At 33.3% G+C, this 922,746-nt stretch carries 812 protein-coding genes, 8 tRNA genes, 6 rRNA genes, 20 pseudogenes and 4 riboswitches (2 of these 850 cut by a window edge); of the genes and pseudogenes, 591 read left to right on the forward strand and 255 right to left on the reverse strand.

The window, feature by feature from the left end; translation table 11 throughout:
• The 15 genes from BJG89_RS00810 to BJG89_RS00880 form a co-directional block, all read left to right on the forward strand.
• Positions 1 to 459 carry the 3' end of a Spo0B domain-containing protein gene (locus BJG89_RS00810; protein ID WP_232514197.1) on the forward strand. It extends 831 nt beyond the left edge of the window, so only the last 459 of its 1,290 coding nucleotides appear in the window; its start codon lies off the left edge, out of view; it ends in the stop codon at positions 457 to 459.
• A complete protein-coding gene (gene tnpA / locus BJG89_RS00815) occupies positions 435 to 911 on the forward strand; it encodes an IS200/IS605 family transposase (RefSeq protein ID WP_039069888.1) in 477 nt (158 codons plus the stop codon). Before BJG89_RS00810 ends, tnpA (BJG89_RS00815) begins: the two co-directional genes overlap by 25 nt.
• 150 nt (positions 912 to 1,061) lie before the next feature.
• Positions 1,062 to 1,514 (forward strand): ATP-binding protein, encoded by a 453-nt coding sequence (locus BJG89_RS00820; protein WP_232514198.1) that lies wholly within the window; start codon positions 1,062 to 1,064, stop codon positions 1,512 to 1,514.
• Positions 1,508 to 2,221 (forward strand): response regulator, encoded by a 714-nt coding sequence (locus BJG89_RS00825; protein ID WP_096808072.1) that lies wholly within the window; start codon positions 1,508 to 1,510, stop codon positions 2,219 to 2,221. Before BJG89_RS00820 ends, BJG89_RS00825 begins: the two co-directional genes overlap by 7 nt.
• A 140-nt stretch (positions 2,222 to 2,361) precedes the next feature.
• Entirely contained in the window at positions 2,362 to 3,714 is a 1,353-nt protein-coding gene (locus BJG89_RS00830; RefSeq protein WP_096808073.1) for a 2-hydroxycarboxylate transporter family protein, read from the forward strand.
• A gap of 29 nt (positions 3,715 to 3,743) precedes the next feature.
• Complete coding sequence (locus tag BJG89_RS00835; protein WP_096808074.1) at positions 3,744 to 4,925, forward strand: NAD(P)-dependent malic enzyme; 1,182 nt, start codon at positions 3,744 to 3,746, stop codon at positions 4,923 to 4,925.
• 614 nt (positions 4,926 to 5,539) lie between these two features.
• Positions 5,540 to 5,995 (forward strand): MarR family winged helix-turn-helix transcriptional regulator, encoded by a 456-nt coding sequence (locus BJG89_RS00840; RefSeq protein WP_096808075.1) that lies wholly within the window; start codon positions 5,540 to 5,542, stop codon positions 5,993 to 5,995.
• Positions 5,996 to 6,148: 153 nt separating this feature from the next.
• Positions 6,149 to 7,795, forward strand: coding sequence for an alpha-keto acid decarboxylase family protein (locus BJG89_RS00845; protein WP_096808076.1), 1,647 nt, complete (start codon positions 6,149 to 6,151; stop codon positions 7,793 to 7,795).
• A 117-nt stretch (positions 7,796 to 7,912) separates the two neighbouring features.
• Positions 7,913 to 9,400, forward strand: coding sequence for an aldehyde dehydrogenase family protein (locus BJG89_RS00850; RefSeq protein WP_096808077.1), 1,488 nt, complete (start codon positions 7,913 to 7,915; stop codon positions 9,398 to 9,400).
• Between the two features lie 505 nt (positions 9,401 to 9,905).
• Positions 9,906 to 11,282, forward strand: coding sequence for an LLM class flavin-dependent oxidoreductase (locus BJG89_RS00855; protein WP_096808078.1), 1,377 nt, complete (start codon positions 9,906 to 9,908; stop codon positions 11,280 to 11,282).
• Positions 11,283 to 11,299: 17 nt separating this feature from the next.
• Entirely contained in the window at positions 11,300 to 12,799 is a 1,500-nt protein-coding gene (locus tag BJG89_RS00860) for a sodium:solute symporter family transporter (protein ID WP_096808079.1), read from the forward strand.
• A 128-nt stretch (positions 12,800 to 12,927) separates the two neighbouring features.
• Positions 12,928 to 13,317 carry a tautomerase family protein gene (locus BJG89_RS00865; RefSeq protein ID WP_096808080.1) on the forward strand — a complete coding sequence of 130 codons (390 nt, stop codon included), beginning with the start codon at positions 12,928 to 12,930 and terminating at the stop codon, positions 13,315 to 13,317.
• A 407-nt stretch (positions 13,318 to 13,724) separates the two neighbouring features.
• Positions 13,725 to 15,143 (forward strand): sodium:solute symporter family protein, encoded by a 1,419-nt coding sequence (locus BJG89_RS00870; RefSeq protein WP_096808081.1) that lies wholly within the window; start codon positions 13,725 to 13,727, stop codon positions 15,141 to 15,143.
• A 286-nt stretch (positions 15,144 to 15,429) separates the two neighbouring features.
• Entirely contained in the window at positions 15,430 to 16,287 is an 858-nt protein-coding gene (locus BJG89_RS00875) for an arginase family protein (protein WP_096808082.1), read from the forward strand.
• Between the two features lie 241 nt (positions 16,288 to 16,528).
• A complete protein-coding gene (locus tag BJG89_RS00880; RefSeq protein WP_096808083.1) occupies positions 16,529 to 16,861 on the forward strand; it encodes a winged helix-turn-helix transcriptional regulator in 333 nt (110 codons plus the stop codon).
• A gap of 351 nt (positions 16,862 to 17,212) precedes the next feature.
• On the opposite strand, the gene BJG89_RS00885 is transcribed toward BJG89_RS00880, so the two are convergent.
• A complete protein-coding gene (locus tag BJG89_RS00885) occupies positions 17,213 to 18,289 on the reverse strand; it encodes an oxidoreductase (RefSeq protein ID WP_096808084.1) in 1,077 nt (358 codons plus the stop codon).
• A gap of 115 nt (positions 18,290 to 18,404) precedes the next feature.
• Here BJG89_RS00885 and BJG89_RS14685 point away from each other — a divergent pair, with 115 nt between their 5' ends.
• From BJG89_RS14685 to BJG89_RS00895, 3 genes are all read left to right on the forward strand, one after another.
• Positions 18,405 to 18,764 (forward strand): LysR family transcriptional regulator, encoded by a 360-nt coding sequence (locus BJG89_RS14685; RefSeq protein WP_232514199.1) that lies wholly within the window; start codon positions 18,405 to 18,407, stop codon positions 18,762 to 18,764.
• A complete protein-coding gene (locus BJG89_RS14690) occupies positions 18,761 to 19,255 on the forward strand; it encodes a LysR substrate-binding domain-containing protein (RefSeq protein ID WP_232514200.1) in 495 nt (164 codons plus the stop codon). Before BJG89_RS14685 ends, BJG89_RS14690 begins: the two co-directional genes overlap by 4 nt.
• 207 nt (positions 19,256 to 19,462) lie before the next feature.
• A complete protein-coding gene (locus BJG89_RS00895) occupies positions 19,463 to 21,484 on the forward strand; it encodes a hypothetical protein (protein ID WP_096808085.1) in 2,022 nt (673 codons plus the stop codon).
• A gap of 131 nt (positions 21,485 to 21,615) precedes the next feature.
• Here BJG89_RS00895 and BJG89_RS00900 read toward each other — a convergent pair whose 3' ends face one another.
• Positions 21,616 to 23,817, reverse strand: coding sequence for an amidase domain-containing protein (locus BJG89_RS00900; protein ID WP_096808086.1), 2,202 nt, complete (start codon positions 23,815 to 23,817; stop codon positions 21,616 to 21,618).
• Positions 23,818 to 24,034: 217 nt separating this feature from the next.
• Here BJG89_RS00900 and BJG89_RS00905 point away from each other — a divergent pair, with 217 nt between their 5' ends.
• The 15 genes from BJG89_RS00905 to BJG89_RS00975 all read left to right on the forward strand — a co-directional run bounded on the left by BJG89_RS00905 (position 24,035) and on the right by BJG89_RS00975 (position 43,252).
• Positions 24,035 to 26,884 carry a YhgE/Pip domain-containing protein gene (locus BJG89_RS00905; protein ID WP_096808087.1) on the forward strand — a complete coding sequence of 950 codons (2,850 nt, stop codon included), beginning with the start codon at positions 24,035 to 24,037 and terminating at the stop codon, positions 26,882 to 26,884.
• A gap of 573 nt (positions 26,885 to 27,457) precedes the next feature.
• Complete coding sequence (locus BJG89_RS00910; protein ID WP_096808088.1) at positions 27,458 to 28,312, forward strand: MBL fold metallo-hydrolase; 855 nt, start codon at positions 27,458 to 27,460, stop codon at positions 28,310 to 28,312.
• A 757-nt stretch (positions 28,313 to 29,069) separates the two neighbouring features.
• Positions 29,070 to 29,510 carry a universal stress protein gene (locus BJG89_RS00915; RefSeq protein ID WP_096808089.1) on the forward strand — a complete coding sequence of 147 codons (441 nt, stop codon included), beginning with the start codon at positions 29,070 to 29,072 and terminating at the stop codon, positions 29,508 to 29,510.
• 632 nt (positions 29,511 to 30,142) lie between these two features.
• Positions 30,143 to 30,511, forward strand: a complete 369-nt coding sequence (locus BJG89_RS00920) for a hypothetical protein (RefSeq protein ID WP_096808090.1) — start codon at positions 30,143 to 30,145, stop codon at positions 30,509 to 30,511.
• Positions 30,512 to 31,024: 513 nt separating this feature from the next.
• Positions 31,025 to 32,827, forward strand: a complete 1,803-nt coding sequence (locus tag BJG89_RS00925; RefSeq protein WP_096808091.1) for a purple acid phosphatase family protein — start codon at positions 31,025 to 31,027, stop codon at positions 32,825 to 32,827.
• 79 nt (positions 32,828 to 32,906) lie between these two features.
• On the forward strand, positions 32,907 to 33,575 hold the full coding sequence (locus tag BJG89_RS00930) for a hypothetical protein (RefSeq protein ID WP_096808092.1): 669 nt from the start codon (positions 32,907 to 32,909) through the stop codon (positions 33,573 to 33,575).
• A gap of 183 nt (positions 33,576 to 33,758) precedes the next feature.
• A complete protein-coding gene (locus BJG89_RS00935) occupies positions 33,759 to 34,127 on the forward strand; it encodes a DUF1722 domain-containing protein (RefSeq protein WP_229719071.1) in 369 nt (122 codons plus the stop codon).
• Between the two features lie 630 nt (positions 34,128 to 34,757).
• Positions 34,758 to 35,477: a TspO/MBR family protein gene (locus BJG89_RS00940; protein WP_096808093.1), complete on the forward strand. Its 720-nt coding sequence runs from the start codon at positions 34,758 to 34,760 to the stop codon at positions 35,475 to 35,477.
• A 217-nt stretch (positions 35,478 to 35,694) separates the two neighbouring features.
• The gene (locus BJG89_RS00945; protein WP_096808094.1) at positions 35,695 to 37,194 is read left to right on the forward strand and encodes an NAD(P)H-binding protein; all 1,500 of its coding nucleotides are present in this window, start codon (positions 35,695 to 35,697) and stop codon (positions 37,192 to 37,194) included.
• 47 nt (positions 37,195 to 37,241) lie between these two features.
• Positions 37,242 to 37,742: a TspO/MBR family protein gene (locus BJG89_RS00950; protein ID WP_096808095.1), complete on the forward strand. Its 501-nt coding sequence runs from the start codon at positions 37,242 to 37,244 to the stop codon at positions 37,740 to 37,742.
• Between the two features lie 4 nt (positions 37,743 to 37,746).
• Positions 37,747 to 38,220 (forward strand): glycosyl-4,4'-diaponeurosporenoate acyltransferase CrtO family protein, encoded by a 474-nt coding sequence (locus BJG89_RS00955; protein WP_096808096.1) that lies wholly within the window; start codon positions 37,747 to 37,749, stop codon positions 38,218 to 38,220.
• Complete coding sequence (locus BJG89_RS00960) at positions 38,221 to 39,711, forward strand: phytoene desaturase family protein (protein ID WP_096808097.1); 1,491 nt, start codon at positions 38,221 to 38,223, stop codon at positions 39,709 to 39,711.
• Between the two features lie 66 nt (positions 39,712 to 39,777).
• Positions 39,778 to 40,818: a glycosyltransferase family 2 protein gene (locus BJG89_RS00965; RefSeq protein WP_232514201.1), complete on the forward strand. Its 1,041-nt coding sequence runs from the start codon at positions 39,778 to 39,780 to the stop codon at positions 40,816 to 40,818.
• A gap of 56 nt (positions 40,819 to 40,874) precedes the next feature.
• A complete protein-coding gene (locus BJG89_RS00970) occupies positions 40,875 to 41,750 on the forward strand; it encodes a phytoene/squalene synthase family protein (RefSeq protein ID WP_096808099.1) in 876 nt (291 codons plus the stop codon).
• Positions 41,747 to 43,252, forward strand: a complete 1,506-nt coding sequence (locus tag BJG89_RS00975) for a phytoene desaturase family protein (RefSeq protein ID WP_096808100.1) — start codon at positions 41,747 to 41,749, stop codon at positions 43,250 to 43,252. The genes BJG89_RS00970 and BJG89_RS00975 overlap by 4 nt, the downstream gene beginning before the upstream one ends.
• A gap of 61 nt (positions 43,253 to 43,313) precedes the next feature.
• Here the strand turns inward: BJG89_RS00975 and BJG89_RS00980 are convergent, their stop codons facing one another.
• On the reverse strand, positions 43,314 to 43,739 hold the full coding sequence (locus BJG89_RS00980; RefSeq protein WP_096808101.1) for a pyridoxamine 5'-phosphate oxidase family protein: 426 nt from the start codon (positions 43,737 to 43,739) through the stop codon (positions 43,314 to 43,316).
• Between the two features lie 191 nt (positions 43,740 to 43,930).
• Between BJG89_RS00980 and BJG89_RS00985 the strand changes: the two genes are divergently transcribed.
• A complete protein-coding gene (locus tag BJG89_RS00985) occupies positions 43,931 to 45,307 on the forward strand; it encodes a cryptochrome/photolyase family protein (protein ID WP_096808102.1) in 1,377 nt (458 codons plus the stop codon).
• A 371-nt stretch (positions 45,308 to 45,678) separates the two neighbouring features.
• Here the strand turns inward: BJG89_RS00985 and BJG89_RS00990 are convergent, their stop codons facing one another.
• Positions 45,679 to 46,230 carry a cysteine hydrolase family protein gene (locus BJG89_RS00990; protein WP_096808103.1) on the reverse strand — a complete coding sequence of 184 codons (552 nt, stop codon included), beginning with the start codon at positions 46,228 to 46,230 and terminating at the stop codon, positions 45,679 to 45,681.
• 123 nt (positions 46,231 to 46,353) lie between these two features.
• On the opposite strand from BJG89_RS00990, the gene BJG89_RS00995 reads away from it, so the two are divergent.
• Positions 46,354 to 46,818 carry an Lrp/AsnC family transcriptional regulator gene (locus BJG89_RS00995; protein ID WP_096808104.1) on the forward strand — a complete coding sequence of 155 codons (465 nt, stop codon included), beginning with the start codon at positions 46,354 to 46,356 and terminating at the stop codon, positions 46,816 to 46,818.
• Positions 46,819 to 46,884: 66 nt separating this feature from the next.
• Here BJG89_RS00995 and BJG89_RS01000 read toward each other — a convergent pair whose 3' ends face one another.
• Entirely contained in the window at positions 46,885 to 47,214 is a 330-nt protein-coding gene (locus BJG89_RS01000; protein WP_096808105.1) for a winged helix-turn-helix transcriptional regulator, read from the reverse strand.
• A gap of 111 nt (positions 47,215 to 47,325) precedes the next feature.
• Here BJG89_RS01000 and BJG89_RS01005 point away from each other — a divergent pair, with 111 nt between their 5' ends.
• Genes BJG89_RS01005 through BJG89_RS01015 form a run of 3 tightly spaced genes read left to right on the forward strand, consistent with a single transcriptional unit; the run spans position 47,326 to position 49,641 of the window.
• Positions 47,326 to 48,204 (forward strand): SIR2 family NAD-dependent protein deacylase, encoded by an 879-nt coding sequence (locus BJG89_RS01005; RefSeq protein WP_096808106.1) that lies wholly within the window; start codon positions 47,326 to 47,328, stop codon positions 48,202 to 48,204.
• Between the two features lie 20 nt (positions 48,205 to 48,224).
• The gene (locus BJG89_RS01010) at positions 48,225 to 49,091 is read left to right on the forward strand and encodes a Sir2 family NAD-dependent protein deacetylase (protein WP_096808107.1); all 867 of its coding nucleotides are present in this window, start codon (positions 48,225 to 48,227) and stop codon (positions 49,089 to 49,091) included.
• Positions 49,081 to 49,641 carry an HD-GYP domain-containing protein gene (locus BJG89_RS01015; protein ID WP_096808108.1) on the forward strand — a complete coding sequence of 187 codons (561 nt, stop codon included), beginning with the start codon at positions 49,081 to 49,083 and terminating at the stop codon, positions 49,639 to 49,641. Before BJG89_RS01010 ends, BJG89_RS01015 begins: the two co-directional genes overlap by 11 nt.
• Before the next feature lie 191 nt (positions 49,642 to 49,832).
• Here the strand turns inward: BJG89_RS01015 and BJG89_RS01020 are convergent, their stop codons facing one another.
• Positions 49,833 to 50,603 (reverse strand): sulfite exporter TauE/SafE family protein, encoded by a 771-nt coding sequence (locus BJG89_RS01020; RefSeq protein WP_096808109.1) that lies wholly within the window; start codon positions 50,601 to 50,603, stop codon positions 49,833 to 49,835.
• A gap of 149 nt (positions 50,604 to 50,752) precedes the next feature.
• Between BJG89_RS01020 and BJG89_RS01025 the strand changes: the two genes are divergently transcribed.
• From BJG89_RS01025 to BJG89_RS01040, 4 genes are read left to right on the forward strand one after another with little or no spacing between them, the layout of a single operon-like run.
• The gene (locus BJG89_RS01025; RefSeq protein ID WP_096808110.1) at positions 50,753 to 51,643 is read left to right on the forward strand and encodes a LysR family transcriptional regulator; all 891 of its coding nucleotides are present in this window, start codon (positions 50,753 to 50,755) and stop codon (positions 51,641 to 51,643) included.
• A gap of 33 nt (positions 51,644 to 51,676) precedes the next feature.
• Positions 51,677 to 53,563, forward strand: a complete 1,887-nt coding sequence (locus tag BJG89_RS01030; protein ID WP_096808111.1) for a beta-glucoside-specific PTS transporter subunit IIABC — start codon at positions 51,677 to 51,679, stop codon at positions 53,561 to 53,563.
• A gap of 34 nt (positions 53,564 to 53,597) precedes the next feature.
• Positions 53,598 to 55,004, forward strand: a complete 1,407-nt coding sequence (locus BJG89_RS01035) for a glycoside hydrolase family 1 protein (RefSeq protein ID WP_096808112.1) — start codon at positions 53,598 to 53,600, stop codon at positions 55,002 to 55,004.
• 23 nt (positions 55,005 to 55,027) lie between these two features.
• On the forward strand, positions 55,028 to 55,594 hold the full coding sequence (locus tag BJG89_RS01040; RefSeq protein ID WP_096808113.1) for a cytidylate kinase-like family protein: 567 nt from the start codon (positions 55,028 to 55,030) through the stop codon (positions 55,592 to 55,594).
• Between the two features lie 234 nt (positions 55,595 to 55,828).
• Here the strand turns inward: BJG89_RS01040 and BJG89_RS01045 are convergent, their stop codons facing one another.
• The 3 genes from BJG89_RS01045 to BJG89_RS01055 all read right to left on the reverse strand — a co-directional run bounded on the left by BJG89_RS01045 (position 55,829) and on the right by BJG89_RS01055 (position 59,808).
• On the reverse strand, positions 55,829 to 56,563 hold the full coding sequence (locus BJG89_RS01045) for an NAD-dependent protein deacylase (RefSeq protein WP_096808114.1): 735 nt from the start codon (positions 56,561 to 56,563) through the stop codon (positions 55,829 to 55,831).
• A gap of 98 nt (positions 56,564 to 56,661) precedes the next feature.
• Positions 56,662 to 58,179 carry an AbgT family transporter gene (locus tag BJG89_RS01050; protein ID WP_096808115.1) on the reverse strand — a complete coding sequence of 506 codons (1,518 nt, stop codon included), beginning with the start codon at positions 58,177 to 58,179 and terminating at the stop codon, positions 56,662 to 56,664.
• 108 nt (positions 58,180 to 58,287) lie between these two features.
• Positions 58,288 to 59,808, reverse strand: a complete 1,521-nt coding sequence (locus BJG89_RS01055) for an AbgT family transporter (RefSeq protein ID WP_096808116.1) — start codon at positions 59,806 to 59,808, stop codon at positions 58,288 to 58,290.
• Positions 59,809 to 60,401: 593 nt separating this feature from the next.
• On the opposite strand from BJG89_RS01055, the gene BJG89_RS01060 reads away from it, so the two are divergent.
• The 3 genes from BJG89_RS01060 to BJG89_RS01070 all read left to right on the forward strand — a co-directional run bounded on the left by BJG89_RS01060 (position 60,402) and on the right by BJG89_RS01070 (position 63,427).
• On the forward strand, positions 60,402 to 60,971 hold the full coding sequence (locus BJG89_RS01060) for an RNA polymerase sigma factor (RefSeq protein WP_096808117.1): 570 nt from the start codon (positions 60,402 to 60,404) through the stop codon (positions 60,969 to 60,971).
• Entirely contained in the window at positions 60,961 to 61,815 is an 855-nt protein-coding gene (locus BJG89_RS01065) for an anti-sigma factor (protein ID WP_096808118.1), read from the forward strand. The genes BJG89_RS01060 and BJG89_RS01065 overlap by 11 nt, the downstream gene beginning before the upstream one ends.
• A 151-nt stretch (positions 61,816 to 61,966) precedes the next feature.
• A complete protein-coding gene (locus BJG89_RS01070) occupies positions 61,967 to 63,427 on the forward strand; it encodes a Mur ligase family protein (RefSeq protein WP_096808119.1) in 1,461 nt (486 codons plus the stop codon).
• A 332-nt stretch (positions 63,428 to 63,759) separates the two neighbouring features.
• Here the strand turns inward: BJG89_RS01070 and isaB are convergent, their stop codons facing one another.
• The gene (isaB, locus tag BJG89_RS01075) at positions 63,760 to 64,497 is read right to left on the reverse strand and encodes an immunodominant staphylococcal antigen IsaB family protein (protein WP_096808120.1); all 738 of its coding nucleotides are present in this window, start codon (positions 64,495 to 64,497) and stop codon (positions 63,760 to 63,762) included.
• A gap of 542 nt (positions 64,498 to 65,039) precedes the next feature.
• On the opposite strand from isaB, the gene BJG89_RS01080 reads away from it, so the two are divergent.
• The 5 genes from BJG89_RS01080 (at position 65,040) to BJG89_RS01105 (ending at position 69,268) form a co-directional block, all read left to right on the forward strand.
• Positions 65,040 to 65,900, forward strand: a complete 861-nt coding sequence (locus tag BJG89_RS01080) for a MurR/RpiR family transcriptional regulator (RefSeq protein WP_096808121.1) — start codon at positions 65,040 to 65,042, stop codon at positions 65,898 to 65,900.
• Between the two features lie 14 nt (positions 65,901 to 65,914).
• The gene (locus BJG89_RS01085) at positions 65,915 to 66,214 is read left to right on the forward strand and encodes a PTS sugar transporter subunit IIB (protein WP_096808122.1); all 300 of its coding nucleotides are present in this window, start codon (positions 65,915 to 65,917) and stop codon (positions 66,212 to 66,214) included.
• A 36-nt stretch (positions 66,215 to 66,250) separates the two neighbouring features.
• Positions 66,251 to 67,546: a PTS sugar transporter subunit IIC gene (locus BJG89_RS01090; protein WP_096808123.1), complete on the forward strand. Its 1,296-nt coding sequence runs from the start codon at positions 66,251 to 66,253 to the stop codon at positions 67,544 to 67,546.
• A 17-nt stretch (positions 67,547 to 67,563) separates the two neighbouring features.
• The gene (locus BJG89_RS01095) at positions 67,564 to 67,884 is read left to right on the forward strand and encodes a PTS lactose/cellobiose transporter subunit IIA (RefSeq protein ID WP_096808124.1); all 321 of its coding nucleotides are present in this window, start codon (positions 67,564 to 67,566) and stop codon (positions 67,882 to 67,884) included.
• 295 nt (positions 67,885 to 68,179) lie between these two features.
• Complete coding sequence (locus tag BJG89_RS01105; protein ID WP_096808126.1) at positions 68,180 to 69,268, forward strand: DUF871 domain-containing protein; 1,089 nt, start codon at positions 68,180 to 68,182, stop codon at positions 69,266 to 69,268.
• A 247-nt stretch (positions 69,269 to 69,515) separates the two neighbouring features.
• Here BJG89_RS01105 and BJG89_RS01110 read toward each other — a convergent pair whose 3' ends face one another.
• The 3 genes from BJG89_RS01110 to BJG89_RS01120 form a co-directional block, all read right to left on the reverse strand.
• The gene (locus BJG89_RS01110) at positions 69,516 to 69,881 is read right to left on the reverse strand and encodes a cupin domain-containing protein (RefSeq protein WP_096808127.1); all 366 of its coding nucleotides are present in this window, start codon (positions 69,879 to 69,881) and stop codon (positions 69,516 to 69,518) included.
• 14 nt (positions 69,882 to 69,895) lie between these two features.
• Positions 69,896 to 70,849: an NAD(P)-dependent oxidoreductase gene (locus BJG89_RS01115; RefSeq protein ID WP_096808128.1), complete on the reverse strand. Its 954-nt coding sequence runs from the start codon at positions 70,847 to 70,849 to the stop codon at positions 69,896 to 69,898.
• 459 nt (positions 70,850 to 71,308) lie between these two features.
• Positions 71,309 to 72,727 carry an anion permease gene (locus tag BJG89_RS01120; RefSeq protein WP_096808129.1) on the reverse strand — a complete coding sequence of 473 codons (1,419 nt, stop codon included), beginning with the start codon at positions 72,725 to 72,727 and terminating at the stop codon, positions 71,309 to 71,311.
• A gap of 273 nt (positions 72,728 to 73,000) precedes the next feature.
• Here BJG89_RS01120 and BJG89_RS01125 point away from each other — a divergent pair, with 273 nt between their 5' ends.
• On the forward strand, positions 73,001 to 73,888 hold the full coding sequence (locus tag BJG89_RS01125) for a 5'-nucleotidase, lipoprotein e(P4) family (RefSeq protein WP_096808130.1): 888 nt from the start codon (positions 73,001 to 73,003) through the stop codon (positions 73,886 to 73,888).
• Positions 73,889 to 74,179: 291 nt separating this feature from the next.
• On the opposite strand, the gene BJG89_RS01130 is transcribed toward BJG89_RS01125, so the two are convergent.
• Positions 74,180 to 74,956: a 3-hydroxybutyrate dehydrogenase gene (locus BJG89_RS01130; RefSeq protein ID WP_096808131.1), complete on the reverse strand. Its 777-nt coding sequence runs from the start codon at positions 74,954 to 74,956 to the stop codon at positions 74,180 to 74,182.
• Positions 74,957 to 75,073: 117 nt separating this feature from the next.
• Between BJG89_RS01130 and BJG89_RS01135 the strand changes: the two genes are divergently transcribed.
• From BJG89_RS01135 to BJG89_RS01180, 10 genes and pseudogenes are all read left to right on the forward strand, one after another.
• Entirely contained in the window at positions 75,074 to 75,955 is an 882-nt protein-coding gene (locus tag BJG89_RS01135) for a LysR family transcriptional regulator (RefSeq protein ID WP_096808132.1), read from the forward strand.
• A gap of 122 nt (positions 75,956 to 76,077) precedes the next feature.
• Entirely contained in the window at positions 76,078 to 76,500 is a 423-nt protein-coding gene (locus tag BJG89_RS01140; RefSeq protein WP_096808133.1) for a carboxymuconolactone decarboxylase family protein, read from the forward strand.
• A 252-nt stretch (positions 76,501 to 76,752) separates the two neighbouring features.
• A pseudogene (locus tag BJG89_RS01145) lies at positions 76,753 to 77,034 on the forward strand (cation efflux transmembrane domain-containing protein); the annotation flags it as partial.
• Between the two features lie 436 nt (positions 77,035 to 77,470).
• Positions 77,471 to 78,304, forward strand: coding sequence for a glucose PTS transporter transcription antiterminator GlcT (gene glcT, locus BJG89_RS01150; RefSeq protein WP_096808134.1), 834 nt, complete (start codon positions 77,471 to 77,473; stop codon positions 78,302 to 78,304).
• 189 nt (positions 78,305 to 78,493) lie between these two features.
• Positions 78,494 to 80,509 carry a glucose-specific PTS transporter subunit IIBC gene (ptsG, locus tag BJG89_RS01155; protein WP_096808135.1) on the forward strand — a complete coding sequence of 672 codons (2,016 nt, stop codon included), beginning with the start codon at positions 78,494 to 78,496 and terminating at the stop codon, positions 80,507 to 80,509.
• A 413-nt stretch (positions 80,510 to 80,922) separates the two neighbouring features.
• Positions 80,923 to 82,413, forward strand: coding sequence for a glycosyltransferase (locus tag BJG89_RS01160; RefSeq protein ID WP_096808136.1), 1,491 nt, complete (start codon positions 80,923 to 80,925; stop codon positions 82,411 to 82,413).
• 156 nt (positions 82,414 to 82,569) lie between these two features.
• The gene (locus tag BJG89_RS01165) at positions 82,570 to 84,069 is read left to right on the forward strand and encodes a glycosyltransferase (RefSeq protein WP_096808137.1); all 1,500 of its coding nucleotides are present in this window, start codon (positions 82,570 to 82,572) and stop codon (positions 84,067 to 84,069) included.
• Between the two features lie 385 nt (positions 84,070 to 84,454).
• Positions 84,455 to 85,132, forward strand: a complete 678-nt coding sequence (locus BJG89_RS01170; protein WP_096808138.1) for a M15 family metallopeptidase — start codon at positions 84,455 to 84,457, stop codon at positions 85,130 to 85,132.
• A gap of 64 nt (positions 85,133 to 85,196) precedes the next feature.
• Complete coding sequence (gene pbp4, locus BJG89_RS01175; protein WP_096808139.1) at positions 85,197 to 86,366, forward strand: penicillin-binding protein PBP4; 1,170 nt, start codon at positions 85,197 to 85,199, stop codon at positions 86,364 to 86,366.
• A 389-nt stretch (positions 86,367 to 86,755) separates the two neighbouring features.
• Entirely contained in the window at positions 86,756 to 88,027 is a 1,272-nt protein-coding gene (locus BJG89_RS01180; protein ID WP_096808140.1) for an amidohydrolase family protein, read from the forward strand.
• Positions 88,028 to 88,129: 102 nt separating this feature from the next.
• On the opposite strand, the gene BJG89_RS01185 is transcribed toward BJG89_RS01180, so the two are convergent.
• The 5 genes from BJG89_RS01185 to BJG89_RS01205 all read right to left on the reverse strand — a co-directional run bounded on the left by BJG89_RS01185 (position 88,130) and on the right by BJG89_RS01205 (position 95,245).
• Positions 88,130 to 89,581, reverse strand: coding sequence for a glycoside hydrolase family 1 protein (locus BJG89_RS01185; protein ID WP_096808141.1), 1,452 nt, complete (start codon positions 89,579 to 89,581; stop codon positions 88,130 to 88,132).
• Positions 89,582 to 89,605: 24 nt separating this feature from the next.
• On the reverse strand, positions 89,606 to 91,036 hold the full coding sequence (locus BJG89_RS01190) for a 6-phospho-beta-glucosidase (protein WP_096808142.1): 1,431 nt from the start codon (positions 91,034 to 91,036) through the stop codon (positions 89,606 to 89,608).
• Positions 91,037 to 91,063: 27 nt separating this feature from the next.
• Positions 91,064 to 93,022: a beta-glucoside-specific PTS transporter subunit IIABC gene (locus tag BJG89_RS01195; RefSeq protein ID WP_096808143.1), complete on the reverse strand. Its 1,959-nt coding sequence runs from the start codon at positions 93,020 to 93,022 to the stop codon at positions 91,064 to 91,066.
• A 303-nt stretch (positions 93,023 to 93,325) separates the two neighbouring features.
• Positions 93,326 to 94,150 (reverse strand): BglG family transcription antiterminator LicT, encoded by an 825-nt coding sequence (gene licT, locus BJG89_RS01200; RefSeq protein ID WP_096808144.1) that lies wholly within the window; start codon positions 94,148 to 94,150, stop codon positions 93,326 to 93,328.
• A gap of 480 nt (positions 94,151 to 94,630) precedes the next feature.
• On the reverse strand, positions 94,631 to 95,245 hold the full coding sequence (locus BJG89_RS01205) for a TetR/AcrR family transcriptional regulator (protein WP_096808145.1): 615 nt from the start codon (positions 95,243 to 95,245) through the stop codon (positions 94,631 to 94,633).
• Positions 95,246 to 95,404: 159 nt separating this feature from the next.
• Here BJG89_RS01205 and BJG89_RS01210 point away from each other — a divergent pair, with 159 nt between their 5' ends.
• Positions 95,405 to 96,694 carry a YhgE/Pip domain-containing protein gene (locus BJG89_RS01210; RefSeq protein WP_096808146.1) on the forward strand — a complete coding sequence of 430 codons (1,290 nt, stop codon included), beginning with the start codon at positions 95,405 to 95,407 and terminating at the stop codon, positions 96,692 to 96,694.
• Between the two features lie 353 nt (positions 96,695 to 97,047).
• Positions 97,048 to 97,470, forward strand: coding sequence for an OsmC family protein (locus tag BJG89_RS01215; RefSeq protein ID WP_157772534.1), 423 nt, complete (start codon positions 97,048 to 97,050; stop codon positions 97,468 to 97,470).
• A gap of 105 nt (positions 97,471 to 97,575) precedes the next feature.
• Here BJG89_RS01215 and BJG89_RS01220 read toward each other — a convergent pair whose 3' ends face one another.
• A complete protein-coding gene (locus BJG89_RS01220; RefSeq protein ID WP_096808148.1) occupies positions 97,576 to 98,664 on the reverse strand; it encodes a flavin monoamine oxidase family protein in 1,089 nt (362 codons plus the stop codon).
• A gap of 233 nt (positions 98,665 to 98,897) precedes the next feature.
• Positions 98,898 to 99,743, reverse strand: a complete 846-nt coding sequence (locus tag BJG89_RS01225; RefSeq protein WP_096808149.1) for an AraC family transcriptional regulator — start codon at positions 99,741 to 99,743, stop codon at positions 98,898 to 98,900.
• A gap of 178 nt (positions 99,744 to 99,921) precedes the next feature.
• Here BJG89_RS01225 and melB point away from each other — a divergent pair, with 178 nt between their 5' ends.
• The 3 genes from melB (at position 99,922) to BJG89_RS01240 (ending at position 105,331) form a co-directional block, all read left to right on the forward strand.
• Positions 99,922 to 101,313, forward strand: a complete 1,392-nt coding sequence (gene melB, locus BJG89_RS01230) for a melibiose:sodium transporter MelB (protein ID WP_096808150.1) — start codon at positions 99,922 to 99,924, stop codon at positions 101,311 to 101,313.
• 15 nt (positions 101,314 to 101,328) lie between these two features.
• The gene (locus BJG89_RS01235; RefSeq protein WP_096808151.1) at positions 101,329 to 104,304 is read left to right on the forward strand and encodes a glycoside hydrolase family 2 TIM barrel-domain containing protein; all 2,976 of its coding nucleotides are present in this window, start codon (positions 101,329 to 101,331) and stop codon (positions 104,302 to 104,304) included.
• A gap of 205 nt (positions 104,305 to 104,509) precedes the next feature.
• Positions 104,510 to 105,331, forward strand: coding sequence for a poly-gamma-glutamate hydrolase family protein (locus BJG89_RS01240; protein WP_229719067.1), 822 nt, complete (start codon positions 104,510 to 104,512; stop codon positions 105,329 to 105,331).
• Positions 105,332 to 105,546: 215 nt separating this feature from the next.
• Here BJG89_RS01240 and BJG89_RS01245 read toward each other — a convergent pair whose 3' ends face one another.
• Entirely contained in the window at positions 105,547 to 106,767 is a 1,221-nt protein-coding gene (locus tag BJG89_RS01245; protein ID WP_232514202.1) for an MFS transporter, read from the reverse strand.
• Between the two features lie 252 nt (positions 106,768 to 107,019).
• Between BJG89_RS01245 and BJG89_RS01250 the strand changes: the two genes are divergently transcribed.
• Positions 107,020 to 108,729 carry an ABC-ATPase domain-containing protein gene (locus tag BJG89_RS01250; RefSeq protein ID WP_096808153.1) on the forward strand — a complete coding sequence of 570 codons (1,710 nt, stop codon included), beginning with the start codon at positions 107,020 to 107,022 and terminating at the stop codon, positions 108,727 to 108,729.
• A gap of 275 nt (positions 108,730 to 109,004) precedes the next feature.
• Here the strand turns inward: BJG89_RS01250 and BJG89_RS01255 are convergent, their stop codons facing one another.
• Together BJG89_RS01255 and BJG89_RS01260 are read right to left on the reverse strand one after the other, a co-directional pair.
• Positions 109,005 to 109,214 (reverse strand): helix-turn-helix domain-containing protein, encoded by a 210-nt coding sequence (locus BJG89_RS01255; RefSeq protein ID WP_096808154.1) that lies wholly within the window; start codon positions 109,212 to 109,214, stop codon positions 109,005 to 109,007.
• A gap of 12 nt (positions 109,215 to 109,226) precedes the next feature.
• Complete coding sequence (locus BJG89_RS01260) at positions 109,227 to 109,871, reverse strand: DUF2975 domain-containing protein (RefSeq protein ID WP_096808155.1); 645 nt, start codon at positions 109,869 to 109,871, stop codon at positions 109,227 to 109,229.
• Between the two features lie 190 nt (positions 109,872 to 110,061).
• Between BJG89_RS01260 and BJG89_RS01265 the strand changes: the two are divergent.
• The 3 genes and pseudogenes from BJG89_RS01265 (at position 110,062) to speB (ending at position 113,614) form a co-directional block, all read left to right on the forward strand.
• Positions 110,062 to 110,955 (forward strand): annotated as a pseudogene (locus BJG89_RS01265) (LysR family transcriptional regulator).
• 261 nt (positions 110,956 to 111,216) lie between these two features.
• The gene (locus BJG89_RS01270) at positions 111,217 to 112,608 is read left to right on the forward strand and encodes an MFS transporter (RefSeq protein ID WP_411756577.1); all 1,392 of its coding nucleotides are present in this window, start codon (positions 111,217 to 111,219) and stop codon (positions 112,606 to 112,608) included.
• 31 nt (positions 112,609 to 112,639) lie between these two features.
• Positions 112,640 to 113,614 carry an agmatinase gene (speB, locus tag BJG89_RS01275; RefSeq protein ID WP_096808157.1) on the forward strand — a complete coding sequence of 325 codons (975 nt, stop codon included), beginning with the start codon at positions 112,640 to 112,642 and terminating at the stop codon, positions 113,612 to 113,614.
• A gap of 124 nt (positions 113,615 to 113,738) precedes the next feature.
• Here speB and BJG89_RS01280 read toward each other — a convergent pair whose 3' ends face one another.
• Both BJG89_RS01280 and lqo read right to left on the reverse strand, forming a co-directional pair.
• Positions 113,739 to 113,840 (reverse strand): SE2200 family small protein, encoded by a 102-nt coding sequence (locus tag BJG89_RS01280; protein ID WP_096808158.1) that lies wholly within the window; start codon positions 113,838 to 113,840, stop codon positions 113,739 to 113,741.
• Positions 113,841 to 114,067: 227 nt separating this feature from the next.
• A complete protein-coding gene (gene lqo / locus BJG89_RS01285; RefSeq protein ID WP_096808159.1) occupies positions 114,068 to 115,558 on the reverse strand; it encodes an L-lactate dehydrogenase (quinone) in 1,491 nt (496 codons plus the stop codon).
• A 575-nt stretch (positions 115,559 to 116,133) separates the two neighbouring features.
• Here lqo and BJG89_RS15100 point away from each other — a divergent pair.
• The 5 genes from BJG89_RS15100 (at position 116,134) to fadH (ending at position 124,503) form a co-directional block, all read left to right on the forward strand.
• Positions 116,134 to 120,012, forward strand: a complete 3,879-nt coding sequence (locus BJG89_RS15100; RefSeq protein WP_096808160.1) for a YSIRK-type signal peptide-containing protein — start codon at positions 116,134 to 116,136, stop codon at positions 120,010 to 120,012.
• 96 nt (positions 120,013 to 120,108) lie between these two features.
• Positions 120,109 to 120,294, forward strand: a complete 186-nt coding sequence (locus BJG89_RS01295; protein WP_096808161.1) for a hypothetical protein — start codon at positions 120,109 to 120,111, stop codon at positions 120,292 to 120,294.
• Between the two features lie 40 nt (positions 120,295 to 120,334).
• The gene (gene gtfA / locus BJG89_RS01300) at positions 120,335 to 121,840 is read left to right on the forward strand and encodes an accessory Sec system glycosyltransferase GtfA (protein ID WP_096808162.1); all 1,506 of its coding nucleotides are present in this window, start codon (positions 120,335 to 120,337) and stop codon (positions 121,838 to 121,840) included.
• Positions 121,833 to 123,161, forward strand: a complete 1,329-nt coding sequence (gtfB, locus tag BJG89_RS01305) for an accessory Sec system glycosylation chaperone GtfB (RefSeq protein WP_096808163.1) — start codon at positions 121,833 to 121,835, stop codon at positions 123,159 to 123,161. The genes gtfA and gtfB overlap by 8 nt, the downstream gene beginning before the upstream one ends.
• A gap of 577 nt (positions 123,162 to 123,738) precedes the next feature.
• Positions 123,739 to 124,503, forward strand: a complete 765-nt coding sequence (fadH, locus tag BJG89_RS01310; RefSeq protein WP_096808164.1) for a 2,4-dienoyl-CoA reductase — start codon at positions 123,739 to 123,741, stop codon at positions 124,501 to 124,503.
• A 245-nt stretch (positions 124,504 to 124,748) separates the two neighbouring features.
• On the opposite strand, the gene BJG89_RS01315 is transcribed toward fadH, so the two are convergent.
• From BJG89_RS01315 to BJG89_RS01355, 9 genes are all read right to left on the reverse strand, one after another.
• Positions 124,749 to 125,786 (reverse strand): galactitol-1-phosphate 5-dehydrogenase, encoded by a 1,038-nt coding sequence (locus BJG89_RS01315; protein ID WP_096808165.1) that lies wholly within the window; start codon positions 125,784 to 125,786, stop codon positions 124,749 to 124,751.
• A 37-nt stretch (positions 125,787 to 125,823) separates the two neighbouring features.
• Positions 125,824 to 125,970, reverse strand: a complete 147-nt coding sequence (locus BJG89_RS14705) for a hypothetical protein (RefSeq protein ID WP_096808166.1) — start codon at positions 125,968 to 125,970, stop codon at positions 125,824 to 125,826.
• A 29-nt stretch (positions 125,971 to 125,999) separates the two neighbouring features.
• Positions 126,000 to 127,031, reverse strand: coding sequence for a zinc-binding dehydrogenase (locus tag BJG89_RS01325; RefSeq protein ID WP_096808167.1), 1,032 nt, complete (start codon positions 127,029 to 127,031; stop codon positions 126,000 to 126,002).
• A 21-nt stretch (positions 127,032 to 127,052) separates the two neighbouring features.
• On the reverse strand, positions 127,053 to 128,312 hold the full coding sequence (locus tag BJG89_RS01330; protein WP_096808168.1) for a galactitol-specific PTS transporter subunit IIC: 1,260 nt from the start codon (positions 128,310 to 128,312) through the stop codon (positions 127,053 to 127,055).
• 128 nt (positions 128,313 to 128,440) lie between these two features.
• The gene (locus BJG89_RS01335; RefSeq protein ID WP_096808169.1) at positions 128,441 to 128,719 is read right to left on the reverse strand and encodes a PTS sugar transporter subunit IIB; all 279 of its coding nucleotides are present in this window, start codon (positions 128,717 to 128,719) and stop codon (positions 128,441 to 128,443) included.
• Between the two features lie 44 nt (positions 128,720 to 128,763).
• Positions 128,764 to 129,225, reverse strand: coding sequence for a PTS sugar transporter subunit IIA (locus BJG89_RS01340; RefSeq protein ID WP_096808170.1), 462 nt, complete (start codon positions 129,223 to 129,225; stop codon positions 128,764 to 128,766).
• An 18-nt stretch (positions 129,226 to 129,243) separates the two neighbouring features.
• The gene (locus BJG89_RS01345) at positions 129,244 to 131,364 is read right to left on the reverse strand and encodes a BglG family transcription antiterminator (RefSeq protein WP_096808171.1); all 2,121 of its coding nucleotides are present in this window, start codon (positions 131,362 to 131,364) and stop codon (positions 129,244 to 129,246) included.
• Between the two features lie 276 nt (positions 131,365 to 131,640).
• The gene (locus BJG89_RS01350) at positions 131,641 to 133,167 is read right to left on the reverse strand and encodes an SLC13 family permease (RefSeq protein ID WP_232514203.1); all 1,527 of its coding nucleotides are present in this window, start codon (positions 133,165 to 133,167) and stop codon (positions 131,641 to 131,643) included.
• Between the two features lie 733 nt (positions 133,168 to 133,900).
• On the reverse strand, positions 133,901 to 134,971 hold the full coding sequence (locus BJG89_RS01355) for a hypothetical protein (protein WP_096808173.1): 1,071 nt from the start codon (positions 134,969 to 134,971) through the stop codon (positions 133,901 to 133,903).
• 374 nt (positions 134,972 to 135,345) lie between these two features.
• On the opposite strand from BJG89_RS01355, the gene BJG89_RS01360 reads away from it, so the two are divergent.
• A complete protein-coding gene (locus BJG89_RS01360; RefSeq protein ID WP_096808174.1) occupies positions 135,346 to 135,855 on the forward strand; it encodes a YfiT family bacillithiol transferase in 510 nt (169 codons plus the stop codon).
• A gap of 414 nt (positions 135,856 to 136,269) precedes the next feature.
• Complete coding sequence (locus BJG89_RS01365) at positions 136,270 to 136,959, forward strand: transglycosylase family protein (protein ID WP_096808175.1); 690 nt, start codon at positions 136,270 to 136,272, stop codon at positions 136,957 to 136,959.
• Between the two features lie 285 nt (positions 136,960 to 137,244).
• Here BJG89_RS01365 and BJG89_RS01370 read toward each other — a convergent pair whose 3' ends face one another.
• The gene (locus BJG89_RS01370; RefSeq protein WP_096808176.1) at positions 137,245 to 137,913 is read right to left on the reverse strand and encodes an RluA family pseudouridine synthase; all 669 of its coding nucleotides are present in this window, start codon (positions 137,911 to 137,913) and stop codon (positions 137,245 to 137,247) included.
• Positions 137,914 to 138,395: 482 nt separating this feature from the next.
• Here BJG89_RS01370 and BJG89_RS01375 point away from each other — a divergent pair, with 482 nt between their 5' ends.
• Both BJG89_RS01375 and BJG89_RS01380 read left to right on the forward strand, forming a co-directional pair.
• Positions 138,396 to 139,106 carry a transglycosylase family protein gene (locus BJG89_RS01375; protein ID WP_096808177.1) on the forward strand — a complete coding sequence of 237 codons (711 nt, stop codon included), beginning with the start codon at positions 138,396 to 138,398 and terminating at the stop codon, positions 139,104 to 139,106.
• 639 nt (positions 139,107 to 139,745) lie between these two features.
• On the forward strand, positions 139,746 to 140,585 hold the full coding sequence (locus BJG89_RS01380) for a YitT family protein (protein ID WP_096808178.1): 840 nt from the start codon (positions 139,746 to 139,748) through the stop codon (positions 140,583 to 140,585).
• Between the two features lie 216 nt (positions 140,586 to 140,801).
• Here the strand turns inward: BJG89_RS01380 and BJG89_RS01385 are convergent, their stop codons facing one another.
• The 3 genes from BJG89_RS01385 to BJG89_RS01395 form a co-directional block, all read right to left on the reverse strand.
• Positions 140,802 to 141,719 carry an AEC family transporter gene (locus tag BJG89_RS01385; protein ID WP_096808179.1) on the reverse strand — a complete coding sequence of 306 codons (918 nt, stop codon included), beginning with the start codon at positions 141,717 to 141,719 and terminating at the stop codon, positions 140,802 to 140,804.
• Between the two features lie 367 nt (positions 141,720 to 142,086).
• On the reverse strand, positions 142,087 to 143,034 hold the full coding sequence (gene trhO / locus BJG89_RS01390) for an oxygen-dependent tRNA uridine(34) hydroxylase TrhO (protein WP_096808180.1): 948 nt from the start codon (positions 143,032 to 143,034) through the stop codon (positions 142,087 to 142,089).
• Positions 143,035 to 143,346: 312 nt separating this feature from the next.
• Positions 143,347 to 143,565, reverse strand: coding sequence for a hypothetical protein (locus BJG89_RS01395; RefSeq protein ID WP_096808181.1), 219 nt, complete (start codon positions 143,563 to 143,565; stop codon positions 143,347 to 143,349).
• Positions 143,566 to 143,712: 147 nt separating this feature from the next.
• On the opposite strand from BJG89_RS01395, the gene BJG89_RS01400 reads away from it, so the two are divergent.
• From BJG89_RS01400 to BJG89_RS01425, 6 genes are all read left to right on the forward strand, one after another.
• The gene (locus BJG89_RS01400) at positions 143,713 to 144,183 is read left to right on the forward strand and encodes a peptide-methionine (S)-S-oxide reductase (RefSeq protein ID WP_096808182.1); all 471 of its coding nucleotides are present in this window, start codon (positions 143,713 to 143,715) and stop codon (positions 144,181 to 144,183) included.
• Between the two features lie 249 nt (positions 144,184 to 144,432).
• Complete coding sequence (locus BJG89_RS01405) at positions 144,433 to 145,512, forward strand: GntR family transcriptional regulator (protein WP_096808183.1); 1,080 nt, start codon at positions 144,433 to 144,435, stop codon at positions 145,510 to 145,512.
• A 147-nt stretch (positions 145,513 to 145,659) separates the two neighbouring features.
• The gene (locus BJG89_RS01410) at positions 145,660 to 147,267 is read left to right on the forward strand and encodes a xylulokinase (RefSeq protein ID WP_096811187.1); all 1,608 of its coding nucleotides are present in this window, start codon (positions 145,660 to 145,662) and stop codon (positions 147,265 to 147,267) included.
• On the forward strand, positions 147,245 to 147,940 hold the full coding sequence (locus tag BJG89_RS01415; RefSeq protein ID WP_096808184.1) for an L-ribulose-5-phosphate 4-epimerase: 696 nt from the start codon (positions 147,245 to 147,247) through the stop codon (positions 147,938 to 147,940). The genes BJG89_RS01410 and BJG89_RS01415 overlap by 23 nt, the downstream gene beginning before the upstream one ends.
• Positions 147,941 to 147,952: 12 nt before the next feature.
• The gene (gene araA / locus BJG89_RS01420; RefSeq protein WP_096808185.1) at positions 147,953 to 149,374 is read left to right on the forward strand and encodes an L-arabinose isomerase; all 1,422 of its coding nucleotides are present in this window, start codon (positions 147,953 to 147,955) and stop codon (positions 149,372 to 149,374) included.
• Positions 149,375 to 149,438: 64 nt separating this feature from the next.
• Complete coding sequence (locus tag BJG89_RS01425) at positions 149,439 to 150,839, forward strand: sugar porter family MFS transporter (protein ID WP_096808186.1); 1,401 nt, start codon at positions 149,439 to 149,441, stop codon at positions 150,837 to 150,839.
• Positions 150,840 to 150,971: 132 nt separating this feature from the next.
• Here the strand turns inward: BJG89_RS01425 and BJG89_RS01430 are convergent, their stop codons facing one another.
• Positions 150,972 to 152,201, reverse strand: coding sequence for a metal-dependent hydrolase family protein (locus BJG89_RS01430; RefSeq protein ID WP_096808187.1), 1,230 nt, complete (start codon positions 152,199 to 152,201; stop codon positions 150,972 to 150,974).
• A gap of 17 nt (positions 152,202 to 152,218) precedes the next feature.
• A complete protein-coding gene (locus tag BJG89_RS01435; RefSeq protein WP_096808188.1) occupies positions 152,219 to 153,394 on the reverse strand; it encodes a hypothetical protein in 1,176 nt (391 codons plus the stop codon).
• Positions 153,395 to 153,704: 310 nt separating this feature from the next.
• On the opposite strand from BJG89_RS01435, the gene BJG89_RS01440 reads away from it, so the two are divergent.
• The 3 genes from BJG89_RS01440 to BJG89_RS01450 all read left to right on the forward strand — a co-directional run bounded on the left by BJG89_RS01440 (position 153,705) and on the right by BJG89_RS01450 (position 156,305).
• Entirely contained in the window at positions 153,705 to 155,138 is a 1,434-nt protein-coding gene (locus tag BJG89_RS01440) for a YhgE/Pip domain-containing protein (RefSeq protein ID WP_096808189.1), read from the forward strand.
• Between the two features lie 22 nt (positions 155,139 to 155,160).
• Positions 155,161 to 155,613, forward strand: a complete 453-nt coding sequence (locus BJG89_RS01445; RefSeq protein WP_096808190.1) for a MarR family winged helix-turn-helix transcriptional regulator — start codon at positions 155,161 to 155,163, stop codon at positions 155,611 to 155,613.
• A 122-nt stretch (positions 155,614 to 155,735) separates the two neighbouring features.
• Positions 155,736 to 156,305, forward strand: coding sequence for a DUF4064 domain-containing protein (locus tag BJG89_RS01450; protein WP_096808191.1), 570 nt, complete (start codon positions 155,736 to 155,738; stop codon positions 156,303 to 156,305).
• A 59-nt stretch (positions 156,306 to 156,364) separates the two neighbouring features.
• Here BJG89_RS01450 and BJG89_RS01455 read toward each other — a convergent pair whose 3' ends face one another.
• Positions 156,365 to 157,186 (reverse strand): helix-turn-helix domain-containing protein, encoded by an 822-nt coding sequence (locus tag BJG89_RS01455; protein WP_096808192.1) that lies wholly within the window; start codon positions 157,184 to 157,186, stop codon positions 156,365 to 156,367.
• Between the two features lie 731 nt (positions 157,187 to 157,917).
• On the opposite strand from BJG89_RS01455, the gene BJG89_RS14445 reads away from it, so the two are divergent.
• From BJG89_RS14445 to BJG89_RS01480, 6 genes are all read left to right on the forward strand, one after another.
• Positions 157,918 to 158,085, forward strand: a complete 168-nt coding sequence (locus tag BJG89_RS14445) for a hypothetical protein (protein ID WP_157772535.1) — start codon at positions 157,918 to 157,920, stop codon at positions 158,083 to 158,085.
• 288 nt (positions 158,086 to 158,373) lie between these two features.
• Complete coding sequence (locus BJG89_RS01460) at positions 158,374 to 159,297, forward strand: AEC family transporter (protein ID WP_096808193.1); 924 nt, start codon at positions 158,374 to 158,376, stop codon at positions 159,295 to 159,297.
• 256 nt (positions 159,298 to 159,553) lie between these two features.
• The gene (nrdD, locus tag BJG89_RS01465; RefSeq protein WP_096808194.1) at positions 159,554 to 161,404 is read left to right on the forward strand and encodes an anaerobic ribonucleoside-triphosphate reductase; all 1,851 of its coding nucleotides are present in this window, start codon (positions 159,554 to 159,556) and stop codon (positions 161,402 to 161,404) included.
• Positions 161,401 to 161,931 (forward strand): anaerobic ribonucleoside-triphosphate reductase activating protein, encoded by a 531-nt coding sequence (gene nrdG / locus BJG89_RS01470; RefSeq protein ID WP_096808195.1) that lies wholly within the window; start codon positions 161,401 to 161,403, stop codon positions 161,929 to 161,931. Before nrdD ends, nrdG begins: the two co-directional genes overlap by 4 nt.
• Positions 161,932 to 162,076: 145 nt before the next feature.
• Positions 162,077 to 163,060, forward strand: a complete 984-nt coding sequence (locus BJG89_RS01475; protein WP_096808196.1) for a choloylglycine hydrolase family protein — start codon at positions 162,077 to 162,079, stop codon at positions 163,058 to 163,060.
• Positions 163,061 to 163,355: 295 nt separating this feature from the next.
• The gene (locus BJG89_RS01480; RefSeq protein ID WP_096808197.1) at positions 163,356 to 174,188 is read left to right on the forward strand and encodes a GA-like domain-containing protein; all 10,833 of its coding nucleotides are present in this window, start codon (positions 163,356 to 163,358) and stop codon (positions 174,186 to 174,188) included.
• Between the two features lie 101 nt (positions 174,189 to 174,289).
• On the opposite strand, the gene BJG89_RS01485 is transcribed toward BJG89_RS01480, so the two are convergent.
• From BJG89_RS01485 to BJG89_RS01505, 5 genes are all read right to left on the reverse strand, one after another.
• Positions 174,290 to 174,856, reverse strand: coding sequence for an NADPH-dependent FMN reductase (locus tag BJG89_RS01485; protein ID WP_096808198.1), 567 nt, complete (start codon positions 174,854 to 174,856; stop codon positions 174,290 to 174,292).
• 13 nt (positions 174,857 to 174,869) lie between these two features.
• Positions 174,870 to 175,928, reverse strand: a complete 1,059-nt coding sequence (locus tag BJG89_RS01490; protein WP_096808199.1) for an LLM class flavin-dependent oxidoreductase — start codon at positions 175,926 to 175,928, stop codon at positions 174,870 to 174,872.
• 11 nt (positions 175,929 to 175,939) lie between these two features.
• Positions 175,940 to 176,866: a VOC family protein gene (locus BJG89_RS01495; protein ID WP_096808200.1), complete on the reverse strand. Its 927-nt coding sequence runs from the start codon at positions 176,864 to 176,866 to the stop codon at positions 175,940 to 175,942.
• A 274-nt stretch (positions 176,867 to 177,140) separates the two neighbouring features.
• On the reverse strand, positions 177,141 to 177,803 hold the full coding sequence (locus BJG89_RS01500) for an ABC transporter ATP-binding protein (RefSeq protein WP_096808201.1): 663 nt from the start codon (positions 177,801 to 177,803) through the stop codon (positions 177,141 to 177,143).
• Between the two features lie 18 nt (positions 177,804 to 177,821).
• The gene (locus BJG89_RS01505) at positions 177,822 to 178,871 is read right to left on the reverse strand and encodes an ABC transporter permease (RefSeq protein WP_096808202.1); all 1,050 of its coding nucleotides are present in this window, start codon (positions 178,869 to 178,871) and stop codon (positions 177,822 to 177,824) included.
• Between the two features lie 357 nt (positions 178,872 to 179,228).
• On the opposite strand from BJG89_RS01505, the gene BJG89_RS01510 reads away from it, so the two are divergent.
• Complete coding sequence (locus BJG89_RS01510) at positions 179,229 to 179,975, forward strand: sulfite exporter TauE/SafE family protein (RefSeq protein WP_096808203.1); 747 nt, start codon at positions 179,229 to 179,231, stop codon at positions 179,973 to 179,975.
• Positions 179,976 to 180,053: 78 nt separating this feature from the next.
• On the opposite strand, the gene BJG89_RS01515 is transcribed toward BJG89_RS01510, so the two are convergent.
• Positions 180,054 to 180,479 carry a DUF2871 domain-containing protein gene (locus BJG89_RS01515; RefSeq protein WP_096808204.1) on the reverse strand — a complete coding sequence of 142 codons (426 nt, stop codon included), beginning with the start codon at positions 180,477 to 180,479 and terminating at the stop codon, positions 180,054 to 180,056.
• A 501-nt stretch (positions 180,480 to 180,980) separates the two neighbouring features.
• On the opposite strand from BJG89_RS01515, the gene BJG89_RS01520 reads away from it, so the two are divergent.
• The gene (locus BJG89_RS01520) at positions 180,981 to 187,406 is read left to right on the forward strand and encodes an Ig-like domain-containing protein (RefSeq protein WP_198401960.1); all 6,426 of its coding nucleotides are present in this window, start codon (positions 180,981 to 180,983) and stop codon (positions 187,404 to 187,406) included.
• A gap of 215 nt (positions 187,407 to 187,621) precedes the next feature.
• Positions 187,622 to 187,957, forward strand: coding sequence for a hypothetical protein (locus BJG89_RS01525; RefSeq protein WP_096808206.1), 336 nt, complete (start codon positions 187,622 to 187,624; stop codon positions 187,955 to 187,957).
• Positions 187,958 to 188,150: 193 nt separating this feature from the next.
• Here the strand turns inward: BJG89_RS01525 and BJG89_RS01530 are convergent, their stop codons facing one another.
• Positions 188,151 to 189,092 carry a DsbA family protein gene (locus tag BJG89_RS01530; protein WP_096808207.1) on the reverse strand — a complete coding sequence of 314 codons (942 nt, stop codon included), beginning with the start codon at positions 189,090 to 189,092 and terminating at the stop codon, positions 188,151 to 188,153.
• A 140-nt stretch (positions 189,093 to 189,232) separates the two neighbouring features.
• Between BJG89_RS01530 and BJG89_RS01535 the strand changes: the two genes are divergently transcribed.
• Positions 189,233 to 189,805 carry a TetR/AcrR family transcriptional regulator gene (locus BJG89_RS01535; protein WP_096808208.1) on the forward strand — a complete coding sequence of 191 codons (573 nt, stop codon included), beginning with the start codon at positions 189,233 to 189,235 and terminating at the stop codon, positions 189,803 to 189,805.
• 32 nt (positions 189,806 to 189,837) lie between these two features.
• Positions 189,838 to 190,167 (forward strand): DoxX family protein, encoded by a 330-nt coding sequence (locus tag BJG89_RS01540; RefSeq protein WP_411756573.1) that lies wholly within the window; start codon positions 189,838 to 189,840, stop codon positions 190,165 to 190,167.
• Between the two features lie 69 nt (positions 190,168 to 190,236).
• Here BJG89_RS01540 and BJG89_RS01545 read toward each other — a convergent pair whose 3' ends face one another.
• The gene (locus BJG89_RS01545) at positions 190,237 to 190,689 is read right to left on the reverse strand and encodes a hypothetical protein (RefSeq protein ID WP_096808210.1); all 453 of its coding nucleotides are present in this window, start codon (positions 190,687 to 190,689) and stop codon (positions 190,237 to 190,239) included.
• A gap of 5 nt (positions 190,690 to 190,694) precedes the next feature.
• A complete protein-coding gene (locus tag BJG89_RS01550) occupies positions 190,695 to 191,498 on the reverse strand; it encodes a DUF3100 domain-containing protein (RefSeq protein ID WP_096808211.1) in 804 nt (267 codons plus the stop codon).
• Positions 191,499 to 191,678: 180 nt separating this feature from the next.
• Between BJG89_RS01550 and BJG89_RS01555 the strand changes: the two genes are divergently transcribed.
• Positions 191,679 to 192,854, forward strand: coding sequence for a YbfB/YjiJ family MFS transporter (locus tag BJG89_RS01555; RefSeq protein WP_096808212.1), 1,176 nt, complete (start codon positions 191,679 to 191,681; stop codon positions 192,852 to 192,854).
• Between the two features lie 302 nt (positions 192,855 to 193,156).
• Positions 193,157 to 194,131 carry a tRNA dihydrouridine synthase gene (locus BJG89_RS01560; protein ID WP_096808213.1) on the forward strand — a complete coding sequence of 325 codons (975 nt, stop codon included), beginning with the start codon at positions 193,157 to 193,159 and terminating at the stop codon, positions 194,129 to 194,131.
• A gap of 201 nt (positions 194,132 to 194,332) precedes the next feature.
• Here the strand turns inward: BJG89_RS01560 and BJG89_RS01565 are convergent, their stop codons facing one another.
• Positions 194,333 to 195,523 (reverse strand): MFS transporter, encoded by a 1,191-nt coding sequence (locus BJG89_RS01565; RefSeq protein WP_096808214.1) that lies wholly within the window; start codon positions 195,521 to 195,523, stop codon positions 194,333 to 194,335.
• Between the two features lie 375 nt (positions 195,524 to 195,898).
• Here BJG89_RS01565 and BJG89_RS14975 point away from each other — a divergent pair.
• From BJG89_RS14975 to BJG89_RS01595, 6 genes and pseudogenes are all read left to right on the forward strand, one after another.
• A pseudogene (locus BJG89_RS14975) lies at positions 195,899 to 197,047 on the forward strand (M23 family metallopeptidase).
• A gap of 175 nt (positions 197,048 to 197,222) precedes the next feature.
• Entirely contained in the window at positions 197,223 to 197,966 is a 744-nt protein-coding gene (locus BJG89_RS01575) for a glycerophosphodiester phosphodiesterase family protein (protein WP_096808215.1), read from the forward strand.
• Between the two features lie 210 nt (positions 197,967 to 198,176).
• Entirely contained in the window at positions 198,177 to 198,623 is a 447-nt protein-coding gene (gene arr, locus BJG89_RS01580) for an NAD(+)--rifampin ADP-ribosyltransferase (RefSeq protein WP_418347398.1), read from the forward strand.
• 211 nt (positions 198,624 to 198,834) lie between these two features.
• A complete protein-coding gene (locus BJG89_RS01585) occupies positions 198,835 to 199,776 on the forward strand; it encodes a mechanosensitive ion channel (RefSeq protein WP_096808217.1) in 942 nt (313 codons plus the stop codon).
• Positions 199,777 to 200,306: 530 nt separating this feature from the next.
• Positions 200,307 to 201,245, forward strand: coding sequence for a TDT family transporter (locus tag BJG89_RS01590; protein WP_096808218.1), 939 nt, complete (start codon positions 200,307 to 200,309; stop codon positions 201,243 to 201,245).
• Between the two features lie 26 nt (positions 201,246 to 201,271).
• Positions 201,272 to 202,456 (forward strand): MalY/PatB family protein, encoded by a 1,185-nt coding sequence (locus BJG89_RS01595; RefSeq protein ID WP_096808219.1) that lies wholly within the window; start codon positions 201,272 to 201,274, stop codon positions 202,454 to 202,456.
• 102 nt (positions 202,457 to 202,558) lie between these two features.
• Here the strand turns inward: BJG89_RS01595 and BJG89_RS01600 are convergent, their stop codons facing one another.
• Positions 202,559 to 204,511, reverse strand: coding sequence for a right-handed parallel beta-helix repeat-containing protein (locus BJG89_RS01600; RefSeq protein WP_096808220.1), 1,953 nt, complete (start codon positions 204,509 to 204,511; stop codon positions 202,559 to 202,561).
• Between the two features lie 14 nt (positions 204,512 to 204,525).
• Positions 204,526 to 205,968 (reverse strand): MFS transporter, encoded by a 1,443-nt coding sequence (locus BJG89_RS01605; protein ID WP_096808221.1) that lies wholly within the window; start codon positions 205,966 to 205,968, stop codon positions 204,526 to 204,528.
• A 277-nt stretch (positions 205,969 to 206,245) separates the two neighbouring features.
• Here BJG89_RS01605 and BJG89_RS01610 point away from each other — a divergent pair, with 277 nt between their 5' ends.
• From BJG89_RS01610 to xylE, 4 genes are all read left to right on the forward strand, one after another.
• Complete coding sequence (locus BJG89_RS01610) at positions 206,246 to 207,394, forward strand: ROK family transcriptional regulator (RefSeq protein ID WP_096808222.1); 1,149 nt, start codon at positions 206,246 to 206,248, stop codon at positions 207,392 to 207,394.
• Between the two features lie 271 nt (positions 207,395 to 207,665).
• On the forward strand, positions 207,666 to 208,988 hold the full coding sequence (xylA, locus tag BJG89_RS01615; protein WP_096808223.1) for a xylose isomerase: 1,323 nt from the start codon (positions 207,666 to 207,668) through the stop codon (positions 208,986 to 208,988).
• Between the two features lie 5 nt (positions 208,989 to 208,993).
• Positions 208,994 to 210,490, forward strand: coding sequence for a xylulokinase (gene xylB / locus BJG89_RS01620; RefSeq protein ID WP_096808224.1), 1,497 nt, complete (start codon positions 208,994 to 208,996; stop codon positions 210,488 to 210,490).
• A gap of 19 nt (positions 210,491 to 210,509) precedes the next feature.
• Positions 210,510 to 211,898 carry a D-xylose transporter XylE gene (xylE, locus tag BJG89_RS01625; protein ID WP_096808225.1) on the forward strand — a complete coding sequence of 463 codons (1,389 nt, stop codon included), beginning with the start codon at positions 210,510 to 210,512 and terminating at the stop codon, positions 211,896 to 211,898.
• Positions 211,899 to 212,059: 161 nt separating this feature from the next.
• Here the strand turns inward: xylE and BJG89_RS01630 are convergent, their stop codons facing one another.
• Positions 212,060 to 213,289, reverse strand: coding sequence for an NADH-dependent flavin oxidoreductase (locus BJG89_RS01630; RefSeq protein ID WP_096808226.1), 1,230 nt, complete (start codon positions 213,287 to 213,289; stop codon positions 212,060 to 212,062).
• A gap of 261 nt (positions 213,290 to 213,550) precedes the next feature.
• Here BJG89_RS01630 and BJG89_RS01635 point away from each other — a divergent pair, with 261 nt between their 5' ends.
• The 8 genes from BJG89_RS01635 (at position 213,551) to BJG89_RS01670 (ending at position 220,601) form a co-directional block, all read left to right on the forward strand.
• Entirely contained in the window at positions 213,551 to 214,555 is a 1,005-nt protein-coding gene (locus BJG89_RS01635) for an LLM class flavin-dependent oxidoreductase (protein ID WP_096808227.1), read from the forward strand.
• Positions 214,556 to 214,580: 25 nt separating this feature from the next.
• Positions 214,581 to 214,913: a glycine cleavage system H family protein gene (locus BJG89_RS01640; RefSeq protein ID WP_096808228.1), complete on the forward strand. Its 333-nt coding sequence runs from the start codon at positions 214,581 to 214,583 to the stop codon at positions 214,911 to 214,913.
• 3 nt (positions 214,914 to 214,916) lie between these two features.
• Positions 214,917 to 215,702: a protein-ADP-ribose hydrolase gene (locus BJG89_RS01645; protein WP_096808229.1), complete on the forward strand. Its 786-nt coding sequence runs from the start codon at positions 214,917 to 214,919 to the stop codon at positions 215,700 to 215,702.
• Complete coding sequence (locus BJG89_RS01650) at positions 215,695 to 216,579, forward strand: SIR2 family NAD-dependent protein deacylase (protein ID WP_096808230.1); 885 nt, start codon at positions 215,695 to 215,697, stop codon at positions 216,577 to 216,579. Before BJG89_RS01645 ends, BJG89_RS01650 begins: the two co-directional genes overlap by 8 nt.
• Positions 216,580 to 216,588: 9 nt before the next feature.
• Positions 216,589 to 217,611, forward strand: coding sequence for a lipoate--protein ligase (locus BJG89_RS01655; RefSeq protein ID WP_096808231.1), 1,023 nt, complete (start codon positions 216,589 to 216,591; stop codon positions 217,609 to 217,611).
• A 159-nt stretch (positions 217,612 to 217,770) separates the two neighbouring features.
• On the forward strand, positions 217,771 to 217,971 hold the full coding sequence (locus BJG89_RS01660) for a hypothetical protein (protein WP_096808232.1): 201 nt from the start codon (positions 217,771 to 217,773) through the stop codon (positions 217,969 to 217,971).
• A gap of 198 nt (positions 217,972 to 218,169) precedes the next feature.
• Complete coding sequence (locus tag BJG89_RS01665; RefSeq protein ID WP_096808233.1) at positions 218,170 to 219,159, forward strand: Gfo/Idh/MocA family protein; 990 nt, start codon at positions 218,170 to 218,172, stop codon at positions 219,157 to 219,159.
• A gap of 218 nt (positions 219,160 to 219,377) precedes the next feature.
• Positions 219,378 to 220,601: a putative glycoside hydrolase gene (locus BJG89_RS01670; protein WP_096808234.1), complete on the forward strand. Its 1,224-nt coding sequence runs from the start codon at positions 219,378 to 219,380 to the stop codon at positions 220,599 to 220,601.
• A 116-nt stretch (positions 220,602 to 220,717) separates the two neighbouring features.
• Here the strand turns inward: BJG89_RS01670 and larC are convergent, their stop codons facing one another.
• The 6 genes from larC to BJG89_RS01700 are packed head-to-tail and all read right to left on the reverse strand — an operon-like array spanning position 220,718 to position 227,129.
• Entirely contained in the window at positions 220,718 to 221,893 is a 1,176-nt protein-coding gene (larC, locus tag BJG89_RS01675; protein WP_096808235.1) for a nickel pincer cofactor biosynthesis protein LarC, read from the reverse strand.
• A gap of 6 nt (positions 221,894 to 221,899) precedes the next feature.
• Positions 221,900 to 222,670, reverse strand: a complete 771-nt coding sequence (larB, locus tag BJG89_RS01680) for a nickel pincer cofactor biosynthesis protein LarB (protein WP_096808236.1) — start codon at positions 222,668 to 222,670, stop codon at positions 221,900 to 221,902.
• Positions 222,671 to 222,696: 26 nt separating this feature from the next.
• Complete coding sequence (gene larE, locus BJG89_RS01685) at positions 222,697 to 223,512, reverse strand: ATP-dependent sacrificial sulfur transferase LarE (RefSeq protein WP_198401696.1); 816 nt, start codon at positions 223,510 to 223,512, stop codon at positions 222,697 to 222,699.
• A gap of 42 nt (positions 223,513 to 223,554) precedes the next feature.
• Positions 223,555 to 224,817: a nickel-dependent lactate racemase gene (gene larA / locus BJG89_RS01690; RefSeq protein ID WP_096808238.1), complete on the reverse strand. Its 1,263-nt coding sequence runs from the start codon at positions 224,815 to 224,817 to the stop codon at positions 223,555 to 223,557.
• A gap of 2 nt (positions 224,818 to 224,819) precedes the next feature.
• Positions 224,820 to 225,977 (reverse strand): 2-keto-3-deoxygluconate permease, encoded by a 1,158-nt coding sequence (locus BJG89_RS01695; protein WP_096808239.1) that lies wholly within the window; start codon positions 225,975 to 225,977, stop codon positions 224,820 to 224,822.
• Positions 225,978 to 225,998: 21 nt separating this feature from the next.
• A complete protein-coding gene (locus tag BJG89_RS01700) occupies positions 225,999 to 227,129 on the reverse strand; it encodes a glycerate kinase (protein ID WP_096808240.1) in 1,131 nt (376 codons plus the stop codon).
• Between the two features lie 138 nt (positions 227,130 to 227,267).
• On the opposite strand from BJG89_RS01700, the gene BJG89_RS01705 reads away from it, so the two are divergent.
• The 3 genes from BJG89_RS01705 to BJG89_RS01715 all read left to right on the forward strand — a co-directional run bounded on the left by BJG89_RS01705 (position 227,268) and on the right by BJG89_RS01715 (position 232,797).
• The gene (locus BJG89_RS01705; RefSeq protein ID WP_096808241.1) at positions 227,268 to 228,347 is read left to right on the forward strand and encodes a CdaR family transcriptional regulator; all 1,080 of its coding nucleotides are present in this window, start codon (positions 227,268 to 227,270) and stop codon (positions 228,345 to 228,347) included.
• 1,008 nt (positions 228,348 to 229,355) lie between these two features.
• Positions 229,356 to 231,992, forward strand: coding sequence for a pyruvate, phosphate dikinase (ppdK, locus tag BJG89_RS01710; protein WP_096808242.1), 2,637 nt, complete (start codon positions 229,356 to 229,358; stop codon positions 231,990 to 231,992).
• Positions 231,982 to 232,797, forward strand: coding sequence for a pyruvate, water dikinase regulatory protein (locus BJG89_RS01715; protein WP_096808243.1), 816 nt, complete (start codon positions 231,982 to 231,984; stop codon positions 232,795 to 232,797). Before ppdK ends, BJG89_RS01715 begins: the two co-directional genes overlap by 11 nt.
• A 90-nt stretch (positions 232,798 to 232,887) precedes the next feature.
• On the opposite strand, the gene BJG89_RS14450 is transcribed toward BJG89_RS01715, so the two are convergent.
• The 5 genes from BJG89_RS14450 to BJG89_RS01735 form a co-directional block, all read right to left on the reverse strand.
• On the reverse strand, positions 232,888 to 233,181 hold the full coding sequence (locus BJG89_RS14450) for a hypothetical protein (protein ID WP_157772536.1): 294 nt from the start codon (positions 233,179 to 233,181) through the stop codon (positions 232,888 to 232,890).
• 15 nt (positions 233,182 to 233,196) lie between these two features.
• A complete protein-coding gene (locus BJG89_RS01720; protein WP_096808244.1) occupies positions 233,197 to 233,397 on the reverse strand; it encodes a hypothetical protein in 201 nt (66 codons plus the stop codon).
• Positions 233,390 to 233,917, reverse strand: a complete 528-nt coding sequence (locus tag BJG89_RS01725; RefSeq protein ID WP_096808245.1) for a hypothetical protein — start codon at positions 233,915 to 233,917, stop codon at positions 233,390 to 233,392. The genes BJG89_RS01720 and BJG89_RS01725 overlap by 8 nt, the downstream gene beginning before the upstream one ends.
• Positions 233,910 to 234,110: a helix-turn-helix transcriptional regulator gene (locus tag BJG89_RS01730; RefSeq protein ID WP_096808246.1), complete on the reverse strand. Its 201-nt coding sequence runs from the start codon at positions 234,108 to 234,110 to the stop codon at positions 233,910 to 233,912. Before BJG89_RS01730 ends, BJG89_RS01725 begins: the two co-directional genes overlap by 8 nt.
• Positions 234,111 to 234,491: 381 nt before the next feature.
• Positions 234,492 to 235,043: a helix-turn-helix domain-containing protein gene (locus BJG89_RS01735; protein ID WP_096808247.1), complete on the reverse strand. Its 552-nt coding sequence runs from the start codon at positions 235,041 to 235,043 to the stop codon at positions 234,492 to 234,494.
• Positions 235,044 to 235,128: 85 nt separating this feature from the next.
• Here BJG89_RS01735 and BJG89_RS01740 point away from each other — a divergent pair, with 85 nt between their 5' ends.
• From BJG89_RS01740 to BJG89_RS01765, 6 genes are all read left to right on the forward strand, one after another.
• Entirely contained in the window at positions 235,129 to 236,313 is a 1,185-nt protein-coding gene (locus tag BJG89_RS01740) for a CynX/NimT family MFS transporter (protein ID WP_096808248.1), read from the forward strand.
• A gap of 165 nt (positions 236,314 to 236,478) precedes the next feature.
• Positions 236,479 to 237,963 carry a cardiolipin synthase gene (gene cls / locus BJG89_RS01745; RefSeq protein WP_096808249.1) on the forward strand — a complete coding sequence of 495 codons (1,485 nt, stop codon included), beginning with the start codon at positions 236,479 to 236,481 and terminating at the stop codon, positions 237,961 to 237,963.
• Between the two features lie 287 nt (positions 237,964 to 238,250).
• Entirely contained in the window at positions 238,251 to 239,636 is a 1,386-nt protein-coding gene (gene gabR, locus BJG89_RS01750; protein WP_096808250.1) for a MocR-like transcriptional regulator GabR, read from the forward strand.
• Positions 239,637 to 239,744: 108 nt separating this feature from the next.
• Entirely contained in the window at positions 239,745 to 241,067 is a 1,323-nt protein-coding gene (gene gabT, locus BJG89_RS01755; protein WP_096808251.1) for a 4-aminobutyrate--2-oxoglutarate transaminase, read from the forward strand.
• A 73-nt stretch (positions 241,068 to 241,140) separates the two neighbouring features.
• Positions 241,141 to 242,520, forward strand: a complete 1,380-nt coding sequence (locus BJG89_RS01760; protein ID WP_096808252.1) for an NAD-dependent succinate-semialdehyde dehydrogenase — start codon at positions 241,141 to 241,143, stop codon at positions 242,518 to 242,520.
• Positions 242,521 to 242,669: 149 nt separating this feature from the next.
• On the forward strand, positions 242,670 to 244,055 hold the full coding sequence (locus BJG89_RS01765) for an APC family permease (RefSeq protein ID WP_096808253.1): 1,386 nt from the start codon (positions 242,670 to 242,672) through the stop codon (positions 244,053 to 244,055).
• Positions 244,056 to 244,235: 180 nt separating this feature from the next.
• Here BJG89_RS01765 and BJG89_RS01770 read toward each other — a convergent pair whose 3' ends face one another.
• On the reverse strand, positions 244,236 to 245,243 hold the full coding sequence (locus tag BJG89_RS01770; RefSeq protein WP_096808254.1) for a PTS sugar transporter subunit IIC: 1,008 nt from the start codon (positions 245,241 to 245,243) through the stop codon (positions 244,236 to 244,238).
• Between the two features lie 177 nt (positions 245,244 to 245,420).
• Between BJG89_RS01770 and BJG89_RS01775 the strand changes: the two genes are divergently transcribed.
• The gene (locus tag BJG89_RS01775) at positions 245,421 to 245,981 is read left to right on the forward strand and encodes a DUF488 domain-containing protein (RefSeq protein ID WP_096808255.1); all 561 of its coding nucleotides are present in this window, start codon (positions 245,421 to 245,423) and stop codon (positions 245,979 to 245,981) included.
• 265 nt (positions 245,982 to 246,246) lie between these two features.
• Here the strand turns inward: BJG89_RS01775 and BJG89_RS01780 are convergent, their stop codons facing one another.
• Together BJG89_RS01780 and BJG89_RS01785 are read right to left on the reverse strand one after the other, a co-directional pair.
• Positions 246,247 to 247,137: a fructose bisphosphate aldolase gene (locus BJG89_RS01780; RefSeq protein ID WP_096808256.1), complete on the reverse strand. Its 891-nt coding sequence runs from the start codon at positions 247,135 to 247,137 to the stop codon at positions 246,247 to 246,249.
• Positions 247,138 to 247,273: 136 nt separating this feature from the next.
• Positions 247,274 to 247,990, reverse strand: coding sequence for a class I SAM-dependent methyltransferase (locus tag BJG89_RS01785; protein ID WP_096808257.1), 717 nt, complete (start codon positions 247,988 to 247,990; stop codon positions 247,274 to 247,276).
• Positions 247,991 to 248,965: 975 nt separating this feature from the next.
• On the opposite strand from BJG89_RS01785, the gene BJG89_RS01790 reads away from it, so the two are divergent.
• Entirely contained in the window at positions 248,966 to 250,588 is a 1,623-nt protein-coding gene (locus BJG89_RS01790) for a BCCT family transporter (RefSeq protein WP_096808258.1), read from the forward strand.
• Between the two features lie 273 nt (positions 250,589 to 250,861).
• On the opposite strand, the gene cudC is transcribed toward BJG89_RS01790, so the two are convergent.
• On the reverse strand, positions 250,862 to 251,413 hold the full coding sequence (cudC, locus tag BJG89_RS01795) for a choline uptake/conversion transcriptional regulator CudC (RefSeq protein WP_096808259.1): 552 nt from the start codon (positions 251,411 to 251,413) through the stop codon (positions 250,862 to 250,864).
• A gap of 205 nt (positions 251,414 to 251,618) precedes the next feature.
• Here cudC and betB point away from each other — a divergent pair, with 205 nt between their 5' ends.
• The gene (betB, locus tag BJG89_RS01800) at positions 251,619 to 253,112 is read left to right on the forward strand and encodes a betaine-aldehyde dehydrogenase (RefSeq protein WP_096808260.1); all 1,494 of its coding nucleotides are present in this window, start codon (positions 251,619 to 251,621) and stop codon (positions 253,110 to 253,112) included.
• A gap of 55 nt (positions 253,113 to 253,167) precedes the next feature.
• Positions 253,168 to 254,850 (forward strand): choline dehydrogenase, encoded by a 1,683-nt coding sequence (gene betA, locus BJG89_RS01805; protein ID WP_096808261.1) that lies wholly within the window; start codon positions 253,168 to 253,170, stop codon positions 254,848 to 254,850.
• 84 nt (positions 254,851 to 254,934) lie between these two features.
• Here betA and BJG89_RS01810 read toward each other — a convergent pair whose 3' ends face one another.
• Genes BJG89_RS01810 through BJG89_RS01820 form a run of 3 tightly spaced genes read right to left on the reverse strand, consistent with a single transcriptional unit; the run spans position 254,935 to position 257,494 of the window.
• Positions 254,935 to 255,897, reverse strand: coding sequence for a metal ABC transporter solute-binding protein, Zn/Mn family (locus tag BJG89_RS01810; protein ID WP_096808262.1), 963 nt, complete (start codon positions 255,895 to 255,897; stop codon positions 254,935 to 254,937).
• 6 nt (positions 255,898 to 255,903) lie between these two features.
• A complete protein-coding gene (locus BJG89_RS01815) occupies positions 255,904 to 256,761 on the reverse strand; it encodes a metal ABC transporter permease (RefSeq protein WP_096808263.1) in 858 nt (285 codons plus the stop codon).
• Positions 256,739 to 257,494, reverse strand: a complete 756-nt coding sequence (locus tag BJG89_RS01820; RefSeq protein WP_096808264.1) for a metal ABC transporter ATP-binding protein — start codon at positions 257,492 to 257,494, stop codon at positions 256,739 to 256,741. Before BJG89_RS01820 ends, BJG89_RS01815 begins: the two co-directional genes overlap by 23 nt.
• A 198-nt stretch (positions 257,495 to 257,692) precedes the next feature.
• On the opposite strand from BJG89_RS01820, the gene BJG89_RS01825 reads away from it, so the two are divergent.
• Positions 257,693 to 258,886, forward strand: coding sequence for an FtsW/RodA/SpoVE family cell cycle protein (locus BJG89_RS01825; protein WP_096808265.1), 1,194 nt, complete (start codon positions 257,693 to 257,695; stop codon positions 258,884 to 258,886).
• A gap of 86 nt (positions 258,887 to 258,972) precedes the next feature.
• On the opposite strand, the gene BJG89_RS01830 is transcribed toward BJG89_RS01825, so the two are convergent.
• Positions 258,973 to 261,129, reverse strand: a complete 2,157-nt coding sequence (locus tag BJG89_RS01830) for a bifunctional glycosyltransferase/CDP-glycerol:glycerophosphate glycerophosphotransferase (RefSeq protein WP_096808266.1) — start codon at positions 261,127 to 261,129, stop codon at positions 258,973 to 258,975.
• A 393-nt stretch (positions 261,130 to 261,522) separates the two neighbouring features.
• On the opposite strand from BJG89_RS01830, the gene BJG89_RS01835 reads away from it, so the two are divergent.
• Together BJG89_RS01835 and BJG89_RS01840 are read left to right on the forward strand one after the other, a co-directional pair.
• On the forward strand, positions 261,523 to 262,149 hold the full coding sequence (locus tag BJG89_RS01835) for a nitroreductase family protein (protein WP_096808267.1): 627 nt from the start codon (positions 261,523 to 261,525) through the stop codon (positions 262,147 to 262,149).
• Between the two features lie 316 nt (positions 262,150 to 262,465).
• Positions 262,466 to 263,608: a CapA family protein gene (locus tag BJG89_RS01840; protein ID WP_198401691.1), complete on the forward strand. Its 1,143-nt coding sequence runs from the start codon at positions 262,466 to 262,468 to the stop codon at positions 263,606 to 263,608.
• A 120-nt stretch (positions 263,609 to 263,728) separates the two neighbouring features.
• Here BJG89_RS01840 and BJG89_RS01845 read toward each other — a convergent pair whose 3' ends face one another.
• The gene (locus BJG89_RS01845; RefSeq protein WP_096808268.1) at positions 263,729 to 264,667 is read right to left on the reverse strand and encodes a nucleoside hydrolase; all 939 of its coding nucleotides are present in this window, start codon (positions 264,665 to 264,667) and stop codon (positions 263,729 to 263,731) included.
• 201 nt (positions 264,668 to 264,868) lie between these two features.
• Between BJG89_RS01845 and BJG89_RS01850 the strand changes: the two genes are divergently transcribed.
• The 6 genes and pseudogenes from BJG89_RS01850 (at position 264,869) to BJG89_RS14905 (ending at position 272,353) form a co-directional block, all read left to right on the forward strand.
• Positions 264,869 to 266,290, forward strand: a complete 1,422-nt coding sequence (locus BJG89_RS01850; protein WP_096808269.1) for an MFS transporter — start codon at positions 264,869 to 264,871, stop codon at positions 266,288 to 266,290.
• A 231-nt stretch (positions 266,291 to 266,521) separates the two neighbouring features.
• Entirely contained in the window at positions 266,522 to 268,018 is a 1,497-nt protein-coding gene (locus tag BJG89_RS01855) for a DUF6583 family protein (RefSeq protein WP_096808270.1), read from the forward strand.
• A gap of 19 nt (positions 268,019 to 268,037) precedes the next feature.
• A complete protein-coding gene (locus BJG89_RS01860) occupies positions 268,038 to 269,204 on the forward strand; it encodes an ABC transporter permease (protein WP_096808271.1) in 1,167 nt (388 codons plus the stop codon).
• A complete protein-coding gene (locus BJG89_RS01865) occupies positions 269,201 to 270,124 on the forward strand; it encodes an ABC transporter permease (protein WP_096808272.1) in 924 nt (307 codons plus the stop codon). The genes BJG89_RS01860 and BJG89_RS01865 overlap by 4 nt, the downstream gene beginning before the upstream one ends.
• Before the next feature lie 10 nt (positions 270,125 to 270,134).
• On the forward strand, positions 270,135 to 270,800 hold the full coding sequence (locus tag BJG89_RS01870; protein WP_096808273.1) for an ABC transporter ATP-binding protein: 666 nt from the start codon (positions 270,135 to 270,137) through the stop codon (positions 270,798 to 270,800).
• 214 nt (positions 270,801 to 271,014) lie between these two features.
• Positions 271,015 to 272,353 (forward strand): annotated as a pseudogene (locus BJG89_RS14905) (gluconate:H+ symporter).
• Positions 272,354 to 272,768: 415 nt separating this feature from the next.
• Here the strand turns inward: BJG89_RS14905 and BJG89_RS01880 are convergent.
• Positions 272,769 to 273,518 carry a DeoR/GlpR family DNA-binding transcription regulator gene (locus BJG89_RS01880; RefSeq protein ID WP_096808274.1) on the reverse strand — a complete coding sequence of 250 codons (750 nt, stop codon included), beginning with the start codon at positions 273,516 to 273,518 and terminating at the stop codon, positions 272,769 to 272,771.
• Between the two features lie 144 nt (positions 273,519 to 273,662).
• Between BJG89_RS01880 and BJG89_RS01885 the strand changes: the two genes are divergently transcribed.
• The 9 genes from BJG89_RS01885 (at position 273,663) to argB (ending at position 283,479) form a co-directional block, all read left to right on the forward strand.
• Positions 273,663 to 274,418 carry an ABC transporter ATP-binding protein gene (locus BJG89_RS01885; RefSeq protein WP_096808275.1) on the forward strand — a complete coding sequence of 252 codons (756 nt, stop codon included), beginning with the start codon at positions 273,663 to 273,665 and terminating at the stop codon, positions 274,416 to 274,418.
• Positions 274,408 to 276,027: an ABC transporter permease subunit gene (locus tag BJG89_RS01890; RefSeq protein WP_096808276.1), complete on the forward strand. Its 1,620-nt coding sequence runs from the start codon at positions 274,408 to 274,410 to the stop codon at positions 276,025 to 276,027. Before BJG89_RS01885 ends, BJG89_RS01890 begins: the two co-directional genes overlap by 11 nt.
• 5 nt (positions 276,028 to 276,032) lie before the next feature.
• On the forward strand, positions 276,033 to 277,034 hold the full coding sequence (locus BJG89_RS01895) for an extracellular solute-binding protein (protein WP_096808277.1): 1,002 nt from the start codon (positions 276,033 to 276,035) through the stop codon (positions 277,032 to 277,034).
• Between the two features lie 20 nt (positions 277,035 to 277,054).
• Positions 277,055 to 278,143: a 2-aminoethylphosphonate--pyruvate transaminase gene (phnW, locus tag BJG89_RS01900; RefSeq protein WP_096808278.1), complete on the forward strand. Its 1,089-nt coding sequence runs from the start codon at positions 277,055 to 277,057 to the stop codon at positions 278,141 to 278,143.
• A gap of 6 nt (positions 278,144 to 278,149) precedes the next feature.
• Positions 278,150 to 278,932: a phosphonoacetaldehyde hydrolase gene (gene phnX / locus BJG89_RS01905; protein WP_096808279.1), complete on the forward strand. Its 783-nt coding sequence runs from the start codon at positions 278,150 to 278,152 to the stop codon at positions 278,930 to 278,932.
• Positions 278,933 to 279,179: 247 nt separating this feature from the next.
• Entirely contained in the window at positions 279,180 to 280,379 is a 1,200-nt protein-coding gene (rocD, locus tag BJG89_RS01910; RefSeq protein ID WP_096811189.1) for an ornithine--oxo-acid transaminase, read from the forward strand.
• Between the two features lie 31 nt (positions 280,380 to 280,410).
• Positions 280,411 to 281,442, forward strand: a complete 1,032-nt coding sequence (gene argC / locus BJG89_RS01915) for an N-acetyl-gamma-glutamyl-phosphate reductase (RefSeq protein WP_096808280.1) — start codon at positions 280,411 to 280,413, stop codon at positions 281,440 to 281,442.
• 21 nt (positions 281,443 to 281,463) lie between these two features.
• Positions 281,464 to 282,702 carry a bifunctional glutamate N-acetyltransferase/amino-acid acetyltransferase ArgJ gene (gene argJ / locus BJG89_RS01920; RefSeq protein WP_096808281.1) on the forward strand — a complete coding sequence of 413 codons (1,239 nt, stop codon included), beginning with the start codon at positions 281,464 to 281,466 and terminating at the stop codon, positions 282,700 to 282,702.
• Between the two features lie 12 nt (positions 282,703 to 282,714).
• Positions 282,715 to 283,479 carry an acetylglutamate kinase gene (gene argB, locus BJG89_RS01925; protein ID WP_096808282.1) on the forward strand — a complete coding sequence of 255 codons (765 nt, stop codon included), beginning with the start codon at positions 282,715 to 282,717 and terminating at the stop codon, positions 283,477 to 283,479.
• A 102-nt stretch (positions 283,480 to 283,581) separates the two neighbouring features.
• Here the strand turns inward: argB and BJG89_RS01930 are convergent, their stop codons facing one another.
• The gene (locus BJG89_RS01930; RefSeq protein WP_096808283.1) at positions 283,582 to 284,814 is read right to left on the reverse strand and encodes an ArgE/DapE family deacylase; all 1,233 of its coding nucleotides are present in this window, start codon (positions 284,812 to 284,814) and stop codon (positions 283,582 to 283,584) included.
• A 512-nt stretch (positions 284,815 to 285,326) separates the two neighbouring features.
• On the opposite strand from BJG89_RS01930, the gene ssuE reads away from it, so the two are divergent.
• The gene (gene ssuE / locus BJG89_RS01935; RefSeq protein ID WP_096808284.1) at positions 285,327 to 285,866 is read left to right on the forward strand and encodes an NADPH-dependent FMN reductase; all 540 of its coding nucleotides are present in this window, start codon (positions 285,327 to 285,329) and stop codon (positions 285,864 to 285,866) included.
• A gap of 184 nt (positions 285,867 to 286,050) precedes the next feature.
• Here ssuE and BJG89_RS01940 read toward each other — a convergent pair whose 3' ends face one another.
• Together BJG89_RS01940 and BJG89_RS01945 are read right to left on the reverse strand one after the other, a co-directional pair.
• Positions 286,051 to 286,710: a hypothetical protein gene (locus BJG89_RS01940; protein ID WP_096808285.1), complete on the reverse strand. Its 660-nt coding sequence runs from the start codon at positions 286,708 to 286,710 to the stop codon at positions 286,051 to 286,053.
• 118 nt (positions 286,711 to 286,828) lie between these two features.
• On the reverse strand, positions 286,829 to 287,584 hold the full coding sequence (locus BJG89_RS01945) for an IclR family transcriptional regulator (protein WP_174221764.1): 756 nt from the start codon (positions 287,582 to 287,584) through the stop codon (positions 286,829 to 286,831).
• 177 nt (positions 287,585 to 287,761) lie between these two features.
• Here BJG89_RS01945 and BJG89_RS01950 point away from each other — a divergent pair, with 177 nt between their 5' ends.
• Together BJG89_RS01950 and BJG89_RS01955 are read left to right on the forward strand one after the other, a co-directional pair.
• The gene (locus BJG89_RS01950) at positions 287,762 to 289,123 is read left to right on the forward strand and encodes a gluconate:H+ symporter (protein WP_096808287.1); all 1,362 of its coding nucleotides are present in this window, start codon (positions 287,762 to 287,764) and stop codon (positions 289,121 to 289,123) included.
• Positions 289,124 to 289,145: 22 nt separating this feature from the next.
• Positions 289,146 to 290,165: a zinc-binding dehydrogenase gene (locus BJG89_RS01955; RefSeq protein ID WP_096808288.1), complete on the forward strand. Its 1,020-nt coding sequence runs from the start codon at positions 289,146 to 289,148 to the stop codon at positions 290,163 to 290,165.
• A gap of 297 nt (positions 290,166 to 290,462) precedes the next feature.
• Here the strand turns inward: BJG89_RS01955 and BJG89_RS01960 are convergent, their stop codons facing one another.
• Entirely contained in the window at positions 290,463 to 292,052 is a 1,590-nt protein-coding gene (locus tag BJG89_RS01960; RefSeq protein WP_096808289.1) for an L-lactate permease, read from the reverse strand.
• Between the two features lie 359 nt (positions 292,053 to 292,411).
• On the opposite strand from BJG89_RS01960, the gene BJG89_RS01965 reads away from it, so the two are divergent.
• From BJG89_RS01965 to BJG89_RS01980, 4 genes are all read left to right on the forward strand, one after another.
• Positions 292,412 to 293,668: an MFS transporter gene (locus tag BJG89_RS01965; RefSeq protein WP_096808290.1), complete on the forward strand. Its 1,257-nt coding sequence runs from the start codon at positions 292,412 to 292,414 to the stop codon at positions 293,666 to 293,668.
• Between the two features lie 595 nt (positions 293,669 to 294,263).
• Positions 294,264 to 295,295 carry an ornithine carbamoyltransferase gene (gene argF, locus BJG89_RS01970; protein ID WP_170006894.1) on the forward strand — a complete coding sequence of 344 codons (1,032 nt, stop codon included), beginning with the start codon at positions 294,264 to 294,266 and terminating at the stop codon, positions 295,293 to 295,295.
• A 227-nt stretch (positions 295,296 to 295,522) separates the two neighbouring features.
• On the forward strand, positions 295,523 to 297,061 hold the full coding sequence (locus tag BJG89_RS01975) for a PTS transporter subunit EIIC (RefSeq protein WP_096808292.1): 1,539 nt from the start codon (positions 295,523 to 295,525) through the stop codon (positions 297,059 to 297,061).
• 370 nt (positions 297,062 to 297,431) lie between these two features.
• Positions 297,432 to 297,566 (forward strand): beta-class phenol-soluble modulin, encoded by a 135-nt coding sequence (locus BJG89_RS01980; RefSeq protein ID WP_096808293.1) that lies wholly within the window; start codon positions 297,432 to 297,434, stop codon positions 297,564 to 297,566.
• A 51-nt stretch (positions 297,567 to 297,617) separates the two neighbouring features.
• On the opposite strand, the gene BJG89_RS01985 is transcribed toward BJG89_RS01980, so the two are convergent.
• The 6 genes from BJG89_RS01985 to BJG89_RS02010 form a co-directional block, all read right to left on the reverse strand.
• Positions 297,618 to 298,832 carry a NupC/NupG family nucleoside CNT transporter gene (locus tag BJG89_RS01985; protein WP_096808294.1) on the reverse strand — a complete coding sequence of 405 codons (1,215 nt, stop codon included), beginning with the start codon at positions 298,830 to 298,832 and terminating at the stop codon, positions 297,618 to 297,620.
• A gap of 9 nt (positions 298,833 to 298,841) precedes the next feature.
• Positions 298,842 to 299,753, reverse strand: a complete 912-nt coding sequence (locus BJG89_RS01990; RefSeq protein ID WP_096808295.1) for a pseudouridine-5'-phosphate glycosidase — start codon at positions 299,751 to 299,753, stop codon at positions 298,842 to 298,844.
• Positions 299,737 to 300,846 (reverse strand): carbohydrate kinase, encoded by a 1,110-nt coding sequence (locus BJG89_RS01995; protein ID WP_096808296.1) that lies wholly within the window; start codon positions 300,844 to 300,846, stop codon positions 299,737 to 299,739. The genes BJG89_RS01990 and BJG89_RS01995 overlap by 17 nt, the downstream gene beginning before the upstream one ends.
• A gap of 435 nt (positions 300,847 to 301,281) precedes the next feature.
• Positions 301,282 to 302,103 carry a hypothetical protein gene (locus BJG89_RS02000; protein WP_096808297.1) on the reverse strand — a complete coding sequence of 274 codons (822 nt, stop codon included), beginning with the start codon at positions 302,101 to 302,103 and terminating at the stop codon, positions 301,282 to 301,284.
• 228 nt (positions 302,104 to 302,331) lie between these two features.
• Positions 302,332 to 303,645 (reverse strand): TcaA second domain-containing protein, encoded by a 1,314-nt coding sequence (locus BJG89_RS02005; protein ID WP_096808298.1) that lies wholly within the window; start codon positions 303,643 to 303,645, stop codon positions 302,332 to 302,334.
• A 14-nt stretch (positions 303,646 to 303,659) separates the two neighbouring features.
• A complete protein-coding gene (locus BJG89_RS02010; protein ID WP_096808299.1) occupies positions 303,660 to 304,475 on the reverse strand; it encodes a zinc ribbon domain-containing protein in 816 nt (271 codons plus the stop codon).
• Between the two features lie 287 nt (positions 304,476 to 304,762).
• Between BJG89_RS02010 and BJG89_RS02015 the strand changes: the two genes are divergently transcribed.
• The 5 genes from BJG89_RS02015 (at position 304,763) to BJG89_RS02035 (ending at position 310,102) form a co-directional block, all read left to right on the forward strand.
• Complete coding sequence (locus BJG89_RS02015; RefSeq protein WP_096808300.1) at positions 304,763 to 305,659, forward strand: DUF7916 family protein; 897 nt, start codon at positions 304,763 to 304,765, stop codon at positions 305,657 to 305,659.
• Positions 305,660 to 306,033: 374 nt separating this feature from the next.
• Positions 306,034 to 307,974 (forward strand): BglG family transcription antiterminator, encoded by a 1,941-nt coding sequence (locus BJG89_RS02020; RefSeq protein ID WP_096808301.1) that lies wholly within the window; start codon positions 306,034 to 306,036, stop codon positions 307,972 to 307,974.
• Positions 307,975 to 307,984: 10 nt separating this feature from the next.
• Positions 307,985 to 308,425 carry a PTS sugar transporter subunit IIA gene (locus BJG89_RS02025; protein WP_096808302.1) on the forward strand — a complete coding sequence of 147 codons (441 nt, stop codon included), beginning with the start codon at positions 307,985 to 307,987 and terminating at the stop codon, positions 308,423 to 308,425.
• A 5-nt stretch (positions 308,426 to 308,430) separates the two neighbouring features.
• Positions 308,431 to 308,715, forward strand: coding sequence for a PTS sugar transporter subunit IIB (locus tag BJG89_RS02030; protein ID WP_096808303.1), 285 nt, complete (start codon positions 308,431 to 308,433; stop codon positions 308,713 to 308,715).
• 22 nt (positions 308,716 to 308,737) lie between these two features.
• Positions 308,738 to 310,102 carry a PTS ascorbate transporter subunit IIC gene (locus BJG89_RS02035; protein WP_096808304.1) on the forward strand — a complete coding sequence of 455 codons (1,365 nt, stop codon included), beginning with the start codon at positions 308,738 to 308,740 and terminating at the stop codon, positions 310,100 to 310,102.
• A gap of 79 nt (positions 310,103 to 310,181) precedes the next feature.
• On the opposite strand, the gene BJG89_RS02040 is transcribed toward BJG89_RS02035, so the two are convergent.
• Positions 310,182 to 310,709 (reverse strand): acyl-CoA thioesterase, encoded by a 528-nt coding sequence (locus BJG89_RS02040; RefSeq protein WP_232514205.1) that lies wholly within the window; start codon positions 310,707 to 310,709, stop codon positions 310,182 to 310,184.
• Between the two features lie 121 nt (positions 310,710 to 310,830).
• Positions 310,831 to 311,748 carry a 2-dehydropantoate 2-reductase gene (gene panE / locus BJG89_RS02045; protein WP_096808306.1) on the reverse strand — a complete coding sequence of 306 codons (918 nt, stop codon included), beginning with the start codon at positions 311,746 to 311,748 and terminating at the stop codon, positions 310,831 to 310,833.
• Positions 311,749 to 312,128: 380 nt separating this feature from the next.
• A riboswitch (SAM riboswitch) is annotated at positions 312,129 to 312,235 on the forward strand.
• Between the two features lie 86 nt (positions 312,236 to 312,321).
• On the opposite strand from panE, the gene BJG89_RS02050 reads away from it, so the two are divergent.
• The 6 genes from BJG89_RS02050 (at position 312,322) to BJG89_RS02075 (ending at position 320,228) form a co-directional block, all read left to right on the forward strand.
• On the forward strand, positions 312,322 to 313,137 hold the full coding sequence (locus BJG89_RS02050) for a MetQ/NlpA family ABC transporter substrate-binding protein (RefSeq protein WP_096808307.1): 816 nt from the start codon (positions 312,322 to 312,324) through the stop codon (positions 313,135 to 313,137).
• A gap of 53 nt (positions 313,138 to 313,190) precedes the next feature.
• Complete coding sequence (locus BJG89_RS02055; RefSeq protein WP_096808308.1) at positions 313,191 to 314,123, forward strand: lactate/malate family dehydrogenase; 933 nt, start codon at positions 313,191 to 313,193, stop codon at positions 314,121 to 314,123.
• Positions 314,124 to 314,388: 265 nt separating this feature from the next.
• On the forward strand, positions 314,389 to 316,251 hold the full coding sequence (locus BJG89_RS02060; protein WP_096808309.1) for a BglG family transcription antiterminator: 1,863 nt from the start codon (positions 314,389 to 314,391) through the stop codon (positions 316,249 to 316,251).
• Positions 316,252 to 316,329: 78 nt separating this feature from the next.
• Positions 316,330 to 318,273: a PTS fructose transporter subunit IIABC gene (locus BJG89_RS02065; RefSeq protein WP_096808310.1), complete on the forward strand. Its 1,944-nt coding sequence runs from the start codon at positions 316,330 to 316,332 to the stop codon at positions 318,271 to 318,273.
• Positions 318,274 to 318,289: 16 nt separating this feature from the next.
• On the forward strand, positions 318,290 to 319,225 hold the full coding sequence (gene manA, locus BJG89_RS02070; protein ID WP_096808311.1) for a mannose-6-phosphate isomerase, class I: 936 nt from the start codon (positions 318,290 to 318,292) through the stop codon (positions 319,223 to 319,225).
• Positions 319,226 to 319,331: 106 nt separating this feature from the next.
• Positions 319,332 to 320,228 carry an ROK family protein gene (locus BJG89_RS02075; protein WP_096808312.1) on the forward strand — a complete coding sequence of 299 codons (897 nt, stop codon included), beginning with the start codon at positions 319,332 to 319,334 and terminating at the stop codon, positions 320,226 to 320,228.
• 105 nt (positions 320,229 to 320,333) lie between these two features.
• On the opposite strand, the gene BJG89_RS02080 is transcribed toward BJG89_RS02075, so the two are convergent.
• The 5 genes from BJG89_RS02080 to BJG89_RS02100 form a co-directional block, all read right to left on the reverse strand.
• Positions 320,334 to 320,792: a threonine/serine exporter family protein gene (locus tag BJG89_RS02080; protein WP_096808313.1), complete on the reverse strand. Its 459-nt coding sequence runs from the start codon at positions 320,790 to 320,792 to the stop codon at positions 320,334 to 320,336.
• A gap of 12 nt (positions 320,793 to 320,804) precedes the next feature.
• On the reverse strand, positions 320,805 to 321,557 hold the full coding sequence (locus BJG89_RS02085) for a threonine/serine exporter family protein (protein ID WP_096808314.1): 753 nt from the start codon (positions 321,555 to 321,557) through the stop codon (positions 320,805 to 320,807).
• 453 nt (positions 321,558 to 322,010) lie between these two features.
• The gene (locus tag BJG89_RS02090; protein WP_096808315.1) at positions 322,011 to 323,300 is read right to left on the reverse strand and encodes a homocysteine synthase; all 1,290 of its coding nucleotides are present in this window, start codon (positions 323,298 to 323,300) and stop codon (positions 322,011 to 322,013) included.
• Positions 323,301 to 323,659: 359 nt separating this feature from the next.
• Positions 323,660 to 324,904, reverse strand: coding sequence for an MFS transporter (locus BJG89_RS02095; protein ID WP_096808316.1), 1,245 nt, complete (start codon positions 324,902 to 324,904; stop codon positions 323,660 to 323,662).
• A 101-nt stretch (positions 324,905 to 325,005) separates the two neighbouring features.
• Positions 325,006 to 325,563 (reverse strand): TetR/AcrR family transcriptional regulator, encoded by a 558-nt coding sequence (locus tag BJG89_RS02100; protein ID WP_096808317.1) that lies wholly within the window; start codon positions 325,561 to 325,563, stop codon positions 325,006 to 325,008.
• Between the two features lie 183 nt (positions 325,564 to 325,746).
• Here BJG89_RS02100 and BJG89_RS02105 point away from each other — a divergent pair, with 183 nt between their 5' ends.
• The 3 genes from BJG89_RS02105 to BJG89_RS02115 are packed head-to-tail and all read left to right on the forward strand — an operon-like array spanning position 325,747 to position 328,265.
• Complete coding sequence (locus tag BJG89_RS02105) at positions 325,747 to 326,451, forward strand: ABC transporter ATP-binding protein (protein WP_096811190.1); 705 nt, start codon at positions 325,747 to 325,749, stop codon at positions 326,449 to 326,451.
• 2 nt (positions 326,452 to 326,453) lie between these two features.
• Positions 326,454 to 327,599 (forward strand): ABC transporter permease, encoded by a 1,146-nt coding sequence (locus tag BJG89_RS02110; protein ID WP_096808318.1) that lies wholly within the window; start codon positions 326,454 to 326,456, stop codon positions 327,597 to 327,599.
• An 18-nt stretch (positions 327,600 to 327,617) separates the two neighbouring features.
• Positions 327,618 to 328,265 (forward strand): TetR/AcrR family transcriptional regulator, encoded by a 648-nt coding sequence (locus tag BJG89_RS02115; protein WP_096808319.1) that lies wholly within the window; start codon positions 327,618 to 327,620, stop codon positions 328,263 to 328,265.
• Between the two features lie 102 nt (positions 328,266 to 328,367).
• Here BJG89_RS02115 and BJG89_RS02120 read toward each other — a convergent pair whose 3' ends face one another.
• Positions 328,368 to 328,838, reverse strand: a complete 471-nt coding sequence (locus BJG89_RS02120; protein WP_096808320.1) for a thioesterase family protein — start codon at positions 328,836 to 328,838, stop codon at positions 328,368 to 328,370.
• A 504-nt stretch (positions 328,839 to 329,342) separates the two neighbouring features.
• On the opposite strand from BJG89_RS02120, the gene BJG89_RS02125 reads away from it, so the two are divergent.
• Together BJG89_RS02125 and BJG89_RS02130 are read left to right on the forward strand one after the other, a co-directional pair.
• On the forward strand, positions 329,343 to 330,434 hold the full coding sequence (locus tag BJG89_RS02125; RefSeq protein ID WP_096808321.1) for a YkvI family membrane protein: 1,092 nt from the start codon (positions 329,343 to 329,345) through the stop codon (positions 330,432 to 330,434).
• A 100-nt stretch (positions 330,435 to 330,534) separates the two neighbouring features.
• A complete protein-coding gene (locus tag BJG89_RS02130; RefSeq protein ID WP_096808322.1) occupies positions 330,535 to 330,741 on the forward strand; it encodes a hypothetical protein in 207 nt (68 codons plus the stop codon).
• Between the two features lie 272 nt (positions 330,742 to 331,013).
• Here the strand turns inward: BJG89_RS02130 and BJG89_RS02135 are convergent, their stop codons facing one another.
• The 7 genes from BJG89_RS02135 to BJG89_RS02165 are packed head-to-tail and all read right to left on the reverse strand — an operon-like array spanning position 331,014 to position 336,071.
• The gene (locus BJG89_RS02135; protein WP_096808323.1) at positions 331,014 to 331,856 is read right to left on the reverse strand and encodes an urease accessory protein UreD; all 843 of its coding nucleotides are present in this window, start codon (positions 331,854 to 331,856) and stop codon (positions 331,014 to 331,016) included.
• Positions 331,856 to 332,470, reverse strand: a complete 615-nt coding sequence (gene ureG, locus BJG89_RS02140) for an urease accessory protein UreG (protein WP_096808324.1) — start codon at positions 332,468 to 332,470, stop codon at positions 331,856 to 331,858. Before ureG ends, BJG89_RS02135 begins: the two co-directional genes overlap by 1 nt.
• Positions 332,471 to 332,483: 13 nt before the next feature.
• A complete protein-coding gene (locus tag BJG89_RS02145; protein ID WP_096808325.1) occupies positions 332,484 to 333,173 on the reverse strand; it encodes an urease accessory protein UreF in 690 nt (229 codons plus the stop codon).
• Positions 333,166 to 333,618: an urease accessory protein UreE gene (ureE, locus tag BJG89_RS02150; RefSeq protein WP_096808326.1), complete on the reverse strand. Its 453-nt coding sequence runs from the start codon at positions 333,616 to 333,618 to the stop codon at positions 333,166 to 333,168. The genes BJG89_RS02145 and ureE overlap by 8 nt, the downstream gene beginning before the upstream one ends.
• An 11-nt stretch (positions 333,619 to 333,629) precedes the next feature.
• Complete coding sequence (ureC, locus tag BJG89_RS02155) at positions 333,630 to 335,345, reverse strand: urease subunit alpha (RefSeq protein WP_096808327.1); 1,716 nt, start codon at positions 335,343 to 335,345, stop codon at positions 333,630 to 333,632.
• The gene (locus BJG89_RS02160) at positions 335,342 to 335,755 is read right to left on the reverse strand and encodes an urease subunit beta (protein ID WP_096808328.1); all 414 of its coding nucleotides are present in this window, start codon (positions 335,753 to 335,755) and stop codon (positions 335,342 to 335,344) included. The genes ureC and BJG89_RS02160 overlap by 4 nt, the downstream gene beginning before the upstream one ends.
• 13 nt (positions 335,756 to 335,768) lie before the next feature.
• Complete coding sequence (locus tag BJG89_RS02165; RefSeq protein WP_046206693.1) at positions 335,769 to 336,071, reverse strand: urease subunit gamma; 303 nt, start codon at positions 336,069 to 336,071, stop codon at positions 335,769 to 335,771.
• Positions 336,072 to 336,291: 220 nt separating this feature from the next.
• Here BJG89_RS02165 and yut point away from each other — a divergent pair, with 220 nt between their 5' ends.
• The 10 genes from yut to BJG89_RS02215 all read left to right on the forward strand — a co-directional run bounded on the left by yut (position 336,292) and on the right by BJG89_RS02215 (position 346,674).
• Complete coding sequence (gene yut, locus BJG89_RS02170; protein WP_096808329.1) at positions 336,292 to 337,209, forward strand: urea transporter; 918 nt, start codon at positions 336,292 to 336,294, stop codon at positions 337,207 to 337,209.
• Between the two features lie 92 nt (positions 337,210 to 337,301).
• On the forward strand, positions 337,302 to 338,786 hold the full coding sequence (nikA, locus tag BJG89_RS02175; protein WP_411756576.1) for a nickel ABC transporter substrate-binding protein: 1,485 nt from the start codon (positions 337,302 to 337,304) through the stop codon (positions 338,784 to 338,786).
• On the forward strand, positions 338,783 to 339,760 hold the full coding sequence (gene nikB / locus BJG89_RS02180; RefSeq protein ID WP_096808331.1) for a nickel ABC transporter permease: 978 nt from the start codon (positions 338,783 to 338,785) through the stop codon (positions 339,758 to 339,760). The genes nikA and nikB overlap by 4 nt, the downstream gene beginning before the upstream one ends.
• Positions 339,760 to 340,581, forward strand: a complete 822-nt coding sequence (nikC, locus tag BJG89_RS02185; RefSeq protein WP_096808332.1) for a nickel transporter permease — start codon at positions 339,760 to 339,762, stop codon at positions 340,579 to 340,581. Before nikB ends, nikC begins: the two co-directional genes overlap by 1 nt.
• Positions 340,574 to 341,359 carry an ATP-binding cassette domain-containing protein gene (locus tag BJG89_RS02190; protein ID WP_096808333.1) on the forward strand — a complete coding sequence of 262 codons (786 nt, stop codon included), beginning with the start codon at positions 340,574 to 340,576 and terminating at the stop codon, positions 341,357 to 341,359. The genes nikC and BJG89_RS02190 overlap by 8 nt, the downstream gene beginning before the upstream one ends.
• Entirely contained in the window at positions 341,352 to 342,044 is a 693-nt protein-coding gene (locus BJG89_RS02195) for an ABC transporter ATP-binding protein (RefSeq protein WP_096808334.1), read from the forward strand. Before BJG89_RS02190 ends, BJG89_RS02195 begins: the two co-directional genes overlap by 8 nt.
• A 250-nt stretch (positions 342,045 to 342,294) precedes the next feature.
• Positions 342,295 to 343,206: an ABC transporter substrate-binding protein gene (locus BJG89_RS02200; RefSeq protein WP_096808335.1), complete on the forward strand. Its 912-nt coding sequence runs from the start codon at positions 342,295 to 342,297 to the stop codon at positions 343,204 to 343,206.
• Positions 343,207 to 343,668: 462 nt separating this feature from the next.
• Positions 343,669 to 345,135 (forward strand): ribosomal protection-like ABC-F family protein, encoded by a 1,467-nt coding sequence (gene abc-f / locus BJG89_RS02205; RefSeq protein ID WP_096808336.1) that lies wholly within the window; start codon positions 343,669 to 343,671, stop codon positions 345,133 to 345,135.
• A gap of 55 nt (positions 345,136 to 345,190) precedes the next feature.
• Complete coding sequence (locus tag BJG89_RS02210; protein WP_096808337.1) at positions 345,191 to 345,604, forward strand: transcriptional regulator, SarA/Rot family; 414 nt, start codon at positions 345,191 to 345,193, stop codon at positions 345,602 to 345,604.
• Positions 345,605 to 345,858: 254 nt separating this feature from the next.
• Positions 345,859 to 346,674 carry a Cof-type HAD-IIB family hydrolase gene (locus BJG89_RS02215; protein ID WP_096808338.1) on the forward strand — a complete coding sequence of 272 codons (816 nt, stop codon included), beginning with the start codon at positions 345,859 to 345,861 and terminating at the stop codon, positions 346,672 to 346,674.
• Positions 346,675 to 346,790: 116 nt separating this feature from the next.
• Here the strand turns inward: BJG89_RS02215 and BJG89_RS02220 are convergent, their stop codons facing one another.
• Both BJG89_RS02220 and BJG89_RS02225 read right to left on the reverse strand, forming a co-directional pair.
• On the reverse strand, positions 346,791 to 347,213 hold the full coding sequence (locus BJG89_RS02220; RefSeq protein ID WP_096808339.1) for a universal stress protein: 423 nt from the start codon (positions 347,211 to 347,213) through the stop codon (positions 346,791 to 346,793).
• Positions 347,214 to 347,316: 103 nt separating this feature from the next.
• Complete coding sequence (locus BJG89_RS02225; RefSeq protein WP_096808340.1) at positions 347,317 to 348,381, reverse strand: quinone-dependent dihydroorotate dehydrogenase; 1,065 nt, start codon at positions 348,379 to 348,381, stop codon at positions 347,317 to 347,319.
• Positions 348,382 to 348,612: 231 nt separating this feature from the next.
• On the opposite strand from BJG89_RS02225, the gene BJG89_RS02230 reads away from it, so the two are divergent.
• Entirely contained in the window at positions 348,613 to 349,470 is an 858-nt protein-coding gene (locus BJG89_RS02230; RefSeq protein WP_096808341.1) for a fructosamine kinase family protein, read from the forward strand.
• Between the two features lie 203 nt (positions 349,471 to 349,673).
• Here the strand turns inward: BJG89_RS02230 and BJG89_RS02235 are convergent, their stop codons facing one another.
• Both BJG89_RS02235 and BJG89_RS02240 read right to left on the reverse strand, forming a co-directional pair.
• Positions 349,674 to 349,907: a DUF896 domain-containing protein gene (locus BJG89_RS02235; protein WP_096808342.1), complete on the reverse strand. Its 234-nt coding sequence runs from the start codon at positions 349,905 to 349,907 to the stop codon at positions 349,674 to 349,676.
• Positions 349,891 to 350,862 (reverse strand): LLM class oxidoreductase, encoded by a 972-nt coding sequence (locus BJG89_RS02240; RefSeq protein ID WP_096808343.1) that lies wholly within the window; start codon positions 350,860 to 350,862, stop codon positions 349,891 to 349,893. Before BJG89_RS02240 ends, BJG89_RS02235 begins: the two co-directional genes overlap by 17 nt.
• 307 nt (positions 350,863 to 351,169) lie before the next feature.
• Between BJG89_RS02240 and BJG89_RS02245 the strand changes: the two genes are divergently transcribed.
• A complete protein-coding gene (locus BJG89_RS02245; protein ID WP_232514206.1) occupies positions 351,170 to 351,952 on the forward strand; it encodes a trypsin-like serine peptidase in 783 nt (260 codons plus the stop codon).
• Positions 351,953 to 352,081: 129 nt separating this feature from the next.
• Here BJG89_RS02245 and BJG89_RS02250 read toward each other — a convergent pair whose 3' ends face one another.
• The 4 genes and pseudogenes from BJG89_RS02250 to BJG89_RS14730 form a co-directional block, all read right to left on the reverse strand.
• Positions 352,082 to 353,455: an MFS transporter gene (locus tag BJG89_RS02250; RefSeq protein WP_182478018.1), complete on the reverse strand. Its 1,374-nt coding sequence runs from the start codon at positions 353,453 to 353,455 to the stop codon at positions 352,082 to 352,084.
• Positions 353,456 to 353,610: 155 nt separating this feature from the next.
• A complete protein-coding gene (locus tag BJG89_RS02255) occupies positions 353,611 to 354,180 on the reverse strand; it encodes a TetR/AcrR family transcriptional regulator (RefSeq protein WP_096808345.1) in 570 nt (189 codons plus the stop codon).
• A 96-nt stretch (positions 354,181 to 354,276) separates the two neighbouring features.
• Positions 354,277 to 355,099: pseudogene (locus tag BJG89_RS15105) on the reverse strand (multidrug resistance efflux transporter family protein).
• Entirely contained in the window at positions 355,065 to 355,235 is a 171-nt protein-coding gene (locus tag BJG89_RS14730; RefSeq protein WP_232514236.1) for a multidrug resistance efflux transporter family protein, read from the reverse strand. Before BJG89_RS14730 ends, BJG89_RS15105 begins: the two are co-directional and overlap by 35 nt.
• 301 nt (positions 355,236 to 355,536) lie before the next feature.
• Between BJG89_RS14730 and BJG89_RS02265 the strand changes: the two genes are divergently transcribed.
• Positions 355,537 to 356,475 (forward strand): nucleoside hydrolase, encoded by a 939-nt coding sequence (locus tag BJG89_RS02265; protein ID WP_096808346.1) that lies wholly within the window; start codon positions 355,537 to 355,539, stop codon positions 356,473 to 356,475.
• A 319-nt stretch (positions 356,476 to 356,794) separates the two neighbouring features.
• The gene (locus BJG89_RS02270) at positions 356,795 to 357,316 is read left to right on the forward strand and encodes a M23 family metallopeptidase (RefSeq protein WP_229718989.1); all 522 of its coding nucleotides are present in this window, start codon (positions 356,795 to 356,797) and stop codon (positions 357,314 to 357,316) included.
• A 342-nt stretch (positions 357,317 to 357,658) separates the two neighbouring features.
• Here the strand turns inward: BJG89_RS02270 and BJG89_RS02275 are convergent, their stop codons facing one another.
• Both BJG89_RS02275 and BJG89_RS02280 read right to left on the reverse strand, forming a co-directional pair.
• Positions 357,659 to 358,315: a DNA-3-methyladenine glycosylase family protein gene (locus BJG89_RS02275; protein ID WP_096808348.1), complete on the reverse strand. Its 657-nt coding sequence runs from the start codon at positions 358,313 to 358,315 to the stop codon at positions 357,659 to 357,661.
• Positions 358,316 to 358,328: 13 nt separating this feature from the next.
• Positions 358,329 to 358,682, reverse strand: coding sequence for a DUF488 domain-containing protein (locus tag BJG89_RS02280; RefSeq protein ID WP_096808349.1), 354 nt, complete (start codon positions 358,680 to 358,682; stop codon positions 358,329 to 358,331).
• A gap of 129 nt (positions 358,683 to 358,811) precedes the next feature.
• On the opposite strand from BJG89_RS02280, the gene BJG89_RS02285 reads away from it, so the two are divergent.
• The 5 genes from BJG89_RS02285 to BJG89_RS02305 all read left to right on the forward strand — a co-directional run bounded on the left by BJG89_RS02285 (position 358,812) and on the right by BJG89_RS02305 (position 364,377).
• Positions 358,812 to 359,243 (forward strand): 6-pyruvoyl trahydropterin synthase family protein, encoded by a 432-nt coding sequence (locus BJG89_RS02285; RefSeq protein ID WP_096811192.1) that lies wholly within the window; start codon positions 358,812 to 358,814, stop codon positions 359,241 to 359,243.
• Between the two features lie 334 nt (positions 359,244 to 359,577).
• Entirely contained in the window at positions 359,578 to 360,621 is a 1,044-nt protein-coding gene (locus tag BJG89_RS02290) for a PTS sugar transporter subunit IIC (RefSeq protein WP_096808350.1), read from the forward strand.
• Between the two features lie 518 nt (positions 360,622 to 361,139).
• Positions 361,140 to 361,880 (forward strand): aggregation-promoting factor C-terminal-like domain-containing protein, encoded by a 741-nt coding sequence (locus BJG89_RS02295; protein ID WP_096808351.1) that lies wholly within the window; start codon positions 361,140 to 361,142, stop codon positions 361,878 to 361,880.
• Between the two features lie 147 nt (positions 361,881 to 362,027).
• Positions 362,028 to 362,136: riboswitch (SAM riboswitch) on the forward strand.
• Between the two features lie 62 nt (positions 362,137 to 362,198).
• Positions 362,199 to 363,356 carry an aminotransferase class I/II-fold pyridoxal phosphate-dependent enzyme gene (locus BJG89_RS02300; protein WP_096808352.1) on the forward strand — a complete coding sequence of 386 codons (1,158 nt, stop codon included), beginning with the start codon at positions 362,199 to 362,201 and terminating at the stop codon, positions 363,354 to 363,356.
• A gap of 22 nt (positions 363,357 to 363,378) precedes the next feature.
• Positions 363,379 to 364,377 (forward strand): D-lactate dehydrogenase, encoded by a 999-nt coding sequence (locus tag BJG89_RS02305; RefSeq protein WP_096808353.1) that lies wholly within the window; start codon positions 363,379 to 363,381, stop codon positions 364,375 to 364,377.
• A gap of 190 nt (positions 364,378 to 364,567) precedes the next feature.
• Here the strand turns inward: BJG89_RS02305 and copZ are convergent, their stop codons facing one another.
• From copZ to BJG89_RS02320, 3 genes are all read right to left on the reverse strand, one after another.
• Positions 364,568 to 364,774 (reverse strand): copper chaperone CopZ, encoded by a 207-nt coding sequence (copZ, locus tag BJG89_RS02310; protein ID WP_096808354.1) that lies wholly within the window; start codon positions 364,772 to 364,774, stop codon positions 364,568 to 364,570.
• Positions 364,775 to 364,828: 54 nt separating this feature from the next.
• Complete coding sequence (locus BJG89_RS02315) at positions 364,829 to 367,213, reverse strand: heavy metal translocating P-type ATPase (protein WP_096808355.1); 2,385 nt, start codon at positions 367,211 to 367,213, stop codon at positions 364,829 to 364,831.
• A 174-nt stretch (positions 367,214 to 367,387) separates the two neighbouring features.
• Positions 367,388 to 368,839, reverse strand: a complete 1,452-nt coding sequence (locus tag BJG89_RS02320) for a SulP family inorganic anion transporter (RefSeq protein ID WP_096808356.1) — start codon at positions 368,837 to 368,839, stop codon at positions 367,388 to 367,390.
• 233 nt (positions 368,840 to 369,072) lie between these two features.
• On the opposite strand from BJG89_RS02320, the gene BJG89_RS02325 reads away from it, so the two are divergent.
• The 3 genes from BJG89_RS02325 (at position 369,073) to BJG89_RS02335 (ending at position 372,921) form a co-directional block, all read left to right on the forward strand.
• Positions 369,073 to 369,834, forward strand: coding sequence for an ABC transporter ATP-binding protein (locus BJG89_RS02325; RefSeq protein ID WP_096808357.1), 762 nt, complete (start codon positions 369,073 to 369,075; stop codon positions 369,832 to 369,834).
• Complete coding sequence (locus BJG89_RS02330; protein WP_096808358.1) at positions 369,824 to 371,710, forward strand: ABC transporter permease; 1,887 nt, start codon at positions 369,824 to 369,826, stop codon at positions 371,708 to 371,710. The genes BJG89_RS02325 and BJG89_RS02330 overlap by 11 nt, the downstream gene beginning before the upstream one ends.
• Positions 371,711 to 372,051: 341 nt before the next feature.
• A complete protein-coding gene (locus tag BJG89_RS02335; RefSeq protein WP_096808359.1) occupies positions 372,052 to 372,921 on the forward strand; it encodes an SDR family oxidoreductase in 870 nt (289 codons plus the stop codon).
• Between the two features lie 627 nt (positions 372,922 to 373,548).
• On the opposite strand, the gene BJG89_RS02345 is transcribed toward BJG89_RS02335, so the two are convergent.
• Both BJG89_RS02345 and BJG89_RS02350 read right to left on the reverse strand, forming a co-directional pair.
• Positions 373,549 to 373,755, reverse strand: coding sequence for a hypothetical protein (locus BJG89_RS02345; RefSeq protein WP_096808361.1), 207 nt, complete (start codon positions 373,753 to 373,755; stop codon positions 373,549 to 373,551).
• A 146-nt stretch (positions 373,756 to 373,901) separates the two neighbouring features.
• Entirely contained in the window at positions 373,902 to 375,323 is a 1,422-nt protein-coding gene (locus BJG89_RS02350) for an SLC13 family permease (RefSeq protein WP_096808362.1), read from the reverse strand.
• A gap of 149 nt (positions 375,324 to 375,472) precedes the next feature.
• Between BJG89_RS02350 and BJG89_RS02355 the strand changes: the two genes are divergently transcribed.
• The 3 genes from BJG89_RS02355 to BJG89_RS02365 all read left to right on the forward strand — a co-directional run bounded on the left by BJG89_RS02355 (position 375,473) and on the right by BJG89_RS02365 (position 378,773).
• Entirely contained in the window at positions 375,473 to 376,669 is a 1,197-nt protein-coding gene (locus BJG89_RS02355; RefSeq protein WP_096808363.1) for a DUF819 family protein, read from the forward strand.
• Positions 376,670 to 376,757: 88 nt separating this feature from the next.
• Positions 376,758 to 377,321 (forward strand): sugar O-acetyltransferase, encoded by a 564-nt coding sequence (locus BJG89_RS02360; RefSeq protein WP_096808364.1) that lies wholly within the window; start codon positions 376,758 to 376,760, stop codon positions 377,319 to 377,321.
• Positions 377,322 to 377,756: 435 nt separating this feature from the next.
• Positions 377,757 to 378,773: a PTS sugar transporter subunit IIC gene (locus BJG89_RS02365; RefSeq protein WP_096808365.1), complete on the forward strand. Its 1,017-nt coding sequence runs from the start codon at positions 377,757 to 377,759 to the stop codon at positions 378,771 to 378,773.
• 203 nt (positions 378,774 to 378,976) lie between these two features.
• Here the strand turns inward: BJG89_RS02365 and BJG89_RS02370 are convergent, their stop codons facing one another.
• Complete coding sequence (locus BJG89_RS02370; protein ID WP_096808366.1) at positions 378,977 to 379,762, reverse strand: putative hydro-lyase; 786 nt, start codon at positions 379,760 to 379,762, stop codon at positions 378,977 to 378,979.
• 252 nt (positions 379,763 to 380,014) lie between these two features.
• A complete protein-coding gene (locus tag BJG89_RS02375) occupies positions 380,015 to 381,706 on the reverse strand; it encodes a BCCT family transporter (protein WP_096808367.1) in 1,692 nt (563 codons plus the stop codon).
• A gap of 185 nt (positions 381,707 to 381,891) precedes the next feature.
• On the opposite strand from BJG89_RS02375, the gene BJG89_RS02380 reads away from it, so the two are divergent.
• Complete coding sequence (locus tag BJG89_RS02380) at positions 381,892 to 382,329, forward strand: DUF4064 domain-containing protein (protein ID WP_096808368.1); 438 nt, start codon at positions 381,892 to 381,894, stop codon at positions 382,327 to 382,329.
• Positions 382,330 to 382,745: 416 nt separating this feature from the next.
• Positions 382,746 to 384,290, forward strand: a complete 1,545-nt coding sequence (gene pruA / locus BJG89_RS02385; RefSeq protein WP_096808369.1) for an L-glutamate gamma-semialdehyde dehydrogenase — start codon at positions 382,746 to 382,748, stop codon at positions 384,288 to 384,290.
• 49 nt (positions 384,291 to 384,339) lie between these two features.
• Here the strand turns inward: pruA and BJG89_RS02390 are convergent, their stop codons facing one another.
• A complete protein-coding gene (locus BJG89_RS02390) occupies positions 384,340 to 384,894 on the reverse strand; it encodes a TetR/AcrR family transcriptional regulator (RefSeq protein WP_096808370.1) in 555 nt (184 codons plus the stop codon).
• A 148-nt stretch (positions 384,895 to 385,042) separates the two neighbouring features.
• Here BJG89_RS02390 and BJG89_RS02395 point away from each other — a divergent pair, with 148 nt between their 5' ends.
• The 10 genes from BJG89_RS02395 (at position 385,043) to BJG89_RS02435 (ending at position 398,988) form a co-directional block, all read left to right on the forward strand.
• On the forward strand, positions 385,043 to 387,583 hold the full coding sequence (locus tag BJG89_RS02395; RefSeq protein ID WP_096808371.1) for an MMPL family transporter: 2,541 nt from the start codon (positions 385,043 to 385,045) through the stop codon (positions 387,581 to 387,583).
• A 227-nt stretch (positions 387,584 to 387,810) separates the two neighbouring features.
• Complete coding sequence (gene aryK / locus BJG89_RS02400) at positions 387,811 to 390,093, forward strand: transcriptional regulator AryK (RefSeq protein WP_096808372.1); 2,283 nt, start codon at positions 387,811 to 387,813, stop codon at positions 390,091 to 390,093.
• Positions 390,094 to 390,536: 443 nt separating this feature from the next.
• The gene (locus tag BJG89_RS02405; RefSeq protein WP_096808373.1) at positions 390,537 to 391,934 is read left to right on the forward strand and encodes an MFS transporter; all 1,398 of its coding nucleotides are present in this window, start codon (positions 390,537 to 390,539) and stop codon (positions 391,932 to 391,934) included.
• Positions 391,935 to 392,012: 78 nt separating this feature from the next.
• Entirely contained in the window at positions 392,013 to 393,188 is a 1,176-nt protein-coding gene (locus tag BJG89_RS02410; protein ID WP_096808374.1) for a M20 family metallopeptidase, read from the forward strand.
• Between the two features lie 348 nt (positions 393,189 to 393,536).
• The gene (locus BJG89_RS02415) at positions 393,537 to 394,001 is read left to right on the forward strand and encodes a hypothetical protein (RefSeq protein WP_096808375.1); all 465 of its coding nucleotides are present in this window, start codon (positions 393,537 to 393,539) and stop codon (positions 393,999 to 394,001) included.
• A gap of 47 nt (positions 394,002 to 394,048) precedes the next feature.
• Positions 394,049 to 394,309 carry an alpha/beta hydrolase gene (locus BJG89_RS14735; protein ID WP_232514209.1) on the forward strand — a complete coding sequence of 87 codons (261 nt, stop codon included), beginning with the start codon at positions 394,049 to 394,051 and terminating at the stop codon, positions 394,307 to 394,309.
• An 8-nt stretch (positions 394,310 to 394,317) separates the two neighbouring features.
• The gene (locus tag BJG89_RS14740) at positions 394,318 to 394,740 is read left to right on the forward strand and encodes an alpha/beta hydrolase-fold protein (RefSeq protein ID WP_232514210.1); all 423 of its coding nucleotides are present in this window, start codon (positions 394,318 to 394,320) and stop codon (positions 394,738 to 394,740) included.
• Between the two features lie 215 nt (positions 394,741 to 394,955).
• Complete coding sequence (locus BJG89_RS02425; RefSeq protein WP_096808376.1) at positions 394,956 to 396,338, forward strand: MFS transporter; 1,383 nt, start codon at positions 394,956 to 394,958, stop codon at positions 396,336 to 396,338.
• A gap of 285 nt (positions 396,339 to 396,623) precedes the next feature.
• Positions 396,624 to 397,157: a methylated-DNA--[protein]-cysteine S-methyltransferase gene (locus BJG89_RS02430; RefSeq protein WP_096808377.1), complete on the forward strand. Its 534-nt coding sequence runs from the start codon at positions 396,624 to 396,626 to the stop codon at positions 397,155 to 397,157.
• Positions 397,158 to 397,443: 286 nt separating this feature from the next.
• Positions 397,444 to 398,988 (forward strand): BCCT family transporter, encoded by a 1,545-nt coding sequence (locus BJG89_RS02435; protein WP_096808378.1) that lies wholly within the window; start codon positions 397,444 to 397,446, stop codon positions 398,986 to 398,988.
• 466 nt (positions 398,989 to 399,454) lie between these two features.
• Here the strand turns inward: BJG89_RS02435 and BJG89_RS02440 are convergent, their stop codons facing one another.
• Positions 399,455 to 400,627, reverse strand: a complete 1,173-nt coding sequence (locus BJG89_RS02440) for a hydroxymethylglutaryl-CoA synthase (protein WP_096808379.1) — start codon at positions 400,625 to 400,627, stop codon at positions 399,455 to 399,457.
• A 103-nt stretch (positions 400,628 to 400,730) separates the two neighbouring features.
• On the opposite strand from BJG89_RS02440, the gene BJG89_RS02445 reads away from it, so the two are divergent.
• From BJG89_RS02445 to BJG89_RS02515, 15 genes are all read left to right on the forward strand, one after another.
• Positions 400,731 to 401,885: a thiolase family protein gene (locus BJG89_RS02445; RefSeq protein WP_096808380.1), complete on the forward strand. Its 1,155-nt coding sequence runs from the start codon at positions 400,731 to 400,733 to the stop codon at positions 401,883 to 401,885.
• Positions 401,885 to 403,168 (forward strand): hydroxymethylglutaryl-CoA reductase, degradative, encoded by a 1,284-nt coding sequence (locus BJG89_RS02450; protein ID WP_096808381.1) that lies wholly within the window; start codon positions 401,885 to 401,887, stop codon positions 403,166 to 403,168. The genes BJG89_RS02445 and BJG89_RS02450 overlap by 1 nt, the downstream gene beginning before the upstream one ends.
• Positions 403,169 to 403,350: 182 nt before the next feature.
• Entirely contained in the window at positions 403,351 to 404,325 is a 975-nt protein-coding gene (locus BJG89_RS02455) for an SMP-30/gluconolactonase/LRE family protein (RefSeq protein ID WP_096808382.1), read from the forward strand.
• A 307-nt stretch (positions 404,326 to 404,632) separates the two neighbouring features.
• Positions 404,633 to 406,093, forward strand: coding sequence for a Na+/H+ antiporter NhaC (gene nhaC / locus BJG89_RS02460; protein WP_096808383.1), 1,461 nt, complete (start codon positions 404,633 to 404,635; stop codon positions 406,091 to 406,093).
• A gap of 330 nt (positions 406,094 to 406,423) precedes the next feature.
• Positions 406,424 to 407,299, forward strand: a complete 876-nt coding sequence (gene cidR, locus BJG89_RS02465; protein WP_096808384.1) for a cidABC operon transcriptional activator CidR — start codon at positions 406,424 to 406,426, stop codon at positions 407,297 to 407,299.
• Positions 407,300 to 407,744: 445 nt separating this feature from the next.
• Positions 407,745 to 408,131 carry a CidA/LrgA family protein gene (locus tag BJG89_RS02470; protein WP_096808385.1) on the forward strand — a complete coding sequence of 129 codons (387 nt, stop codon included), beginning with the start codon at positions 407,745 to 407,747 and terminating at the stop codon, positions 408,129 to 408,131.
• Positions 408,132 to 408,818, forward strand: a complete 687-nt coding sequence (locus BJG89_RS02475; protein ID WP_096808386.1) for an LrgB family protein — start codon at positions 408,132 to 408,134, stop codon at positions 408,816 to 408,818.
• A gap of 87 nt (positions 408,819 to 408,905) precedes the next feature.
• Positions 408,906 to 410,648, forward strand: a complete 1,743-nt coding sequence (locus BJG89_RS02480) for a pyruvate oxidase (RefSeq protein WP_096808387.1) — start codon at positions 408,906 to 408,908, stop codon at positions 410,646 to 410,648.
• A gap of 565 nt (positions 410,649 to 411,213) precedes the next feature.
• Positions 411,214 to 412,608 (forward strand): YfcC family protein, encoded by a 1,395-nt coding sequence (locus BJG89_RS02485; RefSeq protein WP_096808388.1) that lies wholly within the window; start codon positions 411,214 to 411,216, stop codon positions 412,606 to 412,608.
• Between the two features lie 274 nt (positions 412,609 to 412,882).
• Positions 412,883 to 413,446, forward strand: a complete 564-nt coding sequence (locus tag BJG89_RS02490) for a GNAT family N-acetyltransferase (protein WP_096808389.1) — start codon at positions 412,883 to 412,885, stop codon at positions 413,444 to 413,446.
• Between the two features lie 138 nt (positions 413,447 to 413,584).
• Positions 413,585 to 414,103, forward strand: coding sequence for a VOC family protein (locus BJG89_RS02495; protein ID WP_096808390.1), 519 nt, complete (start codon positions 413,585 to 413,587; stop codon positions 414,101 to 414,103).
• A gap of 26 nt (positions 414,104 to 414,129) precedes the next feature.
• Positions 414,130 to 415,113: a D-cysteine desulfhydrase family protein gene (locus BJG89_RS02500; RefSeq protein ID WP_096808391.1), complete on the forward strand. Its 984-nt coding sequence runs from the start codon at positions 414,130 to 414,132 to the stop codon at positions 415,111 to 415,113.
• A gap of 119 nt (positions 415,114 to 415,232) precedes the next feature.
• Positions 415,233 to 415,562: a thioredoxin family protein gene (locus tag BJG89_RS02505; protein WP_096808392.1), complete on the forward strand. Its 330-nt coding sequence runs from the start codon at positions 415,233 to 415,235 to the stop codon at positions 415,560 to 415,562.
• A 218-nt stretch (positions 415,563 to 415,780) separates the two neighbouring features.
• Positions 415,781 to 416,296 (forward strand): GNAT family N-acetyltransferase, encoded by a 516-nt coding sequence (locus BJG89_RS02510; protein WP_096808393.1) that lies wholly within the window; start codon positions 415,781 to 415,783, stop codon positions 416,294 to 416,296.
• A gap of 279 nt (positions 416,297 to 416,575) precedes the next feature.
• A complete protein-coding gene (locus BJG89_RS02515; RefSeq protein WP_096808394.1) occupies positions 416,576 to 417,544 on the forward strand; it encodes an alpha/beta hydrolase fold domain-containing protein in 969 nt (322 codons plus the stop codon).
• Between the two features lie 169 nt (positions 417,545 to 417,713).
• Here the strand turns inward: BJG89_RS02515 and BJG89_RS02520 are convergent, their stop codons facing one another.
• The gene (locus tag BJG89_RS02520) at positions 417,714 to 418,871 is read right to left on the reverse strand and encodes an ArgE/DapE family deacylase (RefSeq protein WP_096808395.1); all 1,158 of its coding nucleotides are present in this window, start codon (positions 418,869 to 418,871) and stop codon (positions 417,714 to 417,716) included.
• Between the two features lie 155 nt (positions 418,872 to 419,026).
• Positions 419,027 to 419,350: a hypothetical protein gene (locus BJG89_RS02525; protein WP_096808396.1), complete on the reverse strand. Its 324-nt coding sequence runs from the start codon at positions 419,348 to 419,350 to the stop codon at positions 419,027 to 419,029.
• Between the two features lie 532 nt (positions 419,351 to 419,882).
• On the opposite strand from BJG89_RS02525, the gene pgsB reads away from it, so the two are divergent.
• The 5 genes from pgsB to BJG89_RS02550 are packed head-to-tail and all read left to right on the forward strand — an operon-like array spanning position 419,883 to position 424,322.
• On the forward strand, positions 419,883 to 421,040 hold the full coding sequence (gene pgsB, locus BJG89_RS02530; RefSeq protein ID WP_096808397.1) for a poly-gamma-glutamate synthase PgsB: 1,158 nt from the start codon (positions 419,883 to 419,885) through the stop codon (positions 421,038 to 421,040).
• 1 nt (position 421,041) lies between these two features.
• On the forward strand, positions 421,042 to 421,494 hold the full coding sequence (gene pgsC / locus BJG89_RS02535) for a poly-gamma-glutamate biosynthesis protein PgsC (protein ID WP_096808398.1): 453 nt from the start codon (positions 421,042 to 421,044) through the stop codon (positions 421,492 to 421,494).
• A 14-nt stretch (positions 421,495 to 421,508) separates the two neighbouring features.
• Positions 421,509 to 422,579 carry a CapA family protein gene (locus BJG89_RS02540; RefSeq protein WP_096808399.1) on the forward strand — a complete coding sequence of 357 codons (1,071 nt, stop codon included), beginning with the start codon at positions 421,509 to 421,511 and terminating at the stop codon, positions 422,577 to 422,579.
• A complete protein-coding gene (locus BJG89_RS14545; protein ID WP_096808400.1) occupies positions 422,569 to 422,727 on the forward strand; it encodes a hypothetical protein in 159 nt (52 codons plus the stop codon). The genes BJG89_RS02540 and BJG89_RS14545 overlap by 11 nt, the downstream gene beginning before the upstream one ends.
• Positions 422,728 to 422,729: 2 nt before the next feature.
• Positions 422,730 to 424,322: a gamma-glutamyltransferase gene (locus BJG89_RS02550; RefSeq protein WP_096808401.1), complete on the forward strand. Its 1,593-nt coding sequence runs from the start codon at positions 422,730 to 422,732 to the stop codon at positions 424,320 to 424,322.
• 109 nt (positions 424,323 to 424,431) lie between these two features.
• On the opposite strand, the gene BJG89_RS02555 is transcribed toward BJG89_RS02550, so the two are convergent.
• Both BJG89_RS02555 and BJG89_RS02560 read right to left on the reverse strand, forming a co-directional pair.
• Positions 424,432 to 425,520 carry a YkvI family membrane protein gene (locus BJG89_RS02555; RefSeq protein ID WP_096808402.1) on the reverse strand — a complete coding sequence of 363 codons (1,089 nt, stop codon included), beginning with the start codon at positions 425,518 to 425,520 and terminating at the stop codon, positions 424,432 to 424,434.
• Positions 425,521 to 425,538: 18 nt separating this feature from the next.
• Positions 425,539 to 426,876 carry an aspartate aminotransferase family protein gene (locus tag BJG89_RS02560; RefSeq protein WP_096811193.1) on the reverse strand — a complete coding sequence of 446 codons (1,338 nt, stop codon included), beginning with the start codon at positions 426,874 to 426,876 and terminating at the stop codon, positions 425,539 to 425,541.
• A 752-nt stretch (positions 426,877 to 427,628) separates the two neighbouring features.
• Between BJG89_RS02560 and BJG89_RS02565 the strand changes: the two genes are divergently transcribed.
• The 3 genes from BJG89_RS02565 to BJG89_RS02575 are packed head-to-tail and all read left to right on the forward strand — an operon-like array spanning position 427,629 to position 430,404.
• Complete coding sequence (locus tag BJG89_RS02565) at positions 427,629 to 428,213, forward strand: MptD family putative ECF transporter S component (protein WP_096808403.1); 585 nt, start codon at positions 427,629 to 427,631, stop codon at positions 428,211 to 428,213.
• A 1-nt stretch (position 428,214) separates the two neighbouring features.
• Positions 428,215 to 428,934 carry an energy-coupling factor transporter transmembrane component T gene (locus BJG89_RS02570; protein ID WP_096808404.1) on the forward strand — a complete coding sequence of 240 codons (720 nt, stop codon included), beginning with the start codon at positions 428,215 to 428,217 and terminating at the stop codon, positions 428,932 to 428,934.
• Between the two features lie 9 nt (positions 428,935 to 428,943).
• On the forward strand, positions 428,944 to 430,404 hold the full coding sequence (locus tag BJG89_RS02575; RefSeq protein ID WP_096808405.1) for an ABC transporter ATP-binding protein: 1,461 nt from the start codon (positions 428,944 to 428,946) through the stop codon (positions 430,402 to 430,404).
• A gap of 112 nt (positions 430,405 to 430,516) precedes the next feature.
• On the opposite strand, the gene BJG89_RS02580 is transcribed toward BJG89_RS02575, so the two are convergent.
• Complete coding sequence (locus BJG89_RS02580) at positions 430,517 to 432,610, reverse strand: helix-turn-helix domain-containing protein (RefSeq protein ID WP_096808406.1); 2,094 nt, start codon at positions 432,608 to 432,610, stop codon at positions 430,517 to 430,519.
• Positions 432,611 to 432,955: 345 nt separating this feature from the next.
• Here BJG89_RS02580 and BJG89_RS02585 point away from each other — a divergent pair, with 345 nt between their 5' ends.
• The 4 genes from BJG89_RS02585 to BJG89_RS02600 all read left to right on the forward strand — a co-directional run bounded on the left by BJG89_RS02585 (position 432,956) and on the right by BJG89_RS02600 (position 438,079).
• Complete coding sequence (locus BJG89_RS02585) at positions 432,956 to 433,981, forward strand: LacI family DNA-binding transcriptional regulator (protein ID WP_096808407.1); 1,026 nt, start codon at positions 432,956 to 432,958, stop codon at positions 433,979 to 433,981.
• 210 nt (positions 433,982 to 434,191) lie between these two features.
• On the forward strand, positions 434,192 to 435,487 hold the full coding sequence (locus BJG89_RS02590) for an MFS transporter (RefSeq protein WP_232514211.1): 1,296 nt from the start codon (positions 434,192 to 434,194) through the stop codon (positions 435,485 to 435,487).
• Between the two features lie 15 nt (positions 435,488 to 435,502).
• Positions 435,503 to 436,987 (forward strand): xylulokinase, encoded by a 1,485-nt coding sequence (gene xylB / locus BJG89_RS02595; protein WP_096808408.1) that lies wholly within the window; start codon positions 435,503 to 435,505, stop codon positions 436,985 to 436,987.
• An 18-nt stretch (positions 436,988 to 437,005) separates the two neighbouring features.
• Positions 437,006 to 438,079, forward strand: coding sequence for an NAD(P)-dependent alcohol dehydrogenase (locus BJG89_RS02600; RefSeq protein WP_096808409.1), 1,074 nt, complete (start codon positions 437,006 to 437,008; stop codon positions 438,077 to 438,079).
• A gap of 323 nt (positions 438,080 to 438,402) precedes the next feature.
• On the opposite strand, the gene BJG89_RS02605 is transcribed toward BJG89_RS02600, so the two are convergent.
• Positions 438,403 to 438,666, reverse strand: a complete 264-nt coding sequence (locus BJG89_RS02605; RefSeq protein WP_096808410.1) for a hypothetical protein — start codon at positions 438,664 to 438,666, stop codon at positions 438,403 to 438,405.
• Between the two features lie 211 nt (positions 438,667 to 438,877).
• Between BJG89_RS02605 and BJG89_RS02610 the strand changes: the two genes are divergently transcribed.
• Positions 438,878 to 439,549, forward strand: a complete 672-nt coding sequence (locus BJG89_RS02610) for a haloacid dehalogenase type II (protein WP_096808411.1) — start codon at positions 438,878 to 438,880, stop codon at positions 439,547 to 439,549.
• A gap of 192 nt (positions 439,550 to 439,741) precedes the next feature.
• Here BJG89_RS02610 and BJG89_RS02615 read toward each other — a convergent pair whose 3' ends face one another.
• A complete protein-coding gene (locus tag BJG89_RS02615; protein ID WP_096808412.1) occupies positions 439,742 to 440,911 on the reverse strand; it encodes an ArgE/DapE family deacylase in 1,170 nt (389 codons plus the stop codon).
• 159 nt (positions 440,912 to 441,070) lie between these two features.
• Between BJG89_RS02615 and srtA the strand changes: the two genes are divergently transcribed.
• On the forward strand, positions 441,071 to 441,670 hold the full coding sequence (gene srtA / locus BJG89_RS02620; RefSeq protein ID WP_096808413.1) for a class A sortase SrtA: 600 nt from the start codon (positions 441,071 to 441,073) through the stop codon (positions 441,668 to 441,670).
• A 77-nt stretch (positions 441,671 to 441,747) separates the two neighbouring features.
• Here srtA and BJG89_RS02625 read toward each other — a convergent pair whose 3' ends face one another.
• A complete protein-coding gene (locus BJG89_RS02625) occupies positions 441,748 to 442,416 on the reverse strand; it encodes an N-acetylmannosamine-6-phosphate 2-epimerase (RefSeq protein WP_096808414.1) in 669 nt (222 codons plus the stop codon).
• A gap of 166 nt (positions 442,417 to 442,582) precedes the next feature.
• Between BJG89_RS02625 and BJG89_RS02630 the strand changes: the two genes are divergently transcribed.
• A complete protein-coding gene (locus BJG89_RS02630) occupies positions 442,583 to 443,380 on the forward strand; it encodes a MurR/RpiR family transcriptional regulator (RefSeq protein ID WP_096808415.1) in 798 nt (265 codons plus the stop codon).
• A gap of 98 nt (positions 443,381 to 443,478) precedes the next feature.
• Here the strand turns inward: BJG89_RS02630 and BJG89_RS02635 are convergent, their stop codons facing one another.
• Positions 443,479 to 444,351 (reverse strand): ROK family protein, encoded by an 873-nt coding sequence (locus BJG89_RS02635; RefSeq protein WP_096808416.1) that lies wholly within the window; start codon positions 444,349 to 444,351, stop codon positions 443,479 to 443,481.
• 227 nt (positions 444,352 to 444,578) lie between these two features.
• On the opposite strand from BJG89_RS02635, the gene BJG89_RS02640 reads away from it, so the two are divergent.
• The 5 genes from BJG89_RS02640 (at position 444,579) to tnpA (BJG89_RS02660) (ending at position 449,644) form a co-directional block, all read left to right on the forward strand.
• Positions 444,579 to 445,460 (forward strand): N-acetylneuraminate lyase, encoded by an 882-nt coding sequence (locus tag BJG89_RS02640; RefSeq protein WP_096808417.1) that lies wholly within the window; start codon positions 444,579 to 444,581, stop codon positions 445,458 to 445,460.
• A 25-nt stretch (positions 445,461 to 445,485) separates the two neighbouring features.
• A complete protein-coding gene (locus BJG89_RS02645; RefSeq protein WP_096808418.1) occupies positions 445,486 to 447,030 on the forward strand; it encodes a sodium:solute symporter family protein in 1,545 nt (514 codons plus the stop codon).
• Between the two features lie 379 nt (positions 447,031 to 447,409).
• Entirely contained in the window at positions 447,410 to 448,216 is an 807-nt protein-coding gene (locus BJG89_RS02650) for a Cof-type HAD-IIB family hydrolase (RefSeq protein ID WP_096808419.1), read from the forward strand.
• A gap of 111 nt (positions 448,217 to 448,327) precedes the next feature.
• On the forward strand, positions 448,328 to 448,987 hold the full coding sequence (locus BJG89_RS02655; RefSeq protein ID WP_096808420.1) for an NAD(P)H-dependent oxidoreductase: 660 nt from the start codon (positions 448,328 to 448,330) through the stop codon (positions 448,985 to 448,987).
• A gap of 180 nt (positions 448,988 to 449,167) precedes the next feature.
• Positions 449,168 to 449,644, forward strand: a complete 477-nt coding sequence (gene tnpA / locus BJG89_RS02660) for an IS200/IS605 family transposase (protein WP_039069888.1) — start codon at positions 449,168 to 449,170, stop codon at positions 449,642 to 449,644.
• Positions 449,645 to 449,772: 128 nt separating this feature from the next.
• On the opposite strand, the gene BJG89_RS02665 is transcribed toward tnpA (BJG89_RS02660), so the two are convergent.
• On the reverse strand, positions 449,773 to 450,582 hold the full coding sequence (locus BJG89_RS02665) for a VOC family protein (protein ID WP_096808421.1): 810 nt from the start codon (positions 450,580 to 450,582) through the stop codon (positions 449,773 to 449,775).
• 189 nt (positions 450,583 to 450,771) lie between these two features.
• On the opposite strand from BJG89_RS02665, the gene BJG89_RS02670 reads away from it, so the two are divergent.
• Positions 450,772 to 452,553 carry an ABC transporter ATP-binding protein gene (locus BJG89_RS02670; protein WP_096808422.1) on the forward strand — a complete coding sequence of 594 codons (1,782 nt, stop codon included), beginning with the start codon at positions 450,772 to 450,774 and terminating at the stop codon, positions 452,551 to 452,553.
• A complete protein-coding gene (locus BJG89_RS02675; protein ID WP_096808423.1) occupies positions 452,546 to 454,309 on the forward strand; it encodes an ABC transporter ATP-binding protein in 1,764 nt (587 codons plus the stop codon). Before BJG89_RS02670 ends, BJG89_RS02675 begins: the two co-directional genes overlap by 8 nt.
• A gap of 68 nt (positions 454,310 to 454,377) precedes the next feature.
• Here the strand turns inward: BJG89_RS02675 and BJG89_RS02680 are convergent, their stop codons facing one another.
• The gene (locus tag BJG89_RS02680; protein ID WP_096808424.1) at positions 454,378 to 454,656 is read right to left on the reverse strand and encodes a GNAT family N-acetyltransferase; all 279 of its coding nucleotides are present in this window, start codon (positions 454,654 to 454,656) and stop codon (positions 454,378 to 454,380) included.
• Between the two features lie 198 nt (positions 454,657 to 454,854).
• On the opposite strand from BJG89_RS02680, the gene BJG89_RS02685 reads away from it, so the two are divergent.
• Positions 454,855 to 455,853: a metal ABC transporter solute-binding protein, Zn/Mn family gene (locus tag BJG89_RS02685; protein WP_096808425.1), complete on the forward strand. Its 999-nt coding sequence runs from the start codon at positions 454,855 to 454,857 to the stop codon at positions 455,851 to 455,853.
• Positions 455,854 to 455,942: 89 nt separating this feature from the next.
• On the opposite strand, the gene aldA is transcribed toward BJG89_RS02685, so the two are convergent.
• The gene (aldA, locus tag BJG89_RS02690) at positions 455,943 to 457,370 is read right to left on the reverse strand and encodes an aldehyde dehydrogenase (protein WP_182478027.1); all 1,428 of its coding nucleotides are present in this window, start codon (positions 457,368 to 457,370) and stop codon (positions 455,943 to 455,945) included.
• 188 nt (positions 457,371 to 457,558) lie between these two features.
• On the opposite strand from aldA, the gene BJG89_RS02695 reads away from it, so the two are divergent.
• The 4 genes from BJG89_RS02695 to mhqD all read left to right on the forward strand — a co-directional run bounded on the left by BJG89_RS02695 (position 457,559) and on the right by mhqD (position 460,599).
• Positions 457,559 to 457,990 carry a MarR family winged helix-turn-helix transcriptional regulator gene (locus tag BJG89_RS02695; RefSeq protein ID WP_096808427.1) on the forward strand — a complete coding sequence of 144 codons (432 nt, stop codon included), beginning with the start codon at positions 457,559 to 457,561 and terminating at the stop codon, positions 457,988 to 457,990.
• A 70-nt stretch (positions 457,991 to 458,060) separates the two neighbouring features.
• A complete protein-coding gene (mhqE, locus tag BJG89_RS02700; RefSeq protein WP_096808428.1) occupies positions 458,061 to 459,023 on the forward strand; it encodes a ring-cleaving dioxygenase MhqE in 963 nt (320 codons plus the stop codon).
• 44 nt (positions 459,024 to 459,067) lie between these two features.
• Entirely contained in the window at positions 459,068 to 459,973 is a 906-nt protein-coding gene (locus BJG89_RS02705) for a VOC family protein (protein ID WP_096808429.1), read from the forward strand.
• Between the two features lie 29 nt (positions 459,974 to 460,002).
• Positions 460,003 to 460,599, forward strand: a complete 597-nt coding sequence (gene mhqD / locus BJG89_RS02710; RefSeq protein ID WP_096808430.1) for a methylhydroquinone degradation carboxylesterase MhqD — start codon at positions 460,003 to 460,005, stop codon at positions 460,597 to 460,599.
• 149 nt (positions 460,600 to 460,748) lie between these two features.
• On the opposite strand, the gene BJG89_RS02715 is transcribed toward mhqD, so the two are convergent.
• Complete coding sequence (locus BJG89_RS02715) at positions 460,749 to 461,810, reverse strand: YkvI family membrane protein (protein ID WP_096808431.1); 1,062 nt, start codon at positions 461,808 to 461,810, stop codon at positions 460,749 to 460,751.
• Between the two features lie 287 nt (positions 461,811 to 462,097).
• Positions 462,098 to 464,050: a fructose-1,6-bisphosphatase gene (locus tag BJG89_RS02720; protein ID WP_096808432.1), complete on the reverse strand. Its 1,953-nt coding sequence runs from the start codon at positions 464,048 to 464,050 to the stop codon at positions 462,098 to 462,100.
• Between the two features lie 545 nt (positions 464,051 to 464,595).
• Between BJG89_RS02720 and putP the strand changes: the two genes are divergently transcribed.
• Entirely contained in the window at positions 464,596 to 466,146 is a 1,551-nt protein-coding gene (gene putP, locus BJG89_RS02725; RefSeq protein ID WP_096808433.1) for a sodium/proline symporter PutP, read from the forward strand.
• A gap of 242 nt (positions 466,147 to 466,388) precedes the next feature.
• Here the strand turns inward: putP and uptA are convergent, their stop codons facing one another.
• Positions 466,389 to 467,000 carry an undecaprenyl phosphate transporter UptA gene (gene uptA, locus BJG89_RS02730; RefSeq protein ID WP_096808434.1) on the reverse strand — a complete coding sequence of 204 codons (612 nt, stop codon included), beginning with the start codon at positions 466,998 to 467,000 and terminating at the stop codon, positions 466,389 to 466,391.
• Positions 467,001 to 467,386: 386 nt separating this feature from the next.
• On the opposite strand from uptA, the gene BJG89_RS02735 reads away from it, so the two are divergent.
• The 4 genes from BJG89_RS02735 to BJG89_RS02750 all read left to right on the forward strand — a co-directional run bounded on the left by BJG89_RS02735 (position 467,387) and on the right by BJG89_RS02750 (position 472,254).
• Entirely contained in the window at positions 467,387 to 468,664 is a 1,278-nt protein-coding gene (locus BJG89_RS02735; RefSeq protein WP_096808435.1) for a pyruvate MFS transporter, read from the forward strand.
• Positions 468,665 to 468,731: 67 nt separating this feature from the next.
• A complete protein-coding gene (locus tag BJG89_RS02740) occupies positions 468,732 to 469,016 on the forward strand; it encodes a putative quinol monooxygenase (RefSeq protein WP_096808436.1) in 285 nt (94 codons plus the stop codon).
• Positions 469,017 to 469,193: 177 nt separating this feature from the next.
• Entirely contained in the window at positions 469,194 to 469,892 is a 699-nt protein-coding gene (gene budA / locus BJG89_RS02745) for an acetolactate decarboxylase (protein ID WP_096808437.1), read from the forward strand.
• Positions 469,893 to 470,337: 445 nt separating this feature from the next.
• Positions 470,338 to 472,254: an FUSC family protein gene (locus BJG89_RS02750; protein WP_096808438.1), complete on the forward strand. Its 1,917-nt coding sequence runs from the start codon at positions 470,338 to 470,340 to the stop codon at positions 472,252 to 472,254.
• A gap of 276 nt (positions 472,255 to 472,530) precedes the next feature.
• On the opposite strand, the gene BJG89_RS02755 is transcribed toward BJG89_RS02750, so the two are convergent.
• The gene (locus tag BJG89_RS02755; RefSeq protein WP_096808439.1) at positions 472,531 to 473,742 is read right to left on the reverse strand and encodes a 5,10-methylene-tetrahydrofolate dehydrogenase; all 1,212 of its coding nucleotides are present in this window, start codon (positions 473,740 to 473,742) and stop codon (positions 472,531 to 472,533) included.
• Entirely contained in the window at positions 473,723 to 474,898 is a 1,176-nt protein-coding gene (locus tag BJG89_RS02760) for a hypothetical protein (protein WP_096808440.1), read from the reverse strand. Before BJG89_RS02760 ends, BJG89_RS02755 begins: the two co-directional genes overlap by 20 nt.
• A gap of 174 nt (positions 474,899 to 475,072) precedes the next feature.
• Here BJG89_RS02760 and BJG89_RS02765 point away from each other — a divergent pair, with 174 nt between their 5' ends.
• The 10 genes and pseudogenes from BJG89_RS02765 to uidA all read left to right on the forward strand — a co-directional run bounded on the left by BJG89_RS02765 (position 475,073) and on the right by uidA (position 488,048).
• Positions 475,073 to 475,486, forward strand: coding sequence for a DUF2188 domain-containing protein (locus BJG89_RS02765; RefSeq protein ID WP_096808441.1), 414 nt, complete (start codon positions 475,073 to 475,075; stop codon positions 475,484 to 475,486).
• Positions 475,487 to 475,719: 233 nt separating this feature from the next.
• Positions 475,720 to 476,415, forward strand: coding sequence for a GTP pyrophosphokinase (locus BJG89_RS02770; RefSeq protein WP_096808442.1), 696 nt, complete (start codon positions 475,720 to 475,722; stop codon positions 476,413 to 476,415).
• 312 nt (positions 476,416 to 476,727) lie between these two features.
• The gene (locus tag BJG89_RS02775; RefSeq protein WP_096808443.1) at positions 476,728 to 477,408 is read left to right on the forward strand and encodes a GntR family transcriptional regulator; all 681 of its coding nucleotides are present in this window, start codon (positions 476,728 to 476,730) and stop codon (positions 477,406 to 477,408) included.
• Positions 477,409 to 477,432: 24 nt separating this feature from the next.
• A complete protein-coding gene (gene gntK / locus BJG89_RS02780) occupies positions 477,433 to 478,989 on the forward strand; it encodes a gluconokinase (RefSeq protein WP_096808444.1) in 1,557 nt (518 codons plus the stop codon).
• 189 nt (positions 478,990 to 479,178) lie between these two features.
• Positions 479,179 to 480,537, forward strand: coding sequence for a gluconate:H+ symporter (locus BJG89_RS02785; protein ID WP_096808445.1), 1,359 nt, complete (start codon positions 479,179 to 479,181; stop codon positions 480,535 to 480,537).
• 115 nt (positions 480,538 to 480,652) lie between these two features.
• Positions 480,653 to 481,429 carry an SDR family oxidoreductase gene (locus BJG89_RS02790; protein ID WP_432814056.1) on the forward strand — a complete coding sequence of 259 codons (777 nt, stop codon included), beginning with the start codon at positions 480,653 to 480,655 and terminating at the stop codon, positions 481,427 to 481,429.
• Positions 481,430 to 481,859: 430 nt separating this feature from the next.
• Positions 481,860 to 482,933 carry a YkvI family membrane protein gene (locus BJG89_RS02795; protein ID WP_096808447.1) on the forward strand — a complete coding sequence of 358 codons (1,074 nt, stop codon included), beginning with the start codon at positions 481,860 to 481,862 and terminating at the stop codon, positions 482,931 to 482,933.
• A gap of 142 nt (positions 482,934 to 483,075) precedes the next feature.
• Positions 483,076 to 484,289 (forward strand): annotated as a pseudogene (locus BJG89_RS02800) (helix-turn-helix domain-containing protein).
• A gap of 524 nt (positions 484,290 to 484,813) precedes the next feature.
• Positions 484,814 to 486,217: an MFS transporter gene (locus BJG89_RS02805; protein WP_096808448.1), complete on the forward strand. Its 1,404-nt coding sequence runs from the start codon at positions 484,814 to 484,816 to the stop codon at positions 486,215 to 486,217.
• 37 nt (positions 486,218 to 486,254) lie between these two features.
• Positions 486,255 to 488,048 (forward strand): beta-glucuronidase, encoded by a 1,794-nt coding sequence (uidA, locus tag BJG89_RS02810; RefSeq protein WP_096808449.1) that lies wholly within the window; start codon positions 486,255 to 486,257, stop codon positions 488,046 to 488,048.
• A gap of 221 nt (positions 488,049 to 488,269) precedes the next feature.
• Here the strand turns inward: uidA and BJG89_RS02815 are convergent, their stop codons facing one another.
• A complete protein-coding gene (locus BJG89_RS02815) occupies positions 488,270 to 489,994 on the reverse strand; it encodes a glycoside hydrolase family 3 protein (RefSeq protein ID WP_096808450.1) in 1,725 nt (574 codons plus the stop codon).
• Positions 489,995 to 489,997: 3 nt separating this feature from the next.
• On the reverse strand, positions 489,998 to 490,843 hold the full coding sequence (locus BJG89_RS02820) for an HAD hydrolase-like protein (protein ID WP_096808451.1): 846 nt from the start codon (positions 490,841 to 490,843) through the stop codon (positions 489,998 to 490,000).
• Between the two features lie 585 nt (positions 490,844 to 491,428).
• On the opposite strand from BJG89_RS02820, the gene BJG89_RS02825 reads away from it, so the two are divergent.
• The 6 genes and pseudogenes from BJG89_RS02825 to BJG89_RS02850 all read left to right on the forward strand — a co-directional run bounded on the left by BJG89_RS02825 (position 491,429) and on the right by BJG89_RS02850 (position 497,945).
• Entirely contained in the window at positions 491,429 to 492,070 is a 642-nt protein-coding gene (locus BJG89_RS02825) for a bifunctional 2-keto-4-hydroxyglutarate aldolase/2-keto-3-deoxy-6-phosphogluconate aldolase (RefSeq protein WP_096808452.1), read from the forward strand.
• Between the two features lie 593 nt (positions 492,071 to 492,663).
• Positions 492,664 to 494,067 carry an MFS transporter gene (locus BJG89_RS02830; RefSeq protein WP_096808453.1) on the forward strand — a complete coding sequence of 468 codons (1,404 nt, stop codon included), beginning with the start codon at positions 492,664 to 492,666 and terminating at the stop codon, positions 494,065 to 494,067.
• Between the two features lie 25 nt (positions 494,068 to 494,092).
• A pseudogene (gene uxaC / locus BJG89_RS02835) lies at positions 494,093 to 495,499 on the forward strand (glucuronate isomerase).
• Between the two features lie 19 nt (positions 495,500 to 495,518).
• A complete protein-coding gene (gene uxuA, locus BJG89_RS02840) occupies positions 495,519 to 496,568 on the forward strand; it encodes a mannonate dehydratase (RefSeq protein ID WP_096808454.1) in 1,050 nt (349 codons plus the stop codon).
• 187 nt (positions 496,569 to 496,755) lie between these two features.
• Positions 496,756 to 497,430: pseudogene (locus tag BJG89_RS02845) on the forward strand (SDR family NAD(P)-dependent oxidoreductase).
• Positions 497,431 to 497,753: 323 nt separating this feature from the next.
• On the forward strand, positions 497,754 to 497,945 hold the full coding sequence (locus BJG89_RS02850; protein WP_096808455.1) for a hypothetical protein: 192 nt from the start codon (positions 497,754 to 497,756) through the stop codon (positions 497,943 to 497,945).
• A 214-nt stretch (positions 497,946 to 498,159) separates the two neighbouring features.
• Here the strand turns inward: BJG89_RS02850 and BJG89_RS02855 are convergent, their stop codons facing one another.
• Positions 498,160 to 498,429: a DUF1413 domain-containing protein gene (locus tag BJG89_RS02855; protein ID WP_096808456.1), complete on the reverse strand. Its 270-nt coding sequence runs from the start codon at positions 498,427 to 498,429 to the stop codon at positions 498,160 to 498,162.
• A 198-nt stretch (positions 498,430 to 498,627) separates the two neighbouring features.
• Between BJG89_RS02855 and BJG89_RS02860 the strand changes: the two genes are divergently transcribed.
• From BJG89_RS02860 to BJG89_RS02870, 3 genes are all read left to right on the forward strand, one after another.
• Complete coding sequence (locus BJG89_RS02860; protein ID WP_096808457.1) at positions 498,628 to 499,335, forward strand: SDR family oxidoreductase; 708 nt, start codon at positions 498,628 to 498,630, stop codon at positions 499,333 to 499,335.
• Between the two features lie 74 nt (positions 499,336 to 499,409).
• On the forward strand, positions 499,410 to 499,910 hold the full coding sequence (locus tag BJG89_RS02865; protein WP_096808458.1) for a GNAT family N-acetyltransferase: 501 nt from the start codon (positions 499,410 to 499,412) through the stop codon (positions 499,908 to 499,910).
• Between the two features lie 431 nt (positions 499,911 to 500,341).
• On the forward strand, positions 500,342 to 501,256 hold the full coding sequence (locus tag BJG89_RS02870; RefSeq protein WP_096808459.1) for an ABC transporter substrate-binding protein: 915 nt from the start codon (positions 500,342 to 500,344) through the stop codon (positions 501,254 to 501,256).
• A gap of 115 nt (positions 501,257 to 501,371) precedes the next feature.
• On the opposite strand, the gene hisIE is transcribed toward BJG89_RS02870, so the two are convergent.
• The 12 genes from hisIE to ppx form a co-directional block, all read right to left on the reverse strand.
• On the reverse strand, positions 501,372 to 502,001 hold the full coding sequence (gene hisIE, locus BJG89_RS02875; protein ID WP_096808460.1) for a bifunctional phosphoribosyl-AMP cyclohydrolase/phosphoribosyl-ATP diphosphatase HisIE: 630 nt from the start codon (positions 501,999 to 502,001) through the stop codon (positions 501,372 to 501,374).
• The gene (hisF, locus tag BJG89_RS02880) at positions 501,998 to 502,756 is read right to left on the reverse strand and encodes an imidazole glycerol phosphate synthase subunit HisF (protein WP_096808461.1); all 759 of its coding nucleotides are present in this window, start codon (positions 502,754 to 502,756) and stop codon (positions 501,998 to 502,000) included. The genes hisIE and hisF overlap by 4 nt, the downstream gene beginning before the upstream one ends.
• Positions 502,753 to 503,457 carry a 1-(5-phosphoribosyl)-5-((5-phosphoribosylamino)methylideneamino)imidazole-4-carboxamide isomerase gene (gene hisA / locus BJG89_RS02885; protein ID WP_096808462.1) on the reverse strand — a complete coding sequence of 235 codons (705 nt, stop codon included), beginning with the start codon at positions 503,455 to 503,457 and terminating at the stop codon, positions 502,753 to 502,755. The genes hisF and hisA overlap by 4 nt, the downstream gene beginning before the upstream one ends.
• Positions 503,450 to 504,028: an imidazole glycerol phosphate synthase subunit HisH gene (gene hisH / locus BJG89_RS02890; RefSeq protein ID WP_096808463.1), complete on the reverse strand. Its 579-nt coding sequence runs from the start codon at positions 504,026 to 504,028 to the stop codon at positions 503,450 to 503,452. The genes hisA and hisH overlap by 8 nt, the downstream gene beginning before the upstream one ends.
• Positions 504,025 to 504,603 carry an imidazoleglycerol-phosphate dehydratase HisB gene (gene hisB, locus BJG89_RS02895; protein WP_096808464.1) on the reverse strand — a complete coding sequence of 193 codons (579 nt, stop codon included), beginning with the start codon at positions 504,601 to 504,603 and terminating at the stop codon, positions 504,025 to 504,027. Before hisB ends, hisH begins: the two co-directional genes overlap by 4 nt.
• Positions 504,572 to 505,585 carry a pyridoxal phosphate-dependent aminotransferase gene (locus BJG89_RS02900; RefSeq protein ID WP_096808465.1) on the reverse strand — a complete coding sequence of 338 codons (1,014 nt, stop codon included), beginning with the start codon at positions 505,583 to 505,585 and terminating at the stop codon, positions 504,572 to 504,574. Before BJG89_RS02900 ends, hisB begins: the two co-directional genes overlap by 32 nt.
• Positions 505,572 to 506,840 carry a histidinol dehydrogenase gene (gene hisD / locus BJG89_RS02905; RefSeq protein ID WP_390173762.1) on the reverse strand — a complete coding sequence of 423 codons (1,269 nt, stop codon included), beginning with the start codon at positions 506,838 to 506,840 and terminating at the stop codon, positions 505,572 to 505,574. The genes BJG89_RS02900 and hisD overlap by 14 nt, the downstream gene beginning before the upstream one ends.
• A complete protein-coding gene (gene hisG, locus BJG89_RS02910) occupies positions 506,830 to 507,447 on the reverse strand; it encodes an ATP phosphoribosyltransferase (RefSeq protein ID WP_096808467.1) in 618 nt (205 codons plus the stop codon). The genes hisD and hisG overlap by 11 nt, the downstream gene beginning before the upstream one ends.
• A 16-nt stretch (positions 507,448 to 507,463) precedes the next feature.
• The gene (locus BJG89_RS02915; protein ID WP_096808468.1) at positions 507,464 to 508,279 is read right to left on the reverse strand and encodes an ATP phosphoribosyltransferase regulatory subunit; all 816 of its coding nucleotides are present in this window, start codon (positions 508,277 to 508,279) and stop codon (positions 507,464 to 507,466) included.
• A 320-nt stretch (positions 508,280 to 508,599) separates the two neighbouring features.
• Positions 508,600 to 509,895: a D-serine ammonia-lyase gene (locus BJG89_RS02920; RefSeq protein WP_096808469.1), complete on the reverse strand. Its 1,296-nt coding sequence runs from the start codon at positions 509,893 to 509,895 to the stop codon at positions 508,600 to 508,602.
• Positions 509,896 to 510,173: 278 nt separating this feature from the next.
• A complete protein-coding gene (locus BJG89_RS02925; protein ID WP_198401697.1) occupies positions 510,174 to 512,333 on the reverse strand; it encodes an RNA degradosome polyphosphate kinase in 2,160 nt (719 codons plus the stop codon).
• Between the two features lie 67 nt (positions 512,334 to 512,400).
• A complete protein-coding gene (gene ppx / locus BJG89_RS02930) occupies positions 512,401 to 513,930 on the reverse strand; it encodes an exopolyphosphatase (protein WP_198401698.1) in 1,530 nt (509 codons plus the stop codon).
• Positions 513,931 to 514,347: 417 nt separating this feature from the next.
• Between ppx and BJG89_RS02935 the strand changes: the two genes are divergently transcribed.
• Positions 514,348 to 515,166: an SDR family oxidoreductase gene (locus BJG89_RS02935; protein ID WP_096808472.1), complete on the forward strand. Its 819-nt coding sequence runs from the start codon at positions 514,348 to 514,350 to the stop codon at positions 515,164 to 515,166.
• Positions 515,167 to 515,280: 114 nt separating this feature from the next.
• Here BJG89_RS02935 and BJG89_RS02940 read toward each other — a convergent pair whose 3' ends face one another.
• Complete coding sequence (locus BJG89_RS02940; protein ID WP_096808473.1) at positions 515,281 to 516,357, reverse strand: M42 family metallopeptidase; 1,077 nt, start codon at positions 516,355 to 516,357, stop codon at positions 515,281 to 515,283.
• A gap of 198 nt (positions 516,358 to 516,555) precedes the next feature.
• On the opposite strand from BJG89_RS02940, the gene BJG89_RS02945 reads away from it, so the two are divergent.
• Complete coding sequence (locus BJG89_RS02945; RefSeq protein ID WP_096808474.1) at positions 516,556 to 517,062, forward strand: thioredoxin domain-containing protein; 507 nt, start codon at positions 516,556 to 516,558, stop codon at positions 517,060 to 517,062.
• 76 nt (positions 517,063 to 517,138) lie between these two features.
• Here BJG89_RS02945 and BJG89_RS02950 read toward each other — a convergent pair whose 3' ends face one another.
• Positions 517,139 to 518,722 (reverse strand): FMN-binding glutamate synthase family protein, encoded by a 1,584-nt coding sequence (locus BJG89_RS02950; protein WP_096808475.1) that lies wholly within the window; start codon positions 518,720 to 518,722, stop codon positions 517,139 to 517,141.
• A gap of 173 nt (positions 518,723 to 518,895) precedes the next feature.
• Between BJG89_RS02950 and BJG89_RS02955 the strand changes: the two genes are divergently transcribed.
• The 4 genes from BJG89_RS02955 (at position 518,896) to BJG89_RS02970 (ending at position 522,719) form a co-directional block, all read left to right on the forward strand.
• Entirely contained in the window at positions 518,896 to 519,678 is a 783-nt protein-coding gene (locus BJG89_RS02955) for a CPBP family intramembrane glutamic endopeptidase (RefSeq protein ID WP_096808476.1), read from the forward strand.
• Between the two features lie 126 nt (positions 519,679 to 519,804).
• Positions 519,805 to 520,455, forward strand: coding sequence for an ABC transporter ATP-binding protein (locus BJG89_RS02960; protein WP_096808477.1), 651 nt, complete (start codon positions 519,805 to 519,807; stop codon positions 520,453 to 520,455).
• The gene (locus tag BJG89_RS02965; protein ID WP_096808478.1) at positions 520,452 to 521,225 is read left to right on the forward strand and encodes an ABC transporter permease; all 774 of its coding nucleotides are present in this window, start codon (positions 520,452 to 520,454) and stop codon (positions 521,223 to 521,225) included. Before BJG89_RS02960 ends, BJG89_RS02965 begins: the two co-directional genes overlap by 4 nt.
• A gap of 309 nt (positions 521,226 to 521,534) precedes the next feature.
• Complete coding sequence (locus BJG89_RS02970) at positions 521,535 to 522,719, forward strand: MFS transporter (protein WP_096808479.1); 1,185 nt, start codon at positions 521,535 to 521,537, stop codon at positions 522,717 to 522,719.
• Between the two features lie 45 nt (positions 522,720 to 522,764).
• On the opposite strand, the gene BJG89_RS02975 is transcribed toward BJG89_RS02970, so the two are convergent.
• On the reverse strand, positions 522,765 to 524,135 hold the full coding sequence (locus BJG89_RS02975; RefSeq protein ID WP_096808480.1) for a CitMHS family transporter: 1,371 nt from the start codon (positions 524,133 to 524,135) through the stop codon (positions 522,765 to 522,767).
• 633 nt (positions 524,136 to 524,768) lie between these two features.
• Positions 524,769 to 526,148: an APC family permease gene (locus tag BJG89_RS02980; protein ID WP_096808481.1), complete on the reverse strand. Its 1,380-nt coding sequence runs from the start codon at positions 526,146 to 526,148 to the stop codon at positions 524,769 to 524,771.
• Positions 526,149 to 526,329: 181 nt separating this feature from the next.
• Here BJG89_RS02980 and BJG89_RS02985 point away from each other — a divergent pair, with 181 nt between their 5' ends.
• The 16 genes from BJG89_RS02985 (at position 526,330) to pcp (ending at position 541,817) form a co-directional block, all read left to right on the forward strand.
• Positions 526,330 to 526,926 carry a YdeI/OmpD-associated family protein gene (locus BJG89_RS02985; protein ID WP_096808482.1) on the forward strand — a complete coding sequence of 199 codons (597 nt, stop codon included), beginning with the start codon at positions 526,330 to 526,332 and terminating at the stop codon, positions 526,924 to 526,926.
• 272 nt (positions 526,927 to 527,198) lie between these two features.
• The gene (locus BJG89_RS02990; protein WP_096808483.1) at positions 527,199 to 527,759 is read left to right on the forward strand and encodes a TetR/AcrR family transcriptional regulator; all 561 of its coding nucleotides are present in this window, start codon (positions 527,199 to 527,201) and stop codon (positions 527,757 to 527,759) included.
• A 179-nt stretch (positions 527,760 to 527,938) separates the two neighbouring features.
• Positions 527,939 to 528,826 carry a beta-keto acid cleavage family enzyme gene (locus BJG89_RS02995; protein ID WP_096808484.1) on the forward strand — a complete coding sequence of 296 codons (888 nt, stop codon included), beginning with the start codon at positions 527,939 to 527,941 and terminating at the stop codon, positions 528,824 to 528,826.
• The gene (locus tag BJG89_RS03000) at positions 528,826 to 529,779 is read left to right on the forward strand and encodes a 3-hydroxyacyl-CoA dehydrogenase NAD-binding domain-containing protein (RefSeq protein WP_096808485.1); all 954 of its coding nucleotides are present in this window, start codon (positions 528,826 to 528,828) and stop codon (positions 529,777 to 529,779) included. Before BJG89_RS02995 ends, BJG89_RS03000 begins: the two co-directional genes overlap by 1 nt.
• A gap of 12 nt (positions 529,780 to 529,791) precedes the next feature.
• Positions 529,792 to 530,259 (forward strand): thioesterase family protein, encoded by a 468-nt coding sequence (locus tag BJG89_RS03005; RefSeq protein ID WP_096808486.1) that lies wholly within the window; start codon positions 529,792 to 529,794, stop codon positions 530,257 to 530,259.
• A 283-nt stretch (positions 530,260 to 530,542) separates the two neighbouring features.
• Positions 530,543 to 531,727 carry a betaine/proline/choline family ABC transporter ATP-binding protein gene (locus BJG89_RS03010; RefSeq protein WP_096808487.1) on the forward strand — a complete coding sequence of 395 codons (1,185 nt, stop codon included), beginning with the start codon at positions 530,543 to 530,545 and terminating at the stop codon, positions 531,725 to 531,727.
• Positions 531,727 to 532,362: an ABC transporter permease gene (locus BJG89_RS03015; protein ID WP_096808488.1), complete on the forward strand. Its 636-nt coding sequence runs from the start codon at positions 531,727 to 531,729 to the stop codon at positions 532,360 to 532,362. The genes BJG89_RS03010 and BJG89_RS03015 overlap by 1 nt, the downstream gene beginning before the upstream one ends.
• A 15-nt stretch (positions 532,363 to 532,377) precedes the next feature.
• On the forward strand, positions 532,378 to 533,319 hold the full coding sequence (locus BJG89_RS03020; protein ID WP_096808489.1) for an osmoprotectant ABC transporter substrate-binding protein: 942 nt from the start codon (positions 532,378 to 532,380) through the stop codon (positions 533,317 to 533,319).
• Positions 533,319 to 534,011, forward strand: a complete 693-nt coding sequence (locus BJG89_RS03025) for an ABC transporter permease (protein WP_096808490.1) — start codon at positions 533,319 to 533,321, stop codon at positions 534,009 to 534,011. The genes BJG89_RS03020 and BJG89_RS03025 overlap by 1 nt, the downstream gene beginning before the upstream one ends.
• Before the next feature lie 15 nt (positions 534,012 to 534,026).
• Positions 534,027 to 534,788 (forward strand): alpha/beta hydrolase, encoded by a 762-nt coding sequence (locus BJG89_RS03030; protein WP_096808491.1) that lies wholly within the window; start codon positions 534,027 to 534,029, stop codon positions 534,786 to 534,788.
• A 566-nt stretch (positions 534,789 to 535,354) separates the two neighbouring features.
• Positions 535,355 to 536,746, forward strand: a complete 1,392-nt coding sequence (locus BJG89_RS03035; RefSeq protein ID WP_096808492.1) for an MFS transporter — start codon at positions 535,355 to 535,357, stop codon at positions 536,744 to 536,746.
• Positions 536,747 to 536,975: 229 nt separating this feature from the next.
• Positions 536,976 to 538,580: a M20/M25/M40 family metallo-hydrolase gene (locus BJG89_RS03040; protein WP_096808493.1), complete on the forward strand. Its 1,605-nt coding sequence runs from the start codon at positions 536,976 to 536,978 to the stop codon at positions 538,578 to 538,580.
• A gap of 129 nt (positions 538,581 to 538,709) precedes the next feature.
• Complete coding sequence (locus BJG89_RS03045; protein ID WP_096808494.1) at positions 538,710 to 539,150, forward strand: DUF805 domain-containing protein; 441 nt, start codon at positions 538,710 to 538,712, stop codon at positions 539,148 to 539,150.
• 358 nt (positions 539,151 to 539,508) lie between these two features.
• The gene (locus BJG89_RS03050; protein WP_096808495.1) at positions 539,509 to 540,213 is read left to right on the forward strand and encodes a DUF969 domain-containing protein; all 705 of its coding nucleotides are present in this window, start codon (positions 539,509 to 539,511) and stop codon (positions 540,211 to 540,213) included.
• A complete protein-coding gene (locus tag BJG89_RS03055; protein ID WP_096808496.1) occupies positions 540,206 to 541,132 on the forward strand; it encodes a DUF979 domain-containing protein in 927 nt (308 codons plus the stop codon). The genes BJG89_RS03050 and BJG89_RS03055 overlap by 8 nt, the downstream gene beginning before the upstream one ends.
• A gap of 43 nt (positions 541,133 to 541,175) precedes the next feature.
• The gene (gene pcp, locus BJG89_RS03060) at positions 541,176 to 541,817 is read left to right on the forward strand and encodes a pyroglutamyl-peptidase I (RefSeq protein WP_096808497.1); all 642 of its coding nucleotides are present in this window, start codon (positions 541,176 to 541,178) and stop codon (positions 541,815 to 541,817) included.
• A 222-nt stretch (positions 541,818 to 542,039) separates the two neighbouring features.
• Here the strand turns inward: pcp and BJG89_RS03065 are convergent, their stop codons facing one another.
• Positions 542,040 to 542,540: a GNAT family N-acetyltransferase gene (locus BJG89_RS03065; RefSeq protein ID WP_096808498.1), complete on the reverse strand. Its 501-nt coding sequence runs from the start codon at positions 542,538 to 542,540 to the stop codon at positions 542,040 to 542,042.
• 125 nt (positions 542,541 to 542,665) lie between these two features.
• Positions 542,666 to 543,480, reverse strand: a pseudogene (gene yidC / locus BJG89_RS03070) (membrane protein insertase YidC).
• A gap of 222 nt (positions 543,481 to 543,702) precedes the next feature.
• On the opposite strand from yidC (BJG89_RS03070), the gene BJG89_RS03075 reads away from it, so the two are divergent.
• Positions 543,703 to 544,515 carry a metallophosphoesterase gene (locus tag BJG89_RS03075; protein WP_096808499.1) on the forward strand — a complete coding sequence of 271 codons (813 nt, stop codon included), beginning with the start codon at positions 543,703 to 543,705 and terminating at the stop codon, positions 544,513 to 544,515.
• A gap of 23 nt (positions 544,516 to 544,538) precedes the next feature.
• On the opposite strand, the gene BJG89_RS03080 is transcribed toward BJG89_RS03075, so the two are convergent.
• Positions 544,539 to 545,147 carry a C39 family peptidase gene (locus BJG89_RS03080; protein ID WP_096808500.1) on the reverse strand — a complete coding sequence of 203 codons (609 nt, stop codon included), beginning with the start codon at positions 545,145 to 545,147 and terminating at the stop codon, positions 544,539 to 544,541.
• A 163-nt stretch (positions 545,148 to 545,310) separates the two neighbouring features.
• On the opposite strand from BJG89_RS03080, the gene BJG89_RS14745 reads away from it, so the two are divergent.
• Positions 545,311 to 545,526: a hypothetical protein gene (locus BJG89_RS14745; protein WP_232514212.1), complete on the forward strand. Its 216-nt coding sequence runs from the start codon at positions 545,311 to 545,313 to the stop codon at positions 545,524 to 545,526.
• Positions 545,514 to 545,774 (forward strand): GyrI-like domain-containing protein, encoded by a 261-nt coding sequence (locus BJG89_RS14750; protein ID WP_232514213.1) that lies wholly within the window; start codon positions 545,514 to 545,516, stop codon positions 545,772 to 545,774. The genes BJG89_RS14745 and BJG89_RS14750 overlap by 13 nt, the downstream gene beginning before the upstream one ends.
• A gap of 121 nt (positions 545,775 to 545,895) precedes the next feature.
• Here BJG89_RS14750 and BJG89_RS03090 read toward each other — a convergent pair whose 3' ends face one another.
• Positions 545,896 to 547,101, reverse strand: a complete 1,206-nt coding sequence (locus BJG89_RS03090; RefSeq protein ID WP_096808501.1) for a putative multidrug effflux MFS transporter TcaB — start codon at positions 547,099 to 547,101, stop codon at positions 545,896 to 545,898.
• 257 nt (positions 547,102 to 547,358) lie between these two features.
• On the opposite strand from BJG89_RS03090, the gene BJG89_RS03095 reads away from it, so the two are divergent.
• Positions 547,359 to 547,739 (forward strand): GtrA family protein, encoded by a 381-nt coding sequence (locus BJG89_RS03095; protein ID WP_096808502.1) that lies wholly within the window; start codon positions 547,359 to 547,361, stop codon positions 547,737 to 547,739.
• Between the two features lie 307 nt (positions 547,740 to 548,046).
• Positions 548,047 to 548,916 carry a cation diffusion facilitator family transporter gene (locus BJG89_RS03100; protein ID WP_096808503.1) on the forward strand — a complete coding sequence of 290 codons (870 nt, stop codon included), beginning with the start codon at positions 548,047 to 548,049 and terminating at the stop codon, positions 548,914 to 548,916.
• 119 nt (positions 548,917 to 549,035) lie between these two features.
• Here BJG89_RS03100 and BJG89_RS03105 read toward each other — a convergent pair whose 3' ends face one another.
• Positions 549,036 to 549,398, reverse strand: a complete 363-nt coding sequence (locus BJG89_RS03105; RefSeq protein ID WP_096808504.1) for an aggregation-promoting factor C-terminal-like domain-containing protein — start codon at positions 549,396 to 549,398, stop codon at positions 549,036 to 549,038.
• 370 nt (positions 549,399 to 549,768) lie between these two features.
• Between BJG89_RS03105 and BJG89_RS03110 the strand changes: the two genes are divergently transcribed.
• Positions 549,769 to 550,455 carry a 2,3-diphosphoglycerate-dependent phosphoglycerate mutase gene (locus BJG89_RS03110; protein ID WP_096808505.1) on the forward strand — a complete coding sequence of 229 codons (687 nt, stop codon included), beginning with the start codon at positions 549,769 to 549,771 and terminating at the stop codon, positions 550,453 to 550,455.
• A gap of 187 nt (positions 550,456 to 550,642) precedes the next feature.
• Here BJG89_RS03110 and BJG89_RS03115 read toward each other — a convergent pair whose 3' ends face one another.
• Complete coding sequence (locus BJG89_RS03115) at positions 550,643 to 550,747, reverse strand: putative metal homeostasis protein (protein WP_017722768.1); 105 nt, start codon at positions 550,745 to 550,747, stop codon at positions 550,643 to 550,645.
• Between the two features lie 222 nt (positions 550,748 to 550,969).
• Here BJG89_RS03115 and BJG89_RS03120 point away from each other — a divergent pair, with 222 nt between their 5' ends.
• From BJG89_RS03120 to BJG89_RS03145, 6 genes and pseudogenes are all read left to right on the forward strand, one after another.
• Positions 550,970 to 552,415, forward strand: coding sequence for an MDR family MFS transporter (locus BJG89_RS03120; RefSeq protein ID WP_096808506.1), 1,446 nt, complete (start codon positions 550,970 to 550,972; stop codon positions 552,413 to 552,415).
• 126 nt (positions 552,416 to 552,541) lie between these two features.
• A complete protein-coding gene (locus BJG89_RS03125; RefSeq protein ID WP_096808507.1) occupies positions 552,542 to 552,871 on the forward strand; it encodes an ASCH domain-containing protein in 330 nt (109 codons plus the stop codon).
• A 583-nt stretch (positions 552,872 to 553,454) separates the two neighbouring features.
• A complete protein-coding gene (locus tag BJG89_RS03130; protein WP_096808508.1) occupies positions 553,455 to 553,826 on the forward strand; it encodes a cystatin-like fold lipoprotein in 372 nt (123 codons plus the stop codon).
• A gap of 27 nt (positions 553,827 to 553,853) precedes the next feature.
• Positions 553,854 to 554,468: a DsbA family protein gene (locus BJG89_RS03135; protein WP_096808509.1), complete on the forward strand. Its 615-nt coding sequence runs from the start codon at positions 553,854 to 553,856 to the stop codon at positions 554,466 to 554,468.
• A 323-nt stretch (positions 554,469 to 554,791) separates the two neighbouring features.
• Positions 554,792 to 556,336, forward strand: a pseudogene (gene adcA / locus BJG89_RS03140) (zinc ABC transporter substrate-binding lipoprotein AdcA).
• 181 nt (positions 556,337 to 556,517) lie between these two features.
• Positions 556,518 to 557,033 (forward strand): YceI family protein, encoded by a 516-nt coding sequence (locus BJG89_RS03145; protein ID WP_096808510.1) that lies wholly within the window; start codon positions 556,518 to 556,520, stop codon positions 557,031 to 557,033.
• 140 nt (positions 557,034 to 557,173) lie between these two features.
• Here the strand turns inward: BJG89_RS03145 and BJG89_RS03150 are convergent, their stop codons facing one another.
• Both BJG89_RS03150 and BJG89_RS03155 read right to left on the reverse strand, forming a co-directional pair.
• Positions 557,174 to 557,953 carry a hypothetical protein gene (locus tag BJG89_RS03150; RefSeq protein WP_096808511.1) on the reverse strand — a complete coding sequence of 260 codons (780 nt, stop codon included), beginning with the start codon at positions 557,951 to 557,953 and terminating at the stop codon, positions 557,174 to 557,176.
• Entirely contained in the window at positions 557,943 to 558,281 is a 339-nt protein-coding gene (locus BJG89_RS03155) for a PadR family transcriptional regulator (RefSeq protein ID WP_096808512.1), read from the reverse strand. The genes BJG89_RS03150 and BJG89_RS03155 overlap by 11 nt, the downstream gene beginning before the upstream one ends.
• A gap of 117 nt (positions 558,282 to 558,398) precedes the next feature.
• Between BJG89_RS03155 and BJG89_RS03160 the strand changes: the two genes are divergently transcribed.
• The 3 genes from BJG89_RS03160 (at position 558,399) to BJG89_RS14550 (ending at position 559,732) form a co-directional block, all read left to right on the forward strand.
• Entirely contained in the window at positions 558,399 to 558,986 is a 588-nt protein-coding gene (locus tag BJG89_RS03160; RefSeq protein WP_096808513.1) for a helix-hairpin-helix domain-containing protein, read from the forward strand.
• A 15-nt stretch (positions 558,987 to 559,001) separates the two neighbouring features.
• A complete protein-coding gene (locus tag BJG89_RS03165; protein ID WP_096808514.1) occupies positions 559,002 to 559,475 on the forward strand; it encodes an SRPBCC family protein in 474 nt (157 codons plus the stop codon).
• 80 nt (positions 559,476 to 559,555) lie between these two features.
• A complete protein-coding gene (locus tag BJG89_RS14550; protein ID WP_170006822.1) occupies positions 559,556 to 559,732 on the forward strand; it encodes a hypothetical protein in 177 nt (58 codons plus the stop codon).
• Positions 559,733 to 560,066: 334 nt separating this feature from the next.
• Here the strand turns inward: BJG89_RS14550 and BJG89_RS03170 are convergent.
• Positions 560,067 to 560,280 (reverse strand): annotated as a pseudogene (locus BJG89_RS03170) (family 1 glycosylhydrolase); the annotation flags it as partial.
• Between the two features lie 4 nt (positions 560,281 to 560,284).
• On the opposite strand from BJG89_RS03170, the pseudogene BJG89_RS03175 reads away from it, so the two are divergent.
• The 16 genes and pseudogenes from BJG89_RS03175 to BJG89_RS03250 form a co-directional block, all read left to right on the forward strand.
• Positions 560,285 to 560,479 (forward strand): annotated as a pseudogene (locus tag BJG89_RS03175) (UTRA domain-containing protein); the annotation flags it as partial.
• 113 nt (positions 560,480 to 560,592) lie between these two features.
• Positions 560,593 to 561,411 (forward strand): formate/nitrite transporter family protein, encoded by an 819-nt coding sequence (locus BJG89_RS03180; protein WP_096808516.1) that lies wholly within the window; start codon positions 560,593 to 560,595, stop codon positions 561,409 to 561,411.
• A gap of 331 nt (positions 561,412 to 561,742) precedes the next feature.
• A complete protein-coding gene (locus BJG89_RS03185; protein WP_096808517.1) occupies positions 561,743 to 562,279 on the forward strand; it encodes a GNAT family N-acetyltransferase in 537 nt (178 codons plus the stop codon).
• A gap of 140 nt (positions 562,280 to 562,419) precedes the next feature.
• Complete coding sequence (locus BJG89_RS03190) at positions 562,420 to 563,169, forward strand: sirohydrochlorin chelatase (RefSeq protein WP_096808518.1); 750 nt, start codon at positions 562,420 to 562,422, stop codon at positions 563,167 to 563,169.
• Positions 563,141 to 563,605 carry a precorrin-2 dehydrogenase/sirohydrochlorin ferrochelatase family protein gene (locus tag BJG89_RS03195; protein WP_096808519.1) on the forward strand — a complete coding sequence of 155 codons (465 nt, stop codon included), beginning with the start codon at positions 563,141 to 563,143 and terminating at the stop codon, positions 563,603 to 563,605. The genes BJG89_RS03190 and BJG89_RS03195 overlap by 29 nt, the downstream gene beginning before the upstream one ends.
• Positions 563,598 to 566,003: a nitrite reductase large subunit NirB gene (gene nirB / locus BJG89_RS03200; RefSeq protein WP_096808520.1), complete on the forward strand. Its 2,406-nt coding sequence runs from the start codon at positions 563,598 to 563,600 to the stop codon at positions 566,001 to 566,003. Before BJG89_RS03195 ends, nirB begins: the two co-directional genes overlap by 8 nt.
• Positions 566,004 to 566,006: 3 nt before the next feature.
• On the forward strand, positions 566,007 to 566,321 hold the full coding sequence (nirD, locus tag BJG89_RS03205) for a nitrite reductase small subunit NirD (protein WP_096808521.1): 315 nt from the start codon (positions 566,007 to 566,009) through the stop codon (positions 566,319 to 566,321).
• Entirely contained in the window at positions 566,312 to 567,250 is a 939-nt protein-coding gene (cobA, locus tag BJG89_RS03210; RefSeq protein WP_096808522.1) for a uroporphyrinogen-III C-methyltransferase, read from the forward strand. Before nirD ends, cobA begins: the two co-directional genes overlap by 10 nt.
• 320 nt (positions 567,251 to 567,570) lie before the next feature.
• Positions 567,571 to 571,254 (forward strand): nitrate reductase subunit alpha, encoded by a 3,684-nt coding sequence (locus BJG89_RS03215; RefSeq protein WP_096808523.1) that lies wholly within the window; start codon positions 567,571 to 567,573, stop codon positions 571,252 to 571,254.
• Positions 571,244 to 572,812, forward strand: coding sequence for a nitrate reductase subunit beta (narH, locus tag BJG89_RS03220; protein WP_096808524.1), 1,569 nt, complete (start codon positions 571,244 to 571,246; stop codon positions 572,810 to 572,812). Before BJG89_RS03215 ends, narH begins: the two co-directional genes overlap by 11 nt.
• Positions 572,805 to 573,380 (forward strand): nitrate reductase molybdenum cofactor assembly chaperone, encoded by a 576-nt coding sequence (gene narJ, locus BJG89_RS03225; RefSeq protein WP_096808525.1) that lies wholly within the window; start codon positions 572,805 to 572,807, stop codon positions 573,378 to 573,380. Before narH ends, narJ begins: the two co-directional genes overlap by 8 nt.
• Positions 573,373 to 574,050, forward strand: coding sequence for a respiratory nitrate reductase subunit gamma (gene narI, locus BJG89_RS03230; RefSeq protein ID WP_096808526.1), 678 nt, complete (start codon positions 573,373 to 573,375; stop codon positions 574,048 to 574,050). The genes narJ and narI overlap by 8 nt, the downstream gene beginning before the upstream one ends.
• 14 nt (positions 574,051 to 574,064) lie before the next feature.
• On the forward strand, positions 574,065 to 574,517 hold the full coding sequence (gene nreA, locus BJG89_RS03235; RefSeq protein ID WP_096808527.1) for a nitrate respiration regulation accessory nitrate sensor NreA: 453 nt from the start codon (positions 574,065 to 574,067) through the stop codon (positions 574,515 to 574,517).
• A 3-nt stretch (positions 574,518 to 574,520) separates the two neighbouring features.
• Positions 574,521 to 575,561: a sensor histidine kinase gene (locus tag BJG89_RS03240; protein ID WP_096811195.1), complete on the forward strand. Its 1,041-nt coding sequence runs from the start codon at positions 574,521 to 574,523 to the stop codon at positions 575,559 to 575,561.
• 21 nt (positions 575,562 to 575,582) lie between these two features.
• A complete protein-coding gene (gene nreC / locus BJG89_RS03245; RefSeq protein WP_096808528.1) occupies positions 575,583 to 576,236 on the forward strand; it encodes a nitrate respiration regulation response regulator NreC in 654 nt (217 codons plus the stop codon).
• A gap of 573 nt (positions 576,237 to 576,809) precedes the next feature.
• Positions 576,810 to 577,973, forward strand: coding sequence for a nitrate/nitrite transporter (locus BJG89_RS03250; RefSeq protein ID WP_096808529.1), 1,164 nt, complete (start codon positions 576,810 to 576,812; stop codon positions 577,971 to 577,973).
• 135 nt (positions 577,974 to 578,108) lie between these two features.
• On the opposite strand, the gene BJG89_RS03255 is transcribed toward BJG89_RS03250, so the two are convergent.
• The 3 genes from BJG89_RS03255 to BJG89_RS03265 all read right to left on the reverse strand — a co-directional run bounded on the left by BJG89_RS03255 (position 578,109) and on the right by BJG89_RS03265 (position 579,640).
• Positions 578,109 to 578,543 carry an Hsp20/alpha crystallin family protein gene (locus BJG89_RS03255; protein ID WP_096808530.1) on the reverse strand — a complete coding sequence of 145 codons (435 nt, stop codon included), beginning with the start codon at positions 578,541 to 578,543 and terminating at the stop codon, positions 578,109 to 578,111.
• 42 nt (positions 578,544 to 578,585) lie between these two features.
• Positions 578,586 to 578,957: an Hsp20 family protein gene (locus BJG89_RS03260; protein ID WP_096808531.1), complete on the reverse strand. Its 372-nt coding sequence runs from the start codon at positions 578,955 to 578,957 to the stop codon at positions 578,586 to 578,588.
• A gap of 242 nt (positions 578,958 to 579,199) precedes the next feature.
• Positions 579,200 to 579,640 (reverse strand): MarR family winged helix-turn-helix transcriptional regulator, encoded by a 441-nt coding sequence (locus tag BJG89_RS03265; RefSeq protein ID WP_096808532.1) that lies wholly within the window; start codon positions 579,638 to 579,640, stop codon positions 579,200 to 579,202.
• A 398-nt stretch (positions 579,641 to 580,038) separates the two neighbouring features.
• Here BJG89_RS03265 and BJG89_RS03270 point away from each other — a divergent pair, with 398 nt between their 5' ends.
• The 4 genes from BJG89_RS03270 (at position 580,039) to BJG89_RS03285 (ending at position 584,025) form a co-directional block, all read left to right on the forward strand.
• Complete coding sequence (locus tag BJG89_RS03270; RefSeq protein ID WP_096808533.1) at positions 580,039 to 580,395, forward strand: DUF3139 domain-containing protein; 357 nt, start codon at positions 580,039 to 580,041, stop codon at positions 580,393 to 580,395.
• Positions 580,396 to 580,658: 263 nt separating this feature from the next.
• A complete protein-coding gene (locus BJG89_RS03275; protein ID WP_096808534.1) occupies positions 580,659 to 581,180 on the forward strand; it encodes a TetR/AcrR family transcriptional regulator in 522 nt (173 codons plus the stop codon).
• 73 nt (positions 581,181 to 581,253) lie between these two features.
• Positions 581,254 to 582,198 carry an SDR family NAD(P)-dependent oxidoreductase gene (locus tag BJG89_RS03280; RefSeq protein ID WP_096808535.1) on the forward strand — a complete coding sequence of 315 codons (945 nt, stop codon included), beginning with the start codon at positions 581,254 to 581,256 and terminating at the stop codon, positions 582,196 to 582,198.
• Positions 582,199 to 582,753: 555 nt separating this feature from the next.
• Positions 582,754 to 584,025 carry a cation:dicarboxylate symporter family transporter gene (locus tag BJG89_RS03285; protein ID WP_096808536.1) on the forward strand — a complete coding sequence of 424 codons (1,272 nt, stop codon included), beginning with the start codon at positions 582,754 to 582,756 and terminating at the stop codon, positions 584,023 to 584,025.
• 254 nt (positions 584,026 to 584,279) lie between these two features.
• Here the strand turns inward: BJG89_RS03285 and BJG89_RS03290 are convergent, their stop codons facing one another.
• Both BJG89_RS03290 and rsp read right to left on the reverse strand, forming a co-directional pair.
• Positions 584,280 to 584,624 carry a DUF4889 domain-containing protein gene (locus BJG89_RS03290; RefSeq protein ID WP_096808537.1) on the reverse strand — a complete coding sequence of 115 codons (345 nt, stop codon included), beginning with the start codon at positions 584,622 to 584,624 and terminating at the stop codon, positions 584,280 to 584,282.
• A gap of 146 nt (positions 584,625 to 584,770) precedes the next feature.
• Positions 584,771 to 586,870 (reverse strand): AraC family transcriptional regulator Rsp, encoded by a 2,100-nt coding sequence (gene rsp, locus BJG89_RS03295; protein ID WP_096808538.1) that lies wholly within the window; start codon positions 586,868 to 586,870, stop codon positions 584,771 to 584,773.
• A gap of 211 nt (positions 586,871 to 587,081) precedes the next feature.
• Between rsp and BJG89_RS03300 the strand changes: the two genes are divergently transcribed.
• Positions 587,082 to 587,657 (forward strand): peptidoglycan recognition protein family protein, encoded by a 576-nt coding sequence (locus tag BJG89_RS03300; protein WP_096808539.1) that lies wholly within the window; start codon positions 587,082 to 587,084, stop codon positions 587,655 to 587,657.
• Positions 587,658 to 587,771: 114 nt separating this feature from the next.
• On the forward strand, positions 587,772 to 589,202 hold the full coding sequence (locus tag BJG89_RS03305) for a sucrose-specific PTS transporter subunit IIBC (protein WP_096808540.1): 1,431 nt from the start codon (positions 587,772 to 587,774) through the stop codon (positions 589,200 to 589,202).
• A 109-nt stretch (positions 589,203 to 589,311) separates the two neighbouring features.
• Here BJG89_RS03305 and BJG89_RS03310 read toward each other — a convergent pair whose 3' ends face one another.
• Positions 589,312 to 590,250 (reverse strand): magnesium transporter CorA family protein, encoded by a 939-nt coding sequence (locus tag BJG89_RS03310; protein WP_096808541.1) that lies wholly within the window; start codon positions 590,248 to 590,250, stop codon positions 589,312 to 589,314.
• Positions 590,251 to 590,577: 327 nt separating this feature from the next.
• Between BJG89_RS03310 and BJG89_RS03315 the strand changes: the two genes are divergently transcribed.
• From BJG89_RS03315 to BJG89_RS03330, 4 genes are all read left to right on the forward strand, one after another.
• Entirely contained in the window at positions 590,578 to 592,242 is a 1,665-nt protein-coding gene (locus BJG89_RS03315; RefSeq protein WP_096808542.1) for a Na/Pi cotransporter family protein, read from the forward strand.
• A 366-nt stretch (positions 592,243 to 592,608) separates the two neighbouring features.
• Positions 592,609 to 593,625, forward strand: a complete 1,017-nt coding sequence (locus tag BJG89_RS03320; protein ID WP_096808543.1) for an MsnO8 family LLM class oxidoreductase — start codon at positions 592,609 to 592,611, stop codon at positions 593,623 to 593,625.
• Positions 593,622 to 594,953, forward strand: coding sequence for an LLM class flavin-dependent oxidoreductase (locus tag BJG89_RS03325; protein WP_096808544.1), 1,332 nt, complete (start codon positions 593,622 to 593,624; stop codon positions 594,951 to 594,953). Before BJG89_RS03320 ends, BJG89_RS03325 begins: the two co-directional genes overlap by 4 nt.
• A gap of 48 nt (positions 594,954 to 595,001) precedes the next feature.
• A complete protein-coding gene (locus tag BJG89_RS03330) occupies positions 595,002 to 596,486 on the forward strand; it encodes a Na+/H+ antiporter NhaC family protein (RefSeq protein WP_096808545.1) in 1,485 nt (494 codons plus the stop codon).
• Positions 596,487 to 596,591: 105 nt separating this feature from the next.
• Here the strand turns inward: BJG89_RS03330 and BJG89_RS03335 are convergent, their stop codons facing one another.
• Positions 596,592 to 597,353, reverse strand: a complete 762-nt coding sequence (locus tag BJG89_RS03335) for a DeoR/GlpR family DNA-binding transcription regulator (RefSeq protein ID WP_096808546.1) — start codon at positions 597,351 to 597,353, stop codon at positions 596,592 to 596,594.
• A gap of 174 nt (positions 597,354 to 597,527) precedes the next feature.
• On the opposite strand from BJG89_RS03335, the gene BJG89_RS03340 reads away from it, so the two are divergent.
• The 9 genes from BJG89_RS03340 to BJG89_RS03380 all read left to right on the forward strand — a co-directional run bounded on the left by BJG89_RS03340 (position 597,528) and on the right by BJG89_RS03380 (position 605,300).
• The gene (locus BJG89_RS03340; protein ID WP_096808547.1) at positions 597,528 to 598,610 is read left to right on the forward strand and encodes an MDR/zinc-dependent alcohol dehydrogenase-like family protein; all 1,083 of its coding nucleotides are present in this window, start codon (positions 597,528 to 597,530) and stop codon (positions 598,608 to 598,610) included.
• Between the two features lie 49 nt (positions 598,611 to 598,659).
• Positions 598,660 to 599,658: a dihydroxyacetone kinase subunit DhaK gene (locus tag BJG89_RS03345; RefSeq protein WP_096808548.1), complete on the forward strand. Its 999-nt coding sequence runs from the start codon at positions 598,660 to 598,662 to the stop codon at positions 599,656 to 599,658.
• A gap of 11 nt (positions 599,659 to 599,669) precedes the next feature.
• Complete coding sequence (dhaL, locus tag BJG89_RS03350; RefSeq protein ID WP_096808549.1) at positions 599,670 to 600,302, forward strand: dihydroxyacetone kinase subunit DhaL; 633 nt, start codon at positions 599,670 to 599,672, stop codon at positions 600,300 to 600,302.
• Between the two features lie 35 nt (positions 600,303 to 600,337).
• Complete coding sequence (gene rpiB / locus BJG89_RS03355) at positions 600,338 to 600,784, forward strand: ribose 5-phosphate isomerase B (protein ID WP_096808550.1); 447 nt, start codon at positions 600,338 to 600,340, stop codon at positions 600,782 to 600,784.
• Positions 600,785 to 601,118: 334 nt separating this feature from the next.
• Positions 601,119 to 602,369 (forward strand): copper resistance CopC/CopD family protein, encoded by a 1,251-nt coding sequence (locus BJG89_RS03360; RefSeq protein ID WP_096808551.1) that lies wholly within the window; start codon positions 601,119 to 601,121, stop codon positions 602,367 to 602,369.
• Between the two features lie 14 nt (positions 602,370 to 602,383).
• The gene (locus tag BJG89_RS03365; protein ID WP_096808552.1) at positions 602,384 to 602,965 is read left to right on the forward strand and encodes a YcnI family copper-binding membrane protein; all 582 of its coding nucleotides are present in this window, start codon (positions 602,384 to 602,386) and stop codon (positions 602,963 to 602,965) included.
• A gap of 129 nt (positions 602,966 to 603,094) precedes the next feature.
• The gene (locus tag BJG89_RS03370; RefSeq protein ID WP_096808553.1) at positions 603,095 to 603,508 is read left to right on the forward strand and encodes a DUF2871 domain-containing protein; all 414 of its coding nucleotides are present in this window, start codon (positions 603,095 to 603,097) and stop codon (positions 603,506 to 603,508) included.
• Between the two features lie 303 nt (positions 603,509 to 603,811).
• Entirely contained in the window at positions 603,812 to 604,843 is a 1,032-nt protein-coding gene (locus tag BJG89_RS03375) for an NAD(P)/FAD-dependent oxidoreductase (protein ID WP_096808554.1), read from the forward strand.
• Positions 604,844 to 604,898: 55 nt separating this feature from the next.
• On the forward strand, positions 604,899 to 605,300 hold the full coding sequence (locus tag BJG89_RS03380; protein ID WP_096808555.1) for a GNAT family N-acetyltransferase: 402 nt from the start codon (positions 604,899 to 604,901) through the stop codon (positions 605,298 to 605,300).
• A 133-nt stretch (positions 605,301 to 605,433) separates the two neighbouring features.
• On the opposite strand, the gene glcP is transcribed toward BJG89_RS03380, so the two are convergent.
• Positions 605,434 to 606,798, reverse strand: coding sequence for a glucose transporter GlcP (gene glcP, locus BJG89_RS03385; RefSeq protein WP_182478054.1), 1,365 nt, complete (start codon positions 606,796 to 606,798; stop codon positions 605,434 to 605,436).
• Positions 606,799 to 607,016: 218 nt separating this feature from the next.
• The gene (locus tag BJG89_RS03390; RefSeq protein ID WP_096808556.1) at positions 607,017 to 608,006 is read right to left on the reverse strand and encodes an acrylyl-CoA reductase family protein; all 990 of its coding nucleotides are present in this window, start codon (positions 608,004 to 608,006) and stop codon (positions 607,017 to 607,019) included.
• Between the two features lie 219 nt (positions 608,007 to 608,225).
• Between BJG89_RS03390 and BJG89_RS03395 the strand changes: the two genes are divergently transcribed.
• Together BJG89_RS03395 and BJG89_RS03400 are read left to right on the forward strand one after the other, a co-directional pair.
• A complete protein-coding gene (locus BJG89_RS03395) occupies positions 608,226 to 608,744 on the forward strand; it encodes a GNAT family N-acetyltransferase (protein WP_096808557.1) in 519 nt (172 codons plus the stop codon).
• A 278-nt stretch (positions 608,745 to 609,022) separates the two neighbouring features.
• On the forward strand, positions 609,023 to 609,775 hold the full coding sequence (locus BJG89_RS03400) for a hypothetical protein (protein WP_096808558.1): 753 nt from the start codon (positions 609,023 to 609,025) through the stop codon (positions 609,773 to 609,775).
• 301 nt (positions 609,776 to 610,076) lie between these two features.
• On the opposite strand, the gene BJG89_RS03405 is transcribed toward BJG89_RS03400, so the two are convergent.
• Complete coding sequence (locus tag BJG89_RS03405) at positions 610,077 to 611,774, reverse strand: CDP-glycerol glycerophosphotransferase family protein (RefSeq protein WP_096808559.1); 1,698 nt, start codon at positions 611,772 to 611,774, stop codon at positions 610,077 to 610,079.
• A 287-nt stretch (positions 611,775 to 612,061) separates the two neighbouring features.
• Here BJG89_RS03405 and BJG89_RS03410 point away from each other — a divergent pair, with 287 nt between their 5' ends.
• Positions 612,062 to 613,666 (forward strand): L-lactate permease, encoded by a 1,605-nt coding sequence (locus tag BJG89_RS03410; RefSeq protein WP_096808560.1) that lies wholly within the window; start codon positions 612,062 to 612,064, stop codon positions 613,664 to 613,666.
• A gap of 147 nt (positions 613,667 to 613,813) precedes the next feature.
• Here BJG89_RS03410 and BJG89_RS03415 read toward each other — a convergent pair whose 3' ends face one another.
• Complete coding sequence (locus BJG89_RS03415; protein WP_096808561.1) at positions 613,814 to 614,962, reverse strand: glycosyltransferase family 4 protein; 1,149 nt, start codon at positions 614,960 to 614,962, stop codon at positions 613,814 to 613,816.
• Positions 614,963 to 615,358: 396 nt separating this feature from the next.
• Between BJG89_RS03415 and mqo the strand changes: the two genes are divergently transcribed.
• Positions 615,359 to 616,837 (forward strand): malate dehydrogenase (quinone), encoded by a 1,479-nt coding sequence (gene mqo / locus BJG89_RS03420; RefSeq protein WP_096808562.1) that lies wholly within the window; start codon positions 615,359 to 615,361, stop codon positions 616,835 to 616,837.
• 64 nt (positions 616,838 to 616,901) lie between these two features.
• On the opposite strand, the gene BJG89_RS03425 is transcribed toward mqo, so the two are convergent.
• On the reverse strand, positions 616,902 to 618,272 hold the full coding sequence (locus BJG89_RS03425; RefSeq protein WP_096808563.1) for a HAMP domain-containing sensor histidine kinase: 1,371 nt from the start codon (positions 618,270 to 618,272) through the stop codon (positions 616,902 to 616,904).
• Positions 618,265 to 618,939, reverse strand: a complete 675-nt coding sequence (locus BJG89_RS03430) for a response regulator transcription factor (protein ID WP_096808564.1) — start codon at positions 618,937 to 618,939, stop codon at positions 618,265 to 618,267. Before BJG89_RS03430 ends, BJG89_RS03425 begins: the two co-directional genes overlap by 8 nt.
• 154 nt (positions 618,940 to 619,093) lie before the next feature.
• Here BJG89_RS03430 and BJG89_RS03435 point away from each other — a divergent pair, with 154 nt between their 5' ends.
• Together BJG89_RS03435 and BJG89_RS03440 are read left to right on the forward strand one after the other, a co-directional pair.
• Positions 619,094 to 620,146 carry an ABC transporter permease gene (locus BJG89_RS03435; RefSeq protein WP_096808565.1) on the forward strand — a complete coding sequence of 351 codons (1,053 nt, stop codon included), beginning with the start codon at positions 619,094 to 619,096 and terminating at the stop codon, positions 620,144 to 620,146.
• Complete coding sequence (locus tag BJG89_RS03440; protein ID WP_096811197.1) at positions 620,146 to 620,814, forward strand: ABC transporter ATP-binding protein; 669 nt, start codon at positions 620,146 to 620,148, stop codon at positions 620,812 to 620,814. Before BJG89_RS03435 ends, BJG89_RS03440 begins: the two co-directional genes overlap by 1 nt.
• Positions 620,815 to 621,139: 325 nt before the next feature.
• On the opposite strand, the gene BJG89_RS03445 is transcribed toward BJG89_RS03440, so the two are convergent.
• A complete protein-coding gene (locus BJG89_RS03445; RefSeq protein ID WP_096808566.1) occupies positions 621,140 to 622,111 on the reverse strand; it encodes a YdcF family protein in 972 nt (323 codons plus the stop codon).
• 221 nt (positions 622,112 to 622,332) lie between these two features.
• Between BJG89_RS03445 and BJG89_RS03450 the strand changes: the two genes are divergently transcribed.
• The 3 genes from BJG89_RS03450 to BJG89_RS03460 all read left to right on the forward strand — a co-directional run bounded on the left by BJG89_RS03450 (position 622,333) and on the right by BJG89_RS03460 (position 626,033).
• Complete coding sequence (locus BJG89_RS03450; protein WP_096808567.1) at positions 622,333 to 622,797, forward strand: MarR family transcriptional regulator TcaR; 465 nt, start codon at positions 622,333 to 622,335, stop codon at positions 622,795 to 622,797.
• A 381-nt stretch (positions 622,798 to 623,178) separates the two neighbouring features.
• Positions 623,179 to 624,564, forward strand: a complete 1,386-nt coding sequence (locus tag BJG89_RS03455) for a membrane-associated protein TcaA (RefSeq protein ID WP_096808568.1) — start codon at positions 623,179 to 623,181, stop codon at positions 624,562 to 624,564.
• 254 nt (positions 624,565 to 624,818) lie between these two features.
• Entirely contained in the window at positions 624,819 to 626,033 is a 1,215-nt protein-coding gene (locus BJG89_RS03460; RefSeq protein ID WP_096808569.1) for a putative multidrug effflux MFS transporter TcaB, read from the forward strand.
• 71 nt (positions 626,034 to 626,104) lie between these two features.
• Here BJG89_RS03460 and BJG89_RS03465 read toward each other — a convergent pair whose 3' ends face one another.
• Positions 626,105 to 626,653, reverse strand: coding sequence for a TetR/AcrR family transcriptional regulator (locus tag BJG89_RS03465; RefSeq protein WP_096808570.1), 549 nt, complete (start codon positions 626,651 to 626,653; stop codon positions 626,105 to 626,107).
• 126 nt (positions 626,654 to 626,779) lie between these two features.
• On the opposite strand from BJG89_RS03465, the gene BJG89_RS03470 reads away from it, so the two are divergent.
• Positions 626,780 to 627,427 (forward strand): HlyD family secretion protein, encoded by a 648-nt coding sequence (locus tag BJG89_RS03470; RefSeq protein WP_096808571.1) that lies wholly within the window; start codon positions 626,780 to 626,782, stop codon positions 627,425 to 627,427.
• 12 nt (positions 627,428 to 627,439) lie between these two features.
• Complete coding sequence (locus BJG89_RS03475; protein ID WP_096808572.1) at positions 627,440 to 629,332, forward strand: DHA2 family efflux MFS transporter permease subunit; 1,893 nt, start codon at positions 627,440 to 627,442, stop codon at positions 629,330 to 629,332.
• 265 nt (positions 629,333 to 629,597) lie between these two features.
• On the opposite strand, the pseudogene BJG89_RS03480 reads toward BJG89_RS03475, so the two are convergent.
• A pseudogene (locus BJG89_RS03480) lies at positions 629,598 to 630,290 on the reverse strand (transposase); the annotation flags it as partial.
• 287 nt (positions 630,291 to 630,577) lie between these two features.
• A complete protein-coding gene (locus BJG89_RS03485) occupies positions 630,578 to 631,213 on the reverse strand; it encodes a hypothetical protein (protein WP_096808573.1) in 636 nt (211 codons plus the stop codon).
• Between the two features lie 276 nt (positions 631,214 to 631,489).
• Between BJG89_RS03485 and BJG89_RS03490 the strand changes: the two genes are divergently transcribed.
• Positions 631,490 to 632,395, forward strand: coding sequence for an alpha/beta hydrolase fold domain-containing protein (locus BJG89_RS03490; protein ID WP_096808574.1), 906 nt, complete (start codon positions 631,490 to 631,492; stop codon positions 632,393 to 632,395).
• A gap of 118 nt (positions 632,396 to 632,513) precedes the next feature.
• On the opposite strand, the gene BJG89_RS03495 is transcribed toward BJG89_RS03490, so the two are convergent.
• On the reverse strand, positions 632,514 to 632,921 hold the full coding sequence (locus BJG89_RS03495; RefSeq protein ID WP_096808575.1) for a hypothetical protein: 408 nt from the start codon (positions 632,919 to 632,921) through the stop codon (positions 632,514 to 632,516).
• A 13-nt stretch (positions 632,922 to 632,934) separates the two neighbouring features.
• On the reverse strand, positions 632,935 to 633,402 hold the full coding sequence (locus BJG89_RS03500; protein WP_096808576.1) for a thioesterase family protein: 468 nt from the start codon (positions 633,400 to 633,402) through the stop codon (positions 632,935 to 632,937).
• 258 nt (positions 633,403 to 633,660) lie between these two features.
• On the opposite strand from BJG89_RS03500, the pseudogene corA reads away from it, so the two are divergent.
• Together corA and fni are read left to right on the forward strand one after the other, a co-directional pair.
• Positions 633,661 to 634,488 (forward strand): annotated as a pseudogene (gene corA, locus BJG89_RS03505) (magnesium/cobalt transporter CorA); the annotation flags it as partial.
• Positions 634,489 to 634,559: 71 nt separating this feature from the next.
• Positions 634,560 to 635,603 (forward strand): type 2 isopentenyl-diphosphate Delta-isomerase, encoded by a 1,044-nt coding sequence (gene fni / locus BJG89_RS03510; RefSeq protein ID WP_096808577.1) that lies wholly within the window; start codon positions 634,560 to 634,562, stop codon positions 635,601 to 635,603.
• 267 nt (positions 635,604 to 635,870) lie between these two features.
• Here the strand turns inward: fni and gltS are convergent, their stop codons facing one another.
• Positions 635,871 to 637,076, reverse strand: coding sequence for a sodium/glutamate symporter (gene gltS, locus BJG89_RS03515; RefSeq protein WP_096808578.1), 1,206 nt, complete (start codon positions 637,074 to 637,076; stop codon positions 635,871 to 635,873).
• A gap of 344 nt (positions 637,077 to 637,420) precedes the next feature.
• Between gltS and BJG89_RS03520 the strand changes: the two genes are divergently transcribed.
• The 4 genes from BJG89_RS03520 (at position 637,421) to BJG89_RS03535 (ending at position 640,651) form a co-directional block, all read left to right on the forward strand.
• Positions 637,421 to 637,744, forward strand: coding sequence for a PadR family transcriptional regulator (locus BJG89_RS03520; protein WP_096808579.1), 324 nt, complete (start codon positions 637,421 to 637,423; stop codon positions 637,742 to 637,744).
• A complete protein-coding gene (locus BJG89_RS03525) occupies positions 637,737 to 638,297 on the forward strand; it encodes an HAAS signaling domain-containing protein (RefSeq protein ID WP_096808580.1) in 561 nt (186 codons plus the stop codon). Before BJG89_RS03520 ends, BJG89_RS03525 begins: the two co-directional genes overlap by 8 nt.
• Positions 638,294 to 639,094, forward strand: a complete 801-nt coding sequence (locus BJG89_RS03530) for a DUF4097 family beta strand repeat-containing protein (protein ID WP_096808581.1) — start codon at positions 638,294 to 638,296, stop codon at positions 639,092 to 639,094. The genes BJG89_RS03525 and BJG89_RS03530 overlap by 4 nt, the downstream gene beginning before the upstream one ends.
• 228 nt (positions 639,095 to 639,322) lie before the next feature.
• A complete protein-coding gene (locus BJG89_RS03535; RefSeq protein ID WP_096808582.1) occupies positions 639,323 to 640,651 on the forward strand; it encodes a Na+/H+ antiporter NhaC family protein in 1,329 nt (442 codons plus the stop codon).
• Positions 640,652 to 640,721: 70 nt separating this feature from the next.
• On the opposite strand, the gene BJG89_RS03540 is transcribed toward BJG89_RS03535, so the two are convergent.
• Complete coding sequence (locus BJG89_RS03540) at positions 640,722 to 641,333, reverse strand: DNA-3-methyladenine glycosylase (RefSeq protein WP_096808583.1); 612 nt, start codon at positions 641,331 to 641,333, stop codon at positions 640,722 to 640,724.
• 210 nt (positions 641,334 to 641,543) lie between these two features.
• Here BJG89_RS03540 and BJG89_RS03545 point away from each other — a divergent pair, with 210 nt between their 5' ends.
• Positions 641,544 to 642,122: a DUF805 domain-containing protein gene (locus tag BJG89_RS03545; protein ID WP_096808584.1), complete on the forward strand. Its 579-nt coding sequence runs from the start codon at positions 641,544 to 641,546 to the stop codon at positions 642,120 to 642,122.
• Positions 642,123 to 642,194: 72 nt separating this feature from the next.
• On the opposite strand, the gene BJG89_RS03550 is transcribed toward BJG89_RS03545, so the two are convergent.
• On the reverse strand, positions 642,195 to 643,814 hold the full coding sequence (locus tag BJG89_RS03550) for a ribulokinase (RefSeq protein ID WP_096808585.1): 1,620 nt from the start codon (positions 643,812 to 643,814) through the stop codon (positions 642,195 to 642,197).
• Between the two features lie 255 nt (positions 643,815 to 644,069).
• Here BJG89_RS03550 and BJG89_RS03555 point away from each other — a divergent pair, with 255 nt between their 5' ends.
• The 3 genes from BJG89_RS03555 (at position 644,070) to BJG89_RS03565 (ending at position 647,653) form a co-directional block, all read left to right on the forward strand.
• On the forward strand, positions 644,070 to 644,969 hold the full coding sequence (locus BJG89_RS03555; RefSeq protein ID WP_096808586.1) for an ABC transporter ATP-binding protein: 900 nt from the start codon (positions 644,070 to 644,072) through the stop codon (positions 644,967 to 644,969).
• Positions 644,962 to 646,200, forward strand: a complete 1,239-nt coding sequence (locus tag BJG89_RS03560; protein WP_096808587.1) for an ABC transporter permease — start codon at positions 644,962 to 644,964, stop codon at positions 646,198 to 646,200. Before BJG89_RS03555 ends, BJG89_RS03560 begins: the two co-directional genes overlap by 8 nt.
• A 442-nt stretch (positions 646,201 to 646,642) precedes the next feature.
• Positions 646,643 to 647,653, forward strand: coding sequence for an aldose epimerase family protein (locus BJG89_RS03565; RefSeq protein ID WP_170006830.1), 1,011 nt, complete (start codon positions 646,643 to 646,645; stop codon positions 647,651 to 647,653).
• Positions 647,654 to 647,776: 123 nt separating this feature from the next.
• Here BJG89_RS03565 and BJG89_RS03570 read toward each other — a convergent pair whose 3' ends face one another.
• Entirely contained in the window at positions 647,777 to 648,445 is a 669-nt protein-coding gene (locus BJG89_RS03570; protein ID WP_096808589.1) for an MOSC domain-containing protein, read from the reverse strand.
• Between the two features lie 156 nt (positions 648,446 to 648,601).
• On the opposite strand from BJG89_RS03570, the gene BJG89_RS03575 reads away from it, so the two are divergent.
• Positions 648,602 to 649,303, forward strand: a complete 702-nt coding sequence (locus tag BJG89_RS03575) for a ribose 5-phosphate isomerase A (protein ID WP_170006844.1) — start codon at positions 648,602 to 648,604, stop codon at positions 649,301 to 649,303.
• Positions 649,304 to 649,402: 99 nt separating this feature from the next.
• Here BJG89_RS03575 and sdpC read toward each other — a convergent pair whose 3' ends face one another.
• Positions 649,403 to 650,722, reverse strand: a complete 1,320-nt coding sequence (gene sdpC / locus BJG89_RS03580; RefSeq protein WP_096808591.1) for a peptidoglycan release complex CPBP-like subunit SdpC — start codon at positions 650,720 to 650,722, stop codon at positions 649,403 to 649,405.
• A 254-nt stretch (positions 650,723 to 650,976) separates the two neighbouring features.
• On the opposite strand from sdpC, the gene hutG reads away from it, so the two are divergent.
• Positions 650,977 to 651,906, forward strand: a complete 930-nt coding sequence (gene hutG, locus BJG89_RS03585) for a formimidoylglutamase (protein ID WP_096808592.1) — start codon at positions 650,977 to 650,979, stop codon at positions 651,904 to 651,906.
• On the opposite strand, the gene BJG89_RS03590 is transcribed toward hutG, so the two are convergent.
• A complete protein-coding gene (locus BJG89_RS03590; protein ID WP_096808593.1) occupies positions 651,896 to 652,771 on the reverse strand; it encodes a LysR family transcriptional regulator in 876 nt (291 codons plus the stop codon). The genes hutG and BJG89_RS03590 overlap by 11 nt on opposite strands.
• Before the next feature lie 145 nt (positions 652,772 to 652,916).
• Here BJG89_RS03590 and BJG89_RS03595 point away from each other — a divergent pair, with 145 nt between their 5' ends.
• The 9 genes from BJG89_RS03595 to BJG89_RS03635 all read left to right on the forward strand — a co-directional run bounded on the left by BJG89_RS03595 (position 652,917) and on the right by BJG89_RS03635 (position 663,701).
• The gene (locus BJG89_RS03595) at positions 652,917 to 654,191 is read left to right on the forward strand and encodes a YjiH family protein (RefSeq protein WP_096808594.1); all 1,275 of its coding nucleotides are present in this window, start codon (positions 652,917 to 652,919) and stop codon (positions 654,189 to 654,191) included.
• Positions 654,192 to 654,238: 47 nt separating this feature from the next.
• Entirely contained in the window at positions 654,239 to 655,903 is a 1,665-nt protein-coding gene (gene hutU / locus BJG89_RS03600; RefSeq protein ID WP_096808595.1) for a urocanate hydratase, read from the forward strand.
• On the forward strand, positions 655,900 to 657,132 hold the full coding sequence (gene hutI, locus BJG89_RS03605) for an imidazolonepropionase (protein ID WP_096808596.1): 1,233 nt from the start codon (positions 655,900 to 655,902) through the stop codon (positions 657,130 to 657,132). Before hutU ends, hutI begins: the two co-directional genes overlap by 4 nt.
• Positions 657,133 to 657,393: 261 nt before the next feature.
• The gene (locus BJG89_RS03610; protein WP_170006847.1) at positions 657,394 to 658,515 is read left to right on the forward strand and encodes a SulP family inorganic anion transporter; all 1,122 of its coding nucleotides are present in this window, start codon (positions 657,394 to 657,396) and stop codon (positions 658,513 to 658,515) included.
• Entirely contained in the window at positions 658,515 to 659,639 is a 1,125-nt protein-coding gene (locus BJG89_RS03615; RefSeq protein WP_096808598.1) for an amidohydrolase, read from the forward strand. Before BJG89_RS03610 ends, BJG89_RS03615 begins: the two co-directional genes overlap by 1 nt.
• Before the next feature lie 78 nt (positions 659,640 to 659,717).
• Complete coding sequence (locus BJG89_RS03620) at positions 659,718 to 660,599, forward strand: SDR family oxidoreductase (RefSeq protein ID WP_096808599.1); 882 nt, start codon at positions 659,718 to 659,720, stop codon at positions 660,597 to 660,599.
• Positions 660,600 to 660,709: 110 nt separating this feature from the next.
• Complete coding sequence (locus BJG89_RS03625; RefSeq protein ID WP_096808600.1) at positions 660,710 to 661,321, forward strand: flavin reductase family protein; 612 nt, start codon at positions 660,710 to 660,712, stop codon at positions 661,319 to 661,321.
• Positions 661,322 to 661,407: 86 nt separating this feature from the next.
• Positions 661,408 to 661,508, forward strand: a riboswitch (SAM riboswitch).
• Between the two features lie 119 nt (positions 661,509 to 661,627).
• Positions 661,628 to 662,917, forward strand: coding sequence for a Na+/H+ antiporter NhaC family protein (locus BJG89_RS03630; RefSeq protein WP_096811198.1), 1,290 nt, complete (start codon positions 661,628 to 661,630; stop codon positions 662,915 to 662,917).
• A gap of 277 nt (positions 662,918 to 663,194) precedes the next feature.
• Positions 663,195 to 663,701 (forward strand): SRPBCC family protein, encoded by a 507-nt coding sequence (locus BJG89_RS03635; RefSeq protein ID WP_096808601.1) that lies wholly within the window; start codon positions 663,195 to 663,197, stop codon positions 663,699 to 663,701.
• A gap of 99 nt (positions 663,702 to 663,800) precedes the next feature.
• Here the strand turns inward: BJG89_RS03635 and BJG89_RS03640 are convergent, their stop codons facing one another.
• Positions 663,801 to 664,565: a MurR/RpiR family transcriptional regulator gene (locus BJG89_RS03640; RefSeq protein WP_096808602.1), complete on the reverse strand. Its 765-nt coding sequence runs from the start codon at positions 664,563 to 664,565 to the stop codon at positions 663,801 to 663,803.
• A 205-nt stretch (positions 664,566 to 664,770) separates the two neighbouring features.
• Here BJG89_RS03640 and BJG89_RS03645 point away from each other — a divergent pair, with 205 nt between their 5' ends.
• The gene (locus BJG89_RS03645; RefSeq protein ID WP_096808603.1) at positions 664,771 to 666,366 is read left to right on the forward strand and encodes an alpha-glucoside-specific PTS transporter subunit IIBC; all 1,596 of its coding nucleotides are present in this window, start codon (positions 664,771 to 664,773) and stop codon (positions 666,364 to 666,366) included.
• A 124-nt stretch (positions 666,367 to 666,490) separates the two neighbouring features.
• On the opposite strand, the gene BJG89_RS03650 is transcribed toward BJG89_RS03645, so the two are convergent.
• Positions 666,491 to 667,021, reverse strand: a complete 531-nt coding sequence (locus BJG89_RS03650; protein ID WP_096808604.1) for a hypothetical protein — start codon at positions 667,019 to 667,021, stop codon at positions 666,491 to 666,493.
• A 260-nt stretch (positions 667,022 to 667,281) separates the two neighbouring features.
• Between BJG89_RS03650 and BJG89_RS03655 the strand changes: the two genes are divergently transcribed.
• The 3 genes from BJG89_RS03655 (at position 667,282) to BJG89_RS03665 (ending at position 669,522) form a co-directional block, all read left to right on the forward strand.
• On the forward strand, positions 667,282 to 668,196 hold the full coding sequence (locus BJG89_RS03655; RefSeq protein ID WP_096808605.1) for a bile acid:sodium symporter family protein: 915 nt from the start codon (positions 667,282 to 667,284) through the stop codon (positions 668,194 to 668,196).
• A gap of 483 nt (positions 668,197 to 668,679) precedes the next feature.
• Positions 668,680 to 669,324 carry an HAD family hydrolase gene (locus BJG89_RS03660; protein WP_096808606.1) on the forward strand — a complete coding sequence of 215 codons (645 nt, stop codon included), beginning with the start codon at positions 668,680 to 668,682 and terminating at the stop codon, positions 669,322 to 669,324.
• A gap of 6 nt (positions 669,325 to 669,330) precedes the next feature.
• Entirely contained in the window at positions 669,331 to 669,522 is a 192-nt protein-coding gene (locus BJG89_RS03665; RefSeq protein WP_096808607.1) for a hypothetical protein, read from the forward strand.
• 106 nt (positions 669,523 to 669,628) lie between these two features.
• On the opposite strand, the gene BJG89_RS03670 is transcribed toward BJG89_RS03665, so the two are convergent.
• The 3 genes from BJG89_RS03670 to BJG89_RS03680 all read right to left on the reverse strand — a co-directional run bounded on the left by BJG89_RS03670 (position 669,629) and on the right by BJG89_RS03680 (position 671,114).
• On the reverse strand, positions 669,629 to 669,814 hold the full coding sequence (locus BJG89_RS03670) for a hypothetical protein (RefSeq protein WP_096808608.1): 186 nt from the start codon (positions 669,812 to 669,814) through the stop codon (positions 669,629 to 669,631).
• The gene (locus BJG89_RS03675) at positions 669,811 to 670,170 is read right to left on the reverse strand and encodes a hypothetical protein (protein ID WP_096808609.1); all 360 of its coding nucleotides are present in this window, start codon (positions 670,168 to 670,170) and stop codon (positions 669,811 to 669,813) included. The genes BJG89_RS03670 and BJG89_RS03675 overlap by 4 nt, the downstream gene beginning before the upstream one ends.
• A gap of 104 nt (positions 670,171 to 670,274) precedes the next feature.
• On the reverse strand, positions 670,275 to 671,114 hold the full coding sequence (locus BJG89_RS03680) for a formate/nitrite transporter family protein (RefSeq protein ID WP_096808610.1): 840 nt from the start codon (positions 671,112 to 671,114) through the stop codon (positions 670,275 to 670,277).
• Between the two features lie 527 nt (positions 671,115 to 671,641).
• Between BJG89_RS03680 and BJG89_RS03685 the strand changes: the two genes are divergently transcribed.
• Positions 671,642 to 673,030, forward strand: coding sequence for an amino acid permease (locus BJG89_RS03685; RefSeq protein ID WP_096808611.1), 1,389 nt, complete (start codon positions 671,642 to 671,644; stop codon positions 673,028 to 673,030).
• 353 nt (positions 673,031 to 673,383) lie between these two features.
• A complete protein-coding gene (locus tag BJG89_RS03690) occupies positions 673,384 to 674,823 on the forward strand; it encodes an alkaline phosphatase (protein ID WP_096808612.1) in 1,440 nt (479 codons plus the stop codon).
• Positions 674,824 to 675,143: 320 nt separating this feature from the next.
• On the opposite strand, the gene BJG89_RS03695 is transcribed toward BJG89_RS03690, so the two are convergent.
• The 5 genes from BJG89_RS03695 to BJG89_RS03715 form a co-directional block, all read right to left on the reverse strand.
• Positions 675,144 to 676,019, reverse strand: coding sequence for a MurR/RpiR family transcriptional regulator (locus tag BJG89_RS03695; RefSeq protein ID WP_096808613.1), 876 nt, complete (start codon positions 676,017 to 676,019; stop codon positions 675,144 to 675,146).
• 3 nt (positions 676,020 to 676,022) lie between these two features.
• A complete protein-coding gene (locus BJG89_RS03700; protein ID WP_096808614.1) occupies positions 676,023 to 677,462 on the reverse strand; it encodes a PTS transporter subunit EIIC in 1,440 nt (479 codons plus the stop codon).
• Between the two features lie 26 nt (positions 677,463 to 677,488).
• Complete coding sequence (murQ, locus tag BJG89_RS03705; RefSeq protein WP_096808615.1) at positions 677,489 to 678,376, reverse strand: N-acetylmuramic acid 6-phosphate etherase; 888 nt, start codon at positions 678,374 to 678,376, stop codon at positions 677,489 to 677,491.
• Positions 678,376 to 679,431: a MupG family TIM beta-alpha barrel fold protein gene (locus BJG89_RS03710; RefSeq protein ID WP_096808616.1), complete on the reverse strand. Its 1,056-nt coding sequence runs from the start codon at positions 679,429 to 679,431 to the stop codon at positions 678,376 to 678,378. Before BJG89_RS03710 ends, murQ begins: the two co-directional genes overlap by 1 nt.
• 98 nt (positions 679,432 to 679,529) lie before the next feature.
• Positions 679,530 to 679,859 (reverse strand): hypothetical protein, encoded by a 330-nt coding sequence (locus tag BJG89_RS03715; protein ID WP_096808617.1) that lies wholly within the window; start codon positions 679,857 to 679,859, stop codon positions 679,530 to 679,532.
• Positions 679,860 to 679,978: 119 nt separating this feature from the next.
• On the opposite strand from BJG89_RS03715, the gene BJG89_RS03720 reads away from it, so the two are divergent.
• The gene (locus BJG89_RS03720; protein ID WP_096808618.1) at positions 679,979 to 680,710 is read left to right on the forward strand and encodes a CPBP family intramembrane glutamic endopeptidase; all 732 of its coding nucleotides are present in this window, start codon (positions 679,979 to 679,981) and stop codon (positions 680,708 to 680,710) included.
• A gap of 32 nt (positions 680,711 to 680,742) precedes the next feature.
• On the opposite strand, the gene BJG89_RS03725 is transcribed toward BJG89_RS03720, so the two are convergent.
• Positions 680,743 to 681,435, reverse strand: coding sequence for a helix-turn-helix transcriptional regulator (locus BJG89_RS03725; RefSeq protein ID WP_096808619.1), 693 nt, complete (start codon positions 681,433 to 681,435; stop codon positions 680,743 to 680,745).
• A 423-nt stretch (positions 681,436 to 681,858) separates the two neighbouring features.
• Between BJG89_RS03725 and BJG89_RS03730 the strand changes: the two genes are divergently transcribed.
• The 7 genes from BJG89_RS03730 to BJG89_RS03760 all read left to right on the forward strand — a co-directional run bounded on the left by BJG89_RS03730 (position 681,859) and on the right by BJG89_RS03760 (position 689,945).
• Positions 681,859 to 682,650, forward strand: a complete 792-nt coding sequence (locus BJG89_RS03730) for an inositol monophosphatase family protein (protein ID WP_096808620.1) — start codon at positions 681,859 to 681,861, stop codon at positions 682,648 to 682,650.
• A 118-nt stretch (positions 682,651 to 682,768) separates the two neighbouring features.
• Entirely contained in the window at positions 682,769 to 683,743 is a 975-nt protein-coding gene (locus tag BJG89_RS03735) for an LCP family glycopolymer transferase (protein ID WP_198401692.1), read from the forward strand.
• Positions 683,744 to 684,030: 287 nt separating this feature from the next.
• Positions 684,031 to 686,985, forward strand: coding sequence for a formate dehydrogenase subunit alpha (fdhF, locus tag BJG89_RS03740; protein WP_096808622.1), 2,955 nt, complete (start codon positions 684,031 to 684,033; stop codon positions 686,983 to 686,985).
• A complete protein-coding gene (locus BJG89_RS03745) occupies positions 686,985 to 687,452 on the forward strand; it encodes a helical membrane plugin domain-containing protein (RefSeq protein WP_096808623.1) in 468 nt (155 codons plus the stop codon). Before fdhF ends, BJG89_RS03745 begins: the two co-directional genes overlap by 1 nt.
• A gap of 177 nt (positions 687,453 to 687,629) precedes the next feature.
• Complete coding sequence (locus tag BJG89_RS03750) at positions 687,630 to 687,863, forward strand: hypothetical protein (RefSeq protein WP_096808624.1); 234 nt, start codon at positions 687,630 to 687,632, stop codon at positions 687,861 to 687,863.
• Positions 687,864 to 687,890: 27 nt separating this feature from the next.
• Positions 687,891 to 688,667 carry an N-acetylglucosaminidase gene (locus BJG89_RS03755; RefSeq protein ID WP_096808625.1) on the forward strand — a complete coding sequence of 259 codons (777 nt, stop codon included), beginning with the start codon at positions 687,891 to 687,893 and terminating at the stop codon, positions 688,665 to 688,667.
• 153 nt (positions 688,668 to 688,820) lie between these two features.
• The gene (locus BJG89_RS03760) at positions 688,821 to 689,945 is read left to right on the forward strand and encodes an FAD-dependent monooxygenase (RefSeq protein WP_096808626.1); all 1,125 of its coding nucleotides are present in this window, start codon (positions 688,821 to 688,823) and stop codon (positions 689,943 to 689,945) included.
• Between the two features lie 61 nt (positions 689,946 to 690,006).
• Here the strand turns inward: BJG89_RS03760 and BJG89_RS03765 are convergent, their stop codons facing one another.
• The 5 genes and pseudogenes from BJG89_RS03765 to BJG89_RS03785 form a co-directional block, all read right to left on the reverse strand.
• Entirely contained in the window at positions 690,007 to 690,963 is a 957-nt protein-coding gene (locus BJG89_RS03765) for a 2-hydroxyacid dehydrogenase family protein (protein WP_096808627.1), read from the reverse strand.
• 358 nt (positions 690,964 to 691,321) lie between these two features.
• Positions 691,322 to 691,638: pseudogene (locus BJG89_RS03770) on the reverse strand (DMT family transporter).
• Positions 691,638 to 691,958 carry a DMT family transporter gene (locus tag BJG89_RS03775; RefSeq protein WP_096808628.1) on the reverse strand — a complete coding sequence of 107 codons (321 nt, stop codon included), beginning with the start codon at positions 691,956 to 691,958 and terminating at the stop codon, positions 691,638 to 691,640. The pseudogene BJG89_RS03770 and the gene BJG89_RS03775 overlap by 1 nt, the downstream one beginning before the upstream one ends.
• Positions 691,959 to 692,108: 150 nt before the next feature.
• On the reverse strand, positions 692,109 to 692,576 hold the full coding sequence (locus BJG89_RS03780; protein ID WP_096808629.1) for a CHAP domain-containing protein: 468 nt from the start codon (positions 692,574 to 692,576) through the stop codon (positions 692,109 to 692,111).
• Between the two features lie 315 nt (positions 692,577 to 692,891).
• Positions 692,892 to 693,254 (reverse strand): DUF4870 domain-containing protein, encoded by a 363-nt coding sequence (locus BJG89_RS03785; RefSeq protein ID WP_096808630.1) that lies wholly within the window; start codon positions 693,252 to 693,254, stop codon positions 692,892 to 692,894.
• A 269-nt stretch (positions 693,255 to 693,523) separates the two neighbouring features.
• Between BJG89_RS03785 and BJG89_RS03790 the strand changes: the two genes are divergently transcribed.
• The 3 genes from BJG89_RS03790 to BJG89_RS03800 all read left to right on the forward strand — a co-directional run bounded on the left by BJG89_RS03790 (position 693,524) and on the right by BJG89_RS03800 (position 696,823).
• Positions 693,524 to 694,594, forward strand: a complete 1,071-nt coding sequence (locus BJG89_RS03790) for an NAD/NADP-dependent octopine/nopaline dehydrogenase family protein (protein ID WP_096808631.1) — start codon at positions 693,524 to 693,526, stop codon at positions 694,592 to 694,594.
• Positions 694,595 to 694,634: 40 nt separating this feature from the next.
• Entirely contained in the window at positions 694,635 to 696,038 is a 1,404-nt protein-coding gene (nhaC, locus tag BJG89_RS03795; RefSeq protein WP_096808632.1) for a Na+/H+ antiporter NhaC, read from the forward strand.
• Positions 696,039 to 696,325: 287 nt separating this feature from the next.
• Positions 696,326 to 696,823 carry a hypothetical protein gene (locus BJG89_RS03800; RefSeq protein ID WP_096808633.1) on the forward strand — a complete coding sequence of 166 codons (498 nt, stop codon included), beginning with the start codon at positions 696,326 to 696,328 and terminating at the stop codon, positions 696,821 to 696,823.
• A gap of 181 nt (positions 696,824 to 697,004) precedes the next feature.
• On the opposite strand, the gene BJG89_RS03805 is transcribed toward BJG89_RS03800, so the two are convergent.
• Entirely contained in the window at positions 697,005 to 697,742 is a 738-nt protein-coding gene (locus BJG89_RS03805; RefSeq protein ID WP_096808634.1) for a CHAP domain-containing protein, read from the reverse strand.
• Positions 697,743 to 698,245: 503 nt separating this feature from the next.
• On the opposite strand from BJG89_RS03805, the gene BJG89_RS03810 reads away from it, so the two are divergent.
• The 4 genes from BJG89_RS03810 (at position 698,246) to BJG89_RS03825 (ending at position 701,797) form a co-directional block, all read left to right on the forward strand.
• Positions 698,246 to 699,298 (forward strand): LLM class flavin-dependent oxidoreductase, encoded by a 1,053-nt coding sequence (locus tag BJG89_RS03810; protein WP_096808635.1) that lies wholly within the window; start codon positions 698,246 to 698,248, stop codon positions 699,296 to 699,298.
• Positions 699,299 to 699,313: 15 nt separating this feature from the next.
• Positions 699,314 to 699,673, forward strand: coding sequence for a DoxX family protein (locus BJG89_RS03815; RefSeq protein WP_096808636.1), 360 nt, complete (start codon positions 699,314 to 699,316; stop codon positions 699,671 to 699,673).
• Between the two features lie 519 nt (positions 699,674 to 700,192).
• Positions 700,193 to 700,537, forward strand: a complete 345-nt coding sequence (locus BJG89_RS03820) for a transcriptional regulator, SarA/Rot family (RefSeq protein ID WP_096808637.1) — start codon at positions 700,193 to 700,195, stop codon at positions 700,535 to 700,537.
• 177 nt (positions 700,538 to 700,714) lie between these two features.
• Entirely contained in the window at positions 700,715 to 701,797 is a 1,083-nt protein-coding gene (locus BJG89_RS03825; RefSeq protein ID WP_096808638.1) for a PTS sugar transporter subunit IIC, read from the forward strand.
• A 163-nt stretch (positions 701,798 to 701,960) separates the two neighbouring features.
• Here the strand turns inward: BJG89_RS03825 and BJG89_RS03830 are convergent, their stop codons facing one another.
• The 4 genes from BJG89_RS03830 to BJG89_RS03845 form a co-directional block, all read right to left on the reverse strand.
• The gene (locus tag BJG89_RS03830) at positions 701,961 to 702,662 is read right to left on the reverse strand and encodes an amino acid ABC transporter permease (RefSeq protein WP_096808639.1); all 702 of its coding nucleotides are present in this window, start codon (positions 702,660 to 702,662) and stop codon (positions 701,961 to 701,963) included.
• A gap of 13 nt (positions 702,663 to 702,675) precedes the next feature.
• Complete coding sequence (locus tag BJG89_RS03835; protein WP_096808640.1) at positions 702,676 to 703,362, reverse strand: amino acid ABC transporter permease; 687 nt, start codon at positions 703,360 to 703,362, stop codon at positions 702,676 to 702,678.
• Positions 703,359 to 704,141 (reverse strand): amino acid ABC transporter substrate-binding protein, encoded by a 783-nt coding sequence (locus tag BJG89_RS03840; RefSeq protein ID WP_369970492.1) that lies wholly within the window; start codon positions 704,139 to 704,141, stop codon positions 703,359 to 703,361. The genes BJG89_RS03835 and BJG89_RS03840 overlap by 4 nt, the downstream gene beginning before the upstream one ends.
• A 68-nt stretch (positions 704,142 to 704,209) precedes the next feature.
• Entirely contained in the window at positions 704,210 to 704,959 is a 750-nt protein-coding gene (locus BJG89_RS03845) for an amino acid ABC transporter ATP-binding protein (RefSeq protein WP_096808642.1), read from the reverse strand.
• 151 nt (positions 704,960 to 705,110) lie between these two features.
• On the opposite strand from BJG89_RS03845, the gene BJG89_RS03850 reads away from it, so the two are divergent.
• From BJG89_RS03850 to BJG89_RS03865, 4 genes are all read left to right on the forward strand, one after another.
• Complete coding sequence (locus BJG89_RS03850; protein WP_096808643.1) at positions 705,111 to 706,262, forward strand: acyl-CoA dehydrogenase family protein; 1,152 nt, start codon at positions 705,111 to 705,113, stop codon at positions 706,260 to 706,262.
• A gap of 457 nt (positions 706,263 to 706,719) precedes the next feature.
• A complete protein-coding gene (locus BJG89_RS03855) occupies positions 706,720 to 707,637 on the forward strand; it encodes an ABC transporter substrate-binding protein (RefSeq protein WP_096808644.1) in 918 nt (305 codons plus the stop codon).
• Between the two features lie 322 nt (positions 707,638 to 707,959).
• Complete coding sequence (locus tag BJG89_RS03860) at positions 707,960 to 708,508, forward strand: biotin transporter BioY (protein WP_096808645.1); 549 nt, start codon at positions 707,960 to 707,962, stop codon at positions 708,506 to 708,508.
• Between the two features lie 28 nt (positions 708,509 to 708,536).
• Complete coding sequence (locus tag BJG89_RS03865) at positions 708,537 to 709,286, forward strand: GNAT family N-acetyltransferase (RefSeq protein ID WP_096808646.1); 750 nt, start codon at positions 708,537 to 708,539, stop codon at positions 709,284 to 709,286.
• A 146-nt stretch (positions 709,287 to 709,432) separates the two neighbouring features.
• On the opposite strand, the gene fdhD is transcribed toward BJG89_RS03865, so the two are convergent.
• Positions 709,433 to 710,233, reverse strand: coding sequence for a formate dehydrogenase accessory sulfurtransferase FdhD (gene fdhD, locus BJG89_RS03870; protein ID WP_096808647.1), 801 nt, complete (start codon positions 710,231 to 710,233; stop codon positions 709,433 to 709,435).
• A gap of 309 nt (positions 710,234 to 710,542) precedes the next feature.
• Here fdhD and BJG89_RS03875 point away from each other — a divergent pair, with 309 nt between their 5' ends.
• The 10 genes from BJG89_RS03875 (at position 710,543) to BJG89_RS03920 (ending at position 720,411) form a co-directional block, all read left to right on the forward strand.
• Positions 710,543 to 711,568 carry a LacI family DNA-binding transcriptional regulator gene (locus BJG89_RS03875; RefSeq protein WP_096808648.1) on the forward strand — a complete coding sequence of 342 codons (1,026 nt, stop codon included), beginning with the start codon at positions 710,543 to 710,545 and terminating at the stop codon, positions 711,566 to 711,568.
• A gap of 90 nt (positions 711,569 to 711,658) precedes the next feature.
• On the forward strand, positions 711,659 to 712,819 hold the full coding sequence (locus BJG89_RS03880) for a galactokinase (RefSeq protein WP_096808649.1): 1,161 nt from the start codon (positions 711,659 to 711,661) through the stop codon (positions 712,817 to 712,819).
• Between the two features lie 31 nt (positions 712,820 to 712,850).
• The gene (gene galE / locus BJG89_RS03885; RefSeq protein WP_096808650.1) at positions 712,851 to 713,843 is read left to right on the forward strand and encodes a UDP-glucose 4-epimerase GalE; all 993 of its coding nucleotides are present in this window, start codon (positions 712,851 to 712,853) and stop codon (positions 713,841 to 713,843) included.
• 3 nt (positions 713,844 to 713,846) lie between these two features.
• Entirely contained in the window at positions 713,847 to 715,337 is a 1,491-nt protein-coding gene (galT, locus tag BJG89_RS03890) for a UDP-glucose--hexose-1-phosphate uridylyltransferase (protein WP_096808651.1), read from the forward strand.
• Between the two features lie 114 nt (positions 715,338 to 715,451).
• The gene (gene modA, locus BJG89_RS03895) at positions 715,452 to 716,228 is read left to right on the forward strand and encodes a molybdate ABC transporter substrate-binding protein (protein WP_096811199.1); all 777 of its coding nucleotides are present in this window, start codon (positions 715,452 to 715,454) and stop codon (positions 716,226 to 716,228) included.
• Between the two features lie 12 nt (positions 716,229 to 716,240).
• On the forward strand, positions 716,241 to 716,912 hold the full coding sequence (modB, locus tag BJG89_RS03900; RefSeq protein ID WP_096808652.1) for a molybdate ABC transporter permease subunit: 672 nt from the start codon (positions 716,241 to 716,243) through the stop codon (positions 716,910 to 716,912).
• Positions 716,912 to 717,517 (forward strand): ATP-binding cassette domain-containing protein, encoded by a 606-nt coding sequence (locus BJG89_RS03905; protein WP_096808653.1) that lies wholly within the window; start codon positions 716,912 to 716,914, stop codon positions 717,515 to 717,517. Before modB ends, BJG89_RS03905 begins: the two co-directional genes overlap by 1 nt.
• 230 nt (positions 717,518 to 717,747) lie before the next feature.
• On the forward strand, positions 717,748 to 718,578 hold the full coding sequence (locus BJG89_RS03910; RefSeq protein WP_096808654.1) for an MBL fold metallo-hydrolase: 831 nt from the start codon (positions 717,748 to 717,750) through the stop codon (positions 718,576 to 718,578).
• A gap of 315 nt (positions 718,579 to 718,893) precedes the next feature.
• Positions 718,894 to 719,898 (forward strand): ThiF family adenylyltransferase, encoded by a 1,005-nt coding sequence (locus BJG89_RS03915; RefSeq protein ID WP_096808655.1) that lies wholly within the window; start codon positions 718,894 to 718,896, stop codon positions 719,896 to 719,898.
• A 12-nt stretch (positions 719,899 to 719,910) separates the two neighbouring features.
• The gene (locus BJG89_RS03920; protein WP_096808656.1) at positions 719,911 to 720,411 is read left to right on the forward strand and encodes a MogA/MoaB family molybdenum cofactor biosynthesis protein; all 501 of its coding nucleotides are present in this window, start codon (positions 719,911 to 719,913) and stop codon (positions 720,409 to 720,411) included.
• A 197-nt stretch (positions 720,412 to 720,608) separates the two neighbouring features.
• Here the strand turns inward: BJG89_RS03920 and moaC are convergent, their stop codons facing one another.
• Complete coding sequence (gene moaC / locus BJG89_RS03925) at positions 720,609 to 721,088, reverse strand: cyclic pyranopterin monophosphate synthase MoaC (protein ID WP_096808657.1); 480 nt, start codon at positions 721,086 to 721,088, stop codon at positions 720,609 to 720,611.
• Positions 721,089 to 721,151: 63 nt separating this feature from the next.
• On the opposite strand from moaC, the gene BJG89_RS03930 reads away from it, so the two are divergent.
• From BJG89_RS03930 to BJG89_RS03960, 7 genes are all read left to right on the forward strand, one after another.
• Positions 721,152 to 722,411 carry a molybdopterin molybdotransferase MoeA gene (locus tag BJG89_RS03930; RefSeq protein WP_096808658.1) on the forward strand — a complete coding sequence of 420 codons (1,260 nt, stop codon included), beginning with the start codon at positions 721,152 to 721,154 and terminating at the stop codon, positions 722,409 to 722,411.
• Positions 722,408 to 722,893 carry a molybdopterin-guanine dinucleotide biosynthesis protein B gene (gene mobB, locus BJG89_RS03935; protein ID WP_096808659.1) on the forward strand — a complete coding sequence of 162 codons (486 nt, stop codon included), beginning with the start codon at positions 722,408 to 722,410 and terminating at the stop codon, positions 722,891 to 722,893. The genes BJG89_RS03930 and mobB overlap by 4 nt, the downstream gene beginning before the upstream one ends.
• Positions 722,894 to 723,346 (forward strand): molybdenum cofactor biosynthesis protein MoaE, encoded by a 453-nt coding sequence (locus tag BJG89_RS03940; protein WP_096808660.1) that lies wholly within the window; start codon positions 722,894 to 722,896, stop codon positions 723,344 to 723,346.
• On the forward strand, positions 723,343 to 723,576 hold the full coding sequence (gene moaD / locus BJG89_RS03945; RefSeq protein ID WP_096808661.1) for a molybdopterin converting factor subunit 1: 234 nt from the start codon (positions 723,343 to 723,345) through the stop codon (positions 723,574 to 723,576). Before BJG89_RS03940 ends, moaD begins: the two co-directional genes overlap by 4 nt.
• A 7-nt stretch (positions 723,577 to 723,583) precedes the next feature.
• Positions 723,584 to 724,192, forward strand: a complete 609-nt coding sequence (mobA, locus tag BJG89_RS03950) for a molybdenum cofactor guanylyltransferase MobA (protein ID WP_096808662.1) — start codon at positions 723,584 to 723,586, stop codon at positions 724,190 to 724,192.
• Positions 724,193 to 724,205: 13 nt separating this feature from the next.
• Positions 724,206 to 725,228, forward strand: coding sequence for a GTP 3',8-cyclase MoaA (gene moaA / locus BJG89_RS03955; protein ID WP_096808663.1), 1,023 nt, complete (start codon positions 724,206 to 724,208; stop codon positions 725,226 to 725,228).
• 506 nt (positions 725,229 to 725,734) lie between these two features.
• Entirely contained in the window at positions 725,735 to 726,082 is a 348-nt protein-coding gene (locus BJG89_RS03960) for a transcriptional regulator, SarA/Rot family (protein WP_096808664.1), read from the forward strand.
• A 320-nt stretch (positions 726,083 to 726,402) separates the two neighbouring features.
• Here the strand turns inward: BJG89_RS03960 and BJG89_RS03965 are convergent, their stop codons facing one another.
• Positions 726,403 to 727,611, reverse strand: a complete 1,209-nt coding sequence (locus BJG89_RS03965) for an MFS transporter (RefSeq protein ID WP_096808665.1) — start codon at positions 727,609 to 727,611, stop codon at positions 726,403 to 726,405.
• 1 nt (position 727,612) lies between these two features.
• Positions 727,613 to 728,047, reverse strand: a complete 435-nt coding sequence (locus BJG89_RS03970) for a MarR family winged helix-turn-helix transcriptional regulator (protein WP_096808666.1) — start codon at positions 728,045 to 728,047, stop codon at positions 727,613 to 727,615.
• Between the two features lie 220 nt (positions 728,048 to 728,267).
• Here BJG89_RS03970 and BJG89_RS03975 point away from each other — a divergent pair, with 220 nt between their 5' ends.
• The 3 genes from BJG89_RS03975 to BJG89_RS03990 all read left to right on the forward strand — a co-directional run bounded on the left by BJG89_RS03975 (position 728,268) and on the right by BJG89_RS03990 (position 734,025).
• On the forward strand, positions 728,268 to 729,029 hold the full coding sequence (locus BJG89_RS03975; RefSeq protein ID WP_096808667.1) for a VOC family protein: 762 nt from the start codon (positions 728,268 to 728,270) through the stop codon (positions 729,027 to 729,029).
• Between the two features lie 371 nt (positions 729,030 to 729,400).
• Positions 729,401 to 730,651 carry a lipid II:glycine glycyltransferase FemX gene (locus BJG89_RS03985; RefSeq protein WP_096808669.1) on the forward strand — a complete coding sequence of 417 codons (1,251 nt, stop codon included), beginning with the start codon at positions 729,401 to 729,403 and terminating at the stop codon, positions 730,649 to 730,651.
• Positions 730,652 to 730,845: 194 nt separating this feature from the next.
• Complete coding sequence (locus BJG89_RS03990; RefSeq protein WP_096808670.1) at positions 730,846 to 734,025, forward strand: efflux RND transporter permease subunit; 3,180 nt, start codon at positions 730,846 to 730,848, stop codon at positions 734,023 to 734,025.
• Positions 734,026 to 734,181: 156 nt separating this feature from the next.
• On the opposite strand, the gene mspA is transcribed toward BJG89_RS03990, so the two are convergent.
• A complete protein-coding gene (mspA, locus tag BJG89_RS03995; protein ID WP_096808671.1) occupies positions 734,182 to 734,499 on the reverse strand; it encodes a membrane stabilizing protein MspA in 318 nt (105 codons plus the stop codon).
• 63 nt (positions 734,500 to 734,562) lie between these two features.
• Positions 734,563 to 734,739 carry an SE1832 family protein gene (locus BJG89_RS14555; protein WP_096808672.1) on the reverse strand — a complete coding sequence of 59 codons (177 nt, stop codon included), beginning with the start codon at positions 734,737 to 734,739 and terminating at the stop codon, positions 734,563 to 734,565.
• Positions 734,740 to 734,887: 148 nt separating this feature from the next.
• Here BJG89_RS14555 and BJG89_RS04005 point away from each other — a divergent pair, with 148 nt between their 5' ends.
• A complete protein-coding gene (locus BJG89_RS04005; RefSeq protein ID WP_096808673.1) occupies positions 734,888 to 735,796 on the forward strand; it encodes an AEC family transporter in 909 nt (302 codons plus the stop codon).
• Positions 735,797 to 736,337: 541 nt separating this feature from the next.
• On the opposite strand, the gene BJG89_RS04015 is transcribed toward BJG89_RS04005, so the two are convergent.
• From BJG89_RS04015 to BJG89_RS04025, 3 genes are all read right to left on the reverse strand, one after another.
• Entirely contained in the window at positions 736,338 to 737,129 is a 792-nt protein-coding gene (locus tag BJG89_RS04015) for a glucose 1-dehydrogenase (protein ID WP_096808675.1), read from the reverse strand.
• Positions 737,130 to 737,223: 94 nt separating this feature from the next.
• Positions 737,224 to 738,081: a RhaT/GlcU family sugar-proton symporter gene (locus BJG89_RS04020; RefSeq protein WP_096808676.1), complete on the reverse strand. Its 858-nt coding sequence runs from the start codon at positions 738,079 to 738,081 to the stop codon at positions 737,224 to 737,226.
• A 193-nt stretch (positions 738,082 to 738,274) separates the two neighbouring features.
• The gene (locus tag BJG89_RS04025; protein WP_096808677.1) at positions 738,275 to 739,144 is read right to left on the reverse strand and encodes a GNAT family N-acetyltransferase; all 870 of its coding nucleotides are present in this window, start codon (positions 739,142 to 739,144) and stop codon (positions 738,275 to 738,277) included.
• Positions 739,145 to 739,267: 123 nt separating this feature from the next.
• Here BJG89_RS04025 and BJG89_RS04030 point away from each other — a divergent pair, with 123 nt between their 5' ends.
• Together BJG89_RS04030 and BJG89_RS04035 are read left to right on the forward strand one after the other, a co-directional pair.
• On the forward strand, positions 739,268 to 741,406 hold the full coding sequence (locus tag BJG89_RS04030; protein WP_096808678.1) for a DNA topoisomerase III: 2,139 nt from the start codon (positions 739,268 to 739,270) through the stop codon (positions 741,404 to 741,406).
• Between the two features lie 110 nt (positions 741,407 to 741,516).
• Entirely contained in the window at positions 741,517 to 742,851 is a 1,335-nt protein-coding gene (locus BJG89_RS04035) for an NCS2 family permease (protein ID WP_096808679.1), read from the forward strand.
• 138 nt (positions 742,852 to 742,989) lie between these two features.
• Here BJG89_RS04035 and BJG89_RS04040 read toward each other — a convergent pair whose 3' ends face one another.
• Positions 742,990 to 743,379, reverse strand: a complete 390-nt coding sequence (locus BJG89_RS04040) for a hypothetical protein (RefSeq protein ID WP_096808680.1) — start codon at positions 743,377 to 743,379, stop codon at positions 742,990 to 742,992.
• 355 nt (positions 743,380 to 743,734) lie between these two features.
• On the opposite strand from BJG89_RS04040, the gene rpsJ reads away from it, so the two are divergent.
• The 36 genes from rpsJ to BJG89_RS04220 all read left to right on the forward strand — a co-directional run bounded on the left by rpsJ (position 743,735) and on the right by BJG89_RS04220 (position 763,754).
• Positions 743,735 to 744,043: a 30S ribosomal protein S10 gene (gene rpsJ, locus BJG89_RS04045; protein WP_002482611.1), complete on the forward strand. Its 309-nt coding sequence runs from the start codon at positions 743,735 to 743,737 to the stop codon at positions 744,041 to 744,043.
• A 23-nt stretch (positions 744,044 to 744,066) separates the two neighbouring features.
• Entirely contained in the window at positions 744,067 to 744,726 is a 660-nt protein-coding gene (gene rplC, locus BJG89_RS04050) for a 50S ribosomal protein L3 (RefSeq protein WP_096808681.1), read from the forward strand.
• 26 nt (positions 744,727 to 744,752) lie between these two features.
• A complete protein-coding gene (gene rplD, locus BJG89_RS04055) occupies positions 744,753 to 745,376 on the forward strand; it encodes a 50S ribosomal protein L4 (protein ID WP_096808682.1) in 624 nt (207 codons plus the stop codon).
• Positions 745,376 to 745,651: a 50S ribosomal protein L23 gene (gene rplW / locus BJG89_RS04060; protein ID WP_019468642.1), complete on the forward strand. Its 276-nt coding sequence runs from the start codon at positions 745,376 to 745,378 to the stop codon at positions 745,649 to 745,651. The genes rplD and rplW overlap by 1 nt, the downstream gene beginning before the upstream one ends.
• A gap of 28 nt (positions 745,652 to 745,679) precedes the next feature.
• The gene (rplB, locus tag BJG89_RS04065) at positions 745,680 to 746,516 is read left to right on the forward strand and encodes a 50S ribosomal protein L2 (RefSeq protein ID WP_096808683.1); all 837 of its coding nucleotides are present in this window, start codon (positions 745,680 to 745,682) and stop codon (positions 746,514 to 746,516) included.
• Between the two features lie 64 nt (positions 746,517 to 746,580).
• Positions 746,581 to 746,859: a 30S ribosomal protein S19 gene (gene rpsS, locus BJG89_RS04070; RefSeq protein WP_096808684.1), complete on the forward strand. Its 279-nt coding sequence runs from the start codon at positions 746,581 to 746,583 to the stop codon at positions 746,857 to 746,859.
• Between the two features lie 28 nt (positions 746,860 to 746,887).
• Positions 746,888 to 747,241, forward strand: a complete 354-nt coding sequence (gene rplV, locus BJG89_RS04075) for a 50S ribosomal protein L22 (RefSeq protein WP_096808685.1) — start codon at positions 746,888 to 746,890, stop codon at positions 747,239 to 747,241.
• A 23-nt stretch (positions 747,242 to 747,264) separates the two neighbouring features.
• Entirely contained in the window at positions 747,265 to 747,918 is a 654-nt protein-coding gene (gene rpsC / locus BJG89_RS04080) for a 30S ribosomal protein S3 (RefSeq protein ID WP_096808686.1), read from the forward strand.
• Between the two features lie 2 nt (positions 747,919 to 747,920).
• On the forward strand, positions 747,921 to 748,355 hold the full coding sequence (rplP, locus tag BJG89_RS04085; protein ID WP_019468647.1) for a 50S ribosomal protein L16: 435 nt from the start codon (positions 747,921 to 747,923) through the stop codon (positions 748,353 to 748,355).
• The gene (rpmC, locus tag BJG89_RS04090; RefSeq protein ID WP_002509269.1) at positions 748,345 to 748,554 is read left to right on the forward strand and encodes a 50S ribosomal protein L29; all 210 of its coding nucleotides are present in this window, start codon (positions 748,345 to 748,347) and stop codon (positions 748,552 to 748,554) included. Before rplP ends, rpmC begins: the two co-directional genes overlap by 11 nt.
• Before the next feature lie 26 nt (positions 748,555 to 748,580).
• Positions 748,581 to 748,844 carry a 30S ribosomal protein S17 gene (gene rpsQ, locus BJG89_RS04095; RefSeq protein WP_096808687.1) on the forward strand — a complete coding sequence of 88 codons (264 nt, stop codon included), beginning with the start codon at positions 748,581 to 748,583 and terminating at the stop codon, positions 748,842 to 748,844.
• 30 nt (positions 748,845 to 748,874) lie between these two features.
• The gene (gene rplN, locus BJG89_RS04100; protein ID WP_019468649.1) at positions 748,875 to 749,243 is read left to right on the forward strand and encodes a 50S ribosomal protein L14; all 369 of its coding nucleotides are present in this window, start codon (positions 748,875 to 748,877) and stop codon (positions 749,241 to 749,243) included.
• A gap of 41 nt (positions 749,244 to 749,284) precedes the next feature.
• Positions 749,285 to 749,602 carry a 50S ribosomal protein L24 gene (gene rplX / locus BJG89_RS04105; protein ID WP_096808688.1) on the forward strand — a complete coding sequence of 106 codons (318 nt, stop codon included), beginning with the start codon at positions 749,285 to 749,287 and terminating at the stop codon, positions 749,600 to 749,602.
• Positions 749,603 to 749,627: 25 nt separating this feature from the next.
• Positions 749,628 to 750,167, forward strand: a complete 540-nt coding sequence (gene rplE, locus BJG89_RS04110; RefSeq protein WP_096808689.1) for a 50S ribosomal protein L5 — start codon at positions 749,628 to 749,630, stop codon at positions 750,165 to 750,167.
• Positions 750,168 to 750,188: 21 nt separating this feature from the next.
• Entirely contained in the window at positions 750,189 to 750,374 is a 186-nt protein-coding gene (locus BJG89_RS04115; RefSeq protein WP_096808690.1) for a type Z 30S ribosomal protein S14, read from the forward strand.
• 31 nt (positions 750,375 to 750,405) lie between these two features.
• Positions 750,406 to 750,804 (forward strand): 30S ribosomal protein S8, encoded by a 399-nt coding sequence (gene rpsH / locus BJG89_RS04120; protein ID WP_096808691.1) that lies wholly within the window; start codon positions 750,406 to 750,408, stop codon positions 750,802 to 750,804.
• Between the two features lie 27 nt (positions 750,805 to 750,831).
• Positions 750,832 to 751,368, forward strand: a complete 537-nt coding sequence (gene rplF / locus BJG89_RS04125; protein WP_096808692.1) for a 50S ribosomal protein L6 — start codon at positions 750,832 to 750,834, stop codon at positions 751,366 to 751,368.
• A gap of 31 nt (positions 751,369 to 751,399) precedes the next feature.
• Positions 751,400 to 751,762, forward strand: coding sequence for a 50S ribosomal protein L18 (rplR, locus tag BJG89_RS04130; RefSeq protein ID WP_096808693.1), 363 nt, complete (start codon positions 751,400 to 751,402; stop codon positions 751,760 to 751,762).
• A 20-nt stretch (positions 751,763 to 751,782) separates the two neighbouring features.
• Positions 751,783 to 752,280, forward strand: coding sequence for a 30S ribosomal protein S5 (rpsE, locus tag BJG89_RS04135; protein WP_096808694.1), 498 nt, complete (start codon positions 751,783 to 751,785; stop codon positions 752,278 to 752,280).
• Between the two features lie 16 nt (positions 752,281 to 752,296).
• On the forward strand, positions 752,297 to 752,476 hold the full coding sequence (rpmD, locus tag BJG89_RS04140) for a 50S ribosomal protein L30 (protein WP_096808695.1): 180 nt from the start codon (positions 752,297 to 752,299) through the stop codon (positions 752,474 to 752,476).
• Positions 752,477 to 752,492: 16 nt separating this feature from the next.
• Positions 752,493 to 752,933 (forward strand): 50S ribosomal protein L15, encoded by a 441-nt coding sequence (gene rplO, locus BJG89_RS04145; protein WP_096808696.1) that lies wholly within the window; start codon positions 752,493 to 752,495, stop codon positions 752,931 to 752,933.
• On the forward strand, positions 752,933 to 754,225 hold the full coding sequence (gene secY, locus BJG89_RS04150; protein ID WP_096808697.1) for a preprotein translocase subunit SecY: 1,293 nt from the start codon (positions 752,933 to 752,935) through the stop codon (positions 754,223 to 754,225). The genes rplO and secY overlap by 1 nt, the downstream gene beginning before the upstream one ends.
• Before the next feature lie 17 nt (positions 754,226 to 754,242).
• On the forward strand, positions 754,243 to 754,893 hold the full coding sequence (locus BJG89_RS04155; RefSeq protein WP_096808698.1) for an adenylate kinase: 651 nt from the start codon (positions 754,243 to 754,245) through the stop codon (positions 754,891 to 754,893).
• Between the two features lie 171 nt (positions 754,894 to 755,064).
• Positions 755,065 to 755,283, forward strand: coding sequence for a translation initiation factor IF-1 (gene infA, locus BJG89_RS04160; protein WP_001118443.1), 219 nt, complete (start codon positions 755,065 to 755,067; stop codon positions 755,281 to 755,283).
• A gap of 31 nt (positions 755,284 to 755,314) precedes the next feature.
• Entirely contained in the window at positions 755,315 to 755,428 is a 114-nt protein-coding gene (gene rpmJ, locus BJG89_RS04165) for a 50S ribosomal protein L36 (RefSeq protein WP_002482634.1), read from the forward strand.
• Between the two features lie 22 nt (positions 755,429 to 755,450).
• Positions 755,451 to 755,816 (forward strand): 30S ribosomal protein S13, encoded by a 366-nt coding sequence (gene rpsM / locus BJG89_RS04170; RefSeq protein WP_096808699.1) that lies wholly within the window; start codon positions 755,451 to 755,453, stop codon positions 755,814 to 755,816.
• 23 nt (positions 755,817 to 755,839) lie between these two features.
• Positions 755,840 to 756,229, forward strand: a complete 390-nt coding sequence (gene rpsK / locus BJG89_RS04175; protein ID WP_096808700.1) for a 30S ribosomal protein S11 — start codon at positions 755,840 to 755,842, stop codon at positions 756,227 to 756,229.
• Between the two features lie 76 nt (positions 756,230 to 756,305).
• On the forward strand, positions 756,306 to 757,250 hold the full coding sequence (locus tag BJG89_RS04180) for a DNA-directed RNA polymerase subunit alpha (protein WP_019468661.1): 945 nt from the start codon (positions 756,306 to 756,308) through the stop codon (positions 757,248 to 757,250).
• 19 nt (positions 757,251 to 757,269) lie between these two features.
• Entirely contained in the window at positions 757,270 to 757,638 is a 369-nt protein-coding gene (gene rplQ / locus BJG89_RS04185; RefSeq protein WP_096808701.1) for a 50S ribosomal protein L17, read from the forward strand.
• A 642-nt stretch (positions 757,639 to 758,280) separates the two neighbouring features.
• Entirely contained in the window at positions 758,281 to 759,090 is an 810-nt protein-coding gene (locus BJG89_RS04190; RefSeq protein ID WP_096811200.1) for an energy-coupling factor transporter ATPase, read from the forward strand.
• The gene (locus BJG89_RS04195; RefSeq protein WP_096808702.1) at positions 759,087 to 759,950 is read left to right on the forward strand and encodes an energy-coupling factor transporter ATPase; all 864 of its coding nucleotides are present in this window, start codon (positions 759,087 to 759,089) and stop codon (positions 759,948 to 759,950) included. The genes BJG89_RS04190 and BJG89_RS04195 overlap by 4 nt, the downstream gene beginning before the upstream one ends.
• Positions 759,940 to 760,746 carry an energy-coupling factor transporter transmembrane component T family protein gene (locus BJG89_RS04200; protein WP_096808703.1) on the forward strand — a complete coding sequence of 269 codons (807 nt, stop codon included), beginning with the start codon at positions 759,940 to 759,942 and terminating at the stop codon, positions 760,744 to 760,746. The genes BJG89_RS04195 and BJG89_RS04200 overlap by 11 nt, the downstream gene beginning before the upstream one ends.
• Before the next feature lie 3 nt (positions 760,747 to 760,749).
• Positions 760,750 to 761,556, forward strand: coding sequence for a tRNA pseudouridine(38-40) synthase TruA (truA, locus tag BJG89_RS04205; protein ID WP_096808704.1), 807 nt, complete (start codon positions 760,750 to 760,752; stop codon positions 761,554 to 761,556).
• A gap of 202 nt (positions 761,557 to 761,758) precedes the next feature.
• Positions 761,759 to 762,196 carry a 50S ribosomal protein L13 gene (rplM, locus tag BJG89_RS04210; protein WP_096808705.1) on the forward strand — a complete coding sequence of 146 codons (438 nt, stop codon included), beginning with the start codon at positions 761,759 to 761,761 and terminating at the stop codon, positions 762,194 to 762,196.
• A gap of 19 nt (positions 762,197 to 762,215) precedes the next feature.
• Positions 762,216 to 762,608, forward strand: coding sequence for a 30S ribosomal protein S9 (rpsI, locus tag BJG89_RS04215; protein ID WP_217983399.1), 393 nt, complete (start codon positions 762,216 to 762,218; stop codon positions 762,606 to 762,608).
• 243 nt (positions 762,609 to 762,851) lie between these two features.
• Complete coding sequence (locus BJG89_RS04220) at positions 762,852 to 763,754, forward strand: alpha/beta hydrolase (RefSeq protein ID WP_232514216.1); 903 nt, start codon at positions 762,852 to 762,854, stop codon at positions 763,752 to 763,754.
• A gap of 251 nt (positions 763,755 to 764,005) precedes the next feature.
• Here the strand turns inward: BJG89_RS04220 and BJG89_RS04225 are convergent, their stop codons facing one another.
• Positions 764,006 to 765,010 (reverse strand): MsnO8 family LLM class oxidoreductase, encoded by a 1,005-nt coding sequence (locus tag BJG89_RS04225; RefSeq protein ID WP_096808707.1) that lies wholly within the window; start codon positions 765,008 to 765,010, stop codon positions 764,006 to 764,008.
• Between the two features lie 142 nt (positions 765,011 to 765,152).
• On the opposite strand from BJG89_RS04225, the gene BJG89_RS04230 reads away from it, so the two are divergent.
• The 6 genes from BJG89_RS04230 to BJG89_RS04255 all read left to right on the forward strand — a co-directional run bounded on the left by BJG89_RS04230 (position 765,153) and on the right by BJG89_RS04255 (position 770,592).
• The gene (locus BJG89_RS04230; protein WP_096808708.1) at positions 765,153 to 766,160 is read left to right on the forward strand and encodes an NADP-dependent oxidoreductase; all 1,008 of its coding nucleotides are present in this window, start codon (positions 765,153 to 765,155) and stop codon (positions 766,158 to 766,160) included.
• 17 nt (positions 766,161 to 766,177) lie between these two features.
• A complete protein-coding gene (locus tag BJG89_RS04235) occupies positions 766,178 to 767,185 on the forward strand; it encodes a zinc-binding alcohol dehydrogenase family protein (RefSeq protein WP_096808709.1) in 1,008 nt (335 codons plus the stop codon).
• Positions 767,186 to 767,532: 347 nt separating this feature from the next.
• On the forward strand, positions 767,533 to 769,116 hold the full coding sequence (locus BJG89_RS04240; RefSeq protein WP_096808710.1) for a BCCT family transporter: 1,584 nt from the start codon (positions 767,533 to 767,535) through the stop codon (positions 769,114 to 769,116).
• A 122-nt stretch (positions 769,117 to 769,238) separates the two neighbouring features.
• Complete coding sequence (gene amaP, locus BJG89_RS04245; RefSeq protein WP_096808711.1) at positions 769,239 to 769,775, forward strand: alkaline shock response membrane anchor protein AmaP; 537 nt, start codon at positions 769,239 to 769,241, stop codon at positions 769,773 to 769,775.
• Between the two features lie 12 nt (positions 769,776 to 769,787).
• Positions 769,788 to 770,027, forward strand: a complete 240-nt coding sequence (locus tag BJG89_RS04250) for a DUF2273 domain-containing protein (protein WP_096808712.1) — start codon at positions 769,788 to 769,790, stop codon at positions 770,025 to 770,027.
• A 58-nt stretch (positions 770,028 to 770,085) separates the two neighbouring features.
• A complete protein-coding gene (locus BJG89_RS04255) occupies positions 770,086 to 770,592 on the forward strand; it encodes an Asp23/Gls24 family envelope stress response protein (protein ID WP_096808713.1) in 507 nt (168 codons plus the stop codon).
• A gap of 95 nt (positions 770,593 to 770,687) precedes the next feature.
• Here BJG89_RS04255 and BJG89_RS04260 read toward each other — a convergent pair whose 3' ends face one another.
• On the reverse strand, positions 770,688 to 772,619 hold the full coding sequence (locus BJG89_RS04260) for an IucA/IucC family protein (RefSeq protein WP_371871910.1): 1,932 nt from the start codon (positions 772,617 to 772,619) through the stop codon (positions 770,688 to 770,690).
• A gap of 118 nt (positions 772,620 to 772,737) precedes the next feature.
• On the opposite strand from BJG89_RS04260, the gene BJG89_RS04265 reads away from it, so the two are divergent.
• The 7 genes from BJG89_RS04265 (at position 772,738) to BJG89_RS04295 (ending at position 781,430) form a co-directional block, all read left to right on the forward strand.
• Positions 772,738 to 773,913, forward strand: a complete 1,176-nt coding sequence (locus tag BJG89_RS04265) for an MFS transporter (RefSeq protein WP_096808715.1) — start codon at positions 772,738 to 772,740, stop codon at positions 773,911 to 773,913.
• Positions 773,910 to 775,667: an IucA/IucC family protein gene (locus BJG89_RS04270; protein ID WP_096808716.1), complete on the forward strand. Its 1,758-nt coding sequence runs from the start codon at positions 773,910 to 773,912 to the stop codon at positions 775,665 to 775,667. The genes BJG89_RS04265 and BJG89_RS04270 overlap by 4 nt, the downstream gene beginning before the upstream one ends.
• 2 nt (positions 775,668 to 775,669) lie before the next feature.
• Positions 775,670 to 776,731 carry an alanine racemase gene (locus BJG89_RS04275; protein ID WP_096808717.1) on the forward strand — a complete coding sequence of 354 codons (1,062 nt, stop codon included), beginning with the start codon at positions 775,670 to 775,672 and terminating at the stop codon, positions 776,729 to 776,731.
• A gap of 94 nt (positions 776,732 to 776,825) precedes the next feature.
• Complete coding sequence (locus BJG89_RS04280; RefSeq protein WP_096808718.1) at positions 776,826 to 777,836, forward strand: ABC transporter substrate-binding protein; 1,011 nt, start codon at positions 776,826 to 776,828, stop codon at positions 777,834 to 777,836.
• Positions 777,837 to 777,848: 12 nt separating this feature from the next.
• Positions 777,849 to 778,883, forward strand: a complete 1,035-nt coding sequence (locus tag BJG89_RS04285) for a FecCD family ABC transporter permease (RefSeq protein ID WP_096808719.1) — start codon at positions 777,849 to 777,851, stop codon at positions 778,881 to 778,883.
• Positions 778,880 to 779,842 carry a FecCD family ABC transporter permease gene (locus BJG89_RS04290; RefSeq protein ID WP_096808720.1) on the forward strand — a complete coding sequence of 321 codons (963 nt, stop codon included), beginning with the start codon at positions 778,880 to 778,882 and terminating at the stop codon, positions 779,840 to 779,842. Before BJG89_RS04285 ends, BJG89_RS04290 begins: the two co-directional genes overlap by 4 nt.
• 214 nt (positions 779,843 to 780,056) lie before the next feature.
• Positions 780,057 to 781,430, forward strand: coding sequence for a YjiH family protein (locus tag BJG89_RS04295; RefSeq protein WP_096808721.1), 1,374 nt, complete (start codon positions 780,057 to 780,059; stop codon positions 781,428 to 781,430).
• Between the two features lie 122 nt (positions 781,431 to 781,552).
• Here BJG89_RS04295 and BJG89_RS04300 read toward each other — a convergent pair whose 3' ends face one another.
• Both BJG89_RS04300 and BJG89_RS04305 read right to left on the reverse strand, forming a co-directional pair.
• On the reverse strand, positions 781,553 to 781,867 hold the full coding sequence (locus BJG89_RS04300; protein WP_096808722.1) for a heme oxygenase: 315 nt from the start codon (positions 781,865 to 781,867) through the stop codon (positions 781,553 to 781,555).
• 297 nt (positions 781,868 to 782,164) lie between these two features.
• The gene (locus BJG89_RS04305; RefSeq protein WP_096808723.1) at positions 782,165 to 782,425 is read right to left on the reverse strand and encodes a SunI/YnzG family protein; all 261 of its coding nucleotides are present in this window, start codon (positions 782,423 to 782,425) and stop codon (positions 782,165 to 782,167) included.
• A 177-nt stretch (positions 782,426 to 782,602) separates the two neighbouring features.
• On the opposite strand from BJG89_RS04305, the gene BJG89_RS04310 reads away from it, so the two are divergent.
• The 20 genes from BJG89_RS04310 to glmM all read left to right on the forward strand — a co-directional run bounded on the left by BJG89_RS04310 (position 782,603) and on the right by glmM (position 800,744).
• Complete coding sequence (locus tag BJG89_RS04310) at positions 782,603 to 783,103, forward strand: metal-dependent hydrolase (protein WP_096808724.1); 501 nt, start codon at positions 782,603 to 782,605, stop codon at positions 783,101 to 783,103.
• A gap of 115 nt (positions 783,104 to 783,218) precedes the next feature.
• A complete protein-coding gene (locus BJG89_RS04315; RefSeq protein ID WP_096808725.1) occupies positions 783,219 to 784,406 on the forward strand; it encodes a UTP--glucose-1-phosphate uridylyltransferase in 1,188 nt (395 codons plus the stop codon).
• A gap of 19 nt (positions 784,407 to 784,425) precedes the next feature.
• Positions 784,426 to 785,109 (forward strand): PAQR family membrane homeostasis protein TrhA, encoded by a 684-nt coding sequence (gene trhA / locus BJG89_RS04320; RefSeq protein WP_096808726.1) that lies wholly within the window; start codon positions 784,426 to 784,428, stop codon positions 785,107 to 785,109.
• A gap of 294 nt (positions 785,110 to 785,403) precedes the next feature.
• Positions 785,404 to 786,747, forward strand: a complete 1,344-nt coding sequence (sdrM, locus tag BJG89_RS04325; RefSeq protein ID WP_096808727.1) for a multidrug efflux MFS transporter SdrM — start codon at positions 785,404 to 785,406, stop codon at positions 786,745 to 786,747.
• A gap of 185 nt (positions 786,748 to 786,932) precedes the next feature.
• Positions 786,933 to 787,388, forward strand: coding sequence for a SepA family multidrug efflux transporter (locus tag BJG89_RS04330; protein WP_096808728.1), 456 nt, complete (start codon positions 786,933 to 786,935; stop codon positions 787,386 to 787,388).
• 68 nt (positions 787,389 to 787,456) lie between these two features.
• A complete protein-coding gene (locus BJG89_RS04335) occupies positions 787,457 to 788,905 on the forward strand; it encodes an MDR family MFS transporter (RefSeq protein ID WP_096808729.1) in 1,449 nt (482 codons plus the stop codon).
• Between the two features lie 177 nt (positions 788,906 to 789,082).
• A complete protein-coding gene (locus tag BJG89_RS04340; RefSeq protein ID WP_096808730.1) occupies positions 789,083 to 790,147 on the forward strand; it encodes an Mrp/NBP35 family ATP-binding protein in 1,065 nt (354 codons plus the stop codon).
• 494 nt (positions 790,148 to 790,641) lie between these two features.
• Positions 790,642 to 792,194, forward strand: a 16S ribosomal RNA gene (locus BJG89_RS04345).
• A gap of 283 nt (positions 792,195 to 792,477) precedes the next feature.
• Positions 792,478 to 795,398: ribosomal RNA gene (locus BJG89_RS04350) — 23S ribosomal RNA — on the forward strand.
• Between the two features lie 78 nt (positions 795,399 to 795,476).
• Positions 795,477 to 795,591 (forward strand): 5S ribosomal RNA (gene rrf / locus BJG89_RS04355).
• The 16S, 23S and 5S rRNA genes sit together here with 6 tRNA genes alongside, the layout of an rRNA operon.
• A 13-nt stretch (positions 795,592 to 795,604) precedes the next feature.
• Positions 795,605 to 795,679 (forward strand) — tRNA-Asn (locus BJG89_RS04360).
• Positions 795,680 to 795,682: 3 nt separating this feature from the next.
• Positions 795,683 to 795,754 (forward strand) — tRNA-Glu (locus BJG89_RS04365).
• A gap of 13 nt (positions 795,755 to 795,767) precedes the next feature.
• Positions 795,768 to 795,843 (forward strand) — tRNA-Val (locus BJG89_RS04370).
• Positions 795,844 to 795,861: 18 nt separating this feature from the next.
• Positions 795,862 to 795,945: transfer RNA gene (locus BJG89_RS04375), tRNA-Tyr, on the forward strand.
• Positions 795,946 to 795,949: 4 nt separating this feature from the next.
• Positions 795,950 to 796,024 (forward strand) — tRNA-Gln (locus BJG89_RS04380).
• A 3-nt stretch (positions 796,025 to 796,027) separates the two neighbouring features.
• Positions 796,028 to 796,100 (forward strand) — tRNA-Lys (locus BJG89_RS04385).
• Positions 796,101 to 796,481: 381 nt separating this feature from the next.
• Positions 796,482 to 797,387 carry an arginase gene (rocF, locus tag BJG89_RS04390; protein ID WP_096808731.1) on the forward strand — a complete coding sequence of 302 codons (906 nt, stop codon included), beginning with the start codon at positions 796,482 to 796,484 and terminating at the stop codon, positions 797,385 to 797,387.
• 234 nt (positions 797,388 to 797,621) lie between these two features.
• Positions 797,622 to 798,428: a diadenylate cyclase CdaA gene (gene cdaA / locus BJG89_RS04395; protein WP_096808732.1), complete on the forward strand. Its 807-nt coding sequence runs from the start codon at positions 797,622 to 797,624 to the stop codon at positions 798,426 to 798,428.
• Position 798,429: 1 nt separating this feature from the next.
• A complete protein-coding gene (locus BJG89_RS04400) occupies positions 798,430 to 799,362 on the forward strand; it encodes a CdaR family protein (RefSeq protein ID WP_096808733.1) in 933 nt (310 codons plus the stop codon).
• Between the two features lie 26 nt (positions 799,363 to 799,388).
• Positions 799,389 to 800,744, forward strand: a complete 1,356-nt coding sequence (gene glmM / locus BJG89_RS04405; protein WP_096808734.1) for a phosphoglucosamine mutase — start codon at positions 799,389 to 799,391, stop codon at positions 800,742 to 800,744.
• 386 nt (positions 800,745 to 801,130) lie between these two features.
• Here the strand turns inward: glmM and BJG89_RS04410 are convergent, their stop codons facing one another.
• Genes BJG89_RS04410 through BJG89_RS04425 form a run of 4 tightly spaced genes read right to left on the reverse strand, consistent with a single transcriptional unit; the run spans position 801,131 to position 806,271 of the window.
• Complete coding sequence (locus BJG89_RS04410; protein ID WP_096808735.1) at positions 801,131 to 802,234, reverse strand: mannitol-1-phosphate 5-dehydrogenase; 1,104 nt, start codon at positions 802,232 to 802,234, stop codon at positions 801,131 to 801,133.
• Entirely contained in the window at positions 802,234 to 802,668 is a 435-nt protein-coding gene (locus BJG89_RS04415) for a PTS mannitol transporter subunit IIA (RefSeq protein WP_096808736.1), read from the reverse strand. The genes BJG89_RS04410 and BJG89_RS04415 overlap by 1 nt, the downstream gene beginning before the upstream one ends.
• A gap of 5 nt (positions 802,669 to 802,673) precedes the next feature.
• Positions 802,674 to 804,707 carry a BglG family transcription antiterminator gene (locus BJG89_RS04420; RefSeq protein ID WP_096808737.1) on the reverse strand — a complete coding sequence of 678 codons (2,034 nt, stop codon included), beginning with the start codon at positions 804,705 to 804,707 and terminating at the stop codon, positions 802,674 to 802,676.
• Between the two features lie 37 nt (positions 804,708 to 804,744).
• Positions 804,745 to 806,271: a PTS mannitol transporter subunit IIBC gene (locus BJG89_RS04425; RefSeq protein WP_096808738.1), complete on the reverse strand. Its 1,527-nt coding sequence runs from the start codon at positions 806,269 to 806,271 to the stop codon at positions 804,745 to 804,747.
• Positions 806,272 to 806,926: 655 nt separating this feature from the next.
• Here BJG89_RS04425 and glmS point away from each other — a divergent pair.
• The 4 genes from glmS to BJG89_RS04445 all read left to right on the forward strand — a co-directional run bounded on the left by glmS (position 806,927) and on the right by BJG89_RS04445 (position 811,078).
• Positions 806,927 to 808,732, forward strand: a complete 1,806-nt coding sequence (glmS, locus tag BJG89_RS04430) for a glutamine--fructose-6-phosphate transaminase (isomerizing) (RefSeq protein WP_096808739.1) — start codon at positions 806,927 to 806,929, stop codon at positions 808,730 to 808,732.
• A gap of 510 nt (positions 808,733 to 809,242) precedes the next feature.
• Positions 809,243 to 809,344, forward strand: coding sequence for a DUF2200 family protein (locus BJG89_RS14930; protein WP_232165087.1), 102 nt, complete (start codon positions 809,243 to 809,245; stop codon positions 809,342 to 809,344).
• A gap of 31 nt (positions 809,345 to 809,375) precedes the next feature.
• Complete coding sequence (locus tag BJG89_RS04440; RefSeq protein WP_096808740.1) at positions 809,376 to 810,176, forward strand: ABC transporter ATP-binding protein; 801 nt, start codon at positions 809,376 to 809,378, stop codon at positions 810,174 to 810,176.
• Positions 810,177 to 810,226: 50 nt separating this feature from the next.
• A complete protein-coding gene (locus BJG89_RS04445; protein ID WP_096808741.1) occupies positions 810,227 to 811,078 on the forward strand; it encodes an HAD family hydrolase in 852 nt (283 codons plus the stop codon).
• Positions 811,079 to 811,174: 96 nt separating this feature from the next.
• Here BJG89_RS04445 and BJG89_RS04450 read toward each other — a convergent pair whose 3' ends face one another.
• Positions 811,175 to 812,263: a hypothetical protein gene (locus BJG89_RS04450; protein ID WP_096808742.1), complete on the reverse strand. Its 1,089-nt coding sequence runs from the start codon at positions 812,261 to 812,263 to the stop codon at positions 811,175 to 811,177.
• Between the two features lie 131 nt (positions 812,264 to 812,394).
• Here BJG89_RS04450 and BJG89_RS04455 point away from each other — a divergent pair, with 131 nt between their 5' ends.
• Positions 812,395 to 813,126 (forward strand): metallophosphoesterase family protein, encoded by a 732-nt coding sequence (locus BJG89_RS04455; RefSeq protein ID WP_096808743.1) that lies wholly within the window; start codon positions 812,395 to 812,397, stop codon positions 813,124 to 813,126.
• Between the two features lie 141 nt (positions 813,127 to 813,267).
• On the opposite strand, the gene czrB is transcribed toward BJG89_RS04455, so the two are convergent.
• A complete protein-coding gene (gene czrB, locus BJG89_RS04460; protein WP_096808744.1) occupies positions 813,268 to 814,218 on the reverse strand; it encodes a CDF family zinc efflux transporter CzrB in 951 nt (316 codons plus the stop codon).
• 17 nt (positions 814,219 to 814,235) lie between these two features.
• Positions 814,236 to 814,499, reverse strand: coding sequence for an ArsR/SmtB family transcription factor (locus tag BJG89_RS04465; protein WP_174221777.1), 264 nt, complete (start codon positions 814,497 to 814,499; stop codon positions 814,236 to 814,238).
• 187 nt (positions 814,500 to 814,686) lie between these two features.
• On the opposite strand from BJG89_RS04465, the gene BJG89_RS04470 reads away from it, so the two are divergent.
• The 9 genes from BJG89_RS04470 (at position 814,687) to BJG89_RS04510 (ending at position 822,997) form a co-directional block, all read left to right on the forward strand.
• On the forward strand, positions 814,687 to 815,346 hold the full coding sequence (locus tag BJG89_RS04470) for an SDR family oxidoreductase (RefSeq protein WP_096808746.1): 660 nt from the start codon (positions 814,687 to 814,689) through the stop codon (positions 815,344 to 815,346).
• Positions 815,347 to 815,675: 329 nt separating this feature from the next.
• A complete protein-coding gene (locus BJG89_RS04475; protein WP_096808747.1) occupies positions 815,676 to 816,374 on the forward strand; it encodes a FadR/GntR family transcriptional regulator in 699 nt (232 codons plus the stop codon).
• A gap of 556 nt (positions 816,375 to 816,930) precedes the next feature.
• On the forward strand, positions 816,931 to 817,869 hold the full coding sequence (manA, locus tag BJG89_RS04480) for a mannose-6-phosphate isomerase, class I (RefSeq protein ID WP_096808748.1): 939 nt from the start codon (positions 816,931 to 816,933) through the stop codon (positions 817,867 to 817,869).
• Positions 817,870 to 817,892: 23 nt separating this feature from the next.
• Positions 817,893 to 818,123 (forward strand): hypothetical protein, encoded by a 231-nt coding sequence (locus BJG89_RS04485; RefSeq protein WP_096808749.1) that lies wholly within the window; start codon positions 817,893 to 817,895, stop codon positions 818,121 to 818,123.
• A 208-nt stretch (positions 818,124 to 818,331) separates the two neighbouring features.
• Positions 818,332 to 819,312 (forward strand): YeiH family protein, encoded by a 981-nt coding sequence (locus BJG89_RS04490; protein WP_096808750.1) that lies wholly within the window; start codon positions 818,332 to 818,334, stop codon positions 819,310 to 819,312.
• 71 nt (positions 819,313 to 819,383) lie between these two features.
• A complete protein-coding gene (locus tag BJG89_RS04495) occupies positions 819,384 to 820,754 on the forward strand; it encodes an EVE domain-containing protein (protein WP_096808751.1) in 1,371 nt (456 codons plus the stop codon).
• Positions 820,755 to 821,099: 345 nt separating this feature from the next.
• On the forward strand, positions 821,100 to 821,483 hold the full coding sequence (locus BJG89_RS04500) for a thiol-disulfide oxidoreductase DCC family protein (protein ID WP_096808752.1): 384 nt from the start codon (positions 821,100 to 821,102) through the stop codon (positions 821,481 to 821,483).
• Between the two features lie 19 nt (positions 821,484 to 821,502).
• Entirely contained in the window at positions 821,503 to 822,366 is an 864-nt protein-coding gene (gene rbsK / locus BJG89_RS04505; protein ID WP_096808753.1) for a ribokinase, read from the forward strand.
• 181 nt (positions 822,367 to 822,547) lie between these two features.
• Positions 822,548 to 822,997 carry a Dps family protein gene (locus BJG89_RS04510; protein WP_096808754.1) on the forward strand — a complete coding sequence of 150 codons (450 nt, stop codon included), beginning with the start codon at positions 822,548 to 822,550 and terminating at the stop codon, positions 822,995 to 822,997.
• A 410-nt stretch (positions 822,998 to 823,407) separates the two neighbouring features.
• On the opposite strand, the gene deoD is transcribed toward BJG89_RS04510, so the two are convergent.
• A complete protein-coding gene (gene deoD, locus BJG89_RS04515) occupies positions 823,408 to 824,118 on the reverse strand; it encodes a purine-nucleoside phosphorylase (protein ID WP_096808755.1) in 711 nt (236 codons plus the stop codon).
• A 181-nt stretch (positions 824,119 to 824,299) separates the two neighbouring features.
• Between deoD and deoC the strand changes: the two genes are divergently transcribed.
• The 4 genes from deoC (at position 824,300) to BJG89_RS04535 (ending at position 827,876) form a co-directional block, all read left to right on the forward strand.
• On the forward strand, positions 824,300 to 824,962 hold the full coding sequence (deoC, locus tag BJG89_RS04520; protein WP_096808756.1) for a deoxyribose-phosphate aldolase: 663 nt from the start codon (positions 824,300 to 824,302) through the stop codon (positions 824,960 to 824,962).
• A 63-nt stretch (positions 824,963 to 825,025) separates the two neighbouring features.
• Positions 825,026 to 826,327 (forward strand): pyrimidine-nucleoside phosphorylase, encoded by a 1,302-nt coding sequence (locus BJG89_RS04525; RefSeq protein WP_096808757.1) that lies wholly within the window; start codon positions 825,026 to 825,028, stop codon positions 826,325 to 826,327.
• Between the two features lie 11 nt (positions 826,328 to 826,338).
• Positions 826,339 to 827,526: a phosphopentomutase gene (gene deoB, locus BJG89_RS04530; protein ID WP_096808758.1), complete on the forward strand. Its 1,188-nt coding sequence runs from the start codon at positions 826,339 to 826,341 to the stop codon at positions 827,524 to 827,526.
• Positions 827,523 to 827,876, forward strand: a complete 354-nt coding sequence (locus BJG89_RS04535) for a DoxX family protein (RefSeq protein ID WP_096808759.1) — start codon at positions 827,523 to 827,525, stop codon at positions 827,874 to 827,876. Before deoB ends, BJG89_RS04535 begins: the two co-directional genes overlap by 4 nt.
• 134 nt (positions 827,877 to 828,010) lie before the next feature.
• Here the strand turns inward: BJG89_RS04535 and BJG89_RS04540 are convergent, their stop codons facing one another.
• Complete coding sequence (locus BJG89_RS04540) at positions 828,011 to 828,481, reverse strand: S-ribosylhomocysteine lyase (protein WP_096808760.1); 471 nt, start codon at positions 828,479 to 828,481, stop codon at positions 828,011 to 828,013.
• A 253-nt stretch (positions 828,482 to 828,734) separates the two neighbouring features.
• On the opposite strand from BJG89_RS04540, the pseudogene BJG89_RS04545 reads away from it, so the two are divergent.
• The 3 genes and pseudogenes from BJG89_RS04545 (at position 828,735) to BJG89_RS04555 (ending at position 831,942) form a co-directional block, all read left to right on the forward strand.
• Positions 828,735 to 829,920: pseudogene (locus tag BJG89_RS04545) on the forward strand (M20 family metallopeptidase).
• Positions 829,917 to 831,110 carry an L-aspartate--L-methionine ligase LdmS gene (gene ldmS / locus BJG89_RS04550; RefSeq protein WP_096808761.1) on the forward strand — a complete coding sequence of 398 codons (1,194 nt, stop codon included), beginning with the start codon at positions 829,917 to 829,919 and terminating at the stop codon, positions 831,108 to 831,110. The pseudogene BJG89_RS04545 and the gene ldmS overlap by 4 nt, the downstream one beginning before the upstream one ends.
• A 166-nt stretch (positions 831,111 to 831,276) precedes the next feature.
• Positions 831,277 to 831,942, forward strand: a complete 666-nt coding sequence (locus tag BJG89_RS04555) for a DUF2750 domain-containing protein (RefSeq protein WP_096808762.1) — start codon at positions 831,277 to 831,279, stop codon at positions 831,940 to 831,942.
• 139 nt (positions 831,943 to 832,081) lie between these two features.
• Here BJG89_RS04555 and coaW read toward each other — a convergent pair whose 3' ends face one another.
• Positions 832,082 to 832,879, reverse strand: coding sequence for a type II pantothenate kinase (gene coaW / locus BJG89_RS04560; protein ID WP_096808763.1), 798 nt, complete (start codon positions 832,877 to 832,879; stop codon positions 832,082 to 832,084).
• A 517-nt stretch (positions 832,880 to 833,396) separates the two neighbouring features.
• On the opposite strand from coaW, the gene BJG89_RS04565 reads away from it, so the two are divergent.
• The 3 genes from BJG89_RS04565 (at position 833,397) to BJG89_RS04575 (ending at position 836,872) form a co-directional block, all read left to right on the forward strand.
• Entirely contained in the window at positions 833,397 to 834,260 is an 864-nt protein-coding gene (locus BJG89_RS04565) for a GNAT family N-acetyltransferase (RefSeq protein ID WP_096808764.1), read from the forward strand.
• Between the two features lie 115 nt (positions 834,261 to 834,375).
• Positions 834,376 to 834,933, forward strand: a complete 558-nt coding sequence (gene rpoE / locus BJG89_RS04570; RefSeq protein WP_096808765.1) for a DNA-directed RNA polymerase subunit delta — start codon at positions 834,376 to 834,378, stop codon at positions 834,931 to 834,933.
• Positions 834,934 to 835,261: 328 nt separating this feature from the next.
• Complete coding sequence (locus BJG89_RS04575) at positions 835,262 to 836,872, forward strand: CTP synthase (RefSeq protein WP_096808766.1); 1,611 nt, start codon at positions 835,262 to 835,264, stop codon at positions 836,870 to 836,872.
• Between the two features lie 280 nt (positions 836,873 to 837,152).
• Here the strand turns inward: BJG89_RS04575 and BJG89_RS04580 are convergent, their stop codons facing one another.
• Entirely contained in the window at positions 837,153 to 837,674 is a 522-nt protein-coding gene (locus tag BJG89_RS04580) for a DUF2529 family protein (protein ID WP_096808767.1), read from the reverse strand.
• 213 nt (positions 837,675 to 837,887) lie between these two features.
• Here BJG89_RS04580 and fdaB point away from each other — a divergent pair, with 213 nt between their 5' ends.
• From fdaB to fabZ, 27 genes are all read left to right on the forward strand, one after another.
• Positions 837,888 to 838,748, forward strand: coding sequence for a class IIb fructose-bisphosphate aldolase FdaB (gene fdaB / locus BJG89_RS04585; RefSeq protein WP_096808768.1), 861 nt, complete (start codon positions 837,888 to 837,890; stop codon positions 838,746 to 838,748).
• Between the two features lie 457 nt (positions 838,749 to 839,205).
• A complete protein-coding gene (locus BJG89_RS04590; RefSeq protein ID WP_096808769.1) occupies positions 839,206 to 840,465 on the forward strand; it encodes a UDP-N-acetylglucosamine 1-carboxyvinyltransferase in 1,260 nt (419 codons plus the stop codon).
• Between the two features lie 90 nt (positions 840,466 to 840,555).
• Positions 840,556 to 840,876, forward strand: coding sequence for a winged helix-turn-helix transcriptional regulator (locus tag BJG89_RS04595; protein WP_096808770.1), 321 nt, complete (start codon positions 840,556 to 840,558; stop codon positions 840,874 to 840,876).
• A gap of 404 nt (positions 840,877 to 841,280) precedes the next feature.
• Positions 841,281 to 842,711 (forward strand): aldehyde dehydrogenase family protein, encoded by a 1,431-nt coding sequence (locus BJG89_RS04600; RefSeq protein ID WP_096808771.1) that lies wholly within the window; start codon positions 841,281 to 841,283, stop codon positions 842,709 to 842,711.
• A gap of 288 nt (positions 842,712 to 842,999) precedes the next feature.
• Positions 843,000 to 844,316 carry a transcription termination factor Rho gene (gene rho / locus BJG89_RS04605; protein WP_096808772.1) on the forward strand — a complete coding sequence of 439 codons (1,317 nt, stop codon included), beginning with the start codon at positions 843,000 to 843,002 and terminating at the stop codon, positions 844,314 to 844,316.
• 131 nt (positions 844,317 to 844,447) lie between these two features.
• The gene (locus BJG89_RS04610) at positions 844,448 to 844,705 is read left to right on the forward strand and encodes a type B 50S ribosomal protein L31 (RefSeq protein WP_096808773.1); all 258 of its coding nucleotides are present in this window, start codon (positions 844,448 to 844,450) and stop codon (positions 844,703 to 844,705) included.
• 203 nt (positions 844,706 to 844,908) lie between these two features.
• Positions 844,909 to 845,508, forward strand: a complete 600-nt coding sequence (locus BJG89_RS04615; RefSeq protein ID WP_096808774.1) for a thymidine kinase — start codon at positions 844,909 to 844,911, stop codon at positions 845,506 to 845,508.
• Entirely contained in the window at positions 845,508 to 846,584 is a 1,077-nt protein-coding gene (gene prfA, locus BJG89_RS04620; RefSeq protein ID WP_096808775.1) for a peptide chain release factor 1, read from the forward strand. The genes BJG89_RS04615 and prfA overlap by 1 nt, the downstream gene beginning before the upstream one ends.
• A complete protein-coding gene (gene prmC / locus BJG89_RS04625) occupies positions 846,571 to 847,407 on the forward strand; it encodes a peptide chain release factor N(5)-glutamine methyltransferase (RefSeq protein WP_096808776.1) in 837 nt (278 codons plus the stop codon). Before prfA ends, prmC begins: the two co-directional genes overlap by 14 nt.
• A gap of 96 nt (positions 847,408 to 847,503) precedes the next feature.
• On the forward strand, positions 847,504 to 848,547 hold the full coding sequence (locus BJG89_RS04630) for an L-threonylcarbamoyladenylate synthase (RefSeq protein WP_096808777.1): 1,044 nt from the start codon (positions 847,504 to 847,506) through the stop codon (positions 848,545 to 848,547).
• Complete coding sequence (locus BJG89_RS04635; protein ID WP_096808778.1) at positions 848,544 to 848,966, forward strand: low molecular weight protein arginine phosphatase; 423 nt, start codon at positions 848,544 to 848,546, stop codon at positions 848,964 to 848,966. Before BJG89_RS04630 ends, BJG89_RS04635 begins: the two co-directional genes overlap by 4 nt.
• A gap of 142 nt (positions 848,967 to 849,108) precedes the next feature.
• Positions 849,109 to 849,633 (forward strand): TIGR01440 family protein, encoded by a 525-nt coding sequence (locus tag BJG89_RS04640; protein ID WP_096808779.1) that lies wholly within the window; start codon positions 849,109 to 849,111, stop codon positions 849,631 to 849,633.
• Positions 849,634 to 849,655: 22 nt separating this feature from the next.
• On the forward strand, positions 849,656 to 850,894 hold the full coding sequence (gene glyA / locus BJG89_RS04645; protein WP_096808780.1) for a serine hydroxymethyltransferase: 1,239 nt from the start codon (positions 849,656 to 849,658) through the stop codon (positions 850,892 to 850,894).
• 16 nt (positions 850,895 to 850,910) lie between these two features.
• Entirely contained in the window at positions 850,911 to 851,540 is a 630-nt protein-coding gene (gene upp / locus BJG89_RS04650) for a uracil phosphoribosyltransferase (RefSeq protein ID WP_096808781.1), read from the forward strand.
• A 22-nt stretch (positions 851,541 to 851,562) separates the two neighbouring features.
• Complete coding sequence (wecB, locus tag BJG89_RS04655) at positions 851,563 to 852,693, forward strand: non-hydrolyzing UDP-N-acetylglucosamine 2-epimerase (RefSeq protein WP_096808782.1); 1,131 nt, start codon at positions 851,563 to 851,565, stop codon at positions 852,691 to 852,693.
• Between the two features lie 154 nt (positions 852,694 to 852,847).
• Positions 852,848 to 853,198 carry an ATP synthase subunit I gene (locus BJG89_RS04660; RefSeq protein WP_096808783.1) on the forward strand — a complete coding sequence of 117 codons (351 nt, stop codon included), beginning with the start codon at positions 852,848 to 852,850 and terminating at the stop codon, positions 853,196 to 853,198.
• A gap of 27 nt (positions 853,199 to 853,225) precedes the next feature.
• On the forward strand, positions 853,226 to 853,948 hold the full coding sequence (atpB, locus tag BJG89_RS04665) for a F0F1 ATP synthase subunit A (protein ID WP_096808784.1): 723 nt from the start codon (positions 853,226 to 853,228) through the stop codon (positions 853,946 to 853,948).
• A gap of 40 nt (positions 853,949 to 853,988) precedes the next feature.
• Positions 853,989 to 854,195, forward strand: coding sequence for a F0F1 ATP synthase subunit C (gene atpE / locus BJG89_RS04670; RefSeq protein ID WP_002482721.1), 207 nt, complete (start codon positions 853,989 to 853,991; stop codon positions 854,193 to 854,195).
• 97 nt (positions 854,196 to 854,292) lie between these two features.
• Positions 854,293 to 854,820: a F0F1 ATP synthase subunit B gene (locus BJG89_RS04675; protein ID WP_096811202.1), complete on the forward strand. Its 528-nt coding sequence runs from the start codon at positions 854,293 to 854,295 to the stop codon at positions 854,818 to 854,820.
• Positions 854,820 to 855,359, forward strand: a complete 540-nt coding sequence (locus BJG89_RS04680; protein ID WP_096808785.1) for a F0F1 ATP synthase subunit delta — start codon at positions 854,820 to 854,822, stop codon at positions 855,357 to 855,359. The genes BJG89_RS04675 and BJG89_RS04680 overlap by 1 nt, the downstream gene beginning before the upstream one ends.
• A gap of 20 nt (positions 855,360 to 855,379) precedes the next feature.
• Complete coding sequence (atpA, locus tag BJG89_RS04685; protein WP_096808786.1) at positions 855,380 to 856,894, forward strand: F0F1 ATP synthase subunit alpha; 1,515 nt, start codon at positions 855,380 to 855,382, stop codon at positions 856,892 to 856,894.
• A 30-nt stretch (positions 856,895 to 856,924) separates the two neighbouring features.
• A complete protein-coding gene (atpG, locus tag BJG89_RS04690; protein WP_096808787.1) occupies positions 856,925 to 857,791 on the forward strand; it encodes an ATP synthase F1 subunit gamma in 867 nt (288 codons plus the stop codon).
• A gap of 21 nt (positions 857,792 to 857,812) precedes the next feature.
• Positions 857,813 to 859,225, forward strand: coding sequence for a F0F1 ATP synthase subunit beta (gene atpD, locus BJG89_RS04695; RefSeq protein ID WP_096808788.1), 1,413 nt, complete (start codon positions 857,813 to 857,815; stop codon positions 859,223 to 859,225).
• An 18-nt stretch (positions 859,226 to 859,243) separates the two neighbouring features.
• Positions 859,244 to 859,648 (forward strand): F0F1 ATP synthase subunit epsilon, encoded by a 405-nt coding sequence (locus BJG89_RS04700; RefSeq protein WP_096808789.1) that lies wholly within the window; start codon positions 859,244 to 859,246, stop codon positions 859,646 to 859,648.
• A 392-nt stretch (positions 859,649 to 860,040) separates the two neighbouring features.
• Positions 860,041 to 860,274: a DUF1146 family protein gene (locus BJG89_RS04705; RefSeq protein ID WP_096808790.1), complete on the forward strand. Its 234-nt coding sequence runs from the start codon at positions 860,041 to 860,043 to the stop codon at positions 860,272 to 860,274.
• Positions 860,275 to 860,373: 99 nt separating this feature from the next.
• A complete protein-coding gene (gene murA / locus BJG89_RS04710; protein WP_096808791.1) occupies positions 860,374 to 861,639 on the forward strand; it encodes a UDP-N-acetylglucosamine 1-carboxyvinyltransferase in 1,266 nt (421 codons plus the stop codon).
• A 57-nt stretch (positions 861,640 to 861,696) separates the two neighbouring features.
• Positions 861,697 to 862,137 carry a 3-hydroxyacyl-ACP dehydratase FabZ gene (gene fabZ / locus BJG89_RS04715; protein WP_096808792.1) on the forward strand — a complete coding sequence of 147 codons (441 nt, stop codon included), beginning with the start codon at positions 861,697 to 861,699 and terminating at the stop codon, positions 862,135 to 862,137.
• A 269-nt stretch (positions 862,138 to 862,406) separates the two neighbouring features.
• Here the strand turns inward: fabZ and BJG89_RS04720 are convergent, their stop codons facing one another.
• Complete coding sequence (locus tag BJG89_RS04720; protein ID WP_096808793.1) at positions 862,407 to 862,847, reverse strand: YwpF-like family protein; 441 nt, start codon at positions 862,845 to 862,847, stop codon at positions 862,407 to 862,409.
• 189 nt (positions 862,848 to 863,036) lie between these two features.
• Here BJG89_RS04720 and BJG89_RS04725 point away from each other — a divergent pair, with 189 nt between their 5' ends.
• From BJG89_RS04725 to yidC (BJG89_RS04755), 7 genes are all read left to right on the forward strand, one after another.
• Entirely contained in the window at positions 863,037 to 863,456 is a 420-nt protein-coding gene (locus BJG89_RS04725; protein WP_096808794.1) for a single-stranded DNA-binding protein, read from the forward strand.
• 420 nt (positions 863,457 to 863,876) lie between these two features.
• The gene (locus tag BJG89_RS04730; protein WP_096808795.1) at positions 863,877 to 864,566 is read left to right on the forward strand and encodes a transglycosylase family protein; all 690 of its coding nucleotides are present in this window, start codon (positions 863,877 to 863,879) and stop codon (positions 864,564 to 864,566) included.
• A gap of 280 nt (positions 864,567 to 864,846) precedes the next feature.
• A riboswitch (TPP riboswitch) is annotated at positions 864,847 to 864,945 on the forward strand.
• 84 nt (positions 864,946 to 865,029) lie between these two features.
• A complete protein-coding gene (gene tenA / locus BJG89_RS04735) occupies positions 865,030 to 865,710 on the forward strand; it encodes a thiaminase II (RefSeq protein WP_096808796.1) in 681 nt (226 codons plus the stop codon).
• 1 nt (position 865,711) lies between these two features.
• The gene (gene thiD, locus BJG89_RS04740; protein WP_096808797.1) at positions 865,712 to 866,533 is read left to right on the forward strand and encodes a bifunctional hydroxymethylpyrimidine kinase/phosphomethylpyrimidine kinase; all 822 of its coding nucleotides are present in this window, start codon (positions 865,712 to 865,714) and stop codon (positions 866,531 to 866,533) included.
• Positions 866,526 to 867,311: a hydroxyethylthiazole kinase gene (thiM, locus tag BJG89_RS04745; RefSeq protein ID WP_096811203.1), complete on the forward strand. Its 786-nt coding sequence runs from the start codon at positions 866,526 to 866,528 to the stop codon at positions 867,309 to 867,311. Before thiD ends, thiM begins: the two co-directional genes overlap by 8 nt.
• Positions 867,312 to 867,313: 2 nt before the next feature.
• The gene (thiE, locus tag BJG89_RS04750; RefSeq protein ID WP_096808798.1) at positions 867,314 to 867,952 is read left to right on the forward strand and encodes a thiamine phosphate synthase; all 639 of its coding nucleotides are present in this window, start codon (positions 867,314 to 867,316) and stop codon (positions 867,950 to 867,952) included.
• Positions 867,953 to 868,039: 87 nt separating this feature from the next.
• Positions 868,040 to 868,909, forward strand: coding sequence for a membrane protein insertase YidC (yidC, locus tag BJG89_RS04755; RefSeq protein ID WP_096808799.1), 870 nt, complete (start codon positions 868,040 to 868,042; stop codon positions 868,907 to 868,909).
• A gap of 135 nt (positions 868,910 to 869,044) precedes the next feature.
• On the opposite strand, the gene BJG89_RS04760 is transcribed toward yidC (BJG89_RS04755), so the two are convergent.
• Entirely contained in the window at positions 869,045 to 869,698 is a 654-nt protein-coding gene (locus BJG89_RS04760) for an HD domain-containing protein (protein ID WP_096808800.1), read from the reverse strand.
• Between the two features lie 319 nt (positions 869,699 to 870,017).
• A complete protein-coding gene (gene cls, locus BJG89_RS04765; protein ID WP_096808801.1) occupies positions 870,018 to 871,502 on the reverse strand; it encodes a cardiolipin synthase in 1,485 nt (494 codons plus the stop codon).
• 141 nt (positions 871,503 to 871,643) lie between these two features.
• Between cls (BJG89_RS04765) and csoR the strand changes: the two genes are divergently transcribed.
• The 3 genes from csoR to BJG89_RS04780 all read left to right on the forward strand — a co-directional run bounded on the left by csoR (position 871,644) and on the right by BJG89_RS04780 (position 872,622).
• Complete coding sequence (gene csoR / locus BJG89_RS04770; protein WP_096808802.1) at positions 871,644 to 871,937, forward strand: copper-sensing transcriptional repressor CsoR; 294 nt, start codon at positions 871,644 to 871,646, stop codon at positions 871,935 to 871,937.
• A gap of 14 nt (positions 871,938 to 871,951) precedes the next feature.
• Positions 871,952 to 872,158 (forward strand): putative copper chaperone CsoZ, encoded by a 207-nt coding sequence (gene csoZ / locus BJG89_RS04775; protein WP_096808803.1) that lies wholly within the window; start codon positions 871,952 to 871,954, stop codon positions 872,156 to 872,158.
• A 323-nt stretch (positions 872,159 to 872,481) separates the two neighbouring features.
• Positions 872,482 to 872,622 (forward strand): Lmo0850 family protein, encoded by a 141-nt coding sequence (locus BJG89_RS04780; protein ID WP_002482742.1) that lies wholly within the window; start codon positions 872,482 to 872,484, stop codon positions 872,620 to 872,622.
• Between the two features lie 146 nt (positions 872,623 to 872,768).
• Here the strand turns inward: BJG89_RS04780 and BJG89_RS04785 are convergent.
• Positions 872,769 to 872,990, reverse strand: a pseudogene (locus BJG89_RS04785) (transposase); the annotation flags it as partial.
• A 212-nt stretch (positions 872,991 to 873,202) separates the two neighbouring features.
• The gene (locus BJG89_RS04790; protein ID WP_096808805.1) at positions 873,203 to 874,396 is read right to left on the reverse strand and encodes an FtsW/RodA/SpoVE family cell cycle protein; all 1,194 of its coding nucleotides are present in this window, start codon (positions 874,394 to 874,396) and stop codon (positions 873,203 to 873,205) included.
• A gap of 261 nt (positions 874,397 to 874,657) precedes the next feature.
• On the opposite strand from BJG89_RS04790, the gene BJG89_RS04795 reads away from it, so the two are divergent.
• The 21 genes and pseudogenes from BJG89_RS04795 (at position 874,658) to BJG89_RS04895 (ending at position 894,699) form a co-directional block, all read left to right on the forward strand.
• On the forward strand, positions 874,658 to 875,728 hold the full coding sequence (locus tag BJG89_RS04795) for a D-alanine--D-alanine ligase (RefSeq protein ID WP_096808806.1): 1,071 nt from the start codon (positions 874,658 to 874,660) through the stop codon (positions 875,726 to 875,728).
• A gap of 12 nt (positions 875,729 to 875,740) precedes the next feature.
• Complete coding sequence (locus tag BJG89_RS04800) at positions 875,741 to 877,096, forward strand: UDP-N-acetylmuramoyl-tripeptide--D-alanyl-D-alanine ligase (RefSeq protein WP_096808807.1); 1,356 nt, start codon at positions 875,741 to 875,743, stop codon at positions 877,094 to 877,096.
• A 432-nt stretch (positions 877,097 to 877,528) separates the two neighbouring features.
• Positions 877,529 to 879,034, forward strand: a complete 1,506-nt coding sequence (cshA, locus tag BJG89_RS04805; protein ID WP_096808808.1) for a degradosome RNA helicase CshA — start codon at positions 877,529 to 877,531, stop codon at positions 879,032 to 879,034.
• Between the two features lie 342 nt (positions 879,035 to 879,376).
• Positions 879,377 to 879,856, forward strand: a complete 480-nt coding sequence (locus tag BJG89_RS04810) for a PH domain-containing protein (protein ID WP_096808809.1) — start codon at positions 879,377 to 879,379, stop codon at positions 879,854 to 879,856.
• Positions 879,849 to 881,354, forward strand: coding sequence for a PH domain-containing protein (locus BJG89_RS04815; RefSeq protein WP_096808810.1), 1,506 nt, complete (start codon positions 879,849 to 879,851; stop codon positions 881,352 to 881,354). The genes BJG89_RS04810 and BJG89_RS04815 overlap by 8 nt, the downstream gene beginning before the upstream one ends.
• Positions 881,347 to 881,829: a PH domain-containing protein gene (locus tag BJG89_RS04820; protein WP_096808811.1), complete on the forward strand. Its 483-nt coding sequence runs from the start codon at positions 881,347 to 881,349 to the stop codon at positions 881,827 to 881,829. The genes BJG89_RS04815 and BJG89_RS04820 overlap by 8 nt, the downstream gene beginning before the upstream one ends.
• A 62-nt stretch (positions 881,830 to 881,891) precedes the next feature.
• On the forward strand, positions 881,892 to 882,242 hold the full coding sequence (gene acpS / locus BJG89_RS04825) for a holo-ACP synthase (RefSeq protein WP_096808812.1): 351 nt from the start codon (positions 881,892 to 881,894) through the stop codon (positions 882,240 to 882,242).
• A 115-nt stretch (positions 882,243 to 882,357) separates the two neighbouring features.
• Positions 882,358 to 883,506: an alanine racemase gene (gene alr, locus BJG89_RS04830; RefSeq protein ID WP_096808813.1), complete on the forward strand. Its 1,149-nt coding sequence runs from the start codon at positions 882,358 to 882,360 to the stop codon at positions 883,504 to 883,506.
• 87 nt (positions 883,507 to 883,593) lie between these two features.
• Positions 883,594 to 883,764: a type II toxin-antitoxin system antitoxin MazE gene (gene mazE / locus BJG89_RS04835; RefSeq protein ID WP_096808814.1), complete on the forward strand. Its 171-nt coding sequence runs from the start codon at positions 883,594 to 883,596 to the stop codon at positions 883,762 to 883,764.
• Complete coding sequence (locus BJG89_RS04840) at positions 883,761 to 884,123, forward strand: type II toxin-antitoxin system PemK/MazF family toxin (protein WP_096808815.1); 363 nt, start codon at positions 883,761 to 883,763, stop codon at positions 884,121 to 884,123. The genes mazE and BJG89_RS04840 overlap by 4 nt, the downstream gene beginning before the upstream one ends.
• Before the next feature lie 294 nt (positions 884,124 to 884,417).
• Positions 884,418 to 885,461 carry a SpoIIE family protein phosphatase gene (locus tag BJG89_RS04845; RefSeq protein ID WP_242692998.1) on the forward strand — a complete coding sequence of 348 codons (1,044 nt, stop codon included), beginning with the start codon at positions 884,418 to 884,420 and terminating at the stop codon, positions 885,459 to 885,461.
• Between the two features lie 68 nt (positions 885,462 to 885,529).
• Positions 885,530 to 885,856, forward strand: a complete 327-nt coding sequence (locus BJG89_RS04850; protein ID WP_096808817.1) for an anti-sigma factor antagonist — start codon at positions 885,530 to 885,532, stop codon at positions 885,854 to 885,856.
• 1 nt (position 885,857) lies between these two features.
• Positions 885,858 to 886,340, forward strand: a complete 483-nt coding sequence (gene rsbW / locus BJG89_RS04855; protein WP_096808818.1) for an anti-sigma B factor RsbW — start codon at positions 885,858 to 885,860, stop codon at positions 886,338 to 886,340.
• The gene (gene sigB / locus BJG89_RS04860) at positions 886,315 to 887,085 is read left to right on the forward strand and encodes an RNA polymerase sigma factor SigB (RefSeq protein WP_096808819.1); all 771 of its coding nucleotides are present in this window, start codon (positions 886,315 to 886,317) and stop codon (positions 887,083 to 887,085) included. Before rsbW ends, sigB begins: the two co-directional genes overlap by 26 nt.
• A gap of 148 nt (positions 887,086 to 887,233) precedes the next feature.
• Entirely contained in the window at positions 887,234 to 889,384 is a 2,151-nt protein-coding gene (locus BJG89_RS04865) for a Tex family protein (RefSeq protein WP_096808820.1), read from the forward strand.
• Positions 889,377 to 889,582, forward strand: a pseudogene (locus tag BJG89_RS14755) (SprT-like domain-containing protein); the annotation flags it as partial. The gene BJG89_RS04865 and the pseudogene BJG89_RS14755, both read left to right, overlap by 8 nt.
• 169 nt (positions 889,583 to 889,751) lie before the next feature.
• On the forward strand, positions 889,752 to 890,138 hold the full coding sequence (locus BJG89_RS04875) for a SprT-like domain-containing protein (protein WP_096808821.1): 387 nt from the start codon (positions 889,752 to 889,754) through the stop codon (positions 890,136 to 890,138).
• Positions 890,139 to 890,238: 100 nt separating this feature from the next.
• Positions 890,239 to 891,288 carry a nucleotidyltransferase domain-containing protein gene (locus BJG89_RS04880; protein WP_096808822.1) on the forward strand — a complete coding sequence of 350 codons (1,050 nt, stop codon included), beginning with the start codon at positions 890,239 to 890,241 and terminating at the stop codon, positions 891,286 to 891,288.
• Positions 891,285 to 893,072 carry a ThiF family adenylyltransferase gene (locus BJG89_RS04885; protein ID WP_096808823.1) on the forward strand — a complete coding sequence of 596 codons (1,788 nt, stop codon included), beginning with the start codon at positions 891,285 to 891,287 and terminating at the stop codon, positions 893,070 to 893,072. Before BJG89_RS04880 ends, BJG89_RS04885 begins: the two co-directional genes overlap by 4 nt.
• Before the next feature lie 48 nt (positions 893,073 to 893,120).
• Positions 893,121 to 893,564: a Mov34/MPN/PAD-1 family protein gene (locus BJG89_RS04890; RefSeq protein ID WP_157772537.1), complete on the forward strand. Its 444-nt coding sequence runs from the start codon at positions 893,121 to 893,123 to the stop codon at positions 893,562 to 893,564.
• 199 nt (positions 893,565 to 893,763) lie between these two features.
• On the forward strand, positions 893,764 to 894,699 hold the full coding sequence (locus BJG89_RS04895; protein WP_157772538.1) for an SAVED domain-containing protein: 936 nt from the start codon (positions 893,764 to 893,766) through the stop codon (positions 894,697 to 894,699).
• Positions 894,700 to 894,883: 184 nt separating this feature from the next.
• Here BJG89_RS04895 and BJG89_RS04900 read toward each other — a convergent pair whose 3' ends face one another.
• From BJG89_RS04900 to BJG89_RS04915, 4 genes are read right to left on the reverse strand one after another with little or no spacing between them, the layout of a single operon-like run.
• Positions 894,884 to 895,468: a hypothetical protein gene (locus BJG89_RS04900; protein ID WP_096808826.1), complete on the reverse strand. Its 585-nt coding sequence runs from the start codon at positions 895,466 to 895,468 to the stop codon at positions 894,884 to 894,886.
• An 18-nt stretch (positions 895,469 to 895,486) separates the two neighbouring features.
• Complete coding sequence (locus BJG89_RS04905) at positions 895,487 to 897,166, reverse strand: site-specific integrase (protein WP_096808827.1); 1,680 nt, start codon at positions 897,164 to 897,166, stop codon at positions 895,487 to 895,489.
• 5 nt (positions 897,167 to 897,171) lie between these two features.
• Positions 897,172 to 899,514 carry a helix-turn-helix domain-containing protein gene (locus BJG89_RS04910; protein WP_096808828.1) on the reverse strand — a complete coding sequence of 781 codons (2,343 nt, stop codon included), beginning with the start codon at positions 899,512 to 899,514 and terminating at the stop codon, positions 897,172 to 897,174.
• An 11-nt stretch (positions 899,515 to 899,525) separates the two neighbouring features.
• Positions 899,526 to 900,599, reverse strand: coding sequence for a hypothetical protein (locus BJG89_RS04915; protein WP_096808829.1), 1,074 nt, complete (start codon positions 900,597 to 900,599; stop codon positions 899,526 to 899,528).
• Positions 900,600 to 900,831: 232 nt separating this feature from the next.
• Here BJG89_RS04915 and BJG89_RS04920 point away from each other — a divergent pair.
• The 6 genes and pseudogenes from BJG89_RS04920 to rrf (BJG89_RS04945) all read left to right on the forward strand — a co-directional run.
• Positions 900,832 to 901,107, forward strand: a pseudogene (locus BJG89_RS04920) (zinc ribbon domain-containing protein); the annotation flags it as partial.
• Positions 901,108 to 901,447: 340 nt separating this feature from the next.
• A tRNA-Leu gene (locus tag BJG89_RS04925) sits at positions 901,448 to 901,530 on the forward strand.
• Positions 901,531 to 901,562: 32 nt separating this feature from the next.
• A tRNA-Gly gene (locus BJG89_RS04930) sits at positions 901,563 to 901,636 on the forward strand.
• A gap of 145 nt (positions 901,637 to 901,781) precedes the next feature.
• Positions 901,782 to 903,334: ribosomal RNA gene (locus tag BJG89_RS04935) — 16S ribosomal RNA — on the forward strand.
• Between the two features lie 283 nt (positions 903,335 to 903,617).
• Positions 903,618 to 906,538 (forward strand): 23S ribosomal RNA (locus tag BJG89_RS04940).
• 78 nt (positions 906,539 to 906,616) lie between these two features.
• Positions 906,617 to 906,731, forward strand: a 5S ribosomal RNA gene (gene rrf, locus BJG89_RS04945).
• A 471-nt stretch (positions 906,732 to 907,202) separates the two neighbouring features.
• Here the strand turns inward: rrf (BJG89_RS04945) and ilvA are convergent.
• The 9 genes from ilvA to ilvD all read right to left on the reverse strand — a co-directional run bounded on the left by ilvA (position 907,203) and on the right by ilvD (position 918,172).
• Positions 907,203 to 908,471, reverse strand: coding sequence for a threonine ammonia-lyase IlvA (gene ilvA / locus BJG89_RS04950; protein WP_096808830.1), 1,269 nt, complete (start codon positions 908,469 to 908,471; stop codon positions 907,203 to 907,205).
• Between the two features lie 27 nt (positions 908,472 to 908,498).
• The gene (leuD, locus tag BJG89_RS04955; RefSeq protein WP_096808831.1) at positions 908,499 to 909,074 is read right to left on the reverse strand and encodes a 3-isopropylmalate dehydratase small subunit; all 576 of its coding nucleotides are present in this window, start codon (positions 909,072 to 909,074) and stop codon (positions 908,499 to 908,501) included.
• A 1-nt stretch (position 909,075) separates the two neighbouring features.
• A complete protein-coding gene (leuC, locus tag BJG89_RS04960) occupies positions 909,076 to 910,446 on the reverse strand; it encodes a 3-isopropylmalate dehydratase large subunit (protein WP_096808832.1) in 1,371 nt (456 codons plus the stop codon).
• Positions 910,447 to 910,463: 17 nt separating this feature from the next.
• The gene (leuB, locus tag BJG89_RS04965) at positions 910,464 to 911,504 is read right to left on the reverse strand and encodes a 3-isopropylmalate dehydrogenase (RefSeq protein ID WP_096808833.1); all 1,041 of its coding nucleotides are present in this window, start codon (positions 911,502 to 911,504) and stop codon (positions 910,464 to 910,466) included.
• Positions 911,501 to 913,036 carry a 2-isopropylmalate synthase gene (locus BJG89_RS04970; protein WP_096808834.1) on the reverse strand — a complete coding sequence of 512 codons (1,536 nt, stop codon included), beginning with the start codon at positions 913,034 to 913,036 and terminating at the stop codon, positions 911,501 to 911,503. Before BJG89_RS04970 ends, leuB begins: the two co-directional genes overlap by 4 nt.
• A gap of 125 nt (positions 913,037 to 913,161) precedes the next feature.
• Positions 913,162 to 914,166, reverse strand: coding sequence for a ketol-acid reductoisomerase (ilvC, locus tag BJG89_RS04975; RefSeq protein WP_096808835.1), 1,005 nt, complete (start codon positions 914,164 to 914,166; stop codon positions 913,162 to 913,164).
• Between the two features lie 44 nt (positions 914,167 to 914,210).
• Positions 914,211 to 914,684 (reverse strand): acetolactate synthase small subunit, encoded by a 474-nt coding sequence (gene ilvN / locus BJG89_RS04980; RefSeq protein WP_096808836.1) that lies wholly within the window; start codon positions 914,682 to 914,684, stop codon positions 914,211 to 914,213.
• A complete protein-coding gene (gene ilvB, locus BJG89_RS04985; protein ID WP_096808837.1) occupies positions 914,681 to 916,471 on the reverse strand; it encodes a biosynthetic-type acetolactate synthase large subunit in 1,791 nt (596 codons plus the stop codon). The genes ilvN and ilvB overlap by 4 nt, the downstream gene beginning before the upstream one ends.
• A 12-nt stretch (positions 916,472 to 916,483) precedes the next feature.
• Positions 916,484 to 918,172, reverse strand: coding sequence for a dihydroxy-acid dehydratase (gene ilvD / locus BJG89_RS04990; RefSeq protein WP_096808838.1), 1,689 nt, complete (start codon positions 918,170 to 918,172; stop codon positions 916,484 to 916,486).
• A gap of 783 nt (positions 918,173 to 918,955) precedes the next feature.
• On the opposite strand from ilvD, the gene tsaE reads away from it, so the two are divergent.
• From tsaE to BJG89_RS05015, 5 genes are all read left to right on the forward strand, one after another.
• Complete coding sequence (gene tsaE / locus BJG89_RS04995; RefSeq protein ID WP_096808839.1) at positions 918,956 to 919,417, forward strand: tRNA (adenosine(37)-N6)-threonylcarbamoyltransferase complex ATPase subunit type 1 TsaE; 462 nt, start codon at positions 918,956 to 918,958, stop codon at positions 919,415 to 919,417.
• Positions 919,398 to 920,060 carry a tRNA (adenosine(37)-N6)-threonylcarbamoyltransferase complex dimerization subunit type 1 TsaB gene (gene tsaB, locus BJG89_RS05000; protein WP_096808840.1) on the forward strand — a complete coding sequence of 221 codons (663 nt, stop codon included), beginning with the start codon at positions 919,398 to 919,400 and terminating at the stop codon, positions 920,058 to 920,060. Before tsaE ends, tsaB begins: the two co-directional genes overlap by 20 nt.
• The gene (rimI, locus tag BJG89_RS05005; protein WP_096808841.1) at positions 920,033 to 920,497 is read left to right on the forward strand and encodes a ribosomal protein S18-alanine N-acetyltransferase; all 465 of its coding nucleotides are present in this window, start codon (positions 920,033 to 920,035) and stop codon (positions 920,495 to 920,497) included. Before tsaB ends, rimI begins: the two co-directional genes overlap by 28 nt.
• Positions 920,490 to 921,518 (forward strand): tRNA (adenosine(37)-N6)-threonylcarbamoyltransferase complex transferase subunit TsaD, encoded by a 1,029-nt coding sequence (gene tsaD, locus BJG89_RS05010; RefSeq protein ID WP_096808842.1) that lies wholly within the window; start codon positions 920,490 to 920,492, stop codon positions 921,516 to 921,518. Before rimI ends, tsaD begins: the two co-directional genes overlap by 8 nt.
• Before the next feature lie 291 nt (positions 921,519 to 921,809).
• Entirely contained in the window at positions 921,810 to 922,232 is a 423-nt protein-coding gene (locus BJG89_RS05015) for a VOC family protein (protein ID WP_096808843.1), read from the forward strand.
• 272 nt (positions 922,233 to 922,504) lie between these two features.
• On the opposite strand, the pseudogene BJG89_RS05025 reads toward BJG89_RS05015, so the two are convergent.
• Positions 922,505 to 922,746, reverse strand: a pseudogene (locus BJG89_RS05025) (MutS-related protein) (it continues 1,348 nt past the right edge of the window).

Raw genomic sequence — 922,746 nt, forward strand, 5'->3', positions numbered from 1 at the left:
GAACGAGATGAGGAGCAGAATATTAATGGTGTAAAGATTTTGGTCAATAGAGTGCCACTTATTGTAAATAAAGAAATTGTTGGTGCGATTTCAACATTTAGGGACAAGACAGAGGTAAACAAGCTTTCCGAACAATTAGTAGGTGTGCAGACATATGCAGATACTTTACGCGCACAATCGCATGAGTTCAGTAATAGATTGCATGTGATTTCTGGCATGTTGCAAATGGAACATTATGAGGATTTAAAACAATATATATATGATATTGTTGAATTAGGTAGCCAAGAGCATGGTCATATTACTTTATATAAAAAACCATACGCTATGCGTATGGTGCAGTATGGTTATACCGTTGTATTAAAAATTGCATCTCTACGTGCTAAAATAATATTTGGTCAGCCAACCAAAATTAACAACATGAGGAGATGCAATTTATGTCATCAGACACAAATAGTTTAGCACATACAAAATGGAATTGTAAGTATCACATTGTCTTCGCTCCTAAATATAGAAGGCAAATTATTTATGGAAAAATAAAGAAAGATATTGGATTAATATTGCGACAGTTGTGTGAAAGAAAAGGTGTAGAAATTATTGAAGCTGAAGCATGTAAAGATCATATTCATATGTTAGTTAGTATTCCACCAAAATTAAGTGTTTCCCAATTTGTAGGATATTTAAAAGGGAAGAGTAGTTTATTGATTTTTGATAGACATGCACATTTAAAATATAGATATGGAAATAGAAAATTTTGGTGTAAAGGGTTTTACGTTGATACAGTTGGAAGAAATAAAAAAGTTATAGAAAATTATATTCGTAATCAATTACAAGAGGATATCGTTGCAGAGCAATTAACGCTTGTCGAATATATAGACCCATTTACTGGCGAAGAAACTAGAAAGAAAAAATAAACAACCCTTTTAAGGGTTGCTGGGAAAGTAGTACATATGGCTGATCTTCTCAGAGCCCTTATCAGGGCTGGTCAGTAACAAAGGCTTATAGCCGCAGAACAAACCACCCGTTATACGGGTGGTTTTGATTCGAAAATCAAAGATGCTGCATTGGCTGGTTTTTTAATAGGCAAATTAAGTTTAGCGCGAGAAGAGCATGTTAAATTATCTATTGTGAGTCATACCACCATCCCTGAACCGGAACATTCGCATATCACGCATGAAATGATTACGATTATAGGTAATTTAATAGATAATAGTATAGATTCTTTAGTGGTATCTGCTATTAAACAGAAAACGATTGATGTCCATTTGAAATATACAAACGGTACATTAACTATAGATATCGTAGATTCAGGCTTAGGTTTAAAAAGTGAGCTGGCTCATCAAATATTTGAAAAGGGCTATTCTTCTAAAGGCGAGCATAGAGGATATGGACTATACCTTGTTCAACAAAGTGTAGAGAAACTCAATGGAGATATTAATATAGCTTCTAATGTGGAAGGCAACGTGACGTTTTCAGTCGTTATAAGCTATTCAGAAAAGGAAGATCATAAATGGTGAATATATTAATTGTTGAAGATGATCCGATGGTTGCACAAATTAATCTGCAATTTATTGAAAAAATAAATAATCAAACTTCAGTAGATATCGCAAAAAATGTTAAAGAAGCTATGAGTATCATAGAAAATAAAGTGGTTGATTTATTATTATTAGACATATACATGCCTGAAGAAAATGGGTTAACATTTCTTAAATATATAAGAGAACAAGGTTATAAAATAGATGCTATACTCATTACAGCAGCTTCAGATGTTGAGCAAATCCAAACTGCATTTCGATACGGTGCTGTTGATTACTTAATCAAGCCCTTTGAATTTGAGCGCTTTAAGCAATCATTGTTACGTTATAAAAAAGGGCAGACATTTTTTAATAAAACGGAGAATATCAACCAATCTGATATTGATGGTGAATTGCTTAATAAAACAATCGCTGGGAATGAATCAGAGCTTAAATTACCAAAAGGTGTTACGAAAGAAACATTACAAGTAATTGTTAAGAAAATGAATGATTTTAAAGGCAATGAATTTTCTACAGACGAAATCTCAAAGCATGTTGATATTTCGAGAGTATCTGTAAGAAAATATTTAAAATTTTTAACGGAAATAGAAGTCTTAGAGGAATCTTTAAATTATGGTATCGGTCGTCCGATTTATTCGTATAAATTAAAGCAGGACCATTTGAAGTATTTAAAAGCGTATATGGATTGATGTGAAAAAATTGCCGAATTAAAAGGGATATACACTTAATTCGGTTTTTTTAATTACAAAAAGATAATTAAAATTTCATAAACTATAAATTTGCTCCTCTTATGAATAGAATGGGTTTATCGATAATGAGGGGGGTAGTCATGGACACGAAAACAAATTTGAAAGCGCTTACTAATCAGGAAGTGCCGCTAAATAATAAGTTTAAAAGTATAGCAAAAAAGTTAATTAATATTAAAGTAGGTGTATTGCCATTACCACTTTATTTAATTTTAGCTGCAATTATATTCGTTGCTTCTATATATAATACATTACCTGCAGACATGATTGGAGGATTTGCTGTAATCATGATTTTAGGTATTTTACTAGGAGACCTTGGCCAAAAAATACCGATTTTAAAAGATATCGGTGGGCCAGCTATTTTGGCCTTGCTTGTCCCATCTATTTTAGTCTTTTTGGATGTGATTCATTCGACTTCTATGGAAACGGTTACGACGTTGATGAAGACGTCTAACTTCTTATATTTCTATATTTCTTGTTTAGTAGTTGGAAGTATTTTAGGTATGAATAGCAAAGTATTAATTCAAGGATTTACGCGTATGTTTGTGCCTTTGCTAGTGGGAACAGTTCTAGCAGTTACTGCAGGTTTATTTGTTGGTTTATTGTTAGGTTATGATATAAAACACACATTATTTTATATCGTTGTTCCTATTATTGGTGGTGGTATCGGTGAAGGGATTCTACCCTTATCCATTGCGTATTCATCTATATTAGGAGACTCAGCTGAATCATTCGTTTCTCAAATGATTCCAGCAGCCGTAATTGGTAATATATTCGCAGTTGTTACTGCAGGCGTTATGATGCGCGTAGGAGAAAAATATACAAAACTTTCTGGCAATGGAAAACTAGTAAAATCTGAAAGCACTGAGGAAAGTATAGACAATAAAAAAGAAAAAGATAAAGTAATTGATTTCTCACTTATGGGAGCAGGGTTGCTGATTGCTTGTAGTTTCTTTATTGTTGGCACACTTGGTCAAAAATTCATTGGTATACCGGGCCCAGTTATTATGATTCTATTTGCAACGTTGATTAAATGTTTGAAAGTCATGCCTCATAAAATGGAGAATGGCGCACATAATTTATATAAATTTGTCTCTACAAGTTTGACGTGGCCATTAATGGTAGGTCTTGGGATGTTGTACATACCTTTAGAAGACGTTGTTAAAATTGTAACGCCAGCATACGTGGTGATATGTGCTTCAGTTGTATTAACGATGATTATTTCAGGTTATTTTGTAGGTAAATTGATGAAAATGTACCCGGTAGATGCTGCTATTGTCACAGGTTGTCATAGTGGTCTAGGCGGTACCGGGGATGTAGCCATATTATCAGCGTCTAAACGTATGGCGCTCATGCCATTTGCACAAGTTGCGACAAGGATAGGTGGCGTTTCAACGGTTATCATAGCAACATTTTTATTGAAAATTTTAAGTTAAATCATAATAATATATAAGGGGTCACTAACATGTCAGAGAGAAATGAAAATATAGATTCAATCACTTTACATCATGAACATTCAGGTAAAATAGAGATTACAAGTAGCGTAGAGGTTAACACTGAACAAGATTTGAGTGTCGTATATACGCCAGGGGTATCTGAAGTATGTAAAGCCATTACCAAAGATGAAACAAAAGCAAATACATTGACCGCACAAGGTAATATGATTGCCGTAATTACGGATGGCACGGCTGTACTTGGATTAGGAGACATTGGTCCGAAAGCAGCTATACCAGTTATGGAAGGTAAAAGTATTTTATTTAAACAACTCGCAAATGTAGACGCATTTCCTATATCTTTAGATACAAAAGATACTGAAGCAATTATATCTATTATAAAAGCATTACAGCCTAATTTTGCAGGGATTAATCTAGAAGACATAGCTGCGCCACGTTGTTTTGAAATTGAAAAAAGATTGATTGATGAGCTGGATATTCCAGTGTTTCATGATGATCAACATGGCACAGCTATCGTTGTACTTGCAGCGTTAATTAATGCACTGAAAGTTGTTCAAAAAGAAAGTGATTATGCAAAAATTATTATTAATGGTGCAGGTTCAGCGGGTATCGCAATTGCTAAGTTATTGTTAGAAGCTGGGTATAAAGACATTACGCTGGTTAGTCTAGAGGGCGTCTTGAACAAAGCAGAAACATGGATGAACAAAGCGCAACAAAATATTGCAAGTTGTACAAACCCCGATGACCAAAAGGGGACATTGGATGATGTTATACAAAATGCAGATGTATTTATTGGTGTGTCAGGTCCAAAAGCTTTAACGGAAGCACATGTAAGATCGATGAACGATGACCCGATTATTTTTGCATTAGCAAATCCAACGCCAGAAATATACCCAGAAGAAGCAGTTGGAGCTGGTGCGGCTATTGTTGGTACAGGGCGTTCAGATTACCCGAATCAAATCAATAATTTATTAGCTTTTCCTGGTATTTTTAGAGGTGTGTTAGACGCACATGCAAATGAAATCACCACAGATATGAAAATAGCGGCGGCTAAGGCAATTGCTGACACCATAGGGGAGGAGCAACTAACACCGGATTTTGTCATTCCACATGCATTAAATCCACATGTTGCTCATGAGGTAGCAGGAGCGGTTAAGCATCATGCGAAAAATGGAGAGAAAGTATTGATATAACGTAAAGTTGATATGAAAAACGCTAGAGTTGGTTGCTTTTTATAAATCACCACAATTGCACAAAGAAAGGATGGTTGCTACTGAAATTAAGTATGAGTCATTCCTTTTATAATTGTTCAACTTCCATACAATTTTTTAAGAGAAATAATGGTTCACTTAACCTTTTATATTTAATCGTAAAAACACTCATATGATATGCAAAAGCATAGTATCATTGGTCGGATGATATTGAAATAACTTATAAAAGATGTCACTTATAAATGAGGGAGCCGTATCCAAGTTGTAATCACCTTCTAAATAAGTGAAATTCAAATTTAAAAAAGCATATCATAGCCGTGTATAATGATTGGGCGTGATGTCTGAACGTACATGTACGATTGTTTAAAGTTATTATCAGTTAATATAAGTTATGATAAAATTAAGCATATACTAAATAGACAGTTATCATTTTATCGACCAAAACAGTAACATTTATAGGCTATATCTTAGCGTATCAGCACATTTGACTATTATTAGCTGAGCGACGCATATCGTACGTGTGCATTTAATCATAGTTATTACGTTATGATTTAAATAACTAAAAGATAAATAACAATCAAAAAGGAATGTGAATTATGGAAGAAAATAATAACGATTATGAAAATTTGTTGTTTTACTTTGCATATAAAACCTTTGTAAATACAGCAGATGAAATAATCGAAGAATATGGTTTGAATAGACAACACCATAGATTTTTATTTTTTATCGAAAAAGCGCCGGGTATTACAATTAAAGATCTCTTGAAAAGTATGGAAATTTCTAAACAAGGTAGCCATGCAACATTGAAAAAATTGAAGGATGAAGCATTTATTATCGAAAAACAAACCGAAGCGGATAAGCGTGTTAAAGCACTCTATCCTACAGAAAAAGGTACGAAATTAGTTCATGAATTAAATAAAGCACAAAACGATTTGTTTAGAGATATTCAAAAAAAAGTTGGTAATGATTGGTATGCAATTATGGAAGCATTTGCTTCTTATCGTACAGGATTTCAGGAAGTAAAATATCTAAAAGATGATGTAAAAAAATAAATAAAATTAATTTTTAAAACATAGTGGGGCGTCACTATGTTTTTTTATTTGAAAAGGAAAATTCACGATAATTAAGTCAACATTTTTGACCTTTATTATTAATCGCGTTATATTTGCAATGTAAGAAATAAAGAGAAAAAGGGGAAATGATTAATGCAAAAACGCGTAGGACAATATTTAATGGACGCGATTAGTGCTGTAGGCGTTGATAAAGTTTTTGGAGTACCTGGAGATTTTAACCTTACCTTTTTAGATGACATTATCCATCGTGATGACATGGATTGGGTAGGTAATACAAATGAATTAAATGCGAGTTATGCTGCAGACGGTTACGCAAGAATGAAAGGTATTAGCGCTATGGTTACAACATTTGGTGTAGGTGAACTCAGCGCTGTAAATGGTATAGCAGGAGCTTATGCGGAGCGTGTGCCTGTCATAGCAATTACAGGTGCACCGACTCGCGAAGTCGAAAAAGCTGGTAAATATGTGCACCATTCATTGGGTGAAGGCACTTTCGACGATTATCGTAAAATGTACAAACACATTACAACAGCCCAAGGATATATTACACCTGAAAATGCACAAGTTGAAATACCACGATTAATTGATGCAGCATTAAATGAAAAACGCCCGGTTCATATGCATCTACCTATTGATGTTGCAGCCCAAAAGATTGAAGTAGAAAAGCCGTACTGTTATGTAACGCCGGAAAAACAAGATGTTTCTAGCTATATTAAAAGAATAGAAGATAAATTGAAAACTGCAAAACAGCCATTAATTATTGCAGGACATGAAATTAATAGTTTTGATTTACATGAAGCACTTGAACAATTTGTTAATCAAACGCACATTCCAGTCGCACAATTATCCCTTGGTAAAGGTGCGTTTAACGAACAAAATGATTACTATATGGGCATATATGATGGTGAGATTTCAGACGAGCCAATCAAATCATATGTAAATGGTAGTGATGTTATTTTAAATATTGGCGCTAAACTCACAGACTCTGCAACGGCAGGTTTCTCATATCAATTTAATTTAGATGATGTGATTATGATTAACCATCACAATTTCAAAGTGGATGCATTACATGCAGAAGAGGTGAGACTGACAGACCTCTTAGAAGGGTTGTTAGAAATGGATTATGTCAGTGATGTAAATTATCCACATTATCACGTTTCCGAACATAAAGAAATTGAATTAATTGATCATCCATTAACACAATCAACTTATTTCAAATTAATGCAAAGTTTTATAAAACCCAAGGACATCATTCTTGCAGAGCAAGGTACATCTTTCTTTGGTGCGTATGATTTAGCCTTGTATAAAGAAAATAAATTTATTGGTCAACCGTTGTGGGGATCAATTGGTTACACAATGCCTGCAACGCTCGGTACACAAATTGCAGATAAACAACGCCGAAATTTGTTGTTAATTGGTGATGGCTCGTTACAATTAACGGTTCAAGCGTTATCAACAATGATTCGTGAAGGCTTAAAACCAGTTATATTTGTAGTGAATAATGATGGTTACACCGTTGAGCGTAAAATTCATGGCGAAACAGCATCATACAATGATATAAATATGTGGGATTATAAAATGTTACCATTTGTATTTGGTATGAAAGAAGATGATGTCAAAATACACAATGTAACAACAAGTATTGAATTAGAAAAAACATTAAAAGATATTGATGACACTCCGAATATTATGCACTTTGTAGAAGTTCATATGGATATACACGATGCACCAGCAAAACTCAATGAAATTGCTAAAGCTTTTGCAAACCAAAATAATTAAGAATTTAAAAATTTAATAAGCGCTTTCTTTTAAGTTATAATAATATGACATCATTAGTATCATAGTAATCTAAATAAGTATTACTGCAAAAAGCATTTAAACAAAGGAGAGATTTTAATGACAGTAAATAGTAAAGATTATATTGATGAGACTTATGGTTTATTTATAAATGGCGAGTTTGTTAATAGTGACAGTGGTGAAACGTTGGAAGTTGTAAATCCAGCCACAGGGGAAACACTATCAAGTATTGCAAAAGCTAATGACGCAGACATAGATAAAGCTGTGGCAGCAGCACAGGAAGCATTTGAATCTTGGCGTTTAACATCTAAAACAGAACGCGCTAATTTATTAAGAAAAATTAGCGATAAAATAATGGAAAACAAAGACAAAATTGCTACGATTGAAACGTTAAATAACGGTAAACCGATTCGTGAAACGGCAGGCATTGATATACCGTATGCTGCAAAACATTTTAATTACTTTGCAAGCGTTATCGAGACACATGAAGGTTCAGTTAATGATATTGATAAAGATACAATGAGTATTGTACGTCATGAACCTATAGGTGTGGTAGGCGCCGTTGTAGCTTGGAACTTCCCAATGTTATTAGCAGCGTGGAAGATTGCGCCAGCTATTGCAGCAGGTAATACAATTGTGATTCAACCGTCTTCCTCTACACCTTTAAGCTTATTAGCGGTAGGTAAGATTTTCCAAGAGATTTTACCTAAAGGCGTCGTTAATATCGTAACGGGTAAAGGTTCAGAATCAGGAAATGCCATTTTCAACCATGAAGGTGTGGATAAATTATCATTTACTGGCTCAACCAATGTGGGATATCAAGTAGCTGAAGCTGGGGCAAAACGTATTGTTCCTGCAACGTTAGAACTCGGTGGTAAGAGTGCCAACATGATTCTGGATGACGCAAACTTAGATTTAGCGGTTGAAGGTATACAACTAGGCATTTTATTTAACCAAGGAGAAGTATGTAGTGCTGGATCACGCTTACTCGTCCAAGAAGGCATCTATGATGAATTAATTTCAAGACTGAAAGAAGCATTTTCAAATATTAAGGTTGGCGACCCATTAGATGAAAATACGCAAATGGGCAGTCAAACGAGCCAAGAGCAATTGGAAAAAATCCAGTCTTATATTGACTATGCAGAAAAATCTAACGCTGACATTTTAACTGGCGGTAAACGTATAACGCGTAATGGTTTAGATAAAGGTTATTTCTTAGAACCGACATTAATAGCAGTTAACGATAATGATCATAAATTGGCACAAGAAGAAATATTTGGACCAGTGTTAACGATTATCAAAGTGAAAGACGACCAAGAAGCAATTAAAATCGCTAACGATTCTGAATACGGTCTAGCAGGAGGCGTGTTTTCACAAAATATTAACCGTGCATTAAATATTGCGAAAGCTGTAAAAACAGGTCGAATCTGGATTAATACGTATAACCAAGTGCCTGAAGGTGCACCATTTGGTGGTTATAAAAAATCAGGAATCGGGCGTGAAACATATAAAGAAGCATTGAGTAATTATCAACAAGTTAAAAATATATTTATTGATACAAGCAATGAACTTAAAGGCTTATATTAAAATGACCAAAACTTATACCACACATATGTATATCTAGATAAATTTAATATGGGTGTTTATTGTGATAAATACAATTAAAAGGAGGGGCCGTATTGCGGTCCCTCCTTTTTAATAGCTAAAAATTTTTATAAAAGCGGGCGCTCATCATTTCAAATTAAAAATTTATTTTCACGAATTTTAATGTTTATATATGGTTGCTATCAACCAAGGAATCACTTCCTGTAATGGGCATCGCTTCAGTAAGTATGATGCGCTTATTAACTTTCATTATCTGTTATTAAAATAAAAGTCATATACCATAAAACCCGACTATCCTTATAGAAATTATAATTTTAATATTGACGTCGTATATAATTTTAGCTATATTAACTAGCATAGATATTTTCAGAAAATTCTATTTATTAAAATTTGTTATAGAAAATGAATAAAGTCATTCCTGATCTTTATATCCCCTCAACAATGAGTATAAATGATAAAAACAACTACAATATAGGAGGAATAATATATGCCAAACAAGCAGATACATTTTAACGGATTCGTGCAAAACTCTCCGTCTCCACATTCATCTGGATTATGGAAACATGAAAAAGATCAAGGCGCGAATCATAATCAATTAGATTATTGGACAGATATTGCACAAACATTAGAAAGAGGCAAATTTGATTCTATATTTATTGCAGACGTATTAGGAACGTATAGTGTTTATAATGGATCGAGTGATGCTGCAATTAGACATGCAGTTCAGCTGCCTGCGCATGATCCGATACCTATTATTTCTGCTATGGCTGCCGTTACAAAACATATTGGATTTGCGCCAACAATATCTACCACATATGCGAAACCTTATAGTTTAGCTAGACAATTATCTACATTAGACCACTTAACAAATGGGCGATTAGGTTGGAATGTTGTAACTTCTTACTTAGAAAGTGAAGCCATTAATTTAGGTCTTAAAGAAAGGTTGCCAAAAGACTTAAGATACAATAGAGCAGATGAATTCCTCCAGGTTGTTTATAAACTTTGGGAAGATAGTTGGGAAGATGGCTCAGTTGTTAATGATAAAGAAAGTGATATATATGCAGATGCTAACAAGGTACATAAAATTAACCATGGAGGTGAATTTTTTAGTGTTCCTGGGCCTCATTTGGTTGAACCGTCTCCACAAAGAACGCCCGTATTATTTCAAGCAGGCGCTTCAGAAAAAGGTAAAACATTTGCAGCTAAACATGCAGAAGCGGTTTTTACAAAACATACTTCATTAGAATCATTAAAAAACTATGTCAATGATATACACACAAGAGCAGAAAAATACGGAAGAAATAAGGAAGATCTTTTGGTTTTTCCTATGGTGCTTCCTATTATTGGAGAAACTGAAGAAAAAGCCTATCAAAAATATAGAGCATTAACAGAACACATCAGTTACGAAGGCTCAGCTTCATTATTAAGTGGCCACACAGGCATTGATTTTTCTGAATATGACCCAGACCAGTATATAGAAGACATTGAGACCGAAGCCATGCAAGGTAATCTTAATATTTATACTAAAGACCCAAACTATAAATGGACCTTAAGAGAAGCTGTGAAAAACCACGGACTTGGAAATGGCACGGTTAAATTTATAGGAACGAAAGAACAAGTAGCAAATCAATTTGAAACATGGGCGATTGAGGGTGGAGCGGCTGGCTTTAATATCGCTCAGAGTTATTCTCCGGGCACATTTGAAGAGTTTGTTGATGAGGTTATTCCTGAATTACAAAAGAGAGGTTTATATAGAACAGAGTATGAAGGAAGCACACTTCGTGAGCATATGTTTGGCAAAGGTCATAAAACAATAAAAGAAAATCATCCAGCAAAAAATAATAAAAATGCACATATAAATTAAAAAAGGAGTAAAAGCGAATGGATGCAATTTCTCTTTATACATGGATAGGTTTTATATTATTTATGGTAGTCATGTTTGCTGTTGGTTATGTGAGCGCTCGTAAAATGAAAAATATCGCTGACTTTGCAACTGGGGGCGGCGCTATTGGCCCTAGAGTACTCGGATTATCATTTGCAGCAACTTATTTAAGCGCAGCAACTTTTTTAGGTTATCCTGGTTGGTCTTATGAATGGGGACTAAATAACTTATGGCTATTTTTAGCCATGTTTATCGGTGGGCCCACAGGTGTGTTAATGGTCGCTAAAAAAGTACGAAAATTGAATACAAAGCAAAAATCTTTATCGCTTCCAGATTGGTTGGGGGACTTCTATAATAGTGATATTTTACGTGTAGGTACGGGTATTATCTTACTATTTAATATTTTCTATATCGCTAGTCAGTTTGTTGCAGGCGCAAGGATTTTTGAATATTTACTGGGTATGTCATACTTTGGTGGACTTGTTTTTATCGCAGTTATCGTTGTATTGTACGTTTACGTTGGAGGCGCGCTTGCTGATATTTATACGGATGCTATACAAGTTATCATTATGGCAATTGCAGGTGTAGTGGTCTTTGTTTCTGGTGTTGTCATCTTTTGGAAAGGAAGTATTACAAGTACGTTCTCTGGTATCGTTCATAATCTAGGTAATCAAAATGAAAATTTAGTTAAAGTGTTTAATCCAGACTCTGTACATTTTAACTCTTTTAGCATGGTTTTAGGTGCTATCATCATACAATGGGCGTTTGCTTCTGCGCCTCATTTATTTAATAAGATATTAGGTCTTAAAAATGAAAAAGACTTAGGAAAAATGATCAACACGTATGTTATTGTGACCGGTCTTTGCTTATTAGTATTGTTCGGGGGCGTATTCAGTCGTGTAGCACTTGATAATAGTATTGAAACTTCAGATTTAGCGCTTCTTGAATATATTATTTGGGCTTTCCCAGCAGTGATTGTAGCACTTTTTGGCGTGGTTATATTGGCAGCAGCTATGTCAACAACAGATGGCTTATTTGTATCTATTTCCACAGTTTTCGCGAACGATATCTTTTTGAAATTTTTGGTTAAAAGAAAAATTGTTAACGTTAGTGAGGCAAAAGCCAATAAAATTGCATTTCAAATTAGTAAAATCAGTGTGCCTGTTGTCGGTTTGTTATCATTTTTATTAGTATTACAACCTCCAAAACACATGAGTGATATTATGTGGATCGGTATATCGGGTATTGCTGCCGGAACTTTAGGGCCTATTTTACATGCTATTTATGCCAAGCATAAAGCGCCAGCTAGAGCTGCAGAAATGTCTATGTTTGTAGGCTTAAGTTCGTACTTAATTATTTATTTTGGAGGGATTATCCCAAGTACTATGTCAGCAGGTGCAGTAGCAACATTTATAGGTATAGCAACGATTACAATTGCTTCATTTGTAATTAAGGTTAAAGATAATAAAAAATATGCTATAGAAGAAGGTAATAATTAATGTTTGTTAATGAAATGCTAACAATATGGTTGTACGGCTTTATAGGAATGTTTATTGCAGTAATCATTGTATTGAAAATTGCATATACAGATAAATAGATAGACGAATTATTTTAAAGGAGAATGCATATGCCACTAATAAAATTAGATATGATTAAAGGTAGAGAAAAGGAAGAAATTAAACGTATTTTAGATATCACTTATGATGTAATGTTAGACGCATTTCAAGCGCCAATTGGTGACAGATATCAGATTGTTAACCAACATGAGGATTATGAAATGCAAATATTAGATACAGGTTTAGGTGTTTCTAGGACGGAACATGTGATTGTATTTACTATAATTACAAGGCCTAGAACAAAGAATCAAAAAATTGAGTTTTATAAAAAGTTAGCAGAAGCATTAAATGAATCATTAAATATACGTAAAGAAGATATAATGATTAGTCTCGTTGAAAATACGGATGAAGACTGGAGTTTTTTCAATGGTAAAGCCCAATTCCTTACAGGCGATTTATAATATGAGAAAACTTAATTTCAATATAGGTGAAGCGTTAAGTAACGATATCATGCGATGTAAGCCTTTCAAAAATTAATTCAACGTGTAGTAATCTAGGAAAAGAACCTTATACAACAAGCCGCCAACAATTAAAATTACATTGTTAGCGGTTAAAATTTTGTATGCATATTTTCATAAATTAACATTAGTAAAGGTATTTCTACTCAATATAATATCTGTGAATATTAAATTATTAATAAATAAAATTAGAGTATTTTTAAAATTTAGAATACATGATGTTGACTTTTTTAAAGAAAAGTTCAATAGTATAAAGGCGACTTTAATCATACAGATTTAAGTAAAGTTTAATTTAAGTAAAAGTAACAATAGGTTTAACTATTGTAATATATTTATGAGGTGAAATTGTAGTGTTTAATAGTAGTGAACAATTTACTTTAGGTTTAATTATCACGGTTTATTTTATTTTTTTAATGCTCATGTCTTTATACATAAAAAGAAAAATTAAAACGTATGATGACTATAATATGGCGAGCAGGACTGTCTCCATTATTCCATTGATTTTAACATTCGTTAGCACGGGCGTCGGAGGAGCTACGTTATTAGGCTATATGGAAAATGGATATACATTAGGTATGGGACAACAGTGGATTCATATCACTATGATAAGTGCGGTTATTGTCCTTGCTGTATTTTTCTTGAAACGCATCAGGCTATTAGGAGAACAACATAATATGGTAACCATCGGTGACTATACGGCACTTCGCTACGGGGAATCAGCACGTATCCCTACGGTGCTTAGTTTCCTTTTTGCTTATTGTGCGATGACAGGCATGCAGTTTGTTGCGATTGCTTCTATTTTAAATTTAACGACGGGACTAAATATGACAACTGGAATTATAATAGGATGGATTTTGCTAACGATAAAAACGTATTTGGGCGGCTTAAAAGCGGTCGTTTGGCAAGATGTTGTTCAAGGTCTCATACTTACGGTTGGTATTGTAGTGTTATTTTTTGTGGTGATTTATTATTCAGGAAGTTGGAGTAGTATTCAAGCCAACGCTCAAAATAGTAACCAAAATCAAATGTTAGATTTTCTTAATATTACGCCTAATGAAATTTTAATCTATCTTTTAACATTAGCGTTTTATCAATTTATAAGACAAGATGTTTGGCAACGTATTTGGGTGGCCAAAAATTTGAAAACGGCAAGAAATGGTTACTGGATTTCGATGATTATAGCTGTGTTATTAGGCGCCATGACTGTATTTATTGGTGTATATAGTAAGTTTGGTTTGAATTTAAATATAACTGAAACACCATTGGTCTATTATCATGTTATTCAAGAAGTATTTCCATTTCCTGTAGTCGTAATCATGATTATAGTATTATTAGCAGCAGTCATTTCAAGTGCTGATTCCTTCTTTATTGCAGGTGCTTCATCGATTGCTAACGATATTATAAAACCAAACGTTAAAAGTTTTAGTCAAACGAAAATGCTATTATATAGCAAAATCTCGGTTTTAATCGTATCTGTGATTGCTTTAGTGTTGTCCCTCATGATTCCTGGGTTAGTAGATCTTATGGTCACAGGCACTGCGATGTCCGTGTCAGGTTTGCTAGCGCCTGTAGTTTTTGGATTGTTTTGGCAAAAACCTTCAAAAATGGCAGGTAATATATCAATGTGGAGTGGACTGATATCGGCAGTCGTTTGGCAATTGCTTGGTCATCCGTTTGGCCTCCATCCAATCTTAATTGGACTGCCGCTTTCAACTATAATATTATTACTTGTAACATTATTTGGAAAGAAAGATTACGTTCGTGTTTAAGGTACCCTATATATTATAGATTTGAACGGAAATTCATTATATAAAATCTAAAAATTAAATAGCACATATGCATTCATATACTTAAAGCGTTCAATATTGTTAGATAGACATAATTGAACGCTTTTTCCTATTCAATTTTAAAAAAGCGAATAACTCAAAATGGGTCTACTATCATTTAAGATAGTAGGTGGCATAAAAGTGCATACTTACATCAAATTATATGAGTAATATAATAAAGGTAGGTTAAGATAATCAATAACGAAATATGAAAAGGGGAGAAAGAACAATGGCTAATAGTACTTTACGTATGTTGATGCCACAGTGGCAAGGTGGAAATAATGAGGCAGGATATGCTTTAGGAGCAGAACTCTTATCGTGGTTAGCGCCAAAAAGCGATGACCCTTTAGTAGAGGTACCTATAGAATCAGACCCTGAATTATTAAAAACTGAGGAAGGTGTAGTTGCACGTCAGGCACTATTAAAACAATTGCAATCAGCAGAACATTTAATAGAGCAACATCAACCAGATAATATTGTAATATTTGGTGGTGACTGTTTAGTTGGACAAGCACCTTATGCTTATCTTAATGAACGTTATGGTGGGGATGTCGGTGTGTTATGGATAGACTCGCATGGGGATATTTCATCCCCGAAAGAAATGGAAAATGCCAATACAATGGTATTAGGTAATTTGTTAGGAGAAGGAGATCAAGCATTTGCTGACAAAGTGAAAATGCCATTGAAACCTCAAAATGTTATGTTAGCTGGTATTAAGCCAAAAGATTATGAGGCTGAACGGATTGAAGCATTAGGCATCCAAGTAGCATATCCTGAAGATTTTGAAGGAGATAGTGATATTGTTATAAAATGGATAAATGATAACAGTATTAGACATTTAATCGTTCACTTTGATGTCGATATATTGGATCCAAACCGATTCCGTTCCCAGATTTTTGCCAGTCCAGAACCAATTTCTATCAACTGGGCTGAAGGTGAAATGAATTTGGGGCAAATTGGCAGGCTCATTGACGATGTTTCTAAGCATACCAGTGTCGTTGGTTTAGGTATTACAGAACATATGCCTTGGGATGCTAACGCGTTACGTCATCTATTGAGCAAATTACCGTTGTTAAAAAATGAGTAACTAAAGAGGAAGGGAGAGAAATCATATTTTTATAAAATGATTTCTTCACTCCAATCCATCAAGTATGTGTAGGAAAAAAGAATACAAAAGCTGAAGTTATTGTATCAATGTCTATTTAAAAGTTGGATATAAGTATATTTGCATTTTTATTGTTTACTGCTAATACGATATTTAAGGTTGAAACATGATTTATGTTTCAACCTTCTTTAGTGTTAAAATAATGTATATGGGTGGTGATTTAATGAGTATGCAAGCATTTCATGGGAAAGTAAAAAATATTGACGATACGCCTTTTGGTTATACAATGTCTATTATCGGTGGTAAATGGAAAATGGTAATTCTCTATTTAATAGCTGAAAATGAAAAGGTTCGATTTAACGCGCTGAAAAGAATGATAGGTACTATAACTTATAAAACATTAAGTACACAGTTAAAAGAATTGGAAGCAAACGACATTATAATTAGAACAGAATACCCACAAATACCACCTAAAGTAGAATATTCACTTTCAGAAAAGGGCAAATCTTTAATCCCAATTTTAGAAACTATATGTGAGTGGGGCCTAGATCATTAAATAGGATAAAAACAAAATGTATTAAAATTTAACTATGTATCGTTTTAATTTATATCAATTTTTTTGACACTTAAATTATAAAAGCCAGAGATCAAAAGAACTAATATATCTCTGGCTTTATATTGTAATTGATTAAATATATAGTTGTTTAACTAATAACGTGAGTTCACTGTCTTTGCGTATAATATAGCTTATTATCACGAGTTAAAATTTGGTCGGCACACTGAACGCTTTCTGTCGATAACGCTTCAAAAAACACGCTTTATTAAATTTAACAAACTTATATGGCAATAATTTTTACCAATGAAAAATGCCATATTAAAATTGGAAAAATTTCATATAATTAATAAATTATTTTAATTCAAAATCTTTAAGCGTTGCGTCAGGGTTTAAAACTTTATCTGGATTGAACTCATTTAAAGATTGATTTGCATGTATTTTTTGAGGCAAAGTATGATTGGCTAAAGCAGCTTTACCAAGCGCAATTAAATCAGCTTCTTTATTTTTAAGCATGCTTATGGCCGTTTCAATATCCTCTAAATGCCCATTTGCAATAATGGGAACATCAGTATGACGTTTAGCGAGAGCAGCTAACGAAAGTGTATTATCATTGAAAGCAGGTTGCCAAGCTTTATACTCTGTTGTATGGATATAATCAATGCCGGAGTCAGCTAGATTTTCAAAAATAACTTGAGCATCCTTTTCGCCACCTTCCCATTTGTAGTCAAAATCATTTACCTTACTTTGAGAAATACGGATACCCACAATAAAATCCGATGAGACTTCTGACTTAATAGCTGTAATAACTTCTAATATCATTCTGATTCTATTTTCTAATGAACCGCCATAATCATCATTTCTTTGATTGGTATACGTAGTTAAAAATTGATCTAATAAATATCCATTTGCAGCGTGGATTTCAATACCATCAAATCCTGCACATTGAGCATTTTTAGCAGTTTTCACAAAACTTTGTACAACATCCTTTATACCATCAACAGATAAAGCTTCAGGCGTTGGATATTTACCTTCGCCATTATACATTGGGCTTTTTTCTCCTTTAGGCACAATTGAAGAAGGTCCGACAGACGTATAACCAAATGCGTTACCATGTACGAGCGCGCCAGCATGCATAAGTTGAGCAATCATTTTAGAGCCGTTTTTATGCGTTGCATCCACGATATTTTTCCAAGCATCGATTTGGGTTTGAGTTACAAGACCAGGTTGGTGTTGGTACCCAGGGCTATGTGTTTCATCTATAAAAAGACCTTCAGTAATTATTAAGCCAAAGCCACCTTCAGCAAAAGAACGATAATAATTCAACATCTCAGATGTAGGGATGCCTTTTAATGTGGCGCTAATACGTGTCATAGGTGCGAGAGTTATTCTGTTTTTAACATTTAAAGTATCTAATGGTTGAAAAAACATTCAGTTCTTGACCTCCTCTAATAAATTCAATAAATCCATTTTAACTTTAGTCATGAGTTTAGTAAAATTGAAATCATTGAATCATCTGTTCAATATTTTTGAAGGAGAGATACAAATGGAATTTCGTCAATTAATTACTTTTAAAAGTATTATAGAACATGGAGGTTTTAAAGAAGCGGCGGATCAGCTAGATTATGCTCAATCTACTATAACCACACATATAAAAAATTTAGAAGAAGAACTTGAACACGAATTATTTAATCGCTTAGGTAATCATGTCACGCTCACTCATTATGGTGAGAAATTATTACCTTATGTGAAGCAATTACTACAAATCTACTATCAAATTGAGGATTTAGATGATGCACCAAAAGGCCGACTAACTATAGGTATATCTGAATCTTTAATGATATGTAGAATACCAGAAATTTTAGAAATGTATAAAAAAATTATCCTAAAGTCCAAATTTCTTTGAAATCTGTAGCACCTAATGATATTAAAGCACACCTTCAAAAAGGTGTTATAGATTTAGCGCTTATATTAGAAAATGAAAATTGGCAAAATAAACTTTTTTATATTGAAAAATTAAATACTGAAAGAATGATTTTAGCTTATAGTAATAGCAAGCAAAATTTAAATACAGCGTTATACTCAGACCAATTTTGCAGTTATCAGCCAATGCTGAAAGAATACTTTAAAATTAATTCTTGGGACGTACAAGATAGCTTTGAATTTCAAAGCATTGAAGCGATTAAACAATGTGTAGAACACGGATTAGGTATTTCAATTTTCCCCTATTTTTCAATAAAAAAAGAGTTGGAGCGTAAACAATTTACTGGAGAAGCAGTAGATGTAAATAACAAAGGCATTGCGACATTTTTGGTCTATCATCAATCTAAAACATTGTCATCATCAGAAATAGCAATGATTGAAACCATTAAAGCTTGTGCTCAAAGATGGTATTGAAAGTGTAAATATAAAACGATATCACTAAAACATTAATAGACACAAGAAAGGAATATAATTTATATAATTATTAAACGGGAATATTAACAAATAATGGTTTTTGGAAAGTGATTTTATTAATAAAACCAATCAAGATGATATTGCCCTTTGAATAAAATGATATAACCGATATAATGGGGGAGAATAACTAGGGAAAAGGTGAATTTAATGAAACAGATAAGCAATCATCATTTAAATAATAAAGCCAGATTAAATCATCAATTTAAATTATCCAGTATCGCACTTATTATGAGTACTACTTTAATTGGATATGGTTTGACCCCAGTATCATCAGCAGAGGCAAAAGATAAGACTGATTTGAACATTGAAACACATTTGGATAACGCACAATCATTAGAAAAACACATTCAAGCAGGTAAAGAAAAAATTGAAAAATTAAAGCATATTAAAGGCAGTCAAAAGCAAGCTGCTATTCAAGACATGACGGATGCTAAAAGTATAGAAGAAGTTAAAGAAATATTGAAAAAAGTCAAAAATGATAACAATGAAACCATCAAAGAACATAAAGAAAATAAAGCATCTGCTAAAGACGAAGGACAAGATGATGCTACTATAGAAGAGGAAAATAAACATACGTCATCTGAAGGCAAGGAAAATGTCGAGTATGCGCTAGATGACCGAAAACAACCAATTGCTAATAAAGAAAATTTTACTCATAGTGAACCAACAGACAATAAAGCCCTAATAAACCAAGATAATAGTCAAGCGCAAACGTCTGATGTGCGTACACCTAGCAAAGATACAAAACAAAACATAGACCAATTGGTTGATGATGTGGTTACCTTGTCTAATAAAGTTGACGGGGGCAAACTAAACGATCGCCCTAAAGTATCACAGGAGGCCAAAGATAGTGAAGAGGAAGGCAATCCAACTACAATCTCAGAAAAGGATAACAACACTGTTGAAGGGAACGACCCAAACAGTGGTGTATTAAAAAATACGTCTTATGCTGAGCATAACCCAACGCCACAATTAGAGGCAATTAAAAAAGATATTGATAAAGTGATGACAAGCCATTCCCAAGCAAAAGATCATTTAGATGATTATGTCGAAAATAAAGCTGCGAATCTACAAACATTAGAATCTAAGCTTTCTGAGCGAGATTCAATATCGGCTGAAAATAAAGAGAAATTGAAGGCAGAAATAAAGCAAACAGAGCAAAGTTTAAAAGAACAAGATGATATTGTATTGAATCATTTAAAATCTGTAGATAATAAAGAACAAGCTGTTAAGAATATTGTTAACGATACATTTGACGAAAAACGTGCCCAATCTATATTGGAACGCATAGATACAGATGGTAAAACAGACCAACAAATTGCAAGTCAAGTGATTAGCCAGTTAGATGACTTATCTACGACTACGAGTGATGATATTTTACAATCTATGTTTAATGAAACAACTGATAAAGAAGCGTTAATTAAAACCATATTATCAACACAATTAGACCATACGGATGCATCCGAAATCGCTGAAAAAATTATGCATGACAATCCCACTAATGATCAAATTGTAGCATTAATGAAACATTATTTCGGCGACAATGTTACAAGTGATGATATTTTAGAACAGATATTAGACCAATCTCAAAATAAACGTAAAGCTTTAGAAACGATGTTGGCTACTCAATTAAATGATGCGAAAGCTAAAGCGCTTGCTGATGTTATTGCTAAAAAAGAAGACGCTAAGCATAACTTAGTTGACTTAATGAAATCTGGCGTTGATCAGCAGTTGAATGATTTATTAAAGGTAGATAAAGATATAAGTCAATTTAAAGAGAATATACATGGTATATTCGAACCATTAAAACATACACCAAATCTTTCGAATACATTGAGTGGCAGTTTGTTAGACAAAGATATAGAAACACCGACATTAGGTAACGATGTACAACGCTTTGAAACGCCAAGTTTATTAAGCGGTTTACTCAGTGGCCACAATATATTAGATGGCGTCCGAGATATACCTAACCCTTCACCTGGCCGCGCTTTGTCTCTGGGTGGATCAGAAGGTTTTTTAAGTGGTTTGTTCGATGATGAGGGTAATTTCTCTTTACCTGATGCAGGCACCGTAGCTAAAAAATCAACCATCCTATTTGGCGTTGTATTGCTAGCTGTAGGTGGCGGACTCATATGGTTTGCTAAGCGTAAAAAATCAAAAGAATCGTAAATTATAAATATATGGAACGTGGGCCAGACCGTTCACTATAATATAAGTGAAATGCGCCATTCAAAGTGAACACTTGTAAGTGAAACTTTTGAATGGCGCATATTTATTTTGGCGGAAAAAGCCATTTTAAATTAATTGTTTTTACCTGTAATATAACTTAATTCCTTTGCATCATCTGCATCGATAGTTCTATAAGAAACGACACCGAGCCCTTTAACGTTGGACTCTGAAATAATGATAGAACCATCATCATTAACTTTTTCTACAAAGGCTACATGACCGTACATCGCATCTGCACCCTGTTGGCCTGCCTCAAATACAACGGCGGTGTGTGCTTTTGGCGTTGAAGCCACCGTATAACCTTTTCTCTCGGCGCGATTATTCCAATTTCTTGCATCACCTAAGTCTCCACTCACAAATTGGTCGAACTGTGCCATACGATTGTAAACATACCACGTGCACTGACCGTGGGGGTAAGGCGTATCATTTGTAGTTTCTGAAAATGGTTTGAAATCTGAATCATCATTGTCGTTATTCACTTTATAATCATCTAAATTCGGCATTTGTTTATGATCTAACTGTGTTAAGTCATAGTGTTTGATAATACTGTTCAATTTGTCTGCGTATTGTGAATCAGTCGCGTATGTGGTAGCTAAATGGGCAGTCGCTGAACGGTAGCTATGTGCTTCACTTTTCCACGTCGGTTTGTAAATATTTTGATTACCATCGATGCCTTGTTTAATTAATGTAGCATAATCTTCTAATGATTCTTTTTCACTTGGATAACTACGGAAGTTTGCTGAGATTTGGAATGTATTGTTTCCATTATCTTCAAGTGTGTTGAACTTAGCTGACTTACCTTCGTAAGTACCTTTGATACCAAACAAATTAAAATGAGGTGAACGCGCAAGCATACTCATGCCTGAATCTGACTCTAATATGGCTTGAGCTATCATCACAGACGCGTAAATGTCTTCATTTTGCCCGATGTCATGTGCATCTTGTGCGATGTTTTTAATGAAATCACGTGTGTTTTTATTTTCAGTTATGGTTATGTTGTTTGCAGCATTATCATCGTCTGATAAATTTGGCCATTGTTGGAAAACGGCAGTAGATCGTATATCAGATTGATTGATGTCGTGCTCAAATGATTGAGTTGGTTTTTCCTTTTTTGCTAATTGTGATTTAGAAGGTAACTGTGGATTGGCCTGGTTGTTTGATGTTTGTTTGTCAGAGCTACTTTTCTTATCGTCAGCATCATCATTCGACGCACTTTCTTTTTGAGCGTCATACTGTTTTTGATTATTTTTAGCATCCTCACTGTATTCATCTAAGATTGCTTCTAATACTTTATCGTCAGATGATGAATCTGATTGGTCCCCCGTTTTGACGTTATTATCGCGCTTAGGTGTTTCATTCTGCTGGTCATTTAGATTATCATCGTCACGATTTGCATTCTCATGAGATTGTTTTTGTTGTGAATCTAATTCAGTATCGTCGTGTTGTTGGTTTTTAGCATCTGTCAGTTTGTTTGAGTCACTACCATCATCCATATCATTGTTTTCTGATTGATGCGTTGTATCTTCGATATCGTTGTTGTTAGTATTATCTTGTTCTTGTGATGTATCCTCATTATTTTCTTCTGGATCATCTGCATTTCCATCGTCATCACCGTTAGCATCTATCGTATTTGTATCTTCTGGATCTGTTTGATCAATCGACGTAGGATACGTTGTTTGGTTATTGCTGTCTTCATTTTGCGCATCGTTTTGTTCTATAGGGGAACTTGATCGCATTGTATCATTATTAGAAAATAATTGATCTAATAATTCAGATAAACTGTGATTATCACGCTTCAAAGGCGCTGGTTTAAACATATCTAATAGATTTGAACGGTAATCAGATGCGGATACGTCCCATGTATTTTCAGTTGAATTGGGCGTAACTTTGTCAGAAGATGTATGTCTATCGTTTTTATGACTGGCATTACGTGTACCGTCGTTAGGTGTTTCATTATTTGTACGATTTTGTTTCTGTTCACTATTTTGTTTATCATCATTAGATTTATCTTTCGCATTGTCATCATCATTAGACGTATCTTTTGCGTCATCAGATGTCTCTTTTTCAGTATGACTGTTTTGAGATGAATGCGATTGATCAGATTCAGATGGTTTAGATTGTTCCTTATCCTGCTCTTTACCCTTATGCGCATCATTTGATTGGGAAGCCGTCGTGCTTTTTTCTGACGTTTCGGCATTAACATCGTTGATAGGGAATGATGGAATAAGTAAAGAAGTTGAAAGCAAGCAGACTAATAATTTTTGTTGCTTCATGAAAATACCTCTTTTCTAAAATATATTATTTACTATGTACAAACTAGCGTTTGTCTTGGTACACTAGAAACAGTCTCGCATTTAGTTGACGCCTTTCAACCATAAATTGAATAAATTGTATTAATGCATTCAGTATATCAATTTATATGTAATAAACAAATAGTAATTTGAATTAATATAAGAATAGATAAATAGATACAGTTTCAGAGGTGTATAAATGAAAAACGCAATAAAATTATTTTTTATGGATTTAAAAAAGATTGCTAAGACGCCTGGTGTTTTAGTCATTTTAGGCGGTTTAGCATTGCTTCCTTCATTTTATGCTTGGTTTAACTTGGAAGCGACATGGGATCCATATGGTAATACTAAAAATATTAAAGTTGCCGTTGTGAATGAGGATAAGGGAGATACAGTAAAAGATAAAAAGGTGAATGTGGGTAATCAAATTACCGATACCTTAAAGAAAGACGATAACTTTGATTGGCAATTTGTAAGCCGGAAAAAAGCTGATCATGATTTGAAGATGGGAGAGTACTATGCTGCCATTTACATACCAGATAAGTTTACACACCAAATTACTGGCACACTTCGAAAAGACCCGCAACAAGCCGATGTAGAATATAAAGTAAACCAAAAACTTAATGCCATTGCACCGAAAATGACCGATGCTGGTACGAGTGCTATTGTCCAAAAAGCAAATGAACAGTTTAATGAAACGGTGACACAAGCGCTATTAGATGAAGCAAACCGACTAGGTGTGAAACTTGAGGAAGAAATTCCAACAATCAATAAAATTGAAGACGCAGTCTCTAAAGCTAATGAGGCTATGCCAAAAATTAACGATTTTGCAGATACGCTTATATACTTAGATGAAAACCAAGATCAAATTGACGATTACGCTGATCGATTTAGAGAACTAGGTGACTATAAAGGCGAAGTTATAGATGCGGCAGATAAGTTAAATCAAGTTAATGCTGCAATACCTGCATTAAATGAGCGCGCCAAATTGATATTAGCATTAAATGATTACATGCCAAATATTGAAAATGCGCTTAATGTTGCCTCTAACGATGTGCCAGAAGCCTTTCCAAAAATAAATCGTGGCGTTGACATTGCAAGTGCTGGAGTAGATGCAGGCTTACAAGGGCTGAATGATGCACAAGGTTATTTACCTGCGATTCAGCAACGTGTTGAAAGCTATCAAGAAGTCGTTGATAATGCGCAAGATGCAAATCAAAATGTTAATAATCGATTACAAAACAATATGCAAACTGAGCAACAAAGTACTACGGTATCAGATCGTTATTCAAATATTAAAACTTCGCAAATAAGTAACAATCAAAGCGACAATAATGAAAACGATCAGAATGAAACAACGGTAAGTAGTAAAGATGTCAGTGCAATGACATCTTCCTTATCAGAATCGCTATTATCGCTATCTAATTACACCGATAAACAAGCTGAAAGTAGCCAAGAAGACATAGAAGCATTGAAAAATGTTACGTATGGCATTTTATCTACAGATAAACCTAAAGATTTCCAAAAAACGTTAGATCATATTAAATCTAGGCTCGAAGTCACAAGCAAATCTAATCAGCAATTTATAGATATATTATCAGAGCTAGAAGAGAGAGAAAACGTGGATTTATCAGATGAAATTCAAACATTAGAATCAGCAAATAACAGGATTAACAATTTAATTAAAAACCAAAATCAACTCAGTGACGCACTTTCAAATGGAAGTTCAGGTAAAGCAGAAGCAGTAGAACTACTTAAAGATCTACCACGTGTAAATAGTAGCCTAGATGATTTAAGGCACTATATTAAAACCGAATTAAACCAAAGATTGCTCAACATATCTAACGATATAATGTCCGTATTAAACGAGGGTGATACGAGACTATCAACAGTTCAATCGAAATTAAATACGATAGATCAAGTGATAAATTCTGGAGAAAGTATTTTAACTGCTGGCAAAGATAGAATAGAAACGATTCAAAGTGCACTGCCAGTTATTGAACAAAGTTATATGGATGCAATGGAAATTGCACAAAATGCTTACCCGCAATTTGAACAAAGTGTTGCGAACGCCGCGTCATTTATCGAAAATGATTTGCCAGGTTTAGAACAGCAGTTGTCTGATACAACAGCGACGGTAAATAATACAATACCTACACTATTTAATCGTTATGATCAATTAGTAGATATTTTAGATGCGAATCAACCACGGGCTAAAGAAGGCTTACACAATTTAGCAGATTTCGCACGTAATCAATTACCAGACGTTGAAAAAGATCTTGCTAAGGCGAATGATCTATTTGATGAGATCGAAGATGATGATGCAGTAGATAAAATGGTAGATTTATTGAAAAACGATTTAAAAAAACAAGCGAACGTGATTGCTAATCCAATCGATATAGACCAAAAAGATATATTCCCTGTGAAAGACTATGGTTCAGCGAGTACGCCATTCTACACAGCGTTAGCCATATGGGTAGGTGCGTTACTAATGGTGAGCTTATTAACGACAGATAATAAACACCAATCATTAGCGCCATATCTATCGACAAGAGCAATATATTTAGGTAAAAGTGGATTGTTCTATCTGTTGGGTATCATTCAAGCACTTATCGTATCTATTGGAGATATAGTGATACTGAAAGCGCAAGTGGAATCAATTGGTTGGTTTATTGGCATCTCAGTATTCTCTTCCATCGTATTTGTTTCAATTGTTTATACTTTAGTATCATTGTTAGGCAACCCAGGGAAAGCAATTGCAATCATCTTCCTTGTTCTACAGATTGCAGGTGGTGGAGGAACGTTCCCTATTCAAGTTACACCAGAGTTCTTCCAAGCGATCCATCCTTATTTGCCTTTCTCTTACGCAATAGACGCATTAAGAGAAGCGGTTGGTGGACCTGTCCCTAAAATTTTAACTGAAAAATTAACCGTACTCTCATTATTTGGTATAGGATTTTTATTAATTGGCGTCATCTTTAAGCCGATTACAGATCCATTGATGAGAAAAGCAACTGAAAAAGCAGAAAAAAGTGATGTAATGGAATAGTACCGTAACGATATAATATATACGATTACCAAGCCCATTCATTGATATTTAATATGAGCGCGAGCCAGAAATCTTTGTAGCGACATAGATTTCTGACTCGCTTTTTGTGTTTGATAGGTCGTTTAATCATTGAAAAGAACTTAAACGATGGTTAAATGAAATTATTTTATAAATGATTCAATGCGTTTCTCCATAAAATAATATGTATGCCAATTAACTAAATATGTAACTGATTTATAAATTAAACGCTGCTATCTATAGTGATTAAAGTGTTTAATTTAAGAATTATTGGCAAAATTAAGACTAATATGTTTTTTAAAAATATATTTAAAATAACTTATTTTGATTTATACAGAACAGCTTATTTCTTAAACTGTATTTTATATTTCGCCGATATAGTTAACTTAAATAATGTTTTGGATTAATTGATATGACGACGACGTTAAATAAATTAAATCAATTTAATAAGGGGAACATAAAGCTAAGCAATATATTATAAACACTTTGAACCTTTTGAATGTTAAATGGCGCTAACAAAGAGAAAACAGATAAATGACAAAGGAGCGGTTAAATATGCAAAACGTAATGTACTATGGAAAAGATTATAAAAGTCTGCCTGTTTCATCTATTAAAAGTAAAAAAGGCGTAGAAATTGCCTCAGATTTATACCAATATACAACGCAAATAGTTAATATCGTATTTTATGGCGAACCTTCTTCTCAGTCATTTGTGTTAATAGATACGGGTATGCCTGGAAAGTCTAAAGAAATTATCCGCGAAGCAGAAGCACGTTTTGGAAGTCATGCAAAACCAAAAGCAATCATTTTAACACATGGTCATTTTGATCATGTTGGATCAATTATTGAACTCATTAAATATTGGGATGTGTCAGTTTATGCACACCCAGAAGAATTGCCTTATTTAACAGGAGCGAAAGATTACCCGGCACCAGATGCTACAGTAAATGGTGGATTAATTTCAAAAATGTCAAAAATTTTTCCGAATAAAGCAATTAATTTAGATGGATATATTAAAGCGTTACCAGAAGATTTTAGTGTCCCTTATATGCCAGATTTTAAATGGGTGCATACACCTGGGCACACGCCAGGGCATATATCATTATACAGAGCGGAGGATAGTTTGTTGGTTGCAGGAGATGCAATAACGACAGTTAAACAAGATAATTTAAAGGATGTTTTAACACAAAAACAAGCTATTTATGGACCCCCTAGATATTTTACGACCAATTGGGCACAAGTCAAAGACTCAATTCGTAAATTATTAGCATTGAAGCCCGAGATAATAACTACTGGACATGGGCGTCCTTTAAAAAATCATGAAGCACAGAGAAAGCTAGATGAATTAAATAATCATTTAGATGAAATTATTTTGCCAAAGCATGGTAAATACGTGAATCAAAATGATTAGTATTTAACCAATTTTATGTAGTATATCTTTATGTATAATTTATTGAGGCTGAACCATAACTTTTTATAATTTTTAAAAATATGTAACGCTTCACGTAAATATAGTAGTGGTTATGTAAAGATAGCTAAAATACTTGTAAAGAACCCTAGATGTTTAATAACAATCAAAGGTGGTATACAATTTAGTAGATTTAATTGTAAGGAAATACTCCAATGTTTCTTTATAATAAATATATACAGTTCGAATTTAAAAGATTAAAAATATATAATAATTAATCGACACTCCATATGCGCATAATAGTTAATATAAAAAAACTAGCAAAAAACGCACATTTTGATAATAAAGCTCCACGTGATAATTCAAACTCTTATTTTTAAGAAATAGAACTATTCAAGTAAACAAACTTTTCTAATAAAACATTAACTTTTATCAACGATTTATAAATTCCCAATAGCAAACCAATTAAAAATCCACTGGAATATATAAAGGCTCCACATTATAGAAATCTAAGATGTCTATAATTTGTAGCTTAAAGTGATTAATTAAAAGATAAGCCATAAAAACTGTCCCTCGACGCGAATTTAAAATTTCAATAATTTAACAAAATATAATTTCTAACTATAGAAAAGGACTATCAATTATAAGACTTAGTCCTAGGTAATATGTAAAATAAAAGCCATTAATTAAAAAATAATATGATTCATATGAGGGATCTGTAAAAAGATTACTTTAAGCGAAAAAAGGAGTCTGTGTCATTATGTATGAAAATATACTATTAGCGTACGATTGCGAAGAAAAATTTGAAACGGCCGTAAAAGAACTAAATAACCTTATTAGTAATAAGCGTAACGACACTAAAGAAGAGAATACTTTAATAACTGTGCTCGTTATCATCCCTCAGCAATTGCTTGAAAAATCTGTCGCTTATCAAAATAAACATTTTAAAAAAATCGTTATGGAAGAAAAAAGGAAATTCAAACCTTTTCTTGAAGATTTAGAAATTTGTGGGTTCCGTTACGAAACAAAATATATTTGTGGCAACGTTAAGAAAGAAGTACTCAACGAATTAAAGAGAAAAGATTATGATTTAATAGTTTTAAGTAACCGAAATACTAAATTTAAAACAAAAGATGCATTAGGAAATGCATCGTATAAAATATCCAAAAATACAGAAGTCCCTACACTTATTATTAGATAAAATACCAATAATACGGACTTCAAAACGATTTTAAAATCAAAAGTGAGAAATTTAATATAGAGAAATTTATATCAGATTACTCCCAGGGTCTCACCGTCTATTTTATAATTTTTGGAGGTATTTTAGAAGAAAGTCTATATGATAACAGGGTTAAATTCTGTTACGTCTTATTATATATTTATTTGAATTAATTATTTCTAACACATGTACAGTAAGAAAGTTGTTTGGAGACACTGATGTTTTGATTTCTAACGGTGACACAACCCATAAATATTTGAAACATTACTGCTTAGAAATGGACTAAATATTATTAATCAGACCGATGTCTATTGCCCCATAACAAAATTTTTAGACCATATAACAATAATTTGTATAAAAATGGTATTGAAAAATGTTAAGCTTTTTTCAGTTAATGATTAGCACATTAACTAAGGCATTTTAAAAAAAGAGTGTTGATTAATTGCTAGCTAAGGTAGCTCATAAAAGATATAACTAATAATAATTAATTCCTCTTGTACCACATATATTATTTCCTCTAAATATTAAAGTCTTAAATTAGAAAATGATATATTTATTTCCAACTTTGATTTAACGTTTAAAAGATTACAATGATATATTTAGGGGTTGATACCGTGAAAATAGAAAAATGTATTGAAGATTTTATAACCAGTATCATTCAACGAGATGTACAACGATTTTGTAATTTACTGTGTGCTAAAGATTTAGAAACGCTTCGAAAAAAATTATATACAAATGACACTTACCAAAGCATTAATAAATATATAAAAAATAGTTATTTAGCAAAAATCTTCCATTTTATTACACCTAATTATTCTTATGAATATTTTAAGCATAAAAATAAGTATATGGTTAAATATTATTTTTCTGATAGCAAGGCTTACTTTAAAACAGAATTCAATTTTGTTCAAGAAGAAAATAATACGCTAATAAGTATCGATTTGGCTAAAATTCAAGTGAAAAGTTTCAACATAAGAGATTGAGCTACTATAAATTAACTTATTCACAGAATCAATGCTTTAACCAATATGAAATTTTATTCATCACTACTATCAAATCTCGACTATTATAAATTTATGATTGTTTTATTAATTTAAAATACTGAATATTCGTTTGGTATATAAAACACTTATATATCAAATTAGGGCTATATACAAAGTTTGATATATTGTATATAGCCTTTTGATTGTTATTAGTTTTTTAAGATTTCGTGTGATGAATTAAGCCTATTTTCATAAACTATATATTTACCTCTTTCGCAAAACCATCTTTTTAAAATATATGTATAGTAGTTTAGCTTTATAATCGTATTTTTATTTCTTATTATTTAATAATCGCTTCTGATTTTTGGTTATATAAAATAATTTTATGTTCATATAAATATATAACTTTAATGTGAAATTTACATATTAAATACGTACTTAATATAGGGTTAAAAGAGTATTGCTAAAATGATGAGACAAGACCATAAAGAAATAGTTAGAGGAGGATATCATATGAAAAAGCATCAATCGATTGCATTTCGTGCTGCAACGAGTTTTGTCTTATTATTTAGTCTTATTATTACCCCACAAACAGCACAGGCTAGTGGCGCTGGAAAACCGGCAGACAATACTACAACAACACAACAAGAAAATGATAATAAAATCAAACTATTAGATAAAAAGCCTGAAGTTGCAGATATAAAGAAACAGAATAAACCCAATCGTGTTATTACAAATATAAATGGGAACCCTCAGACAGAAATGGGATTTAGTTGGTATACCTCAGATAAATTTGAAGATTCAAAAGTATGGGTATCAGAGTCAAAAAACTTTAAAAACGCAAAAACATTTGATGTGAAACCTAAAAAAGTGAAATCAAAATATCTTGAAAGAGATAAACATGGTCATATTATTTTTAAAGACATTGCTAAAAATGATGAAGGTGAACCTATCAAAGACAGAAATGGTGAGGAAAAAGTAAACGGTTATTATACAGATAAACATGCTGGTGGACCGGAATGGATGAGTGGTGATAAGCATGGTAAAACAAATTTAATAAGCGAAGCAGAATATACATACAAAGCGCAGGCAAAAGATTTAAAACCGAATACGAAATACTATTATAAAGTAGGTAGTGAAAAAGGGGGAAAGAGCCAGATAGGACAATTTAAAACGGCTGGTAAAAAAGGTGACCCATTTAATTTCGTACAATATACAGATACACAAAACGCATTTTGGAATGAGCATGTAAGAAACGAAGCAACATTTGGCGCTGATACATTAATGAATGCAATTCAAACTGCCGGAGATCCAAGCTTTGCTTTACACACAGGTGATTTTGTAGAAACAGCAGAAGTTGAGGATGAATGGAAAGATTTATATGAGCAGTCCAGACCTTCATTCATGTCATTGCCAGTCGTTGCTGCAGCAGGGAATCATGATGAATATGCGCTGAACGAAGAGGATGAGAAATTATTAACTAAGTTCAACGAACACGTGAACGTGCCGAAAGAGAATGATGAGGTTAATGGCGGCTCTTATTATTCATTTGATTATAATGGTGCTCACATGGTTGTTGCAAATACCAATGACAATAAAAAATCTAAAGACAATCCAGATGAAAAAGCCATTGGTAAAAAACAGATGGAATGGATTAAGAAAGATATCAAAAAAGCACGTGACAATGGGGCAAATTGGGTTGTGTTAAATTTACACAAACCAATGTATTCTAAATCTTATCACGCTTTATCAGACGAAGACGTGAAGAAAATTAGAAAAGAACTTACAAAAGAAATAGATGATTTAGATGTTGATTTAGTGTTACAAGGCCATGATCATGTATTATCTCGTACGCATCCACTTGAACATACTTCAACTAAAAACAGTTTCGTTAATGCTAAAAAAGAAGATACGAAGCAATTTGTTGGTGATGATAACGTAACTTATTATAATAATCCAAAAGGTTCAGTGTATGTGTTACCAAATACAGGCGGTACAAAAGAGTATGACAGTATTTATGATCGTTCATTAGAGCATATTAAAAAAGTGAGACCAGAATTGAGTTGGTTAACTGAAAAAGATTTAGAACACTATAACAGTCTATTTAAAGTAGGTAAACAACCTCAAGAAACAGATGCATTTAAAGATAGTCATTCAAATAACCGTGATTCTTCTTCGCAAAACTTCTCAGTTTATGAAGTAGAAGGTAATACATTAAAAGTTAAAATCTATCAATTAAATGGCGATATCAGCGACGGTGAACAGCGTAATATTGAATTAGTAGACGAATTTGGTATTCAAAAAAACAATAAATAATTAAATCAATGCCTAAGTTAGCTGATATTAGCCTAGCTTAGGTCGTTTGATTTCTTGGGAAATTGAGGTTTGATATATAGTGAAACAAATAGTAAAATGCATCACATTCATGACATTGTTCTGTCTCGTTTTAGCTAGTTGTAGTAATAGCAAACAAACAACGCAGCAATCGGAGGAGAAAGCCGCTCATACTGAAAAAACTCAATCTTCCAAAGAACTTATTACAGATAAAGATAAAAAAATGATTAAAAAAGAGCTCTTATCATGGCTTGATGAGCATGAAAAAGATAATCATAAAGCTGTCTCAAACCGTTATTTTGGTAATGGTAGTATGTCTGATAGAGATTGGTACGCTGGTAGCGAAGATGGTGAAATTCAAGTGAGTAATAGGGACAAACCTGGGGCGAAAGCATTCGATTTGCATACAGTAACAGGGGCGGTAACTTATACATCCCATAAAGGAACAACGGGTATAGATAAAGATGCAGAAACTTTATCTAATATTGAAGGTTATAATAAAGTGGCGGATACGAACAAACCTGTCACAAAATATTTATTTGCAGATAATGGCAAGGTATACGAATATGAGTTTACGCACTCAGAAGATGTTACATTGTCCTCTGGTTTTGCACCTAAAGATCATAATGGCAAAGATCCAAACTTAAGACCAAATGAAATGTTCCAAGTGAGTGACAATAAAGCACTTAACGACTTTTACCAAGCGCTCTTGAAGCAATACCAATCATAACAAAGGTCGATATAGCGAGGAATCCATTTAATTTGTAAAATTCCCCCCGTGTAAAAGAGAGACATAAAATGGGTTAATTACTAGGTTGCTACATTTCAAATTAGCCAAAGCAACTTGGTTCTATAAAGCTTGTAGTCTATCGTTAAAGGAGTGATAAGTATCAAGCATAGATATGACATTGAGATGTTATGGAAAAAGTACAAGTACGAAGTTATGTGGCATGATCAAAACAGCTATAACCGTATCAGAAAAATGATGAAAGATAAATATGAATACTATGAAGTGAGAGACATGATTCATAGTGCTTTATTGATTGAACCTAGTAAAGGGTCTGTCGTTAACGCATTTTCTCATGTATGGGGTTACTTTAAAAAGGTTTGTGAACCGTCAGAAAAGGAATTATTTAAAAAGCTAAAAGAACAGTATGTATTGGATCAAGTAGAGGCAACCACACTTATTTATTTTATTTATTGCATGGCGATGTTTTACGATGTGACTTATCTAAAAGATTCTAGTTTAATTAAGAACTTTAAAATAAAGATTGCCAACTAAATTTGAATATGTAATTAACATATCAATTTAGTGTGAGTTGATCGTGACAGGTGACAGCAACTCTTTTAAAAAATCATATAGAAAATTTTATGATGATAATAAAAAGAAATAGACGAATGTTTGTTATGCTACCTGCTATTTGTATGATGTTGAAGAAAACGCATTGTTACCTTCTTTAAAAACTTAGTATAAGGTCTTTTTATTCCGATAAGCTAATGTTCGGGCGCTTTGTTAAGCCCAGCCAGTGATTTAAGTTACTTCCAAAAAATAGAGTGAACCATGCACACTTTCATTGAATCCAAATTATCTTGGATTTTAAATGGAAGTGTTTTTTATAAAAAAGCGTCAAATTCAGTGAAAGTAATTGTTACCTTATTTGCGATATGCTTTGGGCCAAAATAAGTGAAGCAATATAGTATTTAAAAGCGTATAGAGAAAAAGTGTGTTATCTATGTTATTTAAGAATGAATTTTTGGAATTAGGGAAAAGTATAAAGTGGTATTTTACGCACTTTTTCATTGTTTATAATGAGCAAGTGATAACGCAATGCGCATCTAAAAATAGTGATTATAAAATAAGAAATAATGATATAAGGACGATTATAATAGGTGCAATGTAGGGGGCTTTATAATGACAAGGCAAAGAAAATGGGTGCTTTTATATGTTATTGCATTTTTAATTATGATTGCAATTAATTATTTAAGTGGTAGCAATATCGGAAATATCGCCGAAGACAAACAAGCAATGATTCAACCTGCTGGTTTTGCGTTTGCAATTTGGGGCTTAATTTATGTGCTTATTTTAGCATGGCTAATCAAGTTATTGATGATACGTTCGCATAATAAAAAAATCGTAAGTCGATTGAAGTATCTTCCTATCATTAACTTCCTGTTAAACAGTGCTTGGATTATTGTTTATACACAACAATGGTTCTTAGTATCAGTAATCGTTATCTTAGCGTTACTTTATAATATTGCTCGAATGTATGTGATATTATCTGACTATCGAGGGTATAACCGTTTGCCATTTTCAATTTACTTTGGTTGGACGACGGTTGCCACAATTGTTAATATTTTTTCTTTAGCGCTAAATAATCATATTCAAACAATATTTGGTTTAGATGAGTTAAGTTGGACAATGATTGCGTTGATATTAGCAACGATCATTGGTATCTTTATAGCAATATCTTTTAAAGATTGGCTATACCCGCTGGTATTGATATGGCCTTTTTATGGTATCTATATAGAAAATAACAACTATTATTTAAGTTTAGATGTTACATTAATTACTGCAAGTTTATTATTATTTATAACTGCTATTATTGTCGTGGTAAGAATGAAAAAGTCATAGAAGACAATGAGTGAGGACGTTTTGAAGTCGTCGAATTGTGCTTAATTTAATCTCAAACGATTAATTTTGTTGTAAAAGGGTAAAATAAACCCAATAAACACGATGTGTTTATGATGTATACTAAATTTATTTAATAATGAGCAAGTGAGCTTATTATGTAAAAGATGAGCTGAAGTAAAGTTTCCCTGCTCGTCTTTTTTAATCGGAGGCTAAATATATGAAAAAAATTCTGTTAACGGGCGCTTCGGGTTATATTGGTGGCCATTTAATGAAAAAATTGAAAGAAAATTATGAAATTATCGCTATTTCTAGACATATAGAGCATAAAACGAACGAACAAAATGTAACTTGGAAGTCTGCCGACTTATTTGATTTAAATGAGATAACAGAAGTAATGAAAGACGTGGATATCGCTATATATTTAGTCCATTCTATGATGCCTTCAGCTAAATTAACGCAAGCAAGTTTTGAAGATATGGATGCGTTGTTAGCAGATAATTTTGCAAAAGCAGCTAGTGTTAATCAAGTTAAGCACATTGTGTTTATGAGTGGTTTAATTCCTGAGACAAATGAATTATCGCCACATTTAAGAAGTCGCCTAGAGTGTGAGCGTATTTTAGGGGCGTATGGCGTACCAGTAAGTACTTTAAGAGCGGGTTTGATTATAGGCTCTAAAGGTAGTTCTTACCCAATATTAAAAAAATTAGTAGAACGTCTACCTGGGTTACTATTGCCGCAATGGGCGTATAACACAACATTACCAGTGGCTATTGAAGATGTGATTAATGGGCTTTATAAAATCGTAGCGCGTCATCCACAAGCCAATGAATCAATTGATATTGGTGGACCAAATCATATGACATATAAAGACTTATTCAAACAAACGGCTGAAGTATTAGATAAACGTTTACCTACTTTAGACTTACCTATTATTCCAATTTGGTTAAGTAAGTATTGGGTGAAATTAATTTCTGGGGTGCCGAAAGAAATGGTTTATCCGCTTATGGATAGTTTGATTCACGATATGGTAAGAAATGAAGAAAATACCGTCGAAGGTGTCTCTATTGGAAAAATCGATTATAAAACGAGTGTACGTAACGCTTTAGCGGAAGAAAACACTGTACAGAAGAAGCGTAAAAAATCAAGCAAGCGTGCGATTAAAGATGTTCGAGCAATTTCAAGAGTAACCTTGCCTAAAGATATGACTATGAGTCAAGTGACGGCATTGTATGCTGATTTCTTAAACAAAATCACATTAAATGTCGTTAATAGTGATTTTAATGAAAACGACTTCTCAATAACAATACCATGTTTGGGTAAAGATTTACTTTTACTAAGGAAAGATAGCGTAGCATCTAATGAGGATAGCATTTTGTATCGCATTGTCGGTGGAGATTTTGCGCTAGATTCAAATGGTGGCAACGCAAGATTAGAATTTAGAAGGTTGCCTTATAGCAATGAATGTATGATAGCGTTACAAGAATATGAGCCGACGCTGCCTTGGTGGGTTTATAAGTATACACAAGCTAAAGTGCATAAAAGTGTAATGAATCTTTTCAAATTCAAGTTAGAAACTAAAAAAAGTACTAGAAAAGGAAGTGTAAATATGAAAAAAATTATTTTACCAGTCGTTATTGTAGGTGTGATTGTATTAAAACTATACGGATTAAAAAAATATTTAGCTAAAAAAAATAATATGTCTAACGCCGAACTATAGCCGTTATATATAAAGATATTCACTTATAAAAAAAAGAGGGATGAACAATGACAGCAATCGATATTATCAAATCAACCACTAAAGTTATAACGCCGATTTTCGGTGGTAAGTTCATGGGCAAATTTGCAGTGAAAAATGCACGTAAAGACTATAAAAAAAATGTCAAACCGCCTTTTTCACCACCCGGCTATGTCTTTCCTATCGTGTGGCCAATACTTTATACAACGATGGGTGTCGCTTATGTACTAGTGACTAATCAATCAGAGCGTAAGACTTTAAAAGGCATTTACTATACGCAATTAGGACTTAATTACTTATGGTCTATCTTGTACTTTAAATATAAGTTGCGCTTTAGTGCATTAGTAGAGAGTGTTGTATTGCTTGGTGCAGTAGTAACTACAACTGTAAAATTTTTCAATGTGAAGAAAGTTGCTGGCATATTGCTTGTGCCATACGTGCTTTGGAGCGCATTTGCGACGTATTTAACAGCAGGTAACTGGTTTTTAAATAAAGAGAACCCAAACTATACAGGAAAAACTGAGCACTAAATTGATGAAAAAGATAATATATAATGCGCTATACTGGTTTGTTATTCAAATGATTATTGCTCAACTTGGCACATATATAAGCCGTAAATGTTTAGAAAACGGGCATATATATTTTAAAAGTTGGCCAATTGAACAAGAAGGCCAATTGTGGCAAAAAGTCGTTAAAGTCCAATATTGGAAAAATCATTTGCCGGATGGCCAACGTATAAATTCGACTATTATCAGTAAATCAAACTTTGATAAATCGAGTCATGCGGACGAAGTACGCCAATTTATATTAGAAACGAGACGTGCGGAGTTTGTCCACTTGCTGTCTATAGCGCCTGTTATTGTATTTGCAAAGTCATCAAGCAGCGTAAAAATGATAAATCTAGTATATGTCGTTATAGCTAATGTACCTTGCATCATAGTGCAGCGCTATAATCGCCCTAAATTGGAACGTGTTTATTTGAGAAAGTTAAAAAGAAAGGGAGATTAAATGGTAAATAAGCAAGTCATTGTTATTGGAGGCGGGCTAGGCGGCATCGCTAGTGCAATTCGAATGGCTCAAGCAGGCTATCATGTGGATTTATATGAGCAAAATAATCACATTGGTGGAAAAGTGAATAGATTAGAGACGGAAGATTTTGGTTTTGATCTTGGCCCTTCTATTTTAACTATGCCTAAAATATTTCAACGTTTATTCCAGCAATGTGGTAAAAGGCTAGCAGATTATGTGAACATTCGTAAATTAGATTTGCAGATAAGAAACGTCTATCCTGATGGTGAAATGATAGATTTATATGAATCTATGCAAGATACATTGATAAATAATAAGACAGTCACAGATAAGGATATACAGCAGCTTACTGCGTTTTTTAACTATGCGAAACAGATTCATGAAACGGCTGAAAAGAGTTATTTTGATAAAGGTTTAGACACGATTTCTGAAATAATTCGTTATCATGGGCCATTGACTGCATTGAAAAAATTTGATTACTTTCATACCATGCAACAAGCTATTGATAAAAGAGTAGATAATCCTTATTTAAGAAAAATGTTAGGGTACTTTATCAAGTATGTAGGTTCATCATCTTATGACGCTCCGGCTGTGTTGAGTTTACTGCCTCAAATGCAACATGCTGAAGGATTATGGTATGTAGATGGGGGCATTCATAAATTAGCTGGTGCGATGGAGCAACTAGCACGAGAATTAGGCGTGGTTATACATTTTGATGCATATGTAAAACGTATAAATTATAATAGTGAAAATAAAGTTACTGGAATAACCTTAGCAAATAACAAAAACATCTATGCAGATTACATTATATCTAATATGGAAGTGATTCCTGTCTATAAAAATTTATTGAATTTTGATGAAAATAAAATAAATAAGTTAGAACGTAAGTTTGAACCCGCGAGTTCAGGTTATGTGATGCATCTAGGTGTAGACAAAAGTTATCCAGAACTCCGACATCACAACTTTTTCTTTTCTAACCATTCGAAAAATAATTTTGATGAAGTCTTTCACCAATATGTTTTGCCTCAAGATCCGACAATTTATGTAGTCAATACCAATAAAACAGATGACTCACAGGCCTCTACAGGGTATGAAAATATAAAAATTTTACCACATATACCTTATATTCAAGCGCAGCCATTGAGTGAACAGGCATATCTCCAATTTCGTGAGCGTATACTTGATAAATTAGAGTCTATGGGCTTGAAAAATTTAAGACAACATATCGTCTATGAAGATGTGTGGACGCCGCATGATATAGAAAACACTTATAGTTCTAATAAAGGTGCCATTTATGGTGTAGTATCGAATAAGAAAAAGAATAAAGGGTTTAAGTTTCCGAAAAAAAGCCAATACTTCAAAAATTTGTATTTTGTAGGTGGTTCTGTAAATCCTGGAGCGGGAATGCCGATGGTTACGCTAAGCGGTATGCAAGTTGCAGAAGCTATTATCGCTGAAGAAAGTAGTTGATAACAGATGATATCTTATATCATAGCGATAGTATTCACTTTAGCTTCCATATTAAGCGGAAAGTGTATGTACATGTATCGCGCTACGATTACTAGTAAAATAAAGGAAAATAAGACAGCCGTCAGTGTTATTGTTCCTGCGAGAAATGAAGCGGCAAATTTGCCTAAATTGTTTAACAGTATACCTAAGAACGAGCGTATAGAAGTTATCGTCATGGATGATGGTTCGACAGATAATACGCAAGCCATTGCAGTACATTACGGCGCAAAAGTATATATGGTTAACAATGATAAGACGTGGAAAGGTAAATCACATGCTTGTTGGGAAGGAAGCCGATATGCAACAAATGATTTATTGATGTTTGTGGATGCTGATATTCAATTTACAAGCGAAACGAGCATATGGCGCATAGTAAACCAATATCATCTACAAGGAGATAAAGGATTACTTTCTATCCAACCTTTCCATAAGATAAAACAAATATATGAGAATGGTTCTGCAATATTTAATTTGATGACTATTGTAGGAATGAACAAATTTTCAATAACGGAGACTTTGAATAATAAGCAAAGTGCGTTCGGGCCATTAATTTTAACTAATAAGCAAGATTATAAACTGACACGTGGTCATTTAAATGCAAAAGATAAAGTGATCGAAGGTTTTGCCTTAAGTAACGCATATCATGATTTTAATTTACCTGTTGATTTGTTTGAAGGACAAGGGGCAGTTAATTTTAGAATGTATCCGCAAGGGTTCGTAACACTATTAGAAGGTTGGAGTAAACATTTTGCCCTTGGTTCCAAAGCGACCCAAAAATCTACACTTGCTTTAGTATTTTTATGGTTATTTGGATCCATTATATCTACTCTGACTATCTTATTTGCTACCAAGTTAGGTTTCATATATATAATGTTAGCTATCATTATATATCTTATGTATGCGTGGCAATTCCACATATTTATTCGAAGAACTGGCAATTTTAATTTTATTGCGAGTATTTGTCATCCATTGCTTTTGGTATGTTTTGTAGGAATATTTTTTAAATCGTGGTTAGATATCAACATTTTCAAACGCATACACTGGAAAGGCCGAAAAATAGATTTATAGATTAATTTTTATATTAACGGAAAGGGATGCCGACGTATTTTCGAGGAGGACAACAAGTGAATCAATTAGAGAGAGATTATAAACACTGTCACAATATTATGAAGATACATTCAAAGACATTTTCTTATGCCTTTGATTTTTTAGAACTTAAAAGAAAAAAAGCGATATGGGCCATTTATGCAGTGTGTCGAATGATTGATGACAGTATAGATAAGTATAAAGACCTTGAACGATTAGGTGATATAGCGCATGATTTAGAAAGTATTTATAGTCATCATGCTCAAAGTTATCAAAGTGATGGGGCGATTATGAACGCATTTAATGACACTTTGGATACTTACGCAATCCCGCAAAAACCATTACGGACCTTGATTCAATATGTAAAAGAAGACTCTGATTTAACAATGATGCGCACAGATACTGATTTATATCATTATTGTTATGGCGTGGCTGGTACTGTTGGTGAATGTCTAACACCTATTTTAGCATCACAAAGAGAAGCAAACCCTAAACAAGCTGAAGCCGCTGCTATTGCTTTAGGTAAAGCACTACAAATAACTAATATTTTAAGAGATGTGGGCGAAGATTTCCAGAATGGTAGAATTTATCTCAGTGAAACTAAATTAGCTCAATATAAGGTCGATGTTCAAGCTATCTACAGTGAGGGCATCACACAAAATTATATAGACTTATGGGAAAGTTACGCCCATGAAGCAATGCAACTGTATAACATAGCATTAAATGGTGTTGTACATTTTGATGAAGATGTTCGTTACATTATTGAATTAGCGGCTTATGCCTACCTTGAAATTCTTGAAGAAGTGAGAAAGTCAGGCTATACGTTACACAAAAAGGTATATGTAAGTAAAGTGAAAAAACTAAAAATTTATAGAGATATTATTGCAAAATACAATAGGAGTGAAACAATATGAAGATTGCAGTTATAGGCGGCGGTGTTTCGGGTTTAGCTGCAGCTTCAAGGTTAGCAGCAAACGGACACCAAGTAGATATATATGAGAAAAATAAACAGATAGGCGGCAGAATGAACCAAATTAAGAAAGACGGATTTACGTTTGATATGGGACCAACCATTGTAATGATGCCTGAAATTTATCGTGATGTTTTTAATTATGCACATAGAAATATGAACGACTACTTGGAAATTAAACAATTATCTCATATATATGACGTGTATTTTAGCGAATCTGACCAAATCCGTGTGCCTACAGATCTTGCACAATTAAGGGATATGCTCGAAGCAATTGAACCTGGCTCAACACATGGCTTTATGTCATTTTTAACAGACATATACGAAAGGTATGAAATTGCACGGAAACACTTTTTAGAACGAACATTTAGAAAACCTACAGATTTTTACAATCCTTTTACTTTATATCAAGGAATGAAATTAAAAACATTTGATAAAGCAGATAACTTGATTGAAAAGTATGTTGATAATAAAAAAATACAAAAAATCTTAGCATTCCAGACATTGTATATAGGTATTGATCCTAAACGGAGCCCTTCCTTATATTCTATTATCCCAATGATTGAGCTAATGTTTGGTGTACATTTTATTAAGGGTGGTATGTATCGCTTCGTCAAAGCACTTCAAACATTGAATGAGGAGTTAAGTACTCGAATCCATACAGAAGCGAGTGTTGAAGAAATTATCATTGATACACGTTTTAAGCGTGTGGAAGGTCTAAAAGTAAATGGAGAGATCAAGAAATATGACAAAATACTATGTACTGCCGACTTTCCATATGCTGCAACCAATTTGATTAAAGAAAAACATCAACCTACAAAATACACAACACAAAAAATTGACAGCATGGACTATTCTTGTTCCGCCTTTTTAATGTATATCGGTGTTGATAAAGATCTATCTGAAGAAATTTTGTTACATAATGTTATATTTTCTAAGGATTTTGATAATAATATAAATGAAATCTTTTCCGGGGAAATACCAGCTGACCCTTCCATATATGTATATGCGCCAAGCGTGGAGGATAAGTCATTAGCACCAGAAGGTCAGACAGGTGTTTATGTACTTATGCCTGTCCCAGAATTGAAAACAAGTGATGCAAATTGGTCTGATGAGACAACAATCGCATATGTGAAAGATATTATTTATAATAAACTTTCTACCATTAAAGCATTGGAAAACTTAAAAGCACACGTGGTCACTGAAATGATTTATACGCCTAAAGATTTTGAAGGCGATTATAATGCGAAATTTGGGGCTGCCTTTGGTTTAATGCCTACATTAGCACAAAGTAATTACTATAGACCACCTAATGTAAGTAGAGATTACAAAAATTTATATTTTGCTGGGGCAAGTGTGCATCCGGGCGCAGGTGTTCCTATCGTCTTGACGAGCGCTAAAATTACAGTGGATGCAATGCTAGAGGATATCAATAACGGTATTTAAAAAACAAGCGCTTAATTTACTTTTATTTTGAAGTAAATTTAAGCGCCCGTGTTATTTTAAATTAATTAAACGTAATTGTTTGAGGGGTATCTAACGCATTATCGTTCATTATTTTAATCGCTTTTGGTGTTACTTTTAGTACGCACAAATTAGGATCTTCTTTAGAGTCGAAAAATGTCTTATCTTGTTTTTGCCAAATCCAATCAATCGTTTCTTTATCTTTTAGAATTTCGACATCTGCTTCTATTTCAAGAAAGCTACGGTTTTTTGTTTCGTCATAACCTATTAAAACATGCGCTTTGGGGTTGTCTTTAAATTCAGCCACTTTGTTAGAATCAATACTTGTTTTAGTGTATAGTGTGTGACCTTCATTATAAAAAATCATGTATCTACTATTTGGCATATTATTATGAGCCGTGGATAACACGCCAACATTAGAATGGTTTAAAATATTTTCAATTTCTTTTTGTACTGCTTCTTTATTCATATTACAATCACCTCTATATAATACATACCCTATATCTGTAATGTGCAAGCATGAGGTAAAACATTTGTGATATTGCGATATTTATTGAGAGACAATAACGGGTGTTAACCCTATATTCCAGCAATTTAATATGAATGAGCATGTTTTGCAAAGTGTTCAAAAATATATTTATAAAATGAGGAGATGTGACCATGCAGCTAGGTGTTATACTTAATCGCGTTTTTAGAATGAAAGATAACCCATTATTTGATTTTGTAGCAGAGCATCAAAATGAACTAGACAAATTATACTTTATTTTACCTCTAGAGGATTTATCTGATGCAGCAGAGGTAAAACGTAATGATTATTATAAAGTAGTCAAAGGTTTTATAACTGCTTTACAAAAGCGTGACATTTATCCCTATGTTATTACATACAAAAAGTTAGCATCTTTAGTCGATGATTTAGATTTATCTCATGTGTTAATCGCTAAAGATATTATGAGTTATCACAAAGAAACATACGACTACCCCCATATAAAAACAGTCTTTGAAAAACATCAAATCAAAGTGATTGGGCAACGTGTGAATCATTATTTTACGCCTTTAATGACATTAAACAAGCAACAGCAACCTTATAAAGTTTTTACTCGTTTTTACAAAGCGAACCGCAAAAATGTCATACATACACCTGCTAAAAGTTATCAATATAAGCAGTTAAGCCAAAATGCAGAAAAAGGTTTCAATCAAAGCGAGTTGCGATTAGATAATAATGAAGATATGGAAAAATCAGCACGTAAAGCATGGCATCGGTTTTTAGATGAAGATATATCCTATTATAAGCAATTGGCAGATGATGTATCACAAGATTTTGTCAGTGGGTTAGGAAAATATTTAGCATATGGCTTGCTCGATATTCACGCCATTATAAATGACTTACTTGAAGGTTATGATAGTGATGAAAGCAGCTATGAATCTTTTATCAGAGAAGTGATGTTCCGTGAATTTTATTATATATTAATGACGCAATACCCTGAAACTGCAACTCAATCTTTTTCCGAAAAGTACCGCAATATGCAGTGGTCCTATAACCAATCGCATTTTAAGGCGTGGCAACAAGGACAAACAGGTTACCCTATCGTTGATGCTGCAATGAAAAAATTAAATTGTACTGGATATATGCACAATCGATTAAGGATGGTTGTCTCTCAATTCTTAACGAAAAATTTATTTATAGATTGGACTTGGGGTGAAGATTACTTTAGAAAGTACCTTATTGATTATGATAATGCATCCAATGTACATGGTTGGCAGTGGTCTGCTTCAACAGGAACAGATGCAGCACCATATTTCAGAATGTTTAATCCGATACGTCAAAGCGAACGCTTCGATGCGCAAGGATATTTTATTAAAACACAGTTAGAAATATTGAATGAAGTGCCTAGTCAATATATTCATAATCCAACAAAGCACAAAGACAAGTTGAAAGAAAATTATAATGTTGAAATTGGTAAAGATTACCCAGAAGCTATCGTAAACCATAAACATAGTAGAGATTATGTTATGGATAAATTCAAACAATTTAAATAAGTATCTTTTGTAGTTTAATATTGAGATGTAGATAAAGCATATAGTGAAAGGCACTATATGCTAACGGGTCAGTGTTCGGGTTGTCTAACCGGATACTGACCGTATGGTGGTAAATGTGTCGTTTTTAAAAACATGGTTAAATTTGAAGCGTTAAAAGTAGAATCGTATTTAACTGTAAATAATGGAAAAGCGTATCAGCATAATAATAAATGCAGATACGCTTTTATAGATATAGTCGTATATAATGCTAATATCTTTGTACTGTAACATCGATATAATATCGTTTTAATAAAGAAAATGATAAAAACAGATATTAAATAGTAAAATTTTAGTTTATATATTTTCGCTTTGAATGGATCTGTAAGCTGACATTATTGTTGTTGAATAAAATTTTCTGTCGTATAAATATCAGCATATAATAAGTCTAGCGCACTGATAAATGCATAGTGGGCATCTTCTGCTTTAACGACATGCTCGTTATAAGTTAATTCGCGTGAAGCGCATGCATCTTCAACGACTGATACTTTATAACCTAAATCAGCTGCAGCTCTAGCGGTAGCATCAATACACATATGCGTCATCATACCAACAATTACAACATGTTCTATATTTTGAGCTTGCAATTTATCATGTAGTCCCGTATTAACGAAGCTGTTAGGGAATTGTTTAACGATCAGCGTTTCATTGTCTTGTGGTTGTACAACTTCTCGAATTTCTGCACCTTCCGTATCAGGAGCGAAAAATCCTAATGATTCATCAGGTGCAATATGTTGAACATGGTAAATATTTTCACTAAGATTTTCTCTAAACCACATTAATAATTTTTTAGCATTTTCTGCTGCATTTTCAGGATTACTTAATGGGTATTTACCACCTGGGAAATAATCATTTTGAATATCTACAATAATTAAAGCTGTATTCATGTTTATCCGTCCTTTACTGAATTTAATGTACAGTTATAATGATATATTAAAAACAAGATGTTATCGATAAGGTTATGAAATGAATTAGGTGATAAAACTTGCTTGATGAAAGGAGATTCAATAATGAAAATAGATAGTACTGATATACAAATATTGAAAATACTAGCCAACCATTCACGTACTCAATGGAAAGATATAGGAGAACAGATATACATGACAGGTCAAGCAGTAGGTAACCGTATTCGTAAAATGGAAGATGAAGGTATTATAAAATCATACACTATAAACATTAGCGAAGAAAGCCTCAAAAATGGAATGGTAGGTTTCTTAATAATATATATGAAGACCACGCAACATGGTCATTTTATTGATTTTGTAACGACTTGTAATGATATCATTGAAGCACATAGCATTTCAGGCGATGGTTGTTATCATTTGAAGTTTAAAGTATCTTCGAATGAAAAGTTGAATGCGTTATTACAAAAATTGTTAGAGTATGGAAATTACTCCTTGTATTTATCAGTTAACCAACTCAAAAAAGATGAACAATTTATTGAGCAATATTATTTAAATCATTTGGAAAAATAGTATGGACGCTAACATTTATTTACAGTGTTAGCGTCCATTTGTATATGCAAAATTAAATCATAATATTTAGTATTTGTTTTGTTCGCCCCAACTACACATATTTTCAATAATTGGCCATAAGGATTTACCTTTTTCAGTTAGACTATATTCCACTTTAGGCGGGATTTGAGGGAAAGCTTTTCTGTTTACGAGTCCATCTTGCTCTAATTCTTTTAAAGAGTCACTAAGCGTTTTGTATGTGATTTTACCTAAATAGCGTTTGAGTTGATTGAAACGTACCACTTCATACGTAGATAAATAGTAAATAATGGTTAGCTTCCATTTTCCATTGATAATCGACAGCGTGTAATCAAAATACGTATCGTTCAAATGACTATGGTGATGAGTGTTTTCCATGGTTACACTTCCTTTTAAGATAGTATATATATAAAAAGTGCATACTTGTTGAGTTGATACCCAAAGTTTAGACTATAATTGCTAATCGGTAAAGTATAAGGAGGAAAAATTATGTATTCTGAAAGATACCAACAGCATATAAAAACATTAGTTGAAAAAATAGAACAAGCTGATGCTATTGTTGTCGGCGGTGCATCAGGAATGTCTGCTGCAGGTGGTTATAATTGGTATGAAGACAATGCTGCTTTTCGAGAACATTTCGGAGATTTTGCTATTAAATATGGTATAGATAGTATTTTTGGTGGGTTTTATTATCGTTTTCAAACGTTGGAGGAAAGATGGGCTTATCTAGCAAGGTTAGTTAATTTTGTTTCACAAGCTCCGATGGCCAAACCATATGAAAATTTATTTGAATTAATTCAGAATAAGGATTACTATATTTTGACTACCAATCAAGATCGTCAATTTTACCATGTATTTCCTGAAACGAAGGTGAGCGCCATACAAGGTGATTGGACACATATCCAATGTGCGCAACGCTGTCATGATCAAGTTTATGATTTTTCAGAAGAAGCACATAACTTATGCACTAAAATAATAGACGCTCAAATACCTTCTGATGATATTCCAATATGCCCTTCTTGTGGAGGAAATATGGAATTATGGGTAAGATCATTTGTCTTTTTAGAAGGTACAAAATATAAAAATGAATTAGAAAAATTAAATGAGTATTTGTTAATGGTAAAACATAAACGTGTATTGTTTTTAGAGTTGGGTGTGGGGCCAATGACACCAATGTTTATAAAAGAACCATTTTGGAATTTAACTTATATGTGGCCTAATGCTTATTATATTACCATCAATCCTAAAGATGCTATTCTACCGGAAAAATTGGAGAATAAAGGGCAGGCTATTCATGAAGATATTCAACAAGTGCTTGGAGATAGTGTAAAGTATCGACAAACGTTAGAAAACAGCGTTAATTTATAGTTAACTTTAAAGGAGCATATATGATTACAGAAAATATTACTCAACATTTGGAATCTGCAGATAAAGTACTTATAAGCGCAAGTAATGGTTTGTCGATAGCAGAGGGGTTTCATATTTTTGCTGACGATAAAAATTTTAATGATTATTTTTCATCATTCAAACAGGAGTATCTAATTCATAATATTGTAGAGGGATTATTTTACCCTTATCCGAGTGAGCTTATTTACTGGAAATTTTATAGTAAACTATATCAGTATTTTTTAGCAGATTATCAATTAAGTGAAGTTATGAAACATTTATATGAATTAATTAGTGATAAAAATTATTTTGTAATTACTTCAAATATAGATAATCACTTTGAATATTCAGGCTTTGAGAATTCAAAAATTTTTGAAATTGAAGGTAACTGTAAGACGGCACAATGTGCGCGCGCATATCATAACAAATTATACGATATAAGTGAATTGTTATTAAAGATAAATAATAATCTTGATGATCAAACGCTTTTAAATATACTACCAAAATGCCCTCGATGTCACGGGCCAATGGCAATGCATATAGAGACAAATCATTATTTTATCAAACAAGAAGATTGGAAGTTGCAAGCCCAAGCGTTTGAACATTTTATTCATACGACTAAGGAAGAGAAAATTGTAGTACTAGAGTTAGGCATAGGCAGTCGGAATCAATTAATCAAAGCGCCAATAATGCAATGGATTCAACAAAGGGACAATGTAGTGTACATTACTTTTAATTTAGCACAAGAAATATTTATACCACTAGCAATTCAAGATAAATCGTTATCTGTACCTGGGGATATAGCACACAATTTAAGTGAGTTAGTGACTTTCAAACGTCAAGGTAAGGGGTGTACAAATGAATATTAATTTACCCTTACAAACGTATTTAAGCCAACGTAGTTGTGATATCTTTAAAAAATGGGAAAGATTTATGATGCAATCTGTGGATTTTTGGCTAACTGATAGCATTTGGCATACACAACAGCATAGCGCTAGAGTTATGTTTTATAATTTGATATTAGCTGACCGATTGCAGTTGGATAGTGATCAGTGTGAGCAACTTGCAACGTGTTCAGTGTTCCATGATACAAGAAGATTAGACGAAGGTCTGGACAAAGGGCATGGTTTGAGAGCGGCTAAATATTATAAAACATCTTGTCTAAAACATGGCTTGCTATACAATGACACAGTTGCTTATATTATGGCTTGTCATGATCAAGATGATAATGAAGCGCAAGCCTCCTTCAAATCGGAACTACAGGATCCGGAAAAAGCATTGTACCTATACAAAATATTTAAAGATGCTGATGCCTTAGATTGTTATAGGTTAGGAAGCGGTGCTTTAAATGTAAACTTTTTAAGAAATGAACAAAGTTTGGATCTTATTGAACTTGCACAATATTTAAATGATGTATAGTTAGTTATGTTATAAGGATGTTTAATAGTAAGCTAAAACGCAGTTGACTTCCTATGTTCATTAATACCGTCAAAAAATAGATGAGTGAGCTGCTATGAGATATAAATATAATAAAATGATGATTTTTACTGACATACAGTAGAAACCATCATTTTTTAGTTAGTTGTATTTTTTTAACTTTATTTAAAAAATCACATGAAAAACATACGAATACCCATAATAATAAGAACAGCTGAGAGCAGTTGCATGATGCGTCTTTCAGGTATAAATTCGGCAATTTTCAGACCGATTTTAGCACCAATAGCAATGCCTATCCCCCCAATAATCACGATCATCCAGTTTAAATTACCAATCGAAATTTGTGTTATAGCGCCTACAGTTGTATATATAAGTAATGAAAATACAGATGTTGAGGTGGCTTCTTTTGGATGCATTTTAAAAACATATATGAGAACAGGTACTAATAGCCAACCACCACCGATTCCTAGGTAATTAGATATAACGCCCATCAAAAACCCTAAAGGTATATACCAATAACTAAAAGAAGGTGAAGCAGTAGACGTGTGTGCGGGTTTCTTTTTGTTAAATTTAATAGGTAAATTTTTAAAAAGTAAAAAGAATCCTAGCACACTTAATAATATTGCAAAAATTATATAAAAAGCATTAGAAAAATAGTGTTGTAATAACCAGCTCCCTATAAACGTGCCAGGTATGGCACTCACACCAATTGTGATGCCTTGATTAAAAGCAATCTTTTTTTGTTTAGTATAACCAATAGCACCGATAATAGCGTTAATCATAACAATTACAAGTCCTGAACCAGCAGCTATACGAGGTTCTAAACCAAATAATATCAATAAGAACGGTACAAAGATAAATCCCCCACCAGCTCCAATAATAGTGCCATAAGCGCCAGCAAAGATACTGATCAACAGTAATACCAAAATTACACTTAAAGTCATTTTGTCATCCCTATCATTTTTTCTTAATCTTCTCATGTAGGTTTGACAAAACTCAAATAAGGATTAGTTATAGCCTATTACTAGAAGGAATGCTATATAGTATCAAACTCGTGTTAGAATTTATATAAGGTTAAAGAGGAGGGGAGAAAGTGAATCTTGAAAGTATAAAGATATTTTGTGATGTTGCTGAAACAAAAAGTTTTACTCAAGCTGCACAAAACTATTTTATTTCTCAACCAGCTGTAACGAAACAAATGAAGCAGTTAGAAAATTATTATAACGTGACATTATTTGATCGTAATGAGCGAAAACTAAAACTAACTAAAGCAGGAGAAACATTTTACCCGTTTGCGAAAGAATTAATTAGAATAAATGAAATTGCATTTCAAGCAATACAGAATGAACTCAATGAGCAAAATCATAGGCTGGTTATTGGAGCCAGCTTTACTATAGGAGAATATTTATTACCTCAAGTTATCAGTGAGTTTAAAAAGCAAAATACGAATGTACAAATTGAATTATCCATTGGTAATACACCATCAGTTCTTGAAAAATTAAACTTAAATGAAGTAGATGTTGCATTAGTCGAAGGTGTTTTCCAAATAGAAAAATATGATGTATATAAATTTGCAGAAGACAATTTAATCGCAATATGCTCAAGTCAAAATAAATTATTGAAACAAGATTCAGTAGAATTAAGCGATTTACTTAAAGAACAATTTATAGTTAGGGAAAAAATGTCTGGGATGAGGAAAATTATAAAGAATGAGTTAGAAAGACACAATATGACCTATGCTCAATCATTTATGGAATTAGGCAGCATACAAACAATTAAAAGTGCGGTAGAAGCAAATTTAGGGATTAGTTTTCTACCGAAAATTGCAGTAGAACGTGAATTAGCATTAGGTGTTCTAGGAAATATTAATGTGACTAACTTAAACTTAAGTAGAGATTTTTGGATTGTACAAAAAGATACAGAATTTAGGAAACAAATTGTAAGACAATTTAATGACTTTATTAAGGGAAAAAATTTTAATTGAAATTGTAAGCGTTAACAACTAGGTGGTGCAAATATGAATTATCAAAAAGTGGCCAAAGATGTTTTAAAACATGTTGGCGGTAAAGAAAATATTAAACATGTAACACATTGTGCTACAAGGCTAAGGTTTACATTGTATGAACAAAGCAAGGTAGACAATGAATCGATTAAACAAATGAAAGAAGTTATTGATACTGTAGATAAGGGAGGGCAATATCAAGTAGTTATCGGTAACGAGGTAGAAGATGTTTATAAGAATTTAATGAAAGAAGGTAACTTGGAAGACAATCATAACAATGACAGGGAAGACGAAGTAGATAATAAAAATATATTTATTAAATTGTTAGACGTGATTGCTAGCATATTTACACCTATTATCCCTGTATTAGCTGGTTCAGGTATGATCAAAGCATTAATTGCGATTATTGACACCTTTAAGTTAACCAATTCAGATACAGCTGTGCATAGAATATTAACCATACTAGGCGATGCTGGATTTTATTTCTTACCGGTTATTTTAGCTGTTTCTGCAGCGAAAAAATTTAATGTTAATCAATATATTGCCATTGTTATCGGAGGTGTATTGCTGCATCCAGCATTTATTCAAATAGTGAAAGAAGGAAAATCTTCAGGAGAGGGTGTTTCCTTTTTAGGGATGCCTGTGGGTTTAGTTGATTATGCTTCAACAGTTATTCCAATCATACTTGCTATTTGGTTTATGAGTTTTGTAGAAAAACAACTTAATAAGTTTATACCTAAAGCCATTAAGATTGTATTAGTGCCTATGTTTACGATTCTTATTGTAGCCGTCGTAACACTGATTGTCTTAGGACCGATTGGGAACTATTTAGGAATTGGTTTAAGTTACATTTTTGCAACGTTGAATGTTCATGTAGGTTGGTTAGTTCCTACATTAGTTGGATTATTTATGCCACTACTTGTTATGACTGGTATGCATTATGCTCTAATTTCATTAGGAATTAACGAACTTGCTTCTAAAAACTTTGACCCAATCGCTGGCCCTGGTATGTTTGTATCCAATTTAGCACAGGCAGGAGCTGCTTTTGCAATTGTTTTTAGAACTAAAAATAAAGAATTAAAAACATTAGCTAGTTCAACAAGTTTCACTGCGATTTTCGGAATTACTGAACCAGTACTCTATGGTGTCAATTTAAGATATAAACGACCACTGGTTGCTGCTATGATTGGTGGCGGTGTAGGTGGTTTGTATTATGGTATCACAGGAGTAGGAAGATTTGCGCAGATACCACCAGGCATTTTATCGATACCAGGTTATATTGGACCAGATGGTTTTGGCGTTTTAATTCATGCCATTATCGGTATTATCATTGCCTTCGTCGTTGCATTTTTAATTTCATTAACCCTTGGTATTAATGAAGAAACTTTAGACGTAGAAGAACAGCACAACGCTTCAGATAATAACCAAATTGCTGATAAAGATACATTTACAGGAGCTCACGTAAATGCACCTATAACTGGGGAGGTTATTCCACTCAATGAAGTCAATGACCCTACGTTTGCTGCTGAACTGTTAGGCAAAGGCGTAGCGATTAAGCCGACAGAAGGTAAGGTTTATGCGCCAGTTGACGGCACGATTACAGCACTGTTAGATAGTCATCATGCGATAGGTATTACGAGTGATGAGGGTGTAGAAATTTTAATACATGTGGGACTAGATACTGTCGAATTAAATGGCCAATTTTATTTTCCACAAGTTGAAAACGGTCAAGAAATTAAGCAAGGACAGCTATTATTGGAATTTGATTCTAAACAAATCAATGATGCTGGTTACGAAACGACAACGCCAGTTATTATCACGAATACTGCTGAATTTGATGATGTGGAGACCATAGTAAATCAAACTATGACACATGGCGAAAAAATAATAAATATTAGCTGAAATAGATATAAAAATAATAGAAAGAAGGTATATTATGAGTTTTCCTAAATCATTTATGTGGGGCGGGGCGACTGCTGCAAATCAATGCGAAGGCGCATATAATCAAGATGGTAAAGGGTTGAGCACTGCTGACGTCATGACGTCATCGAAATATGGACAGCCAAGAGAAGTAACTCAAACTATTGATGAGACAAAACATTACCCTAGTCATCATGGTGTAAATCACTATGAACGTTATGAAGAAGATATTAAACTCTTTGCTGAAATGGGTTTTGAATGTTATCGCATGTCTATTGCGTGGTCTAGAATTTTTCCAAACGGCGACGATGCTGAACCGAATGAGGCAGGGTTGCAATTTTATGATAATATATTTGATTTATGCTTGAAGTACAATATAGAACCAATTGTCACGTTGTCCCATTTTGAAACGCCATTAGGTTTACAAAAATATGGTTCATGGTTGAGCCGTGAGGTTGTAGATTATTTTATGAATTACTGTGAAACAGTGTTCAAACGTTATCAGGGAAAAGTGAAATATTGGATTACCTTTAATGAAATTAATGTGATGTCAACGAAACCTTGGATGGCTGGTGGCATTCAAGAAGATACTGAACAAGCTAGGATGACTGCTGCGTATCACCAGTTTCTGGCAAGTGCCAAGGCAGTCCAACTTGCTCACGATATGAGCGGAGTATATCAAGTTGGTATGATGTATAACGGACATATTGCATATCCAGCGAGTCCCGATCCTGCTGACGTCATTCGTACAACCCAATTTATGCATCAGATGCTTTTTTACGCTGATGTTCAATGCCGTGGCTACTATCCAAATTATAAAATAAAAGAGTTTGAAAGAAACCATATTACGCTGCCAATTGAAGATGGAGACTTAGACGAACTTCGTGCTGGTACTGTTGATTTTATTTCATTTAGTTATTATTTAAGTCACGTTGTGGGAGAAGATACACCTTTAAAATTTGTTGGGTTAAACGGTGTGAAAACAGGTTATAAAAATCCGACTTTAGATACAAGCGATTGGGGATGGTCTATCGATCCTTCAGGTTTAAGATATATTTTAAATTTATTGTATGATCGTTACCAATTGCCGTTAATGATTGTAGAGAATGGTTTAGGTGCAGTAGATAAAGTTGAACAAGACGGTAGTGTACGTGATATGTATCGTATAGAATACTTAAAAAAACATCTTCTAGAACTGGAAAAAGCAATTGAGATAGACGGAGTACCTGTCATGGCATATGCGATGTGGGGTCCTTTCGATATTATTTCTGCAAGCACCGGTGAAATGAAAAAACGGTATGGCTTTATATATGTAGACGTCGATGATGATGGCAACGGCACTTATAATAGATATAAAAAAGATTCATTTTATTGGTATCAAAAAGTAATTGAGACAAATGGAGCTTCATTAAAGTTTGAATAACATGAAATCATAGAGGTGGAAAAATGGGAAGACAATATATAGTATTCACAAGTGAATACGGAAGTGGCGCGCGTTTAATTGCTAGACAGTTAGCAGAAACATTAGACATTCCATTTTATGGCGAGGTAGATTTATTAAATGAAACTGCTAAATACCTTGAAATTGACACACAGGTTCTACATAACTTTGATCAATATGGTGAAGTAGCGGAAATAGATATAGAAAAAATCATTGATGGCTATCAGACGGTCATTTTAAATATCGTGCATAAAGGGCCATGTATACTAATGGAAAGAGACGCAGATTATATATTAAAAGATGCAGTTTCATTCTTAAATGTATATGTTTACGCACCTGATATTGCTAAGAAAATTGAACGAGCAGTTAAAATTGCAGGCCAAAGTGAAGAAAACACAAAAGCATTTATTCAACAACAAGAGCAATCACGTGCAGCGTTTTATCAACAATATACAGATATCACAAGAGCTGAATTAAGTGAATATGACTTATGTCTGAATTCAGATACTTTGACTGGTAATGCGCTAGATATGTCAATTTGTGTCGATATTATAAAGAGTGCTTTACAGTAACTTTAAAATTTACCGTTTATGATACTTAATTCTTCAATAGGTATAACCCAAAATATATGATTGGTTAGAATAATTGTTTCCAGCGTATTATATGGAAAAGAACATTGAATTGAGGCATCATCAGTAATCACTCGCTAAATGCAAGATGCTGATGATGCCTTATCTTTAACATAGTTATCATTTACGAATTGATTATATTTTAGAATACACGATTTTGCTCGATTTCTACAAAAACTATGATATATCGTTTAGATTGTTTATGACTGAAATCATATCATCTTGAATCACTAAATCTGCATCGTTATCGTAAGGTGTAGGGTCTCTATTAATAATGATTAAGTTTTTGCCATCAAAATTTGAAATAAGACCAGCGGCAGGCTGAACGACAAGCGAAGAACCTAAGACTACTAAAGTGTCTGCCGCTTTAATCTTGTGTAGCGCATCAAAGATAGTGTCTTGATTTAGCGTTTCTCCGTAAAGCACGATGTCGGGTCTAATGATACTGCCACACATTTCACATTGATGTAATTGTTTATCAATGACATAGGGTTTTGTATATTTTTGATCGCATTGCAGACAATAAAATCGATTTAATGTGCCATGTAGTTCATCTGTTTGGGTACTGCCAGCATCCGAATGTAAGCCATCAATATTCTGTGTAATAACACCTAGTGATTGATGATCTCTTTCAAGTTGAGCAATCCATTGATGTACGACATTCGGTTCTTTATCAGCAAATAGTAAATACTGATGACAAAAACGAATAAAACCTTCTGGCTCATTTTTAAAATAATCTTCACTTAATAGGTACTCTGGGGAGTAACCATTTTTTGAAATTTCATCATATAAACCGCCAATAGAACGAAAGTCAGGGATGCCACTTGCCACAGATATACCTGCACCTGTGAAAAACGTGATTTTATCAGCATTATCTATAATGCCCCTTAATTGTTCAATTTTCTGATTCATGTCTATCACTCCATTAGAATAGTAACGTCTGACCGAATTTTGCAAATCCTTTGATTACACTTACGTCAATTTTTGAAAATATAAATATATCTTAGTTTTTATATTGTAGTATTTGTACCAGGCCCCACAGGTATACCTAATAGATACCAAATGATAAATAAAATTGTCCATAAAACTAAAATAACAATTGAATACGGTAGCATAACGGATACCACAGTACCAATGCCGTTATGTTTATTGTATTTTTCAGCTACAGAAACGATATAAGGGAAAAACGGCATTAATGGTGAAATGATATTCGTAGCCGAATCACCAATACGATAGGCGACTTGAGTTACTTCTGGAGTAACACCTAACTGCATAAACATTGGTATAAAAATCGGTGCCATTAAAGCCCATTTTGCAGAATCAGCAGCCATCAGTATATTGATCATTGTGGTCATCAATATTAATATAATTAACGCTGTTAACCCATTAACATGCAAGGATTTTAATAATTCAGCGCCATTTACAGATAGCACTGTGCCAATATTTGTATATTCAAATAAAGCTACAAATTGAGCAGCAAAAAAGATTAAGACAATAAACTCAGACATAGTTGTTAACGAATCACTCATTAATCTAACAGCATCTTTATCGTTTTTAATCTTGTGATCAATGATGCCATAAACAATACCTGGTATTAAAAAAATCAGCATCATAGAAAATATAATACTATGTATAAACGGAGAGTCTATAAAATTCCCGTTGTCACCTCTTAAAATACCGTTGGATGGCACAACCATCAACCCTATTATAACAAGCACAATTGCTAATGAGATATTTGCCCATTTGAAAGCTTTGTTATTAATTTCATTAAACGTTGTATGTTTAGGTGAATCGTATTTCCCTAAACTAGGTTCGACTATTTTATCAGTAATGAATGTACCAATGATAACGATTAAAAAAGTAGATACAAACATAAAAAACCAATTGTCCGTAGCATTGACAATATAATTTGGATTTATAATTTGTGCTGCTTCTGTTGTCATACCACTTAAAATGGGGTCATTAGTACCTAAAAATAGGTTAGCAGAATACCCACCAGCAACTCCACTAAAAGCAGCTGCCAAACCAGCGATAGGGTGTCTATTAAATGATAAGAAGACCATGGCCCCGAGTGGTACTAAAACAACATACCCTACTGAAGCGGCTATATTTGATAATATACCTAGTAATACAATCGTAGGCGTAATGAGCGATTTTGGGGCATTAGCTACAGATTTTTGGATAAATGCACCAAGGTAACCGGTTTTTTCTGCTACGCCAACACCTAACATGGCAACTAGCACGGGGCCAAGCGCAACAAACGAGGTGAAATTCTCAACGACATTCGTAAATACATGAGAAATACCAGAGGAAGTAAGTAGACTAATAACATGAATGGTTTGGCTTTCTACTTTATTGTTGTCTGGATTGATACCTTTAAAATCAACCGTTATATCTAAGGTGTATAAAATATGTGACAAAATAAATAAGATAACAGTAAAAATTAAAAATATAGTTACAGGATGAGGGAGTTTGTTACCTAAGTATTCAATTTTACTTAAATAATGAGTAACTTTATTATTTTTCATAAAACCACTTCTTTCCCGATAGTTATACTAATGATTTTAAACCAAAAGCTAAGAATTTCAATCACTTTTGTTAGTACAATTTAGGTTAAACCGATCTTATTAAAATATTTAATCACCTAAATGAATCGGTCCGCCTGGTCCTACAGGTATACCGAGTGAATACCAAATGATCATAAAGATAGTCCAAATGAGCCCGCCAATAATACTATATGGTAATAAATTTGCGATTAAGGTACCGAGTGCAATTTTCTTATTATATTTACGTGCGACAGTTAATAAGAAGGGAAGGTACGGAATCATAGGCGTAATCGGATTGGTGATCGAATCACCAATTCTATAAACCATTTGGGTAAATGCAGGATGAAAATCTAAAGTTGCAAACATTGGGATGAATATCGGCGCCAAGATGCCCCATTTGGCGGAAGCACTACCCATAAAAATATTGATTGTTGCTGTAAGTAGAATTAATCCAATAATTAAGGTGACACCGCTTTGGTGTTGTAGTAATTTAGCGCCATTAATCGCAATAACTTGACCGATATGACTCCAATCAAAGAAAGCCAATAATTGTGCGGCAAAGAAAATAACAATAATGAAACTACTCATATCAGACATACTTTGTGTCAGTATTTTACCTAATGATTTACTATTTTGTATTTTTCCGCTTTTAATTCCATAAATAATACCAGGAATAGCAAAAGTAATTAAGAGTATCACACCAAAGCCGTTCATTAAAGGTGAGTCTACGAGCAATTGTCCAGTTTCATTATTTCTTAAAAAGCTATGTTTAGGTATGGCTATAACAACGATACATACCAACCATAACACTAACATCCAGTTCGACCATAACAGTGCTTTACCCTCTTGCGTAGTAAATGTTTTCTTATCTACGCTAACGTCTGTATCTTTATCTATACTTAAATTTTGAAAACGGGGTATGGTCACTTTTTTCGCTAAGATATAGATAATTGGGACTAATAAAAAAGTCGATATAGACATAAAGAACCAATTCATTGCTACATTAATTGATATATCGCCCTCAAATAATTTTAGTGCAGATTGTGTAAATGAAAATGATAACGCATCGTCTAGGCCTATGATTAAATTTGCCCCATAACCTACTTCAACTGCAGCATAACTCATAATTAATCCAGAAATTGGATGATAGCCTAGTTTAATAAAAATCATTGCCGTAAGCATTGGCATAATCATAGGCGCAGCGCCACCTGCAGCGTTGCCTAAAATAGACATTAAAATTAAAAATGGTAATACAAGTTTATGTGGTGTCTTATCGACAACACTATGTAATAAATGTTCAAAATACCCAGTCTTTTCAGCAAGTCCCATACCAATCATAACAACTAAGACCATACCTAAGGCTGGAAAGGTTACGAAGTTGTTTATGGTTTCTGTTAATATTTTCGTTAGACCTTCCCAATTTAGCAAATTGACCACATGAATTGTTTTATTATTTGTTGGTTGTGTGGCTTGGACATTAAATAAAGATAAAACCCAAGATAAACCAAGCACAATGAGACATAACAAGAAGAAAAGCATACTAGGGTCAGGTAATTTATTACCTGCACGCTCAACTCTAGTTAGAATATTAATAGATATTCGTTTCATCATATCATTTTGAACCTCCCATAAAAATTAAATTAAGATATTATTATAACAGATAAAATTCAGAATTATTTGATTTTTTAAACGTTAAATACATCATATATTAAAGTTAAAAACTATTGTTTATGAAACAATGACATCTCTAGCGTTAATTATTGTTCGTTAAGTAAAAAACGAGTCAGAAAGCTAAGCACAATAATAAATGTTTTATATGGGATATAAAGACAAATTCAAAATAAATACATTTTAAATAATGATTTTTATAAAGTGATTCAGCAGTTAGATTAAATAGTATTATTAAAAAATATATTAAGTTATGAAAGCCTACTTAATACAGTCCTCAAAAATATATAATATTGCACAAAAAAATTTAAAAATTTTGAAAATAATATCTACACATTATTTCTTATAATAAGTTATGATGAAATGTAGATTTATTAAAGTGAGTATCAAATGTTAATTATTTTGATAATCAGAAATAAGCAAAAGTTCATCTATTAAGATGAACTTTTTGTTTTAAAATTACGTACTTTTATTGAAAGGTAATATATTCATTAAATTGCGTATTGCAGATGGTTTTATAATAAGGAGGGGAAGGCATGCAAGATGAAAATGATCTATATAAAATGATCGTAGAAAAAAGAGATAGTAAGTGTCTAGAAATTCTATACGATCGTTACGAGTCAGTATTATTTAATTTGGCTTACAAAATTACACAAGATAAGCAATCTAGTGAAGAAATTTTACAAGATATTTTCATGAAAATTTGGCATCAAAAAGCAATTTTCAAACCAGAAAGGGGCAAGTTATCAACTTGGCTTATTACGTTATGTCGTAATGGAGCGATTGATATTGTTAGAAAAAGAAAGGTCGTAGAAAGCCAATTTGATGAAACATTTCAAGGTATCCAAACGAGTAGTTTACCTGAATATGATTTATTAGATAAGGAATGTTCTGAGGAAATACAAAAGATGCTTTCATATTTGAACAAAGATCAACAGAAGATTATATCCTTATTTTATTACAAGGGGTTGAGCCAACAAGAAATTGCAGATAAATTAAAAATGCCTTTAGGTACTGTGAAAAGTAGACTGAGATTATCAATAAAACATTTAAATAACTATATTAAAAAGTTTTTGAGAAGGGAGAGTGAAGAAAATGAAAGATAACAAAGTTGATAAAATATATGAATATTTCAATGATAAGTTAAGTGAAAGTGAAAAAGTGCAAGTTGAACAAGAATTGAATATGTCATCTGAAAGTAAAGAAACTTTAGATAGTATTAATATTCTTCATCAAACTCTTTCTTACAGTAATAAAGAAGTTGACCCTCCGACGGGTATGAAACAAAGAATCTTAGAGTCAGTTTTAAACGAAGAAAATGGTGCCGATACAAATTCAGAAGTTGAAAAACAACAGGATAAAGAGGATGATAACCATTTAACTGCTGCACAATCATATAAAAGTGGTATGGGCGATTCAAGCGAAACACATCAATATAAAAAGCCAACGACATCACCTAAACAAAACGATGATAAAAAACCTAAAATACCTTTGTTCCGACGGATTTCTGTAGGCATTATGGCGGCATTATTATTGTTATCTTTGATAGGAAATGGTGTTCAATACTTTAAACAAAAGGAATCGCAAAACCAATCTACTCCAATGATTAATACGAATGACGCTCAATCCATCAATTTGAAATCTATGGATGAAGATAAGACACAAGGTCAAGCTTACGTATCCAGTAATAAAACACATAGTAAATTAATGGTTGAAGCCAACGACATTGAAGCTACAAAAGGTAATGAAGTCTATCAAGTTTGGGTAATCAAAGATAATAAACCTTATCCTGCAGGGACATTTGCAACGAAGAATGATAAAGGTATGGTTGTATTTGATTTAAGTGATATGGATGTAGATGAGAATGACACGATTGCACTTACGTTAGAACCTTCACCAAATAATAATGAGCCTAAGGGACAAATGATTATGGCGAGTAATAAAATTTAATAAAATAAAATTTTAAAAATTTCTCAAAGGATCACAAATTGATGTGATCCTTTTTGCGTTTTTCTACGAATATTTTGTAATTACTTTTTTTATAAAAATACTAAACGTTTTAATTAATTTAGCAAATTATTAAATAAGGTGGGGGAGAACAATGAAAATAACTATTAAAGAAGTTTTATTAAGTATTGGAAAAAACGCATCAAAAACTTCTGAAAGTGTAAAGTTAGATACCAACAAAGTTTGTAAAAAGATCACTTCAATGTATCAAGATATAGACCCAGAAACTATTTTTATATTAAAAGACTCAAAGAATGCAACTTATTATATGCAACAAGCTTACGAAATGAAGCCTCTATTTATAATTACAGATGCACACCCGTCTAAACTTAAACATTTTGAATTGAATATACCTATCGTTTATGTCGATGATTTCCCTAAAGTTGCTAATAACTTGGTAAAATTATTTTATAATCCAGCTATAAAAGGGATGAAATTTATTGCTGTCACAGGGACTAATGGTAAGACTACGACGAGCCACATGATTGGTAATTTACTAACACAACTTGGCGAAAAAGTTGCTATTATCGGAACAATGGGCGTATATGATTGTTATTATCATAAACTTAATTTCAATCATACAACGCAGACCACACCGATGTATTTTGAAATGGCTGAGATCATAAATTATTTTTATAATAAAAACTATGATTATATTGTTTACGAAGCTACATCTATAGCATTAGACCAAAGACGGGCAGATTTTATTCAAAATGATTTAGCAGTTTTTACGAATTTTAGCCCTGAACATTTAGAATATCATGGTAGTATAAGCAATTATTTAAATGCCAAATTAAGATTAGATGACTTGAGCTTATCCAATTTAGTTAATTTAGATACAAAATCATATCACAGTATTGTAAAAGACCAGTTCCATTTTTCAAGTCATCCATCGGCCTATTATCATTATCATATGGAGAATGATTTAATTAATATCGTTATTAATCAAAAACAATATACAGTTAAACCACGTTTTCAAGGGGGACATAACTACATTAATTTGGCTGCAAGTATATTTGCTTTGCATAAATTGAATTTCGATATTCAAAAGATAGTTGAAGCTGCAATGGTAATTGAATCGCCGTTACATCGCTTTCAAATTATTAAAATAAATAATTATGTGATTATTTTAGATTTTGCGCATACTTCTTTAGCAATCAAAGAATCGATTAACAATGCTTTGAAATATAGTGAAAGTATAGAAAGAAATTTGAATGTTATGGTCACAGGTATTGGGCTTAGAGGGCTCGATAAAGTAGAAAGAACGATATCAAATGTGCCTGATGGTATTAATAAATTAATGCTTGCTGCTGAACAAGTAGGGTATGTAGAGCCTAAAACAATTATTAATATGATGGTTAAACATTTACCTTCAAGTTATAAGGTGAATGATGTTTTAAAAGGTGTTTCTCGAAAAGAAGGGATAAAAGAACTTTTATACGCAACAGATAAGGAAAAAGAAATTATTTTACTTACAGGCATTAATGAGCCGCAAAATTATAAAGGTAAAAAATATGAGCATGATGATGAGCAGTATATTAAAACATTATTATAGAGGTAAGGTATAAATGGTTTATTTTTAAAAAGGAGTATTATGTTTAAAAGAGGCTGAGGCAAACGATGTTTCAGCCTTTAACATTGTATTGGCAGATGGTGGCTAAAATGGAAATGTAAAGTCCTCAACAGTCTTAGCATTCGTATGCTTTATTCCTAGTGGGAGAACGAAGCCATTTTATAAAAATACGATTTCTGTTCCGCTTCCTTTTATGCTTGCTTAATGTGATGTTATGAAAACGGTATACTTTTTAAAATATAATTAAAAAGCACCCTAAAAGTGGATTTATTAAATCCAACTTTTAGGGTGCATATTAACTAAGATTCGTTAAATTAGCTAATCATCACTTTCATCAGATAGCCTTGGTCGTCAAAGAAAGCTTTGTACATACCATTGTTTGTTTCATAAGCCATATATGAACCATTATCTGTTTTGCCCTCATCAGTCATGTGGTTAGACATATGTGCTTTTTTGAACATGTCTTTACTTACTGTATTCGGTTTTGTATCAAAAGTAATGTGAACGACTTGGCCGTCTTTATTCATATCTACCATTGTACTATCAACTTTTTTACTAGAATCAACCGTTTTATCAGATGCGGCTGTATTAACTTTATAACCATCAATCATCACGTTGTCGTATTTTAGTGCTCTTACAAAGTTATAGTCTTGAGTAAATTGGCCATCATAAATTGTATAGCCATTATAGTTGTAATAAGGCATCATAGTTTCTTGAGCCATATGATCCATGCCCCTGTCGTTTTGATTCATGTTACCTTTCATGTCATGGTTCATGCCCATATCGTTTTGATTCATGTTACCGTTCATATCATGATCCATGCCTATATCGTTTTGATTCATGTTACCGTTCATGTCATGATTCATGCCCATATCGTTTTGATTCATGTTACCGTTCATGTCATGGTTCATGTTCATGTCGTTTTGATTCATATCGCCATGCATATCTTGGTTCATGTTCATACCTTCGTTCGCTTGCGCTGTACTACTTGCACCTAACAATAAACCTGTAGCTATTGCTGATGATGAAAATAATAATAATTTATTATTCATAAACTTTCGCCCCTTTTTATATTTAATGATCAATTTCGAATCGCCTGAAAACAAGTAACAAATTAACGTATCATCACATTCACTTTGTACGTAAGGCCCCCTTTTTATGCTATTCACTAATATATACGTATGTTTAACGTGATAAGTTCACTTTTTTATAAAAAAATTTCGTGAAATTAAAACATGCTTTTAGTGTGAGCTTCTTTGAATTAAAGTCATGAATCATAACGCTATCAATACTATTTTAATAACTCATTACTAAAAAATTGGTAATCACGAAGTCTGCTTCACCCTGTAATCCATTTTTATTTAATGAAAAAGCAATGGTAACACAAGGATGAATATGTACACTTAATACAAAAAAGAGCGTAGCTTGATTAGAGAAACAATTATATTAATAGGAGATTTTTATAGCATAACCAAATGTATTAACAAAATAAGCAGACATATATAAGTGTGAATATACATTAATAATTTAATTTGACACACGAAACAATATTTTGTAGATTATAAATAATACGAAATATTGTTTTAAAGAGGTGATGGTTATTAGAAATACTTTAATATTATTGGAATCATCGTTAACGAATTTGAATCCATCGGAATATAGGGTGGCGCAATATGTTATAGATCACCCGCATGAAACAATCAATAGTTCAATACAACATCTAGCAAACCTAACAAATGTCAGTGAAGCGACGATTGTTAGGTTATCTAAAAAAATTAAATGTAAGGGTTTTCGAGATTTGAAAATGAAAATTGCAATGGAACTTAATAACGCCAACGAAAGAGGCCCTGATTATGATGAATTAAACATGAACTATTCAAAAGAAAGTGTGATTAATAGCATTTCTCAAAGTAACATTAAATCTATAAAAAATACTGCTCAAATTTTATCACCTGAGGAACTAGAGCAAGCAATATTAATATTAAATAAAGCTAGGAAAATTTGTGTTTTTGGTATTGGAGCTTCATCTATTATCGCAGAAGATTTGAAACAGAAGTTAACACGTATTGATAAATGGTGCGAGGTTGGTAAGAGCTACGATGAACAAGCGACATTGAGTGCTAATTTAACGAATGAAGATGTTGTCATTGCCATTTCGAACACGGGGCAAACAGAAGATATGATACAGTCTCTGTCATTAGCTCGTGACAAAGGCTCGCAAATTATTTCTATAACTAAATATAGTAAGAATTACATAGCTGATTTAGCAAATATTAATTTGTTTTTTAGTTCTGTAGAAAAGCCAGTGAGGAGTGCAGCTATGAGTTCACGCATCGCAATGTTAAATGTTATAGATATTTTATTTATATCATTAGCTAGTAGAAATTATGAAAGGTATACGAAGTTGTTAGAGAACACACGACAAGCAGTTAAAGTTAAAAAAAGAAAATATTAGAGGAGTGTATTGATATGAAAGTATTAATGGTTTGTTCAGGTGGTATGTCTAGTTCTATGATTGTTGACGCTGTAAAGAAAGAAGCAGAAAAAGAAAATTTTAATTTAGAAATTAAAGCAGTTGGAACGGAAACATTTGAAAATCAAATAATTGACTATGATTTAGGTTTAGTAGCGCCTCAAGTGAGACATCGATTAGATAAATTCAAAGAGGTGGGAGCAGCGGCAAATAAACCTGTAGATGTCATAGATCCAATGGGATATACGCCAATAGGGGCGCCTAAGATTTTAAAGCAAATACAAACGTATGCATAAGCGCTAAGCTAAATAAGTGAACAAAGGGTGTATGTTATGCAGAAATTTTTGAAATGGATTGAAAAAGTATTGATGCCACCCATGGCTAAAGCATCCGAACAGAGACATTTGACCTCTATTCGCGATGGTATTATTGCAACACTACCTTTAATTATTGTTGGTTCATTTTTTACTTTATTTGCATCGCCACCGATACCTGCTTTGGAAAAATTAGTAGAACCACATGCTGAAAAAATAATGATAGCCAATAGGATGACGTTAGGATTAATGGCAGTTTATGCTGCGTTTTCAATGGGGTATAGTCTGGCGAAATCCTATAAAATGGATGGGCAGGCAGGCGGCTTACTTTCACTTGCCGCATTTCTAATGATGACTTTACCGGTTAATTTGGATGATAAATTACCTCAAAGGGATGCAATGGGTTACGTGTTACCTATGGCTGACTTAGGTGGATCCGGGTTGTTTGTAGCGATTATATCAATGATATTTGCTGTTGAAATGATGCGTTTAGTAGTGAAATCAGGTTTTACAATTAAAATGCCAGACCAAGTACCGGGATCAGTTGCACGTTCTTTTGAATCTTTGGTACCTGCGATAGTGATTATCGTTATATCTTGGTTTGTAAGAGTCATATTAAATATAGATTTAAATGCGATTATTAATAAAATTTTTGAACCATTAGGCAATTTTGCGGGTGACAGTTTATTAGGCGCTTTAATCCCAGTATTCTTCATAGTGCTTTTATGGTCAGCTGGTATACATGGCGTGGCTGTCATGGGTGCAGTATTCCAACCCATTTGGTTTTCTTTATTAGACCAAAATATCGATGCTAAAGCTGCAGGTGAGCCGTTACCACATATTATTGTTGAACCATTTTTCCAATGGTTTGTATGGATAGGCGGGGCAGGCGCAACACTTAGTTTGTGTATATTGATGATATTTTCAAAATCAGAATATTTGAAGAAGGTCGGTCGCTTCTCCATTATACCCAGCATATTTAATATTAACGAACCACTTATATTTGGTGCGCCATTAGTAATGAATCCGATTCTTGCTTTACCATTTATAGGCATTCCACTGATTTTAACAACGATTACTTATTTTGTATTTAAGTTAGGTTTGATTGCAAAGATTACAATATTAGCACCGTGGACGTTACCCGGACCCTTGGGTGCATTATTTGCCACAAACGGTGATTGGCGAGCCCTTGTGTTGGTAGTATTTAACCTTATAGTAGCAGTTATCATTTATTATCCATTCTTCAAAATGTATGAACGTAAAATGATAGAACAAGAACAAGGTAACATAAACGATCCGTTAAACGATGATTAAATGAGATGGGGGATTAGATGAGCGAGCAAAATGAACAATCTATATTCGAAATCATTTCACATGGTGGAAATGCAAGAAGCTTAGCATATGAAGCGCTTGATGCGGCAACAGAATTTAATTTTGAACAAGCCAACCAATTTATGGAACAAGCGAAGCAAGAAATGAGTAAAGCACATAATATACAAACAGAGCTTATACAATCTGAAATAAATGGTGACAAAGTAGAAACATCGTTATTAATGATTCATGCTCAAGATCACTTGATGACAGCCATTAGTGAGAAAAATTTAATTGAAAAAATGATTGTTTTATATAAAAAATTAGAAGAGAAGTGTTGATATGATACGATTTGTTTATATTATATTATTGTTTTTTCTTGTATTTTGCTGCTACAAAATAGCTCATTTTATAGTAAACAAATTCAATTTTAATAGATGGGTATTACTTGTAGCGATTCCATTTATCATTGTTGTCCCAGTATTGATATTTGAAAAGATTAATATATTGGGGTGGGGCGCTATGTTGTTTTTATTAATATTTGCAAGTATTCTCTTTTTTGAAAAATCACGTGTACTTATTGATAAACGACAAATGAGAGGCATTTTGTATAAATCAGATAAGGAGTAAATGTATATGCATAAATTAGGAATATCAGTTTATCCGACACAATCTTGTTTAGAAGAAATGATTCATTATATTGAATTAAGTGCGAAATATGGGTTTAAACGTGTATTCACAAATTTATTATCAGTAAAAAATGATGATGAAGCGGTATTTCAAAAGTTTAAATCAGTTGTTAGAGTTGCTACAGAAAACAATATGATAGTTATTGCAGATATTAATCATAAAGTGTTTAAAGATTTGAATTTAACGCCTAAAGATTTATCCTTTTTTAAATCATTAGGTGTATCAGGCATACGCGTGGACGCTGGGTTTTCAGCCCAAGAAATAGCACAAATGAGTTATAACCAAGAGCATATGTTTGTAGAATTAAATATCAGTGTGAGCGCAACTTTTATTGAAGATGTCTTAAGTTATAAACCCAATTTGAACCAACTTATAGGTTGCCATAACTTTTATCCTCAAACATACACTGGTTTATCTTACAACCGTTTGATAACTACGAGCGAGTCTTATAAAAAAAATGCTATTAAAACTGCAGCTTTTGTGACTTCACAAGAAGGAAAGATAGGGCCGTGGAAGATTATGGAAGGTTTGCCTACTTTAGAAAGCCATAGAAATTTACTTACAACAGTACAAGCCAAGCATTTATTAATGACAAATGTAATAGATGATTTATTGATTGGTAACGCATTTGCTTCTGAATCAGAATTGCGAGCGCTCTCAGAAATTAATTTGACTATGCCTAGCTTTGATGTTTATTTGAGTAATGATATTACGTCATTAGATAGAAAAGTCATCGAAAAAGAATTTCATTTTAACCGAGGGGATGTATCAGACTACGTGATACGTTCAACTATGAGTCGTGTGCATTATAAAAATGAAGATTTCCCTCCAAATAGTACAAACCAAATTGTTAAAGGAGATATTATGATTTGTAATGACGCATACGGGCATTACAAAGGTGAAATGCAAATCGCATTACAAGATATGGTAAACAAAGGTTATAAAAATGTCATAGGCCATGTTAGAAAAGAAGAGCATTTTTTATTAGATTTACTTGAACCTTGGCAACCATTTGAATTAAAAGTAATATCTTAAAAACCATGTCATTGAATTACGAACGATGTCACAAAAGGATACAGAGCAGTTGCCTGTTTAAAGCTTACCGATTATATTACGAATTGTTAAAAGGAAAGCAACAAAGTATGATTTAAAAAATAGGAAACGCATTTACTGCAGGAGAGAGGTTAGTCTACCCACCATTGAAGCAAAGGATTGGGAGCTACGGTACTCGCCAATCCTTTTTAGTATAACAAATCATCTTAGGTTTTTATTTGTATAATGGCTATTGAGGGCATTCATAGGGGTTAAAGTCGAGTGGCATAGGGGTAGCGAATCCTAGCATCACAAAGTCTTCGTCGCCTGTATTGGTCATACCATGGGCATCGCCTGGAAATGATACAAATATATCACCTGCTTGGATGGTTTTTTGATTATTATTGTTTGTGAAAAATGTACCTTTGCCTTGGAGAACCATCCAAACATCATCTGCATCTTTGTGTGTGTGACAAGGCAATGTTTGACCTGGTTTTAGACACCAAACAGCACCGGCTGAATGTGTTGATTCATAGAATATTGTTTTTTTCGCTGCTTCATCAGAAAAATGTTGTAAATCATTAATTTTAAAAAAACGGTTAGATGTGTGTAACATAGCTTTCACTCCTGTCAGTTCACAATATAATTGGGTGTTTCACCGCTAAGTTGTTTCACTACGTTTGTCGCTGCAATATCAGCCATCATATCTCTTGCTTCAAAAGTTGCATTACCAATGTGTGGTGTAATGACTACATTTTTCATTGATTTAAGCGCTTCTGTTATTTGTGGTTCGAATTCAAATACATCCAGTGCAGCACCTTCAATCACGCCTTCTTTAAGTGCTTTGACTAATTCGGCCTCATAAACAATTGGCCCTCTAGATGCATTGATTAAGTATGAAGTTGGTTTCATTTTTTGAATCGCTTGGTAATCAATCATATGCTTTAATTGTTCATTATACGAACAATTTATAGTTACAAAATCTGAACGTTCTAAAAGTGCATCGAGTGTGACGTATTCAGCATTTAATTCAGCTTCTTTATCTTTATAGCGATTTGGCCCTGTGTAAAGCACACTCATATCAAACCCTTTAGCACGTCTTGCAACTGCCATACCGATTTCTCCTAAGCCGATAATACCAATTGTTTTACCTGATACTTCACGTCCTCTAAAGAATAAAGGGGACCAACCATTGAATCCTTCGTTACGGCAAAGTTGATCGCCTTCAGGAATACGGCGAGCGACAGCCAATAAAACGCCCATCGTTAAATCTGCTGTTGCATTTGTGGAAGCAATCGGTGTATTCGTAACATCAATATGGCGTTCACGGGCAGCTTGGATGTCAATGTTATTAAAACCAGCACCATAGTTAGCTATGATTTTTAGTTTTGGCGCCGATTCAATGACTTTTCGGCTCACGTTAGTAGACAATAAAGTGATTAATGCATCTGCATCTTGAACTTTTTGAATTAATAATGCTTCAGAAATTAACGTTTTACCTGTGTACATATCAACCTCAAAATGTTTTTCAAGTTGACTAAGTCCCATTTCAGGGATTGCGCCTGCGATAAAAACCTTTTTCATAAAAATAGTCTCCTTTTATTATGTGAAAATATTCACAATATTTATCTTAAGTGTAGCATCTATCTAGTGATTAGGTATGTCTAAAATGATGAACTCAAAGTTTCGTTTTGTATAAAACAAACAAATTTTATGAGATATGTATCGGGAGCAGGCATTTCACTCATTAAGCACTGGGTACAAGATAGCACACCTATTTCTAAAGAAGATCTGATTGATCATTTTTATAATCTAATGAATAATGGGACAACTAGTATGATTAAAAAATAAAATATATTAATAGAGCGTCTTACTACAACGATTAAACGCTTGAAAAATAACTTGAAAAAACGCTGTATACATTTATACAGCGTTTTTTATGATGATTATGAGTGGAAGGCAATCTATCTAGCTAATGGTTATACTGTTTAATTCTTTTAGTGTTTGACTTGTTCTAGACTCAATTAGAACCGGCACAGTGTATTACAGAATGCCGATGAGTTTCATCCAAAGAGATCCTAAACCAATCCATATAATAAAATAAACGATACCTAAGATAAAATTCATTGTCCACCAACGTTTTTGGCTTATATAACCAGCCGCGTATAATATTGGCGCAGGTCCACTACTATAATGTGTTGTCGAAGCCAATAGATTACCGAAGAAACCTAACATGAGCGCACTGTATAACGGTGGCGCACCGGCTGCAATAGCAACGCCTAACAGTGCAGCGTACATTGCGCTAACATGAGCAGTAGCGCTAGCAAATAGATAATGTGAATAGAAATAGAAAATGAGTAACATAACCAGTACGATTGGCCAACTAAAGCCACCTAAACTTGTTGCAATCAGTTTACTTAACCATGGAATAAAGCCTAGTTTATTTAATTGATCAGCCATTAATACAAGTACTGAGAACCAGATTAATGTATTCCATGCACCTGTTTCATTTAAAATATCTTTCCAGTTTAATACGCCAGTAACGAGTAATAATGATAGTGCGATAAATGCAGTCAATGTAGCATCAATTTGAATTAGGCTGCCTGTAACCCAAAGCGTCAATGCTATGATAAAGATGACAATCATAAATTTTTCTGGCATTGAGATTTTGCCCATTTTAGTTAACTCATTATCTGCCCAATTTTTAGCGTTAGGCGTTTGTTTAATACTTGGTGGGTATATTTTATAAATAATGAATGGAACAATAATGAGAGAAAGTAATCCAGGGACTAGGGCAGCTAAAAACCAATTCATCCATGTTATATGTACTTGAGCAGTACTTTCTGCAAGGTTTTGAGCGAGGGGATTACCAGCCATAGCAGTTAAAAACATTGCAGCAGTAATTAAATTACCTTGAAATTCTGTGAAAATTAGAAACGCGCCCATTTTTCGCTCAGATCCTTGCTTAGGGTCTGAACCAAATGATTCTGATAGAGATTTAATAATTGGAAACATAATACCACCCGCACGGGCCGTATTGCTTGGTGTAGCAGGGGCTAATATAAGATCGACACCTACAAGCGCATAGGCGAGACCTAATGTTTTTTTACCAAATCGTTTCACAAATCTTAGAGCGATGCGACGTCCTAGTCCTGTTTTTACAAAGCCTCTTGAGATAAAAAAGGCTATGACAATAAGCCAAATGCTATTATTACCAAACCCTTGCACAGCCGTTTTTATATCGGCAACACCAGTCAACACCATAAAAGTAAAACCTAATATGGATACAGCACCAATTGGCATAGGTTGCGTAATACAAGCGATAATAGTTGATACAAAAATAGCAAACATATACCAAGCTTGTATGCTTAATGATTCTGGCTTAAGGGGGGTCAGCGCCCAAATCAGTATACCGATGACAAGGGGGAGAATGAATTTGCGGTATCTTATTGAATTTTGCATATTGAACTTTCCTTCTTTCTACACAGATTACTCATTACAATTATCAATCTACCCTTATAAAAAAGTGCTGTAAAGAAAAAGAATGGAAAAAAATTATATATTTAGCAATAATTTTTTTAATGATCAACGCAAACGTGTATTTACAAAAAAGAGCTATGAAATATTTCTTATGGCAATGTGAAAAATATAATATTTAAAGTAACTATTCACATTTTGTTTAAATTAATATATTCTTTAAAATATAATATATATCAAATTTTATGAGGTGAGTATATGAATAAATTTTCAAAATATGTTGTGACATTTTCACTGTCAGCGGTATTTTCAGTTGCTGCGCCACTCTCTACATACACATCAATTGCTAACGCTAGTGGGGGCAGTGCACCGGTCGTTGAACAACAGGATCAGCAGCAAGAAAAAGTGAATTTAGGTACTGAAAATACGATGGCTGTTTCATGGTATCAAAATTCCGCTGAAGCAAAAGCATTGTATTTGCAAGGGTATAACAGCGCCCAAGTCCAATTAGATAAAGAAATTAAAAAGAATAAAGGGGATCATAAACTTGCAATCGCATTAGATTTAGATGAAACAGTTTTAGATAATTCTCCTTATCAAGGTTATGCATCCTTAAATAACAAAGTACATCCAGAAGGTTGGCACGAGTGGGTAGAAGCTGCAACAGCGAAACCTGTATATGGTGCAAAGGAATTTCTAAAATACGCTGATCAAAAAGGGATAGCTATTTATTATATTTCTGATAGAGACCAAGACAAAGATTTTAAAGCGACACAAAAGAATTTAAAAGCGCAGGGTATTCCACAAGCAACAGAAGATCATATTTTGTTAAAAGGTAAAAATGATAAAAGTAAAGAATCACGTAGACAAGCAGTAGAAAAAGACCATAAGTTAGTTATGTTATTTGGTGATAACTTGTTAGATTTTGGAGAACCTAAAAAACCTACTGCTGAAGAACGTGAAAAATTTGTGCAAAAACACAAAGACGAATTTGGTAAGAAATACATTATTTTCCCAAATCCTATGTATGGTAGTTGGGAAGGCACATTGTATAATAACGACTTTGATATTAGCGATGAACAAAAAGACGCATTAAGAAAAGAATCTATTAAACAGTTTAACCCATCCACAGGCGAAGTAGAATAATAAAGAGAGACAATGGAAACACGTTACATGGTATGGCCTTTATTGGATTAAACGAAAACTAGCTTGATCCATTTTAGGATAGAGATAGAATAAGCATAGATTGAAGAAGTAAGATTGAAAACCAACGGGGCAGTATTCAGATGCCTGAGTTCACTATAGTCAATTAATGAAAACAACTGATTATATGAGTTTAAAATGAACGAAGTGTTTCACGTGAAAAAATAAAATATATAAAAAAGTCTATTGACATGCTGTTTCGAACTATGCCAATAGACTTTTAGGTTGAGAAGATTATTGTGCTGTATAACCGCCGTCAATAACGATGGCTTGACCTGTAACGCTTTTAGCTTTGTCACTGGCAATAAATACAGAGTAATCAGCTACTTCTTGTATATCAACTAGTTGTTTTTGAGGAATTAACGGAAATAGCACTTCATCCAATACTTGCTTGATACTGACATTTCTCGTTTTCGCAAGATCTTCCATCTGGCCACGCACGAGTGGCGTATCAATATAACCAGGGCATATTGCATTGACAGTAATGCCGTCTTGTGCGGTTTCTAAAGCAGTCACTTTTGTTAAACCTATAATACCATGTTTGGCACTGTTGTAAGCAGATTTGCCAGAAAAGCCGACAAGTCCATTAATAGAAGACATATTTAAGATACGCCCATATTGCTGATTTTTCATAATAGGTAGCACATATTTAGTCATAATAAAAGTGCCAACCAACATAATATCGATCATCTGTTTGAATTTATCAGTTGGAAAATCTTCTATATTTGCTACATGTTGCAAACCTGCATTATTGATTAATATATCAATACGGCCATAATGTTTTACAGTTTGATTTACTAATTTTTTAACATCTTCTTCATCGGAAACATCAGCTACAATACCTATACATTCAAAGTTTTTTGTTTGAAATGATTGAACGACATGGTCTAATTTATCTTGATCAATATCAGTAAACACGACTTTTGCACCTTCGTTTAAAAAGACTTTAGCAATTTCTAACCCGATGCCACTAGCGGATCCTGAAATCATTGCTACTTTATTTTTTAACATATCTATCCCTCCATCATTGTTTATAATGTTTAGTTTACATCTATAAAAATGATAAGTAAAATGAATAAATATAATCAAAGGTATAACTTTTAGTAATAGTGAAAGGGGGGAACAAACTTGGAAATACGCCAAATCAGTTATTTTTTAGAAGTTGCACAACAAGGTAGTTTTACCAAAGCATCTCAAACATTACATATTTCCCAGCCAGCGTTAAGTAAAACAATTAAGGCGTTTGAAACAGAACTTGGTGTCGAATTGTTAGACCGTACAGATAAACGTGTAAGACTGACTGATTCTGGAGAAATTGTTTATCAATATGGTAAACAAATACTTAATACAATTTCAACGTTAATTTCAAGTTTAGAAGATAATGCAATGCTTAAAAGCGGTCACATTAAAATGGGTTTGCCTTCCCTCATTGGAATTATGTTTTTCCCTAATATTATGAAGGGGTTTGCTTCAGCCTATCCAGGTATAACAGTGGCGTTAACAGAGGAGGGGACAAACAACGTAATTCATCTTGTAGATAAAGGAGATTTAGATTGCGGTATTGTGATGTTACCTGTGGACCAAAATGATTTTGATGTTATTCCATTGACTCAAGATAGATTGATGTTGTTTTTGCACAAGTCTCATGTACTTGCAAATCATTCTGAGATTTCAATGATGGATGTTAAAGATGAGCCCATGATTTTATTTACTGAAGACTTTACAATGCATGATCGTATTATTCAGGAATGTAATGATTTCGGTTTTCAACCGCATATTGCATATAAAAGTTCGCAATGGGATTTTATCAAAGATATGGTGGAGAATAACTTGGGGATTACTTTTTTTCCTGGCTCACTTAATCGCAAAATAAATAAAGAGAAAATCATTTCATTACCCATCACCGATCCTTATATACCTTGGAAAGTAGGTATTATTGTAAAAAAAGGCAGTCATCGTTCTTTTGCTACTCAAGCTTTGATTGATTATATATTAGATAGTGATCTTTAGATGTACTATAACTATGAGTTATAGCAATGATGACGATTATGTATTTAACAAATCGTTTGTTCAATCTTATAGTATTAATTGTTCAGAGATAGATTTGAATGAATACATGGGAGTGATAAACGATGGAAAAGACAAGATACCAACAAGGTATAGATAAATTAATGACATATACATCAGAAACAGGCACAACACATTTACAGATAGCTGAAAATCTTAAAGATATTGCACCAGATGTATCAAAATATATCATGGAATTCGCATACGGTGACATATACTCACGTAACGGGCTAACCAACCAACAGCGTGCATTGGTGACAGTATCATCGTTGATTACACAAGGTACGGAACCGCAATTGGAGTTACACATGAATACCGCATTGACGTCAGGGGTGACAGCAGAAGAACTTGTCGAAGTCATCACACAATTAATACCATATACTGGATTTCCACGTGTATTAAATGCCTTAACTGTAGCTAAAAAAGTGTTTGCGGACAGAGATATTTCCGTTGATACACGTAAAGTAGAACAATCCCAATCCTTATAATTGAACAGATGGATGACAATATATTACCTGCTATATTTAATAAACAGTTTATAATTAAATGATTGGAGAACATGTATATTATATTGCGAGTGTTGGGACGGTGTATGGTAAACTTTGGCCAAAATAAATAATATAATAGTATGACAAATGATTTTTAAAACGTTTTATAATATAAATGGGTTGTAACAACTGTATATATACATATAAAAATAGTTTGTTGTATAAAGCCAATAGGAGGGGTATGTAAAGCGTAGAGGAGCATACTTTCATCACTTTGATTACAGAAAAACAAAGCAAAACTCTAAATTTACAATATGGATAACTTTAATTATCACATTAATATTTATAGTAGTAATATTTATCGGTGGCATGGTTTCCAACATTTTAACGTTGATATTAGATTCATTTCATATGTTAAGTGACGTTTTAGCATTGAGCTTGTCTATGGTAGCTATTTATTTTGCGGCTGGAAAAATCAACTGTTCGCTTATCTTTGGCTTTCTGAGATTGAAAATACGAGCTGCTTTTTTGAATGTTTAGCACTAACCATGTTATCACCACAGAACACCCTCCTTTTGAGCGCTCATGTAGTGTTTGATAGCGCTTCTGAAGAGAAAGCATATGAAACCATATAATAATATATCTCGATTATTAGAGCATCAATATCACATGAAACATACCACGTTACAAATTGAGAATCTTAAATTTAATAGTCATTCCAAAAGTATTTTGAGAATTTGGAGAAATAAACGTTTAATATGGTATTTAAAACGATTACTTTTTAACAGATAACTACCCAAATAGTTATTAAGTGTAAAGATGGAAATGAGTTTAACGTTGCACTTATGTATGCGATTTGGGTATTTTTTATGGCATATCTTTCATTTTAATAAAAACGTACATCATCATAGTTTTAATTGATTAAAATAAACTATATAATTTTAAGCATTAACCAAGAAAGGTGTTTATGATGGGACAATATCATATTAAAAAACCATTAAACAATAATGTTATTATTTGTACACGTCAGCAAAAAGAAGTAGTAGTTATTGGCAAAGGTATCGGTTTTAATAAGAAACCTGGGATGGTCGTGGATGACGAAGCAATGATAGAAAAAATTTATGCATTGGAACATAAGACACAACAAGAACATTATAAAGCGCTCATTGAAGAAGCAGATGACGCTGTTATCCAAGCGGTTATTGATGCAATTAATATGATTACCAATTCAGATATAGAAATTGACGGTAATCATTTAGTTGTTTCACTAACAGATCATATTATATTTGCATATAAACGGTTGAAACAAAACCAATATATTAGTAATCCATTTACGATGGAAACCAAACACTTGTACCCTGAAGCATATAAAATATCCGCTTCAGTTATTCACCAACTTAATTCAGTGTTACCAATTCAATTCCCAGAAGACGAAATTGGTTTTATTGCATTACATATTGCGTCTAATATGGAAAATTTAACGATTAGCCAAATGAATCATATTAATGATTTAATTAGCAAATGCATTCAAATTATAGAGCATGATTTACATCAATCTATAGATATGTCATCTATACAATATCAACGCTTTATTAGGCATGTTCAATTCTTAATTAGAAGACTTAGTAAAGGCGAGACGATCAAGTCACAAACTGAATTTGAGAATATGTTGAAAGCGCATTACCCCTTGTGCTATAATATAGCGGTCAAGATAATGAAAATGATGCAAAAACAATTAGGTGTAACAGTATATGAAGCGGAAGTTGTATATCTGACACTTCATATCAACCACTTAACACAATAATAAATGAAGCACGTGTAACTGATTCGATCAGGCATGAGTACTTAGACCGAGCAAAAGCTCAGTTTATTTACTCATGCCTTTTTTTGTGTCTTTAAACTTGTTTTGACGCAAATACATAGAAACGCACATAAATTCATAGCTCAGTTTATGAAATAAATAGAGTTTCTTGAAAATGGAGGATTATACAGTATGTGGAAGAAATTTTTTGGTCAGCTGCAACGTATAGGTAAAGCACTCATGTTACCTGTTGCAATCTTGCCAGCTGCTGGTTTGTTATTAGCATTTGGTACGGTTTTACAAGGAGAAGTATTACAATCCTATATACCTTTTGTTAAAGCGGATGGTTTCCAACATGTAGCGCAAATGATGGAGGGCGCTGGTGTTGTTATTTTTGATAATTTGCCAATGATCTTTGCGTTAGGTGTGGCCATTGGTCTAGCTGGGGGCGATGGTGTAGCTGCAATCGCTGCGTTTGTTGGTTTTATGATTATGAATAAGACAATGGGCGCATTTTTAGGTATTACACCTGACAATGTCAATGACGCAGCAAGTGGGTATGCAAGCGTATTAGGTATTCCAACACTCCAAACAGGTGTCTTCGGTGGTATCATTATCGGCGCGCTTGCTGCATGGTGTTATAATAAATTCTATAATATTTCGTTACCGAGTTATTTAGGATTCTTTGCTGGTAAACGATTTGTACCCATTATGATGGCAACATGCGCGTTTATACTAGCGTTTCCAATGGCGTGGATTTGGCCAACGATTCAACATGGTTTAAATGCGTTTAGTGAAGGTTTATTAGATTCAAATACTGGTATAGCAGTGTTTTTATTTGGATTTATTAAACGTCTATTGATTCCATTTGGTTTACACCATATCTTCCATGCACCATTTTGGTTTGAATTTGGTAGCTTTAAAACTGCTGCAGGACAAATCATCCATGGGGACCAACGTATTTTTATTGCTCAAATTACTGAAAACGTGCCATTAACTGCTGGTAAATTTATGGGTGGAGAATTTCCAGTGATGATGTTCGGACTTCCAGCCGCAGCACTAGCGATTTATCACTCAGCAAAGAAAGAAAATCGTAAAGTAGTTGGTGGGCTGATGTTATCAGGTGCTTTAACTTCATTCTTAACAGGTATTACGGAGCCATTAGAATTCTCATTCTTATTTGTAGCACCACTTTTATTCTTTATTCATGCAGTTTTAGACGGATTTGGCTTCTTGATTATGTATGTGTTAAATGTTCATTTAGGTTATACATTCTCAGGTGGATTTATTGATTTCTTACTGCTGAATATTTTACCAAATAAGACAGCATGGTGGCTTGTCATTCCAGTAGGTATCGTTTATGCGTTTGCTTATTACTTTATATTTAGATTCATTATTAAAAAATTAAATTATAAAACACCCGGTAGAGAAGATAAAGAACTGCAAAGTAATACCGTATCAGTAAATGAGTTACCATTTAAAGTATTAGATGCAATGGGTGGTAATGCAAATATTAAACATCTTGATGCGTGCATTACACGTTTAAGAGTAGAAGTTAATGAAAAATCTAAAGTCGACGTGGAAGCGTTAAAACAATTAGGCGCTTCGGGCGTATTAGAAGTCGGTAATAATATGCAAGCTATTTTTGGGCCTAAATCAGATCAAATCAAACACGATATGGCACAAATTATGGCGGGTAACATTACCAGACCTGAAGAGACGACAATTGAAAATGAAGATACGAATCAAACAGTTGCTATTGAAGGGGAAACCATTTATGCGCCACTTAAGGGTCACGTAGTACCGTTAAGTGAAGTTCCTGACCAAGTATTTAGTGATAAATTAATGGGGGATGGTATTGCCATTTACCCTGAAAATGGGGAAGTTGTTGCACCATTCGATGGAACAGTAGAACTTGTATTCCCTACCAAACATGCGATAGGTTTAAAATCTGAAGCAGGTATAGAAGTATTAATTCATTTCGGTCTAGAAACGGTTGGATTAAAGGGAGAAGGTTTCGAAGTTCATGTAGAGTCAGGCGAAGAGATTACAAAAGGTCAAATGCTTATGACAGTTGATTTAGATTATATTAAAGCAAATGCGAAAAGCGATGTTACACCAGTTATTGTCACAAATTCTGGGGAACACGACATTAAATCATCACGTGATGGCACAGTCGATCTAGGCCAAGTTTTAATTAAATTATAATAATATAAGTAATCTGCTTAATACATGATAGATGTGTTGCACTAAATCCTATTTGGAGAAGGAAGTTAAAAACACTTTCGTTGAATTCATATTAAAATGAATTGGTACGAGAGTGTTTTTTATGAAAAGCGTTGCTTATTTATTAGAATTTAAAAGTAAGGTAATAGAAATTAAATGAGTAGTATACGCAAAAAATAAAATGACGGATTACTTAAATATTTAATTAGATATTCAAATATTACTTTTTTGAAAATAAATGTAAGCTTAAATAATATTAGATGTTTTATACATGGTAGTTTATAATATATAGGACATAATTATTAAATCATTCAAAATAAATAATTAATTTACTAGCATCGTAACATGAAACATAACGATTTAAGTAAATACAATAGTGAAAATGAGGGGAAAGCATGATTTATACAGTAACGAGTACATTGCCACCAGTGCATGGTGGCAGAACAAAAGCGTTATTAAGTCGTATTAAATTAATGGATACGGAATTAGGTATAACGAGTAAAATTTTTACGACAAATTACAATGCGAATTACCTATCAGTATATGAAAAATTCATTAATGAAGGAAAAGTAACGAAAAGTACAGAGTTTGAAAATTTATATGATTGGTTAAGTGGTTTTAATTTATTAACGACACCTAAAAAGAAATTTAAAAAAAATTTAAAATATCAAACAATGAATCGTGAAATTGAAGGCTTAGAAAATAAAAGCTATGATGATGGAAATGTTATGAGATATTACGATGATGAAAATTATGTATTATACAGAAAATACTACGAAGATAGTAATGTGATTAAATTTGAAGATTTTATGTCACCCATTAGTAAAAAAAGATTAGAACGTTGGGAATATAATGAATTTGGTCAATTGCATAGAAAGATTTACTACACCCATAAACCTTTTTTAAAATTATGCGAAGTGTATTTTGATACGAAGGGACATATATATTGTAAAAAGTATTTTGATACTGATACATTAAACTACATTCAAATTTATAAGGATAGCAGGCCTTATTTAGCTTTTAGTGATGAAAAAGCATTGATTGAATTTTATTTTGAACAACGTTTTAGTGATAACGATGTAGTGTTTAATGACGCAAGATTATTAGATGGGCCGTTGTTAAATCAAACGAACGCTACTAAAAACATTTTAGTTTTTCATAATAGTCATATAAATGGTAAACATATTAAAAATGCTTATAAATTTGCTTTAAACCATTCTGAAAAAGTAGAAAAATATATATTATTAACGGAAAAACAAAAAGAAGATATTTTAAATCAGCTATCTCTTGAACAAAATCGTTTGAATGTGATTCCGCACTCTATTAAATCTTATAAATCTCTTGACAAAGTAGAGAAATTAGATCGATTTATTTTCTTAGGCAGACTAGGGGCTCAAAAACAAATAGATCATTTAATCAAAGCTTATAAACAATTTTTAGATTATGGATATGAAACAAAATTAGCAATTTTTGGGCCAGATGAAGCGGGACAGAAAAAGAAAATGTTAGATTTAATCGAACAATTTGGTATTCAAGACAAAGTAGATATTAATGAATACACAAATAACCCTTTAATTGAGTTTCAAAAATCAAAAGCCTCACTTTTAACAAGCAAATTTGAAGGTTTTGGATTAACTGTAATGGAGAGTATTGAAGTTGGTTGTCCAGTAATTTCTTATGATGTTAGGTATGGGCCCTCAGAGATTATCGATCATAATAAAAACGGATTCTTGGTTGAACCTAATAACATTAAAGCATTTGCAGATTATATGGCTAAGATAATAGATAATCCACTCACTCATGTACACACAAGACCAGAACTAGGCCATGATAGAGCGATTCAAAATTATACAAAGCTTTTTCAAGACATCGGCTATACTAAATAAAAGCATTTTAATACAGTATAAACATATTAAACTCAATTATTTTGATTAGTAATTACTATCGATTAAAAGAAAACACTTTTCTGATATTGTCGTATTAAAAAATGTAAAATGATAGTATAAAGTAATAAATAATAGGGATGAAAATGAGGGAAAAGCATGATTTATACAGTGACAAGTACATTGCCGCCAGTACATGGTGGTAGAACGAAAGCGTTGTTAAGCCGTATTAAATTAATGGATACGGAATTAGGTATAACCAATAAAATTTTTACGACGAACTATAACGCAAATTATCCTTCAGTATATGAAAAATTCATTAATGAGGGAAAAGTAACCAAAAATACAGAGTTTGAAAATTTATATGATTGGTTGAGTGGTTTTAAACTATTAGAGACACCTAAAAAGAAATTTAAAAATCAACCAAAATATCAAACGACAAATCGTAAAATCAAAGGTTTAACGGATAAACCGTCAAAAAATGGAAGTGTCATACGCTATTTTAATGAAAATCAATTTGTACTTTATCGCAAATATTATCAGTCTAGTGATGTTCTACAATTTGAAGATTTTATGTCGCCAATTAGTGAAAAAAGATTAGAACGCTGGGAATATAATATGTTTGGTCAATTACATCGAAAAATCTATTATATACATAACCCGTTTGCAAAATCATACGAAGTATATTTTGACACACAGGAAAATGTATATTGTAAAAAGTTTTTTAAAAATGATAAAGATAACACGTTAGACTATATACAAATATACAACAATAGCAGACCTTATTTAGCTTTTAGTAATGAGAGGGATTTATTTAAATATTATTTTGGACAACGTTTTAATGATAACGACATCGTATTTAATGATGCAAGATTATTAGATAAACCATTATTAACGCAATCCAATGCTACGAAAAATATTCTAGTATTTCATAGTAGTCATCTAAATGGAGAAAAAATCAAAGGTTCTTATAGATTTGCACTAGAACACTCTGACAAAGTTGAAAAGTATATTATATTAACACATAAGCAAACCTATGATATCCAAAAAGAAACAGCGATTGATCAGCATCGTTTTGCAATTATACCCCATTCCATGGAGCCCTATCCGCGCGATAATGATATTGAGCAATTAAATAGATTTATCTATTTAGGACGGTTAGGTAAAGCTAAACAAATAGATCATTTAATTAAGGCATATAAACAGTTTTTAGACAATGGATATGATATGAAATTAGCAATATTTGGAAAAGATGAAGACGGGCAGAAAGAAGCATTGTTAGACTTAATCGAGCAATTTGGTATTCAAGATAAAGTAGAGATTAATGAATATACAAATACGCCTTTAAAAGAGTTCCAAAAATCAAAAGCTGCATTGTTAACAAGCAAATTTGAAGGGTTTGGGTTAACTGTAATGGAGAGTATTGAAGTTGGCTGTCCAGTAATTTCTTATGATGTGAGGTATGGGCCGTCAGAAATTATTAAACATGGGGAAAATGGTTATCTAGTTGAACCGGACGATATTACCGCCTTTACAGAATATATGGTGAAAACTGTAGAAGAGCCATTTGACCACGTTGAGACCAGATCAGAACTAAGTCATAAAAAAGCTGTAGAAAACTATAATAAACTATTTCAAGATATAGGGTATACTAAATAAATATTATAGACATTTTTTATAAAGTCTACTTATTAATAATTTAAACATTCAACTTAACAATTTGAATATATAACGTAAAAGCAGTTGCCATTCTCAAACTCAGGATGGTAACTGTTTTTTAGCATACAAGAGATTGGTATATTTTATGTCATTTTTGTGCTATTGCTACAAAGTTCTTTTGTCTTTATAAATCATATGTTATTAAAAAAGAAATAACGTTTTAACCGTTATAGTTTTGCTATTATTAATAATAAAAGATAAAAATGCTAGCAAAAACTTTGTCTCTTGTGTACCGCGTGTTATATTAATGGTGAATGCAATTAATTGCTTAACTATTATATTGTGTATTATATTAGTTTTAAATTTATTTTCTGAAGGAGTAACAATGAATAAGTTTAAATTATTGGTTATCATGTTGTGTTTAATTTTAGTTGGATGCTCGAACCAAGAGAGTGAACCCCGTCATACAGATAGCAAAAAACATGAAAAACAGCAAAGTCAAAAAAAAGAAAGTGAACATAATAAAACAGTTAAGAACGGTGTTACTTATATCGACGAGATTTTAATTGTAAATAAAGATATTTCCTTACCAGAACATTTTAACCCGGGTGAGAACGAAGTGGCCCGTGAAGCATTACATAAATTATTAAACGCCGGTAATAAGAAAGGATATCATTTATCAAGTGCAAGTGGTTTTAGAAGTTATCAAACTCAAGAACAATTATTTAATCGTTATGTTCAAAGAGATGGAGAAGAAGCTGCCAATAAATATAGTGCTAAACCAGGTCATTCAGAACATCAAACTGGTTTGACATATGATGTTGTTTCTGAGAACACAGATACCAACTTCAAAGAATCATTTGGTAAAACAGAAGAAGGACAATGGATAAAACGTAATGCGCATAAATACGGGTTTATTGTAAGATATCCTAAGGACAAAACGCATATAACTGGTTATCAATATGAGCCTTGGCATATAAGATATGTAGGAAAAGATACAGCTAAAACGCTATATAATCATCGCGAAACATTAGAGGAATATTTAGATTTATACCCAAAATAATACGGTTCACATTTAAGGTATTTTGGCTACTTATTATAAATCACTGAGAGAGGGATGAACATAAGTGTTAAACAAAATAAGCGTGGTGATTCTAAGTTGTATACTTTCTTTAACTATGATGATACCAACATCTTCAGCAATAGCTCAATCAGCAACGCCCGAAGATACATATGGTGACCAATATAAACCAGAAAGCGTTAGTGTGATAACTCAAACTGGTCAAATTCTCTATCAATCTAATGATGACAAAGTAACAGATCCAGCTTCTCTAACTAAAATGATGACCATGTATTTGACCTTTGATGCTATAGAAAATGGGGATATAAAAGCATCAGACAAAATACAGATAACGCCAGATTATGAAAAGATGTCTGAGTTACCTAATTTAGCAAGCGTCCCTTTAGAGGCAGAACAGGCTTATACTATTGATCAATTTTTAAGACAGATCACTTTAGAATCAAGTAATGCAGCGACACTGATTTTAGGTGAAAAAATAGCTGGTTCAACGTCGAGATTTACAAATCAAATGAATGATAAAGCTAAAAAGATTGGTATGGAACATACGCATTTTGTAAATCCTACAGGTGCAGATAATCAACTATTACATCAATATGCGCCTGAAAAATATAAAAAAGAGCGTAAGACTCAGACAACTTCACAAGATATGACAATTTTAATGCAACACTTATTAAAAGATCATCCTGAGGTTTTAACGTATAGTTCTAAGACGAAAGATAATCAATTTGATACAGAATTGAAAACTAAAAATCTTTCTTTAAAAGGAGAACGGTTTGACTTAAAAGGGGCGGATGGTTTAAAAACGGGGACCAGTGATGAAGGCTACAGTCTAGCGTTAACGAGTAAACGTGATGGTTTGCGTCTTAATGAAGCCATTTTAAATGTTAAGCCTTTCCCAAGCAATAAAGCAAAAAACGAACGTCATAAAATAGCTAATAAACATATCAATAAACAATTTGATAAATATGAATATAGAAAAGTATTAAGCGAAGGCGAACATGAAATTAACGATAAAACATATCATGTCAAAAATGATTTGTACGACGTTGTCCCTAAAAAGATGAAGAACGTGAAATTGAATGTGGATAAAAAAGGCAAAGCATACGTGTCTTATAAACGGCAATTTATTAAGGGTACACACGCGCCAAAGGTAGATGTTTCATTGAAGAAAGAGGAAAACAAATTCACGGCTTTTTTCAAAAATTTATTTAGATAAAACATGAATTAAACATTACAAAGTAAACTTCAAAATAATGTATGTTAGAAACATTGTAGTTTTAAAAAAATATACTAACCGCCCATACCGTTATAAAACGTAAGGTTCCTTATGAAAACGTCTAGTTAATTAAAGCGTATATCACAGATGATAATTAAATGATGATTCAAGTAAGCACTTATTTTTATAAAACTGTGCCGTCCATTTAAATAAAACGTTGATACGCCATCTTAACGATGGTATGTGTCAGCATTTTATTATATCCTAAGTCGTTAAAGCATTTATAGTACGAGGAAACTGAGAGAGGGACAAAAAATATATTGCCTGGGAAATCAATTGCTTAAATGTCTCTCAAGGCTTATGGTAGAAAAGCATAGGAGGTTTGATTAATGAGTAAAAAATTCATTAATGTATCAATTTATAAACATGATAAGGCGTCAGAAATTTTAGTAGAAAATGGTAAGTTCAAGGCTTTTGGCAATAATCTTGGTAAAGCCGATGAAATTATTGATTTAGAAGGGGCATTAGTCTTGCCGCCGTATGTTGATGCTCACCTTCATTTAGATTACTACTTTACAGGACAAGATCCGCAAATCAAAAACACCTCTGGCACATTGTTTGAGGCTATTGATTTATGGAATGATTATAAGAAAGGCACGACAAAAGAAGAAATGAAATCGCGTATGCGCCAAGCAGTGAATGATGTTGCAGGTTATGGAACACAGTACATTCGTGCACAAACAGATTGTACGGATCCAAACTTAACTGGTATTAAAGCAGCGCTTGAAGTAAGAGATGAATTAAAAGATAATATTACAATTCAAGTCGTAGCGTTTCCACAAAATGGTATGTACTCTTTTAAAGAAGAAGGTAAAACGGGGCGTGACTTAGTTGAAGAAGCTTTACGGTTAGGTGCAGATTGTGTTGGAGGTATCCCACATAATGAATGGAGCCCAGAAGAAGGGGTCGAATCCATTAAAGAAATCGTTAGGCTTGCTATTAAATATGATAAATTAATTGACGTCCATTGTGACGAAACGGATGATACACAAGCGCGTTTCTTAGAAAAGTTAAATGCAGAAGCGATGAAACAAGGTTACGGTCAATCAACCACAGCTTCACATACTTGTTCGTTTGGTTCAGCCGATGATGCTTATGCATTTCGTATGATGGGGTTATTCCGTCAATCTGGGTTGAATTTTGTTTCTTGTCCAACTGAAAATTTATATTTACAAGGTAGACAAGATACTTATCCAAAAAGAAGAGGATTAACGCGTGTTAAAGAATTTGTAGATAATGGGATTAATATCGCTTTTGGGCAAGATTCAATTGTTGATTTATGGTACCCAGCTGGCTCTGGTAATTTAATGAATATCTTAGATAACGGCTTACATGCGACACAATTAATGCGCGAAGAAGATTTTCCACGTAATTTTGACTTAATTACTTATAATGGAGCAAAATTAATGGGATTGGGTGATATTTATGGATTATCTGAAGGGAAACCAGCGAACTTTATTGTACTGGATGCCCCAAATGTATTTGAAGCACAACGTCGACGTGTGGATTGTATTGCATCTATTCGGAATGGATCATATTTATTTAAAAAAGAAACACCCAAATTTACAACCGAATTAGATATTGATCGCAAAACAAAATAATATACGTACTTTTAATTTTTAGATAATGCCAACGCTTAAGTCGTTGGTATTTTTTATAAAAAAACGAGCACTAGAACAGTGCCCGCTCATAAATGGAATGTATTATAATGATGTGCCATTAGTTGAAATTACATTTTTATACCATTCAAATGAATCCTTTTTTATTCGTTTCATACTGCCATTACCATAGTTGTCTTGATCAACATAAATGTAGCCATAACGTTTTGTCATTTCGCTTGTAGACATAGAAATTAAATCGATTGGCGCCCAAGATAAATAACCAATTAAATCTACACCATCTTGAACAGCTTTTTTAGCTTCACTCATATGTTTGCTTAAGTAATCTATACGATAGTCATCATGTATTGCGCCATCAACCACTTCATCGACTGCGCCTAAACCATTTTCTACAATGAATAATGGCACGCGATAACGATCCCATAGCTCATTTAACACAATTCTTAAACCAATCGGATCAATTTGCCAACCCCAATCAGACGCTTCTAGATAAGGATTTTTTAAGCTGTTCATTAAATTACCTTGCGTAGTTTGTCCTTCAGGAGAAACAGAAGATAACATAGACATATAATAACTAAATGATAAGTAGTCAACTGTATGCTGTCTAATGATATCTAAATCATTATTTTGAATATCCAATTCAATTCCGTTATCTGCTAAAAATTGTTTGTAATAGTTAGGGTACTCACCTCTAACTTGTACATCAGTATACATTAAATTCATTTGATCTTCTTGCTGCGCTTTTAAAACATCTTGTGGGTTACAAGTATATGGATAATGTTTCATACGGGCTATCATGCAACCCATTTTGGCATTCGGGATTATTTCTTTTAGTTTTTTAGTAGCTAGTGCAGACGCTACAAATTGATGATGCAGCGCTTGGTATGAAGCTGCTAAAGGATAATCTAATTTATCTGAAATAATACCACCACCTGTGAAAGGCGAAATATTAATAACATTGATTTCGTTAAATGTTATCCAGTATTTTACGTCATGTTTATAACGATTAAAAACAGTTTCAGCGTAATTAACAAAATGATTAATGACATTACGATTTATCCAACCATTATACTTTTCTGTTAAACCAAAAGGTGTTTCATAATGACTTAGCGTTACAACAGGCTCGATATTATATGATTTTAATGTTTTGAATACATCATCATAAAAAGCGAGACCGGCTTCATTAGGTTCTTTTTCGTAGCCTTTTGGAAAAATACGTGCCCAATTGATGGACATCCTAAATGCTTTGAATCCCATTTCAGCAAATAGTTTAATATCTTCTTTATAGTTATGATAAAAATCTATACCATCACGTTTAGGGAAGCGACCTTGATACTGTCCGGAAGTAACTTTTTCAACGAAATCGGATGTTACTTCCATATTATTATCTCCGCTACGCTGGTCTTTAGGAATATATTCTGTGAAGTCCGCACTAGATAAGCCCTTACCGTCTAAATTATACGCACCTTCGATTTGATTAGCAGCTGTAGCGCCGCCCCATAAAAATCCTTTTTTAAATCCTTTGATTTTTCCCATATTTAATACTCCTTTATATTTAAATTAGTATGATAAGTTGTCTCCATTACTTTGAATAACACGTTGATACCAATAAAATGAATCTTTACGTAATCTATTTAAAGAGCCATGCCCTTTATTATCTCGATCAACATAAATATAGCCATAGCGTTTTTTCATTTCACCGCTACCTGCTGAAACTAAATCTATACAACCCCACGAAGTATATCCAAGCAATGGTACGCCATCTTTCACCGCTTCAATCATTTGGTTTAAGTGTTCGCTTAAATATTTAATTCTATAAGTATCATGAATGCTGCCATCCTCTTCGACTTTATCGATTTCACCTAGGCCATTTTCCACGATAAATAATGGTTTTTGATAGCGATCGTATATCTGATTCATTGTTACTCTTAACCCCACTGGGTCGATTTGCCAGCCCCAATTTGACGCTTCTAAATGAGGATTTTTAAGTGAAGCAAAGGCGTTCCCAGCTTCTTTGTTTTGGTTAATTTCTTTATTTCCACTTTCGAGTCGGCTTGAATAATAAGAAAATGAAATATAATCTACTGTGTATGTTTTTAAAATTTCGTCGTCACCAGTCTGTTTTTCAATAAATACATCCAAATCTTCAAACATACGTTTACTATAACTAGGATATTCACCGCGAGATTGAACATCTATAAATATATATTGTTCTCTATTTTTTGATAGTGCAGCCATGACGTCATCTGGATGTGACGTATTGGGATACACGTCACCAGCTGCTAACATACAGCCAATTTGGTTTGTTTCATCAATTTCTTTAGCAATTTTTGTAGCAAGACTTGAGGCAATAAGTTGGTGATGGGCAGCTTGGTACATGATTTGGTTTTTATTGTCATTTTCCTGGATAATTAAACCGCCACCAATATAAGGAATATGCAAAATCATATTGATTTCATTATGTGTAATCCAGTACTTAACTCTATGACTATATCTATTGAATAGGACAGTAGCGTAATTTAAAAAGAAATCTACAGTTTTACGGTTATACCATCCACCATAAATTTCAGCTAAATAATAGGGCGTATCAAAATGATTAATAGTAACAATCGGTTCAATACCATATTTTTCTAAAGTGTCAAATACCTTATCATAGAATGCTAGACCTTTTTCATTCGGTTCAGTTTCATCACCGTGTGGGAAAATCCTAGGCCAAGAAATTGAAAAGCGTAATGCTTTAAATCCCATTTCAGCAAATAATTTGATATCTTCTTCATAACGATGGTAAAAATCAATAGATTGGTGACTAGGGTAAAAATCAAAACTGTTATTTAACCCTTTAGCTGGATTAAATAGTGGTGCTTTTCGTGCTTCTCCTGCAGGAAGTAAATCTACAAGACTTAGTCCTTTACCAGCTTTATCATATCCACCTTCAACTTGATTGGCAGCGATAGCGCCGCCCCATAAAAAATCTTTACCTAATACTGACATATCATTGACCTCCTTGAATTTTTGAAATTAATAAATAACAGAGATGAGCGAGTCTTTTTCTTTAATTGTGTTTTGTGCTTGTATAACGACGTCTTTTGTTTCGTTTGTGTTGGTTATTACAACCATGACGATGTCATCGTATGAATGGTTGCGTATTGTTTCTGAGTCAAATTGTATAAGCGGTTGATCGACTTGAACGATATCGCCTTGATTTACTAATGGTTCAAAGCCTAAACCATCTAATTTCACTGTATCAATACCTATATGAATGAGTAATTCTGTCCCATTTTTTGATTTCAGACCGATTGCATGCCCAGTAGGGAATAGACTTTCTACAGTTGCATCAAACGGAGCCACGATGATGTCCGAGGAAGGTTTAATAGCGACGCCTTTACCCATTGCAAGAGATGAGAATACTGGATCATCAACAAGTTCAAGCTTTTTCATCTCACCGGGCACAGGTGCAACAATAAAGTCATCCTTGGGTTCTGGTATATTTTCATTTATGGCATTGACTGTATCATTACTATTTTGATCATTATTAGGTTGTTCTGATTCTGGTGCGGTAGCTTGTACTTTAGTTTCTTTTTTATCAGAATGGACAATATAACCAACGATACCACCGACAACCACGGCTAATAGTGAAGCAACTACAATAGCCCAGAACGTAGAATCTAAGCCATTATCGCCAATGAATGTGGTATAACCAAAAATGCCAAGTCCGCCCATAAAGTATAATTTTGTACCTGCGAAACCAACAAATCCACTAAATAAGCCACTAATAATACAACTATAAATAAAGAGTTTTTTTCTAGGTAATGTAACACCGTAAATTGCAGGTTCAGTCACACCAAACAAGCCAGAAATAGCAGCTGGTAAAGAAATTGATTTCAGTTTAGTATTTCTTGTTTTTAAGAAAATACCAATAACAATACCAGTTTGAGCAAAAGATGCTGCAAAAATAAGTGGGAATATAATATCATACCCAATGATAGAAACATTGTTAATCATAATTGCAGCAAGCCCCCAATGGATTCCAAATATAACAAATACTTGCCAAAAAGCACCTAGCAATAAACCAGCTAATATAGGGCTTAATTCATAGATACTTATTGCTCCTGAACCAATCCAATTAGCGATCCAAGAAGATATAGGTCCAATCACTATAAAAGTCAGTGGAACAATAATGAGTAAAGTGAAAAATGGAACAAAGAATGTTTTAACAACATCTGGAATAATACGTTTCAATTTACGTTCAAGGATACTTGCAAAATAAATCGCAACAATAATAGGAATAACACTTGATGTATAGGTCATAGATATAACTGGTATACCTAGAAATGATAAATTTGACTCTACTTCAAAAATGGTACCAGCAAAAAGTATATGCGCTCCTTTAGCTCCTAGTTCCATTGCAGATACTAATGAAGGGTATACAATGGCTGCACCTATGGCCATACCAATAAAATGATTTGAGCCAAATTTTTTAGCAGCAGTAAAACCTAAAAATACAGGGAAGAAATAAAATAATGCATCTCCCAATGCAAATAATATTTGATAGGTACCAGATGATTCAGTTAACCAACCAAGTGCTAAGAATAGTGCAGCGAAACCTTTAATCATCCCAGCAGCTGCAAGAATGCCCAAAATAGGTTGGAAAATACCAGATATTAAATCAATAAATCGATTTAACATATTACCTGAATTAGCCTCTTGTGTGTGATTTTCATTATCTGAGCCTAAACGTGTTATTTTAGTAATTGCATCGTATACATCAGGGACATGGTTACCAATCACCACTTGGTACTGTCCGCCTGATTTCATTACTGTGACGATTTCATCATGCTGTTTTAAATATTCTGTATCAGCTTTATCTTCATCATTCAATTTAAAACGTAAACGTGTAATACAGTGGGTAAGAGAATTAATATTTTCTTCTCCTCCCACTTTTTCTACGATATCTTTTGCTAAATCTTCATATTTCATTGATAAATTCACCTCAATTTTCGTTTTGTTTAAAGGATAAATAAGTTTAATACGTCGATTGTGGCCAATCAATTAACGTAATTTATTTAAAAACAAATATCTAGGCTAGCTTTAGCTAAATAAAAACAAAAAAACCCAGAATAATACACATACGGACCTCTAGTTAGGTTCGTAATGCATTACTCTGGGTTTTGCCTACTTAAAGTTACAACCCCAAACGTTGATAGCAACGTCAAAAGTAACAAAATATAAGTTTGAATACAGTATAGCCTCTATAAAAAAATATGTCAACGCTTACATCGATTACTTTAGCAATCTCGCAATATGTAATATTAAATAAACGCGTTCGTCGTTAGATAATTGGTGATGATAATGTTTGAGTAAAAAGTCTGCAATTTTATCTACACAAGCATCTGATTTAGCGTGCTTTTGCTTTAAAGCTTCTAGTAGACTTTCATCTGTAACTTCGTTTAAAGATTGATGACTAATTAGTCTTTGGCTAAAAAATTTAAGATGTGTCATAAACCTAGAGTAATTTAGCTCATCTTCGTTGATAGCAAGATTGAAATGATAACGAACGATATCAAGCATACTTTTAATGATTTTAGTGATTTCATAAATATTGGCAATATTTTCATCTAAACTGGCATTCACAATATGCATAGCAATAAATCCAATTTCATCTTTTGGTAACGTAACGTTGAAATAATGATTAATCTCGTGTAATCCATTTTGAGCTACTTCATATTCTTTTGGATATAGTGAACGTATTTCATAAAGTAATGGGTTTTTAATATCAAAACCATCACGCGTACGTTCAATTGCATAATTAATATGATCAGTTAGTGCAATATAAATCGTTTCTGAAACGGGTGACTCATAAAGTTGGTTTGCCGATTTTATAATTTTTTCAGTAATTAAAAGCACATCTTGATTGATTTCATTTAATAAAGTTAACATGCGTTCTTGATCTTCACTCGTTAACCGAAAAACTTTTTCAATTTTTGAACGTTCTAGTTGTTGTCCGTTTTTCTTGCCGAACGCTAATCCGTTTCCCATAACGATACGTTCTTCCCCATTAATCTTGGACAATACAACATTATTGTTTAAGATTTTAGTGATTTTCATAAAAACATTCCCTTAGTTATGTGATTTTGAAATGATAATACATTAAATATAGCCGAGAATATGATCAGTAGTCAAAATATTTTGAGCATGAAAATTGAGCTATAAATAGTCACTTAGCCGTGAATATCGTGTAGACAATTGCTGATTGCAATGAAAATGCGTTTATTAAAAGTACGAATTTTAAAAACCATTTTACTTAAAACACGTTTTTTAATTTTAAAGATGCTTATCATGAAGCTAGTGCTTGTATTCTTTTTACTAGTCATATTAATAAGATGGTCGATGCAACCATTTTAAAAAAGTGTTTTTTGCTTCGTTTCAAGTTTGAAAGTGTACATAGATAAATAATAAGTCCTTAAACAGCACTTATTAAAATAATTTATATGTTATGATGTTGAATCAAAACGCTATTACTATTTTCAAGTTAATTATAATAATGAAATTAACTGGAGCATTGGCTTTCAACAATAATCTAACTTATCATTCGCGAACGTTATATTGTTCTTTCGCCATTAGTCTTAATGGGCCATTAAAAATAATTTTGACTAGACTGTCTATTAACGTGTAAGGGTCGATTCTACGATTATCTTTGACCCAATATTTAATAAAAGATATCGTCGCACCTGAGACATAACTATGAAAATAGTCTAGCGGAATACCGTCTATCGTATCTTTAGTTGCGATATGTTTTTTCATATTTTGATAAATCACTTGGCTTAATTTTGTTTCTAATTGACTACGTCTTTCTAATGAAAAGATGGTTTTATAAAACTCGAAATTGGCATCGATGTGAAGTACAACTTTTTTTAATTTTTCTTCGGTAAAGATACGTGCAAATGCTTTAGCATCCATACCAACATAGAATTTATCCTTTGTATTTAGTGTATTTGATAAATATTCAATATATTCATTTTCCATCTTATTTAAAAGCATATATTTATCTTCATAATGAAGATAAAAAGTCCCGCGGTTAATATCAGCATTTTGAGTAATATCACTGATCGTTATTTTATCTAAATCTTTTTCATTTAATAATTGAATCAACGCTTGTTTAATCGCATTTTGTGTTTTCCGGACACGTCTATCTTCTGGCATAAATTGAAACTCCTTTATATTTAATAGACATTTATAGATAAAGTGTTCATTAATGAACGACTTGCGTATCATTGCTTATTGTATACGGCTTATTTCCTATTATAATAGACAAAGTGATAAATATTCAACACTGTGTTTGTTAAATAGGAGGGACGATAGATGAATATTTTTAAAAGTAAATTACTATGGCTTGCACCTATTGTAGCTATTCTAATATTTGTTATTTTTTCAATTGCTTTTTACCCAGCATTTAATCCAAAACCTAAAGATATTCCGATGGCAATAGTCAACCAAGACAAAGGTACTGACATACAAGGAAAAAATATTAATATAGGTAAGCATTTAGAAGATAAATTAATGGACAGCAATTCAGATGCGGTTAAATGGGTTCAAGTTGATAGTGAAGCAGATATCAAAAAAGGCATGAAAGATCAAAAATATTATGGTGCAGCAATTATTGAAAAAGATTTTTCAAAACATGCACTAAGTAAAACACAAAATGTAGTTATGGACGCTAAAAAACAAGAAATGAAAGATAAAGTTCAATCTGGAGAGGTACCAGCAGAGCAAGCGAAAAAAATGCAGGAAAAAATGACAGAATCTGGAAGCGACCAGAAAATAACAACTCAAAAAGCGAGTTTTAAAACAATGGTCAATGATGGCGGAGGGAGACAAATATCGCAAATGGCTTCTCAATTATTGGAAGGTATGGGTGATAACGTAAACCAACAAATTACAAAACAAAGCTTGTCTATACTACAAAAACAAGATGTTGATGTAAAAGCATCAGACGTTCAAAGTTTAACGCATCCAGTTAACGTAAGTAGTGAAAAAATAAATAAAATAAGTAGTCATCAAGCAGGTGGCAATGGTCCATTCTTAATGTTTATGCCAGTATGGATGGGTTCTATTCTCATTTCAGTATTGCTCTTTTTTGCATTCAGAACGAGTAATAATATTGCAATACATCACCGCATGATTGCTTCATTAGGACAAATTGCTATAACGATCGTTACGGCATTTGTAGGTGCGTTTGCATACATTTACTTTATGGAAGTTGTACTGGGCTTTGATTTTAACAACACAAATACGACAGCTACATTTGTTGCTCTAGCAATTATGGGGTTTGTAGGGCTTATATTAGGTACGATGACTTGGCTCGGTTTAAAATCTATACCAATCTTTTTCCTTTTAATGTTTTTCAGTATGCAATTAGTGACATTACCAAAACAAATGTTACCTGATTTCTATCAAAAATATATTGTTGGATGGAACCCATTTGCGCATTATGCCAATTCATTAAGAGAGATTTTATATTTACATGAAGGTATCCAATTAGATACAACGATGTGGATGTTTATTGGGTTTATGATTTTTGGCGCTGCTTCTACAGTGATAGCTGCAGCAATTAGAAAGCATAGTACCAAACGTACAGAGGTGCCATCATAAAATTTAATATTTTGCTTAATCTATAATGCATAAAAACGTTAAAACGCTTTTTGATTAATCGTTTTAGCGTTTTTTTATGTATAGATATATATGTTTAAAAAATGAATAATAAAGATTGGTAAATGATTTAATGGGAATAATATAAGTAATAGTAAGTAGTTTCATTTTAATTATGATATAAATGACTATCTAAATAGCCTTTATAATTACTCAATATGTGATAAAGGCAATGAAATTTTAAGCTTAATGCGTGCTGATATGATAATAAAACAAATTTTATTACTAATAAATGAATTTTGTATTAAATTTATGGTATGCCACGCTTTACAAATAATAAAAAGGAGGACATTATCATGGCTGTAATAAAAACAAATTGGAACGGTGACATTAAAGGGTTTGGAAAAGTAGAAACGGAGCATTTAGATGCAAAGATTGCAGTAGCAACTAAATCAGGTGGCACTGGAGAAGGCGCGACACCAAAAGAATTGTTAGCAAGTTCAGCAGCATCATGTTATATCATTACATTAATGTATGCGATTGAAGCAAGAACGATTTCAGTAGTAGATGTACAAATGGACACTGAAATTAAAGAATTAGAAAACAAAGCATTCGAATTTATACATTATCCTAAAATCACTTTACCTGAAAACGCAGACAAAAAAGATTTTGAAGAAGTAAATCGACTTTTTGAGATAGCTGACAGAGGATGTACGATTGGTAAGTTATTAAAAAAAGCAGATGTATCTATTCGTATTCAAGGGGAAGTTAATAGCTAAACGCATATTGAGGATCTAAAAACGCCAAATACGTTTGAACTATATTATAAATAAGAAGTGGGACAACGAAATCATTTTATAAAAATATGATTTTTGTCCCACTTTTTATTTTGATGATGAGCTAACTATATTTCTAATTTCCTGGGAAATTTGATTTGCTGAGGACAATGCGCCTTCAATATGGCCACCATGGACAGCGTCGTACTCTGTGCCAGCAAAAAGCATATTGCTGAAATATTTTGGCGGCGGACCATAACTCGGAAAACTTTCGATATTAAGTTTATCGCCTTCAGTTACAGTATGACCATCTTGAGACCAATCTTTATATAAAATCTGTTCATATGCTTGTGCTTGACTACCAAAAAGTTTGGTTAATTGTTGAATGAATCCCTCTTTAATCGATACTTCAGATTTTGAATTTCTTTCAGCAGGAGGAAGACTGAAGAAACCAAATAATGCAGCTTTGCCAGAAGATGTAGTAGCATCATAAATTTCTCTTAATGGGCCTGCCCAACTGACGACATTACCAGAAAGATTTTCATCTCTCCAAAAAGGATATTGATACGTCACCACTATTTTAGCTTGCGCACCCATCCAAGTCGGTTTATTAAGTAAGTCCATTTGTAATGGCTCTGGGAGAGGCGGTCTAAAATCAATTGAATTAAGGGCTAATCTAGGTGGCACAGTTAAGACAACGATATCAGCATGAAATGTTTCATGTGTCTGGCTATATTGGTTTAAAGTAACAACAGAATAAGATGATTGATTTTCTTGGTAAATTGACTCAACTTTATGATTTAAAATAATATGATCGTCAGAAATATGGTTGTTTAATGCTGTTACTAACGCATTAACACCGCCTACAATTCGCTTGCTTCTATTATTTACATTAGAAGCAGCAATACGTTTGGGTAGTTGATTTTGAGATAATTCTAGTAAACTGTCGCCTTCATTATATTGCTCGATTGTAGAAAGGTTGTATGTATTTAATAGGGATTCGATATGCTTTTCGGTCTCTGGCCAATACCACGTGGGGCCTAAATCAAAATAGTCTTCGGTATTGTCGTGTTTAGTTAGCACTCTTCCGCCCAATCTTTCTCGTGATTCTACAATTTTGAAAGAGATATTGTTTTCTGAAAGTAAAGTGCCGATACGCAGCCCAGCGACACCGCCTCCGATAATTAATACCTGCAATGGCCTACTTAAAACACCTTTCTTTTTAAATTTTGAAAATTGAGATAATTATAACATAATCATTATAATTTTATAAATAACCCGCTTTTCCAAAACATATAGGGCAATTAAAATAAAGCACATCGTTTGCTTATATAACTAAGCATATGGAATAGATAAAAAAGATTAAAGTCAGTATAAAAATTCATCCATGTTGAAATGTCGGTGATTTGCTATGCTTGTAATTAAATACGTTAAGTTTTCCAAGCGCATTGATTAGCAAACTGATTTCGATATTCAGAAGCGCTAATTTTAAAATGTTTCGTGAAACTTTTAGAAAAAAGGAGTGGATCTTTATAACCAACTTGACGCGCTATTTCATTTATTAAAATATTGCTATGAATTAATAATTGGGAAGCATGATACATTCGAATATAAGTTAAATATGCCTTAGGAGAACAATTTAAGTTTTTCTTAAACAGTCTAAATAAGTGGCTACGTGTTACATTGACATAATCCGCTACATCCACAATCATAATATTATTTTGGTAATTTGCATTGATATAGGTAACCGCGTTTTGAATATCTTCATTAATAATATCGACATTTACTGAAAATATTTTAGGAAATTGTTTTTGTAATTTGTAAGCTAAATCATATAAGTATTGCATAATTAAAATATCATTGGAATTATTTGTATCAATTGATTTTGAAAGGTTGCATATTTTTTGGATAGTATGACTTATTTCGGACGTCTCTTGATTCATAATGACATGTTTATCTACAATATGGCACCTTTGTAAATAATCTAAAATTTGTTTACCACTTAAGCCAATCCAATAGTATGTCCAAGGGTTAGAAAACGACGGTCTATATTCTACATCCATCCCTTTTTCTAATAAAAACATATCGCCTTCTTTTAATGCATGTTTTTTACCATTGTATATAAACACACCCTCGCCATGGGTTACGATATGTAAAACAAATTCTTTGATTACTGAATATTTATAACCAACATTTGGCACGCCAATTTCAATGCCGCATTCTACTAAATCTGCATCAATATGCTTTTTTTGAAATTTTTTCCATAACACTTGCATAGAATACCTCGTAAATTATAGTTATATAGTTTATATAATCACATTTTAAGTATAAATGAAACATTTTGCTATATTTTATCATCATAATGCTATTCATAATTTTTATAAATGATTGATAAAATAAAGTTAACACATTATGAAAGCGTTTTATATTCTATAAATTTCAGGGGTGAAAAAAATGAATAGACACTTAACAGGCATGCAAAAATTTTCTTTTGGATTCGGTGCCATAGGTAAGGACGCCATATTCAACATTGTTGGTGTATTTTTAATGTTTTATATCACAGATATTGTCGGTTTAAGCCCAGCGTTTGTGGGTGTAATGCTTTTTGTTGCACGAATATGGGATGCGATTAATGACCCAATTATGGGGGTGATTGTCGATAATACACGGAATAATTTTGGTAAATTTAAAACTTGGTTAGTAATCGGAACGATAGTGAATGCTATTGTTACAATTTTATTATTCACAAACTTTGATTTACCACAAACTGCGATGTATGTGTATATATCAATTATATATATTGCATGGGGCATGACTTATACGATGATGGATATACCGTATTGGTCTTGGTTGCCTAATTTAACGCATAATCCTAGAGAACGTGAGGAAATATCCGTAATACCAAGGTTTTTCGCAAGTTTAGCTGCATTTACTGTAGGGACATTTGGTTTATTTTTTATACATAAACTCGGTGATATATTTGGTAAAGGTAGTGATTCAATAGGTATTTTTGTATTTGCGGTTATTTGTAGTGCTGTTTTTATATTCACAATCGGTGTCACAGTATGGAAAGTACCCGAAGATAAAGAAATGGAACAACAAACAGGTATTAAGGTGAATTTTAAAGATATTGGTAGAATTTTATTTAAAAATAAAGAATTATTAGCAATTATGGGTGTTTTACTAACATTTAACCTTTGTTTGCAGACACTAAATGGTTCTATTATCTATTACTTTAAATATGTAGTAAATGCAGAGCATTTATTTGCTATTTTCAATGCAATGATTCTTTGTGAAATGCTCGGTTTATTAATGTTACCACGCTATATCAAATGGGTAGGGAGAACCAAAGCTTTTAATACTTCAATTACACTCATCATTGTAGGTTTATTATTTATTTTAATTTCAGGTTTTGTCGCACCACAAAACGTAATAACTGTAATTGTAGGCGCAGGCTTACTACGCATTGGGTCAGGATTTATGATTGGTATTACAACGGTGTCATTAGCAGATGTTATCGATTACGGTGAAGTTAAATTTGGACAGCGTAATGAAAGTGTAATTACGTCAGCGAATACATTTTTAACAAAAACTTCACAAGCTGTAGCTGCGCTTATTGTAGGCCTTGGATTATCCATTTTAGGCTATACACCAAATGAAGCGCAAACAGCGCTGACAATTAATGGGCTACGTATTTTAATTATCGTATTGCCTATCATTTTCGTAATTTTAGCTGCATTTTTATATCATAAAGCTTTTCATTTAAAAGGTGATTTCTTAACGGATATAGAAAAGACACTGCAAAACAAGCGTCAGAGAGAACACAAAGAACGTATGAGTAAATAAAGGAGGAAATAATCAATGATAGAACAACAATTTCATGAAAATATAGATATTCAACATGTAAATACTTTGCCACGTCGTGCATTTTATATACCTTATCAACCAGGAGAGGCCGCTTATCGTCTAGAAACACGTTATCAAACTAATAATGTAACGTTATTAAATGGAGATTGGCGTTTTGAATATTTTAATACATTGGCAGACTGTTTGAATGCGACGAGGGAAGTGGATAAACATCATATTCCCGTGCCGTCAGTTTGGAATTTATATGGGTATGATCAAATACAATATTTAAATACACAATATCCGATACCATTTGAACCGCCGTATGTACCTAAAGAGAATCCATGCGGCCGTTATACACGCTCATTTGAAGTGACAACATATGATGAAAAAAGTGACTATCATTTAAATTTTGAAGGCGTAGATAGTGCGTTTTATGTATGGATCAATAATCAATTTGTTGGTTATAGCCAAATTTCTCATTCGATTTCTGAATTTGATATTTCCAATCTGATTCATGATGGTATCAACACGATTCAAGTACTTGTTTTAAAATATTCAGATGGCACGTATTTTGAAGACCAAGATATGTTTAGACATTCAGGTATCTTTAGAGATGTCTATATCTTAAAACGTGCAAAAGCACGTATTAACGATTTTAAAATTGAAACACGTGTCAATGAATTGCTAACTCAAGGCGCAATTGACGTTAAATTAGAAGATAAACAAGATTTGGAGAAAGTTAAGGCACACGTATATAATCCTAAAGGCGTGCTGATTCAAGAAGAAGATATTTCAAGCAACTATAGCTTTACAATTGAAACACCACAATTGTGGTCAACTGAAAATCCAACACTATATACTGTGACACTTTCTACAGAAACAGAAGTTATTACACAAAAAGTTGGTATCAGAGAAATACAAATCAAAAACAACCAATTTTATATCAATGGCCAATCTATTAAATTTAGAGGTACTAATTATCATGATAGTGATCCTCAAACAGGTTATGTGATGAGTGAATCACAATTTATGAAGGATTTAGCATTGATGAAACAAGGCAATTTTAATTCGATTCGTACAGCACATTACCCTAAATCGCCATTATTCTATGAATTAACAGACCAATACGGATTTTATGTGATGAGCGAAGCAGATTTAGAAACCCATGGTGTTGTTAGGCTTTATGGTGATGAAAATACAGATAACTTTAACATTATTACGGATGACCCGCAGTATGAAATACCAATAATTGAACGCATTGAAGCATCGATTACGCCGTTAAAGAATTATAGTTCGATTGTATCTTGGTCTATGGGCAATGAATCAGGCTTTGGTGTGAATATGGTCAAAGCTATGGCACACGCAAAAACATTAGATGCGACACGCCCATTACATTATGAGGGCACTTTCCATAGAGACAAGTCAAAATCATATGATTTATCAAATGTTGAGATGATTAGTAGAATGTATCCTTCACCAGAAGAAATAGAAACAACATATCTGACAGACCCCAGTTTAGATAAACCATTTATTCTTTGCGAATACGCACACGCAATGGGGAATTCCCCTGGTGACTTGCACGCTTATCAAACACTTGTAGAACAATATGATAGTTTTATTGGCGGGTTTGTATGGGAATGGTGTGATCATGGCATCCAAGTTGGTCAACATCATGGTGATCCTATCTTTAGATATGGCGGAGACTTTGGAGAAAAACTGCATGACGGTAACTTCTGTGTTGATGGTATTGTTTTTCCTGATCGTATACCGCACGAAGGATATTATGAATTTAAACACGAACATAGGCCTGTCAAAGTAATACATGAAGCGGACGGTATTTTAAAATTACGTAATCAACTAGATTTCAGTAGTGTAGAGCACTATTTAACTATTGAAGGTACAGCGACTTATTTAAGTGGTGACAAAAAGCCGTTTGAAATTATGATGAATAACTTTGGACCACATAGTATAAAAGATGTTGATTTAAGTGACTATATTGAAATGAGTAAATTAAGTGATGTGTTATTACGTTATAAATTGAAAAATGAAGAACCGTTACGCCACAATCATTTTGAACTAGGTCATGACCAAATTGTCTACCAACGACAACCAGTTGGATATGATACTACTCGAGAAAGTGGTGAATTAAGCTATAAAGAAAATAATCAAAGTATTACCATTGCAACAAATGATAGCCAATATGTATTGAATAAAGCAGATGGTAGCTTAGCATCTGTTATCCATAAAAATGAGATTATTTTAACCCAACCTACAAAAAACAATGTTTGGCGTGCGCCTATAGATAATGATATTAATATTAGAAAGGATTGGGCGTATTTAGGGTATTATGACGCAATCACTCGCATACGTGATTATAAAATTGTAGAAACTGATGATGCGGTCAGTGTTATTTTTGAAATTGTAATAATTAATGATGTCGTCCCTCCTATACTACAGGGGGCAATGACATGGACAGTGTATAATGATGGACGTCTTAACGTGAATTACGATTTAGAAAAAGATACAGAAGGGCCATTTTTACCTAGGTTTGGTTTAGCTATGGTTTTGCCAAAAGCATTTGAATCAGTAACCTATTACGGCAGTGGACCATTTAGTGGTTACCCAGACAAAGGTATAGCGAACTATTTAGATTATTTCGAAACAACTGTTACAGATAACGGTGGTAATCATATCAAACCACAAGAAACAGGTAGTCATAACGGTACAACTTATGCAAACATTTCAAGTGACCAACATCAAATTGTGGTATCCAGCGAACAACCATTCAGCTTCAATGTAACACATTACACATTAGAAGAACTAACGCATACAACGCATAAAGATGAACTAGTAGAAGGCGATACTTATCTATATATTGATTACGCGCAAAGTGGTATCGGCTCGAATAGTTGCGGACCAGAATTAAGCGAAGCTTACCGTTTAAACGACAAACATATCCACTTCCAATTTGAATTGAGATTTAAATAAATGAAGTAAGACTCCCCACAAAACACACTTGATTTTGTGGGGAGTTTGTATTTTTATAATCTCTACGTCTAATTGAAAAATTTAATTATGGTTTAGATATTTTAATAAAGTAAGTGGTAATACATAAATATAAAATAACTAAAATATTTTAATTTGATTTAAATTCACATTCAGCATATCTGTATCTATAATAAGGGGGTTAACCATGAGGAGAAATATTTTAAAAAAGTATTTTAAATTGAATCAAATGATTATCGTGAGTAGTTTGTTTATATTAAATGTTTTAGGTATTTTGATTTTTAACTCAAATAAAAGTGATGCATCTGAAACACACAACATTGAAAATCCAAACACCATAAATGCATACCATATTAATTATGAAGTTGCTAACCGAAATCCTGATAAATATGAATCTATGGAAGAGCTCCAAAAAGAAACAAATGAAGGTGTTGATTGGAAAATCAACACAGAAAAAAATGACAGCGATACAATTATTGCAGCTATGCATGGAGGCGCAATTGAACCAGGTACTACAGAGTTAGCAAAATATACTGCCCGACTTGGCAACTATGATTATTTTTCGTTTGAAGGTATTAGAAGTGAAAATAACTCTGAATTACATGTCACATCAGTAAATTATAATAATGACGTATTGCACAACATGGTTTCAGATAAGCAATATAGTGTAATGATCCATGGTTATAAAGGGGATAAAGCGATTGCTTATATAGGAGGTAAGGATAAAGCATTACGTTTAGAGATAACGGATGAATTAAAATCCAAAGGAATTAAAGCAGAAGAAGCGCCTGATTTAATTGAAGGTCGTGCAAATAGTAATCCAGCCAATATGAATGAAAAAGGAGAGGGCGTACAAATTGAAATGACAACTGCTTTAAGAGAACAGTTATTCTCTAATAATGATTTAAGTAGCCAATCGAGAAGTGACGAGTCTAATTATAGTGCGACTATGTTAGATATGGCCAAAGCAATTAATCAAGCAATTAACAAAGTGAAAATAGAAGAATGACAAGAGATTCAGCTCAATTTTATTGAAGATTATAATTAGCCTAATTTGAAATAAGTCAATCGAATATATTATTTATATATAATTATAATAAGTGATGAACAACAAAAATGACTAGATTTCGAATAAGATGTATCAAAATGCTCTAAAACCTAGTCATCATATGAATACTATGTTTATTAAACGAGAAGACTATGAGTATAGCCCAATGCTTAAAATTAGCTTACTTTTATTTTATTATGCTCTCTTAATAAAAGAGCACAAATAAATCCGATAATGAGTAGGCCAGCTGCTAGGTAGAAACCAGTTGCCATTTTGCCAGTTAAATCGGTTAAGTAACCTGTTAAATAAGGCGCTAATATAGAAGCGGTCATACCAATAAAGTTATAGACGCTAAAAGAAGTGCTCAATGCATGTTTAGGCGCATTGGCTGATACCACAGCGATGAGCACAGGGTTAGTACTTATTTTTCCAACAACACCATACCCAATTAAAGCGATATATAAAACCCATAAATTATTAAACATCACTATAGATATTGTGAAAATAAATGCTAATGGCAACATGATAATGAGCACTGGACGACGTCTACCTAAACGATCAGATAACCAACTAAAGAATAAAGAGCCAGGTATCGCTGCCCAAGGTACAAGTGACGCGACAAAAGCGACTTGTGCGCCGCTAATACCTCGTTCAGTTTCTAAGTAAAAAGGTAACCATGTGATAATCATAAAAAAACCATAAATAGAACAGAAAATAATAATATACGCTAAAATAAGGTTTCGATTTTTAAACAAACTTGAAAATTTAAATGGTTCTTGAACCGATTCATTAGAAATGGTGATTTCCTTCGGGCGTTCTTTGATTACTTTATACATAAGCAAAGCTAAGATAAGCACTGGAATGCCCATAATAAAGAAAGGTACACGCCAATGCATACCAAACTCTTGAACCGTATAACTTGAGATAAAATATCCAATGGATGTCCCAAAAGCCATGCCACTATTAATCAGTGCGCTACCTAATGTGATATGTTTTTCAGGGATTGCTTCCGAAGATAGGGCATATTGTGGCCCATAGTACGCACCTTGTGCTAGGCCTACCATGAGCCAAGCAAACATGAATAGGAAGAAAGATGGCATCATACCGGTAACGGCGGTAAATATACCGAAAATAAGCATGCTAGGTACAAGTATTGTCTTACGACCGACTTTATCTCCTAAAATACCTGAAGGAATTTGCGTTAATGTGTAACCAATAAAGAAGATACTCATAATTAAACCTAACTGTGCATTGTTTAATGAAAATGCCTGTTTGATGTCTCCCATAATAGGATTTAGAATAGTTCGGGCAGCATAAATCACGAGCCAACCAAACGTGAAATTAGTAACTAACGTAATCCAATATGTTTTATGGATGGGTGTTGTTTCTTGTTGCATATAAGATACTCCTTTCATAAGTTTATTCAATTTGATAGTAACTATTTTCTGGGAAATAGGCTATGGTAAAACTGACGAAAATATTGCGTGAAATTGAAATAAATTACATCTTTTAATTTTTAAATTAAAATTTTTAAACGATTCACATTTGCACTATAATGTAATGATTTTGATACGATAGATAGTTTCAACTAATTGCTAACATGGGTATAAAATAACAAAGCATTAACATAGGTTGAAGGAGTGTGCGTGTTGAAAAATGCATTGGAATTTGAAAAATTATTAAAATCGTTAGATGGGCAAAAATATGGCGCATATAAACGGCTCAAAGGTGAATATCAATTTGACCATTTTCGTTTAGCTATAGATCATATACAAGCAGATCCATACGCACCACCATCTAAAGTACGTGTCAAAATGAAGCGAGATATTGCTAAAATACCTAATGAATTATTAGACTCATCGGCTAAAATCATTGCTGTCTCTGATTTTTTAACAAGAACGTTTAGCGATCGCATTAAATCCGTCCTTAAATCTGATCAATTTTCGAAAAAAACTCCAGATATTGTTATAGATCATTGTGGGCAAGAGATGTTAAAACGGTCCTCTGTAATCATCAATAAATGTGATATTGAAGTCCGTTTTGAAGTTGGTTTACCAGCTGCTGGAAGGAAGATTTTAGGAAAAGTAGCTGATCATATATTTCTAGATTTATTACCCAAAATAGTAGAACAATCATTATTATATAAACATGTGAATCAAGCGGCCTTAAATGAACAAGTGACTTTGTTTACAGACCAAGAATTTATACGTGAAACACTTGAACACCAACATTTAGTCGCTTTTGTGGCTAATGATTCAATATTACCGAGAAAAAGTGGTGTATCTGGCAAGCCATTACCTGGTGCTGTTTTATTCCAAAGCCCTGAAAAATTTGAAATTCAAATGACTTTACCCAGTGGTAAAATAGTTAAAGGAATGGGTTTACCTGAAGGTATAACGTTGATTGTAGGCGGTGGCTTTCATGGCAAGTCTACATTACTTGAGGCCTTAGAGCGTGGTGTATACCATCATGTACCTGGGGATGGTCGTGAAATGATAATTACACGTGAAGACGCAATGAAGATTCGCGCAGAAGATGGCCGTAGTATTGAAAAGGTGAATATAGAACCATTTATCAATAATTTACCAGGTAAAAAAGATACGACGCAATTTTCTACTGAAAATGCCAGTGGTAGTACATCACAAGCTGCGAACGTAATGGAAGCTTTAGAATCACAAACATCATTATTGTTAATAGATGAAGACACCTCAGCGACTAATTTTATGATTAGAGATACTAGAATGCAAAAATTAATAGCGCCGGACAAAGAGCCTATTACACCCTTTGCTAATAAAGTTAAGCCTTTGTTTGAAAATCATCAGGTTTCAACGATTTTAATCGTAGGCGGTTCAGGTGATTATTTTGAAGTAGCTGATCAAGTACTTATGATGGATGAATATATACTAAAAGATGTTACAGATAAAGCTAAAGCAATTGCTGAGACAGATAACTATCAACCAGGACATTATCTTCATTATCAATTTGGTGAAATACCCAAACGAATTCCATTAAAATCTAGCTTTTCTAATAAAGGCAGAGACCAACGTTTTAAAGTGAAAGGTATGCATACAATTTTATACGGTAAAGCACGTATCGATATTTCTGGTTTGGAGCAACTTGTCGACTCAAGCCAAACCAATTGTTTAGCCATGATGATTGATTATTATCAAAGTAATTTATTAAATGAACAAGACACTGTGTCTCAAGCAGCTGATAAAATTTTTGAACTTATTGATGAAACAGGATTAGAGGTTATCTCACCTCATGATGGACATCCTGGTAACTTAGCATTGCCTAGAAAACAAGAGTTCTGTGGCGCCCTTAATCGCTATAGAGGATTAAAAATTAAAGGTAAGTAAGTATAAGCGTGTCCAAGCATGAATACTTGAGACACGCTTATTATTTATAAAAAGCATTATAAGCAGGTGGGGAGTCTGAGGCCATACACACGTGAGCCTACCAGTTAAGATATAAAGCTGTATAGCAACGTGTAATCTAACTGCACATATAATATGCTCCTTGTTAATCGCTTTTTAAAGAAAAATTTATGATAAGTCTTATCAAACTATAGTCCGCCATAGTAGAATGACCAGCCCTTACAAAGAGAATAAGATTTCTGTTCGTTATTCGTTGCTCACGATTCATTATCAGTATATTCTATAATATCAGCAGGTTGACATTCTAGTGCTTTACAAATGGCATCTAGAGTAGAAAAACGGATTGCTTTTGCTTTTCCTGTTTTTAAATTGGATAAATTTGCTACTGTAATATCAATTTCGCTTGCTAATTCACTAAGTTTCATTTTTCTATCGGCTAATATGCGATCTAATCGAACTACAATCATTTATAAAATCTCCTAAACAGTATAATCAAATTCATCTTGCAAAAATGCACCATATTTAAATACATTACCAATCACCCAAATAATAATACCAGCAAATATAAGCGTGAAATTGAAATTAAAAAAGAAATCACTGAAAGTTTCGATATCTTTATCGATGAGTGCATATAATTTACTATTATGTCCTAAAAAATGATACATCGCAAAATTGCCAGCTAGTTTAATAATGGATTCAAAGAGGCCTAATAATACGAAACAGTATGAAATTAAAATAATTATCTTAGCATTCTTATATGTAAAAATATAACCTCTACTCACATTTTTAAGCCATTTTCTTATTTGATCAATAATTACAATATACAAAGCGGTTAATAGAGCCATTAATAATAGTATTAATATAACAGATGGTTTTGAAAAAGTAATACTATTTAAATCATAATTTATAATATTTTGCGCAGTTACGCCTAATGAATCAACCCAAAAAGATTTATCTGCTTTATCGAGTTGCGTATTGATAAATGAAGAGGGGATGATTAAAATTGCGATTATTGCTATAAAAATTGGTAACATAATAAGCGTGGTTAATACTAAAGCGATAGTAGCGATAACAGTTAAAGTTTTTACTAAAATATTAAAATGTTTGTTATTAATTGTAGTCATATCAATTCTCCTTTTTAATTTTCTATCTACATTATATCTTGATTTTATCGCTATTCAATACTTTTTTATCGAATAACGATAAAAATATGTTTTTAATTCTCAGCCAATACTCGGATATTATAAAAAAAGAAAATATAATAATAATAATGTAGAATGAGTATAAGTGTTTTAAGCAAAGGGGGATTGCTTTGTGCAAGAAGAAGATTATAAAATTTTAGCGATGCTTAATAAAGAACAAAGTTTTACTAAAGCTGCCAAACGATTATTTATGTCTCAACCATTACTTTCCTATAGGTTAAAAAAAATTGAAAAAGATTTTGGGATTAATATAGTTGAAAAAATGGGAAATCAATTTAAGTTCACACCTGAGGGAGAGTATCTAGTCAAATTTTCTAATAAAGTTTTATTTGAAATTCAAAATTTAAAATCAAATATTAATGAACTTCGAGAAAATTTGAAAGGTAATATGAAACTAGGAGCAAATACAAATTTTGCTATATATACAATGCCAGAATTAATCCAACAATATTATCAAGCCTATACAGATATTTATATATCTATGACAAGTGGTTGGAGTATCGAAATTTTGGAACAAATGGAAAATAATGATCTTGATGTGGGGATTTTAACAGGTGACTATGATTGATATGGTCAGAAAATATTATTGAAACGTGATCCATTAACAATTATTAGTAAAAAACCGATAAGTTTGAAACATTTACATCAAGAATACCGAATTGTTTATAAATCACATCAAAATTTCAACACCTATATTGAGCTAGAAAATTCAATTACTAAATCAATCAATGATTGGTGGAATGAACGTTACGATACGTACGCTAGAAACATATTTCAAGCTGATAAAATTGAAATATGTAAAAAATTTGTAGAGAAAGGTATGGGATATGCTATCGTTCCTAAATCATGTATTTTAGATAATGATTCGTTTTATACTAAGGATTTGAAATTTAAAAACGGTGATAGTATCACAAGAAATACATGGTTATTGTATAGAGAAGAAGCAATGAATAATGATATAAAAAACTTTATATCATTTTGTAAGATATATTTTGAAATAGAGTAATTTAAAATAGCGTTAAGTGGTTTTTTAAGCTGCTTAGCGTTTTATTTTTTACTATTTGTAATCGTTTTTATAAGCGCATAAAGAAATTTTATAACCCTCTGTACTTTATAACAAAATCACCTAAATAAACACTATGATATCAATACTTTTTAAAAAAATATCCAATTATAATTTGTCAGACTATTCAGAAACAAAGTTGCTGAATTGCAAACATGGTGCTAAACTTCAACTAATTTGAAGGAACCTTCAAATCAAAGGGGGATTGCCATGAAAGCTAAAAGACAAATAGATTTGTATATTTTAGGCATGGTTTTGGCAATATTAACATTTTGGCTTTTTGCACAATCAATGATTAATATCATTCCAACAATGCAAAAAGATCTAAATGTTTCGTCAGGTATTTTAAATATTTCCACGAGTCTAACTTCGTTATTTTGTGGGTTGTTTATTGTAGTCGGCGGAGGTATTTCAGATAGACTTGGGAGAAAGAAAATGACTTACGTTGGTTTAGTTATTAGCATCGTCGGTTCATTACTTGTCATTTTGGCAAGAGAACCTGTTTTATTGATCTTTGCAAGGGTGCTTCAAGGTTTATCTGCGGCACTTGTGATGCCAGCTACATTAGCATTGATTAAGACAACATTTCAAGAAAGTGAACGACAACGTGCCTTGAGTTATTGGTCATTTGGTTCTTGGGGCGGTGGCGGTATAACTACATTTGTGGGTGGATTAATCGCTACCTATTTTGATTGGCGAATGATATTTATTCTTTCTATTGCGATTGCAGTCATTGCGATGGTCTTATTGAAAAATATAGAAGAAACGAAAGTTGCTAAAGCAAATAAAGAAAAATTTGATATTATTGGCTTTTCAATTTTTGTAGTTACCTTATTAGTTATTAATATTATTGTGACACAAGGACAAGACTTAGGATGGACAAGCTTTCCTATTGTGGCATTATTCATTGCATCTATCATATTAACACTCATATTTATCTTTTTTGAAAGAACAAGAAAACATCAATTTATAGATTTTGAGTTATTTAAATCTAAACCATTTACTGGTGCTGTACTTACCAATTTCTTGCAAAATGGTATTGCTGGAACCATTGTTGTAGCGAACACATATATTCAGATTGGAAGAGGCTTTACGGCTTTTCAAACAGGGTTACTGACGTTGGGCAATATTATAGCTTTATTGTTGATGATACGCGTAGGAGAACGATTATTACAGAAAATTGGCCCTTATAAACCAATGTTTATCTCAATTATTATAGCGAGTGTAGGTATGAGTTTTGGAGCATTAACATTTTTGCCTAATTTACCATACATTATCGTTGTATTTATTGGATTTTTAATTGCAGGTATTGGTATTGGTTTGTATGCAACGCCTTCATTAGATACATTATTGGTTAACGTAAACGACGACAAAGTAGGGATTGGTTCAGGTATTTACAAAATGGCTAGTTCTTTAGGTTATTCATTTGGTATTGCTATTTCTACCGCAATATATACTTCATTTGCTGAACTGTTTCACAATGAACACTTGGCGGGTGCACTTGGTATGTTAACACCATTAGGTTTCGGCATTATTTCAATTGTTATTTTGATGGTGACAATGTATGAGAAGTCTATGAAAGCTGATTGTATATAAACACATTTTAATTAAACGGGGGTATTTTATTATGATGAAACCAGAAGAAAAACAAACATTAAATTTACCATTTACAGGTATTTGTACATTTGGTAAATATCCAGTGTGTGATAATATTGAAAAATTATCAGATATTAACGCAGATGTGGCAGTAATTGGTGTGCCTAACGATATGGGAACACAATGGAAATCAGGCGCTCGTATGGGGCCACGTAGCGTGAAAGAAGGTTCTACACTATATAGCTTTGGTCTAGAAGGTGCTTATGATATTGAAAATGATATCACATATTTAGGGCCAAAATGGAAAGTATTTGATGTAGGTGACGTGGATATCGTGCATGGAGACATTATGCAAAGTCATGATAACACCGAAGCAACATTACAAAAAATTGTTGATAAAGGTGTCATGCCAGTCATTATCGGCGGAGATCATTCAATTACTGCTGCTACAGGAAAAGGTGTTGAAGCTTTGGGACCATTCCATGTGTTGCAAATCGATGCACATTTAGATTGGGCTGACCATCGTTCAGGACAAAGATACGGTCATGGCAGTTGTATTAGAAGGTTGTCTGAAATGGATCATGTAAAAAACATATACCAATATGGTATCCGAGGCATTAGCAGTAGTTTAAAAGAAGATGTAGATGCGGCTCGTGATTATGGTGCAACTATTTTGTCGCCGAAACAAATGCGTGAAAAGGGTCCTGAAAATTTAGCTGCATTAATTCCGGAAGGCGAAAAATTATATATTACAATTGATATCGATGGTATTGATCCTTCTATTGCACCTGGCACTGGTACACCATCTCCCGGCGGTTTACTTTATGACGAAGTGAATGAATTATTAAAAGCAGTAGCAAAACACAATGAAGTAGTCGGGTTTGACTTAGTAGAAGTGGCACCTGTTTATGACCCAACTGGTATGACAGGTCAGACTGCCGCACGTATTATGTTGGATTTATTGAGTTATGTATTAAAAGAAAGAGAGTTAAAAGGTGAGAGATAAATAGGGCGTATATTATAAAAAAAGCATGGCTATAGACGACCACAAGTTTATAGCCATCTTTTTGCGGTACAGTATAAAAAAGCCGTCACAGGTGAAACTACCTTGTGACGGCTTACAAGCTTTATTAATATTCAATATTTGGCGCTTGGTTTACATGTTGTTGATAACGTTTAAGGCCTACGAATGCTAATGCACCTATGGCCACAACAATTAATAATTTTTTCATAAATTTCGCTCCTTTAAGTGAATCAATGATAACAAAGTATCTTTAAAAAATGCCAATGAACAATAGACATAAGAAACCGATATGATTACTTTAATGACTCAATTTCTAGAGACATTTAGAACAAGATGTATCAGAAATGAGCCTATGAGTGTAGGTTCATAAATAGGTGTTTAATCGTATCTTAGTCTAAGTTCATTTTAGATTTTCACACTTAAGCAATCAAAAGTCTATTCGTAATAGTTTAATTCAAGATCTTTTGAAGTTTGACGACGTGTTTTTCTCATTAAATCAACGTCATCAATTAATGATTTACCATAAGAAGGAATCATTTTTTTGATTTTAGGTTCCCAGTCATTTTTATATTCAGAGAAGTTTTTCTCTAATACTTCTAATGCAACTGATACAGAAGTTGATGCACCTGGTGACTCACCAAGTAATGCAATGACAGAGTGATCTTCAGAATTTACAACTTCTGTTCCGAATTGGATGAATCCTTTGCCGTATTCTTCAGTATCTTTGATTACTTGAACACGTTTGCCTGCAGTATATAACTGCCAATCTTCATCACGTGCTTCTGGGTAGAAAGTACGCAAGTGATTCATGCAACCTTCTTTTGTCATTAAAATTTGATCAAATGAATATTTAAGTAGCGGTAAGTTTTTCGCTGCCGCTGCTAATAATGTTGTGATGTTATATGGTTTAACAGATTTAAATAAATCTAAGTTTGAACCATATTTTAAGAATTTAGGACCGATACTTGCGAATGGTCCAAACAATAGTGTTTTTTGACCATTAATGAAACGTGTATCTAAATGCGGTACAGTCATTGGTGGCGTGCCTGGCGGTTCTTTACCATATACTTTGGCACCATGTTCTTCAATAACATTTGGATTTGTACATGTTAGGAATTGGCCTGTGATAGGGAATCCGCCTAAGTGTTTACTTTCAGGAATACCTGTTTTTTGTAGTAATGGAATAGCGGCACCACCAGCACCGATAAATACATAATCCGCCAATTGTGTTTGTGTTTCACCAGTATTCACATTACGTATATGAACTTCCCATTTACCGTCATTACGTTGATTGAAATCAAGTACTTCATGATGATATTGAACCTCTACATGCGGGTCTTTTTCAAGGTTTGCTGCCATTTTACGAGTTAATTCACCAAAGTTTACGTCTGTACCTTCATTAATTTTACTGGCAGCCATAATATCGCTTGCGCTGTGACCTTGCATCATTAATGGAATCCATTTTCTCATTTCTTCTATATCTTCAGTATATTCGATATTATCAAACATAGGGAAGTTTTTCATAGCTTCGTAACGGTCTTTTAAAAACTTGACGTTATTTTTACCTCTTACAAAACTGATATGTGGTAATGGATGAATGAATTCTCTAGGATTTTCGATATACTTATTTTTAACTAAGTGACCCCAGAATTGTTTAGAGATTTCGAATTGTTCATTAATCTCTTTTGCTTTTTCAATGTTAATTGAACCATCAGGTTGCTGAACTGTATAATTTAATTCACAAAGTGCAGCATGCCCTGTACCTGCGTTATAACGCTCGTTTGAACTTTCCTCACCAGGACGATCTAAACGTTCGTATAATTTAATATTCCAATCCGGTTCAAGTTCATTAAGCATAGAACCAAATGTAGTACTTAATACGCCGGCGCCAATAAGAATGACGTCTTTTGACTCAGTTTTAGCCATAGTTCCTCACCTTTCATTCTTAATAACATCAGTAACAGTGTGTCACACATTGTCACTCATCTTATGTCTTTATTTACTATTATATTACGCTATTCTTACATGTAAAAATACATATTAGTCATAGAACATATTCTACTATGGAATACGTCGATATACATATAAATATTTACCCTATATTATGCATATAAATCATAGTATAGACATTTATAAGTGCTGTATAGTAATTTTACATTATATTGTCAGGAGAGTACAAGTGAATACATTAACAGTAAAAATTATTGAAGATTAGGAGAAAATTGTGAAAAGCAGAAAAGCAATTGAGCAAATGAAATAATTTATTAAAAAATAATTTTTGACTTTTTATAATAATATGCATATTTTCTTTTGATTACTATGATATACATTTCATCAGAAAAAAGATGCAATATATATCTTAAATAAATATATTACTAATTAATTTTTAAAATAAAAAGTAATTATCAAGACTAATAATTTGTTTTTTAATAAACATATAGTATTTTTCAGGAATGCAATGTAATATGTAATTATACTTATTAAAAGGGGGAATTATTGCTGTGAAAGAAAGACGAAGGTATTCTATAAGAAAATTGGGCGTTGGTGTTGGATCAATATTGATTGGTCTAACGATTTATTCAACTGGAGATGTTGCAGAGGCTAATGAGGGAAAAAATAATGAAAGGCAATCAACTTCAGTTCTATCTGATAGTGATATAGGGAATGAGAATTCACTTAAAAAGAGTGACTCATCATTAGAATACTTTCAAGAAAGTAAGAACAGAGAAATTACTGATATAGGGAATACTCAGGAGGAGACACAAAAAAATTCGGAATTATCAATTAAATATGATAATAAAATGGATAAATCTCTTCAAGAAAGGGCAGAAGTAGTAGAAGAAGATAAGGCACCTTCATCAGAAGAGACAGAAGGCAATCCGGAAGTAGAAGAAGATAAGGCATCTTCATCAGAAGAAACAGAAGGCAATCCGGAAGTAGAAGAAGATAAGGCATCTTCATCAGAAGAGACAGAAGGCAATCCAGAAGTAGAAGAAGATAAGGCATCTTCATCAGAAGAGACAGAAGGCAATCCGGAAGTAGAAGAAGATAAGGTACCTTCATCAGAAGAGACAGAAGGCAATCCAGAAGTAGAAGAAGATAAGGCATCTTCATCAGAAGAGACAGAAGGCAATCCAGAAGTAGAAGAAGATAAGGTACCTTCATCAGAAGAGACAGAAGGCAATCCAGAAGTAGAAGAAGATAAGGCATCTTCATCAGAAGAGACAGAAGGCAATCCAGAAGTAGAAGAAGATAAGGCATCTTCATCAGAAGAGACAGAAGGCAATCCGGAAGTAGAAGAAGATAAGGCACCTTCATCAGAAGAGACAGAAGGCAATCCAGAAGTAGAAGAAGATAAGGCACCTTCATCAGAAGAGACAGAAGAAAACAAAGAAATAACAAAATTGGAAAAAAATCTAGAATTAATAAAGGGAGATAGACAAGAAACTGTTGAATCAGTGCGAGATGAATCAGGAAAAGAAAATAACAAAACAAATGTAACAATTCAACAACGAGCAATTGAAAATAACCAACTTATTAATGAAAACATAAGAATGGCTGCTCTTGCAGATGTTACACTCTTAGATAATATGGATTTGATAGCGAGCCATAATGATGGAGTGTTAAGTTTAAAATTAGAAGGGTATCCATTAGTAAGTCTGGGAGTAGGAAATACTTATCCAACTTTTCAATTACCAGAACAATTTTATAATTTAATGACAAATCCTAACTTCAAAAACGCAGTCACATTAGATTATGACCTACCAGGCGTTTTAGGAGCTATAAGAAATAAAGGCACGATTAACGGTGATAATCTAAATATTGATGCTAACACTGGAGTGATTTTTGGGAGTGTTAGAAATTTATTGAATTTAAGTGTTGGAAGTAGAGTTTCTTATAATTTGAACATAGATTTAAACTCATTAACAGAAGGAGGTATATTACCCGGGTCAAATCAACCAGGAAGGCATGAATATGATTTCACTTCAGCTGTAGGAACAGGTTTAATAGATGTTGATCTTCTTTCAAATAATGGTAATGATGATACGATAGTTTTAGAAGATGATGGTAGTGAGTCTGAATCAATAAGCGAGTCTGAATCCCTTAGCTCAAGTGAATCGTTGAGCACCTCTGAGTCATTAAGCGAGAGCGAATCATTGAGCGCCTCTGAGTCATTAAGCGAGAGTGAATCGTTGAGTGCTTCCGAGTCATTGAGTGCCTCTGAATCAATAAGCGAGAGCGAATCGCTAAGTTCATCTGAGTCACAAAGTGAGAGTGAATCGTTGAGTGCCTCTGAGTCACAAAGTGAAAGCGAGTCATTGAGTACCTCTGAGTCATTAAGTGAAAGCGAATCGTTGAGCGCATCTGAATCATTAAGCGAGAGTGAATCGTTGAGTACCTCTGAATCATTGAGTGATTCTGAGTCATTAAGTGAGAGCGAATCATTGAGTGCCTCTGAGTCCATAAGTGAGAGTGAATCATTGAGTGCCTCTGAATCAATAAGCGAGAGCGAATCGCTAAGTTCATCTGAGTCACAAAGTGAGAGTGAATCGTTGAGTGCCTCTGAATCGCAAAGTGAGAGCGAATCGCTAAGTTCATCTGAGTCACAAAGTGAGAGTGAATCGTTGAGTGCCTCTGAGTCACAAAGTGAGAGTGAATCATTGAGTACCTCTGAGTCATTAAGTGAAAGCGAATCATTGAGTGCCTCTGAATCATTAAGTGAGAGCGAATCATTGAGCGCATCTGAATCATTAAGCGAGAGTGAATCGTTGAGTACCTCTGAATCATTGAGTGATTCTGAGTCATTAAGTGAAAGCGAATCATTGAGTGCCTCTGAATCAATAAGCGAGAGCGAATCATTGAGTGCTTCCGAGTCACAAAGTGAAAGCGAGTCATTGAGCGCCTCTGAGTCATTAAGCGAGAGCGAATCATTGAGTACTTCTGAATCATTAAGCGAGAGTGAATCGTTGAGTGCTTCCGAGTCACAAAGTGAAAGCGAGTCATTGAGTGCCTCTGAATCAATAAGCGAGAGCGAATCGCTAAGTTCATCTGAGTCACAAAGTGAGAGTGAATCGTTGAGTGCCTCTGAATCGCAAAGTGAGAGCGAATCGCTAAGTTCATCTGAGTCACAAAGTGAGAGTGAATCATTGAGTACCTCTGAGTCATTAAGTGAAAGCGAATCATTGAGTGCCTCTGAATCATTAAGTGAGAGCGAATCATTGAGTGCCTCTGAATCATTAAGCGAGAGTGAATCGTTGAGTACCTCTGAATCATTGAGTGATTCTGAGTCATTAAGTGAAAGCGAATCATTGAGTGCCTCTGAATCAATAAGCGAGAGCGAATCATTGAGTGCTTCCGAGTCACAAAGTGAAAGCGAGTCATTGAGCGCCTCTGAGTCATTAAGCGAGAGCGAATCATTGAGTACTTCTGAATCATTAAGCGAGAGTGAATCGTTGAGTGCCTCTGAGTCACAAAGTGAAAGCGAGTCATTGAGCGCGTCTGAGTCATTAAGTGAAAGCGAATCATTGAGTGCCTCTGAATCGCAAAGTGAGAGCGAATCGTTGAGTGCCTCCGAATCCATAAGCGAGAGCGAATCATTGAGTGCTTCCGAGTCATTAAGTGAGAGTGAATCATTGAGCGCGTCTGAGTCATTAAGCGAGAGTGAATCACTAAGCACCTCTGAGTCACAAAGTGAGAGTGAATCATTGAGTGCCTCTGAATCACAAAGTGAGAGCGAATCATTGAGCGTGTCTGAATCGTTAAGTGAGAGTGAATCATTGAATACCTCTGAGTCATTAAGTGAGAGTGAATCATTGAGTACTTCTGAATCAATAAGCGAGAGCGAATCATTGAGCGCTTCTGAGTCACAAAGTGAGAGTGAATCTCTAAGTGCCTCTGAGTCATTAAGTGAGAGCGAATCGCTAAGTTCATCTGAGTCACAAAGTGAGAGTGAATCATTGAGTACCTCCGAATCCATAAGTGAGAGTGAATCATTGAGTACCTCTGAGTCATTAAGTGAAAGCGAATCGTTGAGCGCATCTGAATCATTAAGCGAGAGTGAATCGTTGAGTACCTCTGAATCATTGAGTGATTCTGAGTCATTAAGTGAGAGTGAATCGTTGAGCGCATCAGAATTAAGAAATGACTATGGAATATTTATGAATAATGAAGAATCAATCAACCAATCACAAATTATTCCTGCATCAACTTTGTATAAGAACTCGGAAAATGACTTAGATAAAGATAAAAAAGATCAAGAAGATAAGTTGCCGAATACTGGTAATGAATCCAAGAATAATGGATTAATAGCAACTCTGGCTGGGTTAAGTGGTTTAGCATTACTGATGAGACGCCGTAAAAAAGAAACTGACAACAAATAGTAATTTTTAAAATCAATGCAAAATAAAGCTGAGGAGAATCTCCTTGGCTTGTTTTGTCATATTAAATATCTATACTAATTATAGGAAGTGTAATATATGAATAAAAATATAGACGAACCAAACTTAGAGCAAATTAATAAACAAATTGAAGAAGAATTAAAACAGTATGATGCTAAAGTGGAAGAGAAAAAAGTAAAAAAAGAATTCTTAACACTTAAATTTTTAGGAACATTTATTATATTGGTGATAATGATTTTTAGTATCGCAAAATTATTTGTTTAATTAAACATACTTTTAAACTTAACTTATGGGAGTGTAATAGGTGACAGTATATAACATAAATTTTGGAATAGGCTGGGCAAGTAGTGGTGTTGAGTACGCCCAACTATATAGAGCGCAAGCCTTAAGAGAAAAAGAAGAAAAAATAAAATTCGTGTTTTTAGATTTCATAAATAATGAAAATATACAAACATTAACCCAAAATTTAGGGTTTAATGATGACGAAGTAATATGGTTATATCAATTTTTTACAGATATAAAAATAGCACCAACAAGTGTTAAATTAAATGACATTATACAATTACTTAATTCTGCAGTTACAAGAATAGAAGATGAAGGAAAAGTTAAAAAGTATTTCTTTAATAACGATAGTAACTATATAGTTTGTTACATGAAGAATGAAGAAAATGATGTCGTGGATAGAGTGGACTATATTTCAAGAGGAAAATTATTACGCAAAGATTATTATTCTTACGTACGTCTCTTTTCTGAGTACTTTACACCTGAAGAAAATGTAGCTAAATTGTATATGAGAGTATTTTATAACGAAGATGGGTCAGTTGCTTATAATGAATATCTTAATGAGAATGATAGTATGTTTGTGTTTAAAGATAAAATACTTTATTCCAAGCTAGAACTAATCACATATTTTATGGAAAAGCTTCAGTTATCCTCCAATGATATAATCCTATTAGATCGTTCAAAAGATATTGCTCAAACTATATTACAAAATAAAAAAACTGCTAAATTAGGTGTCGTTATTCACGCGGAACATTTTAACGTATCTGCTACAAATAAGGAGTATATACTTTGGAATAATCATTATGAATATGTATTTAATAATTGCCATGAAATTGATTTTTTTATTACTGCAACTGCAATTCAAAAGGGCTTACTGGAATCCCAATTTGAGAAATATAATACAATAGTACCGAAAATATATATAGTCCCTGTAGGTAATTTGAAAACTTTAAATAAACCTATTTATCGAAAACCATATTCAATTATTACAGCTTCCAGACTAGCAAACGAAAAGCATGTAGATTGGTTAGTTAAAGCTGTTGTACTTGCTAAAAAGCAAAGCCCTGAAATAACGTTTGATATATATGGAGAAGGTGCACAAAAGCAAAGAATCAATAATCTTATTCATGAAAATAATGCTGATAATTATATAAATTTACATGGCCATGTAAACTTAAACCATTTATATGAAAAATACGAGTTATTTATATCGGGATCAACTAGTGAAGGATTCGGTTTAACGTTGATGGAGGCAGTAGGTTCAGGTCTAGGGTTAATTGGTTTTAATGTGAATTACGGAAACCCTACTTTTATTGAAGACCATGAAAATGGGTATCTAATACCAATAAAAATTGATGCAGAATCTGAATCTGAAATAGTGAAGAAACTTGCAGAATCAATAATTCAATTTTTTAAAAATGACACATGTTCTTTCCATGATGCTTCTTATAAAATTGCAGAATATTTTACTTTAGAAACTGTAAAGGGAAAGTGGGATGACTTGATTGAAGAGGTGCTTTATGATTAATTTATTTGAGGTTTTCGACAAACAAACAATTGTGCTTTATAATTCTTTTAAATTTTCTGATATACATAGAAAAACAATTGTTATAGAAGATAATGGTTTTCTCCCTGAAGATGTGGAAACGCCATATAAATTTTTTTCTAATAATACAAATTTGCCAATCAAGCCATTGTTTTTCAACCAAGTTCCAACACCAAGGTTTTGGTCAATTGATGGAAACAATAATGACGCAGCCGTCAAAAATTTAGGTGAAATAAAAGCGAGGATTATATATAAAAAGAATTATAAACATAGAGTTGTTGAGCGTGTTGAATGGTTAAATGAACTTGGGCATACGCAGTTTATTGATTATTATAACAAATACGGGTTTAAGTATGCAGAAGTGTTGTTAGACCCCAAGACGCATAGAAGAATACTAAAACGTTATTTTAACTATAAAAAGGAAAACTTTATGACTGAGTACTTTGTTACAAACGATATCGTTTTAAATTGGGAAGAAAAAGAATATTTTTTCCATTCAAAAATACAATTGGTAAATTTTTACTTGAAAGTTACCGGTTTAGAATCAGAAAGATTTTTAATCAATTCATTTTCAGTATCATCTGCAGTTATTAATAATTTAAGTATTCAAAATAACCATTATTTATTTTGGCAAGGAAGAATTACAAATGAGGTGATTCACCACATGGAAAATATATTATCGAAAGAGCATAGTACTTATAGCGTAATTGTTCCAGGTAACGAAGTTTATAAGAAGGTTGTAAACTCCATTAATGAAAATTTGAGCCATCGAGTATCTCAATCTGGATATGTATATAAGTTTTTAAAACCGAATCATTATTCTAACCAAGTTTTAATACTTACTAATTCTGATCAAATACCACATTTGGAAAAAATTGTACAAATGAATACTCACTTAGACTTTCATATTGCTGCTATAACTGAAATGTCTCAAGTGTTAATGAAGTTTAATCAATATTCAAATGTTGCTTTGTACCCCAATTCTAAAAAAGATAATTTAATCAAATTGTACCATAAATGCGATGTTTATTTAGATATTAATAAAGGCAACGAGATATTAGATTCTGTAAGAGCAGCATTTGACCACAATTTACTAATTTTAGGGTATAAAACGACTGCACATAATAAACTAGTAACTGCGCAAAATAATCTTTTTGATATAAATGAACCACTAGATTTAATAAATATACTAAAGGAAACAACCGAAGACACATCAATATTAAATAACAGGTTAGCATTACAATTAGATAAGGGAGGTTCCGTTGATAAAGAAACGTTTATTAATTCAATAGTTGAAAAATAAAGATTTGAATATTAAAACGTCTTGATATCATTTTTATTAGCTAGTATTACTAACTTTCATTTTTAAATTCTAAAAAAGATATAACTATAAAAATTAAGGTTAGAGTGCAAAGATTTTAAGCCAAATGGTCTATATAATCTTTATAAACAGACCGTGTCTTATTTATTAGATGGTGAGAGTTGGTTTGTTTGATATATTTACCTTTAAGGATTATCGCGTTCTCAATATATATTGTTAAATGTAGTAAATATAATGATAGAGAAGATTTTAAAAATATTTAAAAATAGTTCTGTGATAAATACACAAAAGTTAGGAGATAAATTAAATCAATTTGGTTTGTTTTTATAAACATTATCTAAAATATTGAAAGTATTCATTTAATCACTTATGAATTAAGTATTTAGCGATACATCCTTACAGGCCGGTAAACATGTAATAATAATCGTTAGTAGTTGGTTGTTGTCAGTACTATTATCATAGTATGCAACGCATCTTACGAGAAAACAAATCTAAACTTTGTTATACTTATCATTAAAATGTAAGCGCTTACTAAATCAGTTTGTAAAGGAGACTACATATGAAAGATAAAGTGATTATGGTTACAGGTGGTAGTAGTGGTATGGGGAAAGCAATGGCGAAGCGGTTTGCTCAAGAAGATGCTAATGTAGTTATAACAGGTAGATCGTTAGAACGTTTAAAAGCTACGAAAGAAGAAATTGAACAACGAAAAGGACAAATTTTGTGTATTGATATGGATGTACGTGATATTGAACGTGTGCAATATACCGTAGATGAAACCATTAATCGATATGGCAAAATTGATGGTTTGGTCAATAATGCAGCAGGAAATTTTATTTGTGCTGCAGAAGATTTATCAACGAATGGTTGGAATTCTGTTGTAGATATTGTTTTAAATGGGACGTGGTATTGTACGCAAGCTGTTGGTAAAAAATGGATTGAACAAGGACATAAAGGAAGAATTATCAATATGGTAGCGACTTATGCTTGGCGTTCTGGTCCGGGTGTTATACATTCCGCCAGTGCTAAAGCAGGTGTATTAGCTATGACTAGAACACTAGCTGTAGAGTGGGGAGCTAAATATGGTATTGCTGTAAATGCTATCGCACCAGGGCCTATAGATAATACAGGGGGTTCAGGAAAATTAAGTTTATCAGAAGAGGCGAGACAACAAACACTGAATAGCGTGCCGTTAGGTCGTATGGGCGAACCTGAAGAAATTGCAGGATTAGCTAAATTCTTATTATCAGAGGAAGCTAGTTACATTAATGGTGCTTGTATGACGATGGATGGCGGTCAGTGGCTCAATCAGAATGCGTTTTAAAATAATACTAAAAGGAAGCGGGCCAATGAACACATTTTATAAAATGTGTTCATTGGCCTACTCCTGGTAAGAATAGCTAGGAAAAAAGAATACAAAAGCTGAAACGCTTGTATAAGCGTATTTTCCATTTGATTATCTACTGTCATCACGAAGTTTAAGGTTAACACATTGTTTATGTTTCCGCCTCTTTTCTTCATAGCTACTCTTAGTACGTTTTAAGTATTCTTGTTTTATAATTATAGACTTTATGGGTGGAATATCACTTTATCAAAACGCTTTTTGTTGTTAACGAGGGCATCAAAAATCTTTGGGCCTTTTTCAAGAGGCAGCTTATCTGAAATAATGGGTTCACTAATGATATCGCCAGTAGACATATAATGTAGCGTCGAATGCCATTCTTTACCAGGAAACGGAGCTGACAAACCATTCCAAGAACCAATGACATTTAGCTCATTACGTAGTATTTTTTCGAAGTGTATTCTGTCTATTTCTATGTCAGAATAAGGGATGCCTAGTAATAAAACTTCTCCACCTTTAGTAGGTAATGTTAATACTTGACCAATAGTGAAAGGGGAACCGGCAGATTCCACTGCGACATCCACTTTTTCAGGAAGGTCATTTATTGCTTTGTCTAAGTTTTCTTGCTTTGAGTTAACGATATAGTTTGCACCAAGTGATTGTGCAATATCTAATTTATGTGAATCGATATCAATAGCTATAATTTTAGCTGCACCAAATATTTTTGCCCATTGTATTGCTAAAAGCCCGATACTTCCACAACCCATGACAGCTACCGTTGCTCCAGGTTTCATTTTAGTTCTGTAAAAACCATGTGCGACTACCGCAGAAGGTTCTACCATTGCAGCAGTATCGAAATCAACGTTAGCGGGTAGCTTCAAAACATGACTAGCCGGCAGTTTTACATATTCTGCAAAACAACCAGGTTGATAGGAGCCAATAACAAATAAATGTTCACATCTAGAATAATCACCTTTTTCACATTGCGCACATTGGTGGCATACGATGGCCGGACAGCCTGTGACAGCATCTCCAATTTGTAAGTGATTAACTTTAGAACCGGTTGCTTCAACTAGACCAGAAAATTCATGACCAAACGTCATTCCTTCTTTATATGGACCTAACTTTTTATATCGAGAATTATCTGATCCACAAACCCCAGTGGCGACTACTTTAATAATTACGTCATCAACATCGTTGATTTGAGGCATAAGTGTATCTTCATAGCGTAAGTCTTCAATTCCATAAAGGTTTAGAGCTTTCAAAAGCGTCCCCCCCTATTAAAAGATATTTTAAATCATTTTATGAAGTTGATTTTTTTCTTTTGAAAAATTTAGAAGCAAAATAACTGAAAATAACGATGATATTGCAATATAACAAATGATCCATATAAAATGATGTGATCCCTCTCATTGGTCCAAGCATAAAATCAAGCATATGTTCCATCATGTTAATCATCCTTTCTTAGTCAGTTAGAGTTACTCTACTGGACGTAATAATACTTTAATCCCATCTCCACTTTTGATGTGGTTATATCCTTCATTCCACTGTGTGATGTCTAATTCTTTAGTAATTAATGCTTCAGCATTTACATCACCAGTACTTAATAGTTGTAATGAAGGTTCCCAATCAGCGGGCTTTTGGCTTCTACTTCCAATAACACGAATTTCTTTTTGAACAATTTTTTCTAAATCAAATGGAATTTCTGAGGATTTAAAAATACCAACTTGTACGTATTGTCCTTTTTTACGTAATAAATCTAACCCTTGTTTTGCAGCAGGAATAGCACCCGAACATTCAAGTACAACATTAGCGCCATAACCATTTGTTATACTATTTACATATTCTTTTAAATCTGTTTGTTGAACGTTTATCACATGATCCAATTGTAATTCAGAGGCTTTATCTAGACGTGTTTTATCATGATCTAGGCCTGTGATAATTACATTAGCGCCTTTACTCTTTACAACTTGCGCTACAAGTAAGCCGATTGGGCCAGGCCCCATAACGACGACCACATCATCAGCTTTAATATTTACTTTTGAAACAGCGTGATGCGCGCATGCTAAAGGTTCTGTCATAGCTGCAGATTTATAGGACACATTGTCAGGAAGGCGATGTACACTATTTGCACGTGCAATTAAATATTTTGTAAAGCCACCATTTTGTTGTGTCCCTAATCCTTTACGATAATTACACAAATTATAATCTTCGTTTTGGCAATATTGACATTCACCACAAACATAATACGTCGTTTCTGAAGTGACGCGGTCACCGATCTTAAAATGATTTACATTGCTACCGATTTCAACAACTTGTCCTGAAAATTCATGGCCAAGGATTACAGGAAATTTTACGTTGTAATGTCCTTCATAAGTATGAATGTCTGTACCGCAAATGCCTGCGTATTCAACTTTTATTTTAATTTCATTGGCGCCAGGATAAGGAACTTCTGCTTCTAATATTTCTAAATTACCAAACCCTGGTTTTGTCTTAACAAGTGCTTTCATAATCAAGTCAACTCCTATATATTAGTTAAAAATACTGAAGAATTTGAAGATAATATAATTCAGTATATTTCCACCTTGGTCAAGACTTGAGATTTGAGATGACCCTGATGGCATTTTTACGTTTGTACCGTCTGCCATGCTAGTAAATATAGGTGCTACATCCGTTGCGATGTATAAAGAAATCGCAATCATTATTGTTCCAACTATTACGGAGTGAATAATATTTCCTCGCGCCGCTCCAACAATAAAAGCAACGATAAAAGGTATAGTAGCTAGATCACCAAATGGTAAAACTTTGTTTCCAGGTAATATGACAGCAAGAACTACAGTGATAGGGACCAGGATTAATGCAGTGGCAATTACTGCTGGGTGCCCTAATGCTACTGCTGCATCTAAACCAATATAAATTTCACGATCACCAAAGCGTTTGTTTAGCCAAGTACGTGCAGACTCTGATACTGGCATTAAACCTTCCATAAGAATTTTGACCATACGTGGCATTAATACCATTACTGCTGCCATAGACATACCTAAGTTGATAACATCACCTGTGTTATAACCTGCTAGTAGTCCTATAATAAGTCCCAATACTAGGCCAACAAATATAGATTCACCAAATGCCCCAAAACGTTTCTGTATTGTATCTGGATCAGCATTTAATTTGTTTAAACCAGGTATTTTTTGAATACCTTGCACTAAAAATATGCCTGGTGCGTATGAAATCGTACTGCCTGTAGCGATAGAAACACCAGGTAAGTCATAGAATTTACTCATCATTGGTGCAGTCCAATCTGCTACTTTAAGACAAACAATTTGGAATAGGGTAGCTGCAACTAATGACTGCCAAATACTTCCAGAAATTGCATAAATCATTGCTCCCATAAATGTGTAGTGCCAGAAGTTCCATATATCAACGTTCATTGTTTTAGTTGTTTTTGTTAGCAACATAATAATATTAATTACTAAACCTAATGGAATAATAAAAGCAGCGATACTTGAAGCCCATGCTATAGAAGAAGTCGCAGGCCATCCTACATCTATGACATGTAAGCTTACCCCTAGGTTTTTAACCACAGCTTGGGCAGCTGGGCCTAAATTATCTACAAGCAAATCTATAACTAAGAAAATTCCAACAAATGCTACACCAATTGTTAAACCCGACCTAAATGCAGCACCGATTTTTTGCCTGAAAAATAATCCCAACAAGAATATAACAATCGGTAAAATGACTGTTGCTCCCAAATCTAGAAAGGCTTGAATAAAATCTACAAATCTACTCATCCCATACACCATCCTCTTTAGTTTAAAATGATATCGGAGTAAATTAAGTTTTGTGTAACGAAAATATAAACAAATAGAGAATTAATTACTCCAACATTCTAAGTTTAGATAGAGATTTACTTAATTTTTTAACTTTGTAACACTCCTAAGATTTCTTTCTTCGTCTCTTCAACACCAATGCCAGTTAAGAAGTTACGTGCATTGATAACAGGGAAGTCATATTCTTTTTGTGTCATTGCTGTTGTCACTAATAAATCAGCTGTGTCAGCATACGCACCGACTTCAGAAATTTTGATTTGTTTTAAATCAACTTTAATATCGTGTTCTTTAGCCATTTCCTCAATTGCGTTATTTACTACAGTTGACGTTGCAATTCCAGCACCACATGCTACTAATACTTGTTTCATAATAAAATCCTCCTAGTTTTTATTTTTTTTATTATTTAAAAGATTTAGACCAATGCTTTTTCTATAATTGAAGCGATATGTGTTTTATCTTGTGATGTTGCAATAGATTTAAGTAATTGATCGTTTTGAAAAATATGCATTAACTTTTGAAGTAATGATAACTGTGTATCCTCCTTATCCATTGCAAGCATAAATATCAATTTAACATCTGTTGTTTCTTCTGTTTCCCCCATAATGACAAAGGGCACAGTCTCTTTTAATACTGCTACACCGATAGTTTTTTGATAAACGTGTTCAATATCGGTATGCGGGATGGCTACAGAACAATATACGGTAGGTAGCCCTGTAGCAAATGTGTTTTCTCTATTAATGACTGCCTCTTTATAAGAATGCCTAACATAACCATTATTTTGCATTAAATCAGCTAATTGACTTAAAGCGTCTTCACTTGATATAGCGTTTAATCCAATAACGATGTTAGAGGCGTCAATTTTTAAATCTTCCATAGACGTGACCCCTTTGCTTTAATCTATTTTTGAAAATTGTCGAATCGTTTCGAAAACGTAAGTTCTTGAATCAGTTTGAATGATATTTTTAATACAATGTTGGTCTTGTGCTAAATCACGTAATTGTAATAAAGGTCTTAAATGTTTGAATTTATCTGTTGCAGCTACTACTACAAAAACACTCACTTCTATGTCACTGCTTAATAGTAACGGCTTGTCTAATATCAACATACTCATCGCAGTACGATTTACATTTTGGTTGTTTTCAGCGTGAGGTATAGCAATATTTTGGTTGATAACCATATATGTGTCATCGAATGATTCAACCATCGCCTCAATATAATCGTTATTGATATAATTTTGGATGAAAAGTGGTCGAGCTGTCTGACGTATGGCTTCTTTTACTTCTGTAATATTGCTCCCAAATTGGATATGATGTTTAGGTAATAAATCTTGTAAGTTGAAGTGGTGAGTTAATGAAATCGATGATGACTTAATTGATGCATATGTGTGAACACTTTCAAATTGACTTTTGATTTCATTTATTAATGCTGCTTCATTATGAATTTGGGCATGTTCGCGAATAGCAGATAGCATTTTTTCTACTTGTAAATCAGTTTCAAATGAATGATTTAATTGTCCGAAGACAAGTTGTCGCAAGTCTTGTTTTTCTTGAGCAGTGAGAATAGCTTTAGTGATGTAAAGTTTTTTATGAGTTAATACATGCATTGGTGAAAAAACTAAATCAAAATTCAATGCATAGTTATTAAATTCTCTTAATGATAAAGCATCTAAAAAAATGAATTCTGGAAAGACGCTGCGTAATTCTTGTAACATCATTTGAGAAATCGATGTCCCTTGTGTGCAAACCACAACAGCTTTCACCTTTTTCTCAATATCTTCATCTTGTCTTCTTAAAGTTCCACCAATTAGCATAGTGAGATATGCAATTTCATTATCTGGTAAAGCTTGGTCAAAGAATTTTTCCATTGGTTTTGATGAAATTTTAACTAAATGAAATAATTCTTTATAGTCTTCTTTCAGAGTATTCTGTAAACTATCTACATCAGATAGCCCATATCTAATTCTGTAAAATGCAGGTTTCATGTGAAGCATTAATTGATTTAATAAAGACTCGCGATTTTCAAATGTTATAAATGTAATTTTTTCAAATTCACTCATCATTGTTTCTAACGCTAATTTAAGTTCAGGTAAAAATTTAGCATCGCTTAATTCTGACCAATGCACACTAGTAGACAATAATTGTAATGTAATAAATAATTTTTCTTGTCGCGGAATATCTGAATAATTAGCTGTTAATATTTCGGTTGCTTGATATTCCTCAGTGTCAGATAAATCGTCATATCCAATTAAAATGGGCGATATAGTTTTGTTATATTCAATTCTTCTAAGAATAAAATATAGTTTATAACGTAACGTTTCAGTGCTCTGATCTATAAATTTATTCTCTAAATATTGTTCAATTTTATTAATCTGACGATCGATGATTTGTAACTTGTCTTCATCAAAAGAGAGACTTTTTAAAATATCTCCTTGAGCAATATTTAATGTGAATACTTTATCTATTAAGCGAATAAATAACTTTCTAGTTTCGATTTCATTACTATTTAAGTAGTATCCCTCCTGTCTTGTGTACTGTAGCTTTACATCATAAGCTTTCAATAATTGCTTTAATTTCTTTAAGTCATTTAAAACGGTATTCTTACTTACTTTTAAATCGATAGAAAAATGATTTAACGATAATATTTCATCTTCTTTAAACAACATGAGTAAAATGAGATGCGCGCGTTGGTAAGCTGTATATACTTGCTCATTTTCCTGCTGAACAGATTCAATAGATACATTAAGAAAATTTTTAATTATATCATCAACAATAAAGAAACCCTGACTTGTACGTTCAATGATTGGACAATCTTGTTCAGTTAACCATTCATTTATTTTTTTAATACGATAACCAAGTTGTCTACGCGAAATGTTGAACTTAGTTTCTAAGTCTTTGCCTTTAATCTTTGGATTTTTAATCATTTCAGTAACGATATCAAAGTTTTCTGCGTGTATTTTGAATCCCCCCTTTGTTGTTGCATTTAATTTAGCACAGCTCGTCCAAGAGTTGTACATGTATTAGACACAATTTACATCATGTTTGATGTACATCACTGTGTTTGATATAAAAAAAGCACTTACCATCGCATTTATGTGATAAGTGCTAATACTCAAAAAAATTATTAATTTGAAATTGTGATTTTATCAATTATACGTTAATTAGCTTTTAAATTAAAATAATATATTGAATGTAAAAGATGGTTGGTTTACTAAATAACTATAAATTATAAAACGAACGTTCAAAATGAACGCTCGTTTTATAACTTATACCAAAAAGATATGATTTGTGTGTTAAATTAACCCAAGCCAATGCCAATAAGTCACACTCAGTAAAATAATAAGTAAATAGCCAATAATACTTATAGGTATGCCGGTTTTTAAGAAATCTTTAACAGTAAAAGTTTCTGTGCCATACGCTAACATGGCTTGTGGTGAGCTTACAGGTAATAAAAATCCAAAACTAATAACAAATTGTTGTATTAGTACAAAACCAATAGATTGATTTCCTAAATCTAGTGTAGTAGTTAGCGAAATGAAAACTGGAATTAGGGCTGATGCTAAACTTGTCGCGCTAGCGAAACCTAAATGTATTAAAATATTGAAAAGCGCAATTAATGCAATTATAACCACGATGGGATATTGATTGAGCCCCATCATGCCAAAAGTTTGGTCGCTTAGCCATTGTGCAGCTGTCGTTTTTAATAGTGCATTACCTAATGAAATACCTACGCCGAAAACAATGATGGTGCCCCAGGGTATACGGCTCTCGGCTTCTTTCCAAGTCATAACGCCTATTTTGGGCGTTAACATAATAGCTAAAGCCAACAGTATAATGGAAGACGAATCGATAGGGTGGAAGACTTTTTCAGTAGACCAAAATATTAATAACATAATAGAAATGGTGATTAACCGCCATTCTTTTCCTGTTATTGGTCCCATTTCTTTTAATTGTTGCTGAATTAATATTTTACCCCCAGGGAGTTCTTTTTCTTCAGGTGGCATAATCTTAAGCATTATAAAATAAAGTGCAATAGACATTAAAATTGACCATGGCCCTGCATATAAGAACCATTGTCCCCACGAAATGTCAGTGCCGAGTTGATCGTTTATAAAACTGATAGCGACGATATTTTGTGCTGCTGCTGTTTTAATACCAATATTCCAAATTGAGACGGCCTGTACAGCAGTTATGACTAAAAGGCCGGCTAGTTTACTTTGTTTAGAAACGCCAAATGCTGCTATCATACCTAATAAAATCGGAATAACTGCACCAGCTCGTGCAGTAGCGGAAGGTACGAAAAATGCTAAAAATATAGCTACTAATATCGTTCCGAGAACAATACGGTTTGTCTTATTGCTTGCTATAGACAAAATGATGAGAGCAAGACGTTTATGTAGTTGTGTAATCTGCATCGCTGTTGCCAAAAACAATGCTGCTGCAACTAATGCGAGTGCACTTGTTGCAAACCCACTAAAGGCCAGTTTTAAAGCGTTTCCCGTTCCAAAAAGCGCATCGTCTTTTAATAATACGCCATTTGATTGAGGGTTTCCTAAAGATTCAGATAAATTTTGTCCAGGGCTGAAACCAAATAACAATATTATTAAGGCAACAATCATAGTCGCAGAAACTGGATAAGCGACTGCTTCAGTTACCCATAATATAACTGCGAATATTAATATAGCTAACGCGCTTTTAGCCATAAACGGTAAGTTTTCTGGTGTTGGTAAAAACATCACGATTGCTAATACAACAATGCTTGTTATTAACCAAAAAGGCTTAAAACGAGGTGTTGTCTTTATTGCTGCATTTTTAGCCACAAATATTTCCTCCCTTGTTAAAGTATTCACAATAAGGATACAAATATTATTAAGTTGTTTCATTATATTTGAGAAAAATTCATAAAAGTTTGCGATTTATTGATGATACCGTTCGGTTGTTTTTATTCATTTTTTCCGTGAAACGTCGTTGAAGGCATGACCGAACATAAGTATTAGACAACGTGGGGTGCTAGTAATTGTAGGATAATAAGTTAACTCAGATTGGCTAACAAATGTTGATTAGATAGTAAAGTTATTTAGAAAATAGGATGTTGGTGTTAGGAAGTGACCAGGAGAAGCAAAATTTTTCAAGTTGAGTACAGTAATTGATAATTATATTAATAAAATTACGAAGAGGCCAGTAAGTAATAAGCATTACCAAAATAAGTTTAATAATGAAAATGAATAATCATACGTTATTTTATAGTGTACTGTGATGCCAATTTAAAAGGTTTTAAAAATTTTATTGTAAGGTTATTTTTAATTTAGGCATCTATGGTTAATATAAATATAAGGCTAGAACATGAACGTTCTAGCCTTATATTTATATCCTAAGCTTATTATGATATTTTTGAATGATATCTAATTATCAAAATTAAAGTGAAATAAAAAATAGAGAATCAGTGATTATACTTTAGAATTTATCATTTATAACATCGTACTTATTTATATATAATTATTTATTACGCCTGTCATTAATATAAAATTTAGCACAAAGAAATAGTTGAAGTTTTTATAAACTTTCAATAATGTGTTTTTCTTTATTTTTAATTTCTTCATCGTCAATGGTTTGTTTATAGAGATTAGTGATAGCTTTATGCTTTTCTTTAGCTTCTTTTAGAAAATGAGCGGCTTCTTTCCAAGCATCTTGCCATTGCTTAGTACCTTCAGCGATTTCATTTGCGTATTTTTCATCTATCTGATTATCTATAATTGATTGGTAAGTATCTACGATTTCGTCTCCAGAACGTTCAGGGTCATAATTATGTGGTGCTGTACTATCAAAGGCAGCAACACTTAATTCGGGTATAATAATCATATCTAAACTATCAGGATCAAAGTCACAATGATATAGCTCGATATCAAAGCCATTTTCAATAGCTTGAGACACAATTTGTTTAAGCAACGTGGATTTACCTGAACCTGGGCGGCCTTTAATAAAGAAACGTTTGGTTAGATTACTTGTTAGGTTTTGTACAAAATCAAAATTACCATTTTCAGTAATGGTATCAAAGAATCTGTGTTTAACAATACTTTCTTTCTCTTGATAAGATTTTCCGAAAATATTTTCTAAAATTTGATTGTTAAGCGCTTGTGCTTTTTCAATATCAATGGAAGTACTGAAATAGAATTCTACATTGTCATGTAATTGTCTTGATTTTTTAATGTGAGTAGCATAATTTTCTAATAATTGTTCTTTTTCATTAAACAGACTTTTGATATCTTTTAAATTGTTTTGAAGTTTTGAATGGTCTACTGCAGTGGCTAAATCTACGGTTTCACCTGAAATATAAGGCAGCGCTGGTTCCATAGGATAAGGATAATTACCGTCAAAAATACCTATATTTCTATCTAAAACAATAAGTCCATCTAGCGTTTTAAAATCAAATGAACTATAAATGAGTTCTATAGGTCTTTGTTCTCCCTCAAGGTAATTTGCAATATTTTTTAATACTTCAGATTTACCATTTCCAGGCACACCTTTTAAAATGTATATATAATTTAATGATTGAGCTTCATTGTTAAAATAATGATATATACCTTTGCCACTATTACTTGATAAGAAAAATGATTTATTTGTCATGACAGACATCCTCTCTTATTTAAGATACAACCCCATACTAATACTGTGAATTTCTGCATGTAAATAAATAGGGTTTTATTAACAACGAAACATTTCCTTTTAACTACAATTTTGATGCATTGAGTTTACTTCTGTAGCACATACTTGTTTGAAAAAGCAGAATTGATCATATAATTTGAAATAATATTTTTGGATATGAATAGATACTTTATATCTAATATAGAAATAGATAAAATTTCACTCGAATAAACTAATACTAAGATAACCATATAAAGAATCAAGTTTAAATATTGTTGAAAAGGTAATAGCAATACTAATGGTGAAAAAGAGTAATGTTGCCATAGAAATATTTAAAATTAAAAAAGGTGATAAATATGAATGTTAGATTTCCTATTGGTGAATTAGAATTACCTAATAATGTGACATTAGAAGATGTTCAAGAATGGCTGGGAGACATTGAAGGGTATGTACACCGTTTAAGACAAGTTGTAGATGATTTAAATGAATCAGAATTAAGCAAGCAATATCGTGAGGGAAGTTGGACAGTACGTCAACTTGTTCACCACATTGCTGATTCACAAATAAATATGTATCAACGGTTAAAACTATCTTTAACAGATAATAATCCAATGGTGGAGCCTTTTATACAAGATGAATGGGTCGAGTTGGAAGATAATAACCTTCCAGTGGAATGTTCACTTAGAATAATGGAAGGTATCAATGAACGTATTGTAGCTGTTGGTCATACTTTAACTACTGATGATTTGAAACGTACATTTACGCTTAAAGGAGAAGGTAAGAATCAAGTTTCCGAACAGATTGCTAAGTTAGCATGGCATGAAGCACATCATTTAGCACATATTAAAATAGCATTATCAAATTAAAGGGAGTGATGTTTTTATGTGCCAAAATATATTTTAGAGAGAGCGTTATAATAAGTAAATTGAAATGTACAAGGTAAAATTAATTGAATATATATTTTTTAATTGGAGATAGTTGTCACACTAATTACATTTATATTACAGAGTGTATACATACAAAAATATCTTTGTTGACTTTTGCAATGGGATTTTTCAAAGAAACGTTTTGTTTTAAAATACAATTTAATGTAATTAGTATGTAAAACGGATAAGGTTTTTTTAATTTCATTGTAACCTACAAGTATTTTATAGATGTTATAGTATTTACTGGAAATTGGTTGAAACAACATTGTTTTTTACAAAAGTTGGATTTCAATATCATGCGAAAATAAATTCTTAAAAATATAAAAATTAACTTGTAGGAGGACTTATTTAAAAATGAAAAAAACAGTAGTAGCATCAACATTAGCAGTAGGATTAGGTGTAACAGGATTTGCAGCAGGAAACTCAGCAGACGCAGCTGAACAAGGTGTAGACAAAGCACAATTAGCTCAATTAGCACAATCTAATCCAGAACAATTAAATGCTTCACCAGTACATGAAGGTTCATATAGCTATAACTTTAATCAAAATGGTTTAAACTATAATTTTGAATCTAATGGTCAAACTTGGTCTTGGAGCTATGGTGAAGGTTCTAGTTCAAATGACGTTTCATCAGAACAATCTACTAATGTAGAACAACCACAACAAACTGAGCAAGCATCAACTGAACAACCAGTTCAACAAGCTGCGCCACAAACTGAGCAAACACAACAGCCAAAACAAGAAGCTACAACAAAAGCTTCAACTCAATCATCAAGCTCAAATGAAGCTTCAAGTGGTTCATCAGTAAACGTTAATTCACATTTACAAGCAATTGCACAACGTGAATCAGGCGGAGATCTTAAAGCTGTAAACCCATCATCAGGTGCAGCAGGTAAATATCAATTCTTACAAAGCACTTGGGACTCAGTAGCACCTGCAGAATATCAAGGTGTATCTCCAACAGAAGCTCCAGAATCAGTACAAGATGCTGCAGCAGTTAAACTTTACAACGAAGTTGGCGCTTCACAATGGGTTACTGCATAATACAAATTTAAAGCAAATAACTTAAAATTAAACAATAAATTAAGAGCCTGGGATAAATTGATATCCTAGGCTCTTAATTTATATTAATAGCAGATGGCTAAAAGGGACATACCCTAAACTTTTAAAGAACTACTTTTAAAGCGCCGTCTCTTTTTCCTAGTTGTTTCCGCCTACCCGTACAGGATACGAAACCATTTTAGAAAATGTGATTTCGTATCTTTTTTAAATACAAATGAAAACTTAAATAAACATATGCGTTATAATGGTGAAAATTTAAAAGCTAAATTATAAAAATTCCTTCCAAATACTTCCAGTTGGTGTAGAAGTTACAGAAATCATTTCGTATTTGGTCGGGTGTTTGACACTTAATTGGGATGCCCAAAGGGCAATTTGTTGACCATGCTTATTGATGTTTTGTCCATATTTTTGATCACCATATAATGGTAAGTTTTGGTTTGCAAATTGAACTCTAATTTGATGTGAGCGTCCAGTTTTTAATTGAACTTGAATTAAAGTTTTTTTATTAATAGTTTTGATGACTTTATAATTTAATATAGCTTCTTTGGCATCTTTTTTCTGGGAATCAACAGCGTATACGATATTTTTATTTCTGTCTTTCCATAAATAATCATGAAGTACGCCTTCATTTTTTGAAGGAACACCATGGATAACTGCTAAATAGGTTCTATGTAGTTTTTGTTTTCTTAGTTCATTTGATAACCTAGAAGCTGCTTTAGAAGTTTTAGCAAATACGATCGCCCCTCCAACAGGTCGATCAAGACGATGTACTAAACCAAGGTAGACATTGCCAGGTTTATTGTACTGTATTTTTATATAATTTTTTAAAATGGATAATAAATCTTGATCTTTTGAGTTATCTGCTTGTACTGGAACATTTATAGGCTTTTCTACCATTAATAAATGATTATCTTCGTAAAGAACGTTGTTAAACATTTAATTCCTCCAACACATTATATAGTGATAATTTTTTCGTAGTTTAAAATTAAAATATTTTAAAATAATTCAAATTAAGATGTTATCAGTAGATGGGTATAAATTCAATCTTATTTATATGTAATCAACATAAAAATATTTATGCTTTGAAAGATTTGGACATAATATAAAAATTTATATATTGAGAAGTGTAAATATATAATATTTTGACTCTGATTACACAATTGTTACATTTGGTTAAATATAAATTTATCTTTTTTCGCTGGCATGAAGGAGTTTAAAATAGGTTTTATTTAATTCAGAGCGCGCCGTTAATGTAATTAAGACGTAAAAAACCTAGTTGTTTTTTAACTTCACTGTAACCCACAAGCATTTTATAGATGTTACAGTGGGAACTAGCAAATTTGAGAAAAGTAATTTTGCAAAAACGAAAACACAAATTAAACAATTAAAAGTATATCTCTTAGGAGGATTTATTAATAATGAAAAAAACAGTATTAGCATCAACATTAGCAGTAGGATTAGGTGTAACAGGAATCGCGGCAGGAAATTCAGCAGATGCATCAGAACAAGGTATTAATCAAGCACAATTAGCACAAGAAGCACAAAATAATCCATCACAATTAAATGCAGAAGCATTACATGATGGTTCATATAATTATAACTTCAACCAAAATGGAACAAACTATAATTTTGAATCAGATGGTACAAACTGGTCATGGAGCTATGGGGAAGGCTCAAATTCAAATGCATCAAGTGATGCATCAGCACAATCATCAGATAATGCAGGACAACAAGCACAACCACAACAAAGTGAACAATCACAACAAGCATCATCAGAACAACCAGCACAACAACAAGCACCACAAACTGAATCAACACAACAACCACAACAAGAAGCAGCTTCAACACAATCATCAGATAGCTCAAGTGAAGCATCAAGTGGTTCATCAGTAGAAGTAAATGATCACTTGAAACAAATTGCAGAGCGTGAATCAGGTGGCGATCTTAAAGCTGTAAACCCATCTTCAGGTGCGGCAGGTAAATACCAATTCCTACAAAGCACATGGGATTCAGTAGCGCCAGCTGAATATCAAGGTCAATCACCAACAGAAGCTCCAGAATCAGTACAAGACCAAGCAGCAATGGACCTTTATGAATCTGAAGGTGCTTCACAATGGGTAACTGCTTAATATAAGTCAGTAATCAAAAGTATTTGATTTTAAGGTAAAGCGAAACCCCTAGGTTCTTAATATTAGAATCTAGGGGTTTTTTGTGTGAAAAATTTTATTTAAAACCATATGATGTACCAGAAAGGAAAGGGGATATTTATATCAATGATCAACTGATTGTATTAAACAAAGTACAATTACTTCATAAATATAAAAAATCAACCCGAATGTATTGAAAGAAATACACATTTTTATTATTATATATGCTTGTGTTGTAAAATTTAACAGAAACAATCGAAATTGGGATATAAATAACGATCCTAAGGTGATTTATGATATTGGCAATAGATCATTGAAATAAAAATACATTTAGTATGTAGCTTTAAAAATAGGCTTTCTAAAGTATTTGTATTTCTTATTTTACTGTAATACTATGCTTGGTTCTTGGTACAAGTCATTCGTTTATGAAGATTGCTATTCCATAAGAAAAGATTTGGTACTTTATTTTAGTCACCTTTGTTGGGGCGGGGCAACGAAATCTTTTTAGAAAATGTGATTTCTGTTCCGCTCTCTTTTTGTGTTGTCGGTTATAGCACACTTATATTTAAAAAAAGACAGTTTTAAACATTAATTAAGTTTATAGAAAGAGGTGTTGGCGCAATGTTATATAAAATCCATTTAAAAAATATTTGCTTCTGTCTACTGGGCACATTTATTATTGCGATAGGTGTAAATACATTTGTTTTAGCTTCAAATTTAGGCGAGGGCGGCACAGTAGGTATCTCACTTAATTTAAAATATACTTTAGGCTTAACACCAGCTTTAACAACACTTATTATTAACATGATACTAATCATTGTCGGTTGGAAATATTTAAGTAAGACAACCGCAGTTTATACCCTAGTTACAGTAGTGGCGAGTTCACTATTTTTAGGAATTACAGAACCTTTAAAATTAAATTTGGAATCTGATTTTATTAATACTATTTTTTCAGGAGTGTTGATTGGTATAGGTACAGGCTTTGTTATATCTGCACGTAGTACGCTAGGGGGCACATCAGTTATTGCAAAAATCATTAATAAGTATAGTGAGATAAAGACATCACAAGCTTTATTTATTCTTGATTCATTAATTGTATTATCATTTTTATTTGTATTACCAATTCAAAATGTACTGTATACAATTGTGATGTTATTTATTGTTGAAAAAAGTATGTCCTTTGTCATAGAAGGATTTAATCCGAAAAAAGCAATTACTGTTATCTCGGATTTTAACGCGGATATTAGTAAACAAATTAATGCGGAAACTGGACGTGGCTCCACATTATTGAATGGGGTAGGTGGCTATGAACAAAGAGAAACTAACGTGCTTTATGTTGTAGTATCTCAAAACCAGTTAGCCAGAATTAAAAAAATTGTAAATAGTCATGATGAGCATGCTTTCTTAGTCATTCATGATGTGAGAGATGTATTAGGTAATGGCTTCATGAAATTACAATAGTAAAAGATTACGTAGGTATCGTATAAAATATGCACATGTCAATAAAATCATTTTATTAAACTTTAAAAGTTCTATGGAAAACAAACATATTTTTAAAATTGGATATTAATATATAAATAGTAGCCGAGACTTATTATAACGTCTCGGCTTTTAATATCGTATTGAAAATAGTTGAAAGTAAAGAAGATAAGGTTTGTCTCGTTCCGCGTCTACTTTTTAAAATAAGATACGTGATAAAAAGATGACAATGGTCACTGTGAAAACACTAAATAATGTCGAAAACAATACAATTTGTGCATGTAATTCAGGCTCTATTTGGTATTCCATGGCGATTGTAGAAGTATTTCTTGAAGTAGGGAAAGAACTAGCTATAAAGAGTGATTGAGCTATCACACCATCTAACCCTAATAAGTAAATAACCGCTAAAGAAACTAATGGACTCAACAATAAACGACCAATCAGTGACCACGTGATAACACGATGGAAAAAGTTAATTTTAATTCTAGCAAGTTGTGCGCCTAATAAAATAAGCGCAATAGCTACAAATCCATCCGAAAGTTGATTAAGTGGTATTAAAAGCGTATGCGGTAGGTCAATGGTGAAAACCTGGCAAATTACGCCTAATAAAAGTGCATGAAACACAGGAAGACGCAAAAATCCACGAGTGATGTCAGCCATTGATTTGCTTGCTGATAGCAAATTGTACATGCCGTATGAATAAGTTAATAAATTTTGGAATACTAAAGTGAAAATTTGTACAGAAACACCGATTGGATTTTGACTAAATATAAGTTGACTGACTGGTAGACCATAATTCCCAGAATTCATTAAAGAAATGCTGTTTTTTAACGCTGCACTTTCCCCTTTATTTAAACGCAAAATCTTAGACAATACATTTCCAATTAAAATTAAGACAACACTGAAAATAATAATATAGTATAGGATATTTAATAATAGAGCAATATCAATTTGAATTTGATAAATATTCACAAATACTGATGCAGGCATTAAACAGTATGTTATTAAAGCGGAAAAATGTTTGAGTTCAAATGAAAATTTCATTTGAAGCAAAAAACCTAATAATATTAGAAGTAAAATAGGTAATATAACTTCTAAAAGTATAAAAATAAACATAAGCAACCTTCTATCTCTAAGTAATATACATATTAATAATCATTAATTGTTGATTTACTATTAAGTTAGCATATATTTATTATAAGTAAAATATAGGTTTGTGATTAGAATTGATAAGCATAACTTATAAATATATAGAAATGAAATAAGGCCAAGACAAAAATTATGTCTTGGCCGTTACTATAATATCACTAGTAGATATTTGGAACGAAGCCTTTTAGAAAACATGATTTTTAAAAGTTACTTTAGTAACAAACCATTAGTTTGAAAATGGGCTTTGGCTTCCAAGTTTGTTTATCTTCGTTAAGGTGTAATCATAATCTACTATAAAAATTAATTTTCTATTTTATACTTAAGTAATAAGAAACTATACAAGTTGTTTAAAGTTTTCTAAACGTTTTGCTTTTTCTTCATCGCTGATATTATGTTTTTTAACATAACGGTTACTTTCATGCTCAGCGCATTCATGACAACAAGCGCCTAAATAACGTGCTTCATTTTCTTCGGACACCAGGATTTGGCGGTTACATTCAGGGTTTGAACAATTGATATAGCGTTCGCAAGGCGTGCCGTCAAACCATTCTTTACCTACAACTGTTTTTTCAACTTGGTTGACGTCTACACTAATACGTTCATCAAATACGTACATTTTGCCATCCCAATATTCGCCTTTTGTTTCTGGGTCTTTACCGTAAGTAGCAATACCACCTTCAAGTTGGCTTACATTTTCAAAACCTTCTCTTAGTAAGTAACCAGAGAATTTTTCACAACGAATACCGCCTGTACAATAGGTAACAATTTTTTTATCCATAAATTGATCTTTATTCTCTTTAATCCAGTCTGGTAAGTCTCTAAAACGTGTTATATTAGGGCGAATAGCGCCACGGAAATGACCTAAATCATATTCATAATCATTACGCGCATCGATAACCACTGTTTCATCATCAAACAATGCTTCTCTGAATTCTTCAGGTGATAAGTAATTACCTGTAAGTTCTTTAGGGTTGATATCTTCATTTAAATCTAACGCAACGATTTCTTTTCTAGGACGAACATGCATTTTTTTAAATGCGTGGCCATCAGCTTCATCGATTTTGAAAGTAATGCCTTCAAATCTTGGATCTGATTTTAATGCATCCATATATTTATCTGTTGCTTCAATTGTTCCAGAAACAGTACCATTAATACCTTCAGTCGATACTAAGATACGTCCTTTAAGCTCTAAGTCTTTACAGAAATCTAAATGTTCTGTAGCGAAAGTTTCAGGGTCTTCAATTGTTGTATATTTATAATACAATAATACTCTATAATCCATAATTCGATCTCCTCTAATCTATATCTTTCTATTATAGTTTTTATATAAAATTATTAGTTTGACGGTATTCGTGCGACAGTAGTTCATAATAAATATGATTAAATTAACATTGATTGATTATTTTTATAAAATGACGAAATTATCCTCACTATATTGTAACAAAAAAAGGACAATATTCAATTTAAAAATTTTGTAAAATCAAATATTTATATAAATGCTTTAAAGGTGCGCTCATATAATCAATATAAAAAAATGCTCTTTCCAAGCATAGCATCTTCAAAAGATGATAGCTGAAAAGAGCATAAACATAAGTTATTTATTTTTATTAGTAAAGATGAGTGCCACAATCAAACTAATTGTACTGACTGCAAAAACGATATTCATAATTGCTAATATCTCTATAATAACAACATCTTTACCTAATCTTTCAAAAGCATTTTCTTGCAGTTCTTCCTCAGAATTAAAGTCACTATCAGTTCGCGAAGGTTTTTCCTCGATATCTTCTAATAATCTTTCTTTAACCTTAGGCATATAATACCTCCTTATCATCTATTTAATGTTCCCTTTTTAAGTTAAAATCAATCATCTAAAAAATATGAAACGTTGCATTGTGTAACTATGGTTACTATACTTTCAATAACAGACAGAAAAAAATAGAATTAAACAGGAGAGATGAGTATGGAAACAGTATATTTAGCAGGTGGATGTTTATGGGGTGTGCAAGCATTTGTTAAGACGTTACCGGGCGTGGTTCAAACAGAAGGGGGTAGAGCAAATGGTATTACAGACACACTCGATGGTGAATATGATGGCTATGTAGAAGTAATTAAAACTGGTTTCGATCCTGAAAAGGTATCTGTTTCAGATTTAATGGGATATCTTTTTGAAATTATTGATCCATACAGTGTCAATCAACAAGGTCAAGATATTGGTTTAAAATATAGAACTGGATTATACAGTGAAGATGCTAAACATTTAAAGGAAGCGCAAGCTTATATAGACACGATTGAAGACCATCACCTTATTGCAACAGAGGTATTACCACTAACAAATTACGTGAGAAGTGCAGAAGAAAACCAAGATAGATTATCAAGATTCCCAAACGATTATTGTCATTTACCAAAAGAACTTGTTAATAAATACAAATAGTAACAAACGATTTAAATGAATCTTAAATACGTTAGGGAGGTGTGCATGTACACCTCCTTTTTATCTTTTTGAATATTGGTGAATAATTGATACTTACAGCGTAAAATTGATCATACAATAATTTGATTAAAATAATAGCACCTCAATATACATAATTATCAATTCAAAGCTGTGTTCAGTAAGAAAATATGGCGTATGCTATAATATGCATTGTTATAACAATATGGTAATATTAGGAGATTTTTAACTATGAATAAGCCAAAATATCAAATTGTAGCGGATGAAATAAAAGAAAAAATAATTAATAAAAGTTACCATGCAGGTATGCTTTTACCTACTGAAAAACAGTTCCAAAGTAAGTTTAATGTAAGCAGGTATACTGTAAGACAAGCAATGAATATACTTGTTCAAGATGGTTTTATAAAAAAGAAAAAAGGTTCAGGTTCATATGTCAGTTATAATTTTTTGAATTCCAACCAAAGTAAAGCTTCCAAAAAAATAGGCGTAATCGTGACATATGTTTCAGATTATATATTCCCTAGTATAATTAGGGGTTTAGAAAATGAATTGAAGAAACAAGGTTACTCATTAATATTAGCGAGTACTAATAATAATCATGACGAAGAGAAGAAATGCTTGGATATGATGTTAAACCAAGGTGTTTCCGGACTTATTATAGAACCGACTAAGAGTAACGTTTATAATCCCAATTTGTCTTACTATTCATTATTTAAACAAAGAGATATTCCTATTTTAATGATAAATGCCAAATATGACGAATTAAATTTACCTTTTATTGCGATTGATGATATTAAATCAGGTTATTTAGCAACACAATATTTAATTGATCATGGACATGAAAATATTGCATTGATTACGAAAATTGATGATAATCAAGGGAAATTGAGAATGAAAGGTTACTTTGATGCATTTGAAGCCAATACTATACTTTTTAAAGGTGAACATATTTATACATTTGATACAGAAAATAAAATACAAGTTATTGAACAGATTGTTCAGCACATTTTTGAACGGAAAATTAATATATCCGCTTTAGTTTGCTATAATGACGAAATTGCTTACGATATCATCCAGCGATTAAAAGGAAAAAATATACGTGTTCCAAGAGATATATCTGTAGTCGGAGAAGATAATTCAGTCCTTAGTAGGTTGAGTGAGATGAATTTAACGAGTACGTCGCATCCGCAAGAATTATTAGGTGTGAAAGCGGCAAAGTGGATAATAAACGCTATAGAAAATAATGAAAAATCAGACTCCATACTCCTCGACACATATATTATCGAACGGAATTCAGTTAAAAAAATTTAGAAACTCAAATCAATCATATATTGATTTGAGTTTTTTAATTGTCATTGTCCGTACACAATTTAAAATATATTGACATGTACGGACAAATATTATAGGATATATTTGAAAACGGTTGCAAAGGGGTGTGAGAAATTGAACAATTTGAATATGAATTTATCAAGTGAAGATATTTCCATTGGCATAGAGTTGGGATCTACTAGAATAAAAACCATTGCTATAGACAAAAATTTAAACACAGTAGCGACAGGAAGTTTTGAATGGGAAAATCAGTTTATAAACGGTTATTGGACGTATTCAATTAATGATATTTGGATAGGCTTGCAGAAAAGTTACGAAGATATGACACAAAATTTAAAACAGCAATATAATCTTACGCTAACTAAAGTAAATGCCATAGGTATTAGTGGTATGATGCATGGGTATTTAGCTTTTGACAAAAATGAAGATCTGCTGGTGCCTTTCAGAACTTGGAGAAATGGAAACACAAGTGAAGCAGCTGCTATATTGAGCGAAAAATTTCAATTTAATATTCCAGAAAGATGGAGCATTGCACATATTTTTCAAGGTGTTTTAGATAATGAAAGACACGTGCGCCAAGTGGAATATATTACTACATTAGCTGGATATGTACATTGGTATTTAACAGGGGAAAAAGTACTTGGCATTGGAGATGCTTCAGGGATGTTTCCTATCGACATTAATCAGAAAAATTATAGACCTGATTTGATTAATGTAACCAATCAATTATTTCAAGAACATGGTTTTAATAAACCGATTGAAAAAATATTACCAAAAGTAAGCGTGTCCGGAGAAAGTGGTGGATGTTTGACCAAAGAAGGCGCTAAACTTTTAGATGCTTCTAATAAGCTTGAATCTGGATGTATCATGTGTCCGCCTGAAGGTGATGCAGGCACAGGTATGGTAGCTACAAATACAGTTGCTACAAATACAGGTAATGTGTCTGCTGGCACAAGCGCATTCTCAATGGTGGTTTTATCACAAGAATTGAAAGATAAATATCCTGAAATTGATATAGTGACGACACCTAATGGTAATGAAGTGGCAATGATTCATACAAATAATTGCACTTCTGATATTAACGATTGGATGAATCTGTTTAGCGAAGTTTTAAAAGTAATGGGAGTAGATTTTTCATCTGATGAGTTGTACGGACAAATATTCCGAAGTTCTCTAAATAGCGATGATAATATTGGTGGATTATTATCTTATAACTATGTTTCAGGAGAAAATATTACAAATGTCGAACAAGGATATCCACTTTTTGTAAGGGAACCAAATTACAATTTCAATTTAGCTAATTTCATGAAAATGCATTTATACAGTGCTTTCAGTACTTTGAAAATTGGCATGGATATGTTGAAAAAAAATGAATCAATAGAGTTAGAAAAGTTAATCGCTCACGGGGGCATTTTTAAAACGAAAGGCGTTGCGCAACAGGTATTATCTTCAGCACTGGATAACGATATCACAGTTATGAATACAGCTAGTGAAGGAGGAGCTTGGGGAATAGCTATACTTTCTTATTTTACATCGCTTGAAACAATGCAAACATTAGAACAATTTTTAAATGAAGTAGTTTTTGTAAATATTGAAGAAGAAACGTTATCGCCAGTTAAACAAGAAGTAGATCACTTTAATAACTATGTAGAGAAAATGAAACTTGGATTACCAATAGAGCGTTTGTTCTCTAAACATTTAGGAGGTAAAGCATATGCTAGAAACATTAAAATCTGAAGTTTATAAAGCTAATCTCGAATTGCCTCAAAGAGGGCTAATCAAATATACATGGGGAAATGTTAGCGCTTTTGATAAAGCGTCACAATTATTTGTAATTAAACCAAGTGGTGTTAATTATGATGAGATGGAACCTGAAGATATGGTTGTTTGTAATTTGAATTGTGAGGTGGTGGAAGGAAAACTGAAACCCTCATCTGATATGCCAACACATGCAGTAATTTATAAAAAATTTGATGATATTGGGAGTGTGGTTCATACACATTCTCCTTGGGCAACAACTTGGTCACAATCTGGATTAGAAGTACCCGCAATGGGGACGACACATGCTGATACATTTTATGGCGCAATACCATGTGCAAGATTTTTAACACCTGAAGAAATAAATAAAAATTATGAATATGAAACTGGAAACGTGATCATTGAAACATTTAAAGAAAAGCATATCAATCCACATGAAGTACCTGCAGTATTATTACGTGGTCATGCGCCGTTTGTTTGGGGAGACGATTGTCAATCCGCAGTCATGAATGCAGTAGTATTAGAAGAAATATGCAAAATGAATATATTTACACGACAATTAAACCCTTTTGCCCAAACATTACCGCAAGAAATACTTGATAAGCATTTTGAAAGAAAACATGGTGCGAATGCATATTATGGTCAAAAATAAGGAGGAAATATAATGAATAATTCAAAAAAATTCTGGTTCGTGGTTGGTTCTCAAGAACTATATGGTGATGAAGCATTATCCCAAGTCCAAGAAAATGCGCAGAATATAACAGATGGATTGAATTCAGAAGGAGATTTACCATTTGAAATCGAATTACAAACTAAATTAGCTATTTCATCTGATGTGATTACTGAAATTATGAAAGAAGCAAATTATAGAGATGACGTTTTAGGTGTTATTACATGGATGCATACATTCTCTCCAGCAAAAATGTGGATAAGGGGTACAAAACTATTACAAAAGCCGTTGTTACATCTCGCAACGCAATATAATGAAAATATTTCCTGGGAAAAAATAGATATGGATTACATGAATTTACATCAATCTGCACATGGAGACAGGGAATATGGGTATATCAATCGTCGATTAAATAAAAACAATGAAATTATTTTTGGTCATTGGAGAGATTCAGAAGTTCAACAACAATTAAAGGATTGGATGTTTGTTGCTAATGCTTATAATGAAAGCTTTAATTTAAAAGTAGCGAGATTTGGTGACAATATGCGAAATGTTGCTGTTACTGAAGGAGATAAAATCGAAGCGCAAATTCAATATGGCTGGACAGTTGACTATTATGGTATTGGAGATCTAGTTGAATATATCCGTAGCGTTACAGATTCAGAAGTTAATCAATTGTTTAAGGTTTATCAAGATTTGTACGAATTTGATTATAGGGATTATAGCGAAGAAGCATTTAATGATTCTGTTATAGAGCAAATTAAATACGAGGTTGCGATAAAAAGATTCTTAGATGATGGTGATTACACTGCATTTACTACTAATTTTGAAGATTTACATGGGATGAAACAATTACCTGGTCTAGCTGTACAAAGATTAAATGAACAAGGTTATGGTTTTGCTGGTGAAGGAGATTGGAAAACGGCTGCACTCGATAGATTATTAAAAATAGTTGCACAAAACGAAGCAACAGGATTTATGGAAGATTATATTTATGATTTGAGAAGTAATCAATCTCATATTCTTGGATCACATATGTTAGAGGTAGACCCTACACTTTCTGAAAATAAACCTAAAATTATCGTGAATCCTTTAGGAATTGGGGATAAGCATGACCCAGCAAGATTAGTGTTTGATGGTAAACAAGGCCAAGGTGTAGTTGTCACAATGCTAGATTTAGGCACGTCTTTCAAATTTATTATAAATGAAATAGAGGCAAAATCATTAAAAGAACCCGCGCCTTATTTACCAGTCGCTAGAGTTTTATGGGAAGTGAAACCATCGTTGAAACAAGGTGTGAAACAGTGGATAAAAGAAGGCGGCGGCCATCATACCGTATTATCATTGAAATTAAATACAGAACAAATTGAAATGCTATTAAATATGTTTGATACAGAATATGTATTGATTAATTAAATTATCTATTGCAACGCATCACAAAGTTAAAATTGGTGTTCGAACAAAAAAGAGGGTGAATGGGATGAAAGTAAACAGTAAAGTTTCAAATCGTTTTATCTATTTCTTTGGTGCATTTGGGGGTATTTTATTTGGATATGATATTGGTGTTATGACAGGAGCTTTACCATTTTTAAGAGAAGATTGGGGTATCAATAGTGGTTTTATTATTGGATTAATTACATCATCAGTTATGTTAGGTGCTATATTTGGTGGCATTTTAGCAGGGAGATTATCAGATAAACTAGGGCGAAGAAAGATGATTTTAATTTCAGCTATGATATTCATCGTAGGCTCCATATTATCGGGTATTGCGCCTCATGAAGGTAATTATTTTTTAATTATATCAAGAGTAATACTTGGTTTAGCTGTGGGTGCAGCTTCAGCATTAGTACCAGCTTATATGTCTGAAATGGCACCAGCAAAATATCGCGGTCAACTATCTGGTATGAATCAAACGATGATAGTTTCAGGTATGTTATTATCTTATATTGTTGATTACTTTTTAAGAGATTTACCAGTCGAGATTGGATGGAGATTGATGCTTAGTGCTGCCGCAATACCTGCATTAATTTTATTTTTAGGTGTATTGAAATTACCGGAATCTCCAAGGTTTTTAATAAAAAATAATAAATTTAAAGAAGCAAAATTAGTATTAAGTAATTTGAGAAATAATAATAATATTGAAAACGAACTAAAAGAAATTGAAAATATTATTCAAAAAGAACGAAATAACGAAGTTAAGCATTCACTTGCCACTTTATTTAATGGAAAGTATAAATATCTTGTGATTGCAGGGCTTGGCGTTGCAGCCTTTCAACAATTTCAAGGTGCAAATGCAATATTTTATTACATTCCATTAATTGTAGAAGAAGCAACTGGAGGATCAGCAAGTTCAGCACTTATGTGGCCTATTATTCAAGGTATCATTCTTGTGCTTGGATCATTATTATTCATTTGGATAGCAGATAAATTTAATAGAAGAACATTATTAATGTTAGGTGGCACTGTAATGGGATTGTCATTTATTTTACCGGCAATCATCCATATGGTTTTACCTAATGCCAACCCGTTATTGATTGTAGTATTTTTAAGTATTTACGTAGCGTTCTATTCATTTACTTGGGCGCCATTAACATGGGTCATTGTAGGAGAGATATTCCCATTAGCAATTAGAGGTTTTGCTTCAGGTACAGCTTCGTCATTAAACTGGGTTGGGTCATTTTTAGTCGGATTACTTTTCCCAATTATGACAGCATATTTCTCACAACAGTTAGTCTTCGCAATATTTGGCGTTATCTGTATCCTTGGTGTATTGTTTGTGAAAAAATTTGTACCGGAATCAAAGGGACGCACACTTGAAGAAATTGAAAAAATTGGAGAATCACATCACTCAAATCAAACAACTGCACAAGTCAAAGGGTAATTTTAAAAATTATTAATTTAAATACCCCGCCGAGTATCCATTTTTATGATACACGCCGGGGTATTGATTTTTAATTTTATTACTTAATTTTCTATTTTTACGATATTTATCTTTAAAACCGAATATAAAAGATTAATTTTCGTCGTAGTTTTTAACAATCTTGCCATCAATACTTACGATTTTTATGTTATTTGGATTTTTAAGTAATCCAATATTATTTAATGGGTTATCATCTACTATAATAAAATCTGCTTTTTTCCCTGCTTCTACTGTTCCTATTTCATCATCATAACCAAGGCATTCTGCTGAAACTTTAGTTGAAGCTACAATAGCTTGCATCGGTGTCATACCGTGTTCAACCATTAATGCTAGTTCACGTAAATTCGTTCCGTGCTTAAATACACCAGCGTCCGTACCCATTGCAATTTTTACACCTGCATTAACAGCTTTAGTAAAACTAGAAGTATGTGCATCTAGGACTTCTTTTGATTTTTGAATAGAGGCCTCAGACATGCCCAGTTCATCTGCAAATTCAATTACAGAAACTGGCGCTAGCAAAGTTGGTACAAGGAATATACCTTGATTTTTCATACTTTCAATTGCTTCATCATCAAGATAAATGCCATGTTCTATGGAATGAATTCCTGCGGCAATACAGTTTTTCACACCTTGTAAGCCTTGTGCGTGTGCCATTACTTTACGGTTACCTCTGAATTGGGCTTCTTCAACCATTACTTTAAGCTCTTCAATTGAAAATTGAGTAAAGTCTGGATGATCTGTAGGGCTTGTTACACCACCTGTTGCATGTACTTTGATTACATCTGCACCAGCGCGTAGCATTTCTCTTACTTTTTTACGTACTTCTTCCACTCCATCACATATGCCAGTAGGTAAACCAGGGTAATCTTCAATAAAACTAGGCATAGTAATACCAGACTTCGTTAATTTGTCTCCATGGCCGCCAGTAATTGTTAGTGCATTAATGCTAATTTGCATGCGAGGTCCTAATATTAAACCATCTTGTACTGCTTCTTTAATACCTTGATCAGCTCCTAAGGCATCACGGACTGTAGTGATACCACAATTTACTGTACGTCTAAGGTGATCTATTGCTCTATAAAATGTATATGAAAAAGGAGTAGTTAATTTTTCATCTAATGGCCTCATTTCTTCCATAATATGGACATGACTATCTATCATCCCTGGTAATAAATATTTGTTACGACCATCTATAATTTCATGGTTTGAGTTTTCTAAATTTTTACCAATAGTCTTAAATTGATTGTCTTCAATAAGCACATCCACTTCCTTTTGTAATTCGTTACCAGTTCCATCTATAAGATTGATATTTTTTATAAGCATTTAAAATGCCTCCCTTATCATTTAATAAAATTCATTAATATACCTGTTAAAACAACTGACGCTACTGTTACTGATGTAAATCCACCTATTAACATAGGACTTAGTAATTCTTTGAAAAGTGCGTCGTGTTCCTTTTGATTCTTTGTTAAACTTCGACTGACTTCTTCACATAGCATGTAATCTCCGGGGAAGCCATATAATGCCGTTAAAGCTACCGGCAGAGCTTTTGTATAGCGCCAACCGATTAATTTAGCAGCAACTGCGCCACCGATTAAAATGCCAAATGTACCTATCAGTAAAATGAGTAAAATAGCTGGCAGATGATGCCACAAGTCTTGAGGTGTTATATCTCCCATCGAACCTATGACAATTAACATAATAATTACAAGGATTAAAGTGAATGATTTATTTTTTTCTAATTCTGCTTGTTCAAATAACCCTAATTTTAAGCCAATAATACCAAAAAATAAGCTGATAAGCGTAAAATGAATTGGTGTAAATTCTCCGATGATAAAAGCTAAACTAGCAAGCACAAACATAATAAATAATCTCAGCGTATTATTTCGTAAAATAGGATATTTATCATGTAAAGTATGTACGGTTGATGTTTGGATCTCAACCTCTTCTTGTGAACTTGGTTGCAAATGTTTAGCATTTTTTTCTAAGAAATGTGCGCCATATCGTTTCATAATAATAGAACTTAAAGGTAAGCCAATGACACCTTGTAGCCCTTGGACAAGTGCAGGTAAAACAATAAGATAACTCAAATTTAGTTCATTTAATTTATCTATTGTTATTAGTAGTGCAACAATACCGCCCGAAATAGGGCCTACACCTGAAGCAGCAATGCGAAAATCATAAACTAAGGTAACGATGATCAAAATCATAGCTGTTGAACCCACAATGCCAAATAGTGAAATAATAACAGCCTTCCACTGTGTCTTTAAAGTTGATAAAGGCATCATGGTACCCATATGCATAATGGCAGGCGCTATGGCTAATGCACCTAATGAAGGTAAAATAGCCGAATCAAGAATATTTTCAGGGAATATACCTGCCCATTTTAATAATAAAAAGCTGACCATAGATGTTAAAAGCATTGGGACTCTAGCTTTTGTCAATGTTGAAATAATTTCCCCAAATGCAATCAGAGCAAATAATGCAGTTGCTGAAATAATAGGTTCACTCCACATTGTCCTTTCCCTCCCTAAATAAAGTGATAATAAGTATCATAGCATTAAAAAAATATAAAATTAACCACAATAACTGAATTTTCTGAAATTATTTTTGTTTAATATAACCAAAAATTTGTTTGACAATTTTTTTGAATAAGCGTATGATACAAAAATGTACAAGGGGTGTACTAATTGATTTTGAAAGTGTTTGCTAGTTATGAACGATAGCATACTATGCATTAAAATACGTTTGGATCAATGTTTCAGTAAAATAATTAAAACTAGCAATGGCGTGTGGGGGATATAAATAGAAAGGTAGTTGAAAAAGATGTTAAATGAATTTAGATTTATATTTAGAAACAAAATGTTGCTAATTTCTTTAATTGCAATATCGCTGATTTCATTACTTTATGTGGCTTTGTTTGTAGGATCAATGTGGGACCCATATGACAAGACAGAAAACCTTAAAATTTCTGTAGTAAACCACGATGAAAAAGCTACACTCAATAACAAAGATATTACTATTGGTGATGATTTAGTAGATAAACTTAAGGATAATAACAATTTTAAATTCCAAGTTGTTTCTGAAAAAGAAGCGGATAAACAGTTGAATCGTGGCGAAAGCGTCGGCACAATTATTGTGCCAAAAAATGCTTCAGCTAATGCAACGACAATATTAGATGAAAATCCAAAAAAAATTAACCTAGAAACTAAAGTAAATCCAGGTTCTAGTTATACAGGTAGCCAAGTTGCAAACTCAGCGATCAATACTGTCACTACAACAATCAAAGATAATATTAGGTCAAATTATTTGAATGAATTATTTGCTACTGCTAAGGATTCACAATCAGGTTACCAAGATACATCAGATGCTTTAGGACAAATGTCAGATGCGGAAAACCAATTAATTGATGGTAACCAACAGGTGACCGATGGCATTCAACAATTGTTGCCAATGATTGGACAACCAGCTCAAGAATTATTGACAGGTAATCAACAAGTAACGGATGGCTTACAACAACTTCAAGAAAATAATAATCAATTGAAAGCGCAAATTGATGATGCTGTTAGTCAGCAAAATAACGTATCATTTGAATCAGAAAATGAAAAAGCACTTAACGATGTTACTAAAGTAAAAGAAAATAATCCCACTAACGCCGATCAATATGGGGCAACGATTGTTCCTTATATGGCGAGTGTAAGTTTATTTGTTGTTGCATTATCATTTAGTGCGATTTATCCATTACGTAAAACAATTAGTAAAGATACATCCGCAACAAGACAAGTTTTAGGCAAATTTGCCTTATATATTGTTCAAGGTGCACTAGCTGCATTATTTATGAGTAGTTGGGTACTATTTGTCTTTAATATGACAGTTGGTAATGTATGGAAATTTATATTAGTTGGGTTGTTATGGGGGATTGCCGCAATCACTATAACTTCATTATTGATGTTGTTCTTAGATAGAATAGGATTATTTATATCCATGATTCTTTTAATCTTACAGTTAAGTGCAAGTGAAGGTATGTTCCCAATTGAACTTTCAAGTACATTCTACAGATGGATTCACCCATTCTCACCAATGTCTTACGCTATTCAAGGTTATAGGGAAGCTATATTTACAAATGCTGGTCACTTTGACTTTGGATTTGTCGTAGCATTGCTCATTACCCTTATTATCGTAATGATGTTATTACAATATTTAGTTTTAATATGGTTTAATAGACGAGATAAATTACCATTTTCTATTAAATTCAAATAATGTGATATAGGGGTGTAATGTTATGGATAACGTAGATCAATCGATTGAGCATGGAATTCGTAAATTTCAAACCGTCATGTTGTATTTAAATAAAGAAATTGTTGAAATGGTAAACGACTCTAGCTTGACTAACTTACTTTCAAGAGAACAAATAGAAGCGATGAGAATTATCCAAACAGAAGGACAAGTTACGATAAATGAGCTAGCATCTTTACAAAATATATTTAAAACAGCTGCTTCAAAACGTATTGGTAAACTTGAAGAAATGGGTTATGTGCAAAGAGCACATTCGAATAATAAAAGAATTAAATTAGTACAGTTAAGTATTGAAGGTGAAATGTTTTTGAAACGAGCTACTGAAACAATGACAGAGGAAGTGAAAAAACGTTTAGGTAACCGATTTACACTTGAGGAAATAGAACATTTTGTAAATCAGTTAGAACGTATTGATGATGCTTTTAGAAAAAGTAAATAATTACCTGGGAAATTGTTTGTGTTATACATGGACTTGTATATTAATGATTAGTATACTGAATTATATAATTTGAAAAGTGTACTAATTGGAAAAAATCATAAACTGATGACAAGGAGTGTAACATGATGAAAAGAACTGTTGAACGCGTGCTTGCTTGGATTGGTATCGGGCTCCAATTACTTGGCGTGATTGTGCTTGCGATTTTCCTACCATTATTCGGAAACGGGTCAATGAAAGATGCCATGATACAGTCGATGATGGAAAGCGACAGTACCATCACATACGAAAATGGAGAAGCGGTTATCAATATGCTTAGTGGACTGGTAACAGCAGGACTTGTGTTATCAATTATTTTATTAATTATCGCGATCATTGGTGCGGTGTTAATTGGCAAAAAAGCAAAGGCGGCAGGTATCTTACTAATCATTGTAGGCGTTATTTCATTTGTTGGTAATTGGATTAATGCCATATTATGGCTAGTTTCAGGTATTATGTTGCTCGTGAGAAAACCGAGAGATCCTATCTATACGAGAGATGCAGAAGATGATGCTAACCCTTATATTAAAGATGGCTCGCAAGTAAATGAGCATAATAATTCATATGTGTTGTCTGAAGATCAAAAAGAGAACGAACAACAAGAAATTAAAGATAAATATACAGATTCAGATGACGATAATAAATATAAATATTAACCAACAAAACCAAGTGATCCTTTTAAAGGAAAGCTTGGTTTTGTTATTTAAATGGCATATTATGTAGGTTTAATATCATCTAAAAGAAGCTGTAGTTGATTATATAAATGATGATGTTCAATACTAGTATTTTCATTTTTATAAGTGTGTTGTTTGATGAAATCTTTTGGTGTCATTTTCATCACCTTTTTAAAGTCTCTTAAATATGTATTATATGAACGAAAGCCATAATTACGCCATGTTGATTCTCCGTTTCCATTATCTAGTAATTCTCTAGAAAGACTATAAATTTTTACCTTTTTAATATATTTTATTAAAGAAATATTCATCTTTTTTGAAAATTCCCTAGATAGATAACTGTTATTCACAAAAAATTTTTTAGCTAATATATCAAGTGTTAAGGGCTGTTTGTAATTTTGATTAATATATTCAACAACATTTTTAATTAATTTATTTGAGTAGGATAAGTTGGTATGTAAACGTGTTTTTGTAGGGCTAAAATAATTAATTAATTTAATAACGCCAATGTCACTGTTAAATGAATCATTTTTAAGAATGGCTTTCAAAGTCTCTATATAAGTTTCAGTTATAAGTTTAGATCTCTGAGATTTATTTATTAGGTCTTCTCTATTTACTAATGAAAAACGATTATAACTTAAATTATTTATTGAAATACAAGCAAGAATTCCTGTTCTGTGAATGATTAAGTTTTCCTCAAAATCATAAACAACAAAAACATTACCACGTTGAAATACATAATCTGAATCTAACTTTTGGAAATGTAAAACACCTGAAATAACTAAATATAAATTTGAAAAATTAGGCGTATTTAAATGGTCTAATTTGTCATATTCAGCGTAGATGATTTGATTGTAATTCATTTGTTCCACTCCCAAAGGTTGATAAACGCAAAATTTAATTAGGTTTAATTTACATTAAACAAAGATGACCCTTTGCATTTATAGTGTTGCACTTATTACCTATCATGCTAAGAGACATTTTTGTGAATAGTCTTGAATAGAATTTTATTATTAAAATATTACTGCTTCATTAGTAGAATAGTCAATTAATATCGCAAAACTATGACAAATTATAATGCTAAAGTAAAAAAATGGATATTATATATATTTATTTATAATATATTGGATTTTAACTCATAATAGTAATGAAAATATCGAAAAATTAGTGAACAATATATTTTTACTAATGCATAAGGTTTTCCAAATATCTATTTTGCTCTGAATTATCTCGTTTTGCTTTATGTTGTTATAATCATTTATAAAAATTCTTTTATGCTACTTTACTTTTATAATATATAAATAAAAGTTTAAAAACAATAGGAGGAGAAGAGACAGCATGAAAAGCAACTATTTTTTAGAAAAGAAAATAGATAGTGCATTTAAGCGTAAATAATTAAATTTTTAAGAGGTAGGAGAGTGTTTGATATGCTTCATCTAAAGTAGCTATTAAAAGTAAAACTTTAAAGTGCTATTTTTCATAGATAAAAAATAGGTTGATTGTTCTATTGAGGAAGTTTCTAAAAACGTGTAAATTGGTAATAAAGTATTAGTATAAAAATTAAAAGTGAAATTAATAAAATGGGGTGAGTTAAATGATGATGATGATTGGTATCCTTACACCATTATTGGTCATTGGGTTTATAGTTATGTCAATTATGGAAGAAAAGAAAAGAAACAAAAGAGAACAAGAGAATAAAGGTGAAAATAACATAAGTAATGAAAATAAAAACGAAAAAGAAGATAGTAATAACGGCAAATAAAATAATTTTCAAGGTTATAATCGTAAACTATAAGAAGTTATTAAATGATAAGTGTATAAATTAATTTATACACGAAACTTTAAAAATTTAGGTATCATTATAGGAGCAAAAGTAGGGAATCATATTTTAATTTTCTGATTTCTATTTCGCTCCTAATTTTAATAGTAATGTATAAATGCTTAGTACTATTAAATGGCGGCGCCTATTTATAAATAAAACATTTGATGCATTTTTAACAAAAATAGATATGACTCATGTATAATTTTTCTTAAAGGGGAGTGTTCTACCATGAGTGAAATGTTATACATATTGCGAACTGTGTTGCTACCTATTTTTATAATGATTATACTGGGGTTTGTCTTACAGAAAAAATTCACCCTAGATTTAAAAACATTAGCAAAATTGAATATATATGTGTTTGTACCGGGTTTTATTTTTGTTAAGTTTTATAAGACGAATTTTGAAATACATTTATTATTATATATAGTAGCTTTTTTCATTATATACATATTTATTCTTTTTTTAGTTGGTAAAATTTTAACTTTATTTAAAAAGAGAGATAAAGGTGAAGCTACAACACTAACGAATAGTGTATTATTTTTTAACTCTGGCAATTATGGGGTGCCAGTTAACGATTTAGTGTTCAAAGGGGATCCATTGGCAATGTCAGTACAAGTAATCGTACTGTCATTACAAAATATTTTCACCTTTTCTTACGGTATATTTGCGATTCAGTCTGCCCAAATTGGTAAACTCAAAGCTATGTTAGGCTATTTCAAAATGCCAGTGCTTTACGCTTTACTATTTGCAATTACTTTAAATTATGCTGATGTGCCCGTACCGGAATTTATTTGGACACCAGCTAATTACGTGGCTGATGCAATGATTGCAATTGCTTTAATTATGCTTGGTGCACAGATTGCTAATATCAATTTCAGTCTCAAATGGCCATCGACCTATGTTTTTATATTTGTGAGATTAGTAGTTGGTCCTATAATAGCATTTATAATTATTAAAATTATGGGTATAGAAGGCATTATTGCACAAACACTATTTATTGCTTCTGCAATGCCAACATCAGTAAATAGTTCTGTTATTGCCCAAGAATATGATAATTATCCAGAATTAGCAGCAGAACTTGTCTTTTTATCTACTTTATTAAGTTCCATTACTGTAGTTGTTGTCATCTATGCTTCCCAAATATTATTCTAGATTAATATTTGAATTTATTATTATTTTCATGTTATTAGTCAAAGAACCTGGGACAAGTTAATGTCTCAGGTTTTTTATGATATTAATAATAGATAACTAATATGATTAATGTATAATTTTTTTAAATAAAAATTAATGTTCGAAAATTCTTAACAAAGTTGTGACGGATTTGTTAATTGACTTCTTTTGAATTGAAACACTATATATTGTGTCTTAGATTATAAATTAAATACAATATATAGAAAAGAGGGGCAAAATGAATAAAATTGAACAGGATTTAACAAATCTTATTACAAAAGATCCTACAGTGATAAATGAAAATGCAAATAAAGATAGTGCTACATTTTCTACTATGAGAGATTTAACAGCAGGTGTTGTTTCGAAGTCATACGCCTTAGACTATTTATTACCAAAACATGTAGCAGAAGCACATACAAATGGGGATATACATTTCCATGATTTGGATTACCATCCATTTCAACCACTTACAAATTGCTGCTTAATTGATGCTGAAAGTATGTTGAAAAATGGTTTTCAAATAGGAAATGCTTCTGTGACCTCACCAAAATCGATTCAAACTGCTTCAGCGCAGTTGGTGCAAATTATTGCGAATGTCTCTAGTAGCCAATACGGTGGTTGCACAATTGATAGAGTGGATGAACTATTAAGCTGCTACGCTAAATATAATGAAATAAAACATCGTAAATTAGCAGCGCAATTTGTCGAAAAAGAGCATATAGAAACGTATATTGATTATCAAATTACACAAGATATCGATGATGCTATTGAAAGTTTGGAGTACGAGATTAATACACTTTACACTTCAAATGGCCAAACGCCATTTGTCACGCTCGGTTTTGGATTAGGCACAGATCGATATAGTCGAAAGATTCAACGAGCGATATTACAAACACGTATTAAAGGGCTCGGTAAAGATCGAATTACTGCCATTTTTCCTAAGTTAGTATTTTCTATTAAAAAAGGCATTAATTATAGTAAAGACGATCCGAATTACGATATTAAACAATTAGCATTAGAATGTTCTACAAAAAGAATGTATCCGGATATATTAAATTACGATAAAACGGTAGAAATATTAGGTGATTTTAAAGCACCAATGGGCTGTCGTTCATTTTTACCACTTTGGAAAAATGTAGATGGTGAAGGAGAGAATAATGGTAGATGTAATTTGGGGGTAGTGACGCTTAACATACCTAGAATCGCTTTAGAGTCAAAAGGTAATATGGAATCTTTTTGGAAATTATTTCATGAACGCATGCAAGTGATGCACGATGCACTAGTTTATAGGATTGAACGTTTAGAACAAGCAACTCCAGACAATGCACCCATATTATATAAAAATGGCGCCTTTAAACATCGTTTGACCGATGAAGATAGTGTGATGTCCTTATTTAAAGGTAAACGCGCAACGCTTTCAATAGGCTATATTGGTTTGTATGAAGCCGCTATTGTATTTTATGGCGCTAATTGGGAAAAAACATCTAAAGGAAAAGCCTTTACATTAGATATATTAAAAGCGATGAAAGTCTATCAACTCAAATGGACTGAAATATATGATATTTGGTTTAGCATATACAGTACGCCAAGTGAATCGTTAACAGACCGTTTTTGTAGATTAGATAGGGAAAAATTTGGAAATATAGCAGATATTACAAGTAAAGGATATTATCAAAATTCATTCCACTATGATGTTCGAAAAGACATAACACCTTTTGAGAAAATTGATTTTGAAAAAGATTATCCTTTTTATGCTAGTGGAGGTTATATACATTATTGTGAATACCCAAAATTAACACACAATATAAAAGCACTAGAAGCAGTATGGGATTACTCATACGATAAAATTAGCTATTTAGGTACAAATATTCCTATAGATCATTGTCGTTTATGTGATTTCAAAGGTGATTTTAAAACTACTAAAACTGGATATCAATGTCCAGATTGTGGTAATAATGATCCTAAAACAGTAGATGTAGTAAAAAGAACATGTGGTTATTTAGGCAATCCAGTGCAACGTCCTACGATTGAAGGAAGACATAAAGAAATGTGCGCAAGAGTCAAACATATGAAAGACCGGTCGATATGACGATTTTAAATATTACACAAGGCCAAGGTTATATAGCAAAAATAGAAAGACAAAGTTTCGTAGACGGCGAAGGCGTTAGATGTAGTTTGTATGTTTCAGGATGCCCATTTGCATGTTTAAATTGTTACAATAAAGCAGCGCAAAACTTTAAATATGGAGAACGATTTAACAATGAAACTTTAAATGAAATTTTGAAAAATTGTGAGCCAGATTATATAGAAGGATTGAGTATTTTAGGTGGCGAGCCATTTTGTAATTTAGATGTCACACTTACTTGTGCGCAAGCATTTCGAAAACGTTTTGGTGATAGTAAAACATTATGGGTATGGACTGGATTTTTATTTGAATATTTAGCAAATGATCAAACTTTAAGAATTGAATTTTTAAAAAATATAGATGTGCTTATCGACGGCCCTTTTATTAATCATTTATATAAGCCTAACTTACCTTACAAAGGTTCTTTAAATCAGCGTATTATAGATGTACATAAATCATTAGAAAATAATAAAGTTGTTGAATATACATGATAAGCGTTTATTTCTATGCGAGCTGTCTCTTTTATTATGTAAGCGAATTGCTATTAATATAAATTAAATTTAATTAAAATCTTAGTTAACGTTAAAATATGATTTCATCATATTTAAGTATATTTAAATAAAGGAGCAATTACAGATGTGTACAGGTTTTTCATTTTTTTCAAAAAATAATCAAGCTATATTAGCTCGCACCATGGATTTTGTTTATCAATTAAAAGGTAACCCAGCAGTACAACCACGTCATTATTATTGGGAATCACGTGTTGATTATAAAGGTGAGACATTATATGGGTTCGTAGGTTCAGGCAGTGATATGGAAGGATTTTTATTTGGAGATGGCGTTAATGAACATGGAGTCGGTGCGTCGGTTCAATATTTTAGAGGTTATGCTTCTTATGCAAGCGAGATTAAAGAAGGTTATATGAATATTGCTCAAAATGAAGTGATTAATTGGATTTTAGGATACAACCAAAATATTGAAGATCTAATAGAAAATGCAAAATCAGTTAATGTGGTAGCACATACATTAAATGACATATCAGAAGTTCCTCCACTTCATTATCATATTTCTGATGATACTGGCAAAACAGTGGAGCTAACCTTTAATGAAGGACGCATAGTAATCAACGCTAACCCAGTAGCTGTATTAACTAATAATCCAGATTTAAATTGGCATTATGAAAATTTGAAGAATTACATAAACATTTCACCTCAAAAACCTAAAGAAGAAAAATTTGCAAACATCGCTTTAAAATCGCTAGGAAATGAGGGCGGGACATTTGGTTTACCAGGTGGTTATACTTCAGCTGAACGTTTTGTCCGTATCGCGTATTTAAAAAACTACCTAGAAGAAGATAACAGCTCAGAAAATGATATATTAAATGCGTTTAAATTATTAGAGATAATGAGTATACCTAAAGGTGCTGTCAGAGATGAAGACGAGGGTCTACATTATACTTTATACCAAACAGTACTCAATTTAACGACACGCACATTTTTTATTAAATGGTATGATACCAACCAAATCACAGAAGTACAGTTAACAGAAGCATTATTGGATAAGAAAGAAATGACAATTTTTGAACCAATAAAAGGGTTAATAGTTAATAAATTAAGTTAACTTATAAGTTAATCTACTGTTACCTATCTTATAGCATTATGAAAAATTTAATTATTTATTTGAGCGTATATGAAACCAAAAGTTTAATTTGGTGTTATATGCGCTTTTTTATGTCCAATTTTATATCGTATTAAAGTAGCGAAATTTTACTAAAACACTTTACTTTTTTACTAAGATAATTCGAGTAGTATGAGCTATTAAAATAACAAATTATAATTGTTTTAGAAATTTTTATTGCGTTCTATTGAATTAAACGCGATGGTAATTTACTAATTAAAAGGAGTATTAAATACCTATGAGAATATTTAAAGAATATATTGCAAGAAGAAACAACAGATATTCTATACGGAAATTCAATATTGGAACTGCTTCAATACTTTTAGGCAGTATATTGATTTTTAGCCAAAGTGGAGAAGCACAAGCAGACATGTTGGAAAGTGAAGATAAGTCAGCATTAAATGATATAGATAACATAGATAAACAAGTTAACCCAGATAAAAATGAGGAGAAAAACACTCTTATTAATAGTCAAACACATAATGAAAGTGAGAGCGCATCGATTAGCCAGGAATCGAATAATAATATATCTAAAAATGTACCTCATAACATTCCTAACAAAGAAGATGCAGAAGACCAAAAAGTAAATATAGAAGACCCAAATATTGTACATAATAAGCCTCAAATTGAACAAAACCAACATCAAAATGATATAAAACCACAAGAAAATAAAACAGGTGATGATGTTCAAACAGAAAAACAAATTAAAAGTTCATCTGAAAGTAATTTTAAACAAACAAACAAATTATTAAATGATAAAGAAAATAATATATTGTCAAACGATAACGAAATAGAAAAAACATCAGCCGTAAAGCCTAACGTCTCAATAAAAAGCGACATTGAAACTAATGATCGTAATAATACAGGGGAAAATACCAGTAAACAAAATGTGAATTTTACAAATTCAAGTGCAAAAGTTATGAGTTTTAAAAACGCTGAAGAAACAACTATAAATAAAAATATTAAAACAAATAAAGAAAATATAAAACAACAATATCCAAACAAACCCAAATCACGAGTTGCTAGAAGTTTGGATAGATTATTATACTTTAACAATATACGAAAAATAGGCTACAATCCTAAGTTGAATTACACCTCTGTACAAGCAGGTGATTTTATTACAACAGCTATAAGAGAGGTTGAAAAAAATAGAAATGAGTTAACTGAAGAAGAAAGAAAGTTATTTTTAAGAAATATCATTAGGCAAACCGTACTTAAAAACAATAAATTTTCTTACGATGCTATTTTTAACGGTAATTATGGAATAGCTACTAATAAAAAGCTTAATGCATACCAAGCCAATAATATCAATCAATTATTGTATAAAATGAAAGATCTGACTTTGAACAGAGATAATGATGATTATCGCGCTGTTTATACATTTACGAACCAATCTGACGTGACGAAAAATCATTTTGGTATAGTTCAAGATGATATTTTTTATGACGATAGTGATGTGCTCATTGCAACTATGGTTTTATCGAAAGAAAAAGGTCGAGGTACTTACCGATTTGAAAATTATGCTATAAGGCCAAATGAAAGTTTAAATAAAAAAATCAAAAAAGTTTTTGCTGAATATGAAGGTAGAGAAAGAGTGATGTTAGAACAAGACCATTTAGGTTACTATTCATATACACGTCCACATAGTGGTTCTAACGGCAACCCAAATACTGGTGGCGGGTCTGGTGGTACAGTTAAATTCTATATATCGTTTGATGCTAACCATTATATAGATGTTAAGAAAGATAAACTATTTGGATATATACTTAGTGATACAATAGACCCTAATGTGCTTAGAGGCGTGAATATAACAAACCAGTCTGTCGATATCGATGATGTAGCTACAAGGATTAATAAAGCTTTAACTAAATCTAAGAAAAAAAAGGCAGAACAAGCAATTGAAGCAGCAGAACAAGCTAAGAACGCTGTAGATAATAAGTTATCTGAAATCACATCGGACGGATTAATTAATCCGAACGAGAAAACCGAATTAGATCAACTCATCGAAACGTTAGAAACGGCAAAAGCAGAAGCTTCAGCGAAATTGAACAGTGTACCAGACGGTACACCAGGCAAAGCTGGATTACAGACACGCTTAGATCAAATCGGTTCAGTGACAATCCCAGAAGTAAATGACCGAGATAGTAATGGGGTTAAAGATACAGAACAGTTATCAGAGGCGGAAGAAGCAATTGCGACAGTAGAACAAGCTAAACAAGCAGTAGATAATAAGTTAGCAGAAGTCACATCCGATAATTTGATTAATCCAAGTGAAAAAGCTGAATTAGAGAAATTAATTGAAACATTAGAAATAGCTAAAACAAATGCGTCAGAAAAACTCAATAATGTACCAGGCGGTACAACAGGTAAAGATGGGTTACAAACTCGATTAAATGAAATTGGTACAGTAACAGCACCGGAGGTCAATGACCGAGATAGCAATGGCGTGCTAGATACAGAACAATTATCTGAGGCGGAACAAGCAATTACAGCAGTAGGACAAGCTAAACAAGACGTAGATAACAAGTTATTTGAGATCAAATCGGATGGCTTAGTAAATCCGAGCGAGAAAGCCGAATTAGACGGCTTAATTGAAGTATTAGAAAAAGCGAAAGCAGAAGCTTCAGCGAAATTGAACAGTGTACCAGATGGTACAACAGGCAAAGATGGGTTACAAACACGTTTAGATCAAATTGATTCAGTGACTTTACCAGAAGTAAATGATAGAGATAGTAATGGCATCTTAGACACAGAACAATTATCAGAGGCAGAAGAAGCAATTGCGAGAGTAGAAGAAGCTAAAAAAGCAGCAGCTAACAAGTTGTCTGAGATTACGTCTGATAACTTAGTAAATCCAAGTGAGAAAGCCGAGTTAGATCAACTCATCGAAGCATTAGAAAGCGCTAAGACAGACGCTTCAACGAAATTGAACAATGTACCAGACGGTACACCAGGCAAAGCTGGATTACAAACACGCTTAGGTGAAATTGGTTCAGTGACAACACCGGAAGTAAATGACCAAGATAGTAATGGGGTTAAAGATACAGAACAATTATTAGAGGCAGAACAAGCAATTGAGGCAGTGGAAGAAGCTAAGAAAGCCGTCGATAATAAGTTAACTGAAATCACATCCGATAATTTGATTAATCCGAGCGAGAAAGCTGAGTTAGATCAACTCATTGAAGCGTTAGAAACAGCTAAAGTAGAAGCTTCGACGAAATTAAGCAATGTACCAGACGGTATACCAGGCAAAGCTGGATTACAAACACGCTTAGATCAAATTGGTACAGTAACTTTACCAGAAGTAAATGATCAAGACGATAACGGAGTCTTAGATATCGAACAATTATCAGAGGCAGAACAAGCAATTGAAGCAGCAGAACAAGCTAAACAAGCAGTAGATAATAAGTTGTCTGAGATTACATCTGATGGCTTAGTAAATCCAAGTGAAAAAGCTGAATTAGATCAATTAATTGGATTATTAGAAACGGCAAAAGCAGAAGCTTCAGCGAAATTGAACAGTGTACCAGACGGTACACCAGGCAAAGCTGGATTACAGACACGCTTAAGTCAAATTGTTTCAGTGACAACACCGGAAATAAATGACCGAGATAGTAATGGGGTTAAAGATACAGAACAATTATCAGAGGCAGAAGAAGCAATTGCGACAGTAGAACAAGCTAAACAAGCAGTAGATAATAAGTTAGCAAAAGTCACATCCGATAATTTGATTAATCCAAGTGAAAAAGCTGAATTAGATCAATTAATTGGATTATTAGAAAGCGCTAAGACAGACGCTTCAACGAAATTGAACAGTGTACCAGACGGTACACCAGGCAAAGCTGGATTACAGACACGCTTAAGTCAAATTGTTTCAGTGACAACACCGGAAATAAATGACCGAGATAGTAATGGGGTTAAAGATACAGAACAATTATCAGAGGCAGAAGAAGCAATTGCGACAGTAGAACAAGCTAAACAAGCAGTAGATAATAAGTTAGCAGAAGTCACATCCGATAATTTGATTAATCCAAGTGAAAAAGCTGAATTAGATCAATTAATTGGATTATTAGAAAGCGCTAAGACAGACGCTTCAACGAAATTGAACAATGTACCAGACGGTACACCAGGCAAAGCTGGATTACAAACACGCTTAGATCAAATCGATACAGCGACTTCACCAGAAATAAATGATAGAGATAGTAATGGCGTGTTAGACACAGACCAACTGTCTGAGGCAGCACAAGCAATTGAAGCAGTGGAAGAAGCTAAGAAAGCCGTCGATAATAAGTTATCTGAAATCATATCTGATGGCTTAGTAAATCCAAGTGAGAAAGCCGAGTTAAATCAACTTATCGGAGCGTTAGAAACAGCGAAAGCCGAAGCTTTAACGAAATTAAATAATGTACCAAACGGTACAACAGGCAAAGATGGATTACAAACACTTCTAGATCAAATTGGTACAGTGACTTCACCAGAAGTAAATGACCAGGATAGTAATGGCGTGTTAGACACAGACCAATTGTCTGAGGCAGAACAAGCAATTACGGCAGTAGAAGAAGCTAAAAAAGCAACAGATAATAAGTTAGCAGAAATCACGTCTGATAACTTAGTAAATCCAAGTGAAAAAACTGAGTTAGATAAACTAATTGAAGCATTAGAAACAGCGAAAGCAGAAGCTTCGACGAAATTGAACGATGTACCAAACGGTACAACAGGTAAAGACGGATTACAAACACTTCTAGATCAAATTGGTACAGTGACTTCACCAGAAGTAAATGACCAGGATAGTAATGGGGTTTTAGATACTGAACAATTATCAGAGGCGGAACAAGCAATTGAAGCAGCAGAGCAAGCTAAACAAGACGTAAATAACAAATTATCTGAAATCACAGACGATAATTTGATTAATCCAACTGAGAAAGGCGAATTAGAAAAATTAATCGAAACATTAGAAACGGCAAAAAGAGATGCTTCAACAAAATTAAATAATGTACCAAACGGTACGACAGGTAAAGCAGATTTACAGACTCGTTTAGACCAAATTGTTTCAGTGACAGCACCAGAAGTAAATGATCAAGACGCCAATGGAGTACTAGATACAGAACAGTTGTCTAAAGCAGAACAAGCAATTGAGGCAGTAGAACAAGCTAAGAGCGCTGTAGATAACAAGTTAACTGAAATCACATCTGATGGATTAGTAAATCCAAGTGAAAAAGCTGAGTTAAATCAACTTATCGAAGCATTAGAAACGGCAAAAGCAGAAGCTTCAACAAAATTAACCAACGTACCAACTGGTACAGCAGGAAAAGCTGAGTTACAAACACGTTTAGATCAAATTGACTCAGTGACAGCACCAGAAATAAATGATACAGATAGTAATGGTGTTTTAGACACTGAACAATTATCAGAGGCAGAAGAAGCAATTGAAGCAGTGGAAGAAGCTAAGAAAGCCGTCGATAATAAGTTAGCAGAAGTCACATCCGATAATTTGGTTAATCCAAGTGAAAAAGCCGAGTTAGAACAACTCATCGAAGCGTTAGAAACAGCGAAAGCAGAAGCTTCAGCGAAATTAAACAATGTACCAAACGGTACACCAGGAAAAGATGGATTACAAACTCGTTTAGACCAAATTGTTTCAGTAACAGCGCCTGAGGTCAATGACCGAGATAGTAATGGTGTTTTAGATACAGAACAATTATCAGAGGCGGAACAAGCAATTGTAGGAGTGGAACAAGCTAAACAAGACGTAAATAACAAATTATCTGAAATCACAGACGATAATTTGATTAATCCAACTGAGAAAGGCGAATTAGAAAAATTAATCGAAACATTAGAAACGGCAAAAAGAGATGCTTCAACAAAATTAAATAATGTACCAAACGGTACGACAGGTAAAGCAGATTTACAGACTCGTTTAGACCAAATTGTTTCAGTGACAGCACCAGAAGTAAATGATCAAGACGCCAATGGAGTACTAGATACAGAACAGTTGTCTAAAGCAGAACAAGCAATTGAGGCAGTAGAACAAGCTAAGAGCGCTGTAGATAACAAGTTAACTGAAATCACATCTGATGGATTAGTAAATCCAAGTGAAAAAGCTGAGTTAAATCAACTTATCGAAGCATTAGAAACGGCAAAAGCAGAAGCTTCAACAAAATTAACCAACGTACCAACTGGTACAGCAGGAAAAGCTGAGTTACAAACACGTTTAGATCAAATTGACTCAGTGACAGCACCAGAAATAAATGATACAGATAGTAATGGTGTTTTAGACACTGAACAATTATCAGAGGCAGAAGAAGCAATTGAAGCAGTGGAAGAAGCTAAGAAAGCCGTCGATAATAAGTTAGCAGAAGTCACATCCGATAATTTGGTTAATCCAAGTGAAAAAGCCGAGTTAGAACAACTCATCGAAGCGTTAGAAACAGCGAAAGCAGAAGCTTCAGCGAAATTAAACAATGTACCAAACGGTACACCAGGAAAAGATGGATTACAAACTCGTTTAGACCAAATTGTTTCAGTAACAGCGCCTGAGGTCAATGACCGAGATAGTAATGGTGTTTTAGATACAGAACAATTATCAGAGGCGGAACAAGCAATTGTAGGAGTGGAACAAGCTAAACAAGCTGTCGATAATAAGTTAGCAGAAGTCACATCCGATAATTTGGTTAACCCAAATGAAAAAACTGAGTTAGATCAACTCATTGAAGCATTAGAAAGCGCTAAGGCAGAAGCTGCAGTGAAATTGAATAGTGTACCAAATGGTACACCAGGCAAAGATGGATTACAAAGTCGCTTAGACCAAATCGGTTCAGTGACAATCCCAGAAGTAAATGATAGAGATAGTAATGGGGTTAAAGATACAGAACAATTATCAGAGGCGGAACAAGCAATTGAAGCAGTAGAACAAGCTAAACAAGACGTAAATAACAAGTTATCTGAGGTCACATCGGATGGATTAGTAAATCCAAATGAGAAAGCTAAGTTAGATCAACTCATTGAAGCATTAGAAAGCGCTAAGGCAGAAGCTGCAGCGAAATTGAATAGTGTACCAACTGGTACACCAGGCAAAGCTGGATTACAGACACGCTTAGATCAAATCGGTTCAGTGACAATCCCAGAAGTAAATGACCGAGATAGTAATGGGGTTAAAGATACAGAACAGTTATCAGAGGCATCACAAGCAATTACGGCAGTAGAAGAAGCTAAAAAAGCAGCAGCTAACAAGTTGTCTGAGATTACGTCTGATAACTTAGTAAATCCAAGTGAGAAAGCCGAGTTAGATCAACTCATCGAAGCATTAGAAAGCGCTAAGGCAGACGCTTTAGCGAAATTGAACAGTGTACCAGACGGTACACCAGGCAAAGCGGATTTACAAACACGCTTAAACCAAATTGTTTCAGTGACAACACCGGAAGTAAATGACCGAGATAGTAATGGGGTTAAAGATACAGAACAATTATCAGAGGCAGAACAAGCAATTACAGCAGTAGAAGAAGTTAAAAAATCAGTCGATAATAAGTTAGCAGAAATCACAGCCGATAATTTGGTTAACCCAAGTGAAAAAGCTGAGTTAGATCAACTCATTGAGGCATTAGAAACGGCAAAAGCAAATGCGTCAGAAAAACTCAATAATGTACCAAACGGTACAACAGGCAAAGATGAGTTACAAAGCCGACTAGACCAAGTAGGTTCAGTGACAGCAGCAGAAGTAAATGATCAAGACGGTAACGGAGTCTTAGATATCGAACAATTATCAGAGGCAGAAGAAGCAATTGAAGCAGCAGAACAAGCTAAGAACGCTGTAGATAATAAGTTATCTGAAATCACATCGGACGGATTAATTAATCTGAGCGAGAAAACCGAATTAGATCAACTCATCGAAACGTTAGAAACGGCAAAAGCAGAAGCTTCAGCGAAATTGAACAGTGTACCAGACGGTACAACAGGCAAAGATGGATTACAAACTCGTTTAGATCAAATTGACTCAGTGACAGCGCCGGAAATAAATGATCAAGATAGTAATGGCGTGCTAGATACAGAGCAGTTATCTGAGGCGGAACGAGCAATTGAAGCAGTGGGAGAAGCTAAGAAAGGCGTCGATAATAAGTTAGCGGAAATCACGTCTGATAACTTAGTAAATCCGAGCGAGAAAGCTGAGTTAGAGCAACTTATCGAAGCATTAGAAACAGCGAAAGCAGAAGCTTCGACGAAATTGAACAATGTACCAACTGGTACAACAGGCAAAGATGGATTACAAACACGCTTAGACCAAATTGGTACAGTAACTTTGCCAGAAGTAAATGACCAGGATAGTAATGGCGTGCTAGATACAGAGCAGTTATCTGAGGCGGAACAAGCAATTGAAGCAGTGGAAGAAGCTAAGAAAACCGTCGATAATAAGTTAGCAGAAGTCACATCCGATAATTTGGTTAATCCAAGTGAAAAAGCTGAATTAGATCAACTTGTCGAAGCATTAGAAACAGCGAAAGCAGATGCTTTAACGAAATTAAATAATGTACCAGATGGTACAACAGGTAAAGACACACTACAAACACGTTTAGATCAAATTGGTACAGTGACTTCACCGGAAGTAAATGACCAGGATAGTAATGGCGTGCTAGATACAGAGCAGTTATCTGAGGCGGAACAAGCAATTGAAGCAGTGGAAGAAGCTAAGAAAGGCGTCGATAATAAGTTAACTGAAATCACAGCCGATAATTTGATTAATCCGAGCGAGAAAGCCGAATTAGATCAACTTGTCGAAGCATTAGAAACAGCGAAAGCAGAAGCTTCAGCGAAATTGAACAGTGTACCATACGGTACAACAGGCAAAGATGGATTACAAACACGTTTAGATCAAATTGGTACAGTGACTTCACCGGAAGTAAATGACCAGGATAGTAATGGCGTGCTAGATACAGAGCAGTTATCTGAGGCGGAACAAGCAATTGAAGCAGTGGAAGAAGCTAAGAAAGGCGTCGATAATAAGTTAACTGAAATCACAGCCGATAATTTGATTAATCCGAGCGAGAAAGCCGAATTAGATCAACTTGTCGAAGAATTAGAAATAGCTAAAGCAGAAGCTTCAGCGAAATTGAACAGTGTACCATACGGTACAACAGGCAAAGATGGATTACAAACACGCTTAAACCAAATTGGTACAGTGACAGCACCAGAAGTGAATGATCAAGATGGTAATGGGGTTAAAGATACAGAACAATTATCAGAGGCAGAACAATCAATTGTGGCAGTAGAACAAGCTAAGCAAGCAGCAGCTAACAAATTGATAGAAGTCACATCTGATGGATTAGTAAATCCAAGTGAGAAAGCCGAGTTAGATCAACTTATCGGAGCGTTAGAAACAGCTAAGGCAGAAGCTTCAACAAAATTAAATAATGTACCAAACGGTACGACAGGTAAAGCAGGTTTACAGACTCGTTTAGACCAAATTGTTTCAGTGACAGCACCAGAAGTAAATGATCAAGACGCCAATGGAGTACTAGATACAGAGCAGTTGTCTACAGCAGAAGAAGTAATTACAGCAGTAGAACAAGCTAAGCAAGCTGCAGATAACAAGTTGTCTGAGATTATGTCTGATGGTTTAGTAAATCCAAATGAGAAAGCCGAATTAGATAAATTAATTGAATTATTAGAAACCGCTAAGATAGATGCTTCTGTGAAATTAAATAGTGTACCAAACGGTACAGCAGGAAAAGCTGAGTTACAAACACGTTTAGATCAAATTGACTCAGTGACAGCGCCAGAAGTAAATGATAGAGATAGTAATGGAGTGCTAGATACAGAACAATTATCTGAGGCGGAGCAAGCAATTGAAGCAGTGGAAGAAGCTAAGAAAGTCGTCGATAATAAGCTAGTGGAAATCACAGCTGATGGCTTAGTAAATCCAAATGAGAAAGCTGAGTTAGATAAACTTATCAAAGCATTAGAAACAGCGAAAGCAGAAGCTTCAACGAAATTAAACAGTGTACCAAACGGTACAGCAGGTAAAGTCGCACTACAAACACGCTTAAACCAAATTGATTCAGTGGCAGCACCGGAAATAAATGACCGAGATAGTAATGGAGTGCTAGATACAGAACAATTATCTGAGGCGGAGCAAGCAATTGTGGTAGTAGAAGAATCTAAAAAAGCAGCAGATAATAAGTTAGCGGAAATCACGTCTGATAACTTAGTAAATCCAAGTGAAAAAGCTGAGTTAGATCAACTAATTGAAGCATTAGAAACAGCGAAAGCAGAAGCTTCGACAAAATTGAACAATGTACCAACTGGTACAACAGGCAAAGATGGATTACAAACACGTCTAGATCAAATTGGTACAGTGACTTCACCAGAAATAAATGACCAAGACGGTAACGGAGTCTTAGATACTGAACAATTATCTGAGGCAGAACAAGCAATTGAGGCAGTGGAACAAGCAAAAATAGCAGCAGATAATAAGTTGTCTGAAATCACAGCTGATGGTTTAGTAAACCTGGATGAAAAAGCCGAATTAGATCAACTAATTGAAGCATTGAAAACAGCTAAGGCAAATGCGTCAGAAAAACTCAATAATGTACCAGATGGTACAGCAGGTAAAGGTGATTTACAAAAACGTTTAGATCAAATTAATTTAGTGACTTCATCATCAATAAATGATAAAGATGGCAATGGTATATTAGATATACAATCATCAAACATAAAGGGTCAAAATCATGCTAAAGTAAATAAACATTTGGACAATACTATCAAAAATTCAAACTCACATAACCTTATAAATAAAAATGTGAAAGTACAAAATTTAAATGGTAAAGATAACACACTATTAAATGAAAGACTTCATACAGGACTGCAACAATTAAATATAGTCACAGATCATTTGCAAATAATGAAAAATGAGACTAATGAAAGTTCAGAACATAGTATGAATTCACTAACTCATTTACCTAATACAGGTGGAAAAAATAAAGATAGTTGGATTTTTGGAACTTTACTAGGCGCTATAGGTTCAATGATGATCTTAAGAAAGCGACAAGCAAAAAAGAAAGATACAGAAAAAAATAGCTAAAATTTAATAATGACTATTTATATAGGACAAAAAAGATCCGAGGCATAAAAGTATGTCTCGGGTCTTTGAATTTATAGGTAAATAAAATAGTAGATTATGAATTAAAAATCGTATTGATCATTTTCTTCTTCTAAAATCTGATTATATAATTTAGAAACACGCAAGGTTGATGTTGCCAAATCATTGATCCTAAATATAATGTCGTCATTAACAATAGTACCATTAGAAAAATCACGTTCTTCGATAAATACATAAGTTTGCATAACGTATGCTTTCATATAACTTAATATTGGTTTTAATTGTGTTTCAGCAATTAAGTAATGTTTTGGAGAACCCGCAGTAGCTATAATACCTACAATTTTATCTTTAAATGCATTGACTGGAAGTAAATCAAATACGTTCTTTAATGTTCCTGGTATAGATGCTTGGAAGATTGGAAAACCTATAAAAATAACATCAGCCTGCATTAAAGCGGTAGTTAATTCTAATGTGTCTCCAGAATAGTCCAAGTAATTTCGTCCATCGCTAAAAGATAAATCTAAATTTTTCAAATCGAATAATTGGATATTAAGTGCATCATCTTGATTTGTTACGGCTTCGTCCAGATATTTCATGGCAGTACTTGTTTTAGAACCAACTGTAGAACCAGATAGTAACACGACGTTCATAGTATACCTCCTATTAGTTTAAATGTTTTTTTACAGCGGGGATGATTTCATTTCCTATGAGTTCTATATTTTTCATGATTTTGTCAAAAGGCACGCCGCCAAAATCTATTTGTGCCATAAATCGTTGATGATTATATAATTCGTGTTGGTATAAAATCTTTTCGACAATTTGTTGAGGGCTACCAACCATTAAAGCATCTCTGTAATCTGGTGCATTAGCAAATTGTTGTTTTGGGTAACCTGTACCTCTTATAAATGACATACCCACATTTAAATGAGGGTAGAATTCTCTCAAAGCTTCTTGCGTTGTGTCTGCAGTATAAAAGAGACTAGCTGTAGAGACTGGTAAAGATTCAGAAGAATTATCAAAACCGTTTTCTTTGGCAGTCAATCGATATTGTTCTATAGAATCTTTAAAGGTCATTGATGGGCCTCCTAAAGTTGTAATCATCATCGGTATGCCTTGTCTACCAGCTTTGATAGCACTTGCCGGCGGTCCACCAACAGCGCGCCAAATTGGTAATGTGTCATCTATTGGACGAGGAAAGATTTTCATGTTATTCAAATCAGGCCTGAATTTTCCTGACCAAGTAATTTTATCTGTATTATTTAATTCCATTAGTAAATTGAGTTTTTCTTCATAAAGTTCATCATAGTTATTAAGATCTAATCCGAATAAGTCAAAAATACCAGTTCGGGATGCGCGACCTGCTACGATTTCTGCGCGTCCGTGAGAAATTAAATCTAAAGTAGCAAAGTCTTCAAATACTCTTACAGGATCAGTAGCACTTATAATGGTAGAAGAACTAGAAACTTTGATTTTGTTCGTTGCTTGGGCAATTGCTCCTAAGACAACTGTATGTGCTTGAGTCGTAAAGTGTTCTTGGTGACTTTCACCAACACCAAACACATCAATACCAGCTTGCTCAGCTAATTGACTTGCTTCTATGAGTTCATTAATTCTTTGTTCATAACTCACTTTTTCTCCGTTATGCGGATTTAATAAATGGTCTCCTAATGAGTAAAGACCAAATTCTAGGGGCGTATTTTCATTCATTTTTAAATGTGCCATAATATCATCCTTTATAATTCGTGTAGATTATTTTCAATCTCTGTTCTTCTATCTTCCATAAAATCGGGTAAATTAAGATGCTTTCCTAAGTTTTTAATACTTGTATCCAATGTAAAACCTGGATCTGCTGTTGCAAATTCATATAAGATGTGGTTTTGTCTGTAATACAATGATTCGAAAAAGTAACGATCTATAATGCCAGAGTTATTTCCAGGTTGCTGATTTATTGTTTGATAAACAGCATTTAGATCATTGCTTTTGGGTGTATTAACCGCAATATGATGTATATAACCTTGCCCTGGACGTGCGCGTTCTCCCTGCTGCTCTACAACTACGAAATCAGTGTATAACCCCTTTTCATCTAAAGTCATAACTGTTTCGGCCATATCTTGTCTTTGCGTATACGCTAGGGTTTCTTTTAAAAAATTAAGTGTTGCTTGAGCGTTTTTAACTCTTAGTTCAACTGGCCCCATACCGAGAATTTGATACCGTTCTGGAATTTGAGTATATGGGTTTTTTCTCCAAGCATTTGGCGTTTTGTAATTATTGTTTACTAATAAAATCACTTCTAACCCATCAATATCTTTAAAAGAAATCGCTGATTGATTTAAATAGATCAACGGTTCCCAAGTTATACCAAAAGACTCGAGTCTCTTTTTAAAGAATGTTAAAGCATTTTCATCAGGGATAAGTAACGATAAACGATGTATTGAGTCCGTGCCTGGACGGTTTTTACCTAAAAGTGGTATTTCAAAAAAACTAAGCAAGGTACCAGGAGAGCCAATTTCATCTCCAAAAAATAAGTGATACATTTTAGGATTATCTTGATTAACTGACTTTTCAACTAGTCTTAAACCTAATACTTGAGTATAAAAGTCTTTGTTTTTCTTTGCATTTTTTGTATACATTGAAATATGATGATGACCAATGATATGCATAATTGCACCTCCATTTTTATAATTACCTATCATAATATTTATTTCCCTTTAAACAAATAATAAACTGAAAGGTATAAAAAGTATACTAATAATTATGAGTAGAATATAGAAATGAAAAATACTTACGGATAGTTTATAAAAAATTTGTAGGAATGAATTTAGTATAAAAATTTAAAAAGGACATTAATAAAGGTTTATATCTAAAAATAAACCACCCGTTATACGGATGGTTTTGATTTTGAAAACAGGTATTTATGTCTCGAGTCCACTCATATTAAGTGAGATTTAATGCACCATCTTCCATATGATATACTTTGTCGCAATATGTTGTGAGGCGTTCGTCATGGGTAACCACGATGCATGTTTTATTTTTATCTAGTGTTTGTTCTTTTAAAATTTTCATGACTTCCATAGCATTTTCCGTATCTAGGGAAGCTGTTGGTTCATCAGCTAAAATAATAGAGGGTTTCGTATACAAGGCTTTGGCAATAGCTACACGTTGTTTTTGCCCCCCTGAGATTTCACTTGGAAGTTTATTTTCAATTGCTTCAAGGTTTAATTGTGACATAAGTTGATTATAATCAGTTTGACTTAACACATCTTTTTTCTGTTTCTCTAATAACTTGAATTGTTGTTTTACGGTTAGAAATGGTACAAGATTAGTTGCTTGAAGTATAAAACCAATTTCTTGCATTCTTGTATTTGCTAACGCTTTTTGAGACATTTGAGAAACTTCACTATTATTAATAATAATGTCACCAGAAGACGGGGTTTGAAGCGCACCGGCCATTGTTAAGAATGTGCTTTTTCCAGAGCCAGAAGGTCCAATAATAGCAATAAGTTCGTTTTTGTTAAATTTTAAAGTTGTAGGTTTAACAGCTTCTATTTTTTGATTTCCATCTTGAAAATACTTTGTAACATTTTTGAATTCTAACATTTCATATACACTCCTACTTTATCCGATTGCTTTCAGTGGATCGACTTTTCTTATTGTTAGTATAGAGAACAGACTACCTATTAATGAAACAACGATAAGTACAACGCCATATATTATTAGCGTCACGGCGCTAAATTTAATTGGTACAGCACTTGGTAAGAAGGCGCCTGTAATTAAGGTTAATATAAGCCCGATAAGCGTACCAATCATAGCAATGATGAATGTTTGTGATAATACTACTTTTGCTAAGTAGCCATTTGTGAACCCTTGTGCTTTTAATACACCAAATAAATTTGTTTTTTGTAATGTAATTACATATAAAAATATGCCAATAACGGTTGCTGAAATAATAAATAAAAATGAAATCATAAAGTTTAAGGTTAAGTTTTGTGCTGTATAACCAGGTAAATTTTCTACAAAGCTTTCAATTCCAATTGCTTCCAAGTTGTTATTTAACGATTGATTATCCCAATTTTTATCTTTAACAACTACTGCATTTGTCGTAGATTTATCCAGGGAAGGATTGATTTTTTGGATTGTATTATTATTTGAAAATAATACTGGAGAAGCATTGTATTTTGCACTTTCACTAAAGCCTACTATTTTTAAGTTTTCATCTGATTGAGATAGAGATAGTTTATCTCCAATTTTAAACCCTTTATCTTTCAATGTTTCATCTGCAATAACTTCATTATCTGAGTTGAATTTTTTCCCTTCAATCATATCCGGTACTAAAAAAGAGTGATCTGTAACACCAAATAATAGTGCATTTTCTTCATTGTTCCCGTTAGAAACAATGACACCAGATTGTTTTAGAGTTGTTTGATTTTTGTATGTATTTTCTATGTCATCTGTATTAAAGAGAGACTGTTCAACGGTCTGGTTTGCATCTTTGTTCAGTACAATTGCATCTGCTTGCCACTTATCAATACCCTCTCTATTCATATTCATTAAGCCACTTGCTAAACCTGAAAGTAAAAAAAGCAAATAACTAATCATTATTAATACACCAATAATTAGACTGAATTTTAATTTGTTTCGTTTGATTTCGTTCCAAGCTAAAAACATAAATAACCTCATTCCATTAAATATTTTAAACACAAATAACCATTATTCTAAAATATCATAAAAACTCAAATACCTATACAAATACAGATGTGAACTGTATAGACGATTTCATATTTAATTCATATCTTACTTAAAATAAACGCTCATGATACTCAGAAAATTATTTCAAAAAACAATCAATTCAATGAGAATAACATCAATTAATGTAGTGAAACAGTCACTTCACATATAATAAGAAAGTCATAGGTTCTACATATTGTAAACAAAGATGACTTCTTAGATGATAAGCATAACATGAATAATTATCGTTAGGATTATATCCATTATAGTTGAAAGTCAATGTAAAGGAGTATATAAATGGATTTTTTTATAGTATTCGTTTTGATAGCAATATTTTTAGGAGGCTTAGTTCGAAGTTATTTTGGATTTGGTGAAGCACTGATTAGTATGCCATTACTTGCGATTATAGGTTTAGACACACATACAGCTATTTCAACCATTGGATTAGCAGGTTTATTCGTAGCTAGTTTAAATATATTTTATGATTTTAAGACGATAAAATATAAAGTTTTATGTAAGATGTTGATAGGAAGTTTACTTGGTATCCCTATAGGCATATGGTGTTTAAGACATTTTGAAGCGGGTAACGTCCAATTTATGCTTGGTATATTTTTAATTTTATATGGTATTTATGCATTGGCACGAACACTTTATTTTAAAAATTATGCTCATATTATATTGAAATCTAAAATTTGGGCATTTATTACTGGGATAGTTTCAGGTATGTTAGGGAGCTTATATAATTCTCATGGCGTACCAGTTGTGATTTATGGAACGATGACGCGGTGGGGTATTAAAGCATTTAAAAGTACAGTGCAAGCACACTTTTTAATAACAGCAATTTTTGTTGTCATCGGTCAAATCACAGGCGGTATATGGACATCACAAACATTGTCACTATTTTTATTATCAATACCTTGTTTAATTATTTCAGTGATGATTGGAAAGTATTTATCTTATGTTACAACGCCGCATAATTTTGAAAAATGGATTTATGTATTTTTAGTATTACTTGGTATACTAATGTTATTTGTCGTTTCATAACTACTATTGTGCAATGTTTAATAATATTTTTAAAGGTCGGAATCATTTTGTCATATCACTATGAATCCGACCTTTTATTTATGATTTATTTTGATGAGCATTAGCATTTATACTTTTATTTAATAATACAAAGAATAAAATAAAAGCAATTGAGATTGTGATATGTCCTAGCCCTGAAATACCAGCAATAGCAGGGCTAACACTGAATCCTTTCATAACTGCAATACCATTAACAAATTGCATAGCAACTGTTACTAAGACGCCTACATGATACACATAGAAAAAATAATTAAAAAGCGTATGGTGCTTAGTTAATTTTAATTGGTTTTCAATAACTAGGAAAATTAAAAACATGATTGTACCTAATACTAGTAAATGTGTATGAGTTACATTTAATTGTGAATAACCACTAAAGTTCTCTGCTTTAGACATTTCTCGATAAAACAAGCCACTTAGCATACCTAATATAGTATATAAAATTGAACTATACATTAATTTTTTCATTTTTATAACCTCCAGATTGTTAATGACTATAATTTAAAGAAAATTTATGAACTGAGTGTGAACAAATTATGAAATTTAATTATCAAAATCATAAATTTACTAAGTAAACAAAATATTAAAAGAAAAAAAGATATGTATTAAAAAGTGAAGTGAATTTTCTTAAAATTTTTAAGATTTAAACTTAATTTTTTTGTATTTACATTGTGCACCGTAGTTTATATAATATCTTCGGTATAAAACAACACTTTTGTTTTGAGGTTAATAGTGTTCATTTATACTGTGAATTACATGTATTTATGTTTATTATTCTTGTGTATTGTGACAGTACAATGGGTTTTGTAGATAACTATCTTTAAATTAATGTGTCGTGAAACTAAGCAACGAAATATTGTAAAGTGCATGTTATTTTATTAAAATTAACTTAACATTTAAAAATAACTTGCATTTATTTATTAGTTAAGTACAATAAAGTTGTGAAAACTTAATATGAGGTGGGAAAAAATGAAAAATGATCAAGGATTTTTACCTAATAGGTTAAATAAGTATGCTATTAGAAAATTTACAGTTGGAACTGCATCATTATTAATCGGGGCAACATTGGTATTCGGCGTTAGTAACGAAGCACAAGCAGATGAATTAGCTACGATTAAAACAGATGAAAAAACTGATAATTCTGATAAAGGGGAAGCGCTGGATGTCGAAGATATTAAAGGCGTGGAAAATAACAATGAAGCAACAAATAGTACTGAAAGCCGAACTACAGATACAGAAGAAAAGTTTGAAAATACAGAGTTAGAACGTAAACAAGATACAACTAGCAATGAAATATCAACTATTGAAACCAAAAATGAAGAAAAATCGAATCAAGAAGTAATTGATAATGAAGAAAAACAACCAGCACAAGTAGAAAATGACATAGATGAGGTATCGAAAGAGACAACACATGCTACTGAAACCAAAAATGAAAAAAATTCGAATCAAGAAAAAGTAATCGATAATGAAGAAAAGCAATCAGCACAAGTAGAAAGAGATATAGATGAGACATCGAAAGAAACAACACAAGAAACAACGAATGAAAATGATATAAATAACAACGCATCTCAAAAAGAAACATCTGAAAGCGAAACATCATTTAATAATAACGTTAATAAAAAATCACCATCTGAAAGTCCGAAAAAAGAAATTACAAACAAGACATCGTCTACAGCATCATCTGAAGATAAAGAAGCATCAGCCAAACTAGATTCAAAAGCGCATACTACCGAAAAAACGAAAGACCCCTCTAATAATTCCAAACAAGCTGCTTCACAAGAAAATATAAAGCAAAGTATTGAAAAGGCAAATGCCACAGAAGCAAACGAAGAGAAAATAACGGATAAAAAAGATAATGCACAATCAAAGCTAACAGAAGAATTATCAAAAAATGATAATAAAGAAGCAACGATTAAAAATTATTTAAATAGTCAACTGCCTAATGAAGAAACACAAGCTATTTTAAACGATACAGATATAGACTATAAAAATGCAACAGATGAAGAAATCAATACTGAAATTTTAAAAGCATCTGTTATTCAACTTGCAAATCAGCAAGACAATGTAAAAACATTAGCTACCTCAAAACGTACGAGGTTACGTTCGATGGCTACACCGACTGCATTAAGCGCTGCAGTAGAACAAAATGAAGAAGTTGAAAAATCTTTAGGGTATATGGACAACTATACATTTGCCTCATTAATTTTTGATCCAAAGCATTTAGATTCTCAAGATATGTTAGATAGCAATGTTATCCCGTTCGATATTCATAGTTATATGTCAGGAGCGAATTCTGGCAATCGTTATAAAATAGACTTGAAATTGGATCCAATCATTTCTAAGCATGTTACAAAAATTACTGCTAATCCAAGTGGTAGAAAAAACCCTGTTGAGTTTATAAGATTACATGACGAAAATGGCAAGTTAACTAATACTTGGGAAGTCAATTTTATTAGAGCAAATGGTGGTTTATTTGGAGGAGCAGAGATTTTATCTCAATATACTGCTACAAATGGAAAAATTGAATTAGATGATACAGTAGGAAATATTTTAAATGAAGCCGGAAATTTAGATAATAATAAACTAAATTACCAAATTTTTGTTCGCGATTCAATCAATAATAAAATTGTAAGAACTTCCGAGAGTAGCGGTTATTTATTAACTACAGCTGATGATGATTTAGTTCAATTAGAAAGTAATGTCTCAGATGAAGACAAAAATGTTTTTAAGGCAAGTAGCGGTTCAGCAACATATGATGACGCACCTGGAGAACATGGTGGATTTATAATCGACCAACAAATTATGAAAAATGGTACCTTTACGTACGGTAAAACGAAAAGTAAGCAATGGTCATATAATTATCAGATTGATAAAGACTTATTACCTTACATCGAAAGTGTAGAATTGCATACTTACGACTATAAAGGTTTATCTGGTTTTGATAAGTCTTATCATTCAGAAGATAAAGTAGCAAATATACAACTTGATAGTAACGGTAATGGAATGATAACAAGTGATAATTTAAATAAATTAATTGAGTTTAACAATGGATTACCGGAGACAGTAGGTGTGCGTATTGTTATTAAATTAAATCAAAGTGTAAATAATATATTAACTAAGGATGCACAATATGATGATCAAGGTAACTTAATAAGAGAAACTACAAAACAAAAAGATGATTTTACATTTGCAGGTTATTTAACTGATAGCGATGGACAACTTATTAATCATACATTGGGAACGTCAACATTAGCATTACAAGATTATGATAAAGATGGTCTGTTAGACAGATATGAACGTCAAGTTGCTTTATCAGACCCTGAAAACGAAGACACAGACGGTGATGGTAAAAATGATGGTGATGAAGTTATTAATTATAAAACATCTCCATTAGTAGGGAAACCTCAAGCTGCTGATATTACAAATGAAGACACGGTCGTAACAGGTTCAGTTCCACTAAAAGAAGGCGCTGCAACACAAACAGCTAAAGTGATTAACGAAAACGGGAAAGTAATTGGTAGTGCTACGGTTAACGCCGATGGTAAGTTTAATGTATCAATTCCACAATCACCAGAAGGTACTTATACTATTGCCATTGATTCGCCTAACTATGAAAACGATGAAGTTAACACGTTCAATATTATAGATCTTTCTAAAGTTCCTGTACCGTCAATCAACCCAGTTGATGATAATGATACAGAAATTCACGTCAACGGGACAGCAGGTGCTACTGTTACTGTTCGAGACAATAATAATAATGAAATTGGCTCAGTTCAAATTCCTGACGATGGTTCATCAGCAACTATCACTTTAAACCAACCACTGCCAGCTGGCACAGTTTTAACAGCAATAGCTAGTAAAGACAGCAAAATAAGTGAAAAGTCTGGCCAAATTATAGTAACAGACGAAACCGCGCCAGATGCACCAGTAATAAATCTAGTAGCAAGTAACGATACGCAAGTAACAGGTACAGCAGAACCTAACTCAACAGTGACACTTGGTTTCCCAGGTGGGGGTAAAATTTCAGTGAAAGCTGATAATCAAGGTGATTATACAGCTGATATACCAAGTGGTGTCATTCTTAAGGGCGGAGAAGTGTTCAAAGCAGTTTCAATAGATGAAGCAGGTAATGAATCAATTGTAGCAACAACAACAGTTGCAGATAAAACAGCACCTGATGCACCTACATTAGAAAATGTAACAAGTAATAGTAATCAAGTGACAGGGCAAGCAGAAGCAAACGCAACAGTTAAAGTAATGTTCCCGAGTGGCGCAATTGTTGAAACAATAGCAGACCAAAATGGAGTTTACACAGTAGCTATTCCAGAAAACGAAGGATTGAAAGGGGGAGAAACGATTGAAGCTACAGCAACAGATGTGGCAGGTAATGTTTCAGAATCTGGTAGTACGGATGTGATAGATAAAACAGCACCAGATACACCACAAATAAGTCAAGTAACAAGTGTAAGTACTGAAGTAACAGGTAAAGTAGAAGCAAACGCAACAGTCAAAATAACATTTCCAAGTGGTGCAATTGCTGAAACAATAGCAGATGAAGATGGTAACTTCACAGTAGCTATCCCAGAAAGCGAAAATCTACAAGGCAAAGAAACAATTAGTGCTACAGCAACAGACGCAACAGGTAATGTTTCACAACCAAGTTCAACTACAGTAACAGACGAAACAGCGCCTGCACCGCCAATAGTGAATAGCGTGACAAGTGAAGATGCGCAAATCACTGGTGAAGCAGAACCTAATACAACCGTGACAATTAAATTCCCTAACGGTGAAACAGCCACTGGTGAAACTGACGCAGATGGGAAATATGTTGTTACAATACCTAATGAAATAGACTTAAAAGGCGGAGAAGAGTTAGAAGTAACATCCACTGATGACGCTGGTAATGAAACCGATCCAGTGAAAACCATTGTTAAAGATGAAACAGCGCCATACGCGCCTAAGGTAAATAACGTAACAAGTGAAGACAAGACAATCAGTGGAACGGCAGAACCAGGATCAACAGTGACTGTAACATTTCCAGATAATAGCACTGCGACAGGTAGAGCAGACCAAGATGGCAATTATTCAATTGAAATTCCATCAGATATTAACTTAGATGGTGGTGAAGCGTTACAAGTCGTTGCAACAGATAAAAACGATAATATTTCAGCACCGACAATGACAACAGTAGCAGACACAACAGCGCCAGATGCACCAAAGATAAATGAAGTCTCTAGTGAAGATACTCAAATTGCTGGAACTTCAGAACCAAATTCAACAGTGACCGTAACATTCCCTGGAGGTGCTACAGTCGATGTAGAAACTGACGAACAAGGTAACTTTATAGTTGATATACCAGAAAATATGGACTTGACAGGTGGAGAAGAAATTCAAGCCAGTGCCCAAGATAAATCCGATAATAAATCAACTCAAGCATCAACAACGGTTGTGGATGCGACAGCACCAGAGGCACCAACGGTGAACGAAGTAACAAGTGAAGACAAGACAATTAGAGGAACAGCAGAACCAGGTTCAACGGTAACTATAACCTTCCCAGACGGTAAGACTGCAGATGGAAAAGCCAATGCGCAAAGTGAGTATTCAATTGCTATACCGGAAAATGTGAAATTAACAGGTGGAGAAGAATTATTAGTAGCTGCTATGGATAGTAATGGAAATATCTCAGATTCTGTCACAACAACAGTTACTGATACGACAGCGCCAGAGGCACCAACGTTGGACGAAGTAACAAGTGACGACACAACGGTGAGCGGAACATCTGAACCAGGATCAACGGTAACAGTGATGTTCCCAGACGGAACAACAGCAACAGGTACAGCTGATGAAGAAGGCAACTACACGATTGAAATTCCAACAGATATTAACTTAGGTGGTGGAGAAAACATCACAATTACTGCGAAAGATAAAGCGGGTAACCCATCAGAGTCAGCGACGACAACAGTTGTGGATACAACAGCACCAGAGGCACCAACGGTGAATGAAGTAACAAGTGAAGACACAACGGTAAGCGGAACATCTGAACCAGGATCAACGGTAACAGTGATGTTCCCAGACGGAACAACAGCAACAGGTACAGCTGATGAAGAAGGCAACTACACGATTGAAATTCCATCTAATGTAGACTTAAATGGTGGAGAGGATATCATAGTTACTGCGAAAGATAAAGCGGGTAACCCATCAGATTCTGTCACAACAACAGTTACTGATACGACAGCACCAGAGGCACCAACGGTGAATGAAGTAACAAGTGAAGACACAACGGTAAGCGGAACATCTGAACCAGGATCAACGGTAACAGTGATGTTCCCAGACGGAACAACAGCAACAGGTACAGCTGATGAAGAAGGCAACTACACGATTGAAATTCCATCTAATGTAGACTTAAATGGTGGAGAGGATATCATAGTTACTGCGAAAGATAAAGCGGGTAACCCATCAGAGTCAGCGACAACAACGGTTACTGATACGACAGCACCAGAGGCACCAACGGTGAATGAAGTAACAAGTGAAGGCACAACGGTAAGCGGAACATCTGAACCAGAATCAACGGTAACAGTGATGTTCCCAGGCGGAACAACAGCAACAGGTACAGCTGATGAAGAAGGCAACTACACGATTGAAATTCCAACAGATATTAACTTAGATGGTGGAGAAAACATCATAGTTACTGCGAAAGATAAAGCGGGTAACCCATCAGAGTCAGCGACAACAACGGTTACTGATACGACAGCACCAGAGGCACCAACGGTGAATGAAGTAACAAGTGAAGACAAGACAATCAGAGGAACAGCAGAAGCAGGATCAACAGTAACAGTAACCTTTCCAGATGGCACAACAGTGACTGATACAGCTGATGAAGAAGGTAATTATACGATTGAAATTCCAACAAATATTAACTTAAATGGTGGAGAAAACATCATAGTTAAAGCTACAGATCAAAGTGGAAATACTTCTGAAAACACAAATACAGTTGTGCCAGGCGCAGATAAAGTACCAGGTACAGGAGAAGCGCAAGATACAGATGAAACATCAGATAAAGGTGAAGCAACAAGTACAAATGAAGGAGCGATTCCAGAAGAAAAACAAAATACAAGTGAAACATCAGGCGTAAATCAATCTTCAAATACGGGGCAAACTTCTAAGGTAGATCAAAACAGTAATGCGGAATATAATAATTCAGGAAGTGCGACTAGCAATTCTAATAAAAAAGAAAAAGATAACGTAGCTAATAAAAATAATATTAATAAATCCGAATTACCTAAAACAGGGGAGCATGAAGAAAACAATGCTACTCTATTCGGTTCATTATTTGCTGGTATGGGCGCATTATTATTATTTATTAAGCGTCGTAGAAAAAAAGAAGAAGATAAATAACATCAGTTTACAAACAGAAAATTAATATAAGTATGAGTGAGGCCGAGACATAAAAAAATAATGTTTCGGCCTCAAATTTATTATACCCAATAGCTAATTAATGTTATTTTTTTAATAAACTAATAAACTGAGTTAAATTAAATAAATATGTTTATAAATTGTGATTGATGTGTATAAATTTAATAGACTTTATAAAAATAAAATGGGGTTAATATATGTTTGTTATTATTCAATATAGCAAGGGTAATATACTTTTTTATTTACGCAATAGGAAACAAGGACCTATAAATTCAAGAGTAGTAACAATTTCAAAAAAGAATTATAAACAGAGTCTTTTAAGAAATATTTATAATTTACTTTCTCAAACGAATAATAAAGTTAAAGATTTAGATTTTCTATTACTTGAAATGAATGATTTTAAGTCATTAGAAGTGGATGCAGTTTGTGAAGTGAGTAGGTACCTTAAAATGCAACTTCATAAAAATATTATCGTAACTAATAATATAGAAACATTTAAGTATAAGGAGTATTTAAAAAGGAAAGAAAGATAATTAAAGTAATTTGATTTTTACATTATAATCATAAATTATAATCATAAATTTATTTGACTTAGTATAGTAGCCGAATAGTAAATTTTATTCCACTAAGTCTTTATAAAATAGTTGTCCATATAATAGAGTGACTATGAAACCAAAGGGTAGTGATTGGTTCCAATAGTCATATATTTTAGGTATATATTACACATTAATCTAATGTGGTTTCATAGTAATCTTCGCCAAGCATATTTTTAGCGACATAGGTAGATGGGTCTAAATGACGTGTGATAAATTGTGCGACTTCACCTTGTTGGATGTTATACATAAACTCAATTTCTTTTGAAAACAATCTATGCTGTGCTTTTAAATACAACCCTAAGTCTGGTAGGGGTTTTGGTGCTGATTTATCATTGTTGTTTAATGTTTCGATTGCACTAATATACACATTTAAATCTCTGCCGCCTACAATTTTAGTGCCTTGATTATCACTATTTACTATTACAATAGTAGGGAAACCTCTAACACCTAATTGTCTTACTAAGTCAAAATCATCTTGAAGTAGTTCTTGACCTTTTTTACTATTTGCTAAATCTAAAATAGTTGCAGTGTTTATCGTTTCGTTATTTTTATATAAATCCTGTACAATCGATTTAAGTACTTTAGGATTCGAAATATTTTGATTGAATACAAATACTGCTTCCCTGACGAGTCTAATGAATTCAATAGCGGTAGTAGGTGAATCTATTTGCTGGATTGCTTTATATAAACGTGATGCTGGGTATGAAGATTGCACAGGGTCGATTTCCATAATGGTACCATCGATAGGCATACGTGAATACTTTCCTACCTCTTGCCAGTGTGGTGTTACATCGGCAGGTTTATAAATGCCATTAGCTGGGTCGATTGGCCCATCTCCCCATTCCTCTAATAGACCCCCCATTACCATTTGGAAATTAAATAAATGCCCATATTGTACTAAAAGTTTATTTAAAGTAGGTTCGAATGCCCAACAGTGTGAACACATAGGGTCAGTTACGTAATATAAAGTTAAGTTAGGGCTATCTATGTTTAGGTTAATTGCTTCTATTTCACTTTCCTCGTTAGGTTTACAAACGCCTGAATAGATATCACATACCATATTGTTAACCATATTTTTATCCTCCTAAGTTTGATTAAATTGATATACACTTATAATAAGTAGTAATATGAATAATAAGTACCAACAGATTGTAATAAATGTTGAATATCCAACATTTATAAATTAATGTTGGGAGAAAATGAGGGAGTCGAATGCTACAATCAAAATCAGACTTGCGAGTTATTAAAACTAGAAAATCTATTATGCAAGCTTTTATTAAGCTTTCAGATGAAAAAGATTTTAAAAACATAACCATAAAAGATATTACCCAAGAGGCGCTTATCAATAGAGCCACTTTCTATTATCATTTTAGTGACATCTATGATTTATTGGATAAAGCGCTTTCTGAAGAGCTATTAATTAATTTAAATTACGAATATTTTGAACAGTGTCAATTGGACGAAACAACCATTGCTAATATTTTTAAAGCGGTAGCAGAATTCCAATTGTCTTTAAATAGGAAGTGTCACAGAAGTTATCCGGAAACGATAAGTAATATTGTTCAAGCGCATATGGAGAGTATACTTTATAAATTATTGATTGACATTCATTTTGAGGATGATAGTACGCGTCAATTAGCAGCAAGTATGTTAAGTGCGAGTATCTACAGCGCTTCTGAAAAATGGTGTCAAAACTTTAGTGATATTTCTGCTGAAACTTATATTAAACGTGTCACACCTTATATTATTTCTGGTTTTGTATCTTGTGAAGCAACTAAAAATTGAATTGAAATGGGGTTTTTAAAATGGGGATCATTATGATTATATTGCAAATTATATTAGGTATATTTTTTATCATGACAGGTTCTAAAATATTGTCTGGCGCAATGAAAAAAGATTTTGCCCGTCTCGGCTACCCACCTATCTTTAACCAAATTACAGGTATATTCGAATTTGTAGGCGGTCTTGGTATGCTTATAGGCGTTTTATATAACGTGATTGCACTACTATCTAGTGTATTACTAGGTGTGACTATGTTTGTTGGGGCCTTATCGCTGATTTTCTTAGGTAAAGACCCAATTAAAAAAGCAATCCCAGCCATCATATTATTTTTATTAAATTTTGGTATGTTTATCTATTATATTTAGATACGTTGTTATTTTTAATATTAAAGCCCCCAGTTAACTTATTTTAAGCTGGGGGTTATTTGTAGTTGATTAAGCTAGACCTTGAATTTTTAATACAATTTCTGCTACGAGCGCAGAACCGATATATGTACTGAGCAAAATAACAATACCAATAACAATGGTTTTCCACCCTAACTTGGCGAAGTCAGCCCATGAATTCCCTATTGAAACGCCTGCATAGGCAACAACTGGCGTGGCTAATGACAGCAAATCTACTTGTTCAGTCCATTCAACGATGTGAGAAGATCCAGGAACCCCAGGCATAGTAATGATTAAACCTATTATACCAATATAAGCAATACTTGGTATGTTTAAAGGCACGATATCACGTAAAACCAATCCTAATAAGGCGACACCCATTAATGCAAGGATGCCGGGTAATGCCTCCAAAGGCATGACATTATACCCAATCCAATTACTAAAAATTGAAATAATTCCTACTATACATAAGGTGAGAATCCAATTTATAACTTTTGAAGACATCACAGTCACTCCTTATCTTTTGTGAATTTTGATTTAACATGCATAATCAAGCTATAATATTTTCGGGTTAAAGGTAGAGCAATTAAAATACCAATATAAAGTCCCGTCACTGACGTCAGAAGATTACTTACGCCAGAAAATGCGGTAATTGTGTTAGCTTGGTCAGGATACATTTCGACTAAAGGCCCCAGAGCAGCTGCAGTCATTACGCCACTTCCTACTCCTGTAGCCATGGCAAAAGCAATCGGACTAAATGGTAAAATGGAAATCAAAATACCAGAAAAGATACTAAAAAATATCGCCCCAAAAATGGTTCCAAATATGTACATAGACATCACGCCTCGCCACTCTGGGGAAGAGATACCATATTTTTCGGTAATCAGCGCTAAATTGGGTTCTCTACCTATTGAATGAGTCATCCCTATAGACTCACGTCGTAAACCTAATAATATAGCTAATGGTAATGAAATGATAATCGTAGCTAAATTGCCAGCTTCCTGTAATATTAAAGCAGGCCCAGCTGCAATGATTTTAGGTAATGCGGGCCCTGCTTCTACACCAAATTTTGCTATGAGTAGTGCTACTGAAATAAATACCATTGGTTCGGAATTTTTAGCTTGTTTTTTACCGATGATGGGCGTGAAATAAACCCCTAATCCGAGTAACACTGCATAAACAACTGGCAACAAAAGGATTGAAGTTATGCCTAAAGGTATTTTATGCGCACCAATGACTTCGGAAATAATCATAATAATTAATACAATGCCATGTAATCTCCAATCTTTCCAAAGTGTATTTTGTTGTTTCATATCAATCCCTCCTAGTTAAAATATTCCGAAAATTCTAAATACGAATAAAATCTATTCTATACTTAATATTTCAAAATGAAAAGGGTATCAATATGATTTATAAATTTTAGAAATTTGGTAAGTGTAAATATGGAATTTAAGCGTATAATGGACTCACTACAATCGAAAGGTGTGGAGAAGATGCAACATGCTTATCGGCAACTTTTATTAGGGGTGATTTGTTTATTTATAGTAATGGCGATTGGACGTTTTGCATATACACCTATTTTGCCATTTATGCAGCAAACAAGAGGTTTAGATGACCGAAGTGCTGGTTTACTAGCTACGATTAATTATCTAGGTTATTTGATAGGCGCCATTGTTCCTATATGGATTGTTATGTTTAGTAAGGTTACGGATTTGAAAATTTATTTATTTATAAATATTATTTCGACTTTAATGATGGGACTTTCTGATAATTTTCTACTATGGTGTATTGTGCGTTTGGTTTCTGGAATAACAAGCGGTACAGTTTTTGTTTTAGCATCGAATGTAACGCTTGAAGCTTTAAGAATAGCGAAAAAAGATGGCATCTCAGGTCTGTTATATAGTGGCGTAGGTTTAGGTATTTTTACAAGTAGTATCTTTATTTTCTTATTTACTACAGCGAGCACATGGAAACTTACTTGGATATCACTAGGCATTTTTTCTTTAATGATAGGGATTTTTGTTATATTTGGTATGCGCGAAAATCACAATATCGAAAATAAAAATTTCAAATCAAAAAATATTGAATATACCGAAACAATTAAAGTGAAGAAAAAATTTATTTGGGGGTTTTCAATCGCCTATTTTTGTGAAGGCGCTGGTTATATTATTACAGGGACATTCTTAGTAGCCATCGTTAAATCAATACCTGGATTAACCGATTACGCAGCGTTAAGTTGGATGTTTGTAGGTTTAGGTGCTGTGCCTTCTACGATTTTATGGTCTATGATGGCAAATAAGGTAGGGCATGCGAAAGCAATATATTTTGCATTTGTACTACAAATCATTGCTGTGATACTACCTGTTTTTTCAGGGCATGTAGTGAGCTTAATAATTAGTTCTCTGTTCTTTGGAGCAACATTCCTTGGGTTAACAACATTATTCATGTCTAAAGCACAAACACTTATGTTTCAAGGTAATCATAAAGTGAACTTGGTAGCTTTATTAACAATGATTTACAGTTTAGGACAATTGATTGCGCCAGCACTTTCAGGTATATTAATTGGTGAATCAGGGGATTACAATGCATCGCTAATTTTTGCTGCCTTCATATTATGTGTAGGTTTGTTAAGTAGTATATATAGCTATCAGGGGAACAATGGAAGTTAAATCATTCTGTTGTTTCCAAGTAATTTATTGAAAAAGTTAGAGTGATATATTAGCCTGTTTTAATTTTACTTATAATTTTTGGAACATTATCAAATTTCAAACGAGATAGAATATTATTTTATGTCAAATATGGTTTATGAATGATAACAGAGTTTCTTATCTTATTGTAATATATTGCTAGTGCGATTTGTCTGGATAGGCTTTTCATTAGATATCTTCCTTTTGTGTAAGTTGACATTTTGTGGTAATATCGTCATGGATAAAAATTCGAGATATTAATAGATAAGAAGGTTTAAATATATATGAAAGAAAATTTTTGGCGTGAATTGCCGCGTCCATTTTTTGTTTTAGCACCGATGGAAGATGTTACAGATGTTGTCTTTCGTCATGTTGTTAGTGAAGCGGGCAGACCTGATGTATTCTTCACTGAGTTTACAAATACAGAAAGCTTTTGCCACCCTGAAGGTGTACACAGTGTGCGCGGGCGCTTAACATTTACTGAAGACGAACAACCTATTGTTGCTCATATTTGGGGAGATAAGCCAGATCACTTCCGTGAAATGAGTATCGCGATGGCAGAGATGGGCTTTAAAGGAATAGACTTAAATATGGGGTGTCCAGTGGCGAACGTTGCAACAAAAGGTAAAGGTTCAGGTCTAATTCAGCGACCTGAAATCGCAGCTGAAATTATTCAAGCAGCTAAAGCGGGTGGACTGCCAGTGAGTGTTAAAACGCGACTTGGCTATTCTGAAATTGATGAGTGGAGAGCGTGGTTGAAGCATATTTTCGAGCAAGATATTGCAAACCTGTCCATTCATCTTCGCACGCGTAAAGAGATGAGTAAAGTGGATGCACACTGGGAACTAATTGGAGAGATTAAAAAGCTGCGTGATGAAATAGCCCCGGAAACTTTGTTAACGATTAATGGAGATATCCCAGACAGAAAAACAGGACTTGAACTAGCTGAGAAGTATGGCATTGATGGTGTCATGATTGGTCGAGGTATTTTTCATAATCCATATGCGTTCGAAAAAGAACCAAGAGAACATTCCAGCAAAGAACTTTTAGACTTGTTGAGATTACATCTTGAACTATTTGACAAATATTCAAAAGAAGAATCACGTTTGTTTAAACCATTACGTAGATTCTTTAAAATTTACGTACGGGGCATTAGAGGCGCGAGTGAATTAAGACATCAATTGATGAGCACGAATACGACAGACGAGGCTCGCGCGCTACTCGATAAATTTGAAGCGCAAATGGAACAGACCAGTTAATTTAAGCGTTTAAAACGAAAGTACTGAAACAATAAGGAAACTGAGATTAAGTGATGAACACATATACCTTAACCATAAACTGGATATAAGCAATTGACGTCTAGTATAAAAATTGTATTAAGCTTTTATAACCTTTTTAGGTATCTTTGATAGGGAGCAAGATAAGGAGACCATTTAAAAATGTGATTTCTCTCTTGCTCTCTATTTTTGTCTAATGGTAAGTGAAATAATGAATGCAATTATCATAAAACTCGTAATCATTATTACAACGCCGGGCCATTGTAAGAGGCTGTAAAAATAACCTGCTAATGTGCCACCTACAGAAGACCCCATATAATAAAATAATAAATACAAACTAGAAGCTTGTGCTTTATGATGTTCAGCTCTTCCGGCAACAACAGCACTTGCGATAGCATGACCGCTAAAAAACGCGTATACACTAAATGCGAGACCAAGTATTTTGAATGACAATGGTGGTAATAATGTAATACATATACCAACTATTAATAACAAAATGCTAAATTTCAAAGCGTTTAAAGTGCCTAACTTTGAGCGAAGTTTTGCATTAAGTATGGAAGAAATCATACCTATTAAAAAGAGTAAATAAATAAAACTAATAAGACTATCATGTAATCGATATGGTTCATCTGCTAAAACAAAGCCAATATAATTGAACGCTGCAATATTACATCCTAATAATAAAAAGCCGACCATAAAAGGTTTTAATAGTCTGACATTTTTCAAATGTTGGGCATAGCTTATTAATAATGCTTTTACTGAAAATCGTTGTTTTTCAAAATGCTGTGAGTTTGGTAGTAAAAAAGTAAATACAATAGCAGCAATGACACTAATTATGCCGATAGTGATTAAACCAACTTGATAACCGTAAATACTAGAGATAAATCCTGTGAAAATACGACCAAAAGCGCCTCCGAATGCGTTGCCACTTATATAAATGCCCATCGCTTCAGGTAAATTGTGAGGTGAGATTTCTTCACCAATATAAGCCATAGCTATAGAAGGTAGTCCTGCTAAACATATACCTTGTATCAGCCGTACAATTAAAAAAGTATTGAAATCTGCCAAAAAAGGTTGAATTAAAGCGAGTATGGACACAGAAAGCACTGAAAAAATCATAATAGGTTTTCGTCCAAGAACTTCCGAAATAGCGCCAAAAAACAACATTGCAAACGCAAGGGTTAATGTTGCAGAGGATAAAGCTAAGCTAGCCATAGTTTCGCTTACATTAAAAGATTTTGTAAAATGGGGTATTAAGGGTTGGACGCTATAAAGTATAGAAAATATTGTAAACCCAGAGATAAAAAGCGCAACGATTATTTTAATATAAGTTTTTGACCCTTTTGTTACATAATTATTTGGTAAACCATCCATATTGCATACCCCACTTTTATTTAATAATTCCATATTAGCATGTAATGCACCATATCAAAAAAACACTGTTTTTAAATTTAAAAGCAATTATAAAAGATGATTTGTAATAATTTAGAAAAATAACAAAAATAATTTACAAAAAATAAGTAAAAAGTAAACTGTTGTACTTGTTCGAAAGTAACTGTACTAACTAAAGATTGTGCTTAACTTAAATTTGCGAAAGCGCTATCTATTGTTATATAAGGAATTTTCAAAAAATTTATATCACATCTCAAATAAATTACTAGAAAATTAAAAAACAGTTTCTACTATTCTCTTTATACAGATTCTTTGGTACGATGATGTAAGTAAAATTTTTGGGAGGATTTATTAATTATGAAAAAAATGGTTACAGCCACAATTGCTACGTTATCTTTAGGAGCAATTGGCGTTGCACAAGGAGAAGCACAGGCTTCAGAAAACAATCAATCTAACGCACAATATACAAGTAATCAATCTTATAATGATATTTTTAATTACGGTTATATTGATCAAGATGATAATGGGAACTATCATCACACATTAGATGGTAACTGGGACCAATCTATGTTTGATCAACAGCAATATTACTTTTATTTAATCGATAATGAAGGACAATATCACTATTATTATTTCCCAATGAACGATCAAGGTTCTAATGTTACAAATACTAATGATGTAAATGTTTCAGATGATAATAATTACACTGGCAATCAAAGCCACTCAGAAGTTCAATCTGAAGGTTATGACATAAATGAAGCGCCAGAAAATAACGAAATTGCCAACGATGAAAGAACGAATCAAACTGCTCAAGCAACTCAAAATAATTCAAATGACAGTGTAGATAATACACAAAATCATACATCAGCAGACAATTATGAAAGCAGCTATACACAAAATAATGGTCATAATGATGTGAAACAAAATGCTACATCAAGTAATGATGTTACACCGCAACAACAAGCTGCACCGCAACAATAAGAACAAGCTGCACCGCAACAAAACACATCACAACAACAAGATTCATCGCAACAAAGCACTACAAACGCACCACAACAAAACACTACAAGTCAATCAACGACTTCTAACAGTACGAGCAATAACGAGACGCACTCAGCAAATTGGTTAACTAAGCATCGCCAATTACAACCATACGGTAGCTATCATGGCGGAGGCGCACACTACGGTGTTGACTATGCTATGTCTGAAAATACACCCGTTTATTCATTGGCTGATGGCACTGTAATCCAAAGTGGTTGGAGTAACTATGGTGGTGGTAACCAAGTTACAATCCAAGAGAAAAACAGTGATAACTATCAATGGTATATGCACATGAATTCCTTAAATGTTCAAAAAGGGCAACAGGTGAAAGAAGGACAACAAATTGGCCTTTCAGGTAGCACAGGTAATTCTACTGCACCTCACCTACACTTCCAACGTATGCAAGGTGGCGTCGGTAACGAGTATTCAGTTGACCCAACATCATACGTAAATTCAAAATCATAATATATGACATATCAGTCGCCTTTGAATATCTTTAAAAGGATATCAGAGGCGATTTTTATTAACTATGTTTAGCTTAAAGCAATATGTAATGGCTTCAAATATGACTTAGATTATTTGAATTATGATCAATGACATATCATAATTACACTAAAGTCTAATTGAAAGGGAAGATGATATGTTTACAATATATGGCCATAGAGGCTTACCAAGTAAAGCTCCCGAAAATACGTTAGCAGCATTTGAAGCAGCAGCAAAGGTGTCTGGGCTCAAGTGGGTTGAACTAGATGTTGCTATAACAAAAGATGAAAAGCTCATTATTATTCACGATGATTTTTTAGATAGAACAACGGATATGATTGGTGAAGTCACGCACATGTACTATGATGAAGTCAAACAAGCCTCTGCAGGAAACTGGTTCCATTCGCAATATAAGAATGAAAGATTACCAACTTTCGATGAAATCATTACATTTGCTAATAACCATAAAATGAATTTGAATATTGAATTGAAAGGTGTAACAGGTGACAACGGCAGCGATTTGTCTGAAAGTATGATTAGACAAGTTACTGAAAAATTAAAAAAGCTAAACTCTGATTCAGATGTTCTGTTATCAAGTTTTAATCTTGTTTTAGTAAAATTAGCACAGCAATTCATGCCCCAATATAAACGTGCGGTTATTTTTAAAGCTGCAGCATTTACTGGAGATTGGAGAACGCTTTTAAATTATTGCGGGTCAAATATTGTAAATATAGAAGATGCAAAGCTTACAAAAAATCGTGTACGTTCAATTAAAAATGCTGGTTATGAATTAAATGTATGGACAGTAAATAACAAGATGAGGGCTAATCAATTGTCTAATTGGGGCGTAGACGGGATTTTCACAGATAAAGCGGATGAATTAGTACATTTAAATAGTTAATTCATCGACATATAATAGTATGAGGATACAAAATGGTAGTGTAATTTTGTGTCCTCATTTTATATAAGACTATGTACGATATTGTTGGAAGTATGTTTAATAATTATAATTAAATATTCCCTTTGTGTTTATTATACTATATGAAAAATAAATATTATAGACTACTTCTTTTATTAATTGGCACATATAATAGTAAGACGCTTTAGCGAAATGTGGGGGGGCTATTTTATGGAAAATCAAAAACAAGCATTTGAACAAGATTTATATTTACATGGCACAAAAGCTCAGTTGCAGATAGGTGATTTATTAAATCCTTTGCAAAAATCTAATTATCAAGACCGCATCATAAATTATATTTATTTTACAGGAACATTAGAAGCAGCAAAATGGGGCGCTGAATTGGCTGTAGCATTAGCTAAAGAAGAAGCAGATGCACACATTTATATCATAGAGCCACTAGGAGAATTTGAAGATGATCCCAATGTTACAGACAAGAAGTTTCCTGGCAACCCAACGTGTTCATATCGTTCTAGTGAGCCATTGAAAATTGTTGCAGAATTAGGTTCATGGGAAAGTCATTCTGAAGAAGCAATCAACCAGATGCTAGTAAAAATTGAACAATTGAGAAGTGAAGGTTTAGATATTATAGAAGATTAATAGTTATAAATAAAAAATTAATTATAGGGTTAATTTAATAGAAAGTTCGTTTAATTCATAATTAATTACTTCGCAATATATTTATTTGCTGTTTGATAAATAAATGATAGGTAGTATTATCTTAATGCACAAAAATATTTTTTTAAAAAATATATGAATATGATTAATTTTATTTTACTAGGGTATCTGTCAAAAAAAGGGGGCAATCGATATGAGTAAAATATTAGATTCTTTAATGAGCGCACTAGATAGTATTATTAGCTTCATACCAAATGTTATAGGCGCAATCATATTCTTAATTATTGCGTGGATTATTGCAGTAATTGTCAAGAAAGTTATTGTGAAAGGGCTAAGTGCATTAGGTTTTGAATCTTGGCTACAAAAGAAGGGTTTGGTAGATAATGAAGGAGGAGAATCACAATCTTCTGGATTAATACAAACATTTGGTAAATTAGGTTACTTCTTAGTGTTCTTGCTATTTTTATCATCTGTATTTGATTCATTAAATATGCAGTCGGTGTCTAAACCTATTAAAGGCATGATGAGTAGTATACTTAACTTTGCACCTAAAATTATTGTTGCAGTTATTATACTAGTAATCGGTATTTTTATTGCAAAAGTCTTAGGTACTTTAGTAAAAAATATTTTATCAAGCCTAAATGTGAGCAAATTTAACCGTTATGTGAATTTTGGTGAAAACAAAGAAAGTATAGATATCCCAGTGGCAACAGGTTGGGTTATCACTGCGTTAATTGGTTTATTTTTCACTGTTCAAGCATTAAATACAGTGAACTTAACGGTATTAAATCAAATTGGCGCGGCTATTATCGGTTATTTACCATTAGTAATATCAGCAGCGATTATTTTAGGATTAGGTTTAATAGGTGGTAACTTAATTGCTAAATTAATTAACAAATCTACAGGAAATGGTATGTTAGCTGAAATTGTAAAATATTTAGTTATTATCGTTTCCGTATTTATGACTTTAGACCAATTAAACTTTGCGCAAAGCATTGTAAACGTAGCGTTCTTATTAATTTTAGGTGCCGTTGCAGTTGCTTTCGCAATCGCTTTTGGCATAGGTGGAAAATCATTTGCTGAAAAACAATTAAATAAATTCTCAGACAAAATTGACTCTGAAAAAGATAAATAGTAAAGTAGATGATTTTTAAAATACGTGAGAAGGGAGAGGGGCAGAAATCTCGTTTTTCTATATAGATTTCTTTTCCTTTATGGCAAAGCGTAATAGAGCTAAAGCGCTTGTATAAGCACTACTAGATCCAAGTGCATTAGATTACATGAGTTAAGACTCATGTATAAGTATCAATAACTCAATAAAATTGAGCAGTGAAACTTCAAAAGTAGTTTTTTAAAGCAATAGACTTTGCATTTTCATTACATTCATCTACTGTCAAAATGAAATCTAAGACTGACACATTATTTATGGCTCAGCGCTTTAAAAGTTTGTTATAAACTAATTTCAATCTAGGTAATTATTATCAATTTTATTGAAGGATCTGAGACATTAACCTTATGTTTCAGGTCCTTTTATATTTTTAAGTGAAAGCAAACAATGGATATTAACTTATTAAAATTAATTAATTATAATCTTATTTAACGCAATAATAGTATTAAAATAGTATAGTGATAATATAACTATATAATGTAAAAGGATTAAAAAGTATGTTTTATAAATTAACTAAAGCATTACCGACAGCTATTTGTGGTTTAGTTTTAGGTTTAGTTTCTCTAAGTAATTTGTTATTTAATATGTCTTGGAATATTTTAGCTACAGTATTTTTTATATTGAGTTGTATTGTTTTGTTGCTCTTTATAAAAAAATGTCTTTTATACCCACGTTTAGTTTTGGATGAATTGACTGATCGTAATATCTGCGCCACTTTTCCAGCTTTTACGATGGCTTTAATGACAATTATTTATATTATATATCATCATTTTAAATTTGAATTTGTAGGAATGATATGGTTATGGTGGATAACGATTGTAGTACAATTCATCATTATAATGGGATTTGTTTATTACCATATTATTTTACATAGGAAAGATAAGGTTATACCGAATACGAGTTGGTTTGTAACGTTTGTAGGTATCGGAGTTATATCTGAAACGTCAGGAGATTTTTATCCAATGTTTGGTAAAATGATCGTATATATTGCTACAATATGCTTTATAATATTAGTAGCAATCGTTTTAATAAAAAAAACATGGCGTTTATATAATGAAAATCAATTTCCAATGTCAATCATTATAGCTGCACCTGCTGCACTGTGTTTCAATGGTTATTTACTAAGTGAAACGCATATAGAAACAATAATTGCCATATTTGGTTTTGTGATATCTCAGCTATTGTTTGTAGTTTCTTTAACGTTTATTCCTAAGCTTATAACAATAAATTTTAGATTTTCGTTTTCTGCTTTAACCTTTCCATGGGTAACAACAGCAACTGCTTATTTTAATTTTATGCATCAAGTAAGCATGCCTAAGCAGTTAAAAGCTTTGTTATACATTTTAATGATGTTTGAAATTTTATTTACGTTATTAACAGTCGTTTACGTTGTTTTTGGGTATTTTATGTTTTTAAGAAAAAGAATGATTAAATAGGGATTTTATATAAGGGAGTGGTCGTTATGACTTATCATTTTAATAACGTTGTTAATCGAAGACAGACAAAATCAGTTAAATGGGACACTATGGAATCAGTATATAACATTAAAGACGCCTCAAATGTATTACCAATGTGGATTGCAGATATGGATTTTAAAGCGCCACAACCTGTCATTGAAGCGCTGGAAAGATGTGTTGAACATGGTGTGTTTGGCTATTCTTATTTAGATGAATCGTGTAAAAACGCAATACAATCTTGGCTTGAGAAACGGCATCATTGGTATATTGAAAAAGAATGGGTTATCGCCCATTCAGGGGTTGTTCCTGCCATTGCGTCTATTATTGAAACATTTACAAAGCCAGATGACCGTGTTTTAATAACGCCTCCAGTCTACCCACCGTTTTCAAATTTGCCTTCAGGCATGGATAGAGAATTAGTAGTGTGTTCTTTAATAGAAGAACATGGTAACTACTCTATTGACTTTGAAGATTTTGAGGAAAAATTAAAACAAGGCATAACCATGTTTATATTGTGTAATCCACATAATCCTGGAGGCGTAGTCTGGTCAACAGCTACGTTGGAAAAAATAATTGAATTATGTGTTAAATATGATGTATTGATATTATCAGATGAAATACATTCTGATTTAGTATTTCCTGAATATCAACATATACCGTTAGGCAAGTTAGCATCCGACCAGGCATCTCAAAAAATTATTACTTGCACAGCACCAACGAAAACATTTAACCTAGCGGGTATTCATGCAGCTTTGATTATTTCACCAAATCAAGCTATTCGTCATGCGTTAGAAACTAATTTTACAGCACATGGATTAGGTGTTAATCGCATTAGTCCATTTGGAGCAGCTGCATTAGAAGCAGCTTATACTTACGGTGAAAATTGGCTAGACGAATTATTGCATATCATTTCATCAAACATGGATTACGCTATTGCCGAAATTACAAAAGCGATACCGCAGATAAAAATTAAAAAACCGCAAGCGACTTATTTATTATGGATTGACTATAGACAAACAGGTTTAACTGAATCAGAAATCATGGATAAGCTATTAGAAAAAGGAAAACTTGCACTTGAGCCTGGTACAAAATATGGCGAAGAAGGAAGAGGATTTTTAAGAATGAATGTAGCTTGTGCCCCAAGTACTGTTAAAGATGGCGTTGAACGTTTTATTTCAGCATTGCAATAAAAGGATATAAACAAAAACTGAGAGGTGTTACGATTACATGATACCGCTCAGTTTTTGCTTATGCTATTAAAATGAAATATTTAAAAGGGCCTCATTTATTAACTAATCTATACTATTTTTTGTATTATTATCTTTTTCCCATAGTAAAATATGATTTTTTCCTACCCGCAATTGTTGGATTGGTCCTAGTGTAGCCATATCAATTCTAGAATGATTTAATAAGTCGGAACTTAATGTTAAAGGGCTACCATCAATATCTTCAAAATCAGCATCTACTAGTCTTACTTTAGGAAGAGAGTATGTGGAATGAATATCCCCCTTGAAATTCAGCAATGATTCAGGAATCGTCATATCCAAATAAACGCCCGAGTTGTCCTCTTGAATATTAAGATTTGGATTAAACGCGTTGTCTTGAATAAATGACTGTTCTCTGTCAAAATGTTCAGCTTGATTAAAATAGGCATTATGGTTAATAAATACTGGTTGTTTGATTTTATGAAAAGCTTCGTGGTCTCCTTCTTCTTGTGAAACTAAGTCTATATATTCTTTTAATGATACAGTATAGTCGTTGAAGATACTAGTTCCAATATTTTTAATACCGTTTTTTCCGATAAATATATTATTATAAAAACGATCATCACCACCGTAAACTGGTGCAAATCCTGAAATCAAAGTGCTGTGTGGCACATGATAAGGCGTAGCTCTATCTAACATTAATTTATGAACAATTTCACCACTAATGATATTATTAATATATGCACCACCTTGAGCATGATTATCTAATGCGTAATCAGCTGTTAAAATGTTATTGTCAACCAAATAAGGGCCGCTACTCACTTCTACAAATAAGTCCCTAGTATTATGTGCAAATATATTCTTACTAATTCTAGTACCTTGCGTTTGCCAATCAAACCACATACCTAAAGAACAATGATGAACATAATTATTATATACTTGCGTATCAAGCGCTGCGTGCAATTTTATGCCTGCAATTTCATGACCAAAGAATTCTCGTCTGTTTCCAATATTATAAATATGGTTGTTATAAATAAAACTAAAAGCACTACCTAAATGGCCCACGATTGCGTTTTGACCACAATCATGGATTACATTATTTCTAATAATATGTGAACCTATTGTCTCTTTGTTCCAATCGCTATTTACAGATTTGAATACAGTTTCGATTTGATATTGATAGCCGGGTTTGTCTTTTCTATAAGTGTTGAAATTATCACCTGTAGAGATTTCTTTGCCTATTGATATAGCACTACACATGGAATTGTGTATATGATTATTCTCTATAATCCAATTTTTACTCCAATGTGTATCAATGATGCCAGTTTGATTAGCAGTAGGAGGTGACCATTGTGTTGCTGCGTGTGCAATTTCAAAATTTTGTATTGTAATATAGTTTGTATGTGATTTATTCGGACAAAAAACATGAGGTCTTATGTTAAACTCAATTAATTCGTTATTTGGGTTGTAATCTTGGAAGTTGGCGTAAACAGTCGTAGTATCTTCTTGTATTTTTGCATACCAAACGTATTTTGATTCATTAGTATAATCAAAAGAGACTAATTTATTGGTCCAATGATCTAATATTTCGTTTACAGTTTTAGGGTTTCTCACATTATTAAAATCATTTACTTCAAATAAGGCTTGACCATTTATATAAACTTGGCCTAATGTTTTACCGTTATCAACGACTAACCAATCACCAAAAAGCTTTGTACCAAAGGGATTAAAACCATTAAAGTATTGGTTATTAATATCGACCTTCCATATATTTTGTTCAACGTGTTTCCAATTATTTATTATTTCTGATCCTTTAATAGTTACTTTTTCGTTATCAGCTGCTTTAAATGTAATTCTACGTTTCTCACTTGAGCCGCTATTTATGTGTTTGATTGCTTCTCTGTATACCCCTTCATGGACAATAACAGTATCACCTGGTAAAGCTATTGAAGCCCCTTTATCAATAGTGAGGAAGGGTGAAGATGCTGTGCCCAGCCCGTAATCAGACCCATTTTTAGAGACATGTATTAAATGATTCATATGAAAATACTCCTTTATTTATATATTTGTTTAGATCGTAAAGTACCTACTTTATTTGAGCGTATCTGATTTTTAATTTGTGTAATAAACTTCTCATAATTTAAAAATAGTGTGATAATCGTAATTAATACCACTGTTAATAATGGGAAGTAAATTTGCATGGACTTAATTGCTAATATTGTACTTTCAGATTGAACCGCAGCACCAGCTACATAACCACCAACGGATAATGACCAACCGACAATTGCAGATTGTAAACCAGACCCTATTTTCATACCCGCGCTAGCAAGGCTGAATATAGAACCTTGTACTGGGACGCCAGTTTTCCAATATATGATATCTCCTACGTCTGCAACTATACCACTTAAAGCTGCCGTGAAAGGGACTAACCCGATGCCATTAATTACTAATCCGACAATCAACATGGTTAAGTTCTCTGAGAAAACACCCATCACAATATAAGAAATGATGGAAATAATTAGACCAATCATAATACTTTGTTTAATGCCTAATAATTCGGCAAATTTAGGCGCTATGAGTAATCCTAATATAGTAGGAAGTAGTGTAGATATACTTAATATTGCCATGATATTGGCGTTATCAAAGATGTAAGTTGCATAATAAATTCTCATACTATTATCAGTTTGGCGTAAATACCATAATAGATAGAGCGCAATGGTGATAATAAAATATTTTTCAGTAAGTAATGATTTGAGTATAAGTGTAAAAGGTATGCGTTTTGTTTTACTTTTTGACGTATACTGCTTTGTTGCAATATTTCTTTCTTTAACAAAGTAACCAGTTATCATTAACGGTACAGCACATAAAAATGCGTAAACCAGTGCAGTATAAGTCCAACCTTGTTGGTTTTCACCAAAAAGAGTTACTAAATAAGTAGTAAAAGTTGTAATACAAAGCACGCTAATATTAGAAAAAATGAAGCGTATACTGCCTAAAGATACGCGATCTTTTTCATCTTTTGACATAAATGAAATGAGTGATGAATAAGCAACATTATTAGCAGTATAAAAAACGACAGAAATCAAAAAATAAATAATAAAAATATACACAATTTTGCCGCTATAACCTACAAAGTCAGGAATATTAAACAATAAAAAAGTCAAAACACCTAATATCGGTGCTGTCCAAAAGACCCATGGCTTTGCTTTTCCCATCTTTGTATTAGTATTATCTATGACGCTCCCCATAAATAAATCAGAAGCGCCATCTGCAAAACGGCAAATGAGTATAATAGTGCCAATGACTGAACCAGCGACACCTACAACATCAGTCATGTAAATAATGATGAATGACGCAATGAAGGTCCAGCTGTAATTTGCACCGAAGTCCCCTATACCAAATACTACTTTTTCGTTTGTACGTAACCGCTTTGTTTCAGTTTTCGAATCTACTAAAATACTTTTTTCTCCAGAACTTGCATCAACTGTTTGGTTCATTTAATCCCCCCTAGTAAAAACATCTATCCTAAGTTAGTTAATTTAGTAAACAAACCAACTTGAGTGAAATATTACCACCTAACTTTAATTTTGTAAACGCTTTCTTTAAAAATGGTGACTACTTAAATATTTGTTTTTGAAAAAGAAAATTGAATAACTATAGGTTGCGTCATAAGGTGTTTAGAGAAATATTTTGTGCTATAGTTAAATTAAACTTTGTAATTAAATTGAAAGTACTGTACTTATTTTTTAGAGTTAATATAGAGGTGGTGTTAGTTTGAAACAAATAGACGCGTTAGATTTAAATGAAAACCAAAGACGAGTAATACAACAAATATTTAATAATAAACTCATCTCTAGAGTTCAAATATCTAAAGATTTAAATATTAATAAAGCAACGATTTCGAGCATATTAAATAAGTTAAAAGAGAAAAAATTAGTGAATGAAGTAGGACGTGGAGAAAGCACTAAGAGTGGAGGGAGAAAACCGATACTTTTAGAAATTAATAAACATTTTGGCTACGTGATTTCTTTAGATATTGCGTACGGCTCAATTGAAATGATTTATAACTATTTTAATGGTGAAATACTTAAACATGAATCTATACCATTGTCTAATAAAAAAATGAGCCATGTATTAGATTTGTTAAAACAACACATTAATACAGATGAAAAATATGGTACGCATCATGGGTTGTTAGGTATATCTATTTCTGTCCACGGAATCGTTAATAATAACCAAGAAATTGTTCATTTGCCATTTCATGAAATCGAAGATATTTCAATTACAGAAAGTATTAAAGATATCGCAAATGTGCCTATCATAGTGGAAAATGAAGCGAATTTATCCGCAATTTATGAATGTAATGAAAATAATGACTTAGAAGTTAATAATTTAATCACACTTAGTATACATAAAGGTATTGGCGCGGGTTTAATTATTGATAAAAAATTATATAGAGGTACAGATGGTGAAGCAGGTGAAATTGGAAAAACGCTCGTTTCGGTTATTCAAAATAATCATAAAACATTTCATAAAATTGAAGATATCTGTTCTCAAGATGCTTTAGTTCATAATCTTGAAGAAAGGTTGAACCAAAAATTAACCATGACAGCATTAAAAAAGTTATATTATGATAAAAATGAGATTGTAGTAGACGAAATAAATCAGTTTTCAATGAGAATAGCCATACTGATATATAATCTAAATATGCAAATTAATCCAGAAGCTATTTATATCAATTGTCCATTAATTAACGAATTACCGGACGTTTTAGAAGCTATTAAATCAGCTTTTATGACATATACAAATAAAAATGTAGAGATATGCCTGACTTCCAACGTTAAGTTTTCGACATTGTTGGGAGCAACCCTTGCAATAACACAGAAAGTATTAAAAATTGATAACATAAAACTTAATTTTTAATACTTTCTAGATATATCCATAACTCAAAACATAGGTATTGTTGATTAAAAAAGAGCGGGTATGATATTTTCACTAATTATTAGTAATAGAATTTATTAATTTATTTTCGAAAAGTAGGATAGAAACCAAATTTAAGTGTTTGGTTTCTATCCTACTTTTTTATTTTCTTAAGTAAGCGTTTACAAAAAGAAGAGGAGGTGTTATATTATACTCAAAGTTAGTTAGTTTATTAAATTAACTAACTAAGGAGGAAAATTGAGGAGGAATTCTAATGACTTACTTTGACGTTGAACAAATAAAATACGAAGGGCCTAAATCTAGTAACCCATTTAGTTTTAAATATTATAATGCTAATGAGAACATTGGTGGAAAAACGATGGCAGAACATTTAAGATTTAGCGTTGCTTATTGGCACACATTTACTGCAGATTTATCTGATCCTTTTGGGGTAGGAACAGCTACTAGAGATTGGGATGATTTAGATGAAATGGGTAAATCGAAAGCGCGTGTAGAAGCTATCTTTGAATTTATGGAAAAAACAGGTGTTGAATACTTCTGTTTCCATGATGTTGATATTGCTCCTGAAGGTAAAACATTGAAAGAATCAAACGATAATTTAGATGAAATAGTAAGCTTAATTAAAAATAAAATGAATGAAACAGGTAAGAAATTACTTTGGAATACAACAAATAACTTTACGCACCAACGCTTTGTGCACGGAGCTGCGACTTCTTCAAATGCAGATGTTTTTGCATACGCAGCAGCAAAAGTGAAGAAGTCATTAGAAATTGCAAAAACGTTAGGTTCAGAGAATTTCGTTTTTTGGGGCGGGCGTGAAGGTTATGAAAGTTTATTAAATACAGATATGAAACTAGAGTTAGATAACCTAGCTAAATTCTTTAAAATGGCAATTGCTTATGCAGAAGAAATCGGTTATACAGGGCAATTTTTAATTGAACCCAAGCCTAAAGAACCCACAACGCATCAATATGATACAGATGTAGCGACAGCTCATGCGTTTTTACAAAAATATGACCTAGATAAACATTTTAAATTTAATATTGAGGCAAACCACGCTACTTTAGCAGGTCACTCATTCCAACATGAATTACGCTATGCAAGAGATAATGAGCTTTTAGGGTCAGTAGATGCTAACCAAGGACATCCGCAATTAGGATGGGACACCGATGAATTCCCTACAGATGTATATGATACGACATTGGCAATGTACGAAATATTGAAAAATGGTGGACTTAATCCAGGAGGATTGAATTTTGACGCCAAACCAAGACGTACATCATTTAAACAAGAAGATCTGATATTAACACATGTTGCTGGTATGGATACTTTTGCTCTAGGCTTACGAGTGGCGTCTAAAATGATTGAAGATCAGTTTTTTGAAAAAATCATAGACAAAAAATATGCTTCATTTGCTAGTGGTATTGGCAAACAAATTGTTGATGGAGAAGTCTCCTTCAAGGATTTAGAAAATCACGCTTTAAATCTTACGACAATCGATAATGAATCGGATCATTTGGAAGTGATTAAATCACAAATTAATCAATATATTTTAAATATTAATAATGAGGACTGATTGAAATGAAATACGTCATTGGAATAGATGTCGGGACAAGCGGTATGAAAAGTATAGTTGTTAATCAAAAAGGCAATGTTGTGTCTAGTTATAGCGTTTCTTATCAAACAGAACACCCACATACTGGCTATAGTGAAATGGACCCAAATATCTGGTATGAAGCAGCTATTGAAAGTTTAAAAGTCTTGGTAACTCAGTATGGCGTTGATCAAATATCTGGTGTCAGTTTTTCAGGTCAAATGCATGGTTTGGTAATTGTAGATAACCAAGGGCAAGTAATTAGACCAGCTATATTATGGAATGATACACGAACATCTCAAGCGGTAGCAGATATTAAAGAAAAAATTGGTTTGAAGACTTTGCTTAATGAAACACAGAATACCGTAATTGAAGGTTTCACTTTGCCCAAATTAATATGGCTTAAGCTTCATGAACCAGCGCATTATAATGAAATTTATAAATTTATGTTGCCTAAAGACTATATCGTATATAGGTTGACAGGTAACCTTTATTCTGAGCCTTCAGATGCAGCTGGTACAATTATGTTTAACGTTAAAGAAGAAAATTGGTCGACTACCATTTTAGAAAAATTAGATATTGATACAACCATTTGTCCAGATATCATTCCATCACATGGATTTAGTGGTACATTGACCCAATCAATTATGGAAGAAATTGGTTATAAAGGGGAAGAAACAATAAATGTTTACCAAGGTGGTGCAGACAATGCTTGTGGTGCGTTAGGTGCAGGTATTACAGATGAGAATAAACAGTTAGTAAGTATTGGTACCTCAGGCGTGGCGCTTTCAATTATTAATCATAAAAATTATGAAAATGATGGCAAAGTGCATTATTTTAATCATTGTGTGCCTAATCAAAAATATATTATGGGTGTCACATTATCTGCAGGATACAGTCTAGAATGGATTAAGCAATTATTTAGCAACGAAGAAGATTTTGAAACTTTTTTAAGACCAATAAGTGAATCGAAAATTGGTGCAAATGGTCTCATTTTTACGCCATATTTATTAGGTGAACGAACACCGCATAATGATGCCAAAATACGAGGTAGTTTTATTGGGTTAGACGCGAATACAACGCGTGCAGATATAAAACGCGCTGTTTTAGAAGGAGTTACGTTTTCAATTAAAGACAGTATTCAAATCATAAGAGGTGAAGGTAAGGCCGTTCAAAACATTGTATCCATCGGTGGAGGCGCAAAAAACCCACACTGGTTACAAATACAGGCTGATGTATTTAATGCTCAAATTACTACTAGAACTGAAGAACAAGGTCCAGCGTTTGGCGCTGCGATGCTAGCTGCTATGGGTGAACAATGGTTTGATAGCTTTAGTGATATGAGTGAAATGTGGATTAATTATAACGCATCTATAAATTCAGACGATCATAATGTTGGTTTATATCAATCATATTATGAAATATATCAAGATGTTTACAGAAGTACGCGAGCATTATCAGATAAACTAGTTCAATTCAAGTAGTGAATAAGGGGATGGGCAAATGTCATCTTATAATAATAAAAAATTCATCGTAACGATTGCATTGATTGCGACTCTAGGTGGGCTGTTGTTCGGTTATGATACAGCTGTTATTTCAGGCGCTGAACAGTCTTTACAACGTTATTTAACAGCTGATTATGGTAGTTTTATTCATGGTTTGACTGTTTCAAGTGCCTTGATAGGTTGTGTGATTGGCGGGTTATTATCATCCAACTTTTCAAGTAGGCTAGGTAGAAAGAAATCATTACAAATAGCTGCAATATTATTTATTATTTCAGCCATATTATCTGGGTATCCAGAATTTCTATTCTTTGAGCAAGGCAATGCTAGTTTAGGTTTATTATTAATGTTTAATTTTTACCGGATTATAGGCGGTATAGGCGTTGGGTTAGCTTCCGCAATTTCTCCTATGTATATAAGTGAAATTTCTCCATCATCAATAAGAGGAACACTTGTTTCTTGGAACCAATTTGCGATTATTTTCGGTATGTTGGTCGTTTATTTTGTGAACTATGGTATTACATTTGGAGAAACATCCCATTGGATAGACGCTATTGGTTGGCGCTATATGTTTATAACAGAAGCTATTCCAGCAGCGTTATTTTTTATATTATTGTTTATGGTGCCAGAGACACCAAGATATTTAACTTTAATTAATAAAAATGAAGCGGCGTTTGAAGTGCTAAATAAGATATACAATTCTAAACAGCATGCGCAAAATGTATTGAATGATATTTTATCTACTAAGCGCAAAGGTAATGATGTAAAAGCGCCATTATTTAGCTTTGGCAAAACGGTCATCATTTGTGGAATCGTGTTATCAATTTTTCAACAATTTATTGGTATCAATGTGGCCCTATATTACGCACCAAGAATTTTTGAAAATTTAGGGGCAGGCGGCAACGCTTCTATGATACAAACAGTAGTCATGGGATTGGTTAATGTTATATTTACCGTAATTGCGATTTTATATGTAGATAAATTTGGACGTAAACCGTTATTGATTATTGGCTCAACAGGTATGGCTATAGGTATGATTGGAATGAGTGTGCTGACAGCCAACGGTACATTTGGTGTGATTACATTAGTATTTATGGTGATTTATACTGCATCATTTATGATGAGTTGGGGACCTATCATTTGGGTATTGTTATCAGAAATATTTCCTAATAGAATTAGAAGTGCTGCTATGGCCATTGCAGTTGCAGTACAATGGTTAGCCAACTTTACAATCACTTCCACATATCCATTCATGATGGATATCAGTGGGACAATGACATATAGTTTTTACGCATTAATGAGTATTTTGTCCGGTCTCTTTATTTGGAAATTTATCCCCGAAACGAAGGGTAAAACATTAGAAGAAATAGAATCGATTTGGCAAAAATAAATGTAAGGATAGCGAACTAGAAGACCCTGAGACAGTCATTTGTAATCTCAGGGTCTTCTATAATTTTTACAACCATTTACTAAATGAAGATAGGTTGTTAAATAAGGTTTTAAACGCTGTTTATCTATATTGGCGTTGATATCATAATATCAAAAAGAGGTCTATTTCTCATCTTCTGTTTCCACTTCTTGATAATTCACTGCATCGTAATTTGTTTCCAGTTTGCGCAACTCATCGCGTGTTTCTTTTTTTAAACCTTCACCATAATCCATCATTTTTACAATATCTTTAAACGCTGCATAAGGGATGGCTAATTCATCTATGTCATCTAAAGTGACATGCAAATCAATGTCTTCTGGTCTATGATCTTTTAATTTTGTAACAAAGTCCGGTTCTGTGACAAAAGGTGAGGACATACCAACCATATCTGCATTTTGTAGGGCGTCTAATGCACTTTCAGGAGAATTAATCCCACCGCTAGCAATAAGAGGGACACGTCCATTAATATATTTATAAACGACTGCATTAACATACTTACCTTTATGCTTACCCTCTGAGCGCACTTTGTTTTGGTAAATTTGGCGACCCCAACTGGCAATTGCTAAGTATTGAATATCGGCAGTTTTTAACACCCAGTCTAAATGACGATTAAATTCACTAACAGTATAACCTACCTTACTACCACGCGTTTCTTCTGGTGTCGCACGGTAACCTAAGATAAACTGAGGTGGTGCTTCTCGATCAATAACAGCTTGAACCGCTTTTAATATTTCCAATTCAAAACGGGATCTATTCTCTAAAGTTTGACTGCCATAGGTATCAGTTCTTAAATTAGAAAAAGTAGAGAAAAAGGTTTGTATTAATAAACGTTGTGCAGCTGAAATTTCAACGCCATCAAATCCTGCTTTAATCGCTCGAGAAGTCGCATCGGCATATTGTTGTATTACTGATTTAATTTTGTCTTTAGACATAGATAATACTTCATGTTTGATTGGTGTGTTTAACGTCATAGCGCTTGGACCATAGACTTGCCCAAAATTTAAAATGGCTTGGTTTGAAAAACGACCAGCATGCGTAAGTTGTAGTATAGCTTTATTGCCACTTTGTTTCATCGCATTAGCTAATGTGGTTAACCCTGGAATACAACGATCATCAGTAATACTAAATCCATATTCAAATAATTGTCCGTAGGGTTCAATGTAGGCAGCTCCAGTAACTTGAAGTGGCGCAGAATGTGCGCGACGGCGCGCATACTTAATGTCTTGTTCTGTAATATGGCCATCTTGTGTGGAAGAATTGGTCGTCATTGGAGATAAAACAAAACGGTTATTTAAAATAACCCCGTTCGGTAATGTCAATGGTTCAAATAATGCATCATAATTAGTGTTCATAACTAAAACCTCTATCTTCGTTGTAATAATTAATTTTAAAGTAACACTTAATGAGATTAGGGTCAAAATAATTAAAAAAGTAGAGAATTTTTCAAGCAAAATCTAACAAAAATTCTCTATATGGGTTATCCTATTAGATGAGGATAATGTATTGGATTTATCTTAACTGAAAGTGGTTAGATACTCAAATATACTTACTTAAAGGATGGACGTTAACAAAGCGTATCGTATGATGTATGATTAGTGGAGGTGGTATTTCAAGTGGTCCAATTTAATGTGTTAGATTACGCTATCATTGATGAAGGCAAAACTGCTGAAGATGCCTTACAAGATACTATTCGCTTAGCACAGTTAGCTGACAAACTCGGTTATAAGCGTTTTTGGATGACAGAACATCATAACGTTCCAGCATTTGCATGTAGTAGTCCAGAATTGTTAATGATGCAAATATTGAATAAAACAAAAAAAATTCGTTTGGGTTCTGGTGGGGTCATGTTACCTCATTATAGTCCATATAAAGTAGCTGAGAATTTTCGTATGTTAGAAGCATTACATCCCGGCCGAGTTGATTTAGGGATAGGCAATAATGCAGGTACATCATATGTGAAAGAAGCTATGAACGAAACCAAAGCACGCTTTTTAGACTACGGGCAGTCTATTGAAGACGTCCGTCAGTATTTAACAGAACAGCAAACTAAACAACGACATGACCATGTTGTAGCGCAACCAAGCACAAGTACCATTCCTCAGATGTGGTTACTAAGCACGAGTGTGGCATCTGCTAAAAAAGCAGGTGCACAAGGCATGGGGTACACGTTAGGTACATTTTTGCTACCTAGCGCTAACGCTATAGATAGAGCGAAAGATAGCGTCGATATCTATCGTGATGCATTTCAACCCTCTTCATTGAATATGGATGCAACTGTGATGGTCACTGTTTTTATTGCTTTAGCTGATACAGAAGAAGAAGCTAAAGCTTTAGGTAAAAGCCTAGACATTTGGCTATTAGGTAAACAACAATTTGCTGAGTTTGAACACATGCCTACAATTGATACAGCAAACGCGTATCACCTAACAGAGCGGGATAAGCGCCAAATAACTCAAGGCCGTGCGCGTATGATTGTTGGTACCAAAGATACTGTAAAACTACGATTAGATAGTATGATACAAAAATTTGACGCTGATGAAGTGATGGTGGTGCCTTTAATACCAGGTATCGAAGCGCGTTGTCGAGCAATTGAATTACTTGCAGAAATATATTTATAATGATTTATGAAAGGAAGTTATGATTATGAAAAAATTAGCGAATTATTTATGGGTAGAAAAAGTAGGAGAGCAATATGTTTATAGTATGACACCAGAATTACAAGATGACATTGGTACAGTTGGTTATGTTGAATTTATGGGTAATGATGATATTGAAGTAGACGATGAAATTGTTAGTATCGAGGCTTCTAAAACAGTGCTAGACGTTCAATCTCCTTTAGCAGGCAAAATTGTAGAACGTAACACCAAAGCTGAAGACGAACCGACAATTTTAAATTCAGAAAAGCCAGAAGAAAATTGGTTAATTAAATTAGAAAATGTTGACGAAGCAGCATTTAATGCACTTCCAGAGGCATAATATATGCAACAACAAGAACGTTTATCGTATTTAATTGAATACTTATGGCGTGAAGCTTATGGTGAAGCTACATTAGACCTGCCAGAGAGTGACACAGCCCAATGGGAAATGTATAGGGGACTTGCAAATATAAGACCGCCTCAACCTATCTCTGAGATGTATTTAAATGTTCAAGATGCGTTTTTACAAACGTATAATAATCATTTTATGACTACTATGGACACATTATCGCCATCTATAGGCGATGATGTGTTTTTATGGCAAGGTGATATTACCCAATTAAAAGTAGATGCTATCGTGAATGCAGCTAATAGTCGGTTATTAGGCTGTTTTGAGCCTAATCACAATTGTATTGATAACATTATCCATACAAAAGCAGGTGTACAGTTACGTTTAGCGTGTCATGAACTTATGGAACAACAAGGTAAAAAAGAAGGTATAGGCAAAGCTAAAATAACTTCAGGATATAATCTCCCTGCTCAACATGTTATTCATACAGTAGGACCACAAATCCATAAATTACCAGTCTCAAACATGAATAAGGATTTGTTGGCACGTTCTTACCGTAGTTGTTTAGAAATTGCAGAACAACATCATTTAGATAGTATTGCGTTTTGTTGCATCTCTACAGGGGTGTTTGGCTTTCCGCAAGTAGAAGCGGCAAAGATTGCTATTGATACTGTATTGGCATATAAAAAAGAGCATAACATCGATATGAATATTATTTTTAATGTGTATACTGATACAGATGCTCAATTATACAAGGAGGAACTAAAACGTTATGACTGAATCAACATGGCGTGCCATATCAACCAATCATAATAGTCAATCTGATGTTTTAGCAGAAGCTATCAATGAAGCAGATGCAGTGGTTGTTGGTATCGGCGCAGGTATGTCGGCATCAGATGGTTTTACTTATATTGGCAAAAGATTTACTCAAAATTTTCCAGACTTTATAGAAAAGTACGGTTTTTTTGATATGTTACAAGCAAGCCTCCATACATTTGAAAGTTGGCAAGAATATTGGGCCTTTCAAAGTCGGTTCGTTGCATTGAATTACTTAGACCAACCAGTAGGTGCTTCGTATATCGCATTAAAAGAAATACTAAAAGACAAAGCACATCATATTATTACAACAAATGCAGATAATGCATTTGCAGTAGCTAATTATGATTTAAATAAGGTGTTTCATATTCAAGGAGAATATATTCTTTGGCAATGTAGCCAACATTGTCACGCAGAAACGTATAGAGATGATGCAGCTATCCGTCAAATGGTTAAAGCACAATCTAATATGGAAGTACCACGCGAACTTATGCCGCATTGTCCAAAGTGTGATGCACCAATGGAAATAAATAAGCGAAAAGCACAAGTAGGGATGGTTGAAGATGCAGATTTTGAAGCACAACTCAAGCGTTATAATCAATTTCTCGAAAACCATAAAGAAGGCAAAGTGTTATATTTAGAAATCGGTATTGGGTACACAACACCGCAATTTGTGAAACATCCATTTCAGCGAATGACACGCCATAATCCCGATGCACTATTTATGACGTTGAATAAAAAAGCGTATCGTATACCGCAAAACATACGTAAAAGAACAGTACATTTAACTGATGATATTTCGACATTAATTACAGAAGCAAATAATAAATTAACTAAGTAGGAGAAAGTTATGTATTTAATTGAACCAATTCGAAATGGCGAATATATTACGGATGGCGCTGTTAGTACAGCAATGCAGGTCTATGTTAGTCAAAATATATTTTTAGACGATGATATTTTATTGCCTTATTACTGCGACCCCAAAGTAGAGATAGGTCGTTTTCAGAATACAGCAGTAGAAATTAATCAAGATTATGTAGATGCGCATGACATACAAGTTATGCGTCGAGAGACAGGTGGCGGTGCGGTTTATGTAGATCGCGGTGCGGTAAATATGTGTTGTCTATTACAAAATGATAATTCGATTTACGGCGATTTCCAAAAATTCTATGAGCCAGCAATTAATGCACTACATCATCTTGGAGCTACTGAAGTCGTCCAAAGTGGGCGTAATGATTTAGAAATTAATGGCAAGAAAGTTTCGGGAGCTGCGATGACCTTAATACAAGGCCGTATCTATGGAGGCTATTCTCTCTTATTAGATGTCGATTATGAACCTATGGTCAAAGTATTAAAGCCCAACCGTAAAAAAATTGAATCAAAAGGTATTAAATCCGTAAGATCAAGAGTTGGAAATATACGAGATTACTTGGCGGCAGCATATCAAGATGTTACCATACACGAATTTAAAGATTTGATGGTTGAACAATTATTAGAATTAGACGATATCAATAATGCTAAACGTTATGAATTAACAGAAAAAGATTGGCAAGCTATTGATGAAATGGTCGCTTCAAAATATAAAAACTGGGAATGGAATTACGGGCGTTCCCCACGTTATGAATATAATAGAGATGCAAAATTAGCAGCCGGCACAGTTGATATTACACTTTCAGTTGAAAAAGGCCGCATTGCTGCATGCCGTATTTATGGTGATTTCTTTGGTCAAGGTAATATTAAAGAAGTAGAGCAACAACTCATTGGTGTACGAGTCATTAAAGCAGATTTACTCGAGGCTTTAAGTGCAATCGATGTTGCTTACTATTTTGGTAAAACTTCTGCTGAAGAACTTGTAGATTTGATATTAAGTTAAAATATTAAGCGATGTTGAAGTGGGCATGACATTTTTTTGAATAAATAGATTACATCCTGCTTTTTATTAAACTAAAAATTTGAGCAGTGACTGATTTAGAAATTGTTTTATGGGTAAACAAATATTAAGCTATTATTTATTGCTTAAGGAGGTTTAATATTGGATAAACAACAAGTTATAGAGGCTTTAAATAAACATGGTCGAATTATTATTGAAACAACAGAGCATGACCGTATAAAGGTGAGCAAGGTTGAAGATAACGACGATAAACAATATATACACGTATTAGAGCCTAAAGAACAAACTATAGAGGTTGCTAAAATAACTGACGTTCAAGAAAATAATTTTAACCAGTTATAAATCTTCTGAGCAGAGAGATTAAGAAGTGTCCCTAGAATGGGATGCTTTTTTATTTAATTTTTATAAAAAATTGAGAAATGTTATAAGTGATGCACAAACTTTAATTATATAAACTATTAATATAAAATAGAGAAATATCAGTCATTATTTAGACACATATGATATAACAATTAAAATGACAATGAAAAGAGGATGGTTATGAACATTGGTATAGTTGGAGCAGGTAAAATTGTCAAAGAAGCACTGCCAGTTATGTCAGAAATACCCGAAATAAAAATAAAAAGTATAGTTACAACTGGTCGTAACTCGGGTAATGTCGCTCAATTAAAAGAACGATTTGAAATAAAGTCTGTTTTTGAAGACTATCAAGCATTTTTAAAAGATGAAAGTATAGATACGATTTATTTAGCTGTACCGAATCACCTTCATTTTGATTATGCGCGTAAAGCGATAGTAGAAGGTAAACATGTGATTTGTGAAAAACCATTTACATTAACTAAATCAGAGTTAATCGCTTTAAAAGATTTAGCGGCAGAGCGTGGCGTGATTATCATTGAGGCAATTACGAATTTATATTTAAGTAATTATGACGTGTTAAAACAATCTATCTCAGAAATTGGGAATTGTAAGATTGCTCAATTTAACTATTCACAGTACTCTTCAAGATATGATGATTTTAAAAAAGGTATGATTCAGCCTGCATTTGACCCAAAACAAGGTGGGGGCGCATTAATGGATATCAATGTTTATAATATTCACTTAGCATTGGCTTTATTTGGTGAGCCCAGTAAAGTAGCATATTATGCAAATGTAGAAAATAATATTGATACATCCGGAATTTTACAACTAGATTATGATAGCATGAAAGTTGTCTGTATCGGAGCTAAAGATTCTAATTCAGATAATCAATCTTATATCCAAGGAGATCAAGCAACTATCCATATTAAAGGACCAACGAATGAATTAAAGGCATTTGAGCTAAAATACCATACGGGCGGCACACAGTATTATCAAGTCAATCTACATAACCACCGGATGTATGAGGAATTTGTGAAAATTGAGCAAGTTATCCGTAATCAAAATACTGAATTTGCTTTAAAACAATTAGAACATAGTATTTGCGTGGTAGATGTTTTAGAGAAGGCGTTATCAAGCGCTAACATTAATATAGGTCCATCTATTAAGTGAAATTTAAAAAATCAGTATATAAATAGCTGAGCAAGGCAATGAATTCTTTTAAAAAATTGAATTTTTGTCTTGCTCTTTTTTATGGTCCCCCCTCGTGACACACAATAGTAATTCGCCTTGCTTAAAATATTAAAATAATATATCGTAGGTAGTGTGAAATATAATAATATTAAAAAATCTTTTTTTAGTAAAATATTTGGGGATGAGGTTGTAAGTCGATGCGCGTATGGAAATTTCTAACAATTATATTGGCAATGGCACTAGTAATGTCTGCTTGTAACAATGATAATGATTCGAACAATGAGAAAAATAGCAGTAAAGATAAGAAAACAAGCCAATCAAGCAAAGATACATATAGTAAAATCGATTATCCGAAAGATGGTGTAAAAGGCATTTATGTTGCGCCAGGCGCAACAAGTAATGAACAATTTGATGAACTGGTTAAATTCATAAACGATACGGAATTGAATGCGATGGTTATCGATGTCAAAGATGACGAAGGTAATATTACGATGGATTTGAAAAGCGATAATAAATTAATTCGTAGTAATACTTTAGACCGAATAGATGCCAAAAAAATCATCAAAGAAATGGAAAAAAATGATATCTATCCAATTGCGCGTATTGTTACATTCAAAGATTCAAAACTATCAAATCAAAGACCTGGCTGGTCATTTAAAACATCTGAAGGTAACGTATGGGAAAATGAAGGGGGAGACAGTTTCACAAATCCATTTAATGTTAATGTATGGGACTATAATCTAAATGTAGCAAAAGAAGCCGCCAAGGCAGGATTTAAAGAAATACAATTTGATTACGTCCGTTTTCCAGAAGGATTCGAAAATAAAGATCAATCATTACAATATTCGAGTGGTAAATACGAAGAGAGTGGATTGAATAAGGTTGAACAACGGGTAGATACGATTACAGAATTTTTAAAATCAGCACGTAAAGATTTGAAATCATATGATGTTCAAACGTCTGCAGATGTATTTGGGTACGCAGCTACAGTTAAAGAAACACCAGGTATTGGACAAAGCTTTCCCAAGATTGCTAAAAACGTCGATGTTATTTCATCGATGATTTATCCATCACATTGGAACCCTGGTGATTTTGGATTAGGAAATCCAGATACAGAACCATATAAAACTATAGATCGCTATTTAGATAAAGAAAAAGAAGCACTTAAAGGGATAGATAGCCAAAAAGTTAAATCTCGTCCATGGCTTCAAGATTTTACAGCTTCTTACTTAGGTGAGGGGCGTTATAAAGTGTATGATAAAGATGAGGTAACAGCACAAATCCAAGCGCTAAAAGATCATGGTATTGATGAATTTTTATTATGGGATGCATCAGGTAATTATACAAAAGGTGCGGATTATAGCCCGGAAAAATATTCGAATCCAAATGCTAAACAGTCTGATCATAAAAAAGATAAATAATGATATTAAAAACCCCACTCAATGTATAATCTGTGCTCTAAAAGTTAAACTGAAAATGTAACTTTTAGAGTCTCAGTATAGTAATTGGTTCAGTGGGGTCTTTTTCTAATGAAATTTCAACCAATTTGTATGTGTTTTTGAATTTCTTGGTTGATATGGTCATATACTTGTACAAAAGGTGTGTTTGATTGAATAGCAGCGTTTCGTACATCTTCAAATTCGGGTTTTGCTTTAATGATTTTATCGTTTAACATAGCAGTTTTTACTAAAATAGCACCATAGCTAGTATGAACCGTTTCGAATTGTCTATGAAGCACTTTACGATTAACTGTATAACTTCTGACGCCTAGAGAAGTTGTGTTTTTAAGGACATAGTCTTCAAAAAATGACGCGTTTTCAATTTTGCTAATGATAGTAAGCTTTGTTGCGGGTCTACTTTTTTTCATAGTAATCGGAGTAAAGTAGGCATCTAACGCGCCATCTTCAAATACTTGTTCAAGAAAATAACTTAACATTTCTGCAGACATATCGTCTATTTGACATTCAATGACTTGTACTTGTGTTGGTGTGTTATCTTTTGTTTTAAATTGAATTGCCCTTAAGATATTTGGAAAGTCGAAATTTTTTGTTCCACAACCATAACCAATATGATCTATTGTGATAGAAGGTAAAGGGCCAATTTTAGACGCTAATGCTTTAATAAAAGCTGCGCCTGTTGGTGTGGTTAATTCACTATCAATTTCGAACGAAGCAAGTGGGATACCTTTCAAAATTTCAGCAGTCGCCGGCGCCGGAACCGGATATAGTCCATGAGCGATGTTTACTTTACCGCCTCCCGTTGGTATAGGAGAAGCGTATATTTCATCAATATTTAAATTTTCTAAAGCAAGACATCCACCAATAATATCAATAATAGAATCCATAGCGCCAACTTCATGAAAATGGGCATCTTCTACTGACATGCCATGAATTTTAGCTTCTGCTTGAGCAATGGTATTAAATATTTTTTGGCTACGCATTTTGACTCTATTTGGTAAATGGCTATTTTGTATTATTTTAAAAATATCAGAAGCAGTTCTATGATGATGCGCTTCATTAAATTCTATATTTAAGTATTTGGCTTGAATGCCTTTTTTATTCTGATTTGAAAATTGCATTTGAAACTCATTTAACGGTAAACGTTGTAAATGAGTTTCAATATAAGCGACGTCTGCGCCTAAATCTACAAGTGAAGATAAAAGCATATCACCAGCAATACCAGCGTGGCAGTCTAAATAAATTGCATTTGTCATATAAAATCACTCCATCTTTGAATGGTGCTCTAGCATATTGATAATCATGGCAGCGTTATACCCTCCACCAAAGCCATTGTCAATGTTAAGGACGCTTGTACCAGGCGCACAAGAATTAACCATAGAAAGTAGCGTCGTGACCCCGTCTAAATTAGCACCATATCCAATACTGGTTGGTACTGCGTACACAGGATGATCAACTAAACCAGCAACGACACTCGACAACGCACCCTCCATGCCGGCAACTACTACAGAAACATTGCAGGCGCGTATATCCTCAATATGGGCGAAAAGTCGATGTATACCTGAAACGCCAACATCGTAAAATCGTTTTACTGATATCCCCATCACTTCTGCTGTCACGGCGGCTTCTTCAGCAACAGGGAGATCAGAAGTACCAGCGCAAATAATGGCTGTTTGCCGTTCGGTTTTGTGTATATAATTTAAGCGTGTACACACAATATTTGCTGTTGCATGGTATTCTAACTGAGGATATTTTGTAATAATAGTATTCGCTTTTTCACTATTTATTCTAGTAATTAATACCGTTTCCTCGTGTAATAATAGTGAGTGAATAATCTTAATCAAATGTTTTTCAGTTTTGCCTTCCCCAAATATGACTTCGGGAAAACCTTGCCGTTTGCTTCGATGCAAATCAATCTTTGCAAAACCTAATTCATCATATTGATTTAATTCAGCTTTAGCATCAGAAACGGATAATTGATTTGTCTTTACAGCTTGCAGTAATGATTCAATGGAATCATAATGATCTGTCATAATTAAGCCACCTTTATGTTATTAAATCAGTCATGGGTATGCATAACTTCGTTCATACTACCTGTACGATAACCTTCTAAATCGATTGTTACATAATCAAATCCAAGTTCTTTAAGATATAGAGTAATTTGATTTCTGTGTTGGATAATGGTAGGAATATCAGTTTCATCAACTTCAATACGTGCTATATTATGATGATAACGTACTCTAACGTGATTTATATCCAAGCTAAGAATGTATTTTTCAGCTTCATTCACTTTGCTTACTTTATTAAAACTTAAAGGTTCTCCATAAGGAATACGAGAAGCTAAGCTGCAAAGTGCTGGTTTGTTCCAAACAGGAAGATCGTGTAATTTGCTCAATTCTCGTACTTCATCTTTATAAAGATCGGCTTCTTGTAAAACACTTCTCACCCCAAATTCAGTTCTTGCTTTAAGTCCAGGTCTGAAATCTGAAATGTCATCCATAATCATGCCATCTAGAACATAATGAAACGCATTATTTTTTCTTAATTCTTCAAGTTTTGCATACAATAAATATTTACTGTAATACCAACTGTCAGGTGTATTTTCAACAATGTGTGGTTCTTTTAATTCTGCAATTTCAGTTTCTATAATATGTGCATTTAGTATGTGTCCTAATTGTATAGCTTGATTAAATTCTTCATTTCTAAACAATTCAGATTTAACAATAACTGCTTTGACATTACTGCTGCCTAATACATCAATTGCTTTTTTTAAGACAAGGCTACTATCTACACCGCCCGAAAAAGCGACTATCACTTGCTTCATTTCTTTTAAGATATTTTCAAGTCTTTCTTCTTTATTTTGTATTTGAATCATCATTTAAATTGCCTCCTTAATAATTACTTTAAAACTTAAATATTACGATTCTACGTAAGGTATGGTTAGTGGGCCGAGTGGCATAACACCAATCGTCATATCTTTTCCATATTTTTCTTCTAAAGATTTTAATGTTTTTTCGACATTTGAAACTGGATGTAACATAGCATCTTTTGCTTGTTGGTCGGTTAATTTGGAGTATAAATAAACATGTGCAAAAGTTTGAATTACGGCTTGTTTTTGTACTTGCCATTGGTCTAACATAGCAAAGTTAGGGTCGTTGATCATTTCAACAAGTGCTTTAGGTGTGTCTGCCATTTTAAGTATTTCTGCATAATTACCATGATTTGGAAAACCATCGCTACATTCAGATAACATGATGATACTGCCACCCTTTTTAACCACTTTATGAGCGGCACTCATGCCTTTGACTGTTTGATATAGGTTTTGATCTAGCGGGTAACCTGAATTAGAAGCGATGACCACATCAAAACGATGATCACATCTAAACATAGCGTGCTTTTTAGCATAGGCACATCCTTTATCATGTGCTTTATATAATTCACCAGCAAATACTTCTGTAATTTCCTTTTCTTTATTCAACGTGACATTTAACATAAAATCAGGTTTGCACATTGCGTTAATTTCTCTCGTCATATCTTGTACTGGATTATCTGTCATATTGCCCCATGTTGAGCGGATATCGCCAATCATTTTAGCATTGTGAAACGTCATAATTGTGTCTATGCCAGCAATACCAGGCATGATACCTTTTGGACCACCTGAAAAGCCGGCGAAAAAATGTGGTTCAATAAAGCCAGTTACAATTTTGAAATCAGAATCAACATAGTCTTTATTTAAATAAACATCACACCCGTATTTACTTTGGCCTACTTTTTTTAAAGTTTCTTTGTCATTACAATGGTTATGAACAATCCTAACATGATTAACAATATCCTCGCCGAGCATTTGTATTAATTCATCTCTAGTTTGGTCACGATGCGTACCAGTGCCATTAATAATAACAATATTTTCTAAAGGCACATGATCTAATGCTTCAATAATTAATGGTACGAGTACATGATTTGGAGTGGGGCGAGTGATATCGCTAATTACGATTGAAACCGTTTGGTTTGGTTGGACTAAATCACTCAGTGGTTCTGAATCAATAGGATGCTGCAATGCACTGCGTATCGCATCTATGTCGTTTTCAAGTGCAGGAATAGGGGTGGGTTCAATTAATACGCTATTGTCTGGTAATTCAACGTTAAGATTTGATTTGCCATATAATATTTCGGTTTTCAAATTTATTCATCCTCCTTATATGAAGCGCTTACATAAACGCGTGAACTGCGCTGTTCATTCGCATTAATAGATGATTTGTGAGTAAAATATTCATTTGTGCCATAAACACCTTTGTTTTTTTGATATTTATCTACCATAATAACAGCTATTGGACACAATATCGCTGTTGTTATGGCCGAAATTGAAATTTGTGCCGTAGCGAGTGGTGCTATTTTTTCTATCATGGCAAATTCATTTTGACTTAAATTGCCATTTGCTAAAGCAGTTGAAGCGGCTGCAACGACTGCTGCAGGTGTAGACACAGCATTACCCGCTGTAGAAGATTCAGAAATAGGGGCAATGACGCTTTTTTCTTTGAATAATTTAAAGGCAATGACGCCTGTAAATGCAGTACAAATAAAAGTTAATAATGCTAGTGTTAATTCGCCTGATAACACTGAAAAATTAAAGAATTCAGCTAAATTCATACCCGCGCCTAAAGAAAAAGCAAAAAAGGGAATAAGTATGGTTTCGCCTGGGCGTAAAAATTCTGAAATTTTAGGATCAAGATTTCCTAAAATCATTCCTATACTTAATGGTAACAAAACAGAAATAAATGAGATAATAGGAAATGTTGTACCAATAAACCCTAGTGAAATCAGCGTTAATAATGGACCGTCATTAATAGCAAGTATAGACAAACCGCCTACATCAGAACGATTGCCATATGTACTAGTTAAAGCAGCATACATGCCACTATTACTATTTGTCATTGCTGCAATAATGGCTATTGTAGATAATCCAAATAAACCATTCCAAGGGTCAAATAGCAAACCTAATAAAAGACCCACTGCTAGACCCGAAAAATATTTAGTTGTTGTTAATAGCATACCTTTTTTTAATGCTTTGCCGCCAATTTTTAAGTTCATTTGACTTCCTACACAAAAAATAAATAGAGCTATTAAGACAAGTGCGCTATCTTTAAATAATTCTTGTGAAAATCCACCAATTTGCAGCATTTCATAGTAGCCTTCTTCAGTTTTGGGGGCGCCTAAGGATTTTAACAAATTCATTATTGGCTTGAGATGCAATTGATCAATCGTATTGATAAAAGCCCCCAGTAATAATGGCACGACCATCAGCCCGCCAGGTATTTTTTCTATTGTATCCTTAATTCTCATAACAAACATCCCCTTAATATGTTAATGGTTATGGAAAAATGTACTTACAATATTCTTTGTTGTTTGTTTTATTAATTTTTCCGAATTTGAAAAGATTTCTGCTAATGACATAGGCCCATTACTTAAACTAAAAGCACTGATTACGCCAGTATTTTTTAAGTCTGTTATATCTATTTCTACAGCTCCCCCTATAAAAATAACAGGCACGTTATATTTTTGAGCACATTTTGCGATACCAATAGGTGCTTTTCCATAAAACGTTTGATAATCAATTTTTCCTTCCCCTGTAATAACTAGGTCAGCGCGCTTTACATATTTTTCAAATTGAATGTGTTCTATAACAACTTGAATACCATCTTTAAAATAACTAGGAAAAAATGCTTTGAATGCGCCCCCAAGACCACCTGCTGCACCAGCTCCTTTCAAGTCATGAAGTTTTATCCCAGTTGTATTTTCAACATGATTTGCCCAGTGATTAAGATTAAGGTCTAATTGCTTTATATCTTCTGGTGATGCACCTTTTTGTTTTCCAAAAATGAAAGATGCACCGTTTTGACCTACCAAAGGGTTTTGAACATCCGAAGCAATGATAAATTTACAATTAGCAATTCTAGAATCAAAATGTGTTAAATCAATATGATTTAAATTTTTTAATGCGCCACCGCCTAACGTTAATGAATGGTTTTTATTATCTGTTAATTCAGCGCCTAACGCTTGTAGCATACCTGCGCCCGCATCATTGGTTGCAGATCCACCTATAGCTAGGATAAATTTTTTATACCCTTTATTTAATGCATGTAGAATTAATTCGCCAGTTCCATATGTTGTCGTTACCAGTGGATTTAGTGCATCTTCACATAAATGTTTTAACCCGGAAGCTTCTGCCATCTCTATTACACAAGTATCGTTATTTATAACGCCGTATTGCGCAAGCACTTTTTCCCCTAAAGGTCCAGTAACATCAATCGAAGTAAGTACACCATTAGTTGCATTAATTAAGGCTTCTAATGTACCTTCGCCGCCATCTCCAACCGGTAAATCATGAATGATGGCTTTAGGAAATATGTCTAAAATACTTTCTTTCATATAGTTTGTTACTTCACTGGCTTTCATACTACCTTTAAATGAATCTGGTGCTAAAATAATTTCCATGATTATGTTGCTCCTTTTTAGAAAGCGTTTTCTATTACGTGTTCTTTTAGTGTATCGATTTCATTTTCTAGAAAATAGGGTTAAACTATACAAAATTAATATTCTAATTTTGTATAAAAATTATAAGGGAGTGAGAAAATGAATGTATTAACTGAAGAAATGGCTTCTTTCATAGTTAAAGAAACAGCTAAAAGAACTAGCAGTAATATTAATATTATGGATTACAATGGCGTGATTATTGCTTCCTTTGATCAAAAGCGTGTTGGTATTATACATGAAGGCGCTAGGCAAGTGTTGAAACAAAAAGAAACAGTAGTAATTACCCAAGAAGACAGTGTCTGCTTAAAAGGGACGCAAGCAGGTGTTAATTTGCCGATTATTTTTCAAGATAATATTGTGGGTGTCATAGGTATAACAGGCAATCCAGATCAATTAATGCATGTAGCAGATTTAGTTAAAATGTCTACAGAATTATTGTTGTATCAGAATTATTTTACATATGAATTGGAAGGGCAAATACGGACTCAAGAATTACTGATTGAAGAATTGTTAAAAAGTGAAGCTTCAAAATCATTTATACAATATTTGATAAAACACCTAAACATGAATTTATTGACTTTTAAAAAGTGCGTTATTATCGATATAGAAAAACAGATGTTTTCTAGAAATAGTATCGTTCGTTCACTCACTCGTAGTATAGATGGTCGCTCATTTACAATTGCATTCACAAATTACAATCGAATTGTCATTCTAGCTATGGATCAATCTACTTCAGAATTAGATAAAAAAATCAGTAATATATATCAAGTGTTTCAGGATCTTGAATTGAAAGTTTACATGGCTTCGAGTCTGATATTTAAAAATTTAAAAGATTTTAAAAATGCTTATGAAGAGTGCGAATTGGTATTTATGTTAAATGAAAACGGAGAAGCGATGACTTCATTTGAAGATATTGAAGAAAAAACATTGTTATACCAAATAGACGAAAATATAAGGCAGCGCTATAAAAAGAGAGTTTTAGGGGAGATGGATCAACTGAGTATAGATACGTTAAAAAGCTTCTTTTATAATGATTTAAATATTACAAAGACAGCAAAATATTTATACATTCATAGAAATACGCTGTTATACAGACTAGAAAAGTGTAAAAAAGAAACAGGTTTAAACCCTAAAAAGTACTCTGATGCGGTTAAGTTACAAATTGCTATGTGGTGTTGAGTAAATCATGTAAATGGATTAAGAGAAGGGGATTTAGCGAAATATGAGTAATAAAATAAAAATATTAACAACCATTGATAAAATTGAAGAAGTGACGCGGCTGTATTTTGTTAAAACGATAAAAAGCGCTTTACAAAAAACTGCCTCAACAATATAATTAAATTAAGTTATCACTTTTAAATACTATAAATTTTAAAAACGAATGTTTTTGAATGTGAAAAAAATTGTGATTAATCATAAAATCTATGAAAAAATGGCGCCATTTTGAATAATTAAGTGATAACACATACACTAATGGATTCTTAGTGAATTTTAAGATATTGGAAGTGAACCTTATGTAAAACAAGAAGAGCATCTATAATTTTAAAATGCTAAAGCATAACGCCGAAAATGTATACGCTATGATGTAGTATGTCATTCCGTTTGAGTATTATTTTGATAACATATTGAAATGTAGCTTTTAAAAAACCGCCCAATGATTATATATTAACCAGTTACCTACTTAAAAATAGTTTGTTATGCTATTTATGCCAGTTTAAATTATATTTTAAACTACTAACTACAAAAGTATTATAGTTCTTAACGCAAAACGCTCTATTTATCCTACTTATTTATTATTTTCCACTAATTAAACCAGTTTATATCAACAGTAATAATTGAATAGAATTAAGTGTGTTTCAATTTTATTAACTAAAGTGCTAATTGTAGTATGGTAGTTGATATGAAGACTACCTATGATATATCACTTATTTTATAAATCATAGTTGCATAGTGACATAATTGATATCTTAAATTTAAATATGGCAATAAACTGGAAAATTTAAAGTTCTAAGCAATACAGCGTCATGGTATTGCTTAGGCTTTTTTTATTTAATCTGAATTCAATCACTTTGGGGTTTTAAAGCAAAATAAGTATATAATAGTAATTTTTTAGTTGTTTTTTAGATTTTAATATGACATACTCAATAATAATTAGTATGACACATTAAAAGATTGAGGTGCTTTTGTATGTCAAAATATATTTATGCATTTGATGAAGGCAAAAAAGCAATGAAAGATTTATTAGGTGGTAAAGGTGCGAATTTAGCAGAAATGAAACGCTTAGGTTTACCTGTTCCCGATGGTTTTACACTGACGACGCAAGCATGTATTGAATATTTGAACCATGGTTCTAAACTTTCAGAAGAGGTTATGGAATCATTACATGAACAATTAGAAGCATTTTCCAAACGCACTAAAAAATCATTTTCTTCCGAAGAAGCGTTATTGTTAGTATCTGTAAGAAGTGGCGCGAAAATTTCTATGCCTGGTATGATGGACACAATATTAAATTTAGGGCTTAATGATAATAATGTTAAAATATTAGCAGAAAAGACGAACGATGAACGTTTCGCATATGATTGTTATCGTAGGTTGTTACAAATGTTTGGTGAAGTTGTATACGATATCCCGATGGCATTATTTGATACATATTTTAATCAATATAAATCGCGATATCATTATCAGAACGATGCAGATATTCCAGCTGAAGGATTGCGAGAAATTTGTGAGTATTATAAAAACGTATATTTAGAAGAGGCTTATAAACCATTTCCACAAGAACCTATTGTGCAATTGACTGAGGCTATTGAAGCAGTGTTTAAATCTTGGGATAACGACCGAGCGCGTGTATATCGTCAGTTAAATGAGATACCATATGGTATTGGTACAGCTGTCAATATTCAAGAGATGGTTTTTGGAAACAGTGGCAATCAAAGTGGTACTGGTGTGGCTTTTACACGCAATCCAGTTACTGGGGAAGCGAAATTGTTTGGTGAATATTTATTAAATGCACAAGGCGAAGACGTTGTGGCAGGTATACGCACACCAAAAAATATTGAGACTTTAAAAGTGCAGATGCCTCACGTTCACCAACAATTTTTAAAGGTTGCTCAACAATTAGAAATGCACTATAAAGATATGCAGGATATTGAATTTACAATTGAAAATGAGCAACTCTATATTTTGCAAACCCGAAATGGTAAACGTACTGCTAATGCAGCGATTCATATTGCGGTAGATTTAGTAGAAGAAGGGATTATTTCAAAAAAAGAATCTGTTATGAATGTTGAAGTAAAATCAATAGACCAATTACTGCATCCTAATTTTGATGATAATGCATTAGAAGCGGCTACTATTATTTCTAAGATGGGACTACCAGCGAGCCCTGGCGCAGCAAGCGGTCAAATCGTATTTTCGGCTGAAACTGCAAAATTAAAAGCTGAGCAAGGAGCGCATGTTATATTGATGAGGCCTGAAACTTCTCCTGAAGATATTGAAGGTATGATTGCAAGTAAAGCAATTGTTACGACACATGGTGGCATGACGTCTCATGCAGCAGTTGTCGCAAGAGGGATGGGGAAATGTTGCGTGACAGGATGTTCGGATATTGAGATTAATATCATAGATAAAAAAGTAACATATCCAAATGGTACATTAAATGAAGGTGATATTATTTCAGTCGATGGTGCTAAAGGTGACATTTATTTGGATGAAGTTAAAACAACGAAGGCTGAAAGAAGCAAAGACTTTGAAACGTTTATGCAATGGTCAGAAGAAGTGGCAAGGTTAGACGTACGTATGAACGCAGAAACGCCCCAAGATATTCAAGCGGGTTACCAATTTGGAGCGAAAGGTATCGGTTTAGTCCGTACTGAGCATATGTTCTTTGGGGCAGAACGTTTAATTGAAATGAGACGGTTTATCTTATCTTATACACAAGAAAATAGGATTAATGCTTTAAATAAGATTAAGCAATATCAAAAAGAAGACTTTGAAACAATATTAAAACTGTCGGGCGAACGTCCAACTATCATTCGTTTGCTGGACCCGCCACTACATGAATTTTTACCTAAATCAACAGAGGAAAAACACAGTGTTGCGCGTCAGCTTAATGTATCTGTTTCAGAATTGGAACACTATATAGCAAGTTTAAATGAAGTGAATCCTATGTTAGGTCATCGTGGTTGTCGTTTAGCTATAACTTATCCAGAACTTTATATCATGCAAGCAGAAGCTATTGTCGAGAGTGCTTTGAAACTGAAACAACAAGGCATTGATTGCCAACCTGAAATTATGATTCCGCTTGTTTCTTCTGTGTCAGAGTTTACAACATTAAAAGCACAAATCATAGATAAAATAGAAAGATTAGAAATTGAAATGGATGAAAGCGCGCATTACTTGCTTGGCACTATGATTGAAACACCGAGGGCGTGTCTAATTGCTGAAGATTTAGCAAAAGAATGTGACTTCTTTAGTTTTGGGACAAATGATTTAACGCAATTAACATTCGGTTTCTCACGTGATGATGCTGGTAAATTTATAAATGCATATTCAGAACAAGGTATATTAGATATAGACCCATTCCAAACATTAGATTTAGAGGGTGTAGGGCAATTAATTCAACGGACGACAGAACAGGCGAAATCTGTAAATCCGACGATTAAAATAGGTGTGTGTGGAGAGTTAGGCGGAGACCATAGATCCATACAATATTTTAACCAATTAGAATTAGATTATGTTTCTTGCTCACCGTTTAGAGTGCCCGGTGCCTTACTATCTACGGCACAAAGTGAAGTCAAAGGTGGTAGATTACGTGTCCAATGATTTTGAGCAATTACAACTAAGCCTATTTGTTGTATCCGACTCAATCGGAGAAACTGCACAACGTATGATTAACGCAACATTAACGCAGTTTCCGGATATAGTTCATGTTGAGATAAAAAAGTTTCCTTTTATCAAAAATCACGATGAATTACTTAATGTGCTTTCATTAGCCAAAAAACGCGGCGCAGTGGTTGTAACGACTTTAGTGAATCCAGAATTTAATAAAAGAGGCCGGCAATATGCACTTGAACAACAAATTCCATATGTTGATTACATGTCGGATTTAATCGGTATTATTCAGCGACGAACGAATTGTTCACCAATTTTAGAAAGTGGTGCATTACGCAAATTAGACGAAAATTATTTTAAAAGAATTGAAGCCATAGAATATGCTGTTAAGTATGATGACGGAAAACATTTTACTGACATAGAAGAAGCGGACGCTTTAATCATAGGTGTTTCTCGTACTTCAAAGACACCACTTAGTATGTATTTAGCAAATAAAGGATATAAGATAGCAAATATCCCTTTGGTACCAGAAGTGGATATACCAGATGAGGTTTTTAGACATAAAGAACTCAAAATATTTGGTTTAACAGCCAAACCTAATTATATTTTAAATATTCGGAATGAGCGCGTGAAGATATTGGGATTACACGGGCCAACTGATTATAATAGTATTGACCGCATCAAGGAAGAATTGATGTACGCCGAAGAAATGTTTGCCAAGTTGAATGCAATTGTAGTTAACACTGAACATAAATCTATAGAGGAATCAGCATTCTATATAGAAAGATTTTTATAGCGTGCAGAGATGAACGAATAGAAAGTCGTATTTAAGACTGCCCGCATGACTATAATATAAAAAGTCATGCGGGTCATTTTATGTTAGCTTTTAATCTTTATACGTACGTGTAATCTTGGCTTTGGATATCATATATATTATCCATCCAGCAATAGCAGCAATCGTAGCAAAAATTAACAATTGATAAGTTAACTCTGAATTTTCAGGGAGAGATTGATGTATGACAAACGGGATTAAGTAATTATTTATATTGAAGACAATAAACATAGCAAATGCAAATATGAAACTTCCTTTACGTGCTTTTTTAATATATCGTTGGTATCCCTTTTTAGAATCGACTTCAAAACGATCTATTTTTTTATTGCGAAGTGAAGAAGTAAACACAATCGAAGCTGCGGTTTATGCAATCATTGCAAGTATACTAACGACTGGAATTTGTTTTAGATACATAGAAACAAAGATGTCCAATGTGGAAATAATCAAAGTGCCCCAAAATATCCATACATATAGTTTGGCATATATATTTAATAACACTTTCCGTTCATATTCATCTGTATATCTATAATTTGGAATTAAGCGGAGTATTTTTTCGTTAGTCAATATCAGCGTCCTCCTCTTTTTTTATTAATTTTACACGTGAGTCTTTTGCAACGGTAAAAATAGCCCACATTAAAAATGGTAAATAAGTACTTATATTGAATAAATAACTAAAATTCAAGGGATTACCTGCCAGGATAGGTGCAACGATAGTTGCGGTAACTGGCATATAAATTAAAGCAATAACTAAGAAAATAATTCTTTTATTCCGTGTTTCTTTGAGCAATTGATGATATGTATATTGATCATGTACTTCGATTTCTACGGGGTCAGCGCTGAATTGGTTCATGCTCACTCTACAAAATAAAATAATAATTAATAGTACACCGCCAATGGTGAACGGAGATGAAAATGCGCGTTCAATATCTAGAAAAATAGATAAATATACTAAAGCTAATAGTGTATATAAAGCAATGATAGCAATTTTTGCCATTAACTTATCTATTTCATGCCGCTGGTACTCATCTGGTATACCAATTAAACCAGCAAAATTTTGATAAATCCATTTGTCTTTTTTATTCATTCGTTTCTTCCTCCCAAAATAAATCGTTTAACGTGACATTTAACACTTTCGCAATATGTATACATAAGTTTAATGAAGGATTGTACTTGTTATTTTCAACCATATTAATCGTCTGTCGTGAGACACCTGATGAACGTGCTAAAGAAAGTTGAAATATTTTTTGTTGGATTCGATAATGTTTTACTTTGTTCAATTTACGGACTCACTGCCTTTTTTATAGTTAGAATGATGTGATTATGTCAAATATATATGACATAATTTTTGCGGTAAAGGCAATATAAAATGAAAATATATTTATAGTTATTTTATTAACTTTATTATTGAATATGAATTGATCTATACAAAAATAGAGAACAAAACAGAATTCATATTTTGTGAAATGAATTCTGTCCCGCTCCCTATCTGTTGGCAATAGTTCATTGAATTGGCCTATATTAGTATTAAATAATTATCTATACACACTAGAAGTGGCGACAGGAGGTGAAAAGGTATGTTTAGAGAGATCAATGTTTGTTATTCTCGTTTATATTTATGGATGGTTTCGAATACAGTTTGTATATATCAATTTCAATAACTATGGCGTTTGATAATGAATTGTGGCAGTAAATGTAACAACGTCTTTGGTTGGATTACAGTAGCTATGAGCTACATCACTGTTAAAACGAAAAGCTTGGTTATTGCTAATTGTATAAGTGGTTCCATCGACTTCAATTTTTAAACTGCCTGTGTTAACAATGATAAATTCTTCTGATTGCACATGGTGTGCATCGGAGTCCATTTTGCCACCAGGTTGAATTTCCATTTTAAACATTTCAAAGTGATTCTTATCATTATATGGAAAATAAGGATAGATTTTAATGTTGTCATCCATAATAGGTACGATGTCTGACTCGTCTACAAAATCTACACACTCTTTTTTTGTTGATGTAAGTTCAGAAAGAGAGAGGTGTAACCCGTTGGCAATTTTCCATAACGTAGTAATGGTTGGATTGGACACGCCTTTTTCAATTTGGCTCAGCATATTTTTGCTAACACCAGTTAAATTAGACATTTTATCTAAACTAAGTTGATGTTTACTACGATAATCAGCAATATTTTTGGCAATGATATTTTGAATATTATACAAGTGAATCGCTCCTATTTACATTATAACGTACATATTGTACCATATATAATGTTATTTATGAAAATAGTTAAGTAAGGTGGACAAAATGGAAAATAATAGAAAAGTAAAACCGATTAATTGGTTATTATTTATAGGCATATTGCTTGTAGGCGCGAATCTTAGGGCGCCTATTACTTCGATTGGTGTTGCGTTACCTGATATTAAACACGACTTAGCCATGTCTAATAGTGCGGTTAGCGTGATTACAGTAGTACCATTGATTGCATTTGCAATTGTTTCATTATTTGCTGCGAAAACAAGTAATCGCTTTGGATTAGAGAAAACGATTTTTGTAGCTTTATGGTTGATACTGATTGGTGTTATTGTACGTTCAGTCATAGGTATTTCATGGCTGTATATAGGTACGGTTCTTATCGGTATTGGTATTGGTTTTGGCAATGTACTTGCGCCCGCTGTTATTAAAGCGAAGTTCCCCTTACATATAGGTATTATGACGGGTTACTATACAGTGGTTATGAATGTATTTGGAGGGCTATCTTCCTATGGAACAGCGCCACTTGTCAAAGCATTTAATTACAACATTGCTATTAGCGTGATAGGTGTGATTACGCTGATAACAATCATTATATGGATGTTTCAATTAAATACTAAGCAAGATACAACAGCCTCCGTACCACAAGAGAGTGTTAATGTTTGGAAGTCTCCGTTATCATGGCAAATCACCATGCTTATGGGCGGGCAATCACTGATTTTTTATTCGTTAATCAATTGGTTACCTGCGTACTTATCTCAAAATGGTATGTCGATTAATGAAGCAGGCATGTATTTATCTATAATGCAAATAGCAATTATACCTTTAACGTTTATTACTCCAATTTTTGCTACTAAAATGAAGTCGCAATTCCTATTAACATTTTTGACTGGGGTTTGTTTTGTGATTGGCGTCTCGATTATGTTGTTTAAACCAGAATTTGCTCTCATTTCAACAGTATTAATCGGTGTTGCTAGTGGTATAGCATTTGGCCTAGTAAACACATTCTTTAGTTTGAGAACTGAACATAGCCAAACATCAGCTAAGTTGTCAGGTATGGCGCAATCAGTAGGTTATATATTTGCTGCTGTTGGCCCATTATTGTTTGGTGTATTACATGATGCAACAGGCAAATGGATGGCATCATTAAGTATTTTATTAATCACTTCATTGTTAATCACATTATTTGGATCACAAGCTGGTCGTAATCGTACGATAGAGAAAACGATGGAAGAATAGACAGTCTATTTTAAATATTGTACGATATTTTGTAACGTACTTTAGCTTGGTATTTAATACATTTAAAATAGTTGAGCTTAATAAATTGTGCTGCATTTTAATATACAAAATCACAAAAAGTACTTAGTATTCATTAATAATTAATAAACATGATGAGGTGTCTGTATGCAATTAATATTTGATCCAAGTGTAAGCCCAATTTATAGAGGAATACTTGCATTTTTCTTTGTCGTTAATATAGCGTTAGCTTTTGTTATTGTTTTTTTAGACCGAGATAGAAGAGACGCTACTGCAACATGGGCTTGGCTTTTTTTACTCTTTGTCGTGCCCATTTTAGGTTTTATCATCTATATCTTTTTTGGGCGAGGTGTACGAAAAAAACGTGAACAAGGTTTTCACAATAACCAGATAGATGATATAAAAAAACGTATGAAAACACAATTGTTAGATTCTACCAATAAGATAAACAATTCCGATTCTCCATTAATAAAAAAGCACGCAGATATTGTAAATACATTATTAACAAAAGAACCTACATTTTTAAGTTATAATAATAATGTTGACATTTATACTGATGGCCATCAGTTGTTCGATCAAATGAAAGAAGATTTACGTAACGCAAAACATTATATTCATTTAGAATATTATGTTTTGAAATTAGATGGTTTAGGTTCTGAAATCGTTGATATTTTGCAGCAAAAAGCTGAAGAAGGTTTAGAAGTTAAAATATTGTATGATGCAGTCGGCTCTAAATCAGTACATAAATCTAAATTCAAAAAATTTCAAGAAGCTGGTGGGCAAGTTGAAGCTTTCTTCCAAGCTAAGATTCCTTTAGTGAATTTTAGAGTTAATAATAGAAATCACCGTAAAATTTTAGTCATCGATGGTATGACCGGTTATGTAGGTGGATTTAATATTGGTGACGAATATTTGGGATTAGACGAGAACTTTGGTTACTGGCGTGATACGCACTTAAGAGTTAAGGGCGATGGCGTAGACGCTTTACAATTAAGTTTCATACATGATTGGAATTCTCAATCCCACCGTGAACAACTCGAATATACTGACAAGTATTTCCCGGATAACGCAAATCAAGGCGGAGATGTTCCACTGCAAATCGCACTCAGTGCGCCTAGCGATAATTGGCATCAAATAGAGTTTGGTTATATGAAAATGATTATGAATGCAAAAAAATCTATTTATATGCACAGTCCTTATTTTATACCGGATAAAGGTTATGTTAACGCCTTACGTATAGCTGCAAAAGCTGGTGTCGACGTTCGGTTAATCATACCTAATAAACCGGACCATATCTTCGTATATTGGGCAACGATTACAAGTGTTGCTCAATTGATTAGAGACGGCGTCAAAGTCTATACCTATGAGAATGGTTTTATTCATTCTAAGATGATGATTATCGATGACGAAGTAGCTAGTGTAGGATCATCAAACATGGATGTGCGTAGTTTTGAATTAAATTTTGAAATTAATGCCTTTATGTATGATGAAAAGATTGTGAAAGAACTGAAAGCTGCATTTATGGAAGATTTGAAAGTATCAGAAGAACTCACAGAAGCACGTTACGAACAACGTTCAACTTGGATTAAATTTAAGCAATCTATTGCAAAACTAGCATCTCCAATTTTATAAAAAATTGAAAGCAATCAGATATATTGCACTCCCACGACATAAAAATTAAATTGCCTTACGACTGAAACATAGTTAATCGTATTGTTTTGAAGGTGCGCAATCGATATTTTATTGGTGTGGTGAGCGATAAAACTCAGCATTTCAATCATTTATCATTCTAACGAGAATGGGTATTAGAAATCAAATTAGCATTTTTGATTTCTATCCCGTTCTCGTTTTTATTATAATAATGTAAGCGATGTAAGAGGAAAAATTTATAAATTAGAATGAAAACAAGGGGGGATTGGATGCAACGTGAGGCAGGTCAATATATTTATCGACAATTATATAGTCAATTAAAAGAAGATATACTTGCATTCAAATATGAGAGCCGTGAGAAATTACCTTCAAAAAGGGATATGGCTAAATATTTAAACATCAGCGTGAATAGTGTGAAAGCTGCGTATGAACAATTGCTAGCAGAAGGTTACATTTATACTGAAGAGCGAAAAGGATATTTTATTGAACCTTTAGACAAGTTGATTGTGGATCCAAATGCACAAATCGCTTTGGAAGTTCAAGAGCTTCCCACTGAAGATAGTTTTGAGTACTCTTTTTCACATATGAGTACGGATATTGCAGCATTTCCAGTCGATTTATGGACTAAATTGATTAAACGTGTATTTCAAAATTATGATAATTATTTATCTTCGATACCTCATATTAAAGGCCCAGTTGAGCTAAGGCAGTCGATTGCTAAATTAGTATCTTATCAAAGGGGCATACAATGTCATCCAGAACAAATCGTTATTGGTTCTGGTACGAATACTTTATTAACAAAACTCATGCAGCTATTACCTAAGGGTATAAAAATTGCAGTAGAAAACCCGGGTTATTCAAGATTTAGGTCTTTGATTAAACAAACACACGCACATTTAGAACCAATTTCTTTAGATAATAAAGGTATATCGATTAATAAAATCAAACAAGTTCAACCCGGCGCTGTTATAGTGACACCATCACATCAATTTCCTATGGGGACAATTATGCCTGTTTCACGTCGTATTAATCTTTTGAATTGGGCAAGTGAAACACATAGTTATATCATTGAAGACGATTATGATAGTGAATTTAAATATGAAACAGATAATATACCTTCATTGTTTAGTTTTGACAAAAATGAACGTGTGATTTATTTAGGTACTTTTTCTAAAACTTTAATGCCTGGATTACGGATGAGTTATATGATTTTACCAATTAAATTAGTGAAACAATTTGAGATGTTGAACTTAAATATGATACCTGATTTCTCAATGATTAATGCACTGACATTAAATTTAATGATCAAAGAAGGACATTATGAAAAATATGTAAAAAAGATGCATCATTTATATGAAAAGAAAAGGGAATACCTTATAGCACAACTAACAAATGTGTTTAAAAATAATATTAAAGTTAAAGATACACGCGCGGGTTTGCATTTCATCGTGGAAATCAACACCACATATTCTTATGCTGAAATTGAATCTCGTGCCAAAGAAAAAAGATTGGAACTTTATACGTTAAACCGATTTTCTGTAGAACCGCTTGAAAATAATAAGACGAATAAAACGCTTATTATAGGTTTTTCAAAAATCAAACAGGCACAGATACCCCAAGCTGTACGACGCTTAAAGGAAGTGCTCTGGGAATAAACTGGTACCATTAAAGTGATATAACTGGTTCTTTACACTATACCAATAATCCCTTAAATTTTTAGGAAACTGTAAATCTTGAATTAAGTTAACAAGGAGGGATGATTGATGATAAATCAATTTGAACATTATAAAAAACAAAGGGAACAATATGTAGCGCGTGGTGTAGGCAATGGCAACTTACATGTTGCAGAGCATGCACAGAGTGCTACCATCACGGATGTAGAAGGTAATCAGTTTATTGATTTTGCAGGTGCAATTGGTACATTAAATGTAGGTCATACACATCCTAAAATAACGAAACATTTAAAAGAACAATTAGATAAGTTTATACATCCTGGCTTCAATGTCATTATGTATGAAAGTTACTTAAATTTAGCGCAAAAGTTAACTGAAATTACACCAGGTGATTTTGCTAAAAAAACAATCTTGCTTAATTCAGGTGCAGAAGCTGTAGAAAATGCGGTCAAAATTGCTAGAAAGTATACTGGAAGACAAGCGGTCGTATCATTTGTGAGAGGGTTTCATGGCCGTACTAATTTGACGATGTCTATGACGAGTAAAGTAAAGCCTTACAAATTAGGATTTGGACCTTTCGCCTCAGCTGTTTACCAAGCACCATACCCTAATATTTCTGAAAAATCTGAAGAATTATCGAAAGCAGCTTATGTCGATCAAATAATACAAAAATTACATGACTTTTTTATTGAAACAGTAGATCCAAGTGAAGTTGCCTGTATTGTAATGGAACCAGTACAAGGCGAAGGTGGCTTTATTATACCTGATAAAAAATTCGTGACAGCTGTTAAAAATATATGTGAAGCTAACGGAATTATTTTTGTTGCAGATGAAATTCAAACAGGTTTTGCAAGAACTGGTAAAACGTTTGCGATTGAACATTTTGGTATTGAGCCAGATTTAATAACAGTATCTAAATCTTTAGCAGCAGGCTTTCCATTGAGCGGTGTGGTTGGGAGAGCAGAAATGATAGATAGTGCAGCACCTGGAGAACTAGGCGGCACCTATGCTGGAAATCCTTTAGCATGTGAAGCAGCTTTAAAAGTCATTGAAATTATAGAAGAAGAAGATTTAAATAGTAAAGCCGAAAAACTAGGCGAGCAACTTGAAGATTACTTATATCAAATAGCAAAGCAGCATCCATATATAGCTCGTATTCGAAGACTTGGGGCTATGGTTGCTTGTGAAATTATTGATGAACAGAAGGGTGAACCTGATAAAGCATTAACCGGAAAAATTATTCAAACGGCAAATGAACAAGGTTTGCTATTATTATCTGCTGGCATTAAAGGGAATGTTATTCGTTTCTTAGCACCTTTAGTCATTTCAGAAGATGAATTGCAACAAGGTTTATCCATTTTAACCAATACATTAAATGTAGTGGGTACTACCCAAACGCATATGAACGGTTAAAAATTTATTTTTAAATATAGGGTATAGATAAGTCATACCTCATAATATAAATCATCGAAAAGGAGAAATCGTAATGACACAATTAGAAGTATTTAATCCGTCTACAAATGAAGTTATAGAACGTTTGGATTACACGAACCATGATGAAATCAATTCACAAATTAAACACGCGAATGACGCATTCCAAGATTGGAAATTAGTTGACGCACACGAACGTTCAGCAAAGTTGTATCAATGGGCTAACCTGATTGATGAACATCAAGATGATCTTGCGAAATTAATTACGTTAGAAGGAGGCAAACCTTTAGATGAAGCAAAAGGTGAAGTAACTTATGCTAATGCTTACGTTAAATGGTATGCAGAAGAAGCAAAGAGAGTATATGGTCGAACAATACCTGCCAATACGCCATCCAAAAAAATAGTGATAGATAAATTTCCAGTTGGCGTAGTCGGTGCAATTACGCCTTGGAATTTTCCAGCAGCAATGATAACGCGTAAGATGGCACCTGCATTGGCAGCAGGCTGTACGATAATATGTAAACCTGCAGTGAAAACCCCATTAACAACGATTAAACTGGTTGAACTTGCACATAAAGCTGGCATACCTAAAGATGCTATATCGTATATTATTGCTTCAGGTAAAGATGCTGGGGATATTTTCACATCACATGAAAGTATCCATAAATTAACCTTTACTGGTTCAACAGCGGTTGGTAAATCACTGATAGAACAATCAGCCAAAAGTGTGAAGAATGTAACGATGGAATTAGGAGGCTTAGCACCTTTAATTGTTCATAAAGATGCTGATATTGAAGCGGCAGTACAAGGGACAATTGATTCTAAATTTAGAAATGCTGGACAAACTTGTATTTGTGCTAATCGTATCTTTGTGCATCGAGATATTGCAGAACAATATACAGCACAATTGATTGATAAAGTGCATGCACTAATAGTAGGTGACGGTTTACAAGATGATGTTAAAGTTGGTCCTTTAATTGATAATAATGCAGTCAAAAAGGTACTGACACATATTACGGATGCCCAAGAGAAAGGTGGTAAGCTATCACGTACGCTTGATGAGATACAATCATTAAAAGGTAATTTCTTAAAGCCAGTGGTCATTTCTAACGCAAATTTAGGTATGAAAGTAATGCATGAAGAAACATTCGGGCCAGTTGCACCTGTTATGGTTTATGATGATCTAGATGAAGCGATAAAAATGGCTAATGACACTGAATTCGGATTGGCGTCTTATTTCTTTACAAATGATTATCGAACTGGCTTAAAATTATATAACGAATTAGAATATGGCGTTATTGGATGGAATGACGGCGGACCTTCAGCAGCGCATGCGCCATTTGGTGGTTTGAAAGAAAGTGGTTATGGTAGAGAAGGTGGGACAGAAGGCATAGAACCGTATTTAGAAACAAAATATTTATCAATTGGCATTTAAGATGACGACAAAGTAGTGCTGTTAATAAACAAAGGAAGACATAGAAGTTTAAAATAATAAATGAGTGATAATGAGATTAAGTGGTCAAACTATTGACCACAATCTCATAGGTTCACTTTTAAATTGATGAATGTTATGGGGTATGTTAAATGAAGTCTCAATTTAATAAGACGATGAATATTGTTGATGTCTTATTTCTTGCAATCGGTGCCATGCTTGGATGGGGATGGGTCGTATTATCAGGAGAATGGGTATCAACAGCTGGTTTTGTAGGTAGTATTGTAGCATTTTTACTTGGTGGTTTCTTAGTAATTGTAATCGGACTTACATATGCAGAATTAGCTGCAGCAATTCCAGAAACGGGTGGAGGATTTGTTTTTGTTAAAAAAGCATTTTCCCCAGGTATTGCGTTTATATCTGGTTGGTCTGTATTATTCGGCTATGTTTCTGTAATTACATTTGAAGCGGTCGCTTTACCCACCGTTATTGACTACGTTATTCCATTTCAACATCAAGGATTAATGTGGAACGTAGCCGGTTGGGATGTGTATCTCACTTGGGTTATTATTGGTTCACTTGGTAGTGTGGTATTAACTTCACTCAATTATTTCGGTGTTAAACCTGCAGCGATCATACAGACTGTTTTTACAATTTTTATAGTAGGTGTAGGCTTGTTACTCGTCTTCGGGGCAGGTTTTAACGGCAACTTTAATCATTTACAACCTTTTGAAAATGGTGTAGGCGGTACGATGTCAGTGTTGATGATGATCCCTTTCCTATTTGTAGGGTTTGATGTGATTCCACAAATTGCAGAAGAAGTTAAAGCGCCAGCGAAGAAAATAGGCGGCATCCTAATATTGTCGATTATTGCCTCTGTTATTTTTTATTTACTAATTGTTTTTGGTGTAGCGACAGGTTTATCGCCTCAAGCTTTAAATGCCAGCAATTTAGCAACAGCGGATGCAATGGTCAATTTGTTTGGTCATAGTGGGTTTGGTGTCTTACTTGTGCTAGGCGGCGTAGCTGGTATTATCACAAGTTGGAATGCGTTTATTATTGGCGGTAGTAGAATATTATATGCCATGGCTAAAAATCAAATGATTCCAAAGTGGTTTGCATTTATACATCCAAAGTATAAGACACCGACACATGGTATTTTGTTTCTTGGTATACTAGCATTTGTTGCGCCACTATTAGGTAGAGCAGCGCTTGTGTGGATTGTCAATGCTGGCGGTATAGGTGTAGTATTAGGTTATTTACTAGTGGCTATTTCATTTATGAAATTACGCAAGGTTCAACCTGAGTTACCCAGACCATACCGTATTAAAAATGGGAAGATTGTTGGCAGCATAGCTATTATTCTAAGTGTTTTGTTTATAGCTATATATTTACCGGGCATGCCATCCTCATTAGCTTGGCCTTCAGAATGGCTCATTGTATTAGCTTGGTATGTAATAGCAGCAATTTTATATATAACACAGACAAAAAAATCTGATATGGATGTGCCTATTAATGCGCATATTAATAAAGAATAACGTAAAATAAAGCGATGGTATAACCATCTATTTTTAATATTTCTCTATGACTCGATTCGTAAAAGCACATTAAGAAAAAATACAAGCGTGATATCAAGATATTTATCATTTAATAATCAACTGCTAATAGCAAATCAAAGCCTGAGACATGTTATATGCCCCAGGCTTTGATTTTTATTGTTAGTTTGCAATGTGAATAAGTTGATCTCCTGCTTTAATCCATTGCTTTTTCAAACAGAATTTATAGAGGAGAAAACTGATGATTGCGGGCAATATGATATGAAAGACGAATATTAATACCCAAGTACGTAATGAACCACCCATTGTGTTGATAGTCATAATTTGACCGATTAATCCACTTGTACCCATACCAGCGCCTGCAGCATTATTTGTCATTGGGAATAACGTCGTCATAATAGGTGCAACAAGGGCACTTGTGACAGTAGGTGGTAGTAGAATCATTGGGTGTTTAATGATGTTAGGAACTTGTAACATACTCGTACCAATACCCACTGAAAGCGTGCCGCCCCATCCGTTATCTTTAAATCCGGTGACTGCAAAACCGACCATTTGTGCAGCACATCCTATGGTCGCAGCACCTGCAGCTAAACCGCTTAAATCTAGCATTAGCGCTAACGCAGCACTAGAAATTGGTGCGGTTAAAGCTAAACCAAAAATCACTGAAACCAAGATGCCCATAATTAAAGGTTGTTGCTCTGTTGAAACGATAATAATATTTCCTAATCCAGTCATAAATTGGTTCAACGCAGGACCGAATGCTTTTGCAATAAAACCACCAATTAATAAAGTTAAAAGAGGAGATAAAATAATATCGATTTTTGTTTTTCCAGCGTATAATTTGCTCAGCTCTACCACGACGACTGTGGCAATATAAGCGCCTACAGGGCCTCCTTCAAATGTTGTATAACCCAATGTCCCTACAATGACACAAGAAAATACAATCAGCGGTTTTGCGCCTAAACCGTAAGCAATCGCCACACCTATAGCAGCCCCAGTGACAGACATTGCTACTTTACCTATTTCAGATAAAAATGACAAATCTAATTGTAGTAACAGTGTTTGTCCCCCTAGTGTTTCTAGGATTAATCCAATAATTAAAGAACCAAATAAACCTAAAGCCATATAGCTTAAAGCTTCAATAATCCATCTGTGTAAATAAGTTTTCATATATTAAACCCCTTAAAAATGTGTTGATATGTTGTAAATTAATATTATTATATAGTTTGTTTGTTCTTGTGGCTAGACGGTTTCAATATTTATAGTGAATTTATATAAGTAAATTTATGAAAATTTCAAATAAATGGATATATTGAAGGGTAGATTTAAATAAAAGGAGTGGGAACGATGTATGACATTTACACTATAGGTCATTCTAATTATAGTCAAAATCAATTTATCACAATGCTTAATGCATATAACATAGAAGAAGTTATAGATATAAGAGCATTTAGGACGAGTAAACGACATACACAATATAATGAGAAGATGTTAAAACAATGGTTAGGTGAGGCAAAAGTAGAATATTGTGTAATGCCTAACCTTGGGGGCAGAAGAACATCTTCAGATACTATAGGGAGAAAAATTAATGAAGCATGGAAAAATGAATCTTTTCATAATTATGCAGACTATAGTTTGACAGAGACATTTCAAGAAGGCATAAAAGCATTACAGCAATTAGCAAGTCATCGACGGGTAGCGATTATGTGTGCTGAGTCACATCCAGCACGCTGTCATAGGTTAATTATTAGTAATTGGCTTGGCGCGCATAATTGGAAAGTATATCATATTATGTTGCATCATCAACAAAATGTATATGACGAACAGCATGAGTTAGGAAAATGGGGCGCAATGCCGATTATTGAAACAGATGGCCAAGTAGTTTACCCAATGTTAAACGAAAAATGATAGCACGTAAAAATGAATCACGTTTATAATATATGGGCGACATTTGCGTCATAAAAGTGCACGTGCTAAAAGTATAACAATTGTTTTGACATATACACGTCTAAAGCAGCAACATTTTAAATAGAAAAATCCCCCTTCAACATGAACTTTGATGTTCGAGGGGGATTTCATAATTAATGACTATGCTTTTATATTAAATACGTCTATTTCACCCCAGATGATTTCCCGGGAAATATAAACATATTAGCGTGTTAATATATTTATATTAAACTTTGTTTACTGATGCATCGTAGATTGATTCGATTGTTTCGCCTAAGATTCTATCGAATTCTTCATCTGATTGATTAACATTTAAGTCATTGATTAACGCACGAGAGAAACTGGCAATTAAGCCTTTGTTTTGTTTCAATACTTCATTAGCATGTTCTCTACTATAGCCCCCTGATAATGCAACTACACGAACCACATTAGGGTGCTCAATCAATTCTTGGTATTGGTTTGCTTTAGTTGGGATTGTTAATTTCAACATAACTAATTGATCATCATTTAATTTATTTAATTCAGCTAAAATAGCACTTGTTAAATATGATTCGATTTCAGCTTTATTTTCGGCGTTAATATTTACTTCTGGTTCAATGATTGGAACTAATCCAGCTGAAATAATTTGTTTTGCAACTTCAAATTGTTGTTGAACAACTTGATCAATACCAGCTTTATTAAATTCTAAAATATTCGAACGCATTTTTGTGCCAAAGATTTTATGGTCGTTTGCACGACTTAGTAAATCGTCTAAATCTGGCATTGGTTTCATTAATTGTACACCGTCTTTTTCTTCAGCTAAGCCTTTATCTACTTTTAATAAAGGAACAATGCCTTTATCAGCTAAATAATCACCAGTATGTTTACCTTCTACTTCGCGATCCATCGTTTGTTCGAAAAGAATTGCACCTACAATTTTATCCGAGCTGAATGCAGGTGAAGAAACGATGCGAGTACGCATGTCATGAACGAGTTTAAACATTTCATCTTCGCTGTTATATTGGTCTTCAGTAACGCCATAGTCACTTAACGCTTTAGGCGTACTGCCACCACTTTGGTCTAATGCAGCGATGAATCCTTTACCGTTTTTCATCTTTTCTAATTGTTCTTTATTCATTCTTACCACTCCTTTAGCTATTATACATATATAGTATGATAAAAATTAAGGTACAACGCAAGTTCTAGGCTTTGAGTGACTTAAAATATTAAAAAATCTATATCATTAGCAATATTTTGGCACTTAAGATATTCAATTATTTCGTAATTGCTATTAAAAATATGGGGGTCGGATTATAAAAATCATCTTCTGATTTATAAATACGTTTGTAGATATCTGTATCTAGATGAATAGATTGCGTATGGATTTGTTGAAGTATGTCTAAATCATATTGTGGTCTTTCATAGTGATTGATCGAAATACTCTGCTTTATATCTTCGCTTTCTTGTAACATCTCATCACCTAGTGTATTGTGTGCATGATCGCTTGGCAGATCACTATAATCTACAAATGAGTCTTTGCCATAGTTTCCGTCAATATTGATTAGTTTGCCTTTCGGTTTTAAAACACGTAGCCATTCTTGGTAGGCGGCTTTCGTGTCAGGTAGTAACCAAGTGACATTTCTAGCTATAACTAAATCAAAATGTGCATCATCAAATTTTAAGTTTTCAGCATCCATGACTTGAAAATGAATTTGCTGATCAAAAAGTGAGGCGTTTTGTTTTGCTGATTGAATCATATCAGGGGAGAGATCAATGCCAGTTACTTGTGCGCCTTGTTGACGGCATAAAATAGCTAAAAAGCCTGCACCTGTTCCAATATCTAAAATTTTCATGCCAGACTTGATTTTAATAATTTGATTGATTTCATCTAGCCATCTTTGAGCATGTTCACTTTTTAATTCTGCTTGTTTATCGTCACTAAAAGAAGTAGCACGTTTATCCCAATAATTTATTATTTTATTTTTATCCATGATTAATACCTCATTTGTTAGAAATATAGTACATATCGATTATAAAATAATTTAACTAAAATGTAAGGGGGGATGTAGCAAATTTTATTATCACTTAAGTCATTATACACGAGACCACCCGTACTGATTAGAAGTTTTGTCACTAGTCATAGACATATAAAACAGCGCAATGATACTTAAAATAAAGAGTACGATACCTCAAATACCAAAAATAAGTTGTATAATATTGAAAAAACCTCATTACTAAACGTAATATACAATTGTACTTTCGATATTATGTACAAGATTGCAAATACAGTTGGAAAAGCCATTGTTGTTCCAATATCATGCATACCTCTCGTAGTTAACGCAAAATCTGGGATAAATAATGATAACGGTGAAGAAAGTTTCAATTACGTCACTGATTTTCGTAGATACCTTAAGCATATAGTTTACGCCTAAAGTTAATATGAGAGTGATGAGTATATTGACTAAAAAGGGAAACCAAAATTATTTTCTTCTAGCACGTCCGTTAAAATCAAACGCATTTTTCCAATATCATTTATAGTAATGCTACACGTTATCCACTCCTCAACGCGCAATGATTAATTCACACAATATGATTGTAATAAAATAAGAGAATTATGTAACTGGAAAAACATTCCCGGAAACTTGAAAAATAAGAGTTTTTCAAAAAATATAAAATTAATATTAATACAAAAATAAAGTATAAAAATACATAAAATAAATTTGTTTCTTTCGTTAAATTCGTTAAATTTAAACTTAACACCGTGATTGTAGCAAATACCAAAGCTACGCTAATAATAATTATTATATAAATATTCATCTTTTGGCTCTCGTGTTTTTGAATGTAATTTGCATTATTATTTAAAGTTCGTTAGGCTCATGTTTGTGAATTAATATATCGTTTCGCTAACGATAAAAAAATAAGTTAGCGATTTTTTTCATAATATTTACTATAAGGGGTGTCAAATTTTGAAAAATAATAGAGTTATGGATTGGACGACCTTTATAGGGTCATCCGTAATTTTACTTATTGCAGTAATTCCAATGATGGTTTTTCCTAAAGCCAGTCAAGACATTATCACAACAATGAATGATGCGGTTTCAAGTACGATAGGCTCGGTGTATCTCATCATAGGTTTAGCTACTTTAATATTTGTATTATACATAGCATTTGGTAAATACGGTAATGTTACGTTAGGTAAAGCAACGGATAAGCCTGAATTTAATAATTTTAGTTGGGCGGCGATGTTATTTTGCGCTGGTATTGCTTCTGATATTTTGTATTGGGGTATTATAGAATGGGCTTTCTATTACCAGGATCCGCCTCATGGTGCTGAAGGGATGACTGATACAGCTTTAAACTATGCTACAATGTATGGCATGTTTCATTGGGGCCCCATAGCTTGGGCAACATTTGTGTTACCAGCATTATGTATTGGTTATCTTATATTTGTGAAGAAAAAACCAATCTATAAAATAAGTCAGACGCTACGACCAATTTTAAAAAGTCAGACAGATGGTTTTATTGGTCAAGTCGTTGATATCATATTCATCTTTGGTTTGTTAGGCGGCGCTGCGACTTCTTTAGCGCTGGGTGTCCCAATGATCGCAGCAGGTATTGAGCGATTGACAGGTATAGATGGGGATAACATGATAATGCGTGGTGCCATTCTGTTAATGATCACAGCGATATTTGCTTATAGTTCTTATTCAGGATTGAAAAAAGGAATTAAAGTTCTAAGTGATTGGAATGTGATATTGTCATTTGTTTTACTTGGTTTTGTATTTATAGTCGGTCCTACTGTCTTTATAATGGAAACCTCGATTACAGGCTTAGGCAATATGGTGAAAAACTTTTTCCAAATGGCGACATGGATTGAACCATTTGGCGGAGTCGGCGGACGTGAAGAAACGAAGTTCCCACAACAATGGACAATATTCTATTGGTCATGGTGGATCGTGTACGCGCCGTTTATTGGGTTATTTATTGCCCGTATTTCTAAAGGCCGTACGCTTAAAGAACTGGTGTTAGGTACATTGATATATGGCACGTTAGGCTGTGCGTTGTTCTTTGGTATTTTTGGGAACTATGCTGTTTATTTACAAATCAGCGGTGCATTTGACGTTATTCAATATTTAAATTCACATAGTACAGAAGCAACAATTATTGAAGTGTTACATCAATTGCCGTTTCCAAATGTAATTATTACGTTATTTTTAATTTCTGCAATTTTGTTCCTGGCAACTACATTTGATTCGGGGTCATATATATTGGCATCAGCTTCACAGAAAAAAGTAATTGGAGAACCATTAAAAGCAAATCGTTTATATTGGGCATTTGCTTTATGTTTATTACCGTTCGCTTTAATGTTAGTAGGTGGGGAACGTGCCTTAGAAGTGCTGAAGACAGCCTCCTTATTGGCGAGTGTACCTGTGCTTGTGGTCTTTATTATGATGATGATTGCCTTCTTAAGGACGTTATCCGAAGATCGGTTGAAGTTAGAAAACAGAGCTGAAAAATATAAAGAAGTTGAAAGACGTTCGTTGAGGATTACTCAAGTTAGAGAGAAAAAAGAAGACGATAATTTATAAACGTAAAATAAAAATATTGAAGATGCATGCTCCTTTCAAAATGGACACTTAAAAGTGAAAATATTGAAGGGAGTATTTTTTATGCTTTATAAATATAAAACAGGCCGGGACATAAAATGCCTCGGCCTTTATTAGCAGATAAACAGTAGTTGTAATCCGCTGCATAGTCCTGGGAGTGCTTATATAAGCATATAAGCATGTATATTTTTGATAGAAAAAGACAACGCAACCACTTGTGAAAAATGTAAATGCTATACCGCTCCGGAAACTTAATTATTCTTTTCTTTCTGGCATTGGAAAATATTTGAAAATTTCTCCGGATTCTAACGCATCACTTAATTGCTCTAGCCATTCATAATAAGGCAAAGTATCAAGTAATTGTTGTTTAACTTCTTTTGCTTCAGCTATTGTAGCTTCATCTGCTTTATCATTATCAATAATTTTATCAAGAATTGCTACTGCATCGTGCACGCCTTCTGAATTGATAACAATTTCTCTACGCCACTTGCGTGAAAAGAAATTTCTGAAAAAATTAAAGAAATCTTTTTCAGCGATAAAGTGTTGTTTTCTGCTACCGCGTGTAAACTGTTGTTTGACGATATCGTATTCTTGAAGTCGTTTAACACCAGCACTCATACTTGGTTTACTCATTTGTAACTGTTCTCTCATTTCATCAAGTGTCATGCTATCTTCAAAGAGCATTGTCCCAAATAAGTTCCCTACACTTCTGTTTATGCCATAAAGGTCCATTGTTTCGCCAATAGCGTTAATAACAATATCTTTCGCTTCTTCTAGTTGGTAATCAGGATTATTCGAATGTACCAATTGTCCACCTCCGTCCAAATACTTGTTGAGTTCAATAATTAAATAAATAGGGATTGATTATAGTGTACATAGCATTTAAAGAAGATGCATGTATAAACCCCTATCATTTTTAAACTCGTTTGACACTTTTTCAATTACTATGATAACATAAAGTTCATAAAATTCGTTAAATAAAAATTTAACAAACTTAACGGAGGTAATTTTAATGGAACTTGTAAATCATTTGTCCCGTCGTCAATATATAGATGGAGAATGGGTAGACAGCTCAAGTAAAGAAACGAGAAAAATCATAAACCCATATAACCAAGAAGTTATTTTTGAAGTAGCAGAAGGCACTGCAGAAGATAGTGAACGTGCTATTTTAGCTGCAAGACGCGCTTTTGAAGAGGGTACATGGTCTCAAGAAACAAGCGAAAATAGAGGTAAAAAAGTAAATGCTATTGCTGGATTAATTGAAACACATCGTGAAGAGCTAGCAAGACTTGAGACATTAGACACAGGTAAAACACTAGAAGAATCTTATGCAGATATGGACGACATCGCAAATGTATTTAACTATTTTGCAGGATTAGCAGACAAAGATGGCGGAGAAATCATTGATTCTCCGATTCCAAATACTGAGAGTAAAGTTATCAAAGAACCAGTAGGCGTTGTAACTCAAATTACACCTTGGAACTATCCTTTACTACAGGCATCTTGGAAAATTGCTCCAGCACTTGCAACTGGTTGTTCCCTAGTAATGAAGCCAAGTGAAATTACGCCGTTAACGACAATTCGTGTATTTGAATTAATGGAAGAAGTCGGTTTTCCTAAAGGCGTAATTAACTTAGTTTTAGGTAAAGGCTCTGAAGTTGGAGAGCCATTATCTTCACATAAAGATGTAGACTTAGTATCATTCACAGGTGGTATTAAAACAGGTAAACATATAATGAAACAAGCTGCAGATCATGTGACCAATGTGGCACTAGAATTAGGTGGAAAAAATCCAAATGTTATTTTTGAAGATGCTGATTTTGAACTTGCAGTTGATCAAGCTTTAAATGGTGGATTTTTCCATGCAGGACAAGTGTGTTCGGCAGGTGCGAGAATTATAGTTCATAACGATATCAAAAATCAATTTGAATCGGCGTTAATTGAAAGAATTAAAAATATTAAATTAGGAGACGGTTTTAACCCTGAAACAGAAATGGGGCCCGTTATCTCTGCTGAACACAGAGAAAAAATAGAAAAATATCTGGAAGTTGCTAAATCAGAAAACGCTACAATTGCTATCGGTGGTAAACGACCAGAGCGCGAAGATTTAAAAGCTGGTTTTTTCTTTGAACCAACTGTAATTACTGATTGTGATACATCAATGCGTATCGTCCAAGAAGAGGTGTTTGGTCCTGTTGTAACAATCGAAGGCTTTGACACAGAAGCAGAAGCGATTGAACTCGCGAATGATTCTATTTATGGCTTAGCTGGTGGCGTATTCACTCAAGATATTAGTAAAGCTGAACGTGTTGTGAATCAATTGAAGATGGGAACTGTGTGGATCAATGATTTCCATCCATACTTTGCACAAGCGCCATGGGGCGGTTATAAGCAATCCGGTATCGGTAGAGAATTAGGTAAAGAAGGACTAGCTGAATATCAAGTCGAGAAACATATTCTTCGTAATACAAATCCAGAACCAGTCAATTGGTTTGGTAAAGCATAATAAAAGACGATTATAAATTAAAATAATATTTAAGCATTAGGAGGCTATATTAAAGATGAAAAAATCATACGATTATATCATTATTGGTGGCGGCAGTGCCGGTTCCGTATTAGGAGGCAGATTAAGTGAAGATGCATCTAATAGTGTGTTAGTACTTGAAGCGGGTCGTAGTGACTATCCTTGGGATTTGTTAATACAAATGCCAGCCGCGTTGATGTACCCAGCAGGCAATAAACTTTATGATTGGATTTACGAAACGAATGAAGAACCACATATGGATGGTAGAAAAGTAGGACACGCACGTGGTAAAGTACTGGGTGGATCAAGTTCTATTAACGGTATGATTTATCAAAGAGGTAATCCAATGGACTATGAAAAATGGGCTAAACCAGAAGGCATGGAAAGTTGGGATTATGCACATTGTTTACCATACTTCAAACGTTTAGAAACTACATTTGGTGCGACTAAAGATGATCCGTACCGCGGTCACCATGGTCCAATTAAATTGAGACGCGGACCTGCTTCCAACCCATTATTCCAAGCATTCTTTAACGCTGGCGTAGAAGCTGGGTATAATAAAACGCCAGACGTAAATGGTTTCCGTCAAGAAGGTTTCGGACCGTTTGACAGCCAAGTACATAACGGACGCCGCGTGTCTGCATCTAGAGCATATTTACATCCTGCAATGAAACGTAAAAATTTAGAAGTACAAACACGTGCATTCGTTACGAAATTAAATTTTGATGGGAACAAAGTAACAGGCGTTACATTTAAGAAAAATGGAAAAGAGCATACAGTAAACGCTAAAGAAGTGATCTTATCAGGTGGTGCAATTAACTCACCTCAATTATTACAATTGTCTGGTATTGGTGACTCAGAACACTTGCGTTCAGTTGGCGTAGAACCACGTTTGCATTTACCAGGTGTAGGTGAAAATTTTGAAGACCATTTAGAAGTTTATGTGCAACATGCATGTAAAGAACCAGTTTCTATGCAACCAAGTTTAAATAAATTAAAAATGCCGTTGATTGGATTGCAATGGATTCTGGGACGTAAAGGTGCAGCTGCATCAAACCACTTTGAAGGTGGCGGTTTCGTTCGTTCAAACGACGAAGTAGATTATCCAAACTTAATGTTCCACTTCTTACCAATTGCAGTAAGATACGATGGTACGAAAGCACCAACTGCTCATGGTTATCAAGTGCATGTCGGACCTATGTACTCTAACTCTCGTGGGCATCTCAAGATTAAATCTAAAGATCCATTTGAAAAACCAGACTTTGTGTTTAACTACTTATCAACTGAAGAAGATAAGCGTGAATGGGTAGAAGCAATAAGAGTAGCTAGAAACATCTTATCGCAAAAAGCATTAGATCCTTTTAATGGTGGAGAAATTTCACCAGGACCAGAAGTACAAACAGATGAGGAAATTATAGAATGGGTTAAACGTGATGGAGAAACTGCATTACATCCATCATGTAGTTGTAGAATGGGGCCTAAATCTGATGAAATGTCAGTCGTAGACCCAGAAACATTTAAAGTTCATGGCATGGAAAACTTACGTGTTGTAGATGCTTCAGTGATGCCACGAACAACTAATGGTAATATTCATTCACCTGTCTTAATGATGGCTGAAAAAGCAGCAGATATCATTAGAGGTAAACAACCATTAGAACCAGAATATCTTGATTTCTATCGTCATGGTGTACACGATAAAGATGCAGGCACAATAAAATAATTAACACGTTAAGATAAAGGTGTAAAACAACGTAAGCCCTCATTAATTTATTATAAATTAATGAGGGCTTAAGATATATACTAATTATTTATTTTTTGAATTTAGGCCATCGGATATCACTTCTAAATTATAGCGTAAATAACTTAAATAAGTATCTGCATCTTCGCCTTTTTTGCCAATTTCATCAGAGTAGATTGGCTTAGGATAGATTTTAACATTACTCTCTGTAGAAACAGTTTCCATAGGCCGTTTATCTACATTAGATTCAATAAATAGTACAGGAGGTTTGTTTCTGTGAATAAATTGAACTAAATTCTTAATTTGTTCTGGAGAACCATTTTCTTCTGTATCTATGGCCCAAATATAACCTTCTTTTAAATTATAGCGTGAGGTTAAATATTGGAACGCCTGCTCACTCGTCACGAATACCTTATTATCCTTGGGGATGCTGTTTAATTTTTTATCGTAATCACGTTCAATCTCATGTAGCGATTTTAAATAACGTGCCTCATTTTTTTTGAAATATGCTTCATGCTCAGGATTTTTTTGTATTAAAGAGGAAGTAATAGCCTTTACCATTTTTTCTCCAACATAAGGATCGATGAAAGCGTGTGGGTTAACTTCTTTATTATCCTCATCTCCAATATACATAGGTTTTACATCTTTGGATACGGCCACAGCGTTACGTTTTTGATAGTCTGTTGTATCTAAAACCTTAGCTAACCAACCTTTGTCCCCGCCTTCTAAATTTAGCCCGTTATACAAAATTAAATCTGAGCGTGCAATATCTTTCATGTCGTCTGGTTTTGGCTCATAATCGTGCGGATCAGTACCTATAGGCACAAGATTTGTGACTTTTACATGTTTGCCACCAATTGACTTAGTCATATCCTCAATCATAGAAAAACTAGTAATGACTTCAATTTGATCTTTGTCGGTTTGTGTAGGGGGATGATTAGACTTTAATGTAATATCATCTTCTCTACTACAACCTACGAAAATAACAGATAATATTAAAGTGAGTATGAGTAGAACTAATTTTTTCATTCGTTTTCACCTCGCAATCGATCGTTTACTTTTAATGGATTTCCATAAGAGACCTGATTTAGGTGCTAAAAAGAATGTCACTATAAAAATCGTTGTAATAACTAATACAATGACCACGCCAGAAGGTAAATTGTAAGAAAAGCTTAAGAATAAGCCGATAACTGCAGAAATTGCCCCAATAAATGCAGAAACAAATATCATCGTGGATAATCTATTGGATAATAGATAAGCTGTTGCTGCAGGCGTGATTAGTAGAGAAACTACCAAGATAACACCGACTGTTTGTAATGAAGCTACTGTTACTAATGTTAATAAAATCATAATTATATAATGTATAAATTTTACAGGCAAACCTGAAGCGGCAGCCATAGTAGAGTCAAAAGTAGATAATAAAAGCTCTTTATAGAAGACAATGACAATAATGAGTACAATAGCTGCAACAATCATTGTTAAAGTTCTATCTTCGCCTTTAACGGTTAAGACGTTACCAAAAAGAATTTCCGTTAAGTCAATAGAAGATTGCGCCTTGGTAACGAGTAATACACCTAACGCTAAAAAGAATGAAAATACAATGCCGATTGCAGAGTCATTTTTAATATTACTATTTTGATTTACAAATCCGATACCAAGTGCAGCTAAAATACCGAATAATGCAGCGCCATAAAAGAAATTGACGCCTAACATATAAGAAATGGCTACACCTGGTAATACTGCGTGAGAAATAGCATCTCCCATAAGTGCTAACCCTCTGAGTACGATAAAGCAACCGATGACGCCACAGACGATACCGATAATAATAGAAGTAATGAGTGCACGTTGTAGGAAACTAAATTCCATAACATCACTCACGAATTGCTGAATCATTGTCTGCACCTCCTTGTTCTGATGACACTAATATTTCCGAACCAAATGCACGTTTAATATGCTCTCCAGTAAATACATCGGAAGTAGCACCATAAGCAATTAACGATTTATTAAGCAGAATTAACCCATCAAAATATTTATTCACTTTAGATAAATCATGATGAACGATTAATATTGTTCTGCCTTGTCTGGCCATTTCTTTTAATAATTTAATGATAATATTTTCGCTTGTAATATCGATACCTACGAAAGGTTCATCCAAAAAGACCAAGTCAGCGTCTTGGATAATTGTTCTTGCAATTAAAATACGTTGAAATTGTCCACCTGATAAATCACTGATTTGTCTATTGCGGTAATCATACATATTAACCTTTTTTAAAGCTTCTTCAGCTTTTTGTTTTGCGTGTTTACCCGGTCTTTGTAAAGGGTTAAGTGTGGGGAAAATACCTAAAATAACACAATCAATGACTTTCATAGGGAAAGTCGTATCAATATTACTTTTTTGCTCAACGTAAGATAAATTTTTACGTTGTGTTTTGATTGGTTTATCATTATATAATGTATAACCAGAATGAGGTAATAAATCTAACATAGCTTTGATTAACGTTGATTTACCTGCACCATTGGGTCCTATAATGCCATAAATATTACCTGGTGGGACTTCTAAACTAATATCTTTTAAAGCTTCAATTGTATTATTATAAGTTACTGTAATATTTTTTGTTTCTAACATTTTGTTCCCTCCAACTATTCTAATGTAACAAAATAATATTATTAGGTAAACCTAAAAATATTATTTACAAAACCTTTTTAAATGTTTAAAGCATGCTTTGTTGTTTTTTTGAATTATAAAATAATTATATATAAACCATTGTCAAAAGAGTTATTATTTGATTAACTGGACTTTAAAGATTTTTAAGGGGAGATTGAATTGAAGCACTTGCTTAAACAACTAAATGAAAGTAAAAAAGGCGTAGATATAAGTTTAATCATAAGCTTTATTATTTTGGGGGTTATAGGTGTTATTATGGTATACAGTGCCAGCATGGTGCCAGCAGCTAAAGGGGCGTTAACTGGTGGCCAAGCGATTCCAAGCGATTACTTTATGAAAAAACAATTTACTTTTTTAGTTTTAGGTATTTTAATCATTGTTGTTTCATTATTTATTAATATCAATATATTAAAGCACACTAAAGTACAAATGTTGATTGTATTTGGCACGTTGGTGCTGTTATGTTTAACTGTGTTAATTGGTAAAGAAGTTAATGGATCAAAAAATTGGATAAACTTAGGCTTTTTTAGTGTTCAATCTTCAGAATTTTTAAAGTTAACTTCTATTTTTTATCTTTCTTATATCATTAATCAACGTTTAACGAGTCGACAGCATCATAAATTAAGTTACCTCTTTGCGCCTTTATTTTTACTGGGTATTGGCTTAGTATTAGTTTTACTTCAAGGCGACTTGGGAGGTACTGTATTAACGGTAGGTATTATTGCTTGTATACTTATCTATTCAGGTATAACAAATAAAGTTAAGTTGCAAGTTATGGGGTTTACTTTAATCCCTATGGTTTTTTATTTGATTTATACTTTAATGATAGATTCAGAAAATACATACAGATTAAAACGGATTAACGTTATGATAAACCCTTTTAAGTATGAGAGTGACGATGGTTACCAGTTGACAAGTGCCCTTATGTCTATTGGTAATGGGGGATTTAGTGGTAATGGGCTAGGTAATGGTGTGGCTAAGTTAGGGTATTTGCCTGAACCGCATACAGACTTTATTTTCACAGTAATTGCTGAAGAACTTGGTTTAATAGGCGTATTATTTATTTTAATTATTTACGGTTTTATTTTATTTAAAGGTCTTATATATGCGAATAAAACACGTAATCATTTTTATAAATTAATATGTGTAGGGATTGTGAGCTACTTATTTATCCAAGTGTTTGTTAATTTAGCAGGTATATCAGGCTTAATTCCGTTAACAGGGGTAACGCTGCCATTGTTAAGTTATGGTGGATCCTCGATGCTGAGTGTCAGTATTGCATTTGGTACATTGCTTGCTGTGACGAAAAAGATAAATGAAGAAAATAAAATGAATTCTGATAAAGGTTATTAAATAATCAAAATTTATGAATGTTGTAATATATAATAACGCCGATCGCAAAGAATTAATGCGACCGGCGTTATTATATGTTTTGTGATTTACTTGTCATGTGTTATTAAATCAGCTATGGCTTTCGATGCTTTACCGTTTTCAATTGAACAGAAATTATCATGGAATTGATTTATTTTTGCTTTATAATCTGTTTCAATTTGATCTAAGCGTTGTAAATCTTCTGCTAATTGATAGGCGTCTTGGTAAATAGGGCCAGGTAAATCTTTATGATAGTCTAGGTAGAATCCTCTTAAATCTTTAGCATATTTATCTAAGTCATAAGCAAAGAAAATTTGAGGTCTTTTGAGAACGCCATAATCAAACATAACAGAAGAATAATCTGTTATTAGACAATCAGAGATTAAATATAATTCTGAGATATCGCTATAATATGATACATCAATTGCAAAATCTTCAAATCCTCTTAAGTCTAAAGCATTAGCAATTAAATAGTGCATTCTTAATAAAATGACATAGTCATCACCAATTTTTTGTTGCAAATTACTTAAATCAATTTTTAAATCAAATAGATATTTACCTTTTTTAACAAATTCATCATCACGCCAGGTAGGTGCATACATAATGACTTTTTTATCTTTAGGTAGATTTAAATTTTCTTTGATTTCTTGAATATAATCTTGATCATTAGCGCGATTGACTAATACATCATTTCTAGGGTATCCAATTTCAAGTATTTTTTCTGGAGGCATCCAGAAAGCTGTTTCAAATATTTTAGATGAGTACGCGTTTGGCGAAATAAGGTAATCCCAGCGACTTGTTTCTTCTTTGAAGTTTCGTTTGTAATTCTCTGTAGTGGTTCCAGGCATACGGATAACTTTCATATCGTTAGCTAAACGTTTTAGCGGTGTTCCGTGCCAAGTTTGGATGTAAACTTGATTAGCTTTTTTATTTAAGTATAATGGTAATCTTGCGTTCGTAACCCAGTATTTAGCGTTAGCATAAGCTTCGTAATATGCTTTGGAGCCTTTTTTGACTTTTGTAGCAGGACCAGGTAAATAAACTTGGTTAGGTTTGCTAAACACCCAAATAAATTCATAGTTTGGGTGGTATTTCATCATATATTCATAGATATATTTTGGACTATCACTATAGTTCTTACCACCGAAAGCTTCGAACACGATTGTATTGGGTTTGACTTTATTTTCATTGTCAGTAAGTAGATACAATGAACGATTTTTATTTTTACGACGTAAAATAACATTTTTAGCTAAGCGTGCATTCTTTCTTAACTTATTAATTTTAAATGCTGGTTTTTTCTTGTTAAACATCAACATTAAGGATTCTAAAATAAATAATGGTTTTTCACTTTTGAAAATAGTAGTCATTAATTGTTTAGTTACTTTTGGTAATAACTCACTATTAGCTTCATATCTTTCTGGTGTTTTCTTTAGTGAAGGTTCAAATGAATCCTTATATAAATTTTTCATTTTATTTTTGATGAATTTTTTATTTTCTTTTAATGGTGCACGTTTCACCGAATCAGAAAAACTATATACATAGTCGTTGAAAATAATGTTAAAGCTTTGTGTAGATAACGTTGGTTTTTCAAATGGGTCGTAAATTTCGCCTTTGATATAGAAAGGAAACCTACTGACTCTTACAAATCCATTAGCATATTTAATAAATTCTAAGATGAATGACCAGTCAATAAATATATTTAAATCTTCGTTGAATTTAATGTCGTGGCCGCGCATGATTGCTGTCTTGAAAACAATATTACATGCTGAATGCTTACGTAAAAATTGATTTGATTTTGATTTTGTATTTAAATATTCTACTTTCACTAAGTTTTGATCTACGTATTGTGGAACATCTAAAGTGAAAGAATGGATAGGCGCGATTAAAGCATCATATTGGTTTAATTTTTTCATATAAAATGCAAGCGCATAAGACGCAAGATAATCATCCGAATCTACAAATATAAAATACGGTGACGTTACTTCTTGTAGCGCAATATTTCTCGCATGTGCGTGACCATAGTTTTGTTTTAAATCAATTACTTTAATGGGAAGATCCCAATTTTTAATAGTATCGTTTGCAATTTTTTTTGAATTATCAGTTGAGCCATCATTAACTAATATTAATTCAAAATCTTGGAATCTTTGATTTTTTAGACTATTCAAGCAATTTTCAATATAATCTTCTGAGTTATAATAAGTTACAATGACCGATATAGATTTCATTACTTTACCTCTTTTTCAATTATCTCTATTTATTATTTAAAGTAAAATATAATGTTCATATTCTTAAATAATAGGATATTTTATAATTTAATTATTATTCTATTTGAGAATCAAAGCGGATTTACCTATTTTACTACAATATAAAGATATATTCAAAATATCAACCATTGATTTTTTATGATCGTATTTTGTGATGTATATATTATATATAGATAATTAGTTTTTATAACAAATTCAATTATAACATTTATGTAAAATGATGACTTTATAGAGTTCGTTAATCGGAAAAATTTTTGAGTAAATAAAAAATAAAACCTTAAACAAATGATTTGTATATTTAATTAAATTGAGTATAATTTGATTTTGTGAAAAAAGTTAAGGAGAGATATAAAAATGAAAAGTAATGATTTTGAAGATATTGTATTAAATAGAAAGTCAGTAAAAGTATTTGACGAAAATGTAAAAATTCCTCAAACAGAAATGGAAGAGATGATACAAAAGGCAACCAAAGCCCCTTCATCTGTAAATATGCAACCTTGGAGATTTTTAGTTGTCGAAAGTGAAGAAGGCAAAGATAAATTAAGACCACTTGTTCGATTTAACACACGTCAAAATGACACATCATCTGCTATGGTTATTATATTAGGAGATATGAAAAACTATGAGTATGGTGAAGAAATATACAGTAATGCAGTTTTAAATGGCTATATGCCAGAAAATGTAAAAATTGAAATGCTAGGGAAAATATTACCGTTATATCAAAGTTTAAACCGTACAGAAATGAACGATATTATTAAAATAGATAGTAGTTTGGCAGCTATGCAATTGATGCTTGTTGCAAGATCACATGGTTATGATACGAATCCAATAGGCGGATTTGAAAAAGATCAAATTGCTGAGACTTTTGGTTTAGACGCTACGCGTTTTGAACCAGTAATGATTGTTGCGATTGGGAAAGCAAAAAATCCTGGGCATGATTCTTATAGATTATCGGCAGATACGGTTACAAAATACGTTTAAAATGGATGTATTTAAATTGATAAATATGAATGTAAATTAAGATAAATAGTGGTCATTGTTTGTTAATGGTAGTTAGATTTCATGCGATATATAAACATTTATGAGTAAAATAAAAAATCTCCTATTTTTGAAATTGGGCTCCCTTTTGGCTAAAAATACAAAAACACCTTCGTGTATTCATATTAAAATGAGTTTATACGGAGGTGTTTTTATAGTTGATTAAGTTATAAAAAGTTTATATATGTATTTATAGGTTAAATTGATAGTGAAAAATATAAAATTAAGATTATGTTAAATAGAAAGGATTGTTTTATAAGTGCTGAAATACAAGTTTTTACTTACTTTATTATTTTTACTTTTTATAGTTGGTAGTATATTTTGTGTGCTTAATATAAAGCATTTAAATCACAATATTTCTTTTTATGCAGTAGGGGATAATTTAATTCATCCAGAAGTTTACAATGATGCATTAAAAGCTGATGGAAGCTTTGATTTTAAACCGATGTACTGCCCCATTAAAAGCGATGTTGAATCTGCGGATATTGCTTTTATTAATCAAGAATCTCCGATTGGCGGAGACAGTAAAGGATTATCTGGTTTTAAGCGTTTCAATACACCGGAGGCGATAGCAAGAGATATATCAAACACTGGTTTTGATTTAGTAAATGGGTCTAATAACCATACATTAGACCAAGGTTCAAGTGGTCTTATAAATGAGATTAACCTTTGGGAAAAATTTGAGGACATAGCGTATTTTGGTACGTATGATTCACAAAATAATCGTAATACAATTCAAACGATACATAAAAATAATGTAGATGTTGCTTTATTAAGTTATACATATGGCACGAATGATATCCAACCTAAACAACCGTATTATATTAATTATTTTGATGAAAAACAAATTAAGCAAGATGTGGCTAAAGCTAAAAAACAAAGTGATGTAGTGATTGTTTCGGCACATTGGGGTAACGAAGGTAAACACCAACCTAACCAAATGCAACAAAAATATGCCAAAATATTTGCTGATGCTGGTGTGGATGTAGTGATTGGAACACATCCGCATGTAATTCAACCTGTAAAATGGATAAAGGGTAAAAATAATCATAAAACCTTAGTTGCTTATTCTCTGGGAAATTTTTTGAATGGACAATCAACAGGTGATGAAAATAATATACTCGGTGGTAATATAGCGTTTAATATTAAAAAAACACCTAAAGGCATAGAAATCAATAATGTAAAATGGAAGTCGCTTGTGACTCATTATGAAATGCAGCAGTCATTCTATAAAGATGACAGGCATAATTTTAAAATGTACTCATTAAATCAATATAATGATGCATTAGCACGCAAACACGGTTTAAATCAAAATGATAAGGGAGAGGTAACAACAAAGCGTTTAAAAACAATTACACAAGACAACATTAACGATGCATTTCTAACTGAGCAGAGCTACTAAACAATTACTAAAGTAAGTCATGTTAAAGCCAAATGTATAAATGGTTACATTAGAAATAATTTTAAAATAAACAAGAAGAAACACAGTCAGTTTACAATCTTTGACTGTGTTTCTTCTTGTTTATTTTACTTTTTTAGCTAACTTTGTGATGTAATTAAAGAAATCGTTATGTTCAACATGGTTCACGACAGAAAGTAACCGCCCGTTTTGTTCATCGATATAAGTACGACCTTGACTAGGACCTTCCGTATAAACAGAGGCTTTAACATCATATTGCTTTACAAGGTTTGGTTTACCTACATAAGCGGTAGTCAAAACATCCCATAAAAAATAAGTAGAATTTGTTTGGAAATGTGTGAGAGGTGGAACAGCTGCATAACTTACACCTAAAAAATCTACGCCTGTATAATGACGTTCATTTGCCCACATTTGTCTGATATCCCACGTCATTGGGACCTGATTCGTGCTTTCTAAAGCGACCATATCAATTTTCATTTCTGTATCAAAAACAGTTTTAACTGCTTCAGGATCCCAGAACGCGTTCCATTCAGCTGTACCATCATGTTCTGGTTCTTCAACATTTCCTTTTTCTAAGAATGTGCCACCCATCCAAACAAGACGTTCAATGTTATGGACAATTTTTGGATCCACAGTAATGGCTTTAGCTAAATCAGTAAGTGGGCCAGTAAATAATAATGTTACTTTTTCTTTGCTCATGTTCACTTTTTCTATAATATCTTCGTAAGCTGAATCCGCTAATAGTTGAGATTGTTGAGGTACTTGTTCATTTAAAATAGGTAGGGCATCCATAAAAAAGGCATGCATACGCCAGTCTTTAGGGAATGGGTTCTTACCACGTTCTTTCGAAGCTGCTATGTGAATAGGCGTTTTTGAAAAACGATTCACTATTTTTTGAGAAGCGCTTGTAGCTGGTTCGATATAACTATCGGCACCAATTGCGCTGACACCAATTAAATCGATATCCTCCATATGTATTAATAAGAAAAGCGAAATTAAATCATCTACGCCACCATCATGATTGAAATAAACCTTCTTCATAATATTTAGTCCTCCAATTTTGATTATTTAAAATGATTATACCAAATAAGTATCAAATACATATCTTTGTTTATCAACGCATAGATTATTAAATTGATTAAATATATAAAATGAAATTTTAAATATACATCATTCAAGTGTTTATAAATTAATGTATAGGTTATTTTATATTTATGAAAGTAAATAAGGGGTGTTATTTTTGTGAAGTTTAAAAAAGAAAAAGTGAATCATATAGATTCAGGTCAAGCTAAAAAAGGGGTTGTAGCTACGGGTATTGGTAATGCAATCGAATGGTTTGATTTTGGTCTATACGCGCAATTAGCAGTGATTATAAGTGCAAATTTCTTTGGTAATCTACCACAAGAAATGCAGATTGTTTCAACATTTGCTGTATTTGCGTTTGCATTTATTGTAAGACCTATCGGTGGCATATTTTTTAGTCACTTAGGAGATAAATATGGTCGGAAAATTGTTTTATCGACAACTATTTTATTAATGGCAGCTTCAACATTGATGCTTGGTTTATTACCGACCCAAGAACAAATTGGTATTTGGGCGCCTATATTATTGTTAGTTGTACGAATGATTCAATCATTTTCAACAGGTGGGGAATACGCAGGCGCAATGACGTATATTGCTGAGACTTCGCCAGATAAAACACGTGGCAAATTAGGCAGTGGACTTGAGGTAGGTACACTTGCTGGAAATATTTTAGCCGCCATATTAGCAGGTACGATGTATAGCTTGTTGAACGATCAACAAATGGCTGAATGGGGTTGGAGAATTCCATTTATCATTGCAGCGCCATTAGGTATTGTGGGTATTATCCTTCGTTCATCACTTGATGAAAGTCCTGCATATGAGTCTACGTTAGAAGAACAAGAAGAATTAGAATATTCATATTTAGATATATTTAAATATTATTGGAAAGATGTAGTGGTTTGCTTTACAGGTGTGGCTTTCTTAAATGTAGCTAATTATATGGTGTTATCTTATATGCCATCTTTCTTAAATGCAACGATTAATTTAGGTGGAACGATGGGCTCTATACTCAGTACGATTACGATGTTACTTATGATACCAGCTGTTTTTTTCTTCGGTTGGTACAGTGATAAAATTGGTAATAAGCGTACCATTATATTTGGTTTAGTTGGATTTAGTTTATTCTCCGTACTCGCGTTTTGGTTAATGAGTATACCGATGTTGCCGTTCGTGGTGATTGGGTTATTTATCATTGCACTATTTATGTCAACATTTGAAGGCGTTATGCCTTCAGTATTACCGAGTATGTTCCATACTAAAGTGAGATTACGTACGTTGTCTCTTGTTTATAATATCGGCGCTGCTATTTTTGGCGGTTTAACGCCATTTATACTTTCTACATTGGTAGAAACGACCGGACAACAAATTGCACCATCGTATTATTTAATGTTCATTAATGTAGTTGGACTTATTATTTTCTTAACTATGTTTAAATCCACATCAAATAAATCTCTAAGAGGATCATATCCAAACGTTGAAACACAAGAAGATTTTGAAGACGTCATTCAAAATCCAAAGGACGCATTATGGTGGGAGCAAGAAGTTAAGCATGAATATCAAGGACCAACATACAACGATTAGAAAATATATCATATAAATGAATGAGGCTGAGACATTGTTATGTCCAGCCTCATATTTTTATGTAAGGCGCACAATTTATTTAATGTAATAGTATATTGAAGTAAGTGAATATGACTATAAATTAAAATTTAAGTTAGTTTAAAAAATAAAAGAAAAATCAAATAAATAATTTATTATTAAGTCATTTGTGGTATTATAAAAACAATAAAACTTAAGGGGAGGCTGAAGGGTATGTCTAAGTCAGTAAAGATAATTATTGTAGTCGTTATTGGGGTATTATTAATTGCAGGTATAGGGGGCGCTGCTTTTTACTATTTTGCCAAAAACACACCTAAGAACACATATTTATTAAGTGAAAAAGAAACAGCGAATCAATTTCAAACATACGCAAAGGATCGTTTTGAAAATGAGTTCGAATTTCAAGATAAAATGAAAGATGAGTCATATTTAATTGATTTAAAAGCAAATGCAGATGTGCCAAAACGTTTATTGGAGTCATCAGGTATTCCTCGATCCGTTGCAGATGCTTCTGAATTAGGATTAACAGTGGGACATGATCCTAAAAAAGAAAAATCAGTTTTAGCGTTAAATCCAACGATTGCAGACAATGAAATTGGGAAGTTTCAATGGGCTGCAGATAAAGATAACCAATATTATGCATCGCCGTTATTTGATAATGTGTATAAAGCAAAAAATGATGAGCTCATTGATGTTTATGAAAAAATAACAGGTGATACATCAAGTGCTACCAATCGTGATAGCGTCATCACAAATGATACATTAAATTTGAATTCATTATTATCAGGCACACAAATTTCGCAAGAAGATATTGATGAACTGAGTAGTAAATATACAGATATTATTATAGATAAATTAGATGATGATCATTTTGAAAAAGAAAAAAAGACAATTGATGTAAATGGTGACGATACAGATGTTAATAAAGTGACATTAAACATCAATCGTAGTGAGACAAAATCCATTCTGAAATCAGTTTTAGAAAAAGCTAAGAAAGATAAAGACATTAAAAAAATTGCAGAAGATCAATTCAAAGTTGAAGATTATGAAGATAGTGTGGATGATGCGTTACAAGAAGTAAAAGATACGGATAAAGATGATTTCCCGAGTATTAAATCAGTAATTTGGGAAGAAGACAATCAAATTCTTAAACGTGAACTCACAGCTAAAGATAATAATAACCAAGAAGTGAAATTAGAAGGTGAGAGTCAAATTGATGATGATAAGTTAGTTGTAGATTATAAGGTTATTGCAGATGATACTGAATTGTCATTAAAAGGTAAATCTACAAAAGACGAGGATAAATATAAAGATAGTTATACTGTGGGCACTGACGAAAGTTATAAGAAATCAGAAATTAAATTAACAAATAACGAAACTCAAGATGGAGATAAACGCACAGATAAAGGCAAGGTTGTTGTTGATGCGAATTACCAAACGACTGAATTTGAATATAACAATCAGTTAGAAACTGATGTGAAGAATAATACACAAAAACAAGATTTTAAACTTACTACAGATATCGAATATGAACCAGTAACATTTAATATTAAAGGTGAAACAAAGCTTAAAGATGATATTAAATTTGACCAATCAGATGCTGAAGATTTAAATAGTATGTCTGATAATGATTTTGAAAAGTTACAGAAAGAAATTTCGAAAAACGCAGAGGATATCGTTAAAGATTTAGCTAAAGACTTTGAAAAATAATTGAGAAGGGAGTGGTTAAATGAAAACATTACAATTGTTTCGCATTTACCACTCTTTTTTATTGAAAAAATGGCATTTACTACTATATATATTGCTTATTCTTATAGGGTTGCTTGCCACTTTGTTAGTGGTTCAGCAATTTAATCAAGGTGACGAAAAATTTAGAATTGGCGTTGTCGATAGAGATCAATCTCCTGAAACACAACTTATCCTTCAGTCACTGGGTGATGGCGCTAACTTTGGAAAAGATATTAGTATTAAAAAATATAATAAAAAGGAAGCCCAAAACAAATTAGAAGCTAAAAATTTAGAAGGTTATTATATTTTTGAAAAGGGCATGACGCATGCTTTTTATAAAAATGGAAGTTTACCTATTTCAGTATATACATATGATAAACAGTCAACCCAAAGCCTGGTTATCAATCAGTTAACGGACTCAGTATATCACAGGTTAATGTTATCGATGGGCGGAGGGTTAACATATACAACATTGGCAACACATAAAGATAAAGAAGCTACATTAATGATGTTGACAGACTTGTTATTTACAGGATTAAATCGTACTGGTGCCTTTGATTATGAGCCAATCCATGTATATGATAGTGCAAGTTATTACGTAGTAACTACTTACTTAGCTTCCATTTATATTTTAGCTTTGTCGCTGTTCACAATTTTAAAAATGAATCAAACGACTGCATTGAGATCAAGATTGTGCATGTATCATTTTTCTTTTGAAAAATTAACGTTAATACGAAGCTTATTTACGCTATTTTATACAAGCTTATGGGCAGTTGTCGGCGTTTTATGGGTGCTTAAAGTATTACCTAATCAATTTGAGAGTTATAATTGGTTAACCATTATAATTCAGCTGATCTATTATGTATTAATGATTATCATTTGGTTAACTATTATTGATTTGATTGCTTTTAAATGGATGAACTATGTATTAAAAAGTATATTGAGCATATTAATCCTTGTACTATCTGGTCTTACGATACCAACGATTTATTTTAAACATTCAATATTGGGAATATTTGATTCCTCGCCATTGAGTTTTGTGACGAACCAAATGCTAGAAATTGTGTTGAATAATTATATTTTGGATATGTCAATCACCTTTTATGGCAGTATACTTTTATCTATCCTCATCTTAATATGGATAGTTGTTGGGAGGTATCGTTTATGATTCAACCCTATTTTTTCATAGTTGTAAAAAAACAATGGAAACAGCATTTAATGTTTTTATGCGTCTTATTGTTCACTTTATTATCGATTTGGAGTGTATACAAAGTATTGAATAAATCGCTTCAAATTCCAGTGGCAATACAAGATATGGATCAATCATCGGTTTCTAAAGCATTAGTCCAAAATATTACACGCAATGAATTTATTACAACAATTAAAGTGCCAACTGATGAAACATACTTAGATGAATATATAGATAGAAAAGAAGCAACCGTCAGTTTGAAAATTCCTGAAAATTTTAGCCAGCGGCTACAAGAAAATAATCTAAAAGAAACTATTGTATTATATGGAAGAGATGATTTTATTGGTAACATTACATTAGAAATCATAAGTAGGTCACTATACGAACAACAAATTCCGAATATCATCAAAAGTCATCTAGAGTATAAAGGTGATGACGTTACTTTAAATAAAGTAAATAATACATTGAATAAAAAGACACCTCAATCTCAAATCGCACATTATTTTGTAAAAGACCATTCAGAAACTTCTATTTCATTAAGTATTATTTTTGCGATCGTGTTGTGTGTTAGTAGTATACAAATTGTGTTACATCAGAGGTTAAAACAAAATGGTCCGCTCATCCGATTGTTTATATACCAATACAGTCAATTGAAATTGTATGCTACATATATTATTACACATACAGTTTTATTATTAGCGGTACTAGTCATAAGCGCTATATTGTTTAACCAATCGTTATCATGGGGATTTTATTCGAAATCATTTTTAATTATTTTGCTATTTGAAGCGGGGGTTACTTACTTATTATTCAAAGTAAACACATTGAGTCATAGATTATTTTTGACGTTGATATATGGACTTGTCATAAGTTTCATTTATATCGTCATACAGATTTAGGAGGGATGGGATGATAACATTAAAAGGTGTGCAGAAGAAATATCGGAATAAAACCATTTTCCAGTCTCTTAATATGACATTTGAAGATAAACAGTTAACTGTCTTATTAGGTGAAAATGGCGCTGGTAAATCAACGCTATTGAACATTATTTCAGGGCTAGAACAATCCGACCAAGGTGAAATTACCTACTTTGGTCAAAAGTTATCTAAAAAACAATTGCAAGAGAATATAGGATATGTACCTCAAGCTATTGCATTATTTGAACATATGACAGTCAATGAAAATATTAACTGTTTCAAAGCATTATGTAAACGATCGATATCTGACGATTTAATTATGAAATATATAAAACAATTAAATTTAAAAGATTTACATGTTACAGTTTCAAATTTATCTGGGGGCACTCAACGTAAAGTAAATGTACTGATTGGTTTGTTAAGCCAACCTCAAATACTCATCTTAGATGAACCTACTGTAGGTATAGATTTAAAATCTAGGTATGATATTCATCGCTTGTTAAACCAAATGAAGCATGAATGCTTGATTATATTGACCACGCATCATTTAGACGAGGTAGAAGCATTGGCAGATTGTATTAAAGTTATAGGTTCTGATCCTTTCTACAAAGACGTATTACAAGATAAACAATGGCGATATGAAAGCTATGAACAATAAATATCCATATTTAAGTGAAAAGTATATTGGTTATCGCAGATGGATATCCTTTCTAAAAGTGAGATTTTAACTTTGAAAGAGGTCAATACGTCAATAACGATATCCTTTTTACTTACCATAAAATAACAACGTTGTTATTTTGAAGAAAAAAAGATATAATATACACCTATGAATTCGTTTTCATTTTTGAAAAAGTATGTTTGGAGGATTTAAGTTGTCATTTTTGAGTGAAAATTTACCGTTAATATCGCTTGTGTTAGGTGTAGCTTTATTATTATTTTTAAATATAAAATTAAAAATCAATAGTATTTTCTCTTTGATTTTTGCAGCAATTGCTGTGGGTTTAATCAATGGTATGAAACCCATGGCTATATTAGACACAATAAAAGAAGGGCTAGGGTCAACACTCGGCAGCCTTGCGCTTATTATTGGTTTTGGCGCGATTTTAGGAAAACTAATGGTCGATTCAGGCGCGGCCCAACGCATAGCTTCTACATTGATAGATAAATTTGGTTCTAAGCATGTACATTGGGCACTTATTATTATAGGTGCTGTTTTTGGTATTTCTGTGTTTTATGAAGTAGCATTTATGATTTTGGCACCTTTAGTTATAAGTATTGCCGTAGAAGCTAAAATGCCATTTATGAAATTAGCGATTACTATGGTAGCCGCTACTACTTTATCTCATAGCCTGTTTCCACCACAAGCAGGGCCGACTGCACTTGTAGATGCGTACCAAGCTGATATGGGTATGGTCTATATTTTAGGGATGATTGTTTTTATACCAGGTGTAATGATTGCAGGTATACTCTTACCAAAAATCATGAAAAAATTGGACTATCCTGTACCGCCTTTGTTGAAAAAAAGTAAGGAATTTAGTGAAGAAGAAATGCCTAACTTCGGTTTGAGTTTGTTAATACCATTAATTCCTGCTATTTTAATTTCAATTTCAACAATATTGAACATGTTTGTAACTGAAGATACTTTGTTACACGAAATTGTATCATTTATTGGGAGCGCAGAAATTAGCCTTATTATAGCCATTATTGCATCTGTCATTGTCTTTGGGTTTAAGAAAAGGCAAAAAGATGGATGAAATGATGAAGTCATTTGAAAATGGATTAAAAGGTGTAGCAACAATCATATTTATTGTAGGTGCGGGTGGTGCTTTCAAAGAAATCATTTTAAAAGCAAATGTCGGTGACTATATTGCAGGTATTATGCAAAATACGGCTATATCACCACTTATTATGGCTTGGTTAATTACAGCGTTAATACGTATTGCGACAGGGCAAGGTGTTGTTTCAGCAATAACTGCAGCAGGCATTGTTGGCCCTCTGATTCCTACCTTTAATGTAAACCCAGTACTAATGGTTTTAGCAACTGCTGCCGGTAGTAATACTATCACGCATGTAAATGATGCTTCATTCTGGTTGTTTAAAGAATACTTTAATATATCGATCAAAGATACCTTTAAAACATGGGGGCTTTTATTGTTAACAACCTCTGTTGTAGGTTTGATCGTTGTATTGATTCTGGATTTATTTATATAAAAATGATGTTGAAAAATAGAGGGACAATGTACTAGATCCTCCTATGATAACGGCGATAAACGATGCTAACGCAAATAGGTTTGCATGCTTTTCGTAGGCATACATGTGTAAGAGGATGAGACATAGATAATGTTTCATCCTTAAATATTGGCAGTAGATGACTGAAATGATAATACGCTTATATCAAGCTTTTAAAGTGGTATTTTTTAATTGATTAAGTTGATGGCGCTCACGCAAACGTTTTATCTTTTCCATGCTTTTTTCTAGCCATCATTGCCGGGGCGGGCAGAAATCATTTTATAAAAATATGATTTTTGTCCCGCTCCTTTCTTTTATTTTATAAAGATAGGCCATACTGTGTCTTATGAAGATAGAATTAACTATTTGGAACTAAGTGCACCACATTGGAGTAAGTTTAAAGTACCGTAACTTTATCTTTAAAATGATTTAATTTAGCTGTTTCAATATGATCATCGCTAATAAAATAATCTAAAGTAGCTATGTCACAAATTTTTACTGTAACGATTTTATCTATTTTTGAACTATCTGCAGTTAAATAAGTATGTTTGGAAATATCTAAAATTTTTCTACGCGTTTCAACTTCTTCTAAATTATAATCGGTAACCCCTTTGTGTAGGGATACCCCGCTGCAACAAATGAACGATTTATCGATATTTAATTGGTCAAAATTAAATAAAAAATCAAAACTGGTGATAGAATGTTCAGACTGTCGCACTTTCCCTCCGATACTTATAATTGTATGACCTTGATTTAATGCTTGTAACATAACAGGTATTGAGTTTGTAATAATTGTTAAGTTTTTCAGTTTATAAAGGTGTTTAGCGATTTGTAAAGTGGTAGACCCGCTATCTAAGAATATACAATCTCCCTCCGATATTTCTGCAATTGCTTTTAAAGCAATTGTATTTTTTTTATTTATATTTAAGTCTAAACGTTGTTCAATAATAGATTCACCATTGGACGACTGTTTAAGACGAATGCCGCCATACTCTTTCGTGATTAAGTCATCTTTGACTAATTGTTGAATATCTCTTCTTAATGTTTCCATAGAAATTTGTAATGCATCTTTAAGTGATTTTAATTTTAAAAATTCATCTTTTTCAAGCTTTTCAAGGATTTTTTTTCTTCTTTCTGTAGGTAACAACAAGATTCCCCTCCTTATATAATTGAAAATTAGTAAATAGTTTGTAATAATATGGTCAAAAGTTAATCATTTTTTACAATTAATTAATACTGAATCAATAAACATATTCTATACTTTTAGTATAACAAATAGGAGGTGTTAGCTGTGCTGCAATTGCGAAATATTAGCAAAAGCTATAACGATAATAACGTACTTAAAGATATTAACCTATCTATTGAAAAAGGAGAAATAGTTAGTTTATTGGGACCCAGTGGGTGTGGAAAGACGACGTTGTTAAATATGATTCTAGGGTTAACAGAGGTGACACAAGGCCAAATTCTATACAATAATAGAGAGATACAATGTAAACCAATGCAAAAACGAAACTTCAATATTGTCTTTCAAGATTTTTGTTTATTTCCTCATTTGAGTGCCTATGAAAATATAGTCTATGGTTTAAAAAATATAAAAAAGCGTATTCATGATAAAAGGGTAACCGATTTAATTGAACTATTAGCGCTAAGGCCTCATTTAAATAAGAAAGTTCATGAATTGTCTGGTGGTCAAAAGCAACGTGTATCCATTGCACGTACGATTGTAATGGAGCCTAAAATCTTATTGATGGATGAGCCTTTAAGTGCACTAGATAGCGTGATAAAAGAATCCATTAAAGATATGATCCAAAGGATTTCTAAGACACTCTCTCTTACTACTATTATTGTTACACATGACCCAGAAGAGGCATTAACAATGGCAGATAAAGTAGTCGTGATTGAGAACGGGGAAGTTGCGCAATTTGGTACACCAAATGATATTCTTAATCATCCTAAGAGCGAATTTGTTGAAAGATTTATATTAAAACAATTGAAAATTAAAAGAGATCATATATATCGTTTATTTGGTGATCGCCATGGCGCATAAGTTATGGTCACAACGCATTACCTTTAGTTTAATTTTACTTTTTTTCATTGTATTTTTATTTTTACCCATCATTTATTTATTAGGACGTTCATTTTATTTAGAAGGCCAATTGACACTGTATCATTACAAAAACATTTTCACTAATCTCGAAATAGTCGATGCACTTTTTAATAGTCTGAAGATATCTTCAAGTGCAGCTATCGTTACTACGATGATTGCATTCTTTATGTCTTACGCCATCCATATGACACATTCACCAAAATGGATACAGTCATATATTAAGCGTATGACGTTAATGCCAATGCTTGTCCCTACAATTACATATGGTTTTATTTTAATGTATTTATTTGGAGATGAAGGCATTTTAGCCAATATATTGGGTGAACTTCCGTTTACAATTTATGGCAAAAATGGTTTGTTCATTGGCTATATCATTTATACGTTGCCTGCTGCCTATCTTATCATTTCTAATGCTTTTAATTATGTTGATCATCGCTTTTATTACATTTCATCACTGATGAAAGATGGCAAGGTAAGAAGGTTTTACCATACGCTATTAAGACCATTACTAGTACCAATTGGTAATGCTTTTGTTTTATCATTTATTTTAAGTTTCACTGATTTTGGCATACCCGCTTCAATTGGAGCAAATTATAGTGTGATATCAACGACACTTTATCAAATGATATTAGGATCTATTCCCAAATTTGCTGAAGGTGCTGTGATTGCAATGCTTATGCTTATACCTGCAATGCTAGGATTTATATTTCTAACAGCAATTGAAAGATGGAATGTCCAACAACAAGCTATAAATCATACCAGTTTACCTCAAAGAAAATGGCATGATAGGGGGATTAATTTATTTGCCGTTTTAATTGCAACCATTATTTTATTGATTTTCTTAGTTATGTTTGTCGTTCCTTTTACTGAAGACTATCCATATCAATTAGCGTTTACGTTGAAACATATTATAAATGTGATCAAGGATGAAATTTTATTAGATGTTTATATACAATCTCTATTTGTAGCGGTAGCAACTGCATTTTTGGGCAGCATCATTAGTTTCACGGGTGCATTAATCACTGTGAGAACAAAAGTAAAAGGTAGGCAGATGTTAAATATGATTTCTCTAATCACTAACACTGTGCCAGGTATGATATTAGGACTTTCTTATTTATTGTTTTTTCAAAATAGCTCAATTAAAGGCACGTTATTGATTGTAGTTTTTAGTATTATTGTTCATTACTATACAACCCCCTATGTGATGGCGAAAAGTGCGTTAGAAAAGTTAAATCATTCGTGGGACATAACGAGTACACTTTTACAAGATCAATGGCATGAGACGATATTTAAAATCATTTTACCGAATATGAAAATAACAATCGTTGAAATAATGAATTATTACTTTATCAATGCAATGGTTACGATTAGTGGTGTTATATTTTTAGTTTCCACTTCAACCCAACTCGTATCGACTGAAATAAATCAGTTACAACATTTTAATCGCTTTACGGATATATTTATTTTGTCGATTTTAATTTTCCTTACCAATGTATGTATACGAAGTATAAGTAGCGGTTGGCTACATTATCTAGAAAAGAAAGGATGAGCCTAATGAAAAGTAAGTGGAAAATCATTGTGCTTGGTCTAATCACTGTCATTATCCTATATTTTTCCTTTTTTGGACTTGGTTCATCTACAGATAAAGTAGTCATTTCAACGAATGCAGACGAAGAGGCTATTACTGTCATGGAAAAAGCTTTAGACCGTAATGGTTTTAAAGGAGAATATATCGTCCAACCGCAATCGACTGCTGAATTAGGTGGGAAAATGATGGCGGAAGGAAAAAATATAGAAGCAGATATTATTACGCAAGCAACCTATTATTTGGAAAGTGCACAGAGAGAAAATAACATGTTTACTGATGTTGAAGGTACAAATAAAAAGACAACAGATACTTACCCAGATTATATTACACCACTGTTAGGTAATATGGGTTCTTTATTTGTTAATACAGAGGTTATCAAGGAAAAAGGATTAGAAACACCGGAATCTATCCATTCATTAACAAATACGCAATATAAAAATCAAGTAGCAATGCCGAACGTCATTGACTCTTCCACAGGATGGTTGGTGATACAAAGTATCTTAAATGAATATGGCAATAAAGAGGGGCAGAAGATACTAACACAACTCTTGAACAATGTCGGTCCTCATTTAGAAAGTTCAGGGTCTGGGCCGCTTAAAAAAGTTGAATCTGGAGAGGCAGCTATCGGTGTAGGGTTACGTTCACAAGCTATTGATGCCGAGAAAAAAGGCAAACCCATTCGTTATATTGATCCGACAGAAGGTAACTTTTCGTTAGTAGAAGGTGCAGCAGTTGTTAATAAAGGAGGTGAAAAGCAACAGAAAGCTGAGAAAATGATTCGTATTATACAAAAATACGGGCGTAAAGATTTATTAGAACAATACCCAGTGCCTCTTTATAAAGGGGAGAAAGTCGAAAAACAGCAACAACCTACTTACCCCAAAAAGTGGAATGGTAGATTAACGATAGATTTATTAGGGGAACATCAAGAAATATTCCAAGAAGCTAAAAAGGAAGCGCAAAACTAACAATGTATAGGAGTGATTAAATGGAACAATTAAAATTATTAACGCCAGGACCTTTGACAACGAGTGATACAGTGAAACGTGAAATGCTAATAGACCGTTGCACATGGGATGATGACTATAAAAATTTAACACAAAGTATTCAACAACGCTTATTAGATATTGCAAAAGTAGACGCTCAAAATTATACATCTATTTTACAACAAGGGAGTGGAAGTTTTGTCGTAGAAAGTATTATTCAAACGGCGTTGTCCCCAACAGATCATATACTGATTATAAGTAATGGTGCGTATGGGAAGAGAATGATAGAAATGGCATATGCTACAGGAAAGAACGTAACTGAGTTAAACTTACCATACAATGAGGCGCCTTTCGTTGGAAAAGTCAAACAGCTTTTAGAAAAAGATGCAACACTAACGCATATTGCTGTGGTGCATTGCGAAACTACGACAGGTATTTTGAATCCTATAGAAGCAATTTGTGAGCTGGCACGAAAGTTTGATAAGAAAATAATTATAGATGCTATGAGTAGTTTTGGCGGTATCCCAATTGAGGTTGAGGAGTTAGACATAGATTTTTTAGTTAGTAGTGCAAATAAATGCATACAAGGTGTGCCTGGCTTTGGATTTGTTATTGCTAAAAGACAAAGTTTAGAACAAACGAAAGGAAATGCAAGAAGTGTATCTCTTGATTTATATGAACAGTGGTCTGTAATGAAAGACAGTGGTAAATGGCGTTATACATCTCCAACACATGTAGTGGCAGCATTTTATCAAGCAATTATAGAATTAGAAAATGAAGGCGGCGTTCATGTTCGTAATGAAAGATATGCTTCTAATAATCAATTCGTTATTCAATCTATGAAACGTTTGGGGTTTGAACCGTATATAGACAATCAATATCAATCACCAATCATTACTACTTTTTTATACCCAAATCAAAATTTTGATTTTGATTGCTTTTATGAATATATGAAAAAACATCATTTTGTATTATATCCTGGGAAATTAATGGAAACGCCTTCCTTTAGGATTGGAAACATTGGAGATTTACATCGTCAAGATTTTGAAAATATGATTCAGCATATAGAAAATTATAAATTAAAGGAGTAAATATTTATGACTAAAATAAAAGGTATTATTATGGATTGGGCGGGGACGACGATAGATTTTGGGTGTTTTGCGCCAGTAAATGTATTTGTTGATATTTTTAAAAAAGCGGGAATTGAGGTTACGATTGAAGAAGCTAGAGAGCCCATGGGAATGTTAAAGCGTGACCATATCAAAGCGATGACTGAAATGCCACGTATTCATCAAGCTTGGAGAGATGAATTTGATAATGTGCCGACAGAAAAAGATATCGACCAATTATATGCTCATTTTGAAAATGCGTTGATGAAGCAACTTAAATCATTTACGCATCTTATACCAGACGTGAATGATACTATAAGTGCACTGCAAGCAGAAGGTTACCTTATTGGTTCTACTACAGGGTATACTAAAGAAATGATGGAAGTCGTTGCTCCTGAAGCTAAACGTAAAGGATATGCACCTCATAATATAGTTACAGCAGAACAAGTAGATGGTTATGGTAGACCATATCCATACATGATTTTCAAAAATATTCAACAACTTAAATTATCCTCTGTTAAAGAAGTGATTAAATTAGGTGATACGGCTTCTGATATTAAAGAAGCTATCAACGCAGGGGTGACAGCTGTAGGTGTTATTAAAGGGAGTTCCGTTGTTGGATTGAATGAACAACAATGGAATGATTTAACAGAACATGAACGAAACACCTATATTGAAGAAGCAACGCATATATTTAAGCAAAATAATGCAGACTATATAATAAAAGATATCACACAATTACCACAATTATTAAAACAACTTAATGCTTGATCATGTTAATTAAAATAAAAACACAATTTCATACCTTCTATATATGCAAATTGTATACAATTAGTTACTTGTATCTATTGAAAAATCAGAAAATTTCAATAGATACATTTTTATTGTATTAACAGTTTTTAAAGCATATTACATAAGATTTTTTTGAAATAAACCTTTGACTTATTACATATAAAAGTGTATTATTTATGAATATTAATTCAAAAATAAGAATAATAATAAGAGGTTGGTGGATTTAGTGAATAATCTATTTGATTTAACAGACCATTACAGTTCGAATAACTATAGCCCTTTGAAATTAGCATTAGCTAAAGGTAAAGGCGCTCAAGTTTGGGATGTGGAAGGCAAGCGTTATATTGATTGCATAGCTGGATTTTCAGTGGTTAATCAAGGACATTGTCATCCTAAAATTATTGAAGCTTTCCAAGCGCAAAGTGAACAGATTACAATGGTGTCTCGTGCATTATATAGTGACAACTTAGGTCAATGGGAAGAAAAAATTTGTAAGTTAGCTAATAAAGACAAAGTGTTACCTATGAACACTGGTACTGAAGCAGTTGAAACAGCAATTAAGATCGCGCGTAAATGGGGTTCGGATGTTAAAGGTATTAAAGAAAATGAAAGTGAAATCATTGCTATGAATGGTAACTTTCATGGTCGTACATTAGGTGCTTTATCTCTGTCTGCACAAGATAGTTATAAAGATGGATTTGGCCCATTATTAGGTAATGTGAATTATATAGATTTTGGAGATATTGAATATTTAAAAACATTGATTAATGATCATACCTCCGCTATTATTTTAGAACCCATACAAGGTGAGGGTGGCGTCAATATACCACCAGACTATTTTATACAGGAAGTCCGTAATTTATGTGATCAACATAATATTTTATTAGTTGCAGATGAAATTCAGGTTGGCCTGGGCAGAACTGGCAAAATGTTTGCTATGGAATGGGAAGGCGTAGAACCAGATATTTATTTATTAGGTAAATCATTGGGTGGCGGACTTTATCCTATTTCAGCAATACTAGCAAATGAAGCTGTTATGAACGTATTAACGCCAGGCACACACGGTTCTACATTTGGGGGAAACCCACTTGCATGCGCTGTTTCGATGGCTGCATTAGATGTGTTGATTGATGAAAATTTAATTGAACGTTCAGCTAAATTAGGGCAATTATTGCTTAATCAATTACAGCTTATCGATAGCCCAATTATTTATGATGTCAGGGGGAGAGGATTGTTTATTGGTATTGAATTGACAGAACAAGCACAACCCTATTGTTTAGAAATGATTGAAAAAGGTGTGCTATGCAAAGAAACACAAGGCAATATTATTAGAATTGCACCGCCTTTAGTAATTAATGAAGCGGAAATCAATAAAATGATTGAAGTAATTAGTGAAGTACTTGAAAAGAATAAAATAACATCTTAAAAATTCCGAATTTTCAGAAAGGAAGAGTGAAATGATAGAAATTGGGATAGTTGGAGGAAGCGGTTATGGTGCGGTTGAACTGATTCGATTATTACAGCATCATCCAAATGTAACGATTAAATATGTATTTTCACATTCTAAAAACGATGAACCGATAAGTGAGACGTTCCCTCATTTAAGTCATTTAATATTAAATTATACTGCATTAGATGAAAAGGGTGTGTCTTGTGATGTTGTGTTTTTTGCTACACCATCCAATGTAAGTAAACATTTAGCACCAGATTTAGTGGATAAAGGTGTTAAAGTGATTGATTTATCGGGAGATTTTAGGCTATCAAATCGACATATGTATAAAACATTTTACGGAGAGGAAGCCGCTCCGCAACAGCAACTAGATGCAGCCAGTTATAGTATTGCAGAATGGAGCGAAGTGGATTGGCAACATACAAAGCTAATAGCTAATCCGGGTTGTTTCCCTACTTCAATTTTATTAGCTTTGCATCCGCTCGTTGTTCAAGAAGTTATTGATACTGAGTCGATTATTATTGATTCGAAAACAGGCGTTTCAGGTGCAGGGCGTTCATTAGCACAACATGTACATTATGCTGAGATGAATGAAAATTTCAGCGCATATGCTATAGGAAAACATAAACATAAACCTGAAATTGAACAATATATCTCAACGTTATCAGGGAAAGATATCAATGTTACATTCACACCACATCTTGTGCCGATGACGCGTGGTATTCTCTCAACGATTTATGTAAAGTTAAATGAGTACACAACGACAGAGGAACTACAAGCTATTTATAAACAATATTATGATGACAAACCATTTGTGAGGGTTAGGGATATAGGCATATATCCTAAGACAAAAGAAGTTTATGGTAGTAATTTCTGCGATATTGGCATATACGTAGATGAAATAAATCAAATGGCTATTATTGTTTCCGTTATTGATAATTTAGTTAAAGGCGCAAGCGGTCAAGCAATTCAGAATTTAAATCTACTTTATGGATTGGATGAAACAACTGGTTTGAACCAACTCCCAGTTTATCCTTAATAAAATGAAAGGAGAGATGAGATGAAAGAGATTGAAACGATAGATATGCTTAATCAACTTAATATAGATTTACAAGGGGATGTAGGCTCGCCATTAGGATTTATTGCTGGTGGGCTTCACGTAGGGTTAAGAAGAAAGAAAAGAGATTTTGGATGGATTTATTCTACGACAGAAGCTTCGGCTGCAGGTGTTTATACACTTAACCGTTTTAAAGCGGCACCACTTATAGTGACTGAAGAAACCATATATATGAATCAATCATTACAAGCGATTGTGGTTAACTCAGCTAATGCAAATTCATGTACTGGAGCAAGAGGTTTGCAAGATGCGAAAGATACTCAAGCATGGGCAGCTGAACAATTAAATATAGAACCATATAAAATTGGTGTTGCCTCTACAGGCGTTATTGGCTCGTTTTTACCTATGGAAAAAATTCAATACGGAACTCAGCATATTTTAAACGAAAAATATAATCAGAGCCAATTTTTCAACCAATCTATTTTAACGACTGATACAACAACCAAACACTTATCAGTACAAGTTGAAATTGATGGTAAGACGGTCACGATAGGCGGAACTGCAAAAGGTTCAGGTATGGTGCATCCTAATATGGCAACAATGCTTGGTTTTATCACCACAGATGCGAACGTCGACGCACGTACTTTAGATAACTGTTTAAAACAAGCAACAGATCAATCGTTTAATATGATTACAGTTGATGGAGATACAAGCACTAATGATATGGTACTTTGCATGGCGAACGGCCAAGTTGATCATCAGTCATTAGATGAAAATCATCCTGAATGGCATAAATTTATATATGCCTTCAATTTTGTAAGTCAATATCTTGCCAAATCGATTGCCAAAGACGGCGAAGGGGCTACGAAATTGGTAACAGCTAAAGTCATAGGCGCATATCATGATAAAGAGGCGAAAAAGATTGCTAAAAGTATTGTATCTTCTAATTTAGTGAAAACAGCAATTCATGGAGAAGATGCAAACTTTGGTAGAATTGTCACGGCTATAGGATATGCTTCCAAACATGTAGAACCAAGCGAGACAAATGTTTCTTTATGTCAATTACCAGTGTTAGAGCATGGTATGCATTTACCATTCGATGAGCAGTTGTTAAAAGCGCGTTTAACAGAAGATAATATTGTCATAGAAGTTTCTGTTGGAGATGGCGATGGTGAAGCAGCAGCTTATGGTTGCGATTTATCATATGAATATGTACGTATCAATGCATCGTACAGAACGTAAGGGGTGTATCAAATGAGTTATATTATTATAAAAATAGGTGGCAGCACTCTAACAAATTTACATGAATCTACAATTGAAGATATTGTTCAATTAAAAAAACAAGGTTATAAGCCATTAATTGTTCATGGTGGTGGGCCTTTCATCAACCAGTCATTAAAATTACAAGGCGTAACATCGGAATTTAAAGATGGTTTAAGAGTGACTACTGATGACGTACTTTCAGTAACAAGTCAAACTTTAATAGGCCAAGTCAACCCGAGTTTAGTTAATAAAATTAATCGATTTGATATTAAAAGCATTGGCATAAATGGTATGGATGCTCAATTATTCGATATTGTGCCATTAGATCCCCAATATGGTTTTGTTGGTGAACCTGCTAATATAGATGTTTCTGTTATAGAGTCATTAACTGATTCTTTTGTTCCAGTCATTGCTTCTATAGGCGTGCTTAAACAAACAGGCCAAATATATAATATTAATGCTGATACACTTGCATATAAACTTGCGCAAGCGTTAAATGCACCTATTTATTTATTGAGCGATATTCCAGGCGTTTTAATTAATGAAAAAGTCCAAGCTTCTCTAAACGCGGAAAGCATTGAAGCATATATTGAACAAAAATTAATATACGGAGGCATGATTCCCAAAGTACAAGATGCGATTCAAGCAATTGAAATGGGATGTCAAAAAGTTGTCATCGCTGCTGGGAGTGAGTCACATATCATTCAAAAGTTACAAAATGGCCATAATGTTGGCACAACAATACAAAATAAATAATTTATATGTAAGACAATATAAAAAGGAAGCGGGACAACAAAACCTATTAAAAATAGATTTCTATCTCGCTTCCTTTTTATAATGTGTATATTTTATTAAAGATTAATGATTATGAGCATAATTTGTTAAAAGCTCAATATAAAAATCAATAAATTTTAAATATTTTTCTTTTTCTACACATTCATCAATTTGGTGTGGTTTAACACCAGGACCAAATACTAAGAATGGGAAAGATTCACCTTTACCTTTGAGCAAGTTTGATGCATCAGTCACGCCACCAATAGGGGAAGCAATGAAATCTTTATCAAAGGCAGTTTTAGCTATAGTTTGTGCCGTATTAATTAAACTATTGTCGCCTGTGGTGAGGACTGGGTCTAAATCTAAGTATAAGTTGCTTGCTAAATGTGCACCCTTATTATTATATTTCTCTATTGTATTTGAAAACAATGCTTTGACTTGTTCATTATCATATTCAGGGATTGTACGAATATTAAAATCTGCATCTGCTTCTTCTGGTACAGAGTTGACTTGAACACCGCCATTGATTAATGTGTTACTAATGACTAAACCTTGGAGCGCCGATTCAACTTCTTCAAGCGCCATTGTGGCAGGTAATGAAGGTTTTATTCTTTCTATGAATTGTGTGAAATTTAACGCTTTACCTTGGACTTCCTTTGAGATTCTAGCGTAAGCATCATCAATATCTTGAATAAATTCAATTAATGGTTTAATCGCGTTTGTCCCTAAAATAGGCATAGAGCTGTGGGCTGATTTACCATATGAAGTGATGCGATAATCCATAGAACCTTTGTGGGCGTATACCATCATATCTTGGCAAGGTTCAGCAATGATTAACGCCTCAACATCATCCATATAACCTTTTTCATATAAACTTTGAGAGCCAAGTTGTTCCATTTCTTCACCAGTTGTCGCTAAAAACTTAATGCGACCCTGCTTAAGTGACCCAGATTGTTTCATATCAATTAGTGCAATGGCTAACGCAGCGAGTCCAGATTTCATATCAGCTGCGCCTCTGCCATATAAAAAGCCATTATCTTCAGTAAGTGTGAATGGATCGTATGTCCATTGAGAACGGTTACCTTCAGAAACCACGTCCATGTGACCGGATATACCAATTACTGGGTTACCTTCGCCTATTTCAGCAATAAGGTTAGCACGTCGCTCATCTACTTTATCTATAGTCGATTCAATACCATACTCTGAAAATAATTTTTGAAGATAGTTACAAACCTCGATTTCATTATCATTTACCGTATTCATTGCTACAATATCTGATAAAATTTGTACTTTTTCTTTTTCTGAAAATGTACACATTACATATCACTCCTTTGCATTACTAAATAAAGTATACATCTATAAAAAATGTTTTTTAAAGTAAAACGGTTTTTTAAAAAAGAATATAATAAATTTATTTGTATTGAAAAGAGAATAAAATATAGTCGCATTGCTTGTATACAGCGTTTTTGCAATAGTAATGAATGGATTGTGTAGATTAGAATAGCGGTGCGATTATTTCCATGGGAATAACATCGTAATAGTTATCATGGTGATTTATAATGTGAATAGTTTAACTACAATAGGCAAAATAGATTATAAATTGAAAATTAGAGTCATTTACTATGATTAAAACCATTTTTGATGATACGCTATAAGAAGCGGAATTATGTTTCGACGATTTGGTTTTTCATATATTGACTGAAGCATGAAACATGCTTGGAATAGTGATATGGATAAAGCTTTTGAATTTAAATGTTATTTTATAATGATTATAAATTGAGCTGTCAGCTATTTATATGAAAAATGTATTTAGAAAGGGGAATATCATATTGGCAAAAGTAGCAATTATTGCTGGAGGCAATAAAGTAAAATCACGACTTACAGGTGTCATAGATTACGCAGAAAAGTATTTGGATGATGAAGGTATTGATACAGATATTATTCATGTCCATCAGTTAGACGCAGAAGCGTTAATTACTGCAGATTTTTCCGATGAATCAATTAATCAGACACATAAAATAATTGAAGATGCTGATGGCATCATTATTGTATCACCAGTATTTAAAGCAGCTTATTCTGGCATAGTCAAAACATATTTAGATTTATTACCACGTGGCGCGTTTACTGGTAAAACAGTGTTGCCATTAGCTTTAGGCGGTACGTTTGCGCATGTATTAGCAATTCAATACAGTCTTGATCCGGTTATTAAAGAACTAGGTGCGGATACGATTCATAAAGGCAGATTTATATTAGATAAGCATATCACGCAAAATGATGATGGTAGTTATAATTATGACCAAGAAGCAAGAGATGGTTTAAATAAAACTTTAAAGAAATTTGTCAGTGACAAGTCGCAAGTTAAAGAATAGATTGCTTAAGAAGTTGAGAAATGAAACAGTAGCTATATGATTGACATTGGGCTTGTATTACGTAGACAGACCCAGTTAATGTGTACTGTTATATCAGCTTTTTTAAACATATAATCATTAAAAAGTGGGAGAAAAATATCAATTTAAGATTTTTGATATCTTTCTCCCACTTGTTTTGGCTGTTTTATAAAGTAATTAAATGCCATTGATCTTGTTGATCCATTGATAATTCAAACTCTGACGTTTGTATCGTAATTGGATAGGATTCAGACATTTTTTCGGAAAATAACCATTTATTATTTTCTGGAGTAAGTAAAATAAAGCTATCATCACGGGTGTCTCCAATGAAATTCAAATCTTCTGCTATAAATGGCTGATTTTCATATGTATTTAAATAATACTTTGATAATGCTTCGAACACTTCATTTGCTTCATTACAAACGAATCCAATCTCACTAATCCTTGAGAATTCAGGCTCATCTGTAATATTAGAGATTCTTGCTATCAGTTCAACAACATTGCCCGATGGATCGTGAAAATAAAACGAATGTGCAATGAAAGACTCAAAATAAGTGGCATGTGCACCATCTTCCATCAACAAGAATAAAATATTTTGGTAATGTTGTTTCATATCATAAAAATGGTTGTAAGGAATATCAATTGCAAAGTGGTAGAAGGGTTGGACGTCTTCGTCAGATTGTTGGAAATACAAATGTGTCTCCCCAATTTCAACCACAAAAGTCTCCTCATTAATCATACGAACGGGACATTCTAAAGTTTCTTCATAAAATTGGAATGTCTCTGCTAATTCTGAAGTGAATAATTTAATGCTTTCAATTTTCATAAACGAATCCCACCCAATCCTCATGTTTACATATCAATATAAGAAATAATTTACTTGTACTTTATCAAAATAATAATCAATATGATAATAATAAGAAGTTTATTTGAAATAATGCCCTTTAAGTTACAATAAATCCTAAATGCTTTGAAATGGATTGAGCAGTGGCTTTTAATTGTGATATAAGAAAATCTTTTTTATAAATTTGAGCAGTAGGAAAAGATAAACTGATAGCACCTTGAACTTCATTTCTAAAGTTTACAAAATATGTACCAATACAAAAAATCCCTGTTTCATTTTCTTCTTTATCTTCCGCGTAACCTTGTTGGCGAATCATTTTTATTTCGCTCATTAAATCCTCTACATTAGTAATCGTATTTTCGGTATGTGCTTTAATTTGTGTTGCATCCCACACCTTGTGAATCGCTTCGTCACTATAAGTAGATAAAATGGCTTTTCCAACAGCTGTACAATACATAGGCGAACGCAACCCTATCTTAGAAGACATTGTTTGTTGTGCCCCATCAGGTATAAATTTCTCAATATATAAAACTTCATTTTTATCTTCTAATACTAAATGGCACGTTTCTTTAACGTCTATAGCAAGCTTACTTATTAAACTTTTAGCAATATTTAAGTGATCAATATTTTGTATGCTAGCATATCCTAATTGGAATAATTTAAAGGTCAGTTCATATTGATGTGTTAAGTTATCTTTTTTTACATAATTGTTCTCAATTAAAGCTTGCACTAAACGGTGTATCGTTGTTTTAGATAGGCCGCTTAATGATACGAGTTGGTTTAATGATACTGGGCTATATTTTGAAATCAATTCTAATAGATTTAAAGCACGATCAAGTGATTGCACATTTGACATAATTTACCTCCTTAAAATAACAACGTTTTCAATATTGAATTGACAACGTTTTCATAATCCCTTTATAATGTTAGTTGATTCCTTTATATGATATACCATTTCATAATGTGGAATAAACATCAAATAATTTATGCCATCATAATATATTAATCATAAATAAACGAGGGGAGTGTTTCGGTGTTTGGGGAATTTTGGCCACTTATAGGCGTTGTTTTAGGTGTTATTGTACTTTTGATTTTAATTATTAAATTTAAGATAAATGCATTTATTGCATTAATTGTTACATCTATTTTCACCGGTGTTATTTTAGGTATGCCATTAGACAAAATTATAGAAACCGTTGAAAAAGGGATGGGAAACACTTTAGGTAGTGTTGCTATTATATTTGGTCTAGGTGCTATTTTGGGAAAACTTATTGCAGATGGCGGGGGCGCGAATCGTATTGCTGACACGCTTATTGATAAGTTTGGTGAAAAATACATCAAATGGGCTATGATTTTAGCTTCATTTATTATAGGTATTGCGCTGTTCTTTGAAGTAGGACTTGTATTATTAATTCCATTGGCGTTTACGATAGCTAAGCGATTGGGTGTTTCTCATATGAAAATTGGTATTCCAATGGCGATTGCTTTATCTGTCACGCACGGTTTTTTACCGCCACATCCAGGTCCAGTTGTTATTGCTAAAGAATTGAATGCTAATTTAGGTGAAGTATTATTATATGGTATTATCATTGCTATCCCTACAGTTGTCATTGTAGGAGGTTTATTGATACATATGTTACCTAAATTATCGCCAAGTGCTTTTAAAAAAGAAGTAGATATGTCCAATATTATTTCTGAAATTCCAATAAATGAAAAAGATAAACCAGGCTTTGGTATTAGTGTGTTTACAGCTTTATTACCGGTCATTTTGATGTTGTTTGCAACTATTGTTCAAATGATAACAGGACATCAAGATGGTGCTACAAATCAATTTGAAAGTGTTGTTTATTTTATAGGTAACGCTCCTGTAGCAATGTTAATTTCATTATTATTTGCTATTTATTCAATGGGAGTACGTAGAAGAAGAACGATGAATCAAGTGATGGATAGTGCGTCTTCTGCAATTATCCCGATAGGTATGATGATACTGATTTTAGGCGCAGGCGGCTCATTTAAAGAAGTTTTAATAGATGGCGGTGTAGGTAAGACAATTGAACATATGTTTGTCGGTTCTAGTATGTCTCCCATATTATTAGCGTGGATTGTTTCTTCATTGTTACGTATTGCACAAGGATCAGCTACAGTTGCAGCAATATCTACGACGGGTATTGTATTACCATTACTACAAGCAACAGATGCGAATTTAGCATTGGTCACACTTGCAATCGGGGCAGGTAGTATCATTTTTTCACATGTTAATGACACAGGATTTTGGATTTTCAAAGAATATTTCGGTTTAACTGTGAAAGAGACATTTTTAACTTGGTCTGTATTAGAAACGGCCATTTCAGTTTGTGGATTAGTATTTGTATTACTTTTAAATATAATGTTATAAAGTTGAAAGGAGTAAGGTGAGTATGAAAGCGGTATTTATTAATGGAAAAGAAGATATCGAATTGAGAGATGTTGAGACTTTAAATAGTCATGAAGATGATACTAAAGTATTGATTGAAGTGAAGTACGTGGGTATTTGTGGATCTGATTTACATTATTTAGCAGAAGGTGCTAGTGGGCCAGCAGTGATACGTGAACCATTAACACCTGGTCATGAGCTCAGTGGCATATTACTTGAAGATATGGAATATCAAGGTGAAACTTTACCAAAAGGCACTAAGGTTACAGTGCACCCAGCTACTTATGGTGAAAAAATTGAAAGATTACCAAATAACCCTGAAGTTTGGCCAAATGGTGCTTATTTAGGATCTGCCAGATATTTACCTCACCAACAAGGTGCAATGGTTGAAAAAATGTTGGTCGATAAATCTCAAATATTAGCTTTGCCTGATAAGGTATCGTTAAAGCTAGGAGCGTTGGCTGAACCACTTAGTGTAGGTATGCACGCTATTAATTTAGCAGGCGGAGTAAAAGATAAATCTGTACTGGTTTCTGGCGCAGGGCCGATTGGTTTACTTGCTGCAGGTGCTGCTTATACATTAGGTGCTAAAAGTGTTATGATTACGGATATGTTAGAAGAACCATTATCACGTGCAAAAGATATGGGAGATATCAAAACACTAAATATTAAGGAAAATGATGTACCTGAAGACCAATATGATGTCATATTAGAATGTTCGGGTGCAACGCCAGCTATATCAACAGCATTTAAAGCCATAAATATTGGTGGCGTTATTATACAAGTTGGTAATTTACAAGATAAAGCAGCACCGATTAACTTAAGCCCTATTAATATTAAACAAGCTACATATCGTGGCTGTTATAGATTTAATAGTGAAATAGAAGACGCATTAAAAGTATTAGAAAAAAATGAAAAAATTGGAAATGTGGTGACTCAAACCTATCATATTGAAGCATATAAAGAAGCGTTTGAAGTAGCAGCCAATTCACGATTATCTTCTAAAGTGATGATTGCTTTTTAATGTAAAAAGCAACACCACATTAAAAACAAAAATAGACTAAATTTAAATCTATATTTGTGAAATTGCCTATAAAAATGTTGGATTTATAGTAGAAATCTATGGCAATTATATGTAAACATAATATTGCTTGCGACAAGCTTACATGAATAGCTAACGTCTTGAGACTACAAACTCAAAATATGTTCGTATCAATGAAGCAAAACAACACGAAGCATTTATATGAAACAGCCCCCAAAAAGAAATCTTTTGGGGGCTGAATTTTGGAATTTATATTCTAGACGTTGCGCTGTCTTTATATTACGTGAAGAGTAGAGCAATCAAATAAGCGCTTATACCGGCTAATATACAGTAAATTAACGCAGGACCTAATGTTTTTCTAATAACGCTGCCTTCCTTGCCTGGCATATTTACAACGGCACAAACAGCGACTACGTTATGCACACAAATCATATTTCCAGCAGCAGCGCCAATAATCTGTGCTGCTAAGACAATAAATGGGTCAGCGCCAATGGAATTTGCTATATTCATCTGGATAGGTGAAAAAGTCAACGTTGAAACAGTTGCACTACCAGTAATGAATGAACCTAGTGCACCTAAGAATGGAGCTACAAATAACCAAATTGGCCCTAAAGTGGCAGCCATATTTTGGGCAATATATTCTGGCATACTATTCAAATCATTGATATTAATACCAGAATTGATAAAAACATGTACCATCGCAAGCGTAGCGACGAGCGTGATACCTGTGATTTTAATGGTAGATAATGATTCTTTACTTGCATTGGCCATATTTTTAAAGGATTTTCTTTGAACTAAAATTGCAAAAAGTGCAGATAAAATTAGAATCGTACCTGGTGAATAAAGGAACTGCCATTCAGATGATATTTCTGAGAAATTTAAAATATTATTCCAAGAAAAATCAAGAAAATGCGTTGTGACATATTCAATACTTGGTATGGTTCTTGTTAATAGGAGTAAAATAACAACCATTACATATGGCGCCCAAGCTGTTAACAAACTCATAGAGTGTTCATTCACATCAGCTTCGTAAGTTTCATCCGCAGCGTCTCTCCAAATTGTTTTAGGCAATAGCCAACCTTTACTTGCTGTTAATACCGCTACAACAAGTCCTGTTAACGAGCCTAATATAGCTACAAACTCTGCACCAAAGATATGTGCATATATAAATGCAGAAACAGCGTATACAATACCAATTAATGCTAACCATGGTAGCATTTCAATGATAGATTTTAATTTTTTATTTTTACCAAAGAAAATAACCATTGTAGCAATAACGATAATAGGTATAAAGATACCACTTAGTAAGTCTAGTATCGTGATTTGTTCAGCAGTAGAATGGAAAAAAGCTTGATTTGCTTCTTTTAAAGTACTTAATCCTACAATAACTGGCGTCCCTACAGCTCCGAAAGAAACAGCAATACTATCAGCGATTAAAGCAGTAGCGACAGCAACTATAGGTCTAAAACCTAAAGCGACCAGTAATGGTGCTGTTACCATAGCAGGTGTTCCAAATCCTGATGCACCTTCAATAAGTGAACCAAATAAGAAGGCAACGATGATAACTTGTACACGCATATCTGGAGAGATTTTTTTAAAACCTGCATTTATGCGATTGACTGCACCTGTTTGACGCAATGTATTGAGCAAAACAAGCGCGCCAAATAAAATATAAAGAATAGTTAAGGTTTTGTGTGTACCTTGAAGTATAGAAGCTATTACAACATTACCTTGCATCCCCCATACAAATATCCCTAAAACAGTAACTACGACAGCACTAATAATCATTCCTTTTAAAGCAGACATGCGTAAAAGTACTAGAAATATAAAAGGTACAATTACTGCACTGAAAGCGACTAATAACATCATTTTATATAAAACTCCCTTATTCATATAATCAATAATCATCTAGTCATATGATGACTAAATAATATACATTGTAACCGTTTTCAATAGAATTTTCAATTGTTTATAAAAAATATATTATTTATATTTCAATTTAGATAGCATAGATATTGGTATCTTTGTATTTAATCTATGACATAAAACGATATTTTCGTAATTCGAAAATCATTTATTCATAAACGAAAACAAACGAAAATAAATTTGCATTAATAGAAAAAATGTAATAATATAATGATAATATTTGAAAGCGTTTCCAAGTATTTTAATTTTAGATAATCCAATATATATAAATGATTGGATGTTTTATATAAGGGGTGTGTGAAATGAGTGATAAACTGACTAAAATAGGTATGCCACCAACTTTGTTATGGGGGTATATTGGTGTATTGATTTTTATGATGGGCGATGGGTTAGAATTAGCTTGGATTAGTCCATATTTACATGAAAATGGATTATCTGTACAACAGACAGCGATTTTGACTACATGTTATGGTGTGACAATAGCGATTGGTTCTTGGTTATCAGGTGTGTTGGTTGAAATTATCGGCCCGAGAAAAGTAATGTTGTTAGGTACGGGATTATATATTATTGGACATGTGATATTTGTTGGATTTGCCATTCCGACAATGGATTACAACATCATGATCCCATCTTACGCTATAAGAGGTTTTGGCTACCCACTATTTGCTTATTCCTTTTTAGTGTGGGTGGCTTACCGCTCTCCACAAAAAAGATTAGGTGCAGCTGTAGGTTGGTTCTGGTTTGTATTTACAGGGGGATTAAGCGTCTTAGGATCATTCTATTCTTCGTTAGCGATTCAATTATTCGGTCATTTCTTTACATTGTGGACTGCGATTGTTTGGGTGCTATTAGGTACGTTTTTAGCTGTGTTTGTCAATAGAGATCAGTTCATAGTTGAAGAAAAAGGGCACGGGTTTAAAGAACATATCAGTGAGATTTTGGCAGGTATCACAATATTAAAAAGAGAACCACGTGTTGCAGTGGCATGCGTTGTCAGAGTAATTAACCAAGCAGCACAATATGCCTTCCCATTATTCTTACCAATTTATTTAGCGTCTAAAGGCATTGCAACAACAACTTGGTTAAATATTTGGGGAACAATTTTTATAGCTAATATCATATTTAACCTCATATTTGGCGCTTTAAGCGATAAAATAGGTTGGAAAAATACAATTTCTTATATCGGTGGTATTGGGTGTGCAGTATTTACATTAGGTCTTTACTTTGTACCTGAATTATTTACAGGCAACGTCTTTATTGTTGGTACAGTAGGCTTTTTATGGGGTGTGTGTTTAGCAGGGTTTGTTCCTATTTCTGCACTTGTTCCGTCACTTGTACATGATGGTGATAAAGGGCCAGCTATGGCAATTTTAAATTTAGGCGCAGGTCTTTGCGTTTTTGCTGGTCCAGGTTTAGTAGCATTATTTTATAGTAGTATTGGTGTTCAAGGCATGATGTACTTGATATTTGGATTATATGTTGCCAGCGCCATTATGACACGTTTCTTAAAAACACCAGAAGAACGTGCACGCACTAAGGCCGATGTTTTGCATAATTAAAAATAAACCAATTAAAGCGATAGGCTTTAGCATTCAAAAAATATGTAATTGAAGTGAGACGGTACTGGATTATTTATTTTTAAATAAGGTATATAAAGCGGGAACACAATATCAATTTGATGAAATTGGATATCGTGTTCCTGTTTTTTGTATTTACTTTAAGATATGATTATGCAAATTTTTGAGACAGAGTGGTTAAAAATGTAGTTATTTTTCTTGAAAACCGCCTGAAACGAATTGAGCAGCAATTTGTTTAAAAGTAGACAATAGTAAATCTAACATAGATGTTCACCTCCATGGATTAACTATTATGTATGCAATATACTATAAAATTTTAAAAATAAGCGCATTAAATCATAACCTAAAAAATAACTGCCTCAGTGTTTATGCTTAAAAATTTTTATCCCTCAAACGTTATAAAATAGGACTTCAGTGTAGAATGGTATGTACCATTTGGGAGGTTATTTATATTTTTAAAAGAAAAAGCTAACTTCATTTTTTAATAATATGCAATAAAAAGTATATTTATTCTTGATTTATAGTTTATTTAGGTTTAATATGTATATTAACCTTATAAAAACATTGGAGTGATGACATTGGGGCGTACACAACAAATTTAAAAAAACTACAATCATTTAAAGGAAAAAGTTTTTTGAAAACATGTGACTTTTCTTTAGATGAGCTCGTAACTTTAATCGATTTTACTGGAGAACTTAAAGAGAAGAAAAAACGAGGTATCCCACATCCATATCTTAAAGGGAAAAATATTGCTTTATTATTTGAAAAGCCATCTACAAGAACACGCGCAGCGTTTAGTGTGGCAGCAAATGATTTAGGTGCTTTCCCAGAACATTTTGGCCAAGGTGATATTCATTTAGGCGTTAAAGAATCTACCGAAGATACTGCAAAAGTATTAGGAAGTATGTATGATGGTATTGAATTTAGAGGACATCATCAAAGTGATGTAGAAAACATAGCACAACATGCAAATGTGCCAGTGTGGAATGGTTTAACGAATGAGTGGCATCCAACGCAAATGGTTGCAGATTTTTATACTTTAAAAGAAAGTTTAGGTACATTACAAGGCAAGACTTTGACTTATGTAGGTGATGCAAGAAACAACGTCGCGCATGATTTGTTAGTTACTGGAGCAATATTAGGTGTAAATATTCATATTGCAGCACCTGAATCATTATTTCCACATCAAGATATACAAAAACTTGCTGAAACTTACGCATTACAATCAGGTAGTCAAATCTTAATTACAGATAATATCCAACAAGCTGTTTATAAAACGGATGCGATATATACTGATGTATGGTTTTCAATGGGAGAAGATGAATCTGTTCAAACGCAACGTATTAATGATTTACTTCCATACCAGATTAATGAAGCCATGCTCGTCAATACTATGAATCCAAATGTTATTGTGATGCATTGTTTGCCAGCATTTCATGATGTACACACAGAAGTAGGACAACAAATTTATAAAACGCATGGATTAACAGAAATGGAAATAACAGATGCAGTTTTTAAAGGTAAACATTCTGTTGTATTTGAACAAGCAGAAAATAGATTACATTCGATTAAAGCTATAATGGCAGGAACTTTGGGCGATATATTTTAAATAATATGAGCGCAAAGTAAGTTTTAAAAGCGACGTATAAGCAGATGCATTACTGTAGAAACAGAGAGATAGAAATTATATTTTAAAAATATAATTTCTATCTCTCTTATTTTTTATGTTTCAAAGAAGCGTTTTCAATATTTTTTGAAAAAGTTTTTCATAATATAAAAACCATTGATTAATATTTTCTTTAACTGTATATTGATGGTAATTAGGAGGTTAATCATATGAGTAAATTGTTCGAGAGGGCACAACAGTTTGGTAAATCATTTATGTTACCTATCGCTATCTTACCAGCAGCTGGATTATTATTAGGCATTGGTGGTGCATTAAGTAATCCTAATACCATTAAAGCTTACCCTATGTTGAATATTGCTTTATTACAAAATATATTCGTACTGATGTCTTCTGCAGGTAATATTGTATTTCAAAACCTACCTGTTATTTTTGCCATTGGTGTTGCAATAGGCTTGGCTAAAAGTGATAAAGGCACTGCAGGATTAGCTGCGATGTTAGGTTTCTTAATTATGAATGCTTCTATGAATGGCTTGTTAACCATTACAGAGACTTTAGCTAAAGGAAATTTAGCTGAAGAAGGCCAAAGTATGGTGCTGGGTATTCAAACGGTAGAAACGGGTGTATTTGGCGGTATTATAACGGGTGTTATGACAGCGCTTTTACATAACAAATATCATAAAATAGCATTACCTTCGTATTTAGGATTCTTTGGAGGATCTCGCTTTGTTCCAATTATTACAGCTATCGCTTCTATTATACTTGGAGTTATTATGTTTTTTATTTGGCCAACGATACAAGGATGGATTTTTGGTGTTGGTGGTATTGTAGATAAAACAGGTGTAATTGGCACTTTCTTCTTTGGTTTTATATTGAGGTTGTTGGGCCCATTTGGCTTACACCATATATTCTATTTACCATTTTGGCAAACTGCATTAGGTGGCTCATTAGAGGTCAAAGGCCATCTCGTACAAGGAACACAAAATATATTCTTTGCTCAGTTAGGCGACCCAGACGTGACTAAATATTATTCAGGCGTTTCGCGTTATATGTCAGGGCGTTTTATTACGATGATGTTCGGTCTCTGTGGCGCAGCATTAGCAATTTATCATACTGCTAAACCGAAACATAAAAAAGTCGTAGGAGGTTTAATGTTATCAGCTGCATTAACGTCATTTTTAACAGGCATTACAGAACCTTTAGAATTTAGCTTTTTATTTGTTGCACCTGTATTATATGTCATTCATGCTTTTTTAGATGGCTTAGCATTTATGATGGCTGACATATTTAACATTACGATTGGTCAAACGTTTAGTGGTGGCTTTATAGACTTTTTATTATTTGGTGTATTACAAGGCAATGCTAAGACAAACTTCTTATGGGTTATCCCTATAGGTATCGTTTGGTTTATGATTTATTATGCTATTTTTAGATTCTTAATTAGTAAATTTAATTTTAAAACCCCTGGTCGTGAAGACGAAGCAGCCATAGAAACAGTTCAAGCTACAGATCGTGCTAAAACAATCATTAAAGGCTTAGGAGGAAAAGAAAATATAGATATTGTTGATTGTTGTGCTACAAGATTAAGAGTGACATTAAAAACGGATGACCCAGTAGATAAACAAATACTTAATTCTACAGAGGCTAAAGGTGTCATACAAAAAGGAAACGGCGTACAAATCGTTTATGGTCCCCATGTCACAACAATTAAAAATGAAGTGGAAGCGTTGTTAGAGAGCAATCAATCATAAAGAATAAAATGATAAATATTTATATTAAGACATAATAACTTTTTTAAGAATATTTGAGTAGGGCGGGGCGTGAAATTTTTTAGGGTTTCTGTCTCGCTCTTATTTTGTGTTAATTTATTAAAGATTGTTTTTAAATGCTTATTCGCTATAAAAAATTACATAATGCATTTGGATAAAAGAAATAATTATTTTTAAAGATTCAATGTTACAAATAGGAAATATTATTCATTTAAAAAGAGTTGCATTGACGATTAGGAATAAAAAAGCGTAAGTTAAGAAACGTCTACAACAATATTATTTTTTTGTATTACAATTTAGTTGAAAGTAAACAACCTTTGAATAAAAGGTGATAGAGAAAGAGGTGTATTAAATGTCTAATTTCGTAAACGCAATCAGTGAAGCGGTAAAAGCAGGTTTAAACGCTGATTGGATAACAATGGGAACTAGCATTGCTGATGCATTAGCTAAAGGCGTTGACTTCATCTTAGGTTTTTTTAACTCGTAAAAAAAGACGAGGGCGGTTGGTGATAAACCAATCTACCCATCGTCTTTTATTTTATAAAACTAAACCAATCATTGATGCAGAGATAATTGAAGCTAGTGTAGAGCCTAGAAGTAGACGTAAGGCAAACGATGCTACTTTATTGCCTTGTTCATTACTAAAGCCTTTAATTGCACCAACAATAATACCTACTGTACCAAAGTTAGCGAAACTAACAAGGTATACAGAAATGATACCTTGTGTACGTTGTGTTAAATCACCAGCTAATTTTTGGAAATCTAACATAGCAACAAACTCGTTCGTGATTAACTTTGTCGCCATCAATGAACCGGCTTGAACTGCTTCGCTCCATGGTATACCAATAATAAATGCAATAGGCGCAAAGATAAAACCGATTAATTGTTTAAAATCTAAGCCTACAAAGTTAAATAATACTGTGATTGCTTCCATCAGAGAGATGAATGCAAGCAGCATAATAGCAACACTTACGGCAATTTTAAAACCATCCGTTGCACTATCACCAATCATCTGGAAGAAGGGTATTTTTTTAGGCTTTGCTTTAGCATTATTGGAAATATTTTCATCAGCGGTTAAGTTAGAGATTTCTACATCGCTGTCGTCTGATTTATAAGGATTGATTACGCTTGCGATAATTAAGGCACTGAAAATATTTAACATAACAGCAGTCACAACATATTTAGGTTCGATCATTTGCATATACGAACCTAACATAGCCATGCTCACAGCACTCATACCAGAAGTTGTAATCGTATATAATTTAGCTTTAGATAATTTAGGAATCATTTCTTTGATTGTTAGGTAAACTTCTGGTTGTCCTAGCATAGAAGTTGAAATAGCAAAGTAACTTTCGAGACGACCCATGCGTGTGATTTTATTAATGATAATACCTACATATTTAATAATAAATGGAAGAATTTTAAAATAATTTAATACTCCGATTAACACGGAAATAAATACTAAAGGTAATAACACTGTAATAAAGAATGTGGAAGCGCCTTTATTTTGTAAACCACCGAATACAAAGTCGATGCCCGCTTTACTAATATTAATTAATTCTTCAAAAAATGAACCTAACCCCGTTAATATGGTTAAACCAATATTCGTGTTCATCATAAATAACACGATAACGATTTGAACGATTAACATCACGAGTGGTTTTTTAAAATCAATTGCTTTTCTATTGTAACTAAATAGAAAAGCGATAAATAATGCAAAAATTATACCTGTAAAGGCAAATAAGATTGACATAAGGATCACCTACATTTGATTGAAAGCAACTGCAATTTTAGCTCCTAGTATCGCATTGTTCTCAACTAGTTTAATATTTGTGTGTAAACTCTTACCATCAGATTTTTCAACGATTTTACCGAGTAAGAATGGCGTAGAGTCTTTGCCGCTAATACCTAGTGCTTCAGCTTCTTTAACTGCTTCTTCAATGATACTATCGATATATGATTTAGATAATTCATCTTCTTTAGGTACTGGGTTAGCGATAACTACGCCACCTTCAATATCTAAATCATTTTTAACTTTACAAATACGTGCAATATCTTCTGGATTTTCAGATGAGCTGTTCAATTTAATACCGCTCTCTCTCGTAAAGAATGCTGGCAACTCATCAGTTTTATAGCCAATTACTGGTACGCCTTGAGTTTCAAGATATTCCATTGTTTTTGGCAAATCTAAAATAGATTTAGCGCCCGCACAAATCACTGTGACATTCGTTTTACCTAATTCTTCTAAATCAGCTGAAATATCCATAGTGCTTTCAACACCTCTATGTACACCTCCGATACCGCCAGTAACAAAGAATTGAATTGCTGCTAAATCAGCACACATCATCGTTGAGGCAACTGTAGTTGCGCCGACACGTTTAGTGGCAAGCACTTCTGTAAAATCGCGGCGTGATACTTTCGCAACATTGTCACTGTTTGCAAGTAACTCTAATTCCTCTTTTTCAAGACCAATTTTAATTTTTCCGTCGATTAATGCAATCGTTGCTGGAATCGCACCGTTCTCGCGTATAATATTTTCGACCTTTGTTGCCATTTCAACATTCTGTGGATAAGGCATACCGTGTGAAATGATGGTTGATTCTAATGCTACAATGGGTTTGTTCTCTGCTTTAGCTTGTTTCACTTCTTTAGAAAAATCAATGTATTGTTTCATTTTTATATTCCTCCAGGTCTCTAAATAATTGTTTTTTATCTAAGTTTTGTCTCACTGTATATTCAGTTTCAATTGTTTTTCGTGAATTAATCATTCCTGCTGTTAGTATGCTTTCAGTATCTAGTTCATTTAGCCAACTGAATATCACAGCACTAGAGAAAGAGTCTCCAGCTCCCGTTACATCAACAACATGGTTAGAAGGTGTAACAGACTTAATAACTTCTTCTGTATGATTTCTAAAAATAAGTTCTTTGATGCCATTAGTAATAATGACATTTGTCACGCCCAAGTCATTCCATTTTTTAGCAGCATTTTTTAAATCATCTGTATTAGTGATTTCCATATTTAAATAAGTTTCTGTTTCATCTCTATTTATAATGAGCCAATCGATAGCATGTAATGAATCAGGCATATTTTTCATTTTTGGAGACGACACAGGTATAATAATCAGTTTAATATTATGCTTTTCTGAATAAGCACATAGAAAATCCATTGCGTTTTTTGAAATATTAAGATCTGCAATAATACATTTTGCTTTAATTAATAAATGGGTTCGCTTAATTAAAAATTCTGGTGAAATATAATCATAGACTTCCATATCTGCTAAACCATATTCCATATTACCTTCATTATTGATTAATGCAGTATATGAACCAGTATTAGCGCTTTCGATTTGTTGCACATGATCTAAATTCATAAATGGACTCGACAATTTATGAATCATATCCCACTCACTATCGTTTCCGCTTACTGACAAAAATGCAACAGTTTCTCCCATACGTCCTAAATTCTCTGCAATGTTTCTTGCAACACCACCTATGGATCTTGTTGAGGTTACAGGATTAGAAGTTTCTAACTGCAAATCAGTATGGACGTAGAATTTTCTATCTAAGTTTGCAGCCCCGATACAAACAATAGGATAGTCTTCGTTTAGAACGTAGGCCTTTCCTAATACATATTCTTTACGTATAAGGCCAGAAATAATATTTGCAACGGCAGGCCTTGATAATCCAATAGATTGTGCTAATTCTTGTTGTGAGATGAATGGGTTTTCTTGAATGCGATCTAAAACTGCTTGTTCATTTTTATTCATATGACGAACCTCCTTTGCTATAAAGTAAAAGTTAAACTTAAGTTTAAAATATAAACTTTTGTTTAATTTTATAAGATAATAGCATGAAAATTCAGTTTTGTATACGCTTACAAAAGATAGTTGCTAATTTTGTAATATTTAAATATAAACATTTAGGGGAGGAAAATCCTTTAAAAATCAGTGTGCTGTATACTAAAAATAAATGCTTGGGGTGATTAATTAGCACTCATTGAAAATTTTTTTCATGTAGTTAATGAAGTATAAAGAGGAAGTTATAGATTTGAACATGTCATGTAAATAAATATACATAATCAAAATAAAACGCATCTCCAATCAAAATGGAGACGCGTTTGTATGCAATAAACATAATGGGTGTTGCATATAAAAAGATTAGCTTGAATTGTATATGTGTTCAATTTAAGTTAGATTGTTCGTTTAGCTTTCGTTATTGTTCGTGCGATCTGTATCTTCTTTGTCATTGAATAAAGAAGAGAACTTTGATTTTATATCGTCTAATTTATGATTTGCTTTGTCTAGCTCTGCTTGCATTTGATTAGTGTTACCATTGTCTTTTTCATTTTTGGCTTGTTTTAAATCGTCTACGGTAGTTTGGTATTTCTCTGCTAAATTATTTGTTTTATTAGAATCTGCTTCTTGTTTTAAACTATCTACTTTATCTTGTAATGCTTGCAACTTAGAATCGGTGTTATTGTTAGAATTAGAAATGTTCTCTTTTAATGATTGAATATCCTTCTTAACTTCATTATTTTGGCGTTGGAAATTGACGTTACTACCTTGAGTATCATTTGATTGGTTTTGATTAGCAGACTGCTGCTCGCTTGTCTGTTTAGTAGACTGTTGTTCATTATTATCACTGTTTATATACGTGGTAACTGCAAAAATGATGACAACGATCAGTAAGACAATGACCCCCAAACCTAACCAAACGTTTTTACGTTTAGCTTTTTTATTTTCATCTAATAAATATAATTCACGTTCACGGTCTTGTTGATTATAATGTGGTTCTTGATTATGGCTTTTTTGTGAATTCGTATCATATAACTGGTTACTTTTAGTTGTACGACGGTAAGGCTGGTATAATATATCTCCAAAAATAGCTTGTTGTTGTTCATCACTTACAGTGTGAATATTTAAATCCGTGTTCACTTTTCCATTTTTGTCTAGGGCAATTATCTTTCCGTCATCTTCAATTTTTAAGATTTTTGGATAATCACTGAAAGAATGGTTGTCATTCATTGTCTCACCTTCAATTTTCTTTAAATATAATATTGCGTACTTTGTGTATACCCCACTAATGTAGTCTAAACATTAATTTTTTTAATATTTCTTTAATAATGGAAGCATGACGTTAAAAATGGCTGACCTCATAAATGATATGAAATCAGCCTAGATACAATTTTAACTATTGAGTTGTCTACTTAACTGGATGTAGCTCATTTCTATCCCTAGCTTGTATAAAAGGATTTAATACCCTGAATCAACTTCTTCTCCATCTTCATCATATTCGGTAACATAGCCATCTTCATCAATGGTATAAGAACCAGCTAATTCACCGTCTTTATCAGTGAATGAGAATCCCCAGCCATCTTCCGTTTTTTCAGGTTCTTTATAAGTATAATTATCTGTATCTAATGCGCTCCCTTCATAAGACTCTACTTTATCTATAACATTTTCACGTGTTACTTTCTCTTCAGAACTAGAATCACTATCGTCATCTTCAGACTCAGAGTTAGTCTCTTTTTCCAAAATTTTATCTTCGTAATCACTGATAGCGTCGTCATCAAAAGATAATGAAACATCTATTTCATCTTCGTCCATTTCATCTTCGTCCTCTTTTGGACTTGAAATGTTTTCTACACTAGATTTGAATTGCTTACCTTCAACTTTTGTTGTAGCGTAAACTTCGACTTTTTCATCTGGTGCATATGGCCCATATGTTTCTGAATCAAATTCATCAAAATTTGGTTGTTCTTTATCATTAATGTAAAGTTTGAGTGTATCTGAATTAGCGTATGTTGAATCAATAGTTACAGTAAAACGTTTTTGTTTGAATTGTAGATCAGCACTATTACTTTCTGACATATCGATATGAACCACGCCTTTGAATTTTTTATCCTCAACGTTTTGTGTTGCTTTTAAATCGTATATACCGATAGGGAAGTCATCAAGTGTTTTTGTTTTATCTTGTTTTAACTTAACTTGTTTTGTTTCACCGTTAAGTTTATAAGAAAGTGTACTGTTTTCATTTGATGTAATAGAGACCGGTTCAGTACTTACGTTAAAAATGTAATTTTTAAATATTCCCCATTTTTTATCATCTTGAGTAATATTAATAAGGGAGGTATCACCTACAGTGACTGTATGATCATTTAGTTTGTGATTTTTTACATTTTTAGCACTATTTTGTAATTCATCTGCAACGCGATCAACGCTATCTGTTTCATCAATATATTTATAAATTGCTTTAGCTTCGTCTTTAGAAATGGGATCTCCATTTGATGTTAAATGATTGGCCAAGCTATCTGTATCTTGGTCTTTTAAATCTTTAGAAATTGCTTCTGCTTGTTTAGTTGGAGATAATTGTGCATCGATGATTTTATAGGCAGTAAATAAAGCAATTATAATAACAATGACGGCTACAATGATGATATATATAGGTAATTTTGATTTTTTTGGTGGTGTTGGGTGTGTTGATCTTTGTTGGACAGGTGTGCCACATTGTGTACAAACGCGTTGGCCTGGTTTGAGTTCTGCGCCACAATTATTACAATATTTCATGGTTGACTCCCTCCTTAGTAACCTGTGTTAAAAAATGAACTTAAGTCATTTAATGTATTTGAAATAGTACCCTCGACTAGGATGCGTAAAATGACGCCTAAGATAACGATATAGATAAGCATAGAATAAATGACTGGCATACGTATGCTCTGATTATGGCTATATTTGGTAATTAAGTATATTGGTGCTATGAAAGTAAATAATATAGAAATAATAATAAGTAGTACTGCAAAACTAGGTACATGGATTGCTGAAAATAGTAAACCTAGTAAAAGTATCACCACTGATAGGGTGTTTATTAATACAAAATCTGAAAGTGCTTTATGTAGGCTTATTTTAATATTTAAAATTTTAATTAGAGCAAATGTGATACCAAAGAGCACTGTAATTGCTATGAGCAAGAAGAATGTAATGTTAAAAACTACACTTGCTTTGCTGCTCATAATATATGCTATTTCAGCTGGGATAATAATGGCTAGTAGTATCATTGACAATATAAAACCAGCTATAATTACACTGAATAATGTTTTATAAGAAAAATAGTGTGGGCTGGCAAGTTCTTTATCTGGATGACTGAAAGCAGTTGAAAAGAAATTTTTTGACTCATTTAAAATAACATTTGTGTGTGTTGAAAATGTTTCGTTTTTATGATTTGACTGAGCTGAAGGTTGTGTCGTTTCTTGTTTTGAAATGGAATGATGCTGTGTTTGTTGGGATGTGGCAGTCGAATTGACCTTTGTATTATTAGATTGTTGTGTTAGTTTTGTCCCACATTCCCCACAAAACAAATCTGATGTTTCGATAGGACTTCCGCAATTTGGACAATGCATATAACTTCCCCCTTGTAATGTATATTGAAATATATTATCACACTAATATTTATGAAACGCTACAGTTTTTGAAAATTAAATAATTTAAAATTTTAAAAACAGATAATGAATATAGAATGCTTTTTATTAAAAAAGAATTAAAATAAGCGGACGATAGCGTATATGGTAAAATAATTAACTATATAGCACGTTTAGTTTAAAGGTAAAAAGAAATATATTTATTAATTGGAATTTCAATTATAAAGCATGTTGGAACTAAAATAGCTTATACAAGGAGTAGATATCATATGGTAAAAAGATTATTGAGCGCCAACGCATCAGAACTCATTGAAATGACAGGCAAAGAATTGAAGCAGAGTATTAAAGCTAGCGCTGGACGTGTCGTTTTATCTGAAAACATCGTTACTGAAACGCCTATGGTGCCAGATATTTCTAATGCTGAATTAGCCCGTGCGTTTGGTGCAGATTTGATTTTATTAAATGGTTTTGATGCATTTAATCCAAAAGTAAAAAACATTGGTGAAGGGGCGCACGTGATAGAGACATTGAGATATTTAGTTGGTAGACCTGTAGGGGTGAACTTAGAACCAGTTGATAAACGTGCAAATATGACCGAGGCACACTTAGATATTGCACTAGGGCGTCAAGCAAGCTCTGAGACAGTTCGAGCGCTCGAACAATTAGGTGTCAATTTTATTTGTATGACAGGCAATCCAGCAACTGGAGTAACCAATGATAAAATTATAGAAGCAATTGAAAGTACAAGCGCACATTTTTCAGGTTTAATTATTGCTGGAAAAATGCATAGCTCTGGCGTAGATGAACCTGTTATTACAAAAACATATGTAGAAAAATTCATTGAAGCAGGGGCAGATATGATACTTGTACCTGCAGTTGGTACAGTCCCAGGTTTTGACGAGACGCAACTTAAAGATATTGTGAAAGTCGTACATCGTAATGGTGGGCTTGTGATGTCAGCTATTGGTACAAGTCAAGAAAGCGCTGATCCCAGTACAATTAGAGATTTTGCGATTAGAAATAAAATATGTGGTGTAGATATCCAACACATTGGTGATGGTAGTTCCTGTGGACTAGCACCGGTGGAGAATATATTTGAATTGAGTAAAGCGTTACGGGGTGAAAGACATACGCTATCAATGATTGCAAGGTCAATTAACCGTTAATAGATATAAAAATATTATAGTGACATCAAGAAATAAATCAGTGAAAATATTTTTTATTAAGAACAGTAATGAAACCAAGATATGACGTTGAGTTTCATTACTGTTTTTTTAATTTTTAAATAGGGTTAAATAACCACAATTGTTAATATATGAATACTTTATTTTAAATATAATATTCTATATCAGATGCTCATGTTCTCACTTTTTGTATTACTAACATAATTTATATACAAATTATTTAATGATTAATTTATAATTTTAAAAAGTAACTGCTTGTGATAGGTGTGCAACTTTTCGGATTACGAGACGAAAGAGATTACACACCTATCATTAATAGTAAGCGGTTACAATATATATGTAAGGAGGTTGCTCGTGTGTTAAGCAAGAGACAGCATCATATATTAACATTCTTACTTGAACGTGAATCGTTTATACCTATTCATCAGTTAGCTACACAATTTAATGTTTCAGAAAGGACAATACAATATGATTTAGAATATATAGAAAGTATGGCACAGAAATTAGATTTAACTATTTTTAGAAATAAAAATACAGGTATCAAGATTGAAACTACAATGCCACTCAATGATATGACTAATCGATATACAGCGACTTCAATTCATTATTCTAAAGAAGAGCGCATACGTTATATCATACTGAAATTGTTTGAGTCTAATATTCCGACATCTTCCCAATCATTAGCTAACATGGTTTCAGTCACACGTAGAACAATTGTAGATGATTTAAAAAGTGTACAAATCTGGTTAGCCTCATATAATTTGAAGTTAACATATATCAAAAACAAAGGATTTATTATAGAAGGTGAAGAAACACATTACCGCAAGGCATATGCGTCATGTGTACACGAATATTTTCAAAATCATACACATCAAATAGGACATAAACTCTTTTCTAATAAAGAACTAGAAGATATTCGATTGGCTGTAACGTCAGTGTTATTTGAAGCAAATTATCAATTAGTTCAAAGCGCAATAGATGGTTTGATTTATCACATATTAATTGCGATACATCGTGCTAAAGAAAAGTTTGTTTTTGAAATTCCCGAAGTAGAATATGAAAAATTAGCAAAAACAGACCAATTTCGTGTGGCATTATTGATAAAAGCATCTTTAGAGGAAAAATTTGAAATACATTTTCCGAAAAGTGAAGCAGGTTTTATCACGTTGCATTTATTAGGCGCTAAAACGTCAGAAATGAACTATGCAAGTGAAGACGTAGATGATTTAGAAATTTTGACGGAACAATTGATCGAACGGATCAGTGCTGATTTAGGACTAGATTTATTGAATGATAGCAAATTATTAAATGGATTGATTGTTCATTTGAGACCAGCTATTCATCGATTGAAATTTGACATGACACATAAAAACCCACTAACAGATGAAATACACCAACAGTACCATCACATGATTGAGAGATTGCAACATCATATTTGGGGGATTGAAGAGAATTATCAAATTTGTTTTAACAGAGATGAATTGGCATATATTACGCTGCATTTTGCATCAGCTATTGAACGTATTTCAGCGATTACAACAAATGCTATAAAAGTAGTGCTCCTTTGTGGATCTGGTGTAGGGACATCGCAATTATTGAAAAGCAGGATACGGCATATCTACCCTGAACTAGAAATTGTAGACGCTTATTCAATATATGAAATTAACGAAACCCTATTGAAACATGAAGGCGTCGATTACATTATTTCAACCGTGCCATTTGAACATGAATCGATACCTGTACTTCATGTTTCGCCATTTTTAGATAAAAACGATCGAAAGCAAATGAACGATATTATTAATATTTCAAGAGAAAAATACGTTAATGATATCAAGGGATTAGGACCAACATTGCAAGACGTTTTACCAGGAAATAGGATTTTAACATGCCAGCCTTCACTTTCTAGAAATGAAGCTATTAAGCAAAGCGTTGGAGCGTTAGTTGATGATCAAATTGTAGATGATATTTATGCAGAAGAAATTATTGAACAACTCGATGCGTTCGGACCCTATATGGTTATTAGCCCGCATATCGCGTTATTACACGCTAAACCAACACATGTTAAAGGTTCAGTAGGGTTTAGCATTGTACATTACAAAGGTGGTATTCATTTTGAACATAACCAATATGATCCTGTTTTTATCATAGTGACATTAGCAACAGCACAACCCCAAATCCATTTGAACGCATTAAGACAATTTAGTGAATTAGTGATGGACGAACAGTATAGAAACAAACTGTTTTTAGGAGATATGAATGAAATCATGCATTGTATCAATGAGGTGAGTCAACATTAAGGAGGAAAAAATGACATTAGAAATTTTATCAACTGATAAAGTGCAAGTGCTTGATAAAGTGGAAAACTGGCGTGAAGCGATTCGTGTTGCAGCTCGTCCTTTACAAGAGCAAGATTATTTTAAACAAGATTATATTGACGAAATGGTTCATAGCGTAGAAAAGCTAGGGCCATATATTGTCATTGCACCTGAAATAGCTATCGCACATGCACGACCTAATGACAATGTAAAAAAGATAGGTTTAAGTTTGTTGAAATTAAATCAGCATATTAACTTTTCAGAAGAAGGGCATTACGCTTCGTTAATTTTTGTTTTAAGCGCTGTAGATAATGAAGGGCATTTAGAAATACTAAGGCATTTAGCAACGACTTTAGGCGATCAAGAGACCGTTTCGGTATTGTTAAAAGCACAAACGCCGGTTGAAATTATAAATATATTTAAAGGAGAATGATGAAAATGAAAATTTTAGTAGTGTGTGGTCACGGTTTAGGAAGTAGTTTTATGGTAGAGATGAATGCGCAAGAGGCATTGAAAAATTTAAATGCGCCATCAGATATTAAAGTAGAACATAGCGATGTTATGAGCGCCAGTCCAGATATGGCAGATTTATTTATATGCGGTAGAGATTTAGAAGAAAATACACAAAAACTAGGCGACGTGATTGTACTAGATAACATATTAGACAAAGAAGAACTACAACAAAAATTAGATGAAAAATTAACTGATCTAAACGTACTTTAATATTCAGTAAGGAGGTAATACGATGAAGCCAATACTTGATTTTATCGTTGATGTGTTAAGCCAACCAGCGATATTAGTAGCCTTAATCGCTTTTATTGGATTGATTGTCCAAAAAAAATCAGCCACTGATATTACTTCAGGTACAATAAAAACGATTTTAGGATTTTTAGTCTTGAGTGCAGGTGCCAATGTGGTGACACAATCGTTAGAACCATTTGGTAAAATTTTCCAACATGCATTTGGTGTACAAGGCGTTGTACCGAATAATGAAGCTATCATTTCAATTGCTTTAGAACAATATGGCACGACTGCAGCATTAATTATGGTCTTTGGTATGATTGTAAATATTATTATTGCACGTATTACAAATTTGAAATATATATTTTTAACAGGCCATCATACATTTTATATGGCTGCATTTTTAGCAATATTATTGTCAGTTGGTCATATAACAGGTACATTGACTGTGATTATTGGTGCAGTGATTTTAGGTTTGATAATGGCATTATTACCTGCGTTAGCACAACCGACAATGAAAAAAATTACTGGCAATAACCAAGTCGCGTTAGGGCATTTCGGTACGATGAGTTACTGGGCTGCGGGCGAAATAGGAAAGTTATTTAAAGGAAAGTCTAAATCTACGGAAGATATCAATTTTCCGAAAGGATTGAGTTTCTTAAGAGAAAGTACGATTAGTATTTCGTTAACAATGACATTACTTTATTTTGTAGCAGCGTTATTTGCTACACCAAGTTATGTACATGCAGAAATTAGCGACGGACAGAACTTTATTGTATTTTCACTTATCCAAGGTGTTACTTTTGCAGCAGGTGTGTTTATTATCTTAACTGGGGTTCGCTTAATTCTTGCAGAAATTGTACCTGCATTTAAAGGCATCTCTGAAAAATTAGTTCCTAACACCAAGCCAGCATTAGACTGCCCGATTGTCTTTCCTTATGCACAAAACGCTGTGTTAATAGGCTTTTTTGTAAGCTTTATTGTAGGCGTTATTGGCATGTTTATATTATTCTTATTCGGTGGCGTGGTTATCTTACCAGGTGTAGTAGCACACTTTTTCTTAGGCGCTACGGCCGGTGTATTTGGTAACGCAAGAGGAGGCATAAAAGGCGCAGTTGCTGGTTCAGCATTAAATGGTCTTTTAATTACTTTCTTGCCACTTTTATTCCTACCGTTTTTAGGTGAATTAGGTGGCGCTGCTACGACATTCTCTGATACAGACTTCTTAGTAGTAGGTGTTGTATTAGGAAACATCGCTAAATACTTAGGGATTATCGGCATCATTATCTTAATTATTATTGTTGCAGCTGTATCAATCATGTTACAAAAACGTACAAATCAAAAAGAAGCAAACGAACAGCAATCATAAATAAAACAAGGGACGAGTCAGAAACCATATTTTTCTAAAATGATTTCGTAGACGCGTCCTTTTTAATGCCAATTTACATTCATGCTTTATAATAAACAAGCTGAGTTGTTGTAGCTAATAATACCCCATTAGAACTCCAAATTTCACCGGTTTGATCGTAGAAACCCTCATTAAAATTAATTGCACGGGTGTGTCCTAGCACAGGTTGCGCTCTCTCTTTACCTAAAGTTGATGCATCTATGTGAAAATAGATTGTTAATGATACTGTCCCAATCGGAACGAAAGGTTCGCGACGGACGTATATTCTAGGGAAAAAAGCATCGCAAATGGATGTGAGTGATAGGTAATCTAATTTTCTCTTTGGCATGTCTTCTATCCATTGCAATGTAACAGAATCTGTAACGCTGTCGTTTGTAAAGGCACGAGGCGCACCTTTAATGATTCTAATATCATAATTTTGTACCCATGGCGGTACATCTATCATTGGTAATTTGGGAACTTCTTTGAATGGAGGCGCTTCTGGCATTGCTAATTCTGTAGAAGACCAAGTGTTCCTTTTGAGTGCAGTCACGGCAGTACTTGATATAACTGTTTGTTCATTTTGCAAGAGTTCTACGTACCAGTGTTGGGTTGAGCGATTTGTTCTTGTTGGTTTAAGTATGTTGCGTTATCCAAAGGGTGTGATTGCATATTGAATGCCATTTACAAGTCTCTCCATTTTGTATTTATTATTGAATCATTTCTTTATATACCTTGTGGTTTTGATATGAAGCATATAGTAGTGGCGCATTTAGTTGATACTGTTTCGCTAGATTTAATAAATAACCTTGTAAATGGTCAGCTTCGATATTCAATCCTTTTTCCATGTCGCGTTGCATAGAAGTTTTGAAATGGTAAGATAACTGAGTTAACCCCTTCATATATTTTTCAACGATATTGTCATCCAGTGGTGCTTTATGAGTTCGTATAATAGATGCAACTTCTTCATATAAAGATCGGACGAAATCCACGCCACCTTTACTGTCGCGTATAGGACCGATTGGTGCATGCATCATTGTTGTGACGCTAGATAAAACAGTGATCATTAAATATTTTTGCCATATACCACGGTTAATATCAGAACTTAACATAAAGTCGGATTTGGAACCGGAAAAAGATTGCTCTATTAGTTTAGCTCTATCACTAACTGTACCATCCAATTCTCCAAAGAAAAGTTTGTCAAAATCGCTTGTTTGTACGACTTCACCAGTTGTATTTAAGGCAGTTTCAATGATGCAATACCCGCCCATAATTTTATTTTTTCCAAAAATAGATTGTAACTTTGGAATATGTGCGACACCATTAAGTAATGGGATAATCACAGTTTGTTCGTGTACAAATGGTTTTAAGTCCTCAATCGCTTGGTCAAGATGATACGATTTTGAAGACAACAGGATAACATCAAAGGGTTCCGTTTCTGCTTCTTTAGTCATCAACTGTGGATTAAAGCTATAATCTCCATTGTCACTATGAATCACTAAACCATTTCTTTCTAAATAGGATTTTCGTTTCGGTCTTACTAAGAAAGTGACATTTTTACCGCTTTCTACTAAACGACCACCAAAGTATCCTCCTATGCCGCCTGCTCCCAAGATTAAAATACGCATCTTAAACACTCCTTGTTTTTCTAATGAATAAATATTGCTATTTATATACCACTATTCCTTTAAAGTTACGCATACAAGATTGCGAAGTGATTTATTATTAAACATCAATCAATAGCTCATATTTAAAATGATCATATAAATTATGATGGTCACAGGTTTGTTTATATTTAATGAAAAATCGCCAAAATCCTACTAGTTAGCATTATTTTACATAATTTGAATGGATTTATTTATTACTAATCATGTAGATATATCCGTTTCACATGGAACAATTTCTATCCATTTATTTAAAATGGTTAATAATTAGAATTTTCTAAAATTTCATTGACTAAATATGAGTATAATGCTAGGATTAATACAACTCAAATACATAGTTTTGACTCTTATCAAGAGTGGTGGAGGGACGTGCCCGATGAAACCCAGCAACCATCGTTTAATGAAATGGTGCTAATTCACAGGAAGTAATGTTTACTTTCGGAGATGAGAGAAGGTGGATACTTTCTCTTATTTAAGAGGAAGTATTTTTTTACATATGAGTTCATTTTGTTTTAAAACATATTAAGGAGAGATGTTATGAAAAAGTTAATCAGCTTAGCTATATTAGTGTTTTTTACAATAATACTCGTAGCGTGTAGTTCATCCAATGGTAAAGAAAATAAAAAAGTTACAATCGCCACATCACCAGCACCGCATGGAGAAGTATTAAAACATGCTAAAGATGAAATGAAAAAAGAAGGTTATGATTTGGAAATTAAAGTGGTTAATGATTATAAAGTACCTAATAAACTTTTAGATAAAGGCGACGTAGATGCGAACTTTTTCCAACACGTCCCTTATTTAAAAGCGGAGAGAAATGATCACAATTATAATATAGAAGAAGTGGGAAAAGTATTTACGACGCCAATGGGAGTTTATAGTAAAAAGTATAAAGATATCAAAGATATTCCTAATGGGTCTACGATTTATGTTTCGAATAATCCGGCAGAAGAAGGGCGTTTCTTATCTTTTTTCGTAGATAAAGGATTAATTAAAATTAAAAAAGGCGTCAACATTGAAGACGCTAAATTCGATGATATTGTAGAGAATAAAAAGAACCTTAAATTTAATAATAAGCAAGGCGCAGAATTTTTACCTAAAACATATAAGAGCAAAGAAGGCGCAGCTGTTATTATGAACTCGAATTATGCTATTGATAACGGTTTAACACCGCATAAAGATGCCATCGCAATTGAAGGGAAATCATCTCCATTTGCAAATATTATTGCAGTTCAAAAAGGTCATAAAGATGATGAGGAATATCAAACATTATTGAAAATTTTACAGTCTGACGATATGAAGCAATTTATTGAAAAAGAGTATAACCAAGATGTGGTTTCGTATGAAAAATAACCAAAGAGTGAGATAATTAATATATGATATAAAGACATAGGGGGCAAGGATATATGACAAAATTAGGCATCATTGGACTTGGTAGAGTTGGAAGTCAAGTTTTAACAGATGTGCAGAGTTTAAATATTTTTTCAGAAATTGTATTAATTGATACAAATGAACAAAGAGCGAGTGGAGAAGCGTTGGACCACGAACATATACAAGGTTTACCTAATTCCAATCATATTGACATACATACCGGAGGATATGAAACATTAGCTGACGCGGCATTTATTGTAGTCACATCAAGTGTACCGACTGATCCTGAAGTAGGTGACCGTGTTGCTTTGGCGCAAGGAAACCGTAAAATGATAAAAGCAGTCATGGAACAAATTAGTCAAGTAACACAAGACGCGATTATTATTTTAGTTTCTAACCCAGTAGATACAATGACTTATTTAAGCAATCAAGTAGATTATCCAACACATAAGATAATCGGGACAGGAACAGCTTTAGAAACGTCACGTTTTAAAACGTTAATATCAAAATATTATCAAGTAGACCCTAAAAATATTGAAGCTTTTGTAATTGGCGAACATGGTGTACACGCAGTACCAGTATGGAGTAAAGTAAGGGTGCATGGCATGGAACTACATGAGTTTGAAAAATTGGCTGGTATACCGCCCATTGATAAAGAGAAAATCATTGAAATTATTGATAAGGTATCTATGGATGTTTTTTATCAAAAAGGATGGACGAATGCGGCGATTGCTAAAGTAGTCAATTATGTTATTCAATCCATATATTTAAACCAAAAAACAATTATGCCATTAACTTCAATTAGTAATGAATATGGATTGGCAGAAAGCGCCTTTAGTTTACCCACTTTAGTAACTCGTGATGGTATTCAGCAACGTTTTGAAGTTCAGTTGAGTGATGTAGAACTTGAACAACTAACTGAAGCACATCAATACATTCAACAAACCATTGCTAAAGCAAGTGAATAATTTTTGAAGACGTAATTATAGTACGTAGAAAGAAAGCATAGTTTAAAAAATGTCTTGTTTCGTACGATAACAAGATATGTTTTTATAGGGCGGGAATATAACGTTAAATTTAATGTTATATTCCCGTCTTTATATACATCATTAAAAACCAAATTATATCAAGATATCTTGCTTAAATGATAAGTTATGACTACAATTGACTTGATATTATAAGGGATAATCACTACAGAAGACGTAGGTAGTAAAAGAAAAGTGTGGTGTATATATGTTAAAAAGACATACAAAACTTATACAGTTGTTTATGAGTAACAAAAATTATTATCTAAGTGGGGATGAGATTGCAAGTTATTTAAATGTTTCTAATAGAACTGTGAGAAACGATATACAATACATCAATAGTGAAATTATCAATAGTTTGATTACAAGCGTTAAAGGAAAAGGATATAAAATCAATTATAATCGTTATAGCGAGGAAACATTAGAAACGTTGATTCAGACATTTTTGACTCAGGAAAATGAGATATTATTGAAACTTGGGTATGAGCTATTGATGTATCAAAAACCTATTACAATTGAACAAATAGAAACAGAATTTACAATTACCAAAAAAGAAGCTCATGATTATGTGAACAGAATACAAGCATGGTGTCGTTCATTTGGAATAGAAGTAGATATTAAAAAGAAAAAAGGTATTACAATAATCGGTAACGAAATGGATGTCAGAAATGCGATATTACATTTGAATCAGTTATCTACGAAAAATAAAACAGTCGAAGCACTTATATTTAATGAAATGCCACAAGCACATATTAAAACAATATTCCATATTATTAAAGCAACTTTAAAGCAACATGATATTCAGACTTCTGATTTACGCATTGAGCAATTGCTCATTCATTTGATTATTATTATAAAAAGAGAAAGGGCAAGTGAAACATCGTGGGTTGTAAATGAAGAGGCGCAAGAAATAGCTGAACAATGTATCAAAGATATCAATTATAAATTAGCCTATCGTTTATCTAATGAAACTGCCCAATTGTTTTCATTTTTTATTAGCTATTATTTTAATAAATATGATTTAGGTTTAGAAACCATTTTTGTTGAAAGTTATATTGATCGTATGATTTATCAAATGGAGCAGCATATCGGTATTAACTTTACAAACGATGACATATTAAGAGAAAATGTTTATGCACATTTCAGCAGAACTTACTTGCGTATTGTTAAAAATGTATATATCAACAACCCACTAACGGACGAAATAAAGAAATATTATCCATTTGTTTTTAATGCTTTGTATGAAACAGTCTATCACCTTGAAAAAGATTCAAAATTAAGCTTGGTCGAAGATGAAATTGCTTTTTTAGCTTTACATTTTCAATCCTCTATTGATCGGAATAATAGAGAGGAAATTAATATTGTAATTACATGTTATTACGGATTAGGTATATCTAGTTTGTTAGAAGCGAAGATTGCAAACCTGGATGATCATATTAAAATTATTGATACTTTAAGATTGGAGTTACTAGCAACATACGATTTTTCAAATATAGATGCACTTATCACAACGCATCCAATAGATACTACGAATTTACCAGACACACTAAAAGTAATTGAAGTGTCTCCGTTACTTTCTGATGGTGACGTCAACGAAATTAAAACGTTTATAAATCACAAGCGAAATCCTGTATTAAAGCAAAGTGAAATATTTGATATTCAATTTGATGTTCAGACGATTACAAGTGAAGTTGCTGCCTCACATGTTTTTGAAAAGGCTCAGGAATTTTTAACGCAACAATATGCGATTACTGAAACTTATATGCAGAGCGCAATAGAACGCGAACAATTTTCTTCTACATATATTGGTAATGGCATCAGCATCCCACATGGTAATCCAAAAGAAGTTATGAAGTCTCATGTGCTGATATTCAAAAACCCTCAAGGATTTATATGGAAACAACATAAAGTTAAATTAGTATTCTTTTTAGTAATAACAGAAAACGATGCGCCTGTTATGAAAAAATTAATACACCTCATTGCGAAATTAAGTGAACATGATGTCGATCAAATAATGACGATGGAAACACAAAAGTTAAAACAACATATTATAAAATTAATTAAAGCATAATTGCCACTAGCAACGGCAATTATGCTTTTTTATCTATATAAGCAAGCGTTTACAATGAGGTGTAAGGAGGATGACATTATGAAAATTTTAGCAATTACATCGTGTCCAAACGGCATAGCGCATACTTATATGGCGCAAGAAAAACTAGAACAGGCTGCTGAAGAGATGGGCGTCAATATAAAAGTAGAGACCCAAGGCGGCGTTGGGGCCGAAAATGTTTTAACAGCAAAAGAAATAAAAGAAGCGGATGGTATTATTATAGCGGCAGATCGCCAAGTGGATTTATCACGTTTTGACGGGAAATTAATTATCAACGAAAGCGTGAGAGAAGGTATTCATAAGCCAAAAGAATTAATCCAACGTATAATTGATAGAGATGGACATATTCATCATGATCGTAGTGGGAACACGAATCAAGAAGATGAAGAACAAAAAAGTGGCATGCAAATGTTTTATCAACATTTAATGAATGGTGTCTCTTTTATGGTGCCTTTCATCGTAGTAGGTGGATTGTTAATGGCTATTGCATTAACGTTAGGCGGAGAAGCAACATCTAAAGGTTTAGTGATACCAGAAGATTCATTTTGGAAATCTATTGAAAATATTGGTAACTTAGCATTTAGCTTTATGGTTCCTATATTAGCAGGCTATATCGCGGTTAGTATTGCGGATAAGCCTGGTTTAGTGCCTGGTATGATCGGTGGTGCGATTGCTGCAGATGGTAGTTTTTATGGTAGTGATGCAGGTGCAGGCTTCTTGGGAGGTATCGTTGCTGGTTTTATTGCAGGTTATATTGCGAAGTGGGTTAAAAATATTAAAGTACCTAAAGCGATGGCGCCGATTATGCCTATCATTATCATACCTATTATTTCGTCATTAATTGTCGGACTGATTTTTATTTTCTTAATTGGTGCGCCGATTGCAAGTATTTTTGAAGGACTGACTACTTGGTTGAAAAGTATGCAAGGAACTAATATTGTTATTTTAGCTTTAATTGTTGGTGCTATGATTGCCTTTGATATGGGCGGCCCAGTCAACAAAGTAGCATTTTTATTTGGCTCAGCTTTAATTGCAGAAGGAAATTATGCAGTTATGGGAATGGTTGCAGTAGCGGTATGTACGCCGCCCCTTGGTCTGGGACTTGCTACATTTGTAAATAAACATAAGTTCAATCAAGGTGAAATAGAAATGGGGAAAGCTTCATTTACAATGGGATTATTTGGTATTACGGAAGGCGCAATTCCCTTTGCTGCACAAGACCCATTTAGAATGATACCTGCCAATATGATTGGTGCTATGGTTGCTGCTGTAGTTGCTGCCATTGGCGGCGTAGGTGATAGAGTGGCACACGGTGGCCCGATCGTTGCAGTTTTAGGAGGCATCGATCAAATATTATGGTTCTTTATCGCAGTAATCATTGGTAGTATTGTTACAATGAGTGTAGTTTTAATTTTAAGAAGAAAAACACCAACACTTGCAGTTGAGGCTGATAATGTAGAAACAAGCATGGCTAGTCCTGATAAAACAACTCAAGGTAAAGAGGATGACAAGTTAGAAGAAGAGGAGCAAACATCAGAAGCCAATAGCGTCTTTAATGAAAAAGTAATTCATATTTCTGAACAATCATTGTCTAGAGACGAAGCGATTGATCAACTGATAGAAAATTTAAATGAACATGGTTATATAACTGATAAAGCACAATTAAAAACAGATGTTTTAAAACGAGAATCAGAATCAACAACAGCTATTGGTATGAATGTAGCGATTCCTCATGCCAAGTCAGATGCGGTTAAAGCACCTATTGTAGCAGTGATGAACAATAAGCAAGGTGTAGAGTGGGAAAGTTTAGATGGTACATCACCACAAATGATATTTTTAATCACTGTCCCAAGTGATAGTAGTGACACACACTTAAAATTATTACAAAGACTATCAAGAGCCTTAATGGACGATGACATTCGTCAGAGTTTAATAAATGCGACACGTAAGGAACAGATTTATAATATATTAAAAGATATTTAGATGGAGGTTCATTGACATGCCATTATTTTTAAAACCAGTATTTCAAGAACGCATATGGGGTGGGACAGCTCTAAAAGCATTCAATTATCACATCCCCTATGAGAATACAGGAGAGTGTTGGGCGATTTCGGCACATCCAAATGGTACGAATATAATAGAAAATGGAAAACATAAAGGGAAGACGTTAGAAGCAGTATGGGATGAAGATAAATCGTTATTTGGTGTATCAGGAGATGCAAAGTTTCCATTGTTAACCAAAATATTAGATGCAAATGATAAATTATCAGTACAAGTTCATCCAGATGATACTTACGCACAAAAATATGAAGGTGAATATGGTAAGACAGAATGCTGGTATATATTAGATGCTAAAGAAGATGCTGAAATTATTTACGGTGTTCATGCGAAAGACCAAGAGGAATTAGATGAAATGATAGACCACCAACAGTTTGATGCGTTGTTTAATAGAGTTAAAGTCAAACCAGGAGATTTTTTCTATGTGCCTGCTGGTACAGTTCATGCCATTGGAGAAGGTATCTTAATATTAGAAACGCAGCAATCTTCGGATACAACATATAGAATATATGATTATGATCGTACAGATAAAGCAGGTAATAAACGTGATTTACATTTAGAACAAAGTAAATCAGTGATTAATCTTTCAACTAATTCGCCTAACACAACGCCTAAACACGAAGTGATTCAAGGTCAAAATTACACGCAATTTGTTTCGAACAGTTTCTTTACTGTTGAGCGTTGGGTAATGAACGGTAAGTTGACTTATGAAAAGCCTAACACGTATTGCCTTGTATCAATTGTGGACGGAAACGGTGAGATAAGTATCAATAACGACGTTTATACTTTAGAAAAGGGGACCCATTTTATCTTAACAGCAACAGATCAAGCCATAATATTTAACGGTGAAATGACAATGATTATAAGTTACGTATAAAATGAAGAGGTGGGAAAGACTGATTTAGTTTAAGGCAAATTAGTTTTAACTCCACCTCTATTTATTCATAATTAAAATTATAAAATGAATGATGGAGTTGTTCTGAATGTTAAAAATTTGTACAGATATAGGTGGTACCAAAACAATTGTTGGACTTATAGATGAACATTTAGCAGTGATTGAAAGCCAAAAATTCGATACTTATATAAATGATCCAGAAGCAGAGTTTTCGGAAATTATGAGTATCGCAAATAAATATAAAGAAAATTATAAAAACATCGATCAAAATACATTAAATATCGCTATGCCAGGGCCGTGTGACTATACGAAGGGATTATTTTTAAATCCACCCAATTTGCAAGATTATATTGGCTTCAACGCAGGAGATTACATAAAACAACACAGTGAATTTACACCTCATTTTGTAAACGATACAGATGCTGCTATATTAGCTGAATATCAATACATCAAATCGGAGACCAAAGATATCATCTATTTAACGATAAGCACTGGCATTGGGATGGCATATATCAGAAATGGCCAGCTTATCACAGGTGTTGATGGCAATTTTGGTGAGATTGGCCATACGATTATAAAAAATGACAGCAATTATCAATGTCCTGTTTGTCATCAATTTGGTTGTGTTGAAAATGAACTTTCAGGATTAGCTATTAGTCGAAAAGCGAGTGATATATTAGAAAGAAAGGTGAGTACGAGAGAAGCTATCGATATTTTCATGAATAAAGCAGATGAAAATATCACGAGGATGATGGATGAAGTATTATTATTAACGCAACAATTGTGCAATAACTTATATAACATATTTAATGTTTATCATATTGTGCTTGGTGGCGGGGTGACTCAAAGTGTATTACCATATAAAGAAATGATTGAAGATTATACACAAAAGCACCATTTAATCCAAAAGAAACCATTTCACATTAAAGTAAGTGATTTAAAAGTAAATGTATTAACAGGGCTTTATTTTGTTAATCCGCAATAAGAAATAAGCTTATTATTAAATATAGATAGCGAGAACCCAACTGATTTTTAATTAAGGTTTTGGGGTCTCGCTTTTTTGAATCGTAGTGGTATTGAATCGCTAAAACTATAACCTATTTCGCTTAATTGAAATGTATTTTCTAATATTTAAAGTTTTAGATAATTGATCAGAAAGCAATAAGCCTAAGGCAATAGAACCAGCGATTAAAATAGCTCTTATAAAGGTATTTGTTGCATCTGTAAAATTTAAAGTGACAAGTTGTTGTGTAGCCCTAAAAGCAATACTACCTGGCACTAGAGGGATAATGCCTGGAATCATAAAAAGTACAACAGGCGCTTTAAAAATCCGGCTCATCATTTGCGCAATTAATCCTAAAGTTAAACTACCAACTAAACTTGAATATATAGCATCTATTTCGAATGATTGTTCTAAAATATAACTGACAAAGTAACCCATTGAACCAGCAAAGCCAGCAGGAATAAATAATTTTTTAGGCGCGTCGTATATGACATTAAAGAAATAGGATGCGCTAAAACTACATAAAAATGTGAATAAAATCGTCAAAATACGGCCTCCTTAAAAAATGGAATAAGCGATTGCAATGCCAGAGCCAATTGCAAAAGCAATCACTAACGCTTCTAAGAATTTTGCAGTAAACATTAACATATGCCTACTAAATAAATCTTGAATAGCAGTAGTTATCAGTACGCCTGGTACGATGGGCATAACAGAAGCAATCATAGCTGGGCCAAATGATTGCTTCACATGAAATAATTCAGAGCCAAATATAACTATTGTCCCTAAAATAAAGGAACCTATAAATTCAGGTATAAACATCGTTAAAGATTTACTTTGCATATATTCGACTATCAAAAATCCTACTGCACCAGCAACAATGGTTGTAAGCGCATCAGCCCACGTGCCACCTTGTAAGTATAAAAAACTTAATGAAATAATACCTGCAGCAATGACTTTTTTCCATAGAGGAATGCTTAAATTGGATCTATCAATATGTTGAAGTGAGTGAAACGCTTCTTCGATAGAAAGTTGATTGCCTGTAAGTTTACGTGAAATGGCATTGACTTGAAATATTTTAAGTAAGTTAGTGCTGTTCTTATCAATACGTAAAATGCGAGTATCATGTGCTTCACTTAATGAAAAGTTAATAAATACGTTAATTACATATCCTTGACTGTTATAGTAACCCATACAAATTGCTATACGTCTCATCGTATCTTCTATACGAGCGATCTCTGCTCCAGAAGATAACAAGATTTTGCCTGCAAGTAATATCACATTCATGGTTGCTTTATCTTTATAGTTATCCAAACGGCACCTCCAACTCATTAAATAATTATAGTTATTATCGCAATATTAATATGTAATTTCAAAGAGAAATTTTCAGAAACCAGAAAATATATACATAAGAAATATTACGCTGCCAGTAGTCTTCGGTTTGTGTGAGGTTAGATTACCAGGACGTCTTAAAAGGTGGGATAGCCATAATATTTCTCGAAAAGAGTCCCTTGTCACGCACGTATAAGGAAAAAAATGAAAGGGTTGCAGTTTTGTATAAGAACTATAATGGCAAATGGGTAACATGCGCATATGCTCATGCATAAACACGGCTGTTCTAATAATTTGAAAAATAGCGCTTTAAACGTAGTTATTTAAAGGCGATACTTTACAAATACTGCCTTTATACTAAAAGAGAGCGAGACATCATTGATGTCTCGCCTCATTTAAACACTATTTATTTTAAATATTAGCATACTTAAAAAATTATTTTCCAAGAGCTTCTGATAAGCCTTGCTCAAGATCTGAAATGATATCATCAATATTTTCTGTACCTACTGACAGTCTGACTAATTCTGGTAGTACTCCAGAAGCTTGTTGTTCTTCTGGTGATAACTGTAAATGTGTAGTGCTCGCCGGATGGATTACTAATGATTTTGAATCTCCTACATTTGCTAGATGAGAGAATAAATGTAAAGATTCTACAAATTTAGCAATATCTTCAACAGAACCATCTACACCAAATGTTAAAATAGCGCCTTGACCATTCGGTAAATATTTTTGAGCGAGGTCGTGGTACGCATTGCTTTCTAAACCAGGATAATTGACCCAAGAGACATTTGGATGGTTTTCTAAAAATTGAGCTACTTTAAGTGCGTTTTCTGAATGGCGTTCGAGACGAAGGTGTAATGTTTCTAAACCAATTAAAAATTCATGCACATTAAAAGGCGAAACTGCAGAACCTAAATCGCGTAATAATTGAACACGTGCTTTTGTGATATAAGCAGCTTCACCCACGTCATTGGCATATGATACACCGTGATAACTTGGATCTGGTTCAACTAAACCAGGGAATTTTCCATTGTTCCAATTAAACTTCCCACTATCAACAATAATGCCACCAATTGAAGTACCGTGACCGCCTATAAATTTTGTTGCAGAATGAACAATGATATCTGCACCATATTCAAAAGGACGTAATAAATATGGCGTAGGGAAAGTATTATCTACAATTAACGGAATGTTATGTGCATGTGCGATATCAGCTACTGTCTCAATGTCTAAAACATCTATTCTAGGATTACCAATTGTTTCAGCATATACAACTTTAGTTTTATCTGTAATTGCCGATTTAAAATTATCTGGATTACTAGGATCTACGAAGTGTACTTTAATCCCTAATTTTTTGAAAGTGACATTTAATAAGTTATATGTACCGCCGTATAGATTAGAAGATGCGACAATTTCATCACCATTTTCTACAATGTTGAGCAATGCTAAATGAATTGCGGCTTGGCCAGATGAGGTAGCTAAAGCCCCAATACCACCTTCAAGTGCGGCGATACGTTCCTCAAAAACATTTTGTGTTGGATTCATAATTCTAGTGTAAATATTTCCTGGTTCTTCTAAAGCAAAAAGTTTTCTTGCATGTTCTGTATCATCAAACACATAACTAGAAGTCTGGTAAATAGGTACTGCACGTGATTTTGAAAAGTCATCTACCTCTTGCCCAGCGTGAATAGATAAAGTGTCTAAATGCCAATTATTTTGAGACATATATAAGTCCTCCTATAAAATTGAATTTTCTGATAATTAACACTATACAAGAGGGTTTCTTCTATTTCAAGTATCCTTACTGAAAAAGTAAGAATTATTTTGGGCCTATTTCAAAGTATGTTACAAAAAATGATTAAATATCATAAAGTCAGAATTCATAAAAAGCGGAAAATTGACAGGTAATAGGATCGGATTGTAGTTGTGCGCAAGCAACTAAACTAAGTAACATATCCATCAAGCGTTTCAAATATAAACATACGCCTTCATTTCAAATGAAGGCGCGTTGCTTGGAATAAGAATATTGTTATCTATGACCCATAAAACCATTTATTGATTAATATTTCCTGGGTTATGCTTAATTAGTAATATTGATGATCTGTATGGTGCGTTTCACTGTCCTCTATATGTTCATGGTTTATAATTTCGGGGTTTTGGTGTTGGAGTTGGCTGTAGTCTCCTTTTGGTAATTGGTTTTCTTCTAATTTAACTTTAGGATAAATGAAAAGTGGAATAAATCCAATGACACCATAAATAATAAAAGTATACATAAAATTAAATGCATCAATTAATAACCCTGCCAATGAGGCACCAATAACTTGTCCAACAGCTAACATTAAAAAAGGGATACCTATACCAAGAGAAGCGTTTTTAACAAATATTTTAATACCCCAAACTAGAAGTACACCCGTTAAGAATATATAGCTCATTCCAAATAAAGAGGCAGATACAAATGGAATTAACCAAATGTTTGGAGTGAAAGCAAGCGCAATCGTTGCAATTGCGAGTGCAATGACACCTAAATTAAACGCATAATGAAGACCTCGTTTATCAATTATTGCGCCAGATATACCACCTATCATGCCAAATAATCCAATTAGAATCCAAAAGATAGAAAGGGCGAAATCAGAATAATTTCCTGTATTTTGCACAAATGATTTAGAAAATGTCCAAAAAGTAGCTGTTGAAATTCCTAACAACGTGGAGGTTATCACGATACGTGTACTAGCTGATATATCCCGTATATTAAATGAACCGGTATGAATATTTATATCTTCTTTCAATGAAGGAATAATAAGGTAGTTCCAAATTAAAACAGCAAGCGCTAATATTGCATAAACAAAGTAAGTTTGTCTCCAATCTATAAAAGCAAACATTGCTGTAATACCAGTGAACATCAAACCAATACTTGTACCTGAATTAATCCAAGTATTCGCTTTCCCTTGTTCATGGACTTTAATCCATAAAGAAATGGTATAACCATAAGGTGGGGAAATTAAGCCTGTACTTGCACCTGCAAAAATAACGCCGATGGATAGAATGATTGCGTTCGGTGAAAATCCAATACCGACCAAACCAATCAATACAGAAAAACCGGCAAGCATAATCATACGTTTAGGGCCAATTTTATCTGTTTGTAGCGTAGAATAAATAATAGTAAAACAATAGGCTAAATAAAATAAAGATGAAATAACACCAGATTGTGAAGCAGTTAAATGTAAATCATTAGTGACTTCTGGTAGAAATAACCCAAAACTAAAACGGCCTAAACCATATGTTGTCGCTATCATAGCGATACCAGGGAACACAAGTTTAGAAAACTTCATTACAAATTCCTCCTTTATTAGATAGAATGTTCATTCTATTTTCCGGTTTAAAAAATACGAGATGAGTTATAAAATAAATTATTCTCGATCTCGTTTAAAAATTAAACGCCTTTATGAGCCTCGTTAAGTAATAAATCAGCCATTGTTATAGCATGTGATGTTGCTTTTTTAGAGCCAAGTAAGGCTGTCATGGACGTTGTGCCCTCAAGTAATAGTGTAAATTGAATTGCTAGATCTAAACCGTTAACGATGCCTGCATCATTCGCAAGTTTTTCTAAATAATTTAATAAACGTTGTTTATGCCCTCGAGCTATGTTTTCAATTTCATTATCTGTGTATGCATAATCTTCAATCGCTCTCATAAACATATCACCCTTATATGAATGGTCGTTGAGCCATTCGCAATGTGCTTTCACTGCTGAGATAAAAGGCTGATTTGGTTGCTTCTCTACGTAACTGTCTAAATAGTACCAATATCTAGCTTCACGTTGTTTTAATACTGCTTCGACTAAATTGTCCTTAGAATCAAAGTGATTATATAAAGTCATAGTGGCGACATTAGCTTCTTGAATAATTTGTTTTAAGCCTACGCCACGAAACCCATATTCATAAAACAAACGTTCAGCAGTTGATAATATATCTTGCCTTTTTTGTGACAATAATCTCACACTTTCTTAGTAGAATGACCGTTCTATCTAAAAATAACAATTATATCGTTGATTGTCAAAGTCAATGCTAAATTCGTCATGAAAAACATTGCTATTTTGACACTTTGTAAAAAAAGAGGTAAGATGCTTTCAAAGTGAGCGTTTACTCACTAAGAAAGAAGTGGGGTGTTGATGATGATTGAAGTGAATCACGTAAGTAAAAATTTTGGTGATAAAAAAGTGCTCAAAGATATAAATATTTCATTTGAAAAGGGTGAAATTGTTGGTTTGATTGGTCCATCTGGGACTGGTAAAACAACTTTAATTCAGTGTATGTTGGGCATGGAAAACCTAGATGGCGGCGGAGTGACAATAGATGGTGTTGAAATGCCAAACAGGAAAACTTTAATGGATATTGGTTATATGGCACAAAGTGATGCGCTTTATGAAGACTTAACTGGAAGAGAGAATTTGGAATTCTTTGGTAGTATTTATATCAAAAAAAGAAAAGACATTAAAGCGCGTGTGAAAATATGTAGTGATATGGTGAAATTACAAGCGTCATTAGATAAAAAAGTTTCAACCTATTCTGGTGGAATGAAACGTAGGTTGTCTTTAGCTATTAGTTTTTTACAAAATCCTAAGATATTGATTCTAGATGAACCGACAGTAGGCATCGATCCTAAACTAAGGCAAGCCGTATGGGAAGATTTAAACGCAGCAAAATTAGAAGGAAAAAGTATTCTTGTCACTACACATGTATTGGATGAAGCAACGCGCTGTGACAAACTTTTACTTATGAACCACGGCGAAATTATTGCTATGGGTACACCACAGCATATTAAAGATCAATATCAAGCAGATACGATTGAAGAAGTATTCTTGAAAATGGAGGATTAAATATGAATGCCTTTTATATTGCTAAGCGTATTTTTAAACAGACGATTAGGGATGTGCGTACGCTAATGTTACTCCTTGTAGCACCACTTTTAATATTAACGCTATTATATTATATATTTACGGTTTCAGATAATACAAATGGCGTCAAGGTAGGGCTGCATGACGTCCCCCAATCACTGGTAAACGAATTGCATGGTCAAGATATCACTACTGAATCATTTAACAATAGCCAAAATATTGCACACAAAATTAAAGAAGATAACTTAACAGGGTTTATTTATATGGAAAATGATCAGTTAGAAGTTACCTTTGCAAATGATAATCCAACAGATAGAGGTGTAATGAGCTCAGCTAATCAACAATGGCTTATGAATCATAATATGAATCAAATGAAAGAAAATACAGAATCATTAAAAGAAGCTTTAAATCATATCAAATCACAAGCAGCTAATAACCCTGAAATGGCGCAAAGTTTATCAGGTAATGAACAAAATGTAGGTAAGCCAATAGGAATGAATACGCATTATTTATATGGTAGTGACGATGCTACTTATTTTGATATGATAAACCCAATTTTAATAGGATTTTTCGTGTTCTTCTTTACTTTTTTAATTTCTGGTATTGGTTTATTAAAAGAACGAACATCAGGTACCTTAGAACGTTTATTAGCTTCACCTATTAAACGGAGTCATATTATTTATGGCTATATTATGGGATACGGCATGTTTAGCGTGATTCAAACGTTTGTAGTGGTCATATATGCAATATATGTATTAAACATCGCTGTAGAGGGCTCGGTTTGGTTAGTGCTAGCTACAACTATATTAACTGCGCTCGTAGCATTAACATTCGGTATACTCTTATCAACGTTCGCATCTTCAGAATTTCAAATGATCCAATTTATACCACTTGTAATCGTTCCTCAAGTGCTATTTGCAGGGTTAATACCTGTGTCATCAATGAATATAGGGTTACAATACTTCGCACATGTCATGCCGCTGTTTTATACAGGACAAGCTATTCAAGATGTAATGATTAAAGGCTTTGGAATACAAGATATTTATATCCATTTATGCGTACTATTTGGCATTTTTGTGTTGTTATTGATTTTAAACGTGCTAGGTATGAAGCGGTATAGAAAAGTTTAAGTATAGGTGGGAATGAACATGAATCGAAATATTAAAGCTATAGTTGAAGAAATTGTACCTAAATTAAATCATTTAACTGAAAAGCAACGTTCAGTTATCGAAAGCGCACTCTTACTTTTTAGTGAAAAAGGGTATAACAAGACGAGTACAAGTGATATCGCTAAAAGAGCAGGTGTAGCTGAAGGTACAGTATATAAACAATTTAAAAATAAAGAATCACTTCTATATGCAGGGTTGCTTCCTGTAATCAAAGATAATATAGCCCCAACTGTCGCTATGGAATTTATGAATGAGTTGAAAGCTACAAATACTTTGAGTTCGTTTATAAACACGTTCGTGGATAATCGTTCTGAATTCATGTATAAAAATAGGTTACTGCTGAAGGTAATATTAAATGAAGCAATGACGAGCGAAGTATTTCAATCTGTGGTGCTTGAAATATTTAATAAACGTCTTGTAAGTAATTTAAAACCAATGGTCCAACGACTGATTGATCAAGGTGAAATGCGTGATGTTAAAATAGAATATTTTGTACGTACATTAATTGCGCAGTTAATGAATTTAAATATTGGCTATTTAATCGATTTGAACGGCCATCGTGGTGGATCATATGACCAACATCTATCATTTACCAAAGAAAGTCTTTATTATATGTTTAAAGCGTAATAAATATGTTTGATTAGCTAGAATAACAAGCGTAACACAGAAATTAAAGTATGGACGTCTGTGTTACGCTTGTTTTAGTTAAAAAGTTTCAAGTAGTATCTTTTATTTTCTAGTAATACCAATGACATGGCCTAATTGTGTAGGTGCTTCAAAAGTTGGTTGAACATGATAAGCTGATTCGATTTTGTCTAAGATGGCCTGAGGGAATGACATACTACGACGTGTAACACGACTAACACCGATCATTATGACTTCATATGTAGCGACGCGCTCATCTTTGCCATTATACATAGTGAGAAATAAATGTACTCTTTTTGTATCATAATCATAAATGTGTACTTTAACGTAAAACGCATCATCTAATAAAAGTTCTTTCAAAAATGATATATGTGATTCTAAACTGAAAATAGTAATTTCGTGCGTCTGTCGATAAGAAACATATAGGTCGACTGATTCAAAAAACCCAACGACTACATCACTGAAAATGGAATAATATTGTGCATCATGCATATGGTTATTATGATCTATCCAAGATGGTTGCACCGTGTTTTTATAAATGTATTCCTCTGTCACAAGATCACTCCTATAATATAAATTTAATCGTAACCTATATTATTGTAACAGCAATCAACAGTTTAAGTTAGTAAATTGATTGAATTCAGGAATGATTGCATGCAACAAACATGTTAACATCATTTCTATATTTTAATATACATCATTAAAAATGAAGTAAATTGATAAAGAATATTAAGTGAGTTATTATAATAATGTAAACGCTTGCAAATTTAAATGTTTGTTATTTATATAATCATTTATAATTATGGAATCAAAGGGGAGATGGAAAGGAATAGAAATCCTATACTTTTAAAGCTTGTGTTGTCCTGCTAAGGCTTCAGTAACTAGAAAATGATATAAGCGTGAAGTGCTTTACAAATAGCGTTTTAAAAACTTAAAGTGTATAATCAATTCAGTTATTATAGCTAATATCAAAAGAGTATAGAGAATATTTATTTATATTCCAAACGTTTGTGAATGCTTGAAAGTGGTTTTAACTTAACATTAGCGAAGGAGATTTATATGAAAAGGATATTTTTAATAGGTAGTGCATTCATTGGTATTATCGTGGGTGCAGGATTTGCCTCAGGGCAAGAAATATTACAGTATTTTACGAGTTTCGGAACTGCTGGTATACTTGCAGGCGTTGTTTCTACCGTGTTATTCGCCTATGTAGGTATGATGTTGGTTTGGTTAGGTAGTAAATTTAAAGCTGAGGGACACAATGACGTTATACATAAATTGACTGGTGGTACAGTATTTGGCAAAGTCATTGCATGGCTAGTAGATATTGTACTAATCATTGCTTTATTTGGATTTGGTGTCGTTATGCTTGCAGGCGGAGGCTCAAATTTTGAACAACAATTTGGTATACCAGCCGTGTATGGTACTGCGCTCATGGTTATATTAGTGCTGCTATTTGGTATGCTACGCGTAGATAGCGTGGTGAAAGTAATTGGTAACATTACTCCGCTATTGATTATTTGCATTATCATCGTTGCTATATATTGTTTATTTACGATGTCAGGTTCGTTTAGTGAATTAGATACATTAGCTAAAAGTCATAAATCAGCTGTACCACATTGGTTTATTGCAGGCGTTAATTATGTCTCACTTAATGTGGGACTAGGCGCATCTATGTCCATCGTTATGGGTGGTAATGAGAGAAATAGTAAAGTTGCTGCATGGGGCGGTTTAGCTGGTGGTTTTGTATTAGGATTAATGATTATGGTAAGCCACTTAGCAATTTTTTCTAAAATTGAAACAGTGGGGCATTTACCATTACCAATGCTCGGCTTAGTCAATGATATTTCCCCTATTTTAGGTGTATTTATGTCAATTGTTGTTTATTTAATGATATTTAATACTTGTTTAGGCATGTTTTATTCGTTAGCTACACGTTTCACTGAAATTGAAACGAATCAATTTAAAATATTTTATACGATATTCACTTTAATTGGTTTCGTCATTAGTTTTGCAGGTTTTACAGATTTAATGACATTCTTCTATCCAGTCATAGGATATATGGGAATTATTATTATCATCGTATTAATTTATGCACCATTTAAGATGAAACGTATCAAAAAACAAGGTAAATCATTTCAAGATATGTAAAGGATAGTCTGTAATAGCTATATATTTTTGTAGCATAAATATTAAGGTAAAATGAATGTATATGAAACTAAAAATATTAAATCCAAAGGAGTAAAAGTGAATGGTATACGTCGCGTTTTTAGTGTTAATTATAGCTATAATTTTACTTGTTTATTCCATAGCGTTACTTATGGGTAAAGACGGATCTTTATTTAGTTTATTTACACATAAAGAAAAGTCGTTAAATAAAGCGGAAAAGTTAGCTATTTATATTGTGACAATTGTATTGTTAGTCATTAGTTTAGTGTGGTTGCTTAATATAATTTAAAAAGCAGGAACGGGGCAGAAATCAATTGTTGCTAAAATGATTTCGTTGTACCATTCCGACAAGGATAAGTAGGGAAAATGTAAGCGTTGAAGCATTGCATGAGGCATACTAATTCATAAATTAAGAAGCGATGCTTAAAAGTTTAATATAAATGTTTTTTATCCTAGTCAGCTACTGACTATATGAAAACAGTCCAAGACACACATAGATGTCTCGGACTGTTTTTTTTTATATAACATTGTTATCCTTCATGCATATTTAAAACATAAAAGTTAATATTTTCTTAAGAAATTGACTTCTCGATCGAAAATATGGTTTCCAACATACGTTTGTACTGTATTTAAAATACGCTCGATGATTTGCGTTTTATTTGCTAATATTCGAATACTAAAACCGTGTGTCGGTATTTGAGTAATACCAAAACGGCAATCATATTCTTTTTGATAATGTTTAATTTGATCGTACACATCGTCTATAAGATTTTGGTTAACTTCAGGATGTATGAAATAACATGAACCTAAGTGCGTATAGTTTTCCATATATCCTAAACCACCAACTTTATTTTTAGTTGGATCAAGCAACATATTATCAAAGGTAATGAGTTCATCATCCACATAAATTTCATTTAACAAGTGCATATAAGTGTATGTGAAATCTTTGTCTTCTTTTGAATAACCTGGCGTCAATATATCTGTATAGAATAATGACGCTTTAGGGCTTAGATTAAATGTGTTATGTTGATAAAATTTAGCATTTTCAAATGCAATAATTGGGTCACCTACATATTCAATATAGCCATTATCCTTAATCGTAAAGTTCTGATATTGCTCGACATGATCATTTAATGTTTTATAGATTTTTGTAGCACCTTGTGATGTTAAAATCACACTTGCATTTTCTTCTGCAGTGACATCCATCTTATAACGGTCACCATCTAAATAACCGCCGCCCACATTCACGATATAAAATGTAGGGATATCCGAGCCGTTTAAGTAGACTGGTCGTATGACTTTTAACGCTTTTTCAAAAAAGATATCACGTGCAACTGATTTTTTTCCGTTATGAAAAACGGTTAAATCAAGTTCACCAGTCCATTTTTGTTTTGAATCAGCCATTAAGCTAAACCTTTAAGAAAGACATCTTGGTCAATCCACTCGATTACTTTATCTAGCCCTTCATCTGTTTTAAGGTTAGTAAATGCAAATGGACGTTTGCCTCTGAATGTTTCTGTATCTTCTGCCATACGATCTAAGGATGCACCAACATAAGGCGCTAAATCAGTTTTATTAATTACAAAGAAATCTGATTTAATCATACCTTGCCCACCTTTACGAGGGATTTTTTCCCCTTGAGCAACGTCGATAATGTAAATTGAAAAATCAACAAGCTCTGGACTGAACGTTGCAGCTAGGTTGTCTCCGCCAGATTCAATAAAGATTAAATCAATATCTTCATTACGTTCTTTTAATTCATCGATTGCAGCGAAGTTCATAGAGGCGTCTTCACGAATCGCTGTGTGTGGACATCCTCCAGTTTCAACGCCAATAATGCGATCTGCAGGCAATACGCCTGAGTTAACTAAGATTTTTTCATCTTCTTTTGTATAAATATCATTAGTAATTACACCAATACTAAACTCTTTAGATAATTGTTTTACTAATTTTTCAATAAGTTGCGTTTTCCCTGCACCTACAGGGCCACCGACACCTATTTTAACTGTCTCTGTCATTTAAATTGCCCTCCTAAGATATGAAAATTCTTACGTTTACATTTTCATGTTCCATTTGGTTGATTTCTAATCCGGGTGCAGTGATACCTAATTGTGACTTGTCTAACGTCATAATATGATCTCTTGTTTCTTTCATGAAAGGAATCATATCATGGACGATACGTTGTCCGGCCGTTTGTCCTAAAGGAATGGCACGAACAGCGTTTTGAGTTAAGCTCGATACGTTTTGATATAAATAATAATCTATAATCATTTCTATATCGACACCAAGATAATGGCCGAGCATCGTAAAGCAAATTGCGGGATGCAATTTGGCTTTCTTCTCTTTGTTTTGTTTTTGGTACCACGTTATCCATTCACTATCATAAAGCTCTGCTGCTAGCTTGACCATGCGGTTGCCCATTTGTTTTGAACCTTGCCTAGTCTCTTTAGGCAAATTTTGTACGAAAAGTATTTTATCTAAATATAATATCTTTTCTGTATCATTTTCATTAAGCGCATCATAGACAAGACGCATAGTTAAACCGTCAGCAAACGAAAGTTGTTCAGTTAAGAACAATTCAAGCCATTGTTTAAATGATGCTTCATCATGAACAATATCTCGCTGAATATATGTTTCAAGTCCGAATGAGTGGCTAAAAGCACCAGTCGGAAATTGAGAATCACAAAATTGAAATAGGCGTAAATATGCGTGATTAATCATGAGAATGACCTATATGTCTGAATGCTTGGTTTACTTTTCGGTCTTCGTGACTATAAGGTATGCCGAGATCTTTCAGCAATGATTCTACTAAATAGTCATATTGTACAAGCATTTCTGTTTCTGTAAATTGAGCAGGTAAGTGTCTATTACCTAATTGATGCGCGATATCGCCCATTTCTTGTAAGGTACGTGGCTTGATCACTAAAAGATCTTCCGAATTGACATCAATAATAATCATATTGGTATCGTCTTGATACAAGATATCGCCATATTGTAAATCAATTGGTTGTTTTAAACGAATACCAATTTCATTACCATGATCTGTAGTTACACGTTGAATACGTTTAACTAAGTCAGAATTTTCAAGGTAAACTTTTTCAACATGTTTATTTTTTTCATCTTGCGAAAGATTTGCGATATTACCTTTAATTTCTTCGATGATCATATTTTATCCTCCTAGAATAAGAAATAACGTTGCGTTAATGGTAATTCAGTAGCTGGTTCACTTGTTATTTTTTCACCATCGACAAATACTTCATAAGTTTGCGGATCTACATCTAAATCAGGCATAGCGTTATTATTTTTCATATCTGCTTTAGTTAAATTACGAATGTTTTTAACAGGTCTTAATTTACGATTTAATCCCAATGTTCTGCCGATATCGTTTTCGTAAGCAGTTGATGAAACAAAAGTGATTGATGTACTTTGCATGTTACCACCTAATTGACCATACATATTACGATATTTTAAAGGCTCAGAAATTGGGATAGAACCATTAGCATCACCGTTAATAGCAGTACTAATCATACCACCTTTAAGTACTACATCAGGTTTAACACCAAAGAACGCTGGTTCCCACATAATAATGTCTGCAAGCTTACCTTCATCGATAGAGCCAACATAGTCTGAAATACCATGCGTAATTGCTGGGTTAATTGTATATTTAGCAATATAACGCTTAATACGGTTATTATCGTTATATTCGCTGTCTCCTTCGAGTGCACCACGTTGTTCTTTCATGCGGTGAGCGACTTGCCAAGTACGTGTTATAATCTCGCCAACACGGCCCATAGCTTGAGAGTCAGAACTTACCATACTAAATACACCTATATCTTGTAATACGTCTTCTGCAGCAATCGTTTCTTTACGGATACGAGAATCTGCGAAGGCAACGTCCTCTGGAATAGAAGCGTTAAGATGGTGGGTAATCATAACCATATCCAAATGTTCATCAACCGTGTTATGTGTGAATGGTAAAGTTGGGTTAGTTGAGGAAGGTAAGATATTTGAGTAAGCAGCTGATTTAATTAAGTCAGGTGCGTGACCACCACCAGCGCCTTCTGTGTGATACATGTGTAATACACGGTCTTTAACAGCAGCCATCGTTTCTTCCATAAATCCAGCTTCGTTTAATGTGTCTGCGTGTAGTGCCACTTGCACGTCATAATCATCTGCAACTTGTAATGCATGATCTAAAGCAGAAGGTGTTGCACCCCAGTCTTCATGGACTTTAAGTCCGATAACGCCAGCATGGATTTGTTCAACCAATGCTGTATGGTTCACAGCTTGGCCTTTACCAGTAAACCCAACGTTTAACGGGATTTGTTCTGCAGCTTCTAACATACGATGGATATACCATGGTCCTGGCGTAGCAGTGGTTGCTTTAGAACCTTCAGAAGCACCTGTACCACCACCGATTAAAGTCGTTGTACCACTTTCTAGTGCTACGAGCGACTGTTCTGGGTTAACAAAGTGAACGTGTGTATCAATAGCACCAGCAGTTATGATTTTACCTTCTGCAGCAATAACATCCGTTGTTGCACCAATCACAATATCCACATTGTCCATGATATCAGGGTTACCCGCTTTACCAACTTTCATAATATACCCGTTTTTAACACCAATATCTGCTTTGACTACTTTGTCGTAATCGAGAATAAGCGCATTGGTAATAACTAAGTCTGCTACTTTTTTGTCGTCTCTTGTTACGTTAGGATTTTGAGCCATACCATCTCTGATGGATTTACCTCCACCAAATGTAGCTTCATCACCATACGTAGCATAATCTTTTTCGACTCTTGCAAATAGGTTTGTATCACCGAGTCTAACTGAATCACCGATAGTCGGACCATAAAGACTCGTATATTGAGATTGCGTCATTTTAAAACTCATCTGTTATACCCACTTTCTTTATTAGCATTTTCCTCTGATAAATTAGACTCATCGATAATTTCTGTTTCTTTGGAATCGTCTTCTGGTTTATACACACGTGTTTCATCGATAGGGCCATTTACTTCTCCGTGGAAACCAAAAATATTGCGTTTTCCTTTATATTCAACTAATTGAATTTCCTTTTCATCGCCTGGTTCAAAACGAACCGCAGCACCTGCAGGAATATCTAAACGTTTCCCGTACGCTTGTTCACGATCAAAATCTAATGCAGGATTTACTTCGAAAAAGTGATAATGAGAACCTACTTGTATAGGACGGTCTCCTGTATTTTTAACATTAATTACTGTAGCGTGTAGGCCTTTGTTAACATCGATTTCTGTGCGTTTAACAATAATTTCACCTGGTTTCATCATATAACCCCCTTTAGACTATTGGATGATGGACAGTAATTAGTTTTGTACCATCAGGGAAGGTTGCTTCAATTTCTAAATCAGTTAACATGTCAGCAACACCTTCCATTACATCATCTTCACTTAATATTTGTTTACCGTAACTCATCAACTCTGCAACAGATTTTCCATCTCTTGCGCCTTCTAGTAATTCAAAACTGATGATTGCGGCTGCTTCAGGATAGTTTAATTTCAAGCCTCTTTGTTGACGTCTACGTGCTAAATCAGATGCAATGACTAGCATTAACTTATCTTGTTCACGTTGTGTAAAATGCACAATTTTCACTACCTTTCAAAAAATGATAAAAAATGATAAATATAATCTTTTTATGTGCTTACAAATTCAATAATAAACGTAAAAATAAGCAACTACAAGGATTACACATTCATTTCAAATGATATAACTGAAAAATTGCACAATTAATTGCGAGACTTTTCATTTTAGGTTGTTTGGTATATCATTGTTAACGTAAATTTTATAGAAATCGGGTGACATTGTGAATGCGATTCAGATTTTACTGAAAAATATCGCGCAGGTCTTATTGTTAAACAATGCATGGACAGGTTTGTTTATTTTATTAGGCCTTTTTATAGGAAGTTGGCAAGTAGGCTTAATGGCATTAATAGCTAGTATCATATCTTTATTGTTAGCTAAGCATACAAATTATTCGGAAGAAGAAATAAATACTGGTTTAGCCGGATTTAATCCAGTACTTACAGCAATTGCATTGACATTGTTTTTAGTGCCAGCATGGTATAGCTTATTGATTGTCTTAATAGCTGTCATTATTACTATGCCGTTAGGTTCTGCATTCAGAGAATTTTTTAAACCCTTTGGAGTACCGATGTTGACGATGCCATACGTCTTTGTTAGTTGGGTCGTCTTATTGATGTCCTTTCAATTTAGATTTGTAAATGCAGACGTCAAAATATTACCTGATACAGTACAAGAAATTACTTTTTCAGGCCATAGTATTCAGTTTGTAAGTGCTTTTTTATCAGGCTTTAGTGAAGTGTTTTTATTAAAAAATGTTTTAGCAGGTGCCTTAATATTAATTGGTATATTGATTGCTTCAAGAAAAGCTGGCATGTTCGCTATCATTGCCAATGTTATTGGCTTTGCAGCAGTAACAGTGCTGGGTGCGAACCATGATCAAATTAATGATGGTTTATTTGGTTATAATGTCATCCTTACTGTATTAGCATTGGGAATTGCATTTAAAACGAGAATCCCTCGTTATATGAGTATTATACTTGGTGTATTACTCACCGTTGTTATACATGCAGGCATGACTACATTGCTAACACCATTTGGCTTACCGGTCTTTACATTGCCGTTTATTATAGCAACATGGATTATGCTGTTTGCAGGTAATAGTATGAGTGTCCAGAAAGCAGAAGAAAGTGAAGAATGAGTGTTTAATTAAATTATCGATGGCAGTATAATAATCATAGACATGATTGATTAAAAGATATTAATTGAATATAAATTTTTTTGGAAAGAGGTATGCTTATGAAGAAACTCATCACAGTATTAGCTTCGACAGCAGTTATTTTAGCTGGTTGTAGCGGTTCTGGTAGCCAATCTAAAGGTAAGACTTTAGATGTGGAGTTGCCACTCAAGACCACATCAATCGCACCATATGAAACGGATGTCCCAGTGAAAATAGGCGCTGCAGAGTCTCTGTTTAAAGCTACAGCAGACGGAAAAGTGCAAAAATTGCTAGTTGAATCATACGAACAAACATCACCAACACAGTTAAATTTAACTTTAAAAGACGATATTAAATTCCAAAACGGTAAAAAAGTGACTGGAGAAGCCGTTAAAGCGAGTTTAGAAGAAAGTATTAAAAAAAGTGATTTAGTCAAAGGTTCATTGCCTATCAAAGATATTAAAGTAGATGGGCAGGAACTGCAGATAAACACGAAAGAAGCGTACCCTGAATTAATTTCAGAATTAGCTAGTCCTTTCTCAGCTATTTATGATACCAAAGCAAAAGGTGACGTTAATAAAACACCTGTAGGTACAGGGCCATATCAAATTAAAAATTATAAACAATCACAAAAGATACAGCTAGATCGTTATGAGGACTATTGGCAAGGTAAACCTAAATTAGACCATATCAACGTTACATACCAAGAAGACGGTAATGCACGTACAAGTAATTTAGATTCTGGAAAAGCAGATGTAATCACAGATTTACCAGTCGAAAAAGTGAAGTCACTCAAAGATAGTGATAAGACAAAAGTTTCTTCTGTCTCTGGATTTAGAACAGCGCTATTATTATATAATCATTCAAGCGATAAAATGACTAAACAAGTTCGGGAAGCATTAGATAAAGTCATTGATCGTGAAAGTATTACAAAAAATGTGTCGAAAGGCTACGCAGAGCCTGCCACAGGTCCATTTAATACTAAATTAGACTTTATTCAAAGCCAAAAAGTACAAAAACAAGACATTGCTCAAGCTAAGAAAATAATGGAAGATGCAGGCTATACGAAAGAACATCCATTGAAATTGACGGTGTCAACTTATAATGGTCGACCAGAACTACCGAAAATGGCACAAGTTATACAATCTGACGCTAAAAAAGCGAATATAGATATCCAATTGCGTAATGTAGACGACATTCAAGGATATCTTGACGATCAAAGCCAATGGGATGCGTCGCTTTATAGTTTTGGTACGATTCCAAGAGGCGACACAGGATATTTCTTTAACCAAGCATATAAACCTGAAGGTGCAATCAATGCAGGTGGTTATGATAATGAAAAAGTCACAGCATTAATTGATGAATTAAATAAAACGGTAGGTAAAGATGAACGTCATCAAATCACAAATCAAATCTTAGATATTACACATGAAGATTTAGCAAATAGCTATATTTCTTACAACGATAATATCGTCGGTATGAGTAAAGATGTAGAAAACTTAAAAGCAACACCAGAAGGTATTTATCTTATTGATTATAAGGTAGATAAAAAAGAATGATATTAAAAAATATACTTTCTAGAATTGGACAAATGATCATCGTATTATTTGTCCTTTCTACTATCACTTTTATTTTAATGAAACTTACGCCTGGCGATCCAGTTGATAAAGTTTTACATTTAGATGTAGCAAATGTTTCAAATGACCAAATAGAAGAAACTAAAGAACGATTAGGACTTAACCAATCTCCTATAGTTCAATACTTTCAATGGTTAGGACAAATCGTACAATTAAACTTTGGTACGAGTTATCAGACTGGCGAACCTGTAATTAAAGAATTAGTTTTCTACACGCCACCGACAGTATTTATAGCAGTACTAACTATTATTGTTGTGTTTGTAGTTGCGCTACCATTGGGTATTGTGGCTGCGAAATATTATCATACGTGGTTGGATACTTGGATCAGAATATTGACTTCATTTACGGTCAGTATTCCTTCCTTCTTTTTAGGAACCATATTTATTTATGTATTTGCTCAAAAATTAGATGTATTACCGTCATCTGGTTTAGATTCAATGGCTGGTTATATTTTGCCTGTCATAGCATTAAGTATAGGCATGAGTGCCTATTATGTAAGGTTGATGCGTTCCACTTTGATAGAACTTTATAATTCAAAAGAAGTGGAAGCGGCAAGATTAAGAGGCATGTCGGAGCGCTACATTTTATGGAAAGATTTATTTAAACCTGCCATTATACCTGTCATTACTGTGTTAGGTATGTCTGTAGGAAGTTTGATTGGAGGCACTGTGGTTATTGAAAATTTATTTGGTATCCCTGGTGTAGGTCATTTTCTTGTAGACAGTATTAGAGCGAGAGATTATCCAGTAGTACAAGGTGCAGTTATTATGATTGGTTTCTTTGTTGTGCTGGCCAACACGATTAGTGATTTATTACTATTATGGCTTGATCCTAAACGTCGTTTTAATAGGACAAAGGATGCATTAAAACGTCACCAACAGGATGGTGAAATTTAATGAAAAGAATAAATAAACGAAATTTAATTTTATATATATTCTTGCTGTATTTCTTGGTATTAGTTGTAGCTCAGTTTTTTGTATCGATGAATAGCGCACTAGAGGTACATCTCGGAAATGCATTAGAGTTACCAAGTAGTACACATTGGTTAGGTACAGATGACTATGGACGGGATTTACTATCGAGAGTGATTGTGGGGGCTAGATATACGTTAGTGATCAGTTTAATCACTTTATTAATCACTGTAATTATTGGTGTCCCACTTGGACTTTTAGCAGGATATAAAAGAGGTATTGTTGATACTATTATTATGCGAATTATTGACATCGGATTGAGTATCCCAGAATTTGTCTTAATGATTGCCATGGCAAGTTTCTTTAAACCAAGTATTTGGAATTTAGTTATAGCAATCACGATTATAAAATGGATGACGTATACTCGCCTCACACGATCGATTGTGAGTAGTGAAGTTGAAAAACCTTATATACAAATGGCTAGGTTGTTTAACGTGCCAACCCACATCATTATCTTTAAACATTTTTTACCACAAGTGATGCCATCAATGATTGTGTTGATGACAGTAGATTTTGGTAAAATTATTCTTTATATTTCTTCTCTATCCTTTTTAGGTTTAGGTGCACAACCACCTTCTCCAGAATGGGGTGCAATGCTCAATGCAGGTAGAGATTATATTGATGCTTACCCGTTACTATTGATTGTGCCAGCATTTTTAATTACAATCACTATCTTATTGTTTAATTTAGCTGGTGACGCATTAAGAGATAAATTATTAAAAGGAAAGCGTGATATAGATGGCTAATATTAACGTTTTGGAAATCTTAAACCTAACTATAAAAGAACGAAAGGGCAAAACACTTATACACCATCTTGATTTAGCATTACGTAAGAGTAAGGTAAATGTATTGGTTGGTGAAAGTGGTTCTGGTAAGAGTTTGACTGCAAAGGCATTAGTACAACAAGTACCTGATACATTAACGACGCGATTTGATGCATTACATTATAAAGGTGAAATAATTACTAATATGCATCATTTATTAGGCAAAGAAATAGGATTTATATCCCAAGATTACACACATAGTTTTAATGACCATACCAAATTAGGAAAACAATTACTTGCGATTTATAAAATGCATTACAAAGTAGATAAAACGGTGGCTTATAAGTTTGTAACACAAGCGCTTAAATGGGTAGATTTAAATCCAGAACACGTGATGAAACGCTACCGTTTTAGTTTATCTGGCGGGCAACTAGCAAGGGTGCAAATAGCGAGTGTCTTAATGCTGAACCCAAGTGTTATTATTGCTGACGAACCTACGTCATCTTTAGATGCAATAACTGGTTATAATTTAATGCATTTAATCAAACACTTAGCCGACGTTCACCAAGTGACTTTATTGATTATCACGCATAATTTATCTCATGTTCTTGGTTTTAGTGATTGGATTAATGTCATTCAACACGGTAAATTAATAGATTTTAATCATGTTCAGGCTTTTAAAAATCGGCATGTGAAGCCGTATAGCCTGGAACTATTTGATGCACGGAGTCAATTAAGAAAGGATGGCGCCTATGATTGAGTTGAAACATATTCGCTTTGCTTATAAACAAGCCCCAATTTTAAAAGATATCAATTTAACCATAGCACCAAACGAAAAGGTGGGCGTTGTCGGCGAAAGCGGTTCTGGTAAAACCACTTTAGCACATGTCATGTTAGGTTTGTTAACTCATTACCAAGGCCACTTTTCAACGCAAGGCTTAAGTATGCTTCCGATATTTCAACATGCATATGATAGCTTTAACCCTAAATTTAAAATACGCACAGCATTAGAAGAACCTATACAATATTATAAAGGTACACACTCCCCGGCATCTATTCGTAAGAAACTTGAGCACTTAATGGCGTATATGCAATTAGAAAATGCATTACTAGAAAAATTTCCAGACGAATTAAGTGGAGGCCAACTGCAACGCTTTAACACGATACGGACCTTAATGTTAGAGCCGGATATGTTAATCTGTGATGAAATTACAGCAAGTTTAGACGTTATAGCGGAACAAAGAATGATTAAAGTATTAAAAGATTACTACGACCAAACAAATAAAGGTATACTTATGATTTCTCATGATATTGCATTTTTAAATCAATTTGTTGAGCGTATGATTGTTATGAAAGATGGCGAAATCGTCGATGATTTTCCTATAGGTGATTTGTTTGATGACCAACGTGATAAGTATACAAAAGAGTTACTCTCTATTTATTAAAGCGTATGCTGTTTTATGATTAACAAGTAAAAGCCATTCAATTGAGATAAGCACATCGGACATAATGAATTGTCTTAGCCTCAAAAACCTATGGATAGAAACTAGAGAAAGTTCGAAATGTAACGTACATAGTAACCGACTATGATCTCAAAACAATTATCGCTTGGATATGAGAACGAAACATGATTCAAGGCTTAGACATCTGTCTCTGACTCAATTATAAATATATCGAAAAGGGGAGTATTTAAGAATGAAAAAAATATTATTACCATTGCTCGCGCTTATTTTGGTGTTGTCAGCATGTAGTAATCAGTCTGATAACAAGTCATCTAAGAATGAGGGCGAAACAAAAACGTACGTTCAAGATTCAGGCGATAAAGTAAAAATTCCAAAAAACCCTAAACGTATTGTTGTACTTGGCGCAACATACGCGGGTGGTTTAGAACAACTCGATGCAAATATTGTTGGTGTTGCAGATATTGTAGATGATAGTAAAGTATTAAAAGATAAATTTAAAGATGTAGAAAAAGTAGATGCTGAAAATGTAGAAAGCGTCGCAAAGTTAAAACCAGATTTAATTATTACGTACAATACGGATAAAAACCTGAAAAAATTAAATAAAGTAGCACCAACCATCGCCTTTGATTATATGAAACATGATTATAAAGAACAACATCAGGCATTAGGAAAAATAGTAGGTAAAGAAGATAAAGCGAATGCATGGATTGATAAGTGGAATAAAAAGACAGAAAATGATGGTAAAGCTATTAAAGATGCAATAGGGGAAGATACGACTGTATCAATCATTAAAGATTTTGATAAAAAAGTGTATGCGCTTGGTAAAACATATGGTCACGGTAGTGAAGTATTATATGATGCATTCGGTTTAACCATGCCAAAAACCGTAGAACAAGCGACTAAGAAAAATGATTTAGCTGATATATCTGAAGAAGAACTTCCAGACATGGCAGGAGATTACGTTGTAACGCCAGTCGCCAAAGGAAGTAAATTATCATTTGAAAACAAAGATATATGGAAAAATACCGAAGCTGTCAAAAATGGACATACAATTAAAGTAGATGAAGGTATTTATTGGTTAAATGATCCATATTCTTTAGAATACGAGCGTAAAGATTTGAAAAAACAATTATTGAAACAATAGTTAATTAAAAATTATAAAACCATTTTAGTAGTGATTATCAACTCAAACATTTGTAGACGCACGATTGTTTTTAGGTTAGGTGATACACACGCTGGAATGGTTTTTTAATGATATTTAAAGTGAAATGAAAACAAAATGTGTACATTGATTGAGAAATATAATGTAAAATGTTATATTACATTATATAAATTGATGGAAAAAGGAGGATTAAAATGACAGCTTCTATGAGACTAAGAATTGCCTTTTTGAATAACGCATAATTTAAATCATTCAAAAAGGTCTTGTTCGCAAGGATATCTCATAGGGAGAAGTATGTCATTTTTTCCTAAAATTAAATATAAGTTATAAATTTCAGTATCTTTTTAAAAGAACATTTATGATTTATATAGCGGATGAGACGGGAGAAACCTGTCTCTTTTTTGCGTACACGACCTTTAATTTTAAGGAGTGTATTAACTAAACATGGAACAATATACAATCAAATTACATCAGATTAACCAATCACTGACTGATACTCGTTTTTTAAAAATAGAAAATTTATATGCTTATCAATTTGAAAAAATTGGAGTGATTGGCAATAATGGTACTGGGAAGACAACATTACTCAACATGATCACACAACCTAGCCTAGTAGAAAAGGGTAGCGTTGATGTTAAGGAAGAGATACAATATTTCAAACAAATAGATACGCCAGAAAATATTGAGATAAATACGTTAGATGGCAGTATTTTAAGTGAACTTCAGCTACCTATGGCAGAAATTGGTAAAATGAGCGGCGGCGAAAAGGCGAAGTACAAACTCGCAACTGTTATTTCAAATTATAGCCCAATACTACTGTTAGATGAACCGACCAATCATTTGGATTATGCGAGTGTTGATTATCTGATTCAGACACTAAAATTTTATTATGGCACTTTAATTATAGTGAGTCATGATAGAGACTTACTTGATGAAGTTGTAGACACGATATGGGACATACAAAATGATGGTACAATACGCGTATTTAAAGGGAACTATTCGCAGTATGAGCGTCAGTTGGGACTAGAAAATATGGAGCAACAAAGGCAATATGACAATTATATAAATGAAAAGAAACGATTAGCGCACGCAAGTGATAATAAACGTAAAAAAGCGCAACAAATCCAAACGGCTTCTGCAAAACATAAAAGTAAAAGTATGTCGCCCGACCGTTTAAGCGGCTCTAAACAAAAAGATACAGTTGAAAAAGCAACACAGAAGCAAGCTAAACATATTGAAAAACGCATGGCGCAATTAGAAAAAATCGAAAAACCACAAGCTGAAAATCAGTTTCAATTTCCACATAGTAAAATCTATGATGTGCATAATCATTACCCGATCGTTGCACAAGACTTGAATATTATCAAAGAAGGTAACGACATATTATCACATGCTCGTTTTCAGATACCTTATGCGAAAAATATAGCGATTATTGGGGAAAATGGTAGTGGTAAAACATCTTTATTTGAAACGATTTACCAGCGCGACCCAAGTATTGATTGTTCACCTAAAATTGAGATGGCATATTATCAACAGCTTTCTTACCAAGATATGTATGATGTACCATTATTACAATATTTAATTGAAAAAACGGGCGCAACCTCATCGTTTGCACGTGCTATTTTAAATAATCTAGGACTAAATGAAGCGTTAGATCGTTCTTGTGTAGATTTAAGTGGTGGTGAAAGAACTAAGTTATCTTTAGCTATATTATTTTCTACCAAAGCCAATATGCTTATTTTAGATGAACCGACTAATTTTTTAGATATAAAAACAATCACAGCATTAGAGCAGTTTATGAATAAGTATCCGGGAATTATATTATTTACATCACATGATTCGAATTTTATAAAAAATGTTGCTGATAGAAAATGGCAAATTAAAAACAAAGCTGTTTTTGATATAACATAATTGAAATGTATGATTTAATAATGGTAAGTTTCGATTGAATTAGGGGAGATGTACGATGAACAAAGAACAAAAGATAGACAACTGGATTAAAATGACCAAATATATACACTATATTGAAATGATGATTGAAAGAAAATTAAAAGAGCAATACCATTTAAGTCTTAAAGAATTTTACGTTTTATATGAAATTTATAAATCAGAAAATAAAAAGTATAAAATAAATGACTTAATTAAAGTGGTAGATTTAAGCCAAAGCGCTATGTCTAGACTGATTGTCAGAATGGAAAAAACAGAAATTGCGTTTGTTTATAGACAAGAATGTATAGAAGATCAAAGAGCCATGTATATTTATTTAACAGATGCAGGTGAGATAGAAACTAAAAAAGCACTTAACACTTACGAACAACTTTTAAAACAAGTGAATTTAGAAAGCATTAGAACGTTAACAAAAATGGAAGCGCACGATTAATAGGCATCATGAATGAATCATAGCATGTCACATATCGACGCACATCATTCATACTAAAATGAATGTTATGTGGTGTAACTGCTAAGGGAAAGCAAGTGATTGTGTATTAAATAATAATGGAAAGATTAGAAAAAGTGTGAATCATAGATGCATGCTGCTATGGTGCTTTGTTTATTTAATGTCGTTGTGGTGTGTCTGGGAATGTGAGAAAATCAAAGTCATAAGGATTTGTACAAGAATGGAAGGTGTAGCATGTGATAAAAGCAATAGCAGTCGATAAAGATGGCACGTTTTTTAAATCTGATAATACATTTGATGAACGCTATTTTAATCAACTTTTTGAAATAATGATAGAAAAACATATTAAATTTATAGTTGCGAGTGGTAATCAATACGCACAATTACGTTCATTTTTTCCTGAAAAAGACAATCAGATAACCTATGTAGCTGAAAATGGCGCAGTGACTTATCAAAATGAGGCGTTAGTGACAGCGCATTATTTTGATAAACACCTTGTGGCTGACGTCTTAGATTTAATTATAAACCATTACCATATTCAAGACGTAGTATTAAGTGGCCTAAACACGGCGTATGTGTTGGATTATGTTAGCGATGATTTCTTGTCATTTTTATATAAATATTATTATCATATAAAAAAGGTTTCAGATTTTAAAAGTATTAATCAAGATGAATTTGTTAAAATGGCACTTAGAATTAAAGATCAAACACTTTTAGAAAATGTAATGCAAGGCTTGAAAAACAAATATGGCGAGAAACTAAGAGCTGTGACAAGTGGCAATGATAGTTTGGATATCATACTTCCTAAAGTGAATAAAGGCGTCGCGATTGAAGCACTTTTGGACAGCTGGGGAATACAAACGAATGAATTGCTAGCTTTTGGAGATGCTAATAATGATATTGAAATGTTAGCCTTAACACCTTACAGTTATGCGATGGCAAACTGCAGCCCAGAAGTTGCTGCAACTGCAAATTACCGCGCACCCTCTAATGACGAGTCAGGGGTGTTACAAGTTATTGAAACTTATTTAACACAAATGCCCCAAGGATAGCTAAGTCAGGCGTCGTTTGATTTCTTTCACTATATAAAAAAACTCATTGGTCTTTAAGTAACGTCATATGAGACGTTATTTATATGAACAATGAGTTTTTAATTTATTATAGGTTATTATTTTACGATAAGGACAGGAATATTTGCGCTATTAGCAATCTTGTGTGTTACGTTTCCTAACACATTTTTAATATCTGACTTCGCGCGTTTATTACTCATAACAATAATATCATAATGATGCATTTCGATTTCTTTCAGTATGGCTTGTTTAATATAACCGCTACTGAATTTTACTTGCGTTTTTAACCCCAGTTCTTCTAATTTTTCAACAAAGGGTGTTAACGTTTTTCCTTTTTCATCTGCTAATTCTTTAAAATGTACGCCATCATAACGCACAGAAGTTTGTAAATCTCCTTCAGGAATAACATTGAAAATAGTGATTTTGGCGTCATCAACACCAGTAGTTAAATTTTGTAATTCATTTGGGACGTTATTAAATGAATTATCAAAATCATAAGCTAGTAATATATTTTTATACATTGTAGCGCCTCCTTCAATATTTGTTTACCCTATAATATAAAAACTATCACAATATCACTACTAATATTTTAAATAAGTCATTTGATTGCAAAATAAAAATACATTATACGTCTAGTCCAATAATATCATTAATATGACGGTAGCCATGCGCTTGTAAGTATTGAGCAAGCTGTTTATTAATTTTTTTTGGTAAGCCCGGCCCTTCAAATACTAAGGCACTGTAAATTTGTACAAGCGAAGCACCGTGGCGTAACATTTTAATCGTATCATCTACATTAAATATACCGCCTGTACCAATAATTAAAAATTTGCCTTGTGTTTTTTGGTAGGTATGAGCAATCAATTGCAAATTGCGTTCAAATAGAGGACGGCCACTTAAACCGCCAGTTTCTTTTTGATTAGCAGATTGCAAATGCTCACGTTTTTGAGTCGTATTAGCTAACATAATGCCGTCGAAAGTTTGTGTGATGGATTCAAGCATGCGTGTTAAAGTTCCTACACTAAGGTCAGATGTTAACTTGATAAAAATAGGAACGTCAATTTCATATTGAATTTTATAAGTTTGAATAGCTGAACATAATTGAGAAAATTCATCTTTATCATGAAAGCTTTGCAAGTTTTCTGTATTTGGAGAACTGATATTAACAGTGAAAAAAGCAACATCATGTTTGAATGTATCGATGACTTTTATGTAATCTTCATAACGTTGTTCATACGGCGTTGCTTTATTGACACCTACATTAAGACCGATAGGCGTTTCATAATTAAATTTCCGTAAATTACTTAGTGCTTTATGCATTCCCAAATTATTGAACCCCATACGGTTGATTAGCGCATCGTCTTCTACTAAACGATACATACGTGGCTTAGTGTTGCCAGGTTGTGGTTTAGGCGTAATGCCGCCTAATTCGAGCGCGCCAAAACCTAATTTTTCTAACGCTTTTGGCACTTCGCAAGATTTATCAAATCCAGCAGCTAAACCGACAGGGTTCTCAAAATGGATGCCTTTAATATTTTGAGATAATATATCATGCTTATAATAAAATAATTTCTCTAGTATCGGTAAAAATTGAGAGTGTTTTTGTGAAGTTTTAAGCGCATTAACAGTCATACCATGTGCTTTTTCAGGATCGAATTGAAATAAAAGTGGTTTAATTAATTTATACATGTAATAATCGCTCCATTTATCGAAATTAGTAATAGATAAAAATGATGTAATAGTTATCGTTTATTATGAAAATAATTGTCTTTAATAGACTAGCATTTTAGTAATCATATGCCTAGTATAAATAAAAATAATTAATATAAGTTTCACATCAATCGAAAAGCGTTAGATTTGATTAAATATAGCGAAAAACGGTAATAGTAGAGTGATGCTTAAAATACGGAGGGATATTTTATGAAAGAGCAATGGCAGTCACAACTCCCATTAGAACATATAGAAAAAATTACACCAGTGAGTGGTGGAGACGTCAATGAAGCCTTTAGAGTAGAAACAACTCAAGAGCCTTATTTTTTATTAGTACAGCGTGGTAGAAGTAAAACCTTTTTTGATGCAGAAGTAGCAGGACTCGATTTATTCGAACAAGCTGGAATCACAGCGCCTAGAGTTGTCGATAACGGAGAAGTAAACGGTGACGCTTATCTTTTACTAACCTTTTTAAATGAAGGTACGCAAGGCAGCCAAACTGAATTAGGAAAGCTTGTAGCTAAAATGCATAGTTATCAACAGCCAGAAGGTAAATTTGGCTTTGGACTGCCTTATGAAGGCGGAGATATTTCGTTTGATAATAGTTGGTCAGATCATTGGAAGACTATATTTGTAGAGCAGCGTTTAGATCACTTAAAAGAAGCTTTGGTAAATAAAGGTTTATGGGCAGATGAGGACGTGGATAAATATTACAAGGTAAGAGCAGTCATTGTAAACGCATTAGATAATCATAAAAGCAAACCATCTTTATTACATGGTGATTTATGGGGTGGGAACTACATGTTTTTAGAAAATGGAGACCCTGCTTTATTTGACCCTGCGCCCTTATACGGTGATAGAGAATTTGATTTAGGTATTACTACAGTATTTGGTGGATTTACTCAAGATTTTTATCATGCATATGATAAACATTACCCGTTAAGTAATGGAGTCAATGAACGCCTTGAATTTTATCGCTTATATTTGTTGATGGTTCATTTACTAAAATTTGGTGGTATGTATGCTGATAGCGTAGCACGTTCGATGGATAAAATAATAAATCATTAAATTACTATAGGATACCAATGACTGTATTTAAAATAAAAGTGGCCGAGACATCATTGATGTCTCGGTCACAAATATAATATAAGCAATACATGAGCTTATAGTCATGTAATTCTCTCAAACTAAACGTTTTTCTCAGTCTGCTTTGCCAAATCGGGCAAGACAATCATTTTAAAAAATGCGCTATTTGTCTTGTTTTCTAACCTTTAGTCTAAGTTTAAAGTACCCATTTCTTCACGTAATTTATAAACTTTATCTGGTGTAACATCTTCACCTAGGGGATCAACCACTTTTAAGGCAGAAAATGTATTCACTACTTGGCCACGAATCATTTGTAAATATTCTTGTCTTAAAGTGTGTTGCTCTTGTTTTTCTTCAACTGTTAAAGGTTGTAACTTTTCTTTATTTGCTAAATGATTAATTCTATCTAATAATTTCATTCACTAATTCCTCCTGAGTATGATGAGGTGGAAAGTGTGGCATAATTTCATTACCCACCTCAGCTAATATATCTTTATACGTTCTTTCATTTGTTATGAATTGTATCATTATATGATTTGTCCCAATACGTTCATACGCTTTTAATATTTTTAATAAAGTGTTTCTACCTAATCTATATCCGCCTTTAACAGGCTTTACAAGTTCATCTGGATTTATTGATAAATCAATGACTAATGGATGCATAAAAGGTTTGAATATACCATTGTTATGCCATTTTTGTAGTAAATCTTTTTGCTGTTGGAATGGCTGTGGGTAAAATAACCATCCGTCCATATGCTGTTTAAGCCAATGAATGTCTTGTTTATCATAACCAGTCGCAAACATAGGAATATGTTTATGCTTTGGTAATATTTGTAACCCTGAGTCCTCATACAAATCAAATAAATCATTTGAAATTTGAGGCGAGTGTGTTTGCCATAGTTCATTCAATGATGAAACTGCTGATTGGAAATGTTGACTTAAGTTATTTGAATCTATTTTAAATGCTGGAAATTCAAATTGACGGTCGCCTGTTGCTAAACCTAATAACAATCGCTCGTTTGAGATCAAATCAAGAGAAGTAGCTGCTTTAGCTATATGAATTGGATGACGTAATGTAGCAACAATGCTAGATGTTCCGAGAGCAATTTTTGATGTGTTGGCAGCGATGAAAGTTAAAAATACAAACGGATCGTAGTTTGTCGTTACATTACCTAAGTGTGGGCTATATAAAGGATTATCCCTAACAAAAAGGCTCGTGAATCCAAGTGCTTCAGCATATTGTGTTAACTCGACTTGTTTATTAAACGACAATGCGATATTTTCAGAGTCATCAAAAGGTAACATTAAACCTAAGGTTAAATAGCCCTTTCGAAAAGTCCGTTTGAAACCATTGTGTGTTTGGATTGTTGTCACGTCTATCCCTCCTATCAGATCAAATTAAACAACGAAAGTTAACTAAGTAACATGTGTTGTTTAGATTGATTATATGCTCATTTCAAATATAATGCAAACAACATGTTTATAGATTGATTGCTTAAGCAACATTATGATGATGTTGTTGTTTAATTCTTGTTTCGTAAATATAATAATTTGATATAAATTCATTTTGAAAATATTATAATAACTATAAAATTGATATGAAGAATTAATAATAATTGATTAAGTTTGAAAAGTTCTGTAAATTGAAAGCGTAATCACTTTTATAGGAGGTAGGTTCATTTTGATTAAAAAATTTATAGTCAGTACAGTCGTAGGAAGCTTGCTCATTTTTTTAAGTGCTGTGAATTCATCTATACATGCACAAACACAAGATAAAACTTTGAATCATACATCATCAGAGACACAGCAAACAAACGATAATAAGCCCGAGGGTAATATGACGCCTAGAGTCGTCTTACCGGGTGAAGATCGACATCAAATTGAAAATACTCAAACAGGACATTATCAATCGATTGGCTATATAGAGGCGGGTGAAAGTATAGCTACAGGTGTTGTTATTGGTGAAAACACAATATTAACGAATAAACACGTTGCGGATCTTTCTAATGGAAATCTATCTTTTGCGCCAGCTGCTGAAAATGATAGTCAGTTCCCGTATGGTACATTTTCTGAAAAAGATACACAAGCATATCCTGGAGATGCTGATTTAGTGCTTGTTCATTTAAATAAAAATGATGACGGCCAATCTGTAGGAGAAGTGGTTGAACCTGCGACGATTCAGGATGCTTCAACTGTTTCTAAAGATAATCCAATAACAGTGACTGGTTACCCTGGAGATAAACCTTTAGCAACCATGTGGGAAAGTTCTGGCGAAATAATCAATGGTAATAGTGAGACATTAACATATAATGCAAGTACATATGGTGGAAATTCAGGATCACCTGTATTTAACAGTAATAATGAATTAATCGGTTTACATTATGGTGGCGTTGAAGGAGAAAGTAATAGCGCCGTACCGTTAACTGGTGATATATTACAATTTATCAACGATAATAATAGTTAATTCATAGACTTAGAAAATATAAATAAATATGAAATTATAAAAACACCTCGTTTAATAAAATTACGCTCATGTAACGTATTAAACGAGGTGTCTGTTATATGAATGGTTAAAACTGAACATTGTACTAATTTAAAATAATTCTTTTTCTTTGACTTCTGGAATAATAAAACGTGTGGAAATAAATGATAAAAACATAAATAATGCGCACACTAAAAATGCAATGAAACTACCAGTTGTACGAGACACATGTTCATCAATAACGAGATAAACCGTTGTGAAAATTGTAATACCAAATGCAGCACCAATAGTTGCAACCATTTTGTAAATACCTGAAGCGATACCTAATTTTTCTTTAGGTGTATGTACTACTGCTGTATTAAGACCAGGTGTCGCAAAAAAGCCCAGACCCATACCAAAACATAAAAACCCGATTAGACTACCTATAATATATATAGGTGTAGGTAAAAAAGATAATGATAAGAGTAAGATACCTAAAGTGACTATGAGTGAACCTAACTTCATTGGTTTCTTAGCTTCATGCGTTTCCATCATACGCTCACCAATTCTTATCGTTATTAATACACCAAACATATAAGGTAAGGTAATTAATCCTGAAACGAATCCAGTAAGATGGAAATGTTGCTGTGTAAAAATATTATAAAGTGCAAGGGCACCTATAGATGTATTAAGTAAGAAATTAGATGTCACTGTACCGATAAAGTAGCGACTTGAAAAAAGAGAAAAATCAATAAGTGGTTCTCTTTTTCGTTTTTCGTAAAAATAAAAAAGGGTTAATGTGATAACAAACACAAGCACTAATATAATGATAGTTGGATTATACCATCCGATATCGCCGCCTTGAGTAATCACAATATTGATGCTCAACGTGCTTATAACGAATAAAATAAGACCCCAGAAATCAAATTTTGAAGTATGACTTTGCGTAGCCTTTGCTTCAGGAACATCTTTAATCATTAAAAGCACAATGAGTGTCACGATAATGGACGCAATAAAAATCCATTGCCAACCAATATAAGTCGCAATAAGCCCTGCAAATACAGATGATAAACCAGTCCCACCGTATGAACCTATTGACCACATACTTAACGCTTTATGTCGTTCCTTATCATGGTAATATGTATTAATTAATGAAATCGTTGCTGGCATTAAGCATGCTGCTGAAAATCCTTGTATTGCCCTACCAAGTAATAGTAAAAATGTAAAATCAGAAATAATCACTAAGATAGAGCCTATGATACTTAAAGTCAGCCCAATACGCATGATTTTAACACGGCCAAATTTGTCTGCGAATCCGCCTGCTGCCACCATAAATACCCCTGTAAATAAAGATGTTAAACTAACTGCAATATTAAGTAACGCATCACTCGTTGTATAGGTTTGTTGTACGAGAGGCCCAATATTTAAAAAAGATTGAGCGAATAGCCAATAAGTTAAAATAGATAAAACTAGTGCCAAAATTAATTTATTACCGCCTACAGTCATTTTAGAATTCAAATTGCTCCCTGCCTTCGTATAGAATTATTAAAAAATATAGTTATTTTAAATTTAAAATAACTATATCAGTAAAATAAAACGCTTTCAATACAATGAAAATTATATAAAACAGAGATTTGCAGTATTAAAATTAAAAAATTATATTATTTTGAGTTAGATAATTGAGACGTAATGAAAGGCAATGAATTATTGATATATGTTTCAGCTGGTAAATCACTTGAATGGAACCAATGTTTGGCGATGCCATATAAACCCCACGAAAGAAAACGTGCACTTGTAGCAAGCGTTTCTCTATCTATGTTATGGTGTTTATCGACCATTAAATTTAAGAAAATATCTTCCAATGCTTCTTTAATTTTCTTTTCTACGATTTCTCCATAAGCCTCACTGTTTAGGCGGCATTCTTCATGAGTGTCTTGAATATAACTGGTAATCGTAATGAAACATTTACATAATGCTATATCATCTAACTCGGCGACCATGTTGAGAGATTGATTTAAATTTTTTAAGATAGTTTCAGACAATGTATAATCCATAATGTCATACTTATCATAAAAATGAGCGTAAAAAGTAGCACGATTAACAGTAGCGCGCTCAGTAATATCTTTAACAGTAATAGAGGCTAACTTTTTTTCCTTTGCGGTCTCACGAAAAGCGTCCATTAATAATTTTTTTGTTCTTATAATACGAGGATCTATATGAGTAGTAGTCAATTTAATAACCTCCAAATTTGTGCTTTGCGCATCTTTATCAGTCAAATTATCTTGCTTTATTAACAAGTTGTCAATAAAACGAATTTGATTATAGTATTATACTTTTTTTAGGGTGCTTTCTTTAATTTTACTGTTTAAGAAACAATAAACAACAATACCTAAAGTTATAATGACGATGCCAATTAAACTTGTTAATGCTGGTAATACCAAGCCTAGTAACAACATTTCACCAGCTAATGTGAAAACAATTTCCATTGATTGTGTTGCTTCAACAGCAGCTAATTGAGTTTGATTATGCTTCACAGTGTGAGTTGCGTAGAAAAATAACGACTGAGAATATAGCGACGAAAAAAGTTTGTACCATTTGATTTGAAGATGGTACACCTTGTGTAAATATGCCAATAAAAAAGATAATAAACCAAATAGTAACGTGACTAAGGTCATTCCGTATATGCGTTCAATTGTATTTAAATCATTGTCTACAAGCGCCATCATTTTACGATTGCCTAATGGATAAGCAAAGGCTGCAACGACTAAAGGCATAATAGATAAGATAAAGGTTTGGACGTCGATATTTGAAATATGAGGATTTGTACGATAATAACGCCGAGAACCGTCATACTTGACGTTCCTAGTGAACGCCATGAGACACGTTCTCTGACTTTGATCGTTTTCTGCTCATATTGTATATATTCATAGAAAAAGGGAGCCAGTAATAGCCCACAGATAATGGTTAATTGCCATGTCGCAGAAATAAGCCAGCCTGGACTATAGTTGGATACAAAAGTGGTTGGTACGTAAAAAAAACAAAACCAAAGGAACTCCACAATAGCCACATCCAAAAATGTTGTTTGATATGTAATACAATGACGTGATGGCGTTGTTTAAACATCACGATAACAAATAGAAAAGGAAACATAAAAATAAAACATAAAAATAAAACGAAGTGATGCACTAAAAAGCCAACTGCCACCATCGCTAGACATTGCATGGTTTAATATAAAAGTAATAGAGAAAAATAAAGCACCCAAAACGCCAATGGGGGTTGCTTTCATTTAAGTCCTTCTTCAAATTGTATAATGCTATTAATTTACCAGTTTTTTTGAATTGAGCAAATATAGTTAACTTTAAAATGGATAGTATACATTTGTTTGTTTGTTTGAATTTTCGGAAAAAATTAGGCAAATAAAGTAAAAAAGTAGTATGATGATTTTAAAGACAATTTTAAAATTTATAGTGAATGGATAGCATGTTTTTCACGCTATAATAAAAATCTATTGGAATAGTAAAGTATAAACTTGATAAACAAACTTAAATTGAAATCTAAAAATATATACAACGGATGGAGTGTAGTAAATGAGTAAAAAGATAATAATGGATTGCGACCCTGGGCATGATGATGCGATTGCTTTAATACTAGCTGGCGCTAAAAATAGTTCGCTTGATATATTAGCAGTTACAACTGTAGCTGGGAACCAATCTGTTGAAAAAAACACTAAAAATGCACTTAACGTATTGGAAGTGATGGGGAGAGGAGACGTTGAAGTGTCTGTAGGCGCAACCCGTCCACTTATAAAGCCTGCTTCATTTGCTTCAGAAATTCATGGTGATTCTGGTTTAGATGGACCTAAATTACCAGAGGTACCTGTGTTGAAGCCAACACAGCATCATGCAGCAGATGTTATTATTAAAACTTTAAAACAAAGTTCAGAACCTGTAACAATTGTTGCAACAGGGCCACTCACTAATATAGCAACGGCTTTAATTAAAGATCCAAGTATTTCTCAATCTATTGAATCTATTACGATAATGGGTGGTGGTACATTCGGGAATTGGACACCTACGGCAGAATTTAATATTTGGGTTGACGCTGAAGCGGCTAAACGTGTCTTTGAAAGTGGTATAAGAATTAATGTCTTTGGTTTAGATGTCACGCACCAAGTATTAGCGACAGATGAAGTGATTCAAAGATTTAGTCGAATTGATAATGAAATATCTAGATTTGTTGTAGAATTATTAGAATTTTTCAAATCAACTTATAAAACACATTTTGATATGGATGGCGGTCCAATCCATGATGCATGCACGATTTTGTATTTATTACAACCTGATTTATTCACAATGCAACAAACACATATAGATATCGAACATCAAAGTCAATTAACTTATGGTACGATGTCTGTTGATTTAAACAATGTCACTAATAAAGAAAAAAATGCTTATTTTGCTACAGCGGTAGATGTTGAACGTGTTTGGTCTTTAATTGAATATATATTAGGAAGTTATAATCAATAATTTAAAATAACCCAACACTTCAATACCATTATATTAAGTTATGCTGCTATAAGCAGACTCATATTTAAAAAAATTGAATTATGATTGTAAGCGAGCGTATATACCCGATAAAAATAGGTGTTATATCGCTCGTTTTTTATGTGATCACTAACTAAGTTTAAGACAAAAGTATGAGGCTTTATCAAGTTGAATGATTAGCAACACATTGCCAAAAACGTATACTATGGTATTAATATATAATTAAAAGGTGAGTCCCAATTTGAAAAATACATTAAAAACAATCATATTGTTAATTGTCATATTAGTTCTGTTGATATTAATGCTTACAAATTTAGACACAATACAACAATTTGTAAGAGAAAACTTAGTTGAACAAAATGATGGCACACGTGATGAAGATGGAGACGAGTCATATAAAGATGTTTTTAATATGAGTAGAGAAACCGAATCGTTTGGAGAATATAAATATAATGATTTTGAAGGCAAACACTACGGCATAGACTATGGATTAAGGAAAGATACACCCGTTACTGCTGCGACAAATGGTACGGTAACTAGAACATTTGATAATGAATTAGGAGGCAAAGTAGTCCAAATTAGGGAAGAAGATGGTGTGTATCATCAATGGTATATGCATTTAAACGAGTTTAAAGTGGAAGCAGGAGATAAAGTGAAAGCTGGTGAAATCATTGCGCTTTCAGGTAATACGGGTTCGCAGACTTCTGGGCCACATTTGCATTTTCAAAGAATGAAAGGTGGCGTTGGGAATGATTACGCTGAAGATCCGAGAGAATTTATAGAATCTTTACCACAAGGAGAAGAAAGTCTTTATAAAAAATAAATGGTTTGAATATAAGGGTGATTATAATGATAACAAATGAAGTAAAACCGTTGAGATGGCACAGTTATCGCATACTTCTCAAATCATTTGTTGTCTATTTCAGAAAAGGTGGCTAGAAAGATAGCGTTTAATTTAAGTATTAATTGTCCAAATTCGTGTATAAATCCCACTAACTCGATTATTTGAGAAGTGGGATTTTATATTTTTAAGTAATTCTTGAATATACTATATTGATTGACGAGGTGTTATTTGTGTCCTGTATGAACTCCAAAATTTCGAAAAACGGATATTAACTTGTATTTGAATCTGTTAAATGTTTGTCATATTATGTTTGAATCGTAATCATTCATTTGTAAGTGAATCAATAGAATCATAACTTAAAAGATTTTGATGAATGGCTTTCCATAAATAAAAAGCACCTATGGAAGCATAGGGGCTCCACCGTTCTCTACAGAGCTTGAGCTGTTTTTTTCTTTCTAAAGTTGAAGTTTGATATAACCATTGAGCAGCTTTTTGTAAGCCAACATCATAGATGGGTAATACATTTTGCCGTTGCAATGTGAACATTAAAAAAACTTCAGCTGTCCACTGCCCAATCCCTTTAATTTCAGTTAATGCATGTTTAGCATCCGAATCATTTAAACGACTTAAAGCTGTGAAGTCAAGTTTATTTTGTTCCACATGGGATAATAAATTTTGAACGTAGCTTATTTTAGATTTAGATAAACCTAAATTGCGCATTTCTGTTTCACTTAAATTTGAAATGACTTGCACAGACCAAATGTCATGAATAGCTATCGAAAATCTTTGGAAAATCGCAGCAGCAGCTTTAACAGTGATTTGTTGGCCGATAATAGAGCGAATTAATGATTTTAATGGATCGGGGCGTAGGTGTATTTCTATATTGCCAATATGTTGTATGAGTTTTGCTAAAGTAGGGTCTTGTTGCATGAGTTCTTGAACGGCGTAATCTTGAATATTGATATACTGCGTAGTCATAATGAATCACACCTTATTGTAATAATTCTTGTAGGACAATGGCCTGATTATGTTGTTTGTCTTTTGCGCTATATAATAAAACCACATCTTGCTTACTGTTAGCGATAATATCTTGTAAATCATTGAAAGCTTGTTTTTGATCCTTATTTTCACGTAGTTCTTTTTCATATTTTTCTTTGAAGGCTGCGTAAAGTTGAGGGTCATGGTTAAACCACTTTCTTAATTCGGCTGTTGGTGCAATATCTTTGATCCAGTGGTCTAAGTTTGCTTTTTCTTTTGAGACACCCCTTGGCCAAACACGATCAACAAGTATGTGTATACCATCTTTAAGCGGTTTTTCATAAATACGTTGAATTTGAATTGTCATAAGATATATCTTCTCCTTTTATAAAATGTAGTTATATATCTATTGCCTTAAATAAAATCACAGAAACATTAACCATATATTCTATAGTAAAGGGTATAAGAGTATAAAATGGATAAAGGAGAATTTGATATGACAAATTTTGAAAATGTTCAACCACCTAAGCAATTTAAATATCGTAGTAACGCGGTGCTTATTAAAAATTACTACGAGTTCACTTGTGATAACCGAATATATTTTACGCAAACGGTGCATAAAGATTTAGCCAATCAACGTTATCAATTTAATATAGAAATTTTGTCCCAAATTGATGATTATGGATTAGCTTTAGATTTTAATGAAGTAGATAAAATTTATAAATCAAAAATAGCGACCTATTTAGATGGTCAACTTATTAATGAGGCCTTGCCGCCGATGAATACCACTGCTGAGAATATTGCATTTTGGATCTGGGAACAATTTGAACAGTTTTTACCAGAAAACAATACACTTCAAAAACTAGAATTTTTTGAAAATGAAACGCAAGGTTTAGTGCTTACTAGAGAACGAATGGAAGCAAACTAGTTGATGAAATTAAGTATGGACGTTTAATTTATATGGTTTATGTGTTTAAGCAAAATTAAAACAATACCTTATGTTTCATTGTAACCGATATATATTCAAATATTGAATGAATTATGCATATCATAATAGAGCGGGCGCGCAGTTACCCGCTTTTAATTAGCATTTTTGTAAGCTAATTGTTTAAAAAGTATCATAATAAAATGCATGGTTTCTATGCCCGCTGCTTTTTTATAACAACCATTTGAAATAAAAGTACATTAAATTAAAAATAAATATTCTGAAAATTATGATAATATGTTATATTTTTAGTTATCACATCTTAGGAGGCGCTACTATGATAAAAGTAAGCCCAAAACAATTTATAAATAACGTATTATCAGGAGTAGCAATTGCTATTGTTGCTGGTCTTATACCTAATGCTATTTTAGGAGAATTATTTAAGTTTTTAGCACCAAAACATGATATTTTTGAAACATTACTTCAAGTCGTGTTAGGTATTCAATTTACCGTGCCATTATTGGTTGGCGCATTAATTGCAATGCGATTTAGTTTAACGCCATTAGCGACAGCCGTAGTCGCGAGTGCTGCTTTTGTGGGAAGTGGTGTAGCACAATTTAAAAATGGTGTTTGGATGCTTGCTGGTGTAGGTGATTTAATTAACACAATGATTACTGCTGCGATTGCAGTATTTTTTATATTGGTTATAGGCGAACGTTTTGGAAGTTTAACATTGATTATTTTACCTACGATAGTAGGTGTTATTTCAGGTTTAATAGGTATAACGATACTTCCATATGTACAAATGATTACTACTGGTATAGGTAACCTAGTCAATACATTTACAGAATTACAACCCATATTGATGTCAATGCTGATTGCGCTTGTCTTCAGCTTTCTAATTATTTCGCCAATTTCTACTGTGGCAACAGCTTTAGCTATTGGGATAAGTGGCTTAGCTGCAGGCTCTGCTTCGTTAGGTATCGTTGCATGTGAAGGCGTCCTTGTTGCTGGAACATTGAAAGTAAATAGATCTGGTGTGCCGCTTACGATATTTTTAGGTGGCGTTAAAATGATGATTCCGAATATGGTACGCCACCCCATCATTTTACTACCTATATTTACTAACGCGTTAATAACAGGATTTTTTGGAGCTTTGTTAGGTATTGCTGGTACAAAAGAGTCAGCAGGCTTTGGTATCATCGGTTTAGTAGGGCCGATTAGTGCATTTAGACATATAGAAGCTTCATTACTACTGAATTTAGTAATCGTATTTATAGCGTTCTTTGTAGTGCCTTTTATCATTGGTTATTTAATCAATGTATTTTATATGAGGGTATTGAAGTTATATCACCAAGATATATTTAAATTTTTAGCGTAAATCAGATGACTAAAGCTGAGTTAAGAAATAAGTTTTTGTAATATTTAATCGTATACATATAATTATTAGTATCATAAGAAATGTAAAAAGGCCTCAAATCAGAGGTCTTTTTATTTTTTAACAAAAAAATTGCAAGTATTGCCCTAAAATATAAAAAATATATAGAAAATACGTATTACAATGATGTAACAACAGTGTGGTTTGTAATTTTTCAGATAATAGAAATTATAATGCTTTTTATATTTTAAGACCTTCTATAACAGTATGGATATATAACTGATTCAGAAAGACTTTCTTAAGTATTACGCTAAATAAATCAAAAATATTTCAATGTTATAAAGCAATATGATTTTTGTAAAGTTTTGTTATATAAGTGTAATACGATTGATAAATTTATATGATATATTAGCTATGGTAAAAAATTAAGACATAAATATTAAAAGATTTTAGCAAATACGACAACAAAACTATCAAAAATATATTTTATTAGATTTTAAATTTGGAGGATTTATTTTACTATGAAAAAAACAATCTTAGCTTCATCATTAGCAGTAGCATTAGGCGTAACAGGTTACGCAGCAACATCTGACAACAATCAAGCACATGCTTCAGAACAAAACATCGACAAAGCACATTTAGCTGAGTTAGCATTAAACGGTTCAGCTGAATTAGATCAACAACCGTTACATGCTGGTGCCTATAACTATAATTTCGTATTAGATGGCAATGAATTTACTTTTACATCAGACGGTAACACGTGGTCATGGGGATACCATGCAGCAGGTACACAAGCTTCATCATCTAACACTACACAAGATGTAAGCTCAGAAGTAAGTGTAAATACAAATGAAAAATCAGCAAGTGAAGTACGTTCACAACAATCATATGCTACTCCAGTGACAGTAGCAGCACCAAAAGCTTCAGCGTCTACAAACGTGAGAACTACGCAAACAAGCGTAGCAACAAAATCTTATAAAGTAGCGCAAACATCAGCTGCTTCAACTGGTGGATCAGTAAAAGCTCAATTCTTAGCTGCTGGTGGTTCAGAAGCTATGTGGAATTCAATCGTAATGCCTGAATCAAGCGGTAACCCGAATGCGGTTAACCCAGCTGGTTATAGAGGCTTAGGTCAAACTAAAGAATCATGGGGAACTGGTTCAGTAGCTGATCAAACTAAAGGTATGCTTAACTATGCAAAACAACGTTATGGTTCTGAAGAAGCTGCCCTTGCTTTCCGTGCAAGCCACGGTTGGTGGTAAAATCTACAGCACTGAACTCGATGTTTGGTGATATATAAGAGAGTGACTCAAATGAGTTGCTCTCTTTTTTTATCTTAATAAAAGAGGTGAATGCTAATTGACATGTTAGAATATTCTGATAAAATTAATGTAAATTAATTACAAATTAACTTATCCAGAGAGGTGGAGGGGGTTGACCCGTAGAAACTTCAGCAACAGACTTATCATTATGAGTACTGTGCTACTTTCAACAAGTGAAATGCTTGAAAGATAAGTGTCATGTAAAACTATATGCCACTTAATGGGGCATATAGTTTTTTATTTTAGGAGGGCTTTTTAATGGTAATGTCAGATCGATTAGCACAAATTCCAGATAGCTACTTTGGAAAAACAATGGGACGTACAATAGAACATGGCCCTTTACCATTGATTAATATGGCTGTAGGTATTCCTGATGGTGAAACGCCCAAAGGTATCCTTGATTGTTTTGCAGAAGCAATCCGAAAACCAGAAAATCAAAAATATGTAGCATTTCATGGCAAAGAAACATTTAAACAAGCCATTGTTGATTTTTATCAAAGACAGTTTGGTGTTGAACTAGATAAGGAAGATGAAGTTTGTATACTTTATGGTACAAAAAATGGATTAGTTGCTTTACCTACCTGTATAGTTAATCCAGGTGAAAATGTGCTCCTGCCTGATCCGGGTTATACAGATTATTTGGCAGGCGTACAATTAGCAGGTGCACAACCGCAGCCGCTGGTGTTAACGCCTCCTTATTATTTACCACAGTGGCATAACGTAGATACAGATGTTTTATTAAATACGCGCCTAGTTTACTTAACTTATCCTAATAATCCAACAGGCTCTGTTGCTACTAAAGATGTATTTGATGAAGCAATTGCACAATTTAAAGGAACTAAAACTAAGATTGTTCATGATTTTGCTTATGGTGCATTTGGTTTTGATCATAAAAACCCTAGCATTTTACAATCAGAAGGTGCTAAAGATTTAGCAGTAGAGGTCTTCTCTTTGTCTAAGGGATATAATATGTCAGGTTTCAGGGTGGGTTTTGCAGTAGGAAATAAAGATATAATCCAAGCGTTGAAAAAATATCAAACACATACGCATGCAGGTATGTTTGGTGCATTACAAGACGCAGCAACATTTGCTTTAAATCATTATGACGATTTTTTAGTGTATCAAAATGAAATTTTTAAAGCGCGTAGAGATAAATTTACAGCTAAATTAATTGAAGCGGGTATCCCGTTTGAACCGATGCAAGGTGGTATATTTTTATGGCTAAAAACGCCTGAAAATTATGATAGTGAACGTTTTGAGACTTATTTATTAAAAGAAAAGTCTATTTTAGTTGCGCCTGGTATACCATTTGGCGAACATGGGCGAGGTTATGTGCGTATTTCATTAGCAGTGGATGACGAGAGGTTAATGGAAGCGGCAGAGCGACTTCAATCTTTAAAACATCTTTATAAATAAGAAAGTGAGAGTGGAACAATTTATGACGAGTATTAAACTATTTGGTGTTAGAGAAGAAGATATACCCTTTATTAAAAATTGGGCAGAAAGCAATCAAGTTGAAGTAGATTTAGATAGCGATTTGTTGTCAGCAGAAACAGTAGATCGTATGAAAGGGTTTGATGGGCTGTCATTGTCGCAACAAATTGAATTAGATGAAGTAGTTTATAAGAAATTACATGATTATGGTATACAACAAATTGCACAGAGAAGCGCTGGATATGATAGCTATGATCTCGAGCTAGCCAATCAATATGGATTAGTTATAACAAATGTACCTTCATATTCTCCACATTCTATAGCAGAATATACTGTGTCACAAGCATTGAACTTAATCAGGAATTTTAATGATATTCAAAATAAAACTGCACAATATGATTTTAGGTGGCAACCGAGTATTATGTCACGCTCTATTAAAGATTTGAAAATCGCAATAATAGGCACGGGGCGAATTGGGTCTATTGTTGGAAAGATCTTTGCAGAGGGTTTTGGTTCAGAAGTATTGGCTTATGATATTGAACCTCAATCATCATGTGAGACTTATTTAACATACAAAGAAAGTATAAATGAAGCTATCAAAGACGCAGATATTGTCACAGTGCATATTCCTGCAACAGAGGACAATACATATTTATTTGATGCAGATTTATTTGCTCAAATGAAAACAGGTGCTGTGTTCGTCAATTGTGCACGTGGTATAATCGTTGATACACAAGCTCTTGTAGATGCATTAAATAGTGGGAAGCTAAAAGGTGCTGCATTGGATACTTATGAAGGTGAAAAAGGTTTGTTTCCAAGTGATCAACGCCATACGCAGTTAGATGATGAATTATTAATTAAATTGATTGAAAGACAAGATGTAATTATATCGCCGCATATTGCTTTCTATACGGATGCTGCGGTTGAAAATTTAATTGTCGATGCGTTGGATGCAACATTAGAAGTAATAAAAACAGGTGATAGTAAGTTTCGTGTGAATTAAAATATGAAGTGGGCGCAAGTACTTTAGCTCTTGTAAACTTTCTTTTGAGTTAATCACACTTATATATGGATTTCCGCTTTTGTACACCACTCTTCTAATCAACGAAGAGGGAGCGGGACAATGAAATCATCTTAGAAATTGTGATTTCTGTCTCGCTCCCTCTCATTATTTTCAGATAGAAATATAATTTTTATTTAGCGTCGTAACCTTGGTCTTCGATTGCCTCTTTCATGTTTGTCATGGAAACTTTATTATCATCATAATCGACTTTAACATTTCCGGCATCAAGATTTACATCAGCTGTTGATACACCGTCTAGGTTTGTAAGTGCAGATTCTACTGCATGTTTACAATGATCGCAGCTCATGCCCTCAACTTTAATTGTTTCTGTTGTCATATGAATCACCTCCTTAAATTAAAGGTATTATATAGTTATTATCACAAAGTTTGATTATAATCTCATTCGTTTTAATCTGAGTGAATTTGTTACAACGCTCACTGAACTTAAAGCCATAGCGGCACCAGCTACCCATGGTGCAAGTAAACCTAAAGCTGCAATAGGAATACCTGCGACGTTATAACCGAAAGCCCAAAATAAATTTTGTCTAATGTTACTTATAGTTGATTTACTCGCTTTGATTGCTTTCGGTATTAATAGTAACTCTCCGCCTAATATTGTAACATCCGCTGCTTCTATAGCTACTTCAGTACCAGTACCAATAGCAATGCCTATATCAGCTTGAACTAGGGCTGGAGCATCGTTAACCCCATCACCAACCATTGCAACAACCTTATTTTCATCTTGAAGTGATGTAATTTTTGAAGCTTTTTGTTCAGGCAATACTTCAGAAATAACTGAATCAATCCCAACTTGTTTAGCGATGGCTTGCGCTGTTCGTTCATTATCGCCTGTAAGCATCGTAACTGAAATACCTAATTCATGTAATTGTTTTATCGCTTCATTGGCAGAATCTTTGACCGTGTCAGCTACAGCTACAACACCTCGCAATGTTTGATTGATTGAAATTAACATAGCAGTTTTGCCTTCGTATTCATAATTCATTAAGTTATCTTCAGACATTGTTACATCAATGTGATAATCTGTCATTAATTTACGTGTTCCAATCAATATATCTTTTTTATTGATTGTTGCTTTGACACCGTGGCCAGGTATAGCTTCAAAAGATTCGGCATCTAATAGATTAACATCTTTATTATTTGCATAATTAACAATTGCTTCAGCTAATGGATGTTCTGAATCTTTTTCAGCACTTGCTAATAGTTGTAACGTTTCATCGTCACCGTCAAAGTCAGTCACAATTGGTTTACCGTTTGTGATGGTGCCGGTTTTATCTAGGACAACTGTATCTATTTGATGTGTACGCTCTATATGTTCGCCGCCTTTAAATAAAATACCATTTTCAGCAGCTTTACCAGTACCAACCATAATTGAAGTAGGTGTTGCAAGCCCTAAGGCACACGGACAAGCTATAACTAATACAGCAATTGCGGCTACAAGTGCAGGTTCAAATTGACCAGATTGTACAAAAGCAATCCAAATAATAAACGTGAGAATAGCGATACCGACAACAATAGGTACAAAATAACCAGAGATAATATCAGCTAAACGTTGAATAGGCGCTTTTGAACCTTGTGCTTCTTCTACTACTTTGATAATTGAAGATAGCGCTGTATCTTTGCCTACTTTAGTTGCTTCTATTGTAATAGAACCATTTTTATTCATAGTTGAGCCTATCACATTGTCATTTAATGTTTTTTCAATCGGTATAGATTCGCCAGTTAACATAGATTCATCAATCGCAGTCATGCCTTTGATAATTTGTCCATCAACTGGAATTTTTTCTCCTGGTTTAACTTGTATATGATCTCCAACAATAACTTCACTTAAAGGGACCATACGTTCCTCGCCGTTTCTGATTACACGAGCTTCCTTAGCTTGTAAACTTAATAACTCACTTAAAGCATTCGTGGTTTGCGTTTTAGCACGGCTTTCTAAATATTTACCAAATAAGATAAGTGTTATTAATACTGCACTAGTTTCAAAATATAAATGTGGCGTATAGTTTGAAGTAGCTAACCATTTTGCCATTTCGTAAATACTGTAAAAGAATGCAGCGCTAGTACCTAATGCAACTAATACATCCATATTAGCTGACCCATTTCTCAGGTTTTTATAAGCGCCTACGTAGAATTGCCAACCAATGATAAATTGAACAGGCGTAGCTAATATGAATTGAAACCATGGATTCATTAAAAGCCCTGGTAATGGTAGTCCGAATAAGTGGACAAACATTGTTAACAGTAAAGGTAGGGAGAGAATAGCTGAAATAATTAATTTATTCCGTTTTCCTTTTAATTCTTGTTCTTTTTGTGAATGTTTGGCTGAAGCTTCTTTTTTAGGTTGTGCATCGTAGCCGATATTTTGTATTTTTTTGATGAGATCATCAATAGAAGTCGCTTCAGGGTTATAAGCAATTGTTGCATTTTCAGTTGTCAGATTGACATTAGCTTGTTCAACACCATCAGTTCGATTGAGTACTTTCTCAATCCTATTTGAACATGCAGCACAAGTCATACCAATAACATCCAATTCAGTCTTTTCTGTTACTACATCGTAACCAGTGTCTTTGATTTTTTGAGTTAATGATTCTATGGAAGTAGTATCAGTATTATATGCAACGGTTGCTTTTTCTGTTGTCACATTGACGTTTGCTTCTACGCCATCCATTTTATTTAAATTCTTTTCGATACGATTTGCACACCCAGTACAAGTCATACCCGTTATACCTAATGTCGTTTTTTTCTTATTATCCATTACAGTGATTACCTCCTTTTACGATAAATATATATAGCATGATTAAATCTAAGCCATTTGTTAAATTTAATATACCCCCTATAGGTATAAAAGTCAACGTGTTTGTTCAAAATAAAATAAGCTAACACCAGAATGTATATAACAAACGATGCTAGCTTAGGATTTAAACCAAGCTTATATTAGATGTTGTTGATTGACCTTGCTGAGTTCGGAAACGATTTTACGACTATCTTTATTAAGGTGCTGTACATAGATAATATTATTTTTCTTTTTATAATTTTCTATTAAAGTATCTACTGCATTGACAGCTGAATCGTCCCATAAATGCGCTTGGCTAAAATCGAGATAAATCGTTTTATCTCGTAATTCTAAATCTAATTGGTTCATTAAGGAGTCGATAGACACAAAGAAAATTTGTCCTTCAATTTTATAATAGATGTGATGATCACGGGCTTCATATTGAACAGAGACATTTGATATCTTTGTAGCAAAACATAATGCACTGACGATAACACCTACAATGACGCCGAGCGCTAAATTACTTGTAAATAAAACGATAACCACTGTTAAAATCATCACAAATGCATCAGAACGCGGGGCTTTTTGTATAAATTTAAATGAACCCCAATTAAATGTACCTACAGAGACCATCACCATGATACCAGCTAGAATTGGCATTGGAATTTGGACAACCCAATCACCAAAGACCATAATCAAGATGATTAAAAACACACCTGCTGTGAATGTGGAAAGTCGTGTGGTTGCACCAGAACGCACATTAATAACCGACTGACCAATCATAGCACAACCACCCATTGCACCGAAAAAGCCTGTAATAAAGTTTGCTATACCTTGTCCACGAGCTTCTTGATTTTTGTTACTATAACTATCAGTCGCTTGATCGACGATACGTGAAGTTAATAAACTTTCTACAAGACCTACAATTGCCATTGATATAGAATAAGGAAATATAATTTTAAAAGTCTCCATATTAAATGGTACGTCAGGGATTAACAATTGCGGTAAGCTTTTTTTAATTTCCCCTAAATCTCCAACCGTTTTAACATCTGCACCAGTAACTAAATATGTAATAGTTAGTAAGACAATAGCAATCAAGGGTGCAGGTATACGATTGAAAACACGTGGCAATAAATAAATAATTAATAGCGTGATAATTACAAATAAGTATGTGGGTAATGAAATACCAAAGATATGTTTAAGTTGTGTCATAAATATCATTATAGCTAATGCGTTCACAAACCCAATCATCACAGAATTTGGAATGAATTTCATTAATCTGCCTACCTTTAACAAACCAAAGATAATTTGAATTACACCCATTAAAATGGTGGCAGCCAGTAAATATTGGACGCCATGATCTCGGACTAATGGCACAATTACTAAAGCAACAGCGCCAGTAGCAGCTGATATCATTGCGGGTCTGCCGCCAACGAATGAAATGACGACAGCGATGATAAACGATGCGTATAGACCGACCATCGGATCTACACCTGCAATAATAGAGAATGAAATTGCTTCAGGAATTAACGCAAGTGCTACAACGATACCTGCTAATATATTTGTTCCTGGAGCAGTGAGCCATTCTCTTTTTAATTTATTTAACATAATCTGTGCTCCTTTATTAAAAGTCAATTGTAATAGTATAGCACATAGCATAGTAAAAGTTTATAGCACTTTATACTAAAAATTTTTTAAAAATATAATTTATTGCTAAATAAAATGTGACAGTTTTGTCATTTGAAAAGCTATATTTGTTAGCACAATCAAACGAAAGTATAAAGTCGATACGTTATGATAGCAATATAAATAAAAGTTCAGTAATTAAAGGAGTGTCAAACATGTCCATTTTAAAAGTAGAAGGATTAACTAAAAATTATGGAAACAAACATAGAAAACAAGAAGTACTAAAAGGGATAGATTTCACAATCGAAAAAGGTGAATTCGTAACAATTATGGGACCATCTGGGTCAGGGAAAACGACATTACTGAATGTTATTAGCTCTATTGATTATATTACAAGTGGTACTGTAGAAATTAATGGCCATGAAATGAATAAAATGAGTAATAAAGCATTAGCAGATTTTCGTAAACGAGAGATAGGTTTTATTTTTCAAAACTATAGTGTACTGAATACATTAACAGTTAAAGAAAACATTATGCTTCCATTATCCATTCAAAAGCTATCTAAACAAGAAAAAGAACAGAATTATGATGAAGTAACGAAAGCATTAGGTATTAGCGAATTAGGTCATAAATATCCCACTGAAATATCTGGAGGGCAACAGCAACGTACTGCAGCGGCACGCGCTTCAGTACATAAACCAGCCATTATATTTGCAGATGAACCTACAGGCGCATTAGATTCTAAAAGTGCACAAGATTTATTAAATCGTCTAGAAGATTTAAATGAAAGTATCAATGCCACAATTGTTATGGTGACACATGATCCTGTAGCAGCGAGCTATTCCAATCGTGTCATTATGTTAAAAGATGGTGATATTCATTCCGAAATTTATCAAGGAGAAGATAGCAACCAAGCGTTTTATAAAAATATTATTCATATGCAAACTGCCTTAGGTGGTGTAACAAATGAGTTTTAATCAAATCGTCATAAAAAATTTAAGACAAAATATAAGACATTACGCCATGTACTTATTTTCATTAATTGTAAGCATTGTTCTATATTTTAGTTTTGTAACATTAAAATATACAGAAAGTATTAATAATGGTGATTCGCTAAAAACCATTCAAAAAGGTTCAGAAATTGGTGCAGTATTTTTATTCTTTATTATTGTCATATTTTTAATGTATGCTAACCAACTATTTATTAAACGTAGAACGAGAGAATTTGCTTTATATCAATTAATTGGTTTAACAAGAAGAAATATTATGCGTATGCTTCTAATTGAACAAGCAATCATGCTAATATGCACTGGCATCATAGGTATGATTATAGGTATATTTGGTTCGAAATTACTGTTGATGATCGTGCTTAAAGTGCTGAGCCTTGATACAAGCGTGTCGCTAACGTTTGAATTTGCAGCTGTTATGCAGACATTGATGCTCATCGCAATATCGTTTGTATTAATATTAATACAAAGTTTTATTTTTTTACGTAAACGTAGCATTTTGACGATGATGAATGATAGCGCGCAAACAGAAATGACAAAGTCTAAAATTACAGTGTTTGAAGTCATTTCAGGTGTGCTCGGGATAGTAATGATAGGTTTTGGATATTACATGTCTACGGAAATGTTTGGTAAATTTATGGATCTATTAGTATTTACACCGTTTATCATTTTGTTTTTAACGGTTGTAGGGGCATATCTATTTTTCCGTAGCTCAGTATCGCTTATTTTTAAGACGTTGAAGCGTTCAAAAAAAGGAAATGTTTCTATAACAGATGTTGTATTCACTTCTTCTATTATGCATAGAATGAAAAAAAACGCATTGTCACTGACGATTATTGCGACAATTTCCGCAGTTACTGTAACGGTTTTATGTTTTGGTGCTATTAGTAAATCAACTATAGATGAAAATGTAGCATTGACAGCGCCGCATGATTTAAATTTTACCGATAGTAAAAAGTCAGCGCAATTTGAACATAAATTACAACAATCCAATATTGACGTTAAGAAAGATTATAAGGAAATAACACGTTCTGAAGTACTGGAAGATCAAGTATTTCAAAAGACCAGCATGAGTAGTATCCGTGACATATCTATAACAAGTAATGAATATTTTAATGATAAAGCAATATCTGGTAATAAAGCCAAATTAATTAATTTAGCAGCTGGAAGCGGTGTTGTAAAATATGAACTAAATAAAGATATTCAGTTAAAAGGTCATGGTAAAGAAACATTTGAAGTTATTGATGATAGTGAAGAAACTGAATTTATGGCTCAAGTAAGCTATGGTGGACCTGTATTGTTAGTTAGTCCAGAGAAATATGATGCGCTTAAACACTACGGCGAAGATACAAAACAACAGTATGGTTATGATGTGAAACATCAATCAGATTTGACTAAAGCGACCAAAATTGCCCAATCTATTGATTCAAACATACAACCAAAAGAAATGGTAAAACAACAATTAAATGAAAGTATCGGTATTCTGTTATTTGTAACTTCATTTTTAGGTTTAGCATTTTTAGTAGCAGCTGGGTGTATTATTTATATTAAGCAAATGGATGAAACAGAGGATGAAATACCCAATTTTCGTATTTTAAGAAAAATTGGTTACACGCATCAAGATATGTTAAAAGGACTCGGACTCAAAATTATCTTTAATTTTGGATTGCCATTGGTTGTTTCCTTATTGCATGCGTATTTTGCGGCAAAGGCATTTATGGGATTATATAATACTGCTAATATGACGCCAGTTTATGTTGTAATGGTTATATATTCAGTCATTTATTGTATATTTGCGATAATGTCCTTTATTCATTCAAGTCGAATTGTGAAACACTCAATATAAAATTGGAACCAATTTCATCATAAGAAATAGTGAAATTCGAAAGCTGATGGAGCGTATCATTTTTTAATAAGATTCGCTCCATTTTTTGTTGAATATAAATGGGATTGAAAACATGGCGTTCGTACATTTGTATTTGAATATGGCTATTGCTAACAGCCATATTCAAATCTAGGTTACGACTTTATATTGTTAACTTACTTCTATTTTAAAGTAGTGACATTTAGCTTATTAGCAACCATTTTTAGCATAAGGGTGGTATCTGCTACTATCTCTTATGTTTGTTTGAGATAATTCATGGGAACTGTTAAATGATGGGAGTAATAAAATATGGAGGTAATGCGATGAATTTAATAGAATTTCATAAACAAATTAAAGGCTATACTCAAAATAGACAACCTGGCATTCAAAAAGATATGGAACCACAGCCGCTAACAGAAATGGAAAATTATAAAAGTGGCGGTAAATTAGTTGGTAAAGTTGCTTTAATTACAGGTGGTGACTCTGGTATTGGTCGTTCTGTCGCTATTTTGTTTGCGAGAGAAGGCGCAAATGTTGCTATAGGTTATTACGACGAACATGAGGATGCACAAAATGTAGTTGATAATTTGAAATCAATAGGTGTATCAGCAAAAGCATATGCACATGATCTAAAGGAAGTAGAAGCATCTAAAGAACTCATTAATAAAGTTGTAAATGATTTTGGGGGTTTGAATATCCTAGTAAATAACGGTGGCGTTCAATTTCCTCAAGATAACTTCCAAGAAATCACTCCAGAACAAGTTAAAGAAACATTTGAAACGAATATTTTTGGTATGATGTTTTTATCACAAGCGGCAGTGCCACATTTAAAAGACGGAGATGCTATTATTAATACCACAAGTGTCACAGCATATAGAGGTTCAGCGCATCTTATAGATTATTCAGCTACAAAAGGCGCCATAGTAGCTTTTACACGATCTTTAGCTACTACGCTTATGGAGCAAGGCATACGTGTGAATGCAGTTGCGCCAGGTCCGATATACACACCGCTGATTCCAGCTACATTCTCAGAAGAAAAAGTAGCACATCAAGGTGAAGATACACCAATGGGCAGACGTGGCCAACCAGCAGAACTTGCGCCATCTTATGTGTTTTTAGCATCTTATGCAGATAGTTCTTATATTACAGGTCAAGTGATTCATGTTAATGGTGGTGACTATACTACTTCTTAATAAAAAAGCGGGCGAGGCTTCAACACTTCTGACTAAAAACAAACGCCAATTTCTATTGAACAAATATAGAAGTTGACGTTTTCTTTGGTTTTGTGAAATTTTGTAGCTCATTGAACTACTATTTTCTTAAATCCAGTTTTGCGTATTGAAAAAATTAATATTATATTTTTTAGTTTTAACTTTAAGAAATAAACTGTATATGATTAAAGGAATTCTATTAAATTTATCTATGGCGTGTAATCTACAACATAGCATTGATGGCGACACACCTATAGAAAGATCATACATCTCGAGGCTACGGACTCAAGACGTACCTAAAGTAAGGGAGCAAAATGATACGAAGTATTGGTATAAAATGAACCCCAAAAAGATTTCTAACTTAAGATATCTTTTTGGGGCTGAACTGTGGGATTCACCCGAGCCTCTTAAATATGATATAGGCGGCATATAAGTAAACTTACACAAATCTTTTATAGCGTTATTATCTCAACGCTCACTTTTAGAGTAGTAGATATAAATCATGTTTTGCTCTCTGAAAAAGTATTGGTTAATTGCCTTTATATTATATAAAGATAGTAATATATTTAATATTAAGAAACATATTTATATAAATGAATCGCTTTTGTGTTAAAAGAAATCAGCAGGGATGAAATCATCTACACTTATATTTTTAAATGAGTCAAAGTTAACATTTTCGATATTTTGCAGTATTTCACCATCTTTAAATTGTTGGTAATAATGCTTTGTTTCTGCTGCGACGTCATGTTCTTGGAACGTTTTTATCGCACCTAGTATAATTAAGATAGCTATGGCGCCTTTAATTATTGTTTTCATAATAAATGACTCCTTTTGATGATTATATATATATTATAATAGAAATTTTAATTGATGACATACGTCTATAGTATTTATAAATCATCGTACCTTAGTAGTATATATCAATCAAAGTAGTCCATTTTATAGTATATCTTAAATGGTAGTTAGAGACCGAAAGCAATCGGCAACCAGAAGTAAGCAAAGAATGATATGACAATAATTGTAAATATATTGAGGATAAACCCTGCTTTTACCATATCTTTCATTTCTAACTCATCTGAACTAAACACGGCTGCGTTGGGCGGTGTTGAAATTGGCAACATAAAAGCGCAAGTTGATGAAACTGCAACAATCCCCATAATAATAAATGGATCTTGACTAATAGCTGCAGCGAACCCAATACTAATTGGCATTAACATATTTGAAACTGCAGTGTTGGACATTACTTCTGTGAGGAATAAGATACCAGTAGTAAGCACGATAACAATTAAAATTAATGGCAGTGGTTTTACAATACCTAACATACCACCGAACCACTTGGTCAGTCCAGAATCTTCGAATGCAGCTGCTAATGAAAGGCCGCCTCCAAATAATAGTAATATACCCCAGGGCAGTTTGTTCATATCATCCCAAACGAGTAAGCCGCCCTTATGTGTTTTGGCTGGAATTAAGAACAATAGTACTGCGCCTGTCATTGCAATCACTGTATCAGATAAATGTAGAGAAGTAGGAAGCAAGCCGCCTCCAATCCATAATACACTCACAAATAAAAATACAATGCCAGTTAATTTTTCTTCTAAGCGCATTGGTCCTAAATCATGTAAAGATTTCCTAGCGAAATCAGAAGATATTTTGTCTGCATCTTCAATTTTAAATAGCCATTTTGTCACTAAAAAATATAATATAAAAAGTAAAATAATCGTCAATGGCAAGGCGAAAACCATCCATTGCCCAAATGAAACTGTTCTGTCTAGACTTGACGATGCGATGGCTGCGAATACTGCGTTTGGAACTGAACCAATCAAAGTAGCTAAGCCACCAATTGAAGCAGAATAGGCTACTGTAAGCAACAGTGCCTTACCAAATTTATGTGCTGACTCGGGTTTTAAAAATTGTGCATCTTTAATTTCTTGGATTAAGGCTAATGCAATAGGTAACATCATTAAAGCCGTTGCAGCATTTGAAATCCACATCGAGATAAATGCTGTTGCAATCATCGTTCCTAAAATAATACGATTACTGTTAGAACCCATCATAGCAATAATGGTCATTGCAATACGTTTATGTAAATTCCATTTTTCAATCGCTAATGCAATAATAAAACCACCCATATACATAAAAACAATTGGGTCAGCATATGCGCTTGCAGCTACCGTTTCATTTGTACCTCCACTTAAAGGTAGTAAGATAAGTGGGATTAATGATGTAGCTGGTATTGGAATAGCTTCTGTAATCCACCATGTTGCGACAAAAAGTGTTACAGCAAGCACAGCTCTAGGCGCATCGTCTAAATCTGTAATACTTGGGACAAAGTAAAAAATTAAAAAGAGCAATGGTCCTAGTATCAAACCAATCTTTTGTTTCATAGAAATTTCCCCCTTGTTTGTACCCTTGCAATAGTAAGAATACCAATTCAGAAAAGCTATGACAATTTATTTTTCAGAAAATTGAAACAAGTATTATAATTATTGTTAGAATAAGTGAACAGATTAGAAATATAAAAGGGAGTGATTTTATGGAACTTGGTACAATCGTAGCCAAAGATGATATTTGGGTGTTGTGGGCAATTATCATTGTGTGGGCTACAGTGAGTTTGTTTTTAGAGCAACGTTATCAGTGGGCAAGTACTATATCGGGAGCCATTATAGCGTTAGTCGGTGCGATGTTACTTTCTAATTTTAAAGTAATTCCAACAAGTTCTCCAGTTTACGATACAGTGTGGGATTATGTTGTACCTCTATCGATACCATTGTTACTTTTTAGTTCTAATATTTTAAAGATTTGGAAAGAAAGTCGTCGGTTATTATTTATTTTTTTAATTGCTTCTGTAGGCACTATGATTGGAACTACCGTAGCATTTATCATTCTGAACCATTCGGTGCCATATTTATCTAAACTAGGCGCAATGATGACAGGCAGCTATATAGGTGGTGGCGTGAATTTTGCTGCTTTAAGCTCTAAATTAGAGGCGCCGAGTGATATGATATCATCTACTGTCGTAGCAGATAATAGTGTTATGGCACTATATTTTTTATTATTAATCGCCATACCATCCATACCATATATTAAAAAACATTTTAATACACAATATGGCGGTAAAGATACTTCAGGATCTCAACAAGCATTTTGGCAACCTAAAAAAATCCAATTGTTAGATATTGCATTTTCTTTAGCTATAGCCATTGCAATCGTTGCTGTTAGTTTTAAGTTTTCAGAATTTATTCAACATGTGGTCCCGCAAAGCAATGTGTGGTTGGTAATACTAGTATCATTTTTTGGCGATTTTTATCTGTTACTTACTACTTTAACATTGGTGGTAGTTGCTATATGGGGCGATTTCTTTGAAAAATTAGCTGGTGCATCTGAAATTGGCACATTCCTCATTTATATTTTCTTTGTAGTCATCGGGACACCTGCTTCATTTGTAACGATTATCAAAACAGCGCCATTGCTTTTTATCTTTGTAATTATCATTTTAATTTTTAATTTAGGTTTAAGTTTAATGTTGGGAAAATTATTGAAATTTAATGTAGAAGAGATTTTGCTAGCGAGCAATGCAACAGCTGGTGGACCAACTACTGCTGCGGCCTTAGCTATAGGTAAGGGATGGACTAGTTTAGTGGGACCAATCTTAATTATTGGAACGTTAGGTTACGTGATTGGCAATTATGCTGGTACATTAATGTATCAATGGCTTAGTTATCTTGCTTAGTGCTATGAGGTGAGTGTGTTGACGGTGTATTAGTGAGATAGATATAGTAAGAATACTAGAAATATAACTCATGTTTGGAGGCGCTATTATGACTGAAAAAGACAAAATGCTAGCAGGTGAATGGTATGATGCTAATTATGATGAGGATTTAGAGAAAGAAAGAAGCAAAGCGAACGATTTATGTTTTGAATTGAACCAAACGAAACCAAGTAATAAAGAAAAACGTCATGCTATTTTGAAAGAATTATTAAATGATGAACCTAATCATTTAGAATTACTGAGCCCATTTTATACTGATTATGGCTATAATACATTTTTAGGAAAACACGTATTTATTAATCATGATTGTTATTTTATGGATGGTGGTAAAATCTTTATCGGTGACCATGTTTTTATTGGGCCTAAATGTGGCTTTTATACAGCAATACACCCATTAAATTATCAAGATAGAAATATTGGTTTAGAACAGGCCTTGCCTATACATATCGGAGACAATGTTTGGATAGGAGCAAATGTGATTGTTTTGCCGGGAGTGACGATTGGTAATGGCGCAGTGATAGGTGCTGGAAGTACAGTAACTAAAGATATCCCAAGTAATGTATTAGCAGTGGGTTCTCCAGCTAAGCCAATTAAGACGATTGATAATGAATAAAATTGCTATATACCTTAAGTTAAATAATGAAAAATATATCACTTGATTAGGATGGTAGTGAGGACAGTCCGGGGCATAAATAGATGTCTCGGACTGTTTAACTATATTGAAATTAGAGAGAGTGGGATGAAAAGCGTTTTAGTTAATAAAAAAGAAAGAACGAAAAATTGTGTAAAATTTTAAAATAAATTAAATCTATTTTAAAAAATGTTCCGCGGAGCTTAAATTAAATATAATAAAATTGTTCGGAATATAATAAAAATTTATGTTAGAATATATAGATATGGAAATTGGTAAGGTTAGATTTTTGTGAGTTATAATATTTTTGTATGTACTTGTTATAAATAGATTTGATAGCCTTATTTGAAATGGGTTGAACTATTAATTTCCACAAATTTAACGTATCAGTAGTTCAAAGGAAGAGGAGAATTATTCATGGACATTTTAATAGGGACCTTGTTTTTAATAATAGTCTTAGTATTATTTACATTATTTACATATCGTGCTCCTAACGGTATGCGTGCCATGGGGGCGTTAGCGAATGCAGCGATAGCCACATTTTTAGTTGAAGCTTTCCATAAGTATGTTGGTGGCGATTTGTTTGGGATTCAATTTTTAGGTGATCTCGGTGATGCAGCTGGAGGTCTAGGTGGCGTCGCAGCAGCTGGTTTAGTTGCCTTGGCTATAGGTGTTTCACCAGTCTATGCTTTAGTGATTGCAGCAGCTTGTGGCGGTTTAGATTTAATACCGGGATTTGTCGCAGGTTATGCAATTGGTTATTTAATGAAATTTGCAGAAGATAAAGTACCAGATGGCGTAGATTTAATTGTGGGTATTTTAATTATTGCTCCGTTGGCAAGATTGGTCGCAACAGTGATTACACCATTAGTTAACAATTCATTACTGAAGATTGGTGATATTATTCAAAGTTCTACAGAGATTAATCCAATTATTATGGGTCTCATACTAGGTGGCGTAATTACAGTGGTCGGCACAGCGCCTTTAAGTTCGATGGCGTTAACTGCATTATTAGGATTAACAGGCATGCCAATGGCTATTGCGGCAATGGTTTCATTTTCATCGTCCTTTATTAACGGTACGATGTTTAATAAATTAAAACTTGGAGATCGTAAATCTAGGATTGCAGTTTGTATTGAGCCATTATCACAAGCCGATGTCGTTTCTGCGAATCCAGTCCCAGTATACACAGCAAACTTTATTGGAGGTGCTTTAGCAGGGGCAGTTATTGCTTCATCTGGCATGATCAATGATGCTACCGGAACGGCAACGCCACTTGCAGGTTTCCTTGTTATGTTTGGGTTCAATGATCCGATGAAAATAATTATCTATGGTGTAATTGTAGGTATTATAGGGTTAATTGTAGGTTATGCATGTTCCGTTTGGTTTAAGAATTATCCAATTGTTACAAAAGAGGATATTGAAGCACGTTAAAATTAAGTATAGTCAAAATCAAAGCATGTCATCAAGATTTTTAAAATTACTTATGACTGACGTAAAATGGATACATGAAGTGCATTTTATAAAAAACAAATGATTATAGAAAAATAGGAGCGCGAGCATATAGAGCCAAATGGGTTTTGTGACATCTATATGCCCGCGTTTTTTATAATAATTAATTAACTTTGTATATAGGTTTAATCACTTAATTGGCTATCTGGTACATCAGTGATAAACATGTGTCCAGGTGCATGTGTAACCATTAATTCGGGCTTAGCGTCTAGAGCAACAGATTGTGGTGTTACACCACATCCCCAAAATACAGGGACCTCATTTTCTTTAATCGTAACAGGTTCTCCAAAGTCAGGTTGAGTGATGTTTTCAATGCCAATTTCTGATGGGTCACCGATATGAATAGGTGTGCCATGAACATTTTTGAAATGTGTCGTAATTTCAGTTGCTTTTATGGCTTGTTGCATGGTCATCGGTCTCATACTTACGGTGATATTTCCTGAAAATTGGCCGCTTGGCGCTGCTGGAATGTTTGTCACATACATCGGTACATTATGTTCTTCTTCAATGTGACGGATTGGAAGCCCAGCTTCTAATAAGGCATGTTCAAAGGTGAAACTACAACCAATCAAGAAGCTTACCATATCGTCATTAAATAAATGTTTAATATTGACCGGGGATTCTACTAATTCTCCATAACGATATACTCTATATTGAGCAACTTCGCTAGTTATATTAGCGTTTTTACCATAAAAAGGAAAATGCGTAGATCCTTTTTCAGATACGTCTAAAAGTGGGCATGTTTTAGGGTTCCTAAAACAAAATTTTAAAAAGTCATACACGTAAGCAGATGGTAATATGACTACATTTGCTTGAATATAACCTTTAGCCATGCCACTTGTATGACCTGTGAGTGTACCTTCACTTATCAATTTCCTTAATGTACTTGGATGTTCTGTTTGTAAATTCATCAAGTGTGCCTCCCATTCATTTGGATATAGATATATTTTAGCAAAAATTAAACGATAAGTTGTATAAATACTTCTGAATATTGTGCGAATTCAAAAAATGATTATAGAAGAGAAACTAATTTTGTTTTCACTTCTACAATCACAATATTGAGTTATAAGGTCGAGCAGAACTTTATTAATCATATCACTGATAATGGCTCAATTTATTTTTGCCATCGTGTATTATCAATAATTTTTAAATGCGTTGTTAATTTAATCGTCTTTATTTTTTGAGTGATTACTCTCGTTTTTGTGATTAGGTTTATCATCTTTAACGTTTGCTTGTTCTACTGAATGATGATCATTATGGGTTGGGTTTTTACGTTCACGTTCTTCTAATGGTATAGAGTAATCCTTATCATCATCGATATAAGTCATTTTAAAATGTTCTGTTGGTTCTCTTCGTAAGGCACGCATTAGGGAGAAAATCATAAGCAACAGAATAAGTGAGAAAGGTAAACCAGTAACCACAGAGGCTGTTTGTAAACTTGTTAGACCGCCTGCAATTGTCATAGCGACTGATATGGCACCAATCAATATACCCCAAACAATTTTATGCTTAATTTTAGGATTTGCAATACCACCAGTAGCCATACCAGCAACGATATGGGTAGTAGAGTCAGCGCTTGTAATGATAAATATAAAAATAAGTGCAATCGCTAAAGCACTAGTTATATCAGCAATAGGAAATTTAGATAGCAATTCAAACAGAGCAACGGTATAGTCTTTATCAACAATATTTGCGATGTTATCGTTACTAGTTAATGCAATTTTAACTGCTGTGCCCCCAAAGCCTGCAATCCATGTAAAAGAAATTAAAGGGGGGATAATTAATACACCAATGACGAATTCTCTGATAGTTCTACCACGTGAGACACGAGCTACAAATCCGCCTATAAATGGAGACCAAGAGATAACCCAAGCCCAATAAAAGACAGTCCATTGTTGTATCCAGCCATTATCTCCTGTATACGGACTAATTCTTAAACTATATTCAACGAAATGACGTAAGTAATCACCGACCGCTAATGTATACGATTCTAAAATGAATTTAAAATCTCCGAATATAAATATAAAGATAAGTAATATTGCGCCTAAACCGATGTTGACATTGCTTAACCACTTAACCCCTCTATTGAGGCCTGTAACAGCTGAGGTCAAAAAGATAGCGACCATTAAAATAGTAATGGATATTTTTGTTATATTATTATTCGGTACATTAAAGACATGATGGAGCCCACCACTAATTTGCATAATACCTAGACCAATTGATGTAGCTATCCCCATAACAGTAGCTATGATGGCTAATATATCTATCACGTTTCTGTATGGGCGTTTATAAGATTCACCAAATACGGGTTCCATTGCAGTTGAAATAAGGCCATTACGTTTTTTTCGAAATTGAAAATAGGCCACTGTTAAACCAGCAATCGCAAATATAGACCACTGTGAAATTCCCCAGTGGAAGAAAGTATAACCCATAGCAACACGGGCAGATTCTGCAGATTCATCAGGTGTTTTACCAGGAAATGGTGAATGTAAATAATGTGTTAATGGTTCGGCTACTCCCCAAAAAACAATGCCGACGCCTAAACCAGCTGAAAAAAGCATGCCAATCCAAGACATCATTGAAAATTCTGGAGCTTCATTATCATTACCCAATTTAAAACGACCATAGCGTGAAACAGCTAAAGCAATTAAAAAGATATCTAAAATAAAAATAATTACTAAGAACAGCCAACCAAAATGATTCGCTATATAATCGTAAACTTGTTGTGCATGTGTTCCGAAAACCGTAGGAAAACTTCCTGCGATTACAGTAATTATGACAATGATTGCTACGGATATCATATAAACAAGATTCCGATGTTTTTTCTTTCTGTCGTATGCATTCTTGTCATTCATAATAGTATTAAATCATCCCTTTGTTTTTATTTATATTAAGCAATTACCCTAACATCATAACTGTATTCGCTTAAAATTTTGTAAATATATTTTAAATATTATACTATAGGGTAGGCCAACGTGAATAATTTGTATAGTGTTGGGTATACAACCTATGAAAATAGATGTTTTTAAGGAGGTTAAATATGAAGCGAACTGTGGAAAAAGTATTGGCTTGGTTAGGTATTCTCATACAGTTTGTAGTTATTTTTTTAATGGCCATTGCAGCGCCATTTTTAAATGATGAGAGTTATAAAAGTTCGTTGATGCGTTCGGTCGAAAACCAAGATATAATCCGTGACAACTTAACGCAAACAGAGACTTCGCAATTGCTAGATAACATAAGTCAGTTATTTATCATCGCTTTAGGGACTGTTATTATAACGACAATTCTAGCACTCATATTTGTATTGTTAATTAATAAGTTACCTAAAACAGTTGGCGTTATACTTGTATTACTAGCTATTGTAACTGTATTTACTTTAAATCTGCTCACGGCATTATTATGGCTTATCGCTGGAATTATATTATTAGTTAGACAGCCAAATAAAAAGAGTAAATCCAAAAAAATACATAAGAAATAGGTGAATTATACTTTCTACATGATCCTATTATAAGTAAATAAGTTATGAAGTAGTTAGTTTAGTCATAGACATATTTTGGAAATAAGTTGAAAACACTTTCGTTACAACCATGTTGCTGGACTGAAATTAAACGAAAGTGTTTTTTAAATACAGTTATTATAATAAATCATTCTGACAGGGAATAAGGTAGTTTGTATATGAAGAAAAAGGACGTTTCACCCATGAAATAAGAACGCGTACTTTTCATATTAAACCCATTATTAAAGCATATTGGCTACAGTGACAAAATACAATATATTTCTATAAAAGTTATTGTAAGCGATTGCATTTGTTGTGTGATACCTATACAATGAAATCAAGAATGGAAAGTTTCCATTTTAGTTTTCTATTTACAAACTTAACATGGGGGTAGAAAAATGGTTGTTAATTATAAAAATGAACCGGGCATTGACTTTACAAACAATGACAATGTCGAATCATTCAAAGAAGCTTTAAAGAAAGTGAAAGGTGAATTAAATCAAAAACTTCCCTTAGTAATTAACGGGGAGAAAATATTCACTAAAGATACATTCCAATCTATCAATCCTGCAAACACTTCTGAAGTCATTGCAGAAGTATCAAAAGCGACAACAAAAGAAGTGGACAAAGCATTTGAAGCTGCTGACGAAGCTTATAAATCATGGAAGCGTTGGACGCATAGAGAGCGTGCTGAGTTTTTAATTAAAGTTGCGGCTATTATTAGACGTCGTAAAGAAGAAATTTCAGCAGTGATGGTGTATGAAGCTGGCAAACCATGGGACGAAGCGGTCGGCGATGCAACTGAAGGTATTGATTTTATTGAATACTATGCTCGGTCAATGATGGAACTCGCAGATGGAAAACCAGTTTTAGATAGAGAAGGGGAACACAATCAATATTTTTATAAACCTATCGGCACTGGTGTTACAATCCCACCATGGAACTTCCCGTTCGCAATTATGGCTGGTACGACATTAGCACCAGTGGTTGCAGGGAATACAGTGCTTTTAAAACCAGCTGAAGATACACCATTAACAGCTTATAAATTAATGGAGGTATTAGAAGAAGCTGGCTTACCTAAAGGCGTGGTAAACTTTGTGCCAGGTGATCCAAAAGAAATTGGCGATTATCTCGTAGACAGCGTGCATACGCATTTTGTTACCTTTACAGGTTCACGTGCCACAGGTACACGAATTTTTGAAAGAGCTGCAAAAGTACAAGAAGGACAACAATTTTTAAAACGTGTCATCACTGAAATGGGTGGTAAAGACGCAATCGTTGTTGATAAAGATATAGATACAGATTTAGCAGCAGAATCTATTGTGACATCAGCTTTTGGATTCTCTGGCCAAAAATGTTCTGCTTGTTCACGCGCTATCGTTCATAAAGATGTATATGATGAAGTGTTAGAGAAAGCAGTTAAACTAACAAAATCATTAACATTAGGTAATACAGAAAATAACACATATATGGGTCCGGTTATTAACCAAAAACAATTTGATAAGATTAAAAATTATATCGAAATTGGTAAAAAAGAAGGCAAATTAGAACAAGGTGGAGGCACTGATGGTGCTACAGGTTACTTTGTTGAACCTACTATTTTCTCTGGGCTTAAATCAAGTGATCAAATCATGCAAGAAGAAATATTTGGTCCAGTTGTTGGCTTTGTGAAAGGTAAAGACTTTAATGAATTACTAGAAATAGCAAATGATACAGATTATGGTTTAACAGGGGCGGTTATTACTAATAATCGTGAAAATTGGATTGAAGCTGTGAAAGCATATGATGTTGGGAACTTATATCTTAACCGTGGCTGTACTGCAGCCGTTGTTGGCTACCATCCTTTTGGTGGTTTCAAAATGTCAGGTACTGATGCTAAAACAGGTAGTCCAGACTACTTATTAAATTTCTTAGAACAAAAAGTTGTTTCAGAAATGTTTTAAGGCATAATGTAAAATAGAGCAAGATAGCATTGCTATCTTGCTCTATTTTTTATATGTCATTAACTTGTATATTAATCATTTTATGAAATAGTTTATCAATTTCTTCTGAAGGTAGTTTGATATCATGTTCGCGAATCCATTCCATAAATGCGTAAAGGGTAGTGCCGTAAACATAAAAAACTAAATCTATCGGGACAATTTTATCTACTGATATCCGGTGTTCATTCTTTTTAATATCATTTTGCAATACGCGAATAAAATGATTCTCAAGCGTACGTTCAAATTCTTTATCGTCTTCTTGCTTACTTTTAATTTTACTGAATTCTTCTATATCAGTTATCGATTTGTTTAAAATCGTAAAAGGATTATTGATTCGTTCTTTCAAATCTGTAGAAAAATAATCTTGTGTTAAATCAGTTGTTAAATAAATAAGTAAATCGTATTTGTCATAAAAATGTTTATAAAATGTTGTACGGTGCACTAACGCTTCATTACATATTTGGTTAACTGAAATGGTTGAAAATGGTTGTTTTTCTAATAATTCATATAAACTTTGAGAGAGTGCGCGTTTTGTTTTAATAACACGTAAATCTTTTTCATTCATTCTACAATTCTCCTAATTTGTAGTTTAAATATACAGAAATGCATATTTAATTCTTTTTGAAACAGGGTAAAGAGATGTACGATACTAATAGAAATAATCTACACTATATGTATAAACTATAACGTTGTTTAAATAAGGAGGCAATAGTTTGGCAAAATTTTTATACAAACTAGGTTCATTTGTTGCTAAGCACAAATGGTGGAGTATAGTTGCTTGGGTTGTTATTCTCGCAGCAATTATTATACCGCTTACAATAAGTTCGCCGAAGTTTGATAATGATATTACTATGAACGGGTTACAGTCACTAGATACGAATAACAAGATAGAAGATGAGTTTGGGCAAGATAGTGAAAAAGCTCAAATACGAGTTGTGTTTAAAAGTGACTCCGATAATGGCATCGTAAAACAAGATATGACAAAAGATGTCAAAGATACATTGAAAGACATTAAAGATAATGATAAGGATATTAAAGATATTACAGATCCTTATGATAATAAACAAATTAGTGAAGACAAGTCTACAGCGTTTGCTGACATTAATTATGATGTTTCAGCAACATCGTTAAAACAAGACTCTAAAGATGAAGTTAAAGACCAAGTTGAAAAATTAGAAGAGGATCACAATGTACAAGTTGAGCTCATGGGTACAGGCATGGAATCTACTGAAATTGGTGGCGCTTCTGAAATAATTGGTGTTATTGTTGCATTTGTTGTTCTATTGATTACATTTGGATCGTTTATTGCAGCAGGCATGCCAATCATTAGCGCTTTACTTGGTTTAGGTACAGGTGTAGGCATCATCTCATTATTGACATACGCATTTGATATCCCGAATGTGACTTTAACACTGTCTGTAATGATTGGTTTAGCAGTGGGTATTGATTACGCATTATTTATTTTATTTAGATATCGACAAATCGTGAAGAGCGAACCTAATCATATTAAAGCAATTGGTTTAGCAGTGGGTACTGCAGGTAGTGCAGTTATTTTCGCTGGTGTGACAGTTATTATTGCTGTTTGTGGTTTATCTCTTGTAGGTATCGATTTCTTAGCTGTCATGGGATTTGCTTCAGCGATTAGTGTGTTCGTAGCAGTAGTTAGTGCATTAACATTATTACCAGCATTAATTAGCATTTTCCATAAAAAAATTCATCCTAAACAAACGAAATCAGAGTTTAATGGAGATGTGGACACAAAATGGTCTAAATTTGTTGTTGGTAAACCTTTAGCAGCTGTGCTTATTGGCTTGATTATATTAGTTGTAGCTGCTATACCGATTAATGACATGCGTCTTGGTATCCCAGATGACGGTATGAAACCAGAAGATACTACTCAGAAAAAAGCATATGACATTGTTTCAGATAAATTTGGTGAAGGATTTAATGGTCAAATCGCAATGCTTGTGAATGTGAAAGACCAAAATGATAATCCAGAAGATTTACAAAAAGATTTACAAAGCTTAACTAAAGATATTAATGATATGGATCATGTGGATATGGCGACGCCACCCCAATTAAGCGACAGTAAAGATTATGCATTAGTAGCAATCATCCCAGAAAAAGGACCAAATGCACAATCCACAAATGATTTAGTTCATGATTTAAGAGATTATGATGACGATGCTAGAGATAAATATAATTTCAAAACAGAAGTTTCTGGACAAAGTGTTATCAATATTGATATGTCCCAAAAATTAAATGAAGCTATACCATTATTTGCTGGTGTGATTGTGGCATTAGCGTTTGTTCTATTAATGGTAGTATTCCGTTCTATTATCATCCCGTTAAAAGCAGTATTAGGTTTTGTGCTGTCCTTAGTAGCGACATTAGGATTCACAACCTTAGTAATGCAAAAAGGATTTATGTCAGGCTTATTTGGTGTAGATACGACCGGCCCGTTATTAGCATTTTTACCAGTTATCACAATAGGTCTACTATTTGGTCTAGCTATGGACTACGAAGTCTTCTTAATGTCTCGTATCCACGAAGAATACAGTAAGACAAGAAATAATGAGCATTCAATTAAAGTAGGTATTAAAGAAAGTGGTCCAGTTGTAGTTGCTGCAGCGCTTATCATGTTTAGTGTGTTTATCGCATTTGTCTTCCAAGACGACGTGATGATTAAATCTATGGGGCTATCATTGGCCTTTGGTATATTATTCGATGCCTTTATTGTTCGTCTATTATTAATTCCTGCATTAACGCAATTATTTGGTAAAGCTTCTTGGTATATGCCAGCGTGGTTAAACCGAATATTACCGCATGTAGATATTGAAGGACACGCTTTACAAAGTGAGATGCCTTCAAGCAATTATGCCAATATAAATCAGTCCACACATCATGATAATTATGATCGTTCATTTAGTATTCAGAAGCAACCAAGTTACGCTAAAGAAGACAATCATACGGTTATCGTTGATCACAAAACGAAAGTATTATATAACGAAATTGCGCAACAAACAACACAACCTGAATTCTTGTATGAAGCTTTAAAATTATACAAAAAAGATTTATTATCGTCACAAGATGAAAGTGAAATACAATCATCTGTAGCACGTAAACCTCGTAATAAGCAAGTGAATAAACAAGGCAATGCAGATGATCAAATTGTTGAATTGTTATCGCAACAAAGTGAAAATATTCGTCATTTAAATGAGTTAATTGAAAAAGCGATTAATAAAAATAAATAGACATTAGTTTTTAAAGTTTGAGCATACAGTTAAAATTTGAATGTGGTATGTGCTACAAACATTTCTGAAAAAACTAAACGTAATTTTAAAAGAGCAAGTGTAGAAAACCAATTCGTATTTTGGTTTCTGCATTGCTCTTTTTTTATGTCTAATTACTGACAAATCAAAAAAGAACATGAAAATTCATATTTACTTTATTAAAATGTATTTAAATAAAGAGGTGTGATATGGAAATCTTTTACGATATAGAATTTAATGACAGTGGTAATTCAGTAGTGAATTTTAACGATGGCGTACGTATGGTATTAGTGCTTAAAAGTACGTTGAAAGTTGTAAGAGGGAGTCAATTTCAGACTTTTCAAGCAGGTGATGTATTTATTATTAATCATAGAGAACGTTATCAATTTATAGAAGAGGATGATGCTTTATATATCAGTATTCATTTAGCGGAAGCTTATTTACGACAATATATTAACGACTTTAATGGTAAAATGTATATTTTAAATCAGCAAACGTTACAAGGTGTGATTTATAAACAAATTATTAATGCAATTGCTAAAATTGGTATTGTCTATATTAGAAAAGGGAAATTTTATCGCTTATATTTAGAACAGCAATTAATTGATTTGATATTTATTATTGTGCGTTATTTACCAACACATGACAATGCAACGCTTGAAAATGACATTAACGATGAACGTTTGGAATTTGTATGTCAATATATTGAAAAAAATTTTAATACACCTATTACATTAAGTGAAATAGCCGAAAAAGTTCATTTGAGTACGACGTATCTTTCGAAACTATTTACGAAACACATGGGCATTGGTTTTAATCATTATATTAATCATATTAGAACAGAACATTGTAAAAATGATTTGGTTCATACAAATGCATCAATCACACAAATTGCTTTAAAAAATGGTTTTAGCAACTCGACTATGTTATTAAAGTATTTTAAAGCAAATACTGGGCTAACACCATCACAATATAGAACCCAATATCAAAGTGAAGATCACCCAACGAAAATAAAAAAAACAACAGAATTTGAAAACTATCAAAGGTATTTATATTATTTATCTTCATATATACAACAAACGCTTGGAACCATCATTCAATCTCCTGATAATCAAAAAGTAATTGATATTACATTAGAAAATAATCTAAGCCAACAATTATCACATTACCAACATGTTATTCAAATTGGGAGCTTTGACACGTTACTCATTCAAAGATATAGAAAACAATTAATAGAAGTACAACACGATTTAGGATTAGATCATGTTTTAATTAAAGACCCTATATTAAAAGGTTATGTTGATCGTAATGTGATTGAAAGTGACGAAATGATTCCCAATATGCACCCTTATATGAAAGTGGATGAATGTTTAAATTTTCTATATGAGCATCAAATAGGGTTAGGTATCGAAATGCATCCGCCAACGTTGCCTTCACAATTTGAAAAATACACAAAAGAATTAAAGTGCTTATTAGAACATATTTATAATACGGTTCCTAATAGAGATTGTTTTAAACTTGTTGTTTATCTTAAGTGTAACCATACGCAGAAAATATTAAACGTTATCACTTTGTTTAAGCAATATTTTGAGTTCGCCCATATTGTACTTAATATTGATATGGATAATATGAATGCGTTAGCGACAGCTAAAAAACTACTGTCAGAAGCAAGCACAAATATTGATAGTATAGCGTTTAACGCAAACCAAAATGATATTATTAATTTTAAATCTATAGAAAGTAAACAGTATGATTTAGCAAAAAGACATATCATCGCACAATATAATACCATGACACGATTATTAGGAGTGAAGGATAAAAATATACCAGTGGTGCTTCTTAATTGGAATACTTTAACTGGTAACACGCACCTCACTAACGGAGAATACTTTAGAGCAGGTATTATTTTTGAACAACTCATTGATATGAATCATCGTATCCATGCAATTGGTTATTGGTTAAATCACGAATTACATCACCAATATAATGCAAATGATGTGATATCAGAGCTGAATGGTATCGATTTATATCACCAATTTGATGGAAAAAGACCAGCATTTTTTACAAGTATGTTTTTTAAGAAATTATTTAAACAAGTGCTATTTAAGAATGAAGACTGTATAGTTTTAGGGTGTAATGATCAATTTCAAATCGTGGTATGGGATGCAGAACATTATAACCCATACTACACTATAAATGAGAAATCGGATTATTTGCTACATAAAGAGTATCAACTCAATATTTTGAATGCAGACAAAGGCACTTACAAAGTTAAACACTTAACTCTGGACAAAAATAATGGTGCACTTTATCAAGTTTGGCAGCAATACAATACGCGTCATGGTATGGATGAAGAAACTATTAATTATGTGAATAGAGTATCTTACCCTAAATTAGACGTTAGCGAAGTGGATATAGTAGATACAGTGTCTTATCATTTAAAGTTACAAACCAACGCGATACAAATCATTGAGTTTAAAAAATACTTTTAATCATCTTCATAAAACGTTTGAATACCATCTGTTATATATAAATAGCGGGTTACAATTTAAAACGCATCCTAGAACAACCGTTAATATAAAATGCTTTAGCATATTTATTGGAACTGCAATCATTTATCAGGTAGAGAAACATAGAAATCAATTTATTTATTGTAAGTAATGATTTTTATGTTTCTCTCTTTTTTAGTTATCAATGAAAAGACAAAAAAGATATATTACATTTTTGTCTTCTTTAAATGAAAAAAATAAGTAGAAAATATTAGATACTAGAAACACAAATATTCTATATTTTTCAAAAATGGTACTCGTTATGATGTTTTGTAGAGAGGATAGCGAGTATCATTTATTGAAAATGTCGATAAACAAGCACATTTTTTAATCGAGCTAATCTTCCCTATTTGTCATTTAACAAAATAATTTAGGAGGACGAACAAATGACTCAACAGGGAAACGTGCAAACGTATAGAGGCGACAATAAATTAATATTAGGTATTGTATTAGGCGTCGTTACTTTTTGGTTATTTGCACAATCATTATTAAATGTAGTGCCAACGTTACAACAATCGTTTGATAGTAATATTGGCACAATCAGTATCGCTGTAAGTATTACAGCATTATTCTCAGGGATGTTTGTGGTTGGAGCTGGCAGTCTTGCTGATAAAGTAGGACGTGTGAAAATAACTTATATTGGATTATGGTTGAGTATTATTGGCTCACTATTAATCATTATTAGCAACTTACCAGTATTACTCATTTTAGGGAGAGTGATTCAAGGTTTATCAGCAGCTGCAATTATGCCATCAACATTAGCAATTATGAAAACATATTTTGAAGGCAAAGATAGACAACGTGCATTAAGTTACTGGTCTATCGGCTCATGGGGCGGTTCAGGATTGGCATCATTATTTGGTGGCATGGTGGCCACATTTATTGGATGGCGATGGATTTTTATCTTATCAATAATTATTGCTTTGATGGCGATGTTACTTATAAAAGGGACGCCGGAAACAAAATCAGATAATACAACCGATTTAAAATTTGATTTTACAGGCCTCATACTTTTTGTAGTGATGATGTTAAGTATTAATATTGTTATTACACAAAGTGGTACATTCGGCATTGTTTCACCTTTAATATTGGGTCTGATTATTGTATTTGTATTAACTACAATGTACTTTATAAAAATTGAAAATAAAAAACGTAACCCACTTATTGACTTTAAATTATTTAAAAATAAAGCATATACAGGCGCAACGTTGTCGAATTTCTTACTTAACGGCGTGGCCGGTGCCTTATTAGTGGCAAATACTTTTGTTCAAAAGGGATTAGGTTTTAATGCGTTTCAAACAGGGCTTTTATCAATCACATATTTAGTAACTGTATTATTGATGATTAGAGTTGGTGAAAAAGTGTTACAAAAAGTAGGCGCAAAAAAACCTATGTTATTAGGAACTACTTTTAATATGATAGGTATTATTTTAATCTCATTAACGTTTTTACCAAGTGTATTATATGTCATTGTATGTATTATTGGTTATTTATTATATGGTTTAGGCTTAGGTTTTTATGCAACACCTTCTACAGATATGGCGATATCTAATTCGCCTGAAGATAAAGTGGGGGTAGCTTCAGGTATTTATAAAATGGCTTCTTCATTAGGCGGCGCATTTGGTATAGCTTTATCTGGTGCATTATATGGTGTTGTTACGGCAGCAACAAACGTGCAAATCGGTGCATTGGCAGGCTTATGGCTGAACGTCATCATGGCACTTTTATCATTTGTTATTATTTTATTGACAGTACCATCTTTTAAAAAGCAAATGAAAGCATAATTCTAAAATACAACGCTTTAGTTTAAAAAGTATATAATAGCAATTAGATATTATATATTTACAATAGGAGGAATAACCATGATGAAACATTTAATTGAAAAATTGAAAGAAAAAGAACCGCGTATGATTGAAATACGTCGTTATTTACATCAACATCCTGAGCTCTCTTTCCACGAAAAAGAAACGCCAAAATATATTGAATCATTTTATGAAGGAAAAGATTGTAAAGTCGAAACAAATGTGGGTCCTAACGGGTTGAAAGTTACGATTGACAGTGGAAAACCAGGTAAGACGATTGCAATTCGCGCTGATTTTGATGCTTTACCAATTCAAGAAGATACAGGATTAGCATTTGCTTCAAAAAATGAAGGTGTTATGCATGCATGTGGACATGACGCACATACAGCATACATGTTAATACTCGCAGAAACGTTAATCGAAATGAAAGACGACTTTAATGGCAAAGTAGTTGTCATCCATCAGCCAGCTGAAGAAGTGCCACCTGGTGGCGCGCAAGCAATGATTAAAGACGGTGTCTTAGATGGCGTCGACCATGTATTAGGTGTTCATGTCATGAGTCATATGCCTGCTGGCAATATATATTACAGAGAGGGCAACGTACAAACTGGACGTGACTTCTTTAAATTAAAAGTGAATGGCCAAGGCGGCCATGGTTCATCGCCACACACAGCAAATGACAGTATCGTAGCAGGTGCTTACTTTGTAAATGCCATACAAACAATCGTATCTAGACGTTTAAACCCGTTTGAAACTGGGGTCGTAACGATAGGTTCATTTGATGGTAAAGGTCAATTTAATGTTATTAAAGATAGTATCGAAATAGAAGGCGATGTACGTGCGTTGACTGATGAGACCAAAAATACAATTAAAAAAGAAGTGAACCGTTTATCAGCAGGTTTAGAAGCAATGTTCGGTGTCGAATGTGAATTAGACTATCACGATGATTATCCAGCACTGTACAATGATCCTGAGTTTACTCAATTTGTGGTAGATACATTAGAAAATGCAGAAACAGATGCGATTAACAATGTTGAAAGATGTGAGCCACAACCACCATCTGAAGATTTTGCGTATTATGCTAAAGCAATTCCTAGCACATTTATCTACGCAGGTGCTTCACCTGAAAACGGTGATATCCACCCGCATCATCATCCTAAATTTAATATTAGTGAAAAAGCGATGCGTGTTTCTGCTGAAGCGGTAGGCATTACTGTATTAAATTATTTGAAATAAAAGCAATTCCTGCTAAATATTGAATGATGAAAGTTATAAAAATGGAGTTACTATAGAAGGAAGACTAAAGTGACAGATATTTGGTTAAGCAATGTATTTGAATCAAATGATTAAACATCTATTGATATTTATGAGAGTGAGAAAATGGAACCTATGACCTAAACATAGACCGCTTTCTCACTCTTTTTTTGAGATAAGTATGGGATTTTGCACTTTCATATATTGTGGAACAGAAATAAATGATTGTAATAAATTTGAATGCAATTTAAACTAACAATTAAAAATGAAGGTTTAATATATCTCTATTTAGTGTATATGTAAAATGAAAAATAGAAGGGGATGATTGCATTGAATGGCGAGAAAAAAATAAATGACTTGTTAGAAGACTATAATAAGCAATTAAAAAAATTATTTAAATATGATCATTCTAAGGCTTTAACATTTGATAATGATAAGCGAAGTAAAGTTAGAGACCAAAAGGGCGTTTTTGTAATCTTTGAAAACAAAACACCTATTTTTGTTGGGCAAGCCGGTGGATTTATGACTGGTTATAAATTAACGCAAAAAGATTTATATGATAAATTAGGGCAATTTAATTTAGCTTCAGATACTGGAACTGCAAAATTTAGAAAAGCTTATATCGAACAACATGAATTAGATGATTCAGAACTGAAACATATTAAAGCAGTAGAAAAAGATTTTAAATTTCAGTATATTAAAGTTAAAGAAAATAGAGCATTCATTAATATTTTAGAAATATTAGCTTTAGAATACGCCAAAAATAATAATATAAAATTATTCAATTTTGTATAATGACCCATGTTGTATTTCTGTGGTCTGTTAAGAAAGCAGTGATTAAAATGAATACGAAAACAGTTAAAATTCATTTTCAACAACACGATATCCTAGTGAAGCTACCGAAAGGCTATGACGAAAGGCGTCATCATCCATATCCGCTTATGCTAGTACAAGAAGGTTATGCATTATTTAAAGACATTGAAGCAGATGTGATATTTGCAGACTTGGTTCCGAATGATAGAAAACTTGAACTTACACCATGGCATGCAGTAGTAGACGGCGTCATTATGATGGAGGGGCAGATACTTATAAAAAGTGGATAATAGAGCAATTGATCCCTTATTTAAGAAAATGTTTTAATATATCACAAGAACATAAAGATATTGGGATTGGTGGCGTTTCTTTAGGTGGGTTATTTACTTTATATACATTATTGAAAGATCCAGAAACATTTGGCTATTATATACTGATATCTCCATCGATATGGTATCCAAGATTTGTTGAATTTATGAAACAACAAGAAATTATAAAACAAGATAAGCGTATCTATTGGTATGTGGGTGAACAAGAGGGACGACAACACATTAGCATAAAACAAGAAATGTTCACTCAGACAGAATTAGGTGTAGGTATATTAAACGAATTAATGATTTCGGAAAATGCTTCATTTTATTATGAGACAAATAAAAGAGGTAACCATGAAATGTCTTATTTTAAAAAGTATTTTGCAAGAGCAATCAAAAAATTATTTTGATTTTGTCAATTTTAAGAAGAAATTATTTAAGGCTAAAATTATCAGAAAATTCGTAATAGTAACGATAAAAATCTGACCTTTGTACAAAATAATGGTAAAATTTGAACTATATGGATTTTATAAATTGAATAATTTGCTTTATAATGATGCATCTATAAAATTCCTAATAAGTAAGTTCAAAGTAATTATTATTTTAAAACATAGGGGATGTTTTTATGACAGTGAAAACGAATAAGGTTTCAGGTAGTAAGTTATTGACTGGTATTGTATTATCTATATTAACTTACTGGCTGTTTGCCCAATCTTTTTTAAATATTGGGCCTAAGATCCAAACGACATTTGATGCGAGCCCAGATATCGTAAACATTTCAGTGAGTTTAACTTCATTTGTTACCGGCGTGTTTATGGTGGTTGCAGGGAATATTTCAGATAAGTTTGGAAAAGTAAGAATGACTAGGATAGCGTTAGTATTAAGTATTATTGGCTCACTTATGCTTATTGTTTCAGGAAACGTTGTACTACTTTTACTCGGTAGGATTGTACAAGGTTTCTCGGCAGCGATTATTATGCCAGCAACAATTTCAATTGTAAATGATTTCTTCGAAGGAGACGATAGGCAGAAAGCATTGAGTTTTTGGTCAATTGGCGCATTTGGTGGCACTGGACTATCGTCATTTTTTGCTGGAGCCATGGCTACATTTATATTTTGGCAATCGATTTTTATATTATCAATTATATTATCGATCGTAGCGTTATTTTTATTGAATAAATTACCAGAAAGTCGTATAAATAAAGCTGAATCTAATCCGTTTGATTATATCGGTTTAGCCATTTTTATTATAATGATTGGCAGTATTAGTTTTGTAATAACCCAAGGTTACAAAATAGGATGGCTTAACGCTATAACAGTGATTTTATTTGTTGTATTTGTAATTTGTATTTACATATTTTTCAAAGTAGAACGTGTCAAAAAAGCGCCATTTATAGATTTAGATTTATTTAAAAATAGACCGTATATTGGCGCAGTCGTAGCTAACTTTTTATTAAATACTGGGGTTGGCGTTATTGCACTATTTAATATGTATGTGCAAGGTGGGTTAAAGCTAACAGCTTTCCAAGCTGGCTTACTGACGTTGCCGTATTTAATTTCATTATTGCTTGTTATACGTTTAGGAGAAAAAAGTATTAAACGATTTGGCGCAAAGCGTGCAATGGTTATTGGACCGATATTTACAGGATTAGGTGTTCTGTTATTCAGCTTAACGTTTTTTGATACGCCTGTTTACGTGGTGATTGCATTAATTGGTGCCGTATTCTTTGGTGGGGGCACAGGATTATTTGCTACACCGGCATTAAGTACAGCAGTATCTACGACGCCTCCTGAAAAAGTTGGCGTTGCATCAGGTATTTTTAAAATGGGTTCTACATTAGGTGGCGCCTTTGGTATTGCGATTATGACTTCTATTTTTACTGGGATCATTGAGAGTGGCCAAAGCGTGCACAGCGCTGCTGGTATTGGTTTTATTGTGGGTACTTGTCTAGTATTATGCGGCGTGCTAACAAGTGCGATTGTAATACCAACACGGAAAATAAACTAAATATGGCTAACGTATAATTACCAGCTGTTTCTGGAATATAAACAAAAGATCCAGTTTTATATAAACGACATATGAAAGCATGCGTTAGGTATATGTTTATACCAGCTTTTAACTACCCAAATCATTTTGGTTAGGGGCGAGATAGAGATTTAATTCTTTTAATTAGATTTCTATCTCGCTTTATTTAATTTTTTACGTTATAAAACTAAATTACATTTCATAATTTTACATAGAAAATTAAAAGGATTATGATTAATATAAATATATACGAGAAAGGGGGGTTCTATGCAATACAAAACATATTATGAATCGCCAATCGGTCAAATAGCAATTACTTCAGATGGAGAGGCGATTACAGGTTTATGGTTGCCCAAGCATAACGATTTTGAATTAAATTATAATGAACCTTTAACAGAAGCAAAATTGCCCATATTTACAAAAGCAATTACATGGCTTGATGCATATTTCGCAGGAAATAATCCCAAAATTGATTTTGAATTAAAAGCTACAGGGACGGAATTTAGAGAACAAGTTTGGGAGATTTTATTAGACATTCCATATGGCGTAACAGTGACTTATGGCGATATTGCGAAAAAAATAGCAATTAAAAGAAATAAACAAAAAATGTCTTCACAAGCAGTTGGCGGTGCTGTCGGTACCAATCCAATTTCTATAATGATCCCTTGCCATAGAGTAGTTGGTAAAGATGGCAGTCTTACAGGTTATGGAGGCGGCATCGATACGAAAATTGAGCTATTACAACTTGAACAAGTCAATATGAAGCCACTTTATAGACCCAAACATAGCACTAAGCCATAAATGACGCACAAAATAGCGTAGCTTTCTATGCTCAGAACAATTAAGTATAAAACATAGAAATATGAAAGTTAGATTATTGTATATATATGCAATTTCATCAGTGTCGAGCTAGCGTAACTAGATGTTAAGATAAAGCCAAAGCTAGAAATGCTATTCACTTTCATTTTTTATTTAAAAAATTATATTTTTAAAAAATAAAAAATTATTTTAGCACCAAGTTGCTTATTAATCTCATTGTGTTATCCTAAAAAACGTCTTTCCTATTTATACTAGAGGGGTGGAAAATTTGGAAAATACAAGAAAATCATTTTCTAGTGTGTTTATTTATTCAGCACTAGTAGTTGGTATATTAGTAATAATTGGTGCTATTTTTCCAGCTAAATTTGGAGAAATTACAGGTGTTATATCTACTTGGGTAACGAAAACATTTGGTTGGTATTATATGTTGTTATACACAGTGATTTTAGGTTTCTGTGTGTTTTTGTTGTTTAGCCCGATTGGGAAGTTGAAATTAGGTAAACCAACAGACAAACCAGAATTTCATACAGTGTCTTGGTTAGCAATGTTGTTTAGCGCTGGTATGGGTATCGGTCTCGTATTCTATGGTTCATCTGAACCGATATCACACTTTCTATCTCCACCGACTGCAGATCCAGAAACAAAGGAAGCAATGGCACAAGCCTTTAGGTCATCATTTATTGACTATGGCTTTCACCCGTGGGCAGTCTATGGCGTAGTTGCGTTAGGTTTAGCATATTCACAATTTCGTAAAGGAGAAAATGGATTAATTTCAAGGACATTAAGACCAGTGCTTGGAGATAGAGTAGATGGTCCCATCGGTGTTATTGTTGATGTGTTAGCTGTATTTGCCACGATCATAGGGGTAGCAGTTTCTTTAGGTGTTGGCGCAATACAAATAAACGGTGGCTTGAATTATTTGTTCGGTGTGCCGAATAACGCTGTAGTTCAAGGTATTATTATCGCTGTAGTTACAGTATTATTTTTATATAGTGCCTGGAGCGGCTTGAGTAAAGGCATTCAATATTTAAGTAATTTAAATATGTTTTTAGCAGCATTATTACTTATTGTTATTTTTATCGTAGGTCCTACAGTACTTATATTAAATATGATGACCAGTGGCACGGGGGATTATCTCAATTCACTTATTTTTAATAGTCTAGATGTCGCACCGTTAAATGAGCAAAAAGCGGAGTGGCTCCAAAGCTGGACAATTTATTATTGGGGCTGGTGGATGAGTTGGAGTCCATTCGTTGGTATTTTTATCGCGAGAATCTCAAAAGGGCGTAGTATTCGTGAATTTGTGATTGCAGTTTTAGGTGTGCCAGTAGTGGTTAGTATTATCTGGTTTAGTGCATTCGGTATGACTGGTATAGATACTGGCCAATCTCATAATGAAATATTTAAAATGCCGCCCGAGACGCAATTGTTTGGTATTTTTAATGAATTACCGTTCGGTTTTATTCTATCAATTATCGCACTAGCCTTAATTGCTTCATTTTTTATTACATCTGCGGATTCAGCAACTTTTGTGTTAGGCATGCAAACAGCCTATGGCACATTAAATCCTTCAGGTTTTATAAAAATTGTATGGGGCGTTGCATTGGCAGCTATTGCTTACGTACTCTTACTTGCTGGTGGAGATACTGGGTTAGACGCATTACAATCTGCAGCCATTATCTCTGCTTTACCTTTCAGTTTTGTAGTGATATTAATGATGATATCTTTATACAAAGATGGTAATAAAGAACGTAAACATTTAGGCTTATCTTTACAACCAAAAAGACATATCCAAAGCCAAGATCGTGATTAAATAATTACTAAGAATTGGATAGGTATAGCTCAGTTACATTAGAAAAAAGGATGGTTTTTACTAAAAATAACGTAAAAACCATCCTTTTTAATATTTTTATATAGAAATATTGTGATATTAATCATTTTAGATATTTCAGTGTACTTGTTCATTTCTAAAACTTTCAACAGAGATAAATATATTACTAAAATATAAAATAATTGAGAGACTATATTCATACATGTTTAAATTTAGGTTATGAGCGTGATGGTCATATTTAGCGTTAAATTTAAAGGATAGGAAAACGGTATCTAGGCAAGTATATAGATTGATAAGCGACAAATGTTAAATATAATAATGCACCTTTATTTTTAAAAATAAAGGTGCATTTTACTTAATCTTAGAAATGATATTCTAGACTATTTTGTTATATATTTATATTTTCGGTTAATGAGGAAGAATGAGATAAGATTAAGTGATTTGAATTCTAATTTAAGGTATTATAATTACGGATATGATTATGAATGCTTTCAAGGTAGAATATACCTTTTGATTCATTTGCTAATTCAACCTCGTGATTAAACTCAAGATTATCGAAACGTTTAAAGAACGCTTCGTACGTATCAACAGAGATTTCTGTACGATGGTTTAATAAATTTTTATGGCCTTCGATGTCAAGTGCATCTCGATAGCCTTCCACTATTTTACCACTGAAGAATTCACCAACTGAGCCTGATCCATAGCTGAATAAGCCAATTGTATCCCCAGCATTGAGTTCATGATGCGTTTCTAGTAATGAAATTAAACTTAGATATAATGAACCAGTATAGATATTACCAACATAACGATTGTAATAAGTCGCTGCATCATACCCTGATGTTAATCGTTCTTTGGTTTGTTCATCGATATCATCTGTTAAAATTGAATCAAGTGCTTTTTTACCCATTTTTGTAAAAGGCACGTGGAAACACAAGGATTTAAAATAATCTAGTGAAATATGATGTCTACGCGCATACTCATTCCAACTTTCTTGGAATGAATGAATATAAGCATCTTTTGATAACGCGCCGTCTACAAGTGGGTATGATTGACCACTTGGGCGCCAGAAATCATATACATCTTCAGTAAATGCTACAGCATCATCATTTAGTTCAAGAATGCGTGGATTTTGTGTTATCATCATAGCAACTGCGCCTGCACCTTGAGTTGGCTCGCCACCAGATTCTAAACCATAACGTGCAGTATCACTAGCAATGACTAAAACTTTTTCATCAGGGCGGTTTGCTAAGTAATCTTTTGCGAGTTGAATAGCAGGTGTTGCAGCATAGCATGCTTCTTTCATTTCAATACAACGCGCAAAAGGTTGAATACCTAATAGATTATGTATTTGAACTGCTGAAGCCTTAGCAGAATCGATAGCAGATTCAGTTGCAACAATAACCATGCTGATTTGTTTCTTATCATCTTCTGTAATAATATCTTTGGCAGCATTTGCACCCATAGATACAATATCTTGACTCATAGGACTCACTGCCATTTCATTTTGGCCAATACCAATAAGGAATTTATTTGGATCAACTTGTCGAGATTCAGCAAGTTTAGCCATGTCTACATAAAAACTTGGAACATAAAAATTGATTTGATCAATACCAACTGTCATAAAGCATAACGACACCTTTCTTTATATAAATAAGCAACTGTATCATACCAAATGATACGTATAAAATACAATAATTTATAACACGTGATAAAGGAGACGAACAATGAAAAAAATAGCAATTGTAAGTGCCAAACGTACACCAATCGGGAGATTTAGAGGGAAATTAAGCAATTATACCGCAGTAGAATTAGGCACAAAAACACTGGAGGCTGCTATGTCAGCAATTAATATTAAACCAGAAATGATAGAGCAAGTGATTTATGGCAATGTATTGCAAAGTGGGAGTGGTCAAAATCCTGCCCGTCAAATAGCAATCCATTCTGGTGTTCCAAATACAACTCCAGCTATGACAATTAATGAAGTGTGTGGGTCTGGCTTGAAATCTATTATTTTAGGAAAGCAATTAATCCAATTAGGTGAAGCTAAAGTAATAGCTGTAGGTGGCGTAGAAAGCATGACAAACGCGCCTAAGTTAGTACTTAATGAAGACGAAGCCCCTGTAGATAGTTTTATGCACGATGGCCTTACTGATGCATTTTTAAACGTACCTATGGGTATTACAGCCGAAAAAATTGCTGAAAAGTACAATGTATCACGTGAAGCACAAGACCATTTTGCTAATGAATCTCAACAAAAAGCACAACAAGCGTCAGCAGCAGGTAAATTTAATAATGAAATCGTTCCGTTAGAAGATGTAAATGGAGAAATGATGACTACGGATGAAGGTATTCGCGGAAATAGTAGCGTTGAGAAATTAAGTACATTAAAAACGATATTTAAAGAAGATGGTACCGTAACAGGTGGTAATGCGTCTAGTATTAACGATGGCGCATCAACTATCATTTTAATGGATGCTGACTATGCGAAACAAGAAGGCTATGATATTTTAGCTATAGTTGGTGCGCATGCTGAAATCGGGTGTGATCCTGAGTATATGGGCTATGCGCCATATCATGCTGTGACAAAATTATTAGATAAAACAGATAAAGTCATTGATGACTTTGATGTAGTAGAAATGACAGAAGCTTTCGCATCGCAAAGTATTCCTGTAAGAGACCATTTAGGTATATCTGAGGATAAGTTAAATTTATATGGTGGGGCGATTGCATTAGGTCATCCTATTGGTGCAAGCGGTACTCGCTTAGTCACAACTTTAGTTAATATTTTAGCTCAAGAAGATAAACAATCGGGCGTAGCAACTGCCTGTATCGGTGGCGGTTTAGGCATTGCAATCCAAATTGAAAAGGAGAATAACTAATGGATCCATTAGGCAAGACATTTCGTCATTTGTCCAGAACAGAAAAGTTAGAGGAATTAGTAATTAAAGGATGGTTATCTGAAGAAAATAAAAGTGTGTTACTCAATAACCCTTTAATTTCAGAAGAGGTTGCGAATAGTCTTATAGAAAATGTCATTGGTCAAGGGACATTACCTGTAGGTTTATTACCTGAAATCAAAGTAGACGATAAATCATATGTTGTGCCAATGATGGTCGAAGAACCTTCAGTAGTTGCAGCAGCCAGTTATGGTGCAAAGCTTGTAAATCAAACTGGGGGCTTTAAAGTTGTTTCTAGTGAGCGTTTAATGATTGGGCAAATTGTATTTGATGGTGTGTTAGATACTGCAGTTTTAGAACAACGTCTTCAACAACTTGAACCACAAATGAAACGTATTGCGGATGAAGTATATCCTTCAATAATTGAGCGTGGCGGTGGTTTTCGTAAAATTGAAATAGATACATTCCCCGAGGAAGGCTTATTGTCATTAAAAGTTTACGTAGATACAAAAGATGCAATGGGCGCAAATATGTTGAATACCATTTTAGAAGGGATAACAGCATATTTAAAAAATGAATTAGAACATGTTGATATATTGATGAGCATTTTATCTAATCATGCAACTGCATCTGTCGTTAAAGTACAGGGAGAAATCACAGTTGATGCATTGTCAAAAGGTGGGCGTGATGGTCAAGATGTAGCCAAAAGAATGGAACGTGCATCTGTATTGGCTCAAGTTGATATTCACCGTGCAGCCACACATAATAAAGGTGTGATGAATGGCATTCACGCTGTAGTGTTGGCGACAGGTAATGATACTCGTGGGGCTGAAGCCACAGCGCATGCATATGCAAGTAAAGACGGTCAATATCGTGGCCTAGCTACGTGGCATTATAATGAAGAAAAACAAGTGCTTGTAGGGACAATTGAAGTGCCTATGACATTGGCTACTGTAGGCGGTGGCACCAAAGTATTACCAATCGCAAAAGCGTCTTTAGAATTAATGAAGGTTGATTCTGCGCAAGAATTAGGTCACGTCGTTGCTGCCGTGGGGTTAGCACAAAATTTTGCGGCATGTCGTGCATTGGTTTCTGAAGGTATTCAACAAGGCCATATGAGTTTACAATATAAATCATTAGCAATTGTAGTAGGTGCGCAAGGTGAAGAAATTGCTCAAGTAGCAGAACGCTTAAAAACACAAGATCGTGCAAATATAGCCGTTGCACAACAATTGTTAGAAGAATTAAGATTGCAAAAACAATAATATTAAAATAACCCCTGAATGATTTTGATGTGTGCCCCAAAAGTTGGACTGAAAATCTAACTTTTAGGGGCTTTTTGCATATAAGTAAATTAGATAGTAAATTTTAAAGTAATTGATTTATTTGAAACTTTGTATACCATATAATTAAAATATGAAGAAATTAAAAAAAGGGGAAATGATTAATGATAAATAATAAATTACCTTCATTATTATATACGGGGAACGCTAAAAGTGAGGTGCCTATCCTTGCTCATGAACAAGGGATACAAACTATTACGGCAGAACCATGGTTAGAAATTTCTGATAAGGGATTACAACTCGAAGGACTCTGCTTTGACAGAAATGGAGACTTGATACTTTGCGAAGTTTTTGGGGGAACTATTTTTCATGTAGCCCTGCCTGATAAAAAAATAACTCGATTATTAAAGTCACATAAAGAAAATCCAGCAGCCGTTAAAACACATAAAGATGGACGTTTATTTGTCTGTTATTTAGGTGATTTTGATTGTTCAGGTGGTATTTACGCTGTTGATGCAAATGGCAATAAGATTCAAGAAATTGTATCAGATATTGAAACAGAATATTGTGTGGACGATTTAGTATTTGATCGTAAAGGCGGGTTTTATTTTACGGATTTCAGAGGTTATTCTACAAATCCTAAAGGTGGCGTGTATTATGTTTCACCAGACTTTCAATCTATTACACCTGTTATACAAAACTTAGCGGTTGCCAATGGTGTAGCACTTAGTACGGATGAAAAAACATTGTGGGTAACAGAAACGAATACGAACCGATTACATCGTATTGATTTATTAGAAGACGGTGTGACCATCGCACCATTTGGAGCGTCTATACCTTATCATTTCACAGGGTATGAAGGTCCTGATTCGTGTTGTATAGATAGTGATGATAATTTATATGTTGCAATGTATGGTCAAGGAAGAGTGCTAGTATTTAATAAGAGAGGTTATCCAATAGGGCAAATATTGATTCCAGGAAGGGATCAAGGTCATATGCTTCGTTCAACGCACCCTGCATTTATTCCAGGAACAGATCAACTGATTATTTGTTCAAATGATATTGAAAATGATGGTGGCTCTTGGATTTATACAGTAAAAGGATTCGCTAAAGGACACCATAGCTACCAATTTCATTAAACACAATCAAACTTTAAAATATTTACCTGTAATGAGCAGTCATTTGATATTGCTTAGTTACAGGTTTTTTTATTTTAAAAAATTTTCAAAAAAAGTAAATTTTAATATATAAGACAACGTCAGTTTGTGGTAGTACTTTAGGGGATCAGGTAAGAATAGATGCAATAAATAAGTACGTTGTAATTAAAAAATTTCATGGTATTTTGATGTAATAGTAAAATATTTAAGGTAAAATTTATGAAAAAGTTATAAATACACGATTGAAAGCGTATTCATTTTTAAGTATGATATTAATTAACAAAGGGAGGTGTTCGTTATTTTTACGCGAAAAAATAAGAATGACGAAGATAACGTAAATACGAAGAAGCCATTAGATGTGACATCTGCAGTAATTACCTTATCAATTATGATTATTACTATGTTATTTACAGTGGCTGTATTAGAAAAAGAACCTCATATTCCATTAATGATAGGAACTGCAGTCGCAATTATAATGACAATGATGCATGGCTATGAATTTCGTGAAGTAGAAGAAATGATGTATAAAGGCATACGGCATGCGTTACCAGCTATTGTAATCATTATACTTGTAGGTTTAGTAATTGGTTCATGGATTGGCAGTGGTGTTGTGGCAACAATGATTTATTATGGTTTACAATTAATAGATCCACGTTATTTTTTAGCAGTTGTGGTCATTTTATGTAGTGTTGTCGCATTAGCTATTGGCAGTAGCTGGTCCACAATGGCAACTGTTGGTGTTGCGTCAATGGGCATCGGTATTAGCATGGGCATTTCTCCAGGCATGGTTGCTGGCGCAGTTATTTGTGGTGCTTATTTTGGTGATAAAATGAGTCCACTGTCTGATACAACAAATCTTGCTTCAGGTTTATCAGGCGTTGAATTATTCGAGCATATTAAGCATATGTTTTACACGACGATACCAGCTGTAATCATTGCGTTAATCGCTTTTTTCTTTATGGGTATGCAATATGGCAATAAAAACTTTGATACAAAAAGAATTGATGCAATCCTTAACACAATGCAAGATAACTTTGTCATAACACCTTGGTTATTATTAATACCTTTAATAGTCATCGTCCTAGTCATATTTAAAGTGCCAGCGATACCCGCCATTTGTGTTGGTATTATATTTGGTTTCTTTGCTCAAATATTTGTACAAGGTGGATCGATAACAGAAGCATTAACAGCTTTACAAACAGGTTATACGATCGAATCAGGAAACAAACTTGTAGATGAACTATTTAATCGTGGTGGATTAGAATCGATGTTTTATACTATCTCACTGACTTTAGTAGCGATGACTTTTGGTGGTGTGCTCGAATACTCAGGCATGCTATCAGCATTGATTTCACTGATTTTAAGAGTAGCGCAAACTACTGGTTCATTAATTGCATCTGTCATTATATCTTGTATTGGGACTAACTTTACGTGCTCAGAACAATACATATCTATTATTGTACCGTCAAGAATGTACGCTAATGCTTTTAAAGAAAAGAATTTACATCCTAAAAACCTATCGAGGGCACTCGAAGATGGTGGCACGTTAACGTCCGTATTTGTACCCTGGAATACGTGTGGTGTGTTTATAGCATCAACACTAGGCGTATCTGTAATGGAATACGCACCGTTTGCGATTGTTAATTATACGGTACCAATTATTTCAGTTATCTTTGGTTATGTTGGCTTTAAAATAATTAAATTAAAAGAAATAGATAAAGAAGACTCAGATAATGCAAACTTGGCTTAAAACTTAACATGATAAGCTAAGATGTGGTTGAGTATTAGAAGCGTATCGTTAATTACAAAAAATTCAAGGTAAATCAAAAAAGGTGATTGTTATTTTTATTTCAATAGTAGAAACTAGACATTTATAGTTTAATGATGAAGCTTAAAACGATAAATAACAGTAATGAACGCCATAACAAATGATTTATTGTGTTAACCTAAGTTATCTACAATGATAACTTAGCACGTCAATTTCTTTTTATGATATCTGTGAATTAAAAAGATTGAAAAATTAGAATTTAGCCGTATACTAGAATGTACAAATTGAAGTTAGGTATAGAGGAGCACGCATATGGATATTAAGCATATGAAATATTTTGTTGAGGTTGTAAACCAGCATGGTATGACGAACGCTTCTAAATCTTTATATATTGCACAACCAACGATTAGTAAAGCGATTAAAGATATAGAAAAAGAATTAAATATGCCGTTATTTGATCGAAGTAATCGTCAACTTGTGCTAACGGATGCTGGAATGGTTTTTTATCAAAAATGTAAAGAAATATTAGCGCTATATAAAGATTTACCTAGAGAAATCAATAGTTTAGTTGGCTTAGAAACAGGACATATTAGCATCGGTTTATCTGCTGTCATGAATATGAATAAATTTATTCATATATTAGGTGAGTTCCATCAACAATATCCTAATGTCACTTATAATTTAGTTGAAAATGGTGGCAAAATGATTGAGCATCAACTGATTAATGATGAAATAGATATTGGTATTACAACGTTGCCAGTCGACCAATCTATTTTTCATTCGTTGCCTTTATATCAAGAAGAGTTAAAATTGGTTTTGAATCAAGAGCATCATTTAGCTAATTACCAGAAAGTGAAAATGGCCATGCTAAAAGATGAAGATTTTATACTATTTAATGAAGATTTCTATTTAAACGATAAAATAATTGAAGCAGCAAAAAATGCTGGTTATATCCCTAATACAGTATCAAAGATTTCACAATGGAACTTTATTGAAAACTTGTTAAACGCACATTTAGGTGTGAGTATTTTACCTGAAAATATTGTGAATTTATTGGATAGTAATTTTAAAAATATAACACTTGAAGATCCTGGCATGCGCTGGGAATTAGGTGTGATTTGGAAGAGGGACAAATATTTAAGTTATGCAACTAGGCAATGGATAGATTTTATGAAACAACGACTATAATATATAGACAAGCGAGAAACCAAACAAGCCGCTTTATTAAAGTAGATATTTTGTTGCATGAAAAAGGTATATACAAATGAGGTTAATCATTACTGAATGATTATAGCGTTTTTTACAGTAATTTATTTAACTTGTGGGAGTCGGAACGGGAATCCAATTAAAGCTATTTGGTCCCGTGCTGCTCCCGTTATTTTTTAGATATAAGCATTCATTTATAAATAGTTCATAACGTAAATAATTGTGATAGATATGGCTATTTCTAGATAAAGTATAGACTTACATAATATGTAAAAACGTTTCCATAGATAAAAGTAATAGCTAGTATAAAAAAACAATATTTTTATTATAAATTGTGGCGCGTTATACTAATAATGTAATCAATAAAATAGTTATATATAAAAGTACGAAATGAATAAAACAATAAAGGAACAAAGGATGATGAGTATTGCAGGTAGCATTAAAGATAGTCAAAATTATGTTTCAAGCGTTAATTATTATGGGTATTACTTTTATTGGTAATAAGATTCAAATGATTTTCCATATTCCAATTGCAGGTAGTATTGTTGGATTGATTTTATATTTTTTGTTACTTCAATTTAAAATAATCCCAACAAAATGGGTAGAAGAAGGTTCTAAATTTTTCTTAGCAACAATGGTATTTTTCTTTGTCCCATCTGTAGTAGGTGTTATGGATGTTGCGTCTATGATTAATCTCAATTTTATTTTATTCTTTATTATGATTGTAATAGGCACGTGTTGCGTTGCTTTAATCTCAGGGTACATTGCTGAAAAAATGGTTAAAACTGAGCAATACGGGAATGGTCAAAATTAGATGACATTTCTAAAAGCAATAATAATGATTGTATTAACAGTTTGTATGTACGTTGGAGCAAAAAAATTACAGTTTAAATATAGAAGCCCATTTTTAAATCCAGCACTAGTGTCATCCATTGGGATTATTATTGTACTATTAATATTTAATATAGATTATCAGCAATATATGATTGGCGGTAAATGGATTCACTATTTATTAAATTGTACAGTGGTCGCTTTGGCATATCCGCTGTATCAAAACCGTCATAAAATATTAGCTAATGGAAAAATCATATTTAGTAGCGTTATTGCAGCTGTGATATTGAACTTCGTATTTGTATACGTCATTTTGAAAACATTTGGCTATTCAAAAGAAGTCATTGTTACGATGCTACCAAGATCAATTACGGCGGCAGTTGGTATTCAAGTATCACATCAAATGGGAGGTGTGGATGCAATTGCTGTGTTGTTTATTATAGCTACTGGTTTAATAGGTAGTATTCTAGGCGCGTATTTGATTAAATTTGGAAGGTTTAAAACATCAATTGCCAAGGGGTTAACATTTGGCAACGCATCGCATGCATTTGGTACAGCACAAGCGCTTGATATTGATTTAGAAGCAGGTGCTTTTAGTTCAATTGGTATGATTTTGACAGCGTTATTGAGTTCAATTGTACTGCCTATACTCATGATCTTTTTATACTAAGTATAAACCTAGCAATGATTAAAAATATTAACTATTTTATGTAATGAAAAATTAAATCGCTAAAATTCGGAAGGAGCAATTTTTACAATGGCAAAAATTAAAGCAAATGAGGCATTAGTAAAAGCATTACAAGCATGGGATATAGATCACTTATATGGTATTCCTGGTGATTCAATAGATGCAGTAGTGGATAGATTAAGAACAGAAAGAAATAATATAGAATTTATTAATGTGCGTCATGAAGAAGTTGCTAGTTTAGCTGCTGCAGGGTATACAAAATTAACAGGTAAAATCGGTGTTGCACTCAGTATTGGTGGCCCAGGGGTGATTCACTTATTAAATGGTATGTATGATGCAAAAATGGATAACGTGCCGCAATTAATTCTAGCAGGGCAAACAGATAGTACAGCATTAGGCACAAAAGCATTCCAAGAAACGAATATTAATAAAATGGTTGATGACGTAGCTGTGTATAAACACCAAGTATCTGAAGATGATAAAGATATATTTGGTATTGTAAATGAAGCAATCCGTACAGCTTATGAGAAAAAAGGTGTAGCCGTTTTAATCTTGCCTAATAATTTATTAACACGTAAAGTAAAAGATACTACAGACCAAAAAGTAGACACTGCACCACCTGCACGCGTAGCGCCTAAACCACGCAGTATTAAAAAAGCGGCTAAGTTAATTAATAAAAGTAAAAAACCAGTTGTGCTACTTGGTACTGGTGCAAAACATGCCAAAGATGAAGTACGTGAATTTATAGAAGCATTCAAAATACCAACAATCTTAACGTTACCAGCGAAAACGATTCTGCCAGATGCACACCCTTATAATTTAGGTAACCTAGGTAAAATTGGTACTAAAACTTCATATCAAGCAATTCAAAACGCAGATTTATTAATCATGGTAGGTACTAACTATCCGTATTTAGATTATCTACCTAAGAAAAACATCAAAGCTATACAAATTGATACAAATCCAGAAAATATAGGACATCGTTTTGATATAAATGTGGGTATTCTAGGTGATAGTAAACTCGCATTACAACAATTAACTGATTCAGCTAAACATGTAGCCAACCGCGATTTCTTAAATAAAATATTAGAAAGAAAAGCTACATGGGACGCTTGGATGGCTGAAGACATGGCTAATGACAGCAAACCAATTAGACCAGAACGTTTAATGGGTGCAATTAATAAAGTTAGAACTGATGATGCTATATTTGCTATAGATGTTGGAACAGCGACTGTATGGTCTACGCGTTATCTAAACTTAACAGTAAATAATAAATTTATTATCTCAAGTTGGTTAGGTACAATGGGCTGTGCTTTACCTACAGCATTAGCAGCAAAACGTGAATATCCAAATCGTCAAGTTGTTGGTATTATTGGTGATGGTGCGTTTGATATGGTTATGCAAGATTTTGCTACCGCAGTGCAATATGATTTACCAATGACATTATTTGTATTAAACAACGAACAACTTTCATTCATTAAATATGAACAACAAGCTGCAGGTGAATTAGAATACGCCATTGACTTCACTGATATTGATTTAGAAAAATTTGCTGAAAGCTTTGGTGGCGTAGGATACACACTTAAAGATCCAAACAGAATTGATGAAGTTGTCGAATCAGCTATGGCTGAAGATAGACCAACAATTGTTAATGTTTATGTAGATGAAACCGCAGCACCATTACCAGGTAAAATTGTAAATGAAGAAGCAATGAATTATGGTAAATGGGCATTTAGATCTATTACAGAAGATAAAAAATTAGACTTAGATGAATTACCTCCAATTTCTACAGCTGTTAAACGTTTCTTCTAAATAAGTAGATAATGTAGACAGAGTGGCAGAGACAATATATTATGCTCAATGACTTCGCGTCTTGTTAAAATCTCAAAGTATAAACGTTGAAGTGGTTATAAAACAATTAGAGACCCAACTGGGTCTCTTTTTTATATCAAAGATATTTAAGTTAAGAGTGATACATGAATCAAGTTCATACATAAGTGTGGTAAACGTTAAAAGAATTATGAGCTTTAGCTCATGTAAAGCGCATGCGTAAGTGCTCCCAAAGCAATAACTAAAAGCGTAACGCTTTAGAATTAATTTTTTATTTACATTTTTAGTCTAGTTGTCTACTGCTTATATAGTATTAGGAGCAAGACATCATAAGATATTTTGGTTCCTTTTATTATTGATTTATTTTATAAGTTAGTTTGTTCTATGAAATAAGGATATAATTTGAAAATTGATTGAAAATTCAGCTTAATACCTATAAAGTATAATATTATAGATATAAGTAATTATATTGAAATGATGGATTCATTCGTTGAAGTTTGGGTTAATTTTTCAAATATATGAAACGCCAAGTGAGGGGTAATTTGAGATGTTCAAATCTTTATTTAAAAATTTAAAATTTAAAACACCACATACATATGGACTATTACTATTCATTATAGTAGTAGCAAGTTTACTTACATATATCATACCGGCAGGAGAATATGCACGCGAAAAAAAAGATGGACAAACGCTTGTTGTATCAGGCTCATATCAAGAAGTATCACAGCAAGGTGTCTCATTTTTTGATATTTTTCGTGCGATACCAGAAGGGCTAATCAGCGGTGGCGAAATTGTATTTTACATTTTTTTAGTCGGCGGTGCGTTTGGTATTGTACATAAAACAGGCGCCTTTGAAAATGGTGTGAACAAAGCTATGAATGTATTAGGTTCATACAAAGCGTTAATGATTCCATTGACGATGACAATATTTTCAATATTAGGATTTTCTATCGGATTAGCAGAAGAAACAATCATATTCGTACCTATTGGTATTATTATTGCTAGAACTTTAGGTTACGATGCGATGACCGGCGCAGCAATGGTTATATTAGGCGCCTCCAGTGGCTTTATAGGAGGCATGCTAAATCCTTTTACAGTGGGCGTAGCTCAATCTGTTGCGGAATTAACTTTATTCTCAGGTTGGGGTTTGCGTTCTGTTATTTATGTTTTTATTTTGTTAGCAGCTGTTACAACTGTTATGTTATATGCGCGTAAAGTTAAGCATGATTCAAGCAAAAGTATTGTGTATGAATTAGAGCAAACTGAAAGCCAGTCAGGAAAAGCAATAGAAACGCCTCGCTTTACGAAGCGTCAAGGCATAGGATTGTTACTTATTGTTGCAGCGATAGTGTTAAATGTATATGGCATTTTCACTTATGGTTGGTCGTTTAATGAAATGAGCGCAAACTTCTTATTGGCAGGCTTACTTGCAGGCGTAATAGGCGGTTTAGGTATTAATGGCACGTTTGAAGCGATGATAGAAGGTATGAAGGATATTCTATTTGGCGCGATGATTGTCGGCTTTGCTAAAGGTATTATTTATATTTTAGAAAATGGTCACATTATCGATACGATTGTACACGGGATGACCACGTTACTTGCTGATGTTCCTTCGTCAATGGTTATTATCACTATGTTTGTTTTACAATTCTTTTTAAACTTCTTTATTCCATCCGGTTCAGGACAAGCATTAACGACTATGCCATTAATGGTACCTATCTCTGATTTACTGAATATCAATAGACAAATCACGGTACTTGCCTTTCAATATGGAGACGCGATTAGCAATGTATTATTCCCGACATCTGCCATCTTGATGGGTGCATTAGCGGTAGGGAAAATAACTTATACACAATGGCTTAAATTTGCTTGGAAGTTAATTGTTGTTTGGGTAGTTATTTGCTGTATCGGCATGTCTATTGCATTAATGATTGGTTATTAAATGTAACATATCCAATGATAACTTATTAGAAACAAATTATAGGCGAACACGTTGTTAAAAGTTAAATGATATAAATAAAAGATTTTATTTGTAAATCAATTTATGACTTTCATAATAGCATTAAGTCAATCTTATGCGGAGCGGCAATTGGAAATCAACGATTTTTGATTTCTAAGTCGCTCTTATTTTTTAAGTTATCAATCATTAAAAAGTTGAAATATTCAGAAATTACAAATATGATAATAAATAAGACGTTATTAAAGAAGGTGAATCTATGCATTACAGACCATCTATAACAATTTTGCCGAAAGTCACACTAGTACCACCGGATCTTCAAATGGCGAAAGCGTTATTTCAAACAATACAAGAAAACTTTTCACATTTATCTAGATTTTTAGATTTTATAACGGAAGACATGACAGTAGATGAAGAAAAATCATATTTAAAAATGATGATTCAACATCAAGCTGAACAAAAAGGACAACTATTTTTAATTTATTACGAAGATACACTCATTGGTACAATTGATTTACATAAAATAGATACTAAAAATAGTAAAGCAGAAGTTGGTTACTGGATTGCTAAAGGTTATACTGGTAAACGAATCACTACAGCAAGCGTTAAATTTATTTGTGGTTATGCATTTCACCACCTAGGGTTAAATAAACTAACAATTGTTGCTGACGTTAGAAATTTGGCAAGTAATAAAGTAGCCAGAAACGCCGGATTTCATTTTGTCGCGACGGATGTTCAAGATATATATGACGGCAAACATTACCGAGATATGAATCGGTATAGGTTATTGAAAGATGATTTTGATTTATCTCAAGATCACTAAAATCATATATATTTATGAAAGATATTTTAAATCGCTATCATTGTTGGTTATATAAGGTTGTTTTTAAATAAGTAATCTTTATATTAAATGACATATGAAAATGAAGTAAGCAGCAATGTATAAAGGAGGCTTTAAGTTTTGATAACAAGAGGAATTAACCATATTGGTTTAACTGTTCCAGATATTGAAAAGGCAACGTCTTTCTTTAAAGAAGCTTTAGATGGTCAAGTTGCTTATGACAGCCAAACTAGGATGGATGATCCTAGAGGTGGAGACTTTGTTGAACACGTCTTAGGACTAGAACATGGAGCCAAAATTATTAAAAAAAGAATGATGGTGTTTAATCATGGCCCGAATATAGAGATGTTTGAATTTGTGCGTGCAACACAAAACAACGCAGATACGTTACAAGATATTGGCTTTACGCACATCTCATTTTATGTAGATGATTTTGAATCGGCATTTAGAAGCATAAAGCAAGCTGGTGGTCAACCATTATCAAAACCGCATAGTAATACGAAGTACGAAGATACTGAAGATAACCGCACAGTATATGTTAGAGCACCATGGGGAAGTTTAATCGAGTTACAGACGATACCTAACGGTTATTATTATCCATCAGATAGCGAATCAACAGTATTTATACCAAGACCATGAATAATGTAGATAAAGGAGGAAATGATATGTTACAAAGAAAATTAAACGTGGCCAATTTAAGTACACCTATTCAAAAATTAGAAACATTAAGCCAAACATTAGGTAAAGATATATATATTAAAAGAGACGATTATACTGGAACTGAAATATCAGGTAATAAAGTGAGAAAGCTAGAATATACCATACAATACGTGTTAGATAATGGTTATGATACGATTATTACTACGGGCGCCATTACCTCTAATCATGCTAGAGCAACAGCAGCTTTGTGCGCTAAATACAATATTGAATGTCATCTTGTTTTAAGAGGAGCGCTAAAAGCATTTGAAGGGAATTTATTCTTAGATGCTATGTTAGGTGCGCATATACATGTGATTGATGAACATCAGTCTCGGGAAAAAGCAATGGAACGATTAAGTAAAGATTTAGAAAGTGAAAATAAAACGCCTTTTATAGTACCAAGCGGTGCATCAGATTGGATTGGCGCTCATGGCTATATCAATGCTTTTGAAGAAATTGTAAAGCAAGCAGATGAATTAAATGTTCAATTTGATTCTATCAATCTAGCTGTCGGTTCTGGGGGCACATATGCAGGTTTGTGGTATGGAAAGTATATACATAATTTATCAACTCAAATTATTGGATATGCTGTCAATGAGAGTGCGTCTATTTTCAAAAATAAGGTGATTGAAATCATTAATGAATTAGATGATGATATAAAAACATTTGATACGCTATCGATTAATGATCAATACATCGGATTAGGATACGCTCAAGCAACAGATGAAGAGTTACAATTTTATATTGATATCGCACAACAAGAAGGTGTTGTGTTAGATCCAACATATACTGGAAAAGCATTTCGTGGTTTAGTAGAAGAAATCAAACAAGGAAAGTATGACGGTCAAAAAGCGATTTTATTTATTCATACAGGTGGTCTACAAGGTTACACTGAAGAAACTAGAGCACGTATCCAACATTTACTCCCGACTTTTAATAAAGATTTATAAACGACTGGAAAGATAGTTGATTGAAATATGCCATCTGCAGTTTAGAGCATAAATATTGCTAATTCTAGTGCATATGATTCATAATATAAAACACTTTATATTTAAGGAGGGTATTCTAAATGACTCAAATATTAACTTCAATTGATGAATACCAATCATTTATTGAGCAAAATCCACTCGCAGTAGTCCACGTAATGAGAGATAATTGCAGTGTTTGTCATGCAGTTTTGCCCCAAATAGAAGATTTAGTACGTGGATTTCCTGGCGTGCCATTAGGTGTAATTAATCAAAGCAAAGTAGAAGCAATAGCAGGTGAATTATCTATTTTCACTGTACCGGTAGATTTGATTTTTTTAAATGGTAAAGAAATGCATCGTCAAGGCAGATTTATTGATATGCAACAAATAGAACATCAATTAACAATGATGTACGAAAGTTTAAAAACATAAGACTATAAAGTAAATAAATATGCACGTAACGCACTTAGACATCCTGTTATTCGCTTACTATTGTAAAAGTAATAATGGGATGTTTCAATTTATGCTAAAACTATTGAGTGAAAATGAATAGTTCGAAATAAAAACGGATTAAATTAAATTATAAGTGTCATCTATAATAAAAATATTGTATGATAAGATTAATCTATAGAGTCAAAGGGGGAGTATTTATGCGCATAGAAAGAATTTGCCCAGATGAAGCAGAAGCGCTGTATACTTGTATGAAAAAGATTGATCAAGAAACACAATATATGCTCTATTTACCGGATGAAAGAAGTTTTAATAAAGAAAAATTAATAGAAGATATTAAGCAAAATTTTTATATCGGTGTAAAAACAGAAACAAATGACATTGTTGGCTATTTATCAGTGCACATTAGTAGATTAGCTAAAATAAAACACATAGGTTATATCTTAACGGGTGTAATTAATGAAATGCATCATCAAGGTTTGGCGACTAAGATGTTTCAAGAAACGATAAAATGGGCAGAACGTAAAGGGTTAAGACGGTTAGAGTTAACTGTAATAACAACGAACACGCCAGCAGTAAAATTTTATGAAAAATTGGGTTTTAAAATTGAAGGCATTAAACACGAATCTATTTTTATGGATGATCATTATTATGATGAATTATATATGTCCATGATGATTAACCAAGCATCTTTATTAGATTCAACTATAGGATGAAACTGCGTCATGATAAATGTGGTTTTGTATGTAGAGCATTTATAACTCGTGTATTTCATACATACTAATATAATTTAGGATAAACACTTTACTAAAAAATAAAGTGATTTATAAATAGGATGCATTAAATTTTTACTGGCAGCAGATAGCAAATTTGAAATCTATTTATATCCGTTTTTTCTAGTTATGAATACCAAGTAAAGCGATGCATGTCATTGTTATTATGAAATAAAACTTCTGTCTTGCTCTCAGATAATGATATATTGGAGGTCATATGAGATGTTAAAAAAAATAGCTACTATTACAAGTATGGGTGTGGCTACTTCATATTTGTACGCTGAAATTGTAGAAAAACGTAGTTATAAAAGTTTTTTATATGAAATGCTACTTAGAGTTACGAAGATGAAGCGTGCATTTGAAAAGGCAACATACGCACAAGAAGCACTTGAGGCAGTTAAGCATCAAACTCAAGGTAAATATGAAGGAACAGATTATCATTTTGAAAATACAGTTTATACAAAAATGATACAAAATGTCACAACTTATGTGGTAAATGATAAAGAAGATAATCGACAAAGATCATTAATCTATGTTCATGGCGGCGCTTGGTTCCAAAATCCACTTAAATACCATTTTGAATATATAGATAAACTCGCTACGGCTTTTAATGCTAAAGTCATCATGCCTATCTATCCAAAAATACCGCATGCCACATATAAAGAAACATTTGAATTATTAGAAGCTATATATCGAAACGAATTGGAACAAAAAGTGAATGCACAAAAACTTACTATTATAGGTGATTCTGCAGGCGGTCAAATAGCATTATCATTTGCGCAGTATTTAAAAACGGTTAACTTAACACAACCAAGTGATATTGTGCTGATTTCACCTGTATTAGACGGCACTTTAAGCCATCCTGAAGCACGTGTGTATGAAAAGATTGATCCAATGCTAGGAATTGAGGGGAGTAAATATTTAATTAATTTGTGGGCTGATAAATTACCTTTAACAGATTGGAGAGTTTCACCAATTTACGGAGATTTCAATGGTCTAGGGCGCATTACGATTTCCATTGGAACGAAAGAGACACTTTATCCCGATGCTGTAAAATTATCTCAAATGTTAAATGAACAAGGTATTCAGCATTCTTTTATTCCTGGATATCAGTTGTTTCACATTCACCCTATTTTTCCTATTCCTGAAAGAGAACAATTGATTCATAAATTAAAAGAAATTATAGATTAAATTTTAAACTTTGTTTTACAGCGATGAAATTACAATTGAATCATTAAAGTTATAAAGTAAAGAGCGAAGATATGCAATCAAATAGTGGTTGCGTATCTTCGCTCTTTTTATATTGAGACTGATATAAAAAATCATGGCTTGGCCTTAAAAAGGGTATAAGCATGTTGAATTATTTTGAACCGTTTAAATAAGCTGGGAAGAAGTCCGTAAATAGATCAACGAATGTTAAATATGCTTCTTTGTCTACATGCTCATCTACTTGGTGAGCCTGACTGACAGTACCTGGACCATACATAATAAATGAAAAGTTTTCGTCTTTATCTACTAATAGATCTGAGGCATCCGTCACACCAGGCGAAGCTTCTGTTGGTAATGTTGTATTGAGATATTTTTCACCCATTTCAACAGCAAGTGCTATTAATTTATTTTGGCCTGTAGTGTAAACAGGGGGTCTAGACATATAAGTGTCAATTTCAATATCAGTTTCTTCAGTAGCAACTTGTTTTAAGATTTCATTGAAATAAGAAATAAATTGATCGTTATCATGTTCAGGAATGGTACGGATATTAAATTCGGATGTTGCGTGTTCGGGAATGGAGTTCACTTGATTGCCTCCATTGAAAATCGTTGCATTCATAATCGCATTACCTAATAAGTCATTATTTTTATTAAACTTGTTAAACCCTTCATCTGCTTTGTAAACAAATTTAACAAGTGGTGAAATAGCGTTAAAACCGAGTTGTGGCATAGAACTATGTGAAGCTTTACCATGAGAAGTGACACGAATATCCATTGATCCTTTATGAGCATAAATAATTCTATCTTGGGAAGGTTCAGCAATGACTAATGCATCCACGTCTTTCATATAACCTTTATCATGAAATGCTTTTGCGCCTTCTCCAACAATCTCTTCACCAGCAGTTGCAAGTAAGCGTATTTTTCCATGTGTTAATAAACCTTGGTCGTGAATATCAATCATGCTGAGTACTAACGCGGCTAAGCCTGATTTCATATCAGCTGAGCCACGACCATAAAGTTTGCCGTCTACTTCTGTAAGTTTGAATGGATCGTATGTCCATTTGTTTTCATCGCCAGCAGATACAACATCCATATGGCCAGATATACCAAGCACGGGTGCGCCTTCACCAATTTCAGCCACTAGGTTAGCGCGACTATCACTTATTTTAATAATTTCAGATTTAATACCATGCTCTGATAATAAATTCTGTAGATATTTACATACTTCCATTTCATTGTCATTAACTGATTTAATACTTACTAAATCTTCTAAGATTTGAATTTTTTCTTGTTTAGTAAATTTACTCATCATAAAACCCCTTTTCCAAAATTAATAAAACATCTATCGCTTTTATTATATCTGAAAAATCAGACACTTTGAAATTAGACACATTTGAAAAAGGCATCTTTATAGGAATTTTGAACGTATTGTTAAAAATATATGCCGAGTGATTTTATTAAAAATTAAACATGGTTTTTAGAGGATGCGTTATCTAAAGACCATGTTTTTATAGTATCGAATTGATTAGTTGTAGGTTGATTCATGTGTTGAGACTGCCAATTTTTAGGAATAGAGCGATTTTGTTGTGTAGATGATTTTGTAGATTGCGATGCGTTATTTGTTTCATTCACGTTTTCAATATGTCTTGTGTTATCTGTATCAAGCACTGCGCCGCGCATATCATTACCTTGAAAACTTCCTACTAAAATCATAATTAAATAACTACAACATAAAAGTGCAACGACAATAAGATACAGTGAGACAGTTAACTTTACTGGCTTGCTCATATCCATCCTCCTAAACAACCTATGATTACTTTCAACTTCAAGATAACATTTGAATTTTAATACTATGTAAATTTCAAGTAAATATTGTATTTATTTCTTTTAAGAGTGAATACTTGTTGTTAAAAATTTTTATAAAATTTTTCATTCAAATTTATTTTTTAATGAAAGTGTGCAATCATTGTTATAAAAGGAATTGTTATTGCATTAAATATAACTTTTTATAAAATGTAGATAGTGTTTCATATTTAATCTATAGATATCTTATAGACTTTATATTAAATCAATGTTATAAAAGGAACTGTTGTTATATTAAATATAATTTTATAAAAGAGTTTATTGGGAGATTAAATATAATTTTACATTTAATTAACAGATATTTTATAGACTTAATATGAGATCAATAACTAGATGATATTATGTCATTATTGAAAGGTTATAACACATTGAACCATTTCTTTTAATTAAAGTTTTCAAATAGCTTGATGACTTTAGTACACGACTGAAAATATGAGCAGGAAAAGAGGGACAAAGTTTGCTACTAATCATAATTTGTGTAGGCGTCATTCTTTGGTTAGGCATCGTTGAAAAACGAAGACATTCTGACAGATTAGCAAAGATTCCTATACGTATCAATATTAATGGCATCAGAGGTAAATCAACAATCACCCGCTTGATTTACAGTATTTTACGGGAAGATAAGTACCGTGTGATTGGTAAAACAACTGGTACAGACGCGCGTATGATGTACTGGTTTACGCCTAGAGAATATCCTGTATACAGGAAACCTCAAGGAGCAAATATTGGTGAGCAACGAGATATCGTAAGAAAAGTTGTGAAACAAAATGCGAATGCATTAGTAAATGAATGTATGGCTGTCAACCCTGATTATCAAATTATATTTCAAAAAGATTTGGTGAAGGCTAATATTGGCGTCATTGTAAATGTTATGGAAGATCATATGGATGTGCTTGGACCAACATTAGATGAAGTTGCTCAAGCATTTACCGCTACGATCCCTTATAAAGGGCATTTGATAGTTATGAAAGATGACTACACCCCCTTTTTTGCAAAAGTTGCCAAAAGACGTAAGACAAAGTTAATCGTTGTTGATAAGGATGAAGTACCAGAATCCTATCTGAGAAAATTTGAGTACATTGTCTTTCCAGATAATGTGGCTATTGCAATGGGTGTGGCAGAAGCCTTAGGTATTGATCGTGATACGGCGCTAAGAGGTATGCTTAACGCTCCGCCAGATGTTGGCGCGGTTGAAGTAAAATACTTTAATGCAAATGAAACTACAAACGTATACGTCAATGCTTTTGCAGCCAATGAACCACAGTCTACTAAAGCAATTTTAAATAAGGTAGAATCTTACAATTACCCGTACCAAAAAATTGTGATTGTCTTAAATTGTCGTGCTGACAGAGTAGATCGAACACGACAATTTGCTGAAGACTTTGTAAAAGATGTACCGTTCGATACATTAATTTGTACTGGAAAGAGCACACAAATGGTCACTGAAGTGATGCATGATTTGCCTGACAAAAAATATTTAAATTTTGAAGGCAAAAGTATAAAAGAAGTTGAACATGCGCTTTACACAGAATCTAAAAACGCATTGATATTTTGTGTAGGTAATATTCACGGACCAGGTAAACAAATAGCGCAATATATAGAAGGGATAAATTAATATGATAGGTTCAGAGTTATATTTTTCATTATTTGTAGGCATTGTTCTTAGTCTTATCTTTGCCGAAAAATTTGGTATTAGTCCTGCTGGTTTAGTCGTTCCAGGGTATCTAGCACTCATTTTTGATCAACCCATTATGCTACTATCAGTCTTAATCATTAGCTGTATTACATACTTCATTGTTAATCATGGTATAAGTCGCTTCGTTATATTATATGGACGTAGAAAATTCGCTGCTATGATATTAACAGGCATGGTATTAAAATTTGTATTTGATTTAATTTATCCAATAACACCGTTTGAAATGGTTGAAATGTCCGGTATTGGTGTTGTGATTCCTGGTATTATTGCGAACACAATACAAAAGCAAGGCGTCGTTATTACCCTATCCACATGTATGTTACTAACATGTATTACGTACGTTATCTTATTCTTTTATAGCTTTATTAATTAGTAAGGAGCAGAGATATGAAGCAATCCAAACGATTTTCTATAAATGAGCGTGTATTGAAATGGACAAAACGCCATAAAAAAAGAAATTCCATATATACCGGCTTAATATTGCTTGTTGCACTTGTTTTATTAGGATTTGTTTTAAAAAATCAAGATTTTGAACCTGTTAAAGCTATGGAAAAAAATGGAGAAGAAATCAAACTGACATATTTAGGTAACGCGGAATTAAATAAACATATAAGAAAAAATGATTTAAATGATACTTTTAGTTCTATTAAAGACCTTTTACATGGAAGTGATTATTCAACAGCCAGTTTGAAGTTATCGGATTTTTCAGATGATAGAAAAACCAACATTCATAAAAATTTAGAAAATGTAATGTTTTTAAAAGGATTAAATATAAAAAGTTTAAATATTATTAATCAAGTTACTGATAATATTACTGCTAGAGATTTTAGTAGAGCTGTTGAAGCACAAAATGGTTATAATTTTTTAACTGGAAATGGCTCAAATCCAATTAATAGTAAAACGGTACAACAAACAATAAAAGGCAAGAAAATTGCTAATGTATCTTTTACAGATATTGAATCTGACTACGCAGATCCGTTAAAAAATACTACATCCATCAGTTTAGAACCCAATATCTATATACCGATAATAAAAAAATTAAAAGAAAACAATGATTACGTGGTTGTTAATGTAGATTGGGGCATGACAGATGAAAGGTCTGTTACGACAAGACAAAAACAATATGCACATTCTTTAGCAGACGCGGGTGCAGATACTATTATTGGTCATAATACCGTAGTTCAAGAAATTGAAAATTATAAAGACACAAATATTTTTTATAGTTTAGGAAATGTAACTTCAGAAGATTTCTTATCAAAAAATAAACAAGGTTTAGCTGTTCAGCAAAATTGGAATGGTGAGCATTCAAAATTTATGGTAACGCCTATCAAATCAGTAGGCGGTAAGCTAACGAAAGCTACACCGAACAAGATAGAAGAAACCAAATTATTAAATAACATCAAAGGTGAAAACGTCGAACTGAAAAAAGAGAATGGAGGTTATGTATATGAACATTAAAGATCATTGGGTAAGTCTTACAATAATTACAGTCATTCTTATTATCACAATATTAATTGTATTCGCGAGAGCAAACGAAGGTTTAGATCACTATGAACAAAATGAACTTAAAACTTCGCATCATCAGTATTTATCTAAAGGAGCATAACTATGAGTATTTATAATAAAAAAACGCTCATCGTAATACTACTCCTTACTATTATCATTTCTTTTATGTTTTTTTTAGTCACGAAAAAAGATAATTATAATAAAGATGATTTATATGAGAATAAAATCGCTGATCATCAACATGATGCATCAGATAAAAATTACGGTGTTGCTTCAAATAATCCGATTGCTAAACGTGTGGGAGAAAAAATATTGAAAGATGGAGGCAACGCAGTGGATGCCTCTATGGGTGTTTCTTATGCTTTAGCTATTACGGAACCACACTCTTCAGGGCTTGGTGGCGGAGGTGCAATGTTAGCTTATGATGGTCAAGAAAATGTAGCACCGAAACAGTGGCAATACAAGGACATCTCTTCGTTTAATTATAAACAAAAGGACCAAGTTGGCGTGCCAGGTTTCGTTCGAGGTATTGATGATGCGCATAATGAAGCGGGAAAGATGGACAAAAAGAAAGTGATGAATTATGTTATCCCTTTAGCTGAAGAAGGATTTGAAGTAGATTCAGAACTCGAAAGAAGTTTGAAGTTATATGGCTCAGATGTGGATAGAGATTCACCTTTCTTTGATGGCGCACAAACCAAAAGAGAAGGTGATGTTATCAAGCAACCAGCTTTAGCGAAAACCTTAAAAGGTATTAGAGATAACGGGCCAGATTATTTCTATGATAAAGTAGGAAAAAGCGTCTCTAAACAAATGGATAATAAATTAACAGAAAAAGATTTTCAAAGTTATAAAACAGAGAAAAAAGAACCAGTTAGTACACAATATTTAAATAATACGGTTTATGCTGCATCCAATCCTTTAGGAGGTACACTGATGTTACAAGGGTTAAAAATTGATGAAGCAACAAATAGCCAAACAGCATCAAATGACCGGTTAGATTATATTACTGGTATTTTAAAATCTAGAAATTTAATGTATGGAAATAGAGATATTGTCAACGGTCAAGATGAAGACTATGATGAATATCTTTCTCAAGGTTATATTTTAGATAAATTAAACAAAATCAATGTTAGTAGTGATTTCAATACAAATAATGTTGATAATACAAGTACAACGCATTTTGTAGTAGTTGATAAAAACGGAGAAATAGCAAGTACTACCAATACATTAGCGAGTTTCTTTGGTTCAGGTGACTATATGAAAGAAGGGTTTTATATGAATGATTCATTAGGTAACTTCTCTTCTGATCCTGCAAGTCCAAATTATGGTGAGAAGCATAAGCAACCACGGTCATTTACTTCACCTAGCATTATAGTTGGACCGGATTATTACATGGGCATTGGCACACCTGGAGGAAACAAAATACCTACTACATTAAACGAAGTGATTATCGACTATTTACGTGGTGACGGAACATTACAAGAATCGATTGATAAACCACGTTTTTACAACGATAATGGCAAGGTATTTTATGAAAACGCAACAAGTAAACAAGACATAGATATATTTAATAGTTTAGGTTTTGAAACTGAAGAAAAACGTAATGACCCTAACTTTGGTAGCGTCCAAGCTGCAGTTTATAATAAAAATGATAAAACAGTAGAAATCGGTCATGACGTCGGGAATAGATAATATTGCTTTAGGCAATAGATATTAAAATATAAAAAGATGACGTTCTTTTGAGTGATTAGAACGTCATCTTTTTTATGTTTGAATAAAACGACTGCGTGTCATTTGTTAATTATGCTTTTTGTTTTTGAGTAAAATAGTTATATAGTGTACGGACAAAGATGATAACTACAACGATGGCGCCCACGTATCCAACGAATGGGTAAATAATTGAAACGAGTTCTCCAAAAGGTAACGTACCACAAATAATAAATATAATGCCTAGTACAACTGTGACAAGTACACCTAATTTTGAAGGAACTAATTTCATAAATTCATTTTTTACTAACCAATACATAGGTGCAGTTGTAGAATAAATACCTAATAAAATACATACTGAAAACAATAGCGCGATAAACGGTGCAATGGTATTACCTAGATAAAGTACTGGTACTTCTAAATCAAATACATGATTTGAGTGTACGAGTAGCGCGATAATCATCACAATGACCGTTAACATTAATACCGCCCCACCAATAATACCTGTAACGCCAGCTTCCTTTTTACTATTTGATTGTTGGCCAAGTTGTGAGAAGAAAATACTTCCAGCTAAAATGTTATAACAGAAAAAGAGTCCGCCAGATTGCCACCAATGATTGGTTGGTTGTAAGCTTTTTGCGCTTTCAGGTAAATAGAGCATATTAGATAGATTACCGATATTTGAGGAGAAGACAATTAAACAAATACCTATTGTTAAAATGACAATAATTGGGCCAACAGTACCAATAATATCAACTAATTTATTCAACCCTAAAATTACTGTAAGCATTGCTACCACACCCATACCTAAGACGCCAACTAAATTTGGTAAATGAAATTGTTCTGCTACAACGGCGCCTGTGCCAGCAATCATAATAACTACAATGCTAAAAATGAAAACAATTGTAAAATATTCAATAATTGTTCCTACAATGTTACCGCAATAATACTTAAATATTCGACCTGGTTGCTTTAATTGAAGGTCGTAACCCTTCATCATTAATGTTGAACCAAGTAAGCAAAATAGTACTGCACTCACTAAAGCACCCAATATACCGTATACACCAAAAGATGCAAAAAATTGCATGACTTCTTGTCCAGTAGCAAAACCAGAACCAATTAAGTAAGCGATATAAGCACCGCTAAGTTTAATGATATTTGTGATTTTGATTTGTTGTTGCATAGTTGTCCCTCCCATTTATTACCAACCTTGACCAGCAATGTCGTAATCATTTAATTTTCCAGATTCTAAGTCTTCAATGGCAGATTCTAAAATATTTAACGCTGTATCTAGTTCCTCATAAGTTATGACTAAGGGTGGCTGGAAACGGAGTACATTTTCAGCTACTGCAATAATAACAACACCATTATCGAAACAACGGTTACAAATTTTCAGTGCAGCTTCACCATCACGCGTTTTATTTTTTTTATCAGAAACAATATCTATACCAATAGATAATCCTTTACCTCTAACATCCCCAACAGATTCAAATCGTTCTTTCCATTGATCCATACGCTGACGTACATAGGCGCCTTTATCAGTACTGCCTTGCAGCAGATTTTCATCTTCAATCATACTAATTGTGGCTAAAGCAGCTTCACAACTTACTGGGTTTGCACCAGTAGTAAATAAATGCGCAGGGGCATCTAATGTATCCATTATTTCGGCGCGACCGACAATGGCTGACATCGGTAATCCGCCGGCTAAAGATTTACCAAAAGTAATTAAATCGGGCTCGATATTATAATGCGTCACCGAACTCCATTTTCCAGTGCGTCCTAAACCTTGTTGGATATCATCAACAGCCAATAAAATACCGTGAGACTTACATAAATCTTGTAATGCTTCAAAATAGCCTTCAACTGGTTCTAATAATCCACCATCCCCTTGAATCGTTTCAATAACAATACATGCGACTTCTTCAGCAGGTACATATTTTTCAAACATTTCTTTAAGGGGGGCTAAGTATTCTTCCACAGTATTTACATTTGGGCTACCAAACATACCTCTGTATTTATCCGGAAAAGGAATATGATAAAATCCAGGTAACATCGGACCGTATTTTTTTCTCATATTAAGACTGATAGCAGACATGGATAATGAACCATAAGTAGAGCCGTGATAAGCATTAACAAAACTGATGATATAAGGTCTGCCTGTATAGGCGCGAGAAAGTTTTACGATACCATCGTTTGCATCTGAACCAGAAAGTCCAAAAAGTACGCGCTTTTCATAATTTCCTGGAGCAATTTCACAAAGTTTTTTTGAAATTTTTACTAGAGGCTCATGATACATATAAGCAGGTGTGTAGTGAATGAATTTATCTACTTGTGATTTGATCGCTTCTGTTACTTGTTTAGGTGCATGACCGACATTTTGTGAACTAGCACTAGCAAGTAAGTCGATATATGTATTCCCATCAACATCTACTAATGTGGCACCATACCCATGAGAAATAGCTAGTGGATAATATTTTATGCGTCCTGGTTTTGCAAAATATTGACTATCCTGATTGATTAATTGCTCTGATTTTTTCATTTTTTCCATAATTCAAATCCTCCCACGTTTTGTTGCATATCATCTGATTTAAAAGTTGTAAAAACTTAAATAAAAGAATTCACTTGTAGTCCCTTTTTATAAAGTGAATTTGTGTTGTTAAGCATTTTTTATACGTTTGCTTTCATTGTATTTTCTAATAACGATAGAATGCTGATACGTATGAATATACTAAGAAAATTCCGAATTGTAAATATATTCTGAAAATTTAAAGTTGAATAACGCTAAAAATATGTAATATAACACATATAATCTTTGGGGATTAGATTTGTGATAATAGAAAGTGTGTTCAATTTACGTTTGTAGTTATTTTATTTAATGCAAAATTAAGCGCTAGGATGACTTTTGTAAACTGAAATGGATAGTTAGTTTTTAAGGGATTTTTCGTTTATAATAATAAAGAGCATGATTCGTTTACGATACAAAAACGAAATCATGATTATTTTTGAAATTAGAGATAGATGTCTGAATAAAAGTAAGCTTGTATTATACTTTTAAAGCTCTAAGTCTCAATTTAATTTATTAAGTTAGTGACACTTATGCATAAGCCATGGCTCACGTAACTTTTTAACCTAATCTCTTTTTATATAAATAGCATTTAGGTAAGAGATTAGTTCACTGTAATTGATAATTATTTTCAATTATAGTATCTTTAATGTGTAATAGTTTAGCAAATTAGTTACGTTTACGCGTATTAATAATATTTAGTGAATGATGTAAAGAGGGAGTTTCTGATGGAAAATAGTAAGTTAGAAGTTAAGGATTTAATAAATATTGGACTCTTTACGGCAATATATTTCATTTTTATAGCACCTCCAGGCATATTAGGCATTATACCCATCTTCATGTTGTTGCTTCCTGCAATGGTTGGTTTAGTAGGTGGTATACCTATCATGTTGCTTATTTCAAAAGTTCAAAAGTTTGGTGCATTATCTATATGTGGTATTATAGTTAGTTTGATATTAGCTATTATGGGCCATCCTTGGATAGCTTTAGTGTTTAGTGTCCCCGTTATACTGATTTCAGATGGCATAATGGCTTGGGGACATTATAAGAATTGGAAACAAAATTGTTTAGGCTATATTATCTTTTCATTTTGGCCAATTGGTACTTTTATACCATTTTACTTTATGAGAACTTCATATTTATCTTTTATTCAAGAAAAATATGGTGTTGAATATGAGACGACTGTTGCTGGTTTGTTTTCAGTTGAAATGATACCCGTTATTATTATTACCACGGTTATCGGTGCAGTGATTGGAGCTTATATCTCAAAAATGATTTTAAAAAAACATTTCAAACGTACAGGTATGATTTAATATGTATAATCACATAATCCGACAAGACCATTTATTTAACTTAGATCCTAGAATTAAAATTGGCCTCATACTGATGATTTCTCTTGTTGCCTTAACAGGTGGAGTAACAGGTATCGAAGTTTATATAAGATTACTATTAATGTTCATACCACCATTACTACTAATATGTATAAAACAATATACAGTAGGGTTAATTATCTTGTGTTTAACCATCTTAGCTTGGTATGGAGAGGCTTTTGTAATTATTGATCACAATCAAGTTGCAACTTTATTAATTTTTGTACCTTCGGGTATTGTTACACGGTTTTTACCGTCTTTAGCAATGGGATATTATATTTTTAAAACTACACAAATTGAAGTCTTAATAGTAGGCTTGGAATGGTTAAAATTATCTAGAAAGGTGACTATACCCATTGCAGTCTTGTTTAGATTTTTACCAACAATCAAAGAGGAGTCAATTTCCATCAAAGACGCTATGAAAATGAGAGGCATATCATTGAAATTTGCTTTTATAAAACCTATTCAATACGTTGAATACCGCGTGGTTCCATTGTTAAACAGTGTCGTGAAAATTGGTAATGAATTAACGATTGCTTCAATAACACGAGGCTTAAATTTAACACATCAGCGTACATCCATTATTTCACTTAACATACGCTGGTTAGATTGGTTGTTTTTGATGATAACACTGTTACTTTGTACCTTTTATTATGTAGTGTGAGGGTAGAATATGATCCAATTTAAAGATGTATCTTTTAGATACGAAGCAAACGAACAAAATATTTTGAACGATATTAACCTTACTATAGATGATGGAGAGGTTATTTGTTTAACTGGCGCTTCAGGGTGTGGAAAGACGACTGTAACAAGGATGCTTAATGGTATTATACCTCATTTTTATAATGGAGAAATTGACGGCCAAATTTTAATGAATGATAAGGATATACAACTTCAAGATGTATATGGATTAACGCAACAAAGCGGTTCTGTTTTTCAAAACCCAAGATCTCAATTTTTTTGTTTGAATACAACGAGTGAGTTAGCATTTGAACTGGAGAATTATGGCACCCCAGCTAATGAAATTAAACAACGTATTAATCAAAGCGTAAAGCAATTTAATTTAGAACATCTTTTAAACAGAGATATATTTAATTTGTCAGGTGGAGAAAAACAATTGCTTGCTTGTAGTGCGATTCAAGTATATGGACACAAACTGATTATCTTAGATGAACCATCTTCAAACCTGGATTTTAATACAATTTTAAAGTTAAAACAAATGCTTAAAATTTGGAAATCTGAGGGGAAAACCATTGTAATTGCAGAGCACCGTTTACATTATTTAACTGAAATTGTAGATCGCTTTATTGTTATGTCGTATGGATCAATAAAGAAAATATATAATAATCAGCAATTTAATCGTTTATCACATGTACAGTTAACCAATTTAGGTTTACGAATGATTCATTTGCGTCAATTAAAGGCAAAATCTAGCCTCAATAGTAGAAATGGATATTTGAATTTACATCGTTTTTATTTTAAATATAAAAGAAATCAGCCGTTAGCGTTAAATATAGATGATGTTCATATTAGTAAAGGCAAGGTAACAACAATTATTGGTCGAAACGGGTCAGGAAAATCAACATTAGCACGTGGTTTAACTGGGGTTGAGAAAAAATTTAAAGGCACAGTGGATTACAATCAAGTAACGTTAAAACCGCGTCATAGACTGTCAAATGTATATATGGTATTTCAAGATGTTAACAATCAATTATTTGCTGAAAGTGTAGAAGAAGAGTTGAAGTTAAGTAACTCAACATTAGATGATGAGATGATTAGACGATGCCTTAGAAATTATAGTATCTCGGAACATTTACAAAGACATCCGTTATCATTATCAGGTGGAGAAAAACAACGCTTAGCAATAGCTAGTGCAGTTGAAACTAAACGAGAAATATTAGTTTTCGACGAACCTTCAAGTGGGTTAGACGGCCACCATATGAGAGAGATGAGTAAAATTATCAATCGTCTGGCATATGAAGGGCACACAGTGTTAGTTATCACACACGACTACGAAATGTTACTGTCTTGCACAGATGAAATTTTACATTTAGAAGATGGAAAAGTTAAAGCACAATATGAAATTAATAACGATACTATAGAGAAATTACAAACATTTTTTAATATAATATAAACATTTTGAATAAGTTTAAAAACATACGCTTGTGGTTGTTATATAAGCGAGATAGAAATCATAACTTTTTATTTGATTTCTATCTCGTTTTTTTATTGTCTATTTTGTATGATTAAACGTTTGGGAACATAATGTATTGGATTTCTGATGTATTCATTCTGATAGTTAACGGATCATGATGACAATGCATGCTTAGTTTAGAAAGTGGATGATTTGATTTGTTAATTTGTTCTAGTATTTTTGGGTCAATATAACTTAAATCAAGATTATTTGGTATTAAATGAGAAATGATACCATGGTTTTGGTTGAGAATACGCGTATAAACAGGAAAGTCACTGATAAAGTTATGCATAATATTTGCTACTAAATAGGATTTTTCTGTAGAAGAAAAAAGTTGATTATATAACAATACATGCGTATGATATTTTGATTTACCTATAATGCCATTTTTAAATTTGACTATATTCAGATTTAAAAATGGTTTCAACAGACTTAAAATGTGTACAAGCGGCATAGTACTATGAGTACGATTAACAAACATAAATTGATCATCATCTTCAGAAAAATATGGAAAAGCAAAGCCTTTGATGGAAGATTGAAATTCAATTAAAGAATGGAGTAATAGAATATGTGATGATGGTGACATGTTATTATAATAATGCTTTAGTGTTTTATGAGTTATACAACCTAATATAATTTTATTAGCCAACGTGGGATGTATGCGTCTTAAAAACAATGTGACTACTTGATGTATATCAAAATCATTTTTTGAATTAATCCATTTTGTTGAAATGATGTTACCTAATGTTAACCAATCCATATCGATGAAATAAAAATCTGCTTTTAGGGCGCTCATGCGTTGCGAAAGTTTGGATAAAATGCCTCCATTTTCAATTAAACGATCAATATTTACGCCACACTCGATGCTCGGAAATTGGTGCTTAAATTTTTGAATCAAGCTTTGAGTTTGTAATAGTGTATGTTGATTAGTGACAAAGAGCAAACTGACGTGTGAGAGGCTATCATTAACAGTTGATAATGAATCCAGTATTTTAATGATTTGATAATCAATAGTCTGAGATAATGATGAATTATCAACTTTCAATGTTATATCATAACCTTGATTAGTTAACCGTTTTAGGACATTAAATACTTTTTGATACTCTAGTTTGTTTAAATGATCGAAACCAGTATGAATAATTATTAAATTTGGATTTGGAATCAGTGCTTTAATCTTATATTGGAGATCGTACTGATTGAAAGATAGCAGCATATGCCAATCTTCAATTTTTATAAAAGTGTGCATCATATTAAATTTTTCATTGTATTTAAGTTTATCTAAAATAATACGGTTAGATGAGATATATTGTTGATGGGAAAGATGATGTAATTCAGTAATAGTTTGAGATAAATTCGGCGTTTTTAATGAAACTTGATAAGGTTCGTTAAAACGATTCTTTCTAAACTGGTAAATATAGTGTTTAGGTGGTACATTGACATAAGTTTTAAAATTTTTAGAATATGTACTAACATTTGTAAAACTATATTTCATTGCAACATCGTAAATGCTTTGTTCTTCTTTTAGTAAATCATGTAATGATAATGCAATCTTAAGTGAACTTGTATATTGCTTAAAATTCATATTTAATATTTTAGAAAATAATATGGAGATGTAGGACTGTGAAATATAAAAAACATTGGAAACTTGTTTTGTAGATAAAGACGCATCAATATGTTTATGTACATATTGGGTTAAGCGTTGAACTAAAGGGTGTTTTGTATATAAGTATGGCAAATATGGATGTTTTAAATTAACTCTTGCTTCTTTTAGTAAAAAATCAATAATATTTGATATATAAATATTCATAACAGCTTTATCTTGAATATTATCATGTAATTTTTGCAATACTAAATTTCTAAATTGCTCTGCATATTTAATTTGTTTAAAGTCAAAAAATGCGTTAGCAATGGTTTTGTCTTTTTCTACAAATAAAGGTAATGGAATTTTGAGTTCTACAAGATTTTCAACATCAATGTATTGATATAAGTCTGCATTGTTAATAATACATCCGTTATTTATAGTTATTACGGTCCCATTTAAATTTATTTTGCATACTTTATTTATAGGAATTAAAATAATAATCTCATTTATACATCGCTCTAATTCAGTTGTATAATGATTCCTAATAGACAGAGAACTAATCAAAAATATCACCTTTACTTTATTATGTGAGACTCACATTAAATTATTAACGTTATTGTACAATTGACACTGAAAAAATAGTTGAGTCAAAAGGGAAGATTATTATAGTGATAGTTTGAATTAATAATTCGTACTTTAAGAATTTACAAAAAATGAAAAAAGTTAATTTTGATTAATAAAAAGACCTGATGAATTAAAAATAGTGTTAATTGGTCACAAACTAATAAAAATTAAGATGAAATTAAAAAGTTTTATGATAACGCTTGCAAAAATTAACATAAGTATTTACAATAAATCGTGTTGACATAAATAAGTCAAATTATTACTTATACGTTTAAGGTGAGTGTCATGGCAAACAATAAACCTACGCTACATGATGTAGCAAAAGTTGCTGACGTATCTATTGCAACAGTTTCAAATGTATTAAATAACAAAAGTACCGAACTAGGTATAAAGACAAAACAAAAAGTGCTAGACGCGATTGAAAAGTTAAATTATGAACCCAACCATTTTGCAAGAAGTTTAAAAACGGGCCAATCTAACCTGATTGTTTTTATTGTACCTGATCAAAATCCTTTTTTTACAGAAATCCTGACAGAATTAAACAACGAATGTCAAAAACATCATTTACATGTAGCTGTCGTTTCATCAGAAGAAAATGAACTCAAACAACAAGCATTAATTGAAACTTTTATAGGTCAAAATGTAAGCGCTATTATTTTAGTTCCTGTGAAATCTCGATTGAATCTAAAAAAAGAGTGGCATCAAACCCCTATCTTGACTATAGATAGGAAAATATATGGAGAAGCATTACCATCTATAAGTGTTGATAATGAAAAAGCAGCTTTTAATGCAACACAAAGGATAGTTGATAGCACGTCTGAAAATATAGGTTTGCTACTAGCTAATCCCGATATTAGCACAACGTCAGAAAGAAAAAGAGGGTATGAACTAGCTTTAGCTAAAAATAACATTACAATAGATCAACAACTTATTTATTATAGTAATCAACAATTAGGTACAGATGCGCAAATTGATAGTGGTTACCACGCAACAAGAGCGCTGATTTATCAGGGCGTTCGAGCTATAGTAGCAACGAACCATTTATTGTTGTTGGGTGCTTTACAAGCTATAAAAGAAAGCGGAAAGAAAATAACCGAAGATATTATCATTGTTGGCTTTGATGATAGTTATTGGAATGAAATTTACACGCCGAAACTATCTGTAATTTCACAACCAACAAAAGAAATAGGGCGTGTCGCTGGGGAAATGATTCATAATCTTATTCAAGGTAAAGCGGTTGCTTCAGTTGAACTGTCTACAAAATTATTAATTCGCGAATCTTGTTCTTTTGTTTCAGATAAATCATTTTGACTAAAAAGAAGATACTTGCAATATTATTACCTGTAGTTGGCGACTGAACCTTATAAGTGATACTTACTTAGTTATTCAGAAATAACACGCATTATTATAAATACGGGCTTAAGAAATCAAGTTTTTGTTTTCCATCCCGTTTGTTTCATAGCCAAAACTTAAACGTTTAAGCTGATTTATAAGTCTTATTAAAATAAAGGGGGAATTAGTTTGAATAACGATACGATTTCTAAAAATAGTATGAAAACATGGATGGGTATTCCAAGAATTATTTTTATAGCACTTATTGCTATATTTATTTTTATGACAGGAGACGGTATTGAACAAGCTTTTTTATCAAAGAATATTGTTGATATAGGTTTTTCAGGTGGCCAAGCATCTTTAGTATTTACTGTTTATGGTGTGATGGTTGTTGTTGGATCATGGCTTGCCGCTGTTTTATCTGACGTTTATGGACCGAAAAAAATCATGGCTTTAGGCACTATAATATGGTTAATATTTCATGTGTTGTTTTTAGTGTTTGGGTTAGGAATGGAAAGTCTGCCAATGATGATTGTTTTATATGGTATTAGAGGATTAGGCTATCCATTATTCTTATACGGATTTTTAGTGTGGGTAACTTATATCACTGATAAAGCTAGATTAGCGACAGCTATTGGATGGTTTTGGGCAATGTTTTCAGTAGGCATGGGTGTTATTGGTACCTACTTACCTAGCTTTACAATTCCTTTTATGGGATTTAATGGAACATTATGGATGTCATTAATATGGATTTTTGTCGGTGGTTTAATAGCGTTTATAGTTGTTGGTAAACATGATGTGAAACCAAATATAATGTTATCGGTAAAACAAAGATATTCAAAAGTTCTAAAAGATATAGGTATCGTATATAAAAACCCAGATATTATTAAAGTATTTATAGTGAGAATTATAAATCAATTATCTTTATTTGGTTTAGTTATTATATTCCCTGTGTTATTTACGGATACTATAGGCTTTTCAATGCAACAATGGTTATGGACATGGGGAACGATGCATGTCACATGTATTGTAGGTGATGTCATTTGGGGTGTTATTGCTGATAAAATTGGATGGAAACGCCAAGTTATGATATTTGGTTGTATCGGTTGTGGAATAACGACCTTATTATTCTATTATTTACCAATACTCAGCGGCGATGTATTTGCTATCGCAATTTTATGTGCTGTTTTATTTGGTATTACTCAGTCAGCGTTTGTACCAATTTTTGCTATTTTTACTGCATTAGAACCTAATCATATCGGTGCTACACTTTCTTCACATAATCTTGCTGCAGGATTAAGTAATTTTATCGCACCTTTAATTGCAACTATTATTTTACCGATATTCAATGAAGTAGGCGTAGTCTGGGCCTTTGCAATTTGTTATTTCGTCGGCGCAGGTATCACTTATTATATCAAAGTTCATCAACCGGGCATTGATGATAGTAAAATAACGCCATTAAATACCCAAACTCAAAACTATTAGAAAGGTAAGATATAAATGGAAAATGTTGTGCTTGGTATCGATTTAGGTACAAGTTCAGTAAAAATTATTGCTGCAAATAAGCAAGGGCATATCATTGATCAATCAAGCGTTCCTTTAACGTTGATACAGCCTTACCCTGGTTATAATGAACAAGACCCTGAAGACTGGGTGATTGCAGTTAAAGAAGGCATTAAAATTTTAATTAACCGAGAAACAATGAATGATAAGCAAATTAGTGGTCTTTCATTTTCTGGTCAAATGCACAGTTTAGTTCCTTTAGATCATGCTTATCAGCCTATTAGAAATGCAATTTTATGGAACGACACTCGAACATCTAAACAGTGTGAGGAAATAAAAAGTAAGTTTGGAAACACATTATTAAAAAACCCAATACTTGAAGGGTTTACGTTGCCTAAGCTTTTATGGCTAAAACAGAATGAACCAAAGCATTGGCGACAATTAAAGGTATTTCTGTTACCTAAAGATTATGTGCGTTATAAATTAACTGGAAATATATCTATGGAATATAGTGATGCAGCAGGTACGCTTTTACTTAACCCGAATACAAATGATTGGGATAGAGCAGTTGGTAATCAGTTGGGGCTTGGTGACATTTACCCACCGCTTGTACAATCTCATAGTTATGTCGGACATATTACTGAAGATATAAAAAAAGAGTTAAATTTAACAGGAGATATTGCAGTTTTTGCTGGTGGCGCAGATAATGCGTGTGGTGCACTGGGCTCAGGCGTGATCGATGAGGGGCAAACGTTGTGCAGCATTGGTACTTCGGGGGTGATTTTATCATGTACTCAGAGTAATGAAGATGATTATGGCTATAATATTCATTTTTTTAAACATGCTATGCCCAACATGTCTTATGCAATGGGCGTTACTTTAAGTGCAGGACACAGTTTGAATTGGTTGAAAGAGACATTTTTTAAGCAAAAGTCTTTTGATGAAATTTTGAATTTAGCGACTAAATCAGCCATTGGAGCAAATGGCTTATTGTTTGCGCCCTATTTACAAGGAGAGCGCACGCCACACGGAGATGCATATATTAGAGGGAGTTTTATTGGAATAAATAGTAACACGAGTGAGGAAGATTTTTCGCGTGCCACTATTGAAGGCATTACTTATTCATTATATGAATCTATAGTATATATGAGAGCACGTGGTAGACAGATTGATGAGATTATTTCAATAGGTGGAGGCGCAAAAAATAGCTTCTGGTTACAAATGCAAGCTGACATTTTTAACGCTAAAGTTACTGCATTAAAATACGAAGAAGGACCAAGCATGGGAGCAGCTATGCTAGCGGCTTACGGTTTAGGATGGTTTGAATCTATGGAAGACTGTACTGACACATTTATAGAAATAGGAACGTCTTATAAGCCTAATTTAGATAATCATAAATTATATAATCAATATTTTGAAATTTATAGAAAGATATATAAGCAAACAAAAGAAATAACACAAAACTTATTAAATATTAATTAACTTTAGGAGGAATTTGAAATGAATAATAACATTCCAGAAACGATGAATATTTCAATATTAAATAAACCTTTTGATATGGAGCTTAAAGAAGTTGAAGTACCTAAAATAGGTCCAACGGATGTTTTAGTGAAAGTAATGGCAGTAGGTGTTTGTGGGTCAGATGTTCACTATTATGAACACGGTAGAGTTGGCGAGTTTGTAGTCGAAAAACCTTTGATTTTAGGGCATGAATGTGCTGGTGTAGTCGCAGATGTCGGATCTGAAGTTACACATTTTAAGCAAGGAGATAGAGTGGCTATTGAACCGGGTGTACCATGTGGAGAATGTGAGTATTGCAAATCTGGTAAATATAATTTATGCCCTGATGTTGAATTTTTAGCTACACCACCGATTGATGGGGCATTTAGTCAATATATTAGTCATCCCGAAGGTTTCTTATTCCATATCCCGGATGAGTTATCTTTTGAAGAAGCTACATTAAATGAACCATTTTCAGTTGGAGTTCAAGCATGTAAACGAGCAAATGTTCAACCAGGTTCCACAGTAGTAATTATGGGTATGGGCCCAGTAGGTTTAATGGCTGTTGTAGCGGCTAAAGCGTTTGGTGCTACAAAAATTATAGTGTCAGACCTTGAACAAATAAGATTAGAAGAAGCACTAGCACTTGGTGCAACACACGCTATAAACATTAAACAAGAGGACGTAGCTACGCGTATCAATGAAATAACAAATAACAAAGGTGTAGATTATGCCTTTGAAACTGCCGGTAACCCTACAGCGTTACAAAACGCATTAGCAGCATTAAATAATGGCGGTACTTTAGCTATTGTTGGGTTACCTCAACAAGAAAATATCGAATTAAACATACCGTTTATTGCTAATCATGAAATTAATGTTGTTGGCATTTTTAGATATGCTAATACTTATCCTATGGGCATTGAAATGTTATCATCTACTACTGCGGACTTAAATACCATGTTCACTGATTCATACGATTTAGAAGAGGCGCAAGAGGCTATGGAAAGAGCGAGAACGAACAAGAGTGGCTCATTAAAAGTGATGGTATACCCAAACGGAAAATCAAATAAATAGTTCATATAAGAAGATCTAAAACCACTGCCTGAAAGTGGTTTTAGATCTCTTTTCAAATGAGTAAAATTTTACACATTTGCTGAGAATGTAGTGCAATACCATTAGTGAAAATGGGTGCATAAAGTTTAATTATGGGAATGGAATATAACTATGATGATAGATGGCACTACAAAACTTAAGCACAATACATTCTCTTAGAATATTATATAACTTATAATATAGTGTTACAATATAAAATTCATAAAAACCTAAAATGAAATAAATGTGATGCATTTTAAATAAAATAGAGCGACAAATTTGGGGGTTAAAGTTTTTGAAGTCATTCACTTATTTTTTTGATAGAGTTCAATGGTTTTATACAAGAACAATAAGAAAGAGACAATTAAAAATAATGTGAATAACCCATTAAATATATCATGATTGAAAAACTGAAATATAGTTATTGTACTAAGGGTTTCTAAAAAGCTTGAACCAGTTGTTTGAATTTCTAAAAAGTCAAAAGAAAATAGAATTAACGTAATGATTAACATATAACCAATTGCGATAAAAAAGAGACTTAATAAATCAAATAGAAATGTTTTTCTCATAACAAACTGCCTCCTCTCTTACTTTTCTTATAACCGAATTAAGGCGTATTAATGCTATATTTGAAAAATTTACAATAAATTAATATAAAGGATAGTTAAATCAAGCAACTTTAGTTTTTTAGAATAAATAATTGTTGAAGAAGAAATTGTTTTATTTTACTAAAACGTGTTAATGAATATATAAGTGTGTAAATAGAAAGGGAGGTTCGTTATGTATAAAGCAATTATTTTTGATGTCTATGGAACACTATTTGATATGTCCTCTTTAAAGAAAGATATGGTTCAGTTTGATGATGCGCAAGCAACATCAATTTCTAAATTATGGAGAAAAACGCAATTAAATCACATGTTTTTAAAACAAATTATGCAACGTTATATTCCATTTGATGAATTAACAAAAGAAGCGTTACGTTATACAATGGAGAGCCATGAAATACAATATAATAGGGAAGATGTTAATCAATTATTTGATTCATTTTTAGATTTAGAATATTTTGAAGAAGTTCCCCAAGTGGTATCACTATTAAATAGTAAAGAGATTGATGTCGGTATATTATCAAATGGAAATGACAATATGTTAATGCCATTGATTGATAACTCTGAGTTAGGTGATTATATTAACACGGTTATAAGTGTAAATGAAATTAAACAATATAAACCAAGTCCAGCGAGTTACGCATTAATATTAAAATATTATCATTTGAAGAGAGAAGATATCTTGTTTGTTTCTTCTAATTCATGGGACGTTACAGGTGCAAGTAATTTTGGTTTTGATACTGTTTGGGTCAATAGACATAATGAGCTTTTCGATTTTAATGGACAGACACCTACAATAACGGTTAATAATTTAAACGAAATAGTTAATTGGTTAGAAATAAAATAGAAAAAATTAAGCTATAGTATGACGAATTGATAGAAAAAAGGACGAGACATTTAATAAACGTCTCGTCCTCTTATAATCTTTCTAGGACATAAATAATGTTTCATCCTAGGATAGCCTATAGCCATTCCTACAAGAAGCGAGGTTAGGAAACTTGTTAGAAAAGATATCATTATCTATACGCTTCTATTCATATTAATTAGCATTATTTAAATACTGTGGTAATAATTGACTATATAAATCTATAAATTTAAGGTAAGTATGCTTATAAACATATTCATCGACTTGGTGTGCTTGCCCAGTTTCGCCGGGGCCATACATAACAAATGAAAAGTTGTCGTCTTTGTCTTTCATTAAATATGATGCGTCTGTAGTTGCAGTAGAAGATGTCACTTCTAAATCTCGGTCAAAGTGTTCATCGCCTAAAGATTTAGCTAATTTTAAGAATTCATTATCCCCTTTAGTGTATACAGGATCACGATTGACATAAGGATTAACAGTGATATCAGCATTGCTTTCTTGTTCTACTCGATCTTTGATGCTGTTAAATAAATTTTCGAATTTATTGTTATCGTAGTCTGGAATTGTACGCATATTAAACAATGATTCAGCATAAGCTGGTATTGAGTTGACTTGATCTCCGCCAGTTATAATTGTAGAATTCATGGTCGGTGTGCCTAATAAGTCACTCTTAATATCTACTTTACTATATTCATTGTTTAAATAATGGATAAAATCTACTAAAGGATTAATAGCATTATAGCCTAGTTCAGGCATTGAGCTATGTGAAGATTTACCCTTGGATACAACTTGTATATCCATTGTCCCTTTATGTGTATACACAATACCATCTTGTGAAGGTTCTGCAATTAATAGCGCTTCTACATCAGCCATGTAGCCTTTCTTATGTAGTAAAGCTGCGCCATTACTTGTTATTTCTTCTCCAGCTGTTGCCATAAATCGAATTGTACCTTGCTCTAATGTACCAGCTTCTTTAATTTCTATTAAACTAATTGCTAATGCAGCTAGTCCAGATTTCATATCTGCTGAACCACGACCATGTAATCTACCTTGGTCATCTTCTGTCAGTTTAAACGGATCATAATTCCATAAACTATCATCGCCTGTTGTGACAACATCCATGTGTCCTGAAACGCCGATGACTGGTTTCCCATTACCTATCTCAGCTACTAAGTTAGCTCGCGTAGATTCACCTTCTAGTTGTTCAATTTGGGTTTGGATACCGTGTTTATTAAATAGTTTTTCTAAGTAATGCGCAACATCAAGTTCTTTTTCATTTACAGATTGAATTTCAATCATATCAGATAAAATTTTAACACGTTCGTCACTTGAAAGTACGGACATACAAACACTTCCTTTTTGTATAAATTAATTCATAATCATACATACCACTATACTGAAATTTCAAAACTTGGGAAGTTGTTATAAAGTAACTTTTTTTATTAAAAAGTTGTGCTATACTTATATTGAATATGTTTACAAAGAAAAAGGAGTCATATTTATATGAATAAATGGGTAAGCAAACTTGTCACATTAGTTGGCGTGGCACTCATTTTATTTGCAATTTATTTATTTGCAAAACCGAAAATAGATGATTACTTCGCACAAAAAGACAATGAAAATAAAATAGAACATTATGATAAACATTCTAAAGAAAATAAAAATAAAAAAGTAGAAATACCTAAAGATAAAACTCAAATGGCAGGTTATTTATCAGTACCAGATGCAGATATTAAAACACCTGTTTATCCTGGACCAGCCACGCCCGAACAATTAGATAGGGGCGTGAGTTTTGCAGAGGAGAATGAATCATTAGATGATCAAAATATAGCGATTGCTGGTCATACAATGGTAGGACATTCGGATTACCAATTTTCTAGGTTACCTGAAGCCAAAAAGGGAAGCAAGATTTATTTTAAAGTTGGAGAAGCACAACGAGAATATAAGATTACAGAAATCTATGACGTAAAACCAGATGCGGTAGAAATATTGGATGAGCAACCAACGGACAAGAAGCAACTGACATTAATTACTTGCGATAATTATAATGAGCAAACGGGGGAGTGGGAAGATAGAAAGATATTTATTGCTGAAGCGGTGTAATTTTAATAATAAAAAGATAAAGCCTGTGTTCCAATAGCAACCTACTTTAGGTGCGCTTGAATACAGGCTTTTAATGTTTATTTTTCGATTGCTTCAATAAAACGTTTAGTAATTTCTTTAGGCCGTGTGATTGCACCCCCAACCACTGTACAGTGAACATTTAAATTTGTAACTTGCTTAAACATTTCAGGCGTGACGACATTTCCTTCAGCAATGACTTTCGCATTGACGTGTGTTAGTACGTCTTTTAAAAATTGGAAATTGTTTTCGTATAGAATATGCCCTTTTGTATAAGAAGTGTAGCCACGTAGTGTTGTGCCTATGTAATCAAAACCTAATGTATCAGCGTACTGTGCTTCTTCAAGCGTAGATACATCCGCCATAATTTCTACGTTTGGCGCATTATGACGGATATATGAAACAAGTTCTTGTAAAGTTTCTTGAGGGCGTCTTTGTTTTGTAGCATCCAAAGCAATGACCTCACAGTTACTATCTATTAATTCATCAACTTCTTTGCTAGTAGCCGTGATAAAAACGTCTGAATGAGCATAATTTCTTTTTACTATGCCGATGACAGGTAAATTCACTTCTTTTTTAATTGCGATGATGTCTTCTTTAGAGTTTGCTCTGATACCAACAGCGCCACCTTCGTAAGCAGCTAGAGCCATTTTAGACATAATGAAAGACGAATGTAACGGTTCATCTTCCAAGGCTTGGCATGAGACAATCAATCCTTGTGGTAACATAATTATACACTCCGTAACTTTAGTAGATTTTATAAAATGCTTAATTTGTTAATTGATTTATAGTTTTAATATAACATTGAGAAAATAATAATCAATATATTTCATTGTTCTGAAAAACATTTTCATTTATAATATAGCTAATATGGGGATGGAAAGGGTGTATATGATGAAATTTGAGAATCGCGTTCAGCGTTATCATCATTTGTTTACTAAAACAGATAAATACATTGTAGAATATATTAAAAACAGCGAATTTGATGACACATTTTCAACAATTAATTCATTGGCATACGCGATTGGTACTTCGCCTGCAACTATTACGCGATTTAGCAATAAGTTAAATTATGAAAACTTTCAAGATTTGAAGTTTAATTTGCAGCAAGAAATGTCAGAAAGAGTGATTGAAAATAGTCCATTAATTCAGCGTATTCATAAATATCATCAAAATATTATTCAACAAACAGGAGAGTTTATTTCTGATGAAAAAATTCAAAGCTTTGTTAATCAAATTATTCGAAGCCGGCAAATTATATATGCAGGTTTAGGTAGTTCTGGATTATCAGCTACAGAGTTTTATTATCGCATGATGAGGATGGGGTTGAAAGGTAACGTTTCTACCGACGCACATCAAATGAAAATATTTGCTTCTCTTTTAACGCAATCGGATACATTTGTAGCTATTTCAAATAGTGGTGAAACAACCGAATTAATTGCTGCAGCTAAAGTCGCACATGACGCCGGCGCCTATGTTGTCGTCATCACTAATTATGAAGGAAGTCCAATAACAGAATGTGCAGATTTAGTATTAATTACTACTGATCAATCGAGAAATCGAGATACCCAATTTATAAATACTCAAATTGCAACATTATTTTTAATCGATATTGTGAGTTATTTATTATTGGAAGATGACTACATGCATCATGTATATCAACATACTAAAAAAATCATTTTAAACGAATAAAAATAGTAATAATTTTAGCTGTTTTACTTTTTTACAGCTGTTATTATTCATAACGTAAATAAAAGCTAAGGCATCTGTTGATGCCTTAGCTTTATTTTTTAAAATTTAGAAACGGCGCCATAAAGAGAAGCGTGGTTTTGTGTTCGTGTAGTTTGTATTGAAGCATGACCATATTGAACAGGTAAGTAAAGCGCAACTTTAGGAATAATATACTTTAACAAATTTTGACCTTGTGAAGAGACGCCACCTCCGATAAGAATTAATCCAGGATCATAAATGATTTGTATTTGGGCAATCCCTTCCGCGATTGAATCACTCCATTGATTGAGTATAGATAAGGCGAGCGCATCTTGCTGATCTGCTAGTTCAAATAATTTGGGTACATCATCTTTATAAGCAAAGGATTTTTCTATCATGAGTGATTTCAAAGCAGATGTTGAAGCGCGTTGTTCAAAGGTCTTTTTTGTTTGGGCATCATAAAGCAAATACCCAATTTCATTGGCTCGATTTCGTTCGCCATTATAGAGTTGAGACGACTGATTATAAAAAGCACCTCCAATGCCTGTTCCAAGCGTTAGACAAAATATGTTTTGTGCTTCGTAATCATGAAATGAAAGTTCTCCTAATAACGCTGCATTTACATCATTAAAAACCTGTACTTGAGCATTTAATGGCTTGAGTATAGTTTTGAAGTTCGTCCCCGTGTAGTTTGGAATCGTTGGCCCAGCATATTCAACTAAACCATTATGCTCATCTACAACCCCTGCACTAGAAATACCTACATTGAGTGGTTCAATGCCATATTTTGCTTTAAACATTGCTACAAGTTCGTAAACTGTATCTTTAATAAATGTGTCGACATTATTCGGTGTTTGTATTTTTATGTAATCTATGAACTTTAGCTGTTGATTGAAAACAGCTGCCTTAATTTCTGTACCACCAATATCAATAGCGATATTATATAGATTCATTTATGAAACCTCCTCAGATTATCAAATATACTGAATTATTTTGAAAATTATTTTCATAAATATTATTGATAAATGATGTATTTTTTCAAAAAGCTATTGTCACATTTTATGATAGCGTTTACAATTTGAACTGTAAATAGAAAAATAAAAGATGTTTTTTATTGCATTATATAGTTATATAAATGCCTAGGAATAATAACTTAAATACATAGATGGAGGGGTTATCAATGGAAGAGAATTTAAAAGGATTATATGCGGCGTTATTAGTACCGTTTGATGAAAAAGGACAAGTGAAAGAAAAGGGATTAGTGCAAATTGTGCAAAATGCGATTGAAACTGAAGGCTTAGATGGGCTTTATGTTAATGGTAGCTCTGGCGAAAATTTCTTGTTAAATAAAGAACAAAAAAAACAAGTTTTTAAAGTAGCTAAAGAAGCTGTTAACGATGATGTGAAAATGATTGCACAGGTAGGTTCTTTAGATTTAAATGAAGCGATAGAACTTGGTAAATATGCAACTGAATTAGGATATGACGCTATTTCAGCAGTTACACCGTTCTATTATCCTTTTTCATTTGAAGAAATTAAAGACTATTATTTCGAATTAATTGAGGTCACACAAAACAATTTAATTATTTATGCTATACCAGATTTAACTGGAGTTAACATTTCAATCGACCAATTTGGTGAGCTGTTTAATCATGAAAAAGTGGTAGGTGTGAAATACACAGCACCTAACTTCTTTTTGCTAGAGCGTATTCGTAAAGCTTATCCAGACAAGCTCATACTTTCTGGATTTGATGAAATGCTAGTACAAGCAGCTATTTCTGGAGTAGATGGTGCAATTGGTTCTACTTATAACGTCAATGGTAGACGTGCAAGACAAATTTTTGAAAAAGCTAAAAATGGAGAGATTGAAGAAGCGTATCAAATTCAACATGATACAAATGACATTATCGAGAATGTGTTGTCTATGGGCATTTATTCCACACTTAAAGAAATATTAGCTACACGTGGTATTGATGGTGGTGTACCAAAACGACCATTTAAACCATTCGATGAAGATAATAGAGAAAAATTGGGAGCATTAATTAATACGTATAATTTATAGGTTACCGTATAAGGGGTTGAAATGAATGGAACAAGTTGGTTTTGGTATATGGAACTGGGTTGCAGTTGTTAGTTATTTAGTTGTGATGCTGTTAGTAGGCGCATATTTTACCAAAAGGGCAAGTCAAAGTACAGATAGTTTCTTTACTGCTAGCGGCCGTTTACCTTCCTGGGCAGTTGGTTTCTCTATTTACGCTACAACATTAAGCGCGATTACATTTATGTCGACGCCTGAAAAGGCATTTTTAACAGATTGGTCGTATATCGCGGGGAATATTGCGATTGTAGCAATAATTCCATTACTTATTTATTTTTATGTACCATTTTTCAAAAAATTGAAGGTAACTTCTGCTTACGAATATTTAGAGGCTCGCTTTGGCCCTAGTATTCGCGTTATTGGTTCGCTATTATTTGTCTTATTTCATATCGGTAGGGTAGCAATTGTCATCTATTTACCTACGTTAGCTATTACATCAGTATCTGATATGAATCCATATGTAGTCGCGAGTCTTGTTGGCATTTTGTGTATATTGTACACATTTCTTGGTGGATTTGAAGGGGTGGTATGGAGTGATTTTATTCAAGGTGTGATTCTTTTAGGTGGCGCAGCAGCAATTATTATATTAGGTGTTATAAACATTCAAGGCGGCATAGGTACTGTTATGAGCGATGCGCTTGAGCATAAAAAGATTATTAGCACGGATAACTGGAAATTTAATACTGCAGCAGCAGCAATCCCAATTATCTTTCTAGGGAATATTTTTAATAACCTGCACCAATATACAGCAAGCCAAGACGTAGTTCAACGTTATCAAGCATCTGAATCTATGTCAGAGACTAAAAAATCATTATGGACAAATGGCGTCTTAGCTTTAGTATCAGCGCCATTATTCTATGGAATGGGAACAATGCTTTATTCATTCTATAGTCATAATACTGCTTTGCCTACAGGATTTAATACATCTTCTGTCGTACCATATTTTATTTTGACTGAAATGCCACCATTTGTTGCAGGTTTGTTAATTGCGGCGATTTTTGCAGCTGCTCAGTCAACGATTTCTTCAAGTTTAAATTCAATTTCAGCTTGTATTTCTGTCGATATTAAGCATAGATTTTTTGGAAAAGGAAATGAGAAAAGTGAAGTAGGGTTTGCTAGATGGATAATTATACTTGCAGGACTGTTTGGATTTGGTATGTCGATTTATTTAATTGCATCTGATTCTAATGATCTTTGGGACTTATTCTTACTTATTACTGGATTAGTAGGTGTACCATTGGCAGGCGTGTTTGCAGTAGGCATATTTACACGTCGTACAAATACGTTTGGTGTTTTGATGGGATTAATATTTGGAATCATATTTGCCTATATCTTTAATGGTATGGGTGGTGGTAATTCGCCATTCTACGTGTCTATCATTTCATTTTTAGTAGCATTTATTTTCGCTTATATTATAAGTATTGTCGTACCAGGAAAGAAAAAAGACATTACAGGTTTAACTATTTATGATATCAAAGAAGAAACAAATTATATTTCTATCGTACACTTTAAAGAAGACAGTAAGGAAAATTAAGTTAAAAACAGTTTTCAATTATATATTATAGTTTTATATGAATTGTAGACATTTAAATTAAATCAAGCTATCATTTCTGCATATATTTTAAAGGATTGATTCAGTAATAGGAAGTATACATCGATAGTTTAGTTAGGTTTAGCATGTTAGTGATGAATGATTGAAAAATTGCGATAATGTGACTTGTTGTCATACTTGACAGAGCAGGGCTACGAAATCTTGTAAGAAAAGGTTTCTATCCTGCTCTGTTTTTTATTCAGTTTTTGATATAAATGAAGTACAAATCAATGTATATGGGCGATTTATTTACTTTGATTCAGCGATTATTGTAGATATAATAGGTTACAAATATAACATAAGATTCGAGGGGAATAAGCATATGATAAAAGCAATTGCAGTAGATATGGACGGCACTTTTTTAGATTCAAGCAAACAATACGATGAACAAAGGTTTAATCGTATTTTTCAACAATTAGAAAACGAGCATATTAAATTTATAGCGGCCAGTGGTAATCAATATGCTAAATTGAAATCTATTTTTGGTGATAGAAACATGTTTTTTGTTGCTGAAAATGGAGCTGTTATTTATGAAGGAAATACGTTATATGATTATCAAGCTTTTGAAAGAGATTTTTACCAAAGTGTCGTTAACTATTTAAATATAGATCGTGGTATTAAAGAGATCATTGTGTGTGGTTTGGATAGTGCTTACATATTAAAAGACAACCGAGAAACATTTAAAAAAGAGGCGCATTTTTATTATCGCCAATTGAAAGAAATTGAGTCATTTCAAAATTTACCTAAAGATGAATATGTAAAAATTGCTTTAAATATTAATAGAGGTACACACCCTACACTCGATGAAGATTTAAAAAATTACTTTTCAAAAGGTTTAGCATTAGTGTCCAGTGGTCGTGATAGTATCGATCTTATTATACCTGGCATGACTAAAGGAAGTGCATTAGAAAGATTATTAAATAAATGGGATTTAACTAAAAATGAATTAATGGCATTTGGAGATGCAAATAATGATTTAGATATGTTGCAATTAGCACATTATAGTTATGTGATGGAAAACTGTGAGGATGCCTCATTATTCGAAGCCGCAAATTATGTAGCGCCTTCAAATAATAAACAAGGCGTTTTATCTGTTATTGAAGATGAAGTACTTAAAATTAATAATTAAGTTTTTCGCTCACATTTAGTATAGAGTATAAACATATTATTTTAATCAGGATTATAAATTATCCTATACTAAAAAGTATAATATATAATTCGAAAGGATGGCAAACAAGAAATGAATGATATGCAACAAACAATCATCAACGCGTTTAATTTTAGACATGCAACGAAGCGCTTTGATTCAAATAAAAAAGTGAGTGAAAGTGATTTTAATACAATATTGGAAGCGGGCAGATTGTCTCCAAGTTCGTTAGGTTTAGAACCGTGGAAATTTGTGGTAATACAAAATCGCGAAATTAGAAATAAATTAAAAGAAATTAGTTGGGGGGCACAAGGGCAATTAGATACTGCAAGTTATTTTGTAATTATATTGGCTCGTAAAAATGTAACTTCTAAATCGCCATTCGTACAACATATGATCCGTGAAATCAAACAATATAGTGAAGAAAGCATACCTGCAACAGAAGTGAAATTTGATAATTTCCAAACAAATTTTCATATAAATGATAGTGAGTATACATTATTAGAATGGGCGAAAAAGCAAACTTATATTGCGTTAGGAAACATGATGACAAGTGCCGCATTATTGAATATTGATTCTTGTCCTATAGAAGGTTTTGATTTAGATGCAGTTACACAATTCTTAATCGAGGAAAATATTATGGATGCAGCGCATTTTGCACCATCTGTTATGGTTGCATTTGGTTATAGAGAAAGTGATTCAAAAGAAAAAGTGCGCCAACCTCAATCTCATGTAGTAGAATGGGTTGAATAATATAAAGCTTGGAACAATGAATTGTTTTTCATTGTTCCAAGCTTTTTACTTATATAAAAAACCATACGCTATGCGTATGGTGCAGTATGGTTATACCGTTGTATTAAAAATTGCATCTCTACGTGCTAAAATAATATTTGGTCAGCCAACCAAAATTAACAACATGAGGAGATGCAATTTATGTCATCAGACACAAATAGTTTAGCACATACAAAATGGAATTGTAAGTATCACATTGTCTTCGCTCCTAAATATAGAAGGCAAATTATTTATGGAAAAATAAAGAAAGATATTGGATTAATATTGCGACAGTTGTGTGAAAGAAAAGGTGTAGAAATTATTGAAGCTGAAGCATGTAAAGATCATATTCATATGTTAGTTAGTATTCCACCAAAATTAAGTGTTTCCCAATTTGTAGGATATTTAAAAGGGAAGAGTAGTTTATTGATTTTTGATAGACATGCACATTTAAAATATAGATATGGAAATAGAAAATTTTGGTGTAAAGGGTTTTACGTTGATACAGTTGGAAGAAATAAAAAAGTTATAGAAAATTATATTCGTAATCAATTACAAGAGGATATCGTTGCAGAGCAATTAACGCTTGTCGAATATATAGACCCATTTACTGGCGAAGAAACTAGAAAGAAAAAATAAACAACCCTTTTAAGGGTTGCTGGGAAAGTAGTACATATGGCTGATCTTCTCAGAGCCCTTATCAGGGCTGGTCAGTAACAAAGGCTTATAGCCGCAGAACAAACCACCCGTTATACGGGTGGTTTTGATTATGTCTTATCAGCTACTAATTCTGTATGATTGTGCACTGTAATAGCTAATCCATCAATTGTAAACATACGTACAGTGTTGATATGAGGTTTATAAATATCAATATGAGCCAGCCCATAACTTTTACCGTTTTTAACTCGAGGCATATTAGCTTGCCAAGTATTTACTGCAATGTGGTGATGGTAATTTTTGGTAGACATAAACAGAGCTTGGGGAAAATTGGAAATATGTGTGAGTTCTAATTGGTTAATATAAAAACGTTGAGCTATTTCTAAATCAGAAGTTTTTAAATGTAAATGTCCAATTTTAGCGTTAGATGGCATTTTTTTCCAACCTATTTCTGTTCTTTGTTTAAGCAAATTATTAATGTCTACTTGTAGTGTATCCATTTTTACTTTATTGTCTTTCCATAACCACTCATTTTCAGATCTATCGTAATAAACTTCGATACCATTTCCTTCAGGATCATTAAGATATAAAGCTTCACTTACAAGGTGATCTCCGCCACCTACTGGAATGTTTAATTGAGAAACGTGAAAAAGAAAGTCTGCTAAATCTTTTCTTTCAGGTAATAGTAATGCAATATGAAACAGTCCTGCTTCTCTGATAGAAGGCTGACGTCCGTCTTGAATCTCGAATAATGTCATTGTATGACCATTCAGTCCAACTTGTAAAGTCGCAGTATTTTCATTTTTGGACATAACTGTTAAGCCTAGAATATGTGTATAAAAATCAACCATATCTGTTAAATTTTTAACATTTAGTGTAACGTTCGTTACTTGTATTGCAGATTTATCGTGAAAAGTCATCATCTTGCTCCTTTATATTAACTTATGCTTTATAAATATAAGTTAATATAAAAATTATACCGAGTCAATTTGTCTGTCTCAGAGGAAGATTAAATTTTATAAAAAGGCAAAAACACTTGTATATTTACATTTAATAACTTGTGGTAAGATGTGTGCATAAGCAATTGGATTAATTTTGGGGGTGAGCGCATGCAGGTGTTTTGGAAGTTGGGATGGTTTTTTAAACAACATAAGAGTAAATACATTTTAGGACTTATCACTTTGTTATTAATTGCTTTAATTGAAATTGTACCACCTCAAATTATTGGTAAAACCATTGATCAGATGACAACGAACAAATTAACGCCTAAAGTATTAGCTGTTTACCTTGTCATTTTAGTATTTGTTGCTATTTTCACTTATATTTTAAGGTATGTATGGAGATTATCAATTTTTGGCACAAGTCAAAAATTGGGGCAGATATTAAGAACTTCTTTATATAAGAAATATACAAATATGAGTGCTATTTTTTTTCAAAATAGAAGGACTGGCGATTTAATGGCACATGCAACGAATGACATAAGGGCAGTTCAAAATGCTGCAGGGGCAGGTATTTTAATGATCGCAGATGCTTTAATAACTGGTGGAACAGTTGTGATTACAATGGCTGCGACAGTGAGTTGGCAATTGACATTGATTGCAATGATACCATTGCCTTTTATGGTTTTGTTAACAAGTTATTATGGTTCACTACTAAGCAAAGGCTTTAAAAAAGCACAAGCGGCGTTTAGTAGATTAAATGATAAGACACAAGAAAGTGTTGCAGGTATCAAAGTAACTAAAACGTTTGGTTACGAAACAAGTGATCAAAAGGACTTTAAAAATTTAAGCGATGATGTTGTAGTAAAAAATTTAAAAGTTTCAAAAATTGATGCATTATTTGACCCCACAATTACATTGGTAATAGGAATTAGTTACTTTTTATCCATCGTCTTTGGAACGAAATTAGTATTTAATCATGATATCACGTTAGGTCAACTCATTACTTTTACAACATATTTAGGTATGTTGGTTTGGCCTTTATTAGCTTTAGGTTTGTTTTTTAATATTGTCCAAAGAGCTAAAGCATCTTATGAACGGATTGAAGAAATAGGTAATACGCCAAATGGTATAGATACACATTTTAAAATAGATGCAAGCCCTGTAGGAAATATTGAATTTCATATCAAAAAATTCCATTTCCCGGGTAATAAAAAAGATGGCATTCATGATGTTCATTTTGAAGTTAAACAAGGTTCAACTGTAGGTATTGTAGGTCGTACTGGTTCAGGAAAAAGTACATTAATCCGATTGCTACTTAGAGAATTTGATACAGCAGAAGCTAATGAAATTAAGTATGGCGGTTATCCAATACGAGATTATAATGTGAAAAATTTACGCACACAGTTCGGCTATGTGCCACAGGAACACTTTTTATTTTCAACTACGATTCGAAACAATATTGCTTTTAGTAATGAGGAAATCGATGATAATAGTATTTTTGAAGCTAGTAGAGCCAGTCATATCCATGATGATATTCTATCTTTTCCGAACCAATACCAAACGGTAGTAGGTGAGCGTGGTGTTTCCTTATCAGGAGGTCAAAAACAGCGTATTTCGATTGCTAGAGCGTTATTAATTGGCCCAGAGGTGTTAATTTTAGATGACTCTCTTTCCGCGGTAGATGCGCAAACTGAAGAAGTGATATTGGGTAACTTAGAAAAATTGAGGAAAGGTAAAACCAATATCATAACGGCTCATCGTATGAGTGCGGTGAAACACGCTGATGAAATTATTGTAATGGAAGGTGGCACGGTTGTTGAAAGTGGGACACATACAGCATTAATGAATCAAAAAGGTTGGTATTATGAAACGTATCGAGCTCAAGCATTACAACAACAACTCACTCGTAATTTAGATGACCTTGCGAAAGGGGGCGATGCAAATGACTGAAAATGTTAACTTAACTGCAAAAGATCAAGCTCAAGTTTTAGTTAGATTATTCAAATATACAGTCCCTTATAAAGGCATTATTGCTTTAGCATTCTTTACATTAACTTTATCAACAATTGCAAGTATGCTAACACCTTATATGGTAAAAATATTTATTGATGATTATCTTACGCCGCGCCATTTTCCTCAACAATCGATGATTTGGCTTGTCGTTATTTTTATTAGTATTCAGGTTATTGGTGCTTTAACAATGTATTTAAGTCAATATCTTTTTCAATATCTTGCCTTTAAAGTCATTCAACAGTTAAGAATTGACGCCTTTAATAAATTAGGGAAATTAGGAATGAGCTATTTTGATAAAGTGCCTGGAGGTAGTATTGTTTCTAGAGTGACTAATGATACAGAGACCATTGTAGATATGATTGTAGGCGTGTTTTCAACATTTGTAATAGCATTTTTTATGATGATATCAAGCTATATTATGATGTTTATTTTGGATGTGAAATTGGCTTTAATCGCTTTGGTTTTTCTGCCCATTATCATTATAATGCTAGCAATTTATCGTAAATATTCAGCTGTTTTATTTGCAAAATCAAGACAAAGATTGTCAGATTTAAATACAAAATTAGCAGAATCTATAGAAGGTATGAAGATAATCCAAGCATTTAATCAAGAAAAACGATTAAATAAAGAGTTTAATGATATTAATGATGAACATTACCAATATATGTTAAAAACAGTAAAACTCGATAGCCTATTATTGAGACCAGCAATTAGCGCGATTTCTGTATTTGCGACAGTTATGATTTTGGGGTATTTTGGAATAATTAGCTTTACCACAGGAATTACTGCAGGCGTCGTGTTTGCCTTTGTACAATATATGGAACGTTTTTTTGAACCGATTAATCAAGTAAGTCAGAATTTAAATATTTTACAACAGGCATTGGTGTCAGCGAGTAGAGTATTTACATTGATTGACGACCGTACTTATGAACCTAAACAGCATCCAATATTAAACCATGGCATCCAAGAAGGGAAGATTGAGTTTAAAAATGTTAGTTTCAGTTATGACGGTGAGACAGATGTATTAAAAAATATCAATTTTACTGTTAACCCTGGTGAAATGGTTGCACTTGTTGGTCACACAGGATCTGGAAAGAGTTCAATCATCAATTTGTTTATGCGTTTTTATGAATTTAACCGTGGCGCTATCGAAATAGATGGCTACTCAATTAAAACAATACCAAAAGAAGAATTAAAGCAGAAAATAGGATTAGTGTTGCAAGATGCTTTTGTATTTTATGGTACTGTGGAATCAAATATTAAACTGTACCACCCGACGATGACATTTGAACAAGTCAAAGCTGCTGCAGAATTTGTGCACGCTAATCATTTTATTGAAAAATTGCCAGGTCAGTATCAACATAAAGTGATTGAAAAAGGGAGTGCTTTTTCAAGTGGTGAACGCCAATTATTAGCATTTGCGAGAACGATTGCTACAAATCCTCGAATATTAATATTAGATGAAGCAACAGCTAATATTGATTCCGAAACGGAAGAACAAATTCAACAGTCTCTAGACACGATGAGACAAGGAAGAACCACTTTAGCCATCGCACATAGACTTTCTACGATTCAAGATGCAGATAAGATATTGGTGTTGAATCATGGTAGGATTGTAGAACAAGGTACACATGAAACATTAATTCAGCAAAATGGTATTTATCGTAATATGTATTTATTGCAAAATGGTTAAAAAACGGGACAGAAATTAAAATTTTATTTCTGTCCCGTTTCTTATATTTGAATTTAGTTTGTAAAAAACTAACCTGAGTACACATCTTGATATTCTGCATTTTTCTCAATCACAGATTTAGCAAAAGGGCATGTTGCAGTAACTTTTAAATTATTATCGCGAGCGTAATCAACTACGGATTTTACAAGTTGTGAACCTAAACCTTGGCCGCCAAGTTCGTCTGGTACGCCTGTATGATCAATATTGATTTGGTTATCACCTTGTTTTTGAAAAGTAATTTCAGCTTGAGGGTTATTTTCATTATCGCCTACATAAAATTTATTTGTACCTTGTTTAATTTCCGCCATTTAAATCACTCCTTGTAGATTAACTTCATACTTATTTAATATCACATTTAAGCTAAAGTTAAACTCATAATAGGAATTAATCTATATTTATGGGAAAAATTAGCTAAGAATTATTATAGAATAAGTAAAAACCATTGAAAAATTAAGAAAATAAGTTTATAGTTTTAACGGAATAATTTCGATTTGGAGGGGCGTTTTTTGAAAAAAAGAGTATTATTTATACTGACTTGTATATTTATCGTATTGTTGAGTGCTTGCGGAAATATAAATACTGAGAAAAAAGACGTCAGTTCTAACAATAAACTTAAAATATATACAACGGCATTTGCATTTCAAAGTTTTACTGAGCAAATAGGTGGTAAATACGTAGATGTCAATTCAATTTATCCACCTGGAGCAGACATGCATTCTTTTGAACCTACGCAAAAAGAAATGATTAATATTGCTAAAAGTGATTTATTTATCTATTCAAATGAAGAAATGGACCCAGTTGCTAAAAAAGTTGCAACTTCAATTAATAATGATCGTTTGAAGTTACCAGTTGCGCAAGATCTTAATCATGGTGATTTAATTGCTAGTCACGAACACGAACATGAGCACGACCACGAGCATGAGCACGAAACGCATACAGAACATGATGGCCATGATAGCCATGAAGGTCACAATCATGAAGGACAAGATCCACACGTATGGCTTGACCCTGTATTAAATAAAAAGTTTGTTAAAGCAATTAAAGATGACTTGGTAGAGAAAGATCCTAAACATCAATCTTATTATATGCAGAATTATAAACGATTGATAAAAGATATCAATCAAATTGATAATAAGATGAAAAAGATAACACAGCATCCTAAACGTGACACAGTTATTATATCTCATGATTCTATAGGTTATTTAGCTAATCGCTATCATTTTAAACAGCAGGGTGTCAGTGGCATGAATAATGAAGAACCTAGCCAACGGGAATTAATGAATATTGTTCGAAATATGAATAAAACAAAACAACCTTATGTATTATATGAACAAAATATCACATCCAAAGTAACAGATGTGATTCAAAAAGAGTCCAATACTACACCGCTAAAATTTCACAATATGGCTACTTTATCAAAAGAAGAAGTAAGTGATGACGAAATCACTTATCAATCATTGATGAAAGAAAATATGAAATCTTTAGATAAAGCACTTAACGAGTAGTACAGATTTAGTTATATAATAATAATGCCTCAACATTAGTTTGATACTTTAAATCATAATGTTGAGGCATTTCTTAATATCTAATTATCTTAATCATATCTAATATATGAAACAGTAGTGTTATAATATTCTTCTAGCCCGCGTACACCGTCAGCGCCACCTAAACCTGATTCTCTCCAACCAGCGTGATATCCGTTTACAACTTCTTCTGCTTCGCAATTGGCATAAACTTCACCAAATTTAAGCGATTCGGTTGCTGTCATAATTTCTTTTAAATCTTCTGAAAAGATATAAGATGATAAACCAGCATTTGTGTTGTTTGCTTGTTCGATGGCTTCGTCAAAGTTGTTATATTGCACAATTGGCAACACAGGTCCGAAAATTTCTTCTTTAAACGCGCTATCTTCTGGATCTACTTGATCTAAAATGGTAGGTTCATAAAAATAGCCAGGACGATCGATGATGTGGCCACCTGTAATTAATTGAGCCCCATTGTTAACTGCATTTTGAACTTTTTCATCCACATTATTTAATTGTTTTTGATTAATAAGCGCACCATAGTCTGTTTTATTATCAAATGGATCTCCTACAGTTAAACTCTGCATTTTTTCTTTTAACTTATTGATAAATGTTGAATGAATAGCTTTGTGTACAAAAATGCGTTCAGGACAAGTGCATACCTGTCCGGCATTATTAATTCTTGCTGTAACGATATAATCAACTGCTTTATCTAAATTCGCATTTGAGGTGACTAATACAGGTGCATTACCTCCAAGTTCAAGATTTACCTTTTTAACTGTATTTGCACTCTTAGCAAAAACTGATTTACCTGCGCGCATGCTACCCGTGATTGAAATGAGTTGTATATCTGGGTGTTCAGCTAATTGCGTACCTAGCGCTTCTCCTTTACCTGGAAGAATTTGAATAAGTCCTGCAGGTATAGTAGATTGACGAAATAGTTCAGCAATTTTTAGCGTGACAAGTGAGGTTTCTTCACTAGGTTTAATAACTACAGAACAACCAGTTACAATAGCAGGGATCACTTTTCTCATTAACACCATTATGGGCGCATTCCAAGGCACAATACCTGCTGTTACACCAATTGGTTTTTTAGTTAACAAAATCGTTTCGTTTTCACGGCTGTTTTGCAAGACTTCGCCTTTATTATTCATACTTTGGCTTGTCATATAATCTATAAAATGTATAGATTTATCTATTTCACCTTTTGCCGAAGCAAGTGTTTTTCCTTGTTCTTGAACATACAATTTTGCAATTTCATCTTTATGTTCTTCTAATAAAGGGATTAACATTTTTACATGGTCAGCTCGTGTTGGTTGAGGCACTTTTTCCCACTCTAATTGTGCATGTTTTGACTTTTCTACAGCTGAGTTAACTTCAGATTCTGTTGCGAAAGTAATTGTGTCTATCTTTTCTTCAGTTGCAGGGTTAATGACGTCCATTGTGTCAGTAGATTTGCTTTCTACAAATTCATTGTTTATAAATAATTGATTCATTATGACACCTCCACATTATGATATATACCACTAATTTGAATGGTAGAAACTGAATAAATAAGCAAATGTAAGTTTATTTTTGTATGACTTTTAAATGACAGTATAATTTTTATACTCAATGTGTTGACTTGTTTAAAAAACAGTATTATAATTTATCTCGAAATCGAAATAAATTGAAAGTTGGTGATGTGATGAATCGAACTAAAGCGTCGTTAAATACATTTGTTGGTTTAAACCGAACTATCGATCATTTGGAACAAATAGTTAGGAATGACATTCAACGTTATGGACTAAATGTGACAGAGTTCGCGGTATTAGAGTTACTGTACAATAAAGGCGATCAACCGATACAACGTATTGGTGATAGAGTATTAATTGCGAGTAGTAGTATCACATATGTTGTAGATAAATTAGAAACAAAAGGGTATGTAATAAGAATACGAAATGTACAAGACAAACGAGTGACTAATGCTTCGCTCACTGAAGCAGGTTGTACATTGATGAATGAGATATTTCCTAAGCATGCTGCAACATTAGAATCAACTTTTTCAATTTTGTCAGATGAAGAATTAACAACATTACAGCACGTTTTGAAAAAATTAAGTGCACAACCTATGATTTAGGCTTAGCACTTAAAAATTTTATTTAAAATTACTTCGAAATCGAGATAAATATAAAAAGAGGAGTTTTATTATGACAAATAATCAATTATTAGGTATACACCACGTAACAGCAATGACAGATGATGCTGAACGAAATTATAAATTTTTTACTGAAGTATTAGGTATGAGACTTGTGAAAAAAACAGTAAATCAAGATGACATTTATACCTATCATACATTTTTTGCAGATGATGTCGGCTCACCTGGTACAGATATGACATTTTTTGATTTTCCTCACGTTCCTAAAGGTCATTCTGGAACAAATTCAATTACGCGTCCTTCCTTCCGCGTACCTGATGATGCAGCGTTAGCGTATTATGAAGCACGATTTAATGAGTATGGGGTTAAACATGAAGGCATACAAGCGCTATTTGGTAAAAAAGTGTTGCCATTTGAAGAGCCTGATGGACAAAGTTATCAATTAATTTCTGATGAAAATAATAAAGGCGTAGCATCAGGACAACCATGGAAAAAAGGGCCAGTACCTACTGATAAAGCAATTTATGGTTTGGGACCTATTGAAATCACTGTAAGCTACTTTGAAGATTTCAAAAAAATCTTGGAAGAAATATTTGGTATGAGAACAATTATTGAAGAGGAAGATGTTGCAGTATTAGAAGTTGGTGAAGGTGGCAATGGTGGTCAAGTATTTTTAAGAAAAGACACGACAGCCCCTGAAGCTAGACAAGGTTACGGCGAAGTGCATCATGTTTCATTCAGATTAGAAGACCATGAAGCTATTTCAAAATGGTTAGAAAAATATGAACAATATGGCATCGGAAATTCAGGTTTAGTAGATAGATTTTATTTTGAAGCATTGTATGCCCGTATTGGTCATATATTAGTTGAAGTATCTACAGATGGACCAGGGTTTATGGGAGATGAACCCTATGAAACATTAGGTGAGAGCCTTGCATTGCCACCATTTTTAGAGAAAAAACGTGATTATATAGAATCGGAAGTACGTCCTTTTGATACGAAACGATCACGCTAAATTTTTTGGATTGTTTTTTTAATAATAAACTAGGAGGGGTGGAGATGGATCCTATTCATCACATTCATCATATTTCAGCAATTGTAGGTAATCCAGAAGAAAATATTCAATTTTATCGAGATATTCTCAATTTAAAATTAATAAAGAAAACAGTGAATTTTGATGACCCATCAACATACCATTTATACTTTTCAAATGGTGGCGTTGACAATGGCACGATATTGACATTTTTTAACTGGCCCAATCATTATAAAGGCCGTACTGGCGCGGGACAAGTGCAACATATTGCATTTAGGGTGCCCCGGGGTTCATTAAAGCAATGGGAAACACATCTAAAGGTACACGAAATTGAGACAGTAAGAACACAATTATTTGGAAAAGATACGCTTGAATTTGTAGATGCACATGAGTTGCCTTTGGCGCTTGTTGAAGATGACAAGGAAGCTTTAGATAAGCATAGCATAGATATTGTTGGTTTTTATGGTGTTACTATGTTGTCTAATAATCCATATCAAACAGTTCAAACGTTAACTGAAGAAATGGGCTTAGCATGTGTAAATGAAAATGATATGTATATCCATTTGAAAACAGTAGGCGATTGGCAACATCACGTTATGGTAAAAAAAGATGTACCAAATGAACATGTTCGTTGGGGCGTAGGTGTGGTCCATCATATCGCATGGTCAGTGCCAAATAACCATGTTCATAAAGCATGGCAAACGAAAATGTTAGATAGAGGTTACCATGTAACTGAAGTCAAAGATCGTCATTATTTTAATGCAGTCTACATGAAAGAACGTGGTGACATTATTTTTGAATTTGCCACTGAAGGGCCAGGCTTTACAATCGATGAACGTTTCGAAGATTTAGGTACACGCTTGATAATGCCCCCTAAATACGAAGAAAGAGAAGATGAACTATTACGTTTATTACCACCGATACGTATATAATTAAAAAACACTTAAAGGAGATGAAGAGTATGGAACATATTTTTAGAGAAGGCCAGCCAAACGCACCAACCTTTATTTTATTACATGGAACTGGTGGTGACGAAAATGATTTATTGCCTTTAGCACAAGCGCTTAATCCTAAATATAATATATTGAGTGTAAGAGGAGAAATTTCAGAAAATGGAATGAACCGTTTCTTCAAACGTCATGGCGAAGGGCAATATGACGTGGAAGATTTAAACTATAGAACAGACAGATTAATTCAATTTTTAAAAGAAGCGGCAGAAACATACCATTTCGATTTGACTAATGCTGTACCTGTAGGTTTTTCAAATGGTTCAAATATTGCGGTTAGTATGATACTGCATCCAGATATTACATTTAATAAAGCATTACTTTATGCGCCATTATACCCTGTGGATTTAGTAAATGATAAAGACTTAAGTAATGTAGAAGTATTATTATCTATGGGTGAAAATGACCCTATCGTTTCAATTCAAGATAGTCAAAATGTTATAGATATTTTTGAAAATCGAGGCGCTACTGTAAAACAAGTGTGGGTAAATAGTCACGAATTGACGCGCGAAGGTATTATCGCAGGACAATCATTATTAAAAGATGATTAATTAATATAACAAGCTACGTATTTTATGTAATGTTGGCTGAATTTAATAGTAAAATATTGACTATAAAAGAGCCCCAGATGATGAATTTAACGTATTATCTTGTCTAACTGACTGAAGATCATAGCGTCATTATCATTTGGGGTTCTTTATCATGATTGATTTGATTTACGAAAAACACCTTTGATAAATATAGGTATTAATAATATAAAACCGAAAATACCCATGACTGGAAATACCTTGCCAATCAACTCTATAAAACCAATAAACGTAGTAGCAAATGTAACGATTGCCATTATAATGATTAAAATATAATAATTTCTTTGATATGGCTCTGTAAAACGAGAAGCAAATGCATACATTAAACCAACAACTGTATTATAAATAACTAATATCATAATAATCGCCATAAATGTGCCGATAATAGGTGAAATATGATTAGCTAATAATAACGAAGGTAGTGCGACGTCTGTTATGTTTGTAAATTCAGTTACCATACCAAGGTTTAACATTAATAATAAAAATGTAACAATGGCGCCACCTAAAATACCACCATATATTGTAGATTTTTCGTATTTTAAGCGTCCTCCCATAACAGAAAGGAAACTAAAAGCAGCAGCAATTTGTAAGCTACCATAGTTAATAGCATCAAACCACCACCATTTATCTGTACGGTTATCGTTATTAGCGTATTGATCTGCTGAATTAAAATCAAAGCTACCAGTAATAAAATAATAAATAGCGATGATTGTTACAATAATAACTAAAAATGGCGTTACCATTCCTAAAACGGTAATCAAGCGATCAAATTTTAAAAAGAGTGTGGCTAATATAATAAGTACTAAAATTAAAGAACTGATGGCGTAAGGTATGCCAAAGCTTTCATGAAGTGTTGAAACACCACCAGCTGTCATAATCATTGCTAACGCAAGTAAAAATAAAGTTAATATAATATCAAAAATGGCAGCAATTGTTCGTGGAAGATAAAATTTTATAGGTTCGGTGTGATTATGTGAGCGCAAACGGTACCCTGTATTTAAAACAAACACACCCCCTATAGTAATAATAAATCCAGTAATAAAAACACCAAACACACTGAATTTGCCATTACTTGTAAAAAATTGGAATATTTCTTGTCCTGTTGCGAAGCCTGCGCCTACAACAACGCCTACAAAGGCAAAGGCTACTATAATCATTTCTTTTAATTTAGGCATATACTTAGAATCCTTTCATACAATTTACTTTGTAAAAAACACTTATTTAATAAAATATCACAAGTACCTATTTTAGCTGAAAATAAACGAGAAATAAACACAAAAGTTTATATGAAACATACATTTGTATTTTTTGTATGAACGAAAGTCTATCAAGCGACCTGAAATTTAAAAAGGTATCAAAAAAAAGGTGAAGTTTAAATCAACATTGATTTAAACTTCACCTCTTAAAATGTTTCATATCATAATTTAGATTATGATATGAAAAGTGTGTGATTTATGAACCTTTAGTGGACAAAACGGTCGTGCATCAACACTTTTAAAACATCAATTTTCTCTTGTATTTCACGACCAGTATTGGTATCACGAATTTTCTTACGTTTTAATTCTTTATCAACGACACGACGAATAGAAAGTTCATCGCCTCCATTAAGTAACACATGTTTTTTAGAATTAAAATGTTGATGCGCCACGAGTTGCATACCAAAGGAATTATAAAGTAACGTGTAGCCTGCGATACCAGTGGTGGATTGATAAGCTTTTGAAAATCCACCATCAATGACAATCATTTTTCCATTAGCTTTGATTGGGTTTTCACCATCAATTTCTTTTACTGGCGTGTGTCCATTAATAATATGTCCTTCTTCTGGGTCAAGGCCAAAGTCCTTGAGCATTTTTTTACACATTTTCACATCTTCACGTAAATAATAATATGGATTTTTAGTTTCTTTGTGTGCTGATTTATCTTTAATGAAATAACGCTCAAATGTTGTCATTGCACGTTTTCCAAATAATGAAGAATACTTACCCGTCCATAAATACCATACAAGGTCAGTTGCTAAATCATCATGTATATCTTTATGATCGAACGCTTCTCGTACAAAATATTCAAAGTGGTCAAGCAAATCTCTGCCATAACATTTTTCTCCATCGATGACCATAGATTCCATTTCACCATTTTCATCTACTGGGATACAGCCATGGATTAAGAGGTTACCATTGTATGGAAGGTACAGCTTACCTTTTTGCATTAAGAAGGTCATATGACGTTTCAGTTTTTCAGATTGTTGTACTGATAATAATAATTTATTTATCACTTCTTGCTCGTCTTCAGTTAATTCATTAGGATTGTTAGGGTCTATAGTTTGAAAACAAGTATGCTCTAATGGATAAGTTTTACCGTAAAGTGTCGCTTCGTTATGCTTATAATCGATACTTTCTAATACTAGGCGCTCTTCCATTTCAAAGTCGGGACGGCGTTTAATGATAGGCGCTTCTAATTTAAATTGAATAATAGCAATCGCTTGGTGGATTTTTGTAATTTGTTCAATTTCAGATTGAGATAATGCTTCAGCATTTTTAGGCTTGAAAGCAGAATTGTCACCTGAATAATGTTTTTCAGCTAAAGTCAATAAAGGGCGTAAATTAATACCATAAGCATCCTCAATAATATTTAAATTATCATAACGCGCACAAATTCTTAGTAAATTGGCTAAACACACTTTGGAACCAGCATATGCACCAATCCACAGTACATCATGATTTCCCCATTGCACATCTACCGATGGGTAATCAATCAACGTATCCATGATTTTATCTGGTTCTGGACCACGGTCATATATATCGCCAACCACATGTAAATGATTGACCACTAGGTGTTGAATAGTAAAAGATAGTCCGATAATCAAATCATCTGATTGCTCAAGCTCGATAATTTGATTCATTAATGTTTGATAATAAGAATGTTTGTTATTATATTTGTTACTTTTATATAAAAGTTCTTCTATTATAAATACGTAATTTTGAGGTAATGATTTACGTAACTTGGTACGTGTATATTTTGAAGAGGCGTAGGTGACTAATTTAATAAGACGATTGATCGTCGTGATATACCACGCGTCTAGACTTTCTTTGGATGTAAAACTATTTTTTACTAACTTTAATTTTTCTTCTGGATAGTAAACAAGAGCAGCAAATTCATTGATTTCCTTTTGTGTTAACGTGTCTTGAAATATATCGTTGATTTTTGAACGTACATTACCTGAACCGTTTCTTAATACATGCTGGAATGCGTGAAATTCACCGTGCAAGTCACTGACAAAATGTTCAGTGCCTTTGGGAAGTTCTAATATAGATTCAAGATTAATAATTTCAGTGGCTAACTCTTCTTTATTATTAAATTGTTGAGATAGCAAATCTAAATATCTTTCTTTTACACTTTTTTCTGTTGTATTATGCATGATTTATGTCACTCCATTTAAGTTGTTTTGTTATTCATCTCTATATAATAAACCGCTTTCATCGTATATATGATATTGTAGCATTTATTCTAGAGAGAATGTCTAGTTCTAATTCGTTTATGAGTACTAGTTATAAATCATCTTGGAATATCAAACATATTTCAAGCTTAATTACGATATTAGCAGAAGATGTCAGGGATGAAAACATACGCGTATTAAGTTTTTAACTATTCATTGAGAGCACTGTGACGTCATATTTAAAATGACATTGATGTTACTCAAATATGTATTTTAGGGTATAAACATAAAAGTTGTAGGAAACATACATTTTTTTGAATCACTATATTACTTATTTGTCTTTTTAAATGTAAAATTACAATTATAATTTTAATTTGCCTGAAGGCTTTAATAACAGTTGTTCAAGGCGTATTTACAGCATTTCGTCTCTATGTTATAAAAATTTTTTTCAAAATAACGGTTTAAATTCTTTTTAATTTTTGTATAATAAATGCATGTAACAAAATTATATAAAGGGAGTTTATTTTATGTTTACATTGGGAGCATCGTTATCGAGCCAAGTTAATCCAGACTGGCAAACATATATTATGCTTGGTGCTTACTTCGTTGTTTTATTAATTATTGGATATTATGGTTATAAAAAAGCAACGGGAAATATTAGTGAATATATGTTGGGCGGTAGGAACATTGGACCTTATGTTACTGCGTTATCTGCTGGTGCATCCGATATGAGTGGTTGGATGATTATGGGATTACCTGGTGAAGTTTACACTACAGGTTTATCCGCTGCTTGGTTAGCCATTGGTCTAACAATTGGTGCATACATAAATTACCTCGTTGTGGCGCCACGTTTACGTGTTTATACAGAAAAAGCAGGAGATGCAATTACATTACCTGATTTCTTTAGAAACCGCTTAGATGATAAATCTAACGTGATTAAAATTATTTCAGGTGGTATTATTGTTGTATTCTTTACGTTGTACACGCACTCGGGGATGGTCTCAGGTGGTAAATTATTTGATAGCGCCTTCGGCTTGGACTATCATTTTAGTCTATTATTAGTTGCCTTTATCGTCATTGCGTATACATTTTTTGGAGGTTATTTAGCCGTATCGTTAACGGATTTCTTCCAAGGTGTCATTATGTTAATCGCGATGGTAATGGTGCCGATAGTAGCAATGATGCAATTGAGTGGGTTAGATACTTTATCACAAGCTGCAGAATTAAAACCTACAAATCTAGATTTATTTAGAGGGACAACAATCATCGGTATTATTTCATTCTTTGCTTGGGGATTAGGTTATTTTGGTCAACCACATATTATTGTGCGTTTTATGTCTATTAAGTCAGTGAAACAATTACCAACAGCTAGACGCTTTGGTATTAGTTGGATGGCGATTAGTTTATTAGGTGCAGTTGGTGTTGGTCTTGTAGGCATTACATTTGTCAATGATGGTGGTGTAACGCTTCAAGATCCAGAAACATTATTTATTTTAATGGGTCAAATACTCTTCCATCCACTTGTTGGTGGATTCTTACTAGCAGCCATTTTAGCTGCGATTATGAGTACGATATCATCACAATTATTAGTGACTTCAAGTTCATTAACCGAAGATTTTTATAAATTATTTCGTGGTGAAGAAGCGGCTAAAAAACATGAAAAAGAATTTGTGCTTGTTGGTCGTCTATCTGTAATTGTAGTCGCTATTGCATCAATTATGATTGCGTGGACACCAAACGATACAATTCTAAATCTTGTAGGTAATGCTTGGGCTGGTTTTGGATCAGCATTTGGACCTCTTGTACTATTAAGTTTATATTGGAAAGGTTTAAGTCGTACTGGTGCAGTCAGCGGAATGTTATCAGGCGCAATTGTAGTCATCATTTGGATTGCATTTGTTAAACCTCTGGGTGACATTAATGATTTCTTTAATTTATATGAAATCGTGCCAGGATTTTTAACAAGTCTAATTGTTACCATTGTAGTTAGTAAAATAACGAAGAAACCTCAAATCGACGTTGAAGGCGATTTAGAAGAAGTTCGTCAAATGGTTAAAGGTGACAATCAAAAAGCTTAAACATAGTTGATTAAGGGGTAAAATATTAACTATGTATCATATTAAACAAAAATAGAGAAATGCTTTAAAATGCTTGTATTTTAAAGCTTAGGGAGAAAATATAGATCGTGAAAGGCTAACTTCTAAGGGGGAAGTTAGTCTTTTTTATATAGAAAAATCAGGTAAAACTCATTTCACCTAATGACTTAACTTAATGGAAAATAAATATAAAGTTATATAACCATTATTACGAAAGTATATATTTATTGCTGTGTACTATTCTTTTTATAGATTCGAATGCACAGATAGATGATTGCAATGGTGATAACGATATACATGATGTATGAATAAGTATGTAAACCATTCATTAGTACATCCCAACTGTTACTTAACATACTTCCTAAAAAGATTAGGGCTATATTCCAAATTGTCGTACCTATTAATGAGAGCACAGTAAATAAAATGATATTCATGCGATTAATGCCAGCAGGTATCGTAATTAATACACGTAACACTGGTATAAAACGACAAATAAATACGGCAATGGCACCGTATTTTTTAAACCACTCATTCGCTCTGGCGATGTCTTTACCTCCTAGCTTAATCCGTTTCCCATATTTATCTACAAAACGATATAAGCGTGGTTCAGATATAATGCTACTTATATAATAAAGTAGTATTAACCCAATCAAAGACGCAATAGTGGATATCATAAAGAGTAAAGGTATCGACAAATCAGATTTAACTGTCATTAAACCGGCAAAAGTTAAAATAATTTTAGACGGTATGAAAGGCAATATATTTTCTAACAAGATTAATATTGCAATCGCAGTATAACCCCAAGTATTAATAAAATTTGTCAGTATTTGTTCCATGGCGACAAAATTCGCTCCTTTATATAGTAAAAGTATAACTATAACTATGATTTTTATATTACTTATACATTATAATCCAAGTTATCACATTATGCATAATTGAATAAAATATCAGACTAAAATGATTTAATAGATTTAAGCGAAGCTAATGATAACGAAATAATGTATGGGTAGTTAAATGGTTTACTGTCTTAAAAGGTTACTTTAACCAAAATTAAATAATTTCAAACTTTATATGTGTTTATGCCAGTGTATTTTATAACTTCCATAAATACTTTGATGAAAGGAAAAAAAGTTATTGTAAGCGATTTCATATTGTGGTAATATCTAGGCACACAATAGGTCATATGATGACTAGTGAAATAGGGAGAAAGTGTGGAGACAACATGGAACAAAAAAGAACAAACATAAGATGGTATTTCGCTATTGCATTTTTTATTATAGGCGTTATTGCTTATATGGATAGATCGAATATATCGATCATTGCTGGTCCTATGATGGAAGATTTAAATTTAACGAAAACGCAATTTGGTTTACTAGCTTCATTTTTCTCGCTTGGCTATGCATTGATGCAAGTACCTTCGGGTTTTTTAGCAGAAAAATTTGGTTCGAAAAAAATGTTAACAATTGCGCTTGTTTGGTGGAGTGCTTTCACGATTTTAACAGGTGTTGTTAAAAACCATGGTCTATTATACGCAGTACGTTTTTTATTTGGGGTTGGTGAAGCGCCAATGTATCCTTCCAATGCAGTGTTTAATTCATTTTGGTTTGCAAAGGGAGAAAAAGGACGCGCATCAAGTGCTTTATTAGCAGGATCCTATTTTGGGCCTGTTATCGCTCCAGTAGTAACGATTGCGATTGTTAATATGTTTGGATGGCAAGCTGTATTTTATATTTTTGGTGCAATTGGTATTGTTATTGCATTGTTATGGATAGTCATTGCGAAAGATTTACCAGAACAACATAAGATGGTAAATGAAGCAGAAAAAAGATATATTATGGCAAACCGTGACATTATCAAAATTGAAAAAAATAATGCGCCTTGGAATATATTTTTAAGACGCTTTAGTTTTTACGCATTGGCAGCACAGTATTTTGTTGTGCAATTTGTCGTATCACTATTTTTGATATGGTTACCTACGTATTTAACTGAACAGTACAATGTAAAACTAACTGATCCTGATATGGCATGGGCAGCTGGTGCACCATGGATTGCTATGTTTTTACTTATTCTATGTAGCGGTGCAATTTCTGATAAATTATTACAAAAAGGCAAATCTAGGTTTATTGCAAGAGCAACGATAGCCGTTATTGGATTTGTAGTATTTTGTATTTCATTATTTATGTCAATTCAAACTAACAATTTAGTAGTTAATGTTTTATGGCTATCGTTATGTTTGGGAGGGATTGGTATTGCAACTGGTATGAGTTGGGCAGCAGCAACCGATTTAGGACGTAATTTCTCTGGTTCTGTATCAGGGTGGATGAACTTATGGGGAAATATTGGTGCACTGCTTAGCCCATTGTTAGCAGGTATGTTGGTTGATATTGTAGGTTGGACTGTGACTTTAGAGTTAGTCATTATTCCTGTAATATTTGCAATAGTAATGTGGTTTTTTGTAAAACCAGATCAACCATTAATTATTGAAAAGGATAAATTATAATGTTTGTTAAAGTACGTTTTAGGTAAACAATAAAAGGAAACAAACCATAATCAAGGAGGTCCAGTATATGATTGTAGTAACTGCAGTAATGAAGGTTAATCCCGACCAACGCGATAATTACTTAGCCCTAGTAGAGCGTTTGGTGTTACAAGCGAATAAAGAAGAAGGCGCATTATATTATGCTCACTTTGAAAAAACGGATGAGCCAGATACATTTGCTTTTATAGAAAAATATAAAGATGAAGCGGCTTTACAAGCGCATAATCAATCAGAGCATTTTCAAGTATTTTTTAAAGAAGTTGAACCTTATTTAATTGCAGAACCAGAAATAGAAATCGCTATAAGAAAATAATATATTATCAAAAGACTGTAAACCAATCTCATACGTTTACAGTCTTTTTACATAACTTGTTATGCTTTGTAAGCACAATGTTATTATGCTATGTATTTATATTGTATAATAGTTTGTTGTAAATAATTTTAACAGGTATGACACTTAAAAAGATACTTATATAAGGAGAGAAAAATCATGTTATATCAACATGGGACGCTCGGTACGCTGATGGCAGGATTGCTAGATGGCACAATGAAAATCAATGAAGTTTTAAAACATGGCGATTTAGGCATAGGCACCCTAACAGGATCTGATGGCGAAGTTATTATATTAGATGGTGTTGCATACCATGCTGATGCTCAAGGTAATTTCAAACAATTAAATGGTGATGAGATGACACCATTTTCTACTGTAACACCTTTCAAACCAGATAACCGTTTTGAAGTGAGACATATCACTGATTCAGATACTTTATTAGATAAAGCAATGTATCATGCTAAAAGCAAAAATATATTTTTGGCAGTGAAAATAACTGGGAAATTTGAAAGCGTACATGTCAGAATGATGCCAAAACAAGAGAAACCGTATACGAAATTAATTGAATCAGCAAAGCAACAACCTGAGTATATGTATGATCAAATAGAGGGTACCATTGTTGGTTTTTACGCGCCGCAGCTCTTCCATGGGATCGCAGCCGGTGGTTTCCATTTACATTTTGTAGATGAAAAGAAAACGATAGGTGGACATGTACTAGATTTTGAAATGAACCATGGTGAAATAGAGATAAGCAATATTGAAACTTTAGAGCAACATTTCCCTGTAAACAATCAAGACTTTTTAGAAACAGATGTTGATTATTCGACTGTTCATGAGGATATAAAACAGTCGGAATAAGTGCTCAATAAAATGTAAAGTAGTATTTATTTAACATATTTATTTAAGCGTTTTGTAGGAAACACCCTAGCAGAAATTAATAAAAGTGTTAAAATAGTTTAGTAATCATTAAAAAGAGTGTATATGATTTCGCAATCAATAATTGTAAAAGTTCTGATTTTGTAATGATACTTCCCCTTCATAGATACTTGTGCGCGCTAAAGTAATTTGAGTCATATATTAATGTCTATCGTTTTGAGTGAAAGCAGGTAAAATGCAGTAGTAACTCGTGTTTAGATGCTTCTATCAATAAGCTTTTTTAAAAATCAAATCACCTTTAAGGGGCGGGAATATGAAATCAAATTATAAATTTTAGATTTCTAACCCGCTCTTTTTATGTTTTAGAGAAAACGCAAATCAAATGTAATAATTAAATTAAAAAATAAAAAGGAGATGTGTACCACCATTGATTAAATATTTAAAATCACTTACCAAATTTAATGCTATGAAAATCGATGTTGCTAAAGGTATTAGACAAGGTATATTAATGTTCCTTCCTCTAATGATTGGTTACTTAGTAGGGTATTTTTCAATAGGTCTGCTAATTTCAACTGGTACTTTAGCTCATATTTATGTGTTTGGCGGTACTGCTAAGTCCAAGCTTCGCACTGTCTTCTTAACATCTATTGTATTTGCAATTGCTATGATGCTCGGTACCTTAACAGTCAATCAACCTGTTATATTCGGAATATTGCTGTTAATCGTAGCAGTTGTGCCATACTATGTGTTTAGTTCCTTAAACATTCCGGGCCCATCGTCAACTTTCTTTATTGTAGCATTTAGTTTGCCAATTAATTTACCAGTTGCGCCTGAAGAAGCTGTAACTAGAGGTATAGCGGTATTTATTGGCGGTTTATTAGCAACACTTGTAGTTATCATCGTCATTTTACTATCAAAAGAATCTGCAGAAGTTAAATCCATAAAAAATGATTATAATATTATTAAACAATTGGTTTATAATTTTGATGATCCTAAAGCATTTGCAAAAGTATCACAATTTGCTGTTACTGCGTTTAGAAATACAGATAATCAACTGATTACTGCAAGCTCTGCCAAATCTCAAAAATCTCCAGAATTTCAACGTTTAATATTGCTCCATAATATTGCTCAGGGTATACATTCAGAATTATTAGAATTAAATGAGGAAAACGCACGCCCTTTACCTAAAGAAATTAGAGCGATGGCAGATTACGTGATCAACTTGGTATTTACACATGGTCAGACAAACAAAACATGGACACAACAAGTTGATATAGAAGAAACATACGAAAAACTCGTCGATAACATATTTAAGGTAGATGCTATCATGAATGCGGATGAAAAACGATTAGAACATGAAGTAGACATTCGTGTGCCTATTTATGGACACCGATTAGTTAATAATCTTACTATAGATTCTTTCGTATTTAGAAATACTTTGCGTTATAGCGTTATCATGGCCATTGCTATTTTTATAGCATTAATGTTTGATTTTGATAAGGCATACTGGATTCCGCTTAGTACACATACCGTGTTATTGGGGTCAACAACATTACACAGCTTTGAACGGGCAGGTTCCAGAGGGATTGGCACAATTATTGGAGTTCTAGCACTCTCTTTAATATTACTATCTATGCCACCCGTTCCAGTTGCTATTATACTCTTAGCTGTTGCTGCAGGTATTACAGAAATATTTGTTGGTGCTAATTATTCATTTGCTGTAATATTTATTACAATCCAAGTTATTTTATTAAATGGATTAGCATCTAATCATCTATCTATCTTAATTGCGTTACCACGTATTATTGATGTAATCGTAGGTATACTGATTGCTGTTGTATGTTTACTCGTCATAGGAAGAAAAACAGCTTCATCAATGTTACCTGGCACGCTTGCTAAAGTGGCACGTAATGAAGCAGTCCTCTTCCATTATTTATTCTCAAGTAATAAATATTCGTCAAGAGAACGTGATAAAAAAGAAATGCTACATTTAAGTGTTCAACTTAATAATATGAAACAGATTTACAGTAGTGCAAATGGTGAAGTATTTAGTAATAAAATGGTTATTCAATACTATTATCCTAGTATCTATGCATTGGAAGAAATAAGCTTTATGTTAACGAGAGCTTTAAGCAATGAACAACGTTACCATATTGATGATGAAACAATGGGACAATATTTATTAGTGTTTGAAAACATTGCTAAACATTTTGAAATTGGTTCAAACATTAATGTTGAAGCACTCACAACTTTACCACAATATATGTATATTAGAACTTCTCTAATGAGTATTCAAAGTAATTGTAAAAATGCTAGACAAGAAGTTAAATTATCTTACGCTTAATAGGATATAAAACGTTAGTCTATAATTATTTATAACCAATATCATATTTCAGGGTACAAATATTTATGATGCAAATAAAAGTCACCTCCATATGTCATGGAGGTGACTTTTTGTGTTTAAATAACGACAACGCTATAGTGAAAGACATAATATAGATTCATATGATAAAAGCAATTAAATAAATTTAAAACAATCATATCACTCGGGCTAACTCGGTTGATTTATATAGGATAAGCATTGAAATAAAACGAGGTGAGCCTCACTGTAGTCTGAAATTTAATTAGAATCACTTTGTTCTCTCGCTTTTTGTTCTTCTTCTTGTTTTTTCTCTTGAATATCTTTTTGTGTTTGTTTTTGTTGCTCTTTTGATTGTTGTTGTTCTTCATGTAACTGTTTGTAACGTTGCTTTTGTCTATAACCATAAGTACTTTCAAGTATGAGTGCTTCGTTATTTAATCCTACACCAATTGCACCAGCTACGGTTGAAATAGATGCCGCAAACCAAGCAAGCTTTATATATATTGTTAAATTTGCAGATGTTTTTAATTGTAACGTTTGTCCTAAATAACCCGATGGGAGCACGATTAACGCAGCGATTAAAAATAGTATGAATAGAATAGTATAATAAATCATTACAGAAACAGTTAAAGTCATAGTCGTAGTTAAATTGTATAACGTTGTGATCCTTTTATTATTACTTTCTTTTTTAGATTCCCATAAGCCATGAGCGACAATCATCCAAATCATCATTCCGAATATAGCGGCAAGCATCATCAATAGCAGCCGCCATCCAGCATACGCAAAACTTAAGTTCCACATAGTAGTGAAAATAATACCGAATGCGCCTGTGGTAAATGCAATTGCGACAACGCTACTTAGGCTTTTCAGCATATTGGATGGGTTGTTAGCAAATGTCATGCCACTAACTAAACGAAACATACCTTTGGCTCGAGAAGAGACATAATACTGTGTATGTTGAGAAGTAGTATCTTTAAAATAAACAGTACGCGCTTGTAAATTCGATAAAGGGAATTGAGCATTCATAAGCTGCATGCCCCGATGATGTTCGCTATTTTTTTCTGGATTTTTAAATTCATCGATGGCTTGAAGCGTAGCTAAAATAGAATTTTGAATACGTTTTTTGATAGGACGCCATCCATAAGCAGGTAAAGAAATTAAACTAGCGCCATTTTGTCTATTAATATCAATAGCAACCACCTTTTGTTGTTCAATGACAGGCAAATCAGTGAGCCCAATCGTATATTTCCAATTATTGTTATCTTGGTAGTCAGTGATTTTAGTAAAAATATCATGAACCGTTTCAGCAGAGCCTGTTAAAGGGTCGATGACTGTTTCAACTTTCCACTCAATTGAATTGTCGTATTGGTTGCTGAGTATATTCGGTAAATCTATTTCAAGATTACGTGCAATTTTTTCAGAGATACCTGGCGCGGCAACAATACCTATTTTAGCGACTGTCGTGCTCATTTAATCCCTCCTCGTGGTGTGATTGTTTCTTTCCTTCATAATAATCATCTTGAGCATAGTCACTAGAGTTATTTTCATCTTCTTGTTCTAATGACTTAGCTCTATAATATTGTCTGAAGGAATAAGTTACTCTTTTAATTTTTTCAGCATTTTCAACAGTGGATCCCATAGCACCTGCCAATATACCTAGAGAAGTTATAAACCAGATTAAGTTAATATAATTGAGTACAGTAGGTTCTTTGCTATTTAATGACGTCCAGTTTGAAAACAATTCTGGTGGTACAAATAACAATGTACTTACAGTTAATAGAATATAGAGCGCTATAAAGTTGAAAAATGTAATGGTCGAAAGCGTCGCAAAAGTCGTTATATTATATATAAAGCGATAAAGTTTTTGCGTGTTCGGACTTGGTCGTTCCCATAATTTGTACGAGTATATCAACCAACCAACCATTCCAAAAATAGAAAGAAACATCAATAAAATAAAGCGCCAATAACTATAATCTAAGCTGATATCCCATGGTGTAGAAAAAATGGCTATATAAGTACCTGTAGCAAAAGAAACAGAAATAATTTTTTTAAAATCAAAAATGGCAGACCATGGTTCATTGGCATAAGTCATGCCACAAATTAAATGAAACCAACCTAGTATAGTTGATTTAGCAATAACGCGTGATTTATGATGTGATTTCTTCTCATTAGGAATGACTTCATTAAACTGAGTTAGCTTAAAATATTTGGAATTTAAATCAAATTGATTTTTATCTGGAGTATGCAAGTACTCAATTATAAAAATTAAACATTCTCGTAATTTATTTTTTAATTTAAAAGCACCTAATGCTGGTAGTGATAATAAAGCCGTTTTATTATCAAAATCCACGTCACATAACGCACTTTTGTTTTTAGAAAAATTAGGTAAATCAGTGATACAAATAGTATAATTCCAATTTTTTTGCTTTTTAATATTAGCAGCGATATCTAAGGCTTTATCCATATGTTCAGCAGTACCAATCATAGATGCTATATGCATATCAAACTGCCACTCAACCTCTGAATCAACGTGATTTTTAAAATCCTTTGGGAGTTCAGAATATATTTTGTTGATGAGTTTATGTGGCATGTCAGGAGATGGTATTAACCCGATTGTGACCTTCATGTTAGTTTGACCTCCTTTTTTAACTATTACACTTCCTATAATTAATTCCCGATAAATCAAAGATAAATCATATTGATTTTACAATTCATTAAATTTAAATAGCATAGGATTGATTAGTTTAAACAAAAGGTGGTAAAAGAAAACTAATAAATATAATCAGGAGGTTTTTAATTTATGCCTTGGACTATGGAAGATTACCCACAAAGTTGGAAAAACATGGAGCCCTTAGAACGGAAGAAAGCTATAGATATTGGTAATGCGATGTTAAAGGATGGCTATAAAGAAGAAAATACGATACCAATTGCGACCAAACAAGCAGAAAATTGGTATCAAACGGCTTCTAAAAAAGAATTAGAAGAGTTGAAAAATAAAAAAATTACAGTACATGAAAAAGATGAATCAAGCAATCCAAAATTAAATAATAAGGACGTACATGTGTATTATGAAGACGATGCTTGGAAAATAAAATCAGAAGATGCGAAACAAGCTTCTGATAGCTTTGATAAAAAAGAAGATGCTATGAAACGCGCACGCAATATCGCAGATAATAGAAAAACTGAAATCATTGAACACAAAAAGGATGAGTAATATCAAAAATGACTATGAGCGTGGGCGTTTGAAAGTCACTTAAAGTGTTCGTTCGCATACACGTGTATTTACAGTTGTCTACTGTTAATATGATATGCCCCCTAAGATAATAATTCCTTTATATCTTAGTCTCAATAGTCTAATATTATGGCTGATTTATATACTATTTTATTTTAAATGTATTTTAATTTAGCTATAATATTTATAAAGTGAGAGTTATGGAGGTACGATTTATGTACATTGAACGCAAGCCTACTCTAAATATGGATGATTTAAAAGCAGAATTTAAAGAGAGTTTGGCCTATATAAACAACTACGAAGAAGCATTTGAAATGGTTATCGATTTTGTATCTTTAGAACAATTGTATTCTTCTGCACTTAAAGAAATCAGTACTAAACTTGATATCTTAGATGATCATTTCAAACAAATGTATAAGCATAATCCAATTCATCATATGGAACGCCGAGTCAAAGAAATGAGAAGTTTGATTAAAAAATTAGACCGAAAAGGTTATCCAATTAATACTGAATCAGCTAAAGAGTACATTTTAGACATTGCGGGTATTAGAGTTGTTTGCAATTATATGGATGATATTTATGTAATCGAAGAACTATTGTTAAAACAAGCGGATGTGCAACTTATAAAGCGTAAAGATTATATAAAAACGCCGAAAGGTAACGGTTACAGAAGTTTGCATATTGTAGTCTCAATACCAGTATTTCTAGCTCACTCTGTAGAAAAGGTGCCAGTAGAAATTCAAATTAGAACAATTGGTATGGATATGTGGGCGAGTTTAGAGCACAAGATTCGTTATAAAAATCAAAAGAATACTGAAGATTATAGAGAAGTTCTAAAACAATGTGCAAATGAAATAACGACGGTTGAAAGTAAAATGCAAAATATCCATACTGAAGTTTTTGACAATTAAGTTACTGTCTGAACTAAGGCAAGATTTTTTAACCCAAACTTGTATTCGTTAACTTAAGTTATTTTGTACGATTAAGGTAATAGGTCATCCTGTTACTGTAATCAAATACATTAATGAGCGTGTAATGGTACACATTGAGCTCAATCAAATAATTAATATTAAAAAAGTGGTATGTCTATTCAAATTAGGCATGCCGCTTTTTTTGTGAAATAAAGACGTGAATTTTAAAGTGCAAGCGTTTGCATTTTTGTTGCTTGTATATTAATATACTTGTATACAAGTATATCGAATTGATAATGAGGTGACGGCGCGGTGAAATATTTATATCCAGAACAATGGCTTGAAGGTGTATCTAAAGGTGAAATGATTGCTTCAGAAATACGTTTGAGGATTGTTGATGGGACAATTACGCCAGATACACTGCTGACTGAAAACCAAATCGCTAAAGAATTTAATGTCAGTCGTTCTCCAGTTAGAGACGCGTTTAAGCTACTTAAACAAGATCAATTAATTAATTTAGAGCGTATGGGCGCAGATGTCTTGCCATTTAATGATAATGAAAAGAAAGAACTATATGATCTAAGAATTATGTTAGAATCTTTTGCATTTAATAAAATTAAAGCAAGTAATCACAAACAAATTGTTAAAGAGATGCGAAAACAGCTCGAGATGATGAAAGTTGCTGTGAAATTTGAGGATGCAGAAGCATTTACAGTGCATGATATGAAATTTCATGAAGTAACCATATTAGCTTCAAAGCATCAATACTTGAAAACGTTTTGGAATAACTTAAGGCCAGTGATGGAAGCGCTTATTTTATTATCAATGCGTGAACGTATGAATAAAAAACCTGAAGACTTTGAACGAATCCACCATAATCACGAAGTATTTATTGATGCGATTGCAGATAAAGATGCAACAAAACTTAGAAATGCATTTCATTTGAACTTTGATGACGTTGGGGAAGATATTGATAGTTTTTGGTTAAAATAAGAAGTGATAGTAGGAGGTAAAATCATGAAATATATGATTGGCGTTGATATAGGTACTACAAGTACTAAAGCTGTCCTTTATGATGAAAAAGGACAATTCATAATGAAACATAATATCGGTTATCCTTTACACACACCAAACGTAGAAGTTTCAGAAGAAAATCCTGATGAACTGTTCGATGCCGTGTTAATGACCATCAAATATGTAATGAGAGAAGCGAACATCGATAAAAAAGATTTGAAATTAATTTCATTTAGTGCGCAAATGCATAGTTTGATTGCAATGAACGCGAGTAATGAACGATTAACTGAAAATTTAACATGGGCTGATAACCGTGCGATTAAATACGCAGAAGAAATTAAGGAAAAACACGATGGCGATGCAATATATAGAAGAACAGGTACGCCGATTCATCCTATGTCTCCGTTATCTAAAATATTTTGGATGAAACATGAACAACAAGAAATATATAACCAAACAGCCATATTTGCTGATATCAAGACTTATATTTTTTATCAATTATTTGAAGAGTATGTGATTGATCAATCAATGGCTTCATCAACAGGTATGTTTAATCTTGAAGATTTAGATTGGGATAAAGCGGCTTTAAGATTATTAGGTATTAGTGCATCACAGTTACCTAAAGTTGTTCCAACGACACATATTTTAAAGGGAATGAAACGTCGTTATGCAACATTAATGGGCATAGATGAAGATACACCAATTGTTGTTGGTGCAAGCGATGGTGTACTTTCTAATTTAGGTGTCAACGCTTTTAAAAAAGGAGAAGTTGCTGTCACAATCGGTACTTCAGGCGCAATTAGAACTGTGATAGATCAACCACGCACAGATTACAAGGGAAGAATTTTCTGTTATGTATTAACCGAAAATCATTATGTAATTGGTGGTCCAGTCAATAACGGCGGTGTGGTATTACGTTGGCTACGAGATGAATTATTGGCAAGCGAGGTCGAAACGGCAAAACGTTTAGGTGTCGATCCATATGATGTACTTACTAAAATTGCGAACCGAGTTAAACCGGGTGCAGATGGATTAATATTCCACCCATATTTAGCAGGGGAACGTGCGCCGTTATGGAATGCAGACGCAAGAGGTTCATTTTTTGGCTTAACCTTAACGCACCAAAAAGAACATATGATTAGAGCAGCTTTAGAAGGTGTGCTTTATAACCTTTATACCGTTTATTTAGCTTTGATAGAAGTGATGAACGAAACACCTTCAACAATAAAAGCAACAGGCGGTTTTGCGAAAAGTGAAGTTTGGCGTCAAATGATGGCTGATATCTTTGACACTAATTTAATTGTTCCTGAAAGTTATGAAAGTTCATGTCTAGGCGCTTGCGTGCTTGGTATGAAAGCACTTGGTGAAATTGATGATTTTTCTATTATCGAAGAAATGGTTGGAACTACAAATGATCATAAACCTAATCAAGATAATGTGAAAATTTACCAGAAACTGATTTCAATATTTATCAATTTAAGCCGCTCTTTAGAAGACCGTTATGCTGAAATCGCTACGTTTCAGCGTGAACATATAACTAAAGACAAGGAACAAAAATAGAAAGAGATTAAATAAAAGACAGGCTATAAATAGAACTGAATCATCTAGTTGGGCTAGAGCTATTTATAGCTGTACTTTTAACCATAATAGAAAAATAAAAATTTTAAACACGAAAGTAAGCGTTATCAAAAAGAGAGTCGGTTTGATATCTTTACGATGATGTTTTCAGTGTTGAAAGGGAGAACGATTATGTTTGAAACAATTTGGCCATTAATTACTGTGGTTATAGGGATTGTCGTATTATTATCACTTATTATTTTCTTAAAATTGAATACATTTATTTCACTTATTATTACATCTATTATCACTGCAATTTTACTTGGTATGCCTTTAGATAAAATTATTGAAACCATTGAAAACGGTATGGGTAGTACATTAGGTCATATTGCGTTGATTTTTGGTTTAGGGGCTATATTAGGTAAATTATTAGCTGACGGCGGAGGCGCTACAAGAATTGCTGACACACTTATTAAAAAATTTGGTCATAAACATGTACAATGGGCAATGCTTGTTGCAGCTTTCATTGTAGGTATAGCGCTTTTCTTTGAAGTTGGACTCGTATTATTAATTCCATTAGTATTTACGATAGCTAAACGTGCTAACGTTTCACAATTAAAACTTGGCTTACCAATGGTTGTGGCGTTATCTGTTACACATGGTTTCTTACCACCACATCCAGGTCCAGTGGTTATTGCAAAAGAGTTACAAGCTAACTTAGGACATGTATTACTTTATGGTATTATTATTGCGATTCCAGTTACAATTGTGGCTGGACCATTATTTAATAAAGTAGCACAAAAGATTACACCTTCTGCCTATAGCCGAGAAGGCGACATTTCAGCTTTAGGCGCACAAAAGGAATTTTCAGAATCTGAAATGCCAGGATTTGGAATTAGTTTATTAACTGCAATATCACCAGTTATTTTAATGTTACTAGCCACTATCGTTCAGTTAATAACTGGTAATGAAGAAGCAACGAATGGATTTGAATCATTCATTTACTTTATAGGTACAGCAGGCACAGCAATGTTAATTGCAGTATTATTTGCTATTATTACGATGGGTGTGAAACAAGGTAGAAAAAATTCAGAAATAATGGACTCAGTTTCTAATGCCATCTATCCAATAGGTATGATGATCCTAATTATTGGTGGTGGCGGTACTTTTAAACAAGTACTTATCGACGGCGGAGTTGGTGACACAATAGCTAAAATGTTTGAAGGTACTGAAATGTCACCAATTCTTTTAGCGTGGGTCGTTGCAGCTGTTTTAAGAATTGCCTTAGGTTCATCTACAGTAGCTGCGATTTCATCAACAGGTATTGTGTTACCACTACTACAAGCATCTGATGTTAACGTTGCATTGGTCGTATTAGCGATTGGCGCTGGTAGTGTTATTTTATCTCACGTGAATGACGCAGGTTTCTGGATGTTTAAAGAATATTTCGGTTTAACTGTGAAAGAGACATTTTTAACATGGTCATTACTTGAAACGGTGATTTCTGTTTCAGGACTCGTGTTTATTTTAATACTAAGTATTTTTGTATAATGTCATATTCAGTACAGCAGTATGAATGAATAGTTGTTTTTTAAGTCCTTAACAGTATGATATAGTTAAGGACTTTTTTTAAAAGAAATCATTAATATTGAGAAAAGAGGCGTAAATGATGACAAAATTTGATTTGAATAGTTTTTCTTTAAAAGGCAAGAACGCTATTGTAACGGGGGGCGCGCGTGGATTAGGCATGTATTATACCATTGCTTTAACAATGTATGGTGCAAATGTAACTATCGTCAGTTCATCGACACAATCTTGGGAATATTTAAAGCAAATGGTAAATGATCATGAAGGCAATATAGCATTTATACAACAAGATATCACGAAACAAGGCGCTGCTCAAAAAGTAGTTGATGAAGCGGTAACTACTTGGGGAAATATAGATATTCTTGTCAATAATGCTGGTGTGCAGATTAGAAATAATGTAATAGACTTTAAAGATGAAGATTGGCAAAAAGTAATTGATATCAATTTAAATGCATCTTATTACATGGCTCACGAAGTGGCTAAAGTGATGACGAAACAACAATCAGGAAAAATTATTAATATAGGCTCAATGCAATCCTACCGCGCAGGTAAAAATATTTTTCCATATGCAGCAAGCAAACATGGTGTTGTAGGTATCACGAAAGCTTATGCAGATGCGTTGGCAGAATATAACATTCAAGTTAATGCATTATCTCCAGGTTATATTCGAACAGATATGACAAGAGTATTAGAAGAAGACCCAGTGAGAGGTCCAGAAATTAAAAGTCATATTCCATCTGGCGAGTGGGGTGTGCCTGAAAATTTAATGGGGCCACTTATTTTCCTAGCAAGTGAAGCGTCAGATTATGTTACAGGTGTTTCCCTACCGGTTGATGGTGGATACTTACTTAGATAGTATATTAAAGGAAATAAAAACGTAGATTGCGTTATAGCATTTACTGCTATAGGTCAAACCTATCAATCAAATTAAGGGTTTGTTTCACAAAATACAGTCAACCAAAGGTATTAAAATAAATTAATATGCTTAAAACGCAGGTATATGAAATCAGTCAAAGTTTTTGTGATTTCTAGCCTGCTTTTTTTATATAACAATTGAAAAATAGGTTTGAAGTTTTGGTACATTTGTACCAAAAATATAGTTGTATATGGTATTTCAACATAATTTACAGATAAAATGATAAAATTAGATAATTATAGTGATTTTCAAATCGTAAATATACAGCTATGCTAAGCGTTTGTTTCAAAAAAGCATAATGTGACATCAATATATTACAGTTGAAATTTCACTTAACTTGTATATAGTAGACACAATAAGGGGGGAAATTATGAAAAGAATATTACTTATCGCAAGTGCTTTCATTGGCGTCATTGTAGGTGCTGGTTTTGCTTCCGGGCAAGAAGTACTTCAATATTTTACCAGTTTTGGTATTTTAGGTACTTTAGGTGCGATCATCACTACAGCATTATTCGCTTATGTGGGGATGATGTTAGTATGGTTAGGTAGCCGATTTAACACAGACTCACATAAAAATGTCATACATAATATCACAGGTGGAACATTATTTGGAAAAATACTAGGCTGGGTTATTGATTTAGTCATTATTTTCACTTTATTTGGCGTAGGCGTGGTAATGATTGCAGGTGCAGGCTCAAACTTAAACCAGCAATTTGGACTTCCATCAATCGTCGGTACAATTTTAATGACTATATTGATTATACTTGCAGGTATGTTGCGTGTAGAAGGTGTCGTTAAGGTTATCGGGAATATTACACCTTTTTTAATTTTGTTTATATTAATTATTTCGGTTTATAGTTTCTTAACCACAAACGTGCCATTTGCTGAACTGGATACAATTTCAGATGCTAAACCATCTACATTACCGAATTGGTTTGTAGCAGGTGTCAATTATGCTTCTTTTAATACAGCAGTAGGCGCATCTATGGCAATCGTTATGGGAGGAGCAGAAAAAAATAGCAAACTCGCAGCTGTTGGTGGACTACTAGGTGGTTTAACCTTAGGTGTCATGATTGTATTAAGTCACTTAGCTATTTTCACACAAATTAACATTGTAGGCGACATGGAAATGCCTATGTTAGGCATTGTGAACCATATATCTCCAATACTTGGTGTTATTATGGCAATCGTGATATTTGGCATGATTTTCAATACAGGTTTAGGTATGTTTTACGCATTCGCTACACGATTTACGATAGTAGACTCTATGCGTTTTAAAGTATTCTATACCATTACAGTGCTTGTAGGACTATGCTTAAGTTTTGTAGGCTTTACAGACCTTGTAGCTATTTTCTATCCTTTAATTGGTTATTTAGGTTTAGTTCTCATTTTCGTCCTATTTTATGCACCATTTAAATTGAAATTTGGAAAGAAAAATAAATAAAAAACCATATTGTTATAAACGTTTTAAATCATAATGGTCTATAAAGTGTAAAGAAAAACATTTTTGAAATTTTCTATTAATTTGATACTCTATTCCTTATTATTTAGATATAATACAATTATAAGGAATGGGGTGTTTTTTTATGAATGATGAAGCGCTAGAAATTTTGAAAATGCATGCTTTGCAATTATTAAGTATTCAATTAGAAGGTTATGATATGGATGACATGAAGGGGATTAGTAACCATATCAAGACACCATTTATAAATACAACAAGGAAGCAATTTAAAAACGAATTAAAACATTTTATCGTGCATATGCACAGCAATAAAATTTACCATTATAAAAATAGTTTCAATGTAAGTTTTTTAATTTTCAAATTTAAAAAATACAGACAAGTTTATATTATTGGGCCATATATGGAAAAAAGACCAAATGAACGGCAATGTAATGAAATGTTGCAAAGTATGAACATTAAAATTTCTAAACTATCGATACTGAAACAATATTTATTAAAAGTACCACTATGCCATCATGTTAAAGCACAAAAATGTGTCGTTTAGCAATTCGCTTTTTAAAGAAGAGAAATATTGTTTATGAAACTGTAGATATTGATTTTAGTTTTCATACTAATGAAGCAATATTAGCAGAATCTAAAGCACAAATTGATTACACATTACAAGAAATAGAATATCGTTATCATTTAGAGAATCAGCTACTGACAGCGGTTGAAAATGGTAATGTCGAAGAAGCTTTGTCCATCTTAAATAATATGAATATATCTGTCGCTGGTTTGAGAAGAGTTAAAGACGATATTTCAAATGAGCAATATAAAGCATATTTAATTAATACGTTATGTCGTAAAGCAGGTGAAAAAGCAGGGGTTAGTTTGATTCATATTGATGAAATTTCAGCTAGATTCGCGACTATGATTGATCAAACAATGGATATTGAATTATTAGATGAATTAACGCATTCGATTGTTAAAGCATACGCTGAAAGAGCTATGAAGATAAAAGCAAACGCGTATAGTCCTAAAATAAGTAAAGTGATTCAATATATTGAAAGAAATTTAGATACACATTTAACGTTAGATGAGTTAGCAAATTATGTAGATTTAGCACCGAGTTATTTATCAAGGATTTTTAATCAAGAATGCCATCAGTCACTGTCTCAATTTATTACAACTTTAAGAGTTAAAAAAGGACGCGACTTAATAGCACGCACAAAAATGACTGTATCTGAAGTTTCAAATTATGTTGGTTTTAAAGAACAAAGTTACTTCACTCAATGTTTTAAAAAGCACTATGGTGTGACGCCATTGAAATATCGCATAGAGCATAAAGAATTCTACTAATAAATTTGAGTTAAAAAAACGTAAAAATTAATAATTACAAATAAAATTTGTAAATAAAATTAGAAAAATATCAAAAATATGATAATATCTTTAAAAAAACATTAAAATTAAACCACTTCACATTAAGATAGAGGTATATAATAGGTATCTCGCTCAGGTTAATATACAAAGTAACGTATCAATTTCGATTGGCGTTGTTACAGACTTTAACTATAGTTCAAAATGAAAAGAAATTAAAAAGATAACTACTTAATAATAACAACGTTGTTATTATTTCATTGACTGTTATTATTTTAAAAATATAATAAAAGTAAGCTCTCTATAAATAATGTGTTAAAGATGTAAACACGCGATAATAAAAATCGAATTAATTTATAGGGGTAAAAAAATTTATCTATAGTAGAAAGCGCTTTCAAACTTATGGATGATATAACGATTGAGGGCCACAATCATTAAAACTGACTATGAAATGACAAAGTTAAAGCTCATAACTTTGATTTCGATAGTGGAAAGAGGTAATCCTTATGGTTACAGCGAGATTAAAACCAGCAAATTCTAAGCTGAAAAAATTTAACGAAATCGAATCACCAAAATTAAAATTTAAAGAGAAATTATCTTATGGCTTTGGAGATTTAGGGAATGGACTAATGTTTGATATGGGGCAAATCTATTTGCTGCTCTTTTATACAGATATATTGGGAATTCCATCAGCCATAGGTGGACTGGTATTCTTAGTGGCTAAGTTCTTTGACGCTTTTGTAGATACGGGTGTAGGGACGCTTGTTGACAATCAAAAGAATTTTTCTAAACGTGGGAAGTTTAGACCGTTTATATTATATGGCAGTATTCCATTAGCAATATTAACGGTGCTGACCTTTATTTCTCCAGATATAAGTGAAACAGGTAAGATTATTTGGGCGTTTGGAACATATTTATTATTTAACGCTGCTTATTCTATCGTTAATATTCCTTATGGTTCATTATCTGCTTCAATGACAATCAATGCGGATGACCGTACACAATTATCAGTATTTCGTAATTTAGGTTCGCAAGGTGCAATGTTTATTTCAGGTATTATTATCATTCCTTTAGTGAGTCTTTTTCCTAATCATGCCATCGGATACCCAGTTGCAGTTGGAATTCTTGCGGTTGCGGGTGTGACGCTACATATGTTGTGTTATAAAGGTGTTAAAGAGCGTCATACAGTAGAGCGTCCTCAAATTAAAGGGCTAGGTCGTAAAGCGTTTTTTAATTTACTGAAAAATAGACCATTTATTATCTTAGCCATTTATACTTTATTAACGATTACAGCTTTATTCTTACAACAAGGTGCACAACTGTATTATTACAAAAACGTACTGGGATTCGATAACTTAATTGGTATTGTGAGTACATTGAATTTTATTGTATTAATACCAGCGTTGTTCCTTACAACGTTTTTAAGTAAACGAGTAGGTAAGAAGATGACAGCGATCATCGGTGTAAGTGGTTTTATCATCTTCCAAATATTAAATTTCTCACTATTTTCAGAACAAATCGTACCGTTTTTAATTATTAATACGATTGCACAATTGTTTTTAGTTATTCCAAATACGGTGACATGGGCATTTATTGCAGATGTTGTAGAATATGGACAATGGCAATCAGGGCTAAGATCTGAAGGTATTATTTATGCAAGTTATAGTTTTACAAGAAAAATTTCCCAAGGTTTAGCAGGTTTTATACCAGGGATGGCGTTAACAATTATTGGTTACGTCCCTAATGCGGCTCAGACACCAGATACAATATTTGGTTTGAAAGTTTTATTCTTTGTCGTACCCGCAACAATTTGTTTAATTGCAGTGATCTTATTCTTCTTTGCATATCCACTTACGGATCAGAAGCACAAACAAATTGTTAAAGAATTAGCGCTTAGAGAAGAAATATAGATAATTCACATTTTAATATTATGAGAGGAGCATCGATATGCTATATCCAGTAACGAATGAACACAGAAGCATTATTGATTTAAACGGTATTTGGCAGTTTAAGTTAGAAGGTAATCAGGACACGATAGACGTAACACGACCCTTAAATACTGATTTAGTGATGGCAGTACCGGGTTCGTATAATGACCAAGGCGTGACGACAAACATACGTAATCATGTTGGAAATGTTTGGTATGAAAGAACATTTACGATACCTAAAGTTTTATCAAATGAGCGCATTGTTTTACGGTTTGGTTCAGCAACTCACAAAGCAACTGTTTATATTGATGGCCAAGAAGTTACATCACATCAAGGTGGCTTCTTGCCCTTTGAAGTAGAATTAAATGACCAGTTTTATTCAGGACAGCATCGCTTAACAGTATGTGTAAATAATATATTAGACGAAACCACTTTACCTGTTGGTGACTATAGTGAAACGACAGATAAAGATGGCAATTTAATTAAAAAGAACAAACCTAATTTTGATTTCTTTAACTATGCTGGGCTTCATAGACCTGTTAAAATTTATACAACACCTAGAACGTTTATAGAAGATATTGAAATTATACCAGAGCTTAAAGGCGATATAGCAGAAGTAGGTTATACGGTTGTTACAAATGCCACAGTGGATGAAGTATTAGTTCGATTAATCGATGAAGAAGGTCATATTGTTGCTGAAACATCTGGTTTTAACGGTTCTATTAAAGTAGAGCAACCTCACTTATGGGAACCATTAAATGCTTACTTATATCATTTAGAAGTGACGCTATTAGATAATAATCAAATAATAGATAGTTATGCTGAGCGCTTTGGCATTCGTTCTGTAGAAGTAAAAAAAGGGCAGTTTTTAATTAATAATAGACCATTCTATTTTAAAGGCTTCGGAAAACACGAAGACACATATTACAACGGACGCGGCTTAAATGAAGTTGTAAATGTAATGGACTTTAATCTGATTAAGTGGATTGGTGGTAATTCATTCCGAACGTCTCATTATCCATATTCTGAAGAGATGATGCGGTTAGCAGATGAACAAGGTATTGTAGTAATAGACGAAACAACAGCTGTTGGTGTGCATCTTAACTTTAGCACGATATTGTCTGGTGTTACTTTAAGAAATACTTTTGAAGAAATTGGTACGAAAGAAGCGCATGAATCAGTGATTAAAGGGTTAATCGAACGTGATAAAAATCATGCTTGTGTAGTCATGTGGTCCATTGCTAATGAGCCTGCTTCTACCGAAGCGGGGGCAAAAGCATATTTTGAACCGTTAGTTCATTTAGCGCGTGCATGTGACCCGCAACACCGACCAGTCACAATAGTTACCATATTAACTTCGCAACCAGACACATGCCAAGTACAAGATTTAGTAGATGTACTATGTCTGAATAGATATTATGGATGGTATACACAAACAGGTGATTTGGTAGCAGCTAAAGAAGCCCTGAGAACAGAATTAGATGGATGGACTGAAAAACAACCAGATAAACCGATTATGTTTACGGAATATGGAGCGGATACGGTAGCGGGGATACATGCAATTAGTGATGAATTATTTACTGAAGAGTATCAAGTTCGATATTATGAAGCAAACCACGAAGTAATAGATGAATATCCGCAGTTTATTGGTGAACAAACATGGAATTTTGCAGATTTTGAAACATCTACGGATATTATCAGAGTTCAAGGAAATAAGAAAGGTATCTTCACACGTGAACGACGTCCTAAAGCAGTGGCGCATTACTTTAAAAAGCGTTGGGAAAATATACCTGATTTTGGTTATAAATCATAAGTTACCGCACTCAATAAAAATAAATATTATCATAATCACCCCAAATTTTGTTATTAGCCGTAAAATTGGAGGTGGTTTTTATTTAATGAAATTGTGAAATATATAATATAACTAAAATTAAGATGAAACAATCCCTTCAAAGTTTTCACTTATTGTGTGTACTCTGAAAGGATTATTATTTTTTGATAATTTTATTTTTTCATGATAACAGGTATAATGGGTTATAATTTTGCTTGCCATTTGTCTGTCCATACTAAGTCGTTATAGGCGCCTTTGAATTCGCTCTCGCCCATGATTTTATCAATAGTTTGTTTGATTGTTTCATGATTTGAATGGTATGCGTTAATATATGCCTTAACCATTGTTGCATCGTGTAGATGTGTAGTGAAATTAGTTGAAACAAACACAGTTGGCACTTCATGTACGTACCATGGAATTTCATTACTCATGGCAGTGCCCCACTTGATACGGTAGTTGTTTTCTGCTGCATAGCCAATAATATTTGCAAATACTAAAGCTGCATCTACGTTGTTGCGGTATGCTAGCGTTTTGCCTTTAATACGTGTGGAACCGTCATTTAATGTGACGTTGAACCCTCGAGATTCAAGTTCTTTAATAATATCGTCTGCTACGTTGTTAGCAGATTTGTAAATGCCGTCTTTTTCACCTTCAATGACATAAAGCATAATATTTTTATGCGTTTCAGGACGGATAGGTAATTGGTTTAAAGTATTTTTTACAAGCGTAATACCTAGATCTGCAGCTTCTGCACGCATTTCCAAATGTTCCGTACAACCGATGATATCCAACGCTTCTTTAGGTTGAATAATTGAACCATCTTTTTGTTTTTTATGAAGGCTCAACTGTGCTTTTAACCCTAGTACGCGTCGTACTGCGTCATTTAACCGTTCTTCAGTAATAACGCCTTTCTCATAGCCTTTAAGCATGAATTGATAATCTTCTTCTAAATCATTAAAAAATAAGAACATATCACAACCGGAAGCAATTGCTAATGGGACGTAATCTTCACGGCGCATGGAAGCGGTCATACCGAGCATGTGACTTGCATCGGTAACGACTAAACCATTAAATTTCATGTCATCTTTTAATAAGTCAGTGATGAGCTCAGAAGAAAGCGTTGCAGGTAAGATATCTTTATCTTCAAGATTAGGGTTTAATTTTTTCGAATAGGCAGGTTGTGCGATATGACCAGCCATAATCATTTGTACACCACGATCGATATGATGTTGATAAACTTTACGGAAGCTATCATCCCATTCTTGTGTTGTTAATTCATTTACGCCAAGCACTAAGTGTTGATCACGTTCTTCTGTACCGTCACCTGGGAAGTGCTTAATACACGTGATCATGTTACGTTCAGCGTTAAAACCGTCTATAAATGCGCTTGAATATTTAATCACTGTTTCAGCATCTGTGCCATATGAACGTGTATTAACAATCGTATTACGCCAATTTTTTAGAATATCAACACAAGGATCGAAGTTAATGTGCACTCCTAATGCAGAAGATTCACGTGCCGATACTAGGCCAGCGTTATAGGCAACTTTTGTATCTTGTGCTGCTTCACATTGTGCAGCACTTGCTATGTAGGTACCGTCTTTACATGCCCCATTACCACCTGAATCACAGTTTGCTGCTACAAGTACGGGCACTTTTGTATGCTTTTGTAAGTCATTAAGTAAGTGTTGCACATCTTCTTTATTGCCACCTTCATAACGTGCGCCTCCAATATGGTAGCGTTTAAGCACATCTTCGTTAGTTAAGTCGGCGTCGTAGAACTTTTTTCCACCTTCTAATGAAAATAAATTAAAAAATAGCTGACCTATTTTTTCTTCATCTGTTAAATTGTTAAGTGTTTCTTCCACCCATGTTATCTGATCCGTATTTAAATAATATGGTGCTGCTGTTAAATCTACTTTAACCATAATTTATTCCTCTCCTTCAAAATTATTGAAAAATAAATCTTTTAATGCTTCTTGTATCTCTTGGTTGAACTTACCTTCTTTAAATAATTTTAGATATTTATTGTTGAAATCGAGCCAAGATTGGTTTTCATGGCCTGCAAGTATCGGATAAAAGTACATATTATGTGATTGAGCTGCTTCTAAATCGCCTTTAGCATCTCCTAACATAATGATGTCTTCTAAATTATAATGCTGCTTTAATTGTGCTAAACAGTATTCTTTTGTGCCTGCTTCTTGTGCAAACATACCGCTTAAATAGGGCGTAAGCTTGTAAGTTTCCCATTCATATTCTACTGCTGATAAATTTGCAGACGATACGATTGCGATATCAGCAAAAGTTGAAGCACTTTGCAACGATTCCTGTACATATTTAAACGGGCCTATGCTTGGTAATGTTTTGATTATAGCGTTGACGTTATGCGACCAAGAGAGTGCTTTTTTTAATCCGATTTGGTTAGGATTCGCTTGTATCGCTTCTTCCAATGCAGGATTAGAGAAGGCATGTGTTGTTTGGACCCAATGCTTAATATCTTTGTATCCCTCAATGTTTATACCTTGTTCAACAAGTTCACTTAACATACGTTCTAATCCTCTAAAACGATTAATACCTCTAGTGATTTCATATAAATTTAAATCATTCCATCGTTTTAATAGTTCAGACTGGATATTTTCTAACTGCCATTCTGCAACAAGTGCAGGGCCGAATGCACGCTCGTGTTTTATTGTCATAGAATCAATAGCGCATCCGTCTGAATCAACACAAATTAGTTTTTTGAACTTAGGTTGGTAGTTCGGTAAAGAATCAATCATTTTAAATGTTCCTCTCAAATAAAATTACAATCATTATGATTATTTAATTAAAGATATAGACACGCACTTTCTTTATATTCATTGAATAATAGATAAGCTATGTATGTTACATACTCAAAGAAATGAATTAATAATGGTTTGCTTCAAGTGTGAAACGACAATTCGCTGTGAAGGTTAAAATATAATAAAGCGCTTTCTTTATACTGTTAAAGTTAGCACGCATATTTAAAAAAAACTAGCCATTTCCTCGGGAAATAGTGATTAAATTCACAAAGTTGTCAGTTTATGACATTTTTTTATAAAAAAAGTCATTTTATTTATAAAATACATCGAATATACCAAAAATAGTCGCCATATAGGTTGTAGGAAACAACATTTATTTAAGAAAATATTGTTTAACTATGCATTGTGAAAAAATATACAAATATATAGTACTATCAACACTTTTCAAGTTATTATGGCGAGCGAATGCGTATTGAAATAAATGAAGCAAAGTTATGTATACATACTATAGTAATTGACTAGAATTAGATAAAAAATATAATTAAATTGAGCGATGTAAATAAAACGAAGAGGAGCAGCAGCATGGAAAAGACACGTATTTTACAACAAATGAACGATAATTATCTGGTTGCAGTTGTCCGAGGGAATTCCAGTGAAGACGCAATATTAAAAAGCGAAAAAATAATTGAAGGTGGTATTCTGAATATAGAAATAACGTTTACAACACCTTATGCAGAATTGGCTATTAAAGCATTAACAAAGAAGTTTAACAAAGAAGTTGTTATTGGTGCAGGTACAGTATTAGACGCAGTAACAGCACGTATAGCCATTATGAATGGTGCGCGTTACGTTGTTAGCCCACATTTCGATGTACAAGTAGCTCATATATGTCATTTATACCAAATTCCTTATTTACCTGGGTGTAGTTCAGTAACAGAAATTACAAACGCACTTCAACATGGTGTTGAAGTCGTTAAATTGTTCCCTGGTAACCTACTAGGGGCTAAATTTATAAGAGATGTCCACGGTCCGTTACCACAAGCGAAAATGATGCCGTCCGGTGGTATTTCGTTAGAAAATATGGAACAGTGGTATAATAATGGCGCCTTTGCAATCGGTATTGGTAGTGCTTTAACCCGAAATGTTAAAGAAGGCGAAGAAGATATCATTGTGGCCCAAACACGTGAATTTGTACAGAAATTTCAATCAATACGACATAAGTAGCATGCGCGTCATCACATTCCAAATCATAGTACGAACGCTAAGCTATCACTTATTCAAAATAGAACGAGTAGTCTTATTTGATATGAGTAATACAAATATAAATCTAGTCTCTAGGTGATTTGCGACAGTCAGAATTATCATTAACGTGTGTTTTGTAAACAACCCAGTAGACAGTCATACAGATAGTAAATGTACATAAATTAAAAAATATTGATGTGCTGTCGGTTGTTAACATTATCGTTTCAATTGGAGATTGTTAAAGGGTGAACGAAACAAAAATGAGTTTGCATATAGAGTAGAAAAAATTTTAGCACTATTAGAAAACGTTTACATTAATTACTTTTCTAAGAAAAAAGATGATATATACCCATGATATGTTTGGTTTAGCAATTGAAATTTGTACGAGATCAGTAGATTTGAGGAAACGATTTATATAAGAATGAAAGGGTTTGGTATAGAAATGTGAATCCAATGAGATATGCATCTATGTTTTATAAACATAGTGTGACAGTTTATAACTAAAGTGTTTTTAATCGCATGACATGAACAATAATAGGCAACCACGATATTAAACGATTAGGGAGAGATAGGTTATGGTTTCTAAAACATCCGAGCAAGCACATTCAACTCAAAGTAGACTTGAAAACATAGCTACACCCAAACTGAAATTTAAAGAAAAACTATCATACGGTTTGGGAGATCTAGGGAACGGTATGATGTTCGATATGGGGCAAATTTATTTATTAAAATTTTTTACAGATATATTAGGGATATCTGCATTCTATGGAGGATTGGTTTTCCTAGTGTCTAAAATATTTGATGCTTTTGTAGATACAGGTGTAGGCACTTATATAGATTCTAGAACCAATATCGGCAAACGCGGTAAATTCAGGCCCTTTATACTTTATGGAACAGTGCCTCTAGCAATTTGTACAGTTTTATCATTTATTTCACCTCATTTAGATCAAACTGGAAAAGTCATTTGGGCATTTGCTACGTATATGTTATTTAACGCAGCGTATTCTTGCGTGAATATACCTTATGGTTCACTTTCAGCATCCATGACAGTTAATTCAGAAGATAGAACGCAACTATCTGTATATAGAAATTTAGGTTCACAAGCTGCATTGTTTGTTGCTGGCATTGTGGTAATTCCTTTAGTTAATCAATTTCCAAACCACGCGATTGGTTATCCTGTAGCAGTAGCAATACTGGCAGTAGTTGGCGTTATTTTGCATTTAATTTGTTATAAAAATGTTAAGGAAAGACACGTCATTCAAAGACCGAAACAAAAAGGATTAGGGAAAAAAGCTTTCTTGAGTGTTTTGAACAACGGTGCCTTTGCAATCTTGGCAATTTATACATTATTAACGATTATGGCGATGTTTTTGAAACAGTCATCTCAATTGTATTACTTCCAGTATGTGATGGACGCACCTAATTTAGTAGGATTAGTTAGTACTTTGAATTTTATTGTTTTAATACCAGCGTTATTTTTAACAACATTGTTAAGTAAAAGCGTTGGTAAAAAGATGACCGCTATTATAGGTATCGGTGGGTTTGTAATTTGTGAGTTTTTGAATTTTATATACTTTGGGGGTCATCTTACTACTTTCTTAATTGTAAACACAATCTCTTCATTCTTTCTCGTGATTCCTAACACAGTGACATGGGCTTTCATTGCCGATGTTGTAGAGTATGGACAATGGAAATCTGGCATTCGTTCTGAAGGGATTACATATTCAAGCTATAGTTTCACACGTAAGATTTCGCAAGCGTTAGCTGGGTTTATTCCAGGTGTTGCACTGACAATGATAGGATATCAACCGAATGTTGCCCAATCAGCGGAAACGTTAACTGGTCTTAAAATATTATTTTTTGGTGTGCCTGGCGTAGGATGTTTAATTGCATTACTTATATTCCTGTTTGGCTATCCATTAACAGATAAACGTCACAAACAAATTGTTAAAGAACTCGCTTTAAGAGAAGAAATTTAATGAAATGAAAGGAAATAAAAATACTATGACATCATTTATCACTGAAACATTTATGTTGCACAATGAGACAGCAAAATCATTGTATTAAAATTATGCTAAAGATATGCCTATTTATGATTACCATTGTCATTTAGATCCTAAGCAAATTAGCGATAACAGACACTTCGATAATATTACAGAATTATGGTTAGGTGGAGACCATTATAAATGGAGAGCCATGAGAGCTCAAGGCATTAATGAATACTATATTACAGGCGATGCACACCCCAGAGAAAAGTTTAGAAAATGGGCACAAACGTTAGAAAATGCTGTAGCGAACCCATTATACCATTGGTCTCATTTAGAACTTGCAATGTATTTTAATGTACATGAAGTTTTAAACGAAGCAAATGCTGACCGTATTTATGATGAAGTGAACCAATATTTAAAAGAAAACCACGTGACGACACAAACATTAATTACACAGTCTAATGTACAATTAATTTGTACAACGGATAATCCTACAGATGATTTAGCGTACCATGATGAAATCAAAGCTCAAACAAAATTTAAGACAACAGTATTACCTGCCTTTAGACCAGATGTTGCTTTTAAAATAGGTGAAAAAGCATTTGTCACATTTATTGACACATTGAGCGCATTGACACAACCCATTCGTGATGTTTCAACATTTATAGATGCATTGGAGCAAAGGATAGTATATTTTCATAGTAAAGGCGGACGACTAGCAGATCATGGACTGAATACATTAGAATATCAACCTTACACTGAACAGGAAATTCAAGACATATTTAAAAAAGGTCAAGTAGGGGAAATTGTAACATCGTACGAAAATGCCCAATTCCAAACCTTTTTATTAAACGAATTAAGTAAATTTTACGCCGAAAGAGAATGGGTTATGCAGATACATTTTGGCGCAATACGAAATAATAATAGTCAAGGATTTGAAGAAATAGGTCCAGATACTGGATTTGATTCCATTCGTGATCAACAAAACTTAGCATTCAATTTAAATCATTTGCTCAATATGATGGCATCCGAAGGTCATTTACCTAAAACAATACTTTATAATTTGAACCCAATGTTTAATGACATTATAGGTTCAACAATTGCAAATTTCCAAAACGAACCAGGCATCCAAAGTAAGATACAACACGGTGCAGGATGGTGGTTTAATGATACAAAACGCGGCATGTTAAATCAGATGACTTCACTCGCCGATCAAGGGTTATTAATGCACTTTGTTGGCATGTTAACAGATTCAAGAAGCTTTATTTCATATTCGAGACATGATTATTTCCGTAGAATCTTATGTACATTTATAGGGAATTTAGTAGAAATTGGTGAAATTCCAAATGATCCAATGTTACTCAAAAAATTAATAGAAAATATTTGTTACAACAATGCATATTATTATTTTAAATTAATTTGAAAAGGAGCTGCTATTTGTTATGAAAATGACGTTTAGATGGTACGGGAAAGATGATCCAATCAGTTTAGAGTATATTAAGCAAATCCCAGGTGTGAGAGGTATTGTTAGTGCGATTTACGATATTCCAGTAGGTGATGTATGGTCATTTGAAAAAATAAGCGCTTTGAAAAAAGAAATTGAATCAGCAGACTTAGAACTTTCAGTGATAGAAAGTGTACCAGTACATGAAGATATTAAATTAGGTAAACCGACTAGAGATCAATATATTGAAAATTATTGTCAAACCCTACGTAACCTAGGAAAAGCCGGTATCAAAGTAGTTTGCTACAATTTTATGCCTGTCTTTGACTGGACACGATCTCAATTAGATTATCGGTTAGAAGATGGTTCTACAGCACTGATATATAATGAATATGACATTGCTAAAATGGACCCACTAAAAGGAGAATTATCATTGCCTGGTTGGGATTCAAGTTATTCTAAAGAAGATTTGGCGTCTCTTTTTGAGGCGTATAAAGTGATAGATGAAGAAAAATTATGGGAACATTTAGCATATTTTATAAATAAAGTAATCCCAGTAGCAGAAGAAGAAGACATATTAATGGCCATTCATCCAGATGACCCACCTTGGAATATATTTGGCTTACCAAGAATTATAACGAGTAAGGCAAATCTAGAACGTTTTATTCAATTACATCCTTCAAAACATAATGGTTTAACGATGTGTTCCGGATCGCTAGGTTCAGATAAGAAAAATGATTTTCCAGATATGCTAACCTATTTTGGTAAAAAAGGGCGCGTACATTTCGTTCACGCGCGTAATGTGAAATTAGTTGGAGATAAATCATTCCAAGAGTCTGCACACTTATCTGAAGAGGGATCAATCGATATGTATAAAGTTATTAAAGCATTACATGATTTTGAGTATGAAGGGCCCATTCGGCCTGACCATGGACGCATGATTTGGGGAGAAATAGGCAAGCCTGGATATGGTTTATATGATCGCGCTCTAGGTGCAACATATTTAAATGGTTTATATGAAGCAATACAAAAAAGCAATCAAGTATAAGGAGGCTGTTACATGCTACCATTTAAAGTAGACTTAACGTATAAAACAGTTGTGATAACAAGTGGCGCCGACGTTATCGGAAGTAAATGATCAAAATCCTTAGCAAAATGTGGTGCTAATGTCGCAATCATTAATCATTGGTATGAATCAAGAAAAAGGTGAAGCAGTAGCCAAACGCATTGAAGGTATGGGAGGTAAAGCAATATTCATTGTTGCTAATGTTATAGACAAAAAAGCAGTAGAAAAAGCTAAGACAATCGTCCACAATACATTTGGCAAGATAGATATTTTGATTAATGGCGCTGGGGAGAACCACCCCTAGGTATCACAGACGATGAGCGATACGATGTCAACAGTCAAAAAGATTTGAAAACATTTTTTTGATTTAGATGAACAATCTCTAGGTTTCATCTTCGATTTAAATTTTATAGGTACATTTATTCCATCACAAGTGTTTGCACAAGATATGATAGATAAAGAAGGCCCAGTAATGATTAACATTTCATCTTTGAACGCGTTTAGCCCTTTAACTAAAATACCGGCATACAGTGGTGCTAAAACTGCAGTAAGTAATTTCACCCAATGGCTAAGTGTTTATTTCTCACAAACGAATATAAGCGTTAATGCGATTGCACCTGGATTTTTATTAACAGATCAAAATAAATCACTACGCTTAAATAAAGATGGAACTTATACAGAGCGTTCTCAAAAAATATTGAACGCAACACCTATGAAAAGGTTTGGGCAACCCGATGAATTGATAGGCGCATTATTATTTTTAATAAGTAAGCCAGCCTCTAGTTTTGTTAATGGTGTTGTCTTACCCGTAGATGGCGAATTTAATGCATATTCAGGCGTCTAAATAAACTTTAGAATGTAAAAGATAGAACTTGTATATAAATTGTATAAGTGCGAACTGAGCATAACCGCAGATGCGTTCAAAAAATGATAAAGCATAAATCATTTTTTATGAACACCTATGAAAGACCTAACAAAAGTATTTTTAGCATTAAGGAAATTAAGATTGTCAATCTGAATGGTCGCTAAAAAAAGAGAAAAAGATGAAAAGTGATAAATTTGTGAAATGAATCACAAAAACCTTTTAATTCTTAATATTATAGATTATGATAAGAGTGTAGAAGATACCAATGCTTAACGAAAGAAAAAATACGGAGTGATTATTAAATGAGAAAAGTAATTGAAGAAGTCATTTTTTCAAATGAAAGCAGTTATGAAATTTACACTCGTACGGGTGTGAACCAAGGTATTATCAATGATATTAAAGATGGATACAGAAGTATTGATTATATAGCTTATATTGATGCAGAAAAAATATACAACTATGGTTTAGAAAAAAAGCTACTAGTCAATAATTAATATGCTGTATTCATCTAGCAGTATTGAAGTTGAATACACGTATCTTTCATCGTATGATTTGTATTCAACTTCATGCATATTTTTCTCCCTAGTATCATCTTTCATGATTTATTTAGAGCCCTTAAAAAATAGAAAAGCCTATGTTACTGTTCATTTAGTAATGTAGGCTTTTCTTGTATTATATGTCGTTTAAGTTCATGTAACGTTTTTAATGTTAAACATAAGCTTTAAAGTTATGTTTGATTTCATTATAGTCATAAACAGCATTATACATACGCATTCGAATGTGATCTTCTGAAGCGTATGGAATGCGTAACTTATCACTTTCGTTTACAAACTTGCGGAATTCACGTTCTAATTGTTGTCGTTTAGTTAATGATAGTTTAAGCCAATCTTCTTTAACAAATAATTGTTCAAAGCGGAAACTAAAACTGGTTCTATCAATGGATTGTCTTAATTGTGTGATGCTGTCTTCAAAGTCCATAATAACCCCTCCTTAACGATATGATGAAATAATGATTAAGATATGTATTATATACCCACTTTATAATTAATTATGAAATATAGCAAGTGCTTCTTAATAAGATGAATTTTTGTTTTTGTAAGCGGTTACCCATGGTAGAATACATGTGAATAGGGTAATTTAGTAATATAAATAATAATGAAATGAAAGGAAGATTAAATGGTTGAAATAGAAAATAAAGTTGCAATCGTTACTGGCGCAAGCAGTGGTATAGGTGCTAGTATAGCAGAGGAATTAGCTAATAAGGGTGTACAAGTATTATTATCTGGACGTAACGAAACACGACTTAAAGATGTTGCTGATCATATTCGTTCTAAGGAGAATGCTACACATATTGACTTATTAACAGTCGACGTAACACAACAAAACGATGTAGCGCGTTTAGTTCAGTATGCAAAGGATAAGTTTGGTCATGTAGATATCTTGGTTAATAGCGCAGGACAAATGCTTTCTTCCGCTATTTCTGAAGGTGATGTAACCGCGTGGGATTCAATGATTGATGTAAACGTAAAAGGCACCTTATATGGTATTAATGCAGTCTTGCCAACTTTCTTACAACAATCCAGTGGACATATTATTAATATTGCTTCTATTTCTGGTTTTGAAGTCACGAAATCGAGTACAATTTACAGTGCTACAAAAGTAGCTGTACATACGATTACGCAAGGATTAGAAAAGGAATTAGCTAAAACAGGCGTTCGCGTTACGAGCATATCTCCTGGCATGGTGGATACACCTTTAAGCGGAGATACAGATTGGGGAGGACGTAAGAAATTAGACCCTCAAAATATTGCAGAAGCAGTAGTTTATGCATTACAACAACCAAGCCATGTGAATGTAAATGAAATAACAGTTAGGCCAGTTTAAGCTATTTTTCTGATGCCTTTGGATATCATTCGGCAAATTAGACATGTATATCGTCCACGGAAAGTAGGAAGACAATGAATTTTAGGTATCTTAATATCAATGATGTAGAAGCATATCGTTCACTTCGTTTGAAATCACTTCAAACGGATCCTAGAGGGTTTGCATCAACGTATCAACGAGAAATTAATTTCCCCATTGAAAATTTTAAAAAAAGGTTAGTTTGTACTTCTACCCATTTTACGATAGGTGCGTTTGATGGCGGAAAATTGGTTTGTTTTGCAACTTTTTATAGCGAAACCTTAAATAAAATTAAGCATAAAGGTAATTTAGTCGGGGTTTACTGTGACCCAAATTATAGAAAGTTAGGCATCACGCAACAATTAATTCAAAAAATAATTGATGTTGTGACTGAACAAGGTTTAATTAAAACGATAAACTTATCAGTACTTTCGGAAAATAACGCTGCTATTTCATTGTATAAAAAATTAGGTTTTAGCAAATATGGTGTAGAACCTAAAGCGCTATACGATGGTACTATTTATTACGATGAAGATTTAATGATATTGGAACTGTAGTTTAAAGTTATTTACTTTTAATAAGAGATAAAAAACATAATAACAGATGAAATTAAACTAGGCTAGGACATTAATTAAATGTCTTAGCCTGAATTTTTGTTATATGCTGTAAATGCCTAATTTGAAATATGTATATGAGATATAGCCTCTTTACTAGACAGTAGTATAATAATGCAATTACATGCCTACGCTTATTGTATTGCGGTAATATATTATATAGCTGTACATTATAGTGAATTGGTGAAAGATTTTTATTTCAGTGATTTATGTTAAGTATCATAATATGAAAAGTTAATTTACTAAATAACGTCTATATAATAAACATGAAATTATTACATAACTATTATTTTAAAAATAATAATAATTAAGTTGATATTGATAATCGTTTTCAATTATAATGAAAGTAATATATTATGAAAGAGGTCATTATTTTGAAAAGAATTTTAATTACAATGTTATGTTTAATATTATTTTTAGCAGCATGCGGCAACGGGGATGATTCAAGTAAGTCCAATTCTAAAGAGGACAAAGGTACAAAATCCTATACTACGGATGATGGTAGTAAAGTTAAAATACCAAAAAACCCTAAAAGGGTATTAGTATTAACTGCCAATTATGGCAATTTTAAAAAATTAGGTGTTAAACCTATTGCGATAACGAGTGTTTTTCCTGATTCTAAATATTTAAATATGGATAAAATTAAAAAGATTGACCCAGAGGACGTTGAAGCGGCAGCCAAATTGAAACCAGATTTAATCATTACATATAAAGAAAATAAAAATAATAAAAAGTTATCGAAAATAGCACCAACTGTGCCACTTAAAGTTCAAAATATGGATTACAAAGATACACATATCGAAATAGGGAAGTTAGTCAATCAAGAAGCAAAAGCTAAAAAACAAGCCGACAAGCTTTCGAAAAAATTAGCGGAAGATGGTAAAGCAATCCAATCACATATCGGTGAAGATAAAACATTTTCAATTATGGATATCCAAGCTAAAGATATTTACCAATTCGGTCCCAGGTTTGGGCGGGGTAGTGAAGCAATATACGAAGGGTTTGGCTTAAAAGAAGATCCTGAAGCTAAAGAAGTGATGCCAAAAGAAAAATACATGAAAGTGCCAAAAGAAAAATTCAATGAATACTCAGGTGATTATTTATTAGTACCAACTGAAGATGGCCAAAAACCGAATAATAACTTTGTAAACTCTGATATATGGCATAACAATAAAGCTGTAAAAAATGATAATGTCATTTTTTATCCAATGGACGAAGCTATTTATGCAGACTTGATTTCTGTCGAAAAACAAGCAGAATTATTTAAAAAAGAACTTATGAAGTCATAATGATTATTTAAAAACTTGTATTTATATCGATAAAATAAAGCAGGAGTGATTGCGTGAAATTCACAAAATCACTCCTGCTTTTATGTTCAATAAAGATATATTCAAAGTAATTGAATTACCAATCTTTAATATCTGAACGTTCTCCTTTAAAGTTATTTGGTACTTGATGCCGTTGTGCAAGCACCGCTTCAACATCTTTAAATTCTATATTTAAAGCATGTAATAGTACGAAAAGGTGGTACATTAAATCGGCAGTTTCGTTTGTCACTTCTTGGTGATCAGATTTCATCGCACCGATGACAACTTCAAATGCTTCTTCACCAAATTTTTTAGTTATTTTTTCCAAACCTTCGTTTAACAAATATTGCGTATACGAATTTTCTTTATGAGATGCTGCGCTATCGCTCACGGCATCTTCTAATTGTTGTATATAAAACGGTACATCAGTATTGAAACAGCTTTGACTACCAGTATGACAAGTGGGGCCATTTGGTATTACATCAATTAGTAAAGTGTCTTGATCACAGTCTAAATGAATATCTTGCACAACTTGTGTATGGCCAGATGCTTCACCTTTAGTCCATAAGCGCTCTTTAGAACGAGAATAAAAACAAACTAATCCATGAGTGACTGTTTTGTTATAAGCTGCTTCATTCATATATCCAAGCATCAGTACTTGTTTCGTATTGACATCTTGTAATATTGCGGGTATAAGCCCTTTACTAAAATCTGGTTGTTGAGTCATCTAATTGGGATACCTCCTTGTGCCATTGTTTGTTTGATTTCATCTACCGTCGTTTCTTTATCATGTAGTATACTAGCAGCTAGTCCTGCTGATACATTAGTTTGTTTAAACAAGTCAACAAAATGTTTTGGTGTTCCACCGCCGCCTGAAGCAATAATGGGGATATTAACAAGTTGCTCAATTTCATGTAAGTGTTTGACATCAAAGCCTTGTTTCATACCATCATGCGTCATACTGGTAATTAAAAGCTCTCCAGCACCTAGTGACTCGACTTCTTGAACCCAATCATACACACGTTTGTCTGTACGTTTTTTTCCACCATGTGTATAACAAAAATAATCATTTAACTCACTGTCAAAGTTACTATCAATTGCTATACATATACATTGGCTACCAAATTTTTCACTAGCTTGCTTAATAAAGTTAGGGTGATTTAATGCACTCGAGTTGAGAGAGACTTTATCAGCACCATGGTTTAACAATTGAGAAATGTCATCGATTGTGGATATACCGCCACCGACAGTCAACGGGATGAAAAGTTTTTCAGCAGTTTCTTCAATTACATCTAGCATGAGCCCGTGTCCGGCTTCCGTACGAGATATGTCTAAAAAGACTAACTCATCCGCGCCTTGCTCATTGTAATAAAGTGCGTAATCAACAGGATTACCAATATCGCGTAAGCCTTTAAATTGTATGCCTTTGACAACACGCCCATCTTTAACATCTAAACAGGGTATAATTCTTTTTTTAATCATGATAACCCCTCCCAAAAATCAGCGTTATGCGCGGACTTACCAACGATTGCAGCATAGACACCAGCATTTTCTAATTGTGTTAAATCTTGTTGATGACGAATACCACCAGAAGCGATAACAGGTTTTTGAGTTGCTTTTACGAGTTGAGCAGTTATTTCAAAATTGGGCCCGGATAAGCGGCCGTCTTTAGAAATATCGGTATAAATGATACCGCCTAAGGGCAGCGACTCAATTTGTTTAACTAAATCAAATAAATCCAATTGTGCATCTTGTTCCCAACCATTTATTTTCACTTCACGATGATAAGCGTCTACCGAAAGATACAGTTGGTTTGGATATTCATGAGCCATTTCAGTTAACCAATCCATATCTTGAATGCCTTTAGTCCCTATAATACAATAGTCAATGCCATCAGCTAGGTAGGCATCTATAGTTTCATGACTACGGATTCCACCACCGACTTCCATAGGTTTATTTGTTAAGGTTCTTAGGTGTTTAATGTAGTTTTTTTCAATTGAGGTTTGTTGCTTTGCGCCGATTAAATCAACGATGTGAATACGATTGACACAGTTAAATTGATTGTAAAAAGTAATGCTTTCTTCAGCGCTACGTGTCATTCTTTCTTCTGAATCATATTTTCCTTCTGTTAGCCTTACACTTGTTGCATTGATTAAATCAATTGCTGGCCAAATTTTAATCATTTAAGAAACCGCCTTTCAAAGCTTGGTTAAGTATAGCCAAACCACCTTCGCCACTTTTTTCTGGATGGAATTGGATGCCGATATAATTTTTATATTGGACGACTGCCGGAATTAATGCGCCATAATCTGCATAAGCAATCACGTGTTCAGACATTTCAGCTTGGTATGAGTGTACAAAATAGACGTCTTGTGTTAAAAGGTTACGGTTGCTAATTAAATTATTCCAACCCAAATGGGGTACTGGATAAGCTGTATGGATAGGTATAATATTTCCTGGGAAAAGTTGTAACCCGTTCACATGACCTTCATCACTATGCTCAAATAGCAGCTGCATACCTAGACAAATACCGATAATGGGCTTGTCTGTTATAGATTGTAAAATAGTTTTCAAACCACGATATTCAATAGCTTGCATAGCATCTTTAAAGTGACCTACGCCAGGCAAGATAATGATATCTGCTGCTATAATAGTTTCCTTTTTATCTGTTAATTTCGTTTCATAGCCTAAATGTGTTATCGCACGTTGTATATTTTTAATATTACCTAAACCGTAGTCAATAATGGCAATCATTCAATCACGCCCTTAGAAGAGGGTGTAACCTTAATATCGATTGGTGTTAATGCATCTTTTAACGCACGCGCAAATGATTTAAAAATGCTTTCGATTTCATGATGCGTGTTACCACCACGTAGCAAATCAATGTGTGTTGTTAGACGTGAATTGATTACTAATGCTCTGAAAAATTCTTCTACAAGTTCAGTATCAAATGTGCCTACCTTCTCTTTGCTCAATTGCGCGTTAAAAGACAAGTAAGGCCGACCGCTAATATCTATTACTGTACGCGCTAGTGTTTCATCCATTGGTAAATAGCTTACACCATAGCGTTGAAAGTATTTTCGTTCTTTAACTAGTTCTAATAATAATTGGCCAAGTACAATACCGATATCTTCTGTAACATGATGGTCATCTACTTGTGTATCACCATTTGCTTCTATTTTGATAGATAATTGACTGTGAAATGTAAAGAGTGTCAACATATGATCTAAAAATCCAACACCTGTATTTATATGGCTTTCACGGTGGTCATCAGCAAGAGAAATCGTTAATTGGGTTTCAGCTGTATTGCGTGTTTTGTTGACTATCATAGTTTGACCTCCAATTTTTAATAAGCGTATATAATTCATCTAATTGTTCATCTGTTGCAATAGAATAGCGTACATAATCAGCCATTTCTGGTTCGTCATATAATCTCGGTAAGTAACCATGCGCTTTAATATATCTACCCAAACTTTGTGCAGTTGCGCCTTTAGTTAAGACAAAGTTAGTTGCAGAAGGATAGACAACCATTACATCTGATACTAATTCATTAAACATTGCTTTAAGTTTATGTGCGAGTTGTCTTTGATGTTTTACAAAATCACGTATCATTGCTTGATGTTCAAACATGTAAATTGCAATATGAAGTGTGATGGTATTTAAGGGATAAGGGTGTTCGATTCTTTGAATGAGTTGAATTGTGTCTGTTGTACCAATTAACACACCTAGACGCAACCCAGCAATTCCGAATGCTTTAGAGAGCGTGCGCATTTGAATGATATGAGGTTGCATCTTGATGTCATAAGGCTCACCAAAATCTAAGTAAGCTTCATCGATAATAAAATACCCGCCCACAGCATGCATCTTGTCAGCAATAGCTGTTAAAAAAGTTGTGCTATATTGCACACCTGATGGATTATGCGGGTTACTCATAATAAAGAATGACGGTTGTACTTCCTCAATACGATTAAGAATATCTTCGAGAGCAAAAGTTAAATCTGGATTTGACGATACAAATTCAATAGGGCGCGCAACCTGTTGTGCGTATGCTTGGTACATAAAAAAATCAGGGTTCAATGTTAACGCTGGGCCTTCTGGCATGATTAACATCAATTTTTGAATTAGTTCGTCAGATCCATTACCAGCGATGACTTGATCCGGTAATATTTGATGGTACTCAGCGTAAGCTTGTTTAAAGCGTTCATATTCATCATCGGGGTAAAGATTAAATGCCGCCTGTTGAATAATTGTTGCAAGCTGTTCATTAGATAATGGTTTGAGTGGGCTTTCATTTTTGTTAATTCTGATCATTGTGCGTCTCCTTTGCTGTTCGTGTTTCAATTGATTGTTCGTGGTTATACAAGTGCTCAACGTTCGCTAACCTACGTGCTGATTGTTCGATATCATTAAATGTCTGTTGGGATAAATCTATGACAGAATGACGTGTTAAGAAATCATTTACAGATAATCCATTTGTAAAACGTGCCGTTTGATTCGTAGGCAGCACGTGACTTGGACCAGCAACATAGTCGCCAATCACTTCAGGAGAATAATGACCTAAGAAAAGTGCGCCTACATATTTCACATGATTTAAATAATCGTGTGGTTGTTTAGTTTGAATAGAAGCGTGTTCTGGAGCAATTTGATTCATCAAATCGCATGCTTCTGCGAAATCGTCTACTGCAATTAAAAAATGGTTATGTGCCAAACTTGCTGCAACGATGGGTTGACGTTCAATTTGTGATAGGGTTTGTTGAATTTTATCTTCTAATTGGTGTAATAATACTTCATCTTCACTGATAACAAATGTTCTAGCCAGTTCATCATGCTCTGCTTGCGCAAAAACATCATAAGTGATGGCATCTAAATCAGCTGTATGATCAATGATTAGCGCAATCTCACTTGGGCCAGCAATTTGATCTATACCGACTTGACCAAATAAATACTTTTTAGCGTAAGCAACATATTGATTTCCAGGGCCGACAATTTTATCTACCTTGGGAATAGTTTCTGTGCCATAAGCAAGCGCAGCAATACTTTGAGCACCTCCTACTTGATAAACTTGATCAACCCCAGCAATATAACATGAAGCAAGTACAACATCAGGTAAGCCTTCGGGTTGTGGTGGCGTTACGACTACGATATTGCTCACGCCGGCAACTTTTGCAAGCGTTACAGTCATTAATACGGTAGAAGGATAGCTGGCTTTCCCACCTGGAACGTAGACACCAACCCGTTCTAAAGGATGATATAACTCATAACATTCAGAAGATGTTTGTTGATGATCATATTTAATTGAGGTTTGATACGCTTTGATTCTTGCGTGGCTATGTTCAAGTGCTTCACGTAGTGATGCATCAATACGGTTATAGGCTTTTTTTAAGTTATCTTTTGGAATTTCTAATTGGGGCGTATCTACATGATCTAATTGTTGATTATAATGTTTTAATGCTTCATCGCCTTGTTGCTTAACGTTGTCACAAATGGACTTAACAATGGGATATAAATCTTCATTTAATGATGATTGATTTAAATAGTTATTTAAAAATGTTGATTTATTTGTAATCAATGAGAGACACCTCCAATGTTTTAATTAAATCATCGATTTCAGATGATTTTTTAAAGTATGATGCTTTATTTGTAATCAATTTTGCATTAACATTTTTAATCTGATCTTTTTCGACTAAACCATTTGATTTTAAAGTGGTGCCTGTTTGAACGATATCAACTATACCATCTACCATATCGACTAAACATGCTAATTCGATTGAACCAGATAGCTTAACAAGTTCTACATCTAGACCTTGTGCTTCAAAATACTGACGTGTCGTTTGTGTAAATGAAGTCGCAACTTTATTAAATGTATGTGTCTCTGGTTTAGCCGCTAGTGCGAAATGACACTCACCAAACGGTAAATCAAGCAAATTATTAATAACATAATTGCCTTCCTCTAATATATCGCTTCCGACAATACCGATATCTGCTACACCTTGTTCTACATAAATCGGTACATCACTACCTTTTACTAAAATGAATTGTATTTCATTTACAGTTATTAATAATTGGCGTTCTCTTTGTTCCAGTGCACGCGCGATGTTTGGTTCTTCAACCTCATTTAAATACTTAATAAAACTTTTAAGTAGTCTCCCCTTTGCTAATGCGACAGTAAGCATGACATTCTCTCCTTTGTTAAAGTATAAATCCTAAACCAAAACCTTCTAACGGGCCTTTATAAAATCCACCTGTGAGTCGTTTTGTTTTGTTGTTTTTTAAATGACATCTCATAAAAGCGCCTTTGTAATAAGAGCGCGGCGGCTGAGGTGTGATATCTAAATGAATTTCTGTAATGCCTTGTGATTTAAACCATTGTTCCCAACGACGTAATGATTGAATGGTACGGTGATCATTGGGAAACAATTGACCTAATAGATCGAGCTGCTCAGTTGTTTTAGTAGTTAATAATTGAACCACAGGGTGAGCAAGACCTAATTGAGCTGATAACTCTGAAATATTACGCTCTTGTACAAGGTTTAAAATACGTTGTGTTTGAGCTTTAGAAGATAATAATAAATCAATTAATTGATAATGACCTAAGATGACGAAATCAATATCATCGTTCAATGTATATTTAATATATTGGTAAAATGTTTTAAAGTCGTTTTGCATATCATTAACAGTTGGGTTGTAATGTTCAATACCCAACTGAGTATAAACTTCATTATTTCTGACAATTGGTCCAGCATAGGCAACGCATTGTTGTTGCGGTTGATAGTTACTATAGTAACGTAGTAATTGATCGGTAAAATCATTGCGTAACGCAAAAATATGATGGTCATGTTGCCAAAAACTACGCTCAGTCATTTGTTGTAAATCATCAGAAGTAAGTGATTGCCAAGATAAAGATTCTATAAAACTAAAATCAACAAGACTAAAACCTGCTTGCTGAAAGTGTTTTAAAAAATCTAATTCATATTCTTTATTAGTAATAAGTGTTTGCGTATTCATAATATAATGACCATCCTTTATTGAGTACTTTGTTTCTCTACCGAACTAAAGTGAATTGATAAAACATACTTTAACACAGTTAAATTTAGAATTCAATAAATATTCAGAAAATAATTGTTACCATTTATTTAGAAGGATAGTTGGTATATTGTTTTTAGATCATAAAGTTAAGAAGGATTAGGGTAGAAATCGTATTTTATAAAATGATTTCGCTACCCGACTCAATAAGGAAGAATAGGGAAAAGAAATACAAGCACTAAGGCGCTTGTATAAGGGTTAGCATTTTAAAAGGATGCTTTACAGTTTCTGTTTATATGATATTATTGCTTTCCTTGTTCTACGTATTTGAGCATTTCTTCTTTAGGTACCATATTCCCTCCTGTCGCCCAAACGATATGGTTAGCGTTAGCTAGGTTAATTTTATGGCTATCTGCATGATTTAATACTTCCTTTATTCCTGCGAAGCCTGCAGCTGCAGATGGTTCAATAAATATTTGTTCCTTTTCACTAAGCATATATAAATAGCGATACATTTGTTGATCTTCTATTGTATAAGCACCATATAATAATGTGTTCATAATTTCACCAACCAGTGTAGAAGGTCTCGAGACTGCAAGGCCATCTGCATCTGTCTGTCCATCTAAACCAATATCTGTGACAGCTATTTGGTCATGATATTGTGTCATCATGCCTAAAGTCATACAAGGCGCATGTGTTGGTTCAGCGAATAGACAATATACATGCTCACCAAATACTTGGTTCAAACCAAAAGCGACACCACCAGGGCCACCGCCAACACCACAGGGTAAGTATACAAAAAGGGGATGCTCTGCATCTACTTGTATCCCTTCATTACTGAGTTGTGTTTTTAATCGTAATGCAGCGACTGTGTAGCCTAAAAATAAATCAGCAGAACCTTCATCATCAACAAAATGGCATGTAGGTTCACTTTCTGCAGCTTTTCTTCCTTCAGCTACCGCATATTGATAATCAGATTGATGCTCTACCACTTCAACACCATGGGAGCGGAGTAAGTCTTTCTTCCATTGACGCGCATCACTAGACATATGCACGGTTACTTGAAAACCAAACTGGGCGCTCATCATACCAATACTTAAACCGAGATTGCCAGTTGAACCCACGGCAACCGTATATTGGTTAAAGAGATCCTTAAAATAGGGCTCTGCTAAAACTTGATAATCATCAGATTGTTTTAAACTACCATCTTGTATAGCAATTGTTTCAGCTAATTTAAGAACTTCATATATGCCACCTCTCGCTTTAATAGAACCTGATATAGCAAGATGACTATCGCATTTAAGCCATAATTTACCACTTTGTTCGAGATGTTCAGATTTAGTTAATGCTTGTTGCATGAAAGGGATTGCTTTTAGTGGAGATTCGATGATGCCATTATCTTTTTCGGTTTCAGGAAAAACTTTACGAATATAACTGCTAAAACGTTCTAATCTTGCTGCTGCATCTTCTATGTCATTCAATGTAAAAGGAAATGTTGCATTTTTACGGAAATTTGGATTTTTCCAAAATATAGGGTTATAGTGTTGCATTTCATTTATTAATGGAAAATGCGCTTTTAATTTTTTAAGTTCTATCATGGACAAACCACCTCGTATAGGAAATTATATGCATTCATTATAACAAAGATTAACAATTGAAATGGGTTTAAAACCAAAATGTATAACGACATATATGAGGTTGAATAGCAAAGAGCATGTCATAATGAAAATGTCATATTTCATGGATGGTGTCTGATGGATGAAATTTAATTTGTCATTGAGTATTAAGATTATAAAAACGCCTCAGACGTTAATTTATGTCTCAGGCGCTTTTTGGTTATAGGTAAAGTTAATTTTAAGCATGATTACAAGTACACTCAGCGTTTAAAAGTGTCTTTTAATTTAGAAAACCATCTATTTTTAGATTGTATGGGAGATGCTTCAGGGCGGGTTGAAGCTTCCTTCAATTTTTGGCCAAATGTGATAGCTTCTTTCATTAGATAGGCTTGAGAATTTAATGGTGACAAATTGTTATGAATGTAATGATAATGCCCTTGTTGGTCTTGATAACGACCTTTTTGGTTATCTGATAATTGTAAATTCATATAGTCTAATAAACGTTTTGCGATGGCTTTATCTTCTACCGGGAACAATATTTCTACGCGTTTAATCATATTACGTGTCATTGCATCAGCTGAAGAGAGATAAATTTGTTCATCTCCGTTGTTATGAAAGTAATATATGCGCGAATGCTCAAGAAAACGGCCAACGATACTTACGACCTCTATGTTGTCGCTGATTCCTGGTATACCAGGTTTTAAGCAACATATACCACGAATAATTAATTGAACTTGAACACCAGCACGTGAGGCTTCAAATAGTTTAAGAATAATATCTTTATCTGTTAAAGAGTTCATCTTCATCATAATTTTCCCATTACCATGTTCAAGGTGAAGTTTAATTTCATTATCGATTCGAGCTAAAAATACATCACGTATATCATATGGTGCAACAATGAGCTTATTATATTCAGGTTTAAGTGTATAGCCGCTCAGGTAATTAAAGAAGTTGATGGCATCTTCTGCTATTGCTTTGTTTGTTGTGATGATACCCATATCTGTATATAATTTTGCAGTTTTGTCATTGTAGTTTCCAGTACCTAAATGTACAAACGAGGTAAGTTGATTATTAGTACGTTTCACTACGAGCGAAATTTTACTGTGTGTTTTTAAATAAGTCATGCCATAAATGACATGACACCCTGCGTCTTCTAACATTTTAGCCCATTGAACATTATTTTCTTCATCAAAGCGTGCTTTTAATTCAACAAGCACTGTCACTTGTTTACCATTTTCAGCAGCTGTCTTTAAACTATTGATAATAGGAGAATCTTTACTTACACGATACAGTGTTTGTTTGATGGCAATTGTACTAGGATCATTTGCAGCTTCACGAATAAAGTCTACAATTGGTTCAAATGATTCATAGGGGTGATGAAAGAAAATATCCCGTTTTAAAGATAAATCAAATATATCTTCACTTTCTAATGATTGAGGTGGTTGTGGTACATATTTGTTATAAGTTAAATGCTTTAACCGATTAGATAAGTAATCAACTAGCCCAAACAACATAGTTAAATCCAAAGGACCGTCTACAAAATAGACATCGTTGTCATAAACTTCCAGTTGGTTCATAATCCAGAGGATGTCTTCATGCGTTGCGTGTCGTCCATCTACCTCTAAACGCACTGCGGTACCGCGTTTTCGCTCTTTTAAAAAGCGTTCTATTTCAATTAATAAATCCTCGGCACCATCTTCATGAATGGTTAAGTCTGCATTACGTGTGATCCTAAATGTAAAGGTGTTTAATACCTCGTAGCCAGTAAACAAAAGATGAATATAAAATATAATGATATCTTCCAACATTAAAACGTATTGAGTTTGCCCTTGATTTAACGTATAAAATCGTGGGATTAATGAAGGAATTTGTACAATAGCTGAATTGATTGCTTCTTCTGTGTCGATATCTACAAATATGTTTAAACTTTTATTATTAAGTTTTGGGAAAGGATGGTAAGCATCAATACCTAATGGTGTTAATGTAGGTAAGATACCTGTTTTAAATTCGTGTTCTAATTGCGACAATAATGACTCAGGTAATAATTCAGGACGTGTTATTTCAACACGGTGTTGTTTTAAATTTTCAGTTAACGCTTTATAACATTTATATTGTAAATCTACATATTTTGTATTTTTAATCTTTATTTGTTCGAGCTGTTCTTTAGGCGTTAATTGTGCTTTATTCTCTGGTTTATCATATCCCATTTTAACTTGGTCTTGTAAACCAGCTACACGAACCATAAAAAATTCATCTAAATTGGAACTAAATATAGAAATGAATTTAAGTTGCTCTAATAATGGATTGTTTTTATCTTCTGCTTCTTGTAACACTCTATAGTTAAAGTCCAACCAGCTTAATTCTCTATTGTTATAATAATTTGGTAAATTTAAATCCTTCTCTCCCAATTTCTTCTGCACCATTCTAATTCCACCTTATTGTAGTCTTAATAACATGTTTTACTACGTATAATTTATCATATGAATTTTAAGATTTTGTAAAGATGATAGAAAGATTTTCTTTTAAAATTTTCTCGATATGTTTTTTTTGTCTAAGAGATTGGTATGATTCAGCAATTGGTTCACCAATATAATGAACGTATAACGTGAATCCATTACTATCGTGACGTAATTCGAGACGTTCAACGGGGTTTGTATGTGATATGTTGAGCGCGTTTACAAATTTGATAATGCCACCTAAAAATTGAATGTTATCTAACGCTTTACCGCGTAGCCATTTCGTTTCTTGATTGTAAAATTTTAACAGTGATTTATTTTTAAAGCTTGCCAACATTGCTAATTTGACACGATCTTCATGTGAGAAGCCATCAATCATTGAATTCGCAATAATATAATAGGTGTGGGGCGAACTCGAATCAGAATCAATAAATCTACCTAAATAATATAAATACGCGCCTTCAACAAATAGTGCTTGTTCTTTATGAGTAACTTGAATTTTGTCTAGTTCAATAAGCTGCGTTAACAATGACTGGGCTAATTTGACGCGTTGTTTTGCACTTGATTCTTCAATGCTATACTCGTTAGCCAAATGATATAATGCATCTTTTTGAATATTTTCTTTTCTAAATTCTCGAGGATGGCGTTCAGCGATTGTTTTCATAACATAACCTTCACGTAGTCCTTTACGTGAGAAAGTAAAGTGTGTGGCATTTATCTTTTTGAACAGTGTTTTAAACACGGAAACTGCAGGTATTATGATGTCTATACGATCTCTACTTAATCCATCTATGTCTTTTAACGCGTCACGGGAACTTTTCTTGATTATTGTATAAACCTCATCAATATCTCCCTCAGACATCGTGTAGTTATGAACGCCACCGATAGGGTAAGAATGCTCAGATTGATGTATACGTGCAACATTACGAGCTGAGCCACCAATTCCTACTAAGGCAATTTCTCTATCTTGTAACCATGGAAGTTGTTCAAATTGCTTGGATAAGAATTTCTCCATCGCTTTAATAGCAGATTTATCATTATGATCTTTATTTTCAAAGAATTTTCGTTTTAATGTTACCACACCAAATGGAAAACTATGTGCTTCAATCATTGCCTTATCTTTGAATAAAGTGACTTCTGTAGAGCCACCACCGATATCGATAGACACACCGTTTTCTACATCAGTTGTGTGTGTGATGGCATAAAACCCATAAAATGCTTCTTCTTGCTCAGGGATAATTTTAATATTTATATTAAGTTCATTTTTGATATGTTCGATAATAGCGTGTTGGTTCGTAGATTGTCGTATCGCGGCAGTAGCAATAGGATGTAATTCATTTACTTTGAATTTATCGGCAACTGCTTTAAAACTGTGTAGTGTGGATGTCAATACGTCGATACCATCTTGGTTCATAGTTAAATCATCGGTTAAGTATTGGCTCAAACGTGCCGGTGTTTTAATATTTAAAATTTCATTTAATCCTGTTTTTGAATCGAACTCAAAGATAACTAATCTAATTGTATTTGATCCGATATCTACTAGGCCTATGCGTTCCATAATGTCCTCCTAAACAAATGAGGTAAAATTACTTTTATAAGTATTATTTACCCGTTTTTGTTCTTTATATTACAATAAATAACATAATTTGTGATACTTTATTTAAATATTATTCAATTAAACATTTATTTTTTTGAACAGATCTATCTTTGATATTTAAAAATCTATTAATAACTGTTGGTTTTTCTCTCATATTTGAAGACACCGTAACGACCTCCTTCAGTAAGTTATCGAAATTATAACAAACTCATTTTGAAATTAGTATTATAAATTTTAAAAAATATATTGTAAGCATGTGACAAACAAGTAGTAGCAATAGATAAGACTACATATAAGTTTCAAAGTTAATTAAAAAAGGAAATGAATAAAATAAAGAGTGTTGAAACAGAAGAAAGAAAAATTAAAAAAGAGGTGTAATATATGGGAAGATTAGATAACAAAATCGCTGTATTAACTGGTGTGAGTACCGGCATTGGAGCAGCCGCTGCTCGCATTATGGCTGAGGAAGGCGCGCACGTGTTAGCTGTCGATATATCAGAATCTGTCCATGACACTGTGAAAGCAATTAATAACGCCGGGTATAAAGCTTCAGGCTATACAGTTGATGTCTCAGATGAGCATGCTATAGAACGACTGGCTCAATCTATTGAATCGGATTATGGACAAATTGATGTATTATTTAATAATGCAGGTGTTGATAACCCAGCAGGCCGTATTCATGAATATCCAATTGATGTATTTGACAAAATTATGAGTGTAGATTTAAGAGGAACATTTCTCATGACAAAGTTTTTCTTACCATTAATGATGTCAAAAGGCGGTTCCATTATTAATACTTCGTCATTTTCGGGCCATGCTGCAGACCTAAATCGTTCGGGTTATAATGCCGCAAAAGGAGGCATTATTAATTTTACGCGTTCAACGGCAATTGAATACGGCCGTGAAAATATTAGAGCAAATGCAATCGCTCCAGGTACTATAGAAACGCCACTTATAGATAAATTGACTGGGACAAAATCCGAGGAAAATGGACAAATATTCAGAGAAAATCAGAAGTGGATGACGCCTTTAGGTCGATTAGGAACGCCTGAAGAAGTAGGTAAACTTGTTGCATTTTTAGCATCAGATGATAGCTCGTTTATCACTGGTGAATCAATTACAATCGACGGTGGTGTGATGGCATACACATGGCCAGGTGAAATGTTGAGTGATGATAGTTGGAAAAAATCCACTAAATAACGAATTGCTAAATTCATATAATTTGAAACCAAATGTTATAAAGTGGTATTAAAAAGCCGTGAGCAAATCAATTTGATTAATGCTCACGGCTTATCTTATTTCATATTTAGTTTATTACCAGATGATTTCATCCACTGTTTCATCGTTTAGAGATTTGACTATTTCAGTTACTAAGGCTACAGAGTTTTTATAATCGTCTGTATGCAATATGGAAACATTGGAGTGCATATAACGTAGTGCAACACCAATTGATACTGTAGGAATACCTTCGTTAGCGACATGAATACTACCAGCGTCAGTGCCGCCACCAGGCGTGGAATCTAATTGAATATCTATGTTATGTTTTTGAGCAACTGCTTTGATGTGTTTTGTAAACCCAACATGGCCTATGTTGGATGCGTCCATAATAATGACAACCGGTCCTTGACCAATAGCCGTTTCGCTTGTTTGGCCAGACATGCCTGGTGTGTCATATGCAACAGCTACGTCTACTGCAAGTGCTAAGTCAGGTTTGATTTTATTAGCTGCAACTTTGGCACCACGAAGACCGACCTCTTCTTGTACATTTGCACCGGAGACTAAGTTAATATCGATAGATGCGTTGGTAAGGTTATTTAAGACATCTACCGCAAGGGCACAACCATAACGATTGTCAAAAGCTTTTGCAGTTAAATATTTATTGTTCGCAAGTGTTTCAAATTCACTATATGGTGTGACCATATTACCAATTTCAATACCGAATTGTTCAGCTTCTTTCTTACTTTTTACGCCAATATCAATAAACATATCTTTGATTTCTACGTTTTTTTTACGTTCTTCAGGCGATAATACATGTGGTGGTTTTGAACCAATGATGCCCCTGATTTTTTTGCCATGATCCGTTGTGATTGTCACTTTTTGTGATAACATAACTTGGTTCCACCAACCGCCAATAGGTGTGAATTTTAGGAAACCATCGTTATCGATTTTAGTCACTACAAAACCAATTTCATCTAAATGGCCTGCCACCATTAATGTTTTATTTCCGTTAGTAGTAGATTTTTTTCCAAATATACCCCCTAAATTGTCTTCGACGATTTCATCACTTACGGGTGTTAAATAATCGCGCATAAGTGTTTTTACCGCTTTTTCATGTCCTGCGATGCCATCCACATCCGTTAACGTTTTTAATAATTTTACTGAATTGTCCATATAATTCCCCCTAATATGATAATTATATTTATTTTATCATGAACTGCTAGATATTCTAATGGATTGCACTTTGGACCCTTCATTTGTAAAAAATATAACACGTTAATTTAATTCTTAGTAATTTGCTAAGACTAAAAGGGTGCAATCGAATCTTTTCCGTGATTCAATATAAATATAGATAAAGTGGAGGGATCAATTATGACGGAAATTAAACATTTAACATTTGGCTCAAATGATGCACCTATTAAAGTGGAATCATTTATAAATTTTGCGTGTCCTTATTGTAAAAATTATTTTTATGCTGCTGATACTGTATTAACGCCTTTAGTTGAGCAAGGAAAGGTGCAGCATGTCATTAAGCATTTTGATAAAACAAAACAAGCATTATTGAAAGGAACAGTAGCCAATATATATCTAGATTATCAACAACCAGAAAAAACCTTAGAGATTATACGTGAGTTATATCAAACTCAGAACCAATGGAAAGTCGACTTTTCTACAATTGAAGCAAAGATGAAGCAAGCCTTTAATCTTCCACCTCATAAAGAAGCAGATGAACGTTCTTTAGCTATTCATGAAGAAGCATTTGAAAGAGGTATTAAAGGTATTCCTACTGTTTTTATCAATGATAATCCATTTGAATTTAATCCTTTAGATGATGATCAAGAAACAATAGAAGCCAAGTTAAACAAACAGATTAAATAAAAATAATAAGAAAAAACGCTCTGATATTTCAAAGTTTGACATTCACTTTAAATTATTAGAGCGCTTATTTTTGATATCAGTTATGTTCAAGTAGTTTTAATTTATAATCATATATAGATTGTAAGTTGCCGTCTTTCTTTTTGATAATAATATGTTCTTTGGATATTTGGGTAGGTGAGGCTGCACCTACCGCAGCGGCGATGTTAAATAACCCTTCGTGTAAACTGGTTACAAAATTAGTGACGCGATATTCTTTTTCTTCTATAATTAGGCCTTTTTCTCGTTTAGGGTCAGTGGTTGCGACGCCTACTGGACATGTGTTCATATGACATTGTCTACTCATAATACACCCGACGCTAATCATCATACCACGTGCAACATTGACTAAATCAGCACCTAAACCTAAAGCAATGGCGATTTTATCGGGTGTTACAAGTTTACCTGATGCAAAAATTTTGATGTGTTTACGAATACCATATTTTTCTAAAGTACCTGTCAATATAGGAAGAGCAGTGAACAATGGTAGACCCACGCTATCTTGTAATTCTTGGAATGTTGCGCCGGTTCCACCTTCACCGCCATCAACCGTAATGAAGTTAGGGTATTGATCTGTTTCAATCATAGTCCGCACAAGTGTTTCTACTTCTGAAACTTTACTTATAACCATTTTAAACCCAACAGGTTTTTGGCCATGTTGTTGTAGTTTTGTTATCCAATCCAATAAATCTTTAGAATTATTAATCGATTCAAAACGGTTTGGTGAATTAATCGTTTTCCATGGTTCTACTTTACGAATTTTTGCGATTTCTTCTGTCACTTTATTACCTTGCATATGGCCACCACGTGTTTTCGCACCTTGGGCCAATTTAATTTCAAATGCTTTTATAGTCGTTTGTTTAGCCAAATTTAAAAAAGCATCCATATCAAATTGGCCATCTTCATTGCGAACACCAAATAAACCAGGCCCGATTTGGAAAATGATATCAACATTTCCAGATAAATGGTGTTTAGACAAACCACCTTCACCAGTATTCATCCAAGTTCCAGCTCGTCCTAATCCTTTTGATAGTGCTCTGATGGCATGACTTCCTAAAGCACCATAACTCATTCCAGATTGACCAACTAAACGTTTTAATTTAAACGGATGCTTTAATTCAGAACCTATGATAATGGCGTCTTCATCTGCTAAATAAAAAGGATCGATTTCTGCTTCAATCCGATGTTCATCTCGATCAAATAAGCGTTCGTTATCAATGGTATAAATAAATGACGAAATCATAGGTGACTGATCAATATGTAATTCTGTAGATTGTAATGGAAACATGGTATTTTGAATATAAAACCCATCTTCATAGTCATTTTGCGTGCCATAACTCGTCATTCTCGAATTATATTTTCCAGCTAATACAATATTAGTGAAATCATTTCTGGAAAAAGGTTTTCCTTTAGTATCTGCTAAAAATAAATATTGACGCAACTCAGGCCCTATTTTTTCACCGAAATAGCGAATACGCGCTAATAATGGATAATTGCGTAACACACTATGTTGTTTTTGGCGCTTATCTTTTATAAGTAAGATAGCCCCTAAAATTAGTACACTTAATATGAAAATAACAATGATAATGTTAACGATGAACTGCAAAATGGACAGTATAGTCATGTAACATTCCCCCTTTATATAATTATATACTACAATAAATCATACATTTTACAATGATATAAATATGTTATTCGAAATTTTATTTTTAAAAACACAAAAATTATAAAGTAACTTATAATTGAGGTATAGAATTATGTTATATTATTGATAAATAATCATAAGGAAGGTGTCATATGACTGACAAGCCATCAGAATCTCATATTACTCAATTTACACATACAAATATATGGCAAAAACAAAAAGTAGTAAAAAGAGATTTCTGGTTAATCCCCATTTATATCTTAGCGAATAATATCATACCGCTAATGTTATTAATATTTTTATTAGCCTTATACTCTGCTTTTAATTTAGATGATACTTCGCTTTTTAGTAATCATAATGTATTGATTATTGGCGGTGTCATAGCAGAAATAAGTATTATTTTCAGCTTTTATTTGATGCATATAAACGATAATTTGAAAACAATGACTACAAAAAGATTCAAACAAGTTCGTAAGTATGTACTTGTTATTTTTATTACATACATTTCTACTATTGGATTAAATAGTTTTTATGATTGGCTTATGACACTTTTACCAGAAACTTTGCAATATAGTGAGACGCAAAACCAAATGATATTGGAGGATATGTTTGAAAATAATTGGATGCTTCCCTTTTTATTTGTGGACATTGTTGTTTTGACGCCAATCATTGAAGAATTATTATTTAGACATTTAATTATTCATGAATTAGGTAAAAAAATAACGTATGGTGTTGCAAGTGTACTCTCTGTTATATTATTTGCTGGTATACATGTATTAGGCGCAACATCGCCATTTGAAATTGGTAGTTATATATTTATTGCGTTAGGATTAGTATTTGTATATTTAAAAAGTGGTAAAAATTTAGCTGTTTCAATCTCTTTACATGCTTTCAATAATTTAATTTCTTTTATTGCTATAGTCTTTTTAAAATAAATAGTTATTTCATTTAATGGCATATTGAGAGTATAGATTAAAGTTATTTAACTTTTTCTAATGAATGACATAATAAAGTAATTATATTAGGGAATACGACTTATATATGTATTTAGGAGGTTCAAAATGTTAGAACTCAGAAATGTTTCATATCAAATAGATAACCGTAAAATCATTCAAGAGATTAATTTGAAAATAGAATCAGGGGAAACGATTGCTGTTGTTGGGCCTTCTGGAAGCGGTAAAAGTACATTATTTCGCCTAATTAATAATTTGATAAGTCCAACGCAAGGAGAATTATATCTAAATGGGGACGCATATGAAACGATTAACCCAGAAGAATTACGTATGGAAGTGAGTTATTTGCTACAAGAAAGTGATTTGTTTGATAGAACGATTGGCGATAACTTAGCTTTCCCTGCTAATATAAGAAACGATAAATTTAATCGTAAAAGAGCTAAAGCACTATTGAAAGCGGTTGGTCTAGGACACTATAACTTTAATACCAGTGTAAGTCATCTTTCTGGTGGAGAGCGACAACGTATAACCATAGCTAGACAGTTAATGTATAAACCAAAAATATTATTACTAGATGAAGCTACGAGTGCTTTAGATATACATAATAGTGAAAAAATTGAATCTCTCATTTTTAAACTTGCCGATGAAGGTGTAAGTATATTGTGGATTACACATAGTAATGACCAAAGTATGAGACACTTTCAAAAACGCATTAGAATCGTTGATGGTCAAATAGAGAAGGAGGAGGATTTAAGATGAGCACGACAGCTTTAGTACTTACCGGCACACTCTTACTTTTCCCAATTATCGTCTCATATAAAGAGAAGTTACATATCATAAAAGATTTGTTAATTGCTACTATTAGAGCGGTCGTTCAATTAGTTATCTTAGGTTATTTACTTCATTTTATATTTGATGTAAATCAAGCTTGGTTATTATTATTATTTGTCTTAATCATAATTGTTAACGCCTCTTGGAACACTATTAGTAGGGCTTCGCCAGTCATGCATAATGTTTTTTGGATTTCTTTCATTGCTATATTTGTCGGGGTTGCGTTACCATTATTTGGGGTTATATTAACTGGAGCAATTGATTTTAAACCCAATGAAGTTATTCCGATAGCAGGAATGCTTGGAAGTAATGGGTTGATTGCTATTAACCTTGCTTATCAAAATTTAGACCGTGAATTCGTGAAAGAAATGAGTCAAATAGAAGCAAAATTAGCATTAGGCGCAGATCCAAAACTATCTTCAAAAGGTACAATACGTGAAAGTATAAAAACAGCGATTGTACCAACGATTGATTCTGTGAAGACATATGGTATTGTGTCTATACCAGGTATGATGACTGGTTTAATTATTGGCGGTGTAGCACCATTAGAAGCAGTGAAATTTCAACTGATGGTCGTGTTTATTCATACGACTGCAACTATTATGTCAGCATTGATTGCAACTTATTTAAGCTATCGTCAATTCTTTAATCAACGCGATCAATTAATTGGCCGTCATATATCAGAAGATAATCGATGAAAATGTATATGATTGGTACAGTGCATGTCTGGCTATAATGCATGCTAGTTATATATGCGAGAGAACTACAAAACGATGCACGATTTAGAAATAACTTGATTGCTGATTGCCCATTTATTTACAATCAATTTGTGCGGCAGGGGACAGAACATGAGACCAAATTCAATTTTGGATTTCTGTTCGTTTCCTGCCTTTAATTTGGAAATTAAAAATTTTACATATAGTGACATATTCATATATATTGACGAATGGTTTATAATAAAACAGTTATAAAATTTTTGAAATCAAAGCAAAGAGAGGAGGATATTTATGTCAATTATGCGTATTATTACGTTTATTTTAAGTATATTTATTGTTGGAATGGTCGAAATGATGGTTGCAGGGATTATGAATTTAATGAGTAATGATTTACAAGTCTCTGAACCCGTCATAGGGCAATTAGTAACTTTATACGCTATTACATTTGCCGTAGCTGGTCCTATATTAGTGAAGTTAACCAACCGTTTTTCACCACGAAAGGTTTTACTATGGGCTTTAGCATTGTTTGTTGTAGGAAATCTTATTATTGCTATAGCGCCTAACTTTTCTATTCTAGTAGTCGGACGAATATTATCATCTGCAGCAGCTGCTTTAATTGTAGTTAAAATACTAGCGTTAACAGCCTTGTTAACTGCACCTCAACACCGTGGCAAAATGATAGGTATTGTGTATTCAGGCTTTAGTGGCGCAAACGTTTTTGGTGTACCGATTGGCACAATTATAGGTGATTTAGTTGGTTGGAGATATACATTTCTATTTATTGTTGTTATTAGTATACTTGTAGGGGTTTTAATGTATGCGTATGTTCCGAAATTAAGCAGTTATCCATCTACCAATACAGAAACAGATTCGAAACGTTCAAGTAGTTATTCTAAAGTGCTGAGACCAGTTGAAGTAACAAAATACTTAGGTATCACATTCTTATTATTAGTAGCGAACTCAGTTACATTCATATATATTAATCCATTGATGCTTTCTGGGGGACATGATCTGTCATTTGTTTCTGTTGCATTATTAATTAATGGTGTAGCAGGTGTAATAGGTACCTCAATGGGTGGTTTTTTATCGGATAGACTTACAAGTAAACGTTGGTTAATTATCGCTACTACTATATTTATTATCATGATGCTTATCCTTAATGTTTTCTTACCAGGAACAGGCTTATTATTAATGGTTATCTTTATTTGGAATATTATGCAATGGAGTACTAATCCAGCTGTTCAAAGTGGTATTATTGAACATGTTGAAGGTGATACAAGCCAAGTAATGAGTTGGAATATGTCCAGTTTAAATGCCGGCATCGGTATTGGCGGTATTGTGGGTGGTTTAGTTGTATCTAATTTAAACGTATATGCAACTACCTACTTCTCAGCTGCGATTGCTATCGTAGCATTCATTTTAGTGGTTAGCCTTAAAAATGTCGCAAAATATAAAAATACTCAAATAAACACATAGAAAACAGCGGAGCCAAAAGGCTTCGCTGTTTTTATAAAGTGCATATTAAAAAGTTACAACGCCGATTAACATAGCAATGAGTAACATTACGATTGCAAATCCCCAAACCCAGAAGAAAGCATACTTAATATAAGTACCCATGTTTGCTTCTGCAAGACCTATAGCTAACCATAGCGCTGGTGAAAATGGACTGACGAATGTTCCTATAATATTACCAATAACCATAGAATAAGCTGTAGAAATACTAGGTACACCGAATTGACTTGCTGTTTGTTCTACGATTGGTAATACAGCAAAGTAATAAGCATCCGTACTCGTTAATAAATCTAGAGGTACACCAAATATACCCACTATAATATGTAAATACGGACCTACTGCGTCTGGAATAATATGAATAAAGCTGAGTGCAATAGATTCTAACATACCAGTTTCATTTAATACCCCTAAGAACATACCTGCTGCAATGATAACTGCAGCCATCATTAAAGCATTTGGCGCATGCGCTTTTAAACGACTCATTTGTTCATCGACATTTGGGAAATTAATAATTAAAGCAATTGCAACACCAATCATAAATGCGAATTCTGGTGGAGCAATGTTAGCTAACATTGCTACAATGACTGCGATGGTTAATGCGACGTTCACCCAATTAATCCAAGGTTTTGTAACAGCAACACCACGGATAGGGAACTTAATATCTTGATCATGCTCATAAATTTCTACTAATTTATGTATGTCCACGTCTTGAGTATCTGGTAATTTACCAGAACGAATATCACGGCTGATGCGTGTTTTTTCTCTGAAACCTAAATATACAGCAAATATGAGTATAAGGAAGAACCCTATAATTTGAATAGGAATAACACCATACCATAGCTCGTTCACATTTTTTATGTTTAAGACTGAAGCCGTACGCGCCATCGGGCCGCCCCAAGGTACCATATTCATAATAGCGGCACTTAAAGCAAGTAATAAAAGTAATAGATATCGATTCATATTTAAGGCTTTATACAGTGGTAATAATGCAGGAATTGATAGCAAGAATGTTGTTGCACCTGCACCATCTAATTGCGCGAACGTACCAATGATTGCTGTGACAATACAGACGATGATGACGTTACCTCTCGTTAACAAAATTAACCTTTTCACTAAAGGTTTAAATAAACCACTGTCACTCATGATTCCAAAGAAAATAATGGCAAAGATAAACATGATGACAACGTTGATTACTTGATCTAACCCACTATTAAAGAAATCTACTAAGTCTCCAATACTATAACCTAATATTAAAGCCCCTATACTTGGTATTAAAATCATACCTACCACAGGGCTGATACGTTTGGCTATCAATAAACCAACGATTAAAATGATAATAATGAGACCAACAATTGTTAACCAAATATTATCTTGTTGCATAAAACATCCCCTCCATAAACTTAAAGCGCTTACATAAATCATTTAACGCTTTACCACACACAATTAAAAAGTGATTATTTATAAGTGTAACAGAGATTAGGGATTGATTTTAATATTTTATAATGATTTTAATATAATTTTACTTATATTAAACCATAAGAAAAGCAAATCGCTACATAGATTAAAGATGTGTTTTGATAAAGTGACTTATTTGAAAAAAAGGGAGGCATGTTTGAATGTATTAAATAGTACATTGATACAAACTTCTTTGTGACTCTTATGTTTTTATAGTGTTTAACATATACATAACAATAGCATCCATTTTAAGTTTAATGGAGTGCTATTGTTGAAAAAGGTATTGAGACATAAATAATGTTTTAATCTTGAATATTGTGTTGACAGGAGGTAAATGGAATAAAAATATAAAGCTTTACTTTACTAAAGAAAAACAGGTCTAAAAAGCTATTTCAAAAGTGCTACTTCTAAAGTGCTACTTCTTCATTTATGAAGATTAGTAGCACTTATGCATGAGTCAAAGCTCATGTAATCCATTGGGGGCTAGTAGCACTTATGCAAGCAATTCGGCTCTGGACTATTTTTTCTAGTTCTTCTTGATGGCGTGGATAAACGAAATCATTTTATAAAAATTTGGTTTTTGTCCCAGTCCTCATTTTTTGGAACATTTTTAGCGAATTGTATAGATTCAATAGATAAGTTTGATTTTTTATTAGAAAAATGAGCAATCAATGCAGAAATAAAAATATATGCGAATGTTCCCATAATATAACCTAATTTCAAATCTGAAATTAGCAAGTATGATTGATAGAGTAAAACGACAATGGCTGCCGTAGCGATGACCACTAGTACTGGATAAGGCAATTTAAAGAAAGATTGCTTATAAGCTTCAGGATATTTTTTAGGTAATTGTGTAACAGCTAGCGCAGGGAAAGCAAATATGATAAGTGAAATACCTGTACCTAACTGTGCGACAACATCTAGAGACATACCACTTACAATTGGTAAAATTCCGATAATATAAAATATTAGTAATAACCAATGTGGCGTGCCAAAGCGTTTATTAACAGTGCCTAACGTCTTGGGCAAGTACCCATCTTCGATAGCAATTAATAAACTTTTTGTGACCCACGTGAATGTTGCGTTCAGAGTCGTAGCTAAAGCGAACATCGCTCCTCCAACCATAAAGCAAATAAATACTGGTGATGGTAGCACTTCTTTAGCGACACTTGTTAAAGGTCTGCCTGCAACTTCAGGTATTGGTAAAACCCCAACTGCAATAGAGGCGATAAAAGCATATAATAACCCTACAAAAATAGTAGCTACAACGATTACAAGTGGTATATCTCTCTTAGGGTTTTTCATTTCTCCACCAAGTTCAGCTACTACTTGAGCTCCACCTGTAGCGAATGAAACGAGACCCACTGCTGTAAAGAAACCAGTAAAACCATCAGGAAACATGGATGAGGTGCTGAATACGCTAAAATTAACATGAGGTAAACCAAAAAGAATAAAGAATGATAAAGCTAAGATTAAAGTTATTACCATTAAGTTACCGACGATTGAAGCAGATTTAATGCCCACGATATTAACTACAAACAAAACGGTGAGTAGTAAAAAGGCTACAGTTCTTACTGGAACACCAGGGAGTAAACCTTCAAGATATTGTGCAAAAGAAAGCGCATATAAAGATAATGTTATTTGTAAAAAGATGAATAATAATAACCAAAAAACACCTGTTTTAGGTGACAGTAAACGACTAGTATATTGATACATACCCCCTGTAGTAGGTAAACTAGAAGCTAAAATTGCTATAGGTAACATCGTAAGTAATGTTATAAGTGATGATAGAATGAATGCTGGCGTAATGCCACTTCCTGTCATTTGTATACCAATACCCGTTAAGGACATGACACCAGCGCCAATAATTTGTCCGATAGCAATACCCATAACATCAGATAAACCCAGCACTTTTTTTAAATGTTTTGATTGTTGCATTAGAACACCTCTTTATTTTATGTAAATTGAAAATAATAAAAGCATCATAACACAAATTACATTTAAATCATAGTACACTAATCGGAAAACTTGGTTTGTTCTTTAGAATACTTTTGTAATGGCTTAAATTGCACTATTCATAGTAAAATGAAAACAAATAAAAAATAAAGGGTGAGTGCTTATGGTTGAAAAAAATAAAAATATAAAGGTAGATGCATTTATTGATGGATTAAACGATTGGCAAGCCTCTTTTGAATTACTTAGAACAATTTTGCAAGAAACTGAATTAGTAGAAGATTATAAATGGATGCATCCTTGTTATACTTTAAATCATAAGAACGTTGTAATTATACAAAATTTTAAACAATACTGTGCTTTGTTATTTGAAAAGGGGGCTATCATGGAAGACCCCTATCATTCATTGATTCAACAAACAAAAAATGTTCAAGCAGCGAGACAATTAAGGTTTGAAAGTCTAGAAGAAATCAAAAACAGAAAAGATGAAATTAAATGGTATATTGAGGAAGCGATTCGTCTTGAAAAGTCTGGAGAAAAGGTACCTATGAAAACAACAGAAACATATCATATGCCTGAAGAATTAAAAAATAAATTAGAAGCATCACCAGCATTAAAAGAAGCATTTAATCATTTAACACCAGGTAGACAACGTCAATATATGTACTATATTGGAAATGCTAAAAAGGCATCAACAAGACAAAATAGAGTTGAAAAATATATTGAGCATATTTTAGAAGGCAAAGGGATGAATGATGACTAATCGCTCAATAAATTGGCGTTTTACTATACAAATCAGTTGTAGTTTGTAAACACACATTGCATGTTTTGTGTGTTACGAATATAAAAAGGGTTGTATAGTTATATCATATGTTTAAGTTAGTAAAAGCACGTATCACCACTTGATTAAACTGTTATAAAGTTATATAAAAAATATAATAATGTTGCAAGTTGATAATTTATCGTTTATAGTTTGCTCGGATAAACAAAAGATAAAAATACAAATGAAATTAAATTATTTAAGGAGGTGTAGTCATGGCAAGAGCGTCTAAACGTACGCAACTATTACAAGCAGCAGCGGCTATTGTTAACGAACAAGGCAGTGAATATTTAACTCTGGATGCAGTAGCTAAAAAAGCAGGTGTAAGTAAAGGTGGTTTACTGTATCACTTTAAAAATAAATTTGCGTTAATACAAGGACTTGTAGATCATGCAGATGAATTGTATAGAAATAATGTCAATGAGCATGTACAAAAAGACGATCAAGATGAAGGTAAATTACTTCGCGCCTTTATTGAAGCTACAAGAGAACACCGTTCAGAAAATGCATCCATTACTTCTGGAATGTTGGCTGCACAAGGTATAAACAGTAATTTATTATTGCCGTTACAAGATACCTATAAAGCATGGCAAGATAAAATAGAACGAGACGGACTTGATAAAGTAGATGCGACAATTATAAGGTTGGCAGTAGATGGTTTATGGTTATCAGAGGTGTTTGGATTAGATGCATTAGATGAGTCAATGAGGTCAAAAGTTTTAGAAAGATTAACATCTTACACTGAAAAAAATCGAATGCGACGAAACGATGCATAAAAAAGTTAAAATTATAAAAAAATAATTAAATTCTCAAATCGTGAGAAGTACTGATAGTATAGGGATAAATGACGAGACATCATCATTTATCCCTTTTTTTGGCCGTTTTAAGGGTTGAAACTAAACCGTCCAGTTGGTACACTATACCATGTGATAAAAACTCTGTTGGAGGTTTATATATGAAAAAAGTTATGCTAACAGCAGCTTTAACAGGTGCTGGAGATACTGTAGATAAAAATAAAAGTGTTCCTGTAACGCCTCAAGAAATTGCAGATTCAGCAATTAAATGTGCAAGAGCAGGAGCTACTGTAGCACACATTCATGCAAGAGACCCAGAAACAGGGGGTATAAGCCATGATGTTGAATTTTTTAAAGAAGCAGTCAGATTAATTAGAGAAGCTGATGAAGATATTATTATCAATATTACTTCAGGTGGTGGCGGAGACTTTATCCCTAACCTTGAAGATCCGTATACAGCGGCTAAAGGTTCAGATATGCAAACACCTGCTGAGAGACACGAAGCAATTGGTGCCTTATTACCAGAAATGTGCACGCTTGATTGTGGAAGCGTGAACATGGGAGATGCTGTGTATTTAAGCCCAGCAGATTGGTTAAGAAAACAAGCACAACTTGTAAAAGATGCAGGCGTAAAACCTGAATTAGAATGTTTTGATAGTGGACATATTTCGTTTGCTAAACAATTAGTTAATGAAGGCCTTATTGAAGGTGAACCAATGTTCCAATTCTGTTTAGGCATACCGTGGGGCGCTGAAAATGACGCGGAAACAATTGAATATTTTAAAACACGTATTCCTGACAATGCACATTGGTCAGCGTTTGGAATTGGAAGAATGCAATTGCCAACTGTAGAAGAAGCAGCAAAACGTGGAGGCAATGTGCGCGTTGGATTAGAAGATAATTTATATTTATCTAAAGGTGTCAAAGCTTCTAACGAGCAACTTGTTGAACGTGCGGTTGAAATATTAAAAGATTTAGATATAGAACCGATGACGCCAGCTGAAGCGCGCGTGAAATATCAACTTAGAGATCCAAAAGGAGGCAAATAATGAAATTTGCAGTGGTAGGTACAGGTGTTATAGGTAGTGGTTGGATTACGCGTATTTTAGCCCACGGTCATGAAGTGGTAGCAACTGATCCGAGTGAAGGTGCTTATGAAAGAATGTTAAAGCAAGTAAAACAAAATTGGCCATATGCTGAACAATTAGGTTTAGCAGAAGGTGCATCTTTAGATAAGCTTTCATTCACAGCAAATTTAGAAGAAGCTGTAAAAGATGCTGATCATATTCAAGAAAATGTTCCAGAAATCGAATCAATTAAAGATCAAGTATTAACTGAAATTGATGCTTACGCTAAGCCAGATGCAATGATTGGATCGAGTACTTCTGGAATTATGCCTTCAGAATTACAACAAAATTTAAAACACCCTGAACGTTTAGTAGTGGCGCACCCGTTCCACCCAGTGTATATTTTGCCATTGGTAGAAGTTGTCCCTGGCAAACAAACGAATGAAGCTACAACGGTTAAAGCTGAAGAAATATATGAAAGTATTGGCATGGATGTATTACATGTGAGACATGAAATTGAAGGTCATATCGCTGATAGGTTAATGGAAGCATTATGGAGAGAAGCATTACATATTGTTAATGACGGCGTAGCGACAACAGAAGAAGTAGATAAAGCATTTACACATGCAGCAGGATTACGTTACGCACAATATGGGCCATTTATGACGTTCCATCTTGCAGGCGGCGAAGGTGGCATGCGTCATATGTTGAAACAATTTGGACCAGCATTGAAAAAACCATGGACAAAATTAATTGCGCCTGAATTAACTCAAACACTATATGATGATGTCGTTAATGGCTGTGAAATAGCTTCACAAGGTCAGTCAATGTCTGAATTAGATCAAAAACGTAATGAATTCTTAGTTAAAGTAAAAAAATTAGCGGAAGCTTATTGGCCGGGAGATACTGCCTCAATGAAAAAAGTTACAAAATAAACGGAGGTTAATATGACTCAATTTCAATATCGAACAACTGTTAAAGATATTTGGGTAGACCATAATCAGCATATGAATGATGCTGAATATAATCGTGTATTTAGTGATGCTACAGATGCTTGGCTTGCGGAGCTAGGTTTAGATATGGAAGCCATTGACAAACTTCAGTACACCGTTTTTACTTTAGAGAATCATGTTATGTATTTAAAAGAAATTAAAGTAGATGAACCGATTACGGTAAAAGTGGCATTATATGATTATGATGCTAAACGGTTGCACGTATTTATGAATTTAGTAGATTCTCAAAACACACGCTGTGCAACGTATGAAGTGATGCTCATGGGGATGGACACAACGACTGGTAGACCATCAGCGTTCCCAGGAAAAATTAAAAATGCTATAGATGATTATGCGCAGTTGGGTGGGATTCAAGTAAAACCAAAAGAATTAGGACACCTTATTGGCATAAAACGAAAATAAAATTTTAGAATTAATTTTGAGCTATTGAATGTAAATTTACTTCAATATTTTAATAAACAAAATTTACAGTTATAAATTGTTTATTTTCATTTATTGAGTTATCTTAATATATAGTATGGATAAAATAAGTCGAAATTAATCTTTTTGACCGACACATGAATAAAGTAGGGCTAGTTGTGCTACATGTTTTTACTTATTTTCGGATTTGTATAACATCCACAGGTAGCCCTATATTTATAAGAAACTTTTAATTGAGAATATAAGTATAGAAAGGAATTAACACATGTTAAGTATAAAAAACTTATCTAAAGTCTATGGCGGCACAAAAAAAGCTGTCGATAATATTTCATTAGAAATTGAATCTGGTGAATTTATCGCATTTATAGGTACAAGTGGAAGCGGTAAAACAACTGCTTTAAGAATGATAAATAGAATGATTGAAGCTACAGAAGGAGAAATTGCAATCAACGGCAAAAATGTTCGTAAAATGAATGCTGTTGAACTACGTAGGAAAATTGGTTATGTAATTCAACAAATTGGATTAATGCCTCATATGACCATTAAAGAAAATATTGTATTAGTCCCTAAGTTATTAAAATGGTCTGAAGAAAAGAAAGAGAAAAAAGCGAAAGAGTTAATTAAACTTGTCGATTTACCTGAAGAATATTTAGATAGATATCCTTCTCAACTTTCTGGCGGGCAGCAACAACGTATTGGTGTTGTTCGTGCATTAGCTGCTGAACAAGATGTCATTTTAATGGATGAACCGTTTGGCGCATTAGATCCAATCACGAGAGACACGTTGCAAGACTTAGTGAAACAATTGCAACAAAAATTAGGTAAAACATTTATTTTTGTTACACATGATATGGATGAAGCGATTAAACTGGCAGACAAGATTTGTATTATGTCTGAAGGGCAAGTCGTTCAATACGATACGCCAGATAATATTTTACGTCATCCTGCAAATGATTTCGTCCGCGACTTTATTGGTCAAAATAGATTGATTCAAGATAGACCTAATATGAGAACTGTTAAAGATGCAATGATCCGACCAGTAACAGTACATGCAGACAATTCATTAAACGAAGCGGTTAAAATTATGAGAGAACGTCGCGTGGATACAATATTCGTAGTTGGAAACAATAGTAGGCTGCTTGGTTATTTAGACATTGAAGATATAAACCAAGGACTACGTGGTGGGAAAGAACTTATAGACATGATGCAACGTGATATTTATAGAGTGAGAGTAGATAGTAAATTACAAGATACAGTACGCACAATCTTAAAACGTAATGTAAGAAACGTACCTGTTGTAGATAGCGATGAAGAAACACTGATTGGATTAATTACAAGAGCAAACTTAGTTGATATTGTTTACGATAGTATTTGGGGCGAATTAGATGAAGATATCAGCGCACAAAAAAATGCTATTGTTGAGCCCGACAATGTAGGAGCTGATAAGTAATGAAAGACTTTATAGATCAATATGGTGGGCAACTGATATCTAAAACAGTTGAACATTTCTATATCTCAATCATCGCTTTATTAATTGCTATTGTAATCGCGGTACCAATAGGGATTTTACTATCTAAAATGAAAAGAACATCTAATATTGTATTAACAATTGTTGGGGTGCTTCAAACAATCCCAACATTAGCGGTATTAGCTGTCATGATACCGATATTTGGTGTTGGTAAATTACCTGCAATCGTAGCATTATTTATATATGTATTATTACCAATTTTAAATAACACTGTATTAGGTGTACAAAACATAGACGACAATATTAAAGAAGCAGGCACAAGCATGGGTATGACACGCTTTCAATTAATGAAAGATATTGAATTACCATTAGCCTTACCGCTTATTTTAGGGGGTATCCGACTATCTTCTGTCTACGTAATTAGTTGGGCTACTTTAGCCAGCTACGTAGGCGCGGGCGGTTTAGGTGATTTTGTATTTAACGGATTAAACTTGTATGACCCATTAATGATTATAAGTGCAGCGGTATTAGTTACTGCATTAGCTTTATTCGTAGACTTCTTACTTTCAATCGTAGAAAGATGGGCTGTACCTAAAGGATTAAAAGTATCCAGATAATTTGAGGAGGACATTATGAAGAAATTGAAACAATATTGTATTGTGCTTGTGTTGTGTCTGACGGTCTTATCTGGATGTAGTTTACCTGGATTAGGTGGCAACAGCTCAGAAGATGATGTCAAAATTACAGCGCTAGCAACAAGTGAATCACAAATTATGTCTCATATGTTGAGACTGTTAATAGAACATGATACAAACGGTAAGATTAAACCGACACTAATCAACAATTTAGGATCAAGTACGATTCAACACAATGCGTTAGTTAATGGTGACGCTAACATGTCAGGTACAAGATATAATGGTACAGACTTGACTGGCGCATTAAACGAAGACCCGATTAAAGATCCTAAAAAAGCAATGAAAGTAACACAAGATGGTTTCCAAAAGAAATTCGATCAAACATTTTTTGATTCATATGGTTTTGCAAACACATATTCATTTATGGTAACGAAAGAAACTGCAGAAAAATATAATTTAGATACTGTATCAGATTTGAAAAAGCATCCAGAACTTCGACTTGGAGTGGACAGTTCATGGTTAAATCGTAAAGGTGATGGCTATCCAGGGTTTACTCAAGAATATGGATTTAAATTTGACACGATTAGACCAATGCAAATTGGTTTAGTATACGATGCGTTGCATTCAAATAATTTAGAAGTAGCAGTGGGTTATTCCACAGATGGCCGTATTGCAGCTTATGATTTAAAAGTATTAAAAGATGATAGACACTTTTTCCCACCCTATGATGCGAGTGCGGTAGCTACAAATGAATTGTTAGACAAACATCCAGAATTGAAGCCAATTATTGATAAATTAGCTAAGAAAGTATCTACAGATGAAATGCAAAAATTGAATTATCAAGCAGACGGTGAAGGTCAAGAGCCTGCTGTGGTTGCAGAAAAATTCTTGAAAGCACATAATTATTTTGAAGACGATAAGAAAGGTGGTCAAAACTAATGGAAGGTAATTTATTACAGCAATTAGTAGAATATTATTCAGTTAACTATGGCTACCTTTGGGATTTATTTTTAAAACATTTATTAATGTCTGTATATGGTGTATTATTTGCTTCCATTGTCGGTATCCCAATTGGTATCGTCATCGCAAGATACAGTAAGTTCTCTGGTTTGATTATTACGATTGCGAATATTATCCAAACAGTTCCAGTCATTGCGATGTTAGCGATTCTTATGTTAGTTATGGGGTTAGGTACGACAACAGTTGTAGTCACAGTCTTCTTATATGCTTTATTACCAATTATAAAAAACACCTATACAGGTATTATGGGTGTAGATGTAAATATTAAAGATGCTGGTAAAGGCATGGGGATGACACGAAACCAAGTGTTGAGAATGATTGAACTACCTTTATCGCTTTCAGTCATTTTAGGTGGATTAAGAATTGCACTTGTAGTAGCAATTGGCGTTGTAGCAGTGGGATCATTTATCGGTGCGCCAACTTTAGGCGATATTGTTATTCGCGGTACAAACGCTACAGATGGTACGACATTTATCTTAGCTGGTGCAATACCTATCGCATTAATTGCTATTTTAATTGATGTAGGTTTAAGATTATTAGAAAAACGCTTAGACCCAGCACACAGAGCAGAGAAAAGAAGTAAACAACAACCACAAACGATTAATGAATAGAAGGTCGTGAAACAGTTGGCAATATTATCGATTAATTATAATTCAAAAACAATAGGCATGCATCATCATTTTATGGTGGTTTTACCAGAAGATGCAAGTTATTTTAACAAAGAAGCACAGCCTAAACCCTTAAAAACTTTATTATTATTACATGGTTTATCAAGTGATGAAACGTCCTATATGCGCTACACCAGTATTGAACGCTATGCGAATGAACATCAACTTGCAGTTATTATGCCTAATGCAGACCATAGCGGTTATAGCAATATGGTATTTGGCCATAAATATTATGATTATATATTAGAAGTGTTTGATTATGTACATCAAATCTTGCCATTATCTCATAAAAGAGAGGATAATTTTATTGCAGGTCATTCTATGGGTGGCTATGGAACAATTAAATATGCTTTAGCTGAGGGCCATCGATTTGCAAAAGCTTGCCCATTATCTGCTGTATTTGATGCTCAGGCATTTATGGATTATAAATGGTACGATTACTCAGGAGAAGCAATCGCTGGCATATCTAAAAATGCAAAGGGCAATGAACTAGACCCATATTATTTAGTTGAACAAGCTATGCAACAACATAAAGCGATACCAGAATTATTGATTATGTGTGGCACAGAAGATGAATTATATGAAGATAATAAGAAATTTATTAATTATTTAGACGAAAAACAAGTGTCATACTTATTTGAAGATGGACTAGGCGCACATGATTATGCTTATTGGGATTATGCGATTAAACGTGCGATTCAATGGTTCGTTGAAGCATAATCATAAAGTGTTATCTTTTTAATTCTAAAATAAAAAGAAGACAATTTTCCAAATTACTGGGAAATTGTCTTCTTTTATGTGAAATGGGTTATTTTAATGTAGCTCTAATGTCATTTAATACGGGATGCTATATTTTGATTAAATGCACAGTACTATAATTATTATCGAAATACAAGGATATAAAGATATATTATTTAAATTTTCTGATAATGGTAAACATATAATACAGATTTATATATTGAATGATCAAAGTAGAGGTATTGTGCTAATGAGATAAAATATTTGGTCACGGTAACTCATAAATAAGATAGTTTATATAAATGTTAAATTTCTTTCTAGGTATATTTATACACTATATGCACTGTTTTTTAGCAATATTAACCACTTAGTGTTATTTTGGATATATTGACTTTTGAAAAATCATTTGTTTTTTTGATAAGTAAAAAGTCATATCTATATTATAGTAATTATTTTAAAAGGGAGAAAAATGTTTTTGTGGTTTGATAGTCAAAGCCACTGATAATAATTACTGCTTGTTTCATGGGGGATTAGGAGGCAAAAAATATATGGAAACAGAACGACCGTTTGAAGGAGATAATCGGCTTCTTCTAGGTATTTTTTTAAGTGTGATCACATTTTGGTTGTTTGCTCAATCACTCGTTAATATTGTTCCCGCACTGCAATCATCTTTTGATACGAACTATGGAACAATTAATGTAGCTGTAAGTTTAACAGCATTATTATGTGGTCTATTTGTCGTTGGTACAGGTGGACTTGCTGATAGGTATGGCAGAGTTAAAATGACTTACATAGGTTTATTTTTAAGTATATTAGGTTCTTTACTTATTATTATACCTGGATTCATTCCATTACTCGTTATTGGGAGAGCCATACAAGGATTATCAGCAGCTTGTATTATGCCTTCAACATTGGCAATTATCAATGAATATTATATTGGTAGAAGGCGCCAACGTGCGTTAAGTTACTGGTCTATAGGTTCATGGGGCGGTACAGGTATCTGCTCATTCTTTGGTGGTATTATGGCTACATTTGTAGGCTGGCGTTCTATATTTATAATATCTATAATCGTAGCATTATTATCTATGTATTTAATGAAACATGCGCCGGAAACGAAAGCAGTTCAAACTGAGCTATCCAAACGTGCCAAATTTGACATCGTAGGATTAATTATACTGATAGTTGCAATGCTGAGTGTCAATCTAATTATTACACAATCTTCAAATTATGGTTTCTTTTCACCGTTTATTTTGATGTTAATTGTGATATTCATCATTTCAATTATTGTATTTATATTATTTGAAAGTAAAATTAAAAACCCATTAATCGATTTCAAGTTGTTTAAACATAAAGCGTATAGTGGTGCTACAGTCTCTAACTTTTTATTGAACGCTGTAGCAGGTACATTAATTGTTGCAAATACGTATTTTCAATCAGGTTTGCATTTCACATCTTTTCAATCAGGTGTAATGACAATCACTTATTTAGTAGCAGTTTTAGTTATGATTCGCGTTGGTGAAAAAGTTCTACAAGCAATCGGTCCCCAAAAACCGATGCTTATAGGGGCAGGGCTGAACGCTATAGGTATTATCTTAATTTCATTAACATTTTTACCGACAACAGTTTATGTTGTTAGTTGTGTGCTGGGTTATTTAATATACGGTATCGGTTTAGGTATGTACGCAACACCTTCAACAGATACAGCTGTCACCACAGCACCAGAAGACAAAGTTGGTGTAGCGTCCGGCGTTTATAAGATGGCGTCATCGCTAGGTAATTCATTTGGTGTAGCTATTTCAGGTACCATATTTAGTATGATGACAGCGAAGCAAAATATTCATGTGGGCGCCATGTATGGTTTATGGTTTAATGCTACACTTGCCATTATTGCGTTTATTGCTGTGTGGTTGCTAGTACCGAAACGCCAATTTAATAATTAAATATAATAAGCTAGCTCGTAAATTGAGCAGAAAAGATGATGCACCCCAAAAGTTGGATGGACAATTTGACTTTGAGGGTGCATTTTTAAATGCATATTATTGATTTAAGGAAGTAGTAATATAATTTTGTGCGGTAAAACTAAGGTAATTGTATATTTTAATGAAAATATTGGTTATCATCTAAGATACATATTATAATTTAGTGAACGTTTACATAGGAGGGGTAAATTTGAAAAATACACTATGGCAAAATGAAAAAGAGCGACTCGCTTTATTAAAACGGCTTGTAAAACATTCAACGGTTACGAATACCCAAGGTGAAAAAACTTTTCCTAGTTTAGTGCACCAATTATTGTCACAACTTAATTATTTTCAAAAAAACTCTGACCATATACAAAAAGTGTTGACTGAAGATGATAAAGAAGCACTCATCGCTTTTTATCATGGTACACGGACAGGTAAAACAATCGTTCTAGTAAGTCATTATGATACAGTAGGGGTATCCGAATTTGGTTTTTCAAAGGATATCGCTTGTGACCCTGATAAATTAGCTTATTATTTTCAACAAAATAAAGGCTATCTAGATGAAGATGCTGTAAATGATTTAATCAGTGGAGATTATTTATTTGGACGCGGAATAATGGATATGAAAGCAGGTTTGATGTTGCACCTGTCATTAATTGAGTTAGCTTCAGTGGAAGCGTGGGATATTAACCTTATATTAGTAACAGTGCCAGATGAGGAAGTACACTCTTCCGGTATGAGAAAAGCAGTAGAAAAACTCGCGGCATTAAAAACTGAATATCATTTGGATATTCAATTACATTTAAACAGTGAGCCTACGTTTCAACAAGCATCTATTGATGACCAACATTACATATATTCAGGGTCAATTGGAAAAATAATGCCTGGTGTGCTTTGTTATGGTAAAGAAACACACGTAGGCCAACCACTTGAAGGATTGAGTTCTAGCTTTATGATGAGTTACATTACGCAAGCACTGGAATATAATACCCAATTAAAAGAGTGCTTTGAAAATGAATCAACGCCTTTGCCTGTTACATTGATGACGAGAGACCTCAAAGATACATATGATGTTCAAACACCTTTTAAAACCATGGGATTATTTAATATATTTTTATTCAAAAAGACTCCGAAAGATATCTATAGCGCTTTTATTAATACTGTGATTACGGCTGTAGAACGTTGTGAATCAGAATGGCTTTCTATATTAGAAGAAGAAAATTATCAATTTGATACGAAAATAAACGTTCTGACTTATGAGCAACTTAAGCAGTATGCAATCAAACGATATGGTGTGAATCATATAAATCAAGTTATAAACCAGACAATCAAAGAAACAAGTGAGTTACATTTACAAAGCGTTAATGTCGTAGATAAATTGATGCAATTATGTAAAAATATTGCGCCTGCTGTTGTAACATTTTTTGCTTCACCATACTACCCTGCGGTTAATACTTCGTATGACGAGGGTATAGAATCAACGATTCATTTAGTCCAAAACACACTGAAAAATCAATTCCAACGTAATAGTGAACGTGTACATTATTTTAATGGTATAAGTGACGCCAGTTATTTGAAGTTTGAAACTGATATGGATGATATGACATTATATGCTCAGAATGCGCCCAATTTTAATCAAACGTATTCAATTCCTTTTGAAGCCATCAAAATGATTAGCGCACCTACATTAATGCTGGGTCCCATCGGTAAAGATGCGCATCAATTAAGTGAACGTTTGCATAAACAAAGTGCATTTGTAGAATTACCAGTTATATTAGAAACTGTTATTAAATCATATATTAAACCATAAAGATTATCATATTTACTGTTTAAGTATAATTCTACTTGTTAGTGGATAAGCTATTACGATATATTATGAAGTATAAATTTAAATATTGGTTTTTAGGGTTAATTTTAAACGGAAAATGGAGTGTCAAATATGGTAGAAGCCTATAAAGATTTTTGGAAAAAATATATAGATTTTCAAGGTAAATCAAATAGATTAGAGTTCTGGACACCAGTATTGATTCATATCATTTTGGTATTTATTGTAGCTATCATAGGCATTATTTGCTTTGTTACAGGGGTGTTTACGGTTGCAGCAATCATATCCGCTATCGTAGGCGTTTTTGTATTAGCGATGATTGTGCCTATGTTTGCAGTCACGTTACGGCGATTTTACGACGCCGGTAGAAAAAGAAGTACTGCTATTTTGCTTATTGGTATAACTATCGTGGTGAATATTTTATTTGATATAATTCAAATCAATAGCATCGCTGTGATACTTAACGTGATTGCGTGGCTTTGTACAATTATATTAATTGTTGAAACTTTACTACCATCACGTCACGTTGGTGAATCAGAACTAAAATGGTTGTAATGCGTTTCCAAACACTTAAATAAATGTGCATCTGTGAACCATTCCGAATGAATATGAGATTAACGATAGTTGACCGAAACAAAAATGAATTGACGCCTAGCTTAAAAAGCACTACTTTTAAAGCGCCGTATCTAATGAATAACTAATGCATGAAATAACTCATGAGACTTATTTTTATAGTCATCCATGTATGGACGTATAGACGGAATAAGGAAACCTTTTAATCAATAGGGGTTCTATTTCGTCTATTTTTTATATTATTTGTTAAAGATTAAAAATTTTCAACTGAATATTATCAGAAAATTCATTGTATTGAAAAAATGAAACCTTTAATATAAAGAAAAAAGGAGGACAGAAAATGGAATGGCTAAAATTGTTAGGTATTTTAATTATCGTATTAGGATTTTTATTTAAAATTGATACAATCGCTGTTATTTTAATAGCCGCGGTGGTAACAGGAATTGTATCTGGATTGGATATACACGCAATTCTTGAAACATTAGGTAAAGCATTTGTTGATAATCGTTTAGTAACACTTTTTATCTTAACACTACCTATGGTCGGTTTAATTGAGCGATTTGGCTTAAAGAAGCAAGCTTCGAATATGATAGGCAAAGTAAATAAAGTGACGAGTGGTCGTTTAATGACAATATACTTATTGATAAGAGAGATTGCAGGCGTCGCTTCAATACGTATTGGTGGGCATCCGCAATTTGTTCGTCCACTAATTAACCCAATGGTGCAAGGGGCTTTAAGAACACGTTATAATTTGCAAGAAAATGAAGTAGAACCAGAAGATATTGAAAAAATTAAAGCTCAAACTTCTGCTATGGAAAATTATGGTAATTTCTTTGGACAAAATTTGTTTGTTGGTGCGGCTGGCGTACTCTTAATGGTGGGAACATTTCAATCATTAAATATAAAAGTAAATGCTATAGACCTTGTTCTAGCATCATTACCCATTACTGTTATCGTTTTTATGATTGTATGGATTAATAATGTAAGGTTTGATAAATATTTAGATAAAAAGTATGGCAACAAGCAGGTGAAACAACATGAGTGATCAAACATTAAATCAGATTTTAGAAATTTTTTACATATTGATTGGTTTACAATTACTTTATACCGCTTATCGTGTACTAAAAGCCACCTCAAATAAAAAGAAATATAGTACAGCATTATTTTGGATTTTATTAGCCATCTTATTTATTGGCGGTCCATATATACCCAATGTTGTTAATGGCGTATTTATTTTAGTTATGGGGGCATTAACGCTATGTAAACAAGTCGTTATTAAAAACATTGTAGATGTAAATGATACACAAGGAGATAAAGGTTCGAAAAAATATGGAAATAAATTATTTATACCAGCTATAGTGCTGGCAGTCGCTGCGGTTATTGTTTCAAACTGGACACCATTAGGCGGAGCTATCGGACTAGGAGTGTCTTCTATATTAGGACTCATTGCTGCTTATATAGTCATAAAACCAAATGGAAAGTATGTATTGTATGATAGTGATAGACTAACACAGCAAATTGGTACAGTAGGGATATTGCCACAATTTTTGGCAGCGTTAGGTGTGCTATTTACCGTTAGCGGCGTTGGTGATGTCATTTCCAAAGGGATATCCTCATTTTTGCCCGAGGGAAATCATTTAATAGGTGCTGCTGCCTATGTGATTGGTATGGTACTTTTTACAATGTTGATGGGGAATGCATTTGCTGCTTTTACAGTTATCACAGCAAGTATTGGTGTTCCTTTTGTTATTGCGCAAGGTGGGGATCCAGTTATTGCAGGTGCACTAGCAATGACAGGTGGATTTTGTGGAACGTTATTAACACCGATGGCTACTAATTTTAATACATTGCCAGTCGCACTATTAGAAATGAAACAAGAATTTGGTGTTATTAAAGCCCAGGTGCCTGTTGCGTTTATATTGATTTTGATTCATATAGGATTGATGTACATTTGGGCTTTTTAAGTAATTTGATGAATATTTAAACAATGAAAGGAGATTTCAAATGATGAAAATTTTAGTAACAGGTTTTGACCCTTTTGGAGGAGATACAATCAATCCAGCATTAGAAGCGGTTAACTTATTACCATACGAGATACAAGGTCATACGATAGAAAAATTAGAAACCCCGACAGTTTTTAACAAAAGTAAAGTAACCATAGAAAATAAACTTAAAGCAACCCATTTTGATATTGTCTTAGCTATAGGGCAAGCTGGTGGTCGATTTGAATTAACACCAGAACGCATAGGTATCAATATAGATGATGCACGTATACCTGATAATGAAGGCAATCAGCCTATAGATGAGATGATACAATCATCAGGTGACGCTGCATATTTTTCTAATTTACCAGTAAAACGTATGACAGAGGCAATTAAAACAGCGGGTGTACCAGCAAGATTATCTAATACAGCAGGTACGTTTGTATGTAATCACATTTTATATCAATTGGGGTTTTTACAAGCAACTCAGTTTCCAAATATTAAATTTGGTTTTATTCATGTCCCTTTTATTCCAGAACAAGTTACAGACAAACCAGAACAACCTTCTATGTCCATTCAAACTATCGCAAAAGGATTGAAAGCTGCGCTTGAAGCCATTATTGAATCAGATGAAGATATCAAAGTCGCTCTAGGAGAAACGCATTAAGTATACTTTCTAATCAGTTAATGTAATAGAATAGCAGTAAAATCCATCTAGATAACGATTTAATTTAATGTTATTTACAAGTTCTTATTTGAGAGAAAAATATATCCAAAATTAATTTAATAGAAGTTAAGACATGATTTAGAAAAAGGAAAAGGCGTGAGACAGAAAAATACAAGCGCACTAGCGCTTGTATTTTTTTTATGTTTTGTTTTTTAAAATAGTTTAATGATCATGTTCTGTTCTTATATAGTCCATACGAATTTCGTTATAAGTTTTTCCAAAGTAAGTCGGTTTCTTATCATCAGTTACCTTAAATCCAATTTGCTCATAAAAATGAATAGCATTTTCATTCTCTTCGACTACCCATAGTGTTACATTATCAGGATAAGACAACTCTAACGCGCGTTGTGTAAGCGCATAGCCAATCATATGACGTTGATACTCTTCTAGTAAATACAGCGCAAATATTTCACTCCAGTCATCCGAAGAAGAAGAGGACTGTGTTTTACCGTAAGATATAAACCCTACGACTTCATTGTCGACAATCGCAACTAAGGTTGGCACATTGTGTAAAAAAGACTGTTTAATAAATTGTTCTTTATCAAGATTTTCTAAGTAATTATTTTTGGAAAGGTGATTGTAGGTTTCTAGCCAACTTTCATAGTGAACAATTGCTTTACCACGCTTATCTGTTTCTGTTAAGGGTCTTATAGTAAATTCCAAACAAAACTCCCCCTTTGTCTACCAAATTGAATTTATTATAGCATCAAAAGTTTATAAAAGAAATTTTTTAAATACAAAATGATATTCATAAAAAAATATATAACGGGAACATATTGATATACTTACTAAGTTATTTTAAGCCTTGTTTTATGCATTTGTTGTTGTAATTGAACCGCTTCTTTTTTGACTAATCTACTATAATATGTATGCGCAAAGTGCATTGTAAAATTAAAAACAACCCGCTAAATGACCAATACAAACCTAGTGCAGCAGCAGAATGTAATGTAATGAAATGTACGTAATGAAAATGGGAGAGAGCACCATTAATATATAGTGAGTTTTTCTTTGGTCTTTAGGATAATGTATTGTATTCACGAGAGGTTGAACAAAATAAATAAGCGCTGCAATGAATGACATCCATAAATTAGGTTTCGTTAAATCGAACCATAAAAAATATGGAAAACGGTCAATACCACCATTACTAGGGAACTTTAGTGTAATAATAAGACCAAATAATATTGGGAATTGGGTTAAAATAGGTAAGCAACCAATGAGGCCTTTCAATGGATTGATACCATATTGCTTGTAAGTAGTGATAAGTTTTTTGTTAGCTTCGCGTTTGTCTTCTTGTGTTTGTGCCTCATTTAAATGTTGTTTGATAACATCTAACTGTGGTTGAACTATTTTTGTTTTTTCTCTCATCAGATGCATATTTTTAACTTGGATTAACATAAAGGGCATTAAAAATAGTCGGATAATCAGAACAATAGCAATGATGACTATACCATAGTTATTAACAAACAAATGACCTAGCCCATGCAAAAGTGCATCAAGAGATCTAACAAAAATATAATAAACGATGGTTCTCTTCTTGATTTGAATAACCACAAGCAGTTAAACATAAAGACAGACCCATTAAGGCTGTCCATTTTCTATTCATAAAAGATACCTTCCAATCTGCAATGTAATAAACTTAATTTTAACACAATTGTATGTAATTTTTAATCGTTTCCAAAGTAGCTTTAAGGGTGTTTTTAGAAAAAGAAATATATTTTATATAAAATGCAAATTGTTAAGATTGAGAGAAAAACGAAATATTTAATGAATAAACTGGAGTTATGTCATAATGAAATTGTTACAATAAATAAGGAATGTGATAATTATGCAAATAGGGGTCATTTCTGATTTACATGTAGATAGACATAATCAATTAACACCGAAAGACTATCAAGCAGCTTTAGTTCGTATCATACAAAAACGACAAATTGAATTACTATTGATTGCCGGAGATGTGTCAAATCATTATCAACGAACGAAACAATTTATAGAAAATATTGAAATAAACGCGCAAATAAAAGTGTTATTTATCCCGGGGAATCATGATTTTTGGTCAGCAGAAACTGGGATCACATCATCTGAAATTTTAGATACTTATATTAAAATGGATAATTGTTTAATTGATCAACCCTATGTTGTCAATGATGAATGGGCCATTGTTGGTAATACAGGTTGGTATGATTATACGTATGCCAATTCTAAATTTTCATTGGAACGGCTTGCACGAAGAAAGTATTATGGTGCTACTTGGCAAGATAAAGTGAAAATAGATTGGCCAATGGAAGATAGAAAATTATCAGCTATAGCTGCTAAACAAACAATTAAAGATATTGAAAAAGTAAAACACAAAAAAATTATATTAATGACTCATATTGTTACACATCCTAAATTTGCTGTCCCTATGCCACATAGGATATTCGATTATTTTAATGCATTTATAGGTACATCAGATTTTAATAGTATTTATACAAGTTATGATATCAAGTACAGTATTATGGGCCATGTTCATTTTAGAAATACATTTGAAGAAAATGGCGTGACGTATATTTGCCCTTGTTTAGGGTATCAACGAGAGTGGCGTACGTCTGATATAGAGCAAGAGATTGATCAGGCTATGCATCAAATTGTGATTGATTAATGGGTGTTTTGTTTTAATTACTTTTATTGAAAATGTAGGCTCATGCGACCAGGTGTGTTGTAACTTGCTTCTAGTTTTTCTTTTTTAATTTTAATAATTTGGTATTTATTTGGAAAAATAGCAGGGAATATAATTGATTTTTTTAATCTTGACCATAATGGATCGATATAATAATAATGATGTTTATCATAACCAATAAGTACTGTGACATGAATATTAGAGACTAATTTCTGAGATTGATTGTCAAATTTAAAAGTGCGTTTAAATGGTTTACGGCCTAAAACAGTGTGATAAATGATAACAGGTTGGCCATGATCAAGCGTGTCACATAATGTTTTAAGTGATTGACCCGTACTGTCAATCATACGCGCATCATATTTTTGTAAATATGGAACTAAAGCATTTGGAAAGATTGTTTGGTGGTAGCCGCGTTTAACCCATAAATGATGGCCTACATAACCTTTGTACGGATTATTATCATGTTTAGGCCAATGTTTCATAATATGGGAGGCGAGCACATTATGATTGTTGAATTGTAATATCATTGCGCATGCGATACCTTCACATCCCATAATCATTGGGATTGGAAATAGTTGACTGATTGGTTTAACTGCTAATATTTTTTTGTTCATAATGAGTGACTCCTGTTTCAATTTATGAGTAACAATTAACTCTAGTTAATATTTTTATTATATATCTATTGCCGTGAAGCGCCTATAAAGTTGCTTAGCGTATTGTTAATATTAGAAATTATTTTATAAATTTAGTTATAATAACCAAAAGGGGTTGGAAGAGATGAAATATAGAATAGAAACAATATCAAAAACGTCAGTTATAGGTGTTCAAAAAGAATATATAACTGGGCAAAAAGCACAAGAAAATATTTTTAAATTCTGGATGGAATTCGAAGCAGCAGGCCATAAAGATCAGTTAAAACTTCAAAGCAATCGTCATTTAGACGGCTTGTTAGGCGTCTTTACACCCAAGGCCAATGAGAGATGCATTATTTAATCGGTGTAACGAATGAGGAAGCGCAGAATAATTGGCAACAAGTTGATTTAGCTGAAGGAAGGTACCTTGTCTTTGACGCAAAAGGACCGGTTCCAGAGTCAATAAAACGAGCGATGCAAACCATTAACAGAGATATCTTACATACTTTAGATTATGAATTGAGAAACGCACCTTTTTTTGAATTATATAAATCAGGTGATGTAAATTCAGAAGCATATGTTACAGAAATTTGGTTGCCTATTTTGTAACAAATGATGTTAATAGAGTAGATAAAATTCAATCAAGAGATATAAAAAGAACAGGGTAAAGAACACATTTTCTAAAAATTGTTCGCCCTGTTCTATCATTTAAATGATTAAAATAAGATATCTATTTTAATTGTTTATTAAATAAAATAGATTTAAAGACAATTTCTAAACAAATAATGAGTATAGCAGTTATAACTAAAATAGTGATATATGGTAAAACACTGTATTCGCCTTGTAAACCAACAAGTGGTGACATTATGCCGCCAAGTATAAACTGGAATAAACCTAAAAGGCTTGAGGCATTACCACTACCGCCCGTTCGTGATTCCATCGCTAGGGCAAAACTTAAAGGCCCTATGCCTGTTACAGGACACACGTTTAAAAAGAATGCAATAATTAACACCCACAATGGTAGATGAAGTGTTAAAGTTACAATGATTAGTATGACGCCCACTATTTGAATTGTTGTCAAAATAATTAACAATAGATATCTATTCATATATGCAACCAATTTTGCTGTAAGTTGACTCATAATGATTAGCCCAACGCCGTTAAATGCAAATAAATAGCTGAATTGTTGAGGAGTCATGTCGTAAATTTTCTGTGTAATAAACGGTCCTGCGGCTGAAAAGCTAAATAACATGACGTATGTTAAGCCTTGTAAAACCATTGGAATAATAAATGCAGGTTTTTTAAATAAGGCACCGAAGTCTTTAAAGATAGCACTAAAATTCAATTTAGAGAGATTTGTTTTATGTGTTTCTTCTAAATGCAACATTGATAATATCAATATGATGATACTCACTACAGTTAAAATTAAAAATATGGCTTTCCAATTGGAAATGGTTAATGCATAGCCACCTATAATTGGAGCAATAATTGTAATAATGCCATTGATCACAAGTAAAGAGGCAAGTCCTTTAGCTAAAGCCTTACCTTCATGTTGGTCGCCCATTGTCGCTTTAGCGATAACAATAGCGCCTCCCCCAGTTAAGCCTTGAAATAGTCGCAATAGAAGTAAAAGGCTCATAGAGGTTGTAAAAACGGCAAATAATGAGGCAATGGCATAGATTGAAATAATGATTAAAGCCATTTTTTTACGTCCATATGCGTCAGATAGGGGACCGAAGATAAATTGACCGATAGCGAGTCCAATCATCGCAAATGATAAAGTGAGTTGAACCTGCGATACAGAAGTATTAAAATCACTTTGCACATTTGGTAATGAAGGTACATACATATCTATAGTTAAAGGTCCAAACGTAGTCATTATACCCAACACAATAATGACCATGGTTGGTAATTGACGATTTGAAATTTTGTCCATGTTTGAAACTCCTTTGAAATTGTCTCTAATCCCTTATTATAAACATGTTAAGTCATTTTGTAACTATTGTTTTGAATTTAAGTTCATGATGAGCCTAATATGATGAGAGACGTGGATTGGTTATATGGTAAGTGGATGGTTTATATCACACACGACATACATTTTTATGGTAAAGTATGATACTAGATAATACATGTAATTTTATATTTTGATAGTAATCATCCGAAATAATTTGGAATTTACTAAGGAGTAAAATAATGAATTTAACTAAAACGCACTATGAAGTTATTAAATTTGTAATTGTAGGTGGCATGAACACTTTTAATTATTATATCGTTTATCTTTGTTTATTGAAATTACTAGACTTGAATTATTTAGTTAGTCATATAAGCGGCTTTCTCATCAGTTTTATTATTTCATATTATTTAAATTGTTACTTTGTTTATAAAGTAACGCCAACGTGGAGGAAATTTTTGAAATTTCCATTAACGCAAGTGGTCAATATGGGGATGCAAACTTTATTATTATATATTTTTGTTCAATGGTTTAGCATTTCATCAGTTATAGCCCCTTTTGCAGGGTTGGTTATCACAATACCAGTTACATTTTTACTCTCTAAATATATTTTAAGAGACTAATAAAGGACGTATAGAATCTAAACAGTATGCGAACAATGGAAGGCTTCATAGATGCAATAAAAGATAAGGTACAATGGTAACGACATTTAAGTATTAAAACGGCCGGCGGGGTAATGAGATCTATTTAGAACAATTGATTTCGGCTCCGCTTATTTTTTATTCTCACTCAATATTATAATTAATATTAGGAAAGGCTAAAAAAATAATTAGTGTTTTTATATTAAATAATTTTTGAATAAAAATTGTTGTAAATATGCTGGTGATAAGTCATAATGAGTATTCAATAATGTTGAAGGTGGAAATAAAGATGAGTCAAAATGAAAAATTGAAAACAGCTCAAAAAGGAGCGTTTTTAAGTTTAACCGTTTATGTCATATTATCAATCATTAAATTTATAGTAGGCTATTTATATAATTCAGCGGCTGTTAAAGCAGATAGTTTAAATAATATGACGGATATTATTGTGTCATTAGCAGTGATTATCGGTTTAAAAATCTCTATTAAACCTGCAGATAAAAACCATCCATATGGTCATTTGAAATCTGAAAATATTTCATCATTACTTGTTTCGTTTATTATAATGTTTGTCGGTATTCAGGTTATTATAGAAAATGCCCCAGAGTTATTGACTGACGAGCATGAAACGCCTAATATTATAAACATTTACGTCAGTGTCATTAGTGGTTTGATTATGCTGGCTGTATTTTACATTAACCAAAGCATTGCTAATCATACAAAAAGTAGCTCGTTGAATTCTGCAGCTAAAGATAATTTATCAGATGCGTTAGTGAGTATAGGGACAGCAATTGGTTTAGTGTTCACGCAATTTGGTTTTCCTATTTTTGATACGATATTAGCTATTATTTTAGGTTTACTTATTATATATACAGGTTTTGGTATTTTCAAAGAGTCTATCTTTACATTAAGTGATGGTTTTAATGAGCAAGAGTTAGAGGCTTATCGAAATTATGTATTAGAAATTGAAGAAGTGATAGATGTTCAAAATATTAAAGGCCGTTATCATGGAAGTAGTATCTTTGTAGATGTGACCATTGTGGTTGAATCTAATATATCCCTAGAAGAAGCGCATCAAATTTGCGATAAAGTAGAACAACATATGCATAGTAAGGGTATATCTTCAGTTTATGTTCACCCAGAACCCAGATCAATTCAGTAGAATAAATAACTAAAATTTTATATAAAAAGCGATGTAAGCATCTAATATGATAGACACTTACATCGCTTTTTTTTAGCAAAAAAAATATATAATGAGGGGTAAATTCACTATTTATGTTTTTACCACCAGCCGTTTGCAACGCGGAATTCAATTGCTGCATCGATTGAGCCATAACGGTCTTCAGCATATTGAATCATCCCTTTAGTTTGCTCTGTTACTGAACCAGTACCCCAAGCTTCTTTAGTTTGTCCTAAACCTCTGTAGCCTAATTCATTTACGGCATCCGGATTACCGCTTGATTCTGGCATTACAATATGATCCCATAATGCTTTTGTACCGCCTGCAGCAATAAATTCACTATAAACATCATTGTTTACTTGTGTTGTTTCTGCAGCATCAGCTATAGATGCGTTTGAGTTTAGGCCAACTCCAGTTGTAGCGATAGTAATTGATGCAAAAGAAGCTAATAATAATTTTTTCATTGAGAAAAATCCTCCTATTAATTTTTTGTTTGAATGAATTATACTTTGTTTAATTATTGATTTTTTGTGTTAAAAAAATGACATCTTGTTTTATTAATATGTTGTTTCTTATTCAACGATTTCAACTATAACATCATTAGATAGGCTATAGGTTACAGTTAAATAAAAATAAAATGTCATTTATGAATAAAAGAATACAATTATTTCAAAATACAGTGTAAATTGTTATAATTTTAATATATAGAGTGACGATTTAAATAGAAATAAGCGTCATATAAATATTTTTAAGCTTTTTTTAATATGATTGATTGTAACGGTTTTGTAAATGTAGTAATTAATATCATTTTAATTAATGGAAAGAAGGAATAGTATGCCAAAGTTAATTTTATGTAGACACGGTCAAAGCGTGTGGAATGCAGAGAATCTCTTTACAGGTTGGGCAGATGTTGATTTATCTGAGCAAGGGAGAACCGAAGCAATAACTTCAGGTAAAAAAATAAAAGACCAAGGTATCGCAATTGATGTTGTATTTACTTCATTATTACAACGTGCTATTAAAACAACCTATCATCTATTAGATGAATCTCATCAATTATTTATCCCTATCGTTAAAACTTGGAGACTAAATGAGCGTCACTATGGTGGGTTACAAGGTTTGAATAAAGATAAAGCAAGAGAAAAATTTGGAGAAGAACAAGTGCATACGTGGAGACGTTCATATGATGTAGCGCCACCTAATCAAAGTGAACAACAAAGAAATGACTATTTAAATGATCGAAAATATGAACACTTAGATAGAAGAGTGATGCCAGAATCTGAAAGTTTAAAAGATACGCTCGTTAGAGTTATACCTTATTGGAATGATCAAATATCACAACAATTATTAGATGGTAAGACTGTCTTAGTTTCTGCCCATGGTAATTCACTGCGAGCGTTAATTAAATATATAGAAGACGTTTCCGATGAAGATATAGTAGGGTATGAAATTAAAACGGGTGCACCATTGATTTATGAACTTACAGATGACTTAAAAGTAATCGATAAGTACTATTTATAATTATCATAAGATATCTATTTTTAAAATAAAGTTTAAGTATCGCATTAATATAGTAACTTAAACGGTATAATAAGTGACTGATTTCTCAATACACCTATTTTTATGTGTTTTAGAAATCAAGTCACCATTGAGAAGCGGAATGACGAAATCAAAGGTAATTGTTTTTGGTTTTGAAATTTCGCTCTTTTTATTTATTTCGCTTATGTTGCTGGATAATTTTACGTGCACGTTTTCTTGTTTTGATATTTGGACTGTTGAGATTACGACGTGCTGTTTGTAAATCTAATTTCATAATAAGTTCCTCCTTTATCTAAAGTTATTATGCAAGATAAAATCAAAAAAGTAAATAGTAATTATTACGATTTACAAAGGTGCATCTATTTTTTAACTTAAACAGCATCAAATTAAACCAAAAATTTCAAGTTTTTTTAATGCTAAATACATATAAAATAGGTATAATGCAGAAATGCGACTAACATAAGTTGATAAATTTTTAAAATATAGGAGTAAGAAAATGGATAAGAAAACAAAAATTATAATGATTTTGATGATGTTGTGTGGTGGTTTTTTTGGGTTATTAAACGAAACGCTATTAACAACAGCATTACCTAGTATAATGAGAGATTTTAAAATAGATTATACGCAAGTACAATGGCTTACAACAGCTTTTCTATTAACGAACGGTGTTGTTATTCCATTGTCAGCGATGATTATCCAAAGATTTTCAACAAGAAAGGTATTTTTAACTGCAATATTTATATTTTTTATAGGAACAATCATTGCAGGATTTAGCCCAAACTTTACTATTTTATTAAGTGCAAGAATTGTTCAAGCGCTTGGTTCCGGAATTATGATGCCTTTGATGATGACGACCATTTTAGATATATTTGAACCGCATGAAAGAGGTAAATATATGGGGACATTTGGTTTGGTTATAGGTTTAGCGCCAGCTATTGGCCCAACGCTATCAGGCTACCTTGTAGAATATTTTAACTGGCGTTCATTGTTTCATGTAGTAGCACCGATTGCGGCACTTACATTTATTGGTGCACTTAAATTCGTGAAAAATGTTGGAACGAATCGTAAGACACCTATTGATGTTTTCTCCATTATCTTATCAGTTATAGGATTTGGCGGTTTACTCTATGGTACAAGTTCAATTTCACGTGATGGATGGAATGATCCTGTTGTATTAACAACTGTAATAGGTGGCATTATTTTAGTGGCCCTCTTTATCTTGCGTCAAACGCGTTTAGACAATCCATTACTTGATTTTTCAGTATTTAAAGATAGCCAATTTGCGATAGGTATTATTATTATGGCCTTCACTATGATTTCAATGATTGGTTCTGAAACAGTATTGCCAATGTTTGTACAGAATATTATGAATGATTCTGCACTTCAGTCAGGTTTAATATTATTACCAGGAGCCATTGTTATGGGTATTATGTCAGTGATTTCTGGTTTGTTATATGAAAAATACGGTGCTAAATTATTGGCATTTATTGGTATGTTTATCGTAGTAATTACAACGTCTTATTTTGTAATAATGGATGAACAGACATCATCAGCATTATTAGCAACTGTGTATGCAATTCGTATGATTGGTATAGCGCTTGGGTTAATGCCACTGATGACACATACTATGAACCAACTTTCACCAGAGATGAATGCACATGGCTCTTCAATGACCAATACTGTACAACAGATTTCAGCTTCTATTGGTACAGCAGGTCTAATAACGATTATGAGCCAAGTTGCTAAGAACTATACGCCAGATATGTCTGATTTTAAGGATATGGGCCAAAAGGAAATGGCAGCAGAGGTCCAACATCAAGCGTTATTAAGTGGTTATCATGGCGCATTTTGGTTTGCAGTCATTATATCCATCTTGAGTTTGATTAGTGTGTTTATGTTGAAAAGCAAACGACAAATTAGATTAGAAGAGGACAAAAATTAATAATCTAAACACAGTTATATTTTGTTTCTATTTTTGTAGAAACTTGTAAAACGTATTAATAATATGATAATTTGATATCAACCTAATGCTTATGAAGAATGGAGCGTATATACTATAGAACACTCGATGCACTTAAACAACGAACCCTTTCAATTAATGAAAAATGGCATAAAAACGATTGAAATTAGATTGAATGATGAGAAAAGGCAAGACATTAAAAGTGGCGATTATATCATGTTTGAAAATTTAGAAAGCAAAGAAACGCTAAAAGTCATAGTTATAGAAACGGTAGTATTTACTTCGTTTCAATCTTTACTGAAGCAATATTCTAATAAAGAAATAGGAGCTAAATCAGAAGATCAATTGTCTCAAAAAATAGCTGCTATATACCAAATTTATTCTCAAACTGATGAACTTCATTATGGTGCATTAGCTATTAGAGTGGAAGTAGTTTGATGAAAACGAAGGATGCACCTTGTTTTATTTATATATAAGGTGTACGCGTTGACATTTTTTTAAATTAATGGAAATTAGATTTTATAGAGAAAGTGGGACAGAAATTATATTTTATAAAATGATTTCGTAGCCTCACCAAGAATGATGAGAAAAAAGCATACAAGAGATTTGGCTCATGCATAAGTGCTACTAAGCTTCATAAATGAAGAAGTAGCACTTTAGAATTAGTACTTTAGAAGCGGTGTTTTAAAAGCTTGATATAAGTGCACTTTTATTCCAAACATCTACTGCCAATATGATATTTAAGGCTGACACATTATGTATGTATCAGCTTCTTTTATATGCTGTTAGCAATGGTATCTAGCCATTGAAATATATAGATTATATACCAATTTCTTAATAATTGTTATCTATGTTTTGCTTATTCAGTATAGAGATGATTACATGAGTCAAATTTTTAAACACAAAGTAATTAAGCTGAAAATAATTAGTATTGTTCTAGTACATACCGTGATTTCATTGTATGATAAACAGTATGGATAAATAATACGATATAAGTAGGTTTTGTACTAGGAGTGGGAATATGAAAAAAGTTATGACGGTGACTATTATTTCAATAATAATGATGGTTGGATGTAGCAGCGGGAAATACGCTGAAGCAATTGATCAAGCAGTAAAACAACAAGCACAATATCAAAAATTTTTAGCAGATAAACAAAAAGGCGATGTCGAATCCACATACGAAAAAAAAGATTCAAATATATATGTTTACGAGAATGGCAAATATGTAATCATTGCTTATAAACCTTTAAAAGATGATGACGAAATTCATTATTATACGTATAAGATAAAAGATGATAAAGCGCATTACTTAGAAAATTTTAACACTAAAGGTTATACTCAAAAGCATGAGCCAGACTATAAAGAAGAAAATATGGACTTAGAGGAATCATAATATAAAGAAGAAGGTGCACATTAAATAATGAAAAAACGATGGTTAAGTTTGTTATTGATAACAGTATTATTATTGGTTTCAGCCTGTTCAAATGACGACGACGAACATGTACATAAAGATGATAAATATGGTGAAAACGGTAAAATTAAAATCATTGAGTATGGAGATTTTAAATGCCCGTATTGTAAAAAGGTAGAACAAAATATTATGCCTAAATTAAAAAAAGAATATATAGATACTAATAAAGTAGATTATCAATTTGTTAATATGGCCTTTTTAGGAAAAGATTCAATTAAAGGTGCTAGAGCAGGGCATGCTGTAAAACAAATTGCCCCTGAGCATTATTTAGATTACCAAAAACGGATGTTTAATCAACAACCAGATTCAGAAAAAGAATGGATTACTGAGAAACTCGTTGATCAACAAATAGATCAATTAAATATTTCTACTCCTAAAAAAGAAGAAATTAAAAAAGATTATAAGACCAAAAATAGTAAATCTTGGAAAGCTGCTGAGAAAGATCAAAAGCAATATAAAGACAATCATATTAAAACGGCGCCAACTGTATATATCGCTGGTGAAAAGGTAGAAGATCCATATAAATATAAAAATTACAAAGAAATATTAGAAGCAAACGAATGAATAGAATAACGTAATAACTAGCTCTATTTTGTTAGTAAGGTTTCTTTTTAATGTGTCATAAAAGGTCTGTATTGGTAAATTTAATATAAACGTATACTCAAAATAGTTATTTATTATTCAATGCGTTTTGAAGCTGGAACATTTTAGTGTTCCAGCTTTTTTTAATTCTATATTAACTAGGCGTACTATAGAAAAGACGTTAACAAAGCATTTTAAAATAAATCGTAATAATTACGAAATAATTTCAGAATAACTATTGCACTTTCATAAAGGTAGGGTTATAATTTTAAATCGTAACAGTTACTATTTAAGGAGGAGAAGAAATGAAAAAATCAATATATTTAATGTCTATTATCATTATATTATCGATGATCGCGACAGCGTGTGATGTGTCTAAATCGAATAGTGATAAAGAAGACGATGGGAAAATAGAAATAAATACTACAGTATTTCCCCTGAAATCATTTGCTGATCAGATTGGTGGCAAATATGTTTCGGTGAAATCGATTTATCCGCCCGGTACAGATTTACATAGTTATGAGCCAACCCAAAAAGAAATAATGAATGTAAGTAAAGGGGATATGTTTTTATATACAGGTGATGATTTAGACCCTGTTGCTAAAAAAGTAGCTTCAACGATAAAAGACGATGACATAAAATTATCACTAGAAAATAAAATCGATAAATCTGAATTATTAACAGACCAACATGACGAGGATCATGGAGGACATGAGGGACACGAGCATCATGAAGGACATCATCACGGCGGGTACGATCCACATATTTGGTTAGACCCTCATTTTAATAAAGTGTTTGCAAAAGAAATTAAAGATGAATTAATTAAAAAAGATCCAGATCATCAATCATATTATGAAGAAAATTATAAGAAATTAAAAAATGATTTAGATACGATAGATAACAAAATGGAAGACATCACTAAAGATAAACAAGGGAATACTGTGTATATCTCCCATGAATCAATGGGATACCTGTCACAAAGATATGGTTTTGTACAAAAAGGCGTGCAAAATATGAATGCCGAAGATCCATCTCAAAAAGCATTGACAAATATTGTTAAAGAGATTAATGACTCAGGAGCTAAATATATCTTATATGAAGCAAATGTTTCTAATAAAGTTACTGATACGATTCGCAAAGAAACTAAAGCTAAGCCATTAAAATTTAATAACATGGAATCATTATCTAAAGAAGAATTGAAAGATGAAAAGTTAACCTATCAAAATTTAATGGATAAAAATATTAAACATATTGATATGGCATTAAGCGACAATATTAAAACTGAGGAAAAACATTCACATAATAAACATGATAAAGCTATTGCTGATGGGTATTTTAAAGATAATCAAGTAAAAGATAGAAAACTAACAGACTTTCAGGGACAATGGCAATCCGTATATCCATACTTACAGGATGGTACATTAGATGAAGTGATGAAACATAAAGCTGCTAATGATGATAAAATGGATGAAAAAGAATATAAAACATATTAAGAAAAAGGTTATAAAACAGATATAAATAACATAGACATCACAAAAGATACGATTACTTTTGAAAAAGATGGCAAAAGAATGACGGGCCATTACGTATATGATGGCAAGGATATATTGAAATATGAAAAAGGTAATAGAGGCGTACGATATACATTTAAATTAACAGATGATAATAAAGCATTGCCAAAATTTGTTCAATTTAGCGATCATAATATAGCACCTAAAAAATCAGCTCATTTCCATATTTTTATGGGAAATGATAAACAAAAAGTTTTAAAAGAATTGGATAATTGGCCAACATATTACCCACAAAAATTAAATGAAGAAGAAATAAAAGAAGAAATGTTAGCACATTAAGCTGTTAACATATTGGTCTATTTTAAAATTATACATTTTAAAAATGAGGATGAATAAAATTTTGTTATAAGGGAATGATTATAAAGCAATACAAATGTGAGCTTTTTTATTGATATATTTAATATACTTGGTATAATTAATGTATTAATAAAAGTTACAAATTTGGAGGTATGAATTTATTATGACAAAATTTAATTTTGATCCAGCGCATTCAGTAGTAGAATTTTCAGTTAAGCATTTAGTGATTTCAAATATCAAAGGTAGATTTAATGATTTTAATGCATCACTTGAAGGTGATTTAAATGATTTAAATTCAATCAAAGGCGAGCTTACGATTAAAGCAGATTCAATTGATACACGTGTAGGTGATCGTGATAATCACTTGAGAAGTGGTGATTTCTTAGATGCTGAGAATTATCCTGAAATTAAATTTGAAGTTACAAAAGTCGAAGAACAATCTGTTACTGGTAATTTAACAATTAAAGATGTTACAGAAGAAGAAACTTTTGAATTATCATATGAAGGACAAAGTAAAAACCCTATGAATGGCGCAACAACTGCTGGTTTTGTTGCTAATGGTACTATTAACCGTGAAAAATTCGGTATCACATTTAACCAAGCACTTGAAACTGGTGGCGTTATGATTGGCAAAGATGTGCATTTCCAAGTAAGTCTTGAATTTGCATTAGAAGACTAATATAGTTATTTAAATATAGCAGTGAGGCCGGTGGGCATAATGGTGCCCTTCGGCCTTTAATTATCATACTCATTATAGATAGTTGCAGTAGAACAATAAAATCTATTTTACAATGTTAGTCGTTGATATCACGCTTGTTTTTAGGGCCCGTTTGTATCGGTTGACCGTTTTTCACGATAATATTTAATCATTATATAAATGATAAAAATCCAAGATATGATAATTAAGGAGATTGAAGAAATCATGACATAGTTTTTGTTTGTAAAGTCACCGCCTGTAAATAGTGTGCCAATCAGATTGGGGATGCATAATAATAGAATAAGACCTGCGTAAAACTTTTGTTTTAAAATAAAGCAAGTCACCATTGTTATTAGTAAAAGGATTAACCCAAGGGTGAAATTAGTTGTTTGATTAGGTGACCAAATTATATAAAGTGGATAGTTTCGTAATAAATATTCACTTAATAGATATAAACCAAAAATAGCTGAAGATGAAATTCCAATAATAGCATAAGTTATTTTACTGTCACCCCAGCGCATAATTGATTTTTTGACAAAGCATAAAATAAAGATAAATGATCCCAAAAAGATAAGAACGAAGTAACAAATTAAAGCAATCGTTAATTGAAATGAATGATCTAACATTCTAGGTATCGCTGTCATGATAAACATAAAAGATATGAAATATAAAATATATTTAAATAAACCTTGAGTCATATTTAAATTTTTTGCAAATTTATCTGCATATGATTTAATGGGTGTGTTTAATAGATCCTCGATATTATCGTTGTTTTCTTCTGCAAGTGTAATATGGTCACGTAATTCTTCTTCAATTGAATTTACTTCGTCTTCATTTTTTCCACGAAATAATAACTCAATTCTCAACTTTAATAAAAAATCTTCCGCTTTTTTACTCAACATTGTTAACCCTCCACATTAAATTGTTCATACCATTATTTAAATCGTTCCACTTGTATTTAAAGTTAGCTAATTCCATTTTACCTTCTTCCGTGATGCTATAGTATTTACGCTTTGGCCCGCTCGAATCTGATTTTTTTGAAATAGAAATCACATAGCCTTTTTTACTTAACCTTAATAGCACAGGATAAATACTGCCGTCGCTGATTTCAGGAAATTGTTGAGATTCCAATTTATCCAAAATTTCATATCCGTAAGTTTCTCCTTGAGAGATGAGCGCTAAAATTGCACCATCTAACAAACCTTTCATCATTTGATTTGAAATTGACATGACATCCCTCTTTTCACTATCTTATAATAAAAGGTAGTTGATAATTTAATAACAAATATACCACATAACTAAAATAGATTTAACGGGGTATATAATGACTAAGAGAGGAGGCTAATGATGGCAACAGAGCTACCTAAAATTGGACGTCCAGCTACAAATGCATTGCAATCTATTGGTGTTATGACTTTAGAAAAAGTAGCAGAATATGACCGAACGTCTATTTTAGATATTCATGGCGTAGGACCAAAAGCGATAGATAGATTGGACAAAGCCTTAAAAGAACAAGGACTATCATTTAAAAATGAAAAATTATCTGAAATACCGTTTGAATTGGTTGGAGATGTGGCGTGTGATAATGCGCCAAAACGTCGAATAATGTTAGACTTTCTACTAGCTTCTGCATTAGCCGATAAAACAAAGTTATCACAAATTGTGGTTTCTAATTTCATTTGGAAGGTACCAGGCGCATTTGAATTAAAAAGCTTAGATGAATTTTATAATGAAATAGAAGCACACAGCACAGAAATTAAAAAAATTGAAGTTACACATCATTTAACACACGGAAAATTCGGGGCAATGCACGGTATTCAGACAAATGTTAATGGTATGAAAATTTACTTTGCAGATTTTATTGAATTTGAGAGTCACAGTAAAAATGCAAAAATAAAAATCGTTACGTCTTACGTCATTATGAACGAATCATAAGAAGGAGTATATTAAATGGGAATAGAAGTGAACGAAAATAAAATTATTTTCAAAAGAGATTTTGAAGCAACAGCAGAACAAATTTTTCAAGCTTATACAGAACGTGCTTTATTTGAACAGTGGTTTCACCCACAAAATGCAACAACTGAAGTATTTGAATTCAATATTAAAAAAGGAGGACAAGCCTTTTTTGCAATATATACTAATCAAGGCGCCAGTTATACATTAACAAAATATAATGAAGTAAAAGAACCGAATTTGATTGATTATTACGATTACTTTGCTGACAAGGAAGGTCATATTGATAAAAATATGGCTGGTATGCATAATATCATTCAAATAGAACAAAAAGATGACACGATTACACGTATTATTTCTACAGCTGAACTACCTCATCCAAAATCAGCACGGCAATTATTAGATATGGGCGTAGAAGATGGTATGAATAGCACGTTTGATAATTTAGAATCACTTCTAAAAAATATGTAAAAAGTCAAAGATATGTAAAAATTAGAGTGCTCACACATCGTCACTTTTAGTTATAATAAAAGTGAAATGAGGTGAGTGTATTGTATAAACGTTATTTAAAAGTTTTGGGGTTGTATGCTGTTAGTACGCTTGTACCAGCTGTTTTGTTAAATGAAAAAAGTTTACGTAGCAGCACATTCAAATGGTTTTTACGTACTTTAGCAGGTTATGGTATTTTTGCCTATGGCCTACACACACTGACAAAATTAAAAAAATAATAAGAAAACTAGAATAAAAAGTTTCGTTAGTTAACAAACATTTATGATTTTATTCAGGCAACCATGGTAAGGAATGAAAAATTTGGTTAAAGTTTATGCTCACTCTAGTTATCTATTGCCGATATCATCTTAAATGAGGTTGAAAGATAAATACCTCTGACTAAAACATAAACGTCAATTTCTATATTTTTTCAATAGAAATTGACGTTTATTTGTTTTTATAAAATTTTCAAACTTGTTAAGCTATTATTTTTCTGATTTCTACATATCCTGATTCATTCATTTAATTGGTTAAACCTACGAACTAATAAGCGAGCTAACTTTACATTTTATATTAATAAAATAGTGATTCGACATTTGTATTAATTACATTTTGGTACCAATTAAATGAATCTTTTTTCTTCGCTCTAAGGTGCCATTACCCAAGTTATTTCTATCTACATAAATTAGGTCATAGCGTTTTTTCATTTCGCCTGTAGTAAATGAAACGATATCAATGATACCCCACGGCGTATAGTCCATTAAATCAACCCATCTTCATCTACGGCAGCCGTTGGTTTTTCAGATATTTATTTTACGGTGGATAAATTAGATAATGGAGAGGCTAAAATATTAACACTAAATGACGGGGATCCTTGCTTAAGGTATGAACAAGTATTTTATACTACGACTGGCGTACCATTTGATTGTTCACATCTTCTATATCATTATAAGAATGCGCATTTCTATATACCATCTCAAAAATAAGTGTTTAAATATAAAAATAGCTTACACCCTATTAAATTTGAATGAAAAATAATACAATAGATTTATACGTGTGGGGTGTTTATTCGATGAAATTTATAAGGGGGGGTGTCATTATGATAGAAAATCATAAATCTATTAAAGATACATATATGTCTAGAGAAACAATTGATAATATTAACAATCAGGTACAGATGAAAGAAGTTATGTTTGATCAAACCCGCGGACGTTATGCTTTAAAATCAATTATGTCAGGCTTCTTATTAGCTATTGTGACAGTTTTTATGCTAGCGCTTAAGACACAAATGGTTGGTGCAAATGAAGGTGTCATTAACTTATTAGGCGCTATTTCATTTAGTTTAGCCTTAGTATTAATTGTGTTAACACATTCTGAATTATTAACTAGTAATTTTATGTATTTAACAGTTGGCTGGTATTATAAGTTAATCGGTATGAATAAAGCTTTTATTATCATGTTAGTATGTTTCTTTTTTAATATGATTGGTGGCATCATATTATTTGGCTTGATGAAATTTACGCCAATTATGACTTCTGAAATGGTTACAAGTTTGACTGAACTTGTAGATGGAAAAACGATCGATACGTCATGGTATGCCATTTTAGGTAAAGCTATTTTCTGTAACTTTTTTATAAATATTGGTATCTATGTTTCTATTCAATTTAAAGATGGTTTATCAAAAGCCTTTTTCATTGCATGTGGTGTGATTGTCTTTGTATTTATGGGATATGAACATGTGGTGTTTAATGCTGGATTATATGCAGGCATGTTATTTTATAACTTTGATGCTGTCGTTTGGTTACATGTTTTAAAAAATATCGTATTTGCCTTTATTGGTAACTTTATTGGTGGAGGTCTATTCGTAGGCTTAGTCTATGCTTACTTGAATGGTAAACGAGATAGCTTGCATAATTAAATAAATGAACCAATTAAATATAGTTAATTGAGCTGTGGAGTACCTCTCACGTTAGGTTTCTTCATAGCTTTTTTTAGTTTAAGCGCTGTCTATTAATAAATAGATTAGCCTCGAATATAAAATCAGCAAGTGGTGTAAAGGGGTTTATATCGTATTTTAAATAATCGCTAAATCACTCAACAAATTGTTTTTGGCGCTCTAGTGTTCTAGTGAGTAAATAAAACAAATCAATTGACTCATTTATAAAGAAACAATATTGTATTTATTGTGATTAATGATCTCAGTATAGTTCAAATCATAGCATAGATGAGAAACGTTAGGGAGTGACATAATGTCTGAATATAATATTAGAATTGCTGTTATCGATGATGCAGTAGAATTACAAAAATTAATGTATGAGGCTTTTACGCCGTTAAGAGAATTAGGTATTGATTGGCCATCTGTCAATGCTACTGTTGAAATGGTTGAAAAGAATTTACAAACTGGTACAACATTTGTCTTGGAAAATGAGACAGAAATTATTTCTACAATAACAGTGCGCTATCCTTGGGAAAGTAAACGCCGTATTTCTATTTATCCATTTGTATGGTGGTTTGCTACTAAGCCATCATATGATGGACAGGGTTTAGGCGGTAAATTGTTGAGATATGTTGAAGAGACATATCTCAGAGACACACTGAAAGTACCAGCAGTTACGTTAGGAACTTCTGCGCGTAAACATCCATGGTTATTAGATATTTACAAAAAAAGAGGTTATGAAATATACGCAGAGCATGAAAGCGATGATGGCGATTTAGGCGTTATTATGAGAAAAGTATTGATTCCAGAACGATTTGATGAAGACGTGTTGGGCGAACCGCCGTTTTAATGATATAAAAATTAAATAAATGATAGGGAATTCCTTTAGTTTTTCACTAAGGGGATTCCCTATTTTTTTACTTTTTGTGAATTTGTTCACAAAAAGCATTGGAAATATATTACAATTCAAGTGTAAAGGGAGGGGGCGCCATGGGAGAAAATATACTCGTTATACATGGTATGAGACGAGGTTATCAAAATGAGGCGTTACAACGATTCATCTATAGACTAATGAAAGAAAGTGGTATCAACTTTCACATTACATTTTTGGAAAGTGATATTAACCATTTATATAACATGATTTCAAGTCTAGTGAAACAAGGTGTACATGAATTTAACATCGTACCGCTTTTATTATTTTCAGCTAAACATTATTTGCAAGATATCCCGACAATATTACAGCATCTTAAAAACAATTACCCGTATATAGAGTATCAGGTTACACAACCATTAGGAACACACTACCATATCGTTAACATCATAAATGAAAGAATTAAAAACGCGCTGTATGTTAGCCCATCCATTAGCAAAATAGTTTTTATTGCGCATGGTAGTGAACGTTATAAGCAACCGAATGAACAACTTAAACAAGTAATAAATAATTGTAATGTTGCTAATAAACCTATCAATATGGTGATGCTATATGGGGATTATAGCTATAAAAAACGGTTACCTGAGATATTGGCAGAGGGCGGAGACATATTGGTAGTTCCTGTCTTTTTATACGATGGGTTTTTAGTTCATAAAATGAAAAGTGAAATTCAATATATGAGAAATAATAGCTGTATTGAATTTACAAAATCATTAAATTTTCACCCTTTATTGGAATTGATTATTAAAGACCAAATTACCCAATTGGAGGCACGTAATCATGTACCCGATACAACTCAATTTAGCTGATAAGCAAGTTGTCATTATAGGTGGCGGAAAAATTGCTTATCGAAAATTTCAACAATTAGTTAATGAGGATATTATTTCATTAACAATCATAAGCAAAACATTTTTACCAGAGTTCTTTGAAACAGAACACCCCAACTTGAAATTAATAACTAAAACTTATGACAGTAAAGACATTAAAAAAGCAGATATGATTATCATCGCAACAAACGATACCTCAGTAAATAATCAAGTTAAAAAGGATGCACTACCACATCAACTTGTTAACCATACAGGGGACAAAACACAATCAGATTTCTATAATATGCCAGAAATTCAGTACCATGATTTGAAAATTTTATTTAGATCAAATGGTACAGACTATAACAAAGTCAAGAAAGTATCACATGCAGTACAGCAGTTTTTAGCAGAAGTATATGAGGAGGATAAACATGTCTAAAAAACGATTAGTAATGATAGGAAATGGAATGGCAGGTTTACGCACGATTGAAGAAATATTAGAAAGAGACTCTGAGCAATACGAAATTACTATCATTGGTAAAGAACCCTACCCAAATTATAATCGAATCATGCTTTCTAATATTTTGCAGAAGAAAATGTCTGTTAAAGAAACCATTATGAATAGTTATCAATGGTATAAAACACATGGCATTGAATTGGTTACAAATGATCCAGTTATATCAGTTAATCGTGAGAAAAAAGAAATTATCACAGAAAAAAACAAACAATTCCATTACGATATTTGTATATTTGCTACAGGGTCAAGTGCGTTTGTGCTACCAATTCCAGGTTCTCAATTAAATAGTGTAATAGGATGGAGAACCATAGATGATACTGAACGTATGATTGAGATTGCTCAAACAAATAAACATGCAATCGTAATAGGCGGTGGTTTATTAGGTTTAGAATGTGCACGCGGTTTAATGGATCAAGGCATGGAAGTTACTGTAATTCATCTTGCAGAATGGTTGATGGAAATGCAATTAGATAAAAAAGCCGGTGAATTACTTAAAGCAGATTTAGAAGCTCAAGGTATGCATTTTAAAATGGAAGCACGTACAGAAAAAATATTAGGTGAACATGATGTAACAGGGATAGAATTAGCAGATGGGACTACCTTGAAAGCAGATTTAGTTGTGATGGCTGTAGGCATTCGTCCATATACACAAGTGGCACAATCATGTGGGTTGGAGGTAAATAGAGGTATTGTGGTGAACGATTTTATGCGAACAAGTGACGAATCCATTTATGCAGTGGGAGAATGTGCTGAACATAGAGGACAAACTTATGGATTAGTAGCTCCATTATATGAACAAGGCAGGGCGTTAGCAGATTATTTAACACATATGCCAACTGAAGGGTATCAAGGATCGACTACGTTCACATCGTTAAAAGTATCAGGTTGTGATTTATATAGCGCTGGACAAATACGTGAAGATGCTGAAGTGAAAGGCATAGAAATCTTTGATAGCGTTAATAAACATTATAAAAAAGTTTTTCTAAAAGGAGACAATATTGTTGGCGCAGTGCTATACGGTGACATAGAAGATGGCTCCAGATTTTTTAATATGATGAAGAAAAAAGAAGAAATTCAAGACTATACTATGGTTTCGCTTTTACATAAAGGCAGTGAATCAAGCGGTCTAAATATTGCGGATATGGCTGACGATGAAACAGTCTGTGGCTGTAATGGCGTCAATAAAGGTACTATCGTTGATGCGATAACACAAAATGGGTTAACAAGTATTGACGAAGTAACGCAATTAACGAAAGCAGGTAATTCTTGTGGAAAGTGTAAAGGACAAATAGGACAAATTCTTGAACATACACTAGGGGATGATTTTGTAGCAAATAAACCGGCAGGCATTTGTGCATGTACTGATTTGACACGTGATCAAATTGTAACGCAAATTAGAGCAAAATCACTTAAAACCTCTAAAGAAGTGCGTCATGCTTTGGATTTTAAAGATAAAAATGGGTGTCCAAAATGTCGTCCAGCTATTAATTATTATCTCAATATGATCCACCCGTTCCAACATACAGATGAAATTGAATCACGTTTTGCCAATGAACGCTATCATGCCAATATTCAAAATGACGGCACATTCTCTGTTATTCCTCAAATGCGGGGCGGTGTCACAGACGCTGAACAACTGATTAGATTAGGCGAAGTTGCTAAAAAATACAACGTGCCACTTGTTAAAGTGACAGGGTCACAGCGTATTGGCCTTTATGGAATTAAGAAAGAATTATTACCTAAAGTGTGGTCAGACTTAGGCATGCGTTCAGCGTCAGCGTATGGTAAAAAAACACGTTCAGTAAAAAGTTGTGTGGGTAAAGCATTTTGTAGATTTGGTACACAATTCACTACACGTTTAGGCATTCGTTTAGAAGAAGCATTTGAATATATTGATACACCGCATAAATTTAAAATGGGTGTTTCGGGGTGTCCCAGAAGCTGTGTAGAATCAGGTGTGAAAGACTTTGGTGTTATTAGCGTTGAAAATGGTTTCCAAATTTATATTGGAGGCAATGGCGGTACTGAAGTAACTATTGGCCAATATTTAACAACAGTCGAAACGGAAGATGAAGTTATCAAATTGTGTGGGGCGTTTATGCAATATTATAGAGAAACAGGTATTTATGCAGAGCGTACAGCCCCCTGGTTAGAACGTTTAGGTTTTGAAAATGTGAGCACAATCTTATTGGATGAAAAAAAGCAAACAACACTATATGAACGTATTATGAAAGTTAAAAGTGCAATGGATAAAGAGCCATGGTCAGCACTTTTAAATCATAAAAAAGCACGACAAATATTTGAAGTAGAGAAGGTGTAAATCATGGATTCTAAAACTAAAATTAAAGTGTCTTCAATTGATTCATTAACGCCCTTGATTGGTAAAAAAGTTGTTATTGAAGATAAAGAAATCGGCCTATTTTTAACTGAAGATGGACAAATCCATGCAATTCAAAATCGATGTCCACATAAAGATGGTCCATTATCAGAAGGTACTGTTAGCGGAGACTATGTATATTGTCCGTTACATGATCAAAAAATTGATATGAATACAGGATTAGTGCAATCGCCAGATACGGGTTGTGTAGAGGTTTATCAAGCGGTGATACACGATGGGGATGTTTATATATGTCTTTAAATAAGAAGGGGAAGGTATATCTTGTTGGCGCTGGGCCAGGCGATCCAGATTTGTTAACACGTAAAGCAGAACGTTTGATAAGACAAGCCGATATTATTTTATACGATCGGCTTGTAAATCCGTTTATTTTACAGCTAGCTAAGCCTGGTATAAAAATCATTAACGTTGGAAAACAACCTTACCACAAACATATTCAACAAGCTGAAATTAATAGGCAACTTATTGATGCAGCTAGTTCACATGGTTGTGTTGTGAGATTAAAGGGTGGAGATCCAGCTATTTTCGGACGAGTGCGTGAGGAAGTCGTTGCTTTAAAGGCACAAAATATTGATTGTGAAATTGTACCCGGTATTACTTCTGCTAGTGCAGCAGTGGCAATAATGGGTCAGGGCCTTACTGGACGGAAAATTGCTACAAATGTTACTTATACAACGGGGCACTTTTGCAAAGAGAATCATAAAAAAGTAGATATAAGTGCAATCTTAAAAAACGGCACGTTGGCTATTTATATGGGAATTAAAAATTTAAATGAAATGATGACTCAAATCTACCAGAAAACAGAGATAGATTACCCAGTAGTTGTTGTATATAACATTTCTACTTATCAGGAAAAAGTAATTAAGGGAACTGTGACGACAATTGGTCAAATTATAAAAAGACAAGCAGGATCACCTGGCTTGGTTTTAGTTGGTTCATTAATGTCTGAAATCGATTGTGAAAATTATTTTAAACAAAAGGCGACAAAAAATTACTTAATTACTGGAGGTTACCAACTTGCTATAGATAAAGCATTATCACTATATAGCGAAGGGCATTTTTGTATCATTAATCCAGAAGATAGGTCAATGTATCATGAAACACAATTAGAACTTATTAATGAGATAACAGAAAAGTATACATTTGATGAATATATAGAATTAATTGAATAACCGATGATATGAAGCGCGCGAAACGCTTATGAATCTGTCATGATTATAAAAAAATCATACCTTAACGCATAATAAACACTTCCCTAAAATCAACTATTAATATTGATTTTAGGAAGTGTTTTATTTAATTATATCAACTGTGCAAATAACAGTTAATTTTGGATAATTAGGGCTTTTTTATATTCAATTAGGTAAATCCCTAATATATAGAATTTGTGAAAAAAAGTACAATTTAATTAAGAAAAGCAAAAAGATAACTACAACACAGATATGCACATGATATAGATTTTATAGGTAACGATGTTGAGAGGGTGTATAAAATGAAAAAGTTTGGAATGAAGTTTTTCAGACCAACTGAAAAATTCAATGGTGATTGGTCTGTATTAGAAAGTAAAAGTAGAGAATGGGAAAAAATGTATCGAGAACGTTGGAGCCACGACAAAGTCGTAAGAACAACCCATGGCGTCAATTGTACGGGTTCGTGTTCATGGAAAGTGTTTGTGAAAAACGGCGTTATTACATGGGAGAACCAACAAACCGATTATCCAAGTTGCGGCCCAGATATGCCTGAGTTTGAGCCTAGAGGTTGCCCGCGTGGTGCATCGTTTTCTTGGTATGAGTATAGCCCTTTAAGAATTCGTTATCCATATATTCGTGGTAAATTATGGGAATTATGGACAGATGCATTAGAAAAGCATCACAACAATACAGTAGCTGCATGGGCATCGATTGTAGAAGATGAAGAAAAGGCTAAAATTTATAAACAAGCACGTGGAAAGGGTGGCCTTGTACGAACAAATTGGAAAGATGTTTCTAAATTAATTTCAGCTCAAATCATTTACACAATTAAAAAATTTGGACCAGATAGAATCGCAGGCTTTACTCCAATCCCTGCTATGTCTATGTTGAGTTACGCTTCTGGTGCGCGTTTTGTCAGCTTGCTTGGTGGTGAGATGTTAAGTTTTTATGATTGGTACGCAGATTTACCGCCTGCATCACCACAGATTTGGGGAGAACAAACAGACGTTCCAGAATCAAGCGATTGGTATAATGCTTCATATATTATGATGTGGGGTTCTAACGTGCCTCTAACAAGGACACCAGACGCACATTTTATGACAGAAGTCCGTTATAGAGGTACTAAAGTTATTTCAGTTGCACCGGATTACGCAGAAAACGTTAAATTTGCAGATAATTGGTTAGCACCACATCCAGGAACTGATGCAGCAGTTGCACAAGCCATGACACATGTTATTTTACAAGAATATTATGTTAATCATCCTAACCCATATTTTATTAATTATGCTAAACAATACACAGATATGCCGTTTATTATCATGTTAGACGAAGACGAAAATGGATACAAGGCAGGACGTTTCTTAAGAGCAGAAGACATAGGAACACAAACAGCACACAGCGATTGGAAACCAGTTGTTTTTGATAAATTGACACAACAATTAACTGTACCAAATGGCACAATGGGTCAACGTTGGGAAGAAGGTAAACAGTGGAATCTTAAATTAGAAAACGAAAATGGTAACAAAATAGAACCCGTTTTAAGTCTTGTAGAAGATGAATATGAATTAAAGCAGATTCAATTTCCATTCTTTGATAACGAAGGAAACGGTATTTTTGAAAGGCCGATTGCTGTTAAGGAAATAACATTAGCCAACGGTGAACAAAAATACGTTGCTACGGTATATGACCTGATGACGAGTCAATATGGCATACAGCGCTTTGGGCATGAATTAGAAGCAAAGGGATACGAAGATGCCACATCATATTATACGCCTGCTTGGCAAGAAAAAATCACCAGTGTTAAATCAAGCGTAGTAACGCAAGTTGCAAGAGAATTTGCACAAAATGCGATAGATACCAAAGGAAAGTCTATGATTATCATGGGCGCCGGCATTAACCACTGGTTTAATTCAGATACAATTTATCGTTCTATTTTGAACCTTGTATTACTGTGTGGTTGTCAAGGCGTTAATGGCGGCGGTTGGGCGCATTATGTTGGTCAAGAGAAATGTAGACCAATTGAAGGTTGGAATACAATAGCATTTGCAAAAGATTGGCAAGGCCCGCCTCGATTACAAAATGGTACAAGTTGGTTTTATTTCGCTACGGACCAGTGGAAATATGAAGAATCTAATGTAGATAGTATTAAATCTCCGTTGGCAGAGAATATTAAACATCAACATCCGGCAGATTATAACGTATTAGCTGCAAAATTAGGATGGTTACCATCATATCCACAATTTGATAAAAATAGTTTGGCATTTGGTGAAGAAGCTAGAGATAATGGTGAGTTTAATAATGAGGCAATATTAAAAAGGGCCATCGATTCAGTTAAAGCTAGAGAAACTAAATTTGCAATCGAAGACCCTGATTTAAAGAAAAATCATCCAAAAACTTTATTTTTATGGCGCTCAAATTTAATTTCAAGTTCCGCAAAAGGACAAGAATATTTTATGAAACATTTACTTGGAGCTAAATCTGGTTTGATGGCTGAACCTAACGAAGAAGCTAAGCCTGAAGAAATCAAGTGGAGAGATGATACAGAAGGTAAATTAGATTTGCTTATATCATTAGATTTCAGAATGACTGCTACACCTTTATATTCAGATATCATTTTACCGGCTGCAACGTGGTACGAAAAACACGATTTATCGTCTACAGACATGCATCCATTTGTGCATCCATTTAATCCAGCCATCGATCCACTATGGGAGTCTCGCTCAGACTGGGATATTTTTAAAACATTGAGTAAAGCATTATCTGAAACAGCGAAAACCCACTTAAATGGTGTCTATAAAGATGTAATCACAACGCCTTTGGCACATGATACATCGCAAGAAATCTCCAATGTTAATGGCATTGTTAAAGATTGGACTAAAGGTGAAATAGAGGCAGTCCCAGGTAAAACGATGCCCGGGTTTGCAGTGGTTGATAGGGATTATACAAAAATTTATGACAAATTTATTACGGTAGGTCCACTGCTTGAAAAGGCAAAAATAGGTGCGCATGGTGTGAGCTTTACTGTTGCCGAACAATATGAAGAATTAAAAAGTATGGTAGGTACATGGAGCGATGCAGATGCGCGTTCAATCAAGCATGAACGGCCTAGAATAGATACCGCAAGGCGTGCCGCAGATGTAGTGTTAAATCTTTCTTCAGCAACAAATGGCAAATTATCTCAAAAATCTTATGAAGATTTAGAGCAACAAACAGGTATGCCATTGAAAGATATTTCAAGTGAACGTGCTTCTGAAAAAATTTCGTTTTTAAATATTACGGCACAACCTAGAGAAGTTATACCGACAGCGGTTTTCCCGGGTTCTAATAAAAATGGCCAAAGATATTCACCATTTACAACGAATGTAGAACGCTTAGTACCATTTAGAACATTAACTGGAAGACAAAGCTATTACATTGACCATGAAATTTTCCAACAATTTGGCGAGAATTTGCCTGTTTATAAACCAACATTACCGCCGATGGTATTCGGTGCGAGAGACAAGAAAGTGACGATGGATCAAAATACTCTTGTACTACGTTATTTAACACCTCATGGCAAATGGAATATCCACTCCACTTATCAAGATAATCAGCACATGTTGACATTGTTTAGGGGAGGACCAACAGTGTGGATTTCATCTGAAGATGCGAAAGTACATGACATTCTAGATAATGAATGGTTGGAAGTGTATAACCGTAATGGTGTTGTAACAGCTAGAGCAGTAGTATCACATCGTATGCCGAGAGGGACAATGTTTATGTATCACGCACAAGATAAACATATTGAAACACCTGGCTCACAATTAACGGATACGCGGGGCGGATCGCACAACGCACCTACACGTATACATTTAAAACCAACACAGCTCGTTGGAGGTTATGCTCAGATCAGTTACCACTTTAATTATTACGGGCCGATAGGTAATCAAAGAGATGTTTATGTAGCAGTGAGAAAACTGAAGGAGGTAGACTGGCTTGAAGATTAAAGCACAAATTGCAATGGTATTGAATTTAGATAAATGCATTGGTTGTCATACATGTAGCGTTACATGTAAAAGCACTTGGACTAATCGCCCCGGCGCAGAATATATGTGGTTCAATAACGTTGAAACAAAACCAGGCATTGGGTATCCAAAAAGATGGGAAGATCAGTCACATTATAAAGGTGGTTGGGTTTTAAATAAAAAAGGAAAATTAGAACTCAAGTCTGGTAGTAAATGGGCAAAAATCGCGCTTGGAAAAATATTTTACAATCCAGATATGCCTGTAATCAAAGATTATTATGAGCCGTGGACTTATAATTACGAACATTTAACTACAGCCAAAGCAGGAAATCATTCACCAGTAGCAAAAGCCCACTCTATTATTTCAGGAGATAAATTAGATTTAAAATGGGGGCCAAATTGGGAAGATGATTTAGCTGGAGGACACGTAACAGGTCCCGAAGATCCTAATGTTCAACGTATTGAAGAAGATATTCAATTTAAATTTGATCAAACGTTTATGATGTACTTACCTAGATTATGTGAACATTGCTTAAACCCAAGTTGTGTAGCTTCATGCCCTTCAGGTGCTATGTATAAACGAGATGAAGATGGTATTGTCTTGGTTGACCAAGAAGCGTGTCGCGGTTGGAGATACTGTATGACAGGTTGTCCTTACAAAAAAGTTTATTTTAATTGGAAGACAAATAAAGCTGAAAAATGTACATTTTGTTTCCCACGAATTGAAGCTGGTTTACCAACAGTTTGCTCAGAAACGTGTACAGGACGAATGAGATATTTAGGAGTACTTTTATACGATGCTGATAGAGTTGAAGAAGCAGCTACAACAGAAAATGACCAAGATTTATATGAAAAACAATTAGATTTATTTTTAAACCCATATGATGAAAGCGTGGTTGAACAAGCACAAAAAGATGGCATTTCTATGGAATGGATTGAAGCGGCGCAAAATTCACCTGTCTATAAATTAGCTATTGAATATAAACTCGCATTCCCATTACATCCAGAATACCGCACAATGCCGATGGTTTGGTATTGCCCTCCACTAAGTCCAATTATGAGTTATTTCGAGGGTAAAACGGCGATGGATGCCAATAGAAATCCTGATATGATTTTCCCGGCTATTGAAGAAATGCGTTTACCAATACAATATTTAGCAAGTTTACTTACAGCGGGAAAAACTGAACCAGTCAAAGAAGCACTGCAAAGAATGGCGATGATGAGAAGTTACATGCGCGCCCAAGTTACGAATAAACCATTTGATGAAGATAAGTTACAGAGATTAGGTTTGACCGAACGTCAAACTAAAGATATGTATCGTTTACTTGCTATTGCTAAGCACGAAGATCGATTTGTTATTCCAACTTCTCATAAAGAAGCCTATATGGATACGTACCATGCACAAGGCAGTCAAGGATATGGAGGAGAATATTTTGGTTCAAATTGCGAAGGGTGCGGCATACCTGTAGGCACAGCTTCAGAAAAATCGGGGCAAGAGATATATAATGATAATTTCTATGGAGGGATTTTCCGTGATTAATATCGCACAATTTAAATCATTTCAAGAAACACTCGGATATTTCGCTCAACAATTAGATTTTCCTGAAAAATTGACATTACATCCTAAACCATTTGAAAGTATCATTCATCCAGACCATCCAGCTTATCATAACCTTATTATATATCGAGAGCGCATACATGCATATCGTTTTTTAGAGGTTCAACAACTCTATTCTGACACGTTTGATTTTAATAAGAAGGCGCCGTTGTATATGACTTATAATAAATTTGATACTCAAAAAGAACGGGGACAATTATTAGCTAAATTAAAAGTACTATACGAAATGTTTGGTTTGAAAATGGCGGACAATGAGTTATCTGATTTTTTACCACTAATGCTGGAATTTTTATATATTGCACAATGGCAAAATGACCCAAGAGCAAAAAGCAATATTGAGTTTGTCATTATGATTATTGAAGATGGTACGTACGCTATGGCAAATCAATTGGCAGAACAAGATAGCCCTTATTATTATTTGGTTAAAGCTTTAAGAGAAACGCTAAAAGCGTGTATTGAGCCAACAAATGAGGTGAAAGCAAATGTTTAATCAATTCTTATGGGTTATATTTCCTTATCTATGTATCGCTATATTTTTTATTGGACATATTGCAAGATTTAAATTTGATAAGTTTTCATGGACGGCAAAATCGAGTGAATTTATAGAAAAAAAACGCTTGAGATGGGGGAGCCTCATGTTCCATTTAGGCATTATTCCAGTAGCGGTTGGACACTTTGTTGGTTTAATTATTCCAGCTTCTTGGTTACGAGCGGTTGGCGTTAACGATCATTTATATCATATAGGGGCAGTGTATATTGGTAGTATATTTGGTATAATAACATTGGTAGGTATGTTGTTATTAACTGCACGACGCATCACTCAAAAAAATATTAGAAAGCTCAGTTCAGCTTCAGATATCATTGTTAACCTTTTATTATTACTGATTGTTTGTATGGGGTGTTACGCTACTTTAGTTACTAACGCTGTGACGCCCGATTTTGATTATCGTGCATCCATATCAATTTGGTTCAGAAATTTATTTATCTTTTCACCAGATGCAGCTTTGATGGCAAATGTACCACTCTCATTTAAATTCCATGTGTTGTTAGGATTTACAATTATGGCATTATGGCCATTTACGAGACTAGTTCATGTGTGGAGTGTGCCATTAACATATGTGAGTAGAAGTTATATTATTTATCGTAAACATAAAGTATAAAAGGGGGCCGTATATTGAGTTCATTGCTTTTAAATAAAAAGATTGATTACCAAGCAGCTTTGGATTTAATTAGAACAAGAGAAGGTTTTGACTTTGCGGGATTAGCGTTTTATGAGCAAGAAAATCAAATATCACCTATTAAATGGCATTATGTTTCAGGCAATCTGAATACTAGATATAAACTGATTGTCTTGAGAAAAGGTAAAGGGCTTGCTGGTAATGTTATGAAGACAGGTAAACGTATGATTATTGAAAATGTAGACCAATGTTTATTACCTTCAGAAAAATATAAATATCCGATTGTTTTAACTGAATGTTTAACTGCAATGGTGGCAATCCCTTTATGGTACAACCATAAGGTGTACGGTGTTTTGCTTTTAGGACAGAGAAATAGAAAAAACTTACCTTTAGCGCATGCTACACTTTCAATAAGTGATGTGTTAGGTATTTTTAAAGAAGAAGACTAGGTGATGATAGTGCAAATAAATCAGATGGAAGATATGAGTCAATTATTATTGCAGTATTTTAATAACACAAGAGAAAAGATAGTATTCGTTGATAATGAAGGTAAAGTCATTGCTAAGAATCAAGCTGCAAAAGATATTATTTCCAATGATGAGAACTATCGTGATATGACTCATGTTATATGTAATCGATGTGATGGTTATACAAATGAATTTGATTTACAATCATGCAAAAATTGCTTTCTTGAAGCTGAAGAAGTAGGAAACACAAGTTTTCAGGTTTTTATGAAAACAAATAGAGGTACTGTTGAGCCATTTACTGCTACATACCAAACGATTGATCCAATCAATGACATTAAAGTATTCACTCTACAAAATGTTTCTCCGCAAATTGAGCGTCATGATAAAATGTACCAACGTAAGATGATGCAAAAAACAATTTCTGCACAAGAGAATGAAAGAAAACGTATTTCTAGAGAATTGCATGATAGCGTTGTTCAAGAAATGTTGAATATAGATGTAGAGCTGAGATTATTAAAATATCAGCAAGAAATGGCTGATTTGCTTGAAGATTCAAAACACATCGAAGGGTTGATGTCCAAGCTTATAGATGATATACGCAATTTATCTGTTGAATTAAGACCATCTTCTTTAGATGATTTAGGTTTGGATGCAGCGTTTAAAACATATTTCAAACAAGTTGAATCGAATTATGGAATGAAAATTGTTTATCATTCCAATTTAGATGCCCAACGATTCGATAATGAAATTGAAACGGTTGTTTACCGTGTGGTACAAGAGGCACTATTTAATGCCATTAAGTACGCTAATATCGATAAAGTAGATATTGATTTACATTATAATCATAATAGATTAATTGCTGAAGTTGTTGATAGAGGTAGAGGATTTATTAAAACAGACCAACCACAAGGAACTGGTTTAGGGCTTTATGGCATGCATGAGCGTGCTGAATTAGTTAATGCGGAAGTGAATGTTGATAGCCAAATTGGGAGAGGAACGATTGTGACTTTAGAAGTGCCAATTTAAGGGAGTAAGGAGAAGTTAATTTTGAGAATAGTTATTGCAGATGATCACGCGGTTGTCAGAACAGGGTTTTCTATGATTCTAAACTACCAGGATGATATGGAAGTTGTGGGAACTGCTGCTGATGGTGTAGAAGCATATCAAAAAGTAATGGAACATAAACCGGATATATTAATGATGGACTTGAGTATGCCCCCAGGAGAATCTGGGCTAATAGCAACCAGTAAAATAGCTGAAAGTTTCCCTGATACAAAAATCTTAATATTAACAATGTATGATGATGAAGAATACTTATTTCATGTATTAAAAAATGGAGCAAAAGGTTATATTTTAAAAAATGCTCCAGATGAGCAGCTCATTTTAGCAATTAGAACTGTTTATAAAGGTGAGACATATGTAGATATGAAACTAACCACTTCTCTTGTAAATGAATTTATTAGTAATACTTCACAAGATATAGCTTCAACATCAGATCCTTTTAAAATTTTATCTAAAAGAGAAATTGAAATATTACCTTTGATTGCAAAAGGCTATGGTAATAAAGAAATAGCAGAACAATTATTTGTATCGGTCAAAACAGTAGAAGCGCATAAGACACATATTATGCAAAAATTGGAACTAAAATCGAAACCTGAATTAGTAGCATATGCGATGAAGAAAAAACTAGTTGATTTTTAGTTTATTAGATAATATATTCATGTAAAACCATAACGCCGAGAATAGGACAGAAATCACATGTTTTTTAATGACTTCATTGTCTCCTCTAAGGATTGGTTAGAACTATACATTTGCGTAAACGCGTTGTATAGGCTAACACATATATGCCACCACATATATGCCACCAGTAATGTTAATTTAATCCATTGATAAGTGATGCTTCATAAAAAAGCATGGACCCAAACGGGTCTTTTTTTTATATAAAAGCCTTAGGTTAAGTAGACGATATGAACTAAAGTTTATGCATATAAGGGTGATTTTACAAACTATTTATAATCAATTCATGAATATAGAAATAGGGGGAATTTGACAAAAGTTAAGGGATAATCCTTATGTTTATTTTTTCACAAAGATTTTACACTAACTATATAGCTAGTATTCTACGATGTTAAAAATTTTAAAGACTCAAATGTTACACCAGTTTTACCTTTCATAGTTAATTCCTTAATACTTAATAATGAAATACATGATTATTGTAGGCCATTTGTAGAATACTAGTGTTTTAATTAAAAAACGTAAATGTAGGTGAATGTAATGAACAAAGCAAGTGGCGGTTTTCAATTAACTTTACAATCTTTAAGTTTAGTCGTGGGGTTCATGGCATGGAGTATTATCGCACCGTTAATGCCTTTTATTTCACAAGACGTTAATATATCTGGGAATCAACTCTCTATTATATTAGCAATACCTGTTATACTCGGTTCTATTTTAAGAGTACCGTTTGGTTATTTAACAAATGTCATAGGTGCTAAATGGGTCTTTTTCTGTAGCTTTATTATTTTATTATTTCCAATTTATTTTTTAAGTCAAGCTCAAACAACAGGGATGTTAATGACTTCAGGATTCTTTCTAGGCGTCGGTGGCGCTGTGTTTTCGGTTGGTGTTACATCTATCCCTAAATACTTCCCTAAAGAACGCGTCGGCTTAGCAAATGGTATATATGGTATGGGTAATATTGGGACTGCAATTTCATCATTTTTGGCACCACCTATAGCTTCAATCATTGGTTGGCAAACGACGGTGAGAAGTTATTTAGTCGTAATCGCTTTATTTGCAGTTTTAATGTTTTTATTTGGAGATGCAAAAGAGAAAAAGGTTAAAGTGCCTTTAATTGAACAATCTAAACGTCTGTTTAAAGATTTGAAATTATATTATTTATCACTTTGGTATTTTATTACTTTTGGCGCTTTTGTGGCATTTGGATTATTTTTACCTAATTATCTTGTACAAGACTTTGGTATTAGCGAAGTAGATGCTGGTCTACGGTCGGGCGTATTTATAGCATTAGCAACATTTTTAAGGCCTTTGGGAGGGATATTAGGAGACAAATTTAATGCCGTTATATTATTGATGATTGATTTTTCTTTGATGATTGTGGGCGCAATTATTTTAGGCATCTCAAATCATATTCTGTTATTTACAATTGGTTGTTTACTCATTAGTATTTGTGCTGGGTTAGGCAATGGGCTTATCTTTAAACTTGTACCGTTTTACTTTAGTAATGAGGCTGGTTCTGCAAACGGTATTGTTTCTATGATGGGGGGCTTAGGTGGCTTTTTCCCACCTATTGTTATATCTTATGTAACGATGATGACAGGAACAAGTCATTTGGCTTTTATATTATTAGCTATATTTGGAACGATTGCTTTGTTAACAATGATGCATATGTTGAAAAGAAACAAGGTAAGCACTGTTTAATATAATAATATAGTCAAATAGTTAACTATTCATTAATAGTAGTTGTTTTATTTAGATTACTTTATAAATAGCTAGAAAGTAATACAAATAAAAAAAGCAACGCTTGATTTTAAAGCGTTGCCTTTTTTAGATGGATTAATCTATTTGAATGTTAGAAGATGAGGATTCTTCTTTCTCTTTTTTAGGTAGTGTAACATTTAACATACCGTTTTCATACGCAGCTTTAATACCATTTTCATCAACATTATCAAATTGGTATTGTCGTTTTACATCACTATAGCTACGTTCTTGATGGATAATACGTCCATTTTCATCTTCTTTGTTATTTTCGAAGGTTTGTTTACCTTCAATTGTTAAAATATTATCTTCAAATTGTAAATTAATATTTTCTTTTTTCATTCCTGGTAATTCAGCTTCTACTACGTAAGCGTCTTCTAATTCTTTAACATCCGTTTTAATATTGCTACTGCCTGGGAATTGATCGAAGATTTGACGTCCAAAATCTTTGAAAAAGTCGCTAGGGTTCACATCGAAAAATGAATTATCAAAAGGTCTCATATTGAAAGCCATAAAAACATCTCTCCTTCAATTTAATTATATTTAGTTTATAATTTAGTCAATATTAATTTGTGTTTTTGTGTGATTAATTGGTAATTCAACACTTAAAATACCATCTTCCATTGTTGCTTTGATATTTTCTTTATCAACATTTTTAAATATAAATTGTCTACTTTGTTCATTTGAATTGCGCTCTCTAATCAAGTATTGATCTTGGTTTTCGGTTGTAGTAGAAGTTTGTGTTACGCGAATCGTTAATGTTTTATCTTCAAATTGAATAGTGACATTGTCTTTGCTATAACCAGGGAGTTCAGCTATGACTTGATATGCACCATTTGATTCATACACATCTACTTTAAAATCATGATGCTCAGTTAGTAAACTTTCAATTATATCTGTTGGAAAATTTTGAGTGTTTTGCATCATCTTTTCACCTCTCCTTTAACCTTATATTCATATTATAATACAATAGTCAAAGAAAGTCAAAGTCAAAGCATGAAAGTTAAAAGTAATTTATATTTCAATTTCATCATAGTGTAATGGGAGGATATTCGCAAAATATTGAAAGTATTATATTTAAATGACTTATTAAAAAAATAGAGGCAAGTATAAGTTCAAATGAGATGTATGATTTATAACATCCAAACTTTTCTTTGCCTCTTTATATATTAAAGTTCTTTATTAAAATTTTTATTTACGAAGTTTTGTAGAGTTTCTTTTAAGTGAATAGCTTCTTCAATATCCATATCGAATTCACTAAAAACTTTTCTAGAAACATGGGATAATGCCTCTTGAATTTCAGCACCTTGGTCTGTAAGTGCGATTTGTAAATTACGTTCATCATCAATCTCACGTGTTCTACTAACATATCCTTTCTTCTCTAATTTTTTTAGTAAAGGTGTTAGTGTCCCTGAGTCAAGATAAACACGTTGACCAAGTGTTTTAATGTTTATCTTTTCATCATTTTTTATAGCGAGCATAACAATATAGCCAGTGTATGTTAAATCATACTCTTTTAAATAGGTAGTATATTTTTTTATAATTTCTTTAGAAGAAACATAAAAAAGAAAGCACAGTTGTTTTTCTAAGTAGCTAATTTTTTCCTCCATTTAATCACCCCTTTTGAAATTTAACCTTATTATGAACCACGAACATTGTCAAGGAACTGTTGTGCACCTTATTCATAATATTTTTATACTATTATTTAAGTATTATCTGAGTAGACATATTGAATATTGCTTATTTAAAAGAAATTCAACCTTAATACAAGTACATACCATCTGAAAAATTAAAACAAAAACGTACGTTTATTCGTTGTTTGAAATAAATCTAATCACTTATTAAAGTCATAATTTAAGAACATTTTGTTACAAAAAGATATAATACTTTATAAATGATTTATTATCATTCATAATATGAATATTATGTATTTTAACAAAAAGTTGATGGGTTTAATGGTGAATGAAAAAATATTTAATTGATTGTTTTTATTAAAAGGAGATTAAAGATGAAGACGTTTTTAAAAATTTTAGGACTATTGGTGCTTTCATTGGTTTTAGCAGTGGCATTTTTCTTCGGTTTAAGGACGTATCAAGGCCACAAAAATTTGGAATTAGTTGATAATTATATGGATGAAACGCATTTAACAGAAAAAATCCAATCTGAAAAAACCTTATATAGTGCTAAAAAAGGATTGTATTATAAGGAAGTTAAATTCAAAGATGATTCAGAACATACTTATGTTGTGCAACCAGTTAGCACATTTAAGGGGATATTAGTACAAGGTTTTGATGAAGAAACTAAGAAAAATGTAAAAGATGCAAAACATAATACGTTTAAAGAGAAATATAAACCTAAAGATTAAAAAGTTATTTGTTTAATGATGTTATCATTTTATTGATTAGAGCAAAAGCAATATAAAGTTGGCTGATTCCTTATTTATATAGGGTGTCAGCCATTTTTTATTAATGAGAGGTAAATATATTAAGTGAAAAGTAAAAGTGAATCTAATAGTTTACTTTTACTTTTATAGTTTATTTTTAAGATTAATATGTATAATTTGCATTATAATATTATTAGGTTTACATTATTTATTAATCAATCAATAAATAAAGGGGCAGAGCCGAAATGGAAAATAAAAATAGCATGAAACGAAAAAATGAAATTTTAGAAGCTAGTTTAATAGCGTTTTCGAAGAATGGTTACTTTAAAACTACAACGGCACATATAGCGATTATAGCGGGCATTTCGCAACCCTATGTTTTTAAATTTTTTAAAACAAAAGAAGCATTATTTATTGCGGCTTTAAATCAAGCATTTGAAAGAATTATAGAAAGTTTTGAACAAATTAAATCTAATAACGCAGATATTGTAGAAGATATGATTACGGCTTATGAAACGATTTCTAATAAATATCCTAATGAAGTTAATATTCAAGTGATCGCGTTTTCGGTGACAGAAGAAAATATACAAAATACAGTTAGAACAGGTTTATTAAAAATTAGAGATTATGCGTTAAAAAGATTTGAAAATGAAAATGTGAACAACCCAGAAAACGAAGTTACTACTTTTTTAGCGAGAGGTATATTATGTAATATTTCTCAGTTTATAAATTTACCTAGTTTGATAAATCGTAATTTAAATAAATAATCATTTGAAATGGTTATTTATTTTTTTGGAAGTTTATTTATTGATTGATCACTAACAAAAAGGAAGTGTTAACATGAATAAAGTTATTGTTTTAGGGGCGACTGGCGGTACAGGTCAAGCGTTAGTTTATGAATTGCTACAACGTAATATACAAGTAATTGCTTTTGGGCGATCTAAACGCAAACTAGAAACTTTAATTAAAAAACATAATAACGCTAATCTCACTTATGCACTAGGCGATATATTTAATTACCAAAGCATATTAGAAGCTTCTGAAAATGTAGATATAATATTTCAATGTGCTAACGTACCTTATCAAGAAATGAAATCGAAATTACCTATTATCGGAGAAAACGTGATGCAGGTAGCAGATAAGTTAGAGAAAAAAATAGTGATTATTGATGGTATATATGTATATGGCCGTCAGTGTGCGCAAGGAGATGAAAATCATCCAAAACTTCCAAATACGAAAAAAGGTGCAATACGACTTCAATTTGAAAATTTGATTTTTGATAAAAATAAATGGACTAAAGCAAAGCCATTAATTGTTAGATTACCTGATTATTTTGGACCTAGTGCTCAAAACACATATTTACAGCCCACAATAGATGGCGTATTAAATAATAAACATACAATTTTCATTGGAAATTTGAAAACGTCTCGTGAGTATATTTATTTACCAGATGCTGCCAAAATGATTGTAAATATTGCAGAAAAAGAAACTTCATACGAAGAAAATTGGAATATACCAGGAAGTAATCCCATTTCAGGGAAAGAGATCATTCATAAGATTCGTAAAATTACAAATTATAAAAAGCGCATCATCCCATTAAAAAAACTAATGATTTCATTAATAGGACGGTTCAATCCATTTATGAGAGAAATTATTGAAATGATGTATATCACAAAAGAAGGGTTTATTTTGAATGGTGATAAATATCAAAATAGAATTGGGCCTATCGTACGTACTGACTTTGATAAAGCATTAAAGGAAACTTTAAATCGTGCGGATGATTAATTTAAGTATGAGGAGTGGAATCATTATTTCACATACTCAATCTAGTCAACCACTGTCAATATCATAAAAGAACCTGAGACATCGATTGATGTATCAGGTTTATTTTTTATAATAAATAGATTTTACTTTCTATTCTTTCAATCCATTGCTTACTTTATTACAACTTAAGCCACATAACATAGATTTTCTACTTACTATAACGAATGTTAAATGATATCGTAATATAACAATTTATTCACGCTTGAAGTGAAACGAATATTAAAAATAGTACTGATTATTTATGTTACACAAATATAAAAATAACTAAAAGAGAAGTGATTTTAAGCGCTGAAACGTGAAATTATAGTATGTTGAAATCTCTTCTATTTATGTATTGCTTTAATACTCAACTAGATTTTTTAGGGATTAGACAAAAGGTTAATGTTACTTATATATATATAAATAGAGTAATAATAAAATATAAATGTAATATTATAAATTTTATCAAAAAAATTTATATCTAAACAAAAAATATTTTGATATAATTAAGCAATGTCAGAAGAGGGGAGTAACATCATGGCAATAAGAAGAATAAGTTTGCCAATGCAAGTTATTATCGCATTGGTATTAGGTATTATCGTAGGTCTATTACTTTATGGACATGATGAGATTGCAAATTATATTAAGCCTTTTGGCGATATCTTCTTGAATTTAATAAAAATGATTGTAATTCCAGTGGTTTTTTGTTCACTAGCGTTGTCTATTTCAAACTTAGGTGAATCTAAAACAGTAGGACGTTACGGTTTTAAAACAATTTTATATTTTGAAATAATAACAACAGTTGCTATTGGACTAGGCATACTTTTTGCAAATATATTTAAACCAGGTAGTGGATTAAATCCTGATAAACTACCAAAAGGTGATATTTCAACATATGAATCCTCAGCGAAAGCTGCTGAAGAATCTACATATGGCAACCATTTTATCGATACAATTGTAAACATTGTACCGCAAAACTTTTTTGAAGCTTTAACCGCAGGAGAATTATTACCGATTATATTCTTTGCAGTATTTTTTGGTATTGCATTATCAGCCATTGGTAAAAAAGCGCAACCAGTTAAGGACTTTTTAAATGGTTCATTAGAAGCTATATTTTGGATGATAAATAAAATATTGAAATTAGCTCCAATTGGTGTATTCGCATTTATTTGTACAACCATAATGACTTTTGGCGCCGCAGCATTACTACCATTATTAAAATTATTATTAGTAGTTATCGGTGCCATGGTGTTCTTTGTTATTGTGGTATTAGGTATTGTAGCTAGAATGTGTGGTATTAGTATTTTCTCTATTATTAAAATATTAAAAAATGAATTGGTATTGGCATTTTCTACGTCTAGTTCTGAATCTGTATTACCAATCATAATGAAAAAGATGGAGAACTTTGGTTCACCAAAAGACATTACATCGTTTGTAGTGCCAATCGGATATACTTTCAACCTTGATGGTTCTGCATTATATCAATCTATAGCAGCATTATTTGTTGCGCAAATGTATGGTATAGACATGTCAATCGGACAACAAATAATGCTTATGGTCACTTTAATGGTAGCTTCTAAAGGTATGGCAGGCGTACCAGGCGTATCCATTGTCGTGCTTATTACAACGCTAACTTCTATGGGATTACCAGCGGAAGGTTTAGCGCTGATTATTGGTATAGATAGATTATTAGATATGGTACGAACTTGTGTTAACGTTTTAGGCAATGCTTTATCTACTATTGTTATCGCAAAATGGGAAAACGCTTATGATAAAGAAAAAGGCCAAGCCTATTTAAAATCTATATAATTAAAAAATTGAATTCTGACATTTTCGCACTGAATAGCTCATTTTGCTATTCAGTGCTTTTTATATAAATACTAGAAATAAAATAGATAATTTTAAATAAGTTTCGTTATCTAGCGTCTACAGGGAAGTTAAAAAGTGGAATGGTGCTATATGTTTATGCTTCAACACATTAGCTACTGTCTATATCATATTTATGGCTGGAGCATTAATGAACGCACCAGCCATAAATAGAATGCTATTAAATTAATTTTATATTACATGCCTTTCATGTCCATGTCATGGATCTTCATCATTAAACCATGTGGTACATCATCGTGATCGACTACTTCCATTTTACTATAGTCGTCTTCATTTTCAGACTTAGTTAATTTGACGAAGTCGCCTTTTTTAGGGTTAAATCCTGATTCAGAAGGTATTTTTACATTTTCTTCTACTTTATGGTCTTTCTCACTCACCACTTTTTCAGCTGTTGTACTATTTTTCATGTAGCCGAAATATGTTTCTTTTTGTCCGCCTGAAACCATCATGATAACTAAGACAATTGCTACAATAACCATAATAGCACTGATAATAATTGCAAACATTTTATTGTTTTTCAAAATAAGATTCTCCTTTATATACCTTTACTTCAGTTATATCTAAAATATTAGGATAATGCAATTGAAGAAGAAGTAAAGAGTGTACTTTTAAAAACAATTGTACGAATTTCGCCTTATTTCTTATTGACTGTATTATATAAAAATTGTTACTTATGCGTAGGCGTTAAAAGCATGTATTTGACTTCGTCGTGTCCTATATCAAATTCTATTGGACTATTAGGGAACGTAGTATGCCGTAATTCAGATTTTGGCATGTTTGAACGTTCAATGTTTCGTAAAAGCGATTGCTCGATAAAAGTATTATTAAAAATAGGCGGCAATGCGTAAGCAATAAAACCATGTTCTCTATTTAAAGTACGAATAAACAAAATCGATTTTGAAATAGATGATTGTTTTTTTAATATGAATTTTTGTGTTTTTTCTGTAGTGTGTTGTTTTGAATTAAATAATAATAAGTGTATATCATGCTTATCTTTTGTAATTAAATAATTAGATTGTATCAGAGCAGGTTTATTATAAAATGGTTTCAAGAACTGAAAGATATAAACAATAGGTTCATAAATGCCATGTTGATTCATTAAAGCAATATCTGAGCCATTTTTAGACATTAATTCATAACCTATAGCAGCCCCATTTTTTATTAAAAATAAAAAATGTTGCATCATTTCTGATATCCCTAAAGGGCTTTTGGGGTCGCGTTGAGTAAAATAATTTTTCGTAATCTTTGTGTATACACATTTGGAAGGCTTCAACTTGGACATAGCGATGAATATTTCATAATAATCTTGATAATTTGAAATATTGTCAAATCGATTGCTATATTTATGTACCATAGCTCGGACATCATTTCGTTCTATATCGATAAAATTGAAGTCAAAATTAAATCTATGTAAAAGTGTAATTGTATGATTGAGGTTTTGCGTTTGGTTAAGTACACCTTCAATATTTATAGCTAATTTGATATTAATACTTAAACTTTTAGCTCTGATATACAAACGATTTACATCGTTTAAAGAAAGATATTCTGTATCGAATAAAATCATAAAATGATACATCTCATTGTGGTTATGATATTTTGGTTTAAATATAAGGAATTGAGAGATAACTTGTTCGACTTTTTCGTATTGTTCTATGGATTTAATTTTAATGACCACACCCATACACTGAGAAAACAGTGTATCGATAAAATTGACAATGCCATTTAAATTTAATGTCTCTAATGCAAGATTGCTAATGTTATTTATGAGCAAATAGCAATTGCTAAGATCGCTAAAGTTAAGCTTTTGATTTAAATTTGTTTGAATAACATCCATAATACTATCTATATGAATAAAAACAGTAGGTTGCTTCGCAGAGTCATCGTATTCTAGGTAATCTAAATTGATTGTTTGTATATTAAACGTCTGAGGTTTATCAATTAATTGTGATTTAAAATAACATGAATAATCGCTTACATCAGTAGTTAATAATTTAACAGACTTATGATGTAGTAAGTTTAGCCTTTTTCTATACGAGATGGGTGTTAAATTTAGATAATTTTTAAATTGTTGCGTGTAATTTGCGTAATGATTGAACCCCATATTTTCTGAAATAGTGTAAATCGTTTTATTACTGTTCATAACCTCTGAAAGCGAAATGGCAATTTTTAAACTTGTAATATAATGTTTAAAACTGATCCCTAAATACTTTTTAAACAAAATTGAAATGTATGAAGCAGAAATATAAAAAGTAGCAGAAATTTCTTTAGACATGATAGGCCGAGTGATATGACATTTAATATATTCTGATATTTTATTTAACAGTTCATTATCAGATTGGATGTTTGGTATGTAAAAATAATCATTTGATTTTTTAGTTTCTTGTTCTAAGATAGCGATGATTTCAGTTAATTGTGGTAGCTCTATTGTGCTATGGTCACTTAATTTTTCAATCATATTTAAAATTAAATGCTTTAAATATTCTGATGAATTTAAAACTTTAACATCATAATGGCAATTAAAAAACAATTGATTTAGCGGGATGATTTGTTGAATAGGGATTTTTAACTCAACAAGTTGTTCTGCATGTGTGATACGAAACAGATCACTATGATTGATGATGACGATATTACTATCAAACGACCCTTGTTTACCGTTTATATTGATATCTATCTGACCTTTTAAAGAAAATAACAATATCACTTGATTGATACAACGGCGAGTGTTTGTAGTTAAAAACTCGTGGATACATAATGTGGCATGTTCCATTTAATCTAGCAACTCCTAATAGTGTATTGATATATTAGTTAAATTACATTATATAATAAATAGTTGTGAATATTAACATATTAAATATAACTTTTTTCCTATTTTGGCAGTTGATTTCGTCTGATAAATTAAATTGTATACGTCCTTAATTATTTTATAGATAAATTTAAGTGGTTCATGGTAAGAAATTTTAATAATAGGAGAGTGGCTTATGGAACATATATATTCTGATTATTTTAATCTAACTGAGACAATCACAGAATTGAAAAGAGATATATTAGGTGTGGTGCTTCATGATGATGCAGAAAATTATACAGCAAAAGCATATATCACTTGGTTAAAAAAAAGAATCGACCAAGATGAGTTAGAAAAAGGGTGGGCAAGTGTTTATGTTGATCAAACGACTTGTTATTGGTTTCATCCAACACATTATACGGAATGGCACTGCGGAGATAAGTTTGCGAATACCCACTATATTGGGATAGAACGATGCCAATCTAAAATAAATGGTGTATTAAATGATAATGAGTTTATGAAGGTAGAAGAAGTTAGTTTCTGGTTAGCTGCTGCAATATTAAAGAAATATCATTTACCTGTTAATAGAACCACGGTAAGAATCCATAAAGAGTTTTATAATACGGCTTGTCCAGCTAGGTCATGGCTAATTCATTTACAAAATGGGCTAGATACGTTGGAAAGTATTAACAAACTCAAAGACTATTTTATTTTTAAAATAAGCCAGTATTATAGCGATATTAGCAAAAAGGACATTGAGATTCTTGGATAAATAATAAAGCTTAAAAATCATCAAAATTTCAAAAAATATTGCGTTCTAATTTGGAACCGGTTACAATAATAGTAAAGGAATTTGGAACCGGTTTCGTTATTGGGAGGTTAAACTATGAATTATAAAAAATCAGCTGAGAGTATTTTAAATGCGATTGGCGGAGAGAATAATATTGATGCAATGGCACATTGCGCCACGAGATTACGTCTTGTGCTCAAAGATGAAAGTTTGATTGATGAAGAAAGTTTATCATCAATGGAAGTAGTAAAAGGCACCTTTGCCACAGGAGGTCAGTACCAAATTATCATAGGTTCAGGTACTGTAAATAAGGTGTTCGCAGAATTGGAAAAAATCACAGGAAAAGAAGCATCGGCAACTTCAGAGGTGAAATCTGAAGGTAATAAGAGCATGAACCCATTCCAAAAATTTGTGAAAATGTTATCAGACATATTTGTACCTATTATCCCAGCAATTGTAGCTGGTGGTTTGTTAATGGGTATTAATAATATTTTAACAGCGCCAGGTATATTTTATAATCATCATTCTTTAATAGAGGTACATAGCCAATTTAAAGGCTTAGCAGAAATGATTGATATATTTGCTAATGCACCTTTCACGTTGCTACCAATTTTAATTGGTTTTAGCGCAGCAAAACGTTTTGGCGGTAATGCGTTTTTAGGGGCTGCCCTAGGGATGATTCTAGTTCACCCAGAACTAATGAGCGCATACGATTATCCTAAAGCGGTTGAATTAGGAAAATCAATCCCTCACTGGCATTTATTTGGGTTAGAAATTAATCGAGTCGGATACCAAGGACAAGTATTACCTATGTTAGTAGCAACTTATATATTGGCTAAATTAGAACAAGGATTGCGTAAGGTCGTGCCAACGGTGTTAGATAACTTATTGACACCTTTAATCTCAATATTAGTTACCGCTTTTATAACATTTTTATTTGTTGGACCTATAACAAGAACATTGGGTTACTGGCTTTCAGATGGTTTAACGTGGTTATATGAATTCGGCGGTGCAATTGGAGGACTAATATTTGGACTGTTATATGCACCTATTGTGATAACAGGCATGCATCACAGCTTTATCGCAATTGAAACTCAGCTCATTGCTGATAACGCAACGACCGGCGGATCATTTATTTTCCCGATAGCAACGATGTCAAATGTGGCACAAGGCGCAGCTGCGCTTGCTGCTTTTCTAATTATAAAAAAGAATAAGAAATTAAAAGGGATAGCTTCTGCTGCAGGTATTTCAGCATTATTAGGTGTTACTGAACCTGCAATGTTTGGAGTGAACTTAAAATTAAGATACCCATTTATTGGAGCAATTATAGGTTCTGGAATTGGTGCAGCCTATATATCATTTTTTAAAGTAAAAGCGATCGCATTAGGAACTGCAGGTTTACCAGGGTTCATTTCCATCAGTGGTGTGAACCACGGATGGTTACATTATGGCATAGGTATAGCTATTACTTTTATAGTTACATTTGTTGTAACGTATGCTTTGTCTTTCAGAAAAAAATATGTGTGATTACGGATAAACAATAATTTAAGATACACCCCTAAAGTTGAATGGTATCATTCATTTTAGGGGTGTGTTTTTATAAAAAATAAAGATAAATTGTCTTTAGTTCTTTTTATTAAAATTTTTGTTTACGCCATAAAAATGCGCCGACTAAAGAAACAATTGTTAGTGAAATACCGATTACGATAATCCAAGAAATATAACTATGTTCATCGATAGGTAATGGAACATTCATTCCAAAAAAGCTAAATACTAGGGTCGGTAGCGTTAAAAATACAGTGAATAGTGTTAGTGTTTTCATAGTGTTATTCATTTCATTTGAAAGTAATGATGCATACGAAGTAGTAATGCTTTCTAATATGTCTGTATATAATCGCGTCGTTTCCAAAGCTTGGTTATTTTCAATTAATAAGTCTTCAAGTAACGCTTCATCTTCTTCAAACCGCTTGATTGCAGGTACTCTAAAAAGTTTTTTGATAATTGTTTCATTGCCTTTGAGTGCAGCTAAGAAATAAACTAAACTCTTTTCAACTTCCATTAAGTTATATAATTGCTTATTTGTAACATTATTTTTTAAATCACGCTCTATACGTAATCTCGTTTTGTTCAATAATTTAAGATTTCTATTGTAATGATTCGCAATAGTTAATAAAATATTGAGTGCGAAGCGACTGTGAAAATGTAAATTAATATTTTGCTGGCTGAATTTTTCGAGAAACTCATTTTCAATATTACATACAGTAATTATTTTTTGATTACCAATAATAATACCTAAAGGAATCGTGGTAAAAGACAGCACTTTAAGGTTTGTATCATTGACAACAGGTAAGTCTAGAATAATAAGAGAATAGCGTGTATCTTCATCATATTCAATACGTGAACTTTCTTCAGTATCTAGTGGGTCTTTAATAAAATCTTCAGGTATATGATATAAGGTCATTAATTGTTCTATTTCTTCCCAATTTGGGTCTATAACGTTAATCCATGATGCGTTATGGTCTAAAGTAGATGTCACAACCTCTTGTGTACGTGTATGTTTATAAGCAGTGATCACAATATAAATCTTCCCTTCGTTAAATTCTTTTTAATAGTAGCGAAGATTTGAAAATATGACAAGTTCTATTCTATATTGTTAATGTTATTTTGGATAAGCATTTAATCAATATTTAGATATTTCATTAAATAGACATAATTTTTATAAATGTACATATTACTGTCAGGGTTGTAATGACGGGCTTTGAAATGCGAATAAACGCCTGTTGAAATAAGATTACAAAATTATTTAGAAATTAGATTCTAATTTTAACTAGAAATTAACATTAGCTTAACAAAAATTAGTTATAATTCACATAGTTTACAAATATTTTAAAGAGGTGTGACGATGGACTCTTCTGTAATGGAGATTATATTTACTTTTATAGGTGGATTGGGAATCTTTTTATATGGTATTAAACAAATGGGCGACGGTTTACAAGCTGCTGCTGGTGATAGATTAAGAAGTATATTAAATACCTTTACGAGTAACCCTTTGATGGGTGTACTAGCAGGTATGATTGTGACAATTTTAATTCAAAGTAGTTCAGGTACTACAGTTATTACTATAGGTCTTGTTAGTGCAGGTTTTATGACAATGCGTCAAGCTATTGGCGTCGTTATGGGAGCGAATATTGGTACTACGGTTACTGCATTTATTATAGGTATTGATATTGGTGCCTATTCGTTGCCTATTTTAGCCATTGGTGCGTTTTTAATTTTCTTTATACAAAAACGCAAAGTTAAAAATATAGGCATGATTTTATTTGGTTTCGGTGCATTGTTCTATGGTTTAGAATTAATGGGCGGTGCAGTAAAACCATTAGCTAATTTAGATTCCTTTAAACAAATTATGTTAGATATGTCTTCTAATCCAATTTATGGTGTGTTAGCTGGAACAGTCTTAACAGTTATTATACAAAGTTCAAGTGCCACAATCGGTATTTTACAAGGGTTCTTTGCTAATGACTTGATTAGTCTACACGGTGCCTTACCAGTATTGTTGGGAGATAACATTGGTACGACAATTACTGCAATTCTTGCCAGTTTAGCTGGATCATTAGCAGCAAAACGTGTGGCCTTGGTTCATGTATTATTTAATGTTATAGGCGCGACGATATTCTTAATCATCTTGCCACTATTTCAATTAGTAATTGAGTGGATGCAAGGTGCCGTGAATTTAAAACCTGAAATGGTAATCGCCTTTGCACATGGTACTTTCAACGTAACAAATACATTGATTCAATTACCATTTATCTTTGTTTTAGCTTGGATTGTGACGAAATTAGTGCCAGGTGAAGATTTGAATGAAAAATATAAGCCAAGAGTATTAGATAAAAATTTAATTAATAGAGCGCCTAATATAGCTTTGCAAGAAGCACAAGATGAAATTCAAAACATAGGCAGAATGACATTCGATATGTTCGAAAACATAAAAAATTGTGATGGAAAAACAGAAAAAGAGATACTCCAAAAGCGTGCTGCTGTAGAAAGCATGTATGAAAATGTAAGACAATATTTAACTAAAATTTCAGAGAAAAAGATATCGAAACAAGATGCGGAAAGAATGTCTGTACTATTCGACGTAAATCGAACGTTTATAAAAGTAGCGAGTTTGACTGAAGCGTATTTACTAGATTTAAAGAAAAAAGAAGCAGACTCAATACAGATTTCTGAGAAGGCAGAAAGAAGTATTGAAAAATTATATAATCATGTCAATGCGTCTCTTGAAAAGACAGTTGAAATGTTTAGTGTGTATGACAGAGTTAAAAAAGATGAAATAGTAAGTTTAAGTAATGACTCTTATTCACTTGAGCATGATCTCCGAAAAAAACATATTAAGCGTTTAAGTTCAGGAGAGTGTACGTTAGAAGGTGGCTTGTTATATCTAGATATGATAGCTATCTTAGAACGTATTGGTTACCATTCAAGAAATATTTCAGAATCTATGATAGATATTGATAATATTGAAAATGAAAACGTAGTAGAACATACATTAGGATGGTCATATTAAAAAATGACGTTGAGTTCTATAGTATATGTAAAATTTAATATTATGATAGCAAACATATGAAATCAATGTTGATTTTCATACTTTGAGAGACCCGGCCATCTGTTGTGCTTAAGAATATAAGAGCTCATTGCTCTTTGTAGGCAATCAGAGATCCAAACGGGTCTCTTTTTTTATGCAATAAAGCATGTATGGGCTAAAAATTAGTGTCGTTTTAGTATCGTCATTTATCGATAATGAGAGAGAACAATGGTCTGTGGGCATCACTTTTTAAAACATAGTAAATCGATAAGGATACTTGACAAAAACAAGAAGTACGTCTAAGATTACAATTAATATAATTTTCAGAAAATGATTGGGGGGCTGTTTATGACAGTTATAAGTATTCTTGACCAAAGTCCAATAGATGATAATGAATCAGTTAATACAGGCTTATCTAGAACCGTTGAATTAGCACAAGTAGCAGAAAAGTTAAATTATACAAGATATTTTGTGGCAGAACATCATAATATAAAGGAAGTAGTGGGGACAAGTCCTGAAATATTAGTTACGCATTTATTAAATCAAACAAACCATATAAGAGTTGGTTCTGGTGGCGTTATGTTACAGCATTATAGCCCATTCAAAGTGATTGAGCAGTTTCATTTTATTAGCCATATTGCTCCAGGAAGAGTTGATTTAGGTATTGGTAAAGCACCTGGTGGTTTTCCGTTAGCTACCCAAGCCTTGCAAGAAGATATCAAGGACACACCTACATCTTTCAACGATAAATTTCATCGACTCAATCAATTTAATAATGAAACATTTTCAGAAGTAGATGCCTATTCAAATTTAAAAACAACAATCCGTAATGAAGAAATTCAGAAACCGCAAGTCTTTCTTTTAGGGGGAAGTGAGCGTTCAGCATGTTTTGCAGCTGATGAAAAAGTTGGTTTTATTTATGCTTATTTTTTAAATTCTGATCAGGCGCTTTTACACAAAGCAATCAGTACATATAAAGCCCATTATCCTGAAGGGAAAATAATCGTCGCGTTAGCTGCTGTCGTATCGGAGAACGATGAAGATAGCGCCTTAATTGAAGAAGGAAGAACAAATTATGTGTTGCATTTTAATGATGGGCGTAAGTTAACGTTAAGTAGTAAGCATCAAATTGAGGATTTTAAAAAGCAAAGTTCAGAGCATTTTGAAATAGAAGCGCAACAAATAGAAGTATTTAATGGTACAGCTGAATCAATACAACAACAGATTCAAGAATTAAATATTGATAATCACGTTGATGAGTTTATGTTTCATATGCCAGTGAAAAATCATGCATTACGTTTAAAAACATTAGAACAGTTAGCACAAGTTTACAATAAAGAGAATTTGAAAGAAGGGGTAAAATGACTAATAAAAAGATAGATTTAGGAATTATGTTGAATGGCCCTGGTAGTCATATGCATGCTTGGAAATCGGATGAAGTACCTAGTGATGCAAGTACAAATTTTAATTTTCAATTGGATATCGCACGTAAAGCAGAACAAGCTGGGTTTAGCTTTGTTTTTGTAGCAGATGGGTTATATATAAATGAAAAATCGATACCACACTTTTTAGATAGGCATGAGCCATTAACTTTTTTAGCAGCACTTGCTCCGATAACAACACAAATCGGGTTAGTAGGAACTATTTCAACTTCGTACAGTGAGCCATTCACAGTTGCAAGACAACTTTCAACTATTGATAAGTTAAGTAATGGTCGTGCCGGTTGGAATGTTGTGACGTCACCTTTAGCGGGAAGTGCTGATAATTATAGTAAAGGAGATCATCCAGAACATGATATTCGGTATGATATCGCAGAAGAACATATCCAAGTAGTTCAAGGATTATGGGATTCTTACGAAGATGATGCATTTATGTTCGATGTTGAGACAGGTGAATATGTTGATAAAAGTAAAATGCATACATTAGATTACAATGGTCAATTTTTCCAAGTTAAAGGGCCTTTAAATGCGAGTCGTTCAGAACAAGGACAACCTGTTATATTTCAGGCAGGTGCTTCACCGAAAGGACAAGCATATGCTGCAAAGTATGCAGACGCCGTATTTACATTAGGGGAATCACTTGATATTGCCAAGCGTAACTATGACAGTATTAAGGATCAAGCTCAAGCGTTTGGAAGAAATCCAGAACATATTAAAGTCTATCCTATACTTGCGCCAATCATTGGAAAAGATAAAGATGAAGTAGAAGCGCGATTTAATGAAATTAAATCGTTGGCTACAATTGAAGATGCTTTAGATTACTTAGGAAGATATTATGATCATCATGATTTCAGTCAATATGAACTCGATGCACCGTTTCCTGAATTAGGTGAAGTAGGCAAAAATAGTTTTCGTGCTACAACAGATGCAATTGCTGAACGTGCCAAATCACAAAATTTAACTTTAAGACAAGTTGCACTAGAAGAAACGGTAAGGCGTTCGCCATTTACAGGCACATATAACGAAGTTGCTGAACTGATGATTGAATGGTTTGAACAAGGGGCAGCAGATGGATTTATATTTGGCCCACATGTTTATGGAGAAATATATGATGAATTTTTAAATAAAGTATTACCTATATTAGAAGAAAAAGGCTACTATACACAATCCTATGACGGAGATACATTACGTGATCATCTTGGTATTCCTTTCAAGGAAAATAGATATAGTCATTCAAAGATAACAAATAGATAAACTTAGCGAAATGAACTTATTTTATCTCATTTTAAGGAGTGAAAAGAGATGTCTGAATATGGTGCAACTTCACATCAGCGTAGATATCAGTCGCAAAAAGAGGTTGGAAAAACCAAAATAAAAACAAAAGAAAAAAGAAAATTCGAATTACCACATGTGTTATTAATGATGTTAATGATGATGATGTTTGCATGTATTTTGACATACATTATTCCGGCAGGTGAGTTTGATACTACAAAGAGTGGCGAAATTGTGCAAGGTACTTACCATGCTATTTCACAAAACCCCGTTAATCCATTTTATGCTATTACTTTGATTTTAAACGGAGGCATTCAGTCTGCTCAAACAGTGACTTTATTATTATTTGTTGGCGGTGCTATAGGTGGTATATTGCAGTTGGATTCAGTGACAAAACTAACCAATTATATGATATATAAATTTGAACATGCTGGTGCTTTACCATTAATTATTGGGTTGTTTTCATTAATGGCATTTATAGGTTTTTTTGTAGGTGGCGACCAAATGATTGTCTTTGTTACGCTAGGCGTTATTTTGGCTAAAAGATTAAAATTAGACCCAATTATTGCGCTTGCCATGACCTTTCTCCCATTATATATGGCATTTTCTGTATCTCCTTCAGGTATGGCAAAAATTGGGCAAATTGTTTACCCTGAAGTCGCTTTATATTCTGGGTATGGTGGCAGAGCAATTATGTATGTAGTGTTTTTATTAGTTACAATGTTATACGTTGTTTGGTATGCAAGAAGAGTCATTAAAAATCCAAATAAAAGTTTGATGAATACAACATCTTGGCAGAAGCACATGACACAATCATCAAATGATGAAATGAATATTCAAGATAGATTGATTAATTGGAGAGATGTGGTGGTTGTTAGTCTAGTCATTTTTACACCTATTATCTTAGCCGTAGGTAACGGTATGCTTAAATGGACAGAAAAATATGGTAATGGCGTATTTATAACTGTATTTGGCATTAGCTTTGTGATTGCTTACTTAGTAAAGCGTAAGCGTTCAGGTGAAATGGTAGATGGTTTTCTAGCCGGCGCCAAGCCTATGTTAGTTGTAGCATTTGCTATTATTATGGCTAATACCATTAGTGTGATTTTAGAAAAAGGAAAAATACTTAGCACAATAGTAAATGGGTTAACAACACAACTCGATGGATCTTCAGCAGGTGTCGTTTCAATTTTAATATTTTTAGTTGCGAGTGTGTTTAATTTCTTGGTACCTTCTGGTTCAGGATTAATGAGTGTTATGGTTCCGATATTACAGCCAGTGACGCACACGCTAGGTGTGAATGATCAATTACTTTTAACTTCATTATCCTTTGGAGGTGGTTTAGGTAATTTAATCACGCCTACGCTCGGTGCAACAGTCGGTGCAATTGCGATTGCCAAAGCGAACTTTAGTTCGTGGTTTAAATTTATGGCGCCATTGTTTTTAATTTGGATTATAGTCGGATCATTTATATTATATGTCTTTACAAATGTTGGATGGACTGGAGGAATATAAACAGTTTCATGGATTTAATATAAAAATAAGCTGTATCGTTAGGAATTGAGTTACTTTCCTAATGGATACAGCTTATTTTTAATGTTATACGAAAGCAACCACTAACTAAACAACAGTTAATTTGAAAGGCATATTTTCTGTCCATTTTCGATTTGGTTTTTTATCAGTAATAACTTCAGTAATATCGTTAATTTTGGCAAAAGAAAGTGTGGATGAAACATCAAATTTACTTTGGTCTATAAGTGCGATAACTTTTTCGCTTTCTTGAACCATTTGCTTCTTCAATTGAACTTCTGGTAATGAGAAATCCGTTAAACCATTTTCCAATGTAAAACCATTTGCTGATAAAAAGAAATAATCGATATGATACATTTCTAAAATTTGAGAATCGATATTTCCAGTAATTGCATTTGAATCTTGGGAAACAAACCCTCCAACTACAAGTACGGTTAAATTAGGATTTTCTTTTAGAAGTACAGCATTTTCTAAGCCATTGGTTATAACTGTAAGCTCCATAGTCGTTTCTGATATTAATTTAGCGAGTTCATAGGTAGTTGAACTTGCATCAATAAGTATACATTGTTGTGGTTCAATTTTATTTAGAGCGTATTGACTAATTTTATGTTTTTCATGATGATTTTGTGATAGGCGGTAAGAAAAGTTTAATTTTGAATTCATATTATTATTAACTTTTGCGCCACCATGTGTACGTGTGAGTTTATTTTCACTTTCTAAAAGTCTTAAATCACTACGAACAGTTGCTTCTGTCACGCTTAGATAATCTGACAACTGTTTTACTGTAGCTCGCTTATGTGACTTTATGTAAGTGTATATATGTTCCCGTCGTTCATCCGCGTACATTTTCATATGATTCACATCCTTCTTAATCTCATAGTTCAGTTTAACACAATTTTTTATAAAAAAAACAAAAGAAAGATAAAACGAAAATAAACGAAAAAATATTTGAAATAAACGAAAATGTATATTAGAATAATAACTATAAATGAAAGCGTTTCCTAAAAGAAAAAGGGGTTGTTATATATGGCAAATCAAAATTATCCAGACAAAATGAACGCAGTTGTAGCTTATGCACCAGGTGAATATAAATATGAAACTGTAGATACGCCGGTTATTGAAAATTCAAAAGAAATTATCGTAAAAGTTGAAGCATGTGGTATTTGTGCAGGAGATATTAAAGCATATGGTGGGGCGCCAAGCTTTTGGGGTGACGAAACACAACCGTCTTATATCAAAGCACCAATGATACCAGGTCATGAGTTTATTGCACGAATTGTAGAAAAAGGCGATGACGTGACTGACTTTGACATAGGCGATCGTGTGATTTCTGAACAAATCGTACCATGTTGGGAATGTAGATTCTGTAAACGCGGAGAGTATTGGATGTGTGAAAAACACGATTTATATGGCTTCCAAAATAATGTGAATGGTGGCATGGCAGAATACATGAAATTCACTAAAGAAGCAATTAATTATAAAGTACCTGAAGATTTACCGATTGAAAAAGCAATTCTTATCGAACCATATGCTTGTAGTTTACATGCCGTACAACGCGCAAACATCAAGTTAGGAGATTTTGTTGTATTATCTGGCGCTGGGACACTTGGGTTAGGTATGATTGGGGCTGCCAAAAAATCAGGCGCTGAAACATTGGTAGTACTTGATATGAAAGATGATCGTTTAGAATTGGCTAAGCAATTTGGTGCTGACATTGTAATGAATCCATCTAAAGTAGATGTTGTAAAAGAAATTAAAGAGATGACAGAAGGTTACGGTTGCGATACTTATATTGAAGCAACTGGTCATCCTAAATCTGTTGAACAAGGATTAAGCGCTATAAGAAAATTAGGGAGATTTGTTGAGTTCTCTGTATTTGGTGATCCAGTAACAGTTGATTGGAGTATTATCTCAGACCGTAAAGAACTAGACTTAATGGGTAGTCATTTAGGACCTTACTGCTATCCACTTGTGATTAATGGCATACAAAATGGAGATTTTCCAACTGAAGGGGTCGTGACACATCAACTACCACTTAAAGATTTTGAAGCAGGTTTTGACTTAATGAAAAAAGGAGATAAATCATTAAAAATTGTTCTTGTACCTTAATACAGCTAGGCAATATAAGAGATCAGAGAGTTAAAAGGAGAGAATTTAAATGAAAAAGATGATTAATAATCCTGATGACGTCATAGATGAGCTAATGACGGGATATTTAATTGCTTATCCCGAATATATAAGACGTTCAAACCTACATCAAAGGGCGTTAATTGGTAAAAAACGTCATCCTGATCGTAAAGTGAGTATATTAATTGGTGGTGGTTCAGGACATGAACCTGCTTTCCTAGGCTATGTAGGACAGGGTATGGCGGATGGCGTGGCAGTAGGTAATATATTTGCCTCGCCTTCTCCAATCCCTATACAAGCTGTAACAAGAGAAATTCATGATAATCACGGTGTTTTATACGTTTATGGTAATTACGCAGGTGATTTAATGAATTTCGAGATGGCGAGTGAAATGACAGAAATTGAAGATGATATTGAAACAGCAGTTGTTATTGGAAATGATGACGTTGCTTCCGCAAAAGAAATCGAAGAAAGACGAGGCATAGCAGGAGAATTACTTGTTTATAAAGCTGCAGGCGCAGCTGCTGATTTCGGCTATGGCTTAGAAGAAGTACGTCGTATTGCACAACTTGCAAATGACAATACACGTTCAATGGGTATTGGTTTAAGCCCTTGCTATTTGCCACAAACTGGCAAGCCTAGTTTCGATTTAGAAGACAATGAAATGGAAATCGGTTTAGGACATCATGGAGAACCAGGCATTGAAAAAACAACGCTACGTTCAGCTAAAGAAACTGTACAAGTTATGATGCAAAATATATTGAAAGAAAATATTTATCAATCGAATGATGAAGTTGTGGTGTTAGTGAATGGCTTAGGTGCAACGTCACAAATGGAATTATATATTATTAATAAAGAAGTAGATGAAATATTAAAAGAAAAAAATATTAAGACTTATAAATCGTATGTAGGTAATTTCATTACATCAATGGAAATGGGTGGATTCTCGGTGACATTGATGAAGTTGGACGACACGTTGAAATCTTGTATAGACCATCCAGTTGATTGTCCAAATTTTAAAGAAGTCTAGGAGGAAGCAAAATGACATTAACGAGTGAAGCATATAAATCATTTATCCTAGCGTTAACGACGTTGTTTGAGGAACAAAAAGATAACCTTTGTGAATTAGATAGAAAAATTGGTGATGGTGATCATGGCGTCACTATGAATATTGGTTACCAAGCTGTAAAAAATACAATTAATAATGAATTGCAAGAACAAGATGATATAGCCAAAATTAGTGTTGCGGTAGGTAAAAGCTTTTTAGATGCAGTGGGATCATCTGTAGGTCCACTATATGCATCAGGTTATCTTAAAGCTGCAGTCGCAGTGAAAAACCAAACTGAATTAGACGAGGCAGGCTTATATCAATTTTGGATTGCATTTAGTAAAGGTATTAAAGATAGAGGTAAAGCTGAGATAGGTGATAAAACGATGATTGATACACTTGAACCATTCTATCTCGCTTTAGAGGATGCTCAATCTCAAAATATACAATTTAAAGATGCTTTTAACACCGCTTTAGAGAAAGCTAAAAAAGGGATGGAAAGTACGAAAGATATCGTTTCAAATAAAGGGCGCTCCAAACGACTTGGTCATCGTTCACAAGGTCATGTTGACCCCGGCGCAATGTCCGCTTATCTCATGCTAGACACATTTAAATCATATGTATAAGAGAGAAGCAATAAATATTGGAGGAGGAATTTAAAATGAAAATAGCAATTGGTGCAGACCACAATGGTTATGAATTGAAAGAAGCGGTTAAGTCACATGTCGAAAAATTAGGGCATGAAGTTGAAGATTTTGGTTGTCATCAATGCGCAGAAACAGATTACCCAGATGTTGCTGCTGAGGTAGGTAAAAGCATCCAACAAGGAAACAATGAACGCGGCATCCTTATTTGTGGTACAGGTATTGGTGTATCCATTACTGCCAATAAGTTAAAAGGTATTCGCGCGGCATTGGCACATGATTACTATTCTGCTGAACGAGCACAATTAAGTAATAATGCTCAAATTTTAACAATGGGTGCACAAATTATAGGCGTGGAAGCTGCTAAAAAGAATGTTGAAGCTTACCTTAACGTAAGTTGGGAAGGCGGATCGCAACGTAAAGTGGACAAAATCGACCAAGTAGAACAAGACGAAAATAATTAAGTTATAATGGAGCTAATCATATCTATCATTTAAAAATAATACTAAATGTTTTTGAAAATGAATATATTAGAATGTAAGTATATTTTATTCGGCGAGACAATGAAATCTTTTTAGCAAAATGAGATTTTATTGTCTCGCTTTTTTATATCGTTTACAAGTTGTAAAATGTAAACTGTTACAATAGTTATAATAAAATTTCACTTTTAATAAACGGAAACAACTATATTTAAATTATAATTATTTGTCTAAAAATTGACAAAATTATATTTATATTGTGAATGGTTGTTTTCTTTAATATTATAAATACTATAATCTTTTTAAAAGGGGGATGAACATGCAATTTACATATAAATTCTCTAAAACCTCGTGCTTTGTGTTTATAATTATATTGATATTAGGGATATTTATTTTTTCACAACAGGCCGCTGCGTATGCAACGTTGGAGAAAGTCACGCCATCACATAATAGCGTCGTAGAAGAAACGCCAAGTGAAATCGAATTACAATTTAATGAACCAGTACATGCCAAATATTCAAGTATTCAAATTTATGATGATAACGGTTCCGAAATTACTGAAGTTAAACCAAGCACATCTGGTTCTTCAGACACATTAACTTTTCCAGTTAAAGATTTAAAAGAGGGCACACATAGTATCTATTGGCATACGATGTCAGCTGATGGCCATGAAATTAGTGACCAATTTGAATTTTCGGTTGGAAAACAAACAGCAAATGGCATTGATACAACGCCTCCGTTTTATGAACAGCCAGATGTTTGGTTTGGCGTATTGCGTTTTATATCAGAAGGTTTACTAATAACATTAGCTGGCTTTTATCTGGTTAATCAACTAGCAAAAAGACTACGATTACCTCAATTTAATTTACAAACATATACTGCACCAGCGATTTGGGTATTAGTGATGCTTTCTGTAATTACTGTTTTAATTTATATGATGACCTTGTCTTCTGATGTGATCTCAGATGTGTTAAGTTTACAAAAATCAACTTTACTCCAAACCCCATTTATATTAGCAATGGTTGCAGTTATTGTATTATTAATTCTTTTTACAATAAAAAATATGGTCTCTGGTTGGTACATATTAGCACCAATTCTTATACTCATTGCGCTTAGTATGTCTGGGCATGCTTGGTCACAAACCGTACCACTATGGTCTATTATTATAAGAACAATTCACATAATAGGCATGTCATTCTGGCTAGGTGCGTTAATTTATTTAATTGTCACTGTGTTGAGTAAAGCACAATTTGATGTAAAACAAATGAAATCCTTTTTATTCAAGTTAAATCTTGGTGCTGTGACAGCTATTGTTGTTTCAGGTATCCTGATGTCCATCGATCAAACGAATATATTAACACTTTGGCAAAATATTCAAACTTGGAGTGTGTTATTAATTGTTAAAGTCGTACTTACAGTTGTGATGATGCTTCTAGGTTTTTATCAAACAACTAAAGCACTTGGGAAATATCAGCACACGAATAAATTTATATTATTCGGTGAACTGAGTATAGGTATCATACTCATATTAGTTGGTGTAATCATGAGTCAATTAAATATTCTAGGATAAGGAGCTTATAAATAATGAAAAAACAATTAATTTTAGCTATCGTAGCTTGTTTTACCGCTTTAATATTTTCTAAAAGCGCAGAGGCACATGTGACATTGAATCCTGACACGAGTGAACCAGGTTCTTATGAAAAATATGATGTTAGAGTACCAGTAGAAAAAGAATCTAACACTACAAAAATTGAATTGAAAGTTCCTAAAGGTGTAAACGTTGTGGGCGTAGCGCCGCATGAAACATTTGACCATAAATTAACAAAAGATGATGATGGGAATATTACAAAAATTACTTGGACAGCTAAAGATAAAGGTATAGGACCAAATGAATTTGTAGATTTACCTATCCAAGTAGCCAACCCTGAAAAAGAAGGCGATTTTAAGTGGGACGCTTATCAAACTTATGAAGATGGAGAAACAGTTAAATGGGACGGAGACGAAGATGCTGAAAAGCCTTCTCCAGTAACGAAAGTATCTGAAAATGCTGATGTTGAATCTGAAAGTAGTCAGTCCAGTAATGATTCGATGGCTTTGTGGATTATATCTATTGTAGCTATTATTTTATCGTTAATAGCCATTTTTAAAAAATCACGTAAAGCATAATAATTAGAATGGTAATGAGCGTAGGGCAAGGATTGACTTTTGCTCTACGCTCTTTTTTTATTATGTTTGATGAATTGTCACTGTAATTTGTAAAGATTTGTCTTATAATAATTTTGAGGAGGATTTTGAATGCGCAGAATACTGTATGCTTTTTTAATTTATACAATTTTAGGATTGCTTAGTGGTTTTTATTACCGTGAGCTAACACTTGCCTATGATTTTACAGGGGATACACAGTTAGTAGTTGTGCATACACACACACTTATATTAGGCATGTTTATGCACCTTATCTTATTACCAGTAGCTAAAGTATTTAAATTAAGTAGTTACTATTTATTTAATTGGTTCTTTATTGTGTATAATCTAGGGGTCTTAGCTACTATAGGTATGATGTTTACAAAAGGAACATATCAAGTAATGGGGCTTACAGTGCCAGATTCATTTGCAGGATATGCGGGTATGGGTCATACAATTTTAACAGCTGGTTTTATTTTACTATTTTTCTTACTTAAAAATGCAATTATTAAAAATCCTAAAAATTAAGTGCTTATAAAAATTAGGCTCTAAACTAATTGATTATATCTTTAATAAAGACAGAAACGCCAGGCATACATATGCTAGGCGTTTTTGTGTATTTGGTTATAAATGACTGCTTATATAACCATTTTAGTTTTTGTTAGTTATCTTGCTGTGAAAGTGTAATTAGTATTTTAAGCGCATCCTATTTTTTTAGGTAAAAAGCATGGATTATTATTAAAGTTTAAAAATTGACACTTTTTAATTGATAAGCATTATCAATAATAGGATAATGAAATAAAAGTGCTAGTAGATTGTAGGAGGAATTTTATGGATGATGTGATTATTATCGGTGGTGGACCAGCAGGCTTATTTGCTAGTTTTTATTCTGGGTTAAGAGGTATGAAGGTAAGAATTATTGATATTCAAGATAAACTTGGAGGTAAAATGCATGTTTACCCGGAAAAGATTATTTGGGATATAGGTGGATTAGCGCCTAAACCTTGTTATGAAATTATACAAGACACTGTAAATCAAGGCTTACATTTTGAGCCTAAAGTCAATTTAGAAGAACGTGTCATCGATATTAGAAAAATAGCTGAACGTCATTTTGAAATAGAAACAGATAAAGGGCATATTTATGAATCTAAATCAGTAATTATTGCTATTGGCGGTGGCATTATTAATCCAAAACAATTAGATATTAAAGGCGCAGAAAGATATAAATTAACAAACTTGCATTACGTGGTGCAATCTTTAAAACATTTTAAAGATAAAGACGTTTTAATTTCAGGAGCAGGAAATTCTGCTTTAGATTGGGCAAGTGATTTAAGTGGCTATGCTAAAAGTGTGACATTAATTTATCGAAAATCAGATATTAAAGGTTATGAAGCGATGAGAGATTTATTAGATCAATTAGCAGTAGAAAAAATGCCAAATACGCATATTTATCAACTAATAGGTGATGCAACTCAATCACGTATACAACAAGTGATATTAGAAAATATGGAAACGAAAGAACAAATCGCTCGTACATTTGACGAAGTTATTATTAGTCATGGTTTTGATAGAGAGAACACATTACTAGAACAATCTACAACTCAAGTCGATATGTTTAGTGAATATAGTATTAAAGGGTTTGGAAATACAGCGACAAGTATTGATGGTTTGTATGCCTGTGGTGATATTATTTATCATGAGGCAAAGGCACATTTAATTGCGAGTGCATTTAGCGATGCTGCAAATGCAGCAAATTTAGCTAAACTTTATGTTGAGCCTGAAGCAGCGCCAGAAGGTTATGTATCTAGTCATAATGACGCTTTTAAGGAATCTAATAAAGTAGTAATGAAGAAATATTTATAATGTGTTAATTTGTATATCAGATATACGATGACTTTTGGATAGGAGATGAAATAGCGTGATTGAGATAAAGCATGAAGCACCAACAGTAAAAGATTATAGAAACATGAGAAAAACAGTGGGACTAAGTGAAAAATCTCAGAAAGCGGCTGAAAAGGGGCTTTCAAATGCTTGTTTCAATGTGACAGTTTATGATGACGCATCGTTAATAGCGATGGGCAGAGTGATCGGTGATGGAGGCACTGCTTTTCAGATTATTGATATTGCAGTAGATACAAAATATCAAGGTGAAGGGTACGGCAAACAAGTTATGGCACATATTATGAAATATATTCAATCTGTCGCTGAAGAAGGGACGTATGTGAGTTTGATTGCAGATTATCCTGCAGATAAGCTGTATGAACAATATGGCTTTATCACTACTGAACCACATTCTTGTGGTATGTATATTAAATATTAAATTTGTATTTTGAATTAGAATATCATACAAAAATAAAGAGCGGATTAAAGAAATCAATTTAGAAAATGTGATTTCTTTTCCGCTCTTTTTTAATATTAAAGTTTAATTGTTTAACTTAACTTAGATATAATAATTATTTTGATTCATTAATATCAGCCTCTGTTGCGTTTGTTCTAGAACGTAAATCAGCTTCAATTTCTTCTAAACTACGACCACGCGTTTCTGGTAGGTATTTAATAACGAAGATTAAAGCACAAACGCCAATAGCAGCAAAGATTAAGAACACTTGCTCAACAGCTAATACTTCAGTCAAAATAGGGAAAAATTGTGCAACTAGTAAACTACCGATAGATAATACTAAAGCAGCTATACCTGTTGCAGCGCCACGTGCACGCATTGGGAATAATTCTGGAAGCATAACCCAGAGTACTGGTCCCCAAGTAAAACCAAAGAATATAATAAATAATGTGAGACAAGCAACCATAATCCAAGCAGATGATTGGATGCCCATTGTCCAAATTAATATCGCCATAATTAATAGTGAAGCCACCATACCGATATTACCAATAACTAATAGGCGTTTACGGTCAATCTTATCGATAATCATAATTGCCACAATTGTAATCAGCACGTTTACCGTACCAATACCAACGGTACCTAAAATAGAAGTCGCATTACCTAAACCAGCTTTACTAAAAATAGTAGGTGCGTAATAGATAATAGCATTAATACCTATAATTTGTTGTAATAATGCAAACACACTACCAATAATAAGCGTTGGGCGTAACCATGGTGATTTTAAAACCTTCCATGTGCTTTCAGAAATAGCATTAATTTCTTTCATATCAGCAATTTCTTTGTCAATTTCACTTTCCTTAAACGTCAATTTCATAACGTCACGAGCAGCTTTTTCACTTTTATGTTCAAGTAACCATCTAGGACTTTCTGGCATAAAGGCAACACCAATTAATAGAATTAGAGAAGGCAATACTGCTAAACCTAACATCCATCTCCATCCTTCGATTGGTGTAAAAGCATAGTTGATTAAATATGAAGATAAAATACCAATTGTAATCATTAATTGGTTTAATGAACTTAAAGAACCACGCTGTTCAGTAGGTGCCATTTCTGATAAATAAACTGGTACAATTGCAGTTGAACCACCTACAGCTAATCCAATCACAAGTCTACCAATAACTAATACTGGCATGGATGGCGCTAACGCTAAAATTAACGCACCTACAATGTAGATAATCGCTATAATAAATACTACGCGTCTACGACCAAGTCTGTCAGACATAGGACCACTTGCCCCAGAACCAAATATAGCTCCGATTAACATAGATGCAACGACTAGTCCTTCAGTAAAACTATTTAATGGAATGTCATCTTTTATAAATAATAGAGCACCTGAAATTACTCCCATATCATAACCGTAGAGTAATCCTCCCAAGGCACCAAGGAAAAAGATGAGTTTCTTATTCACTTTAATTCCCATACAAACCCTCCTGATAATATTCGATAATCATAAGTATACGCTTTCATATTTTAGTTGTAAATGTTAAAGTATAATAATTTTATTTATTCATACTTATTTATATGAAATGTAATATTTTTGAAGTTCCGATAAAAATACGAAGTTATATAAATTGTTATAAAATAAAACTCCGCACTTCAAATTGAATTTTACAGTACGGAGTTTTGGTAGTGACTATGTTATGAGTCGAACTCTATGACAATTCTACCAGAGTTTTTATGTTGAAGAACTTCATTAATACTATTTTTGATATCTTTAAACTTAATGGAATGTTTTATATCATGTAATTGATCAGGCTTTAAATCTTTGGCTAGTCTGCGCCATATATGCTTACGTTGTTTCATTTCAGTATATACTGAGTCGATACCGATAACGTTTACGCCTCTTAATATAAATGGAAAGACTGAACTATCAAATGTAGTGCCTCCAGTCATACCAATAAGTGCAACACTTCCATTGTAATTAAGCTGTTTGACAATTTGTGAAAAGCTCTCGCCACCTACAGGATCGATGACTGCTTGCCATGTACGCTTCCCTAGTAGTTTATCGTCATGCTTAGTTATCCTAGGCACTACATCTTTCGCGCCTAATGCTTTAAGTTTGTCAGTTGCTTCAGATTTCCCTGTACTAGCGATGACCTTATAACCAATAGCGTCTAACATCATTACAGCTAATGTGCCTACGCCTCCAGTTGCACCTCTGACAAGTACTTTATCCTTTTCAACTGATAGACCATTATGTTCTAATCTTTCAATTGCTAACCCCGCTGTATAACCAGCTGTTCCATAGATCATTGCTTCTTCAAGTGTTAGATCCTTTGGTAAAGGTACAATCCATTCTTCTTTAACACGAACGTATTCACTAAAGCCTCCAAAATGATTTGTCCCTAAATCATAGCCAGTTACGATGACTTCATCTCCTGGTTCAAAAGCATGAGTATCTGAATGGGCTACAACGCCCGCTAAGTCAATCCCAGGCACCATTGGATAAGATTGAACGATCTTAGAATTTTCAACAGTAGCTAAGGCATCTTTATAATTAATCCCAGAGTATTTGGTTTTGATTAACACTTCGCCTTCTGGAAGATCATTTATTGTGATATCTTTAAATTCGCTTGTTACTTTGCCGTCTTGTTCATTGACCACAAAAGCTTTAAATGTTTTAGTCATTGCCTTATGGCACTCCCTTATGTATATTTTTATGAACAATTAAAAAGCTAGGACTACTTTATCATGATATTGTCAATTTCACAATAAGTGGAAAATGACTGTTTTAAAGTAAGCGTTTTAATATTTTTGGGATGATACATAAAATCTATTGAGTTGTATAGTAACCTATTACATATTTTAGTATACTAATTGACAAGATAACTAAAAAGGTGGATATATATGACGGAAACAATTGAGTTAGTGAAAGAATCAGAAGTAACATTATTGAGAGATATTTGTATATCAACATTTAAAAACACCTTTAAAGATGGTGAATACTCAAAAGAAGATTTTAAACAGTATTTTGATGAGGCATATAGCGTTGAAAAATTGAAAAAAGAACTCGAAGATGCTTATGCTTTTACTTATTTTTATCGTGTAAATAATCAAGTTGTAGGTTATTTTAAATTAAATATTAATGAAGCACAAACTGAAACAATGGGGAGTGATTATTTAGAAATACAACGTATATATTTTTTGCCGGGTTCACAAGGTAGCGGTAAAGGGAAACAAGTCTTTAATTTTGCAATTAAAAAAGCACAAGAATTACAAAAATCAAAAATTTGGTTAGGTGTTTGGGAATATAATGAACAAGCGCTAAATTTTTATAAAAAGCAGGGACTAAAAATAACAGGCTCTCATAAATTTTATACAGGAGCAGTTGTAGATACAGATTTGATAATGGAAAAAAGTATATAGGCGCTATTTACAATTAATCATTCACCATTCAGTTATCTCACACATAATGTAGAATGTAGCGTTATTATTTTTTAACATTATATAGTGCGTTAAATAAACGTTTTAGGTTTTTAGATTTTGTAAAAATTATATTTAAATTCGAAAAAGTTTTGTAAAAAGTTGTTTAGCTTAATAATAATGGTGAATAATATAATGATTCTCATTTGCCCTAATTGATAGTTGTCATACATAGTAACGATAATTAGGAAATGAGCAAAACAAATTTAGGAGGTATGTATATGAAAAAATTATTAGCAGGTTTTTTAACACTTTCGTTGGTGCTTGCAGCTTGTTCTAATGGTAGTAATGATGATGATGGAAATAAGGATGATAACTCGAAAGACAATCAATCTTCAGATGATCAATCGAAGGATAATGAAAAAGATTCTAAAAATGATGACGAAAAAAACAATGATAGCGCTAACGATAATTCGGACAGTAACTCTAGCATGAATGGCACTGACTCTAATGCTAACGATGATAACAATTCAGAAAACGATGAAAATGCTAATCACAATTCGGATAATAATGCTAACAACAGCAGCGAATCTAATAGTGATAGTAATGCTCAAAACAACGCTAGTCCTAATGATAATACATCAAGTAATGCTAATAGTAATCAAGAACCAAATCGTAATAGCAATTCAAATACGGATAACTCAAGTAACGCTACAACAAATCAATACGTAGCACCATACCAAGGTCAAAATGCAGTACCAGTAGCACAAAATATTACTTCAGGTAATACTGACGCACAAGTGGCTTTACAATCATTACCTCATTTCCAAAATGCGTTAGATAATGCCACGGCTGAAGTGAATGCATTAAATGGTCAGTCCAATCCTTATAATGATTATGCAATTGAAGGAAGCGATGGGAATTATAGTTACATCTTTAGCTTCCAAAATCAAGCGCAACCAGGCACGTATTCAATTGTAACAGTCGATCAACAAGGCACAGTTAGAGTCGTTGATCCAGCTTACCAACAATAAAAAGTATAACCGATATATTAACAGGTATAGAGTTAAAATTTATTTGTGACGGCTAAATAGTGCATGGTTATCATGAACATAGAATTACAATTAAAAAACAAGCATAAGGGAGCAAGACAACGAAACCATTTTAGTAAAATGCGATTTCTGTCTTGCTCCCTCTTATGCGTTATTATCGTTGGATGACTTAATGTTTAAATTGAACCATATTTATTTTTAACCAGCTCAAGTTGTGTTTAGCGGTCTATTTTCTAAAGGAATATCGTATTAGATCGATTGTTTACATTTTGATACATATCATTTATTTGTTGGATTTAATTGATTTTTGAATAATATGAGAAATTGTTTCAAAAGCATGATTATCCTTGTTTATAAAAGGATTTTCATGTATGTCCTTCATTTGATGACTGATTAAATCATTTAAAAGTGCTTTTGCATCACTATATCTAACAGTAGAAAGAGAATGCATGACATCATCATATACACCACGCTCTGAGACATATTTTTCATGGTCAGGTGTATATTGACAAACAATTTTATCAATTGTTAATGCATCAAAAATAATTGAAGAGTAGTCTGTTAATACAATGTCTGACGCAAGTAATAAATCTTGAACTTCTAAATTTGATGGTGCGACGATAGCGTTCTCGGGAATATAGTTAGATTCGTCTTTAGTGTGCCCTTTAAAAATAACATTATATTTATTTAATAATCCGTCACTAATAGGTAATAAATCTGATGTTTCGTTTGTTGCTTTCCATGTTGGCACGTAAAGCAATGTTTGTTTATCTGGGTTTAATTTCAATTCTTTTTTAATGAATGAGATATAAGGTTGATCGGATTGTTTATCTAATAAATATCTAATTCTAGGGTAGCCACAGTTCAACAAATGTGTATGCTGCTGTGGGAAAGCAGATTTAAAATATTCCATAATCGCTTCACAATCACTAACGAAATAATCTTGGTGCAACCATTTATTGTATTTACGGGCACGATAATTATAAATGTTGAGATTTTCACTTGGTTCATGACTATCTAAAAATAACTTTTTAATTGGTGTGCCATGCCAAAGTTGGATAATCGTACCGTTCGGTTTTAAACCGTCAGGTATGTACGTCTCTAATATAACCACACTTGCTGTTTCAATAAGTGTTTTAGCTTTTGGATCATCTGGATTAACAAAATTAGGCCCACTAACGTCTTTTGTTATAAAAAATACCGGTAATTTCGAAAAGTGTTTTGCAAAATGATTAAATAAATAACGTGAATTACCTTGGAATCCATAATTAAAACCTAAAAAAACAATGTGATTTTTGATTTTCGTTTTATCTTTTTTGTAAATATAACTCATTTCATAATGTTTCTTTTCATAATGGGAATGAATGAGATTATAAATCCAATGAGGAAGTTTAAAATTAGTAGACTTTAACGCTTTATCAGTAGAACGAACCGCTTTAGTTTCAGGTGGTAACGTTTCTTTACTTTTAAAAGGTACCGGATGCCTATGTTCAAATGCTAATTTGTTTAGGCTGAATTTAGTTGTGTTTAGTGGCGTAAAATCGTCAATATATTTCCAAACTGCCTTACTAGTTCTATGATTATGTTTAAAATTAAAAACGACATGGCTATCTGTAGCAATATCATCTTGTAACAGTGACAACAATGCTAAGTCAAATGCATTATGTATTTGATATTGGTTCATTAAATGGGCTACAGTTTCAATATGAAAGATTACATTCGGAAAATGGTTGATATTGTCTATCCAATCATTAAAAGTAATATATAATTGTCCGAAATATCGGCAGTCATTTAAATATTGTTGATTAATTGTATAATCTGCCACCATCGTGACAGGCTTGAGCTCAACTGCTTTTATCATTGATTGGTAAATTTCAACGTCCTGATTTATAAGTACAAAATGAGAATAACCTTCTGTTGTAGCTTTTTGAAGTTCCTTTGCTAAAAGATCCCACTCTAAAATTTCAATTTGCTTTATCATTTACTATCCCTCTACTTAAATATGATTATTTCTATTTTATCATGGAGTGCATTAGAGACAAAAGAAACGTATATGTTAAAATAAATAATTAATTAAAAAGTTTGAAAAAATCAATTTTAATATACTGTATTTTGCCTTATTAACCAAAATAAATAACTTTAATATATAAAATGATTGTTTTTTAAAAAAACTTATTGTGTTTTGACTGAAAAGGATGTTATAATTTATGTGAAATAATTCACAATATAGAGATGGCTAATTATTTTAAGTATAGGAAGTGATTGTAAATGTTTGTAGAAAGTTTTAACCCCTTTGGTAACGTCTTATTATCAAGTATTGTGGCTGCTATACCTATTATTTTATTCTTATTATGTTTAACTATTTTTAAAATGAAAGGGATATATGCTTCAATTACTACTTTAGTAGTTACACTCATACTTGCTATAAGCATATTTAAATTACCTATGAAGATAGCTACTGGTGCTTCTATAGAAGGGTTTTTCCAAGGCATTATACCTATTGGTTATATTGTAATGATGGCTGTATTATTATATAAGGTTACTAATGAGACTGGTCAATTTAGTACAATTCAAGATAGTATCGCAAGTGTGTCGCAAGATCACCGTATACAATTATTATTAATTGGTTTTGCATTTAATGGCTTCTTAGAAGGGGCGGCAGGTTTTGGTGTGCCAATTGCGATATGTGCACTATTATTAACCCAGTTAGGTTTTAAGCCTTTACAAGCAGCAATGTTGTGTTTGATTGCGAACGCCACAGCTGGTGCATTTGGAGCAATTGGTTTACCAGTGACAGTTATCGATACACTTGGCTTACCAGGTGACGTTACAGGATTTGCAGTTTCTCAGATGTCGGCTTTAACATTATCCATTATGAATATGTTTATACCGTTTTTATTAATTTGGATTATTGATGGCTTTAAAGGTATTAAAGAGACATTACCAGCCATTTTAATTGTTGGAGGTACATTCACAGTGTTACAAGCTATTATTACTGTGTTTATTGGACCTGAACTCGCAGACATTATTCCGCCATTAGGCGCAATGTTAGCGTTAGCTGTTTTTTCAAAAAAACATCAACCTAAAGAGATATTTAGATTGAAAGACAGTAGCGAACCAAAACCCATTGAAAAACATAGCTTTAAATCATTAATATACGCATGGTGTCCATTCGTTATTTTAACTGTATTAGTAATGATTTGGAGTGCACCTCAATTTAAAGCAATGTTTGCTCCTAATGGCATATTAAATGCATTCGTGTTTAATATAGCGTTACCTGGAACTTATAGCGAGATTGCTGATAAAGCAATTACACTTCCGCTAAATATTATAGGACAAACTGGCACAGCCATTTTATTGGTGGTTATCATTACAATATTAATGTCAAGACAAGTGAGCTTGTTTGATGCAACACGTTTATTTAAAGTTACATTTAAAGAATTATGGTTACCGATTATTACGATATGTATTATTTTGGTTATTTCGAAGTTAATGACGTACGCAGGCTTGAGTAACGCTTTGGGTGAAGGAATAGCAAAAACAGGATCAATATTCCCATTACTATCACCTGTTTTAGGTTGGATTGGTGTCTTTTTAACTGGCTCAGTGACAAACAACAATACATTATTTGCACCTATACAAGCAGCAGTTGCTAATAATATTGGTACAAGTGGCGCATTACTTGTGTCCGCAAATACAGTGGGTGGCGTTGCAGCAAAATTAATTTCACCACAATCCATTGCCATTGCCACTGCGTCTGTACAACAAGTAGGTAAGGAATCAGAATTATTAAAAATGACTTTACGCTATAGTGTTGTATTAATTATATTTGTATGTATATGGACATTTATTTTAAACTTAATTTTACATTAAAAACAACGGATAGTATTAAGTGCAACAATGATATTTTAGAAGTTGTCTGCACCCTCAGTTGTTTTAAAACTATAATCTGATATTCAGATACAATGATAAAAGGCATACGAAATCAATAGTTCAAAATTGATTCGTACGCTTTTTTTATTAGGATTCTAACATAGTTTGAAATGATTGGTACACAGAGTCTGGTGAATAAGATTGCACCGTTTGGTATGCATTTTCAATCAAATGTTGTTTATTAAATTCTTGATTAATCAGTCTTAGCAATTGATTTGATAAATCTTCTATACTCCCGTGTGTAACTAAATAACCATTCACATTATTATTTATCAGAGAATCAGGACCAGCATTCCCATTAAAACTGACTACAATATTACTCTGGTTCATTGCTTCTAAAATAACCATACCAAAACCTTCATTACGTGAAGGCACAACCGTAATTTCACTCATTGCTAACTTTTCATTTAACTGTTGTGTTGCGCCTTGAAGTTTTATGATATCCGCAAGTTGATGATCTATGATGAGCTGTTGTAATAGGGCATGCGCTTCTCCATCACCGTAAATGTGTATTTGATATTTAAAGCGTCTCACTTCTTGCTGGATAGGGATGATGCTTTTAATTAATAGATCAAACCCTTTTTCGTATTCTAAGCGTCCTGCAGCAGTGATAATTTTATCTTTAGATGCAGGCAACCGTGGTTCATTTAAAATATTAGGGACGATATATACAGGCACGTTAACGATAGATTCATATGTATGTTTATCACTTTCTGTTAAGGTCGTTATTTTATCTAAATGTTTATAAGCTGTGGCAATCTCATCTTGCAAAGCATCACTATGCGCTTCAAAGTTCATATGCTCCATACCAATTTTTTCTATATTCTGTGAACCATAACAAGCAATTAATATATTAAAACTAGCTCTTGTGCCGATAAGTGTATCTGTCGAAACATTACGTATAGATTTAATCATTTTCTTTTCTATATAATGTGAAAATTGATTTAAACCAGGTTCATGTTGTGAAAGTATGCTTGGTTTAGAAAAAGGTGTATATTTATGGATACGGTTAAAAAATATGTCCTTAATATTTAAAGGATGTACTTGATAATCCGTTAAAGAACGAATTTGAATAGAATCATGTAAATCAAAATAGGGCTGAGAAGCGCCTCTAAAAACTGAAATAATTTCAATTTGGTGACCTTTTTCAGCTAAAACATTAGCAAGTTGTGAAATAGATTTAACAGTTCCACCCATGGCGTAAATATTATGCATAAAAAAAGTGATAGATTTCATTGGAATACCTCCAAATTATATAAACTAAATTAAAATTTATTATAGCATGAAATATACTTAATGAATAAAGTAACTCATAATAAATAGATTAGAAACCATTTGATTAAATCCTAAACAATTAAGATATAAAGTTAAAAGTTTGTATTATGCTTGTTTTAGTTAACACATATTAACATAATTTGTGTAGAATTACTGAAAGCCCTTTTTTCATAGGGCAATAACGTATATAATTAGAAGCGTACGGAAAGATTCTGTTGTTGTTTACGTTTTAAACATAACAATAATGGATTAGATTTTAAAATTTTAGCTATAGAAAACGCTTTATCACAGTTGTAAATTTTCTTAGATAAAGATAACGTGTCTATAAACATATATAAAAGGGGGACTGTGTTTGTTATGAGTACACAACATAGCAAAACAGATGTCATATTAATTGGCGGCGGTATCATGAGCGCAACACTAGGAACTTTATTAAAAGAACTTGCACCTGAGAAAGAGATAAAAATGTTTGAAAGATTATCTACACCCGCAGAAGAAAGTTCTAATGCTTGGAATAATGCAGGTACAGGGCATTCTGCATTATGTGAATTAAATTATACAAATGAAAACCAAGATGGTTCAATTGATATTACTAAAGCTGTAAAGATAAACGAGCAATTTCAAATTACAAAACAATTCTGGAATTATCTTGTTAAACAAGGGCAACTATCAAAACCAGAAGCTTTCATAAAACCTGTGCCACATATGAGTTTTGTACAAGGGGTACGCAATGTCGATTTCTTAAAAAGACGGGTTGATCGATTAAATAAAAACATATTATTTAGTAATATGGAAATCACTGATGATAAAGATAAAATTACTGAGTGGGCACCGTTAATTATGGAAGGACGCACATCAAACATTCCGATGGCTATTACATATGATAAAACAGGTACCGATGTAAATTTTAGCGCGTTAACTAAAAAGTTGTTTTCTAACTTAGAAGAAAAAAATATTGAACTTAATTATGAACATGAAGTAGAAAATTTAAATCAACACAAAGATGGCAGTTGGGAAGTTAAAGTCAAAAATTTAAAAACGGAAGAAGTTACTATAATAGAAAGTGATTTTGTATTTATTGGTGCCGGCGGGGCAAGTTTACCATTATTACAAAAAACAGGCATTAAAGAATCTAAACATATAGGTGGGTTCCCTGTTAGTGGGCTGTTCTTAGTATGTAGAGATGAGTCTATCACTTCAAAACATCTAGCTAAGGTATATGGAAAAGCTGCTGTTGGCGCACCGCCAATGTCAGTTCCACATTTAGATACGCGTTATATCGATGGTCAACGTACGTTATTATTTGGGCCATTTGCTGGATTTTCACCTAAATTCTTAAAAACAGGTTCAAATATGGATTTAATAAAATCTGTAAAACCCAATAATCTAATTACAATGTTGTCTGCAGGGATTAAAGAAATGAATTTAACAAAATATTTAATTTCTCAACTGACATTATCTAATGAGGAAAGAATGGAAGATTTGCGTCAATTCGTTCCAAATGCTAAGAGTGAAGATTGGGAAATAGTTGTTGCAGGGCAACGCGTCCAAGTTATTAAAGATACGGACAAGGGCAAAGGAACTTTACAATTTGGTACAGAAGTTATTACATCTGAAGATGGCTCATTAGCAGCGTTGCTAGGTGCTTCTCCAGGTGCTTCCACTGCTGTTGATATCATGTTAGATGTGCTACAACGTTGTTACAAAGATGAATTTAGCCATTGGGAAGAAAAAGTTAAGGAAATTGTTCCTTCATTTGGTATGCAATTATCAGAAAACGAAGCATTATATACTCAAATCAATAAAGAAATTACAAAAAACTTAAAAATAAATTAATTCCCATCTTATTAATAAAGAAAGCGAGGCGGAGACATCAATAATGATGTCTCCGCCTCGCTTTTTATTTATTGATAATGACAGTAAATGTAGTGCCTTCATATTTTTCGCTTTCTACTTTAATTTTACCATCGTGTAATTCAAAAATAGCTTTTGCAATTGCTAAGCCTAATCCATTGCTATTATCATGATGACTGGCTTTATAAAAACGTTCAAATAAATGAGATTGTGTTGTTTGTGTCATACCTTGACCGTCGTCAGTTATAGTGAAACGAATCGCATTTAAGTCAGTGTCGTTCGTTAGTGTAATATCAATTGTTCCGCCTGGTTCTGAGTATTTGATGGCATTAATAATTAAGTTTTGAAATGCTTGATGAAGCAATCTTTCATTCCCAACAAATGTTACGTTGTCTAAATCTGACATAATAATGAGATCTTTTTGATTTGTAGAGAATTGTTCATGACGAATAATTTGTTTAATAAGTTTATTAAGTGCTATATGGTCATTTAATTCGAGATGTTCGCCATTATCAATTTCTGATAGTAAAAGAAGTTCTTTTGTTAATTCACTAAGTTGTGTTGTAATTTGATATATTTCATCAATGTATTGTTCACGGGCACTAACGTCTTTAGTGAATTTCAATTGATCAAGTAAATGATGGATATGTGTTAAAGGTGTTTTAATCTCATGCGAGACATTTTGGACAAAGTGTTGTCTCATGTCATCCAGTTGTTTTAAAGATAAACGCATTTTATCAAATCGATATTGCAAGGTGCCGAATTCATCGTTACGTTTAACATTAATGGGCACATCAAAATTACCTTCCATAAGTCTTTCTGTTGCTTGCTTCAATTGCTGTATCGGTTTAATTATCATATAAGTTGAAGAAATCACCGAAATGATAGAAATGACTAACAATAGAGTGATTAATATAATTAAGAAAATTCTAAATTCACTAAAGGTTTTGCCGATATCGGGCCTCATAAATACGGCATAATTCTTGCCATTTGCTTCATAATGCACACCAACGGTATTTTGTGTGGTATTTTCGAAAAAACCAGTAATAAAAGGATTGTAAGATAAGTTTTTTATACCATGATAGTCGTTACCATTTAAAACGGCTTTAATATTTTTAGTGTCGACATTATCTTTCCTAAACGGAGCCCCATAATAGGCTTTCTCACCTTTTTCGGTTACAGTCATAATTTGGTAATTCATTTCACCTAAATGTCTGAAAAAAGGTTTGGGCAAATTTATATGAGACTTATGCATATAAGATGTAGCATCTTTTAAAGTACGCATAATTTTAGTATCGTTATTTTCTTTTAAATGATTGTGATAGATAATATTAGTTAACAAAAAACTGAGTATGGCACTTGATAGCATAATGATAATTGTATATATAGCAATACGAGAATAGAGTGATTTAAACATTGTCATCCACCTTATATCCCAAACCACGAACTGTGTGAATAGTAATTGACGCATCTAATTTTGACAAACGCTTTCTTAATCGTTTGATGTGTACATCAACAGTCCGTTCGTCTCCTTCATAATCAAAGCCCCAAATTTTCTCAATTAAATCATCACGGTTAAATACTTGTTTCGGGTGTGAAGCAAGTAAAAATAACAGTTGAAATTCTTTGTTTGGTAGATTCATTGATTTGGTAGAAGATTGAAGCTCTAAATAGGCTTGGTTAAGTATGAGATTGCCTACTTTGAGTTCATTATTTGCATTAATATTATAACGCTTTAGAACTGCTTTAATTCTGAAAATCAGTTCTTTGACTTCAAAAGGCTTGGTTACATAATCATCTGTGCCTGTTAAATAAGCTTGTTCTTTGTCGCTAAGTGCATCCCGTGCTGTTAGCATAATCACAGGTATTTCAAAGTCTTCTTTTAAAATTTTACATAATTCAAAACCACTCATACCTGACATCATTACATCGACTATAGCGATATTAACTTGATGTGAATCAAGGTATACTAGCGCATCTTCGGCACTTGTTTGAGTTACTACATCTAATCCTTCTTTTGTAACATAGTTTGAAACATATGCTAGAATTTTTTTATCGTCATCGACAATTAAACAAGTAGTCATGCACAAAAACTCCTTACCCATTTTATAAATATTATATATGGAAAGAAATGACTTAACAAATATGAAATTTTTAAAAGGTTAACAATTGTTCATATTGAGTTCATATACTACGACTAAACTCTAGATATAAGTTCTTTTGAAGGAGTGAAACGTTATGAAGTTAGCATGGCAAGAAATTAAATATTATAAATTTCGTTATATATTAATCATGTTAATCATATTATTATTAGGTGTTATGGTGTTATTCATTAGTGGTTTAGCACAAGGTTTAGCAAGAGAGAACGTATCAATGTTGGACAATATGAAAGCAGAAAAATACGTTATGCAAGACAACAAAAAGCCACAAATTGAGAAATCAGTGATTAAGCCAGATCAACAACAGAAGGTCGAAGATATAACTGACCAATCCCCTTTAAAAATAGCATCTCAAACACTGAAAATTGATAAAGATGAAGAAGATGTGGTTATGACTAATACAGTGACAAATGAAAAACCGAAATTATCAGAAGGTAAATATCCTGAAAAAGATAATGAAATTGCTATTAATAGTAAGTTAACTGCTAATGGCGTAGAAATCGGAGATACAATTAACACCAAAAATGGGAAAAAATTAAAAGTATCTGGTATTTTAGACGATACAATGTATTCTCATAGTTCGGTTGTTATGATGAATAACAGTGGATTTGATGAATTAAATAAAGAAGTGAGCACGGTTTATCCAGTTAAAGATTTATCACAAAAACAACAAAATGAATTAGAAGATATTTCTGGTATAAAAGTATTTAGTGAAGATGATATTACTGCTGAAATACCAAGTTATCAAGCAGAACAAGCACCGCTTAATATGATGATTGTTAGTTTGTTTGTTATATCTGCTATAGTACTTAGCGCATTCTTCTACGTTATGACAATACAAAAGATACCTGAAATAGGTATTTTAAAAGCAATAGGTATTAAGACAAGACATTTATTAAGTGCTTTAATTATTCAAATATTAATCACTACCATGGTTGCAGTGATCATTTCTGTAGGGTTGATTAGTAGCTTATCATTAATAATGCCGATTACTATGCCATTCCATGTAACGGTTACAAATATTTTATTAGTAGTTGGTATATTCATTATCGTCGCTATAGTGGGTGCAGCGCTATCATTTATAAAATTATTCAAAGTAGACCCTATTGAAGCAATTGGAGGTGGAGAATGATGAGTTTACAAGTAAAAGATATTAAAAAATCATTTGGTAAAGGTTCTTCAGAAACAAAAGTCCTAAAAGGAATTAATTTTGAAGTTAATGAAGGAGAATTCGTTATTTTAAATGGTGCTTCTGGTTCTGGTAAAACCACACTATTAACTATTTTAGGCGGGTTATTGTCGCAAAGCAGTGGTAATATATTATATAATGGTGTACCTCTCTATTCTAATGATAAAAAAGCTTCGGAATTGAGACTAAACGAAATAGGCTTTATATTTCAATCTTCTCATTTGGTACCGTATTTAAAAGTAAAAGACCAGTTGGCAACAATTGGTAAAGAAGCAGGAATGTCTAAAAAAGAAGCAACTAAAAGAGCAGAAAAATTATTAAAGCAAATAGGTTTAGAAGAACAACTAAACGCATTTCCCCATACACTATCAGGAGGTCAAAAACAACGTGTTGCAATTATGAGATCATTAATGAATAATCCTAAAATGATTTTAGCTGATGAGCCTACTGCAAGTTTAGATGCAGAGCGCGCCACCGAAGTGATAGATATGATTAAAGATCAAATTCAAAGTAAAAAAATGATTGGTATTATGATAACACATGATAAAAGGTTATTTGATTATGCTGATAGAGTAATAGAATTAGATGACGGTATTATTGTAAGTAAATAAAATAATGATAATCTATAACAACAAGATAGATATCACATTTTACTATTATGATTTTAATGTTCCTTTCTCATACTAAATAAACAAAAGCACTTCCATTCAGAAATGGAGGTGCTTTTGTTTATTTAAAATTATATGATGGCTAAGAGTAAGGTAGAAATCGTATTTTTATAAAATGAATTTGTTGCTCAACTCTGGCAAAATGATTTGAAAAATGAACTGAATTCAAAAAGATGCTTATATTAATTTTTGAATTTATTTGTAATTGTCTTTTAAAAAACAAAATAAGACAATTAAGACTGAATTTTTATCATGCTATGCTTTAATTTTACATGGAGGGTATATGCCATAAAGCCATCATGCATGCCCAAAATAAGGTAGCAAAATAAATGATTAATAATAATTTATATTGATACATAATTGCTAAGAAATCTCTGATTAACGCGATTTCAAAAAAAGGGTAAGGGGTATGACTGCCCACACCTTTCAGTTTGATATTTAATTTTTGACCGAACCTTAATGCACGCATAATATGAAATTGGCTAGTTACACATAAAATGTTTGGTTCATTCTCGTAATAATGTTCAATTAAAGCTTTAGTATATTTAATATTTTCGAATGTGCTTGTGGATTGGTCCTCCATTGTAATGGCTGATGGGTTAACGTTGTTATGCACTAAATATCGATACATCGCTAACGCCTCTGATATTGGTTCATCTGGTCCTTGGCCACCACTCACGATAATCTGAGCATTTGGATATAACTGATATAATTCCAACACTTTGTCTAATCTTTTTGCAAGCATTGGTGTCACTTGGTTAGTGAAAATACCTGCCCCTAATATGACAATGACATCGAAATTTTGATGATAGGTAACATTTAAAAATGCAGATGAACATAACACGTAACAGATAAAAGTGAAAAAAGCACTAAACATAATGGCTGCGACCCAGTAAAAAATAACATTAATTCCAACTGGAATTAAACTGATATAAGCACATGCAACCATGAAAAGCAGTAATTTAAAGGCGATATAATAAAGACGTTTTATAAAAAGTGCGCTTGTTCTATATCGTAATAATCGTTTGTGTTTGATATGTATAAGTGATACGCCAACAAACATAGTAATCGTTAAGTCTATAGGTAATGATAGTTTACCAGCATGCAAAATAATAACAATATATCCTATAATGATTTGTACAATAAAAAAAGTTAAATGAGTAGCCCAGTTCCAATTTTTATACATAACAATAAAACCGAATACAATGATTAGGCAACAAATGAAAGACAACGTATGCATGGTTCACCCCGAATATTTATATTAAGTTAAATGTATTGCAAACTTCCAAAATAATCAAATGTTAATGATGCTATATATGAATTTCTCCTTATTTCAAAATTAAAACTCCAATTATTTGTAATTATTGCTTTTATACAGCAGAGAATATTGATATTATTAACATAATATAAAAAAAATAACGTTTACATAAGTGAGCTAGAATGGTAGAGGTGCGAGAAGTTATGGTTAAAAATTTAAGTAGTCATATTGATTTTATGGGAGAATTTATAGATGATGTGAATACTTTATTAGCTAAATTATTAAAAGAGTTACGAGAAGACTATAACGTATCAAGAGAGCAAGCCAATGTGATATTAATGTTAGAAAACGAAAAAGCGATGACATTAACAGAAATAACCGAAAGACAGGGCGTAAACAAAGCTGCTGTCAGCCGTAGAATTAAAAAGCTAATACAAGCAGAAGTTGTTCAATGGGACAAATCAGAAGAAAATATAGATCAAAGGTTAAAATATATTAAATTAACGGAAAAAGGTAAACAATTTAATAAGCAAAGTAAAGCAATTATTAATGATATTGTAAGTGATATTTTACACGATTTATCCGATGAACAAATTGAACAAGCACGTTACGTTTTAGAAATTATAGATCAAAGGTTAAAAAATTTCATTACAAAACATAACCATTAATATGCCTATTAATGATAATTATTTAATATAAAGCTAGAAAGCACAGTTTAAAATATATGGATTGAGAGTTGCTAGATGACTATAAGTCTATTTAGTAACTATTTTATTTGAGGTTATGTTTTTTAACTATATACAGTTTTCAAGAGCATGAATGGTCAGGCTTTTTAATTTTATAGCTTACAAGTCATTGGACTAACGATGTATATCAATTGAAACATAATAAACATATAATAGAAGTTATGTAGTGTAAAATGAATTTAATGCAATTTAAAATATACCATAAATAAGTAGAAATGGCTTGCTAATGCCGTATAGTTTAAGATCAGGATATGTTAAAATAACGAAATAATGTAAAAAATTGGGTAGTAGCGAGGTGATAAAATGCAAAAGTGCCCTAAATGTGGGGAAAATATAAGAAAAGGACAACGAAGATGTAGTCATTGTGGCTATCGTATAGAGTCAACAGATAGTGAAAAAATGACTCGATCTACCAAAGAAAACAAAAAAGCAATGAACATCAAAGCAAGAAAAATTATCCCCTGGGGGATTGCAGCTTTTATTATTATCCTGATTTTGATTATATTTATCTTATTGAAAAATTTTAATTCGCCAGAAGCACAATCAGAAATATTGATCAATGCTATAGATAATAACGATACACAAAAGTTATCCACTTTATTAAGTACTCAAAATAATAGTGTAGATGAAAATGAAGCCAAGGCATATATCAAATATATAAAAAATGAAGTCGGTATGAACCAATTCGTTAAAGATATAAATCAAAAAGTAACAGATTTAAACGCTAGTCAAACCAACGAAGAAGATTATGTTACAGCAAAAAACGGCGAAAAGGTTTTGCGTATCAGCAAAAATGGACGACGCTATTTAATATTTGATAATATGAGTTTTACGGCTCCTACCAAAGAAGCTATTGTTAAACCGAAGTATGATACAACTTATCAATTCAAAGCAAATGATAAGCAAAGAACTGTGCATGCAGAGAAAAATAAGACAACAGTTTTAGGTGAATTTATCCCTGGCAATTATATGATTGAAGCTAAAAAAGAAATGGCTAATGGTCAATTTAGCGGTGAACTTAAATTTAATTTTAATAATAGTAATCATGAAACAGTAGATGTTTCAGAAGACTTTAATGAGGCCTATATAGTAGTTGACTTAAAAGGCGCTTCAGAAATTGATAAAGACACGGTTAAAGTAAAAGTAAATGATAAAACGTATGATTATGCGAAAAACCAAGAAATAGGCCCATATCCAAAAACGAAAGAATTAACTGTCTCTGCAGAAGGTCAAGCGAAGAAAAAAACATTTAAATCAGCTGAAACGGTTATTAAAACCGACAACTTAAAAGATAAAACACGTGTCACATTAAACTTCGATAGTGATGAAATTCAAGATTATGTAGATAAAAAAGAAAAAGAGGAAAATAGCTTTAGAAATAAGGTGATTAATTTTTTCGGTAATTATACTGCGGCAATGAATAGTGCACATAGTCAAAGCAATTTTAATTTGGTTTCATCTTATCTCAAGACAAATACCGATAATTATAAATCTACTAAAAATGAGGTGCAAGGTAATACTATGTTTTATTTGCCTCAACCACAAATTACTGAAATTGTGAGACAAGGAGACACGTTTTACGTTAAGGCACAGACAGTAAAAGAAGACGGACAATACGGTGAAGTAGATTATCAACTTGAAGGCGATGATGATGCGAGCAACCTTAAAGTTGTAAAGTATTCCGAGTAGTATAAATCATACAGAAACAGCAGTTTGTTAAAGTAATAAATATAAGTGAAAAACTAAGCAATAATTTAAATTATTGCTTAGTTTTTTTATATCAAATAAAAAATAATAAACTATATTAATATTTTTAAACTAAAGTTATAATAGTAATAATGATTTCAATTTACTAATCAATCAAATGTTCAATATGGTAATATTTATACTAAAAGATACCCAAAGGGCTTGAGTATTACAAGTTTATCGATAGGAGTAAAGTAATGATGGAACACCAACAACATAAACAATCACTTATTTTTGTTATTATACTAGGTGCTTTGACTGCAATCGGTGCGTTATCAATAGACATGTTTTTACCTGGATTGCCTCAAATACAATCTGATTTTAATACCACAACTTCAAATTCACAATTAACTTTGTCTTTATTTATGATTGGTTTAGCAATGGGTAATTTATTTACAGGACCAATTTCTGACGCAATTGGGCGTAAGCAACCGCTTTTGATAGCTATGATGTTATTTACATTGGCAAGTATAGGCATTATTTTTGTAGATAACATTTGGTGGATGATTGCTTTACGATTTGTACAAGGATTTTGTGGAGGAGCTGGCGCAGTCATTTCGAGAGCAATTTCAAGCGATTTATATAGTGGGAAACAATTAACAAAATTTTTAGCATTATTGATGTTAGTCAATGGCGTTGCGCCTGTATTAGCGCCTGCTTTAGGTGGCGTTATCTTGTCTTTTTCTACTTGGCGCATGGTATTTATTATATTGACGATATTCGGCGTGCTAATGTGTTTAGGTACGATGTTTAAAGTTAAAGAATCACTAACTACTGAACACAGAGATAGCCCTCACATCATAAGTATATTTAAGAATTTTAAACAATTACTCCTAACGCCTCGTTTTGTATTACCGATGCTGATTCAAGGGGTTACATTTATCATATTGTTTAGTTATATTTCAGCATCTCCTTTTATCAGTCAACGTATATACGCAATGTCGCCACAGCAATTTAGTATAATGTTTGCGGTTATTGGCATCAGCCTCATTATTTCAAGTCAGTTGACAGGTAAACTCGTTGATTACATACATCCTCAAACATTACTCCGTATCTTAACATGTGTGCAATTGATTGGCATCATATCAGTTACGATTATTTTGCTGAACCATTTGTCGATTTGGATGTTATTTATTGGTTTTATTATGCTTGTAGCACCGGTTACAGGTGTTGCTACTTTAGGTTTTTCAATTGCAATGGATGAGCGCACTGGCGGCAACGGAAGTGCATCCAGTTTACTTGGACTTGTACAATATTTATTAGGTGGAGCTATCTCACCACTTGTAGGAGTAATGGGGGAAGAAAATTATATACCTTATGTATCAATTATCTTATTAGCAGGAATTTTATTAGTAGTTTTACAAATAACAAACTATTTTATATTTAAGAAAAAGAAAATAATTTTAAATTGAACAAAAAAGTACGCAAGAATTAATTAAATTTTGCGTACTTTTTTATGTTTGTCGGTCAAAAATAAGATGAATTAGCGTTTTAATTTAATGGTGTTGGCTAGCAAAATTTGAGCTAATTCATCAATGGGTTGTGTACACCCCTCTTTAATCCAATCATAAACGAGACCCATTTGACCGCCTAGTGCATAAATTACAAAATGCTTTTTATTTAATACATTTGTATGGTCATTTAAAATTTTTGTATAAGTTGCTCGAGTATTTTCTATATAATCAAAAAATAAATCACGATTAGGATGTGTGACTAAAATAGCATGGAAATAACCGTAATGACGGTAAATATACCGTAAAATAACTTTGAAAAATTGATATAGTTTCACCTGATTAACTGAAATTTGTTCTGAACTTTCGTATAAACAATTTAAAAGGGTTTTATACTTTTGGATATGATGTGCTTGTATCGTTGATAAAAGATCGTATTTATCCACAAAATAATCATAAAATGTTGTTCTATTTACCCCACTATAAGCGCATAGCATCTTAATAGTAATATTTTCAAACGGATGTAATTCTAACAATGAAATCATATTAAATATTATTTTACGCTTAGCATATTGTTTCATAGTAACTCCTTTATCAAACATAAATAATGTATCCAACACATTTTATATAAGTGTTGGTATATTTTTATTTTTCATCTCTTTATAATATATAAGGTGAATTTTAAATGCAAATAGGAGGAAACTGTAATGAAAAAAATGGTATTAATAAATGTCATTACCATTGTTGTGCTTGTAATTATCGGAGTAGTAGGATTCCATTTTTATAATCAAGCAACATCATATGTAAGTACGGATAATGCCAAAGTCGATGGAGAACAAATTAAAGTCTCAGCTCCGGCTTCTGGTGAAATCAAATCACTTGATATTAAAAATAATGAAAAATTAAGTGAAGGTGACAAAGTTGCAGAGATAGCTGCAAAAGGCGAAGAAGGACAGGCTCAAAATATGGATATTAAAATGCCTAAACAAGGTACAATTGTCAAAGTTGATGGTATGGAAGGTTCAATGGCCCAAGCAGGAACGCCAATCGCTTATGCTTATAATTTAGATGAAACATACGTTACTGCTAATGTTGATGAAAAAGATATAGCGGATGTTGAAGAAGGTAAAGATGTAAATATTAAACTAGATGGTGAAGAAGCTGAATTGAAAGGTAAAGTAAAAGAAGTAGGTAAAGCTACTGCTTCAAGTTTTTCATTAATGCCTTCATCAAACAGTGATGGCAACTATACAAAAGTATCACAAGTTGTACCAGTAAAAATTTCTCTAGACTCAAAACCATCTAAAAACGTTGTTCCAGGAATGAACGCTGAAGTTAAAATTCATAAAAATTAAGGGGGTCTTAAAATGACAATGACCTTCATTATTATTTACGTAGTCATAGCGCTCATTCTTATCGGTGGACTTAATTTCTTTGTTATAAAACGAAAAAAGAAAAAAACAAGCCGAACTTTGGAACAATCTAAACATGAAAGCATTGCTTCTAACGAAAGTTATCAATCTAAATTTAAAGTAAAAAGTGATGAAACATCAACAGACGCATCAGTCAAAAATACAACAGCTCAAGAGAATAACGAAACAAATAATCTAAATGAAGAAAATGAGCAATCAACATTCAGTGAAGAGACGGATAATTTACACAATCCAAATGACACTGATTATGAAAAAATAAATTCAAATTCAGAAGAAGCTCAAGTAAATGAAAAATTGAAAGCTAAACATAGCACATTTATGTTTGGAAAAGGCACCTCTCAAGGAAAAGTTTTAGTAGCGATGATCTTTGGTATGTTTATAGCTATTTTAAATCAAACTTTACTCAACGTGGCATTGCCTAAAATAAATACAGATTTTAATATATCTGCAAATACTGGTCAATGGCTTATGACAGGGTTTATGTTAGTGAATGGTATCTTGATACCGATTAGTGCGTATTTATTTAATAAATATTCATATCGTAAATTGTTTTTAATAGCAATGGTATTATTTACCATAGGCTCTCTGGTCTGTGGTATGTCAGGTTCATTTACTATCATGATGGTAGGTCGTGTGCTTCAAGCGATAGGTGCCGGTGTCTTAATGCCACTTGGTACAAATGTATTCATGACTATATTTCCACCTGAAAAACGTGGTGCAGCAATGGGGACACTTGGTATAGCAATGATCTTAGCACCCGCGATTGGACCGACATTATCCGGTTATATCGTGGAAAACTACCATTGGAATATTATGTTCTATGGTATGTTTATCGTAGGTTTAATTTCATTAGCAGTTGCCTATATATGGTTTAGAGTATATCAAGTCACTACCAATCCAAAAGCAGATGTGCCAGGTATCATCTTCAGTACAATTGGTTTTGGTGCATTATTATACGGCTTTAGTGAAGCAGGTAATAATTCTTGGGGTTCTCCAATTGTTGTAGTGTCACTTGTTATAGGTGTTATATTTATCATTGCATTTGTTATTAGAGAGCTTACAATGCGTGTGCCAATGCTAAGTATGGAAGTATTAAAATATTCAGGCTTTACTTTAACTACTGTTATCAATATGATTGTAACAATGAGTTTATTCGGCGGTATGATTTTATTGCCACTTTATTTACAAAACTTAAGAGGTTTTACACCGATACAATCAGGACTTTTATTATTACCAGGTGCATTAATTATGGGTGTCATGGGTCCTATAGCAGGAAAATTATTAGATACGATTGGTATTAAGCCTCTCGCTTTAATTGGTACTGCAATTATGACTTATGCTACTTGGGAATTAACAAAATTAAATATGAACACAACTTACGGTCATTTAATGATGATTTACATTGTGCGCTCGTTTGGTATGAGTTTTGTTATGATGCCAATTATGACTGCTGGTATGAATGCATTACCATCACGGCTTATTGCACATGGTAATGCTTTGTCTAATACTTTAAGACAATTGGCTGGTTCAATTGGTACAGCGCTATTAGTCACAGTAATGTCAACACAAACGACACAATACGCTGCTGGTTACGCACAAGATTTAGATAAAACCAATCCATTTATTAAAGACCGTTTACAAGAAATGGCACAAGCGATGGGTGGAGAGCAAATGGCTACTTCTCAAATATTAGAATTTGTTCAAAAACTAGCTTCAATTAACGGGGTCAATAGTGCATTCCTCATTGCCACAGTACTCAGTGCATTAGCATTTGTTTTAAGTCTTTTCTTAAAAGGAAAAGCGCATTATATTTCAAATGAAGAATAAAAAGGGCAAGGTGAAGCAGATTACATGAATCAAACACATGTATAAGGTTCGCCAACGTACCTCAATTAAAAGTAGCGCATTATATACCTATTGCAGACACTTGTTGCCTATGCAAAGAGCATGGGACATAAAGTTCTCGGACAAGTGAAAAAAGGCAATTTCTATTGAAATAATATAGAAATTGCCTTTTTCATAATTGTTTTGATTATAGTTAGCTCGTTGAGCTACTACTTTTCTTATATTAAGTGCCATTAATACAAAGCCCAGTTCTCTTTTGACGTGTTTGCTTTCTTAATCGAATATATTTTTCATGTTCAATGTAATGATTTAAATCTTCGATTTCTTTATCCAAATGGTACCAATTAAATCTATTTCTTCTTGTGTTAATTCATGATCATTATCTTCTTTAATCTTAGGTATGATTTTGTCTTTCACTAATTCATGATATAGCGCTTTAGAATCTTCATTCATTTTTGATTCATAGTTTTGAATACTCTTTTTCCAAACAAATGTATATCTATTGGCATTAGCTTCCAATTTTGTACCATCAATAAAAATAATTTTATCATCTATAAGATTTTGTTTCAGACATTGGCTGTGAAATTGAATAAATAAAGATTCTAATAAGGCGTCTACTTTAGGGTTTACTCTAAAACGATTAATTGTTTTATAAGAAGGTGTTTGATTTTGTGACAGCCACATCATTCGGATACGATCATTAAGCAGTTTTTCTATTTTACGACCAGAAAATACGGATTGTGTGTAGGCATATAGAATAATTTTCAACATCATTTTGTGATGTTATGATGTAGCACCACGATGATGTTTGAATTCATCGAATTCATTTTCAGGTATTGTTTCAACGATTTCATTAACATGTCGTGACATATCATTTGTGGGGATAAGAACTGAAGTTTCCATTGGTAGTGTGTTGAGTCATGTTATAATCTTTATACATAAGGCACCTCGTTAATTTAGTTTAGTTGTGTTTATTAAATTATACGTAAGGGCCTTATTTTTTTAAAGTATTTTAATGTAAAATTACATATAAATGTGAGGTGTTTTGGCGAGACTCTTGAGGGAATAGGACAAGCTGAAGACTACAGGCTGAAGCTGTCCCCTAAGAAAGCGAGCCAACAATACGAAGTATTGAATAAAAAGAAGCACTCAGATGAATTAAATCATCTGAGTGCTATTTTTCTGGGATTTATGTCCCAGGCTCTTTTTTTAGATTGGAATTACTGTCTATATGCGGGGTTTACGATTTCTAAAGAACAAACTGATGAGAAGTAACGCTATACTACACCCTAATAAAATAAAAGCATTATGTATAGCATTAGCTTCTGTTAAAATTTGTGTTGAATCTACTGTGATATAATATTGGTTCATTGAATCAGCGATTCTTGATGCTATGTTTTTAATTAAGTAAGAAAAACCGAAAGTAATCACAAGCATAATCGCTATAACAAATAGATTAACGATTTTTAAAGCCGTTCTGTTAAAGAATACAGTGAAAATAGTTAACACGATACTTAATATACAAGCAATAAAGAATACATAAAAGACTAAGATTAATCTGTCGATACTCGTTTGTAGATTGTCGATGCTTTCTATATTAATATTTAAATTAGTAAAATTATTAATTGTTTCTTGGAAATTGGTAAGTTCCTTAAAATTAACAGTTTCGTTTGCAAAGACTAAATTGAAAATCGGCTCTTTAAACATGCTATATCCAGAAATTGCAACTAAGATTAATACGATGACTTGTATGATAAGACTAACCCAAGATTTCTTCTTTTTCCCGTAACGTGTGCCACGTTGCATTGGCTCACTTGTGAGGGTGTGTTCAAAATCTTTAAATTGATGATTATTTGCTGTCATAACTTACTCCTTTCACTGCAGTTATTTATTATATTGTTATTCTATGACTTTTATTTTGTTATAATATTGGATAACTGTTACATTTTAGTTAATGAAGTTGTACGCTTTGATTTTATTTAATACAGTACGAGTGATATGTTTATTTTCACTTTCTATTATAACTTCGTTTTTTATGTCATTATTTTAATTTTATCACATTATTTATTTTAAAAACCAAATTAATACAAAATTTCTAAAGTTTGGAAATTTGTTATAAAAAGATAGGACTGATTTTAAATGAAGTCAAGATTAACAACAAAATTTGTTAATAAATATTTATTACCACATCGTTCAATTATGTTTAATGACAAACATAACTTTGAACAATTTCTTAAAAAAAGATTAACGATGAATGAAAAGAAGCATAAACAGCCTGAAACATTGAATGTAAAATCTGACTTAGACAAACAAATGATAAATGATATGCAATTGTTTAGATTTCGTTTTAGACATAGCCAGCAAAAGAAAATTTTATATATTCATGGGGGATATAATGTTTTGCAACCCTCTGCGTTTCATTGGCGGTTTATGGACAAGCTTGCTTTGAGTACTTTATATGAAGTTGTTTTACCTATCTACCCTAAAGCGCCAAAATATCATATTGAAGATACATATGCAGCCATTCATAAAGTATATGAACAATTATTACAAGAATGTAGTAATGAAGATATTGTTGTAATGGGAGATGGTACAGGCGGAGGGCTTGCGCTCAGCTTTGTTCAACAACTAGTGTCTGAAAATTTACCATTGCCGGCTAAAGTTTATTTATTTTCGCCAATGTTAGATGCTCAACTAAACAATGAGCTTATCACCAAAGATTTAATAGAAAAAGATCTCATTTTAAATACAGATGGTTTACAGAAAATCATGAAAGTATGGTCTGGAGATTTACCGTTAAATGATAGTAGAATATCGCCTATTTATGGAAAATTATTTGGATTGCCGCCGATATATATATTTGGCGGTGGACGAGAAATATATCTGCCAGATATGAAAAAATTAGCTTATATTTTAGAAGGTATGAGACAGCCGGTGCAATTGTTTACCTTTAAAAGAATGGTGAATGCTTTTGCATTATTACCTATTAGAGAATCACATAAAGTTGTTAAAGAGGTTGTGAATACGCTTCATGACAAACGTTAGCTAATTGAGGATTTTAAAGTTGTTATGAAAAATGCATGGGATTGAACATAGATTACTGGACCTGCAAAAGTGTGTACATTAGACTTTTGTAGGTCCAGTTATTATTGTTGACTGCGTGTTAAAAATACTTTTTTACCGTTGAATTGATGGAAGCAATCACAGTTTGGGTCCCTTTTAATCTATAATGTTGTCCCAAAAATACATTGAAATCTTGTGTTGGTATGCTCATCATTTTAAATTCTAAATTAGATTTTTCAAATGCTTGTGAAGTTTTTTGAGCATACTCTGTGTACTTCTCGAGAAAATCTCTTTCTGATGGATGTTGTTCTATTAAAGAGCTAATTGTGTCTATAGCTTGTTTTTGTCCTTGTAAATAGCTAATATCTAATCCACGTTGTATAAGCTGGCTATCAGGACCATTGATAACAAGTTGTTTATTTTGGTTGAGTTCGCTTAATTCAGCTTTAGTTTGGTCTATTAAATCATATAGTTGAATATTTACATCGTCTATCATTTTTTGTGACATTTGTAAGCACTCCTTATCTAGATATACGGATACGATGACCTAATTGTTTGGGCCAATCGATGCGTTGTTGATGGTCATAATAATGACTTATTTGTTTCGCAAAATGATCAGGAAAGGGCGCTGTTTTACTTTTAGTCCGATCAATTCCTAACATCATTGCTTCGTTAGTTGCTACATTTGTGCCATCTTGTTTAGACATGATTGAAAAGAAATGTACACTTTTTTCGTTGTAATCATAAATATAGATGTCGATGGTAAACACATCACCTTCAGTTAATTCTGATAAATAAGCAGTCTGTTCTTCAACGGTGAATAGTGTATAGTTTAATGTTTTGCGCTCCGCTAATGATAATCCATGTATGTAATTAAATTGGTTAATCGCTTCGCTAAACACCATGTTATAGTTAGCATCATGTACATGGCCATTATGATCTATCATATCGCTTGTAACAACTTGTGTTACCTTAAAAGGATCATTCATGGGTACCTCTCCTTATTTTATTAATAGTTACCATTTAATTATTGAAATATATCTAATCTCAGTCTACTAAAAATAGTATATAACATACACATATATCATTTCATGATAAAATAAAGAAAATGATGTCCGGGGTGAGCTATGACGATAACAATTAAATATTTATCTCATGAAAACAAATTAACACCAGTTGATCGTTTAGACGACATACCTGATACCGCACAATTTGTATGGTGTGATTTAAACTAACCAACAGATGCTGAAAATAATTTTTTACAAACGTATTTTAACTTTAATAAACTCGAAATTGATGATACAGTGAACGGGACACCAAGGGCTAAATACAAAATATATGATTCATATCAATATATTGTTATCCATGGGTTGAATCGTAAAACGTTTAACACAAAAGCATTAAATCTTTTTATTAAAGATCGTTTACTCATTACATATCACCATCAACCATTTAATGTTTTAAAACAAGTAGAAGAGAATATAAAAGAACGCGCACTTGGTGGTCTTCAACTTGAAGAGATTGTGATGAGCATTTTAGATTACGTAGTAGATAGCTATTTTGAATTAGTATATGATATTGAAGATAAGGTATATGCATTTGAAGATAGACAAGCGCATTATGACTCCATGAAAACGGATATGGATGACGTTTTTATGACACGTCAAGAACTGATTAAATTAAAACGTGTTATATATCCAATGAAAGTACTGGTAGATCAGTTAAAAGAAAGCAGTCAGTTATTAGTGAATGATAAAAATGATTTGTATATTCAGCACATAGATGATCACATGATAAAACAACAAAATATTTTAAAAATATGTCAAGAAATGACAAATGAGATTAAAGACAATCTCGTCTCGTATACTTCATATAAAATGAATCGAATTATGCAAATGCTCACTTTGGTATCTGTAGTTTTTTTACCTTTAACATTGATTACAGGCATTTATGGCATGAATTTTGTGAATATGCCAGAACTAAAGTGGTATTATGGTTATTATATTGTATTGATGCTTATGTTATGTATTAGCGTAGGCTGCGTTATTTATTTTAAAAAAGAAAAATGGTTTTAGCTAAATGATTTAAAAAAATGACTATGGAATGTAGGTAAGATAACAATAAGTATTGAAGGTAGGAGCGAATAATGAGCGATTTTAAAAGAGAACAAAGAAAAAATGAACATGTTGAGATTGCAATGGCTCAAACTGATGCGACAATCTCAGATTTTGATGAAATTCGATTTGTACACCACTCGATTCCAAGTATAGATGTCAGTGACATCAACCTTGAGAGTTCACTTAAAGATTTTACACTGAGCCAACCACTATATATTAATGCAATGACTGGTGGGAGCGAATGGACTAAACAGATTAATGAGAAATTAGCAATGATTGCACGTGAAAGTGGCATGGCAATGGCAGTAGGTTCTACACATGCGGCGTTGCGTAATAGTAAAATGGCTTCATCATTTACCATTGTTCGTGAAACGAATCCGAACGGAATAATATTTAGCAATGTGGGCGCCGATGTGCCGGTAGATAAAGCAGTAGAGTCTGTGCATTTGTTAGACGCGCAAGCTTTACAAGTGCACGTAAACGCGCCTCAGGAACTAGTGATGCCTGAAGGAAATAGGATTTTTTCAACTTGGATGGACAATCTTGCACAAATCGTAGCGCGTGTAGATGTACCAGTGATTATAAAAGAAGTAGGATTTGGCATGAGTAAAGAAACAATTAAACAATTACATGAAATTGGTATCAGATATGTAGATGTAAGTGGACGAGGCGGTACGAATTTTGTAGATATTGAGAATGAAAGACGTAGTTATAAAGACATGGACTATTTAAGTTTATGGGGGCAAACTACAGTTGAATCATTGCTAGAAAGTACTTCTTATCAAAGAGACATGGATATACTTGCTAGTGGGGGCGTGCGCTCACCATTAGACGTTATAAAATGTTTGGCTTTAGGAGCGAGTGCTGTAGGCATGTCACGGCCGTTTTTAAACCAAGTTGAAAATTATGGCATTACTGAAACACTTAACTTTACAGAACAATTTACTGAACATATGAAAAAGATTATGACAATGTTAGATGCACGTTCACCTAAAGATTTGAAAAATGCACAAATGATTTTTGGCCCTAAGCTACAATCTTGGATTGATCAACGAAATATCGATATTTTCTAACCGATGTTTTATGTTTAGTTACAATGAAATGTTTTTTTGAATTTATAAAAATAGAATAATGAGGCAAGTAATTGAGACGTAAAAAATGTCTTAATCAAAGTATAATATAGGCAATAGCATAATAAGATTGAAATTTTGAATACTGCCTATAAATAATGCGTATATGTTATGTCCAGTCATTGGACTTGCAGATAAACACATAAAAGCCTGAGACATGTTTTTTCTTTATGTCTCAGGCTTTCTTTATCTCGAAATTGACTTTTATGGTTAGAATATATTAATAAATGTTGTAACAATCGGTACACCCAACAAGTCGATTAAAAATGCGCCAACGATAGGTACAACGAGATATGATTTCGGTGAAGCACCGAATTTTTTAGTGATAACATCTAAGTTTGCCATAGCATTTGGTGTCGCACCAAGACCATGACCAATAAAGCCACCAATCATAACTGCGGCATCGTAATTTTTTCCTAAACCGCGGAAAACAATAAATACAGAGAAAAGAACGATAAATAATACTTGTATTAAAACGATAATAATTAACGGTATGGCCAATTGATAGATTTCAGTAAGTTGAATACTCATTAAAGCGATAGATAAGAATAAACTTAATGAAATGTCACCGATATTATCTATAAATTTCATATCAATTAGATTTAAATTATTATATTCAGAAATGTTACGGATAATCACTGCTACAAACATAGCGCCAACATAAATTGGAATATTGATGCCCGTTAAATCAGAGAATGTATTTCCTAAATATGATCCAATTGCCATACAAATAGCAACGATTGTAAATTGTAAGAAAAAGATAGTAGTAGGATTCATACGGTTACGTAAATATTCATTAGATTTAACATTGCCATAGTCTTTGGTTGTCTCTTCGGCATTTTCTGGTTTTAAATTATATTTAGTTATCAAGAATTTTACAACGGGACCGCCAATTAAACCACCAGCGACAAGTCCTAGTGTCGCTGCAGCTAAAGCAGCAGTCAATGCAGAATCAATACCCATACTTTGAATGGTTTGGCCATATGCAGCTGCATTGCCGTGGCCGCCTTCCATAGACATTGAGCCAGCAGTCAAACCGAGTAATGGTGATATATTTAATACTTTTGCTAATGAAATACCAATTAAGTTTTGAAAAATAGCAAGAATACCACAAAAAATAAAATATAAAATTAATACTTTTCCACCTAAGCGCAATAATTTTAACGAAGCGCCTAAACCAATTGTTGTAAAGAATGCAAGCATAAAGAAATTTTGAATGAATTCTGAGTCCAACTTAATTGTTAAGATTTGTGTTGATTGTAAAATAGCGACTAGAATTGAAAACAATAAACCGCCGATTACAGGTGCAGGAATACATAGCTTTCTTAATATTGAAACATGATTCACAATGTAGATACCTAAAAGGTATAACATGCTTGCGAGCGCTAAAGTAGTAATTGCATCTAGCTCTAGCATTTTCATTCCCCCTTAAATTTCAAGTAAATCTCTTGAGTGTTGTTATGTAAATGAAGTGATGTGCAAATTGATCATAAAGAAAGAGCTTACAAAAAGCCCATAGTAACCATTATACATATGTAAATAACATAAAGCTAGTTTAGAATTAAATAATAAACGGAATTAATGATAACGATTTCAAAACTGTTGATCTACATTTTAAAAAATATGTGATTCGTAAGCAAGTATATATATTACTTTTAAAAATATAACATAGTACTTTGCATTGTACAGTAGTATGTGCTATATTGTTTTTAACAGCTACTGTGTAATGTATAGTACTGGTTTTTAAGAGGAGGTAACTAATGAACAGTCAATTTAAAAAAGGGGCACTTGAACTTATCGTGTTACTCATAATAAAAAAAGATGACCAATATGGTTATTCGTTAGTACAAAACATTTCTAGGTATATGAGTATCGCAGAAGGAACTGTATATCCATTATTACGAAGGTTGGTGAAAAATGGTGAGCTTACAACGTATTATCAACCTTCTACTGAAGGCCCCGCTAGAAAGTATTACCGTATTACTGATCAAGGTATACAAAGATTAGCAGATTTATTACAAGAATGGCAGTTATTTTCAGATACTGTAGAGATATTTATTAAGGAGAGTGATATAAATGACTAAAAATGAATTTTTAAAGCAGTTGCATAAACATTTAAAGCATACTTCTGATGAAGAAAGACAAGACATATTGAATGAATATGAAACGCATTTTTATAGTGGGTTTAAAGAAGGAAAAACAGAGGCGCAAATTTCGGCTGAACTTGGTGACCCTAGAAATTTAGCGAAAGAATTAAATGCTACTGCAGCCGTTGAAAAAGCAGAACATAGTAATAAATTTGGTGATGTTGGGAATGCTATTTTTGCAGTGATGGGTTTAAGTTTATTAAACTTCTTTGTTATTTTAGTTCCATTTGTTTTTATCTTGAGTATTGTTATTTCATTAATTATTACGACCATCTCATTCGTATTTAGTCCAGTATTATTACTAATAAAAGGAATGATTGAAGGATTTGAATATGTCTTGCTTTTTGATGTTTACGCAGTAGGAGCGATATTTGGTGTCGGTTTGATGCTTTTTGTCATCACGTATTTAATTTCAAAAGCATTTTATTTAATTTGTGTGAAGTATCTTAGATGGAATATTAAAGTCGTGAAAAGGAGTGCAGTTTCATGAAAAAAACATTAATCATCCTTTTTATAATCGGTTTGGTTATAACGATTTTTTGTAGTATTGGCGCGATTCAACAATTTAAAATAGAAAATGAAAAATCAAAGGAAACATCTGTGAATTATCATAAAGTGTATGACCAAGATCATATAAATAAATTGGACGTAGATTTAGAGAAGAGTAACGTGACGATCCAAAAAGGAGATCAATTTAAAGTTGAATCACGTGGAATAAAAGGTGAAACGCATATGAATACAAATGTTAAAAACGGTACACTTTATGTAAAAGATAAAGCGTTAGATAATAAAAGCGATATCTCTTTTTTAGATTTTGAACATAATCACGTAGTAGTTACGTTACCTAAATCATTAGATCATTTGGATGTGAATACTTATTCAGGTTCTATCAAATTAGATAGCGTGTATGCTGACTATGCCAAATTATATGCAGACGTATCAGAGTTGACGATTCAAAATTCTGAATTTGATCGATTGATTAGTAAAGTTGATGTTGCAAATGTTCATATAGCACATACTCAGTTTAATTCTGGAGAGTTTGCATCAGATACGGGTAATTTTGAAATAGACGATATGCCAGCTGATAAGCCAATTAATGTGAAAACAGATGTGGGCAATGTATCTATGAAGTATGGTGACCAACAGCCTAAAAACACACGTGTAGCATTTGAAAGTGATATCGGAGAACTAACAATTAATGACCGCTTATTTAAAAATAAACAAGTAGGCAATGGCAGACATCTCATCCATATTGAAACAGATACAGGTAATGCAGAAATTAATTAAATGAAAAGTTAATTAATAGTTAGAAAAAATAGTTTGTATAAGTCAACAAGAGCGGAACAGAAATCATATTTAGATTTCATTGTTCCGCTTTTTACATTGCTTAAAGGTTTAACACTTATTATATATATAGGAATAAAAAGCAATTTAAATTTTAATATTTCTGTCTTAGTCACTTTTTTGATATACTGTAAGCCATATAAAATGACGATAATAATAAGGAGAAGTATTATGCAGGAAAATAATAGAAGTGACAAGCAATACGGTGCTTTAGCGCTTCTGCCATTAGTTATATTTTTAGGTTTATATATTGGTGTCGGTATTACATTTACAATGATGGGAAAAGAAAATGCTTTTGATCAATTGCCGAGACATGTGGCTATTTTTATAGGTATCATCATCGCCTGGACATGCTATGATAGAAAAACTAAATTTACTAAAAAAGTAGAGATATTCACAGAACATGCAGGAAACTCAGGTATTGTTAACTTAGGTTTAATTCTGTTATTAGCTGGTGCTTTTTCTACTGTTACGTCTGAAATGGGCGGCAAAGAAGCTATGGTAAATATGGGGCTTTCAGTTATTCCTCCTAGTTTACTTATACCTGGTATATTTATTATGAGTGGTTTTGCTGCGTTGACACTAGGTACATCGACTGGTGCACAAGCTGCTTTTATACCTGTTGGTGTTGCTGTGGCACAAGGCGCAGATCTAAGTGTGGCAGCAGCGGGCGCAGCTGTCATAGCTGGTGCTTATTTTGGTGATAATTTATCGATTATTTCCGATACAACCATAGCAGCTACCAATGGGGTGGGTGCCAAAATGAAAGATAAATTCAAGATGAACGTATTGATTGCTGTACCTGCAGCACTTATCACAGCAATTATTTATGCGTTTGTTGGTGGCACAGGCAAAGTTGAAGGTGATTTAAGCTTTAATTTTATTAATATTTTGCCTTATTTATTTGTGCTTGTAGCTGCAATAGTAGGCTTAGACGTTATATTAGTGCTGATTATTGGTATTGTCATGGCTGGGATGCTAGGAATGGTTCAAGGAAATTTAGGTGTGTTCCAATTCACTAAAGCAATTGGTGAAGGTATGGAAAGTATGTTCCTTATTTTTCTAGTAGCTTTCCTAGTTTCGGGACTTGTTGCATTGATTCGATATTATGGTGGTATTGACTGGATTATTAAAACAATGAAAGAGAAGGCAAGAGGACGTAAAAGTGCTGAATATGTAATTAGTTTAATGTCTGGTGTACTTTCTGCAGCTTTATCACACAATACATTAGCGATTATTATTTCTGCTCCGATCGCTAAAGAAATTGGTGATGAATATAAAGTGCCACCTAAACGCATGGCTAGTTTATTAGATATATTTGCTTGTTCTGCTTTAATGTTATTACCTCACGATAGTGGCATGTTAATGGTTGAGCAGTATGGGGATGTGTCTTATATAGAAGTTTTAAAATACACATTTTATCCAGTGGTATTAGTTATTTGTACAGTAATTACAATTCAATTTGGTTTACTTGATAAAGATAAAAAGACATTACAATAATAAATAAAAATGAAATATTAAATAGGTACAGTATCAATCAGTTCATTTTGATTGATACTGTACCTATTGGTTAGTGACGCCAAGTTTCTTGAGCAGAGACGGTGGAACGTTTTGGTATTCTTGAAACATAAGGATTGCCTTTAACGATAAAACGAAGTGGTTTGTGTGTCCATTCCCCTTTGTTCGGGATACCTATTCTTGGTGTTGCTTCAATTTGTTTAGGATACTTACGATTTTTAGTATCAATTTTGAGACGGCCTTCATTTAAACGAGCGCCATCTAAATATCTTGGTATATTAAATGCCTTTGTCCATTTTCCAGGACCATTTGTTAATTCGAAGCCATCTTTTTTTCTATTTAAACGCATCACTTCAATGTTTTCTTCTGGTTCAATGGCGCGTATGAGTACGCCTTCCGGTACATCTTCTAGTTGAGTAACGAAATTGATGAGTAAATGCGTATGCATAACATGAGCGTAAATAGTACCTCCACGTTTGTATAAAGATTCTACTTTGGGTGTTCGTTTACCATTAAATCCGTGAGCTGCCTGGTCATTTTGACCAACATACGCTTCTGTTTCAACTATATAGCCAGTAAAAGTATGTAAATCATCCTCGAAAATGACGCGCACACCAAGTAAATCTTTAGCGATAGTAACTGTATCACGTTGTAAAAAATCCATTTATTAATCCTCCATTTAATAGTTTATAAAATTAAGTGTTTTTAAACACTTTTTGTAAATTTGTAAAATTGTGTTATCACTATGTTAAAACTTTGGTAGAATAAGGCATGTAAGTTGCCTAAATATTGAAAAAATTCAGTAAGACATATCAAGACTATAATAAAGTTAAACACTAATGATATCAAATGAATTTGGAGCGGAGGGAATCATTTGGAAAGGAAAGTCGGATTTGGCGAAGCATTTAAGTTGTTTTGGAAAAATTATTTAAATTTTAAAGGTCGCGCGCGAAGAAGTGAGTATTGGTATATGGTATTATGGCATATCATTTTTCTAATACCCGGCGGTATCTTATATCTTATAGGATTAATCGCATTAATAGCTGGCACTGCATCTCATTCTGAAGGTGCAGTTATGGGCAGTGTGCTCTTTTTGTTTATTAGTTTTATTTATTTTGCTATTTACGGATTAGTAACATTAATACCCAATTGGGCTTTATTTATCAGAAGATTTCATGATACAGGTAGATCGATGGTACTGACCCTTAGTTATTTAGGTGTATCAATCATTACATACATTATATTACTAATTATTGGCTTTCAAGATTTAGAATCTACTAATATAGTAAATGTTATCATTATCGTGTTAATCTATGTATTTTATATAGGATTTGGTATCTATTTCCTAGTGATTGCTTGTTTAGATAGTGAACGAAAAACAAACAAGTATGGTCCGAGTCACAAATATGCTAACCAATATACTAAGATTGATAAAACATATAAAGAACAATAAATGAATATATAACTGCAAAAACCAAGTATAACAAACGAATGAGTTTGACTATACTTGGTTATTTATATAGTTCTAATTTTCTCTATATGATAAGGCAGCATAGGATTTTCCTAACAAATCGTGTAGCGCTTTGTATCGCTGAAATAATTTTTCATATTGTTGGACTTTTTCAGAGTCAGGTTGCAATCGATAATATACAGGTTGTTTCATATGATGGACAGTTTCTTTTAGGGATTGATACGCGCCCCCCACATTTGCACCTAGCATTGCTGTGCCTAAGGCTGTAGCATTTGAAGAATCCATAACGACGACGTCTTTATTTAGAACATTTGCATATATATCTACTAACAGTTTGCTTTTGATTGGAATGCCTCCAGCTGCGTATACAGTATTTACAGGGATATGATTTTTTTCAAATTGCTGCATAATCATTTTAGTGCCAAATGCTGTGGCTTCAATACACGCACGATGAATCATTGCAAATGGTGTTTGTAAAGTTAAACCAAAGATGCTTCCGGTAAGATTACTATCACTTAATATACTGCGGTTGCCATTGTGCCAATCTAATATGGTTACGTGTTGTTTATGAATAGGTATATCAGAAGCTAAATTTTCTAGGTGTTCTAACGTTGAGATACCTTGTTGCTCTGCTTGATCTACGATATGTTTTGGAGCGAGGCTTGCTGAATAATTAAATAAATCACCTACTGCAGGTTGGCCTGCTTCATAAGCGTATAAGCCAGGGATGATAGCATCCTTTACTGAACCGGTAATAGCGGGAATAGACACTTGTTTAGGATCAAGCATAAGATGACAAGTGCTTGTACCAATAACTGGTGTGAATTCGCCTTGCTCAATTGCTCCAACGCCAAGTACCCCTGAATGTGCGTCTATAATATATGGAGAAATTTGGACATGTTCAGTTAACCCCCATAATTTTTGATAGTAAGTTGCTAAATTGCCAGCGCTATCCCCAATATTTACTACGGGCGCTTCACATTTATTTTTTATAATTGCCGGTAATTCTGGATCAACCGCTTCAAAGAAAGCATAGTTGAAGCCATCTTTTTCACTGTAAAACCCTTTAAAACCAATCCCACAATTTGAGCGAATATTTTTATTCGTTAATAAACTAACGATATAGTCACCAGCTTCCATAATATACGCACTTTGAGCTAATATTTCAGGTGCTTTGTGTTTAACCTCTAATATTTTAGGAATCATCCATTCGCTGTTGACGCTATGGCCGTAAAAGTCTAACCAACCAACGTTATGGTTATCGCTCACTTCTTTCATAAACGTAGCTTCTTCTTGAGCGCCGTGATGCTTCCAGAGTTTGACATAAGCATGTGGATTATCTTTCAAATTTTCATGTGTATGTAATGGTTTGAAATCATTATCTAAAAAGACGATAGTACAGCTTGTAAAATCAACACCAATGCCAATAATACTTGAAGGATCAACGTTGCCATCTTTTAAAACGTGTTGTACGCCTTCTTCTAGAATCTTGGTGTAGTCTTCAGCATGCTGTAAAAAATAATTGTGCGGTAAATCACGTCCGTTTAACGAACCAGAAATCGTGCCATGCGGATATGCTTTAATATAGGTCGATATAATTTCACCATTAGAAGTATCTACTAGAAACACACGACCAGATGCTGTACCGTAATCGATACCAATACTATAACTCATATGCCATTACCCCATTACCTCCCAAACACATTTTTAATAAGTGGGGACACTTATTAAATTCAATGATAGTGCTTACAAAAATCATTGTAAAGACAATGTTATTTGTAGGCATTTGGTATAAATAAATTGACCAATAATAATATTTGTTTTTATGTGCATAACATGAATTAAATTACATATTAAAATGTATATTTAAGTTGTGAAATGTTATTATCGGTATATATTATTTGAATTTAAAGGGAGGGAAAGGTGATTATGGCTTTAAATATAGTGCATGTTACGAAACAATATAAAAATTTTACAGCAGTTAATGATATATCGCTAACTTTGGAACAAGGCAAAATGTTAGGATTTTTAGGAAGAAATGGGGCGGGGAAAACGACGACTTTCAGAATGATACTTGGATTAACGCCCGTCACAGAAGGACAAATTTTATATAAAAATAAGCCGATTGATAAATCGATATATGACAATATAGGTTATTTGCCTGAAGAACGAGGACTACATCCGAAAATGAAAGTAGAAGATGAACTAAGATATTTAGCTACGTTAAAAGGTATGAAACCCAAAGCGATATCTAAGGCAATTGATTATTGGTTAAACCGTTTTGATATCGAAGAAAATAGAGGAAAGAAAATTGAGGCATTATCAAAAGGGAATCAACAAAAAATTCAACTACTTGCAAGTATGTTACATAATCCAGAATTATTAATATTAGATGAACCTTTTAGTGGTTTGGATCCAGTTAACGTTGAATTGTTAAAAGAAGCAGTAAAAGATTTGAATGAAGGCGGGACTACGATTATTTATAGTTCACATAGGATGGAACATGTAGAAGAACTTTGTGATGATGTTTGTATCCTTAATAAAGGAGCACTCGTGGTTTCAGGGCCAATTAATGAAGTTAAAGCAAATCACGGAAATAAAAGTGTGATTGTTGAAACACATCATGAAATGCCTGAATTAGACGATATATCTGGTGTTATGAGAGTTGAACGCAATAAAAGAGAAATCAAGGCATTCATAGAGGATGAAACTATTGCGGAAAAAATATATGAAGTTGTTGTAAAATATGGTTTTGTTAAAAGGTTTCAAGTTGTTGAGCCAACTTTAAATGAAATCTTTATTGATAAAGTAGGTGATGTGAATGGGTAAATTTTGGGCAACTTTTTCGCTAACATACAAGAGTAAAGTTAAAACAAAATCATTTATGATTTTTACTGCTATTGTGGTTATTTTAATGTTGGTGGCTGCAAACATTAATAAAATAGTTGATTTATTTGATGATGGACCCGATACCATTGGGGTTGTAACAAACCAAGACCAAATTTATAAAGCCGTTAAAGACCAAAGTAATCAACTAGATGGAGAAGCAAAATTTAAACAAGTGACGGAAGCACAAGCACAGCAACAAGTAAAAAATGAAAAGTTAGATAAAGCTTACGTCATTCAATTACATGATAGTAATAAACTTACGGGTAAAATTTTAAGTAAAGACACGGTTTCAAAACAAGATGAACAAAAATTACAGACGACATTAACAACTATGCAAACAAATCTTACCGCATCTAGTTTAAATCTTTCTCAAGACGAGTTGAAACAATTACAATCTCAAAGCAAAGTGAGTTCTGAAGTCGTTTCTGATAAAGCAAATGAATCTAATTTAAGCGAATCCCAAAAAACATTTAATACAGTTATAGTATATGCGGGTGTCATGTTAATGTTTTTCATTATTATCAACTATGCCAATCAAGTTGCAATGGAAATTGCAACCGAAAAAACATCGCGTGTTATTGAAATGATTATAACAAGTGTTTCACCTGTTACGCATATATTAGCTAAACTGACTGGTGTTATTGCTGTTGCACTAACTCAAATTATTATTTTCGTTGCAGCAGCTATTTTATGTATACTTGTATTTGATATTGGAGATATGCTTAAGGGGTTCGATATACAGCCTAATGAATTAACAGTGCAATTAATTATTGTTGGTGTTATTTCATTGATTGTAGGTATCCTTTCTTATATTATCTTAGCAGCTATTTTAGGTTCCATTACAGCACGCATTGAGGATATAAACCAATCACTCATGCCAATGACATTAATTAGCATGATTGCGTTTTATATTGCATTATTTAGCGTCATCAATCCAGACACGACATTAGCAAAAATTACAAGTTTTATCCCATTGATATCACCATTTATCATGTTTGTACGAGCATCGACACCTGATGTAATGACTTGGGAAATCGTTGTAAGTATTGCCTTGTCTATTATAATGATATTTATTTTACTTTATATTGCGGTAAGAAGTTATAAAGATACCATATTAAGTTTTGATAAAGGCTTATTGAAATCTATAAAACGTGTTTTTACTAAAAGTTAAATGATGCATTTATAAAAATTTAAAAAAACACTACAATTTCAAATAATATTTGATAGAATTAATGATTATGATAGATAATTATTTGCTTTAATTGTTACAATGTAGAAGTATAGAATAATTGAATAGGGCTTGTGTATACGGTTTTAAACAACTTTAAAAGTCAACAGAAAGTTTAATTTGGACAATGTTTGAGGGAATCATTGACAAGTGTTAAATATTTCTGTTGGTTTTGTAAGTATAGGTTAAATATTATTCTTTCACTTTAAATAGAAGAATCAACCTAGGATGGGCGCAAATAGTGATATTGAGCTGGCTGACTAAGATTAATAGATGTTCATTAGAGATACTTAGTGAGACGGCGTTTATATGAGTGATAATTTATTCAAGATAAAGCCAAATCTCAATTTGAATAATGTTTTGGCTTGAAAGGGAGTAATTGATGATGTTTGCAAAAGTAGAAAAACAAAGTAATGGTATTGACTTAATTAAAATAGACAATGAAGCAACTAAGATTGTTTTTACTAACTATGGCGCGCGTATTGTGTCTTGGAAATATGATGATAATAACATCGTATTAGGGAATGTGGTAGAGGCTGATGAATTCTATCGACAAAACCCTTTTTATTTTGGTGCTACCGTAGGCCGGTATGGAGGGCGTATTGCAGAGGCGAAATTTCAATTAGATGGAAAAACATACCACTTAGATGCAAATGACGGTAAAAATAACATACATGGTGGATTAAAAGGTATTGATAAATGTTATTTTGATTATGAAATCCTTGAACAAGTAGGCCAAGTGAAGATTGTTTTCACTACAACGATTAAGCAGACAGATGATTATTTTCCTGGAGATATCGATTTAGAAGTGATTCATACTTATAATGTTGACCATAAATGGACGATTGAATATAAGGCTGTGGCTAGTGAGAAAACAATATTTAATCCTATGAATCATGTATATTTTAATTTGAATAGAGATAACAATGTTATCGATAATCATAGCATTTCGAGTTCAAAATTAAATATGTATTTATTAGATGATAATCAGTTTGTAGCTAAACAAGATCCTATTAGTCTTGATAGTGTATTCAATACAAACCAAATACAATTCAAAGATATATTTAATAGTGTGCATCCAGATATTAAAGCGCAAATGCAACAATACGGTGGTATAGATCATCCATTTGAAATCGGTAAACAAGGTATGAAAGTTGAAAATAAACATTTTCAATTAATATTAGAAACAGATATGCCAAATGTAGTTATCTTCACTTTTAACGATACAAGTGAGTGGGACAGTGACTTTAATATTTATAAAGCGCATTCTGGTTTTACGCTTGAAACGCAAACTATCCCGAACGATATTAATCTATTTGGTGAAAATGCGCCTTCGATTTTAGAAGCCAATCAACCATTTTATTCAAAAACTTCATACAAAATTTCTGAAAAATAAACATTTAATACAGAAATATAATCCAACAATGAACACTGAAATCTTTGTGATTTGATTGGCATCAAATATGGATAAAATTAAGGAATGAGGCAGAAATCATTTTATGAAAATATGTTTTTTGCCTCACTCCTTTTTTTGTTTTTGAGCACGTTTTAAAAATTTTTCTAATTTTTGACGTCTTTCTTTTGTTAAATAAGGATTTTTTAAAGCATATGTTAAGCGATCGGCATTTTTATTGTCATTGTAATAAATATCATTCAGTTCAAAAACGGACAACAGGGAAGCTTCATTACCATATTTTATAAGTTCAAGATGAGAGAATTCATCTACAAACCCTTCTTTAAGAACCCTGAAGTAACATCCCGTCTTACAAGAACTAGACATACGTTGAATCAGATTTGGAATTTTATATTTTTCCTGTATTTTCCAACAAGGTTCTCTAATTTCTGATACTTCAATGATGGCATTGCCTAATTGGAATTGGTCACCAAAATGAATGTTCTTTTCGTCTAAGTCTTCGACAGTTAAATTTTCACCAAACATAGCGTAATCAGGTAATGCTGTTACATCATCTTTCCATAAATCATAATTTTTTTTACTGTATAGGCAAACCGCTTTATGTGGCCCGCCATGCCCTTTATATTCTTGTTCATCTTCAGAAAAACCTGTTTTTGATAACCACATTTTACCAGCAAATGGCTTTTTGTTTAGTGCTGAACGCATAGGTCTTCTAGAACTATAAGACAAGTCTTCTATTTTTCCTGTAGTAATTGCTTTTAAAGCATAAATCATGACAATCCCCCTTGATGATTAGTTATAATTATTGTAAAACACTTATTTGAATATGCAAGAATATATATATTTAAATTTGTACTTGTTTTTTTAACTATTTATTTTTTTCAATCTCATGTACAATATAGGTAAAAGAACGTTATGTAAAGGGGACGCATTATGGATACGAAACAGTTGAAAATTAGTACATTTAATGACGCGTTAAACCAAATCGAAGATGGTATGGTTGTCGGAATTGGCTCTGGTTCAACGATAGAGTTGCTTGTCCCAAAACTAGCTGAGAAAATGAACCATGAACAGATTGAGATTACGGGTGTGTGCACCTCTAATAAAACAGCATATATCGCTAAAGAATTAGGTGTTCGAGTGGTTGACGTTAATGACGTGAGCAAAATAGACATCGCAATAGACGGCGCAGACGAAGTAGATAACCATTTGAATTTAATCAAAGGCGGTGGCGGTGCACTATTTAGAGAAAAAGTGATTGACGCTATGGCTGAAACATTTATTGTTTTAATAGACGAATCTAAATGTGTTGATTATTTGGGTCAAACATTTAAATTGCCTGTCGAAGTGGATAAATTTAATTGGTTATTAGTTTCTAAAAAAATCGCAGCATATGACAATCTAAAAGTGAAACGTCGGATGGTCGATGACGTGCCGTTTATTACTGATAACGGCAATTATATTCTTGACGTAGCGTTACATTCAGGGATTGATCCTTATGAAATGCATGAATTTTTAATTCACTTGGTAGGCGTTTTAGAAACAGGATATTTTATTGATGTAACGGATCAAGTTATTATAGGAACTCAAAATGGCGTTAGAATTTTAAATAAATCAAACGACGTATTATAAAATATAACAAAAGCAGGTTATCTAACTGAAATATTTGGATAGTGATGTAAATACAACATTTTATCTTAAATCATAGTTAGAGTAACCTGCTTTTTTTAGTTAGCGACGGTGGTCATTTTTATGTTTGAAAGGTGACCGTGATGGTTTTTTATCATTATATTGTGTATTTTGATGCGTTGCGTAGCTATCACCCATATTGTCTGTTGTTGGTTCTGATGCTTCCTCAGGATGTGCTTTCTCAGTAGAGTTTTCAACAGCACTATTTGCGTGAGTTTCAATATCATCTTGACTTTGTTGATGATTTTGATTTGTTGATTTAGGTGTATGCTGACTTATAATATTGTTGCAACTAGCATCGTGATTTGTTTCTTGTTGATTATCATATGTGTTGTTCGTAACGGTTTGTTCAGACGCACTTTCTGACTCAGTATCCTTTAAATCTGTTTTATCAGTGGATGTTGCGTCGGTATTAACACTGTTATTTTTAGTTGCGGTCTCATCATCTGATGTGATTTGATTTTCACTAGATACATGCTCAATTGTTTCATCATCTTTATTGAACTGTTGGTTCTCATTTTCTGAATACTCATTTACATGATCTAGGTAATTATTAGTATCAACTTCGTCTAAATTTCGTTTTGTAAAGAAATAAAGGATAGTACGAATAATGATACTTAATAAAATATAGACGATCGCAACTGCTGAAGTAGATAATGCAATAACTTTCATTGCGAATACACTACCTAATTCTTCATTAAATAAGAAAACAAGACCGAATGACATTGCAGCATGGAATATAGTTGCAATATATATCGTACGACCTTTAGTAGCGCGGATTAATTCTCCAATAATCATAGAGAAAGCGAATGTATATAACAAGCCGTATAATGTGTACTCAAAACTAAAAGCGACATTAATATTCCAAATCGAATACATGATACCTACGATAATTGAGGCAAAGAATGTATTCATCTTTGTTTCTACAATGTTTTGTAAATAAGAACGGAAACCAAATTCTATTAAGAACGCCATAACAAGTTGTCCTATGATAATCGACGTTATGGATACAGATAAATCTTCTGTCTGTAATAAAACGAAACTATCAGCAAAAACATTAAAACTTACCATTGCTAGGAGAAATATTGCTAGTGGTAAAATAAGCGCTAAAATAAATCGCTCAATCACTTTTAAATTTATAGTAAGCTTCAAGCCTCCTAGTTGCGTTTTACGTTTGCTAAAAACGATGATACAAACAAGCGCAGCGATAAATGGCGCTGTAGAACTTAAATCAAATACAAATGTTTTTAGTGATATTGTACCTTGTAAATCTTTTAGTATAATAGGAGCTGCATAAGCGATAATAAAGAAAATAAAAATCATTATGGCCCATTGAAAACCTGATATACGTTGTTTATTCATTATGTAACCTCCATTAGGGTTCAGAAAATCATTTATCACCAATTATACATACTTATCTTTCAGAAATAAATTAAATTTAGATATTTATCATTGAAATGTAATAGTAATGCTAAAACAAACATCTAAATGAAATATTAAAAGCTATTTTCAAAATTAATATCGTTATTTTTGGGTAAATAAAAGGATAAATTGAATTGAGATAAATGTAAGCGTATACTTTTAAGTGTGGATATAGTTTTAAAAGGAGGAGAACTATGTATAAGTTAGCACAACCTGAACTATGGACAGGAAGAGTGGACAGTGAAACAGATGAATCTCAGTTTAGATACTTTCAAACAGTGAACTTTCGTAATATCAATGACCATTTCAATGAATCTCGTCAAGGGATAGGTTTATTAGGTTATGCAGTTGATAAAGGTGTTGAATTGAACAAAGGAAGGTTAGGCGCAAAAGAAGGTCCTGATGCGATAAAAAAAATTTTGGCCAATTTACCCGACTTGAGAAAGAGCAATGTCTACGATTATGGTAATGTTGAGCACGATCATGATACTTTAGAAGAAACCCAAAAAGAATTTGCACAATATGTGGCAACTTCAATTCAGAGACACAAGCAAACTTTCCTATTAGGAGGTGGGCACGATATTGCTTATGCGCAATACCTAGGTGTAAGGGAGGCGCACTCAGAAGCATCTTTAGGTGTTATTAATATTGATGCTCATTTTGATACAAGGTTAGAGCCACAGTCAACTTCTGGTACAAGTTTCAGACAAATTTTAGAACAGGATCAAAAGGCAGATTATTTGGTTTTAGGTATTCAACAAAGTGGTAACACACAAGGATTATTTGATTATGCAGAAGAAAAAGACATCGGCTTTGTGTATGCCGACGAATTACTGCATCAAATTTCTCCTCCTATAAAAGACAAGGTGGAACGTTTTATACATGATCATGATGTCATCATGTTTACAATATGTATGGATGTCATAGATAGCGCATTTGCACCTGGTGTCAGCGCAAATGGTGTCTTAGGGTTATTTCCACATATCGTGCTTGAGTTAGCCAAGCGTATTATACCAAATGAAAAAGTTTCAACAATTAGTATTGCTGAAACAAATCCTAAATATGATGTCGATAACCGCACTGCCAAACTATCAGCTAATTTTTTACATCATTTTATTCTTTAATATTCCAATAATAAATGCATAAGTCTATAAAAGAAAGCACACGTTCAGGGTGCTTTCTTTTTTTTAAGTAATTAATGTAAATAGAGCGACTAAGGGTAGGTTTGATTTCTATGGCGTCTAAGTCTCTAGCATTGAAAGATTGATAATAGACGCGAGGGATAATTGCATAACCTAACCCTCGATGTACAAAATTAGTTGAAGCTTCAAACCGGTCAGCCTCTATGATGATATTAGGATGAATATTTAAGCGATTAAAATAATCATCAAGATGTTTACGTACTTGGGAACCTTTTGTTGGTAAGATAAGGGGTAAAGACTTAATCGAAACTTTGTTGCGATTAGGGAATGTATCTTTAGGCGTGATTAATACATAAGATTCTTCGTATAAAGGAATAGAATGGATATCATCATGCACAATTTGTTCATTTGTTAGTCCGAGATGATTTTCAAAATTTAATAATCGCTCTAATATGGTACTCTGATCGTGTACTTCTGAAGCAAGGTACGTTTGATCTTGGTACTGTTTTTGATGCATTGCAACCACTTGTGAAACCCATTGATTTGAAGATTCTAGAATTGATAATTTTATTTTAGGTGCATGACCCATATTTAAGTCATACATTTTTTCAAGCGTTTGATGATAATTTTGTATAAGTTGGACAGCATAATTATAGAAATGAATACCTTTTTCTGTGATTTTTATATCTTTTGTAGTTCTTAAAAATAAATCATAACCTAAATCAGCTTCAATTTTTTTAATTGTATTTGTTAGAGATGGCTGACTGATATGTAAGAAATCAGCGGCCTTTGTAAAACTATTATATTTTACGACGGCGATAAAATATTCCAATTGAATTATTTTCAAAATAACATCGCTCCCCTAGATATATGCTTATTTATAGCTTTAAGCTATTAATAATTAGTTTATTGATATTGGTAGTCTATATAATAACATATTATACTTTTAAATATAGAGGGAGTCGTACTTTCATGTGAAGGGCGTGAAGTACATGTGGAGATTTTTTATTTATAGCTTGATTGGCATTATTTTTTTCTTTGTTCCAATATCGATTTATGGACAATCTACCATAATGATTGATCATATTGTGCAGTGGATAACACTATTGGTTAAACCAGTACTTCCATATTATGTATTGGTTTTAATCATCATTGGCGCAATTCATCCGTTTATCAATCAACGTTGGAATGAATCGAAAACAAGTATGATATTTAGTTTTTTTAAAGTTATAGGAATATTTATTGCTTTCATGGTTGTATTCAATGTCGGACCAGCATTTGTATTAAAAGATAATATAGGCCCGTTTTTATACGAGAAGTTGGCAATACCATTAAGTGTATTAATTCCTATAGGAGCAATATTTTTATCATTTTTAGTAGGTTTTGGTTTGTTAGAATTTATCGGCGTAATTTGTCGCCCAATTATGAGACCTATATTTAAGACACCTGGTAAATCAGCGGTCGACGCGGTCGCTTCGTTTGTTGGTAGTTATTCTATTGGTTTACTCATTACAAACAAAGTCTACAAAAGTGGTGGCTACACGCATAAGGAAGCAGTCGTCGTAGCGACAGGTTTTTCAACAGTATCAGCTACATTTATGATTATCGTAGCTAACACATTAGGCATCATTCAGCATTGGAATTTATATTTTTGGTTTACATTAGTAGTGACATTTATTGTTACTGCCATTACTGTACAACTCCCGCCTATAAGATTTGAAAAAAAGACAACGTACGAAAACCAATCTTATAAAAAAGAAATTCGTAGAGATATGCCATTGTTAAAAGAATCTTGGTTAGAAGCAAAATTAGCTGTAAAACAATCTAAGACACTAATAGAAAATGTTATTGAGAATTTACGTGATGGGGTCATAATGACGATAGCTATTTTACCATCTATTATGTCTATTGGTTTTTTAGGATTAATTATTACAGAATATACCCCTGTTATCGAGTATATTTCATACATCTTTTATCCTTTTATAAGTATATTTCCAGTAGAGAACATTTCAGTATTGGCTCAAGCTTCTACGATTTCGATAGTTGAGATGTTATTACCTGCTGCCATTGCACAATCTGCAGATTTAGCTACAAGGTTTACAGTTGCAGTGATGAGTGTTTCAGCAATCATCTTTTTCTCCAGTGTTGTGCCCGTGATTCTATCTACTGAAATTAAAATTTCGGTATGGAAACTCGTACTTATTTGGTTCGAAAGAGTCGTGTTTACACTGTTAATTACGATTCCGTTTGCATTGTGGATTTTTTAAATATTAAAACAAAGGTTGAATTATAGTAGACGAAGGAGTGATTTTTCATGAGAAAAATTAAAGCAAAAAAAGGTTTAGAGATTGAATGTAAAGGTTGGGAACAAGAGGCTGTATTACGCATGTTATATAACAATTTAGATCCAGAAGTTGCAGAAAAACCTGAAGATCTAGTGGTATATGGTGGCATTGGCAAAGCGGCACGTAACTGGAAAGCATTCGAAGCGATTGAAGAAACATTACGTTCATTAGAAGCGGATGAAACAATGTTAGTACAATCTGGTAAACCGGTAGCTGTATTTAAGACACATGAAGAAGCGCCACGCGTACTACTTTCCAATTCTGTGCTTGTGCCTGAATGGGCTAATTGGGATCATTTTAATGAATTAGATAAAAAAGGATTAATGATGTATGGTCAAATGACTGCAGGTAGTTGGATTTACATAGGTTCGCAAGGTATCGTACAGGGCACGTATGAAACCTTTGGTGAACTAGCAAACCAACACTACAGTGGTAAATTAAATGGCACAATAACGTTAACAGCTGGTCTCGGAGGCATGGGTGGCGCCCAACCATTGGCAGTTACAATGAATGGCGGTGTTGTTATCGGTGTCGATGTAGATGAAACACGTATTGATAAACGTATTGATACTCGGTACTGCGATGTAAAAACTAAAAATTTAGACGAGGCATTAAATTTAGCTGAAGATGCTCGTAAACAAGGCAAGCCTTTATCCATTGGATTAGTTGGCAATGCAGTAGAGGTGCATCAAGCCATTTTAGACAGAGGATTTAAGATAGATATTATTACAGACCAAACAAGCGCACATGATCCTTTAAATGGTTACATCCCTCAAGGTTATACGTTAGAAGAAGCTAGTGCATTAAGAAATAAAAATCCGAAAGAATATGTGAAAGCATCACAAGCATCTATGCATAAACATGTAGCACTGATGCTTGAATTCCAAAAACGGGGTGCAGTGGCATTTGACTATGGTAATAATATTAGACAAGTTGCCTTTAATAATGGTTTAGAAAATGCTTTTGATTTTCCAGGTTTTGTGCCTGCTTATATTAGACCTTTATTCTGTGAAGGTAAAGGGCCATTTAGATTTGCAGCGTTAAGTGGCGATCCTAAAGATATTGAACGTGCCGATGAAGAAATGCGAAGATTATTCCCAAAAAATGAAAAACTCATCCGTTGGTTAAATTTGGCGCAAGAAAAAATTGCATTCCAAGGACTACCATCTCGTATTGCGTGGTTAGGTTATGGTGAACGTGCAAAAATGGGATTAGCATTAAATCGACTTGTACGTGAAGGTGAAATTTCTGCGCCGATTGTTATTGGCCGTGACCATTTGGACTCCGGTTCAGTAGCAAGTCCAAATCGTGAAACAGAAGGTATGCAAGACGGTTCAGATGCTGTTGGCGATTGGGCTATATTAAACGCATTAATTAATACTGCAGCAGGTGGTTCTTGGATATCCTTCCATCATGGTGGCGGCGTAGGCATGGGCTATTCATTACACGCTGGTATGGTTGTTGTCGCTGATGGTTCAGAACGCGCGGACAAACGTTTAGGTCGTGTATTGACTACAGATCCGGGTATGGGAGTAGTAAGGCATGCAGATGCTGGTTATGAATCAGCTATTGAAGTAGCTAAAGAAAAAGGGATTCACATTCCAATGATTACGGGTAAAGGAGATATAAAATGAACGACTTAATCATTCAAAATATTAAACAATTAATTTTGCCGAAATCTACAGAAAGACCTTTAAAAGGTAAAGAATTAAACGACTTGAAAATCATTGAAAATGGCACAGTGGTGATTAAAGATGGCAAAGTCATTTACTCAGGCGAACATACTGAAGCATATCAAGCGACTGACACAATTGACGCCACTGGAAAAGTGGTTTCACCTGCACTAGTAGAAGCGCACACACATCTTGTACATGGTGGTTCTAGGGAACATGAAATGTCACTGAAGCGTCAAGGGGTTTCTTATTTAGAGATTCTTGAACAAGGCGGCGGCATACTTTCTACCGTAGAAGCAACACGCAAAGCAACGGAAGATGAACTTTTTGAAAAAGCTGAAAAAAATTTACTAACTATGATACAACATGGCGTCTTAGCTGTAGAAAGTAAAAGTGGTTATGGTTTAGATAAAGAAAATGAATTGAAACAATTACGTGTGTCCAATCGATTAGCAGAAAAATATAATTTAGATATGAAACATACATTTCTTGGCCCCCATGCGGTGCCAAAAGACGCTAAATCTAACCAAGCCTTTTTACAAGAAATGATAGATTTATTACCAGAAGTTAAAGCATATGCAGATTTTGCAGATATATTTTGCGAAACCGGAGTGTTTACTGTAGAAGAGTCTAAAACTTACATGGAAGCAGCTAAAAAACAAGGTTTTGATGTTAAAATACATGCTGATGAAATCGACCCTTTAGGTGGTTTAGAACTTGCAATTGAAGAAAATGCGATTTCCGCAGATCATTTAGTTGCTTCTAGCGCGGAAGGTAAAGCGAAACTTAAAAATAGCGATACGGTGGCAGTGTTACTACCAGGGACAACTTTTTATTTAGGTAAGGAAACATATGCCGATGCAAGAGGTATGTTAGATAACAATGGTGCCATTGCTATAGCTACAGACTTTAATCCAGGCAGTTGTGTGACAAATAATTTACAGTTGGTCATGTCAATTGCAGCGTTAAAATTAAAATTATCTCCAAATGAAATTTGGAATGCAGTGACAGTGAATGCAGCTAAAGCTATTGATGTTGAGGCAGGTACAATAAACAAAGGTGATAAAGCAAATATTGTTATTTGGGATGCCCCTAATCATGAATATATTCCTTACCATTATGGTATCAATCATGCCGAAAAAGTAATCAAGGATGGGGAAATACTTTTTGATAATCAAATTAAAATTTAAAAAATAAAAGCGAGTTAATGATGCAGAGCGAGAAGATAAAATCAAATGAAGCAGTTTGATTTTTCTCTCGCTTTTTTCTATTAAATTTATTTAAGTTTTGTGTGCTTATTTTGACTATTTGCAACAAATGATTCTGAGAAATTAAATTGAAAAAATATTTTGACAATTATGATATTATAGTCATTAAAGGGGTTGGGGGTGACTTGAGTCGTGACTAAAATTGGATATATTGACCAATGGAAAGGTAATATCATTCAAAATATGCTGACAGGCATTTTACTTGGACTGGCGTTGCTTCCTGGCGCAATCGCATTTTCTTTTATAGCAGGCGTAAATCCTACTATTGGGATGTTGAGTACTGGGTTAATGATGCTTGTGATCAGTATTACTGGTAATAGAACATTAATGGTTTCAGCTCCAAGTAGCGGTGTTTCTTTAGTAGTGGCGCCTTTAGCAGCAAGTCATGGTATGCAAGCAGTTATTTTAGCAACATTATTTATGGGAATGATTCAAATGATATGTGGTATGTGTCATATTAATAAGTTGCTAAATTTTATACCCACGGGTGTGACTATAGGATTTATGAATGCCTTAGGTATATTAATATTTACTTCACAATTAGAGCATATTTTAGGTATTTCATTAGCAACCTATATAGTTGCGCTGATCTCTTTTATGATGATTTGGTTGGGTAACCAATATATTAGGCTGATACCTGCCCCTTTAATAGCCATTATTGTTTTAACCGTATTTGCTTGGCTACTAAACCCCAATATCGAATATGTATATGATTTAACGCCAATACATAGTAAGATACCAATGCCGGAGATTCCACATGAAATATTCGACATGAGTTTTATTTTAATAAGCATGCTATACGGTTTAATGATGGCTGTTGTAGCTATCGTCCAAAATACATTAACTGCACGTATTATGGACGGAGTTACAGATACGCCTAGTGATAAAAATAAAGAAACCATAGGCCAAGGTATCGCCAATTTTATAGTTGGTTTGTTTGGCGGTTATGGAGGTAGTGCACTTGTCGGACAATCTCGATTTAATGTAACCATGGGCGCAAATTCTAGGATGTCTACTTTGATTACCGGTAGCTTTTTATTGGTAAGTTTATTTGTTTTCGGCGAAATTATTGGACATATCCCCATGGCAGTATTAGCTACGGTACTGATTACAATTTCATTAAATACTTTTGATCGACGCACGCTACCTTTTATAAAAAAAGCACCGCTAGTACATGGCTTGATGGTGTTGTTAACGATGGTATTTATTTTAATTTCAAATAATTTAGCCATAGGTGTTGTCATTGTAACACTACTGTATTATTTATATAACCGATTTAAAAACAAGAAAGGACGTGACGCATAATGCCACAATATGAAGATTACGTAAAATGGAGACGCACATTTCATCAGTTCCCAGAACTGTCAGATAATGAGTACGAAACGACTAAGAGATTGAAACGTATTTTAGAATCTTATGAAATAAAAATATTAGATCTACCTTTGGAAACAGGCTTAATCGCTGAAGTTGGCCAAGGAGATACATTTGTAGCAGTGAGGTCCGATATAGATGCTTTACCAATTAATGAAGAAGTTATGCATGAGTTCACCTCCACGAATGAAGGTATTATGCATGCTTGTGGTCATGACATTCATATGGCGAGTATTTTAGCTGTAGCAACAAGATTAAAAGAGATAGAAGATCAATTAAAAGGACGCGTTCGTTTTATCTTCCAACCTGCTGAAGAATTAGGACATGGCGCTGTGAAATTAGCAGAAACGGGGGCGCTTGATGGTGTGAAAGCAGTACTTGGCTACCATAATTATCCGACTTTAAACATTGGAGACTTTGCGGTGAAACCTGGTGCAGTGACATCATCTGTCGATCGTTTCGAATTTAAGATTAAAGGTAAAGGCGCACATGCTGCCAAACCTGAACAAGGAAATGATCCAATCATTGTTTTAGGACAGTTAATCAATAGCGTTCAAACAATTGTGAGTAGGAACTTATCCGCGTTTGATAATGCAGTTGTTACAATTGGCGAAGTTTCTTGTGGTAATACGTGGAATGTGATTGCAGATCAAGCTTATGTACAAGGAACAGTGCGTAGTTTTGATGAGCAAGTGCGTTCATTTATTGAACAGCGTTTAAGCGCTATTGGTAAAGGGCTGTCTGAAGTATTTGGCGTTGAAATTGAGACCACATACTTCCGATTACCAGGTGCTGTGATGAATGACGAAAAGTTAACTGATGACGCAGTGAATGTTGCAAAACAGGTTGGTTATAACGTGAATCTGATGGAACAACCATTAACAATTGGCGAAGATTTCTCAGGTTTTTCAAGTCAATATCCAAGTGTGTTTGTGTTTATTGGCTCAAATAGTGCGTATGACTTACATCATCCAAAATATGATCCAGATGAACGTATTTTAGAAAAAGTACCTGATTATTTTGTGACCTTTGTTCAAAAATTATTGAATGAGTCTTAGATTTAAAAATATGTGTTAAATACTGTTAAACTTGGGTAAAGCATATTTATAATCATTATCTTTTAAGGAGTGTTATAAATGGCAGCGCAAGATCCTAGAACGAAATACTCAAATGCAGATTTTCCTCAACAAGAGCAACCGATTCCTGGTTTACAAAAAGAATTGAATCCAAAACCAGATTGTGGCGAAACATCTTATACTGGTCACGGCAGATTGAAAAATTACAAGATGTTAGTGACAGGTGGAGATTCAGCTATTGGAAGAGCAGCAGCTATTGCTTATGCTAAAGAAGGCGCTGATGTTGCGATTAATTATCTTCCAGCTGAACAAGTGGATGCTGAAGAAGTGCAACAAGTTATAGAAGAAGCGGGTAGAAAAGCTGTCTTGATTCCTGGAGATATTCGTAATGAGCAATTTAATTATGACTTAGTTGAGCAAGCATATGCACAGCTAGGCGGCTTAGATAATGTTACACTCGTAGCAGGTCATCAGCAGTACAGAGATAGTATCAAAGCATTTGATACAGCTTCCTTTACTGATACGTTTGAGACGAATGTTTACCCTATATTTTGGACTGTCCAAAAGGCGATAGATTACCTTGAGTCAGGAGCAACTATTACGACAACGTCATCAGTTCAAGGTTATAACCCAAGTCCAATTTTACATGATTACGCGGCTTCAAAAGCAGCAATTATTTCATTGACTAAAAGTTTATCAGAAGAGCTTGGCGCAAAAGGCATACGTGTCAATTGTGTAGCGCCAGGACCATTTTGGTCACCGCTTCAAATTTCGGGTGGACAACCACAATCAAAAATCCCAACATTTGGACAAAAAGAAGTGTTAGGCAGAGCGGGGCAACCCGTAGAATTATCAGGCGTCTACGTCCATTTAGCTGCTGAAGAATCAAGTTATACAACAGGCCAAGTTTATGGTGTTACAGGCGGCACCCAATTAGATTAATTCAATGACAAGATGGCTATTTCAAAGTGTAGAAAGTTTTAAAATACTTACTCGAGCTATACACTTTTTGTTATAGCCGTTTTTTATTTATGAAAGGTAAGGCGAATTTTATGAAACATTTAAAAACAAGTGATTTGTCAAAAAAACAAAATTATAAATTATTGAGTGGGAGTATTATACCTAGACCTATTGCTTTTGTTACTTCACAAGATCGAGACGGTAACTTAAATGCGGCGCCGTTTAGTTTCTTTAATGTGGTAAGTAGCGCCCCGCCAATGGTGATGATTTCAACAGGTCGTTTCGGTGGTAAACGAAAAGATACCTCACTGAATATCGAAGAAATGGGAAGCTTTGTTGTACATATAACGGATGAGACAACAGTAGAACAAGTCAATCGTACAGCAGCACCAATCAATCGACAAGACAATGAATTAGAAAGAACAGAATTATCACTTGTTGAATCGGAACTTATACCTATCCCTGGTATTGAACAATCTAAGATCCGTATGGAATGTAAGCTTGAAAGTCTGATTCCGTTAGGAGATACAGAAGAAGGTTCAGATTTAATTATTGGTGAAGTAGTGATGTTTCATATTGATGAAGATGTCTATTTTGAAGATAGTAAAATAGATAGTGAAGCACTAAACGCAGTCTGTCGCTTAGCAGGTAATGATTATGCTTCTATAGGAGACACATTCACAATCGTTAGACCAACTGAATAATGACTAATAAACATATTATTTTAATGTTGAAAGTATACAATTGACGAAGTATTATTAATAGTGTACTGTAATACAATGAATAAAATAACTTATCAAGAGAAGTGGAGGGACTGGCCCTTTGAAACTTCGGCAACATGATGACGCGTGTGCCAATTCCAGTAGCCTAATATGTGCTAGAAGATAAGATGAAGATGTAATGACTTACTCTTTTCTTCTATAAGAAAAGAGTTTTTTTATTGTAGGTATATATTAAAGAATAATATGAGATTTATTATCATAGTAATTACTAAAGAAAGTTGGTTTTGTATGACGGAGACAAAAAAAGGGAACGCATGGGCGCTTGTACCTTTAATTATATTTGTTGGGATATTTTTAGGTGTAGGACTTATTACAGGTGACTTTTCAATTATGCCTTTAAATGTAGCTATAGTAGTAGCTTCAATTATCGGTTTATTAATGAATAGAAAAGAAACTTTTCAAAAAAAGGTAGATGTATTTACCAAAGGCGCAGGACACTCAAACATTATTTTAATGATGTTAATATTCTTGCTTGCAGGTGCATTTTCTCAGACGACAGAAGATATGGGTGGTGTTACGTCTACTGTTAATTTAGGTCTGTCGTTTATTCCTGAAAATTTAATTATAGTAGGTTTATTTATTATATGTATGTTTGTTTCTTTATCGATGGGCACTTCTGTTGGTACTGTGGCAGCAATTGCACCGGTTGGTTTTGGTTTGAGTCAAGCGACAGATGTATCTGCTGCATTAACTATGGCTACAGTAGTCGGTGGTGCGATGTTCGGCGATAATTTATCTATGATTTCTGATACAACCATTGCTGCTGTTCGTACTCAAAAGACGAAAATGAGCGACAAATTTAAAGTGAATATCAAAATTGTATTACCTGGTGCTATATTTACAATGATTGTGCTTTGGTTTTTAACACATAGTGCCCAAATAGACGCTACTAAAGCATATGATTATAACTTTATTAAAGTGATTCCATACATTTTAGTATTAATATTAGCACTTGCAGGAATTAACGTTATTATTGTGTTGATTGGCGGCACGGTCTTGTCTGCAATTATAGGGCTTGTTGATGGTTCTTTCAGTTGGTCAGGATTACTTAGCTCTGTATCTAAAGGGATTATTGGCATGGAAGATATCGCTATTATCGCATTACTCATTGGTGGCCTCGTAGCCTTGATTCAACATAATGGTGGCATAACGTGGCTATTAAATTTTGTGCGTAATAGAGTAAAATCTAAACGTGGTGCAGAATTAGGTATTGCAGGATTAGTAAGTGCTGCTGATATTTCAACTGCAAATAACACTATTTCTATATTAATGGCGGGGCCATTAGCTAAGAATATAGCAGATGAATATGATATTGATTCTAGAAAGTCTGCAAGTATTTTAGATATATTTGCAAGTTGTTTTCAAGGGTTATTACCATATAGCCCACAAGTTATAGCTGCAGCCGGTGTTGCATCCATTTCACCAATCGCTTTGGCACCGTATGCCATTTATCCTATCATTTTAGGTGTTTGTGGATTGATTGCTATTTTCTTCAGAATACCAAAATTAAATAAATAATAATATGGGGGGCGTCAGGTTTAAATTTAAGCAGAGACTGATGGCCCTCCCTTTTTCTTATATAAGCATATGAGTTGTGAGATAATATACTAAGAAACGCATATACGAAACATAAAAAGCGTGAAAATTTTGACGTTTACTGACTATTAACGATAAAATATATAAGTTGTCAGTTTTATAGTGAAAATAAAGTATAGTGAGATTTCTTGGTATTATTGTTTAGAAGTCTAGTATAATAAGTTAGAATAGTATGAAGAGTGAAAGTAGGTGAACAATCGTGGGTAGATATAATGTAGAAAATGAATATGTGGAGATTCAGTTGGAACGACTTTTTAAAGTTGAACCTGAATTAGTATATCAAGCGTGGACAGATCAACGTTTTCTAAAGCAATGGTTTATGACAACAGAACGAACTAATAAATCTATAGACGTTAATGCTGAACAAAATAGTAGTTATGAAATTGTTGATGTTCGTAAAGGTAAAGAAAATGTAGTAAGAGGTTCCTATGTTACATTAGATACTAATGCATATATTGTTATGACAATTGGCATGCCTGAGTTGAGTGACTCTGAAGATACAATTGAAATTGAGATATTTGAAAGAGAACCAGGTATTACACAAATGATATTTAGTTATACTGCTTATATACCTAGAGAACGCAGATTAACATCTTTAGAGTACAAACAAAAGAAAAAGGAATACCATGATTCCACTGCGCATGGTTTTGAAATGCTATTTGATAAGCTCCAAACTACTTTAGAAGAACATGAAGAAGAAGCTTAAGTATGTAGCCATTACAATTTAATTAATAAAAACGTATAAATAAAAAGACTTGCAGGCATTTTGAGGGAACGGCTGTAAGTCTTTTTTTATAATTTCATTTTAAGTATTAAGGTGTTTCTTCTCTTTACGTTCGTTAAATTTACGTAAAAGTGTCTCGAAAAAGATATGGTAACTAATAAAACTAGAATAGTCGATTCCATCTGTTAAGTAAAACGTATTACTAGATACATAAATATTATAATTTGCTTTTTGGGCTAACGTGTTATCTTTTAGTGTTGTTATAGAAATAAAATATTTTTGGCGTAGTTGTAGTAAATTGGTTATATCAGTTAATTGTATCGATTCTCCGGATAACGAAATAATAAAGAACAAATCGCTATCTGAAGCTTTATTTAAAACCATTTTAAATTCATGTACATCATGTAATACAATAATATTTTTATGTATCGTTAATAAAATCCTTTGTGCTTCTTTCGCTACATTCATCTGGGCTAAACCCGTCCCATATAAATATATTGTTTCTGCTTCGTATATTTTATCAGTAACAAGATTATAGTCGACGCGTTCTAAATAAGTGAATGTATTTTCTATTTCTTGTTTGAAAGCATCCATCGAATCAGAGGACAATTGATGTACTTGTTCTGTTTCGAATTTCAAGTAAGATTTAAAGTCACTGTATCCATCAAACCCTAACTTGCGAGTGAAACGATGGATACTTGCGTTTGACGCATGGGTGAAGGTAGCTAGCTCTTGAATTTTCATTGATTTGCACTCTGGTATATGCGTATTGATAAAATGAGCGATTTGTAAGTCATTTTCATTTAATTTACTAAAGTTATTATTAATACGTTCATCTAAAAGCAAAATAGTCACCTCAGGCTTTCTGAAAAAATTTTCAGGTCGTGAAAATATAATCTTATTGTACAAAATGGTTCGTAATAGCGTCAAACCATTGTTTTAATGTAAGCGTTTACTTTAATATAAGATATAAATTGATGCTAACGATTTTAGAACAATCTGTAATATTGATTAGTTACGCATAAAAGAGTTAAAAAAGGAGGGTTTCTTCATGAACGCAATAAAGAGATTCGGGAGCGCCATGATTGTACCTGTTTTAATGTTCGCATTCTTTGGTATTGTGCTTGGATTAGCAACATTGTTTAAAAATCCTTCTATTATGGGGAATATAGCAGAAGATGGAACAACATGGTTCAAAATATGGTCTGTCATTGAATCTGGTGGTTGGACAATATTTAATCATATGGAAGTAGTGTTTGTGGTGGGATTACCTTTATCTTTAGCTAAAAAAGCACCAGGGCATGCTGCATTAGCAGCTTTAATGGGCTATTTAATGTTTAACACATTTATCAACGCCATACTTACACAATGGCCGCATACTTTCGGAGCTAATTTAGAAAAGGGTGTAGAAAATGTAACAGGATTAAAAGCCATTGCAGGAATAGAAACCTTAGATACAAATATCTTAGGTGGTATTATTATTTCTAGTATTGTGACATGGATACATAATAGATTTTATAGTAGAAAATTGCCTGAAATGTTAGGTGTGTTCCAAGGCTTAACGTTTGTAGTAACAATTTCATTTTTTGTAATGTTACCTGTAGCTTTAATTACTTGTATCGTTTGGCCGACAGTTCAAAGCGGCATCTCTTCTCTACAAGGATTTATTATTGGGTCTGGCTATATAGGTGTTTGGTTGTATCATTTCCTTGAAAGAGTGTTGATACCCACTGGTTTACATCATTTTATTTATGCTCCGATTGAAGTGGGGCCAGTAGTTGTAAACCATGGTTTAAAAGCAGAATGGTTTGAACATGTGAATGCATTTGCTAAAAGCAAAACACCTTTAAAAGAATTATTCCCATATGGATTTATGTTACAAGGTAATGGGAAAGTCTTTGGTTCAGTAGGTATCGCTTTAGCAATGTATGCAACTACGCCGAAAGAAAACAGAAAGAAAATCGCAGCATTACTTATTCCAGCAACATTAACTGCTACCGTTGTAGGTATTACTGAACCACTAGAATTTACATTTTTATTTATTGCACCGTATTTATTTGTATTACATGCGTTATTATCAGCCACAATGGATACATTAATGTATGGGTTTGGTTTAGTAGGAAATTTTGGTGGCGGATTATTAGATTTCTTTGCAACGAACTGGATACCTTTAGCGCAAAACTATTGGTTAACTTATGTGATTCAAGTTGCTATCGGGCTAGGATTTACTGCAATTTATTTCCTCTTGTTTAGATTTTTAATATTAAAATTTGATATTCCACTTCCAGGACGTAAAAAGGAAGAAAAGGATATGAAATTATATAGTAAAAATGATTATAGAAGTAAAAAAGGAGATACAAATGATGTTAAAAATAAAGAGACAGGCAATGAGTTCGAAGGGAAAGCTATCTATTATCTAGAAGGATTGGGTGGTAAAGAAAACATTAAAGATGTTACAAATTGTACAACGCGGCTGAGATTAACGGTAAAAGACGTAGAGAAAGTTGAAGATAGTGAATACTTTACTTATAAGCAAATGGCACACGGATTAGTAAAAAGCGGTAAAAATGTGCAAGTTGTTGTAGGTATGTCTGTACCACAAATTAGAGAAGCATTTGAAAAGTTGGTGTTTGAGGAAAATCAATGAATAAAAAAAAGAGGTAGGATAAAAAACTGTTTTTTAGAGATTTCTATCCTGCCTCTTTATAAATTACTTTGAGTATGATTTCTGTCGTAGTTTAGCATATTATATTATTAAGTTTAAATTACTTCTAAGAAATTCTAGTTTTATGCATCAACCGCGGTTGGTATGTTGCACTATAGATGTCAATATTGTGTGTAGCGATAGCATGGATTAATTTAGCGAAAACGGTAGGTGAACAAGAAACATTGATGGTATTACGATTGAAGGTATAAACGATAGTTTCTTTTTGATTGATTAAATTCATGATATCGATAACTTTATCTTTAATGAATGCGTCATGAAGGCCGTCAACAGCAAGTTCAAAACGTTTAGATGATAATAACAAATGATCTAGATCGATGAGTTCATGTGAGTGATTACTTTCTAGTATTTGATAGATTAAATAATTATGGAAACTGAGAAAACTTACTAAATAAGGTAATTGTTGCTTTGATAAATTAACTTCTAAAGCAAACAAATTATTTTTTTTGAAAATAGCAAACTTAAATGATTCACAAAAGTGAATTTGCTTGCAAAGTCTAATTAAATTTTTGCGAATGGCACGTTTATTCAAACCACTGATGTTCAACACAAACGTTTCAGTTTTATCTAAAAACATATTATACCTCCGTATCTATGTAAAGTGACAAGTGCGTATTAAACCTAATATATTATTGTCCTTAAAAATTATACATGTTTTAAATTCTATTAAATTGTACCACTCTTTTTCGAAGAAGACACTAGGTCTTTAGAACGAAGTGTTCATTTTCTTTATATTTTTATATAATCAGATTGCGAATATTTTGAAAATTCTGTTGTTTAGGATTTTAAAGTATGGTACATTTTTCTTTATTAATACATAAAGGGAAGTGTTTCTAGATGTTATCAAAAGTGAGTAAGTTTGCAACGAACACATTCTTGGTATGGATGCTCATTGCAGCGATTATTGGGTTTATATTCCCAATGCAACTTGCTACTTTAAGTAGTTGGGTACCTTATTTATTAGGAATTGTAATGTTAGGCATGGGGTTAACGATAGACCCTAAAGATTTCAAAATCGTATTCCAAGCACCACGTTCAGTGATTATAGGCGTTGTACTTCAATATACAATTATGCCTTTAACTGCATTTTTAATTGCTAAATTATTTCATTTGCCACCAGAAGTAGCTATAGGTGTCATTTTAGTCGGATGTTGTCCTGGTGGAACATCTAGTAATGTGATGAGTTATTTGGCAAATGCGAATGTTGCTCTATCAGTGGCTATCACGAGTGTTTCTACATTGTTAGCGCCATTTTTGACGCCAGCTTTAATATATTTATTTGCGCATGAATGGCTACAGGTTTCATTTTTAAGTATGTTTTGGTCAGTTGTTCAAGTTATTTTAATACCTATTATTATTGGCTTTATACTTCAAAAAATATTTAAAAAATTCGCGGATAAAACTGCGACAGCTTTACCAATTGTATCAGTGGTAGCTATTTCATTAATACTCGCATCAGTGGTTGGCGGGAGTAAAACGCAAATATTAGAAACTGGTTTGCTTATATTTGCTGTTGTTATCTTGCATAATATCGTTGGTTATACGCTTGGTTATACATTGGCAAAAATTATGAAATTAGATCGTCCAGATAAAAAAGCTGTATCGATAGAAGTAGGTATGCAAAATTCTGGTCTTGCGGTTTCTCTTGCAACGGTACATTTTAGCCCATTATCTGCGGTGCCAGGGGCCGTATTTAGCTTAATACATAATATTACAGGTCCAATACTTGCAAAATATTGGAATAAAAGGTGAACACAATGTTGACATAAGTAATTGTAATATATGTATTATAAAAAGAGGTAATCATTTAAAATAAATCAATATTACATTTACGGTTTGAAATCGGCATGGGATGTTTGAAATGATGACAAACTTAAAGTTATGATTTTTGAATTATCGTTTTGCATATTTTAGTGTGACTCTAGCACGTCAATCATGTTTCAACCCTGGATGTGATATTGATAGTAGATGGCTAGAATGATAATTAACAACGTTTGTGCATGTGTTTTAGCTCACGTTCATCTACTTGATTCTATTAGTGATTAATACTGGCGCTTTAGCTGTGGACCTCTTTTTTAGTTATCATTGTCAGGGTGGGATAACGAAATCATTTTATAAAATGATTTCTGTCTCACTCTCTTTTTTGATTTCAATAATATAAAACGTGACCTTACACAGTAGTAAATATGATACACTTACAATAATATGAACTTATATATTTTGGGAGGAAAATGTATGTATAGAGCGGTTGTATTTGATTTTGACGGCACAGTGGTAGACACAGAAAAACATTTATTCGAGATTATAAATAAACATTTAAACTATTATGGTTTACAGGAAGTGACATTTGATTTTTATCGACAATCAATTGGTGGGCTTGCTTCAGCATTGCACCAGCATTTAGAAGCACAACTTGGCAAAGCACGCAAAGAAGCCATATATAAAGAACATAATGAAACAAGTGCAAATTTACCTATGGTTAAGCATATTAAGCAACTAATGGAATACTGTAAAAAGCGTCATATTCCTATGGCTATTGCTACAAGTAGTTTTAGAAATGATATTCAACCGACATTTGACAGATTGGGATTAGATACGTATATCGATGTAGTAGTTGGACGTGAGGACGTAGAAGAAATCAAACCGAGTCCTGATTTATACTTAACAGCGGTTCAAAGATTAAATTATAATCCGGTTAATTGCCTAGCAATAGAAGATTCAGTCAATGGTGCTACTGCAGCTGTAAATGCAGGATTAGATGTGATTGTGAATACAAACGAAATGACAGAACAACAAGATTTTAGCCACGTTTCATATGTTGGTAAAGATTTAACCGGCACAGAAATTATCGAAAACTATTTTGAAAAAAGTAGAGGCTAATGAAATATGAATGGTTATTTAATTTTATTTTTCTTAGGCGGTCCTATTGTTCTAGCTATCGGCAATTTAGTGCTTGGTCCTATTTTTAATAAAAAAGTGCCTTTGAAAATTCAATTTAAATCGTTTATGGTTGGAAGCTTCATTTATTTACTGGGCGCGTTCGTATTATATTATTTAGTATTACAAGATCAATTTTAATAAATTAAAACCCCTGATTTGAACACTTGGATGAAAAAATGTTCAGATCAGGGGTTTATTATAAACTATGAATAGAGGAAACGATCGTGTTCCCTAAAGATAAGTATTATTTTAAGAATTGAAATATAAGCGTTACAACAACTAAAACAAGCAGAATAGCGTCAATACCTACCATAATTGCAAAACGTGGATTCTTTTCGCCTGTAGCTTTCGATTTTTTAACAGCTTTTAAATTAGGGATTAGACTTACAATTAATAAAACAACAACAACAATACCTATAAAAATACTCATGACTGATCACCACCATTTTTATTTTTTTCTGCAAATTCCCAAATATAACCAGCTATTATACCGATGATGAGTCCAACTATAATGCCTATTTTAAGTGCAGAAAACATGGCGCTAATAATAATTGCAATTAGTAATGAGATAGGAAGCGTGATTCCAAATTTATATTTTCGTTCTGGTGAGTTCACAATGGCAAAAATAAAATAATACAAGATACCAAATACGACTATGGTAAGCAGACTTCTTAAAATTAATGGGCCTGCAGAAGGATCATTACTACTAAAATAATTAATTAAGAAAAACAACACACCAAAGATAATTGCAACTGTGATTGTTCGCTTCAATAGATGTTTATTCATATTGAACTCCTTTTTAATAAAATCTATTGAGCATTATACCATATAAAGTAAGGTAACTATAATTTCATCTATTGTAAATTATACCAATGTAATCAAAATAATATTCAATATTTGGCATGCTTTTTATCTCCATGATATTGATGGTGGTCATTTAAATAAGCGTAGAATAAACCAATCACTAAGCCGCCGCCTATGTAATTACCAATACCAGCGCCAATCAGGTTAATGGCAGCTGGAATAATTGAGAAAATGTCACTTTGATAAACTATCCCACCGGCAAAAAGTACTGTATTATATACGACGTGTTCATAACCCATAAATGCAAAAATGGAGACACCAAACATCATGACAAACATTTTTGCTAAAACATCATCAATTTGCATAGCGATGACCAATGAAATATTAATAAAAAAATTAGCAAAAATACCTTTAATCATAATTGCTATAAAACCTGCGGATAATGTCTTATGATCAATCGTACTTTCTAGCTGTTGCATCATTGCAGGTGTCATAACATCTGAAGCTCGAATTAATAAAAAGAATATAAATCCGCCTAAAGCATTGCCAATAAAGCACATTATAAATATTTTCAAGACACGCATAGGGGTGATAACGCGATAATAGAGACCGACTGTAAAATACATAAAATTACTAGTTAAAAGTTCAGAATTTGTGAAAAGTATGAGCACTAATGCAAAGCTAAATGCAATAGCAGCTATTAAATTAGTTAAACCCACAGAAACACTAGGTGTTAAGGCAGCTTTAATAAGTAATACAAACACTGTGATGACACCTAAGATAAACCCTGCCATAATCGCACGCAATAAGTATCGTTTTAAATAAAAGCTTTGTAAAATATCTTTGGCTCGAATTGTTTCTACCACATGATGCACCCATGCTTTACCATAAAAAACTTTATCCCATTTAATATTTTTCTCGTTCAAAACCTTAACCTCACTTTCCGTTAATTAAAGATAGTATACTATGATATAACGCATTTGTGAAATAAATCACAAATTATTTTTGGTTTTATATAACAGGATATAGAGGAGTGAGACAAAAATCATCTTTTTCTAAAAGAGATTTAGTCTCCTTATATAGGTAAATCACACTACCAAAGAGATATTCATTTAAACGAATGACTTAAGCTTGCCGCATGCATAAGTGTTACTAAGGTTAAGCAGATTATATGAACTTGTGGCTGTACCTAAGTATCACTTTCTACTTTTTATACCAGTGATATACTGACTATAAGATGCGTTAGGGCGAAACTTAAGTATAAGGTCCCAGATGTATAAATCGAAGCAAAAATGACATTGCTTTTTACTATTAAATAAACTATAATGATAGCGTTGATGTAAGGGCTTACATTAACAAAAATAATTATTTAAATTTTTTGAATTTATAGTATAATAGCGACATAATAAGTGATTTGCTTTCACTTATATTTGAATGAGATGGGGTTTGAATGATGAATGAGACTAATGAATTACAAAGGGGACTAGGTGCACGTCAAATGAGAATGATTGCACTTGGCGGTACGATTGGTGTAGGTCTTTTTATGGGAGCGACCAGTACGATTAAATGGACTGGGCCTTCAGTTATATTTGCATATTTAATTGCGGGCTTATTTTTATTTTTAGTAATGAGAGCTATGGGAGAAATGGTATATTTACATCCAACTTCTGGTTCTTTCGCAAATTTTGCAAGTGATTACATAAACCCAGTTACAGGCTATTTAACAGCATGGAGTAATATTTTCCAGTGGGTTGTAGTAGGTATGAGTGAGGTAATTGCTGTCGGAGAATATATGAATTATTGGTTCCCTGATTTGCCTCAATGGATCCCAGGTATTATTGTAGTACTTTTATTAGCGGGAGCTAATATGGTATCAGTCAAAGCATTTGGAGAATTTGAATTTTGGTTTGCCATGATTAAAGTAGTAACAATTATCTTAATGATTATCGCTGGTTTTGGATTGATTTTCTTTGGAATTGGTAATGGTGGAGAAGCTATTGGGCTTTCTAACTTATGGGCTCATGGTGGATTTATGCCTAACGGTTGGATTGGTTTCTTCTTTGCCCTTTCAATTGTAATTGGTTCGTATCAAGGTGTTGAATTAATTGGTATTACAGCAGGAGAAACCAAAGACCCACAAAAGAATATTAAAAGTGCGGTTAACGGTGTCATTTGGCGTATATTAATTTTTTATATAGGTGCTATCTTTGTAATTGTAACTGTATACCCTTGGAACGAATTAGGAAATATTGGAAGTCCATTTGTTGCGACATTTGCAAAAGTAGGTATTACATTTGCTGCAGGACTTATTAACTTTGTCGTACTAACTGCAGCAATGTCAGGATGTAATTCTGGTATATTTAGTGCTAGTCGTATGACATTGAACTTATCTCAAAGAGGTATGCTACCTAAAAGCTTTAGTAAAGTTATGAAAAATGGTGTTCCAGTTTGGACAGTAACTGCAATTGCAGTTGGCATATTAATTGGTGCATTATTAAACGTTATTTTACCATTATTTATTAAAGGTGCAGACAGCATCTTTGTTTATGTATATAGTGCATCTATTTTGCCAGGTATGGTGCCATGGTTTATGATTTTAATCAGTCACTTAAGATTTAGAAAAAATCATCCTGAAGAGATAAAGGATCATCCGTTTAAAATGCCTGGTGGAGCAGTAACGAATTATATTACGATGGCTTTCTTTATCATGGTGCTCATTGGCATGTTATTTAATAAAGAAACAGTAGTTTCAGTTATTATTGGTATCGTATTTTTAGGATTTATGACACTATTTTACTATATGAAAGGCTACCATAAATTAAGTGACGATAAGCAACTTTAAGCAATAAGATAATTGCATACTATAATAACATTTTCAGCTGTTTTTCAAGTTATTACATGGCAGCTACAAATAATGAGGTCGAGGCAAAATAATGTCTCGGCCTTAAATGTTATTTAGGCAGTGAAGGTCATACAGAATAATGCATGCCTTTAAAATTTAGATTTCTATCCTAACCTTTTTATTTGTCCATGTTATGTGCTATCTAAAAAGAGTGATTTAAAGCAGGATATAAAATTGTAAATCATGAATAATTTATTTACAAAAAATTAATCTAATCGATACATTCACTCAAAACACTTGATTTACAATTAACTTGCAGGGTCATAATACATATCAGAAGGAGTTAATCATTTATGAAATTATTAAATAAGTTAGCTACTGCAACTGTAGCAAGTGTAATGATTGCAGGCGGATCATTGGGTAGTGTACAAACAACTTATGCATCTGGCCAAAAAAGCACATCAGAAGATGCTCAAAAAACGTCAGATGTCGTGTATACGGGTAATACAGAAAACCCTAAAAATGTCATCTTTTTAGTCGGTGATGGTATGGGACCTTCATATAATGCGGCTTATCGCTATTTTGTAGATAATCCAGAAACGAAAGAAATGGAGCAAACTGCGTTTGATAAATACCACGTAGGGAGTCAACGTACAAATCCAAATGATTCGAAAGAAAATGTTACAGATTCAGCTGCAGGCGCAACTGCATTTAGTTCTGGACATAAAACTTATAACGGGGCCATTGGCGTAGATGCTGATAAAAATAAAGTCAAAACTGTTTTAGAACAAGCGAAAGAAAATGGAAAATCGACTGGCCTAGTTTCTACAGCTGAAATCACAGATGCTACACCGGCTGCTTATGCTTCACATGTAGATAGCCGAGATAAAAAGAACGAAATCGCCAAACAATTTTATAATGATAAAATTAATGGAGAACACAAAGTTGATGTATTACTTGGCGGAGGCGCGGCGTATTTTGGTAAAGATAATGATAACTTAAAAAATAAATTTAAAAAAGATGGATATGATGTAGTTACTAATAAAAATGAAATGCAAAATTCAAAAAGTAAGCAAATTTTAGGGTTATTTGCAGATAATAATATGCCTTTGCAAATTGATGCACCAGATAAAAACCCTACATTAGTAGATATGACAGATAATGCTATAAGTAAATTAAAAGGAAATGATAAAGGCTTTTTCTTAATGGTTGAAGGGGCTTCTATCGATAAAGCAGGCCATCCAAATGATATAACAGGTGTGATGTCGGAAATGGAAGGATTTGAAAAAGCATTTGAATATGCAACGAACTACGCAAAGCATAATCCAGATACACTGGTTGTAGCGACAGCAGATCATTCGACAGGTGGACTGTCTATTGCTAAAGGCGAAGATTATGTATGGAACCCAGATTCAATACATAAAATGAAGCATTCTGGTAAATACATGACTGAAGAAATTGAAAAAGGTAAAAACGTCGAAAAAGTGATTAATAAAGGCTATGGTTTCGCGATTTCAAAAAATCAAATGGATGATATAAAAGAAGAAGCTAAGAAACTGAAAGACTTTAAAAAAGACAAAGATAAATATGAAGCACAATTGCAAAAAGTTCAAGATGCAGTACAAAAACCTATTAATGATAAATCACATACAGGATGGACAACTACAGGTCATACTGGAGAGGATGTAAATACGTATGCTTATGGTCCTGGCAGTGAGAAATTTAAAGGTAACATAGATAATACAGATAATGCCAAAAATATTTTTGATATCTTTCAAAGCGATGTGAAGTAGCGGTGTAATACATTATTAACATTGATTATTTTTAATAAACTTTCAAAAGCGTTTTGAAATATAAGGATAAAAGATTCGCATAAAAACGAGCCCGAGACATCAATAATGTCTCGAGCTCTTATATTATATAGACGTAGCGGATAAAGTGCGGCTTCTAAAGTAACACTTATACATGAACGCATGCTTATGTAATTCGCTTAACCTAACTGTTTTGATAATCTTCTTTGCTAGAGCGGGACAACGAAATCATTTTTGAAAACTGTGATTTCTGCCCTGCTCTCATTTTTTGTTTGAAATATTATAGATTAAAAAGTGATGCATCAATGCTTAAATTGAATTTTAGATAAATGCTTACGATAATTATCAAGTGCCATTTTAGATTGTGTAATGGAATCTAAAGAACGTTGATAATTTAACGCAATAAATCGATAATAAAGGATATCTACTGTAAATAATTGTGCAAATAAGGATGTTGTTGCAGCCATACGAAGTTCATTTTCATCTGTTTGACCATAAGTTAAAATATAATCCGAAATTTTGGCCACAGGGTTATCAGTAGAACTTGATATGGTAATAATGGGAATGTTGTAATCTGTGGCGACTTTGGCCATTGATTGCATTTCACTGTGAGTACCCTGATTCGTTACGAAAATAACACAATCTTGTTCATCGTGTGTAGCCATTGTAGTCATCAATAAATGTGTTTCTTGAATTAACCTTACATTTAGTCCGATTCGAGACAATTTTTGATATAAATCTGTAACGATTACGAGTGATGCACCATATCCAAATAAGAATATCGTACGCGCCTGTTTTAATGCGTCACATATATTGTCTATGTTGTGCTGCTCAATTTGGGATGCAACATAACTCATCGTATCTGTGGCTCTTGCAAGCATTTTTGATTTAATAACATCCACAGATTCATGATCTATTAGTTCCATCGAATTATTATTGATTGCATCTTCAGGCAAATAACGTGAAATTGTTATTTTAAGTTCTTGAAACCCTTTTTCAGTAATTTTTTTACTAAAACGCACAATCGAAGCTGTACTTGTATTGATTTCATTTGAAAGATCTTGAACAGACATGTTTATAATACGATGTGGTGCATTTAAAATAAAATCAGCAATTTTCTTTTCACTTTTTGTAAAAGTTCCATACATATTATCAATTTTATAAAGTACGTTGGTCATAGTTTAACCACCTAAGTTATCAGATTCTCTCATTGATTTTGTTGTACCTAAGAAGAAGGTGAAGAGGAAACCACCGATATAAGCAGCGATTAATCCAGCAATATAACCTAAATACATATGATCTGAAATCAAAGGTAATAACGAAATACCACTTGGCCCGATAGCAGTGGCACCAATATGTCCGATGCCGCCAATTACTGCTCCTCCGATGCCGCCACCAATGCACGCGGTAAAGAATGGTCTTCCAAGCGGTAATGTGACCCCATAAATCAAAGGTTCACCAATGCCTAGGAAACCTACAGGAAGCGCACCTTTAATCGCATTTCTTAGTGTAGTATTTTTCTTGCATCTTACCCAAAGTGCTAATGCGGCGCCCACTTGTCCTGCGCCAGCCATCGCGGCAATAGGTAGTAAATAAGTAGCACCAGATTGATTAATCATCTCAATATGAATAGGGGTAAATATATGATGTAATCCTAACATAACTAATGGTAGGAAGAAAGCACCGATTACAAAGCCGCTAAAGATACCACCGATATCTATAACGCCATTGACAACAGATACTAAACCATCAGATACGAAACCTGCTAAAGGCATAATAATAAATATAGTTAATAAACCTATTACAAACAGTGTGATTGTAGGTGTGACAATAATATCGATTGCATTCGGCACAATTTTATGTAATCTCTTTTCAACTAAACTTAATAACCAAACAGCAAAGATGACGCCGATAATCCCACCTTGCCCTGCTTGTAAAGGATCACCAGTGAAAATGTTAACAATCATATTCTCGTCAGTTAAACCAGTTAATAATGTTGTTCCTCCAATGACACCACCTAAACCTGGTGTCGCACCAAACTCTTTTGCCGCATTAATACCAGTAAATATTGCTAAATAAGCTAACATACCATCTTTAATTACATTAAAGACAGTGACAAGTTGTGTTATCCATTCTCCAGATATAACATTAGCTGCTAATAAGTTACTCAATACTGCGCCAATACCGCCAATTAAACCTGCACCAATAAACGCAGGTATTAAAGGTATAAAAATATTAGCAATTGTCTTTAATAATTTATTGAATTTACCTCGTTTTTGCTTACTTTGAAAAGCTTCTTTATTTTCTTTAGCCCTTGCTTCAGTCTCAGCTTTATAATTTCTTGAGTGGTGGGGGATCGTTTCACCTAAACGAACACCGCTTATTTCAGATATATGTGACGCTACTTTATTAACAGTGCCGGGGCCAACTACGATTTGGACACGGTCATCTTTCACAACACCTATAACGCCTTCAGTAGCTTTTAATTTATCATAATCGATTTTATTTTCATCAATCACTTTAATTCTAACGCGCGTCATACAGTTTATGACATTATCCATATTGTCTAGGCCACCGACTGCATCGACGATATTTTCCGCAAGTGTTTGCTCTTTAGACATCAGACAAACCTCCTATATATCAGTGTTTAATTTTTAATCGCTTGTTTAATGATATGATTATTATCTTCTAAACGCTTAGTTGCTTCCACTTTAGAGATGTCACACATATGCATGACAATAGCAATTTTTAGATTTTGATCTGCTGATTTATACAATTGTTGGGACTGTTGTTGTGAAATGTCACAGATATCTTGAATAATACGAATAGAACGGTCGATTAGTTTTTGATTTGTAGCTTTTACGTCTACCATAAGATTATCATAAACTTTACCTACACCGACCATCGTCACAGTGGAAATCATATTGAGTATTAGTTTTTGTGCTGTACCTGATTTTAATCTCGTAGAACCAGTTAATATTTCAGGGCCTACATTCACTTCAATTGAATTGTTTGCTACTTTACTTATTTTTGCATCAGTATTACAAGCAATTGAAATAGTGTGTGCGCCTACGTCATTCGCGTATTGTAAACCGCCTATGACGTATGGCGTATGCCCACTTGCTGCTATACCAATTACGACATCCTTCTCGTTCAGATGTATATGTTGTAAATCTTCTGCTGCTAAAGGCGCACTATCTTCTGCGCCTTCGACCGCCATAGTCATTGCTTTTTGTCCTCCTGCAATTAACCCAATCACTTCATCTGAAGAAGTATTGAAAGTTGGCACACATTCAGCAGCATCAAGTACACCTAATCTGCCACTAGTGCCCGCACCCATATAAATAATGCGTCCGCCAGCTCTGAATTGCTGGGTCGTAATTTCAATAACTTTAGTTAAATTAGGAATACTTTTTCTGATTTCTTGAGGCACTTTTTGATCTTCGTCATTCATTGTTTCAAGTATTTCTTTTATTGTCATTTCATCTAAATGCATTGTGGCGTCATTTCTAGATTCGGTTGTTAAATTGCTCATCAATTTTGCTCCCTTGTTTTAAGAATAAAGTTAAAAGTATCGTTTGGTTGCATGCAATGAATTAATGCATGTTCTGATGCAATGATTTCACCAACAACATTGACATGTTGATGGGCAGGTAAATCAGTGCGTATAATTTGTAATTCACCTTGGTAGCGATGATTCAATTTATTATCTAACGTAACGCTGCCAGTTCTTCGGTATATGGTTTGGTTAGGTTTAATGTCAAATGTACAATAATGACGTGCTTCTTGGGACCTAACAACAAGATTAGGGGCATCAGGCCTGACCGTATGTTGCTGTTGTAATATAGATGTTGCTTGTAAGTCGGATAAATTTAACGTAAAAGTAAAGTGTCTATGACATAATATACTGATTAATTGCTGCGCCGTTGTCTCATCTAGTTTAGAGTCACCGATTAAAATTTGCGTCGTCGCATTATTTAATAGTAGTTGCGCACTTTCTACAGGGTGTTTATCTCGGGTTGATTCAATTGTAGGTAACCCTTTAAAAAGAGGGCCTCGAGCGGTTGTTCCTGCGATAAATCCAAAAATAGTCGCGTTTGGATTATACTTAAGAATTAATATGTTTTGCTTATTTACAAATTGATCATCTAAACCAGTGTCAGGGCGTGGATAATAGTTATGGCAATAACATAAATAGGAAAAATCATCTAGTTGTTCATACAGTTGTCGTAGCATTGATTCGGAAAGTATACTTGCGTTCAAGCAACATTGAAAACCATGATTGATGATATCATTAATGACTTCAATAGAAGTGCTGTGGTCAATACGAATTATAAACTGCGCATGTTGATATGCTTGCAGAAACTCATAAAAAGAGTGATCCAGCAATGAAGGATTGATATCAATCATATACGTCAGATGATTGTTTGATAAATAATCTAATAGTTCTCCCAAATAGCGATATTTTGTTTTATCATCCTCCTCAGGAATTTGGACAGATGTGAAAACCGTAGTGTATCCAAAAGAGATCATTCGTGTAATATACGATTTATCAATGGGTTGTCCTAAGTAAATAGAAAAGCCATGCATTGTTATCACTCCTATATTGCTGTAATCGATTTCATTTTACAATACATGAAAAAGTATTACAATTTTAATTTGAAAAGGGTATAGTTTTTGAAATTTTATTACAAGAAGTTGCTCAACGTTTTGTGTATATCTAATAGGTGACGTTGGATGGCTTCAATGTATTTAATTGTGTTGCCGATTGTTAATTCTTCTATTGGATGATTGCTATGTTTTACAAGAAATTGGTAGTAATTATAGTGTGGGAGTGAAAATCGTTGCATTGAAACATCTGAAAATGAGGAGAGTTCTTGGCTAATAAAATGTTCAATATCAATTTTATGTTGTGCTTTTTTTCGGTTTTGAGTTACGATTGCAAATTTATAAACTTCAATTAAATTAAGTAAGTTATGAATACGTTCTTCTAATTGATGATATTCTAAGTTATACATGAAAGACATCCTTTCTAAAATTATTTATATTAAAGTAATGAACTCATTTTTATTAAATAATGAATGATGATATTATAAGCAATATAAAATGATTAGAAATTGAAGGGAGCCTATTAAAATTGGAAAGAAGGAAATACCGTTTTAAAGATATTGTGTGGAAAGATTTTTCATTGCTTGCCATTTTAATTGCAAGTATGATCGTTTTTTCACTGCTTGGTATAGTGATTGGTTTCTTGTATATAGACAATTTATCTGAAAAAATTGCATTAAAGATAAGTGTAATTGCGCAATTACTTGCCTATTTAGTGACAGCGTGTAGCTTTTATTTTTTACATATGAATGATTTTAAATATCATTTGCGCAAAAATATAAACTTTGTAAAAAATCATTACTTATTTCTTATTATAGTGACAGTAACGATGATGGTTTGTAGCACTATATATAATACAATCATGCAATACTTACCGGATGGAATTGGGTTTAGTGAAACACAAAATGAGTTAGAATTAATGGGGCTATTTGATAAGCCTGCATTTTTGCCAGTTACATTTTTATTAATAGTTATTGGTGCCCCATTAGTTGAGGAAATATGCTTTAGACATTTATTAATAGGTGAATTAGGTAAGAAATTTAATTTCATCGCTATGGGTATTGTATCAACCATTCTTTTTTCATTGATGCATGTGGTTGGCGCAGAGTCACCGTTTGAAATAGGGAGTTATTTAATATTAGCTATTGCAATGGTATATGTTTATTTGAAATCAGGTCGTAAACTTATTGCTAGTGTAAGTCTTCATATGTTGAATAATTTGATTTCATTTATCTTTACTATAATTACCTTATATACATAAGTTTTTGATTTAAAAAAATCCCAGTGAGTTGTTTAGGACTCAGTGGGATTTAAAAATTGTTGATAATTATTAATGGTTATATCTTGTGTTTTAATCGTTTTCTCAAAAGAGTAAGAGATATCATGAATATCAACAATAGGTATTTCATTTGTTTTACCGAGACCAATTTCAAAGACGACGGCTTTCCATAATCCATCTGTGCATAATAAGCCAATAAATATCACATTTTCAGTAGCGACATTGCCATTAGTGTTATATTCCATTGCCATCACATTTCGTTCTGTACAATAGATTAAAACTTCTGAAAAAATAGGTGGTAAATCGGTGTGCGTTTGCTGATCGAATTTAATATAGCGATCGAGCTTTTTAAGTGCACGTCTCATCTTTGTGTAAGGTAGATTTAAGCACTTTTTAATGATAGCATTAACCTCTTCTTTGTAAGGAAGCGTTGTGTAAGATTGACTTTCATTCAAAATCAAGAATAAAGCAGTAAGCTGATTTTCAGTTAATTCAAGTTCATAACTATTCGGTGTTTCTTGAAGTTGATAACCGCCTAATTTTCCGTGTTTTGCTAAAATTTTCACACCTTGATCTTCTAAATCTTGAATATCTCTTAAAATTGTACGTTTCGAAACATTTAAGTTTGCTGCAAGTTCAGTAGCAGTAATTTGTTTATTGTTCTGTATTGCTTGTACCAGTTTATTTTGTCTTTCGCGTTTATTCATTAGAAAGTCACCTCCCAAATGATTACATATTACATTCATTATATCACAAAAGTGACAATGACGACATTTATAAAGTTTTTTCAAAAAAAAAAATTAGAAAACGCTTACATTTTCTGAACCTTTATGTTAGTATAATATTTAGTAACAAGGGGGTAGCGAAAAGATGGCAAAGGGGTAGCTATTACATATAGTTTTGTTAACATCTTTTTCGTACGAGTTACTAAGCAAACATCTTCAATATTTATTACTTACTTTCCTTTCTATTTAGCCGACTAGCATAGCTAGTTGGCTTTATTTAGGTGATTGAAGATTTGTTCTGAAGGTTTGTTACGATAATAAAGTTTATATGATAAAATAAAACAAATTATACATATTAAATGAATATAATAAAAAATAGAGCGTAGTTTAAAGAGGAGGTTTCAAATGAATAAAGAAGCATTAACGAATATAGATGATTTAGTGAGACATTGGTTAACAACCTTAGATGATATTATTCCGCAATTAATAGAAGACATGGTTACCACAACAAAGCGTAATCGATTTGACCTTGTAACTAATGTAGATAAATTAATCCAACAAAATTTCGAAGATTTTTTGCATGAACATTTTCCGGAGCATCAACTTTTTGCTGAAGAAAAGTCAAATGAAGAAGTCAATGCTTACCAAGGCCATGTCTGGGTTATGGATCCGATTGATGGCACGACAAATTTAGTGAAGCAGCAAGAGGATTATTGTATTATATTAGGGTATTTCATAGATGGAGAACCAACGTTATCATATATTTATGATTACCCACATAGAAAACTTTATAAAGCAATTAAAGGGCAAGGTGCTTATATTAATAATCAGCCGTTATCCCAACCAGAAGACTTAAAATTAGAAGATGCGATTATTTCATTTAACACCTTAGTGATGAATGATGCCACGATTCATGAATTAAATAGTGCTTCGTTTGGCTATCGCTTTATTGGCTCATGTGGCTTAGATTCAACACGTGTATTTTTAGGTCAATTTGGCGCGCATGTGAATACAAATCCTAAACCTTGGGATATTGCTGCACAGTTTTTATTTGCAAAAGAACTAGGATTGAAAATGACAACATTAGACAATACTGATTTAGATTTTGCAAAAGCAGGGCCTTTTATTATTAGTAATAAAGCTTGTCATGATGAAGTTTTGAAGATTTTAAATGCAAATACAGGTTATCAAAAATAGTTTAAAATTTGTTTGTAAATGACTTCATTTAATGATAGGACTAAAGAACCATGTTCATTCATATTAATTACTATATAATCAGTAATTAATTATAATAAAACAGAAAATTGAATATAGAATGGAGAATGAAAAGGTGAATCGTTCTGATAAATACAGTAAAAAGAAAATGGGATTACCGACAAAAATATTTTTATGGTTCTTTGGCATACTGATTATCTTAGCAATTTTAGCAATTATTTATTTAGGATTTAAAATATTTTCTGTAGGTGGGGCAATACATAACCCGTTAGATAGAGATAAATCGTCTTTAAGAGATAAAAATGTCAATTTGAATAATGGGGATCCATTTACGATAGCTTTATTTGGTGTTGATTCAGATGCCAAGCGAGATGCTAATGGCGGGGGTCAACGTAGTGATACAATCATGGTGCTATCTATCAACCCAGATAAAAAAACAACTGAAATTGTTAGCATACCAAGAGATACGCAAGCCGATATTGTAGGTAAAGGGACAACAGAAAAAATTAATCATGCTTATGCATATGGCGGGCCTGACATGGCAGTGAAATCAGTTGAAAAATTATTAAATGTTCCAATCGATCATTATGCCACGATTGATATGGATGGCATGAAAGATATGATTGATACCGCGGGCGGTATTGAAGTTACAAGTAATGCAACTTTCTCTTATGATGGTTTTCAATTTAATGATGGGCAAAAATCGCACATGAATGGTAAGGAAGCCATGGCTTTCATTAGGAGCCGTAAAGAAGAAGGCGCTGGCGGAGATTTTGGCAGACAAGAACGTCAACAATTAGTCATACAAGGTTTAGCAAATAAGTTGACAAGTATTAGCTCAGTAACGCACTTTAATTCATTGATGAACCATGTTGAAGATAATGTTAAAACAGATTTAACTTTAGGTGAACTTAATAAAGTTAGAGGAAATTATAAAGATGCAAATGATAATGTGCATCGTCATCAATTAGAAGGACAGGGTGGTATTCAAGACGACGGTCTTTATTACTTTATACCTAGCCAAAGTTCATTAACTGAAATTGAGGCAAGCGTCAAAAATAACTTGGGCATCTGACTAAAATAAATATGTCTGATTTGATCACACAAACACCCTTCAAAGTAAACAATAAAAATACTTTGAGGGGTGTTTTTTGTCTTTTTTTATTAATTAATATTTAACACTATCAATTAATATTTAAATAAAACAGAGAGAAAATAGTAGAAAACCTTAACATTTTGATGAAATACCTATACAATGTAATTAACATTACCAAAAAAGTGTGGGGCTTTTAAGATGGAATGTTATTAAACATCTTTGAAGAATAAACATGGGCTTAACAAACATTAATAGGGGTGAAGAATATGCAGGAACATTTAATTATTACATTAGATGGTAAAGATTATCTTGTAGAACCCGGTACAAACTTACTACAATTTATTAAGTCACAAGATACTTTTGTACCCTCTATATGCTATAACGAATCGCTTGGTCCTATAGAAACTTGCGATACATGTACTGTCGAAATTGATGGCGAAATGCAGCGTGCTTGTAGTACGACAATAGATAGACCAATGATAGTAAATACACAAAATGATAATGTACAAACAAGCCAAAAAGAAGCATTAGACCGTATTTTAGAAAATCACATGCTATATTGTACAGTGTGTGATTATAACAACGGCGATTGCGAAATTCATAATACAATGGACCAATGGGGTTTAGAACACCAAACGTATGAATATAAAGAAAAACCATATGAAAAAGATTATGGTCCTTTCTATCGTTACGACCCAGACCAATGTATATTATGTGGACGTTGTGTTGAAGTTTGTCAAGACGTTCAAGTCAACGAAACACTGACAATTGATTGGGAACGTCAACAACCACGTGTTATTTGGGACAATGATACATCCATCAATGATTCATCATGTGTTGGATGCGGCCAATGTGCGACGGTATGTCCGTGTAATGCAATGATGGAAGTGAAGATGGAAGGAAATGCTGGTTATATGACAGATTTAGAGCCAGGTTCTCTTGCAGCTATGATTGATTTAACTAAAAAGGCAGAGCCAGGTTATGGTCCATTATTTGCTGTATCTGATTCAGAAGCAGCTATGCGTGAAGAGCGCATCGAGAAAACTAAAACTGTATGTACATATTGCGGTGTTGGTTGTTCTTTCGATGTATGGACAAAAGGTAGAGAAGTAATAAAAGTACAACCACAACATGAATCCCCAGCAAACAAAATTGCAACATGTATTAAAGGAAAATTTGGTTGGGATTATATTGATTCAGAAGAAAGATTAACTAAACCATTAGTACGTAAAAACAATCAATTTGAAGAAGTAGAGTGGGAAGAAGCACTAAAAGTAGTTTCTGAAAACTTTAAAAAAGTTAAAGCGTCTCATGGTTCAGATGCCTTAGCATTTATTTCTTCTTCTAAAGCAACTAACGAAGAATCTTACTTAATGCAAAAACTTGCTAGACAAGTCATTGGCACAAACAATGTAGATAATTGCTCTCGTTATTGTCAGGCACCAGCTACAAAAGGTTTATTTAGAACAGTAGGGCATGGCGGTGATTCTGGTTCAATTGATGACCTTGAGATTGCTGACATGGTTGTTTTAATTGGTACTAACACGGCTGAAGCACATCCAGTTATTGCTTCGCGTATTAAGCGAGGACATAAATTATATAACAATACGTTAAATGTATTTGATATACGTAAACATGAGATGGCAGAAAGAGCAGACAATTTCTATCAACCTAAACCAGGTACAGATTTAGTTTGGTTATCAGCTGTAACGAAATATATCATAGACAATGATTTACATGATAAAGCGTTCGTTGATGAATGGGTAAATGGTTTTGATGAATATTATAAATCATTAGCGCCATATACAATGGCGTTTGCAGAAGATACAACAGGTATTCCTAAAGAAGATTTAATAGACTTTGCACACCAAATGGTTAATGCGGAAACAGTTTCAATTGCATGGGCAATGGGTGTAACGCAACAAGATATTGGTAGTGATACATCAACTTCAATTTCCAACTTATTGTTAGCTACAGGAAATTATAGAAAACCTGGTACTGGCGCGTATCCACTACGTGGTCATAATAACGTGCAAGGTTGTAGTGACATGGGTAGTATGCCAGATCAATTCCCTGGTTACCAAGCAGTAGCGGACGATGAAATTCGCGCTAAATTTGAAAGAGAATATGGTCAATCCTTACCAAGTGTCCCTGGTAAAGATAATCACCAAATGATGGAAGGGATTCACGAAGGAGAAATTGATGCATTATATTTATACGGTGAAGATACAGGCATCGTCGATTCAAACATCAATTATGTACAAGCAGCGCTCGAAAAAGTTGGTTTCCTTGTAGTCCAAGATGAATTTTTCACTTTCACTGCTTCATACGCTGACGTTGTTTTACCAGCGAGTCCTTCATTGGAAAAAACAGGAACATTTACAAATACTGAACGTCGTATTCAACGTTTATACCAAGCATTAGAACCTAAAGGTGAATCGAAACCAGACTGGGTAATTATTCAGGAAATTGCTAAAACATTAGGATATGATTGGAATTATACGCACCCTAGCCAAATAATGGATGAAATAGCTAGATTAACACCATCATATTCAGGTGTTAATTACGATAGATTAGAAGGATACAATAGCCTTCAATGGCCTGTAGCCGAAGATGGCACAGACCAACCAACATTGTATTTAGATGGCTTTAACTTTGAAGATGGTAAAGCGAACTTCTATCCATTAACATTTGATAACTTCTTTAAAGTTAATGAAGAATATGATTTACATGTAAATAACGGTCGTTTATTGGAACATTTCCATGAAGGAAATATGACTTATAAAGTTCCAGGCATTGCATACAAAGTGCCTCATCCGTTTGTTGAGGTTTCCCCAGAATTAGCTAAAGAAAGAGATATTCACGAAGGGGCAGAAGTTAAATTAATTTCAGACAGTGGCGAGGCAGAACTTATTGCACACGTTACAGATAGAGTGAAAGGTAAAGAAATTTATATTCCATTAAATAATGACGCAATGATAAATGGTGACCAAGGCGCTATTAACTTATTGACTAACAGCGACGTGGACAAAGATACAGACACACCTTCATATAAACGTACCAGCTGTCGTATGGAAGTTAAAACACGGAGAGGTAAATCTCCATTGAATCCAACGAACTTCCGTATCAACAAACAAAGACAACCACAATACAGTGTGCGTGTTGAAGATAAGTGGAAACGTGACGACTATACTTTCCCAGGAAGTAAGGTGAATAGGTAATGGCAGAGAGAATAACGCATATTAAACGCATGCAAAAGTCAGAAGCGCAGATTAAGCAAGAAAGTTTAGCTGAAGTAACAGACGCAATTGCAGCAAATAAGGATAGTATTATGAAAGCGATTAATATTATTAGTACTTTAGATGAAGCTAAATTACTCGATGCATTATCAGGTATGGTAAAAAGCCGAGGTGTCATTGCTAATAAATTCTCAGTAGAGTTAAATAAAGAGCAATACACTGGTCTAATTACAAATATGGCTTCACTTGTCTTTTTATTGGGTGATTTAAATGTTAATGATTTAAGCCAAATGTTAAACAAAGTAAACAAGGGCTTAAGTGTGGCTAACCAAGCGAGCCCAAATCAAAAAACATCTATCACTGGCTTGATGGGCGTACTTAAAGACGATGAGATGAACCGTAGTTTAACATATATGTTAAATATGCTTAGAGGTATGTCAAGAGAGTAAAAATAATTGAATGTAGGTATAATCAAATTGGCACTCAATGTGAAATGCTCACATGAGTGCTAATTTTTTATATTAAAAATGACATACTGAAAGATAGGCAAATATGATACAATTTCAGTTAATAGAGCGATATATTTAGAATATTTTACAAGGAGTGGAAGTCTTATTAACCCAAAAATGGTAAAAACGATGGCTATCATATCTAACATATTTTTAGTTATCGGTATTATTTTTTTAATCACTTTAAATATTGTTATGGCTATTACTATGTTTGTTGTTTCATTAGCAATCAGTTTAGTGATATTCAACACTTTATTTAGACATAAAAAGGGCATGCGCATTGCTATTAATCTTTCTTTTATTATTGTGCTTGTGGCAATTGCTTTTGCTTATTTCACACTAACTAAATAAAATGTAAAATAGGGAGTTTTTTATATAATGAATGAGCGTGTTAAACAGCGAATACCATTAATACTATTGATATTAATTATAGTAATATTTGTTATTTTGTTAGTCATAAATGAAACATCTTTGTTTGAAAAACAAAAAACGCATACATTTGATGAGGCGGTAGATAAACAAGTTGGTTCTGGTACTTTAAATATGAAAGAAAAAGATGGTAAATTTCTAAAAGCTTCAACGAAAGATGTTAGTAAAGCAATGGATGTAAACAGTGATCAAGATGATTTGAACCATATGGATATCTCTGAAAAAGTATCGTTATCTGAAGATGAAGTGAATGATATTTTAAAAAGTAAGGGCGTGTTAAAAGGAAAAGGTAAAGCTTTCCTAAAAGCGCAAGATAAATATGAAGTCAACGTTTTATATTTAATAAGCCATGCCTTAGTAGAAACAGGAAATGGTAAATCTGAATTAGCTAAAGGTATTGAAGACAATGGGAAAAAATATTATAACTTTTTTGGAATAGGTGCGTTCGATGAAAATGCTGTCCATACTGGAAGCAGTTTTGCTAAAAAACAAGCTTGGACTTCTCCCGATAAAGCAATTATGGGTGGCGCCCAATTTGTAAGAAATAATTATTTTAATAATAAGCAGATTTCTTTATATCAAATGAGATGGAATCCAAAAGAACCAGGAGAACATCAATACGCGAGTGATGTAGACTGGGATGAAAATATCGCATGGTTTATGAAACATTTCTATAAAAATTTAGGCATTAAAAAAGATGATATCAATAAAGATTATTACCTATAATGGATTCAATATAAAAAGACAATATTGTTTTATTAGTGGATTTGTTTTCTTTTTTATATGTTATTATATCATTGGGTATTAAAAACAATGTCATTATTTAATAATGAAGTATGGAAATTTTTAAAAGACTAGGGAAAGTTGGAGTGAATTAAGATGAAAATAGCAATTGTTGGTGCAGGCATAGGCGGTTTAACTGCAGCAGCTTTATTAATAGAACAAGGTCATGATGTGAGTGTGTTTGAAAAAAAAGACGCAGTATCTGAACTAGGGGCTGGTATTGGCATTGGTGGCAACGTGATTGATAAATTAAATAATCATGATTTAGCAAAAGGACTTAAAAATATAGGACAAGTGGTTGATGTCATGGAAGTACTTGATGAAAAAGCAAACCCATTGTCAAAAATTAAATTGAAAAAAAACACTGTTAATTTAACGATGTCACGCCAAAGTTTATTAGATGTAATTCAATCTTATGTACCTGATAGCGCAATTTTTACAAACCATTATGTAACGGATATTGAAAACGGTGACTTAAAAGTAACGTTACAATTTTCCGAGCAACCTTCACAATCCTTTGATTTATGTATAGGTGCGGATGGCATTCATTCTAATACAAGACAAGCTGTCGCGCCAAATAATAAACCGATTTATCAAGGTTATACAGTATTTAGAGGTTTAGTAGATGAAATAGACCTTAAGGATGGCAATGTGGCTAAAGAATATTGGTCTTCAAAAGGCAGAGTAGGCATCGTGCCTCTATTAAATAACCAAGCTTATTGGTTTATTTCAATAACAGCTAAAGAAAATGATACTAAGATACACGCATTTGCAAAACCGCATTTACAAGCAAGATTTAATCATTTTCCTAATGAAGTCAGACAAGTTCTAGATAAACAAAGCGAAACAGATATATTATTACATGACATGTATGATTTAAACCCGCTAAAAACGTTTGTATACCAACGCGTAGTGCTTCTTGGAGATGCAGCACATGCGATGACCCCCAATATGGGACAAGGCGCAGGTCAAGCAATGGAAGATGCTATTGTTTTAGCTAATTGCATACAAACATACGATTTTGATATGGCATTGCAACGTTATAATAAATTACGGGTCAAGCATACGAAGAAAGTCATTAAACGTTCTAGAAAAATAGGCAAAATTGCTCAAAGAACAAATAAATTTGTGGTTAAAGTGAGAAATAAAATAGCGCAAATCATACCGAATCAACTGATATCTAACCAAACCAAATTCTTATATAAATCTAAAGAAAAGTAAAAATAATAAAAAGCCAGAAAGTACAGTTTATAAGTACTTTCTGGCTTTTGGTATTTTTTAATTAATTCACAATGTATTTAGGATGGTCGCCGTTCAGTTTGCTAATTGTATCATTAGCTACAATTTTTGACATCATATCACGAGACTCGAATGTCGCGTTACCAATATGTGGTGTGATAACAACATTATCTAATGATTTGAGTTCATCGTTGATTTCTGGTTCAAATTCAAACACGTCTAAGGCAGCGCCTTCGATTTCTTTATTTTTAAGTGCTTGAACTAAAGCTTCCTCATGAACAATTGGCCCTCTCGCTGCATTAATTAAATAACTTGTTGGTTTCATCATTTTGAATTGCTCAGTATCAAATTGATGGTGTAAACTTGGGTTATATGCAGCATTGATGGTAATGAAGTCTGAATGTTGTAAAAGTGTTTCAAAATCAACATATTTAGCACCAATTTCACGTTCTTTATCGACTTTTTGGTTAGGGCCTGTGTAAAGTACATTCATATCAAATGCTTTAGCACGTTTGGCTACTGCACTGCCAATTTCTCCTAAACCAATGATACCGATTGTTTTTCCAGAAACTTCTCTACCGCGGAAGAATAGTGGCGCCCATCCATCAAATCCTGTTGTACGACATAATTTATCACCTTCAGGAATACGTCTTGCTACAGCGAGTACAAGCGCAAAAGTTAACTCGGCAGTAGAATTTGTTGAGGCTTTGGGCGTATTTGTCACATCGATGTGTTTTTGTTTTGCGTGTTCAATATCCACGTTGTTAAAACCAGCCCCATAGTTTGCAATGATTTTTAGATTTGAACCTGCATCAATTACATCTTGATCCACATTAGTAGATAGTAAGCTGATTAAAGCGTCCGCATCTTTCACACCTTGAATTAAGGTTTCTTTATCAACAATACCTTTGCCTTCATACATATCTACTTCATAACCTTGCTCTTTTAATAAATTATAACCAACTTCAGGTATTGGACCTGCAATATAAACTTTTACCATGTATAATCACTTCCTTTACCTAAAGTATAGTAAATTTCATAATAGTAAACAAATTTTTACGTTGTAAGCCAATTAAAAAGGTTATTAATTTAATTTATATTATCATATAAGCGAGGTAAAAATAACCTATATTTAAAAGCATTTGCTTACTGATCAAGTTACAGTTAATTCGGAGCGTAGCAAAGCTAAACATTTGTACCATAATTTAGTATCACTTTATTTCGGAGTTGGCCGATGTCAGTATAAAAACTAATATCAATAAACGCTTTAGTATATTGATTTATATCACAGACTATAAACCGAATAAACAAAAAAGAATTTTATTATCATCGGCGATATGAATCTAAAGTAAGATAGTTTAACTAACCAGTTTTAAACCTACAATTGCTAAAATAATTAAGAAGATAAAACTACACGTTTAATATTTTTAGATTCATTATAAATGAGCATCCCGACTAGCGTTCCGCCACCAGTGCCTATACCGCTCCAAACAGCATAAGCCGTCCCCATTTGAATACCACTAGACATTGCCAATTTAAGCATGCTAAAACTACAAATAAAGGCGAGGGCTAAAAAAACTACGAATATTTTCTTTTTAGTACGTGCGATTTCATTTAAAATAATGACACCAACAATCTCCAGTAGACCAGCAATAAATAGTATCGTCCAAGCCATTATTGTTCAGTCTCCTCTGTAGTTAGTTTTAAGCCAATAATACCTATTACGAGTAAAATAACCAGTGCTATCTTAATCACGTTGAATGCATCACCGAAAAATATCATATCAACGAGTACAGTACCAATTGCGCCAATGCCTACAAACGCAGCATATACTGTCCCAACAGGTAATGATTTACAAGCTGAAATGACTAAATAGAAGCTTAAAATTAAAAAGATAATCGTGCCTGTCCAACTCCAAACTAAATCAGCCGTGTTTAAACCAGTTACCCATAATATTTCTATGATGCCTGCCAAAATAACTTTAAACCACTGCATTTGTCTCAACCTCCTTATTCACATTAAACGCTACGATTTTCTCAAATTTTTAATTTGGCTGCAATATGTAAAGGGCAATTCAATAAAAAAAGCTGATAAAGTACGAGACTTTACCAGCTTGACTCCCAAATAATATTTTGAAAAATAATCTTAGTTAAGGTGAATATAGTTATATGAGCTAGCTTCACCTGCTGAGATTGTGCGTTCGCTTACTGAGAATGGCCCACCACTATAGTTCATTTCAGAAACATTTACTGAACCATCACTATTTACATTTTCAACGTATGCTACGTGGCCCATGCTTCCTTCACTAGATTGTAAGATAGAACCAGCTTCTGGTGAATTGTTTACTGTGTAACCAGCTGCGGATGCTGCAGATGCCCAGTTATTTGCATTTCCCCATGTAGAGCCAATGTCGCCACCTGTTTTGTCAAATACATACCAAGTACATTGGCCAGCAGTGTATAGATTTGAGCTTGAACTTGATGTCGCTTGAGTTGAGTTTTGATCTACTTGTGTTGTTTGTTCAGCAGCATTTGCTTCGTTCCCATGATCTAATCCCACAATTGCTGCTCCGATTCCTGCTGTTAAAGTTGTTGCTGTTACTAATTTTTTCATAATAAAAAAGTCCTCCCGAATTTTAAATAGATATATTATTTGAATAGAAATTAATTTTTTAATTAACGCGTTGGTTTCAACGACAATTAATACAATAACAGAAGAAAAAGTGTTTGTGTGGAATGTTACGTATTTGTAAAACAATTAAAAAGACCTCACATATTGCTGTAATAAACAACATGTGAGGTTACAAAAGCGCAACTTATTGTAATATTGCATAAAGTGCGCAAGTATAAGATTTAGTAGCATCTTATAAGCGTTTGCTCAATCGATTTATTACAACGCGTGTAAAAAATCACAAAATTGAAATTGAAATTATTTAAAAAATCTAATAGACAGAGGTGGTAAATAATCTTCTCCATTATATGCTTTTACTGCAGCTACAATTGTAAAAATAAAGTTCAAAATGGCCACAATAGGAAATAGAACGAATCCTATAATAATAAGCATTAAAATGCCAGAGATAATAAACCAAATAACATATGAAATTAAAAAATTAAAATAATTTTTGCCTGCTCTATCAACGAATGCAGAATCTTCACGTTTAATAAGCCAAATTATAAGTGGTGCTAAAAAAGTGGTGAAAAAGCTAAGTACATAGATTAATGTAGCCATTAATCTTGCATCACTGTTCGGTTCTTGATTTAATACTTCACGATTTGTGTGATTTTCAGTCATAAGTAGTTTGCCTCCTTTTGTTTAACATTACTATAACAAAATAACAAAATCAGTTGCACATCATTTGAAAAAAATTATAAATTTTTTGGATAGGACTATATACAGCGTTATTATCCTGTTAAAATATAGAAATGCTATAAAGCAATGCGTTACTTTTAATGATAACTTAAATAGGTTGAAGGCCAGTGTTTATTCTTTTTCTTAATAGGTTATACATGAGAGTAATGTTTAATAAAAAATACACAATGTTTAGAGAAAGAAGGGTGTTTATGAAGATAGCTATTGTAGGATCAGGGAATGGTGCTGTTACTGCAGCATTAGATATGATTACCAAAGGACATGAAGTCAAATTATACTGTAGAAACCAGTCTATAGATAAATTTGATAAAGCAATAGAACAAGGTGGTTTTACATTCAGTAATGAAGGCGAAGAGAGCTTCGTACAATTTACTGATATCAGTGATGATATGGAATATGTACTTGAGGACGCCGAAGTCATTCAAGTTGTAATACCATCATCGTTTATTGAGCATTATGCACATACAATGGCACCGTTTATCACAGAAGACCAACTTATATTCTTCAATATCGCTGCTGCTATGGGCTCTATTCGTTTTATGAATGTATTAGAGGATATGCAAATTGAAGTTATGCCTAAATTTGCAGAAGTAAATACGTTAACTTACGGCACGCGTGTAGATTTTGAAGAAGCACGTGTGGATTTATCTTTAAACGTTAGAAAAGTGCATTTCTCAACGTATGATAAGGAAGAGCTAAGCGATAGCTTTGATAAAATAGAAACATTATATCCATACATCGTCAAAGAAGAAAGTCTTTGGAAAACAAATTTAGAAAATGGTAACCCTGAAGTACATCCGGGTCCAACACTATTAAACGTAGGTAGAATTGATTATGCAGATGAATTTGCACTGTATGAAGAGGGGATAACAAAACATACAGTACGTTTATTACATGCAGTAGAGTTAGAGCGACTAACCTTGGGGCGAAAATTAGGTTTTGAATTATCATCTGCTAAAGAAGCACGTATTGAACGTGGCTATTTAGAAAGACAGGATGAAGATGAACCGTTAAATCGTTTGTTTAACACAAGTCCTGTCTTTTCCCAAATTAAAGGACCTAACCATGTAAAAAATCGTTATTTAACAGAAGATATCGCATATGGTTTAGTATTATGGTCTAGCTTAGGACGAGAAATTGACGTGCCTACGCCTAATATAGACGCCATCGTGGTCATTGCATCAACTATTTTAGAACGCGATTTCTTTGAAGAAGGATTAACAATTGATGAGTTAGGAAAAGATAAGTTAGGATTGCACTAGTCAAAAACGCATCCATTTATATAGATAAGGGGAAATGTGTATGAAAAGACAACCAACTTTTTTAGAATCAATTTCAACGATTTTGGTAATGATTGTTATTGTAATTACAGGATTTGTTGTTTTTGATATTCCTATCCAAGCGTTACTTATTCTTTCTTCAGCATATGCCGCAATCATTGCGAGACGCGTTGGTTTGAAATGGAAAGATTTAGAAGAAGGCATTACTAACCGTTTAGCAACAGCAATGCCTGCGATATTTATTATTCTATCAGTGGGTATTATTGTAGGCACTTGGATGTATTCAGGAACAGTGCCTGCATTAATATATTATGGTTTAGAATTTTTAAACCCTAACTTATTTTTAGTATCGGCATTTATCATAGCTGCAATTACTTCTGTTGCTACCGGAACTGCTTGGGGATCAGCTTCTACGGCAGGCATAGCGCTAATGGCAATTGGTTCGCAATTAAATATCCCAGCTGGTATGGCTGCAGGTGCAATTATTGCTGGCGCAGTATTTGGTGATAAGATGTCGCCGTTATCAGATACGACTAATTTAGCAGCCCTAGTTACAAAAGTGAATATTTTTTCTCATATAAGAGCGATGATATGGACTACAGTACCAGCATCAATTATCGGGTTAATCGTATGGTACTTTGCTGGGCTACAATTCAAAGGCAGTGTCAACACGTCTCAAGTGAATGCCATGCTTAAAGAGTTATCGACAATTTATAACATTAACTTTTTTGTGTGGCTACCATTAATTATTATTATAGTATGTTTGTTATTTAAAATTTCTACAGTGCCATCGATGTTAATATCAAGCATTAGTGCGATAATCATCGGCACTTTCAACAATGGATTTAATATGACTGATGGCTTCAAGGCTACTTTTGATGGCTTTAATCAAAGTATGGTACCACATTTAGATAATTCACTTTCTGATAAGGCTGTCAGCTTAATAGAACAAGGCGGCATGATGAGCATGACTGAAATTGTGGTCACTATTTTTTGTGGTTACGCCTTTGCAGGTATTGTAGAAAGAGCAGGATGTCTAGACGTTATATTGAATAAAATATCTAGCAATATTAACTCAGTTGGCACATTAATTCTTGCAACTGTATTAGGTGGGTTAATGATGGTGCTAGCTGCAGGCGTTGCTTCTGTTGTCATTATTATGGTAGGCGTATTAATGATGGATATGTATAATAAGATGGGAATAGACCGTTCGAATCTATCAAGGACGCTAGAAGATTCAGGTACAATGATTATTCCGCTTATACCTTGGGGTACTTCAGGTATCTATTATACACAACAATTAGGCGTGTCTGTTGATCAATTCTTTATATGGACTGTACCTTGTTATTTATGTGTTTTATTCGCGATTTTCTATGGTTTTACTGGTATTGGTATTAAACGCGCTAAAGTTAACCATGAATCATAGTAAGCATCATGAGCAAAGCTAAAAAATTGAATTATTCTTTACATTAAAAGGGTAAAAAATCTGAGATGAAATTGAACAGATATCAAAACTTAGAAATAAAATAAAGGCACTTTCGTTAAATTCATATTCAACTGAATTTATACGGAGGTGTTTTTTTAATGAAGCGGGCTGCGCTTTTGTATTAGCAATAAAAAATAAACATTTGTTCATTTAAAAATTAAAGCGAGAGTAATAATAATATGTTTACCAGTTAGATAAAAAGGATAAAGTATGGATGAGGTGATTCCGTGTTGTATCTAGTAATTATTGTAGCGATATTGCTAATAGGATTGGGAATTCATCAATATTTCAATATAGGTAAAGATTTTAAATATCCTTCTATTATCTATTTTATAATCGGTTTTATATTGTATATTGTAGCGATGATACAGTATAGAACCGATTTGTTTGAAAAACCAACTATTATACATGAAATATTACTTACTACGATATTTGGTTTGATTTTATATTGGGTCAATTCTCATCGTAATAAGACAAAAGATACTATATGTTACACAATAATGATTGTGGTTTTAACCTTGTTGTTAGCGATGGTACCTGTATCATCAACAGTGGTTATATCAATACAAGAATTGCTTGTTGCAAGAATGGCATTGAGTATTATATTACTTGCTTTTGGCGTCTATGTTATCTATAAGCAAGTGAAAGATAAAGTATCAGAAAGTTTTCCATTACTTTACTTACTTGCTTTTATCTATTGGATAAGCCTAGCATATTGGTTATAAATAAAGAAGCATCAACTCACGAAATAATAAGTGAGTTGATGCTTTTTTATGAAATCAAATAAAAAACAGGATAAAAGCTTTCTATTTTTATTAGGGCTTTGTTGCTGGTTAGCAATCTACTATGCATACAAAAAAATCCTGGAACATTGTTTCGTGTCCCAGGATATATAAACTATTTTAATTAGTGAATGTAGTTATAGCTTGAAGCTTGGCTAGCTGAAATAGTACGTGAAGTAACAACACCAGGGCCTTGACCATAGTTCATTTCAGAAACTTGGATTGAACCGTCACTGTTAACATTTTCAACGTATGCTACGTGTCCCATAGCTCCAGTTGATGATTGTAAAATTGAACCTTGAGAAGGTGAATTGTTTACAGTATAACCAGAAGCAGCAGCAGCGCTTGCCCAATTATTTGCATTACCCCAAGTTGAACCAATTTTACCGCCTACTTTATCAAATACATAATAAGTACATTGTCCAGCAGTATATAAATTATTTGAAGAGCCTGAAGTATTTGAAATTGAACTTGATGAACTTGATGGTGCACTAGTTGTAGTTACTTGGATGTTGCGGTCTGAAGTAGCGTTTGAAGCAGCACCACCGCCACCTGTTGTGTTGTTGTTCGCCGTATATGATTGAGTTGAAGTACCATATGTAGAACCATAAGTGTTATTTTGACCACTATTTGTATTACCAGTATAGTTTGAATGAGCTTGATCAGCTTGGCTTGGATTCCAGTTACCTTGCCAAGTATAGTGGTAATCACCTTGTTGATCTATAGTATATGAATAGCTATAAGAAGTAGGGTCATTTGGGTTATAACCATTGTTATTTTCAGCAGCATCTGCTTCGTTTTGCGCAAATGCAAATGTAGCGATTCCTGCAGTAGCGATTGTAGCTGTAGCGATTTTTTTCATTGTAAAATATCCTCCTAATAATGATAAAGCTTTTAAATTTATTATCTCAGTCTCTAATGACGTTGTTTATAGTATGTTTAGTTTTTTTCGTTGTTTTAACGACAAGCATTACTCTATCAGAAATTTGTCGTTTTGTGTGCAATGTTATCGTTTTGTAATTTATCTCTAATAATTATGGGGGATATGTAACAAAATAAGGGGTGATTATTTTACGTCTTAAGGCTGTAGCCATGGCGTTTTAAGGTGAATTCAGTGTAATATTGCTTTCTAATTTATTACAAAGCTGTAAAATAACAGAAAATTACAAATGTTATTTAATGCTAACAATTAGTTATTTAAAATTTAAATTAATTACTTTATTTTGATACTATTTCATATATAAAGAATTGGGGTTAATCAAGATTGACGTATTTTGATTTTGCTAAACATTAATATTGACACCGAATAGAAAAGCTTTTAATATAATAGGTATAAAAAATATACTTGGTAAGCGAGGTGAATATATGAAGGTAGAAATTGGTTTGACATCATTTGCAGATAATAGTGATATATATACTGATAAAGGTAAAGCACCTGCAATTAGTAACGCCCAAAGGATTAGGAATATTATTGAAGAAATTGAAGTTGCTGATGATTATGGCCTTAACGTTTATGGTCTAGGTGAACACCATCGACCTGATTATGCTGTATCTGACCCAGTTACTGTATTAGCAGCAGCAGCTAGACATACAAAGAACATTAAGTTGAGCAGTGCCGTTACTGTATTATCTTCAGATGACCCAGTCAGAGTTTATGAACGTTTTTCTACATTAAATGCGGTATCTAATGGGCGAGCTGAAATAATGGTTGGGCGAGGCTCATTTATAGAATCATTTCCATTGTTTGGTTATAACTTAAATGATTATGAACAACTTTTTAATGAAAAAATTGATTTATTAATGCAAATGAATCAAAATGAAATTGTGAATTGGGATGGTCATCTTAGACCAAGTATACAGAATTTAGGCATTTACCCTAGGGTTGAGCATGGTTCATTACCCATTTCAATCGCAACAGGTGGCACACCTGAATCGTCATTGAAAGCAGGAGCACTTGGTTTACCGATAACTTATGCTATAATTGGCGGGGACCCAAAAAGATTTCAAAGAAATATTGAGATGTATAAGTCAATAGCTGAATCTTATGGTCATGATGTCAATAAATTAACTGTTGCAACACATTCATGGGGATATATTGCTGAGACAGATGAACAAGCGTTTCGGGAATTTTTCCCATCAGTCAAAGCAAGTCACGATGTATTGGCCAAAGAACGAGGTTGGCCTTTATACAATGAAAATAGTTTTGCACGTGAAGCAGGGCCAAATGGTGCATTATATGTAGGTAGTCCAGAAACAGTAGCAAATAAAATCATTGATACGATTGAAACGTTAGGTTTATCACGCTTTATGTTGCATACCCCTGTAGGATCCATGCCACACGAAAACACAATTCGTACAATTAAATTATTGGCTGAGCGGGTAAAACCTGTTGTAGATAAATATTTTGAAAACAAATAGAAGGAGATTAAAGTAATGATATTACGTTATTTAACAAACTTAAAATTAGCAAAAGAATTATACGGAGCTGCAAAACCAAAGTTAAAAGGTGATCAATCAATGAAAGATACCTTTACTGATGTGTTTAGTTTACCTTCAAATGCGGTACCGTTAGCAGGCGCAGTTGAAACATTAAGTGCTGTATTTTTCGTATTAAGCTTTGCAAGTAAAAGATTATCACGTATTGGTTCACTATTAACAATTTCAGTTCTTGGTGTTGCAGCATATAAACATTTTGAAGCAGGCCATGGTAAAGCTGGCGCAAAACATGCATTAGACTTGTCTGGTATGGCAGCACTAAGCTTCTTAGACACTTTAGATTGTAAAAAGAAATAATTACTTCGCATGATATTTAACTTTATGATGTAAAATCATTTATATTTGAATAAAATAAATAAAAATGTGCAGATAACTATAACCTTTTTAAGAGCTTGGGATATTTAATTTTATATCTCAAGTTTTTTTATAATATTAAAAATAAATGATCATAATTAGATATAGAAATATAATATTGATCCAACTATAGTCGACAATACGATTTTCTAACAACTATGTTTTTTAGAAAAATTGGAATTTTAATTCACCCACGATTACTTTATCTGTAAGTATTATGTTCACGAATCATTTTAGAATTGAAAATGCAATAAAAATCATTTCTTATTAATAAAAAGGATGTATGAGGTACTAAATTTTGAAAATAAAAAATAAAATTAAAAAAATAGTAGTAAATCATAACATTTTTCATAGTTACTTATATTGAATTAAATAGCATGAATAGGATAAAATTATGTTACAAATAGATAAGAAAACTTTCGTGTATATTAACAACAAGAAAAAACATAAGGAGCGGTTTTTATGAAAACGATAAAGGAATTAAATGAATTAATCTCATTATATCAACAAGGAAAAACATTTTTTAAGCAGACTAAAAAGCACCACAAATTAAACTATGAAGAAGTATTTATTTTAAATTATCTACATGAATGTAATTCAAGTGAAGTTACAGCGAAAGAAATCGCCCAACATTCTGAGTTAAAACCTTATTACTTAACGAAAGCATTACAAAAGTTAATTAAAATGGAGTATTTAAGTAAAAAGAGAAGCGACATAGATGAACGGACAGTGGTCGTTTACATAAATGAAAAGCAACGTAAAAGGATTGAATCAATCATTAGAACATTACAATCATACTTAAAATAAAATATGGATATGTTCAAAAATAGCCGTGTAACATATATAAAAAATGAATATTCTGAATAGTGTAAATTTATTTGAAAAATTATATATTGATATAAAATATGATTTGAGTAAAATATAAATTATGATATACTAATATTTGTTAAATGAAAGCGCATACAAATAACGGAAGGTGTTTTTATGAATTTACTTTTAGGGGTTATATTTTTAGGTATCGTATTATGTTTGTTTACACTATTTACAAGTAAAGCACCAAATGGTGGTAAAGCAATGGGCGCCCTCGCGAATGCAGCAATTGCTTCATTTTTAGTAGAAGCTTTTCATAAGTATGTTGGTGGGGATCTATTAGGTATTCCTTTTTTAGGACAGCTGGGTGATGCAGCTGGAAGTTTAGGTGGGGTTGCTGCAGCTGGACTAGTAGCGTTAGCGATGGGTGTTTCGCCGGTGTACGCATTTGTTATTGCAGTTGCGTGCGGTAACATGGACTTACTACCAGGTTTTGTAGCAGGATACATAGCAAGTTTTGGCATGAAATGGATAGAACAAAAATTTCCAGATGGTTTAGATTTAATAGGTTCAATTATTATTATTGCTCCTATTACAAGAATAATCGCAGTAGGCGTAGCGCCTGTAGTAGATGCGACGTTATTGCAAATTGGGAATATTATTAAAGAATCTACAACTTCGAGTCCTATTTTAATGGGGATAGTGCTTGGTGGCATTATAACAGTAGTAGCAACTGCGCCATTGAGTTCTATGGCACTCACCGCTTTGTTAGGGTTAACTGGCACACCCATGGCAATTGGAGCTTTAGCTGTTTTTGGATCATCATTTATGAATTTTGTTTTATTTAAGCGTATGAAATTTGGAGATCGTAAAACAACAATTTCTGTAGCTATTGAGCCGTTATCACAAGCAGATATTGTTACGGCAAATCCTATTCCTGTTTATCTTACGAACTTTATGGGTGGCGCAGTATCCGGTGTCATTATAGCTATGTTTGGTTTAGTTAACGAAGCAACTGGTACAGCTACACCTATTGCTGGTTTGATGGTTATGTTTGGTTTCAATAATGCGTTGACTGTCGTTCTTGTTGCATCCTTATGTGCTACTGGAAGCGCCATTTGTGGATATATAGGATCTATTGTATTTAAAAATTACCCGATTATTACTAAAGATGAATTACAAAGTGGCTCAATGCCGAAAAAAGTTAAAAATTATTATAAAAGAAAAAAACAGTATGCTGAACACTTAGCAATGTAGTGATTTAAGAGTGAAATATAATGAATGTCGTAGATGTTAGGGTATGGTGTGTAACTGATTCAATTTAAAAATAAATTGGTTGCCATTTTTAGAATGAAGTACATATAAAAAAGAACAGAACGGAAATCTCGTTGATAAAATGAAATTTCCGTTCTGTTCTTTTTTATGCTGAAGTTTTAGTGAACATATAAGCTGATGTGCGGTTTTCTATTTTTGAAAACACCAATTCTAACAAAATAGCAAGTAACCAATAAAATATTGCGGCAACACTATATACTGTTATAAAGCGATAACCTTCATTAGCGATAACATGGCTGACAGCCATGATTTCAGTAACTTGAACAGCAAACGCTAATGAAGTACCTTTGATAAGCATGATAAATTGATTTTCAATATTTGGAAGGGCGTAATTAAATGCTTGTGGCAATATAATTTCTTTATAGGTTCTTAATGTTGAAAGACCTACTGTTTGAGCAGCCTCAATTTGATCATTAGCAACGGATTGTAAACCGCCTTTGATAGATTCTGATAAATAAGCAACAGCATGTAAAGAAAAAACAATAAACGCGATGATTAGCGGCGAGAAAACATCAGGATTTATTGCAAAACCAAATTGTTCATTGGACCACATAATGAGCTTTGGCACCCCATAATACATCATAAATAATTGAACAATGAGCGGTGTGCTTCTAAAAAATGAATTATATATAACGATAAGTTGAGAGAGTATGGGTACATTTTTAGTTCGAATAAACGCGAATAGTGTTCCAATAATCAGCCCGACAATCATTGCTATAAGGGAAATCATTATTGTGTTTGGTACACCTTTAAGGACTTCTAATATTGTATAAATAATAAATGGCAAAATGTTTTCCTCCTTAAACGCTATAAGGTTTTTGGGCTCGTTTGTTAATCAGAGCAAATGTACTTTGGATTATCAGTGCAATGGACCAGTAAATTATTGATATCACGACGTATACTTCTAGCATACCTAACCCATAGTTATTCCCAATAATTAATTTAACTTGCCCCATCATGTCTATAATTCCAATAGTAAATGCTAGCGATGTATCTTTTAATAGTTCAATGATTTGGGTTGTTAAATTTGGAATACTATTACGTAAAGCTTGAGGTATAATGATTTCCTTTAAAATACGAGGATAAGATAATCCAACTGAAAGACCCGCTTCAATTTGACTGTAATCTACAGATTGATATCCCGCTCTTATAATTTCAGATAGATAAGCCCCTGTATGTAAGGTAAACGCTAAAATCACGAAAAATAATCTGCTGAAGTGGTTTATATCAATTTGTATGATTAATAGTAGTTGTGGCAATGCAAAATATGCCAAAAAAAGTTGCAAGATTAAAGGCGTACTGCGAATAAAAGATAGATAGACTCGAACGATTGTTGAGAGTATCTTAATCTTTTTGATACGAATACTTGCTAGCACAAAGCCGAGTATAAGCGCAAATACAAAAGAAAGTACAAATATTAATAGAGTCAAAGGTAATTGTTGTAAAACTTGCCCAAATAAAGAAAGCCAATTTACAGGTTCATTCATGATTGTACCTCCAATTTATCTTTTTGCTTATTGATTTCATCTAAATCATCAAATACATTAATATCGAAATATTTTTTAGAAAGTTTTTGTAATTCACCTGTGTTTTTAAGTTCTTGTGTAGCTTGATCGATATCGTCATGTAATTTTTGATGTTTTTTGTTGTAGACAATATGCAATGGTTCTTTTTTTACGATGCCGCCAATTTTAACGTCAGCGCCGATTTGTTTCTGTATTGCGTTGTATGTGTTCCAATTTAAAAATATGGCATCGCGCCTAGCATCACTTATCATTTTTAAATTGTCACCATTGGAAGGTTCTTGGATGGTATCAATATTAATCTTTGAAGTATGTGATTTATTATATTGAGATAATATAGAATACAAACCCCCACTTGGTGCCATCGGAGTTAATTTTTTACCCGGTAAATCGTTTAGCGAATGTATATCAGCATTATTTTTATTAACAACAATTAAAGGTAAAGCGTAACTATAAGGGACATCTTGATAAAGAAATTGTTGTTCTCGTTCAGGTGTCTTAAAAAACCAATTAATGCCCATATCAAACTTCCCAGCGCCAATACCGACTAAATTTGACTCTTCTTCACCAACTTCATATTTAAATTGATACTGAGGTAACTTCTTTTCTAAGCGTTTTAAATAATCGATATCTAACCCTGTAAATTCATTATGTTCATCTGTATATAAATATGGCGGGTTCACTTCTGCAGATATAGCTACTTTAATTTCTTTTTTACTTTTTTGATTATCGGATTCTTCCATTTTATTACACCCGCTTAACAGCATTGTAATAAAAACCCCAATAACTAGAAGAAAGTATTTATTGTGGTTCATGTTAATTCACGCTCCGTTTCTACGGTATTTAAGAAACGGTTTATCCTTTTAGAATCAGAGGATTCTAAAACGGTTTGAGGTGAACCTTCCTTTAATATTTCACCTTCATCTATAAATAAAATTTGATCGGCAATTGCTTTAGCAAATTGAATTTCATGTGTGACGATGACCATTGTCATACCTTCTTGTGCAATGGATTTGATGAGTGACAAAACACCTTGAATTGATTCAGGGTCAAGTGCAGATGTAGGTTCATCTAAAAGTAATACTTTTGGATTGAGTGCTAAAGCGCGAATAATACCGATGCGTTGGCTTTGGCCACCTGATAATTGAGAAGGATATTTATCCTTTTGATTTAATAAATTAAAACGTTCTAAATAAGAAATAGCTACTTCATTTGCTTGTTTATTTGGCATTTTTTTACCATGTATCAACCCTACAGTAATGTTTTCCAGAATAGTTTTGTTTTTAAATAAATTATAGTTTTGAAAAACCATAGCGGAGTTTTTTCGGAGTTGGGAAATCTCTTTTTTGGAATGCTTATCACCCACAAATGTTTTGTTGCCAATTTGGATGGTGCCCGATTTTGGTATAGCTAATGCATTTAATGTTCTAAGGAGCGTTGTTTTACCTGAACCGCTTGGACCTATAATAGCTGTCACAGTACCTTTGTTTTGCGAAAAGCTCACATCATTAAGTATGGTATTGTCTTTATATTTATGTATTAAATGTTTTACTGAAATCATTTTTTACCCCCTAGACTATCAATAAATACAAAGTATCACAATAAACCCTATCGGTAAAGTAAGGATTTATTGTTTGGAAGGCTTTCTTTCGTTATAAGCGAGTGTTACACTAAGTTTAAATAAAGGAAAGGCTAAAAAAGAGGTGGACATAGTGAATTATTCTGCATTAATACATACGAGTATTCAAAAGAAATGGATAGAAAAATTCAATACGGTCAAAGAACAATTTAAAGAAAAAGCTGATTATAACGATAAACATTCACGTTTTCCATATGAAAATATTGATTGGTTGGTCAAAGAAGGCTATACATTATTAACATTGCCTAAAGCTTATGGTGGGGAAGGTGCGACTGTCGAAGATATGGTAGTGCTACAAACCTATTTAGGAGCTATTGATGGTGCTACAGCACTTTCAATAGGTTGGCATCTTAGCGTCGTTGGACAATTATATGAGCAGCAAGCTTGGGAACAAGACATGTTAGATCGCTTTGCAATCTCTGTGAAACATGGTGCTTTGGTTAATAGAGCTATCAGTGAAGCAGAAACAGGAAGTCCAACGCGTGGCGCTAGACCGGCTACTAATGCAGTTAAAAAGGACGATGGTTTTGTGATGAATGGTGTTAAGACTTTCACTTCAATGAGTAAAAGATTGAGCCATTTTATTGTCAGTGCATATTATGAAGAAATAGATAAAGTAGGTTTCTTCTTGATATCAGAAAACACGCCAGGTGTTGAAATTGCAGATAATTGGAATATGGTAGGTATGCGTGCTACTGAAAGTCATGATTTAATTTTAAATGATGTTTTTATTCCAGAAGAAAATTTTGTTGAAATTAGAGGGGCAGGCGGAAAAAAACCGAATGGATGGATTTTACATATTCCTAGTACCTATTTAGGGATTGCTCAAGCAGCAAGAGATTATGCAATTGATTTTGCTAAGAATTATAGCCCGGCAAGTATAGAGGGGGCCATTGGTGATATACCAACTGTCCAACAAAATATCGGTAAAATGGAATCATTATTACTATCAGCCCGTCATTTTTTATGGAGCACGGCCGCACTATACAATCATGAGCAAGATGAGCCGGTTTGGAATGAAACGTCAGCTAGTAAAGTATTAGTTATGAATCAAGGGCTAGAAGTGATTGATATTGCAATGCGTATTGTTGGCGCTAAAAGCTTAGAAATGGAACGTCCATTGCAACGTTATTATAGAGATATGCGTGCTGGGTTGCATAATCCGCCGATGGAAGATATGGCTTATACTAATATATCTAAATCACTGATGGGATTGTTTGATTAGCTATTGTACATTGGAACCAATTTGATACCATTTGTATTTTACTTGTCAGAAACTTCATAGCTTTATGTTTTTGCCTATATAATGACGAGTATAAATATTAAATAGTTATGTGGTATCAAAATAATGAATTAAATCGATGGGTTATTTCTATATGATTATATTAATATAGAAGGCAAAGTTGTACAAATTCATTGTATTAGGTGGTGCCTTTTGATAGTCAAGGCGACGGTTTGTGATACGAAAGCTTACCGTGGTCTAGAGATACCAAAGCATTTTGAATTAAAATTAAAATTAAAAGATAATCGGTTTATGTTTGAATGAGCCTTCCTAAAAACCTAGGAGGCTTATTTTTTAACTTTAAAATTAGTAAAAATTTTCATATTTTACTATTGTTAAAAAAGACTAAGCATTATATAATTCAATGGTATTGATAATCATTTTCAATGGAGGGAACATTATGAAAAAATTATTATTTTCAATTATCGCACTTGTTTTAGTATTAGCTGCTTGCGGGAATAAGTCAGAAAACGACACTGATAATAAAAAAGAAGAGACGAAATCTTACACTTTAGATAGTGGTAAGAAAATTGATATACCAAAAGACCCTAAACGTATTGCAGTTGTCGCGCCAACGTATGCTGGTGGCATTAAATACTTAGGTGGTAATATAGTTGCAGTAAACGAACAAGTTGATAGTAGTAAGATTTTAAAAGATAAATTTAAAGGCGTAGAAAAAATTGGGGAAAATGATGTTGAAAAAGTAGCAAAAACGAAACCAGATTTGATTGTAGTTTATTCTAATGATAAAAATATCAAAAAGTATAAAAAAATTGCGCCGACCGTAGCTTATGACTATGGTAAACATAAATATTTAGATCAACAACAAGAGTTAGGTAAGCTACTTGGAAAAGAAGATAAAGTAAAAGAATGGGAAGATAAATGGAAAGCACAAACTGAAAAAGATGGAAAAGAAATTAAAGATAAAATTGGGGAAGATGCCACAGTCTCAATTTTTGATGAGTTTGATAAAAAACTTTATACTTATGGTCCTAACTGGGGTCGCGGCGGTGAAGTGATGTATCAAGCATTCGGTTTGAAAGCACCTGAGAAATTGACTGAATTAGTTAAAAAAGAAGGATGGGCTGAAGTGAAACAAGAAAAACTTGCTGACTATGCAGGTGATTATATTGTTTCAACTAGTGAAGGCAAATCAGAACCAGGTTATAAAAAAACAGATCTTTGGAAAAATTTACCGGCTGTTCAAAATGATAGAGTTATAGAGGTAAAAGCAGAAACATACTGGTACAATGATCCATATACCTTAGAATTTATGAGAAAAGATTTAAAAGAGAAATTTTTAAATCTAAATTCATAAGCCCACTCTTAAAAGACCAAGGTGCAAATAATCATTTGAAAATTTGAATGATATCAAACAATATTTTGAATAAATCTAAAATATTGTTAGCCGTTAGTTAATAAGAAGTGATTTTATATTAAGTTTTTGTACAGGGCGTTAGCTTATGTATTTCTTTTTCTAGTTGATCACCATTGGCGGGATAACGAAATCTTTTAAAAAATGAGATTTCATTATCTCGCTTTTTTGGATTAAAATGAAATGACGCGCCATTAATGTAAACTTTTTATTTTATATAGTTTACATTAATGGTATAATTTTCATCATCAAAGGAGGTTTGATGATGTCAACAAAATATTTAGTTTATACGGCACTAATGACAGCAATTATTGCAATATTAGGCTTTATACCTGCTATACCACTGCCTATTATGCCTGTACCAATTGTGCTACAAAATATTGGTATATTTTTAGCTGCTATTTTATTAGGACGTAAATATGGGACATTAAGTATTATTGTATTGCTATTGTTAGTGGCTACGGGTCTTCCGTTACTATCAGGCGGTCGAGGCGGTATTGGTGTGTTTGCTGGACCATCAGCAGGCTTTTTATTTATGTACCCAGTAATTACATACCTTATTGGACTTGTAAGAGACTTATATTTTAAAAAAATTAATTTTGTTGTATTATTAATTACAACTATAGTGATAGGCGTAGTTTTATTAGATATTGGAGGTACGCTGTTAATGGGAATTATGACGAACATACCAATGTCTAAATCTGTGTTGCTTTCTTTTGTATTTATGCCAGCAGATATTATTAAAGCTGTGATAGCTAGTTTTATAGGTAATATCATGTTAAATCATAGTCAATTTAAGCAACTACTTAAGTAATTATTATGAGTAAGGGGGCAAGGTAGTTATGAATATATCTTTAAATGATATTTTTCAACCCGGGGATATTTATGATAATGATTGGTATAAATCAATTTATTTAACGCCAACTACCCCTTTAGTATTTGATGCCAATAAGTGGGTATATAAACAAATGCCTTCGATTTACCAGTGGAAAATGGATATTGCTACACAGACACATATGCATAAACAGCAAAATTCTAATCATTTAACTTTTACTTTTCCTGAAAATGTTGAATTGGATCAACAATGGATAGCATTGATTAACAATGAACAATTTGAATTGGGGTTAATGGAGTTATATGCGATTGAGCCACAACAATTTAAAGGTCATGCAGATGACGAAGTGAAAGTGGCATTTGTAGATGAAACAACGCTAGAGGATTATATTAGTGTTTATAGGCAATTCGCAGCACCATATGGTGAAGGCTACGTTGAAGAAAGCACGCGGATGATTCAAAATCACTTTAATGATGATGCCAAGACGCGTCTTATCGCTTACAAACATGGGCAACCAGCTGGTATATTAGATTTGATTGTGACAGAAGATACAGTGGAAATCGACGGCTTTTGTGTATTAGAATGTTACCAAAGACAAGGTGTTGGTAGCGTTATGCAAAGCGTTGTAGCAAAGTTAGCTAACCGAAGACCAATCATTTTGATTGCTGATGGAGAAGATAGTGCAAAAGATATGTATGTTAAACAAGGCTATGTATACATAAGCTTTTGTTATCATATTGTAAAAGAACATATTTAAGAGAAGTCGAAAAACACAGTTTATATCATTGTTGAAGATGCGTCGCTTGGTATGTAAAAGTATCAATCTTCGTGCGCTTTTCTCAGTTCCGGTAGTTTCAGCGGGATAACGAAATCATTTAAAAAATGAAATCGTTGTCCCGCTTTTTAATTAGTTTTTGTTGCAGTAATACGCTCTGGATGACTGTAAACATTAAAGTTGCCATCACGAATAAAACCAATTGCAGTAATATTTAAATCTTGGGCAAGCGATACTGCTAATGTGGTTGGAGCAGATTTAGATAAAATAACGCCAACGCCAATCTTAGCAGCTTTAATAAGTATTTCAGAAGATATACGACCACTAAATATGAGCACTTTATCACGGATAGGTATATGGTGCTGAATGCAATAACCATAAAGTTTATCTAGTGCATTATGTCTACCAATATCTTGTCTATGTTCGAAAAAAGCTTCACCATCACTAATAGCAGCATTATGAAGACCGCCGGTTTGTTTGAAAATTTTACTTGCACTTTGTAAACGTGTCATCATATTGAGTACTTGAGACGGGATTAAAGTGATTTTTGACATAGATGTTTTAGCTATTGCCGCATCATTTTGAAAATAAAATTCACGACTTTTACCACAACACGAGGCAATCATCCGCTTAGTTGAGTATTCAAAACGTTCATTGAGTGATTTAGTTAATTCAACATGAGCGAACCCTTTACTATCGTCTATTTGAATTGATTTTAAATCATTATTTTTTAAAATAGCACCTTCTGATGCTAAAAATCCTAGGACCAGTTCTTCCATATGATTTGGACTACAAATGACCGTAGCAAATTCTTCTCCGTTGACCATGATGGTTAATGGGAATTCTGTGACATAATGGTCAGTCGTCTCTATAAGATTACCATTTTCATATCGTACAATATGCTGATTTGTTAAAACGTCTTCATTCATATTATTCATCCCCCAATTCATATTCACTTATTTATTTTAGCGCATTTCGAGTTGCAAAAAAAATAAACAGTTTCAATATGCGTAGGACATAAAATATTTTAAAAGGCGACAATATCCCGTAAAGATGAACATGTTTTTTATTCCATTTTTTTGTTCCTAGTAATCTTGATAACATCTGTTAAAAAAATATTTTAAAAGAAGACTAATTTGTACTACTCTGAACTAATTTAACTACAATAAATATATTTGCTATATAGGATGCATAGAAGTAAACTTATAGTAAACAAATATAAAGAGGTGAAAAGCTAAATGGCTAGCATCAGAGACATTGCGCGCGAAGCGGAAGTGAGCCCTGGCACAGTATCACGTGTATTAAATAACGATCCTACATTATCTGTAGCAGAAAAAACACGACGAAGAATTCATGAAACCGCTGAAAATTTACAATATAAAAAAATGGAAAGAAAAAATAAAAGTATTCAAATTATTACTTATGCTTCACGTGCAAAAGAAATGTCTGATCCATATTACAGAGAAATTAGGTTAGCAATTGAAGCGGAGGTTAAACGATTAAATTTATCGTTAAAGAGAACGCTACGTATTGATGGGGAATATGATGATATAGATATAACTAAAATAGCGAAAGCAGGAGCTATTATTGTAGTAGGGAACTTTTCGTCCGAATCAATTTTAGAACTACAGAAATATAACCATAACATTGTGGTCATTAATAACCCTAATACGCCTAAATCTATAGACGCAGTATATTCAGATTTATATGATTCCATGCTGCAATTATTAAATGATATTGATAACACAGGATTAAATCATATTGTTTATGTAGGTGGCACACACACGATCAAAAACTTGGAAGGTTTGCCAACTTCAAATAATACACAAATTGAAGACGTAAGGTTTAAAGCTTTTACGGAATGGTGTAAAAAACGCCAAATAATAAGTGAATCATTGCTTAACGGTTGGAATAAAGAGGACGGTGTAAATGCAGTAAAAGAATTATTGAAAACAAATCATTTACCTCAAGTGTTTATTGCTGGTAACGACATGGTTGCAATCGGCATATTACAGCAACTACAAGCAGAAAAAATCACTTTACCAGATGACGTTAAATTGATTAGTTTTAATGATTTGGAAATTATTCAATATGCAGTCCCTTCTATCAGCAGCGTACATATACCTATAAATGAGTACGGAAGAATCGCAGTAAGAATGGCAGAAGAAAGAATAAATAATACAAGACAAATTGCTATTCATGTCATTGCAGAAGCACAATTAAAAGAACGTGCTACATTTAAAGTAAAAAACAAAGCACATTGACAAAACATTTAGTAAACAAGTAAACTTTATTTAAGTTTACTACCATGAATTGTATTTTTTATATCGTCTTTAAAAAGGAGTGGGATTATTATGATAGAAGCAATGCGCAATAAGTTTAAAGATTTATTTGATGTGCAAGCTGAAGTAAGTGCGTTTGCACCTGGGCGTATTAATTTAATTGGTGAACACACAGATTATAACGGAGGGTATGTGTTCCCAGCAGCAATTGAATTAGGGACATACGGTTTAGCTGCTAGACGAAACGATAAATTGATTCGTCTATATTCTAATAATTTTGAAAATATTGGCATGATAACTTTAGATTTAGATAACTTGGTTTTTGAGAAGGACGATGACTGGGCAAACTACCCTAAAGGGGTCATAAAATATTTAAAAGAATCTTTTCCTGGTATAAACCAAGGCTTTGATATCTTGGTGGAGGGGAATATACCGAATGGTGCAAGTCTTTCGTCATCAGCCTCTATTGAACTATTAACAGGTTGGTTGATAAAAGCATTATTTAATTTGGATTTAGAGCGACTAGAACTTATTAAAATAGGACAACGTACAGAAAATCATTTTATGGGTGTTAACTCTGGTATTATGGATCAATTTATTATTGGAATGGGTAAATCAGAACATGCTATTTTATTAGATACAGCAACATTAGAATATGATTTTGTTCCCGCCAAATTTGGTGATTATGTCATATCAATTATGAATACAAATAAACGACGTTCATTAACTGAAAGTAAATATAATGAACGTAGAAGTGAGTGCGAATCTGCATTGGCATCATTACAGCAAGAACTAAATATTCAGTCTTTAGGTGAGTTAACAATGGATCAATTTGAAATGTATCAAATGCTGATTAAGGATGAAGTACAACGGCGAAGAGCGAGACATGCTGTTTCAGAGAATGAACGTACTAAACTTGCACATCAAGCATTATCCGACAACGACTTTGAAAAATTTGGTCAGTTATTAAATGATTCACATACATCATTGAAAAACGATTATGAAGTAACAGGCATGGAACTCGATACGCTAGCTGAAACAGCACAACAAGTTGAAGGCGTGTTAGGAGCAAGAATGACTGGTGCAGGTTTTGCAGGATGTGCGATTGCGTTAGTACACAAAAAACAAATCAAAGCATTAGAAGATGAAGTTTCCAAAAAATACTTGGCAAAAATAGGTTATGAACCATCATTTTATCATGTAGGTATCAGTGATGGCGTTAAAACTATATAAACACAAAATATAAATTAGAAAGGATTTTTTTATGTCTGTATTAGTATTAGGTGGCGCAGGTTACATTGGAAGTCATGCAGTAGATCAGTTAATCAATCGAGGTTACGATGTTGTAGTTGTAGATAACTTGGGAACTGGTCATAGAGCAGCTGTGCATAATGAGGCAAAATTTTATGAGGGCGATATACGTGATAAGGCATTCTTAGAAAGTGTATTTGGAAATGAAGATATTGAAGGCGTTTTTCATTTCTGTGCTTATTCATTAGTTGGAGAATCTGTTGGAAAACCACTAGCATATTTTAATAATAATGTTTATGGTTTGCAGGTGCTATTAGAAGTAATGTACGACCATCATGTAGCACATATTGTTTTCTCATCAACAGCAGCTGTCTACGGAGAACCAGATGCTGTACCAATTACAGAAGACGATTCTAAAACACCTACGAGCCCTTATGGCGAAAGTAAATTAATGATGGAAAAAATGATGCACTGGAGCCACGAAGCTTATGGTGTTAATTATGCAGCATTACGTTATTTTAATGTGGCAGGTGCAAAAGAAAATGGCGTGATCGGTGAAGATCATAGACCAGAAACACACTTAATCCCAATCGTATTGCAAGTTGCACTGGGTCAAAGAGAAGAACTGACGATTTTCGGCGATGATTATGATACAGAAGATGGATCTTGTATACGCGATTACTTACATGTTGTAGACTTAATTGACGCGCATATTTTAGCATTTCAACATTTGAAAAATGGCGGAAAATCTGGAGCTTTTAATTTAGGAAGTAGCCAAGGTTATTCTGTATTTGAAATTTTAGAAGCTGCAAGAAAAGTAACAAATAAACCAATCAACGCTGTTGTTGGCGAAAGAAGAGCAGGCGATCCAAGTAAACTTGTTGCATCAAGTAATAAAGCGCAACAAATATTGGGTTGGAAACCTAAACATGACGATATTCACGATATTATCGGTTCAGCGTGGCAATGGCATGAAAAACATCCAAACGGATATCAGGAGGTATAATGCATGTTATTGAATCAACATTCTGTGCAGTTATTTGTTTCATATGCTACCACATATGGTGATTATGAAAAGGAAGATGCCATTTATATTCAAAACAGGTTGATCAGTATTTTAAATGCATCTGGTATAGACGACACAGCGTCACCTAAATTTAGCCCAAACGCTACAGCCAATGCTATTGCGCAAGACTGGATTCAAGAAGCAATAAAAGCAAACTGTATTGATGACGCATTGTATAATAAAGAAATTATTGAGGCTCAGATTTTAGATTTAATTACACCGCGACCATCTGTGGTTAACGATCAATTTAATGAATTGTACAAGCGAAACGCAAAAGAAGCTACCGATTATTTTTATAATATTACGAAACGTAATCATTACGTAAAAGAAGATGCTATAGCAAATAACATCCATTTTGACGTATCAAATGAGTATGGTGATCTTGAAATAACTATTAATCTATCTAAACCCGAAAAAGATGCAAAGCAAATCGCTAAAGCTAAAGAGGCGCCTTCAACAGACTATCCTAAATGTGCATTATGTTTAGAAAATGAAGGATTTAAAGGCTCTGTTTTGCAAGCAGCAAGAACAAATCATCGTATAGTGAGACTGAATTTAGGAGATGAGCAATGGGGATTTCAATATTCACCTTATGCTTATTTTAAAGAGCATAGTATCGTTCTATCAAAAGAGCATGTGCCAATGAATATTGATAAACAAACATTTGTGCAATTATTGGATTTTGTAGACAAATTTCCACATTATTTTATTGGTTCTAACGCGGACATACCGTTAGTTGGTGGGTCGATTCTTACGCATAACCATTATCAATCTGGCAGACATACCTTTCCCATGGATAATGCTAAAGAACTTCAAAACTTTAAATTGGTACAGTTTACAAACGTAGAAGCATCTACATTACATTGGCCAATGAGTGTGATACGCCTCAAAAGTACTAATAAAGAAAACTTAATAGAAGCAGCAGAATGTATTAGGCTCGCATGGAATAATTATTCAGATGAAAGTGTAGCAATCAGAGCATATAGTGATGAAGGTGACCGTCACCACACTGTCACACCTATTGCACGTTTTAGACATGGTCAGTATGAACTGGATGTTGTTTTAAGGGACAACCAGACATCAGAAACTTACCCTGATGGCATATTCCATCCTCATAAAGATGTACAACATATAAAAAAAGAGAATATCGGACTGATAGAAGTCATGGGTACAGCTATTCTACCTGGACGATTGAAAACAGAACTGCAAGAAGTTAAGGCTTTTTTATTAGGAAATCATCAGCAATCATTAGGCGCGCACCAGACATGGGCTGAAGAAATGAAAGCAAACTATGATATTAATGAAAAAAATGTCGATGAAATCATCGAAAAAGAAGTTGGACATAAATTCAAACGTGTACTAGAAGATGCAGGCGTATTTAAAAATACGTCACAGGGTCAAGAGGCGTTTGAGCGTTTTATTGAAACTTTATAATAATAAATAATCATATAAAGAGCGATACAAGGTAATTTCTACTTACGTATCTGCTCTTTTTTTTTGAAATGAATAAGCATATAATTAAAAGAAATAGGAGGAGATTAAATGCAAATAAAAGGTAAATATATCATTTTTGCATGTGTTATGATGTGTCTCATGATAGCAGGATGTTCCAATACTGAAGGTAATCATGATGAGCCAAAATCTAATAGCAACGATGCCAAACACGAACTACATATTGCAGCCGCAGCTAGTTTGACGGATGCAACTAAAGATTTAGAAAAAGCGTTCAAAAAAGAGCATAAAGATGCACATATTACATTTAATTATGGTGGATCAGGTGCTTTAAGACAACAAATAGAAAAGGGGGCGCCTGTTGATGTTTTTATGTCTGCGAATACAAAAGATGTTGATGCTTTAGGAGAAAAAGCTCAAAATAAATATCAATATGCCAAAAATACTTTAGTATTAATTGGCGCTGAAGATAGCGACTATCAAAGCGTGAAAGATTTAAAAGATGATGATAAGTTAGCTATTGGTGAAGTTAAGTCAGTTCCTGCAGGGAAATATGCTGAGCAATATTTAAAAGATAATCAACTTTTTAATGATGTAAAACCGCATTTAGTTTTTGCAAAAGACGTGCGACAAGTATTGAATTATGTAGAAAAAGGCAATGCTCAATTAGGGTATGTTTATAAAACAGATTTATACCAAAGTCAGCAAAATGGAAAAAGTAAAGTGAAAGAAATTGAAACTGCAAACCTAAAAAATCCAATTACATATAAATCAGCTACAACTTCAGATAAAAACTTAGCTAAAGAATGGGTTAAGTTCTTAAAAACAGACGAAGCAAAAGAAATTTTAAAAAAATATAAATTCAATGCTTAGGAGGTCTTATAAATGCCAGATGTCACACCATTTTGGATATCGTTAAGAGTAGCAATTATTAGTACGATCATCGTTACAATTTTAGGTATTGTTATATCAAGATGGTTGTATAAACGTCATGGTTTTATTGCTAGATTACTAGAAAGTATGATTGTTTTACCCATTGTTTTACCTCCGACAGTTATGGGATTTATCTTATTAATAGTGTTTTCTCCACGAAGTATAATTGGTTCATTTTTTACGGATATATTACATTTGCCAGTCGTATTTACATTAACTGGAGCAGTGTTGGCGTCGATTATCGTTAGTTTCCCATTAATGTATCAGCATACTGTACAAGGCTTCCGGAGTATTGATAACAAGATGTTGAATACGGCTAGAACAATGGGGGCAAGTGAGCGGAAAATATTTTTTGAAATTATTCTTCCATTGTCTAAAAGACCTATATTATCAGGCATCATGATGAGTTTTGCGCGTGCAATAGGTGAATTTGGTGCTACGTTAATGGTGGCGGGATATATTCCTAATAAAACTAATACATTACCATTAGAGATATATTTCTTAGTGGAACAAGGAAAAGAGAATCAAGCATGGCTCTGGGTATTAGTGTTGGTAGCATTTGCTGTAACTGTAATCGGTACAATTAATGTGTTAAATAAAGATGTTTATCGAGAGGTGCGTTAATGTTAACAATAGATTTAAAGCATTTACTAAATCAAACACAACTCCGAATTAAAATTGAAGATACTGAACCTAAAATTTATGCAATTAAGGGCCCTTCAGGCATCGGTAAAACGACAATATTAAATATGCTAGCAGGTTTACGAAAACCAGATCAAGCCCTAATAAGCATAAATAATCATACTCTGACAGACACAATCAATCATATTGATGTGAAAATTCAAAATCGTAATATAGGTTATCTATTTCAAGATTATCAGTTATTTCCGCATATGAACGTCTTTCAAAATATTACATTTATGGCAGAACCTTCTGATCATATTGATACTTTAATTACTCAATTAAATATTGAACATTTGAAAACTAAATTTCCAATTCGGCTCTCGGGCGGTGAATCTCAACGTGTAGCGTTAGCTAGAACACTAAGTACTAAACCAGATTTAATATTATTAGACGAGCCATTTTCTAGTTTAGATGATACGACTAAAGAAGAAAGCATTTCACTCGTTAAACGCATTTTTAAGTTATGGCAAATTCCAATCATTTTTGTTACGCATTCTAATTATGAAGCAGCACGGCTAGCACATGAAGTTATCAATATCGAGTGATATTATAGTGTGAAGTTTAAAATGATATTATGTATAAAAATTGGAAATAAATGGTATGTGAAGCCATGTCTATAAATAACTTTTAAAATATAGCTTCTATTTAAAAAGGTGGGAATTAAAATCAAATCTAAATTTGGTTTTGTTTCTGCTCTTTTTAGATTAGAAGTTTGAATATTGGTGTGATAAGTGTATATAATAAGCATAATTTTATAGCAAGGAGACCTTTTATAATGATTGTAGAATTTTTAAGAACTGCTGGAGGTGGGCCTTCACTTTTTGATTCAGTTTCACAACATAAAGATGTGCCTATACGAACCAGCCCTGGTCTTTTTATTCACGATTTGAAACTTTTAATTGATAGTTCAGAAGATATATTTTATCAGTTAAGACAAGCAAAAATAGCCGATATTAAATATGGTATATATTCGCATTGGCATCCAGATCATACAATGGGTCTTAGAATTTGGGAAACACTTAATTTTGATTTTGTGAACACAATACCCCAATCGAAAGTCACAACAATATATTTAACATCGCAAGAAGTAGAAGATTTTAAAACATATTTTGGGCATTGGAATCATTTGTTGTATTTACAACAAATAGGGGTTGTTGAATTAAAAATTGTAAGTAATAATGCAAAGATTACGATTAAAGATACAACGATTGAATGGATTCAATTATCAGAAAAAATTGCTTTTGGTTTTTATATAACTACACCTACCAAACGACTACTCATAATCCCAGATGAATTCAAAGGTTTTCAACCGATTAATAAAGTAAAGGATGTAGATGTAGCTATCTTACCTTTTGGTAGTAACGAAGTAAACCCTGTTACAAAAGAGCGAATTCATGAGGAAGGTATGTTAAGTACATTAGGCGAAGCTACGTTTGAAGAATGTGTGGAAATTGCTAAAAACATCAACGCTAAACATACATATTTCACGCATATTGAAGCAACAGAAAGTTTAACTCAATTACAAGCGAAAAAATTAGAACGACAGTTAAGCGAAGCGGGGATCTCATCGACAATTGCTTATGACGGTTTGAAAATTAAAGTTTGAAGTGATAACAGTGAAAATGATTAAGCATAAACCAGCATTTAATCTTTCTAATCAGACACCGTTGTAATTCTAAGAAAGATCAGATTGGGCAAACAAATACAATCATTTAAATACTTGTAGAAGCACTACTAATCTACATAATATTTTAATAACTAAGTACTGGTGCTAGTTTATGATTGCATTAGAGACACATTAATCTAATTTAATTTAAACATAGGGAATACGCTCGTTTTTCGAATAATGCACTCAAACCGTTGTTACAAAGTAATCCAAGATTTATAATAGAAATAATGACGCAAAGTGAGGGATGTCATCGTGAATGAAGCACGTTATTCAAGACAGATGTTATTTAAACATATAGGTTCTAATGGGCAAGAAAAAATTATGAATGCGCATGTATTAATTGTGGGGATGGGTGCTCTAGGTACACATCTTGCTGAAGGTTTAGCGAGAGCTGGTGTAGGTGAGTTAACGATAGTAGATAGAGACTATATTGAATATAGTAATTTGCAACGACAAACAATGTTTACAGAAATGGATGCACAAGAGCGCTTACCTAAAGTAATTGCTGCCGAGCGTAATTTAATGGCAATACGTCAAGATTTGAAGTTAAATCCATATATTGAACATGTAGATAGACTATTTTTAGAAACATATGCTCAAGATGTACAACTTATTTTAGACGCAACGGATAATTTTGAAACAAGACAATTGGTTAATGATTTTGCTTATAAAGCGACTATTCCTTGGATTTATGGTGGTGTGGTACAGAGCACTTATGTAGAAGCTACATTTATACCTGATAAAACGCCTTGTTTCAATTGTCTAATGCCACAATTACCAGTCATTAATATGACTTGCGATACTGTCGGGGTCATCCAACCTGCAGTTACTATGACAACAAGTTTGCAATTACGAGATGCGCTAAAGATATTGATTGGTGAAGCAACCACGCCAAAATTGACGTACGGAGATATTTGGGAAGGTACGCATTTTACATTTGGCTTTACTAAACTTTATAATGCATCATGCCCAACTTGTGGCTCCCAGCCTACCTACCCACACCTCAATGCGACTGAAAGACAGTTTGCAAGTTTATGTGGGAGAGATACAGTACAGTATGAGAATTCAGATATTTCCCAGGAAATGTTGGAAACGTTTTTAATACACCAAGCTATACCTTATAAACGTAATCCATATATGTTACATTTTGAATATAAAAAGCACAGAATTGTTAGCTTTAAAGGTGGTAGAATGTTGATTCACGGTATGACCAAACCACAACAAGCTATTAACTTAATTAATCAATTATTTGGGTAGAGGTGAGGCATTATGCATACTAATGTAAAGCTAGATAGAGATATTAAATGCGCTGTGTTAACGGTTTCTGATACAAGAGATTATGAAACAGATAAAGGTGGTAGATTAGTTATAGAGCTACTATCTTCTTTAAACGTTACTATTTCAAAAGCGCATTATAAAATTGTGGAAGATGAACAAACAGCTATCATCCAACAAATAGAGCGTTGGTTATTAGAAGATATTGATGTTGTGATCACTACAGGTGGTACTGGTATCGCACAACGAGATGTTACGATTGAAGCGGTCTCAAGTTTGATCACAAAAGAAATAGAAGGTTTCGGAGAATTGTTTAGATACCTTAGCTACACCGAAGATGTAGGTACGCGTGCCTTGTTGTCTCGTGCGATTGCAGGCACTGTGAATGACAAATTAATTTTTAGTATACCTGGCTCTACTGGTGCCGTAAAATTAGCTTTAAACAAACTAATCAAACCAGAATTAAACCATTTAGTACAAGAAATTACTAAATAAAATAGGGCGGGACATGGAGCATCATTATAAAATGCTTTCATTGTCTCGCCCCGGCAATCATAAAACCATGACTAGAGAAAGTGTTTAATATAAGCTTGCTTTTGTTTCTGTCATCTTCTAGTGGCCGTACTATATTTGAGATGAAGTTATCTTTGATGTCTCGAATGCTATTTTTATATAATATGAGATGCTAATGATTATCTTTTATAATCACCTGATTTGCCACCAGTTTTAGAAAGAAGATAAGTTTCGCCGATGACCATTCCTTTATCTAAAGCTTTTGTCATATCATATACAGTAAGCGCCACAGCTGAAGCTGCCGTAAGTGCTTCCATTTCCACACCAGTCTTTCCAGTAGTAGACACGGTAGCCTGGATATTGAGTGTGTAAGTTTGTTTGTTTGCTTGCCAGTCAAAAGTGACATCAATGCCAGTTAGAGGTAGTGGATGACACATCGGTATAATATCTGAAGTATTTTTAGCCGCCATAATACCAGCGATTTGAGCGGTGTTGAGTACATTGCCTTTTTGGTTCGTATGATCAACGATTTGTTGATAAATATCTGAATTTACAGTAATGCTTGAGTGCGCAATAGCAGAACGTTTTGTTATATTTTTATCAGAAACGTCTACCATTTTTGCATTACCTTGTTCATTAATATGTGTGAATTCAGTCAAAATATCCCTCCTAATCGAGTTCTAGTATATCACGAAATTATAAATTATAAGGAGTAGATTGTGATGTCTGTTGAGAAAAGAAACCCAATTCCAGTGAGTGAAGCCATTAAACGTGTGGTTAATCAAGCTATTTTTATGGATGTAAAAACATTAGCTTTAGAGGACAGCTTAAATCACATTTTAGCTGAAGATATTGTGGCTACACATGAGATACCAAGATTTCATAAATCGCCGTACGATGGTTTTGCGTTAAGAAGTATTGATACAGAAGGCGCAAGTGGTGATAATCGGATTACATTCCAAGTTATTGATCACATAGGCGCAGGTTCGGTTTCAAATAAAAAAGTTGGTGAGTTTGAAGCAGTGCGTATTATGACAGGTGCAGAAATACCTAAAGGCGCTGACGCAATTGTGATGCTTGAGCAAACGATAGAAGGTAATCAGGAGTTTTCAATAAGGAAATCGTTTAACGTAAATGAGAATGTTTCATTAAAAGGTGAAGAAACACAAGTCGGAGATGTAGTGTTAGAAAAAGGGCAACAGATTAATCCAGGCGCTATAGCTGTTTTAGCGACATATGGTTATACACAAGTCCCAGTTTATGAAAAACCTAGCGTCGCCATTATTGCGACCGGTAGTGAATTGTTAGATGTCAGTGATGCGTTAGAACCTGGAAAAATTCGAAATTCCAATGGACCAATGATAACAGCATTGGCAAAAAAACATGAATTAAAGGTTAACACTTATAAAATTCAGCAAGATGATTTAGACAGTAGTATCGAAGTTGTAAGTCAAGCATTGGCTAATCATGACATTGTGGTTACAACTGGAGGTGTTTCTGTAGGAGACTTTGATTATTTGCCACAGATTTATGAAGCTATCAATGCTGAAGTATTGTTTAATAAGATTGCAATGAGACCGGGAAGTGTAACGACAGTAGCAGTTGCTAATGGTAAATATTTATTTGGTTTATCTGGCAATCCTTCTGCTTGTTTCACTGGTTTTGAATTATACGTTAAACCTGCAATACAACATATGATGGGTGCTAAAGCTATTTATCCGCAAATCGTCCAAGCGACACTCATGGAAGACTTTAAAAAACCCAACCCATTCACGAGATTTATTCGAGCAACAGTTACTTTTAACGGTAAAGAAATGACCGTCAGACCTTCAGGATTCAACAAATCTGGTGCGGTTGTAGCTATTGCCCACAGTAACGCGATGATTATGTTGCCAAGTGGTACAAGAGGCTACCAAAAAGGGCATACTGTGAATGTGATTTTAACTGAATCTCAAGCTTATGAATTGGATAGTACATTATGATCTTGCAAATTGTAGGTTATAAAAATTCAGGGAAAACAACACTCATGACTTATACGGTTGAAATATTAAAATCTCATGGTATGCGTGTGGCAACCATAAAACATCACGGTGGCAAGGACAAAGGGCATTCTGATATTGCATTGCAAACAAATACAGTTGATCATATGAGACATTTTAACGCTGGCGCAGATCAAAGTATTGTACAGGGGCATCATTTTCAGCAAACTGTGACGCGTTACGAAAATCAAAGGCTTGATGAAATTATAGCCAAATCTGTTACAATAGATAATGATATCGTTATAGTAGAAGGCTTTAAAGAAGCAAAATACAGTAAAGTAGTTGTATATCGTGATGATATTGATTATAAATACTTAAGTGAATTATCAAATATTAAGTACGACATTAATATAGAACAGCCATTAGCGATGCAAAAATTTGAGCAGTGGTTATTATCTTTTGTTAACGTAAAAGGAATGGATTAAATGAAGCAATTTGAAGTCACAAACGTGCCTATACAAACAGAGCAATATCGTCAATATGTACTCAATGAACATCAAGGCGCAGTGGTTATTTTTACTGGGCATGTACGAGAATGGACTAAAGGAGTTAAGACCGAGTATCTAGAATATGAAGCTTATATCCCTATGGCTGAAAAAAAATTGGCTCAAATAGGTGATGAGATTTCACGAAAATGGCCTGGTACACAAACTGCTATAGTCCACAGGATTGGACCGTTAGCAATATCAGATATTGCAGTCCTGATAAGTGTTTCTTCCCCACATCGTAAAGACGCCTATCAAGCAAATGAATATGCAATTGAAAGAATTAAAGAAGTAGTGCCGATTTGGAAAAAAGAAATTTGGGAAGATGGCGCTGAATGGCAAGGTCACCAACGTGGTTACCATGAGGATGCAATGGGAGGGGATAAGATATGAAAGTGTTGTATTTTGCAGAAATAAAAGAGATTTTAGCAAAAACATCAGAAGATATTGATTTGAGTTATGATATTACTGTAGATGAGTTTTTGACAGATTTATTTAAACGTTATCCTGGTATCAGTGATAAACAATTTCAAGTAGCGGTCAATGAGGAATTTGTCAAAGGCGATGACATAGTACAGCCTAATGACACTATCGCGTTGATACCACCAGTTAGTGGAGGTTAATAAGAAAATGAAAGCGATTATACTTGCCGGAGGACAATCAGAGAGATTCGGTAAACCAAAAGCTTTTGCACAAATTAATTCGCAGATGTTTTATAAGCGAATTATAGAAGTGTTAGAAGGAACAAACTTGTTCAATGAAATTATTATAAGCACCAATGAAACATTAGCACCACAATTTGATTATCCTAATATTGCTATTGATGATGCTGAAAACAAAGATAAAGGTCCAATGGCTGGTATTTATTCAGTGATGCGACAACATACAGATGAAACACTTTTCTTTGTAATATCTGTAGATACACCCATGATTACACAAAAAGCAATAAGTAAATTGTATCAATTTATGATTGAACATTTGATTGAAGATCAACTCAATATTGCCGGTTTCCAAGAAAAGGGTATGCCAATCCCTACGATGGCATTTTATAGTCCACAGACACTGCCTACTATAGAAACAGCTTTGGATTCAGGTGATTATAGCCTTAAAAATGTCTATTCTAAAGTTAAAAGTGATTGGTTAGATGTACATGAAATAGATTCATCTAATTATTGGTACAAAAATATAAATTATCAACAAGATTTAGAAGATTTACACCATGACATTATGAATAGCTAAGGGGGCTTATATTATGGTAGAACAAATAACTGATAAACTTGGCCGTCCAATTCGAGATTTAAGATTGTCAGTTACAGATCGTTGCAATTTCCGCTGTGATTATTGCATGCCGAAAGAAATTTTCGGTGATGATTTTGTTTTCTTACCTAAAGACGAATTACTCACGTTTGATGAAATGGTGCGTATCGCTAAAGTTTATACACGATTAGGTGTTAAAAAAATACGGATTACAGGTGGAGAACCTTTATTAAGAAGAGATTTATATAAATTAATATATGAGTTAAATCAATTGGAAGGTATAGAAGATATAGGTTTAACCACAAATGGTTTGTTATTAAAAAAACATGGTCAAAATTTATATGATGCAGGTTTACGACGTATTAATGTAAGTCTAGATGCGATTGACGATAAAGTATTCCAAGCTATAAACAACCGAAATATTAAGGCTTCTACGATTTTGCAACAAATAGATTATGCTGTTTCAATAGGATTTCATGTGAAAGTGAATGTTGTTGTTCAAAAAGGCGTGAACGACGACCAAATTTTGCCTATGATACAATATTTTAAAGATAAAGATATTGAAATACGTTTTATTGAATTTATGGACGTCGGAAATGATAATGGTTGGGACTTTAGTAAAGTAGTTACAAAAGATGAAATGTTAAATATGATTGAGTCCGCATTTGATATTGAACCTGTTGAGCCTAAGTATTTTGGCGAAGTTGCAAAATACTATCGTCATAAAGATAATGGCGCTAAATTTGGGCTTATTACAAGTGTATCTGAATCTTTCTGTTCTACATGTACACGTGCAAGGTTATCATCTGATGGTAAGTTTTATGGTTGCCTTTTTAGTACGGTAGATGGATTTAATGTAAAATCGTTTATGCGTTCTGGAGTGTCAGATGACGCACTGTTTGAACAGTTTAAAGCGCTATGGAACATTAGAGATGATAGATATTCAGATGAGCGTACGGCACAAACTGTGGCCAATAGAAAACGTAAAAAAATAAATATGAATTATATTGGTGGCTAATAACAATCAAAGCACATCTAGTTATCGAATGGAAACAACCAGTTTTTGATAATAATAGTTAATAAAAATATTCATACAAAGCGTTAAAACCAAGGTAGATGAGTGTGTCTTTTACAAAGATGTGTGAAGCTATTAATTCTAATTATGAGCTTAATAGGAGTAGGAGAGAAATCAAATTTTGAATGTTGATTTTTCCCTGCTCTTTTTTTATCATCATTTTAAATCATGTTTTATGTAAAATAAGTTCAAAAGTGAGGAATGATAGATTTGCAAGATAATGTATTATACATAAGTAATTTTTTAATGATTAAAGATAACGAACAATAGAAAATGATTACTATAATCATATGTAACTATATAAATATTTTCCAATAGTAAAATTTATTTATCTGTTTCTTTAAAAATAATAGATTTAATGAAGAAAGTGTTATATAATATTTAAAAAGCTTATTCATTATATAAAGCCAATACTAACAATGATAATAAACCATGAGGAGGCCATATTTATGGAAAGTAAAGCAGCATATTATATTACATCTGAAAGAGCTTTAAGCCAATTGAAGCATTGGTTAAAGTCAGTGCATCGTTTGTCTATTGAAGAATTTGTGGTGTTATTTAAAGTATATGAAGCAAATAAAATTAGTGGAAAAGAATTGAGAGACACGCTACATTTTGAAATGTTATGGGACACGAGTAAAATAGACGTTATTATAAGAAAAATTTATAAAAAAGAATTGATTTCAAAGGTACGTTCAGAAACCGATGAAAGGCAAGTATTTTACTATTATACAGAAGCACAAGCGAAGCAAATTGATGATATTATTAAGGAAATAGAAAATATAAAAGTTGCTTAACAGGCAAATTAAAAGTCAAAGGCTTACCATCTACATTTAATTGAGACTAACCAAGTGCTATAAAGGCATTTGCATTTTGATATTTAAAATGATTTATTTATAAAGCAATATAAAATGTTGGTTGTATGTTTTTTTGAAACCGTAGAATATGATGAATGCAAACTCAAGCATGACATACGTTTTGTGGTCATAAAAACTACCGATAAGAATACCCCCTCGAAGTAACCATTGAAAAATGAAAAGTTTGAGGGGGTATTTATATATAAAATATCATTTAAGTACACTGTGAACTCTTTGTAATTTATCGTTTATATCAAATATTAAAATGCACTAGTGTGTTTTACTTTTTTACCGTGCACAAAGTAATAAATAACACCTGTAATCAATACTAAAACTGCCATAATAGCGTATAGCTGTGCGAATGATACAGCAGAAGTTACGAAACCTAATACATACGGGCCAAATCCAAGACCCAAGTCTAAACCGATAAAATAAGTTGATGTCGCAATACCATATTTTGCTGGTGGAGATACTTTGATCGCGATTGCTTGCATACATGATGAAATGTTCCCGTAGCCTGCCCCCAAGAATAATCCTGCAAGTATAAGTAACCAACTATTATTTGTGATACTTAATGTTAGGAATGTAAGGATTAAAAAGATGAATGCTGGATAAGCTACAACATTTTCATTTTTATCGTCCATCATTCTTCCAGCTACTGGTCGTGTAACTAAAGAAGCAATAGCATAGAAAATAAAGAAATAACTAGAAATTGTAACTAAATTAATTTCTTGAGCAAAGAATTGTAAAAATGTCAGTATAGATGAATAAGATAATCCTGCAAGTAGCATAATAATAGCAACTGGCAGCGCTTCTTTTGCAATATAATGATTGATATCAAATTTCTTATTCTTAGCATTTTGGGGCATAGCAACTTCACTTGTTAAATCGATATTCAATTTAATAAAGAATGAAATAATAAAACTTACGATACCACATAATAAGCATAGTAAAAATAATAATTGAATAGGAAATGTATTGATAAGTAGAAGACCGAAGAATGGGCCTATTGCAGCTCCAATAACTAAACTTAATGAGAATAGGCTAATCCCTTCACTTTTTCTTTCTGGTGGCGTGGTATATGCCGCGATTGTTCCAGTAGCAGTTGTCGTAACGCCAGTAGCTATACCATTAACTAATCTTGTAAACATAAGCACTGCTAAAGCGCCTTCGATAAAGTAGAATAATTGAGTGATAATTAATAAGATTAAACCGATGATTAAAATGCGCTTAGGACCGATTTTATTAACATATTTACCTGTAATAAAGCGGCCTATTAATGATCCAATAATGAATAAACCAGATACAAGCCCAGCCATACTATCTGATGCATGGTATTCTGATTTCGTATAACTTGCAATAATAACAATAAGTAAATACATACATAAATAAACTAAAAAGTTTGTAATAAAATTAATGTTAAAACTCTTTGTCCAAATAGGTGACTTCATCGATGCTGTTTGGTTCATTTTAAAATTCCTCCATTGCTAAAATTTGTTCATGAATAGATTGTAATGATTTGGTAATATGTTCAAGTTCTGACGTTGACAAGCCTGTGTTTTCAATAATTTTGTCTTGCAATTTATCTACACGAGTACTGATATTGTTATACAGTGATTGTCCTTCTTGAGAAAGTGAGAGCCATTTTTCTCGTTTGTCTGTGCCTGATTCAACAGTTAATAAGGATTTTTCAGAAAGTACTTTTAAAATTTTTCTAGCTGTTGGTTTTTCAATTGAGCGTCGTTTTGAAATTTGTACTAGAGTGGTTGGCGCATTGTAACAAATGTCTTTTAATACCAGCCATTGTGCTGGATAGAGTTCAAATTCTTCAAAAATAGGTTGGAAAAGTTTGGTATAAGGTCTATAAATGGCGATAATATTATCAAATACAAATTTATTTTCCATGAATGAGTGCCTCCGAAATAGTTAGCTTAGCTAACTTAATTTTGAACAAATTATATTTTAATCTATTTATGGAGAAAAATCAATACGTATTTTAAAGAAAACGTTTTCGTATAGAAAGATAGGAAAATGTAATATTTTAAATTGAGGTAATGAGTTATAAGAAGTAAACACGTGTACAATTTGTTAAGATAAAGCTAAAGAAGAAATAGGGGGATAAGTCATGAAAGATTTAAAATTAGATCATATTGTTCATTATGTACAACAGTTAGATAATTTCAAATTCCCAGGCCACATATTTACATTACATCAAGGTGGAAAGCACGATAGATTAGGCACGTATAATCGTTTGGCTTATTTAAATAACGCATATATTGAATTATTAGACGTTTATAAATCGGAAACATTACAAAAAATAATTAAGAGTGAAGAAGGACGTGTGTCTTTTCCTTCGAAAATCGTTCAAGACCATTATCAACAAGGTCTAAAAACAATAGCCTTTCAAACACAGGATATATCTAAATTGAAAGAAAATTTAGAGGCCCAAAATATAGAGGTTGTCGGCCCCATAGAGATGGATAGAGAAAATACCAAAGGTGAAAAGACTACATGGAGGCTATTATATATTGCTGATCCTGATTATAGGGTGAAGCCGCCCTTTTTTATCCAATGGGATGAAAGCGTAAAAGAGAGAGAAACAAAGATAGCGCCATTACGACAAGAAGCTTTTACTATAAAAGGTATTGAAATAAACAGTACCGAAAGGAATCACACCGCTGAAAAGTGGAAACAATGGTTTGGAATGGAAGTCGTAAGTCATTCAGAAACCGAGACAACATTAAAATTAAAAAATGATGATGTTGTCTATCGAATATATGATGGGGCATATTCTGGTTACAAAGCAGTGATATTAATAGACAATAAAACAGCCTCTCCCTACACATTGATTATTAGAGGGCTAAAGTATAAAGTTGAAGCAGATTAATAAATATAGATATATATACTATGCGCAATAACAATAACATGTATCAAAGAAACCATTAGTGTTAAAATAGTTAAGGAAGTTGCCAATTTGTTTTTACCAGATAAAAGTAATAAATAAACAGATAATAAAAATGTAAAAGCAGCTAATATAATCCTCAAACTTAGGTATGAAATACTAAAAGATGTACCAAACGCTTGAATTACAAAAATTAAATTGACTAGCAAAAGTAGTCCTAATATGATGATACGCATAATAAGCACCTCATTTCTTTATTTACATTATTATATCAAAGAATAGGAAATGATGTGAAAGAATGCGTGAAGCAATGTATAATAACAAAGTATGTAATGGTAAAAGGAGATATCAGTTTTATGGAAAAGATGAATATCACAAATCAAGCTCATGATGCGTTTGTCAAATCACACTCACAAGGAGATTTGTTACAATTAACACAATGGGCAGAAACAAAAAAATTAACTGGCTGGTACTCGAAACGTATTGCAGTCGGTGAAAATGGCGAAATTTTAGGCGTAGCCCAGTTATTATTTAAAAAAATACCTAAATTGCCATACACACTATGTTATATTTCAAGAGGATTTGTAACTGATTATAGTAATAAGCTTGCGTTAGAAACATTATTAGAATATGCAGTACAAATAGCTAAAGAAGAAAAAGCTTATACAATTAAAATAGACCCAGATGTAGAAGTGGATAAAGGTGCTGACGCACTGAGACATTTAAGAGAATTAGGATTTAAACATAAAGGATTTAAAGCAGGCCTCTCTAAAGACTATATTCAACCAAGAATGACAATGGTAACACCTATTGATAAAAACGACGATGACTTAATTCAAAGTTTTGAAAGAAGAAATCGCTCAAAAGTGAGATTAGCTTTAAAACGCGGCACCAAAGTAGAGCGTTCTGATAGAGAAGGTTTAAAAACATTTGCTGAATTAATGAAAATTACTGGTGAAAGAGATGGCTTTTTAACAAGAGATGTTAGTTATTTTCAAAATATTTATGATGCACTTCATCCTGATGGCGATGCAGAATTATTTTTAGTGAAGTTAGAACCTAAACCAGTACTTAAAGATTTACGCCAAGATTTAGCACAATTAGAAGAAGAAAAAGTGAAATTAACTGAGAAAAAGCAAGATAAAAAAACATTAAATAAAATAAATGACGCCGAAAATAAAATAAAAAAGACACAAGAACTAATTGATGAAATGGAAGCGCTAGAAGACAAGCATCCAGAAGGCATCTATTTATCTGGGGCGTTACTTATGTTTGCAGGAAACAAGTCATATTATCTTTACGGTGCTTCCTCAAATGATTATCGTGATTTCTTACCAAACCATCATATGCAATTTGCGATGATGCAATATGCCAGAGAACATGGCGCGACTACATATGATTTTGGTGGCACAGATAATAATCCAGATAAAGATTCAGACCACTATGGACTATGGACATTTAAGAAAGTGTGGGGCACTTATTTAAGTGAAAAAATTGGGGAATTTGATTATGTTTTAAATAAACCGTTATACCAAGTGATTGAAAACCTTAAACCTAAATTGACGAAAGCGAAAATCAAACTTTCACGTAAATTAAAACGTAATTAATATTAAGAAGAGTATGTTATAAAGATAGACACGTTATAAGGTATTAATATGAAAGTTAAACTTTATAACGTGCATTTTTTATGGGTTTTAAAGTATACATATATTTTAAAAGTTAAAGTGATACAAACAAATGATTGAATAATAAAACAATATACTGACATAAACTGAATTATAATGTAGAGGAGAAAGAAAATATGATCAAAAAACTTTTACAGTTTTCACTGGGAAATAAGTTTGCTATCTTCCTTATGGTCATACTGGTTATATTAGGTGGCGTATATTCAAGTGCTAAAATGAAACTTGAACTATTACCTGACGTAGAACCACCAGTAATTACTGTACAAACGACAATGGCAGGAGCTACGCCTGAAACGATCAAAGATGATATAAGTGATAAGATTGACGACCAAATAAGATCCATGGCAAATGTAAAAAATGTTAATGCTCAATCCATTCAAAATGCTTCTATGGTATCTGTTGAATATGAAAATGGAACGAATATGGATAAAGCTGAAAATGATTTAAAAAAGGAATTGGATAAAATTAACTTCAGTGATGAAGTTGAAGAACCAGAGTTAACGAGAAGTTCCATGAATGCTTTTCCAATTGTAGCCTATTCATTTACCACAGATGATAATAATCTTAAAGATACAACAAGCAAAGTTAATAACCAACTATTGCCTAAATTACAGACAATTGATGGCGTACAAAATGCACAATTGAACGGGCAAACATCACGAGAAGTTTCAATAAAATTTGACCAAGATAAATTACAACAGAGTGGTTTGACTGTAGAAAGTGTGGAACAATTTTTAAAAAGTGCTACTAGTGAAACCCCGTTAGGATTATTCCAATTTGGTAAAACTGAGAAATCGGTAGTAATCGATGGACAATTCACTTCAGTAGAAGCGTTGCAAAATTTGGAAATCCCATTATCAGCATCAAGTATGAGTAGCCAAGGACAAAGTGATGGAGAGTCAACTCAAAATGGTGAGGCGCAACTTTCGTCACAAGCAGCTGATACACCATCGTCTGATAATAATTCGGATGAAGCGGCTAATGATAGTAGTGTACCTTCAGTTAAACTTCAGGACATTGCAAGTGTTTCAGTAGGTGAGGAACGTGAGTCTATTTCTAAAACAAATGGCAAAGACGCAATTAATGTACAAGTGACAAAAGCCCAAGATGCAAACACTGTTCAAGTAGCAAATGATACTAAAAAAGCCATAGATGAATTCACAAAAGAAAATAAAGATATAAAAGCTACAAAAGTGATGGATACGGCCAAACCAATAGAAGATTCACTGTATACAATGATTGAAAAAGCAGCACTCGGTACGATTGTAGCTATTATTGTCATCTTATTATTCTTAAGAAACATTAGAACTACGGCGATTTCAGTCGTTTCCATACCTATGTCTATACTTATTGCGATGGTTGCGCTGAAATTAGCCAATGTTTCATTAAACATTTTAACACTTGGTGCGCTGACAGTTGCAATCGGACGTGTTATCGACGATTCAATCGTTGTAGTTGAAAACATATATAGACGTTTATCAGACAAAAAAGAGGCATTAACGGGTGATAAGCTAATCATCAGTGCAACAAAAGAAGTTTTCAAACCAATCATGTCTTCTACTATTGTTACGATTATCGTATTTCTACCGTTAGCATTTGTAACTGGTTCAGTAGGTGAAATGTTTAGGCCATTTGCACTTGCAATTGCGTTTAGTTTATTAGCGTCGTTACTTGTTTCAATTACGATTGTACCTTCCTTGAGTGCTACATTTTTTAAAAAAAGTATAAAACGGAAAAAAGAAACATCTTTAGGCATAGTAGGTAGGGGCTATAAAAAGATATTACGTTGGTCACTCGCGCATAAATGGATAGTAATGCTTATAAGTACTGTTGTTTTAATAGCTAGTGTGGGCTTAGGTGCTGCGAAACTAGGAACTAGCTTTATCTCAACTGGTGAAGATAAATTTATGGCATTAACGTATACACCAGAGCCAGGTGAAACAGAAGCAGGTGTCTTAGAACATGCTGAACAAGTACAAAAATATTTGAATAATAAAGATAAAGTGAAAACAGTACAATATTCTGTTGGTGGAGCAACACCAAAAGATCCGACAGGTAGTTCAAACAGTATGGCGATTATGGTGGAATATGAATCTAACACCCCTAATTTCGATGAAGAACCTGATAAAGTCTTGAATCATATCGAGACATATCAGCATCCCGGGGATTGGGCGAACCAAGATATGAGTGGTGGCGGCACAAATAATGAATTAGAAGTATCCGTAACAGGACCATCACTTGACGCAATAAAAGATACGGTTAATAAAGTTGAGAATGATATGAAAGATATTGAGGGGATGGCAAATGTAAAATCTGATTTAACAAAAACATACGAACAATATAATATCAAAGTAGATCAGAATAAAGCTTCAAATTATGGTTTATCTGCGTCACAATTAGCTATGACATTAAACCAAAACACACCAGAACAAAGTGTAACCACAGTTAAAGAAAGCGGTAAAGAGATTGACGTAAAGATTAAAGAAGATAAAGAGACTGACTGGACAGAAGCAAAACTTAACAACACTGAGCTTCAGACACCAACAGGTCAATCAATTGAATTAAGTGATATAGCTGAATTAGAGAAGACAAGCACACCGAACAAGATAGAAACAAAAGCAGGGGACTATACTTCAAAAGTTTCCGGTAAAGTAACAAGTGATGATGTTGGTGGTACATCTCAAAAAATACTTTCAAAAGTCAATGAAATAGAGAAACCTGATAATGTAGATATTAATGTAGGGGGCGCTAATGAAGATATTAATAATGCAGTAACGCAGCTAACTATGGCAATGCTCGCAGCAATTATTATTGTTTATTTAGTATTAGTGTTGACGTTTAAAGGCGCATTGGCACCATTTACAATATTATTCTCATTACCTTATACAGTTATCGGCGTTGTTGTTGCACTAATTGTAACTGGTGAAACAGTTTCTGTACCAAGTATGATTGGTATGCTAATGTTGATTGGTATCGTGGTAACAAATGCAATTGTGTTAATCGATAGAGTAATCAATAAGCAACAACAAGGCATGGAAATGAAAGCAGCGCTATTAGAAGCAGGGGGCACGCGTATCAGACCAATCCTGATGACTGCATTAGCAACGATTGGTGCATTAACACCAATGTTATTTGGTGAAGATAGTTCTATTATTATTTCTAAAGGTATGGCTGCAACAGTTGTAGGTGGTTTAATATCTTCGACATTACTGACATTAATTGTTGTGCCAGTTATTTATGAAATATTGTTTACTTTAAAAGCCAAAATATTAAAAAAAGAAAATAAATCAAAATAACTGATGCAGGACAACATAGAAATGCATTATAATTATTGAACTAATAAAATATGAATCGGGCGTACCGTATCAATTTGTAGATACCGTACGCCCGTCTTTTAATTTAATAAAAAATGCTGAAATAGCTTAGCTACATCAGCATTAAAATGGGTGTTTTTAATATAAAACTAAAGTCAAAATGACATAGATTACAAATAAAACAATACTCATTATATTTAAAATTTGTACAGCTTTCTGGTCGTTCTTACTATTTTTAAAGCCTGTAATTTCCACATTACCTACGATAAGTAATAGCACGATAAATACCCACCAATTTACAGCGGGGAATGATAACGTTGTAATAGCTACAACGAATAACAAAAGCAAAGCCATAATGATACGTAAAATACGTGTAATAATTGTGTTCATCTTAAATATACTTATGTAGCTTACGATTAAATATAACACTGGCAAAAATATAAGATACAGTTGCATATATTACATCCTTTCTATGTTCGTCCTTAATCTTAGCATGTAAAATATTTATTTACTAGGATGTTATTTATTTTCTTTTTGTCTAATTTCTGAACGTACTTCTGCCATTTCTTGTTCTATTTGTTCAAGTTGTCGAATTAAAGGATCTACAGATTGACTAACGGATTCTCTTTTTTCAAGATCACCTTGTAATCGAACGTAATCATGTTTTAGTTCTGCTAGCTTATCATTTAAATCCATTTAATTACCCCCTTCACTATTTTGTATAGGCTTTCAATATATAGCTAGAATTATAACATGGATTCGAAAGCTTCTAAAATAGATGTAACTTATGTTAAAGTATGAAAATAGAATGAAAATGATATGATTGAATGAAAGAAGGATTTATGTGACCCAACAATTTATTATTATTATTTTACTTATTACCTTAGGCTATACACTTAAACGCATAAAATATTTTAAAGCTAATGATAGTCAAGTCTTTTCAACCTTAGTCTTAAATGTCACGTTACCTTCTTTAGTAATCGTCAATTTAAATGGGGCAAGCTTAGATTTATCGCTTTCTATATTGCCTATTATGATGATACTATACGGTGTTATTGCAAAAGTCATTGTGATTTGGTTTTTCTTAAAATACGATAATCATATACGTGGCACTGTTGGGATGATGACGGCATCACTCAATATTGGTTTATTTGCTTATCCTCTTGTAGAGGCTATTTGGCCTAAAACAGGTATGATATATTTCGGCATGGCTGATATCGGTGGTGCTATCATTATGTTTGGGGTAACTTATTTTGTTGGGAGTTACTTCAGCAGTGCTGGTGATAATTTTGATTTCAAATATTTAGGTAAAAATTTGCTTAAATCTGTTCCTTTAATGACATATATCATCATGTTTATTTTAAATATGCTTAATATTCATTTCCCAGAACCTGTAATTAACTTCTTCTCTGTTTTATCAGGCGCTAATATGCCATTATCTATGATTTTACTTGGTTTAATGCTAAATTTTAGTATTGATAAGCGCTTTTTACCTATTGCTTTAAAATATTTAGGCTTGCATTATGGTCTAGGCATATTAGCAGGATTATTAGTTTATTTCTTGTTACCTGTAGACGACCAAATGATTAAGACAACATTACAAGTTGCTTGGTTATTACCGATTGGTGTAGCTATCATACCTTATTCTATTCAGTTTAAATATAAGACGTTGCCATTGGTAGGTATGGTCAGTAACTTGACGATTGTAATTAGTATTATTATTTTGTATATCTATCAAGCTTTATTTGTATAAATCATTAAAATAGATAATATTTCTAAACTAATCTGGATAGGTTAGTTCTAACTGTCGACAAAGTTTCCGACTTTGTTGGCAGTTTTTTATGCATACTTTCCGTAGGCATTGCGATAGCTCGTCGTTTTCGGTTAGTGTATTTGCAGGCATCGTATCCAATTACTGCTGCATTTAAAATGAAAGCAATAAAATATATGAAATTATATAGCAAGCGAGTTTATAGGTTGCATAAATATAGTAAAGTAATTAACAAATGCTATGATTTTAGTGAAAATATTGCTATTTTAAAAAATTTTTGGAATAAAGTCGATGAGATAAGCGATCATTGGGACAAAATTAATGTAACTACTGCTCATATTTAGGATGTCGTTTTTAGATAAAGTACATCATTTAACAACTTAATAAATCTATTCATCAACCTCACATTAATGTTATACAAACAAAAATAGACAAACCTAGCGCAAATCAAATGTTTGCGTAAGATTTGTCTATTTTTTGAGCCAATCTAAATAAGTTGGTTTGTTATAGACGAGGAGGTATGTTAACCTTTACCTCCCATAAATGCTGGATAGTTTGTCATTCCGCCATCCACATAAATGGTAGTTCCGTGAATATAGCTTGCTAAATCAGATGCGAGGAATCTTGCAACGTTAGCTACTTCATCAGCTTCGCCGATTGCTTTAGCTGGAATCATTTCTAAGGTTTCTTCGCGTGTTTTAGGATCTGAGAATTTTTCTCTTGTATGTTCAGTTACAATTGCGCCTGGTGAGATATTATTAATGCGAATGCCGTATTGTGCGTATTCCATAGACATTGTTTCCATCATTAATTTTAACCCGCCTTTACTCGCGGCATAATTGACATAGTTTGGCCAAGGAATTTTGTCGTGAACGCTTGATGTATTAATAATAATACCTTGTTTATCTTCTTTAAGAAATTGATTAACTGCAGCTTTTGAACCTAAAAAAGCACCAGTTAGGTTGACATCAATCACTTTTTGCCATTCTTCTAAAGGCATCTCGTGAGTTGGTATAGGTTTTTCGAACCCAGCGTTATTAATCATAATGTCAAGTGTACCAAAATGTTTAACGGCAGATTGGACAAGATGATTAACATCATCTTCTTTTGAGATATCTGCTTGAACTTTAATAGCTTTACCACCAGCGTCCTCTATGAATTTAATTGAGGACTCGATAGCATCCATATGACGTTCAGAACGATAGTTTAATATGACATTGGCTTTTTCTTCACCAAATTGTTCTGCCATTGCTTTTCCTATACCACTGCCAGACCCAGTAATAACAACGACTTTACCTTCTAAATCTTTAAACATTTAAAATTCCTCCTTGTTATTCGGCATACTTTAAAAGTTTAGATCATATAATAAAGTATATTGATTGATAATGCTTTGTTGTAACGCTTCTATATTAACCTTTAATATTACCTAAGACAAAGGCAGCTATAACGATTAGTACTATACCTGTCCATATGCCAATCATTTGACGTTTGTCTTTTCTTTCACCTAATAAGAATATTCCTCCAAGTGTAGAGACGATTACTAATAATTGTGAAAATGAAAAGCTAGTTGCTACGCCTACTTTAGGTTGTGAATAGAACATAAACAAGTTACCTATTCCCCAAATTACACCTGGGATTAAATTCCAAACTGTACTTTTTATTGAAGTTTCATGTTTAGCAGATAAAATTAATCCGCCAATTGCCATACCTATAGATTGGAAGAAGAGGGCATTAATGCCATCTACACCAAATATTTGAGCAACTACCACATAGACGACATAGCCTACTGTAGAAATTAATAAAATAGGAATCGCTTTACCAAAGTTTTTGGTATTCTCTGATGCTTCATTTTTTCCTTTAATAGATGTAAGCGCAATACCGCCAACAAGTAAAACCATTGCTACTAAGCCGAGTGCAACTTGAGTTCCAGTACTCCACTCACCTAAGAAAATGGCACTAAATAAAGTTGTGCCGACAAGTTGCAAACCTGTAGAAATTGGCATGGTTTTAGATACACCAATTAAACTCACTGATTTTAATTGGTATCCTTGTCCTAATGCCCAAAAAGCACCAGAAATTAAACCTACAATAATAACGATGGGGTCGTCGAATTTTGTATTGCCAGTAAGTAAGAGTAAAATACCAATAATAAGCGCACCGAAAGTAGTACCTCTAATTTGATTGTAAGGGCCTCCACCAACGAGCACATTAATTAAAACAACACTCCCCCAAAACAACGCAGGGAGTAGGGCAATTAATAAATCCATAATTAAGCTTCACTCACTCTCTATTTAATTTTACTTTCCTTCTATATAAAACAATCATTTTTGATCGCCCTAGATATATATTCTAAAGTAAAGTTATCGGATAGTAAAAATATTAGATTATAGTGCAGCCTTTTTATTTATAAAATTAATATGAATATATAACTTAAACAAGAAACTTATAAAACGCTTACAATTAAATATATGCAGCTACATATTTGAATTTTTTATATTCATAATTAATATTGAAACCTAGTTCGTTGAACCGCTCAACTAAAGTTGAATTTTTGCTACGAATTTTAAAATAAATTTTGTTGATATTATAAGATGTAAATGCAAAATGTAATGAATATGAAAGTAAATCAAAAGCGATACCCATTAATCTATAATCAGAATGAGAAGAAAAATACTTAATTTCAGCAATATGATTATTTTCATAGATTTCAAGGAATAGATAACCTTTAAGCAATCCCTCTGACATAAATATAAATAAGCGATGACAGTCATCCAATGATTCGACGATTTCATCAGCAGTCATGACATCATGTTTAAACGTTTCATTGTGAAGTTTACTAAAATAACGGTAAAAAGCAGGTTGATATTCAATAATATTTTGGGCGTTATTGACTTCGCCCATATCTTTCGTAGTAATGAGATGATAGTCAGTAAAGTTATAAGACGCACCTAAAGATTTCATGAATGGTAAATAGTCTTGTTCGTTTTCTTCGAAAGAGAAATTGAAATTTGCAAAATCAGGTTTGCTCTTTGCCAAACTTTCAAAAAGATGATTCATATCTTCAATAGATGGTTTTATATTTTCAGCTAAGAAAGGCCCAATCACTTTATATTTATTATGCTCATATTTTAGTGCTAAGATTAACATCGTTATTTGGTTTTGCTCATTGACACTTGCAAATACACCTGGATCTTTTATAGCGTCTGAAATAACAGTTCTAATATCATTGTGCATTTGAGGTAGTTTATATAAATAAGAAGCAAATTGGTAGTTAGCACTATTTAGAAATTCTAGAATTTGATCGACATCTTTCGGATTTGTTGTTTTCATATCATTCCCTCCATATGATGAACTATTAAGTTAATTATAAGAACTTTTTCATGTAAATGGAAGTTTTGATGTGCTATATACATGTTACAATAAATATTATATTGAATTTGAAAGGACGAAATTATGAAATCACTTATTATTGCTGAAAAACCTTCAGTAGGCAGAGACATTGCCAAAGCACTAAATATAAATGAAAAACGTAATGGCTATTTCGAAAATAGTAAATATATCGTGACTTGGGCGCTAGGACATTTAGTCACAAATGCGACGCCAGAACAATACGATAATAATTATAAAGAATGGAAGCTGGATGACCTGCCGATTATACCTAAACATATGAAGACGGTTGTCATTAGCAAGACAAAAAAACAATTTTCTATAGTACAATCTTTAATCAATAATAAAAATGTAAAAGACATTATTATAGCAACAGATGCTGGGAGAGAAGGCGAACTGGTTGCTCGATTAATATTGGATAAAGCCTATAATAAAAAACCTATTCAAAGGTTATGGATCAGCTCAGTAACGAATAAAGCTATTAAAAATGGTTTTTCAAAGTTACAAGATGGACGCAAATTTAATAATTTATATTATGCAGCGTTAGCTCGAAGCGAAGCAGATTGGATTGTTGGAATTAATGCAACACGTGCATTAACTACGAAATATGATGCTCAACTATCACTTGGAAGAGTTCAAACGCCGACAATACAACTTGTTCAAATGAGACAAAACGAAATTAATCATTTCGCACCACAGATGTATTTTACAATGAAAGTTATTGCTGATGGCCTTACATTCCAAAGTGTGAATCCACAATCAGCAACTGATAAAACTGTGTTTGAAAACATTAAAAATGAAATAAACAACAAACCAGCGTTAGTGGAAAAAATAAATAAAACGCATAAGAAATCATACGCGCCTAAACTATTTAATCTAACAGATTTACAACAGGAGGCTTATAAACGTTATCACTTCGGGCCAAAAGAAACATTGAATGTCTTACAAGCTTTGTATGAAAGACATAAACTTGTAACGTATCCACGTACAGATTCGAATTATTTAACTGATGACATGGTAAACACACTTAAAGATCGCGTTCAAGCAATTATGGGTACTTCTTTAAAGGAAATTGCAAAATTACAAATAGCACAATCATTTTCAAAAAATCAAAAATTTATAAATAACCAAAAAGTATCAGACCATCATGCAATTATACCAACAGAAGTGCGTCCTGATATGCAACAGTTAACGCAACGTGAATCAAAAATATATATGATGATTGCTCAAAGATTTTTAGAAAATCTTATGCCTCCTCATGAATATGAAGCTGTAGCTATTAATTTATTAATAGGAAACTATCAATTTGTATTAAAAGATAAAATTACAACAAAATTAGGTTTCAAAGCGATTTATGAAAATAAGGAAGCGGTTAATAATCAAGTCGAGCAATTATCGGAAGGCTCCAAATTAAAAATTACACAATACAAAATCGAACAACAAGAAACAACACCTCCATCGTACTTTAATGAAGGAACTTTATTAAAAGCGATGGAAAGCCCACAAAAATTCTTTAAATTGAATAATAAAAAGCACAATGAAACATTGAAAGAAACAGGCGGTATTGGCACAGTTGCGACTAGAGCAGATATCATCGATAAGCTATTTAATATGAATGCGATTGAATCACGTGATGGAAAAATAAAAGTTACTTCCAAAGGTAAGCAAATTTTAGAATTAGCGCCACAAAAATTAACTTCCCCATTATTAACAGCAGAATGGGAAGAAAAACTTTCATTAATTGAACAAGGAAAATATAATGCAAATCAATTTATATCTGAGATGAAGTCTTTTACGCATGAAGTCGTTAATGAAATTAAAGAAAGTAAGCAAAATTATAAACACGATAACCTAACAACAACTGAATGTCCAACGTGTGGAAAATTTATGATTAAAGTTAAAACAAAAAATGGACAAATGCTTGTTTGTCAGGACCCTAAATGTAAGACTAAGAAAAATATCCAAAGAAAAACGAACGCACGTTGTCCTAATTGTCATAAAAAAATGATGTTATTTGGTAAAGGTAAAGAAGCAGTTTATCGTTGTGTATGTGGCCATACTGAAACACAGGCACAAATGGATAAACGCCATAAAAATAAAAAGTCTGATAAAGTAAATAAAAAAGATCTAAAAAAATATATGAATAATGATGAAGGTATAGAAAATAATCCATTCCAAGACGCATTAAAAGGACTTAAATTTTAGTTTTATCGAACAAAAAGATATAAAAATATATCAAAGTTCGTGTTTACTATTGTAAATTAGTAAGTTTGGTATTAGAATATGTAGGTATTTTAAAAAAAGGAGAACTTACTGTGAAAAAGTATTTCAAGTTTGATAAACATGAGACTAATTATAAAAAAGAAATACTTGGTGGTTTAACAACTTTCTTATCAATGGCATATATTTTAGCTGTTAACCCTCAAGTACTTAGTTTAGCAGGTGTAGACGGGGTATCCGAAAGCATGAAGATGGACCAAGGCGCCATTTTTGTTGCCACTGCGCTAGCAGCATTTGTTGGTTCGCTATTTATGGGACTAATAGCTAGATATCCTATAGGTTTAGCGCCAGGTATGGGATTAAATGCATTCTTCGCTTTTACTGTTGTATTAACTATGGGTATACCATGGGAAATTGGATTAACAGGCGTACTATTTTCTGGTGTCGTTTTCGCATTTCTAACTATGACAGGTCTTAGGGAAACAATTATTAATGCAATACCTTTTCAAATGAAAATGGCAGTATCTGCAGGTATAGGGCTCTTCATTACATTTGTAGGATTACAAAGTTCAGGAATTATTGTTAATAATGATTCTACATTAGTAACACTAGGAAATATTACAGATGGTCCAGTATTGCTAACAATATTTGGTATCGTGGTTACAGTGATACTTTATGCAGTAAGAGTTCCAGGTGCCATATTTATAGGTATGGTTATCACTTCTATCTCAGGTATGTTAACTGGCTTAATACATACGCCGAGTGGAATCGTAGGTAAGATACCAAGTATTGAACCAACCTTTGGTGCTGCATTTGAAGCATTTAAAGATCCAGCGCAACTATTTACGGTTCAATTTTTAATCGTTATTTTAACTTTCTTGTTTATAGATTTCTTTGATACTGCGGGGACACTTGTTGCCGTAGCTACACAAGCAGGTATCATGAAAGATAATAAATTACCAAGAGCCGGACGTGCGCTTTTCTCTGATTCATTAGCCACGATTGTGGGCGCCATTTTTGGTACAACTACGACAACATCCTATATAGAGTCTAGTTCTGGTGTAGCTGTTGGTGCGCGAACAGGATTTGCCAGTGTAGTTACAGGCTTCTGTTTTTTGTTAGCGATATTCTTCAGTCCGCTTATGGAAGTAGTAACAAGCGCAGTTACTACGCCAGCATTAGTTGTAGTAGGGGTTTTAATGGCGGCTAACTTTGCAGAAATTGATTGGAAAAAATTTGAAGTTGCGGTGCCCGCGTTTATTACGATTATCATGATGCCGTTGTCGTATTCAATCGCTACAGGTATTGCATGTGGTTTCATTTTTTATCCTATTACAATGTTAATTTCTAAAAGACATAAAGAAGTACATCCCATTATGTACGGTTTGATGATATTGTTTATATTATATTTTGTATTTGTTCATGGTTAAAAATAAAATCCCCTTGCTTCGAGATAATTCGAATGCAAAGGGATTTTTTATTTATATATAAGTTACATAACGACGTATTAAAACCAGTTTCTACATTATAATGTTTCACCTAACTAGAAAGTATGAATAATATGATAACTAATTTTTTTCTTCCTGTTTTTCTTGAGTATAAACAACTTTTGCATGCTTATTTGGGATATATAGTGGCGTAGAAAATACAATTAAAATAAAGAACAACATTAAAAAGAATAAAATCCAATGGATGATCATACCGATAAACGGTACAAATGCTATAAATGAACCAATCACACCTAATAATGGAATTAATAACATTGGTTTAATAGTATTTTGCTTATCTGCAACTAATATAATAACAATTATAAAATACAGCAATGCATTCAAAAGCAATGGCTGCCAACCAAAACTAAAGATAATACTGCCTCCTAAAAAGGGAACGCCATATATAAATTCTCCAATAATTAAAATGAGACTTAATACGATAAGCGTTGTACGAATACCACTTTTCATAAATATTCACCACCTGACATTGTATAGTATAAACGAAATTAAAAAAGAAAAATAATATTTAGTCATTCGATGACTATCATAAAATAAAAGTATAAAAATTTTTCAAAAGAGGTTGAACTGAATATTTTATTCAAGTATAATAACAAGGTATGTGTTAGGCAAAAAGTAAAAAAGTTTTGCAGAAAAGCTTGAAAACTCACTGCTTTTCATGTAACATATCTAATGTTGGACTTTAAGAACACGCGATGAAGCGAAAGGTTACTGACACACCCGGCCGCTTTGCCATGGCGCTGTGTGAGATAGTTTTCGTGGAGAAGTCTATCACTTAAATGTAGACGTATAAGGAGGGAAAATTATGGCAAAACAAAAAATCAGAATCAGATTAAAAGCTTATGATCACAGAGTTATCGATCAATCTGCAGAAAAAATTGTTGAAACAGCAAAACGTTCTGGTGCAGACGTTTCTGGACCAATTCCGTTACCAACTGAAAGATCAGTTTACACTGTAATTCGTGCCGTGCATAAGTACAAAGATTCACGTGAACAATTCGAACAACGTACACATAAACGCTTAATCGATATTGTTAACCCTACACCAAAAACAGTAGACGCTCTTATGGGCTTAAACTTACCATCCGGTGTAGACATCGAAATTAAATTATAAAAAAATTAGGAGGTGGACTTTCGATGACCAAAGGAATCTTAGGAAGAAAAATCGGGATGACACAAGTTTTCGGTGAAAATGGTGATTTAATCCCAGTAACAGTAGTAGAAGCTAGTAAAAACGTAGTATTACAAAAGAAAACTGAAGAAGTAGATGGCTATAATGCAATCCAAGTAGGCTATGCTGATAAAGAAGCTTACAAAAAAGGAAGCAAATCAAGCAAATATGCTAATAAGCCAGCTGAAGGACATGCTAAAAAAGCAGATTCAGCACCTAAGCGCTTCATTCGTGAATTCAGAAACGTTAACGTTGATGAATACGAAGTAGGTCAAGAAGTCTCAGTTGATACATTTGAAGCCGGTGAAATCATTGATGTAACTGGCGTATCTAAAGGTAAAGGTTTCCAAGGTGCCATTAAGCGTCATAATCAAGCACGCGGACCAATGTCACATGGTTCTCATTTCCATAGATCACCTGGTTCAGTAGGTATGGCGTCAGACGCTTCAAAAGTTTTCAAAGGACAAAAGATGCCTGGACGTATGGGTGGAAACACTGTAACAGTCCAAAACTTAGAAGTAGTTCAAGTTGATACTGAAAATAATGTTATTTTAGTAAAAGGTAACGTGCCAGGTCCTAAAAAAGGATTCTTAGAAATTTCTTCATCAATTAAAGGTAATAAATAAAATAGAGCGAAAGGAGGAAATGCATAATGGCAAATTATGATGTATTAAAAGTAGATGGAACTAAATCAGGTTCAGTTGAATTAAGCGATGCAGTATTTGCAATCGAACCAAACAACAATGTTCTTTTTGAAGCAATTAACTTACAACGTGCTTCATTACGCCAAGGTACTCATGCTGTTAAGAACCGTTCAGCAGTACGTGGTGGTGGACGTAAACCATGGAGACAAAAAGGTACAGGACGTGCGCGTCAAGGTACAATTCGTGCTCCACAATGGCGTGGTGGTGGTATCGTATTCGGACCAACACCAAGAAGCTATGCTTATAAAATGCCTAAAAAAATGCGCCGTTTAGCATTGCGTTCAGCATTATCATTTAAAGCACAAGAAAATAGCTTAACAGTTGTAGATACATTAAGTTTTGAAGCTCCGAAAACGAAAGAATTCAAAACTGTACTTTCTAACTTAGAACAACCTGAAAAAGTGTTAGTAATCACAGAATCTGAAGATGTGAACGTGGCATTATCAGCTCGTAACATCCCTGGCGTTCAAGTGACAACAGCACAAGGTTTAAACGTTCTAGATTTAACAAGCGCTGACAGTGTAGTAATCACAGAAGCAGCTGCTAAAAAAGTTGAGGAGGTGCTCGGATAATGGAAGCAAGAGACGTTCTTAAGCGCCCCGTAATTACTGAAAAATCATCAGTTGCAATGGCTGAAGACAAATATACATTCGATGTTGATACTCGTGCTAATAAAACACAAGTAAAAATTGCTGTAGAAGAAATCTTCGATGTTAAAGTTGATAGTGTAAACATCATCAACTACAAACCGAAGAAAAAACGTATGGGCCGTTACCAAGGCTATACAAACAAACGACGCGTAGCAATCGTTAAACTAAAAGAAGGATCAATCGATCTATTTAACTAATAAATTACCAATAAGGAGGTAAACGACAATGGCTCTAAAAAAATATAAGCCAATTACTAACGGTCGTCGTAATATGACTAGTTTAGATTTCGCAGAAATTACGAAAACTACTCCAGAAAAGTCATTATTACAACCGCTACCGAAAAGAGCGGGACGAAATCACCAAGGTAAATTGACTGTTCGCCACCATGGTGGAGGGCATAAACGTCAATACCGTGTAATTGATTTCAAACGTAACAAAGATGGTATCCAAGCAAAAGTTGATTCAATTCAATATGATCCAAACCGTTCAGCAAACATCGCATTGTTATTTTATGCTGATGGAGAAAAACGTTACATTATTGCGCCTAAAAACTTAAAAGTAGGTCAAATACTTGAAAACGGTGAAAATGCAGATATTAAAGTTGGTAATGCATTACCATTACAAAACATTCCAGTAGGTACAATTATTCATAATATCGAGTTGAAACCTGGTAAAGGTGGACAAATTGCTCGTTCTGCTGGCGCTAGTGCGCAAGTATTAGGTAAAGAAGGTAAATATGTATTAATCAGATTAAGATCTGGCGAAGTACGTATGATTCTTTCAACTTGCCGTGCGACAATAGGTCAAGTTGGCAATATTCAACATGAACTTGTTAATGTTGGTAAAGCTGGCCGTTCAAGATGGAAAGGTCTTCGCCCAACAGTTCGTGGTTCTGTTATGAACCCTAACGATCACCCACACGGTGGTGGTGAAGGACGCGCACCAATCGGTATGCCTTCTCCAATGTCACCATGGGGCAAACCAACACTTGGTAAGAAAACACGTCGCGGTAAAAAATCATCTGATAAACTTATCGTTCGTGGACGTAAGAAGAAAAAATAAAAATAACTTATTTGGGTGTGCGGCTTAAACGCTGCACGCACATAATAAGAAGGGAGGCGCCACTATGGCTCGTAGTATTAAAAAAGGACCTTTCGTTGACGATCACTTAATGAAAAAGGTTGAAGCTCAAAGCGGAAGTGAGAAAAAACAAGTAATCAAAACTTGGTCACGTCGTTCAACTGTTTTCCCTGATTTCATCGGACATACATTCGCTGTTTATGATGGACGTAAACATGTACCTGTATTCGTAACAGAAGATATGGTTGGTCATAAACTAGGAGAGTTTGCACCAACACGTACATTTAAAGGTCACGTAGCAGACGATAAAAAAACAAGAAGATAGTATCTAACAGGTAGAGGAGGAAATTGGAATGGAAGCAAAAGCGGTTGCTAAAACAATAAGAATCGCACCTCGTAAAGTTAGATTAGTATTAGATCTAATTAGAGGCAAAAGCGCTGGTGAAGCGATTGCGATCTTAAAATTAACAAACAAGGCTTCATCGCCAGTAATTGAAAAATTATTAATGTCCGCTTTAGCGAATGCTGAACATAACTACGACATGAATACAGATGAATTAGTAGTTAAAGAAGCTTATGCTAATGAAGGACCAACATTAAAACGTTTCCGTCCACGTGCACAAGGTAGTGCAAGTGCGATCAACAAACGTACAAGCCACATTACAATCGTCGTGAGTGACGGTAAAGAAGAAGCGAAAGAAGCTTAATAAATTCTTAAGGAGGGAACACTGTGGGTCAAAAAATTAATCCAATTGGACTTCGTGTCGGTGTAATCCGTGATTGGGAAGCTAAATGGTATGCAGAAAAAGACTTCGCATCATTATTACACGAAGATTTAAAAATCCGTAAGTTTATTGATAACGCATTAAAAGAAGCTTCAGTTTCTCATGTAGAAATTGAACGTGCTGCTAATCGTATCAACATCGCTATTCACACTGGTAAGCCAGGTATGGTAATCGGTAAAGGCGGTTCAGAAATTGAAAAACTTCGTAACAAATTAAATTCATTAACAAACAAAAAAGTACACATCAACGTAATTGAAATCAAAAAAGTTGATTTAGATGCTAAATTAGTAGCAGAAAACATTGCACGTCAATTAGAAAACCGTGCATCATTCCGTCGTGTACAAAAACAAGCAATTACAAGAGCGATGAAACAAGGTGCTAAAGGTATCAAAACACAAGTATCTGGCCGTTTAGCTGGTGCTGATATCGCTCGTGCAGAACAATATTCAGAAGGAACTGTTCCACTTCATACACTACGTGCTGACATAGGCTATGCACACGCAGAAGCAGACACAACTTATGGTAAGTTAGGTGTTAAAGTGTGGATTTATCGTGGAGAAGTTCTTCCTACTAAGAACACTAGTGAAGGAGGAAAATAATAATGTTACTACCAAAACGTGTTAAATATCGTCGTCAACATCGTCCTAAAACAACTGGTCGTTCTAAAGGCGGTAACTATGTAACATTTGGTGAGTATGGTTTACAAGCTACTACAACGTCTTGGATTACATCTCGTCAAATCGAATCAGCTCGTATTGCAATGACTCGTTATATGAAACGTGGCGGGAAAGTTTGGATCAAAATCTTCCCACATACACCTTACACTAAAAAACCTTTAGAAGTTCGTATGGGTGCTGGTAAAGGTGCCGTTGAAGGCTGGATTGCTGTTGCAAAACCAGGTAGAATTTTATTTGAAGTTGCAGGCGTAAACGAAGAAGTTGCGCGTGAAGCATTACGTTTAGCAAGTCACAAACTTCCAGTTAAAACTAAGTTTGTAAAACGTGAAGAATTGGGTGGTGAAACAAATGAAAGCTAAGGAAATTAGAGACTTAACCACTTCTGAAATCGAAGCACAAATCAAATCTTCAAAAGAGGAGCTTTTTAACCTACGCTTTCAGTTAGCTACAGGTCAATTAGAGGAAACTGCACGTATTCGTACAGTAAGAAAAACGATTGCACGTCTAAAAACTGTTGCTCGTGAAAGAGAAATTGAACAAGGTAAGGCTAATCAATAATTTAATTGAAAGAGGAGGTTACTAAAGTGAGCGAAAGAAATGATCGTAAAGTTTATGTAGGTAGAGTCGTTTCCGATAAAATGGATAAGACAGTAACTGTACTTGTTGAAACATACAAGACCGACAAACTATATGGCAAACGAGTAAAATACTCTAAAAAATACAAAACACATGATGAAAACAACTCAGCTAAATTAGGGGACATCGTTAAGATTCAAGAAACACGTCCTTTATCAGCAACTAAGCGTTTCCGTTTAGTAGATATTGTTGAAGAATCAGTAATTATTTAATAAACAGTGAAGATAAAGGAGGTTTAACTCATGATCCAACAAGAAACACGATTAAAAGTAGCAGATAACTCTGGTGCACGTGAAGTACTTACAGTCAAAGTATTAGGTGGATCTGGTCGTAAAACAGCGAACATTGGTGACGTTATCGTCGTTACTGTTAAACATGCTACACCAGGCGGCGTTGTCAAAAAAGGTGAAGTAGTTAAAGCTGTTGTTGTACGTACTAAATCAGGTGTACGTCGTAATGACGGTTCATATATCAAATTTGATGAAAATGCATGTGTCATCATTCGTGACGACAAAGGCCCACGTGGTACTCGTATTTTTGGACCAGTTGCGCGTGAATTACGTGAAGGTAATTTCATGAAAATCGTATCATTAGCTCCAGAAGTACTATAATAAACTATTTATAAATATATAAATTTAAGGAGGTGCCACACATGCATATCAAAAAAGGTGACAACGTAAAAGTTATCGCAGGTAAAGACAAAGGTAAAGAAGGTAAAGTAGTAGCTACTGAACCTAAAAAAGACCGTGTCGTTGTGGAAGGTGTTAACACTATCAAAAAACACCAAAAACCAACTCAATTTAATCCTGAAGGTGGAATCTTAGAAACAGAGGCAGCAATCCATGTTTCTAATGTACAATTATTAGATCCAAAAACGAATGAACCGACTCGTGTAGGTTATAAATTCGAAGATGGCAAAAAAGTTCGTGTAGCTAAAAAATCTGGCGAAGAAATCAAATCTAATAATTAATAACTAGTTGAAAGGAGGATCCACTGTGAATCGTTTAAAAGAAAAATTCAATACCGAAGTTACATCCGACTTAGTGAAAAAATTCAACTATAGTTCTGTAATGGAAGTACCAAAAATAGAAAAAATTGTAGTAAACATGGGTGTTGGTGATGCTGTACAAAACGCTAAAGTATTAGATGATGCTGTAGAAGAATTACAAGCAATCACTGGGCAAAAACCATTAGTAACTAAAGCAAAAAAATCTGTCGCTACATTCCGTTTACGTGAAGGTATGCCAATTGGAGCTAAAGTAACACTTCGTGGTGAAAGAATGTATGACTTTTTAGATAAATTAATATCTGTATCACTTCCACGTGTACGTGACTTCCGTGGTGTTTCAAAATCAGCATTCGACGGTAGAGGTAACTACACATTAGGTGTTAAAGAACAATTAATTTTCCCTGAAATCGACTATGATCGCGTAAGCAAAATAAGAGGAATGGATATCGTTATCGTAACGACTGCTAACACTGACGAGGAAGCTCGTGAATTGTTAACACAATTCGGTATGCCATTTCAAAAATAATCTCTAAAGGAGGCTAATTAAGTGGCTAAAAGTTCAATGGTTGCTAAGCAACAAAAAAAACAAAAGTTCCAAGTACGTGAATATACGCGTTGTCAACGCTGTGGTCGTCCACATTCTGTATATCGTAAATTTAAATTATGCCGTATTTGTTTCCGTGAATTAGCTTATAAAGGCCAAATCCCTGGCGTTCGTAAAGCTAGCTGGTAATAGAAAAAAGTCTGAAAGGAGGCAACATTCAATGACAATCAACGATCCAATTGCAGATATGCTAACTCGAGTAAGAAACGCAAACATGGTGCGTCATGACAAGTTAGAATTACCTGCTTCAAATATTAAAAAAGAAATTGCTGAAATATTAAAAAGTGAAGGTTTCATTAAAAACGTAGAATATGTTGAAGACGATAAACAAGGGGTTATCCGTTTATTCCTTAAATATGGTCAAAATAATGAACGTGTTATCACTGGATTAAAACGTATCTCAAAACCAGGTTTACGTGTGTATGCTAAAGCGAATGAAGTACCAAGAGTACTTAATGGTTTAGGTATTGCATTAGTTTCAACTTCTGAAGGTGTTATCACTGATAAAGAAGCAAGAAAACGTAATATTGGTGGAGAAATCTTAGGTTACGTTTGGTAATTATTAATAATAAGGAGGTGCGATAACATGAGTCGTGTTGGTAAAAAAATTATTGACATCCCTAGTGACGTTACAGTAACTATCGAAGGAAATACAGTTTCTGTTAAAGGTCCTAAAGGTGAATTATCACAAACAATGAATGAAAGAATGACATATAAACAAGATGAAAACACATTAGAAGTTGTAAGACCAACTGATTCTCAAGATGATAGAACAGTTCATGGTACAACGCGTGCTTTAATCAATAATATGATTCAAGGTGTTAAAGATGGTTACAAAAAAACACTTGAACTTGTAGGTGTAGGTTACCGTGCGCAAATGCAAGGTAATGACCTATTATTAAACGTTGGCTACTCTCACCCAGTTGAGTTTAAAGCTGAAGACGGTATCACGTTCGGCGTTGAGAAGAACACTACAGTAACTGTAGAAGGTATCTCTAAAGAACAAGTTGGAGCTATCGCTTCAAACATTCGTTCAGTAAGACCTCCAGAACCTTATAAAGGTAAAGGAATTCGTTACCAAGGTGAATATGTTCGCCGTAAAGAAGGTAAAACTGGTAAATAATAAATAACTTTCAGAAGAAAGGAGTAATAAAATGATCAGCAAAATTGATAAAAATAAAGTGCGTTTAAAAAGACATGCACGTGTCCGTAGCAAACTAGCTGGCACTGCTGAAAAACCACGTTTAAATGTTTATCGTTCAAATAAACACATTTATGCACAAGTTATCGATGATGTTAATGGCAGAACATTAGCACAAGCTTCAACTCAAGATAAAGATCTAGCTAACGAAACTGGATCAAAAGTTGATTTGTCAGCTAAAGTCGGCGAAACTGTTGCTAAAAGAGCTAGCGAAAATGGTGTGAAAACAATTGTTTTTGACCGTGGAGGATATTTATATCACGGACGTGTTAAAGCGTTAGCAGATGCAGCTCGTGAAAATGGTTTAGAATTTTAATTTAAAGGAGGGACATTTACATGGCTCGTAGAGAAGAAGCGAAAGAATTTGAAGAACGCGTTGTTACAATTAACCGTGTTGCAAAAGTTGTAAAAGGTGGTCGTAGTTTCCGTTTTAGCGCTTTAGTAGTAGTTGGAGACAAAAACGGTCGCGTTGGATTCGGTACTGGTAAAGCACAAGAGGTACCTGAAGCAATCAAAAAAGCAGTAGAAGCAGCTAAGAAAAACTTAGTTGAAGTTCCACGTGTCGAAGGTACAACGCCTCACACGATTACTGGACAATTCAGTTCAGGTAGTGTATTAATGAAACCAGCAGCTCCTGGTACTGGTGTTATTGCGGGTGGCCCTGTTCGTGCAGTATTAGAATTAGCAGGTATCACTGATATCTTAAGTAAATCTTTAGGATCAAACACACCAATCAACATGGTGCGTGCAACACTTAATGGATTACAAAACCTTAAAAATGCTGAACAAGTTGCGAAATTACGTGGCAAGTCAGTAGAAGAATTATATAATTAAGGAGGGAAAATAAGTTATGGCTAAATTACAAATTACCCTCACTCGTAGTGTTATAGGTCGTCCAGAAACACAACGTAAAACTGTTGAAGCTTTAGGTTTGAAAAAAACAAACTCTTCAGTAGTTGTTGAAGATAACCCTGCTATTCGTGGGCAAATCAACAAAGTAAGTCACTTAGTGACAGTAGAAAAACAATAATTAAGGAGGTGCCGAAATGAAATTACATGAGTTAAAACCAGCAGAAGGTTCTCGCAAAGTTCGTAACCGCGTAGGTCGTGGTGCAGCTACTGGTAACGGTAAAACTAGTGGCCGTGGACAAAAAGGACAAAAAGCGCGTTCAGGTGGTAGTTTAAGACCAGGTTTCGAAGGTGGACAATTACCTTTATTCCGTCGTTTACCAAAACGAGGCTTTACTAACATTAACCGCAAAGAATATGCTATTGTTAACTTAGACCAACTTAATAAATTTGAGGATGGTACTGAAGTAACTCCTGCTTTATTAGTAGAATCTGGTGTAGTTAAAAGTGAAAAATCTGGTATTAAAGTATTAGGTAAAGGTTCACTTGACAAGAAGTTAACAGTGAAAGCTAACAAATTCTCTGCATCTGCAGCAGAAGCTATTGATGCTAAAGGCGGAGCACACGAGGTGATCTAATGTTTCAAACGCTTGTGAGCTTCTTTACTACAAAAGAAGTTCGTAACAAGATCTTTTTTACTCTCGCAATGTTAGTTATTTTTAAAATAGGTACTTATATTCCTGCACCTGGTGTAAATCCAGCTGCATTTGACAGTCAACAAGGTTCTCAAGGTGTCACTGACTTGTTAAACACATTTGGTGGCGGAGCCTTGCAGAACTTTTCTATCTTTGCCATGGGTATAATGCCTTATATCACTGCATCTATTGTGATGCAGTTATTACAAATGGATATTGTTCCGAAGTTTTCTGAGTGGGCAAAACAAGGTGATGCAGGTAGAAAGAAACTTAATAATGTAACACGTTATTTTGCAATTGTACTTGCATTTATCCAATCTATAGGTATGGCGTTCCAGTTTAATAATTATTTACAAGGACAACTTATTATAGACCAATCAGTAATTAGTTATTTAACGATAGCTGTTGTGTTAACAGCGGGTACCGCATTCTTAATTTGGATAGGTGAACAAATCACTCAATTCGGTGTTGGTAATGGTATTTCCATTATAATCTTTGGTGGTATTTTATCTTCATTACCTTCATCATTAATCCAGTTCTACCAACAATCCTTTGTGGGGCAAGATGATACAACATTAGCATGGTTAAAAGTTATTGGATTAATTGTTGGAATGATATTATTAACAGTTGGTGCAATATTTGTACTACAAGCTATTCGTAAAATACCAATTCAATATGCGAAAAAACAATCAGCACAACGATTAGGTTCACAAGCAACATATTTACCTTTGAAAGTTAACTCTGCAGGGGTTATACCAGTCATCTTTGCAATGGCGTTCTTCTTATTACCAAGAACATTAACATTGTTCTTCCCTGATGCTAGTTGGGCGCAAAAAATATCTGACGTTGCAAATCCATCGAATAATATCGGAATGATCGTTTACGTAGTACTCATCATTGCTTTCACTTATTTCTATGCATTTGTACAAGTCAATCCTGAAAAGATGTCTGATAACCTTAAAAAACAAGGAAGCTATGTCCCAGGGATCAGACCTGGCGAACAAACCAAAAAATATATTACTAAAGTTCTCTACAGATTGACCTTTGTAGGATCAATATTCTTAGCAGTCGTTGCTATTCTTCCAATCATTGCCACTAAGGTGATGGATTTACCACAAAGTATTCAAGTTGGTGGTACAAGTCTACTTATCGTAATTGGTGTTGCGATTGAAACAATGAAGAGTCTTGAAGCTCAAGTGAGTCAAAAAGATTATAGAGGCTTTGGTGGTAGATAAATTGTAGGAGGGCACTTATGAATATCATTTTAATGGGTTTACCTGGCGCAGGTAAAGGAACTCAAGCGAGTGAAATTGTTAAGAAATTCCCGATTCCACACATATCTACTGGAGACATGTTCAGAAAAGCGATTAAAGATGAAACGGATTTAGGCAAAGAAGCTAAATCGTACATGGATCGTGGAGAATTAGTCCCTGATGAAGTTACTGTGGGCATCGTTAAAGATAGAATTTCAGAAGACGATGCAAAAAAAGGATTCTTACTTGACGGCTTTCCTCGTACTATTGAACAAGCTAAAGCATTAAGTGAAATCATGCAAGAATTAGATAGAACAATTGACGCTGTTATCAATATAGAGGTCCCTGAAGAAGAATTAATGAACCGCCTTACTGGTCGTAGAATTTGCGAAAAATGCGGAACCACTTATCATCTTGTATTCAATCCTCCAAAAGTTGACGGCATTTGTGATATTGACGGCGGTAAATTATACCAACGTGAAGATGACAACCCAGAGACAGTTGCAAATCGTTTAAATGTCAATGTTAAACAATCTAAGCCTATCTTAGAATACTATGATAATGAAAATGTATTGAAAAACATTGACGGTTCAAAAGATATTAAAGAGGTTACTTCAGACGTAATCGAAATTCTTGAGAATCTAAAATAGTATCAACTTTGTACGGTCTATGTAATGCCAAGAGTATAAACGAAAGAGTGACAATGCGATATAGTAATTCATTTTATTTTTGTTGAACTTATTAACAACACTTATAGACTCGTATGGTTAGAGTTGATCTTAGACGATAACCAACTATTGTAAAAAGGGGGAAGTTAATAAATGGCTAAGCAAGATGTTATTGAATTAGAAGGTACAGTATTAGATACTTTACCAAATGCAATGTTTAAAGTAGAATTAGAAAATGGTCATGAGATTTTAGCTCACGTGAGTGGCAAAATCAGAATGAATTATATTCGTATTCTACCTGGCGACAAAGTAACAGTAGAAATGTCTCCGTATGATTTAACACGCGGCAGAATTACGTATCGTTATAAATAATCGTCACTCCATAATATAGGGAGGTATTAAAATGAAAGTAAGACCATCAGTAAAACCAATTTGCGAAAAATGTAAAGTCATTAAACGTAAAGGTAAAGTAATGGTAATTTGTAGCAACCCAAAACATAAACAAAGACAAGGCTAATAAAAGAGAGGTGTAAATAATTATGGCACGTATTGCAGGAGTAGATATTCCACGTGAAAAACGTATTGTTATTTCTTTAACTTATGTATATGGTATCGGCACTACTACAGCTAAAAAGATTGTGGAAGAAGCTAATGTATCACCAGATACACGCGTTAACGAATTAACTGATGACGAATTAGGTCGTATCCGTGAAGTAGTTGACAACTATAAAGTAGAAGGTGACTTACGTCGTGAGCAAAACTTAAACATTAAACGTTTAATGGAAATCTCATCATACCGTGGTATTCGTCACCGTCGCGGATTACCAGTACGCGGACAAAAGACAAAAAACAATGCTCGTACTCGTAAAGGTCCAGTTAAAACTGTAGCTAACAAGAAAAAATAATAGGTAAAGGAGGCAAATTTTAAATGGCACGTAAACAAGTATCTCGTAAACGTAGAGTGAAAAAGAATATTGAGAATGGTGTAGCACACATCCGCTCAACATTCAATAATACAATCGTAACTATTACTGATGAATTTGGTAATGCTTTATCATGGTCATCAGCAGGTGCACTTGGATTCAAAGGATCAAAAAAATCAACACCTTTTGCAGCTCAAATGGCTTCAGAAACTGCATCGAAAGCAGCTATGGAACATGGCTTAAAAACGGTTGAAGTGACTGTTAAAGGACCAGGTCCTGGTCGTGAATCAGCAATCCGTGCATTACAATCAGCTGGATTAGATGTAACTGCAATCCGTGACGTTACTCCAGTACCACATAATGGTTGTCGTCCACCAAAACGTCGTCGCGTATAATATTATCGTTATTGTCGCAGGTCACTGAGAAATACAGTATAATTTAAGTCGACGTAATCAAGGAGGATATTTGTAAATGATTGAAATCGAAAAACCTAGAATTGAAACAATTGAAATTAGTGAAGATGCTAAATTCGGTAAGTTCGTTGTTGAACCACTAGAACGTGGCTACGGTACTACACTAGGAAACTCCTTACGTCGTATCCTACTATCTTCATTACCAGGTGCAGCCGTTAAGTACATCGAAATCGAAGGTGTGTTACATGAATTCTCAGCAATAGATAATGTTGTAGAAGATGTTTCGACAATTATTATGAACATCAAAAAACTAGCATTAAAAATTTATTCTGAAGAAGACAAAACATTAGAAATTGATGTAAAAGATGAAGGCGAAGTAACTGCAAGTGACATTACTCATGATAGTGATGTAGAGATTTTAAATCCTGAGATTAAAATCGCAACAGTTTCTAAAGGTGGACATTTAAAAATCCGTCTTGTTGCTAATAAGGGTAGAGGTTACGCATTAGCAGAACAAAATAACACTAGTGATTTACCAATTGGTGTAATTCCAGTGGATTCACTTTATTCACCAGTAGAACGTGTTAACTATACAGTAGAAAATACACGTGTAGGTCAAAGTAGTGATTTTGATAAATTAACTTTAGATGTTTGGACTAACGGTTCAATCACGCCACAAGAGTCTGTTTCTCTAGCGGCAAAAATCTTAACTGAACATTTAAACATCTTCGTTGGATTGACTGATGAAGCACAAAATGCTGAAATCATGATTGAAAAAGAAGAAGACCAAAAAGAAAAAGTACTTGAAATGTCTATCGAAGAATTGGATTTATCTGTACGTTCATATAACTGCTTAAAACGCGCGGGTATTAATTCTGTTCAAGAATTAGCTGATAAATCTGAAGCTGACATGATGAAAGTCCGCAATTTAGGTCGTAAATCATTAGAAGAAGTTAAATATAAACTCGAAGATTTAGGTCTAGGTCTAAGAAAAGAAGATTAATAAAAAAGGAGGTTAACTCATGGGTTACAGAAAATTAGGTCGTACTTCTGATCAACGTAAAGCGATGTTACGTGACTTAGCTACTTCACTTATCATAAGTGAACGTGTTGAAACTACAGAAGCACGTGCAAAAGAATTACGTAGTGTTGTTGAAAAATTAATCACTTTAGGTAAAAAAGGAGATTTAGCATCTCGTCGTCAAGCAGCTAAGACTTTGCGTAATGTTGAAATCTTAAATGAAGATGAAACAACACAAACTGCACTTCAAAAATTATTTGGTGAAGTTGCTGAACGTTATACAGAACGTCAAGGTGGCTACACTCGTATCCTTAAAGTAGGCCCACGTCGTGGTGACGGTGCTGAATCAGTAATTATAGAATTAGTTTAATTTAAATATACGTACTACTATATATAAAGCAAATGAGTGCAACGATAATGTTTGCCACATACAGATATTGTCTAGCTCAGAGTACCCCATCAAACTTAATAAACTTTAAAGCGTGAACTCAAATAGATGGGGTGCGCGCTTTTTTATTTAGTCCCCCTTAATTCTTCAGAATTTAGGGGGACTTATGCAATTGCGAAGCAATAGCGAACTGCAGAACCTTAATTCTTCAGAATAAAAAAGGAATACATTCGATAAGCGAATGCATAAGCAGTGCTAGCTAAAGAAAGTTTAGCGTGCTGCTTTAGACTTATGCAATAGCGAACTGAAAAATTTGTTTTTTTTGTGTTCTGTGAATGACAATTATATTTGCTAAAGCAAATACATAAGCAGTACTAGCAAAATAAGTTTAGTGTATTACTTGCATATATTTGTGAAAAACACGAAAGTATTATGTTAAATCTATCCTGCATTTAATAAAGCACTTTGACTTATATAAGACAGTACATTGATATAGACGAAGGAGTATAATTTAATATGAAAATTAAAAATAATTAGAGAAGAAACAGTGATTCTTTTTAATTTTTCATGTAAAATAAGATAATATATGATGAGAAAGTATAGATTTAGGAGGCAATTGATATGATGACGCAAGAAGAAGGCATGATTATATTTAATCATGTATCATTTAAATATAATAGCGATGAACCACTTGCGTTAAATGATGTATCATTTCGTATCCCTAAAGGCAAATGGACATCTATAGTAGGCCATAACGGTTCGGGTAAATCTACTATAGCTAAATTGATGATTGGTATTGAAAAGCCATTTGAAGGTCAAATATACTTAAACGACGTTTGTATTAATGATGAGAATTTAAATGAACTAAGACGACATATAGGGATTGTATTTCAAAATCCAGAAAATCAATTTGTTGGTTCAACTGTAGAATTCGATGTGGCGTTTGGGTTAGAGAACAATGGCGTGTCATATGAGGATATGCAAGCCATTGTGCCTAACGCGTTAATGGATGTTGATATGTTAGATAGAGCTACTTATGAACCACAGTCGCTTTCTGGAGGGCAAAAACAACGTGTTGCGATAGCAGGTGTTTTAGCATTGAATACAGATATTATTGTTTTAGATGAAGCCACTTCTATGTTAGACCCTGAAGGTAGAAAAGAATTACTCTCATTAATACATCGCTTAAAAGAAGAAAAAGATGTAACGATTATATCCATTACACATGATTTGTCAGAAGCCGTTGGTGCTGATCATTTAATTGTTTTAAATAAAGGCTCATTATATCAAACGGGTTCGCCACAAGCCATTTTTAGCCAAGGTGATGCGCTTACGGAAATTGGTTTAGATTTACCATTTGCGATGAGAATGAATAAGCAACTGTTAGGTGTTACTGACTACATTTCGTATGAGGGGTTGGTAGACAAATTATGACTGTTAAATTTAATCAAGTGACTTATGTTTACCAAAAAGGAACACCTTATGAGCATCTTGCGCTTGCAGATATTGTAACTACATTTGAGCAAGGAAAGTATTACGCTGTTATAGGCCAAACGGGCTCAGGTAAATCCACATTGATACAACATATTAATGGATTGTTAAAACCTTCTGATGGCGCATTAGAGGTCGATGACATTACAATCACACATAAAACAAAGGATAAGTTTTTGAAACAAATTCGTAAGCGTGTAGGCGTCGTTTTCCAATTTCCTGAATCACAGCTTTTTGAAGATTCGGTCGAGAGAGAAATTTTATTTGGTCCTAAGAATTTTAATATGAATATGGATGAAGTTAAAGTACGCGCATTTCAATTATTATTAGAATTTGGTTTTAATAGAGATATCCTTGAACAATCCCCATTTCAAATGTCAGGTGGGCAAATGAGAAAAATAGCAATCACTTCTATATTAGCTATGGATCCGGATATCGTTATTTTAGATGAACCTACGGCTGGTTTGGATCCAAAAAGTAGAACACAAATTATGGAAATGATAAAGCAACTTCAAACTGAGCAAAATAAAACAATCATATTAGTTACACATGAAATGAATGATGTAGCGAAATATGTGGATGAAGTGAAAATCATTAAACATGGTAAATTAATCGAAAGTTGTTCCCCAAGAAAATTATTTAGTGCTGATGAATATGTTAATGAAATGCATTTAGATGTGCCAGATATTGTTAAATTGCAAAGAGATGTGGAAGCAAAATATCAATTTGAATTTGGTCACGTCGCATTAACAGAATCAGAATTTACTGATATGTATAAGGAGTGGCAAGCAGATGAGGGATAAGTTCATAATAGGACGATATCTTCCATTAGATACTATTATTCATCGACGTGACCCACGTGCAAAATTAATATTTGTATTTCTATTTATCATATTAATATTTTTTGCCCATTCATTTGCCACTTATTTGTGGTTGTTCTTAATCATTTTTATTATAATGAAAGCTTCTCGCATAAAATCATGGTTTCTTATTAAGGGCTTAACACCAATATGGATTTTTCTCATTTTTACATTTTTAATGCATTTATTTTTAACAAAAGGCGGCGTGCGTATATTTGAACTCGGCTTCCTTTCTATCGATACAAACGGCATATTAGAAGGGATCTATATTGTTTTAAGATTAATGTTTATTATTATGATATCTACCATCATGACTTTAACAACAAGTCCTTTAGACCTTACAGATGCATTTGAAAGATTATTATCGCCATTAAAAATTATTAAAATACCAGTTCATCAATTGAGTATGATGATGTCCATTGCTTTACGCTTCATTCCGACATTAATGAATGAATTAGATAAAATTATATTAGCACAAAAATCAAGAGGTTCAGAAATTAGTTCTGGTGGCTTAATCAACAGAGTTAAAGCCTTCATCCCATTATTGGTTCCTTTATTTATTTCAGCATTTCAAAGAGCTGAAGATTTAGCAATAGCCATGGAAGTCAGAGGATATGAAACGCATAAAAAGCGCACAAGTTATCGTAAATTATACTGGCGATGGGCTGATAGTCTGTTATTAATGTTAATCGTACCAATAGCAATAATATTATTCATATTAAAGCATATAGGAGTGTAAAGGATGGTTCGTGTTTTAGTAAATATTTCATATCAAGGTAGTCAATTCTTGGGTTTCCAAATTCAAGATAATGGCAGAACAGTACAACAGCAATTCGAAAAAATACTTAAACGTATGCATAAACGTCACGTTAGAATACATCCTACTAGCAGAACAGATCGTGGCGTACATGCATTTGAGCAGTATTTTCATTTTGATTCCGAACTGAATATTTCAGCCGATCAATGGCAATACGCTATGAATCGTGCGCTACCTGATGACGTTTATGTCAACTCAGTGGCATTTGTAGATGAGTCTTTCCATTGTCGGTATGATTGTGTAGGAAAAACTTATCGCTATAAGATATATCAATCAGCACATAAAGATCCGTTTGAATGTGGTTTAAAAGCCTATGTCTATGATAATTTAGATTTTGACAAGATGATACAAGCTGCACAGCTGTTTATAGGAACCCATGATTTTACTGGTTTTTGTTCTCAAAAAACAGAAGTTGAAAGCAAAGTGCGTACCCTGTATGAGAGCAGAATAGAAAAAACTACATACGGTTTTGATTATGTGGTCACGGGTTCAGGTTTTCTATATAATATGGTACGTGTACTAGTAGCATTTTTAATTAGTGTAGGAAAAGGGAAATATAATCCAGAAAGCGTCCCTCAACTATTAGAAGAGAAGAATCGTAATAAAGTACCATTCACTGCCCCTGCTGAAGGATTGTATTTAGAACATATTTATCTATCACCTCAATCGCTTATGAATGACTTTGGTGAAAACATTAAAATTCACCGAAAAAAATCTACACAAAATAGGTAAATTACATTGACAAAACGGCATAAAAATTATACGATAACTAACGGTATTGTTTTATATCACCCCACGATAAGCCCCGGAATCTTATTGTGTAACAAGATATAGAAGCACGTAGAAATAATAAATTAACAAAATAAATGAATTTAAGTTTAAATATCATTTTAATTAGACAAGAACCATTTATTTATTCTAGGAGGACAATTATATGCGTCAAACATTTATGGCTAATGAAGCAAACATTGAGCGCAAATGGTATGTTATTGATGCTGAAGGTAAAACACTTGGTCGTTTATCATCAGAAGTAGCTGCTATTCTACGCGGTAAAAATAAAGTAACTTATACACCACACGTTGATTCAGGTGATTATGTAATTATCATCAACGCTGCTAAAATCCAATTCACTGGTAATAAAGAACAAGATAAAATGTATTATCGTCATAGTAATCATCCAGGCGGAATCAAATCAGTTTCTGCTGGTGAATTAAAAGCTAAAAACCCAGAACGTTTACTTGAAACTTCAATTAAAGGTATGTTACCAAGCACTCGTTTAGGCGAAAAACAAGGCAAGAAATTATTTGTTTATGGTGGCGCTGAACATCCACACGCTGCACAACAACCAGAAAACTACGAGTTACGTGGTTAATTAAAAGGAGGAAATTACATTGGCACAAGTTGAATATAAAGGCACAGGCCGTCGTAAAAACTCAGTAGCACGTGTACGTTTAGTACCTGGCGAAGGTAACATTACTGTTAATAACAATGATGTACGTAGCTACTTACCATTCGAATCATTAATCTTAGACTTAAACCAACCATTCGATGTTACAGAAACTAAAGGGAACTATGATGTATTAGTTAACGTTCACGGTGGTGGCTTTACTGGACAAGCACAAGCTATCCGTCACGGAATTGCACGTGCATTATTAGAAGCTGATCCTGAGTATAGAAGTTCTTTAAAACGCGCTGGATTACTTACTCGTGACCCACGTATGAAAGAACGTAAAAAACCAGGTCTTAAAAAAGCTCGTCGTTCACCACAATTCTCAAAACGTTAATTTGTCCGAACTATTGCGAAAGTATTCGCATACAGTCTGGGTACGTAAACTGCCTCAGCAATTTGCGTTTAATTAAAGACATTTTGTTCATACATTGTGTGTACTAGTATCATATCTAATATTTTTTGAACTTCCCATCATTGTATGGGAAGTTTTTTTATTCTATACAATTAATGTGTATTAATCATATAACTATTTATTAGCGATTAAATTGAATAAGTCACAATATGACGGGTATAACAAATGAAAAATGTATTAGAGGTAATGCGTATGTCATTCAATAAGCAACGTATGATATTAGAAAAATGTTTAATAGTAATGATGCTAATTATTTTATCTAGCAGTATGGTTCTGTTAAGAGATCAAGTACTCAATAAACCAATTATTAAAAACATAAATGACAGTGAATCAATCCCCACTTTTTATTTACATGGTTTTGGAGGAGCAAAGTATTCAGAGAATTATATGGTGAATTTCGCTGTTCAAAAAGGCGATACAAACGAAATCATTGAAGCAAAAGTTAAGCCAAATGGAAAGGTGACATTTGAAGGGACAATAGATCCTAACGCCAAACGCCCTATGATTAAAATCATACTAGAAGATAATAGGAATAAGAACGTGTATGAAAATGCGCGATGGATTAAAAATGTCATTTATACCTTTAATGCGATGTACCATTTTGAAAAGTTTAATTTCGTAGCACATTCAATGGGAAATCAGTCTTTTAGTTACTATATGTTAAATTATGGTGATAACCAACAATTACCTAAATTAAATAAACAAGTAAGCCTAGCTGGGAACTTTAACGGTGAAGTTGATATCAATGGGTTAGATTTGGATATAGAAATAGATAAGAGGGGAAAGCCTAATAAAATGTTAGAAAAATATAGAAATTTATTAACAATGAAAGATCATTATCCTAGAAATTCAAAAGTTTTAAATATTTATGGAGATCTGAAAGATGGGACAAATTCTGATGGTAAAGTGACTAATGTATCCTCTAAATCACTCAAATATTTATTACCAAACCAACATGACGGTTATACAGAATATAAAGTTAATGGCCCTAAAGCCAAGCACAGTGAATTACCTCATAACGTACAAGTGATAGATAGAGTAAATGAATTTTTATGGAAAGATAAATAAGGTAAATTTCAATTTAGCTGAGGTATTCATTAATATCCGCGCTACTCATATTCATAACAAAGATTAAATAGAACAAAAATAGTAAAGTCCCACTCCTAAAAGTATTGAATGAGTGGGATTGATACATAAGTTTACCTTAGGCGAGCCCATTTTAAGAAAACAACAGTGGTTTATATAAGTGCTTCAGTGCTTGTATTCATTTCTGTACTACACTTTTTCATCGTATTTATTAGATGTTAAGAAACAAAACATTATGTTGATTCAAATTTATCTTTTTCAGATGCTAATAAGTATAATAAGTTTTTTCGATTTTGTTCAGCGAATACATGTGGTTGAATCATTATTTCATCCGCATTATAATACGTAGCGATTTCTTGTAGTTTTAAAAATACTTCACCTGGTAAACCACTTATAACACGCTTTTCGTTTTGTTTTATTTTTTCTAATTCTCTATTCGAAGACTGTCTTTGTTTTGCATAAGCAATTGAAGGGTAAGTTTTTGGTTGATTTAAATAACTAATACGGAGTAACCAAAGATGAAAAGCTCGCTCCAAATCTTTTACTTTTTGCATATTATCAGCAGTGATAACAAAGGTTGAAATAATGACATAGGGTGATTGCTTTGGATATAATGTTTTAAATAACTGGCGATAGTAGCTTATAGAAGTATTGATTTTATCTTTATTCTGTCCCATTAATGTTGTAACAAAGGGTAAGCCTTGTTGTGCAGCAAGCTTAGCGCTTTGTTGACTGGTGCCTAACAAATACATGGTAGGCTGTGTTTGAATGAATGGCGTTGCATATAATCCAGTAAATCGTTGATGTTCACTGTTATCATTAAAGTAATCTATTAAATCTTTAATTTGTGTATTAAAATCAACATGAGCCGTTTTATTTTCATTTAATGCGTGATTTACATTTTTAAAACTATATGAACGCCCAATACCTAAATCAACTCTGTCAGAATGACGTGCTTCCATTATTTTAAAAATTTCTGCTATCTTGTAGGCACTATAGTGAGGCAACATAACCCCACCGCTGCCAATATGCATTGTTTTAGTATTTTCTAAGAGGGTCATCATAAGCATTTCAGGAGCACTAGAAGCTACTGAAAATACTTTATGATGTTCTGCAATCCAGAATCGATAAAATTCTAAAGATTCGGCTAATTGCGCCAATTCAATTGAATGATTAATAGCTTGAGTTGCATTACGCCCCTCAAAAATCGGAACGTAATCTAAAATACTTAATCTCATATCCAACTCTCCTTAACAGGTAATTACGCATTGTTATATTTAGATAGCATAACATGATATTAAAAATACAGATAAGCGATTTGATTGATTGTATAACTACATATCTATAGAATGAGGGCAAAGACGAAATGGAGGCAAAATAATGAAAACAGAACGCACTGTATTAGCAAAACGACCTGAGGGCATACCTTCAGATGAGGTTTTTAGATATGAAACTGTTGAACTAGATGAGCCAAACAATGATGAAATTCAAGTAGAAGCTATTTATATATCAGTAGACCCATATATGCGTGGGAGAATGGATGATAGCGAATCATATGTACAACCATTTCAATTGGACGAACCATTATCAGGACATATTGTCGGAAAAGTCGTTCAATCAAAAGCTGATTCATTTGAGAAAGGTGATATGGTAATGGGACAGTTACCATGGCAAAAAGTATCAAACGTATCAGCACAAAATATAAATAAAATTACTCAAACAGATATACCTTCCTATTTATATCTCAGTGTTTTAGGAATGACAGGACAAACTGCTTATCATGGCTTGTTAAAAATTGGGGACCCTAAAGAAGGCGAAACTGTTGTCGTCTCTGCAGCATCAGGAGCTGTAGGATCAGTCGTGGGTCAAATTGCTAAAATAAAAGGCGCGCGCGTGGTTGGCATTGCAGGTGGCACAACAAAAACGAAATATTTAACCGAGCAATTAGGTTTTGATGCAAGCGTAGATTATAAAGCTGATGACTTTTCTGAACAATTAGCTCAAGCTGTGCCTGATGGCGTAGATGTTTACTTTGAAAATGTTGGTGGCGATGTAGCAGATGAAGTAATGAAACATTTAAATCAATTTGCTAGAATCCCAGTTTGTGGCGCTATTTCTGGATACAATAACGAAGAAATTGAGTTTGGACCACGTATACAACCAATTTTAATAAAATCACAAGCACTTATGAAAGGGTTTATTGTTGCTAATTACGCCGATGATTTTACAAACGCAAGTAAAAATCTTGCACAATGGGTAAGCGAAGATAAGATAAAAACGAAGACTTCTATTGTAGAAGGTTTTGACAATTTGCCTAATGCTTTTAGAAATTTATTTACTGGTGATAATTTTGGTAAACAAGTTGTTCAAGTATCAAATAATTTATAATTGAAGGAGATGCTCGTATGAAAGCAGTAGGTGCAGACAAACCATTTAAATTAAATGAAGGTAACCAATTTTATGAAATGGAACAAGAGATGCCACAGCCTAAACAACGTGAGCTATTAGTCCGTTTAAAGGCTATCAGTGTCAATCCTGTAGATACTAAAATTAGACAATCTCCTCTTAATGAAGCACCTAGGATTTTAGGCTACGATGCTGTAGGTGTTGTAGAAGCAGTAGGAGATGCAGTGAAATATTTTAAAGCGGGCGATGAAGTTTATTATTCGGGTTCACCTGCTTACCAAGGTTCAAATCAAACACACCAACTTGTAGATGAACAACTGGTAGCGTTCAAACCTAATAATATTTCTGACACAGAAGCGGCAAGTTTACCTCTAACTGGTTTAACAGCTTCTGAAACATTGTTTGATGTTTTTAAAATCTCGCATAACCCTGAAGATAATAAAGGCAAATCTTTATTAATTATCAATGGTGCGGGTGGCGTTGGTAGTATTGCTACACAAATTGCAAAACATTATGGATTACATGTTATTACAACCGCCTCGCGTGATGAAACATATAATTGGTCAAAATCATTAGGTGCGGACATTGTGTTGAATCATAAAAATAATCTAGCAGATGAGTTCAAAAAATATGAAATTAGTGAAGTAGATTATATCTTTTGCACATTTGATACAGACCTGTATTATGAAAAAATGATTGAATTAATTAAACCTCGCGGTATCATAGCAACAATCGTAGCATTTAATAATAAACAAGATTTAAACTTATTAAAACCAAAGAGTATTACGTTTACACATGAGTATATGTATTCACGTCCATTAAATGAAACAGAAGATATGGGCATACATGGGGAATACTTAAAAGATATTGCTGATAAAATAGAAGCGGGCATTTATAAACCGACAGTTAATAAAGTAATCAATGGTTTAACAGCAGATAATATTTACCAAGCGCATAAAAAAATAGAAGATCAGAGTATGGTTGGTAAACTTGTTATTTCAATCTGAATAAAAAGTTCAATTTTACTCTCTGATTATATTTGTGACCGAAACATTAGTAGTGTTTCGGCCTTTTTTTATTTAAGTTATCCTAGGTTTGGATATGAAATTGGTGTAGAAAATATAATATAAATGCGTTCTAGTCTATATAATAATGAATTAATTATATGCGCTTAAATTTAATAGAATAAGCACTAATAATTGTAAAAACACAATTATAAGATAAAATAAAAAATGATCTAGCATATTACACTTTAAACATTACGTTAAATGTATATAAATATGTAATTTACGAATAATAAAACATTGTGAGGGTATAAGTGTCACATCAAGCAAAGGGAGAGTGTCATTTTAATATGCGTTTTAAAAAATTAACAGTTGTTTTTTGGGTAGCATTAACTATTTGCACGCTATTTGTTATATATGGTGCAGTTGCACCTAAACAATTAGAAACAATCACCCAAAATATCACTAATTTTATCGCAGTTCATTTCGGATGGTACTATTTATTATTAGTACTTGCCATATTAGTAGTTTCAATCTATTTACTGTTTTCTAGATATTCAACAATAACTTTAGGTGAAGAGGGTGAAGACCCAGAATTTTCATTAAAGTCATGGTTTGCTATGTTATTTAGTGCAGGTATGGGGATAGGCTTGGTGTTTTGGACAACAGCGGAACCGATAAGCCATGCCTTCACATTAACGCCAATACATAAAGCTGGTTCTCAAACCGCAATTAATGAAGCGATGCAATTCTCATTTTTCCATTGGGGTGTACATGCTTGGGCTGTTTATGGCATCGTCGGCCTTATATTTGCGTACTTTAACTTTCATAAAGGATATCCGGGATTGGTTAGTGCCACACTAAGACCAATACTAGGAGATAAAATGATGAAGGGACCCATTGGCGGGGCAATTGATGTACTCGCTATTATTGCTACGGTGACAGGAGTTGCTGCCACACTTGGTTTTGGTGCGCTACAAATTAACGAAGGCCTAAACTTTCTGTTTGATTTGCCTTCTAATTTTATGACACAAGCTACAATTATCGTTATCGCCACTATATTATTTACATGGTCAGCTTGGTCAGGTATTGATAAAGGGATTAAGAGTTTAAGTAATATCAATATGTTCTTAGCTTTCATCGTGTTAATCATTTTATTCTGTGTTGGGCCAACGTTAAATATATTAAATACATTTACCAATTCACTTGGTGATTATATTGCGAATTTCTTTAATATGAGTTTACGTATCCCACAATCAGGAGGAGAAAAGTTTCAATGGTTACAACAATGGACGATCTTCTATTGGGCATGGTGGGTTTCTTGGGCGCCGTTTGTAGGTATATTTATCGCTCGAGTCTCTCGTGGTAGAACAATTAAAGAATTTATCTTAGGCGTGTTATTCGTACCCGCGCTTGTTTGTTTCTTATTCTTTGCAGTATTCGGCGCTTCTGCTATTTATTTACAACAAAGCGGCATTGCAAATATTGCTAAAGAAGCAACCGAAACAGCAACGTTTGCAACACTTGAACATTTCCCATTAGGATTTTTACTTAGCATCATTACACTTGTTGTTATTATAATCTTTTTTGTCACTTCGGCAGACTCAGCCACTTATGTGTTAGGTATGCTGAGTTCTAAAGGAAGCATTAACCCTTCAGGCATTGTTAAAGTGAGCTGGGGTGTTATTTTAGCATTATTTGCTATGATTATGATTTATACTGGTGGTACGCAATCCATTCAAAATTTATTAATTATTGCAGCCTTGCCATTTTCTATTGTTATCATATTTATGATTTGGTCTTTATTTAAATCATTATCTATAGAGAAGCCAAGACCTAGTAACAAATTGTTTATTTCAGATGATAAGTATTTACAATATCGCAAGGCGCATCAAGACGATCAAACCAATACACAGACAGAGAATAGCAACTAACGAAAAATTATTTTACCAAATAGATTATAAATTCAATATAAAATGTTTCTATGTTTTTTAATAGGGGTATTAAGTATGTATGACATATACATATAATTTAACTATAGGAGGTGTCATACGAGGTGAAACGAATTAAAAATTTTATACTTGGCCTATTAATCGTGGTCATCGTTGGGTTCTTGCTATTTATGTATATTAAAGATTCTAGAATTAGCGAGTATCAAAACTATTTCAATCAATTTAATTGGTTTGAACCAACACTTATTGGCTTAGCAGCATTGCTCATTATCATAGGTCTCATACTTGTATTTAGCTTGTTTAAACCTACGTATAGAAAACCTGGACTTTATAAAGATTACGAAGATGGACATATTTACGTATCCAGAAAAGCAGTAGAAAAATCTGCTTACGATACGCTTGTAAATTATGATCAAATTCGACAACCTAATGTTATAGCTAAACTATATAACAAGAAAAAGAAATCGCATATTGCTTTAAAAGCAGATTTCTTTGTTCCTGGTGATGTTCAGGTTGGTTCATTAACAGAAGAAATTAGAAATGATATTAAGCAAAACGTTGAGCATTTCACAGAATTACCAGTTTCAAAATTAGAGGTTAATGTTAGAGATCAAAAAACCTCAGGCAAACGTGTGTTGTAAGGGAGGGTTATCATGGCTAACAATAATAACCAACAAAGACAAGATTCTACACAAGAAGTTGTTGATTTTTTTAAAACATTTAAATGGAGAATAATCGGATTTTTAGCATTCTTGATTATCGCAATATTATTTTTAACATTAGGTTTCTGGAGCACAATATTAATTATTATTTTATGTTTGATTGGAATTGGCATCGGGTATACTAAAGACCGTAAACAAGATTTTCTGAATTTCTTAAATCGATGGAGTTAATTCTTATTGATTCAATATTTAGCAATTAAAAATCTTATAAAACAAAGGAGAATTAATTATGGCAGTAGATAATAACAAAGCTAAACAAGCATATGATAACCAAACAGGAGTAAATGAAAAAGAACAAGAGCAACAACAAAAACAACAGGAGCAACAGCAAGAACCACAATTCAATAATAAATTAACTTTCTCTGACGAAGTAATTGAAAAAATTGCTGGTATTGCTGCACGTGAAGTGAATGGCATTTTAGAAATGAAAGGCGGATTCGTTGATAACATTTCTAGTTCATTTGGTAGCACGAGCAACGTGACACAAGGCGTTAGTGTTGAAGTTGGAGAAAAACAAGCAGCAGTAGACTTAAAAGTTATTTTAGAATACGGTGAATCAGCACCAAAAATCTTCCGCAAAGTTACTGACTTAGTTAAAGAACAAGTCAAATATATCACTGGTCTTGAAGTGGTTGAAGTAAATATGCGTGTTGAAGATGTGATGACTAGAAAAGAATGGACACAAAAAAATGAAAAAAGCCAAAATTCAAATAACGAAGACAAAGGATTACAATAATTCTTAATATCAATATAAATTATAAAACTACTGATAAGCATCTGCTTATCAGTAGTTTTATTTTGCTATTTGAAATAAAATGTTCAGGCGCTTTATTAATTGTAATGTAACGGGTTGTCAACCTGTATATAAGTATAGTAATCTGCTTCATCCACTAAACGCATCGTTGTTACACATTTATAATCTATTTTTGGCGCAAATAAGATTGATTTGATTTGATTTATTCTTTGTTGATCATCGATTGTACGCGCAATATCGTCTAGTTTTTTAGTTAATAAGTCACGTACGATTGACCAAATTTGGTTTTCTAATTGTTTATGATTACTTGATTGTGCAATACTAGCAATTAATTCACCAAGATGGTTTTGGATACTTGAGTAAAAGACTTTATTAAATACCGTTTGTGATTGATTGGTTAAAATTAACGATTTTTCATGAAAATCTGCTGTACTGTACCCCATTTTATTTAAATGCGATGTATCAATTCGTAAACCTTCAAAATCACGTATATAAAGCATATCTAATAGGCCGTCGTCTCCAAATGTAGCAATAGCATTCTGTAGATGGGCTTCAAGTGCAATACCATATTTAACGTAAAGCGGTATTACTAAATCTATTAACGCTTGACTATAGTGCTTAATCCAAACTAAAGCAGCTGACTCAAAGCTATGAATTTTCTTCGCCACTTGATATTTAGTGATTAATGATACAATGGGCGGTTCGTCATTATAGATTGTCGATGCTACTAACACAGAAGGAACCATAGGTATTGTATTTTCTTTGATTAAGTTATATATGTTTGTTCTAAATAAGGTCCCTAGTTGTTCACTTCTAATGGTTTGGTCTGCTTTATCTGAAACGTTATAAAAGTGGATTCCTGCTAGTTCGTCAATCGTATCAGCCTGAATATGGTTGAATAATGTATCATTTTGTATAATATCATTGAGTATGCACGTAACTTGCGGACCATTTATGGTTGTTTGCTCAGATAGTGTTCTAATTTCTCCAGTAATGTGAACGTTGGTTGATAATTTAATATGTGGCAAGGTTTCAGGAAATTTTGGCATCAACGTTCTAAAAGATAATCCTGCAAAATACGATTGTTGATATTCAATAGGGATGATTTCTTGTTGTTCTAGTTCTTTTGAATACGCTTTTAAGAGAATATGATCATATTGCCAAGGGTGTACAACCATAACGACATATTGATTGATATATTCTGCACCAACCTGTTTTATAACTTCAGTTTTTAACCCATTAAATAAATTATAAATTAAATTATTATAATCTCCCGAACATGTCTGAAATTTAGCTATAGATTTATGTATTAATATAAATTGTAAAGGAATAGACTGACCAAATTCTGCTGAATAGTTGATAACTGTTTCAGGTGTCATGCCTTTGCGCAATTTTGCACCGGGATGGAGCGGGTGGCCTTCAATAACAAACTGTTCAGAGGCTAAATAACTATCTTTTGCTTTGGTGATTAAATCATTTAAGGATTGATTATTCTGCTCTAATAAATATTTTTGGTAGCTTAATGCAATCGCCATATTTGCCACGCTATTATTTAAATCTTCATAGAATTGAGCACTAGCTGCATTATCTAATTCTGGGGCTACCGATAAAATACAGTTTAAAACGTCATTTGGATGTAAAACTCTTTCGACATGGTCGTCTTCTTCTAAATAAAACGGTCCAGTGACGGCTAGACGATCAAAAGCGTGCGTACCTGTTATAGGTGCATACAAGGTTTTGTTAATTTTAGGGAAAGCAATAGATAATAATTTATTTTCTTCAGATAGTTGAGGCGCGCCTACATCTTTGTTATCAATAATTTTGCTGTGTTGATGACTCTGTACTAAATTTTCTCGATATAAAGATGAGATCAATCTTTGCGATATTTTATCTCTACTTTCTAATAACACTTCTTGAAATAAATTTGCCCATGTTTGATTTATAGACGATAAATAATCAAAAGCATATTGTTCATCATTAGTCATTTTATTTATTAAATTATAATTAATACTTTTTGAATTCATAAAGCACCTCTAAAAAAATTATTTTACAAAAGTATAAGATATTTGTATAATCCATAATATCGATAATGATAATTATTATCAATTAAAAAGTCGGGTGAAATGTATGGCAAAATATTTTTTTCCAAGTTCTTTCTTTTTGTTTCTAGGAAATTGGATTGGACATATCACTTTAAATTGGTATGTATATACGTTATATCATAACGCAATTTACCTTGGACTCATTAATTTTTTCCGACTTGTACCTATTTTGCTCATTAGTGTATGGGCGGGCGCGTTAGCAGATAGATGCAATAGAGGAAAATTATTGAAAATAACCATCTCTACTTCTTTATTACTTACCACTTTACTGTGTTTTTTAATCTTTTTAAATGGGGAGTTACCAATAATAGTATTTTTATTATATTCACTTGGAAGAGGTGTGATGGGCGCTATAGAAACACCAGTGCGCCAATCTGTTCTGCCAGATTTAACAGAGCGTTTAACTACGACTCAAGCAGTCTCATATCATTCATTTATAATCAATATATGTCGATCTATTGGTCCAGCCATAGCGGGATTTGTAATAGCAGGTTATAACGCACAAATAAGTTTTAATATCCAAGCTATAGCCTACTTTATTTCGTTGATGATGTGTTTGCCTTTGAAATTTAAGCCATCGCATTTAGTTAAAGAGAAAGAAACAATGAATACTAAATTTGTCTTCAACTATTTTAGTAACAACAAAATCGGGGCTAGAATATTTTTAACTTCTTTATTTATCATGGCTACAGGTTTTACATATACATCATTGTTACCAGTTTTAACAGATAAAACATTTCCTGAACAAGTAACCATGTTTGGGTCTGCAATGACCTGTGCTGCAATTGGTGGTATTATTGCAACAATGATTTTGCCTAAAGTACTAGAAAGTATATCAATGGTAAAAATGTATTATTTTAGTTCAATATTATTTGGTATTTCACTATTAGTAAGTATTAGCCCAAATATGATTATATTTTTTATTTCAGTATTCTTAATCGGGCTTTTTAGCCAATGGGCACGTACGACTAACAGAATATATTTTCAGCATCGTGTTAAATCAGAGCATAGAGGGAAGATACTTAGTGTTGTAATGATGGATAGAGGGATGATTCCATTAGGAGCGATGATAATGAGTTTTTTAACAGAATATATCGGTATCATCGAGACTTTTATCATCATGGGGCTAAGTACTGTCATTATCACATTGGTATTTGGCATGATGAATAGACAAAGAAAAAATGGAGGCAATGTTGTATGATGCATCATATTTGGAAATTGGCAGATGAGAATATTCAACACCGCATAATGAACGCGGTTCTTAAAGAAAACATTTTTCCAGAAAAAATGTTTTTTAAGGAATTTGATAATTACGTAGAATTACAATATAAAGGGCAAGCGTTAAATGTATCTTATTTAAGAAAAAGTGCGATGATGCGTTATGTCTTCAACGGTGAAATTCACTATATAAAAGGTGACAATATTGTTTCCATTAAAACATTAGAACAATTGCTTGAGGTATTAAATAATCAATTTAATACCCCAATTAGCCAACGGCTAACTGAAGAATTACAGTCCAGTCGTGCAGGACTTGCATTGAGCTATGAACATTTTAACCATAGACAGTCAATGATTCAGGCTAGTTTAAAGTTTTCAAGATTGCCAGTAACCATCAATTTCTTTACATGGTTACAGCATATGAAAGAAGATAATGGTATTAATGATTTAAGTTATTCTGAAAGTCTCGTCATAGAAGGACATCCAACGCATCCACTAACCAAAACGAAATTACCATTAACGAATGAAGAAATTAAATTATATGCACCTGAATTTGAAAAGACGATTGCATTAAAAGTGATGCTTATTCATAAGCAAGATAGTGTAGCGACTTCGATGGAAGAAGATGATCAATATATATTAAACCACGTGATACCTGAATATAGATATAAATTGAAAGCATTTTTAGAACCGCATCATTTAGAATTAAACGATTATCGCGCTATACTCGTGCATCCATGGCAATATGAAAACGTGATTCCACAACAATTTGTATACTGGTTAGAGGAACATCGTCTTTTAACTACACCATTTGAAGTTGAAGCGAAAGCAACATTATCGTTCAGAACAATGGCGTTAATGAATAAGCCATTCCATATTAAGTTACCAGTCGATATTCAAGCCACAAGTGCAATAAGAACTGTTTCCCCTGTTACAACGGTGGATGGGCCAAAGTTAAGTTATGAGTTACAAGAAATGTTAAATGTTTACCCACAGTTAAAAGTAGCAATGGAACCTTATGGTATACATGCCCAAACTAATGAAGATATAGCACGTCAATTAGCTTGTATCGTGCGTTATGAACCACAAACCACAACAAATGGACTTACTTTAGTAACTGGCAGTTTAGTAAATAAAAATCCTGTAGATAACCAGGTCATCGTTGATAGTTATTTAGAATGGCTAGGGGTAGGTGTAACAAACAAAGCAATTAAACAATTTATAAGTCACTATGCTGAAACACTTATCCAACCATTAATTGGCTATATACAAGATTATGGAATTGCTTTAGAAGCACATATGCAAAATACTATTGTTAGTTTAGGACCAGATTTTCAAATGAAATTTATGGTGAGAGATCTAGGAGGTTCTAGAATTGATTTAAAGACTCTAACAAGACAATTACCCAATGTTAAGATTACAAATAAAAGTTTAGCTGCTGAGAATATTGAAGCGGTTATTGCTAAGTTTCAACACGCTGTGATTCAAAATCAAATTTCAGAATTAATACATCATTTTTCACAATATAATAACGTCAATGCAGATGAATTATTTGCGATTGTAAGTGAAGTAATAGAACAGTCAATCGATACTAAAAAGGCGCATGCGCAAGTGTTAAGACAAACATTGTTTGGACCCAAAATTAATGTGAAGGCATTGCTACGTATGCGTATGGAAGGCAAAGTAAAAAAATATTTAACAGTTGATTTAGATAATCCTATAAGTAATGAGGTGTAATGATGGCGCAATTAAAAGTAAACCTTTCTAAAATTAAATATAATGCTTACATTTTAAATACGCTTTTAAAACAGCATCACATTCACTTTACACCTGTTCTCAAATGTGTAGCTGGAGATAGAAAAATAGTAGAAACATTAAAAAGCGTTGGACTTACACATTTTGCTGATGCAAGAATAAATAATATTTTAAAAAGTAAAGATGATGATATCACTTATATGATGATTAGAACTACTAACCACCAAGAATTAGAAGATATTGTGCAATGCGTTGATACGAGTATTCAAACAGAATTGGATACCATCCGACAAATTAATGAAATAGCAAGCAAGCAAAAAGTAAAACACAAGATATTATTAATGGTTGATTGGAAAGATTCTAGAGAAGGGGTGCTCACTTATGATGTGCTCGCTTATATTAGAGAAATTATTAATATGCATCACATACATCTTGAAGGGTTAGCTTTTAACTTTATGTGTTTTAATGAAATAGCACCAACGGAAGAAGATGTTGAGATGATTAACCAGTTTGTAAATTCGGTAGAAAAAGCCTCTCATTTGAAATTCAAAACAATATCAGGTGGCAATTCTAGTATGCTATTACAAATGCTCTATAATGATTTAGGTAAAATGAATGATTTAAGAATTGGTGAAACTTTATTTAGGGGTGTGGAAACGACGACAAACCAGCATTTAGATACCCTATATCAAAACGTTATTATTTTAGATACAGAAATTGTTGAAATCAAACCACGTATTAATATTAATAATGGTCAACAATACCTTCAAGCAATTCTGGATATTGGAAATTTAGATACCAATGTAGACGACATTAAACCTTTATATCATAATGTCGATGTACTTGGAGCTACGAGTGATCATTTAATGATAGACCTACTGAATAATGATCATTATCAGATTGGCGATAAAATACAATTTAGTTTAGGATATAAAGCTTTAGCACAAAGTATGTTTATGTCGCATTTAAATAGATTTTATTTAAATGATCTAGCGATTGAAGCAATGTGCTGTGAAAAAAATGTAAAAAAAAAGAATAAGATTTAGTTTTTATCAAATGTTATTAAAAAACTTATTGACATTGATAATCGTTATCAATAAAATTAGAGGTGTAATGATACATATCTAAGGAGTGAAAACGATGAAGCACAAAGCTAAATGGATGGGTCTATTATTTTTAACATTAACAGCTCTCTTATTAGTAGCATGTGGTAAAGTGGGGGGGAATGACTCAGATGAATCCAACAAAGAAAGTAAAAGCAAAGACAGCGTTACTATTAAACATGATGGAGGCACAACCCATATTGATAAAAAACCCCAACGTGTAGTGTCACTTGAATTTTCATTTGTTGATGCATTGGCAGCATTGGATATTAAACCAGTGGGTGTAGCAGACGATGGTAAAAAAGATAGAATATTAAAACCCATCCGCGATAAAATCGGTGACTATAAATCAGTAGGCGCACGTAAGCAACCAAACTTAGAAGAAATTAGTAATCAAAAACCAGATCTTATTATTGCCGATAGTAATTGTCACAAAGGTATACAACAGGATTTAGAAAAAATAGCACCAACCATCATGTTACCGAGTTTCGATAGTGACTATAAAGATAATATAGAAGCTTTTAAAACAATCTCTAAAGCTGTAGGTAAAGAAGATAAAGGTAAAGATAGATTAAAAGAACATAATGAATTAATGGATAAGTATAAGAAAGAGATTACTATGGACAAATCTCAACCCGTATTAGCTACAGTTATTGCAAAATCAGGTTTATTAGCACATCCAGAGAATACTTATGTAGGTGACTTATTAAAAGAACTTGGTTTTAATAATGCGCTTAATAAAACTGAAACAGATAATCTATCTAAATATTTAAAAGGCCCTTATGTACAATTGAATTCAGAAGTGCTTTCAGATATTAATCCTGGGCGTATGTTTATCATGGTTGATAAGGGCAAAAATGACCCTAACTTGAAAAAACAAGAAGAAGAGCCGGTTTGGCAAAGCCTAGATGCTGTTAAAAATGATAATGTCTCTGTTGTAGATAGAAACACTTGGGCACGTGCGCGTGGTATTATTTCTTCTGAAGAGATTGCTAAACAATTAGTAGATATCTCAAAAAATGAACAAAATGATAAACAACAAAAGTAAGGTGAATGGTAAATGACTAAGTTAGATAGCATTAACCAAACCAGAACTGAAGATAAGAAAAATAAAAAACGCACTGCACTCACGTTTATTGTGAGTGTGTGTGCGCTTTTTGTCATTATCTATTTTAACTTAAGTATTGGCTCGTCTCGTATCGCTTTAGATGATTTTAAAGATTATTTTTTAACACATTCTGATTCAAAACAGACATTTTTAATACATAATGTACGAATGCCTAGAATGCTAGCTGGATTGTTAATCGGAGGAGCGCTCGGACTAGCTGGTTTACTAATGCAAGCAATGACTAGAAACCCATTAGCATCACCCCAAATTTTTGGTGTTAATTCAGGGGCTTCTTTTGTTATTGTTTTCATCACAATGATTATGCCAGCATTGTCTACGTACGCTACAATATTAGCGTTTATTGGCGCTTTCATTGGAGGGCTAACTGTGTATGCTTTATCTGGGTCTACGAGAGGTATGACGCCAGTCAAATTAGCACTTGCCGGCATGGCAATTCACCTATTCTTTTCAAGCTTGACGCAAGGGATTATCTTATTAAATGAAGATGCTACCTCGACCGTTATGTTTTGGTTAGTAGGTTCATTATCATCTGTTACTTGGACACAAGTGTTAGGTATTACGCCTTGGTTGATCATTGCGTTTATCTGCACAGTATTGATATCCAAACAGCTGACAATTATGGAATTAGGTGAAGATTTGGCTACTTCATTAGGGCAAAACGTCAAATTGATGCGGGTGATGATTGGTATCTTAGTGATTGTATTGGCAGGTACTTCCGTTTCCATAGCGGGGCCAATTGGATTTGTAGGACTAATTGTGCCTCATATAGTTAAATATTATATTAAAACAGATTATAGATTTATGGTTCCATTAACAATGATAATTGGTGCAAACTTATTATTATTATCCGATGTTTTAAGCAGATTAATCGCCTTTCCTTTTGAGTCACCCGTTGGCATCGTAACATCGTTTATCGGTGCGTTTTATTTCTTAGCAATCACGATTAAAGGAGTGAAAAGACTATGAAGGGAGGAGTAACATTTCGCTATATACTTGTTTTAATATTGCTAATACTTTCGGCAATTGCATCACTTTCAATTGGTGCGGTATTAATTAACCCAATTGAAGCGGTGAATAGCCTTTTTATGCAAGATAATTTTATAATTAATGAATATAGAGCACCTAGAATGTTTCTAGCGCTTATTGTAGGGAGTAGTCTTGCAATTTCTGGCGCATTAATACAAGGTGTGGTAAGGAATGCGCTCGCATCACCAGATGTAATTGGAATTACAAAAGGCGCCAGTTTATTTGCTGTCGTGATTATCATGCTATTTCCTTCAGCTCCTTTATTTATACTGCCTTTTGGATCATTTATAGGTGCATTGATGATTAGCTTGATTTTAACTTTATTGATTTCCAAATTTAATGTAAAAGGGTCTAAATTAGCATTAATTGGTTTAGCTATCGGTGCAATATGTACTGCAATTGTCCAATATTTACTAATTCGAAATCCGCTTGATGCAAATACAGCATTGGTATGGCTTACTGGTAGTTTATATGGTCATAATATGTCGCACGTTTGGGTGATATTGCCGTGGTTTATAATTGCACTACCAATTATATTTTACTATTGCCATCAACTAGATATCCTAACATTAGGGGATGATGTGGCAATAGCATTAGGCGCAAAAGTAAAGAAAGTAAAAGCTATCCTTTTGTTTTTAGCAGTTATATTGGCTGGCGCATCGATATCAGTTGTTGGTGGGTTGAGTTTTTTAGGACTCATTGCACCTCATATAGCGCGGCAGTTAGTAGGGCATAAACACAAACATATTACGGTTATGTCTGGCTTACTAGGTGCCTTAATATTAATGATAAGTGATAGTCTTGCTCGAGGTATTCATCCGCCAATTGATATCCCAGTTGGCGTCATCGTAGCGATAGTAGGCGTACCTTATTTCCTATTTTTATTAAGAAGATTATAAAAGAAGCATATAAAAGATTGATTTAGTAAGCGCTCTCATATAAAGTGGAATTGATTCTATTGAAATTAGGGTCAATTCTTTTTTTCTATAAAAAAGTAGAGACACCAAAAAGACATAAAAATATGATTTGCATATTTATACATAATAGGTTATAATTATTGCTGTTGTTTTTTAAAGTGTTTATAAAAATATATGCACCTAAGGGGTGAACGAAATGAATGAATATAATAAAGCACAAATTATCAGAGGAAGATTAAAATTCATTTTGATGTCTGTTTTAGGTATTATACTTTTTTTAATTCCTATAACGGTTACTGAAGATGGAGAAAAGCAAACGACTTTACCTGTGGCGTTTTTAGCAGGATTATTAAAAGACTTATTGGGTAATGCGATGCCATTAGTTATTGTATTGATTATTACAATATCCGGTATACTATCCTTAATATGCTCAACAGCCTTAAAAAATAAATTAAATCCAGAAGGATTAATGAACAATGCATTTAATGTAAAGATTGTATGGCTTCTTTTAAGAATATTAGCTGTAATCTTTGTGTGGATGACATATTTAAAAATAGGGCCAAAAGCAATTTACTCTGCTGATACAGGAGGCCTTGTGTTTGAAAGTTTATTACCAACACTCGTGACTGTATTTTTCTTTGCAGCACTATTTTTACCATTGTTAATGGAATATGGTTTACTAGAATTATTGGGGCCTATTTTCAGACCAATAATGAGACCATTATTTACGTTGCCTGGCCGCTCTACAGTAGACAATTTAGCATCATTTATTGGTGACGGCACAGTAGGCGTATTAATCACAAGTAGACAATACGAAGCAGGATTTTATTCTAGACGGGAAGCAACTGTTATAGCGACGACATTTAGTGTTGTATCATTAACATTTGCAATTGTAGTAGCTGAGACTGTACACATGCAAAACCATTTCTTTTATTTTTACTTGTCAGTAATTATTTCATGTATTGTTTGTGCATTGATTTTACCAAGAATTTGGCCGCTTAGATCGATTAAAGACGAATATTCAAAAGAAGTATCCGAAGAAATGAGAACAGAAAAATTACCTGATAACAAAACTGCATTAAGCCACGGATTTGATATGGCTACAGAAACTGGTATTAAAGCACCAGGATTTAAAGCATTTTTTAAATCAGGTTTTAAAACAGTGATGGATATGTGGTTTGTCATTTTACCAGTTGTCATGAGTGTAGGTACGTTAGCGACAATTATTGCAACGTATACACCAATTTTTGCTATTATTGGCAAACCTTTTGTACCATATTTAGAATTATTGCAAGTTCCTGAAGCTACACAAGCTTCTGAAACAGTTTTAATTGGCTTTGCTGATATGTTCTTACCTTCCATTTTAATTGAAGGTGTGGGAAATGATATTACGTTATTTGTCATCGGTGCTTTAAGTATTACGCAGCTGATTTATTTATCAGAAGTAGGCGGCGTCATTTTAGGTTCAAAAATACCAGTAAGTATTTTTAAACTTTTTGTTATATTCTTGATTAGAACAATTATTGCTTTACCAATTATTACTTTAATGGCACATCTGTACTTTAATTAATAATAAAAAACACACATTTTTACTATTTGGAGTTATTGTGGCAACGGTCAACATTTAAACAGAGTTTGTTTAAATAACTCCCTATATTAGTAAATGTGTGTTTGTTTATATTGAGATTTTAATTAATTAAGTTCGGATAATACGTTTGCCTTAACAATTTTATTACCTAAAATGGGTGATGTTTCATTATCAGATTTATTTTGATTATTATGTGCCTCTTTGAAAGCATCACTTTTTAGCCATCCTTTAAAAGCTTCTTCAGATTGCCACCAAGTATTAACGTACATTTGATCGTAATCTTCCTCATCATCTATTAACCATACTTCAATGCGATGGAAGCCCTCTAAATCTTGGATTTTACCACCCTGTGTAAACCTAGGAGCCAACTTTTCAGCGAATCCTTTTTTGACATCTATTCTATTTGTTACAACATACATGGTATTCACACACCTTTCAAATTATAAATTTAGTATATACCATTGATAGATGTTATTAAAATATATTGAATAGACTTATACAAACAAGAAAAAACCTGAGACTTAAAGTGAGGTCTCAGGTTTTTTCTTGTTGGCAACTTACTGACTGAATTTCAAAATATGGCAATAGCAAAGCATTTTGAAATATAGTCAAGTATGTCTAATCAGATAAGAAAATTTAATGATTTTCAATAGACTGATGTTTAACGTCTATTTAATTAGTTGTTTGTATGCGCAACGATAGGTTTAAAATAATTATTATTTTGTGATTTCGTCATATACTTTTTGGTCATTTTGTGTATAAATAATGTATTCATGGTCATCAGTATCGATGATAACACGATTCGTTTTTCCAAATGTAGACCCAATGCGCGAAACTTTATCTCTCTCTAGCTTAGGCACCGCATGGATATTTTGATCTTGTGAAACATTCTTAATTTCATTAGTTGGAATCTTGATGTCAGCAACTCTCCATTGAATTCTTACTTCATTGTTATCTTTTTTTACTGTCATTGCCATATTACGAACACATCCTTTAAATAATTTGTAAGTTTAGCATACAATAAAATGCAATCGTTTTCAAGAGATTGTGTGATACTTTTTTGTATTATGTCATACTATTTAATTTTTGCGAAAGTATGTTCGCGTTCGTAGTGATATTGTGGTAAAATTTATCCGAGAAAAGGAGAAATGAAAATGACTGGTAAAACCCACGCTTCATGCGGTTTATTAGTAGGTGCAATGACAATAGAATACTTTCAAACTGATTTATTTACATCTATTACAATTATAACACTTGCAGTTATTTCAAGTTTATTACCTGATATTTGTCACACACAAAGTAAAATAGGTAGGAGGTTTAAAATATTGAGTTTATTGGTACGAACGCTGTTCGGCCACAGGACGTTTACACATTCGTTATTATTTATTTCTTTAATTATTATCCTATTATATTTTATTCAAACACCAGATTATTATTTAGTTTCAATTATCTTTGGTTTGCTTTCCCATGTTATACTAGATATGTTAACGCCTAGAGGTGTAAAATTATTATACCCTATACCATTGACAATTAAATTCCCCTTAGTTTTTAGAACCGGAGGATTAGTAGATTTGTCGTTGGCAGGTGCGCTTACTACAGGCGCTATTTACGTATTATTCCAATCATTTTTTAATAACCTATTTTTGAATTTATAGCAGTTATGGTTGTGATTATAATTATAATAATATAAAGTACACATAGTGAATTTATATATTCTTATTAGATATAAGATATTATTTTTATCTATTATGAATATAAAGGAGAGAGGACATGCTAGATAAGAAAGAATTAGAGAAGTTTAATCAAGAACATCTAATTGAATTTGAAAAATTAATGAGCAACAATGAAAAAGAACAATTAGAAAATCAAATCGATGCACTAGATTTATCTTACATTCAAGATTTGTATAACGATTTATATGTAAATAAACAAATCATTGATGATGTGTCTTCAGTAAACGAAGTTAAATATGATGTAAAAGAAGCTTTTTCTGAAAAGGATATTACTCAATATGAAAAAGTTGGGTTAGAAGCAATCCAAAATGGAAGATTTGCAGTTGTACTTATGGCTGGTGGTCAAGGCACACGCTTAGGTTATAAAGGTCCTAAAGGTGCATTCGAAATCGAAGGTGTAAGTTTATTTGAACTGCAAGCACGCCAATTATTAGATTTGCAAGCTAAAACGGGCGTTTATATTGATTGGTATATTATGACTAGCAAAATAAACGACAAGCAAACACAAATATTTTTTGAGGAAAAGAATTACTTTGGTTACGATAAAGCACATGTACATTTCTTTATCCAAGATAATATTGTGGCGTTATCAGAAGAGGGTAAATTAGTTCTAGATGTAGATAGCAATATTTTAGAAACACCTAACGGTAACGGTGGCGTATTTAAATCTCTTAAAAAAGCTGGTTACCTTGAAGATATGACTGAAAATGGAGTTGAATACGTCTTTTTAAACAATATTGATAATGTGTTAGTCAAAGTTCTAGATTTGTTCTTTGCAGGTTACGCGTTCCAAAATAGCATGGACGTTACTACAAAATCAATTCAACCTAAAGAAGGTGAGAGCGTAGGTAGATTAGTTACAACGAATCATAAAGACACTGTGCTTGAATACTCTGAACTAGACCCAGAAACTGCTAATCAATTAAACAATGCCAATATAGGTATACATATGTTTAAATTGCAATTCATCAATAATGTAGTAGATAATGCTTTGCCATATCATTTAGCAGTTAAACAACTTAAACAATTAGATGACGATTTTGGTGTTATTGAAAAACCTACGTTAAAATTTGAATTGTTTTATTTCGATATTTTCCAATATGCTCATAGTTTTATGACATTGCAAGTACCGAGAGAAGAGGAATTTTCACCTTTGAAAAACAAAGAAGGAAAAGATAGTGTAGAAACTGCTGCAGCTGATTTAAAACGTTTAAATAGGATCTAAGAAAAAGGTGGTTACACTAATGACTAAAACATTAGAAGCGAATAATAATAAAGTAACTAAAACATTTAAAAATATAATACCTCTAACGTTTGGGGAAGAAATTGGTAACGCAGTATCACATGGTGTTGCTGCTTTTGTTACTTTATGCATATTGCCATATGCAGCCGTACAAAGTTTCTTTACACACGGTGTGTTGGGTTCATTGAGTGTATCAATATATGTAATAAGTATTTTTCTAATGTTTTTATCCTCAACGGTATACCATACAATGCCTAATTATTCTTCCCATAAATTTATACTTAGGATTATTGATCATAGTATGATTTACATCGCTATTGCTGGGACGTACACACCTATATGTTTAGTGTTAGTGGGTGGTTGGATTGGATGGACCGCAATGATTGTGTTATGGGGGATTACACTTTGGGGTATTCTCTATAAATCTATAGCTAAAAAAGTGAATCATAAACTCAGTTTGACGATGTATCTTGTAATGGGTTGGATTGGGGTAATATTCTTACCAACGATTATTTTTGATACAACTTTAACTTTTATGTTATTTATTTTATTGGGTGGTATAGCTTATACTGCAGGTGCTTGGTTTTATGCACAAAAAGAACGCCCATATTTTCATATGATTTGGCATTTATTTATTTTAATAGCTTCTGTTTTTCATTTTATAGCTATTTTATATTTTATGTAAAACGTTTATAAAGTGATTGTTTTTCAGAACTAAAAATGAATAAAGCGTGTTATATACTTGAGTTAGCATAATTGAAGCGTGGTTAAAGACTTAGTTTTTAATTTATTAAAAATATAGTCAACTTTTGAGGGCGAGAAGGAAATCAAATTTTTAATTTGATTCTACTTCTCGCTTTAATTTTAATTATTTTTATAGGGCAATAGGCGTAATTTGAATACAACCTATTGAACTAAACGAAGAAGCGTGGTTTAGTGGACATGTTAAAAATAAATATCATATGTTAGGAGGTTTGTTATGAATATAAAAACGCTAGGCATCGTAATTGCATTGATATTAATTATGTTTATGTCTGCAATTGAAACGTCAATCGTTTCATTGGCATTACCGACAATAAGAGATGATTTAAATGTGACAGCATCTATATCCCTCATTTTTGCTGTTTATTTCATAGCCATTGTGATAGCCAATCCTATTGTAGGGGAGTTATTAGATCGTACTAAGATTATATACATAACATTATTAGGATTGGTCCTTTTTACAATAGGAAGTCTTTTTTCAGGCATGAGTAGTACGTTTGCTATTTTAATCGCATCACGTTTCGTCCAAGGTCTAGGTGCAGGTATTATGATGGCGCTAAGTCAAATTGTGCCTAAGCTTGCATTTAAAATTCCATTACGCTACAAAATCATGGGAATTGTAGGTAGCGTGTGGGGTATATCAAGTATTATTGGCCCCGTTTTAGGCGGTGGCATTTTAGAATTTGCTACGTGGCACTGGTTATTCTTTGTTAATATTCCTATAGCTATTGTGGCAATGATATTAGTAATACTTACATTTCATTTTGAACACGAAACTACAACGGCTTCACATAAATTGGACATTAAAGGGCTTATGTTGTTTTATATATTTGTCTTCTTTTTAATGTTTGCCGTGATGAACGAATCTTATTGGTATTTAAATGTACTTTCCTTTGTTATAGCAATTATGATGGGCATTGTTTTAATTAAAAATGAAAAAGGTGTAAGCACACCGTTTTTCCCTGTAAGAGAATTTAATAAAACAATTATTCTAGTTTTTATAACAGATTTTTTATATGCCATTATGTTAATGGGTTATAATTTATATATGCCGATTTATCTCCAAGAAGAATTAGGTCTTTCTCCATTGCAAAGTGGGTTTGTTATCTTTCCAATTTCATTTGCATGGCTAGTATTGAATTTCACTTTAGATAAAATTGAAGCAAAAATGTCCAGAAAAGGATTATATATTTTTGCTTTCACGCTATTAACGGTATGTGGTATTTTAATAATAGCTGGTACAAAAACGCCTGTTTTTATGGCTTTCAGTTTATTGCTAGCTGGTGTGAGTTTCGGTACAGTTTATACTAAAGACAGTGTGATTACACAAGAAGAAACCTCTCCGCAAAATATGAAACGCATGATGTCACTGTATACATTAACGAAAAGTTTAGGGAACTCAATAGGGTCTACCATTATGGGTACAGTCTATGGCGCGTCTATTACGTTTATCAATTTACCAATACACAACGTCATATTATTGAGTATCGTTATTCTAATTATATTATTTGTATTATGGAACACGCTTTACAAACAACAAGGTAATACACTTAAATCTTAGAATAGAAAAACATCAATCATATAAATTATTAAGCAAGTATTGAAGTTTAGTGAAATTTAATACTTGCTTATTTGCATTTGGTTGTATGTTGTTATAATGGTAGAATAAGAAATAGTTTTATAAAGTTGAGAAACATTACACATAGAGATGGGAAGCAGATTAGATGAAAGGGAGGACAGTAAGCAATGAAATATATAAAGTATTTATTTACAACGCTTATTGTACTTTCGGTTTTTATCATTTCAGGGGCTATATTTTTAGCATTTTTAGGATTTGGGTTATATGGGTTAAGTCGAATCCTTATTTTTTTTCATCTAGCATATTTTGGTTATAATAAAAGTTTTTACGATAACTTAATTTATTATGGTAGTTACATTGTACTAGGATATTTTACTTTGTTTATTATAGAAAATTTAATGGATTATTTTAGAAAAAAATTACCAGATAACGCATATTTTCAAGGCTTCACGTACCATTTAATTACGTTTACAGTTACAACATTACTTTTCTATTTTATTGTGCATATCCATTATACTTATATAAATATTGATTTTTGGGTGATTGTTGTAATTATGGGTATGTTATTTATATGTAAAGAAGTATTTTATCCAGATAGTAAAAATCTCAATCAAAATAAATAATTGGTTACCTCTAATGATTTGAATTAAAAGTGAATAATCAAGCATATGAATGAAAAAGTGGTGATTTAATGACAGTAGAAAATTTATCTAAATCAAGTAGAAATATGATTGTTGCAGTAATGATTATTAGTGCTTTTATTGCTATATTAAATCAGACTTTGTTAAATACAGCATTACCTCAAATAATGAAAGGTTTAAATATTAATGAAAGCAAATCTCAATGGTTAGTTACTGGATTTATGTTAGTGAATGGTGTAATGATACCGCTTACCGCCTACTTAATGGATAGAATTAAGACGAGACCATTATATTTGATGGCTATGGGTATATTTCTCTTAGGTTCTATCATTGCAGCCATAGCTCCAACTTTTGGCATTTTAATGTTAGCACGTGTTATTCAAGCAATTGGCGCGGGTATTATTATGCCTTTGATGCAGTTTACGTTGTTTATGTTATTTCCAAAGAGTGAACGCGGTTTTGCTATGGGATTAGCTGGATTGGTTATACAATTTGCACCAGCAATAGGCCCAACGCTTTCAGGTTTAGTTATTGATGTGACAAGCTGGAGGATGCCATTCATTATTGTCGTAGGTGTATCATTAATTGGTTTTATCTTTGGAGCCATTTTTATAAAGAGTTACAACACAACAAAAGATACTAAATTGGACAAGCGCTCAGTAGTGTATTCAACACTTGGATTTGGAATGATGCTTTATGCATTTAGTAGTGCAGGCAATTTAGGCTTTGGTAATCCGATTGTTATCATATCATTAGTTGTTAGTTTACTAATTATTTGGGTTTTCATTAAAAGACAATTTAACATTAGTAATCCTCTGTTAAAGTTAATTGTATTCAAAAACAGAGTGTTTACATTAACTACGATTACATCAATGATTGTAATGATGTCTATGGTAGGTCCGGCATTACTAATACCACTGTATGTTCAAAATGCATTAGGCTTGTCGGCTTTTCTTTCAGGATTAGTTATAATGCCAGGAGCTATTATCAATGGCGTTATGTCGATATTTACAGGTAAATTTTATGATAAATACGGAGCCAGACCATTAATTATTACTGGGTTTAGTTTATTAACTATATTTTCAATCATGTTGTGCTTCTTAAAAGCAGATACTTCATATATGTATCTCATTATTGTATACGCGTTAAGAATGTTCTCTGTTTCATTATTAATGATGCCATTAAACACCGCAGGTATTAATGCACTACATAAAAATGAAATTTCACATGGTACAGCAATTAGTAACTTTGGACGTGTGACGGCAGGTTCTCTTGGGACAGCCTTAATGGTTACTGTTATGTCAATTGGATCCAAAGCCTATACTCAGACAACGAGCGCCGAAGAAAATAATGATTTATTACAACGTCAAGCTATAGCAACAGGCGTAGATTTATCATTTTTAGTAATAAGTATATTTGTAGTCATCGGTTTTATATTAGCCTTATTTATCAAAGAGCACAGAGATGTTAACAACGCTAATACTCGGAAAGTATCATAAGAAAAAAGAAGTTAGTTTCAATTTTTAAGAATTAGTACACATTGAGCTAACTTCTTTTGTATTACAAAGATTATATTTATACTAAATATAAACTTATTTTAAAGTGCTTAAAGCAAATTTAAGTTATGTTTGTTAGAATATAAGTAAATATATTTATAAGATAGAGGGGGACGCTTTGTGTTAACGATAGAGCAAGTTAAAGAACTTGTTGGAGAACTTAAAGATCCAATAATCAATGTACCTTTAAAGGAAACAGATGGAATAGTAGAGGTAACAACAAAAGATGAGATTGATCATGTAAGTGTTAAGGTGGCGATGGCTCAATTAGGGGGACAGCCTCAATTAGATTTACAAATGGCTATTGTGGAAGTGCTTAAAGAAAACGGGGCAAATACAGTTGGAATTAGATTTGAAGAATTACCATCTGAAGTTGTTGAACAATATAGAGGGAAAAGTGATGATCAACCTCAAACAATAGAAGGTTTATTATCAAAAGATAATCCAGTGGAATTTATTGCTATTGCTTCAGGTAAGGGTGGCGTCGGTAAATCTACTATAGCAGTTAATTTAGCTGTTTCATTAGCAAGAGAGGGTAAAAAAGTCGGTTTAGTTGATGCTGATATTTATGGTTTCAGTGTTCCTGATATGATGGGGATTGATAAAAAACCAGAAGTAGACGGCAAAGAAATTATCCCGGTTGAACGCCATGGCGTTAAAGTAATTTCTATGGCATTCTTCGTAGAGGAAAACGCTCCTGTCATTTGGAGAGGCCCAATGTTAGGAAAAATGTTAACAAACTTCTTTGTTGAAGTTCGTTGGGGAGATTTAGATTATCTTCTTTTAGATTTACCACCTGGTACTGGTGATGTTGCATTAGACGTACATACAATGTTGCCTTCAAGTAAAGAAATAATAGTTACAACGCCTCATCCAACTGCAGCGTTTGTTGCAGCAAGAGCAGGTGCAATGGCAAAACACACAGAACACTCTATTTTAGGTGTTATTGAAAATATGTCTTATTTTGAAAGTAAAGAAACTGGGAACAAAGAATACGTGTTTGGTAAAGGCGGCGGTGAAAAGTTAGCAGATGAATTGCAAACGGATCTTTTAGGTCAGTTACCATTAGAGCAACCGTCGTGGAACCCAAAAGACTTCTCACCATCTATTTATCAAGTTGATGATAAACTTGGAAAAATATACCAATCAATGGCGCAGCAAATCATCGATAAAACTGAAAAATAAGCGCTTGATTTAAGTGGGTAGAATTTATTTTAATTCTACCCACTTTTTCTCTTGCATTTTTTATAAATGGTGGTAGAATAGTTTCTTGTGACCGATAAAAGAGTGATTCAAGCACTCATAATATTTATCACAAAAAATGATATTAAGTATTGACTTTAGTTAAAGAAGTTGATAATATAAAAAAGTCGTCAAAACGACAATAACATTATTTAAAATAATTTTAAAAAGTGTAAAAAATATACTTGATAAAAAGAAAATAATAATTTAATATTATTAAAGTAATGTTAAGTAATTATTTAAAAAATAAATTCTTTGTTGACAAGACGTAAACAAAGATGGTAAGCTATTAAAGCAACTATTTATAAATGAACATTGAAAACTGAATTGCAATATGTCAACGTTAATTCCGAATTCAACATTAAATGTTGAATCAAAACAACGTGTTATTGATAACACAAATTAGTATTTTATGAGCTAATCAAACATCATAATTTTTTATGGAGAGTTTGATCCTGGCTCAGGATGAACGCTGGCGGCGTGCCTAATACATGCAAGTCGAGCGAACAGATAAGGAGCTTGCTCTTTTGACGTTAGCGGCGGACGGGTGAGTAACACGTGGGTAACCTACCTATAAGACTGGAATAACTCCGGGAAACCGGGGCTAATGCCGGATAATATTTAGAACCGCATGGTTCTAAAGTGAAAGATGGTTTTGCTATCACTTATAGATGGACCCGCGCCGTATTAGCTAGTTGGTGGGGTGATGGCTTACCAAGGCAACGATACGTAGCCGACCTGAGAGGGTGATCGGCCACACTGGAACTGAGACACGGTCCAGACTCCTACGGGAGGCAGCAGTAGGGAATCTTCCGCAATGGGCGAAAGCCTGACGGAGCAACGCCGCGTGAGTGATGAAGGTCTTCGGATCGTAAAACTCTGTTATTAGGGAAGAACAAATGTGTAAGTAACTGTGCACGTCTTGACGGTACCTAATCAGAAAGCCACGGCTAACTACGTGCCAGCAGCCGCGGTAATACGTAGGTGGCAAGCGTTATCCGGAATTATTGGGCGTAAAGCGCGCGTAGGCGGTTTCTTAAGTCTGATGTGAAAGCCCACGGCTCAACCGTGGAGGGTCATTGGAAACTGGGAAACTTGAGTGCAGAAGAGGAAAGTGGAATTCCATGTGTAGCGGTGAAATGCGCAGAGATATGGAGGAACACCAGTGGCGAAGGCGACTTTCTGGTCTGTAACTGACGCTGATGTGCGAAAGCGTGGGGATCAAACAGGATTAGATACCCTGGTAGTCCACGCCGTAAACGATGAGTGCTAAGTGTTAGGGGGTTTCCGCCCCTTAGTGCTGCAGCTAACGCATTAAGCACTCCGCCTGGGGAGTACGACCGCAAGGTTGAAACTCAAAGGAATTGACGGGGACCCGCACAAGCGGTGGAGCATGTGGTTTAATTCGAAGCAACGCGAAGAACCTTACCGAATCTTGACATCCTTTGACAACTCTAGAGATAGAGTCTTCCCCTTCGGGGGACAAAGTGACAGGTGGTGCATGGTTGTCGTCAGCTCGTGTCGTGAGATGTTGGGTTAAGTCCCGCAACGAGCGCAACCCTTAAGCTTAGTTGCCAGCATTAAGTTGGGCACTCTAAGTTGACTGCCGGTGACAAACCGGAGGAAGGTGGGGATGACGTCAAATCATCATGCCCCTTATGATTTGGGCTACACACGTGCTACAATGGACAATACAAAGGGCAGCTAAACCGCGAGGTCATGCAAATCCCATAAAGTTGTTCTCAGTTCGGATTGTAGTCTGCAACTCGACTACATGAAGCTGGAATCGCTAGTAATCGTAGATCAGCATGCTACGGTGAATACGTTCCCGGGTCTTGTACACACCGCCCGTCACACCACGAGAGTCTGTAACACCCGAAGCCGGTGGAGTAACCATTTATGGAGCTAGCCGTCGAAGGTGGGACAAATGATTGGGGTGAAGTCGTAACAAGGTAGCCGTATCGGAAGGTGCGGCTGGATCACCTCCTTTCTAAGGATATATTCGGAACATCTTCTTTAGAAGATGAACAAGGAATAACATTGACATATTGTATTCAGTTTTGAATGCTCATTGGAGTATTCTTTTATTATTTGTACATTGAAAACTAGATAAGTAAGTAAAATTTATGATTTTACCAAGCAAAACCGAGTGAATAAGAGTTTTAAATAAGCTTGAATTCAAAAAGAAATAATCGCTAGTGTTCGAAAGAACACTCACAGATTAATAACATTTTGGGTTTTCAACCGACGGTTGTCGAGTTGGAAAGCAAATAGATTAAGTTATTAAGGGCGCACGGTGAATGCCTTGGCACTAGAAGCCGATGAAGGACGTTACTAACGACGATATGCTTTGGGGAGCTGTAAGTAAGCTGTGATCCAAAGATTTCCGAATGGGGGAACCCAATACGAGTTATGTCGTATTATCGATGCGTAAATACATAGCGTATCGAAGGTAGACGCGGAGAACTGAAACATCTTAGTACCCGCAGGAAGAGAAAGAAAATTCGATTCCCTGAGTAGCGGCGAGCGAAACGGGAATAGCCCAAACCAACGAGCTTGCTTGTTGGGGTTGTAGGACACTCTATACGGAGTTACAAAGGAATAGATTAGACGAATCATCTGGAAAGATGAATCAAAGAAGGTAATAATCCTGTAGTCGAAAATCTGTTCTCTCTTGAGTGGATCCTGAGTACGACGGAACACGAGAAATTCCGTCGGAATCCGGGAGGACCATCTCCCAAGGCTAAATACTCTCTAGTGACCGATAGTGAACCAGTACCGTGAGGGAAAGGTGAAAAGTACCCCGGAAGGGGAGTGAAATAGAACTTGAAACCGTGTGCTTACAAGTAGTCAGAGCCCGTTAATGGGTGATGGCGTGCCTTTTGTAGAATGAACCGGCGAGTTACGATTTGATGCAAGGTTAAGCAGTGAATGTGGAGCCGTAGCGAAAGCGAGTCTGAATAGGGCGTTGAGTATTTGGTCGTAGACCCGAAACCAGGTGATCTACCCTTGACCAGGTTGAAGTTCAGGTAACACTGAATGGAGGACCGAACCGACTTACGTTGAAAAGTGAGCGGATGAGTTGAGGGTAGCGGAGAAATTCCAATCGAACCTGGAGATAGCTGGTTCTCTCCGAAATAGCTTTAGGGCTAGCCTCAAGTGATGATTATTGGAGGTAGAGCACTGTTTGGACGAGGGGCCCTTCTCGGGTTACCGAATTCAGACAAACTCCGAATGCCAATCAATTTAACTTGGGAGTCAGAACGCGGGTGATAAGGTCCGTGCTCGAAAGGGAAACAGCCCAGACCACCAGCTAAGGTCCCAAAATATATGTTAAGTGGAAAAGGATGTGGCGTTGCCCAGACAACTAGTATGTTGGCTTAGAAGCAGCCATCATTTAAAGAGTGCGTAATAGCTCACTAGTCGAGTGACACTGCGCCGAAAATGTACCGGGGCTAAACATATTACCGAAGCTGTGGATTGTCCGTAGGACAATGGTAGGAGAGCGTTCTAAGGGCGTTGAAGCATGATCGCAAGGACATGTGGAGCGCTTAGAAGTGAGAATGCCGGTGTGAGTAGCGAAAGACGGGTGAGAATCCCGTCCACCGATTGACTAAGGTTTCCAGAGGAAGGCTCGTCCGCTCTGGGTTAGTCGGGTCCTAAGCTGAGGCCGATAGGCGTAGGCGATGGATAACAGGTTGATATTCCTGTACCACCATAATTCGTTTTAAGCGATGGGGGGACGCAGTAGGATAGGCGAAGCGTACGATTGGATTGTACGTCCAAGCAGTAAGACTGAGTGTTAGGCAAATCCGGCACTCTTAAGATCAAGCTGTGATGGGGAGAGGAAATTGTTTCCTCGAGTCGTTGATTTCACACTGCCGAGAAAAGCCTCTAGCTAGATTTATGGTGCCCGTACCGCAAACCGACACAGGTAGTCAAGATGAGAATTCTAAGGTGAGCGAGCGAACTCTCGTTAAGGAACTCGGCAAAATGACCCCGTAACTTCGGGAGAAGGGGTGCTCTTTAGGGTTAACGCCCAGGAGAGCCGCAGTGAATAGGCCCAAGCGACTGTTTATCAAAAACACAGGTCTCTGCTAAACCGTAAGGTGATGTATAGGGGCTGACGCCTGCCCGGTGCTGGAAGGTTAAGAGGAGTGGTTAGCTTCTGCGAAGCTACGAATCGAAGCCCCAGTAAACGGCGGCCGTAACTATAACGGTCCTAAGGTAGCGAAATTCCTTGTCGGGTAAGTTCCGACCCGCACGAAAGGCGTAACGATTTGGGCACTGTCTCAACGAGAGACTCGGTGAAATCATAGTACCTGTGAAGATGCAGGTTACCCGCGACAGGACGGAAAGACCCCGTGGAGCTTTACTGTAGTCTGATATTGAAATTCGGTACAGCTTGTACAGGATAGGTAGGAGCCTTAGATACGTGAGCGCTAGCTTACGTGGAGGCGCTGGTGGGATACTACCCTCGCTGTATTGGATTTCTAACCCGCACCATTTATCATGGTGGGAGACAGTGTCAGATGGACAGTTTGACTGGGGCGGTCGCCTCCTAAAGAGTAACGGAGGCGCTCAAAGGTTTCCTCAGAATGGTTGGAAATCATTCATAGAGTGTAAAGGCACAAGGAAGCTTGACTGCGAGACTTACAAGTCGAGCAGGGTCGAAAGACGGACTTAGTGATCCGGTGGTTCCGCATGGAAGGGCCATCGCTCAACGGATAAAAGCTACCCCGGGGATAACAGGCTTATCTCCCCCAAGAGTTCACATCGACGGGGAGGTTTGGCACCTCGATGTCGGCTCATCGCATCCTGGGGCTGTAGTCGGTCCCAAGGGTTGGGCTGTTCGCCCATTAAAGCGGTACGCGAGCTGGGTTCAGAACGTCGTGAGACAGTTCGGTCCCTATCCGTCGTGGGCGTAGGAAATTTGAGAGGAGCTGTCCTTAGTACGAGAGGACCGGGATGGACATACCTCTGGTGTACCAGTTGTCGTGCCAACGGCATCGCTGGGTAGCTATGTATGGACGGGATAAGTGCTGAAAGCATCTAAGCATGAAGCCCCCCTCAAGATGAGATTTCCCAACTTCGGTTATAAGATCCCTCAAAGATGATGAGGTTAATAGGTTCGAGGTGGAAGCATAGCGATATGTGGAGCTGACGAATACTAATCGATCGAAGACTTAATCAAATTTAAATGTTTTGTTTGTAGAACTAAAATTTACTTACTATCTAGTTTTGAATGTATAATGATTTATACATCAACTTGTCTGGTGACTATAGCAAGGAGGTCACACCTGTTCCCATGCCGAACACAGAAGTTAAGCTCCTTAGCGCCGATGGTAGTCGGACTTACGTTCCGCAAGAGTAGGACGTTGCCAGGCAATATATCATTATTCCACAGTAGCTCAGTGGTAGAGCTATCGGCTGTTAACCGATCGGTCGTAGGTTCGAGTCCTACCTGTGGAGCCATATGGCCCCGTGGTCAAGCGGTTAAGACACCGCCCTTTCACGGCGGTAACACGGGTTCGAGTCCCGTCGGGGTCATTTATTACATATTGGAGGATTAGCTCAGCTGGGAGAGCATCTGCCTTACAAGCAGAGGGTCGGCGGTTCGAACCCGTCATCCTCCACCATCGTTAATTTAATAGTACGGAGGGGTAGCGAAGTGGCTAAACGCGGCGGACTGTAAATCCGCTCCTTCGGGTTCGGCAGTTCGAATCTGCCCCCCTCCACCATTTATGGGCTATAGCCAAGCGGTAAGGCAACGGACTTTGACTCCGTCACGCGCTGGTTCGAATCCAGCTAGCCCAGCCATTAGAGCCATTAGCTCAGTTGGTAGAGCATCTGACTTTTAATCAGAGGGTCAGTGGTTCGAGCCCACTATGGCTCACTATGAAGCACTTCTCAAAAGAGAAGTGCTTTTTTGTTATATATTATAACAACGAACTCATTTTAGAAAAATATGATTTCTTTTTAACTATTTTTTAATATATAAACATATCATCACAGAGAAAGTGAATGCTATATTCTCAGTGTTAGTTAGAAATAGCGTAAAGCATACAAATAAAATTTGCATATTTATTTATACATTTTATTGACTAATAAAATAATGAAATCGATAGTAAAAGGGTTTATGTTGAATGATAAACCACTTTATTGATTTTATATGTAAGAATGGCCAATCGAAGAAAAAATGCTGTTTTAGCAATCCTTGAAATGTTGAATTCTTTAGATTATTCTAGAAACATATGACAACAAAGGGGTTTTAAAAATGAATAAAACAGTAGAAATTATTGGGGCGCCATCCACATATGGTCAAAGAAAATTAGGAGTTAACCTTGGTCCAGATGTAATTCGATATGCAGGTATTGAGGAACGTATTAAAGCAATAGGGCTAAATGTGAAAGATTCTGGTAATATTACGGTACCTAAAATCGATTTGGAAAAATTTAATTCAGAGCAAAAAGGATTACGTAATTTAGAAGAAATTATAGAAACATCAAACACGTTGAGTGATGCAGTTTCTAACAGTATTGAAAATAATCATTTTCCACTTATTTTAGGCGGAGATCACTCAATCGCTATTGGTTCTATATCAGGCGTTAGTAAGCACTACGAAAACCTAGGTATTATATGGTATGACGCACATGGTGACCTAAACATCCCTGAAGAGTCGCCGTCAGGAAATATTCACGGTATGCCATTACGTGTACTTGCAGGCGAAGGTGATGAGCGTTTGGTTAATATCTCAAATTATTCACCAAAAATTAAACCTGAAAACATTGTGCTTATCGGCATGAGAGATTTAGACGAAGGAGAAAGACGTTACATAAAAGAACATGATATTAAAACATATACAATGGCTGAAGTTGATCGTTTTGGTATTAAACAAGTGATTGAAGACACGATTGAGTATTTACAAACTAAAACAGATGGCATCCATTTGTCACTTGACGTAGATGCGCTAGATCCTGTGGAAACGCCAGGTACTGGTACTAGAGTGCTTGGTGGGTTAACGTACAGAGAGAGTCATTTTGCATTAGAATTATTACATAATTCTAAATGTATTACTTCTATGGATTTAGTGGAGGTTAATCCACTTATTGATCATAATAATGATACGGCGAAGCAAGCTGTATGCTTAGTAGGTAGTTTCTTTGGTGAAACATTATTGTAGAAACTACAACTAAGTTCAAGATAGAGATCATATCTTCTAAAAACGTAAAATACTACTTTTTCTAAGCGCTCTTACGCGGCGGGACAGCAAAGTCATTTTAAATATGATTTCTGTCTCGCTTTTTGCTTTTAATAAAACATTAATTTTTATTTCAAAATTTTATACTTAATATGACAGTTGACGTTATGATTGGTATAATATATAACATGGGAACAGATAACCGGAGGAGATGTTATGGATTTATCCAACTTTTTTGATGATTGGAGTACGGTCAAAATAATTGCAGGCGTACTCGACTTACTCATAGTATGGTATGTACTTTATCTTCTCATCACAGTTTTTAAAGGTACAAAAGCGATTCAATTACTTAAAGGTATTGTCGTAATTGTAATCGGCCAACAAGTGAGTAAAATGTTAAATTTAACAGCTACATCTCGTTTGTTTGATTTAGTGATACAATGGGGTGTATTAGCTTTAATCGTTATATTCCAACCTGAAATCAGACGTGCTTTGGAACAGCTTGGCAGAGGCAGTTTATTTAAACGTTATTCAACGAGTTTAAATAGTGATGAAGATAAACTTATTTCGTCAGTTTCAAAAGCAGTACAGTATATGGCTAAACGCCGTATAGGCGCGTTAATAGTCTTTGAAAAAGAAACAGGATTACAAGATTATATAGAAACAGGGATCCCTATGAATTCTGACATTTCTCAAGAATTATTAACCAATGTGTTTATACCTAATACGCCTTTACATGACGGTGCGATGATTGTCCAAGAAAATAAAATCGCAAGTGCTGCAAGTTATTTACCATTATCTGATAGTGCTAAAATCGCTAAAAGTTTAGGTACTAGACATAGGGCTGCAGTAGGTATTTCTGAAGTTTCAGACGCATTTACAGTGGTAGTTTCTGAAGAAACAGGATCTATTTCTGTCACATTTGATGGAAAATTAAGAAAAGACATTTCTAATGAAGCATTTGAAGAATTATTAGCTGAACATTGGTTTGGCACACACTTTCAAAAGAAAGGTGTGAATTAAAATGTTAGAAAGTAAATGGGGATTAAGACTAATTGCTTTTGTATTAGCACTTGTGTTTTTCTTATCAGTAAACAATATGTTTGGTAATATCTTCAACGCAGATCAATTAGGACAAAAGTCGACTGAAACATTGCAAGATGTCCCAGTTCAAGTTAAGTATGATAGCAAATCATTATATGCTAGCGATGTACCTAGCAAAGTGGATGTAGAAATATCTGGGCCACAGTCTCAAGTTCTAAAAGCTGAAAATAGTGATAATGTTAAAGCTGTGCTCGATTTAGGTAATAAAAAAGCTGGAAAACATACTACACAATTTCAAGTAAATGGTTTAAATGAAGATATTGATTATACTGTTAAGCCGAAAGAAGCAGCAGTAAGTCTTGAAGAAAAAGTGACTAAAAAGCTCAAAGTAGAACCTGATGTTAGCAGCAATGATTTAGATCCTAACTATAAAGTAAGTGATCAAAGTGTGTCACCTGAAACAGTTAAAGTGACTGGTGGTCGTAAGCAAATTGATAAAATTGCATATTTAAAAGCTACGTTTAAAGATAAAGATAAAATCACTCAAGATACTACAGATATTGCACGTATCACAGCTTTTGACAGAAAACTTAATAAGATTAACGTGTTGATACAACCAAATGAAGTTAATTTAAGTGTCAAAGTAGAAGACTATAGCAAAAATGTTAAAGTTAAAACGAAAGCTGTAGGTGCTTTACCTAATGGTAAAGATTTAGATGATATTAAATTAGATGATGATGAAGTTGAAATATTTGGTAATAGAAATGACATTCAAGGCATTGATGAAATAACTGCTGAAGTGGATTTAGATGGCGTTACAGAGTCAACAGACAGGAATGTTAATTTTAACTTACCAGAAGATGTTTCAAAGGTGAATCCGAAAGAAACGACAGCAAAAATTACTATTAAATAGATTTTTTAATAAAGGAGATATAAATCATGGCAAAATATTTTGGTACAGATGGCGTAAGGGGCGTTGCAAATAAAGAATTAACGCCCGAACTTGCCTTTAAATTAGGACGTTTCGGTGGATACGTGCTAGCACATAATGAAGGTGAAAAACATCCCAAAGTACTAGTTGGTAGGGATACTCGTGTTTCTGGTGAAATGCTTGAATCTGCATTGATTGCTGGGCTGATTTCTATTGGTGCGGAAGTCATGCGTTTAGGCGTCATATCAACACCAGGTGTAGCATATTTAACTAGAGAAATGGAAGCTGAATTAGGTGTCATGATATCTGCTTCTCATAACCCTGTACCAGATAATGGTATCAAGTTTTTTGGGTCAGATGGTTTTAAGTTATCTGATGATCAAGAAGAAGAAATTGAACAATTATTAGATCAAGAAAATCCAGATTTACCTCGCCCTGTAGGTGAAGACATTGTACATTATTCTGATTACTTCGAAGGCGCACAGAAGTATATAAGTTATTTAAAATCAACTATTGATGTTAACTTAGATGGTATGAAAATCGCTCTAGATGGCGCACATGGTTCTACGTCATCATTAGCACCATTTTTATTTGGGGATTTAGAGGCTGATACTGTAACTGTAGGTTGTAATCCCAATGGATATAACATAAATGACGATGTTGGTTCCACGCACCCAGAAACATTAGCACAAAAAGTCGTTGAAGAAGAATGTGATTTTGGTTTAGCGTTTGATGGTGATGGTGACAGATTGATTGCTATTGATGAAAACGGTGATGTTGTTGATGGCGACCAAATCATGTTTATTATTGGCCAAGCGATGAGTAAAAACCAAGAATTAAACAATGATATGATTGTATCAACAGTTATGAGTAATTTAGGTTTCTATAAGGCTCTCGAAAATGAAGGTATTCAATCTAATAAAACAAAAGTTGGAGACCGATACGTTGTTGAAGAAATGCGTAGGGGAGATTATAACTTAGGTGGAGAACAATCTGGCCATATTGTATTAATGGACTACAATACGACTGGTGATGGTTTATTAACAGGCGTTCAGTTAGCAAGTATTATTAAAATGACTGGTAAGCGTCTAAGTCAACTTGCAAAACAAATGAAAAAATATCCACAATCCTTGGTTAACGTTCGTGTTACAGACAAATACCGCGTAGAAGAAAATATAGATGTCCAAGAAGTCATGACAAGAGTTGAAGTAGACATGAATGGAGAAGGGCGTATATTAGTTAGACCTTCAGGAACAGAGCCATTAGTAAGAGTCATGGTTGAAGCAGCAACTGACGAAGACGCACAACGTTATGCGCAAACGATTGCTGATGTAGTAAAAGAAAAAATGGGTTTAAATGAATAGGATAATTATTAAATAACATGATGCTGTCAACACAGTTACAAATTTTTGTATGAGTAACTGTGTTGGCAGTTTTTTACTATTGAAAATGATTTATAAGCTATACAAATAGTATTTGGATAGTAACTTTAATTTTAGGAACAACGACATCTTGTGTTTCATCTATTAAGCTATATGATTAGATTAGACAAATATATTTTTTTTAATAGCCCCTGCACAATTTGTATCGCTATCTTGTTTAATTTCAGTTATGATTTTAAAATTAAAAGAGAGCTAAATCCATTACGGATTAGCTCTCTTATTTTGAGACTAGATATTTATGTTTTACCCTCTTACTTTAAATAGGGTGTTTAGGTCCATCTCGATACTTACGTTGTATTATTATATTATTACAGTACATTGTAAGCTTTAACGATTTCAGCAACTAATTGGTCATCAATTTTAGCATAATCTTTTAAGAATGCTTCGATGCCATGTTCTTTAATATAGTCATTTTTTTCTACTGTTTCTTGGTCATTTGTATCATCGTATTTTAGAAGTAACGCAGCAGCTTTAACTAAAGCGTCATGTTTTAAATTATTCTGATATAAGTAATTTAATGGTTTAACAATTCTATCTTGTGGTCCAATTTTACGGATTGTTCCACGTCCTACACGTGTTACTTCATCTGAAAGATTAGGGTTTTTGAAACGCTTGATGATTTTCTCAACATATTGTGCTTGTTCTGCCACTGTAAAATCAAATTGATTTGTAATATATTGGCTTGTTTCTTCAAGTACACGTTCTAAATCATGTTTAATATGAGCATCTTTCACTGCATCTAAAATGGTTGGTTGGCCAAAAAATCTACCAGCGTAAGCTAAGAAAGCATGCCCTGTGTTTACTGTTAATAACTTTCTTTCAATGTATGGCGTTAAGTTCTCAACATATTTTATATGATTTAATTCGGGACCAAACCATGCATCTTTTTCTACGACCCATTCGTAGAAAGGTTCAACTACCACATCTAAAATGTGCTCATTGGTTTGTAGAGGAACAATTCTATCAACTGCTGAGTTTGCAAAATGGATGTGATCACCTAAAGGGCCAGTGATATCTAATATCGCATCTTTTAAAGTATTCGTTGCCATAATTGCATTTTCACAAGCAACAATGTTTACTGGGGTTTCTTTTTCTTTTAAATAGGGCGCAAATGTTTTGGCAATAATAGGTAAAACATTGACGCCTACTGCAGTAGTAATTAAATCCGCTTCTAATACTGCTTGTTTTAAACTTTCAGAAGGTTGTCCTGAATTGATGGCGTCCACATTATGCACGCGAGTCGTTGTATGTGCTTGATCTGCTAGGATAACGTCATATTCATGTTTAGCATCTAAAGCATCGATAATTTCAGCATTAACATCTGCAAATGTAACTTTAATATCATTATCAGCTAAAATATAACCTATAAAGCCTCGGCCAATGTTACCAGCACCAAAATGTAATGCTTTCATTATGCGTCAGCCTCCTCAAATACTTGTTTGATCTCCTCTGCTGAAGACGCGTTAATGATACGTTCTACGTTTTCTTCTTCGCTAAATGTAATCGCAATTTTAGATAATAAGTCTAAGTGTTCCCCATCTTTACCTGCAATACCAACAACGACTTTAACTTCTTCTCCATCCCAATCTACACCCTCAGGAATTTGGATTAAAGTTAAACCAGATTTTAGTACACTTGTTTTTGCTTCATCTGTACCATGTGGGATTGCTAAGCCATTACCCATAAAAGTAGTAACAACTTGTTCGCGATCTTTCATTGCTTGAATATAATCTTCTGTGACAGCACCAGTTGAAACTAATGCTTGCCCTGCTTTTTCAATTGCTTCATTTTGATCTTCTACCGTTTGGTTAATAAAAATATTGTCATTGCTAAATAATTCGCTCATATTATTCACTCCATGTTTAATTGATTTTGTAGTTGTTTCAAATAACTTTGTTTTAAAAACACTAATAATTGTTCAGGCTTTTCCATAAAATGATCAATATCATCAAGATATTCTGCCATTTTACCAGATAAATCACTGACAAGTTGTGCCATGGTATCATCTGGGGGGATAAACATATTTAATAAATATGTTACAGAAATACTATCATTTTGATTATTATTAAGCGACAGAGGTTTCTCTAAGATGGTAATTAAAATAAATGGTTTTTGTATTAAATCACTTTTAATATGTGGCATTGCTATGGGATAGGGATCTAAAACAAAACTCTGTACCTCCATTCGTTGCTTAATAAGATCAGCGAATGACTGTTCATCATCAATAATTTGATGTTTTAATAATTGGTTTGTTAAATAAGTAATCCAATTTGTAATATTTGTATAATCTATATAAACAGAATCTATTACTTCTAAACCTTTACGAATATAATTCAATTGATACTCAGGATTTGAAATAGTTGTATTTGTGTCGTCAACCATTTGCATTTGAGATTTATTATATTGTTGCGTATTTAGAAAAGCAGCTACATGATTTATATCTGCGTCTGGTAATAATGGATTAACTGTTAAATAGGGTGATTTAGTATCTAAATTAACTGTTGAAATAATAGCGTCATATTGGTCAAAATCGATTGAATTCAGCTCACCAACAGATGCTTGGACTGTTTGTTGAATTTCACTAAAAGTCTGTTGTAATCGTGTAGCGAGTAAACGACTTGTACCGATACCGCTACTGCAAACGACAAGCACCTTATAAAATGGCGTTGCTTGCTTTTGAATTGCACCACCAAAATGCAAGACGATAAATGCAATTTCACTATCTGGAAATTTAAAGTTTGGCCAAGTTTTAAGTAAGCCTTGATGAACACTTTCAAATAGTCTTGGGTATTTGTGTTTAATCATATCTGTTAAAGGATTGTATGTTTCAATGTTGGCATTTAGACGGTTGATTGCAGGTATGATATGCAATTTCAAACCTTCACTTAATGTTTTCCAATCTTTAAATGTTTGCTGAGATACGTTTGATACATGTTGAATGAGTTGTTCAATTAGATCTTGGTCTTTTTGGTTTTTAAATACTTCAGTAGATTCTTTACGTTTAGCGCCACGTAAATGAATTGTGATAAAAGTTATTTCTGCCTGATTGAACGCAACACCGTATATGTGTTCCAGGTGTAATGCTAAAGCTGATGCAATTTGATGCTCAAAGGTATCTTTGACGCTGTTATAGATATCTTCATTTAAAGCTACATATTCTCCCTTAAGCATTCGATCAATACTAAGTACGATGTGTACAGTAAGTGTTAAATAACTAGATTCTGTTAAAGAATAGGGTAGTTGGCCTAAATGGTCCATTAGAATTCGTTCTACTTGGAAAATTTTATCGATATCAACCATTGGTAATTGTGATTGATTAATCGATTGATACACGAAGTGATTTTCAATTACCGAGTAGACACTCGTACTATTTAAGTTATTGACCATTAATTGACTTAACAGTTCTCTTTTTTTAGATTCAGCGCCATATAGGTGAATCCCTTCACCACGTTTTTTCTGTAGTGATAATTGATATTGTGCTAGTTCTGTATCTAATTCGTCTAGTAATTTAGCTAAAGTTTGAGTGGAAACACCAATTTCTTGAGCCAAGCCATATTGCTTGATTGGTTCTTTGGCCTGAATGAGTGCGTACAAAATAATTACTTTTTGTTCTTCTTGTGATAGGTCGATCGTATTTTGTTGAAGTAATTCTTTTTTTAATGCTCGAATAGCTTGTTGATTACTCGATAATTGTAATCCTTTTTTAGTGACACGCTCTAAAGTAATGTTGAAGTGTTCCAAAAATAATTCTATAGATTTTAATTCTCTATGAATAGTACGAGAGGATACAGCTAAATGTTGAGCAATGTCATAAATCGTGACATATTGACCGTGATACTTAATTAACATTTCGATAATTTCTTTTTCACGCGTACTCAAAAACATAGCCATACCCTCCAGTACAATTTCTTATAGTGAGTAATTAGTTATCTTCTTTTTTTAGGTTTTCTAATAATTCATCATATCTCGGTGAATTTAAGAAATTTTCAACTGAAATATGAATTGCGCTTGGAACTTGTTTAATCGCTCTGTCAGTTAATTTTTTCTGAGTAATGACAAGTTGGGCGTCGCTAGGTAATTGATTAATAGCAGTGTTAGTAACATCTACATCTTGTACGCCAGCTTTTTTAAATTTATTACGTAACATACTTGCACCCATCGCACTAGATCCCATACCTGCATCACAAGCAAAGATAACGTGGTTTACTTTACTAAAATCATGTGCATCTACATTTTCAGTATCATAATTATCTAGTAAATCATCTTCTGATTGGGCTTCGTCATTTTCTGTAGTGCTTGTAGTGGCAGTTGTGCTTTCTTCATTATTCCCTGTTAACTTAGAAGATACACTTGATTTTTTACCTTTTGATGCTTCCATTTTCTCTGTTGCTGTTTCTATATCTTCAGTTTCTTTTGTGAATTTCAATATGATAGATGAAACTATAAATGAAACAATCGCAGCAAGCGCTACACCAATAATCATGTGTAAGAATTCACCTTTAGGGGCATTGAGCATGTAAACTATAAATGAGCCTGGAGATGCTGGACTCTTGAACCCAAAGTCTACTAATGAATAAGTTGCTACACCAGTCATACCACCTAAGATTACAGCGATAAATAACAATGGTCTCATTAATACATAAGGGAAGTAAATTTCATGAATACCACCTAAGAAATGAATAATACCTGCGCCATATGAAGTTGCTTTAGCTGTTCCTTTACCAAATATCATATAAGCAACTAATACACCTAAACCAGGGCCAGGATTTGATTCAATTGTATATAAAATAGATTGGCCTGCAGAAGCTGCTTGGTCTGCACCAAGTGGTGTGAATACACCATGGTTAATTGCATTATTTAAGAAAACGATTTTTGCAGGTTCTACGATAATACTTACTAATGGAAGTAGATGCGCATGTACCAACGCTTCAACAGCTACTGATAAAATGTGCATGATAAATTCCATGATTGGTGCTAGTACTTTAAAACCAACGATTGTCATAATGAAGCCTAAAATACCAGCTGAAAAGTTATTGAATAACATTTCAAAACCTTGTGGGGTTCTTGGTTGAATAAATTCATCTGTTTTCTTCATTAACCAACCAACGAGTGGGCCCATAATCATTGCGCCAAGTAACATCGGCGTATCAGGTAATGCTACAATCACACCCATTGTTGCTACAGCTGCGATAATACCGCCACGCATTTCGTGAATTAAACGCCCACCACTATAGGCAATTAATAGAGGTATTAAATAAGTGATCATCGGGCCAGCTAATTCACTTAAATCTTTATTTGGCCACCAACCGCCATCAATAAAGATTGCAGCGATAAAGCCCCATGCGATAAATGCACCAATATTTGGCATAATCATACTACTTAAAAATGAACCAAAAGCCTGAACTTTACGGCCTATACCCTTTTTGTCTTGAGTATCTGTTTGTGACATAATTTGCACCTCTTTTTCTCTTTATTTGTAAGTACATTGTAGGTCTATTTTCATAAATAAACAACAAATAGTAATTTCAAATTTGGCACAGTGTGTTTGACAAGTTTATGACTATTAAATGGTGCAAATATATGGAAGGTTTTGGATTTTAAAGACGTTCGTTAATCATTAAAAAATAGAATTTAACTTGTATATTTATAAAAAATTTGCATTTAAGCTTAAATACATTGTACAATTAATAATATTGAAGAAAGGAGGATAGTTTCGAGTAATTTAATCAAAGCGCCTGTGCAAGTGAAGCGGTTAAATGTTGAATATTTAAGGTTTAAAACAGAAATCTTAATAGACGTGAGATTGAAGCTTGTAGACGAGGAGGATAGTTATCGAACCATCGGCGGATGCTATCCCGGATGTGGCTCATTCGTAAACTTATTAAGGAAAACATTAGGGCGACCTAGTGCACAAAGTTAATAAGATAGCCAAATTTAATAAAAATTAAGATTATAAGGTGGATGGGATTTCTGTGCCTATTTTGTTATTCCTTGTTATTGAACAAATAAAAGGAATTTATTTGAATTGGCCTATTTTATATTGAACAGGTTCCTATACGCCGAACGTTCAATACCCGTCACCATTACATTGGAGGAATATGTATATGTGTGGAATTGTTGGATATATAGGGCATGATAATGCCAAAGAATTATTGTTGAAAGGTTTAGAAAAGTTAGAATATAGAGGTTATGACTCTGCAGGTATCGCCGTTGTTAATGATGAAGGTACAAATGTATTTAAATCAAAAGGGCGCATTGCAGAACTTAGAAAAGTTGCAGACAGTGAAGATATTGATGGCAACGTAGGTATTGGTCATACACGTTGGGCAACACATGGTGTACCCAATTATGAAAATTCACACCCTCACCAATCTGCGACCAACCGATTTACTTTAGTGCATAATGGTGTGATTGAAAATTACGAAGAATTAAGTGATGCGTACTTATCAAATGTTACATTCTTATCTGAAACGGATACAGAAATTATCGTTCAATTAGTTGAATACTTCTCAGATAAAGGTCTTTCTACAGAAGCTGCATTTACCAAAGTCGTATCTTTATTAGAAGGTTCTTACGCATTAGGCTTAATTGATAGTCAAGATAGAGATACTATGTATGTGGCTAAAAACAAATCACCACTATTAATTGGTGTAGGTGATGGTTTTAATGTTATTGCTTCAGATGCGCTTGCAATGTTACAAGTCACAAATCAATATAAAGAAATTCATGATCATGAAATTGTTATTGTAAAACGAGACGAAGTGGTTATTAAAGACCAAGAGGGTAACATTCAAAATAGAGAAGCATATACTGCACAAATTGATGCTGCAGATGCTGAAAAAGGTGTCTATGATCATTACATGTTAAAAGAAATTCATGAGCAACCAGCAGTAATGCGCCGTATCATTCAAGAATATCAAGATGATGAAGGTAATCTGAAAATGGATGCAGATATTACAAGAGATGTGGCTAATGCAGATAGAATTTATATTATTGCCGCTGGCACAAGTTATCATGCAGGATTGGTCGGTAAAGAATATTTAGAAAAATGGGCTGGCGTACCCACAGAGGTACATGTAGCTTCAGAGTTTGTATATAATATGCCGCTACTTTCAGAAAAACCATTATTTATTTATATTTCACAATCAGGTGAAACAGCTGATAGCCGTGCTGTTTTAGTAGAAACTAAAAAACTAGGTCATAAATCATTAACAATTACAAATGTTCCAGGTTCTACATTATCACGTGAAGCGGATCATACGTTACTGTTACATGCAGGACCTGAAATTGCTGTTGCATCTACAAAAGCTTATACAGCACAAATTGCAGTGCTTTCAATCTTGTCACAAATTGTAGCTAAAGAACATGGTAGAGAAGCTGACGTAGCGCTATTACGTGAACTTGCAAAAGTGACTACAGCGATTGAAACAATCGTAGATGATGCAGATGTTATGGAACAAATTGCGACAGATTTCTTAGAAACAACTAGAAACGCATTCTTTATTGGTCGTACAATAGATTATAATGTTAGTTTAGAAGGCGCATTAAAATTAAAAGAAATTTCTTACATTCAAGCAGAAGGGTTTGCAGGCGGAGAGTTAAAACACGGTACAATAGCATTAATCGAAGAAGGCACGCCAGTGATCGCCTTAGCAACACAAGAAAATGTTAATCCTTCTATTCGTGGTAATGTAAAAGAAGTTGCAGCGCGAGGCGCAAATCCATGTATTATTTCAATGGATGGATTGAATAAAGATGGAGATACTTATGTCATCCCTCATGTACATGAACTATTAACACCGTTAGTAGCTGTTGTTGCAATGCAGTTAATTTCTTATTATGCAGCTTTACACAGAGATTTAGATGTGGATAAACCACGTAATTTAGCTAAATCTGTCACAGTTGAATAAATGCTGAATCTTTTACTAGTTTGCTAATAGAGATGAAATCTAAGAAGTTCAACTATTGGCAATTTATTATGAAAAGATAACTTCTGAATAAATTATGGAGTATAATATAAGACAGGAATAAAATCGAATGATGATTTTATTCCTGCTTTTTTAATACATAAAATTTTATTATTATTAACAGAATTTTATGAAAATAACCTTGTTTATTTATGTTAAAATATAGTTTACTATGAGCAATTAAAGAAAAGCGCATTTAATGACTAAACCTAATATTTATAATATGAAATTTGGAAAAGTTTATCCTCATTTAGTTAGAAAAGCTAAGAAAAAAGGTAGAACGTAAGATGGAGTAAATGAAATTATACATTGGATGACTGGTTACACCAAGCGCAATTAAATGCTCTAATTGAAGATGGTATGACATATGAAATATTTATTAAACGAGCACTTTAGTTAAACTCTGACAGAACTAAAATGCGTGGCGTCGTTTGTAGGGTAAGTGTTGAACTTATGGAAAATTCGATAATGAAAGCAATCAGGCGTTTAAATACAATGATCGATGAATTAACCAAAGGAAAAACACTAACAAAGCTATTTAGAGTGAACGAATAATAATTTAAAGTTTTAAAAGGGGAATTTATTTATGCTTATTGATTTGAAACATATTGCAAGAAGAAAACAGGGAAATGAAATTATCAAAGACGTTAGTTGGCAAATAAATGAAGGAGAAAAATGGATGCTTTATGGGTTAAATGGCGCAGGCAAGACAACACTATTAAATATTTTAAATGCATATGAGCCTAATACCTCTGGAGAGATGACATTATTCGGTATGAAACCAGGTAAAAAAGGATATTCTGCAGATAATGTGCGTAACCAAATTGGATTCGTATCCAATAGTTTAATGGATCGCTTTCAAGATGGAGAAATTGTCTTAGATGTTGTAATCAGTGGTATATTTAAATCTATTGGTGTATTCCAAGAGGTGCCACAGCAATATGAAAATACGGCAAAGCAGTATTTAAAACAAATGGGGATGTCTCACTTTGAAAATCAATATTATGGATATCTTTCTACTGGAGAACGTCAAAAAGTTTTGATAGCAAGAGCATTGATGGGGGACCCTAAGTTATTAATTTTAGATGAGCCGGCTTCTGGTTTAGATTTTATTGCTAGAGAAGATTTATTAAGTGCATTGACACAATTATATAGACAAAATCCTCAATTAGCTGTTATTTATGTTACACATTTTGTAGAAGAAATTACTAAAGATATAGATTACGGATTTTTATTAAAAAATGGCAAAACTTTTAAACAAGGGTCAATTACTGAAATACTCAATAGTCATACGTTAAGTTCTTTTTTTAAAAGAAATGTTAACATAACGTATCATGATGAACGCTATGCATTATTTTTAAATGAAGAGAAGATTGCAGAAAAATAGATTACATGCCATAATTTAAGACGATAATACTTGATGGAGGACTTGTTTAAATGGATAATGTGAAAGCAATATTTTTAGATATGGATGGCACAATTTTACATAAAGATAATCGTGTAGATTCTGAAACAGCAGAGATTATTCAAACGTTAAGAGATTGTGGGTATAAAGTATTTTTAGCGACTGGTAGGGCACATGATGAAATTGGTTATCTTGTACCTAAAGGGTTTGCAGTAGATGGCATTATAAGTTCTAACGGTACTTTTGGTGTTGTGCAAAATGAAATAATATTTAAGCATAGCTTATCTTTTGAAACAGTAAATGAAATTGTGAAAAGGGCGAAAGCACAAGAGATTTATTATGAAGTTTTTCCATTTGGCCGTGACCGAATTATTCTTAATGAAGACAAAGCGTGGGCAGAAGCTTTATTTGCTCAACCAACACCGCCAGGAAACGTGGGATATAGCGAATGGACTTCAAGAAGAGCTTCTATAGTAGAAAAAGTTGATTGGGAGTCTACTATTCCTCATACATCATTTTCAAAAATTTATTTATTCTCACCAGATTATGACAAGATTACACAATTTCGTAATCAATTAATGGAAGATCAATCATCGCTTCAAATAAGTGTATCGAATTCTTCTCGCTTTAATGCAGAAACGATGGCTTTTGGTATTGATAAAGGTACTGGAATTAAAGAAATGATAGACCATTTTGATATAAAACAAGAAGAGACACTAGTGATAGGCGATAGTGACAATGATAGAGCTATGTTTGCATTTGGTAATTACACTGTTGCAATGAAGAATGCAAGACCAGAAATACAAGTTTTAGCTGATGATGTCACTTCACTTACTAATGAAGAAAACGGGGCAGCATTATACTTAAAAACACATTTCTTATAGAATATAAGTGTTATATAGTTCAACATAATACGAAAACGAGAAACGGGTCAGAAATCCCAATTATTTAATGGTTTCTGACCCGTTTCTTTATTTTAATTAGTCATTTTTCTTATCAATTTGATCTTTTACATCTGAAGATTTTTCTTTAGCTGTATCTTGAATATTGTCTGATGTACGCTCGATATTTGACTTAGTTTTTTCAGTTGTGTTGTTTACACTATTTGTAACTTTATCTGTTTGATTAGATTGCTCTGAAGTTTTAGCTTTAGTTATTTCTGATTTATCTATCTTTTCACCATTTTTATTATAGTATTGTATAATTGCTAATAAGTTTGTGTAGTATACAAATAATCTTATAATAATTACAATTACAGATACGATATAAATAATTGTCATAGCTACCGTTTGTGAGATGCTGCCAGTACTTATTGAAATTAACTGACTAACTGGATTTGCTAAAATAATAACAATTAAATTTAATAGTAAAATACCTAGATAGAATTTAAACCATGTTTTATTACCATTTTTAATTGCTTTAAAGCCACGTTTAACTGTTGACCAAGCACCAACGCTAGGATTTTTAACAAAAGATAAAGTGTAATTAATAATTAAGATTGCAAAGAACCAATATACAAATGATAATATAAATATTTGTAATGTAGCAGCGATAATTTGGAATGTTAACGACCATCCAAGCGCATGATCGGAACTGCTTAACGGCCCTTGTAATACTGTAAATAATTGCACAATGCCTAACTGTAGTAGTTTACCGATTAAAATATTAAGTATTAATATAATAATAATAAATAGCAATGTGATTAAAGATAATTTTAATGATTTAGCATATTTGCCTTTTTTAAAAATTGAAAATAAATCTTTAAATTTAACCTTGTCTTTATTAATTGCATTGTCTATAGTGTATATAGTTCCAGCAATAAGTTGATAACCAACAAATATAAAAACAACTAATGGAATCAATAACGATAATACCAATGTGAATATTGCACTTCCAATAGGTTGTTGCATAGCCATTGACATTAGAAATTTATAGATTGCTGGTTGTACTGGTATAAACGTTAGCACAGTCAAAGCAAACAATATAATAAAACTTACAATTGTAAAAAGTAAAATTTTAGCATTTTGCGGTTTTGCATTTTGTAACGCTAGTTTATGAAATTTAAACAAATTTTAAGCACTCCTTTTTAGTGATAAGAATACGATATCAAAAAATTGAAGATTTTAAAATTAATAGGTAACAAAATGGCTATAAAATGTTAAAATATCCAAATGAGAAAATGTTGAAAGGAGATATCATCATGAAATTTGCAATTCTTACTGATGTACATGGCAATTTTGATGCTTTAGACACAGTGTTGGATGATATTGATAGTAGAAAAGATATTAAAAAAATATATAATTTAGGCGATAATATCGGTGTCGGTCATGAAACGAATAAAGTACTTGATGAAATATTTGAAAGAGATGATATGGAAATCATTGCAGGCAATCATGATGAAGCGGTTATGTCAATTGTAAATGATACGCCTTACCCTGAAGACTTAAAAGATAAGTTTTATGAACATCACCAATGGATTGAAAGCCATTTAGATGAAGATTATTATGACAAATTAAACGCATTGCCCCGTGTGATTGAAAAGACGCTAAATAATAAAAAAGTAATGTTTATACATTATGAAATTCCAAATGACAAATTAGATACACCAATCGATGGACAACCTTTTAGTCCTATTGTAGAACCGACCGAAGAAAATATTAAATCACTTTTCGAGGATAAAGACGCAGATTTAATTGTTTTTGGTCATAATCATACAGTTCATTTGTTTGATGACAAATCAAAAGTGTATTTTAATCCTGGATCTGTAGGTTTAAATAATGGCGCTTACGCTGTATATGGTATTGTTACTATTGATGAAAATGAAATTTCCTTTGAACGTGTGAAAATACCTTATGATAACGAAGAATTTTTAAGAGGTTTTAAAGAAAAACAAGTACCAGCTAAAGAACTCATATTTGATAAATTTTTATAACTAACAACATATTAGATAATAATCATATTTATAGTATTGCATTGAATAGAAAAAAGTGACTAGATTTAAAAAGCTTGATATAAGCATATAAATCTAGTCACTTTTTTAGTATGAAGTGGATATTTAAGCGTTTAGCAATAATTATTTTCCTGCATAAACTGCTGAACATAATGTATCATCATCATGTTTATGATGCGGCGTTTCAAATTGAATGGTCATATGTTGGATATTGAGATGTTCTAATCGATGTTCGAGCCGATTTAAAAGCTGTTCTCCTTCTTCAATGGTCATGTCGTTTGGCACTACAGCGTGACAACTTAACGCGTTCATCTCATTTGATATGGTCCAAATGTGACAATCATGTACATTTACTATTTGTGGTTCGTTTGTAATAGTATTAATGGTTTCATTCATATTTACATCGCTTGGTGTACCTTCCATTAAAATATTGATAGAAGATTTCGTTATACCCCAACTGCTTTTTATAATAAGTAGAGACACAATAATACTTGCAATAGGGTCAGCAATCGTCCAGTTAAAGAACCAAATAAGAATAGCTGCTGCAATCGCACCGACAGAGCCTAATAAATCGCCAATAACATGGAGAAAAGCACCGCGCATATTTATATTATGATGCGTGTCGCCTCCTTTAAACATTAAAGTAGCAACAACAATATTAACAATTAAGCCAATAGTACTAATAATAAGCATGTCGGCTGATTTGACTGTCATTGGGTTAAAGAAACGATCCACCGCTTCAAAGATAATAAAGATACCAATAACAAATAAAGTTACGCCATTAAATAAGGCTGCTAAAATTTCAAAACGTTTATACCCAAACGTTTTATTTTTGGTAGCATGCTTCTCGGCATAGATAAAAGCAAGTAAAGCTACGCCTAATGAGATTGTATCACTAAACATGTGTAAACCATCAGATAATAAAGCTAAACTATTAGCTACAAAGCCGCCAATGATTTCGACAATCATAAAAATGCCTATAATGAGAAAGCTGATGAGCAATATTTTTTTATTATTGGTGTGTACATGGCCATGTGTATGATTGTGTGAGTGATTATGTTCAGATTGAGACATATATGACATCACCTTTCTTATAATTTGTGGTTAGCATGATGAATTGCTTGTTTTAATAAGGTGGTTACATGTGTATCATCAATTGCATATATCATCGATTGACCATCCCGATTTGATTTTACTAAGTGGGCTTGTTTTAATATACGTAATTGATGAGAGACATTGGACTGACTCATGTTCAAAGTATGTGCGATATGACCGACACTACTTGAACTTTGTGATAATAAATGCATGATGCGTATACGGTTTGTTTCACTTAAGGCTTTAAATATATCAGTCATGTGATTTAAAGTTTCTGTATTGATAGATGATTCCAAGAAATGCACCCCTTTTATATGAATATATTAATACATATTCATATCTTAATGTGGTTCTTTGCTAGTGTCAATAGATAATGCATTTTAGTTTTAAATACCTACAAAAGTGGTAGACTTTTAAGTAATCGAATTTTTAGAGGAGGTTTAAAGTATGAGTATTTTAGTTATTGGAGCAAATGGTGGCGTTGGTCATTATTTAATAGAGCAATTAAAGGCTGAAGGTGAAGATTTTACAGCTGGTGTAAGAAAAGAAGCACAAGTAGAGCAATTAAAAGAAAAAAATATTAACGCAACGTTAATAGATGTTGAAAAAGATGATGTCCAATCTCTGACTGAAAAATTTAAAGGCTACAACCGAATAGTTTTTTCTGTAGGTTCAGGTGGTAGTACAGGTGCAGATAAAACAATTATTGTAGATTTAGATGGTGCTGTGAAAGCGATTAAAGCGAGCGAAGCGAATAAAGCGCAACAATTTGTTATGGTGTCAACGTATGATTCAAGAAGAGAAGCGTTTGATTCAAGCGGCGATTTGAAGCCATATACAATTGCAAAACATTATGCAGATGAATATTTAAAACAGGCAACGATACCATATACAATTATTCATCCTGGTGGCTTACTAGACGATGACGGGACAAATAAAATTGAAGTAGGCGCCTTTTTTGAAGGCAGAGGCACTATTCCAAGAGAAGATGTTGCTTCAGTGTTAAAAGAAGTTGTGACTACTGACGATTATTTAAATACTGAATTCCAAATTGTTAGTGGTGAAAAAGATATTCCACAAGCCTTAACTGATTTTAAAAATAAATAATAGTAGTTATTTTTAACCATAAGATTGGAAATATAATGTCTTAGTCTTAAGTATAGTATTGATATTGGTTAACTGAAATGAAACTACATTTATATTAAACTTTTAAAGGACTTGTCTCTTGTATACATTGTTTTTGAGTTAGTAATTCTTATATAAAGACTTTGTGCCAAGGGTTATATTTCGAATCATATTTTCCAGGGCGGGATAATGAAATCATTTAAAATCAAATGATTTCTGTCTCGTCTTTATTTTATTTAAAATATCTATAACTTTTAATAAATTTTATTGAGAAAATTTGGTATAATAATAGATATCGTTTGGAGGTAACTATGAAAATTTCAAACAGTAAAATTTATGAGCAAGTTGCAGATAATTTATTGGAGAGCATCAAAACAGGTGACTATCAAGTCGGCGATAAAATACCATCTATACAAAAACTAAGTCAACATTATGGTGTAAGCGTGGCATCGGTGAGAGAAGCACTGAATGCATTGAGAACAATAGGTGTATTAGAAATTAAACAAGGTTATGGTACGTTTGTAAAACAAGTAGAACCAACGTTTTTTGAATTAGGAGATAAATTTACGTCGTTAGTTCAAATAAAAGAATTATTAGAATTAAGAGAAATTGTTGAAGGTGCAACAGTTAAAATGGCTGCTTGTCACCATACTGAAGAGGACTTGGTTGAATTAAAAACTGCTTTAAATGAAATGGGTGAAGCTATAACTGACGGAACATCAGGTGAAAGAGCTGATTTAGAGTTTCATTTGGCGATTGCAAAAGCAGCCAATAATTCTTTGTTAGTAGAGTTATTAAATAATATTTCAGAACTAATGCAAGATTCTATGAAAGAAACAAGGAAAATATTTATTTATAGTAAACAAAAGACTATGAATAAATTACTAGAAGAACATGTGGTTATTTATAATGCAATTGCTGACCGAGACGATGAACAAGCAGTGAAAGCAATGCAGTCACACTTATTCGAAGTTAAAGAAACGATATTAGCTAACTTTAAAGAAAAGTAGGCTGGGATCATCTAACGTTTGTAGTTGTCGAGCATTTTAACGCTTTCCATCAATTTGAATTTTACTGCACTAGTTGTTTAAATTTGAGAAACATAAAAAAGCCCAAACTAAAAAAGTTTGGGCTTTTATTGCAAATTTTTATTTTGAAAAAGGAATCAACTTTTCCAAATAATCATAATTCATTACCTTATATGTAAAAGAATCAGAGTCAATGATTAACTCTAACCATATTATAATGTCAAATATGATTAGATGGCAAGTATTTATTCGAAAAAATTTATAACAATTATATAATTTTATTGTTAAATTTATGAGAATGTAATTGAACAGTATTAATTAAACTACCACTCCATTTAAAGAATTGATATAATAATTAATGATTTGAATATAACAAAACGTTGGAGTGACAGTTTATAATGCGTCAACATATATGATACAATTTCAATAGTTCTTTGAATCAAGATTAAATTCTAATAGTAAATGATACGGTATATATTTATTTCAAAAATAAATTTTAAATTAAAATTTATGATAAGAAAGTTTGGAGGTGTGATGGATGCCGTTATTTTTAAAGCCAGTATTACATGAAAAAATATGGGGCGGCACTAAGTTAAAAGAACTAGGTTACGATTTGCCTACTAATAATATTGGAGAAGCTTGGGGAATTTCAGCACACCCAAATGGTAGATGTGAAGTAATGAATGGACCTTATAAAGGACAGACACTAGACAAAGTTTGGCATGACCATAGAGAATTATTTGGTGATTTTCCAAGCCAAGAATTTCCACTGATGACGAAAATTATAGATGCCAAAGAAGCTTTATCAATACACGTTCATCCAGACGATGCATATGCTTATGAACATGAAAACGGTCAATACGGTAAATCAGAATGTTGGTATATTATAGATGCTGAAGAAGGAGCGGAAATAATATATGGTACGAATGCGGATTCTAAAAAAAACGCTATGGCACAAATAGATGACGCAAATTATGACCAGTTATTTAATAGAGTAAAAGTGCAACCAGGTGAATTTTATTTTATACCTGCAGGGACGATTCATTCAATTGGCGCTGGCGTACTTGTGTATGAAACGATGCAATCTTCAGATGTTACATACCGTGTCTACGATTTTGATAGAGAAAAAGAAACAAATGACAGGCGAAGTTTAAATCAAGAGAAAGCTAAAGCGGTGGTAGAGGTTACTCAAGAAAATATTAATATAGCAACTGATACAGAAATTATTGAAAATCATAAGCGTATCCAACTGGTATCGAATGATTTTTTTACAATGGTTAAGTGGGAAATTTCAGGCACATTAAATTATATGAAACCTAGAGAATTTGTATTAGTATCAATCCTAAAAGGAGCAGGGCAAGTAATCATTGATGGCGATGTTTATAATGTAACACAAGGTCAGAATTTCATTTTAACTTCAGATGATTTAGATACTATTTTTGAAGGCGATTATGAACTAATTATTAGTTATTTATAGATAATAAAACGGAGTGTTTCAAAATGTATAAATATTTATATGTATCATTAATATGCGGTATGTTAGCTGGTGCAGGTATATTTTTAAAATTACCTATTTTTCCTTCATTATTTTTACCAGTTATGATTGGTATCATCGGTATCATTGCTGCATTAATAACGATACCTAACAAAGAGATAAATGGATTATTAAAATTCGGTGGTGTTTTAATCAATTTCATGCCGATTATGGGTGCGTTAACGCTCGCACAATAATTAATAAATTTAGTATCTTTACTTTTAGTAAAAGGTACTTTTTTTATGGGCAAGCTTTGATAAACGAATTAAGTATATATTAAAAATACAAGAATATAGATGTGTGTTTGAGGGTTAAATCTACTAAAACTACTTTAAAATAGTAAGGATTTTTCTTTAGTGTTAAAATATTTGTGGTAAAATAGAACTTAAATTGGAGGTGGCCTAAATGCCGAAAACTAGAGGTATAATCATGACTTTTGTAATTGCACTCGTTGCAACAATTATGGGAAGTAAGTTTCCTGTAGTGGGAAGTGCAATATTTGCTATTGTCATCGGGATCCTTTTAAATAATATTTTTGAAATACCTAAAAAGTATCAGGCTGGAATCCAATTTAGCAGTAAAAAAATATTGCATTATAGCATTATTGTGCTTGGGTTTACATTAAGCTTTAAATCGATAGGCGCTATTGGTTGGAAATCATTACCAATTATTATTATTACTTTATTAGCTGCATTTATTGTAGTGTATCTTTTAATGAAAGTATTTAAAATAAATGAAAATTTAAGTATTCTCATTGGCGTAGGCACATCTATTTGTGGTGGTTCTGCTATTGCAGCAACAAGCCCAGTCATTAAAGCTAAAGAAAATGAAGTAGCATTTGCTATTTCAACAATATTCTTATTTAATTTAATAGCAGTTTTTGTATTTCCACCACTCGGTCATTTATTAAATATGGGAGAAACTGCATTTGGCTATTTTGGTGGCACAGCCATAAATGATACATCCAGTGTGATAGCTGCAACATCAAACTATGGAAGCACGGCATTGGAAACGGGTGCAATCGTAAAATTAACACGTACGTTAATGATCGTACCAGTAGTATTATTTTTTACATATAGAACAATCCGTAAAGAAAAATCAAAACAAACTGATACATCAATTACGAAGATATTTCCATGGTTCATTGTTTGGTTTATTGCTGCTTCTATAATTAGTACAATTTTTAATTTTTCGCCTACTGTTATTAATATATTCCAGCAATTATCATTATTCTTAATTACGATGGCAATGGCAGGCATAGGTTTGAGTGTTAATTTTAGACAATTTAGAAAAGCCGGCGCAAAACCAATTTTATTAGGTTTAGTGACATGGATAGTTGTAATTGTAACAAGTTTAATATCAATGAAATTGGTTCATTTATTATAATAATTGTTTGAGAGCATTTTTTTGAATATAATGAGAAAATAGAATTTTTATATGAGATAAGGAGTATCTAAATGGCAGAGGAAACAAGTTATTTTTGGTTAAATTGCGGGTATAATCGCTGGAATCATAACGAACCCTTAGTTGGTCAAACGACATTATTTGAATCAGGTGCACAATTTAATCCGTCACAGGGTTTCCGGTCTTTTAAACAAGCTAAAGTTGGAGATAAAGTTATATTTTACCAAGTACAAATGGATACAGGCTTACTTGGATTTGGGGAGATCACTAGTGTACAGTCAGGCGCTCAAAATAAAATACGCGTTCATTTCGAATTATTGGAACAGTTGAAGCCTTTAACTACTGATTATTTAAAAAGAAGTGAACAGTTAGAGTTTCGAATAAGCAATATGAAAGAAAAATTATTTAACCAAATCACGCAAAATGAATTTGAATTAATTGTGAGTTTAGGAAAAGGTGAAACTAAAATTCCTAGGTACTTCTTTATGTCAGAAGAACATGAGTTTGAGCCTAATTCATACAATACGATTTACACACACACATATAACGGAATCAAACGAAACGGTTATCATTTTTATACCCAACTAGAAATTGGTGACCTATTAGTCTTTTATAATAAACATAGAGATCAATCAGTGATTGGTATTGGAGAAGTGAGTCAACACATTCATGAAAAATCGCCAATCCCTGGGCGTACAAATAGTACTGCTATTGAAGTTTATTTTGAAAAAGAAATTGAGCCTGTAACATTAAGTACATTAAATAAACATCCTAAATTAAAGAATTTATATTATTTACAAGAAAATGCCAAACAAGCGATTGCTAGTATGTCTCGTGCTCAGTTTGAAGCTATACTTGAAATGAGCGAAAATGATGGGATGAAATCACAGTTTGAAGCAGTTAAAAGTGACTACATTATTGATAAATCTGAAGATGATATCAAGCCATTCATACTTTTAGTTGTTGATAAAGGTGAAGGATTAAAAGCTGCAGAAAACTTATTACAAAAGACAAATGCCAACCCAGTGATTACAGCTGGACACCCTGATTTTACAGAAGACATGCTTTATGGCAAATACTTACCAAACGAAGCGGGAGCATTATATTATAGAGAAGGTTTTATTACAAGTCTCATGCCTAGGAATGATAAAAGTTACTTAGTCATAGATAATTTTAACCGTATCGACCCTGATATCTTTCAAACGTTTATTAACGTATTAGAAGGTTATGAGATGACCTTACCAAGATACAATCGAGATGGAAGTATGATTAAATGGTCTAGAAAAAGAGACTCATTTTATCATTTTAATCCTAATTGGCATATTGTTGGCATCACATACGACAGTTTAAACGAAATAAAACAAAAGTACACAGAACAGTTTTTAAAATATACAAGAATCGTTAAAGTAAACCAAGATTCATAACGCGCCCAGATTGTTAATAAAAAATGTTGAAAATATAACATATGCTGAGATTAGCTATGACGAAATCTATGATGATAGATTTTCTCGTAGCTAATTTTTAGTTATAGAGAGAAGTAAGTCAAGCGGTCTCTCGGATGCTTTCTACTTATTAAGTTAACAAACGCGTTTTAAAAAATGGGTGTCCTAGACCTTTTCATTTAGCTTCATTAGCCGCTGACAATATATAAGAGATATGGGTATAATATATTTAATGATTTATTTTTATCAATTTAGGATATAATAGAAATGTAAATGCATAAAGTTGAATCTTGAATTAAGATAGACAGTAATAAAGGAGAGATATATATGCCAATAATTTATTATGATGGCAACTGTGTGTATTGTTACAATTATGCAATTTGGCTTATCCAAAAAGGTTTGTCTAGACGTTACCAATTCGCCAAACTACAAGGTGATACAGCACAAGGTATGTTTTATAATTATCCAGAAACTAAAGAACACGATAGTGTTATTTTGCAAGAAGGAGATCATTTCAAATATAAATCAGATGCAATTGCTTCATTGATTTCATCTTTGACAAGTTATAAATGGTTGGGTGTTCTATTATATTTAACACCTAAATTTTTAAGAGATTTTGGTTATCAACTTTTTGCAGATAATAGAAATAGAATGTGGAAAACACATTGGCATAAGCCTAATGATTATGAAAAATCATTTTTTATTGACTGAATAGATGGAGGAAAAGAACATGGGGAACATAATTGTGATTGGTAGCGCATCAATTGATTTAGTAGTAGAAACGGATATTTTACCTAATACAGGAGAAACAGTAATGGGTAAATCATTTTTTACAACACCAGGTGGGAAAGGCGCTAACCAAGCAGTCGCTGCTGCACGTTTAAGCAATAATGTGTATATGATTGGAGCAGTAGGTGATGATGACAACGGCACACAAATCCTTTCGAATCTTGAAAAAAATAATGTGAATATTGATTATATGGATAAAATTGAAAGTGAAGCATCTGGAACTGCGCATATCACATTATTTGATGATGACAACCGTATTATTGTAGTGCCGGCAGCAAATGATTATGTAACGCCTGAAAAAGTAATACCAAAACTTAAATATTTTGAAGCTGGCGATATCATTTTGATGCAACATGAAATACCAAAAGAAACAATAAATGAAGTAGTAGACTTTGCAGTAAATCACGATATGCGGGTGATGTTAAACCCTGCGCCATATCGTCGTTTAGATCAAGAAGTAATTGAAAAAGTTAACTGGCTGACACCGAATGAATCAGAAAGTGAATTATTATTTAAAAACGAGGTTGACCGGGCATTAATGGCTTATCCTAGAAAACTTATTGTAACAAAAGGAGCTACAGGTGCTGTGTTTTATAGTGATTCTCAACAACTAGTTAAGGGTTACAAAAAAGAAGTTATTGATACTACAGGTGCTGGTGATACATTTAATGGTGCATTAGCTGTAGCACTAATTGAAAATAAGCCATTAGAAGAAGCGGTTAATTTCGCTAATTTAGCAGCTGCTTTTTCTGTTACAGGATTAGGTGCTCAAAGTGCGATGCCATACAGAAAAGAATTGGATTAAATATTGTGTGTATGGGTATAATAGTAGTGGATAATTAAGTGATAGATTAAATTATAATAATTATAAAGAAGGTTCTAAAATAGCTTTACAGATTATAACTATTATAATATAATAATTATTATAATAAAGAAATTGAGTATCGCTTAATTATAATCATAACTTAAAAGGAGAGATTTTTAATATGTCAAAAAATAATGAAGAAGTTGTAAAAGTATTAAACCAACAAGTAGCAAACTGGACTGTTGCATTTACCAAATTACACAATTTTCATTGGTACGTAAAAGGACCAAATTTCTTCTCATTACACACAAAATTTGAAGAATTGTATGATGAAGCAAGTCAATATATAGATGATTTAGCTGAACGTATTTTAGCGGTTAATGGTAACCCAGTAGCGACTTTAAAAGAAAGTTTAGAATTATCAATTATCGAAGAAGCTGGAAAAGACTACACAGCTGAACAAATGGTTGAAGAATTATCTAATGACTTTGACAATATTTCAAAACAATTAGTAAATGCAATTGAAGTTGCTTCTGATGCTGAAGATGATGTAACAGAAGATATGTTCATCGGTATGCAAACAGATATTGATAAACATAACTGGATGTTAAAATCTTATTTAGGAAAATAAACAATTACAGTGAAATGATTGATAAAAAGGTGAGGCCGAAACATTATATAATGTTTCGGCCTCACCTTTGGTATGAACGATAGATGATTACAATAATAGGGAGATGTATCAAATTTTGATTTTGGAGTTATAATTTTTAGGAAAAGTGATGGTAAGAGACGAAGACTTCCGTCTCATTTTTTAAAATATTTGATACGACTTCAGTGTTGTTCCTAATTTTTAAAGCAAAAAGCCAAAGTCAAGTTTCTTTGACTTTGGCTTTTTGGTTCCTCAATTTTGAAATAGCTCATTTTAAGATTTAAATCGCAGTCTGTGCTTATTTACATCTTAATTGTGGCGTATTTGTCATGGATTGATTACTTGTTATTACAATAACCAAACTTAAGTCATCCATATAGGATATCAATGATTTACTCAGCGATTTCTAACGCAATTTCCATCATTTGTGTAAATGAGTTTTGGCGCTCTTCAGCTGTTGTTGCTTCATCACGTAAAATATGGTCACTTACAGTAAAGATACCTAAAGCTTTTTTATTAGCGTAAGTAGCATTTAAGTAAAGTGCAGCAGATTCCATTTCGATGCCTAAGATACCCATGCGTTGCCATTTTTCATTAAATGTTGAGTCTGCATTGTAAAATGTATCTGAGGAAAGGATATTACCAACATGCGTATTAGCGCCAATTTCATCTGCTTTTTGTTTCGCTTTTAAAATTAAGTCGAAATCAGCCAAAGGTGCAAAGTGGCCAGGAATATTATATTGTTCAACATAGCTAGAGTTTGTAGATGCCCCTTGAGCAATGATAATGTCATATAAGTTTACATTTTCTTGTAATGCGCCACATGATCCAATACGGATAATCGTTTCAACATCGAAGAAATTATAGAGTTCATACGAATAAATACCAATACTTGGGACGCCCATGCCAGATCCCATCACAGAAACTGTTTTACCTTTGTAAGTGCCTGTGTAGCCAAACATATTTCTAACTTCATTAAATTGTTCAACGTTTTCTAAGTAATTATCTGCGATATATTTTGCGCGTAATGGATCTCCGGGCATTAAAACAGTTTTAGCAATTTTTGCTCCGTTAGGTTGAATGTGTGGTGTAGATTTTGTCATAGTCTTCTTCTCCTTTAAATTCTTTTATCAAAATAAAGATAACATTTGTTTATTATTTTTGCGAATTTTTGTAATATAGAGATAAAGCCCATGTTGTGATTTTATTAAATTTATTTGAATATATTATAATTTTAAAGAATAAAAGTAATTTCATACATATAATATTTTAGGAGGAATTAGAATGAATTATGCAAAATATATAGATCATACACTACTAAAGCCGGAGTCTACAAGAACTCAAATTGATAAAATACTTGATGAAGCGAGCGAATATCACTTTAAATCAGTATGTATTAACCCGACTCATGTAAAATATGCTGCTGATAAATTGAAGGGCACTGACGTTTTAGTATGTACAGTAATTGGCTTCCCGTTAGGCGCATCAACAACAGCTGTAAAAGTATTTGAAGTTGAAGATGCTATTAAAAACGGTGCATCAGAAATAGATATGGTTATCAATATCGGCGCTTTAAAAGATGGGCGTTATGAAGTAGTTCAAAAAGATATTGAAGGTGTAGTGGCAGCAGCAAATGGCAAAACGGTAAAAGTGATCATTGAGACATGTCTTCTAACTGATGAAGAGAAAGTAAAAGCTTGTGAGTTAAGTCAAGCTGCAGGCGCAGATTTCGTCAAAACTTCAACTGGATTTGCTGGCGGCGGCGCAACACCTGAAGATGTGAAATTAATGAAAGATACTGTAGGTAATGCATTAGAAGTTAAAGCATCTGGCGGGGTAAGAAACTTAGAAGATTTTAATAAAATGATTGAAGCTGGAGCAACGCGTATTGGTGCAAGTGCAGGGATTCAAATTATTCAAGGTTTAGAAAGTGATACTGATTATTAAAGTTATCTAAACTATAAAATAGACACAGTATAATTTGTGTTTTTTTGGGGGAGGCCAACTCATATGAGAATGGTAGATATTATTGAAAAAAAACGTGATGGTCAAGCATTAGATAAAGACGAAATTGAATTTTTTATTAATGGTTATACCAACGGTGAGATTCCAGACTATCAAGCGTCGAGTTTAGCAATGGCAATTTATTTCCAAGATATGAATGATGATGAGAGAGCGGCACTTACAATGGCAATGGTCAACTCAGGTGACGTTATTGATTTATCAGCGATTAATGGTATGAAAGTAGATAAACATTCAACAGGTGGCGTAGGCGACACAACAACACTCGTATTAGCACCATTAGTTGCTTCTGTTGGTGTGCCAGTAGCTAAGATGAGTGGTAGAGGCTTAGGCCACACCGGGGGCACAATTGATAAATTAGAATCTGTAAAAGGATTTCACGTTGAAATTAGTGAAGATAAATTTGTGAAATTAGTAAATGAATCTAAAGTAGCTGTTATTGGACAAACTGGTAATTTAACGCCAGCTGATAAGAAACTTTATGGATTACGTGATGTTACTGGAACTGTTAATTCAATTCCACTAATTGCTTCTTCAATTATGAGTAAAAAAATAGCTGCTGGAGCAGACGCCATCGTATTAGATGTTAAGACAGGCAATGGCGCTTTTATGAAAACATTAGAAGATGCTGAGGCATTAGCCCGAGCAATGGTGGATATTGGCAATAATGTTGGTAGAAACACGATGGCCATTATCTCAGATATGGGACAACCATTAGGTAACGCCATTGGAAATGCTTTAGAAGTCAAAGAAGCCATTGAAACTTTACAAGGTAAAGGGCCAAAAGACCTTACAGAATTAGTGATGACATTAGGTTCACAAATGGTCGTTGTAGGTGGTAAAGCTAAGGATTTAGATGAAGCTCGCCTACTATTAGAAAAGGCAATCAATGACGGTTCAGCTTTAGAGGCTTTCCGTACATTTTTAGAAAATCAAGATGGAGATGGTTCAGTAGTCGACGATGTTAATCGATTACCACAAGCACGTTTCCAAATTGATTTACCATCGCAAAAATCAGGTACTGTAACTGAAATTATTGCAAATGAAATTGGCGTTGCATCGATGATGTTAGGCGCCGGTAGACAAACAAAAGAAGATGATATCGATTTAAGTGTTGGTATCGTCTTGAATAAAAAAGTAGGAGATTTTGTTAGTGAAGGTGAATCTTTATTAACGATTCACAGTAACTGTGAACAAATTGATGAAGTTAAAGCAAAATTAAATCAAAGTATTACGATAAGTTCACATGGAGAAATTCCTACGTTGATTCATAAAATAATTACTGAATAGGAGATGGAACGATGACTATACCATTTAAAAGGGTGCATTTAATTGTCATGGATTCAGTGGGTATAGGAGAAGGCCCAGATGCTAAAGCATTTGACGATGAAGGCAGCCACACGTTGAAACATACGCTCGAAGGTTTTGGCCAAACGCTACCTAATTTACAGCGATTAGGGTTAGGTAATATTGCACCCTTACCTGTTATTGAACAGGTAGCTAAACCTGGTGCGTTTTATACTAAGATGAGTGAAGCTTCCGTTGGTAAGGACACTATGACCGGTCATTGGGAAATTATGGGATTAAATATTATGCAACCCTTTAAAGTTTATCCTAATGGTTTTCCAAATGAACTAATCAACGAAATTGAAACAATGACAGGTCGTAAAGTAGTAGCTAATAGACCTGCTTCAGGTACACAAATTATTGATGAGTGGGGAGAGCACCAAATGAAGACGGGTGATTTAATTGTTTATACATCAGCAGACCCAGTGCTTCAAATTGCTGCTCACGAAGATATTATCCCACTAGAAGAATTATATGATATTTGTGAGAAAATTAGAGAATTGACAAAAGACCCTAAATATCTAATTGGTCGAATTATTGCTCGTCCATATGTTGGCGAGCCGGGTGATTTCACAAGAACATCTAATCGACATGATTATGCTTTAAAGCCATTCGGTAAAACGGTAATGAATGAATTAAAAGACAAGGATTATGATGTGATTGCTTTAGGAAAAATTAATGATATTTACGATGGAGAAGGCGTAACTGAAGCCATTCGTACTAAAGATAATATGGATGGTATGGATAAATTGGTTGAAACGGTACAACGCGATTTTACAGGCTTAAGTTTCTTGAATTTAGTAGATTTTGATGCGTTATATGGTCACCGTCGTGATAAAGATGGGTACGCGCAAGCTATTAAAGATTTTGATGATCGTTTGCCAGAACTTATCGATCATCTGCAAGAAGATGATTTAGTTATCATTACTGCAGATCATGGTAATGACCCAACAGCTACAGGAACAGACCATACAAGAGAATATATTCCAGTACTTATGTTTAGCCCTAAAATAACGAAATATCATGAACTATCTATGGATGATACATTCAGTTCAATTGGCGCGACAATTGCAGATAATTTTGGCGTTAAACTGCCAGAATTCGGAAGAAGTTATTTAAAAGAAATGGGTGTTGATAAATGAAACGTTTAATGAGAACCATTTTAGGTATAATATTTAGTACTGCTGGCGTATTACATTTTTGTCATGAGTCTAATTTCAGAAAGATCGTACCTGAATATTTACCATTTAGAAAATCTGCAGTCTTAATAACAGGTGTTTTTGAAATTGTTTTTGGCATAGTATTAATAGTTAAACAACCTACACGTGGCTTTAAGAAACTTATTAATAGCTTTTTATTAGCAGTACTGCCTGCTAACATTTATATGGCTAGAAAAAATATAGCGCTAGGTGATAAACAATTACCTACATGGTTATTATATAGTCGCGTCCCGCTACAATTTGTATTAATAAAAATGATTAATAAATTATAAAAAAGATAGAAATAATTACGTAGAATAACCATTTTGCTTTAGTTATCTATTACAAATAAAAAAGAAAGGCTAAGATATCATACCTTAGCCTTTCTTTTTTATTATTGTTAATTTCCATTTAACGTGATTATCGTTTATTGGCCTTTACCGTATATATCGTTCCACTGATTTTTTTTATCTAAAAAGACTTGTGCAATTGTTTTAGCGCCTTCTAATGAATGACTAGCAGCCCACCCACATTGGACTTCATTACATGCTGGTACTTCTGTAGCCGTTAACACATCTTGAATTGTATTTTCAATGATATTTAACACATCATCATAATCATTATGGTTGATGAATGATACATAAAAACCAGTTTGACAACCCATTGGACTGATATCAACTACTTTATCTGAATGGTTTCTAATATTTTCAGCCATTAAATGCTCAAGTGAATGTAAACCAGGCATATCCATATGCTCTTTATTAGGTTGTTTAAAACGGATGTCATATTTATGAATAACATCTCCATTAGCACCTTCCATTTTACCTGCAAGTCTAACAAATGGTGCCACTACAATTGTATGATCTAAATTAAAACTTTCAACGTTCATTTTTGGCATATGATATCCTCCTAAAATTAATTATTAATGTAATTGTAACAAGAGCGGGTGGTATTTACAATTTCTATAAATTATAAAGATAAAGATAATACTATTATTTTTGAAATTCAAAAAAATAATGACAGAATTAAATAAACCCGATAAAATGAGTAATAATTAAAATATATTTTGCACATCTGTTATTGATGATGTATCGTTCAAAAACATAATTAATAGATAATACAATGAACTTGAATACAGGGGGATATTGAAAATGAGACATGAACAAACAGTGTTAGATTATATAGAAAATGAAAAATTAACATATGTAGAAATGAGCCATCAAATTCATCAAAGACCTGAATTAGGAAATGAAGAAATATTTGCTTCAAGAACATTAATTGAAGATTTAACAAAACATGGCTTTGAAGTTGAAACGAATATTGCAGGTCATGCGACTGGTTTCATCGCTCGTTATGATTCAGGATTAACTGGCCCAACAATTGGGTTTTTAGCTGAATATGATGCTTTACCTGGTCTAGGTCACGCATGTGGTCATAATATTATTGGAACGGCGAGTGTTTTAGCAGGCGTTGGATTGAAACAGGTAATTAACAAACTTGGTGGAGAAATTATCATCCTTGGCTGTCCTGCTGAAGAAGGTGGTGTCAATGGTAGCGCTAAAGCCTCCTATGTAAAAGAAGGTATTATTGATGAATTAGATGTCGCGCTCATGGTACACCCCGGCAATGAAACTTATAGGACAATCGATACTTTGGCGGTAGATGTTTTAGATATTAAATTTTATGGTAGAAGTACACATGCTTCTGAAAATGCTGAAGAAGCTAGAAATGCTTTAAATGCCATGATATCTTATTTTAATGGTGTGGCTCAATTGAGGCAACATATTAAAAAAAGCCAAAAAGTTCATGGTTGTTATTTTAGATGGCGGGAAAGCAGCAAATATTATTCCAGGTTATACACATGCTCGTTTTTACACACGAGCAACATCTCGTAAAGAATTAGATGTATTAACAGAAAGGGTAGGCCAAATTGCAAAAGGCGCTGCGATTCAAACTGGATGTGATTATGAATTTGGTCCTATTCAAAACGGCGTAAATGAATTTATAAAATCTTCAAAATTGGATGATTTATTTGTTAAGTACGCAACAAAAGTAGGAGAAGCAGTTATTGACGATGATTTTGGTTATGGTTCTACAGATACTGGAAATGTAAGTCATATTGTCCCAACCATTCACCCTCATATTAAAATTGGTTCTAGAAACTTAGTAGGCCATACGCACCGTTTCAGAGAAGCAGCAGGTAATAAACATGGTGACCAAGCTTTAATCAGAGGTGCAAAAATCCTTGCATTAATGGGATTAGAATTAATAGAAAATAAGTCAGTATTTAACGCGATTATTGAGGAGCACCATTATACAAAGGGGTACAAAAAATGAAAAAACTAAGCATGCAACACCCTAAATTAACACTTAGTGATATATATAACAATGACGTAGTATATACTGCTAGACCATCTTATGTTTCAAATCCATGGTTAAACCCAGAAGAACACCAATCCAATTTTTTAACAGGTAGAGAGCTTATTATCGCTGATCAAATACCTGTTATAGTGCATGAAGCGAATGTTACAGATAAATTGAAAATTTTATTTGATACAATCGGCAAAACGATGCCTACAAATATTTATACTTTTTATGACCAACAAAGTTACGAGCAAACGATAAATAAATTAGCTAAGCAAGACCGTAAACGCATTTATTTTCAATATATCCATAACGAATCGATTTTAGAGCAAAAATATTATGCTATAGATAAAGATGTCTTTGTAGCTTTAAATAATAAAGCACGCATACCAGAATGGACAAACCATAAATATTTACCCGCACGTGATGTTGTGAATATTTGCGATTTTGAAGATGCAGTATCACATTGGCGATTCCCTTTTGTCGTGAAGCCGGGCGATTATTTGCCGACAGCTGGGGGTTATGGGGTTATGATTTGTTATAATGAGTCAGATTTAACTAAAGCTAAATCTCGAATCGCAGAAGCACAGGAAGAAACACATACATTGATTATTGAACAAAAAATAGAAGAAATAGCCAACTATTGTGTGCAATTTGCATATGAAAAAGATGAAGGCATTCGTTATATTGGAACTTCAGAGCAATTAACAGATGAATACGGACATTATAACGGCAACGAAAATGTACATGATGTGCCTGAATCCATTATTCAAGCTGGAAGAGAAATTATGGAAATTGGCGTATCCAAAGGTTTTATTGGAATTGCAGGATTTGATTTATTGTTAGATAAAAATGGAGATATTTTTGCGATTGATTTAAATTTTAGACAAAATGGTTCTACCAGCATGTTGTTGTTAGAGCCAGTCATACAAGATGGATACCAAAAGTTTTATAGTTATATCGCACCAGATAATAATGAACATTTTTTTAATACAATTTTAAAGTATGTGAAAAATAATCATTTATTTCCATTAGCTTATTATGATGGAGACTGGTATGAAAACGGGCATGTGTCTTCAAGATGCGCTTGTATTTGGCATGGGAAGGACAAAAAAGAAGTAGCTTGTTTAGAGCAACAATTTTTAAATGAATTAAAAGTCTAATAAGTGAAAAATTACAAATGATGTTTGATTATTGTAGAAATCTGAGTATATTTATTGGATGCTTTAAAATTTCGAAGTGAATTGTGTGGCGTTAATTGACTCTAGCAATAGACTCGTTTATATTCTAAATATGGTTAAATAATATAAATGAATTGAAGGTGTAATTATGTCTTATAAAGCAAGTTCATTTTTTCAAGATATACTAGTAAATGAAATTTTTTATGTAGCAACAAAATCAAAACAACTCATTAGACATGAAGTATTAGGAAAGGAAATTATCTGTGTTTGGACAAATAAAGAAACAGCTGAGACTTTCTTAACTAAACATGACACCGATTATGACCAAATTAAAAAAATTGATATTGATCGTTTTGTAACATATGAAATAGACGATGTGTTCGAAGAAGGTGAGGAAGTATTGATGGATCCTTCCTCACAAACTGATGGAGATTTAGTTAATATTGTTGAAGCAACGAATGAATTAATGTCAGATTTGGATGAAATTCGGTTAAAAGAATTTGTAATGGATGTTGCTAAAGAAGATGCTGTGTTCGGTCTCTCTAATAAAGAGGCTAAGCAATTTATAATGATCAGTGATGATGAACACCAAAAACCGCACATCATGCCGGTGTGGAGTATCCGAAATAGGGCTGAAAAAGTAAGAAATGAAGATTTTGAAGAATGCGATATTATCGAAGTAGAAGGCGAAGTATTTGCAGAATGGTTAGATATTTTGAGAGATGATGACAAAGCAGTAGCTGTTGATTTGAAACCGGGCGTAGTAGGCACTGTAGTATCAGCGCAAAAAATGTTAGATCAATTACCGTTTTAGTCGAGAAATATATGAAGTGATGGATCTAGTTACTAGTTATAAATATGCAGCATATTTAAGACAGTAACTGTTCCTATTTTTTACCATGAAATAAGTATTGAATCCATTTCAGCGTACTTATTTCATGGTAATAATTGTTTTAAAGATGTATTGCGCCTAACGCACCAGAAAATGCCCCGTGTTCAATATAATAGGGTTTAAAACCACGTAATACAGTGTAATCTTCAACAACTTCTTTTAGTAAGTCATTATTATGGAATGAAGACCCAATGTAAGCTACATTTTCAGTTTGATATTCTCTTGCGACTGTAATAGACATCGTAGTAATGACTTCACCTACAACTCCAATCAATGATGCTAATTTATCAGCGTTAGAGAAGCTTTTATCTAAGTTATGTAATACATGGCCAAAATTTGCAGCAGTTAAATCACCTGAAATAGGTGGTTCACTATCTTTATAAATGTGTTTTACTTTTAAATCAATGAATTCACGATCGCCTTTTTGGGCTGTGTCTGTTAATTGTTTATAGTCTTTCAGTCCAGTCAGCAAGTAACCAAGGCCTTGTATCATTCCGCCACCTGCGCCTACACCGCCGACACGTTGTTGTTTTTTACCGTCTGAAAAATGAAGTGATGTGCCCGTCCCTACATTGGTAAATATATAATTGTCTAATTGGTGTCCTTGCTCCTCTAACAAAATTTCAAGTCCATTTGCAGCAGCATCAAACTCTACAAAAATCCGAGATGGGCACGTTAACCTATCTCTTATAGTACCAGCTTGTCCTCCTGTTAAACTAATACTTTCACACACTTGTCGGTCTAACCACTCGATGACTTCATTAATTTCAGTGGTTAATCTGGTAGAATATTCACGTTTTCCATCATAATCTTGGACAATTTTTATGAGCGTTCCACCGGCATCAATGCCTATTTTCATCTATTTATCCTCCTAAAATATTTACGTTATAACTTATATTATAATAAAATTTAGGAAAATCAAATATAGAGAATTGGAAAGGGATAATTTGAACGATGTCCAGCCTTTTTATTAGAATAGCAAGATAAACAAAGCATACTTTTTACAAAAACGTATTTGGTAGTACAAAGGAAAAAACTATATTCTAAACGGCTAGTAGATGGTAATAACCTCACAAATTAACGTCCCGGGCGTATAAATGTAAATGCGTCATGATACGCATAGTATCATGATTAACGTTCGACGGTTTGTCCCCTTAAAAAGAAATGTATAATTCATAAAGTAAGGTCAAGTATGGTGATATTCCTAAAGCATTCTAAAATGATGGGCATGATGAAGTGAAAAGTAACCTGGAGTAAATTGGAATGTGAACTGTTTTTTGAACTATTAATAATTTGAAATATTCATATTTAGATTATTTTAAATCAAATGTGGTATTAATAACTAATTAACAAGTTAAAATAATAGGGGATAAGATATGTTTATTAAAGAATCGTTTGAAAATATTACGATACAAGTATTTGAAAATAAGTATAAAACTGCATTACATCATTTTAAATTAAGCGAGCGGCAACAAATATACTCCTCGTTACCTAAAGATGTACTCGACGATGCGCTCAGTGATAAAGATAGAATAGCTAATATTGCATTAAATGAAGATGGAGAAGTAGTAGGCTTCTTTGTGCTACATCAATATTATCAACACGAGGGTTATGACACACCCAAACAAGTCATATATGTGCGATCTTTATCTGTAAATGAACGTTTCCAAGGATATGGGTATGGTACAAAAATGATGATGCATTTACCACAATACGTACAAAAGTTATTTCCGAGTTTTAATCATTTGTATTTAGTCGTAGATGCTGAAAATAAAGGCGCATGGAATGTATACGAACGGGCAGGCTTTATGCATACTGCTACAAAAGAAGAAGGACCTATTGGTAAGGAACGTTTATATTATTTAGATTTAGATTTGAAGCATGTATCTTCATTAAAATTAAAACCTAATGATAACGAATCACCTTTCGAAACGCATCATATGATTGATATGATTAAGGATGGCAGTAAAGTTGGTTTTATTGCAATCGAGCAACATCAGCAACGAATTAATATAAATTCTATTGAAGTGAATAAAGGTGAGAGACATAACGGTATTGCTGAAAGTGCATTAAGACAACTGCCAACCTATATTCGAAAAAAATTTGTAGGCGCGCAATTTGTTACGATAACGCTGTACGGGGAACGCAATGAATTAAAACCGTTATGTATAAACAGTAACTTTGTTGAAATTGAAAGCGGCGAAGATTTTGCTGTATTTGAAAAATATATAAATTATTAAATGCGTTTGCGAAATCAAGGATTGTCATTTATAATTTACTTTTGTTATTATTACTTAAGATGAACAGTACTGATTTGGATAAATGCATAAATGCCTCTGAAAGGAAGAATAAATAATGAGAATTCAAGATTACACAAAAGAAATGGTTGATGAGAAATCATTTATCGATATGGCCTATACGTTATTACTTGAAAAAGGCGATACAATGAATTTATATGATATCATAGATGAATTTAAAGCGCTTGGTCATTACGAAGATAATGAGATTGAAAATAGAATCGTACAATTCTATACTGATTTGAATACAGACGGTCGTTTCTTAAATGTTGGGGAAAATATTTGGGGACTACGTGACTGGTATTCAGTAGCAGACATTGAAGAAAAAATAGCGCCAACGATTCAAAAATTCGATATTTTAGAAGAAGAAGATGAAGAAGATAAAACATTGAAATTACTTGGCGAAGATGATGCAGACGAAGATGATGATATCCCGACAGCGACGGATGACCAAGAAACTTTAGAAGATCCAGAAGACCCGGATGAAGAAGAAGTTGACGAAGAAATTCCCGAGAATGAAATCGTGATCGATGAAGAAGAGGAAGAAGATGAAGATTTAGAAGAAGAAGATGAATATGAAGAAAATGAAGATGACGAAGAAGAGGAAGAAAAATAATTCATTATCTACTAATATTCATTTGACTTTTCCCGTGAAAATGATAAAATTTTATTCGGGCTCCTTAAATTAGGACGACGTGTATAAATGTTATACGCTCCCCCTTACAAATACTGTGAGAGGGAGCGATTTTTTTATTTGAATTACTATATAAAGTTTATAAAATATTAATTTATGACGCTATTTTCCGGGGTTATGCTTTTATCATATGAACAATAGGAAATAGGCGTTTACATAAATGATAATTACTTCAATGTTTAATAGTACATGCCATATATTTTGTTGGTATTGAATGAATTACTGTTTTAATAATAATAGGAGGCAGAAAATGACAAAATTTATTTTTGTAACTGGTGGAGTTGTATCTTCACTAGGTAAAGGTATCACAGCAGCATCTTTAGGACGTTTATTAAAAGATAGAGGATTAAAAGTTACAATCCAAAAATTTGATCCATATTTAAATGTTGATCCTGGCACTATGAGTCCATATCAACACGGTGAAGTTTTTGTGACAGATGATGGTGCAGAAACAGATTTAGATTTAGGTCACTATGAAAGATTTATCGACATTAATTTAAATAAATATTCAAACGTTACTGCTGGTAAAGTTTATTCGCACGTCTTGAAAAAAGAGCGTCGCGGTGATTATCTGGGAGGCACAGTCCAAGTTATCCCACATATTACCAACGAAATTAAAGAACGTTTGCTTTTAGCAGGCGAAAGTACAAATGCTGATGTAGTTATTACTGAAATAGGTGGTACAACGGGTGATATAGAATCATTACCATTTATCGAAGCAATTAGACAAATACGTAGTGATTTAGGACGCGAAAATGTAATGTACGTACATTGTACACTTTTACCATTTATTAAAGCTGCTGGTGAAATGAAAACGAAGCCTACACAACATAGCGTTAAAGAACTTCGTGGGTTAGGTATTCAACCAGACCTAATTGTAGTACGTACAGAATATGAATTAACACAAGATTTAAAAGATAAAATTGCATTGTTCTGCGATATTAATAAAGAAAGTGTAATTGAATGTCGTGACGCAGAATCATTATATGAAATACCGCTACAACTGAGCCAACAGGATATGGATGATATTGTAATCCGTCGTTTAGAGCTAAATCCAAAATATGATACGCAATTAGATGAATGGCAATACTTATTAGATACAGTGAATAGTTTAGATGGTAAAATAACGATTGGTTTAGTAGGGAAATATGTAAGTTTACAAGACGCATATTTATCAGTAGTCGAATCACTTAAACACGCGGGTTATCCATTTAAAAAAGATATTGATGTGAGATGGATTGACTCAAGTGAAGTTACTGATGACAATGTTAAAGAGGTACTTAGCGATGTTGATGGTATTTTAGTGCCTGGTGGCTTTGGTTTCAGAGCAAGTGAAGGTAAAATATCAGCTATTAAATATGCTAGAGAAAACAATGTACCGTACTTCGGCATTTGTTTAGGCATGCAACTTGCTACAGTAGAATTTGCAAGAAATGTAATTGGTTTAGATAATGCGCATTCTGCAGAACTAGATCCATCAACGCCACATCCTATTATTGATTTATTACCAGAACAAAAAGATATTGAAGATTTAGGAGGCACGTTAAGATTAGGGCTATATCCTTGTCATATTAAAGAGAACACATTAGCACATAAAATTTATGATGAAGTAGATATAGAAGAAAGACATCGTCATCGTTATGAATTCAATAATGAATATAGAGATCAACTAGAAGAAAATGGCATGGTTTTCTCAGGTACAAGCCCAGATGGACGATTAATTGAAATGGTAGAAATTCCGAAAAATGATTTCTTTGTTGCTTGCCAATTTCACCCAGAATTCTTATCAAGACCGAATAGACCACAGCCTATTTTTAAAGCGTTTATTGAAGCGTCATTAAAGTATCAACAAACAAAATAAAGATATTAACGTGATAATAGCAAAGTTATGAGTGCTTTCGAAACGTAGCGTAGATATAATTACGTTGACCTCTTATAATTATCACTAACTTTGCCAAAAACTTCATGATTTAATATTCATGAAGTTTCGAATGCGGCTAATTACTATTACTGGCATTTATGATTTTAGTGTAACAAACTTAAAAAGCGCATCTTCATTTTTGAAATGAAGGTGCGCTTTTTATATTTGGACAATTTGTAGAGGTTAAAGTGTAGTATATGTAAAAAATCGTTTTATTATTCTAAAGATCTAGATCTCTAACCATTTCAATCATTTGTGTATATATATCATAATAAATATAGCTAAAAGCAATTGGATGAGGCGTAACAATTTTATCGTAATCCTCAGTATACACAATCGGTCTCGGTGTGCTTAAATTGATGAAATGAAATAGATGGTCTTGAAAGATTTCTGTTTTGGGTTTATTACAAATTAAGACAAAATCAACATCACAATCAATTAAAGTTTCAACATCTTTTTTTAATTGTTCTGTATAATAAGGCGAAAACAATAAAACTCTATCAGTAGTATCAATATCTTTAAATGTGTTGATTGAAGCTAGCGGGGCGCTAGATTTTAGTTTTTCATTACTATTTAGGACATAATCTTCAAAAAAATTTAAATCTTCATACCCTTTAACATATACAGTACCCTCACCTCCGATTGCTTGAATTAAACATTGCGCAGCCATTTGAACGTCTAACGCTTGGGCTTCGATGCGATTAAAAACGCCGTTTAATTGTGTATTTAAAATTTTAGACATGTATGTACCTCCGTTCTATTCACTCATTGTAATTAATGGTAAAAAATATTGCAATTTTATATAAAAAAAGAAATTTAAAGGGTAATTTAAAAGGAATAAAATAAAAAAATAAATTAGAAACGCTTACAATTGAATAGAAGAATGCAAAATGCTTGTGGTTTTGATATAATTAGATTGTAAAAATATGTGCAAATGCACTAAGGAGGAACTTTCATGCCTTTAGTTTCAATGAAAGAAATGTTAATCGATGCGAAAGAAAATGGTTATGCGGTTGGTCAATACAACTTAAATAACTTGGAATTTACACAAGCTATATTAGAAGCTTCACAAGAAGAAAACGCTCCAGTTATTTTAGGAGTTTCTGAAGGTGCTGCGCGTTATATGGGTGGATTCTACACAGTAGTTAAAATGGTTGAAGGATTAATGCACGATAAAGCAATTACAATTCCAGTTGCAATCCACTTAGACCATGGTTCAAGTTTTGATAAATGTAAAGAAGCGATTGATGCTGGATTTACTTCAGTTATGATCGATGCTTCACACGAACCATTCGAAGACAACATAGCAACTACTTCAAAAGTTGTTGAATATGCTCACGAACATGGCGTGTCAGTAGAAGCTGAACTAGGCACTGTAGGCGGACAAGAAGATGATGTGATTGCTGAAGGCGTTATCTACGCAGATCCTAAAGAGTGTCAAGAACTTGTTGAAAGAACTGGTATCGATACTTTAGCCCCAGCATTAGGTTCAGTTCACGGACCATATAAAGGTGAACCGAAATTAGGATTTAAAGAAATGGAAGAAATCGGTGCTTCAACTGGTTTACCATTAGTACTGCACGGTGGTACTGGTATCCCAACAAAAGATATTCAAAAAGCGATTCCATTTGGAACTGCGAAAATCAATGTCAATACAGAAAACCAAATTGCTTCTGCTAAAGCAGTACGTGAAGCTTTAGATAAAGATAAAGAAATGTACGATCCTCGTAAATATTTAGGGCCAGCACGTGAAGCAATTAAAGCGACAGTAATTGGTAAAATTAAAGAATTTGGCACTTCAAATAGAGCTAAATAATATTATTATTTTAAAGTGGAGTAGTGCAGAAATCCACTTTATCTAATATCATTTCATTGTTCCATTAAGGCATTAATAATTGGAAGGAAAATCCTGTTACACCGGTGTTTTCAATCCAGTAGCTACTGCCAATTTAACGAATAAGCCTGAGACAAAAAGTAATGTCTCAGGCTTATTTATTTATGTTATAATTTATTAGCATGTATTGATTAACTGTAAGTCTGAACATAAGTTATTTACATAGTATTTAAATAAAACATACAAATAGGATTTAACCTTTAATAAACTGGGAATAAAAATAGTATTACCAAATATATATAAGTGAAGTAATACATAATATTAATTTAAAAAGATTTTGTTTCATAGGTGTGTTTTGCAAACTATAAATTTTTAATTTATAATGCAAATAATGTAACAAAATTGAAATATTGATTGAAAGGTAAAGGAGATCAAGCGAATGGCTCAAGAAGTGATAAAAATCAGAGGTGGTCAAACACTTAAAGGTGAAGTTAATAATCATGGCGCAAAAAACAGTGCCGTGGCTATAATCCCTGCAGCAATATTGGCAGAAGAAAAAGTAACGATAGAAGGTCTTCCACAGATTTCAGATGTAGAAACGCTAGTGAGTTTATTGGGCGATTTAAATATAAAAACCAATTTAAACGGAATGACGCTAGAAGTGAATCCAAATGAAATTAAAAATGCCCCCTTGCCAAATAATAAAGTAGAATCATTGCGCGCTTCATATTATATGATGGGCGCGATGCTAGGCAGATTTAAAAAATGCGTCATTGGTTTGCCAGGCGGTTGTCCTTTAGGTCCAAGACCAATCGACCAACACATTAAAGGATTTAAAGCATTGGGTGCACGCATTGATGAATCTAGTGAAACATCTATGAAGATTGAAGCTGACCGCTTAATAGGTGCTAATATATTTTTAGACATTGTAAGTGTAGGCGCTACTATAAATATCATGCTAGCAGCAGTTCGTGCAGAAGGACAAACAGTAATTGAAAACGCAGCGAAAGAGCCCGAAGTAGTTGACGTGGCTAACTTTTTAACAAGTTTAGGTGCTAATATTAAAGGTGCAGGTACAAGTACAATCAAAATCAAAGGTGTAGACCAACTTCATGGGTCTCATCATCAAGTCATTCCAGATAGAATTGAAGCTGGTACTTATATGTGTATAGCGGCTGCTTGTGGAGAAGACATTGCGATTAACAATATTATTCCTACTCATGTTGAGCCATTAACCGTTAAATTAAAGGAGCTTGGTGTAGACATCCAAGTTGGGGAAGACAGCGCGATTATCAAGAGAAACGCCCCGTACTTAAGCGTTGATATCAAGACGTTGGTGTACCCTGGATTTGCTACAGACTTACAACAACCAATTACACCATTGTTGTTTATGGCTGATGGTGTTTCATTTGTAACTGAAACAATTTATCCAGCGCGTTTTAAACACGTTGACGAATTGAGAAATATGGGCGCTAACATTTCATCCGATAACGGTACTGCAACAATAAAACCATCTAAATTAACTGGCGCAGAAGTATATGCAAGTGATTTGCGTGCTGGTGCTTGCCTTATAGTAGCTGGTCTACTAGCAGAAGGGGTTACTACAATTTATAACGTAAAACATATTTATCGTGGTTATACAAATATAGTTGAAACATTAAAATCACTTGGCGCAGACATTTGGACTGAAAAAATTTAATACATGTGGTATACTAAATATACTGATTTTTTGTAGGTTGTGATTTCCGTTTTCTATTATGAAAAATATAAATGATATGAGGTGATGACCATGGAGGTTTGCCCTTATCTCGAAGAAACCTTTAAAATTGTAGGTAGAAGTTGGAACGGTCTTATAATAAATTACTTATCTAGATGTACAGAAAAATCTGCTCATTTTTCTGATATGAAGCGTGATTTGAAAACAATCACGCCTCGCGCGCTAAGTATAAAATTAACAGATTTATGTGAATGGGGCCTTGTAGAGAAAAAAATTATTTCTACGAGCCCGATGAACATTTTATACCAACTTACAGATAAAGGTGATGCCTTAGCAACGGCATTGGTCCCTATGGAAAAGTGGGCGCAAGAATATATTGAATTAGAGAGTTAAATGATATTGATTTTTTGGATTGATTTCTTAATCAATGTATTATTTCAAAACATACTTTATATTCCGTTTATTTTAATAGAACCTGAGGTATTAATTAATATCTCAGGTTCTTCTTATGGCATTGCTGATTGCCTATTGGAAAAATATACTTGTGATTCATTTTATAAAATAGCTTTTTAATTATAAGAACTTTAGCGAGATAGAAATTTTTTAACATTTGGACCTCTGTTCTGCTTCTTTAGTGAGAAATTATATGTTTTTCCTATCGTCTATAGAAGTGTTATAAAAGAGGAGAAAGCGCATAATAACAACGTTTGTAAAGCGTCGACGTGAGCAAATATGTTTAAAAATGTGAAATCTCGGTTACAATATAATTATCAACACAGTTAAGGAGTGAATCATTGATGAGAAATTTCACTAAACAGTATATCAACGGTGAATGGGTTGAAAGTACAAGTGGAGAAACAATTGAAGTAATCAACCCTGCAACAGAAGAAGTAACAGGTATTATTGCGAAAGGTAATAAAGAAGATGTTGATAAAGCAGTAGATGCTGCTGAAAATGTATATTTTGAATTTAGACACAGTTCAGTTCAAGAAAGAAAAGAATTATTAGATAAAATTGTTCAAGAATATAAAAATAGAAAAGAAGATATTATTGAAGCGATTACGGATGAATTAGGTTCTCCGTTAAAAGTTTCAGAAAATGTCCATTATCAAATGGGATTAGATCATTTCCAAGCTGCACGTGATGCATTGGATAATTTTGAATTTGAAGAGCGCCGTGGGGATGATTTAGTTGTTAAAGAAGCTATTGGTGTTGCAGGTTTAATCACACCATGGAATTTCCCAACAAACCAAACTTCTCTTAAATTGTCTGCAGCATTAGCAGCAGGCAGTCCCGTAGTATTAAAACCGTCAGAAGAGACGCCATTTGCAGCGATTATTTTAGCAGAAATATTTGATAAAGCCGGCGTTCCAAAAGGAGTATTCAACTTAGTAAATGGTGATGGCCAAGGTGTTGGTAATCCACTAAGTGAACATCCAAAAGTAAGAATGATGTCATTTACTGGTTCTGGCCCTACAGGTGCTAGCATCATGAGAAAAGCAGCAGAAGATTTCAAAAAAGTGTCGCTAGAGTTAGGTGGTAAATCACCATATATTATCTTGGATGATGCTGATATTGACGGTGCAGCGAGTGCAGCTACTGGTAAAGTAGTAACCAATACAGGTCAAGTTTGTACAGCAGGCACAAGAACATTAGTACCAGAAAGTATTAAAGAAGAATTTTTAACAGCTGTAAAAGAAAAATTCAGCCAAGTTAAAGTAGGCGACCCACGTGCAGAAGGTACGCAAGTTGGCCCGATTATTAGTAAAAAACAATTTGACCAAGTTCAATCATATATTGATAAAGGTGTAGAAGAAGGCGCAGAATTATTCTATGGTGGCCCTGGTAAACCTGAAGGGTTGGATAAAGGATATTTCGCACGTCCAACGATCTTTAATAACGTGGATAATGATATGACAATTGCGCGAGAAGAAATTTTTGGACCTGTAATGTCAATTATCACTTATAATGATGTGGACGAAGCCATCAAAATCGCAAATGATACAGAATATGGGCTAGCATCATACGTATATGGTAAAGATAAAGACACATTACACAAGGTAGCGCGTTCGATTGAAGCAGGTACAGTTGAAATTAACGAAGCTGGACGTAAACCAGACTTACCATTCGGCGGTTATAAACAATCAGGTTTAGGACGCGAATGGGGAGACTATGGTATAGAAGAGTTCTTAGAAGTTAAATCTATTGCTGGTTATTACAAAGCATAGTTTAATAAAATAAAGTTAAAATGTTTAAGTTAAAAGTCTAGTTTAAAGGGCAGCCAAACGATATAATTGGTTGCCCTTATTTTAATATTATGGAGCTTTGAACCATCATTTGACACATGGTATGGTTATGTACTGTTTTAACAGTGTGTTAGCTTCAGAGCTATTTTTATAAATTTCAAAAAGTGAAATACATTTTGTAATTAAATAAGAAATTTGCTATAGTAATAAAAGTAAGTAGCGTAGCTCTCTATGTTATTTAAAACTTTTTTATGAAATGGGTGCAAGATAATGCCTGATAAAGTACGGACATCACCTCAGTACGAATCGTTCCACGAGCTATACAAAAATTACACTACTAAAGATCTTACTCAAAAGGCAAAATCACTTAAATTAACAAATTATAGTAAATTAAATAAAAAAGAATTAGTTCTTGCTATTATGGAAGCCCAAATGGAAAAAGACGGAAACTATTATATGGAGGGTATCTTAGACGATATTCAACAAGATGGTTATGGTTTTTTAAGAACTGTCAATTATTCAAAGGGTGAAAAAGATATTTATATATCAGCTAGTCAAATACGTCGCTTTGAAATTAAACGTGGCGATAAAGTTACTGGTAAAGTCAGAAAACCTAAGGATAATGAGAAATATTATGGTTTACTGCAAGTTGATTTTGTCAATGATGAGAATGCAGAGGAAGTTAAAAAAAGACCACATTTCCAAGCGTTAACACCATTATATCCAGAAGAGCGTATCAAGTTAGAAACAACAAAAACAAATTATTCTACGCGTATAATGGATTTGATTACGCCTATTGGTTTGGGACAACGTGGTTTGATTGTTGCACCTCCAAAAGCGGGGAAAACGTCATTACTAAAAGAAATTGCTAATGCTGTAGCAACAAATAAACCTGATGCAGAACTGTTTGTATTACTTGTAGGTGAACGACCAGAAGAGGTAACAGATATAGAACGTTCTGTTGAATCAGCAGAAGTTGTGCATTCAACATTTGATGAACCGCCACAACATCATGTTAAAGTAGCGGAATTATTATTAGAGCGTGCAAAACGTTTAGTAGAAATTGGTAAAGACGTCATTATTTTGATGGATTCTATTACTAGACTTGCACGTGCATATAATTTAGTTATGCCACCAAGCGGGCGTACGTTATCCGGTGGTTTGGATCCAGCTTCATTGCATAAACCGAAAGCTTTTTTTGGTGCTGCAAGAAATATTGAAGCTGGCGGAAGTATGACTATATTAGCCACAGCATTAGTAGATACTGGTTCGCGTATGGATGACATGATATATGAAGAATTTAAAGGGACAGGTAACATGGAATTACACCTTGACCGTAAATTAGCTGAACGTCGTGTCTTTCCAGCTATTGATATCGGTAGAAGTTCAACTCGTAAGGAAGAGTTGCTAATTTCACCAAAAGATCTAGAATCGCTTTGGCAGCTACGTAATATGTTTACTGATTCAATTGATTTTACTGAAAGATTTGTAAGAAAGCTAAAACGAACAAAAACAAATCAAGAATTTTTCGAACAGTTACAAGAAGCGGCTAAAGAAAGTACTAAAACTGGTAAACCAATTATTTAATGTGAGTTATGGTTTAAATATATGATTTAGGGTTGCGTTTTAGTTTTATAGCAATTATAATTATCAAGTATTGGGTAAAAACTCACAAAAAACTCTGTTCCAGATGGTTCAGGGCAAAGGAGCTGAAAAATATGCAACAAAATATTCATCCTGAATACCACAAAGTTATCTTTTTAGATACAACTACTGATTTTAAATTTTTAAGTGGTTCAACACAATCTTCATCTGAAACTATGGAATGGGAAGATGGAAATGAATACCCAGTTATTCGTTTAGATATTTCGTCTGATTCACATCCATTCTACACAGGACGTCAAAAATTCGCTGCTGCGGATGGACGTGTGGAACGTTTCAACAAGAAATTCGGATTCAAATCAAGCAACGAATAATTGTTGTAATAAGGCATTCTCATTTTATGAGAATGCTTTTTTATTTAATATAAGATATAGGCTATTTTAAAATTTTATGTGGCTAAGCGTTTAGAAATAAGATTACATACAAAATTACAAATATCTTGTGGGAAATTGATATTTTGAAAGAAAAAATATGATATAATAAATCGATTATGTTTTGAAAAAAGGTGGAACGCATAATGAATGAAACTTATCACTCCGGTTGGATTGAATGTATTACTGGAAGCATGTTTAGTGGTAAATCTGAAGAATTAATCCGTCGTTTGAGACGTGGGTTGTATGCTAAGCAAAAAGTAGTTGTATTTAAGCCAGCAATAGATGACCGCTATCATAAAGATAAGATTGTGTCTCATAATGGTAATGCAATTGAAGCTATTAATATTTCAACTGCAGCTGAAATTTACAAACACGATTTATCAAATTTTGATATTATAGCAATAGATGAAGTTCAGTTTTTCGAAAATAATATAGTTCATATTGTTGAAGCATTAGCTGCAAAAGGACATAGAGTTATTACTGCAGGTTTGGATATGGATTTTAGAGGTGAACCATTTGAACCTATACCGTATTTATTAGCAGTAAGTGAAGAAGTGACAAAACTACAAGCTGTTTGTGCTGTTTGTGGCTCATCTTCCAGCCGTACACAACGGTTAATTGACGGTAATCCAGCAAAAATAGATGACCCAGTGATATTAGTTGGTGCAAATGAAAGTTATGAGCCAAGATGCAGAGCACACCATATTGTTGCTCCAAGTGATAATGAGAAGGAGGAAATGTAGTGTTTGATCAATTAGATATTGTAGAAGAAAGATATGAACAATTAAATGAATTGTTAAGCGACCCTGAAGTCGTGAATAACCCTGACAACTTACGAAAGTATTCAAAAGAACAAGCTGATTTACAAAAAACTGTTGAAGTTTACCGTGAATACAAACAAACTAAAGAAGATGAAAATGAAATCGATGAAATGTTAAGAGAAACAAAAGACGAAGAAGAAGTTGAAATGCTTAAAAGTGAAAAACAAGTGCTTACTCAAAAAATACCGAAACTTGAAGAAGAATTGAAATTCTTGTTAATTCCCAAAGACCCTAACGACGAAAAAGACGTAATTGTTGAAATTCGTGCCGCAGCAGGTGGAGATGAAGCTGCTATATTTGCTGGTGATTTGTTTAGAATGTATTCTAGATACGCTGAAGCATATAGTTTCAAAACTGATATAGTTGAGGCTGCTGAAAGTGATCACGGCGGCTATAAAGAAATTAGTTTCTCTGTTTCAGGTACAGGGGCCTATAGTAAATTAAAATATGAAAATGGCGCCCATCGTGTCCAACGTGTGCCAGCGACAGAATCAGGTGGCCGTATCCATACATCTACAGCGACGGTAGCAGTATTACCAGAAGTAGAAGATGTTGAAATAGAAATTCGCAATGAAGATATTAAAATAGATACGTACCGTTCAAGCGGTGCGGGTGGACAGCACGTTAATACGACTGATTCAGCTGTACGTATCACCCATCTTCCAACCGGAGTAATTGCTACTTCATCAGAAAAATCACAAATCCAAAACCGTGAAAAAGCGATGAAAGTGTTGAAAGCACGTTTATTTGATATGAAATTGCAAGAAGAACAACAAAAATACGCAGCGCAACGTAAGTCAGCAGTAGGTTCTGGAGACCGTTCAGAAAGAATTAGAACATATAATTATCCGCAAAGTCGTGTAACTGATCATCGTATTGGGTTAACATTACAGAAGTTAGAACAAGTAATGGAAGGTAAATTAGATGAAATTATTGATGCATTAACTTTAGCAGAACAAACAGATAAATTGAAAGAACTGAATGATGGTGAACTATAGAGATAGATTAAAAAAAGCTCAAGCTAAATGTGTTGAAAAAGGCATCGAACCAACACGACCTGAGTGGTTAATGCTTGACTTGTTTCAGTGGCAGAAGTCAGATTACTTAATGCATTCTAATGATGAAATGACTAAAGCTCATCAAATATTATTTGATAATGCAGAAAGCAGAATGCTAGATGGTGAACCTATACAATATATCGTTGGAACGCAATCTTTTTATGGTGAAATATTCAAAGTAAGCGAACATTGCTTAATCCCACGTCCAGAAACAGAAGAAGTATTGCTACATTTCTATAAGTCAGTGCATTCTGGTGACAAAGTTGTAGACATTGGTACAGGCAGTGGCAATATTCCTATTGTACTTAAGAAATTAAATAGTAATCTGGAAGTCTTAGCTACAGATTTATATGAAGCTACACTCTCTGTAGCTAAGGAAAATGCTGATGCTCATGGAGTAGATATTGCATTTTTACAGGGTGATGCTTTAGCACCATTAATTGAGCGAAATATTAAAGTCAATGGTTTAATCTCAAACCCGCCTTATATAGACAATAGTGAAGCGGATCTAATGGATGATACAGTTCTAAATTACGAACCGTATACTGCGCTATTTGCTAAAGACAATGGTTATCAAGTATATGATACGATTTTACGCCAATTACCAGAGGTATTGTTACCAGGCGCTGCTGTAGTTTTTGAAATTGGTTATAAACAGGGCCCTACTTTAAAAAGAAAAATCGAAGAAAAATACCCAACAGTAGATGTTCAAATAATCAAAGACATTAATAATAATGATAGAATGATTTCTTTCAAATGGTAACTTTAAGAAGTTATGTGCTGAACATGATATGTCATGAAGGTGCATAACTTCTTATTTTGTTTTAAAATTAGCATTAAGATGAAAGGGTGTGTATAAATGAATACAAAAATATGGAACTTACAGCAGGATATTACACAAGAAGATAACACCTATATATATAATGAGATAAAAAATATTTTTGAAAATGGTGGGCTTGTCGCTATTCCGACTGAAACGGTCTATGGTTTAGGCGGCGATGCTAGAAATGAAGCAGCTATAAAAAAAATATATTCTGCTAAAGGTAGACCTTCAGATAATCCTCTGATCGTACATATTCACGATATAAAACAATTAGAATGTTTCACACAGCATATCACCCAAGAAGTGAAGACATTAATGCAACGCTTTTGGCCAGGCCCAATTTCATTTATTTTACCGTTGAAAAAGGGATATTTATGTGAAAGTGTCAGTGGTGGTTTATCATCGATAGCTGTTAGAATGCCGAGTCATCCAGTAGGCAGAAAAGTACTGAAATTTGTAGATTTACCAATCGCTGCGCCTAGCGCTAATTTAAGTGGGAGACCGTCTCCTACTCAATTTGAACATGTGTATAATGATTTGAATCAACGTATTGATGGTATTATTGATGGTGATCAAAGTGAAGAGGGCCTTGAAAGCACGGTGTTGGACTGTACACAATATCCATTTAAAATTGCAAGACCTGGATCAATCACAAAGACAATGATTGAAAGTGTTTTACCAGATAGCATTTCATCAGTAGAGGATTTAAACCATGAAAAACCCATCGCACCAGGTATGAAGTATAAACATTATGCACCAGATACGCCAATTACAATTGTGCAATCTATTTATAAACGACCTTCTTCAGAGAAAAATTGGCAAGATACGGCATTTATATTTCCGAAAAACAAGCGTGACTTGGTACCGAAAGAAGCAATATTTATGCCTTTATGTGAAAATGAGAAAGATATAAAAGGAGCAAATCGTCACTTATACCAGGTTTTGCATGATATAGATCAAAACAACCATATTAATCATGCTTATATATTTGGTTTTGAAAATAATGATGATACGACCGCTATAATGAATAGAATGTTAAAAGCTGCAAACTATACAGTTGTTAAAGGGGAAGAACTATGAAAATCGTTTTTGTTTGTACAGGAAATACTTGTAGAAGTCCGATGGCTGAAAGTATTGCAAGAGCTAAGATGCCTAACTTAGATATTGTGTCACGTGGTTTATTTGCATTAGACGGCGCCCCTGTATCACAGCATACTTTATCTATATTAGAAGAAAATCAATTACCTTTTCCAGAAAATGCAAAAGCCTTTACTGAAGATGATATAAACGCAGACTTAATTTTAACTATGTCTGCATCACACCGAGACACAATCAAACGTATGTATGGCAGTGAAGCACACGTGTTCACAATCAATGAATATGCATCAAATAGCGGTGATGTGTCTGATCCATTTGGAGGCAACAAATTAGAATATCTTAAAATTTTCAATGAATTAAACCCATTGATTGATAAAATAAAAATTAAAATATTAAAGTAATAAATATGTGAAATTAGTATGAGTAACTTACTAAATACGTTATAATAATAACGTGTAGCAAATTTGCTATCAATTAAATTTGTATGTATTGAACTTTTGTATATTGGCTTACTTTTTTAATCAAAAGAAAAGGGGTGTTAATATGGAGGATTTAAAAGCATTATTAAGTGAATTAAAATCTAAATCTTTCTTTAAAGCAAATGAGCTTTGTATTATAGGATGTTCTACATCTGAAGTGATTGGTGAACGCATCGGTAGTGTTGGATCTATGGAAGTAGCGAAAGACATATATGACGCATTAAAAGAAATCGAATCTGAAACAGGGGTTTCCTTTGTATTTCAAGGCTGCGAACATATAAATAGAGCGATAACTATAGAACGAGCGAAGTTCAACCCTTTAACGATGGAAGAAGTAACCGTTGTACCTGATGTTCACGCTGGAGGCAGTTTAGCAACTTATGCATATCAGCATATGGATAATCCGATGGTAGTAGAAGCAATCACTGTTTCTAAAGGGATAGATATTGGCCAAACACTCATCGGTATGCATATCCAACATGTCGCAATTCCGGAGCGTACAAGTATTAAACAAATTGGTGAAGCAATTGTTACAATCGCTTCTTCAAGACCTAAAAAAATTGGTGGCGAAAGAGCAAAATATAACTAATACAGAAACGAGGGGTTTACTAATGTCATTTATTGAAAAGCAAGATAAAGAAATATATGAAGTAATTCAAAATGAGTTTAACCGTCAAAATAATAATATAGAGTTAATCGCTTCTGAAAATTTTGTATCAGAAGCAGTGATGGAAGCTCAAGGCTCAGTATTAACAAATAAGTATGCTGAAGGCTATCCTAACAGAAGATATTATGGTGGTTGTGAATTTGTTGATGTGTCTGAAACATTAGCTATCGAACGAGCTAAACAATTATTTGGTGCTGAACATGTCAATGTCCAACCACACTCTGGTTCTCAAGCAAATATGGCTGTTTATCTCGTAGCATTAGAACATGGTGATACTGTATTAGGTATGAATTTAAGTCATGGTGGCCACTTAACGCATGGCGCACCAGTAAATTTTAGTGGACAATTTTACAACTTTGTTGAATATGGTGTCGATAAAGATAGCGAACAAATAGACTACGATGAAGTTTTAAAAGTGGCTAAAGAACATCAACCTAAATTGATTGTTGCTGGCGCATCTGCATACTCAAAAACGATTGATTTCAAACGTTTTAGAGAAATAGCTGATGAAGTCGGAGCTAAATTGATGGTAGATATGGCACATATCGCTGGATTAGTAGCTGTTGGTTTACATCCAAGCCCTGTAGCATACGCTGATTTTGTAACTACAACAACGCATAAAACATTGCGCGGCCCTCGTGGTGGAATGATTTTATGTAAAGAAGAATACAAAAAGCAAATTGATAAAACCATTTTCCCTGGTATTCAAGGTGGACCTTTAGAGCATGTTATTGCTGCAAAAGCAGTAGCATTTGGTGAGGCTTTGCAAGACGATTTCAAAACTTACCAACAACAAGTTGTAAAAAACGCTAAAGTATTAGCTGACACTTTAAGCCAAGAAGGATTTAGAGTCGTATCAGGTGGTACCGATAATCATCTAGTATGTGTAGATGTAAAAGGATCTGTAAATATAACAGGTAAAGTAGCAGAAGAAACACTTGATGCAATTGGCATAACTTGTAATAAAAATACAATTCCATTTGATCAGGAAAAACCTTTTGTAACTAGTGGTTTACGCCTTGGTACTCCAGCGGCGACTACGCGAGGTTTTGACGAACAAGCATTTGAAGAAGTAGCGAAAATCATTAGTTTAGTATTAAAAGATCCTGAAAATGAAACAACATTAAAAGAAGGACAAGAAAGAGTTAAAGCATTAACTACTAAACATCCTTTATACAATTAAATTGGAGGAAGTAATTATGAGCAACGTACATGTTTTTGATCACCCACTTATTCAACATAAATTAAGTTACATCCGAGATGTACATACAGGTACAAAGGAGTTTAGAGAGCTTGTAGATGAAGTCGGTATGCTAATGGCTTATGAAGTGACTAGAAATTTAGAATTACAGGATGTAGAAATTGAAACACCAGTAACTAAAATGATTGCTCAAAGACTAACTGGAAAAAAATTGGCATTTATTCCAATTCTTAGAGCAGGGTTAGGTATGACTCAAGGCATCTTGAATTTAGTGCCAGCGGCTAGAATAGGCCATGTTGGTTTATATAGAGACCCAGAGACTTTAGAAGCGGTTGAATACTTTGTGAAATTGCCACAAGATATTGAAGAAAGAGAGATTGTTGTGGTTGATCCAATGCTAGCTACAGGCGCATCTGCCATCGAAGCGATTAATTCCCTTAAAAAACGTGGCGCTAGACATATTCGATTTATGTGTCTTATTGCAGCACCAGAGGGTGTAGAAAAATTACAAGAAGCACATGAAGATGTAGATATTTATATTGCGGCATTAGACGAAAAATTAGATGACCATGCTTATATTACACCTGGTTTAGGTGATGCTGGCGACCGTTTATTCGGTACAAAATAGTTTGGCCCAGGAGTGGAGTAATATGAAAAAAATTATGACTGTCTTTGGGACGCGTCCTGAAGCGATAAAAATGGCGCCTCTTGTTTTAGAATTAGAGAATGATGTCGAATTAGAGCCAATCGTGGTTGTAACGGCACAACATAGAGAAATGTTAGATTCTGTTTTGACTAGCTTTAATATAACCCCTAATTATGATCTAAACATTATGAAGCAAGGTCAATCATTATCAGAAATCACTTCCCGTATACTCATTCGATTAGAGGGAGTCATTAAAGAAGAACAACCAGATATGATACTTGTTCATGGTGATACGATGAGCACATTCGCTGGAAGTTTAGCAGCATTATATAATCAAGTACCAATAGGCCATGTTGAAGCAGGCTTACGTACTTGGGATAAATATGCTCCATTTCCTGAAGAAATGAATAGACAAATGGTAGGAGTAATGGCTGATTTGAACTTTGCTCCTACTAATAATGCTGCAAAAAATTTAATTTCTGAAAATAAGCCAAAGGATGCTATTGTAGTAACAGGGAACACAGCTATTGATGCTATGAAAACAACAATTCACAAAGATTATCATTCAGAAATAATTGATAAGCATAAAGATAAACGTATTATCTTATTGACAGCGCATAGGCGAGAAAATATTGGAGCGCCTATGTCTCATATTTTTAAGGCAGTACGAGCTATTGTCGATACTTATGATGATGTTGTTGTTGTTTACCCAGTACATAAAAATCCTAAAGTACGAGCCATTGCAGATTATTATTTATCTAATCATGCTCGTATCGAACTGGTAGAACCGTTAGAGGTGGTAGACTTCCATAATTTTGCCCACCAATCTTATCTAATTTTAACGGATTCTGGTGGTGTTCAAGAAGAAGCACCTTCATTAGGTAAACCAGTGCTTGTATTAAGGGATGTAACAGAAAGGCCTGAAGGTGTCGAAGCGGGGACACTTAAAATTGTAGGTACAAACGAAAACAACATATTCGAAGCAACAAAAGCTTTATTAGACAACAAAAATTTGTATAAGACAATGAGCACAGCACGAAATCCGTATGGCGATGGCAACGCAGCCAACAGAATTTGTCAAAATATTAAGTATTTTTTTGGACTAATTGATAAAAAACCTTCATCTTTCAAATAATAATAGTTTAATGTGTCATTTTTGTGACATTTGTGTAAAAAATTGAATTACAATTTGAATAGAATTGACACGTTAACTACCCTATATTATTATTAAAATTGTATGATTGGAATGGTTTTCATATACGAAAGATAAGGTGAAACGAGGCACTGAAATGAAACGTTTCAACATCATTTTTAACCAGTACATTCAATACTATTTATACAGTATCATTGTGCTAGTTATTGTGTTTATTTTCACATACTCTGAGTTTATATTAGGTCTTTTAATAGGTACAAGTGGATCACTATGCATTACTTTTACTTTTGAATATTATTTGGCGAGAGCAAAAGAAGAAGACAACATACATATTTCAACGGGCAACATATGGAGATATTTGATTGTGATTTTAGCTTGTACATTATGGTATTTTTATAAAGATTATATAAACGTGATTGGAGTAGTTGTTGGTTTAATGATTTCTTATGTTTTAATTGTTTTCAAACCATTTTTACACAAGAAATAAATTTTATAATGAAAGAGGTGAGAAGACATGGATCATAAAGACCCTCTAGTCAGTTGGAATGTATTCGGTTTAGACATCGTGTTTAATCTGTCATCAATCATGATGATGTTGATTACGGCGCTTATTGTTTTTGTCATAGCTATTATTTGTACACGGAACCTCAAGAAACGTCCAACAGGCAAACAAAATTTTATAGAGTGGGTTTTTGATTTCGTAAGAGGAATTATTGAAAGTAACATGGCATGGTCCAAAGGCGGTCAGTTCCATTTCCTAGCAGTTACTTTAATCTTTTTCATATTCGTTAGTAATATGGTTGGATTACCTTTTCAATTGGTTGCAGGTGATACGCTTTGGTGGAAATCACCAACAGCAGACCCAACCGTTACATTGACATTGTCAACGTTGATTATACTCTTAACACATTATTATGGCGTTAAGATGGTTGGTACTAAAGGTTATTTCCAAAACTATACTAAGCCAATTTTCCTATTACCGATTAATATTTTTGAAGAGTTTACTTCAACCTTAACATTGGGTCTACGTTTGTATGGAAATATTTTTGCGGGAGAATTATTACTTGGTTTATTAGCAAGTTTAGTGTTCAGTTTCCCAGCATGGGGTTGGGCAATCGGTTTACCTGGCCTAGTGATATGGCAAGGGTTCTCAATTTTCATTGGTACGATTCAGGCATATATTTTTGTAATGCTTTCAATGGTGTATATGTCACACAAAGTACAAAAAAGTCATTAAGTTAAAAAATTAAAAAAGAAATAATTAGGAGGATTTTTAAATGAATTTAATCGCAGCAGCAATCGCAATCGGGTTATCAGCACTTGGGGCAGGTATTGGTAATGGTCTTATCGTTTCTAGAACAGTAGAAGGTGTCGCTCGCCAACCAGAAGCACGTGGTCAATTAATGGGTATTATGTTCATCGGTATCGGTTTAGTTGAGGCGTTACCTATCATCGGTGTAGTTATCGCTTTCATGTCACTATAATTAAACTAGTATTTATGGCGAGGTCTTATCGGCTTTCGCCGTTCGTTTTTATCAAAATGTCTTATAACCATATCGTATGAAAGGAGTGTCTATGGAAGTGACTGCTACGACAAATATGTTCGTGCTTGGTGCAGCCAGTGGCGGTGGCGTTGGATGGGGGACCATCTTCGTTACACTTATAACGTTTATCGTTTTATTAACCTTATTGAAAAAATTTGCGTGGGGCCCACTTAAGGATGTAATGGACCAACGTGAACGCGATATTAATAAAGATATCGACGACGCTGAGCAAGCTAAATTAAATGCACAGAAATTAGAAGCACAAAATAAACAAACTTTAAAAGAAACCCAAGAAGAGGTTCATAAAATATTAGAAGAATCTAAGGTTCAAGCGCGTAAACAACATGAAGAAATCATTCATGAAGCTAACATCAGAGCAAATGGTATGATTGAAACTGCTCAAAATGAAATTAATAGTGAAAAAGAACGTGCACTTGCAGATATTAATAATCAAGTTTCTGAGCTTTCAGTACTGATTGCTTCAAAAGTACTTCAAAAAGAAATCTCAGAAAAAGATCAAAAAGAATTAGTTGAAAAGTACATTAAAGAGGCGGGCGATAAATAATGGCTAACGTAGCAAAAAAATATGCCAAAGCGTTATTTGATACTGCTAAGGAAAAAGAAATGCTCGATCTAATGTATGAAGAATTTTCAACAATTGACCAAGCAGTACAACCTGAATTAGAAAACTTAAAAGAATTAGATACTGACCCTCAACAAGATGTGACACAGCGCAATCGTTTTGTAGCTATCATTTTTGGGCAAGCTAATCAATATTTGCAAAATATGTTAATGGTTCTTGCGAGTAATCGCCATCTTGCATATATACACGAAATATTTATAGCTTTCGAAACATTGTTTAATCAGCATTATAATCAAGATTTTGCTGTTATTGAATCAGTTTATGAATTATCCGAGGATGAATTAACAAGTATTGATTCAATTATAAAGTCACGTACAAAACTTTCAAAATTAAAGATATCAAATGAAGTAAACCCAGATCTTATCGGAGGTATCCGTGTTAAGGTTGGTACAAAAGTGATGGATGCAAGTATTAAAAATGATCTTGCAAAACTTGAAAAGCAATTTATTAGAGTGAAATAAAAATCGGAGGAGTGACATAGATGGCCATTAAAGCTGAAGAAATCAGTGCTTTACTTCGCTCACAAATAGAAAATTATGAGTCAGAAATGGCTGTTACTGATGTAGGTACAGTTCTACAAATAGGTGATGGCATAGCTTTAATCCACGGATTAAATGATGTTATGGCTGGTGAGCTTATTGAATTTAATAACGGCGTTCTAGGTTTAGCACAAAACCTTGAAGAATCCAATGTTGGTGTAGTAATTTTAGGACCATACACGGATATCAAAGAAGGAGACGAAGTCAAACGTACTGGGCGTATTATGGAAGTCCCAGTTGGAGACGAATTACTTGGTCGTGTCGTTAATCCATTAGGGCAAGCTATTGATGGACAAGGGCCGCTCAATACTACGAAAACACGCCCTGTAGAGAAAAAAGCTACTGGCGTCATGGATCGTAAATCAGTTGATGAACCATTGCAAACTGGTATTAAAGCAATTGATGCGCTTGTACCTATTGGCCGTGGCCAGCGTGAATTGATTATCGGAGACCGTCAAACAGGTAAAACAACCGTTGCGATCGATACGATTTTAAATCAAAAAGATCAAGACACAATTTGTATATATGTTGCAATCGGACAAAAAGACTCAACAGTACGCGCAAATGTTGAAAAACTTCGTCAAGAAGGCGCACTTGATTATACAATTATTGTTTCAGCATCAGCAGCAGATCCAGCACCTATGCTCTACATCGCACCTTACTCTGGCGTAGCCATGGGTGAAGAGTTCATGTTTGCAGGTAAGGATGTTTTAATTGTTTATGACGATTTAACAAAACAAGCTGCAGCTTATCGTGAATTATCATTATTATTACGTAGACCTCCAGGCCGTGAAGCTTACCCTGGTGATGTGTTCTACTTACATAGTAGATTATTAGAAAGAGCAGCTAAATTAAATGATGATTTAGGTGGCGGTTCAATCACAGCGTTACCTATTATTGAAACACAAGCAGGAGATATCGCAGCGTATGTACCTACCAACGTAATTTCTATTACAGATGGACAAATATTCTTGCAATCTGACTTGTTCTTCTCTGGTGTTAGACCAGCGATTAATGCAGGTCAATCCGTATCTCGTGTTGGTGGCTCTGCGCAGATTAAAGCAATGAAAAAAGTCGCAGGTACTTTACGTTTAGATTTAGCGTCATATCGTGAATTAGAATCATTTGCACAATTCGGTTCTGATTTAGATGAATTTACTGCTAAAAAATTAGACCGCGGTAAAAGAACGGTTGAAATTCTAAAACAAGACAAAAACAAACCACTACCTGTAGAAAATCAAGTTTTAATTATTTATGCTTTAACCAAAGGTCATTTAGACGATATTCCAGTAGTTGATATTACACGTTTTGAAGATGAGTTAAATCAATGGGCTAAAACAAATGCTTCTGATTTATTAAATGAAATCAAAACATCCGGCGCTTTACCAAATGATGAATCATTTGAATCAGCTATTAATGAATTTAAGAAGAGTTTTAGTAAAACTGAAGAAGCATAATAGTTAATGTAGATAAAAGGTGGTGAGATAATGGCATCTCTTAAAGAAATTGATACACGAATAAAATCAACGAAAAAGATGAAACAGATTACAAAAGCAATGAACATGGTTTCCAGTTCAAAATTGCGTCGTGCTGAGCAGAATACAAATCAATTTAGACCATATATGGTGAAAATGCAAGATGCAATTACAGCAGTTGCTGGCGCAGATAAAAATTCACATCATCCAATGTTACGACAACGTGAAGTGAATAAAAGTGGTTATATAGTAATTACAAGTGACCAAGGGCTTGCAGGTGCTTATAATGCAAATGTATTAAAACACCTATTAAAAGATATTGAAAATAAACATAACAGCAGTGAAGAATACTCAATCTTAGTTTTGGGTCAATCAGGTGTTGATTTTCTAAAAAATAAAGGCTACGACATTCATGATTCCTTAACGGAAGTGCCTGACCAACCTTCATTTAAAGAAATTCAAGCGATCGCTAAAAAAGCTATAGACTTATATAGCGATGAAGCTGTGGATGAGGTAAAAATTTATTACAGCCATTTCGTAAGTGTATTAGAAAACACACCTTCGATGAAAACTGTACTTCCATTGTCTCCAGAAGATTCAAGTTTAGGGCATGGTCAAATGTCTTCGTATGAATTTGAACCAGACAAAGAAGCTATATTAAGCGTGATTTTACCTCAATATGTGGAAAGTTTAATATATGGAACGATTTTAGATGCAAAAGCAAGTGAACATGCAACACGTATGACGGCTATGAAAAATGCATCTGATAATGCGACGGATATTATTGATGATTTATCTATCGAATATAACAGAGCTAGACAAGCAGCAATCACGCAACAAATCACAGAAATTGTTGGTGGCGCAGTTGCACTTGAATAACGATTAAAGGAGGAAAATAGCATGGGATTAGGCCGTGTAACACAAGTTATGGGTCCAGTAATTGATGTTCGCTTTGAGCACAATGAAGTTCCAGAAATTAATAATGCCTTAGTTCTTGACGTAGAAAGAGACGAAGGTACTGTTCAATTAACGCTAGAAGTTGCATTACAACTTGGTGATGACGTTGTACGCACAATCGCAATGGATTCAACTGATGGTGTTAAACGTGGTACAGAAGTTAGAGATAACGGACGAAGTATTAGTGTTCCAGTTGGAGATGAAACTTTAGGTAGAGTATTTAATGTGTTGGGTGACACAATTGATTTAGAAGAAAATATCGAAGACTCAGTTCGTCGCGATCCAATTCATAGAGAAGCACCTGCATTTGATCAATTATCTACAAAAGTTGAAATATTAGAAACTGGTATTAAGGTTATTGACTTATTAGCGCCTTATATTAAAGGTGGTAAAGTCGGGTTATTTGGTGGTGCCGGTGTTGGTAAAACGGTATTAATCCAGGAGTTAATTAATAATATCGCTCAAGAACACGGTGGTATTTCAGTATTTGCTGGTGTAGGTGAACGTACACGTGAAGGTAATGACCTATACTATGAAATGAGTGATAGTGGTGTTATTAAAAAGACAGCTATGGTGTTTGGTCAAATGAATGAACCGCCTGGTGCACGTATGCGTGTAGCGCTTTCTGGTTTAACTATGGCTGAATATTTCCGTGATGAACAAGGACAAGATGTTCTATTGTTTATCGATAACATTTTCAGATTTACACAAGCTGGTTCAGAAGTTTCTGCGCTTTTAGGTCGTATGCCTTCAGCAGTAGGATATCAACCTACATTAGCTACTGAAATGGGTCAGTTACAAGAACGTATTACATCAACAACTAAAGGTTCTGTAACCTCTATTCAAGCAGTATTCGTACCTGCCGATGACTATACTGACCCAGCACCAGCTGCAGTTTTCGCACATTTGGATTCAACTACAAACTTAGAACGTAAGTTAACAGAAATGGGTATTTATCCTGCAGTAGACCCGTTAGCATCTACTTCAAGAGCACTTGACCCATCAATCGTTGGTCAAGAACATTATGAAATTGCACGTGATGTTCAATCTACGTTGCAAAAATATAGAGAATTACAAGATATCATTGCTATTTTAGGTATGGATGAATTGTCTGAAGAAGATAAACAAACTGTAGAACGTGCGCGTCGTATTCAGTTCTTCTTATCACAAAACTTCCACGTGGCTGAACAATTTACTGGCCAAAAAGGATCATATGTACCTGTACAAAAAACAGTAGAAGGCTTCAAAGCCATTTTAAATGGTGATTATGACCATATCCCAGAAGATGCATTCCGTCTTGTTGGCAGTATGGAAGAAGTAATTGAAAAAGCTAAAGATATGGGTGTTGAAGTTTAAAATTAGGAGGTATGGATAATGAATACATTAAGCCTAAATATTGTCACTCCTAATGGTTCTGTTTACGACCGAGAAGATGTCACTCTGGCAGTATTACAAACTACTGCTGGAGAAATCGGTGTCATGTATGGACATATTCCAACAGTTGCAGCACTTGAAATTGGCTATGCCAAAATTAATTTTGACGGTGGTTCAGAATATATTGCAGTGAGTGAAGGTTTTGTTGAAGTAAGACAAGATAAATTATCAATCATCGTTCAAACTGCAGAGCCTGCTAAGGAGATTGATGTAGCTAGAGCAGAGTTAGCAAAATCGAGAGCAGAGTCTCATTTGAATAGTGAAGAAGATAACAGTGACATAAATAGAGCCAAACGCGCATTAGATCGTGCTAATAACCGTCTTCGTGTCGCTGAATTACAATAATGCGTAAAGAAGTCCCTTTTAGGGCTTCTTTTTTTTGAGAACAAGTCAGAAATAATATCTCGGTTATAAATATACTATGTTCAGTAGGTGGTTGTAATGAAACATTGCTGGATTTAAGTTTTTCAATATCGTAATAGCTAAATTAAAACTATAATTTCGTTTCGATTGCATTGTTACTAACCGTTTGAAAGATACATCATGATACGTAGTCAATTTACAAAATAACCATCATTATTTAATTACAATAGTTATGCATAAAACATATCCATAAAGGGAAAGTATCAGTTAATCAAACATTTATCATTTACAAGATGTTTATCTCATTCTTAAGTATCTTTTACTATGTCTTTCGTGTAAAATATATAAATAGTGTTTATCAAGGAGAATGACTTATGGAATATTTAGGGCAGTTTTCAATTGTACATCTCATATTACATTTGTTTTGTATTTGTATCGCTTATTGGGCGCTTAATGCAGTGAGATTAGAACAATTTTTTAAAAAAGGGTATCCGTTACAAGTTCAAATTTGTATGATATTTTTGGCAATATTAATCGGAACATCAGTAAGTAATTTTATTGTAGATTTGCTACAATTTTCTACACAAATAAAATATTTAGCACAATAATTCAAATAATTGTATATCATTGATGTTTATCGATATAATTTAGTAGTACGTTTGATTAAAATAATGGCAATTTATAAGTAGTTAAGTGGAGGATTTAAGATGGATAAGATAGAAATTAATGGTGGTAAAAAATTAATTGGTGAAGTTAAAGTTTCAGGAGCTAAAAATGCTGTGTTACCGGTATTAACAGCGTCACTATTAGCGTCGGAAGGCGTTAGTGAATTACAAAATGTACCAGCACTTAGTGACGTAGAAACAATTAATAACGTAATTTCAACATTAAATGCAGATGTTTCGTATGATAAAGATAAAGAAATCGTTACTGTAGATGCAACCAAACAATTAAATGAAGAAGCACCATATGAGTACGTGAGCAAGATGAGAGCAAGTATTCTTGTTATGGGGCCGTTGTTAGCTCGTTTAGGGCATGCCAAAGTTGCTTTGCCAGGTGGTTGTGCCATTGGTTCAAGACCAATTGAACAACATATCAAAGGCTTTGAAGAGCTAGGTGCAGAAATCCATATGGATGGTGGCTTTATTTATGCTAGTACAACTAACGGGTTAAAAGGCGCAACGATTCACTTAGATTTTCCTAGTGTGGGTGCAACGCAAAATATTATTATGGCTGCCTCTTTAGCTAAAGGTAAAACCGTATTAGAAAACGTAGCGCGCGAACCAGAAATTGTTGATTTAGCTAATTATATCAATGAAATGGGGGGGAATGTATTAGGCGCTGGTACTGATACAATTACGATTGAAGGTGTAGAGACTTTACGAGGGGTAACACATTCAATTATACCTGATAGAATTGAAGCAGGTACCTTACTTATTGCTGGTGCAATCACAAGAGGTAATGTGCTAGTTAATGGCGCGATTAAAGAGCATATGACTAGCTTAGTTTATAAACTTGAGGAAATGGGCGTTCATTTAGAGTACCTAGATGATGCAATCCGTGTCAGTGTAGAAAATTCATTGAAACCAGTTGATATTAAAACATTGCCACACCCAGGCTTCCCTACTGATATGCAGTCTCAAATGATGGCTTTATTACTAACTGCAGATGGCCATAAAGTAGTGACTGAAACAGTTTTTGAAAATAGATTTATGCACGTTGGAGAATTCAAACGAATGAATGCTAAAATTACTGTGGAAGGTAGAAGTGCTAAAATTGAAGGTAAAAGTGAACTTCAAGGTGCTCAAGTCAAAGCCACAGACTTACGTGCAGCAGCAGCACTTATTTTAGCAGGACTCGTAGCTGATGGGACAACGTACGTTACTGAGTTGAAACATTTAGATAGAGGATATGTTGATTTACATGGTAAATTAAAATCATTAGGTGCAGATATCAAAAGAACACAAGATTAACGATATAATACATTAACAGGATTAACATAATAGCAACAAAGTTGGAGGAAACAAAATATGGAAACAATTTTTGACTATAATCAAATTAAAGAGATTATTCCGCATAGACAACCATTCTTATTGATTGATCGAGTAGTAGAATATGAAGAAGGTCAACGATGTGTAGCAATTAAACAAGTTTCAGGTAATGAACCATTTTTCCAAGGGCATTTCCCAGAGTATGCTGTGATGCCTGGCGTATTAATCACTGAAGCTTTAGCTCAGACAGGAGCTGTTGCAATGTTAAATAGTGAAGCGAATAAAGGCAAACTTGCATTATTTGCTGGTATTGATAAATGCCGATTTAAAAAACAAGTAACACCTGGGGATACATTACGTTTAGAAGTTGAAATAACTAAACTTAGAGGTCCTATTGGCAAAGGCACTGCTAAAGCAACCGTAGATGGACAATTAGCTTGTAGCTGTGAGTTAACTTTTGCACTTCAAGATAAACAATAATGGCTAGAACATAAATTTATGTTTTCTAAAATAGTTCGTCCTCCTACCATAGTAAAGGTGACTAAAAACATACAAGAGCTAAAATATTTGTGTAAGAACTACCAATCTTCATAGAAATGAGCACACTTTAACTTTAGAAAATAGTAGTTCTTTAAATAAAAAGAGACCCAATCAGGCCTCTTTTTATAAGTATATTTTCATACTAGTCAGCTATCATCTATGTAATATTCGAGCCCGAGACGTAAACAACGTCTTGGGCTCGTTCATTTTTATTTATCTATTTTTTCATCTTTTAATCTTGGTTTAGATTGCATCATTCGGTTAAATGATTTTTTCAATGTGTCACCAGTTAAGCCTTCATCGATTAATTGTTCTAATAAACTTTCTGCATAAACTTGTCTTAAAGTATAGATATGACATTCACAAACCACAGAGATTGTATGATTTAACTGAATAATATTTTTGATAGTTGCATCAAACAATGCAGGATCGTTAGCAGGTCTAGTGATTACTACGCGTATATCTAATAATGTTTCATCTTCCATATATTTTTTCATAGTTTCATAATGATAATCTGAAATGACGATTTCAAGCAACCAGCCAGTGCCACTGTTTTCCTTATTGATAATGACACCATCTTCTAATTCGTATTCAGTAACACCACCATTCTCTGATACGATTTGAAATCGAACGGCTTTAAATGTTTTCATCGTCTCACATCCAATTAATTAATTTAAATTCTACAAAATATTTATTTATATAATCATTATAACGTAATTTTATGTTAGAAAGGTAAAAAAAGTAAAATTTAGTAGGTGATTACTTTTTGAAATATTTAAAATTGTATTTTGACGCGTATGGGTAAATTTTTTATGATTAGTTTATAAAGGAGGTGACGTATGATTAATAGCATTGTCATTGTAGGGCGACTAACAAAGGACCCTAAAATATATGAGAAGGAGGGGAATAAACGAGCCACATTTTGTGTAGCTGTATCTAGAAATTATAAGGATAAAAACCAAAATATTGTTTGTGATTATTTATTTTGTAAAGCTTTTGGAAAAATGGCTAATAATGTTGAAAAATATATCAGCCAAGGTTCACTTGTTGGTATAACAGGACAGATGCAATCACGTAAATTTGAAAAAGAAGGACAGATGCACTTTGTATCAGAGCTTTTTATTGAAACCATTCAATTCATGTCCCCACGTATTAAAAAGGAAGCAGAAGCATTTTTTGAACCACCGACTATAGAAACAAATGAACCATCTATAAGTGAATTCCATTTAGAAGAAAATGATATATATGAAATTGTATAAAATGCCATCCACACCTAACTCCCCTTTAATATAACCCATCAAATCTAATATACATTATATCCTACTATTAAATTATACTTCTATCAGGCTATTCCTTCTAACTTAATATTTATTTCGTTTAGATAGGAATAGCTTAATACATAATTTAGCCAATATTGATATCTAATATAACAGAATAATCAGACAAATTACAAGTTTATTACATTAGATAATTTTCCATATTAAGCAAAAGTACTTTCATAACAGTTTTTTAGAATAAAGTTAGACTATTATAACTTTGGATAAATGTAACTCGCATGTAAAGAAAGTATACACTTTTTTATTTGACTGTAACCTACTACTATTTTTTAGATGTTATAGTTGTAATTGCAAATTAATCATAACTAAAAATTATTTACCTTATAGGAGGAATTATTAACAATGAAAAAAACAGTATTAGCATCAACATTAGCAGTAGGTTTAGGCGTTACAGGATTCGCAGCAGGAAACTCAGCAGACGCAGCCGAACAAGGCGTTGACAAAGCACAATTAGCACAATTAGCACAATCTAATCCAGAACAATTAGATGCATCTCCAGTTCAAGAGGGTGCATATAACTATAACTTTAATCATAATGGCCAAAATTTCAATTTTGAATCAGATGGCCAAAATTGGTCATGGAGCTTTGGCGAAGGTTCTAGTTCAAGCGACGTTTCATCAGAACAATCTACTACTGAAGAACAACCACAACAAACTGAGCAAGCATCAACTGAACAACCAGCTCAACAAGCTGCGCCACAAACTGAACAAACACAACAACCAAAACAAGAAGCTACAACAAAAGCTTCAACTCAATCATCAAGCTCAAATGAAGCTTCAAGTGGTTCATCAGTAAACGTTAATTCACATTTACAAGCAATTGCACAACGTGAATCAGGCGGAGATCTTAAAGCTGTAAACCCATCATCAGGTGCAGCAGGTAAATATCAATTCTTACAAAGCACTTGGGACTCAGTAGCACCTGCAGAATATCAAGGTGTATCTCCAACAGAAGCTCCAGAGTCAGTACAAGATGCTGCAGCAGTTAAACTTTATAACGAAGTTGGCGCTTCACAATGGGTTACTGCATAATTTAAAATAATAACATTATTTAAGTAATAAGAAGAGGCTAGGTTAAAATACCCTAGTCTCTTCTTTTTTGCAATAAATGATTAAAATACCAATATATTTATATCTAAATCCTAAAGCGCCAGTTCTTACTCATGAACTTCAGCGTATGTATAACTACCTATAAAAATAATGACTTAACCTTATCGAGATATAGAATCTATTAAAAATAATATGCGATTTCATATTTGATTGAATTTGCAATGTGTGAGTTAATTTGTTATGTTTAAGAAACTATAAAGTATAAGACTACTAGGGGAGCCGTTAGGCTGAGATGAAATAGTTCAGACCCTTACAACCTGATTTGGTTAATACCAACGTAGGAAAGTAGTATTGTATTAATATTTTGGGAAAGTAACGCTGACCTATGTATTAATTAACTACATTCCTACGTGGGATGTAGTTTTTTTATTTAGGAGGGCTAAGTGTGTTATTTTCACAAGAATTAAAAGAAGCTTCAAAACCAATTATAAAGAAAATTTATAAAGATCCTTTTATACAAGACATGTTACATGGAACACTTTCTAGCGACGCAATCAAATTTTATTTAAGGGCAGATGCATCTTACTTAAAAGAATTTGCAAATATTTATGCATTATTGATACCTAAAATGAACCAATTAGAAGATGTTAAGTTCTTAGTAGAACAAATACAGTTTATAGTTGAAGGCGAAGTGGAAGCACATGAAATATTAGCAGAATATGTTCAAGAGAATTATAATGAAATCGTACAAGAAAAAGTATGGCCACCGAGTGGTGATCATTATATAAAGCATATGTATTTCAATGCTTATGCTAAAGAAAATGCAGCATATACAATTGCAGCTATGGCACCATGCCCTTATGTTTATCAAGTGATTGCTAAAGCGGCATTAAAAGATAATGGATTAAATCAAAATTCTATTTTAGCTAGATGGTTTGAATTTTATAGTAAAGAAATGGACGCACTTGTAAATGTGTTTGATAATTTAATGAACCAGTTAACCGAAAATATGTCTATTAAAGAAAAAAATGAAATTAAATCATGTTTCTTACAAAGTACGGTACACGAACGTAATTTCTTTAATATGTCTTATATTCAAGAAGATTGGTTATACGGAGGAGATTAATATGAATAAACCTAGCATCGCTTTAACGATTGCAGGAACTGACCCTACTGGCGGAGCAGGGGTTATGGCAGATTTGAAATCTTTTCATGCTTGTGGTGTATATGGTATGGCAGCCATTACGAGTATTGTTGCTCAAAATACAAAAGGTGTACAGCATATTCATAATATAGAAACACAGTGGTTAAAAGAACAACTAGAAAGCATATTTAATGACGAGTTACCACAAGCATTGAAAACAGGAATGATTGCATCAAAAGAAATGATGGAATTAATACAGCAATATTTAAAAAAATATTCTGATATCCCATACGTGATTGATCCCGTCATGTTAGCCAAAAGTGGGGATTCACTTATGGATGATGATGCTAAATCTAATTTGCAAAATATTTTATTACCTCATGCTACTGTTGCAACACCGAATTTGCCAGAAACGGAAGAAATTACTGGTATATCAATCAAGGATGAATCATCTATTTATCAAGCGGGCAACATTTTTATTAATGAGATAGGTAGTAAAGGCGTTGTGATTAAAGGCGGGCATTCAGAAGATAAGAATAAAGCAACAGATTATCTTTTTACAAAAGACAATGTATATACTTTTGAAGAGCCTAGGTATGAAACAAAGCACACGCACGGTACAGGATGTACTTTTTCAGCGGTTATTACAGCAGAGTTAGCTAAAGGGAAATCGATGTATGAAGCGGTCCGAAAAGCGAAAAAATTTATTTCATTAAGTATTAAATACACGCCCGAAATTGGACAAGGTAGAGGACCGGTAAATCATTTCGCATATATGAAGGAAGTTGGTTTAGATGATGAATAATTTAGAAAACCTGAGGCAACACAATCCACTTGTGATATGTTATACAAATGACGTAGTTAAAAACTTTACTGCAAATGGTTTGTTAAGTTTAGGTGCAAGTCCAGCAATGAGCGAGGCACCTGAAGAAGCGCATGAAATGTTGACAGCTGCCAAGGCGTTGTTGATTAATATTGGAACGTTAACTAAAGAGAGAGAAAAAGACATTTTAGAAATTGCAAAGACTGCAAACCAAGTAGGCACGCCTATTATATTTGACCCTGTTGCAGTAGGCGCTTCACAATATAGAAAGGACTTTTGTGCAAACTTTTTAAAAGAAATAAAAGTTGCAGTCATAAAAGGTAATGCCTCTGAAATATTAACATTGGTTAACAGTGATACAAAAATGAAAGGGACAGATAGTGACCAAAATTTAGATTCAGTGGCAATCGCAAATGAAGCTCAAAAACACTTCAAGACAACAATTATATTAACTGGAAAAGATGATGTGATTGTACAAAAAGGACGTATATTTAAATTATCTAATGGTTCCTCATTATTAGCAAAAATAACTGGCGCTGGTTGTTTATTAGGCGCAGTGGTAGCAAGTTTTGTTGATTCAGAACATCCATCGATAGATGCGCTCATAGAAGCTGTTTCTCTGTATAATATTGCTGCAGAAAAAGCGGAAGAAAGTGTACAAAATCGAGGGCCAGGTTCATTTGCAGTAGAACTTTTAAATGCATTATATAAAGTGTCATTTGAAGCGTATGAACAATACAGTAATATAGAAGAGGTGTAACCATGTTTGCAAAAGAACATTTGAAGCTATATTTTATATGTGGGAGTCAAGATATACCCCATGAGACTTCATTGACTGAAGTCGTTACCGAAGCTTTGAAATCAGGTATAACGATGTTTCAATTTAGAGAAAAAGGCGAAGGTTCCTTATCTGGAAGTGAAAAGATCACGCTTGCTGAAAAATTATTGAGTCTATGTAGAAGTTATCACGTGCCATTTATTGTAAATGATGACGTTGACTTAGCGAAAATGATAGATGCAGATGGTATCCATGTTGGTCAAAAAGATGAAAATATAGCAACATTCGATAAGGAGTTTGAAGATAAAATTATAGGGCTTAGTATAAGTGATTTAGAAGAATATCAATCATCTGATTTAACGAATGTTGATTATATAGGTGTTGGCCCAATGTATAATACTGGATCTAAATCAGATGCAAAAGCGCCAGTTGGGCCTGAAATGATTCAGAATTTGAGAACGAAACTTCAAGATTTTCCAATCGTTGCAATCGGCGGCATTAACACGGAAAATGCACAACTAGTGGTAAATAGCGGTGCAGACGGCATATCAGTGATTTCAGCAATAGCCAAAAGCCCAAACATTAAAGGAACTGTGCAACAATTTTTACAAACTGTTGAATAATGAAGAAAACTTTCTTTTTTTGTTTTCTACTTTCCTTTGAGTATGATAAAATAAATTCTATGTGAATATATCATTAGAGGTGGAAAAATGAAAAAGAAAGCGCTACTACCTTTATTATTAGGTGTAATGGTCTTTTTAGCAGGCTGTGACTATTCTAAACCTGAAAATAGAGATGGATTTTTCTTTAATACGTTTGTAGAACCAATGGATAAATTAATACATTGGTTAGGAACTAGTTTTAACAATGATTATGGTTTAGCAATAGTGGTACTTGTACTGGCAATTCGTATTGTATTATTGCCTTTCATGTTATCAAACTATAAAAATAGTCATATGATGCGAGAAAAAATGAAGGTTGCAAAACCGGATATTGATGCAGTTCAGGAAAAAGTTAAGCGTTCAAGAACGCAAGAAGAAAAAATGGCTGCAAATCAAGAAATGATGGAAGTATATAAAAAATACGATATGAACCCGATGAAGAGTATGTTAGGTTGTTTACCAATCTTAATTCAGATGCCAATCATCATGGGATTATTCTTTGTATTAAAATATCCGTCAAGCGGTGGCTTTACTGAACATCCTAATTTCCTATGGTTTAATTTAGCACAACCTGATATTTGGATAACGGTTATTGCTGGTATTTTATACTTCTTACAAGCCTTTGTTTCAAGTAAGAGTATGCCAAATGAACAACGTCAAATGGGTTATATGATGATGATTATCTCACCTATTATGATTGTTTGGATTTCTTTAAGTTCAGCTTCTGCATTAGGTCTTTATTGGTCAGTCAGTGCGGCATTCTTGATAGTACAAACGCAAGTAGCGAACATGTACTACTCAAATCTTGCTAAAAAAGAAGTTGCTCCAATGATTGAAGCAATGAAAAAAAACGATGCTGACAAGGCACCTAAAGGTAAGAACACGCAAGTGGTATCTAAGAAATCTAAAAAGAAATAACTGATGACAGCTTATTTTGAATAAAGAGAACCTGGTACATAATGCCAGATCATAAGAAAGAGCCCGAAAACAGCCTATGTTTCGGGCTCTTTTTGCATGCTATTATAAGAAACATATAACGAAGTAAATAATCAGTTAGTATTTAAAATACCACTCTTTAAAAAACGTTTGTACAAAATCTTGCATATAGTCGTGACGTTGTTGAGCTAAGTTCTTGGCAGTTTTTGTATGCATTAACGTTTTAAGTTTCAATAATTTTTCAAAAAAATGTTTAATGGCAGAAGGTGGCCAGTCATTATAATTTTGATTGATTTCTTGCATAATATTATGATCCTGATTTTCTACCCACATTGGTTCACCAAAATGGCCGGCAAATTGGAAGGTACGTGCGATGCCAATAGCTCCCATTGCGTCTAAGCGATCTGCGTCACGCACAATTTGGCCTTCAATGGATAATTTAGTGTTATTATTTGTTCCATTTTTATAACTCATATTTTCAATGATATGTAATATACTTTCTTGCAATGTTTGAGAGAGGTTCAAATCAGCAAAAAAATTTATTAAACGTGTTTTTGCTTCTTTTGGTTTTGCAATTTTTTCGTCAATTGTGTCGTGTAATATACTTGCTAATTGAATTGTCAATAAGTGTCCTGTTTGTTCGTTAGAAGCAATGTATTCAGCTAATTTTGTAACACGGTTAACGTGGGCAATGTCATGGCCAGAAACATCATCATAATGAAATGTTTCCATATATGAGTTGGCTTTATTAAGTATATCTTGTTCAAACATATTAAATTGTCCTCCATTTCAAAATAGGATAATCATGCTTATTTGGTACAAGCCAAAAGGAATCGTGGAAACTTAAAAAAGGAGCGGGGAAACCACATTTTTTAAAATGATTTCGCGTTGTCCCACTCTAATAATAATGACTTGAAAAAGCGTACAAAAGCTAGGGTGTACATTTAAATACTTCAAACGTTAAGATAGTTACATCAGTTTAGGTGTCGTGGGTTTAAACCTTGATCTAAATATCTTTTTTACTCCAATCGTCTATTAGACATATCTTACATAATTTAAGGAAGGTTTGAACACTACAGTATCCTTTACTTTATAAGATGGGAGATAATAGTCTGGAAACACCTTCTTTAAATTTAATCCATAGACTCCTTTGCTCATATAACGGTTTGGTGAGCCTGTACGACACATTTAAATCTTTTTCAAATGCCAATCTAAGTTCCTTTGCAATATAAGGATCGTAAATAAATGCATTTATTTCAAAATTTAATGTAAAACTACGGTGGTCCATATTTGTAGTTCCTACACTGGCCACTTCATCATCAATGACTAATGTTTTAGAATGTAAGAATCCATTATTATAATGAAAGATATTCACGCCTGCATCTAATAAAGAAGCTACATTGTTATATGTCGCCCAATAAACAAACGGATGATCAGGTTTGTTTGGTATCATAACATTAACATTTACACCACCTAATGCTGCGATTTTGATAGCATCAAGAAATGCCTGATCTGGTATAAAATAAGGAGATTGAATAAAAATTGAGTGCTTTGCAGACGCAATCATTTTTAGATAACCATATTTTATTTGTTCCCAAGTTTCATCAGGCCCGCTTGAAGCGATTTGAACACCCGTTGTGCCTCCTGAATCCACATCTGGGAAATAGCGTTCTTCATATTTTAAATTATCACGCGTAGATTGTGAGTTCCAATCAAGCATAAAGCGTAATTGTAAAGCGTTAACTGCATCTCCAACAATACGAAGGTGAGTATCACGCCAGTATCCAAATTTTTTCTTTAGCCCTAAATATTCATCTCCGACATTAAACCCACCTATATAACCAATATGCCCATCTATGACAACGATTTTTCTATGATTTCTATTATTCATTCTTAAATTAATCAGTGGTAATTTTGAAGGAAAGAATGCTTCTACAAGGCCGCCTTTTTTTCTGAAATTTTTAAAATCTTTGATTGATAAAGCTCTAGACCCCATATCATCATAGAGCATTTTAACTTCGACACCTTCATCAAGTTTATGTTCTAATGCAGTTAAGATACGTTTGCCTAATTTATCATTACGAAAAATATAGTATTGGATATGTATATAATCTTTTGCGTTATATATATCATCAATAAGTGAATCAAATTTTTCTTTACCATCTACAAAAATTGTTAGGTCATTATCAGTTGTTAAGAAAGCTGCATTATTATAAAGTAACATTTGAACCATATCTTTAAATTTCACTATTTGATGATTGCCTTTAGAAAAATCATCGTTTTTCAGGGCTTCTAGTTGTTCATTTACAATCATCTCTATGCCAACTTTATCTTCTTCATCTAAACTAAAAATATGTTCTCTTTGTATTTGACGACCGAATAATAGATAAACGACAAAGCCTAATATAGGTATGAGACCTAAAACTAATATCCATGCCCAAACAGAACCTGCAGAGCGTCTTTCCATAAAAATGATTGTAAATGCAAAGATCAGGTTTAATATAAATGCTCCAATAAGAATGACGTTAATAATGACGTTTGTATGGTTATACATTATAGCGAAGATATCTATCATATTAAACCTCCCGATTGGCTATTCAATTATTTAATAATTGGTAAATGTCTTACCATTGTAACATGGAATGCTGGTTTTATCACTTGACTAATACCTAGGAGGGGTATAATATATAATTGAATAAGAAGGAGGCGTTAAATCATGGCAGAAACGCAAAAAGCACACCATTCTGAACAAACTAAATCCAATTTAAAGTCTAGATTAAATCGTATCGAAGGCCAAGTAAAAGCAATCAACCGCATGATAGATGAAGATGTATACTGTGATGATGTACTCACACAAATTAGAGCGACAAGATCTGCTTTAAATAGCGTTGCAACAAAACTATTAGATCATCATATGAAGAGTTGTATCATGGACAAGGTCAATCAGGGCGAGCAGCAAGAGGCTATGGATGAACTGTTAGTTACTTTTCAAAAATTGATGAAAGATTAGATAAGGTGAGTATCATGAATTCACAAGCGATTTATATAAAAAACATAGAAAATGAAGCAAACAAAATTCAAATTGAAAGTCATTTGGCGCAACTTATAGGCGTATACAATGTTTCAGTTGATAAAGATTATAAGCGAGTGCTTATTGATTTTAAAACACCTGCAAATTTAAATAATTTAGAAAAAGAAATATATGATTTAGGTTTTGAAATTTTATACTAAGCAATTGTTATTATGCAATTATTTGTGACTTTATGCTTCATTAAAATGAATATCTTCGTTTGTATAGTTATAATTATATTTTTTCTAATTTTAAAACGGGGATCATTTTGAAGGTAAAACACACATTCACGACATTTCTTTTGGTTTTTGTGCAATACTCAATTTATGTTTAATATTAAAAATAATTGATTATGAAATTTATATAAGTTAAGTAATAAAAGAAAGCATTTTTTAATAAATATAAAGAAATTTTCAATAATGTGTAGTAATTCATAAATAAATGGGGTAAGATATAGTAGAAGCTAGAAGTTAGGGGTGATGATATGAGTAAGGATAACGAAAAGATTCAAAATGTAGTTAAACTATTATCATCATTAGGGGTAAACATAAAGAAAACTAAATCAAGATTAGAAGTCATGCATACTTTACCAACGACTGTGAAAGCCGCTAACGAATTGAAATAGTAAGTTACCAATATTGTGTTAGAGCGACAGCTCTAACTCAAAAGATCACATTAATTCATTTTACATGAGTTAATGTGATCTTTTTTTACATAACGCCTTTTAATCTATTGGCTCTTTGTCAAAGAGGACTGATACAATTTTTGAGATTAGGCAACCGTAGGTTGCTTAATCTCTTTTTTGATTGTAGAAGCATAAAGTCGTGAAGTTAGTAAGGCACGATTACGCAAATTATTATAATTTCTATATCCAAACGATATTCTTTTAATCAGTTTAATTTTATTATTGATACCTTCTATTGGACCATTGGTTATATTAGGGTATTTTAGTGTGTTATTAATAAAAGATTGATATTTTTTTAAAGTTTTCAAGATTATTTTTAATTTGAGACATACTTTGTTGGCATCTATTTCATCAAGGGTACTTATAAAATCTATTGAATTATTCATAGGCGCATAATCTCTCCTTAATTTATTTGGTCAGATATTTAAATTATAGAGATTTTTGCGCTTTTTTTGTACCAAAAAACAGGACTGATTTTTATATCAGTCCTGTTTAGTATAGAGCCAATCTATTTAGCTGATTATTTATTTTTAGTTTGAGCAGTGTAGTGTTTAGATTGGTGGTAATATATTGATAATATTACACCTACACCGCACATTAAACTCCATAATGAACTACCACCATAACTTATAAATGGTAACGGTATACCAGTTATTGGTAATAACTGTATCGTCATCCCAATATTTTCTAAAACGTGGAATAATATCATCGTAGTAAATCCAATTATAAACAATTTACTAAATGGTAAGTCGATTTTAGTTGCAAGTCTGACTAAATGGAAAATAAGTCCTAGGAAAATCAAAATTAAAATGACAGACCCAATAAACCCAAATTCTTCGCCTACAACCGAAAAAATAAAATCAGTGTGGTTTTCTGGAATGTAAACCTCACCTTGGTTGAATCCTTTTCCAAATAATTGTCCAGACCCAATCGCTTTAAGTGATTCAGTTAGATGAAAACCATCTCCACTACTATAAGTATATGGGTCAAGCCAAGAGTTTATACGACTCATTTGGTAGGATTGAATGCCAAAACTATTTTCTAAAATAGAAGGTTTGTATATAACTGATAACACGACACCAGAAGCTATCACGAGTGAGCCTATTAATATAGGTGCTAGTATTTTCCATGTTATACCACTTACAATCATGACACCAACAATAATCGCAAAAATGACAAGCGTTGTACCTAAATCATTTTGTAGTAAGATAAGTACCATTGGAATAAAGGCTATACCAATAATTTTAAAGAATAATTTGAAATCTGTTTCTAAAGATTTATTAAAAGTGAATTGGTTGTGTTTTGTAACAATTTTAGCTAATGCTAAAATGATAACTATTTTCATAAATTCAGAAGGCTGGACACTAATAGGGCCAAATGTGTACCAGCTTTTTGCACCGTTTATGATAGGTGTGATTGGCGTTTCTGGAATAACAAGTAATAAAAGTAATGAGACACATAGGATAATATAAAGTAAATATGTATATTTCATAAGTTTTTTAGGCGAAATTAACATGATTAAACATGCAATGATTGCTCCAAAAACATAATATAATATTTGACGTATACTAAAATTGGCGCTGTATTGGCCGCCCCCCATTGCAGAATTAATAAATGTAATACTTATTATAGCTAATAAAATGATGATGCCTACTAAAATCCAGTCTATTTTCCGGATCCAATGATTATTTTTTGATTGACGTGAAGTATTCATTTCTTACTCCTTTGAAAAACTATTATTTCTAATATATATAGTATATATAGATTTTACCGAACTTTATACTATTTTGCTAGAAGTAGGGTATATAAAATCAAAAATATAATTGTAAGGTTAATTAAAGTTATCACTTTAAATACTTGAAAATCTTCAATATACTAATTAAAAAAATAATCATTCTTCAACTACGTAACAAATGCAAAATATTTATAAATCGTGATATGATGTAGTTTAAGAATTCTATATGGAGGCTAAAATATGGCTAAAGAAAATGTTTGTATCGTTTATGGTGGGAAAAGTGCGGAACACGATGTTTCAATATTAACAGCACAAAATGTCTTGAATGCGATTGATAAAGATAAATATCAAGTAGACATCATTTACATAACAAATGACGGTGACTGGAAAAAGAAAGAAAATATCGTAAATCCTATAGATGACATAGATACATTACGATTAACAGATGTTAATGCTGGAGAAATATCTCATTTATTAAGTACAGGTAGCTTAGGTGGTGCCTACAGTGCAATTTTCCCATTATTACATGGTCCAAATGGTGAGGATGGTACGATACAAGGTCTGTTTGAAGTATTAGATATACCGTATGTCGGCAATGGTGTATTAGCTGCTTCAAGTTCAATGGATAAACTTGTTATGAAACAATTATTCGCACATAGAGGGTTACCTCAGTTACCATATGTAAGCTTTTTAAGAAGTGAATATCAAAAATATGAACATAATATTTTAAAATTAGTGCACGACAAATTAGAATATCCAGTTTTTGTTAAACCTGCTAATCTAGGTTCAAGTGTAGGTATCAGTAAATGTAATAATGAAGAAGCGTTGAAAACTGGTATTGAAGAAGCATTTCAATTTGACCGTAAATTAGTAATTGAACAAGGTATTAATGCTCGAGAAATCGAAGTAGCTGTACTAGGTAACGATTATCCAGAAACGACTTGGCCTGGAGAAGTCGTTAAAGACGTGGCATTTTATGACTATAAAGCGAAATACAAAGATGGAAAAATTAGACTAGATATTCCTGCAGACTTAGATGATGAAGTGAAAATGACTTTGAGAAATATGGCTGTGGAAGCTTTTAAAGCAACAGATTGCTCTGGTTTATTACGCGCAGATTTCTTTGTAACGGATGATAATCAAATTTTTATAAATGAAACAAATGCTATGCCAGGTTTTACTGCTTATAGTATGTACCCAAGCTTATGGGAAAATATGGGAGTAAGTTATGCCGAATTAATTAGTAGATTAATTGAACTAGCAAAAGAAAAACACGAAGATAAAAAGAAAAATAAATACAAAATTGATTGAGGCGATTAATTCATGATTGAAGTAACTTTAGAACAAATCAAAGAATGGATTCCATGTGAAATTGATAATGACTATTTAGATTACACAATTAAAGGTGTTTCTATAGATTCGAGAAAAATCGAGGCGCAAAACTTATTTATTCCATTTAAAGGAGAACACGTGGATGGCCATAAATATGTTGTTCAAGCATTAAAAGATGGCGCAGGGGCAGCATTTTATCAAAAAGCCAATGCAATGGATCGTGAAATTTCTGGTCCTATCATTTGGGTAGATGACACACTGGAAGCATTACAGAAATTAGCAAAAGCGTATTTAGCCTTTGTTAAACCTTATGTGGTTGCGGTGACTGGTTCTAATGGTAAAACAACAACGAAAGACATGATTGAAAGTGTATTAAAACCTCAATTTAAAGTGAAAAAGACGCAAGGTAATTATAACAACGAAATTGGTATGCCACTCACAATTTTGCAATTAGACCAAGATACAGAAATCTCTATATTGGAAATGGGGATGTCAGGTTTTCATGAAATTGAAGCTTTAAGTCGATTGGCAAGTCCAGACATTGCTGTAATAACTAATATTGGTGAATCACATATGCAAGACTTGGGTTCAAGAGGAGGTATAGCAAAAGCTAAATCTGAAATTACGATAGGGCTCAAATCTCAAGGGCTATTTATTTACGATGGCGACGAGCCTTTGTTAAAGCCTCACGTAAGTCAATTAATGAACTTAGATTTATTAAGTATAGGTAAAGCAGCAACGAATGATCTAGTATGTTGTATTGAAAAAACAGATAATACAGGCATTATTTTTAATATCAATCATGAGGAACAATATGAATTACCGATTTTAGGCGAACACAATATGAAAAATGCAACTATAGCTATCGCTGTTGGTAAAAGATTGAATTTGAATTATGAAACTATATTTAAAAATTTACAACAAGTTCAACTCACAGGTATGAGAATGGAGCAACATCATACAAATGAGGAGAGATTGGTTATAAATGATGCGTATAATGCAAGTCCAACTAGTATGAAAGCTGCTATCGATACTCTCAGCAGTATGGAAGGAAGAAAAATTCTCGTGCTCGGTGATGTGCTGGAACTAGGGCCTAATAGTCAATTAATGCATGAATCGGTTGGTAATTTCTTAGATAATAAACAAATTGATGCATTATTTACTTATGGAAGAGAAGCGCGTCATATTCATCATACTGGCCAAGCATTCGTAAATTATGCAGCGCACACTACTGATAAATCAGAATTGATTGACTCACTAAAATCATATATAGAACCCCAAGACAAGATTTTAATTAAAGGTTCACGGGGTATGCAATTAGAAGAAGTGGTAGAAGCGTTAATTTAACTTTCTTTATTAACATACGTTTTAAAATATAAACATTAACTTTATTATGGACACCGCGATTTATTTCACTTTTTTAAGTGTGAATTGTGGTGTTTTAATTATTTTTTAATTAATAAAAGGCACAAAGTTAAGTGTTATTTGTATTCATTAAGAAGTTTCTTGTAAATAAATATTCTAATAATTAACTATATAAACAAATTAACAATTTTTTTTCGAAAGATAAAATAAATACCAGAAAATAAAATTAAACGCTTACAACATATATATTACAGTGTTTTTTGAGCAGAATATGATTATAAATGTTAAGGGTTATGTTATTTTAACAAATTTGGTTTATTGCGATTATATACTTGAGGTGGTACTATAAAGAAGTTGAAGAAACTTAGATGAACATATATGTATAGAAATACAGATAAATAAAGGAGAATTATATTGCAAAATTTTAAAGAATTAGGGATCTCAGATAAAACGGTAGAAACCCTACAATCTATGGGGTTCGATGAAGCCACTCCTATACAAAAAGAGAGTATCCCTCTTGCCTTAGAAGGTAAGGATGTTCTTGGTCAAGCGCAAACAGGTACAGGAAAAACAGGCGCATTTGGTATTCCACTTATTGAAAAAGTGGCGAATCGAGAAGGGGTTCAATCATTAATCCTAGCACCAACAAGAGAGTTAGCTATGCAAGTAGCTGAATCGCTTAGAGCTTTTGCTAATGGACAAAATGTGCAAGTAGTAACTGTATTTGGTGGTATGCCAATAGATCGCCAAATCAAATCACTTAAAAAAGGTCCCCAAATCGTTGTAGGAACACCTGGACGTGTAATTGATCATTTAAACCGTCGCACATTAAAAACAAATGATATTCATACGCTTATATTAGACGAAGCGGATGAAATGATGAATATGGGCTTTATTGATGACATGAAATTTATCATGGATAAAATCCCAGCTGAACAACGTCAAACAATGCTATTTTCAGCTACAATGCCTAAAGCAATTCAAACTTTAGTTCAACAATTTATGAAATCACCAGTCATTGTTAAAACAATGAATAATGAGATGTCAGATCCACAAATTGATGAATATTATACAATTGTGAAAGAACTTGAGAAATTTGATACCTTTACAAACTTCTTAGATGTACATCAACCAGAATTAGCCATTGTATTTGGTCGTACGAAACGTCGTGTTGATGAATTAACAAGTGCATTAATTTCAAAAGGCTATAAAGCTGAAGGTTTACACGGTGACATTACACAAGCTAAACGTTTAGAAGTATTAAAGAAATTTAAAAACGACCAATTAGATATATTAGTTGCAACTGATGTTGCAGCAAGAGGACTTGATATCTCTGGCGTGAGTCACGTTTATAACTTTGATATCCCTCAAGATACGGAAAGCTATACGCATAGAATTGGACGTACAGGTCGTGCTGGTAAAAAAGGTGTAGCGATTACTTTTGTTAACCCAATCGAAATGGATTATATCAGACAAATCGAACAAGCTAACAAACGACAAATGACAGCATTAAGACCCCCTCATCGTAAAGAAGTGCTTAAAGCACGTGAAAATGATATTAAAGGTAAGGTTCAAAAATGGATGTCTAGAGAGAACGAACCTAGATTACAACGTATTGCTACAGAATTAATTGAAGAATATAATGATGTAGATTTAGTTGCATCTTTACTACAAGAGCTTGTAGAATCAAATGATGAAGTTGATGTTCAACTTACATTTGAAAAACCATTATCTCGTAAAGGTCGCCAAAGTAAAGGCCCTAGACGTGGTGGCAACAACCACAAACGTGGAAATAAATTTGACAACAAAAACCGTCGTTCAAAAGGCGGATTCAACAATAAAAAGAAAAATGATAGATCAGCAGATAGAAATAACAAGAAATCAATGAAAGGTCGCACATTCGCAGACCACAAAAAATAATATACTTTATCATATATGAACGTTAGGTTTAGTCACTCCAATTTTTGGAGTGATTTTTTTTACGCGGAATAGGATGATTAAACGTCATTTTTAAATTATTATATACATCAAATAGCAATATAGTTTAAGTTGCAGACGAGACATACATTAATATTTCAATATTGAATATAATAATGGCATATTGATTGTAATAGAAAAGATGTGGGCCAAGTATTAAAGCCCTTCAGTCGACTTTATCATATTAAATCAACGCAATTTTTATTTTACGCTATTGAATCATTAATGTAGCAAATATAGTAGCTATGTTATAATGAATTGAAAATTCTAAGAAGGAGTGTAAGCATGACTAACGACCCACAATTTAGGCGTAGTCCCAAACAAGCCATTAGCTATTATTACATAGTAGAGGTTTTTGAATTAATTGTTAGTTTGGCTGTGATAGCGATGCTAATATTTTTATGGAATCATTATGAATGGTGGCACTTTTTGATTTATATATTTATTACTGCTATTGTATTTGATGTTTTATATGTAATTGTAAAACCATGGTTAAAATACCAATATACATTTTATAGGATGATGGACCATTATATTGAAATTAAGACAGGTTTCTTTTTTAAGAAGAATGATATTGTTAAGTTTGAACGTACGCAATTTTTAGAAAGAAAAAGTAATCCTCTGTTAAAAAGATTATTTCTAGACAAACTATCGTTAAAAACTGCAGGTCACACAGTTGATTTCCCGCTTCTCTTAACGACAGACGTTGAATCATTTGAAAGTAATATTTTAGAATTTTTACGTGGAGCTGATTATGATGTATAGTCCTCAAAAATTACATCCTATATCTTACATAACTGGAATAATAGAGGCGTTAAAACAAAATATCATTTTAATTATTATTTTCTTAGTATTTAATTTACGTAACTTTGACTTTTCTGATTACACTTCATATATATATCCTGGAATTGTTACTGTTTTGTTTTTAATATCTTTTATCCTTCAGATACTAAAGGTATACAATACAAGCTATTGGATAGAAAACGATCATTTTATTTTAGCTACTGGTATTTTCACTAAGGAAAGAAAGGAATTAAATATACGTAGAATTCAAACATTAGATACATCACAAGGGATTATTAATCAAATTGTAGGCGGGGTTAAATTGCAAATTAAAACTCCGAGTGATGGCATAGAATTAGATACAGTATCCAAAGCACAAAGTGAATTTATTCAACAAACGTTAAAAGAAAAACAACAAAGCCTTGCTCAAAATCCTGAAGTGAATATAACAGAATCATCATTTACAAATCAGGAAGAAGAGGAAACATTTGAAGACAAATCGCAATCTATAGATGTATATAAATTAACTTTCAAAGAATTGTTATTTATGGCATTAACGAGTGGCGTTATCGGTGTAGCTTTTGCAACGCTTTCACCGATATTTGTAGCGTTGAATGATATTATACCTTGGCACTTAATTACTGATACATTCTCTCAAGTTTTTCAAGCCACGTTTATGGTTGTATTAATAATTGTTGCGCTTGTTATCCTACTAAGTTATATTTTTGGGACAATTATCGAGATTATCAGAAATTTTAATTATACAGTGACACAGCAAGGTAATCAGTTAAATATCCAATATGGTTTGTTTAACGTCAAAAGTATTACTGTACCTACTGATAGGGTCCAAGCAGTCGTTGAGCGACAATCATTTCTAAGAAAATTATTCGGTTATACCTCAATACATTTTGTTATTACAAGTGATATGGGAAGTACGGATAAAGATGATGTAAGTCTTGGAGGTAATGTCATGATTCTGCCATTTATTAAAAGAGAAAAAGCTTTTAAAATTATTAGAAACCTTATTCCAAGTATGATGTTTGATAAACCTGAAATTGGTATGCCTTGGCGTGGGTGTCATAGATATTTTTGGAGAGAATCGCTCGTTCTAATCATTATGGCTGCAATCGCGACATATTATTGGTCTGCTTGGTCTTTTGCTATCGCTAGTTTCGTTATTATATTAATGATTTTACATAGCATTATTGTTATAAAATCATCAGGATTCAAATTAAATGGTGATGAAATGATTGTACGTAATGTAACTATGTTTGGCTTTAAAAATACGTATTTTAAACACGATAAATTATTAGGTATGCAAATTACAAAGAATCCATTTTTAAGTCGTAGTAACTTAGCAAATTTTAATTTTATAATTGCAAAAGCGGCTGGAAATGCAGAGATAGGATTGAAATATAGTGAAGATAAAAACGTGAAAGCATTAAAGAAATGGTATTTGAGGGGTGATATTGATGAATGATTATAATTATATGCATCCATCTGGAAAAACAGTCATACGACTTTCATCTTTAATTAGTGTAGCAGTTTTTATCATCATTTTAGCTATCGTTTCTGTTGTGAACCAAGTGTGGTTACATCTTATTAGTTCTAAAATGATGTTTTGGATATGGATAGTTGGAACAGTCATTATCTTAATTATTTTAATCACGGGGTGCCTCATCATACCTATCTATCGATATAAAATATTTAGATATAAGTTAGTTAATCAAGAAGTAACTGTTAGAAATGGTTTGTGGTTTATTAATGTTGTAAATATACCGTTATTTCGGATTCAAAATGTAGATACACATGAAGGTATTATAATGAGAAAATATAATTTAACGAGTTTGACTTTATCGACAGCTGGAGGTAATACTGAGATAAAGTTAATAGATAAAAACAAAGCATATGCGTTAAAACAAGCAATTAAAAATAGTAATAATTCTATGCAATAAAATCAATAACGGCATTTCCCTATAAATTAAAGTAACTTGGCATAGAAAGTTAGGAGTAGCTTATGATACATGGTGTCGGTGTAGACTTAATAGAAATCGATAGAATCAAAAAGATTTATCAAAGGCAAGACAAACTTATCGAACGGGTGCTATCTATAAATGAACAAAAGCGTTTTAACCAATTTAATAATGAAGCACGGAAAATAGAGTTTTTAGCTGGTAGATTCACTTGTAAGGAAGCTTTCAGTAAAGCGTTAGGGACTGGACTTGGTAAATCTATTGCGCTAAATGAAATAGATTGCTTTAATGACGAACGAGGCAAACCTTGTATCCATTATGACGGATTCAAAGTGCATGTAAGTATTTCTCATACAGAGCATTATGCCATGAGCCAGGTTATCATAGAAAAATAAAGTGAGTTTTTAATCAATGATTAGAATATAAAATTTGAATATTTTTTTAGAATTGTTATAAAATGAGTTTTATATATAATCGGCAAATTTATTTTTGAAATGGAGGTTCCATTTAATGTCTGATAAGTATTATAGATCAACTTATTTAAACGTAGATTTAAATGCAATCGTTGCAAATTTTCAAGTTTTTCAAAAATTACATCCTAGTAAAACCGTGATGCCAGTAGTTAAAGCAAACAGTTATGGTTTAGGGAGTTTGAAAATCGCACGTCATTTGATGAGTAATGGTGCGGATTTTTTTGCGGTCGCTACATTAGATGAAGCGATTGAATTAAGAATGCACGGGATAGATGCTAAAATATTAGTACTGGGTGTAATTCCTACATATACCATAAATAAAGCCATACAACACCGTGTAGCAATTACAGTGCCTTCAAAAGAATGGTTAATTAAAGCATTAGAAGAAATACCAGAAGATAATGAGAAGGTCTTGTGGTTACATGTCAAAATTGATACAGGCATGGGCAGGTTAGGTATTAAAGATGTAGTTGAATATAAAGAAATCATTGAGTTGATTAACAATTGTGACCATTTAGTGTTTGAGGGTGTGTTTACGCATTTCGCTTGCGCAGATGAACCAGGAGATTCTATGATTAAACAACAAACGCTATTTGAATCCATTGTAAACGAAGAAGAAAAGCCACAGTATATACATTCACAAAATTCAGCAGGTGCTTTAATGAAAGATAGCCAATTTTGTAATGCAGTAAGAATTGGTATATCACTATATGGCTATTATCCTTCACAATATGTAAAAGATAATGTAAAAGTACATTTGAAACCAAGCGCACAATGGATAAGCGAAATTGTGCAAACTAAAATTTTACAACCAGGAGAATCCGTTAGCTATGGTGGTATTTATACCGCAGATGAACCTACTAAAATAGGTATCATACCTGTTGGTTATGCTGATGGTTTCCCAAGAATCATGTCCGGTTTCCACGTAAATGTGAACGGGCAGCAATGTGAAATTATCGGAAAAGTATGTATGGATCAAATAATTATTAAAATTCCAGAAGAAATTCAAATGGGTGATAAAGTGATATTAATGGACCATCATCCGGATAGTCAACAATCTGTGGAAGCATTGGCACGTCAACAAAAAACAATTAATTATGAAGTGCTATGTCGCTTGAATAGAAGGTTGCCACGTATTTATTATGGAACGCAAGACCTAGAAATCCTTAATGAATTACTAAAATAGTATAGTCACTGTATTTAAAATTTGTTATTATATATCTAACAAGAAATCTCAATATATTCTATTTTAGTCACATGGAGGTCTTTATTCATGGCAAGTTTTAATCAAAACAGAAATCATAGTATTGAACAACTTTTAAAAGAAGGCTATTCACAAATGGCTGACTTGAATCTCTCCCTTGCGGCGGAAGCATTTCCATTTGAATGTGAAGCTTGCGATTGCAATGAAGTCTACATTAGCTCTAAGCATAACAATGAATGATGAGAAGAGGCGACGTTTATTTAGCTGATTTATCACCAGTACAGGGATCTGAACAAGGGGGAATAAGACCCGTAGTCATTATACAAAATGATACTGGTAATAAATATAGTCCTACCGTAATTGTAGCTGCAATTACTGGTAGGATTAATAAGGCTAAAATACCTACACATGTAGAAATAGAAAAAAGCAAGTATAAACTCGACAAAGACTCTGTTATTTTGTTAGAGCAAATACGTACTTTAGATAAAAACAGATTGAAAGAGAAATTAACATATTTATCTGATGAAAAAATGCAAGAGGTAAATAATGCTATAGATATTAGCTTAGGATTACATAATATTAGAAATCATAGAACATAATTCTTAAATAAACGTAATAAAATAGCGAGTTATAGACATCAATTCTCTATACATGCAACAAGCATTTAATTATAAGATTATTTGTACATAGAAAAGAGATAACAAATGATGCGTTTGTAATCACATATCTTTGAATAGGATGTTTAAGTTGAAAAGCTTTAGGTTATCCTAAAGCTTTTTTCGATATAAATAAATAATTCGAGGGTGTTTTACTTTAAATAGAAATTAAATTGTACAGCTTGTTTAACAATTTTAAACACATACATATAATAAAACATTTTTATGTTAAAACCGATGTATGCGATTTATATTTGCATTTTGAGGAGGAAATACCGAGTGAAAGAATTCAAAAATCAATATAAAGCGCTAATTGACGAAAGTTTACATGCAGTTAATGAAACAGATTTATTAAAAAAGTGCGAGAGCTTTACAGAAGAAGTAAAAAGAAAAGATTTACTGCCAGAAGATATTGTTGAAATTCATAAGAATTATGTCAAAGCGTTAGATTTAAATGATGAACAAATTTCTAAAACCTTTAATATACTTAAAGAAGTAGTCAAAGGGTTTGGATATAATTATAGGGACTATCAGCGACTTGTAGATCGATTGCAATATCATGATAAAGAGATTGACTTAGCATCTCGTTTACAGCAAACTATGCTTAAGACAGACATTCCTCAATTTGACAGTATACAGATCGGTGTAATCTCAGTAGCAGCACAAAAAGTAAGTGGTGATTATTTTAATTTAATAGATCATAGAGATGGCACGATGAGTTTCGCTGTTGCAGATGTCATAGGTAAAGGTATACCCGCTGCGTTAGCGATGAGTATGATTAAATTTGGAATGGACTCATATGGACATTCGCAATTACCAAGTGATGGACTTAAGCGGCTAAATCGTGTAGTTGAAAAAAACGTAAACCAAAATATGTTTGTGACGATGTTTTATGGTTTATATGAAGAATTAAATCATCTCTTATATTGTAGTTCTGCTGGTCACGAACCTGGTTATGTCTATAGAGCTGAAACTGAAGAATTTGAAGAAATCAGTGTTAGAGGACGTGTATTAGGTGTAAGCCAACAAACAAGATATAAACAACAAGAGATACCTATTTATTTAGATGATTTAGTTATCATATTTACGGATGGTGTCACTGAGGTTAGAAATGAAGCTGGTGATTTTTTAGATAAAAATTATCTTTTAAATATGATAAAAAAATATAAACATATGCACCCGCAAGACATCGTTCAACTTTTATATGAGGCGATTTTAAAAATCCAAAATCCAGATAGAAGAGACGATTTAACAATATTAATTATAAAAAGAGTCAATTAGATAAGATTAGCTTTTAAACTTAAAGGGTATAATGGTTATTAATGAAACTATGCTTAGGAGTGTAATTTATGAATCTGAATATTGAAACAGTAACACATGATACTCATTATGAGGTCAAAGTAGGTGGAGAATTAGATGTTTATACTGTTCCTGAATTGGAAGAAGTATTAGTACCGATGAGACAAGAAGGAACACATGATATATATGTTAATTTAGAAAATGTTAGTTATATGGATTCAACTGGTTTAGGACTATTTGTAGGAACGTTGAAAGCTTTAAACCAGAATGATAAAGAATTATATATTTTAGGTGCTTCAGATCGAATAAGTCGATTATTTGATATAACTGGGTTGAAAGATTTGATGCATGTTAATGAAGGAACGGAGGTCGAATAACATGCAACTTAAACAGGATTATATTGAAATGCGCTTACCAGCCTCAGCCGAATATGTAAGTTTAATACGTTTAACATTATCAGGGGTTTTTTCACGTGCTGGTGCCTCATATGATGATATAGAAGATGCAAAAATCGCAGTCAGTGAAGCAGTAACGAACGCAGTGAAACATGCATATAAAGATGACGCCACAGAGGTAGGCATGATTAACCTTTGTTTTGAAATTTTTGATGATAAAATTAAAATTGTAATTTCTGACCAAGGAGAAAGCTTTAATTACGAAGAAACGAAAGCAAAGCTAGGACCATATAAAGAAGATGAAAATATAGATTTTCTTAGAGAAGGAGGTCTTGGACTATTTTTAATCGAATCTTTAATGGATGAAGTTACAGTAGATAAAAATTCTGGTGTAACAATTAGCATGATTAAGTATATTAAAAAAGAGCAGGTGCGAAATAATGGCGAAAGAGTCGAAATCAGTTAATGACGTATCACCTGAACAAATAAACCAATGGATACTCGAGCATCAAAATAATGAAAACACCGATGCACAAGATAAACTTGTTAGACATTATAAAAAGTTAATCGAATCATTGGCCTATAAGTATTCAAAAGGCCAATCTCATCACGAAGATCTCGTTCAGGTTGGTATGGTTGGTTTAATTGGAGCGATTAACCGATTCGACCTATCTTTCGATAGAAAATTCGAAGCCTTTTTAGTACCAACTGTCATTGGTGAGATAAAGCGTTATTTACGTGATAAAACGTGGAGTGTACATGTTCCAAGACGCATTAAAGAGATTGGACCGCGTATCAAAAAAGTCACTGATGAATTAACTAATGAGTTAGAGCGTTCACCTTCTATTGCTGAAATAGCTAACCGGCTGGAAGTAAACGAGGAAGATGTGCTTGAAGCCATGGAAATGGGACAAAGTTATAATGCATTAAGCGTAGATCATTCTATTGAAGCGGATAAAGATGGCTCCACTGTTACATTATTAGATATTATGGGTCAGCAAGATGATAATTATGATTTAACAGAAAAACGAATGATTTTAGAGAAAATACTTCCTATTTTAACTGAACGTGAAAGAGAAATTATACAATGTACATTTATTGAAGGTTTAAGTCAAAAGGAAACAGGTGAACGAATAGGTTTAAGTCAAATGCATGTATCTCGTTTACAAAGAACAGCAATCAAGAAACTTCAAGAAGCAGCAAATAAATAAAATGCATGTTCGCAAAGCAGAATTCCAAACCCGGGATTCTGCTTTTATTAATGTTTGGTTGAGTATTATTAAAAGGCAAGGGGATAACGTTGTATGTTAGAATATAATAAAGCGTAAATCAATTTTTTATTTATGAGTGGAGGATACTATGGATAGTAATTTAATACAATCTATAAAAGAAAAATACAAATTTTCAAGCCAACAAATTCATGCAGTATTATCATTGCTTGAAGAAAAAAATACAGTACCGTTTATTGCTCGTTATCGTAAAGAGCAAACTGGTGGTTTAGATGAAGTAGAAATCAAACAAATTGATGATGAATATCAATACATGGTTAACCTACAAAAAAGAAAAGAAGAAGTCATACATAATATAGAAGAACAAGGTCTTTTAACTACAGAGTTAAAAAGCGATATTTTGAAACAAACCAAATTACAAAGAGTAGAAGATCTATACAGACCTTATAAACAAAAAAAGAAAACAAGAGCTACTGAAGCAAAAAGAAAAGGTTTAGAGCCGTTTGCACAATGGCTTAGAAAATCGAAATTGGATATGTCAGTTGAAGAAAAAGCAATGCAATTTTTAAATGAAGAAATAACAGATAAAGCACAAGCAATTAAAGGCGCACAAGATATAATAGCTGAATCAGTATCAGACGCTCCTAAGTATAGAACGAAAATTCTTAAAGATACGTTCCAACATGGTAAAATAGTAACTCAAAAGAAAAAGAATGCCGATGACGAGAAAGAAATTTTTTCTATGTATTACGATTATTCGGAACCAATCAAACAAATTGCCAACCATAGAGTTTTAGCGATAAATCGTGGTGAAAAAGAGAAAGTATTAACAGCAAAGATAGAGATGGACACACAAGGTATCGAGAATTTTATTCGTAAAAATGAAATAACATATCAACATGAAGGGTCAAATGTTGTAGGAGACGCGATAAAGGATAGTCTAAAACGATTAATCATGCCTTCGATAGAGAGGGAAATAAGAGGAGATTTAACAGAAAAAGCTGAAAACCATGCTATTGATGTATTTAGTGAAAACTTAAGAAACCTTTTATTACAACCGCCGATGAAAGGTAAACAAATATTGGGTGTCGACCCGGCGTTTAGAACAGGATGTAAATTAGCTGTAATCAATCCCTTTGGTACATTTATTGCAAAAGGGGTGATATACCCTCACCCACCAGTAAATAAAAAAGAAGAGGCAGAAAAAACGTTTGTTCAATTTGTAAACCATTATGATGTTGATTTAATTGCTATCGGTAATGGAACGGCAAGTAGAGAAACAGAACAATTCATAGCATCAATGATTCAAAAACACCAAATGAAAGCACAATTTATTATCGTAAATGAAGCTGGCGCATCAGTATATTCTGCTTCCGAGGTTGCTCGTTCAGAATTTCCAGATTTCCAAGTAGAAGAACGTAGTGCAGTATCTATTGGAAGAAGAGTGCAAGATCCATTAAGTGAGTTGGTGAAAATTGACCCGAAATCAATTGGCGTAGGCCAATATCAACATGACGTAAATCAAAAAGCATTGGAAGGTGCATTAACTTTTGTTGTGGAAACAGCTGTTAACCAGGTAGGTGTTGATGTAAATACTGCGTCACGTTCACTTTTACAATATGTGTCAGGCTTATCGTCGACAATCGCACAGAATATTATTACTTATCGAGAAGAAAATGGTGCGATTAAACACAATAAAGATATTGCTAAAGTGAAACGATTAGGGGCTAAAACATTCGAACAAAGTATTGGTTTCTTAAGAATCATCAATGGTAGTGAACCGTTAGATAATACATCCATTCACCCTGAAAGTTATGATGCAACCTACCAATTATTAAAGGAAATAGGTTTCAAAGTTGAGGATCTAGGTAATGACGAATTGAAATCAGCTTTAAATCATATAAATTTATCGAGTATGGCAACAAAACTAAATATTGGGGAACCAACGCTTGAAGATATCATTAAATCATTAATTGCTCCAAATAGAGACCCGCGGAATGAATTCGACACCCCTATGTTAAAATCAGATGTATTATCAATTGAAGATTTGTCACCTAATATGAAATTGAGTGGTACTGTGAGAAATGTGGTTGATTTTGGAGCATTTGTCGATATTGGTGTTAAACAAGATGGATTAGTGCATATCTCAAAACTCTCTAAGAAATTTGTTAAAAACCCGATGGATATTGTGAGTGTAGGAGATATCGTTGATGTTTGGATTTTAGATATAGATGATAAAAAAGGTAAAGTTTCATTGACAATGATTGATCCATATGGATAATTTAAATTTACAACAAATGACCGAGTCTATTTCTAAATCTTATTTTAATAGACCTTTTAAACATAAAGCTTATTTCAACCCAAGACTTAGAACCACTGGTGGCCGTTATATATTAATACGCATAATATAGAAGTTAATGCTAAACAGTATAATAAGTTTGGGGAAAAGGCTATTGAAGATATTATTAAACATGAATTGGTTCAATCTATGACATGAAAGTTCAAGGTTTTAATTGTAGATGTTCTTAAACAAAGAGTTTTAGTGGTAATATGTGTAAGATTTAACTGTTTATTGGTTTTAACTATTTTATGAAAATTATATATTACTATTTTTACAACTAAATAGTAAATACGGGAGCTGAACTTAAATGCCTTGCTATTTTACTGAAAAAGATTTATTTAATTATGCTCAGCTATTTGTAAAAGAGTATTGGAATCGAGAATTTAACATAAGAATTGAACTCGTAAATAGGGATTGGAAAAGAAAACTAGCGAGTTACCATTTTAATTTAAAGACAGGTGATAAATTTATTAGAATGAGTAAGATTGTTAATAAAAACTATTCTAAAGATGATGTTTTAAATTCTCTTTTACATGAATTAGTACATTGGGTATTACATTCATCAGGGAAGCCTTTTAAAGATGATTCGAAAGAGTTTGTAGCTGAATGTATTAGAGTTGGGGCGCCTTTTAGTAAAACTAAAGTTGCTCAAAACGCATTAAAAAATTATTCTAGTAATCTTAATAATCAATAATATCAATTTAGTGTTTTTATTTTGGAATATATGTAAATGTTTCATGAAGAAATTTAAGAAATATAAAATTTGCAAAGTTATTAAAAAGGAGGAATTTATAATGGCTTTATGTAACACTCAATTCAAGGAGTTCCACGATAATATACGTTTATCAGAAGAGAACAAAATTTTAAAAGAAAAAAGAGATATTATTATTGACGTGATTAAAAAAAATCTTCCAAATGAATCTTCTAAAAGCTTTACTATTTTTAATCAAGGCTCTTATGCAATGAAAACTGGAATTAAACCACTAAAAAAAGATTATGATATAGATGTAGGACTTTATTTTGAAATGTCCAAAGAAGACGTTAATCCTGTAGATGTAAAGCAATGGATTATGAATGCTGTGGAAGGCCACACAAACAATGTAAAAATGAAAAAGCCTTGTATTACAGTTACATATGTTGATGGGTATCATGTGGATATAACAGTTTACGCAGCTGAAAACAGTGATGGAAAAGTTTATTTGGCAAAAGGTAAAAGCACAAGTGAAAAAGAAAATAAATACTGGGAGGAATCTAATCCCAAAAAGTTAATAAAAGAAATTAGAGAACACCTTTCTGATGAAGATGATCGAAAGCAATTCAGACGTATTATTAGGTATTTAAAAAGATGGAAAGATCAAAAGTTTTTACAAGATAATAATGCAAAGCCAACTGGTATTGCTTTGACTTCTTGTGCGTATATGTGGTTTGAAGCTAAAAAAGAAGAAGATCTATTTAGTAAAGAACGTACTTATAATGATCTTGAAGCATTGATTTCTTTAGTGCAGAAAATAATCACTGAATTTTATAATAAACCTACTAGAGATGAATATGGAAAACATATAACAACAGAAAGGTTAAAGATAGAATTACCAGTGGAACCGTATCCTGATTTGCTTGATAAGATGTCGGATAAACAGATGGAAGACTTCAAGAGCAAGCTTGAAGTCTTACTAGAAAAATTGGAAGAAGCAAAAGAAAAGTTTGATTTAAGAGATGCAGCTATAATACTTCAATCACAATTTGGAAAAGACTTTCCTGTGCCACCAAAACCAGATAAAGGTAAACGTGCAACTCGTCAAGCTGTTATCCCAAGCTCTGAGTCGGCTAAAGAGTGGTATAAATGACATTTAATCTCACCGATTTTAAAGATGAATTAATTTTACATGAACAAGATATAATAAAAGAAATAATAGAAGTTTGGGAAGTCGATAAAGAGAAATACAGAGGAAGTAAGAAATTAGTTAAAATGATTATAAAGATTAACGGAGAGAGAGCTAACATTTTCGTAGGATTTAAAGATAGTTATCCAAGTAGCCTGCCACTTTTTTTTGATCTAGATAATGCTTTTGGCACAATTCCTCACAAAGAAAAAGATGGTTTTCTGTGCTTTACTAATTCGAATGCTATTGTTATAGATAAACGTTACCCTGTGTCACTTTTTCTTAATTGTGTTGAAAAGGTGGTTGATTTAATAGAAGCAGGACTCAATGGTGAAAATACAAGTGATTTCAAATCTGAATTTGAAGCTTATTGGCGGCATATAGCAAAAGGAAAATTACATGCCGCAATTGATACTGACAATAGAAATATCCGCGAAATCGATTTATGGATGGGAAAGGAAAATAATCCTCTATTAATAGCAAGTGAAAAAGGTTTGAAAAATGTTAACGAAATTATTAAAACAATCTTTCATTTTGATATAAATCAACAGAGAAAATATAGATGTGTTTATATTCCATTAAAAGATAGTTCTATATTACCTCCAACAGAATCTAAAGAATGGGATTATTCACATGTTAAAAATATATTTAAAAATAATCTCAGTAAGGGAGCTAGACAAAAGTTTCAAAAAATAATAAAGAAAAAAGATAAAAGCATTCGATATGGAAAGGAATTTGTTATTTTTAGTCTCGCTCTTTCTAATGGAAATACTGCATTATTTGCTTATTTTATGGAAGGGACGAATTATAGTTATTTACATCCTTTAATACAAAAACCTAATAATTTAGAATTAATTCCTTTAGCTTTGGAAAGATGGCATCCTAAGTATTTGCTAAATCGCACAAATGGTAATACAAAACTCATTAATAAGCACATTGCAGTTATAGGAGTGGGATCTGTTGGGAGTGAAATAGCTGTTAGATTTGCTAAATCTGGTGTTCAACATCTCACACTTATTGATAATGATGTTTTGGAATTGGAAAATGTATATAGGCACGCTTTGGGAAATAATCAAGTATATAAAAAAAATAAAAAAAAACAATTGAAAAACGTACCAAAAGTAATTGCGCTTAAAAATGAAATTGAAATCAAATACCCTTTTACTAAGGTAACTCCTATTCCACAAGACATTAACGATGTATTGAAAAATGGGTCATTAGATTTGAAAAATATTGATATAGTGGTTGTTGCAATTGGCTCTGCAAATCAAGAAATGGATATTAACGAAAAGATGCACTCACTAAAACAACCGCCTCCAACAATTTTTGCTTGGAATGAGCCTCTCGGAATAGGCGGACATGTATTAATTACTTTGAATCAGGAAAGCACTGGTTGTTATCAATGCTTGTTTAAGCCAATAGACGATAAACCTATTCATAATCGTTCTTCATTTGCAAAACCCGGTCAAGACTTTTCAAAGGATCTTACCGGTTGTGGTTCTTTATATGTTCCCTACAGTTTTATTGATAGCGAAAAAACAGCGCTATTAACTGTTGAAAACACTATGAAATTGTTAAATGGAGAACTACAAGATAATCCCTTACTATCTTGGAAAGGAGATGCTAAACAATTAAAATCAGAAGGCTTTGAAACGTCTTATAGATTTTCGTTAGATAGTCAAAAGTTATATAATTCTAGACTTCTCTATAAAGATGAAAAATGTCCAATATGTAGTGGGAAAGGATGACTATATATCAAAAAAAATCACTTATATTATTTGCCTTGTGGCAAAAAATTGCTAATAAAAGATAATGTATTAAAAAAATTTAACGCTTATAAACAATTGAAAAAAAAAGATAAGGAGGCAGGCGGCATTTTAGTTGGCCAGATACTAATAGAAACTGGTAATTATGTTATCGATAATGTAACGACCCCCATGGCACAGGATAAACGTACTAGACATCGTTTTAGTAGAAAATCACAAGGCCATCAAGAGTATTATAATTATTTATTTCATAAAAATGACAGAAGATACTTTTATCTTGGTGAATGGCATACCCATCCTGAAAGAATTCCTAGCCCCTCCTTTACTGACAAACGTAATTGGCACCGTATTAGCAATTTCGGATTTGAAAATGAGTATTTGTTTTTTATCATTTTAGGAACAATAGAGCTAAAAGTGTGGAGTATAAATAAAAGTAACCATAAAATAGTTCTTTTAGATAGAGAAAGAAAATAATTGAAAATGTAGTAAGGGCAAGTCAAAAATTATCATTTTATTATGAAATATATTTGTTAAATATGTACAAATTAGAAAAAATTAAATAATATGATGAATTTAAAGCTGATTTTAAATACTTTTTATTCATCATAGATTGATAATCTTATTATTAGATTTGGGGAGTTAACAAAAAAAATATCAGTTGAAAAAGGATGGGATGGTTATTAAATTAGAAGATATAATTACTCTAATAACTTTAGTAAAAAATAATATATTTCCTTCAATTATAGTATTGTTAATGCTTTTTTTCACTATTATTTTAGCATATAAAAAATCACTCTTGTTACAAAAGTTTTATAATTATATTCCATTTATGAAAAAAAGATATGTTGTATATTCTATATTTACAAAAAAAGAAGGAAATATAAAAAACGTAAAAGATAAATATTCAGAACAAGGGTATCTTCACATTAAGAGTAATTTTTTTAACTTTTTTAATGAAGATGGTTCAGTAAGTAAGAAAAATCTTCAAAAGGTAATAAAAAAACAAAAAAAGAAAATGAAAAAAGCTATTAAATATAGTAAAAATTATAATTCATTAGTATATGTTGGTTTTCCTCACGTGCCTTTGGCCTTTTTAAACGGCAAACATTTTCAAGATACAGACGAGGTGAATTTATATGAATATCAAGGAAGAGATTCTGAATGTTTAGAACAGGGTTTTTATGAACTTAAAAGAAGATTTAACACAAAAATGAATATATCTTATGAATTGCCAAAAGAAAAATGTGATGAGGAAGTTGCTTTAAAAATACAACAATCGTTTACTATTTCAAAAGAAGATATACAAAAAGCAGCAAAAGTTGAACAAATATTTACATTAGAAATTAATCAACCAGACCGTTGGAAGATTAATAATTATGCGCAAGTAGACCTTTACCAAAAATATTTTGTAGAGATGCTTGATGAACTTAAAAGAAGAGGAGTAAGCAAGATTCATTTATTCTCTACTTCACCAGTTTCGTTAAGTTTTAGTCTGGGAAGAGTGATAAATCATTATCATCCAGAAATTATAATTTATAATTATAATAATAATTCTTTCGATTGGGGCATAAATTTAAGTAATGAAAAGTTAATTTTCCTTGAAAAATAACAAATAATAAAATTAAATGAATTTTACTTTTTTAATATTTATTGTTTAAGTTGAATCTGCTGAAAACTCTATTTTTGTAATATCAATACAATATAATAAAAAAACCAGCCTATTTTATAAATATAATTTTAAAAAAAGACTGGTTTTAATTTGCTGATTTTCCAAGTAACATTACATTTTCACATTAATCAAATAAATCTTCGTTCTTACCAATGAAGTCAACTAACTTCTTATTTTCTTTCCAATTTAGAGAAAGAGGTTCTTTGGTTTCTTTTGTTCTATATTGCTCTCTAAAGCTGCTTTGTCCGATAGTCTCTAGATAAACTTTTTCAAAATGGTCACGTTCCTTTTTTAGAACAACTACTTTTTTTTCTAATTGTTGTATTATATCCTGCGATGTATTTTCTTTTTGTTTTAACGTTGACTCAAGTAGGTTCACTTTTGATGCTAATTTTAAAATGTTATTTACAAATATGTCATACGATTTTAATTTTGTTAAAAGAATTTTTTCGTTATTTCTGTATTTTTCATAAATAGCTAATACGTTGTCTAAAGGAATGGGATTAATGTTCCTAGAATTATTGTAAGGAGTATTGAAAGTTTGATTTAACATATTTATCTCTTTTATCATTCGTTTTTGCCATACTGTTTTAGATACCCCAGTATGTTTTTCTAATAGGTATGGTGATAAATCTTTAGTTAGTTCGCTACGAGTTTGTCTTAATAATTCTAGCAAATTTTCGTCAGTATATTTTTGAGGTCGTACCACTTTAATATCCTCATTTCTCTAATTTTTTTCTGATACTTGTATGATCAGTGCCTCTGTCCTTGCCATGTTTTCTATTGTTTTATTGATAGATTTTGTTACGTTATTTACTTTTTCATTTAAATTAATAGGTATATTACAATCTTCTAAATCTTTATTTACATTATTCATTAATTTTTGGAAAACAATATGATATGTTTCTAGTAAATCTTTATATTGCTTATTAAGATATGCTGAAGTCTCTTCAAGTAATTGCAACGTATTATCTCTGTTTTTTATATCCAATAAAAAAAATGGGCATAGTAAGCAATTTGGCACACAATTATTAGGGAATTCGTTGTCTGTGCAATATCCATTATCGATTTGCCGTAAATTATTTCTATCTGTTCTATTTAAAATACTTTCGGTCTTAATTTTTTGAACAACGGGTAGATTTTCAACTTCTTCTTTTGTATAAAAATCAGTGATTTTCATTTGTTTATTTTTTATCTGTTCACTTAATAATTTCACTTTACTCTCTATAAAAGTTTCTAAATGATTTGCATAGTGGTTCTGTGTGTATAAACTAGCGTGTCCTGCCATACGACTAATAGTCAGAGGATCTATATTTTGCATTCTCATGTTACATATTGCTAAATGGCGAGTCGAATTTGGGGTTAGCTGTTCAATGTCATTAGATAAAATTATTTCTTTATAAAAGGATTTTATTAATGAGTTGAACATATCAGTGGTGATATGAGTATTTTTGCCATGCGAAATTACTTTAGAAACTTTTTTATTATGTTTAGTGTAGTATCTCGCTCGCATAAAAATAGGAAATAAATAAGAATTTTCTTCTTTTGATACATCAGTAGTGTAGCAATGTTCACTTAAATTAATGTAAGATTTTATTAAATTTCCAATATCCTCTGAAATATGGAATTCTGTTTTGGGTAAGATATGTTTTGGGTACTTTGCTTTACTTCTTTTAATTGTCAAATAATATTTATCATTTACTTTTTTTAAATCATTCTTTTGCAATTGAACAAATTCATTTGGTCGCATTGGTATAAACATAGTTAATTGCCACCAAATGAATAAGGGGAGATATTTCTCTTTTAGTGTAGAAGAACTTTCTGCATTTGTGAAAAAATTATATAGTTCGTTACTAAAAACTAAAATATCTTCAAAAGGTGGCAGAGCTTTGGTTTTTGATTGATAAGGTTTAATATCACTATTCATTAAACGAGAAATAAATTTTTTACCATGTTTAGGTGGAAAAAAATTAAAAAATTCTAAATTATAAGTGATGTGATTATACTTAGAGGATTCAGGGATTTTTAATATAACATATTCATAAAATTCCTCTATTTTCTCTTCACTATAAAAGTTTGTTTTAAAAATAGATTCTTTAATAATTTTTAATTTACCAACAATAGTTCTAGTTGTAAGACCGTTATCCATTAAGAAAAGAGTATAACATTTAAGAGCATCATTGACGTTATAAAACATATCTAAATTATACGATATCCTTAATCTAGTACCTTTTGTTTTTAGAGTCCATAAGAACCAACTTCTATCATCATACTGACATCCTTCAATAATTCCTTTTCTTTTATAGAATTCAAAACGCTGTCTATAATTGTCAATCATTTTTTTTGAAAATTTTTCATTTTTTTCAATATGAAGAGTATGATTATCAAATATATGAATCTCATCCAAGATTATTATCCCTCCAACATTTTAGTTTGTACTGAAGACAACTTCATTTTTAAATCATCGAAGTTGAGATATTCATTGGCATAGTCTTTGCCAAAAGATTTAACTGATTGATTTAAAACTCCTAGTAAATTTAAAATGAGATATGTCAATTTTATACGTTTATTATAATTTTGGTTATTAGTATTTCTTAAAGCATCAATTAAATCGTTAATTTCATTACTTGCACTTAATAAAAACGAAACTTTAGGAATTAAGTATTTACAAGAATTACAGTTACGCCCAGGTTGATTACATTCACCGCTAATGAAGCATTGACCTTCTAATTGATAAGAAGGCATATTACCGTTATGAATTCCTATTAGTTTTTGGTCTAGTTCTTCTTTTGAAAGTTGAATAACTTGTTGTGAAACACTTAGTAATTTTTTTCTTTGTTCTAAGTAAAAAGCGCTAGCATTCTCTATATCTTCTGGTGAAAATATTTTGATAAGTTCTTCAATTGATTCAGTTTTTTCTTCTAAACTCAATTCCTTTGTACCTTGTTTTATAGACAAATCTACTATTAAAGAATATAAATAACCAAAGTGTCCTCTTCGATATAAATGTCTGAAGATATCATCAAAATCGTTACCTGTAGGTAATACATATTGTTGAATAGTATCAATGTTTTTGTGACCGCGTAATCTTGTTGAAATAGCATTAGCTGCGCCTGCATGTTTATCTATATTTCTCGCCGTTATATAACTATATGTTAATAAAGATTTAGTGATTTTTTTAAAAGAAAATGAAGGTACATTACCTTTAAACATGTAATTAAAATAGTTTGCGTCTTTTGAGGGCTTTATATAATTAGGTAATAGAGTGTGCGTATTATATTTTCTTTCTTTTCTAAATAACTCTAATAACGATATTGCCGTTGCAAATACTATGGTCATATCGGTTGGAACAAATAGCTCATTTAAAGCATTAGTTTTATTTATGATGAAATGGTTATGCTTTTGTAAGTAGTTAATTAACTTTATACTATCTTCGGAAGACAATATATTTGTCTTAAACCAATTAAAATTTAAATTTTCAATATTGATTATATTAAGGTTTGGACTTGGGATTTTAACTATGTCTGGCAACCTCCATGCATTACTAAACATCATTATTAGTATAAACCAGTCTTGACAATAGGTTTCACTATTAATAGCTTTTTCAAGGTGTCTATTTATGTTGTTTACTTGTTGATACATATTATAAAATTCTGATCTAGAATATATTTCAGTTTTATTTTTTTCCTTAAACCTGGTTCTAACGATAGGTACAGTAGAGTAATTGGTTTTTTGTTGGATTTTTATAAACTTCAAAAATTTTCTTAATACTTCTTTATACTTTCTGCGTAATGATCCATTTAAAAATAGTATTTTAAGTTCTTTATTGCTATATAGATGTATCTCTTTTGTTAACAAGGGTTTAATATGCATGTATGTTCTAGACAAACTTGTAACATAATTGTATACATATAATGTTTTTGTATTTACAATATAATCAGTAACGAAATCATAATAGAGGTTATGGGTAGTTGGAAAAGTGTCTTTGAAACTATAATTTTTTAGCATATTGTCAAAACGGTCAATAGGTTCTTTTTCTTCATTAAAGTCAGAAAAAGAATTTCTATCTCCAAACACTATCTTTTTTTTGTGGAAATTTAGTAAAGTGGGATAGTCTTTGATGTGGACATAGGTATGAGAGTTTGAAGTTTCTGCCGTTGAGAAATCAGTTGAATTAGGTAGTTGATTATATTTAATAAGGTGTTTAACATACCATTTAGGGCAACCTATCTCTTCAATTATTTTCGTGTATAAAATATAGTCTTCATTATTCATCACATTTTTTAAGGATAATGTTGCGCCATTTAATGTTGTATAAGTTCTTTCATTATTTATTGGTTTAACATAAGAAATTTCCTCTTCTATTTTATGTCTATGATATTTAATCTTATTAACCAAACATAACATTGAAATTCTGCCATCTTTATTTTTCTCTAGGATATGTCGAATTTGACTATTAGTTAATATAGAACCAAACTGTTCTTTTAATTCTTTAGAACTCACATATTCAGGTGAATCTTTCAACAAATAATGATAGTTTTCATCTTTTGTTATATAATTTAAAATATCTTTACAATCCCAGTAATATTTATTTTTTTTCTTAGTAAGGTTAATCATATTGTTGGAGTTTAAGTACTTAATTGCTGTTTTTGTTGATATACCTAGCAATTCACTAACTTCTTTAGTGCTTAAGGGTTTCCTTCTAGTTTTCAGTTCATTTATTTTTAAATTAAGTTCTTGTTTTGACCATATCATGTGTAACCTCCTTAATTATATTTCCAAGCATTTTCATACATTTTATTTAAAACATCATTAACTCCGTTCAAGAAAGTATTACTTTGCTCTAGATAAATTAAAGAAGATTCAATATTACTATCGCCTCGTGCAATTGCCACATCTAAAGGGTTACCGGTGCTTTCTGCAATCCAATTAGAAAAAGTACCTCTTCCAATATGAGTACTCCATCTTCTATTATTTAAATATAGACCATAACTGCTAACTTCTATGTTATTACTATGTAACAACTTTTTTATGAAGATTTTTTTTAATTTATTGAATTGTTGCTGATAAGTACGACCACTCATAGGCAAAGCATTTTTATCTACAAATAAAGCAGTTTCTCCAGATATATCTTCGTATGTTTTCAAGTGCTGCTCAAAAATTGAAGGAAGTAATCTGTTAGCAAATACTACTTGTGTTCTTGGTTTTTTTACCCCATCTGTACCATCAAAATTCTTTAAGTCAGGTCTCAAATTTCTTTCTTTAATATCAAGTTCTAACCCAAATTCACCAAACGCTCCTTTTGGTTTTATGCTACTTGTGGTTAGGTTTACACAATCGCCTCTTCTAAGTCCGCCAAAAAATTGAAGATATACACCTAATGCTATCGGATTTGTGTGTGTTATTGCTAACCTAATAAAACTGATTATATAGTTTATATTTAATTCGTGGACTAATTCTATTTGTTTAGAGCTAGTTTTTTTATATAACTGAAAGAAAGAGTTATGTTTATTATTAAGTCTTTCATAATAACTTTGAATAGTTTCTTTGTTTATAATTATTTCATTTTCTATAAGAAATCTCATAAATTCTTTGAGTGTAAGTTGATTGTTTAATATAGTGGATTTTGATTTTCCTTCCGAAACTAAAGAGTTAATATAAAATTCTATTTTATCAATATTAAGATGGGATAATCTTGCTTCTGGTTCTTTAAAAATAAAACAGTTTTTACAGAACCAATTCAGAAATTTAACTACTATTTGTCCTTTACTTTTCAATGTATTATATTTAGTATCTTTTTTTTCATATAAGTAATTAGAAACAGGGTGTACTTTATACAAGTTTGTGTCGTTAATGATAACAATATGACATTGTTTTATTACTTGCTTTGTTCTTAAAGTAGTAATAGAAGATCTAAGACCAAATCTAAATTTTATTATAAACCTCTCCTTATAAAGAAATTACTTGAATAAAAAAATTGTATCAAACTACATTAATTAATACTATGAAAAAGAGTGATTAATATATTAGTAAAAACCAAATTAGTATTAAAACCAAAACATGTCATATAAATGTCATTACCATCTTCATCTACAAGGAAAAGGGTATAAACACAAAGATAAAGACTTTAAAATATTAAGCACACAAACTGGAGCGCCAAGATTTTGCTCCGCTATAGAAAATTACGAAGATCGAGTTAGATATACGTATGTATGTTCTAATTGTAATTTAAAATTTAATAGGATAAGAAAAGTTAATACTGAAAAAATGGTTTGTGGACAGTGTAAGGGGAAATTAGTAGAAAAAAATTCCGTTAATTACGCATTTCAAATGAAAAAAGAAAGCTGATTGTATTTCATGAATTCAGCTTTCTTTTTTCACTTTTCACTTAATTTTTAATAAAATTCAGAGCTTTACCCGAATACCAAAGTAATATTTATATGAAATTTGTGTATATATATAAATAAAAACTTTAAATGATTATTTTTACTCTTTTTTATTATGCGAACGCATTGACGATATGTAGTTTATATTATAAGATATAAAACGTTGAGAAAATCATACGTAAACAAACACTTCAGTTGTTAACTTTGTAAAAGAAATTTTAAAAAGTTATTGACAAAACATTTCAAACATATTACAATTAAATACGTTATCTTGATGAACTAAACATCGTAGTGTCAACCGAGCGGCCGTGGCGGAATGGCAGACGCGCTAGGTTGAGGGCCTAGTGGGATTTATCCCGTGGAGGTTCAAGTCCTCTCGGCCGCATCAAAATACATTATCTGATTCTAATAAAATAAGCGGGTGTAGTTTAATGGCAAAACCTCAGCCTTCCAAGCTGATGTTGTGGGTTCGATTCCCATCACCCGCTCCAATAGGAAATATTTAAAATGAACATTGAAAACTGAATTGCAATATGTCAACGTTAATTCCGAATTCAACATTAAATGTTGAATCAAAACAATGTGTTATTGATAACACAAATTAGTATTTTATGAGCTAATCAAACATCATAATTTTTTATGGAGAGTTTGATCCTGGCTCAGGATGAACGCTGGCGGCGTGCCTAATACATGCAAGTCGAGCGAACAGATAAGGAGCTTGCTCCTTTGACGTTAGCGGCGGACGGGTGAGTAACACGTGGGTAACCTACCTATAAGACTGGAATAACTCCGGGAAACCGGGGCTAATGCCGGATAATATTTAGAACCGCATGGTTCTAAAGTGAAAGATGGTTTTGCTATCACTTGTAGATGGACCCGCGCCGTATTAGCTAGTTGGTGGGGTAATGGCTTACCAAGGCAACGATACGTAGCCGACCTGAGAGGGTGATCGGCCACACTGGAACTGAGACACGGTCCAGACTCCTACGGGAGGCAGCAGTAGGGAATCTTCCGCAATGGGCGAAAGCCTGACGGAGCAACGCCGCGTGAGTGATGAAGGTCTTCGGATCGTAAAACTCTGTTATTAGGGAAGAACAAATGTGTAAGTAACTGTGCACGTCTTGACGGTACCTAATCAGAAAGCCACGGCTAACTACGTGCCAGCAGCCGCGGTAATACGTAGGTGGCAAGCGTTATCCGGAATTATTGGGCGTAAAGCGCGCGTAGGCGGTTTCTTAAGTCTGATGTGAAAGCCCACGGCTCAACCGTGGAGGGTCATTGGAAACTGGGAAACTTGAGTGCAGAAGAGGAAAGTGGAATTCCATGTGTAGCGGTGAAATGCGCAGAGATATGGAGGAACACCAGTGGCGAAGGCGACTTTCTGGTCTGTAACTGACGCTGATGTGCGAAAGCGTGGGGATCAAACAGGATTAGATACCCTGGTAGTCCACGCCGTAAACGATGAGTGCTAAGTGTTAGGGGGTTTCCGCCCCTTAGTGCTGCAGCTAACGCATTAAGCACTCCGCCTGGGGAGTACGACCGCAAGGTTGAAACTCAAAGGAATTGACGGGGACCCGCACAAGCGGTGGAGCATGTGGTTTAATTCGAAGCAACGCGAAGAACCTTACCAAATCTTGACATCCTTTGACAACTCTAGAGATAGAGTCTTCCCCTTCGGGGGACAAAGTGACAGGTGGTGCATGGTTGTCGTCAGCTCGTGTCGTGAGATGTTGGGTTAAGTCCCGCAACGAGCGCAACCCTTAAGCTTAGTTGCCAGCATTAAGTTGGGCACTCTAAGTTGACTGCCGGTGACAAACCGGAGGAAGGTGGGGATGACGTCAAATCATCATGCCCCTTATGATTTGGGCTACACACGTGCTACAATGGACAATACAAAGGGCAGCTAAACCGCGAGGTCATGCAAATCCCATAAAGTTGTTCTCAGTTCGGATTGTAGTCTGCAACTCGACTACATGAAGCTGGAATCGCTAGTAATCGTAGATCAGCATGCTACGGTGAATACGTTCCCGGGTCTTGTACACACCGCCCGTCACACCACGAGAGTCTGTAACACCCGAAGCCGGTGGAGTAACCATTTATGGAGCTAGCCGTCGAAGGTGGGACAAATGATTGGGGTGAAGTCGTAACAAGGTAGCCGTATCGGAAGGTGCGGCTGGATCACCTCCTTTCTAAGGATATATTCGGAACATCTTCTTTAGAAGATGAACAAGGAATAACATTGACATATTGTATTCAGTTTTGAATGCTCATTGGAGTATTCTTTTATTATTTGTACATTGAAAACTAGATAAGTAAGTAAAATTTATGATTTTACCAAGCAAAACCGAGTGAATAAGAGTTTTAAATAAGCTTGAATTCAAAAAGAAATAATCGCTAGTGTTCGAAAGAACACTCACAGATTAATAACATTTTGGGTTTTCAACCGACGGTTGTCGAGTTGGAAAGCAAATAGATTAAGTTATTAAGGGCACACGGTGAATGCCTTGGCACTAGAAGCCGATGAAGGACGTTACTAACGACGATATGCTTTGGGGAGCTGTAAGTAAGCTGTGATCCAAAGATTTCCGAATGGGGGAACCCAATACGAGTTATGTCGTATTATCGATGCGTAAATACATAGCGTATCGAAGGTAGACGCGGAGAACTGAAACATCTTAGTACCCGCAGGAAGAGAAAGAAAATTCGATTCCCTGAGTAGCGGCGAGCGAAACGGGAATAGCCCAAACCAACGAGCTTGCTTGTTGGGGTTGTAGGACGCTCTATACGGAGTTACAAAGGAATAGATTAGACGAATCATCTGGAAAGATGAATCAAAGAAGGTAATAATCCTGTAGTCGAAAATCTGTTCTCTCTTGAGTGGATCCTGAGTACGACGGAACACGAGAAATTCCGTCGGAATCCGGGAGGACCATCTCCCAAGGCTAAATACTCTCTAGTGACCGATAGTGAACCAGTACCGTGAGGGAAAGGTGAAAAGTACCCCGGAAGGGGAGTGAAATAGAACTTGAAACCGTGTGCTTACAAGTAGTCAGAGCCCGTTAATGGGTGATGGCGTGCCTTTTGTAGAATGAACCGGCGAGTTACGATTTGATGCAAGGTTAAGCAGTGAATGTGGAGCCGTAGCGAAAGCGAGTCTGAATAGGGCGTTGAGTATTTGGTCGTAGACCCGAAACCAGGTGATCTACCCTTGACCAGGTTGAAGTTCAGGTAACACTGAATGGAGGACCGAACCGACTTACGTTGAAAAGTGAGCGGATGAGTTGAGGGTAGCGGAGAAATTCCAATCGAACCTGGAGATAGCTGGTTCTCTCCGAAATAGCTTTAGGGCTAGCCTCAAGTGATGATTATTGGAGGTAGAGCACTGTTTGGACGAGGGGCCCTTCTCGGGTTACCGAATTCAGACAAACTCCGAATGCCAATCAATTTAACTTGGGAGTCAGAACGCGGGTGATAAGGTCCGTGCTCGAAAGGGAAACAGCCCAGACCACCAGCTAAGGTCCCAAAATATATGTTAAGTGGAAAAGGATGTGGCGTTGCCCAGACAACTAGTATGTTGGCTTAGAAGCAGCCATCATTTAAAGAGTGCGTAATAGCTCACTAGTCGAGTGACACTGCGCCGAAAATGTACCGGGGCTAAACATATTACCGAAGCTGTGGATTGTCCGTAGGACAATGGTAGGAGAGCGTTCTAAGGGCGTTGAAGCATGATCGCAAGGACATGTGGAGCGCTTAGAAGTGAGAATGCCGGTGTGAGTAGCGAAAGACGGGTGAGAATCCCGTCCACCGATTGACTAAGGTTTCCAGAGGAAGGCTCGTCCGCTCTGGGTTAGTCGGGTCCTAAGCTGAGGCCGATAGGCGTAGGCGATGGATAACAGGTTGATATTCCTGTACCACCATAATTCGTTTTAAGCGATGGGGGGACGCAGTAGGATAGGCGAAGCGTACGATTGGATTGTACGTCCAAGCAGTAAGACTGAGTGTTAGGCAAATCCGGCACTCTTAAGATCAAGCTGTGATGGGGAGAGGAAATTGTTTCCTCGAGTCGTTGATTTCACACTGCCGAGAAAAGCCTCTAGCTAGATTTATGGTGCCCGTACCGCAAACCGACACAGGTAGTCAAGATGAGAATTCTAAGGTGAGCGAGCGAACTCTCGTTAAGGAACTCGGCAAAATGACCCCGTAACTTCGGGAGAAGGGGTGCTCTTTAGGGTTAACGCCCAGGAGAGCCGCAGTGAATAGGCCCAAGCGACTGTTTATCAAAAACACAGGTCTCTGCTAAACCGTAAGGTGATGTATAGGGGCTGACGCCTGCCCGGTGCTGGAAGGTTAAGAGGAGTGGTTAGCTTCTGCGAAGCTACGAATCGAAGCCCCAGTAAACGGCGGCCGTAACTATAACGGTCCTAAGGTAGCGAAATTCCTTGTCGGGTAAGTTCCGACCCGCACGAAAGGCGTAACGATTTGGGCACTGTCTCAACGAGAGACTCGGTGAAATCATAGTACCTGTGAAGATGCAGGTTACCCGCGACAGGACGGAAAGACCCCGTGGAGCTTTACTGTAGTCTGATATTGAAATTCGGTACAGCTTGTACAGGATAGGTAGGAGCCTTAGATACGTGAGCGCTAGCTTACGTGGAGGCGCTGGTGGGATACTACCCTCGCTGTATTGGATTTCTAACCCGCACCATTTATCATGGTGGGAGACAGTGTCAGATGGACAGTTTGACTGGGGCGGTCGCCTCCTAAAGAGTAACGGAGGCGCTCAAAGGTTTCCTCAGAATGGTTGGAAATCATTCATAGAGTGTAAAGGCACAAGGAAGCTTGACTGCGAGACTTACAAGTCGAGCAGGGTCGAAAGACGGACTTAGTGATCCGGTGGTTCCGCATGGAAGGGCCATCGCTCAACGGATAAAAGCTACCCCGGGGATAACAGGCTTATCTCCCCCAAGAGTTCACATCGACGGGGAGGTTTGGCACCTCGATGTCGGCTCATCGCATCCTGGGGCTGTAGTCGGTCCCAAGGGTTGGGCTGTTCGCCCATTAAAGCGGTACGCGAGCTGGGTTCAGAACGTCGTGAGACAGTTCGGTCCCTATCCGTCGTGGGCGTAGGAAATTTGAGAGGAGCTGTCCTTAGTACGAGAGGACCGGGATGGACATACCTCTGGTGTACCAGTTGTCGTGCCAACGGCATCGCTGGGTAGCTATGTATGGACGGGATAAGTGCTGAAAGCATCTAAGCATGAAGCCCCCCTCAAGATGAGATTTCCCAACTTCGGTTATAAGATCCCTCAAAGATGATGAGGTTAATAGGTTCGAGGTGGAAGCATAGCGATATGTGGAGCTGACGAATACTAATCGATCGAAGACTTAATCAAATTTAAATGTTTTGTTTGTAGAACTAAAATTTACTTACTATCTAGTTTTGAATGTATAATGATTTATACATCAACTTGTCTGGTGACTATAGCAAGGAGGTCACACCTGTTCCCATGCCGAACACAGAAGTTAAGCTCCTTAGCGCCGATGGTAGTCGGACTTACGTTCCGCAAGAGTAGGACGTTGCCAGGCAAGCATATAGGATGCGATGAGCCGAGACCGAAGGTCTCTTTTTTTTGCCAAAAGGACTTAACTACCAGTGTGAGGCACTGAAAAACAATTGTCATGAGAAAGCGTTTGAAGCTGACGAACTAAGCGAAAGACGAAACGAGCTTACAAGTGGTAAGTGAGTAAGGAAAGCGTGCAAGTGAGGAAAGATGCGAGCGCTTGCCTCATGGCAAGAAAGCTTCTTAGCGCTGATGGTAGCCGACTTACGTTCCGCAAGAGTAGGACGTTGCCAGGCAAGCATATAGGATGCGATGAGCCGAGACTGAAAGGTCTCTTTTTTTGCCCAAAAGGAGCTTAACTACCAGTGTGAAGCACTGAAAAACGATTGTTATGAGAAAGCGTTTGAAGCTGGCGAACTAAAGGAATACATGAGCCCTCAGCTCATGTATAAGTCCCACTAACTCCGTAAACGGAGAAGAGGGACGTTGTCGAATATTAAATAAGTAGTGAATAAAGCATTTTATTTTCATTGATATAGATATTTGAAGGATCAAATTGATCTACATTTGATTTGAGGTTATCTAAATCTTGATGATTATTTAATTGGATACCGATGATAACTGTTCCTGTATTTTGTGAGCTCTTTTTAAGGTATTCAAATTTGGTAATATCATCTTTCGGTCCAAGGACTTCATTGACAAATTCTCTTAAAGCGCCAGGGCGTTGTGGAAAGTTAAGAATGAAATAGTGTTTCATTTCTTCAAATAACAACGAGCGTTCTTCAATTTCTTTCATACGATTAATATCATTATTGCCACCGCTCACAACGCAAACAACTGTCTTACCTTTAATTTCTGAACGGTATTGTTCTAGTGCTGTCACACTCAATGCGCCTGCAGGTTCAGCAATAATCGCTTGTTTAGAATACATGTCCAATATAGTTGAACATACAGCACCTTCATGCACTTGAACGTAATCATCTACTACATTTTTAGCGATATCATAAGTGATTTCGCCTACTTTTGCTACTGACGCACCGTCTACAAATTTATCAATATCAGGTAAAGTTACAATTTGATTTTGTAGTACTACTGAAGCATACATACTGCTAGCCCCAGCAGGCTCTACACCGATGATAGAAGTTTGTGGTGAATGTGCTTTAAAATAAATACCTACACCTGAAATTAAACCACCACCGCCAATTGCTGAGAATAAATAATCAAATTGTATATCATCTTCAGCAGATTGTTCAATGATTTCTTTTGCTAATGTGCCTTGCCCAGCAATTGTATAAATGTTGTTAAAGGGGTCAATGAAATTCATTTTATGGTTCTCAGTATACGTAAGTGCTTCTTTCAAGCAATCATCAAAAGTATCTCCTGTTAGGACAACTTCTGCATTACGGCCTCCAAAAAATTTTACTTGGTTAATTTTTTGAAGTGGGGTCGTTACAGGCATAAAAATAACTGCTTTTAAATTTAATTTGTTAGCTGTATATGCAACACCTTGTGCGTGATTACCTGCACTGGCACATGTAATACCATTTTGTCTATCATTTTCATTTAACGCTATAATTGCGTTATAAGCACCTCTCAGTTTAAAGGACCTAACCCATTGTAAGTCTTCTCTTTTTAAATAGACGTTACAATCATATTTAAGTGATAAGTAATGATCCTTTTGTAAGGGTGTTTCTTTAACAACATCTTTTAATTGTAAGAAAGCTTCATCGATATCTTTGGAAGAAACAGTTGTTTTTACAGTCATAAATTTCACACCTTTATTTAAGTTTCGTTAAAATGTTTTTGCTGTTTCGTATGCTTGAATTTGATCTTCATATTGAAGTGTTACTGCAATATCATCAAGTCCGTTAATAAGCTTGTTTTTCCAGGTTTCATCAATGTCAAAATGAAATTGTTTGTTTCCTGCAGTCACTGTTTGATTAGGCAAATCAACAGTGACTTCTCCTGTTTCTACTATATATTCTCTTTCGTTTTCATCTAAAACAATAGGCAGCATAGCGTTTTTAGTACAGTTCATATAAAAAATATCGCTATAACTACCGGCAATAATAATATCAAAACCGTAATCTTTAATGGCCCAAGCTGCATGTTCACGACTTGATCCACATCCAAAATTATCACCTGTCACCAAAATAGAAGCGTCTTTGTATTCAGGTTTATTTGGGTTGAACTCTGGATTGTCTGATCCGTCTGCTAAATAACGCCATTCATCAAAAGCAAAGGGCCCAAATCCTGATTTTGAAATACGTTTCAAGTGTACTTTGGGGATAATTTGGTCAGTGTCAATATTATCGTGAAATAATGGCACAACTTTTCCTGTATAAGTTGTAATAGGTTGAATATCCATATTATACAACCACCTTTCTAACGTCTACAAATCTACCGTTAATTGCTGCCGCAGCAGCCATGGCAGGGGAGACTAAGTGTGTTCGTGCACCTTTACCTTGGCGTCCCTCAAAATTACGGTTACTTGTTGAAGCGCAGTGAACCCCATCTGGTACTTGGTCTGGATTCATTCCTAGGCACATGGAGCAACCTGGTTCTCTCCATTCAAAACCAGCATTTTTAAATACTTTATCAAGACCTAATTTTTCAGCTTCTATTTTTACGGTTCTAGATCCTGGCACAACAATTGCAGTGATATTAGGATGCACTTGATTTCCTTCTACAATATGGCTTGCTTCAATAAGGTCAGATAGTCGAGCATTCGTACATGAACCTAAGAATACATAACCTAATTCAATATCTTCTGCTTTTTGGCCTGGTTCTAATCCCATATAGTTATAAGCACGTTCATCATTCACATCTTCAATTTCTGGGAAGGGTGTATTAAAACTCACACCCATTTCAGGGCTTGTCCCCCAAGTTACTTGCGGCTCTAAATCTGACACATCAAGTTGAATAACTTTATCAAATTCTGCGTCTTTATCTGTATACAGCTCACGCCATTCATCAACTGCGTATTTATAATTTGTTGCGTAAGGGCGCCCTTGAACATATTCAAATGTTGTTTCATCAGGGGCCATCATGCCGTATTTGGCTCCAGCTTCAATTGCCATATTACAAATGGTCATTCTAGCTTCCATTGACAAACTACTGATTGTTTCGCCAGAGAATTCAAGGGCATACCCCGTACCGAAATCTACACCATATTGATTAATCAGATATAAGATAATGTCTTTAGCATATACACCTGTAGGTAATTGACCTGTAACATCGATTTTAAGATTTTTTGGTTTGGTTTGCCATAACGTTTGTGTGGCAAAGACGTGTTCAACTTCACTTGTACCAATACCAAAAGCGATTGCACCGAAAGCACCGTGTGTAGCTGTATGAGAATCACCACATACAATCGTTTTGCCAGGTTGTGTAAGTCCAGTTTCAGGACCAACCATATGCACGATGCCTTGTTTGTCAGATCCCATATCAAATATATGAACGTCAAATTCTGTAGCGTTTTTTTGAAGTGTTGTGATTTGTTTATTCGCTATTTCATCTTTAATGTTAAAAATATCTACTGTCGGTACGTTATGATCTAATGTCGCATATGTTAAATCTGGTCTACGAAGTTTTCTATTTTGTAGTCTTAGTCCTTCAAATGCTTGAGGAGATGTGACTTCATGTATAAGATGCAAATCTATATATAATAATTGTGGGTCACCTTCTTTACCAGTTAAGACATGCTTGTTCCAAACTTTATCAAATAGTGTTTTACCCATATGACATCTCCTCCTTTTTAAAGATTTTGTTTAACGAATTTAAAAATATCTGATGTATTATAATTACCATTGAGGTCGCGCGTTGTTTTTTCTTCTTCAATAAGTTGGTAAACGACCGATTCTAATTTATTAGCGGCTTCTGTTTCTTTAAGACTTTCTCTTAGACACATGACGAGTGATAAAAGCATGCCGAATGGATTGGCTTTATCTTGGTTAGCGATATCAGGCGCAGAACCGTGAATAGGTTCATATAGCCTTGGGCCATTTTCACTAAAACTGGCTGACGGAGAAAGACCTAAAGAACCTGGGATAACCGATGCTTCATCACTTAAAATATCTCCGAATAAATTTTCAGTGACGATGACGTCAAATTGAGACGGGTTAGTAATTAAATGCATTGCACAAGCATCGACAAGTAAATGATTTACTTCTACATCTGGGTATTCATTAGCAACGTCATTGATAACCTTACGCCATAATTTACTAGATGAAAGCACATTTTCTTTATCCACAGAAGTCAATTTCTTGTGACGTTTTTGAGCTAAATCAAAGGCAACTCTTGCGATTCGTTCAATTTCTTCACGTGTATAAGTTAAAGAATCTAAAGCTTGTTTTTCATTCCAATGTTTTGGTTCACCGAAGTATATACCGCCCGTTAATTCTCTGACTAAGATAAAATCGGTACCTGCAACGCGTTCTTTTTTAATAGGTGACAAGTGACTTGTACCACTAGTGACTGTAGTAGGGCGGATGTTAGCAAATAAACCTAATGATTTACGAATACCTAATAGGCCTTGTTCGGGTCTATTATTAGGATCTGTCCATTTAGGTCCTCCTACAGCACCTAGCAGAATGGCATCTGCTTGCTTACAAGCATTTAGTGTCGTATCGGGTAGCGGCGTACCGTGATTGTCTATTGCGATGCCGCCAAAATCATGGGTTTCTATTTCATAATTAAAATTAAAGTCAGAACTTAATTGAGAAAGAATTTCTAATGAACCATTTAAAATTTCAGGTCCAATACCATCGCCGGGTAGAGCAACAATTTTATAACTCATGAGTGAATACCTTCTTCCACTTTCGAATTTGAGACATATTTAGCATGAGCTTCTACATATGATTTGCATGAAGCTAATAAAATGTCATGATCGATACCTACGCCAGTAACTTCTTGATCTCCAATTTTAATTTGTACGTGTACTTCTGCTTGTGCATCCGTTCCTTCAGTTACAGACTCTATGCGATAATCAATAAGTTCCGTTTCGCGATTGAAAATACGATCTACTGCATTATATACAGAAACAATAGAGCCGGTACCGATACTTGAATCTTGATACGTATGACCATCTTTATCTTTAATGACGACCACAGCACTTTGTAATCCATTTGAAACGAATTGTAGTTGCAATGTTTCAACTTTGTAAATCGCATTTTGTTCATGCTCAGTACCTTGAATTAATGCGTGAATATCTCTATCAGTAACTGCTTTTTTCTTATCGGCAATTGTTTTAAATTGCTTAAATAGTGCTTTTTGTTCTTCTGGTTCAACTTCATAGCCTAATGCAATTAGTTTTTCTGAAAATGCGTGTTTACCCGATAGTTTTCCTAATGGTAATTCAGTTGTTTTAACGCCTACGAGTTGAGGTGTCATAATTTCATATGTTTCAGGGTTCTTAAGGACGCCATCTTGATGAATTCCTGATTCATGGCTGAATGCATTTTGACCAACAATTGCTTTGTTTCTAGGGACTCGAATACCTGCGTATCGAGCAATCAAATCAGAAGTGTCTTTCGTTTCTTCAAGATTTATTCTAGTTTGGTTACCGTAATGATCTTGTCGAACGTAAAGGCCAAGTGCTACTTCCTCAAGGGCCGTATTACCTGCACGTTCCCCAATACCATTTAAAGTTCCCTCAATACGTTTTGCGCCGTTCTCTATTGCAGCCATACTATTTGCAACTGCTAAACCTAAATCGTCATGACAGTGTGCACTGTAGATGACTTCATGATCAGTTTTAATTTTTTCTTGGAGTGTTTTAAAAATTTTGCCATATTCTGAAGGGTAACTAAAGCCAACAGTATCAGGTATATTGATTACACTTGCTCCAGCATCAACAGCAGTTTGGACACATTCGATTAAGAAAGGTAATTCAGTTCTTGTAGCATCTTCTGGTGAAAATTGAACGAGCTCAAAGTAATTTGTAGCATAGGCTACATGCTCTTTGATTGATGCTAAAACGTCTTCTTTAGACATCATTAGTTTTGAATCACGGTGGATAGGGCTAGTTGCTAAGAATACGTGTATTCTAGGCTTTACAGCTTCCTTAGTTGATTCATAAACGGCGTCAATATCTTTCTTCACACAACGTGCTAACCCACAAACAGCAGTTGTTGTTAAGGTTTTAGAAATCTCTTCCACAGATTTAAAACTACCTGTACTTGAAGCGGGGAAACCAGCTTCTATAATATCTACACCCCATTTTTCAAGTTGCTTAGCGATTTTTAGACGCTCATCGAATGAAAAATTGACGCCCGGTGTTTGTTCGCCGTCTCTTAGTGTGGTATCAAATATTTGAATATGGCTATTCATTTTAAACATCTCCTAATAAATAAATTTTAGCAACATATGATGTAATGGCTGAAGAATCGCACATTACAGTAAATATCAAAGATATTTTACACAGTTTGATTCTCCAGATATCATCATATAACTAATTATTTTTCAATACTTTTTGATTTAATAAACGGCATCATTTCACGTAGATCTTTGCCGACTGCTTCAATTTGATGTCCGTGTTGTTCGTCACGCAATTTATGGAATTCTTCAAAGTTATTTTCATTATCTTTGATGAAACGATCACTGAAGTTTCCTTGTTGAATGTCGTTAAGCACTGCTTTCATATTATCTTTAACATCTGGAGTAATTACGCGTGGACCTGATACATAATCACCAAATTCAGCTGTATTTGAAATTGAATAACGCATATTTTCCATACCGCCCTCGTACATTAAGTCAACAATAAGTTTCATTTCATGTAACACTTCAAAATAAGCGATTTCTGGTTGATAACCAGCTTCGACAAGTGTTTCGAAACCAGATTGAATTAATTTTGTTGTACCACCACAGAGCACTGCTTGTTCACCAAATAAATCTGTTTCAGTTTCTTCTTTAAATGATGTTTCTAAAACGCCTGCACGTGTTGCACCAATTCCTTTAGCATAACTTAACGCTAAATCAGTAGCTTCACCACTTGCATCTTGTTCGACTGCAAATAGGGCAGGTACTGCGCTTCCTTCAGTAAATGTACGTCTAACTAAATGTCCGGGACCTTTTGGTGCTACTAAAAATACATCTACTGTTTCTGGTGGTTGGATGACATTAAAGTGAATATTAAAGCCGTGTGCAAAAACAAGTGCGTTATTTGGTTCTAAATTAGGTTCAATTTCTTCTTTATATACTTGTCCTTGAATTTCATCGGGTAAAAGCACCATGATGACATCAGCTTGTTTTGCTGCTTCATTTACAGGGTAAACTTCGAAGCCGTCATCTTTTGCTTTATCAAAAGAGCGTCCAGGTCTAATACCGATGATGACATCGTAGCCGTTGTCTTTTAAATTTTGAGCATGGGCATGGCCTTGTGAACCATATCCAATGATTGCAATTTTTTTACCTTGTAATGCATCTTTCGTAACTGATTGGTCATAATAAACTGTTGTCATAATAAAATCCTCCATGTTTTAAAATATCGTTTTAGTACTTAGCTTTAAACTAAACTTGCTGAACCAGTTCTAGAAACTTGTTCAATGTTATATGATGATAGATCGTCTAATAAGTTGTCCATTGTATACTGTGGGCCAGAAGCTTGAAGATACGTATAAGGCGCCTCACTTTTTAGAACTGAAACTAGCGCATCATATGGTTTAATAATATTTTGTAAATCTTGATGATTACTTGGTGTTTCTAATTTCACAAGTACTAATTCTCTGTTGTATGTGTTTGTATCCGTGATGTCTTCTACTTCTATGATGTTTATTTGTTTTTCGAGTTGTCTTAATAGATTTCGTAACACATCTGAATCTGGGATTTCTGCTACAAAAGTAATATTAGAAATTCCTTCTTCTCGAGTGGGCGTTACTGATAGTGTGACAATATTAAATTGCCTACGTACAAAAATACCTGTTAATCTGTTTAAAGTACCAGCCTTGTCCATAACTTTGGTTCTAAATGTGCGTCTCATAATAATCCCTCCATCTCGTAGTTAGCTTTACCACTAGGAACCATTGGATTAACGGGTTCAATTGGTGAAATACGAACGTCAATTAACGCGGGACCATCATGTTGGAAAGCTTCATCTAGTTTTTGTTCTAAATGCGCCGGATCATCTATAAGAAATCCTTTAACGTTATAAGCTTCTCCTAATTTTAAGAAATCAGGTTGTCCGTTAAATACAGAATGAGAGAAACGTTTATTAAAGAATTTATCTTGCCATTGCTTAACCATCCCTAAAGTACCATTGTTTATGATTACTATTTTAATATCCAAGTTGTATTCTTCTAAGATTGCCATTTCTTGGTTTGTCATTTGGAAACCGCCATCACCTACAAAAGCTACGACCGTTTTATCAGGTTCTGCTAACTTTGCACCGATTGCAGCGGGGATACCAAAGCCCATTGTTCCTAAGCCACCGCTTGTTACTAATTGACCATGGTTTTTAAATGGGTAGTATTGTGCAACCCACATTTGATGTTGGCCTACGTCAGTAGTAACCACGGCGTCACCTTGAGTAATTTCTCCTATATATTCAATTGTGCGTTGTGGTTTTGAGAAAGTACCATCAGCGTCTTCTTTAAAAGCGAAAGGCTGTGCTGATTTATTGTTAAAACATGTTTCTAGCCATTCTTCGTGTCTGATTGAATAGCTTTCAAAATCTAATAAAGCTTCTAAAGTTGCTTTACAGTCCGCTACAATACCTAAATCCACTTTGATAATTTTATTTATTTCTGAAGGGTCGATATCTATATGAACAATTTTGGCATTAGGAGCAAATTCATCTGGTTTACTAGCAAGCCTATCATCGAAGCGGCTTCCAAAATTAATGAGTAAATCACACTCTGTTAATGCCATGTTACTTGCATAGGAACCATGCATACCTCCCATTCCTAAAAACAGGGGATTGTCATATGGAATTGCTCCTAGTCCTAATAAAGTGCTTACTACAGGTAATTGATGTCGTGTAACAAACTCGGTCAATACTTCATTTGCTTTAGCATGGTTAATACCAGCTCCTGAAAGTACAATAGGCTTTTTAGAAGTTTTCAAATAATCACGTAATTTTTGAATTTCAGTTTTATCCGGTTTGTTAGGTACCGAGTAACCAGGTAAATCTAGTTCATTTGAAACATCTACATTAGTTGATAAAATACCCATGTCTTTAGGGAAGTCAATGACAACTGGTCCTTTTCTTCCAGAATTAGCAATGTGAAATGCTTCATGAAGTACTTTTGGTATTTCATTTACATTTTTGATTTGATAGTTATGCTTAGTAATTGGCGTCGTCATTGAAAGTAAATCCGCTTCTTGAAAGGCGTCTTTGCCAATACCTGCTGTCGCTACTTGGCCAGTAATAACTACCAATGGTAAAGAGTCACTATATGCATCTGCAATACCAGTGATCGCATTTGTGGCTCCTGGTCCGCTTGTCACTACAACAACACCTGTTTTACCAGAAACACGGGCATACCCTTCAGCAGCGTGAGTTGCACCTTGTTCATGTCTAGCTAAAATGTGCTCGATTTTCCCTTCATAAAATGTGTCATATAATGGGAGTACTGCACCGCCAGGGTAACCAAATATGAAATCTACACCTTCATTTGCGAGCGAATCTACTAATAATTCTGAACCAGATTTCATTTCATCAATTGTTTCTTTTTCTAATTCCATTTCAGGTTCAATTGTTTCTGTTGTTTCTAAATAATCTAAATTTTCTGACTTTTCGTATTCAAGTATTTCAGTTTGTTTAGACATAATGCTCACTCCTTAAATGAGATCTTCAGGTACTTGCATAATACCACCTGTGTTAGCGCTTGTTACTAATGCAGTATAACGTGCAAGATAACCAGTTTTTACTTTTGCTTTAAATTGTTTTAAGTTTTGTTTTCTGGATTCCAATACTTCATCTAAAACTTCTACGTTTAATGTCCTGTTCGTTAAATCAATCGTAATTTCGTCGTTATTTTCAATTAAAGCGATAGGGCCACCTGATGCAGCTTCTGGTGAAATATGTCCGACTGCTATGCCTCTCGTCGCTCCTGAAAATCTACCATCTGTAATTAATGCAACATCTTTACCTAAACCTCTACCTACAATAGAAGATGTAGGAGCTAACATCTCTGGCATACCAGGGCCACCTTTAGGTCCTTCATATCTGATAACAACTACGTGTCCTTCACGCACAACGTGATTATCAATCGCTTCCACAGCTTCATCATGTGAATCGAAACAGATTGCTTTTCCTTTAAATACTTTAATTGAAGGGTCGACTCCACCAACCTTAATAACTGCACCATTTGGAGCTAAGTTACCGTATAAGATGGAAAGGCCACCTTGTTTGTCATATGGATTATCGAGATGTCTAATAACGTCACTATTTAGTATTGCTTTGTTCTCATTGTTTTCACGAAGCGTTTTTCCTGTAGCTGTAATTCTATCTGGATGCAATGTACCTTCTTTCTTAAATAATTCATTAATAATAGCTGGAACGCCACCTGCCTCGTGTACATCATGCATTGAATATGAAGAACTTGGTGCGATTTTTGAGAGGTAAGGTGTTTTCTTTGCAATCTCGTTAATTCTTGAGAGGTCGTAGTCGATACCAGCTTCATTTGCAATAGCTAAAGTGTGTAAAACAGTGTTTGTTGAACCACCCATTGCCATGTCTAAAGCGAATGCATCATCAATTGCTTCTTTTGTTACAATGTCTCTTGGTTTAATATCATTTTTGATATTATCAACAAGTTTAAACGCTGCTTCACGAATCATTTCTCTACGTTGTTCGCTTACTGCTAATGCTGTGCCATTATATGGGAGAGCCAATCCTAAAACTTCCATTAAGCAATTCATTGAATTTGCTGTAAACATACCAGAACATGAACCACAAGTAGGGCAAGCATTTTGTTCCATATCTAGAAATTCGTCTTTTGAAATTGAACCATCTTTAAATGCACCAACGGCCTCAAACATGGAAGACAAAGTTAATGCTTTACCTTGTGATGATAAGCCTGCTTTCATAGGCCCACCTGAGCAGAAAATAGCTGGAACGTTAGTTCTTACAGATGCTAATAACATGCCAGGTGTAATCTTGTCACAGTTCGGTATGTAAAAAACACCATCAAACCAATGTGCATTGATAACAGTTTCTGCAGCGTCTGCAATGATTTCTCTGGACGGAAGTGAATATCTCATTCCAATATGTCCCATTGCAATACCGTCATCAACACCGATAGTGTCAAATTCAAAGGGAATAGCGCCTGCTTCACGAATTGCTTCTTTAGCAATATCCGCAAGTTCTCTTAAATGAACATGTCCTGGGACAATGTCAATGTATGAATTACAAATAGCTACGAAAGGCTTGTTCATATCTGTTGGTTTTTCTAAAGCGCCTGTTGCGTGCAAAAGGCTTCTTGCTGGAGCTTGATGATCTCCTTTTTTGATCATATCGCTTCTCATATTAATTCCCCCATAAATTTGAAAATAAAAAAGCGTCCCAATAAATAATTGGGACGCTTTTGAGTCCCATTCAACTAGAAATAGGACTTAAACATTTAGTAGATTCTTTACTAAAGTTCCAGTCCTAATAGCATAATAAAATGACTAAAATATTTGAAGTTGTTGGTTGGTATTGCGTTGTATGTTTGGTCATTTTATTATGCTCCTTTCCGATAGAATGGTTTGTTTTTATTTGTTAAATTGAATTGTCTAAAAATTCGATAAATTAAATTTACTATACTGAAGCCATACTGTCAATGATTTTTTTAAATTTTCTCTCAATTCACACAATTTTAAATACTTAGAACTTATTTTAGTTTGAAGTAAAATACTAAAAAATTTGTTAAACTGTAATAGTTAATTTAATAAAATCAAATGTTTGAGCGTACCATCATTTTTATAGAATATATTCATTTATATAAAGTATAAGTCGATTTAAACTTAAATAATATTTAAATGGAGCGGGTTGGACAACAAACATATTTAAAAAAATAAATTTGTCGTTCCATTGTAGTAAGTATGACTAAAAAATTGCTTAGTTAAGCAGGTTACATGAAGCAAGCTCGACACGAATCCAAATTAATTCGGAAGTGAACTAAGGAATGCCTAAGCTAAGCTCATGCATAAGCGACACGAATCCAAATTAATTCGGAAGTGAACTAAGGAATGCCTAAGCTAAGCTCATGTATAAGCGACACTAATCCAAATTAATTTGGAAGTGTCGCTAAAAAAAAGGAGAGGAATATGATTAAAATTAAAGGATTGGAAAATATGGAGCAATTTGGTGAAATATTAACGAAACATCTATCTGCCGGAGATATCATATTATTGAACGGTGATCTAGGTGCGGGAAAAACAACATTAAGTCAATTTATTGGTAAAGCACTGGGGGTCAAACGTAATATTAATTCTCCAACTTTTAATATCATTAAATCTTATCAAGGTGAAACTTTAAAATTACATCATATGGATTGTTATAGATTAGAAGATAGCGAAGAAGATTTAGGTTTCGATGAATATTTTGAAGATAAAGCAATCACATTGATAGAGTGGAGTCAATTTATAACAGAATTTTTACCACCTGAGCATCTTATTATTAATATTAAAACAGTAAGCCCAACTGAAAGAGACATAGAAATAAAAGCCGTTGGTCAACATTATCTAAAAATAAAGGAGGCTGTTGAACATGAAATGCTTGTTGATTGATACATCGAATCAACCTTTATCTGTTGCAGTGATGCAAGATGATAACGTACTTAGCGAAATAAATTCAAATATAAAGCAGAATCATTCTACTCAATTGATGCCAGCTATCCAACAGGTGATTGGTGAAAGCCAAATAGCGAAAGAAGATATTGACGCGATTATTGTAGCTCAAGGACCAGGTTCTTACACAGGATTAAGAATTGGTGTAACAGTTGCTAAAACTTTAGCATACGCATTGAATGCTGAATTATACGGTATTTCATCACTCAAAGCGTTAGCTGCCACTGTGCAAGATGATAAACGTTTAATTGTACCTATTTTTGATGCCCGGAGAGAAGCAGTATATACAGGTATTTATGAATATAAAGCAAATAATTTAGTGAAAGTTAAAGAAGACCAATATTTACCAATACAAACGCTCCTTGATTTATTACATCGTATGGGCAAACCATATGTATTTGTGGGTATAGACACTGAAAAATTAAAAGACTTATTAGATAGTGAGGGTATACCTAACTTACCTAAAGCAAAATATATGAAAAAACTTATTGAAACTACTGCCGATATTCATCAATTTAAACCCAACTATATTAAATTATCTGAGGCCGAGAGAAATTGGTTAAACCAACAGAACAAGAATTAAATATACGTTTGATGACTATAAAAGATGTACCACAAGTATTTGATATAGAAAGAAATAGCTTTAATGACAGTAGTTGGACAATAGACGCTTTTTATCATGAGATAGAAAAAAATGAATTTGCGCACTATTTTATAATAGAATTTAATGAGGAAATTGTTGGTTATATTGGTATATGGATTGTGATTGATCAAGCTCAGATTACAACTGTAGCAATAGATGAGGCTTATAGAGGTTACGGGTTAGGACAATTATTATTAAAATATGCAATGAACTACGTACAAACGAAATGTGAAATTATGAGTTTAGAAGTACGTGTAGATAACGAAGTAGCACAACATGTTTATACTAATTTAGGTTTTCAATATGGTGGTAAGCGAAAAAATTATTACGGTGAAGGTGAGGATGCGATAGTGATGTGGGTGAATTTAAATGAATAATCAAACGTTAATTTTAGCAGTTGAATCTAGTTGTGATGAAACTAGTGTAAGTATTATAAAAAACGGAACGCAAATTTTAAGCAATATTGTGTTAAGTCAAATTGAAAGTCATAAACGTTTTGGTGGCGTCGTACCAGAAGTTGCGAGTAGGCATCATGTTGAAGGTATCATTACAACAATTGATCAAGCTTTAAGAGAAGCAAAATTACAAATGAAGGATATCAATGCAATTGCAGTAACGCAAGGACCTGGACTAATAGGTGCTTTATTAGTAGGTATCAATGCTGCAAAGGCGCTTGCTTTTGCTTACGACAAACCTTTGATACCCGTGCATCATATTGCAGGTCATATTTATGCTAATCATTTAGAGCACCCTTTACAATTTCCATTAATGGCTTTAATTGTTTCGGGAGGTCACACAGAACTTGTATATATGAAAGACCATTTAAATTTTGAAGTCATAGGAGAAACACGAGATGACGCAGTTGGAGAGGCTTATGATAAAGTTGCGAGAACGATTGGATTAGGTTATCCAGGTGGGCCACAAATTGATCAGTTAGCAGCAAAAGGTCAAGATAGTTATGGCTTTCCGCGCGTATGGTTAGACGCTAATAGTTATGATTTCAGTTTTAGTGGGTTAAAAAGTGCAGTGATTAACAAATTGCATAATTTACGTCAAAAAAATTGTGAAATCAAACCTGAAGATGTAGCAACTAGTTTTCAAAATAGTGTTGTAGAAGTATTGGTTGGAAAATCAATATCAGCTTGTGAAGCTTATGATGTGAAACAGTTAATTGTAGCAGGAGGCGTTGCAAGTAACAAAGGTTTAAGGGCGCAATTAACTGAAGTATGTGACACGCATGGTATTAACTTGCGTATTCCAAGCCCAAGCCTGTGTACAGATAATGCAGCAATGATTGGCGCAGCAGCGCATTATTTATATCAAGCAGGTTATACAGGAGATATGTCATTAAATGGTTTTAATAATATGGATATAGAACAATTTTCAATAGTTAAATAATTATTTAAAAATATAATAGCTCATGTATTTCTACGTTTGTTTCAGTCAAATAAGAGAAAAGTAACTAGATAAGCAGAAATATGACATCAACTTGATGGTTGGTTTCATTTTCTGCTTTTTTAATATTTAAATTTGATATAAAAATTTGTATTGAAGTAAATTAGATCTTGTTTTTAAGTAAAAAGTAATTTTGTATAGCATACTAAGTTAAAAAGTTTAAATGTGAGAAATGGGGTATAAGTATTTTAGTGTTTTTGTATGGATTCACGCATTAAAAAAGGGGGTTTTGAAATGAAATCAGTTCAGTATTTTAACTTTCAAAATAGTTTAGCTGCATTAGATTTTTACGAAAAAAATTTAGGTGCAACAGATATTCAGAGTGTAGGCGGAGATCATGAAATGTTTGCGGATATGCCTGAAGAATATCAAGTCGATAAAAACTTTACAATGAATGCGTCCTTCAAAATTTTAGGAGAAACATTCTATTGTAGTGATACATGGAAAAATAAAAAAATTGATAATAGTGGTGCGATTGTAACATTTACGTTTGACTATCATAATGAAGTGGAGAAACAACTTGCGATTGACTTTTTTAATAAAGCGATTATAGCAGGATGTGAAGAAACAATACCTTTAGGTAAGACAGAATGGTCTAATCTTTATGGTATGTTCAATGATCCATTTGGCGTAACTTGGATGATTAATGCAGAATAATAAATTTAAATACGTCAAATGGTTATGAAGACGTGCAGTGCTTAGTAAAGAGGTTTCGCTTATTTACTACACTTTACTAAGCTTCTTTTACATAAAAAAGAGACCACATCGGTCTCTCATTACCTATAAAAAATTCAATAATTGTATGGTTTTCAGTTAGGTTTGCTAGGATAAGATACATTGGTTTAGAAGGATATGATTTCTGCATCTCGCCTTTGGTTTTAAGATTAAACAATATTGCGTAAAAACTTAATTTACACCATGAAATCATTTTAAGAGGATGACGCCTGAGCACGTGAATAAACTTGTTCAGGAAAATCCATAATTCTTAATAGTTCAATAGCATTCCTCGTATCTGCTTTGCCAGATTTCACTTTGTAATCGAAAGTAATTTCATTGTCAGAAATGATTTCATTAAAATGATAATTTATATAATTGTGTTTTAATAATGAAGTTAATTCAATATCATGAGTTGCAGCAATCACTCTGTAATGTTTACAGGGGCCTAAGTAAT

It is taken from the genome of Staphylococcus nepalensis (genome assembly GCF_002442935.1).
In the GTDB taxonomy this organism is placed as follows: Bacteria; Bacillota; Bacilli; order Staphylococcales; family Staphylococcaceae; genus Staphylococcus; species Staphylococcus nepalensis.

Excerpts from the sequence above, each read along its gene's own strand:
- tnpA (WP_039069888.1), top strand. The coding sequence starts at position 435 with ATGTCATCAGACACAAATAGTTTAGCACATACAAAATGGAATTGTAAG.
- BJG89_RS00825 (WP_096808072.1), top strand. The coding sequence starts at position 1,508 with ATGGTGAATATATTAATTGTTGAAGATGATCCGATGGTTGCACAAATT.
- BJG89_RS00830 (WP_096808073.1), top strand. The coding sequence starts at position 2,362 with ATGGACACGAAAACAAATTTGAAAGCGCTTACTAATCAGGAAGTGCCG.
- BJG89_RS00835 (WP_096808074.1), top strand. The coding sequence starts at position 3,744 with ATGTCAGAGAGAAATGAAAATATAGATTCAATCACTTTACATCATGAA.
- BJG89_RS00840 (WP_096808075.1), top strand. The coding sequence starts at position 5,540 with ATGGAAGAAAATAATAACGATTATGAAAATTTGTTGTTTTACTTTGCA.
- BJG89_RS00845 (WP_096808076.1), top strand. The coding sequence starts at position 6,149 with ATGCAAAAACGCGTAGGACAATATTTAATGGACGCGATTAGTGCTGTA.
- BJG89_RS00850 (WP_096808077.1), top strand. The coding sequence starts at position 7,913 with ATGACAGTAAATAGTAAAGATTATATTGATGAGACTTATGGTTTATTT.
- BJG89_RS00855 (WP_096808078.1), top strand. The coding sequence starts at position 9,906 with ATGCCAAACAAGCAGATACATTTTAACGGATTCGTGCAAAACTCTCCG.
- BJG89_RS00860 (WP_096808079.1), top strand. The coding sequence starts at position 11,300 with ATGGATGCAATTTCTCTTTATACATGGATAGGTTTTATATTATTTATG.
- BJG89_RS00865 (WP_096808080.1), top strand. The coding sequence starts at position 12,928 with ATGCCACTAATAAAATTAGATATGATTAAAGGTAGAGAAAAGGAAGAA.
- BJG89_RS00875 (WP_096808082.1), top strand. The coding sequence starts at position 15,430 with ATGGCTAATAGTACTTTACGTATGTTGATGCCACAGTGGCAAGGTGGA.
- BJG89_RS00880 (WP_096808083.1), top strand. The coding sequence starts at position 16,529 with ATGAGTATGCAAGCATTTCATGGGAAAGTAAAAAATATTGACGATACG.
- BJG89_RS00885 (WP_096808084.1), bottom strand. The coding sequence starts at position 18,289 with ATGTTTTTTCAACCATTAGATACTTTAAATGTTAAAAACAGAATAACT.
- BJG89_RS14685 (WP_232514199.1), top strand. The coding sequence starts at position 18,405 with ATGGAATTTCGTCAATTAATTACTTTTAAAAGTATTATAGAACATGGA.
- BJG89_RS00895 (WP_096808085.1), top strand. The coding sequence starts at position 19,463 with ATGAAACAGATAAGCAATCATCATTTAAATAATAAAGCCAGATTAAAT.
- BJG89_RS00900 (WP_096808086.1), bottom strand. The coding sequence starts at position 23,817 with ATGAAGCAACAAAAATTATTAGTCTGCTTGCTTTCAACTTCTTTACTT.
- BJG89_RS00905 (WP_096808087.1), top strand. The coding sequence starts at position 24,035 with ATGAAAAACGCAATAAAATTATTTTTTATGGATTTAAAAAAGATTGCT.
- BJG89_RS00910 (WP_096808088.1), top strand. The coding sequence starts at position 27,458 with ATGCAAAACGTAATGTACTATGGAAAAGATTATAAAAGTCTGCCTGTT.
- BJG89_RS00915 (WP_096808089.1), top strand. The coding sequence starts at position 29,070 with ATGTATGAAAATATACTATTAGCGTACGATTGCGAAGAAAAATTTGAA.
- BJG89_RS00925 (WP_096808091.1), top strand. The coding sequence starts at position 31,025 with ATGAAAAAGCATCAATCGATTGCATTTCGTGCTGCAACGAGTTTTGTC.
- BJG89_RS00935 (WP_229719071.1), top strand. The coding sequence starts at position 33,759 with ATGTTATGGAAAAAGTACAAGTACGAAGTTATGTGGCATGATCAAAAC.
- BJG89_RS00940 (WP_096808093.1), top strand. The coding sequence starts at position 34,758 with ATGACAAGGCAAAGAAAATGGGTGCTTTTATATGTTATTGCATTTTTA.
- BJG89_RS00945 (WP_096808094.1), top strand. The coding sequence starts at position 35,695 with ATGAAAAAAATTCTGTTAACGGGCGCTTCGGGTTATATTGGTGGCCAT.
- BJG89_RS00950 (WP_096808095.1), top strand. The coding sequence starts at position 37,242 with ATGACAGCAATCGATATTATCAAATCAACCACTAAAGTTATAACGCCG.
- BJG89_RS00955 (WP_096808096.1), top strand. The coding sequence starts at position 37,747 with ATGAAAAAGATAATATATAATGCGCTATACTGGTTTGTTATTCAAATG.
- BJG89_RS00960 (WP_096808097.1), top strand. The coding sequence starts at position 38,221 with ATGGTAAATAAGCAAGTCATTGTTATTGGAGGCGGGCTAGGCGGCATC.
- BJG89_RS00965 (WP_232514201.1), top strand. The coding sequence starts at position 39,778 with ATGTACATGTATCGCGCTACGATTACTAGTAAAATAAAGGAAAATAAG.
- BJG89_RS00975 (WP_096808100.1), top strand. The coding sequence starts at position 41,747 with ATGAAGATTGCAGTTATAGGCGGCGGTGTTTCGGGTTTAGCTGCAGCT.
- BJG89_RS00980 (WP_096808101.1), bottom strand. The coding sequence starts at position 43,739 with ATGAATAAAGAAGCAGTACAAAAAGAAATTGAAAATATTTTAAACCAT.
- BJG89_RS00985 (WP_096808102.1), top strand. The coding sequence starts at position 43,931 with ATGCAGCTAGGTGTTATACTTAATCGCGTTTTTAGAATGAAAGATAAC.
- BJG89_RS00990 (WP_096808103.1), bottom strand. The coding sequence starts at position 46,230 with ATGAATACAGCTTTAATTATTGTAGATATTCAAAATGATTATTTCCCA.
- BJG89_RS00995 (WP_096808104.1), top strand. The coding sequence starts at position 46,354 with ATGAAAATAGATAGTACTGATATACAAATATTGAAAATACTAGCCAAC.
- BJG89_RS01000 (WP_096808105.1), bottom strand. The coding sequence starts at position 47,214 with ATGGAAAACACTCATCACCATAGTCATTTGAACGATACGTATTTTGAT.
- BJG89_RS01005 (WP_096808106.1), top strand. The coding sequence starts at position 47,326 with ATGTATTCTGAAAGATACCAACAGCATATAAAAACATTAGTTGAAAAA.
- BJG89_RS01010 (WP_096808107.1), top strand. The coding sequence starts at position 48,225 with ATGATTACAGAAAATATTACTCAACATTTGGAATCTGCAGATAAAGTA.
- BJG89_RS01015 (WP_096808108.1), top strand. The coding sequence starts at position 49,081 with ATGAATATTAATTTACCCTTACAAACGTATTTAAGCCAACGTAGTTGT.
- BJG89_RS01020 (WP_096808109.1), bottom strand. The coding sequence starts at position 50,603 with ATGACTTTAAGTGTAATTTTGGTATTACTGTTGATCAGTATCTTTGCT.
- BJG89_RS01030 (WP_096808111.1), top strand. The coding sequence starts at position 51,677 with ATGAATTATCAAAAAGTGGCCAAAGATGTTTTAAAACATGTTGGCGGT.
- BJG89_RS01035 (WP_096808112.1), top strand. The coding sequence starts at position 53,598 with ATGAGTTTTCCTAAATCATTTATGTGGGGCGGGGCGACTGCTGCAAAT.
- BJG89_RS01040 (WP_096808113.1), top strand. The coding sequence starts at position 55,028 with ATGGGAAGACAATATATAGTATTCACAAGTGAATACGGAAGTGGCGCG.
- BJG89_RS01045 (WP_096808114.1), bottom strand. The coding sequence starts at position 56,563 with ATGAATCAGAAAATTGAACAATTAAGGGGCATTATAGATAATGCTGAT.
- BJG89_RS01050 (WP_096808115.1), bottom strand. The coding sequence starts at position 58,179 with ATGAAAAATAATAAAGTTACTCATTATTTAAGTAAAATTGAATACTTA.
- BJG89_RS01055 (WP_096808116.1), bottom strand. The coding sequence starts at position 59,808 with ATGATGAAACGAATATCTATTAATATTCTAACTAGAGTTGAGCGTGCA.
- BJG89_RS01060 (WP_096808117.1), top strand. The coding sequence starts at position 60,402 with ATGCAAGATGAAAATGATCTATATAAAATGATCGTAGAAAAAAGAGAT.
- BJG89_RS01065 (WP_096808118.1), top strand. The coding sequence starts at position 60,961 with ATGAAAGATAACAAAGTTGATAAAATATATGAATATTTCAATGATAAG.
- BJG89_RS01070 (WP_096808119.1), top strand. The coding sequence starts at position 61,967 with ATGAAAATAACTATTAAAGAAGTTTTATTAAGTATTGGAAAAAACGCA.
- isaB (WP_096808120.1), bottom strand. The coding sequence starts at position 64,497 with ATGAATAATAAATTATTATTATTTTCATCATCAGCAATAGCTACAGGT.
- BJG89_RS01080 (WP_096808121.1), top strand. The coding sequence starts at position 65,040 with ATGGTTATTAGAAATACTTTAATATTATTGGAATCATCGTTAACGAAT.
- BJG89_RS01085 (WP_096808122.1), top strand. The coding sequence starts at position 65,915 with ATGAAAGTATTAATGGTTTGTTCAGGTGGTATGTCTAGTTCTATGATT.
- BJG89_RS01090 (WP_096808123.1), top strand. The coding sequence starts at position 66,251 with ATGCAGAAATTTTTGAAATGGATTGAAAAAGTATTGATGCCACCCATG.
- BJG89_RS01095 (WP_096808124.1), top strand. The coding sequence starts at position 67,564 with ATGAGCGAGCAAAATGAACAATCTATATTCGAAATCATTTCACATGGT.
- BJG89_RS01105 (WP_096808126.1), top strand. The coding sequence starts at position 68,180 with ATGCATAAATTAGGAATATCAGTTTATCCGACACAATCTTGTTTAGAA.
- BJG89_RS01110 (WP_096808127.1), bottom strand. The coding sequence starts at position 69,881 with ATGTTACACACATCTAACCGTTTTTTTAAAATTAATGATTTACAACAT.
- BJG89_RS01115 (WP_096808128.1), bottom strand. The coding sequence starts at position 70,849 with ATGAAAAAGGTTTTTATCGCAGGCGCAATCCCTGAAATGGGACTTAGT.
- BJG89_RS01120 (WP_096808129.1), bottom strand. The coding sequence starts at position 72,727 with ATGCAAAATTCAATAAGATACCGCAAATTCATTCTCCCCCTTGTCATC.
- BJG89_RS01125 (WP_096808130.1), top strand. The coding sequence starts at position 73,001 with ATGAATAAATTTTCAAAATATGTTGTGACATTTTCACTGTCAGCGGTA.
- BJG89_RS01130 (WP_096808131.1), bottom strand. The coding sequence starts at position 74,956 with ATGTTAAAAAATAAAGTAGCAATGATTTCAGGATCCGCTAGTGGCATC.
- BJG89_RS01140 (WP_096808133.1), top strand. The coding sequence starts at position 76,078 with ATGGAAAAGACAAGATACCAACAAGGTATAGATAAATTAATGACATAT.
- glcT (WP_096808134.1), top strand. The coding sequence starts at position 77,471 with ATGGGACAATATCATATTAAAAAACCATTAAACAATAATGTTATTATT.
- ptsG (WP_096808135.1), top strand. The coding sequence starts at position 78,494 with ATGTGGAAGAAATTTTTTGGTCAGCTGCAACGTATAGGTAAAGCACTC.
- BJG89_RS01160 (WP_096808136.1), top strand. The coding sequence starts at position 80,923 with ATGATTTATACAGTAACGAGTACATTGCCACCAGTGCATGGTGGCAGA.
- BJG89_RS01165 (WP_096808137.1), top strand. The coding sequence starts at position 82,570 with ATGATTTATACAGTGACAAGTACATTGCCGCCAGTACATGGTGGTAGA.
- BJG89_RS01170 (WP_096808138.1), top strand. The coding sequence starts at position 84,455 with ATGAATAAGTTTAAATTATTGGTTATCATGTTGTGTTTAATTTTAGTT.
- BJG89_RS01180 (WP_096808140.1), top strand. The coding sequence starts at position 86,756 with ATGAGTAAAAAATTCATTAATGTATCAATTTATAAACATGATAAGGCG.
- BJG89_RS01185 (WP_096808141.1), bottom strand. The coding sequence starts at position 89,581 with ATGGGAAAAATCAAAGGATTTAAAAAAGGATTTTTATGGGGCGGCGCT.
- BJG89_RS01190 (WP_096808142.1), bottom strand. The coding sequence starts at position 91,036 with ATGTCAGTATTAGGTAAAGATTTTTTATGGGGCGGCGCTATCGCTGCC.
- BJG89_RS01195 (WP_096808143.1), bottom strand. The coding sequence starts at position 93,022 with ATGAAATATGAAGATTTAGCAAAAGATATCGTAGAAAAAGTGGGAGGA.
- licT (WP_096808144.1), bottom strand. The coding sequence starts at position 94,150 with ATGAAAATCACTAAAATCTTAAACAATAATGTTGTATTGTCCAAGATT.
- BJG89_RS01205 (WP_096808145.1), bottom strand. The coding sequence starts at position 95,245 with ATGCCAGAAGATAGACGTGTCCGGAAAACACAAAATGCGATTAAACAA.
- BJG89_RS01210 (WP_096808146.1), top strand. The coding sequence starts at position 95,405 with ATGAATATTTTTAAAAGTAAATTACTATGGCTTGCACCTATTGTAGCT.
- BJG89_RS01215 (WP_157772534.1), top strand. The coding sequence starts at position 97,048 with ATGGCTGTAATAAAAACAAATTGGAACGGTGACATTAAAGGGTTTGGA.
- BJG89_RS01225 (WP_096808149.1), bottom strand. The coding sequence starts at position 99,743 with ATGCAAGTGTTATGGAAAAAATTTCAAAAAAAGCATATTGATGCAGAT.
- melB (WP_096808150.1), top strand. The coding sequence starts at position 99,922 with ATGAATAGACACTTAACAGGCATGCAAAAATTTTCTTTTGGATTCGGT.
- BJG89_RS01235 (WP_096808151.1), top strand. The coding sequence starts at position 101,329 with ATGATAGAACAACAATTTCATGAAAATATAGATATTCAACATGTAAAT.
- BJG89_RS01240 (WP_229719067.1), top strand. The coding sequence starts at position 104,510 with ATGAGGAGAAATATTTTAAAAAAGTATTTTAAATTGAATCAAATGATT.
- BJG89_RS01245 (WP_232514202.1), bottom strand. The coding sequence starts at position 106,767 with ATGCAACAAGAAACAACACCCATCCATAAAACATATTGGATTACGTTA.
- BJG89_RS01255 (WP_096808154.1), bottom strand. The coding sequence starts at position 109,214 with ATGATTGTAGTTCGATTAGATCGCATATTAGCCGATAGAAAAATGAAA.
- BJG89_RS01260 (WP_096808155.1), bottom strand. The coding sequence starts at position 109,871 with ATGACTACAATTAATAACAAACATTTTAATATTTTAGTAAAAACTTTA.
- speB (WP_096808157.1), top strand. The coding sequence starts at position 112,640 with ATGATGAAACCAGAAGAAAAACAAACATTAAATTTACCATTTACAGGT.
- BJG89_RS01280 (WP_096808158.1), bottom strand. The coding sequence starts at position 113,840 with ATGAAAAAATTATTAATTGTTGTGGCCATAGGTGCATTAGCATTCGTA.
- lqo (WP_096808159.1), bottom strand. The coding sequence starts at position 115,558 with ATGGCTAAAACTGAGTCAAAAGACGTCATTCTTATTGGCGCCGGCGTA.
- BJG89_RS01295 (WP_096808161.1), top strand. The coding sequence starts at position 120,109 with ATGAATAAAAATATAGACGAACCAAACTTAGAGCAAATTAATAAACAA.
- gtfB (WP_096808163.1), top strand. The coding sequence starts at position 121,833 with ATGATTAATTTATTTGAGGTTTTCGACAAACAAACAATTGTGCTTTAT.
- fadH (WP_096808164.1), top strand. The coding sequence starts at position 123,739 with ATGAAAGATAAAGTGATTATGGTTACAGGTGGTAGTAGTGGTATGGGG.
- BJG89_RS14705 (WP_096808166.1), bottom strand. The coding sequence starts at position 125,970 with ATGATGGAACATATGCTTGATTTTATGCTTGGACCAATGAGAGGGATC.
- BJG89_RS01325 (WP_096808167.1), bottom strand. The coding sequence starts at position 127,031 with ATGAAAGCACTTGTTAAGACAAAACCAGGGTTTGGTAATTTAGAAATA.
- BJG89_RS01330 (WP_096808168.1), bottom strand. The coding sequence starts at position 128,312 with ATGAGTAGATTTGTAGATTTTATTCAAGCCTTTCTAGATTTGGGAGCA.
- BJG89_RS01335 (WP_096808169.1), bottom strand. The coding sequence starts at position 128,719 with ATGAAACAAGTATTAGTAGCATGTGGTGCTGGAATTGCAACGTCAACT.
- BJG89_RS01340 (WP_096808170.1), bottom strand. The coding sequence starts at position 129,225 with ATGGAAGATTTAAAAATTGACGCCTCTAACATCGTTATTGGATTAAAC.
- BJG89_RS01345 (WP_096808171.1), bottom strand. The coding sequence starts at position 131,364 with ATGTACAACTCTTGGACGAGCTGTGCTAAATTAAATGCAACAACAAAG.
- BJG89_RS01355 (WP_096808173.1), bottom strand. The coding sequence starts at position 134,971 with ATGACAAATAAATCATTTTTCTTATCAAGTAATAGTGGCAAAGGTATA.
- BJG89_RS01360 (WP_096808174.1), top strand. The coding sequence starts at position 135,346 with ATGAATGTTAGATTTCCTATTGGTGAATTAGAATTACCTAATAATGTG.
- BJG89_RS01365 (WP_096808175.1), top strand. The coding sequence starts at position 136,270 with ATGAAAAAAACAGTAGTAGCATCAACATTAGCAGTAGGATTAGGTGTA.
- BJG89_RS01370 (WP_096808176.1), bottom strand. The coding sequence starts at position 137,913 with ATGTTTAACAACGTTCTTTACGAAGATAATCATTTATTAATGGTAGAA.
- BJG89_RS01375 (WP_096808177.1), top strand. The coding sequence starts at position 138,396 with ATGAAAAAAACAGTATTAGCATCAACATTAGCAGTAGGATTAGGTGTA.
- BJG89_RS01380 (WP_096808178.1), top strand. The coding sequence starts at position 139,746 with ATGTTATATAAAATCCATTTAAAAAATATTTGCTTCTGTCTACTGGGC.
- BJG89_RS01385 (WP_096808179.1), bottom strand. The coding sequence starts at position 141,719 with ATGTTTATTTTTATACTTTTAGAAGTTATATTACCTATTTTACTTCTA.
- trhO (WP_096808180.1), bottom strand. The coding sequence starts at position 143,034 with ATGGATTATAGAGTATTATTGTATTATAAATATACAACAATTGAAGAC.
- BJG89_RS01395 (WP_096808181.1), bottom strand. The coding sequence starts at position 143,565 with ATGCCTAAGGTTAAAGAAAGATTATTAGAAGATATCGAGGAAAAACCT.
- BJG89_RS01400 (WP_096808182.1), top strand. The coding sequence starts at position 143,713 with ATGGAAACAGTATATTTAGCAGGTGGATGTTTATGGGGTGTGCAAGCA.
- BJG89_RS01405 (WP_096808183.1), top strand. The coding sequence starts at position 144,433 with ATGAATAAGCCAAAATATCAAATTGTAGCGGATGAAATAAAAGAAAAA.
- BJG89_RS01410 (WP_096811187.1), top strand. The coding sequence starts at position 145,660 with ATGAATTTATCAAGTGAAGATATTTCCATTGGCATAGAGTTGGGATCT.
- BJG89_RS01415 (WP_096808184.1), top strand. The coding sequence starts at position 147,245 with ATGCTAGAAACATTAAAATCTGAAGTTTATAAAGCTAATCTCGAATTG.
- araA (WP_096808185.1), top strand. The coding sequence starts at position 147,953 with ATGAATAATTCAAAAAAATTCTGGTTCGTGGTTGGTTCTCAAGAACTA.
- BJG89_RS01425 (WP_096808186.1), top strand. The coding sequence starts at position 149,439 with ATGAAAGTAAACAGTAAAGTTTCAAATCGTTTTATCTATTTCTTTGGT.
- BJG89_RS01430 (WP_096808187.1), bottom strand. The coding sequence starts at position 152,201 with ATGCTTATAAAAAATATCAATCTTATAGATGGAACTGGTAACGAATTA.
- BJG89_RS01435 (WP_096808188.1), bottom strand. The coding sequence starts at position 153,394 with ATGTGGAGTGAACCTATTATTTCAGCAACTGCATTATTTGCTCTGATT.
- BJG89_RS01440 (WP_096808189.1), top strand. The coding sequence starts at position 153,705 with ATGTTAAATGAATTTAGATTTATATTTAGAAACAAAATGTTGCTAATT.
- BJG89_RS01445 (WP_096808190.1), top strand. The coding sequence starts at position 155,161 with ATGGATAACGTAGATCAATCGATTGAGCATGGAATTCGTAAATTTCAA.
- BJG89_RS01450 (WP_096808191.1), top strand. The coding sequence starts at position 155,736 with ATGATGAAAAGAACTGTTGAACGCGTGCTTGCTTGGATTGGTATCGGG.
- BJG89_RS01455 (WP_096808192.1), bottom strand. The coding sequence starts at position 157,186 with ATGAATTACAATCAAATCATCTACGCTGAATATGACAAATTAGACCAT.
- BJG89_RS14445 (WP_157772535.1), top strand. The coding sequence starts at position 157,918 with ATGATGATGATGATTGGTATCCTTACACCATTATTGGTCATTGGGTTT.
- BJG89_RS01460 (WP_096808193.1), top strand. The coding sequence starts at position 158,374 with ATGAGTGAAATGTTATACATATTGCGAACTGTGTTGCTACCTATTTTT.
- nrdD (WP_096808194.1), top strand. The coding sequence starts at position 159,554 with ATGAATAAAATTGAACAGGATTTAACAAATCTTATTACAAAAGATCCT.
- nrdG (WP_096808195.1), top strand. The coding sequence starts at position 161,401 with ATGACGATTTTAAATATTACACAAGGCCAAGGTTATATAGCAAAAATA.
- BJG89_RS01475 (WP_096808196.1), top strand. The coding sequence starts at position 162,077 with ATGTGTACAGGTTTTTCATTTTTTTCAAAAAATAATCAAGCTATATTA.
- BJG89_RS01480 (WP_096808197.1), top strand. The coding sequence starts at position 163,356 with ATGAGAATATTTAAAGAATATATTGCAAGAAGAAACAACAGATATTCT.
- BJG89_RS01485 (WP_096808198.1), bottom strand. The coding sequence starts at position 174,856 with ATGAACGTCGTGTTACTATCTGGTTCTACAGTTGGTTCTAAAACAAGT.
- BJG89_RS01490 (WP_096808199.1), bottom strand. The coding sequence starts at position 175,928 with ATGGCACATTTAAAAATGAATGAAAATACGCCCCTAGAATTTGGTCTT.
- BJG89_RS01495 (WP_096808200.1), bottom strand. The coding sequence starts at position 176,866 with ATGCATATCATTGGTCATCATCATATTTCAATGTATACAAAAAATGCA.
- BJG89_RS01500 (WP_096808201.1), bottom strand. The coding sequence starts at position 177,803 with ATGTTAGAATTCAAAAATGTTACAAAGTATTTTCAAGATGGAAATCAA.
- BJG89_RS01505 (WP_096808202.1), bottom strand. The coding sequence starts at position 178,871 with ATGTTTTTAGCTTGGAACGAAATCAAACGAAACAAATTAAAATTCAGT.
- BJG89_RS01510 (WP_096808203.1), top strand. The coding sequence starts at position 179,229 with ATGGATTTTTTTATAGTATTCGTTTTGATAGCAATATTTTTAGGAGGC.
- BJG89_RS01515 (WP_096808204.1), bottom strand. The coding sequence starts at position 180,479 with ATGAAAAAATTAATGTATAGTTCAATTTTATATACTATATTAGGTATG.
- BJG89_RS01520 (WP_198401960.1), top strand. The coding sequence starts at position 180,981 with ATGAAAAATGATCAAGGATTTTTACCTAATAGGTTAAATAAGTATGCT.
- BJG89_RS01525 (WP_096808206.1), top strand. The coding sequence starts at position 187,622 with ATGTTTGTTATTATTCAATATAGCAAGGGTAATATACTTTTTTATTTA.
- BJG89_RS01530 (WP_096808207.1), bottom strand. The coding sequence starts at position 189,092 with ATGGTTAACAATATGGTATGTGATATCTATTCAGGCGTTTGTAAACCT.
- BJG89_RS01535 (WP_096808208.1), top strand. The coding sequence starts at position 189,233 with ATGCTACAATCAAAATCAGACTTGCGAGTTATTAAAACTAGAAAATCT.
- BJG89_RS01540 (WP_411756573.1), top strand. The coding sequence starts at position 189,838 with ATGATTATATTGCAAATTATATTAGGTATATTTTTTATCATGACAGGT.
- BJG89_RS01545 (WP_096808210.1), bottom strand. The coding sequence starts at position 190,689 with ATGTCTTCAAAAGTTATAAATTGGATTCTCACCTTATGTATAGTAGGA.
- BJG89_RS01550 (WP_096808211.1), bottom strand. The coding sequence starts at position 191,498 with ATGAAACAACAAAATACACTTTGGAAAGATTGGAGATTACATGGCATT.
- BJG89_RS01555 (WP_096808212.1), top strand. The coding sequence starts at position 191,679 with ATGCAACATGCTTATCGGCAACTTTTATTAGGGGTGATTTGTTTATTT.
- BJG89_RS01560 (WP_096808213.1), top strand. The coding sequence starts at position 193,157 with ATGAAAGAAAATTTTTGGCGTGAATTGCCGCGTCCATTTTTTGTTTTA.
- BJG89_RS01565 (WP_096808214.1), bottom strand. The coding sequence starts at position 195,523 with ATGGATGGTTTACCAAATAATTATGTAACAAAAGGGTCAAAAACTTAT.
- BJG89_RS01575 (WP_096808215.1), top strand. The coding sequence starts at position 197,223 with ATGTTTACAATATATGGCCATAGAGGCTTACCAAGTAAAGCTCCCGAA.
- arr (WP_418347398.1), top strand. The coding sequence starts at position 198,177 with ATGTGGGGGGGCTATTTTATGGAAAATCAAAAACAAGCATTTGAACAA.
- BJG89_RS01585 (WP_096808217.1), top strand. The coding sequence starts at position 198,835 with ATGAGTAAAATATTAGATTCTTTAATGAGCGCACTAGATAGTATTATT.
- BJG89_RS01590 (WP_096808218.1), top strand. The coding sequence starts at position 200,307 with ATGTTTTATAAATTAACTAAAGCATTACCGACAGCTATTTGTGGTTTA.
- BJG89_RS01595 (WP_096808219.1), top strand. The coding sequence starts at position 201,272 with ATGACTTATCATTTTAATAACGTTGTTAATCGAAGACAGACAAAATCA.
- BJG89_RS01600 (WP_096808220.1), bottom strand. The coding sequence starts at position 204,511 with ATGAATCATTTAATACATGTCTCTAAAAATGGGTCTGATTACGGGCTG.
- BJG89_RS01605 (WP_096808221.1), bottom strand. The coding sequence starts at position 205,968 with ATGAACCAAACAGTTGATGCAAGTTCTGGAGAAAAAAGTATTTTAGTA.
- xylA (WP_096808223.1), top strand. The coding sequence starts at position 207,666 with ATGACTTACTTTGACGTTGAACAAATAAAATACGAAGGGCCTAAATCT.
- xylB (WP_096808224.1), top strand. The coding sequence starts at position 208,994 with ATGAAATACGTCATTGGAATAGATGTCGGGACAAGCGGTATGAAAAGT.
- xylE (WP_096808225.1), top strand. The coding sequence starts at position 210,510 with ATGTCATCTTATAATAATAAAAAATTCATCGTAACGATTGCATTGATT.
- BJG89_RS01630 (WP_096808226.1), bottom strand. The coding sequence starts at position 213,289 with ATGAACACTAATTATGATGCATTATTTGAACCATTGACATTACCGAAC.
- BJG89_RS01640 (WP_096808228.1), top strand. The coding sequence starts at position 214,581 with ATGAAAAAATTAGCGAATTATTTATGGGTAGAAAAAGTAGGAGAGCAA.
- BJG89_RS01645 (WP_096808229.1), top strand. The coding sequence starts at position 214,917 with ATGCAACAACAAGAACGTTTATCGTATTTAATTGAATACTTATGGCGT.
- BJG89_RS01650 (WP_096808230.1), top strand. The coding sequence starts at position 215,695 with ATGACTGAATCAACATGGCGTGCCATATCAACCAATCATAATAGTCAA.
- BJG89_RS01655 (WP_096808231.1), top strand. The coding sequence starts at position 216,589 with ATGTATTTAATTGAACCAATTCGAAATGGCGAATATATTACGGATGGC.
- BJG89_RS01665 (WP_096808233.1), top strand. The coding sequence starts at position 218,170 with ATGAACATTGGTATAGTTGGAGCAGGTAAAATTGTCAAAGAAGCACTG.
- BJG89_RS01670 (WP_096808234.1), top strand. The coding sequence starts at position 219,378 with ATGCGCGTATGGAAATTTCTAACAATTATATTGGCAATGGCACTAGTA.
- larC (WP_096808235.1), bottom strand. The coding sequence starts at position 221,893 with ATGACAAATGCAATTTATTTAGACTGCCACGCTGGTATTGCTGGTGAT.
- larB (WP_096808236.1), bottom strand. The coding sequence starts at position 222,670 with ATGACAGATCATTATGATTCCATTGAATCATTACTGCAAGCTGTAAAG.
- larE (WP_198401696.1), bottom strand. The coding sequence starts at position 223,512 with ATGATTCAAATACAAAATAAAGAAGAAAGACTTGAAAATATCTTAAAA.
- BJG89_RS01695 (WP_096808239.1), bottom strand. The coding sequence starts at position 225,977 with ATGAGAATTAAGGATACAATAGAAAAAATACCTGGCGGGCTGATGGTC.
- BJG89_RS01700 (WP_096808240.1), bottom strand. The coding sequence starts at position 227,129 with ATGGAAATTATTTTAGCACCAGATTCATTTAAAGGTAGTATGAAAGCC.
- BJG89_RS01705 (WP_096808241.1), top strand. The coding sequence starts at position 227,268 with ATGAATGTATTAACTGAAGAAATGGCTTCTTTCATAGTTAAAGAAACA.
- ppdK (WP_096808242.1), top strand. The coding sequence starts at position 229,356 with ATGTCAAAATATATTTATGCATTTGATGAAGGCAAAAAAGCAATGAAA.
- BJG89_RS01725 (WP_096808245.1), bottom strand. The coding sequence starts at position 233,917 with ATGAATAAAAAAGACAAATGGATTTATCAAAATTTTGCTGGTTTAATT.
- BJG89_RS01740 (WP_096808248.1), top strand. The coding sequence starts at position 235,129 with ATGGAAAATAATAGAAAAGTAAAACCGATTAATTGGTTATTATTTATA.
- cls (WP_096808249.1), top strand. The coding sequence starts at position 236,479 with ATGCAATTAATATTTGATCCAAGTGTAAGCCCAATTTATAGAGGAATA.
- gabR (WP_096808250.1), top strand. The coding sequence starts at position 238,251 with ATGCAACGTGAGGCAGGTCAATATATTTATCGACAATTATATAGTCAA.
- gabT (WP_096808251.1), top strand. The coding sequence starts at position 239,745 with ATGATAAATCAATTTGAACATTATAAAAAACAAAGGGAACAATATGTA.
- BJG89_RS01760 (WP_096808252.1), top strand. The coding sequence starts at position 241,141 with ATGACACAATTAGAAGTATTTAATCCGTCTACAAATGAAGTTATAGAA.
- BJG89_RS01765 (WP_096808253.1), top strand. The coding sequence starts at position 242,670 with ATGAAGTCTCAATTTAATAAGACGATGAATATTGTTGATGTCTTATTT.
- BJG89_RS01770 (WP_096808254.1), bottom strand. The coding sequence starts at position 245,243 with ATGAAAACTTATTTACACAGATGGATTATTGAAGCTTTAAGCTATATG.
- BJG89_RS01775 (WP_096808255.1), top strand. The coding sequence starts at position 245,421 with ATGTATGACATTTACACTATAGGTCATTCTAATTATAGTCAAAATCAA.
- BJG89_RS01780 (WP_096808256.1), bottom strand. The coding sequence starts at position 247,137 with ATGAATAAAGAACAATTAGAAAAGATGAAAAACGGTAAAGGATTCATC.
- BJG89_RS01785 (WP_096808257.1), bottom strand. The coding sequence starts at position 247,990 with ATGGATAAAAATAAAATAATAAATTATTGGGATAAACGTGCTACTTCT.
- betB (WP_096808260.1), top strand. The coding sequence starts at position 251,619 with ATGGAACTTGTAAATCATTTGTCCCGTCGTCAATATATAGATGGAGAA.
- betA (WP_096808261.1), top strand. The coding sequence starts at position 253,168 with ATGAAAAAATCATACGATTATATCATTATTGGTGGCGGCAGTGCCGGT.
- BJG89_RS01810 (WP_096808262.1), bottom strand. The coding sequence starts at position 255,897 with ATGAAAAAATTAGTTCTACTCATACTCACTTTAATATTATCTGTTATT.
- BJG89_RS01815 (WP_096808263.1), bottom strand. The coding sequence starts at position 256,761 with ATGATTCAGCAATTCGTGAGTGATGTTATGGAATTTAGTTTCCTACAA.
- BJG89_RS01820 (WP_096808264.1), bottom strand. The coding sequence starts at position 257,494 with ATGTTAGAAACAAAAAATATTACAGTAACTTATAATAATACAATTGAA.
- BJG89_RS01830 (WP_096808266.1), bottom strand. The coding sequence starts at position 261,129 with ATGAAATCTATATCGGTCATTGTAACTTATTATAACTCAGAAGATTAT.
- BJG89_RS01835 (WP_096808267.1), top strand. The coding sequence starts at position 261,523 with ATGAAAAGTAATGATTTTGAAGATATTGTATTAAATAGAAAGTCAGTA.
- BJG89_RS01845 (WP_096808268.1), bottom strand. The coding sequence starts at position 264,667 with ATGAAGAAGGTTTATTTCAATCATGATGGTGGCGTAGATGATTTAATT.
- BJG89_RS01855 (WP_096808270.1), top strand. The coding sequence starts at position 266,522 with ATGTCTAAGTCAGTAAAGATAATTATTGTAGTCGTTATTGGGGTATTA.
- BJG89_RS01860 (WP_096808271.1), top strand. The coding sequence starts at position 268,038 with ATGAAAACATTACAATTGTTTCGCATTTACCACTCTTTTTTATTGAAA.
- BJG89_RS01865 (WP_096808272.1), top strand. The coding sequence starts at position 269,201 with ATGATTCAACCCTATTTTTTCATAGTTGTAAAAAAACAATGGAAACAG.
- BJG89_RS01870 (WP_096808273.1), top strand. The coding sequence starts at position 270,135 with ATGATAACATTAAAAGGTGTGCAGAAGAAATATCGGAATAAAACCATT.
- BJG89_RS01890 (WP_096808276.1), top strand. The coding sequence starts at position 274,408 with ATGGCGCATAAGTTATGGTCACAACGCATTACCTTTAGTTTAATTTTA.
- BJG89_RS01895 (WP_096808277.1), top strand. The coding sequence starts at position 276,033 with ATGAAAAGTAAGTGGAAAATCATTGTGCTTGGTCTAATCACTGTCATT.
- phnW (WP_096808278.1), top strand. The coding sequence starts at position 277,055 with ATGGAACAATTAAAATTATTAACGCCAGGACCTTTGACAACGAGTGAT.
- phnX (WP_096808279.1), top strand. The coding sequence starts at position 278,150 with ATGACTAAAATAAAAGGTATTATTATGGATTGGGCGGGGACGACGATA.
- argC (WP_096808280.1), top strand. The coding sequence starts at position 280,411 with ATGATAGAAATTGGGATAGTTGGAGGAAGCGGTTATGGTGCGGTTGAA.
- argJ (WP_096808281.1), top strand. The coding sequence starts at position 281,464 with ATGAAAGAGATTGAAACGATAGATATGCTTAATCAACTTAATATAGAT.
- argB (WP_096808282.1), top strand. The coding sequence starts at position 282,715 with ATGAGTTATATTATTATAAAAATAGGTGGCAGCACTCTAACAAATTTA.
- BJG89_RS01930 (WP_096808283.1), bottom strand. The coding sequence starts at position 284,814 with ATGTGTACATTTTCAGAAAAAGAAAAAGTACAAATTTTATCAGATATT.
- BJG89_RS01940 (WP_096808285.1), bottom strand. The coding sequence starts at position 286,710 with ATGAAAATTGAAAGCATTAAATTATTCACTTCAGAATTAGCAGAGACA.
- BJG89_RS01945 (WP_174221764.1), bottom strand. The coding sequence starts at position 287,584 with ATGTCAAATGTGCAATCACTTGATCGTGCTTTAAATCTATTAGAATTG.
- BJG89_RS01955 (WP_096808288.1), top strand. The coding sequence starts at position 289,146 with ATGAAAGCGGTATTTATTAATGGAAAAGAAGATATCGAATTGAGAGAT.
- BJG89_RS01960 (WP_096808289.1), bottom strand. The coding sequence starts at position 292,052 with ATGATGTTATTAGTCGCTTTCAGTGCAGTAATTGTACCTTTTATATTT.
- BJG89_RS01965 (WP_096808290.1), top strand. The coding sequence starts at position 292,412 with ATGAGTGATAAACTGACTAAAATAGGTATGCCACCAACTTTGTTATGG.
- BJG89_RS01975 (WP_096808292.1), top strand. The coding sequence starts at position 295,523 with ATGAGTAAATTGTTCGAGAGGGCACAACAGTTTGGTAAATCATTTATG.
- BJG89_RS01980 (WP_096808293.1), top strand. The coding sequence starts at position 297,432 with ATGTCTAATTTCGTAAACGCAATCAGTGAAGCGGTAAAAGCAGGTTTA.
- BJG89_RS01985 (WP_096808294.1), bottom strand. The coding sequence starts at position 298,832 with ATGTCAATCTTATTTGCCTTTACAGGTATAATTTTTGCATTATTTATC.
- BJG89_RS01990 (WP_096808295.1), bottom strand. The coding sequence starts at position 299,753 with ATGAAACAATACATTGATTTTTCTAAAGAAGTGAAACAAGCTAAAGCA.
- BJG89_RS01995 (WP_096808296.1), bottom strand. The coding sequence starts at position 300,846 with ATGAATAAAAATGAACAAGCAGTTTTAGATCGCATTCAAGAAAACCCA.
- BJG89_RS02000 (WP_096808297.1), bottom strand. The coding sequence starts at position 302,103 with ATGAATGACAACCATTCTTTCAGTGATTATCCAAAAATCTTAAAAATT.
- BJG89_RS02005 (WP_096808298.1), bottom strand. The coding sequence starts at position 303,645 with ATGAAATATTGTAATAATTGTGGCGCAGAACTCAAACCAGGCCAACGC.
- BJG89_RS02010 (WP_096808299.1), bottom strand. The coding sequence starts at position 304,475 with ATGCATTGTCCAAATTGCGGAAGTCCTATCGAAACATCAGATTTGTTT.
- BJG89_RS02015 (WP_096808300.1), top strand. The coding sequence starts at position 304,763 with ATGGTAAAAAGATTATTGAGCGCCAACGCATCAGAACTCATTGAAATG.
- BJG89_RS02025 (WP_096808302.1), top strand. The coding sequence starts at position 307,985 with ATGACATTAGAAATTTTATCAACTGATAAAGTGCAAGTGCTTGATAAA.
- BJG89_RS02030 (WP_096808303.1), top strand. The coding sequence starts at position 308,431 with ATGAAAATTTTAGTAGTGTGTGGTCACGGTTTAGGAAGTAGTTTTATG.
- BJG89_RS02035 (WP_096808304.1), top strand. The coding sequence starts at position 308,738 with ATGAAGCCAATACTTGATTTTATCGTTGATGTGTTAAGCCAACCAGCG.
- panE (WP_096808306.1), bottom strand. The coding sequence starts at position 311,748 with ATGCGTATTTTAATCTTGGGAGCAGGCGGCATAGGAGGATACTTTGGT.
- BJG89_RS02050 (WP_096808307.1), top strand. The coding sequence starts at position 312,322 with ATGAAAAAGTTAATCAGCTTAGCTATATTAGTGTTTTTTACAATAATA.
- BJG89_RS02055 (WP_096808308.1), top strand. The coding sequence starts at position 313,191 with ATGACAAAATTAGGCATCATTGGACTTGGTAGAGTTGGAAGTCAAGTT.
- BJG89_RS02060 (WP_096808309.1), top strand. The coding sequence starts at position 314,389 with ATGTTAAAAAGACATACAAAACTTATACAGTTGTTTATGAGTAACAAA.
- BJG89_RS02065 (WP_096808310.1), top strand. The coding sequence starts at position 316,330 with ATGAAAATTTTAGCAATTACATCGTGTCCAAACGGCATAGCGCATACT.
- manA (WP_096808311.1), top strand. The coding sequence starts at position 318,290 with ATGCCATTATTTTTAAAACCAGTATTTCAAGAACGCATATGGGGTGGG.
- BJG89_RS02075 (WP_096808312.1), top strand. The coding sequence starts at position 319,332 with ATGTTAAAAATTTGTACAGATATAGGTGGTACCAAAACAATTGTTGGA.
- BJG89_RS02090 (WP_096808315.1), bottom strand. The coding sequence starts at position 323,300 with ATGTCTCAAAATAATTGGCATTTAGACACTTTATCTATTCACGCTGGG.
- BJG89_RS02095 (WP_096808316.1), bottom strand. The coding sequence starts at position 324,904 with ATGAAGTTTTCTAAACTTGTGTTCCCTGGTATCGCTATGATAGCGACA.
- BJG89_RS02105 (WP_096811190.1), top strand. The coding sequence starts at position 325,747 with ATGATTGAAGTGAATCACGTAAGTAAAAATTTTGGTGATAAAAAAGTG.
- BJG89_RS02110 (WP_096808318.1), top strand. The coding sequence starts at position 326,454 with ATGAATGCCTTTTATATTGCTAAGCGTATTTTTAAACAGACGATTAGG.
- BJG89_RS02115 (WP_096808319.1), top strand. The coding sequence starts at position 327,618 with ATGAATCGAAATATTAAAGCTATAGTTGAAGAAATTGTACCTAAATTA.
- BJG89_RS02125 (WP_096808321.1), top strand. The coding sequence starts at position 329,343 with ATGAAAAGGATATTTTTAATAGGTAGTGCATTCATTGGTATTATCGTG.
- BJG89_RS02130 (WP_096808322.1), top strand. The coding sequence starts at position 330,535 with ATGGTATACGTCGCGTTTTTAGTGTTAATTATAGCTATAATTTTACTT.
- BJG89_RS02135 (WP_096808323.1), bottom strand. The coding sequence starts at position 331,856 with ATGGCTGATTCAAAACAAAAATGGACTGGTGAACTTGATTTAACCGTT.
- ureG (WP_096808324.1), bottom strand. The coding sequence starts at position 332,470 with ATGACAGAGACAGTTAAAATAGGTGTCGGTGGCCCTGTAGGTGCAGGG.
- BJG89_RS02145 (WP_096808325.1), bottom strand. The coding sequence starts at position 333,173 with ATGATTAATCACGCATATTTACGCCTATTTCAATTTTGTGATTCTCAA.
- ureE (WP_096808326.1), bottom strand. The coding sequence starts at position 333,618 with ATGATCATCGAAGAAATTAAAGGTAATATCGCAAATCTTTCGCAAGAT.
- ureC (WP_096808327.1), bottom strand. The coding sequence starts at position 335,345 with ATGAGTTTTAAAATGACGCAATCTCAATATACGAGTCTTTATGGTCCG.
- BJG89_RS02160 (WP_096808328.1), bottom strand. The coding sequence starts at position 335,755 with ATGAAACCAGGTGAAATTATTGTTAAACGCACAGAAATCGATGTTAAC.
- nikA (WP_411756576.1), top strand. The coding sequence starts at position 337,302 with ATGCTTATGAAGAAACTCATCACAGTATTAGCTTCGACAGCAGTTATT.
- nikB (WP_096808331.1), top strand. The coding sequence starts at position 338,783 with ATGATATTAAAAAATATACTTTCTAGAATTGGACAAATGATCATCGTA.
- nikC (WP_096808332.1), top strand. The coding sequence starts at position 339,760 with ATGAAAAGAATAAATAAACGAAATTTAATTTTATATATATTCTTGCTG.
- BJG89_RS02190 (WP_096808333.1), top strand. The coding sequence starts at position 340,574 with ATGGCTAATATTAACGTTTTGGAAATCTTAAACCTAACTATAAAAGAA.
- BJG89_RS02195 (WP_096808334.1), top strand. The coding sequence starts at position 341,352 with ATGATTGAGTTGAAACATATTCGCTTTGCTTATAAACAAGCCCCAATT.
- BJG89_RS02200 (WP_096808335.1), top strand. The coding sequence starts at position 342,295 with ATGAAAAAAATATTATTACCATTGCTCGCGCTTATTTTGGTGTTGTCA.
- abc-f (WP_096808336.1), top strand. The coding sequence starts at position 343,669 with ATGGAACAATATACAATCAAATTACATCAGATTAACCAATCACTGACT.
- BJG89_RS02210 (WP_096808337.1), top strand. The coding sequence starts at position 345,191 with ATGAACAAAGAACAAAAGATAGACAACTGGATTAAAATGACCAAATAT.
- BJG89_RS02220 (WP_096808339.1), bottom strand. The coding sequence starts at position 347,213 with ATGTATAAAAATATATTACTAGCTTATGATTTTGATAATTCATTTAAT.
- BJG89_RS02225 (WP_096808340.1), bottom strand. The coding sequence starts at position 348,381 with ATGTATAAATTAATTAAACCACTTTTATTTCAATTCGATCCTGAAAAA.
- BJG89_RS02230 (WP_096808341.1), top strand. The coding sequence starts at position 348,613 with ATGAAAGAGCAATGGCAGTCACAACTCCCATTAGAACATATAGAAAAA.
- BJG89_RS02235 (WP_096808342.1), bottom strand. The coding sequence starts at position 349,907 with ATGAAATTATTAGATAGAATTAATCATTTAGCAAATAAAGAAAAGTTA.
- BJG89_RS02250 (WP_182478018.1), bottom strand. The coding sequence starts at position 353,455 with ATGACTGTAGGCGGTAATAAATTAATTTTGGCACTAGTTTTATCTATT.
- BJG89_RS14730 (WP_232514236.1), bottom strand. The coding sequence starts at position 355,235 with ATGAAAGCAACCCCCATTGGCGTTTTGGGTGCTTTATTTTTCTCTATT.
- BJG89_RS02265 (WP_096808346.1), top strand. The coding sequence starts at position 355,537 with ATGAGTAAAAAGATAATAATGGATTGCGACCCTGGGCATGATGATGCG.
- BJG89_RS02270 (WP_229718989.1), top strand. The coding sequence starts at position 356,795 with ATGCTTACAAATTTAGACACAATACAACAATTTGTAAGAGAAAACTTA.
- BJG89_RS02275 (WP_096808348.1), bottom strand. The coding sequence starts at position 358,315 with ATGACTACGCAGTATATCAATATTCAAGATTACGCCGTTCAAGAACTC.
- BJG89_RS02280 (WP_096808349.1), bottom strand. The coding sequence starts at position 358,682 with ATGACAATTCAAATTCAACGTATTTATGAAAAACCGCTTAAAGATGGT.
- BJG89_RS02285 (WP_096811192.1), top strand. The coding sequence starts at position 358,812 with ATGACAAATTTTGAAAATGTTCAACCACCTAAGCAATTTAAATATCGT.
- BJG89_RS02290 (WP_096808350.1), top strand. The coding sequence starts at position 359,578 with ATGATAAAAGTAAGCCCAAAACAATTTATAAATAACGTATTATCAGGA.
- BJG89_RS02295 (WP_096808351.1), top strand. The coding sequence starts at position 361,140 with ATGAAAAAAACAATCTTAGCTTCATCATTAGCAGTAGCATTAGGCGTA.
- BJG89_RS02300 (WP_096808352.1), top strand. The coding sequence starts at position 362,199 with ATGGTAATGTCAGATCGATTAGCACAAATTCCAGATAGCTACTTTGGA.
- BJG89_RS02305 (WP_096808353.1), top strand. The coding sequence starts at position 363,379 with ATGACGAGTATTAAACTATTTGGTGTTAGAGAAGAAGATATACCCTTT.
- copZ (WP_096808354.1), bottom strand. The coding sequence starts at position 364,774 with ATGACAACAGAAACAATTAAAGTTGAGGGCATGAGCTGCGATCATTGT.
- BJG89_RS02315 (WP_096808355.1), bottom strand. The coding sequence starts at position 367,213 with ATGGATAATAAGAAAAAAACGACATTAGGTATAACGGGTATGACTTGT.
- BJG89_RS02320 (WP_096808356.1), bottom strand. The coding sequence starts at position 368,839 with ATGTTAAATAAATTAAAAAGAGAATGGCTCACTGCTCCAGGAACAAAT.
- BJG89_RS02325 (WP_096808357.1), top strand. The coding sequence starts at position 369,073 with ATGTCCATTTTAAAAGTAGAAGGATTAACTAAAAATTATGGAAACAAA.
- BJG89_RS02330 (WP_096808358.1), top strand. The coding sequence starts at position 369,824 with ATGAGTTTTAATCAAATCGTCATAAAAAATTTAAGACAAAATATAAGA.
- BJG89_RS02335 (WP_096808359.1), top strand. The coding sequence starts at position 372,052 with ATGAATTTAATAGAATTTCATAAACAAATTAAAGGCTATACTCAAAAT.
- BJG89_RS02345 (WP_096808361.1), bottom strand. The coding sequence starts at position 373,755 with ATGAAAACAATAATTAAAGGCGCCATAGCTATCTTAATTATACTAGGT.
- BJG89_RS02350 (WP_096808362.1), bottom strand. The coding sequence starts at position 375,323 with ATGAAACAAAAGATTGGTTTGATACTAGGACCATTGCTCTTTTTAATT.
- BJG89_RS02355 (WP_096808363.1), top strand. The coding sequence starts at position 375,473 with ATGGAACTTGGTACAATCGTAGCCAAAGATGATATTTGGGTGTTGTGG.
- BJG89_RS02360 (WP_096808364.1), top strand. The coding sequence starts at position 376,758 with ATGACTGAAAAAGACAAAATGCTAGCAGGTGAATGGTATGATGCTAAT.
- BJG89_RS02365 (WP_096808365.1), top strand. The coding sequence starts at position 377,757 with ATGGACATTTTAATAGGGACCTTGTTTTTAATAATAGTCTTAGTATTA.
- BJG89_RS02370 (WP_096808366.1), bottom strand. The coding sequence starts at position 379,762 with ATGAATTTACAAACAGAACATCCAAGTACATTAAGGAAATTGATAAGT.
- BJG89_RS02375 (WP_096808367.1), bottom strand. The coding sequence starts at position 381,706 with ATGAATGACAAGAATGCATACGACAGAAAGAAAAAACATCGGAATCTT.
- BJG89_RS02380 (WP_096808368.1), top strand. The coding sequence starts at position 381,892 with ATGAAGCGAACTGTGGAAAAAGTATTGGCTTGGTTAGGTATTCTCATA.
- pruA (WP_096808369.1), top strand. The coding sequence starts at position 382,746 with ATGGTTGTTAATTATAAAAATGAACCGGGCATTGACTTTACAAACAAT.
- BJG89_RS02390 (WP_096808370.1), bottom strand. The coding sequence starts at position 384,894 with ATGAATGAAAAAGATTTACGTGTTATTAAAACAAAACGCGCACTCTCT.
- aryK (WP_096808372.1), top strand. The coding sequence starts at position 387,811 with ATGGAAATCTTTTACGATATAGAATTTAATGACAGTGGTAATTCAGTA.
- BJG89_RS02405 (WP_096808373.1), top strand. The coding sequence starts at position 390,537 with ATGACTCAACAGGGAAACGTGCAAACGTATAGAGGCGACAATAAATTA.
- BJG89_RS02410 (WP_096808374.1), top strand. The coding sequence starts at position 392,013 with ATGATGAAACATTTAATTGAAAAATTGAAAGAAAAAGAACCGCGTATG.
- BJG89_RS14735 (WP_232514209.1), top strand. The coding sequence starts at position 394,049 with ATGAATACGAAAACAGTTAAAATTCATTTTCAACAACACGATATCCTA.
- BJG89_RS02425 (WP_096808376.1), top strand. The coding sequence starts at position 394,956 with ATGACAGTGAAAACGAATAAGGTTTCAGGTAGTAAGTTATTGACTGGT.
- BJG89_RS02430 (WP_096808377.1), top strand. The coding sequence starts at position 396,624 with ATGCAATACAAAACATATTATGAATCGCCAATCGGTCAAATAGCAATT.
- BJG89_RS02440 (WP_096808379.1), bottom strand. The coding sequence starts at position 400,627 with ATGACAGTTGGTATTGATCAAATCAATTTTTATGTTCCAAGTTTTTAT.
- BJG89_RS02445 (WP_096808380.1), top strand. The coding sequence starts at position 400,731 with ATGAAAAAAATAGCAATTGTAAGTGCCAAACGTACACCAATCGGGAGA.
- BJG89_RS02450 (WP_096808381.1), top strand. The coding sequence starts at position 401,885 with ATGGATCCATTAGGCAAGACATTTCGTCATTTGTCCAGAACAGAAAAG.
- BJG89_RS02455 (WP_096808382.1), top strand. The coding sequence starts at position 403,351 with ATGATAAATAATAAATTACCTTCATTATTATATACGGGGAACGCTAAA.
- cidR (WP_096808384.1), top strand. The coding sequence starts at position 406,424 with ATGGATATTAAGCATATGAAATATTTTGTTGAGGTTGTAAACCAGCAT.
- BJG89_RS02475 (WP_096808386.1), top strand. The coding sequence starts at position 408,132 with ATGACATTTCTAAAAGCAATAATAATGATTGTATTAACAGTTTGTATG.
- BJG89_RS02480 (WP_096808387.1), top strand. The coding sequence starts at position 408,906 with ATGGCAAAAATTAAAGCAAATGAGGCATTAGTAAAAGCATTACAAGCA.
- BJG89_RS02485 (WP_096808388.1), top strand. The coding sequence starts at position 411,214 with ATGTTCAAATCTTTATTTAAAAATTTAAAATTTAAAACACCACATACA.
- BJG89_RS02490 (WP_096808389.1), top strand. The coding sequence starts at position 412,883 with ATGCATTACAGACCATCTATAACAATTTTGCCGAAAGTCACACTAGTA.
- BJG89_RS02500 (WP_096808391.1), top strand. The coding sequence starts at position 414,130 with ATGTTACAAAGAAAATTAAACGTGGCCAATTTAAGTACACCTATTCAA.
- BJG89_RS02505 (WP_096808392.1), top strand. The coding sequence starts at position 415,233 with ATGACTCAAATATTAACTTCAATTGATGAATACCAATCATTTATTGAG.
- BJG89_RS02510 (WP_096808393.1), top strand. The coding sequence starts at position 415,781 with ATGCGCATAGAAAGAATTTGCCCAGATGAAGCAGAAGCGCTGTATACT.
- BJG89_RS02515 (WP_096808394.1), top strand. The coding sequence starts at position 416,576 with ATGTTAAAAAAAATAGCTACTATTACAAGTATGGGTGTGGCTACTTCA.
- BJG89_RS02520 (WP_096808395.1), bottom strand. The coding sequence starts at position 418,871 with ATGAGTAAATTTACTAAACAAGAAAAAATTCAAATCTTAGAAGATTTA.
- BJG89_RS02525 (WP_096808396.1), bottom strand. The coding sequence starts at position 419,350 with ATGAGCAAGCCAGTAAAGTTAACTGTCTCACTGTATCTTATTGTCGTT.
- pgsC (WP_096808398.1), top strand. The coding sequence starts at position 421,042 with ATGATAGGTTCAGAGTTATATTTTTCATTATTTGTAGGCATTGTTCTT.
- BJG89_RS02540 (WP_096808399.1), top strand. The coding sequence starts at position 421,509 with ATGAAGCAATCCAAACGATTTTCTATAAATGAGCGTGTATTGAAATGG.
- BJG89_RS14545 (WP_096808400.1), top strand. The coding sequence starts at position 422,569 with ATGAACATTAAAGATCATTGGGTAAGTCTTACAATAATTACAGTCATT.
- BJG89_RS02550 (WP_096808401.1), top strand. The coding sequence starts at position 422,730 with ATGAGTATTTATAATAAAAAAACGCTCATCGTAATACTACTCCTTACT.
- BJG89_RS02555 (WP_096808402.1), bottom strand. The coding sequence starts at position 425,520 with ATGCAACAACAAATCAAAATCACAAATATCATTAAACTTAGCGGTGCT.
- BJG89_RS02560 (WP_096811193.1), bottom strand. The coding sequence starts at position 426,876 with ATGAAAAAATCAGAGCAATTAATCAATCAGGATAGTCAATATTTTGCA.
- BJG89_RS02565 (WP_096808403.1), top strand. The coding sequence starts at position 427,629 with ATGGAAAATAGTAAGTTAGAAGTTAAGGATTTAATAAATATTGGACTC.
- BJG89_RS02570 (WP_096808404.1), top strand. The coding sequence starts at position 428,215 with ATGTATAATCACATAATCCGACAAGACCATTTATTTAACTTAGATCCT.
- BJG89_RS02575 (WP_096808405.1), top strand. The coding sequence starts at position 428,944 with ATGATCCAATTTAAAGATGTATCTTTTAGATACGAAGCAAACGAACAA.
- BJG89_RS02585 (WP_096808407.1), top strand. The coding sequence starts at position 432,956 with ATGGCAAACAATAAACCTACGCTACATGATGTAGCAAAAGTTGCTGAC.
- xylB (WP_096808408.1), top strand. The coding sequence starts at position 435,503 with ATGGAAAATGTTGTGCTTGGTATCGATTTAGGTACAAGTTCAGTAAAA.
- BJG89_RS02600 (WP_096808409.1), top strand. The coding sequence starts at position 437,006 with ATGAATAATAACATTCCAGAAACGATGAATATTTCAATATTAAATAAA.
- BJG89_RS02605 (WP_096808410.1), bottom strand. The coding sequence starts at position 438,666 with ATGAGAAAAACATTTCTATTTGATTTATTAAGTCTCTTTTTTATCGCA.
- BJG89_RS02610 (WP_096808411.1), top strand. The coding sequence starts at position 438,878 with ATGTATAAAGCAATTATTTTTGATGTCTATGGAACACTATTTGATATG.
- BJG89_RS02615 (WP_096808412.1), bottom strand. The coding sequence starts at position 440,911 with ATGTCCGTACTTTCAAGTGACGAACGTGTTAAAATTTTATCTGATATG.
- srtA (WP_096808413.1), top strand. The coding sequence starts at position 441,071 with ATGAATAAATGGGTAAGCAAACTTGTCACATTAGTTGGCGTGGCACTC.
- BJG89_RS02625 (WP_096808414.1), bottom strand. The coding sequence starts at position 442,416 with ATGTTACCACAAGGATTGATTGTCTCATGCCAAGCCTTGGAAGATGAA.
- BJG89_RS02630 (WP_096808415.1), top strand. The coding sequence starts at position 442,583 with ATGAAATTTGAGAATCGCGTTCAGCGTTATCATCATTTGTTTACTAAA.
- BJG89_RS02635 (WP_096808416.1), bottom strand. The coding sequence starts at position 444,351 with ATGAATCTATATAATATCGCTATTGATATTGGTGGTACAGAAATTAAG.
- BJG89_RS02640 (WP_096808417.1), top strand. The coding sequence starts at position 444,579 with ATGGAAGAGAATTTAAAAGGATTATATGCGGCGTTATTAGTACCGTTT.
- BJG89_RS02645 (WP_096808418.1), top strand. The coding sequence starts at position 445,486 with ATGGAACAAGTTGGTTTTGGTATATGGAACTGGGTTGCAGTTGTTAGT.
- BJG89_RS02650 (WP_096808419.1), top strand. The coding sequence starts at position 447,410 with ATGATAAAAGCAATTGCAGTAGATATGGACGGCACTTTTTTAGATTCA.
- BJG89_RS02655 (WP_096808420.1), top strand. The coding sequence starts at position 448,328 with ATGAATGATATGCAACAAACAATCATCAACGCGTTTAATTTTAGACAT.
- tnpA (WP_039069888.1), top strand. The coding sequence starts at position 449,168 with ATGTCATCAGACACAAATAGTTTAGCACATACAAAATGGAATTGTAAG.
- BJG89_RS02665 (WP_096808421.1), bottom strand. The coding sequence starts at position 450,582 with ATGACTTTTCACGATAAATCTGCAATACAAGTAACGAACGTTACACTA.
- BJG89_RS02670 (WP_096808422.1), top strand. The coding sequence starts at position 450,772 with ATGCAGGTGTTTTGGAAGTTGGGATGGTTTTTTAAACAACATAAGAGT.
- BJG89_RS02675 (WP_096808423.1), top strand. The coding sequence starts at position 452,546 with ATGACTGAAAATGTTAACTTAACTGCAAAAGATCAAGCTCAAGTTTTA.
- BJG89_RS02680 (WP_096808424.1), bottom strand. The coding sequence starts at position 454,656 with ATGGCGGAAATTAAACAAGGTACAAATAAATTTTATGTAGGCGATAAT.
- BJG89_RS02695 (WP_096808427.1), top strand. The coding sequence starts at position 457,559 with ATGAATCGAACTAAAGCGTCGTTAAATACATTTGTTGGTTTAAACCGA.
- mhqE (WP_096808428.1), top strand. The coding sequence starts at position 458,061 with ATGACAAATAATCAATTATTAGGTATACACCACGTAACAGCAATGACA.
- BJG89_RS02705 (WP_096808429.1), top strand. The coding sequence starts at position 459,068 with ATGGATCCTATTCATCACATTCATCATATTTCAGCAATTGTAGGTAAT.
- mhqD (WP_096808430.1), top strand. The coding sequence starts at position 460,003 with ATGGAACATATTTTTAGAGAAGGCCAGCCAAACGCACCAACCTTTATT.
- BJG89_RS02715 (WP_096808431.1), bottom strand. The coding sequence starts at position 461,810 with ATGCCTAAATTAAAAGAAATGATTATAGTAGCCTTTGCCTTTGTAGGC.
- BJG89_RS02720 (WP_096808432.1), bottom strand. The coding sequence starts at position 464,050 with ATGCATAATACAACAGAAAAAAGTGTAAAAGAAAGATATTTAGATTTG.
- putP (WP_096808433.1), top strand. The coding sequence starts at position 464,596 with ATGTTTACATTGGGAGCATCGTTATCGAGCCAAGTTAATCCAGACTGG.
- uptA (WP_096808434.1), bottom strand. The coding sequence starts at position 467,000 with ATGGAACAAATACTGACAAATTTTATTAATACTTGGGGTTATACTGCG.
- BJG89_RS02735 (WP_096808435.1), top strand. The coding sequence starts at position 467,387 with ATGGAACAAAAAAGAACAAACATAAGATGGTATTTCGCTATTGCATTT.
- BJG89_RS02740 (WP_096808436.1), top strand. The coding sequence starts at position 468,732 with ATGATTGTAGTAACTGCAGTAATGAAGGTTAATCCCGACCAACGCGAT.
- budA (WP_096808437.1), top strand. The coding sequence starts at position 469,194 with ATGTTATATCAACATGGGACGCTCGGTACGCTGATGGCAGGATTGCTA.
- BJG89_RS02755 (WP_096808439.1), bottom strand. The coding sequence starts at position 473,742 with ATGAGCACGACAGTCGCTAAAATAGGTATTGTTGCCGCGCCAGGTATC.
- BJG89_RS02760 (WP_096808440.1), bottom strand. The coding sequence starts at position 474,898 with ATGAAGGTCACAATCGGGTTAATACCATCTCCTGACATGCCACATAAA.
- BJG89_RS02765 (WP_096808441.1), top strand. The coding sequence starts at position 475,073 with ATGCCTTGGACTATGGAAGATTACCCACAAAGTTGGAAAAACATGGAG.
- BJG89_RS02770 (WP_096808442.1), top strand. The coding sequence starts at position 475,720 with ATGTACATTGAACGCAAGCCTACTCTAAATATGGATGATTTAAAAGCA.
- gntK (WP_096808444.1), top strand. The coding sequence starts at position 477,433 with ATGAAATATATGATTGGCGTTGATATAGGTACTACAAGTACTAAAGCT.
- BJG89_RS02785 (WP_096808445.1), top strand. The coding sequence starts at position 479,179 with ATGTTTGAAACAATTTGGCCATTAATTACTGTGGTTATAGGGATTGTC.
- BJG89_RS02790 (WP_432814056.1), top strand. The coding sequence starts at position 480,653 with ATGATGACAAAATTTGATTTGAATAGTTTTTCTTTAAAAGGCAAGAAC.
- BJG89_RS02795 (WP_096808447.1), top strand. The coding sequence starts at position 481,860 with ATGAAAAGAATATTACTTATCGCAAGTGCTTTCATTGGCGTCATTGTA.
- BJG89_RS02805 (WP_096808448.1), top strand. The coding sequence starts at position 484,814 with ATGGTTACAGCGAGATTAAAACCAGCAAATTCTAAGCTGAAAAAATTT.
- uidA (WP_096808449.1), top strand. The coding sequence starts at position 486,255 with ATGCTATATCCAGTAACGAATGAACACAGAAGCATTATTGATTTAAAC.
- BJG89_RS02815 (WP_096808450.1), bottom strand. The coding sequence starts at position 489,994 with ATGGTTAAAGTAGATTTAACAGCAGCACCATATTATTTAAATACGGAT.
- BJG89_RS02820 (WP_096808451.1), bottom strand. The coding sequence starts at position 490,843 with ATGATTGATTCTTTACCGAACTACCAACCTAAGTTCAAAAAACTAATT.
- BJG89_RS02825 (WP_096808452.1), top strand. The coding sequence starts at position 491,429 with ATGGAAAAGACACGTATTTTACAACAAATGAACGATAATTATCTGGTT.
- BJG89_RS02830 (WP_096808453.1), top strand. The coding sequence starts at position 492,664 with ATGGTTTCTAAAACATCCGAGCAAGCACATTCAACTCAAAGTAGACTT.
- uxuA (WP_096808454.1), top strand. The coding sequence starts at position 495,519 with ATGAAAATGACGTTTAGATGGTACGGGAAAGATGATCCAATCAGTTTA.
- BJG89_RS02850 (WP_096808455.1), top strand. The coding sequence starts at position 497,754 with ATGAGAAAAGTAATTGAAGAAGTCATTTTTTCAAATGAAAGCAGTTAT.
- BJG89_RS02855 (WP_096808456.1), bottom strand. The coding sequence starts at position 498,429 with ATGGACTTTGAAGACAGCATCACACAATTAAGACAATCCATTGATAGA.
- BJG89_RS02860 (WP_096808457.1), top strand. The coding sequence starts at position 498,628 with ATGGTTGAAATAGAAAATAAAGTTGCAATCGTTACTGGCGCAAGCAGT.
- BJG89_RS02865 (WP_096808458.1), top strand. The coding sequence starts at position 499,410 with ATGAATTTTAGGTATCTTAATATCAATGATGTAGAAGCATATCGTTCA.
- hisIE (WP_096808460.1), bottom strand. The coding sequence starts at position 502,001 with ATGACTCAACAACCAGATTTTAGTAAAGGGCTTATACCCGCAATATTA.
- hisF (WP_096808461.1), bottom strand. The coding sequence starts at position 502,756 with ATGATTAAAAAAAGAATTATACCCTGTTTAGATGTTAAAGATGGGCGT.
- hisA (WP_096808462.1), bottom strand. The coding sequence starts at position 503,457 with ATGATTAAAATTTGGCCAGCAATTGATTTAATCAATGCAACAAGTGTA.
- hisH (WP_096808463.1), bottom strand. The coding sequence starts at position 504,028 with ATGATTGCCATTATTGACTACGGTTTAGGTAATATTAAAAATATACAA.
- hisB (WP_096808464.1), bottom strand. The coding sequence starts at position 504,603 with ATGATAGTCAACAAAACACGCAATACAGCTGAAACCCAATTAACGATT.
- BJG89_RS02900 (WP_096808465.1), bottom strand. The coding sequence starts at position 505,585 with ATGATCAGAATTAACAAAAATGAAAGCCCACTCAAACCATTATCTAAT.
- hisG (WP_096808467.1), bottom strand. The coding sequence starts at position 507,447 with ATGCTTACTGTCGCATTAGCAAAGGGGAGACTACTTAAAAGTTTTATT.
- BJG89_RS02915 (WP_096808468.1), bottom strand. The coding sequence starts at position 508,279 with ATGAATACGCAAACACTTATTACTAATAAAGAATATGAATTAGATTTT.
- BJG89_RS02920 (WP_096808469.1), bottom strand. The coding sequence starts at position 509,895 with ATGATAGAACTTAAAAAATTAAAAGCGCATTTTCCATTAATAAATGAA.
- BJG89_RS02935 (WP_096808472.1), top strand. The coding sequence starts at position 514,348 with ATGGGAAGATTAGATAACAAAATCGCTGTATTAACTGGTGTGAGTACC.
- BJG89_RS02940 (WP_096808473.1), bottom strand. The coding sequence starts at position 516,357 with ATGGACAATTCAGTAAAATTATTAAAAACGTTAACGGATGTGGATGGC.
- BJG89_RS02945 (WP_096808474.1), top strand. The coding sequence starts at position 516,556 with ATGACGGAAATTAAACATTTAACATTTGGCTCAAATGATGCACCTATT.
- BJG89_RS02950 (WP_096808475.1), bottom strand. The coding sequence starts at position 518,722 with ATGACTATACTGTCCATTTTGCAGTTCATCGTTAACATTATCATTGTT.
- BJG89_RS02955 (WP_096808476.1), top strand. The coding sequence starts at position 518,896 with ATGACTGACAAGCCATCAGAATCTCATATTACTCAATTTACACATACA.
- BJG89_RS02960 (WP_096808477.1), top strand. The coding sequence starts at position 519,805 with ATGTTAGAACTCAGAAATGTTTCATATCAAATAGATAACCGTAAAATC.
- BJG89_RS02965 (WP_096808478.1), top strand. The coding sequence starts at position 520,452 with ATGAGCACGACAGCTTTAGTACTTACCGGCACACTCTTACTTTTCCCA.
- BJG89_RS02970 (WP_096808479.1), top strand. The coding sequence starts at position 521,535 with ATGTCAATTATGCGTATTATTACGTTTATTTTAAGTATATTTATTGTT.
- BJG89_RS02975 (WP_096808480.1), bottom strand. The coding sequence starts at position 524,135 with ATGCAACAAGATAATATTTGGTTAACAATTGTTGGTCTCATTATTATC.
- BJG89_RS02980 (WP_096808481.1), bottom strand. The coding sequence starts at position 526,148 with ATGCAACAATCAAAACATTTAAAAAAAGTGCTGGGTTTATCTGATGTT.
- BJG89_RS02985 (WP_096808482.1), top strand. The coding sequence starts at position 526,330 with ATGGTTGAAAAAAATAAAAATATAAAGGTAGATGCATTTATTGATGGA.
- BJG89_RS02990 (WP_096808483.1), top strand. The coding sequence starts at position 527,199 with ATGGCAAGAGCGTCTAAACGTACGCAACTATTACAAGCAGCAGCGGCT.
- BJG89_RS02995 (WP_096808484.1), top strand. The coding sequence starts at position 527,939 with ATGAAAAAAGTTATGCTAACAGCAGCTTTAACAGGTGCTGGAGATACT.
- BJG89_RS03000 (WP_096808485.1), top strand. The coding sequence starts at position 528,826 with ATGAAATTTGCAGTGGTAGGTACAGGTGTTATAGGTAGTGGTTGGATT.
- BJG89_RS03005 (WP_096808486.1), top strand. The coding sequence starts at position 529,792 with ATGACTCAATTTCAATATCGAACAACTGTTAAAGATATTTGGGTAGAC.
- BJG89_RS03010 (WP_096808487.1), top strand. The coding sequence starts at position 530,543 with ATGTTAAGTATAAAAAACTTATCTAAAGTCTATGGCGGCACAAAAAAA.
- BJG89_RS03015 (WP_096808488.1), top strand. The coding sequence starts at position 531,727 with ATGAAAGACTTTATAGATCAATATGGTGGGCAACTGATATCTAAAACA.
- BJG89_RS03020 (WP_096808489.1), top strand. The coding sequence starts at position 532,378 with ATGAAGAAATTGAAACAATATTGTATTGTGCTTGTGTTGTGTCTGACG.
- BJG89_RS03025 (WP_096808490.1), top strand. The coding sequence starts at position 533,319 with ATGGAAGGTAATTTATTACAGCAATTAGTAGAATATTATTCAGTTAAC.
- BJG89_RS03035 (WP_096808492.1), top strand. The coding sequence starts at position 535,355 with ATGGAAACAGAACGACCGTTTGAAGGAGATAATCGGCTTCTTCTAGGT.
- BJG89_RS03045 (WP_096808494.1), top strand. The coding sequence starts at position 538,710 with ATGGTAGAAGCCTATAAAGATTTTTGGAAAAAATATATAGATTTTCAA.
- BJG89_RS03050 (WP_096808495.1), top strand. The coding sequence starts at position 539,509 with ATGGAATGGCTAAAATTGTTAGGTATTTTAATTATCGTATTAGGATTT.
- BJG89_RS03055 (WP_096808496.1), top strand. The coding sequence starts at position 540,206 with ATGAGTGATCAAACATTAAATCAGATTTTAGAAATTTTTTACATATTG.
- pcp (WP_096808497.1), top strand. The coding sequence starts at position 541,176 with ATGAAAATTTTAGTAACAGGTTTTGACCCTTTTGGAGGAGATACAATC.
- BJG89_RS03075 (WP_096808499.1), top strand. The coding sequence starts at position 543,703 with ATGCAAATAGGGGTCATTTCTGATTTACATGTAGATAGACATAATCAA.
- BJG89_RS03080 (WP_096808500.1), bottom strand. The coding sequence starts at position 545,147 with ATGAACAAAAAAATATTAGCAGTTAAACCAATCAGTCAACTATTTCCA.
- BJG89_RS14745 (WP_232514212.1), top strand. The coding sequence starts at position 545,311 with ATGAAATATAGAATAGAAACAATATCAAAAACGTCAGTTATAGGTGTT.
- BJG89_RS14750 (WP_232514213.1), top strand. The coding sequence starts at position 545,514 with ATGCATTATTTAATCGGTGTAACGAATGAGGAAGCGCAGAATAATTGG.
- BJG89_RS03090 (WP_096808501.1), bottom strand. The coding sequence starts at position 547,101 with ATGGACAAAATTTCAAATCGTCAATTACCAACCATGGTCATTATTGTG.
- BJG89_RS03095 (WP_096808502.1), top strand. The coding sequence starts at position 547,359 with ATGAATTTAACTAAAACGCACTATGAAGTTATTAAATTTGTAATTGTA.
- BJG89_RS03100 (WP_096808503.1), top strand. The coding sequence starts at position 548,047 with ATGAGTCAAAATGAAAAATTGAAAACAGCTCAAAAAGGAGCGTTTTTA.
- BJG89_RS03105 (WP_096808504.1), bottom strand. The coding sequence starts at position 549,398 with ATGAAAAAATTATTATTAGCTTCTTTTGCATCAATTACTATCGCTACA.
- BJG89_RS03110 (WP_096808505.1), top strand. The coding sequence starts at position 549,769 with ATGCCAAAGTTAATTTTATGTAGACACGGTCAAAGCGTGTGGAATGCA.
- BJG89_RS03115 (WP_017722768.1), bottom strand. The coding sequence starts at position 550,747 with ATGAAATTAGATTTACAAACAGCACGTCGTAATCTCAACAGTCCAAAT.
- BJG89_RS03120 (WP_096808506.1), top strand. The coding sequence starts at position 550,970 with ATGGATAAGAAAACAAAAATTATAATGATTTTGATGATGTTGTGTGGT.
- BJG89_RS03125 (WP_096808507.1), top strand. The coding sequence starts at position 552,542 with ATGCACTTAAACAACGAACCCTTTCAATTAATGAAAAATGGCATAAAA.
- BJG89_RS03130 (WP_096808508.1), top strand. The coding sequence starts at position 553,455 with ATGAAAAAAGTTATGACGGTGACTATTATTTCAATAATAATGATGGTT.
- BJG89_RS03135 (WP_096808509.1), top strand. The coding sequence starts at position 553,854 with ATGAAAAAACGATGGTTAAGTTTGTTATTGATAACAGTATTATTATTG.
- BJG89_RS03145 (WP_096808510.1), top strand. The coding sequence starts at position 556,518 with ATGACAAAATTTAATTTTGATCCAGCGCATTCAGTAGTAGAATTTTCA.
- BJG89_RS03150 (WP_096808511.1), bottom strand. The coding sequence starts at position 557,953 with ATGTTGAGTAAAAAAGCGGAAGATTTTTTATTAAAGTTGAGAATTGAG.
- BJG89_RS03155 (WP_096808512.1), bottom strand. The coding sequence starts at position 558,281 with ATGTCAATTTCAAATCAAATGATGAAAGGTTTGTTAGATGGTGCAATT.
- BJG89_RS03160 (WP_096808513.1), top strand. The coding sequence starts at position 558,399 with ATGGCAACAGAGCTACCTAAAATTGGACGTCCAGCTACAAATGCATTG.
- BJG89_RS03165 (WP_096808514.1), top strand. The coding sequence starts at position 559,002 with ATGGGAATAGAAGTGAACGAAAATAAAATTATTTTCAAAAGAGATTTT.
- BJG89_RS03180 (WP_096808516.1), top strand. The coding sequence starts at position 560,593 with ATGATAGAAAATCATAAATCTATTAAAGATACATATATGTCTAGAGAA.
- BJG89_RS03185 (WP_096808517.1), top strand. The coding sequence starts at position 561,743 with ATGTCTGAATATAATATTAGAATTGCTGTTATCGATGATGCAGTAGAA.
- BJG89_RS03190 (WP_096808518.1), top strand. The coding sequence starts at position 562,420 with ATGGGAGAAAATATACTCGTTATACATGGTATGAGACGAGGTTATCAA.
- BJG89_RS03195 (WP_096808519.1), top strand. The coding sequence starts at position 563,141 with ATGTACCCGATACAACTCAATTTAGCTGATAAGCAAGTTGTCATTATA.
- nirB (WP_096808520.1), top strand. The coding sequence starts at position 563,598 with ATGTCTAAAAAACGATTAGTAATGATAGGAAATGGAATGGCAGGTTTA.
- nirD (WP_096808521.1), top strand. The coding sequence starts at position 566,007 with ATGGATTCTAAAACTAAAATTAAAGTGTCTTCAATTGATTCATTAACG.
- cobA (WP_096808522.1), top strand. The coding sequence starts at position 566,312 with ATGTCTTTAAATAAGAAGGGGAAGGTATATCTTGTTGGCGCTGGGCCA.
- BJG89_RS03215 (WP_096808523.1), top strand. The coding sequence starts at position 567,571 with ATGAAAAAGTTTGGAATGAAGTTTTTCAGACCAACTGAAAAATTCAAT.
- narI (WP_096808526.1), top strand. The coding sequence starts at position 573,373 with ATGTTTAATCAATTCTTATGGGTTATATTTCCTTATCTATGTATCGCT.
- BJG89_RS03240 (WP_096811195.1), top strand. The coding sequence starts at position 574,521 with ATGATAGTGCAAATAAATCAGATGGAAGATATGAGTCAATTATTATTG.
- BJG89_RS03250 (WP_096808529.1), top strand. The coding sequence starts at position 576,810 with ATGAACAAAGCAAGTGGCGGTTTTCAATTAACTTTACAATCTTTAAGT.
- BJG89_RS03255 (WP_096808530.1), bottom strand. The coding sequence starts at position 578,543 with ATGGCTTTCAATATGAGACCTTTTGATAATTCATTTTTCGATGTGAAC.
- BJG89_RS03260 (WP_096808531.1), bottom strand. The coding sequence starts at position 578,957 with ATGATGCAAAACACTCAAAATTTTCCAACAGATATAATTGAAAGTTTA.
- BJG89_RS03265 (WP_096808532.1), bottom strand. The coding sequence starts at position 579,640 with ATGGAGGAAAAAATTAGCTACTTAGAAAAACAACTGTGCTTTCTTTTT.
- BJG89_RS03270 (WP_096808533.1), top strand. The coding sequence starts at position 580,039 with ATGAAGACGTTTTTAAAAATTTTAGGACTATTGGTGCTTTCATTGGTT.
- BJG89_RS03275 (WP_096808534.1), top strand. The coding sequence starts at position 580,659 with ATGGAAAATAAAAATAGCATGAAACGAAAAAATGAAATTTTAGAAGCT.
- BJG89_RS03280 (WP_096808535.1), top strand. The coding sequence starts at position 581,254 with ATGAATAAAGTTATTGTTTTAGGGGCGACTGGCGGTACAGGTCAAGCG.
- BJG89_RS03285 (WP_096808536.1), top strand. The coding sequence starts at position 582,754 with ATGGCAATAAGAAGAATAAGTTTGCCAATGCAAGTTATTATCGCATTG.
- rsp (WP_096808538.1), bottom strand. The coding sequence starts at position 586,870 with ATGGAACATGCCACATTATGTATCCACGAGTTTTTAACTACAAACACT.
- BJG89_RS03300 (WP_096808539.1), top strand. The coding sequence starts at position 587,082 with ATGGAACATATATATTCTGATTATTTTAATCTAACTGAGACAATCACA.
- BJG89_RS03305 (WP_096808540.1), top strand. The coding sequence starts at position 587,772 with ATGAATTATAAAAAATCAGCTGAGAGTATTTTAAATGCGATTGGCGGA.
- BJG89_RS03315 (WP_096808542.1), top strand. The coding sequence starts at position 590,578 with ATGGACTCTTCTGTAATGGAGATTATATTTACTTTTATAGGTGGATTG.
- BJG89_RS03320 (WP_096808543.1), top strand. The coding sequence starts at position 592,609 with ATGACAGTTATAAGTATTCTTGACCAAAGTCCAATAGATGATAATGAA.
- BJG89_RS03325 (WP_096808544.1), top strand. The coding sequence starts at position 593,622 with ATGACTAATAAAAAGATAGATTTAGGAATTATGTTGAATGGCCCTGGT.
- BJG89_RS03330 (WP_096808545.1), top strand. The coding sequence starts at position 595,002 with ATGTCTGAATATGGTGCAACTTCACATCAGCGTAGATATCAGTCGCAA.
- BJG89_RS03335 (WP_096808546.1), bottom strand. The coding sequence starts at position 597,353 with ATGAAAATGTACGCGGATGAACGACGGGAACATATATACACTTACATA.
- BJG89_RS03340 (WP_096808547.1), top strand. The coding sequence starts at position 597,528 with ATGGCAAATCAAAATTATCCAGACAAAATGAACGCAGTTGTAGCTTAT.
- BJG89_RS03345 (WP_096808548.1), top strand. The coding sequence starts at position 598,660 with ATGAAAAAGATGATTAATAATCCTGATGACGTCATAGATGAGCTAATG.
- dhaL (WP_096808549.1), top strand. The coding sequence starts at position 599,670 with ATGACATTAACGAGTGAAGCATATAAATCATTTATCCTAGCGTTAACG.
- rpiB (WP_096808550.1), top strand. The coding sequence starts at position 600,338 with ATGAAAATAGCAATTGGTGCAGACCACAATGGTTATGAATTGAAAGAA.
- BJG89_RS03360 (WP_096808551.1), top strand. The coding sequence starts at position 601,119 with ATGCAATTTACATATAAATTCTCTAAAACCTCGTGCTTTGTGTTTATA.
- BJG89_RS03365 (WP_096808552.1), top strand. The coding sequence starts at position 602,384 with ATGAAAAAACAATTAATTTTAGCTATCGTAGCTTGTTTTACCGCTTTA.
- BJG89_RS03370 (WP_096808553.1), top strand. The coding sequence starts at position 603,095 with ATGCGCAGAATACTGTATGCTTTTTTAATTTATACAATTTTAGGATTG.
- BJG89_RS03375 (WP_096808554.1), top strand. The coding sequence starts at position 603,812 with ATGGATGATGTGATTATTATCGGTGGTGGACCAGCAGGCTTATTTGCT.
- glcP (WP_182478054.1), bottom strand. The coding sequence starts at position 606,798 with ATGGGAATTAAAGTGAATAAGAAACTCATCTTTTTCCTTGGTGCCTTG.
- BJG89_RS03390 (WP_096808556.1), bottom strand. The coding sequence starts at position 608,006 with ATGACTAAAACATTTAAAGCTTTTGTGGTCAATGAACAAGACGGCAAA.
- BJG89_RS03395 (WP_096808557.1), top strand. The coding sequence starts at position 608,226 with ATGACGGAAACAATTGAGTTAGTGAAAGAATCAGAAGTAACATTATTG.
- BJG89_RS03400 (WP_096808558.1), top strand. The coding sequence starts at position 609,023 with ATGAAAAAATTATTAGCAGGTTTTTTAACACTTTCGTTGGTGCTTGCA.
- BJG89_RS03405 (WP_096808559.1), bottom strand. The coding sequence starts at position 611,774 with ATGATAAAGCAAATTGAAATTTTAGAGTGGGATCTTTTAGCAAAGGAA.
- BJG89_RS03410 (WP_096808560.1), top strand. The coding sequence starts at position 612,062 with ATGTTTGTAGAAAGTTTTAACCCCTTTGGTAACGTCTTATTATCAAGT.
- BJG89_RS03415 (WP_096808561.1), bottom strand. The coding sequence starts at position 614,962 with ATGAAATCTATCACTTTTTTTATGCATAATATTTACGCCATGGGTGGA.
- mqo (WP_096808562.1), top strand. The coding sequence starts at position 615,359 with ATGAGTACACAACATAGCAAAACAGATGTCATATTAATTGGCGGCGGT.
- BJG89_RS03425 (WP_096808563.1), bottom strand. The coding sequence starts at position 618,272 with ATGTTTAAATCACTCTATTCTCGTATTGCTATATATACAATTATCATT.
- BJG89_RS03430 (WP_096808564.1), bottom strand. The coding sequence starts at position 618,939 with ATGACTACTTGTTTAATTGTCGATGACGATAAAAAAATTCTAGCATAT.
- BJG89_RS03435 (WP_096808565.1), top strand. The coding sequence starts at position 619,094 with ATGAAGTTAGCATGGCAAGAAATTAAATATTATAAATTTCGTTATATA.
- BJG89_RS03440 (WP_096811197.1), top strand. The coding sequence starts at position 620,146 with ATGAGTTTACAAGTAAAAGATATTAAAAAATCATTTGGTAAAGGTTCT.
- BJG89_RS03445 (WP_096808566.1), bottom strand. The coding sequence starts at position 622,111 with ATGCATACGTTGTCTTTCATTTGTTGCCTAATCATTGTATTCGGTTTT.
- BJG89_RS03450 (WP_096808567.1), top strand. The coding sequence starts at position 622,333 with ATGGTTAAAAATTTAAGTAGTCATATTGATTTTATGGGAGAATTTATA.
- BJG89_RS03455 (WP_096808568.1), top strand. The coding sequence starts at position 623,179 with ATGCAAAAGTGCCCTAAATGTGGGGAAAATATAAGAAAAGGACAACGA.
- BJG89_RS03460 (WP_096808569.1), top strand. The coding sequence starts at position 624,819 with ATGATGGAACACCAACAACATAAACAATCACTTATTTTTGTTATTATA.
- BJG89_RS03465 (WP_096808570.1), bottom strand. The coding sequence starts at position 626,653 with ATGAAACAATATGCTAAGCGTAAAATAATATTTAATATGATTTCATTG.
- BJG89_RS03470 (WP_096808571.1), top strand. The coding sequence starts at position 626,780 with ATGAAAAAAATGGTATTAATAAATGTCATTACCATTGTTGTGCTTGTA.
- BJG89_RS03475 (WP_096808572.1), top strand. The coding sequence starts at position 627,440 with ATGACAATGACCTTCATTATTATTTACGTAGTCATAGCGCTCATTCTT.
- BJG89_RS03485 (WP_096808573.1), bottom strand. The coding sequence starts at position 631,213 with ATGACAGCAAATAATCATCAATTTAAAGATTTTGAACACACCCTCACA.
- BJG89_RS03490 (WP_096808574.1), top strand. The coding sequence starts at position 631,490 with ATGAAGTCAAGATTAACAACAAAATTTGTTAATAAATATTTATTACCA.
- BJG89_RS03495 (WP_096808575.1), bottom strand. The coding sequence starts at position 632,921 with ATGTCACAAAAAATGATAGACGATGTAAATATTCAACTATATGATTTA.
- BJG89_RS03500 (WP_096808576.1), bottom strand. The coding sequence starts at position 633,402 with ATGAATGATCCTTTTAAGGTAACACAAGTTGTTACAAGCGATATGATA.
- fni (WP_096808577.1), top strand. The coding sequence starts at position 634,560 with ATGAGCGATTTTAAAAGAGAACAAAGAAAAAATGAACATGTTGAGATT.
- gltS (WP_096808578.1), bottom strand. The coding sequence starts at position 637,076 with ATGCTAGAGCTAGATGCAATTACTACTTTAGCGCTCGCAAGCATGTTA.
- BJG89_RS03520 (WP_096808579.1), top strand. The coding sequence starts at position 637,421 with ATGAACAGTCAATTTAAAAAAGGGGCACTTGAACTTATCGTGTTACTC.
- BJG89_RS03525 (WP_096808580.1), top strand. The coding sequence starts at position 637,737 with ATGACTAAAAATGAATTTTTAAAGCAGTTGCATAAACATTTAAAGCAT.
- BJG89_RS03530 (WP_096808581.1), top strand. The coding sequence starts at position 638,294 with ATGAAAAAAACATTAATCATCCTTTTTATAATCGGTTTGGTTATAACG.
- BJG89_RS03535 (WP_096808582.1), top strand. The coding sequence starts at position 639,323 with ATGCAGGAAAATAATAGAAGTGACAAGCAATACGGTGCTTTAGCGCTT.
- BJG89_RS03540 (WP_096808583.1), bottom strand. The coding sequence starts at position 641,333 with ATGGATTTTTTACAACGTGATACAGTTACTATCGCTAAAGATTTACTT.
- BJG89_RS03550 (WP_096808585.1), bottom strand. The coding sequence starts at position 643,814 with ATGAGTTATAGTATTGGTATCGATTACGGTACAGCATCTGGTCGTGTG.
- BJG89_RS03555 (WP_096808586.1), top strand. The coding sequence starts at position 644,070 with ATGGCTTTAAATATAGTGCATGTTACGAAACAATATAAAAATTTTACA.
- BJG89_RS03560 (WP_096808587.1), top strand. The coding sequence starts at position 644,962 with ATGGGTAAATTTTGGGCAACTTTTTCGCTAACATACAAGAGTAAAGTT.
- BJG89_RS03565 (WP_170006830.1), top strand. The coding sequence starts at position 646,643 with ATGTTTGCAAAAGTAGAAAAACAAAGTAATGGTATTGACTTAATTAAA.
- BJG89_RS03570 (WP_096808589.1), bottom strand. The coding sequence starts at position 648,445 with ATGATTTATGCTTTAAAAGCAATTACTACAGGAAAAATAGAAGACTTG.
- sdpC (WP_096808591.1), bottom strand. The coding sequence starts at position 650,722 with ATGAATAAACAACGTATATCAGGTTTTCAATGGGCCATAATGATTTTT.
- hutG (WP_096808592.1), top strand. The coding sequence starts at position 650,977 with ATGTATAAGTTAGCACAACCTGAACTATGGACAGGAAGAGTGGACAGT.
- BJG89_RS03595 (WP_096808594.1), top strand. The coding sequence starts at position 652,917 with ATGTGGAGATTTTTTATTTATAGCTTGATTGGCATTATTTTTTTCTTT.
- hutU (WP_096808595.1), top strand. The coding sequence starts at position 654,239 with ATGAGAAAAATTAAAGCAAAAAAAGGTTTAGAGATTGAATGTAAAGGT.
- hutI (WP_096808596.1), top strand. The coding sequence starts at position 655,900 with ATGAACGACTTAATCATTCAAAATATTAAACAATTAATTTTGCCGAAA.
- BJG89_RS03610 (WP_170006847.1), top strand. The coding sequence starts at position 657,394 with ATGCTGACAGGCATTTTACTTGGACTGGCGTTGCTTCCTGGCGCAATC.
- BJG89_RS03615 (WP_096808598.1), top strand. The coding sequence starts at position 658,515 with ATGCCACAATATGAAGATTACGTAAAATGGAGACGCACATTTCATCAG.
- BJG89_RS03620 (WP_096808599.1), top strand. The coding sequence starts at position 659,718 with ATGGCAGCGCAAGATCCTAGAACGAAATACTCAAATGCAGATTTTCCT.
- BJG89_RS03625 (WP_096808600.1), top strand. The coding sequence starts at position 660,710 with ATGAAACATTTAAAAACAAGTGATTTGTCAAAAAAACAAAATTATAAA.
- BJG89_RS03630 (WP_096811198.1), top strand. The coding sequence starts at position 661,628 with ATGACGGAGACAAAAAAAGGGAACGCATGGGCGCTTGTACCTTTAATT.
- BJG89_RS03645 (WP_096808603.1), top strand. The coding sequence starts at position 664,771 with ATGAACGCAATAAAGAGATTCGGGAGCGCCATGATTGTACCTGTTTTA.
- BJG89_RS03650 (WP_096808604.1), bottom strand. The coding sequence starts at position 667,021 with ATGTTTTTAGATAAAACTGAAACGTTTGTGTTGAACATCAGTGGTTTG.
- BJG89_RS03655 (WP_096808605.1), top strand. The coding sequence starts at position 667,282 with ATGTTATCAAAAGTGAGTAAGTTTGCAACGAACACATTCTTGGTATGG.
- BJG89_RS03660 (WP_096808606.1), top strand. The coding sequence starts at position 668,680 with ATGTATAGAGCGGTTGTATTTGATTTTGACGGCACAGTGGTAGACACA.
- BJG89_RS03665 (WP_096808607.1), top strand. The coding sequence starts at position 669,331 with ATGAATGGTTATTTAATTTTATTTTTCTTAGGCGGTCCTATTGTTCTA.
- BJG89_RS03670 (WP_096808608.1), bottom strand. The coding sequence starts at position 669,814 with ATGAGTATTTTTATAGGTATTGTTGTTGTTGTTTTATTAATTGTAAGT.
- BJG89_RS03675 (WP_096808609.1), bottom strand. The coding sequence starts at position 670,170 with ATGAATAAACATCTATTGAAGCGAACAATCACAGTTGCAATTATCTTT.
- BJG89_RS03685 (WP_096808611.1), top strand. The coding sequence starts at position 671,642 with ATGAATGAGACTAATGAATTACAAAGGGGACTAGGTGCACGTCAAATG.
- BJG89_RS03690 (WP_096808612.1), top strand. The coding sequence starts at position 673,384 with ATGAAATTATTAAATAAGTTAGCTACTGCAACTGTAGCAAGTGTAATG.
- BJG89_RS03695 (WP_096808613.1), bottom strand. The coding sequence starts at position 676,019 with ATGACCAACGTACTTTATAAAATTGATAATATGTATGGAACTTTTACA.
- BJG89_RS03700 (WP_096808614.1), bottom strand. The coding sequence starts at position 677,462 with ATGTCTAAAGAGCAAACACTTGCGGAAAATATCGTCGATGCAGTCGGT.
- murQ (WP_096808615.1), bottom strand. The coding sequence starts at position 678,376 with ATGAGCAATTTAACAACCGAATCTAGAAATGACGCCACAATGCATTTA.
- BJG89_RS03710 (WP_096808616.1), bottom strand. The coding sequence starts at position 679,431 with ATGCATGGCTTTTCTATTTACTTAGGACAACCCATTGATAAATCGTAT.
- BJG89_RS03715 (WP_096808617.1), bottom strand. The coding sequence starts at position 679,859 with ATGTATAACTTAGAATATCATCAATTAGAAGAACGTATTCATAACTTA.
- BJG89_RS03725 (WP_096808619.1), bottom strand. The coding sequence starts at position 681,435 with ATGAATAAACGCGAAAGACAAAATAAACTGGTACAAGCAATACAGAAC.
- BJG89_RS03730 (WP_096808620.1), top strand. The coding sequence starts at position 681,859 with ATGAATAAAGAAGCATTAACGAATATAGATGATTTAGTGAGACATTGG.
- BJG89_RS03735 (WP_198401692.1), top strand. The coding sequence starts at position 682,769 with ATGGAGAATGAAAAGGTGAATCGTTCTGATAAATACAGTAAAAAGAAA.
- fdhF (WP_096808622.1), top strand. The coding sequence starts at position 684,031 with ATGCAGGAACATTTAATTATTACATTAGATGGTAAAGATTATCTTGTA.
- BJG89_RS03745 (WP_096808623.1), top strand. The coding sequence starts at position 686,985 with ATGGCAGAGAGAATAACGCATATTAAACGCATGCAAAAGTCAGAAGCG.
- BJG89_RS03750 (WP_096808624.1), top strand. The coding sequence starts at position 687,630 with ATGGTAAAAACGATGGCTATCATATCTAACATATTTTTAGTTATCGGT.
- BJG89_RS03755 (WP_096808625.1), top strand. The coding sequence starts at position 687,891 with ATGAATGAGCGTGTTAAACAGCGAATACCATTAATACTATTGATATTA.
- BJG89_RS03760 (WP_096808626.1), top strand. The coding sequence starts at position 688,821 with ATGAAAATAGCAATTGTTGGTGCAGGCATAGGCGGTTTAACTGCAGCA.
- BJG89_RS03765 (WP_096808627.1), bottom strand. The coding sequence starts at position 690,963 with ATGGTAAAAGTTTATATTGCAGGTCCAATACCTGAAGTTGGTTATAAT.
- BJG89_RS03775 (WP_096808628.1), bottom strand. The coding sequence starts at position 691,958 with ATGCAGTGGTTTAAAGTTATTTTGGCAGGCATCATAGAAATATTATGG.
- BJG89_RS03780 (WP_096808629.1), bottom strand. The coding sequence starts at position 692,576 with ATGAAAAAATTAGTAACAGCAACAACTTTAACAGCAGGAATCGGAGCA.
- BJG89_RS03785 (WP_096808630.1), bottom strand. The coding sequence starts at position 693,254 with ATGACTGAAAATCACACAAATCGTGAAGTATTAAATCAAGAACCGAAC.
- BJG89_RS03790 (WP_096808631.1), top strand. The coding sequence starts at position 693,524 with ATGAAGATAGCTATTGTAGGATCAGGGAATGGTGCTGTTACTGCAGCA.
- nhaC (WP_096808632.1), top strand. The coding sequence starts at position 694,635 with ATGAAAAGACAACCAACTTTTTTAGAATCAATTTCAACGATTTTGGTA.
- BJG89_RS03805 (WP_096808634.1), bottom strand. The coding sequence starts at position 697,742 with ATGAAAAAAATCGCTACAGCTACAATCGCTACTGCAGGAATCGCTACA.
- BJG89_RS03810 (WP_096808635.1), top strand. The coding sequence starts at position 698,246 with ATGAAGGTAGAAATTGGTTTGACATCATTTGCAGATAATAGTGATATA.
- BJG89_RS03815 (WP_096808636.1), top strand. The coding sequence starts at position 699,314 with ATGATATTACGTTATTTAACAAACTTAAAATTAGCAAAAGAATTATAC.
- BJG89_RS03820 (WP_096808637.1), top strand. The coding sequence starts at position 700,193 with ATGAAAACGATAAAGGAATTAAATGAATTAATCTCATTATATCAACAA.
- BJG89_RS03825 (WP_096808638.1), top strand. The coding sequence starts at position 700,715 with ATGAATTTACTTTTAGGGGTTATATTTTTAGGTATCGTATTATGTTTG.
- BJG89_RS03835 (WP_096808640.1), bottom strand. The coding sequence starts at position 703,362 with ATGAATGAACCTGTAAATTGGCTTTCTTTATTTGGGCAAGTTTTACAA.
- BJG89_RS03840 (WP_369970492.1), bottom strand. The coding sequence starts at position 704,141 with ATGGAAGAATCCGATAATCAAAAAAGTAAAAAAGAAATTAAAGTAGCT.
- BJG89_RS03845 (WP_096808642.1), bottom strand. The coding sequence starts at position 704,959 with ATGATTTCAGTAAAACATTTAATACATAAATATAAAGACAATACCATA.
- BJG89_RS03855 (WP_096808644.1), top strand. The coding sequence starts at position 706,720 with ATGAAAAAATTATTATTTTCAATTATCGCACTTGTTTTAGTATTAGCT.
- BJG89_RS03860 (WP_096808645.1), top strand. The coding sequence starts at position 707,960 with ATGTCAACAAAATATTTAGTTTATACGGCACTAATGACAGCAATTATT.
- BJG89_RS03865 (WP_096808646.1), top strand. The coding sequence starts at position 708,537 with ATGAATATATCTTTAAATGATATTTTTCAACCCGGGGATATTTATGAT.
- fdhD (WP_096808647.1), bottom strand. The coding sequence starts at position 710,233 with ATGAATGAAGACGTTTTAACAAATCAGCATATTGTACGATATGAAAAT.
- BJG89_RS03875 (WP_096808648.1), top strand. The coding sequence starts at position 710,543 with ATGGCTAGCATCAGAGACATTGCGCGCGAAGCGGAAGTGAGCCCTGGC.
- BJG89_RS03880 (WP_096808649.1), top strand. The coding sequence starts at position 711,659 with ATGATAGAAGCAATGCGCAATAAGTTTAAAGATTTATTTGATGTGCAA.
- galE (WP_096808650.1), top strand. The coding sequence starts at position 712,851 with ATGTCTGTATTAGTATTAGGTGGCGCAGGTTACATTGGAAGTCATGCA.
- galT (WP_096808651.1), top strand. The coding sequence starts at position 713,847 with ATGTTATTGAATCAACATTCTGTGCAGTTATTTGTTTCATATGCTACC.
- modB (WP_096808652.1), top strand. The coding sequence starts at position 716,241 with ATGCCAGATGTCACACCATTTTGGATATCGTTAAGAGTAGCAATTATT.
- BJG89_RS03905 (WP_096808653.1), top strand. The coding sequence starts at position 716,912 with ATGTTAACAATAGATTTAAAGCATTTACTAAATCAAACACAACTCCGA.
- BJG89_RS03910 (WP_096808654.1), top strand. The coding sequence starts at position 717,748 with ATGATTGTAGAATTTTTAAGAACTGCTGGAGGTGGGCCTTCACTTTTT.
- BJG89_RS03920 (WP_096808656.1), top strand. The coding sequence starts at position 719,911 with ATGCATACTAATGTAAAGCTAGATAGAGATATTAAATGCGCTGTGTTA.
- BJG89_RS03930 (WP_096808658.1), top strand. The coding sequence starts at position 721,152 with ATGTCTGTTGAGAAAAGAAACCCAATTCCAGTGAGTGAAGCCATTAAA.
- mobB (WP_096808659.1), top strand. The coding sequence starts at position 722,408 with ATGATCTTGCAAATTGTAGGTTATAAAAATTCAGGGAAAACAACACTC.
- BJG89_RS03940 (WP_096808660.1), top strand. The coding sequence starts at position 722,894 with ATGAAGCAATTTGAAGTCACAAACGTGCCTATACAAACAGAGCAATAT.
- moaD (WP_096808661.1), top strand. The coding sequence starts at position 723,343 with ATGAAAGTGTTGTATTTTGCAGAAATAAAAGAGATTTTAGCAAAAACA.
- mobA (WP_096808662.1), top strand. The coding sequence starts at position 723,584 with ATGAAAGCGATTATACTTGCCGGAGGACAATCAGAGAGATTCGGTAAA.
- moaA (WP_096808663.1), top strand. The coding sequence starts at position 724,206 with ATGGTAGAACAAATAACTGATAAACTTGGCCGTCCAATTCGAGATTTA.
- BJG89_RS03960 (WP_096808664.1), top strand. The coding sequence starts at position 725,735 with ATGGAAAGTAAAGCAGCATATTATATTACATCTGAAAGAGCTTTAAGC.
- BJG89_RS03965 (WP_096808665.1), bottom strand. The coding sequence starts at position 727,611 with ATGAACCAAACAGCATCGATGAAGTCACCTATTTGGACAAAGAGTTTT.
- BJG89_RS03970 (WP_096808666.1), bottom strand. The coding sequence starts at position 728,047 with ATGGAAAATAAATTTGTATTTGATAATATTATCGCCATTTATAGACCT.
- BJG89_RS03975 (WP_096808667.1), top strand. The coding sequence starts at position 728,268 with ATGAAAGATTTAAAATTAGATCATATTGTTCATTATGTACAACAGTTA.
- BJG89_RS03985 (WP_096808669.1), top strand. The coding sequence starts at position 729,401 with ATGGAAAAGATGAATATCACAAATCAAGCTCATGATGCGTTTGTCAAA.
- BJG89_RS03990 (WP_096808670.1), top strand. The coding sequence starts at position 730,846 with ATGATCAAAAAACTTTTACAGTTTTCACTGGGAAATAAGTTTGCTATC.
- mspA (WP_096808671.1), bottom strand. The coding sequence starts at position 734,499 with ATGCAACTGTATCTTATATTTTTGCCAGTGTTATATTTAATCGTAAGC.
- BJG89_RS14555 (WP_096808672.1), bottom strand. The coding sequence starts at position 734,739 with ATGGATTTAAATGATAAGCTAGCAGAACTAAAACATGATTACGTTCGA.
- BJG89_RS04015 (WP_096808675.1), bottom strand. The coding sequence starts at position 737,129 with ATGTTTAAAGATTTAGAAGGTAAAGTCGTTGTTATTACTGGGTCTGGC.
- BJG89_RS04020 (WP_096808676.1), bottom strand. The coding sequence starts at position 738,081 with ATGGATTTATTAATTGCCCTACTCCCTGCGTTGTTTTGGGGGAGTGTT.
- BJG89_RS04025 (WP_096808677.1), bottom strand. The coding sequence starts at position 739,144 with ATGAAAACAACAAATCCGAAAGATGTCGATCAAATTCTAGAATTTCTA.
- BJG89_RS04030 (WP_096808678.1), top strand. The coding sequence starts at position 739,268 with ATGAAATCACTTATTATTGCTGAAAAACCTTCAGTAGGCAGAGACATT.
- BJG89_RS04040 (WP_096808680.1), bottom strand. The coding sequence starts at position 743,379 with ATGAAAAGTGGTATTCGTACAACGCTTATCGTATTAAGTCTCATTTTA.
- rpsJ (WP_002482611.1), top strand. The coding sequence starts at position 743,735 with ATGGCAAAACAAAAAATCAGAATCAGATTAAAAGCTTATGATCACAGA.
- rplC (WP_096808681.1), top strand. The coding sequence starts at position 744,067 with ATGACCAAAGGAATCTTAGGAAGAAAAATCGGGATGACACAAGTTTTC.
- rplD (WP_096808682.1), top strand. The coding sequence starts at position 744,753 with ATGGCAAATTATGATGTATTAAAAGTAGATGGAACTAAATCAGGTTCA.
- rplW (WP_019468642.1), top strand. The coding sequence starts at position 745,376 with ATGGAAGCAAGAGACGTTCTTAAGCGCCCCGTAATTACTGAAAAATCA.
- rplB (WP_096808683.1), top strand. The coding sequence starts at position 745,680 with ATGGCTCTAAAAAAATATAAGCCAATTACTAACGGTCGTCGTAATATG.
- rpsS (WP_096808684.1), top strand. The coding sequence starts at position 746,581 with ATGGCTCGTAGTATTAAAAAAGGACCTTTCGTTGACGATCACTTAATG.
- rplV (WP_096808685.1), top strand. The coding sequence starts at position 746,888 with ATGGAAGCAAAAGCGGTTGCTAAAACAATAAGAATCGCACCTCGTAAA.
- rplP (WP_019468647.1), top strand. The coding sequence starts at position 747,921 with ATGTTACTACCAAAACGTGTTAAATATCGTCGTCAACATCGTCCTAAA.
- rpmC (WP_002509269.1), top strand. The coding sequence starts at position 748,345 with ATGAAAGCTAAGGAAATTAGAGACTTAACCACTTCTGAAATCGAAGCA.
- rplN (WP_019468649.1), top strand. The coding sequence starts at position 748,875 with ATGATCCAACAAGAAACACGATTAAAAGTAGCAGATAACTCTGGTGCA.
- rplX (WP_096808688.1), top strand. The coding sequence starts at position 749,285 with ATGCATATCAAAAAAGGTGACAACGTAAAAGTTATCGCAGGTAAAGAC.
- rpsH (WP_096808691.1), top strand. The coding sequence starts at position 750,406 with ATGACAATCAACGATCCAATTGCAGATATGCTAACTCGAGTAAGAAAC.
- rplF (WP_096808692.1), top strand. The coding sequence starts at position 750,832 with ATGAGTCGTGTTGGTAAAAAAATTATTGACATCCCTAGTGACGTTACA.
- rplR (WP_096808693.1), top strand. The coding sequence starts at position 751,400 with ATGATCAGCAAAATTGATAAAAATAAAGTGCGTTTAAAAAGACATGCA.
- rpsE (WP_096808694.1), top strand. The coding sequence starts at position 751,783 with ATGGCTCGTAGAGAAGAAGCGAAAGAATTTGAAGAACGCGTTGTTACA.
- rpmD (WP_096808695.1), top strand. The coding sequence starts at position 752,297 with ATGGCTAAATTACAAATTACCCTCACTCGTAGTGTTATAGGTCGTCCA.
- rplO (WP_096808696.1), top strand. The coding sequence starts at position 752,493 with ATGAAATTACATGAGTTAAAACCAGCAGAAGGTTCTCGCAAAGTTCGT.
- secY (WP_096808697.1), top strand. The coding sequence starts at position 752,933 with ATGTTTCAAACGCTTGTGAGCTTCTTTACTACAAAAGAAGTTCGTAAC.
- BJG89_RS04155 (WP_096808698.1), top strand. The coding sequence starts at position 754,243 with ATGAATATCATTTTAATGGGTTTACCTGGCGCAGGTAAAGGAACTCAA.
- infA (WP_001118443.1), top strand. The coding sequence starts at position 755,065 with ATGGCTAAGCAAGATGTTATTGAATTAGAAGGTACAGTATTAGATACT.
- rpmJ (WP_002482634.1), top strand. The coding sequence starts at position 755,315 with ATGAAAGTAAGACCATCAGTAAAACCAATTTGCGAAAAATGTAAAGTC.
- rpsM (WP_096808699.1), top strand. The coding sequence starts at position 755,451 with ATGGCACGTATTGCAGGAGTAGATATTCCACGTGAAAAACGTATTGTT.
- rpsK (WP_096808700.1), top strand. The coding sequence starts at position 755,840 with ATGGCACGTAAACAAGTATCTCGTAAACGTAGAGTGAAAAAGAATATT.
- BJG89_RS04180 (WP_019468661.1), top strand. The coding sequence starts at position 756,306 with ATGATTGAAATCGAAAAACCTAGAATTGAAACAATTGAAATTAGTGAA.
- rplQ (WP_096808701.1), top strand. The coding sequence starts at position 757,270 with ATGGGTTACAGAAAATTAGGTCGTACTTCTGATCAACGTAAAGCGATG.
- BJG89_RS04190 (WP_096811200.1), top strand. The coding sequence starts at position 758,281 with ATGACGCAAGAAGAAGGCATGATTATATTTAATCATGTATCATTTAAA.
- BJG89_RS04195 (WP_096808702.1), top strand. The coding sequence starts at position 759,087 with ATGACTGTTAAATTTAATCAAGTGACTTATGTTTACCAAAAAGGAACA.
- BJG89_RS04200 (WP_096808703.1), top strand. The coding sequence starts at position 759,940 with ATGAGGGATAAGTTCATAATAGGACGATATCTTCCATTAGATACTATT.
- truA (WP_096808704.1), top strand. The coding sequence starts at position 760,750 with ATGGTTCGTGTTTTAGTAAATATTTCATATCAAGGTAGTCAATTCTTG.
- rplM (WP_096808705.1), top strand. The coding sequence starts at position 761,759 with ATGCGTCAAACATTTATGGCTAATGAAGCAAACATTGAGCGCAAATGG.
- BJG89_RS04220 (WP_232514216.1), top strand. The coding sequence starts at position 762,852 with ATGAAAAATGTATTAGAGGTAATGCGTATGTCATTCAATAAGCAACGT.
- BJG89_RS04225 (WP_096808707.1), bottom strand. The coding sequence starts at position 765,010 with ATGAGATTAAGTATTTTAGATTACGTTCCGATTTTTGAGGGGCGTAAT.
- BJG89_RS04230 (WP_096808708.1), top strand. The coding sequence starts at position 765,153 with ATGAAAACAGAACGCACTGTATTAGCAAAACGACCTGAGGGCATACCT.
- BJG89_RS04235 (WP_096808709.1), top strand. The coding sequence starts at position 766,178 with ATGAAAGCAGTAGGTGCAGACAAACCATTTAAATTAAATGAAGGTAAC.
- BJG89_RS04240 (WP_096808710.1), top strand. The coding sequence starts at position 767,533 with ATGCGTTTTAAAAAATTAACAGTTGTTTTTTGGGTAGCATTAACTATT.
- BJG89_RS04250 (WP_096808712.1), top strand. The coding sequence starts at position 769,788 with ATGGCTAACAATAATAACCAACAAAGACAAGATTCTACACAAGAAGTT.
- BJG89_RS04255 (WP_096808713.1), top strand. The coding sequence starts at position 770,086 with ATGGCAGTAGATAATAACAAAGCTAAACAAGCATATGATAACCAAACA.
- BJG89_RS04265 (WP_096808715.1), top strand. The coding sequence starts at position 772,738 with ATGGCAAAATATTTTTTTCCAAGTTCTTTCTTTTTGTTTCTAGGAAAT.
- BJG89_RS04270 (WP_096808716.1), top strand. The coding sequence starts at position 773,910 with ATGATGCATCATATTTGGAAATTGGCAGATGAGAATATTCAACACCGC.
- BJG89_RS04275 (WP_096808717.1), top strand. The coding sequence starts at position 775,670 with ATGGCGCAATTAAAAGTAAACCTTTCTAAAATTAAATATAATGCTTAC.
- BJG89_RS04280 (WP_096808718.1), top strand. The coding sequence starts at position 776,826 with ATGAAGCACAAAGCTAAATGGATGGGTCTATTATTTTTAACATTAACA.
- BJG89_RS04285 (WP_096808719.1), top strand. The coding sequence starts at position 777,849 with ATGACTAAGTTAGATAGCATTAACCAAACCAGAACTGAAGATAAGAAA.
- BJG89_RS04290 (WP_096808720.1), top strand. The coding sequence starts at position 778,880 with ATGAAGGGAGGAGTAACATTTCGCTATATACTTGTTTTAATATTGCTA.
- BJG89_RS04295 (WP_096808721.1), top strand. The coding sequence starts at position 780,057 with ATGAATGAATATAATAAAGCACAAATTATCAGAGGAAGATTAAAATTC.
- BJG89_RS04300 (WP_096808722.1), bottom strand. The coding sequence starts at position 781,867 with ATGTATGTTGTAACAAATAGAATAGATGTCAAAAAAGGATTCGCTGAA.
- BJG89_RS04305 (WP_096808723.1), bottom strand. The coding sequence starts at position 782,425 with ATGGCAATGACAGTAAAAAAAGATAACAATGAAGTAAGAATTCAATGG.
- BJG89_RS04310 (WP_096808724.1), top strand. The coding sequence starts at position 782,603 with ATGACTGGTAAAACCCACGCTTCATGCGGTTTATTAGTAGGTGCAATG.
- BJG89_RS04315 (WP_096808725.1), top strand. The coding sequence starts at position 783,219 with ATGCTAGATAAGAAAGAATTAGAGAAGTTTAATCAAGAACATCTAATT.
- trhA (WP_096808726.1), top strand. The coding sequence starts at position 784,426 with ATGACTAAAACATTAGAAGCGAATAATAATAAAGTAACTAAAACATTT.
- sdrM (WP_096808727.1), top strand. The coding sequence starts at position 785,404 with ATGAATATAAAAACGCTAGGCATCGTAATTGCATTGATATTAATTATG.
- BJG89_RS04330 (WP_096808728.1), top strand. The coding sequence starts at position 786,933 with ATGAAATATATAAAGTATTTATTTACAACGCTTATTGTACTTTCGGTT.
- BJG89_RS04335 (WP_096808729.1), top strand. The coding sequence starts at position 787,457 with ATGACAGTAGAAAATTTATCTAAATCAAGTAGAAATATGATTGTTGCA.
- rocF (WP_096808731.1), top strand. The coding sequence starts at position 796,482 with ATGAATAAAACAGTAGAAATTATTGGGGCGCCATCCACATATGGTCAA.
- cdaA (WP_096808732.1), top strand. The coding sequence starts at position 797,622 with ATGGATTTATCCAACTTTTTTGATGATTGGAGTACGGTCAAAATAATT.
- BJG89_RS04400 (WP_096808733.1), top strand. The coding sequence starts at position 798,430 with ATGTTAGAAAGTAAATGGGGATTAAGACTAATTGCTTTTGTATTAGCA.
- glmM (WP_096808734.1), top strand. The coding sequence starts at position 799,389 with ATGGCAAAATATTTTGGTACAGATGGCGTAAGGGGCGTTGCAAATAAA.
- BJG89_RS04410 (WP_096808735.1), bottom strand. The coding sequence starts at position 802,234 with ATGAAAGCATTACATTTTGGTGCTGGTAACATTGGCCGAGGCTTTATA.
- BJG89_RS04415 (WP_096808736.1), bottom strand. The coding sequence starts at position 802,668 with ATGAGCGAATTATTTAGCAATGACAATATTTTTATTAACCAAACGGTA.
- BJG89_RS04420 (WP_096808737.1), bottom strand. The coding sequence starts at position 804,707 with ATGTTTTTGAGTACGCGTGAAAAAGAAATTATCGAAATGTTAATTAAG.
- BJG89_RS04425 (WP_096808738.1), bottom strand. The coding sequence starts at position 806,271 with ATGTCACAAACAGATACTCAAGACAAAAAGGGTATAGGCCGTAAAGTT.
- glmS (WP_096808739.1), top strand. The coding sequence starts at position 806,927 with ATGTGTGGAATTGTTGGATATATAGGGCATGATAATGCCAAAGAATTA.
- BJG89_RS14930 (WP_232165087.1), top strand. The coding sequence starts at position 809,243 with ATGGAAAATTCGATAATGAAAGCAATCAGGCGTTTAAATACAATGATC.
- BJG89_RS04440 (WP_096808740.1), top strand. The coding sequence starts at position 809,376 with ATGCTTATTGATTTGAAACATATTGCAAGAAGAAAACAGGGAAATGAA.
- BJG89_RS04445 (WP_096808741.1), top strand. The coding sequence starts at position 810,227 with ATGGATAATGTGAAAGCAATATTTTTAGATATGGATGGCACAATTTTA.
- BJG89_RS04455 (WP_096808743.1), top strand. The coding sequence starts at position 812,395 with ATGAAATTTGCAATTCTTACTGATGTACATGGCAATTTTGATGCTTTA.
- czrB (WP_096808744.1), bottom strand. The coding sequence starts at position 814,218 with ATGTCTCAATCTGAACATAATCACTCACACAATCATACACATGGCCAT.
- BJG89_RS04465 (WP_174221777.1), bottom strand. The coding sequence starts at position 814,499 with ATGACTGATATATTTAAAGCCTTAAGTGAAACAAACCGTATACGCATC.
- BJG89_RS04470 (WP_096808746.1), top strand. The coding sequence starts at position 814,687 with ATGAGTATTTTAGTTATTGGAGCAAATGGTGGCGTTGGTCATTATTTA.
- BJG89_RS04475 (WP_096808747.1), top strand. The coding sequence starts at position 815,676 with ATGAAAATTTCAAACAGTAAAATTTATGAGCAAGTTGCAGATAATTTA.
- manA (WP_096808748.1), top strand. The coding sequence starts at position 816,931 with ATGCCGTTATTTTTAAAGCCAGTATTACATGAAAAAATATGGGGCGGC.
- BJG89_RS04485 (WP_096808749.1), top strand. The coding sequence starts at position 817,893 with ATGTATAAATATTTATATGTATCATTAATATGCGGTATGTTAGCTGGT.
- BJG89_RS04490 (WP_096808750.1), top strand. The coding sequence starts at position 818,332 with ATGCCGAAAACTAGAGGTATAATCATGACTTTTGTAATTGCACTCGTT.
- BJG89_RS04495 (WP_096808751.1), top strand. The coding sequence starts at position 819,384 with ATGGCAGAGGAAACAAGTTATTTTTGGTTAAATTGCGGGTATAATCGC.
- BJG89_RS04500 (WP_096808752.1), top strand. The coding sequence starts at position 821,100 with ATGCCAATAATTTATTATGATGGCAACTGTGTGTATTGTTACAATTAT.
- rbsK (WP_096808753.1), top strand. The coding sequence starts at position 821,503 with ATGGGGAACATAATTGTGATTGGTAGCGCATCAATTGATTTAGTAGTA.
- BJG89_RS04510 (WP_096808754.1), top strand. The coding sequence starts at position 822,548 with ATGTCAAAAAATAATGAAGAAGTTGTAAAAGTATTAAACCAACAAGTA.
- deoD (WP_096808755.1), bottom strand. The coding sequence starts at position 824,118 with ATGACAAAATCTACACCACACATTCAACCTAACGGAGCAAAAATTGCT.
- deoC (WP_096808756.1), top strand. The coding sequence starts at position 824,300 with ATGAATTATGCAAAATATATAGATCATACACTACTAAAGCCGGAGTCT.
- BJG89_RS04525 (WP_096808757.1), top strand. The coding sequence starts at position 825,026 with ATGAGAATGGTAGATATTATTGAAAAAAAACGTGATGGTCAAGCATTA.
- deoB (WP_096808758.1), top strand. The coding sequence starts at position 826,339 with ATGACTATACCATTTAAAAGGGTGCATTTAATTGTCATGGATTCAGTG.
- BJG89_RS04535 (WP_096808759.1), top strand. The coding sequence starts at position 827,523 with ATGAAACGTTTAATGAGAACCATTTTAGGTATAATATTTAGTACTGCT.
- BJG89_RS04540 (WP_096808760.1), bottom strand. The coding sequence starts at position 828,481 with ATGCCAAAAATGAACGTTGAAAGTTTTAATTTAGATCATACAATTGTA.
- ldmS (WP_096808761.1), top strand. The coding sequence starts at position 829,917 with ATGAAAAAACTAAGCATGCAACACCCTAAATTAACACTTAGTGATATA.
- BJG89_RS04555 (WP_096808762.1), top strand. The coding sequence starts at position 831,277 with ATGTCTTATAAAGCAAGTTCATTTTTTCAAGATATACTAGTAAATGAA.
- coaW (WP_096808763.1), bottom strand. The coding sequence starts at position 832,879 with ATGAAAATAGGCATTGATGCCGGTGGAACGCTCATAAAAATTGTCCAA.
- BJG89_RS04565 (WP_096808764.1), top strand. The coding sequence starts at position 833,397 with ATGTTTATTAAAGAATCGTTTGAAAATATTACGATACAAGTATTTGAA.
- rpoE (WP_096808765.1), top strand. The coding sequence starts at position 834,376 with ATGAGAATTCAAGATTACACAAAAGAAATGGTTGATGAGAAATCATTT.
- BJG89_RS04575 (WP_096808766.1), top strand. The coding sequence starts at position 835,262 with ATGACAAAATTTATTTTTGTAACTGGTGGAGTTGTATCTTCACTAGGT.
- BJG89_RS04580 (WP_096808767.1), bottom strand. The coding sequence starts at position 837,674 with ATGTCTAAAATTTTAAATACACAATTAAACGGCGTTTTTAATCGCATC.
- fdaB (WP_096808768.1), top strand. The coding sequence starts at position 837,888 with ATGCCTTTAGTTTCAATGAAAGAAATGTTAATCGATGCGAAAGAAAAT.
- BJG89_RS04590 (WP_096808769.1), top strand. The coding sequence starts at position 839,206 with ATGGCTCAAGAAGTGATAAAAATCAGAGGTGGTCAAACACTTAAAGGT.
- BJG89_RS04595 (WP_096808770.1), top strand. The coding sequence starts at position 840,556 with ATGGAGGTTTGCCCTTATCTCGAAGAAACCTTTAAAATTGTAGGTAGA.
- BJG89_RS04600 (WP_096808771.1), top strand. The coding sequence starts at position 841,281 with ATGAGAAATTTCACTAAACAGTATATCAACGGTGAATGGGTTGAAAGT.
- rho (WP_096808772.1), top strand. The coding sequence starts at position 843,000 with ATGCCTGATAAAGTACGGACATCACCTCAGTACGAATCGTTCCACGAG.
- BJG89_RS04610 (WP_096808773.1), top strand. The coding sequence starts at position 844,448 with ATGCAACAAAATATTCATCCTGAATACCACAAAGTTATCTTTTTAGAT.
- BJG89_RS04615 (WP_096808774.1), top strand. The coding sequence starts at position 844,909 with ATGAATGAAACTTATCACTCCGGTTGGATTGAATGTATTACTGGAAGC.
- prmC (WP_096808776.1), top strand. The coding sequence starts at position 846,571 with ATGGTGAACTATAGAGATAGATTAAAAAAAGCTCAAGCTAAATGTGTT.
- BJG89_RS04630 (WP_096808777.1), top strand. The coding sequence starts at position 847,504 with ATGAATACAAAAATATGGAACTTACAGCAGGATATTACACAAGAAGAT.
- BJG89_RS04635 (WP_096808778.1), top strand. The coding sequence starts at position 848,544 with ATGAAAATCGTTTTTGTTTGTACAGGAAATACTTGTAGAAGTCCGATG.
- BJG89_RS04640 (WP_096808779.1), top strand. The coding sequence starts at position 849,109 with ATGGAGGATTTAAAAGCATTATTAAGTGAATTAAAATCTAAATCTTTC.
- glyA (WP_096808780.1), top strand. The coding sequence starts at position 849,656 with ATGTCATTTATTGAAAAGCAAGATAAAGAAATATATGAAGTAATTCAA.
- upp (WP_096808781.1), top strand. The coding sequence starts at position 850,911 with ATGAGCAACGTACATGTTTTTGATCACCCACTTATTCAACATAAATTA.
- wecB (WP_096808782.1), top strand. The coding sequence starts at position 851,563 with ATGAAAAAAATTATGACTGTCTTTGGGACGCGTCCTGAAGCGATAAAA.
- BJG89_RS04660 (WP_096808783.1), top strand. The coding sequence starts at position 852,848 with ATGAAACGTTTCAACATCATTTTTAACCAGTACATTCAATACTATTTA.
- atpB (WP_096808784.1), top strand. The coding sequence starts at position 853,226 with ATGGATCATAAAGACCCTCTAGTCAGTTGGAATGTATTCGGTTTAGAC.
- atpE (WP_002482721.1), top strand. The coding sequence starts at position 853,989 with ATGAATTTAATCGCAGCAGCAATCGCAATCGGGTTATCAGCACTTGGG.
- BJG89_RS04680 (WP_096808785.1), top strand. The coding sequence starts at position 854,820 with ATGGCTAACGTAGCAAAAAAATATGCCAAAGCGTTATTTGATACTGCT.
- atpA (WP_096808786.1), top strand. The coding sequence starts at position 855,380 with ATGGCCATTAAAGCTGAAGAAATCAGTGCTTTACTTCGCTCACAAATA.
- atpG (WP_096808787.1), top strand. The coding sequence starts at position 856,925 with ATGGCATCTCTTAAAGAAATTGATACACGAATAAAATCAACGAAAAAG.
- atpD (WP_096808788.1), top strand. The coding sequence starts at position 857,813 with ATGGGATTAGGCCGTGTAACACAAGTTATGGGTCCAGTAATTGATGTT.
- BJG89_RS04700 (WP_096808789.1), top strand. The coding sequence starts at position 859,244 with ATGAATACATTAAGCCTAAATATTGTCACTCCTAATGGTTCTGTTTAC.
- BJG89_RS04705 (WP_096808790.1), top strand. The coding sequence starts at position 860,041 with ATGGAATATTTAGGGCAGTTTTCAATTGTACATCTCATATTACATTTG.
- murA (WP_096808791.1), top strand. The coding sequence starts at position 860,374 with ATGGATAAGATAGAAATTAATGGTGGTAAAAAATTAATTGGTGAAGTT.
- fabZ (WP_096808792.1), top strand. The coding sequence starts at position 861,697 with ATGGAAACAATTTTTGACTATAATCAAATTAAAGAGATTATTCCGCAT.
- BJG89_RS04720 (WP_096808793.1), bottom strand. The coding sequence starts at position 862,847 with ATGAAAACATTTAAAGCCGTTCGATTTCAAATCGTATCAGAGAATGGT.
- BJG89_RS04725 (WP_096808794.1), top strand. The coding sequence starts at position 863,037 with ATGATTAATAGCATTGTCATTGTAGGGCGACTAACAAAGGACCCTAAA.
- BJG89_RS04730 (WP_096808795.1), top strand. The coding sequence starts at position 863,877 with ATGAAAAAAACAGTATTAGCATCAACATTAGCAGTAGGTTTAGGCGTT.
- thiD (WP_096808797.1), top strand. The coding sequence starts at position 865,712 with ATGAATAAACCTAGCATCGCTTTAACGATTGCAGGAACTGACCCTACT.
- thiM (WP_096811203.1), top strand. The coding sequence starts at position 866,526 with ATGAATAATTTAGAAAACCTGAGGCAACACAATCCACTTGTGATATGT.
- thiE (WP_096808798.1), top strand. The coding sequence starts at position 867,314 with ATGTTTGCAAAAGAACATTTGAAGCTATATTTTATATGTGGGAGTCAA.
- yidC (WP_096808799.1), top strand. The coding sequence starts at position 868,040 with ATGAAAAAGAAAGCGCTACTACCTTTATTATTAGGTGTAATGGTCTTT.
- BJG89_RS04760 (WP_096808800.1), bottom strand. The coding sequence starts at position 869,698 with ATGTTTGAACAAGATATACTTAATAAAGCCAACTCATATATGGAAACA.
- cls (WP_096808801.1), bottom strand. The coding sequence starts at position 871,502 with ATGATAGATATCTTCGCTATAATGTATAACCATACAAACGTCATTATT.
- csoR (WP_096808802.1), top strand. The coding sequence starts at position 871,644 with ATGGCAGAAACGCAAAAAGCACACCATTCTGAACAAACTAAATCCAAT.
- csoZ (WP_096808803.1), top strand. The coding sequence starts at position 871,952 with ATGAATTCACAAGCGATTTATATAAAAAACATAGAAAATGAAGCAAAC.
- BJG89_RS04780 (WP_002482742.1), top strand. The coding sequence starts at position 872,482 with ATGAGTAAGGATAACGAAAAGATTCAAAATGTAGTTAAACTATTATCA.
- BJG89_RS04790 (WP_096808805.1), bottom strand. The coding sequence starts at position 874,396 with ATGAATACTTCACGTCAATCAAAAAATAATCATTGGATCCGGAAAATA.
- BJG89_RS04795 (WP_096808806.1), top strand. The coding sequence starts at position 874,658 with ATGGCTAAAGAAAATGTTTGTATCGTTTATGGTGGGAAAAGTGCGGAA.
- BJG89_RS04800 (WP_096808807.1), top strand. The coding sequence starts at position 875,741 with ATGATTGAAGTAACTTTAGAACAAATCAAAGAATGGATTCCATGTGAA.
- BJG89_RS04810 (WP_096808809.1), top strand. The coding sequence starts at position 879,377 with ATGACTAACGACCCACAATTTAGGCGTAGTCCCAAACAAGCCATTAGC.
- BJG89_RS04815 (WP_096808810.1), top strand. The coding sequence starts at position 879,849 with ATGTATAGTCCTCAAAAATTACATCCTATATCTTACATAACTGGAATA.
- BJG89_RS04820 (WP_096808811.1), top strand. The coding sequence starts at position 881,347 with ATGAATGATTATAATTATATGCATCCATCTGGAAAAACAGTCATACGA.
- acpS (WP_096808812.1), top strand. The coding sequence starts at position 881,892 with ATGATACATGGTGTCGGTGTAGACTTAATAGAAATCGATAGAATCAAA.
- alr (WP_096808813.1), top strand. The coding sequence starts at position 882,358 with ATGTCTGATAAGTATTATAGATCAACTTATTTAAACGTAGATTTAAAT.
- mazE (WP_096808814.1), top strand. The coding sequence starts at position 883,594 with ATGGCAAGTTTTAATCAAAACAGAAATCATAGTATTGAACAACTTTTA.
- BJG89_RS04840 (WP_096808815.1), top strand. The coding sequence starts at position 883,761 with ATGATGAGAAGAGGCGACGTTTATTTAGCTGATTTATCACCAGTACAG.
- BJG89_RS04845 (WP_242692998.1), top strand. The coding sequence starts at position 884,418 with ATGTATGCGATTTATATTTGCATTTTGAGGAGGAAATACCGAGTGAAA.
- BJG89_RS04850 (WP_096808817.1), top strand. The coding sequence starts at position 885,530 with ATGAATCTGAATATTGAAACAGTAACACATGATACTCATTATGAGGTC.
- rsbW (WP_096808818.1), top strand. The coding sequence starts at position 885,858 with ATGCAACTTAAACAGGATTATATTGAAATGCGCTTACCAGCCTCAGCC.
- sigB (WP_096808819.1), top strand. The coding sequence starts at position 886,315 with ATGGCGAAAGAGTCGAAATCAGTTAATGACGTATCACCTGAACAAATA.
- BJG89_RS04865 (WP_096808820.1), top strand. The coding sequence starts at position 887,234 with ATGGATAGTAATTTAATACAATCTATAAAAGAAAAATACAAATTTTCA.
- BJG89_RS04875 (WP_096808821.1), top strand. The coding sequence starts at position 889,752 with ATGCCTTGCTATTTTACTGAAAAAGATTTATTTAATTATGCTCAGCTA.
- BJG89_RS04880 (WP_096808822.1), top strand. The coding sequence starts at position 890,239 with ATGGCTTTATGTAACACTCAATTCAAGGAGTTCCACGATAATATACGT.
- BJG89_RS04885 (WP_096808823.1), top strand. The coding sequence starts at position 891,285 with ATGACATTTAATCTCACCGATTTTAAAGATGAATTAATTTTACATGAA.
- BJG89_RS04895 (WP_157772538.1), top strand. The coding sequence starts at position 893,764 with ATGGTTATTAAATTAGAAGATATAATTACTCTAATAACTTTAGTAAAA.
- BJG89_RS04910 (WP_096808828.1), bottom strand. The coding sequence starts at position 899,514 with ATGATATGGTCAAAACAAGAACTTAATTTAAAAATAAATGAACTGAAA.
- ilvA (WP_096808830.1), bottom strand. The coding sequence starts at position 908,471 with ATGACTGTAAAAACAACTGTTTCTTCCAAAGATATCGATGAAGCTTTC.
- leuD (WP_096808831.1), bottom strand. The coding sequence starts at position 909,074 with ATGGATATTCAACCTATTACAACTTATACAGGAAAAGTTGTGCCATTA.
- leuC (WP_096808832.1), bottom strand. The coding sequence starts at position 910,446 with ATGGGTAAAACACTATTTGATAAAGTTTGGAACAAGCATGTCTTAACT.
- leuB (WP_096808833.1), bottom strand. The coding sequence starts at position 911,504 with ATGAGTTATAAAATTGTTGCTCTACCCGGCGATGGTATTGGACCTGAA.
- BJG89_RS04970 (WP_096808834.1), bottom strand. The coding sequence starts at position 913,036 with ATGAATAGCCATATTCAAATATTTGATACCACACTAAGAGACGGCGAA.
- ilvC (WP_096808835.1), bottom strand. The coding sequence starts at position 914,166 with ATGACAACAGTTTATTATGACCAATCAGTTACGAAAGATGCATTACAA.
- ilvN (WP_096808836.1), bottom strand. The coding sequence starts at position 914,684 with ATGAGACGCACATTTAGAACCAAAGTTATGGACAAGGCTGGTACTTTA.
- ilvB (WP_096808837.1), bottom strand. The coding sequence starts at position 916,471 with ATGTCTAAACAAACTGAAATACTTGAATACGAAAAGTCAGAAAATTTA.
- ilvD (WP_096808838.1), bottom strand. The coding sequence starts at position 918,172 with ATGAGAAGCGATATGATCAAAAAAGGAGATCATCAAGCTCCAGCAAGA.
- tsaE (WP_096808839.1), top strand. The coding sequence starts at position 918,956 with ATGATTAAAATTAAAGGATTGGAAAATATGGAGCAATTTGGTGAAATA.
- tsaB (WP_096808840.1), top strand. The coding sequence starts at position 919,398 with ATGAAATGCTTGTTGATTGATACATCGAATCAACCTTTATCTGTTGCA.
- tsaD (WP_096808842.1), top strand. The coding sequence starts at position 920,490 with ATGAATAATCAAACGTTAATTTTAGCAGTTGAATCTAGTTGTGATGAA.
- BJG89_RS05015 (WP_096808843.1), top strand. The coding sequence starts at position 921,810 with ATGAAATCAGTTCAGTATTTTAACTTTCAAAATAGTTTAGCTGCATTA.